General features: G+C 73.1%; 814 protein-coding genes, 1 tRNA gene, 32 pseudogenes, 5 CRISPR repeat arrays and 3 riboswitches (2 of these 855 cut by a window edge). Of the genes and pseudogenes, 463 read left to right on the plus strand and 384 right to left on the minus strand.

The genetic code is table 11. From position 1 onward, the window contains the following. The 4 genes from AB2U05_RS32445 to AB2U05_RS32460 form a co-directional block, all read left to right on the plus strand. Window positions 1-638, plus strand: the 3' portion of a protein-coding gene (locus tag AB2U05_RS32445; RefSeq protein ID WP_045693999.1) for a thioesterase II family protein. It extends 118 nt beyond the left edge of the window; 638 of the gene's 756 nt are visible here — the last part of the coding sequence; its start codon lies off the left edge, out of view; its stop codon occupies window positions 636-638. A gap of 104 nt (window positions 639-742) precedes the next feature. Further along, window positions 743-1981 (plus strand): styrene monooxygenase/indole monooxygenase family protein, encoded by a 1239-nt coding sequence (locus AB2U05_RS32450; RefSeq protein ID WP_369185116.1) that lies wholly within the window; start codon window positions 743-745, stop codon window positions 1979-1981. 79 nt (window positions 1982-2060) lie between these two features. Continuing rightward, entirely contained in the window at window positions 2061-2510 is a 450-nt protein-coding gene (locus AB2U05_RS32455; RefSeq protein ID WP_045711509.1) for an archease, read from the plus strand. A 24-nt stretch (window positions 2511-2534) separates the two neighbouring features. Beyond that, window positions 2535-3962, plus strand: a complete 1428-nt coding sequence (locus AB2U05_RS32460; protein ID WP_369185117.1) for an RtcB family protein — start codon at window positions 2535-2537, stop codon at window positions 3960-3962. A gap of 77 nt (window positions 3963-4039) precedes the next feature. Here the strand turns inward: AB2U05_RS32460 and AB2U05_RS32465 are convergent, their stop codons facing one another. Then, window positions 4040-10801, minus strand: a complete 6762-nt coding sequence (locus AB2U05_RS32465; RefSeq protein WP_369185118.1) for an RHS repeat-associated core domain-containing protein — start codon at window positions 10799-10801, stop codon at window positions 4040-4042. Between the two features lie 638 nt (window positions 10802-11439). On the opposite strand from AB2U05_RS32465, the gene AB2U05_RS32470 reads away from it, so the two are divergent. The 7 genes from AB2U05_RS32470 (at window position 11440) to AB2U05_RS32500 (ending at window position 20869) form a co-directional block, all read left to right on the plus strand. Next, window positions 11440-14973 carry a ricin-type beta-trefoil lectin domain protein gene (locus tag AB2U05_RS32470; RefSeq protein ID WP_369185119.1) on the plus strand — a complete coding sequence of 1178 codons (3534 nt, stop codon included), beginning with the start codon at window positions 11440-11442 and terminating at the stop codon, window positions 14971-14973. Between the two features lie 445 nt (window positions 14974-15418). Then, on the plus strand, window positions 15419-15889 hold the full coding sequence (locus AB2U05_RS32475; protein ID WP_369185120.1) for a hypothetical protein: 471 nt from the start codon (window positions 15419-15421) through the stop codon (window positions 15887-15889). A 161-nt stretch (window positions 15890-16050) separates the two neighbouring features. Then, entirely contained in the window at window positions 16051-17124 is a 1074-nt protein-coding gene (locus tag AB2U05_RS32480) for a TIGR03617 family F420-dependent LLM class oxidoreductase (RefSeq protein ID WP_107073212.1), read from the plus strand. A gap of 193 nt (window positions 17125-17317) precedes the next feature. Further along, window positions 17318-17698 (plus strand): hypothetical protein, encoded by a 381-nt coding sequence (locus AB2U05_RS32485; RefSeq protein WP_369185121.1) that lies wholly within the window; start codon window positions 17318-17320, stop codon window positions 17696-17698. Further along, window positions 17695-19515: a GMC family oxidoreductase gene (locus AB2U05_RS32490; RefSeq protein WP_369185122.1), complete on the plus strand. Its 1821-nt coding sequence runs from the start codon at window positions 17695-17697 to the stop codon at window positions 19513-19515. Before AB2U05_RS32485 ends, AB2U05_RS32490 begins: the two co-directional genes overlap by 4 nt. After that, window positions 19494-20354, plus strand: a complete 861-nt coding sequence (locus AB2U05_RS32495) for a hypothetical protein (RefSeq protein ID WP_369185123.1) — start codon at window positions 19494-19496, stop codon at window positions 20352-20354. The genes AB2U05_RS32490 and AB2U05_RS32495 overlap by 22 nt, the downstream gene beginning before the upstream one ends. A gap of 23 nt (window positions 20355-20377) precedes the next feature. After that, on the plus strand, window positions 20378-20869 hold the full coding sequence (locus AB2U05_RS32500; RefSeq protein WP_369185124.1) for a hypothetical protein: 492 nt from the start codon (window positions 20378-20380) through the stop codon (window positions 20867-20869). 3 nt (window positions 20870-20872) lie between these two features. On the opposite strand, the gene AB2U05_RS32505 is transcribed toward AB2U05_RS32500, so the two are convergent. After that, window positions 20873-21751 carry a class I SAM-dependent methyltransferase gene (locus AB2U05_RS32505; protein WP_369185125.1) on the minus strand — a complete coding sequence of 293 codons (879 nt, stop codon included), beginning with the start codon at window positions 21749-21751 and terminating at the stop codon, window positions 20873-20875. 279 nt (window positions 21752-22030) lie between these two features. Then, window positions 22031-22552 (minus strand): annotated as a pseudogene (locus AB2U05_RS32510) (PadR family transcriptional regulator); the annotation flags it as partial. Window positions 22553-22713: 161 nt separating this feature from the next. Here AB2U05_RS32510 and AB2U05_RS32515 point away from each other — a divergent pair. Together AB2U05_RS32515 and AB2U05_RS32520 are read left to right on the plus strand one after the other, a co-directional pair. Further along, window positions 22714-24057 (plus strand): MATE family efflux transporter, encoded by a 1344-nt coding sequence (locus AB2U05_RS32515; RefSeq protein WP_369185126.1) that lies wholly within the window; start codon window positions 22714-22716, stop codon window positions 24055-24057. Window positions 24058-24250: 193 nt separating this feature from the next. Further along, the gene (locus AB2U05_RS32520) at window positions 24251-24778 is read left to right on the plus strand and encodes a DinB family protein (protein ID WP_369185127.1); all 528 of its coding nucleotides are present in this window, start codon (window positions 24251-24253) and stop codon (window positions 24776-24778) included. On the opposite strand, the gene AB2U05_RS32525 is transcribed toward AB2U05_RS32520, so the two are convergent. Both AB2U05_RS32525 and AB2U05_RS32530 read right to left on the minus strand, forming a co-directional pair. Continuing rightward, window positions 24765-26198, minus strand: coding sequence for an MFS transporter (locus AB2U05_RS32525; protein WP_369185128.1), 1434 nt, complete (start codon window positions 26196-26198; stop codon window positions 24765-24767). The two genes, AB2U05_RS32520 and AB2U05_RS32525, sit on opposite strands and share 14 nt — an antisense overlap. Window positions 26199-26212: 14 nt before the next feature. Continuing rightward, a complete protein-coding gene (locus AB2U05_RS32530) occupies window positions 26213-26803 on the minus strand; it encodes a TetR/AcrR family transcriptional regulator (protein WP_045700258.1) in 591 nt (196 codons plus the stop codon). A 75-nt stretch (window positions 26804-26878) separates the two neighbouring features. Between AB2U05_RS32530 and AB2U05_RS32535 the strand changes: the two genes are divergently transcribed. The 4 genes from AB2U05_RS32535 to AB2U05_RS32550 all read left to right on the plus strand — a co-directional run bounded on the left by AB2U05_RS32535 (window position 26879) and on the right by AB2U05_RS32550 (window position 30923). Further along, window positions 26879-27025: a hypothetical protein gene (locus tag AB2U05_RS32535; protein ID WP_369185129.1), complete on the plus strand. Its 147-nt coding sequence runs from the start codon at window positions 26879-26881 to the stop codon at window positions 27023-27025. Between the two features lie 79 nt (window positions 27026-27104). Next, a complete protein-coding gene (locus AB2U05_RS32540) occupies window positions 27105-28610 on the plus strand; it encodes a M28 family metallopeptidase (RefSeq protein ID WP_369185130.1) in 1506 nt (501 codons plus the stop codon). Between the two features lie 233 nt (window positions 28611-28843). After that, window positions 28844-30250, plus strand: a complete 1407-nt coding sequence (gene lpdA, locus AB2U05_RS32545) for a dihydrolipoyl dehydrogenase (RefSeq protein ID WP_369185131.1) — start codon at window positions 28844-28846, stop codon at window positions 30248-30250. Window positions 30251-30482: 232 nt separating this feature from the next. Beyond that, window positions 30483-30923, plus strand: coding sequence for a DUF5709 domain-containing protein (locus tag AB2U05_RS32550; protein WP_045700262.1), 441 nt, complete (start codon window positions 30483-30485; stop codon window positions 30921-30923). A gap of 6 nt (window positions 30924-30929) precedes the next feature. Here the strand turns inward: AB2U05_RS32550 and AB2U05_RS32555 are convergent, their stop codons facing one another. The 4 genes from AB2U05_RS32555 to AB2U05_RS32570 form a co-directional block, all read right to left on the minus strand. Next, entirely contained in the window at window positions 30930-31706 is a 777-nt protein-coding gene (locus tag AB2U05_RS32555; RefSeq protein WP_369185132.1) for a sigma 54 modulation/S30EA ribosomal C-terminal domain-containing protein, read from the minus strand. A 197-nt stretch (window positions 31707-31903) separates the two neighbouring features. Next, on the minus strand, window positions 31904-32242 hold the full coding sequence (locus AB2U05_RS32560) for a GNAT family N-acetyltransferase (protein WP_045700266.1): 339 nt from the start codon (window positions 32240-32242) through the stop codon (window positions 31904-31906). A gap of 66 nt (window positions 32243-32308) precedes the next feature. Then, entirely contained in the window at window positions 32309-32662 is a 354-nt protein-coding gene (locus tag AB2U05_RS32565; RefSeq protein ID WP_369185133.1) for a zinc ribbon domain-containing protein YjdM, read from the minus strand. Between the two features lie 101 nt (window positions 32663-32763). Continuing rightward, complete coding sequence (locus AB2U05_RS32570) at window positions 32764-33249, minus strand: FBP domain-containing protein (protein ID WP_045700271.1); 486 nt, start codon at window positions 33247-33249, stop codon at window positions 32764-32766. An 89-nt stretch (window positions 33250-33338) separates the two neighbouring features. On the opposite strand from AB2U05_RS32570, the gene AB2U05_RS32575 reads away from it, so the two are divergent. Further along, window positions 33339-33908 carry a TetR/AcrR family transcriptional regulator gene (locus AB2U05_RS32575; protein WP_369185134.1) on the plus strand — a complete coding sequence of 190 codons (570 nt, stop codon included), beginning with the start codon at window positions 33339-33341 and terminating at the stop codon, window positions 33906-33908. 78 nt (window positions 33909-33986) lie between these two features. Here AB2U05_RS32575 and AB2U05_RS32580 read toward each other — a convergent pair whose 3' ends face one another. Next, the gene (locus AB2U05_RS32580) at window positions 33987-34748 is read right to left on the minus strand and encodes an SDR family NAD(P)-dependent oxidoreductase (RefSeq protein ID WP_045700275.1); all 762 of its coding nucleotides are present in this window, start codon (window positions 34746-34748) and stop codon (window positions 33987-33989) included. Window positions 34749-34862: 114 nt separating this feature from the next. On the opposite strand from AB2U05_RS32580, the gene AB2U05_RS32585 reads away from it, so the two are divergent. Beyond that, the gene (locus tag AB2U05_RS32585; protein ID WP_369185135.1) at window positions 34863-35438 is read left to right on the plus strand and encodes a TetR/AcrR family transcriptional regulator; all 576 of its coding nucleotides are present in this window, start codon (window positions 34863-34865) and stop codon (window positions 35436-35438) included. A gap of 59 nt (window positions 35439-35497) precedes the next feature. Here AB2U05_RS32585 and AB2U05_RS32590 read toward each other — a convergent pair whose 3' ends face one another. The 3 genes from AB2U05_RS32590 to AB2U05_RS32600 form a co-directional block, all read right to left on the minus strand. Next, window positions 35498-36646, minus strand: coding sequence for an AI-2E family transporter (locus AB2U05_RS32590; RefSeq protein WP_369185136.1), 1149 nt, complete (start codon window positions 36644-36646; stop codon window positions 35498-35500). Window positions 36647-36703: 57 nt separating this feature from the next. Beyond that, on the minus strand, window positions 36704-36913 hold the full coding sequence (locus tag AB2U05_RS32595; RefSeq protein ID WP_045700281.1) for a hypothetical protein: 210 nt from the start codon (window positions 36911-36913) through the stop codon (window positions 36704-36706). Window positions 36914-36993: 80 nt separating this feature from the next. Next, window positions 36994-37158, minus strand: coding sequence for a hypothetical protein (locus AB2U05_RS32600; RefSeq protein WP_369185137.1), 165 nt, complete (start codon window positions 37156-37158; stop codon window positions 36994-36996). Window positions 37159-37444: 286 nt separating this feature from the next. Here AB2U05_RS32600 and AB2U05_RS32605 point away from each other — a divergent pair, with 286 nt between their 5' ends. The 14 genes and pseudogenes from AB2U05_RS32605 to AB2U05_RS32670 all read left to right on the plus strand — a co-directional run bounded on the left by AB2U05_RS32605 (window position 37445) and on the right by AB2U05_RS32670 (window position 51456). Then, window positions 37445-37876: an STAS domain-containing protein gene (locus AB2U05_RS32605; protein WP_369185138.1), complete on the plus strand. Its 432-nt coding sequence runs from the start codon at window positions 37445-37447 to the stop codon at window positions 37874-37876. A gap of 13 nt (window positions 37877-37889) precedes the next feature. Further along, a complete protein-coding gene (locus tag AB2U05_RS32610; RefSeq protein ID WP_244178932.1) occupies window positions 37890-38348 on the plus strand; it encodes an ATP-binding protein in 459 nt (152 codons plus the stop codon). Window positions 38349-38734: 386 nt separating this feature from the next. Beyond that, a complete protein-coding gene (locus AB2U05_RS32615) occupies window positions 38735-39646 on the plus strand; it encodes a SigB/SigF/SigG family RNA polymerase sigma factor (protein ID WP_052707546.1) in 912 nt (303 codons plus the stop codon). Between the two features lie 215 nt (window positions 39647-39861). Further along, window positions 39862-40242, plus strand: a complete 381-nt coding sequence (locus AB2U05_RS32620; RefSeq protein WP_045700286.1) for an STAS domain-containing protein — start codon at window positions 39862-39864, stop codon at window positions 40240-40242. A 144-nt stretch (window positions 40243-40386) separates the two neighbouring features. Then, window positions 40387-43749 carry a HAMP domain-containing protein gene (locus tag AB2U05_RS32625; protein ID WP_369185139.1) on the plus strand — a complete coding sequence of 1121 codons (3363 nt, stop codon included), beginning with the start codon at window positions 40387-40389 and terminating at the stop codon, window positions 43747-43749. 77 nt (window positions 43750-43826) lie between these two features. Continuing rightward, window positions 43827-46184, plus strand: coding sequence for a PP2C family protein-serine/threonine phosphatase (locus AB2U05_RS32630; RefSeq protein WP_369185140.1), 2358 nt, complete (start codon window positions 43827-43829; stop codon window positions 46182-46184). Window positions 46185-46233: 49 nt separating this feature from the next. Then, the gene (locus tag AB2U05_RS32635; RefSeq protein WP_063773556.1) at window positions 46234-46686 is read left to right on the plus strand and encodes a hypothetical protein; all 453 of its coding nucleotides are present in this window, start codon (window positions 46234-46236) and stop codon (window positions 46684-46686) included. Window positions 46687-46766: 80 nt separating this feature from the next. Further along, on the plus strand, window positions 46767-47195 hold the full coding sequence (locus AB2U05_RS32640) for an ATP-binding protein (RefSeq protein WP_369185141.1): 429 nt from the start codon (window positions 46767-46769) through the stop codon (window positions 47193-47195). A gap of 433 nt (window positions 47196-47628) precedes the next feature. Then, a pseudogene (locus tag AB2U05_RS32645) lies at window positions 47629-47775 on the plus strand (hypothetical protein); the annotation flags it as partial. Further along, window positions 47763-48425, plus strand: a complete 663-nt coding sequence (locus tag AB2U05_RS32650; RefSeq protein WP_369185142.1) for a hypothetical protein — start codon at window positions 47763-47765, stop codon at window positions 48423-48425. The pseudogene AB2U05_RS32645 and the gene AB2U05_RS32650, both read left to right, overlap by 13 nt. A 190-nt stretch (window positions 48426-48615) precedes the next feature. Continuing rightward, a complete protein-coding gene (locus tag AB2U05_RS32655) occupies window positions 48616-48957 on the plus strand; it encodes a hypothetical protein (protein ID WP_369185143.1) in 342 nt (113 codons plus the stop codon). A gap of 133 nt (window positions 48958-49090) precedes the next feature. Beyond that, window positions 49091-49249 carry a hypothetical protein gene (locus AB2U05_RS32660; RefSeq protein ID WP_369185144.1) on the plus strand — a complete coding sequence of 53 codons (159 nt, stop codon included), beginning with the start codon at window positions 49091-49093 and terminating at the stop codon, window positions 49247-49249. A gap of 283 nt (window positions 49250-49532) precedes the next feature. Further along, a complete protein-coding gene (locus AB2U05_RS32665) occupies window positions 49533-49916 on the plus strand; it encodes a hypothetical protein (RefSeq protein ID WP_369185145.1) in 384 nt (127 codons plus the stop codon). Further along, window positions 49906-51456 (plus strand): caspase domain-containing protein, encoded by a 1551-nt coding sequence (locus tag AB2U05_RS32670; protein ID WP_369185146.1) that lies wholly within the window; start codon window positions 49906-49908, stop codon window positions 51454-51456. The genes AB2U05_RS32665 and AB2U05_RS32670 overlap by 11 nt, the downstream gene beginning before the upstream one ends. Before the next feature lie 78 nt (window positions 51457-51534). On the opposite strand, the gene AB2U05_RS32675 is transcribed toward AB2U05_RS32670, so the two are convergent. Then, entirely contained in the window at window positions 51535-52149 is a 615-nt protein-coding gene (locus AB2U05_RS32675) for a tyrosine-type recombinase/integrase (RefSeq protein ID WP_369186032.1), read from the minus strand. Window positions 52150-52394: 245 nt separating this feature from the next. Further along, window positions 52395-52880 carry a hypothetical protein gene (locus AB2U05_RS32680; protein ID WP_369185147.1) on the minus strand — a complete coding sequence of 162 codons (486 nt, stop codon included), beginning with the start codon at window positions 52878-52880 and terminating at the stop codon, window positions 52395-52397. Window positions 52881-52904: 24 nt separating this feature from the next. Here AB2U05_RS32680 and AB2U05_RS32685 point away from each other — a divergent pair, with 24 nt between their 5' ends. Beyond that, window positions 52905-53222 carry a hypothetical protein gene (locus AB2U05_RS32685; protein ID WP_369185148.1) on the plus strand — a complete coding sequence of 106 codons (318 nt, stop codon included), beginning with the start codon at window positions 52905-52907 and terminating at the stop codon, window positions 53220-53222. A 70-nt stretch (window positions 53223-53292) separates the two neighbouring features. On the opposite strand, the gene AB2U05_RS32690 is transcribed toward AB2U05_RS32685, so the two are convergent. The 11 genes from AB2U05_RS32690 to AB2U05_RS32740 all read right to left on the minus strand — a co-directional run bounded on the left by AB2U05_RS32690 (window position 53293) and on the right by AB2U05_RS32740 (window position 62618). Further along, window positions 53293-53937 carry an L-threonylcarbamoyladenylate synthase gene (locus AB2U05_RS32690; RefSeq protein WP_369185149.1) on the minus strand — a complete coding sequence of 215 codons (645 nt, stop codon included), beginning with the start codon at window positions 53935-53937 and terminating at the stop codon, window positions 53293-53295. A gap of 62 nt (window positions 53938-53999) precedes the next feature. Further along, a complete protein-coding gene (locus AB2U05_RS32695) occupies window positions 54000-54746 on the minus strand; it encodes a phytanoyl-CoA dioxygenase family protein (RefSeq protein WP_369185150.1) in 747 nt (248 codons plus the stop codon). A gap of 26 nt (window positions 54747-54772) precedes the next feature. Continuing rightward, window positions 54773-55501, minus strand: coding sequence for a creatininase family protein (locus AB2U05_RS32700; RefSeq protein ID WP_369185151.1), 729 nt, complete (start codon window positions 55499-55501; stop codon window positions 54773-54775). Between the two features lie 56 nt (window positions 55502-55557). Continuing rightward, on the minus strand, window positions 55558-56349 hold the full coding sequence (locus AB2U05_RS32705) for a trans-aconitate 2-methyltransferase (RefSeq protein ID WP_369185152.1): 792 nt from the start codon (window positions 56347-56349) through the stop codon (window positions 55558-55560). Continuing rightward, entirely contained in the window at window positions 56346-57011 is a 666-nt protein-coding gene (locus tag AB2U05_RS32710; RefSeq protein ID WP_369185153.1) for an HAD family hydrolase, read from the minus strand. The genes AB2U05_RS32705 and AB2U05_RS32710 overlap by 4 nt, the downstream gene beginning before the upstream one ends. Next, entirely contained in the window at window positions 57008-57448 is a 441-nt protein-coding gene (locus tag AB2U05_RS32715) for a hypothetical protein (RefSeq protein ID WP_369185154.1), read from the minus strand. Before AB2U05_RS32715 ends, AB2U05_RS32710 begins: the two co-directional genes overlap by 4 nt. After that, on the minus strand, window positions 57445-58482 hold the full coding sequence (locus AB2U05_RS32720) for an enolase C-terminal domain-like protein (RefSeq protein ID WP_369185155.1): 1038 nt from the start codon (window positions 58480-58482) through the stop codon (window positions 57445-57447). The genes AB2U05_RS32715 and AB2U05_RS32720 overlap by 4 nt, the downstream gene beginning before the upstream one ends. After that, window positions 58479-60524, minus strand: coding sequence for a hypothetical protein (locus tag AB2U05_RS32725; RefSeq protein ID WP_369185156.1), 2046 nt, complete (start codon window positions 60522-60524; stop codon window positions 58479-58481). Before AB2U05_RS32725 ends, AB2U05_RS32720 begins: the two co-directional genes overlap by 4 nt. Then, window positions 60518-61615 carry a hypothetical protein gene (locus AB2U05_RS32730; RefSeq protein ID WP_369185157.1) on the minus strand — a complete coding sequence of 366 codons (1098 nt, stop codon included), beginning with the start codon at window positions 61613-61615 and terminating at the stop codon, window positions 60518-60520. The genes AB2U05_RS32725 and AB2U05_RS32730 overlap by 7 nt, the downstream gene beginning before the upstream one ends. Before the next feature lie 308 nt (window positions 61616-61923). Further along, the gene (locus AB2U05_RS32735) at window positions 61924-62151 is read right to left on the minus strand and encodes a hypothetical protein (protein WP_369185158.1); all 228 of its coding nucleotides are present in this window, start codon (window positions 62149-62151) and stop codon (window positions 61924-61926) included. Then, complete coding sequence (locus AB2U05_RS32740; protein WP_369185159.1) at window positions 62148-62618, minus strand: ATP-binding protein; 471 nt, start codon at window positions 62616-62618, stop codon at window positions 62148-62150. Before AB2U05_RS32740 ends, AB2U05_RS32735 begins: the two co-directional genes overlap by 4 nt. Window positions 62619-62737: 119 nt before the next feature. Between AB2U05_RS32740 and AB2U05_RS32745 the strand changes: the two genes are divergently transcribed. The 6 genes from AB2U05_RS32745 (at window position 62738) to AB2U05_RS32770 (ending at window position 67494) form a co-directional block, all read left to right on the plus strand. Next, on the plus strand, window positions 62738-63955 hold the full coding sequence (locus AB2U05_RS32745; protein ID WP_369185160.1) for a helix-turn-helix domain-containing protein: 1218 nt from the start codon (window positions 62738-62740) through the stop codon (window positions 63953-63955). A 27-nt stretch (window positions 63956-63982) separates the two neighbouring features. Continuing rightward, window positions 63983-64456 carry an NUDIX domain-containing protein gene (locus AB2U05_RS32750; protein ID WP_369185161.1) on the plus strand — a complete coding sequence of 158 codons (474 nt, stop codon included), beginning with the start codon at window positions 63983-63985 and terminating at the stop codon, window positions 64454-64456. 142 nt (window positions 64457-64598) lie between these two features. After that, complete coding sequence (locus AB2U05_RS32755) at window positions 64599-65603, plus strand: hypothetical protein (RefSeq protein WP_369185162.1); 1005 nt, start codon at window positions 64599-64601, stop codon at window positions 65601-65603. A gap of 170 nt (window positions 65604-65773) precedes the next feature. After that, the gene (locus AB2U05_RS32760) at window positions 65774-66442 is read left to right on the plus strand and encodes a Crp/Fnr family transcriptional regulator (protein ID WP_369185163.1); all 669 of its coding nucleotides are present in this window, start codon (window positions 65774-65776) and stop codon (window positions 66440-66442) included. 65 nt (window positions 66443-66507) lie between these two features. Further along, entirely contained in the window at window positions 66508-67092 is a 585-nt protein-coding gene (locus AB2U05_RS32765; protein WP_369185164.1) for a hypothetical protein, read from the plus strand. Between the two features lie 171 nt (window positions 67093-67263). After that, window positions 67264-67494, plus strand: a complete 231-nt coding sequence (locus tag AB2U05_RS32770) for a hypothetical protein (RefSeq protein ID WP_369185165.1) — start codon at window positions 67264-67266, stop codon at window positions 67492-67494. Between the two features lie 43 nt (window positions 67495-67537). Here the strand turns inward: AB2U05_RS32770 and AB2U05_RS32775 are convergent, their stop codons facing one another. Beyond that, window positions 67538-68503 carry a hypothetical protein gene (locus AB2U05_RS32775; RefSeq protein ID WP_369185166.1) on the minus strand — a complete coding sequence of 322 codons (966 nt, stop codon included), beginning with the start codon at window positions 68501-68503 and terminating at the stop codon, window positions 67538-67540. Window positions 68504-68927: 424 nt separating this feature from the next. Between AB2U05_RS32775 and AB2U05_RS32780 the strand changes: the two genes are divergently transcribed. Continuing rightward, window positions 68928-69164 carry a DUF6296 family protein gene (locus AB2U05_RS32780; RefSeq protein ID WP_045700293.1) on the plus strand — a complete coding sequence of 79 codons (237 nt, stop codon included), beginning with the start codon at window positions 68928-68930 and terminating at the stop codon, window positions 69162-69164. A 57-nt stretch (window positions 69165-69221) separates the two neighbouring features. Here the strand turns inward: AB2U05_RS32780 and AB2U05_RS32785 are convergent, their stop codons facing one another. The 4 genes from AB2U05_RS32785 to AB2U05_RS32800 all read right to left on the minus strand — a co-directional run bounded on the left by AB2U05_RS32785 (window position 69222) and on the right by AB2U05_RS32800 (window position 72017). Next, window positions 69222-70241: a phosphotransferase gene (locus tag AB2U05_RS32785; protein WP_369185167.1), complete on the minus strand. Its 1020-nt coding sequence runs from the start codon at window positions 70239-70241 to the stop codon at window positions 69222-69224. Continuing rightward, the gene (locus AB2U05_RS32790) at window positions 70210-70920 is read right to left on the minus strand and encodes a phosphoribosyltransferase (protein ID WP_369185168.1); all 711 of its coding nucleotides are present in this window, start codon (window positions 70918-70920) and stop codon (window positions 70210-70212) included. Before AB2U05_RS32790 ends, AB2U05_RS32785 begins: the two co-directional genes overlap by 32 nt. A gap of 55 nt (window positions 70921-70975) precedes the next feature. Beyond that, window positions 70976-71170, minus strand: a complete 195-nt coding sequence (locus tag AB2U05_RS32795) for a hypothetical protein (RefSeq protein ID WP_369185169.1) — start codon at window positions 71168-71170, stop codon at window positions 70976-70978. 109 nt (window positions 71171-71279) lie between these two features. Beyond that, on the minus strand, window positions 71280-72017 hold the full coding sequence (locus AB2U05_RS32800) for an STAS domain-containing protein (RefSeq protein WP_052707549.1): 738 nt from the start codon (window positions 72015-72017) through the stop codon (window positions 71280-71282). A 177-nt stretch (window positions 72018-72194) separates the two neighbouring features. Between AB2U05_RS32800 and AB2U05_RS32805 the strand changes: the two genes are divergently transcribed. Both AB2U05_RS32805 and AB2U05_RS32810 read left to right on the plus strand, forming a co-directional pair. Next, window positions 72195-72809: a hypothetical protein gene (locus tag AB2U05_RS32805; RefSeq protein ID WP_369185170.1), complete on the plus strand. Its 615-nt coding sequence runs from the start codon at window positions 72195-72197 to the stop codon at window positions 72807-72809. Further along, entirely contained in the window at window positions 72806-73345 is a 540-nt protein-coding gene (locus AB2U05_RS32810) for a hypothetical protein (protein ID WP_369185171.1), read from the plus strand. The genes AB2U05_RS32805 and AB2U05_RS32810 overlap by 4 nt, the downstream gene beginning before the upstream one ends. 111 nt (window positions 73346-73456) lie before the next feature. Here the strand turns inward: AB2U05_RS32810 and AB2U05_RS32815 are convergent, their stop codons facing one another. The 3 genes from AB2U05_RS32815 to AB2U05_RS32825 form a co-directional block, all read right to left on the minus strand. After that, window positions 73457-73624, minus strand: coding sequence for a hypothetical protein (locus AB2U05_RS32815; protein ID WP_045700301.1), 168 nt, complete (start codon window positions 73622-73624; stop codon window positions 73457-73459). 167 nt (window positions 73625-73791) lie between these two features. Next, window positions 73792-74748 (minus strand): NmrA/HSCARG family protein, encoded by a 957-nt coding sequence (locus AB2U05_RS32820; RefSeq protein ID WP_369185172.1) that lies wholly within the window; start codon window positions 74746-74748, stop codon window positions 73792-73794. Between the two features lie 12 nt (window positions 74749-74760). Then, a complete protein-coding gene (locus tag AB2U05_RS32825; RefSeq protein WP_369185173.1) occupies window positions 74761-74976 on the minus strand; it encodes a hypothetical protein in 216 nt (71 codons plus the stop codon). Window positions 74977-75258: 282 nt separating this feature from the next. Here AB2U05_RS32825 and AB2U05_RS32830 point away from each other — a divergent pair, with 282 nt between their 5' ends. Further along, entirely contained in the window at window positions 75259-76302 is a 1044-nt protein-coding gene (locus AB2U05_RS32830) for a homoserine dehydrogenase (protein ID WP_369185174.1), read from the plus strand. 37 nt (window positions 76303-76339) lie between these two features. Here AB2U05_RS32830 and AB2U05_RS32835 read toward each other — a convergent pair whose 3' ends face one another. The 4 genes from AB2U05_RS32835 to AB2U05_RS32850 form a co-directional block, all read right to left on the minus strand. Beyond that, window positions 76340-76696 carry a DUF488 domain-containing protein gene (locus AB2U05_RS32835; RefSeq protein WP_369185175.1) on the minus strand — a complete coding sequence of 119 codons (357 nt, stop codon included), beginning with the start codon at window positions 76694-76696 and terminating at the stop codon, window positions 76340-76342. A gap of 41 nt (window positions 76697-76737) precedes the next feature. Continuing rightward, window positions 76738-77175: a universal stress protein gene (locus tag AB2U05_RS32840; RefSeq protein ID WP_369185176.1), complete on the minus strand. Its 438-nt coding sequence runs from the start codon at window positions 77173-77175 to the stop codon at window positions 76738-76740. Window positions 77176-77285: 110 nt separating this feature from the next. Continuing rightward, window positions 77286-77753, minus strand: a complete 468-nt coding sequence (locus tag AB2U05_RS32845) for a hypothetical protein (RefSeq protein ID WP_369185177.1) — start codon at window positions 77751-77753, stop codon at window positions 77286-77288. After that, window positions 77750-81340, minus strand: a complete 3591-nt coding sequence (locus AB2U05_RS32850) for a hydantoinase B/oxoprolinase family protein (RefSeq protein WP_369185178.1) — start codon at window positions 81338-81340, stop codon at window positions 77750-77752. The genes AB2U05_RS32845 and AB2U05_RS32850 overlap by 4 nt, the downstream gene beginning before the upstream one ends. A 143-nt stretch (window positions 81341-81483) precedes the next feature. Here AB2U05_RS32850 and AB2U05_RS32855 point away from each other — a divergent pair, with 143 nt between their 5' ends. After that, window positions 81484-82050: a DUF4240 domain-containing protein gene (locus tag AB2U05_RS32855; RefSeq protein ID WP_369185179.1), complete on the plus strand. Its 567-nt coding sequence runs from the start codon at window positions 81484-81486 to the stop codon at window positions 82048-82050. Between the two features lie 13 nt (window positions 82051-82063). On the opposite strand, the gene AB2U05_RS32860 is transcribed toward AB2U05_RS32855, so the two are convergent. From AB2U05_RS32860 to AB2U05_RS32875, 4 genes are all read right to left on the minus strand, one after another. Continuing rightward, window positions 82064-82693, minus strand: coding sequence for a hypothetical protein (locus AB2U05_RS32860; protein WP_369185180.1), 630 nt, complete (start codon window positions 82691-82693; stop codon window positions 82064-82066). Window positions 82694-82806: 113 nt separating this feature from the next. Continuing rightward, entirely contained in the window at window positions 82807-83070 is a 264-nt protein-coding gene (locus tag AB2U05_RS32865) for a hypothetical protein (RefSeq protein WP_369185181.1), read from the minus strand. A 10-nt stretch (window positions 83071-83080) separates the two neighbouring features. After that, window positions 83081-84346: an MFS transporter gene (locus AB2U05_RS32870; RefSeq protein ID WP_369186033.1), complete on the minus strand. Its 1266-nt coding sequence runs from the start codon at window positions 84344-84346 to the stop codon at window positions 83081-83083. Then, window positions 84343-84885 carry a MarR family winged helix-turn-helix transcriptional regulator gene (locus AB2U05_RS32875; protein WP_369185182.1) on the minus strand — a complete coding sequence of 181 codons (543 nt, stop codon included), beginning with the start codon at window positions 84883-84885 and terminating at the stop codon, window positions 84343-84345. The genes AB2U05_RS32870 and AB2U05_RS32875 overlap by 4 nt, the downstream gene beginning before the upstream one ends. Window positions 84886-85075: 190 nt before the next feature. Here AB2U05_RS32875 and AB2U05_RS32880 point away from each other — a divergent pair, with 190 nt between their 5' ends. The 3 genes from AB2U05_RS32880 to AB2U05_RS32890 all read left to right on the plus strand — a co-directional run bounded on the left by AB2U05_RS32880 (window position 85076) and on the right by AB2U05_RS32890 (window position 88914). After that, window positions 85076-85855, plus strand: a complete 780-nt coding sequence (locus AB2U05_RS32880) for an SDR family oxidoreductase (RefSeq protein WP_369185183.1) — start codon at window positions 85076-85078, stop codon at window positions 85853-85855. Between the two features lie 166 nt (window positions 85856-86021). Then, on the plus strand, window positions 86022-86693 hold the full coding sequence (locus AB2U05_RS32885; protein WP_369185184.1) for a hypothetical protein: 672 nt from the start codon (window positions 86022-86024) through the stop codon (window positions 86691-86693). A 49-nt stretch (window positions 86694-86742) separates the two neighbouring features. Further along, the gene (locus AB2U05_RS32890; protein ID WP_369185185.1) at window positions 86743-88914 is read left to right on the plus strand and encodes a bifunctional polysaccharide deacetylase/glycosyltransferase family 2 protein; all 2172 of its coding nucleotides are present in this window, start codon (window positions 86743-86745) and stop codon (window positions 88912-88914) included. Here AB2U05_RS32890 and AB2U05_RS32895 read toward each other — a convergent pair whose 3' ends face one another. The 6 genes from AB2U05_RS32895 to AB2U05_RS32920 all read right to left on the minus strand — a co-directional run bounded on the left by AB2U05_RS32895 (window position 88915) and on the right by AB2U05_RS32920 (window position 94586). Then, window positions 88915-89328 (minus strand): nuclear transport factor 2 family protein, encoded by a 414-nt coding sequence (locus AB2U05_RS32895; protein WP_369185186.1) that lies wholly within the window; start codon window positions 89326-89328, stop codon window positions 88915-88917. A 40-nt stretch (window positions 89329-89368) separates the two neighbouring features. Further along, window positions 89369-90616: an ATP-grasp domain-containing protein gene (locus AB2U05_RS32900; protein WP_369185187.1), complete on the minus strand. Its 1248-nt coding sequence runs from the start codon at window positions 90614-90616 to the stop codon at window positions 89369-89371. A gap of 11 nt (window positions 90617-90627) precedes the next feature. Next, window positions 90628-91818, minus strand: coding sequence for a hypothetical protein (locus AB2U05_RS32905; protein WP_369185188.1), 1191 nt, complete (start codon window positions 91816-91818; stop codon window positions 90628-90630). A gap of 6 nt (window positions 91819-91824) precedes the next feature. Then, window positions 91825-92664, minus strand: a complete 840-nt coding sequence (locus AB2U05_RS32910; protein ID WP_045695237.1) for an oxidoreductase — start codon at window positions 92662-92664, stop codon at window positions 91825-91827. 138 nt (window positions 92665-92802) lie between these two features. Further along, window positions 92803-93936: an aminotransferase class I/II-fold pyridoxal phosphate-dependent enzyme gene (locus AB2U05_RS32915; protein ID WP_369185189.1), complete on the minus strand. Its 1134-nt coding sequence runs from the start codon at window positions 93934-93936 to the stop codon at window positions 92803-92805. After that, window positions 93933-94586 carry a transcriptional regulator gene (locus AB2U05_RS32920; RefSeq protein ID WP_369185190.1) on the minus strand — a complete coding sequence of 218 codons (654 nt, stop codon included), beginning with the start codon at window positions 94584-94586 and terminating at the stop codon, window positions 93933-93935. The genes AB2U05_RS32915 and AB2U05_RS32920 overlap by 4 nt, the downstream gene beginning before the upstream one ends. Window positions 94587-94696: 110 nt before the next feature. On the opposite strand from AB2U05_RS32920, the gene AB2U05_RS32925 reads away from it, so the two are divergent. Beyond that, a complete protein-coding gene (locus AB2U05_RS32925) occupies window positions 94697-95440 on the plus strand; it encodes a GNAT family N-acetyltransferase (protein ID WP_369185191.1) in 744 nt (247 codons plus the stop codon). Here the strand turns inward: AB2U05_RS32925 and AB2U05_RS32930 are convergent. After that, the gene (locus tag AB2U05_RS32930; RefSeq protein ID WP_369185192.1) at window positions 95368-97173 is read right to left on the minus strand and encodes a sialidase family protein; all 1806 of its coding nucleotides are present in this window, start codon (window positions 97171-97173) and stop codon (window positions 95368-95370) included. The genes AB2U05_RS32925 and AB2U05_RS32930 overlap by 73 nt on opposite strands. Before the next feature lie 646 nt (window positions 97174-97819). Here AB2U05_RS32930 and AB2U05_RS32935 point away from each other — a divergent pair. Genes AB2U05_RS32935 through AB2U05_RS32955 form a run of 5 tightly spaced genes read left to right on the plus strand, consistent with a single transcriptional unit; the run spans window position 97820 to window position 102111 of the window. After that, window positions 97820-98851 (plus strand): HEXXH motif-containing putative peptide modification protein, encoded by a 1032-nt coding sequence (locus AB2U05_RS32935; protein WP_369185193.1) that lies wholly within the window; start codon window positions 97820-97822, stop codon window positions 98849-98851. After that, window positions 98848-100059 (plus strand): YcaO-like family protein, encoded by a 1212-nt coding sequence (locus tag AB2U05_RS32940; protein WP_369185194.1) that lies wholly within the window; start codon window positions 98848-98850, stop codon window positions 100057-100059. The genes AB2U05_RS32935 and AB2U05_RS32940 overlap by 4 nt, the downstream gene beginning before the upstream one ends. A gap of 32 nt (window positions 100060-100091) precedes the next feature. Beyond that, the gene (locus AB2U05_RS32945; protein ID WP_369185195.1) at window positions 100092-100847 is read left to right on the plus strand and encodes a class I SAM-dependent methyltransferase; all 756 of its coding nucleotides are present in this window, start codon (window positions 100092-100094) and stop codon (window positions 100845-100847) included. Window positions 100848-100875: 28 nt separating this feature from the next. Continuing rightward, the gene (locus tag AB2U05_RS32950) at window positions 100876-101253 is read left to right on the plus strand and encodes a hypothetical protein (RefSeq protein WP_369185196.1); all 378 of its coding nucleotides are present in this window, start codon (window positions 100876-100878) and stop codon (window positions 101251-101253) included. A 12-nt stretch (window positions 101254-101265) separates the two neighbouring features. Next, on the plus strand, window positions 101266-102111 hold the full coding sequence (locus tag AB2U05_RS32955; protein ID WP_369185197.1) for a hypothetical protein: 846 nt from the start codon (window positions 101266-101268) through the stop codon (window positions 102109-102111). A gap of 14 nt (window positions 102112-102125) precedes the next feature. Here the strand turns inward: AB2U05_RS32955 and AB2U05_RS32960 are convergent, their stop codons facing one another. Further along, window positions 102126-102410: a hypothetical protein gene (locus AB2U05_RS32960; protein WP_369185198.1), complete on the minus strand. Its 285-nt coding sequence runs from the start codon at window positions 102408-102410 to the stop codon at window positions 102126-102128. Window positions 102411-102531: 121 nt separating this feature from the next. Here AB2U05_RS32960 and AB2U05_RS32965 point away from each other — a divergent pair, with 121 nt between their 5' ends. Both AB2U05_RS32965 and AB2U05_RS32970 read left to right on the plus strand, forming a co-directional pair. Then, window positions 102532-103119, plus strand: coding sequence for a TetR family transcriptional regulator (locus AB2U05_RS32965; RefSeq protein WP_045695264.1), 588 nt, complete (start codon window positions 102532-102534; stop codon window positions 103117-103119). A gap of 75 nt (window positions 103120-103194) precedes the next feature. After that, a complete protein-coding gene (locus tag AB2U05_RS32970) occupies window positions 103195-103350 on the plus strand; it encodes a winged helix-turn-helix transcriptional regulator (RefSeq protein WP_369185199.1) in 156 nt (51 codons plus the stop codon). Here the strand turns inward: AB2U05_RS32970 and AB2U05_RS32975 are convergent. Further along, window positions 103347-103547, minus strand: coding sequence for a DUF397 domain-containing protein (locus AB2U05_RS32975; protein ID WP_369185200.1), 201 nt, complete (start codon window positions 103545-103547; stop codon window positions 103347-103349). The genes AB2U05_RS32970 and AB2U05_RS32975 overlap by 4 nt on opposite strands. Beyond that, window positions 103544-104392, minus strand: a complete 849-nt coding sequence (locus AB2U05_RS32980; protein WP_045695270.1) for a helix-turn-helix transcriptional regulator — start codon at window positions 104390-104392, stop codon at window positions 103544-103546. The genes AB2U05_RS32975 and AB2U05_RS32980 overlap by 4 nt, the downstream gene beginning before the upstream one ends. 274 nt (window positions 104393-104666) lie before the next feature. Here AB2U05_RS32980 and AB2U05_RS32985 point away from each other — a divergent pair, with 274 nt between their 5' ends. From AB2U05_RS32985 to AB2U05_RS32995, 3 genes are read left to right on the plus strand one after another with little or no spacing between them, the layout of a single operon-like run. Further along, on the plus strand, window positions 104667-105035 hold the full coding sequence (locus tag AB2U05_RS32985; RefSeq protein WP_045695272.1) for an ATP-binding protein: 369 nt from the start codon (window positions 104667-104669) through the stop codon (window positions 105033-105035). Beyond that, window positions 105032-105307 carry a hypothetical protein gene (locus AB2U05_RS32990; protein WP_369185201.1) on the plus strand — a complete coding sequence of 92 codons (276 nt, stop codon included), beginning with the start codon at window positions 105032-105034 and terminating at the stop codon, window positions 105305-105307. The genes AB2U05_RS32985 and AB2U05_RS32990 overlap by 4 nt, the downstream gene beginning before the upstream one ends. Continuing rightward, window positions 105295-105450 (plus strand): hypothetical protein, encoded by a 156-nt coding sequence (locus tag AB2U05_RS32995; RefSeq protein ID WP_157882069.1) that lies wholly within the window; start codon window positions 105295-105297, stop codon window positions 105448-105450. Before AB2U05_RS32990 ends, AB2U05_RS32995 begins: the two co-directional genes overlap by 13 nt. Before the next feature lie 116 nt (window positions 105451-105566). On the opposite strand, the gene AB2U05_RS33000 is transcribed toward AB2U05_RS32995, so the two are convergent. Further along, window positions 105567-106280 carry a hypothetical protein gene (locus AB2U05_RS33000; RefSeq protein ID WP_369185202.1) on the minus strand — a complete coding sequence of 238 codons (714 nt, stop codon included), beginning with the start codon at window positions 106278-106280 and terminating at the stop codon, window positions 105567-105569. 109 nt (window positions 106281-106389) lie between these two features. Between AB2U05_RS33000 and AB2U05_RS33005 the strand changes: the two genes are divergently transcribed. The 4 genes from AB2U05_RS33005 to dacB all read left to right on the plus strand — a co-directional run bounded on the left by AB2U05_RS33005 (window position 106390) and on the right by dacB (window position 109667). Then, window positions 106390-106824 carry an Hsp20/alpha crystallin family protein gene (locus AB2U05_RS33005; RefSeq protein ID WP_045695281.1) on the plus strand — a complete coding sequence of 145 codons (435 nt, stop codon included), beginning with the start codon at window positions 106390-106392 and terminating at the stop codon, window positions 106822-106824. A gap of 158 nt (window positions 106825-106982) precedes the next feature. Next, window positions 106983-107387, plus strand: a complete 405-nt coding sequence (locus tag AB2U05_RS33010) for a DUF2267 domain-containing protein (RefSeq protein WP_369185203.1) — start codon at window positions 106983-106985, stop codon at window positions 107385-107387. A gap of 59 nt (window positions 107388-107446) precedes the next feature. Then, window positions 107447-107845, plus strand: a complete 399-nt coding sequence (locus AB2U05_RS33015) for a DUF2267 domain-containing protein (RefSeq protein ID WP_369185204.1) — start codon at window positions 107447-107449, stop codon at window positions 107843-107845. A gap of 178 nt (window positions 107846-108023) precedes the next feature. After that, on the plus strand, window positions 108024-109667 hold the full coding sequence (gene dacB / locus AB2U05_RS33020; RefSeq protein WP_369185205.1) for a D-alanyl-D-alanine carboxypeptidase/D-alanyl-D-alanine-endopeptidase: 1644 nt from the start codon (window positions 108024-108026) through the stop codon (window positions 109665-109667). A 292-nt stretch (window positions 109668-109959) separates the two neighbouring features. On the opposite strand, the gene AB2U05_RS33025 is transcribed toward dacB, so the two are convergent. Next, window positions 109960-110496, minus strand: a complete 537-nt coding sequence (locus tag AB2U05_RS33025) for a class I SAM-dependent methyltransferase (RefSeq protein ID WP_369185206.1) — start codon at window positions 110494-110496, stop codon at window positions 109960-109962. A 182-nt stretch (window positions 110497-110678) separates the two neighbouring features. Here AB2U05_RS33025 and AB2U05_RS33030 point away from each other — a divergent pair, with 182 nt between their 5' ends. The 5 genes from AB2U05_RS33030 to AB2U05_RS33050 all read left to right on the plus strand — a co-directional run bounded on the left by AB2U05_RS33030 (window position 110679) and on the right by AB2U05_RS33050 (window position 114641). After that, on the plus strand, window positions 110679-110906 hold the full coding sequence (locus AB2U05_RS33030; protein ID WP_045695291.1) for a hypothetical protein: 228 nt from the start codon (window positions 110679-110681) through the stop codon (window positions 110904-110906). Between the two features lie 101 nt (window positions 110907-111007). Then, window positions 111008-112123 carry a hypothetical protein gene (locus tag AB2U05_RS33035; RefSeq protein ID WP_369185207.1) on the plus strand — a complete coding sequence of 372 codons (1116 nt, stop codon included), beginning with the start codon at window positions 111008-111010 and terminating at the stop codon, window positions 112121-112123. Continuing rightward, window positions 112102-112335, plus strand: coding sequence for a hypothetical protein (locus tag AB2U05_RS33040; protein WP_369185208.1), 234 nt, complete (start codon window positions 112102-112104; stop codon window positions 112333-112335). Before AB2U05_RS33035 ends, AB2U05_RS33040 begins: the two co-directional genes overlap by 22 nt. A 406-nt stretch (window positions 112336-112741) precedes the next feature. Then, window positions 112742-114118 (plus strand): tyrosine-type recombinase/integrase, encoded by a 1377-nt coding sequence (locus AB2U05_RS33045; RefSeq protein WP_369185209.1) that lies wholly within the window; start codon window positions 112742-112744, stop codon window positions 114116-114118. Between the two features lie 97 nt (window positions 114119-114215). Next, window positions 114216-114641, plus strand: a complete 426-nt coding sequence (locus tag AB2U05_RS33050) for a DUF6262 family protein (protein WP_369185210.1) — start codon at window positions 114216-114218, stop codon at window positions 114639-114641. Between the two features lie 55 nt (window positions 114642-114696). On the opposite strand, the gene AB2U05_RS33055 is transcribed toward AB2U05_RS33050, so the two are convergent. After that, window positions 114697-116028 (minus strand): tetratricopeptide repeat protein, encoded by a 1332-nt coding sequence (locus tag AB2U05_RS33055; RefSeq protein ID WP_369185211.1) that lies wholly within the window; start codon window positions 116026-116028, stop codon window positions 114697-114699. Window positions 116029-116254: 226 nt separating this feature from the next. Here AB2U05_RS33055 and AB2U05_RS33060 point away from each other — a divergent pair, with 226 nt between their 5' ends. Together AB2U05_RS33060 and AB2U05_RS33065 are read left to right on the plus strand one after the other, a co-directional pair. After that, the gene (locus AB2U05_RS33060) at window positions 116255-116413 is read left to right on the plus strand and encodes a hypothetical protein (protein WP_157882071.1); all 159 of its coding nucleotides are present in this window, start codon (window positions 116255-116257) and stop codon (window positions 116411-116413) included. A gap of 85 nt (window positions 116414-116498) precedes the next feature. Next, window positions 116499-118079: an asparagine synthase-related protein gene (locus tag AB2U05_RS33065; RefSeq protein WP_045695293.1), complete on the plus strand. Its 1581-nt coding sequence runs from the start codon at window positions 116499-116501 to the stop codon at window positions 118077-118079. A gap of 49 nt (window positions 118080-118128) precedes the next feature. Here the strand turns inward: AB2U05_RS33065 and AB2U05_RS33070 are convergent, their stop codons facing one another. Further along, the gene (locus AB2U05_RS33070; protein ID WP_208615439.1) at window positions 118129-118554 is read right to left on the minus strand and encodes a hypothetical protein; all 426 of its coding nucleotides are present in this window, start codon (window positions 118552-118554) and stop codon (window positions 118129-118131) included. Between the two features lie 598 nt (window positions 118555-119152). On the opposite strand from AB2U05_RS33070, the gene AB2U05_RS33075 reads away from it, so the two are divergent. The 7 genes from AB2U05_RS33075 (at window position 119153) to AB2U05_RS33105 (ending at window position 124515) form a co-directional block, all read left to right on the plus strand. After that, window positions 119153-119980 (plus strand): hypothetical protein, encoded by an 828-nt coding sequence (locus AB2U05_RS33075; RefSeq protein ID WP_369185212.1) that lies wholly within the window; start codon window positions 119153-119155, stop codon window positions 119978-119980. A gap of 73 nt (window positions 119981-120053) precedes the next feature. Next, window positions 120054-120869, plus strand: a complete 816-nt coding sequence (locus AB2U05_RS33080) for a class I SAM-dependent methyltransferase (protein WP_369186034.1) — start codon at window positions 120054-120056, stop codon at window positions 120867-120869. A gap of 205 nt (window positions 120870-121074) precedes the next feature. Beyond that, window positions 121075-121449: a hypothetical protein gene (locus AB2U05_RS33085; protein WP_045695299.1), complete on the plus strand. Its 375-nt coding sequence runs from the start codon at window positions 121075-121077 to the stop codon at window positions 121447-121449. A 10-nt stretch (window positions 121450-121459) separates the two neighbouring features. Then, on the plus strand, window positions 121460-122008 hold the full coding sequence (locus AB2U05_RS33090; RefSeq protein ID WP_045695301.1) for a hypothetical protein: 549 nt from the start codon (window positions 121460-121462) through the stop codon (window positions 122006-122008). A gap of 76 nt (window positions 122009-122084) precedes the next feature. Continuing rightward, a complete protein-coding gene (locus tag AB2U05_RS33095) occupies window positions 122085-123050 on the plus strand; it encodes a DUF642 domain-containing protein (protein WP_369185213.1) in 966 nt (321 codons plus the stop codon). Between the two features lie 9 nt (window positions 123051-123059). Continuing rightward, the gene (locus tag AB2U05_RS33100) at window positions 123060-123989 is read left to right on the plus strand and encodes a hypothetical protein (RefSeq protein ID WP_369185214.1); all 930 of its coding nucleotides are present in this window, start codon (window positions 123060-123062) and stop codon (window positions 123987-123989) included. Window positions 123990-124041: 52 nt separating this feature from the next. Beyond that, window positions 124042-124515, plus strand: a complete 474-nt coding sequence (locus AB2U05_RS33105; protein ID WP_369185215.1) for a hypothetical protein — start codon at window positions 124042-124044, stop codon at window positions 124513-124515. On the opposite strand, the gene wecB is transcribed toward AB2U05_RS33105, so the two are convergent. Next, a complete protein-coding gene (gene wecB, locus AB2U05_RS33110; RefSeq protein ID WP_369185216.1) occupies window positions 124496-125707 on the minus strand; it encodes a non-hydrolyzing UDP-N-acetylglucosamine 2-epimerase in 1212 nt (403 codons plus the stop codon). The two genes, AB2U05_RS33105 and wecB, sit on opposite strands and share 20 nt — an antisense overlap. Window positions 125708-125892: 185 nt before the next feature. Here wecB and AB2U05_RS33115 point away from each other — a divergent pair, with 185 nt between their 5' ends. The 3 genes from AB2U05_RS33115 to AB2U05_RS33125 all read left to right on the plus strand — a co-directional run bounded on the left by AB2U05_RS33115 (window position 125893) and on the right by AB2U05_RS33125 (window position 128140). Further along, window positions 125893-126171, plus strand: a complete 279-nt coding sequence (locus AB2U05_RS33115) for a hypothetical protein (RefSeq protein ID WP_045695310.1) — start codon at window positions 125893-125895, stop codon at window positions 126169-126171. Beyond that, window positions 126168-127499 (plus strand): glycosyltransferase, encoded by a 1332-nt coding sequence (locus AB2U05_RS33120; RefSeq protein WP_045695313.1) that lies wholly within the window; start codon window positions 126168-126170, stop codon window positions 127497-127499. Before AB2U05_RS33115 ends, AB2U05_RS33120 begins: the two co-directional genes overlap by 4 nt. 185 nt (window positions 127500-127684) lie before the next feature. Next, a complete protein-coding gene (locus AB2U05_RS33125) occupies window positions 127685-128140 on the plus strand; it encodes a hypothetical protein (RefSeq protein WP_045695316.1) in 456 nt (151 codons plus the stop codon). A gap of 246 nt (window positions 128141-128386) precedes the next feature. Here the strand turns inward: AB2U05_RS33125 and AB2U05_RS33130 are convergent, their stop codons facing one another. From AB2U05_RS33130 to AB2U05_RS33140, 3 genes are all read right to left on the minus strand, one after another. Next, entirely contained in the window at window positions 128387-129397 is a 1011-nt protein-coding gene (locus AB2U05_RS33130; RefSeq protein WP_369185217.1) for an aldo/keto reductase, read from the minus strand. Window positions 129398-129496: 99 nt separating this feature from the next. After that, on the minus strand, window positions 129497-130330 hold the full coding sequence (locus AB2U05_RS33135; RefSeq protein ID WP_369185218.1) for an aldo/keto reductase: 834 nt from the start codon (window positions 130328-130330) through the stop codon (window positions 129497-129499). 49 nt (window positions 130331-130379) lie between these two features. Then, window positions 130380-131573 (minus strand): MFS transporter, encoded by a 1194-nt coding sequence (locus tag AB2U05_RS33140; RefSeq protein ID WP_369185219.1) that lies wholly within the window; start codon window positions 131571-131573, stop codon window positions 130380-130382. A 233-nt stretch (window positions 131574-131806) separates the two neighbouring features. On the opposite strand from AB2U05_RS33140, the gene AB2U05_RS33145 reads away from it, so the two are divergent. Continuing rightward, on the plus strand, window positions 131807-132496 hold the full coding sequence (locus tag AB2U05_RS33145; protein WP_369185220.1) for an SDR family oxidoreductase: 690 nt from the start codon (window positions 131807-131809) through the stop codon (window positions 132494-132496). Between the two features lie 157 nt (window positions 132497-132653). On the opposite strand, the gene AB2U05_RS33150 is transcribed toward AB2U05_RS33145, so the two are convergent. Next, window positions 132654-133928: an alpha/beta hydrolase family protein gene (locus AB2U05_RS33150; RefSeq protein ID WP_369185221.1), complete on the minus strand. Its 1275-nt coding sequence runs from the start codon at window positions 133926-133928 to the stop codon at window positions 132654-132656. Between the two features lie 170 nt (window positions 133929-134098). Here AB2U05_RS33150 and AB2U05_RS33155 point away from each other — a divergent pair, with 170 nt between their 5' ends. Beyond that, complete coding sequence (locus AB2U05_RS33155) at window positions 134099-134638, plus strand: adenylate kinase (RefSeq protein WP_045695334.1); 540 nt, start codon at window positions 134099-134101, stop codon at window positions 134636-134638. Between the two features lie 57 nt (window positions 134639-134695). Next, window positions 134696-135058: a hypothetical protein gene (locus AB2U05_RS33160; RefSeq protein ID WP_369185222.1), complete on the plus strand. Its 363-nt coding sequence runs from the start codon at window positions 134696-134698 to the stop codon at window positions 135056-135058. 21 nt (window positions 135059-135079) lie between these two features. Here AB2U05_RS33160 and AB2U05_RS33165 read toward each other — a convergent pair whose 3' ends face one another. The 4 genes from AB2U05_RS33165 to lanKC form a co-directional block, all read right to left on the minus strand. Then, window positions 135080-136879: an ATP-binding cassette domain-containing protein gene (locus AB2U05_RS33165; RefSeq protein WP_369185223.1), complete on the minus strand. Its 1800-nt coding sequence runs from the start codon at window positions 136877-136879 to the stop codon at window positions 135080-135082. 363 nt (window positions 136880-137242) lie between these two features. After that, window positions 137243-138964: an ATP-binding cassette domain-containing protein gene (locus tag AB2U05_RS33170; protein ID WP_369185224.1), complete on the minus strand. Its 1722-nt coding sequence runs from the start codon at window positions 138962-138964 to the stop codon at window positions 137243-137245. 330 nt (window positions 138965-139294) lie between these two features. Next, entirely contained in the window at window positions 139295-139420 is a 126-nt protein-coding gene (locus tag AB2U05_RS33175; protein ID WP_107072933.1) for a SapB/AmfS family lanthipeptide, read from the minus strand. A gap of 134 nt (window positions 139421-139554) precedes the next feature. Then, window positions 139555-142113, minus strand: a complete 2559-nt coding sequence (lanKC, locus tag AB2U05_RS33180; protein WP_369185225.1) for a class III lanthionine synthetase LanKC — start codon at window positions 142111-142113, stop codon at window positions 139555-139557. Between the two features lie 872 nt (window positions 142114-142985). Here lanKC and AB2U05_RS33185 point away from each other — a divergent pair. Continuing rightward, complete coding sequence (locus AB2U05_RS33185; protein WP_369185226.1) at window positions 142986-143549, plus strand: reprolysin-like metallopeptidase; 564 nt, start codon at window positions 142986-142988, stop codon at window positions 143547-143549. A 34-nt stretch (window positions 143550-143583) separates the two neighbouring features. Next, window positions 143584-144648: a hypothetical protein gene (locus tag AB2U05_RS33190; RefSeq protein WP_369185227.1), complete on the plus strand. Its 1065-nt coding sequence runs from the start codon at window positions 143584-143586 to the stop codon at window positions 144646-144648. A gap of 18 nt (window positions 144649-144666) precedes the next feature. Here the strand turns inward: AB2U05_RS33190 and AB2U05_RS33195 are convergent, their stop codons facing one another. Beyond that, window positions 144667-145155 (minus strand): heme-degrading domain-containing protein, encoded by a 489-nt coding sequence (locus AB2U05_RS33195; RefSeq protein ID WP_369185228.1) that lies wholly within the window; start codon window positions 145153-145155, stop codon window positions 144667-144669. Then, window positions 145152-146213 carry a Gfo/Idh/MocA family oxidoreductase gene (locus AB2U05_RS33200; protein WP_369185229.1) on the minus strand — a complete coding sequence of 354 codons (1062 nt, stop codon included), beginning with the start codon at window positions 146211-146213 and terminating at the stop codon, window positions 145152-145154. The genes AB2U05_RS33195 and AB2U05_RS33200 overlap by 4 nt, the downstream gene beginning before the upstream one ends. A 71-nt stretch (window positions 146214-146284) precedes the next feature. Here AB2U05_RS33200 and AB2U05_RS33205 point away from each other — a divergent pair, with 71 nt between their 5' ends. After that, window positions 146285-147427, plus strand: coding sequence for an ROK family protein (locus AB2U05_RS33205; protein ID WP_369185230.1), 1143 nt, complete (start codon window positions 146285-146287; stop codon window positions 147425-147427). A 17-nt stretch (window positions 147428-147444) separates the two neighbouring features. Here AB2U05_RS33205 and AB2U05_RS33210 read toward each other — a convergent pair whose 3' ends face one another. The 3 genes and pseudogenes from AB2U05_RS33210 to AB2U05_RS33220 form a co-directional block, all read right to left on the minus strand. Beyond that, window positions 147445-147945, minus strand: coding sequence for a GNAT family N-acetyltransferase (locus AB2U05_RS33210; RefSeq protein WP_369186035.1), 501 nt, complete (start codon window positions 147943-147945; stop codon window positions 147445-147447). 123 nt (window positions 147946-148068) lie between these two features. Further along, a pseudogene (locus AB2U05_RS33215) lies at window positions 148069-148197 on the minus strand (trypsin-like serine protease); the annotation flags it as partial. A 33-nt stretch (window positions 148198-148230) separates the two neighbouring features. Next, window positions 148231-148560 (minus strand): helix-turn-helix transcriptional regulator, encoded by a 330-nt coding sequence (locus AB2U05_RS33220; protein WP_045695352.1) that lies wholly within the window; start codon window positions 148558-148560, stop codon window positions 148231-148233. A gap of 135 nt (window positions 148561-148695) precedes the next feature. On the opposite strand from AB2U05_RS33220, the gene AB2U05_RS33225 reads away from it, so the two are divergent. Both AB2U05_RS33225 and AB2U05_RS33230 read left to right on the plus strand, forming a co-directional pair. Further along, the gene (locus tag AB2U05_RS33225) at window positions 148696-149901 is read left to right on the plus strand and encodes an MFS transporter (RefSeq protein WP_369185231.1); all 1206 of its coding nucleotides are present in this window, start codon (window positions 148696-148698) and stop codon (window positions 149899-149901) included. Between the two features lie 155 nt (window positions 149902-150056). Then, window positions 150057-151595, plus strand: coding sequence for a CoA transferase (locus AB2U05_RS33230; RefSeq protein WP_369185232.1), 1539 nt, complete (start codon window positions 150057-150059; stop codon window positions 151593-151595). A 64-nt stretch (window positions 151596-151659) separates the two neighbouring features. On the opposite strand, the gene AB2U05_RS33235 is transcribed toward AB2U05_RS33230, so the two are convergent. Continuing rightward, complete coding sequence (locus AB2U05_RS33235; RefSeq protein WP_369185233.1) at window positions 151660-153153, minus strand: hypothetical protein; 1494 nt, start codon at window positions 153151-153153, stop codon at window positions 151660-151662. 317 nt (window positions 153154-153470) lie between these two features. Then, complete coding sequence (locus AB2U05_RS33240; protein ID WP_045695358.1) at window positions 153471-154031, minus strand: TetR/AcrR family transcriptional regulator; 561 nt, start codon at window positions 154029-154031, stop codon at window positions 153471-153473. An 83-nt stretch (window positions 154032-154114) separates the two neighbouring features. On the opposite strand from AB2U05_RS33240, the gene AB2U05_RS33245 reads away from it, so the two are divergent. Further along, a complete protein-coding gene (locus AB2U05_RS33245) occupies window positions 154115-155023 on the plus strand; it encodes a patatin-like phospholipase family protein (RefSeq protein ID WP_369185234.1) in 909 nt (302 codons plus the stop codon). On the opposite strand, the gene AB2U05_RS33250 is transcribed toward AB2U05_RS33245, so the two are convergent. Both AB2U05_RS33250 and AB2U05_RS33255 read right to left on the minus strand, forming a co-directional pair. Then, window positions 155001-155759: a class I SAM-dependent methyltransferase gene (locus AB2U05_RS33250; protein WP_369185235.1), complete on the minus strand. Its 759-nt coding sequence runs from the start codon at window positions 155757-155759 to the stop codon at window positions 155001-155003. The two genes, AB2U05_RS33245 and AB2U05_RS33250, sit on opposite strands and share 23 nt — an antisense overlap. A 73-nt stretch (window positions 155760-155832) precedes the next feature. Next, the gene (locus AB2U05_RS33255) at window positions 155833-156804 is read right to left on the minus strand and encodes a LuxR C-terminal-related transcriptional regulator (protein ID WP_369185236.1); all 972 of its coding nucleotides are present in this window, start codon (window positions 156802-156804) and stop codon (window positions 155833-155835) included. Window positions 156805-157079: 275 nt separating this feature from the next. On the opposite strand from AB2U05_RS33255, the gene AB2U05_RS33260 reads away from it, so the two are divergent. Beyond that, window positions 157080-160943, plus strand: a complete 3864-nt coding sequence (locus AB2U05_RS33260) for a hypothetical protein (RefSeq protein WP_369185237.1) — start codon at window positions 157080-157082, stop codon at window positions 160941-160943. A gap of 5 nt (window positions 160944-160948) precedes the next feature. Further along, window positions 160949-161632: a hypothetical protein gene (locus tag AB2U05_RS33265; RefSeq protein WP_369185238.1), complete on the plus strand. Its 684-nt coding sequence runs from the start codon at window positions 160949-160951 to the stop codon at window positions 161630-161632. 59 nt (window positions 161633-161691) lie between these two features. On the opposite strand, the gene AB2U05_RS33270 is transcribed toward AB2U05_RS33265, so the two are convergent. Beyond that, a complete protein-coding gene (locus AB2U05_RS33270) occupies window positions 161692-162993 on the minus strand; it encodes a hypothetical protein (protein WP_369185239.1) in 1302 nt (433 codons plus the stop codon). Between the two features lie 203 nt (window positions 162994-163196). Between AB2U05_RS33270 and AB2U05_RS33275 the strand changes: the two genes are divergently transcribed. From AB2U05_RS33275 to AB2U05_RS33290, 4 genes are all read left to right on the plus strand, one after another. After that, window positions 163197-163865, plus strand: a complete 669-nt coding sequence (locus AB2U05_RS33275; protein ID WP_369185240.1) for a response regulator transcription factor — start codon at window positions 163197-163199, stop codon at window positions 163863-163865. A 153-nt stretch (window positions 163866-164018) separates the two neighbouring features. After that, window positions 164019-167663 carry a CARDB domain-containing protein gene (locus tag AB2U05_RS33280; protein WP_369185241.1) on the plus strand — a complete coding sequence of 1215 codons (3645 nt, stop codon included), beginning with the start codon at window positions 164019-164021 and terminating at the stop codon, window positions 167661-167663. Window positions 167664-167667: 4 nt separating this feature from the next. Next, entirely contained in the window at window positions 167668-168285 is a 618-nt protein-coding gene (locus AB2U05_RS33285; protein WP_045695374.1) for a DUF4255 domain-containing protein, read from the plus strand. After that, window positions 168282-170375 (plus strand): AAA family ATPase, encoded by a 2094-nt coding sequence (locus tag AB2U05_RS33290; protein ID WP_369185242.1) that lies wholly within the window; start codon window positions 168282-168284, stop codon window positions 170373-170375. Before AB2U05_RS33285 ends, AB2U05_RS33290 begins: the two co-directional genes overlap by 4 nt. A 220-nt stretch (window positions 170376-170595) precedes the next feature. Here AB2U05_RS33290 and AB2U05_RS33295 read toward each other — a convergent pair whose 3' ends face one another. After that, the gene (locus tag AB2U05_RS33295; RefSeq protein WP_369185243.1) at window positions 170596-172047 is read right to left on the minus strand and encodes a serine/threonine-protein kinase; all 1452 of its coding nucleotides are present in this window, start codon (window positions 172045-172047) and stop codon (window positions 170596-170598) included. 327 nt (window positions 172048-172374) lie between these two features. Between AB2U05_RS33295 and AB2U05_RS33300 the strand changes: the two genes are divergently transcribed. From AB2U05_RS33300 to AB2U05_RS33365, 14 genes are all read left to right on the plus strand, one after another. Further along, window positions 172375-173067, plus strand: a complete 693-nt coding sequence (locus tag AB2U05_RS33300; RefSeq protein ID WP_045695379.1) for a DUF4157 domain-containing protein — start codon at window positions 172375-172377, stop codon at window positions 173065-173067. Window positions 173068-173245: 178 nt separating this feature from the next. Continuing rightward, window positions 173246-174808, plus strand: a complete 1563-nt coding sequence (locus AB2U05_RS33305; protein WP_369185244.1) for a phage tail sheath family protein — start codon at window positions 173246-173248, stop codon at window positions 174806-174808. Window positions 174809-174832: 24 nt separating this feature from the next. Beyond that, on the plus strand, window positions 174833-175276 hold the full coding sequence (locus AB2U05_RS33310; protein WP_045695383.1) for a phage tail protein: 444 nt from the start codon (window positions 174833-174835) through the stop codon (window positions 175274-175276). Between the two features lie 53 nt (window positions 175277-175329). Next, window positions 175330-175800 carry a hypothetical protein gene (locus tag AB2U05_RS33315; RefSeq protein WP_369185245.1) on the plus strand — a complete coding sequence of 157 codons (471 nt, stop codon included), beginning with the start codon at window positions 175330-175332 and terminating at the stop codon, window positions 175798-175800. After that, window positions 175797-175952, plus strand: coding sequence for a DUF6760 family protein (locus tag AB2U05_RS33320; protein ID WP_167352912.1), 156 nt, complete (start codon window positions 175797-175799; stop codon window positions 175950-175952). The genes AB2U05_RS33315 and AB2U05_RS33320 overlap by 4 nt, the downstream gene beginning before the upstream one ends. A 133-nt stretch (window positions 175953-176085) precedes the next feature. Then, entirely contained in the window at window positions 176086-178392 is a 2307-nt protein-coding gene (locus AB2U05_RS33325; protein WP_369185246.1) for a hypothetical protein, read from the plus strand. A 26-nt stretch (window positions 178393-178418) separates the two neighbouring features. Continuing rightward, on the plus strand, window positions 178419-178853 hold the full coding sequence (locus AB2U05_RS33330; protein WP_045695391.1) for a phage tail protein: 435 nt from the start codon (window positions 178419-178421) through the stop codon (window positions 178851-178853). A gap of 13 nt (window positions 178854-178866) precedes the next feature. Then, a complete protein-coding gene (locus AB2U05_RS33335) occupies window positions 178867-179631 on the plus strand; it encodes a LysM peptidoglycan-binding domain-containing protein (RefSeq protein WP_045695393.1) in 765 nt (254 codons plus the stop codon). A gap of 2 nt (window positions 179632-179633) precedes the next feature. Further along, the gene (locus AB2U05_RS33340) at window positions 179634-181481 is read left to right on the plus strand and encodes a VgrG-related protein (RefSeq protein ID WP_369185247.1); all 1848 of its coding nucleotides are present in this window, start codon (window positions 179634-179636) and stop codon (window positions 181479-181481) included. Between the two features lie 68 nt (window positions 181482-181549). Then, the gene (locus AB2U05_RS33345) at window positions 181550-181831 is read left to right on the plus strand and encodes a PAAR domain-containing protein (RefSeq protein ID WP_045695399.1); all 282 of its coding nucleotides are present in this window, start codon (window positions 181550-181552) and stop codon (window positions 181829-181831) included. Window positions 181832-181839: 8 nt separating this feature from the next. Then, on the plus strand, window positions 181840-182259 hold the full coding sequence (locus AB2U05_RS33350; protein WP_045695402.1) for a GPW/gp25 family protein: 420 nt from the start codon (window positions 181840-181842) through the stop codon (window positions 182257-182259). Continuing rightward, entirely contained in the window at window positions 182259-184208 is a 1950-nt protein-coding gene (locus tag AB2U05_RS33355) for a putative baseplate assembly protein (RefSeq protein ID WP_369185248.1), read from the plus strand. Before AB2U05_RS33350 ends, AB2U05_RS33355 begins: the two co-directional genes overlap by 1 nt. Before the next feature lie 6 nt (window positions 184209-184214). Next, on the plus strand, window positions 184215-184847 hold the full coding sequence (locus tag AB2U05_RS33360; RefSeq protein ID WP_369185249.1) for a phage tail protein: 633 nt from the start codon (window positions 184215-184217) through the stop codon (window positions 184845-184847). Next, window positions 184834-185958, plus strand: a complete 1125-nt coding sequence (locus AB2U05_RS33365; RefSeq protein WP_369185250.1) for a hypothetical protein — start codon at window positions 184834-184836, stop codon at window positions 185956-185958. The genes AB2U05_RS33360 and AB2U05_RS33365 overlap by 14 nt, the downstream gene beginning before the upstream one ends. A gap of 42 nt (window positions 185959-186000) precedes the next feature. Here AB2U05_RS33365 and AB2U05_RS33370 read toward each other — a convergent pair whose 3' ends face one another. Then, a complete protein-coding gene (locus AB2U05_RS33370; RefSeq protein ID WP_045695410.1) occupies window positions 186001-186570 on the minus strand; it encodes a GNAT family N-acetyltransferase in 570 nt (189 codons plus the stop codon). A 106-nt stretch (window positions 186571-186676) separates the two neighbouring features. Then, window positions 186677-188533 (minus strand): BTAD domain-containing putative transcriptional regulator, encoded by a 1857-nt coding sequence (locus AB2U05_RS33375; RefSeq protein WP_369185251.1) that lies wholly within the window; start codon window positions 188531-188533, stop codon window positions 186677-186679. Between the two features lie 252 nt (window positions 188534-188785). Here AB2U05_RS33375 and AB2U05_RS33380 point away from each other — a divergent pair, with 252 nt between their 5' ends. Further along, window positions 188786-189220 (plus strand): VOC family protein, encoded by a 435-nt coding sequence (locus AB2U05_RS33380; RefSeq protein WP_369185252.1) that lies wholly within the window; start codon window positions 188786-188788, stop codon window positions 189218-189220. Between the two features lie 94 nt (window positions 189221-189314). Here the strand turns inward: AB2U05_RS33380 and AB2U05_RS33385 are convergent, their stop codons facing one another. Then, window positions 189315-189893, minus strand: coding sequence for a TetR/AcrR family transcriptional regulator (locus AB2U05_RS33385; RefSeq protein ID WP_045703511.1), 579 nt, complete (start codon window positions 189891-189893; stop codon window positions 189315-189317). A gap of 86 nt (window positions 189894-189979) precedes the next feature. On the opposite strand from AB2U05_RS33385, the gene AB2U05_RS33390 reads away from it, so the two are divergent. Together AB2U05_RS33390 and AB2U05_RS33395 are read left to right on the plus strand one after the other, a co-directional pair. Continuing rightward, window positions 189980-190861 (plus strand): SDR family oxidoreductase, encoded by an 882-nt coding sequence (locus AB2U05_RS33390; RefSeq protein ID WP_369185253.1) that lies wholly within the window; start codon window positions 189980-189982, stop codon window positions 190859-190861. A 55-nt stretch (window positions 190862-190916) separates the two neighbouring features. Further along, a complete protein-coding gene (locus tag AB2U05_RS33395) occupies window positions 190917-191768 on the plus strand; it encodes an SDR family oxidoreductase (protein WP_369185254.1) in 852 nt (283 codons plus the stop codon). An 82-nt stretch (window positions 191769-191850) separates the two neighbouring features. Here AB2U05_RS33395 and AB2U05_RS33400 read toward each other — a convergent pair whose 3' ends face one another. Further along, window positions 191851-193593: an Ig domain-containing protein gene (locus AB2U05_RS33400; RefSeq protein ID WP_369185255.1), complete on the minus strand. Its 1743-nt coding sequence runs from the start codon at window positions 193591-193593 to the stop codon at window positions 191851-191853. Between the two features lie 163 nt (window positions 193594-193756). On the opposite strand from AB2U05_RS33400, the gene AB2U05_RS33405 reads away from it, so the two are divergent. From AB2U05_RS33405 to AB2U05_RS33415, 3 genes are all read left to right on the plus strand, one after another. After that, on the plus strand, window positions 193757-194890 hold the full coding sequence (locus AB2U05_RS33405) for a hypothetical protein (RefSeq protein ID WP_369185256.1): 1134 nt from the start codon (window positions 193757-193759) through the stop codon (window positions 194888-194890). 74 nt (window positions 194891-194964) lie between these two features. After that, window positions 194965-195846 carry a RimK family alpha-L-glutamate ligase gene (locus AB2U05_RS33410; RefSeq protein ID WP_369185257.1) on the plus strand — a complete coding sequence of 294 codons (882 nt, stop codon included), beginning with the start codon at window positions 194965-194967 and terminating at the stop codon, window positions 195844-195846. Between the two features lie 7 nt (window positions 195847-195853). Further along, window positions 195854-196270: an ASCH domain-containing protein gene (locus AB2U05_RS33415; RefSeq protein WP_369185258.1), complete on the plus strand. Its 417-nt coding sequence runs from the start codon at window positions 195854-195856 to the stop codon at window positions 196268-196270. 80 nt (window positions 196271-196350) lie between these two features. Here AB2U05_RS33415 and AB2U05_RS33420 read toward each other — a convergent pair whose 3' ends face one another. The 5 genes and pseudogenes from AB2U05_RS33420 to AB2U05_RS33440 all read right to left on the minus strand — a co-directional run. Further along, on the minus strand, window positions 196351-196881 hold the full coding sequence (locus AB2U05_RS33420) for a hypothetical protein (protein ID WP_369185259.1): 531 nt from the start codon (window positions 196879-196881) through the stop codon (window positions 196351-196353). Window positions 196882-196978: 97 nt separating this feature from the next. Then, window positions 196979-197731, minus strand: a complete 753-nt coding sequence (locus AB2U05_RS33425; RefSeq protein WP_369185260.1) for an alpha/beta fold hydrolase — start codon at window positions 197729-197731, stop codon at window positions 196979-196981. A 99-nt stretch (window positions 197732-197830) separates the two neighbouring features. Continuing rightward, entirely contained in the window at window positions 197831-198058 is a 228-nt protein-coding gene (locus tag AB2U05_RS33430; RefSeq protein ID WP_369185261.1) for a hypothetical protein, read from the minus strand. 276 nt (window positions 198059-198334) lie between these two features. Continuing rightward, window positions 198335-198772, minus strand: a complete 438-nt coding sequence (locus tag AB2U05_RS33435; RefSeq protein WP_369186036.1) for a transglycosylase SLT domain-containing protein — start codon at window positions 198770-198772, stop codon at window positions 198335-198337. A 321-nt stretch (window positions 198773-199093) separates the two neighbouring features. Further along, window positions 199094-199318, minus strand: a pseudogene (locus AB2U05_RS33440) (helix-turn-helix domain-containing protein); the annotation flags it as partial. A gap of 284 nt (window positions 199319-199602) precedes the next feature. On the opposite strand from AB2U05_RS33440, the gene AB2U05_RS33445 reads away from it, so the two are divergent. The 5 genes from AB2U05_RS33445 (at window position 199603) to AB2U05_RS33465 (ending at window position 204180) form a co-directional block, all read left to right on the plus strand. Further along, a complete protein-coding gene (locus AB2U05_RS33445) occupies window positions 199603-201099 on the plus strand; it encodes an NlpC/P60 family protein (protein ID WP_052707701.1) in 1497 nt (498 codons plus the stop codon). A 61-nt stretch (window positions 201100-201160) separates the two neighbouring features. Then, on the plus strand, window positions 201161-201541 hold the full coding sequence (locus AB2U05_RS33450; RefSeq protein ID WP_369185262.1) for a hypothetical protein: 381 nt from the start codon (window positions 201161-201163) through the stop codon (window positions 201539-201541). Window positions 201542-201655: 114 nt separating this feature from the next. Then, a complete protein-coding gene (locus tag AB2U05_RS33455) occupies window positions 201656-201877 on the plus strand; it encodes a hypothetical protein (protein WP_045703526.1) in 222 nt (73 codons plus the stop codon). A gap of 54 nt (window positions 201878-201931) precedes the next feature. Continuing rightward, window positions 201932-202936, plus strand: a complete 1005-nt coding sequence (locus tag AB2U05_RS33460) for an RNA-binding protein (RefSeq protein WP_369185263.1) — start codon at window positions 201932-201934, stop codon at window positions 202934-202936. Between the two features lie 164 nt (window positions 202937-203100). Further along, window positions 203101-204180: an NAD(P)H-dependent flavin oxidoreductase gene (locus AB2U05_RS33465; protein ID WP_369185264.1), complete on the plus strand. Its 1080-nt coding sequence runs from the start codon at window positions 203101-203103 to the stop codon at window positions 204178-204180. A gap of 17 nt (window positions 204181-204197) precedes the next feature. On the opposite strand, the gene AB2U05_RS33470 is transcribed toward AB2U05_RS33465, so the two are convergent. From AB2U05_RS33470 to AB2U05_RS33480, 3 genes are all read right to left on the minus strand, one after another. Next, a complete protein-coding gene (locus AB2U05_RS33470) occupies window positions 204198-204635 on the minus strand; it encodes an N-acetyltransferase family protein (protein WP_369185265.1) in 438 nt (145 codons plus the stop codon). A 196-nt stretch (window positions 204636-204831) separates the two neighbouring features. Further along, the gene (locus tag AB2U05_RS33475; RefSeq protein ID WP_369185266.1) at window positions 204832-205758 is read right to left on the minus strand and encodes a GlxA family transcriptional regulator; all 927 of its coding nucleotides are present in this window, start codon (window positions 205756-205758) and stop codon (window positions 204832-204834) included. Further along, entirely contained in the window at window positions 205755-206339 is a 585-nt protein-coding gene (locus AB2U05_RS33480) for a cysteine hydrolase family protein (protein ID WP_045703535.1), read from the minus strand. The genes AB2U05_RS33475 and AB2U05_RS33480 overlap by 4 nt, the downstream gene beginning before the upstream one ends. A gap of 137 nt (window positions 206340-206476) precedes the next feature. Between AB2U05_RS33480 and AB2U05_RS33485 the strand changes: the two genes are divergently transcribed. Beyond that, complete coding sequence (locus AB2U05_RS33485) at window positions 206477-207016, plus strand: ArsR/SmtB family transcription factor (RefSeq protein WP_369185267.1); 540 nt, start codon at window positions 206477-206479, stop codon at window positions 207014-207016. After that, entirely contained in the window at window positions 207013-208311 is a 1299-nt protein-coding gene (locus tag AB2U05_RS33490) for an MFS transporter (protein WP_369185268.1), read from the plus strand. Before AB2U05_RS33485 ends, AB2U05_RS33490 begins: the two co-directional genes overlap by 4 nt. A 94-nt stretch (window positions 208312-208405) precedes the next feature. Here AB2U05_RS33490 and AB2U05_RS33495 read toward each other — a convergent pair whose 3' ends face one another. Continuing rightward, window positions 208406-209371 (minus strand): ricin-type beta-trefoil lectin domain protein, encoded by a 966-nt coding sequence (locus AB2U05_RS33495; RefSeq protein ID WP_369185269.1) that lies wholly within the window; start codon window positions 209369-209371, stop codon window positions 208406-208408. A gap of 72 nt (window positions 209372-209443) precedes the next feature. Continuing rightward, window positions 209444-210481, minus strand: a complete 1038-nt coding sequence (locus AB2U05_RS33500; protein WP_369185270.1) for a ricin-type beta-trefoil lectin domain protein — start codon at window positions 210479-210481, stop codon at window positions 209444-209446. A gap of 402 nt (window positions 210482-210883) precedes the next feature. Here AB2U05_RS33500 and AB2U05_RS33505 point away from each other — a divergent pair, with 402 nt between their 5' ends. From AB2U05_RS33505 to AB2U05_RS33535, 7 genes are all read left to right on the plus strand, one after another. Beyond that, window positions 210884-211138 carry a hypothetical protein gene (locus AB2U05_RS33505; RefSeq protein ID WP_045703544.1) on the plus strand — a complete coding sequence of 85 codons (255 nt, stop codon included), beginning with the start codon at window positions 210884-210886 and terminating at the stop codon, window positions 211136-211138. A gap of 13 nt (window positions 211139-211151) precedes the next feature. Then, on the plus strand, window positions 211152-212300 hold the full coding sequence (locus AB2U05_RS33510) for an SPFH domain-containing protein (protein WP_369185271.1): 1149 nt from the start codon (window positions 211152-211154) through the stop codon (window positions 212298-212300). 75 nt (window positions 212301-212375) lie between these two features. Continuing rightward, window positions 212376-213977 carry an MFS transporter gene (locus AB2U05_RS33515; RefSeq protein ID WP_369185272.1) on the plus strand — a complete coding sequence of 534 codons (1602 nt, stop codon included), beginning with the start codon at window positions 212376-212378 and terminating at the stop codon, window positions 213975-213977. A gap of 86 nt (window positions 213978-214063) precedes the next feature. Further along, the gene (locus AB2U05_RS33520) at window positions 214064-214915 is read left to right on the plus strand and encodes a helix-turn-helix transcriptional regulator (RefSeq protein WP_045703546.1); all 852 of its coding nucleotides are present in this window, start codon (window positions 214064-214066) and stop codon (window positions 214913-214915) included. A 76-nt stretch (window positions 214916-214991) separates the two neighbouring features. After that, window positions 214992-215135: a hypothetical protein gene (locus AB2U05_RS33525; protein WP_369185273.1), complete on the plus strand. Its 144-nt coding sequence runs from the start codon at window positions 214992-214994 to the stop codon at window positions 215133-215135. Between the two features lie 2 nt (window positions 215136-215137). Beyond that, entirely contained in the window at window positions 215138-216181 is a 1044-nt protein-coding gene (locus AB2U05_RS33530; RefSeq protein ID WP_369185274.1) for a serine hydrolase domain-containing protein, read from the plus strand. An 11-nt stretch (window positions 216182-216192) separates the two neighbouring features. Continuing rightward, a complete protein-coding gene (locus AB2U05_RS33535) occupies window positions 216193-217029 on the plus strand; it encodes an FAD-binding protein (RefSeq protein ID WP_369185275.1) in 837 nt (278 codons plus the stop codon). On the opposite strand, the gene AB2U05_RS33540 is transcribed toward AB2U05_RS33535, so the two are convergent. Beyond that, on the minus strand, window positions 217001-217990 hold the full coding sequence (locus AB2U05_RS33540) for a helix-turn-helix transcriptional regulator (RefSeq protein WP_045705707.1): 990 nt from the start codon (window positions 217988-217990) through the stop codon (window positions 217001-217003). The genes AB2U05_RS33535 and AB2U05_RS33540 overlap by 29 nt on opposite strands. 288 nt (window positions 217991-218278) lie before the next feature. Here AB2U05_RS33540 and AB2U05_RS33545 point away from each other — a divergent pair, with 288 nt between their 5' ends. From AB2U05_RS33545 to AB2U05_RS33565, 5 genes are all read left to right on the plus strand, one after another. Then, window positions 218279-218482: a hypothetical protein gene (locus AB2U05_RS33545; RefSeq protein ID WP_045705708.1), complete on the plus strand. Its 204-nt coding sequence runs from the start codon at window positions 218279-218281 to the stop codon at window positions 218480-218482. Window positions 218483-218867: 385 nt separating this feature from the next. Further along, on the plus strand, window positions 218868-220193 hold the full coding sequence (locus AB2U05_RS33550) for an FG-GAP-like repeat-containing protein (RefSeq protein WP_369185276.1): 1326 nt from the start codon (window positions 218868-218870) through the stop codon (window positions 220191-220193). Between the two features lie 102 nt (window positions 220194-220295). Next, window positions 220296-221414, plus strand: a complete 1119-nt coding sequence (locus AB2U05_RS33555; RefSeq protein WP_369185277.1) for a transglycosylase family protein — start codon at window positions 220296-220298, stop codon at window positions 221412-221414. A 359-nt stretch (window positions 221415-221773) separates the two neighbouring features. Next, entirely contained in the window at window positions 221774-223591 is a 1818-nt protein-coding gene (locus AB2U05_RS33560) for an FG-GAP-like repeat-containing protein (protein ID WP_369185278.1), read from the plus strand. Between the two features lie 121 nt (window positions 223592-223712). Continuing rightward, window positions 223713-225236, plus strand: a complete 1524-nt coding sequence (locus AB2U05_RS33565) for a serine hydrolase domain-containing protein (protein WP_369185279.1) — start codon at window positions 223713-223715, stop codon at window positions 225234-225236. Window positions 225237-225574: 338 nt separating this feature from the next. Here the strand turns inward: AB2U05_RS33565 and AB2U05_RS33570 are convergent, their stop codons facing one another. Beyond that, complete coding sequence (locus AB2U05_RS33570) at window positions 225575-226108, minus strand: SMI1/KNR4 family protein (RefSeq protein WP_045703298.1); 534 nt, start codon at window positions 226106-226108, stop codon at window positions 225575-225577. Between the two features lie 505 nt (window positions 226109-226613). On the opposite strand from AB2U05_RS33570, the gene AB2U05_RS33575 reads away from it, so the two are divergent. Then, on the plus strand, window positions 226614-228098 hold the full coding sequence (locus AB2U05_RS33575) for a hypothetical protein (protein WP_369185280.1): 1485 nt from the start codon (window positions 226614-226616) through the stop codon (window positions 228096-228098). A gap of 50 nt (window positions 228099-228148) precedes the next feature. On the opposite strand, the gene AB2U05_RS33580 is transcribed toward AB2U05_RS33575, so the two are convergent. Continuing rightward, window positions 228149-228622 carry an ArsI/CadI family heavy metal resistance metalloenzyme gene (locus AB2U05_RS33580; protein WP_369185281.1) on the minus strand — a complete coding sequence of 158 codons (474 nt, stop codon included), beginning with the start codon at window positions 228620-228622 and terminating at the stop codon, window positions 228149-228151. 89 nt (window positions 228623-228711) lie between these two features. Here AB2U05_RS33580 and AB2U05_RS33585 point away from each other — a divergent pair, with 89 nt between their 5' ends. Genes AB2U05_RS33585 through AB2U05_RS33600 form a run of 4 tightly spaced genes read left to right on the plus strand, consistent with a single transcriptional unit; the run spans window position 228712 to window position 230799 of the window. Further along, a complete protein-coding gene (locus AB2U05_RS33585; RefSeq protein WP_369185282.1) occupies window positions 228712-229083 on the plus strand; it encodes an ArsR/SmtB family transcription factor in 372 nt (123 codons plus the stop codon). Then, window positions 229080-229826, plus strand: coding sequence for an aquaporin (locus tag AB2U05_RS33590; RefSeq protein WP_369185283.1), 747 nt, complete (start codon window positions 229080-229082; stop codon window positions 229824-229826). Before AB2U05_RS33585 ends, AB2U05_RS33590 begins: the two co-directional genes overlap by 4 nt. A gap of 50 nt (window positions 229827-229876) precedes the next feature. After that, complete coding sequence (locus tag AB2U05_RS33595) at window positions 229877-230296, plus strand: arsenate reductase ArsC (protein ID WP_369185284.1); 420 nt, start codon at window positions 229877-229879, stop codon at window positions 230294-230296. Further along, window positions 230293-230799, plus strand: coding sequence for an N-acetyltransferase family protein (locus AB2U05_RS33600; protein WP_369185285.1), 507 nt, complete (start codon window positions 230293-230295; stop codon window positions 230797-230799). Before AB2U05_RS33595 ends, AB2U05_RS33600 begins: the two co-directional genes overlap by 4 nt. A gap of 240 nt (window positions 230800-231039) precedes the next feature. Here the strand turns inward: AB2U05_RS33600 and AB2U05_RS33605 are convergent, their stop codons facing one another. Together AB2U05_RS33605 and AB2U05_RS33610 are read right to left on the minus strand one after the other, a co-directional pair. Next, complete coding sequence (locus AB2U05_RS33605; RefSeq protein WP_369185286.1) at window positions 231040-231525, minus strand: hypothetical protein; 486 nt, start codon at window positions 231523-231525, stop codon at window positions 231040-231042. 105 nt (window positions 231526-231630) lie between these two features. After that, window positions 231631-231867 (minus strand): hypothetical protein, encoded by a 237-nt coding sequence (locus AB2U05_RS33610; protein ID WP_369185287.1) that lies wholly within the window; start codon window positions 231865-231867, stop codon window positions 231631-231633. Window positions 231868-231886: 19 nt separating this feature from the next. On the opposite strand from AB2U05_RS33610, the gene AB2U05_RS33615 reads away from it, so the two are divergent. Beyond that, window positions 231887-233743, plus strand: coding sequence for an LPXTG cell wall anchor domain-containing protein (locus tag AB2U05_RS33615; protein ID WP_369185288.1), 1857 nt, complete (start codon window positions 231887-231889; stop codon window positions 233741-233743). Between the two features lie 141 nt (window positions 233744-233884). Here AB2U05_RS33615 and AB2U05_RS33620 read toward each other — a convergent pair whose 3' ends face one another. Then, a complete protein-coding gene (locus tag AB2U05_RS33620) occupies window positions 233885-235135 on the minus strand; it encodes an oxygenase MpaB family protein (RefSeq protein WP_369185289.1) in 1251 nt (416 codons plus the stop codon). A gap of 249 nt (window positions 235136-235384) precedes the next feature. Between AB2U05_RS33620 and AB2U05_RS33625 the strand changes: the two genes are divergently transcribed. After that, the gene (locus AB2U05_RS33625) at window positions 235385-236965 is read left to right on the plus strand and encodes a multicopper oxidase family protein (RefSeq protein WP_369185290.1); all 1581 of its coding nucleotides are present in this window, start codon (window positions 235385-235387) and stop codon (window positions 236963-236965) included. A 20-nt stretch (window positions 236966-236985) separates the two neighbouring features. Here the strand turns inward: AB2U05_RS33625 and AB2U05_RS33630 are convergent, their stop codons facing one another. Continuing rightward, window positions 236986-237441 carry a PaaI family thioesterase gene (locus AB2U05_RS33630; RefSeq protein WP_045703301.1) on the minus strand — a complete coding sequence of 152 codons (456 nt, stop codon included), beginning with the start codon at window positions 237439-237441 and terminating at the stop codon, window positions 236986-236988. A gap of 150 nt (window positions 237442-237591) precedes the next feature. On the opposite strand from AB2U05_RS33630, the gene AB2U05_RS33635 reads away from it, so the two are divergent. Continuing rightward, a complete protein-coding gene (locus tag AB2U05_RS33635; protein WP_369185291.1) occupies window positions 237592-238242 on the plus strand; it encodes a TetR/AcrR family transcriptional regulator in 651 nt (216 codons plus the stop codon). 85 nt (window positions 238243-238327) lie between these two features. On the opposite strand, the gene AB2U05_RS33640 is transcribed toward AB2U05_RS33635, so the two are convergent. After that, a complete protein-coding gene (locus AB2U05_RS33640) occupies window positions 238328-240103 on the minus strand; it encodes a tachylectin-related carbohydrate-binding protein (RefSeq protein WP_369185292.1) in 1776 nt (591 codons plus the stop codon). Between the two features lie 628 nt (window positions 240104-240731). Between AB2U05_RS33640 and AB2U05_RS33645 the strand changes: the two genes are divergently transcribed. From AB2U05_RS33645 to AB2U05_RS33655, 3 genes are all read left to right on the plus strand, one after another. Further along, on the plus strand, window positions 240732-241469 hold the full coding sequence (locus AB2U05_RS33645) for a peptidase inhibitor family I36 protein (protein WP_045703340.1): 738 nt from the start codon (window positions 240732-240734) through the stop codon (window positions 241467-241469). A 277-nt stretch (window positions 241470-241746) separates the two neighbouring features. Beyond that, the gene (locus AB2U05_RS33650; RefSeq protein ID WP_369185293.1) at window positions 241747-242730 is read left to right on the plus strand and encodes a hypothetical protein; all 984 of its coding nucleotides are present in this window, start codon (window positions 241747-241749) and stop codon (window positions 242728-242730) included. A 35-nt stretch (window positions 242731-242765) separates the two neighbouring features. Then, entirely contained in the window at window positions 242766-243758 is a 993-nt protein-coding gene (locus tag AB2U05_RS33655; RefSeq protein WP_369185294.1) for a TauD/TfdA family dioxygenase, read from the plus strand. Between the two features lie 12 nt (window positions 243759-243770). On the opposite strand, the gene AB2U05_RS33660 is transcribed toward AB2U05_RS33655, so the two are convergent. From AB2U05_RS33660 to AB2U05_RS33670, 3 genes are all read right to left on the minus strand, one after another. Beyond that, window positions 243771-245522 (minus strand): amidohydrolase, encoded by a 1752-nt coding sequence (locus tag AB2U05_RS33660; RefSeq protein ID WP_369185295.1) that lies wholly within the window; start codon window positions 245520-245522, stop codon window positions 243771-243773. Between the two features lie 233 nt (window positions 245523-245755). After that, window positions 245756-247552, minus strand: a complete 1797-nt coding sequence (locus AB2U05_RS33665; RefSeq protein ID WP_369185296.1) for a zinc-ribbon domain-containing protein — start codon at window positions 247550-247552, stop codon at window positions 245756-245758. A gap of 80 nt (window positions 247553-247632) precedes the next feature. After that, window positions 247633-248484: a LysR family transcriptional regulator gene (locus AB2U05_RS33670; RefSeq protein ID WP_045703315.1), complete on the minus strand. Its 852-nt coding sequence runs from the start codon at window positions 248482-248484 to the stop codon at window positions 247633-247635. 104 nt (window positions 248485-248588) lie between these two features. On the opposite strand from AB2U05_RS33670, the gene AB2U05_RS33675 reads away from it, so the two are divergent. Together AB2U05_RS33675 and gltX are read left to right on the plus strand one after the other, a co-directional pair. Further along, window positions 248589-249320 (plus strand): SDR family NAD(P)-dependent oxidoreductase, encoded by a 732-nt coding sequence (locus AB2U05_RS33675; protein ID WP_045703317.1) that lies wholly within the window; start codon window positions 248589-248591, stop codon window positions 249318-249320. A 129-nt stretch (window positions 249321-249449) separates the two neighbouring features. Continuing rightward, window positions 249450-250820, plus strand: a complete 1371-nt coding sequence (gene gltX / locus AB2U05_RS33680) for a glutamate--tRNA ligase (RefSeq protein WP_369186037.1) — start codon at window positions 249450-249452, stop codon at window positions 250818-250820. 54 nt (window positions 250821-250874) lie between these two features. Here the strand turns inward: gltX and AB2U05_RS33685 are convergent, their stop codons facing one another. The 4 genes from AB2U05_RS33685 to AB2U05_RS33700 form a co-directional block, all read right to left on the minus strand. Beyond that, window positions 250875-251351 (minus strand): GNAT family N-acetyltransferase, encoded by a 477-nt coding sequence (locus tag AB2U05_RS33685; RefSeq protein ID WP_369185297.1) that lies wholly within the window; start codon window positions 251349-251351, stop codon window positions 250875-250877. 43 nt (window positions 251352-251394) lie between these two features. Then, a complete protein-coding gene (locus AB2U05_RS33690; protein WP_369185298.1) occupies window positions 251395-251571 on the minus strand; it encodes a hypothetical protein in 177 nt (58 codons plus the stop codon). 72 nt (window positions 251572-251643) lie between these two features. Further along, a complete protein-coding gene (locus AB2U05_RS33695) occupies window positions 251644-252567 on the minus strand; it encodes a maleylpyruvate isomerase family mycothiol-dependent enzyme (RefSeq protein WP_369185299.1) in 924 nt (307 codons plus the stop codon). An 11-nt stretch (window positions 252568-252578) separates the two neighbouring features. After that, window positions 252579-252809, minus strand: coding sequence for a hypothetical protein (locus AB2U05_RS33700; protein WP_369185300.1), 231 nt, complete (start codon window positions 252807-252809; stop codon window positions 252579-252581). Window positions 252810-253011: 202 nt separating this feature from the next. Between AB2U05_RS33700 and AB2U05_RS33705 the strand changes: the two genes are divergently transcribed. After that, window positions 253012-254352 carry an aldehyde dehydrogenase family protein gene (locus AB2U05_RS33705; protein ID WP_369185301.1) on the plus strand — a complete coding sequence of 447 codons (1341 nt, stop codon included), beginning with the start codon at window positions 253012-253014 and terminating at the stop codon, window positions 254350-254352. Window positions 254353-254490: 138 nt separating this feature from the next. On the opposite strand, the gene AB2U05_RS33710 is transcribed toward AB2U05_RS33705, so the two are convergent. Further along, entirely contained in the window at window positions 254491-255780 is a 1290-nt protein-coding gene (locus tag AB2U05_RS33710; protein WP_369185302.1) for a hypothetical protein, read from the minus strand. Between the two features lie 226 nt (window positions 255781-256006). On the opposite strand from AB2U05_RS33710, the gene AB2U05_RS33715 reads away from it, so the two are divergent. Further along, window positions 256007-257239, plus strand: coding sequence for a hypothetical protein (locus AB2U05_RS33715; protein ID WP_369185303.1), 1233 nt, complete (start codon window positions 256007-256009; stop codon window positions 257237-257239). Window positions 257240-257335: 96 nt separating this feature from the next. Here the strand turns inward: AB2U05_RS33715 and AB2U05_RS33720 are convergent, their stop codons facing one another. Further along, the gene (locus AB2U05_RS33720; protein ID WP_369185304.1) at window positions 257336-257632 is read right to left on the minus strand and encodes a cupin domain-containing protein; all 297 of its coding nucleotides are present in this window, start codon (window positions 257630-257632) and stop codon (window positions 257336-257338) included. A gap of 116 nt (window positions 257633-257748) precedes the next feature. Beyond that, window positions 257749-258564 (minus strand): hypothetical protein, encoded by an 816-nt coding sequence (locus AB2U05_RS33725; RefSeq protein WP_369185305.1) that lies wholly within the window; start codon window positions 258562-258564, stop codon window positions 257749-257751. Window positions 258565-258814: 250 nt separating this feature from the next. Between AB2U05_RS33725 and AB2U05_RS33730 the strand changes: the two genes are divergently transcribed. Then, the gene (locus AB2U05_RS33730) at window positions 258815-259327 is read left to right on the plus strand and encodes a SigE family RNA polymerase sigma factor (protein WP_045705845.1); all 513 of its coding nucleotides are present in this window, start codon (window positions 258815-258817) and stop codon (window positions 259325-259327) included. Then, complete coding sequence (locus AB2U05_RS33735; RefSeq protein ID WP_369185306.1) at window positions 259320-260183, plus strand: hypothetical protein; 864 nt, start codon at window positions 259320-259322, stop codon at window positions 260181-260183. Before AB2U05_RS33730 ends, AB2U05_RS33735 begins: the two co-directional genes overlap by 8 nt. A 23-nt stretch (window positions 260184-260206) precedes the next feature. Here the strand turns inward: AB2U05_RS33735 and AB2U05_RS33740 are convergent, their stop codons facing one another. Beyond that, window positions 260207-260635, minus strand: coding sequence for an arsenate reductase ArsC (locus AB2U05_RS33740; RefSeq protein ID WP_369185307.1), 429 nt, complete (start codon window positions 260633-260635; stop codon window positions 260207-260209). A gap of 237 nt (window positions 260636-260872) precedes the next feature. On the opposite strand from AB2U05_RS33740, the gene AB2U05_RS33745 reads away from it, so the two are divergent. Further along, entirely contained in the window at window positions 260873-261082 is a 210-nt protein-coding gene (locus AB2U05_RS33745; RefSeq protein WP_045705675.1) for a hypothetical protein, read from the plus strand. 56 nt (window positions 261083-261138) lie between these two features. Here the strand turns inward: AB2U05_RS33745 and AB2U05_RS33750 are convergent, their stop codons facing one another. Next, window positions 261139-261915 (minus strand): hypothetical protein, encoded by a 777-nt coding sequence (locus AB2U05_RS33750; RefSeq protein WP_369185308.1) that lies wholly within the window; start codon window positions 261913-261915, stop codon window positions 261139-261141. 232 nt (window positions 261916-262147) lie between these two features. Here AB2U05_RS33750 and chrA point away from each other — a divergent pair, with 232 nt between their 5' ends. The 3 genes and pseudogenes from chrA to AB2U05_RS33765 form a co-directional block, all read left to right on the plus strand. Then, window positions 262148-263338 (plus strand): chromate efflux transporter, encoded by a 1191-nt coding sequence (gene chrA, locus AB2U05_RS33755; RefSeq protein ID WP_369185309.1) that lies wholly within the window; start codon window positions 262148-262150, stop codon window positions 263336-263338. A gap of 65 nt (window positions 263339-263403) precedes the next feature. Continuing rightward, window positions 263404-263586: a hypothetical protein gene (locus tag AB2U05_RS33760; protein WP_369185310.1), complete on the plus strand. Its 183-nt coding sequence runs from the start codon at window positions 263404-263406 to the stop codon at window positions 263584-263586. After that, window positions 263526-263719: pseudogene (locus AB2U05_RS33765) on the plus strand (IS701 family transposase); the annotation flags it as partial. The gene AB2U05_RS33760 and the pseudogene AB2U05_RS33765, both read left to right, overlap by 61 nt. Before the next feature lie 337 nt (window positions 263720-264056). On the opposite strand, the gene AB2U05_RS33770 reads toward AB2U05_RS33765, so the two are convergent. After that, window positions 264057-264545: a histidine kinase gene (locus AB2U05_RS33770; protein ID WP_369185311.1), complete on the minus strand. Its 489-nt coding sequence runs from the start codon at window positions 264543-264545 to the stop codon at window positions 264057-264059. Between the two features lie 944 nt (window positions 264546-265489). On the opposite strand from AB2U05_RS33770, the gene AB2U05_RS33775 reads away from it, so the two are divergent. The 8 genes and pseudogenes from AB2U05_RS33775 to AB2U05_RS33810 all read left to right on the plus strand — a co-directional run bounded on the left by AB2U05_RS33775 (window position 265490) and on the right by AB2U05_RS33810 (window position 273562). After that, entirely contained in the window at window positions 265490-265654 is a 165-nt protein-coding gene (locus AB2U05_RS33775; RefSeq protein ID WP_157882303.1) for a hypothetical protein, read from the plus strand. A 16-nt stretch (window positions 265655-265670) separates the two neighbouring features. Further along, on the plus strand, window positions 265671-265892 hold the full coding sequence (locus tag AB2U05_RS33780; protein ID WP_369185312.1) for a hypothetical protein: 222 nt from the start codon (window positions 265671-265673) through the stop codon (window positions 265890-265892). 664 nt (window positions 265893-266556) lie between these two features. Then, complete coding sequence (locus AB2U05_RS33785) at window positions 266557-267075, plus strand: hypothetical protein (RefSeq protein ID WP_045705665.1); 519 nt, start codon at window positions 266557-266559, stop codon at window positions 267073-267075. A 67-nt stretch (window positions 267076-267142) separates the two neighbouring features. After that, the gene (locus tag AB2U05_RS33790; protein WP_369185313.1) at window positions 267143-268741 is read left to right on the plus strand and encodes a hypothetical protein; all 1599 of its coding nucleotides are present in this window, start codon (window positions 267143-267145) and stop codon (window positions 268739-268741) included. A gap of 212 nt (window positions 268742-268953) precedes the next feature. Next, window positions 268954-269645, plus strand: a pseudogene (locus AB2U05_RS33795) (IS5 family transposase); the annotation flags it as partial. A gap of 361 nt (window positions 269646-270006) precedes the next feature. Beyond that, a complete protein-coding gene (locus AB2U05_RS33800; RefSeq protein ID WP_157882306.1) occupies window positions 270007-270858 on the plus strand; it encodes a phosphotransferase family protein in 852 nt (283 codons plus the stop codon). 359 nt (window positions 270859-271217) lie between these two features. Beyond that, a complete protein-coding gene (locus tag AB2U05_RS33805; protein WP_369185314.1) occupies window positions 271218-271688 on the plus strand; it encodes a flavodoxin family protein in 471 nt (156 codons plus the stop codon). 164 nt (window positions 271689-271852) lie between these two features. Continuing rightward, window positions 271853-273562, plus strand: a complete 1710-nt coding sequence (locus AB2U05_RS33810; RefSeq protein ID WP_369185315.1) for a flavin monoamine oxidase family protein — start codon at window positions 271853-271855, stop codon at window positions 273560-273562. A gap of 67 nt (window positions 273563-273629) precedes the next feature. Here AB2U05_RS33810 and AB2U05_RS33815 read toward each other — a convergent pair whose 3' ends face one another. From AB2U05_RS33815 to AB2U05_RS33835, 5 genes are all read right to left on the minus strand, one after another. Further along, entirely contained in the window at window positions 273630-275396 is a 1767-nt protein-coding gene (locus tag AB2U05_RS33815; RefSeq protein WP_369185316.1) for a tetratricopeptide repeat protein, read from the minus strand. Between the two features lie 166 nt (window positions 275397-275562). Beyond that, the gene (locus AB2U05_RS33820; protein WP_369185317.1) at window positions 275563-276534 is read right to left on the minus strand and encodes an alpha/beta hydrolase; all 972 of its coding nucleotides are present in this window, start codon (window positions 276532-276534) and stop codon (window positions 275563-275565) included. 111 nt (window positions 276535-276645) lie between these two features. Then, window positions 276646-277746: an alanine racemase gene (locus AB2U05_RS33825; protein ID WP_369185318.1), complete on the minus strand. Its 1101-nt coding sequence runs from the start codon at window positions 277744-277746 to the stop codon at window positions 276646-276648. A gap of 165 nt (window positions 277747-277911) precedes the next feature. After that, entirely contained in the window at window positions 277912-280578 is a 2667-nt protein-coding gene (locus AB2U05_RS33830) for an RICIN domain-containing protein (protein WP_369185319.1), read from the minus strand. Between the two features lie 176 nt (window positions 280579-280754). Next, window positions 280755-282035, minus strand: a complete 1281-nt coding sequence (locus tag AB2U05_RS33835; protein ID WP_208615509.1) for an ROK family transcriptional regulator — start codon at window positions 282033-282035, stop codon at window positions 280755-280757. Window positions 282036-282216: 181 nt separating this feature from the next. Here AB2U05_RS33835 and AB2U05_RS33840 point away from each other — a divergent pair, with 181 nt between their 5' ends. The 19 genes and pseudogenes from AB2U05_RS33840 to AB2U05_RS33930 all read left to right on the plus strand — a co-directional run. Beyond that, a complete protein-coding gene (locus AB2U05_RS33840; protein ID WP_369185320.1) occupies window positions 282217-283533 on the plus strand; it encodes a sugar ABC transporter substrate-binding protein in 1317 nt (438 codons plus the stop codon). A gap of 98 nt (window positions 283534-283631) precedes the next feature. After that, window positions 283632-284576 carry a carbohydrate ABC transporter permease gene (locus tag AB2U05_RS33845; RefSeq protein ID WP_045699740.1) on the plus strand — a complete coding sequence of 315 codons (945 nt, stop codon included), beginning with the start codon at window positions 283632-283634 and terminating at the stop codon, window positions 284574-284576. After that, window positions 284573-285436 (plus strand): carbohydrate ABC transporter permease, encoded by an 864-nt coding sequence (locus AB2U05_RS33850; RefSeq protein ID WP_045699741.1) that lies wholly within the window; start codon window positions 284573-284575, stop codon window positions 285434-285436. The genes AB2U05_RS33845 and AB2U05_RS33850 overlap by 4 nt, the downstream gene beginning before the upstream one ends. Window positions 285437-285447: 11 nt before the next feature. Further along, window positions 285448-287457 (plus strand): hypothetical protein, encoded by a 2010-nt coding sequence (locus tag AB2U05_RS33855; protein ID WP_369185321.1) that lies wholly within the window; start codon window positions 285448-285450, stop codon window positions 287455-287457. A 128-nt stretch (window positions 287458-287585) separates the two neighbouring features. After that, on the plus strand, window positions 287586-288458 hold the full coding sequence (locus tag AB2U05_RS33860; RefSeq protein WP_369185322.1) for an SIS domain-containing protein: 873 nt from the start codon (window positions 287586-287588) through the stop codon (window positions 288456-288458). Then, window positions 288455-289375 carry an ROK family protein gene (locus tag AB2U05_RS33865; RefSeq protein WP_369185323.1) on the plus strand — a complete coding sequence of 307 codons (921 nt, stop codon included), beginning with the start codon at window positions 288455-288457 and terminating at the stop codon, window positions 289373-289375. Before AB2U05_RS33860 ends, AB2U05_RS33865 begins: the two co-directional genes overlap by 4 nt. Further along, on the plus strand, window positions 289372-290304 hold the full coding sequence (locus AB2U05_RS33870; protein WP_369185324.1) for a 1-phosphofructokinase family hexose kinase: 933 nt from the start codon (window positions 289372-289374) through the stop codon (window positions 290302-290304). The genes AB2U05_RS33865 and AB2U05_RS33870 overlap by 4 nt, the downstream gene beginning before the upstream one ends. Next, window positions 290304-291146 carry a ketose-bisphosphate aldolase gene (locus tag AB2U05_RS33875; protein WP_369185325.1) on the plus strand — a complete coding sequence of 281 codons (843 nt, stop codon included), beginning with the start codon at window positions 290304-290306 and terminating at the stop codon, window positions 291144-291146. Before AB2U05_RS33870 ends, AB2U05_RS33875 begins: the two co-directional genes overlap by 1 nt. A gap of 200 nt (window positions 291147-291346) precedes the next feature. Beyond that, window positions 291347-293032 carry an ABC transporter substrate-binding protein gene (locus tag AB2U05_RS33880; protein ID WP_369185326.1) on the plus strand — a complete coding sequence of 562 codons (1686 nt, stop codon included), beginning with the start codon at window positions 291347-291349 and terminating at the stop codon, window positions 293030-293032. Continuing rightward, the gene (locus AB2U05_RS33885; protein ID WP_369185327.1) at window positions 293029-293955 is read left to right on the plus strand and encodes an ABC transporter permease; all 927 of its coding nucleotides are present in this window, start codon (window positions 293029-293031) and stop codon (window positions 293953-293955) included. The genes AB2U05_RS33880 and AB2U05_RS33885 overlap by 4 nt, the downstream gene beginning before the upstream one ends. Continuing rightward, window positions 293952-294944 (plus strand): ABC transporter permease, encoded by a 993-nt coding sequence (locus AB2U05_RS33890; RefSeq protein ID WP_369185328.1) that lies wholly within the window; start codon window positions 293952-293954, stop codon window positions 294942-294944. The genes AB2U05_RS33885 and AB2U05_RS33890 overlap by 4 nt, the downstream gene beginning before the upstream one ends. Beyond that, window positions 294941-295708: pseudogene (locus AB2U05_RS33895) on the plus strand (ABC transporter ATP-binding protein); the annotation flags it as partial. The gene AB2U05_RS33890 and the pseudogene AB2U05_RS33895, both read left to right, overlap by 4 nt. A gap of 41 nt (window positions 295709-295749) precedes the next feature. After that, window positions 295750-296715, plus strand: coding sequence for an ABC transporter ATP-binding protein (locus AB2U05_RS33900; RefSeq protein ID WP_369185329.1), 966 nt, complete (start codon window positions 295750-295752; stop codon window positions 296713-296715). Continuing rightward, window positions 296715-297995, plus strand: a complete 1281-nt coding sequence (locus tag AB2U05_RS33905) for an alpha/beta fold hydrolase (RefSeq protein ID WP_369186038.1) — start codon at window positions 296715-296717, stop codon at window positions 297993-297995. Before AB2U05_RS33900 ends, AB2U05_RS33905 begins: the two co-directional genes overlap by 1 nt. A 31-nt stretch (window positions 297996-298026) precedes the next feature. Beyond that, the gene (locus AB2U05_RS33910; protein WP_369185330.1) at window positions 298027-299208 is read left to right on the plus strand and encodes a M6 family metalloprotease domain-containing protein; all 1182 of its coding nucleotides are present in this window, start codon (window positions 298027-298029) and stop codon (window positions 299206-299208) included. Window positions 299209-299335: 127 nt separating this feature from the next. Beyond that, window positions 299336-299545: pseudogene (locus tag AB2U05_RS33915) on the plus strand (transposase); the annotation flags it as partial. A gap of 112 nt (window positions 299546-299657) precedes the next feature. Continuing rightward, complete coding sequence (locus AB2U05_RS33920) at window positions 299658-300053, plus strand: CU044_2847 family protein (protein ID WP_369185331.1); 396 nt, start codon at window positions 299658-299660, stop codon at window positions 300051-300053. Next, window positions 300050-304315, plus strand: a complete 4266-nt coding sequence (locus tag AB2U05_RS33925) for a trypsin-like peptidase domain-containing protein (protein WP_369185332.1) — start codon at window positions 300050-300052, stop codon at window positions 304313-304315. The genes AB2U05_RS33920 and AB2U05_RS33925 overlap by 4 nt, the downstream gene beginning before the upstream one ends. A 26-nt stretch (window positions 304316-304341) precedes the next feature. Continuing rightward, window positions 304342-304467, plus strand: a pseudogene (locus tag AB2U05_RS33930) (IS5/IS1182 family transposase); the annotation flags it as partial. Between the two features lie 11 nt (window positions 304468-304478). Here AB2U05_RS33930 and AB2U05_RS33935 read toward each other — a convergent pair. Both AB2U05_RS33935 and AB2U05_RS33940 read right to left on the minus strand, forming a co-directional pair. Continuing rightward, on the minus strand, window positions 304479-305180 hold the full coding sequence (locus AB2U05_RS33935) for a carbon-nitrogen hydrolase family protein (RefSeq protein WP_369185333.1): 702 nt from the start codon (window positions 305178-305180) through the stop codon (window positions 304479-304481). Between the two features lie 157 nt (window positions 305181-305337). After that, window positions 305338-306063 carry a TetR/AcrR family transcriptional regulator gene (locus tag AB2U05_RS33940; RefSeq protein WP_369185334.1) on the minus strand — a complete coding sequence of 242 codons (726 nt, stop codon included), beginning with the start codon at window positions 306061-306063 and terminating at the stop codon, window positions 305338-305340. A gap of 133 nt (window positions 306064-306196) precedes the next feature. On the opposite strand from AB2U05_RS33940, the gene AB2U05_RS33945 reads away from it, so the two are divergent. Further along, the gene (locus tag AB2U05_RS33945; RefSeq protein WP_369185335.1) at window positions 306197-306898 is read left to right on the plus strand and encodes an NAD(P)-dependent oxidoreductase; all 702 of its coding nucleotides are present in this window, start codon (window positions 306197-306199) and stop codon (window positions 306896-306898) included. Window positions 306899-307117: 219 nt separating this feature from the next. Next, the gene (locus AB2U05_RS33950; protein ID WP_369185336.1) at window positions 307118-308335 is read left to right on the plus strand and encodes a M6 family metalloprotease domain-containing protein; all 1218 of its coding nucleotides are present in this window, start codon (window positions 307118-307120) and stop codon (window positions 308333-308335) included. A 49-nt stretch (window positions 308336-308384) separates the two neighbouring features. On the opposite strand, the gene AB2U05_RS33955 is transcribed toward AB2U05_RS33950, so the two are convergent. Then, window positions 308385-309332 (minus strand): LysR family transcriptional regulator, encoded by a 948-nt coding sequence (locus AB2U05_RS33955; RefSeq protein WP_369185337.1) that lies wholly within the window; start codon window positions 309330-309332, stop codon window positions 308385-308387. Between the two features lie 356 nt (window positions 309333-309688). On the opposite strand from AB2U05_RS33955, the gene AB2U05_RS33960 reads away from it, so the two are divergent. From AB2U05_RS33960 to AB2U05_RS33970, 3 genes are all read left to right on the plus strand, one after another. Next, window positions 309689-310783 (plus strand): sugar ABC transporter substrate-binding protein, encoded by a 1095-nt coding sequence (locus AB2U05_RS33960; protein ID WP_369185338.1) that lies wholly within the window; start codon window positions 309689-309691, stop codon window positions 310781-310783. Between the two features lie 170 nt (window positions 310784-310953). After that, window positions 310954-311742 (plus strand): ATP-binding cassette domain-containing protein, encoded by a 789-nt coding sequence (locus tag AB2U05_RS33965; RefSeq protein ID WP_078860353.1) that lies wholly within the window; start codon window positions 310954-310956, stop codon window positions 311740-311742. Further along, window positions 311739-313007, plus strand: coding sequence for a sugar ABC transporter permease (locus tag AB2U05_RS33970; RefSeq protein WP_369185339.1), 1269 nt, complete (start codon window positions 311739-311741; stop codon window positions 313005-313007). The genes AB2U05_RS33965 and AB2U05_RS33970 overlap by 4 nt, the downstream gene beginning before the upstream one ends. 91 nt (window positions 313008-313098) lie before the next feature. Here AB2U05_RS33970 and AB2U05_RS33975 read toward each other — a convergent pair whose 3' ends face one another. Genes AB2U05_RS33975 through AB2U05_RS33985 form a run of 3 tightly spaced genes read right to left on the minus strand, consistent with a single transcriptional unit; the run spans window position 313099 to window position 318543 of the window. Further along, a complete protein-coding gene (locus AB2U05_RS33975; RefSeq protein WP_369185340.1) occupies window positions 313099-314928 on the minus strand; it encodes an alpha-keto acid decarboxylase family protein in 1830 nt (609 codons plus the stop codon). Further along, window positions 314925-317036 carry a flavin monoamine oxidase family protein gene (locus tag AB2U05_RS33980; RefSeq protein WP_369185341.1) on the minus strand — a complete coding sequence of 704 codons (2112 nt, stop codon included), beginning with the start codon at window positions 317034-317036 and terminating at the stop codon, window positions 314925-314927. The genes AB2U05_RS33975 and AB2U05_RS33980 overlap by 4 nt, the downstream gene beginning before the upstream one ends. Window positions 317037-317052: 16 nt before the next feature. After that, a complete protein-coding gene (locus AB2U05_RS33985; protein ID WP_369185342.1) occupies window positions 317053-318543 on the minus strand; it encodes a Dyp-type peroxidase in 1491 nt (496 codons plus the stop codon). Window positions 318544-319039: 496 nt separating this feature from the next. Here AB2U05_RS33985 and fusA point away from each other — a divergent pair, with 496 nt between their 5' ends. Together fusA and AB2U05_RS33995 are read left to right on the plus strand one after the other, a co-directional pair. Next, window positions 319040-321121, plus strand: a complete 2082-nt coding sequence (fusA, locus tag AB2U05_RS33990) for an elongation factor G (protein WP_369185343.1) — start codon at window positions 319040-319042, stop codon at window positions 321119-321121. Window positions 321122-321293: 172 nt separating this feature from the next. Next, the gene (locus AB2U05_RS33995) at window positions 321294-322013 is read left to right on the plus strand and encodes a hypothetical protein (protein ID WP_045699782.1); all 720 of its coding nucleotides are present in this window, start codon (window positions 321294-321296) and stop codon (window positions 322011-322013) included. A gap of 11 nt (window positions 322014-322024) precedes the next feature. Here the strand turns inward: AB2U05_RS33995 and AB2U05_RS34000 are convergent, their stop codons facing one another. After that, the gene (locus tag AB2U05_RS34000; protein WP_369185344.1) at window positions 322025-322762 is read right to left on the minus strand and encodes a hypothetical protein; all 738 of its coding nucleotides are present in this window, start codon (window positions 322760-322762) and stop codon (window positions 322025-322027) included. Between the two features lie 148 nt (window positions 322763-322910). After that, the gene (locus tag AB2U05_RS34005; RefSeq protein ID WP_369185345.1) at window positions 322911-325217 is read right to left on the minus strand and encodes an FG-GAP-like repeat-containing protein; all 2307 of its coding nucleotides are present in this window, start codon (window positions 325215-325217) and stop codon (window positions 322911-322913) included. 258 nt (window positions 325218-325475) lie between these two features. On the opposite strand from AB2U05_RS34005, the gene AB2U05_RS34010 reads away from it, so the two are divergent. The 7 genes from AB2U05_RS34010 to AB2U05_RS34040 all read left to right on the plus strand — a co-directional run bounded on the left by AB2U05_RS34010 (window position 325476) and on the right by AB2U05_RS34040 (window position 334036). Next, the gene (locus AB2U05_RS34010; RefSeq protein WP_369185346.1) at window positions 325476-326324 is read left to right on the plus strand and encodes a cupin domain-containing protein; all 849 of its coding nucleotides are present in this window, start codon (window positions 325476-325478) and stop codon (window positions 326322-326324) included. Beyond that, window positions 326321-327217 (plus strand): aldo/keto reductase, encoded by an 897-nt coding sequence (locus AB2U05_RS34015; RefSeq protein ID WP_369185347.1) that lies wholly within the window; start codon window positions 326321-326323, stop codon window positions 327215-327217. Before AB2U05_RS34010 ends, AB2U05_RS34015 begins: the two co-directional genes overlap by 4 nt. Next, window positions 327201-328034: a hypothetical protein gene (locus AB2U05_RS34020; RefSeq protein WP_369185348.1), complete on the plus strand. Its 834-nt coding sequence runs from the start codon at window positions 327201-327203 to the stop codon at window positions 328032-328034. The genes AB2U05_RS34015 and AB2U05_RS34020 overlap by 17 nt, the downstream gene beginning before the upstream one ends. A 298-nt stretch (window positions 328035-328332) precedes the next feature. Continuing rightward, window positions 328333-329454 carry a sugar ABC transporter substrate-binding protein gene (locus AB2U05_RS34025; protein ID WP_369185349.1) on the plus strand — a complete coding sequence of 374 codons (1122 nt, stop codon included), beginning with the start codon at window positions 328333-328335 and terminating at the stop codon, window positions 329452-329454. 60 nt (window positions 329455-329514) lie between these two features. Continuing rightward, the gene (locus AB2U05_RS34030) at window positions 329515-330303 is read left to right on the plus strand and encodes an ATP-binding cassette domain-containing protein (protein ID WP_369185350.1); all 789 of its coding nucleotides are present in this window, start codon (window positions 329515-329517) and stop codon (window positions 330301-330303) included. A gap of 71 nt (window positions 330304-330374) precedes the next feature. Beyond that, window positions 330375-331643: a sugar ABC transporter permease gene (locus AB2U05_RS34035; RefSeq protein WP_045699807.1), complete on the plus strand. Its 1269-nt coding sequence runs from the start codon at window positions 330375-330377 to the stop codon at window positions 331641-331643. A gap of 344 nt (window positions 331644-331987) precedes the next feature. Continuing rightward, complete coding sequence (locus tag AB2U05_RS34040; protein WP_369186039.1) at window positions 331988-334036, plus strand: SpoIIE family protein phosphatase; 2049 nt, start codon at window positions 331988-331990, stop codon at window positions 334034-334036. 3 nt (window positions 334037-334039) lie between these two features. Here AB2U05_RS34040 and AB2U05_RS34045 read toward each other — a convergent pair whose 3' ends face one another. After that, entirely contained in the window at window positions 334040-335008 is a 969-nt protein-coding gene (locus tag AB2U05_RS34045) for an NAD-dependent epimerase/dehydratase family protein (RefSeq protein ID WP_369185351.1), read from the minus strand. Between the two features lie 246 nt (window positions 335009-335254). Between AB2U05_RS34045 and AB2U05_RS34050 the strand changes: the two genes are divergently transcribed. Then, a complete protein-coding gene (locus AB2U05_RS34050; RefSeq protein WP_369185352.1) occupies window positions 335255-336643 on the plus strand; it encodes a serine/threonine-protein kinase in 1389 nt (462 codons plus the stop codon). A gap of 373 nt (window positions 336644-337016) precedes the next feature. On the opposite strand, the gene AB2U05_RS34055 is transcribed toward AB2U05_RS34050, so the two are convergent. Beyond that, window positions 337017-337964, minus strand: a complete 948-nt coding sequence (locus AB2U05_RS34055) for an AraC family transcriptional regulator (protein ID WP_369185353.1) — start codon at window positions 337962-337964, stop codon at window positions 337017-337019. Between the two features lie 149 nt (window positions 337965-338113). Between AB2U05_RS34055 and AB2U05_RS34060 the strand changes: the two genes are divergently transcribed. Next, the gene (locus AB2U05_RS34060) at window positions 338114-338836 is read left to right on the plus strand and encodes an SDR family oxidoreductase (protein ID WP_369185354.1); all 723 of its coding nucleotides are present in this window, start codon (window positions 338114-338116) and stop codon (window positions 338834-338836) included. 394 nt (window positions 338837-339230) lie between these two features. Here the strand turns inward: AB2U05_RS34060 and AB2U05_RS34065 are convergent, their stop codons facing one another. Beyond that, entirely contained in the window at window positions 339231-340232 is a 1002-nt protein-coding gene (locus tag AB2U05_RS34065; protein ID WP_369185355.1) for a hypothetical protein, read from the minus strand. Between the two features lie 364 nt (window positions 340233-340596). Here AB2U05_RS34065 and AB2U05_RS34070 point away from each other — a divergent pair, with 364 nt between their 5' ends. From AB2U05_RS34070 to AB2U05_RS34080, 3 genes are all read left to right on the plus strand, one after another. Next, window positions 340597-341658, plus strand: coding sequence for a hypothetical protein (locus tag AB2U05_RS34070; protein ID WP_369185356.1), 1062 nt, complete (start codon window positions 340597-340599; stop codon window positions 341656-341658). A gap of 148 nt (window positions 341659-341806) precedes the next feature. After that, on the plus strand, window positions 341807-342199 hold the full coding sequence (locus AB2U05_RS34075) for a hypothetical protein (RefSeq protein ID WP_369185357.1): 393 nt from the start codon (window positions 341807-341809) through the stop codon (window positions 342197-342199). After that, window positions 342196-343854: a hypothetical protein gene (locus AB2U05_RS34080; protein ID WP_369185358.1), complete on the plus strand. Its 1659-nt coding sequence runs from the start codon at window positions 342196-342198 to the stop codon at window positions 343852-343854. Before AB2U05_RS34075 ends, AB2U05_RS34080 begins: the two co-directional genes overlap by 4 nt. A gap of 10 nt (window positions 343855-343864) precedes the next feature. Here the strand turns inward: AB2U05_RS34080 and AB2U05_RS34085 are convergent, their stop codons facing one another. The 8 genes from AB2U05_RS34085 to AB2U05_RS34120 all read right to left on the minus strand — a co-directional run bounded on the left by AB2U05_RS34085 (window position 343865) and on the right by AB2U05_RS34120 (window position 352179). Beyond that, on the minus strand, window positions 343865-344440 hold the full coding sequence (locus AB2U05_RS34085; RefSeq protein WP_369185359.1) for a DUF4913 domain-containing protein: 576 nt from the start codon (window positions 344438-344440) through the stop codon (window positions 343865-343867). Next, entirely contained in the window at window positions 344433-346166 is a 1734-nt protein-coding gene (locus AB2U05_RS34090; RefSeq protein ID WP_369185360.1) for a type IV secretory system conjugative DNA transfer family protein, read from the minus strand. Before AB2U05_RS34090 ends, AB2U05_RS34085 begins: the two co-directional genes overlap by 8 nt. Beyond that, on the minus strand, window positions 346166-347539 hold the full coding sequence (locus tag AB2U05_RS34095; RefSeq protein WP_369185361.1) for an ATP-binding protein: 1374 nt from the start codon (window positions 347537-347539) through the stop codon (window positions 346166-346168). Before AB2U05_RS34095 ends, AB2U05_RS34090 begins: the two co-directional genes overlap by 1 nt. Before the next feature lie 159 nt (window positions 347540-347698). Beyond that, window positions 347699-349147 carry an SCO6880 family protein gene (locus AB2U05_RS34100; protein WP_369185362.1) on the minus strand — a complete coding sequence of 483 codons (1449 nt, stop codon included), beginning with the start codon at window positions 349145-349147 and terminating at the stop codon, window positions 347699-347701. Continuing rightward, window positions 349144-350619, minus strand: coding sequence for a hypothetical protein (locus tag AB2U05_RS34105; protein ID WP_369185363.1), 1476 nt, complete (start codon window positions 350617-350619; stop codon window positions 349144-349146). Before AB2U05_RS34105 ends, AB2U05_RS34100 begins: the two co-directional genes overlap by 4 nt. Next, window positions 350616-351353, minus strand: coding sequence for a hypothetical protein (locus AB2U05_RS34110; RefSeq protein WP_369185364.1), 738 nt, complete (start codon window positions 351351-351353; stop codon window positions 350616-350618). Before AB2U05_RS34110 ends, AB2U05_RS34105 begins: the two co-directional genes overlap by 4 nt. Window positions 351354-351427: 74 nt before the next feature. After that, window positions 351428-351709, minus strand: coding sequence for a hypothetical protein (locus AB2U05_RS34115; protein ID WP_369185365.1), 282 nt, complete (start codon window positions 351707-351709; stop codon window positions 351428-351430). A 5-nt stretch (window positions 351710-351714) separates the two neighbouring features. Then, on the minus strand, window positions 351715-352179 hold the full coding sequence (locus tag AB2U05_RS34120) for a hypothetical protein (RefSeq protein WP_369185366.1): 465 nt from the start codon (window positions 352177-352179) through the stop codon (window positions 351715-351717). A gap of 201 nt (window positions 352180-352380) precedes the next feature. On the opposite strand from AB2U05_RS34120, the gene AB2U05_RS34125 reads away from it, so the two are divergent. Next, complete coding sequence (locus AB2U05_RS34125; protein WP_369186040.1) at window positions 352381-353379, plus strand: C40 family peptidase; 999 nt, start codon at window positions 352381-352383, stop codon at window positions 353377-353379. 43 nt (window positions 353380-353422) lie between these two features. Here the strand turns inward: AB2U05_RS34125 and AB2U05_RS34130 are convergent, their stop codons facing one another. Continuing rightward, window positions 353423-353656: a DUF397 domain-containing protein gene (locus AB2U05_RS34130; protein ID WP_369185367.1), complete on the minus strand. Its 234-nt coding sequence runs from the start codon at window positions 353654-353656 to the stop codon at window positions 353423-353425. Continuing rightward, complete coding sequence (locus AB2U05_RS34135) at window positions 353653-354513, minus strand: helix-turn-helix domain-containing protein (protein ID WP_369185368.1); 861 nt, start codon at window positions 354511-354513, stop codon at window positions 353653-353655. Before AB2U05_RS34135 ends, AB2U05_RS34130 begins: the two co-directional genes overlap by 4 nt. A 170-nt stretch (window positions 354514-354683) precedes the next feature. Here AB2U05_RS34135 and AB2U05_RS34140 point away from each other — a divergent pair, with 170 nt between their 5' ends. From AB2U05_RS34140 to cas3 (AB2U05_RS34190), 11 genes are all read left to right on the plus strand, one after another. Beyond that, on the plus strand, window positions 354684-355127 hold the full coding sequence (locus AB2U05_RS34140) for an ATP-binding protein (RefSeq protein WP_369185369.1): 444 nt from the start codon (window positions 354684-354686) through the stop codon (window positions 355125-355127). After that, a complete protein-coding gene (locus AB2U05_RS34145) occupies window positions 355124-355312 on the plus strand; it encodes a hypothetical protein (RefSeq protein ID WP_369185370.1) in 189 nt (62 codons plus the stop codon). The genes AB2U05_RS34140 and AB2U05_RS34145 overlap by 4 nt, the downstream gene beginning before the upstream one ends. Window positions 355313-355326: 14 nt before the next feature. After that, a complete protein-coding gene (locus AB2U05_RS34150; protein WP_369185371.1) occupies window positions 355327-356061 on the plus strand; it encodes a hypothetical protein in 735 nt (244 codons plus the stop codon). 214 nt (window positions 356062-356275) lie between these two features. Next, window positions 356276-356713 carry an ATP-binding protein gene (locus AB2U05_RS34155; protein WP_369185372.1) on the plus strand — a complete coding sequence of 146 codons (438 nt, stop codon included), beginning with the start codon at window positions 356276-356278 and terminating at the stop codon, window positions 356711-356713. Window positions 356714-356728: 15 nt separating this feature from the next. Beyond that, window positions 356729-357295, plus strand: coding sequence for a hypothetical protein (locus AB2U05_RS34160; RefSeq protein ID WP_369185373.1), 567 nt, complete (start codon window positions 356729-356731; stop codon window positions 357293-357295). 290 nt (window positions 357296-357585) lie between these two features. Continuing rightward, window positions 357586-358161: a CRISPR direct-repeat array (repeat unit 27 nt; unit sequence GGTCACCTCCGCACGGGCGGAGCGGAC). A 611-nt stretch (window positions 358162-358772) separates the two neighbouring features. Beyond that, window positions 358773-360227, plus strand: a complete 1455-nt coding sequence (gene casA / locus AB2U05_RS34165) for a type I-E CRISPR-associated protein Cse1/CasA (protein WP_369186041.1) — start codon at window positions 358773-358775, stop codon at window positions 360225-360227. A 177-nt stretch (window positions 360228-360404) separates the two neighbouring features. Then, entirely contained in the window at window positions 360405-361016 is a 612-nt protein-coding gene (casB, locus tag AB2U05_RS34170; RefSeq protein WP_369185374.1) for a type I-E CRISPR-associated protein Cse2/CasB, read from the plus strand. Further along, window positions 361013-362158: a type I-E CRISPR-associated protein Cas7/Cse4/CasC gene (gene cas7e / locus AB2U05_RS34175; RefSeq protein ID WP_369185375.1), complete on the plus strand. Its 1146-nt coding sequence runs from the start codon at window positions 361013-361015 to the stop codon at window positions 362156-362158. The genes casB (AB2U05_RS34170) and cas7e (AB2U05_RS34175) overlap by 4 nt, the downstream gene beginning before the upstream one ends. Then, the gene (gene cas5e, locus AB2U05_RS34180) at window positions 362155-362892 is read left to right on the plus strand and encodes a type I-E CRISPR-associated protein Cas5/CasD (protein ID WP_369185376.1); all 738 of its coding nucleotides are present in this window, start codon (window positions 362155-362157) and stop codon (window positions 362890-362892) included. Before cas7e (AB2U05_RS34175) ends, cas5e (AB2U05_RS34180) begins: the two co-directional genes overlap by 4 nt. Before the next feature lie 57 nt (window positions 362893-362949). After that, complete coding sequence (cas6e, locus tag AB2U05_RS34185) at window positions 362950-363603, plus strand: type I-E CRISPR-associated protein Cas6/Cse3/CasE (protein ID WP_369185377.1); 654 nt, start codon at window positions 362950-362952, stop codon at window positions 363601-363603. A gap of 40 nt (window positions 363604-363643) precedes the next feature. Beyond that, a CRISPR array of direct repeats spans window positions 363644-364466; the repeat unit is 29 nt; unit sequence GTCCGCTCCGCCCGTGCGGAGGTGGCCCG. A gap of 115 nt (window positions 364467-364581) precedes the next feature. Next, window positions 364582-367251: a CRISPR-associated helicase Cas3' gene (cas3, locus tag AB2U05_RS34190; protein WP_369186042.1), complete on the plus strand. Its 2670-nt coding sequence runs from the start codon at window positions 364582-364584 to the stop codon at window positions 367249-367251. Window positions 367252-367743: 492 nt separating this feature from the next. Here cas3 (AB2U05_RS34190) and AB2U05_RS34195 read toward each other — a convergent pair whose 3' ends face one another. Beyond that, window positions 367744-368100 carry a hypothetical protein gene (locus AB2U05_RS34195; protein WP_369185378.1) on the minus strand — a complete coding sequence of 119 codons (357 nt, stop codon included), beginning with the start codon at window positions 368098-368100 and terminating at the stop codon, window positions 367744-367746. A 48-nt stretch (window positions 368101-368148) separates the two neighbouring features. On the opposite strand from AB2U05_RS34195, the gene AB2U05_RS34200 reads away from it, so the two are divergent. The 5 genes from AB2U05_RS34200 (at window position 368149) to AB2U05_RS34220 (ending at window position 372791) form a co-directional block, all read left to right on the plus strand. Further along, a complete protein-coding gene (locus AB2U05_RS34200; protein WP_369185379.1) occupies window positions 368149-368472 on the plus strand; it encodes a hypothetical protein in 324 nt (107 codons plus the stop codon). Window positions 368473-368479: 7 nt separating this feature from the next. Next, complete coding sequence (locus AB2U05_RS34205) at window positions 368480-369091, plus strand: exonuclease domain-containing protein (protein WP_369185380.1); 612 nt, start codon at window positions 368480-368482, stop codon at window positions 369089-369091. Window positions 369092-369211: 120 nt separating this feature from the next. Beyond that, a complete protein-coding gene (locus AB2U05_RS34210; protein WP_369185381.1) occupies window positions 369212-369538 on the plus strand; it encodes a MazG-like family protein in 327 nt (108 codons plus the stop codon). Next, window positions 369535-371454: an ABC transporter ATP-binding protein gene (locus AB2U05_RS34215; RefSeq protein WP_369185382.1), complete on the plus strand. Its 1920-nt coding sequence runs from the start codon at window positions 369535-369537 to the stop codon at window positions 371452-371454. Before AB2U05_RS34210 ends, AB2U05_RS34215 begins: the two co-directional genes overlap by 4 nt. Then, a complete protein-coding gene (locus AB2U05_RS34220) occupies window positions 371451-372791 on the plus strand; it encodes an NUDIX domain-containing protein (RefSeq protein ID WP_369185383.1) in 1341 nt (446 codons plus the stop codon). The genes AB2U05_RS34215 and AB2U05_RS34220 overlap by 4 nt, the downstream gene beginning before the upstream one ends. 252 nt (window positions 372792-373043) lie before the next feature. Here the strand turns inward: AB2U05_RS34220 and AB2U05_RS34225 are convergent, their stop codons facing one another. Beyond that, window positions 373044-374027, minus strand: a complete 984-nt coding sequence (locus tag AB2U05_RS34225) for a DUF5937 family protein (protein WP_369185384.1) — start codon at window positions 374025-374027, stop codon at window positions 373044-373046. 71 nt (window positions 374028-374098) lie between these two features. On the opposite strand from AB2U05_RS34225, the gene AB2U05_RS34230 reads away from it, so the two are divergent. From AB2U05_RS34230 to AB2U05_RS34240, 3 genes are all read left to right on the plus strand, one after another. Further along, entirely contained in the window at window positions 374099-375343 is a 1245-nt protein-coding gene (locus AB2U05_RS34230; RefSeq protein ID WP_052707299.1) for an MFS transporter, read from the plus strand. A 432-nt stretch (window positions 375344-375775) separates the two neighbouring features. After that, window positions 375776-375925: a hypothetical protein gene (locus tag AB2U05_RS34235; protein WP_157882052.1), complete on the plus strand. Its 150-nt coding sequence runs from the start codon at window positions 375776-375778 to the stop codon at window positions 375923-375925. Between the two features lie 629 nt (window positions 375926-376554). Next, window positions 376555-377100, plus strand: coding sequence for a hypothetical protein (locus AB2U05_RS34240; protein WP_369185385.1), 546 nt, complete (start codon window positions 376555-376557; stop codon window positions 377098-377100). 59 nt (window positions 377101-377159) lie between these two features. On the opposite strand, the pseudogene AB2U05_RS34245 reads toward AB2U05_RS34240, so the two are convergent. The 3 genes and pseudogenes from AB2U05_RS34245 to AB2U05_RS34255 form a co-directional block, all read right to left on the minus strand. Further along, window positions 377160-378136, minus strand: a pseudogene (locus AB2U05_RS34245) (transposase family protein). A gap of 166 nt (window positions 378137-378302) precedes the next feature. Further along, entirely contained in the window at window positions 378303-378650 is a 348-nt protein-coding gene (locus AB2U05_RS34250; protein WP_045695196.1) for a VOC family protein, read from the minus strand. Window positions 378651-378979: 329 nt separating this feature from the next. After that, the gene (locus AB2U05_RS34255) at window positions 378980-379468 is read right to left on the minus strand and encodes a DUF4279 domain-containing protein (protein WP_045695052.1); all 489 of its coding nucleotides are present in this window, start codon (window positions 379466-379468) and stop codon (window positions 378980-378982) included. Window positions 379469-380063: 595 nt separating this feature from the next. Between AB2U05_RS34255 and AB2U05_RS34260 the strand changes: the two genes are divergently transcribed. The 4 genes from AB2U05_RS34260 (at window position 380064) to AB2U05_RS34275 (ending at window position 384948) form a co-directional block, all read left to right on the plus strand. After that, window positions 380064-381131 (plus strand): tyrosine-type recombinase/integrase, encoded by a 1068-nt coding sequence (locus AB2U05_RS34260; protein WP_369185386.1) that lies wholly within the window; start codon window positions 380064-380066, stop codon window positions 381129-381131. Beyond that, window positions 381128-383464 (plus strand): tyrosine-type recombinase/integrase, encoded by a 2337-nt coding sequence (locus AB2U05_RS34265; RefSeq protein WP_369185387.1) that lies wholly within the window; start codon window positions 381128-381130, stop codon window positions 383462-383464. Before AB2U05_RS34260 ends, AB2U05_RS34265 begins: the two co-directional genes overlap by 4 nt. A gap of 83 nt (window positions 383465-383547) precedes the next feature. Beyond that, the gene (locus AB2U05_RS34270; RefSeq protein WP_369185388.1) at window positions 383548-384288 is read left to right on the plus strand and encodes a hypothetical protein; all 741 of its coding nucleotides are present in this window, start codon (window positions 383548-383550) and stop codon (window positions 384286-384288) included. 111 nt (window positions 384289-384399) lie between these two features. Further along, window positions 384400-384948 carry a transposase gene (locus tag AB2U05_RS34275; protein ID WP_157882053.1) on the plus strand — a complete coding sequence of 183 codons (549 nt, stop codon included), beginning with the start codon at window positions 384400-384402 and terminating at the stop codon, window positions 384946-384948. Here the strand turns inward: AB2U05_RS34275 and AB2U05_RS34280 are convergent. Continuing rightward, on the minus strand, window positions 384905-385180 hold the full coding sequence (locus tag AB2U05_RS34280) for a hypothetical protein (protein ID WP_369185389.1): 276 nt from the start codon (window positions 385178-385180) through the stop codon (window positions 384905-384907). The genes AB2U05_RS34275 and AB2U05_RS34280 overlap by 44 nt on opposite strands. A gap of 334 nt (window positions 385181-385514) precedes the next feature. On the opposite strand from AB2U05_RS34280, the gene AB2U05_RS34285 reads away from it, so the two are divergent. Then, on the plus strand, window positions 385515-385685 hold the full coding sequence (locus AB2U05_RS34285) for a hypothetical protein (protein WP_157882054.1): 171 nt from the start codon (window positions 385515-385517) through the stop codon (window positions 385683-385685). Window positions 385686-385715: 30 nt separating this feature from the next. Here the strand turns inward: AB2U05_RS34285 and AB2U05_RS34290 are convergent, their stop codons facing one another. Further along, window positions 385716-386393 (minus strand): CPCC family cysteine-rich protein, encoded by a 678-nt coding sequence (locus tag AB2U05_RS34290; protein WP_244178726.1) that lies wholly within the window; start codon window positions 386391-386393, stop codon window positions 385716-385718. A 281-nt stretch (window positions 386394-386674) separates the two neighbouring features. Between AB2U05_RS34290 and AB2U05_RS34295 the strand changes: the two genes are divergently transcribed. Next, on the plus strand, window positions 386675-386932 hold the full coding sequence (locus AB2U05_RS34295; protein ID WP_369186043.1) for a transposase: 258 nt from the start codon (window positions 386675-386677) through the stop codon (window positions 386930-386932). Between the two features lie 251 nt (window positions 386933-387183). Here the strand turns inward: AB2U05_RS34295 and AB2U05_RS34300 are convergent, their stop codons facing one another. After that, the gene (locus AB2U05_RS34300; protein WP_369185390.1) at window positions 387184-389394 is read right to left on the minus strand and encodes an MMPL family transporter; all 2211 of its coding nucleotides are present in this window, start codon (window positions 389392-389394) and stop codon (window positions 387184-387186) included. Window positions 389395-389653: 259 nt separating this feature from the next. On the opposite strand from AB2U05_RS34300, the gene AB2U05_RS34305 reads away from it, so the two are divergent. Together AB2U05_RS34305 and AB2U05_RS34310 are read left to right on the plus strand one after the other, a co-directional pair. Beyond that, complete coding sequence (locus AB2U05_RS34305; protein WP_369185391.1) at window positions 389654-390859, plus strand: sensor histidine kinase; 1206 nt, start codon at window positions 389654-389656, stop codon at window positions 390857-390859. A gap of 26 nt (window positions 390860-390885) precedes the next feature. Then, window positions 390886-391596: a response regulator gene (locus tag AB2U05_RS34310; protein ID WP_369186044.1), complete on the plus strand. Its 711-nt coding sequence runs from the start codon at window positions 390886-390888 to the stop codon at window positions 391594-391596. A gap of 19 nt (window positions 391597-391615) precedes the next feature. On the opposite strand, the pseudogene AB2U05_RS34315 reads toward AB2U05_RS34310, so the two are convergent. Both AB2U05_RS34315 and AB2U05_RS34320 read right to left on the minus strand, forming a co-directional pair. Continuing rightward, window positions 391616-391866, minus strand: a pseudogene (locus tag AB2U05_RS34315) (IS5/IS1182 family transposase); the annotation flags it as partial. A gap of 129 nt (window positions 391867-391995) precedes the next feature. Continuing rightward, window positions 391996-392577: a TetR/AcrR family transcriptional regulator gene (locus tag AB2U05_RS34320; RefSeq protein WP_369185392.1), complete on the minus strand. Its 582-nt coding sequence runs from the start codon at window positions 392575-392577 to the stop codon at window positions 391996-391998. 93 nt (window positions 392578-392670) lie between these two features. Between AB2U05_RS34320 and AB2U05_RS34325 the strand changes: the two genes are divergently transcribed. Continuing rightward, on the plus strand, window positions 392671-393501 hold the full coding sequence (locus AB2U05_RS34325) for an oxidoreductase (protein ID WP_369185393.1): 831 nt from the start codon (window positions 392671-392673) through the stop codon (window positions 393499-393501). Window positions 393502-393645: 144 nt separating this feature from the next. After that, a CRISPR array of direct repeats spans window positions 393646-395881; the repeat unit is 28 nt; unit sequence CGGAACACCCCCGCGTCGGCGGGGAGGA. A 17-nt stretch (window positions 395882-395898) separates the two neighbouring features. On the opposite strand, the gene cas2e is transcribed toward AB2U05_RS34325, so the two are convergent. The 7 genes from cas2e to casA (AB2U05_RS34360) are packed head-to-tail and all read right to left on the minus strand — an operon-like array spanning window position 395899 to window position 402659. Continuing rightward, window positions 395899-396228, minus strand: a complete 330-nt coding sequence (gene cas2e, locus AB2U05_RS34330; protein ID WP_369185394.1) for a type I-E CRISPR-associated endoribonuclease Cas2e — start codon at window positions 396226-396228, stop codon at window positions 395899-395901. A gap of 2 nt (window positions 396229-396230) precedes the next feature. Beyond that, window positions 396231-397160: a type I-E CRISPR-associated endonuclease Cas1e gene (gene cas1e / locus AB2U05_RS34335; protein ID WP_369185395.1), complete on the minus strand. Its 930-nt coding sequence runs from the start codon at window positions 397158-397160 to the stop codon at window positions 396231-396233. Between the two features lie 56 nt (window positions 397161-397216). After that, window positions 397217-397882 (minus strand): type I-E CRISPR-associated protein Cas6/Cse3/CasE, encoded by a 666-nt coding sequence (gene cas6e / locus AB2U05_RS34340; RefSeq protein ID WP_369185396.1) that lies wholly within the window; start codon window positions 397880-397882, stop codon window positions 397217-397219. Then, a complete protein-coding gene (gene cas5e / locus AB2U05_RS34345) occupies window positions 397879-398655 on the minus strand; it encodes a type I-E CRISPR-associated protein Cas5/CasD (protein ID WP_369185397.1) in 777 nt (258 codons plus the stop codon). Before cas5e (AB2U05_RS34345) ends, cas6e (AB2U05_RS34340) begins: the two co-directional genes overlap by 4 nt. Next, the gene (gene cas7e, locus AB2U05_RS34350) at window positions 398652-399815 is read right to left on the minus strand and encodes a type I-E CRISPR-associated protein Cas7/Cse4/CasC (RefSeq protein WP_369185398.1); all 1164 of its coding nucleotides are present in this window, start codon (window positions 399813-399815) and stop codon (window positions 398652-398654) included. The genes cas5e (AB2U05_RS34345) and cas7e (AB2U05_RS34350) overlap by 4 nt, the downstream gene beginning before the upstream one ends. Next, a complete protein-coding gene (gene casB, locus AB2U05_RS34355; protein WP_369185399.1) occupies window positions 399815-401032 on the minus strand; it encodes a type I-E CRISPR-associated protein Cse2/CasB in 1218 nt (405 codons plus the stop codon). Before casB (AB2U05_RS34355) ends, cas7e (AB2U05_RS34350) begins: the two co-directional genes overlap by 1 nt. Window positions 401033-401063: 31 nt before the next feature. After that, entirely contained in the window at window positions 401064-402659 is a 1596-nt protein-coding gene (gene casA / locus AB2U05_RS34360) for a type I-E CRISPR-associated protein Cse1/CasA (RefSeq protein WP_369185400.1), read from the minus strand. Window positions 402660-403402: 743 nt separating this feature from the next. On the opposite strand from casA (AB2U05_RS34360), the gene AB2U05_RS34365 reads away from it, so the two are divergent. Continuing rightward, complete coding sequence (locus AB2U05_RS34365) at window positions 403403-403582, plus strand: hypothetical protein (RefSeq protein WP_369185401.1); 180 nt, start codon at window positions 403403-403405, stop codon at window positions 403580-403582. Between the two features lie 199 nt (window positions 403583-403781). Here the strand turns inward: AB2U05_RS34365 and AB2U05_RS34370 are convergent, their stop codons facing one another. Then, complete coding sequence (locus AB2U05_RS34370; RefSeq protein WP_369185402.1) at window positions 403782-406694, minus strand: HD domain-containing protein; 2913 nt, start codon at window positions 406692-406694, stop codon at window positions 403782-403784. 178 nt (window positions 406695-406872) lie between these two features. Further along, a CRISPR array of direct repeats spans window positions 406873-408486; the repeat unit is 29 nt; unit sequence CTCCTCCCCGCCGACGCGGGGGTGTTCCG. 1274 nt (window positions 408487-409760) lie between these two features. After that, window positions 409761-410147 (minus strand): hypothetical protein, encoded by a 387-nt coding sequence (locus AB2U05_RS34375; RefSeq protein WP_369185403.1) that lies wholly within the window; start codon window positions 410145-410147, stop codon window positions 409761-409763. 273 nt (window positions 410148-410420) lie between these two features. On the opposite strand from AB2U05_RS34375, the gene AB2U05_RS34380 reads away from it, so the two are divergent. Further along, window positions 410421-411122, plus strand: a complete 702-nt coding sequence (locus AB2U05_RS34380; protein ID WP_369185404.1) for a class I SAM-dependent methyltransferase — start codon at window positions 410421-410423, stop codon at window positions 411120-411122. Window positions 411123-411297: 175 nt separating this feature from the next. On the opposite strand, the gene AB2U05_RS34385 is transcribed toward AB2U05_RS34380, so the two are convergent. From AB2U05_RS34385 to AB2U05_RS34395, 3 genes are read right to left on the minus strand one after another with little or no spacing between them, the layout of a single operon-like run. Beyond that, the gene (locus AB2U05_RS34385) at window positions 411298-411732 is read right to left on the minus strand and encodes an NUDIX hydrolase (RefSeq protein ID WP_369185405.1); all 435 of its coding nucleotides are present in this window, start codon (window positions 411730-411732) and stop codon (window positions 411298-411300) included. Further along, entirely contained in the window at window positions 411729-411968 is a 240-nt protein-coding gene (locus AB2U05_RS34390; RefSeq protein WP_369185406.1) for a hypothetical protein, read from the minus strand. The genes AB2U05_RS34385 and AB2U05_RS34390 overlap by 4 nt, the downstream gene beginning before the upstream one ends. A gap of 5 nt (window positions 411969-411973) precedes the next feature. Beyond that, a complete protein-coding gene (locus AB2U05_RS34395; protein WP_369185407.1) occupies window positions 411974-412651 on the minus strand; it encodes a TetR/AcrR family transcriptional regulator C-terminal domain-containing protein in 678 nt (225 codons plus the stop codon). 602 nt (window positions 412652-413253) lie between these two features. On the opposite strand from AB2U05_RS34395, the gene AB2U05_RS34400 reads away from it, so the two are divergent. Both AB2U05_RS34400 and AB2U05_RS34405 read left to right on the plus strand, forming a co-directional pair. After that, complete coding sequence (locus tag AB2U05_RS34400) at window positions 413254-414312, plus strand: threonine/serine dehydratase (protein ID WP_369185408.1); 1059 nt, start codon at window positions 413254-413256, stop codon at window positions 414310-414312. Window positions 414313-414418: 106 nt separating this feature from the next. After that, window positions 414419-414619: pseudogene (locus tag AB2U05_RS34405) on the plus strand (IS5/IS1182 family transposase); the annotation flags it as partial. A 60-nt stretch (window positions 414620-414679) separates the two neighbouring features. Here AB2U05_RS34405 and AB2U05_RS34410 read toward each other — a convergent pair. Both AB2U05_RS34410 and AB2U05_RS34415 read right to left on the minus strand, forming a co-directional pair. Further along, window positions 414680-415588: an HAD family hydrolase gene (locus AB2U05_RS34410; RefSeq protein ID WP_369185409.1), complete on the minus strand. Its 909-nt coding sequence runs from the start codon at window positions 415586-415588 to the stop codon at window positions 414680-414682. A 339-nt stretch (window positions 415589-415927) separates the two neighbouring features. Then, entirely contained in the window at window positions 415928-416182 is a 255-nt protein-coding gene (locus tag AB2U05_RS34415; protein ID WP_369185410.1) for a hypothetical protein, read from the minus strand. 187 nt (window positions 416183-416369) lie between these two features. Between AB2U05_RS34415 and AB2U05_RS34420 the strand changes: the two genes are divergently transcribed. Next, complete coding sequence (locus AB2U05_RS34420; protein ID WP_369185411.1) at window positions 416370-416819, plus strand: YncE family protein; 450 nt, start codon at window positions 416370-416372, stop codon at window positions 416817-416819. A gap of 122 nt (window positions 416820-416941) precedes the next feature. Beyond that, window positions 416942-419920, plus strand: coding sequence for a Tn3 family transposase (locus AB2U05_RS34425; RefSeq protein WP_369185412.1), 2979 nt, complete (start codon window positions 416942-416944; stop codon window positions 419918-419920). A 56-nt stretch (window positions 419921-419976) separates the two neighbouring features. Here AB2U05_RS34425 and murJ read toward each other — a convergent pair whose 3' ends face one another. Beyond that, window positions 419977-421659, minus strand: coding sequence for a murein biosynthesis integral membrane protein MurJ (gene murJ, locus AB2U05_RS34430; RefSeq protein ID WP_369185413.1), 1683 nt, complete (start codon window positions 421657-421659; stop codon window positions 419977-419979). A 163-nt stretch (window positions 421660-421822) separates the two neighbouring features. On the opposite strand from murJ, the gene AB2U05_RS34435 reads away from it, so the two are divergent. The 3 genes and pseudogenes from AB2U05_RS34435 to AB2U05_RS34445 form a co-directional block, all read left to right on the plus strand. After that, the gene (locus AB2U05_RS34435; RefSeq protein ID WP_369185414.1) at window positions 421823-422425 is read left to right on the plus strand and encodes a recombinase family protein; all 603 of its coding nucleotides are present in this window, start codon (window positions 421823-421825) and stop codon (window positions 422423-422425) included. Between the two features lie 90 nt (window positions 422426-422515). Further along, window positions 422516-423337, plus strand: coding sequence for a YncE family protein (locus AB2U05_RS34440; RefSeq protein ID WP_369185415.1), 822 nt, complete (start codon window positions 422516-422518; stop codon window positions 423335-423337). 776 nt (window positions 423338-424113) lie between these two features. Beyond that, window positions 424114-424203: pseudogene (locus AB2U05_RS34445) on the plus strand (transposase); the annotation flags it as partial. Between the two features lie 24 nt (window positions 424204-424227). Here AB2U05_RS34445 and AB2U05_RS34450 read toward each other — a convergent pair. Next, a complete protein-coding gene (locus AB2U05_RS34450) occupies window positions 424228-424815 on the minus strand; it encodes an exonuclease domain-containing protein (RefSeq protein WP_369185416.1) in 588 nt (195 codons plus the stop codon). 868 nt (window positions 424816-425683) lie between these two features. Here AB2U05_RS34450 and AB2U05_RS34455 point away from each other — a divergent pair. Continuing rightward, window positions 425684-425790, plus strand: a pseudogene (locus AB2U05_RS34455) (transposase); the annotation flags it as partial. A 146-nt stretch (window positions 425791-425936) separates the two neighbouring features. Here AB2U05_RS34455 and AB2U05_RS34460 read toward each other — a convergent pair. Next, window positions 425937-426434, minus strand: a complete 498-nt coding sequence (locus AB2U05_RS34460; protein ID WP_369185417.1) for a hypothetical protein — start codon at window positions 426432-426434, stop codon at window positions 425937-425939. Between the two features lie 335 nt (window positions 426435-426769). Between AB2U05_RS34460 and AB2U05_RS34465 the strand changes: the two genes are divergently transcribed. Then, window positions 426770-427948, plus strand: a complete 1179-nt coding sequence (locus AB2U05_RS34465) for an IS701 family transposase (protein WP_369186045.1) — start codon at window positions 426770-426772, stop codon at window positions 427946-427948. 117 nt (window positions 427949-428065) lie between these two features. On the opposite strand, the gene AB2U05_RS34470 is transcribed toward AB2U05_RS34465, so the two are convergent. From AB2U05_RS34470 to AB2U05_RS34490, 5 genes and pseudogenes are all read right to left on the minus strand, one after another. Then, window positions 428066-428590 carry a hypothetical protein gene (locus AB2U05_RS34470; RefSeq protein WP_369185418.1) on the minus strand — a complete coding sequence of 175 codons (525 nt, stop codon included), beginning with the start codon at window positions 428588-428590 and terminating at the stop codon, window positions 428066-428068. Window positions 428591-428624: 34 nt separating this feature from the next. Continuing rightward, on the minus strand, window positions 428625-429236 hold the full coding sequence (locus AB2U05_RS34475) for a NucA/NucB deoxyribonuclease domain-containing protein (protein WP_369185419.1): 612 nt from the start codon (window positions 429234-429236) through the stop codon (window positions 428625-428627). After that, window positions 429194-429898 carry a hypothetical protein gene (locus tag AB2U05_RS34480; protein WP_369185420.1) on the minus strand — a complete coding sequence of 235 codons (705 nt, stop codon included), beginning with the start codon at window positions 429896-429898 and terminating at the stop codon, window positions 429194-429196. Before AB2U05_RS34480 ends, AB2U05_RS34475 begins: the two co-directional genes overlap by 43 nt. A gap of 78 nt (window positions 429899-429976) precedes the next feature. Continuing rightward, window positions 429977-431095 (minus strand): hypothetical protein, encoded by a 1119-nt coding sequence (locus AB2U05_RS34485; protein ID WP_369185421.1) that lies wholly within the window; start codon window positions 431093-431095, stop codon window positions 429977-429979. A gap of 1872 nt (window positions 431096-432967) precedes the next feature. After that, a pseudogene (locus AB2U05_RS34490) lies at window positions 432968-433105 on the minus strand (IS701 family transposase); the annotation flags it as partial. 658 nt (window positions 433106-433763) lie between these two features. Here AB2U05_RS34490 and AB2U05_RS34495 point away from each other — a divergent pair. Continuing rightward, complete coding sequence (locus AB2U05_RS34495) at window positions 433764-435173, plus strand: isopeptide-forming domain-containing fimbrial protein (protein WP_369185422.1); 1410 nt, start codon at window positions 433764-433766, stop codon at window positions 435171-435173. A gap of 383 nt (window positions 435174-435556) precedes the next feature. Beyond that, the gene (locus AB2U05_RS34500; protein WP_369185423.1) at window positions 435557-436408 is read left to right on the plus strand and encodes a hypothetical protein; all 852 of its coding nucleotides are present in this window, start codon (window positions 435557-435559) and stop codon (window positions 436406-436408) included. Between the two features lie 129 nt (window positions 436409-436537). Here AB2U05_RS34500 and AB2U05_RS34505 read toward each other — a convergent pair whose 3' ends face one another. The 3 genes from AB2U05_RS34505 to AB2U05_RS34515 all read right to left on the minus strand — a co-directional run bounded on the left by AB2U05_RS34505 (window position 436538) and on the right by AB2U05_RS34515 (window position 439760). Next, window positions 436538-437677 carry a hypothetical protein gene (locus AB2U05_RS34505; protein ID WP_369185424.1) on the minus strand — a complete coding sequence of 380 codons (1140 nt, stop codon included), beginning with the start codon at window positions 437675-437677 and terminating at the stop codon, window positions 436538-436540. Window positions 437678-437691: 14 nt separating this feature from the next. After that, window positions 437692-439224: a mobilization protein gene (locus AB2U05_RS34510; protein WP_369185425.1), complete on the minus strand. Its 1533-nt coding sequence runs from the start codon at window positions 439222-439224 to the stop codon at window positions 437692-437694. Between the two features lie 158 nt (window positions 439225-439382). After that, entirely contained in the window at window positions 439383-439760 is a 378-nt protein-coding gene (locus AB2U05_RS34515) for a hypothetical protein (RefSeq protein ID WP_369185426.1), read from the minus strand. 195 nt (window positions 439761-439955) lie between these two features. Here AB2U05_RS34515 and AB2U05_RS34520 point away from each other — a divergent pair, with 195 nt between their 5' ends. Continuing rightward, window positions 439956-440285: a hypothetical protein gene (locus AB2U05_RS34520; RefSeq protein WP_369185427.1), complete on the plus strand. Its 330-nt coding sequence runs from the start codon at window positions 439956-439958 to the stop codon at window positions 440283-440285. Between the two features lie 162 nt (window positions 440286-440447). Here the strand turns inward: AB2U05_RS34520 and AB2U05_RS34525 are convergent, their stop codons facing one another. From AB2U05_RS34525 to AB2U05_RS34535, 3 genes are all read right to left on the minus strand, one after another. Then, on the minus strand, window positions 440448-440999 hold the full coding sequence (locus AB2U05_RS34525; protein WP_369185428.1) for a hypothetical protein: 552 nt from the start codon (window positions 440997-440999) through the stop codon (window positions 440448-440450). 194 nt (window positions 441000-441193) lie between these two features. Then, entirely contained in the window at window positions 441194-441811 is a 618-nt protein-coding gene (locus AB2U05_RS34530) for a hypothetical protein (RefSeq protein ID WP_369185429.1), read from the minus strand. An 84-nt stretch (window positions 441812-441895) separates the two neighbouring features. Then, entirely contained in the window at window positions 441896-442420 is a 525-nt protein-coding gene (locus AB2U05_RS34535) for a MarR family winged helix-turn-helix transcriptional regulator (RefSeq protein WP_369185430.1), read from the minus strand. 124 nt (window positions 442421-442544) lie between these two features. Between AB2U05_RS34535 and AB2U05_RS34540 the strand changes: the two genes are divergently transcribed. From AB2U05_RS34540 to AB2U05_RS34550, 3 genes are all read left to right on the plus strand, one after another. Continuing rightward, window positions 442545-443387 carry an SDR family oxidoreductase gene (locus AB2U05_RS34540; protein ID WP_369185431.1) on the plus strand — a complete coding sequence of 281 codons (843 nt, stop codon included), beginning with the start codon at window positions 442545-442547 and terminating at the stop codon, window positions 443385-443387. 35 nt (window positions 443388-443422) lie between these two features. Continuing rightward, the gene (locus tag AB2U05_RS34545) at window positions 443423-443827 is read left to right on the plus strand and encodes a MarR family winged helix-turn-helix transcriptional regulator (RefSeq protein WP_369185432.1); all 405 of its coding nucleotides are present in this window, start codon (window positions 443423-443425) and stop codon (window positions 443825-443827) included. A gap of 223 nt (window positions 443828-444050) precedes the next feature. Beyond that, window positions 444051-445601, plus strand: a complete 1551-nt coding sequence (locus AB2U05_RS34550; protein ID WP_369185433.1) for a Na+/H+ antiporter — start codon at window positions 444051-444053, stop codon at window positions 445599-445601. A gap of 52 nt (window positions 445602-445653) precedes the next feature. Here AB2U05_RS34550 and AB2U05_RS34555 read toward each other — a convergent pair whose 3' ends face one another. Both AB2U05_RS34555 and AB2U05_RS34560 read right to left on the minus strand, forming a co-directional pair. Then, window positions 445654-446121: an ATP-binding protein gene (locus AB2U05_RS34555; RefSeq protein ID WP_107072931.1), complete on the minus strand. Its 468-nt coding sequence runs from the start codon at window positions 446119-446121 to the stop codon at window positions 445654-445656. A 59-nt stretch (window positions 446122-446180) separates the two neighbouring features. Continuing rightward, window positions 446181-446576, minus strand: coding sequence for an STAS domain-containing protein (locus AB2U05_RS34560; protein ID WP_369185434.1), 396 nt, complete (start codon window positions 446574-446576; stop codon window positions 446181-446183). 370 nt (window positions 446577-446946) lie between these two features. Between AB2U05_RS34560 and AB2U05_RS34565 the strand changes: the two genes are divergently transcribed. Beyond that, the gene (locus tag AB2U05_RS34565; RefSeq protein ID WP_369185435.1) at window positions 446947-447741 is read left to right on the plus strand and encodes an ADP-ribosyltransferase; all 795 of its coding nucleotides are present in this window, start codon (window positions 446947-446949) and stop codon (window positions 447739-447741) included. A 109-nt stretch (window positions 447742-447850) separates the two neighbouring features. Here AB2U05_RS34565 and AB2U05_RS34570 read toward each other — a convergent pair whose 3' ends face one another. Then, a complete protein-coding gene (locus tag AB2U05_RS34570) occupies window positions 447851-448732 on the minus strand; it encodes an alpha/beta fold hydrolase (RefSeq protein ID WP_045695111.1) in 882 nt (293 codons plus the stop codon). Window positions 448733-448901: 169 nt separating this feature from the next. On the opposite strand from AB2U05_RS34570, the gene AB2U05_RS34575 reads away from it, so the two are divergent. Then, the gene (locus AB2U05_RS34575) at window positions 448902-450902 is read left to right on the plus strand and encodes a BTAD domain-containing putative transcriptional regulator (RefSeq protein WP_369185436.1); all 2001 of its coding nucleotides are present in this window, start codon (window positions 448902-448904) and stop codon (window positions 450900-450902) included. A gap of 57 nt (window positions 450903-450959) precedes the next feature. Here the strand turns inward: AB2U05_RS34575 and AB2U05_RS34580 are convergent, their stop codons facing one another. Beyond that, window positions 450960-451511: a hypothetical protein gene (locus tag AB2U05_RS34580; RefSeq protein WP_369185437.1), complete on the minus strand. Its 552-nt coding sequence runs from the start codon at window positions 451509-451511 to the stop codon at window positions 450960-450962. Window positions 451512-451690: 179 nt separating this feature from the next. Here AB2U05_RS34580 and AB2U05_RS34585 point away from each other — a divergent pair, with 179 nt between their 5' ends. Then, window positions 451691-453055 (plus strand): NAD(P)/FAD-dependent oxidoreductase, encoded by a 1365-nt coding sequence (locus AB2U05_RS34585; protein ID WP_369185438.1) that lies wholly within the window; start codon window positions 451691-451693, stop codon window positions 453053-453055. Between the two features lie 66 nt (window positions 453056-453121). Here the strand turns inward: AB2U05_RS34585 and AB2U05_RS34590 are convergent, their stop codons facing one another. Together AB2U05_RS34590 and AB2U05_RS34595 are read right to left on the minus strand one after the other, a co-directional pair. Then, window positions 453122-453994: a hypothetical protein gene (locus tag AB2U05_RS34590; RefSeq protein WP_369185439.1), complete on the minus strand. Its 873-nt coding sequence runs from the start codon at window positions 453992-453994 to the stop codon at window positions 453122-453124. A 10-nt stretch (window positions 453995-454004) separates the two neighbouring features. Then, the gene (locus AB2U05_RS34595) at window positions 454005-454568 is read right to left on the minus strand and encodes a papain-like cysteine protease family protein (protein WP_045695122.1); all 564 of its coding nucleotides are present in this window, start codon (window positions 454566-454568) and stop codon (window positions 454005-454007) included. 231 nt (window positions 454569-454799) lie between these two features. On the opposite strand from AB2U05_RS34595, the gene AB2U05_RS34600 reads away from it, so the two are divergent. After that, on the plus strand, window positions 454800-455732 hold the full coding sequence (locus AB2U05_RS34600) for a CAP domain-containing protein (RefSeq protein ID WP_369185440.1): 933 nt from the start codon (window positions 454800-454802) through the stop codon (window positions 455730-455732). 96 nt (window positions 455733-455828) lie between these two features. Here AB2U05_RS34600 and AB2U05_RS34605 read toward each other — a convergent pair whose 3' ends face one another. Next, window positions 455829-457370 (minus strand): alpha/beta hydrolase family protein, encoded by a 1542-nt coding sequence (locus AB2U05_RS34605; protein ID WP_369185441.1) that lies wholly within the window; start codon window positions 457368-457370, stop codon window positions 455829-455831. Window positions 457371-457692: 322 nt separating this feature from the next. On the opposite strand from AB2U05_RS34605, the gene AB2U05_RS34610 reads away from it, so the two are divergent. Further along, window positions 457693-459018 carry a sensor histidine kinase gene (locus AB2U05_RS34610; protein ID WP_369185442.1) on the plus strand — a complete coding sequence of 442 codons (1326 nt, stop codon included), beginning with the start codon at window positions 457693-457695 and terminating at the stop codon, window positions 459016-459018. Next, window positions 459015-459680, plus strand: coding sequence for a response regulator (locus AB2U05_RS34615; protein ID WP_369185443.1), 666 nt, complete (start codon window positions 459015-459017; stop codon window positions 459678-459680). The genes AB2U05_RS34610 and AB2U05_RS34615 overlap by 4 nt, the downstream gene beginning before the upstream one ends. Window positions 459681-459702: 22 nt before the next feature. Here the strand turns inward: AB2U05_RS34615 and AB2U05_RS34620 are convergent, their stop codons facing one another. Together AB2U05_RS34620 and AB2U05_RS34625 are read right to left on the minus strand one after the other, a co-directional pair. After that, window positions 459703-460440 (minus strand): dienelactone hydrolase family protein, encoded by a 738-nt coding sequence (locus AB2U05_RS34620; protein WP_369185444.1) that lies wholly within the window; start codon window positions 460438-460440, stop codon window positions 459703-459705. A 165-nt stretch (window positions 460441-460605) separates the two neighbouring features. Next, a complete protein-coding gene (locus tag AB2U05_RS34625) occupies window positions 460606-461967 on the minus strand; it encodes an erythromycin esterase family protein (RefSeq protein ID WP_369185445.1) in 1362 nt (453 codons plus the stop codon). Window positions 461968-462390: 423 nt separating this feature from the next. Between AB2U05_RS34625 and AB2U05_RS34630 the strand changes: the two genes are divergently transcribed. Next, window positions 462391-464925: a collagenase gene (locus AB2U05_RS34630; RefSeq protein ID WP_369185446.1), complete on the plus strand. Its 2535-nt coding sequence runs from the start codon at window positions 462391-462393 to the stop codon at window positions 464923-464925. Between the two features lie 96 nt (window positions 464926-465021). Here AB2U05_RS34630 and AB2U05_RS34635 read toward each other — a convergent pair whose 3' ends face one another. Together AB2U05_RS34635 and AB2U05_RS34640 are read right to left on the minus strand one after the other, a co-directional pair. Next, on the minus strand, window positions 465022-467388 hold the full coding sequence (locus AB2U05_RS34635) for an Orn/Lys/Arg decarboxylase N-terminal domain-containing protein (protein WP_369185447.1): 2367 nt from the start codon (window positions 467386-467388) through the stop codon (window positions 465022-465024). A 313-nt stretch (window positions 467389-467701) separates the two neighbouring features. Next, on the minus strand, window positions 467702-468397 hold the full coding sequence (locus AB2U05_RS34640) for a type 1 glutamine amidotransferase domain-containing protein (RefSeq protein ID WP_369185448.1): 696 nt from the start codon (window positions 468395-468397) through the stop codon (window positions 467702-467704). A 165-nt stretch (window positions 468398-468562) separates the two neighbouring features. On the opposite strand from AB2U05_RS34640, the gene AB2U05_RS34645 reads away from it, so the two are divergent. Continuing rightward, window positions 468563-469570 (plus strand): LysR family transcriptional regulator, encoded by a 1008-nt coding sequence (locus tag AB2U05_RS34645; RefSeq protein ID WP_369185449.1) that lies wholly within the window; start codon window positions 468563-468565, stop codon window positions 469568-469570. Here the strand turns inward: AB2U05_RS34645 and AB2U05_RS34650 are convergent. The 11 genes from AB2U05_RS34650 to AB2U05_RS34700 form a co-directional block, all read right to left on the minus strand. After that, window positions 469507-469683 (minus strand): hypothetical protein, encoded by a 177-nt coding sequence (locus AB2U05_RS34650; RefSeq protein WP_369185450.1) that lies wholly within the window; start codon window positions 469681-469683, stop codon window positions 469507-469509. The genes AB2U05_RS34645 and AB2U05_RS34650 overlap by 64 nt on opposite strands. 86 nt (window positions 469684-469769) lie before the next feature. Further along, window positions 469770-471614 (minus strand): complex I subunit 5 family protein, encoded by a 1845-nt coding sequence (locus tag AB2U05_RS34655; protein ID WP_045695139.1) that lies wholly within the window; start codon window positions 471612-471614, stop codon window positions 469770-469772. Between the two features lie 6 nt (window positions 471615-471620). Continuing rightward, window positions 471621-471965, minus strand: coding sequence for a sodium:proton antiporter (locus AB2U05_RS34660; RefSeq protein WP_045695141.1), 345 nt, complete (start codon window positions 471963-471965; stop codon window positions 471621-471623). Further along, the gene (locus AB2U05_RS34665) at window positions 471962-472702 is read right to left on the minus strand and encodes an MnhB domain-containing protein (RefSeq protein WP_369185451.1); all 741 of its coding nucleotides are present in this window, start codon (window positions 472700-472702) and stop codon (window positions 471962-471964) included. Before AB2U05_RS34665 ends, AB2U05_RS34660 begins: the two co-directional genes overlap by 4 nt. After that, entirely contained in the window at window positions 472699-472983 is a 285-nt protein-coding gene (locus AB2U05_RS34670) for a DUF4040 domain-containing protein (RefSeq protein ID WP_045695145.1), read from the minus strand. Before AB2U05_RS34670 ends, AB2U05_RS34665 begins: the two co-directional genes overlap by 4 nt. Continuing rightward, window positions 472980-473288: a monovalent cation/H(+) antiporter subunit G gene (locus tag AB2U05_RS34675; RefSeq protein ID WP_369185452.1), complete on the minus strand. Its 309-nt coding sequence runs from the start codon at window positions 473286-473288 to the stop codon at window positions 472980-472982. The genes AB2U05_RS34670 and AB2U05_RS34675 overlap by 4 nt, the downstream gene beginning before the upstream one ends. After that, window positions 473285-473542: a monovalent cation/H+ antiporter complex subunit F gene (locus tag AB2U05_RS34680; protein ID WP_052707313.1), complete on the minus strand. Its 258-nt coding sequence runs from the start codon at window positions 473540-473542 to the stop codon at window positions 473285-473287. Before AB2U05_RS34680 ends, AB2U05_RS34675 begins: the two co-directional genes overlap by 4 nt. Continuing rightward, window positions 473539-473988 carry a Na+/H+ antiporter subunit E gene (locus AB2U05_RS34685; RefSeq protein ID WP_369185453.1) on the minus strand — a complete coding sequence of 150 codons (450 nt, stop codon included), beginning with the start codon at window positions 473986-473988 and terminating at the stop codon, window positions 473539-473541. Before AB2U05_RS34685 ends, AB2U05_RS34680 begins: the two co-directional genes overlap by 4 nt. Before the next feature lie 175 nt (window positions 473989-474163). Then, window positions 474164-474346, minus strand: a complete 183-nt coding sequence (locus AB2U05_RS34690) for a hypothetical protein (RefSeq protein WP_369185454.1) — start codon at window positions 474344-474346, stop codon at window positions 474164-474166. A 62-nt stretch (window positions 474347-474408) separates the two neighbouring features. Further along, window positions 474409-475431, minus strand: coding sequence for an SDR family oxidoreductase (locus tag AB2U05_RS34695; protein WP_369185455.1), 1023 nt, complete (start codon window positions 475429-475431; stop codon window positions 474409-474411). Window positions 475432-475511: 80 nt separating this feature from the next. Next, window positions 475512-476075 (minus strand): DUF6328 family protein, encoded by a 564-nt coding sequence (locus tag AB2U05_RS34700; RefSeq protein ID WP_369185456.1) that lies wholly within the window; start codon window positions 476073-476075, stop codon window positions 475512-475514. Window positions 476076-476489: 414 nt separating this feature from the next. Between AB2U05_RS34700 and AB2U05_RS34705 the strand changes: the two genes are divergently transcribed. The 5 genes from AB2U05_RS34705 to AB2U05_RS34725 are packed head-to-tail and all read left to right on the plus strand — an operon-like array spanning window position 476490 to window position 482817. Beyond that, on the plus strand, window positions 476490-478295 hold the full coding sequence (locus AB2U05_RS34705) for a thiamine pyrophosphate-requiring protein (RefSeq protein ID WP_369185457.1): 1806 nt from the start codon (window positions 476490-476492) through the stop codon (window positions 478293-478295). Further along, window positions 478282-478719 (plus strand): hypothetical protein, encoded by a 438-nt coding sequence (locus AB2U05_RS34710; protein ID WP_045695157.1) that lies wholly within the window; start codon window positions 478282-478284, stop codon window positions 478717-478719. Before AB2U05_RS34705 ends, AB2U05_RS34710 begins: the two co-directional genes overlap by 14 nt. Next, window positions 478712-481036, plus strand: coding sequence for a GMC family oxidoreductase (locus tag AB2U05_RS34715; RefSeq protein WP_369185458.1), 2325 nt, complete (start codon window positions 478712-478714; stop codon window positions 481034-481036). Before AB2U05_RS34710 ends, AB2U05_RS34715 begins: the two co-directional genes overlap by 8 nt. Further along, window positions 481033-482127, plus strand: coding sequence for an enolase C-terminal domain-like protein (locus tag AB2U05_RS34720; protein WP_369185459.1), 1095 nt, complete (start codon window positions 481033-481035; stop codon window positions 482125-482127). The genes AB2U05_RS34715 and AB2U05_RS34720 overlap by 4 nt, the downstream gene beginning before the upstream one ends. Before the next feature lie 18 nt (window positions 482128-482145). After that, on the plus strand, window positions 482146-482817 hold the full coding sequence (locus AB2U05_RS34725; RefSeq protein WP_369185460.1) for an HAD family hydrolase: 672 nt from the start codon (window positions 482146-482148) through the stop codon (window positions 482815-482817). 27 nt (window positions 482818-482844) lie between these two features. On the opposite strand, the gene AB2U05_RS34730 is transcribed toward AB2U05_RS34725, so the two are convergent. Both AB2U05_RS34730 and AB2U05_RS34735 read right to left on the minus strand, forming a co-directional pair. Beyond that, on the minus strand, window positions 482845-484596 hold the full coding sequence (locus AB2U05_RS34730) for a glycoside hydrolase family 15 protein (protein WP_369185461.1): 1752 nt from the start codon (window positions 484594-484596) through the stop codon (window positions 482845-482847). Between the two features lie 36 nt (window positions 484597-484632). After that, window positions 484633-485586 carry a TIGR03557 family F420-dependent LLM class oxidoreductase gene (locus AB2U05_RS34735; protein WP_369185462.1) on the minus strand — a complete coding sequence of 318 codons (954 nt, stop codon included), beginning with the start codon at window positions 485584-485586 and terminating at the stop codon, window positions 484633-484635. A 177-nt stretch (window positions 485587-485763) separates the two neighbouring features. Here AB2U05_RS34735 and AB2U05_RS34740 point away from each other — a divergent pair, with 177 nt between their 5' ends. From AB2U05_RS34740 to AB2U05_RS34755, 4 genes are all read left to right on the plus strand, one after another. Beyond that, on the plus strand, window positions 485764-485922 hold the full coding sequence (locus AB2U05_RS34740; protein WP_157882298.1) for a hypothetical protein: 159 nt from the start codon (window positions 485764-485766) through the stop codon (window positions 485920-485922). 4 nt (window positions 485923-485926) lie between these two features. After that, window positions 485927-486064: a hypothetical protein gene (locus AB2U05_RS34745; protein WP_369185463.1), complete on the plus strand. Its 138-nt coding sequence runs from the start codon at window positions 485927-485929 to the stop codon at window positions 486062-486064. Window positions 486065-486083: 19 nt separating this feature from the next. Then, window positions 486084-486308: a hypothetical protein gene (locus AB2U05_RS34750; protein ID WP_369185464.1), complete on the plus strand. Its 225-nt coding sequence runs from the start codon at window positions 486084-486086 to the stop codon at window positions 486306-486308. A gap of 113 nt (window positions 486309-486421) precedes the next feature. Beyond that, the gene (locus tag AB2U05_RS34755) at window positions 486422-487621 is read left to right on the plus strand and encodes a PP2C family protein-serine/threonine phosphatase (protein ID WP_369185465.1); all 1200 of its coding nucleotides are present in this window, start codon (window positions 486422-486424) and stop codon (window positions 487619-487621) included. A gap of 29 nt (window positions 487622-487650) precedes the next feature. On the opposite strand, the gene AB2U05_RS34760 is transcribed toward AB2U05_RS34755, so the two are convergent. Next, a complete protein-coding gene (locus AB2U05_RS34760) occupies window positions 487651-487851 on the minus strand; it encodes a hypothetical protein (protein ID WP_369185466.1) in 201 nt (66 codons plus the stop codon). A 372-nt stretch (window positions 487852-488223) separates the two neighbouring features. Between AB2U05_RS34760 and AB2U05_RS34765 the strand changes: the two genes are divergently transcribed. The 3 genes from AB2U05_RS34765 (at window position 488224) to AB2U05_RS34775 (ending at window position 491324) form a co-directional block, all read left to right on the plus strand. After that, window positions 488224-488547, plus strand: a complete 324-nt coding sequence (locus AB2U05_RS34765; protein ID WP_369185467.1) for an STAS domain-containing protein — start codon at window positions 488224-488226, stop codon at window positions 488545-488547. Further along, the gene (locus AB2U05_RS34770; protein WP_369185468.1) at window positions 488540-490930 is read left to right on the plus strand and encodes a SpoIIE family protein phosphatase; all 2391 of its coding nucleotides are present in this window, start codon (window positions 488540-488542) and stop codon (window positions 490928-490930) included. The genes AB2U05_RS34765 and AB2U05_RS34770 overlap by 8 nt, the downstream gene beginning before the upstream one ends. Before the next feature lie 88 nt (window positions 490931-491018). Then, entirely contained in the window at window positions 491019-491324 is a 306-nt protein-coding gene (locus AB2U05_RS34775; protein WP_369185469.1) for a hypothetical protein, read from the plus strand. Between the two features lie 59 nt (window positions 491325-491383). Here the strand turns inward: AB2U05_RS34775 and AB2U05_RS34780 are convergent, their stop codons facing one another. Next, window positions 491384-492301 (minus strand): Rieske (2Fe-2S) protein, encoded by a 918-nt coding sequence (locus AB2U05_RS34780; RefSeq protein ID WP_078859556.1) that lies wholly within the window; start codon window positions 492299-492301, stop codon window positions 491384-491386. Window positions 492302-492542: 241 nt separating this feature from the next. Here AB2U05_RS34780 and AB2U05_RS34785 point away from each other — a divergent pair, with 241 nt between their 5' ends. From AB2U05_RS34785 to AB2U05_RS34805, 5 genes are all read left to right on the plus strand, one after another. Continuing rightward, window positions 492543-493316: an ANTAR domain-containing protein gene (locus AB2U05_RS34785; protein WP_369185470.1), complete on the plus strand. Its 774-nt coding sequence runs from the start codon at window positions 492543-492545 to the stop codon at window positions 493314-493316. Window positions 493317-493375: 59 nt separating this feature from the next. Continuing rightward, window positions 493376-494104 carry a GAF and ANTAR domain-containing protein gene (locus AB2U05_RS34790; protein WP_369185471.1) on the plus strand — a complete coding sequence of 243 codons (729 nt, stop codon included), beginning with the start codon at window positions 493376-493378 and terminating at the stop codon, window positions 494102-494104. Window positions 494105-494156: 52 nt separating this feature from the next. Continuing rightward, window positions 494157-494576, plus strand: a complete 420-nt coding sequence (locus tag AB2U05_RS34795) for a hypothetical protein (RefSeq protein ID WP_045692451.1) — start codon at window positions 494157-494159, stop codon at window positions 494574-494576. A 165-nt stretch (window positions 494577-494741) separates the two neighbouring features. After that, entirely contained in the window at window positions 494742-496418 is a 1677-nt protein-coding gene (gene ctaD / locus AB2U05_RS34800; protein WP_045692452.1) for a cytochrome c oxidase subunit I, read from the plus strand. Next, window positions 496415-496810 carry a cytochrome c oxidase subunit 4 gene (locus AB2U05_RS34805; RefSeq protein ID WP_369185472.1) on the plus strand — a complete coding sequence of 132 codons (396 nt, stop codon included), beginning with the start codon at window positions 496415-496417 and terminating at the stop codon, window positions 496808-496810. The genes ctaD and AB2U05_RS34805 overlap by 4 nt, the downstream gene beginning before the upstream one ends. Here AB2U05_RS34805 and AB2U05_RS34810 read toward each other — a convergent pair. Beyond that, window positions 496776-498401: a cytochrome bc complex cytochrome b subunit gene (locus AB2U05_RS34810; protein WP_369186046.1), complete on the minus strand. Its 1626-nt coding sequence runs from the start codon at window positions 498399-498401 to the stop codon at window positions 496776-496778. The genes AB2U05_RS34805 and AB2U05_RS34810 overlap by 35 nt on opposite strands. 235 nt (window positions 498402-498636) lie before the next feature. Further along, window positions 498637-498822, minus strand: a complete 186-nt coding sequence (locus tag AB2U05_RS34815; protein ID WP_369185473.1) for a hypothetical protein — start codon at window positions 498820-498822, stop codon at window positions 498637-498639. Window positions 498823-499188: 366 nt separating this feature from the next. Between AB2U05_RS34815 and AB2U05_RS34820 the strand changes: the two genes are divergently transcribed. From AB2U05_RS34820 to AB2U05_RS34830, 3 genes are all read left to right on the plus strand, one after another. Beyond that, window positions 499189-500091, plus strand: a complete 903-nt coding sequence (locus AB2U05_RS34820; protein WP_052707112.1) for a SigB/SigF/SigG family RNA polymerase sigma factor — start codon at window positions 499189-499191, stop codon at window positions 500089-500091. A 127-nt stretch (window positions 500092-500218) separates the two neighbouring features. After that, window positions 500219-500557, plus strand: coding sequence for a hypothetical protein (locus AB2U05_RS34825; protein ID WP_369185474.1), 339 nt, complete (start codon window positions 500219-500221; stop codon window positions 500555-500557). Further along, window positions 500554-501579: an iron-containing redox enzyme family protein gene (locus tag AB2U05_RS34830; RefSeq protein WP_045692456.1), complete on the plus strand. Its 1026-nt coding sequence runs from the start codon at window positions 500554-500556 to the stop codon at window positions 501577-501579. The genes AB2U05_RS34825 and AB2U05_RS34830 overlap by 4 nt, the downstream gene beginning before the upstream one ends. Here the strand turns inward: AB2U05_RS34830 and AB2U05_RS34835 are convergent. Continuing rightward, window positions 501541-501804 carry a CDGSH iron-sulfur domain-containing protein gene (locus AB2U05_RS34835; protein WP_369185475.1) on the minus strand — a complete coding sequence of 88 codons (264 nt, stop codon included), beginning with the start codon at window positions 501802-501804 and terminating at the stop codon, window positions 501541-501543. The genes AB2U05_RS34830 and AB2U05_RS34835 overlap by 39 nt on opposite strands. Next, window positions 501788-502456 (minus strand): HemK2/MTQ2 family protein methyltransferase, encoded by a 669-nt coding sequence (locus tag AB2U05_RS34840; RefSeq protein ID WP_369185476.1) that lies wholly within the window; start codon window positions 502454-502456, stop codon window positions 501788-501790. The genes AB2U05_RS34835 and AB2U05_RS34840 overlap by 17 nt, the downstream gene beginning before the upstream one ends. A 133-nt stretch (window positions 502457-502589) precedes the next feature. Between AB2U05_RS34840 and AB2U05_RS34845 the strand changes: the two genes are divergently transcribed. After that, window positions 502590-502814 (plus strand): DUF6480 family protein, encoded by a 225-nt coding sequence (locus AB2U05_RS34845; protein WP_369185477.1) that lies wholly within the window; start codon window positions 502590-502592, stop codon window positions 502812-502814. A 41-nt stretch (window positions 502815-502855) separates the two neighbouring features. On the opposite strand, the gene AB2U05_RS34850 is transcribed toward AB2U05_RS34845, so the two are convergent. Then, window positions 502856-503416 (minus strand): hemerythrin domain-containing protein, encoded by a 561-nt coding sequence (locus tag AB2U05_RS34850; protein ID WP_369185478.1) that lies wholly within the window; start codon window positions 503414-503416, stop codon window positions 502856-502858. A gap of 176 nt (window positions 503417-503592) precedes the next feature. On the opposite strand from AB2U05_RS34850, the gene sigK reads away from it, so the two are divergent. The 4 genes from sigK to AB2U05_RS34870 all read left to right on the plus strand — a co-directional run bounded on the left by sigK (window position 503593) and on the right by AB2U05_RS34870 (window position 508346). Continuing rightward, complete coding sequence (gene sigK, locus AB2U05_RS34855; RefSeq protein ID WP_244178600.1) at window positions 503593-504309, plus strand: ECF RNA polymerase sigma factor SigK; 717 nt, start codon at window positions 503593-503595, stop codon at window positions 504307-504309. Beyond that, window positions 504303-505343, plus strand: a complete 1041-nt coding sequence (locus AB2U05_RS34860; protein ID WP_369185479.1) for a MerR family transcriptional regulator — start codon at window positions 504303-504305, stop codon at window positions 505341-505343. The genes sigK and AB2U05_RS34860 overlap by 7 nt, the downstream gene beginning before the upstream one ends. 157 nt (window positions 505344-505500) lie before the next feature. After that, entirely contained in the window at window positions 505501-506814 is a 1314-nt protein-coding gene (locus AB2U05_RS34865; RefSeq protein ID WP_369185480.1) for a deoxyribodipyrimidine photo-lyase, read from the plus strand. Window positions 506815-506852: 38 nt separating this feature from the next. Next, window positions 506853-508346 carry an SDR family oxidoreductase gene (locus AB2U05_RS34870; protein WP_045692463.1) on the plus strand — a complete coding sequence of 498 codons (1494 nt, stop codon included), beginning with the start codon at window positions 506853-506855 and terminating at the stop codon, window positions 508344-508346. Here the strand turns inward: AB2U05_RS34870 and AB2U05_RS34875 are convergent. Next, complete coding sequence (locus AB2U05_RS34875) at window positions 508318-509337, minus strand: SDR family NAD(P)-dependent oxidoreductase (protein WP_369185481.1); 1020 nt, start codon at window positions 509335-509337, stop codon at window positions 508318-508320. The two genes, AB2U05_RS34870 and AB2U05_RS34875, sit on opposite strands and share 29 nt — an antisense overlap. 315 nt (window positions 509338-509652) lie before the next feature. On the opposite strand from AB2U05_RS34875, the gene AB2U05_RS34880 reads away from it, so the two are divergent. Both AB2U05_RS34880 and AB2U05_RS34885 read left to right on the plus strand, forming a co-directional pair. Next, complete coding sequence (locus AB2U05_RS34880) at window positions 509653-510486, plus strand: hypothetical protein (RefSeq protein ID WP_369185482.1); 834 nt, start codon at window positions 509653-509655, stop codon at window positions 510484-510486. 137 nt (window positions 510487-510623) lie between these two features. Beyond that, window positions 510624-511058, plus strand: coding sequence for a CBS domain-containing protein (locus tag AB2U05_RS34885; RefSeq protein WP_078859561.1), 435 nt, complete (start codon window positions 510624-510626; stop codon window positions 511056-511058). A gap of 86 nt (window positions 511059-511144) precedes the next feature. Here the strand turns inward: AB2U05_RS34885 and AB2U05_RS34890 are convergent. Further along, window positions 511145-512055 (minus strand): annotated as a pseudogene (locus AB2U05_RS34890) (ketopantoate reductase family protein). A gap of 298 nt (window positions 512056-512353) precedes the next feature. Between AB2U05_RS34890 and AB2U05_RS34895 the strand changes: the two are divergent. Continuing rightward, complete coding sequence (locus AB2U05_RS34895; protein ID WP_045692466.1) at window positions 512354-513025, plus strand: GPP34 family phosphoprotein; 672 nt, start codon at window positions 512354-512356, stop codon at window positions 513023-513025. 96 nt (window positions 513026-513121) lie between these two features. Here AB2U05_RS34895 and AB2U05_RS34900 read toward each other — a convergent pair whose 3' ends face one another. The 3 genes from AB2U05_RS34900 to AB2U05_RS34910 form a co-directional block, all read right to left on the minus strand. Beyond that, window positions 513122-514312, minus strand: a complete 1191-nt coding sequence (locus AB2U05_RS34900; protein ID WP_045692467.1) for an alanine--tRNA ligase-related protein — start codon at window positions 514310-514312, stop codon at window positions 513122-513124. Between the two features lie 253 nt (window positions 514313-514565). Beyond that, window positions 514566-515411: an MBL fold metallo-hydrolase gene (locus tag AB2U05_RS34905; RefSeq protein ID WP_369185483.1), complete on the minus strand. Its 846-nt coding sequence runs from the start codon at window positions 515409-515411 to the stop codon at window positions 514566-514568. Window positions 515412-515510: 99 nt separating this feature from the next. Beyond that, entirely contained in the window at window positions 515511-516503 is a 993-nt protein-coding gene (locus AB2U05_RS34910) for an ArsR family transcriptional regulator (protein WP_369185484.1), read from the minus strand. A 96-nt stretch (window positions 516504-516599) separates the two neighbouring features. On the opposite strand from AB2U05_RS34910, the gene AB2U05_RS34915 reads away from it, so the two are divergent. From AB2U05_RS34915 to AB2U05_RS34930, 4 genes are all read left to right on the plus strand, one after another. Then, a complete protein-coding gene (locus AB2U05_RS34915) occupies window positions 516600-517916 on the plus strand; it encodes an MFS transporter (protein WP_369185485.1) in 1317 nt (438 codons plus the stop codon). Window positions 517917-518022: 106 nt separating this feature from the next. Then, window positions 518023-518985, plus strand: a complete 963-nt coding sequence (locus AB2U05_RS34920) for a molybdopterin-dependent oxidoreductase (RefSeq protein ID WP_045692469.1) — start codon at window positions 518023-518025, stop codon at window positions 518983-518985. Window positions 518986-519121: 136 nt separating this feature from the next. After that, the gene (locus AB2U05_RS34925) at window positions 519122-519757 is read left to right on the plus strand and encodes an SMI1/KNR4 family protein (protein ID WP_369186047.1); all 636 of its coding nucleotides are present in this window, start codon (window positions 519122-519124) and stop codon (window positions 519755-519757) included. 225 nt (window positions 519758-519982) lie between these two features. Next, a complete protein-coding gene (locus AB2U05_RS34930; RefSeq protein ID WP_369185486.1) occupies window positions 519983-522076 on the plus strand; it encodes an alpha-galactosidase in 2094 nt (697 codons plus the stop codon). A gap of 142 nt (window positions 522077-522218) precedes the next feature. On the opposite strand, the gene AB2U05_RS34935 is transcribed toward AB2U05_RS34930, so the two are convergent. Further along, window positions 522219-523136, minus strand: coding sequence for a S41 family peptidase (locus AB2U05_RS34935; protein ID WP_369185487.1), 918 nt, complete (start codon window positions 523134-523136; stop codon window positions 522219-522221). A 57-nt stretch (window positions 523137-523193) separates the two neighbouring features. Between AB2U05_RS34935 and AB2U05_RS34940 the strand changes: the two genes are divergently transcribed. Continuing rightward, window positions 523194-523700 (plus strand): winged helix-turn-helix domain-containing protein, encoded by a 507-nt coding sequence (locus tag AB2U05_RS34940; protein ID WP_244178602.1) that lies wholly within the window; start codon window positions 523194-523196, stop codon window positions 523698-523700. A gap of 11 nt (window positions 523701-523711) precedes the next feature. Here the strand turns inward: AB2U05_RS34940 and AB2U05_RS34945 are convergent, their stop codons facing one another. Both AB2U05_RS34945 and AB2U05_RS34950 read right to left on the minus strand, forming a co-directional pair. Continuing rightward, window positions 523712-524560 carry a universal stress protein gene (locus tag AB2U05_RS34945; RefSeq protein ID WP_369185488.1) on the minus strand — a complete coding sequence of 283 codons (849 nt, stop codon included), beginning with the start codon at window positions 524558-524560 and terminating at the stop codon, window positions 523712-523714. Window positions 524561-524570: 10 nt separating this feature from the next. After that, on the minus strand, window positions 524571-524963 hold the full coding sequence (locus AB2U05_RS34950; RefSeq protein ID WP_045692473.1) for a DUF302 domain-containing protein: 393 nt from the start codon (window positions 524961-524963) through the stop codon (window positions 524571-524573). A 451-nt stretch (window positions 524964-525414) separates the two neighbouring features. On the opposite strand from AB2U05_RS34950, the gene AB2U05_RS34955 reads away from it, so the two are divergent. Both AB2U05_RS34955 and AB2U05_RS34960 read left to right on the plus strand, forming a co-directional pair. Further along, the gene (locus tag AB2U05_RS34955; protein ID WP_369186048.1) at window positions 525415-526575 is read left to right on the plus strand and encodes a hypothetical protein; all 1161 of its coding nucleotides are present in this window, start codon (window positions 525415-525417) and stop codon (window positions 526573-526575) included. Then, complete coding sequence (locus AB2U05_RS34960) at window positions 526559-527329, plus strand: alpha-ketoglutarate-dependent dioxygenase AlkB (RefSeq protein WP_369185489.1); 771 nt, start codon at window positions 526559-526561, stop codon at window positions 527327-527329. Before AB2U05_RS34955 ends, AB2U05_RS34960 begins: the two co-directional genes overlap by 17 nt. 36 nt (window positions 527330-527365) lie before the next feature. Here AB2U05_RS34960 and AB2U05_RS34965 read toward each other — a convergent pair whose 3' ends face one another. Further along, window positions 527366-527515, minus strand: coding sequence for a hypothetical protein (locus AB2U05_RS34965; RefSeq protein WP_369185490.1), 150 nt, complete (start codon window positions 527513-527515; stop codon window positions 527366-527368). A 60-nt stretch (window positions 527516-527575) separates the two neighbouring features. After that, window positions 527576-528010, minus strand: coding sequence for a hypothetical protein (locus AB2U05_RS34970; protein ID WP_045692475.1), 435 nt, complete (start codon window positions 528008-528010; stop codon window positions 527576-527578). A gap of 217 nt (window positions 528011-528227) precedes the next feature. Here AB2U05_RS34970 and AB2U05_RS34975 point away from each other — a divergent pair, with 217 nt between their 5' ends. Then, the gene (locus AB2U05_RS34975) at window positions 528228-529910 is read left to right on the plus strand and encodes a GAF domain-containing protein (protein ID WP_369186049.1); all 1683 of its coding nucleotides are present in this window, start codon (window positions 528228-528230) and stop codon (window positions 529908-529910) included. A 90-nt stretch (window positions 529911-530000) separates the two neighbouring features. Here AB2U05_RS34975 and AB2U05_RS34980 read toward each other — a convergent pair whose 3' ends face one another. Further along, window positions 530001-531215, minus strand: a complete 1215-nt coding sequence (locus AB2U05_RS34980; protein ID WP_369185491.1) for a hypothetical protein — start codon at window positions 531213-531215, stop codon at window positions 530001-530003. 297 nt (window positions 531216-531512) lie between these two features. On the opposite strand from AB2U05_RS34980, the gene AB2U05_RS34985 reads away from it, so the two are divergent. Together AB2U05_RS34985 and AB2U05_RS34990 are read left to right on the plus strand one after the other, a co-directional pair. Then, window positions 531513-532898, plus strand: coding sequence for an amino acid permease (locus AB2U05_RS34985; protein ID WP_078859580.1), 1386 nt, complete (start codon window positions 531513-531515; stop codon window positions 532896-532898). Window positions 532899-532931: 33 nt separating this feature from the next. Next, on the plus strand, window positions 532932-534155 hold the full coding sequence (locus AB2U05_RS34990) for an arginine deiminase (RefSeq protein ID WP_045692477.1): 1224 nt from the start codon (window positions 532932-532934) through the stop codon (window positions 534153-534155). On the opposite strand, the gene AB2U05_RS34995 is transcribed toward AB2U05_RS34990, so the two are convergent. Next, the gene (locus tag AB2U05_RS34995) at window positions 534070-534297 is read right to left on the minus strand and encodes a glycine zipper domain-containing protein (RefSeq protein ID WP_369185492.1); all 228 of its coding nucleotides are present in this window, start codon (window positions 534295-534297) and stop codon (window positions 534070-534072) included. The genes AB2U05_RS34990 and AB2U05_RS34995 overlap by 86 nt on opposite strands. Here AB2U05_RS34995 and argF point away from each other — a divergent pair. The 3 genes from argF to AB2U05_RS35010 are packed head-to-tail and all read left to right on the plus strand — an operon-like array spanning window position 534296 to window position 537112. Next, window positions 534296-535300 (plus strand): ornithine carbamoyltransferase, encoded by a 1005-nt coding sequence (gene argF, locus AB2U05_RS35000; RefSeq protein ID WP_369185493.1) that lies wholly within the window; start codon window positions 534296-534298, stop codon window positions 535298-535300. The two genes, AB2U05_RS34995 and argF, sit on opposite strands and share 2 nt — an antisense overlap. Window positions 535301-535302: 2 nt before the next feature. Next, window positions 535303-536295: a carbamate kinase gene (locus AB2U05_RS35005; RefSeq protein ID WP_369185494.1), complete on the plus strand. Its 993-nt coding sequence runs from the start codon at window positions 535303-535305 to the stop codon at window positions 536293-536295. 25 nt (window positions 536296-536320) lie between these two features. After that, window positions 536321-537112 carry an HPF/RaiA family ribosome-associated protein gene (locus tag AB2U05_RS35010; RefSeq protein ID WP_369185495.1) on the plus strand — a complete coding sequence of 264 codons (792 nt, stop codon included), beginning with the start codon at window positions 536321-536323 and terminating at the stop codon, window positions 537110-537112. Window positions 537113-537292: 180 nt separating this feature from the next. Here AB2U05_RS35010 and AB2U05_RS35015 read toward each other — a convergent pair whose 3' ends face one another. After that, window positions 537293-537460 (minus strand): hypothetical protein, encoded by a 168-nt coding sequence (locus AB2U05_RS35015; protein WP_157881982.1) that lies wholly within the window; start codon window positions 537458-537460, stop codon window positions 537293-537295. 113 nt (window positions 537461-537573) lie between these two features. Between AB2U05_RS35015 and AB2U05_RS35020 the strand changes: the two genes are divergently transcribed. The 8 genes from AB2U05_RS35020 to AB2U05_RS35055 all read left to right on the plus strand — a co-directional run bounded on the left by AB2U05_RS35020 (window position 537574) and on the right by AB2U05_RS35055 (window position 547441). Continuing rightward, window positions 537574-538434, plus strand: coding sequence for a universal stress protein (locus AB2U05_RS35020; protein WP_369185496.1), 861 nt, complete (start codon window positions 537574-537576; stop codon window positions 538432-538434). A gap of 244 nt (window positions 538435-538678) precedes the next feature. Then, window positions 538679-541342, plus strand: a complete 2664-nt coding sequence (gene adhE, locus AB2U05_RS35025) for a bifunctional acetaldehyde-CoA/alcohol dehydrogenase (RefSeq protein ID WP_369185497.1) — start codon at window positions 538679-538681, stop codon at window positions 541340-541342. 14 nt (window positions 541343-541356) lie between these two features. Further along, window positions 541357-543648, plus strand: coding sequence for a formate C-acetyltransferase (gene pflB / locus AB2U05_RS35030; protein ID WP_369185498.1), 2292 nt, complete (start codon window positions 541357-541359; stop codon window positions 543646-543648). After that, on the plus strand, window positions 543645-544403 hold the full coding sequence (gene pflA / locus AB2U05_RS35035) for a pyruvate formate-lyase-activating protein (RefSeq protein WP_369185499.1): 759 nt from the start codon (window positions 543645-543647) through the stop codon (window positions 544401-544403). Before pflB ends, pflA begins: the two co-directional genes overlap by 4 nt. 120 nt (window positions 544404-544523) lie before the next feature. Further along, window positions 544524-544973, plus strand: a complete 450-nt coding sequence (locus tag AB2U05_RS35040; RefSeq protein ID WP_045692484.1) for a universal stress protein — start codon at window positions 544524-544526, stop codon at window positions 544971-544973. Between the two features lie 70 nt (window positions 544974-545043). Continuing rightward, window positions 545044-545718, plus strand: a complete 675-nt coding sequence (locus AB2U05_RS35045) for a CBS domain-containing protein (RefSeq protein ID WP_045692485.1) — start codon at window positions 545044-545046, stop codon at window positions 545716-545718. A gap of 121 nt (window positions 545719-545839) precedes the next feature. Continuing rightward, on the plus strand, window positions 545840-546808 hold the full coding sequence (locus AB2U05_RS35050) for a GlxA family transcriptional regulator (protein ID WP_369185500.1): 969 nt from the start codon (window positions 545840-545842) through the stop codon (window positions 546806-546808). 99 nt (window positions 546809-546907) lie between these two features. Beyond that, window positions 546908-547441 carry a GNAT family N-acetyltransferase gene (locus AB2U05_RS35055; protein WP_369185501.1) on the plus strand — a complete coding sequence of 178 codons (534 nt, stop codon included), beginning with the start codon at window positions 546908-546910 and terminating at the stop codon, window positions 547439-547441. 126 nt (window positions 547442-547567) lie between these two features. Here the strand turns inward: AB2U05_RS35055 and AB2U05_RS35060 are convergent, their stop codons facing one another. From AB2U05_RS35060 to AB2U05_RS35085, 6 genes are all read right to left on the minus strand, one after another. Then, window positions 547568-548875 (minus strand): NRAMP family divalent metal transporter, encoded by a 1308-nt coding sequence (locus AB2U05_RS35060; RefSeq protein ID WP_244178604.1) that lies wholly within the window; start codon window positions 548873-548875, stop codon window positions 547568-547570. Continuing rightward, window positions 548872-550218: a CBS domain-containing protein gene (locus tag AB2U05_RS35065; RefSeq protein WP_369185502.1), complete on the minus strand. Its 1347-nt coding sequence runs from the start codon at window positions 550216-550218 to the stop codon at window positions 548872-548874. The genes AB2U05_RS35060 and AB2U05_RS35065 overlap by 4 nt, the downstream gene beginning before the upstream one ends. Before the next feature lie 351 nt (window positions 550219-550569). Beyond that, window positions 550570-550746, minus strand: a riboswitch (M-box (ykoK) riboswitch). Window positions 550747-550902: 156 nt separating this feature from the next. Continuing rightward, the gene (aspA, locus tag AB2U05_RS35070) at window positions 550903-552312 is read right to left on the minus strand and encodes an aspartate ammonia-lyase (RefSeq protein WP_045692488.1); all 1410 of its coding nucleotides are present in this window, start codon (window positions 552310-552312) and stop codon (window positions 550903-550905) included. Between the two features lie 89 nt (window positions 552313-552401). Next, the gene (locus AB2U05_RS35075; RefSeq protein WP_045692489.1) at window positions 552402-553418 is read right to left on the minus strand and encodes an asparaginase; all 1017 of its coding nucleotides are present in this window, start codon (window positions 553416-553418) and stop codon (window positions 552402-552404) included. A gap of 42 nt (window positions 553419-553460) precedes the next feature. Next, window positions 553461-554900, minus strand: a complete 1440-nt coding sequence (locus tag AB2U05_RS35080) for an amino acid permease (RefSeq protein WP_045692490.1) — start codon at window positions 554898-554900, stop codon at window positions 553461-553463. Further along, a complete protein-coding gene (locus AB2U05_RS35085) occupies window positions 554897-555574 on the minus strand; it encodes a FadR/GntR family transcriptional regulator (protein WP_045692491.1) in 678 nt (225 codons plus the stop codon). The genes AB2U05_RS35080 and AB2U05_RS35085 overlap by 4 nt, the downstream gene beginning before the upstream one ends. Before the next feature lie 269 nt (window positions 555575-555843). Between AB2U05_RS35085 and AB2U05_RS35090 the strand changes: the two genes are divergently transcribed. Then, the gene (locus AB2U05_RS35090; protein ID WP_052707115.1) at window positions 555844-556752 is read left to right on the plus strand and encodes a LysR substrate-binding domain-containing protein; all 909 of its coding nucleotides are present in this window, start codon (window positions 555844-555846) and stop codon (window positions 556750-556752) included. A 110-nt stretch (window positions 556753-556862) separates the two neighbouring features. Here the strand turns inward: AB2U05_RS35090 and AB2U05_RS35095 are convergent, their stop codons facing one another. Further along, window positions 556863-558125: a hypothetical protein gene (locus AB2U05_RS35095; protein ID WP_369185503.1), complete on the minus strand. Its 1263-nt coding sequence runs from the start codon at window positions 558123-558125 to the stop codon at window positions 556863-556865. Window positions 558126-558401: 276 nt separating this feature from the next. Then, complete coding sequence (locus tag AB2U05_RS35100) at window positions 558402-559391, minus strand: helix-turn-helix transcriptional regulator (protein WP_369185504.1); 990 nt, start codon at window positions 559389-559391, stop codon at window positions 558402-558404. A gap of 93 nt (window positions 559392-559484) precedes the next feature. Between AB2U05_RS35100 and AB2U05_RS35105 the strand changes: the two genes are divergently transcribed. Continuing rightward, the gene (locus tag AB2U05_RS35105) at window positions 559485-559886 is read left to right on the plus strand and encodes a VOC family protein (protein WP_369185505.1); all 402 of its coding nucleotides are present in this window, start codon (window positions 559485-559487) and stop codon (window positions 559884-559886) included. A gap of 60 nt (window positions 559887-559946) precedes the next feature. Here AB2U05_RS35105 and dnaE read toward each other — a convergent pair whose 3' ends face one another. Further along, on the minus strand, window positions 559947-563513 hold the full coding sequence (gene dnaE / locus AB2U05_RS35110; protein WP_369185506.1) for a DNA polymerase III subunit alpha: 3567 nt from the start codon (window positions 563511-563513) through the stop codon (window positions 559947-559949). 180 nt (window positions 563514-563693) lie between these two features. Next, window positions 563694-567059 carry a DUF4132 domain-containing protein gene (locus AB2U05_RS35115; RefSeq protein ID WP_369185507.1) on the minus strand — a complete coding sequence of 1122 codons (3366 nt, stop codon included), beginning with the start codon at window positions 567057-567059 and terminating at the stop codon, window positions 563694-563696. A gap of 426 nt (window positions 567060-567485) precedes the next feature. Here AB2U05_RS35115 and AB2U05_RS35120 point away from each other — a divergent pair, with 426 nt between their 5' ends. Together AB2U05_RS35120 and AB2U05_RS35125 are read left to right on the plus strand one after the other, a co-directional pair. Further along, the gene (locus AB2U05_RS35120; protein ID WP_369185508.1) at window positions 567486-567875 is read left to right on the plus strand and encodes a peptidoglycan-binding protein; all 390 of its coding nucleotides are present in this window, start codon (window positions 567486-567488) and stop codon (window positions 567873-567875) included. 92 nt (window positions 567876-567967) lie between these two features. Continuing rightward, window positions 567968-568351, plus strand: a complete 384-nt coding sequence (locus tag AB2U05_RS35125; RefSeq protein WP_369185509.1) for a hypothetical protein — start codon at window positions 567968-567970, stop codon at window positions 568349-568351. Between the two features lie 74 nt (window positions 568352-568425). Here AB2U05_RS35125 and AB2U05_RS35130 read toward each other — a convergent pair whose 3' ends face one another. Then, entirely contained in the window at window positions 568426-569097 is a 672-nt protein-coding gene (locus tag AB2U05_RS35130; protein WP_369185510.1) for a winged helix-turn-helix transcriptional regulator, read from the minus strand. Window positions 569098-569192: 95 nt separating this feature from the next. Between AB2U05_RS35130 and AB2U05_RS35135 the strand changes: the two genes are divergently transcribed. Beyond that, the gene (locus AB2U05_RS35135; protein WP_369185511.1) at window positions 569193-570014 is read left to right on the plus strand and encodes a class I SAM-dependent methyltransferase; all 822 of its coding nucleotides are present in this window, start codon (window positions 569193-569195) and stop codon (window positions 570012-570014) included. Window positions 570015-570024: 10 nt separating this feature from the next. Here the strand turns inward: AB2U05_RS35135 and AB2U05_RS35140 are convergent, their stop codons facing one another. Both AB2U05_RS35140 and AB2U05_RS35145 read right to left on the minus strand, forming a co-directional pair. Then, entirely contained in the window at window positions 570025-571320 is a 1296-nt protein-coding gene (locus AB2U05_RS35140) for an NAD(P)/FAD-dependent oxidoreductase (RefSeq protein WP_369185512.1), read from the minus strand. Between the two features lie 109 nt (window positions 571321-571429). After that, on the minus strand, window positions 571430-571816 hold the full coding sequence (locus AB2U05_RS35145; protein WP_045692499.1) for a hypothetical protein: 387 nt from the start codon (window positions 571814-571816) through the stop codon (window positions 571430-571432). Window positions 571817-572080: 264 nt separating this feature from the next. Here AB2U05_RS35145 and AB2U05_RS35150 point away from each other — a divergent pair. After that, window positions 572081-572151: transfer RNA gene (locus tag AB2U05_RS35150), tRNA-Cys, on the plus strand. 337 nt (window positions 572152-572488) lie between these two features. On the opposite strand, the gene AB2U05_RS35155 is transcribed toward AB2U05_RS35150, so the two are convergent. Further along, on the minus strand, window positions 572489-573394 hold the full coding sequence (locus AB2U05_RS35155; protein ID WP_369185513.1) for an NAD-dependent epimerase/dehydratase family protein: 906 nt from the start codon (window positions 573392-573394) through the stop codon (window positions 572489-572491). 218 nt (window positions 573395-573612) lie between these two features. Between AB2U05_RS35155 and AB2U05_RS35160 the strand changes: the two genes are divergently transcribed. After that, complete coding sequence (locus AB2U05_RS35160; protein WP_369185514.1) at window positions 573613-574641, plus strand: hypothetical protein; 1029 nt, start codon at window positions 573613-573615, stop codon at window positions 574639-574641. A gap of 51 nt (window positions 574642-574692) precedes the next feature. Here AB2U05_RS35160 and AB2U05_RS35165 read toward each other — a convergent pair whose 3' ends face one another. Further along, window positions 574693-575601, minus strand: a complete 909-nt coding sequence (locus tag AB2U05_RS35165) for an aldo/keto reductase (protein ID WP_045692500.1) — start codon at window positions 575599-575601, stop codon at window positions 574693-574695. Window positions 575602-575677: 76 nt separating this feature from the next. On the opposite strand from AB2U05_RS35165, the gene AB2U05_RS35170 reads away from it, so the two are divergent. Together AB2U05_RS35170 and AB2U05_RS35175 are read left to right on the plus strand one after the other, a co-directional pair. After that, window positions 575678-576664 (plus strand): DUF5937 family protein, encoded by a 987-nt coding sequence (locus tag AB2U05_RS35170; protein WP_369185515.1) that lies wholly within the window; start codon window positions 575678-575680, stop codon window positions 576662-576664. Window positions 576665-576983: 319 nt separating this feature from the next. Continuing rightward, window positions 576984-578161: pseudogene (locus tag AB2U05_RS35175) on the plus strand (Cmx/CmrA family chloramphenicol efflux MFS transporter). A gap of 22 nt (window positions 578162-578183) precedes the next feature. Here the strand turns inward: AB2U05_RS35175 and AB2U05_RS35180 are convergent. Next, window positions 578184-580139, minus strand: a complete 1956-nt coding sequence (locus tag AB2U05_RS35180) for an ABC transporter ATP-binding protein (protein WP_369185516.1) — start codon at window positions 580137-580139, stop codon at window positions 578184-578186. A 542-nt stretch (window positions 580140-580681) separates the two neighbouring features. Then, window positions 580682-580921, plus strand: a riboswitch (cobalamin riboswitch). A gap of 155 nt (window positions 580922-581076) precedes the next feature. Between AB2U05_RS35180 and metE the strand changes: the two genes are divergently transcribed. From metE to AB2U05_RS35195, 3 genes are all read left to right on the plus strand, one after another. Further along, complete coding sequence (metE, locus tag AB2U05_RS35185) at window positions 581077-583392, plus strand: 5-methyltetrahydropteroyltriglutamate--homocysteine S-methyltransferase (protein ID WP_369185517.1); 2316 nt, start codon at window positions 581077-581079, stop codon at window positions 583390-583392. 124 nt (window positions 583393-583516) lie between these two features. Further along, the gene (locus tag AB2U05_RS35190) at window positions 583517-584434 is read left to right on the plus strand and encodes an alpha/beta fold hydrolase (RefSeq protein WP_369185518.1); all 918 of its coding nucleotides are present in this window, start codon (window positions 583517-583519) and stop codon (window positions 584432-584434) included. Window positions 584435-584596: 162 nt separating this feature from the next. Next, complete coding sequence (locus AB2U05_RS35195; protein WP_369185519.1) at window positions 584597-586432, plus strand: M1 family aminopeptidase; 1836 nt, start codon at window positions 584597-584599, stop codon at window positions 586430-586432. A 119-nt stretch (window positions 586433-586551) separates the two neighbouring features. Here AB2U05_RS35195 and AB2U05_RS35200 read toward each other — a convergent pair whose 3' ends face one another. The 4 genes from AB2U05_RS35200 to AB2U05_RS35215 all read right to left on the minus strand — a co-directional run bounded on the left by AB2U05_RS35200 (window position 586552) and on the right by AB2U05_RS35215 (window position 589463). Beyond that, window positions 586552-586851 (minus strand): hypothetical protein, encoded by a 300-nt coding sequence (locus tag AB2U05_RS35200; RefSeq protein WP_045692509.1) that lies wholly within the window; start codon window positions 586849-586851, stop codon window positions 586552-586554. 102 nt (window positions 586852-586953) lie between these two features. Continuing rightward, a complete protein-coding gene (locus tag AB2U05_RS35205; RefSeq protein ID WP_369185520.1) occupies window positions 586954-587853 on the minus strand; it encodes a nuclease in 900 nt (299 codons plus the stop codon). A gap of 165 nt (window positions 587854-588018) precedes the next feature. Next, window positions 588019-589080 (minus strand): methyltransferase, encoded by a 1062-nt coding sequence (locus AB2U05_RS35210; RefSeq protein WP_369185521.1) that lies wholly within the window; start codon window positions 589078-589080, stop codon window positions 588019-588021. A 209-nt stretch (window positions 589081-589289) separates the two neighbouring features. Next, window positions 589290-589463, minus strand: coding sequence for a CsbD family protein (locus tag AB2U05_RS35215; protein WP_063773443.1), 174 nt, complete (start codon window positions 589461-589463; stop codon window positions 589290-589292). A 200-nt stretch (window positions 589464-589663) separates the two neighbouring features. Here AB2U05_RS35215 and AB2U05_RS35220 point away from each other — a divergent pair, with 200 nt between their 5' ends. Further along, window positions 589664-590710, plus strand: a complete 1047-nt coding sequence (locus AB2U05_RS35220; RefSeq protein WP_369185522.1) for a DNA topoisomerase IB — start codon at window positions 589664-589666, stop codon at window positions 590708-590710. Between the two features lie 45 nt (window positions 590711-590755). Here the strand turns inward: AB2U05_RS35220 and AB2U05_RS35225 are convergent, their stop codons facing one another. Continuing rightward, entirely contained in the window at window positions 590756-591811 is a 1056-nt protein-coding gene (locus AB2U05_RS35225) for a PHP domain-containing protein (RefSeq protein ID WP_369185523.1), read from the minus strand. A gap of 65 nt (window positions 591812-591876) precedes the next feature. Next, a complete protein-coding gene (locus tag AB2U05_RS35230; protein ID WP_369185524.1) occupies window positions 591877-592200 on the minus strand; it encodes a plasmid stabilization protein in 324 nt (107 codons plus the stop codon). A gap of 199 nt (window positions 592201-592399) precedes the next feature. On the opposite strand from AB2U05_RS35230, the gene AB2U05_RS35235 reads away from it, so the two are divergent. From AB2U05_RS35235 to AB2U05_RS35245, 3 genes are read left to right on the plus strand one after another with little or no spacing between them, the layout of a single operon-like run. Beyond that, entirely contained in the window at window positions 592400-593059 is a 660-nt protein-coding gene (locus tag AB2U05_RS35235) for a nucleotidyltransferase family protein (RefSeq protein WP_369185525.1), read from the plus strand. Further along, complete coding sequence (locus AB2U05_RS35240) at window positions 593056-593310, plus strand: BON domain-containing protein (protein ID WP_045692514.1); 255 nt, start codon at window positions 593056-593058, stop codon at window positions 593308-593310. Before AB2U05_RS35235 ends, AB2U05_RS35240 begins: the two co-directional genes overlap by 4 nt. Then, window positions 593307-594038: a metallophosphoesterase gene (locus AB2U05_RS35245; protein WP_369185526.1), complete on the plus strand. Its 732-nt coding sequence runs from the start codon at window positions 593307-593309 to the stop codon at window positions 594036-594038. The genes AB2U05_RS35240 and AB2U05_RS35245 overlap by 4 nt, the downstream gene beginning before the upstream one ends. 22 nt (window positions 594039-594060) lie before the next feature. Here AB2U05_RS35245 and AB2U05_RS35250 read toward each other — a convergent pair whose 3' ends face one another. Beyond that, a complete protein-coding gene (locus AB2U05_RS35250) occupies window positions 594061-594699 on the minus strand; it encodes an endonuclease (protein ID WP_369185527.1) in 639 nt (212 codons plus the stop codon). A 235-nt stretch (window positions 594700-594934) separates the two neighbouring features. Between AB2U05_RS35250 and AB2U05_RS35255 the strand changes: the two genes are divergently transcribed. Further along, the gene (locus AB2U05_RS35255; RefSeq protein WP_045692517.1) at window positions 594935-595393 is read left to right on the plus strand and encodes an SRPBCC family protein; all 459 of its coding nucleotides are present in this window, start codon (window positions 594935-594937) and stop codon (window positions 595391-595393) included. 192 nt (window positions 595394-595585) lie between these two features. Here the strand turns inward: AB2U05_RS35255 and AB2U05_RS35260 are convergent, their stop codons facing one another. Continuing rightward, complete coding sequence (locus AB2U05_RS35260) at window positions 595586-597796, minus strand: catalase (RefSeq protein ID WP_369185528.1); 2211 nt, start codon at window positions 597794-597796, stop codon at window positions 595586-595588. A gap of 63 nt (window positions 597797-597859) precedes the next feature. After that, a complete protein-coding gene (locus AB2U05_RS35265) occupies window positions 597860-598519 on the minus strand; it encodes an HAD-IIIA family hydrolase (protein WP_052707120.1) in 660 nt (219 codons plus the stop codon). A gap of 251 nt (window positions 598520-598770) precedes the next feature. Between AB2U05_RS35265 and AB2U05_RS35270 the strand changes: the two genes are divergently transcribed. From AB2U05_RS35270 to AB2U05_RS35290, 5 genes and pseudogenes are all read left to right on the plus strand, one after another. After that, window positions 598771-599307 carry a hemerythrin domain-containing protein gene (locus tag AB2U05_RS35270; protein WP_369185529.1) on the plus strand — a complete coding sequence of 179 codons (537 nt, stop codon included), beginning with the start codon at window positions 598771-598773 and terminating at the stop codon, window positions 599305-599307. Between the two features lie 82 nt (window positions 599308-599389). Next, window positions 599390-599950, plus strand: a complete 561-nt coding sequence (locus AB2U05_RS35275; protein WP_369185530.1) for a hemerythrin domain-containing protein — start codon at window positions 599390-599392, stop codon at window positions 599948-599950. 324 nt (window positions 599951-600274) lie between these two features. Further along, window positions 600275-600508 (plus strand): annotated as a pseudogene (locus tag AB2U05_RS35280) (hypothetical protein); the annotation flags it as partial. Further along, window positions 600505-600903 carry a helix-turn-helix transcriptional regulator gene (locus tag AB2U05_RS35285; protein ID WP_369185531.1) on the plus strand — a complete coding sequence of 133 codons (399 nt, stop codon included), beginning with the start codon at window positions 600505-600507 and terminating at the stop codon, window positions 600901-600903. The pseudogene AB2U05_RS35280 and the gene AB2U05_RS35285, both read left to right, overlap by 4 nt. Before the next feature lie 138 nt (window positions 600904-601041). After that, window positions 601042-601695, plus strand: coding sequence for a LysE family translocator (locus tag AB2U05_RS35290; RefSeq protein WP_369185532.1), 654 nt, complete (start codon window positions 601042-601044; stop codon window positions 601693-601695). Here AB2U05_RS35290 and AB2U05_RS35295 read toward each other — a convergent pair. Beyond that, a complete protein-coding gene (locus AB2U05_RS35295) occupies window positions 601670-602611 on the minus strand; it encodes an NAD-dependent epimerase/dehydratase family protein (protein WP_369186050.1) in 942 nt (313 codons plus the stop codon). The genes AB2U05_RS35290 and AB2U05_RS35295 overlap by 26 nt on opposite strands. Before the next feature lie 105 nt (window positions 602612-602716). Between AB2U05_RS35295 and AB2U05_RS35300 the strand changes: the two genes are divergently transcribed. The 3 genes from AB2U05_RS35300 to AB2U05_RS35310 all read left to right on the plus strand — a co-directional run bounded on the left by AB2U05_RS35300 (window position 602717) and on the right by AB2U05_RS35310 (window position 606627). After that, entirely contained in the window at window positions 602717-603640 is a 924-nt protein-coding gene (locus AB2U05_RS35300) for a LysR family transcriptional regulator (protein ID WP_369185533.1), read from the plus strand. A gap of 122 nt (window positions 603641-603762) precedes the next feature. After that, the gene (locus AB2U05_RS35305) at window positions 603763-604533 is read left to right on the plus strand and encodes a hypothetical protein (RefSeq protein WP_369185534.1); all 771 of its coding nucleotides are present in this window, start codon (window positions 603763-603765) and stop codon (window positions 604531-604533) included. A 288-nt stretch (window positions 604534-604821) separates the two neighbouring features. Then, a complete protein-coding gene (locus AB2U05_RS35310) occupies window positions 604822-606627 on the plus strand; it encodes an acyl-CoA dehydrogenase (protein WP_369185535.1) in 1806 nt (601 codons plus the stop codon). 37 nt (window positions 606628-606664) lie between these two features. Here the strand turns inward: AB2U05_RS35310 and AB2U05_RS35315 are convergent, their stop codons facing one another. Continuing rightward, window positions 606665-607414 (minus strand): FadR/GntR family transcriptional regulator, encoded by a 750-nt coding sequence (locus AB2U05_RS35315; RefSeq protein ID WP_369185536.1) that lies wholly within the window; start codon window positions 607412-607414, stop codon window positions 606665-606667. 256 nt (window positions 607415-607670) lie between these two features. Between AB2U05_RS35315 and AB2U05_RS35320 the strand changes: the two genes are divergently transcribed. The 5 genes from AB2U05_RS35320 to AB2U05_RS35340 are packed head-to-tail and all read left to right on the plus strand — an operon-like array spanning window position 607671 to window position 613525. Continuing rightward, on the plus strand, window positions 607671-609287 hold the full coding sequence (locus AB2U05_RS35320) for an amino acid permease (RefSeq protein ID WP_369185537.1): 1617 nt from the start codon (window positions 607671-607673) through the stop codon (window positions 609285-609287). Beyond that, entirely contained in the window at window positions 609284-610642 is a 1359-nt protein-coding gene (locus AB2U05_RS35325) for a glutamine synthetase family protein (RefSeq protein ID WP_369185538.1), read from the plus strand. Before AB2U05_RS35320 ends, AB2U05_RS35325 begins: the two co-directional genes overlap by 4 nt. Further along, window positions 610639-611382, plus strand: a complete 744-nt coding sequence (locus AB2U05_RS35330; protein WP_369185539.1) for a gamma-glutamyl-gamma-aminobutyrate hydrolase family protein — start codon at window positions 610639-610641, stop codon at window positions 611380-611382. Before AB2U05_RS35325 ends, AB2U05_RS35330 begins: the two co-directional genes overlap by 4 nt. After that, window positions 611379-612752 (plus strand): aldehyde dehydrogenase, encoded by a 1374-nt coding sequence (locus AB2U05_RS35335; protein WP_369185540.1) that lies wholly within the window; start codon window positions 611379-611381, stop codon window positions 612750-612752. Before AB2U05_RS35330 ends, AB2U05_RS35335 begins: the two co-directional genes overlap by 4 nt. Window positions 612753-612757: 5 nt before the next feature. Continuing rightward, window positions 612758-613525, plus strand: a complete 768-nt coding sequence (locus AB2U05_RS35340; protein WP_369185541.1) for a 3-oxoacyl-ACP reductase — start codon at window positions 612758-612760, stop codon at window positions 613523-613525. Window positions 613526-613585: 60 nt separating this feature from the next. Here the strand turns inward: AB2U05_RS35340 and AB2U05_RS35345 are convergent, their stop codons facing one another. The 8 genes from AB2U05_RS35345 to AB2U05_RS35380 all read right to left on the minus strand — a co-directional run bounded on the left by AB2U05_RS35345 (window position 613586) and on the right by AB2U05_RS35380 (window position 620803). After that, complete coding sequence (locus AB2U05_RS35345) at window positions 613586-614125, minus strand: hypothetical protein (protein WP_369186051.1); 540 nt, start codon at window positions 614123-614125, stop codon at window positions 613586-613588. Between the two features lie 20 nt (window positions 614126-614145). After that, window positions 614146-616128, minus strand: a complete 1983-nt coding sequence (locus AB2U05_RS35350) for a hypothetical protein (RefSeq protein WP_369185542.1) — start codon at window positions 616126-616128, stop codon at window positions 614146-614148. Continuing rightward, window positions 616125-617285: a purine phosphorylase gene (locus AB2U05_RS35355; protein WP_369186052.1), complete on the minus strand. Its 1161-nt coding sequence runs from the start codon at window positions 617283-617285 to the stop codon at window positions 616125-616127. The genes AB2U05_RS35350 and AB2U05_RS35355 overlap by 4 nt, the downstream gene beginning before the upstream one ends. Next, window positions 617285-618028: an NUDIX domain-containing protein gene (locus tag AB2U05_RS35360; RefSeq protein ID WP_369185543.1), complete on the minus strand. Its 744-nt coding sequence runs from the start codon at window positions 618026-618028 to the stop codon at window positions 617285-617287. Before AB2U05_RS35360 ends, AB2U05_RS35355 begins: the two co-directional genes overlap by 1 nt. A 150-nt stretch (window positions 618029-618178) precedes the next feature. After that, on the minus strand, window positions 618179-618340 hold the full coding sequence (locus tag AB2U05_RS35365; RefSeq protein WP_369185544.1) for a hypothetical protein: 162 nt from the start codon (window positions 618338-618340) through the stop codon (window positions 618179-618181). Between the two features lie 32 nt (window positions 618341-618372). Further along, window positions 618373-619293 (minus strand): ABC transporter ATP-binding protein, encoded by a 921-nt coding sequence (locus tag AB2U05_RS35370; protein ID WP_369185545.1) that lies wholly within the window; start codon window positions 619291-619293, stop codon window positions 618373-618375. Next, window positions 619290-620102 carry a hypothetical protein gene (locus tag AB2U05_RS35375; protein WP_369185546.1) on the minus strand — a complete coding sequence of 271 codons (813 nt, stop codon included), beginning with the start codon at window positions 620100-620102 and terminating at the stop codon, window positions 619290-619292. Before AB2U05_RS35375 ends, AB2U05_RS35370 begins: the two co-directional genes overlap by 4 nt. Continuing rightward, window positions 620099-620803: a hypothetical protein gene (locus AB2U05_RS35380; protein WP_369185547.1), complete on the minus strand. Its 705-nt coding sequence runs from the start codon at window positions 620801-620803 to the stop codon at window positions 620099-620101. The genes AB2U05_RS35375 and AB2U05_RS35380 overlap by 4 nt, the downstream gene beginning before the upstream one ends. Before the next feature lie 176 nt (window positions 620804-620979). Between AB2U05_RS35380 and AB2U05_RS35385 the strand changes: the two genes are divergently transcribed. From AB2U05_RS35385 to AB2U05_RS35405, 5 genes are all read left to right on the plus strand, one after another. Then, on the plus strand, window positions 620980-622131 hold the full coding sequence (locus tag AB2U05_RS35385) for a sensor histidine kinase (protein WP_369185548.1): 1152 nt from the start codon (window positions 620980-620982) through the stop codon (window positions 622129-622131). Further along, a complete protein-coding gene (locus tag AB2U05_RS35390) occupies window positions 622128-622793 on the plus strand; it encodes a response regulator transcription factor (RefSeq protein ID WP_045692532.1) in 666 nt (221 codons plus the stop codon). The genes AB2U05_RS35385 and AB2U05_RS35390 overlap by 4 nt, the downstream gene beginning before the upstream one ends. A 19-nt stretch (window positions 622794-622812) precedes the next feature. Continuing rightward, window positions 622813-623664 carry a helix-turn-helix domain-containing protein gene (locus AB2U05_RS35395; RefSeq protein WP_369185549.1) on the plus strand — a complete coding sequence of 284 codons (852 nt, stop codon included), beginning with the start codon at window positions 622813-622815 and terminating at the stop codon, window positions 623662-623664. After that, window positions 623661-623954: a putative quinol monooxygenase gene (locus tag AB2U05_RS35400; protein WP_369185550.1), complete on the plus strand. Its 294-nt coding sequence runs from the start codon at window positions 623661-623663 to the stop codon at window positions 623952-623954. Before AB2U05_RS35395 ends, AB2U05_RS35400 begins: the two co-directional genes overlap by 4 nt. Window positions 623955-624059: 105 nt before the next feature. Beyond that, window positions 624060-624620 carry a carboxymuconolactone decarboxylase family protein gene (locus tag AB2U05_RS35405; RefSeq protein ID WP_369185551.1) on the plus strand — a complete coding sequence of 187 codons (561 nt, stop codon included), beginning with the start codon at window positions 624060-624062 and terminating at the stop codon, window positions 624618-624620. 108 nt (window positions 624621-624728) lie between these two features. Here AB2U05_RS35405 and AB2U05_RS35410 read toward each other — a convergent pair whose 3' ends face one another. Continuing rightward, window positions 624729-625112, minus strand: a complete 384-nt coding sequence (locus AB2U05_RS35410) for a hypothetical protein (RefSeq protein WP_369185552.1) — start codon at window positions 625110-625112, stop codon at window positions 624729-624731. A 202-nt stretch (window positions 625113-625314) separates the two neighbouring features. Between AB2U05_RS35410 and AB2U05_RS35415 the strand changes: the two genes are divergently transcribed. Further along, window positions 625315-626013 carry an alpha/beta fold hydrolase gene (locus tag AB2U05_RS35415; RefSeq protein ID WP_369185553.1) on the plus strand — a complete coding sequence of 233 codons (699 nt, stop codon included), beginning with the start codon at window positions 625315-625317 and terminating at the stop codon, window positions 626011-626013. A gap of 45 nt (window positions 626014-626058) precedes the next feature. On the opposite strand, the gene AB2U05_RS35420 is transcribed toward AB2U05_RS35415, so the two are convergent. Continuing rightward, entirely contained in the window at window positions 626059-626967 is a 909-nt protein-coding gene (locus tag AB2U05_RS35420) for an NAD(+)/NADH kinase (RefSeq protein WP_369185554.1), read from the minus strand. A gap of 234 nt (window positions 626968-627201) precedes the next feature. Here AB2U05_RS35420 and AB2U05_RS35425 point away from each other — a divergent pair, with 234 nt between their 5' ends. Continuing rightward, complete coding sequence (locus tag AB2U05_RS35425) at window positions 627202-627561, plus strand: UBP-type zinc finger domain-containing protein (protein WP_045692536.1); 360 nt, start codon at window positions 627202-627204, stop codon at window positions 627559-627561. Between the two features lie 5 nt (window positions 627562-627566). On the opposite strand, the gene AB2U05_RS35430 is transcribed toward AB2U05_RS35425, so the two are convergent. Beyond that, a complete protein-coding gene (locus AB2U05_RS35430; RefSeq protein ID WP_369185555.1) occupies window positions 627567-628520 on the minus strand; it encodes a DUF5996 family protein in 954 nt (317 codons plus the stop codon). A 207-nt stretch (window positions 628521-628727) separates the two neighbouring features. On the opposite strand from AB2U05_RS35430, the gene AB2U05_RS35435 reads away from it, so the two are divergent. Then, window positions 628728-630566 (plus strand): glycoside hydrolase family 15 protein, encoded by a 1839-nt coding sequence (locus AB2U05_RS35435; protein ID WP_369185556.1) that lies wholly within the window; start codon window positions 628728-628730, stop codon window positions 630564-630566. Here AB2U05_RS35435 and AB2U05_RS35440 read toward each other — a convergent pair. Then, complete coding sequence (locus AB2U05_RS35440) at window positions 630541-631134, minus strand: MarR family winged helix-turn-helix transcriptional regulator (RefSeq protein ID WP_369185557.1); 594 nt, start codon at window positions 631132-631134, stop codon at window positions 630541-630543. The two genes, AB2U05_RS35435 and AB2U05_RS35440, sit on opposite strands and share 26 nt — an antisense overlap. Before the next feature lie 127 nt (window positions 631135-631261). Here AB2U05_RS35440 and AB2U05_RS35445 point away from each other — a divergent pair, with 127 nt between their 5' ends. Then, window positions 631262-631837, plus strand: coding sequence for an NADPH-dependent FMN reductase (locus AB2U05_RS35445; RefSeq protein WP_369185558.1), 576 nt, complete (start codon window positions 631262-631264; stop codon window positions 631835-631837). Between the two features lie 64 nt (window positions 631838-631901). Here AB2U05_RS35445 and AB2U05_RS35450 read toward each other — a convergent pair whose 3' ends face one another. Further along, on the minus strand, window positions 631902-632576 hold the full coding sequence (locus AB2U05_RS35450; RefSeq protein ID WP_369185559.1) for a DUF1963 domain-containing protein: 675 nt from the start codon (window positions 632574-632576) through the stop codon (window positions 631902-631904). Window positions 632577-632695: 119 nt separating this feature from the next. Between AB2U05_RS35450 and AB2U05_RS35455 the strand changes: the two genes are divergently transcribed. The 4 genes from AB2U05_RS35455 (at window position 632696) to AB2U05_RS35470 (ending at window position 636591) form a co-directional block, all read left to right on the plus strand. Then, window positions 632696-633127: a hypothetical protein gene (locus AB2U05_RS35455; RefSeq protein ID WP_369185560.1), complete on the plus strand. Its 432-nt coding sequence runs from the start codon at window positions 632696-632698 to the stop codon at window positions 633125-633127. A gap of 218 nt (window positions 633128-633345) precedes the next feature. Then, window positions 633346-633729 (plus strand): hypothetical protein, encoded by a 384-nt coding sequence (locus AB2U05_RS35460; protein ID WP_045692542.1) that lies wholly within the window; start codon window positions 633346-633348, stop codon window positions 633727-633729. A gap of 127 nt (window positions 633730-633856) precedes the next feature. Next, window positions 633857-634144 (plus strand): DUF3027 domain-containing protein, encoded by a 288-nt coding sequence (locus AB2U05_RS35465; protein ID WP_369185561.1) that lies wholly within the window; start codon window positions 633857-633859, stop codon window positions 634142-634144. Window positions 634145-634656: 512 nt separating this feature from the next. Further along, on the plus strand, window positions 634657-636591 hold the full coding sequence (locus AB2U05_RS35470; protein WP_369185562.1) for a PIG-L family deacetylase: 1935 nt from the start codon (window positions 634657-634659) through the stop codon (window positions 636589-636591). A gap of 173 nt (window positions 636592-636764) precedes the next feature. Here AB2U05_RS35470 and AB2U05_RS35475 read toward each other — a convergent pair whose 3' ends face one another. Continuing rightward, window positions 636765-637769, minus strand: a complete 1005-nt coding sequence (locus AB2U05_RS35475) for a GlxA family transcriptional regulator (protein WP_369185563.1) — start codon at window positions 637767-637769, stop codon at window positions 636765-636767. 216 nt (window positions 637770-637985) lie between these two features. Here AB2U05_RS35475 and AB2U05_RS35480 point away from each other — a divergent pair, with 216 nt between their 5' ends. After that, the gene (locus AB2U05_RS35480) at window positions 637986-640874 is read left to right on the plus strand and encodes an AAA family ATPase (RefSeq protein WP_369185564.1); all 2889 of its coding nucleotides are present in this window, start codon (window positions 637986-637988) and stop codon (window positions 640872-640874) included. Window positions 640875-640914: 40 nt separating this feature from the next. Here AB2U05_RS35480 and AB2U05_RS35485 read toward each other — a convergent pair whose 3' ends face one another. The 4 genes from AB2U05_RS35485 to AB2U05_RS35500 all read right to left on the minus strand — a co-directional run bounded on the left by AB2U05_RS35485 (window position 640915) and on the right by AB2U05_RS35500 (window position 645715). Beyond that, entirely contained in the window at window positions 640915-642099 is a 1185-nt protein-coding gene (locus AB2U05_RS35485) for an alcohol dehydrogenase catalytic domain-containing protein (protein ID WP_369185565.1), read from the minus strand. 37 nt (window positions 642100-642136) lie between these two features. Then, window positions 642137-642832, minus strand: a complete 696-nt coding sequence (locus tag AB2U05_RS35490) for a CinA family protein (RefSeq protein WP_369185566.1) — start codon at window positions 642830-642832, stop codon at window positions 642137-642139. Between the two features lie 10 nt (window positions 642833-642842). Then, entirely contained in the window at window positions 642843-644306 is a 1464-nt protein-coding gene (locus AB2U05_RS35495) for an aminotransferase class I/II-fold pyridoxal phosphate-dependent enzyme (RefSeq protein ID WP_369185567.1), read from the minus strand. A gap of 134 nt (window positions 644307-644440) precedes the next feature. Next, window positions 644441-645715, minus strand: a complete 1275-nt coding sequence (locus tag AB2U05_RS35500) for a YbdK family carboxylate-amine ligase (RefSeq protein ID WP_369185568.1) — start codon at window positions 645713-645715, stop codon at window positions 644441-644443. Window positions 645716-645869: 154 nt separating this feature from the next. On the opposite strand from AB2U05_RS35500, the gene AB2U05_RS35505 reads away from it, so the two are divergent. The 3 genes from AB2U05_RS35505 (at window position 645870) to AB2U05_RS35515 (ending at window position 648292) form a co-directional block, all read left to right on the plus strand. Further along, entirely contained in the window at window positions 645870-646838 is a 969-nt protein-coding gene (locus AB2U05_RS35505) for an LLM class F420-dependent oxidoreductase (protein ID WP_369185569.1), read from the plus strand. Window positions 646839-647018: 180 nt separating this feature from the next. Then, entirely contained in the window at window positions 647019-647945 is a 927-nt protein-coding gene (locus AB2U05_RS35510) for an NADP-dependent oxidoreductase (protein WP_369185570.1), read from the plus strand. A gap of 59 nt (window positions 647946-648004) precedes the next feature. Further along, a complete protein-coding gene (locus AB2U05_RS35515) occupies window positions 648005-648292 on the plus strand; it encodes an antibiotic biosynthesis monooxygenase family protein (protein WP_052707125.1) in 288 nt (95 codons plus the stop codon). Window positions 648293-648382: 90 nt separating this feature from the next. On the opposite strand, the gene AB2U05_RS35520 is transcribed toward AB2U05_RS35515, so the two are convergent. From AB2U05_RS35520 to AB2U05_RS35530, 3 genes are all read right to left on the minus strand, one after another. After that, complete coding sequence (locus AB2U05_RS35520) at window positions 648383-649093, minus strand: HNH endonuclease (protein WP_369185571.1); 711 nt, start codon at window positions 649091-649093, stop codon at window positions 648383-648385. A 208-nt stretch (window positions 649094-649301) separates the two neighbouring features. Then, window positions 649302-649598, minus strand: a complete 297-nt coding sequence (locus AB2U05_RS35525; protein ID WP_369185572.1) for a hypothetical protein — start codon at window positions 649596-649598, stop codon at window positions 649302-649304. Between the two features lie 153 nt (window positions 649599-649751). Further along, window positions 649752-650981, minus strand: a complete 1230-nt coding sequence (locus AB2U05_RS35530; RefSeq protein ID WP_369185573.1) for a glycosyltransferase — start codon at window positions 650979-650981, stop codon at window positions 649752-649754. Window positions 650982-651030: 49 nt separating this feature from the next. Here AB2U05_RS35530 and AB2U05_RS35535 point away from each other — a divergent pair, with 49 nt between their 5' ends. The 6 genes from AB2U05_RS35535 to AB2U05_RS35560 all read left to right on the plus strand — a co-directional run bounded on the left by AB2U05_RS35535 (window position 651031) and on the right by AB2U05_RS35560 (window position 656900). Then, entirely contained in the window at window positions 651031-652398 is a 1368-nt protein-coding gene (locus AB2U05_RS35535; protein ID WP_369185574.1) for a glycosyltransferase, read from the plus strand. A gap of 25 nt (window positions 652399-652423) precedes the next feature. Further along, window positions 652424-653215 (plus strand): glycosyltransferase family 2 protein, encoded by a 792-nt coding sequence (locus tag AB2U05_RS35540; protein WP_369185575.1) that lies wholly within the window; start codon window positions 652424-652426, stop codon window positions 653213-653215. Further along, on the plus strand, window positions 653215-653982 hold the full coding sequence (locus tag AB2U05_RS35545) for a glycosyltransferase family 2 protein (protein ID WP_369185576.1): 768 nt from the start codon (window positions 653215-653217) through the stop codon (window positions 653980-653982). Before AB2U05_RS35540 ends, AB2U05_RS35545 begins: the two co-directional genes overlap by 1 nt. A 13-nt stretch (window positions 653983-653995) precedes the next feature. Then, window positions 653996-654193 (plus strand): hypothetical protein, encoded by a 198-nt coding sequence (locus AB2U05_RS35550; protein WP_369185577.1) that lies wholly within the window; start codon window positions 653996-653998, stop codon window positions 654191-654193. Window positions 654194-654523: 330 nt separating this feature from the next. Then, complete coding sequence (locus AB2U05_RS35555; RefSeq protein WP_369185578.1) at window positions 654524-656077, plus strand: HD domain-containing phosphohydrolase; 1554 nt, start codon at window positions 654524-654526, stop codon at window positions 656075-656077. Between the two features lie 127 nt (window positions 656078-656204). Further along, entirely contained in the window at window positions 656205-656900 is a 696-nt protein-coding gene (locus tag AB2U05_RS35560) for a class I SAM-dependent methyltransferase (protein WP_369185579.1), read from the plus strand. A gap of 254 nt (window positions 656901-657154) precedes the next feature. Here the strand turns inward: AB2U05_RS35560 and AB2U05_RS35565 are convergent, their stop codons facing one another. From AB2U05_RS35565 to AB2U05_RS35575, 3 genes and pseudogenes are all read right to left on the minus strand, one after another. Next, entirely contained in the window at window positions 657155-658123 is a 969-nt protein-coding gene (locus AB2U05_RS35565; protein ID WP_369185580.1) for a beta-galactosidase domain 4-containing protein, read from the minus strand. Window positions 658124-658275: 152 nt separating this feature from the next. Beyond that, window positions 658276-658464: pseudogene (locus AB2U05_RS35570) on the minus strand (glycoside hydrolase family 2 TIM barrel-domain containing protein); the annotation flags it as partial. Between the two features lie 333 nt (window positions 658465-658797). Continuing rightward, window positions 658798-659238 carry a VOC family protein gene (locus AB2U05_RS35575; RefSeq protein ID WP_369185581.1) on the minus strand — a complete coding sequence of 147 codons (441 nt, stop codon included), beginning with the start codon at window positions 659236-659238 and terminating at the stop codon, window positions 658798-658800. A gap of 157 nt (window positions 659239-659395) precedes the next feature. Between AB2U05_RS35575 and AB2U05_RS35580 the strand changes: the two genes are divergently transcribed. Then, on the plus strand, window positions 659396-659665 hold the full coding sequence (locus AB2U05_RS35580; protein WP_369185582.1) for a DUF6296 family protein: 270 nt from the start codon (window positions 659396-659398) through the stop codon (window positions 659663-659665). A gap of 221 nt (window positions 659666-659886) precedes the next feature. On the opposite strand, the gene AB2U05_RS35585 is transcribed toward AB2U05_RS35580, so the two are convergent. After that, the gene (locus AB2U05_RS35585; protein ID WP_369185583.1) at window positions 659887-660729 is read right to left on the minus strand and encodes an SDR family NAD(P)-dependent oxidoreductase; all 843 of its coding nucleotides are present in this window, start codon (window positions 660727-660729) and stop codon (window positions 659887-659889) included. A gap of 279 nt (window positions 660730-661008) precedes the next feature. Here AB2U05_RS35585 and AB2U05_RS35590 point away from each other — a divergent pair, with 279 nt between their 5' ends. The 14 genes from AB2U05_RS35590 (at window position 661009) to hypE (ending at window position 675709) form a co-directional block, all read left to right on the plus strand. After that, window positions 661009-662685 carry a hydrogenase maturation protein gene (locus AB2U05_RS35590; RefSeq protein WP_369185584.1) on the plus strand — a complete coding sequence of 559 codons (1677 nt, stop codon included), beginning with the start codon at window positions 661009-661011 and terminating at the stop codon, window positions 662683-662685. A gap of 150 nt (window positions 662686-662835) precedes the next feature. Continuing rightward, window positions 662836-663891: a hydrogenase expression protein HypE gene (locus tag AB2U05_RS35595; protein WP_369185585.1), complete on the plus strand. Its 1056-nt coding sequence runs from the start codon at window positions 662836-662838 to the stop codon at window positions 663889-663891. A gap of 97 nt (window positions 663892-663988) precedes the next feature. After that, window positions 663989-665773 (plus strand): nickel-dependent hydrogenase large subunit, encoded by a 1785-nt coding sequence (locus tag AB2U05_RS35600; RefSeq protein ID WP_369185586.1) that lies wholly within the window; start codon window positions 663989-663991, stop codon window positions 665771-665773. Further along, window positions 665770-666249, plus strand: a complete 480-nt coding sequence (locus tag AB2U05_RS35605; RefSeq protein WP_045696630.1) for a hypothetical protein — start codon at window positions 665770-665772, stop codon at window positions 666247-666249. Before AB2U05_RS35600 ends, AB2U05_RS35605 begins: the two co-directional genes overlap by 4 nt. Next, the gene (locus AB2U05_RS35610; RefSeq protein ID WP_045696632.1) at window positions 666246-666893 is read left to right on the plus strand and encodes a DUF5947 family protein; all 648 of its coding nucleotides are present in this window, start codon (window positions 666246-666248) and stop codon (window positions 666891-666893) included. Before AB2U05_RS35605 ends, AB2U05_RS35610 begins: the two co-directional genes overlap by 4 nt. Continuing rightward, a complete protein-coding gene (locus tag AB2U05_RS35615) occupies window positions 666890-667534 on the plus strand; it encodes a DUF6084 family protein (RefSeq protein WP_369185587.1) in 645 nt (214 codons plus the stop codon). Before AB2U05_RS35610 ends, AB2U05_RS35615 begins: the two co-directional genes overlap by 4 nt. Beyond that, window positions 667531-668901 (plus strand): hypothetical protein, encoded by a 1371-nt coding sequence (locus AB2U05_RS35620; RefSeq protein ID WP_369185588.1) that lies wholly within the window; start codon window positions 667531-667533, stop codon window positions 668899-668901. Before AB2U05_RS35615 ends, AB2U05_RS35620 begins: the two co-directional genes overlap by 4 nt. Beyond that, window positions 668898-669413, plus strand: coding sequence for a hydrogenase maturation protease (locus AB2U05_RS35625; RefSeq protein ID WP_045696639.1), 516 nt, complete (start codon window positions 668898-668900; stop codon window positions 669411-669413). The genes AB2U05_RS35620 and AB2U05_RS35625 overlap by 4 nt, the downstream gene beginning before the upstream one ends. Window positions 669414-669682: 269 nt before the next feature. Beyond that, a complete protein-coding gene (gene hypA / locus AB2U05_RS35630) occupies window positions 669683-670063 on the plus strand; it encodes a hydrogenase maturation nickel metallochaperone HypA (protein WP_369185589.1) in 381 nt (126 codons plus the stop codon). 5 nt (window positions 670064-670068) lie between these two features. Then, window positions 670069-670806, plus strand: a complete 738-nt coding sequence (gene hypB, locus AB2U05_RS35635; RefSeq protein ID WP_045696643.1) for a hydrogenase nickel incorporation protein HypB — start codon at window positions 670069-670071, stop codon at window positions 670804-670806. Then, a complete protein-coding gene (hypF, locus tag AB2U05_RS35640) occupies window positions 670803-673139 on the plus strand; it encodes a carbamoyltransferase HypF (protein WP_369185590.1) in 2337 nt (778 codons plus the stop codon). The genes hypB and hypF overlap by 4 nt, the downstream gene beginning before the upstream one ends. Window positions 673140-673210: 71 nt before the next feature. Further along, window positions 673211-673510: a HypC/HybG/HupF family hydrogenase formation chaperone gene (locus AB2U05_RS35645; RefSeq protein ID WP_369185591.1), complete on the plus strand. Its 300-nt coding sequence runs from the start codon at window positions 673211-673213 to the stop codon at window positions 673508-673510. Further along, a complete protein-coding gene (gene hypD / locus AB2U05_RS35650) occupies window positions 673507-674631 on the plus strand; it encodes a hydrogenase formation protein HypD (protein ID WP_369185592.1) in 1125 nt (374 codons plus the stop codon). The genes AB2U05_RS35645 and hypD overlap by 4 nt, the downstream gene beginning before the upstream one ends. Further along, a complete protein-coding gene (gene hypE, locus AB2U05_RS35655; protein WP_369185593.1) occupies window positions 674624-675709 on the plus strand; it encodes a hydrogenase expression/formation protein HypE in 1086 nt (361 codons plus the stop codon). Before hypD ends, hypE begins: the two co-directional genes overlap by 8 nt. A gap of 29 nt (window positions 675710-675738) precedes the next feature. On the opposite strand, the gene AB2U05_RS35660 is transcribed toward hypE, so the two are convergent. Further along, the gene (locus AB2U05_RS35660) at window positions 675739-676968 is read right to left on the minus strand and encodes a GTP-binding protein (RefSeq protein ID WP_369185594.1); all 1230 of its coding nucleotides are present in this window, start codon (window positions 676966-676968) and stop codon (window positions 675739-675741) included. Between the two features lie 37 nt (window positions 676969-677005). After that, on the minus strand, window positions 677006-677275 hold the full coding sequence (locus tag AB2U05_RS35665) for a type B 50S ribosomal protein L31 (protein ID WP_045696655.1): 270 nt from the start codon (window positions 677273-677275) through the stop codon (window positions 677006-677008). A gap of 298 nt (window positions 677276-677573) precedes the next feature. Between AB2U05_RS35665 and rpsR the strand changes: the two are divergent. The 5 genes and pseudogenes from rpsR to AB2U05_RS35690 form a co-directional block, all read left to right on the plus strand. Beyond that, window positions 677574-677762, plus strand: a pseudogene (rpsR, locus tag AB2U05_RS35670) (30S ribosomal protein S18); the annotation flags it as partial. Further along, complete coding sequence (locus AB2U05_RS35675) at window positions 677759-678865, plus strand: GTP-binding protein (protein WP_369185595.1); 1107 nt, start codon at window positions 677759-677761, stop codon at window positions 678863-678865. The pseudogene rpsR and the gene AB2U05_RS35675, both read left to right, overlap by 4 nt. Continuing rightward, complete coding sequence (locus tag AB2U05_RS35680) at window positions 678852-679775, plus strand: metal ABC transporter permease (protein ID WP_369185596.1); 924 nt, start codon at window positions 678852-678854, stop codon at window positions 679773-679775. The genes AB2U05_RS35675 and AB2U05_RS35680 overlap by 14 nt, the downstream gene beginning before the upstream one ends. Further along, a complete protein-coding gene (locus tag AB2U05_RS35685; RefSeq protein ID WP_369185597.1) occupies window positions 679772-680602 on the plus strand; it encodes a metal ABC transporter permease in 831 nt (276 codons plus the stop codon). The genes AB2U05_RS35680 and AB2U05_RS35685 overlap by 4 nt, the downstream gene beginning before the upstream one ends. Window positions 680603-681003: 401 nt before the next feature. After that, on the plus strand, window positions 681004-682350 hold the full coding sequence (locus AB2U05_RS35690; RefSeq protein WP_369186053.1) for an NAD(P)/FAD-dependent oxidoreductase: 1347 nt from the start codon (window positions 681004-681006) through the stop codon (window positions 682348-682350). Here the strand turns inward: AB2U05_RS35690 and AB2U05_RS35695 are convergent. The 9 genes from AB2U05_RS35695 to AB2U05_RS35735 form a co-directional block, all read right to left on the minus strand. Beyond that, window positions 682333-683142 (minus strand): DUF1295 domain-containing protein, encoded by an 810-nt coding sequence (locus AB2U05_RS35695; protein ID WP_369185598.1) that lies wholly within the window; start codon window positions 683140-683142, stop codon window positions 682333-682335. The two genes, AB2U05_RS35690 and AB2U05_RS35695, sit on opposite strands and share 18 nt — an antisense overlap. After that, on the minus strand, window positions 683139-683810 hold the full coding sequence (locus tag AB2U05_RS35700; protein WP_369185599.1) for a class I SAM-dependent methyltransferase: 672 nt from the start codon (window positions 683808-683810) through the stop codon (window positions 683139-683141). The genes AB2U05_RS35695 and AB2U05_RS35700 overlap by 4 nt, the downstream gene beginning before the upstream one ends. After that, window positions 683807-685096: a class I SAM-dependent methyltransferase gene (locus AB2U05_RS35705; RefSeq protein WP_369185600.1), complete on the minus strand. Its 1290-nt coding sequence runs from the start codon at window positions 685094-685096 to the stop codon at window positions 683807-683809. The genes AB2U05_RS35700 and AB2U05_RS35705 overlap by 4 nt, the downstream gene beginning before the upstream one ends. Then, window positions 685080-685919, minus strand: a complete 840-nt coding sequence (locus tag AB2U05_RS35710; RefSeq protein WP_369185601.1) for a DUF1365 domain-containing protein — start codon at window positions 685917-685919, stop codon at window positions 685080-685082. Before AB2U05_RS35710 ends, AB2U05_RS35705 begins: the two co-directional genes overlap by 17 nt. 77 nt (window positions 685920-685996) lie before the next feature. Then, complete coding sequence (locus AB2U05_RS35715) at window positions 685997-686740, minus strand: anti-sigma factor (RefSeq protein WP_369185602.1); 744 nt, start codon at window positions 686738-686740, stop codon at window positions 685997-685999. Beyond that, entirely contained in the window at window positions 686737-687321 is a 585-nt protein-coding gene (locus tag AB2U05_RS35720; protein ID WP_107072968.1) for a sigma-70 family RNA polymerase sigma factor, read from the minus strand. Before AB2U05_RS35720 ends, AB2U05_RS35715 begins: the two co-directional genes overlap by 4 nt. 274 nt (window positions 687322-687595) lie before the next feature. Further along, window positions 687596-688255: a fasciclin domain-containing protein gene (locus AB2U05_RS35725; RefSeq protein WP_369185603.1), complete on the minus strand. Its 660-nt coding sequence runs from the start codon at window positions 688253-688255 to the stop codon at window positions 687596-687598. 69 nt (window positions 688256-688324) lie between these two features. After that, complete coding sequence (locus AB2U05_RS35730) at window positions 688325-689980, minus strand: molybdopterin-dependent oxidoreductase (protein ID WP_369185604.1); 1656 nt, start codon at window positions 689978-689980, stop codon at window positions 688325-688327. Window positions 689981-690210: 230 nt separating this feature from the next. After that, the gene (locus tag AB2U05_RS35735; RefSeq protein WP_045696666.1) at window positions 690211-691560 is read right to left on the minus strand and encodes a glycosyltransferase; all 1350 of its coding nucleotides are present in this window, start codon (window positions 691558-691560) and stop codon (window positions 690211-690213) included. 194 nt (window positions 691561-691754) lie between these two features. Here AB2U05_RS35735 and AB2U05_RS35740 point away from each other — a divergent pair, with 194 nt between their 5' ends. Next, a complete protein-coding gene (locus AB2U05_RS35740) occupies window positions 691755-693845 on the plus strand; it encodes a glycosyltransferase (RefSeq protein ID WP_369185605.1) in 2091 nt (696 codons plus the stop codon). Between the two features lie 55 nt (window positions 693846-693900). Here the strand turns inward: AB2U05_RS35740 and AB2U05_RS35745 are convergent, their stop codons facing one another. The 19 genes and pseudogenes from AB2U05_RS35745 to AB2U05_RS35835 all read right to left on the minus strand — a co-directional run bounded on the left by AB2U05_RS35745 (window position 693901) and on the right by AB2U05_RS35835 (window position 705133). After that, entirely contained in the window at window positions 693901-695427 is a 1527-nt protein-coding gene (locus AB2U05_RS35745; protein WP_369185606.1) for a cryptochrome/photolyase family protein, read from the minus strand. Next, the gene (locus AB2U05_RS35750) at window positions 695424-695957 is read right to left on the minus strand and encodes a DUF4383 domain-containing protein (RefSeq protein WP_369185607.1); all 534 of its coding nucleotides are present in this window, start codon (window positions 695955-695957) and stop codon (window positions 695424-695426) included. Before AB2U05_RS35750 ends, AB2U05_RS35745 begins: the two co-directional genes overlap by 4 nt. Window positions 695958-696228: 271 nt before the next feature. After that, a pseudogene (locus AB2U05_RS35755) lies at window positions 696229-696360 on the minus strand (DUF6086 family protein); the annotation flags it as partial. Window positions 696361-696509: 149 nt separating this feature from the next. Next, window positions 696510-696683: a CsbD family protein gene (locus AB2U05_RS35760; RefSeq protein ID WP_045696676.1), complete on the minus strand. Its 174-nt coding sequence runs from the start codon at window positions 696681-696683 to the stop codon at window positions 696510-696512. A gap of 105 nt (window positions 696684-696788) precedes the next feature. Next, window positions 696789-697106, minus strand: coding sequence for a gas vesicle protein K (locus AB2U05_RS35765; protein ID WP_045696678.1), 318 nt, complete (start codon window positions 697104-697106; stop codon window positions 696789-696791). After that, on the minus strand, window positions 697103-697363 hold the full coding sequence (locus AB2U05_RS35770; protein ID WP_369185608.1) for a gas vesicle protein: 261 nt from the start codon (window positions 697361-697363) through the stop codon (window positions 697103-697105). The genes AB2U05_RS35765 and AB2U05_RS35770 overlap by 4 nt, the downstream gene beginning before the upstream one ends. Then, entirely contained in the window at window positions 697360-698139 is a 780-nt protein-coding gene (locus AB2U05_RS35775; RefSeq protein ID WP_369185609.1) for a GvpL/GvpF family gas vesicle protein, read from the minus strand. The genes AB2U05_RS35770 and AB2U05_RS35775 overlap by 4 nt, the downstream gene beginning before the upstream one ends. Beyond that, a complete protein-coding gene (locus tag AB2U05_RS35780) occupies window positions 698136-698528 on the minus strand; it encodes a gas vesicle protein (protein WP_045696766.1) in 393 nt (130 codons plus the stop codon). The genes AB2U05_RS35775 and AB2U05_RS35780 overlap by 4 nt, the downstream gene beginning before the upstream one ends. Before the next feature lie 23 nt (window positions 698529-698551). Beyond that, window positions 698552-698989, minus strand: coding sequence for a gas vesicle protein GvpO (gvpO, locus tag AB2U05_RS35785; RefSeq protein WP_244178773.1), 438 nt, complete (start codon window positions 698987-698989; stop codon window positions 698552-698554). Between the two features lie 3 nt (window positions 698990-698992). Beyond that, window positions 698993-699244: a gas vesicle protein GvpG gene (locus tag AB2U05_RS35790; protein WP_045696684.1), complete on the minus strand. Its 252-nt coding sequence runs from the start codon at window positions 699242-699244 to the stop codon at window positions 698993-698995. Continuing rightward, on the minus strand, window positions 699235-700047 hold the full coding sequence (locus tag AB2U05_RS35795; protein ID WP_369185610.1) for a GvpL/GvpF family gas vesicle protein: 813 nt from the start codon (window positions 700045-700047) through the stop codon (window positions 699235-699237). Before AB2U05_RS35795 ends, AB2U05_RS35790 begins: the two co-directional genes overlap by 10 nt. Next, window positions 700044-700490 (minus strand): gas vesicle protein GvpJ, encoded by a 447-nt coding sequence (gvpJ, locus tag AB2U05_RS35800; protein WP_078859935.1) that lies wholly within the window; start codon window positions 700488-700490, stop codon window positions 700044-700046. Before gvpJ ends, AB2U05_RS35795 begins: the two co-directional genes overlap by 4 nt. 5 nt (window positions 700491-700495) lie before the next feature. Beyond that, the gene (locus AB2U05_RS35805) at window positions 700496-700822 is read right to left on the minus strand and encodes a hypothetical protein (protein WP_369185611.1); all 327 of its coding nucleotides are present in this window, start codon (window positions 700820-700822) and stop codon (window positions 700496-700498) included. Window positions 700823-700986: 164 nt separating this feature from the next. Continuing rightward, window positions 700987-701634, minus strand: a pseudogene (locus tag AB2U05_RS35810) (SRPBCC family protein); the annotation flags it as partial. 5 nt (window positions 701635-701639) lie between these two features. Further along, window positions 701640-702431, minus strand: coding sequence for a hypothetical protein (locus AB2U05_RS35815; RefSeq protein WP_369185612.1), 792 nt, complete (start codon window positions 702429-702431; stop codon window positions 701640-701642). 399 nt (window positions 702432-702830) lie between these two features. Continuing rightward, a complete protein-coding gene (locus tag AB2U05_RS35820; protein ID WP_369186068.1) occupies window positions 702831-702959 on the minus strand; it encodes a hypothetical protein in 129 nt (42 codons plus the stop codon). Between the two features lie 171 nt (window positions 702960-703130). After that, window positions 703131-703526, minus strand: a pseudogene (locus tag AB2U05_RS35825) (hypothetical protein); the annotation flags it as partial. Further along, window positions 703523-704404: an SDR family NAD(P)-dependent oxidoreductase gene (locus tag AB2U05_RS35830; RefSeq protein ID WP_369185613.1), complete on the minus strand. Its 882-nt coding sequence runs from the start codon at window positions 704402-704404 to the stop codon at window positions 703523-703525. The gene AB2U05_RS35830 and the pseudogene AB2U05_RS35825, both read right to left, overlap by 4 nt. 150 nt (window positions 704405-704554) lie before the next feature. Beyond that, window positions 704555-705133 (minus strand): TetR/AcrR family transcriptional regulator, encoded by a 579-nt coding sequence (locus AB2U05_RS35835; protein ID WP_045696696.1) that lies wholly within the window; start codon window positions 705131-705133, stop codon window positions 704555-704557. Between the two features lie 162 nt (window positions 705134-705295). Between AB2U05_RS35835 and AB2U05_RS35840 the strand changes: the two genes are divergently transcribed. Next, entirely contained in the window at window positions 705296-705739 is a 444-nt protein-coding gene (locus AB2U05_RS35840; RefSeq protein WP_369185614.1) for an SRPBCC family protein, read from the plus strand. A 142-nt stretch (window positions 705740-705881) separates the two neighbouring features. Beyond that, the gene (locus tag AB2U05_RS35845) at window positions 705882-706664 is read left to right on the plus strand and encodes an oxidoreductase (protein WP_369185615.1); all 783 of its coding nucleotides are present in this window, start codon (window positions 705882-705884) and stop codon (window positions 706662-706664) included. 143 nt (window positions 706665-706807) lie between these two features. Here the strand turns inward: AB2U05_RS35845 and AB2U05_RS35850 are convergent, their stop codons facing one another. Next, window positions 706808-707662 carry a pirin family protein gene (locus tag AB2U05_RS35850; protein ID WP_369186054.1) on the minus strand — a complete coding sequence of 285 codons (855 nt, stop codon included), beginning with the start codon at window positions 707660-707662 and terminating at the stop codon, window positions 706808-706810. A gap of 172 nt (window positions 707663-707834) precedes the next feature. Between AB2U05_RS35850 and AB2U05_RS35855 the strand changes: the two genes are divergently transcribed. Then, complete coding sequence (locus AB2U05_RS35855; protein ID WP_369185616.1) at window positions 707835-708323, plus strand: carboxymuconolactone decarboxylase family protein; 489 nt, start codon at window positions 707835-707837, stop codon at window positions 708321-708323. Window positions 708324-708493: 170 nt separating this feature from the next. Further along, the gene (locus tag AB2U05_RS35860; protein ID WP_369185617.1) at window positions 708494-709816 is read left to right on the plus strand and encodes a serine hydrolase domain-containing protein; all 1323 of its coding nucleotides are present in this window, start codon (window positions 708494-708496) and stop codon (window positions 709814-709816) included. 77 nt (window positions 709817-709893) lie between these two features. Here the strand turns inward: AB2U05_RS35860 and AB2U05_RS35865 are convergent, their stop codons facing one another. After that, window positions 709894-710673, minus strand: coding sequence for an alpha/beta fold hydrolase (locus AB2U05_RS35865; protein WP_045696706.1), 780 nt, complete (start codon window positions 710671-710673; stop codon window positions 709894-709896). A 221-nt stretch (window positions 710674-710894) separates the two neighbouring features. Between AB2U05_RS35865 and AB2U05_RS35870 the strand changes: the two genes are divergently transcribed. Both AB2U05_RS35870 and thrS read left to right on the plus strand, forming a co-directional pair. Further along, window positions 710895-711635 (plus strand): leucine-rich repeat domain-containing protein, encoded by a 741-nt coding sequence (locus AB2U05_RS35870; protein WP_369185618.1) that lies wholly within the window; start codon window positions 710895-710897, stop codon window positions 711633-711635. 221 nt (window positions 711636-711856) lie between these two features. Continuing rightward, a complete protein-coding gene (gene thrS / locus AB2U05_RS35875) occupies window positions 711857-713158 on the plus strand; it encodes a threonine--tRNA ligase (RefSeq protein ID WP_369185619.1) in 1302 nt (433 codons plus the stop codon). A 47-nt stretch (window positions 713159-713205) separates the two neighbouring features. Here the strand turns inward: thrS and AB2U05_RS35880 are convergent, their stop codons facing one another. Then, complete coding sequence (locus AB2U05_RS35880) at window positions 713206-713616, minus strand: VOC family protein (protein ID WP_369185620.1); 411 nt, start codon at window positions 713614-713616, stop codon at window positions 713206-713208. A gap of 125 nt (window positions 713617-713741) precedes the next feature. On the opposite strand from AB2U05_RS35880, the gene AB2U05_RS35885 reads away from it, so the two are divergent. Beyond that, complete coding sequence (locus tag AB2U05_RS35885; protein ID WP_045696712.1) at window positions 713742-714224, plus strand: MarR family winged helix-turn-helix transcriptional regulator; 483 nt, start codon at window positions 713742-713744, stop codon at window positions 714222-714224. Between the two features lie 212 nt (window positions 714225-714436). After that, the gene (locus AB2U05_RS35890) at window positions 714437-715672 is read left to right on the plus strand and encodes a glycosyltransferase (protein WP_369185621.1); all 1236 of its coding nucleotides are present in this window, start codon (window positions 714437-714439) and stop codon (window positions 715670-715672) included. A 21-nt stretch (window positions 715673-715693) separates the two neighbouring features. On the opposite strand, the gene AB2U05_RS35895 is transcribed toward AB2U05_RS35890, so the two are convergent. Then, entirely contained in the window at window positions 715694-716335 is a 642-nt protein-coding gene (locus AB2U05_RS35895; protein WP_369185622.1) for a C40 family peptidase, read from the minus strand. Between the two features lie 417 nt (window positions 716336-716752). On the opposite strand from AB2U05_RS35895, the gene AB2U05_RS35900 reads away from it, so the two are divergent. The 4 genes from AB2U05_RS35900 (at window position 716753) to AB2U05_RS35915 (ending at window position 721881) form a co-directional block, all read left to right on the plus strand. After that, window positions 716753-717454 carry a ScbR family autoregulator-binding transcription factor gene (locus AB2U05_RS35900; protein WP_045696716.1) on the plus strand — a complete coding sequence of 234 codons (702 nt, stop codon included), beginning with the start codon at window positions 716753-716755 and terminating at the stop codon, window positions 717452-717454. 374 nt (window positions 717455-717828) lie between these two features. Further along, window positions 717829-718587: a TetR family transcriptional regulator gene (locus AB2U05_RS35905; protein WP_369185623.1), complete on the plus strand. Its 759-nt coding sequence runs from the start codon at window positions 717829-717831 to the stop codon at window positions 718585-718587. Between the two features lie 96 nt (window positions 718588-718683). Next, a complete protein-coding gene (ligA, locus tag AB2U05_RS35910) occupies window positions 718684-720771 on the plus strand; it encodes an NAD-dependent DNA ligase LigA (protein WP_369185624.1) in 2088 nt (695 codons plus the stop codon). Window positions 720772-721077: 306 nt separating this feature from the next. Beyond that, window positions 721078-721881, plus strand: coding sequence for a putative protein N(5)-glutamine methyltransferase (locus AB2U05_RS35915; protein WP_369185625.1), 804 nt, complete (start codon window positions 721078-721080; stop codon window positions 721879-721881). Between the two features lie 114 nt (window positions 721882-721995). On the opposite strand, the gene AB2U05_RS35920 is transcribed toward AB2U05_RS35915, so the two are convergent. After that, the gene (locus AB2U05_RS35920; protein WP_369185626.1) at window positions 721996-722715 is read right to left on the minus strand and encodes an SDR family NAD(P)-dependent oxidoreductase; all 720 of its coding nucleotides are present in this window, start codon (window positions 722713-722715) and stop codon (window positions 721996-721998) included. 64 nt (window positions 722716-722779) lie between these two features. On the opposite strand from AB2U05_RS35920, the gene AB2U05_RS35925 reads away from it, so the two are divergent. After that, entirely contained in the window at window positions 722780-723349 is a 570-nt protein-coding gene (locus AB2U05_RS35925) for a MarR family winged helix-turn-helix transcriptional regulator (RefSeq protein WP_369185627.1), read from the plus strand. 62 nt (window positions 723350-723411) lie between these two features. Next, entirely contained in the window at window positions 723412-723810 is a 399-nt protein-coding gene (locus AB2U05_RS35930; protein ID WP_369185628.1) for a hypothetical protein, read from the plus strand. Between the two features lie 24 nt (window positions 723811-723834). Here AB2U05_RS35930 and AB2U05_RS35935 read toward each other — a convergent pair whose 3' ends face one another. From AB2U05_RS35935 to AB2U05_RS35950, 4 genes and pseudogenes are all read right to left on the minus strand, one after another. Next, a complete protein-coding gene (locus AB2U05_RS35935) occupies window positions 723835-725112 on the minus strand; it encodes an MFS transporter (RefSeq protein ID WP_369185629.1) in 1278 nt (425 codons plus the stop codon). A gap of 166 nt (window positions 725113-725278) precedes the next feature. Then, complete coding sequence (locus AB2U05_RS35940; RefSeq protein ID WP_369185630.1) at window positions 725279-725902, minus strand: helix-turn-helix domain-containing protein; 624 nt, start codon at window positions 725900-725902, stop codon at window positions 725279-725281. A 395-nt stretch (window positions 725903-726297) separates the two neighbouring features. Then, window positions 726298-726858, minus strand: coding sequence for a uridine kinase (locus AB2U05_RS35945; protein WP_369185631.1), 561 nt, complete (start codon window positions 726856-726858; stop codon window positions 726298-726300). 52 nt (window positions 726859-726910) lie between these two features. Further along, a pseudogene (locus AB2U05_RS35950) lies at window positions 726911-727119 on the minus strand (IS256 family transposase); the annotation flags it as partial. 192 nt (window positions 727120-727311) lie between these two features. On the opposite strand from AB2U05_RS35950, the gene AB2U05_RS35955 reads away from it, so the two are divergent. The 3 genes from AB2U05_RS35955 (at window position 727312) to AB2U05_RS35965 (ending at window position 730082) form a co-directional block, all read left to right on the plus strand. Then, window positions 727312-727494, plus strand: a complete 183-nt coding sequence (locus AB2U05_RS35955) for a hypothetical protein (RefSeq protein ID WP_369185632.1) — start codon at window positions 727312-727314, stop codon at window positions 727492-727494. Between the two features lie 129 nt (window positions 727495-727623). Next, window positions 727624-729237, plus strand: a complete 1614-nt coding sequence (locus AB2U05_RS35960; RefSeq protein WP_369185633.1) for a PQQ-binding-like beta-propeller repeat protein — start codon at window positions 727624-727626, stop codon at window positions 729235-729237. A 203-nt stretch (window positions 729238-729440) separates the two neighbouring features. Beyond that, a complete protein-coding gene (locus AB2U05_RS35965) occupies window positions 729441-730082 on the plus strand; it encodes a dienelactone hydrolase family protein (RefSeq protein ID WP_369185634.1) in 642 nt (213 codons plus the stop codon). 11 nt (window positions 730083-730093) lie between these two features. On the opposite strand, the gene AB2U05_RS35970 is transcribed toward AB2U05_RS35965, so the two are convergent. From AB2U05_RS35970 to AB2U05_RS36015, 10 genes are all read right to left on the minus strand, one after another. Beyond that, window positions 730094-732955 carry an RNA repair domain-containing protein gene (locus AB2U05_RS35970; RefSeq protein ID WP_369185635.1) on the minus strand — a complete coding sequence of 954 codons (2862 nt, stop codon included), beginning with the start codon at window positions 732953-732955 and terminating at the stop codon, window positions 730094-730096. Next, a complete protein-coding gene (locus tag AB2U05_RS35975; RefSeq protein ID WP_369185636.1) occupies window positions 732955-734682 on the minus strand; it encodes an RNA ligase family protein in 1728 nt (575 codons plus the stop codon). Before AB2U05_RS35975 ends, AB2U05_RS35970 begins: the two co-directional genes overlap by 1 nt. Window positions 734683-734799: 117 nt before the next feature. Further along, a complete protein-coding gene (locus AB2U05_RS35980; protein WP_369185637.1) occupies window positions 734800-737457 on the minus strand; it encodes a TIM-barrel domain-containing protein in 2658 nt (885 codons plus the stop codon). 64 nt (window positions 737458-737521) lie between these two features. After that, on the minus strand, window positions 737522-738349 hold the full coding sequence (locus tag AB2U05_RS35985) for a carbohydrate ABC transporter permease (RefSeq protein ID WP_244178900.1): 828 nt from the start codon (window positions 738347-738349) through the stop codon (window positions 737522-737524). Continuing rightward, window positions 738346-739269, minus strand: coding sequence for a carbohydrate ABC transporter permease (locus AB2U05_RS35990; RefSeq protein WP_369185638.1), 924 nt, complete (start codon window positions 739267-739269; stop codon window positions 738346-738348). Before AB2U05_RS35990 ends, AB2U05_RS35985 begins: the two co-directional genes overlap by 4 nt. A 58-nt stretch (window positions 739270-739327) precedes the next feature. After that, on the minus strand, window positions 739328-740602 hold the full coding sequence (locus AB2U05_RS35995; protein WP_369185639.1) for an extracellular solute-binding protein: 1275 nt from the start codon (window positions 740600-740602) through the stop codon (window positions 739328-739330). Window positions 740603-740848: 246 nt separating this feature from the next. After that, window positions 740849-741604 carry a DeoR/GlpR family DNA-binding transcription regulator gene (locus AB2U05_RS36000; RefSeq protein ID WP_045699931.1) on the minus strand — a complete coding sequence of 252 codons (756 nt, stop codon included), beginning with the start codon at window positions 741602-741604 and terminating at the stop codon, window positions 740849-740851. Between the two features lie 48 nt (window positions 741605-741652). Then, window positions 741653-742669 carry an MASE1 domain-containing protein gene (locus AB2U05_RS36005; protein WP_369185640.1) on the minus strand — a complete coding sequence of 339 codons (1017 nt, stop codon included), beginning with the start codon at window positions 742667-742669 and terminating at the stop codon, window positions 741653-741655. Window positions 742670-742741: 72 nt separating this feature from the next. Continuing rightward, window positions 742742-743560, minus strand: coding sequence for a PP2C family protein-serine/threonine phosphatase (locus AB2U05_RS36010; protein WP_045699933.1), 819 nt, complete (start codon window positions 743558-743560; stop codon window positions 742742-742744). A gap of 263 nt (window positions 743561-743823) precedes the next feature. Then, window positions 743824-744120, minus strand: coding sequence for a putative quinol monooxygenase (locus AB2U05_RS36015; RefSeq protein WP_369185641.1), 297 nt, complete (start codon window positions 744118-744120; stop codon window positions 743824-743826). Between the two features lie 195 nt (window positions 744121-744315). Between AB2U05_RS36015 and AB2U05_RS36020 the strand changes: the two genes are divergently transcribed. Beyond that, on the plus strand, window positions 744316-745077 hold the full coding sequence (locus AB2U05_RS36020; RefSeq protein WP_369185642.1) for a class I SAM-dependent methyltransferase: 762 nt from the start codon (window positions 744316-744318) through the stop codon (window positions 745075-745077). A gap of 23 nt (window positions 745078-745100) precedes the next feature. Here AB2U05_RS36020 and AB2U05_RS36025 read toward each other — a convergent pair whose 3' ends face one another. Further along, window positions 745101-745994, minus strand: a complete 894-nt coding sequence (locus AB2U05_RS36025) for an NAD(P)H-binding protein (RefSeq protein WP_369185643.1) — start codon at window positions 745992-745994, stop codon at window positions 745101-745103. Between the two features lie 177 nt (window positions 745995-746171). On the opposite strand from AB2U05_RS36025, the gene AB2U05_RS36030 reads away from it, so the two are divergent. Beyond that, window positions 746172-746885, plus strand: a complete 714-nt coding sequence (locus AB2U05_RS36030; RefSeq protein WP_208615515.1) for a hypothetical protein — start codon at window positions 746172-746174, stop codon at window positions 746883-746885. Between the two features lie 10 nt (window positions 746886-746895). On the opposite strand, the pseudogene AB2U05_RS36035 reads toward AB2U05_RS36030, so the two are convergent. Continuing rightward, a pseudogene (locus tag AB2U05_RS36035) lies at window positions 746896-747036 on the minus strand (transposase); the annotation flags it as partial. Window positions 747037-747383: 347 nt separating this feature from the next. Between AB2U05_RS36035 and AB2U05_RS36040 the strand changes: the two are divergent. Beyond that, window positions 747384-747632 carry a peptidoglycan-binding protein gene (locus AB2U05_RS36040; protein WP_369185644.1) on the plus strand — a complete coding sequence of 83 codons (249 nt, stop codon included), beginning with the start codon at window positions 747384-747386 and terminating at the stop codon, window positions 747630-747632. A 505-nt stretch (window positions 747633-748137) separates the two neighbouring features. Here AB2U05_RS36040 and AB2U05_RS36045 read toward each other — a convergent pair. Next, the gene (locus tag AB2U05_RS36045; RefSeq protein ID WP_369185645.1) at window positions 748138-748473 is read right to left on the minus strand and encodes a hypothetical protein; all 336 of its coding nucleotides are present in this window, start codon (window positions 748471-748473) and stop codon (window positions 748138-748140) included. Window positions 748474-748523: 50 nt separating this feature from the next. On the opposite strand from AB2U05_RS36045, the pseudogene AB2U05_RS36050 reads away from it, so the two are divergent. Next, window positions 748524-748706: pseudogene (locus tag AB2U05_RS36050) on the plus strand (hypothetical protein); the annotation flags it as partial. A gap of 48 nt (window positions 748707-748754) precedes the next feature. Here AB2U05_RS36050 and AB2U05_RS36055 read toward each other — a convergent pair. The 9 genes from AB2U05_RS36055 to gcvPA all read right to left on the minus strand — a co-directional run bounded on the left by AB2U05_RS36055 (window position 748755) and on the right by gcvPA (window position 757989). Further along, window positions 748755-749177 (minus strand): hypothetical protein, encoded by a 423-nt coding sequence (locus tag AB2U05_RS36055; protein ID WP_369186069.1) that lies wholly within the window; start codon window positions 749175-749177, stop codon window positions 748755-748757. Window positions 749178-749293: 116 nt separating this feature from the next. Further along, a complete protein-coding gene (locus tag AB2U05_RS36060; protein WP_369185646.1) occupies window positions 749294-750271 on the minus strand; it encodes a sigma-70 family RNA polymerase sigma factor in 978 nt (325 codons plus the stop codon). A 14-nt stretch (window positions 750272-750285) separates the two neighbouring features. After that, window positions 750286-751497, minus strand: a complete 1212-nt coding sequence (locus tag AB2U05_RS36065; protein WP_369185647.1) for an NAD(P)/FAD-dependent oxidoreductase — start codon at window positions 751495-751497, stop codon at window positions 750286-750288. A 137-nt stretch (window positions 751498-751634) separates the two neighbouring features. Beyond that, on the minus strand, window positions 751635-752282 hold the full coding sequence (locus tag AB2U05_RS36070; protein WP_369185648.1) for a hypothetical protein: 648 nt from the start codon (window positions 752280-752282) through the stop codon (window positions 751635-751637). Between the two features lie 58 nt (window positions 752283-752340). Further along, complete coding sequence (locus AB2U05_RS36075; protein ID WP_052707510.1) at window positions 752341-752994, minus strand: GntR family transcriptional regulator; 654 nt, start codon at window positions 752992-752994, stop codon at window positions 752341-752343. 82 nt (window positions 752995-753076) lie between these two features. Beyond that, complete coding sequence (locus AB2U05_RS36080) at window positions 753077-753823, minus strand: SDR family NAD(P)-dependent oxidoreductase (protein ID WP_045699940.1); 747 nt, start codon at window positions 753821-753823, stop codon at window positions 753077-753079. A gap of 76 nt (window positions 753824-753899) precedes the next feature. Then, window positions 753900-755057, minus strand: coding sequence for an ATP-NAD kinase family protein (locus tag AB2U05_RS36085; protein WP_369185649.1), 1158 nt, complete (start codon window positions 755055-755057; stop codon window positions 753900-753902). After that, on the minus strand, window positions 755054-756646 hold the full coding sequence (gene gcvPB / locus AB2U05_RS36090; RefSeq protein ID WP_369185650.1) for an aminomethyl-transferring glycine dehydrogenase subunit GcvPB: 1593 nt from the start codon (window positions 756644-756646) through the stop codon (window positions 755054-755056). The genes AB2U05_RS36085 and gcvPB overlap by 4 nt, the downstream gene beginning before the upstream one ends. Then, the gene (gcvPA, locus tag AB2U05_RS36095) at window positions 756643-757989 is read right to left on the minus strand and encodes an aminomethyl-transferring glycine dehydrogenase subunit GcvPA (RefSeq protein ID WP_244178903.1); all 1347 of its coding nucleotides are present in this window, start codon (window positions 757987-757989) and stop codon (window positions 756643-756645) included. Before gcvPA ends, gcvPB begins: the two co-directional genes overlap by 4 nt. A gap of 106 nt (window positions 757990-758095) precedes the next feature. Between gcvPA and AB2U05_RS36100 the strand changes: the two genes are divergently transcribed. From AB2U05_RS36100 to AB2U05_RS36125, 6 genes are read left to right on the plus strand one after another with little or no spacing between them, the layout of a single operon-like run. Then, window positions 758096-759487, plus strand: coding sequence for a sugar ABC transporter substrate-binding protein (locus AB2U05_RS36100; RefSeq protein ID WP_369185651.1), 1392 nt, complete (start codon window positions 758096-758098; stop codon window positions 759485-759487). A 12-nt stretch (window positions 759488-759499) separates the two neighbouring features. Then, entirely contained in the window at window positions 759500-760426 is a 927-nt protein-coding gene (locus AB2U05_RS36105; protein WP_369185652.1) for a carbohydrate ABC transporter permease, read from the plus strand. Further along, complete coding sequence (locus AB2U05_RS36110) at window positions 760423-761286, plus strand: carbohydrate ABC transporter permease (RefSeq protein WP_045699944.1); 864 nt, start codon at window positions 760423-760425, stop codon at window positions 761284-761286. Before AB2U05_RS36105 ends, AB2U05_RS36110 begins: the two co-directional genes overlap by 4 nt. Window positions 761287-761288: 2 nt before the next feature. Beyond that, window positions 761289-763379: a beta-galactosidase gene (locus AB2U05_RS36115; protein WP_369185653.1), complete on the plus strand. Its 2091-nt coding sequence runs from the start codon at window positions 761289-761291 to the stop codon at window positions 763377-763379. Further along, on the plus strand, window positions 763376-765625 hold the full coding sequence (locus AB2U05_RS36120; protein WP_369185654.1) for a trehalase family glycosidase: 2250 nt from the start codon (window positions 763376-763378) through the stop codon (window positions 765623-765625). Before AB2U05_RS36115 ends, AB2U05_RS36120 begins: the two co-directional genes overlap by 4 nt. A 43-nt stretch (window positions 765626-765668) precedes the next feature. Next, window positions 765669-766403 carry a ribonuclease H gene (locus AB2U05_RS36125; RefSeq protein WP_369185655.1) on the plus strand — a complete coding sequence of 245 codons (735 nt, stop codon included), beginning with the start codon at window positions 765669-765671 and terminating at the stop codon, window positions 766401-766403. A gap of 79 nt (window positions 766404-766482) precedes the next feature. Here AB2U05_RS36125 and AB2U05_RS36130 read toward each other — a convergent pair whose 3' ends face one another. The 3 genes from AB2U05_RS36130 to AB2U05_RS36140 all read right to left on the minus strand — a co-directional run bounded on the left by AB2U05_RS36130 (window position 766483) and on the right by AB2U05_RS36140 (window position 769330). Then, window positions 766483-767757: a hypothetical protein gene (locus AB2U05_RS36130; protein ID WP_045699947.1), complete on the minus strand. Its 1275-nt coding sequence runs from the start codon at window positions 767755-767757 to the stop codon at window positions 766483-766485. A 265-nt stretch (window positions 767758-768022) separates the two neighbouring features. Then, window positions 768023-768592 (minus strand): hypothetical protein, encoded by a 570-nt coding sequence (locus tag AB2U05_RS36135; RefSeq protein WP_369185656.1) that lies wholly within the window; start codon window positions 768590-768592, stop codon window positions 768023-768025. A gap of 57 nt (window positions 768593-768649) precedes the next feature. Further along, on the minus strand, window positions 768650-769330 hold the full coding sequence (locus tag AB2U05_RS36140; protein WP_369185657.1) for a hypothetical protein: 681 nt from the start codon (window positions 769328-769330) through the stop codon (window positions 768650-768652). 283 nt (window positions 769331-769613) lie between these two features. On the opposite strand from AB2U05_RS36140, the gene sph reads away from it, so the two are divergent. Together sph and AB2U05_RS36150 are read left to right on the plus strand one after the other, a co-directional pair. Next, window positions 769614-770621 (plus strand): sphingomyelin phosphodiesterase, encoded by a 1008-nt coding sequence (gene sph / locus AB2U05_RS36145; protein ID WP_369185658.1) that lies wholly within the window; start codon window positions 769614-769616, stop codon window positions 770619-770621. A gap of 135 nt (window positions 770622-770756) precedes the next feature. Then, the gene (locus AB2U05_RS36150; RefSeq protein ID WP_369185659.1) at window positions 770757-771578 is read left to right on the plus strand and encodes a thioesterase family protein; all 822 of its coding nucleotides are present in this window, start codon (window positions 770757-770759) and stop codon (window positions 771576-771578) included. Window positions 771579-771628: 50 nt separating this feature from the next. On the opposite strand, the gene AB2U05_RS36155 is transcribed toward AB2U05_RS36150, so the two are convergent. From AB2U05_RS36155 to AB2U05_RS36170, 4 genes and pseudogenes are all read right to left on the minus strand, one after another. Then, on the minus strand, window positions 771629-772951 hold the full coding sequence (locus tag AB2U05_RS36155; protein ID WP_369185660.1) for a radical SAM protein: 1323 nt from the start codon (window positions 772949-772951) through the stop codon (window positions 771629-771631). Window positions 772952-773070: 119 nt separating this feature from the next. Next, entirely contained in the window at window positions 773071-773973 is a 903-nt protein-coding gene (locus AB2U05_RS36160; protein WP_369186055.1) for a serine/threonine-protein kinase, read from the minus strand. An 18-nt stretch (window positions 773974-773991) separates the two neighbouring features. Next, a pseudogene (locus AB2U05_RS36165) lies at window positions 773992-774675 on the minus strand (SPFH domain-containing protein); the annotation flags it as partial. Between the two features lie 202 nt (window positions 774676-774877). Beyond that, a complete protein-coding gene (locus AB2U05_RS36170) occupies window positions 774878-775312 on the minus strand; it encodes a hypothetical protein (protein WP_045699956.1) in 435 nt (144 codons plus the stop codon). Window positions 775313-775899: 587 nt separating this feature from the next. On the opposite strand from AB2U05_RS36170, the gene AB2U05_RS36175 reads away from it, so the two are divergent. Together AB2U05_RS36175 and AB2U05_RS36180 are read left to right on the plus strand one after the other, a co-directional pair. Next, window positions 775900-777243: a family 2 encapsulin nanocompartment cargo protein terpene cyclase gene (locus AB2U05_RS36175; RefSeq protein ID WP_369185661.1), complete on the plus strand. Its 1344-nt coding sequence runs from the start codon at window positions 775900-775902 to the stop codon at window positions 777241-777243. Window positions 777244-777308: 65 nt separating this feature from the next. Further along, window positions 777309-778190, plus strand: a complete 882-nt coding sequence (locus tag AB2U05_RS36180; protein WP_107073060.1) for a geranyl diphosphate 2-C-methyltransferase — start codon at window positions 777309-777311, stop codon at window positions 778188-778190. Window positions 778191-778310: 120 nt separating this feature from the next. Here AB2U05_RS36180 and AB2U05_RS36185 read toward each other — a convergent pair whose 3' ends face one another. Further along, window positions 778311-778964 carry a dihydrofolate reductase family protein gene (locus AB2U05_RS36185; RefSeq protein ID WP_045699957.1) on the minus strand — a complete coding sequence of 218 codons (654 nt, stop codon included), beginning with the start codon at window positions 778962-778964 and terminating at the stop codon, window positions 778311-778313. A 129-nt stretch (window positions 778965-779093) separates the two neighbouring features. Here AB2U05_RS36185 and AB2U05_RS36190 point away from each other — a divergent pair, with 129 nt between their 5' ends. The 3 genes from AB2U05_RS36190 (at window position 779094) to AB2U05_RS36200 (ending at window position 781212) form a co-directional block, all read left to right on the plus strand. Continuing rightward, entirely contained in the window at window positions 779094-780242 is a 1149-nt protein-coding gene (locus tag AB2U05_RS36190; RefSeq protein WP_369185662.1) for a DUF6183 family protein, read from the plus strand. Between the two features lie 110 nt (window positions 780243-780352). Beyond that, window positions 780353-780745: a ribonuclease domain-containing protein gene (locus AB2U05_RS36195; RefSeq protein ID WP_369185663.1), complete on the plus strand. Its 393-nt coding sequence runs from the start codon at window positions 780353-780355 to the stop codon at window positions 780743-780745. Window positions 780746-780861: 116 nt separating this feature from the next. Continuing rightward, the gene (locus AB2U05_RS36200) at window positions 780862-781212 is read left to right on the plus strand and encodes an isomerase (protein ID WP_369185664.1); all 351 of its coding nucleotides are present in this window, start codon (window positions 780862-780864) and stop codon (window positions 781210-781212) included. Between the two features lie 62 nt (window positions 781213-781274). Here AB2U05_RS36200 and AB2U05_RS36205 read toward each other — a convergent pair whose 3' ends face one another. After that, entirely contained in the window at window positions 781275-782873 is a 1599-nt protein-coding gene (locus AB2U05_RS36205; protein WP_369185665.1) for an alpha/beta hydrolase, read from the minus strand. 144 nt (window positions 782874-783017) lie between these two features. Here AB2U05_RS36205 and AB2U05_RS36210 point away from each other — a divergent pair, with 144 nt between their 5' ends. The 3 genes from AB2U05_RS36210 (at window position 783018) to AB2U05_RS36220 (ending at window position 787041) form a co-directional block, all read left to right on the plus strand. Beyond that, complete coding sequence (locus AB2U05_RS36210) at window positions 783018-784370, plus strand: MFS transporter (RefSeq protein ID WP_369185666.1); 1353 nt, start codon at window positions 783018-783020, stop codon at window positions 784368-784370. 55 nt (window positions 784371-784425) lie between these two features. Further along, window positions 784426-785271, plus strand: a complete 846-nt coding sequence (locus AB2U05_RS36215) for an SAM-dependent methyltransferase (protein WP_369185667.1) — start codon at window positions 784426-784428, stop codon at window positions 785269-785271. 117 nt (window positions 785272-785388) lie between these two features. Further along, window positions 785389-787041, plus strand: coding sequence for a purple acid phosphatase family protein (locus tag AB2U05_RS36220; protein ID WP_369185668.1), 1653 nt, complete (start codon window positions 785389-785391; stop codon window positions 787039-787041). Between the two features lie 61 nt (window positions 787042-787102). Here AB2U05_RS36220 and AB2U05_RS36225 read toward each other — a convergent pair whose 3' ends face one another. The 5 genes from AB2U05_RS36225 to AB2U05_RS36245 form a co-directional block, all read right to left on the minus strand. Further along, a complete protein-coding gene (locus tag AB2U05_RS36225) occupies window positions 787103-788611 on the minus strand; it encodes a cytochrome P450 (protein ID WP_045699961.1) in 1509 nt (502 codons plus the stop codon). Window positions 788612-788647: 36 nt separating this feature from the next. Then, a complete protein-coding gene (locus AB2U05_RS36230; protein WP_045699962.1) occupies window positions 788648-789265 on the minus strand; it encodes an ATP/GTP-binding protein in 618 nt (205 codons plus the stop codon). Continuing rightward, window positions 789246-789608 carry a DUF742 domain-containing protein gene (locus AB2U05_RS36235; RefSeq protein ID WP_045699963.1) on the minus strand — a complete coding sequence of 121 codons (363 nt, stop codon included), beginning with the start codon at window positions 789606-789608 and terminating at the stop codon, window positions 789246-789248. Before AB2U05_RS36235 ends, AB2U05_RS36230 begins: the two co-directional genes overlap by 20 nt. A gap of 62 nt (window positions 789609-789670) precedes the next feature. Further along, complete coding sequence (locus AB2U05_RS36240; RefSeq protein ID WP_208615517.1) at window positions 789671-790057, minus strand: roadblock/LC7 domain-containing protein; 387 nt, start codon at window positions 790055-790057, stop codon at window positions 789671-789673. A 17-nt stretch (window positions 790058-790074) separates the two neighbouring features. Then, window positions 790075-791697: an ATP-binding protein gene (locus tag AB2U05_RS36245; RefSeq protein WP_369185669.1), complete on the minus strand. Its 1623-nt coding sequence runs from the start codon at window positions 791695-791697 to the stop codon at window positions 790075-790077. A gap of 499 nt (window positions 791698-792196) precedes the next feature. On the opposite strand from AB2U05_RS36245, the pseudogene AB2U05_RS36250 reads away from it, so the two are divergent. The 3 genes and pseudogenes from AB2U05_RS36250 to AB2U05_RS36260 all read left to right on the plus strand — a co-directional run. Continuing rightward, window positions 792197-792679: pseudogene (locus tag AB2U05_RS36250) on the plus strand (response regulator); the annotation flags it as partial. Window positions 792680-792743: 64 nt separating this feature from the next. Then, window positions 792744-793490 carry an AAA family ATPase gene (locus AB2U05_RS36255; RefSeq protein WP_078860655.1) on the plus strand — a complete coding sequence of 249 codons (747 nt, stop codon included), beginning with the start codon at window positions 792744-792746 and terminating at the stop codon, window positions 793488-793490. 34 nt (window positions 793491-793524) lie between these two features. After that, window positions 793525-795645: a hypothetical protein gene (locus AB2U05_RS36260; RefSeq protein ID WP_369185670.1), complete on the plus strand. Its 2121-nt coding sequence runs from the start codon at window positions 793525-793527 to the stop codon at window positions 795643-795645. Between the two features lie 60 nt (window positions 795646-795705). Here AB2U05_RS36260 and AB2U05_RS36265 read toward each other — a convergent pair whose 3' ends face one another. Together AB2U05_RS36265 and AB2U05_RS36270 are read right to left on the minus strand one after the other, a co-directional pair. Continuing rightward, window positions 795706-796713 carry an NADP-dependent oxidoreductase gene (locus AB2U05_RS36265; protein ID WP_369185671.1) on the minus strand — a complete coding sequence of 336 codons (1008 nt, stop codon included), beginning with the start codon at window positions 796711-796713 and terminating at the stop codon, window positions 795706-795708. A 100-nt stretch (window positions 796714-796813) separates the two neighbouring features. Continuing rightward, window positions 796814-797446 carry a hypothetical protein gene (locus AB2U05_RS36270; protein WP_369185672.1) on the minus strand — a complete coding sequence of 211 codons (633 nt, stop codon included), beginning with the start codon at window positions 797444-797446 and terminating at the stop codon, window positions 796814-796816. A gap of 144 nt (window positions 797447-797590) precedes the next feature. Here AB2U05_RS36270 and AB2U05_RS36275 point away from each other — a divergent pair, with 144 nt between their 5' ends. Then, complete coding sequence (locus AB2U05_RS36275; RefSeq protein ID WP_369185673.1) at window positions 797591-799264, plus strand: serine/threonine-protein kinase; 1674 nt, start codon at window positions 797591-797593, stop codon at window positions 799262-799264. Between the two features lie 24 nt (window positions 799265-799288). On the opposite strand, the gene mce is transcribed toward AB2U05_RS36275, so the two are convergent. The 9 genes and pseudogenes from mce to AB2U05_RS36320 form a co-directional block, all read right to left on the minus strand. After that, window positions 799289-799795, minus strand: a complete 507-nt coding sequence (gene mce / locus AB2U05_RS36280) for a methylmalonyl-CoA epimerase (protein WP_369185674.1) — start codon at window positions 799793-799795, stop codon at window positions 799289-799291. After that, window positions 799788-807698: an amino acid adenylation domain-containing protein gene (locus tag AB2U05_RS36285; protein WP_369185675.1), complete on the minus strand. Its 7911-nt coding sequence runs from the start codon at window positions 807696-807698 to the stop codon at window positions 799788-799790. The genes mce and AB2U05_RS36285 overlap by 8 nt, the downstream gene beginning before the upstream one ends. Further along, complete coding sequence (locus AB2U05_RS36290) at window positions 807695-813376, minus strand: SDR family NAD(P)-dependent oxidoreductase (protein WP_369185676.1); 5682 nt, start codon at window positions 813374-813376, stop codon at window positions 807695-807697. Before AB2U05_RS36290 ends, AB2U05_RS36285 begins: the two co-directional genes overlap by 4 nt. Further along, window positions 813373-816729 carry an amino acid adenylation domain-containing protein gene (locus AB2U05_RS36295; protein ID WP_369185677.1) on the minus strand — a complete coding sequence of 1119 codons (3357 nt, stop codon included), beginning with the start codon at window positions 816727-816729 and terminating at the stop codon, window positions 813373-813375. Before AB2U05_RS36295 ends, AB2U05_RS36290 begins: the two co-directional genes overlap by 4 nt. Then, entirely contained in the window at window positions 816726-821525 is a 4800-nt protein-coding gene (locus tag AB2U05_RS36300) for an SDR family NAD(P)-dependent oxidoreductase (protein ID WP_369185678.1), read from the minus strand. The genes AB2U05_RS36295 and AB2U05_RS36300 overlap by 4 nt, the downstream gene beginning before the upstream one ends. Then, complete coding sequence (locus AB2U05_RS36305) at window positions 821525-827404, minus strand: SDR family NAD(P)-dependent oxidoreductase (protein WP_369186056.1); 5880 nt, start codon at window positions 827402-827404, stop codon at window positions 821525-821527. Before AB2U05_RS36305 ends, AB2U05_RS36300 begins: the two co-directional genes overlap by 1 nt. Window positions 827405-827539: 135 nt before the next feature. Next, window positions 827540-830502: pseudogene (locus AB2U05_RS36310) on the minus strand (beta-ketoacyl synthase N-terminal-like domain-containing protein); the annotation flags it as partial. A gap of 487 nt (window positions 830503-830989) precedes the next feature. Further along, complete coding sequence (locus tag AB2U05_RS36315) at window positions 830990-832507, minus strand: ATP-binding protein (RefSeq protein ID WP_369186057.1); 1518 nt, start codon at window positions 832505-832507, stop codon at window positions 830990-830992. 53 nt (window positions 832508-832560) lie between these two features. Next, complete coding sequence (locus AB2U05_RS36320) at window positions 832561-833277, minus strand: response regulator transcription factor (protein WP_369185679.1); 717 nt, start codon at window positions 833275-833277, stop codon at window positions 832561-832563. A 283-nt stretch (window positions 833278-833560) separates the two neighbouring features. Between AB2U05_RS36320 and AB2U05_RS36325 the strand changes: the two genes are divergently transcribed. The 3 genes from AB2U05_RS36325 to AB2U05_RS36335 are packed head-to-tail and all read left to right on the plus strand — an operon-like array spanning window position 833561 to window position 836151. Beyond that, a complete protein-coding gene (locus tag AB2U05_RS36325) occupies window positions 833561-834859 on the plus strand; it encodes a ferric reductase-like transmembrane domain-containing protein (protein ID WP_369186058.1) in 1299 nt (432 codons plus the stop codon). Window positions 834860-834904: 45 nt separating this feature from the next. Next, on the plus strand, window positions 834905-835405 hold the full coding sequence (locus AB2U05_RS36330; RefSeq protein ID WP_369185680.1) for an FMN-binding protein: 501 nt from the start codon (window positions 834905-834907) through the stop codon (window positions 835403-835405). A gap of 35 nt (window positions 835406-835440) precedes the next feature. Further along, entirely contained in the window at window positions 835441-836151 is a 711-nt protein-coding gene (locus AB2U05_RS36335; protein ID WP_369186059.1) for an FAD:protein FMN transferase, read from the plus strand. A gap of 61 nt (window positions 836152-836212) precedes the next feature. On the opposite strand, the gene AB2U05_RS36340 is transcribed toward AB2U05_RS36335, so the two are convergent. The 4 genes from AB2U05_RS36340 to AB2U05_RS36355 all read right to left on the minus strand — a co-directional run bounded on the left by AB2U05_RS36340 (window position 836213) and on the right by AB2U05_RS36355 (window position 840381). Then, the gene (locus AB2U05_RS36340; RefSeq protein ID WP_052707609.1) at window positions 836213-836956 is read right to left on the minus strand and encodes a hypothetical protein; all 744 of its coding nucleotides are present in this window, start codon (window positions 836954-836956) and stop codon (window positions 836213-836215) included. Between the two features lie 131 nt (window positions 836957-837087). Then, window positions 837088-838137: an LLM class flavin-dependent oxidoreductase gene (locus tag AB2U05_RS36345; RefSeq protein ID WP_369185681.1), complete on the minus strand. Its 1050-nt coding sequence runs from the start codon at window positions 838135-838137 to the stop codon at window positions 837088-837090. 168 nt (window positions 838138-838305) lie between these two features. Next, window positions 838306-838695, minus strand: coding sequence for an SCO5389 family protein (locus AB2U05_RS36350; RefSeq protein ID WP_045701343.1), 390 nt, complete (start codon window positions 838693-838695; stop codon window positions 838306-838308). A gap of 156 nt (window positions 838696-838851) precedes the next feature. Next, a complete protein-coding gene (locus AB2U05_RS36355; RefSeq protein WP_045701341.1) occupies window positions 838852-840381 on the minus strand; it encodes an MFS transporter in 1530 nt (509 codons plus the stop codon). A gap of 231 nt (window positions 840382-840612) precedes the next feature. On the opposite strand from AB2U05_RS36355, the gene AB2U05_RS36360 reads away from it, so the two are divergent. Both AB2U05_RS36360 and AB2U05_RS36365 read left to right on the plus strand, forming a co-directional pair. After that, entirely contained in the window at window positions 840613-840999 is a 387-nt protein-coding gene (locus tag AB2U05_RS36360) for a nuclear transport factor 2 family protein (RefSeq protein ID WP_045701339.1), read from the plus strand. A 77-nt stretch (window positions 841000-841076) separates the two neighbouring features. Further along, entirely contained in the window at window positions 841077-841658 is a 582-nt protein-coding gene (locus AB2U05_RS36365; protein WP_369185682.1) for a hypothetical protein, read from the plus strand. Between the two features lie 51 nt (window positions 841659-841709). On the opposite strand, the gene AB2U05_RS36370 is transcribed toward AB2U05_RS36365, so the two are convergent. Continuing rightward, window positions 841710-841934 carry a hypothetical protein gene (locus AB2U05_RS36370; protein ID WP_045701337.1) on the minus strand — a complete coding sequence of 75 codons (225 nt, stop codon included), beginning with the start codon at window positions 841932-841934 and terminating at the stop codon, window positions 841710-841712. A 258-nt stretch (window positions 841935-842192) separates the two neighbouring features. Here AB2U05_RS36370 and AB2U05_RS36375 point away from each other — a divergent pair, with 258 nt between their 5' ends. Further along, the gene (locus tag AB2U05_RS36375) at window positions 842193-842810 is read left to right on the plus strand and encodes a TetR-like C-terminal domain-containing protein (RefSeq protein WP_369185683.1); all 618 of its coding nucleotides are present in this window, start codon (window positions 842193-842195) and stop codon (window positions 842808-842810) included. Between the two features lie 82 nt (window positions 842811-842892). Here AB2U05_RS36375 and AB2U05_RS36380 read toward each other — a convergent pair whose 3' ends face one another. Both AB2U05_RS36380 and AB2U05_RS36385 read right to left on the minus strand, forming a co-directional pair. Continuing rightward, window positions 842893-844257: an FAD-dependent oxidoreductase gene (locus AB2U05_RS36380; protein WP_369185684.1), complete on the minus strand. Its 1365-nt coding sequence runs from the start codon at window positions 844255-844257 to the stop codon at window positions 842893-842895. A gap of 135 nt (window positions 844258-844392) precedes the next feature. Beyond that, window positions 844393-845211, minus strand: a complete 819-nt coding sequence (locus AB2U05_RS36385; RefSeq protein ID WP_369185685.1) for a slipin family protein — start codon at window positions 845209-845211, stop codon at window positions 844393-844395. A 447-nt stretch (window positions 845212-845658) separates the two neighbouring features. Between AB2U05_RS36385 and AB2U05_RS36390 the strand changes: the two genes are divergently transcribed. Beyond that, the gene (locus AB2U05_RS36390; protein WP_369185686.1) at window positions 845659-846579 is read left to right on the plus strand and encodes a helix-turn-helix transcriptional regulator; all 921 of its coding nucleotides are present in this window, start codon (window positions 845659-845661) and stop codon (window positions 846577-846579) included. A 54-nt stretch (window positions 846580-846633) separates the two neighbouring features. Here AB2U05_RS36390 and AB2U05_RS36395 read toward each other — a convergent pair whose 3' ends face one another. Continuing rightward, on the minus strand, window positions 846634-847494 hold the full coding sequence (locus tag AB2U05_RS36395) for an NAD(P)H-binding protein (protein ID WP_369185687.1): 861 nt from the start codon (window positions 847492-847494) through the stop codon (window positions 846634-846636). Window positions 847495-847812: 318 nt separating this feature from the next. Here AB2U05_RS36395 and AB2U05_RS36400 point away from each other — a divergent pair, with 318 nt between their 5' ends. The 4 genes from AB2U05_RS36400 (at window position 847813) to AB2U05_RS36415 (ending at window position 851189) form a co-directional block, all read left to right on the plus strand. Further along, window positions 847813-848463, plus strand: coding sequence for a pyridoxamine 5'-phosphate oxidase family protein (locus tag AB2U05_RS36400; protein WP_369185688.1), 651 nt, complete (start codon window positions 847813-847815; stop codon window positions 848461-848463). A 55-nt stretch (window positions 848464-848518) separates the two neighbouring features. Then, window positions 848519-849046: a GNAT family N-acetyltransferase gene (locus tag AB2U05_RS36405; protein ID WP_369185689.1), complete on the plus strand. Its 528-nt coding sequence runs from the start codon at window positions 848519-848521 to the stop codon at window positions 849044-849046. 173 nt (window positions 849047-849219) lie between these two features. Beyond that, window positions 849220-850464, plus strand: a complete 1245-nt coding sequence (locus AB2U05_RS36410; protein ID WP_369185690.1) for a styrene monooxygenase/indole monooxygenase family protein — start codon at window positions 849220-849222, stop codon at window positions 850462-850464. Window positions 850465-850640: 176 nt separating this feature from the next. Further along, window positions 850641-851189: a hypothetical protein gene (locus AB2U05_RS36415; RefSeq protein ID WP_045701320.1), complete on the plus strand. Its 549-nt coding sequence runs from the start codon at window positions 850641-850643 to the stop codon at window positions 851187-851189. A gap of 38 nt (window positions 851190-851227) precedes the next feature. On the opposite strand, the gene AB2U05_RS36420 is transcribed toward AB2U05_RS36415, so the two are convergent. The 5 genes from AB2U05_RS36420 to AB2U05_RS36440 form a co-directional block, all read right to left on the minus strand. Further along, window positions 851228-851971 (minus strand): SOS response-associated peptidase, encoded by a 744-nt coding sequence (locus AB2U05_RS36420; protein ID WP_045701317.1) that lies wholly within the window; start codon window positions 851969-851971, stop codon window positions 851228-851230. Window positions 851972-852073: 102 nt separating this feature from the next. Further along, window positions 852074-852775, minus strand: coding sequence for a histone-like nucleoid-structuring protein Lsr2 (locus AB2U05_RS36425; RefSeq protein WP_369185691.1), 702 nt, complete (start codon window positions 852773-852775; stop codon window positions 852074-852076). A 111-nt stretch (window positions 852776-852886) separates the two neighbouring features. Then, window positions 852887-853465, minus strand: a complete 579-nt coding sequence (locus AB2U05_RS36430; protein WP_369185692.1) for a hypothetical protein — start codon at window positions 853463-853465, stop codon at window positions 852887-852889. A 127-nt stretch (window positions 853466-853592) separates the two neighbouring features. After that, window positions 853593-854171, minus strand: coding sequence for a rhodanese-like domain-containing protein (locus AB2U05_RS36435; protein ID WP_369185693.1), 579 nt, complete (start codon window positions 854169-854171; stop codon window positions 853593-853595). Between the two features lie 26 nt (window positions 854172-854197). Further along, a complete protein-coding gene (locus AB2U05_RS36440; RefSeq protein WP_369185694.1) occupies window positions 854198-854947 on the minus strand; it encodes a sulfite exporter TauE/SafE family protein in 750 nt (249 codons plus the stop codon). 431 nt (window positions 854948-855378) lie between these two features. Here AB2U05_RS36440 and AB2U05_RS36445 point away from each other — a divergent pair, with 431 nt between their 5' ends. Further along, window positions 855379-856764: a rhodanese-like domain-containing protein gene (locus tag AB2U05_RS36445; protein WP_369185695.1), complete on the plus strand. Its 1386-nt coding sequence runs from the start codon at window positions 855379-855381 to the stop codon at window positions 856762-856764. 199 nt (window positions 856765-856963) lie between these two features. On the opposite strand, the gene AB2U05_RS36450 is transcribed toward AB2U05_RS36445, so the two are convergent. After that, on the minus strand, window positions 856964-857242 hold the full coding sequence (locus tag AB2U05_RS36450) for a dsRBD fold-containing protein (protein ID WP_369185696.1): 279 nt from the start codon (window positions 857240-857242) through the stop codon (window positions 856964-856966). A gap of 49 nt (window positions 857243-857291) precedes the next feature. Beyond that, window positions 857292-857432 (minus strand): hypothetical protein, encoded by a 141-nt coding sequence (locus tag AB2U05_RS36455; protein ID WP_157882229.1) that lies wholly within the window; start codon window positions 857430-857432, stop codon window positions 857292-857294. A gap of 289 nt (window positions 857433-857721) precedes the next feature. Between AB2U05_RS36455 and AB2U05_RS36460 the strand changes: the two genes are divergently transcribed. Next, window positions 857722-858708, plus strand: coding sequence for a nitroreductase family protein (locus tag AB2U05_RS36460; protein WP_045701302.1), 987 nt, complete (start codon window positions 857722-857724; stop codon window positions 858706-858708). A 97-nt stretch (window positions 858709-858805) separates the two neighbouring features. On the opposite strand, the gene AB2U05_RS36465 is transcribed toward AB2U05_RS36460, so the two are convergent. Next, on the minus strand, window positions 858806-858955 hold the full coding sequence (locus AB2U05_RS36465; protein ID WP_369185697.1) for a hypothetical protein: 150 nt from the start codon (window positions 858953-858955) through the stop codon (window positions 858806-858808). 158 nt (window positions 858956-859113) lie between these two features. Here AB2U05_RS36465 and AB2U05_RS36470 point away from each other — a divergent pair, with 158 nt between their 5' ends. The 5 genes and pseudogenes from AB2U05_RS36470 (at window position 859114) to AB2U05_RS36490 (ending at window position 862142) form a co-directional block, all read left to right on the plus strand. Beyond that, window positions 859114-859320: a CBS domain-containing protein gene (locus tag AB2U05_RS36470; RefSeq protein ID WP_369185698.1), complete on the plus strand. Its 207-nt coding sequence runs from the start codon at window positions 859114-859116 to the stop codon at window positions 859318-859320. Between the two features lie 9 nt (window positions 859321-859329). Continuing rightward, a complete protein-coding gene (locus tag AB2U05_RS36475) occupies window positions 859330-859932 on the plus strand; it encodes a CBS domain-containing protein (RefSeq protein ID WP_052707606.1) in 603 nt (200 codons plus the stop codon). 277 nt (window positions 859933-860209) lie between these two features. After that, window positions 860210-860887, plus strand: coding sequence for a response regulator transcription factor (locus AB2U05_RS36480; RefSeq protein WP_045701297.1), 678 nt, complete (start codon window positions 860210-860212; stop codon window positions 860885-860887). A 138-nt stretch (window positions 860888-861025) separates the two neighbouring features. Next, window positions 861026-861133 (plus strand): annotated as a pseudogene (locus AB2U05_RS36485) (SHOCT domain-containing protein); the annotation flags it as partial. Between the two features lie 25 nt (window positions 861134-861158). Next, window positions 861159-862142 carry a hypothetical protein gene (locus AB2U05_RS36490; protein ID WP_369185699.1) on the plus strand — a complete coding sequence of 328 codons (984 nt, stop codon included), beginning with the start codon at window positions 861159-861161 and terminating at the stop codon, window positions 862140-862142. Here AB2U05_RS36490 and AB2U05_RS36495 read toward each other — a convergent pair. Next, window positions 862139-863266 carry a GAF domain-containing sensor histidine kinase gene (locus tag AB2U05_RS36495; RefSeq protein ID WP_369185700.1) on the minus strand — a complete coding sequence of 376 codons (1128 nt, stop codon included), beginning with the start codon at window positions 863264-863266 and terminating at the stop codon, window positions 862139-862141. The two genes, AB2U05_RS36490 and AB2U05_RS36495, sit on opposite strands and share 4 nt — an antisense overlap. Before the next feature lie 64 nt (window positions 863267-863330). Between AB2U05_RS36495 and AB2U05_RS36500 the strand changes: the two genes are divergently transcribed. The 3 genes from AB2U05_RS36500 (at window position 863331) to AB2U05_RS36510 (ending at window position 865993) form a co-directional block, all read left to right on the plus strand. After that, window positions 863331-864374 (plus strand): zinc-dependent alcohol dehydrogenase family protein, encoded by a 1044-nt coding sequence (locus tag AB2U05_RS36500; RefSeq protein WP_369185701.1) that lies wholly within the window; start codon window positions 863331-863333, stop codon window positions 864372-864374. Between the two features lie 333 nt (window positions 864375-864707). Beyond that, window positions 864708-865082: a hypothetical protein gene (locus tag AB2U05_RS36505; protein WP_369185702.1), complete on the plus strand. Its 375-nt coding sequence runs from the start codon at window positions 864708-864710 to the stop codon at window positions 865080-865082. Between the two features lie 203 nt (window positions 865083-865285). Further along, window positions 865286-865993: an alpha/beta fold hydrolase gene (locus AB2U05_RS36510; RefSeq protein ID WP_369185703.1), complete on the plus strand. Its 708-nt coding sequence runs from the start codon at window positions 865286-865288 to the stop codon at window positions 865991-865993. Here the strand turns inward: AB2U05_RS36510 and AB2U05_RS36515 are convergent. Continuing rightward, window positions 865989-866096, minus strand: a pseudogene (locus tag AB2U05_RS36515) (IS5/IS1182 family transposase); the annotation flags it as partial. The gene AB2U05_RS36510 and the pseudogene AB2U05_RS36515 overlap by 5 nt on opposite strands. A 184-nt stretch (window positions 866097-866280) precedes the next feature. Between AB2U05_RS36515 and AB2U05_RS36520 the strand changes: the two are divergent. From AB2U05_RS36520 to AB2U05_RS36555, 8 genes are all read left to right on the plus strand, one after another. Next, on the plus strand, window positions 866281-868665 hold the full coding sequence (locus AB2U05_RS36520) for a DUF4118 domain-containing protein (RefSeq protein WP_369185704.1): 2385 nt from the start codon (window positions 866281-866283) through the stop codon (window positions 868663-868665). Between the two features lie 555 nt (window positions 868666-869220). Next, window positions 869221-870042, plus strand: coding sequence for an SDR family NAD(P)-dependent oxidoreductase (locus tag AB2U05_RS36525; RefSeq protein WP_369185705.1), 822 nt, complete (start codon window positions 869221-869223; stop codon window positions 870040-870042). Between the two features lie 681 nt (window positions 870043-870723). Beyond that, complete coding sequence (locus AB2U05_RS36530) at window positions 870724-872091, plus strand: hypothetical protein (protein ID WP_369185706.1); 1368 nt, start codon at window positions 870724-870726, stop codon at window positions 872089-872091. A 178-nt stretch (window positions 872092-872269) separates the two neighbouring features. Then, a riboswitch (cobalamin riboswitch) is annotated at window positions 872270-872441 on the plus strand. Between the two features lie 211 nt (window positions 872442-872652). Then, window positions 872653-874152 (plus strand): CoA-acylating methylmalonate-semialdehyde dehydrogenase, encoded by a 1500-nt coding sequence (locus AB2U05_RS36535; protein WP_369185707.1) that lies wholly within the window; start codon window positions 872653-872655, stop codon window positions 874150-874152. Window positions 874153-874159: 7 nt separating this feature from the next. Beyond that, entirely contained in the window at window positions 874160-875299 is a 1140-nt protein-coding gene (locus AB2U05_RS36540; protein WP_369185708.1) for an acyl-CoA dehydrogenase family protein, read from the plus strand. Continuing rightward, window positions 875299-876372, plus strand: coding sequence for an enoyl-CoA hydratase/isomerase family protein (locus tag AB2U05_RS36545; protein WP_369185709.1), 1074 nt, complete (start codon window positions 875299-875301; stop codon window positions 876370-876372). The genes AB2U05_RS36540 and AB2U05_RS36545 overlap by 1 nt, the downstream gene beginning before the upstream one ends. After that, window positions 876369-877253 carry a 3-hydroxyisobutyrate dehydrogenase gene (gene mmsB, locus AB2U05_RS36550; protein ID WP_369185710.1) on the plus strand — a complete coding sequence of 295 codons (885 nt, stop codon included), beginning with the start codon at window positions 876369-876371 and terminating at the stop codon, window positions 877251-877253. The genes AB2U05_RS36545 and mmsB overlap by 4 nt, the downstream gene beginning before the upstream one ends. After that, window positions 877250-878023, plus strand: coding sequence for an enoyl-CoA hydratase (locus AB2U05_RS36555; protein WP_369185711.1), 774 nt, complete (start codon window positions 877250-877252; stop codon window positions 878021-878023). Before mmsB ends, AB2U05_RS36555 begins: the two co-directional genes overlap by 4 nt. Window positions 878024-878288: 265 nt before the next feature. On the opposite strand, the gene AB2U05_RS36560 is transcribed toward AB2U05_RS36555, so the two are convergent. Together AB2U05_RS36560 and AB2U05_RS36565 are read right to left on the minus strand one after the other, a co-directional pair. Beyond that, window positions 878289-879020 carry a hypothetical protein gene (locus tag AB2U05_RS36560; RefSeq protein ID WP_369185712.1) on the minus strand — a complete coding sequence of 244 codons (732 nt, stop codon included), beginning with the start codon at window positions 879018-879020 and terminating at the stop codon, window positions 878289-878291. 156 nt (window positions 879021-879176) lie between these two features. Next, complete coding sequence (locus AB2U05_RS36565; RefSeq protein ID WP_369185713.1) at window positions 879177-880580, minus strand: uracil-xanthine permease family protein; 1404 nt, start codon at window positions 880578-880580, stop codon at window positions 879177-879179. Window positions 880581-880907: 327 nt separating this feature from the next. Here AB2U05_RS36565 and AB2U05_RS36570 point away from each other — a divergent pair, with 327 nt between their 5' ends. Beyond that, window positions 880908-881042, plus strand: a complete 135-nt coding sequence (locus tag AB2U05_RS36570; protein ID WP_369185714.1) for a hypothetical protein — start codon at window positions 880908-880910, stop codon at window positions 881040-881042. 116 nt (window positions 881043-881158) lie between these two features. On the opposite strand, the gene AB2U05_RS36575 is transcribed toward AB2U05_RS36570, so the two are convergent. From AB2U05_RS36575 to AB2U05_RS36590, 4 genes are all read right to left on the minus strand, one after another. Beyond that, the gene (locus AB2U05_RS36575) at window positions 881159-882196 is read right to left on the minus strand and encodes a hypothetical protein (protein ID WP_369185715.1); all 1038 of its coding nucleotides are present in this window, start codon (window positions 882194-882196) and stop codon (window positions 881159-881161) included. Continuing rightward, on the minus strand, window positions 882193-883452 hold the full coding sequence (locus AB2U05_RS36580; protein ID WP_369185716.1) for a CHAT domain-containing protein: 1260 nt from the start codon (window positions 883450-883452) through the stop codon (window positions 882193-882195). The genes AB2U05_RS36575 and AB2U05_RS36580 overlap by 4 nt, the downstream gene beginning before the upstream one ends. A 5-nt stretch (window positions 883453-883457) precedes the next feature. After that, window positions 883458-889490, minus strand: coding sequence for a tetratricopeptide repeat protein (locus AB2U05_RS36585; protein ID WP_369185717.1), 6033 nt, complete (start codon window positions 889488-889490; stop codon window positions 883458-883460). Window positions 889491-890154: 664 nt separating this feature from the next. Beyond that, the gene (locus AB2U05_RS36590; protein ID WP_369185718.1) at window positions 890155-890298 is read right to left on the minus strand and encodes a hypothetical protein; all 144 of its coding nucleotides are present in this window, start codon (window positions 890296-890298) and stop codon (window positions 890155-890157) included. Window positions 890299-891047: 749 nt separating this feature from the next. Here AB2U05_RS36590 and AB2U05_RS36595 point away from each other — a divergent pair. The 9 genes and pseudogenes from AB2U05_RS36595 (at window position 891048) to cas2 (ending at window position 899117) form a co-directional block, all read left to right on the plus strand. Next, entirely contained in the window at window positions 891048-891770 is a 723-nt protein-coding gene (locus tag AB2U05_RS36595) for a CRISPR-associated endoribonuclease Cas6 (RefSeq protein WP_369185719.1), read from the plus strand. Next, window positions 891767-893179, plus strand: coding sequence for a hypothetical protein (locus tag AB2U05_RS36600; protein WP_369185720.1), 1413 nt, complete (start codon window positions 891767-891769; stop codon window positions 893177-893179). Before AB2U05_RS36595 ends, AB2U05_RS36600 begins: the two co-directional genes overlap by 4 nt. Window positions 893180-893200: 21 nt before the next feature. Continuing rightward, window positions 893201-893629 (plus strand): annotated as a pseudogene (cas7i, locus tag AB2U05_RS36605) (type I-B CRISPR-associated protein Cas7/Cst2/DevR); the annotation flags it as partial. A gap of 113 nt (window positions 893630-893742) precedes the next feature. After that, window positions 893743-894252 carry a type I-B CRISPR-associated protein Cas7/Cst2/DevR gene (gene cas7i / locus AB2U05_RS36610; protein ID WP_369185721.1) on the plus strand — a complete coding sequence of 170 codons (510 nt, stop codon included), beginning with the start codon at window positions 893743-893745 and terminating at the stop codon, window positions 894250-894252. Next, window positions 894249-894956, plus strand: coding sequence for a CRISPR-associated protein Cas5 (gene cas5, locus AB2U05_RS36615; RefSeq protein WP_369185722.1), 708 nt, complete (start codon window positions 894249-894251; stop codon window positions 894954-894956). The genes cas7i (AB2U05_RS36610) and cas5 overlap by 4 nt, the downstream gene beginning before the upstream one ends. Continuing rightward, window positions 894938-897349, plus strand: coding sequence for a CRISPR-associated helicase Cas3' (cas3, locus tag AB2U05_RS36620; protein ID WP_369185723.1), 2412 nt, complete (start codon window positions 894938-894940; stop codon window positions 897347-897349). Before cas5 ends, cas3 (AB2U05_RS36620) begins: the two co-directional genes overlap by 19 nt. Then, the gene (locus tag AB2U05_RS36625) at window positions 897346-897867 is read left to right on the plus strand and encodes a CRISPR-associated protein Cas4 (RefSeq protein ID WP_369185724.1); all 522 of its coding nucleotides are present in this window, start codon (window positions 897346-897348) and stop codon (window positions 897865-897867) included. The genes cas3 (AB2U05_RS36620) and AB2U05_RS36625 overlap by 4 nt, the downstream gene beginning before the upstream one ends. Continuing rightward, entirely contained in the window at window positions 897867-898847 is a 981-nt protein-coding gene (cas1b, locus tag AB2U05_RS36630; RefSeq protein WP_369185725.1) for a type I-B CRISPR-associated endonuclease Cas1b, read from the plus strand. The genes AB2U05_RS36625 and cas1b overlap by 1 nt, the downstream gene beginning before the upstream one ends. Before the next feature lie 6 nt (window positions 898848-898853). Continuing rightward, window positions 898854-899117 carry a CRISPR-associated endonuclease Cas2 gene (gene cas2 / locus AB2U05_RS36635; RefSeq protein WP_045700850.1) on the plus strand — a complete coding sequence of 88 codons (264 nt, stop codon included), beginning with the start codon at window positions 898854-898856 and terminating at the stop codon, window positions 899115-899117. Window positions 899118-899206: 89 nt separating this feature from the next. Further along, a CRISPR array of direct repeats spans window positions 899207-900018; the repeat unit is 25 nt; unit sequence TGCTCAGCCCTGGAGGGCTTGCAAC. 103 nt (window positions 900019-900121) lie between these two features. Here the strand turns inward: cas2 and AB2U05_RS36640 are convergent. Continuing rightward, window positions 900122-900718: a helix-turn-helix domain-containing protein gene (locus AB2U05_RS36640; RefSeq protein WP_369185726.1), complete on the minus strand. Its 597-nt coding sequence runs from the start codon at window positions 900716-900718 to the stop codon at window positions 900122-900124. A 122-nt stretch (window positions 900719-900840) separates the two neighbouring features. Between AB2U05_RS36640 and AB2U05_RS36645 the strand changes: the two genes are divergently transcribed. The 3 genes from AB2U05_RS36645 to AB2U05_RS36655 all read left to right on the plus strand — a co-directional run bounded on the left by AB2U05_RS36645 (window position 900841) and on the right by AB2U05_RS36655 (window position 902913). Beyond that, window positions 900841-901830, plus strand: coding sequence for an alpha/beta fold hydrolase (locus tag AB2U05_RS36645; protein ID WP_369185727.1), 990 nt, complete (start codon window positions 900841-900843; stop codon window positions 901828-901830). A 113-nt stretch (window positions 901831-901943) separates the two neighbouring features. Continuing rightward, window positions 901944-902492 (plus strand): hypothetical protein, encoded by a 549-nt coding sequence (locus tag AB2U05_RS36650; protein ID WP_369185728.1) that lies wholly within the window; start codon window positions 901944-901946, stop codon window positions 902490-902492. 97 nt (window positions 902493-902589) lie between these two features. Beyond that, window positions 902590-902913, plus strand: a complete 324-nt coding sequence (locus AB2U05_RS36655) for a hypothetical protein (protein ID WP_157882212.1) — start codon at window positions 902590-902592, stop codon at window positions 902911-902913. 10 nt (window positions 902914-902923) lie between these two features. Here AB2U05_RS36655 and AB2U05_RS36660 read toward each other — a convergent pair whose 3' ends face one another. Continuing rightward, window positions 902924-903403, minus strand: a complete 480-nt coding sequence (locus AB2U05_RS36660; RefSeq protein WP_369185729.1) for an SRPBCC family protein — start codon at window positions 903401-903403, stop codon at window positions 902924-902926. A 107-nt stretch (window positions 903404-903510) separates the two neighbouring features. Here AB2U05_RS36660 and AB2U05_RS36665 point away from each other — a divergent pair, with 107 nt between their 5' ends. After that, window positions 903511-904047 carry an NUDIX hydrolase family protein gene (locus AB2U05_RS36665; protein ID WP_208615531.1) on the plus strand — a complete coding sequence of 179 codons (537 nt, stop codon included), beginning with the start codon at window positions 903511-903513 and terminating at the stop codon, window positions 904045-904047. A 97-nt stretch (window positions 904048-904144) separates the two neighbouring features. Here AB2U05_RS36665 and AB2U05_RS36670 read toward each other — a convergent pair whose 3' ends face one another. Further along, a complete protein-coding gene (locus AB2U05_RS36670; protein ID WP_369185730.1) occupies window positions 904145-905656 on the minus strand; it encodes an IPT/TIG domain-containing protein in 1512 nt (503 codons plus the stop codon). A 196-nt stretch (window positions 905657-905852) separates the two neighbouring features. On the opposite strand from AB2U05_RS36670, the gene AB2U05_RS36675 reads away from it, so the two are divergent. Further along, window positions 905853-906133: the 5' end (the start) of an alpha/beta hydrolase gene (locus AB2U05_RS36675; protein ID WP_369185731.1), read on the plus strand. The gene runs 1354 nt beyond the window's last position; 281 of the gene's 1635 nt are visible here — the first part of the coding sequence; it begins with the start codon at window positions 905853-905855; its stop codon lies off the right edge, out of view.

A 906133-nucleotide genomic window follows, 5' to 3' on the forward strand; every position in this document is an offset into this window, starting at 1 on the left:
TGGACCACGTCAACGCCCTCGCCCCGTACGCCGACGTGCTCGCCGTCCAGTACCCGGGCCGGCAGAACCGGCTCGCCGAGCCGGGCATCCGCTCGGTGCCGGAGCTGGCCGAACGCGTCTACCAGGAGCTGCGGGCCTGGGCGGACCGCCCGCTCGTCCTGTTCGGGCACAGCATGGGCAGCGCCGTCGCCTTCGAGGTGGCCCGGCGCTTCGCCCGCGACGGCGTGCCCGGCCCCCGGCTGCTGTTCGCCTCGGCGGGCCGCGCGCCCTCGCTGCCCCGCGACAGCGAGACGCACACGCTGTCGGACGACGGCCTGCTCCGGGAGATCACCCGGCTCGGCGGCACGGACGAGCGCATCCTCGCCGTCCCCGCGCTGCGCGAGGTGATCCTCCCGTCGCTGCGCGCCGACTACACCGCCATCGAGACCTACCGCTGCGAACCGGACGCCACCGTGCCGCAACCGATCATCGCCCTGGTCGGGGAGAGCGATCCGAACGCGACCGTCGACCAGGCCGCCCCGTGGGCGCGGCACACCACCGGCGGCTTCGACCTGCGGGTCTTCCCGGGCGGGCACTTCTACGTGGCGGAGCAGGTCGAGGCGGTGGCCGCGCTGATCACCGCCTGCCTGGACGCGTGATCGCGGCGAGCCCCTCCGCCCTGGTGACGGGCCAGGCCCGCTCGGCTACTGTGCGAGGCTGACGTTCCGTCAGAACCGATCGGAAGAGCCCTCGGGAGGCCGCCATGCGCCGGATCGCCGTCGTCGGAGCTGGCCAGGCCGGCCTGCAGCTCGCGCTCGGGCTGGTGGCGGACGGGTACGAGGTGACGCTGGTCGCCGAGCGGACGCCCGAGCAGGTGCGCGGCGGGCGGGTGCTGTCCACCCAGGCGATGTTCGGCCCGGCGCTGCGGATCGAGGCGGCCGCCGGGCTCGACCTGTGGGCCGACCGGGCGCCCGCCGTGCACGCCGTCCGCTCGGTGCTCGCCGCCCCGCCCGGGGTGAAGGCGCTCGAATTCACGATGACCCTGGACGACCCGGCCCAGTCCGTCGACCAGCGGCTCAAGCTGGCCCACTGGCTGGAACTCCTCGCCGAGCGCGGCGGCCGGATCGAGTACCGCGCGCTCGACCGCGACGGGCTGCGCGCACTCGCCCGCCGGCACGACCTGACGGTGGTCGCGGCCGGGCGCGGCGAACTCGCCGGGATCTTCGAACGCGACGCCGCCCGCTCGCCCTTCGACCGGCCGCAGCGCACGCTGTCCTGCCTGTACGTGCACGGCGTCGGCTCGCCAGATCCGGCGACCGAGCCCAGAGCCCGGATGCACGCGCTGCCCGGGCTCGGCGAGTTGTACCTGCAGCCGGCGCTCACCCTGTCCGGCCCGTGCGACATCCTGCTCTGGGAGTCGCTGCCCGGCGGCCCGCTCGACGCCTTCGGCGACCACCCCGCGCCCGACGTCCAACTGGCCCGGATGCGGGCGCTGTTGGCCGAGTACCTGCCCTGGGAGGCGGAGCTCTGGAGGCAGGCCGAGCCGACCGACGCGCTGGCCGGGCTCTCCGGGGCCGTCACCCCGGTCGTGCGGCGGCCGGTGGCGGAGCTCGGCTCCGGCGTCGACGGCGTCCACGTGCTCGGCCTCGGTGACGCCGTCGTCGTCAACGACCCGATCACCGGCCAGGGCGCCAACAGCGCCGCCCGCGCGGCCGAGGCCTACCGGCGCGCCATCGTCGAGCACGGCGACGCGCCCTTCACCGCCGACTGGATGTGCCGCACCGCCGAGCGGTTCTGGCAGCGGCACGCCCGGCACGGCGTCCGGCTCACCGCCGACCTGCTCGGCATGCCCGACCACCTGCAGGCCGTGTTCGCCGCCGCCGCCGAGCACCGGGCGGTCGCCGACCGGTTCGCCAACACCTACGCGGAGCCGAGCGACCACGAGGCCTGGCTGGCCACGCCCGAGCTGACCGAGGCCTACCTGGCATCGGTGCGCGGCTGACCGCGGCGGCTTGCCCCGGACCGGCCCGCAGGACCACGCTGGGAGGGGACGGATGCCCGCCCCTGGGAGGCGAGGACGGATGGACGGCCCCGGCCCGACCGGCCGCAGCGGCCACCGGAGCGTGCCGCACACCGCTGACCTGCGGGTGGAGGCGTGGGCGCCGACGCCCGAGGGCTGCATCGGCGAGCTGGTGCGCGCCGTGGTGGGCAGCTTCGCCGACCTGGAGGGCGCCCGGATCGTGGGGGAGCGCGGCTGCACCGTCCTCGGGGCGAGCGACGCCGACCTGCTGGCCGGCGTGCTGGAGGAGGTGGTCTACCGGATGGACGCGACCGGCGAGCTGCCCGCCGCGCTGGCCCTCGGCCCGATCCGCGGCCTGGACGGTGCCCGCAGCATCGAGGTGCGCTTCCGGATGGCCGACGCCGCCACCGCCGCCCTGGTGGGCGCCGTGCCGAAGGCCGTCTCGCTGCACGACCTCGACCTGAGCGGCGGCCCGGACGGCTGGACCTGCCGGGCCACCGTCGACGTCTGAACAGCCGGAAGCCGGGTGAGCGCGATGGAGATCGTCCTGGCCGAGGCGGGCCGCAACCGCTGGCGGATCGAACCGCGCCCGCCGATGCGGGTGCCCGGCGTCGTGTTCGCCACCGGCGCGCTGCTGCCGCAGGCCGCCGGGGACAAGGCGCTGGAGCAGGTCGCCAACGTGGCGGCGCTGCCCGGCATCGTCCGTGCCTCCTACGCGATGCCCGACGTGCACTGGGGCTACGGCTTCCCGATCGGCGGGGTCGCGGCCACCGACGTCGAGCGGGGCGGGGTGGTCTCGCCCGGCGGCGTCGGCTTCGACATCTCCTGCGGGGTCCGGCTGCTGGCGGCCGGCGTGATCCGCGAGGAGGTCGGACCGGAGCGGATCGCCCGCCTGATGGACCTGCTGGACCGGATGGTCCCGCGCGGCCTCGGCCGGGGCGGCCTGTGGGAGCTCGACGGCCCGGCGGAGCTCGACGACCTGCTGCTCGGCGGCGCCCGCTACGCCGTCGAGCACGGCCACGGCGTGCCGCGCGACCTGGAGCGCTGCGAGGACGGCGGCGTGCTGGCCGGCGCCGCCCCCGCCGAGGTGAGCACCCGGGCCGTCGAGCGCGGGCTGCAGCAGGTCGGCAGCCTCGGCTCGGCCAACCACTTCCTGGAGGTGCAGGCCGTCGACCGGGTGCACGACGCGGCGACGGCCGCCGCCTTCGGGCTGCGGCCGGGCCAGGTCTGCGTGATGATCCACTGCGGTTCGCGCGGCCTCGGCCACCAGATCTGCACCGACCACGTCCGTGCCATGGACCGCGAACTGCACCGCCACCGGATCGAGCTGCCGGACCGCCAACTCGCCTGCACCCCGGTCGACTCCGCACGCGGCCGCGCCTACCTGGGCGCGATGACCGCCGCCGCCAACTACGGCCGGGCCAACCGCCAGCTGCTCTCCGAGGCGGCCCGCCGGGCCTTCGCCGCCGCCCTCGGCGTCGGCCTGGAGCTGGTCTACGACGTCTCGCACAACCTCGCCAAGCTGGAGACCCACGAGGTGGACGGCGTCGCCCGCACCCTGTGCGTCCACCGCAAGGGCGCCACCCGCGCCCTGCCGCCGGGCGACCCCGAACTGCCGGCCGACCTGCGCGCGGCCGGCCAGCCGGTGCTGGTGCCGGGCACGATGGGCACCGCCTCGTACGTGATGGTCGGCCTGCCCGGCAACGAGGCCTTCCGCTCCGCCTGCCACGGCGCCGGGCGGGTCTGGAGCCGCCACCAGGCGCTGCGGACGGTGCGCGGCGAGCAGCTGAAGCACGACCTGGAGGCGCACGGGGTGGCCGTCCGCCCGGCCTCGCTGCGGGCGCTCGCCGAGGAGGCGCCGGAGGCGTACAAGGACGTCGACGCGGTGGCCGCCGTCACCGAGGCCGCCGGCCTCGCCCGCCAGGTGGCCCGCCTGGTCCCCCTGGGCGTCGTCAAGGGCTGAGCCGGCGCCCGCACCGGGAGCCCGACGCCGGGCGGCCGTGCCCGCTGCTCGCGCAGCAGGCACGGCCGGAACGGTGATCAGTCTCCGGGGGCGAGGATGGTTCGATATCCCCACTCGAAGTGATTCTCGACCGGGTTGCCGAGCTTCAACCCGGTCCACCAGGGCGCGGGCGAGGGCGCGCCCCTCGGTAGCACCTTGCTTGCCGAGTTCCAGTCCCAGTGGTCGTCCACGGTGAAGGTCATGTTCACGACGCGGTAACCGTCCCGTGCCGGTTCGACACTGGTGATTTTTCCGTGCACCGTGAACGATCCCATCACCGACTTGGCTTCGCCGTTGGTGCCCAACAATCCGTCGGTCAGCGTACCGGCGAGGTCGTTGGCGGCCCCGATCAGCACGTTCTTCCAGTGAGGCAAGGTCTTGAACTGGGGGCCGACGTCCTCGTAGGACTCGGTATCGTCCTTGCCGATCGCATTGTTTCCATTCTCTTGATAGTTCTTGAGCAGTCTGTCGCTGAGGGTTTTCACCTGGGACTGCTTGGCGAGATCGTTCACCAACGGGTCGCCCGCGCCGAAGTTCACCTTGTCGGTTCCGAACTGGTTGAGCAGCCACATCCCGAGGATGTTGTGGGCGTCGGCGCCGTTGGGGGGATAGGACGTGGTCCGGTAGACGCCGCAGCCGACTTCCTTGCAGATGCTCGTGTGTTTCTCCGCATACCTGAAGAAGTCGCAGATCTTCGCCTCGTTGTTGCAGATGTTGGGCTTGCGGGAGGAGTGGCTCGCCCCGACGCGCAGCCACAGCGGGGTCTTGCGGATGGTGTCGGTCCATACCCCGTGGTTCGAGGTCCAGGTCTCCTCGACGAGGGTGCCCTGCGGGGTCTCGCAGGTGCCGAAGCCGCCGCAGGTGCCCTCGGGGCGCAGGCCGGTGGGGTCGCTGAGGTTGACGGGGTTGTTGTTGCTGTAGCCGTACCCGTTCCACTGCTGTGGGGACGCGAGGTCGACGACGGGGTCGGGGCTGAGGAAGCGCCCGTGGACGGGGTCGTACTGGCGGGCGCCGAGGTTGGTGAGGCCGGTGGCGTCGTCCTTGGTGCCGCCGACGAAGCCGTGGTCGCCGGCCCAGGTGGTGGGCTGGGTGCCGCGGGGGTTGCCGAAGGGGTCGGACGGGCGCCGGGTCTCGGTGAGGGTGGTGCCGTCGAGGGCGAGGGTGCCGGTGCCGTGGTGGTCGGCGATCTGGTAGGTGGACTTGCCGCCCTGGCGGACCAGGGTGGTGCCGCCGGGGATCTGGTACGAGCGGACGCCGGTGACGGTGTTGGCGGTTGTGTCGTAGACCAGTTCGTCGTTGCCGAGCGTGATGGTCGTCTTGCCCGGGTCGCGGCGGATGAGCTGGTTGCCGGAGGCGTCGTAGAGGTAGGTGGTCGGTCCGGCGGTGCCCGTCTTGGTGTAGGAGGCGAGCTTGCTCTCGCTGTTCCAGGTCAGGGTGGCGGTGCCGGAGGTGTCGGTGACGGCGGTGGTGTTGCCCGCCGCGTCGTACTGGGCGCTGCTGCCCGTGGTGCCGCTCGGTGCCGTGGTGGTGGAGCCGGTCAGGGCGTGGGTGCCGCCGGTGCCTCCGCCGGTGTTGGGGGCGGTGGTGGGGGTGTTGACGGTCCCGGGGGCCGGGAAGGTCTGGTTGGTGGTGGTGTCCTTGGTGGTGTCACCGGAGGTGTCGTGCTGGACGAGCTGGGTGCGGTTGCCGGTGAGGTCGTAGCCGTAGCTCTGCCAGTACGCGGCCGGGCCGCCGACCGTGGTCTTCAGCGGGGCCTGGGCGCCGCTGGTGGGTGTGGAGTTGGCGCAGGCGCCGATGCCGCCGACCGTGGGTTGGGCGGCCTGGGTGAGTGTTCCGGTGTCCGTCCAGGCGTTGGTGAGGCGGCCGAGGTAGTCGTAGCCGAAGCACTGGAGGTCCGTGGAGGTCGGGGTGTTGTCCGGGATGTTCCGGACCGCCGTGATCTGCCCCGCCGCGTTGTAGGCGTAGGTGGTCTGCTGGACGGCGCCGGTGGCTGCGGTCTGCTTGTCGACGAACTGCGACAGCTGGCGGCCGGTGGATTCGTCGTAGGTGTTGGTGACGACGATCTGGGTGCCCCACGGGTTCATCGTGGAGCGGATGTTGCGCCCGTACGCGTCCCAGTCCGAGGACAGGTCGTACGTGGTGGTGCCGGTGCCGTAGGTGCGCAGCGGGCCGTTGGTGTCGTACGTGTAGTGGACGACCTCTTCGGCGATGTCACCGACGGCCGAGCGCTTGTCGTCGGTCAGGGCGCCGGTGATCGGGTCGTAGATCGCCTGGTAGGTGTAGGTGAAGGGAGTTGTGCCCTGGCCGATCTCGGTGCCGGGGATGGTGGTGGTGGTCTTGGTGGGGTGGTAGGCGGTGTCGTACTCCAGCACGGAGCTGGTGTAGGCGGTGCCGGAGGCCCCGTTGACGTAGCGGGTGGAGGTGGCGGGCTTGCCCTTGACGACGGTGTCGTAGGTGGAGCCGGTCAGCTGGTTGGCCGGTGCGACCGTTCCCGAGTAGGTGCCGGTGACGCGGCCGAGCAGGTCGTAGGTGTAGGCGATGCTCTGCCCGCGCGCGTCGGTGGTCGATGCCAGTCGGCCTGCGGCGTCGTAGGTCTTGGCGCTGGCGCCGGTGTCCGGGTCGGACAGCGCGGTCTCGCGGCCGCGCTGGTCGTAGCTGCGGGTCCAGGTGTTGCCCGCGGCGTCCTTGTGGGTGGCGAGGCGGCCGTCGGCCGTGTAGGTGAAGGAGGTCACGTCCGCGTCGGCCTGGTTGCCGGTGGCGGTGGCCGTCTTGTACTGCCAGAGCTGGGTCTTCTGGCCGCGGGTGTCGGTGACGGTCGAGGTCGGTGTGGCGCCCGCGGGCGGCGTGACGTCGGTGCGGTCGGCGCCGGGATAGGCGGTGGTGGTCGTGGACTGGACCACGCCGTAGGCGACCAACTGCTGCGTCACCGGCCGGCCGAGGCCGTCGTAGACGGTGTAGGTCTGGGCCGGGGCCTGCTGGGTGGTGGTCAGGTACGGCGTGCTGCTCGGGGCGGCGTCGTTGTTGTACCAGGGGCTGTTGGCCCGGGTGACCCGGCCGTGTGAGTCGTAGACCGTGTCGGTGATCAGCCGGCCCTTGTAGGCGGACAGTGCGGGGGTGGACTGGGTCTGCACGACCCGTCCCGTGCCGTCCATGATCTGGATGCTGACGGCGTACGCTCCGTTCGCCAGCAGCTTGGAGCTGGTCACGGTCGGGGGGACCGTGGTGCCGTTGACGACGCCGGGGGTCGAGTACGCGAACGTGGCGTTGGCGGCGGCAGTGGTGTCACGGCCCGGGAGCCACACAGCGGTGGCCCGTCCCAGTTGGTCGTAGGCCCGGTTGGTGGTGCGGCCGTTGGGGTCGGTCACGCTGGTGGGGATCGACCGTGCCGGGTCCACCTTGGTCGTCGTGGTGCGCCCGGAGGCTGCGTCACTGGCTCCGGCCGGGGCCGGGGCGGTGACCGTGAGGGTGTTCGGCAGTTCGCCGGCCTTCGCCGCGGTGTACGCGGTCGTCGTGGTGGCACCGTTCGGGTGCGCGCTGTCGGTGGCGTTCGGGTCGGTCGCGGAGGTCAGGCGCCCGTAGCCGTCGAAGGTCCGGCTCTCCGAGGTGAACTGCGGAGTGCCGGTGGAGTCGAAGTGGTCGAGCGTCTGCACGGCCGTCACGTCGTGCACGGCACCGAACCGGCCGATGGGCTGGCCGTCGTAGGCCGTCCTGGCCCAGGAGACGGTGTTGGCGGCGGTCGGTGCGGCGGTGCAGGCGTTGGCGCCGGACACCGTGATCACCTCGGACGGCAGTGCCAGGACCTGGGGGTCCGAGCCGGCCGCGTAGGTGGTGCGGGCACAGATGTCCGGCAGGCCGTCCGCGGTGTCGATCGAGGTGGTGGTGCGGTTGCCGTGGGCCGGGTCGGTCGTGGTGCTCTTGGTGGTCGTGCGCCAGGTGCCGTCCGCCTTCAACGAGCGTGACGTGGTGGTCGCGTTGGTGCTCGCGTACCGGGCGACGAGGGCGGGCATGCTGCCCTGGTTGTGGGTGGCGGTGGTGACCGGGCCGCTCGCGGTGTTCACCGTGGAGCCGGTGATGCTGCCGCCCGCCTGGGTGTAGGTGTCGGACTCCAGGGGCTGGCCGGAGAGCCAGTCGGAGTCGGTGACCTGGCCGCTCGTCGGGCCCGAGGCCGAGACGCTTCGGCGGGTGCCGTTGGCAAGGACGTCACCGTCCATGCCCTGGTAGAAGGTGGTCGAACTCTGCGACTGGGGGCCGTCGTTGCCGCTTCCGGTCACGGTGGTGACGCTGGCGTAGCCGCGGAACTGGTCCCAGGTGCGGTTCTTGTCCTGGGTGGCCGGCGAGTCGTTGCGGTGCCAGGCGGCCTTGCCGTAGGTGTACGTGGTGGTCTGCGGTACCGAGCCCGGGGTGGCCGGGTTCACGGTGACGGTGGCGACCGGGTACTTGAGGAACCAGTCGTCCACCGGGTCCGCGCCGGCGACGGAGCCGGGCGGGTTCCACTTGACGTTGTAGCAGGAGAGGGTGTCGCTGTCGGCGGAGGCCGGCATGACGTTGTTCGAGCGCGAGCAGGCGGCGCCGGCGTAGTTGACGCCGGTGGTGCTGCCGGTCTCGGTGGTGATCAGCTGGATGCGGGGCCGGTTGTAGGCCGGCGGCGCGGGCACGAGGTTGGTGCCGTCGACGCGGTTGGGCAGCAGCTGCGGGGTGAAGGACACCGCCGGGAGCGTGATAGCGCCACCGGTGGCCTGGGGGTCCTGGCCGGTGCGCTGGACGGAGGCGAGCCAGGGGACCTGGGTGTTCTCGGTGGCGTTCTGCACGTTGATGAACGTGTGGTTGAGCGCGTACGAGTCCACGGTCTGGTAGGCGCCGTTGACCCGGACCTGGGTGGCGATGGACGCCAGCCACTTGGTGGTCCAGAACGTCGGCCCGTAGACCGAGCACGTGCTGGTCGCGTCGCACTGCTGGTCCAGCGGGACGTCGGGCCAGTTCGCCGCGTTGGCCGCGGTGCGCTGGGACGGGTCGCAGGCCGTGGTGGAGGTGACGCAGCGCTCGGCGGTGTTGAAGACGATCTTCGCGGCGGGGTTGTAGGCGCCGTTGTTGCCCAACTGGTCGGAGAGGAGCTGGCCGTAGCCGATGGTGGCGGGCGTGCCGGCGCGGGTGTAGGCGGTGCGGGTGCCGTTGCCGTTGTTCTGGGCGCCGCCGCGGGCGTAGTAGTTCGTCTCGGGGGTGTACGTGTAGGTGGTGAGGTTGCCGTGCGGGTCCACGACGAAGTCGAGGTTCCAGCGCCAGGCGGTCTGGCACCAGGAGCCCTGGCCCTTGGCCGGGTCGTAGCACGGGTCCCCGCTGTTGGGGGAGTAGACCGGGACGGTCCAGGCGGAGCCGCTGTCCGCGCCGAGGGTGGTGGGGTTGCCGTTCGCGTCCGGCACGTGGTTCAGGCCGAAGTAGGCCACGGTGCCGGCGGTGTCGGTGACCTTGAGGTAGGAGCCGTTCCAGGTGCCGTTGGTGGCGCCGGTCAGGAACTGGACCTTGGTGCCGTCGTCGCCCTTGAGCCGCCAGGTGCAGGCAGCCTGCTCCATCGCGGCGGGCGCGCCGGACTGGCAGGACGCGTCATCCGGCACGAGCTGGCCGGAGTGGCCGCCGAAGGACATGGTCAGGTTCGCGCCGCCCCAGCACTGGTCACCGGAACCGGCGATCCCCGCCTGGGAGCAGGGCTTGAAGGAACGCTCGACGAAGCCGGCACCGAGGTCCCAGCCGTCGCCGATCCAGGACGCCTGCGCGTTCGTCGACGACGTGCGTCCGTCCACCGACGCCGAGTCGTACGACAGCGCAACCGTCGGCGCCGAACCAGCCAGCGCGGACGGCACCTGCACCGGATACCCGTACGTGAACGCGCCGGACGAGCCGCCCGCGGTCCAACCCTGCGAAGCCGAGAGGGGAGTCGCCGAGTAGCTGCCGGCCCCGCTCGACGCGCCCGACACCACGCCGACCGTGGTGGACGTGGTCGTGGAGCCCGCGTACACCGCGCGGCCCGCGCTCTGGCCCGCGCTCTGGCTCGCGTCGGTCGCGGTCTTCGTGGCGGGAGCCTTGGCGGTCCCGGTTCCGTTCAGCGGGACGTCGGCGACGAGCTTCTTCGTCGCCGGGTCGTAGTGGGACTCGAGCGGGGTCTGCTTGTGGCAATCGGGGGCCTGCGGCGTCGTGGTCGCGCAGTCGGGCAGGACCACCAGGTGGGCGCGGGCCGCCCAGTTCGCGCCGAACGCGGCGTCCAGACTGGAGGCGTCGACGCCCACGCGCACCGGTGCGTCGTCGGCTGTGCCGGAGCCGGGGCGGGTGAGGGTGACCGCGACGCCCGGAATTCCGGCGCTCGCCGAGGACTTGGCGTCGGCCACCTCGACCTGGATCGTCTGGCCCGCGGCCGACGAGCCGGCCAGCGGCGCGACGGCGACCGGGAGATCGGCGGCCTTCGCCTCGTCGCCGGCCTGCGGCTTCTCACCCTCCTTCAGGGGGTGTGCCTCGGGCGCGGACCCGAGCTTCACCGAGGCGTGGCCGCTCGGGACCGGCTTCGGGTCCTTCGGCGGGGCCCAGGTCGGTGGCACCGGGTGTTCCGGCTTCGGGGCCGCCACCGGGTCGGCGTTCTTGCCCGCGACCGAGGAGGTCTTCGGCAGGGCGGTGTTCGGAGGTGACCACGTGCGCGAATAGTCCGGCCCGTCCGCGGCCGCCGCGAGCGGCAGCGGGGCCAGCAGCGACCCGACGACGGCCGCTGTCGCGACGGCCGCGAGCCGTCCGCGTAGTCTCCCCCTCCTTTCTGTCATTGTCCTGAAGTCTGAGTGACTTTTACGGAACACCAGCTGATCCTCCGGTCATTTCGGTTCCTGGAATTCGGGAGTCATGTCCCGGGTGAGGTATCGAAGAAATCCCTGATCGGGCGCTGTGGATGTGTCCTGATCCGAGGGCGCCCCAGGCCCGTCGAGGTGGCGGATCCTCCCGGGCGGTTCGGGTGCACCCGCTCGGATGTGGGTCGTCGGTGGCGAGAAAAAGCTTCGCCATTCGCGGTCAGCCCCGGAAGGCGTTCCGGCTGTCGCCTTCCGGACTGTCCGACGCCGGACTTGATGTCGCGTACATGTCATCCACGCGTCGAGCTCCCCGGCCCCGGCCCGGGTCATCCGCCCTGCCGGGCCGAGGCTTCTCGCGGGTGCCGTGAATCGGCCATTTCACTGCTATCGGGAACTTCGCCATCGGATTGATCTAGCCACTGCTTCGTTCGTCCCCTACGGTTCCCCCTGGCCTGTGTCCGTTCAGGCTTTCCTGTGTTTATTGGGGGGAGATTTCCGTTTTGAACAGAAAACGGCTACGCGCGAGTGCGCCACTCAGGGCAGTGACCGCGGCAGCGGTTCTGGTCCTCACGACCGGCCTCTCGGGGTTCACTGCTCACGCTGTCGATGCGCCCGCGGTGCCGTCGCAAGCCGCGACCGACGCCGCCGCTGCGCAGCAGCAGGCGCAGCCGCCGGCAGGTGCGGCGGAGAAGGCCATTGCCGAGGCCAAGGCCACGCAAAAGAACGTTCCGGTCGACTCGCTCACGACCGAATTCAGTGAGACCTCCGCGACCCCGGAGGGGCATTTCGCCCTCACTACTCATCCGGACCAGCAGCGCGTTCGCCGCGACGGGGCCTGGCAGAAACTGGACGCGTCCCTCGCGGCCAACCAGGACGGCACGTTCTCCCCGAAGTCCGCCGCGGGTCAGCTGGTGCTGTCCAAGGGCGGGGACGGGCCGCTGGCGACCATGACCAGCGCGGACGGCAAGAAGCTGGCCCTGTCGGCCCCGTTCGCGCTGCCCGCGCCGGTCGTCAGCGGCGACAGCGTGCTGTACCCGTCCGTCGCGCCCGACATCGACCTGAAGGTGACCGCGACCAAGGCCGGCGGCTTGACCACGGTCCTCGTCGTCAAGACCCAGGCCGCCGCGGCCAATCCGGTCCTGAAGAACCTGCACTTCGACACCGCCACGGACGGCGTGACCGTCACGAGCGACGCGCACGGCAACCTCACCGCCGCCGGCGCGGACGGCAAGCCCCGCTGGATCGCCCGCACCCCGCAGATGTGGGACAGCTCCACCGCGCCGGCGGCGAAGACCCCCCGGGCGCACGCCGCGGCCCCGTCCGACATCCCCGGCCCCGCGGACACCGGCAAGGCCGCCGCCACCGGCTCGACCGCCGGCCCCGGCGCGGGCTCCAAGGTCGCCGACATGCCCCTCAAGGCGGGCGACAAGGGTCTCGACCTGACGCCCGACCAGGACCTCCTGGCCCACGGCACCGCCCCGTACTACATCGACCCCGACTTCCTGCCCTGGTCGCAGTCGGGCAACGGCTGGACCTGGGTCCAGTCGTCCCACGACGGCTCCAACAACTGGATGCGCCAGGGCAGCGCCAACAGCGACCACCCGGGCGTCGGCGTCTGCGGCTCCTACCCCAACGGGGGCAGCTGCTCGCCCTCCGACATCGAGCGCGCCTTCTACCAGTTCGACATCAGCGCCCTCAACGGGGCGATCATCAAGTCCGCGACGATGACGATGCAGGAGTACGTCTCCGCCGACTGGTCCTGCACCCAGACCTACCCGCTCCGACTGTTCCTCACCGGCGCGATCGGCAACGGCACGACCTGGTCCAACCAGCCCGGCCAGGTGGGCGGTCAGCTCGGCGACACCGCCATGGTCGGTGGCTCGGGCCAGGGCGCGTGCCACGACAACGTGGCGTTCTCCTTCGACATCAGCGGCGCGGTGAAGCAGTACACCAACAACGGCCAGCTGACCTTCGGCCTCTACGGCGACGAGAGCAACCAATACGCCTTCAAGCGCTTCACCTACCAGCCCGCGCTGTCCGTCCTGTACGACCGGATCCCCGACGTTCCGAGCAACCCCCACGTGTCCCCGACGCCCAGGACGGCCAACCCCGCAGGGACCAACCTGGCCTGCGGCGACGTCAACAGTGACCACTGGGCCTGGCTCGGCGCGGGCTCCGACCAGAACAACGCCGTCACCCTGAGCGCCACCGTCCACAGCCCCACCCAGAGCCAGCTCCACTCCTACGACCAGTTCTGGGACTACGGCGCTCCCGGCGGCATCGCCTACGTCGCCCAGGGCGACACGGCCGACGTCGCCAACGGCGGCACCACGACCTTCCAGGTCCCCGGCGGCCTGATCAAGGACGGCCACGCCTACGGCTACCGGATGTACGCCTCGGACGGGCTGAGCGGCGTTCCGCGCTCCGGCCCCAGCTACGACTGCTACTTCAAGGTCGACCTCGCCCCGCCGACCCTGAGCTTCCCGACCGCGGTCACCGACACCACCAAGCAGTTCCCGCCCTCGGGCAACGGCCAGACGGCACAGATCTACCCCGGGCAGAGCGGCGCCATCCCGTTCACCGCGACCGACCCGGCCCCCGCTGTCGGCTCCGCCTCGGGTGTGGTCTGCCTGCGCTGGAGCTTCGACCCGCAACTCGGCGACGCCGCCTGGCAGTGCGGCAGCGCCATGCCCAGCGGCCAGATCCCGGTGACCCCCGGACGATGGGGCACCAACGTCCTCTACGTCCAGGCCGAGGACAACGCCGGCAACCTCTCCCCGGTCGCCCAGTACTCCTTCTACGTGCCGTGGAACCCGAACAGCCCGGCCCCGACCTTCGGCGACGTCACCGGCGACGCCCTGCCCGACATCCTCACCGCCGACCCGAACGGCGACCTGCGCGCCTACAGCATCCCCGCCACCGCGCAGGCGGCCGCGCTCGCGGCGCCCAAGGCCAAGTCCCCCGGCGGCGACTCCTGGGCCAACTACCGCACCACCCACCGCGGCAGCCTGCGCGGCGGCACCAACCTCGACGACCTCTTCGCCCACAAGGACGGCGACAAGAGCCTCTACTACTACCTCAACCCCGGCGTGGCGAACATCTTCGACGCCAGCAGCACGCTGGCCAAGCCGGCCTGCGACCCGACCCTGACCGACTGCACCGGCTACAACGCCACCGACTGGTCCACCACCCTGCAGATCGCCGCCAGCGGCGACCCGAAGAGCAGCAACCTCGACACGAGCAAGAAGTTCCAGAACCGCACCGGCCTGTTCACCGTCGAGAGCAGCCCGGACGGCACCGGCGCCCTGTGGTTCTACCCGAGCGTCGGTGACGCCCTTCTCGGCTCGCCGACCAAGCTCGCCGGCACCGGCTGGAAGGGCTGGGACCTCATCTCCCCCGGAGACTGGGCCGGCCAGGGACACCCCGGCCTGTGGGCACGCAACCAGGGCTCGACGGGTGAACTGCGCGCCTACACCTTCACCCTGGGAACCGTCACCGTCCGCGACCCGTTCGGCGGCGGCGCCCCGTTCCCCACCCTCACCGGCATCGCCACCGACACCAGGATCGGCTGGGGCGTCTCCGCGTCCCGCTGGCCGGCGATCGGATCCGACGGCGACCTCACCGGCTCCGGATCACCCACCCTGTGGGGCATGACCGCCAACGGCGTCATCCAGATCTGGACCGGCCACTCCACCACCACCGACCCCTACTACACCTGGACCACCGGCCCGGACAGCGTCCTGAGCACCTACACCGCCAACGGTCCCGTCACCTACGCCGCCCAGACCGGCAAGTGCCTGGACGTCAACGGCGGCCTCTTCGCCCCCGGCGCCGCCGCCCAGATCTGGGACTGCAACTCCACCAACGCCCACTGGACCTTCCAGCCGGACGGCACCCTGCGCACCCTCGGCGGCTGCCTCGACGCCACCGCGATGGGCACCGCCAACGGCACCCCGCTGGAACTCTGGAACTGCGGCAACCTCTCGCCCAACCAGATCTTCCTGCCCAGGGCGGACGGCAGCCTCTACAACCCCTACTCCGGCCGCTGCGTCGACGTCCCCTTCGGCAGCGCCACCAACGGCGCCCGACTCGCACTCTGGGACTGCAACGGCGGACCCTCCCAGAAGTGGGTCCTCCCCGCCCGGAGTTGATCCCGTAGCACAGGGACCCGACCGGGCCGGGTGAGCCGCGACGCGGCTCACCCGGCCCACTCTCGTCCTACGGCAAGAGCCTGCTCGGCGGGAGTCGGAGAAAGGACCGGACAGCGCCCGGCGCCTGGTCCGCCGATAGCAGCAAGGGGCGTATGACTACTATCCGACAGTCATCATTTCCGGGGGGCGCCGGTTACCGGCGACGCACCGACCTGCAGGGGGGGACGGGCTGTGGCACGGCACGGACCCCGCCAGCCTACTTCGGGAAGCACGGCAAGGGCGGCGACTCGCTCCCCAACATCGGGAAGATCGTGAGCGGCTACGGGAACACGATCACCAGGGAGGACCAGAGGTGAGGGCCGCGGTATGGCGCGTGGCCGTGCCAGGGGTACTGCTGGCGCTCCTGGTCGGCTGGTACGCCTGGCCGGAGCCTGCGGAGCCCACCGTGCCCGTCGAGCAGGCACAGCACCGGATCGAGGCCGAACTCGCCGATGTCGCCGGGGCCTTCCACCCGGGGCTCCAGTGGGACGAGACGAAGTTCGAGAGCAACCCCGACCTGACCGGGCTCTGCGGAACGTCCGGGTGCAGGAAAACGGGTCGTACGGAGATGATCGCCGAACAAGCGGCCCGGGTCCGGATCGCCTCCACGCGGGGCCAGGAGGCGCTCGACCTCGTCCAGGCGCTCTGGGCGGGAAAGGGCTACCCGGTTGAACGCGACAAGGGCGCGGTGGAAGTGAGGGGCTCGGGGTTCACCCTCTGGTTCGCCGTAGGTGTGAACGGCTGCGCCGAGGCCCGAGTGACCCTGACCGATGTCACCGACACCACCGATAACAACGGCAACGGCGGTTTCCTCCGCGGACCGTTGAACTACGCCACCCAGTGCGCGACGGTCGACGACCCGTACTGGTCGCACTGACACTGCCGAGCCCGCCCGGTCCGGTGGGAGGGCTGTTCGCGGGCGGGGCCGGGGCGGCAGCGGGGGCGACGGCGGGGGCGGGTCGGGGCGGCGCTGACGGCGTGGCAGGCTGTCCGGGTACCCCGCAGCCCGCGACACAGCCCGCGACCAGGAGCACCGCCATGGACCGTCCCGCCGCGCCCCGACCCGCCGCGCCCCGACCGGCGCTGAGCCTCGACGCCGTCGCCTCCGGCCATCCAGCGGGCATCCTCGACGCCGCCGAGCGGGCCGAACGCCGGGGCATGGACCGGCTGGTGGTCGCCGAGACCGCGTACGACCCGTTCCTGCAGCTGGCGCGGGCCGCCGACCGGACGTCCCGGATCGAGCTGGCCACCGGCATCGCGGTCGCCTTCGCCCGCACCCCGATGACGCTGGCCTACCAGGCCTGGGGCCTGCACGCGGCCTCCGGCGGGAGGGCGGTGATCGGGCTCGGCTCGCAGGTCAAGCCGCACATCGAGAAGCGCTTCGGGATGCCGTGGGACCGCCCGGCGGCCCGGATGCGCGAGTACGTGCACGCGGTGCGGGCGATCTGGCACAGCTGGCAGACCGGTGAACGGCTGCGCTTCCGGGGCGAGTTCTACACCCACACGGTGATGACGCCGGTCTTCGCGCCGGACCCGATCCCGGCCGGGGCGCCGCGCATCCTGCTCGCGGGCGTCGGCCCGCTGATGACCCGCACCGCCGGGGAGGTGGCCGACGGCTTCCTCAGCCACCCCTTCTCCTCCACCGCCTACCTGACCGGGCAGGTGCTGCCCGGCCTGACCGCCGCCCGGGCGCGGGCCGAGGCCGAGGGCGCGGCGTGGACGGCGCGGCCGTTCGAGATCGTCGGCAACGTCCTGACCGCGACCGGGCGGACCGAGGAGGAGCTGGCCGCCAACCGGGCCGGGGTGCGCGAGCGGCTGGCCTTCTACGCCTCCACCCCGGCCTACCGCCCGGTGCTGGCGCAGCACGGCTGGGAGGCGCTGCAGGAGGAGCTGCACGCGCACTCGGTGCGCGGCCGCTGGGCCGAGATGGCGGCGCTGATCGACGACGAGGTGTTCGACACCTTCGCGGTCTCCGGCACGGTGGAGGAGGCGGCCGCGGAGATCCACCGGCGGTACGCGGGCCTGGTCACCCGGCTGTCCGTCAACCTGCCGGAGGACGCGGACCCGGAGCTGGGCGTGGACGTGCTGGCGGCGGTGCGGGCGCTGGGTTGACCGGGCGCGGTCGGCCGGGAACCGGTCGGCAGCCGACGCGATGTGACCGCCGCATGATCGGGAGTCGACCAACAGCGGGCACATTCGGGCAAGCGGCTCCGGGCGCGGACGGCGGGCGGCAGGATCGCGGGGACGAGCCGGGCGTGTCATGCCCCGGCCATCCGCTGCCGACCCCGGGGGTGCCCGCTTGCCCGTGTCCGACCGCCTTGCCGCCGGTGCGGGGCCCGCGCCGGGCGACGCGCCCGCCGACCCCGCCGACCTCGCCGACTACACGGATCTCGCCGACCTCGACGCGTTCCTGCGGCTCAGCGCCGAGCTGACCGGCTTCGACGTGCCCGAGCTGCGCGCCACCGGCCTGGCCGCCGAGCACCACCGCACCGCGCTCGCCCACCCCGCCCGCGACGAGCGGGCGCTGCTCCACCTCTGGTACGTCGGCTCCTGGCCCGGCGAGCCGCCCACCTCCCTCCGCGCCCACGACCAGGCCCTGGTCTGGCGGACCTTCCGCGCCGACCCGCCCGGGGCCACCGCCCCCGGCCACGGCAGCTGGGCCGAGGCACCCCGGGAGGAGCGGTGAGCGCCCAACCGCGGGCCCCGCGCTGGGACGCCGTCGTGGTCGGTGCGGGCTTCGCCGGCTCGCTGGTCGCCGAACGCCTCGGCGCCCGCGGCTGGCGGGTGCTCGTCCTGGAAGCCGGCCGCACCGTGCCGCCCGCCGCCGAGACCGCCGCCGCCCTGCGCGCCGCCGGCGGCGGCCCGCCCACCTCGCCCTACCCGCACCACCCCGACGCCCCCTCGCCCGACGTCACCGACCTGACCGGCCTCCCGGACGGCGGCTTCACCGCCACCGGCCACCTCGCCCAGTACGGCCCGCTGCCGTACGCCAGCGGCTACCTGCGCGCCAACGGCGGCACCGGACTGCTCTGGACCGGCCTCGCCCCGCGCATGCACCCCGAGGACTTCCGCACCGGCACCCTAGGCCAGGGCCGCGACTGGCCGATCGGCTACGCCGACCTGGAACCGTACTACCGGGAGGCGGAACGGGAGTTGGGCGTCGCCGCGGACGCCGACGAACAGCGCCGCGCGGTCGGGCTCCCGATCCCCGACGACTACGACTTCCCTATGCGGGCCGTCCCGGCCAGCCACCTCGACCGGCAGGTCGCCCACGCCCTCGACGGCCGCACCGTCCACGACCCCGCCATGCCCGCCCCCGCCCGACTCGCCGTCACCGCCACCCCGCACGCCCGCAACGGCCTGCCCACCCGGCCCGGTGACGCCGTACCCGGGCCGCCCTGCGCGGGCAGCGCCAGCTGCGTGCCGGTCTGCCCGACCGGCGCCAAGTACACCCCGCTGCGCACCCAGGCCCGCTGGGCGGCGGGCGTGGAACTACGCACCGAGGCCGTGGTCAGCCGGGTCCTCGCCGACCCGGCGACCGGGCGGGCCACCGAGGTCGAGTACCTGGCCGGCGGCACCCGCCACCGGGCGGCGGCGGACCTCGTGGTGCTGGCCGCGCACGCGATCGAGAACGCCCGGCTGCTGCTGCTCTCCGGCCTCGCCAACCGCAGCGACCAGGTCGGCCGCAACCTGATGGACCACCCGGCCCTGCTCACCTGGGGCCTGATGCCCCGACCGGTCGGCCCCTACCGGGGGCCCGGCTCCACCAGCGGCCTGGAGGCCTTCCGCTTCGGCCCGGCCCGTGGCCGCCGGGCGCCGTTCCGGATCGAGATCGGCAACTGGGGCTGGTCCTGGGCCGGCGGCACACCCGGGGCCGAGGCCGCCGCGCTGGTCGCCGCCGGTCTGCGCGGCAAGGAGCTGCGCGAGCGGCTCGGCGACCGGATCGGCCGCCAGTTCTCGCTCCAGTTCGAGCTGGAACAGCCCGCCGACCCGGCCAACCGGGTCACCCTCGACCCGACGCGGCGCGACCCGCTCGGGCTGCCGAGCCCGGCCGTCCGCTACGACCTGGACGAGTACGTCCGCGAGGGCATGGCCTCCGCCCGCGCCGTCTCCGATCAGCTGTTCGCCCTGCTCGGCGCCGAGGACCACACCGCCTACCCCGCAGGGCCGGGCTGGCCCGGCCGGCTCGAACACCGGGGCGTCGCCTACGGCTACCGGGGTGCCGGCCACGCCGGCGGCACCCACGTGATGGGCAGCTCGCCCGGCACCTCGGTGGTCGACCACTGGCAGCGCAGCTGGGACCACCCCAACCTGTACGCGGTCGGCTGCGGCTCGATGCCCTCCCTCGGCACCTCCAACCCCTCGCTCACCATGGCCGCCCTCGCGCTGCGCAGCGCCGAGCGGATGGACCGGGACCTGCGGGAGCTGCACCGGCCCGCCGCGCCCACGCCCCTTGCTTCCCCCCGACCTTCGGAGACGCCATGCCCCTCGGAGACGCCATGACCGGCCTGCCGCTGCCGCCCGTACCGGAGCCCTACCACCTGCCGTTCCACTACGGCGCGCTGCACAACATCGGCGTCGACTACCTGGTCGAGCCGCAGCGGGCCCGCGACCTGCTCGCCAAGCGCCACCCCGGCCTGGTCGCGGCCGTGTTCGACGGCGCGGCCTGCGTCTCCCTCAACTACCAGCTCTACTTCGCCCAGTACCCGGGCGGCGGCGGGGTCACCGAGGAGCTGGAGATCAACCTGATCGCCCACCCGGCGTTCGCCGAGGAGCGGATCCCGGCCCTCGACTACCGCCAGTACGCCCGGGGGCACGACCAGACCAAACTGCTCGGCATCGCCCGGCTGCACGTGCTCTGCGACAACCCGCTCGCCATCGACGCCGGCCGCCGCCTGTACGCCGAGCCCAAGCACCCCGGCTGGTTCGAGACCACCCTGCCCTCGCTCAACGCCCCCGCCGTGCACGAGCGTTGGTCGATCTCCTGCCGCCGGGCGAGCCTCGGGGCGGACGGCCTCACCCGGCACGACGAGGAACTGCTCGCCCTCGACGTCGACTTGACCGGCCTCACTCCCGAGGCCGTCACCAACACCCCGATCACCGGCTACGGCACCGACGACGAGGGCCGGCTGCTCGCCGGGCCGCTCAACGTCTACCAGCCGTACCGCTCCTACCCGTTGGACGACCGCACGGCCGGTCGCGTCCGCCTCGACCTCGGCAACCCCGCCGAGGAGCCGGCCCGCGACCTCGCCCACCTGATCGCCGACGCCCCGGCGGTCGGCGTCTGGACCTACCAGTCCGCGCCCGTCGCCGCCCACAACCGGGCGTACTACGTGCGCTGAGCCGGGCCCGGCGGCGGGGCCCTATGCTGACGGCCGAGATGGACGGCATGGACGGCATGGACGGCATGGACGACACCGAGGCCCTGAACCACCTGCACACCGGTGCCGACTACCTGCGGCTCGCCGAACGGACCGCCGACCCGGCGGTGCTCGGCGAACTCGCCCGCCGCGCCGAGTACCCGTTCGTGTGGCAGGCGATCGCCAGGAACGCCGCCGCGCCCACCGAGGCGCTGGCCGCGCTGGTCGGCCGCCGGAACAGCGACCACAACGACAACCGGCTGACGCACCTGCTCGCCGCGCACCCCGCCGTCACCGGCGCCGCCCTGGACGGGCTGGTCGAGTCGGTGGCCGCGCTCCTCGCCGAGGGCGAGCGGCCGTACGCGGCGGTGCTGCGGCTGGCCGCCCGGCCGGAGCTGCCCGCCGAGCGGATCCGGGCGCTCGGCCGGCTCCCGGGCGCCTCCGCCCGGCTGCGCCGCGGCATCACCCGGGCGCTCGCGGCACGAACGGCCGCGTGAGGCTCAGGCCCCGGGCACCGGCCGGGCGGCGCGGCGTTCGCGCAGAGTGCGCAGCACCCGGCGGGTGGCGCGGGTGGCGACCGGGGGGAGGAGGTCGAGTGCCAGCCGGCGCGGGGCGGAGCGCTGCGGCGGCAGGACGGGGGCCTTCACCCGGTAGTTGAGCCGCAGCACGCGCGCGCCGGCGATGGTGTCCTCGTCGACCGTGTAGCTCTCGGCCCGCCAGTCCCGCCGCAGCAGCACCCGGCGGGCGGCTTCGGCGTCGCCCCAGGTGCCGTAGAACTTCATCGGGGTGAGCAGCACCGGCCGCAGCCCGCCGGTGAAGACGGCCTCCCAGACGGCGGCGGAGACGCCCGGGGTGTGCTCGGAGCGGTAGTCGTCGAGGGCGATCAGGCCGTCCTCGACCAGGGCGGCCCGGGCCACCGCGATGTCGCCGGCGACGTGCTCGTACAGGTGCGAGGCGTCGACGTGGACGAACCGGCAGCTGCCGGCCGGGATCCGGCCGTCCGCGAGGACGGAGGTCGGCGCCTGGACGATCGCGGGCAGCTCGCTGTGGAAGGCCAGGTAGTTCGCCTCGAAGGCGCTGCGGGTGAGCGTCCGGCGGTAGGACATCTCCATCTCGGCGGCGTTCTCGCTGTCCCCGGCCTCGGAGTCGAACAGGTCGCAGACGGTCAGCCGCTCGCCGGGCGCGAGGTGGTCGCCGAGCAGGACGGCGCTGCGGCCGAGGTAGCTGCCCAGCTCCAGCAGGTCGCCGCTGAGGCCGGCCGCGGTCTGGGCGGCGAGCAGGTGGCGGAAGGCGGCCCGGTCGAGGCCGAAGAACCAGCCGGGGATGTCGTCCCGCTTCAGCGGGGCGGGCTGGTCGGCCGCGGTCTCTGTGGTGGGCACGGCAGCCTCCAGGGGTGGGACGGACGCGGAGACGGTGCACGCCGCGGCGGGTGAGCACCGAGGTCGTGTGGCGGATCATCATAGCGACGCCGGGCCCTGGTGGGACCAGGTGTCGAACACCGCGGATCCGGGCCGCCCACGGGCTCGCTCAGCCGTTCGGAACCGTTCGCTCCGGGGTCACTCCGGCCGGCGTCGGACGGTCGGTTCGAGCTTCGCCGGTTCGAGCTGTGCCGGTTCGAGCTGTGCTGATTCGAGCTGTGCCGGTTCGAGCGCTGCCGGTTCGAGCGCCGCGATCGTCTCGGCCAGCCAGGCGCGCTCGGCCGCCGTGGAGGCGCGGGCGACCAGCAGCATGCCCCGGCGGAACGGGTTGGGCTCCGTCTCGGCGCGGACCGGCTCCCCGTCGCCGTCGTAGAAGAAGCTGCTCGGCTCGTCCAGGAAGGCCAGCCGCCGGCGCAGCACCGCGCCCTGGCGGACCGGGTCGGCGAGGTGGTGGAGGAAGGCGGCGAGCGCGAAGAAGCGGATCTGGTCGGTGATCTCGGCCTGTTCCGGATCGGCCAGCCGCCGCTGGAGCTCGGCCCGGCCCTCGTCGGTCAGCTCCAGGGTCTGGCGCGGGGCGGCTCCGGTGCCCGGCTCGGTGCGGCGGCGCAGCAGCCCGGCCTTCTCCAGCCGGGTGATGGCCGGGTAGAGCGCGCCGTCGCTGACCGGGCGGACGTGCCCGGTCAGGCCGGTGATCCGGGACTTCAGCTCGTATCCGTGCAGCGGCTGGTCGTACAGGAAGCCGAGGATCGCGAGGGTCAGCACGTGCGGAGCCCTTTCGTCGGGTGCGCCGGGGAACGCGATCATGTTACCTCTTGCCGATATGCATCGATTCGATGTATCTCATATCGGTGTACCTCACTTCGAGGTACCACGATGCCTCGGCGATGCCTCGGCGAGGCATCAGCGATCCTCAGGGGGGAACCATGCGCGGACACCTGCGACGACTGGGCGCACTGGCCGGACCGGTCTACGTCGAACTCCTCTCCGGCGTCCTCGCCACCGTGGTGAGCACCTTCTGGGTGGCCCGCCTCGGCGCCCCCGCCGTCGCCGCCGTGACCCTGGCCGGCACCGTCGAGAACCTGCTGCTCGGCGTCATCCTGGTCGTCGCCTCCGGCACCAGCATCCGCCTCGCCCGCGCCCGCGGCGCCGACGACCCCGCCGAGCCCGCCCGGACCACCCGCGCCGCCTGGCGGCTCTGCGCCGCCGCCACGCTCGCCCTCGCCCTGCCCGGCTACCTGCTGCGCCACCAGCTCGCCGGCGCCTTCCTCGACGGCCGGGCCGCCGCCCTCGCCGCCGACTACTTCGCCGTCGCCCTGCCCGCCCTCGGGCTCTTCTTCGGGCAGCGCGTCGCCGACGAGCTCTTCAAGGGCGCGGGCGACACCCGCACCCCCATGCGGATCGCCCTGCTCTCCAACGCCCTGCTGCTCCTCCTCGACCCGCTGCTCGTCCTCGGCCCCGGGCCGCTGCCCGCCCTCGGCGTCACCGGCGCGGCGCTGGCGCTGACCGGCGCCCGGGCGATCGCCTTCGCCGTCACCCTGCGGCTGCGGCCCCGCACGGTTCCCGCGGCCGGCGGCGCGCCCGCCGGAGTCGGTGCCGCGGCCGGACGGATCCTGCGCGCCGGGCTGCCGTTCGGCCTGGACTTCACCGTCCGGATGGCCGTCGGCACCGCCCAACTCGCCCTGACCGCGGGCTTCGGCGTCGCGGCGGTCGCCGGGTACGGGGTCGGCTACCGGCTGCTGCTCGTCGCCACCATGGCCTTCTACGCGCTGCGCCAGGCCGCCGCGATCGAGTCCGCCCGCCTCGGCGGCGCTGGCGCGAGCGGGGCGTTGCGCGAACTGCACCGGGCCGTGGGCCGGTCGGCCGCGCTGACCGGGGCCGTCGCGGCCCTCCTCGCCGCGACGGCCGCCGGGCCGCTGACGGCGCTGTTCACGGGCGACCGGGCGGTGGCCGGGCAGTCGGAGACCTTCCTGCGGACGGCGGCGCTCTACCTGCTGCCGTACGCGCTGGTGGTCGCGCTCGGCGGCGTGTACCAGGGGGCGGGCGCCGGGCGGCCCGTGGTGGTCTCGGTCCTGCTCGGGCTCGGCGCCCAACTCGCCGCCTCGGTGGGCCTGTCGGGGCCGCTGGGCGTGGTCGGCGTGTGGACGGGGCCGGCGGTGGGGGCGGTCGTGCAGCTGACGGCGCTGATGCTGCTCGGGCGCGGCGCGGTCGGCGACCGGTCGACGCCGCATCGGGCCGTGCGGCCGCAGCACGAGCGTGCCGCCCGATAGCCGGCTGCGCGCAGGGCCGGATCGGTCCGGATGCGGTCCCTCTTCCCCCTCACCCGCACGGACCCACCCGCACCGACGGCCCGGTGGTGTGTCGGACCGTCAGTCGGCCCGTGGGTCGTGGCCGCACGTCAACTCGCGGACGGAGGCGAGCAAATCCCGTCGAGGGACCGGGCCTCGTGCCAAGGTGGTCCGCATGCAGACGCTCCCGGACGGGCGGCCGATTCCGCCCCCGCACGCCGATGAACGCGCCATGCTGGAGGCCTGGTTGGACTTCCACCGGGCGACGCTCGCGCTCAAGGTCGAGGGCCTGGACGACCGTCAGGTGCGGACGGCCTCGGCCGGGCCCTCGCCGATGACCCTGCTCGGCCTCGTCCAGCACCTCGCCGAGGTCGAACGCCAGTGGTGCCAGCGGGTGTTCGCCGGCCTCGACGCGCCCGCCCCGCACGGGGACGACGGCCGGAACGGCTTCGCGCTGACGCCCGACCGCGGCATGGCCGACGCGCTCGCCGAGTGGGACGCGGAGGTCGAACGCGGCCGCGCGCTGATCGCCGACGCCTCGCTCGACGACCCCGGGCACCTGCTGCCCCAGGACGCGGCCGCGCTCGGCTTCGCGACCGTCTCGCTGCGCTGGATCCTGCTGCACCTGATCGAGGAGTACGCCCGCCACAACGGCCACGCCGACCTGCTGCGGGAGGGGATCGACGGGGTCACCGGCGTGTGAGTGCCGGTTGCGTCGCCTCGGCGGGCAGGCGGGCGGCGAGCAGGATGCCGGCCGCTGCGACGGCGGCGAGCGCGGACGCGCCCGGTGCGAGTGCGGCGCCGGGTGCCGTCCGTCCGGCGATGGTGGTGGCCAGGGCGACGCCGAGGGCCGGGCCGACGTTGAGCACCGTCTGCTGCAGGCCGCCCGCCACCCCGGCCTCGGCGGCGGGGGCGCCCCGGACGATCGCCACGGTGGCGGTGGCCATCACCGTGCCGAACCCGGCCCCCAGCAGCAGGAAGCAGCCGCCGACCTCGACGGCTCCCGCGCCCGGGCCGAGCCGCGCGATCAGCAGCGCGCCCCCGGTGATCAGCGACGTCCCCAGCAGCAGGGCGCCGCGCGGGCCCCGACGCTTCGCCGACGTCGCCGAGGCCGGCGCCGCGAGGACCATCGCCAGGGCCAGCGGCGCCGCGCGCACGGCGCTGCGCAGCGGGCTCAGGCCGAGCACGTCCTGCAGGTAGTAGGTGGCGAGGAAGAGCGTGCCGAACAGCGCCGCCGAGGCCGTCAGCAGGATGCCGAGCGCCGGGGCCACCGCCGCCGAGCGGAGCAGGTCGAGCGGCAGCAGCGGACGGGCGGCGCGCCGCTCCTGCCGCAGCAGCGCCAGGCCGAAGCCGGCGGAGGCGGCCAGGCCGAGCAGGGTGGGGGCCGACCAGCCGGTGCCCGGCAGGGCGGTGAGCGCGTGCACCAGGCAGGCCAGCGCGAGTGCCAGCAGGGCCGCGCCCGGCAGGTCGAAGCCGGCGCGGCCGGCCGCCGGTTCGGGCGCTGCCGCCGGGACGGCCAGCGGGCCCCGGGCGAGCAGCCCGGCGGCCGCGGCCAGCGGGATGCCGAGCAGGAACACCGCCCGCCAGCCCAGGTGGGTGGTCAGCGCGCCGCCGACCAGCGGCCCGGCGGCCGCCGCCAGCCCGATCGCGCTGGTGCGGGCCGCGATCGCGCCGGGCAGCCGCTCGGCGGGCAGCGCGGTGCGCAGCAGGCCCAGGGTGGCGGGCTGCAGCAGGGCGCCGGCCACGCCCTGGAGGACCCGCAGGGCGATCACCCAGCCGATGCCGGGGGCGAGCGCGATCCCGGCGGAGGCGGCGGCGAAGCCGGCCACCCCGAGGGTGAAGAGGCGCCGGTGGCCGTAGCGGTCGCCGAGCCGGCCGGCCGGGACCAGCAGGGCGGCGACGGTCAGCAGGTAGCCGGTGCTGGTCCACTGGACGGCGGGGACGGAGGCGTGCAGGTCGTGCTGGAGGGTGGGCTGGGTGACCGTCAGGACCGTTCCGTCCAGGGCGACGAGGACGGCGCCCGTCACGCTCGCGGCGAGGACCAGCCCGGGGCGGGGCGCCTGCCGCACCGGGCGGCCGGACGTCACCGGCTGCGCGGCCCCGGCCGGCTGTGCGGGCCGCATCGGCCGGGCGGGCCTCACCGGGCGGCCGGGCCGAGGTGGGCGTCCAGGGCGGCGCGCAGAACCGGTTCGAGGTCGTCGCCGCCGGTGGCGAGCCCGAGGCTGCCGGTGGCGCGCAGCTGGGCGAGGCCGTGCAGGTTGGCCCACAGGGCGGCGGTGGCGGCGGTCGGGTCGTCGGAGTCCGGGTGGCACTCGCCGACCAGCCGCGCCATCGTCCGGAACAGCGGCAGGGTGGTGCGGCGCAGCTCGGCGCCGCTGCCCTCCAGCAGGTCGTGGCGGAACATCAGCTCGAACATGCCCGGGCTGGCCGCCGCGAAGGCGAGGTAGGCGCGGGCGAGCGCGCCGAGCCGGGTGCGGGCGTCCGCGCCGGTGCCGGCGGCGAGCGCGTCGGCGCCGGCCAGGGTGTCGGTGAGGCGGCCGAAGCCCTGCCGGGCGATGGCGGAGAGCAGTTCCCGGTGGGTGGGGAAGTGGCGGCGCGGTGCGCCGTGCGAGACGCCGGCCCGGCGGGCGATCTCGCGCAGGCCGAGCGCGTGGACGCCCTCGCTGTTCACCAACTCGACGCCGGCGGCCACCAGTCGGGCCCGCAGGTCCAGCTCCTGATCGATCATGGGCCACTGTCTAGCAGGTGGGCGTAGACACTGTCTACTCGCGGTCCGGGGCGCGGGAGGAGCAGAATCGGCGGCATGGACGAAGGCGGCGAGCCGGTCTGCTGGCTGGACCGGGTGTGCCCGGAGTGCGGACGGCTGCGCGAGCGGCCCGGCCCCGAGCCGTGCGAGAACTGCGGCGCGGGCGAGGAGGGCGGCGACAGCCGGAGCGGCGACTCCCGTTGACCGAATCGTGTGATGGGCTTGGCAAGGGCTTTGCCGTCCTGTCCAATCGTGACTTCACGGACCGTCTGAAGGAGCTCTCTTGAAGTCGCGTACCCGTCGGCTGACCGCCGCCGCCCTGGCCGCCCCGCTGCTGCTCGCCGGGGCCGGCCCGGCCGCCGCCGACCCCGATCCGGCGCGCAAGGCCGCCAAGCTCGCCGCCCGGCTGGTGGCGGCCAGCAGTGCCGAGGACGCCCACGACACCCTGGCCGCGTTCCAGCGCATCGCCACCCGCAACGGCGGCACCCGGGCCGCCGGCTCCAAGGGCCACGACGAGTCGGCGCAGTACGTCTACGAGCAGGCGCGCCTCGCCGGGCTCAAGGTGTCCCGGCAGGAGTTCGTGTACACGTACTTCGAGGCCCGCGCGCAGCGGCTGGAGGTGCTCTCGCCGCAGGCCGAGACCGTGCCGGTGATTGCGATGACCTACTCGGCGAGCGGCCCGGACGGCGGCCTGACCGCCGAGTTGGGCGTCGCACCGGTCGGCGCGGCCACCGGGTGCACGGCCGCCGACTACCCGGCCGGCTCGGTCGCCGGGAGGATCGCGCTGATCCGGCGCGGCGGGTGCAGCTTCGCCGCCAAGCAGGCCGCCGCGGCCGGGGCGGGCGCGGTCGGCGCGCTGGTCTACAACAACGCGGACGGCGACCTGAACGGCACCCTCGGGGACCCGGCCGCCGGGAAGGTCCCGACCGGCGGGATCTCCCGGGCCGCCGGCGAGGCGCTGGCCGCGAAGGCCGCCGCCGGGCCCGTCCGGGTGACCCTGGACATCCGCACCTTCATGGAGGCGCGCAGGACCTGGAACGTCCTCGCCGAGACCAGGGGCGGCGACCCGGCGAACACCGTGATGGTCGGCGCGCACCTGGACTCCGTGCCCGCCGGGCCCGGCATCAACGACAACGGCTCCGGCTCGGCCGGCATCCTGGAGGTGGCGCGCAACCTGAACGTCCACCCGGTGAAGAACAAGGTCCGCTTCGCCTGGTGGTCCGCCGAGGAGTTCGGCCTCAAGGGCTCCGAAGCGTACGTCAACTCGCTCTCCGACGCGGACAAGAAGAAGATCCGGCTCTACCTCAACTTCGACATGATCGCCTCGCCCAACTTCGCGCAGTTCGTCTACAACGGCTCCGGCAGCAGCGGCGGCGGCGCCGGCCCCGAAGGCTCGGCCCAGATCGAGCGGGACCTCACCGGCTACCTCGACGGCCGGGCCGTCCCGCACGAGCCGACCGCTTTCAACGGCCGCTCCGACTACGGCCCGTTCATCGACGCGGGCATCCCGGCCGGCGGCACCGACACCGGCGCCGAGGTCGTCAAGTCCCCGGAGCAGGCGGCCCGTTACGGCGGCACGGCGGGCACCGCCTTCGACCCCTGCTACCACCGGGCCTGCGACGACCTGGCCAACCTCGACATGGGCGCCTTCGACGTCAACATCGACGTGATCGCCCACGCCGTCGGCACCTACGCCTGGGACCTCTCCTCCCTCCAACGCCCCGCCCCGGCCCAGCGCCAGGCCGTCACCGCCCCCGCCGGCGGCGACGCCCACGGCCTCACCGCCTGAGCCCCGCCTGAGCCCCGCCCGATGCTCCTCCGGGCCCGCCGACCACCGGAAGGCGGGCCCGGAGGTGCGCCGGTGCCCGGCACCGTAGCGGACGCCACTGACAACCCGCCCTCCGGCCGGGTACGGTTCCGCGCGGTGCGCGTCCGCCGAGACCCGGTGGGTGCGCCGGGTCCGGTCCTGACACCATGGGACCGAGATCACGACACCGTGACACCCTCGGAGGAGTCAGCAACATGAGCACGCACTACGACGTCGTCGTCCTCGGCGCGGGCCCCGGCGGCTACACCGCCGCCGTCCGTTCGGCGCAGCTGGGCCTGAAGACCGCGATCATCGAGGCCAAGTACTGGGGCGGCGTCTGCCTCAACGTCGGCTGCATCCCCTCCAAGGCCCTGCTGCGCAACGCCGAGCTGGCGCACATCTTCACCAAGGAGGCCAAGACCTTCGGCATCAAGGTCGAGGGCACGGTGAGCTTCGACTTCGGCGAGGCGTTCAAGCGCAGCCGGGTGGTGGCGGACGGCCGGGTCAAGGGCGTCCACTACCTGATGAAGAAGAACGGCATCACCGAGTACGACGGCTGGGGCACCTTCGTCGACGACCACACGCTGCAGGTCGCGCTGAGCGGCGGCGGCTTCGACGTGGTGACCTTCGACCACTGCATCATCGCCGCCGGTGCCACCACCCGCCTGCTGCCGGGCACCAAGCTGAGCGACCGCGTGGTCACCTACGAGGAGCAGATCCTCACCGAGGAGCTGCCGGGCAGCATCATCATCGCGGGCGCCGGCGCGATCGGCGTCGAGTTCGCGTACGTGCTGCACAACTACGGCGTGAAGGTCACCATCGTCGAGTTCCTGGACCGGATGGTGCCGCTGGAGGACGTCGAGGTCTCCACCGAGCTCGCCAAGCAGTACCGCAAGCTGGGCATCGAGGTGCTGACCTCCACCCGGGTGGAGTCGATCGACGACAGCGACCCGAACGCCAAGGTCCGCGTCACCGTCAGCAAGGACGGCCAGCAGCAGGTGCTGGAGGCCGACAAGGTGCTGCAGGCGATCGGCTTCGCGCCGCGCGTCAACGGCTACGGCCTGGAGAACGCCGGGGTCAAGCTGACCGACCGGGGCGCCATCGCGGTGGACGGCCGGGGCCGCACCAGCGCGGACCACATCTTCGCGATCGGCGACGTCACCGCGAAGCTGATGCTGGCGCACGCCGCCGAGACGATGGCCGTGATCGCCGCCGAGACCATCGGCGGGGCGGAGACCATGGAGGTCGACTTCGCCATGATCCCGCGCGCCACCTACTGCCAGCCGCAGATCGCCTCCTTCGGCTACACCGAGGCGCAGGCCCGCGAGCTGGGCCACGACGTCAAGGTCGCGAAGTTCCCGTTCACCGCGAACGGCAAGGCGCACGGCCTCGGCCACCCGATCGGCTTCGTCAAGGTGATCAGCGACGCCAAGTACGGCGAGCTGCTCGGCGCCCACCTGATCGGCCCGGAGGTCACCGAGCTGCTGCCCGAGCTGACCCTGGCGCAGCAGTGGGACCTCACCGTGCACGAGGTGGCGCGCAACGTGCACGCCCACCCGACCCTGGGCGAGGCGGTCAAGGAGGCCATCCACGGCCTGGCCGGGCACATGATCAACATGTGACGCGCACCCTCCCGCCACCGCCCCGCCGAGCGACCGCCCGGCGGGGCGGTGGCACGTCCGGGCCCGGCAGCCCCTGCGGAGATCGCCGCCGCATGGGACTCTGGGGAGTGAACCCGGACGGACCGCCGCCGTCCGGGCCCGGCGGTCGCCCGCCGTACGGACGGGCAGTGGCCGGGCACCGGTGCGGTCGGCTCGGCCGGCGAAGGAGGAACTCGTGTCGGACGAAGCGTTGATGGGCGACCAGGTGTACCAGCCGGACGGCTCGGAGGTGCAGGACGACATCGGGCCCCTGGAGCCGGAGGACACCCTGGAGGACCGCGGCCTCGACTCGGCGCTCGACGAGGGCTACGCGCCCCCGGAGCGCCCGCTCGGCGTGCGGCGCCACGGCGTGACCGCGGCGGAGCAGCGGGTGCGCGAGAGCCTGGACCAGCGGCTGGCGGAGGAGCTGCCGGAGGTCGCGGCGCCGGACGGGGACGGCATCGGCGACTGCTACGGCACCGACGGCGAGCCGCTCGACCCGGAGGCCGGCGAGGTGCGCACCGGGCGGCTGGTGCTGTCCGCGGGGTCGCGCAGCGACCTGATCGCGGAGGACGTGGGGATCTCGGGCGGCGCCGCCTCGGCGGAGGAGGCGGCCATGCACACCACGGACGACCCCGAGGCCGTCATCGAGTGACGGGTGTCACGGTAGGGCCGGGCCGGGTCGGTCCCGGCCGGCGATCAGCCCGAGGTTCCCGTCGAAGCGGCGGTAGAGCACCCGGCCGCGCCCGTTCGCGGGGTGCGCGAAGAACAGGAACGGCAGCTCGGCGGCGGTCAGCCGGTCGACGGCCTCCTCCTCGGTGAGCCGGGGCGCGCCGTGCGGGCTGAGCGTGATCGGCGTGCGGCGGCGGGCCGCCGGTCCGGCCGGGAGGGTGCGGGCCAGCCGGTAGCCGGTCGGCCCGACGCGGTAGACGACGGCGTCGGTGCCGGTCGCCGGGTCGGTGAACAGGTGGATGTCGTAGTCCATCGCGTCCATCGTGCGGGCGGCCGCCTCCGGCGTGCAGCGGACGAGCCACGGCCGCTTGCGGCGGACGATGTGCCGGGTGCCCTCCGCCGGCAGGCCGACCGGGACGGGGGCGGGAGGGACGGCGGAGGCGGCCCAGGGGCGGGGCACCCAGGCGCCGGTGGCGGCCCGGATCCGGGCGCGCAGCGCCTCCGCGACCCGGTCGAGCGGGTCGCCCGGGCCGGCCGCCGCGGCCTGGACCCGGATGCGGCGCCCGTCCACCTCGGCGTTCACCTGGGCCAGCACCCCGTCGTGCGCCAGGAGGCCGCCGGCCGCGGCGGCCAGCCGGATCCGCAGCGCCTCCACCAGGGTGCCCTGCCCGGCGGCCGCCGCGACGGCGGCGACCCGGGCCCGGGCCTCGGCCAGGACCTCGCCGGGAACCGCCCCGAACGTCCGTACCGTCACCAACTCGCCCATCGTCCAGGCCCTTTCGCCACACGGGCGCGGCCGCTCGGCCGGCCCGGCGACCAGCATGACCGACCCCGCGCCGGCCGGTCCAGGGCCCAACGGCCCCCTGGCGCGCCGGGCGCGTGCGCCCGGCCGGATCCGGCCGTCCCGTGCGCGGTGCCGGTGGTGAACGGGTGGACGGGAGAGGCCTGTTGGTCGAGTCCGGGTCAGCGCAGGTGCGCGCGCAGCCACTCGGAGACCTCGGGGGTGACCGGGTCGGTGATGTCCGCGAACTCCTGGTGCTTGACCAGGAACTTGGCCACGTACGGGCAGACCGGCACGAGGCGCAGCCCCTTCGCCCGCACGTCGGTCAGCGCCTCCTCGACGAGGCGGCCGGCCAGGCCCTGGCCGGCGTACGCGTCGTCGATCTCGGTGTGGAAGAAGACGCGCTGCGCGTCGCGGTCGCGGTACTCGGTGAAGCCGGCGAGCTCGCCGTCGACGTGGATCTCGTACCGCTGCCGCTCCGCCGCGTTCTCGACGACGACGCTGCTGCTGGACGTGGACATGGGTCGCCTTTCGGTGGGGAACCTTGCGGTGAGGAACCTACCGTGCGGCGGGGAAGGCCGGTCCGGTCAGGCCTTCTTGACGACGCTGGACTTGAGCTGCATGGCGCCGAAGCCCTCGATGCGGCAGTCGATGTCGTGGCCGTCGACGCCGTCGACCAGGCGGATGTTGCGGACCTTGGTGCCGGCCTTGATCCCGGAGACGCTGCCCTTGACCTTGAGGGCCTTGACGACGGTGACGGTGTCGCCGTCGTTCAGCACGTTGCCGACCGCGTCCTTGATGACCCGCTCGCCCGGGCCCGACTCGGCGCCGGCCGCGGCGGGCTCCCACTCGTGGGCGCACTCGGGGCAGACCAGCAGCGCGTTCATCTCATAGGTGTACTCGCAGGAGCAGCGGGGACACGGGGGCAGGTTGTCGCTCATGCGACGAGGGTATCCGACCTGCGGAAACGTCCCGGACCGGCGGAGCGCCCGGCAGGGTGTGCGCGGACGGCTCGGGGCGGCTCGGGACGGCTCCGGGCGGCTCAGGCGGTGACCTTGGCGACGAAGGCGGCGAGGTTGGCCACCGTGCGCCGGACCTTCTCCTCCAGGCTCAGCGACTCGTGCAGCTTCGTCCCGACCTCCCGCTTCCCGCGCACGTACAGCGAGCAGGCGAGGTCGGCGCACATGTAGGCGCCGACGGAGTTGCCCTGCTTGCCGGCCGCCCCGGCACGCGGCGCGACCAGCAGCGAGACGCCGCCGGTGTGGGTGGTGACGCAGAGCGAGCAGATGCTGCGCCGGGCCTGCCAGGAGGCGGCGCCGGAGGAGCGCAGGGCGACGGCGACGGTGCGGCCGTCCAGCTCGGCGGCGAGGTAGGCGCGGTCGGGGGCCTGCGGGTCCCGCCAGCCGAGGAAGTCCAGGTCCTCCCACGGCCGTTCGGCCAGGTCGCGGGGGACGTGCAGGCGCTTCGCCTCGCCCTTGGTGCAGTTCACGAAGGCGGCGCGGATCTCCGGTTCGGTCAATGGCTTCATAGGAGCCAACGTAAATTACCTAGGAGTATTAGGCAAACGTATAATGCCCTCAGGCGACGGACGTGACGGAAGCGGCGGAAGGGAACGGCATGGCGCGCGTGGGACTGAACGCGGAACGACTCGCCCGGGCGGGTGCGGAACTCGCCGACCAGGTCGGCTTCGACAAGGTGACGGTCTCGGCGCTCGCCCGACAGTTCGGCGTCAAGGACGCCAGCCTGTACTCGCACGTCAAGAACTCCCAGGACCTCAAGACCCGGATCGCGCTGCTCGCCCTCGAGGAACTGGCCGACCGGGTCGGCGCCGCCATCGCCGGCCGCGCCGGCCGCGACGCCCTCACCGCCTTCGCCGACGCCTACCGCGACTACGCCCGCGAGCACCCCGGCCGCTACGCCGCCGCGCAGCTCCAGCTCGACCCCGACACCGCCCGGGCCAGCGCCGCCGTCCGGCACTCCCGGATGACCCGCGCCATCCTGCGCGGCTACCACCTCGCCGAGCCCGACGAGACCGACGCCGTCCGGCTGCTCGGCAGCACCTTCCACGGCTACGTCACCCTGGAGCGGGCCGGGAGCTTCCAGCACACCCCGCGCGGCACCGAGGCCACCTGGCCGCGCATCCTGGACGCCCTCGACGCGCTGCTGCGCAACTGGCCGAAGGCCTGACCCGCAGCCGGCGCATCGCCGCGACGCGCCGGGCGGGGGCGGTCCGGCCGGGTGGGCCGGACCGCCGGGCCGGCCGGCTCATACCTGGGCCATGCCGCCGTCCGCGAAGAGTTCGACGCCGGTGATGAAGCTGGAGGCGTCGCTGGAGAGGAAGACCGCGGCCTTCCCCATCTCGCGCGGGTCCGCGATCCGCCCGGTCGGGTTGCCCTCTCCCATGGCCCTGACGGCGGCGTCGACGTGGTCGGCTCCCTGGGCCATCGCCAGTGCGCTGCGCAGGGAGTCGGTGTCGACCGCGCCGGGGCTGAGGATGTTCATGCGGATCCCCGACCCCTTGGTGTCCTGGATCCAGGCCCGGACGAAGGCGCGGACCGCGGCCTTCGAGCCGCCGTACAGGCTCATCCCGCGCGGGGGCCGGATGGACGCGGTGGAGCCGATGACGACGACGGTGCCGCCGGGCGGCAGCAGCGCGAGCGCGGGTTGAACGGTGAAGAGGACGCCCTTGGCGTTGACGTCGAAGGTCCGGTCGAACTGCTCCTCGGTGATGGCGCCGAGCGGGGCGTGCGCGCCGATCCCGGCGTTGGCCACGACCGCGTCGAGTCGCCCGTGGCGCTCCTTCACCCGGCGGTAGGCGGCCTCCATGTCGGCGAGCTCGGTGACGTCGGCCACGATCCCCGAGCAGTTCGGCCCGATCACCGCGACCGCCTCGTCGAGCGCCTCCTGGTGCAGGTCGGTGATGACCACGTGGGCGCCGTTGGCGACGAACTCCTGGGCGATGCCCAGGCCGACCCCGGACGCGCCGCCCGTGACCACGGCGACTTTTTCCGCGAGCGGGAGACTCATGGGTTCTTCTCCTTGGAATGCATGCCCTAGAGTGGAAGTGGAGGCGCCTCCAGTTCCTTCACCATAAGTGGAGGCGTCGCCGGTTAGCAAGCTCGGGATGACAGGAGACCGCGGATGGTCCGGGAGACAGGGCGCCCGCTGCGGGCCGACGCGCAGCGCAATCGGGACAAGATCCTCTCGGCCGCGGTACGCGTCTTCGCCGAAGACGGACTGGAAGCGCACCTGGAGCGCATCGCCAAGGAGGCCGGCGTCGGCTCCGGCACGCTCTACCGCAACTTCCCCACCCGGGAGGCCCTCATCGAGGCCGCCTACCGCAACGAGCTGGTCCGACTGTGCGACGCGGCCCCCGACCTGCTGGCCGCGCTGGCCCCGCGCGAGGCCCTGCGCGCCTGGATGGGCCGCTTCATCGACTACGCGACCGCCAAGCTCGGCATGGCCGACGCCCTGCGCGCCCTCGTCGAATCCGGCGTCAACCCCTACGCCCGGAGCCACGAGATGATGATGGCCGCCCTGACCTCACTCATGTCCGCCGGCGTCGAAGCCGGCACCGTCCGCTCGGACATCGGCCCCGCCGACATGTTCGCCGCCCTCACCGGCATCGCCCTCACCTCGGGAAAGCCGGAGCAGCGGGAGCAGGCCGAACGCCTCCTCGACCTCACCCTGGACGGCCTGAGCACCGACCGGCGCTGACCTGTGCCGACCGGTGCTGACCGGGCCGACCGGCGGCGGGACTCCGGGGCGGCCGGGCGCTAAGGATCGTGGTCCCGTAGTTCGCCGATGACCGCCCAGGCCACCGACACCACCGGGACCGCCACCACCGCGCCCAGCACGCCCGCCAGGACGGCGCCGCCGGTCACCGACAGCGCGATCGCCACCGGGTGGATCCGCACCGACCAGCCCATCACCAGCGGGTGCAGCAGGTGGCCCTCGATCTGGCCGATCACCACGATCAGGGCGAGCACCAGCAGCGCCACCACCGGCCCCCGGGTGGCCAGCGCCACCAGCGCCGCCACGGCCAGCGCGATCGGGGAGCCGATCAGCGGCACCAGCGCCGCCGCGAACTCCAGCACCATCAACGGCAGCACCAGCGGCACCCGCAGCACGGCCAGCGCGATGCCGACCAGCACGGCGTTGGTCGCCGACACGATCAGCACCCCGCGGGTGTACCCGGCGAAGCTGCGCCACGCGGCCCGCCCCGCCCGGTGCCAGACCGGGCGGGCGCGGTGGGGGAGCAGGGACTCCGCCCAGCGCCACATCCGGTCGCCGGAGTGCAGGAAGAACACCGAGCAGAACACCGCCAGCGCCAGACCGGTGACCAGTTCGACCACCCGGCTCGCCTGGCTGATCGCCGTGTTCAGCAGCGCCGTGCGGTGCGCGGCGACGAACGAGCCGATCTTCGCGCGCAGGTCCGTGACGGTGCCGGGCCGCAGGTGGAAGGGGGCGCCGGTGAGCCAGTGGTCGATCCGGCCGAGGCCGCCGCGCAGCTCGGTGCCCAGTCGGCTCCACTCGTCGGCGACGGTCGTGCCGACCAGCGCCAGGATCCCGCCGACCAGTGCGCCGGCCAGCAGGAAGGAGAGCAGCACCGCGAGCGAGCGGGGCAGCACCCGGGCGAGCAGGTCCACCAGCGGGCGCAGCACGGAGGTGATCACCAGGGCGACGAAGACCGCCACGACCGGCAGGACGAGCCGCGCCAGCACGTCGACGGCCAGGTACGCGGCCACCCCGAGCAGCAGCAGCCGCCAGGTGTACCCGGCGGCGGTGCGCAGCCCGGGCGGCACGTGGTCGTCGGCCGGCACCGGCCGCCCCCGGTGCGGCGGCACCGGGGACGGGCGGCTGCCGAGCGGCCGGGCGCGCCGGGGGCGGCGGGCCGGGCGGCGGCCGGGTCCGTTCGTCGTCACGGACGACCTCCTTCGCGCTCGGCCCGACGCGGGCGCCGGTCCGACTCGCGCACCGGCTCAGTCGGGCGGCTCGTGCGGCTCCGGTTCGTGGGCCGGCTCGGTGTGCTCCGGGGCCGGCCCTTCTCGATCGTCCCGCGTTTCCGGCTCCGGCGCCGGGCCGCCCTCGCCCGCCGTCCGCGACTCCGGCGTCTCGACCGGGACCGGCGGGTCCTTTGGGACGGGCGTGGCCTGCGGCTCCTGCGGTTCGGGCGTGTCCTGGTTGCTCATGCGTCCAGCCTCCGGATCCGGTTGCGGGGTGGGCCGACCGCCCGGCGGCCGTACGGGGACGGACGGCCGCCGGGCGGGCTTCAGCGCCTCCCCCTGTCCTCGCGCCGCTCCTCCGCGGCCCGTTGCAGGTCGTCGTTCATCTCCCGGGCGCGTTCCTCGGCCTCGTCCTGGCGGGCGTCCGCGCCCTCCCCGGCCTTGTCGCCGGTCTCGTCGGTCAGGCCGCGCATCTGCTCCTCGATGCCCATGGCGCACGCTCCTCCCGGCGTTCGGTGAGGGCGAGGTCCGCCCCGCGCGGCGTGTGCCCGGGACGCGGAGTTCCATGCGAGGCCCTCCGACGCGCCCCCCGGGGAGCGGCCCGCGGGTGTGGCCGCGGCGCGGGTGGGCAGACGCCGCAGTGGACGACCGGCCCGCAACGGCCCCGTCCGCGCCCGGGACCGCCGGGCGACTCCGGCCCTCCGCGCGGCGGGCGGAGCCGCGCGGCATGATGGTCGGGACGGCAGTCCGCCGTCCCGAGCGGACCGGGAGCGTGCCATGCCACGGCCGACCGAGGACCCCGGCGACGGGGCGTTCGAACCCGGGGGGCTGAGCGTGACGGTGGTCGACGAGGGCCCGGTGCGGGTCGTCACGGTGGTCGGCGAACTCGACCACGACACCGCCGACGGGCTGCGCGCGGCGCTCGCCGAGCCGTTGCTCGACGGCCTGGACCGGATCCTGGTCGACCTGGACGGCCTGCGGTTCTGCGACTCGACCGGCCTGAACATCCTGCTGCGCGCCCGGCTGGACGCGGACGCGGCGGGGTGGACGCTCGAACTCGCCGCGCCGCGCCCCGCCGTGGCCCGGCTGTTCGCGATCACCGGAGCCGACAGCGTGCTGCGGATCCACCCCGATCGCGCGACGGCGCTGGGCCCGGAGAAGCCGACCGACCCAGGGGAGTGGCCCGGCCCGAGCGCCGGCCAGCAGTGAGAGGAGGCGCGGAGTGGACCCCGTCGCGAGCGTGCCGCTGCCGGACCGCGGGCAGACCAGGCGGCTCGCGCTGGCGGGCAGTGAGGGTGCCGTGCAGCTCTGCCGCGACTTCAGCCGGCGGGCCCTGCTGTCCTGGCACTGGCTGCCCGCCGTCGACGAGGAGCAGCAGGCGGTCTCGGAGGATGTCCTGCTGATGGTCTCCGAGCTCGTCACCAACGCGTGCCTGCACGCCCCCGGCGGGCCGCGCGAACTGCGGCTGCACTGGGACGGCGACCGGCTGCGGGTGGAGGTCGCGGACGCCAGCCCGGTGCCGCCCCGGCTGCGATCGAACGCCGACCCGGCCATCCCGGGCGGCCACGGCCTGCGGGTGGTCGACCGGCTCGCCCGGGCCTGGGGCTCGCTGCCGGAAGGGGGCGGGAAGCAGGTCTGGCTGGAGGTGCCGTCGCCGCTGGACCGGCACTTCCCGCGCTGAGCCCCGCAGGCCGGCCCGCTCACGTCGGGCCGGTCAGGCCGGGCCGGGCTCCGGTTGGGGCGGCGGCGCCGGATCCGGGTCCGGGAAGGGCTCGGGCCGGGGGAACGGCGGGATCGGCGGGGGCTCGGGGTGGGGCTCCTCGCCCGGCCGTGGTCCGGGACGGGGGTGGGGGTGGGACGTCGGAACGGACATGACCTCGCCCTCCTCGCTCGCCGAGGCTGATGCGCGAACGCGTGTACCCGTCCGGAGGCGCGGCGAATCGTGCAATTCATCAGGAACCCGGCTGATCGGGAGGAATCGGGCGTCGGTCACCGCGGGCCGGGTAGAACACCCTTGCGGCGGTCGTCCGTGACCGGCCCTCCGCCGCGTTCCCCGGAAGCACGACCATGACCCCCGACCTCGAAGCCCCGCCCCGCTCCGGACCGGCGCAGAGCCCGCCGCCCGGCGTCCCGCCCGGCGTGCCCCCGCGCCCGAGCGAGGCGCAGCTGCGGGGGATGGGCAAGGCCGAGGCCCGGGAGCTCAGCGACGCGCTGTTCCGGCGGCTGGCCGACCTGCCCCGGGAGAGCCGCGCGTACAGCTACGTGCGCGGCACCGTCATCGAGCTCAACATGCCGCTGGTGCGGTTCATAGCGGCCCGCTTCCGGCACCGTGCCGAGGACCTGGAGGACATCCTGCAGGTCGGCACGATCGGCCTGATCAAGGCCGTCGACGGCTACGACCTGGGCCGCGGCGTCGAGTTCGTCACCTACGCGATCCCCACCATCGCCGGCGAGATCAAACGGTTCTTCCGCGACACCTCCTGGCCGGTGCGGGTGCCGCGCAGCGTGCAGGAGCTCTACCTGACGGTGGCCCGCGGCTCCGACCGGCTGGAGCAGGAGCTGGGCCGACTGCCGCGCCCGGAGGAGATCGCCGAGGACCTGCACCTGAGTGTCGAGCAGGCCACCGAGGGGCTGCTGGCCGGGCAGGTCTACCGCCCGAGCTCCCTGGACGCGCTGCGCGAGCACGACGGCGAGGAGGCCGGCAGCGCCCGGCTCGACCGGCTCGGCGCCTGCGACCCCGCCCTCGAACTCGCCGACTTCCGCACCGCCGTCCGACCGCTGCTCGCCGAGCTGCCCCGCCGCGAGCAGACGGTGCTCAAGCTCCGGTTCTGGGACGGCTGCACGCAGTCGCAGATCGCCGAACGGATCGGCGTGTCCCAGATGCACGTGTCCCGGCTGCTGGCCGCCGCCCTGGGCGGGCTGCGCGAGCGGCTGGAGGACCGGGACGCCCCGGGCTGGGGCGACCCGTCCGAAGCCTGAGCCGGCGGACGCCCGAGTCTGCCGAAGCCCGACCCGTCCGAGGCCTGACCCGCCGGAGCCTGCAATCCCCGAAGCCCGAAACCGCCCGAACCCGGGCCCGCACCGCCGCGGGGCGTTTCCGGACCGCCCCAGTGGACAGCCGCCCTGGTGGGGCCGTTCGCCGGTGGGAGTCCTCCCACCCGGCTGGCCCTCCCTTGGCGAGAGGAGTCGGGACGATGTCACGGCGCTCACCGAAGTCCCCGCACCGGACCTTCGACCACGCCGACGTGCCCGGCGGATTCAGCGTCGAGGTGTCGCCCTGGGCCGAGGGCACCGTCGTCTCCCTGTACGGCGAGCTCGACCTCGACTCGGCCGCCGAGCTGGACGGCGTCCTCGCGGCGGCCCTCGGCGAGCCCGCCACCGTCGTCGTGGTCGACTGCGCCGGGCTGGAGTTCTGCGACTCCACCGGGCTCAACGCGCTGCTGCGCGGCCAGGCCCGGGCCGAGGCGGACGGCAGCCGGATCGAACTGGCCCGCCCCCGGCCGTTGGTGCTGCGGATGCTGGAACTCACCGGCGCGACGGACGCCTTCCGGATCCGGGACACCCTGCCCGCCTGAGCGTCGTCCCGCCCCGGCCGAACGCGGCTGTCGCCCCGCGGCCCGCGGTGGCACAGTGGGAACGGGGGCGGCGGTCCGCTGCCCCGGGCCGGGCGTTCCGGCGGACCGGGCCCCGGCCGTACGGCGATCCGGACGGTGGCACCGATGGACGAGCACCCTGCCGAGGGGCAGGCCGAGCAGGCGCTGCGCCCGCTGCTCGCCGGGCTCACGGCCGTCCGCGACGGCGACTTCCGCACCCGGCTGGACCCGGGCCGGCCGGGCGTGCTCGGGGAGATCGCCACGGTCTTCAACGGGATGTCCGACCAGCTCGCGCGGGTCACCTCCGAGGTGACCCGGGTGGCGCGGGAGGTCGGCACCGAGGGGCGCCTGGGCGGGCAGGCGCTGGTGCCGGACGCGACCGGGACGTGGCTGGACCTGACCGAGGCCGTCAACGCGATGGCCGGGAACCTCACCGGGCAGGTGCGCAACATCGCCCAGGTGGCCACGGCCGTCGCCGAGGGCAACCTGACCCGCAAGATCGACGTGGACGCGCGCGGCGAGATCCTGGAGCTGAAGACCACCCTGAACACCATGGTCGACCAGCTGTCGTCCTTCGCCGACGAGGTCACCCGGGTGGCGCGCGAGGTCGGCACCGAGGGCATCCTCGGCGGCCAGGCCCGGGTGCCCAACGTCGCCGGGACGTGGAAGGACCTCACCGAGAACGTCAACTTCATGGCGCACAACCTCACCAGCCAGGTGCGCAACATCGCCCAGGTCACCACGGCCGTCGCCGAGGGCGACCTCACCCGCAAGATCGACGTGGACGCGCGCGGCGAGATCCTGGAGCTGAAGACCACCGTCAACACCATGGTCGACCAGCTGTCGTCCTTCGCCGACGAGGTGACCCGGGTCGCCCGGGAGGTCGGCACCGAGGGGCGGCTCGGCGGCCAGGCCCGGGTCGAGGGCGTCTCCGGCACCTGGAAGCGCCTCACCGAGAACGTCAACGAACTCGCCGGGAACCTCACCCGGCAGGTCCGGGCGATCGCCGAGGTGACCAGCGCCGTCGCGGCCGGGGACCTCACCCGCTCGATCAGCGTGGACGCCTCCGGAGAGGTCGCCGACCTCAAGGACAACATCAACGCGATGGTCGGATCGCTGCGCGACACCATCCTCGCCAACCAGGAGCAGGACTGGCTGAAGACCAACCTCGCCCGCTTCTCCGCCGAGGTCCAGGCCCGCCGGGACATCCAGGCCGTCGCCGAGCTGATCACCGACGAGCTCACCCCGCTGGTCGGGGCCCAGTACGGCGCCTTCTTCCTCGCCGAGGAGACCACCCGCGGCGCCGAGCTCGTCCCGATCAGCGTCTACGGCCGACCCGCCGAAGGGCTGCGGGAGCAGCGGGTGCGGCTGGGGGAGTCGCTGGTCGGCCAGGCCGCCCGGACCAGGCGGCCCATCGTGGTCGACGAACTGCCGCCCGGCTACGCGACCGTGGCCTCCGGAGCCGGGGCCGCCGACGCCCGCTCGCTGGTCATCCTGCCGATCGCGCTGGAGGAATGGCTGCTCGGCGTGCTGGAGTTCGCCTCCGTCCACGCCTTCACCCAGGTCCACCGCGACTTCCTGGAACAGTTCGCCGAGACCTGCGGCGTCAACATCGGCAACCTGCTCGCCAACGCCCGCACCGACGAACTGCTCGGCGAATCCCAACGGCTCACCGCCGAACTCCAGGCCCGGTCCGAGCAGTTGCAGGCGGGCCAGGAGGAACTCCAGCGCTCCAACGCCGAGCTGGAGGAGAAGGCCGGACTGCTCGCCGAGCGCAACCGCGACATCGTGGCCAAGAACCTGGAGATCGAACAGGCCCGTCAGGAACTGGAGGAGCGCGCACGGCAGTTGAGCCTCACCTCCCGGTACAAGTCGGAATTCCTGGCCAACATGAGCCACGAGCTGCGCACCCCGCTCAACAGCCTGCTCATCCTCGCCCAGCTGCTCAGCCAGAACGCCACCGGCAACCTCACCCCCAAACAGGTCGAGTACGCGGGCGTCATCCACTCCGCCGGCACCGACCTGCTCCAGCTCATCAACGACATCCTCGACCTCTCCAAGGTCGAGGCCGGGAAGATGGAGCTGACGCCAGAGCCCTTCGCCGTACGGGAGTTGCTGGAATACGTCGAGTCCACCTTCCAGCCGCTCGCCGACCAGAAGGGCCTCGCCTTCGGGGCCGTCGTCGGGCCCGGCGTCCCGGACCGGCTCGTCACCGACCAGGCCCGGCTGCGGCAGGTGCTGCGCAACCTGCTCTCCAACGCCGTCAAGTTCACCGACACCGGCCGGGTCGAGCTGCGGATCGAACGCGTCGGGGCGCCCGGGCTGCCCGCCGAACTCGGCCGGGCCGAGGCCGCGGTGGCGTTCCACGTCGAGGACACCGGCATCGGCATCGACTCCGCCCACCTGGACGCCATCTTCGGCGCCTTCCAGCAGGCCGACGGCTCCACCGGCCGCCGCTACGGGGGCACCGGCCTCGGGCTGTCCATCAGCCGGGAGCTCGCCCGGCTGCTCGGCGGCACCATCACCGTCGTCTCCACGGCGGCGCAGGGCAGCCGCTTCACGCTCTACCTGCCGGTCACCGAGACCGGCCCGGAGGCGGCCGACGACCCGGCGCCGGAGGACGGGCAGCCGCGGGCCGAGCCGGGGATCCTGGTCGTCGAACCCGACCCGCCCGGGCTGCTCACCCTGCTCGCGCGGGCGGCCGCCGCGTCGGTGGGCGCGTCGGTGGGCGCGGCCGGGCCGCCGGATGCCGCCGACCCGCCGGGTGCCGGCGACGCGCTGCCGGTGCCGACATCGGTGCCGGTCGAGAGCGTGGCGGACGAGGCCGGGCTGCGCGCCGCGCTCGCCGCCGCCGGGCCCCGGCGCGTCGTCGTGCTCGACCTCGGCCGGGCCGGAGCGCTCGCGCCCGTCCTGCTCGACGCCCGCCCGGACGGCACCCCCGTGCTCGGCTACCGGGCGGACGGCACGCCGGACGCACCGCCCGGCGTGGACCTCGTCCGGGGGCTGGACGACCTGCGGGAGCGCGTCGTCCAGCTGCTCGCCGGTCGGCGGACGGCAGCACCCGCCGCCCGGCCCGCGCGCCACCGGCCCGCCGGAACCCTCGCCGGATCCCTCGCCGGACGGACCGTCCTGATCGTCGACGACGACGACCGCAACGTCCTCGCGCTCGCCGCCGCACTCGAACAGAGCGGCCTGACCGTCCTGCGCGCCGGCGACGGCCGCAGCGGACTCGACCTGCTGCGCGCCCACCCCGAGACCGACCTCGTCCTGATGGACGTCATGATGCCCGGCGTCGACGGCTACGCCGCCATCCGGGCCATCCGCGCCGACCGGCGCTTCGCGCACCTGCCCGTCATCGCCGTCACCGCCAAGGCGATGCCCGGGGACCGGGACAAGAGCCTCGCGGCGGGTGCCGACGACCACGTCGCCAAGCCCGTCGACACCACACGGCTGCTCGACCGGATCCGCCACCGGCTGGACTCGCCGTGAGCGGCGGACCCCGGCCCGAAGCCGACCCCGGGCGAGACCCCGAACCCCGCCCGGGACCCGGCCCCGGCAGCGGGCCGGTGGAGGAACGGGGGCACAAGGCCGACCCCACCGCCCGGGCCCTCGCCCTCACCGTCCGCCGACTCCAGGCCGCCGCCGCCCGGGCCCGCGCCGAGGCCCGCACCCGCAGCCTCGTCGACCTGGCCACCGGCATCCTCGCCGAACGGCTCGGCGTCCTCCCCGTCGAAGCCGCCGCCCAGCTCGCCCGGCTCGCCCGCGAGGCCGGCGTCCCGGTCGCCACCCTCGCCGCCGACCTCGCCCACCGGCCCGGCGAGGAACCCGACCCGGCCGCCGCCGCGCCCCCGCCGCCCGTCACTCCCGCGGCCGCCGAACCGGCGGCCGCCGCCGTCGAACCCGACCTCCAACAGGCCGCCGAAGCCGTCCTGGAACAGGTCGGGGCCGCGCTCGGCGTACACGCCGTCGCCGTCTGGCGGCGCCTGCCGGGCGGCGCCCTCGCCCTCGCCGCGCACGCCGGACTGCCCGCCGCCGAGGCCGCCGCCTGGAGCCGCGTCCCGCCCGGCGTCGCGACGCCCGCCCGGCGCGTCGTCGGCGGCGACTCGGCCGAGCTGTGGCCCGGCGACCCGGCGGGCGCCGGGCCCTCGATCGGCCTCGGCATCGGCACCGGCACGGGATCCGGCCCCGACAGCGGCACCGCCCGCGCCGTCCTGCCACTGCTCGACGGCGGCCGGTGCCGCGGCGCGCTGGAACTGCTGTGGCCGGGCGCCGCACCCGACCTCGCCCCGCCCGACCGCCGCCGGCTCCGCGCCCTCGCCGACCTGTGCGCCACCCTGCTCGCCCCGACCGGGAACACCTCGCCGCCCGAGGACGTCACCGACGTCGTCGACGGGCTGCTCACCCCCGCCCTGCTGCTGGAACCCGTCCTCCACGGCGACACGGTCGCCGACTTCACCATCCGCCGGGCCAACACCCGCTTCCGCGACCCGCTGGGCCGCACCCGCGACGCGCTCGAAGGCACCTCGCTCCTCGCCGCCTACCCGGTCGCCGCCGCCGGCGGCCTCTTCGAACAGCTGCTCCGGGCCCACCGCACCGGCACCCCGCTGCCCGACGAGACCGTCCCACTCGTCCTGAAACACGGCCGGTCGGCGACGCCCGCCACCGCCCGGCTGGCGATCGCCCCGCTCGGCGGCCTGCTGCTGGTCGAATGGCGGCTGGAGACGGACCGCGCCGCGCCCGGCGACGACGAGGCGGCGCTGCTGCGGCTGGCCCAACGGCTGGCCCGCGTCGCCGGATTCGAGGAGCACCCCGAACACGGCCGGATCCGCTGGAGCGACGGCCTGCGGGACCTCTTCGGCCTGCCCCCGGGCGCCCCGGCCGTCCCGCTCTCCCACCTCGCCCGGCACGCCCACCCCGACGACGAACCCGCCGTCCGCCGCCTCGTCGACACCGTCCGGCACCGCCACCGCGCCGCCTCCGCCGTCTTCCGGCTCGCCCGGCCGGGCGGCAGCTACCACTACACCCGGGTCATCGCCGAGCCCGTCCTCGACGACGAGGGCGGACTGCTCGCCATCCGCGGCGCCTACCACGACGTGTCCGCGCAGCACTGGACGGAGGTCGCCCTCGGCGCCACCCGGGAACGACTCGCCGACAGCGAGCAGGAGTCCGCCGAACGCGGCCAGCTGGCCCTGCGCCTCCAGCAGGCCATCCTGCCCGCCGCCCCGCCCCCGCTCGACGCCACCGGCCTGCGCGCCGCCGTGCGCTACCGCCCGGCCGCCCAGCGCGACCGGGTCGGCGGCGACTGGTACGACGTCCTGGTCCTGCCCGACCACCGCGTCCTGCTCGCCGTCGGCGACGTCGCCGGGCACGGCGTCGGCGCGGCCACCGGCATGGTCGCGCTGCGCCACGCCCTGCGCGGCCTGGCCGTCACCGGCGCCGGGCCCGGCCGACTGCTGGCCTGGGTCAACACCGTCGCCGTGCGCGAACCCGGTCAGGTCACCGCCACCGCCGTGTGCGCGCTGTTCGATCCGGCCACCGGCGAGCTGCGCTGGGCCCGGGCCGGCCACCTGCCCCCGATCCGGCTCGGCGCCGACGGCGCCCACGTGCTGCCGCTGCCGCACGGCGTCCTGCTCGGCGCGCTGGACGACACCGAGTACGAGGAACACACCGCGCGGCTGACCACCGGCGACGTCCTGCTGCTCTACACCGACGGCCTGGTGGAGCGGCGGGACCGGCCCGTCGAGGAGTCCATCGACCAGCTGATCCGGACCGCCGGCCCGCCCGGACCGGACCTCGAACGCTACCTGGACCGGCTGCTCGACCTCAGCCCCGCCGACACCGAGGACGACGCCTGCCTGATCGCCGTCCGGGTCGAACGGGCACCGGTCCGCCGCAGCGCGTTACGACGGGGGCCGCCCGGGTAGGCGCCCGCGAGGTGGAGGGGGACGGAACCGGGACGGAAGGGGACTTCCCATGGTGCTGCTAGGACTCCTGCTGCTGGCATCGTCCGGCGCCTTCATCGGGCTGCTGATCGCCGACAACCTCTCCGGCGGGCCCGAGTACCAGGTGACGGTGCTCGGCAACGACCTGGTGAGGCTCGACAGCCTCGGCATCTTCCTCGCCGGCGTGGCCCTCGCCCTGGTGTTCTGCCTGGGCCTGGCGATGATCGGCGCCTCCCGGCGGGCGGTGCGCCGCCGCGGCGTCCCGGTCCGGGCGGCCGAGCCGGTGGAGCGCCGCGCGCCGCTGTCGGACGAGGTGCCCCGGACATCGGCGCGATCCCGCGAACCCCTGCGGGACGACGTGCCGCTGCCGCCGGGCGACGCGCGGCCGACGGCGGAGGAGCGGGCCGCCGAGCAGGGCGGACGGGAGGCCGCCGTCCGCCGCGCGCCGAGGTGGCGCCGGGGCCTGCACCTGTTCGGGCACTGAGGCTGACCCGTGTTCGGGCACTGAGGCTGGACCCGGCCCGAGCCGCCGGGTGAGGACGGGACCGAAGGAGGTGCGGTCGGATGACCACCGGAGCGCGGCCGCACGCACCGCCGCGCTCCTCGGCATGGCCGTGGGCCCGCCGACTGCCGCTGACCGCCCGGCCCGGCTGCGTGGCCGAGGCGCGCTCCTGCACCCTCGGCTTCCTCGCCGACGTGCCCGATTCGATGGTGGTCGCCGACGCCGTCCTGCTCGTCTCCGAACTCGTCGGCAACGCCGTCCGCCACACCGGCGCGCCCCGCTGGCTGCTGCTCATCCGCGCCCCCGGCCTGCTGCGGATCGAGGTCGGCGACGCCAGCCCCCGCCCGCCGCTGCCGCGCCCGCCGCAGGGCGCGGAGCAGGAGGGCGGCCTCGGCCTGTTCCTGCTGAACCGCCTCGCCCTGTGCTGGGGCTGGCACCCGAGCGGCCCGGGCAAGGTCGTCTGGTGCGACCTGCGGCTGCCCGCGCCCTGACGCCCGCCCGGGGTGTTCCGCGCCCGGGGTGGGGTAGGCGCGCGGACGAGCACCGACCACGGGAGGCCGCCATGCAGCTCGCTCTCCTCACCCCCCCCTGCTCGACCGCCCCGGCCCCTGGGCCTCCGTCTACCTCGACACCTCCCGCGCCACCGAGGACGCCGCCCGCCGCCGGGCGCTCCTCGACCGCACCGCCGTCCAGCGGCTCGCCGCCCTCGGCACGGACGAACGCACCTGCGCCGCCGTCCGCGACCGGCTGGCCGCCGAACCGGCCGCCGACTCCCCGCCCGGCCGGGCGCTGTTCGCCGCGGACGGCGAGGTCGCGCTCGACGTCCCGCTCGTCGCGAGCCCGCCCGACGCGTCGGCCGCGTGGGCCCCGCTGCCGCACACCGCCCCGCTGCTCGACCTCCTCGACGACGCCGCGCCGCGCTGCCTGGTCGCCGCCGTCGACCGCACCGGCGCGGACCTCGAACGGTACGACCTCGGACGCGCCGCGCCGCTCGGCAGCGTCGAAGGCCGGCCGTGGCAGGGCCGCGGCCACCGCGCCCCGCCCGCCGACCGCCACGAATGGCACTACCGGCACCGCGTCGAGGACGCCTGGGAGCGCACCGCCGCCGCCATCGCCGACCACCTCGGCCGACCTGGCCCGACAGCGGCGCCGACCTGCTCGTCCTCACCGGCGACACCCGCGAGCGCCGGGCCGTCCACGAGCGGCTGCCGCTGCACCTGCGGGCGCGCACCGTCGAGGTCGACGGCGGCGGCCGGGCGGACGGCGTCGACCGGGCGGCCTTCGACCGGCGGATCGGCGAAGCCTGGACCGCCCACCGGCAACGGCACCTGGACGCGGCGCTGGACGCCTTCCACGCCGGCCTCGGCCGCCCCGGCGAACACGCCACCGACAGCAGCGGCACCGACACCGCGCCCGGCGCGGCCGCCCTGGGCATCCCCGCCGTGGTCACCGCCGCCCGGCAGCACCAGTTGGCCACCCTGCTCGTCCAGACCGGCGGCCACGACCCGGAACGCCCGGTCTGGACCGGGCCGCAGCCCGAGCACATCGGCGTCCAACGGGCCGAGGTCCGCGGCATGGGCGTCGGCCACCCCGAACAGGCGCCCGCCGCCGACGCGCTGCTGCGCGCCGCCGCGGCCACCGGCGCCGAGGCGCTGCTGGTGCCCGAGGCCGCGGACGGCCCGCCGGGCGGCCTGGGCGCGGTGCTGCGGTGGTCGGAGTGACCGCCGGGCGACCGCTGGTGACCGAATCCGGGTCGATGACGGTTCGTGAACTACCGCTAGTCGGCCTCGCCGACCTGCGGAAACGCTGGTTCTTCGGCCCGGGAGGGCACATCGAGGGCACAACGCCGAGACTTTGAGCGCTGCCCTCGATGCCGCCCTCCCCATCTGGTGTCCGTGTCAGGCTGGTGGAATGGTCTCCGACTCCGCCTCCCCCGATGACTGGCACACCCCGGCCGAGCTGGCGCCGCTCGATGGCAACGAGTCTTTTCGAGGCACCGATGCCGGGACGGTGCTGGACTTCTGGCGCTACGCGATGCCCGACCTGCGGACCAACACCACCCGGGGCCTACTCGCGGAATTCCTGGTCCACCGCGCAGTCGGCGCTGTGGCACGCAACATGGAATGGGAAAGCTTCGACGTCCTGGCGCCGGACGGGCTCAAGATCGAGGTCAAGACCAGCGCCTACCTCCAAGCCTCGCCGGCTGTCGGAGATTCGCTTCTCACGGCTGCGCGGACGCATCTGGAGTCCTGAGGACGGTGACGCAGCAGAGCAGTCTTACAACGCGGATGTCTACGTCTTCGCTCTCCATACCGCGCTTACCCACGCCGACTACGACCCGCTGGACATCGGCCAGTGGGGCTTCTACGTCGCTTCCCGTGCCCTCGTGGAGGCCACCGGACAGGCCAGCCTGGGCCTTGCTTCCGTGCGCCGACTGTGTGGCGAACCCATCAAGTACGAGGACCTCGCGGACCGGATCGCGGGCTGCTCCTTCCTGTCGCTCTCAACCGGAAACGTCACCAAAGCAGCCACCACCGATGCGTGACAGGACGCTCGGAAGGCCCGCGCGCCGGACACACGCCTTCGTCAGAGCTCCATCTCTCTGACCTGATCGCCACAACGGCCGTACACCGCAAGAGAACTGGCTTCCCCCGAACATCGACAACACCCAACGCAGCGCCGCCCCACTCAAGGCCGTAATCGCCAGCCGCCTCCCAGCCCCCGCCGACTCGATCCCCGCACAACCGGAGGCGCGGCCCCGTAAGGTGATTCCTCAGACGGCCTGGGCATCCAGGATGCGAGAAGCACACTAGAGGTGGGGACGCACGATGCACGCCAGCGGGGATGCCGAGACGACAGACGTCACGATCACGCTCGACTCAGCCAACGCACTCGACGACCGTCTGGCCCTGAACAGCTGGCTCCAGCACGAACGCGGCCTCCAGGGCCGCGTCCACGCCACTCACGCTATCCCGACCGAGAACGATCTCGGCGCTGCTCTCGAACTCCTCACCGTCTCCCTCAGTTCCGGCGGCATCGCCACCGTCCTCGCGGGATCCCTCGCCACCTGGCTGCAGAGCCGCCGCACGCCGACAAAGGTACGAATCACCATCACCCGAGCCGACCGGACCTTGGAACTCGAGACCGGCGACGCCGCCGAGGCCGAGGCTCTGATCCGGCGGTTCCTGGGTGATGACGCGAATGGCGCCTGAAGACACCGCTATCCTCATTGGCGTCTCGCGGTATCAGGACCCGTTGCTCCTTGACGTGCCTGCGGCGCTCAACAGTCTGCACGCGATGCGTCGGCTCCTCACCGACCCCGACCTGTGCGGCTGGCCTGAGGACCGGGTGATCGTGCTGGAGGACCCCGCTGGAGCCGCCGACCTGGCGTTGCGGCTCCACCGCCTGGCAGAGGAGACCACAGGTACCCTGCTGATCTACTTCGTCGGCCACGGAGTCATCTCCAGGACTGGCGCGCTCTGCCTGGCCACTGGTGACACACAGCTCCGTTACCCCGACCTAACCGGCCTGGAATACAACAAAGTCCGCAGCGCCGTACTCGACTCGCCGGCCAAGGTGACGTTGATGATCCTCGACTGTTGCTACTCGGGTCGGGTCATCCACGGTCTGGCAAGCGCCGATCTGAGCGACCTCGCCACTGCCACCGAAATCCACGGTGCCTATACCCTCACGGCAGCTGACCAGACCGCCCACGTGCCACCGCCGGAGGAGCAAAAGACCGCCTGCACGTCCTTTACAGGCGCGCTGCACGAGATCGTCCGAGACGGCATCCCTGGCGCCCCCATGATGCTCGCCCTGAGCGACATCTACCCCAAACTCAAACACGCGCTCGTTACTCGTGGACTCCCTGAACCCAACCAGCGTGGGACCGACACGGTTGAGTCCTACCCTTTCAGCCGCAATGTCGCGTATACCGGCGGCACCGGGTTCAGGCTGGTCCCCCGGGAGCGCGAAGACCTCTTCCTCAAGATCCTCGACGCACAGCCAAGCTATGACCTCACGCTTGAGAGCATCGAAAAGCTGGAAGCAGATCTGCCCGGCGTTTACCTACTCCACCAAGCGTCAGAAGGCCACGTACAGAAGATCGTCTATGTGGGAAAGAGCGACCGTTCGATCGCTGATCCTCTCGGACGACACTGGCGGAAGATCGAAGGACGCTGCCACATCGACCCCAGCGACTTCTCGTTCAGCTACCTACGGCTAGACGACGACCTCAGCTACGTCGCAGCGGACCTTCTCGCCATACGGCGATTGCGCGCCTTGGGGCTCACCCCGCCCTGGAACCAGAATGGTTTCGGCCTCCGGGACGCCGGGCGAATGAGAGACTCCACCCGACTCAACAGCCACCACTTCGATGTGCTCCACCCAATCGACCTGTCGTGGACCCTGCGCGCCCACGGCTCGTCCTTCGACCTGACCGCTCAGGAGTTCGTCGATCTCCTGAAGGGTGAACTTCCCTACGCCTTCCGCTCCGAGCGCCGGGGGGCCACGCTCGATGGGATCAAGCTCACTATTCCAGAGGGCCCTCTCTCTGCCGACCAAGCCTTCCGTCTGCTCGCCGCCGCTGCCGGAGACGAGTGGCAGATCAGCGCGCTTATGGGCCAAGTCCTGATGTACCGGGAGCAGAACGCAAGGTATCCCAGCGCCATTCGCTACTACGTCGGCGCGGATGCGATGGGGGCCGTCCCGGACGTCCACGAAATTGCTGACCCTTCAGACAGCGACTACTGAGCGGGTGCGACCACCCCGAACGGTCGCCTCGCCAGCGCAGCAATGATTGGCCAGCCTCGACCAAGCTCTTCGCCTCCGTCAGCGCATCGAGGGCACAGTGCTGAAGACAGCTTCGATCGCCGCCCTCGTTGTGTCCTCCTCGTCCGGCCACAGGTGCGTGTAGGTGTTGAGCGTGATCGACGGCTTGGCGTGGCCGAGGCGCTTCTGCACCGTCTTGACGCTCTCCCGGTGCTTGATCAGCACCGAGGCGTAGAAGTGCCGGAGGTCGTGCATCGTCGCGTCGTCCGGCACCTGGCGAAGCGTCGGCTCCGCGCCATCCGGCCGGCCTCGGCGCTCCCAGCTCTTGAGCGCGCCCTCGTGGTGCTTCCGCAGGGCCTTGTCGGCGACTCGCACGAGGTTCTCCCAGACCGTCGCCCAGGCCGCGCGACGGATCGCCTCACCGCGCTCGTTGGTGAAGACGAGCAGGGCCTTCCGCCGCTTCCACTTGGCGGGGCGTGGGTCGGTACGGTCCTCGATATCGACCCGCCGAGCCGGGTACTTCTCCAAGTGCGCCGCCAGCGCGTCCATCGCGGGCTTGGCCACCGGCACCGTCCGGTAGCTCTCGTGGGTCTTGGGTGGCGCGAGGTAGGGCTCACCCCGATCGGGGCCGACCACTTGTTGCTTCACCTGGACCGTGCCGCGCTTGAAGTCGATGTGCGCTCCTCAACTCGCCTACTCTCAGCGCTGATCAGCGTCGCGCGTCCAAATCGGCCGCCCCTGGCGCAGCAAGCTATCGCGTGGGACCGCCCCACGGGCAGCCCCACGCAACCCCCTCGCCCATCGGCGAGGGGGAGCCGGCGGCAAGTCGAGCGGGGGCGCTCGACTCGTCACCGGCCACCCGGCACCAGGGGGTACCGGGTGAGGTTGAGGAGAACAGCAGCAGCCCCGAGAACCTCGCTTCAAGCACTCCCGCACGCCAACCACGCCGCCGCCACCGCGACCCGCAGCAGCGCCCGCATCGTGTGACCGTCCGATAAAACGCCGCCGAGTACGAAGAGATCCGCCGCGCCGCCGCCAGCCGCAACCAGACCGTCTCGCGTTTCTGCGCGACCAGCAGTCTGAACGACGCCCGCGGTCTCAGTGCGGGCGATCCTCAAGACCGACTCGACCGCGCAGTCGACGAACTGGCCAGCTCCCGCGCCCAACTGGCCCGGGTCGGCAACAACCTGAACCAGATCTCCTTCGCCCTCCACACCAACGGCTTCCACCGCCCCGCCGAGCTCGACGCAACCCTTCGCCTCGTCCGGCTCGCGATCTCCCAGGTCGACACCACCGCGGCCAACCTCGTTGGCGGGTAGGGAAGTCAGGGCAGTTGATGTCGATTCGATGTAGTTCTGGCTGGTTGGGAACACTTCCACACAGAGTCGTCTTGTTTCGGTTCCCACCGGCCAGAACTCCTGGAGGCGCCCGTGCCCGATCCCACCGACACCGACTGGACCTCCGACCGTCCCGTGATCCGCGCCGTCCCTCACCCGGGCACGCTCGACCCGCATGGCATCACCATCACCTGCCCGAAGTGCGACGCCACCCGCGACTGGCTCCTCCTGAACGTGCGTGCCCAGGTCTTCGTCCGCTGCCGCTGCACCTGCGAATGGCATGAGCCCGACCTCACCAGCGCCTACTTCGACGAGCACTTCACCGTCCCCGAGCACGAGTGGGTCGACTTCGACGCCGCCATGCGGGCCCTCGCGTTCGACGGCCTCCTCGCAGGCGCCATGTGGGATTGACGGCTCGCTCTGTGCGAAGAGACGAAGCCCGGCTGACGCACAGGTCAGCCGGGCTTCGGGCTACCGGCTCTCACTCCACCTGGCGGCCGAGCACAGCGGAGATCGCGCGCTGGTGGACAAGGCCGGTGCGGACGAGACGGGCTGCCGGTGTCGAGCAGTCGACGATGGTGAGGTGGTGGGCGGCCGGCGCGACTCCTCCGTCGAGGATGACGGTCGCCTTGACGCCGGTGGAGTCCAGGAAGCGCTGGACCTCCCGGGTCGTGATCGCAGGGCCGGGCGCGGCGACTCCCGCGTTGCCCGAGATGTTGACGGTCGTCGCCGCCACTGGCGTTCGGGCCGCCGTCGCGAGGGCGCCGAGTGGACCCGACGAGTAGGTGGTGAGGGCTGGCGAACCGACTGCGGGGTGCCGCGCCCCGACGTCCACGCTCTGCCAGGGAAGGAGCATGGCGAGGTCGCCGGGCCAGAAGGCGTCAGCCAGTTGCCTGGCCTCGGGGTGGATGACGAACTGCTTCTCGCACTCCTCCAGGGAGGGGGTGACGAGGACGAGGGACTTGGCGCGTGGCCGCTGCTTGCCGTCGAAGATGCTGTTGCAGGCAGCCAGGTTCGTGGCGTCGGCGCAGATCATGTACCAGCGCTCGGTGGGCACGATGACGAGTTCGCCAGCCTCCAGGGCACGGGCGGCGGCGATGAGTTGTTCTGCTGGGATCGGTCGCACGGGTATCCCTCTGTCTCGGAGTCAGTGGACAGGCCGGGCTCGCTCCCGGCCCTGGCTGGAGTTCACGCGGGCTGTGACAGCCCCGGGTAGCCGAGCCACGGGTCTTGCAGGGCCTGCAGCCGTCGCCGCGCGTGGTCGGGGTGCTCCACGCGGAAGTACGCCATGACCCGTGGCTCAGTGCTGAGGTTGCGGCCAACGGCGTGGGGGACGAGGTGGTGCATCAGCAGCAGGTCGCCGGGCTGGCCGAGGAGCGGAATACCGGCGTGGGCGTCGATGTCGGGCGGGACCTGCTCGGTGATGCCGAGCGACCACTGGGTGCGGAACCACTCGGCCATGGCCAGGTGCCCGCCCGGCTGGTACCGCAGGGCCCCGCCCTGCGGGTCGGTGATGTCGGACAGCACGACGCCGACCAGCAGCGAAAAGGTTCGAAGCTCATCGGGGTCGAGGTGTGGGCAGGCGACGCCATCCACATGCATCGCCTTCTCCGGCTGGGCTTGTTCGAGTTGGCCCTCGGGGATGCGGATCTGGAGTTGCACGGTGGAGACGGGTTGAACGGTGCCGAGCAGGTCTTGGGCGAGCTCGGCGGCCGGGGACGCCGAGAAGAGCGCGAGCAGGTCGGGGTGGCTTCCGAGCTCCGGTGCGAAGGTCCGCTGCGTGTAGGCGTTGACGAGCTCGGGGTTCATCGACTCGCGGTACCAGTCGGTGACCAGTTCACGGGCTCGGACGATCTGGTCATCGGGGACGGCGCCGCGCCTGACGAGCAGGCCGTCGCACATGAAGGCGTGCTTCTCTGCGGCGGTGAGGGCCACGGAATCTCCTGGTAGGCCGGGGGCGGTTACGGGCTGTGGTTGGTGAGGTGGGTGAGCACGTGGCCGGCCGCATCGAGGGCGCTGTCGAGAATGGCTCGGCCGGCGTCGGCGGTTGCCCGGCACGGGTCGCCTCCGATGACGCCGCAGGTGGCGATGGTGGTGTCTCCGGAGGTCCACGGCCAGGTCGTGCCGCGGTCCAGGACGAGCCGCTTCGCCTCGGCGCCGTTGACGGTGAAGTCCGTTGGGAGGCTGTCGAGATGGACGTCCTCGGGCGCGAGTTCGAGCATCATGGCCGTCTCGCGGATGCCAGCGTGGATCTCCGGGACGGTCTCGCCGCCGACCTGGACAGCGGACAGCGAGGCCGGGTGGATGACGCAGAGGGAGAAGGCGTGCGCGCGCCTCAGCTCGTGGAGGGCAGGCTCCAGGATTCCTCGGTTGCCGCCGTGGCCGTTGATGATCAGGAGCCGTCGCGCAGGGGTCGCCCGCAGATGCTCCGTGACCACGGCGTCGAGCAGGGACATGAAGCTCGCGATCCGTAGCGACACGGTTCCCGGCGACCAGGCGTGTTCGAGCGAAAGCCCGTACGGGATGGTCGGCAACGTCCACAGGTCGTGCTGTTCGCCGTACCGCTGGACCAGCATGCCGGTGAACCGCTCCGCGATCACGGTGTCCGTGTTGAGCGGCAGGTGGGGCCCGTGCTGCTCGTGGGAGCCGATGGGCAGGCAGAGCACGGATTCGGTGGTGAGGTCGGTCAAGACCGCGGGTGCGGCCAGCCGCCCGTACTGGCGGGCGGCTGGGCCGTCTGCTCGTATCACTCGGTGCCCCGCCGGCCGATGCGGATGAGGAACTCGTTGTCCTCCGGGAAGACGTCCTCGGTGCTGTGTTCGGCGAGGGCGGTCTCCACGGCCGCCTCGAACTCGTCGAGGCGGCCTCCGAAGAGGTGCGGTGCAGCGAAGCTCGTGGAGTAGAGGTAACCGAGGATGCTGTTGGTGCTCCACGTCCGGTGGACGGGCACCCGGATCTCCTCGACCCGGTTGAACGGCGACTCCTCCATGATCTCGCTGTACGGCCTGTTGTGGTGCTTGAAGGTGCTGTTGCCGGCACGCCGTTCCTCGCCGAGGAAGCTCTGGACGACCCCTCGCACGGACTGCTTCCAGGGGCTGTCGGCGGCCCAGAAGCTGTTGTCGCCGAAGATGGCGACGGCGCCGCCGGGGGCCACCTGGTCGTCGAGGAGGGCGAGCACGGTGGCTTGGTCGAGCCAGTGGAAGGCCCGGCAGATCGTCACGAGGTCGGCCTGCCAACCGGTCGGGGGCTTGAAGTCCTCGGCCGTCGACTCGATGAGCGACAGGCTGGCCCCGTCAGGGAGTTGGGGTCGGAGTGCCTCCTCGGCGGCCTTGAGCATGTCGGCGTCGTTGTCGATGGCGATGATGTCGTCGAACCGGCTGAGGAGGGCTTCGGCTACCAGGCCGGTGCCGGTTCCGATGTCCAGGAGTCGGCGGGGCTTGCCGGGGGCGACGGCCTGGTCGAGGACGGTCGCGACCTCCTCGGGGATCCCCGGGCGGTATTGGCGGTAGTAGCTGGCGGTGCCGGTGAACAGGCTCATGGGTTCCTCAGATCGAGTAGCTGGCGAACGTGCTGGACTGCGTCGGCGAGATTGTGGGCGACGAGCACGTCGTGTTCAACGAGGACGTGCTCGTCGGGGACCGTACGGCCGTGGGAGAGCCAGACGGCGGCGAATCCGGCGGTTGTGGCGCCGCGGATGTCGCATTCCCAGTCGTCGCCGACATGGACCATGGTCGCGGCCGGCACCTGGTGGGCGTCGGCGACGGTCCAGAATGCGCGGCAGTCGGGCTTGGCGAACCCGGTGCGGCAGGACGGGAAGTGGGCGCTGACCCACGGAGAGAGGAGTGCAAGGAGCCGGTCAGGATCGGCCTCGGTGCAGGTCACGTTCGAGAGCGTGACCACGGTGGCACTGTCGCTGAGTTGCTGAAGGGCCTCGACGACTCCGGGGAAGAGGACGAGCGGGGAGACGGGCAGATCCGTTGGGAAGTCCGACTGCTTGATGTCCAGTTCGGCGCAGACCTGCTTGATCACGGCGTCGGTGATCTCCGGGGCGGTGTGCAGGACGTCCCGCATCACGCGCCGGGCCTGCTTCGGGCCGAGCGGTGAGATGGCGGCGAGCCTGGCCGCCAGGCCGGGGCCCTGCGCGTTTCCGAGGGTTCCCCCGATGTCCAGGCTGACCAGTCGACTGATTGACCCACTCATGCAGCGTCACCCCCGGCCGGGGGCAGGGCAGAGACGATGGCGGCGATCCGCGCCATACGGATCTGGGCGGTGGTGGCCTCACCGAGGAACGTCAGCGCGTACCGCAGTTCGGCCGCATCGAGCGCGTCCAGGTCGCGGCTGCCGGCCTGGGCGGCATCCGCCAGGTCAGCGGGGACCACGCGCGGGCGAAGTCCGTGCGGGAGGTGGAGGATTCCGGCCCAGACCGGGCTGGGCGCCTCGATCGTTTCCAGCGGTCGGAGCACGGTGACGTCATCAAGGGTGAAGATCCGTACGGCCGCCGCCCCTTGGCCGAGGTCAAGGATGCCGGAGAGGAAGGTGTCGTGCCCGTCGAGTCGTCGGTCCAGGACGAGGAGCAGGCCGTGTTCGTCGCGACGAGTTGTTCCTTGGACGGGGAAGGTGCCGATGGTTCGGGTCATCGCAGTCTCCGGGGTTGGGTACCGAGTCCGGGGGCGTCGGGAGCGGGAAGCAGGCCGTTCTTGGGCATCCAGGGCTCGGCGTAGAGAAGCTGGCGACGCGGCTCCCACTGGCGGCGGTACTCGACGGCCGGGACGTCGTCGGGGAAGGCGGCGGCGAGGTGGATGCCGGGCACCATTGAGCGACCATGTGGATAGACGGGGACACCGGCCTGGCGAACGCTCGTGGTGATCTCGACCGCACGGGTGAGGCCGCCGCACCCGACGACGTCGATGGTCAGCGCGGTGGGCCGAGCGAAGTCCAGGAGGGTGTCCAGGTCCTCGTCGGGTCGCAGGCGCTCGCCCACCGCGACCGGTACGCCGGCAGCGGCCAGCTGGCTGTAGACGCGCAAGTAGTGCTCCGGCAGCGGGTCCTCCAGCCAGGCCAGCATCGGCTGATCAAGGCGGCCGGCGACAGCAGCAGCGAGCCGCGGACTCCAGGTGCCCACCGCGTCGACGGCGAAAGGCTCGCTGATGACCGCCGCAGCATCGGCCAGCGCCGCGACCAAATTCCTGGCCTCGGCGGCGACACTCCTGCCCGGGCGGCGGCGCAGTCCCCACTTGGTGAAGGCCCAGCCCTCTTCGAGAACCCGGGCCAGCGCACCGCGGTTGGTGGAGCCACTGAGATCCAGGCGGAGCCAGGAGACGTACACCGGTACGGCCTGCGTCCTCCTTCCTGGCGCCAGCAGGTCGGCCACCGGTTTGCGGACCAGGCGGCCGTGGAGGTCCCACACCGCGCAGTCGATCGCTCCGACTGCCCAGTCCGAGACCTCCGGTACGGCTGCCCGTATGCGCGGTCGGAGGCCGTCGTGATCGAGCAACGAGGCTCCTACGACTACGGGGCCGATCGCCTCCACTGCCCGGCCGACCGTCGTGCTGACGGGCCCGTACCAGCCGGTCTGCCCGGCGCCGTGGACCGCGACGAAAACGCGGTCGTCCCCGGCCTCCGCCACGCCTACCGGCACGGTCTCCACCTTGTCGATGAGCGACTCCGTCATTGCGCGGCCTCCAGCCTGGCTGTCAGCCGACCAGCCGCCCGGAGCAGTCCGGCGGAGTCCAGGCCGAGCTCGCGCGCGAGGGCGTCCTGCGACATCGGTCCCGGAGGCTCGCGCCAGCCGATCACCTCAACCGGCCGCCGCAGGCGCCCCGCCAGCAGTCCCCACACAGCTGCCGGGTGCCCGAGCGTGACGACCAGGACAGCGGAGCGCTCACCCAAGTAGCGATCAACCTCGGCGTCAGTCAGGCCCTTGGGCCAACGCGTGGGATCGCCGAGAACGGTGAGGTCGAGAACGCCCACGACGCGAATTCGGCAGCCCAGCCGGTCGCGGAGGACCGGCACTGCCGCCGTGACGGCTTCGGCCGGCAGGTCTCCCGCCACGACGACGGTGAGGTCGGGATCCTCCTCGTCGCTCAGGTGCGGCCAGATCGCGAGCCCGCGTGCCAGTTCCTCCTCGACGGTCTCAAGCGGGAGCCGCAGTTCGGTGTGCTTACCCGCGACCAGGACGTTGACGCGACCCGTCGAGTTCAGCGCCGCGTCGAGCACGGCGGCCGTCCGCTGCGTGTCGGCCGGAACCAGCACGGTCACCGCAGGGTCCTCCGTCGCGAGCAGGGCGCTGGCGAGCGACGGATCGCCGTGGGTGAAGACGTTGTGCCACCCGTACGAGGTCAGCAGCAGGTTGAGGCTCGGGAACGCCTTGTGCTTGGCGATTCGGCGATGCTTGAGGTGACCGACGATCCCAGCGGTCAGAAGCGGGGCGAACGCCTCGTAGGACACCAGGACTCCGCGTCGACCGCTGCTGATCCAGCCGGACAGCCAGCCGAGGAGCACCTCCTCGGCCAGCACCTCGGACACCCAGGGCTCGTCCCGCAGCGCGCCGAGGCGGTTCGAGGATAGCTCGTCCGGGCTGAAGACCCAGAAATCCCCGGCAGCAGCATGCCTGCGGAGAACAGCGCCTACCGCCTCCCCGAAGCGGGCGGCACTGCCGAGAACGACCGGCTTCGGCCCCTCACGGGTCGGGTGTCCGGGGCCGACCGCAGAGCACCGCGCGGCAGACTCCAGGGCCTCGGCCAGAGCGCCGATCGGCTGGCCGTGGTGGTCGAAGAGCTCCGCGGGCTGGTACGACGCCAACCACCTTTCCAGCTGGCCGCGCTGGGCTTCATTCCGGCGGGCCCCGTCAAGTGACGTCTTGTGGGCTGCAGCCGTCCCGAGCACCTGCCGCCCGTCGACCGCCTCCGGTCCGCTCCAGCCCTTCACGCAGCGGAGAAACACAGCCGTCCGTGAGCCGTCAGCGACCTCATCGACGGACACTGCCAAGGCATCCCGGAACGCCCGGTGCTCATCGGCGCTGGCCGCCGCCACGTGCACCACCCGGCCTCGCCACCCGAAGCCGGCCGCGTACGCAACGAGCTCGGCGTCGGTCATTGCCCCCAGCAGCGATCGGTCACCCATGCGGAAGCCGTTGACGTGGACGACCGGTAGGACCGCGCTCCCCTGCAGAGCCCGGGCCGCAAGCCACGCCGCCGCCGTTGTGGGGGTCTCGCATTCGCCGTCGCCGACGATGGGCACCACGACCCGTCCGGGCACGTCGAGCGCCATGCCGTGGCTGAACGCGAGCGCGCCACCAAGGCACCCGCCGGGTGCCGCTCCCGCCGGCAGCAGCGGATGGGTTTCCGCACCGAGGCCGTCGACGTCAGGGAAGTTCCGGGCCAACCACCTGAGCCCGGTTGCGTCACGGGAGAACTGAGGGCGCACGGCTGCCAGCTCGCCGGTGAGCCAGGCGTAGGCGAGCTGGACTACCCCTGCGTGGCCAGCGCCGATCACCGGGACCAGCTCGCGGCCGGGCGCCACCTCGCCAGCGGCGAGAACCGTGTGGGCGAGCGCCCACGCAGTCCCGGGGACGGTGCCCCAGTGACCAGCGGGGCGAGGCTTGACGTGGCCGGCCTGGAGCGGCTCGGTCAGCAGTTGGTTGTCGTCGAGGTGTAGCAGCGCCACCGCGACGTAGGTGGCGGCCCTCCACAGCGCGTCGGCCCGGCTCAGCATGGCGGCACCAACTGCTCATCGCCGAACGTGAAATACCACAGCGGCCGGTAGCACTCCCATGCCTCCGGGCGGAGGCCGGTCGGCCCGACGATGTGCTCGATGGCCCGGCGGGCCAGGAGGTAGTACTCCAGAGAGTCGGAGCCTTCTGCCCGGAGGCCTGCCATGATGGCGTTGTGCGCCTGGTACACCTGAAAGTTGGGGAACTCGGTGACGAACGGCACCAGCTCGGCCACACCGCTTCGGAGGTCGGCGAGCCGGTCCAGGCCGACGATGTAGGTGAACGAGGTCGCGTGGCCAGCGCGCATCGCCCGCCGCAGGACCTTGGGCATCTCCTCGGTGGTGAGTGTCGCCTTGCTCGCCTTGAGGAGCAGGTCCCTCCGACTGAAGCATTCGGCAGTAAGCCGCAGCACGAACGGGGCGACGCGCTCCGCCAGTTCCGCGAACGCCTCCCTCGTGTGGATGACCGAGGTAAGGAACCCGATCCGAGCGCCGATGCCGTGGGCGGCGAGCACGTCACGCAGGCCTATCAGATGGTCGACGGCCGCCCGCTCCCGCTCGAAGCAGCCGGTCGACACGGTGACCTCACGGAGTTCGGCCAGGTTGTGGCGGGGGTGCTGCTCGACCATCGCGGCCAGCAGTTCGGCCAGCTCCCGCTCCTCCGAGAGACGGGGATCGGCTGCGGCTTCCAGGGTGTTCGGGCAGAACGAGCACCCCACACAACGGCTGCGGGCGTTGGGGTTGAGCGTCGCGGCCCGCCCGTCGTCCCTGAAGTACCCGCCGACCGCCTCGTCGGCGGCGACGCGGTCGATGGAGCCGACTACGACGCCGCCCAACGAGAGCTCATCGCCAGTCAGGTGGAACGGCGAAGCCTTGGCGTTGAGCGGAATGATCACCATCCAGGCGACGTCCGGCCGGGTCGTGAGACGAACCGAGATCCGGGCGCGATGACGGCCGTGGGCGGAGGAGATCCCGAACAAGTTGATCGCGATGAGCAGGGCGTCCTCCACGGGCACGCCGTAGCGCTCCGCCATGCCCCTGACCGCCGAGAGGGTGAGGACCGCTGCGGGTTTGCTGCCGAGCGCTGTTTTCATGAGCCACTCTCCGTCACTGGCTGGACCGGGCTTCGCTGCCCTGGTCGTCGTTCTCTGCTGGATCTGCCTCGCTCCCCTCCACTGGTCGGGGAGGATGAGCCCGTGTGGGCCTGCCGGTGTCCGTCCGGCAGGCCCACACGGTTCCTTCGCTCAGCGGCCGGGGTACGGCGGCTGCGGGATCGGCGGTGCCGGCGGGGGCGGGGGCGGAGGAGGCGGAGGCTGGGGCGCCTGCAGGCGCGCGCTGGACGACATGGCGGTGTTCCCTTCTCGCTCGGTGGTGCGTGTGGCGACGAGGCGTGACTCCGTTGTCATGCCTCGGGTTCGACCGCGGGGTGCTGCTCAAGGTCGCGGTCGGGCTCGTGGTCGGCCGCCGGGACGGGGCCGAAGTGATCGGAGCTGAGCTGGTGGTCGGCTGCCGCTCCGAGCAGGGCGAGGACGATGAGGTGGCCGAGCGCGCAGAGCCAGGTGAGTACGGCTTCGACGGGATCCCGGTGAGCAGCGCGGTAGATGTCTTCGTGCGGCTGGTAGTCGGTCATGCCGTATCGGTCCTGAGCTCGGCCCAGACCACGGTGCCGTCGCTCGTCGCGTCGAGGCCCCAGCTCTCGCACATCCGGCTCACGAGGAGGAGCCCCCGGCCGTTCTCGGCCAGGGCGGACGGGGCGGGCCGGTCGACGGGCCCAGGCCCCGCGTCCGCGACCTCGATTCGCAGACCGCGCGGCTGAGGTGCCAGGCGGACGTCGAAGCAGCCAAGGCGCGACGCCGCGCCGTGAAGAACAGCGTTGGTGCAGAGCTCGGACGCGACCAGCTCGATGTCCTGGACGAGTGGCTTGTCGAACTCCCATGCCCCGACGACCCTCCTGATCAGCGCCCGGGCCAAGGGCACGGAGGCATGAGCGCGCAGGAAGCTCATCTGCACCGACAGGCAGCCGGCCGCCTCGATGGCTTCCTTTGCTCGAAGGTCCTGACGCGCCACCACGATCAACCCTTCCCGTCGCTCAATCACCCATCAAGCAGAGCCGCTTGAGGGCAAGTCAGAACGCTAGGAGGATGAATGGATGGGAACCCGGAAAATCCTTCCGGGGTAGGCGGCGGGGACGCCATCAGGCTGGGAGCATGCCTGGAATGACTGAGACGCTGAGCATCGGCGAGCGCGTCGCCTGGTACCGCCGTCGACGGGGCATGCCCCAGGAGGTTCTGGCCGGCCTCGTCGGGCGGACAGCCGACTGGCTGAGCAAGGTCGAGAACGGCCGTATCGAGCTCGATCGGCTTTCGGTCATCAGGGCGCTGGCCGATGCCCTCGACATTCGGCTCGGCGACCTGCTGGCGGAGCCGTCACTCCTCGACTGGCCCGGCGATGCCCAGGGCGGAGCCGTCTCGAAGCTGCGCGAAGCGCTCATGGACTACAAGCAGCTGTCGCCGTTCCTGGCAGCCGACGACGCCGAACAGCCGCCCGACCTCGACATCCTGCGCGCCGAGGTGGGCTCCGCCTGGTCCGCCTACCAGGACGCCAGGTACTCCCGCGCGACCAGACTCATCCCGGACATCCTCTCCCAGGCCCAGCGCGCGGTGCGCATGCACGAGGGCGATCAACAGCAGCAGGCCAAGGCGCTGCTCGCGATGGCCTACCAAGGCGCCGCGATGGTCCTGACGAAGATAGGCGAAGCCGACCTCGCCTGGATGTCGGCCGACCGCGGCCTCACGGCGGCCCAGGAGTCGGGCAACATCGTCGTCACCGGCTCGCTGTTCCGCTCGGTCTCCCACTGCCTGCTCAGCAACGGACGCCTCACCGCCGCCAGGGACTTGGTCATGAACTCGGCCTCCTTCCTGGAGGCCGGCTTGGAGGACGGATCCCCGACCTACCTGTCGATCTACGGCACCCTGTTCCTCGTCGGATCGATGGCCGCCGCAAGGATCGAGGACCGGAGCACGGTGCGCGACTTCCTCGCCGAGGCGGACCGGGCGGCCCAACGCCTCGGCCACGACGCCAACCACATGTGGACGGCCTTCGGGCCGACCAACGTGGCCATCCACCGGATCTCGACCGCCATGGAGCTCGGCGACGTCCAGATCGCCCTCGACCAAGGGCCGCGCGTGGACTCCTCGACCCTGCCGCTCGAACGCCGAGTGCGGCACTCACTCGAAATCGCCCGCGCCTACAGTGCACAGAACCGCATGGACGAGGCCCTCGCCCTCGTACTGGACGCCGAGGAGCTGGCCCCCGAGCAAGTCCGCTACCACTTCATCCCCCGACACCTGGTGACCAACTGGGTCCGCCAACAGCGCGGCAAACCCAGCTACTTGCTGGCAGGCGTCGCCCAGCGGCTCCAGATCGTCGCGTGACGCGGCTGGGCGGCTACAGTCGTCGCCATGAGCGACTCCCAGTCCCACGAGGTCGTGGCCCAGCCCCGCACCGCCGCCGGCGTGCTCTTCTTCGACGAGGACGACCGCGTCCTCCTCGTGAAGCCGACCTACAAGCCCGGCTGGGAGATCCCCGGCGGCTACCTCCACGCCGGCGAGACCCCGAGCGAGGGCGCGGCCCGGGAGGTCAAGGAGGAACTCGGCATCACCCCGCCGATCGGCCGCCTGCTCGTCGCCGACTGGGCACCCCACCCCACCGAGGGCGACAAGCTCCTCTTCGTCTTCGACGGCGGCGTCCTCCCCGCCGACGAGCTCGACAGCATCACTGTCGACCAGGTGGAGATCGGCGAGTACGCCTTCCACACGACCGACCAGCTCGACGCACTCCTCATCCCGCGCCTCGCCCGCCGCGTCCACGCCGCCTACGTCGCCAGGACGCAGTCCGCGACCGTCTACCTGGAGCACGGAGCGACCCGCGCGTAGATCGACGACCTCACTCCGGCTGCACGGAGCTTCCTCCGATGCAGCCAGTGAGTGTGATCAAGGCCGCTCGCGCCAACAAAGCTCATCTGTCTTGGCATTGTGGTACGTTCCGTGATCCAACCGAAAATAGGCGACCCCGGCGATGCGCGAACATCCCGGGGTCTGGCACCAGGAGCGCGAACTCCCGATGCGAGTACATCGTACCGAACACGTACGTAACTTCACCGTGCTGCCCAACTGCATGCTGCAGTACCGGCGGCTGTCCTACACCGCCCGCGGCCTGCTCGCGGACCTCCTCTCCCGCCCTGACGGCTGGCGCGAGGACGGCCGGCACATGGCCGACACCAGCCCCCAGGGGCGCAGCGCAATCCGCAAAGCCCTGAAGGAGCTGACCGACGCCGGACTCTACCGGGTCGAGAAGATCCGCCTCCCGGACGGCACGATCATCACCGAGACCCACGTCTACGACACCCCGCAGCTCACGGGGATTCCGGGTGTCACCCGTCCGGTCTCCGGTGAAGCGACCACCGGTGGTGCTGACGCCCTTCCAAAGGACCGGTTCAAAGGAACCTCCCTCCCCGCCGAGCAGCCCGGCGAGCCGGTCCTCGCCGACGAGCAGCCGACGAGGACGGGAGGGCGGGAGGAAGACCCCGAGGATGAGGCCGACGAGCAGCCCGTGGCAGTGCCGGACGAGCAGGTCAGCGAGGCGGTCGCCACGCTGTTCCGGGTGATCCACCCCGAGCCGCGCCTGCGGCTCGGCCAAGCCGAAGCCGAGGAGCTCGCACCCCTCGTCGCGCAGTGGCTGGAGCACGGCGCGACCCAGGCCGACCTCGCCCACGCCCTGTTGCTGGGCCTACCCGCGCCGGTGCACTCGGCCGTGGCGGTACTCCGCTACCGCCTGGAGCGCAAGATGCCCCCTGCCCAGGCCGCTGTGCGGCCCGCAGCGGCCCGGTACGCCGAGTGCGCCAAGTGCCACGACCCGGTGCCCCAGCCGGGCATTTGCCGGGCCTGTGCAGGCCTTGGTCGACGCCCAGCCGAACCCGCCAGCGGCGCACAAATCGCTGCCGAGGGAGCTGCCCGCGTCCGGGCGGCGATGAACGCTGCGCGGTCCACATTCGGGAGCAAGGACCTCGCCCCCATCAGCTGAAGGCATCGGTATCCCCGGGTATGGCTGCTCTCACCTGGCCAAACGGGTTGTCCCCATGCCTCGGCACACGCGCTGGAGCCACGTCCTCAAGCTGAATCCTCGTCGTTCCGGCGCCATCGAAAGTGTTCTACGTTGTGGGCGAGCCCGCCCGAGCCCAGAAGGAAGTACCCATGACTGATGCGAGCGCCCACTCGAAGGCCGAAGTCCTGGAGGGCCTGGTTTCCAAGGAGGGCGTGGGCTCCACGGTCCAGTTCCGTGCAGGCCAGACGATCATCCAGGAGGGCGATCTCTCGAACCAAGTGCTGATGCTGCGCGAGGGAACCGCCAAGGTGGTGACCCGCAATGCAGATGGCACCGAGATCGTTCTCGGGCTGCGCGAGAAGCCAGAGATCATCGGCGAACAGGCCGCCCTCAATGGCACACCGAGGTCGGCCTCGGTGATCGCGTTGACCGACGTGACGGCCCTCGCCATCTCTGCCGAAGATTTCCGAGCCCTGGTGGGGAAGCAGCCTGAGGCCGCTGCCGCCGTGCTCGGGATCGTGACCGAGCGACTCCGCGAGGCCGATCGTGGTCGAGTGGAGCTGGCCACCCACACCGTTGCCCAACGGGTCGCCGCGCGGCTGGTGGCTCTTGCATCGCAGATCGGAGTAGTCGACGAAGCGGCTGGCGTTGTGCGGCTTCCCCTTTCCCAGCAAGACCTGGCCGGGTGGGCAGGCGCATCCCGCGAGGCGATCGTGAGGACTCTGCGGCTTCTGCGGGACGAGGGCGTCGTGACCACTGAGCGACGACAGATCGTCATCCACGACCTGGAGGCGTTGCGCACCAAGGCCACTGACTGACAGTCAGAGTGGTATTCTGACTCAGTCGGAACGCTGAGGAATACCACTCTCGGGGGCGTGGCCGCTTGATCGAGCATGTACGCAAGATCTTCTTCGGCTTGGACATCGCTGGCTTCAATCAGACGAACCGGACGGACCTCGCCTGCCTCACGATGCGGCAGGGCCTGTACGAGGCGCTCGGTCGCGCCCTGGCTGCCGGCGGCCAGGGCGCGGAGAGTTACGACCTGCTTGACCGCGGCGACGGCATCATGGCTGTGATCGACGACTCCGCAGGCATCCACACCCTGGCCCGAACAGTGGTCCCGGCACTGGTCGCCGCCATCCATGAGTACAACGGCGCCGCGGGTCCGGGCGCCCAGATTCGGCTCCGCGCCGCATTGCACCATGGCGACGCCTTCCGAGACGACCACGGCTACGTCGGCCGACAGGTGAGCCATGCGTTCCGTTTGCTCGACGGCCCAGAACTGCGGGGCATGCTCAGCGCCAGCACCGCCGTCCTGGTACTGGCCGTGTCCGAGAGTGCATGGCACATGCTGGAACCCTCGGGCTCCGGCGGGTCCAATTACGCCGACATCCTGATCAGCACCAAAGAGAACACTGCCCGAGCCTGGGTCGCCGAGTTCAGGGCCACCCCTGCTCTGGTCAGGTGAGCGAATGCCTGACATCTCGACATGCGCGTACGCCATGCCCCTGACTATCCGGCCGACTCAAGCGCCCCGCACGGCGAAGAGTGAAGGGATTCAGAGCCAGCGCGCTGTCCGTCTGCGCGAGCACCCGACGAGCAAGTGCACAGTCCCGCTGATCGCCGAGGAGGTTGGCAGTTGAACGTCGCCGGATGGGTTGGCACAGTGATCGGCGTTATTGCCGGCGCAGCCATCATCGTAAACAAGCTCGGCGAACTGGCACACGCAGTACTTGACGTCCGAGACAGCCTTCGAGACAGGTTAAGCCGCCGGGAACGCGACCGGATTGGCCAAAAGGACCAAGAAGACGCGCCTTGGTCGAGCGTAGAGCCTGTCGATCGCGAACCCGAGCTGGCCAAGGAGCCGTAGCCTACGAAGGGCGCGGTACCCGGTCGGAAAAGCCCAGCTGCCGTCATTTACCCTGCGCGGTCAAGGCCCCAACGATTGACGGAGCGGCGGCTGGCACCACGCTGAACACGATGACAATGATCGCGGTGAGTGATGGCTCGACGTGGTAGCCGTAGTGGCCCGCAATCTTCGTGCCGCACCAGGCGACGGCTCCAGCAGCCAGGATTGTCACCACTCTGCGCATGCCGCCCCTGACTGCCATCACCGCCGAGTCGACCACGCTCCAGGACGGCTCAAGACTTTCCTCCTCCTCTTCGGTAAATTCCAGCAGCGCGCCCACATGACCAACTGCGTAATTGTCTGCGATCTGAATCAAGAGGGAAATGAGCTCCTTCAATGCCGCATCGGCATCTTTGTCCAGCCCGGCAGCAGCCTTTCGCAGTCGGGTGATCACGAGGCGGCTGTGTCGCTTCAGCTCCGGCTGCCGCGAGGAAATCATCGGGACCGTCCCACGCCAGAACCTCATGCGTCCGATCATCAACTCGGCCGACTTCAGCTCGCGCGATGCCGCCATCAGAAGATTCGTCCGATCACTCCGCCCCGCCGGCAAGACTTCCGACAACGACCCAACCAGGTCTGCAAGGATCGCCACTGGCCGATACCGCGTGTATCGGTTCATCTCGATCAGCATGAAGAAGGGAACGAACAGAGATGCGAGCACGGTCATCGCAGCGACGATGATAAGCGGCGCCATGATAATCAGGACGGCCACGGGCCGGGAATCCAAGGGGCGCAACAGGTAGAGAAGACCCCAGGAGAATCCGGTCCATATCAGTACAGCCAGACAAAAACGGCCATACTGGATCGAACGCCGATAGTGCATCCATAGCGCCAGCCGGACCTCCCTCGGAACCCCTCCAGCGACGCCAGCCAGTTCCAAGGACTCCCTGAGAGCCGCCGTGGCCTTCATGCTCCTTCTCAGCGCCGCGCGCCGACCGTTCTCCCGGATGTCACGTCCAAGCTTCAGCACCCGCTGTCGCATCCTCGCCCCCTCCCTACGGGATCGGAGAATGCCACGACCATCCGACCAAACAGGCCGGTTCCGCCTTTGATGTGGCACGACCGTGACAAGTCGCCCCACAAGTCGTCGAGCTGGCCGGAGGTGCTTCTACGTCGGCGACGGCCCGGTCGCCCTCGGCTGACCGGGCCGGGCAAGCTCAAACCTCAACGTCCAGCACCGCGAAGTGCTGCGAAACGAGGGCACATCCAGGGCACATGTGGGCGGGAAATGGCGCTGACCAGTGAGAACTCGTGACATGAGTCTTCCCAGGTCAGCGCCATGATCGTCGAAAAGTCGCAGGTCAGCGCGGCGCTCATACAGTACGTGTACAACTGCCGGGGCGGGGAGGAGAATCGGTGGTACCGGGCGGGGTGATGAAGCAGGAGGCCAGGAGATGAGCAGCCTCGAACGCCGCTATGCGGTGACCCTGCCGGGGAAGGTGGCCGGTCATGGCCCGCCGACGGTCGTCGTGGTCCACGCCACCGACGCGCTCGGCCCGGGCGGCACCTTGGTGTGGGAGAGCACGGACGGCGAGTTCCGGGTGGAGATCTCGGGTGAGGTCGCCACCGTCCTCGCGACGCCTGACGCGCAGTTGCGGCACCCGTGCCTGTACGCCGTCGAGCTGCCCTGAACCGGTCCTACGGATAGGGAAGTTGACCGTCGGTCGCGGTGCCCGGGCCGGCCGGGCCTACCCCGCGCCGCCGGCCCGCCGGAAGTGGGCCAGCACCCGCTGCAGTGCCGCCCGCCCGGCGGGCCCCCAGGTCGGCTTGCCGCCCGGCAGCCCGTGCAGCCCCGCCCGTCCGATGCCGAGCAGCATCAGGGCGCGCAGCACGGCCCAGCCCCGGGCGCGGCGGACGGTCGCCTCGGCCGCGTCCCGTTCGTCGGCCGGCTGGGCGGCGAGCCAGCGTGCGAGGCACGGCCGGTCGGCGCCGGCCGGCAGCAGCAGCCAGGCCGCGGCGAGGTCGCCCGCCGGGTCGCCGGCGCCGAGGGCGTCGAAGTCGACGATCCCGCCGAGGGCCCCGTCGACCACCACGACGTTCGCCGGGTGCAGATCGGCGTGCAGCCAGACCGGCGGGCCGGCCCAGACCGGGGCGGCCACCGCGTCCTCCCACACCGCCCGGAGCTCCTCGGCGCGGATGCCCGGCGCCAGTTCGTGCAGCTGCTCCTCGAACGCGGCCAGCCGCCGCTCGAAGTCGGGGGTGACCGGGGCGAGCGGGCCGCCGCGCGCCCCGGCCCCCGGGGCGTCGGCCGGGGCCGGCCGCTGCAGGGCGAGGAGGAAGTCGGCGAGCACCTCGGCCGAGCGCGGCCCGTGCTCGACCGCGATCGGTGTACGGTCCGCCGGCTCGCCGGGCACCCAGGAGAGCACCGCCCACCGGTACGGGTAGCCGGCCCCCGGCCCGCCGGTCCGCCGCGGCTCCGGGACGGGCAGCGGCAGCCGCGGCGCCAGCTCCGGCAGCCACCGGAGCTCCTTGCGCAAGCTCACGGGCGTGTCCTGGTCCCGCGGCATCCGCAGCACGTGCTCCTCGCCGAGCCGCCACATCCGGTGGCCCCAGCCGCCCTCCACCCGGCGCAGCGTCAGCTCCGCGAGGTCCGGGTGCTGTTCGCGCAGTAGGGCGCGCACGGTGTCGGCGTCGACGTCGATCCGGCCGCCGGCACGTGGCGTCGGGTCAGGGGCTTCAGTGGCTGCGGTCTGCGGTGGTGTGTCCATCGGCAGCGACCCTACCGCGCACGGCCGTTGCCGGGCCGAAGCCGTGGCGGCGCAGCAGCAGGGCGGCCTCGCGGTCGGTGACGTCGTGGAACTCGCCGTACCAGGGGCCGGCGGCGTGCGCGTACAGCGGCAGGTGCAGGCAGACCAGGGCGTCCACGTCCCGGCGCAGCTCGTCGGCGATCCGCGCGTCGCACACCGGCGCGGCGAGGAGCAGGCGGTGCGGGCGCTCGCCGCGCAGGGCGCGGACGGCGGTGCGGGCGGTGAGGGCGTCGGTCAGGCCGTCCGAGACCAGGACGGCGGTGCGGCCCCGCACCCGCAGCGGCGCCCGGCCCTCGCGGTACAGCGCCTCGCGCCGGTGCACCTCGGCGCGTTCGCGCTTGAGGCTCTCGGCGAGTTCCAGCGGGGTGACATCGAGGTTCTTGAGGCAGTCGCGGTCGAACAGCGGCGGGTCGCCGTCGGCGACCGCGCCGACCGGCTGGTCGTGCCCGCGCACGTTCAGCGGCCGTACCACCGTGGCGTCCAGCGGGGCGCCCAACTCCTCGGCGAGCGCGGCGGCGACGGGCAGCCCGCCGGGGGCCAGGCCGAGGACGACGACCCCGCCGTCGCTCCGGCCGTCGATGAACGGGGCCACCGCCTCGGCGAGTTGGCGTCCGGCGGTGATCCGGTCGGGGAATTTCACGGGTCCGTCCTCCTCCTGTCGTCAGGGCCTCCCGGCAGCGGTCACTCGGCCGCGGTCACTCGGCCGCGCCGAGGGCCCGTGCGCCGGGGCAGTGCGGGTCGGGGCAGGGCTCGGGCTGCCAGGCGCCGGCCCGCGGGCCGTCCAGGGCGACGACCGCGCCGAGGATCCAGCAGCGCGGGTGTCCGCAGACCGGGCAGGGCTGCGCGAGGGCGCGCGAGGGGGCGGGGCCGGAGGCGGGTGTGGTGGTCATCTCGGTCGCTCCTGACAGATCGGGCGGGTGGGACGCCCGCGCCGCCGCGGGCGTCCCACCAGGGCGTCTGCCCGGATCAGGAGGATCCTCACGCACCGGACCGCGGCGGTCAGCGGGCGCGCAGGGCGTGCTCGCACTCGTGGCAGCGCCGGTCGGCCAGCGGGGGCGGGTACCACGGCTCGCCCGGCCGGGTGGGCCGGTAGTGCGAGTGCTCCATCGGAGCGCTCTCCAGCCCGCAGAGCGTGTACGGCTGCGGGTCCTCGGGCACGTCCGGATCGGCACCGGCGGCGTGCACCGCGAGCACCGCGGGCCCGACCCCTTCCGGGCCGAGCTCCCGTTCCGGCTCCAGCTCGAAGAGCACGACGATCGATCCCATGCGTCGAGGCTCGGGCACCGCCGCCGCCCCCACATCCGGGGTGGGCCGTCCGGGGCGGGGATCACCCGCGGCCGTGACAGCGTCCGCGCGGCCGTCGTGGAGGGCCGCGCGGACGCTGTCACGGACGGTGAACAGCCGGTCGGTGCCGGTGATCTCCAGGAGCCGGCCGACCTGGGGCGGGAGGGCGACCAGGACCAGCCGGGTGCCGGCCAGTGCGGCGCCCTGGTGGGCGGTGACGAGGGCGTCGAGTCCGGCGGAGTCGCAGAAGCCGACCCCGGCCATGTCGAGGACCAGTTGGGACGGACGGTTCCGTGCGGCGCGTGCGAGGGCGTTCTCCAGCCTCGCCCGCTGGCGGTTGTCGACCTCACCTTCCAGGCGGCACACGACGTCCGTCGCGGTCGCCAGCACGGTGATGCGCAGGGCGGGCCCGAGGGCGCTGCCCGCGCTCGTCGGGATGGCGCGTCTGGACACGAGCGGGCTCCCTCCTCCGGGTTCCCTCCTCGTGAGGAAAGCTGTCCGCCGGGCGGCTGCCCGGTTGCGGGTGCGGCAATCACCCGGTGGCGGGTGCGCCCGATTCCTCCCGACATGGGCGTTTCGAACGGTCGACTCCGGGCAGTGGCGCGGGACCTAGGAAACAAGGAGGGCCCGATGTCGACAGGAGAACTGGTCGCGATCATCGTGCCGATCGCCGTCGTGGTGGTCCTCGTCGCGGCGGTGCTGTGGTTCGTCAACCGCCGCCGCCGGCTGCGGGAACGCTTCGGCCCCGAGTACGAGCGGACCGTGGACCGGTCGGACAGCAGGCTGGCGGCCGAACGCGAGCTGCGGGAGCGCGAACTGCGCCACCGTGAGCTGGACATCCGACCGTTGACGGTCGAGGCGAGGCAGCGCTACGGCCGGGACTGGACCCATGTGCAACAGGAGTTCGTGGACCGGCCCGGCGAAGCGGTGCAGGACGCCGACCGCCTGGTCACCACGCTCATGCGGGACCGCGGCTACCCGACGGAGGACTACGAACAGCGGCTGCGCGACCTGTCGGTCGCGCACGGCCGCACCCTGGAGCACTACCGGGCCGCGCACGCCGTCAACAGCCGGGCCGACCGCGGCGAGGCCACCACCGAGGAACTGCGCGGCGCGATGGTGCACTACCACGCGCTGTTCGACGAGCTCCTCGACGGCGGTCCGGGCGGGACGGGCGGCCCGGGCGAACCGGGCGAACCGGGGAGGGGCGGGACGGAACGAGGCGGAACGGAGCGACCGAGATGACACCGATGAACCACGACGACGAGCGACGGACGTCGACCGAGGACATCCTCGCGGGTGTGCGGGCCGACGAGGAACCGGGGACGCGGGAACGGCCCGTCTACCCCGGCGAGGCCACCACCGCGGCGCAGGAGCCGCGGACGGACGATCCGGAGCGTCCGGAGTACGCGGAGGACCGGGAGGAACCGGACGGCGGAGCGGAAGCGGCCGGAGGAACGACCGGCCGGGCCGTCGAGGGCGAGCCGCGGGCCGACGGCGACCGGGAGGGACACGACCCCCTCCTGCCGCCGGACGAGGCGGACGAACTGCGCACCCGGTGGCAGGAGATCCAGACCCGCTTCGTCGACGACCCTCGCGAGGCCGTGCGCGACGCGGACGAGCTGGTCGCCGATCTGATGCGGCGCCTGGCCGAGTACTTCGCGGGCCGCAAACAGGGCCTGGAGAGCCGCTGGAACCGTGACGGGGAGACGGACACGGAGGAGCTCCGCATGGCGCTGAAGCAGTACCGCGCCTTCTTCGACCGGCTGCTCAGCAGCTGAGCGGACGGTCGAACGGGACCGGAGTACGGGACCGGAGCGGCCCTCGGGCCGCTCCGGTCCCGTACTCCGGAGCCGGTCAGGGCCGGCCCCGCTCGGAGGCGGTGCGGATGGTCACCATCGGTACCACCGGCCGCGGCTGCCGCCGCTTCCCGCGGTGAAGACGAATCCGAGGACCCAGATGACGAGGACGGCCAGGGCGATCCACCACAGGATGTGGATGGCGAAGCCGGCGCCGCCCAGGATCAGGGCCAGGAGCAGGACGAGGACGAGGATCAGCACGGGAATCGGCCCTTTCTTCTTCTTCGAGGTACGGACGTTCGGACACGGCGTGTGCCCGACCAGGGCCGATCCATTCAGCTGCGCACGAATCCGTTTTCGCGTATTTCGTGACATCCCTCCGCCGCCGCCCGTGCCGACGCCCGTACCGTCGGTGACCAGCACGGAGGTCAGTCGGCCAGCGCCGCGCGCAGTTCCGCGCGGTGGGCCGTCAGCCAGTCGCCGAAGTCCTGGAGCTGCGGGTCGAGCAGCCGGACGGAGGCCGGGTCGCGCGGGGCGAGGAAGCGGCGCTCGCAGTCGGCGTAGTACTGGAACATGTTCCCCGCCTCCTGCGCCCCCGGGAAGTCCTGCGCCCGGAACGCGTCCGGGGTCAGCGGCCGGTACGTCACCGGCTCGCCGAGGGCGGTCGTCATGGCCGCCGCCATCTCGGTGAGCGTCAGGGCCTCGCCGGCGATGCTCACGGTGGCGCCGATCAGGTCGGTGCCCCGCCGCAGGATCGCCAGGGCGGTGCGCCCGACGTCCTGGACGGCGATGCCCGCGAGCCGGCTGGTGCCCATCGGGAGGACCAGTCGCAGGGCACCGTCCTCGCCGCGCTGGGGGTGGAACGGGCCGAGCAGGTTCTCCCAGTAGAACGTCAGCCGCAGGAAGGTGGTCGGCACCCCGGCGTCGGTGAAGTAGCGGTCCGCCTCGGCCTTGCCGTCGAAGTGCGGCACCTTGAAGCGGCCCTGGAGCGTGGGCATCCGGTCGTCGTCGAGCGGGATGCAGTCCCGGGTGTCCTCCAGCGTCGACCACACCGCGTGCTGGAGGCCGGCGTGCTCGGCGGCGAGGGCGAGGGCCTTCGCCTGGGCCTGCTCCCGGTCGGCGGACATGTGCTCCCAGAAGTTGGTCACCAGGTACGCCCCGTACGCGCCGTCGAAGGCCCGCTCCAGGCTCGGCGGATCGTCGAGGTCGGCCCGGACCACCTCGGCGCCCTCGCGTTGGAGGGCCCGGGCGGCGGCCGACTCGGGGTGCCGGGTGACGGCCCGGACGGCGAAGGCGCCGTCCGGTTCGGCGAGGGCGGCGGCCGCGACGGAGCCGCCCTGACGGCCGGTCGCGCCGAGGACGGTGATGGTTCTGCGTGCTGACATGGCTCAGCCCCCTCACGGTGCGGCGGTGTCCGCCGCCGGGGGCTCCGGCTGGTCCGGCCGGTCCTCGTCGTCCCGGCCGGCGGCCGGCGCGTCGGCGATCGACGGCCGGGGGTGCGGCGAACCGCCGCCGTCCAGCGGCGAGCGGTCGGGTTCCTCGTGCGGGGGGTGGCGGCGGTCGGTCGTCCGCCCGCGCATCGCCACGGCCCACGACCTTCGTCTGACGGTCATCACGGCCTCCGCTGGGTCCGGGGCGGGCGCCCGGTGCCCCGCCGGTACGGCGCGGCTACCCGCCTCGGTGCCGGCCAATCCGGCCCGGCCGCAGGCCCACCGTGGTCCCGGGGCCGGAGCCGGGTACCACGGTGGCGTTGGCCGCCCCGGCGGTCGTTCCGGAACCGGGACGTACGGAGCGGCTGCCCCGGATCCGCGTCGGCAATCGTCGGCAATCCCCGGCCCGGCCCCCGGGGCTTCGGCCCGCTCGGGGCCGATGGCCCCCGGGGGTATCCTGCCGGGATGCCTTCGTCACACGGTAGGACCAGCACACCGCCGGGACCGGTCGAGGACCCGGCCGTCGTGCTGTCGGGCTACGGGCCGGTCGGCCGCGCCTACGCCGAGCGGCTGCTCGCCCGGGGCGAGGAGATCGCCCGGGAGCACGGCGTCCGGCCGAGGCTCGCGGCCGTACGGGTCGGAACCGCGCAGGTCCTGCCGCCGGACGGCGAGCCCGTCCCGGCGCGGGAGGCGTGGAGCCCGCTCGCGCCGCTGGAGCAGACCCTCGAACGGACCGGCGCCCGGGTGCTCGTCCAGGCCCTGCCCTCCTCGCCGCAGGCCCGGCAGCAGGCCGCCGAGGAGGCCGCGCTGGCGCTGCGCCGCGGGGTCCACGTGGTCACCGCGACCAAGAGCCACCTGCTCAGCCACTGGCGGGAGCTCGGCGAGGCCGCGCGGGCCGGCGGCAGCCTGATCCGGATCTCCGGGGCCACCGGCGCCGCCCTCCCGGCGGCGGACCTGGCCCGCACGGGGGTGCGCGGCCTCGGCTGCCGGACGATCCGGGCCTGCCCCAACGGGACGGCCACCTTCGTCCTCGACCGCCTGGCGGCCGGCGACGGCCTGGCCGAGGCGGTCCGCGAGGCGCAGCGCCGCGGCATCGCCGAGGCCGACCCCTCGGCCGACCTCTCCGGGGCCGACGCGGCCACCAAGGTCCGGCTGCTCGCCGCCCTCGTGTGGGGCTGGGACCCGTCGACCGTGCGCGTCGACACCGAGCCGGTGGACGAGCGGGCCGGCCGGGAGGCGGCGGCCGCCGCCGCGGACGGGCTGCGGCTGCGGGCGGTGGCGAGCGCCGCCGCGGACCGCCCGGCCGTGGTCGAGGTCCGGCTGGAGCGGACGGCCCCCGGCGACCCGCTGCACGGGCTCACCGGGCCGGAGAAGGCGGTCGTCTACGGCTGCCCCGACGCCGGGGACATCACGGTCAGCGGCGGCCGGTCCAGCCCGCTCGGCGCGGCGCTGGCGATGCTGCGGGACACCCTCGACGTCACGGCGCCGCGCCCGTTCGGCTTCGGCTGAGGCGCCCGCCGGTCACCGCTCCCGCGCCGTCAGCCAGTCAGCCAGTCAGCCAGTCGGCGAGCACGGCGGCCTGGCTGTGGTCCACGTCCTTGGTGGCGGTCAGCAGGGTGAGCGTGTCGTGGGCGGCGAGGTCGCGCAGGTGCCCGGCGGCCTCGCGGTGCCCGGCGTCCCGCAGCTCGGCGAGGTAGCGGCGGCGGAACTCGGCGAAGCGCGCCGGGTCGTGGCCGTACCAGCGGCGCAGCTCGGTCGACGGGGCGACGTCGCGCAGCCACTCGTCGAGGTGGGCGTCCGCCTTCGTCATCCCGCGCGGCCAGACGCGGTCGACCAGCACCCGCTGCCCGTCCCGCGGCGAGGACTCCTCGTAGATCCGGCGGTAGGCGATCCGTGCGGCCACGGCGGGCTCCTCTCGATCGTGCTCGGCGGCCCGCCGGGCGGTCACTGCGCGCGGACGATGACGACCGGGCAGGCGGCGTGCTGCGCGACGCGCGTGCTCACCGAGCCGAGCAGCGCCCGGGTGAAGCCGCCGTGGCCGTGGCTGCCGACCACCAGGACCTCGGCGCCCTGCGCCGCCTCCAGGAGGACGTCGGTGGGGTCGCCCAGCACCATCGCCCGGCGGACCGGGACGGGCTGGTCCGGGCCGATCACGGTGTCCAGCTGGTCGGCGAACCGCCGGTCGGCCAGCTCCCGGTCGAAGGTGGGGTCGACCACGGGGGCCGACCAGCCGAAGTGGCTCGGCGGCTCCCAGGCGCCGACCGCGTCCACCACCCCGCCGAGCAGCGCGGCGTGCCGGATCGCCCAGCGCAGCGCGGCGTGCGAGGACGGCGAGCCGTCCACGCCGACCACCACGCGGGGAGCGTTCTCGTTCGCGTCCATGTCCACCGTCCTGTCGCTCGTCGCCCCTTCCTCACGGTGCGGGCCGACCGACGCCGCCGCCAGTACGGCCCGGCACCCGGGTGACCCGGCGGCGGCGACGCACGTCGACGCTACGGAGCTGATCCGGCGGTGCCGCCGAGCCGCAGCTGGACGGCGAGGAGTGGCCCTTGGTGGTCGCGGTGCTCCTCGGAGAGGGGGCCGAGGGCGGCCAGGGCGTGGAGCATCGTGGTGACGTCGTCGGGGGTGCCGAGGAGGTCCGCGGTGATGCCGCCGACCGCGGTGAACCCGTGGCTCGTGGGGGCGGTGGTGGAGACGTCGAAGGTCTGGGAGACGGCCGGGGCCGGGCCCGGGGCCCGGACGGCTTCGGCGGCGCCGTCCGGGCGCGGTGCGGCGATCGTCCAGGTGCCCTCGGAGGTGAGCGTGGGCGGGTCGTCCCACGGGTTGCCGAGCCTGGTGCGGCCGCGGCCGGTGTGGGTCGGGAAGACGGCTTCGAGCCGGTCGAGGACGGCGTCGGCCGCGGTCGGCCCGCCGTCCGTGAGACGGACGAGCACGTGGCCGGGGGCGAGGGGCACGCTCATCGGCTGTCCTCCTGTTCGCCGTAGCCGCCCCCGCCGGGGGTGCGGAGTTCCAGGGCGTCGCCCGCGTTCAGGTCGGCGCTGCCGCAGCCGGGGAGGTCCTCGACGGTGCCGTCGGCGCGCAGCACGCGGTTGGCGCCGAGGGCGCCCGGGGAACCGCCGGCCAGGCCGTACGGGGGGACGCGGCGGTGGCCGGAGAGCAGGCTGACCGTCACCGGTTCGCGGAAGCGCAGCCGGCGCAGGGCGCCGTCGCCGCCGTGGTGGCGGCCGGCGCCGCCGCTGCCGGGGCGGACGGCGAACTCCTCGACCAGGACGGGCAGGCGGTGCTCCAGGACCTCGGGGTCGGTGAGGCGGGAGTTGGTCATGTGGGTCTGCACGGCGTCGGCGCCGTCGAAGTCCGGGCCGGCGCCGGAGCCGGAGGCGACGGTCTCGTAGTACTGGTGGTCCGCGTTGCCGAAGCTGAGGTTGTTCATCGTGCCCGAGCCCTCGGCCTGCACGCCGAGCGCGGCGTAGAGCGCGCCGACGACGGCCTGGGAGGTCTCGACGTTCCCGGCGGCGACGGCGGCCGGGTACTCGGGGGAGAGCATCGAGCCGGGCGGGACGACGATCTCCAGCGGGCGCAGGCAGCCGTCGTTGAGCGGGATGTCCTCGGCGACGAGGGTGCGGAAGACGTACAGCACGGCGGCGGTGACGACGGCGGAGGGGGCGTTGAGGTTGCCGTCGAGCTGGGGGGAGGTGCCGGTGAAGTCGATGACGGCGCGGCGCCGTTCGCGGTCGACCCGGACTGCGACGGCGATCACCGCGCCGGAGTCCGTCTCGTAGCGGTAGGAGCCGTCCGACAGGCCGTCGACGGTCCGGCGCACCGCCTGCTCGGCGTTGTCCTGGACGTGCCGCATGTAGGCCTGGACGACGTCGAGGCCGAAGTGCCCGATCATCGCGCCGACTTCGTCGACCCCCTTGCGGTTGGCGGCGATCTGGGCGCGCAGGTCGGCGAGGTTGGTGTCCGGGTCGCGGGAGGGGTACCGCGCCCCGGTGAGCAGGCGGACGGTCTCCGCCTCGCGCAGCCGCCCGTCGACCACCAGCGGCCAGGTGTCGAAGAGCACGCCCTCCTCCTCGATCCGGCGGCTCCCGGCGGGCATCGAGCCGGGGGTGATGCCGCCGATCTCGGCGTGGTGGCCGCGGGAGGCGACGAAGAACAGCACCTCCTCGCCGGAGTCGTCGAACACGGGCGTCACCACGGTGACGTCGGGCAGGTGGGTGCCGCCGTGGTACGGGTCGTTGACGGCGTAGGTGTCGCCGGGGCGCAGCTCCGGGCCGCGGCGGCGGATCACCTCCTTGACGGTGGTGCCCATCGAGCCGAGGTGGACGGGTATGTGCGGGGCGTTGGCGACCAGGTTGCCGTCCGGGTCGAAGAGGGCGCAGGAGAAGTCCAGCCGCTCCTTGATGTTGACCGACTGGGCGGTGGACTCCAGCCGGGCGCCCATCTGTTGGGCGATCGCCATGAAGAGGTTGTTGAAGACCTCCAGCAGCACCGGGTCGGCGGCGGTGCCGACGTCCTCCCCGGCCGTGGCCCGGACCCGTTCGAGCAGCAGGTGCCCGGCGGGGGTGAGGGCCGCCTCCCAGCCGTCGTCGACGACGGTGGTGGCGTTGGCCTCGGCGATCACGGCCGGGCCGGTGACGGTGTCGCCCGCGCGCATCGACTCCCGCTGGAGGAGCGGGACTTGTCGCCGCTCGCCGCCGGTGTGCAGGGGCACGGTGGCGGGCTCGGCGGGGGCCTCCGGTGCGGTGGTGCCGGCGGCGAGGGCGTCGAGGCCGGGCTGCTCGGTGACACCGGTGCCCTCGACGGCCAGGGCCTCGATCACCAGCGGCCGGTCCATCAGGAAGGAGTAGGTGGCCCGGTGCCGCTCCTCGAACTCGGCCCGCATGGCGGCCGGTTCGGACAGCGGCACGCTGATGGTGGCGTCGGTGCCCCGGTATCGCAGCCGGGCCCGGCGGGCCAGCCGGATGCGGTCCTGCGGCACGCCCTGGTCGCGCAGCTCGCCGGTGGCGGCGGCCGCCAGCTCGTCCGCCCGGTCCCGGACGGCGGCCATCTCCCCGTCCGCCAAAGGCCGTTCGACGGCGTGCTCGCGCAGCACCGTGGTGTCGGCCAGGCCGATGCCGAGCGCGGACAGCACACCGGCCATCGGCGGGACCAGGACGGTGCGGATGCCCAGCTCCTCGGCCACCGGGCAGGCGACCTGGCCGCCCGCGCCGCCGAAGGTGGTCAGGGCGTAGCGGGTGACATCGTGGCCCTGCTGGACGGAGATGCGCTTGATCGCGTTGGCGATGTTGCCCACCGCGATCCGCAGGAAGCCCTCGGCGGCCTCCTCCGCCGACATGTCGCCGATCTCGCCCGCCAGTGCGGTGAACTGACGTGTCGTCAGTTCGGTGTCGAGCGGCTGGTCGCCGTCCGGGCCGAAGACCCGGGGGAAGTGTTCGGCCTGGATCCGGCCGAGCAGCAGGTTGGCGTCGGTGACGGTGAGCGGCCCGCCGCGCCGGTAGCAGGCGGGCCCCGGATCCGCTCCGGCCGAGTCCGGGCCGACCCGCAGCCGCTCCCCGTCGAAGCGCAGCACCGAGCCGCCGCCCGCCGCGACCGTCCGGATCGCCAGCATCGGCGCCCGCAGCCGCACCCCCGCGACCTGGGTGGTCACCACCCGCTCGTACTCGCCCGCGAAGTGCGAGACGTCCGTCGAGGTGCCACCCATGTCGAACCCGATCACCCGCTCGTAGCCGGCGAGTTCGGACATCCGCACCATGCCGACGATGCCGCCGGCCGGGCCGGACAGGATCGCGTCCTTGCCCCGGAAGTGCCCGGCCTCGGCGAGGCCTCCGTTCGACTGCATGAACATCAGCCGCACGCCGCTCAGTTCGTCCGCCACCTGCCGCACGTAGCGGCGCAGGCCCGGGCTGAGGTAGGCGTCCACCACGGCGGTGTCGCCGCGCGGCACCAGCTTCATCAGCGGGCTCGCCTCGCTCGACAGCGACACCTGATCGAAGCCGAGCCGCTCGGCGAGCCGGCCGATCTGCCGCTCGTGCGCCGGGTGCAGGTAGCTGTGCAGGCAGACCACGGCGAGCGAGCGGATGCCGTCGTCCAGGCAGGCCCGCAGCCGCTCGGCGAGCCCGTCCAGGTCGGGCGGGCGCAGCACCTCGCCGTCGGCGGTGATCCGCTCGTCGACCTCGACCACCCGGGCGTAGAGCGGCTCGGGCAGGGTGATCGCCCGGGCGAAGATCCGCGGCCGGTTCTGGTAGCCGATCCGCAGCGCGTCGGCGAACCCGCGGGTGATGACCAGCGCGGTCGGCTCGCCGGTGCGCTCCAGCAGGGCGTTGGTGGCCACCGTGGTGCCCATCCGGACGGCGTCGACGTCCGCCTCGATGCTCGCGCCCGGCGGCAGCAGGGCGCGGATGCCGGCCACCGCCGGGTCGCGGTAGCGGTCCGGATCGTGCGAGAGCAGCTTGTGGGTCAGCAGCCGGCCGTCCGGGGCGAGCGCGACCACGTCCGTGAAGGTGCCGCCCCGGTCCACCCAGAACTGCCAGCCCCTGGACGAGGCCATGACGGGCTCCCTCCACCGGGCCGACCCCGTCCCCAAGTATCCGGCCGGGTGGAGCGGGCGGGCAATCGGACCGGGGCGGCCGGGCCGGGGCGGCCGGGCGCTTCCCAGCGGCCTGTCGGTGGGGCCTGGCAGAGTCCCCGGTCATGGAGAGCGACGAGTTCTGGACCCTCATCGAGACGGCGCGCGCGGCGGCGGACCGGCCCTTCGACGAGGCCTTGACCGACGTGCTGGCCGGGCTGCCGTTGGACCGCATCCTCGACTACGACGAGCGCTTCGACGCCGTCCACGCGTCCGTGTACCGGTGGGACGTGTGGGCGGCCGCCGAACTGATCATCGGCGGGTGCTCCGACGACGGCTTCATCGACTTCCGCGCGGGCCTCATCGGCCTCGGGCGGGAGTGGTTCGAGCGGGTGGCGGCCGCGCCGGACTCGCTCGCCGAGCACCCGCTGGTCAGGGGTTCTGTGGAGGACCTGGAGGAGGCGCTGCTCCAGGAGGACGCCACCTACGCGGCGCTGCGGGCCTACGACCGGGTGACCGGGGTCGAGGGCAGCTGCTACGAGGCGCAGGAGGCCCGGGCGGCGGCGCGGCCGCAGCGCGCCGACGTCGAGCCGGACATGGGCGAGTCCTGGGACTTCGCGGACGACGGCGAGATGCGGCGGCGGCTGCCCCGGCTCGCGGCGCTCTGCCTCGACCGGGACGGCGAGGACTGACAGCGGGCGGACCTCAGCGCGCGGCGCGGGCGAGGAGCCCGGTGTGGCGGACGACGGCCGCCGCGCGGTCGGCGCACTGCTGGTAGCAGCAGGACAGCAGCACCAGGTCGGCGGTGTCGACCGGGTCCGTTCCGCGGTCCGTCTCCGGGGCCAGCAGCAGCTCGTACAGCCCGCGCTGCCGCCGACCGACCTCGGGCAGCTGCGCGAGGACGTCCGCGGTGTCCTCGGGCGCGCCGGACTCCAGAGCGTCGGCCGCCCGCGCGACCAGCTCCACGGCGGCGCCCGCGAGCCCGCGCAGGGGCGGGCGCAGCCGCTCGTCGAACGGCTCGCGCTCCTGGCGCGCCCAGGCGGCCTCCAGCAGGCGCTGCACCAGCTGCCCGAGCGCCTCCACCTCGCAGCCGACGTGCACGCCGAGGACGAGCCCGGTCGGGCCGCCGGGGACGGCGGCGGCGGCGTCCTCCTCGATCCGCTCCCGCAGCTCCGCCAGCGCCTTCTCGGCGGTGGGGATGCCGCCGGGGTCCTCGGGATCGGTGAGGACGGCGCTCGCCCCGCGCAGCGCGGTGTGCGCCAGCCGTACCAGGGCCGCCAACTCGCCGATCAGGGCGCGGTGCTCGCCGCGCGGGCCGCCGGACATGCCGCTCACTCCCGTCCTCAAGGCCCCCCGAAAGGCCCCCCGACCAGTGTCCCGCCACGGGTGTCCATCGTCGCGGCCACGGCTCGCGGCCACGACGGGCTCGCGCACGGGACCCGGGTGCGTCAGCGTGCGGCGCCGGCTTCCAGGGGCCGGTGGAAGCGCCCGGTGGCCCGGTGCCAGGCGAAGGAGCCGGCCACCGCCGTCTTGAGGGCGTCGACGTAGGTCGTGGCGCGGGCGGCCAGGGGCCCGGGGAGGCCGGCGTCGGCCAGGGCGCGGACGAGGGCGGGGGTGACGGCGTGCTCCAGGGTGCGGACCCGGGCGGTCAGCAGGCGGTCCGCCCCTCGGCGAGTCGACCGCCCGCGCCCGTTCGTTCGCGGGGCCCCCAACCGCCCGATCCTACGCGGCCGTTGCCCCCTCGCGCCCGGGATCCCGGAGCGCCGCCCCGCCGGTCACGGCCCGCCGCAGACCCGGCGTTCCGGCCGCTATCAGGGCGACGGCGCCGAGGCAGAGCAGCCCGCCCGCGACCACGGCCACCGTGCCGGAGGTGGCGCGCGCGACGAGCCCGCCCCGCAGGTTGCCGAGGTCCGGCCCGGCCTGCCCGACGATCTGCTCGACCGCCCCGACCCGGCCGAGCATGCCGCTCGGCGTGTGGGTCTGCACGAGGGTGCCGCGCGACACCACCGCCACGGTGTCGGCGGCGCCGGCCACGGCCAGGAACGCCAGGCCGGTCCACGCGTTCGACGCCAGGCCGAACAGCGCGAGGGCCGCGCCCCAGGCCGCCGAGCCGCCCAGCATCACGAGGCCCGGCCGGGGCAGCCGGGTGAAGCTCCCGGAGAGCAGCGACGCGGCGATGCCGCCGACCGCCAGCGCCGTCAGGAACAGCCCGAGCGTGCGCGGATCGTCGCCGAAGCGCTCCGCGTTGACCAGCGGGAACAGGCTGATCGGCATGGACAGCACGGTGGTCGCCAGGTCGGTGAGCAGCGCCCCGCGGACGACGGGCGTGCGGGCCAGGAACGCCAGCCCGTCCGCGACGCCGCGCAGCCCCGGCCGGGCCGGCTCGTCCCCGGGCCCCAGCCGGGGCAGCGCGAGCGCGCCGTGGCAGGCGGCGAGGAAGGTCAGCGCGTCGACCAGGTAGCAGGCGCCGACGCCCCGCCAGCCGACGAGCAGCCCGCCCAGCGCCGGGCCCAGCAGCAGCGCGCCCTGGAAGGCGGCCATCCGCAGCGCCAGCCCGGCGGCCACCTGCTCCTTCGGCAGCAGCTGCGGGATGAACGTCCGGGACGCCGAGCCGCTCCCGGCCGCGAAGCAGGCCTGCGCCGCGACCAGCGCCAGCACCCCGCCGGCCGGCAGCCGGCCGAGGACCCCCTGCAGGGCGAGCAGCAGCGAGCACCCGGCCTGGCCGGCGGTGGTGACCAGGTAGAACGCGCGGCGGTCCACTCGGTCCGCCAGGGAGCCGGCGAACAGTCCGAGCCCGACCAGCGGCACCGCCTGGGCCAGGCCGACCGCGCCCGTCCAGGCGGTGCTGCGGGTCGCCTCCCACACCTGGAACATCACCGCGACCAGCGTCATCTGGCTGCCGAACCAGGACAGCGCCTGCCCCGCCCACAGCCGGCGGAAGACGGGGGACGCGCGCAGCGGCGTCACGTCCAGCAGCGCGCCCCTCAGGCGTTCCACGACGGGTCCTCGCTCAGCTTCTCGGCGATCCGGTCGTGGAAGCTCCGGCGCTCCAGGGCCCGTTCGAGGTCGGTGACGACCCGGCTCAGCGGGTACGGGACCTCGGCCTCCAGCTCGGCGAGCGCCGCCTCGGTCGCCCGCCACTCCGCCGCCAGCCGGCCGACGACGCCGTGCGCCCGGTCGGTGAGCGTCACCTTCTTGCTGCGCGCGTCCTCGCCGGGGACGGTCTCCACCCACCCGGCCGCCCGCATCGCGGCGACCTTCTGGCTGAGCGCGGAGTGCGTCCGGCCGACCGACTCCGCGAGCTCGGTGATGGTCATCGGCCCGAGGGCGTGCAGCCGGAGCAGTTCCATCACGTAGCTCGGCTTGAGCCCGTCGACCCGGGCCTCGGCGTAGAGCCGGCCGATCTCGGCGTCCATCGACGCCTGGAGGAGGCGCAGCGGGCGCCACAGGCTCTGCCGGGTGGGGTCGGGATCGGGGTCGGGGGAGGGGGCGGGGTCCGGGGTGGAGGTGCGGTCGTCGTCGGCCATGGCGCCATCGTAACGGCACTTATATAAGTACTGTTGTAATTCAATGAGAGGGGAGGCGGAGATCGCGAGGCCCGGACGGCATCGGTTCCGCGGCTCCGGGCATGCATGAGGGGTCGTCGGGCATCGGGCCCGGACGACCCGGAAGCGGCCCCGGACCGGGCCGGTGCGGTACGAACGGAGCAAAACGGCCATGGGCGAACCGGACGGCAGGACGGCACTGGTGACCGGCGGCTCGCGCGGGATCGGACGGGCGGTCGCACAGCGGCTCGCCGCCGACGGCGCACTGGTCGCGGTGCACTACGGCGGCAACGAGGAGGCGGCCGAGGAAACGGTGAAGTCGATCGCCGAGGCCGGCGGCCGGGCGTTCGCGGTGCGGGCCCGGTTCGGCGAGCGCGGCGCGCTGGACGAGCTGTTCGACGGCCTCGCCGCCGGACTGGCCGAACACGGCGAGGACGGCCTGGACGTGCTGGTCAACAACGCCGGCATCCACCTCGTCGGCTCGATCGGAAACCTCACCGAGGAGGAGTTCGACCGGGCGGTCACGATCAACGTGCGCACCCCGGTCTTCGTCATCCAGCGGGCGCTGCCGCTGCTCCGCGACGGCGGGCGGATCGTGAACGTGGCCTCCGCGGCCACCCGGATCGGCTCACCCCTCCAGATCGGCTACACCCTGAGCAAGGCGGCGCTGACGGCCCTCGCCGCGCCGCTCGCCAACGAGCTCGGCCGCCGCGGGATCACCGTGAACACCGTCAACCCCGGAGTCGTCCTCACCGACATGACGGCCGGGTGGACGAGCGCCCCCGAGGCGATGGCCGGGCTGGAGTCGATCACCGCCCTGGGCCGGATCGGACGGCCGGAGGACGTCGCGGACGTCGTGGGCTTCCTGGCCTCCCCGCAGGGCGGCTGGGTGACCGGCCAGACCGTCGACGCCTCCGGCGGCACGTACCTCGGGCCGATCCCGCCGGCCTGACCGGGGGCGGGCCGCGCACGATCCGGGCCGGGCGAAGAAGCACGCGGGGAGGTGTGACAGTCCGCACGGCGTCGGCGCTGAACCATACGACCAGCGCGTCCGTCCGGCCCGTTCCGGCCGCGCTCGGGCAGGCCCGTGAACCGACTACCTCCCTGGACTCGATGCCGTGACCACCCACCTGGACCATGCGTGGCCGATCGCCGAGCGAGCGCCCGCCGAGACGTTCGCCCACGGTGACGAGACGGCGGGGGCACCGACGGTCGAGCTGCCGGCCGTCGCGGAACCGGCCGTCGCGGAACCGGTCGTCGCGGAACCGGCCGAGCCGGCGCCCCCGCCGGTGTTCGTGGACGAGTCCGGGCGGCGGCAGCGCCGGATGCGGCGGCTCGGGGCGGTGGCGGCCGTGCCGGCGGGCGGGTACCTGGTGCTGCTGGCGAGCACGCTGCTCGGCGGCCCGACCGTGAACGCGCCCTTCCTGCCGCTGCCCCAGCCCGCCGCGCCGAGCGCGCCCGCTCCGGCGGCGGCGCCGTCCGACGCGCCGTCCGCCGCCCCGGAGGCCGCGGCGCCGCCGAGCGCGCCGCGGCCGGCGGCGCCCGTCCGCGCGGGCGGCACCGGTCAGGCGAGCACCGGTCAGGCGAGCGCCCAGCACCCGGCGACGGCCGGAACGGCGGCCCCGGCCGGGCACACCCCCGGCACGGCCGGCGCCCCCGCCGCCACCGGCGCACCGGCGCCGGCCGCCACGGCCGTGGCACCGCCGAACGGCGCCCCCGCCGGCACGCCCGGGCCCGCGCCGACGCACGGGCGACCGACCGCCCCGCCGGGCAAGCCCGTCAAGCCCTGAGCCCGACCGCCCTCCCCAGCACCGCCCGCACCCCCCGGAAAGCAGCACCATGAGCGCCGCCCGCCGCCGACGAGCCCCCGCCCGAAGCGCCCCCGCCCCCGCCCGCCGAGGCCGGCGCGGGGTGGTCCGGCAGGGCCCGGTCCGCACCCACTGGCTCCTGCTGACCGCCCTGCTGCTCACCCTCTCCGGCGCCCTCCTCCTCCAGGGCTACACCCAGCACAGCTTCGACGACCGCCCCGACCAGGCCGCCACCCCCTCGGCCGCGGACGGCGTGCCGGCGGCGGTCCGCGACGGCGGCCCGGTGATCGACGCCGCCGGCCCGCAGCCGCGCAGCGCCGGCCCGAAGCCCGGCACGATCGCGCTCACCTTCGACGACGGCCCCGACCCGCAGTGGACCCCGCAGGTCCTCGACGTGCTGCGCCACGAGGGCGTGCACGCGACCTTCTTCGTCGTCGGCACCCAGGCCGCCGAACACCCCGACCTGGTCCGGCGGATCGTCGCCGAGGGCCACCAGATCGGCGTGCACACCTTCACCCACACCGACCTCGGCCCGGCGCCCGGCTGGCGCCGCTCCCTCGAACTGCGCGAGACCCAGCTGGCACTGGCCGGATCGGCCGGGGTGACCAGCTCCCTGCTGCGCCCACCGTACTCGTCCAGCGCGAACGCCCTGGACGACCGCGAGTGGGACGCCGTGCGCCAGGCCGGGCACGACGGCTACCTGACGGTGCTCACCACCCAGGACGGCGAGGACTGGCAGCGCCCGGGCGTCGCGCAGATCGTGAAGAACCTCGACGCCGCCCCGCACGGCCCCGGCCAGGTCATGCTGATGCACGACGCCGGCGGCGACCGCTCGCAGACCGTCGCCGCCCTGCGCGTGCTGCTGCCCCAACTCAAGGCGCGCGGCCTGCACTTCGCGACCGTCAGCGAGGCGGTCGGCCTGGCCGACCCGGTCCACCCGGCCGGGGCCGCCGACCGTTACCAGGGGCTCGCGCTGATCTGGATCCTCCGGGGCGGCGACTGGGTGCTCACCGCGCTCGGCTGGTTGCTCTGGGCGGCGGGCGCGATCAGCGTGCTGCGGGCCGTCGCGGTGCTGGTCGCCGCGAACCGGCACAAGCGGCTGCGCCGCCGCGCCTGGGGGCCGCCGGTGACGGAGCCGGTGAGCGTGATCGTGCCCGCGTACAACGAGTCCGCGGGGATCGAGGCCGCGCTGCGCTCGCTGCTGGCCTCCGACCACCCGGTGGAGATCATCGTGGTCGACGACGGGTCGACGGACGGCACCGCCGACCTGGTCGAATCGCTCGGCCTCCCGTACACCCGGGTGATCCGGCAGGAGAACGCGGGCAAACCGGCCGCGCTCAACACCGGCATCGCGGCGGCGCGGGCGGAGCTGCTGGTGATGGTCGACGGCGACACGGTGTTCGAGCCGGACGCCGTCCGCCACCTCGTCCAGCCGTTCGCCGACCCCTCGGTCGGGGCCGTCTCCGGCAACGCCAAGGTGATCAACCGCGGCGGCCTGCTGGGGCGTTGGCAGCACATCGAGTACGTGGTCGGCTTCAACCTGGACCGCCGGCTGTTCGACCTCGCCCAGTGCATGCCCACCGTGCCGGGCGCGGTCGGCGCGTTCCGCCGCTCCGCGCTGCTGGCGGTCGGCGGCGTCGGCGAGGAGACGCTCGCCGAGGACACCGACCTCACGATGGCGTTCTGCCGGGCCGGCTGGCGGGTCGTCTACGAGGAGCGCGCCAAGGCCTGGACGGAGGCCCCCGCCTCGCTCGGCGCCCTGTGGCGGCAGCGCTACCGCTGGTGCTACGGCACCCTGCAGGCGATGTGGAAGCACCGCGGCGCGCTGGTCCAGGGCGGCCAGGCCGGCAAGTTGGGCCGCCGCGGGCTGCTCTACCTGCTGATGTTCCAGGTGCTGCTGCCGCTGCTCGCGCCGGTGGTCGACGTCTTCGCCCTGTACGGCCTGGTGTTCCTCGACCCGGTGCGGATCGTCGGCCTGTGGTCGGCCTTCCTGCTGGTCCAACTCCTCATGGGCGCCTACGCGTTCCGCCTGGACAAGGAGAAGCTCGGCCCGCTCTGGAGCCTGCCGCTGCAGCAGTTCGTCCACCGGCAGCTGATGTACCTGGTGGTGATCCAGTCGGTGTTCACCGCCCTCGCCGGGTCCCGGCTGCGCTGGCAGCGGATGCAGCGCTACGGCAGCCTCAAGGTCCCGGCGGGCGGCTGATCAGTCGAGCGCCGCGGGGGAGAAGTAGTCGCGCAGGTGGGCGATCCTCCCGTCACGGGTGCGGAAGATCTGGACCAGCGAGACGACCTCGTCGTCCTCGCCGTCTGCGCCGTCGAAGACCGTGTCGATCTCGGCGATGAACACCTCAGGGTCGGCGGTGGTGTGCAGCACGGCGGCGGACCTCGCGAAGTTCGGCGCCCGGCCGCCCTTCGGCGACCGCGCGTAGTACGCGGCCATCGCGGTCCGGATCGCCTCCCGGCCGACGATCCGCCGGGGAAGCGTCGCGCCGTCCGGCTGCAGCGGCGCCTCGAACACGCCGTCTTCGGTGAAGGTCTCGGCGAGCGCATCGGGATCGCGGCTCAGCGGACCGGCATGGACGTACCGCTGGAAGATCTCCTGCGGGGTGGGGGACACGACGACCTCCCTGGGCGCGGACACGGAAAGGCCCATCCCATCACATCGGCGCCGGGCCGATGTCGTACATCCCCGGGCCGTCCAGGTAACGCACCGTGTTGAGGTCGCGCTGCAGGACGGCGTCCACCGGGTGGCCGAGCGTCAGGGTGGCCGGGTACTCGCGGTCGTAGGTCGTCGCGGTGATCGCCTCGCCGGGCCTCACCAGCACGGTCAGGGAGCGGAAGCTCGCCAGCCGTTCGAGCCGGTCCAGCGCGCGGTAGGCCCGCAGCCGTCCCGAGGCCGGCGCGACCAGCGCCGCCCAGGCGAAGGCGTGCCGCCGCCGGTAGGGCCGGCCCGCCCGGGCGTGGAAGCGCTCGGGCCGGAGGTAGGCGTCGACGGTCCACTCCAGCTGGCCCTCGCCCAGGACCTCGCTCGTGTAGTGCGGCAGCCCCGAGACGCGGGCGCCCACCTCGACCAGCCGCGGCCCGTCCGGGGTGAGCTTGATCTCCAGGTGCGCCGCGCCGTACCGGATGCCGAGGGCGTCCAGCACCCGGCGGCCGTAGTCGAAGAGCTCGCCGACCGGCGGTTCGTCGCAGCGCAGCAGCACCTGCGCGGTCACCAGGTCCCGCACCCCGTTGGCCTCGATCCGCTCGGTGCGCCAGGCGTCGGTCAGCTGGTGCACACCCGCGCAACTGACGGTGTTCACGATGTACTCGGCGCCCACCAGGTACTCCTGGGCGACGACCTCGGTGATCGGCTCGCCCAGCACCGTACGGCGGCCGCGCAGCCCGCGCAGCGCGGCGACCGAGTCCTGCGGCCGGTCGCAGAAGGAGACGCCGGCACCCCAGTAGCCGCGCAGCGGTTTGACGACCACCGTTCCGCCCACGTCCTGGTGCCAGGCGTGCAGTTCGGCTTCGTCGCCGGTCCGCAGCTGCCGCATGCCCGGGACGCCCCGGGCCTTGATCGTCTCGATCTGCACGTACTTGTCGCGCCGCGCGCTGCTCAGGGCCGTGCCGTTGGAGGCCAGCCCCAGCCGTTCGGAGAGGGCGTCGGCGAGCTCCACCCCGGTCTCCCGGCCGGCCAGGACCGCGACCGGCCCCAGCGCGGCGAGCCGGGCGGTCAGGGCGTCCAACTCGCCGTCGTGGACGAGCACATGGCTGAAGGCCCGGTCGTCCACCGGATCGACCCCGACCGGAGACGCGGGCGTGCTCCGGACCTGGATCACCTCGCCGCCCACCGCGCCGAACGCACCGGTGAACCCGAAGGACGTGCCGAACGCGTCGACGACCGCGACACGGAGAGCTGACATCGGTTGCCTGCCTACGAGTTGGCCGGAGCGGAGCCGGGGTGGACGAGATCGGCGCGGAGCGCGAGGAGCCGGTACACCGCGTTGGTGAGCACGTGCCGGACGCTGAACCCCGAGGTGCCCGGGTCCCGGCCGTCCAGGATGTCGCGTTCGCCGTCCTGCGCGCGGATGTCACGGCGGGTCAGCCCGGTCCGCTCCCGGAACGCCTCGGGGAGCGCGTGCCGGGTGACGCCCAGGTGCGTCATCCGGAAGTCCACGAACCTGTCGATCACCCTGACCAGCCGGTCGCGGCCGGCGCCGTCGAGCACCAGCCGGCCGTCCCGCAGCCGCTGGAACACGTTCGCCCCGCGGACGGAGTCGCCGCGCCACCGCGCGATGACGGGCCGGGACCACGCGGGGAAGTAGGACATCGACTGGTCCAGGAAGATGCCGTACCCCTCCGAGGGCGGCAGCAGGGCCAGTTCGAGGAGCTGGACGCTGGGCATGAACGCACCGCTCGCGCCGCGCGGGCCGCCGGGATGGCCCATGTGGTACGGGCGGAACCGGTGGAACGCCTGCTGGGACAGCCTGCGGTACCTGGCCATGTACCGGGTGAACTCCGCGAGGCACTCGGCGACGTCGTCCAGGACCGCGGCCGGCCGGGTGGCGGCCGACCGGGTGGCGGCCTCCGGCAGGACCAGCGAACGCAGGCCGTAGGCGGCCGATTTCGCCCACGGCTCGGAGAGGTGGTGGCCGAGGTAGAAGTCCCGTTCGAGGGCGGCGTCCCGGCCCGCGGAGAACACCCGGACGTCCCCGCTGCGCAGGTACTCCTCGCAGTTGACGTCGATCAGGAGCTCATAGCTCAGATGGGGATCCAGGGCGGGGAACCTGCCGCACCGGTCGGAGATCAGCTCGGTCAGGGCGCGTGGCGCGGCCTGCGGGCCCGCGGGCGCGTAGCCGCTGAGCAGGAAGAGCAGGTCGAGCTGCAGCAGGCGGGCCGTCCGCTCGTCGTCCGCGGCGAGACGCTGCGCGGCGACGTCCCGGAGCAGCTGTTCCTGGGAATCGGCGAGTTGACGGTACGTCAGGCTCCCCGCCGAGATCTCGCCGAGCGCGGTGGGGAGGCCGTGCAGGACGTAGTCGCGCAGCGGTGAGCCCGAGCGGTCGGGGGCGGGGGAGGTGTGCGGCCGGGGGTGTGCGAGGTCGTCGAAGAGCTGGCTGCTGTTCACGTCCGCTCACTGCTCCGCCGGGAAGTCGGCGGCGGCGCTCGCCCCGGCCCACGCCCGTGCCTCCTCCGCGCGCGCCGCACCGGCGGCCAGGGCGGCGGTCACGGCCTGGGCGCCGAGCAGCAGCCGGCGTGGCGGGTCGTCGTGGCCGACGACGTCGATGATCACCCGGGCGGCGCGGGCCGGGTCCCCGGGCTGGGTGCCGTTGTTCTCCTGCCGGTACCGGTTCATGGCGCCGACGGTCTCCTCGTAGTCGGGCCCCACCGGGTGCAGCTCCATGGACGAGCCCTGCCAGTCCGTCCGGAAGGCCCCGGGCTCGACGATGACCACCTTCACCCCGAACGGTGCGACCTCGCCGGCCAGGACCTCGGAGAAGCCCTCGACGGCGAACTTCGCGCTCTGGTAGGCACCCATGCCCGGGGTGCCGCCGACCCGGCCGCCCAGGGACGAGAACTGCACGAACACGCCCGACCGCTGCGCGCGCAGCACCGGCAGCGCGGCCCGGGTGACGTTGACCACGCCGAAGAAGTTCGCCTCGAACTGCGCGCGGAAGTCCTGGTCCGTCATCTCCTCGATCGGGCCGCTGTTGGCGTATCCGGCGTTGTTCACCACCACGTCCAGCCGCCCGAAGGCCGTGACCGCGCCGTCCACCGCGGCGCGGGCCGCGGCCGCGTCGGTCACGTCCAGGCCCGCGGTACGGACCCGCGGCCCGAAACTGGAGACCAGGTCCGCCAGTTGTTCCGGCCGCCGGGCCGTCGCCAGGACCTGCTCCCCGCGCTCCAGGACCGCTTCGGCCAGGCGCCGCCCGAAGCCCCGGGAAGCGCCGGTGATCAACCACGTGCGAGTCATGTCAAGCCCCTTGTGCTCCGTCGTGAGACCCATCGGTCCTCACTGTCGCGGGGGTACATCCCCCGCACATCAGTCATCTGACGCTGAGTCGGAGGCGGTGGTGGGCCGGCGGGGTGACGGGCGGCCGCCCGGGCGGGGTCATCGCTTCGTGTGCAGCCAGTGGGTGAGGGCGGCCAGGCCCGCTTCGGGGTCGGCGCGGCCGATGCCGATGCGGAAGCGGTCGGTGGGGGTGGGGGTCAGTTCGGAGCGGTAGACGGAGGCCGGCAGCAGCAGGACGCCGGCTTCCTCGACGAGGCGGGTGCAGAACTCCTCCACGCCCTCGGGGCCGAGGTAGCGGGGGTAGGCGACGCAGCCGCCGTCCGGGGCCTGCCAGGCGAAGAGGTCGGGGTGCTCGGCGAAGAAGGCGTCGAAGAGGGGGAGGTTGCGGGCGATCAGGGCCCGGTTGCGGTCCAGGATGCCGGCGCGGGCCTTGAGGGCGATGCGGGCCAGGACCTCGCTGGGGGCGGAGTTGCAGATGGTGGTGTAGTGCTTGGCCCGCTCCAGGCGGGACAGCAACTCGCGGTCGCGGCAGGTGATCCAGCCGATCCGCAGGCCGGGCAGGCCGAGCGACTTGGAGGTGACGTTCAGCGACAGGGCGCGCTCGGACAGGTCGGCGGCCTGCGGCAGGGTGCGGGCCGGGTCGCGTTCCAGGCCGCGGTAGACCTCGTCGCTGAACAGGTGGATGCCGCGCTCGTCGCACAGCCGGGCCAGCTCGGTGAAGTCGGCGGCGCCGATGACCTTGCCGGTGGGGTTGTTGGGGAAGTTCACCGAGACGACCCGGGTGTTCGGGCGGATCGCCGCCCGCACCGCGTCGAGGTCCAGGGCCCAGTCCCGGTCGGGGTCGAGGGCGACGCCGGTGACCTCGCACAGGGCGAGCGGCACGGTCTCGGCCGCCTGGTAGTTCGGGGTCACCACCACGGCGTGGTCGCCCGCGTCCAGCAGGACGTTCATCGCCAGGTAGAGGGCCTCCTCGGCGCCGGCGAAGCAGATCACGTCGGCCGCGTCCGCCCGCTCGTACGTCCCGGCGACGGTCTCGCGCAGGGCCGGGTCGCCGTAGGTCTCGGTGTAGCCGAGCGACAGGTTCGCGAACGCGGCGCGGTCCTGGTCGTCGGCCAGGGCGAGCAGGTCGCCGAGGGTCATGGTCTGCACGTCGGAGGCGGTGAGGTGGTGGCGCGCGGTGAACTCCCAGCGGGAGAAGTAGGTCTCCAGGCGGAAGTCGGGCAGGCGGGTCATGGGGTGTCGTCCTTGGTGCCGGGGGTGCGGAGTTCGGCCAGCAGGCCGTACAGGGTGGACCGGGAGACGCGCAGGGCGGCGGCGACGGCCGGGGCGGCGCGGCGCACGGCGAACACCCCGGCCTCGTCCAGGCGGGCGAGGACGGCCAGCCGGTCGGCGCGGGTCAGCCGCTCGACGGGGCGGCCGCACTCGCGCACGTACGCGCCGACGACGTGCTGGACACGCTCGTTCCAGTCCTGCTCGAACAGCGGCTCCGGCCGGGGCGTCGTCGGCGCGCCGAACGCGGACAGCACGGCCGCGGCCTGCTCCAGCGGTGTGCGGTCGAGGTTGACGCACAGCACCGCGGCGGCCTTCCCGTCCGGCCCGCGCAGGACGGCGCTGACCGAGGACAGCCGCCGGCCGTCCGCGAGCACCTTCTCGTACGGGCCGAACACGTCCCGCGCGGACGGGTCGAGCGCGTCCAGCTCGCCCAGCAGCGAAGGGTCCCCGGGGCCGCGGGAGCCCATCGGGTTCCAGATCGCCAGGATCCGGTCGGTGTCCGGGTCGTGCAGCACCACCTCGGCGTACGGGCCGAGCAGCAGCGCGACGGCCCGGCCCACGGGCTCCCACAGCCGGACCCGGGGGTCGGTGCTCTCTTCGACGGTCTCCACGGTCTGGACTATACGTCCGAACTGGACGAAGCGTCCAGGATGCGGCCCGCGCCGCGCCATCGGCGGGGAAAACCGCTTGCGTGCGCGCGGTGGGCGACCAGAATCGGCGCGTGGTGGAGATCCTGTCGTTCCCCGAAGAAGCCACCCCGTTCGACCTGCGCGTGCAGGTGCGGGAGCTCCAGGACCAGGCGTGGCCGTCCGAGGACGACCCGGTGGTCGCCGCCGACGCGCCGGTCCACGACCCCTCGCTGAACCCGGAGTCGATGCTGCTCGTGGACGGGGGGACGGTGCTGGCCGCGCTGGACATCCTGTCCAAGGAGATCGCCCACGCGGGCGGGCGCTACGCCGCCGGCGGGCTGAGCACGGTGGTGACGCGGCGGGAGGCGCGCGGCCACGGGTTCGGGCGGCGCCTGGTGGCGGCGGCCAGGGAGGCGATGGCCGCCCGGGAGCTGGATCTCGGGCTGTTCACCTGCGACCGCCCGCTCCGGGCGTTCTACGAGAGCGCGGGCTGGCAGGCGCTTCCCGGCACCGTGCTGATCGGGGGGACGCCGGACGCCCCCTTCCCCAGCGACCGGCCCGGCTTCGACAAGGTCACCATGGCCTGCTTCTTCTCGCGCAGGTGCCGGGACGCCCGGGCGGCGTTCCACGACACCCGGATCGAGCTGTACCCGGGGAGATCGACAAGCTCTGGTGAGGGGCGGTCCCCGGCCCTCGGCCCCCGGCTCCCGCCGCTCTTGGGGGCCGGGCGCCGGGGCGCCGGGGTGCTGGGGTGCCGGGTGGCTCAGTGGCGGGGCACCGCGAGCGCCGTCACCTGCTGCTGTTGCAGGTGGCCCGGGTTGGTGCCGTCGTCGTAGGTGGTCACCGAGGTGGTGTACGCGGTGCCGCCGCCGATCGTGTTGCCGAAGTAGTCGCCGATGAAGGTGTCGGAGCCCTCGACCGGCGAGTCGAGCTGCGGGTCGAAGGAGTGCGCGCTGAGCCGGATGTTGTGGCCGAGCGGGGTGAGCGTCGGGTCGTAGAACTGGGCGCTGGTGTTCACGCAGTAGTCGGCGGCGCCGTAGGGCGCGCCGGGGTGCTTGGGGTTGGCGGTGTCCAGGGCGAGCCCGGCGGCCCGCGCCTCGGCGGTGCCGGCGGCGGGGCAGGCCAGGCGCCGGTCGTAGAAGGCGACGCTGACGGTGCCGTCCGGGCCGGTGGCCAGGTTGGGCTGGAACTCGTCCACCGGCGCGGCGTTGTCGTTGACCCGGACGGGCGCGCTCCAGCTGGCGCCGCCGTCGTACGAGGCGGTCAGCAGGACGTTGACGACGCCGGTGGCGTAGTCCTCGTACGCGACGTACAGCGGGTAGTGGCCGTTCACCGGCCGGCCGCCGAGGGTGAAGGTGTCCTCGATGCCGTCGCGGAAGGTGGTGTTGGCGTACGAGCCGGGCGGCGGGGTGATGGTGCCCGGCAGGGTCGAGACGGTGGACCAGGTCCGGCCGCCGTCTGGCGAGGCGTCCAGGAAGATCTGGTCGCAGCAGAACCGGTGCGCCGGATCGGAGTTGGTGAGGGTGGTGTACACCGTGCCGTCCGGGGCGACGTGCGGCAGCAGGTAGGTGGCGCCCTGCGGCGTGCCGGCCGGCTCGGGGAGCACCTGCGGGGCGGACCAGTCGGTGTGGGTGCCGTCCGGGCGGGCGTCGGCGTACGCGAAGTACGGCACCGCGGTCTTGTCGTGGAAGTCCACCCACATCGCGTAGACGCGGTTCAGGTGCGGGCTGCCGGGGTTGGTGTCGATGGTGATCCACTGCTTGTCCGGGCCGTTGCCGATGCTGTCGTAGCTCGCGACGTAGTCCGGGTGCCCGGCGTGGGTACTGACCCACTGGGTGGCGGTGGTGGCGCCGTGCGGGCGGACCGCGACCGAGATGACCTGCGAGGGGACGGCCGGGTCGGGCTCGCGCGCGGTGCCGACGCTGAAGTCGTGCGAGCCGTCCGCGTTGTAGAAGAACTGGTAGGGCAGCAGCAGTGAGTAGTAGTTGCCCCAGGTGTCGAACGCGCCGACCGGGTCGGTGTTGTCCGTCCAGCCCTCGTAGCCGGGGATGTGGCCCTGCACCGGCCAGCTGCGCCCGCCGTCGAAGGACTCGAAGAAGCCCAGCAGGTGGTTGTAACCCTCGGCGCCGGCAACCCACTTGGAGGCGCCGATCAGGTGGTTCGGGTTGGTCGGGTCGATCCGCAGGTCCGACTCGGAGTGCCCCTTGACCAGCATCGGCGTGGCCGCCGGGTAGCCCGGGTTGCTGCCCGTCTGGCTGGCGTACGGGCCGGCCGCGCCGGTGTCCTCGCCGGTGGTGGCGCCGGAGGCCGGGCAGGGCGTCATGCCGCTGTAGCCCTCGGCGGGGCCGCTGTTGGCGCCGTACGGCACCTCGGGGCGGTAGCAGCTGACGGCGGCCGAGGTGGCCTGCACGTTGCTGACGGCGTTGGCGGCCTGGCTCGCGGCGTAGCTGTCGTCGCTCTGGACGCCCTGCGGCAGCGCGGGGCCGGCGGCGGCCGAGGAGGCGGGGGAGAGGAGGGAGAGGCCGAGCAGGGCCGGGCCGACCAGCAGGGCGATTCTTCGACGGCGCAAGGCGGATCCTCCTGGGAGGGGGAGCGACGGCCCCGGGCGAGGCTCGACGACCGTAGTGAGGGCACGGTCACGACAACAAGGGCGGGGCAAGGAAGTTGACACTCCGTTGGCGCACGTGAGGGGAGTGCTTTCCCTGCGGCTGCCCGTTGTCGGGCTGCTCGCCGCCGGGCCGGGGCGCCCCACCTGGCGCGGGGGCCGACCGGACGGCCGGGCGGTACGGACCAGGGGGGCGCTGTGGGCCGGTCGGGTGAGGCGCGGGAACGACGTGCGGGAACGCGGCCGACTGCGGTCCGTCCGCCGCAGGCCGCCGCAGGCCACCGCAGGCCACCGCGTCCGCCGAGTGGCGGGCCCCGGACCCTTCGCACACAGTGGGACGTACCCGGGCGAACGTCTCCACGCCACCCGTGTGGGGTCGTCCCCGCCGTGATCAGCGAGGAGGAGTCGTGGAAGACATCCGAGACACCACCGAGGTCGAGATCGAGGCCCTGGAGCCCGTGGAGGAGGAAGACCTCCCCGAGTTCGCCCTGATGGTCGACGTTCCCGACTGAACCAGGCGCACCTGACCGGACTGCGGCGCCGCAGGGCGCCCCCGGTGCGGGGCCGGGCGGCCGTCCGGCCCCGCACCCAGGAGGAGAGGGTCACGCCCATGCAGGTCGCCCCCGACGCGCGGACCGCCCGCGAGGACGAGCGTGCCGTGCTCGCGCTGGTGCGCGCCGGCCTGGCCCGGGCGCTGCCGAGCACGCCCCTTCCGCCGGGCGACGCGATCGCCTACCCCGGCTACCACGCCGCCGCCCACCGGGCGCAGCGCCTCGCGCGCCGTGGCGATACCGGGCAACTGGGATGCTTGGACGGCGAGTTGCGCGAAATCGGTGCCCGCGCCACGGCCAGCGCGGCCCGGGCCGCCCGGCGTTCGGAGGGTGGGCCCTGGCCAGTTGACCTTCCCCCGGCGGAGGAGCACCTGACGGCGAGCCTGGACCGGGCCCGCGTCAGCATCCCGCCACGGCCCGACCGCGCGGCCGAGCTCGCCGCACTCGCCGTCACCCCCTGGGGCACCCGCCACGGGCTCGTCTTCGACGACGCCGTCCGCCTCCTGGACCGGGTCTGGCCGGAGATGCTCGCCGAACTCGGCGCCGTGGTACGGCAGGTGGCACTGCTGGACGGCTGGGGCATCGACGGCTTCACCGACTTCACGGTCCACGGGGTGGTTTTCGTGAACGGCGCCCGGGTCCTCCCGGACGACCGCGGCCCGGCGCTGCCCGCGCCGCTTCCCCTGGTCGAGGCGCTGGTCCACGAGGGCACCCACAACCGCTGCGACGCCGCCGCGGTGACCGCACCCTTCCTCGCCGACGCGCCCGGTGCGGCCGGTGCGCCCGGTGCGGCCGGTGCGCCGTCCGAACTGCTCCGCACGCCGCTGCGCACAGACCCGCGCCCGCTGACCGGCCTCTTCCAGCAGGTCGTGGTGCTCGCCAGGAGCGTCCTGCTCTACGAACGGCTGCTGGCTGCGCCGGACGCGATGCGGGGCAGCGCCCGAGCCGCCGCCGTAGCCCGGCGCGACCTGCTCCTCGCCCAGGGCCTCGACGGCTGCGCCACCCTGGACGGCCGGCGCGGGATGCTCACCGACCACGGCCGCGCGGTCGCCGCCCAGGCCTGCCAGGCGCTGGAGCGGGCCGGACGATGACCCGCGAATCCGACAGCCCCTGGCCGGTGCAGACCTTCGAGCCGTACCCCGCCGCCCCCGGCCTGTACTTCGGCCGCACCGCCGCCCGGTCCCCGGCGTTCTCCGCGAACGACGCGGCCGGCGGCACGTCCGTCCTGATCGGCGCCGCGGCCGGGACGGACCGCGCCGGGGTGGCGGTGCGCGCCCGCGGCGAACTCGCGGAGCGCGTGGGCAACGTGCTGGCCGGCCGTCAGGCCGAGGCCGGCGGGCGGGTCGGCGGCCTCGTGGGCTCCCACGACGCGTTGCGCCGCGCCGGCGCGCCCGTCCTCGACCCGGCGGCCTGGCCCGAACTGTCGGATACCGCTGGCGAGTTGCGGGCTGCCGAGCTGCTGTGGGTGCCCGGCCAGTCCCTCACCGGCGGCGGCGAGGTCCTGGTCCCGGCGTGCGCCGTCTACCTGGCGCACCGCCCGCCGTCCGGCTGCGCGGCCCCGCTGCGCCCGGGCTCCACCGGGCTGGCCGCCCACCGCAGCCGCCCCGAGGCCGAGCGGCACGCCGCCCTGGAGGTGCTGGAGCGCCACCTGCTGTGGCAGGCCTGGTACGCGGACGGCGAGCGGACCCGGCCCGCCCGGCCCGTCCTGGCGCCGCCGCTGCTGGCCGCGCTGACGGCGCTCGGGGCGGTGGCCGCCTTCCTGGTCCTGCCCGGCCCCGCCGGGACGTCGTGCGTGCTCGCGTGCGTGCACGCGCCGGACGGGACCGGGCAGACCTTCGGGGCCCGGGCCACGGCTGGTCCGGCCGACGACGCGGCGGCGCAGGCGGCCTGCCAGGAGGCGCTGATGGTGCGCTGGAGCCTCGGCACCCCGGCCGCCCGCGACGCGTGGCGGCGTATGCGGGCCACCGGCGGCGGCGCCCCGCCGTACGGGCCGCTGGAGCACGCGCTGTACGCGTTCCACCGCCAGGACGGCCTGGCCCACCTGCGCGCCGGGAGCACGGCGGCGGCCCCCTCGCGCGGTGGGGGCCGACCGGCCGAGCCGGCCCGCGCGCTCGCCGACCTCACCGGGGAGGACGTGGTCCTGGTCGACACCACCGCGGCCACGGGATCCCGGGGCCCGGGCGGTGCCGAGGCCGTCGTGCGCCTGGTCGCCCCCGGCGCCCGCCGGCTGCCGGCCGACGAACGCCCCCAGCGCCTCCCGGCCCGCGCCCGGACCCGACTGCCCCACCCGCTCGGCTGACACGCCCCGCCCCCAGCAAAGGAGTTGCCGCCATGTCCGTCGACGCCGCCACGCAGCCCTCGGCCTCGTACGCCACACGGTTCGCCGAACGCTACGACGCCTGGTTCGGCCACTCGGCCCCCACCGAGGACACCGTCGCCCTCCTGGCCGGGCTCGCCGGCCCGGGCCCCGTCCTGGAGCTCGGCCCCGGCACCGGCCGGGTGGCACTGCCGCTGGCCGCGCGCGGCCTGGAGGTGCACGGCGTCGAGGGCTCCCGGGAGATGGCCGCCGAACTGCGCCGCCGCCCCGGCGGCGACCGGATCCGGCTGACCGTCGGCGACTTCACCGAGGTGCCGGTCGACGGCCCGTACACGCTGATCTACCTCGCGGGCGGCACGTTCTTCGAGATCCCCTCCCAGGAGGCGCAGCTGCGCTGCTTCCAGGCGGCGGCCCGTCGGCTGGCGCCGGGCGGGGTGATCGTGTTCGACGCCCTGCTGCCGGAGACGGTGTGCGCGCCGCAGTCGGCCGGCGGCCGGGTGCTGCCGACCGCGGACGGCTCGCTGGTCGTGCGGCACCGGCAGATCGACCGGGCGGCGCAGCGCTACGAGTCGCACTACCTGGTCACCAGCGACGGCCGGTTGAGCCACGTCCACGTCCGGTTCCGCTACGCGGGCTGGGGCGAGCTGGACCTGATGGCGCGCCTGGCCGGTCTGCGGCTGCGGCGCCGGTACGGCGGCTGGGCGGGCGAGCCGTTCCGGGACGGGTGCGCGTACCACGTCTCGGTGTACGAGCGCGCGGACCGGGCCTGAGCGGGGGCGGGCCGTGATCCTCCACACCGTGGTGACAGGCGGTGCCCTGGTCCTGCTCGGCCTGTTCGTCCGCTGGGGCGTGCGGACGTCACCGCACCGCCCGTTCTCGTGGGGCATGTACTCGGGGTCGTCCAAGGGCTTCCTGTGGACGTCGGAGGAGGGGGACGGGCGGCGGCGGCCGGTGTGCCACCACGAGCTCGGGCTGGCGCCGGAGGGCCACCTGCTCACGCTCACGGAGCTGCACCGGCTGCTCGGCACCACGGCGCCGCAGGTCCGCTTCGAGGGCCTGATCATCGGCTCGACGGGCGACTGGCGGATCCGCTACGAGGGCCGCCTGCTGGCCGCACCCATCCCGCCCGGCGCCGGACATGCCCGACTGGTCGCCGCACTACGGGAGTTGGAGTGACCGTTGCTTCACGTGCCGTCACGTGCCTTCACGGCCGCCGTCTGCTGCCTCGTGCTCGCCCTCGCCTGGCGGGCCGGGCTGGTGCTGCTCGACCACCGTGCCGTCCGGCGCGGCTACCCGGGGGCCGGCGCCTACCGCGTCGGCCGGGGCTGGTCCGGGCCGGACGCCTGGGCCGGCCAGTGCCGCCGGGCCCTGGTCGGGCTGGCGGCGGCCGCCGTGCTGCTGCCCGTCGCCGTGCTGCCCGCGTCGCGGGCGGCGGCCGGTGCGGCGCTGCTCGCCTGCGGCACGGCCGGCGCGTGGATCCTGCTGGACCGGGCGCCCCGGTTCACCGGCGTGTGCCTGCTGGTGCTGCTCGCGCTGGTGGCCGTGCGCGAGGTCGGGGTGCTGGCCGGGGTGCTGGCCGGGGGTGAACCGTCCGCCGCGCGGGTCGGCTTCCTCGCCTCGTTCTTCGCCGCGCAGATGTACCTGGTCGCGGGCCTGCGCAAGGTGCGCTCGCCCCAGTTCATGAGCGGCCGGGTCCTGATGGACAACATCGCGTACAACGCCTGGCAGGCCGCGGCCGGGAGCCGCGAGTTCCTCCCGGTGCCGAGCCTGCCCCGCCTCGCCGTCGCCCTCGACGCCCCGGTGTTCCGCGCCGCCTGCCGGGCCGCGGCCGTCGCAACGGCCGGGGTCGAACTCACCCTGGGTCTGGGCGCCCTGGGCCTGTTCCCGGGCGCGGTCACCGTGCTGCTCGCCGTCCCCGCCCACCTGGCGTTCACCGCGATCAGCCCGCGCCGCATCGTCCCCTTCTCGGCGGCGTCGCTGGGGCTGCTCCTGCTGGCCGCGTCGCATCCGCTGCTGAGCGGGCCCGGGTGGTGAGCCGGCGGGTCGGGCTACTTGCGGCGGGCGAGCTTGCGCTCGGCCTTGAGCAGCAGGGGCATCAGCGCGTAGCTGACGACCGGGACGACCAGGGCGGTCATCACCAGGGTCCGCAGCGCGATCGGCAGGCTGCCGAGGTAGGGGCCGAGCAGCAGGAAGGCGGCGGTGATGGTCGGGTAGACGGCGAGCCAGGTCAGCAGCGCCCGGCGGTGCGCGGACGGCATGGCCGGGGTGGTGGGGGCGGCCAGGACGGCGGGGGCTGCGGTGGCGGGTGCGGCGGTGATGGTGTCGGTGGTCATGACGTGTTCCTCCCCTTGGCGAGCGGCTGGAGAGCGAATCTCCAACTCGTTGGTTGGAGTTTGGCAGAAGGGGCCGCAGATGTCCAACCGTGCGGTTGGAGATTTGGGTTAGTCTTGGGACATGGCTTGGGACACCGCACGCACACAGCAGCTCCTCCTCGACGCCGCCGTCGAGGAGTTCGCCGAGTTCGGCCCGGACGGCGCCCGGATCGCCCGGGTGGCCACCCGGGCGGGCGTGAACAAGGAGCGGATCTACCAGTACTTCGGTGACAAGGAGCAGCTCTTCTCCGCCGTGCTGAGGTCCGAGCTGGGCAAGCTGGCAGAGGCGGTGCCGATGGTGCTGGACGAGGGGCAGGACCTCGGCGACTACGCCGGCCATGTCTACGACCACCACACGGCGAGCCCGCACTTCTCCCGCCTGCTGGCCTGGGAGGGGCTGCAACGCGGCACGGAGGACGAGGAGTTGGCGGCCGGGCTGTACCGGGCCGCGCACCTCGGCGAGAAGGCCGCCGTCGTGGCGGCCGCTCAGCGGGCCGGGCTGCTGGCCGACGACGTGGATCCCGGGCGGACGATGTTCGCGGTGATCGGCCTGGTGAACGCCTGGTTCACCCTCCCACAGATGGTCCGCCTGCTGCTCGGCGGCGCGGCGGACCCGGCCGCGGACCGGGCGGCCCTGGTCACCCTGGTCCGCCGGATGACGAAGCCCTGAGGGCCCCTGAGGGGGCATGCGAACCCGCGGAGCCCGTGGAGTGGGAAGTCGGCCAGGCCGACTTCCCACCCGGTTGTGCCGCCGCATGTGGAGTACGAACTCACCGACCTCGGGCGGTCGTTGCGTGAGGCGTTGCAACCCCTGCTGGTGTGGGGTGAGGTCCATCTCGACGAAGTCGACGCAGGCGGCGCCTCGCCCGGGAAGGGCGAGGCGCCGCTCGAAAGGGCTTAGACGAGCCCGAAGTCGAACTCACCTGCGGCGACGGCGCGGATGAAGGCCTCGTGCGCCGCGCGGTCGAAGGCGAGCGTCGGGCCGGAGGGGTCCTTCGAGTCGCGGATGTAGGAGGACGGTCCACCCGGGGTGGCTATCTCGACGCAGTTGACGTCGCCGCCGCTGTACGTGGACTTCTTGAAGGTCGGGCGGGTCACTTGATCTTGTCCCTCTGTGCGGTGATGAATGCGAGCGAAGAGTCGACGGACATGGCCTCGGCGGTGATCTCCTGGAACTTCGCCCGGTAGATCTCCACATCGGCCGGATCCTCGACCCACATGCCGCTCAGCAGCCCTTCGACCAGGACCACGTCGAGGTCCTGCCGCTGGGGGAATCCCATCAGGGTGAAGGCTCCGGACATCCCCGCGTGGATCGCCGCGCCGGTCGGCATGACCTGGATGTTGATGTTGGGCAGGCGGCTGAGCGTCAGGAGCCTGTCCAACTGCGGGACCATGATCTCCGGGCGGTTGGCGTTCGTGCAGAGCGCCGCCTCGTGGATGACGGCCCATACCTGCAAGGGATTCGGGCGCGTGAGGATGGATTGGCGTGCCATGCGGACCTGGACCAGGTCCTCGACCGATCCGCCGGAACTGATGCGCAGCCGATCGATCACGATGCGGGCGTAGTCGGGGGTCTGGAAGAGGCCCGGAATGAAGGCTGACTCGTACGTCCGATAGGTGGTGGCGTCGGCTTCCAGGAGAATCAGGTCGGTCGCGGTGGAGTTGATGACGTCGCGATAGCTCAGCCACCAACCGCGCTTGCTCCCCTCCTTCGTGATGGAGATCAGCCCGGCCCGGTACTCCTCGTCGTCGCAACCGTAGTAGTCGAGGAGCTTGTTGACGTCCTCGACCTTGGCGGCGGTGTGGGCGGTCTCGATCCGGGTGAGCTTCGCCTGGCTCATCCCCGTGGCGTCTGCCACCACCTCGGCGGTGAGCTTCCGCTCCTCGCGCAGCTTCCGCAGCACGCCGCCGAGCCTGCGCCGGCGAACGGTCGAGACTGCCATCTTGCCCCTCCTGAGTTACCAGTTGACCAGTTTGCCCGTGCGATGGGTGGCAGCGCCACCGACAACTGGCCCTCGAAGGCACCGAATTCAGGTTCGATTCGCAAATTTGCGATTAATCGAGAGTGAGTTGCGCTGCGTGCCGCACGAGCCGCATGCTGAGCGTAGCGGGTCGCTTGCACCGAGTAGGAAGTGATCCGTGATCTCGCCGTGCTCTGAGACGTCCTGGTCGACATGCGGCGATGAGTGATCCATTTCGCCCTCACGGAGGCTCTTCGTGTTCTCTCCCTCTCTCCCTCCCGACTGGTCCGCCGCGCGCGAGGAGCTGCGCGAAGCCACCTCGCGCGCCGGGTGGAAGCGCGACCTGGTCGCCGACGCCGAGGTCGCGCTCCTCGAACTCTTTGTCAATGCCTGGCGCCACGGCCGCAGTCCGGCGCCGATCGTCGTGATCGCGCTGCTCGACCGGGTGCTCCGGGTCTCCGTCAGCGACGCGAACCCGCTCTTCCCCGTCCAGCGCGACGACTCCGACCCCTACGCCCTCTCCGGCCGGGGCCTGCACCTCGTGCGCTCGCTCACCCACCGGTTCGGCACGGACGCCCGCGAGGCCGGCAAATCCGTCTGGTTCGAGCTGGACGCGGCCGCGTGAGGGCCGACGACGACCGCGGCCGCCGCCCGATCGAGCCGGGCGACCCGCTCATGCGCAGCTACACCGAACTGGAGGTCGTCTACCTCATCGACGAACTCCGCGAGCGCGGCCGCGAGTTCGGCCTGCTCTGGCCCTCCGCCGAGACCAACGGCGTCGTGGACGGCCGCGTCCTCGTCCGCTTCGGCAACGCGCCGGCGAGCACCGTCGTCAACCTGCTCGCCCTCCTCCGCGACCTCAGGACGGCCGAGAGCGAGGACCCGTGCGCCTCCTGATCGGCCCCGCCTTCCTCGCGCTCTTCCTCCTCGCCATCGCCGTCGTCGCCCTCGGCGCGCTCGCCGTCCTGCGCATGCCCTACCGCCCGGACGACACCACCGCCCCCACCGCCCGGGACCACGACCACCAACCGGTGCCCTGACGCCCGACCCCCGCCCGAGCCGCCCGGCCGTACCCACCGGGCGGCCGCGGCATTGCCGCACGAGAAGTCGACCCCGCCGACTTCCTGCTCAGCGCCTTTCGGCGGCGGCGACGGCGTCAGGCGCGGCGGCGGTCGCTGTCGTCGCGGAGCCGGGTGGTGTGGTGGGTGAGGGCGTCGAGGCGGGTGGCGAGGTCGCCCTGGCCGGTGCCGAGGTGGGGGCGGATGGCGGCCAGGGGCTCGATGAGGTCGGCGGGGTCGGTGGTGCCGAGGGCGGCGGTCAGGGCGGCCTGGGCGGGGCGGGCGCCGGGGGCGAGCGCGGCCGTGGTGAGCCGGGCGGCGAGGACCCGCAGTTCGGCGGCGTTGTCGCGGGCCCAGGCGGTGACCGTCCGGTCGGCGGCCCGCCGGTCGCGGACGGCCTTGACGCGTTCCGCGCCGGTGCCGGCCGGTGTCCGGGCGCCGGCGGGCTTGAGGCGCAGGTAGCGGTTCTCGGCGGCCTGGCGGCTCGCCACACCCATCGGCCGGGCGAGGTCGGCCCAGGTGGCGCCGGCCTCCCGGGCGCTCTCCACCAGGCCGGCTTCCCAGCCGGCGAGCTGGGTGCGCAGCTCGCGCAGCAGCATCAAGGCGGCCAGGGCTTGCTCGGGGCCCTGGCCGCCCTGGTCCTCGGCAGGGGCGGTCGCGGGCGGGGACGCGGGGTCCTGGGCGGTGCGGACGGCGTCGTCGATGGCGGCCAGCGCCGCCGCGGCCGCCAGGAACGAGGCGGGCTCGACCGGCTGGCGGGGGCCGGAGGGGCCGGAGGGGCCGGAGGCGGGTCTGCGGGGCTTCTCACTCATGAAGTCACTCTATCGGCGACATGCCGACTTGTCATCGGATGGATGACGCGCTACAAAGGACTCAGGTGAAGCGCACTGGCACCCATTCGATCCATGGAGGTGTTTCGCGATGCTGCTGCGCACTGACCCGTTCCGCGAGCTGGACCGTCTGACCCAGCAGTTCCTGGGCAACACGGGGACCTGGTCGCGTCCGGCGCCGATGCCGCTGGACGCCTACCGGGCGGGCGACGAGTACGTGATCTGCTTCGACCTGCCGGGCGTCGACCCGGAGGCGATCGACATCGACGTCGAGCGGAACATGGTGACCGTCAAGGCCGAGCGCCGCCCGCGCCACGAGGGCGAGGACGTGAAGTGGGAGCTGTCCGAGCGCCCGCTCGGCGTGTTCTCCCGCCAGGTCATGCTCTCCGACACCCTCGACCCCGCCGGGATCACCGCCGACTACGACGCCGGCGTGCTGACCCTGAAGATCCCGGTGGCGGAGAAGGCCAAGCCCCGCAAGGTCGCGATCAGCCACAGCGGCGACCGCAAGCAGATCCGGGCCTGACCCGCTCCCCGATGCCGTTCCGGCCGCCCCTGGCCTCTCCCCCCTCGGTCGAAGGGGCGGCCGGAACACCCCTGACCCCTGACGCCCGACCCCTGACGCCCGACCGGGCGCCGGTCGTGCCGCGCTGTGCCGGCCCCTGGGACGGAGGGAGAACCGCGGTGACTCTTCGATGGGAGGCGTTCCTGGACGAGGTCCGGGAGCGCGGTGAGTACGACACCCCGCAGGAGGCCGAGCGGGCCGCCCGGGTCGTCCTGGCCCTGCTCGGCGCCCACCTGGTCGGCGACGTGCGCGCGGACCTGGCCGCCTGCCTGCCGGAGACCATGGCCCTGGTCCTGCTCAACCCCTTGCAGGCCGCCGAGCCGCTCAGCCCGGAACGCTTCGTGCGCGCGACCGCGGCCTGGATCGAGGGCGCCACCGAAGCAACCGCCCCGTGGGACATCGGCGCCGTGCTGTCCACGGTGGCCGACGCCGCCGGCGACGACCTCACCGGGCGCGTCCTGCTCCAACTGCCGCCCGGCTACGAGCTGTTGTTCGGCCGTCCGAGCGCAGGCGAACGACCCTGACCACCCCGCACGCCCGCCGCCGGCCCGCCGGTGGCCAGCTCCTGGAAGGCTCCACGGTCATGACCCGCTACCGCCAGCTCCTCCAGCAGGTCCGCCACCTCGGCCGCTACACCACCGACGACGAAGCCGAACGGGTCCTCGACGCCGTGCTCGCCCTCCTCGGCTCCCAGCTCACCGGCGACGAACGCTGCGACCTCGCGGCCGCCCTGCCCGAACGGGCCCGCGCCGTCCTCGCCGCCCAGATCCCCCTGCCCCGCCCCGTCACCGCCCCCGCCTTCGTCGAGAGCCTCGCCCACACCCTGGGCACCAGCCTCACCGCCGCCCGCTGGGACGCCTCCTCCGTCCTGGCCGCCCTCACCGCCCTCACCGGCGACGACCTCACCGACCGCCTCCTCGCCCACCTGCCCCGCGGCTACGCCCTGCTGTTCGGCCGCGCGGACCTGGCCGCCGTCGCCTGAGGCGGCGGGGCCGACCCGCCGGCGCGGCAGCACCCTGTTCGACCGACCGGATGATTCTCACGCCCGACGCCCCCAGCGCACCGCGCAGGAACCGGGTGCCCGGAGTCCGTGCACCTACCGTGATGCGCCGTCAGCGCCCTGCACACGGGGCTTCCGACTCCAGAAACGGCTGGGCGAAATGAGATCAACGATCCGTGGTCGGCTCCGGGCCTGGGGCATCCTCGGCGTCACGCTCGCGGTGGTGGCGGGCACAGCTGCCGCCGCACCCGCGGAGGACCCTCGCGGCGACCTCAGTCCCGACATCACGGCGATCATGAACAAGCCCGCGTACAAGCACGCGCAGTGGGGGCTGCTGGAGATCGACCCCGAGGACGGGCGGGTCGTCCACTCCATGTACCCCGACCAGTTCTTCATGCCGGGCTCGACCGTCAAGCTGATCACCATCTCCGGCGCCTGGCACGCCCTCGGCCCGGACCACCGCTTCACCACGCCGGTGAACGCGATCGGCGTCCGCAACGGATCGACCCTCACCGGGAACCTGGCGCTCGTCGCCCAGGGCGACCTCACCATGGGCGGCCGGACCAAGCCGGACGGGTCGGTCGACTTCACCCCCATCGACCACACCTACGCCGACGACGTCCCGGGCGCCACCCTCACACCGGAGGACCCGCTCGCCGGCTTGGACGAGATCGCCCGCCAGGTCCGCGACTCGGGCATCACCACGGTCGACGGCGATGTCGTCATCGACCCGCGGCTCTTCGCACCCCCGCCGATCAGCCCCCAGCCGACGCCCCTCATCATCAACGACAACGTCATCGACCTGCTGAGCACGCCGACCACCCCCGGGCAGCCCGCGCAGCTGAGCTGGCGCCCGCAGGTCGCGCCGTACCAGGTCACCTCCGAGGTCCGGACGGTCGACGCCGGCGGCACCACCGACATCCAGGTCTCCGCGTCCCCGGACGGCACGAACATCACGCTCTCCGGCACGATCGCCGCCGACTCCAAGCCCGCCCTGAAGATCTCCCCGGTCCAGGACCCCAACGCCTTCGGACGCACCGCCCTGATCGAGGCCCTCGGCCGCGCCGGGGTCACCGTCACCGCCCCGCCCACCGGGCCCAACCCGGTGGGCACGCTGCCCGCCTCGTACGCCGGCGACCCGCAGGTGGCCGCCTTCTTCTCACCGCCGTACCGCGAGTACGCCAAACTGATCCTGAACGTCAGCCACAACCTCGGCGCCAACCTGGCCTTGTGCAACATCGCGGTCGGCCGCGGCAGCTCCAACTGCTTCGACGGCTTCCCGGTCATCCACGACTTCCTCATCGGGACGGCGAACGTCGACCCGACGCAGTTCCAGATGGCGGACGGCCGCGGGGACGTCCCCGTCGACCGCGTCACGCCCGCCGGGCTCAACCAACTGCTCGCCTACTGGCTGCGCACCCCCGACGCCGACGCGTTCCGCACCTCGCTGCCGATCCTCGGCGTGTCCGGCACGGGCGCGCTCTTCTGCACCACCGACTGCCCGGCCAAGGGCAAGGTCTTCGCCAAGCCCGGCACCATCATCGGCTTCGACCAGCTCAACCAGCAGCTCGCCATCAACGCGCAGACGTACGCGGGCTACCTGGAGGCGGACGACGGCCACCTCTTCACCTTCTTCGTCGGCGTCAACGGCGCGGCGGCCCCGGGCATCCAGGGGTTCTTCGACGTCAACGACGACGTCGACGAGATCGCCGTCATCCTCCAGCAGGAGGCCTGCGCCGAGCGCTCGCACCGCAAGGCCGCCCTGCCCGCGATCAGGCCCTCGGCCCCGGTCCTACGTCCGTAACGTCTCCCGGTCGGCCCTCCCGCCCGGTCCGGCGGGCGGAGGGAGTCGAACGGCCGGTGCAACTTCCGGGGCTGGTCGCGGTGAGCGACCGGCCCCGGCTCGGATTCCGTGCGCGTTGCCTACCAGATCCGGACTCCGCCGCGGATCCGTGACGCCCGGCGGGCAGCGTCGAGGATGTTGTCCAGCCGGTCGGCGATCTCGCCGACGAGCTGAGCGACGGGCTCGGGTAAATCCGTGCGACCCGTGCGGCCCTTCTCACGTCACGGCGCGCGCTGGAGCTGCGACGCAGATCTCAGGCCGGAACGGACCGGACCACAACCAGCGAGCCCTCGTAAAAAGGCTGTTGCCGCAGAGCGCCGAACCGGGCTTCCCATGCTCCACTGTCCAGGTCGCTCCGCAGATCCGCGGCGAATCGTTCGCGCGACCGCTCGTCGACGAAGCTCCATGCCGAGCAGGCCTGTCGAGCACCGGGGTCGAGGAGCATCTCGGGGCGCGCGTAGTACGCCTCGTTGAAGCCGTCGGTGCAGTCGACGGATATCGGCACCCGAGTCACCGTCGTGTGTCCGCCGAGAGCCTCGGCCAGATCCGCGATCACCGGATAACGGCGCGCCTCCGTGTCCAGTACCTCCGGCGCGTACTCGTACAGCCAGAAGTCCCGAACGAGATCAGGGTCGCAGGTCAGCACGACGACCGTGCCGCGCGCCACCCGGCGCATCTCGCGCAGCCCTGCCTTGAAGTCGCTCCACTGGTGCACGCTGAAGGTGGTCATCGCCGCGTCGAACACGTCGTCGCCGAGGGGCAGGATCAGCCCCGCCAGGACGCGGCTCACCTGCCCCGGGAACAGCCGGGGACGCGCTACTGCGGCACGACGCCGACAGTCGCCTACCAGTAGCGGCTCGGTGGCGCCTGCTGGGCGGGCAGTGAGCTTGTTCACCGCCGCAGCGTTCGAGATTGCCCCGGACCTTTGCCTAGCCTTTACCTGTCCAGCCCTGTTGTGACCGAAGGACCCCGATGGACCCCCGTGACGAAGAGATCATCCGTCTCCGCCAGCAGCTGGCCGCCCAGCAGCAGGCCCAGCCGGTGCAGGTGCAGATGACCCAGCAGGCCGTGACTCGGCAGCGGATGTCCGGCGGCGAGCTGATCAAGCACACCGTGCTGGCGTTCTGCACGGCCGGGATCTCGCTGATCTGGACGTGGTCCGTGATGCGCGGGAAGAAGTCCGTCACCGTCTACCGCTGACCCGCCGGCGAAGGCCGCCCCCGACATCGGGGGCGGCCTTCGCGCGTTCCGGGCCGGGGTCGTCGTGATGACCCCCGAACGACAGTTCCGCAGGCGGATCAGTGCGCGATGGTGTCGATCAGCTCGCGGGCGTCGTCGCGGATCAGCTCTTCGGCGACGGTCTCGCCGGGCGCCGGCGGGGTGAGACGGTCGCTGGTGCGGCTGGCAGTGAGGACGGTCGCGCCGTCCGGGGTGAAAGACCATCGCCCGCAGGGACAGGCGGTCGTCCTCGGTGGCGCGGGCGTATCCGGGCGGTCGGGCTGTTGCAGTGGCCGCGCAGGACGTTCATCAGGGCCCGCTCGGCGTTGATCTCGCTCGCGCCGTCAACCGGACCGGCACCGATACCGGGCACCGCCTCAAGCTACGACGCCTCGGCGGTCTCCCACTGGCACGGCGGCACCTCGCCGGCGGCGAAGGTGCTTCCCGTGGTGCTGGAGACGCTGACGCGCAGGCTGAAGCGGCCCGTCACCGCCTACGAGGCGGGATTCTCCGACGAGCCGGGCGCCGTCGACCAGCAGACGGATACGGTGCCGGGACTGATCGACTTGGGGAGCGCGGACATGGACCCATCCCGGCGGGGCGTCCTGACGGCCAGCCCGTACTCGGTGGCGCTCAGCATTCCCGGCCGGCCCGACCTGGTCGGCCGGTTCAAGACGCTGCGGACCAACCCGCACCTGCGGATCGGCATGGCCGAGGTCCAGTCGGTCGCGGCGATGACCGAGAAGATCAGCGAGCTGGACGACCAGTTCGGCGGCCGGATGGCCCGGCCCATGGCCGCCTCGTTCCTGGTGAACAGCATCGCGCCGTACTTGCAGGCCGACGCTCCCGAGAAGGTCCGCAAGGCGATGCTGTCGGCCGCCGCCGACCACAACGCCGCCTCCGCGGCCTCCCCGGAGGCCGGACCGAGGATGCGGGCCTTCCCCGCCGGGCAGCAGGCCCACGCGGCGGCCCAGACCGGCGACCGGGCGGGCGCGCTCTACCACCTGCGGATAGCTGAGACGGCGGTGGAGCAGGCCGAGTCGAAGGCCAAGGCGTCGGCTCATACGACCCGTTCTCGCTGGCGTATCACCAGGCGAAGGTCCGCCGGGAGCTCGGCGACAAGGCCGGCGCCATCGCCGCGATGGAGTCCTCCGACCGGCTGCGGTACTCGGTCTACATGCGCAACCGGGTCCGGATGACCGGCATGCTCGCCGAGTGGAAGCTCCAGGCAGGGGGCCTCGAAGAGGCCTGCGCGTACTGGCACCGGGCCCTGGATGACTACCCGGCCGTCCAGTCAGGCCGGGCCGACGACCGGTTCCGCTCGATGCTCGCCCTGGTCAAGCCCTACCAGGGCAACCAGTACGCCTGCGAGCAGTACGACCGGGCCCGACCGATGGCCAAAGCCGCCTGACGCCTGTATCGCGCCGATCCGGCGGGTGGCTAATCGATCGTCTTGCCGTCTAGCAGCTTCCCGAGGTTGCACATGATGTCCTCGACCTGCCACATCTCGTCGAGTCCGCGCAGCCTGGTACCCAGCAAGAATCTTAAAGCCTCGGAATGCCAGGAATCCAACGGTGTTTGGACCTGCGGGCCTTGCCCTTATGGCCAGAGTCGATGATCGCCCCTGGTGGGAAATGGACATGTGGGCACCGCGCTGTGACCCGCGCATCCCGCTCAGGGAGCGCGAGCCCGACAGGTCAAGGATCGGCGACTTCACCCTCATCGCAATCCCATGGCTCCGGAAGGCCGCCCAACGGTCACTGGGAGCTCAACTTGAATCGGGGATGCTCACCTGGAGCACAGTCCAGCATGACCGCTTGGTCAACCTGACACGCTTCGGACGGTGGCTGGAGACCTTGGACAACCCCACCGAGGTCGTTACCAGCCTCTCCCAGGCTCCGCATTACGCCGAGTCATTCCGTCAGTACGCTTCCAATCCCAACAACCGCATGCAGAATGGAAAGCCATCAGCGCGGGTGAGTGCCCGGTCGGTCAACGACGATATTCGCGTCGCGGCAGAACTCCTAGCCTACATGGCAGCCAACCGCGACGAAGCTCACCAGGCGATTGGCCCATCCCCCTGGGACGGAATTGACGATGCCCACCCTGCCGTGTGGCTTCGAAAGGTCGCCCGCATCCCCAAGAACCGGATGCTGGACGACTCGAAGTACGTGGACTCCCACGCTCTCGCACAGATCACCGCTCACCTCCCTGCCCTAGGTGCTCCAGTTGGCGAAACCGTCGCCATCACGCTGAACAGCATCACAAAGCTGATGCCGGGCTATGGAGATGAACAGGCCATGCGAATGCTCATGTTGCAGATCATGACCGGGCGTCGGGCCAACGAGATCTGCATGCTGGATTACGACTGTCTTTCGACAGCTCCGCCTGGGGCGATGAAGGTCTCAGCCGGAGAACGCATCGCCAGGTTCCACTATGCCCAGAGCAAGATCGAAGGAGCAGAGGAGACCATCTTTGTCGATGAGCCAGTGATTGGCCTCATCGAAGAACAGCGGAACTGGCTGAAGGAGCGGTTCCCCAATCGGTCCCCCAGGTACCTGTTTCAGGCGACGATGGCTAATCGTCAAGCGAACAAGCACTACCCTATGGCCACTTACCAGAACGTCCTACGAGAGTTCAGCGAGGAAGCCGCGATCACGGATAGCACGGGGAACCCGCTCGTCCTGTCCCACACCCACCGGTTCCGGCATACCCGCATCACTGACCTTGCCGAACAGGGGGTTCCAGTCCACGTCCTGCAACGGTATGCGGGTCACCGGTCAGCCGTGATGACCATGCACTATGTAGCCAAGCGCGAGGAGCACGAAGAGCAAGCGTTCCTGGCCGCAAGGAAGTTCACTGCTACCGGCCAGCAGGTGGTCCTCTCCTCCATGGACCACGATGCCATGCACCTCTTCGACCGGGCTGACCGCTTCCTTCCCAATGGATACTGCCTTTTGCCCCCGCTCCAGACTTGCGAAAAGGGTAACGCCTGCCTCACGTGCTCCGTCTTTGTCACAGACGACAGCCATCTCGATACGCTCACACGGCATCTGGAGGAGACGAAGGCACTGATCGCCCGGACCACGGAGAAGTTCCAGGAACGCCACGGCCGGCAAATGCCAGAGGACAACGTGTGGCTCGCCCAAACGGACTGCCGAGCAGGATGCTCGTACGTCTTCTTGAAGCGATGAAGCACAGTCAGGGGAACCCCTGCCAAGGAGCTGGAAGCCCAACTGGAGGGCCAACCCCTGTGGCGATCGACCTGACCCGGCACCGGAAGGCACAGCAGTGACTGACGCCCGCCAGCAACGCATTGGCCGACTCGCAGAGGCCGCACGCTTGAAGTCGGAGGAGAAGGTCCGATCCGCCGAATCAGCCATCCGTCGTCCGATCAAGCGCGGCGAAGCCGTCACCTTCCAGGCTGTCCAGCGCGAGGCCAGCGTCTCCCACGCTTTCCTCTACAAGAACCCGGGCCTACGGTCAAAGATCGAGTACCACAGGTCCAGGCAGCGTCCACCGAAGGCTGTCCCGGAGACTGCCAGCACTGACAGCAACATCGTCCTCGCGCTGACTGCCGAGATCGCACGCATCAAGAAGGTTCACCGTGAGGAGACCGCAGCCCTAAGAGAAGCACTCGAAGCGGCTCATGGAGAGAACCTGTCTCTCCGTCGAGAGCTTGCCCGCTTGGGAATCGAAGGTCCGGTGACGCGGTAGAGGACTGGGAACTCGCGGCGGCCGGCACATAACCGGCTGCCGCAACCTGGAGGATTCACGCTGTCATGGAACGGGCCCGGTCGTGAAGTTCACGGGCCAGCAGGTTGCGAATGTGAGGCATGATGAGGGTCTGCATCTCGTGGATCCGGTCATCGACGCGCCCTGACTGGACAAGCTGGTATTCGTCCAGGACGCGGTGCCAGTCCATACAGGCTTCGTCAAGACGGCCTGCCTTGAACTTGCGTTCGGCGAGCATGGCCCCGTATCGGACCCGGGTTCGCCGGAACACTGGCTCCCGGATCTGGTGGGACTGCTGCATGGACTCGATAGCGCCGGACATATCTCCCAGCTCGTAGCGGACCTGAGAGACGTGGTAATGCAGGGACGATGGATCGTAGGACCCTAGGGCTTTGGCCTGCGACTCAGCCTTCTCCATCGCTGCCTCGGCCTGCTTGATTCGGAGGAGAGCGAGGGAGCGGTCGCCTGTGATGGCCGCGGCGTGGGCTTCCTGGCCGGCTAGGAATGCGCGCATCCGGGGGCCTGCCTGGGGAGAGGCGGCGGATGCGCTCTGGGCGAGCCGGATAGCTGTGGAGCCGTCGCCAAGGTCCCCATGCATGACGCTCATCCCTCGAAGGGTGGTGCAGAAGGTCAGCTCGTCGCCGGCCAGACGTGCGAGTTCCAGAGCCTTGACGTAGTAGCGGTTGGCCAGCCCATCGAGGCGTTCGTCCATGGCCATGTAGCCGGTCAGGTAGCAGTGGTCAGCGGCGGCGGACAGCATGGCTTTCCGGACTTCGTCCGTGGCATCTGCCTTGAGGTACGGGCCAATTGCGTTGACCAGGAAGTTCGCTGCCATGGGCCGCGCGAACCGGCCGCCCTGCTGGTCGTCGATGCTGCTGACCATCTCCGTCATTGCGATGACAGACTGGACTTCGCGCTGTCCAATGCGCGTGTGCGGGTTGGTCTTGATCATGTCGATTCTGCCGACCGCATCCTGCCATCCCGGCACGGAGACCATGGCGGCCGAGTAGAGGCCGGCACCAAGTACCGATCGTCGGGAAGGGTCCATGTCCGCACGCGCCAGGTCCATCAGTCCAGTAACGAGATCCGTGGCCTCGCCGTCAAGCTGCGGTTCCCCGAACCCGGCCTCGGCCACGGTGACGGGCCGCCGGAGCCTTGTCGATAGGACATCAAGGATCAGCTCTTGCGTCCTCCGGCGGGGAACTGTGCCGTCGTTCAACCAGTGGCTCACGGAGGAGTTCTCGTAGTGCAGGGACAGCCCTGCTCGTGTCCCGGCGGCGTTGATGGCCCGGGTGAACTGCCCGTGATCCCAGCCTGTCTCGTACAGGAGACGTCCCAGCGATTCGTTCTGATGGCGTGTCCGTGGCATGCCGGGCATCTTGCCCCTGAATTCAATGCTTTCAACTCCCGATCATGACCGGGCAGTTACGTGCAGTGGCCGTACGGCGGTTGTCTGTTCGTGCGGCGGTAAGCCATCCAGGCACACCCCAACCGTCGCCGACACCTGCGATCCCGCAGGTGCCGGGCTTCCCCGTGCTGGCCATGACGCCGTGGGCTCGGGGAAGCCGTCCAGTGAAGGTGAAGGGAGTCGTTACGTGAACATCACCGACGAGACCATGCTCATCGAGGCCGCTGGCCGGATCTTCGGCGACGAGCCCGCGTACGAGGTCATGGACACCACCGACCGCTACAGCTACAAGAAGATCGCCGGCAGCTCCGACTCCGTGCAGACGTACGACACCACGGCCGTCTGACGAACCCTCGTGCCGGCCGCAGCAGCCCCCGCTGCTGCGGCCGGTCCGCGTCCACCTTCCACCCGACGCACGAAGGACAGCCGCGATGTTCCATCTCCGCATCACCCATGACGACATCACCACCGACCGGGAGTGGGCGTGGGCGGCCAACCGCTGGCGCTGCGGATCCTCCTGGATCGCCCCGTACCGCCACGACCTGACCGAGCAGACCGCACTCACCGACGGCATTCACACCGCCTTCATCTCCGCTGTCAGACTGGCCGGCACCACCCCGGGACGGCCCGAGATCGAACAGGTGTCGCCTGCCTCGTACGGCCGCAGGATCCGCGAGATCCGGGCCAGCCGCGGTGACTGGGTCACCGTCGAGATCAGCCCTGGCCAGGCCATCCGGATCAAGACCGGGCCCGAGTGCACCGCACCCCAGTACCTGGCCGCCCAGGACGGCGTGCTGCACGGCTCGTGGGATCTGATGAACCTCCGCGACCACCAAGACCACAACCGGCTGGACCACCTGGCCGTCACCCGGCACCTCGCCCTGCGAGCCCGGTACACCGCCGCCACGTTCTGGCAGGACATCAGGCTCCTCACCGAGCGTTCCACCGCGCACTTCGGTCAGGACGGCCCGCTGATCATCCAGTTCCCAGAGGCCGCCGAGCACTCCCGGGCCAGGTCCCTCCAGGACGGTGCCGATCCGGTGCCGCTGTTTCTGGACCTCCTCAGCCGGTCACTGTCGCGGATTCCGTGGAAGGGCTCCAGGACCGCTGTGCAGCTCTCCGGCGGCATGGACTCCACCGTCGTTGCCCTGGCCCTGCGGACGGCCCCGCAGGGGGCCGGCGTGACGGCGGGGACGGTCATCCTGGATGCCGAACGGGGCGTGCAGCAGTCCGAGCGCCGCTCGCTCATCCTGGAGTACATCGCCTCCGGATGGTCGTCCGTGACCGTCAGGGCCACCGATCACCTGCCATACGGGCCAACGTCCCGCTACAGTCGCCGCACCTGGATCTCCCCCTACCAGGACATCTACGCCGACGCGCTCGACACTCTGTCCGGTCGGTTCACCGACCACGGCGTCCGGGCGGTGTTCACCGGGATCGGCGGCGATGAGCTGATGGCCACCACGGAAGCCGAGGACCACGGAGGGTGGGGAGGCTTCGAGCGCGCCGATACCCCGCCATGGCTCGGACCGGCCGCGAAGGCTGTTCTGCCGGACATCGACACCGCCATCACGCCGGCCGCGGTCGTTCCGGAGACCTCCCTCATGGCCAAGACCGTGTGCGGGCCCGCGTTCATGCGACGCGGAATCTGGCCCGTCCACCCGCTCACCGACCCACTCCTCGTCAGGTTCTGCGAGTGGACACCACTGGAATGGCGGGAGAAGAAGCGGCTCCTGCGCGAGGTGATCGGCAGGACCGGCATGCCGCCGCAGGTCGCCCGGCCGCCGATCGCTGAGAACTTCCGTCAGATCATCACCGTGGCGATGCGCCAGCACGGGGTTCCCCGTATCCGGACGATCCTCGACGCAGGGTCACCTCTCATCGAGGCCAGACTCATCGCCCCGGACGGTCTGGCAACCGTCGCGGACCGCCTGGAGGCCGGTACTCCGGTGGACGGTGACCATGAGGTCGTCTTCGCGCTCCTGGCCGACTCCGCACTCGTCCAGCGCTGAGAACGTCTGCGGCCCCGGCGAAACTTCGCCGGGGCCGCAGACGCGTCTGTCAGAGGTCACGGCCGGCCATCATGTCCGCGATGCCCGGGACACGCTCGGCCTCCCGTTGCAGCATGAAGACCTTTGCGCCATGCCGCTCGGCGACCCGCACCAGGTCCCAGCCCTGGGCCTCCTGGTAGTACCGGGAGAGTTGTTCCTGCCCGGTGCCCCGACGCACCCGCCGCAGGCCCTGCTGGGCGGCGTGGTCGAGCGACCACCACGCGATCAGCCGACCAAGCCGGTGCGGGTTCGGCCTGGTGAAGGTGGTTGCCAGGAACAGCGTGGACTCAGCACGCTCCTCCTCAGTGAAGCCCCACGGCGGAAGTGCCTCGTTCCCGAAGTGCGTTGTGCATCCCACAACGCCATCGGACTCATGCTCCAGCACCCACACCGGAAAGGCCGGGTTGCCGGCCTGCGAGCCGTACTCCTCAGCCATGTCCGCGCACTCGCCCAGGCCCCTCACTGACAGCCACGCAGACCGCGCCCTCACCATGTCGGCAATCGCCCCAGCGTCTGCGGCTGTCGCCTCGCGCATCTGATACACCAGTCGCCTCCCTCCGGCACACCCATCAACGACCCTACTGGCAAGGCAAGATCATCCGCTGGAAGTGCCGCGACTGCGCCAGTTGCAACAACAGTTCTATGTTCATTAGATCGAAACAACAGTATGAGCTCGGCATAAGTGGAAGATCAGCTTGACAACCGTTGATAGCCGGAGGAGCCCCCGCCGGGCTCCCGCGCGGCTGGAAGCCCAGCACGCCGGACGGAAGGGCACTCATACCGACGCCCGGCCGGACGTGGCGAAGCGGGCGCGGCACAGCCGGATCGGCCGAAGGCCGATGTACGGGCGGAGGGAACAGCGAGCGCACCGTCACATCAGGTGCGTGGCTCCCGCATCCCATGGGCATGGCGCCCGTCCCGCGTGGCCATCACCTTCGCCAGCGTCGAGCTGTTGAAGACGTCCATGTCGCCGTGATCGACGCGGCCGACCGGGGCCGGCGGGCGGTGACCGTGCGGGCGCTACGCTGCCGCGCATGATCGAACCTGCGAACGCACGTCTCGCCGACCTCCTCGACCGCGGTGCGGACGGGCACGAGCCCGGGCCGGAGGCGGTGCTGGAGGCGCTGTTCGACGGCGGGGTGTTCGTTCCCGTCACCGACGCCGGGTCGGTGCTGTTCCTCCCCGACGACGAACGGCGGCCCACGCTGCTCGGGTTCACCGACGCGGCGCTCGGCGCGCGTCTGCTGCCGGCCGCCGCAGGGATGGTGCACTGCGACGCGGCGCGGCTGCGGGAGATCCTGGAGACGACCGGCGTCGCCGTGCTCGGGATCCGCTCCGGGAACGGGCAGGCGACCGTTCCCGCGCAGGTGCTGCGGCACTGGGCGAGCCGCGGGCCCGGCGCGGAGATGCAGCTCGACTGGTCCGCCGACCCGGTCGCGGTCGCCCTGCGCGACGCACTGGCCCGGCGGATCCGCGAGTTCCCCGCCGTCCGCTCGGCGTGGGTGGCACACGCCCGGTGGCGGGAGAGCGGCGAGGAGCAGCTGATCGTGCACCTCGCCGTGGACGAGGACCTGCCCTCGGCCTCCGCCCACAACCTGATGCGGACCCTGCTCCGCGAGGAGGTGACGCTCGGCCCCGAGCACCCGGAGGTCGGGATGCTCGCCCTGCACCCCGCCACCCACGCCGACAGCATCGCCGACCTGGACCGCCGGGGCCTGGACACCGTGCGCCACGACGCCGCGTCGGGCCGGGTCCACGTGATCTCCCGCGAGTTCGACGACCCGGCGGTGGTCGCGGCGAACGGCGCCCCCGCCCCCGTGACCCAACCCCGGCCCAGGCGCCGCTGGTTCGGCCGCTCCTGAGCGTTCGAGCCACGAACGGGTCGTCTAGGCTGGCCCGGTGACTGATGAGCAGGAGCGGGTGCGGCCGTCGGGAGTGTGGGCCACGGCGGTGGGGGTGGCCAGGGTGCGGGCCCTGGAGAGCGAGCGGGAGAACGCGCTGTTCCGCGACCCGCTGGCACGGGCCTTCGCCGCCGCCGGCGGCCTGTGGCCCGACTCGGCACCGCTGCCCGACGACGAGGCCGCGCGCCGCCGCCGGCTGGCCGTGTCGTTCTCCATCGTCATCAGGACGAAGTTCCTCGACGACCTGGTGCAGGAGGCCTCCGCGGCCGGGGTCCGGCAGGTGGTGCTGCTCGGCGCCGGCATGGACAGCCGGGCCTTCCGGATGGACTGGCCCGAGGGCACTCGGCTGTTCGAGGTCGACACCGCCGTGCCACTGGACTTCAAGGAGTCGGTGCTGCGCGAGGAGCGGGCCGTCCCGCGCTGCGAGCGGACCACCGTCGCGGTGGACCTGCGGGAGGACTGGCCGGCCGCGCTGGCCGCCGCGGGGCACGACCCGGCCGCGCCGACCGTGTGGATCGCCGAAGGGCTGCTGATCTACCTGCCCGAGGACGCCGTGGAGTTGCTGCTGGCCCGGATCGGCGCGCGGTCGGCGGCGGGCAGCCGGATGGGGCTGACCCTGGGCTCGCGCGGCGTGATCGAGCGCTTCGGCGCGGACGCCACGCCGGGCTCGGCGGCGTCCCTGTGGGTCTCGGAGATGCCCGACGACCCGGTGGGCTGGCTGGCCGGGCACGGCTGGCAGGCCGACACCCGCACCCTGCGCGAGTGCGCCGCGGCCTACGGCCGTCCGATCAGCACCCCGCCGCAGCGCGAGGAACGGCCCGGCGGCCTGATCTCGGCGATCCGCCGGTAGGGCGCCTTCCGGTTCCGGCAGCGGGCCCTTGGCTGAGCGGTGCGCACGAGAAGTCGGCCCCGCCGACTTCTCGTGCAGAGCCCCCAGCGGTGGTCACGGAGGGTGCCTGCAGCAGGACTGTGCGGATGCGAACGATGGGGGAGTGTGTCACGGTGGATTCAGGGCTGATTGTCCCAATCGGCCACTGATTGCAGGGAGTTGCACCATGTCGCCCGTCATCAGGCACTCGGACGCCCAGACCACCACCAAGATCAAGACCGCGCTGGAAGCCGAGAACATCTCCGGCCACATCGCAGGCTTCCGGGACAAGGCGAGGGCCCACCTGCGAGAAGCGATGACCAGTAAGCCGGTCGTGGGTGAGACCGTGGAGTTCTACCTCAACGGCAGTGACGACTACCTGGGCAGCGGTGTGACCAACGGCCAGGGCATCGCGAGCTGCGAGAGCGGCGGTCACATCACCAGGCTGCAGGAGTCGATCCAGGCGTGGCAGGAGGGCTACACCGCGAAGTACCTGGGGGGCGAGAAGTACGAGCCGGCCCCGGACTCGATCGGAAACGTCAACCTGATCCCCGGCCTCTGAGGCGGCTGACATGCGAAAGCAGACCGCCACCGCCACCCCCACCGCCTCGGCCGCGCCGATCCCGAACTTCATCAAGGACGGCACGTTCCGCAAGCCCGCTGCGGCCCCCGACCCCTCCGTGGAGGTCAAAGCCCCGGAGCCGGACGCCATGGGAGCCTGGGACGTCACCAGCGGCTCCGTGGTGATCTACAGCCCGGGCCTCGCCCAGGCCGGCCACCAGGCCGCTGACATCGGTGCCGCCGTTCTGGAACAGGACTTCGAGGCACCCGTGGGCGCGAAGGTCGAGATCACCTGGACGCACAGCCGCAACTCCGACGCGAGCTGCCCGCAGACCAACCAGGCCTACGGCGCCCAGGTGCTGGACCCCAACGGGCAGACCGTCGTCTCGCACAGCTACGAACCGGACGGCGTGGGCTTCAGCCCGATCCCGTCCGACAAGACGCTGAAGTTCACCGTCAACAGCGGGTCCCCGTACACCCTCCGCTTCACCGGCCGGACCCCGGACTCCTGCGGTGCGCTGATCTACAACGTGGTCGGCCAGGGCACCGGAAGGTCCTGACCGCAAACCTGCGGCGGCCTCCGGCCGCCGCAGGTCCCTCTCCTGCCCGCGCTCGTACCCGGAGGTGGAGCCCCCCATGGCAGCGGACATCACGAACCCGGCCTTCGCCCAGCCGGCGGTCGAGCCGCCGAGCGAGTTCATCACCGTCTCCGGCCCGGACCGGCGCACGATTCCGGGGTGGCGGGTGGCGCGGGGGAAGGTGCAGATCCTTCCTCTCAAGGAGAACCAACGGCCGCACGGTGACGGCCGGGTGGCCCAGGCGGTGCGGCTCAAGGAAGGCAGCAACCCCGAAGGCATCGGTGAGATCTGCCAGGAGATCCGCACCACTCCGGGCAGCAAGGTCACGCTGACCTGGTTCGAGTCCCCCGACATCACGATCGCCTCGCGCTCGGCCACGAACGAGCAGAGCTACAGCGTGGCCGTCCAGCCCGCCATGGGCGACAGCGTCGGGCCGGTGACGTTCTACCCGGGGGACGACGTGCGCGGGCCGCACTGGAAGGCGCGCAGGCTCGACTTCACGGCCGCCGCCGAAGTCACCACCATCGAGTTCAGCACGCTGATCCAGGGCATGCAGGGCCCGCTCATCACCGGGCTGAACGCCACGGACGGCAGCCCCATGCCCCCTCCGCCGGTCACCGACCTCAGGGTGCGCCAGCCGGACTCGGCCGAGGCGGCTCCCGGGCAGACGGCCAAGCTCAACGTCGAGATCGCGGCGCAGACGGACGCCCCGGTGGAGAAGGACGGCGTCCGGCAGGTGTTCACGGCGCCGACCGGCTTCGACTTCACCGGCGGGGCCTCGTACGGCTACTACTTCGGCACCCCGCCCCACCCGACCGGGAACCTGAACGCCACGCTCAGCCCTGACGGCAGGACGATCACCGTCACCGACCGGATCGCCATCAACACCTCGCCGCAGACGCAGCACGCCGTCACCTACACCTTCGGTGTGCAGGCGACGCGGGACGCGCTGCCCGGCACCCACACCGACGGGTCGGCCACGGTCGGCTCGCGGAGCATCCCCCTCACCGCCACCATCCGCTAGAGGAAACCCATGGCACAGCTGATCAGGAACGGCACCTTCGCCCGCCCCTTCGCCGGCGACGTCGACTACTACCGCATCAACGGCGGCAACGCGGACCGCCTCGAAGGCTGGACGATGACCACACCCCTGGTGGGCGTGGACGTGTACGGCACCCAGGTTTCCCGTTCCCACTACCAGGCAGTGGACCTGAACGGTGACGACAGGAACGGCATCTCGCAGGACTTCTCGCCCACGACCGGCAAGCGCGTGAGGATCACCTGGCAGGCGTGCCAGAACCCCCACGTCGGCTGGTGCCTGCACGCGCCGACCCAGAGTTACGAAGCCTTCGTGACGGACTCCGGCGGTGCCGTCGTCGCGAAGGGCGGCTACACCCCGCTCCCGACCTGGAGCCAGGCCGAGCCGCTGACCTTCCTCGCCACGGGCAGCGCGTATACGCTCACCTTCTCCTCGCAGACCAACGGCTGGTGCGGCGCCACCATCACCGGTGTCATCGCCGACGAGATCGACGACCCGCCGCCTCCGCCGCCTCCGAGCACCGACTTCCAGCTGCGCCAGCCCGACCCCGTCCAGGCCGCGCCCGGCGGGTCGACGACGGTCAACGTCGAGATCGCCGCCCGCTCGGACGCCCCCGTGGACAAGGCCGTCCCGCAGGTCTTCACGGCGCCGACCGGCTTCCTCTTCACCGGCGCGGCCTCGTACGGCTACTACTTCGGGGAGCCGCCCCACCCGGTGGGGAACCTGACGACCGTGCGCGGCGACGGCGGCAGGACGATCACCGTCAGCGATCCGATCGCCATCAACACCTCGCCGCAGACGCGCCACGCGGTCACCTACACCTTCGCCCTCCAGGCGAAGCAGGGGGCGGTGCCCGGGACCTACGCCGACGGGTCGGCCAAGGTCGGCTCGCAGAGCATCCCGCTCATCGCCACCGTCCGCTGACGGTCCTCGACGCGAGTCAGCGGCCACAGGCCAACCAGAACAGGCCAACCAGATGGGAGACCGCGCAATGATGAATCATGCCAGCGCCGACGAGCAACCGTGGATCGTCACCCCGGTCAGTGCGATCACGGTGGAGCAGCGGACCGACGTGAAGGCCGAAGCGGCGCCCGGCCAGACGACGAAGATCAACGTCGGTATCTCCAACGATGTGGTCGTCCCGTCCTGGGACCTCCTGCAGGTCTTCACGGCGCCGACCGGCTTCGTCTTCACCGGCGGGGCCTCGTACGGCTATTACTTCGGGGCCGCGCCGCACCCGGTGGGGAACCTGAACACCACGCTGAGCGACGGCGGCGGGACCATCACCGTTCACGACCCCCTCGACCTGAACACCTCGCCGCAGAAGTCGGGACAAGTCATCTACACCTTCGCCCTCCGGGCGAAACCCGACGCGGTCCCCGGCACCCATGCCAGCGGGTTGGCCAGGGTCGCCACACAGACGGCCCCGCTCACCGCGACCGTCCGCTGACGGGTTCCGGCCGCCACTCGGCGGGCCGGTCCCGGTGGCCCAGCAGCCAGCCGCAGGCGGCGGCCGAGCGCTCGCCCGCTCGGCCGTCGCCGTACGGGTTCGGGCGGGCGGACGGCGGGCCGGAGTGTGCGAACTCTCCGTAGCCGCAGGCGAGTTCCTCCTCCGCTGCCGCCACGATGTCGGCTTCCTTCGTCCCCACCAGCCGGGCCACCCGCTGCTCCAGGCCCTCCACCCGCTCGGTGTTCTCCCGGGTGACGAGGACCGGGAGGCCGAAGGCCGCCGCCTCCTCCTGGATCCCGCCCGAGTCGGTGATCACCAGCCGCGCCCGGCTCAGCAGCCGACTGAACGGCGCGTACGCGACCGGGCCGGGCAGCAGCACGTTGGGCAGGCCGCGCAGCTCGGCCTCGATGGCGCTGCGCACCACCGGGTTCATGTGCGCGGCCACCAGGAAGGTCAACTCCCGGTGGCGGAGGCTGAGTTCGGCGACCGCCCGACTGATCCGGGCGATCGGCTCGCCCCAGTTCTCCCGCCGGTGCGCCGTCACCACGACCACCGGCGCGCCGATCGCCTCCACCCGCCGCACCAGCGGGTCACGAGCCGCCGCCGGGCTGCGCCCGGCCAGTACCACCGCGTCGATCACCGTGTTGCCGGTCACCACCGTCGCCTCGCCGGACAGTCCGTCCCGCCGGAGGTTGCTCTCCGCGACCGGAGTCGGCGCCAGGTGCAGCGCCGACACCTGGGCGATCATCCGCCGGTGCGCCTCCTCGGGGAACGGGTTGCCGAGGTCGCCCGAGCGCAGGCCGGCCTCCACGTGCACGACCGGGAGGGAGGACAGGAATCCCGCCATCGAGCCCGCGAGCGCGGACGTCGTGTCGCCCTGCACCACCACGGCCTGCCACCGTGCTCCCCGCAGGCAGCCGTCGACCTGGCGCAGCAACTGGGCCGTCAGCGTGGTCAGTGAGTCGTCGCGGCGGGGTGATGCCAACGGGATGTCCGCGCGGAGGCCGAAGCAGGCCAGCGCCTCGTCGACGACCGGGCCGTGCTGTCCGGTGGTGACGAGGACCGGGTCCGCCCACGGCTGCTTGCGCAGCTCCAGCACGACGGGCGCCATCTTCACCGCCTCCGCGCGGGTGCCGACGATGCAGGCGATCCGGTCCCGGCGGTGCGAGGTCGGCGAGGTCGGCGAGGTCATGTGATCAATCCCTGGGCGAATGGGGGCCAGTGGCCCATGCATCCCACGCGGCGACGGCCGCGGCGTCGAAAACGCTCGGAGGGAGCAGGGGGCGCACCGGAATGGACGTTCGTACGCCATCAATCGACTGGAAGCGCGCAACAATGAACCCGAGCCAGCCATCCGCGAAAGGACCAGGTGACGACGTGTACGCCGCCGGCACGGTGATCTTCTACGGCCCCGCCGTCCACCGCCTCCTCCACAGGCGGTCGGACGGCCGCATCCGCCCCGCCGTCATCGCCGCCGGCGGTGTCGCGAGCGCCGCCGTGACCTTCCTGATCCTCCGCGCCCTGCGCCACCGCCGCCCCGGCCACGGGCTCGCGCCGACCGACTTCCTCCCGCCCCGCTACGCACCCGAGGCGACGCCCCCGGTGACGCCCGCCGCCTACGAGCTGGCCGCCGGAGCCGAAGCCCCGCTGCCGTGAGGCTGCTCAAGTGCGTGGACGCGATCGGCTACACCGTGATCGCCGCCTCCGCCTGCTACTTCGCCGTCGCCATGGGCTCCGGCCTGCGCGAACTACGGCGCCAGCGCACCGGATTGCCCGTCCAGGGCGATGCCCGCTACGGCAGCCCCCAACTCGGCCGGCGGGAGCGGCGGCCCCTGTACGTGCTGGTGCCCTGCCTCAACGAGGCCTCGGTGATCGGGCCCACCGTACGGGCGCTGACCGGGCCGGACACCACCGTGCTGGTCGTCGACGACGGCTCCGACGACGACACCGGGCGGATCGCGGCCGAGGCGGGAATCGAATCGGGTGACACCGTGACCGTCCTGCGCCGCGAGCCGCCCGACGCGCGGCAGGGCAAGGGCGAGGCGCTCAACCACGCGATCGGCTACGCCCGCAGTCTGGTGGCGGGGCGCGGCGAGGACCCCGACGACGTGGTCGTCTGCGTGATGGACGCGGACGGCCGGCTCTCCGACCGGGCACTCGCGCACGTGATGCCGCTGTTCGACGACCCGGCCACCGGCGCCGTCCAGCTCGGCGTGCGGATCCGCAACCGGCACGCCAACTTCCTCACCTGGTTCCAGGACTACCTGTTCTGGTCGATGGCCGCCGTCACCCAGCTCGGCCGGGACGCCACCGCGACGGTGAGCCTCGGCGGCAACGGCCAGTTCACCCGGCTCTCCGCGCTCGACAGCATCGGCGAACGCCCGTGGTCCGCCTCGCTCACCGAGGACCTGGACCTCGCGATCAGCCTCAGCGTGCGCGGCTGGCGCCTGCGCAGCACCGCGCACGCTTCCGTCGACCAGCAGGCCATCACGCAGCTGGGCCGCCTGATCCGGCAGCGCACGCGCTGGTACCAGGGCCACATGACCGCCATCGCCCGCTGCGGCGAGATCTGGCGGGCGCCCGAGCTCGCGCACCTCTCCGCGCTGGAGCTGACCTGCTACCTGCTCGTGCCGTGGGTGTTGGACCTGCCGTGGTCGCTGTTGTTCCAGTACTGCCTGGTCTGGTTCCTGCTGAACGCCAAGTGCGCGCTGGCGCGTTACCACCCGTTCCCCGCGCTGCCCTGGGTGAGGGCGGGGTGGGCGCTGACGCTGCTCTCCTGGTACGCCGTCACCTTCGCGCCCGCGCTGGTCACCTCCGTGGTCTACCTGCGCCGGGACCGGCGGGTCGGACGGCTGCGGGCGGTGCTGCTCGGGCACTCCTTCGTGGTGATGAACTACCTGTCCTTCCTGTGCGCCTGGAAGGCGCTGATCCGGATGCTCCGGGGGCAGACGGGCTGGGCCAAGACGAGTCGGGAGCCGGGCTGAGAACGGACGGGATTCGGCGGAACGGCGGTGTCCGAGCGCCGCCCGGGGTGCGGCCCCGGAGACCTCGACCCAGGATGGATCGAGGCGGCCCTGCCGCCAACGCCGTTCAGCGGATGCCCGGTTGGCCCCGAGCCGCCCGACCCTCCCGCCCCGGCCCTCGCCCACCTCGACAGGAGCACCCCATCATGACCACGACCATCAGCGCCCCCGCCATGGCCGCCCTGCAGCAGCTGAAGATCTTCCAGTCCCGCAAGCTGGAGGCCAAGCCGGGCGAGCAGACGAACTTCGACCTCTCCATCACCGCCCCCGGCGACCATCCGGTCAGCTTGCCCTTCACCGCGCAGACCTTCACCGCGCCGACCGGCTTCGTCTTCGACGACGCCGTACCGTTCGTCACGTACGCCTACTACAACCCGCGCGGTGAGCAGGGCAACATGTCCGCCGAGATCGTCGCGGACGGCAAGGTGCTGGTGCTGTGGCACCCGATCGAGCTCAACACCAACGGCAAGGGCTCCCTGCTCGTCTACACGCTGTCGATGCGCGCCGACCCGCACGCGCAGCACGGCACCTACCTGGACGGCTCGGTGACCCTCGGCCTCTACGGCGGGACCAACTACGCCGGCATCATCGATCCGGCCTGACCGGCCGCAGGATGTGACGGGGGCGGCTGCGCGGTCGCCGCGCAGCCGCCCGCCCCCATCGGGGGTCGCGGCAGGAACGGACCGAGGAGTCCGGGCTGCCGGCAGAACTCTTGATCAGGTGGCGAGGATGGTGTGGAGGGCGTCGAAGCCGCCGATGAGGTTCCACACCTGGTCGGGGGAGGCGGGGACGATGCGGCTGACGGAAGTGGAGGCCATGATCGGATGTCCTGACGGAGTGGGGGTGGTTCAGGCGCCGTGCGGCAGGGGGGCGGCCGGGCTGACGAGGCCGGCGGCGCGCAGCTCCTGCCAGAAGGCGGCGGGGACGGTCTCGTTGAGCGCCGCCCGGTCCTCGGCGATGCGGCCGGGCTTGGTGGCGCCGGCGACGACCGCGGCGGTGACCGGGTGGGCGAGGGAGAACTGCAGGGCGGCGGCCTTGATGCTGACGCCGTGCTTCGCGGCCAGGTCCTTGAGCCGGGTGACGCGCTCGATGATGTGCGCCGGGGCCTCCTGGTACTCGAAGTGGGTGCCGCCGGCGAGGACGCCGGAGCTGTAGGGGCCGCCGACGACCATGCCGACGCCCTGCTCCTGCGCCATCGGCAGCAGCCGCTGGAGGGCGTGCTCGTGGTCGAGGAGGGTGTAGCGGCCGGCGAGCAGGAAGCCGTCCGGGCGGGGCTCGTCGAGGGACAGGGTGAGCTCGATCGGCTCGGTCCTGTTGACGCCCAGGCCCCAGGCCTTGATGACGCCCTCGTCGCGCAGGCGGGACAGGACGCGGAAGGCACCGGTACGGGCCTCCTCGAACTTGGCGAGCCACTGGTCGCCGTGGAAGTCCTGGGCGATGTCGTGGACCCAGACGACGTCCAGGCGGTCGGTGCGCAGGCGCGCGAGGCTGTCCTCGATGGAGCGCTCGGTGGCCTCGGCGGTCCAGACGTGGAGCATCCTGTTGGGGTTGCCGTGCTCGAACAGGCCGCCCTTCTCGCCGAGTTCGCGGGCGCCCTCCTCCGGTTCGTCGAGGATGACGCGGCCGACCTTGGTGGAGAGCACGTACGCGTCGCGGGGCTTGGCGGAGAGGACCTCGCCGAGGCGCTCCTCGGCGAGGCCGGCGCCGTAGGAGGGGGCGGTGTCGTAGTAGCGGACGCCCTGCTGCCAGGCGGCCTCGACGGTGGCGGCCGCCTCGGTGTCGGGGATCGCACGGTACATGTTGCCGAGCGGGGCGGTGCCGTAGCCGAGCTTGCCGGGGAGGAGTTCCTTGAGGGACATGGTGGTGCCTTTTCCGAACGGGGAGTGCGGGGGTGCGAGGGTCGCCGGGCCGGCCGTGAGGGGCCGGCCCGTAGCGGGCTTCCGGGCGGGCGGGGTCGGTCAGTTGAACCGGTCCGGGTGCGGGCCGGTGCGCAGGCCGCGGTCGGTGGCGGCGATGGCGGCCATGTCCTCGTCGGTCAGCTGGAAGTCGAAGACGTCCAGGTTCTGGCGGATGCGCGCCGGGGTGACGGACTTCGGGATGACGATGGTGCCGAGCTGGAGGTGCCAGCGCAGCACCACCTGGGCGGCGGACTTGCCGGTGCGCCCCGCGATCGCGGTGATCGCCGCATCGTCCAGGACGGCGCCCTGGGCGAGCGGGCTCCACGCCTCGGTGGCGATGCCGTGCTCGGCGTGGAAGGCGCGCAGTTCGGCCTGCTGGAGGCCGGGGTGCAGCTCGACCTGGTTGACGGCCGGCACCAGCTCGCTGGTGTCCAGCAGGCGCCGCAGGTGGGCGGGCTGGAAGTTGGAGACGCCGGCGGCGCGGATGCGGCCCTCGGCGGCGAGGCGTTCGAGGGCGCGCCAGGAGTCCAGGTAGAGGTCGCGCGCCGGGGTGGGCCAGTGGATCAGGTAGAGGTCGATCTGCTCCAGACCGAGCTTGGCGAGGCTGGCGTCGAAGGCGCGCAGCGTGGCGTCGTAGCCCTGGTCGGAGTTCCACAGCTTGGTGGTGACGAACAGCTCCTCGCGCGGCAGGCCGGAGGCGGCGAGGGCGCGGCCGACACCGGTCTCGTTGCCGTAGATCGCGGCGGTGTCGATGCTGCGGTAGCCGGCCCGGAGGGCGGAGGTGACGGCGGCGGCGGTCTCGTCGTCGGGGACCTGGAAGACGCCGAAGCCGAGCTGGGGGATCTCGACGCCGTTGTTGAGCTTCACGGCGGGGATGCCGGGGTTGTCGTTCATGGTGGCGCTTCTCCTGGAAGGGAACGGTGGGAAAGGGGGAGGGGGACGGTCAGTGCTGGACGGGGACGGGAGTGGCGGCGGGGGCGCTGTCCCGTACGGGGGTGCGGCGCTCCAGGGCGGCGGACCAGACCGCCAGCAGGAGCGCGGCACCGGCGAGCAGGGCGCCGACCCAGTTGGGGGCGGTGTAGCCGAGGCCGGCGGCGATGACCTGGCCGCCGAGCCAGGCGGCGAGGGCGTTGCCGAGGTTGAAGGCGCCGATGTTGACGGCCGAGGCCAGGGTGGGGGCGCCGTGCGCCTGGTCGAGGACGCGCTTCTGCAGCGGTGGGACGGTGGCGAAGCCGAGTGCCCCCACGAGCAGGATGGAGACCGCGGCGAGGACCTTGTCGTGTGCGGTGAGGGTGAACAGGGCCAGGACGACGGCGAGTCCGCCGAGGGAGGCGTAGAGCATCGGCATCAGCCTGCGGTCGGCGAACCTGCCGCCGAGCAGGTTGCCGAGGAACATGCCGACGCCGAACAGGACGAGCAGCCAGGTGACGGCGCCGTCGGAGTAGCCGGCGACGTGGGTCATCATCGGGGCGATGTAGGTGATGGCGGCGAAGACCCCGCCGAAGCCGAGGACGGTCATCGCCATGGCGAGCAGCACCTGCGGGTTGCGGAAGGCGGTCACCTCGCGGCGCAGGTGGGCGCCTTCGGGGCGGGGCAGGGCGGGGACGAGCTTGGCGATGCCGAGGAGGCCGACCACGCCCAGTGCGGCGACTCCGGCGAAGGTGGTCCGCCAGCCGACGGCCTGGCCGATGAAGGTGCCCAGCGGGACGCCGACGATGTTGGCGACGGTCAGGCCGGTGAACATGGTGGCGATGGCGCCGGCCTTCTTGTCGGGGGCGACGAGGTCGGCGGCGACGACCGAGCCGATGCCGAAGAACGCGCCGTGGGCGAGGGAGGCCACGATGCGGCCGGCGAGCATCACGCCCATGGTCGGTGCCGCGGCGGAGATCAGGTTGCCCGCCGCGAACAGGCCCATGAGGAGCATGAGCATCGTCCTGCGGCCGATCCGGGTGCCGAGCACGGTCATCAGCGGGGCGCCGACGACGACGCCGATCGCGTAACCGGTGACCAGGAGCCCGGCGGAGGGGATGGACACCCCGTAGTCGCCGGCGATCTCGGGCAGCAGGCCCATGACCACGAACTCGGTCGTACCGATCCCGAAGGCCCCGATGGCCAGGGCGAGGAGCGCGAGAGGCATGGTGTGCCGCCCTCCAGGTGATTGCTACTGTGCCTTACGAGCTCCGACAATAGTTGCACGCGCTGGCTAAGTGCAAATGCGGGCATTTGCCTGCCGCCGATGGTGGGCGATGGCGGCGAGCATGCGGCGGGGGGCCGCGGGCGCGCGAGGTGCCGGCTGCGAGCCCCGGGGCGTGCGCCAGGTCGGCGTCAACGCGCCGTTCCGGCACGGTGGTTGAGGGTAGATGGGCGGCCATGGGCGTTCACTTCATCACCGGGGCGGGCTCCGGCATCGGTGCGGCCGTGGCCGGACTGCTCGCGGAGCGCGGCGAGGACCTGTGGCTGCTGGCCAGGGACGAGGAGCGGGCGGAGGTGCTGCGCTCACGGTTCCCGGGGTGCCGCACGCTGGCGGCCGACCTCGCGGAACCGGCGGCGCTGGCCGCCGAGCTGGAGAAGCAGGGCCTGCCGGAGCGGCTGGACTCGCTGCTGCACGTCGCCGGCGTCCTGGAGCCGGGCACGGTGGCCGAGTTCGACGTCGGGGCCTGGCAGGCGATGCTGGCCGTCAACTTCCTGGCACCGGCCGAGCTGACGCGCCTGCTGCTGCCCGCCCTGCGGGCGGCCCCGGGGCGGGTGGTGTTCGTCAACTCGGGCGCCGGCCTGCACGCGCCGCCGCGCCTCGGGGGCTACGCGGCCTCGAAGTTCGCGCTGCGGGCGCTGGCCGAGTCGCTGCGGGCGGAGGAGTTCCGCAACGGCGTCCGCGTCACGACGGTCTTCCCCGGCGAGGTCGACACCCCCATGCAGGTCCGGCTGCACGGCGCACTCGGCCTGCCGTACGAGCCGGATATCTGCCTGACGGTCGACTCCGTCGCCACCGCCCTGGCCGGGGTGCTGGACTTCCCGCCGGACGGGACGCTGAGCGAGCTGACGATCCGGCCGGGCTGCTGAGGCGTGTCCTGATCGGATGGGCCCGCCTCCTGACCCTCGCCGGTACCGGGTCAGGAGGCGGGCCCGCGACGACCGGCCGGCCCCCCGGCCGAACCACCCCACCCGCGAGGAGATCCCCGTCTTCCTCCGCGACCACGCGTGAGGACCGGGAGCGGGCCTACCGCTCGTAGACCATCTCGGGGAAGCGCGGCGACGGGCCGTCCAGCAGGTGGTCGTCGTGGCCGCGGAGCCAGCGGTCGAGGAACGACGCGACGTACGAGCGGGTGGCCGACACGGCGCGGTCCGGGCGGACGTCGCCGATGTCGTCGGCCAGCTGCTCCGCGCTGATCGCGCCCTGGCGGGCGAGCTGGGGAAGCAGGGACTGCGCGTCGGTGTAGGAGCCGTGGCGGGAGCCGGTGAGGGTCACGTCGGCGTGCCAGCCGGTGCTGTGCTGCCACAGGGCGTCCCAGCCGGGCTGTCGGTGGTAGCTGCCGGAGTCGCCGTCCTGGGTGCCCATGAGCAGGAAGGGCTTGGTCAGGCCGTCCTGGGCGACGCTGGTCAGGAACACGCCGGTGTGCCCGTCCGGGCCGGGGAAGTGCAGCTGGCCGTCGAGGTCGATGCCGGCCTTGAGGCGCGGATCGTCGTGCATGGCCTGGAGGGCGGTGGAGCCGCCACCGGAGTGGCCGACCATGCCGATCCGGTCGAGGTCGAGGGAGGCGGCGAGGCCGGACGGCACCTGCTGGTCGTGGCACAGCTCGCCGAGCCGGTCCAGGACGAAGCGGGTGTCGTCGACCCGGGTCTGCAGGATCTTGCGCAGCAGGGCGCCGGCGTCGACGCCGGGCTGGGCGAACAGCGCGGGCAGGACGGAGGTGGCGAGGTCCCCGTGGGGGAAGGCGACCTCGGAGGCGTCGTAGGTGTGGTCGACGGTGACGACCACGTAGCCGCGCGAGGCGAGGTCCTCCACCAGGCCGGTGCCCCAGGTGCGCGGATCGCCGAAGCCCGCCGAGTACAGCACGACGGGCCGCTTGCCGCCGGGGAGGACGGGCGCGTCGGCGCGGGCGTGGGTGCGGATGCCGGCCCAGTCGGTGCGGCCGGGCTCGAAGCCGTGGGCGGTCTGGCCGGCGCTGCCGGTGCTGCCGAAGTGGTCGGCGGCGGCGGGGACCATGTACGGCGCGCGCTCGTCGCCGCCCGCGGGCCGGGTGGTCGGGTACCAGAAGCTGATCATCAGCTTGCGGTGCTGCCCGGCCTGCCAGGGGTCGTCCCGGTGGTCGTCCGTGAGCTGCAGGGACGTCGTGCCGACCGGGTACGGCCCGGTCGGCTGCGGCAGCCAGGCCCTGGCCTGCCGCTCGGTGCCCCGCCCCGGCGCCGCCACCGCGCCCGGCGCGCCGACCGCGCCCGAGCTCACCGTCGCCGCCAGCAGTACCGCCGCTACGGCCCGTCCTCGCCTGCTCATCGCCGTTCCTCCTCGTTCGATCGCGTGGTCGCCGTGAACACGGGTGACGGTACGGGCGAGGAGGGGCGGAAACCGTCGTACCGGGGCGCCAAGTCCCCTGTAGTACCCCGGTATGGCGGCGTCCCTGGTCAGCGAGGTGCCGCGGCCCCGGCCGGGGGATGATGGCGCGCATGAAACGTGTGATCATCACTGGCAGCTCGGGCGCGGGCAAGACCACGGCGGCCGCCGCCCTCGCGGCCCGGCTCGGCCTGCCGCGCGCCGAACTGGACGCGCTCCACCACGGCCCGGGCTGGGTGAAGCGCCCCGAGTTCGAAGCCGACGTGGACCGCTTCACGGCCGGCCCGGTCTGGGTCTGCGAGGAGCAGTACCACGGCGTGCTGGGCGACCTGCTGTGGGAGCGCGCCGACACGCTGGTCTGGCTCGACCTGCCCCGCACGACCGTGATGAGACGGGTCGTCGTCCGCTCGCTGCTGCGCGTCCTGACCCGCCGGGAGCTGTGGAACGGCAACCGCGAGACCTGGCGGGACCTGGCCGACCCCCAGCACCCGGTGCGCTGGGCCTGGGCCAACCACGCCAGGAAGCGCAGGTCCACGGTCGAACGCCTGGCCCGGCACCCGCACCTGACGGTGGTCCGGCTGACGAGCGCCGGGCAGGCCCGGGGCTGGCTGCGGGGCGCGTCGGCCCCGACCGGGGTGGTGGGACGTCGCTGAGGCTCGGCCGCACCCGGGGCCGTTGCCACATCCGTTCGAGCCCGCGATCATGACGCCATGACGGAGAAGACTGAACGGCAGGCAGTGATCGTCACCCGGATCTTCAAGGGCGAGGGCTCGGAGGAGGACTCGGCGGAGGCCGCCCGGAACTTCGAGCTGTGGGTGGAGCTGCTGTGGCAGGGGAACGAGGCCGCCGCCGTGGCCGCCTGCGCCCGCGCGCTGGAGGCGGAGTGCGGACGGCACTGGACGAGGATGGACGAACGCGACCGGGGCACCCACGTCTGGTTCTTCAGCTACCTCTGCCCGCTCCCCGAGACGCTCCGCCCCGAGGCCCGCGACTACCGGGACGGGGTCCTGAGCGGCGTGGGGTTCCAGGAGCTCGCGAAGGCGATCCGGTTCCGCAAGGGCGAGCCGGAGTAGGGCGATCGGCCCGGCACGGCGTCACGGTGTGGCCGCGGGGCGGGTGCCGGCGGCGTCGGGGTCCGGGGTGGCGGCGGCGTCGGGGTCCGGGGAGCCGGTGAGGTGGCGGTAGGCCGGGGTGCCGGCCAGCAGGCCGGCGTGGGTGCCGAGTCGGGGCCGGGAGCCGTCCAGGAGGAGGACCCGGTCGGCGCGGCGGGCCGGGCCGGGGCGGTGGGTGATGGTGACGACCGTGCCGGGGCGGGAGCGGAAGGCGCGTTCCACCCGCAGTTCGGCGGCGGCGTCGAGGTGGCGGGTCGCCTCGTCCAGGACGACCAGGCGGGCGTCGCTGAGGTGGGCGCGGGCGAGGGCGATCAGCTGGCGCTCGCCGGGGGAGAGGGCACCGGGGGCGAGGTGCCCGGCCAGGCCGCCGAGCCGGCGCAGCAGCGGCTCGGCGCCGACCGCGCGGGCCGACGCCAGGACGGCGGAGTCGGTCGCCCGCGGGGCGAGCCAGCGCAGGTTCTCGGCGACGGTGCCGGTGAAGACGTACGAGTCCTGGGGGAGCAGCACGCGGGCCCGGGCCAGGGCGGCGGGTGCCAGGTCGGCGGGCGCCGCGCCGCCGAGCAGCACCTTGCCCTGGCCCGGGGCGACGACGCCGGCGACGATGTCGGCGAGGGTCGACTTGCCGATGCCGGAGGGGCCGACGACCGCCAGGTGCTCGCCGTCGCGCACCGCGAGGTCGAAGCCGTCCAGGACCGGGTCGGCGTTGGCACCGTAGGAGAAGGAGACGCCGGAGAGCTCGAAGGAGCCGTCCACCGGCGGGAGTTGGTGGCCCGGACGGGCGGCGGCGGTCGCGTCCACCGGGTGGCTCGCGGCGGCGAGCCGCTCGGCGGCGACGGCCAGCCGGAGCCAGGAGGCGCCGGCGCCCTGCACCAGGAGGCGCAGGGCCGGTTCCAGCGTGCCCGTCAGATAGGCCAGCACGCCGATCACGGCGCCGGCCGTCAGCCCGTGCCGGACGAGGGCCGGGGCGGCCAGGACGACCAGCAGCAGCGGGAGGTGCGCGCCCAGGGACACGATCAGACGGCGCCCGCCCGCCAGCCGGGCGAGCGCCCGGCCCGCCTCGGCGTTCGCCGCGACGGCGGCCAGCACCTCGCGCTCGGCCGCCTCCCGGGCGCCGCAGGCGACCAGGTCGCGCAGCGCCCGCAGGGCGTCGGCGCACGAGCGGGCCAGCTCCTCCTCGGCCGCGAACGCCTCGCGCTGGCGCCGGGCGGTGGCCGGCGCCAGGGCCGCGAACGCGGCCAGCGACAGGAGGAGGGGGCCGGCGATCAGCGCGGCGGCGGCCGGGGCGAGGGCGGCGCTGCCGACGATCACGGCGATGGCGGTCAGGGCGAAGTGGGAGACGATGAGCAACTGCCCGGCGACGGTGTCCCGGACGGCCTCGACCTGCCGGGTCAGCCGGGCGACGGCGATCGCGCCGGAGCCGTCCGCCCGGCCGTGCGTGGCGACGGCCCGGTGCAGCATGCCGGACACCACCTCGCCCAGCAGCCGGTCGCGCATCGGCTCGACGACCTCCGCCAGCCACGGGTACGTCTGGCGCGACGCCCAGGCGCCCAGGGCCGAGACGGCGGCGAACAGGGCGAGCCAGCCCGCCGCCGGTCCGGGCCGGTGGGCGAGGAAGCCGCGGTCGACCGCCAGGGCGAGCGCCTTGCCCGCGACCAGGGCGGGCGCGGCGGAGAGCAGGGACCAGGCGAGCAGCCGGAGCACGGCGGGCCGGCTCCGGCCGAGGGCGGAGCGGAGCAGCCGCAGGGCCGTTCGGCCCGGTCGTCCGGCGCGGGACGGGGTCATCGGGTCGCCTTTCGCGGAGTTCACGGATCGTCTGCGGCGGCGTTCGTCGGGGGAACAGGTCGGCTGGCCTGTCGGCCGGACGGACGGGCGTCTGCTCGGCGAGGGGCTCGGCCGAGGTCCGCAGGCGGTGAGGTGGCGGGCGCGCGGGCCGGGCCCGACGGAGAAGGCCGCGAGGTCGGTGCGGGCGGCGGCACGCCCGTTGGCCGCCGGGCCGGGCCGGGTGCGGCGGCGGGCGGGCGCCGGGGCGGCCCGCCGTCGAGGACTGCCCGGCGACCGGGTTCGGGCACCTGGGGGGAGTGGGAGCGGCCACCGGACGAGGAGCCGGAGTGTGTTCGCCGGACCCGGCCGAGGGGCCGAGCCGCGTCACCCGGCCGCCTCGCCGTCGAAGACCGCGCGGTAGCCGGGCAGCGCCGACAGCTCCTCGTGGGTGGCCAGCGCGCGGATCCGGCCCTCCTGGAGCCAGGCCACCTGGTCGGCGTGGGAGGCCACCGCGGCCCGCCGGGTGACGACCAGCCGGGTGCGGTGGCCCTCCTGCTCCCGGAGGGCGTGCAGGATCCCGGCCTCGGTGGCGGCGTCCAGCGAGGACGTCGCGTCGTCGAGCACGAGCAGTCGGCCGTCGTGCGCCAACGCCCGGGCGATGCCGAGCCGTTGGCGCTCGCCGCCGGAGAACGGGGCCTCGGCGGGCGGGGTGCGGTAGCCGTCCGGGAGCCGCCGGACGAACTCGTCGGCCCGGGCCGCCCGGGCGGCCCGGCGGACCCGCTCGGCGGGGAGGCCGGGGCCGATGGCGGCCTCGACGGTCCGCCCCGGCAGGGCCGGGTCGGCGAAGGCGCAGGAGACGGCGGCGCGCAGCTCGTCGGGGCGGAGGTCGGCGAGCGGGACGCCGTCGAGCGTCACCGTTCCCTCGTCCGGGTCCAGGAGCCCGGTGGCGAGGGCGGCGAGCGCCGAGGTGGCGGCGTCGTCGGCGCCGACCACGGCGAGCCAGCCGCCGCCCGGGACGGCCAGGTCGAGCCGGTCGAGCACCGGGCCGCCGGGTCCGCCGGGTCCGCCCGGGCCGTCGACCGTGACGCCGCACAGGTGGAGGGCGCCGTCGCCGGACGGCAGCGGCCGGGTACCCGGGGCCGGGACGGGTGCGTCGAGCAGTTCGGCGAGCCGGTCGGCCCCGGCGCGGGCGCGGGAGACGTCGAGCAGGCTCTGGGCGGCGCCGAAGCCGCCGAGGCCGATGGCGGTGTAGCCGAGTGCGGCGAGCAGCCCGCCCACGGACAGCGAGCCGACCGCGACCGCCGCTCCGGCGGCCGCCAGGACGGCGAGTTGGGTCACCGGGGCGAGCAGCGCGGAGCACCAGGCGATCCGCCGCTGGCTGTCCCACAACTCCCGTCCGTGCCTCGACAGTTCGGGAACCGGCCGGAGGACGCGGGAGATCTCGCGGTCCAGGGCGCCGGCGGCGGCGATGCTGCGGCTCCCGGAGACGGCGTCGAGCAGCCGGGTCGCGATGTCGGCCTGTGCCCGCTGATAGCCCTCGCCGAGGGTGGCCGTGCGGCGCAGCTGGCGGCGGATCGCCGCGTACCCGAGCGGGGCGGTGCCGAGGAAGGCCAGCGCGGCGGTCGGGGCGAGCACGGCCAGGGCGACCAATGCCGCTGCGGCCATGGCGAGTTGGGTGACGGTGTAGATGACCGCCGGTGCGGCGAGGGCGGCCTGCGGGGCGCTGCCGGTCAGTCGCGCCGCGACGTCGCCGACCGGGAGCCGGTGCGCCGCGAGCGGGCGGGCGGCCAGGACCCGGCGGACGGCGTCCGCGCGGAGCCGGGCGGCGGTGTCGGCGGAGATCCGGGGCCCGGCGTACTGGCCGACCGCCTCGGCGCCGGCCAGGGCGGCGAGCGTCGCGGCCAGCGGCAGGGCGCCGGCCGTCCCGGCGCCGGTCAGGGCCGCGTCGACGGCGTGGGCGAGTACGGCGGGCAGGGCCAGGGTCGCGCCCGTACTGGCCGTGACCGCGACGGCCATGACGGCCGACCAGCGGCGGCCGAGGCGGAGCACCCGGCGCAGGCCCTTGGGGGAACTTCCTGGCCGGGATGGGGAGATGTCGGTCGGCACGGGACCCTCCGAGGGTGGCGCGGGAGGAGCCTGGGAACGGCCGCCGGGCCCCGGTCGGATAGGACCGGGGCCCGGCGTCGCCTAGGCCCTCTCTTTCGGATCTTTGCCGGGTCCGCGACGCCGGGGCACGCACCTCGCCGCGTTGTCGTCGGTCGCCAATGCTCCGCAGTGGCTCCCTCCTCCGCCTTGCGATGCACGCACCCCAACGCCGCGGCCTGATCCGACAAGACCCAAAAGAGAGGACCTTGGGCCCTGGGCGGGCCGGCTCGGTGAGGAGGGCCGGCCCGCTTCGGGCACCGACCGCGGGACGGGCCCGCGGTCAGCGGCTGCTCAGAGGCAGAGCAGGGTGCTGACCGTGCTGTTGGTGCAGTTGACGGCGCTCAGCGAGCTGAGGACCGAGCGGAACTCGACGGTCTCCTCGACGGTCTCCAGGGCCTGCAGGCTGAGGATCGACATGATGAACTCCCATCGGTTGTGATGCGGTGCTTCCGGCAGGTGCCGGAACTCGTGGGCGGCGGTGTCGCCGCGGGGGTGGCCGCCGGTGGCGCGGGGCGCGCCCGGCAGGCCGCGAGGTGGTGACGCGGAGGTGGTTACGCGGTGGGCCAGAACGGCATCGCGGGCGTGTCCGCGAACACCGTCCCGAGCGCGGACAGCACGCCGGCGGTGCCGGTGGCGAGGTCCATCGAGAGCCGGAGCAACTGCTCGCCGGGGAAGGCGGGGTGGCCCCGGTAGGGGATGGCGTGCCAGGCGAGCCGCCGGACGTGGCGCCGGATCACCGCCGCGTGGGCCGTCCCGTCGCCCTGGGCCTGCCGGAGCAGGGCGATCAGGCCGGCGCGTCCGTTGAACAGGCCGGACTGGACGATGAACTCGGGCTCGGCGGCGCCGCGGATCTGCTCCAGGCGCTCGGCCAGCGCGGCGTCCGGGCGGCGGCGCAGGTAGCTGTCGAGGACGGCGGCGATGCCGGCGCTGCCGGACTCCAGGTAGGGCAGCACGCGGGTGCCGTCGTCGACCTGGAGGGTGCCGTCCTCGGCCACCACGCAGCGGGCCAGGTCGAGGTCGAGGGCCCGGCGGGCGAGGTCGAGGAGGGCGGCGTCGCCGGAGTCCTCGTGCAGGTGGAGCAGCAGCAGGGCGGCGCCGGTGGGGCCGTGCATCAGGCCGGTCCGGGCTCCGGCGGGCGGCGCGGCGCCGTCCGGCCGGTCGAGGCGCAGCCGGGCGACGGCGCGTTCGGCGGCGTCCACGGCGGCCTCGCGCAGGGCGCGGTCGCCGGTGGCGCGGGCGAAGTGCCGCAGGGTCAGGCCGACTCCGGCCAGGCCGCCGGCCAGGTCGGGGCCGAGGCCGTCGAGGTCGTCCTTGCCGAGGCGTTCCAGCAGGTCGAGCGCCTCGGTACGGCGCCCGAGCAGGTCGAGGACGTACGCGACGCCGTGCGCGCCGAGGAACAGGCCGGGCCGGCAGGGTTCCCGGTTCACCGCGTCGAGCAGCCAGCCGACGTGGTCGGGGTCAATGGCGGCGCCGGTGGTGTGCAGGGCCCACAGGACGCCGGCCGCGCCGTAGGACAGGCCGAGCCCGTCGTGGGTGAACTGGCCGGGGTCCCCGGGGAAGAGCCGGTCGGCGCGCTCCGGGGTCGCGCTCGCCGTGATGGCGGCGGTGAGCTCCTCGCGCAGCCGGGGCCAGGCGGCGGGCTCGCCGCTCAGCAGCTCCTGGAACGCGCGGTCCGTCTCCTCGGTGGTGCTGGTGGCGGTCGGCGGGGTCGGCACGGCGGGGGCCGGGGGGTCGGGCAGCACCTGCGGGGAGAGCGCGAACCGTTGGCGCGCGGCGCGGACGAGCGTGCCGGCCTTCCCGGGGCTGAGCACGGTCAGCGGCATGAGCGGCAGGAAGAGCCAGAGCCGCAGCGCGGCCAGCGCGTGCTCGTCGACCTGGAAGCCGGTCAGCCCGGCGGGGGCGGCGAAGCCCGCGGCGCCGAGCGCCGGGCGGACGAACTCGTCGACGGGCGAGGCGAGTTCGAAGTCGACGAAGGTGACGCCACCGTCCGGCCGGACGATCAGGTTGCGCGGGTGGAGGTCGCCGAACACGATGCCGCGCTCGTGGATCGCCCGCAGGCCCTCGGTCACGCCGTCGAGGATGCGCAGCGCCTTCGCCCGGTAGTCGGCGACGGCGGCGTCGTCCGTGTGCGGGTGCACCAGCGGGTAGTTGAGCCCGAACCAGCGGTGCAGCGGCTCGCCCTCGACGAACTCCTGGACCAGGAAGTGGTGTTCCCACGCGGTGAGGTAGCCGAGTGCTTCCGGTACGGCGGCCAGGCCGCTCAGCCGTTGCAGGATCTCGTGCTCGCGGCCGAGGCGCTGGACGGCGTCGTCGGCGCGCTGGTCCAGGCCGGCGTACGGCCGGGCCTCCTTGAGCACGACCTGCGGGCCGCCGCCGGCGGGCCGGCCGAGGTAGATGCCGCCGCCGTTGGAGAAGTGCAGGGCGCGTTCCACCGTGTACGGGAAGTCGCCCATGCTGTTCCGCGCGGAGTCGGCGAGGGCCTGGGTGAGGACGGCGGGCACCGGCGCCCAGTCGGGCACCTCGAAGACGGCGCGCCGGACGTCCGGGCGCAGCGCGCCGGAGGGTTCGCGGAAGGCGAGGACCAGTTCACCGGTCTCGGTGCGGCAGAACTGCTCGACGAACCCGCCGTACCGCAGGTACAGCGGCCCCTCGCGCCAGCGCAGGTCGCTGAGGATGTACGGCCCGGGCTCGCCGCCGAGGGCGGAGTCGAGGTCGACCAGACATCGCTCCAGCTCCTGGTCGCCGACCGGGTAGAGCGTCATGAACTTCCCGCTGGAACCGCGCGAGGCGTACTTGGCGTTCTGCGTCTGGACGAGGGAGGGGCTGCGCAGGAACTTGAACGCGACGCGGTGCTCGAAGCAGTAGTTCCGGACGGTGTCCAGGATCCGCGGGGCGTTGTCCATGCGGGCCGAGACGTGCACCTTCCAGCCCTGCTCGGGCAGTTGGAGGTCGACGGGCTGGTATCCGACCCACACCTCGCGGGTGTTGCGCGCCCAGCCGGCCGGCGCCGGCTCACCCGCGGCGGGGAACTCCTCCAGGGTGGCCCAGCGGACCGGGGAGTCGTAGAAGAGCGGATCGGCGTACGAGTAGGCCTCGTAGCGCATGTCCATCGGATTCCTCCAGGGAGCGTCGTGCAGCGTCGAGCAGCAGCGGGGGACCGCGCACCGCACCGCGGGCACGCGGCGCCGCGGGGGCGGGGAGACCTGGGAGAGGGGGGCCGCGGGTGGGCCCGGACGGGGGGCTGGTACGGGGAGCGCCCGGTGCAGGGGACGGCCTGCAACGGAAGCGCTCGGGACGGGGGGAGGCCCGGAACGTGCGGGCCGGCGGGGCGTACGGGCCTGGGTGGGAGGCCGGGGCCCGGAGGCCCGAGACCGCTTGTGGGCGGCCCGGTGGAGAGTTTGCGGTGGGCGTCGGGGCGGACGCCAGTGGATACGGGATGTTTGGCTGAATATCCCATCGGCAGATTCGTCGGGACGATTGGCATCCCCTGCGACCAGTGATGATCGCTCCGGGTGCCCGGACCGCTCCGCCGCGCTGTCGTCGCGCAGCAGGCCGTGGCGGCGGCACGCAGGTCGGGCGGCGGTGCCACCGGGCCGTCCCGCCGCCGGCCGCCCGGGGCGGTGCGGCCCGTTCCGTCACCGTCTCGTTCACCCGGACGGCGCAATCCGTTCGGCGGTGCCCGTCGGCCGCGGGAACCGCGCCCGTGGCCGGATTTCTTCCGGCGCTCACCGCGCAGTCGTCGGCGCGCCGGTCCGCCCGACCGGCGCACGCCGGGTGGCGGTCCCGGACGAGCGACCGGTACACGGAAGGTCGGCGTACCGGGTGACCTGGCCACCGGCGCCACGGGCGGGCCCTTCCGAGGGCTGCCCGGGGCCGTCCGCCGCCGCCGCGCCGGGTGCCCGGGCGGGGCCTACGATCGAAGGAACGGGCCGTCGAGCCGGGCGACTTGAGGGTTCATGGCGGGCCGGGATCGGAGTTCGCCATGGCGCCGCATTTCGATGTCAACGTGATCGTCGTCGGCAGGGACAAGTTCTCTCCGGAGAAGCTCGCGCAGGTCGACGGCTCGGTGGCGATCATGAAGGCGATCTTCGCCACCTTCGGCCCGGAGGTCGGCACGGTCCGGATGTACCACCTCAGCTCCGCCCAGGCCGGCCGGCTCGCGATCATCCGCAACTACGCGGACGCGAAGACGCTGACGAACCTGTGGTCCGTGAAAAACGACGGGATCGACCTCTTCGTGGTCCGTCAGATCACCGATCCGCACTTCACCGGACTGTCGCCGATCGGTGCAGACTGCAGCAAGAACCGTGTGAAGGGGGACAGCCCGCGTGCCCCGGTGGTCGCGATGCAGGAACTCACGGCGGAGACCGGAAACGCCTTCGCCCATGAGATCGGCCACTTCCTCGGCCTGCGCCACTGCGAGGATGACCCGCCGTCCTGTGCCGGCACCGCCAACGACTTCATGTTCGCGAGTCCGGGCCCATTCGGCGGGATCACCGCCGCGCAGGCCGCCAAGATGAAGACGCACTGCGCGGTCAAGCCGTAAGGCCCGCCGAGAGTCGAGAGCCGGTGACCGCACCATGACCGCGAACGTCGACCAGCTGATGGCCTCCAGGGACACCCTGGACCCGGCGCTGCTCTCCGCCCTCGACGACGACGACCGCACCGACCTGCTCAACCGCGCCCTCGCCGCCGACGACCCGAACCGGATGCGCGCGATGGCCTTCCTCTCCCTCACCGACCCGAGCCCGGACGGCGCGCTCGCCCAGGCGGTCGGCCGGGCGGTGACGGACAGCGACCCGTTCGTGGTGGCCGGCGCGCTCGCGCTCGCCGCGTGCCTGGGCAGCGGCGCGGTGCCGCTCGTCCAGGGCGCGGTGTCCAACGGAGAGTCACTGGTCGCGCTCTCCGCCTGGGCCACGCTCGAACAGATCGCCACGTCCGACGTCCTGGACGCCCTGCACCAGCTCGCGCCCTCGCCCGGCGACGAGGTCGGCGACCAGGCGGCCTTCGCCCTCACCGTGATCGCCCACCGGGGCGGGCAGACCGGATTCGAGCCCACCCCGCCCGCCGACAGCGACCTCCGCGCCATCCCGGCCGGCCAGGCCGCGTCCGCGATCACCCCGTCCGCCCCGGCCGACGACGACTTCGCCCTGCTCACCCGGCTGACGGCGGGCGAGCTGTACCTGATCAGCCCCGAGCAGCGCGCGACCGTCGCGATCGACTGCGGCGAGCACCTGCTGCTCGCCCTCGACCCCGCCTTCCTGGACGGCCTGCCGAACTCCGTCCTGCAGGCACCGGCACTGGCCGGCCTGGTCGCGGACCTGGACCGGAGCGGGACGTCGTACGGCGTCCGGCACCTGGTGCTCACCTGGCCGGACGGGTCGAACGGCGCCCACGTCCTGCTCTGCGACCCCGGCGGCACCCCGGCCTACTACGGGCACCCGGCCGAGTCGGACTTCAGCGACGGGACCGCCACCTTCGCGCTCTCCGCCGTCGACCGGCCCGGCGCCGGCCCGATCGCGGTCACGGTGACGGCCGCGACGAGCGGCGTGAGCCTCGGCGGCGACCTCCAGGTCAGCGACGAGATCGTGACCGACCGCCAGGACCCCACCCTCGACGACGACGGCAGCGGCGCGGTCGCCTGAGCCGTTCGCGGGGCGGCGTTACGCGGTGGCCCCGGCCAGGAAGCGGGTCAGGCACTCCGTCACCAGGCGGTGGTCCGCCAGCTGCGGCAGCCCGGAGACGGTGACCGTTCCCACCATGCCCGTCCCCCGCACCAGCAGCGGGAAGGAACCGCCGTGCGCGGCGTAGTGCGCCGGGTCGAGGTCGAAGGCCCGCCCCTTGGCCCGGTAGCGCTCGCCCACCAGGTACGAGGCCTCGCCGAACCGGCGGACCACGGCCGCCTTGCGGCGGATCCAGTCGTCGTTGTCCGGGCTCGTCCCGGGCAGCGCCGCGTGGAAGGCCTGCTGCTCGCCGTGCCGGATGTCGACCGTCACCGCCAGCGCCCGCTCGCGGGCCACCGCGACGATCAGCGAGCCGAGCCGCCAGGTGTCGTCCAGGTCGGCCGAGGGGAGCTGCAATTCGCGGTGCTGGCGCTCCAGTTCGGCGATGTCGGGGGCTGCGGCGCGGTCCGGCCCCGGCACGCCGGTCACAGCTGCACCGCCGCTCCGGTCCGGGCGGAGCGCTGCGCCGCCTCCAGGACGCGCAGCGCCTCGACGGCGTCGCCGGCCTCGACCGGGGCCGGGCCCCGGCCGTGCAGCGCCCGGACCAGGCCCGCGTAGTAGTCCTGGTACGCGCCGGGCAGGGTGGGCAGCGGCTCGGCGGTGTCCCCGGCCCGCAGCGCGCCCCAGCGCTGGGGCGGGACGACGCCCCAGTCCGGATCGGCCGGGGTGCGGCCCGCCCGCAGCGCGTCCTCCTGGCCGTCCAGGCCGTGGGTGACGTACGCGCCCTGCGAGCCCAGCACCCGGAAGCGCGGGCCGAGGTCGCCTGCGGTCGCGCTCAGCCACAGGTGCGAGCGGGTGCCGTCGGCGTGGGTGAGGGCGACGAAGCTGTCGTCGTCGGCCTCGGCGCCGTCGCGGCGCACGTCCAGCTCGGCGTACACCCGGGTGGCCGGGCCGAAGAGGACGAGCGCCTGGTCGACCAGGTGCGAGCCGAGGTCGTAGAGCACGCCACCGGCCTCGGCCGGGTCGCCCAGCTCGCGCCAGCCGCCCTTGAGTCGGGGGCGCCACCGCTCGAAGCGGGACTCGAAGCGGTGCACCCGGCCCAGCCGCCCCGAGCCGACCAGCTGCCGTACGGTGCGGAAGTCGCCGTCCCAGCGCCGGTTCTGGAACACGCTGAGCAGCAGACCCCGCTCCTCGGCCAGCCGGACCAGCTGCTCGCCCTCGGCGGCGGTGGCGGCCAGCGGCTTGTCGACCACGACGGGAAGGCCGGCCCGCAGGGCGGTGGCGGCCAGCGGGACGTGGGTGCGGTTGGGGGAGGCGACCACCACCAGGTCCAGGCCCAGGTCGGGGGCCGCCGCCCACAGTGCGTCCGTGTCCGGGAGCAGCGCGGCTCCCGGGTGCTGCCGGGCGGCCCGGGCCCGGCGGCCGGCGTCGGCGGTCACGACGGCGGCGAGGCGCAGGCCCGGGGTGGTGCTGATCAGGGGCGCGTGGAACACCGCGCCGGCGATGCCGTAGCCGATGAGTCCGACGTTGAGCTGCGGAGAGTCCATGCCCCTAGTTAAACAACAGCGTGGATTAACTGGCAAGCCCGCGGAGATCGACAAGCTCGCATAATCGAGACGTGACGACCGACCCCGCCGCCCCGCTTCCCGGCCCCGCCCCGCTTCCCGGCCCCGCCCAACTCGCCGCCTCCGCCGCCCCGCTGTCCGACCCGGCGCTGAACCTCGCGCTGGTCCGCGACCGCAACGACGCCGCCGTCCTGCGCGCCGTCCGCGCCCGCGCCGGGAACGGGATCAGCCGGGTCGAACTGGCCGTGCAGACCGGTCTCACCGCCCAGGCCATCAGCAAGATCACCGCCCGCCTGCTCGCCGAGGGCCTGCTCACCGAAGCCGGCCGCGAACGCGTCGCCGGCCAGACGGGCAAGCCCCGTACCCTGCTGCGCCTCGTCCCGCAGGCGCGCTTCGCCCTCGGCGCCCAGATCGGGCGGCGCGAACTGCGCCTGCTCCGGGTCGACCTCACCGGGGCCGTCACCGCGGAGGTCCGGGAGGACGTCGACCCGGGGAGTGACCCCGGCCCGGTCCTCGACCGGCTCGCCGCCCTGGTCCACGAGCTGGCCGCCGGCCCCGCCGCCGGGAACGTCCTGGGCCTCGGCGTCGCCTGTCGCGGCCCCCTCGACGCCCGGGACGGCGTCCTCCACCGGGTCACCGGCATGCCCGGCTGGCACGGCCTGCCCCTGCGCGACGAGATGCGGGCCCGCACCGGGCTGCCCGTCATCGTCGAGAAGGACTCCACCGCCGGCGTCCTGAGCCGGCTCGGCCCGGACAGCCGGGCCTTCGTCTACCTCGGCGACGGCGTCGGCGCGGGCCTGGTCCTGGACGGCCGCGTCCACCGCGGCGCCCGCACCAACGCCGGCGAGTTCGGCCACCAGTGCATCGACCCCGCCGGCCCGCCCTGCGCCTGCGGCGCGCACGGCTGCCTGGAGGCCGTCTGCCTCGCCGCCCTGCGCGCCGGGCGCCCGGACGAGGCCGCCCGGGCCCTCGGCATCGGCGTCGCCAACCTGGTCCGGCTCCTCGACGTCGAGGAGGTCAGCCTCGGCGGCACGACCTTCCTCGACGACCCCGAGCCCTTCGAGGCCGCCATCCGCGCCGAACTCGCCGCGCGCCTGCCCGACCCGCACTGGCAGCGCGTCACCCTCACCCGCGCCCCGCGCCTGGCCATCCCCCAGGGCGCCGCCGCGCTCGCCCTCGGTCGTCTCTTCCTTTAGGCGAGTTGTTCCGAAGGTCAGGTCAGCTGCTTGTGCATGACGATGCAGGGGCGGCCGTGCTGTCTGTCGGCACGACGGTCGATCTCCTGCCAGCCCAGTGAGCTCCAGAAGGCGAGGGCGGCGGGGTTGTTCTCCAGGACGGCGAGCCGGATGCCGTCCCGGCCCTCGCTGCGGAACCGCTCCTCGACCAGGTTGGCCAGCAATCGGCCGATGCCCTTGCGGTGAGAGTTGCCGTGCACCATCAGCAGCCCGATCCAGGGCTGGCCATCTGTTGGGTGACGGTCAAGCAGGCACAGGAGCCCGACGAGTTGCCTGCGCGCATCCCGGGCGAGCAGTACCTCGCAGCCCTCGGTACCGGATTCCTCCCGCAGATCGGCTTCGACGCGGTCTGCCCGGATGTCCTCGGGGTCGTACTCGCCGGCGGCTCGGCAGTACTCCGGGTTGCTCGTGTAGAGGTCGACCACCTCAGCGATCTCCTGCGGAGAGAAGCGAAGCGGTGAAAAGGAGAGAGCAGCCATGCAGGCAGCGTAGTCAGCCCTGCCGGCGTGGCTGACCACGAGGGCGGAACATCCCGGATCAGGGTGTGACGGACATCGAGGCCCTGGCGAACCCGAAGCTGGACGAGCGCGGGGTGCCCTGGCGTTGCGGCAGCTCGCTCCCCAGGAGTGGATGCCTGCCGGGGCTCCGTTGTGGACCAGGGGGTCACCCTGGTCACCCGGGCAGGCATCCGTGACTCCGTCACCATCCTCAACCGCGGAGCGCAGCGCCAACCGGAACAGGCCCCGCCGGCCCCATCGCGCCCGTCAGGCCGGGGCGGCGGCCCCCGCGAGGATGGCGTCGAGCAGGCCCGGAAAGCGGGCGTCCAGGTCGGCGCGGCGCAGGCTGACGAAGCGGTTGCGGCCGGCGACGCGGGTGGAGGTGACGCCGGCCTCGCGCAGCACCCGCATGTGGTGGGAGACGGTCGACTTGTGCAGGTGGTCCAGTCCCAAGTCCCTTGGGGCGCAGGAGTGTTCGGCGTCGTCGGCGTAGCTGAGCAGCAGCCGCATGCGGACCGGGTCGCCGAGCGCGTGCAGGACGGTGACGAGGTCGATGTCGGCGGTGGTGGGCTGGGGGAGCCGGTCGACGGCGGTCATGGTTTCGGCGCTCCGGATCTCGGGTGGCTGGCGACAGCGGGACGGGAATGGTTTGACAATCATCCACCAATCCTCGATTGTTTGGCGAGCATCAAACCGTTGCATGTTCGTCCAACAATCCTCGGGGGGATTCCCGTGCCCGTACGCCTGCTCCTGCTCGCCCTCGGCACCTTCGCCGTGGGCACCGACTCGATGGTCATCGCCGGCATCCTCGGCCCGGTCTCCACCGACCTCGGGGTGTCGGTCGGCGTCGCCGGCCAGCTGGTCACCGTCTTCGCGCTCGGCTACGCCCTGCTCGCCCCGCCGCTGGCCGCCGCCACCGCCCGCTGGCCGCGTCGGACCCTGCTGCTGACCGCCCTCGCCGTCTTCAGCGCCGCCAACGCGCTCAGCGCCCTCGCCCCGACCTACCCGCTGCTGCTCGCCACCCGGGTCCTCGCCGCCGCCGGCGCCGCCCTGTACACGCCGACCGCCAACGCGGTGGCCACCACCCTGGTCGCCCCCGAGCGGCGCGGCCGGGCGCTCGCCACCGTGCTCGGCGGCATGACGGTCGCCACCGCCCTCGGCGTGCCGGTGGGCACCTGGGTCGGACGCACCGACTGGCGGCTGACGATGTGGCTGGTCACCGCGCTCGGCCTGGCCGCGTTCGCCGGACTCGCCGTCCTGCTGCGCGACCTGCCCGCCCCCGCCGCCGCCCCCACCCTGAAGGCCCGCCTCGCCCCGCTCGGCCGGCGCCAGGTGCTCGGCGCGGCCGCCACCACCCTGGTCTTCTTCCTCGCCTTCCAGTGCGTCTACATCTACCTGGCCACCGCCGTCGCGCCCGCCACCGGCGGTGACGCCGACCGGCTGAGCCTGATCCTGTTCACCACCGGCGTGATGTCGGTCCTCGGCAGCTGGCTCGGCGGCCGCCTGGTCGACCGCCTCGGCGTGCGCACCGTGCTGCTCGTCGGCTCGACGGTGGCCGCGGCCGCCTTCGCCGCCCTGCCCTGGCTGGGCCGCAGCATGCCCGGCTCGCTGGTGTACGCGATGGTGGTGCCGCTGGCCGGCTGGGCGGTGTCGATCGCCCTGCCGCACCGGCTGGCCTCGATCGACCCGGCGAACGCGCCGCTGCTGATCTCGCTGAACAGCAGTGCGCTCTACCTGGGCACGGCGGCCGGGGGAGCGGCGGGCTCGGCGGCGATGGCGGTGCTGGGCACCCGGTGGTTCCCGCTGGCGGCGGCGGTGCTGGCGCTCGTCGCCTGCGCGACGGCCGCGGCCACCACCCGCGACCGGCGCGCGGCCGCCGTAGCCCCTGCCGCCCCGGCTCCGGCCGCTGCCCAGGCTCCGGCCACCGCCCGGGTCTGACGCCCCACGGGCCCCGCTCCCGCGCCGTGGTGAGCGCCCGTCAGGTCGGTCATGCGCACCCGAACGTCGTCGCCGCAGGCATAGGCTGCCGGTGTTGCCGAACGCAACACCGGCTCCACCTCGACCACTTCGTCACGAAGCAAAGGCTGGATCCCATGAGCGTCGACGAACCCACCGAACTCACCGAGCGCGTCCGGAAGGCCGTCGCCGACCCGCTGACCCGGGACGACGGCTTCGACATCCACCAGGCCCTGCGCGAGGTCCTCGCCCCGGCCGGCCTGCGCCCCGAGGACAGCGGCGGGACGGTCACCTTCCTCGGCAGCGACCCGATCGTCCCGAGCATCATGCGCCTCGGCGGCGCCGCCGCGCTCGGCATCACGGCCAAGTCCGTCGCCCTCGCCGCGCTCTGGCGCCACCGCACCGGCGAGGGCCAGGACGTCACGATGGACCTGCGCAAGGCCCCGCACCGGCTGTGCCCCTTCTACGACCGGACGTGGGAGCTGCTGAACGGCCACCCCGGCGGCATGCCCTCCGATCCGGACAGCCCGCTGGGCTTCGAGTTCTACCGGGCGCGCGACGGCCGCTGGATGATGCCGCTCAACCCGTACCCGAAGATCAGGAACGCTGCCTACCGGCTGCTCCGCACCTGGCCGGAGAAGCAGGCCGTCGCCGACGCCGTCGCCCGGTGGGACGCCGCCGACCTGGAGCGGGCCGGCGCCGAACTCGGCGTCGTCATGCCGATGTTGCGCACCACCGAGGACTTCCTGCGCGAGCCCGCGTACGAGTTCCTCGCCCGGGACCCGCTGATCAGGATCGAGAAGATCGGCGACAGCGAGCCCGAACCCCTGCCCGCCGGCGTTGCTCAGCCGCTCTCGGGCATCCGCGCACTCGGCATGGGCCACGTCATCGCGGGCGCCGGCATCGGCCGCGACCTCGCGTACCACGGCGCGGACGTGCTGAACCTCTGGCGGCCCGACGAGCTGGAGCTCGACGTCGCGTACAACTCCGCCAACGTGGGCGTCCGTTCCAGCACCGTCGACCCCTACGGCCCCGAAGGGCGGGCGAGGATCCGCGAACTGCTGAGCAGCGCCGACGTGTTCTACGCCAACCGCCGCCCCGGCTACCTGGAGAGGATCGGCCTGAGCGCGGAGCAGGCCGCCGCCGTGCGCCCCGGCATCGTCCACGTCCGGCTCTCGCTCGCCGGCGAGAGCGGCCCGTGGGCCGGGCGGGTCGGCTTCGACCAGGTCGCCGGTGCGCTCACCGGCATCATGCTGATGGAGGGCCCGGACGGTGTCGCGGCCGGACCGACCAGCACCCCCGCCATGCCCCACATCGGCGTCGTCAACGACTACCTGCTGTCCTGGCTCGCCACCACCGGCGCCGTCGCCGCGCTCCTGCGCCGGGCCACCGAGGGCGGCAGCTACCGCGTCACCCTCAACCTCACCCGGGTCGCGGTCTGGATCCTCAGCCTCGGCGTCTTCGACCGCGACTACGCCCACGCGACCGCCCTCGCCCGCGACTCCGAATCCCCGCACGCCTACCTCGACCCGGACACCTTCACGGCCACCACCCCCTGCGGCCACTACCAGGGCGTCACCGACCAGGTGGCCATGTCCAGGACCCCCGGCCGCTTCCGCACCGTCCTCGTCCCGCGCGGCAGCAGCACCCCCTGCTGGCTCCCGCGCCACGGCTGACCGGCCGGAGCGGCCGCCGTCGACCCTCGTGCCGACGGCGGCCGCGCTCAGGCGGTGCGCCGGATCACGGGGTGGCGACGATGAGGACGCAGCCGCTCCCGCCGGCGGTCCCGTCCGCGCCGTTCTGCCCCGGATTCGATACTCCCCGACCGCCGTTGCCGCCGTTGCCACCACTACCGGCGTTGCCGGTGCCGGCGGGACAGGCGCTGCTGGCGGCGGCAGGCAGGGTGATGGTTCCGCCGGCGCTGCCGGTCTGACTGTCGGTGACCGTGCCGCCGGAGCCGCCCCTGTAGACGGCGGGAGTGGCGGACACACCGGTGGCGGTGGCCGCGCAGACCGGGTCGGTGCCCGCCTGGCCGCCGGTGGCCCGGGCGAAGCCGCCCGTTCCGCCGGCTCCGCCGCCCTGGCCGGCCGGGCTGCCGGCGGTTCCGGTACCGCCGGCAGGCCGGTTGGCGGAGCCGTGGCCGCCGGCACCGCCGCCCCCGCCGGGCGCGAGCACCTCGACGCCGCCGGGCCCGGTCACGGACGCGGCCTGGCCGCCGTTGCCGCCGCGGCCGGGGTTGCCGGCGCTGAGTTCGCCGCCGGAGCCGCCGAAGCCGGCCGCCCCGCCGGGTGTCGCGAAGGGCACCGCGACATCCAGGACGGTGCCCGCCCGGAGCCCGGTGAACGTACAGGTGAGGGCGGCCGCCGCGCCGCCGCCGGTGCCGCCCTGGCCGCCGGCGCCGTCGCCGTAGATGCTGCTGGCGCCCTGACCGCCGCCACCGCCCCCGCCGCTGCCCGCGGCGCCGACGGCCGTGACGGTCAGCGTGCCGGTGTTGGCGGGGACGGTGTACTGGGCGAGGCCGGGGGCGCAGACGGAGGTGGAGCCGGTGGGAGGACAGGACACGACGGGAGTGATCAGGACGCAGCCCGACCCGCCGTCGCCGACTCCGAGGCCACCCGGGAAGCCCAGGCCGCTTTGGCCTCCTTGGCCGCCGAACCCGGCCCCGTGGCACCAGTCGGGAGAGATCGTCCCGCCCGTGCCGCCCTCAAGGCCGGGCCGCCCGGCGCTGCTGGTGGCGGCCGGGCCGTTGACGGCCGTCAGCCCGTTGCCGGACGCGGTGCAGGTCGGTGAGCTGCCCGGCCGGCCGCCGGCCTCCTCCGGATTGCCGTTGGCCGTGCCGCCCGCACCGCCGCCGCTGCCTCCGCCGGCGCCGCCGTCGATACCGCCGAACTCGTCCACGCTGCCGGCACCCCCTCCGCCACCGGCGGCGGAGACGGCCAGACCGGAGGCGGTGACGGAGGCGGCCCCGCCGCCGGCGGCGGCCAGGACCTGCGAGTTCTCCTGCAGGGCGCCCGCACTGCCCCCGGTGGGCACCGTCACCGCCAGCACCGTGCCCGGCGCCAGGCCGGTGACGGTGCAGGCGATCGCAGCACCGGCGCCGCCCCCGGCACCGAGAGTCCCGCCGCCCGCGCCGCCGCCCCCGCCGACCACGGTGAGGCGGACCTGCAGGACGTTCGGCGGCACGGTGTAGCGGTAGGAGCCCGGGGTGTCGCAGACCGTCGTACCGTTCTGCACCGCACACGTGTCGGCAGCCACAGACGCAGCCGCCGCAGGCACGGCCGCGCCCGCAGCGCCCGCCGCGGGCAGCGGCAGCACCGCGCCACCGCTCAGCGCCAGGGCACCCACGGACGCGAGCGCGCCCAGCAGACGGCGCCGTCGACCTTCTCTTCTGCTCTCCCCCGGAATCCGTCGTCCTGGCACGCGGCCTCGACCTCCCATGTGTGTCGTCGCAGGTGGGAGCGCAGCGGACTCGAACCCGTGCGCACACAGAAAGTGTCAACACGGACACACTGGGTGCGCAACGGCAGTCCGCCGCCGCGCCTGGACGGCCGCTACCGCCGGAGGAGTTCGCAGAAGCGGTCCAGGGCCAGGTCGGTGCGGTGGCGGTCGCCGGTGGTGGTGAGGTCGAACAGCAGGCCCCGGATGACGGCCATGACCAGGGTGGGGGTGACGGTGTCGTCGGGGCCGGTGCCGACCTCGCGGAAGGCGGCGCCGAGGGTGGGGAACCAGCCCGTGATGGCCTCGGCCTGGTCCGGGTAGTTCTCGGGGTGGGTGAGCCCGTCGGCGTGCACCTCGAAGAACAGCCGGACGAACGGGGCGCGCTCGGGCGCGCTCATCCACGCCCAGATGCCGCGCAGGTACTCCTCCGGGGAGGCCGCTCGGGCCGGGAGGTGCTCGGCCAGCCGGACCGCGCCGCGGCGGCGGGCCTCGGCGAGGACGGCCGCCACCAACTCCTGCTTGCTGCCGAAGTCGTACAGCAGCATCCGGGGGCTGGTGCCGAGGGCCTCGGCGAGCGGGCGCAGGCTCAGCCCGGTCAGGCCGTGCGCCAGGACGTAGTCGGTGGCCCGGGCCAGCGTGGCCTCCCGCCGGGCGGGGTCCGGGGGTCGCCCCATGGTCGATCGTCCTCTCCGGCTCGCGGATGTGAGCGGGCATCAGTATATGGTACGACTGTTTCAAGAACGGGAGGGAGACTGTCATGCACGCACTCGACCGCACGCTCGACCGCGCACTCGACCGCGCACTCGTCCTGGGCGCCGGAGGTTCGGTCGGCACGGCCTGGACGGCCGGGCTCGCCGGCGGGCTGCGCCGAGCCGGGGTGGACCTCGGGGAGGCCGACCTGTTCGTCGGCACCTCGGCCGGCGCGATCACCGCCGCCCTGCTGGCCACCGGCCAGGACCCCGACCGGCTCGCCACTCCGGTGCGCCCCACCGGCCCCGGCGCCGGCCGCCCCCAGGTGGACGGGCGGCGCCTCGGCGAGGCGTTCGCCGTGCTGGGGAACGCCGCTGACGACCCGGACGGCGCGCGGCGCCGGGTGGGGCGGATCGCGCTCGCCGCCGAGACCGGCCCCGAGGAGGCGCACATCGCCCGGATGCGCGGCATGGTCGGCGCCGACCACTGGCCGGACCGGCGGCTGCTCATCCCCGCGACGGACGCCGAGACCGGCGAGCAGAGGGTCTTCGACCGGGCGAGCGGCGCCCCCCTGCCCGCCGCCGTGGCCGCCGCCACCGCCTTCCCCGGCATCTACCCGCCGATCACCGTCGACGGCCGCCGGTACCTGGACGGCTCCCTGCACTCGGCGACCAACGCCGCACTCGCGGCCGGGGCCCGGGTGCTCGTCGTGATCGACCCCCAGGCGCACCTGTTCCCCCGCGAACTGCTCGACCGGGAGCTGGCGGTGGCCGCGGCGCACACCGTACTGACCGTCGAGCCCGACCCGGCGGCGCTGCGCGCCTTCGGCCCGGACCTGAACGACCGGACGGCCTGGGAGCCGTCCTACCGGGAGGGCCTGCGTCAGGGCGCCGAGGCCGCCGAACGCCTCCGCCCCGCCTGGACGGCGGGAGCCGGCCCGCACCGAGCGGGCGTCAGGGCCGGCGCGCCTCGATGAGGAAGCGGGCCGAGTGGGCGACGAACGGCCCCTCGGCCCGGATCAGCGCGTCGAGCTCGCGCAGGCGCTCGCGGTGGGCGTCGACGGTGAAGCCCGGCACCATCCAGATCACCTTGCGCAGGAAGTAGACCACCGCGCCGATGTCGCGGAACTCGATCCGCAGCCGCTCGGAGCGCAGGTCCACCACCTCCAGCCCGGCGGCCCGGGCCTCCTCCACGGCGGCCTCCGGGCGCCGGCCGAGGCGGGCTTGCGGCTGCGGGCCGAGGAAGTACTCGACCAGTTCGAACACCGAGGCCGGGCCGACGTGCTGTGCGACGTAGCTGCCGCCGGGGCGCAGCACGCGGGCGATCTCCGGCCACCACACGGTGACCGGGTGTCGGCTGGTCACCAGGTCGAAGGAGCGGTCGGCGAAGGGCAGCGGCGGTTCGTCGGGATCGGCCACGACGACCGCGCCGAGCGGGTGCAGCAGGGCGGCGGCGCGGGCGACGTTGGGCGGCCAGGCCTCGGTGGCGACCATCGTCCGGGGGAAGCGGTCGGCCACCCCGGCCAGCACCTCGCCGCCCCCGGTCTGCACGTCGAGCGCCGCCGAGGCCCGGGCCAGCCGCTCGCCCAGCAGCCGCTGGTACCCCCAGGACGGGCGCTGCTCGGTGGCCCGGCCGTCCAGCCAGGAGAAGTCCCACCCGTCGACCGGGGCCGCGGCCGCCTCGTCCACCAGGTCCTCGAACGTGCGCTTCATGCGGACCATCCTGTCCCGCCCGCCGCCGGGATGCCACGCGATGACGCCCCGGACCCCGCGGCGGGCGGAGGGTTCAGAGCCAGCCCCTGTGCGCGGCCTTGATCCCGGCCTCGAAGCGGCTGCTGGCGCCGAGGCGTTCCATGATCGACGACATGTGGCGGCCGACGGTGCGCGAGGAGACGCCCAGGCGCTGGCCGGCGGCGTCGTCGGTGAGGCCGGAGCCGAGCAGGCGCAGCAGTTCGCGCTCGGTGGCGGTAAGGCCGGTGCGGGGGTCCTCGGGCTGGGCGGCGCCGAGCGGGACGGCGGTGCTCCAGGCCTGGTCGAAGAGGTCGACCAGCGCGGCGAGGATGCCGGGCTCGGTGACGTAGAGGGCGCCCTTGCGGTGGTGCACGGGGTCGATCGGGACGAGTGCCTGGCTGCGGTCGATGATGACCATCCTGGGCGGGATGGTGGCGGCGGTGCGGACCTCGCCGCCCTGGCTGAGCAGCCAGTGGGCGTAGGTGGCGGCGTGCGGCTGGTTGCGGGTGGAGTCCTGGTAGAGGGTGCGGATGGCGATGCCGCGCGAGCGGGCCTCGGCGTCGGTGGCGCGGCTGGCGAGGAGGTCCTCGGGGCGCTGGTCGCCGGGCTGGCTGCCGAGGGCCTCGGTGGTGGCGCTGCGGCCCATCCGCTCCAGTCGGGCCTGGATGGCGTCCATGCCGAGCAGGCGTTCGCCGTGGGTCGTGCGGTGCTCGGCGCGATCCGCGACCAGACGCGTGACGGCCGCCCGTGAGGCCGCCAACTTGGCCTGCCGGGCGGCGAGTTCGGCTTCCTCCCGGGTGAGGATGTCGGCCAGGCCGATCTCGGGGCTGACGGCGCGCAGCTGCCCGGGGCGTTCGGCGGAGGCCCGGACCAGGGTGAGCCGGGCCAGTTCGTCGAGGTGGTCGTGCACCTGGACGGTGGTCAGCTCGCAGTGCGCGGCGATCTCGTCCACGCCGAAGGCGGGGTGGTCGAGCATGGTCTGGTACACCGCCGTCGCGCCGGCCGTCACGCCGAGTACTTCCAACATGGCATCCCCCCCGGGTCACCGGCCGCCTCCCGGATGGGCGGCCGGTCGTATCCAACCGTTGTTCGGCGATCGACTCAAGATCCGATTCGGTGCCTTCGTCACGGTCTGGGGACACATGGGTGGGGGTTCGGTGCCGATTTGGTGCCGGAAAGTGTCATGTCGTCAACACGTTGTCCGGTTCCCATCGGGCCGGGGGCGTCCGGCCGGGAAGGTGTGCCCCTTCCGCTGCCCGATCGGGCTGCGGGCGCGCCGGTGACGCGGGCCACGATCGGGGGATGGGGACCTCGGTCGAGCGGGGCCGGCAAGGGGCCGGCGAAGCCGTCCCGCACCGTCGCGGCGCGGCCCCCGGCCCCGGCGTGGCGGACGGGTCCACGGCCGTTCCCGGGCCGGCGGTGCAGGCGGTGCAGGCGGTGCCGGATCGGGCCGGGCCGTCGCCGTCCTCGCCGTCCTCGCCGTTGAGCCGGGTGACCGCGCAGCGGCTGCAACGCGCGGTGGGCAACCGCGCGGTCGCGGCGTTGGTGGCGTCCCGCCGCGCGGGGCCCGACGCCGGTCGGTCCTCCGCGCCGCCCGGTGCCCACACCGGCGAGGCGCGCCCGGAGCCGGCCGCCGCGCTGCCGGTGCAGCGCCGCGCGGCCGGCGCGCGGGCTCCCGCCGCGTCGTCGGCGAGGTTCCAGACGGTGGCGTCGGACGTGCGGAACAAGAAGAGGGCCCTCGCCGCGCATCCGCCGGCGGCGAGGACGGCGAACGCCGCGCAGGCCGCCGCGAAGCCGCCCGCCGACGACAGGGTCGCGCAGGGCAAGGCGGCGAACGCGGAGAAGATGAACGCCGCCCAGCCCGGCACCTTCGACAAGGCCGCCTTCGTGCGCGCCGTGAACGAGGCCATCAGCGCACAGGCCCCCAAGAACCTCGACGAGGCGGACAAGTTCAGCGGCTCGGGCAGGGCCGCCGCGGTGAAGGGGCACGTGCAGGGTCAGGTCGCGGACGGGAAGAAGCGGTCGGCCGCCGCCATCGAGACCACGACGAAGGCGGCGCCCGACACCTCGGCGGCCAAGGAGAAGCCGGTCACGCCGCTGGCCCCGCAACCCGCGGCCGCCAACCCCGGCGCCCCCGACGCGTCGCACGCGGTGCCGGACAAGGCCCCGCCCGCGGCGACGGACTTCTCGGCCGGGCCGAAGCAGGTCGACCAGCAGATGGCCGACGCGCAGGTCACCGAGGCGCAGCTCGCCAAGTCCAACGAACCGGCGTTCACCGCCGCGCTGAAGGACAAGAAGGCCGGCGAGCAGCACGCCGCCACCGCTCCGGGGCAGGTGCGGGCAGCCGAGGACAAGACCCTGACGACGGCGAAGGCCGCCGCCGCCACGGCTGGGGCCACCGCGATGAGCGGCCTGACCGCGGTCCGGCAGCAGACCGACACCCAGGTGCGGCAGGGCCAGGAGGACACCCGGACCGGCGACGAGAAGAAGCGGGCGGACGTCACCGCGAAGCTGCAGACGGTCTTCGACGCGACGAAGACCGAGGTCGAAGCCATCCTGTCCGGCCTCGACAAGAAGGTCGACGACGCGTTCACCGCGGGCGAGAAGGCGGCGCGGGACGCCTTCACGGCGGACCACAAGCACCGCATGGACGAGTACAAGCACAAGCGGTACTCGGGTTTCACCGGGAAGCTGAAGTGGGTCAAGGACAAGTTCGCCGGGCTGCCCGCCGAGGCCGACCAGATCTTCGTCACGGCCCGGCAGGGCTATGTGACCCGGATGCAGTCGGTGATCTCCGGGGTCGCGGACGTCATCGGCGCCGAGCTGAACCGGGCGAAGCAGCGGATCGCCACCGGCCGTCAGCAACTGCAGGCCGAGGTGCGGAAGTTGCCGGCGGACCTGCAGGCCATCGGTAAGGAGGCCGCCGGGCAGTTCGCGGGGAAGTTCGACTCCCTCACCGAGAGCGTGGACGCCAAGGGCCAGGAGCTGGTGCAGACCCTGGCGGACAAGTACAACTCCGCGCTCAAGGAGGTGGACGCGGAGATCGAGGCGGAGAAGGAGAAGAACAAGGGCCTGATCGCCAAGGCCGTCGACGCGGTCAAGGGCGTCATCACCACCATCCTCCACCTCAAGGACCTCCTGCTCGGTGTCCTCGCCAAGGCCGCGCACGCGGTGATGGCGATCCTCAAGGACCCGATCGGCTTCCTCGGCCACCTCGTCTCCGCGGTCGGCGCCGGTCTGAGGAACTTCCTCGCCAACATCGGCACCCATCTGAAGAAGGGACTCGTCGGCTGGCTGCTCGGCGCCATGTCCGGCGCCGGGCTGCAGGTGCCGGCGAAGTTCGATCTGCGCGGCATCCTGTCGATGATCGCGTCCCTGCTCGGGCTGACCTGGGGGGCGATCCGGGGCCGGATCGTCGCGAAGGGCGTACCGGAACAGGCGATGAGCGCGGTCGAATCCGGCGTGCCGCTGGTGGCGAAGCTGCAGTCCGAGGGCGTCGCGGGGGTCGAGGAGGAGATCAAGGAGCAGGTCGGCGACCTGAAGGAGAACCTCCTCGGCAAGATCTCCTCGTACCTGATCCCCACCGTGCTCATGGCCGGCATCACCTGGATCATCAGCCTGCTGAATCCCGCCAGCGCGTTCATCAAAGCCTGCAAGATGATCATCGACATCATCACGTTCATCGTCGAACGCGGCGCCCAGATCATCGAGTTCGTCAACGCCGTCCTCGACTCCGTCATCGCCATCGCGGGTGGCGGCGGCGGAGGCGTCCCCGGACTGATCGAGGGCGCCCTGGCCAAGTCCATCCCCGTGCTGATCGGCGCCCTCGCCGCGATCCTCGGCATCGGCGGCATCGCGAACAAGGTCAAGAGCTTCTTCCAGGCCCTGTCCAAACCGGTCATGAAGGCCGTCGACTGGATCGTCGGCAAGATCGTCGTGCTGGGCAAGAAGATCTGGGCCAAGCTCAAGTCCAAGATCAAGGGCGACAGGGGCGACAAGGGCAAGGCCGGGCCGGATCACGAGCGGCCGGGCGAGGGCCACACCCTGAAACCGGACTGGGAAACCGTCAACTTCTCCGCGGACGGGCATGCGCATCGGCTGTTCGTCGTGGCCTCGGGCGACAAGGCGACGCTCATGGTCGCCAGCACGGAACAGCCGGTCGCGAGCTACCTCAACCGCGTCATCGCCGACGAGAAGACCAGTCCCGAGATCAAGCAGAAGGCCAAGGACGCGCTCCAGCTGGCGACAACCGCCGGTGGTCAGGCGAACGAGATCGCGAAGCTTGCGGTCCACGTCCCCGAGAAGAAGGAAGTGGCGGCCAGGCAGAAGATGTCCAAGGAGCAGGCGGAGCTCTCCGGCGAGCAGAAACAGCTTGCCGACCTGCTCAAGGCGATCTTCGAACAGAAGAACTCCGTCGAGCCCTGGCTGGGCAAGCCCGTGGCCGACGTGCCGAAGGGACTGCTCGGCTACGACGTGCGGCCGGACAGCGGAACGTTCCTGTACGGCCAGAGCTACTCGTTCCTGCAGATTCAACGCGCAGGCGGGTTCGGATCGGCCGACGAGCGCAGTTTCCCGATGGTGCACGTCGACCAGGGCGAACTGGTGCAGAAGGGCTCGGGCATCCTGCGGGCCGACATGGAGGTCATCAAGGCGTACCGCGCCGCGATCGCCACTCACCAGAACAAGCTGACGCTCGATGAAGCGCCCGCTCTCGAGGGAGGTCCGGACGGTCTCGCGAACCAGCTCGAGAACGGCGCCAACAAGAAACGGCCGTTCAACATGGGCATCCGCAAGCAGATGGAAGCCATCGTGAACTTCCTCCAGAAGGGCGGAGACCTCACCGGCGTCGAGGTGAAGGTCGGAAAGAAGCGCATCGACTACACGGCCCGGATGAGAATCGACGGCCGGACGCAACACGTCATGATCGAGTACAAGCACGTGACCGGAAAGCTCAGCACCGAACGCCGGGCCGAGTTGGTGACCAAATTGACGGCCCAGCTCACCGGCCAAATAGAAGGCGGTCGTGGAAAGTACGCCACGCACATCATCGAATGGCCTGAGTTCGGCGGCCTCGACCCGCGTTCGCAGGCAGAGTTCCGTGCGGTCATCGAGGACGCCAGGGCAACGGGTGTGAAGATGGGCATCGACGTGAGATGGGAAGGGTGATGACCATGGATGATGCGTACGGGGCGGGCAGCGAGCTGGTTCTTCGGATGGAAGCGGCTGACGAGACCGAGAGCACCGTGCTGCGCAGAGCTGTTGCCGCGCTGGGCCGGTTCGCCGGCGAAGGCCTTCAGCCGAATGGTGACCGCAGTGCGCGCTTCCTCAACGGGGAGGGAGAGGCCGTGATGGTCGCCCTTACCCATCCTGCTTTCCCGGCACTCAATTCCTGGGTTCAGGTGAGTCTCGGCGATTTCGAGCCGGACGGCGTCGGCTCGATCTTCTTGACGGTCCACCTGGACGAGCCGGGGGACGTTCTCGCGCAGGAATGGGAGATGGCCGTCGCCCTGACCTCGCAGCTCGTGGCAGGCCTCAGCCCGAACCTGGCGCATCTGACGGCGTGGAACCTTGACGGCTACGGGCAGATCTATCCGTCCACGCGCGTTCGGCCCGGCTCCAACCTGCCGGAAGAGTTCGGACCGTGGACCTATGTCTCCGGTCAGGGGCTTGCCGACCAGGTTCGCGTTCGACTCGCGGCCCTGCCTGCGTACGCTTCCCAAGCGCTCGGGGACGGCTGGCTGGTGAGAGCCGTCGAAAATCCCGGTGACGAGCCGACCGAACAGTTCCAGGACGCGCTGATGTCACTGGACAGCGAACCGATCACCTACCTAGCGGCTCGTCTCGCCGCCGCCTGATCATCGCGCGGCGCCGGTGGGGCCCGGGCCGTGGCCCGGACCCCACCGGCGACGCGAGGTCACTCCAGCGACCCGCTCAGCAGGGCCGCCGCCGAACAGTCGGACGGAGCCGGGCCGCTGAGCGGCTGGCCGGGGCGGCCGCAGGTGACGGTGACGGTCAGCTTCTGCTTCTCGCCGACCAGGATCGGCGAGGCCCAGTGGAAGTCCTGCTCCCGGAAGTTCTCCAGCGCCGGGGCCAGCAGCGGGGTGTCGCCGACGGCGATGGTGATGGTGCCCGAGTCGCCCTGCGGGTTCTCCAGGACGAGGTCGGTCAGCCGCAGCGTCTTGCCGTCCGGCACCTGGTAGCTCTCCGCGTGGGTGGCTCCGGCCGGGGCGGTGGCCTTGAGCCGCTGGGAGAACAGCGCGGCCCCCGGGGCCGGCACCAGGCCGGTGCCCGGGCTCGCCGCCGGTCGCGGGGAACCGCTCGCCCCGCCGCCCGCCGCCTGCTGCGCGCCGGCCGCCGCCTGCTGCGCCGCCGCGGCCGCGCCCTGGGCGTCGGCGGCCTTCTGCTTCGCCTCCGAGGCCTGCGACTGGGCCGCCGTGACGGACCCGGCGACGGCGTTCTTCGCGGTGGAGCGGACGGCCGGGCGCAGCACCCCGAACCACATCCCCGCCAGCGCGCCCGCCACCACGGCCACGGCGATCGCCGTCTTCAACAGCCCCCTGGGCGCCATCGGTTGCTGGAGGTACGTGCCGTCCAGCGGGATCGGCTCGCCCTCGGCGGGCGTCACCACCACCTGGAAGGCGTGCGGCACGTCCTGCCCCCGCCACACCCGGCGGCGCGGGCGGACGTCGGACCGGACGAAGGCCGCCCGGCCCGGCTCGACCGTGGTCGCGGCGGACGGGACGGCGAAGGTGAGCGCATCGCGCCGGTCACTGCCGGCCAGGGTCACCGACACCGGCCGGTTCCCCCGGTTGTCCACGGCCACCTGGTGCCGCCCGCGCCCGCGCCCCTGCGACATCCGGGGCGTCAACTCCGCGGTCAGCCCGTCGAACGGCAGCACCTCGACGACGCCCTCGGGCACCACGGCCTCGTCCGGCCGCTCCTGCGGCAGCACCCGAACCCCGAACGCGACCGGCCCGGCCGACGTCGAACTCTCGCGCGGCGGGCGGAACTTCAGGACGACCCGGCCGGCCGTCCCGGGGTAGAGCGAGAGTGTCTCCGGATCCACGACCGTCCAGGCCCCGGCCGGGCCGAGCACCTCGAAGCGGTAGGCCTCGACGAGCTCGCCGCCGTTGCGCACCTCCAGCGAGAGTTGGGCCTCCTCCCCGGGCAGCACCGAGGCGGTGGACGGATCGAGGTGGGCCGATGTGGTGGTCATGCGCCGAGGGTAGGAAGCGGCCCGGCCGCGGTCAGGTGCCCGGCGGCCACACTTCCGGGCAGTTGTGCTGCCCGTTAAGTCTTTGTGAAGTGCCTGATGATTCGCCGGGTGTTGACTCGTCGGGGGACGGGGCGGCCGGCGCCGCGCCGGCCCGTGGACCTTGGGCGCCCGGCGACGGCCGGGCACGGGAGGACGGGGAACGCATGCGGTACCACGGCAACGGCGACCTTACCTGGATTCCGGTCCGGATCAGCGCACAGGACCCGATCACCCGCGCGGGGCTGGCGGGCCAGCTGCGCCCCCGACCCGAGATCCGCCTGCTGGGAGAGGGCGAACCGGCGGAGCCGGTGGAGGTCGACGGGGAGCCGGTGGTGGTCCTCGTCGCGGTGGACCGGGTCGGCGAGGAGGAGCTGCGGACGCTCCGTCAACTCCGCTGCTCGGCGGCCGGGCGGATCGTCCTGGTCGGCACCGAGCTCGACGACGCCGGGCTGGTGGCCGCCGTGGAGTGCGGCGTGGTCGGGGTCGTCCGGCGGAAGGAGGCGACGGCCGAGCGCCTGGTGCAGGTGATCGCGGCGGCGGCGCGCGGCGAGGGGAGCGTCCCGGCGGACCTGCTCGGCCGCCTGCTGGAGCAGGTCGGCCGCCTGCAGCGCCAGGTGCTCGACCCGCGCGGCCTCGCCTTCACCGGCCTCGCGCCGCGCGAGGTGGAGGTGCTGCGGCTGGTGGCGGCGGGCCGCGACACCGCCGAGATCGCCGAGGAACTGTCCTTCTCCGAACGGACGGTGAAGAACGTCCTGCACGAGGTCACCACCCGCCTCCAACTGCGCAACCGCTCGCACGCGGTGGCGTACGCGATGCGCGAGGGCCTGATCTGACGCCCTTTCGGGCAGCCACCGCTACCCGGACCGCTGCCCCGGCCGCTGCTGCCGACCGGGCCGGGGCCGGTCAGGGTTGCGCTGAGGAGGAATATCCGGATGCCGTCGGCTCGCCCCCCCCGGGCGCGCGGGAGGAACCGTCCGGGGGACACGGTGCGACGCGTACTCACTCACGGCCGGCTCCGGCGGCCCTTCCTGGCGCTGCTCTCGACGGCTCTGGTGGCCGCCCTGCTGGCGACGATGACCGCGGCGATCGGCTCCGGACGGCCGGAGTCGATGGCACCCGCCGCGGCCGAACCCGCGCCGGGGCGGATCGCCTACACCGCCGACGACCAGGACCACCGCACCCTCGCCCTGGTCGGCACCGGCCGGCCGACGGCCCTGCTCGACGGCGGCCAGGCCGGCGACGACTGCCAGCCGGCCGTCCGGGGCGACACCGTCGTCTGGGTCAGCACCCGCAGCGGCACCGGCGAGAGCCTGCTCGGGCGTCAGGGCACTGGGCCGGTCAAGGTGCTGCTGGAGCGCGAGGGCTGGCGGATCAAACACCCGGCCCTGTCCCCGGACGGCGCCTGGGTGGCCTTCACCTCCTGGCAGAGCGACCCGACCGGGTGGGACCCCTCCCAGGACTGGTGCCGGCAGACGGCCGCGGCGGACGCGCCCACGGGCTCGGGCGACGACCGGACCCCGTCGATCTGGCTGGCCAGGACGGACGGCAGTCAACTGCGCCGCGTGGCGGTCGGCGGCGGCTGGGCGAGCTGGTCGCCGGACGGCGGCGCGCTCGCCTACGAGCAGGCCGGGAAGATCTTCCGCATCCCGGTCGCGCCGGGCGGCACGCCGGTGCGGGTCGACACCGGCACCGGCGAGGCGCACCGCCCGGCCTGGGAGCCGCGGGCCGGCGCCGGGCACGACCGGATCGCCTTCGTCACCGGCCAGGACGGGTACCGGGAGTTGGCCCTGGTCCCGGCCCGGGGCGGCGGGGCCGTCCAGCTGATCGCCCGGGGCGGCAAGGAACCGGCCGTCGCCGAGGACGTCACCTGGTCCCCGGACGGCACGTCGCTGGCGTTCCTGTCCAACGACCTCTTCCGCGTCGACCCGGCGAGTGCCTGCCCGACCTGCGCCGGCACCACGGTGGACGTCAGCTCCTTCGACGGCGTCGAGTCGGCCGGCTGGTACGCCCCGCCGGGCGGCACGCCGACGATCCTGATCACCGGGCGGACGTACGGGGAGCGGATCGAGAGCGTCCACCCGGCGCCCCCGCTGGACCGGCTGGACCTGCGGCCCCAGACGGACTGGCGGGAGACCACGGCCGACCCGGCCTACTCGCCGGACGGACGGCGCCTCGCCTACGCCCTGAGCGTCTACGGCCCGGACGGGCGGGCGCCCACCCGCATCCTGGTCGGCGACTCCGCCGACCCGACGCACGCCACCGTGCTCTCCGGCCCCGGGATCGACCAGGGCCGGCAGCAGTCCGCGCCCGCCTGGTCCCCGGACGGGAAGAAGCTCGCCTTCGTCCAGCAGAACCTCTGCAGCGAGTGCAACGCCGAGCAGAAGGTCGTCGTGGTGGACGTGACCGACGGCGTCGACAAGGCGAAGCCGGTCCTCACCGTCCCCCCGCGGACGGAGAGCGGATCCCGCTGCACCTCCCGGGACTTCGACCCCGCCTGGTCGCCGGACGGCGGCCGGCTCGCCTTCTCCCGCGAGAGCGACTGCGTACCGATCATCAAGCTGACCGGGGCCGCGGCCGCGGCCGCCCCGGCGGCGGCCACCGTCTACGGCATCCGCCACCTGTGGTCGGTCGAGACCGGCGCCGGAGGGGACCAGCACGACCTCACCGCCGCCCAGTGCGGCGACCCGCAGTGCCCGGTCCGCGACGCCCGCCCGGCCTACGCTCCGGACGGCAGCGGCCTGGCCTTCGGCCGCCGCCTGCTGGCCGCCCGGCCCGACCCGTCGCCCTCGCCCACGCCCACACCCACGCGCACCTCGCCCTCACCCACGCCGCCCCCGTGCCTCAACGGCTGCCTGCGGGCCGGCCCGACGCCCGCCGACACCCCACTGCAGGTGGTGCTGGAGCTCGGCGCGGACGGCCGGGCCTGCCGCAGCGTGGTGCCGTCCGCCGCGAGCTGCCCGAACGTCGGCCCGGTCAACGGCACGCCGCTGCCGGACGTGCCGCTCCGGCAGCCCGCCGCCCCGGCCTGGTCGCCGGACGGCAAGCAGCTCGCCGTCGACGTCGCGGTCCGCGAGGACGGGCCCGGCGTCGCCGTCCAGCCCCGCCGCGTCCCGTCCGACTACCGCCGGATCGCCGTCGTCGACCCGGCGACCGGAGCGGGCCGCACCCTGCCGGTGCGCGCCGGCGCGAGCCACACCCGGCCCAGCTGGCAGCCCACCGCCGACCTCGCCGTCGGCCTGACGCCCGACCAGCCGCAGCTCTCCCGCGGCGGCACCACCGACCTGACCCTCACCGTCACCAACCTGGGCCCCGGGTACGCCAAGGGCGTCACCGCCGAGCCGGCCCTGCCGGCCGGGCTCCAGGCGGTCGGCGCGCCGGTGCCCTCCCAGGGCAGTTGCTCGCCCGCGCCGTACCACTGCGCGCTCGGCGGACTGGCCGCGGGCGCGAGCGCCACCGTCCGGATCACCGTCCAGGGCACGGCGGCGGGCGCCCAGCGGGCCACCGCCCAGGTCGGCGCGGAGACCCTCGACCCGAGGGCGGAGAACGACCGCGCCGAGGCCGTGATCACCGTGCTCGCGCCCGACCTCGTCGTCACGGCGTCGGCGACGCCGCCCACGGCGGCGCCGGGCGAGCCGGTCACCGTGACGTTCACCGTCCGCAACCGGGGCGAGGGGACGGCCGCCGGCGTGACGCTGACACCCGTCGTGCCGCCGCAGCTCCGGGTGATCTCCATCTCGCCCGCCTGCCCGTCCACCGGGTGCGCGCTGGGCGACCTCGGGCCCCGGGGCGAGGCGACGGTGACGCTCGTCCTGGTCGGGGACACCGCGTTCACCGGTCAGGTCACCGGCACCGTCACCAGCGCCAACGGCGAACCGGTCACCGCGAGCGCGGCCGTCACCATCACCGCGCCCGCTCCCACCGCCACGCCCACCGCCCCACCCACCGGCAGTCCCACCTCCACGCCCACCACCACCCCGCCCGACACCCGGCTGCCCGACCTCGCCGTCAGCGCCGCCGCCGCGCCGGCGCTGATCCGCACCGGGCAGCAGGCCACCGTCACCCTGACGGTCCGCAACGGCGGCGCCGTCCCCGCGCCCGGGGTCGCCCTGGCCCTCACCCTGCCGGCCGGCCTCCGCCTGGACTCGGCCACCCCCGCCTGCCCGGCCGGCCGCTGCCCGCTCGGCCCCCTCGCCCCCGGGGCCTCCGCCACCGTGACCCTCACGGTGACCGGCCTGACCGCCGGGACCGCCACCGTGAGCGGCACCGCGACCGCCGACCGGGGCAACGGCGCCACCGCCTCCACCACCCTCACCGTCCTGCAACCGACCGTGCGGCTCGACCCGAGGGTCGGCCCGCCCGGGATCGTCACCCTCGCCCACGGCAGCCAGTTCCCGCCCGGAACCACCGTCCGCCTGCGCTGGAGCGCCGGGGTGACGGCCGACAGCGCGCCGGTGGTGGTGGCCGGGGACGGCACCTTCACCGCACCCGTCCTGGTGCTCGTCCAGGACACCCTCGGCCCCCGCGAGCTGGTCGCCACCCTGCCCGACCTGCCCGCCTTCGGCGAGGTGCGCAGCGCCTTCACCGTCGTCCCCGGAGTGCTCCAGCCCCGGCCGTACGAGGAACGGCGGTAGGCCGGTGATCCACGAGGTCGACGAATCGCTGCGCACCCTGGTGCGGGCCGGGGCCCTCGCCGGGGCGGACGTCGACGTGGTCCTCGACGCGCCCACCCGGGAGTGGGCGGCCCGGCGCAACACACCGACCGTCAACCTCTACCTCTACGACATCAGGGAGGACGTCCGACGCGGCTCCCGGGGGCGGCAGAACGTCTACGACGAGCAGGGCACGGTGGTCGCCCGCACCCTGCCGCCCCGCTACTTCAAGCTCTCCTACCTGATCAGCGCCTGGACCCAACGGCCCGAGGACGAGCACCGGTTGCTCTCCGCCCTGCTCGTCTGCTTCCTGCGCCACCCCGCGCTGCCCGCCGACTCCCTCGGCCCCGCCCTGGCCGCCACCGGCCTGCCGATCCCGATCGGCATCGCGCTGCCGCCGCCCGAGGACCGGGCCTTCGCCGACGTGTGGACGGCGCTCGGCGGAGAGCTGAAGCCCTCGCTGGACGTGGTCGTGAGCGTGCCGGTCACCGCGGCCCCGGTCTACCCGGCCGGACCGCCGGTCGAGGACGGCCTCGTCCTGCGCAGCGGCGCCCTCGAACCCCCCGCCGCGGCACCCCGACCCGTGCGACGGAGGGCCAGGTGACCGACCCCGGCCTCGCCCACCTGCTGGAGCGGATCGCCCTCGTCGAGGAACGGGTCCGCCGGGCCGTCACCGTCCGCCGGGCCGACGACCCCGAGCCGGACGACCCGTTCCGGGGCCTCTACCTCTCCGACGAGACGGTGCGCCGGCTCCTCGACGAGCCGCGGGCCCTCCCGGCGCCCGACGAGATCGACGAGGAGCGCCTGGCGGCCGCCGAGCACCGGGCCGACGACGCCGAGCGGGCCGGCGCGCACCTGCGACTGCGCTGCCTGGCCCGGGAATTCGCGCTCCCGCCGCTCGACGTCGAACTGCTGCTCATCGCCCTCGCCCCCGACCTGGACGGCCGCTTCGAACAGCTCTACGGGTACCTCAACGACGACGTGACCCGCCGCCGGCCCACCGCCGGGCTCGCCCTGGCGCTGTGCGGGGTCCCGGCCGCCTCGGCCGCCGCGCGCGGGCGGCTGCACCCGGCCGCGCCGCTGCTCGCCCGGGGGCTGCTGCTGGTGGAGGAGGGGGAACGGCCCTTCCTCGGCCGGTCGTTGCGGGTGCCCGACCGGGTCGCCGGGCACCTGCTGGGGGACGACACGCCCGACCACCGGCTGGCCGACCTGCTGACTCCGCTGACGCCGGTGACGCCGCTGACGGCGGGCGACGTCCACGAGCGCGGCCCCGCCGAGCGCCTCGGGGCCGCCCTCGCGGCCGGCCTCCACCTCGCGTACCTGCGGGAGCCCCCCGGCGGCTCGGCCCGCGCCCTCGCCGTCGAGGCGCTGCGCGTCGCCGGCCGCCGGGCACTCGCCCTCGACCTCACCCAGCTCGCCCGGGACGCGGCCGCGGCGGAGGCGGTCGTCGCGGCCGGCCGGGAGGCGGGCCTCGCCGGGGCCGGCCTGGTGGCCGGTCCTGTGGCCGCGCCGGAGGGCGAACGGCCTGCCCTGGTACGGGCGTTGGCCGCACTGCCGGTACCGGTCCTGTTCACCGGCCGGGTGTCCTGGGAGCCCGAGTGGTCGCCCGCCGTCCCGCTCCTGGTGGAGGTGGCCCGGACCGGCGCCGCGACCCGAGCCGCGCTCTGGCGGGCGGCGCTCGACCGGGTGGCACCGCAGGGGGCGGCCGTCGACCAGGACGCGGCGGCGGCCTTCGTGCTCACCCCGGACCAGGTGGAGCGGGCCGCCCGCACCGCGCACCAGCAGGCCGTGCTCTCCGGCGGCCCGCTCACCGGGGCCCACCTGCTGCACGGCGCCCGGGCGCAGAACAGCGCCGGGCTGGAACGCCTGGCCCGCCGGATCCGGCCCACGGCCGGCTGGACCGACCTGGTCCTGCCCCCGCCCGCGCTCGCCCGGCTGCACGAGCTCGCGGCCCGGGCCCGCCACCGCGACCGGGTGCTCGGCGACTGGGCGATGCGGCCCGGCGGCGGGCGCGGGCGCGGCGTCATGGCCCTGTTCGCCGGCGACTCGGGCACCGGGAAGACGATGTCCGCCGAGGTGATCGCCGGTGACCTCGGCCTCGACCTCTACACCGTCGACCTCGCCACCGTCGTGGACAAGTACGTCGGCGAGACCGAGAAGAACCTGGAACGCATCTTCACCGAGGCCGCCGGGGTCAACGCCGTGCTGCTCTTCGACGAGGCCGACGCGATCTTCGGCAAGCGCTCCGAGGTCAAGGACGCCCACGACCGCTACGCCAACGTCGAGAGCGCCTACCTGCTCCAGCGGATGGAGTCCTTCGACGGCCTGGCCGTCCTCGCGACCAACCTGCGGGCCAACCTCGACGACGCGTTCACCCGCCGGCTCGACCTCGTGGTGGACTTCCCCCGACCCGGGCCCGAACAGCGGACGGCGCTCTGGGAGCGCTGCCTCGGGCCGTCGCTGCCGCGCGCGGGGGACCTCGACCTCGAATTCTGCGGCACATCCTTCGAGTTGGCCGGCGGTGACATCCGCTCGGCCGCCGTCACGGCCGCGTACCTCGCCGCCGAAGCCGGCCGCCCGGTAGCCATGGCCGACCTGATCGCGGCGGTGGCCCGCGAATACCGCAAGCTCGGACGGCTCTGCCTGGAGAGCGAGTTCGGACCGTACGTGGCGCTGGCGCACGATGCCCCGTAGCTGCCCCGTAGGGCCTGTCTCCTGGATTTTGCCGGATCAGCGCGCGGCGTCAGGGTGCGTGCATCCCAAGGCGGATGTGGGGGCACCTCCCGGCCGAAGGCTGGGGGCCATTGGCGACCGACGACAACGCGGCGAGATGCGTGCCCTGGCCTTGTGCGTCCGGCAAGGATCCAAGAGACAGGCCTTACGACTCGGTCCGCGATTTTGGCCCCTGGAGGCGTCACGGCTCCGGGCAGGATTTGGCGCGCGCCAGCTCGTTGTCGGTCAGACCAGGCACCGTGGGGGCGCTGCTCGGTGAAGCAGTGAACCGGCCGAAGGCCCCGGAAGTCGAGGCTGCGACTTCCGGGTCGTGAGCCGTCTCGTCCGGCGTGGGCGTGGCGGCTGGGAGCGCATCCTGGGAGACCCGTGCGGGTTGGGCGAGCGCGGAGCCGGTGTTCGGGTCGCTGACTCTCTTGCAGAGCCTGGCCCAGGCGTCGAGGTCCTTGATGGTCGCGTCGGCGTCGTTCAGGCTGTCGACCGAGAAGGTCTTGGTGACCTGCGCTTGCTCGTACTTCGGCAGGTACTTGAGCTCGATGTCCTGGTATTCGGCGTGCACCGAGGAAAGGCTGAGACCGACCAGGTTCCGGTTGACGCCCTGGTAGACGGCGACATGCCCGCCCTCCGCGCCGACGTAGTACTGGTCCTGGGTCCACCGGTACCCGGCGTACCCGCCGCCGAGCGCACCCAAGGCGGCCAGGACGGCCAGAGCGATGGTCCAGCCTCTGCGGCTGCGCTGCCGTTCATGGCCGAGACGATTATCTGGGTCCGGCCGTGATGATTGCGTGGGCGGTTTCGGGGTGCTGTGGGTCGTCCGGAGCTCGCGAAGGCGACTGTGGACGTCCCGTGCGGACTGTGGCCGCTGTGCGGGGTCGCGCTCCAGGAGCGCTGCTACGAGATCCGTCAGCCGGCTTGGTAGACCGGGCCGGAGCGAGTCGAGTCGCGGTGCATCTTCGTCGAGTTTGTGCCGGATGATCGCCAGGGCATTGTGCCCGGTGAAGGGCGGTCGACCGGCAAGCATGGCGAACAGCACCCCACCGAGTGCGTACAAGTCCGATCGTTCGTCACCGCGTTCCGTGAGGAACTGCTCCGGCGCGCCGTATTCAGGGGTGCCGGCCGGTGTCAACTCGGAGGATCGCGCCAAGGTGAACATGGTGCGGGACAGCCCCGCGATCCCGAAGTCGACGACCTTCACGTGCCCATCGCGGGTGAGCATCACGTTGTGCGGCTTGATGTCGTAGTGGATGACCCGAGCCTGGTGGGCGGCTATGAGCGCCACACATATCGCCTCGGCGATATCCAACGCGAGAGCGGGGTCCAATGTCCCCTGCCTGCCGAGGAGATCAGCGAGAGTTTCGCCGTCCACCTTTTCCATGACAAGAAAGAGGATGTCCTCGTGCACGCCGCGGTCGTACATGGCGACCACGTTCGGATGGTTGATCTGAGCGACTGCAATGGCTTCGCGCTCGAACCGCAAGGGAAGTTCTGTGAGCGTCTCCCCGTCCAGGACAAGTGCCTTGAGCGCAATCTCGCGCTTGAGGGCCTGATCACGTCCGACCCACACCTCACCCATGCCACCGCGCCCGAGGCGCCTGATCAACTCGTAGCGCCCTGCGATCAGCTCTCCGTGCCTCATTCGGAACGCCCCCAGTGGTTCCCGAAGTACCGGGAACCAGGATACGAACGGAGAGGTCGCGGACAAGACGGATGATGGCGTAGCTCCATCGGACAGCCGGGGGAGACCACTCGGCCTTCGGCGAGACCCGCTTGTCGGTACGCATGGCCAGGCCGGCGCAGAAGGGAGCCGGACAGACGCCTCCGATCAACCGCTCAACGCGTCAAAGAGACACGCCTTGGGTGCCCCTTAGGGCAGCCGAGGCTGCGCGGGCGGTGCCCCGGGACGCCTGGTGGTGCGCTCGGGCGGGCACGAGTCTGGTGGCAACCATGCGGGTTGGGGAGTGAGATGCGCGATCACGAACTCGGGGTCGACCAGGTCGTCGGATCCAAGCCCCGGACGGAACAGGCGCCCCAGGACGACCGCGCCGGGCTGCTGTTCCGGGCGGCGGCCGGCGGGCGTGCCTCGGCGCTGGGCGCCGGCGGACTGCTCGGGCTGCAGCGTGCGGTGGGCAACGCCGCGGTCGGCGCGGCGCTGGAGGAGGAACGCTCACCGGTGCACGACGTCGTCGCCTCCGGTGGCAACTCCCTGGACGCGGACGTCCGTTCGGACATGGAGACGCGTCTGGGCCACGACTTCGGCGACGTCCGGGTGCACACCGACGCCGCCGCGCACGACTCCGCCAAGGCCGTCAACGCCCACGCCTACACGGTCGGTTCGCACATCGTCTTCCAGCGCGACGCCTACGACCCGGGCTCGCACCAGGGCCGGACGACGCTCGCGCACGAGCTGACCCACGTCGTGCAGCAGCGTTCCGGTCCGGTCGACGGCACCGCCGCCCCGGGCGGCATCGCGGTGAGCGACCCGGGCGACCGCTTCGAGCGGGAGGCGGCCGCCACGGCCGACCGGGTCATGGCCGAACCGGCGCCGGCCCCGGCCGTGCAGCGGGAGGCGGCGGCGGAGGAGGACGAAGAGGCGCCGGTGCAGGGCCTGTTCGTGCAGCGGGCCGAGGAGGCCGAGGAGGACGAGACGCCCGCCTGAGCGGCGCCGGCGGGTCGGGGCCGTCCTCCGGAGCGTGCCGCGGTGACGGGCCCGTCCGCCGCCGGTTGCCCGTTCGGGCAAGGACGGCTTCCCCGGCCGCCGTCCGGACGGCCGTGACCTTGGTCGGTGGGGCCAGCAGGCTGTGAGTGACCAGGTGGGCCTGAAGGGGGCTGAAGGGATGCCGTCGTATCTGTCGCCGGGCGTCTATGTCGAAGAGGTCGAGGCAGGCTCGCGCCCGATCGAAGGGGCCGGGACGGCCGTCGCGGCCTTCGTCGGGCTGGCGCCGCAGGGGGTGGCGAACACGCCCACGCTGGTGACCAACTGGAGCCAGTACACGAGGGAGTTCGGCGAGTTCGCCGAGGGCTGCTACCTCGCGCACGCGGTCTACGCCTACTTCCTCAACGGCGGCGGCTCCTGCTACGTCGTCCGGATCGGGGACGGGCCGGCGGCCGCGCAGCCGGCCCCGGCGCCGGTGCGTCGGGGCGGTGGCCGGGGCGCGCTGCCGGCGGGGCCGCGCGCGGCGCTCGGCGCGTTCCAGGTCGCCGCCCTGCCGGGCGCGGGGGAGGGCCTGACCGTCGAGGTGGCGGACGCCGGCGGCGAGTCGGCGGCCGAGGACGCGTTCACGCTGCGGGTCAAGCGGGGCGACCAGGTCGAGGAGAGCTTCGACGTCTCCGCCAAACGCGGCCAGCGCGGCTACGTCGTGACGGTGGTCCGGGAACGCTCCAAGCTGATCGCCCTGGAGGAGAGCGCCGCGCAGGCCGTGGCCCGCCCGGACAATCAGGAGGTGGCCGTACCGGCCCCGGCACAGCCGCCCGCGGACGCGGCCGGCACCGCGACGCCGGCCGACTACCTCGGCAGCGCCGACGACCGCACCGGCCTCGGCGGCCTGGAGGCGATCGACGAGATCACCATGGTGGCGATCCCGGACCTGATGGGCGCCTACGAGCAGGGCGCGCTGGACGCCGACCAGGTCAAGGCCGTGCAGCTGGCGCTGATCGCGCACTGCGAGCTGATGGGCAACCGGGTGGCGATCATCGACCCGCTGCCGGACCTGACCCCGCAGCAGGTCAAGGAGTGGCGCACGGTCGGGGCGGGCTACGACTCCAAGTACGCGGCGCTGTACTACCCGTGGATCAAGGTCGCGGACCCGGCGAGCGGCCGGCTGCGGTTCGTGCCGCCGAGCGGCGCGATGGCGGGCGTGTGGGCGCGCAACGACGAGAGCCGCGGCGTGCACAAGGCGCCCGCCAACGAGGTCGTGCGCGGCGCCGTCGACCTGGCCGTCAACCTGACCAAGGGCGAGCACGACCAGCTCAACCCCATCGGGGTCAACTGCATCCGGGCCTTCCCGGGCCGGGGCATCCGGGTCTGGGGAGCGCGCACCCTCTCCTCCGACCCGAGCTGGCGCTACCTGAACGTCCGTCGGCTCTTCAACTACCTGGAGGAGTCGATCCTGATCGGCACCCAGTGGGTGGTCTTCGAGCCGAACGACGACGCGCTGTGGGCGCGCATCCGGCGGACCATCTCGGCGTTCCTGGTCAACGAGTGGCGCAAGGGCGCGCTGTTCGGCCTCACCCCGGAGGAGGCGTTCTACGTCAAGTGCGACCGGGAGACCAACCCCGCCGAGGGGATCGATGCCGGGCAGGTGGTCTGTGAGGTCGGCATCGCGCCGGTGAAGCCGGCCGAGTTCGTGGTCTTCCGGCTGTCCCAGTTCTCCGGCGGGACCAGCCTCGTCAACGAGTGAGTGAGGAAAGGCGGTTAGCGCGCCATGGCACTTCCCGACCATGACAGCTCGGTCGGCCACTCCTTCGGCCTGGAGTTCGACGGTGTGGTGATCCGGCAGATCAGCGAGGTGACCGGCCTGAAGATGGAACAGGACGTCATCGAGCTCAAGCAGAACACGGCGGACGGCAAGTACCTGATCAAGAAGCTCCCGGGCCGTCCGAAGGCGGGCGAGGTGACGCTGACCCGCGGCCTGACCGGCGACAACAGCTTCGAGAAGTGGATCAAGGACTCCCGCTTCGGCAAGATGGCGCAGGTCAGGAAGGGCGGCGCGATCATCGTCTTCGACTACGAGGGCAACGCGATCAAGCGCTACAACCTGGTCAACGCCTGGCCGAAGAGCCTGGAGATCGGCTCGCTCAAGGCCGGCGACACCAGCGTGCTGACCGAGAAGATCGTCATCACGTACGAACAGATGGACGTTGCCTGACATCCTCCCCCGGCCGAGGCCCGGGGATTCCTCCGGAGAAGGGTGAGGCCCTGATGCGACGACAGATGGCCTCGGCCGCCGCCCCGCCGGAGGCGGCCCCGGGGGCTTCCGGCAGGCCTGCGGGTTCCCCCTCGGAGGGGCAGCGGCGAGAGCCCATGCGCACCGAGTTCGCCTTCGAGCTGCCCCGCGGGTACCTCGACGAGTCCGGCCAGCTGCACCGCGCGGGCGTGATGCGGCTGGCCACCGCGCGGGACGAGCTGGTGCCGCTGCGGGACGACCGGGTGCGGGAGAACCCCGCCTACCTGTCCGTGGTGCTGCTGGGACGGGTGATCACCCGGATCGGGGACGTCACGGACGTGCACGCGGGCGTCATCGAGGACCTGTTCGCCTCCGACCTCGCGTTCCTCCAGGACTTCTACCGCCGGATCAACGCCGAGGGCCACACCCGGGCCCAGGTCACCTGCCCGTCCTGCGCCTGCGACTTCGCGGTCGACCTCGCCGGCGGCCGCCTGGGGGAATCGTGACGTACGCGACCGAGCGGTTGTACGAGGAGGTCGCGTACGTCGCCTACCACTTCCACTGGCCGCTGGACTCCATCCTCGACCTGGAGCACCCCGAACGACTCCGCTACCTCGCCCAGATCGGCCGGCTGAACGCGCTGGCCGAGGGGCGGTGAGCGACGGGTGTGGGGGTGGCTGAGGGGATGGACGGCGGCTGCGCGGGGCGCGGAGCCCGCCGAGCCGGCCGACGCGGCACCGGCCGTGTCACCGGTCGCGCGGGAGCCGCGGCACGGCTGGCGGGAGGTGCCGGTGCAGCGGCTCACCTTCGGCGCGCCGTCGCTGGTCACCGATCCGACGGGCTTCCGGGGCGGGCTGGTGAGCTGGCAGGACCCGTCGTTCCTCGGGCCGCTCGGGCACCTCGTGCACGCGGCGGCACCGGGCGGGACGGGGTACGGGCTGGCGGAGCCGGTGGGCGTGGGGCCACGGGCGGCCGCCGCGTCGGCGGCCGTCCAGCGCGTCCCGGACGGGACGGCGGACGTGGTGCCGGACAGGGCGCCGGACGTCGTCGCGCCGTTGGTCGGCGCCCGGCCGGTTCCGGAGGGTGCTCCCGAGGCGGTCGTGCCGGCGGCCCCGCTCGCCGCCATGACCGTGGTCGCCCGGACGATCGAACTGCCGGTCAGGACGCTCCCGGCGACCCCGCTGCGCCCGGTCGTCCAGCGCGCGGGCGGGCCGCTGCCCGGAGAGCCCGATCCAGTGGCGGCGGAGCCTCCGGCCGAAGCGCCTGCTCCGGTCGAGCCCCCGGCGCCGGACGTCGACGCCCCGAGCACGTCCGAGGCGCCTGCTCCGCCGAGCACAGGCGAACGGCCGCTCCTCGGCGATCGCCCGATGACCTCGTCCTCCTCCGCGCCGCCGCAGCGAGTCGAGGCTCCGGAAGGTCCCGCGGTGGCCGAGCCGCCGCCCAGGCCCCGGTTGGGGCTGGGCGCGCCGCTCTCCTCGCCTCCCGCCGTCCAGCGGTCGACGGGACCGATGCCGTCGCCCCCGCAGGTCCCACGGCGGGCCGCCAGGGTCGGCGCACCGATCGATGCCGTCCCACCCACCGTGCAGCGGGCCGAGCAGGCTGATCCGGTCGGGTCGCCGGCCGGGTCGCCACCCGCTGCGGACGGCTCTGGCCCGGTGCCGGGCGGGTCCCGGGCGGGGGAGGTGGTCGCGCCTGTGCAGCGCTCGGTGTCCCCGTCCTCGGAGGCGGCTGTGGCGCCGCTGTTGGGTGACACGCCGCTCGTCCCGCAGGCGTTGCGCAGTGGTGATGCCCCGGTGGAGGGGGCCGGCGCGCCCGGGACCACGCCGCTCCCGGCGCCGAGGGAGTCCCGGGCGGGGGAGTCGGTCGCGCCCGTGCAGCGCTCGGTGTCCCCGTCTTCGGAGGAGGCCGCGGGGCCGCTGGCGCCGCTGTTGGGCGACGCGCCGCTCGTCCCGCAGGCGCTGCGCACCGGTGACGCCCCGGCGGAGGAGGAGGCCGGTGCCCCCGGAACCACTCCGCTTCCGCCGCCGAGTGGGTCCCGGGCGGGGGAGGTGGTCGCGCCCGTGCAGCGCTCGGTGTCCCCGTCTTCGGAGGAGGCCGCGGGGCCGCTGGCGCCGCTGTTGGGCGACGCGCCGCTCGTCCCGCAGGCGCTGCGCACCGGTGACGCCCCGGCGGCGGAGAATGCCGGGGCCCCCGGAACCACTGCGCTCCCGCCGCCGGCCCCTGCCCGGCCACTGCCCCTGCCCGTGCAACGAGTGACATCGATGGAGCCGGAGTTCGTCGGTGTCGTCGACCCGGTCGTGAGCGCGGCGCCCGGAGCCGCCGCGACCGGCCTGCTGGGCGAACACGGGCTGGAGCTCCGGTCCGCGCCGACGCCGAGGGCGCCCGGGGCGGGCGAGCAGGCGCCGGCCGCCGGGCCCGCCACCGAACTGCCGGTCGTGCCGGTGGCCTGGGCGCCGCCGGTGCACGTCGAGCCCACCGGGGAGATGCGCCGGCAGGCCCGGCCGGCGTCCGTCCAGCGATCCGCCGCCCGGGGCGGGGCAGTACACGCGCCCCAGCCGCTCACCGGTTGGGACCGACCGGCGCTGCCCCTGCAAGGACTGAGTGCGCAGTACCGGACTGCTGTCCAGGCCGTACCCGTGCCGCCCTCGGGCGTTCGACAGCAGGCCCCCGTGGCCCGGCCCGGCGGCGCCCCGGCCGACGCCGGAACGGTCGCGGTGGCGGCAGGCATCGCGCAGCGGATGCCCGACGGATCGGTGCTCTTCGCCCCGCCGTCACCGCCGCCCGGGCGGCGTGCCGGGACGGAACTGCCGATCCAGCACGCGGAGTCACCCCCGACGTTCGAACCGCACGCCGCGCCCGCAGCCGACCCACCGGCCGAGCCACCGGCCGCGCCGGCAGCCGACCCACCGGCCGGCCCACCCGTCCAGCGCGCGGAGTCACCCCCGTCGACCGCGGCGCACCCGCCCCCGCCCGCCGCCCCGGCCGAGAGCACCGACGAACTCGTCCGCCGCCTGATCGACCCCCTCGGCCGCCTGCTGCGGGCCGAGCTCCGCCTCGACCGTGAGCGCGCCGGCCGGCGCTTCGACACCCACTACTGAACCCGCTACCGAAGGGAGCACGCGCGATGGCCGACGAGGACCCGGCGGTGAGCGTCTGCTTCATCGTCGAGATCGACGACTTCAAGCTCGGCACCTTCAACAGCTGCGAGGGCCTCGGCTGCGAGGTGGTGATGGAGCAGCGCGAGGAGGGTGGGAACAACGGCTACGTCTGGCAGCTCCCGTCCCGCATCAAGTACTCGAACATCAAGCTCAGCCGCCCGGTCACCAAGGACACCGAGAAGGTCACCCGGTGGATCGCCGGCATGGTGTCCGGGGTGACGCGCAAGACCGGCCACATCAGCGCGATGACCGCGGACGGCCGGGTGGTGGCCCGGTGGAGCCTGCTGGACGTGGTGCCGGTCCGCTGGCAGGGGCCGTCGCTGAACCCGGAGACCGTCAAGGTCGCGACCGAGACGCTGGAGATCGCGCACCACGGCTTCCTCGATCCGGACCGGGCCTGAGGAGGGGCCGACGGTGTCGTCCTCGCCCATCGCCTTCTCCGCCGGGGCGGCCCACGGCGGACCGGCCGGTGCCCGGCCGAAGCTGGAGCACGCCTACCTCGAACTGCGGCACCCGCCCGCGGACGGCGGGACGACGACGCCCGGGCCCCGACTCGACAAGATCGACTTCCAGTTCAACCCCAAGGAGCTCGCCCTCACCAAGTCCGCGAAGTGGGAGCGCAAGACCTCCAAGGGCGCGCGGAAGGCGGGGCCGGTCGAGTTCACCGGTGCCGAGCCCAGCAAGCTGACGCTGGAGATGTTCTTCGACGCCACCGCCCACCAGGACGACCGGGTCGTCAAGGCCGTGGAGCAGCTCTTCGCCTGCTGCGTGCCGACGGCGCAGAGCCACGGCAAGCAACGGCCGGTGCCGCCGTGGGTGATCTTCCACTGGGGCGGGCTGACCGGGTTCCTCTCCTACATCAGCCAGGTCCAGGCGAAGTACACCCTGTTCACCGCCGGCGGCCTGCCGATCCGCGCCGTCTGCCAGGTGACCCTGGAGGAGATCAGCGGCGAACTGCCCGGCCAGAACCCGTCCTCGGGCGCCCTCGCCGCGCGGCGGGTGCACCGGGTGGTCGCCGGGGACACGCTCGCGCTGCTGGCCTGGCGCGAGTACGGGGACCCGGCCGCCTGGCGCGGGATCGCCGAGGCCAACGGCATCGACGACCCGATGCGGCTGCGGCCGGGCACCGAACTGCTGCTGCCCGGGCCGGACGAGCTCGCGCACCGAGGGAGGCACTGACCATGGCCGGCGAGGGCTTCGCCAACACGCTCACCGTCGAGGTCGACGGCCGGCCGCTCGCGCCGCCGGTCGCCGAACTCCTGGTCTCCGCCCACGTGGACGACAGCCGCCGGCTGCCCGGCCTGTTCGTGCTGCGCTTCCGCGACCCGCACCACCTGGTGCTCGGCAAGACGGGCCTGACGATCGGCACCCCCGTCAAGCTCTTCGCCCGCTCCGGGGACGACCCGGCGCGCGAGCTGCTGCTCTCCGGGGAGGTCACCGCGCTGGAGGTTGACGCGGACACCACCGGCACCTTCACGGTCGTCCGCGGCTTCGACCACTCCCACCGGCTCCTGCGCGGGCGCCGCGTGGCCGGCTACCGCCAGATGACGGTCTCGGACATCGTCACCGTCGTCGCCCGCCGGGCCGGTCTGCCGGTCGGCACGGTGGACGCCACCACCACCGTCCTCCAGCACGTCGCCCAACCCGGGATCACCGACTGGGAGTTCCTGAACCGGCTGGCCGTGCGGACGGGATCCGAGGTGTCCGTGGAGGACGGCAGGTTCCACTTCCGCCGCCCGACCCCGGCCGCCGGCGCGCCGGACCCGGCCACCCCCGTCCGTTCCAGCCCGTTCGTGCTGGAGCTCGGCCGCAACCTGCTGCGCTGCAACGCCGTCGTCACCTCCGCCGACCAGGTGCGGGAGGTCGAGGTGCGCGGCTGGGACGTCCGGGCCAAGCGCGCGGTGGTCGCCCACGCGCCGGCCGGCGGCAGCGACCTGCTCTCCCTCGGGCTGACGCCGCGCAAGGTGGCCGAACCCTTCGGCGAGGCCGCCTTCCTGGCCACGGACGTCCCGTACGCGGCGCAGCCGGAGGCCGACCACGCAGCCCGTTCGCTCGCCGCCGATCTCGCCGCCTCGTTCGCGGAGCTGTCGGCGGTGGCGATGGGCATCCCGAAGCTGCGGGCCGGCAGCGCGGTGGCCCTGACCAACATCGGGGCGCCGTTCGAGGGCAAGTACACCGTCACCGCCACCCGGCACGTCTTCGACCCGGGGGTCGGCTACCAGACCTGGATCACCGTCAGCGGCCGCACCGACCGCTCGCTGCTCGGCCTCACCGCCGGCGGGCAGGGGCCGCGCGACCGGGTGGCCGGGCTGGCCAACGCCACCGTGACGGACACCCGGGACCCGGAGCACCAGGGCCGGGTCCGGCTCGCCTTCCCGTGGCTCTCGGACGACTACGTGAGCGACTGGGTCCGCACCGCGCAGCTCGGCGGCAAGGGCGGCGGCGGGGTGTTCGGCCCGGAGGTGGGGGACGAGGTGCTGGTCGGCTTCGAGCAGGGGCTGATCGACCACCCGTACGTCGTCGGCGGCCTCTACAACGGCGAGGACCGGCCGTCCCGGCACGACGTCGAGCTGGTGGACGGGACGAGCGGTGCGCTCAACCGCCGCTCGCTGGTGTCCCGCAGCGGCCACCGCCTGGAGCTGCTGGACGCCGCCGCCGGGCCCAAGGGCGTCCGGGTGGCCACCGGGGACGGCAAGCTCACCCTGCACCTGGACGCGAAGGGCACGACGATCGTGGTGCACAGCGACGGCTCGGTGGAGATCGACGCCGGGCAGAAGGTGACCGTCAAGGCCGGCCAGGGCGTCAGCGTGGACGCCGGGCGGGGGGCGCTCGAACTGGCCGGCGACTCGGTGCGGGTGACGGCCCGTAGCGGTGTCCAACTGGACGGCGGCGCAGGCGCGTTGAAGCTGCAGACGCAGGGGCAGGTGGACGTCAGCGGCACGACGGTCGGGGTGTCCGGGTCCGCCAGTACCGAGATCAAGGGCGGGGCGACCTGCTCGATCAGCGCCGCCCTCGTCAAGATCAACTAGCTCGCCCGGGGAACGCCCGTCGAGCAAGCGCCCGAAGATCCGCCCGCCGAAGGAATGGAGTGTCACCGATGCCACCTGCCGCCAGGGTAGGCGACCCGACCGGGCACCCGGGCATGCTCGCCCCGCCCGGGGTCCCGACCGTCCTCATCGGCGGGCAGCCGGCGGCCGTGGTCGGCACCCCGCACGTCTGCTCCTTCCCGCCGCCCGCCGTCCACCCGCCGAACGCGGTCGCCCCGCCCGGCTGCCCGACCGTGCTGATCGGCGGCCTGCCCGCGGCCCGCCTCGGCGACCTCGCCGCCTGCGGCGCGCCGATCACCGCCGGCTGCCCGACCGTCCTGATCGGCGGGTGAGCGCGGCGATGGGACAGCAGTTCATCGGCGCCGGCTGGGCCTTCCCCGTCCGCACCGACCCGACCGGATCGATCGCCCTGGTCACCCAGGAGCGGGAGATCGAGGAGAGCATCCGCCTGATCCTCTCCACCGCGCCGGGCGAGCGGCCGATGCGCCCGCTCTTCGGCTGCGCGATCCACGACCACGTCTTCGCCCCGGCCGACAGCGCCACCGCCGGCCTGCTCGCCTACGAGGTGCGGCTCTCCCTGGAGCGCTGGGAGCCGCGGATCGACCTGGAGGACGTGACCGTCGGCTTTGACGCCGTCGACTCCGGCACCCTCTACATCGACATCCGCTACGCCCTGCGCGGCACCAACGACCCGCGCAACCTGGTCTTCCCGTTCTACGTCATCCCCGCCCACGCCCCCGACGAGCCGGGGAGCGCCTGATGCCGCTGCCCCAGCCCAACCTGGACGACCGCCGCTTCCAGGACCTGGTGGACGAGGCCAAACGGCTGGTCCAGCAGCGCTGCCCGGAGTGGAGCGACCACAACGTCTCCGACCCGGGCGTGACCCTCATCGAGGCCTTCGCCCAGATGGTCGACCAGCTGATCTACCGGCTCAACCGGGTCCCGGACAAGAACCACCTCGCCTTCCTCGACCTGATCGGGGTGCGGCTGCTGCCGCCCGCCGCGGCCCGCACCGACGTCACCTTCTGGCTCTCCGCCCCGCAGCCGCGGGCGGTCCCGGTGCACGCCGGGACGGAGGTGGCCACCGTGCGGACCGCCACCGAGGAGGCGGTGGTCTTCTCCACCGAGCGCGAACTCTCCATCGAACCCTGCGCGTTGGCGCACCTCGCGACCTCCTCGCAGGGCGCGCCCCCGGCCGACCGGGACGCCGAACTGGCCGCCGGCCGCGGCACCCCCTGCTTCGCCCCCACCCCGCTGCCCGGCGACGTGCTGCTCTTCGGCCTCTCCCAGGCGGTGCCGCACTGCCTGGTGGCCCTGCGCCTCGACTTCCCGGTCAGCGGGCACGGCATCAACCCCGACCACCCGCCGCTGGCCTGGGAGGCCTGGACCGGGGACGGCTGGACCGGGTGCGGCGTCCACCGCGACACCACCGGCGGCTTCAACCGGCCCGGCGACGTGATCCTCCAGCTGCCGCCCGACCACACCGCCTCCGTGGAGGCCCGGCACCGGGCCGGCTGGCTGCGCTGCCGGATCACCGCCCCCGTCCCCGGCCGGCCGTCGTACTCCACCGCGCCGGTGCTGATCTCCGCGGAGGCGTTCACGGTCGGCGGGACGACGGTCGCCGTCCACGCCGAGCACGTCCGGGACGAGGTCCTCGGCCGCTCGGAGGGGCTGCCGGGACAGAGCTTCACCCTCGCCCGGCCCCCCGTGGTCGCCGGCGGCGAGCCGGTCACCGTCGAGGTCACCACCCCGACCGGGGTGGAGGAGTGGCGGGAGGTGGAGCACTTCGGCCGCTCGACCCCCCAGGACCGCCACGTCCGGCTCGACCGCAGCACCGGCGAGCTCACCTTCGGCCCGGCCCTGCGCGAACCGGACGGGACGCTCCGGCAGTACGGCGCGGTGCCGCCCGAGGGCGCGCCGATCCGGATCCGCTCGTACCGCACCGGCGGCGGGCGCCGGGGCAACCTGGCCCGGGGCGCGCTCGCCGTCCTGCGCAGCTCCGTCCCGTACGTGGCCAGGGTGGAGAACCCGCGCCCGGCGGAGGGCGGCGTGGACGGCGAGGACGTCGAGGGCGCCCGGCTGCGCGGTCCGATCGTGCTGCGCACGCGGGGCCGGGCGGTGACCGCCGAGGACTACGAGGAACTGGCCCGCGAGGCCGCACCCGCCGTCGGCCGGGTGCGCTGCGTGGCCGACGAGGAGGGCCCGGACGCGGGCGGGGTCCGGGTGCTGCTCGTGCCGGCCGCCGCCGACGACGGCGAGGGCCGGCTCTCCTTCGGTCAACTCGCCTGCTCGCCGGAGCTGTTGGAGCAGGTCACCGGCTACCTGGACGAACGCCGGCTGCTCGGTGCGCGGCTGCTCGTCGAGCCGCCGCACTACCAGGGCGTCACGGTCGTCGCCTCCCTGCGGGCCAAACCGCGCAGCTCGCCCGGCCGGCTCCAGCGCGCCGCCCTGGCTGCGCTGCACCGGTACCTCAACCCGCTCACCGGCGGACCGGACGGCACGGGCTGGCCGTTCGGCCGTCCGCTGCACTCCGGCGAGGTGTTCGCCGTGCTGCAGCGACTGCCCGACGTCGAACTGGTCGAGAGCGTCCGGCTGTTCCCCGCCGATCCGGAGCGCGGCCACCGCGGCGAGGCCACCGACCGGATCCGGCTGGCCCCGCACGCCCTGGTGTTCTCGTACGAACACCAGGTGCGGGTCGTGGCGGAGTGAGGGCCGGTGACCGCACAGCCGCACGGACGGGGGCTCGTTCCGGGCCTGCGCTCCCGCCACCCGCTCGGGGCGCAGCTGCCCGGCGTCTACGCGGCGGACGGCGACGACCGGCGGGAGAACGCGTTCCTCCAGGAGTTCACGGGCGCGCTGGACGAGGTGCTCGCCCCGGTCCTCTGCGCCCTGGACAACCTGGCCGCCTACTTCGACCCGCGGCTCGCGCCGCCGGACTTCCTGGCGTACCTGGCCCAGTGGGTGGGGGCGTCGACCGGGCCGGAGCTCCCGCCGGACCGGCTGCGGGCGGCCGTCGCGTACGCGGCCCCGCTGCACGCCGTCCGGGGCACCCGGGCCGGGCTGGCCGCGCAGGTGCGGCTGGCGTTCGGGGCGGAGCCGGAGATCGAGGAGAGCGGCGGCGCACGGTGGTCGGCGCGGCCGCAGGCGCCGCTGCCGGGGTCGCCGGAGCCACGGCTGCTGGTGCGGCTGCGGGTGGCGGACCCGGCGGCGGTGGACCTGCGAGCGCTGCGGGAGCTGGTGGCCGCCAACCGGCCGGCCCACCTGCCGTTCACGGTCGAGGTCGTCCGGGCGGCGGGGCCCGCGACGGCCGGGGAGGCTTCAGGGGAGGGGCACGATGACGACGTGTGAGAACTGCGGGCACCCGTGCGTGCGGGGCGAGGACTTCTGTGGCACCTGCGGGGCGTACCTGTCGTGGGAGGAGGAGCCGGCCGCCGAGGAGAAGCCCACGGCTTCGGCGTCGTCGCCCTCGCCGACGCCGTCCTCGTCCGCTGCGCCGACGCCCACGGTGGCGCCCGCGGTGACGCCCGCGGTGTCGCCCGCGGTGACGCCGCCCGTCATCCCGCCACGGCCGACCGACCCGCCGCAGGCCGCTCCGCCGCAGACCGCTCCGCGCCGGGCCGACCCGCCGCAGGCCGTCCAGCCGAAGCCCGTCCGGCCGGGCGAGGAGGCCCCGCCGCCTCCGCCGCGCCCGGCCGAGCCGGAGGAACGGGAGCCGATCGCCCCGGGCGACCTGATCTGCGGCCGGTGCGGCACGGGCAACGTGCCGAGCCGCCGCTACTGCCGCCGGTGCGGCGGCCTGCTGGAGGACGCCCGGGTCGCGCCGAAACCGCCGTGGTGGCGCCGGCCGTTCGTCCGCCGCCCCAAGGCCGGTCCGGCCGTCGGGGACCGCCCCCGCGTCCGCCCGCCGCGCCGCCCGAGGTTCGTCGTGCCGCTGGTGCTGCTGGTCCTGCTCGGGGTCGGGGGTTACGCCTTCCGCGACGAGCTGGCGTCCGGAGTGGAGGTCGTCCGGGACCGGTTCGCCACGCCGCAGCAGATCCACCCGACCGCCGTCCGGGCGTCCAGCGAGGACCCGGCGCACCCGGCAGCCCTCGCCGTCGACGGGACGACGGACCGGTACTGGGCGCCCGCCCGTCCGGGGAACGGGATAGGCGAGTTCCTGGAGATGGACTTCCCGGGCCCGTTCCGGCTGCTCGACCTCGTCGTCCACCCGGGGATCTCGCCCAACGCCGAACAGTTCCTCACCCAGGCCCGCCCGCAGCGGCTCACCGTCACCCTGACCGGCTCGGACGGCAAGGTCACCACCCGGACCGTCAACCCGGCCGACGCTCCGGGGGAGCAGCGCTTCCATCTCGCCGTCGGCGGCGTGGTGCGGATCAGGCTGACGATCGACGGCGCCTACGGTGCCGCTCCGGACCGTCGCGTCGCCATTGCCGAGGTGGAGTTCTTCGAGCGGCCCTGACCCCGGCCTCGCGGCGGCGGTCGCCGCCGTGCCTCGCGCCGCCTACGCCTGCCGCCGCTCCCACTGCTCCTTCGTGATCTCGTACCGCACACCCCCGTGCTCGGAACCCTCGACCGCCATCATGTGGTCCGGCGTGGGAATGTGCTCCGCGAGCGTCATCCCGAGCTTCTCCATGACGTTGCGCGAAGGCCGGTTCACGGTCATCGTCTCGGCCCAGACCATGCGGATGCCGAGCTCGGCGAACCCCTTCGCCAGCAGCGCCTGCGAGACTTCGGTGGCGTAGCCCCGGCCCCAGGCCGCCCGGCGCAGGCGATAGCCGAGTTCGGCCTCCTCGCGCGGGCCGCTGCGCAGCGGACGCAGGCAGAACCAGCCGACGAACGCGCCGCCGTCCTTCTCGTACGCGGCGAACAGGCCGAGGTCGTGGTTCCAGCGCTCGTAGCCGGCGAGGATGCTGGGGATGGCGCGGTCGCGGACGTCCTCCGGCGGGGTCGGCGCGCCGCCGGTCAGGTAGCGCATCACCGCCGGGTCGCTGTCCAGCTCGATCAGCAGGTCCGCGTCGGCGGCGGCGAAGGGGCGGAGGGTCAGGCGCTCGGACGCGAGGTAGGTGGTCACGTGAGGATCATGGCCGAGACGGGTCGGACGGGCCAGGGAGTTTTCGGGCCGCCGTTTCCGTCACCGGTTGGCGTGCCGGAGGGGCCGCAGCATGACACGGCCGCCGTCACGTCACGCCCGAGGACCCGCCCGTGTCGCTCCCCACGTCGTCACCCCGCCCCTCCGGCACGGCTGCGTCGACGACGGCGTCGGCGGCCGGAAGGCCGAGCGAGAGCAGCATCCGCGCGTGGCCCTTGCGGCTGCGCTCGGCCGCCGCGGTGTCACCGCGCCGCTCGTGGGCGGCGATCAGGGTCTGCCAGGCGTCGTCCCGGAACGGGTCGATCTGGACGCTGCGGGCCGCCGCCCGGGCGCCGTCGAGCGGCCGTCCGCGGGCGAGTTCGAGTCTGGCGAGGACCAGCGCCGCCTCGGCCGCCGCCCGCTGGTAGTGCTCCCTGCGGGCCACGACCCACTCCGCCGGGCCGTCCTCGGGCAGCAGCTCCCCGGTGTACGCCTCCAGGGCGGAGCGCAGGGCCCGCGCCGCCGCGTCCGGACGGCCGGCCGCCTCGGCCCGCAGCCCCTCGGCCAGCGCGGTCTCGAACCGGCGCAGGTCACAGCTGCCGTCCGGGGGCAGGCGCAGCAGGTACGCCTCGCCGGAGCGCACCAACAGCTGCGAGCCGCCGCGGGTGATGCCGGGCTCCAGGAACCTCCTCAGCGCGGAGACCGCGACGTGCAGGCAGCGGGCGGCGGTCGCCGGTGGGCGCTCGGGCCAGAGAGCCTCGGTCAGCAGCTCCCGGTGGACCGGCTGGCCGGGGTGGATCGCCAGCACCCGTAACAGCGCCCGGGCCCGCGGCCGGATCGTCGTCCAGTCCAACTCGCGCTCGCCCAGGGTGAGTTCGAAGCATCCGAAGCAGCGCAGCGACAACGGCGGCGAGCCGGAGGGGAGTTCGCGCACGGGCGCTGGCACTGACGTCGGCGCCGGCGTCGGCGCCTCGGGCCGGAGCCGGACGCGCTCCCGCCCTTCGCCGCCGGGCCGCGCGGATCGACGGTGCAGCAGGTGGTCGCGCAGCAGCGGGCCCCAGTGGAAGCTGCAGTCGGAGTGCTCGCGCCGGAGCAGCCCGCGCTCGTCCGCCAGCACGTCGAGCGTCCAGGCGCTCTCCGAGCCGCCGACCAGTGCGTCGCACCCCGCGGCGTCCAGCCGGGGCAGCGGGCTGACCTGCTCCAGGAACCGCACCAGCCGCTCCGGCAGCGGCCGGATCACCTCGCGCTCCAGGTAGGTGCGGGTGAGCGAGCCGGCCACGGCGGCGAGTTGCGGAGCCGTGCCCGTGGCGGCGGGGTGCAGCAGCGCCGGGTGGAGCAGCCGCAGCGCCGCGGGCCAGCCCTGGGTGATCGCCTCCACCTCGGCCACCCGGCGCCCGGAGAGCCGGCTGCCGTACACCTCGCGGAGCAGGCGGCGGACCTCGTCGGCCCGCAGCCGCAGGTCGGCCGGCCCCAGGACCGTGCTCGCGGCCAGCTCCCAGCGGGTGAGGTTGAACAGCGGCAGTCGCTGACCGGCCAGCAGCAGGCGGAGGTTGGGTGGCGCGAGCAGCGCGATCTCCTCCAGCACCGACTCCGCCTCGGTGCCGTGGATCAGGTGCAGGTCGTCGACCACCAGCAGCACCGGCTCCGGCCGCCGCTCCACCCGGCGGAGCAGGTGCGCGACGGTGGCCGGCCCGCAGGCCTCGCCGAGCCCGTGGTGGACGGCGGAGAGCAGCGCCGCGGTGCCGGTCGTGCCGCGCGAGGGGCGCCACCGCAGCACGGAGCCCCGGAAGCGTTCCAGGTGCTGCGCCAGCAGTGTCGTCTTCCCGTAGCCGGCGGGCGCCACGAGCAGCGTCAGGGCGCCGGGCGCGGAGCGGTCGAGCAGGTCCAGGAGACGGTCCCTGGTCAGCCAGGGGGGTCGTACGGTTTCCCCGGAGATCTCCGGGTCTTCGGCAGGGCGGACGTGCATCGCCGGTCAGCTCCCCCCGTAGCGGTAGGGCGACGATTGTGATCACTCAGTGTGATCGCTTGGTAGAGTACTGGATACCGACCATGATGTCCCCGGATATGTCGGGCTCCGATCAACCGTTATGCGAGCGTGCTGACGCCGACCGCCCGGGAGACGGCGGAGGAGGGCGGTGCGGGGCGGGTGGCGAGCGGCCGCCGGGGGAGGGTGGAAAAACCCATAGGGCCTGGTGAACGGCCGCGCTAGGGTGGCCCGATGATGTCGATCAAGAAGGTCCAGATCACCTTCGACTGTGCGGATCCCGAGCGCGTCGCCCGCTTCTGGTGCGAGGTGCTGGGGTACGTCCTGCCGCCGGTTCCGGAGGGGTTCGCCACGTGGGAGGAGTTCCAGCTCTCGCTGCCGCCGGAGCGCCGGGGCGCGGCGGCGGTCTGCATGGACCCGACGGGTGAGGGGCCGCGGATGTACTTCCAGCGCGTTCCCGAGGGCAAGGTCGTCAAGAACCGGGTGCACCTCGACGTGCGGGTCGGCGCCGGGCTGGTGGGCGAGGAGCGGCTGGCCGTCCTGGAGGCCGAGTCCGCGCGCCTCGTCGCGCTCGGTGCGACGCGCGGTCAGCTCCTGCTGGCCGACGGCGTCAACGAGTCGTGCCAGAACATGCAGGACGTCGAGGGCAACGAGTTCTGCCTGGACTGACCCGCACCCGGGCGTTCCTGAACGCTTCCGGAGGTCCGTGAACGCGCCTCCGCCCCCGCCCTCCCGGGCCGGGGCGAAGGCGCGTTCGCGTGTGTCAGCCCAGCGACGCGCTGGCGGCGCGCAGTTCGTCCAGGGCCGCCAGGGCGTACCCGGCGAGCCCGTCCTCGGCGCCGCGGTCGTCCTCGGCCCATCGGGCGTACCCCCGTTTGAAGGCGAGGACGCCCAGCTCGCCCGCGAGGGCCGCGGTCGGATCGGGTACGCCGCGGGCGACCAGAGCGGTCGTCATCGCGGCCGCGAGGCTGACGGTCTTGAGGGCGTCGCGCTCCTGGAGCTCGGCGCTGGCGGCGACGGCCGCCTTCAGGCGCGGCGCGAGCTCGCGACTCCCGGGGCCCATCGCGGCCGAGGCGCGTTCGAGGCCGGCGGCGACCGCCTCCAGCGGGCTGGCGTCACCGGGCGCGTCGGCGATCCCCTCGGCCAGCAGCCGGCTCAGCGTCTCCTGCCCGGCGACCAGCAGCTCGCGCTTGTCGGGGAAGTGCCGGAAGAAGGTGCTCTTGGTGACCCCGGCACGCTCGGCGATCTGCGCGACCGTCGTGGCGTCGTACCCCTGCTCCGTGAACAGGTCGACCGCGGCCACGACGAGGCGCTCGCGCGCACCTGGTTCCCATCTACCCATGGGTTCAGCATAGGTGATGGGACTCTTGTCCCGTCAGCCTGGTACGGTGATGGGACAAGAGTCCCATCACTGTTGGGAGGATTTCCATGCGCGTCTTCGTCACCGGCGGCACCGGTCTGATCGGCTCCGCCGTCGTCGCCGAACTCCTCGCGAAGGGCCACACCGTCCTCGCGCTGGCCCGCTCCGACGCCTCCGCACGGGCCGCCGCGGCGGCCGGCGCCGAGCCGCTGCGGGGAGGCCTCGCCGATCCGGACGTCCTGCGCTCCGGCGCCGCCCGTACGGACGGGGTGATCCACCTGGCCTTCGGCAACGACTTCAGCAGCCCCGAGGCCCTCGCCCGGAACGTCGCCGAGGAGACCGCCGCCCTCACCGTCCTCGGTGAGGAACTCGTCGGCAGCGGCCGTCCGTTGGTCACGGTCTCGGGTACGCCGTGGGTGCCGGGCCGAGCCTCCACCGAGGCCGACCCGGTGCCGACCGACGGGCCGGTCGGCGGCCGCGGCCGCACGGTCACGGCGGTCCTGGGCCTGGCCTCGCGCGGGGTCCGGAGCACGGCCGTACGCCTGCCGCGCACGGTGCACCACGAGGGCACGGGCGGGTTCGCCGGTCTGCTGACCGACATCGCACGCCGGAGCGGAATCTCCGGCTACCCCGGCGACGGCAGCCAGCGCTGGCCCGCCGTCCACGCGCTCGACGCGGCCGTCCTCCTCCGGCTCGCCCTGGAGCGGGCGGAGGCCGGTACCGTCTGGCACGCCGTGGCCGACGAGGGGGACCGGGTGCGGGACATCGCGGCCGTCATCGGGCGGCGGCTCGGCCTGCCGGTCGCGTCGGTGCCGGCGGAGACCTACGGCCCGCTCGGCCCGATCTTCCAGGCCGACCAGCCCTCGTCCAGCACCCGCACCCGGCAGGCGCTCGGCTGGGAGCCGACGCACCCCGGCCTCCTGGAGGACCTGGAGAACATCCGGCCCTGACCGGTGACCGGCGATTCGCGTCCGCTCATGTCCGCAACAAGCAGGAGGTTCCCTCATGGTGGCAGTCGTCTTCGGCGCCCGCGGCAACGTCGGTCGTCACGTGGCAGACGGCCTGCTGGCCGCCGGTGAGCAGGTCAGAGCGGTCAACCGGACCCCGGCCGCGGGCCCGACGCCGGGGTGCGAAGCGGTCGTCGCCGACCTGGCACGCCCCGAGACGCTGCCCGCGGCGCTCGACGGTGCCGACAAGGTGTTCCTGTACGGAATGCTCGACCCCCAGCGGCCGTACGACATCGAGAAGGTCACCGCGGCGGCCGTGACCGCCGGGATCCGGCAGGTGGTGCTGCTCTCGTCGGTGTCGGTCGTCCTGGACCCCGACGCCGACCACCCGGTCGCCCGCCTGAACCGCACGATCGAGCGGGCCGTCCAACGCTCCGGCCTGGACTGGACGTTCCTCAGGCCGGGGACGTTCGCGACCAACACCCGCACCTGGTGGGCCGAATCGATCCGAAGGGACAACGTCGTCCGGCTTCCCCGTCCGCTCGCGCAGTCGGCGCCGGTGCACGAGAAGGACCTGGCGGCGCTGGCGGTGACCGCCCTGACCGAGCCGGGGCACTCGCACCAGGCCTACACCGTCCACGGGGCCGAGTCCCTGACCCTGCGGCGCCAGGTCGAGCACATCGGCGAGGCCATCGGCCGCCGCATCAGGGTCGAACACGTCTCGGACGAGCAGGCTCGTGCGGACGTCGCCAGGACCATGCATCCGGTCGTGGCCGAGGCGATCGTCGGTCAGTGGGCGGCCGCCGACGGCGTCGCGGCCGCGACCTCCGTCGTCGTCGAGAAGGTCACCGGCACTCCGGCGCGCACCTTCGCCCAGTGGGCCGTCGACCACGCCGACGACTTCCGCTGACGCCGGTCGCCCCTGACGCGGGTCGCCCCCAGACGCCGGTTGCCCCTGCCCCCGCGCGGGGACAGGGGCAACCGGCCTCGGCTCACGCCACGTTGACGGCGGTGTCGTCCAGGACGAAGGAGGTCTGCTTGGTGTAGTCCTCGGCGCCGGTGAACTTGAGCGTCACGGTCTGGCCGGCGTAGCCGGACAGGTTGAAGCTGTGCTGCTGGTAGCCGGCGGCCGCGTTGACGTTGGAGTAGGTCGCCAGGGTGGTGCCGTTCGCGGTGACCTTCAGGGTGTCGAAGGCGGTGGTGCCGCTCGCGGCGGTGTCGATGTGCAGCCAGAAGCTGAAGGTGTAGCTGCTGCAGCCGGCCGGCAGGGTCACCGTCTGGGCGAGCGTGTCGGTGTTGGTGCTGCCGTACCCGTCCAGCCAGGCGTCGTACGTGCCGGAGTGCGGCGGCTCGCTGGAGCTGCTGTTGATGGTGCTGCTGCCGCCGGAGTTGGTCTCCGTCCAGCCGGCCGTGCTGCCGGCCTCGAAGCCCGGGTTGGCGAGCAGCTGGGCGGCGGTGCAGCCGCTGCCGCCGGCGGGCTGGACGGTCCAGCCGAAGGTGACGGAGGAGGACGGCCCGGTGGAGTCGGTCGCGGTGGCCGTCACGGAGTACGTCCCGGCGGTGGTCGGGGTGCCGCTGATCAGGCCGGTGGTGGCGTTGACGCTCAGGCCGGCGGGCAGGCCGGACGCGGCGTAGCTCAGGCTGCCGCCGGCCGTGTCGGCGGCGGAGAGCTGCAGGCTGGTGGCGGTGCCGGCGGTGGCCGTCCGGGCACCGGGGTTGGTGAGGGTGACGCCGCCGGTGCTGGTGCCGCCGCTGCCGGCGAGCCAGGAGGTGGCGTTGAGGGCGAGGGCGGCGTCGGTGCCGGCCGGGTCGTCCCAGCCGTTGTAGACGGTCTTGCCGGGCTCGCCGGTGCCGTCGTCGACGGTCGAGCTGTCGCCCCAGATGGCGACCCGGCCCTTGCCGAAGCTGCTGGTGGCGAAGAAGGCGCCGGTGGTGCCGGAGTAGCCCGTGCGGTAGACGATGCCCTTGACGGAGGGGTTGTCGGCGGGCTTGAGGGTGAAGGTGGTGCCGTTGCGCAGGATGCTGCCGGTGACGGTGCCGAACGGGCCGTTCAGCACGGGGTCGGTGGCGTCGCTGATCGCCCGCGGGTTGTCGGTCTGGATGTTGAGCAGGTCGACCGAGAGGCCGAACGGGTCGTTGCTGTTGACCGAGTTGGTGGTCATCAGGTCGTTGATGATGGCGGGGGAGTCCCAGCCGTCGTTGTTGCGGTCGCTCTGGGTGTGGTCGGAGATCAGGAACAGCCCGCCGCCGTTCTGCACGAACTTCATGACCGCGGTCTTCTCGGCGTCGCTGAGCCGGATGTTCGGCTCGGGCAGGACGAACTCGTCGAAGTTGGCGAGGTCCAGCGCTCCGCCGGTGCCGTAGGTGATGGAGGAGCCGCTCGGCAGCGTCTTGAGGCTGTACTGGCCGGTCTTCTGCAGGGCGACGCCCCAGGCGGAGATGGCGCCCGTCCAGTCGGTCTCGGACTGGGGGTTGGCGTTCTGGGCGAGCGGGTCCGGCTGGCTGGTGCTGATGATCCAGTCCGCGTTGCCGGCGGTCTCCGCCTTGGTGTTGTCGAACAGGACGCGGTGCTGGGTGGCGGTCGCGGTGGCCGGGGCGGTCGTCGTGGTCGCCGTCGTGGTGGTCGTCGCGGTCGCGGCGGCGGCCCGGTGGGGGGCGGCGGTGGCGCCGGCGAGCACGGTGAGGACGACCGCGCCCAGGGCGAGCGGGCGGACGGCGCCGATGTGTCTGAGCATGGATCAAGCTCCTTGTGCCGTGGGGGTACAGGGAAGTACGGGGGCGGTGCTACGCGCGTAGGCGCGCTGGCAACCGTCCCATGATGGGGTAATCGGAGCTTGAACGGAACACATCCAATCTGAGCATCAGATGAGGAGGCCGGGGGCGCGAGAGGATGGCGGTATGACGATCACGCCGCAGCTGGTGGCCACCTATCCGATCCCGGACCGGGGCAACGGCGCCCAGACCTGCCTCGACCCCACCGGCCCCGTCCCCCGCTTCGAGGTGCGCAGCGCCCGGTCGCTGCGCATCTACGAACTGCAGGAACAGGCCGAGCTGCTGGCCGAGTTCCCGGCCCCGAACCCGAACCCGTGGGGGCGGCAGTGGACGGCCCCCGACCTGTCGCTCACCGTCTTCGCCACCGAGGAGGCGTACGTCGCCGTCACCCGGGACGGCACGAGGCTGTGGAGTCGGCCGTACGGCACCTGGGAGGCGCACCGCTGGGGCGACGTCGACTTCTCCGGCGGCTCCTCGGTGGGCGGCTCCTCGGCCGGCGGTTCCCCGGCGGGTGGCTCCTTGGCCGGCGGCTCCTTGGTGGGCGGCTCCGATCGGGACCTGCGGATCTGGCTGCGGATGCCCTCCGGACTGCCGGACGCCACCCGGATCCTCACCCTGGACGCCGCGGGCACGGTGCTGGGGGAGAGCCTGCTCCCCTGCGGCGGCTACGAGCGGTACGTCAGCCTGCTCTGGGACGAGAACGACGAGGTCGCCGGCGTCAGCGTGTCCGGCGAGGGGGTGGCCCAGACCCACTACGAGGCGCGCTGGGAGTCCGGCGCCCTCGTACTCGGCCGACAGGTACCGCAGCAGCAGGGCGCCCAACTGCCGGGCGACCGCTACTACCTGGGCATCGACTCGACGAACACCCGCTGCATGACCGCCGACCGGCGGGGACGGGACCTCACCTGGCACAGCCTCCCCGACTACCGGGTCACCGCGACGCTCGCCCTGAGCGACTTCCCGGCCCCCGGCACCGGCGACTGCTCGGTGCACAACGCCCCGTACATCTCCTCCCGCAGCGGCTTCGTGGACGACGACACGGTGATCGTGACGCTCAGCAACACGTACGACGAGGCCGCCGTCCTCCGCTTCGGCGAGGACCGGTGGCGCGAGCACAGCCACTGGCTCGCCGACCCCGCCACCGGCGCCGTGCACGGCCGCCTCGAATACCCGATGCGCGAGGTCGACAACGTGATGCCGGTCGGCGACGGCACCTGGATCACCGAGGAGTGGGAGGCCCTCTACCGCTGGCGCCGCTGAGCCGGCCGGCCTCGCCGTGTCGACCCCCGGATCCGACGGTAGAGTCGGCCGGGGCGTCCGGCGGGAGTGGGTGCATGAGCGGAGCCAGGGTCGCTGTGGCGACCAGTGCGGCGGGAGTCGAGTACGACGCCGACCTCCCGCTCATCGTGGACGCCCTGCGCGCCGACGGCCTGTCGGCCGAGCCGGTGCTGTGGCACCGAGCCGCGGCGCCCCCGGACCGGTTCGACCTGGTGGTCATCCGGTCGACCTGGGACTACGTGGACCGGCTCGACGAGTTCCTGACCTGGGCCGACACCACGGCCCGCACCACCCTGCTGCGCAACCCCGCACCCGTGGTCCGCTGGAACAGCGACAAGCACTACCTGCGCGAGCTCGCCCGGCGCGGAGTCGCCGTCGTGCCGACCCGGTTCCTCGAACCCGGCGCGCGGCCCACCCCGGCGGACTTCGACGGGGCGGACGGCGTGGTGGTCAAACCGGCCGTGTCCGCGGGCGCGCTGGACACGGCGCGCTACGAGCCCGGCCGGCACACGGCCGCCGCCCGGCACGCCCGGATGCTGCTGGACCAGGGCCGCAGCGTGCTCGTCCAGCCGTTCCTGCCCCGGGTGGCGGAAGGAGAACGCGCGCTGGTCTTCGTCGACGGCGCCTTCAGCCACGCGATCCGCAAGGACCCGCTGCTCACCGAGCCCGGCACGATCGACAACGACCGCGACCCCCACCTCGGCGTCGCGCCGTACCTACCCACCGAGGCGGAGCTCCGTACGGCCGCGGCAGCGCTGTCCGCGATCCCCGCGCCGGCCGCACCGCTGTTCGCCCGGGTCGACCTGGTCCTGGACAACGCCGGGGAACCGGTCGTCCTGGAGCTGGAACTGATCGAACCGAACCTCTTCCTCCAGGACGACCCGGCAGGCCTGGCGCGCTTCACCCGAGCGGTGGCGGCGCTTGCGGCGAGAGGATGACGGGAGCATGTGGCCACGCGTCAACGGCCTGCGCGCCATGGAACTCGGCACCCCGGACGGCATGCGGGCCGAACTGAACGCCCTGGTACTGGCCGGCCGCAAGACCACCACCACCGGCCTGCTGGCGGACTACGCCAAGGAGTCCGAGCACCTGGAACACCCCGGCGAACGGTTGGCACTCCTGGACGACCACGGCCGGCCCGTCGCCGTCATCGAGATCACCGGCATCGAGGTCCTCCCCTTCGACGCGGTGACCTGGGAACACGCCCACGCGGAAGGAGAGGGCTTCACCTCCCTGGACGACTGGCGCGCCGGCCACCGCCGCTACTGGCATGCCCTGGGCACCACCGCCGAGGACCGCACCCCCGTGGTCTGCCTCGCCTTCCGCCTCGTCCGGGAAGCCCCGGACGGCGGCGACGGGTGAACGGCCCCGACCCTCGGCCGTCATCCCTGACGACCGAGGGTCCGTGACAGGCCCGAATCCCCCTACCGCTATCGCTACCGCTACCGCGCGCCGACCTGGGCCTGGACCTGGGGCTGGACCTGGCCCTTGTGTCCGACCTTGGGCAGGCGCGCCAGGAACGCGTCGACCTCGGCGCGCTGCGCCTCGGTGAACGGCGCCTTGAGCACCGTCGCCGAGAGCGGCGCGGCGCCCACCTTGTGCGCCAGCACCGTCCACGCCACGGGGTTGTGCACCACCTTGTTGACCGAGGACCAGGGGATGCGGCGGTCCAGCGCCGGGCTCTTCAGCTGGAGGGCGTCGTCGGTGAGGGTGACGGTCGTCGACCCGACGTAGCGCGGGGCGACCTTCAGCCCCATCCGGCGGCCGCCCGCGGTGATGTTCACCACCTGGACGAACCCGAAGCAGATCGCCGCGATCGCGAACATGACGCTGCCCGCGGCCAGGCAGGCCACCGCCAGCAGCAGCCACAGGCCGACGATGGCCCACCGGAGCCAGAGCCGGGAGGCCGCGTTCGCCGTCACCGAGGCGACGATGTCCTCGGTGGTGGCCTCGTAGGTGACCTGGATGTTCATGGTTGGCGTGCTCCCGCTTCGTAGTGGCGGCACATCATGACGGAAACCCGCCGACCAGGGCAAACAGGTGAACGACGACCCTCGCTCACTCCCCGCGTCACTCCCCGCCGAGGAAGCCCAGCAGCAGGTCCGTCACCTCCGCCGGGCGCTCCAGGTTCGGCAGGTGGCCGGCCCACGCCAGCTCCACGTGCCGGGCGGGGCCCGCGATCCGCTCGGGCAGGACCGCCGCGATCTCGCGGAAGTCCGCGAAGTCGTGCGCGCCCGCCACGGCCAGGCACCTCGCGGTGACCTTCCCGAGGTCGACCTCGGGGCTGCTGCGGAAGAACTCCGTCGCCGCCAGCTGCACCTCGAACGCGTTCCGCTGCATCTCGCGGACCAGCGCCCGGGCCTCCTCGCCGGCCTCCGGGCCGAGCCACGCGTCCACGTTCAGCTCCACCGCGCCCGCGACGTCGCCCGCCTCCAGCAGCTCGTCCTCCTTGCCGCCGAAGGCCCGCAGCTCCGCGCTGTGCTCGTGGCCGGGCATCCCGGCGCCGAGCAGCGCCAGCGCCGTCACGGCCTCCGGCCGCGTCGCCGCCACCTCCAGCGCGACCTTGCCGCCGTACGAGGCGCCGACCAGCGCGGCGCGCTCGACGCCGAGACGGTCGAGGAGATCCAGCACGTCCCCGGCGTCGCTGTACGGGGCGTCCGCCATCGGCGACTCGCCGAACCCGCGGAAGTCGAGCCGCACCACCCGGTACCCGGCCCCGACCAGCGCCTGCCACTGCCCGTCCCACATCCGCCGGTCGCACACCGAGGAATGCAGCAGAACCACCGCGGGGCCATCGCCCGCCACGTCGTAAGAGATCGTCATCCGGCAGAGGCTAGCGGACGACCACGCCCGTGATCACCGGGTTATGAGGCGCCGTTCGGGCAGGTCCTGGCAGGTCGGACGGCCCCTCGGCCGACGCGATCAGCGGGGGATGAAGAGCTCCTCGTTGCCCAGGCTGCTCTCGTGGACGGACACACTCGCGTACGCCGCCCGCATCCGCGCGGCCTCAGCCGTCCGCCGCCGCTCGATCAGCGCCCCCTCCCAGCCCTCGGCCCGGTACGACCGCGACCTCTCCCGAAGCGTCAGGAAGACGCACGCGCCGACGACGGCGCCCACCAGTACGAGCAGGAACACCAGAACGATCCCCATGCGCTCAGCCTCCCCCGTCCGTCACCTCACCAACCGTCCACGACACAAGCCGAGTTGACGCGCGCCGTCCCGCCCTCTGCCGCCGTCCGCGAGGCAGCCCGCCCGCACGAGAAGTCGGCCCGATCGACTTCTCGTGCAGCAGACTCAACCGGCGCCGGGTCAGCCACCCGACCAGGGCGGGGCCGGGCGCGAGGGCGTTCCTTTCTGGCATCAGATCGTCGGTCCGGTCACGCCTTTGACTGACAGGCAGTGGGCGCGGATAGAGTCGGGGGCCCTTCAGGAGACGCCGTACTCCTTGAGGTAGTGCAGGACTTCTGCCACGTGCTGCTCGGTGCCGGGCGGCGGGCCGGCCGCCTGGAGGACGGCCTTGTCGCTGGTGCGGTACCCGGCGGCGATCAGCGCCGGGAAGTTGCTGTGGAGGCCGTTCTGCTTGAAGCGCTGGGCCTGCCAGCAGGTGTACACACCCATGGTGGTGATGGCGTCGCCGGGGGACATGTAGTCCTTGATGCCGTCGCCGTCGCCGTCCACCGCCCAGGCGTTGAAGACGGCAGGGGTCCACCGCGCGATGCCGTACTCGTCGGTCTGCGGACTGCGCAGGTTCGGGTCGAAGTTGCTCTCCACCTTGAGCATGGCCGCCAACAGGGCCGGGGTGATCTCAGGTTCCGTGCAACGGCGGGCGGCGGCCTCGATGTAGCCGCGGAACTGCGCAGGCACGTCCGCGTCGCTGCGCAGGTCGCCGGGGGTCAGGACCTTGCTCGGGGTGTTCCCGGGGACCGGTGCCGCGGTGGCGGCGCCCGATGGGCTCGAGGCTGCGGGAGTGGTCGGGGAGTCCCCGGATCCCTGGCCGATCAGTACGGCGACGATGCTGGTCAGGACCGCGCCGAGCGCTGCGGCAGCCCAACCGAGGCGACGCTTTCGGGAATTGACCGGAGGAGCAGGTTCCGTCCCGGGCGAGGGTTGTTCCTCCTGTTTTTGCTGCTGTGGCTCTCTACGCCGGCCGGATTCGTCCCGCGCCGCCTCCCAGAGCGTGCGTAGCTCGTCCGCGGGTTCGCCGGCCTCGCGGCAGAGGGCTTCGACGACCGGCCACGGCGGAATTCCGCGGCCGGCCAGATACCGCGACCAGGACGAGTCGCTGGTCATGGTGACACGTTCGAGTTCCTTGAGGCTCTTGCCGGTCGACGCCCTGACCGCTCGTAATCCCTCGGCGAATGTCGCAAGGGCTGTCGACTCGTCCTGACGTGCCTCGTCCCATCCAGGCATCCGGTTCCCCCCGGTCGGATTGCGTTTCCCGGCCGGGAGTCTCCCACAGCATCCCGCAGTCCGTCCCACCGGGGACGTCCCAGCAGGTCAGGGTGTTGGCCGTCCCGGTGCCGTCCCGTCCGGCGGGGGAGGCGTTGTCCACCGGACCAGCGCGGCCAAGGCTGTTCGAAGACCGAGGGAACAGTCCCTTGGTGGTTCATTCCGATCGAAAAGGAGGGCGGATGGGATTCCCGAGCAAGCTCGCACGAGGAATGCGGCACAGGTTGTGCCTTCTACTCGGCCTGTTGCTGCTCACCGGATTCACGGTGACCGCGACGAGTCCGCCGGCACACGCCGCCGATGTGCCCTGCCAGCTGTACGCGGCGGCGCCGAACCGGCTGGCCGACCTGGCGGTCAGGGCAGCCTGCGCGGAGATCGCCGCCGGCACGATGTACACCTGGGACGGCGGCCACGGAGCCCTGCCGGGCAAGACCTACGGGTACTACGACGGCACGGACGAGGCGTCCCGGCACGACGACACCGTGCTGGGCTTCGACTGCTCCGGGTACGTGCGGTACGTCTGGTCCCAGGCCGTGGGTTACGACATCCTCGGGAAGGGCGCCACCGGCAACGAGGTCCAGGTGCTGACCGCGCCCGCGGCCCGGAACACCGTGATCTACGGCCCCGGCGGGCTCCAGCCCGGGGACATCGTGTTCTTCGGCGACAAGCACTGGTACGGCAACTCCATCGAGCACGTCGCGCTCTCACTGGGCGGCGACAAGATTGCCGAGGCCGCCCAGTCGGGTACGCCCTTGCACGCCAAGGTGCTGAACGCGGAGAAGTTCGTCATGGCGATCCGGATCAATCCGGACACAGTCGGGCAGCCGAATCCCGGACCGGACCCGGGGGCGTCCGGGGTCGTGCACAGCACCTGGGGCACCTGGATCCGGCTGGCAGAGCAGCCGGTGCACGGCTCGCGGGTGGTGGCTGTCCTGCCCGGCCCCACCCAGGCGAAGGTGAACTGCCAGCGGCGCGGGGACAGCATCACCGCCGAGGGCATCACCAACGACTGGTGGTCGTACCTGCCCGAGTACCGGGGGTGGATCACCAACATCTACCTCCAGGGCCCGGCCGTCCTGCCGGACGTCCCCGAGTGCGGGACGGGACGTGACCTCAGCGGCCTGTCGGGCACGCCCGGCGGCGGCCGGTTCAGCACCTGGGGCTCCGACGTGCACGTCCGAAGCAGTGCCTCCACCTCCGCGGACATCGTGTCGACCATCGCGGCTCCCGGCGCCGTACGGATCACCTGTCAGGCCCACGGCGGACTGGTTCAGGCCGAGGGCTACGTCAACGACGTCTGGTCCTACCTGCCGGACTACCAGGGCTGGGTGAGCAACATCTACGTCCAGGGGCCGGCCGTGCTGCCGGTGCCCGAGTGCGCGTCCGGGAGTAGCGTCCCGACGCCGGCGTCCACGTGTACGGACGACACCGAACCCACCGGATCGGACGCCCGCACGCCGGCGGGCCGGTCGGTGGAACTGCAGGGCCGCCTGATCGAACTGCGCTACAGCGACTCCACCCAGTGCGGGTGGGGCCGGATCAGCCGCGGCGGAGCCGGCGACCACATCTGGGTGGACCGGAGCTCGGACGGCGGCGCGCACTGGGAGCCGCAGTTGGGCCACACCACCATCACCGATGGCCAGGACGTCCACACCGCCCAGTGGCGGGACGCCGGCGTGGTCATGCGCGCCTGCGGCAGCGTGGCCGGGCGGCCCGATGTGGTCTGCACCAGCTGGTTCTGAGTCGCCCCAGCCGGAATCCGGAACACCAAGTCACAACCGATCTCTCCGAGGAGTTCGCACCGTGCGTCACATCAAGAAGGCCGCGGCGGTCGCGGCCACCGCCGCGGCGGTCGCAGCGATGGTCGTCGTCCCGTCCGGGTCCGCCCGTGCGGCGTCCGCCTGCTGGTCGGCGGGAGTCGTCAAGTTCTGGTACAACGCCTCCTACTGCAACAACAGCTACGGCGCCGCCGTTCACGACGCCGGTCCGACATGGGCGCCCAGCGACTACCTGCGCAGCAACCCGTCGTGGTTCGCCTGCCGGCAGGAGATTCCGGACCACCCGAACGGCAGCCACGTCCACCCCTACCGCTGGTTGTGGACCGTGGGCGACGACCACGGACTGGCGGGCTGGGTATCGGACGGTGACGTGGTGAGCGAGACCGACTCGGTGGTTCCCTGCTGATCGGCGGACAGTAGGGCGGCGGCCGGGTGGCCGGTCGGCGACCGGCCACCCGGCCCGGTGGTGGTGGGCCTGGCCGGGGCCGGAAGAGGGCTGGCGGGTTCTACGATCGAGCCCGTGACGAGCACGCCGGAGTACTGGACCGTTCACCACTTCTCCCAGGCCAACCCGGAAGGCCCGGGCTGCGACAGCGTGCCGGCGCTCCTGCGGAGGCTGGCCGATTCGATCGAGGCGTTGGGCCCCGTGGAGGTTCAGGACGTCGTCATCGAGTCGGAGATGACCGCGCACGGACCTTGGCGGTCGGGGACGGTCTACTTCCACCTGCCCGAGGACGACTGAGTACGGACTTCAGCTTCCTCGCCGGGCGACGCGAGCGTGCTGGATGATGGGGCGGTGCAGCTCCCCTACGTCTACCAAGTCACCAAGTACGACCCCGCCGACCGTGACGAGCGCGGGCGTTACACCGGCCATGAGGACACCGTCAGCGATCACGGCGAGGTCGAGGCTTCCTACCTTCGGGCGGTCGCGGCCTTCGCCGGGGAAACCGGCGTCGAGCGTCTGGCGGTACGAGAGCCGCAGGTCCCGTCGTTCGCGCCCTTCGGTCTGGAGCCTCCGGTGGACGGCTTCGGGTTGGACGGGCTCTTCCCGGCCGGCCCCGCCGGTTTCCACGACGGGGCGGAAGTGCCGCTCGACATCGGGCTGGAGCTGGTGCGTGCCATGCTGCGCGACAACGGCGCCTGGTGCCGGCTGGAGGTGGAGGGCGCGTTCGCGGTCCATGTGGGATGGGACCAGTACGTCTACGTCAGCAGCAGCCGGCCCTGCGAGGCGGCCTTGGCCCGTACCCGGGAACTCGGACTGTTCCCGGAACGCCTGGACACCTCCCCGTACGCCTTCGAGGAGGAGGAGCAGGTCGTCCAGCGGCCCGGCGACGACGACTTCTGGGCCGACCTGCACCGGGCGGTCGCCACCGGCCGGGCCGGAATCCTGGAGGAGACGCACCTCGAAGGCGCCTCACGCTGGCACCACCTCACCCGCGACACCATCGACCCCGTGCGCGCCGGACTGGCTCCCCGGGCCCGTCTCGCCGTATGGCCGCCCCTGTCCACGGACATCGACGCCGTCCTGAGCGCCCTGCCCGCAGACGGCCTCGTCGAAGGCGTGTGGCAGGACGACGACGGCACCATCCGCAGCGCCATCGCCGACGAGGACGAGTTCCCCGACCTGGTCGCCCGGATGTCCCGCGCTCGTGCCGCCGCCCTGCTGTCCATGTACGTGGATGAACGTGTGCCGCTGTGCACCGCTGTCATGCCCGACGACGACGGAGTCCTCCGCGCCCGTTGGCGAACCGAACCGACCCCGAGCGACCGCACCTGGGCACGTCGTCAGCTTCCAGCCTGAACGGTCCGACCGGCCTGCCCGGGACGCCCGGATGGACACCGGGGCGTGCGGGATCGGTTGTGTGGGCCAACACGTTTACCCGGTGCGGGAGATGGTGGTGTGATCGGTAGTGGGCCTCCGCGTGGTGCGGCCGGCGTAGTGGGGGTCCGGGCGAAGGAGGAGACATGTCCGTCGATCGTGGGTCGGCCCGTGCGCGGGTGACCGAGCTGTTGGGCATCGAGCATCCGATCGTGCAGGGGCCGTTCGGGGGTGGCTACTCCACGGTGGGCCTCGCCGCGGCGGTGTCCAACGGTGGCGGGCTGGGTTCCTACGGTGCCCACGTCCTCGCTCCGGCGGAGATCGGGGCCGTGGTGGCGGAGATCAGGGCCCGGACGGCGCGTCCGTTCGCGGTGAACCTCTGGGTGCCGCAGCCGGGGGAGCGGGAACTGGCCGTGACGGAGGAGGAGTTCGCCGCGTACCTGGGGCCGGTGCGGCCGCACCTCGAGCGGCTCGGGCTGCCCGATCCGGAGTTCCCCGTGTCGTTCGGGCAGGACTTCGAGCGGCAGGTGGAGGCGCTGTTGGAGGCCCGGCCGCCGGTGTTCAGCTTCGTCATGGGCATTCCGCCCACGAGTGTGCTGGCCGAGGCGCGGCGGCGCGGCATCGTCACCCTGGGGACGGCGACGACGGTCGACGAGGCGGTGGCGCTCGACGAGGCGGGGGTCGACGCCGTCGTGGCCTCCGGGTCGGATGCCGGGGGACACCGCGGGGCGTGGCTGCGGCCGGTGGGGGAGTCCCTGGTCGGGACGTTCTCGCTGGTCCCGCAGGTCGTCGACGCCGTGTCGGTGCCGGTGGTCGCCGCGGGCGGGATCGTCGACGGCCGGGGGATCACCGCCGCGCTCGCGCTCGGTGCGGGCGCGGTGCAGATCGGCACCGGCTTCCTCGCCACCGACGAATCCGGCGCGAGCCCGGCCCACAAGGAGGCCCTGCACGGCCCGCAGGCCCGGGTCACCGTGCTGACCAGTGCCTTCTCGGGCCGCCAGGCCCGGACGATCGCCAACGGGTTCGCGCGGGACCTGGCCGGCCGCGAGGGCGAGCTCGCGCCGTACCCGGTGCAGGGCGCGCTGACCGCGCCCCTCCGCCGGGCGGCCGTCGAGCGGGGGCTGCCCGACTACCTCAACCTCTGGGCCGGGCAGGCCGCGCCGCTCGCCCGGCCGCGGACGGCCCGGGAGTACCTCGCCGCCCTCGTCGAGGAGGCCGGGCTGTAGACGTGGCGGGGCGGCGGCTACGGCAGGTTGATCCGGTAGTTGATGAACCCGTGGTTCTCGGCCACCTTGTCGTAGAGCCGGCGCGCCGTCTCGTTGGTCTCGTGGGTGATCCAGTACACGCGGGAGCAGTCCCGGGCGCGGGCCCAGTCGGCGACGGCCTCGATCAGTGCCCGGCCGACGCCCCGGCCGCGGGTCTCCGGCGCGGTGAACAGGTCCTGGAGGTAGCACACGTCCGGCGCCGAGGTGCTGGCGTGGACGAGGAAGTGGGTGATCCCGACCAGCTTGCCGTCCACCTTGGCGCCGAGGGCGTGCATGCGGGTGTCGTCCTGGAATGCCGTCCAGGCGCGCTCGTACATGTCGTCCGGCAGCTCGCGCTCGTAGAAGTCCATGTAGGCGCGGAAGAGGACCTCCCACTCCTGGCGGTCGGACGGGGTGAGCCTGCCGATGGTGACCACGTGTTTCCCTTTGCTGGTGGCGGAGTTCGGGCGGGGCGCTTGGGCGGGCCCCGCGCGGTGACGGGCTCAGTATTTCCGTTCCCCGACGCGCCGGACAGTGCCGATCCGAACAAAAGGATCAGGGTCAGGTCGACCTTTGGGCCCTGGTCCTGACGCCGCCTCCGCCCTCGGCCCCGCCTCCGCCCCCGCCCCCGCCTCAGGCCCCGCCCCCGGCCTCCGTACGGGCGGCGCGGAGGCGGCGCAGCATGCGGGCGTCCTGGAAACCGACCGCGCGGGCGGCCGTCTCGGTGGTCGCGCCGTGGGCGATGAGGTGTTCGGCGCGCTCGACGCGCAGCTCCTGCTGGTACCGCAGCGGGGTGAGCCCGGTCGCCTCGGTGAAGTGGCGGGTGAGGGTGCGTTCGCTGACGCCGGAGGCGGCGGCGAGGTCGGCGAGGCCGAGCCGGGTGTCGAAGCGGGCGTCGATGAGGTCCTGGACGCGGTGGACGGCGTCGACGAGGTGGCCGCGGTGCCGGAGCATCGCGCTGGTCTGCCGCTCGTCGCCGTTGCGGCGGGCGTAGACGACCATCTCGCGGGCGATCCGGGCGGCGGCCGCCGGGCCGTGCCGGACGGCGACGAGGTGCAGCGCGAGGTCGATCCCGCTGGCGATGCCCGCCGAGGTGACGACCCGGTCGTCGACGACGTAGAGCACGTCCCGGACGACGGTGGCCCGCCGGTAGCGGCGGGCGAGTTCGTCCTGGAGGTCGTGGTGGGTGGTGCAGCGCCGGCCGTCCAGCAGCCCGGCGCGGCCGAGCGCGTCGGCGCCGGCGCACACGCTCGCGACCGTCCCGCCGGCGGCGTGGTGCGCGGTGAGCCGGTCGAGCGTGGCGGCGGTCAGCGCGCCGTTGGACCGCAGGCGCGGCGCCCGCCAGCCGGGCACCACGACGAGGTCGCCGGGCGCGAGGCGCGGCCACGCGGTGGCGGCCCGCAGGGTGACGCCCTGCGCGGTGGGGACGTCCTCCTGCTCGGCCACGTACGCGCTCCGGTAGCCGAGGCCGTGGTCGGCCGCGGTGGAGAACACCTGGGCGGGCCCGGCGAGGTCCAGCAGGTGCACGTGCGGGACGAGCAGGAAGACGACACGGGTCACGATCCGGTCAACTCCTTCACGGTGGTGACGGTGGCGAAGCGGCCGGCCAGAGCGTACTCGGTGCGGGCGATGACGTCGTCCGTGGAGAGGGTGCGCGGATCGGCGAGGACCTCGGCGAGGCTGCGTCCGGCGGGGGCGTCGCGGTGCTCGATCGGGTGGGTGGCGGTGGCGTCGGTGACGAAGGTGACGTCGTAGCCGAGGTCGTTCGCGACCCGGGTGGTGGTCTCGCAGCACTGCTCGGTGCGGATGCCGCTGACCACGACGCCGCGCACGCCGTGCTGGGTGAGCAGCTGCTGGAGGTTGGTGGTGGTGAACGCGTTGTGCGAGGTCTTGGTGACGACGGGCTCGCCCTCGGCCGGCACCAGGCCGTCGATCAGGTGGACGAAGCCGCGGGCCGGGTCGAAGACGGTGCCGGTGCCGGGCTCGGAGTGCAGGACCCAGACGACGAGGTCGCCGCGGCCCCGGGCGTGCTCGACGAGCTCGTTGACCCGGTCGACGATCGCGGGGTTGGAGACGGCGGCCCAGTTCTCGCGCTGCCGGAAGGATTCCTGGACGTCGATGACGAGGAGTGCGTTCTTCATGCCTCGATCCTGGCCCCTGTCGGCGGCCTGGGCGTAGACACCATCGGGCCCGGATGCGGAACGATCCGGTCAGGCGCGGCGGCACGGTCCGGAGAAACCCCTTGCGCAACGGTCAAGAAGTGTTGACCATTGAGGGCATGCCCACCGACGATCTTCCCGAGACGTTCCACGTCACCACGGACGAGCAGCTGCGCGCCGTCTCCAACCTCACCCGTCACCGCATCATGGCGGTGCTCCGCTTCGAGCCCGCGACGATCACCCAGATCGCCGAGCGGGTCGGCCTCGCGAAGGGGAGTTCCAGTTACCACGTGCGGCTGCTCGAACGGGCCGGCCTGGTGAAGGTGGTCCGGACGCGGAAGGTGCGGGGAGTCAACGAGCGCTACTACGCGATGGCCGCGCGGTCGATCGTGCTGCCGGCCCCGGGCGAGGGCGGGCCGGACGTGCTGATGCGGCACGCGGTCGCGGACCTGGAGGCCGCGCCGGCGGACGGCGGGCGGCAGGTGCGGATGGCCCATCTGCGGCTCACCGACGAGCAGTTCGCGGAGCTGGGCGCGCGGCTGCACGCCCTGGCGGACGAGTACCGGGAGCTGTCCGATCCGTCGCTGCCGGACACCTCGCTGGTCTTCGCCCTGTTCCACCCGGCACCCGTCCAGCAGGCCGAGGAGGACGCCAAGTGACCACGGAAACAACGAAGTTGCCCACCGGGTTCGGACGGCTGTGGACCGCGCAGACGGTCTCCTCGCTCGGCGACGGGGTGTCGCACGCCGCACTGCCGCTGCTCGCCCTGACCCTGACGCGTGATCCGATGGCGCTCGCCGCCGTCTCGGCCGCCGGCACGCTGCCGTGGCTGCTCTTCGGGGTGCTCGGCGGCGCGCTGGTGGACCGCTGGGACCGCCGGCGCACGATGTGGGTCACGGACGCGGCGCGCGCGGTGCTGCTCGCGGTACCGGCGGCAGCGGCCGCGCTCGACGTGCTGAGCATTCCGCTGCTCGCGGCCGTCGCCTTCCTGCTCGGCCTCGGCGGACTCTTCTTCGACACGGCCGCCACCGCCTACCTGCCCGACCTGCTCGGCCGCGACCCGGCCGTCCTGGAGCGCGCCAACTCCCGCCTGCGCGGCACCCAGACCGCCGCGTCCGGCTTCGCGGGGCCGCCCGCGGGCAGCGCCCTGCTCGCGCTCGGCCGGGCGCTCCCGCTGCTCGCCGACGCGGTGTCCTTCGCCCTCTCCGCCGTCCTCGTACGGTCCCTGCCCGCCGCGCCCCGGCCCGTCCCGCAGGCCCGCGAGTCGCTACTGCGGCAGGCGCGGGCCGGCGCCTCGTACGTGTTCCGGGACCGCTTGCTGCTCGGGCTCGCGCTGCGCCCTGCGGTCGGGAACGTCGCCTTCCTCGCCGTGGAGACGGTCCTCGCCCTCTTCGCGCACGACCGCCTCGGCACCGGCACCCTCGGCTTCGGCCTGCTCCTCACGGTGGAGTCCACCGGCGGCCTGCTCGGCGCGGGCATCGCCTCCTCCCTCGGCCGGCGGCTCGGCACCGGCACCGCACTCACCTGCACGGCCGCCCTCGAGGGGCTCGCCATCCTGGGCCTCGCCGCGGCCCCGAACGCGTACGTGGCCGGCCTCGCGCTCGCCGCCTGCGGGGTGGGCATGGGCGCCACGATGGTGCTCAGCCCCTCCCTCCGGCAGGCGATCGTCCCCGCCGAGCTGATGGGCCGGGTCACCTCCACCTCCCGGATGCTCGCCATGTGCGCCGCCCCGCTCGGTGCCGTCCTCGGCGGCTGGCTGGCCGCCACCCACGACGTGCGCACCCCGCTCTACACCGCGGCCGGCCTCCTCCTCGCGATGACCGCCGTCACGTCGACCATGACCACCAACCGCAGGGTCGAGGCGGCGCTGCGGGCCGCCGCCCCGGCTGACGCCCCGGCCGGCGACCCGGATCTCCCGGAGTCCGGGGAGCTCGTCCAGGCGGGTGCCCGGTAGGGCCCCGACAGGCCTGAAGCCCGGCACCGGCGGAGCCGCCGGCCGTACCACGGGGGTACGGCCGGCGGCTCGTCGGGCTGTCGGGTGCCGGTGCTCAGTCGCCGGGGACGCTGAAGCGCTGCGTGTCGCCGCCGTTGCAGGCGTACATCTGCAACTGCCGCTGGTCGGTGGTGTCACCGTTCGGGATGTCCAGGCAGTACGACCACTGCGCGTTCCGCAGCTGCCCGTTCTCGTAGTACCACTGCTGCGGGGCGCTGCCGTTGCAGTCCCACAGCCACACCAGGGCGCCGGTCGAGGCGCCGTTGGCGTCGAGGCACTTGCCGAGGGCCTTCAGGGCGAGCCCGTCCCGGTCCCACCACTGGGCGTTGGTGTTGTTGCAGTGGTAGATCTGGACGGGCGTCCCGTTGGCCGTGCCGGACCCGCGGACATCCAGGCACTTGCCGTCCTTGCCGACCACCGGCCCGCCGGGCAGGCGGTAGAAGTTGACGTTGCCCCCCGAGCTGTTGAAGCGGCCGTAGAAGCCCCAGTTCGTCCATCCGCCGTCGCTGTGCAGCGTGAACGTGCCCTGGTCGAAGATCCAGAGGTTGAAGCGGATTCCGTTGCTGTGGGTGAGGATCGCGGAGGCCCGGACGGTGCTGAAGTTCATGTCGAACCGGGCGTCGGAGCGGACCAGGAGCAGGTTGTAGTGACCGCCGGTCAGGTCGGCGCCGTGCGCCACGAAGCCCTTGACGAGCTGGTCCGGTGGGAAGACGAAGGGCGGGTACTGGTCGAACAGGGACTGGATGGCGCCGCCCACCCCGATGTCGTCCTTGGTGATCTGGACGCCGGACGAGGCGAGCTGCGCGCGCGGCGCCGCGTGCGCGGGTGTGGACGCGGACGGGGACACGGACGGGGACGGGTGAGCGGTGGGCGCGGCGAGCGGGATGCTGCCCTGGTCGCTCGCGGCGGCGATCGCGGGCAGCGGAGCCCGGTCCGGTGACTGCGCGGCCGCGACCGGCCCGAGGGCGAGGACGGTTCCCGCCGCGAGCAGCAGGGCGGAGCCCAGGAGGGTTCTCTTCATGGGGGTGCACCTCATGTGCGAAGTCGGTGGTGGTGGGCCCGGCCGGGGCGGCCGGGCCGGGGGGTGCCGTCGCTACGGCAGGGTGAAGTGCTGCGTGCTGCTGTCGTTGCACGGGTACATCTGCAGCCGATTGCCGTTGCCCAGGTTGCTGTTGGGAACGTCGAGGCAGTACTGCCACTTGGCGTTGCGCAGCGCGCCGTTGTCGTAGGACCACTGCTGCGGCGGGGTGCCGTTGCAGTCCCAGAGCTGGACCTTGTCGGTCCAGCCGCCGCCGCCCGCGTCGAGGCACTTGGTGACGCCGCTGATGGTGACCTTGAGCGCCTGCCCGTCGCGGTACCACCACTGCGGGTCGGTGGTGTTGCAGTCGTAGATCTGGATGGGGTTGCCGTTGCCCAGGCCGCCCTGCTGGTCGTCGACGCACTTGGAGTCGGCGGCGGCGCTCCTCATGCTGTCGCCGGGGGACTTGTAGAACGTGAGCTCGCCCGAGCTGGACCTGCTGAAGCGGCCGTAGAAGCCCCAGTTGCTCCACCCGCCGTCGCTGCGCAGGGTGAAGTGTCCGGAGTCGAAGATGAAGAGGCGGAAGAGCTGGCCGTCCTTGTACTTGATGTGGCCGTCCCAGACGGTGTGCGCGAAGGAGGCGTCGAAGCGGGCGTCGTCGGCGACCAGCATGATGTTGTAGTGGCCGCCGGTACGTGCTGCGGTGTCGTTGACGACCGCCTGCACGAAGGATCCCCGGTCCGGCTTCTCCAGCGCCTTCTGGATGATGTCGACGAGCTTCTCGAAGATGTCGATGAGGGACGAGATGATGTCGGTCACCGGGTTTCCGGCCCGCGGCTGGACGGCCTTCGGGGCCGCGCCCCCCTTGGCGCCCGGCTTCAGGTCCGTGCTCAGCGGCGCCGGCGGCTGCAGCGGGACCTCCTGGTCCCCCGAGGCCAGGCGGGGCGGCGGGAGCTGCGCCGGCGCCGCGGGCGGCGGCGATGCCTGCGCCGAGATGCGGACGCCGGCGGCGTGCGCCTCCTGGGCGGGCGCGGCGAAGGCCGTGCCGGCCACCACGAGGAGGGCGCCGGCCGCCAGGAGGGCGGTGGAGCCGAGGCGGTGTGCTCGTGTCATGTCGTACCGGTTCTCCTTCGGGGAGGGCCGGGGCGGTCCCGGCCCGCCGGGAACTGTCCGGCAGTCCGATACACACCGCGTGGACACGCCCGTAAACGGCGCGTCTACATGCCGACCCTCCGAGCGGGCCCGGAGGGTCGGCCGTCCGGTGGCGGGTGAGGAGTGCCGCCCCTTCTTCGTGCCGGTGGTTCCGTGTCCGTGGTCCCGTGCCGGTGGTTCCGTGCCGGTGGTGATGACGGGGCGTCCGGCGATGTCGTGCAGGCTGATCGACAGCACGAGTGGCGCGTGACACCCTGGAACCGGCGGTGCTCCGGTACGGTGAGCCGGTCGCGCGCCCGTGCGCCGCCGGCGCGAGCTGGTGCCGGGACGGTCGCGCGACGTCCAACGGGAGAGGGGCCGTTGATGGTGTCCGACGAGGCCGTGATCGGCTGCCCGGGGGTGCTGGTGATCGGCACCCGGGGAGCCGCCGGCCCCGGCGAGGTCCTGGTGCGGGTCAGGGGCGGTTCGGAGGCCTTCCTCGCCTGGTCGGAGGAGCCCCTGCCGAAGGGGGCCTCCGTCCTGGTGGTCGAATCGCGGGGTGCGCGCCAGGTCGACGTCATCGAGTGGACCGACCCGATCGACGACCCGTTGGCCGACCGGCCGGACGGCTTGCGCTGAGGAGACGACCAGGATGTTCGGTTATCGGGTACCCGCCCCCGACCAGGCGATGCTGATCTCGGGTGGGAAACGGGGTCTGTCCGGAGCGCCGTTCCGGGTGGTGACCGGACACGGCACGTTCGTCCTGCCGGTCTTCCGCAAGGTCCGCTTCCTGACCCTCGCGATGTGCGAGGCGGAGGTCGCCGAGACCTGTGTGACCAAGCAGGGGATCGCGCTGACGGTACGGGCGGTGATCGCCTTCAAGGTCGGCAACGACACCGAGAGCATCGTCAACGCGGGCCAGCGCTTCCTGTCCGACCAGGACCAGATGTCCGTGCTGACCGGCCGGATCTTCGCCGGGCACCTGCGCGCCATCATCGGTTCGATGACGGTCGAGGAGATCGTCACCGAGCGGCAGAAGCTCGCCACCGAGGTGCTGGACACCTCGAAGGCCGAGATGGCGAAGATCGGGCTGATCGTGGACTCCCTGCAGATCCAGTCGATCGACGACGGGGACACCGGCTACATCGCCGCGATGTCGGCCCCGCACCGGGCGGCCATCCAGCGGCAGGCCCAGATCGCCCAGGCGCAGGCCGCCCAGGCCGCGGCGGAGGCCGAGCAGGAGTCCGCCCGGCAACAGGCCGAGTACGCCCGGCAGACGGCGGTGGTGAAGGCGCAGTACAACGCCGAGGTGGACCAGGCCCAGGCCCAGGCCGCCCAGGCCGGCCCGCTGGCGCAGGCGCACGCGCAGCAGGAGGTGCTGGCGGCGCAGACCGAACTGGCCCAGCGCGCGGCCGAGTTGCGCCAGCAGCAGCTGGTCGCCGAGATCGTGAAGCCGGCCGAGGCGGAGGCCGAGCGGATCCGCGTCGTCGCGCTGGCCGAGGCGGAGCGGATGAAGATCCAGGCCGAGGCGGCGGCTTCGCACGACCGGGTGGCCTTGGACCGGATGCTGATCGACCAGCTGCCGCAGATCGTCAAGGAGGCGGCCGGCGGCCTCGCCGGCGCCAACGTCAACGTGCTCAACGGCACGGACGGCCTGGGCGAGATCGCCGCGGGCCTGGTCAGCCAGGGCCTGACCATCCTGGACTCGGTCCGCCAGGGCCTGGGCACCCAGGGCATGGGCACCCAGCAGGGCCGCGCCGACCGGAGCGGCGAGCGGCCCGGGCTGGAGCCGGGGGAGTAGCCGGAGGGTGGGTCCGTCGTTCCCAGGGAACGACGGACCCTTCATCCGGTTCCGGGGCTCGCCGACGATCGAGGCATGCCCACCACCTCCCCGGCCTCCCAAGCCACTTCGCTCGAAGACGCGCGCCCGGCCCCCACCGCCGACCCGGCCCCCACCGCCGACCCGGCCCCGACCACTGACCCGGCCCCGACCGCCGACCCGGCGCCGGACGACGCCGCCGGACACCGCTTCTGGCCCACGGTCGTCGGCGTGGCGTCCGCCGGCCTGATGCTGCCGTTCTCCGTCACCGGGGCCGCGGTGGCGCTGCCGAGCATGGCGTCCGCCCTGGACTCCTCGGCCGGCAGCGGACAGTGGATGCTCAACGCCTTCAACATCGGCTTCGCCGCGCTGCCGCTCGCGGCCGGCAGCCTCGCCGACCGGTACGGGCGGCGGCGGGTGCTGCTCGCCGGGATCGCCGTGGTCGGCGTCATGTCGCTGCTCGTCGCGCTGGCGCCGTCGATGCCGGTGGTCGACGCGGTCAGGGCGATCCAGGGCTGCGGGGCCGCGGCCGTCCTGGCCGCGGGATCGGCGGTGCTGGCCGGCGCCACCTCGGGACGGCGCCGGCAACTGGCGTTCGGGATCCTGGGCACCGCGTTCGGCGCGGGTCTGGCGATCGGCCCGCCGGCCGCCGGAGCCCTGGTGGAGGCGGCGGGCTGGCGGTCGGTGTTCCTCCTGGTCGCGGTGATGTCCCTGCCGGCGGCGTTGTGCGCGGCCCGGGCACCGGAGTCCCGCAGCCCCGACCGGTCCGGCCTGGACCTGGCCGGACTGGCCGTCTTCACGGCCGGACTCGCCGTCCTGTCCTTCGCCTTCGTCGAGGCGACCACGGCCGGGTGGGCCGCGCCCGCCACCCTGGGCCTGTTCGCCGCGGCCGTCCTGCTCGTCGCGCTGTTCGCGGTGGTCGAGCTGCGCCGGGGCGACCGGGCGCTGTTCGACGTCCGGCTCTTCGGCAGGCCGGAGTTCCTCGCCGTGGTGTGCCAGCCCTTCACGGTCACCCTCGGCTTCGTCATCCTGCTCGTCTACCTGCCCACGTACCTCCAGGGCGCCGCCGGCCGCGACACCCTGACCAGCGGTCTGCTCCTGCTGCCGATGACCGTCCCCGTCCTCCTCCTGCCGCTGGCCGCCGGTCGGCTGGCCGCCCGCACCTCGCTGCGGGCCGTCCTGACCAGCGCCTCCGTGCTCATCTCGCTCGGTTCCCTGCTGTTGGTGACCCTCGACGACGGCGGATCATGGCCGGCGCTCGCCCTGCCGCTGCTGCCGTTCGGCGCCGGTGTCGGCCTGGCGTTCGGCGTGATGGACAACGCGGCCGTCGGCACCGTCCCGGTCGAGAACGCCGGGGCCGCGGCGGGCATCTTCAACACCATGCGGATCGCGGGCGAATCCGTCGCCGTCGCCGGCGCCGCGGCCGTCCTCACCGCACTCACCGCGGCCCGCCTGCACGACAGCGGCCTCACCCCCGGCACCGCCGCCGAACTCGCCGCCCGGGCCGTCGTCCAGGGGCAGGTCCCCGCACCGCAGCACGTGGCCGTGGCCGCCGGCTTCACCGGCGCCTTCCACCTTCTCGGCCTCGGCCTCGCCGCCCTGTCCGCACTCGGCGCGGTCCTCACCCACCGGGCCCTCGCCCCGAAGGAACGCCGCTGACCGGCCCGGGTGTGCGCGGTCCCTGGGACTGACAGGGCCACCCTCCGGGGCCCGCCCCCTCGTCGGCGGGCCCCATACTGGGGCGCATGGCCGGCTCGATCGTGATCACCAACACCCTCGGCGACTACCTCCGGGCCCGGCGGGCCCTGGTCGCACCCGAGGACGTCGGCCTGCCGCCCACGGGCCGCCGCCGCGTGCCCGGCCTGCGCCGCGAGGAGGTCGCGGACCTGGTCGGGCTGAGCACCGACTACTACGTGCGCCTGGAACAGGGGCGCGCGGACCGCCCGTCCGACGAGGTCCTCGACGCGCTCGGCCGGGCGCTGCGGCTCGGTCCCGCCGAACGCGCCCATCTGCACGACCTCGCCCGGCCACCCCGCCGCCGCGCCGCCGCCCCGCGCACCGACGCGCTGCGCCCCGCGCTGCGGCGGGTGGTGGAGGCCATGCCGACCACCCCGGCCGTGATCATGAACGACCGCAACGACGTCCTCGCCTGGAACCCCCTCGCGGCCGCGCTGATCGCCGACTTCCCCGAACTCCCGCCGCACGAACGGAACATGGCCCGCCGGATCTTCCTCGACCCGGACGCGCGCGAGGTCCACCTCGACTGGGACGAAGCCGCGCGCACCACCGTCGGGGTCCTGCGGATGGCCGCCGGACGCCGCCCGCACGACCCCGAACTCGTCCGCCTGATCGGCGAACTCTCCCTCGGCAGCCCGACCTTCCGCACCCTGTGGGCCGGCCACCACGTTCACGAGAAGACCTTCGGGACCAAACGCCTCCGCCACCCCGCGGTCGGAGACCTGACGCTCGACTACGAGACCTTCCAGGCCCCCGGCGCCCCGCACCACCTCCTCGTGGTCTACACGGCCCCGCCCGGCAGCCCCGCCGAGCAGGCGCTGCACCTCCTGCGTGCCCACCCCGCAGCCTCGTCGGGCTGAGCGGACAGGCCCCGGACGACGGTTCCCGCCGTCCACGCCGGACGCCACCGGCCCGCACCCGGGCTTCCCGGCCGGCGTGCAGCCACAGCTGACCGCCTTCCTCACCCAGGCCGAGGGCACCTCTACGATCCGAGGGATGTGCCACCTGCGGCGCGGATACGGCAGCCTGCTGCCGAAGTTGGCCGCGCTCGGTGCCGACCTGACGACCGACCAGGAGTAGCCGTGACCACCACCGTGCCGTGGAAGCCGAACGCGCTCGCCGACCTGCGCGAGTGCCTGGACCTGATGACCGCTGACGGCACCGTGCCCGGCGGAGTCATCGCCCACGGCACCTTCGACACCGAGCCCGGCTACCTGGCCTCCGGCGTCGTCGCCCCCGAGTGCGGCGACGCCCGGCCGGGGCCGGACACGGTGTACGACGTGGCGTCGCTGACGAAGGTCCTGGCCACCTGGCCGCTGGTCGGCGCTTCCCTCCTGGACGGCTTCACCCTCGACACCCCGATCCGCGAACTGCTGCCCGACATCCCCGCCGACGCCCCCGGCGGCCGGGTCACGCCCCGGCAGATCCTCGCCCACACCTCCGGACTCCGCGCCGACACCCGCCTCGACCAGTACCGGGGCCGCACCGAACCTCTCGCCCAACTGATCTGCGCGGAGCCGCTGATCGCCGATCCCGGAGCCGGACACCGCTACATCAACCGCGGCTTCATCCTCCTCGGCCTGGCCCTGGCCCACCACCGCTGCCGGCGCCTGGACGAGCTGGCAGCCGACCTCTGGCAGCACCTCGGCATGACCAGCACGACCTACGGACCGGTGCCCCGCTCCGCCCGGGTCGCCCCGACCGAACAGCGCCTGCCCGGCGGGCCCCGGCTGTGGGGGATGCCGCACGACGACAACGCCGCCCTGCTCGGCGGAGTCGCCGGGCACGCCGGGGTGTTCACCACCCCGGCCGACCTCGCCGCCTTCGCCACCCACCTGCTGACCCCGCACGCCGCCGGCGCTCCCCTGGGCCGCTGGCTCGCCCACAGCATGCAGCCGCAGGCCGAGATCGAGCCGGGCCTCGACCGGGGCCTGGCCTGGATCCTCGCCGACGAGGGCCGGGTCGCCCACCACCACGGCTTCACCGGGACCAGCCTCTACCTCGCCCCGGCCACCGGCCGCTACCTGGCCATCTGCACCAACGCCGTCTACCACCACCAGGACAACCGCACCCGCCTCGCCCCGCTGCGGACCCTCGCCCTGAAGGCGATCACCGACGAACCCTAGGAGGGCCACCCGTGTCCAGCACCGCGCTCGCGTCCCTCACCCCCCTGCGGCTCGGCGGCCCGGCCAGCGCTGTCCTGCAGGTCGCCGACCCCGACGACTGGTTCGAACCGGTCCGCACGATCGGCGACCGGCAGGAGGACGCGCCCCTCACCCTCGGCCACGGCAGCAACGTCATCGCCTCCGACACCGCCCACGAGGGCACCGTCGCCGTGATGAACACCCGGGGCATCACCGTGAAGCAGGTGGACGACGACACGGTGGCCGCGACCGTCCAGGCCGGCCACCCGCTCGCCGACCTCGTCCAGTGGGCCGCAGCCGAACACCTCGCCGGGATCGAGTGCTTGGCCGGCATACCCGGCACTGTCGGGGCCGACCCCGTCCAGAACGCCGGAGCCTACGGCCAGCAGGCCTGCTCTACACCGACCGCCTGCGCCCCGACGTCCACCCGATCCCGGTCGAGGAGTACCGAGGCACAGGTTCAACCTGAGCCTACCGACCAGCCAGAACACAACCCGTGCGGGCAGGGAATAGCCGTCCGTGTCCGACGCCCGACACACATGATCAATTGGTACGCGAGCCCATGCGGTTGGGAAAGAGTGGTGGGGGCAACCCTTCACGGGTTCGAATCTCGCATCCTCCGCCTCTGCCCATCAGGGCAAACGACAGGTCCCGACCGGTTTCCGGTGGGGACCTTCGTCGTTCCACGGTTGCAGTTGATCCTTCTCCGGCGGGCTCGGAGCCCGTCGATGGCGTCCGAACACCACGGACTTGAGCAGTGGGAACATCGAGCGCTCCCCAGGGACAGCACCCCGGGCGGACTCAGAGCCAACCGCGCTGGGCCGCCTTGAGGCCCGCCTCGAACCGGCTGGTGGCGTCCAGGCGTTCCATGAGGGCGGCCATCTGGCGACGCACGGTCCGCAAGGAGACCCCGAGACGCTTGCTGGCGGCCTCGTCGGTCAGGCCGGTGGCGAGGAGTTTCAGCAGCTCCTTCTCGGTGGGATTCAGGCCGGTGTCCGCCTCGCGCAGACGGTCCGCCCCGAGCGGGACGGCGGTGTCCCAGGCCTGTTCGAACATGGCGAGCAACGCGGCCACGATCCCCTGCTCCCGCGTGCAGAGCGCCCCGCGGCGGGTGTTCTTGGGGTCGATCGGAAGCACGGCGACCTGCCGGTCGAACACCAGAACGCGAGGAGGCAGGACTGGGGCGGTACGCACCTGTCCGCCGGCATCCGTCATCCACTGCGCGTACGCGAGGGTGGCGGGGTCGTTGCGCACGCTGTCCTGGTAGAGCGTCATCAGGGTGACACCGCGCCCCAGAGCCTCCGCGTCGAGCGGCCTGGACGCGTCGAGGCTCTCCTTGGACCGGCCGCCGCCGGGCATCACCGCCAGGCATTCGCCCTGCAGTTCCTTGGCCAGCACCCTCAGCTTCGCCTGGATCGCCTCCATCCCGACCAAGCGCTCCGAGCCGCGGACGGCGGCGGCTCCCGATCGCAGTTGGGCGCAGTCGGCCACCGCTTGGACCATCGCCGCCTTCTGCCCCGCCAGTTCGTGCTGGCGGCGGGCGAGCTCCTCCTCCTGCCGAAGGAGCATCAGTTCCAGTGCGACCGGGGGCTCGACCACGCGCAGTCCGGTCGGATGGAAGGGGGAGTCACGCACGATCGTGAGATCAGCGAGTTCGTCGAGTGCCTCGCGCACCGTGCTCTCCGACAGGGCCAGCCGCGCGCACAGCTCTGCAACTCCGGCGTCGGGGTCGGTGAGCATCCCCCGGTAGACGCCCTCGACGGCCGGGTCCAGCCCCAGCATTTCCAGCATGAAAGCGCCCCCCGCTTGCCACTGAACGGTGTTTCCCAGCTTCGCGGACGATCTTTCCAGCAAGGGACATCAGTGGCAACCAAGTCCGGCCCACGCCCGGACCCCGGCGGCCGGAGGCACCAAGGTGACAGGCCCATTGGCTCCTTGGCGCCAGGCCGGACCCATTCCGCTGGGCCCCTCCGGGCGGCAACATATTGATCACCGGCACAGCGGCGAGAACGAAACCGCTCGTCAGGACCGCTCCGAGGCCTCCGCCTCCCCACACACTTCACCGACAGGGGTATCGCCATGTCCAACGCCGCTCGCCTGCTCAAGGTCTCCGCCGTCGCAGCCGCGCTGTTCCTCGGCGCCGCTCCGGCCGCGCTGACGGCTGCGGCCGGAGCGCAGACCGCGGCGGCACATGTCACGGCGAGCTCCATCGGCTGGGACGTCACCCCGGCCGGCCCGGGTCTCAGCGGCGGCCCGCGGGCCGAAAGCATCGGCTGGGACTGACCGTCCGTGCATGTCGTTCGCCTGACCCTGCACCACGTGGCGAGCACGGGCTCCGAGGAAGCCGACGCGCACACCGCGCACGATGCCCTGTGGGCGCACGCCGAGCCGCGCCACGGCCTGGAACACGTCCGTGCCCGTGCCGGTCCGCACGGAATCGACCTCGTCCTCTTCCTCCGAGCCGGCAGCCGGAGTGACGCAGCAGTACGTGCGTGCGAGCTGCTCGGCTCCGCCGCGAGGTCGCAGATCTCTTCCCGGTACATCATGCCGCCGCTCGGGCGGTAAGGCTCCGCCCTCCCGCGGAACTCTCCCTGAGCGCTCTCCCCCCAGACTCCCCGCGCTGTGGCGCGGCCTCCGCCGTGCCACCCGTCATCGAAGGATGTATGTCATGATCATGCCCATTCGCCGCTTCAAGCAGGCTGGTCTCGCCGCGATCGTCGCCGCCACCGCAGTGAGCGGTCTGATGGTCGCCCCGGCCCACGCGAGCACGACGTCCTCGATCGCCGCCACCGCAACCGCCGAGGTCGGCAACGGGCCTTGCGCCCACGGTGGTTACTGGTCCGGACTGAGCAGCCAGAGCACCAGCTGCGGCGGCTCCGGCGGCCAGTCCCAGGCCTGGTGCGCGGACTTCGTCGGCTGGGTGTGGTCCCAGAACGGCGTCGCCCACCTCTCCGCGATCGACAACACCGCGGCCAGCGTCTACGACTACGGCAAGACCTACGGCACGCTGCACAGCACCCCTCAGGTGGGTGACGCCGTCGTCTACAACTACGACGCCTCCAGTGACTACGCCGACCACGTGGCGCTGGTCACCGCAGTGGGCGGCGGCTCCATCACCGTGGTCGGCGGCAACGAGGGCCACTCGAGCGGCCACTCCCAGGGCATCGTGCAGGAGGAGAGCACCTCCCAGTACGCGGAGGGCGACGCGCCCTGGGGCCAGGTCATCAGCGGGTACATCAGCCCGGTCGTGAAGCCCTCGGTCGCCCTGAACTTCTCGCAGACGGTGGGCGGGAACTACAACGGCGACAAGGTCTCCGACCTGTTCGCCAAGGACTCCTCCGGCAACCTCTTCGTCTGGACGGGAAACAAGGGCGGCGCGTTCAGCACCAGGAAGCAGCTCACCGGCGGCTGGAACTTCACCCAGACCGCCACCGCCGACTTCACCGGCGACGGATTCGGCGACCTCGTCGCCAGCGACACCAGCGGCAACCTCTACCTGTGGACCGGCAACGCGGGCGGCGCGTTCAGCACCAAGAAGCTGCTGACCAGCGGCTGGAACTACACCCAGACCGTGGCCGGCGACTTCCGGGGCACCGGACACGCCGACCTCATCGCCCAGGACGCCTCCCGCAACCTCTACCTGTGGCCCGGCAACGGCGACGGCACCTTCGGCGCCAAGAAGCTGCTGACCAGCGGCTGGAACTTCACCCAGACCACGGCCGCCGACTTCAACGGCGACGGCATAGCCGACCTGGTCGCCCGGGACTCCTCCGGCAACCTCTACCTGTGGACCGGCAACGCGGGCGGCGCCTTCAGCACCAAGAAGCTGCTGACCGGCGGTTGGGACTTCACCCAGACCACCGCGGGTGACTTCACCGGCAGCGGCCACGCCGACCTGATCGCCCGGGACGACACCACCGGCACCCTCTACCGCTGGGCCGGCAACGGCGCGGGCGGCTTCGCGGCCAAGGTCCAGGTCACCACCGGCTGGTAGCAGCCGTGCCACCGCCCGCCCCCGGCGCCCCGCGCTGAAGCCCCGCGCGGGGCGCCGGCTGCCCGACTCCCCACACGCTCTCTGACCACGATCGGAATTCCCATGCGTCTCACCACCCGTAAGAACCGTCACGCCCTGGCCCTGGCCGCGGCCGTCTGCACCGCCCTGGTCGCCTCGCTGGCCGGCACCGGCAGTGCCGCCGCAGCCTCGGTCAGCACCTGGGAGAAGGTCGCCCAGTGCGAAAGCAGCGGTGACTGGAGCATCAACACGGGCAACGGCTACTACGGCGGCCTGCAGTTCGATCTCAGCACCTGGAACGCCTACGGGGGCCAGCAGTACGCCGCCTACCCCCACCAGGCCACCGAGAACCAGCAGATCATGATCGCGGAGAAGGTCCTGGCCGCACAGGGCCCCAGCGCCTGGCCGCAGTGCGGCGCCTCGAACGGCCTCGGCACGGATACGCAGAACCCCTTCCCCGGCCCGTCCGTGACGCTGAACTTCTCGCAGACGGTGGGCGGGAACTACAACGGCGACAAGGTCTCCGACCTGTTCGCCAAGGACTCCTCCGGCAACCTCTTCGTCTGGACGGGAAACAAGGGCGGCGCGTTCAGCACCAAGAAGCAGCTCACCGGCGGCTGGAACTTCACCCAGACCGCCACCGCCGACTTCACCGGCGACGGATTCGGCGACCTCGTCGCCAGCGACACCAGCGGCAACCTCTACCTGTGGACCGGCAACGCGGGCGGCGCGTTCAGCACCAAGAAGCTGCTGACCAGCGGCTGGAACTACACCCAGACCGTGGCCGGCGACTTCCGGGGCACCGGACACGCCGACCTCATCGCCCAGGACGCCTCCCGCAACCTCTACCTGTGGCCCGGCAACGGCGACGGCACCTTCGGCGCCAAGAAGCTGCTGACCAGCGGCTGGAACTTCACCCAGACCACGGCCGCCGACTTCAACGGCGACGGCATAGCCGACCTGGTCGCCCGGGACTCCTCCGGCAACCTCTACCTGTGGACCGGCAACGCGGGCGGCGCCTTCAGCACCAAGAAGCTGCTGACCGGCGGTTGGGACTTCACCCAGACCACCGCGGGTGACTTCACCGGCAGCGGCCACGCCGACCTGATCGCCCGCGACGACACCACCGGCACCCTCTACCGCTGGGCCGGCAACGGCACCGGCCACTTCGCCGCGCCCGTCGCCCTCACCACCGGCTGGTAATCGCCCTCACCACCGGCCGGCAAGCGCGCCGCCCCCCGATCCAGAACGCCCAGCACCAGCCCCAGGACCAACACCAGGGCCAGCACGAAGGAGTCAGACCAGTGAAACGCAGCAGCAGAGCCACACCGGGACGTCCACGTACTGCGGGAGGTCGAGCGGCAGCAGTGGCCGCGGCCCTGTGCTGCGGGCTCGTCACGGCCCCTTTCGCCACCGCTGGCCCAGCAGTCGCCGACACCGCCGGCTGCGCGGCCTACCCGACGCCGCTGGCTGCCACCAGCCGTCCCAGCCCCGCGACTTCGCCGTGGACGGGCACCTGGGGCACCGCCCTGAGCACTGCCGGATCAGCCGCGCAGTCCGGCGTGTCAGGACAGCAGACCCTGCGGATGGTGGTGCACAGCAGCATCGCGGGCACCAGTGCCCGGATCCACCTGGCCAACACCTTCGGTTCGGCTCCGGTCACCATCGGCCACGCGACGATCGCCGTCCAGGGCTCGGGCGCGACCCCGGCGGCGAGGCCCGTCACACTGACCTTCGACGGCGGTCAACAGACCGTCATACCGGCGGGTGGGGACGTCTACAGCGACCAGGCCGCTTTCCCGGTCACCGCCGACGAAAACCTCCTGGTCAGTATCTACCTGCCTCAACCGGTCAGTTCCGCGTCCTACCACCCGGACGCCCTCACCACCTCGTACACCAGCGCACCCGGTGACGGCGCCGACCACGCCGCCGGGGCCGACAGCGCCGGCTTCACCACCTCCTACCGCCACTGGGCCTACCTGAGCGGACTCGACGTCACGGCGGGCGGCAACAGCGGAACGGTCGTGGCCATCGGCGACTCGCAAACCGACGAAGGCCACACCACGCCCGACACCAACCGCCGCTGGGTCGACGACTACGGCAGGGCACTCCAGGCCCAGCCGAACCCGATGGGCGTGGTCAACGCCGGGATCTCGGGCAACCGTCTGCTCACCGATGTGACCGGGCAGAAGGCCGCCTACGGGGCCAGCGCCCTCACCCGGTTCGACCGCGACGTGCTGGCCCAGCCCAACGCCCGCTCCGTGATCCTCTACGAGGGCATCAACGACATCTCGCTCGACGGCGCGACGGACGCCGCCCTGGAAGGCGGGATCCAGCAACTGTCCGCGCGGGCGCACGCCAAAGGACTCAGCTTCAGCGTCGCCACCATCCCGCCCTTCGAGGGCAACAGCATGTACTCGGCAGCCAAGGACAACGTCCGGCAGTGCGTCAACGCCTACATCCGCACCACCGCCGACATCGACCACTACCTCGACTTCGACCAGGCCAGCCGCGATCCGCTGGCACCCAGCCGCCTCTTCGCCGGGTACTACAACCGGGGTGACGACCAGCTGCACCTCAACGACAACGGCAACCAGGTCCTGGCGAACACCATCGCCGCCCCGCCGACGGCGTCCTCCGTCCCCCTGAACTTCTCGCAGCAGGTGGCCGGCGACTTCGGGGGCACCGGTCACGCCGACCTGGTCGCGGCCGACTCCAACGGCAATCTCTACCGCTGGCCAGGCAACGGCGACGGCACCTTCGGCAGCCGCATCCTGCTCACCGGAGGCTGGAACTTCACCCAGACCACGGCCGCCGACTTCAACGGCGACGGCATAGCCGACCTGGTCGCCCGGGACTCCTCCGGCAACCTCTACCTGTGGACCGGCAACGCTGGCGGCACCTTCAGCACCAAGAAACTGCTGACCGGAGGCTGGAACTTCACCCAGACAACCGCCGCCGACTTCCGCGGCACGGGCCACGCCGACCTGGTCGCGGCCGACTCCAACGGTAATCTCTACCGCTGGCCGGGCAACGGCGACGGCACCTTCGGCAGCCGCGTCCTGCTGACCGGAGGCTGGAACTTCACCCAGACCACGGCCGCCGACTTCCGCGGCACGGGCCACGCCGACCTCATCGCGCGCGACGACACCACCGGCACCCTCTACCGCTGGCCCGGCAACGGCGACGGCACCTTCGGCGCGAGGACGGCGGTCACCACCGGCTGGGCTCCGTTCTCCCAGACCACCGCCGGCAGGTTCCGCGGCACCGCTGCCGCCGACCTCATCGCCCGCAACGACACCACAGGCGATCTCGACGAGTGGGACAACGCCGGCCACGCCTCCTTCACCCGGCCACTGCGACTCAGCGGCGGCTGGTAGGCAGCCTCCCTCCCGCTGAGGCCTCGGGCCCCCGTACGAGCGCGGCGTTCAAGAGATCGTTTCAAACGGTGTTCGAATGAGTGGGGCGTCATCGCGCCACCCGTCACCGGGAGGGGAAACCGTGTCGAAGGACATGTACAAGGAGTTCGCGGATAACGTCGACCGCGAGGTCGCCAAGCTCGTGGACCGCACCAACCGGGCGGCCGCGCAGGCCGTCGACCGGGCGCTGGGCAGGACGGCCACCGCGGCGGCGTTCGACACCGCCCACTGGCAGCGCCGGCTCGACGACCTGCTCACCACCCACCGCATCCCCGGCGCCGTGCTGGCCGTTCTCACCAACGGGGAGATCCACGAACTCGCCAGTGGCATCCTGCACACCGGCACCGGTGTCGAGACCACCGTCGACTCCGTGTTCCAGATCGGCTCGGTCAGCAAGGGCTACACCGCCGCCCTCGTCCTGAGCCTCGCCTACGCGGGGAAGCTCGACCTGGACCAGCCGGTCGTGGCGGTCCTGCCGGACTTCGCCCTCGCCGACGCCGAGGCCGCCCGCACCATCACGCCGCGTCAGCTGCTCAACCACACCAGCGGGATCGAGGGCGACTACGTGAACGACACGGGCCGTGGCGACGACTGCCTGGCCCGCTACGTCGACGGCACTCGCAAGGTCGGCCTCACCAATCCGCCCGGCGCCACCATGTCCTACTCCAGCACCGCGTACAACGTCCTGGGTCGGATCGGCGAGGTGGTCACCGGCCGGACCTGGGACGAGGCGCTCAAGGAGCTGATCTGCGACCCGCTCGGGCTCCGGCAGACCATGACGCTTCCCGAGGAGGTCCTGCGCTTCCGCGCCGCGATGGGGCACATGGGCGAGCCCGGTGAGGACCCGACGCCCACCCCGCTGTGGAACATGCTGCCCCGCTCCGCCGGACCGTACGGCGGCATCAGCGCCACCGCGGCCGACGTGGTCCGCTTCGCCCGGCTGTTCATCGACGGCGGCACCTCGCCGGACGGCACCCGGGTGCTCTCCGCCGCGGCTGTGGAGGCGATGCTCACCCGCGAGGTGGAGATGCCCGACCAGTGGTTCCTCGGCGCACACTGGGGCCTCGGCTGGGGTCTCTTCGAGTGGGACGGCGCTCGTGGCTTCGGCCATGACGGCAGCACCTTCGGCCAACTCGCCTACCTGCGGGCCATTCCGGAGAAGGGCCTCGCCATCGCCCTGCTCACCAACGGCGGAGGCGCCGCACCGAAGGTCCACGAGGCTCTCTGCCGCGAACTGAGCGCCGAACTCGCCGGAGTCACCATGCCCGCGTTCGAACCGGCCGAGAACCCCCCGGTCGTCGACACGGCGCCCTTCACCGGCCGCTACAAGCGCGAGGGCTTCCTCATGACCATCACCGCCCGTGCCGAAGCCGAAGGCGACGGCGAAGGCGTGCTGGATCTGCGCTACGAAGGCGTCGAGGGCCTCGCCGGCACCTTCGACCCGCTCGTCTGGCACCTCACCCCCGTCTCCGACACCCCTGCCAAGACCGTCTTCGCCGGCCGCCGCAACGACAAGGACGCCTGGATCCCCGTCGTCTTCTACGCCCTCGGCGACGGCACGCGCTACGTCCACTTCGGCGTCCGCGCCACCGCCAAGTCCGGCTGACCCCGCCACACCTCGACCTGCCCCTCGGCTGACACCACCCGCCCGCCCGCCCCGCGCACCCAGCGGGGCGGGCGCACCGGCACCCGGCACCCGCACGGAAATCCCGGCACCGGTCGGGAGGCGACCGGGCGGGTGTGGTCGGCGCCCCCGGCCGGGCCGGAGTGCGGGGTCGGCCGGCTGCCGGATCACTGCGCCGCCGCCCTGACGAGTACGACTACCCGCCTTCCCCGGCCACGGCGGCGAGTTCATCCAGCAGTACGGCGACGGCCGCATCGGTGAACCGTCCGGGAGAAGCTGCCATCGCGCACCATGGCCGGCTCGGCGAGCCGGTCCTGCTCCTACGTGTCGTAGACGGACTCGTGGACCAGGCCCGTGACGAACGCCTCGAAGCTCTCCGCGACCAGGGTGATCGCGAAGCCGTTCTCCTGGTCGACGTGCACCACGGTCGGCTCGCCGTGCCTGCCGCACGCGCGGTAGTCGAGGGCGAGCATGTCGTGGCCGGCCGAAGGTGTGTCGGCGAAGTAGACACCGATGTCGGGGTACTCCCACATCTCGATCCAGAACAGGCTGCCGAACTCGCCGCCGAGCGACTGCGACCGGGTCCGCCCGATGCCCCGGATACCGGTGATCTCGATGTAGTCGTCGGCCCGGTCCGTCGCCTCGGGCATGGGGAAGCAGGTCCGGGTCGGAGTGCCGCCGTTGTGCACGGTCATCAGCGCGATGTAGGAGTCGGGCAGCCGGTATCCGCCGAGCTCCTCCTCCAACGCCTCGATCAACTCCCGTGAGGGCGGGGCCTCCTCCACGTACGCCTCCAGGGCGTACGCCGAGTCGTCCCAGAAGCCGTCGACGTCGAAGCCCTCGAAGTGTCCCACCGCGCCCTCCCGCGCCTACTCGTCCGGCGATTGTACGTTCGGCTCCCGGGCCCGGATCCGCGCACCCGTGAGCGATCGGTGACCGGCCGGTCCGCACGGCGGTCCGGGTGCCCGCGTGCTGTTCGGGTCGGATGCGGGCGGCCCCGCCCGGCAGCCCCGCCGGGCAGGCGCTGCGCCGCCTGCGCAGCTCCACCACCCCGGGTGCGGAGGGCAGGCCGTAACTCCTCCGCGCCGGCCCGGCGGTCGGGCTCCTGCATTCAGATGCTCTTACTAATGTGCTCATTTGCTCAGCTTCGCCCAAGCGGCTCTGAGAGGCGCCCGAACAGGTCGAGTTCGGAGCTCCGGTGGTGTGTTCACCGGCGGGTGAGCGTCCCTCACCCGCATAGTCATCCTGCCTTTTTGAACATGAGAGGCTCACCCGACAAGGCAGGATGACATGGGCTTCCTACGACGACCACGCGACCGCAAGTCGGCCGCGCCCCACGCGAGACCGCAGCCGACAGGCGTGTCGAGTCCGTCGTCGAGATGGCGCTCCGGCATCGCGGGCGCGGTCGCCGTCGGGCTCCTCCTGGCCCTGTCCCCCCTTGCCGCGGCCGGAACGGGGCAGAAGGCCCCGGCGGGCCACCGGGCCCCGCGCGCCGCGGGCGACGCCCTCGATTGCAGCGGGCGCACGATCTACGGGATCGAGCAGACCTCCGGCAGCCCGTCGAAGCTGGTCGCCGTCACCACGAGCTCGATCGGCGCGGCCCAGGTGACCCCCTCGACCGTGAGCACCCTCCCGGCCGGGTCGTTCAGCGCGAACGCGCTGGGCATCACCAACGGGGGCGCGGCCGTCTACGCGCTCAACTTCCCGGACGCCGGCGGCAACGCGCTGGTGTACGCCTACACGGTCGCCACCGGCACCTGGGCGTCCTTCCCGGTGCGCCTGAGTCAGCCGTTCTTCGTCGCCGGAGCCGTGAACCCGGACAACGGGATCTACTACTTCGCCAACTACGGTGCGGGGACGGCGAGTTCTCCGGGTGTTGGCACGCTCTACGGGTTCGACACCACGACCAACACGTTCATCGGCGCGGTGGGACAGTTCACCCTGCCCTTCAACAGCGCCGGCTTCTCCAACGGCGACATCACGTTCGACGGCGCGGGCAACATGTACGTCCTCGCGCAGTCCGGCACGGACACCGTCCTGGCCCTGGTCCAGGGCCCCCTGCCGACCACCGCCGGCACCCAGCAGCTGACCCTGCAGAAGCTGAGCTCGATCTCCAACCCCACCAGCGACTCCTACAACGGCGACGCGTTCGACTCGTCCGGCAACCTGTACGTCTCCTTCAACAAGAGGCAGCCGGACGGCACGACCAGGGCGGAACTGGAGCGGATCAACCCGAACACCGGCAAGGTCGCAGCCGGCCCGTCGACCAGCACCAACACGGCGCTGTTCTCGGACCTCGCCTCCTGCGCGCTCAACCCGACCCTCGCGCTCCAGAAGAACGTGGTCGGCCGCTTCGCGCAGACCGCCTCCTCCAACGACCAGTTCGCGCTGTCGATCACCGGCGGCGGCGTCACCCAGAACAACAAGGCCACCACCGCCGGAACCGCCACCGGGCTGCAGCCCCAGGCCGCAGGCCCGGTCATCGGCCGCCCCGGCCAGACCTACACCCTCACCGAGACCGGGGCCTCGGGCGCGGACCTGGCGAACTACACGACGACCTACGACTGCGTCGACACCGCGAACGGCAACGCCTCGGTGGCGTCCGGCAACGGCACCACGATCACCCTGCCCTTCCCCAACACCCAGGCGGACAAGCCCAGCCCGAACGTCGTCTGCACCTTCACGAACACCCCGGTCCCGGCGAGGCCGGCGCTGAGCCTCGCCAAGACGGTGCGGGAGAAGCAGTTCACCGGGCCGGGACAGGTGTTTTCCCTGTCAAGTCTGAACGTGTTGCGAAGTGCGGCCGAGGGCCAGCCAACTAGCGGACCGTTGCCCGCTCCCTAGTCGCGCCCTGTGATGGATGGGCGTTCAGGATCGCGGCCCCAAGGCAGCAATCAGCTGCCGCAGACGCATCCGGTCTCAGTGGTGGCTGGCTCGGTGGTCTGCTCGGTGCTGGTGCAGCAGGCGGTGGGGGCGTCGTCGGCGCTCTTGCCGAGGGTGGTGGCGTCGGCCTTGACGACATAGACCTCCCAGGGCTCCTTGCCGGGGCCGTGAACCCAGACCTTGTCCTGGAGGGCATAGCAGCAGGAGGTGTCGTTCTCCTCGAAGGTGGCCAGGCCGGCGTCCTTGAGGCGGGTGGTGGCGGCGGTGACCTGTTCGGTGCTCTCGACCTCGACGCCGAGGTGGTCCAGGCGGGTGTCCTCGTCGGTCTCGCCCTCGATGAGGACGAGCTTGAGCGGGGGCTCGGTGATGGCGAAGTTCGCGTAGCCGGGCCGGCGCTTGGCGGGCTCGGTGCCGAAGAGCTTGGAGTAGAAGGCGATGGAGCCTTCGAGGTCGGCGACGCGCAGGGCGAGCTGAACGCGGGACATGGCGGTTCTCCCCGATCCGAGGTCTTGATTCGACGGATGTCGATATAGACGACGTTGCCACTCGCATCGATGACTGTCAACATAGACGTATGTCGAATCTGGAACTGCCGGTGCTCGACCAGGACGACGCGGCCGCGTGCTGCTCGCCGATGGTCCGCGAGCCCTTGGGCGAAGACGCCGCCGCCGACCTGGCGAAGATGTTCAAGGCCCTGTCCGACCCGGTCCGCCTGCGGCTGCTGTCGCTGATCGCCTCGCATGAGGGCGGCGAGGCCTGCGTCTGCGACCTGACCGGCCCGTTCGACGTGTCCCAGCCGACGATCTCCCACCACCTCAAGGTGCTGCGCGAGGCCGGCCTGGTCGGCTCCGAGCGCCGCGGGACCTGGGTCTATTACTGGGTGCTGCCCGCCGCGCTGGCCAAGCTCTCCGCCTTGCTCCAGGCCCCCGCCGGGGAGTCCAGATGACCGAGATGGCTCCACTGGGCCGCCGGACGGCCGTCGAACTGGTCGGGACCGGCGCGCTGGTCGCCGTCGTGGTCGGCTCCGGCATCCAGGCCACCAAGCTGTCCCAGGACGTCGGCGTCCAGCTGCTGGCCAACTCGCTCGCGACCGTGTTCGGCCTCGGCGTGCTGATCCTGCTCCTCGGCCCGGTCTCCGGCGCCCACTTCAACCCGGCCGTCACCCTGGCCGCCTGGTGGACTGGCCGTCGCAGCGGCGAAGGGCCCGGCCTGCGCGAGGTCGCGGCCTATGTCCCCGCCCAGATCATCGGCGCGATCGGCGGCGCGGTGCTCGCGGATGCGATGTTCGCCGAGCCGCTCGTGGCCTGGTCGACGCATGACCGCTGGGCGCCGCATCTGTGGCTGGGCGAGGTCGTCGCGACCGCCGGCCTGATCCTGCTGATCTTCGGCCTGGCCCGCATCGGCCGCGCGCACTTCGCCCCGGTCGCGGTCGCCTCGTTCATCGGCGCCGCCTACTGGTTCACGTCCTCGACCAGCTTCGCCAACCCCGCGGTGACCATCGGCCGGGCGTTCACCGACACCTTCGCCGGCATCGCCCCCGCTTCGGTGCTGCCGTTCATCGCCGCCCAGCTCGTCGGCCTGATTGTCGGCGTCGTGCTGGTCGCGGTGCTGTTCGGCCGCCCGACGCCCGCCGCCGAGGATGTCGTCGTCCCGCATGGCGACCACCACCCGGCCGAAGCCGCCCGCTGACCCCCGCCTCCTCCTGCCCGTCCCGCCTCGAAGATCAAGGATCCACTTTCGTGAGCACTCCCGCCGTCCCGTCCGTGCTGTTCGTCTGCGTGCATAACGCTGGCCGGTCCCAGATGGCCGCCGCCTTCCTCACCCGCCTCGGCGGCGACAACGTGCAGGTCCGCTCGGCTGGCTCCGCCCCGGCCGAGACCGTGAACCCGGCGGTGGTCGAGGCCCTGGGCGAGGTCGGGATCGACATCTCCGCCGAGATCCCGAAGGTCCTGACCGTCGAGGCGGTCCAGGCCTCCGACGTGGTGATCACCATGGGCTGCGGCGACGCCTGCCCGTTCTTCCCCGGCAAGACCTATCTGGACTGGAAGCTGGAGGACCCGGCTGGCCAGGGTGTCGACGCCGTGCGCCCGATCCGCGACCAGATCGAGCAGCGCATCCGCGGCCTGCTCGCCGACCTCGGCATCCAGGCCCAGGCATGACCGGGCCCGCCGCGGTCCGCGTGACGGGCATGCTGCCCGAACACGCCGAGCAGGTCCTGGCGATCTATCAGCTCGGCATCGACGGCGGCGACGCGACCTTCGAGACCACCGCCCCTGCCTGGGAGGCCTTCGACGCCGCGCGCCTCGCCGAGCATCGCTTGGTCGCCGTCGACCGGGCGGGCCGGGTGCTCGGCTGGGCTGCCGCTGTCCCGGTCTCCGACCGGTGCGCGTATGCCGGCGTCGTCGAGCACTCCGTCTATGTCCATCCCGACGCCCGTGGCCAGGGCGTCGGCGCTCTCCTGCTGGACGCGCTGATCTCCTCCACCGAGGCGGCGGGGATCTGGACCATCCAGTCCGGGATCTTCCCCGAGAACACCGCCAGCCTCGCCCTCCATGAGCGGGCCGGGTTCCGGGTGATCGGAACCCGCGAGCGCATCGGCAAGCACCACGGCCGCTGGCGCGACGTCGTCCTCCTCGAACGCCGCAGCCCGACGGTCGACTGACCCAGCGTCCGGCTGGCCGCGCTCGGGTTGTGTTCCCCCTGGAGGGACATAGGCGGACGAAAAGGTCAGGATTCGCGACATTTATGTCAGCTGGGCTGACCTTTTCGTCCGGGCGACGGCCGACGATGATGGCGTTCATCCTGCTCTTCACCGGTTTCAACACCCCGGTCAATGCGATAGCCGACGGCATGTGTGAGGGGCCGAGCCGTCTGGACGGCTCGGCCCCTCAGGTGTTGTGGGTCAGTCGCTCAGGTCGATGGGGCCGACGTCGATGCCCGGGCAGGGGGCGGCCGGCTTGCAGTCGTTGCCGGCCTGGCAGTCGGCGGCGACGACGGTCGAGTAGACCTCGGGGGCGGCGCCGTAACCGGCTGCCTGGAGGGCGGCGACGGTTTCGCGGACCTTGTCGGGGGTGCCGTAGTTATCGGCGGGCTCGTGGTGGATGAACCGGCCGCCGGTCAGGCGGGACATGAAGGCGAAGTTCTTTCGGGTGCGCCGCAGGGCGGCGTGCCAGACCTCGTCCATGTCGACGGTGAGGGCGTAACCGGCGAAGGGGTCGTCGGCGACGAGGGTGGCCCAGTCGGCCCAGGCCGTCACCAGCAGGGCGATGTAGTCGGCGCTGAACTCCGGGTTCTCCTTGGCGACGTCGGCGGCCAGGTCGGCCGCGAACTCGGAGAACTCGCCGGCCAGCAGCTCGGCGCCGCGCGACCTGGTGAGGGTGTCACTCATGGTGTTCCTCCTTGATCTCCTGTTTCGGGTGGTGCAGGATCCGTTCCCGGCCGCCGTGCGCGCGTGCGGCGGCCGGGCCGGGAGTCTGTGGGTGTGCCGTGCGGGTCAGGGGCGGCCGAGGGCGCGGAAGGTCCAGCCGGCCGCGCGCCAGCGCTCGGCGTTGAGGGTGCCGCGGGCGTCGATGACCTTGGGGACGGCGATGTGCCGGGCGAGGTCGACCGGGTCGGTGTCGGAGTACTGGGGCCAGTCGGTCAGGTGCAGCAGCAGCCCGGCGCCCGTGGCGGCCTGAGTGGGGTCGTCGGCGTAGTCGAGCTGGGGGTAGGACCTGCGGGCGTTCTCCATCGCGGCGGGGTCGTGGACGGTGATCTCGGCGCAGGAGAAGTCGTACGTGAAGGCCGGTGACGTCGTTCACTACGACTTCGTGGTGACGAACACGGGCAACGTCACGCTCACCGACGTGACGGTGAAGGAGACGCAGTTCTCGGGGACGGGCGCGAAGCCGACCGTGACCTGCCCGGACGCGGCCAAGTCCCTTGCCCCGGGCGCCAACGTCACCTGTACGGCCACCTACACCGTCACCCAGGCCGACGTCGACGCGGGCAAGCTGACCAACGCGGCGACGGCCACCGGTACCCCGCCGACCGGCAAGCCTCCGGTGTCGCCTCCGTCCGAGACCGAGGTCCCGAGCCCGCCCAATCCGGCCATCACCGTGGTGAAGACGGCGAAGGAGAAGTCGTACGCGAAGGCCGGCGACGTCGTTCACTACGACTTCGTGGTCACCAACACCGGCAACGTCACCCTCACCAAGGTGACGGTGACCGAGACCCACTTCTCCGGCACCGGCACGAAGCCGACCCTCACCTGCCCCGATGCGGCCAAGGCCCTTGCCCCGGGCGCCAACGTCACCTGTACGGCCACCTACACCGTCACCCAGGCCGACGTCGACGCGGGCAAGCTGACCAACGCCGCGACGGCCACGGGTACGCCGCCCACGGGCGAGCCGCCGGTGTCGCCTCCGTCCGAGACCGACGTCCCGGGCTCTCCCAACGCGGCGATCACCGTGGTGAAGTCGGTACGGGAGAAGCAGTTCACCGGCCCCGGCCAGGTGCTGCACTACGACTTCGTCGTCACCAACACGGGCACCGTCACCCTCGCCGACGTCACGGTGGACGAGACGCAGTTCTCGGGGGCGGGGACGAAGCCCACGATCACCTGCCCCGACGCCGTGAAGTCGATGGCACCCGGTGACCAGGTGACCTGCACGGCCACCTACACCGTCACCCAGGCCGACATCGACGCCGGGAACGTGACGAACGCGGCGACGGCGACGGGTACGCCGCCCACGGGCGAGCCGCCGGTGTCGCCGCCGTCGCAGGCCGAGGTGCCGAGTCCGCCGAACCCGGCGGTCACCGTGGTGAAGACGGCGGAGGAGAAGTCGTACGCGAAGGCCGGTGACGTCCTGCACTACGACTTCGCGGTGACGAACACGGGCAACGTCACGCTCGCCGATGTGACGGTGAACGAGACGCAGTTCTCGGGCACAGGCGCGAAGCCGAAGATCGCATGCCCGGCCGCGGCGAAGTCGATGGCCCCGGGCGCGAAGGTGACCTGTACGGCCACCTACACCGTCACCCAGGCTGATGTCGACGCGGGCAAGGTGACGAACGCGGCCACGGCCACCGGCACGCCGCCGTCCGGTCCGCCCCCGGTGTCGCCGCCCTCGGAGACCGAGGTCCCCGGTTCGCGCAACCCCGCCATCACCGTGGTGAAGACGGCCGAGGAGAAGTCCTACGCGAAGGCCGGTGACGTCCTGCACTACGACTTCGCGGTGACGAACACGGGCAACGTCACCCTCGCCGACGTCACCGTCACCGAGACCGCCTTCTCGGGCACGGGCGCGAAGCCGACCGTCACCTGTCCCGACGCGGCGAAGTCGCTGGCGCCGGGCGCCACCGTCACCTGCACGGCCGGCTACGAGGTCACGCAGGCGGACGTCGACGCGGGCAGGGTCACCAACGCGGCCACCGCCACCGGCACGCCGCCCACCGGCGAACCCCCCGTCTCGCCGCCGTCCGCGGCCGAGGTGCCGAGCGCGGGCGGCCACCTGCCGCCGACCGGCGACAGCACCAGCACGGGGGCGCTGGCCGCAGCCGCGGTCCTCGTGGCGGCGGGCGGCGGAATGGTGCTCATCGCCCGTAGGCGCCGCCGTGAGCGCTGACCGCACCACCCGCTCGACCCCCTGAGCACCCGGCCGGCAGCCCTGCCGGACCAAGGGTCCAGGACCTGAACGGCGGTTCCTGCCCTCCACCTCGGAGGGCAGGAACCGCCGTTCAGCTGTCCGGCCGCGCAGTCGGGCCGGTCAGCGGGTGGGCATCTGGAGGTCGTAGTCGCGGAAGTCGACGGCGTACCAGGCGACCATCTGCGAGGCGACCTTGAACATCTGCGCGTGGATCGGGGCGAGCAGCGGGAACGTCTGCTGGACCTCGTAGGCGGGCCGGTACAGGTACGGCGCGAGCGTGGCGACGGGGGTGTCGAGGGCCGGGTTGGGCTTGATGTCCAGCACGTCGGCGACGTGCGCGTCCATCATCCGGACCATGGACGCCCCGACCGCGCCGGCGCCGGGGAAGATCTTCCGGTCCATCCAGTCCAGCATGTTGTGCGCGAGCTTGGTGCCCTCGTCGGACGGGGCCCGGTGGTTGGCGGCGGCATCGGCGAGGACCTGGTTGGCCTGGTCGAGGGTCCGCGGGTTGTACGCGTCCTGGATGCCCAGCAGGCGGCCGCCGACGCGCACCAGGGCCAGCAGCTCGTCGATCTGCTGCCGGGTGGGGCGGAAGTCGTACTTGGCGGCCAACTGGAGGTTGTAGGCGCCCACGTACATGAGCTCCTCGACCTCCAGCCGCTGGCTGATCGGCATGCCGTCCCGGGCGGTGTTCCACCCGTGCGCCAGGCCCATGTGCCGGGCCGCGGCGTGCACGAGCCGCAGCTTGACCAGGGTGACCAGGGCGTTGCCGGACGGGTCCCAGCTGTTGTGGCCGAACGAGTCCCACATGGTGTTCATCGTGCGGGAGAAGCGCCGGCCGATGTCCATCACGAGGTCGTACTTGGCGTACCAGACCGACTTGGCGAGCAGCGGGTCGGCCAGCGCGGCGAAGAGGCCGCCGAAGGCCTCGGTCACCGTGATCGCCTCCATGTTGCCCTGGAGGAGCTTGATCGAGTCGCCGTGCGCCAGCCGGTCGACCGCCGCGCGCTCCTCGGCGCTCAGCACGGCGTTGCGCCGCAGGAAGTCGTACAGCACGGGCGGGGCCGCGTCCGGCACCGGCTGGTCGTTGCGCGTCCAGTCGTGGAAGGCCTGGTTGGCCGCCGCCATCCGGTCGGTGCGCACCAACTCCTCGATGACCTCGTCGGCTTCGGGGTCGCCCTCCTGCGCGGCCCGGTCGGTCGGCAGTTCCCAGGCCGACGCGGGATCCGCGGCGGAGGGGGCGCGGTGTTCCCGCGCCCGGCCGGAGTCGGCGGCGGAGGCGGCCGCCGGAAGGCCGGTGGCGGCGACACCGGCGACGCCGGCGGCCAGGGCGGCGGCGAGGGTGCTGCGCCTGCTCATGAAGTGGTCCATGCGCCACATGGTGCGTAGCCGACCTCCCTCGCTCCAGTGATCACCGTGCGAGGTCACCCGAAATGATGGGTGAACCGTCAACATGCTGCCGCCTGCGGTGCCGTAGGGGGCGCCTCCTTGGACGGGTGGCCGCCCGGCGGCGTGGCGGTGCCCGGGCGGCTGTTCCACGGGTTGTCGGTGGCCGACCGAGCGGTCAGGCTGTAGCCGCGTCACAAACCCTGACGAAACGGTACGAATCACGGAGGCCTGATGTCCCATGACATCGGCGGCGCCGCCGGCCCCCGCCGGCGGCAGGCGCGGCGCACCGGACGGGTGATCCACGCGGCGGCCGGGGTGGCGGTCCTCCTCTCGGCGGCCATCGGCGCCCAGGCGAGGGCGGACGCGACCCGGCCGCCCTCGACGGCCGAGCAGGAGAAGGGCATGCGGGCGGGCACGCCCTTCCAGGAGCCGGCCACCGCGGACGCGACCGCTGCGGACGGCGAGAGCGTCACCGTCACCCTGGGCGCCACCCGGAGCCTGTTCGACGTCTCCGGGCGCCCGGTCCACGGGGCCACCTACACGGGCTCGTTCGTCGCCCCCACCATCCGGGTGAACCCGGGGTCGACCATCACCGTCCGCCTCGTCAACGAGCTGCCGGTCGCCACCAACCTGCACTTCCACGGCCTGCACGTGTCACCCGAGGGCCAGTCCGACGACCCCTTCCTGTGCGTCGCCCCGGGCCGCTCCACCACCTACCGGCTGGCCGTCCCCGCCGGCCACCCGCAGGGCACCTTCTGGTACCACAGCCACGCCATGGGCCCCTCCTGCCCCGACCCCGCGGCCCCGAGCGCGCCGGGCACGCCCGGGGACGTGGAGAACCAGGTCTTCGCCGGCCTGTCCGGAGCCCTGCTCGTCGGGGACGACCGCACCCTGCTCCCGCCGGAGCTGCGGCAGGTCACCGCGCACACCCTCGTGCTCAAGGACGTCCAGCTCGACCCCGCCGGCCGCATCGTCCAGAACACCGCCACCACGTCGATCGACTCCGGCAACCCCACCGTCCGCCTGGTCAACGGCCGGCTGCGGCCCGTCCTGGAGATGAGACCCGACGAGACCCAGCTGTGGCGCCTCGTCAACGCCGGAGCCGACATCTTCTACCGCCTCCACCTCGACGGCCACCGCTTCACCGTCGTCGGCGAGGACGGCACCCCCGTCGCCCGGGTGACCACCGCCGACACCCTGCTCCTGCCGCCCGGCAAGCGCTACGACGTCCTCGTCACCGCCGACCCCCACCCCACCCGCACGACGCTGCGCACCACCGCCTACAGCAACGGGCCGCAGGGCGACGCCTACCCGGACACGGAGCTGGCGACGGTCGCCGTCACCGGCGCGCCCGTACACCGCCTGCCGGACGTCACCGGCGCCCTCCCCACCGCCCCGGCCGACCTCGCCGCGGCGCCCGTCGCCCGGCGGCGGACGGTGGACCTGACCGAGAGCGCGGACGGCAACACCTTCTACATCAACGGGAAGCGCTTCACGGACGGCAGCTCCGTCTTCGCCACCCCGGCCAGGCTCGGCACGGTCGAGGAGTGGACCATCCGCAACCACTCCGGCGAGGACCACCCCATCCACCTGCACACCACCTCCTTCCAGGTGGTCTCCGTCCAGGGGGCTCCGCAGCCCTACACCCACCGCCAGGACACCGTCCCCGTCCCCCACGCGGTCGACGGCACCCCCGGCACGACGGTGATCCGGGTCGCCTTCGCCGACTACCCGGGCCGCTGGATGTTCCACTGCCACATCGCCGCCCACGAGGACCACGGCATGATGAGCTACCTCGACGTGGTCCCGTAGGCGGGCAGGCGGGCTTCCGGTCAGCTCATGGACCGCAGGAGGCAGGTGAGGCGGGCGGTGCAGACCCGCTTGCCGGTGGCGTCGGTGATGACGATCTCGTAGGTCGCGGTGGTGCGGCCGAGGTGGACGGCGGTGGCGACGCCGGTCACCGTGCCGGTGCGGACGGCGCGGTGGTGGGTGCAGTTCAGGTCGACGCCGACCGGGTACTTGGTCGGGCCGCCGTGCAGTGCCGCCGCCGTCGAGCCGAGGCTCTCGGCGAGGACGGCGGAGGCGCCGCCGTGGAGGAGGCCGTAGGGCTGGGTGTTGCCCTCGACGGGCATCGTGCCGACGACCCGGTCGCCGGAGGCCTCCAGGATGCGGATGCCCATGCGGTCGCAGAGCGGGCCGGCGGAGAAGAGGGTCGACAGGTCGATTCCTGCGGCGTCCCAGGCGTCCAGGACGTCCTGGGGGAACGTGGTGGTGCTCGTGTCGGACATGTGCTTCGGGCTCCGGGACTCTGCGCTGGGGTCGGACGGCCGGAGGCGGCCGGAGGTGGTGTGGATCCCCTCCGCGCCCGGCTTGCTACGGTCGTGTAGCTTCAGGACCGTAGCTTCAGCTGTGTAGCTTTGCAAGGTACGATCCGGCACATGGCCAGAGCGCAGACCACCCCCAAGCGGCCCTACGCTCCTCGGCTGCCGCCCGTCGAGCGCCGTGAGCAACTGCTCGACACCGCGCTGGAGATCATCAACGCCGACGGGGTGGCCGCCGTCTCGGTCGACGCCGTCGCCCGGCTCGCCGGCGTCACCCGCCCGGTGGTCTACGGCCAGTTCACCGACGCGAACCACATCCTCCGCGACCTGCTCGAACGCGAGGGGCAGCGTGCCCTCGCGCAGCTCGCCGACGTCGTCCCCGCCGACCTGGCCGACGCCGACCCCGTCGAGGTCTTCACCGCCGTCGCCCGCGGCTTCTTCGACGCCGTCCTCGCCCACCCCGCCCGCTGGCGTGCCATCCTGCTGCCCGTCGACACCTCACCGGCGCCGGTGCGCAAGTACAAGGAAGCCGCCGAGGCCGATCTCCGCACCCGCCTCGCGGACACCACCCGCCGGTTCCTCCGCGGCCGGCCGGGCGCCGAGACCGTCGACGTCGACCTCCTCGCCCACGTCCTGCTCACCACCCTGGAGGACGGCGGCCGGCTCCTCCTGCGCGACCCCGCCACCTACCCCCCGCAACGGCTCACCGACCTCGCGCGCTTCCTCATCGAGACCTTCCTCCACCGCTACCCCCGCACCACCCGGTAGCCCCGACTGCCCGGCCCGCTGGCTGGGCAAGTCACCGCCCCGATCCGCGCATTGAGAGTCGCCGCTCACTTACCGATGCGGCCGGTCATTTGACGGTGATGCTCCCCTCGTCAAACCTCGGGATGATCCGTTGGAAACCGTTCCAGTTGGGGCCGCCGACCGGAACGGGCCCGACCCACGTGGCAGGGCCGTCGTGCGGCCCGAGCTCCCATTCATTGAGCAGGTACCCCATCATGGTTCCATTCGGATAGATTCCGAAGATCATCCCATTGCCGCTGCTGAACACATTCCTGAAGATGTCCCAGCCGCTCCCGACCTCGACGGGCCCTTCGAGGCTACCGTGGACAGGGTCGTGCCTGTGCCACCAAAGTCGGCCATCGTCGGAAATTCCGAAGATTACATTGTTTGACCCGCTGAAAACAATCCGGTACTGGCTCCACTGGTTCGCAAGAGTCGCAGGTTGAGAAAAGCTTCCCTCGCCAGTCTTGTAACCGGCATGATAAGCGGACTCGAGTGTGATTCTAGGGATGGCTTGCTTCAGGCCACCGCCGACGCCCTCAGATCTCCTCACCTGGTACATCCATCCGGATCCTCCGGAGATTCTCCAGTCGATCCAGTTGTCGATCTGGATCGTCGCGGCCTCGACTACCTTCGGGCCGGACCAGGAGTTGACCTCGTTCGCCGCACCGTCATGCTCGTACCACAGAATCGCACCGTCATCCTGAACGGCGTAGAGCACGTTCCAGTAGCCGGAAAGGATATCGATGTAGTTCCGCCAACCCGTTCCCACGACGGTGCCGGAGGTGTGCCAATCGAACGGGGTGCTCAGGTGGTTGTCGGTGTTGAATGAGTACATCACCAGATCCCCGTCCGGCTGAACGGCATAGAGCGCCCCAGTGACAGCACGGATATCGGGAAAATCTTGACGCGGGGGGTCGGCGAGTGTGCCGCTGGTCCGCAGGCGGAAAAGCATTTCTTCCAGGACGGCGAGGAGCTGGATCGGAGCGTACTCGTCCTCGATCCGGGTCTCGTCGGCATATCCCAGGTTGGGAGGCGCCTCGCACATGGAACCTGCCGGTGAATCGGTCAGCGTCATGGTGCGCACGATGACCGCCGTTCGCTCGATCCGGTTCACGCACTCGAGGCCATAGGTGCATTTCCCTCCAGTCGGGTAGTTGGTCGCAGCGATCGGCATGACGGTGATGCTTGCCCGGATCTTCTCCGGGAGTGTTTTGGGGGGCTTTTCGATGTCGACCCAGTCAGGTCGTACGCTCACCGTGTCGGCGAGTGTCTGGAATGTGCTCAGATAGCCGCCGGCGGCACTCGGCTCCTTGGCGATGTGCAGTGACGAAGCCAGCGAGAACAATCCGACGGTCAGTCCGTATACCGGCAAGGGAATGACTTTGAATTCTGGCGTCGTCAGCTCTGTTCCCTCCGTGCCGCCGGGGCTTGGATGGTGAAGGATGTCGCTCCACAGCCAGAGATCCTCGTCGTCAGTCATTGATGATGCGCTCAGTGATGCTTTCTTCGCAATGACAGCGATTTCATCGGCGCTCGTGGCATGGGTCAACTCGAACGCAAGACCTTCAATATCCCGATGGTATCCGTTGATGCTTCTCAGGCGCGCCAGATTCTCGTCCTGGGTCACTCGGGCGTTCAGTTCGTCGACTTTACCGCTGAGATTCTTGAGATCTGCCCCGATTGCTTGAACCTGCTGCTGAAGTTGCTCGATGGCTTGCTGTCCCTGGCCGCTCCGTCCGAAGTTGTACATGCCCTGAACAACTTCCAGGCCCTTGGCCATGTATTCACCAAATGGAACTGCGCTGGCGATTGTTTCGAACAGATCCGAGTCGTCGGCCATGCTGACTCAACTCCCGTCGATACCGCCGCAGGCTTCAACTGGTTTAAAAACCCCTTTCAATCATATTGACACCATCGTGAGGGCTGGCCAACCGGGCGACGAGGTGGCTCGTTCCGCACCTGGGGCTCACCTGGCGATTGATCTTGTGGCGCGTCGAGGCGGCTACGGAAGGGCCCCGCCGGCACGTTCAGGTACGGGATGGGGGCAGTCGGCCGGGGCTCGCGGCCTCCTCCGGTCCGCTGCCGACCGAGGCTCGGCCGCCAGCGTGGCATTCGGCGAAGTCGCCCAATCGACACCTCCGTTCGACCAGCGCCGCTCGAGCGGAGCCACAACGGTCAATTCGTACAGGTGAGTTGCGGCCAGCGGCGGCGCTGCTCGTTCCATAGATCCTTGACGCACTGGGTGAACCCTGGCCGGCGCCTTGTTCTGCTGCGTCAACTGGGTTGCTGGCACTGGCCGATGGGGCGCGAAGCGGCCTGCGAGTCGAGTCATTCGACTACGGATGGTGATGGTAATGTCACTTGGCGGTGCCGGCCGCGATGTGTCACGGCCCGAAAGGCCTCAACGGAGGCAGGAGCCCGGGCACTTCTGTGCCGGCCCATTGGTCGTCAACAGGAAGGCAGACGTGGTGAGCGACGAGAACGCGCGGCTGATCTACGGCCAGGGAGAAGAGGCGTGCCCCGAGGGAAGCTTCTGCCTCTACCGTGCCACCAACTTCAACATCGGTCAGACCCCGGGGGTCGGTGACAAGATCCTGGCCATTCCGGTGGGCTCGCACGTCAACGACTTCTCCGTGTACGGCTTCGACCACGGCGCGGACGGGGTGAGCAGCGTCGTCAACCGCACCGACGAAGACAACGCGCTCTTCTCGGCCGCCGACCAGCGGGGCCACTCGCTGCCGGTGGACCGCAGGTCCGCGATCGCGGACCTGCGGCGGATCGCGATGGCCGACAGTCCGAACGGCACCTGGAACGACCAGCCGCAGTCGGCGCTGGCGGCTCCCTTCCTGGGGAACCTGATCGTCGAGCAGTCCTTCCTGAGCAAGTGGCAGGACTGGGAGACCCAGAAGTGGATCTACTCCTACCGGATCACGGTGCGCGCCGCCGAGACGCGCGTCGTGAAGTGGGCGCTCGGCTTCGGTGACCTGCCGGACGGAACCTCCCTGTACAAGGGTTTCACCGATGTCTTCTGGGGTCAGATCCTGCGGGACGGCACCGAGGGCAGCGTCCTGCTCGGTTCCCCGGCGGGCGGTGGACACACCATCGACCCCGGCACCGACCTCGCCATCGACATCCAGGTCCTCTACGCGAAGGAGAGCCCCGCCCAGGAACACCTCACCAGCCTGAACGCCCAGCAGCTGGGCTGAGCGCAGGCGCCACCGAACCACCCGGCCGCGGGCCGTTCCCTGCTGGGGGCGGCCCGCGCGCCATTGGCCAACTCTGGTTCACCGCACGGCAATCGACTCGCGGATCAGGTTTCGTGCGGCGCGTTCCTGGCGAACTATTCCCACCATGGGCCTGTCTCCGGTTGCCGGTCATCCTCCCGTCGCTGTCTTCCGTGAGCCCCGGGCCGGGCGGCCCGTTCCGGCGCTGGGCCCGCGGGTCGCTGCCGAAGCGGGGCGGGCGGCGCGCGTGCTGGCGGGGGTGGCGACCCATGCCCGGCCGGTCGAGCGGACCGCCGCGCTGCGGGAAGCCGCCGTGGTGGCGGGCGAGTTGGTGGCCGCGCTGACGGCACTGGCTCCGCCCGTGTCCGGTGAGGAGGTTCCCGCGGAGTCGACCAGTCAGTCGTACTTCCGGGTCCGCGAGGTGGAGCTGTCCGACCAACAGGCCGCCCTGCACGGCGCCCTGGTCGTCCACCGCGGTCTGGAGGACCTCTGCGAGGCGCCGCTGTCGGGCGCCGACCTGGCGCTGGAGGTCGCCGGAATGCGGCAGGCGGTGCTCGATCTCACCGGCGCGGGGTCGGCCGCCCCCGGCGCCCTCCCGCCGGTGAACGTCCCCGAGCCCGGTGCGGGGGCGCCGCTGGAGAGGGTGTGGAGCGCCCGGTGGCTCATCGGGCACCAGGTCCACGTCCTGTTCAACGTCTGCGCCGCAGTGGCCGTGGCCGAGGCCACCCGTCAGCTGCGGCGCGGCGACGTCGAGGCCGCACTGGGACGGCTGGCGGACGCGACGGCGTACGTGCGCGGCTTCCCGGCGGCCATGAACCACGCCAGTACGATCCCGGCCGACCACTACATGGCGGAGATCCGCCGGACCATGGCGCCGCCGTCGACCGACATTCCGCTCAGCGGGCGCCAGCACCGCGGATACAAGCTGTTCCGGGCGGCAATGAAGGACCTGCTGACGGCGGTACCCGACTCCTACGAGCAACTGGCCGCCCGCGACCAGGAGTTGGCCGAGGCGAGGGGCGCTCTCCTGGAAGCGGACATCGTGGACGCCGAACGGCACGTCACCCTCGCGTACGCGATGGTGCACCTGCGCCGTTCCATCGCCCAGCGGCCGGAAGGCCCCGACAACGCCGTCGCCGAGCTACGGCTCATGCGCCATCGCCGCGCGGCCCAGTACGCGCCTCTGATCCTGTTCGGGGACCACTACGTCGCCGACGCCGTCGCCGCCCTGCGGCACTCGTGAGCCCGGCCGCCCACCCTTCGTCAGCAGGAGGCCTGATGCCCGGCACCACACAACACACCCCGGTCGCAGCCGACTTGAACCTGGACCCGGCCGACGCCACCACGTGCGAGCGCCTGGCCCGCACCCTGTGCACCGGCGGGTGCGAAGCGGTCGACAGCCCTGAGTGGGTGGCACGCGCCCGGGACGCGAGCGACGAACTCCCGCTGCCACTGCGCCGCGCGCTACGCCGCTTCCGCCGGCACTCCGGTCCGCACGGCACCCTGCTGATCGGCGGCCTGCCCGTCGATCAGCCCGCCCTGCCTCCGACACCGGCCGTACCCGGCTCGGTCCAGCGCCGGGCCACCGTCCCGGCCGCGCTGCTCGCCATGGTGGCCTGCGGACTCGGCGAGCCGCACGCCTACCTGGCCGAGAAGTCCGGCGCCCTCGTGCAGGACGTCGTGCCCGTACCGGGGCAGGAGTCCTTCCACGGCAACGCCGGGTCGGCGCCGCTGTCCTTCCACAGCGAGAACGGCTTCCACCCCCACCCGCCCGACTACGTGGTCTTCCTGTGCCTGCGCGCCGACCACGACCGGACCGCCGGCCTGCGCGTCGCGGGCATCCGTCAAGCGCTGCCGCTCCTGACCCCGGCCGGCCGCGAGGCCCTGTTCGCGCCGGAGTTCCGCACCGCACCGCCGCCCTCCTTCGGCCCCGGGGCGAGCGGGGCCGAACCCGAGCCCCGACCGGTCCTGTCCGGAGCGGCCGAGGACCCCGACATCCACATGGCCCAACTCGTCACCACCCCGCTCACCCCTCGGGCCGCCGCCGCGCTGGCCGAGTTCGGCCGCGCCGTCGAGGCGACCGCCCGCACCCTGTACCTGACACCCGGCGACCTGGTCGTCCTCGACAACCGCGTCACGGTCCACGGCCGCACCGCCTTCCAGCCCCGCTACGACGGAGCGGACCGCTGGCTGCACCGCACCTACGTCACCACCGACCTGCGCCGCTCCCGTGACCACCGCCCCGACGACGGCCACGTACTCGCCCGCTGAGCAGCCCTTCCGTCAGCAGCAGCCGTGCCACTGGTAGTCGGTCGGGACCGCAAGCCCGGGCTCGCGGTCCTCGCTGCTCACGGCGGCGGTGGTGGCGGAGTGGATGGTGGTGCCCTGCTTGATGGTCTCGGCGACCGTGATGTCCTTGATCTCGTCCGGCGCGATCGTCAGGGGGTTCGCGGAGAGGATCACCAGGTCGGCGAGCTTGCCGACCTCGATGCTGCCCTTGCGGTCCTGCTCGAAGTACTGGTGGGCGGCGTGGATGGTGATGGACTTGACCGCGTCCAGGGCGGAGACGCACTGTTCGGGCCCGAGGACGACCTGGTCGGTGCGGGTGCGGCGGGTGACCTGGCTGGAGAGGATGGCGATCGAGTTCGGGAGGGCCACCGGGGCGTCGTGGTGCGAGGTGTAGATCATCTGCCGGTCGACGGCCCACCGGGCGGGGGAGATGTTCGCGGCCCGCTCCTCGCCGAGGACGGTCTTGCGGTACCAGTCGCCCCAGTAGTAGGTGTGCATGGAGAAGAAGGACGGGATGACGCCCAGGCGGGCGAACGCCTCGATCTGGTCCTCGCGGGCGGTCTGGGCGTGGATCGCCACCGTCCGCCGGTCGCCGGGTCCGGCCTCTTCGGTGGCGGCCCCGACCGCCTCGACGAACTGGTCGATCGCGGCGTCGCCGTTGACGTGCGCGAGCACCTGCCAGCCCCGGGCGTACGCGGTGCACACCTGGTCGAGGACGACCTTGGGGTCGTCGATGGTGGGGTAGCCGCGGTAGCCCTCGGGGGTGCCCGTCGGCCGCTCCTGGTAGGGCTCGGTGAGCCAGGCGGTCCGGCCCTGCGGGGAGCCGTCCAGGTACATCTTCACCCCGGCCGCCCGCACTCCCCGGTGGTACTCCTGGCTCGCGCCGACCGGGTCCTCCTCCAGCGAGGCCGTCGCCTCGTCGGCCCGGGCGTAGGCGACGACGTCGATCTTGAACGGTACGAGGGCGGCGGCGTCCCGCAGGGCCTTCAGGTTCTTCAGCGTGGCACCGCCCTCCTGGACGGTCGTGAAGCCGAAGCTCGCGGCCGACGTCACGCCCTTGCTGAAGAGCGCGGCCAGGGCGGTCAACGGCAGGCCGGCGGTGGCCTTTTCGGAGGCGGGGGTGAAGGCGGTCTCCTCCAGCACGCCGTCGGGCTCGCCGTCGGGTCGGCGACGGATGACGCCGCCGGCCGGATCGTCCGTGTCCCTGGTGTAGCCCAACTTCTTGAGGCCGAGGCTGTTCACCGCCCCGAGGTGGAACGACTGGTGGATGGCCAGCACCGGCCGGGTGGTGGACACCTCGTCCAGATCCTCGCGGGTGGGGTGGAGGCCTTCGGCGAGCATGGCGTCGTCGTAGCCGAACCCGATGATCCACTGGGAGAAGGCGCCCACCGGGGTCTTCGCCCACGCGCGCAGCTTCGCCTGGAGCGAGGCGATGTCGGTGACGTCGCCGTCCGGGGCGGCCAGCAGGTTGGCGAGGGTGGCCTGCAGCCCGATGCCGCCCAGGTGGCCGTGGGCGTCGATGAACCCGGGCAGCAGCGCGCGGCCGGCGAGGTCGCGCACCTGCGTGCGCGGCCCCTGCCAGCGGCTGACGGCCTCCTGGTAGTCGCCGACGTGGACGATGACACCGTCCTTGACGACCACCGCCTCGGGGCGCGGGTCGGACTCCCGGGAGTCCGCGGCGACCGTCACGATCTCTCCGCCGTGGAAGATGACATCGGCCTCGTCGTACGGTGCCGCAGCCTGCACATCGCCAGCGTCCGTCGCCCCTGCCGGCTGACCGCTCATTCCGGATCCCTTCTGTCGCCTACGTTCGGTGCCCGCTTGCCTACCCAGGGCGATCGGTTCGCGAACCCGGCGGTCACCGGCTCGTTGACGCCAGCGAAGATCGATGGGCCACCTGAGGCGGCGTCAGGACGGCGAACCAGAGGTAGGACGCCGAACTGCGGCCTCACCCACCGCCGTTGTCGAGAGACCCGCGGTCAGCGGTCCGACACCCAGTGCCTGACGCGCTCGATCACGCCGTCCGGGTCGGGAGCGGTCGCATGGACGACGAACTCCGCGTAGGCCGGATCGGCGATCGGCAGACCGGGCAGCGGATGCTCCCGCAGCCGCGCGACGAGGAACCCCGCGGCCAGCAGGTCACGGGACTTCTCCTCGTCGACGGCGGCCTTCTCCGCGTGCCAGTAGGACCCGTCGTACTCCACGGCCAGCTTCCGGCCGTCGCAGAGGTCGACCGTGATGTCGACGTGCCACACGCCGCGCCGGACGAACGCGTCATGGCGTACGGCCTGACCGGACGAGGCCTTGCCGAACGCGCGTTCCGCGGCCGCGTGGTGGTCGAGCTCGATCCGGGACTTGCCGTGTTCCCTGCACTCGGGGCAGCCGCTGCCGGCGGCGCGGGAGGCCAGGGGCGCCTGCCACACGTGCGTCGGGTCGGCGGTGCACTCCCACGTCGGGACGAAGGCCGTCTGCCCACTGGGCCGAACGTGCCAGGCCGAGAGCGGGTTCACGGGCGACCACTCGGCGGCGAGTTCGGGGAAGTGGAACGCGAGCGAGTCGAGGATCGTGCGGCACTCGGGGCAGCGCAGCCGCTGTCCCTTGTCCCGCTGCTCCGGCGTGTCCTGCCACTCGTGGCCGCAGCCCGGATCCTGCCACCACACCGTTCTGCGCGACCTGGGGGAGAGCTTGGCCAGGGTGATGCGGGCGTTGCGGGTCGGGTGCCACTGGGAGGCGATCTCCGGGCTGATCCGGAACGGGGCGGGATCGGTGGCGGCGACTTCCAGCCGGGCGGTGCGGGTCTCCTGGCTCCGGCAGGAGGGGCAGCCCGAGCGCAGGTAGGTGTACGGGGATATCCGCGGGTGGTGTCCCTGCGGGCAGCGGAACCGCCGCAGGGGTCCGAGCTCGGCGACGGTGACGGTGCGGGGGTCCTCGTCGTCGGCCCACGCGGCGAGCAGTTCGGGCACATCGGCGACCGGCGTCACCTGGTAGCGCTCGTACTCCGCCTGCCACTCGGCGCGGCGCTTCGGTTCGCACGTCGGGCACTGCGCCCGGTGGATCATGTCGTGGACCCGGGCGGTGAACCGCAGGCCGCAGTCGGGGCAGCGCCAGGCCGCCTCCCGGCGGGCCGTGACGGTGACGGTCTCCCATTGCGCGAGGTCGTTCGCCTCGTGGTCCCACCACGCGAGGAGCGGCAGCCCGGAGTCCTTCAGCAGGGCCCGCTGCTTCTGCCCGGGCGGGTTGGGCGTCTGGCGGGCGCGGCTCGGGTTGGTCTGGCAGCGGCAGCCGAACGCGATGTCCCCCAGCCGTTCGGCGGCAAGGCGGCCGCAGTACGTGCAGCGGACGTGGTGGGGGTCGTCGGCGTAGGACGGGGTGGTCAGCGCCGCCAGGTGGTCGTAGCCGTGCTTCTGCGCGTGTTCCCTCGCCTGCGCCACGGGAACCGGCGTCAGGTCCGCGTAGGCGCCGTGGCGCCGTCGTTCGTCCTGCGCCCACCGGCGCCAGTAGCACGCCCGGCACGTCGCCTCGTCCTCCCCGTTCTTGGCGACGGTGTACTCGAAGCGGTAGTGAGCCTCGCAGCCGCACGTCAGACACCTGGTCAGGCGCCAGGCCGTCGGCTTGGTGAAGGGCTCCAGCGGCTCCAGTCCGCCGGCGCGAAGGATGCCGGTGATGTGCTCGTCGCACCAGGCGTCGCGCGAACGCGTCCGGTACGCGGAGGGCTGGGAACAGCCGGCATCCGCACAGAGCTGAACCGGCTTCCGGGGCGATGACGTAGGGCTCACCTGCCGGATTCTCCCATGCGTGCTTGCCGTTCTCCCGGGCCGGGTCCGCGTCGTGCGTCCACGACCCTTGACGGGCGGAGCTACCGGAGACCGGTCGCGGTCCGGACGAGGTCGGCCACGGCCCGGGACCGGCTGTGCGGCGGCCAGGCGATCACGGTGGTGACCTTCGGCGCATCCAGCACGGGCACGGTGGCGAGGTCACCGGGCAGTTGGGCCCGGCTCGACTCCGGTGAGACCGCGCACGCCCGGCCGAGCGCGACGAGTTGCAACAACTGCGCGTGGTCGCGGACCTGCGGGCCGGGGCCGGGCGGGTAGCTGCCGTCCGGGCTGGGCCAGCGCGGCAGGGGCAGGCCCGGCAGGTCGGTGATGTCGGCCATGTGCACGTGGGGCCGGACGGTGAGCGGATGCCCGGCCGGAAGGACCACGACCTGGCCCTCCGTGCCGAGTTCCTCGGTGTGGAACCCGGCCGTCGAGTCGAACGGGCGGTGCAGCAGCGCCACGTCGGCCCGGCCCTCGCGCAGCAGTCGTGCCTGCTCGGCCGGGCCGCACAGGATGACGTCGACGGTGGCGGCGCCGGGTTCGGCGGCGTACGCGTCCAGCAGCTTCGCCAGCAGTTCGCGGGACGCGCTGGCCTTCGTGACCAGCACCAGGCCGGGGCGGCCGGCCGAGGAGAGGGCGGCGCGGCGGGTCCGGCGCTCGGCCGCCTCCACCGCGTCGAGGGCCGCCCGGCCCTCGGCCAGCAGCACCGAGCCGGCCTCGGTCAGTGTGACGGTGCGGCTGGTCCGGTCCAGCAGCGCTGCCCCGAGCCGGCGTTCGAGCTGGCGGATCGCCCGGGACAGCGGCGGCTGTGCGATCCCGAGCCGCTGCGCGGCGCGCCCGAAGTGCAACTCCTCGGCGACAGCGACGAAGTAGCGCAGTTCCCTGGTCTCCATCCGGCCACGGTACTCCGGATGCTGCGGATCAATACCCGGAGGGTATCGCTGCCCACCCGATCGGTCTTGGACCCCCGCCGGGGTCCGGGAGCAGCATGGTCCCCATGAGCGAACGAACGATTGCGCTGGTCACCGGCGCGAACAAGGGAATCGGCTACGAGATCGCCGCGGGCCTGGGCGCCCTCGGCTGGAGCGTCGGCGTCGGCGCCCGCGACGAACAGCGCCGCGGGGCCGCGGTGGAGCGGCTGCGCGCGGCCGGCGTCGACGCCTTCGGCGTACCGCTGGACGTGACCGACGACGCGAGCGCGACCGCCGCCGCGCGGCTGATCGAGGAACAGGCGGGGCGCCTCGACGTGCTCGTCAACAACGCCGCCATCACGGGCGGCATGCCCCAGGAGCCCACCCGCGTCGACCCCGCCACCATCCGCACGGTCGTGGAGACCAACGTCATCGGCGTCATCCGCGTCACCAACGCGATGTTGCCGCTGCTGCGCCGCTCCGCCTCACCGCGGATCGTGAACATGTCCAGCGGCGTCGGCTCCCTCACCCGGCAGTCGGGGACGGCCAGTGAGCTGACCGTCGGTCCGGTGGCCGCGGCGTACTCGCCGTCGAAGACGTTCCTGAACGCCGTCACCCTGCAGTATGCCCGGGAGTTGAGCGGCACGAACATCCTGATCAACGTCGCCTGCCCCGGCTACGTCGCGACCGACCTCAACGGCTTCCAGGGCGTGCGCACCCCGGAACAGGGCGCCGCGATCGCCATCAAACTCGCGACCCTGCCCGACGACGGCCCGACCGGCCGGTTCTTCGAGGACGCCGGCGAAGTGCCCTGGTGAGCTGAACGGCAGTCATCGCGGGGCAGCGGGGATATTCGGTCCCGGTGATGCCGCCGCTGTCGCTACCCTTCGGCCATGACCGAGGCATCCCGTCCCGTCCGCGTCCGTTTCGCTCCGAGCCCCACCGGCATGTTCCACGTCGGCGGCGCCCGCTCGGCCCTGTACAACTGGGCGACGGCGCGACAGCAGGGCGGCACGTTCGTCCTGCGGATCGAGGACACCGATGCCGCCCGCAACCGGCCCGAGTGGACGCAGGGCATCATCAGCGCCCTCGCCGCGATCGGCATCCACGACGGCGACCCGGCCTTCGAGGGCCCGCACTTCCAGTCCGCGGGCGTCGAGCGGCACCGCGCGGCCGCCGAGAAGCTGCACGCGGCCGGCCGGGCGTACTACTGCGACTGCACCCGCGAGCAGCTCGCCGAGCGCACGGGCTCGACCCAGCTCGGGTACGACGGGTTCTGCCGCGGGCGGGGCCTCGGATTCGCGCAGGGCCGGGCCCTGCGTTTCCGCACGCCGGACGAGGGCGCCACCGTCGTGGTGGACCTGATCCGCGGCGAACCGTCGTTCCCGAACCCGGCCATCGAGGACTTCGTGATCGCCCGGGGCGACGGCAGCCCCGTGTTCCTGCTCGCGAACGTCGTCGACGACCTCGACCAGGGCATCACCCAGGTCATCCGCGGCGAGGAGCACCTGTCCAACACCCCCAAGCAGCAGCTGCTCTGGGAAGCGCTCGGCGCCGTCCCGCCGGTGTGGGCGCACCTGCCGGTGATCGTCAACGAGAAGCGGCAGAAGCTCTCCAAGCGACGGGACAAGGTCGCGCTGGAGGACTACCTGGCCGAGGGCTATCTGCCCGAGGCCGTGGTGAACTACCTGATGCTGCTCGGGTGGGGGCCCAAGGACGACCTGGAGATCCGGCCGTACGCCGAACTGGAGCAGCTGTTCCGGGTGGAGGACGTGAACGCCGCCTCCGCGTTCTTCGACGTGGCGAAGCTGCGCGCCTTCAACGGCGAGTACCTGCGGGCGATGGCGGTGGAGGACTTCACCGCCGCGTGCTCGCCGTGGCTCACCGGCCCGGAGGTGCCGTGGGCGGCGGAGGACTTCGACGCGCGGGCGTTCGCCGCGCTCGCCCCGCTGGCGCAGTCCCGGATCGCGCTGCTCGGCGAGATCGTCCAGCAGGTCGACTTCCTGTTCCTGCCGGAGCCGGTTCGGGACGAGGCGTCCTGGGCGAAGGCCATGAAGGACAAGGACGGCGCGGCCGGCCTGCTGCGCACCGCTCGGGAGCGGCTGGCCGCGGCGGGGGAGTGGCGGGCGGGCGTGCTGCGCGCGGAGCTGGAGGCGGTGGCGGCCGAGCACGGGCTGAAGCTGGGCCGGGCGCAGGCGCCGGTGCGGGTCGCGGTGACCGGCCGGACGGTGGGCCTGCCGCTGTTCGAGTCGCTGGAGGTGCTGGGCCGCGAGCGCACCCTGGCCCGGCTGGACGCCGCCGTGGAGCGGCTCGCCTGACGGCCGGTCGGCAGGCTGCTGTCCGTGCGCCGGAACTTCCGGGGCGCGGGCAGCTCAGTGCCGGGGGCCGGGTGGGGTGGGGCGGAGTGCCATGTAGCCGTCCAGCGGCGCGAAGCCGAGGGCGTGGTAGAGCGGCGCGCCGGCTTCGGTGGCGCGCAGCTCGATCGAGCCGCATCCGGCCGCCTTGAGCGCGTCGATCAGGGCGGTGGTGACGGCGCGGGCGTGGCCGCGGCGCCGGTGCGCGGGGTCGGTGGCCACCGTGTGGATGCGGCCCCACAGCCCGGTCGGGTGGGTCGGGCCGAGGTAGCCGCGGTAGACGATGCCGAGGGCGCAGGAGGCGAGCGTGTGCTCGTCGGCGGGGACGACGTAGGCGAGCAGGCTCGGGTCGGTGCCGAGGCGGGCGCGCATGTCGTCGCGGAAGGTCGAGCGCCACGCGTCGGTGAGCCGGGCGCCGTCGAGGACCGCGACGCGCAGGCGCAGCAGCTCGTCGGCGTCACCGGGGGCGGCGGGGCGAACGGGGGGAGTGGTCACGGGGGTTCCTCCAGGATCGAGCTCAGCGGGACGGGCGGTGCGCTCAGGCCGGCCGGCCCACGGTGGAGAGCGGGCGGCCGTGCGCGATCTCGGAGAGGGCGTGTGCGGTGGAGGACACGATGCCGGCCGGCAGGTGGTCGAGCGGCCACCAGCGCAGTTCCTCGCACTGGTGGGGCTCGGCGTTCGCCGCGCTCCAGGTGCCCGGCCGTTCTCCAGGCATCCACGTGCTGGAGAAGTAACTCTCTGAGCATGCGGGAATTATGGATGGTCCGGGGCGTTGGTCCGTTGACTTCTACGAGATGGTGGGGGCGGTTCCGTTTGTCGCCGGCTCGATGGCCGGCGCACCGGTGCGGACGCTGCGCCCCGTCGTCGAAAGCCCCTGGGCGCTCGCCGTTTCGACGTCCGACCCGCTCGCGGCCAAGACCCGCGTCGAACCGGCCGACCTGCAGGCCGCCCGGCTCGTCGCGCGCCCCCAGCCCGGTTCCGGCGGGAGCGGCCACATCGGTGGTGTCGGCAGGTGCGGTTCCGACCGGAGGCCTTCGTCCGGGCCGCGGCCGGCGAGCCAGGCGAGGAGCGTGCGGCCGGGGCCGGCCGCGGTGGGGCCGGTGGGTGCGAGTGTCCAGGAGCGGTCGAGGTCGGTCGCTTCGAAGCGAGCCACGGGGAAGTCGTGTGCGGCCAGAGTGGCGATGGTCTCGTCGAGTGCCCAGGTGACGTAACCGGTGGGCCAGTCGACGGTGGTGTAACCGAGCTTCAGGTCGACGTGGTGGGTTTCGAGTTCGCGCCGGGCACGGTGGAGGGTGTACCAGGCGGGGTGTCGCCATCCCGCGAGGGCGGTGACCAGGGTGGGCCAGCGGTCGGAGGGCATCGCTGCGGCCTCGTCGAGCAGTCGGGTCAGGCTGCCGCGCAGGTCCGCGACGAGCTCGGCGGCGCCGCGACCGGCGCCGTCCCGCAGCGCGCGGTCCAGGGCGGCGGCGTCGGCCCGTGCTCCGGGTTCGATGCCGGTGCGAGCGAGGGCCAGCAGCCATCGGTAGACGTCGGCGCTACGCGCCAGGTGCGTGATGACGTGCCCACGGCTCCATCCGGGAAGCGCGGACGGCTCGCGGGCAGTCACGTCCGTCAGGGCGTCGAGGCCGGCAGCCAGGCACGCGGCCGAGCTGCGGACGTCGTGGAGGAGAGCGGCGATGTCGGCCGGATCGAGGTCGGTACTGGTGGTCATGGGTCGGTAGGTTACGGCCGGCCGGTCAGCAGGTGGCCGATGGCCGCGATGCCCTCGGCGATGGCTCGTTCGCCTACGTTGCCGAAGCCGAGGACGAGTTGCGCCGGCGCGGTGGCGTGTGAGGCCCGGTGGGCGCTCATGCCGTAGAGGCGGACGGACCGTTCGCGGGCGGCAGTGACGATGTGGTGTTCGTCGGCGCCCGCGGGCAGGTGGGCGACGGTGGCGGACGCCTTCGGGGGCAAGGAGGGGGCGCAGTGCGGCCGTCGCCGGATTCACTCGTTCGGTTGGTCGGCTGGCCGGCCAGGTTTCGGGTGGCGGTCGCCCGGCGGCTCGGTCTCGGCGGGAGATACTTGACATACTCAACCATCCAGGCCTACCGTCGAGATGCTTGAGGCCATTAACCATCGACGGCTTCAAGGAATCCGGAAGGACCGTGCGCCACCCATGACCACCACACCCGCCCCCACCGCCGCCACCAGCACGGTCGACGCGCCCGCCGTGGTCGCCCGCCTGCGCGCCGTGTTCACCAGCGGCCGGACCAAGCCGCTCGCCTGGCGCCAGGCGCAGCTCGCGGCGCTGCGCTCGCTGCTCACCGAGCAGACCGAGGCGCTCCAGCAGGCCCTGCACGCCGACCTCGGCAAGAGCGCGGCCGAGGCGTACCGGACCGAGATCGGCTTCACGCTGAACGAGCTCGACCACACGGTGGCCCACCTGGAGGAGTGGCTGCGGCCCAGGCCCGCCGCCGTGCCGGAGTTCTTCCGGCCGGCCGAGGCCCGGGTGGTGCGCGACCCGCTCGGCGTGGTGCTGGTCATCGCGCCGTGGAACTACCCGCTGCAGCTCGCGCTCGCCCCGCTGGTGGGCGCCCTGGCCGCCGGGAACGCGGCCGTCCTCAAGCCCAGCGAGCTCGCCCCCGCGACCTCTGCCGCCATCGCCCGGCTGCTGCCCCGCTACCTCGACCCGGAGGCGGTGGCGGTGGTCGAGGGCGCCGTCCCGGAGACCACCGCGCTGCTGGAGCAGCGCTTCGACCACATCTTCTACACCGGCAACGGCGCGGTCGGCCGGATCGTCATGGCGGCGGCCGCCCGGCACCTGACCCCGGTCACCCTGGAGCTGGGCGGCAAGAGCCCGGTCGTGGTCGAGCCCGACGCGGACCTCGCGGTCACCGCGCAGCGGATCGTCCGCGGCAAGTTCCTCAACGCCGGCCAGACCTGCGTCGCCCCGGACTACGTCCTCGCCGTCGGCGGGAGCGCCACCGCCCTGGAGCAGCACCTGGCCGATGCCGTCCGCGACCTGTACGGCGAGGACCCGGCGGCCAGTGCCGAGTACGGACGGATCGTCAACGAGCGGCACTTCGACCGGCTCGCCGCGCTCCTGGACGACGGACGGACCGTCGTCGGCGGCGCCCACGACCGCGCCGGCCGCTACATCGCCCCGACCGTCCTCGCGGACGTCTCCCCCGAGGCGCCGGTGATGCGGGAGGAGATCTTCGGCCCGATCCTGCCGGTCGTCGCCGTGCCCGACCTCGACGCGGCGATCGCCTTCATCAACGAGCGCGACAAGCCGCTCGCCCTGTACGCCTTCACCGAGTCCGAGCGGACCAAGCAGCGGCTCACCGAGGAGACCTCCTCCGGGGCCCTCACCTTCGGGCTGCCGGTCTCCCACCTGGCCATGCCCGAGCTGCCGTTCGGCGGCGTCGGCGAGAGCGGCATGGGCCGCTACCACGGCGAGTACTCCATCGACACCTTCAGCCACACCAAGGCCGTCGTCGACAAGCCCCTCGGCTGAGCCCGACCCTGTCGGGAGCTCCCCGCGACACAGCCGTCCGGAGGGAGCGCGGACGGCCCCGCACGGAACCGGAGGGCTCGGGGTTCACGTGCGGGGCCGCGGTCACGGGGAGGGGGACGGTCAAGGGGAGGGGGGCGGTCAGACTCCGGTCATGGTGAAGGTGCCCGTGCCGTCCTGCCGGCCGCCGGAGTACTGGCGGATCAACTCGCCGTCCGCGTACCGGTCGTAGCCCACCATGGAGCCGGTGTACTTGTTCTGCAGGCCGACCTTCGAGCTGCCGGGGACGTCGCGGTAGACGTAGAACCGCTGGAGGTCGTCCTCGCTGCAGTTGGCCGTCGTCAGGTAGGCCTGCTCCTGGTTGGCGATGTTCGCCGGGATGGTCGCGCAGCCGCCGTTGCCCCAGTTCCACAGGGTCGCCTCGAGCACCCCGTTGTTCTCCGTCACGTTGCACAGCCGCCAGTTGTCCAGGTGGGCGCTGAAGAAGGTGGACTCGCGCAGGCGGATGCCGTCGTTGGCCAGGAGCGGTGCGCTCCAGTTCAGCGGCCTGCCGGGGACGTCGATCCGGTAGGCGCCGGGCGTGCAGTTGAGGGCGGCGGCGGCCAGCGCGCCGCTGCCGGCGGCCTCGGGCCGGCCGGCGGACGGGGCGCCGACGGTGGCGGCCGACTGCTGCGCGAGACGGTCCTGGGTCTGCTTCTCGGTCGGCGCCACCGCACCCGCCGGGTGCTCGGCCCGCGCGGCGGGCGAGCCGCAGTCGAGCAGGAACTTCGCCTTGGCCATGATGCTGTTGGCGGGCACCGCGTCCTCGCAGCGCACCGCGCCTTCCTCGAGGGTGGTGTAGGTGGTGAAGCTGCCGGTGCCGGGCCCGTCGATCCACTTCAGCGCCCAACTGCCGTCGCCCTGCTGGGTGCGGTTGCAGTTGAGGCTGCCGTACGTGCCGGTGACCTTCTTCGTGCCCTTGTAGACGCCGTAGTAGCCGGGCTGGTTGAAGTTCCAGTTGACCGTGCTCGACTCGCTGCTGGTGGAGGTGTAGTTGACCTGGACGTTCAGCCCCAGGGTCGCGGCGACGGTGCCGAGGACCTGGTTGCCGAAGGTGCCCGTCACGCTGCCGTTGAGGCCCACGGTGACCGAGATGGAGGTCTGGGTGGTGGTGGTGACGCTCTGGCTGCCGGTGCTGCCCTGGGTGACGTACCAGCCCTTGAAGTGGGTGATCGTCGGGGACACCTCGGTGGTCTTGATGTACGGGAGCCGGGTGCCGAGGTCGGCCACCGTACAGGTGTCGCCGAGCCGGGGCGCCGCCGTGGCGGCGGGCGCCGCGGCCGCCGGTGAGGCGGCGAGGCCCACGGCGGTGACCGCCCAGGCGGCCGCCGTGGCGGTCACCGTCAGGAGGGAACTGCCGAGGCGGCCGGCGGGTCGTACGGAACGCAACATTATTCGTTTCCCCTTGGTCGTGTATATGTCAGGTCAAGAATGGGGGTGGTGACCGTGGGGAGGGTGGTGTCAGGTCGGAATTGGCCACGAACGATCGTGGAGGGGCTCATTCCCCCCGGGTGGCGCCGCGGTGGGCCGATTTCCGGGCGGTCGCGCGGTGGCGGGCGGGGCGAAGGTTGGCAGGATGCTGTCCGCTTGGCAGCATCCTGTCCATGAGGATCGAGCCGTGACGAGCGCACACACCAGCCCGGCCGCGGTGTCCGCCACGGGGCAGCCGGAGCAGGCCACCACCACGCCGGAGGCGAGCCGGGCCCGGTGGCGCCAGGTCCGGGAGCACCTGAACCGCAGCCGCTTCGCGTTGACGCAGCTGGCCGTGGCCGGCCGGGATCCCGAGGAATTCGCCCCCGGTGGCCGGGTGTTGGCGCGCAGGCACTGGATCCCGGAGACGCCCGTACCCCTGGACCAGGTCCGGTTGCGGTGGCAGGAGCAGACGCCCGTAGCCCCGATCGACGGCAGCGGTCCTGAGCTGGACGCCACCCGCGCCCGGCGGGCGGACGGCACCCCGTACACCTTCTACGCCGAAGCCGTTCGCGACCTGGCCAAGCCGCGGCTGTTCGAGAACCGGGGCTGCTACCGGCTGTTGGCGGTGGCGGAGGATGCCGCCGGGCCGACGCTCACCTTCGGCCGCGGCCAGTACTTCGATGTCATCAACGTCTGCGAGGCCGCGGCCCACGAGTATGCGGCCGCCGCCCTGGCCGCACCCGGCCGGCCGGTGACGGACCCGAGCGCCACGCCGTTTCGAACCGCCATCGGTGATCCCACCGACCTCGCCCGGCGGTCGGTCGTGGCCGCCGTCAGCACGCTCGCGATCCGTTACGACCGGCGGGCCGGCTCGGCGGAGTTCGTCCTGCACTGGCGCGACCCGGCGAAGGTCGCGAGCGGCGGCGGTCTCTTCCAGGTCATGCCGGTGGGAATGTTCCAGGCCTCCCACGACGCGCCGTGGAACGAGGCCAACGACTTCGACCTGTGGCGGGCCATCGTCCGCGAGCTCAGCGAGGAACTCCTCGGCAGCAGCGAGGACTACGGCAGCGACACCCACCCGATCGACTACGACGCCTGGCCGTTCCACCAGGCCCTGAACGCGGCCCGGGCGGCGGGGACACTGCGGGTGTTCTGGCTGGGGCTGGGCATGGACCCGCTCACGCTCGTCACCGACATGCTGACCGTCGCGGTGTTCGACGCCGAGCTGTTCGACGCGACCTTCGCGCGAATCGTCTCCACCAACGACGAAGGCCACCGTGTGCAGCTGGAGGACGGCACCGGGCACGCGGCGGGGATCCCGTTCACGGCCGACCAGGTGGAACGGCTGACCGTCAGGGAGCCGATGCAGCCGGCGGGAGCGGCGCTGCTCCAACTGGCGTGGCAGCACCGCGACGTGCTCCTGGGCACGGGCGGCTGAGCGGGGACGAGGGCGGGGACGAGGGCGCCCGCCCGTCGAGCAGGACGGGCGCGACGCCCGCGCGCTCCTGCCCGATCGCGTCGGTGGTGCGGGCCGCTACTTGAGCTCGAACAGCAGCGAGCGGACCTCGGTGCTGCCGGTGTTGTGCGTGGAGTGGTCCACGGCGGGGATCCACATCGCCTCGCCGGCCGCGAGCGAGGCCTCCATGGTTCCACCGGACTCGTCGGTGAAGGTGACCCTTCCGTCCGCGAGGTTGTAGACGAGGTTGTCGGGGTGGTGGTGCATGGCCGACCTGTCGCCGGGTTGGAGCCGGGCTTCGAGCAGCCGTACCCGATCGTTCTCGAAGAGGACCTTGTACACCTCGGGTGCCACCTGCGCAGCGTCACCTGTCACGGGAACCTCCTGGTTGAGGGGGCGAAGCGTCGTTCTTCCGACCTGCTGGCGACGCTAGCGCTGCGCAGATGGCCGTGCGCGGTGGGACCGCCAGGCCGGTGAAGCCGAGGCGTCGCTTACGGGTGGGTGGCCTTGGTGTTGGGCTGGGTCTTCTGGTTGTAGATCTCCTTGCCGTCCGCGTTGTAGGCGTGGACGTAGGGGGCCGGGGGGAAGTCCTTCCCGGTGTTGCCGGTGTTGCCGGCGTCGCCGGTGGTGATGGCCGCGGTGTAGACGAACGCGCCGCCGGCCATGACGGCCGGGTACTGGGTCGGGTCGTCGCCGTAGCTGATGGTGACCTTGGCGACCTCGGGCGTGTAGTGCCCGGCGCCCAGCGAGAGGAACTGCCCGGCACCGGCCCGCGCGCTGAAGCTGTCGAAGTACTCGATCAGGTGACCGGCGCCCCACAGGCGGTCGTTGATGAACGTCGCGGGGACGGACGTGCTGGTGCCCTTGTCGCCCTTCGACTCGCACTGCACGTACTGACCGGCGGAGTCGACGGCGATGACCACGCCGTCGGTGTCCGCGGAGGCGATGGGGGCGCGGACCGCGATCACCGCGTGGTACTGCGACGCCTCGGAGCCCAGGCAGGAGGCCAGGATCCCGGCGACGGCCCCGGCGTCGATCGGCGCCGTCGCCGTGCTGGTGACCGTGGAAGCGGCCGAGGTGGCAGGCACCCAGGTGACGGACGGGCCGGCGTCGGAGGCCGCGGCGGTGGGCGTACCGGAGGGCTTGCCGTCGGCCGTGGGAGCGTTCGTGGGGGTAGCCGTGGGAGCGGCCGTGGGAGCGGCGGTGGGGGTGGGCGTGGAGGTGCCGGTCGAGGCCGTGGCCATTCCCCCCGCAGCCGCGATGGCTGCGGCGGTGGCGGCGACGAGCATGATCGGGCGGATGCGCATGAATCCGTGTCCTTCCTGCGGGCGTCCGGTTGATGCCCGCGCCCCTGTACGCCTCCCGACGCCCGGCAGGTCGCACCCGCACACGTGATCCAGGCCACAGGCCGTGGATGCAACCCCGGGGCGGCGCTCGTGCGTACAGGACGGGAGGCTCCGCCCGGAATCCACGGCTCCACCGCCGCGGCCGAGGAGCGCTTCCCTCGCGGGCCGCCTGTGCCGCGAGCTGACGGACAGCCCCGAGGAGAGGCCCTTGATGACGCCACAGGAGTTCGACGCGTTCTACGCGGCGTCCTTCTCCCGCCTGACCGGGCAGCTCTACGCGCTCACCGGCAACTGGTCCGAAGCGCAGGACGTGGTCCAGGAGGCCTTCATCCGGGCGTGGGACCGAAGGCGCACCTTCGACCCGGGCAACGCCCCGGAGGCCTGGATCCGGACCACGGCCCGGCGGCTGGCCCTCTCCCGCTGGCGACGTCTGGCCCGGGGCCTGCACCTGGCCGGACGCCACCACCGTCAGGAACCACCCACCGTCGAGCCGCCCACCGAGGAACACCTGACGCTGGTCAGCGCGCTCCGCGACCTGCCCGAGGCGCAGCGGAGCGCCCTGGTCCTGCACCACATGTGCGACCTCTCCGTCGAACAGGTCGCGGCCGAGACCGGCGCCACGGTCAGCGCCGTCAAGAGCCGCCTCGCCCGCGGCCGGACCGCGCTCGCGGCCAGACTCGCCGACCAGAGCCCGACCAGCGAGGAAGGAAAGCTCCGTGTCTGACCCCACCCACGACACCCTCGGCGACCGGCTGCGGCTGCTCGGCACGCAGATGCCCGCACCGACCCTGCCCGCCACGGAGATCCGCCGACGCGCCGACCGGCGCCGCCACCGCCGGCGCGCCCTGGGCACGACCGCGGCCTGCGCCGCGGCAGCCCTGTGCCTGGCTCTCCCGTCCGTGCTGCACTCGCCGGGACCACGACCCGCACCGGGGCCGCAACAGGGAGCAGCCACCGCGGACGCCTCCCCCTCCGTGCCGCCTTCCCCCCGCCCCTCGGCCGCTTTCACGGTCACCAGCACGGCGACGGCGCCGATCGACGCCGGGGCCGTCGCCGGGATCCTGGCCTCCTGCCTGGGCTCGGAGGCCTCGCAGTACCACGCGGTGATCGCGGTCCGCGCCCCTATCGCCTCCTCAGGCACAGACGGCGTGGTCATCGCCGTCGACTCCGCCGGTCAGTACGTGCAGTGCGGGTCGAAGGGCGACAAGGGCACCAGCACGTCCGTCCCGGCGACGTTCATCAACGACCGTCTGTGGGGCGCCGGTCACCTGATCGAGTACTTCGACAGTTTCAGCGCGCGGGCCGGTGCCGGGCAGTTCCTCTCCCTGGGCGCCGGGCATTACACGCCCGAGGTCGCCAAGGTCACCATCAGCTACGGCGACGACCCGACCCAGTACCCGGCCGTCATGGCCGGCGGCGCGTTCGTCTACACCGCGGCCGTCTCCACCGGCGACACCAGCGGCACCAGCGGCACCCAGAACGCCTTCCCCCCGGCCCCCTACGTCCACGCCTACAACGCGGACGGCAAGGAGATCTACAACCAGAAGACCCAGCCCAACACCAAGGCCACCCACCCGTAAGCGCTGCTTCAGGCACCTGGTGGTCAGGCGGCGGCCTCGATGCCGAGGTCGGCGAGGAGACCCCGGACGCGCTGCTCGATCCGGTCGCGGATCGGGCGGACGGCGTCGACGCCCTGGCCGGCCGGGTCGTCGAGCTGCCAGTCCAGGTACCGCTTGCCGGGGAAGTAGGGGCAGGCGTCGCCGCAACCCATGGTGATCACCACGTCGGAGGCCCGCACGGCCTCGGTGGTCAGCACCTTCGGGGCCTCGGCGGAGATGTCGATGCCGACCTCGGCCAGGGCCTCGACCACGGCCGGGTTCACGGTGTCGGCCGGGGCGGAGCCGGCGGAGCGGACCTCGACGCGGTCGCCGCCGAGGCGGGTGAGGAAGGCGGCGGCCATCTGGGAGCGTCCGGCGTTGTGCACGCAGACGAACAGGACGGACGGGACGGACGGGACGGCGGAGGCACTCACGGGCGGGTTCTCTCTTCGGGCGCGGCGGCAGGGCGACGTGCAGCCATTATTGGGCCGGGCGTCCGGCGGCGGGGCCGTCCGGCCGGTGGGCCCCGGCGGCTGGGGCGTGGGCCCCGCCCCGTCCGGGCTGGGCGTGGCCCGCGCACGGGGGACCGGGGCCTCTCGCCCCTGGTCCCGCGGACGGGCCACCGTGGAGGCGTCGAATCGGACGGAACGGAGGAGAGGGAGGCGAGTCTGATGATCGTCTCGGAGACGGCCGAGTTCCACGTCGGCGACCGCGTCCGCGTGTACCGGGAGTCGTTCTACGGCGCGGTCGAGAGCGCCGTGGTCGTGGACACCCCGGCGGACCGCAGTCTGCGGCTGGAGTTCGGGGACGGCCGCCGCAACCACCTGCGCAAGGGACGCGTCGAGCTGGACACCCGGGCGCTCGGCGCCGGCCGGCCGTAGTGGTCGGGCCCTCGGGTCCCGCCGACTACGGCCGGCCGGCGGGACCCTGACGGGGATCAGCCCTGCTGGGCGGCCTTGTTGAGCTTGTCGAGCTGCTGCTTGACCTGCGCCCGGTCCGGCATGGCGGTGTCGTGGAGCGCCGAGTCGGCGACCATCGTGATCACGTCGCCGGTGCGGACGAAGACGTAGGTCTTCGTCTCCACGAGCGCGTTCTGGCCGCCGTCCTCGTGGTACTCGGCCTTCAGGGCCAGCGTGGCGTCGCCGATCGTGTCGTAGGTGGCCTTGCTGAACTTGGCCCGGGTCGTCGGCTGGGGCATGTTCGTCATGGTGTCCTTGAAGCTCGCGCAGGACGCGAGCGCCGACTCGGCGGCGGCCATGGCCTTCTCCGCCTGCCCGGGCGCGTACTGGGTGAGGTGGATCTCCACGTACTCGCGGCCGTTGCCGCCGTAGTAGGCGCCCGTCGCGGAGGCGGCCGGCGCCTGGGCGGCGTTCCCGGGATCGTCCAGGTCCAGAACGGGCTGGCAGGCGGGCTTGTCCGCGGTCTGCTTGTGCTCGTGCTGGGGCGGGCCGACCACGGACCGGTTCTCGTCCGCGTCCAGGTCCTTCTTGGTGAGCAGCGCCTTGACGAGCTGGTCCTGCGTCAGCGGCTTCGCTGCCGCAGCCTTGCCCGGCCCCGACGCGGTGGGCGCGGCGCCCGTGGGCGCCTTGGAAGCGGCACCGGTGGCCGGCGAGGAAGCGGCCGGGCTCGGGTCGTCGCCGGGGCCGCAGGCCACCAGGGTCAGGGCGAGCGGCGCGACGACGGCCGCGGCCAGGGCAATACGCGTGGAACGCATGGTTCGGAATCCCCCGAGAATCAGAACGAATCACTTGACCGTGCCAGTCGGCCGATGAGATTGGATCATGGACCGCTGACGACCGGTCAAGGTACCGCACGGCGTCGACTCCGCCACGTCAGGGACCCCTCCGACCAGGTCCCACCAGCCCCGGGAGGAGCCGGCCGGCGTCAACGATCCGGTAGGGTCGCGCCCCGCGAAGAGGTCGGGCAGCGGTGCGTACGGAGGACCGGTGGAGGCGGAGCAGGTGGCGGGGAAGGTGGGGCTGGCGACGATCGCCCGCGCGTGGGGGCGCATCGGCTGCACCGGCTTCGGCGGGCCTCCCACCCACATCGCCCTGCTGCGCCGGCTGTGCGTCGAGCGGACGGGGTGGATCACGGCGGCGGAGTTCGAGGACGGCATCGCCGCGACGAACCTGCTGCCCGGGCCCGCCTCGACCCAGCTGGCGATCCTGACGGCCTGGCGGCTGCGCGGGATCGCGGGCGCGCTGGTCGGCGGAGCCGCGTTCATCCTGCCCGGCCTGGCGCTGATCCTCGTGCTCGCCGCCCTGTTCCTGGCAGGCAGCCCGCCGCTGTGGGTGCGCGGGGCGGCCGCCGGGGCGGGGGCGGCCGTGGCCGCGGTGGCCGTGCAGGCCGCGGTCGCGCTGGTGCCGGCGAGCTGGAAGCGCGCCGGTGCGCGGCGGTCCGCGCGGGCCCGCTGGACCGGGTACGTGGTGGCCGGTGGTGCGGCGGCGGTGCTGCTCGGCCCGTGGATGGTGCTGGTGCTGGTCGCCGCCGGGCTGTCGGAGGTCGCCGTGCACACGCGCCGCCAGGCCGCACCGGGTCCGGGCCGAGGGCCGCGACGGCGCGGCGCGTGGCCGCTGCCGCTGGCCCTCGCGGCGCCGGCCGGCGGCGGGCTGCTCGCCCTCGCGTGGGTGGCGTTCAAGGTCGGCGCGCTGTCGTACGGCGGCGGGTTCGTCATCATCCCGCTGATGCACGCCGACACCGTCGACCAGCACCACTGGATGACGGACGGCCAGTTCCTCAACGCCGTGGCCCTCGGCCAGATCACCCCCGGCCCGGTCGTGCAGACCGTCGCCGTCGTCGGCTACGCGGCGGCCGGCGTCCCCGGCGGACTGCTCGCCGCCGCCGTCGCCTTCGCCCCGTCGTTCCTGTTCGTGACCCTCGGCGGCCCCCGCTTCGACGCGCTGCGCGCCGACCCGCGGATCCAGGCGTTCTTCGGCGGCGCCAGCGCGGCCGTCATCGGCGCGATCGCGGGCTCCGCGGTCCCGCTGGCCACGGCGCTGCAGCACGCCTGGCAGTACGCGGTCCTCGCGGCCGCCGCGCTCTGGCTGCTCGCCGCGCGCCGCGGCGTCGTCGGGGCCCTCCTCGGCGCCGGCGCGCTCGGCGTCCTCGCGGCGGCAGCGGGCCGGCCGGTGGGCTGAGCAACTTCGGGCAACAGCTCGACCAGGCAGGGAACGCCGAGCAGACCGAACGCATCCGCGAACTGGTGGCGGCGAACCAGCAGCTCGAAGCGCAGGTCACACAGGTGACCGGCGAGCGGGACCAACTGCAGGCCCCGCTCGACAAGGCCGAGGAGGACCTGACGACGGCCGCCGAGATCCGCAAGCAGCTGATGCGGGCCGGCTGGCGAAGTCACGCCGGCGGATTGAACACGACTACGGTGAGCTGAAGACCCGCCTGGGCCTGGAGCGCTTCGAGGGCCGCTCCTACATCGGCTGGCACCGCCACGTCACCCTCGTCAGCGCCGCCCACCTCTTCCTCACCGAACAGCGCGCCCTCCCAAGGCCCAGGCCAGGGCCTGACCTTCCACCAGACCCTGGACCTCCTCCAACACCTGATCGCCACCTGGAGGTAGCCGAGGTAGTCCTTGCCGCTGCGCCCGTCCGGCGCGCGCAGCAGCGCCTCGACGGCCTGGTGAACCGTCACCTTCATGGTGCCGTGGAGGGCGTGGGCGAGGCGGGCGGCGGCGCGCTCCGCCAGAGCTGTGTGCCGGCGGCACGCGGCCGGGTTACACGAGGGGGTGGGTCGAGCGCGTCACGCACGACCCACCCCCGCTGATTCATCTGATCACGACCAAATACGCGCCCTAGGCCCCCCTCTTCCCGGATCCCGCCGGATCGGCGCGCGGCGGGATGCCCGTCACGCCACCGTTTCCTGGCATGCACATGACGGTATGTCTGGATGCGGCACCATCTCGTCCATCGAGTCGAGCGCCCGCAGCCCCGCCTCCTCCAGGCGCCGCAACAGGGCGACCGTCTCCCCCGGTTCCTGGCCCGGGAGTTGACCGGCCTGGGCCTCCAGCACGATGCCGGAGATCTCATGGGCGACGAAGTCGTGCAGCCCGCGGGCGACTTCGAGCCGCTGCTCGCGCCGAGCCCGGTCGACGGCGCGTTCCCGGCGGGCCTCCAGCACCCGCAGGTACACGCCAGCCCCGGCGACCCCCAGCACCGGCAGCAGGGAGAGCAGCACCCCGACCACCGGCCCGGCCGCGCTGCCGTGCGGCGCCCGGAGGGCGAACCGCAACGGGAGCACCACGGCGGCGAGGGCGACCGCCCCGCCGATCGGCCCGGCCCGGCGGCCGGGCAGCCGGCGGACGGCCCGGACAACACAACCAGCAGCGCCGGCCATTCGAAGGGCAGCCAGAAGGCGGGCGACCGGTAGGGCCCCTGGTAGCCCAGGTCGAGCAGCAGCGAGGCCCCGGCCGCCGCGCCGGCCGCGACCGTGAGCGTGACCCCGCCGAGCGGCCACGGCAGCAGCGCCACCGCGGCGGCGAGCGCGGCCGTCAGGGCCGGCAGCAGGGCCGCGCCGCGCTCCCCCGGGTGGGCGAGCACGACGGGCGCGAGCAGCAGGAGGGCGGCGACGGCGGGCCATCGACGACGCCGGGCGAGGCGGTACTGACGGTCGGTGCGCACACCGCCGAGCCTAGGGCCCGCCTGCGGGCAGCCCTCCCGGGGGAGGCCCGGTCCTCCCCGCGAAGGAATCAACTCCCCTCCGCAGCGGGAGGTCCGCGCGGCCCGACCGGGCCAGACTCGATGTCGTCGGAACAACCGCCTACAACGGAGGCCACACCACCATGAACCGTCGTCTCGCCGTCACCGCGACCGCGCTCTGCCTCCTGGCGGCGACGCTCGCCACCGCCGCCCCGGCCTCCGCCGGCGAACCGGCCCGTCGGGAGCGCCGGTCGCCGCCGACCACGCCTCGGTGCGCCTGCACGGGAGCGGCACCCGTGCGCACGAGCCCGCGCCCGGCCGAAGCGCGTCGGGTAGCACCCGTGCGCACGGGCCCGCGCCCGGCTTGTCCAAGACCGGGCGCGGGCCGCCGATCCCCACCCGGTTCCGATGCCCTCGCACCGGGTGAAGTCCCTTCGGGCGTACGGTCCTCAGACCGCGACCGCCTCCTCCATCTCAGGCCGATTGGCGACATTCGGAAGGCCTTCCGGCGGGGTCGGCGGGCGACGAAGCTAGTGATCGCCGCCAGGGAAACAGTCCGAACGGCAGCCGGACGGAGCGTCAACCGCTGGACGCCCCAACCGGCCAGGCCCACCCCGTCCATCGACAGCAGAGGACTCCGTCATGATCCGCACCCGTACCGCCCAGACCGCCGCGGTCGCCCCCGTCGCCCTCACCACGTTCCTGATCGCCCCCGCCGCCACCGCTTCGACGCCCGCCCAGGCCACCACCGCCGGCTCCGACAGCATCGGCTGGGTCGGGACCGTCGCCCCGGCCAGCATCGGCTGAAACGGCTGAGCCCGCGATGGAGGTTGTCCACGCCAGCCTGAAACGCCGCCACCCCGGCACCGCAGCACCGGAGAACGAGGCCGCCGAAGCCGTGGACGCCCTGTGGGCGCACGCCGAACCCGCCGACGGCCTCCAACACGCCAGCGCCTTGCCCGCACCCGACCGCATCGACCTCCTGCTCTACCTCCTCACCCGCAACACGCCCCCAGCGACGCCGTCAGCCGCGCCCACCGCCTGATCACCCGCAGCCACCGCACCTCGCCCCTGCTGCGCCAAAGCTACCTGCCGCTCGAACCCCCGGCAGCCTCAGGCCACACCGCCCGCTGACCCGGCCCGGCCCGGCCCGGCCCGGCCCCGGCGCCCCGGCGCACGGCCTCGTCTTCGACGGCCGCCGGCTCTCCTGCCCCGGACTCCGGGCGGCGGATCCACCCGTCACGCCGGCACACGTCATCACCACGCACCTGGCCACACCTTTCTTCACCTTCCTGCCCTTCTCATCCACGGGAGCCGTCATGCCTGGACGCATTCGACGATCGACCTTCACCGCCGCCTCGGCGGTCCTGGCCCTGTGCGCCGCAGCCGTGGTGACCGGTTGCGGCGCGGCCGGCACCAAGACGCCCACAGCCGCCGCGTCCAGCACGAGCACTCCCGCCACCATCACACCAGGCACCTCAACTCCCATGCCGAGCAGCACAGTTGGTGACCCTGCGGCCACGCCGACACCGTCGCAGACCACTCCGGGAGCCGACCCGAGCCCCACCAGCGGGCCTGGGTCCGCATCGGCGACGGAGGCTGCGCCGAACACCGCGAAGCCGACGGCGCCGGCGCCGGCGCCGGCCAAGGCAGACCCGGGCGCCGCCCTGACTCCCGCCGTCCAACCGGCCGGCCTGGCCCAGCTGCCCATGGCACCCAAGCTCGGGTGGAAGCCCGACGGGCCGTTGAGCAGCCAGGAGCTGCAGGGCCGGAAGATCACCCTCAACGAGTGCACGAGCGTCGTCGGCGCCACCACCTGGCAGCAGCAGGGCTACCTCAGCCAGGCCCAGAACCCCGCGGGGCAGCAGCTGTTCTCCTTCCCGTCACCGGAAGCCGCGCACACCGCCTACCAGCAGATCCTCGCCGGCATGGACACCTGCCAGACGTCCTCCCGCCAGCTCCAGGCCCGCCAGGGCGTCACCCAGGACGCGACCGTCACCCGCACCGCGTCCACCGCCGACGGCACGTCATGGTCGAGGACCTGGACGGGCGTCGGCGGGATGTCGGCCCCCGACAAGCAGACCAACCACCTCTACGCGCTCCAGCAGGGTGCCGTCCTCACGCTCTTCCAGTTCGACGAACTCCAGGACCGTCCTGCCCCGGCCCACGACACCGGCACCGATGCGTCCGTGCTGGCCGCCCTCGCCGCGCTCGGTGCCCATCGCTGAAACCCGAGCCGCCCCGCCCTTTGCCCTTTCACCTTTCACCTTTCAGCTCTCCAACGGAGGAACACCCGTGTCCGTCAAGAAGTCATCCTCGCGCCCGGCCGGTGTCCTGGTCGCGGCCTGCCTCGCCGCCACCGTGCTCGCCACTGCCCCGGCCCACGCCGACAGTGTCCAGTCCACCTACATGGCCGCGTCGTCGACCGGCTCGCTGGGCAACAACGCGGCCCCGGGCGGCAAGGTCACCCGCAGCCAGGTACTGGCCCGCGCCCAGGCCTGGGTCGACCAGGCCGTCCCGTACAGCGCCAACGGACTCGAGGCGCCGTACAGCTGGTGGTCCGACTCCCAGACCGGCGGCCGCTACCGCCAGGACTGCTCCGGATTCGTCTCCATGGCATGGGAGTTGCCCAAGAGCCCGACGACCCTCGACCTCCCCTCCTACTCGACTTCCATCAACAAGTCGGACCTCCAGCCCGGCGACATCCTCGACAGCGACGCGCACGTGATCATCTTCGCCGGCTGGCGTGACAAGGGTGCCGGGACCTTCAACTTCTACCAGGAGAGCAGCCGGTCCACGCCGACGAACTACAACACCACCGGAGACCTGAACTCCAGCAGGCTCGCCGGTCACGACACGAGCACCTACACCGCCTACCGCTACAACAACATCGTCGACGACGCCGCCCCGGCGCGGGCGGGACGGCCCAGTGTCGTGGCGGACCCCGCCACCGGGCACCTGATCACCTACGTCCGCGACACCGCCAACCACCTGTGGTCGGTGGATCCCAAGGGACCGGGCTGGATCGACTTCGGCCCGATGGCCGCCGGCGACCCCGTCACCGTGGTGGACCCGGCGACCAAGCACCTGATCACCTACGTCAACGGCCCCGACCACCGCCTGTGGTCCGTCGACCCCCAGGGCCCCGGCTGGACCGAGTTCATCCCCACCACCTCCGGCACCGTCATGGCCTCCGACGCCGTGCCCAGCGTCGTCGCCGACCCCGCCACCGGGCACCTGATCACCTACATCCGCGACACCGCCAACCACCTGTGGTCCGTGGATCCCAAGGGACCGGGCTGGATCGACTTCGGCCCGATGGCCGCCGGCGACCCCGTCACCGTGGTGGACCCGGCGACCAAGCACCTGATCACCTACGTCAACGGCCCCGACCACCGCCTGTGGTCCGTCGACCCCCAGGGCCCCGGCTGGACCGAGTTCATCCCCACCACCTCCGGCACCGTCATGGCCTCCGACGCCGTGCCCAGCGTCGTCGCCGACCCCGCCACCGGACACCTGATCACCTACATCCGCGACACCGCCAACCACCTGTGGTCCGTGGATCCCAAGGGACCGGGCTGGATCGACTTCGGCCCGATGGCCGCCGGCGACCCGATGACGGTCGTCGACCCCGCCACCAACCACCTCATCACCTACCTGAACGGCCCCGACCACCGCCTGTGGTCCGTCGACCCCCAGGGCCCCGGCTGGACCGAGTTCATCCCCACCACCTCCGGCACCGTCCTCGGCGGCAACCCGTTCACCATCGCCGACCCCGCCACCGGACACCTCGTCACCTACGCCCACGACACCAACGGCACCTTCTGGTCCGTCGACCCCAAGGGCCCGGGCTGGACCAAGTTCTGGGGCGGCCCCGCAGCCGTCGCCTCCTGACACGCCCCTCCGCACCAGCGCCGGGCCCCGTCACCGCCGGCCCCGACTCCACCGAGTCGGGGCCGGCGGCCTTCGTCCCGAGGACCTAGGGCGCGTATCTGGTTGTGATCAATCTGCTGGTTCTGCCTTCGTTGTGGGGGTGGATTCGGTAGATAGTCATGGGTGACGCGAGTGCAACTGAGTGACGCGGAGTGGGAGTTCATCGAGCTGCCCACCACGACGCCGCCGGGATGCACCTGGACCCCGACGCGCTGGCCGCTCTGGAGAAGGCGGCCGACGAGGCGGGGGCGGCTCGGCAAAAAGGGGCGGCCCGGAGGAACAAGACGGACAGGACACCGCGGACGACCCCGACCGGGAGGAACAGAGACGCGCCCGACGCCGTCGCAAGCTCCGCCTGAAGGCTGCCCTGCTCGGACGCTCAAGGGGTGGGCAGACCAGCAAGGTCCACGTCGCCGGCGAGCGCAGGTGCCGCCCGCTGGAGTTCATCCTGACCGAGGGCCAGGCCGCCGACAGCCCGCAGTTCATCCCCGTACTCAAGAAGGTCCGGGTCCGCGGACCGGTCGGCCGCCCCCGCACCAGGCCCGACGCGGTCGCCGGGGACAGGGCCTACTCCTCCCGCGGCAACCGCGCCCACCTGCGCGGGCGCGCGATCAAGGCCGTCATCCCGGAGAAGAAGGACCAGGCCGCCAACCGGAAGAAGAAGGGCAGCAAGGGCGGCCGGCCCGTCAGCCACGACGCCGACCTCTACAAGGAGCGCAACACTGTCGAGCGCCTGATCAACAGGCTGAAGGCCTGGCGAGGCATCGCCACCCGGTATGACAAGACCCCCGCGAGCTACCTCGGCGGCCTTCACCTTCGCGGCGCGATGATCTGGCTCAAAGACCTCACCAAGACCAACCCTTGATCACAACCAGATACGCGCCCTGGTCCGGCCTGTTGAAGGCGCGCGGGCAGCCGGTTGGGCACCAGGGGTCAGCCGGGGAGGTGGTACGCATCCTCGGGTCGGCGTGGATCGTCTTGCCGTAGATCCTGGCGCCACTCGCCGGCCCCGGCCGGGCGGTGGTTGTGCACATGCGGTCGAAGTGACCTGTCAGCGCACAATTCACGGCGATCACGGCGACGCGCACGGTACGGTCGGCCCACCCAGTCGACGCCCGGAGGCCGCCATGGTGTCCGCTCTCCCCGCCACCCGACCCGGTTGGAACGAGCTTCCTGCCGCCGTCCGTATGGCCGTCGAGGAACATGCCCGGTCCCAGGTGATCGGAGTGGATTACCCGTCCGGCGGGTTCACGCCGGGCATCGCCGCGCGCCTGCGGCTCGCGGACGGCGGCCGGGTGTTCATCAAGGGCGTGCCGGCCGAGGATCGCACCGCGGGCATGTACCGGGCCGAGGCCGCCGTTGGGCCGCATCTGCCCTCCGGGGTCGCGCCGGCGCTGCTGTGGACGGTGGAGACGGGGGGCTGGCTGGTCCTGGGCTTCGAGGACGTCGACGGCACGACTCCTGAGATCGCGCCCGGCTCTGCAGGGCTCGGCGCTGTGCTCGCGACGGTGGGCGAGCTCGGTGGACTGCTGACGCCGTGCCCGGCTGGGCAGACCGGGCCGTTCTCCGTGCTCGCCGGCACCCTGGCCGGGTGCTGGGAGCGCCTGGCCGAGGGCGGCCTGGACGGCTGGGACCAGGAGCACGCGCCCGAGCTGGTCGCCCTCGATGATCCGGCCGCGCTGGTGCGGGCGACCGAGGGCGACACCCTTCTGCACTGCGACCTGCGCGCGGACAACATGCTGCTCTCGGACGGCCGGGTGCGGGTGATCGACTGGTCGTGGTTCGCCCGCGGCGCCGCCTGGGTCGACGCGGCGTTCTTCCTGCCGCAGCTGATGCTGGCCGGCCACGCCGCCGCCTCCGCCGAACACCTGCTCGCCGAGCAGGTGCCGGCCTGGCGGGAGGCGCCCGAGGACGGGGTGCTGGCGTTCGCGGCCGCCATCACCGGGTACTGGGCGTGGCAGCAGCGCACCGGCCCCGGCGGCGCGCTGGGCGCCTACCGGGGCCGGGCCGCCGCCGCGGGACGGGAGTGGATCGCTCACCGCACGGGCTGGAACACCCCCGTCCCGGTGACTTTGTAGCAGCCGCGGCGGTCAGGTCTGCGAAGCCCCGGGCGAGGACCGCGTGCAGGTGTGCGGGGTGGAGGTAGCCGAGGTAGTCCTTGCCGCTGCGCCCGTCCGGCGCGCGCAGCAGCGCCTCGACGGCCTGGTGAACCGTCACCTTCATGGTGCCGTGGAGGGTGTGGGCGAGGCGGGCGGCGGCGCGCTCCGCCAGAGCTGTGTGCCGGCGGTACGCGGCCGGGTTGCACGAGGGGGGTGGGTCGAGCGCGTCACGCACGACCCACCCCCGCTGATTCACCTAGTGGTTGGCACCGTGTCACACCTGGCGGCGCTGCGCTGTCCTTCTTGCGGAAGCGGAACCGAGAGAAGGGATCGTGAGGATGAAGGCCGTCATCGTGTGCGCGTCCGTGTCGCACGGCAATACGCGTCGTGTCGCCGACAGCATGGCCGAGGTGCTGGGCGCGAGGGTCGTTTCCCCGGAGGGGGCCGACCTGGCGGAGCTGGCCGCCGCCGACCTCGTGGGATTCGGCGCGGGTGTCTTCCACGGCCGGCTCCACCCCCGGCTGACCGAGTTCGTCAAGGCGCTGCCCGGCGGGCGGGGCCGGGCGTTCGTGTTCGCCACCAGCGGGTTCCCCGAGCTGCCGCTGGCGCCTTTCACCCGCCCGCTGGTCCGGCTCCTCGAAGGCAAGGGCTTCGAGGTGGACGGGAGTTTCTCGTGCCGGGCGCTCGACACCTGGGCGCCGTTCAAGCTCGTCGGCGGCATCAACAAGCAGCGGCCGGACGCCGGTGACCTGGCCGCCGCGCGGGCGTTCGCCGAACGACTGCGGGACGGGCGGGGGCGGTCGTCCTGACCGGCGGGCGGTCGGTCCTCGGCCAGTTCTGCGGCGATCTTCGGCCCAGAGGTGCCGTTCCGGTGCGAACCGGTCGTGGACGGCCTGGTGGGTGGCGATGATGGCGGTGGCGGCGTTCCTGCCGGAAGCCCTGCCCGGCCCCGCCCAGGAGAGAGGACCTGTCCATGGCGCGCACCCCCCACCTCCGGAACCTCAAGCGGTTGATCGCCGACCACGCCGTCGCCGAGCGGCTGCGGATGCCCGTCGACGAGTACCGCGGGCTGCGCGGCGAAGCCCGGGCCGAGTCGGACGGGCCCTCCCGGCGGGCCCTGCTCGCCCGGGCGGCGGCGCTCGGCGTCGGTGTGAGCGCGGCGGGCGCGGTGGGCGCCGCGCAGCCGGCCGGTGCCGCGCAGCCGGAGCCCGTGACCCGCTCCGGCGCGGCGCCCCGGGTCGCCATCGTGGGCGCCGGCATCGCCGGGCTCAATGCCGCGCTCACCCTGGCCGACCGCGGCATACCGTCGACCGTCTACGAGGCCAACCCCGGCCGGATCGGCGGCCGGATGTACTCCGGCGGCGGCGCCGGCTCGCCCGGCCTCTGGGAGCAGGGCCAAGTCTCGGAATTCGGCGGCGAGTTGATCGACACCGCGCACAAGACGGTGCAGCGGCTGTGCCGGCGCTTCGGGTTGGGCCTCACCGATGTCCTCAAGGCGGCGCCGGCCGGTGCCGACCAGGTCCGGTGGTTCCACGGCCGCTACTACCCGCGCTCCCGGGCGGACCAGGACTTCGCGCCGGTCTGGAAGGCCGTCCAGGCGGACGTCCGGGCCACCAGCGGGTCGCCGACCTGGGACCGGCACACCGCCCGCGACGTCGCGATGGACGCCCTGTCGGTCCGGGACTGGATCGACTCCCGGGTGCCCGGCGGGCACTCCAGCGACCTCGGCGCTCTCCTCGACGTGGCCTACGCCGTCGAGTACGGCGCCGACACCACCGCCCAGTCCGCGTTCGCCCTGCTCGGGCTGATCTCCGAGCAGGCGGACCCGGCCCACTTCTCCGTCTGGGGCGCCTCCGACGAGCGCTACCACGTCGACGGCGGCAACGACCGGCTCCCGAGGGCCATCGCGGACCACCTGCCGCGCGGCACGGTCCGGCAGGGCTGGCGGCTGCAGGCGGTGGCCGCGAACGCGGACGGCAGCCAGTCCCTCACCTTCGCGGTGGACGGCGGCCGCACCCGGACCGTCACCGCGGACCACACCGTGCTGGCCCTGCCGCTGCCCGTCCTCCAGCGGGACGTCGACCTCTCCCGGGCCGGGCTCGACCCGAGGATGCGCGGCGTGCTCGCCCACCTGACGATGGGCCACTGCACCAAGCTCAACATGCAGTTCACCGCGCGCCCGTGGCAGGGCACCGGCCCCTGGCCGGGCGTCTCCGCCGACGAGTGCTTCGCGGACCTGCCGTTCCAGCAAGCCTGGGACGTCACCCGCGGCCAGCGCGGATCCCACGGCATCCTGGTGCATTACGGCGGCGGCACCCCCGCCGCCTCGCTCACCCCGCCGCGGGCCTTCACCGACGCCTCGGTGCCGTACACGGCGGGCCTCGTCCGCAGCAACCTCGGCCAGATCGACCGGGTGTGGCCGGGGACCGGGGCGGTGTGGAACGGGCGGGCGACCCTCTCCGCCTGGCACCTCGACCCGTACACGCACGGGGCCTACTCCTACTGGCCGGTGGGCTACCTCACCACGTACGCCGGGTACGAGGGGACGGCCCAGGGCCGGCTGCACTTCGCGGGCGAGCACACCTCGTACGACTTCCAGGGCTTCATGGAGGGCGGCGCGGAGTCCGGTGCCCGGGCGGCCGGGGAGGTGCTGACGGCGATCGGCGCCCGCCCGAAGCCGTGACGACGGGCGGGGCCGGCGCGGCGTCGAGGTCCGCGCCGGCCCCGCCGGTGGGTGGCCGGGGCCGGCCTCAGCGGCGGCGCAGGGCGGCCGCGGCGCGGGCGGCGGCGCGGCCGTGGCGGCGGTGGCCGCGGGTCTTGAGGTACCAGGCGAGCCAGTGCAGGGAGTCGGCGAGTCCGGCGAGTTGGGCCCGGGGCGCGGTGCGCAGCGGGCCGTCGAGCAGGGCCAGGACTTCGTCGACCAGCGCCGGGACGGGCGCGGTGTGCTCCAGGCGGGCTTCGCGCAGCGCCAGGTTGCCGAGGGCGTGGGCGAGCCCCGCGAGCTCGTCCACCGGCGGTGGGGCGCCGCGGTAGCGGGCCACCGACTCCCGGGACGCGGTGCGGGCGTCCTCGTGGCGCTCCAGGTCGGCGCAGCGGATGCTCAGGTTGTTGAGCATCCTGGCCAGTTCCCGGGGCTGCGCGGCGGGGTCGGTTCCGCCGTGCAGCCCCGAGAGGCTGCCGGGGCGCGGGGCGTCCGCCGGTGCGTCGACGGCGAGGCGCATCAGCTGGACGGCCTCCGCCGTCGCGGCGAACGCGTCGCGGTGGCGTCCGCAGGAGGCCAGGCGGGAGCCGAGGGCGTCGAGGGAGCCCGCGAGCAGCGGGCGGATCGGCGCGGGGAAGGATCGCAGCAGCCGGCGGTGCAGACCGATCGCCTCGGTCAGGGGTGCGACCGCCTCCGCCGGGCGGCCGACCGTCCCGAGGAGGAGGCCCAGGTCGTGGAGCGTGGCGGCCAGCCCGAGGACGGCGCGCGGGTCGTCCTGGCGCAGCCCCCGGCAGTAGGTCACGGCTTCGCGGCGGGTGGCGAGTGCCCCGGCGAGGTCCCCGCGCGTGCTCTGCTCGCGGGCTCGGCGGGCCAGTTCCTCGATCCGGTCCCACGGGGCCGGTGACGCGTCCTCGGGGGGCGCGGACCGGCCGTGGAAGCCGGTCTCGTCCATCGTGAAGCCGCGGCTGCCGAGCAGGGCGTTGACGGCGGCCAGCCCCGCGGGGCTCTCGACCGCGAGGCGCCGGTGGACGGTCGCCATCAGGGCCCGGCACTCCCGCGCCTCGGGCCCCTCGCCCGCGCCGGTCTGCCGCAGCGCCTGCGCGAACACCGACAGCGCCGCCCAGTAAGCCTCGCCGTCCGCCTGCCGAGCCGCGTCGAGCGCCTTGTAGCGGGCCACCGCCTCGCGCAGGACGTCGACGGCCCCGGCGAACGCGCCGCTCTCACCGAGCAGGATGCCGAGGTCCGCCAGCGCGGAGGCGAGCCCGTTCCCGCTCACCGGGCCCGGCCGTACCCGGGCCTCGACCCGGCGCAGTTCCAGGGCCTCCCGGACGGTCTCGACGGCCTCGGCGCGGGTGGCGTGCGGGGAGAGCTGGTTCGCCAGGTTCTCCAGGGCGGCGGCGAGCAGGCGCCGGTACTCGTCCGGCTCCTCGGCGGCCAGCGCCCGGAACAGGGCGACGCCCTCGCGGGCGGGCGCCACCGCCTCCGCGCGGCGCCCGCGCACGCCGAGGCACCTGGCCTGCTCGACCAGCGCCTGCGCGAGCCAGGGCCGGCAGTCCTCGTCCACCACGACGAGCCGTCCGAGGGCGACGCGCTCGGCGAGCACCGCCTCCAGCTCGTCGAGCCGGGCCGGCAGGTTCGCGGGGCCGCTGAGGAGTTCGCTCAGCCGGTCCAGGGCCTCCGCGAGCTCCAGCTGGTGGCGCAGCCGGGTCGCCCGCGGCACGTCGCCGTCCAGCCGCAGCCGCTCGACGCAGAGCTCGACCTCCATCCGAGCTCGCGTCAACTGCCCTTCCAGGTCGGTTCCTTCGTGCTGGTTCATCGGCCCCCCGCCTCGCGCTCCCAGTCGGCACGGTCCAGCCTAGCCGGGCGGGCCGCCGACGCGACCGTCCCGCGGCGGGACCGTCCGGCCGGGGACGGCGGTGGACGGCCGGGGACGCTCGTGGACTGCCGAGGACGGCCGTGGACCGCCCGGGCCGGTCGCGGTGTCAGCCGTCGCTCTGGGGGCCGGCGAGGTTCGCGGTGAGCCATTCCAGGGCCTTCGGGATCATCTTCGCGAAGTCCACGGTCAGGTGCTGGCCGCCCGGTTGCTCGTAGTACTCGACGGTGGTCGGGGCGGCGGCCCTGGCCGCCCAGTCCTTGACCAGCTCGGCCTCGAAGGCGTTCGCCCCGCCGGCGGTGGCGAGCAGCCGGACGTCGGCCTTGCCCTGACCGACCAGCACGTCCGGGCTGTTGGCGGCCTGTTCGGCCTCGTGGCCCTTCCAGAGCGTGGAGTCCGGCTTGAAGTAGCCGTCGACGAGCGCGGCGGCCTTGTAGAGGTCGGGGCGTTGCAGGGCCAGTTTGGCGCTGCAGAAGGCGCCGTTGGACACGCCCAGCAGGCCCCAGCTGTCGCGGCCTTCGAGGGTGCGGAAGTTGGCGCGGACGAAGTCCGGGACGTCTTCGGACAGCCAGGTGCCCATCCTGGGCTGGCCGGGGATGTCGGAGCAGTCCAGGGACCGCTCCACGTCGCTCGTCAGGTTCTGCACCGGCATGATCATGATGAAGGGGTGGGCCTTCTGCTGCTGGACGAGCTGGGCGTCGATCTCCTGGACCGGCAGCTGCTCGTTCGCCCAGGTGTTGTAGCCGTTGCTCTGGCCGCCCGCGTAGAGGGTGAGGACGGGGAAGCCGTACGCGGCGTACTTCGGGTCGTCGTACTGCGGCGGCGACCTGCGCCTCGGAGAGGTCCCCCCAGTAGCGCAGCACCACCACGGTCCGCTGCCGCAGGGGCAGCCCCGGCGAGCGCGGCGAAGAGCACCTGGCGCTGGTCGGTCTGCGTCAGGTCCTCCGCGTCGTGCCGGTTCCCGGTCAGCAGGTACGCCGTCCGGACCAGCGCGTTCCACCGGCCCTGGACGAAGTCGTTGAACTCCGCCTCCTCCTCGCAGCTGGCCATCAGCATCACCTCCCTCACCCGTACGGACCACAAGATCCGTTGATCAGGTTGCCTGCCTCCGCCCCTCGGGTTTCGGCCGCCCGGCGAGGCGGCCGAAACCCGGGCCGGCGGCTGCGGGGGAGGGCGTACCGGGGCGCCCCGGTCAGGCGTTCCGGCCGCGGGCGGCGACCCGCCAGCGGTCCACCAGCTCGCCGCCGCTGACCACGGCGACGTCGTCGACGAGGTTCACCGCCACGCAGACGTGATTGGGGATCACCCGCAGCCGCGCGCCGAGCGCGGGCAGGTCGGTGCCGGCGGGCCAGACCACGGTGGCGTGGTGCTCGGACAGCGCCGTGATGCGGGCGTCGGGGTGGTCCATGAGCCGGCCGAAGCCCGTCGTCCACGCGGGCCGGTCGCCGCCGAGCACCTTGCTGCCCGCGTCCAGGACGAGCCGCCGGGGCGTGCTGTCGTCCCCCTCGTGCCGGCTGACGACGGTCGCCGCGACCGTCAGCGCGATGTCCGCCGTGCGGCACCGGCCGAGTTCGAGCTGCTGGGCGTCGCCGAACACGTAGACGCCCGGGCGCGCCTCGGTGGCCGTCGAGGCCCCGGTCAGCTCCGCGGTCGGGGTGGAGCCGCCGCTCACCCGCGTGACCTCGAAGCCCGCGGCGGCGAGCAGGTCGGCGGCCTGCCCGAGGGCCTGCTGCTCCTCCTCGGCCGCCTTCGCCGGCATGCCCGGCGCGTAGCCGTGGCCCGGGAAGGTGAACACTCCCGCGACGCGCAGCCCGGCCCGGGCCGCCGCCCGGGCCACCGCCACGGCCTGTTCCGGGCGGACGCCGCTGCGGTGGTGGCCGCTGTCGATCTCCACCAGGACCTCGATGTCGGCGGCCGAGGCCCCGAGGTGACGGCCCGCCGCCTCGGCGGCCTCGGCGGAGTCGGTGCCGATCGCGATCCTCGCCGTCGCGCCGAGCCGGCGCAGGCGCTCCGCCTGCCGGGGCCCGATCCAGAGCGGATAGGCGATGAAGAGGTCGGTGGCGCCGTGCTCGGCGAAGACCTCGGCCTCCCCGATGGTCGCCACCGTCAGCCCGACCGCCCCCGCCGCGAGCTGCCGCGCGGCGACCTCCGGCATCTTGTGGGTCTTGGCGTGCGGACGCAGCCCCAGGCCCTTGGCCCGGAGCGCCGCCGCCATGCGCTCGATGTTCCGTTCGAGGACGTCCCGATCGACCAGGATGTCGGGGGTGTCGATCTCCGCCGGGATTGTGCTCATCTGCTTCCTTTTCGACTCGGTTCGCGCCGCACGCATTCTCGCTCCCCGGGGATCGGTTCGACCACCTCGTCCGGGGCGGCCCGGGCGGGGAGCGGCGCGGACGCGGCGCAGGCCGGTGGGAGGCCTGCGCCGCGCCGGGGTCGGAAGGGCAGCGGGGTCAGCGGGTCAGTCGAGGGTCCACTGCTGCAACGGCGAGCCGGTGTCCGGCTGTTGGGAGAGCAGGGCGCCGTCCGCGCTGCCGGAGGTGGTCAGCAGCAGTCCGGTGCGGACGTTGGTGAGGGTGTAGGCGCCGCTCGGGAGCCGGGTGGCCGTCCAGTGCTGGTTGTCGTTGCCGGTGCAGGTCCACTGGATGACGGGGGTGCCGGGGGCGGTGGCGCCGCCCTGGTCGTCGGCGCACAGCTGGGAGTGGGCGTTGGTGAGGGTGTAGGAGCCGTCCGGCTGCCGAGTGAAGGTCCAGCTCTGGTTCCGGCCGCCGTTGGTCGTCCAGGTGTCGAGCCGGGTGCCCGGGGCCGTGGACCAGTCGGGGTCGTCCAGCGCCTTGCCGGAGCCGGAGACCGAGGGGACGTGGGTGCCGTCGAGGCCGGGGGCGGTGGTGGTCGGGGTGAGGGCGAGGGTCTGGGCGGCGACGGGGCGGGTGTCGCCGCCGGTGCCGGGGTTGTCCCAGGTGCGCTGGGGCGAGGTGGCCACGGCGCGGGTGCCGGCGCTGCCGGCGGTGAGGCTGAGCGCCAGGTCGCTGTAGCGGTTGACCAGGCGGTAGCCGCCGGCGGGGGTGGACGGCCCGCTGCTCGCCGGGCTGCTGACCAGGGTCTGGACGGACCACTGCTGGCCGGTGGTGGGGCTCGCGCCGCGCGGCTGGAGGGTCGGGGCGGCGCCCCAGGCGCGTCCGGCGTCGGCGGTGGAGTCGACGCCGAGCAGGCGCCCGGAGCCGGTGTTGGCGATGGTGTAGAAGCCGTCGCCGGTGGGGGTGAAGGTCCACTGCTGGGCGGCGGTGCCGGCGCTGGTGGAGGTGGTGAGGGCGTTGCCGCTCTGGGCCAGGTAGCGGCCGTTGCCCGCCCCGACCTGGTACGACACGCCGCTGCTGACCGGCGCCGGCGGCAGGGTGGTGGCGGCGGTCGGGGCGACGGTGACCTCGGCGTACTCGCCGTCCCCGGTGGAGCAGCTCCACCAGCAGTACGAGCGGAAGGTCTTGCCGACGACGGTGGTGCCGGTCCTGCTGCCGGAGTCCACCAGCCAGCGGTACCAGGAGCTCTGCGGCCCGCCGGCCGTGCCGATGTCGGTCCACCGCTGGGTGGCGAGGTCGTCGGTGACGTAGAAGTGCTGGGGCTGGTTGGAGCCGGCCTCGTTCTCGGGGGTGCCGATGTACCGGCCGAGGTAGGCGTCCCAGGCGATGTTCAGCACGGACAGCTGCGAGGGGGCGGGCATCGTCCCGGCGGCGATCTGGGTGCTGATGCTGCCCGCCCTGGCGGGGGAGTAGCTGTCGCCGGGGGCGAGGTAGCCGGTGCCGACGCCCTGGGCGGGGACGAGGTCGCTCTCGGCGCCGCCGACGCCGGGGGTGGACCAGGAGCCGTCGTGCCACTTGGTCCAGGAGGCGGCGGCCATCTTGCCGGAGATCGGCGCGCGGGCGACGTGCTGCTCGAAGCCGCCCCAGCCGCCGTGCTTGTCGACGGCCCGGGACATGTAGAAGACGTAGAAGTAGCCGGAGCGGTAGTCGGTGAACAGGCGCGGGTCGCCGTCGCCGTAGGAGTAGGTGCTGTTCGGGAAGGTCGCGTCGTCCCCGCGCACCGTGCTGTACGGGGTGGTGATCGCGTGGTCGGTGACGGCCCAGGTGCGGCCCTGGTCCTTGGAGACGGCGGAGTCGATGGCGTCGTAGTGCAGGCCGTCGCCGAACGGCTGCGGGGTGAACTCGTTGTGGACGAGCCCGTACCACCAGCCGGTGTCGGGGTCGACCCAGACGCCGACCAGGTCGCAGTAGTTGCGCTGGGCGTAGCCGGAGCCGGCGGGCGCGTTGGTGGCGGTCAGGCCGGTGGGGCTGTTGTTGCAGCGCCAGGTGGTGTCGGCGTTGCTGTCCTGGGGGTTGCCCGGGTTCACCGCGCCGCTGATCGGCGCGCGGGTGGCGGTGTCGAAGTTCGAACCGCTGTAGAACTGCCAGCTGCGGCCGTCGCTGGCGCCGTACAGTGAGTGCGCCGCCTGGTAGTAGAACCGCCCGTTGGCGTCGGTGTAGCCGGCGGCCGGGGTGTCGTCGGTGTTGCCGAACGCGACGGGCTTGCCCGCCGAGAGGGTGTACGGCGCGGGCGGGGCTGCGGTGCCGGCCCAGACCTGGGCGGCGGACGGGGTGCACGGGGCGAGGCCGACGCGGGCCCGGTCGACCGCCGAACCGCCCTGGACGGCAAGGCACTTGGCGGACTTGACGGCGTAGACGGTGCCGTCCGGGAGCCAGCCGAACTTCTGGTTGGCGCCGGAGTTGCAGCCGTAGAGCTGGAGCAGCGCGCCGGTGGCGTTGGAGGCGTCGGTGACGTCCAGGCACTTGCCGAAGGCGGTGACGCTGCCGTCGGTGTGCCAGGTCCACTGCTGCCCGGCCGTGCCGTTGCAGCCGAGCAGCTGGACGGGGTTGCCGTCGGCGGTGCCGGCGTTCGCGTCGTCCAGGCACGTGCCGCCGATGGTGACCGTTCCGGCCGTACCGGCGGCTGTGGCAGCAGGCGCGGCAGGGGCAGCAGGGGCGGCGGGCGCGGCGGTGGCGTTCGTCGCGGAGGTGAGGGGGAGGCAGGTCGCCGCCGCCAGGGCGAGGACCGGCACGAGCGAGGCCCGGGCCGGCCGAGACGTCGTCCGTCTCATCGGGGGGATCCTTCCGGAGGCGCGCTGCCTGCGGTGCGGGGGTGGCAGCGCGGACTGGCGATTAGTTCCGCCAGAATCCGAACATATTGGCCCGGGTGTCAACCCCCGTGCACGAGAACGGGTCCCCCGCGGGCGCCCGGTGGTCGCCCGGCGATCCCCCGCCGACCGGCGGGCGGTCAGTGCCGATCGGGCGTCATGGCGCTGGTCGGGTCCTGGTAGACGGCGTCCAGGGCGAGCAGGGCGCCGCCGCGCGCCGTGCCGGTCAGGCCCGTGCCGGACAGCACGATCTCGCAGCCGCCGGCGTCCGGCGCCATCACCCGCTCGCGCACCCGGGCGGTCACGCCGTCGAGCAGGTACTCGCCGAAGAAGGCGAAGTGGCCGCCGAGCACGATCAGCCGCGGGTTGAGGATGTCGGCCAGCAGGGCCAGCCCGGGGGCGAGGTTGTCGCCGATCCGCCGCAGCGCCTCCAGCGTGCGGGCGTCCCCGGCGCGGGCGCGCTCGCGCAGCTCGGCCAGGCGGCGCTCCAGGTCCACCATCGGGTCCCAGACCAGGTCGCCGGGGTCGGCGGCGTACCGCAGCAGGGCGCCGCGGCCGATGGTGGTCTCCCAGCAGCCGCGCCGGCCGCACGCGCACAGCTGCTCGGAGGGCACCAGCTGCAGGTGGCCGACCTCGCCCGCGTGGCCGCGGGTGCCGCGCAGCAGCTGCCCGCCGGCGATGATGCCGACGCCGACGCCGGTCTGGCCGGTGACGAAGACGAGGTCGCGCACGCCCGCGGCGGAGGCGGTCACGTACTCGGCGAGCGCGCCGAGCTTCGCGTCGTTCTCCAGGTGCATCTCCGGGGCGCCCGGCCCCAGCCGCTCGCGCAAGCCGGCGATGGCCGGCACGTCCCGCCAGCCGATGTTGGAGGCGAACCGGACCGTGCCGGTGGCCAGGTCGGTGGCGCCGGGGGTGGCCAGGGTGACCCCGGCGACGCGGCCGCCGTCGCGGCGCAGCGCGTCGATCTCCCGGGCGACCAGCTGTGCGGTGGTGTCCAGGGTGGCGTCCGGCCCGGCGGCCCGGACGTCGAAGGGGATCCGCTGCTCGGCGGTGACCTCGCCCTTGAGGTTGAGGGCGAGCAGGCTGACGTAGTCGACGTTGATCTCGGCGCCGATGCCGTGCACCCCGCTGCCGTCGATCTCCACGGCCTGCCCCGGCCGGCCGACGGTGCCCCGGTCCCGCTCGGCCTCGCCCTCGCGGATCAGCCGGCCCTCCAGCAGCTCCGCGGTCAGGTTGGAGACGGTGGCCTTGGGCAGGCCGGTGTCCTCGGAGATGCGGGCGCGCGAGCGGGGGCCCTCGTCGCGCAGCAGGCGCAGCACCATGCCGAGGTTGGCCCGGCGGGAGGACGAGCGGTCGCGGGCGACGGCCGGCCCCGCCATGGCCAGGCTCCGTACGCCCGACCCCTGAAGTGCTGCCTTCACCAACGGCTCCTTGTCTGCGTCCGCACCGGGGCCGGTCGGGCTCGTGCCGCGTGACCGGTGGTCACGGGCCCCTCCGGTGGTGCTGTCGCCACCTCTTGACTTTATCAGGGTTGGTTCAAACAATAACCGAACGAATTCCCCGGTTCCCACTTCCCTCCCTCCGGGGCACGAGGAGACACACGTGAAGGCACCTGTTTCGATGGCCGCGGCGCTCGCGGTCGTGACGGCGGCGGCCCTCGTCGCCGGCTGCTCGTCCAGCGGAGGCGGCAGCGGCAGCGCCGGCCCGGGCGCCGCGTCGGGCCCGGTCACGCTCGACTTCTGGGGCTGGGCCCCGGGCTACGAGCAGTCGGTGGCGCTGTTCAACAAGACCCACCCGGACATCCAGGTCACCTTCGACAAGACCGCCTCCGGCTCCAAGGGCGGGTACACCAAGATGCTCACCGCCGCCAAGGCCGGCAACGCCCCCTGCCTGGCCCAGGTCGGCTACGAGACCCTGCCGAGCTTCGCCGCCGCCGGCGCGCTCACCGACGTCAGCAAGGAGACCGCCGGCGCCAAGGGGCAGTTCGCCGACTGGACGTGGAACCAGGTCACCGTCGACGGCCACACCTACGGCGTCCCGGTCGACACCGCGCCGATGGCGCTGATGTACCGCAAGGACCTGTTCGCCAAGTACGGCATCGACAAGCCCCCGGCGACCTGGGCCGAGTACGCGGCCGACGCCGCCAAGGTCAACGCCGCCGACCCCACCGTCCACCTCGGCAACTTCGGCAACGACGCGTACACCTACGCCGGGCTCGCCTGGCAGGCCGGCGCCGCGTGGTTCGGCACCGCCGGCGACCAGTGGCACGTCACGCTCGACAGCGACGCCAACCGGAAGGTGGCCGGCTTCTGGCAGGACCTGCTGGACCGGAAGCTGCTGACCACCGACCCGAGCAACGACGCCTCGCAGTTCACCGGCATGGCCAACGGCAAGATCCTCTCCGACGTCAACGCCGTCTGGGACGCCCCGATCATCGCCAGCAGCGTGAAGGACGGCGCCGGCCAGTGGGCCGTCGCCCCGATGCCGGTCTGGGACGCGGCCGCCCCGGTCTACGGCAACGACGGCGGCTCGGCCACCGCCGTCCTCAAGGGCTGCGCCCACGCCAAGGAGGCCGCCGAGTTCGCCGCCTGGATGAGCACCGACGCCGACAGCGTCGCGAACCTGATCAAGGTCACCGGCATCTACCCGGCCGCGACCTCGGGCCTGGCCAACCCGGCGCTCGCCCAGCCGGACCCGTTCTACGGCGGGCAGGTGGTCTACGACGTCTTCAAGGCCGAGACCGCCCACATCGCCACCAGCTGGCAGTGGGGCCCGACCATGACGCAGACCTCCACCGACCTCGGCGACGGGCTCGGCAAGGCCGGCAGCGGCGGCACCACGCTGCCCAACGTGCTCGCCGACGTGCAGGGCAGGACGGTGGCCGGCCTGAAGCAGCAGGGCCTCGCCGTCGCCGGCTGACGCCCCACCGACCGGCCCCGCACCACCCCCACGGGTGCGGGGCCACCCCTCGGCCCCGCATCCACGACCCGGGCCGGCTCGACTCAAGGGAGTGACCCATGACCACCGCCCTCCCGGGGCGGACGGCACCGCAGGACCCGACCGCCCGCCCGGCCCGGCGCGCCCGCCGCCCGGCCCGGACCGCCGCGATGTTCCTGGCCCCGTTCCTGCTGCTGTTCACGGCCCTGTACCTGGCGCCGATCGGCTACACCGTCCAGCAGAGCCTGTTCCGCATGCACCGCTCCGGCCTCGGCCTCTCGGCGCCCACCGAGGTCTTCGCCGGCCTCGGCAACTACGCCACCGCGCTGGGCGATCCGGCCTTCCGCGGCTCGCTGCTGCGGGTGCTGCTGATCGGCGTCGTCCAGGTGCCGCTGATGCTGCTGCTGGCGCTCGTCCTGGCGCTGCTGCTGGACGCGAAGTCGACGATGTTCAAGCGGTTCTTCCGGCTGGCGTTCTTCCTGCCGTACGCCCTGCCCGGGGTGGTCGGCGCGATCATGTGGTCCTACCTGGTCGCCCCCGGCCTTAGCCCGATCACCGCGGCCGCCCACCACCTGGGCCTGCACCTGAACCTGACCTCGGACGGCATGCTCGGCCCGACCATCGGCAACATGCTGACCTGGGGCTGGACCGGCTACAACATGCTGATCATCCACTCCGCCCTGCAGGCCATCCCGCCGGAGGTCGTCGAGGCGGCCACCATGGACGGCTGCTCGGCCTTCGGGACCGCCTGGCGGATCAAGGTGCCGATGATCCGCCCGGCCCTCGTGCTGACCACGGTGTTCTCCATCATCGGCACCGCCCAGCTCTACAACGAGCCCGCCATCCTGCACAACGTCGCGCCGAACCTCAGCAGCACCTACACCCCCATCTACGCCGCCCACAACGCCGTGGACGCCAACGACTTCAACCTCGCGGCCACCGAGTCCGTGGTGCTCGCGCTGCTGGCGTTCGTGCTGTCCTTCGGCTTCCTCAAGCTCGTCCAGCGCCGCGGAGCCGCCTCGTGACCACCCCGACCCGCCCGGCCCGGTACCCGGCCTCCCGCTGGCTCACGCTCGGCGTGCTGCTGCTCGCCTCCGTCTACTTCCTCGCCCCGGTGTGGTGGCTGCTGGTCGCCTCGACCAAGACCAGCAGCGGGCTGTTCTCCGGTAACGGCTTCTGGTTCGGCGACTTCGCCCTCCTCGACAACCTGCGGGACGTGTTCACCCGCCAGGGCGGCATCTACTGGCAGTGGCTGGGCAACAGCGCCGTCTACGCGGTGGGCGGCGCGGGCGTCAGCACCCTGATCTCCGCGATGGCGGGCTACGCGCTCGCCAAGTACCGGTTCCGCGGCCGGGAGTTGACCTTCAACGCGGTGCTCGCCGCGGTGCTCGTCCCGCAGCCGCTGCTGGCCGTGCCGCTCTACCTGATGTTCTCCCAGCTGCACCTGGTGAACTCCTTCTGGGCGGTGCTGCTGCCCAGCATGGTCAGCCCGTTCGGGGTCTACCTGGCCCGGATCCACGCCGCCGCCGCGGTGCCGGACGAGCTCATCGAGGCCGGACGGATCGACGGCGCGGGCGAGTTCAGGATCTTCGCCACCATCGCGCTGCGGGTGATGTCCCCGGCGCTGGTCACGATCTTCCTGTTCCAGTTCGTCTCGATCTGGACCAACTACCTGCTGCCCGTGCTGATGCTCGCCGACGACCACCTCCAGCCGGTCACCGTCGGCGTCGTCGGCTGGCAGGCCCAGCGCGCGATCGGCCCCGGCGCGCCGCCGCTCAACGTCGTGGTCACCGCCGCCATGGTCTCCGCGATCCCCCTGGTCGTCCTGTTCCTGTCCCTGCAACGCTTCTGGCGCGCCGGCCTCACCGCGGGCAGCGTCAAGTGAGGAGGCCCGGCGTGCCCGCCCGGTACCACCTGCGGTTCCAGCTGCACCCCACCCCGGACGCCGCCGAACGCGCCGCCGAACTCGCCGCGTTCTGCCGGGAGTCGGGCGTCGACGAGGTCGTCCTGCTGCTCGGCGCCGAGGAGCTCTACACCGGCCACCCCACCGGCGGGGCCGAGGACCGCCTGTACGACACCGCGGCGACGGCCGTCCGGGTCCTGCGCGCGGCCGGGCTCGACGTCAGCCTCAACCCGTGGGTCACCGCCGGCCACGCCGACCGCGGCCGGACCGACCGGCTCGGCTTCGCCCCCATGGTCGGACCGGACGGGACGGTGGCCACCGCCCAGGCCTCGCTCGCCTGCCCGCGCTTCCGCACCTGGCTCGCCGCCCACTACGCCCGCTTCGCCGACCTCGGGTTCCGCGTGCTGTGGCTGGAGGACGACTTCCGCTACCACAACCACGCCCCGCTGCCCTGGGGCGGCGGCTTCGAACCGCTGATGCTGCGGCGCCTCGCCGAGCTGCTGGGGGAGCAGCCGACCCGGGAGCGGCTCGTCGCCGCCGTCACCGCCCCCGGCCCCCCGCACCCGTGGCGGGCCGCCCTCCAACAGGTTTGGCGAACCGCGCAGTTGGAGGTCGCGGCCGAGGTGGCGGCAGCGGTCGCGAAGGCGTCCGGCGGGCGCTCGCAGCTCGGCCTGATGAGCTCCGAACCCGGCGTCCACTCCGTCGAGGGCCGCGACTGGCCGGCCCTCTTCGACGCGCTCGCGATCGACGGTCGGGTCTCGCACCGTCCGCACTTCGCCCGGTACGGCGACGCCCCCGGGCGTGAACTCAGCTTCTCCGTCTGGATGCTGGAGCTCCAGCGGGCGCTGCGGCCGGCGTCCGTGCGCAGCGAACCCGAGGTCGAGAACTGGCCGCACACCGCCTGGTCCAAGTCCGACACGCAGACCTGGTCCGAGCTCGTCGCCGCCCAACTCGCCGGCTCCGACGCCCTGTTCCTCAACGTCCACCCGATGCAGTCCGGCCGCGCCCGGCGCTTCCCCCGGGTCGCCGAACTGCTGCGGCGCTCCCGGCCCGCGCTGGACCTGCTCGCCGGGCCCGCCCGCCGTACCCACGGGGTGGCGCTGCCGGTGCGCCCGGACGCCGCCGCGCACGTGCGCACCCGGCGCGGCGGCGACCTCGCCGAGCTGGCCGTCGACCCCGGCCCGGCCGCGGACTTCCTGCTGCGCTACGGCGTGCCGGTCACCGCCGAGGACGCCCCGGTGCGGGTGCTGTTCGGGCAACTCGCCTGGGCCTACGAGGACGAGGAGATCCGCCGGCTGCTGGCCGGTGGGCTGCTGCTGGACGGCACCGCCGCGTACATCCTGCGGGCGCGCGGGTTCGGGGGCCTGCTCGGCGTCACCGTCGAGGACGTCGTCGAGCGCGAGGGCGCGGGCGGGGGCTCGGGCGGCTGCGAGGGCTCGGACCAGCCGGGCCCGTACGCGCTGGAGCGGGTGCGGGCGGGGGAGGACGCCGGCGCGTACCTGAGCGTCAACGTCCAGCCGGCCCTGGCGCGGCTGCGGCCCGGGGAGGGCGCCGAGACGTGGACCGAGATCCTCACCCCGGACCACCGGGTGTGGGGCGCCGGGCGCTGCGTCTTTACCAACGAACTCGGCGGCCGCGTCGGGGTGTTGGCGGCCACCGCGGTCGAGCTGCTGCCCTTCGACGACGACGGCCAGCGCCTGCTGCACGCGATGGTCCGCTACCTGGAGGGCGACGCGCCCGCCCTGCCGCTGGTCACCGGCGGCCCGCACCTGATCCCGCAGCTGACCCGCACCGAGGACGGCTGGCGCCTCGCCGTCGCCAACGGCAGCGCCGACCCGGCCCGCCCCCGGGTGCACCTGCCCGGCACCCCCGCGCGCGTCGAGGGCACCCTGCTCCGCCCGCTGGCCGAGCCCGAGGCCGTCGACGCCACGGCCTCCGGCCGCAGCCTCGGGGTCGACCAGGACCTGCCGCACCGCGGCTGGCTGCTCCTCGACTGGCGGTAGCGGCCGGCCCGGGATGGTCGGGCGGTGCGCGGCATTGCTCATACATGAGTGCTCGTAGTAAGTAATAACCGCTACTGCTCAAAACCGAGCAGTCATTGCGCAGAAATGCGCAGAAGGAGGGGGTCGTCATGAGTCACGTCGAGCAGGAGATCGCCAGCCAGCCGGAGTGCTGGCGCCGGGCCCTGGAGCTGAAGCCCGCCGGGCTGCCGGGGACCGGTGAGCGGGTGGCCGTCATCGGCTGCGGGACGTCCCTCTACATCGCGCAGGCCTACGCGGCGCTGCGCGAGTCCGCGGGCCTGGGGGAGACCGACGCGTTCGCGGCCTCCGAGTTCCCGGCCGCCCGCCGCTACGACCGGCTGGTCGCCATCAGCCGCTCCGGCACGACCACCGAAGTGCTCGCCGCCCTCGCCCGCGCCGAGCACATGCCCACCACGGCGCTCACCGGCGACCTCGACACCCCGATCCGCACCGCCGCGCACACCGTGGTGGACCTGGAGTTCGCGGACGAGAAGTCCGTCGTGCAGACCCGCTTCGCGACCACGGCGCTCGCCCTGCTGCGCGGCCACCTGGGCCTCGCCCCGGCCGACCTGCCCGCGCAGGCCGAGCGGGCCCTGACCGAGCCGCTGCCCGAAGGCGCCGTCACCGCGGACCAGTTCACCTTCGTCGGCACCGGCTGGACGGTCGGCCTGGCCAACGAGGCCGCGCTCAAGCTCCGCGAGGCCTCCCGCGCCTGGACCGAGTCCTACCCGGCGATGGAGTACCGGCACGGCCCGATCAGCATCGCCGCGCCCGGCCGGCTGGTCTGGTTCTTCGGCGAGCCGCCGACCGGGCTGCTGGCGCAGGTCCGGGGCATCGGCGCCCACACCTCGGTGACCGCCCTCGACCCGATGGCCGACCTGGTGCGCGCCCAGCGCCTGGCCGTCGAACTGGCCAGGGCCGGCGGCCTCGACCCCGACCAGCCGCTCAACCTCACCCGCTCGATCGTGCTGACCCAGCCGTGACGACGGTCATCGCCCTCGACGTCGGCGGCACCCGCGTCAAGGGCGGCGCGGCCGACGAGGACGGCGTCCTGCGGGACACCGACAGCTGGCCCACCGGCGCCGACCGCGGCCCCGAGGCCGCGCTGGAGACGGTGCTGGCGGCCGCCCGCGCGCTCGCCGACCGGCACCGCCCGGCGGCCGTGGGCATCGCGGTGCCCGGCATCGTCGACGAGCCGTCAGGGACCGCCGTCCTCGCGGCCAACCTCGGCTGGCGCCGACTGCCGGTCCGCGACCGGCTCGCCGAGCACCTGGGCCTGCCCGTGGTGCTCGGCCACGACGTCCGGGCCGGCGGCCTGGCCGAAGCCCGCATCGGCGCCGGGCGCGGCAGCCGGGACTTCCTCTTCGTCCCGGTCGGCACCGGGATCGCCGCCGCCGTCATGTCCGAGGGACGGGCGGCCGCCGGCAGCCACGCCCGGGCCGGGGAACTCGGACACCTGGTGGTCCGGCCCGGCGGCGACGCCTGCCCCTGCGGCGGCCGGGGCTGCCTGGAGACGGTCGCCTCCGCCGCCGCCGTCGCCCGCCGCTACGCCGCCGCCACCGGGGAGCACGGCGCCACCGCCGAGGACGTCGCCGCGCGCGCCGCCGCCGGGGAGCGCGCCGCCGTCACGGTCTGGACCGAGGCGATCGAAGCGCTCGCCGACGCCCTGACCACCGCGATCACCCTGCTCGACCCCGAACGCGTCGTCATCGGCGGCGGCCTCGCCCGGGCCGGCGACCCGTACCTCACCGCGCTGCGCGCGGCGGTCGCCGAGCGGCTCACCTTCCAGACGATGCCGCTGATCCTGCCCGCCGCACTCGGCGACCGGGCGGGCTGCCAGGGCGCCGCCCTGCTGGCCCGCGACCTGCTGGCGCACGACCTGCCGCGGGCCGTCCGGTGATCCTCACCGTCACCCTCAACACCGCCCTCGACGTCACCTACCGCGTCGACCGGCTGCGCCCGCACGGCAGCAACCGGGTCCGGGCGAAGGCCGAGCGCGCCGGAGGCAAGGGCGTCAACGTCGCCCGGGTGCTGCACGCCCTCGGCCGCGAGGCGGTGGTCACCGGCTTCGCGGGCGGCACGGCGGGCGCGGCGCTGCGGCGCGACCTCGCCGAGGCCGGCCTGCCCGAACGGCTGCTGCCGATCGCGGGGGAGACCCGCCGCACGGTGGCGGTGGTGGACGAGAGCGCCGGGGACACCACCCTCCTGCTGGAACCCGGCCCGACCGTTCCGGCCGAGGACTGGGAGCGGATGCTCCACCACCTCGGCCGACTGCTGCCCGGCGCGGCGGCCGTGGTGCTCTCGGGCAGCCTGCCGCCGGGCGTGCCCGAGGACGCCTACGGCCGGCTGGTCCGCCTGGCGCACGACCACGGCGTCCCGGCGGTGGTCGACGCGGACGGCGCCGCCCTGCGGGCCGCGCTGGCGGCCGGGCCGGACCTGGTCAAGCCGAACGCCGACGAGCTCGCCGCCGCCACCGGCCTGGCCGACCCGGCGGCCGCCGCTGCCGCACTGCTCGACGGCGGGGCCGCGGCGGTGGTCGCCTCGCTCGGCCCCGAGGGCCTCATCGCCTCGACACCGCAGGGGAGTTGGCGGGCCCGCCCGCCGCGGCCGCTGGCCGGGAACCCGACCGGAGCGGGCGACGCCGCCGTCGCCGCCCTGACACTCGGCCTGGTCGACGCCACCCCCTGGCCGCAGCGGCTGGCCGAGGCGGTGGCCCTGTCCGCCGCCGCCGTGCGCGCCCCGCTGGCCGGCGACTTCGACCCCGACGTCCACCGCCGCCTGCGGCCGTTGGTGGACCTCCATCCCCTCCACCCTCCGAGGAGTGCCTGATGCCCCTGGCCGGAACCGGCGCCATCGTCACCCCCGCGGCCCGTGCCGCGCGCGGGGTGGGCGCCTTCAACGTCATCCAGCTCGAACACGCCCAGGCCATCGTGGCCGGCGCCGAGGCCGCCGAGGCCCCGGTGGTGCTGCAGCTGAGCGAGAACGCCGTCCGCTACCACGGGGCGCTCGCCCCGATCGCCGCCGCCGTGCTCGCCACCGCCCGCACCGCCGCCGTGCCGGTCGCCGTCCACCTCGACCACGCGACCTCGGCCGAGCTGGTCGCCGAGGCCGTCCGACTCGGCTTCTCCTCGGTCATGTTCGACGCCTCCGCGCTGCCCTACGAGGAGAACGTCCGGACCACCGCCGAGGTCGTCGACCACTGCCACGCGGCCGGCGTGTGGGTGGAGGCCGAGCTCGGCGAGGTCGGCGGCAAGGACGGCGTCCACGCCCCGGGCGCCCGGACCGACCCCGCCGAGGCGGCCGCCTTCACCGCCGCCACCGGCGTCGACGCCCTCGCCGTGGCCGTCGGCTCCTCGCACGCCATGCTCACCCGCGACGCCGTCCTCGACTTCGACCTGATCGCCGACCTGCGCGCGGCCGTCCCCGTCCCGCTCGTCCTGCACGGCTCCTCCGGCGTCGCCGACGAGCACCTGACCCGGGCGGTCGAACGCGGCATGACCAAGGTCAACATCGCCACCCAGCTCAACCGCGTCTTCACCGGCGCCGTGCGCCGCACCCTCGACGACGCCCCCGCACTCGTCGACACCCGCCGCTACCTCGGCCCCGGCCGCACCGCCGTGGCCACCGAGGTCACCCGCCTGCTCCACGTCCTCAAGGCCCGCCCGGCCTGAGGCCCGCGCCCCGCCGAGGCCCGCCCCACCCAGGGACGGGCCTCGGCTTCGCGCTGCCCGAGCACGGGACGAGGCCGCCCGGGCCGCATCACCCCAGGCTCCATAACCCGATGTGATGAGGGGCTGGGATCTTCTGGGCGGTGCCCGGATCCGCCAATCTTCTCCCACGCATGAAATGTCACATCGCGCATGGAGGACACGTGGGACAGCGCAGAGTCGGCCCGGCCCTCGCCGCGGCCCTGGGGCTGCTGGCGGTGGCCGGCTGTACGGGGTCCGGCGGCGGCGCAGCCGCCGGACCGGACGCGGCAGCGGTGAAGGGCGGCACGCTGCACGTGCTGTCCACGCTCGACCTGGAGCACCTGGACCCGGCGCGCAACTACGTCACGTCCTCCCAGGACGTGGGCCGGCTGGTCTACCGGACGCTGACCACCTTCAGCGCCGCGCCCGGCGAGGCCGGCGGGACGGTCGTGCCGGACCTGGCCACCGACACCGGCCGCCCGAGCGACGGCGCCCGGACCTGGACCTTCACCCTCAAACCCGGCGTCAAGTTCGAGGACGGCCGGCCGATCACCAGCAAGGACGTCAAGTACGGCGTGGAGCGGACCTTCGCCGCCGAGCTGCCCGAGGGCCCGCCCTACGCCCGGATGTGGCTGGCCGGCGGCGAGGCGTACCGGGGCCCCGCCAAGGACCCGGCCGGGCTCGCCGCGATCGAGACGCCCGACGACGCCACCGTCGTCTTCCACCTCAAGCAGCCGGTGGCCGACTTCGGCTCGGCGGTGTCCCTGCCGATGTTCGCCCCGGTGCCGCAGGACAAGGACACCGGCGTCGGCTACGACTCCCGGCCGTTCTCCTCCGGGCCCTACAAGATCGACGCCTTCGAGCCCAAGAAGCGGCTCACCCTGGTCCGCAACCCCAACTGGGACCCGGCCACCGACACCGTCCGCAAGGGCCTGCCCGACCGGGTCGTCATCGACCTGGGGCTCGACGCCGCCGTCGTCGACCAGCGGCTGATCGCCGGGCAGGGCGAGGACGCGAACGCCGTCGCGCTGGAACCGATCGGCCCCGCCTCGGTGGGGCAGGTGCTGACCGACCCGCGGCTCAAGAGCCGGCTGGTCGTCGGCGACTCGATCAACACCCGCTACCTGAGCATCAACACCCGCCACAAGCCGCTCGACGACGTCCGGGTCCGCCGGGCCATCGCGTACGCGCTCGACAAGGACGCCCTGCGCACCACCCGCGGCGGCCCGATCGCCGGCGACCTGGCCACCAGCCTGCTGCCGCCCTCCCTCGGCTACCAGGCCGAGGACCCCTACCCGAGCAAGGACGGCAAGGGGGACCCGGACAAGGCGAAGGCACTGCTCGCCGAGGCGCGCCACAGCGCCGACCTCGACCTGACCCTCGACGCCCCCGCCACGACCGCCGGCAAGGCGCAGGCCGAGGCGATCCAGGCCTCGCTCGGCCGGGCCGGCATCACCGTGAAGATCAACGAGATCAGCTCCTCCGCCTTCTACAGCACGGTCGGCAACACCGGCCAGGAGCACGACCTGGTGATCGCCGGCTGGTCCCCGGACTGGCCGGGCGCCTCGACCTACCTGCCGATCGTGTTCGACGGCCGCCTGATCACCCCCCAGGGCAACAACAACTACGCCCAGTACGACTCCCCGGCCGTCGACGCCCGGATCGACGAGATCGCCGCGCTGGGCGACCCGGCCGCGGCCCGCACGGCCTACGGGCAGCTCGCCCGGAAGATCGCGCAGGACGCCCCGGTGGTGCCGTTCCTGTGGGACAAGGCGCCGGTCCTCATCGGGCCGAACGTCACCGGAGCGTACGGACACATCGCCTACGTCGGCCGGCTCGACCTCGTCTCCCTGGGGCTGCGCAAGTGACCGCGACGCACGCGGCCGCACCGCACCGGGCCGTGCGTCAACCGACCGTGCTCCGCACGCTGTTGGCCCGCCGCTCGGCGGCCCTCGCGCTGGCCGTGGTGGCCGCCCTGGTCCTGCTCGCGCTCGCCGCGCCGCTGGTCAGCTGGCTCACCGGCAGCTCGCCGACCGCCTTCCACGGCGACGCGGTGGACCCGGCGCTCGGCGGCCTGCCGCGCGGCGCGGCGGGCGGGATCAGCACCCGGCACTGGCTCGGCGTGGAGCCGGTCAACGGCCGCGACGTGCTCGCCCGGGTGCTGTACGGCGCGCGGGTGTCCCTGCTGATCGCCGTCCTCGCCACCGCCCTGTCGGTGGTGCTGGGAACGGCGCTGGGGCTGGTCGCGGGCTTCTTCGGCGGCTGGGCCGACACCGTGATCGGCCGCACCATGGACCTGCTGCTCTCCTTCCCCAGCCTCATCTTCATGATCGCGCTGATCTCGGCGGCGCCCGGCACGGACCGCCGGCTGCTCCTGGTCGTGGTGCTCGGCTTCTTCGGCTGGCCGTACGTCGGGCGGATCGTGCGCGGGCAGGCGATGGTGCTGGCCCGGGGCGAGTTCGTCGCGGCCGCCCGGGTGCTCGGCGCCTCCCGCCGGGCGCTGCTGCTGCGCGAGGTGCTGCCCAACCTGACCGGCCCGGTGCTGGTGGTGGCGACCATGTCGATCCCCGGCTGCATCGCCACCGAGGCTGGCCTGTCCTTCCTCGGCGTGGGCGTCCAGGCCCCCACCCCCTCCTGGGGCCAGATGATCGCCACCGCCGTGCCCTGGTACGCCGCCGACCCGGTCTACTTCCTCGTCCCCGGCGTCTTCCTGTTCGTCACCGTGCTCGCCTTCAACGTGCTCGGCGACGCCGTCCGAGACGCGCTCGATCCCCGGAGCCAGCGCCGATGATCCTCTACCTGTTGCGCAGACTGGCCGTCACGGCGGCCATCCTGCTGGTGATCTGCGCCGCCACCTTCGCCATCTTCTACCTCATGCCCGCCGACCCGGCCCAGGGCGCCTGCGGCAAGGCCTGCAGCCCCGAGCGGATCGACACGATCCGCGCCACCCTCGGGCTGGACCACTCGCCCCTGACCCAGCTCCGCGACTACCTGTCCGGCATCGTCACCGGACGGACCTACGGCAGCGGCCCGCAGGCCGTCGGCTGCCCCTTCCCGTGCCTGGGGTTCAGCTTCCAGACCGACCAGCCGGTCTGGGACCTGCTCACCAGCCGGCTGCCCGTCAGCTTCTCGATCGCCATCGGCGCCGCCGTGCTGTGGCTCGCGGTCGGCGTCGGCGCCGGCGTGGTCTCCGCCCTGCGGCGCGGCAGCCTGTGGGACCGCGCGGCGATGACGGCCGCCCTCGGCGGGGTCTCGCTGCCGATCTACTTCACCGCCCTGGTGCTGCAGTACCTGCTGGTCGTCCAGCTCCAGCTGCTGCCCTACCCGCAGGTCGTCCCGTTCACCGACGACCCGTTCGGCTGGGCGCAGTCGATGCTGATGCCCTGGATCACCCTCGCCATGCTGTACGCCGGGATCTACGCCCGGGTCACCCGCAGCGAGATGCTGGACAGCCTCGGCCAGAACTACGTGCGCACCGCCCGCGCCAAGGGCCTGCCCGAGACCACGGTCGTCCGGCGCCACGCGCTGCGCCCCGCCCTGATGCCGATCGTCACCATCTTCGGCATGGACCTCGGCGCGCTGCTCGGCGGCGCCCTCATCACCGAGTCGGTGTTCGGCCTGCCCGGCGTCGGCAAGCTCGCGGCCGACGCCATCGCCTCCGCCGACCAGCCGGTGATCCTCGGGGTGACGCTGTTCGCCGCCTCCTTCGTGGTGCTCGCCAACCTCCTCGTGGACCTGGTGTACGCCGTCCTCGACCCGAGAGTGAGGGCCGTCGGATGACCCTGCTGACGGTACGTGACCTGACCGTGGAGTTCCGCTCGGGCGTGCGCGCCGTGGACGGCCTCGACCTCGAACTGGACGCCGGACAGGTGCTCGGCGTGGTCGGCGAGTCCGGCAGCGGCAAGTCCGTCACCAGCCTGGCCGTCCTCGGCCTGCTGCGCGACGCCCGGGTCGGCGGCGACATCCGCTTCGACGGCCAGGAGTTGACCGCACTCGGGCAGCGCGCACTGCGCCGCCTGCGCGGCAACCGGATCGCGATGGTCTTCCAGGACCCGCTCTCCTGCCTCAACCCGTACTACTCGGTGGCGTTCCAGATCGCCGAGGCCTACCGGGCCCACCACCGCAGCACGCGCCGGCACGCGCACCGGGTCGCGGTGCGCATGCTGGACCGGGTCGGCATCCCCGAGCCCGAGCGGCGGGCGAAGGCCTACCCGCACGAGTTCTCCGGCGGCATGCGGCAGCGGGTGATGATCGCGATGGCGCTCTGCCTGGAGCCCGACCTGCTGATCGCCGACGAGCCGACCACCGCGCTGGACGTCACCGTCCAGGCGCAGATCCTCCAACTGCTGCGCGAACTGAGGGAGGAGAAGGGCACGGCCGTCATGCTGATCACCCACGACATGGGCGTGGTCGCCGGACTGGCCGACCAGGTCGTGGTCATGCACCAGGGCCGCGCGGTCGAACGCGGCCCCGTCCGGGACGTCTTCCACCACCCCCGACAGCCGTACACCCGGGGCCTGCTTGCCTGCGTCCCGCGGATCGACGGCCCCCTGCCGGACCGACTGCCCACCCTGGGAGCCGCGGAATGAGCCTGCTCAACGTACGGAACCTCGGCAAGCGCTACCCCGTGCGCCACGGCCTCACCCGGCGCCTGGCCGGCCACGTCGCCGCCGTCGACGGCGTCTCGCTGAGCGTCGGCCCCGGCGAGACCCTCGGCCTCGTCGGCGAGTCCGGGTGCGGGAAGTCCACCGTCGCCAAACTGATCACCCGCCTGGAACGGCCCACCTCCGGCAGCATCCACTTCGCCGGGCGCGACCTCGCCGAACTGGACGAGACGGCGCTGCGCCCGGTCCGCCGCGAGCTGCAGATGGTCTTCCAGGACCCCTTCTCCTCGCTCAACCCCCGCCAGACCGTGCGCCGGATCCTCACCGCCCCCGCCCGCTACCAGGGCCTCGAACCGCAGGAACCGGTCGAGGACCTGCTGGCCCGGGTCGGCCTGCGGCCGGAGCACGCCGACCGGCACCCCCACGAGTTCTCCGGCGGCCAGGCCCAACGCATCGGCATCGCACGGGCGTTGGCCCTGCGCCCGAAACTGGTGGTGTGCGACGAACCGGTGTCCGCCCTCGACGTCTCGGTCCAGGCACAGATCCTCAACCTGCTCAAGGACCTCCAGGACGAGCACGGACTGAGCTACCTGTTCATCGCGCACGACCTCGGCGCCGTGCGCCAGATCAGCACCCGGATCGCCGTGATGTACCTCGGATCGGTCGTCGAGACCGCCGACCGCGACACCCTCTTCGCCCACCCCGCCCACCCCTACACCCGCGCCCTGCTGTCCGCCGTACCCCTGCCCGACCCGGACGCCGAACGCGACCGGGAACGCATCGTGCTGCGCGGCGACCTGCCCAGCCCGCTGAACCCGCCCACCGGCTGCCGGTTCCGCACCCGCTGCCCCAAGGCCGACGACCGCTGCGCCACCGACCGCCCCGACCTGCGGACGATCGCCCCCGGACAGCAGGTCGCCTGCCACTACCCCGAGAGGACGCCGTGATCCGCGCCCAGTACCGGCTGCCCGGCCTCGCCGTGACCGACCACGCCTTCGCCCTGCCGCTCGACCACGCCGAGCCCGCACGCGGAACCATCGAGGTCTTCGCCCGCGAGCTCGTCGACCCGGCCCGCGCGGACGAGCAACTGCCCTGGCTGCTCTACCTCCAGGGCGGCCCCGGCGGGAAGTCCCCGCGCCCGCTGAACGCCACCGCGGGCTGGCTCGGCCACGCCCTGAAGACGCACCGGGTGCTGCTGCTCGACCAGCGCGGCACCGGCCGCTCCACCCCGCTCACCGCGCGGACCGCCGCCCGCTTCGGCACCGCCCGTCAACTCGCCGACCACCTGGCCCGGTTCCGCGCCGACTCGATCGTCGCCGACGCCGAACTGATCCGCCGCCACCTGTGCGGCGACGCCCCCTGGGAGACCCTCGGCCAGAGCTACGGCGGCTTCCTCACCCTCAGCTACCTCTCCGCCGCCCCCGAGGGCCTGCGCGCCTGCTACGTCACCGGCGGCCTCCCCGGCCTCGACACCACCGCCGACGACGTCTACGCCGCCACCTACCCCCGCGTCCGCGAGAAGACCGCCCGCTACTACGCCCGCTACCCCGGCGACCGCGAACTCCTGCGCCGACTGGCCGACCTGCTCGACCGCCAGCCCGTCCACCTCCCGGACGGCGACCGGCTGACCGTACGGCGGCTGCGCACCCTCGGCCTGCTGCTCGGCATGGGGGAGGGCGCCGAACGCCTGCACTGGCTGCTCGACGAGGCGCTCGACCCGGACGGCCGGCCCTCGGCCACCTTCCTCCACCAGGTGGCGAACCTGACCGGCTTCACCGACAACCCGCTGTTCGCCGTCCTCCAGGAGTCCATCTACGGCCGCCCCGGCACGGCCACCGACTGGGCCGCCGCCCGGGCGATGCCCGACCACCCCGAATTCGCCGAAGCCGCCGACCCCCTGCTGCTCACCGGCGAGATGCTCTACCCGTGGATGTTCGAGGAGATCGCCGCCCTCCGCCCCTTCGCCGAGGCCGTCCACCTGCTCGCCGAACGCACCGACTGGCCCGAGCTGTACGACCCGGCGCGGCTCGCCGCCAACCCGGTGCCGGTGGCCGCGGCCGTCTACCACGACGACATGTACGTGGACGCGGGCCTGTCCCTGCGCACCGCCCGGGCCGTCGGCTCGCTGCGCGCCTGGGTCACCAACGAGTGGGAGCACGACGGCGTCACCGCCTCCGGCGACCGGGTGCTCGCCCGCCTGATGGACCTGGCCGCCGGCCGCCGCTGACCCCCCCGACCTCCGCATCCGAAGGAGAACGATGAGACTGCGCCCGCTCACCGCCGCCCTGGCCGTGACCCTCCCGCTGATCGCGGCCGCACCGGCCACCGCCGCCACCGACGACGCCGAGGACCACGCTCGCCCGGCCGCCGCCTGCGCCCTCGCCGGGAAGACCGGCTGGACCGACGAGGGCCACGACACCGACTACCACCAGTTCCAGCAGCCGCTCGGCACCAAGCACGTCCTGATGCTCTTCGTCGACTTCCCCGACGCCCCGGCCGCCGGCGCGCCCGACGACTACTACCGCCAACTCGCCCCGGCCGCCGACTGGATGGAGCAGGACTCGTACGGCCGGGCCCGGCTGGACATCACGCCGCTGAAGCGCTGGATCCGCATGCCGCAGGACTCCGCCTCCTACGGCTTCCAGCGCGGCATCACCTTCGAGCAGCACGAGCTGTACGTGAAGCAGGCCGTGGAGGCCGCCCAGCCGTACACCGACTTCTCGTCGTACGACATGCTCTACATCGTCCCCACCAAGACCGCCTCGGCGATCAGCTTCTCGCCCACCTACCTCTACGACCCGACCGGCGCCGGGATCACCGCGAACGGCAAGCGGATCAAGTGGGCGGTCACCTTCGGCCAGGACATGAACCACTGGGGCTACAAGGTCGCCGACCACGAGACCAGCCACACCTTCGGCCTGCCCGACCTCTACGCCTTCACCGCCACCGACTACCACCGCTACGTCGGCGGCTGGGACCTCATGGGGAACATCGCGGGCGCCGCCCCGCAGCACCTCGGCTGGGAGCGCTGGAAGTTCGGCTGGATCGACGACCACCAGGTCGCCTGCCTGCCCGGCGCCGGCAGCCGCACCGTCCACCTGAAGGCCGTCGAACGGCCCGGCGGCACCAAGATCGCCGTGATCAGGACCAGCGACACCACGGCCTACGTCGCCGAATCCCGCCGAGCCGTCGGCGCGGACGGCAAGGCCTGCTCCACCGGCGTGCTCATCTACAAGGTCGACACCTCCGTCGCGACCGGCAACGGCCCCGTCCAGGTCGTCACCAACCCCGGCGCCGCCGCACCCACCGGGGCCTGCACCGCCCTGGACATGCAGGCCTACCAGCCCGGCCAGTCCTTCACCGACCCCACCACCGGCGTCACCATCGACGTGCAGCGCCGCGGCCCGCTGACCGACACCGTCCGCCTCACCCGACGGTGACCACCCCCGAACTCGCGCCGTGATGCCACGGGGTGACTCCCCACGGCATCCCCGCTGTGTACGGCGCGACCCCTCCCGGCCGGGGCGACCCCCCGGCCGGGAGCCGGCCTTTCCGGGCCTCCACGCCCAGGGCAAGCAGGGGATGAAACGCTCCGGGATGACCGACGGCTATGGCATCCCGCTCGGCCGTGTCCTGGCCGGTGCCAACCGCCATGATTCCCCACTCCTGGCCCCGACTCTCGACCTACTGGGCGGGGTTGGACCTCTGCCGGACGACATCTCCGTGCACCTCGATGCCGGTTACGACTCCGCCGGCACCCGCACCGAACTGGACCAGCGGGAACTGCGCGGGATCCTGTGAAGCGACGGCATGGCCACATCACGATTTGGGGTACAACTCCCTCGTTCCCTCGCTTGCCCCGGCGCCCCGACCTAGCGTGGCTGGTCCAGTGGTGCTGGACATCAATCAACTGGCAGGCGATTTCAAAGACTTACCGACACGATATGGGGTTGGTCGCATGTTCCTGAGCGTTCCCTTCGACGACGGCCAGGCGTTCGTCGTGGAACTGCCCGAAGGGCAGGGTTCCGGCGTGCTCCGGGCGGCTCGGGGAGATGCGCTGGTCGAGTCCTCAGCCGAGACCTTCGAGTCCGGCCTGGCCCGGGTACGGCAGGTCGCCGCGGCCCTGCTGGTGCGGCTGGCCGACCTACCCCGCAAACCCGACCACATCCGGGCCGAATTCGGGATCAAGATCACAGCCGAGGCGGGGCTCGTCGTGGCCAAGGCGTCCGGCGACGCGCATTTCACCCTGGAGCTGGAATGGAGCCGCCACGAGAGTGAGGCATGAGCCGGCCCCCCGCCTGGGAGCGCGGGACGGCCCGCGTCCTCCACGACGGACGGCCGGTCGGGGCCGCGTTCCTGATCCCCGGACGGCTCATGCTCACCTGCTCGCACGTCGTCGCCGCCGTAGCGGGCATCCCGGACGACCAGCCTCTCCCGGCGGACTTCCCCGTGACCGTCGACTTTCCGCTGCTTCCCGGCTGCCCTACGGCATCGGCCACGGTCCACGTCAGCGTCCCGGTGGCGGCCGACAACAGCGGTGACGTCGCTGTCCTGCGCCTTTCCGACACGCCGCCGGAGAACGCCGTTCCCCTGCGGATTCTGGAGTCGGACCAGCTGGCCGGACACCGCTGGCGGGCGTTCGGGTTTCCCCGGTACGCCGGGCCGGGTGGCAGCAAGGACGCCGGAATCTGGACCACCGGCACGATCGAGGGCCGCGAGGGCACCGGCTGGTGGCAGCTGACCTGTGACGAGCACGCCGGGTTCCCGCTGGCCGGCGGGTTCAGCGGGGCACCGGTGTGGGACGAGGAGTTCCAGGGCGTCGTCGGTGTCGTCGTCGCCGTCGAAGGGGACCAGCGGCGGCGCACGGGCTATGCGCTGACCGTCGAGTCGCTGGCCCGTGAATGGCCGGAACTACGCGTCCGACTGCTGGCCGACAGCCCCTTCCGCGAGCTCCTGGCGTTCACCGAACAGGACGAAGCGGTGTTCCACGGGCGCGGTCACGAGACGCGCCGACTGCTTGAACTCCTCGGAGAGCAGCAGGTGCCGGTGCTGCCGGTGCTCGGTGCCTCCGGGGTCGGCAAGTCCTCACTTGTCAGCGCCGGCCTCCTGGCCCGGCTCGACGACCGAGCCCACATCATCGCCCGCGTGCCCCACGGGCTGCGGCTCACCGCCGAGGAACTCCTCGCCTGGGCGCTCGCCTCGGTCGGTGATACGGACCCGAACACGGCCCAGTGGCACGACCGATGGACCGCCCTGGCCCGTCAACTGGCCAGCGGCGAACACGGACTGCGCACGGCACTCGAACAGACCTTGGCCGGCCGCGGCAGACACGCCAAACTCCTCCTCGTCGTCGACCAGTTCGAGACCCTGCTCGCGGATGCGCCCGAAACGGCACGCAAGCTGGACGCGATGCTGGCTGTCCTGACCGCGCGGCGCACCGACGGCAGCAGGCCGGCTCAGGCGGTCGTCGTCGCCCGGATCGACTTCCTCTCCCAGATCGAGCAGCTTCCCGTCCTGCGCGCAGCCTGGGAAGCGACGCACGTCGTCGTGCCGCCGATGACCCGGGACCAGCTGCATGCGGCCATCACCCGCCCCCTGGAGGCACACGGCGGAGTCCGCTACGCCGACGGCCTCGTCGAGCAGCTGCTCCGCGACACACCGCTCGGCGCGGCCGCACTGCCGATGCTGGAGTACACCCTGAGCCAGCTCTGGGAACAGCAGACCCGCGGCATTCTCACCGCCGCCTCCTATCAGGAGCTCGGCGGGGTCCAAGGGGCACTGGTCGGCAACGCCGAGTCCACCCTGTGGGAATGGGCGGACGAGTCCGAACGCGCGGCGCTGGAACGGATCTTCATCCAACTGGTCCGCCCGGCCGAGCAGCTGGACGCGGGGGATCGCGGCCCCGACACCCGCAGGGTCGCCGACCGCACCCAGTTCTCGGACGAGGACTGGTCGTTGATCCACCGGCTGGCCAGCACCCGACTGGTCGTCGTGACCCGCCGCCCGAACGGACCGGACACCGTCGAGCTCGCCCACCAGATGCTGGTGGAGAGCTGGCCGAGACTGCAGCGCTGGGTCGAGGCGAACCGTGCCTTCCGCACCTGGCAGGAGCGGCTGCGCCGTGCGCTCCGCGCCTGGCAGGAACAGGGCCGACCGGATGAACTCCTGCTCGGGCGGCGCGAGGTCGAGGAGGCGAAGCGGTGGATCGACGAGCGCCCGGACGAAGTCCCCGCCGAGGAACTCGAGTTCGTCTCCACCAGTGCGAGGGCCCAGGCGCGGCTCGCCCGTCGGCGCAGGATCGTCCGGGGCGGCTTCGCCCTCCTCGCCGTCCTCGTCCTCATCGCCTCCGGCCTCGCCCTCGTCAACGCCCGGGCGGGCAGCGAGCAGCGGGACCTGGCTGCGAGCCGGCAGCTGACTGCCCGAAGCGCGAGCCTGACCGCAGCCGACCCCGCCATGGCCGCCCGTCTGGCCCTGGCCGCGCAGCGCATCCACCCGACGGCAGACACCCGGGCGCGGCTCCTCTCCGCCGCCGGCTCACCCTTGATCAGCACGCTCATCGGGCATACCGGCCCGGTCAGATCGGTGGTGTTCAGTCCGGACGGGAAGGGCCTGGTTACTGGCAGCGAGGACGAAACGGCGCGGTTGTGGGACGTGGCCGCACGCCGCGAGGTGAGCACCCTGCCCGGCCGGAATCTCGACACGGTGGTGTTCAGCCCGGACGGCGGGACCTTGGCGACCTTCGACTACCCGGACCAACGGGGGCGGCTGTGGAACGCCCGCACACTCGGCCCGGTCGGTGATCTCGCCGGTGCGGCGCAACCCCTGGGCTTCAGCCCAGATGGACGGATCCTGGCCACCGGAGGTCTCGGCGATGCCCTTGGGTCGGTGCAGTTGTGGGACGTGGAGACCCACCATCAGCTGGCCGCTCTCACAGGCGTTCACGGTTCGTGGCCGATGTCGGCGGCGTTCAGCCCGGACGGGACGACGCTCGCAGTCGGCGGCGGCGCCGACCAGGAGGTGCGGCTGTGGGACGTGCGGACCCACGACCAGCTGGCCGTCCTCACCGGCCACACGGGTGAGGTGACGTCCGTGGCCTTCAGCCCAGACGGCAGCACCCTCGTCAGTACCGGCGGTGATGCCACAGTGCGGCTGTGGGACGTGCGGAGCCGCCAGGCGCTGGCGACGCTCACCGGCCACCGGGGTGCGGTGCAGGCGGCGGCGTTCAGTCCGGACGGGCAGATCTTGGCCACCGCCGGTCGGGACTGGACGGTGCGCCTGTGGGACGTGCCGACGCGCCGGGCTCTGGTGACGCTCAACGGCCATACGCGCGACGTCAATGCGGTGGCGTTCAGCCCGGACGGAAGCACCCTGGCGAGCGCCGGTGAGGACAGCACGGTGCGGCTGTGGGACATGCGCGCAAGCCGTCCGTTGGCCATGTTCGCCGGGCAGGGCGGTACGATGCGCCCGGTGGCGTTCAGCCCGGACGGCCGGACGCTGGCCACCGGGGGCCATGACCAGGCGGCGCGGCTGTGGGACGTGCAGACGCACCGCCAGTCGGCCGTCCTCACGGGCCGGGGAGGCACGCTCCTCACGTTGGCGTTCAGTCCGGACGGGAAGACCCTGGCCACCGCGAGCGACGACGGGACGGCGTCGCTGTGGGACACCGCGACCCACCGCGAACTCGCCACCCTCACCGGCCACACCGGGCTGGTGGGCGCGTTGGCCTTCAGCCCGGACGGACGAACGCTTGCCACCGCCAGCTACGTCGACCAGACGGTGCGACTGTGGGACGTGGTGTCCCACAGCCCGCTGGCGACCCTCACGGGCACGTCGAGTCCCGTGGTCTTCAGTCCGGACGGCAACACCCTCGCCACGGGAGGCGGCACCATCGCGTCGACGGCGAAGTTGTGGGACGTGCGGACCCACGACCAGCTGGCCGTCCTCAGCGGCCACAAGGGCCTGGTGGGCTCGGTGGCGTTCAGCCCGGACGGAGCCCTCCTGGCCACTGGCAGCTGGGACGGCACGGTCCGGCTGTGGGACGTACGCACCCACGACCATGTAGCCGTCCTCACCGGCCACACCGGTTATACCCAGTCGGTGGCGTTCAGCCCGGACGGGAGCACCCTCGCGAGCGGCGGCCGGGACGCCACCGTGCGGCTGTGGGACGTGCGGACGCGGAGCCAGGTGGCCGTCCTGACGGGTCACGCCGACATCGTGTGGTCCGTGTCGTTCAGCCCGGACGGAAACACGCTGGCCAGCAGCAGCCAGGACGCCACCGTGCGGCTGTGGGACGTCCGGACGCGGAGCCAGGTGGCGCTCCTCACCGGCCACACGGGCAACGTGTGGTCCGCGCTGTTCAGCCCGGACGGAAAACGCCTGGCCACGAACGGCGAAGACACGACGGTCCGCCTGTGGGACACCGGGATGTACACCGACCTCGACGCCCTCATCGGCAGGGCCTGTGCCATCGCCGGCCGCTCAATCACCCGCGAAGAGTGGCACCAGTACGTCCCCGCCGGCGTGTCCTACCACCAGACCTGCCCCTGACCGCCGTCCTCGTCCCGGACCGGGCTGAACGCCGCACCGTTGTGATCCACGCCTTCTTCGACCTCGCCGACACCGTCAGCACCGTCCGCAGCCTGATCCGACGGGCACGGACCACTCGCCGCTGGGACGACCGTCCGCAACGTCGACGATGAACAACCCGCGATCAGGGCGAACTCTTGCTGAAGACCGCCCGCACGACCTCGTCCGGGGAACCGCCCGCCTCGGCGATCAGCTCTCCACCGGCCGACCAGATCCCCGAGCGGCCGGACGTGCGGTCGAATCCGCCGCCGGTCGGGCCCGCGAAGGCCGCCGTGGCAACCCACACATCGTGGTCCGCGGCGACTCGCAGGGCGCGCTCGCCATGAACGTCGGCCTCGTCGTCGGCGTGGACTACCCCCGCCACGTAGCCATCGATACCCAACGCCGCCGTCTTCGCGGCATGCTCGGGGATGCCGGTGTCACGGCAGATGGCGAGCCCCAGCCGCCACCCGTCCACTTCGATCACGGCCGGTTCCCCGGGCACGAAGCGGGTGGCCTCGCTGTGATGAAGGCAGACCTTCCCGTAGGCCACTCGCGCGCCCTCTCCGTCCACAGCCAGGACGCCGATACGCGGGCCCGGCACGGGCGCACCGACCAGGGCGAGTGTCCCGGTCTCGGCGCACGCGGTGACGATCGGGGCCAGCCGTTCATCGTCCGGGGAGACCGGCGCGGCGTCCAGTTCGTATCCCGTCAGCGACATCTCGGGGAAGACCACCACCCGTGCGCCCGCCGCCCGGACCGCCTCCGCATGGGCCACCGCGTTGGCCGTCACGTCGTACGCCACACACCGCGGTTGCGCCACCGCGATGCTCAGCTGCCGCTCCACTCCGACACCTCTCGTTGACCAAGACCACCTGAACCGGCGGCCGCAGGGTCGCGTCACTGCTGAAGCTGCGGGCACCGGCCAACCCGCACGGTCCAGGCCCTCAGTCTGCCTGGACGATCCGCCGCCACTACAGCCGCCCGCGCCCGACTCGGCACCCCTATCCGCGCCGCCTCTCAGCGACGAGGCCCAACGATCGGATCAGCTGGACGAGTTCGGCGTGGAAGAGCTTGTCCGGCGAGAGCGTCTGGGCGCGCAGGTGGCCGTAGACCTCCAGCGCGACCAGGCCGTGCAGGTGCCCCCACATTCGCAGCGCCAGGGCCACGCCGGCCGGCGGTAGCGCGGGGAACGCCGGGCGGACCTTGTCGAGCAGGCCGGGGTCGAAGTCGTCCCAGTCGAAGTCGCCGTCCCCGTGCGACCGTTCGGCGCTGCCCCAGGCCGTGTCCGCCAGTGCGGCGATGCCGACGCAGACCCGCCGGGCGGCGTCCGGTGCGGCGCCGCCGGTCGGGGCCTGGTAGCCGGGGACGGGGTCGCCGTAGATCAGCCGGAAGCCCTCGGGGTTGGCCAGCGCCCAGTCGCGGAAGGCGTGGGCCCAGGCCTGGATCCGCTGCGCCGGGGCGTCCTTTGCGGAGGCGGCCCAGGCGGCGTCGACGGCGTCGGCGAGCGCGGTGTAGACGTCCTCGATGAGGGCGGTGACCAGGTCGTCGCGGGTGGCGAAGTAGCCGTAGATGGCGTTGGCGGTCATGCCCATCTCGCGGGCGATCGCCCGCAGCGTGATCGCGTCCGGGCCGCCCGAACCCATCAACTGCAGCGCGGTGCGCTTGATCTCGGCGGTCGTCTCGGCCCGCAGTCGTTCGCGTCGTCCGGTGCTTCGGGTGGCTGCCACCGGCTCACTGTACAGCGTCACTGCACTGATTGCTGTGCGGAAACTGCACGCCGTATAGTTTTCGCACGGCGTGAGGTCATCCGGCCTCACGCGTCCGTCCGGCATGACCACGGCATGAACCAAGGGGAGCACCATGCACATCGGCGTCATCGGAGCCACCGGCACCATCGGCAGCAGGGTCGTCACCGAGGCCCTCCGGCGCGGACACCGCGTCACGGCGTTCAGCCGGGACGCCTCCGCGATCACCGACCGGCGGGAGAACCTCGGCTGGGCGAGCGTCGACGCCCTGGACGCCGCGAGCATCGCGGCCGCCCTGCCCGGCCTGGACGTCCTGATCAGCGGCTTCCAGCCCGGGAACGCGGCGAAGGACTTCGCCGACACCGTCCGGCGCTCGATCGCGGACCCGACCGTCTACGCGGCTGCTGCCAGGGCCCTGCTCAAGGCCCTGGAGAGCCACCCCCGCACCCGGCTGATCGTCATCGGCGGCGCCGGCAGTCTGGAGATCGAGCCGGGCGTCGTCCGTGCCGACCACGACGAGCTCATCCACGCGTCGCTCGACGAACTCGGCCTGCCCCGCGAGTACGCCGCCGCCGTCCGCGGCCACCGAGAGGCGCTGGACGTCCTGCGCGCCTCGAACCGGCTCTGGACCTACTTCAGCCCCGCCGAGCAGATCGCCCCCGGCGAGCGCACCGGCCGCTTCCGCATCGGCGGCGACCAGCCCGTGCTGAACGCCGACGGCGTGAGCCGGATCTCGGCGGAGGACGCCGCGGTCGCCCTGGTGGACGAGGTGGAGCTGCCCCGCTTCGTCCAGCGCCGGTTCACCGCGGGCTACTGAGCAGCCTGCCGACCCGGTGTCCGTTTCCATAACGCGAGGTGATGGGGAGTCGGGAGCTGTCGGCGGCATCGATCGATCCGGACGATAGCCTGCACGCTCCCCGCGCGGCGGCGACGGCCGACGACCCGGGGGAGCGCTCAGGACGCCCGGCCGCCCGCCCGCGAGGGCGCGGCGGCCGGGTCCGTCACCCGGACCGGACCGATCTCCCCGGAGGCCCCCATGGATCGCTCAGTCAGACCCCGGACCTCGCTGCCGGCGGCGCTCGCCCTCGTCATGGCCGCGCTGCTCGCCCTGCTCGTCATCCCGGCCCACCCGGCCCGCGCCGACGACGGGAGCGGCTCCGCCTGCGCCCTGCAGGGCGCGACCGGGTACCTCGACGAGGGGCAGCGGACCGACTACACCCGGTTCCAGAACCCGATCGGCACCAAGCACGTCGGCGTGGTCTACGTCGACTTCCCCGACGCCACCGGCACCGCCCTGCCCCTCACGTCGTACGAGGACACGCTGAAGGGCGCCGCGGACTGGATGCGCAACGCCTCCTACGGGCGGACGGCACTGGACATCCGAACCCCGTATGCGGCCTGGGTCCGGATGCCGAAGAACTCCACCGACTACAACTGGGCGCGCGGCTTCTCCTGGACCACACATCAGGCCTACGTGAAGGACGCGCTGACCGCCGCGGCCGCCGCCAGAGTCGACCTCTCCCCGTACGACATGTTCTACGTGGTGCCGACCGCCACCGCGGCCGCGATCGGGCACACCCCCACCTTCGTCCAGGACCCGGCCGTGCCGACCTGGGTCTGGAACGCGCCGACCGGCAGCTGGGTGCTGGTCCACTGGGCGGTGACCTTCGGCCAGGACATGTGGCACTGGGGCTACAAGGTGGCCGACCACGAGACCGCCCACACCTTCGGCCTGCCCGACCTGTACGCCTACAGCGGCGACCAGCACCGGTACGTCGGCGGCTGGGACCTGATGGGCCGGATCTCCGGCCCGGCCCCGCAGTACTTCGCCTGGGAGGCCTGGAAGCTGGGCTGGATCGGCGACGGCCAGGTGTCCTGCCTGGCCACGGCGAACAGCTACGCCACCACCCTGACCGGACTGGAGTACGGCGGCACCGGCTACCGGCTGGCGGTGGTCAGGACGGGCGCCACCACCGCGTACGTCGCCGAGTCCCGCAAGGCCGCCTACGACGACGCCGGCGCCTGCGCCACCGGCGTCGTCATCTACAAGGTCGACACGTCCGTCACCACCGGCAACGGCCCGATCCAGGTGGTCGGCAACCCCGGCGCCGCCGCGCCCACCGGGACCTGCACCGCGCTGGACATGCAGACCTGGCGGCCCGGCCAGTGGTTCCAGGACGACACCGCCCGCGTCCGGATCTACGTGAACGGCTCCGACGCGTCCACCGACACGGTCTGGACGTACAAGTGGTGACGACCGGTCGGCCCGGGCTCCGGCTCCGATGAACGAACGCCACCGGCCCTCACGGCCGGTGGCGTTCGCGCCACCTGCGATGGACGGCGCTGCGGCCGCACGCCGCCTCGTACGCCGCGACGACGTCCCGGACGAGCGCGGGCCCCGAGGCGGCCAGCGGCCCCTCCTCGTGCCAGGCGAGCAGGTGCCGGTACGAGAGCGGGCTGCCGACGATGGGACGCACCGCGATGCCCGGCACCTCCTCGAAGGTGGCCTGGCAGAAGCTCACCGCGTGGCCGTGCCGGACGATGTCCAGGAGCAGCCGGCCCTCCGCCTCGTGGACGACGCGCAGCCGGTGGCCGAGGACGAGCAGGGTGCTGGACCAGTACTCGCGGATCCGGTCGTTGTCCGGGCGCGGCGCGGCCCAGTCCTCCTCCGCCAGGTCGGCGAGCGCGACCTCCTCCTCGGCCGCCAGCGGATGGGCGGCGGGCAGGGCGACGAAGAGCGGTTCGGTGGCGATCGGCGCGACGGCGACCCCCGGAGGGGCCGCGAGCTCGTAGCCGGGGCTGTCGCCGACCACCGCCGCTTCGAGCCGGCCGTCCGCGACGTCCTCGACGAGCGGGACGGGGCACCCCTGGCCGCGTGAGCTGATCTCGGCCTCCGGGTGGTGCTTCCTGACCGCCGTGATCAACCCGCCGAGCAGGGGAGCGTTGACGGAGCCGAGCCGGACCCGGTGCGGCGGGCCGTCGGTCCGTGCGGCGAGGGCCGAGACGCCCAGCAGCTCGTCGACGGTCGGCAGCACCGCCCGGGCCCGGCTGAGGACGACCTCCCCGAACGCGGTCGGGACGACGCCCGACTGCGCGCGGCTGAACAACTCGCCGCCGAGCACCCGCTCGATCCGCGTCAACTGGGCGCTGAGGCCGGGCTGGGTGAGCCGCAACGACGCGGCCGCCCGGGTCAGGCTGCCGCTCTCCGCGATGCTGCAGATGATCCGCAGGTGCCGAAGTTCGAGCTCCATGGCGTGATCGTAGGGAGATCGGGCCGACAGCAACAGGGGTGTGACGCAAGCGCCTTGGCCATCGACACCTAGTGAACGCAGCAGCCCCGCGCAGGGCGGGGCGACGCCGATCCCGCCCCGCCGGTCCGACCGGGGTGAATTCCGCGCCCGAGCACGGTACCAGGGGTTTCCGCCCGGACCCGTACGCGCCCATGGCGAGCGCGAGGGGCGGCGAGGGTAGCTGCCTTCAGGAAGATAACGAATGAGTCGAAGTTTGCCGCTCATTGGATTTACTTCTTGACTACGTCCGGCAGATCCGGATTGACTCCCTCCACCCCGCCGCAGCGTTGCGGCGCCGTCAGGGAGGCACCCCCCACATGAACGCAACGATGCGTCGCGCCGTCATTGCCACCGCCGCCGTCACGATGGCCCTGTCCATGGCCGCGTGCGGCAAGGCCGGCGGCGACAAGAAGGATGCCGCCGCCTCCGGCGACTCCAAGTCCATCGGCCTGCTGCTGCCCGAGAACGCGTCCTCGGCGCGCTACGAGTCCTTCGACCGCCCGTTCGTCGAGGCCAAGGTCAAGGAGCTGTGCGCGGACTGCAAGGTGCTCTACAACAACGCCGAGGGCAGTGCCGCCAAGCAGAAGCAGCAGTTCGACACCCTGATCGCGCAGGGCGTGAAGGTGATCGTCCTGGACGCCTTCGACGCCACCTCCACCGAGTCCTGGGTCAAGGAGGCCGCTGCGAAGGGCGTCAAGGTCGTCGCGTACGACCGCCTGGCCACCGGCCCGGTCGCCGGGTACGTGTCGTTCGACAACGAGAAGGTCGGCGAGCTCCAGGGCCAGGCCCTGCTCGACTCCCTGGGCGGCAAGGCCGCCGACGCGAACATCGTCATGATCAACGGCGACGAGTCCGACCCGAACGCCGGCCAGTTCAAGGCGGGCGCGCACAAGGTCCTCGACGGCAAGGTCAAGAAGGTCGTCTACGAGCAGTCCGGCGAGTGGAAGCCCACCGTGGCCGGCCAGAAGATCGGCGCCGCGATCACCCAGCTCGGCAAGGACGGCTTCCAGGCCGTCTACTCCGCCAACGACGGCATGGCCGCCGCCATCATCACCCAGCTCAAGGGCGCCGGGATCACCGTCCCGGTCGGCGGTCAGGACGCCGGCCTCGACGCGATCCAGCGGATCGTGAACGGCGACCAGGCCTACACCATCTACAAGGCCTACCGGCCGCTCGCCGACAGCGCCGCCGAACTGGCCGTGGACCTGCTGCAGGGCAAGGACGTCAAGTCGGTCGCCTCCTCCAGCATCGACAGCGCCACCGACAAGGGCATCCCGGCCAAGCTGCTCGACCCCAAGGTCGTCACCAAGGCGAACATCAAGGACACCGTCGTCGCGGACGGCCTCTACAAGGCCTCCGACATCTGCACCGCCGACTACGCCGCCGCCTGCGCGGCCGCCGGCCTGAAGTAGTCCCACCCGGGCGGTGCCCCCGACCCTCCCCGAGGGGAGCACCGCCCGCACCGAGCGGCGGGCCCGGCCCGCCGCCCCCTTTCGTACGCACGCACACCCGCCCGCCCCGCACGGCGCGCGGGCCAGCCCGGCCGCCACCCCACCATCACGGCGCGCGCGGGAAGAAGGAGATGGTTCACGTGACAGGCGCACCCGTACTGGCGTTGCGCGGGGTCTCCAAGCGCTTCGGCGCCGTCCAGGCGCTGACCGACGTCCACCTGGAGGTCCACGCGGGCGAGGTGGTGGCCCTGGTCGGCGACAACGGCGCCGGAAAGTCCACGCTGGTGAAGACCATCGCCGGCGTCCACCCCATCGACGAGGGAACGATCGAGTGGGAGGGCACGGCGGTCTCCATCGGCCGCCCGCACGACGCCCAGGCCCTCGGCGTCGCCACCGTCTACCAGGACCTGGCGCTCTGCGACAACCTCGACGTGGTCGGCAACCTCTTCCTCGGCCGCGAGCTGAAGAAGTACGGCATGCTCGACGAGGTCGGCATGGAGAAGCGCGCCCGCGAACTGCTCGACACCCTCTCCATCCGCATCCCGAGCGTGCGCATCCCGATCGCCGCCCTCTCCGGCGGCCAGCGCCAGGTGGTCGCCATCGCCCGCGCCCTGGTCGGCGACCCCAAGATCGTCATCCTGGACGAGCCCACCGCCGCCCTCGGCGTCGAGCAGACCGCCCAGGTCCTGGACCTCGTCGAGCGCCTGCGCGACCGCGGCCTCGGCGTCATCCTGATCAGCCACAACATGGCCGACGTCAAGGCCGTCGCGGACACCGTCGCCGTCCTGCGCCTGGGCCGCAACAACGGCGTCTTCGAGGTGGCGAACACCTCGCACGAGGAGATCATCTCCGCCATCACCGGCGCCACCGAGAACGCCGTCACCCGGCGCCAGGCCCGACTCGCGGAGGACGCGAAGTGACCACCGAACAGACCACCGCGCCCACCACCGAGAACGCGGCCCCGGCCGCGGTCGACCCCCGCCTGCTCGTCCGCGAAGCCGGCCTCGCCGGCTACCTCGCCGAGTTCAAGCGGAAGTTGAAGAACGGCGACCTCGGCTCGGTGCCCGTCGTCCTCGGCCTGATCCTGATCGGCGCCATCTTCCAGGGCATCACCGGCGACTTCCTCAAGGCCGACAACCTCACGCACATCACCCAGTGGATCGCCGGCCCCGGCCTGATCGCCGTCGGCGTCGTCTTCGTGCTCCTCCTCGGCGAGATCGACCTCTCCCTCGGCTCCCTCGCCGGCGCCTCCGCCGCCATCGCCGCCAACCTGTCCGCGCGCGCCGGCTACAACGAGTGGCTGTCCTGCCTCATCGCCCTCGCCGCCGCCGTCGCCATCGGCGCCCTGCACGGCTTCTTCTTCGCCAAGATCGGCGTCCCCGCCTTCGTCGTCACCCTCGCCGGCCTGCTCGCCTGGAGCGGCCTGCAGCAGTACGTCCTCGGCGACAAGGGCACCGTCAACGTCGTCCACGACGGCTTCCTGGCCAACCTGGACTCCTACTTCCTCGGCGACGGCGACATCGCCTACGCCTGGGGCCTCGCCGTCATCGGCACCGCGCTCTACGCCGCCGGGCAGCTCCTCGACGCCCGCCGCCGCACCGCCGCCGGCCTCGCCGCGCGGCCGATGGGCGAGATCGCGCTGCGCACCGGCGTCCTCGCCGCCGTCGCGCTGACCGCCGCCTACACGCTCAACCAGGACAGCGGCCTGCCGCTGGCCCTGCTCGTCTTCCTGGCCGTCGTCGTCGTGACCGACTTCGTCCTGCGCCGCACCAGCTACGGCCGGCAGATCTTCGCGGTCGGCGGCGGCGTGGAGGCGGCCCGGCGCGCGGGCATCAACGTCGCCTGGATCCGGATCTCGGTCTTCATGATCTCCGCCGGGATGGCCGCCCTCGGCGGTCTCTTCTACGCCTCCCAGCAGGGCTCCGCGGACAAGATCCTCGGTGGCGGCAACGTCCTGATGAACTCGATCGCCGCGGCCGTCATCGGCGGCACCAGCCTGTTCGGCGGGCGCGGCAAGACCTGGTCCGCGCTGCTGGGCATCCTGGTCATCCAGAGCATCACCACCGGCCTCGACCTGGTCCACGTCAGCCAGGCCATCCAGTACATGATCACCGGCGCCGTCCTGCTCGCCGCCGTCGTGCTGGACTCGGTCTCCCGCCGCACCCGCAAGACCGCGGCACGCTGACGACCGCGCGCTGACCGGCAGTTGGACAACGGCGAGGGCCGGGCCGCACCCGTGAGAACGGGTGCCGGCCCGGCCCTCGCGCGTCAGCGGGTCACGGGCACTTCTCGTCGATCTTGTACTGCAGCGCCCGCGGGTAGTCGTGCCGGCTGAGCCGGACGCGGGCCAGGATCGGCGCGTGGTTGAGGTCGTTGCCGGGGTCGGCGATCTCCGCCAGGAGCGCGTCGAGCTCGGCGTGGGTGCTGACCTCGCGCCCGTGCATCCGGTCCTTGTCGGTGCCGAAGACCTCGGCCAGCTTCTCGTACCGCCACGGGTGCAGCACGTTGTAGAAGTCGGCCCCGTTGGACGGCCTGTCCTTGTAGTAGCAGGGGCTGACCAGCATCTGCTCGATGCCGTAGAACCCCTCGTTGTCCAGGACGAAGACCACCGGCCGCAGGTGGTGGCGCACCTGGGTGGACAGCTCCTGGCAGATCTCCTGGAACGAGCCGTCGCCGACGAACACCAGCGGCCGCTTCATCGGCTGCTGCCGGCCCAGCGCCACGCCGGTGGCCGCGCCGACCGAGTAGCCGATGGACAGCCAGCTGTTCTGCGCCAGGAAGCCGGCCCGCTCGGTGATCCGCAGGTTCATCGAGCCGAGCAGCGCGAACGCCGCGTCCGAGACCACGGTGAACGGCGAGGGCGCCTGCGGGTCCCCGCCGGTGGCCCGGTGCTCCAGGAAGTGGTTCATGTGCGCGAAGAAGCTGTCGTACGTCAGCTCCGCCGGGTACTCGGTGGCGCTCAGCGAGTCCAGGAAGGCGGCCGTGCTGGCGGGGACGTCCAGGCCGGCCGCGTGTGCCAGCGCGAAGTGGTCGGCCGGGAAGGTCCGCCCGTTCAGCGCGTCGCGCAACGCCCGGATGAACCGGCCGAGTTGGACCTCGGGGAAGTACTTGGAGCCGACGCTGACGCCGTCCCGGGCGGCCACGATCCAGTCGTCGCCGATGGACTGCTCGCCGCCGAGGTTCTTGGACGTGGACCAGGTCCCGAGGCCGATCCGGCACCCGGCGTTCTGGAAGGTCTCCCGGATCTCGGGCAGGCTCGCCTTGCCGTTGTAGACGCCGGCGAAGCGCGGATGCCGTTCGGAGACCACGGACTTCGCGCCGACCGTGGTGCAGAACTGCATCTCGGTGCTCTGCACGAAGTCCAGCAGCTCGTCCTCCAGGCGGTGGCGGACCAGTTCCTCACCGGCCCAGACGATCGGGGTGCCGAACGCGTCGATCAGCGCCACCGCGGCCTTGACCGCCTTGGCCAGCATCTCCTCGTTCCGCTTGGTGAACGTCCGTCCGTGCGCCCGGAGTTCGCCCTGCGGGGGCGCGCATGGCGCGTGCCAGAGGTCCTCCATCACCTCCAGGTAGACGGGCTTGCGCTCGGTCAGGCAGGCGGTGATCGCGCTGTCGATCTGGGAGGGCGCGAGCCCCGGGTTGGAGAGCAGCTGCGCGTCCACCGTCACCTGCCGGTAGACCGCCAGGTTGCTCTCCCGGCGCGGGCTCATGTGCGAGGTGAGCAGGCCGACCGCCTGCTGGTTGAGCCACTGCTCGTACGAGGGCGCCGCGTTGATCGCGATCAGCGGCACGTCCTCGACGTAGGCGCCGCCGATGGCGTTGAGCAGGCTGAACGCGCCCACCCCGTAGGTCACCGCGACGGCGCCGACGCCCACCTCGCCCTTCTCCGGGTCCGTGTCGGCGGCCCGCACCCGGGCGTAGGCGTCCGCGGCGTAGCCGCCGCCCATCTCGGTCGGGGTGCCGATCCAGCGCACGCCGGTGGTCTCCTGCATGATCGTCAGGAACGGGCCGAGGAAGTCGCCCGGCACCCCGAACAGGTACCGGATGCCCAACTGCTCCAGCCTGGTGGCCAGGTAGCGGGCCACCGTCCATTCGTCGCCGCTCATCGGGTCATCGCCTCCTGCCGGCCCTCGGGCCGGACTCGCGCCTCGGGCCGGATCTCCGGCTGCGCCGGGGGCGGCGGCGGGGGCGCCTCGTGCACGGCGATGGCCGCCCGCACGGCGGTCTCCACCGCGCCCTCGATCCAGGCGTGCTTGAGCGAGACGTGCTCGCCCGCGAAGTGCACCGGGCCCTCCGGCTTGACCACGTCGAGGTGGAAGCTGGTCATCTGGTGCGGGGTGTACACCGCCGCCTCGCCGAAGGCGTACGGGTCGCGCAGCCAGCTCTGGGTCTTCCCGCAGCCGGTGTAGAACACCTCGATCCGCCGGCCGTGCACCGACTGGAGGTTGCGCAGCGCGTAGACGTAGCGCTCGTCGTCCTCCATGGAGTCCCAGCGCACCGCGTCGTCCGACCAGCTGTAGCTGGCCAGCACCACGCCGCCGCCCTCGCCGCCGGGCACCGGGTGCGAGGGGTAGTACATGAAGCGGTTCGGGTTGTCGGTGGTCGAGCCGCCGCCGAAGCAGTTGGTGGCCGGGCGCACGCTGGCCCGCAGCAGCGGGGTGTGCTCGTAGACCTCCCGCTGGCCCCGGCTGATCCGGCGCTCGTCCACGCTCGCGTGCGCGCCGAGCAGCAGGTCCGGCAGGTTGCGCGGCGGCCGGTGGCCGTTGTGGGCGGCGGCCCCGGCCGCCTCCGCGTCCTCCTCGCCGGCCCGCTGGTAGAACTCGTACAGACCGGGGGCGATGGAGTCGAGCTCGGTCTTCCAGTCCGCCTCGGTGAACTCCCACCAGCGGCGGGAGAACTCCAGCAGCACCTTGGTGGCCTGGTCGTAGTGGGTCTCGATGATCGAGCGGCGCTTCTTGTACGAGAACGGGGGAGTGACCTGGACGAACCGCAGGGCGGAGAACGGGACCGTGACGATCGCGAAGTCGCCCTTCCAGACCTCGGGTTCGGCGTTCGGGTCGTCCTCGGGGACGGTCAGCACGGCGACCTGCGGCCCGGTCGGGCCGACGTGCCGGGCGCCGCCGCCGTCCCGGCGCGGGTCCCAGTACTCCATCCGGATCATCCGCTCGCCCATCCGCAGCTCGTCCTTGAGCTCCTCGGCGAGCGCGCGGGGCAGGTTCCAGCTGCCGCCCTGGATCTCCCAGTAGGTGGCGTTCGGGTTGATGTCGCTGCGGCCCAGGAAGGTGTGGAAGAAGGCCAGGTGCAGCCGGGAGGTCATGTTCTCGATCGTGCCGATCGCCTCGACGGCCTCGTCGCTGAAGCCCGCGTACTCGCGCAGGAAGCGGCCCATCGAGTAGCCGTCGAAGTCGTGGATCACCCGGGCCCAGCCGTCCAGCCACTCGTCGAACGGCTTGTTCACCCGCTTGCCGTCCTTGATCACCGAGTAGTAGTCGCGGACCGGCTCCAGGGCCTGGTTGACCATGTCGGCGGCGGTGATCCGCACCTCGTCGCCGGTGAGGTGGAAGCCCTCGTTGACGCAGCTCGGGTCGGCGGCGTACTCGCGCCGGCGGGCCTGGACCCGGTTGGTGCGGATCCAGGAGTTGAAGCGCTTGGCGGGTTCGCGGAAGTCCGGGCTGTCCGCGCCGTACGTCCAGACCTTGCCGGGCTCGAAGGACTCGTAGACCACCGGCGGGACGGGCGCGTTCTGGTTGCCGGTGTCCGGATCGACGTCGACGTTGAAGAACAGCTGCCGGTTCAGGCCCAGGCTGTCGACCAGGGCCAGGGTGAGCGGGTGGAAGCTGGGCAGCCGCATCGCCCCGGCCTCCGCGTACTGCATCGGGTCGCTGAACGAGCCGTCCAGGTCGTCGTCGGCGGCGCGGAAGGTCTTGATCCGCCCGCCCACCCGGCTGGCGTTGGCCTCCAGGATGGTGACGTTGTGCCCGGCGTCCTTCAGCAGCTTCCCGGCGACCAGGCCGGCGATGCCCGCGCCGACGATCAGCACGTCCTTGCTCTCGTCCGCCGGCGGGATGCCGTCCTTGATCAGGACGTCGAGGTAGCGCAGCTTCAGGTCCTTGTCGTCCGGCCCGATCAGCAGCAGTTCGCGCGCCAGCTGCCGGCAGGTCTGCCAGCGGGCCCGGTCCTTGGCCGTGCCCTCGATGACGGGGTTCTCACTCATCGCTTCTCCTCGCGGCTCAGGAGCCGACCGGCGTGTTGGGGAGGTCCTTGCCCTCGGCGAGAAGCCGCAGCGTGCTGATCGAGGGGGTGAACGCGTAGAGCGCGCCCGTCGTGCGGACGAAGCGCTTCATGTCGACGGTGCCGTGGGTGCCGTCCGCGAGGGCGATCGAGGCGTGGCCGGCCAGGCCGGTGACCTTGTCGAAGCCGTTGTGCGGGTGCGGAGTGGGGGTGTCGAGGCCGGGCGTGAACTCCGGGTCGTTGGACCAGTGCCGCTGGACCAGCTCGAACTGCGCCTCCAGCGAGGTGCCGTAACAGACGAACATCAGCCCGCGGTCCTTGCCGTCGTCCGCGCCGCCCGGGAACTCGGGGCCGTACGGGATGCCGCGGCGCATCACACGGTGGCTCTTCGGCTTGTGGTCGCCGACGCCCGCGAAGGCCCGGGGGTGGGTGCGGCGGATGTGGGCGACCCAGGGGGTGTGCTCGCCCACGGGGTCGTTCTCGTAGTCGAAGTCGTTGCGGTCGCCACCGAGACCGGCCACGGCGCTGACCGGCGGGGCGAGCGGCGTGCCGTTCTTCTCGCGGCCGACCAGGCAGGCGCCGAGCCGGTTGGCGTCCATGGTCCCGGTGAACTGCTTGACGCCGTCCACCACGGCCTCGTTCCAGCCCGCGACGTCCTGGCGCAGCCGGCGCACCACCTGGAGCGAGCCGTTCTTCATCCACGCCGGCGCCTTCCGGTCGCCCATCTCGCTCTTGTGCCCGAAGACGAACTCGCCCGGCTCGATCAGCTCGCTGCCGGCGCGGTTGTCGCGGAACCCCTTGTGCTCCGGGTCCTCCCGGTGGAACTCCTTGACGCCGGGCTGGGAGATGCCGTCCTTGTAGCCGAAGTGCTCGTGGCCCTTCATCGCGCCGGTCAGGGTGCGGCCGTGGTCCATGTGGACCCGCTTGATCCCGTGCGTCTGCTCGACGGTGTCGAGGTTCTTGAGCTTCTCCTGCAGCAGCTCGTCGGTGTCCGCGGCGACGATCAGGACCGCGTGCACGACCTTGTCGCCCGTCCCGGCGCCGAACAGCCAGTGCCCGGGGTCGCTCTCGGCGGTGTCCCCGAGGTCCTTGGCCCGGGCGGCCGCGCCCGCGCAGAACGCCGTGAACGTGCTCAGGTCCTTCCTCACCTGGTCGGGCTTGACGGCGACGGTCAGCAGGCCCTCGAAGGTGAGCGAGACCCCGCAGCGGACGACCGCCGCGACGGGGTCGCGGCCGAAGGCCCGGCGGGCCAGCGAGAACTGCTCGTTGAAGTCCTCGGTCTCGCTGGTCGTCGCGACGGTGTTGAGGATCGCGGCGAGCCAGCCGCGGCCCTTGGCGGCGTCCGGGAAGTGCAGGTAGCGGAAGTCCGTGAAGTCCTTGTTGAACGCGGCCAGGACGTTGCCCTGGATGTCGGTGTTCGTGCGCAGCTTCGGCTGCGGCAGCTGCTCGATCGAGGGCACGGCGGTGGGACGGGTGGGGGTCGTGGTCATGCTGGGGTTCCTCGCGATGGTGGGCGGGCAGGCACAGAAGTCACGAAAGGTGAGAGGCCTGCTACCCAACGTAGCTGCGCCGTCGAGAGTCCTGTCAACCGGTGGTGGCCCGCTCGACGGGACGGCGCGGAATAACCCGGTGCGGCGCGCGGCGGGCCTTCCCTAAGCTCTCCCACGGACACGCGCCGCCGCCCGTTCGACCGGGCCCCGCGGCGCGCCCGAGCGACACCGGAAGCAGCGGAAGGGGGGAGCGGCCGTGACCGCGCAGCGCACCGCCGCACCCTCCCCCGCGTCCCGGTTCGAGGTGATCCTGGTGTCCCCGCTCGTGCGGTGCCCGCTGCGCGGCCGGCACCGCTGGAGCCCGACGGCCTCCTGAGACCCGCGGCCTTCGCCGCCATCGCCCGTCCGGTCGGCGAACCGACCCCCGACGTGCCGTCAGCTCACCGATCGCGCGCCCCTCCTCCTTCCGCGGTACTTCCGAAAGGGCACCCGGGCCATGCGCACCACCACGAGCACCAGCACCAGCACCGGCACCACCGCCAGCACCGGCACCACCGCCAGCACCGGCACCATCGCCGCCGTCCGCAACCTCGGCATCCTCGCCCACGTCGACGCCGGCAAGACCACCGTCACCGAGCGGATCCTCTACCTCGCCGGCGAGACCCACAAGCGCGGCGAGGTGCACGAGGGCACCACCGTCACCGACTGCCACCCGCAGGAACGCGACCGGGGCATCACCATCTTCGCCGCGGCCGTCAGCTGCGCCTGGAACGGGCACCGGATCAACCTCATCGACACCCCCGGCCACGTCGACTTCGCCGACGAGGTCGAGCGTTCGCTGCGCGTGCTGGACGGCGCCGTCGCCGTGTTCGACGCCGTCGCCGGGGTCGAGCCGCAGAGCGAGTCGGTGTGGCGGCAGGCCGAGCGGCACGGCGTGCCGAGGATCGCCTTCGTCAACAAGCTGGACCGTGCCGGCGCCGACCTCGACACCGCGCTGGCCTCCATCCGCGAGCGCCTGCACCCGCAACCCCTGGCCGTGCAGCTGCCGATCGGCGCCGAGGACGCGTTCACCGGCGTCGTCGACCTGCTGCGCCTGCGCGCGCTCACCTGGGCGGACGACCGCCTGCGCGAAGGGCCCGTCCCCGAGCACCTGGCCGCCGAGGCCGCCGTCCGCCGGCACGCCCTGGCGGAGACCGTCGCCTCCCTCCACCCCGGCGCGCTGGAGGAGTTCTGCGCCGACGGCACCCTGAGCGCCGCCACCCTCGCCGCCGCCCTGCGCGAGCTGACCCGCACCGGCGAGGCCGTCGTGGTGCTGTGCGGATCGGCGTACCGCAACCGCGGGATCGAGCCGCTGCTGGACGCCGCCGTCGCCTACCTGCCCTCCCCGCTGGACGTCCCCCCGGTCGCCGGCGTCACCGGTACGGCCGACGACACGCCGCAGCAGCGCGCCGCCGATCCCGAACAGCCGTTCACGGCCCTGGCGTTCAAGGTCAACGTCACCGCCACCGGACGGCTGACCTACCTGCGCGTCTACGCCGGCCGACTGGAGAAGGGGGACACCGTGCTGGACACCACCACCGGCCGCCCCGAACGCGTCTCCCGGATCCTGCGCGTGCAGGCCGACAGCCACCGCGAGAGCGACCACGCCGTGGCCGGGGACATCGTCGCCGTGATCGGCCCCAAGGCGGCCCGCGTCGGCGCCACCCTGTGCGCGCCCGCCGCGCCGATCCTGCTGGAGGCGCCGGTCAGCGCCGAGCCGGTCGTCACCGTCGCCGTCGAGGCCCGGCGCACGGCCGACACCGACAAGCTCGCTCAGGCGCTGGCCCGCCTGGCCGAGGAGGACCCGTCGCTCCGGGTGCGCACGGACGCCGAGACCGGGCAGCGGACGCTGTCGGGGCTGGGGGAGCTGCACCTGGAGGTCGCCGTGGAGAAGATCCGCCGCGAGCACGGCATCGACGCCGTGACCGGCCGCCCGCAGGTCGCCCACCGCGAGCGGCTGGTCGAGGGCGTGACCGGGTTCGTCCACCGGCACGTCAAACAGGAGGGCGGCGCCGGCCAGTTCGCCCACCTGGTCCTCGACGTGCAGCCGGGCGGGGAAACGGAGGACTTCGTGTTCGGCTCCACCGTGATCGGCGGCCGCGTCCCGCGCGAGTACGTCCAGGCCGTGGAGGCGGGGTGCCGCGAGGCCCTCGCCGAGGGCCCGCTGGGCGGGCACCCGGTCACGGGCGTGCGGGTGACCCTCACCGACGGCAGCACCCACCCCAAGGACTCCTCCGACCTGGCCTTCCGCACCGCCGCCCGCCAGGGCCTGCGCGAGGCACTGCGCGCGAGCCGCCTCCAACTCCTGGAGCCGGTCGCGGAGGTGACGGTGACCGTACCGGAGGACGCCCTCGGCGCGGTGCTCGGCGACCTCGCGGCGCGGCGCGGCCAGATCCGGGAGACCGGCCCCGGCCGGGTCGCGGCGGTGGTCCCGCTGGCCGAACTGTTCGGCTACGCGAGCCGCCTGCGCAGCCGCACCCAGGGCCGCGGCACCTTCACCACCCGCCCGGCCGGCTACGCGCCCGCGCCCGGCGCGTGAACCGGCCCGGCTGCCCCCGCCCCCGCCCCTGCCGCGGAGCGGGGGCGGCCGGCCTCCCGCGTGCGGACTCGCCTGTCCGGTCAGGGAGTTGGGGGCGAGCGCGACCGAACAATTTCCTCACCGAACCGGCGAAGGCCTGGCGCCGGGGCGCCCGCCGCTGGATGCTGGGGTGATGGCGATCGATCGGATGACGACCCCGACAGCCGTCGAGCCGGCCTTCGTGCGCCGTGCGGCCCTGGGCGCGACGGGCGTGGTCCTGGCAGGGGCCCTCACCACCGCGTCGGGGGCCTGGTGCTCACCCCAGTGGAAGGCCGGTTGGCTGATCACGGGTCTCGGCGTGATCGCCGGAACCGCCGTGTGGCGGCGGCGGGTCCGCCGAGTCCCGCAGACCGAGCGGAAACTGCGCGCATCGACCGTCGTCGCCTTCCTGATGGCCGTCCTGGTGTGGGTCGGTAGCGCACTGTTCGCGCTCTGCCTCAGCGCCTGGCTCCACGGCCGCGACCTCGACGACACCGCGACGCTCAAGGTCCCGGCCCTGACGGCGGAGTGCGATTCCACCGGGGACCGCGGGCAGAAGTGCTTCTACACCTACGTCGTGAACGGCCGGACGTACCACGGCACGGGCGAGCACGGAGGGTCCCTCCCCGTGACCCTCCGGATCGACCCGGCGCACCCCGGGGACCTGGGGAGGGCGGACAACACCTACCAGCTCCTGTGGATCGCCATCGTGCTCTCCGCGCTGGTGGCCGGAAGCTCGGCCTGGGGGCTGGCGGACTCCGAACGGGGCCTCACCCGGCTCCGGTCCGCCGGGGCGGGCGGACAGCCCGGGAGCGCCACCGCCCCCGCTGCCGGTGAACCCCGGCTCGGCCCGGAGGGCGTTCGGCAGGGATGAGGGGCGCCTGCTCACGAGTCCCACGGGTACTCCGGCGGCCAGCGGTAGCCGAGCTTCTCGGCGGCCGCCGGCGAACCGCCCCAGACCTGCGCCGTGGCACGGGGATCCTCGGCGGTCAGCCGGGCTTCGAGTCGCTCCGCCTGGCCGACCGGGTCGTCCGCGGTTATCGGCAGCCTGATCCCGAACTGGAGCCAGTGGTCCTCGCGCTCGTCACAGCCGCGGGGATGGCGCAGCACGACGTCGATCCGGTCGGGTTCGTTCCAACCGTCCCAGATCGCTTCGAGTTCGCAGTCCCACGCGGCCAGCCCGCTGCCGTCTCCCGTCAGCTTCGCTTCGAGCAGGTCGGCGACCATCGTGCCGGGCCACTGCCAGCTGCGGTCCGCCTCGGCCCGGGCGACCTCGGCGTCGTACTGGGCGGCGGAGAACCGGCAGGCGGGCACGCCGAAGTCCTCGTCCATCGGATTGCGCCAGCCCGTCCAGAGCACGTGCTCCGCCTCGCGCCTGATCGTCACGTGGACGGCGCCGCAGCACTCCTCCGCGCATCCGGTCGTGGCGATGCGGACCTCGCGAGGGGTGGCGGTGGCCCGCAACGGCCCGGCCGAACCCAGCAGGTGCCTCGGTCTGACGCTCCGGTAGCGGGAGCCGGCGAACACGTCCCGTCCGCCGATGATCGGGCGGACCTCCAGCCCGACCTCGGCAGCCGGCGGGCAGATGATGCGCAGTTCCAGAACGTCCACGGTGTCGGCCACCGACCGATCATGGTCGACCTGGCCGGCCGCTGTCATCCGCATTACCGCGGCCTGCGGGGCGGTTGACCGCTGTCGCGGGCACGGACCCGGTCGCCAGGAGAACCTGGAACCGAGTCCGTGCCGCAGGAATTCCGTGCCGAACGCCCGCTCAGAGCTTCTCGCACTGCCCGGTGCGCGGGCCGCTGACGGTGTCGGGCCGGCCGTCGTCGCTCGGCGGCGGGGTGTTGCCCGAGCAGGCGAGGGAGCCGGCGATGGTGTTCGCCGCGATCCGGGCCCGGTCGTCGTGCGGGAACGGGCCCGCGCCGCTGGTGCCGTCGACGACGGTGCTGCCGCCGATCCGGTTGTCGACGAGCGCCAGCCCGCCGGCGTTGTCCGTCAGGACGACCGAGCCGTCGATCCGGTTGCCCGCGCAGCCCTCGTCGACGGGGTCGCCGATCGCCACGAACCCGCTGGAGCCGTCCACTTCGACGGACCCGGTGACGGTGCTCGCGCACACCCCGAGGAAGGCGGCGCCGTGCGAGACGAGGCTCCCGACCGTCGAGCGGGTGACGAACAGCGCCGCTCCCGGCTCCGCCACCACCGCGTCGGCCGTGGCGTCCACCAGGCAGGTGCTCGGCCCGGTGGCCACCACCGACCCGGCCGGGCCGGTGATCGTCCGCTCGCAGCCGATCTGCTGCGAGCGGCTCTCCACCGCGCCCGGCAGGTAGTCGTCGTCGCCCGAGTACTGCGCGGTGACGGTGTGCGTCCCGGGCAGCAGGTGGGACCAACTGATCTGTGTGGACGAGCAGTTGGTGCCGCCGCCCGGGGCGAGCCGGCCGGTGCCGAGGGTCGTGCCGCCGTCCGCGAAGGTCACCGTGCCGGTCGGCGCGGCGGCCGGGCCGGTGCTGGGCGGCGCCGGGCAGACGGTGTCGGTGAAGGTCACCGGGCTGCCGAAGGGGGCCGGGTCGGCGGAGGAGTCGAGCGTGGTGACGACCGCGGCCCGCGTGACGTCCTGGGTGAGGACGTCGGAGGTGGCGCCGAGGTCGCGGTCGTCGCCGGTGTACTCGGCGGTGAGGTCGTGCGGGCCCACGGCGAGGGCCGAGGTGCTCAGCGTCGCCAGGCCGCAGCGGGCACTGCCGTCCGGCTGCAGGGGCGAGCTGCCGAGCACGGTCGCGCCGTCGCGGAAGGTCACCGAGCCGGTGGGGGCGCCGGCGCTCGCCAGGACGGGGCAGACGGTGGCCGTGAAGGTCACCGGTTGGCCGTAGCCGGAGGGGTTGGCGGAGGAGGACAGGGCGGTGGTGACCGGGCGCTTGCCGATGTTCAGCAGGACGTCGACCGAGCTGTCGTCGCCCGCGACCACGTCCGGCTTGCCGTCGCCGTTGAGGTCGCCGACCGCGAGCCGCGCCCCGAACGCCGAGATCCGGTAGTCCTGCCGCGGCTGGAAGGTGCCGTCGCCGTTGCCGGGCAGCACCGAGACGTTGGCGTCGTTGAGCCCGCCGGCCAGGTCGAGGCGGCCGTCGCCGTTCAGGTCGACGACCGCCACGTCGGCGGGGAAGCTGCCCTTGTCCAGCGGGAACTCGGTCGGCGCGCCGAAGGTGCCGTCCCCGTTGCCCGGCAGCACCGCGAACGCGTCGTCACCCGCCGCCGCCACCACCAGGTCGGGGTGCCCGACGCCCCGCAGGTCGCCGACCGCGACACCTCGGGGGAACTGGCCCGCCGGGAAGTTGTGCCGGGGCTGGAACGTACCGTCGCCGTTGCCCAGCAGCACCGAGACGGTGTGGTCGTGGCTGTTGGTGACCACCAGGTCGATCCGCCCGCGGCCGGTGAGGTCCGCGAGCGCCAGGCCCTCCGGATCGTTGCCCACCGGATAATCGTGCCGCGGCTGGAAGGTGCCGTCGCCGTTGCCCAGCAGCACCGAGGCCGTGTTGTCGTTCTTGTTGACGGTCACCAGGTCGAGCCGCCCGGCGCCCCGCAGGTCCGCCGCCGCGAGCCCGGTCGGGGACGCCCCCACGTCGTAGCTGTGCGCGGGCTGGAAGGTGCCGTCGCCGTTGCCGAGCCGCACCTCGACCGAGCCGACGTTGCTCGTCGGGTGCGCCCCGGCGACCACCGCCAGGTCCGTCCGCCCGCTGCCGGTGAACCGCGCGGCCACCAGCTGACCGGGCTCGTCGCCCACCGGGAGGGTGGTCGGCGCGCCGAAGGTGCCGTCACCGTTGCCCGGGAACAGCGAGACGGTGTTGTCCATGTTGTTGCCCGCCACGATGTCCAGGTGGCCCGTCCCGTGGAAGTCCCCGAGCGCCACCTCGAACGGATAGTGCCCCGCCTTGTACGCCGCCTTCGGCGCGAACAGCGGCCCGGCCGGCGCCGCCGCGCCCACCGCGCCGGCCGACCCCACCACCCCCGCCGACCCGGCCACCGCCACCAGCACCACCGCGAGGAGCGCCCGCAGCGACCCCCCGATCCACCGCATCCTGCCCATCCACCTCTCCCTCCGGCCACCGACCCGAGCGGCCCAGGCAGGGACCGGTCGGTCACGAACGTCTCCGATGCTCGGCCATCCCCCCACCCGCCCCCGTCAGCGACACCCCGGCCCCGCCGCCGCCCGGACTCCGAGGTGGACCGATTCATCGGATCGGCAGATCGGACGTCAGCTGATCACTCCAGCAGACCGCCGTCCTTGGCCCGATGTCGGGCCGCACCTATCCTCCGAGTCGATGATCCAAGGCCCACCAGCAGGATGGGCCACCCCCCCTGCAGACAGGCCCAACGGACTGGCTCACATCATCGAGCCGATCGACGGAGCCGCTTGGCAGTCGCTGCGACGAGATTGGATGCCCACTGGGACGATCACGACGTGGTCGTCGTCCAGCTCGACGGCGCGAAGCGCTGGCGCATCTACGGCCCCACTCGCACGGTGCCGATGCACCGCGACGTCGAGACGCCCGAGCCGCCGCCCGACGAGCCCGTCGCCGATCTGGTCCTCACCGCCGGCGACGTGCTCTATCTGCCTCGGGGCTGGTGGCACGCCGTCGCCGCCTCCGAGGGCCAGCATTCGCTGCACGTCACGTGCGGGCTGCAGAGCACGACGGGCGCCGATCTGATCACCTGGCTGTCGGAGAAGCTGCGCGCCCACGAGGCGGTCCGGGCGGATGTCCCGCGCTTCGAGGCCACCGAGAAGCAGCGAGCCTTCCTCGACACGATCGGCACGCTCATCGCGACCGAGCTGGAGCGCGACGACCTGCTCGCCCGCTTCTCCTCCGCCCGCGACGCCACCGAGCGAGCCCGCCTCGCACCGTCGCTGCCCCACCTCACGGCGGTCCCACCGGATGCCGACCTGCAGGTACGCCTGATCACCACGCGGCCCGCGCTCACTGCCATGCCCGACGACACCGTCCGGCTTACCGCCGGCGGCGAGGAGTGGACCTTTGCCGCCAAGGCAGAACCGATGCTCGCGCTCCTCGCAGACGGGGAACCTCACCGGCTGGCCGATCTCGCGCAGGCCGCAGGCATCACCTTCGCGCAGGCGGCCGGTGTCGTGACAGAGCTGGTCGACGGCCAGGCTGCCGCGATCGGAGGCCCACGATGACCACCCAGCTGGGCCTCGGCACCTACCGCTGTCACGATGTGGCCGAGGCTGCGCTGATGGCCGCCTCCCGAGGCGCCGACTGGGTGGACACCGCGCCCAACTACGCAGGCGGCCAGGCGGAGACGTCTCTCGCCGTGATTCTGGCTGCTTACCCCGAGCTGCGCGTCTCTACGAAGGTGGGCTTCATCCCCACCAGTGCCAGGCACATCGCTGTGCGAGCCGGTGCGCTGTCCGCAGCAGACGCCGAACGCGGGCACTGCCTCGCCCCGGACTACATCGCCTGGCAACTCGCGCGCACCAAGCTCATGCTCGGCCGGGTACCCGACCTCGTGTTCGTGCACAACCCCGAGCATGTCTGCCCGGACGCCGAGATCACCGGCCGGCTCTACAACGCCTTCCTGGCTCTGGAGGAGGCGTGCAGCCAACAGATCATCAGCGCCTACGGAGTGGCGACCTGGCAAGGATTCAGTAGTGGCCTCTTCGACGTGCCTACGCTGATCGAACTCGCGACCAAGGCGGGCGGGCCGAACCATCATCTGCGGGCAATCCAGCTCCCGGTCTCCCTCGTCCACCTGGCGCCCGTCGCCCAGGCTCTCGACGGCCGAGGCCCGCTGGCCGACGCCCTGACCGGGGGACTGGAGGTGTTCGCGTCCGCCCCGCTCCACGGCGGCGAGATCCCCGGCATGGTGACCCCGGAGCTCTCCGAGCTGATCGCCCCTGGCAAAACCGCTGCCGAGACCTCCCTCGCCGTCGTCGCCTCAGCCCCAGGGGTGAGGCGCGTGCTCCTGTCGACGGGAAACCCGGAACACTGGATGCGGGCCGCCGGCATAGTCGGCCAACCGTCGTTGTCTCCGGACCTACTCCGAAGGGTCGTTGATGTACTCGGAACCTGAGCCGGACACCGCCAAGCGGATGCGCGGGATGCACGCCACAGCGGCAGCGGCGCTCGACGCGACGCCGATCGGCGCCCGCGAAGCGTGGGGCTGGCGTGGGCGTACCCTCGGCCGCCCGGTCGCCTCGGCGTCCGGCGAGGGCTGGCTCCGCCTGGTGTCCGCTCCGGCCGACAAGGTCGGCGGGAAGCTTTGGGAGGGACCGCAGGAGGCGGAACGGCTCATGCCTCCTGCGGTACCGAGGCCGCATCTGCGGGAGCGGCGTACCTGGACCGAGGACGGGCACGGCTACTTGGCGGAGTTGTACGACAAGGTCACTGCCTCCACCATCACGACCGACGAGCCGATCCTCCGGGAAGCGCCTGACCTGGACAACGCCTGGTGGGACGGGCTCAGCACCGCTCTCGCGGCCATCGCCACCATTCCCAGCGACCGAGTGGCGGTCCGGCAGGAATATCTGGATCGCGCCATGCCCAAGTACCTGGGCATCCCGATCGACACGAAGGTGCCCGCCTGGACGACGGCCCACGGTGACCTGCACTGGGCCAACCTCACAAGTCCGGCCCTCACCGTGCTCGATTGGGAAGGCTGGGGCGTCGCACCTGCCGGGTACGACGCGGCGCTGTTGTACTCGTACAGCCTCCTGGTGCCGGACACCGCCGCCCTGGTCCGTCACCGACTCGCCCACGTCCTCGACACGCCAGCCGGGCAGTTCGCTGAACTGGTCGTCATCACTGAACTTCTGCAGACAACTACTCGAGGTGACAACCTCGACCTGGAGGAGCCCCTGCGAAGGCGGCTCTCGGCGATCACCGGATGACCCGTTCAGGACACTGCGCTCACCGCCCCGGACTCGGCCGGCACCGACAGCCCGTACGGGGCCTGGCAGACAGTCGGCTCCTGAGCCGGCACCACGGACTCCGCCACGCTGACCGTTCGGCCGGCGAGGCGGAGTCCGTCGCATTCCCGGGACGGTCACCCGGTCGGCGGCCGGTCGGCCGGCGGCGTGCGGCACCCGGGCGGATCCGCAACCCGTTCGGCGCACCGGGATCGTCGTGGCGCCCGAAGCTTCCCAGACTCGGAGGCGAGGGGGTGGACCCAACCGGAGAGGCATCCTCATGAGCATCGGGCTCCGCCGCGTCCTCGCGGTCACCGCCGTCGTGTCCCTCGGCCTGGGCGCCGCGTCCTGCGGCAGTGCCAAGCAGTCCTCCGGCGGCGGCTCCTCGGGCGGCGCGAGCGCGAGCGGCGGCGCCGCGGTGGGCGCCGTCCGGATCGGCCTGCTGCTGCCGGAGACCAAGACCACCCGCTACGAGCAGTTCGACCGGCCGCTGCTCGAGAAGAAGATCAAGGAACTGGCGCCGCAGGCACAGATCGACTACTACAACGCCAACCAGGACGCGACGCTCCAGCAGACCCAGGTCGACACCGCGCTCACCAAGGGCGACAAGGTGCTGATCCTGGACGCGGTCGACTCCAAGGCGATCCAGTCCTCCGTCCAGAAGGCCCACGACGCCGGCGTCAAGGTGCTCGCCTACGACCGGCTCGCCCAGGGCCCGGTCGACGCGTACGTCTCCTTCGACAACCACAAGGTCGGCGAACTGCAGGGCCAGGCCCTGGTCGCCGCGGTCGGGGACAAGGCGGGCGCGGGCGAGATCTTCATGATCAACGGCTCGCCCACCGACCCCAACGCGGCCGACTTCAAGGCCGGCGCGCACAGCGCGATCGACGGCAAGCTGAAGGTCGGCAAGGAGTTCGACACCCCGCAGTGGGACCCGAACACGGCCAACCAGGAAGCCGCCGCCGCGATCACCGCGATCGGCGCCGCCAACGTGGTCGGCGCCTACTCCGCCAACGACGGCATGGCCGCCGGTGTCGCGACCGCCCTCAAGGCGGCCGGCCTCAGCGTCCCGCTCACCGGCCAGGACGCCCAGCTCGACGGCATCCAGCGGATCGTCGCCGGCACCCAGACCATGACCGTCTACAAGCCGCTCAAGCCGGAGACCGACGCGGCCGGCCAGATCGCGGTCGGCCTCGCCTCCGGAAAGCCGCTGGACTCCACCCTCGTGCCGACCACGGTGACCAACGGCAGCGGCAACACGGTGCCCGCCAACCTGCTCACCCCGATCGTCGTCACCAAGGACAAGGTCAAGGACACCGTGGTCGCCGACGACTTCTACACCGTCGCCCAGATCTGCACACCGGACTACGCCGACGCCTGCAAGGCCGCCGGCCTCCAGTAGCAGCCGGAACCTCCGAAGCCGAACACGCCCCGCCTCCACGAGGGAGGCGGGGCAAGGGAGTTGGTCACTGTGGCAGGTGAGACCGTACTGGCCCTGCGCGGGGTCTCCAAACGGTTCGGCGCCGTCCAGGCGCTCACCGACATCGAACTGGAGGTGCACGCCGGCGAGGTCGTCGCCCTGGTCGGCGACAACGGCGCCGGGAAGTCCACCCTGGTCAAGGCGATCGCCGGAGTGCACCAGCCCGACGAGGGCGTCATCGAGTGGCAGGGCAGGCCGGTGACCATCCACCGCCCCCAGGACGCCCAGCAGTTGGGCATCGCCACCGTCTACCAGGACCTCGCGCTCTGCGACAACCTCGACGTGGTCGGGAACCTCTTCCTCGGCCGCGAGATCCGCCGCCTCGGCATCCTCGACGAGGTCGCCATGGAGAAGCGCTCCCGGGGCCTGCTCGACACCCTCTCCATCCGCATCCCCAGCGTGCGGATCCCCGTCGCCTCGCTCTCCGGAGGCCAGCGCCAGGTCGTCGCGATCGCCCGCGCGCTGATCGGCTCGCCCAAGGTCGTCATGCTGGACGAACCGACCGCCGCCCTCGGCGTCGAGCAGACCGCCCAGGTGCTCGACCTGGTCGAGCGACTGCGCGAACAGGACCACGGCGTGATCCTGATCAGCCACAACATGGCGGACGTGATGGCCGTCGCCGACACCGTCGCGGTGCTGCGCCTCGGCCGCAACAACGGGGTCTTCGACAAGCGCTACACCAACCAGGAAGAGATCATCTCGGCCATCACCGGCGCCACGGACAACGCCGTGACCCGCCGCAGGGCCCGGGGCCAGGAGGGTTCCCAGTGAGCGACCACATCCCGGGGAACACCCCCGGCGGCGAACCCGGGCGCGACCGCGTCCCGCTGCCCGAGGACTCCATGCCCACCGGCGGCGTCAACGCCCCCGTCCCGGTGGCCCCCGAAGCCACCCCCGCGGTCGACCCCCGGCTGATCGTCCGCCAGGAAGGCATCAAGGGCTACCTGGCCGAGTTCCGCCGCCGCGTCAGCAGCGGCGAACTCGGCTCACTGCCCGTCGTGGTGGCCCTGATCGTCATCTGGGTGGTGTTCGGCAGCCTCAACAGCAGCTTCCTCTCCGCCCAGAACCTGTCCAACCTCTCCCAGCAGATCGTCGGCACCGGCATGATCGCGCTCGGCGTCGTGTTCGTACTGCTGCTCGGCGAGATCGACCTGTCGGTCGCCTACGTCAGCGGCCTGTGCGCGGCCCTGTTCGCCGTCCTGAACGTCAACAACGGCGTCAACCAGTGGGTCGCACTCCTCGTCGCCCTCGCCAGCGGCGCCGCCGTCGGCGTCATCCACGGCCTCTTCTTCGCCAAGGTCGGCGTCCCGGCCTTCGTCGTCACCCTCGCCGGCAACCTCGGCTGGAACGGCCTGATGCTGCAGGTCCTCGGCGCCACCGGCACCGTCAACCTCTCCGGCAAGGACATCGTCTCCCGGCTCTACACCACCATCTACGGCCAGCAGATCGCCGCCTACGGCGCGGCGGTCATCGGCATCGCGCTGTTCGTCATCGCCTCCCTCGTCGACGCCGCCCGGCGCAAGGCGGCCGGCGTCCCGTACCGGCCGATGACCGACATCGTCGTGCGCACCGTCGTCCTGGCGATCATCGCCTTCCTCGCCGCCTACACCCTCAACCAGTACAAGGGCCTGCCGCTGGCGCTGCTGATCTTCCTGATCTTCATCGTGGTCCTCGACTTCGTGCTGCGCCGCACCACCTACGGCCGCAAGGTGTTCGCACTCGGCGGCAACATCGAGGGCGCCCGCCGGGCCGGCATCGACGTGGCCTGGATCAGGATCAGCGTCTTCAGCATCTGCTCCACCATGGCGGCGGTCGGCGGCCTCTTCCTGGCCGCGCAGATCCAGTCCGCCAGCCAGACCTCCGGCGGCGGCAACCTGCTGATGAACTCCATCGCGGCCGCCGTCATCGGCGGCACCAGCCTGTTCGGCGGCCGCGGCAAGACCTGGTCGGCGCTGCTCGGCGCCCTGGTGATCGGCTCGATCCAGTCCGGAATGAACATCGAGGGCCTGAGCAACGCCATCCAGTTCATGATCACCGGCGCGGTGCTGCTCGCCGCCGTCGTCGTCGACTCCCTCGCCCGCCGCACCCAGCGCGCCGCCGGCCGCGCCTGAACGGACGGCCCGGCGAAAGGCCGCCGGTCCGTCCGGGCTCCCGACCGGCCGTCCCCGGGCCGGGCGGGTGCGGCCCCGGGACGGACCGGCCCCGGCCGACCGCCCCGGGTGATCCCGACGGTGCGGGAAGGCCTCGCCGCGTCGCCGAGCGGTGCCGCCCACCGCGCGGCGGGCGGCGACGCGCGCGGCGGCCCGGCTGGCGGCTTCGGGCCGGGGCGGGACGATGGAGTGAACCGAAGCCGCCGTCGTCGCCGCGCACCGGCGCGCCGGCGGGAGGAGGTGGCCGGATGGACGCCGAGCACGAGGTCCCGGAGGGCGAAGCCCCGCCCGACCGGGACCCCGCGATGGACCCGGGCGGGCTGCTGGACGTCCTGAGCGTCGCCGCCGTGGTGCTGGACGCGCAGGGCCGGATCGTCCTGTGGAGCCCGCAGGCCGAGGACCTCTTCGGCTACCGCGCGGCCGAGGCACTCGGCCACCCCGCCGCCCGCCTGCTGGTCGACGAACGACACCGGGAACACGTGCTGTCACTGTTCGCCCAGGTCATGGCTGGCGGCGGAGCGTGGGCCGGAGTCTTCCCGGTGCGACACAAGGACGGAACCACACTGCTGGCCGAGTTCCGCAACATGCGCCTGGAGGACGTAAGCGGCCGGTACTACGCCCTCGGCCTGGCCTCCAAGCAGGCCACACTGCGCCGCCTCGAACGGGACCTCGCACTGTCGTTGCGCCTGATGGAACAGTCCCCGATCGGCCTCGCGGTCATGGACACCGCCCTGCGCTACGTCCTGATCAACCCGGCGCTGGAACGCATCAACGGCATCCCCGCCGCCCACATCCTGGGCCGCACCGTCCGGGAGGCCCTGCCGTTCCTGGACGCCGACGCGATCGAGGCGGCGATGCGGGAGGTACTGGCCACCGGCACCCCGCTGCTGAACCAGTTCACCACCGGCCGCACCCACGCCGACCCCCACGCCGAGCACGCCTGGTCCGCGTCCTTCTTCCGACTGGAAGACCCCGCCCACCGGGTGATCGGCGTCGCCGTCTCGGTCGTCGACGTCACCGAACAGCACCGGGCCGCCACCGCCGCGGCCGCCGCCCGGCGCCGCCTCACCGTGATCGCCGACGCCGCCGAACGCATCGGCACCACCCTCGACCTCGACACCACCGCCCGCGAACTCGCCGACGTCCTCGTCCCGGAGTTCGCCGACATCGCCGCCGTCGACGTCCTCGAAGGCGTCCTCACCGACAGCCCGCCCCCGGCCGACAAGGGCGGCCCCACCCTGTTCCGGGCCCTCGCCGTCAAAGCCGGCTACCCCACACCCGCCACCGAGGCCGCCGACCCGGTCGGACAGATCGCCCGCTACGACGCCACCCGCCTGGTCGCCCGCTGCGCCCGCACCGGCCGCCCCGTCCTGCTCGCCCGCGTCACCGACCGCGACCTGCCGCGCATCGCCCGCGACGACCAGGCCGCCGAACGGCTCCGACAGGCCGGAGTCCACTCCTACCTGGCCGTACCGCTGCGCGCCCGCGGCCAGGTCCTCGGCGCCCTCGACCTCAAGCGCGCCCGCAACCCGCAGCCGTTCGACCACGACGACCTGGTGCTGGCCGGCGAACTCGCCGCCCGCGCCGCCGTCACCATCGACAACGCCCGCTGGTACCAGCGCCAGCGCCACGCCGCCCTCACCCTCCAGCGCCACCTGCTGCCCGGGCCGCTCCCGCGGCCGCCCGGACTCGAGGTCGCCTACCGCTACCAGCCCGCGGCGAGCGTCGGCGAGGTCGGCGGCGACTGGTTCGACGTCATCCCGCTGAGCGCCGACCGGACCGCCCTCGTCGTCGGCGACGTCATGGGCAGCGGCATCAACGCCGCCGCCACCATGGGCCAACTCCGCACCGCCACCAGGACCCTGGCCGGACTCGACCTGGCGCCCGCCGCCGTCCTCACCCACCTCGACCGCATCGTCGCCGGCCTCGGCGAGGCCATCGCCACCTGCGTCTACGCCGTCCACGACCCGCACCGGCACCGCTGCCGCATCGCCACCGCCGGCCACCTGCCCCCGGTCCACACCCGCCCGGGCCGCCCGCCGCTCCTCCTCGACCTGCCCACCGGCGCACCCCTGGGCGTCGGCGGCGTCGCCTTCCGCGACACCCTGCTCGGCCTCGCCGTCGACGACGAACTCGTGCTCTACACCGACGGGTTGGTGGAGACCCGCGACCACGACATCGACACCCGCCTCGCCGCCCTCACCGACCTCCTCGGCCGGCCCCGCCCCTCCCCGGAGGAGACCTGCGACCTCCTCCTCGCCGCCCTGCACCACCAGGGCGGACACGACGACGTCGCGCTGCTCGTCGCCCGCGCCCGTCCGCTGCCGCGCACGGGCAGGCCGGCGGGCCCGTGACGCTCAGCGCCGGTGCCAGGCGGTCAGCAGCTCGGCCTCCCGCTCGGGCGTCAGCGCCTGCGGCAGCGGCTCGAACGGCTCGATGTCCCGCGCGGTGTCGGCCACCGGACGCAGCGTCAGGCCGGTGGCGACGGCGGCCGCGGGGTCGCCGGTGCTGGTCGCCAGGGCCCGCGGGTCGGCGGACCACAGCGGCAGCGCGCGCTCGGGGACGCCGGCGGCCCGGAGGAAGTCGTCGTCCACCCAGGTGAGCGTGGTGCCGGCCGGGGCGACCGCCGAGGCCACGGCGTCGAGCAGGTCGCGCATGGTGAACGGCGGGGGAGTGGCGGCGTGGTAGGCGCCGGAGGCGCCCTGTTCGAGCAGGCCGAGCATCCAGGCGGCGAGGTCGCGGGCGTCCACGACCTGGACCGGCGCGTCGGGCCGGCCCGGGGCCAGCACCTCGCCGCCCCGGGCGAGGCGCTGCACCCAGTGGTCGAAGCGGTGGGTGTAGTCGTGGGGGCCGATCACGTACGTGGGGCGCACCAGCAGCGTGCCCGGCCCGAAGGCCTCCCGCGCCGCCCGCTCGCACTGGACCTTGAGGAGGCCGTACGTGGCGGGGGTGACGGCGTCGGGCTCCGGGCCGTCCGCGGGGCGCAGCGGGGAGTCCTCGGTGAAGGCCGGGCCGGCGGGGGTGTCGTACACGGACATCGACGACACCAGGAGGTAGCGCCCCGCGGCGCCGGGGTCGAGTGCGGCGGCCAACTCCCGCACCTGGCGCGGGAAGTAGGCGCAGACGTCCACGGTGGCGTCCCAGCTGCGGTCGCGCAGCACGGACAGGTCCGCGTCGCGGTCGGCGATGAGGTGGGTGGCGTCGGGGAGCAGGTCGGCACCGGAGCGGCCGCGGTGCAGCACGGTGACGTCGTGCCCGGCGGCGAGCGCCGCCCGGGCGAAGTGCAGACCGACGAACCGGGTGCCGCCCATGATCAGAATACGCATCAGGCCATCGTGGCAGGGCGACGGCCGCCGGACCATAGCGCGGCGTGCGGGACTGAGAACCCACCACGATGTGACGCTTGCGGCCGCGTTCGCGCACGTGTCGTACAGGGCGTCGCACCGGTACGCGGCATCCACGCTCGGGCTGCCTTCATGCATGCACCCGGCTGACGATCACCAACTCAGCCGCCTCGATCGAACTGAGGCCCACCGTAACCGGTACGACTACGGCGTCTAAGGTGGTGGCCCGTGACAGCAGCGAACGGGGCAGTTGTCGGGGGGCGTTACCGTCTCCTCGACCTCATCGGACAGGGCGGCATGGGCCGCGTGTGGCGGGGGTGGGACGAAACGCTCGGGCGGGACGTCGCCGTGAAGGAGGTGCTCCTTCCCGCGGGCGTCGCCGACGACCACCGCGAGCAGCTCCTCCAGCGCACCATGCGCGAGGCGCTCGCCGCCGCGCGGCTCAACCACCCGGGCATCATCACCGTGCACGACGTGGTCGAGCACGAGGGCGCGCCGGTCATCGTCATGGAGTACGTCACCGGCGCCTCGCTCGCCGCGGCGCTCGACCGGGACGGCGCCCTGCCCGTCCGGCGGGTGGCCGAGATCGGCATCGCGATGGTGAAGGCGCTGCAGCAGGCGCACGCGGCGGGGATCGTCCACCGGGACCTCAAGCCGGACAACGTCCTGCTGATGGACGAGCGGGTGATCCTCACCGACTTCGGGATCGCGCACATGGCGGACGCGACCACGGCCCTCACCCGGACCGGCGCCGTCATCGGCACCCCCGCCTACATGGCGCCGGAGCAGTTGGAGGGCAAGCCGCCGACCGCCGCCAACGACCTGTGGTCGCTCGGCGCGACCCTGTACGCGGCGGTGGAGGGCGAGGCGCCGTTCCACGCGGACACCTTCAGCGCCCTGTGCATCGCCGTGGTCACCCAACCCCCGCGCCCGATGCGGCGGGCCGGCGCGCTCGCGCCGGTGCTCGCCGGGCTGCTCGCGAAGCACCCGGCGCAGCGGCTGACGGCGGACCAGGCGCTCGCGGCACTGGAGTCCGTCCTGCGGACCGGGGCGGCCCCGGGCGTCCCGGCGCCGACCGTACCCGCGCCGCCGCTGGTGGCGCACGCCGCCCCGCATGCCGCCCCGCCCGGGTACCAGGCCCCGCAGCCGTGGGCCGGGCCGCCGCCGATCGGGAGCACCTGGGTGCCGCCGCAGCAGCCCGTCGCGGCGCCCCACCCGGCAGCCGCGGCCCCGGGTTCGAGCCCGGCCGTGGCCCGGACGGTGCGCTTCCTCGGCTGCCTGGCGCTGCTGTGGCTGGTCGGCACGACGCTGCCGTGGAACTACCTGGGCCGGATGCCGTCCTCCTTCGTCCCGACCGCGATCGGCACCACGGTCGTGGTCTCCCTCCTGCACGCACTGCCGCGCACGCGCCTGCATCCGGCGCTGATGTGGGTGCTCGTCTTCGGTTTCGACGTGGTGCTGTTCTTCGTCACCACGCAGGTCGTCGCCGTGCAGATGCTGGGCCTCCGGACCCTGGGCTTCGGCGAGAGCCCGGTCGAGGTCCTGATCAACGTGCTGATCATCTCCACCGGCGCCTGGCTCCTCTGGTGGAAGATCCCCGGCAGCCGCCCCGCCTGACCCCGCCCCCCGACCCCGGCGGACCCGAACCGACCCGCCGGGGTCCGCCGTTCCCCGGCGGACCCATCCCGCGGGGCACCGCGCGCACGTAGCCGACAGCGCGGCGAGAGCGTCCTCGTCCTCGTCCTCGTCCGAGCCTGATGTGACAACGAGGACTAACTCGCTGGATGGCCGGCTCAATCGGCTCGACGACGAGGGGCGCGACCTCGTCACCATCCTGGAGTGCGGGCCTCCAGCCCGGCCCGCAGGCCGGGGTCCTGGCCGTAGGCCTCGTCGCCGGTCACCCACGACGTGGTGATTCCGGCGCCCAGTGCCTGCTCGATCATCTGCAGGGCGAGCCGGGGCGTGGTCGTGATGTCCTGGGCCCTCGCCGTCAGTTGTATCCGCGTGGTTCGTCGCCTGCCGTCCTGACCTGCTTGCGGTAGGCCCCCGGCGGCGATCCGAAGTGTCGCTTGAAAGCTTTGGCGAAGGCGAACTCCGACGTGTACCCCGTGTGCTGCGCGATCGTGCTCAGGGGATTCGGCGATCGGTGCAGCAACCGCGCCGCGGTGGCCATCCGCCAGTTGGCCAGGTAGGTCATCGGCGGCTCGCCGACCACCGAGGTGAACCGGCGCGAGAACGCCGCCCGGGACAGCCCGGCGCAGGTGCCCAGCGACTCCACGGTCCAGGGATGGCCGGGATCGTCGTGGATCGCCTTCAGAGCCGGGGCGACTGCCGGGTCGGTCAGCGCGGCCGCCCAACCCCGGGTCCGCTCCTTCGGTAGTTCGGCGTACCACGACCGGAGGATGTACAGCAGCAGCAGATCGATGAGCGCCGTGACGACCGCGTCCGAGCCCGGCTGCGGCGTGTGGAACTCCGCGCACAGCTGATCGACCGCCGAGCGCAGCACCGGGTGGCGGCCGGGAACCGCGGGGAGGTGGATGACCTCTGGTAGATCGCTGAACAGCGGATGCGGGCGCTCGACGTCGATCGCGTAGGCGCCGCACACCAGCACCGTGTGCGGCCCTGGTCCGTCCACGGAGACCTGGCCGATCGGCGAGGAACGGTCCACGCGTTCCGGTACGAAGTCCACCGGATCGCGGTCCGGCACGTCGCACAGGGTGTGTCCGCCGCCGCGCTGCAGGAAGACGATGTCGCCGGGTCCGAGCGCGAGCGGTTGGCCGTGCGGTGGCAGCAGGTAGCAGTGTCCTTCCACGACCACGTGGAATCCGGCTCCTGAGATGGGTTGGAACTTCAGGGCCCACGGGGCGTGCGCGTCGGTGCGGGTGACCATCGGGCGTCCCGTGCGCAGGACGTCGAGGGTGTCGCTCAGGATGTCCATAGCGGCACTCTAGTGCCTGTGCGGCGAGACGATATGACAGGGAATCGAGATCTTGAGTCATTCATCGTCTCGATGTGCGGGCGTACGTTCTTGCCATGGCGGTTGCCGAACCCCGGCGCCGCATCGACGAAGGAATGGATCCCCATCCCATGTCTCTGGCTCTGGCTGGCAAGAAGATCGTGATCATCGGTGGAACCTCCGGCATCGGCTTCGCAGTAGCCCAACAGACCGCTGCGGCCGGCGCGGCCGTCGTGGTCGCCTCCAGCAATCAGGACCGCGTGGACGCCGCGACGAAGCGGTTGGGCGAGCCGGCCGAAGGCCGCCGCCTGGACGTCGCAGACGGCGCCGCCATCGCCGCGTTCTTCGAGGAGGTCGGGGAGTTCGACCACCTCGTCTACACCGCGGGCGAATCCCTGCTGATCAAGCCGTTGGTCGACACCACCCCGCAGGAGGCCAGGGCCGTCTTCGAGCGCCGGTTCTGGGGCGCCTTCCTCTCCGCCAAGTACGCCGCACCGCGACTGCGCGACGGCGGCTCGATCACCTTCAGCTCCGGCGTCCTTGCGATCCGCCCCCTGTCCGGAACCGCGCTCACGGCGGGAATCACCGGCGGCATCGAGGCCCTGTCCCGGGCCCTCGCCGTCGAACTCGCCCCTCTGCGCGTCAACGTGGTCCAGCCCGGTGTGATCCGCACGGAGCTGTGGGACGACAGCGTCCCGGACCCGGAGGCCTTCCTCCAGGGCGCCGGGTCCGAGCTGCTCACGCGGCGTGTCGGCACCGCCGAGGAAGCCGCGGCGGCCTATCTCTTCGCCTTGTCCAACGCCTACGTCACCGGCACCACGCTCGCGGTGGACGGCGGCGCGGCGCTGGTGTGACAAGGCGCCACACAGAACAGCCAACGAAGCAGGGCCGCACCCACGCGACGAGTTCCCCGCCGCGGTAGTTGACGACGCGAGGCCGACCTGACGTGCGGATCCGAATGGCCAGGCCCGAAGCGGAGACCCGTCGACCTGATCGTCCCGGAGATCCGCTGCCGCATCGGCGCACTGTTCAGCCCGCCGATCACCGCCCTGAACGCCCTCCCGCACTGGTCGAACTGGCGCGAAAGCCACCAATCTTCGGCACGCCGCAGCTACGACGGCAGCGGCTCTCAGCACGAAGGTCGCGACGTCACACGGAGTGCTGGTGGTGTCAGGACGGGCGATCTCGGGGCTCGAGGATCGGACGGGATTCGGCTTTCGGTCGGCCGCTGTTGCGAGGCCGAGACGGTCAGCCTTCCTGCGCTCCGTGGCACAGTTCCCGCATCGTGTCAGGAAGACGGCCGACCCGGGCCTGCAGGTCGGCGCACAGCCGCGTCAGCCGGCCGGTGCGAAGGGCGTCCGGAAGGGCATCGCCCTGACGGAGCGGGGGAGTGACGCGCGAAGGCGCAGACGGCGGCGCCGCGGGGTCCTGGTGCTGCTGCTCCGGAGTCCGAGGCCTTGGTGCAGGAACTGGATGCGTATGTGAGCGAGGCGCTGCGCCGAGATCCTCGGACGCGGTGTCGTCGGTCGGGTCCGTCGCGACGTCGGGCGCGACCGAAGGTGAAGCCGGCACCGCAGAGGGGGCGGGCGGCGAAGGCAAAGTCGGCGCTGTTCGTTCCCGCGCGTGATCGAGCGCCGCGATGAGTACCGGGGCCGTTGGAGTTCCGGGGCTCGACACCGTCTGGAAGGTGGCAGAGTCCGCGCGGCGCTCGTCGCCCGTGAACGCCGAGCCGACGATGAGCATCGCGGTGAGAACGACCGGCGTCAGGCTGCGCCGAAGCGGAAACCGTTCCGCCCGCGCACGGCGGCGCGGGGCGCTCGCGACGCGGATCGGTCCCCTGACCGCCGCAGCATCCGCCGCCAGCAGCCGGCAGAGGTCGGCGTTACGGGCAGCCGGTAGCCGGGACGGCGACCCGCGTCCTGCCCAACCGGCTGCTGCCGCCGAATACAGCTCGGCCGCCTGCTCGTAGGCGCTGCAGCAAACCGCGACGTGCGCGCGCACTTCAAGAGCCCTGAGAGCCGCGGGATGCAGGGAGCCGCGGTCCATGGAAACCTGTCGCAGAAGGTCGTCCGCCGAGCGGGCTGCCCTCGCGTGGTCCCCGGATTCCACCGCGGCACGAATGCCCCGGACCGCCGGAGCATAGTCATCGGGGAGCGCTGCGAATTCCGTGTCGGATGGAATGCCGATGTCGGCCGACGACCGGGTCGGGACGCTTGCCGGTGTTGAGCCGAAGGATGTCCTGGGGAGCACGATCCCTCCTTGTCGATGATCGCCGACACCTTCCATCAGATCACGGCTGCTCCACCTCGGCGCCACGCTTGTTCGACAATCGTCAGCCCATGGTGTGAACCACGTGGTGACGGCTTGACGCAGGACCTGGACGCGACGGCATCCGGCCGAGAGATGGCGGGAATCCCCGGTCGCGTCGGTCGGTGCGCGAGGACGGCCGTGTGCTAGACCAGGTGCGGTCCGCGCAGCAGGAGGGGATCTGTTCGGCGGGGGCGCTGCATCCTCGATGCAGATCAACAGTCACGTGGTTCATTTCCGTGGGAGGTGGAGAATGCACTCACTGAATCCACCCGAGCAAGAAGACATCGCACTTGGGGTGCCGTCAGTGATCGACCAAAAGATCTGGGACGAACTGGCTGAATCGGATGCCGCTGCTGCCGGATTGACGGCGAATCGCCCCGTTGTGGAATCTGGTGGTGAGGTGCGCATTCCTTCCGAGCCCATGGACTTGTCGTTTCGGATGGATGAGCTGCCCTTGTGGGTCGGCGAGGGGGCTCCCGAGCCGGCCAAGGCCCGGTCGGAGGTGGCAGACAGCGGCATCCCGGACCTCAAGGCGCAGCTCGGCGACGTGGCCGCGGCCTGGAGGGAAACCGTGCCCCCGGAGCGCGGTACGGCCGACGACCTGCGAGCGGTCCTCGAGGCCGATGTGCAGGCGCTCCAGGTCCGTTGGCAATCCGTCGCCGCGCTCCCGTACGGAGGCGAAGCACCCATTGGGACGCGGGCCCACGGCGCTGCCCAGCAGCAGGCGGACGCCGTCAACGCCGCACTGCGCGGTGCCGACCGGCATGCTCCGGCTCTCAGCGGTGTACCCGAGTGGCAGCAGATTCGGACGGTCCGCGAGGCGGTCGACCGCCTGTGGCGGACCCTGGCGACACGGGCGGGCGAGCACGCCGACCGCCTCTTCCGCGACCACCGCATCTCCGACTTCCTTCGCCAGGTCTCGATCCGCGCGTGCGAGACGATCGCACGGCTCGCCCAGCTCGCGGCCGACCGCCTCCTACTCGGCCGGACCGCCCTCCCGAGCGCGGAGGCCCTCCTGGCACTCGGCAACGCGGCGGGCACCTACTCCACCTTCGCGCGGAGCCACGGGAGCCTTCCCACCGCAGGGGCGCTGCTCGCCCTGGGCAGCGACCTCGGCCGGGACACGTCTCCGGCGCAGACGGGCACCGAGGTCGACGTCCCCGAACTGCGGAGGATGGGCCAGGCGTTGGGGCGCCCGGGCCCGCTGGCTGCGCAGGCGCGCAGCGTCTCGGCGAACGCAGCCAAGGCCAGGTCGGTGGGCCGGCTCCCGCAACGGTCAACGACTGCCGGCGAGGAGCCGGCGCACCTGCGACGCGGTGGATCGCCTGTCCAGCAGGGACGGAAGCCCAACCAGAGGCGAGCCTAGCCGTCGCCTCGTCGGCGCCTTCACCCCATCCGGTGAATCGCCCCGGCCCGGGGCCGGAGTTGATCCACAGGGACTGGCCTGCCGGTCCCAAGGGGCTGCGAACCATGGTTGCCTGTCGCCGAAAGCCACCCACCTGGAGGACTGAACCGTGAACCCGAGCTTCTCCATGCGGGGCGACATCGAGCAGGAAGCCGCCGTCGCCCTGAGGAGCACCGCCGCTGTCGCTCACGCGCTCGCCGACCTGGCAGTCGACGACGACCGTTATGACCAGCTTGCGGCCCTGGCCGCCGCCTCCTACGCCACCGAGGCGGCGATGTACCTGCCCTTGCCCGACGACGAGGTGCCCGAGGTCGGCGTCGACGAGGCGGGCCAGGCCCTGATCGACCGGCTGAAGGCCATCGCGGACGAACTCGACGAACTCGCCCGGTGTTCGCCCGACATCCGGCAGATGCGAGACCTCCACATGGTGGCCCTCCACACCCGCGACGCCGCCGTCGCACTGCGCAACGCCCTGCCCACCGAGCTGGGGAAGACCGGATGACGGACGACGTCACCTGGGGCGACTTCATCACTCTGGCGGCCTCCAGGCTGGAGTACGCCATGGCGGCCCTGACCCTCTCCGACGCCGAGAGCCGAACCACCCCGGGCCAGCACGCGGCCCGCAGTGAGGCGTTGGCGGACGTCTTCCAGGTGCTCCACCGCTACTCCGGTCGATTCGGACCGCGCGCCCCCGACGCGCTCGGCATCGCCGAGGGCGACGTCGCCCGGTTGCACAGCAACGTCGACATCCTCGGACGATTGCTGCGGGACGAGGCCTTCTACGCCTGGTCCGAGCCCGACCCGGCAGCCTCGCACCTGGCGGAAGCCGTGCGCTTCCTTCGCCTCGCCAGTGACTTGCTCGCCAGCCACCACGGGCCGGACGGCGAGCCCCGAAGCCCCTACGCCGCTTACCTGGACAGCGACGGGGTCGCGCGCCACGTCGTTGCGGAGACGGCCGAACTCGCCAGCACCGCCGCGCGCGTGGCGGTACGGATCGGACAGCTGTGTCCCTCCGATCGGCGAGTGGTCCGCAGCCATCTCGTGGCCCACCGCCTCAGGGAGCGCGCGGTGTTGATCGAGCATGCGGCGATCGGCATCCACCGCCAGCTCCACTCGCCCCGTCCGTCCACACCGGCTCCCGGCCTGCTCCACCTGACTGCCGCGGCCACGACTCTGTCACCTCCCGTCAGGCCGGGGGAGCCGCAGCACGAAGCGCTCGGGGCCACCCGCGCAGGCCTGGAATGGCTGGCCGCCCACGCGGTGCAGCAGGCGTCGCGGCGCCTGCCGGAGGCCACCGTGGCCGAGCTTTCGATCGGCGCTGACCACTGCGCAGCCGCGCACCTTCTCACCGCCCGTCTGATCGAGCACACCCGCGACCTCCTGACCCCCGATCCCGTGGCTCGTGGTGTCCTGGGCGCAGCCGGCAGCGCACTGCGCTCGGCGGCCCGGGCCTGGCAGCAGGTCGCGACCAGCTGGAGGTCGGAGCTCGGCAGCGCGCCCGCGGCCTCGAACCCCCGCCTCGTGCGCGAGGCCGAGTTCGCCGTGGTCCGGCTCGGCCGCACCCTCTACTCATCCGGCTGGACTCGCCGAGACGGCTTTCAGCGCACTCCGAGGGCCGCGCACGAGATCATCGCGACGCCGGCCGACATCGCGCACCTGCTCGCCGTGGCCCACGCCGTCCCTTCCGCCGGCCAGGTCCTGGCTGAACACGTCCCCCGGATCGCCACCGTGCTGCTGCAGCGCGGGGTACTCCTCAGCTCCGACCTCGCCCACAATCCGCGAGGCGGCGCGCCCTGCGACCAGATCAAGGACGGTTGGACCAGGTGGTATCCGGCGTCGCCCGAGCAGATCCACCACGTCACGGACGCCTACAACAGCGCCCGGCAGGCGGACGCGGCGGCGCAGCTCGCCTCTGCCCGCGCGGCCGACGTCGTCGGGCTTCCGCTCGGCCGGGCCGTGCTCGACGCCGACCGCCGGACCACACTCGGCTTCACCGGTGACCCCTCCTCCGACACCCGGCGGGTGAAGGCCGCTGCCGCGCGAGCCCGCAGTTCGACGGTGGTCCGGTCACCGGAGCCGGTACGGCTCCCCGCGCACCGCGCGTCCGAGCTGGCTCGTGAGGTCGGCGCACTCCATCCGCGAAGGAAGGGCCGGTAACGTCGGCCGGTCAGACATCGGCTACGTCGGTGTACCAGGTGCTGGGCACCGTGCCGGGAAGACGGTGTTCGGTTCGGTGCTCGCCCTTGGTGCAACCCGCGAAGGGGCCGCCCGGGCCGCGCAGGTCGGTGATGTGGGGCCGGTAGTGGTCGCGGTACCAGAGGCTGGGCCCGGTGAGGCCGCACGTGGCGGGGTTGGTGAGCTCCTGCCAGGCCAGCCACATCGCGTGCAGCACTCCGACGGCGTCCCAGTGTTCGATCCACCGGTGGCACCATCGGGCGTTGGCCGACACCTCGGCGAGGCAGCCCGGGACGAGGACACTCTCGACCCACTCGGCGAGCAGCCTCAACTCGGCGCCGAGCGCCTCGCCTTCGAGGAGGAACAGGAAGGGCGGGAACCGCCACTCGGAACTTTCGTCCTGTTCCTCCTCAGCGCGGTCGGGTACCTTCCCTCTGTCGTTCGCCGGCTCGGCTTCCCGGGATCCAGCCTCCCGAAGGGCCTGCAGCTCGGCTTGAACGGCCTGAAGCAGCGCCTTGAGATCTTCGACGTCCTCGGCGAGCACCTGGTACGGGACTTCGTCAGCCACGGCGCGCCGCCTTCCGCGCTTCCCAGGCGACGGTTGCGCGCTTGGTGATGGCGCTCTCCTCAGCCTTCATCGCCGGGCCGATGTGCGCCAGCGCCTTCTCCTCGTACCAGGGACGCAGGGCGATCTGGGCGACCGGCATGCCGGTGGAGAGCAGCAGGGCGGTGCCGCGCTTCATGGCGCGGATCTGGGCCGGTTCGAGGATCTGTTCGCGGTGCTCGGCGAAGGACGTCGAGCCGCCGTCGCGGCTCTTGGAGTGCGACTCGCGGGTGATGTCGTGGTTGCCGACCAGGGTGGCGACGTCGGTCACGAAGCGAGGGTCGTCCAAACCGACGCCGATCACCTTCTTCGTGGCCGCTCCCCACAGCGCTTCCATGCCGACCTCCCCCCACGCCCTGACTCCCTGTCGGTAGGACTGGAGGATCGTGTAGGGCGTGATGCCGCGCGACCCGAGGTGGCTGTAGAGGTCGGGCAGGTCCTCGATCCGGCAGATGTTGGCCGCTTCGTCCAGGACCGCGCGCATCGGTTCGGGAAGGCGCCCGCCGTGCCGCTCGCCGGCCTCGGACGCCGCGGTGAACACCGCGTCGGCGAGGGCGGCGACGACGGCGGAGGCGGCGCCGCCCTTCTTGCTCAGCAGGTAGAGGGTGTCCCGGCTGAGCGCGAACTCCTCCGGGCGGAACTGGTGGCGATGCCGGTCCGGGAGCATCCAGGCGAGGACCTTCTCGTCGCGCAGCGCGCTGACGGCGGTGCGGGCGTTCTGATAGATGCCGGACTGCGTCTCCTCGGCGATGTTGATGGAGCTGTCGACCTGCTCGGCGAGGACTTCCTCGTGCTGGTACAGGATCCGCAACGGCGCCCGCTCCTTGGGGTCGGCGAGCCACCTGAGCACATCCCGCACGGTGGTTCCGTCCCACCAGGCGGCGCGGAACAGGCCGACGAGCAGATCGCTGGCACCCTGGGCCCAGAACGGGTCGGCGACGTCGCTCTTGACCTGGTTGATGAAGTGCGAGGCGAGGCGCTCGGCACGGTCGAGGGTCTCCGCCTCACCGATGATGTCCCACCACCACGCCCGCTCGATCTGGGCGACGCCCTGGGTGTCGAACGCCCATGCAGTGCCAGCTCTTTGGCGGGAGGCCAGGGTGGCCGCGTACACGTCCGGTTTGTTGCTGGTCAGTAGCAGGGCTGCCGGGGCCTCCTCGGCGACCGGGATCGCGATCGCCGAGGACTTGCCGGCCCGGGGCGCCATGAGGGCGAGGTAGGTGTCCTCGTCGGACCCGCGCAGTTCGACCCCGCTTGGCAGGTGGTCCCCGAGCAGCAGGCCGCGATCGCAGGTGGCGACCGCGGAAGGCCTGGCATCTCGCAGGGAGGCGCGCAGCCGAATGGCGGCGCGGGCGCTCCGCCCGGGGGTGAGATCCCGGACCTGGTGCAGGGTGGCGAGGTGGGAGCCGTTGTGGAACCACCGCAGGCCCGCCCACAGACCCCAGCCGATGGCTGCGACGACGGCCAGGTCGAGGAGGACGGCGCCGATGGCGCTGGCGCTCGGCGAGTGCGGCCAGACCGAGTGCCAGTCGCGCACCATCTCGAAGACGGTGTACGGGCTGAGCTCCCGGACGTCGGCCCCCGCGACGGCAGCGCCGGCCGCGGCTCCGGCCCAGGTGGAGGCGGACAGCACCATCGCCCCGCCGAGGAAGACGCCTCCGGCGAGCCACGTCCGGTCGTTCTCGGTCATCATCGACGGGCGTCTCCTGCGGGCTCGGTGTTCCTGTCGGTGTGGTACAGCCGTCGCTCGGTGGCGGTGAGTTCCATCGCGGCGGCGATGCCGGGCCGGGTGCCGAGCTTGATCAGGTACTTGCCGCGGCCGGGGTGGACCTGGTCGGACGTGTCGAGGCCGGTGCTGGTGGCCGAGGCCCAGGACGCGATCAGCAGGCGCTCCTGCTCGGTGAGGGTCCGTTTGCCGGAGACGCGGCCCAGTTCCTCGTCGGTCGAGCCGCCGATCACCCAGGTGTCACACCGGTCCATCAGGCCGCGCGCCTTGGCCCGGTCCTCCTCGGTCGGCAGGGCTTCCACGTCCTGCAGCGAATGGGTCACGTAGATGGTGACGTCGTCGGTGGTCCGGTTGAGCCGGCTGATGGAGTCCATGGCGTCGACCAGGCCGGGGCCGGAGCGCAGGGCCCGCCACATCTCGTCCATGGGCAGCACGAGTCGGCGGCGGACCACACCGAGGCTGCGGGCGCTGTCGACGGTGTTGTACGTGTAGGCCCAACTGGCGATCATCCCGGCGGAGACGACGTCCCGGCCCCGGGCCCGCAGGGCGTCGATGTCCACGGACACGGCGGGGGCGTCCAGGTCAAGCGGTGTCGTGGTCGGGCCGTCGAACATGCCCTTCAACGGCCCGTCGACCAAGTTGTCCAGACCGGCTACGACCGAGCGGGTCAGGTCGAGGTAGGTGTCACCTTCTGCTGCCAACTTGGTCCGGAGTTCCACCGGGGCCTGGCGCAGGACGGCGATGACATCGGGGATGACCGGATCGGTGCCCGGCACGGCGTCGGCGGCCAGCTGTACGGCGGTGGTCAGCGCGGAGCGTTCGATCTCGTTGGGCTGGCGGCCGAGCCCGCACCGGGTGGCCAGGAGCGCGCCTAGGGTCTCCAGACGGCGCCCGTTGAGGACGTCGAGCAGGGCCTCGCGTTCGGCGGCGGGAAGTGAGCCCAGGCGGTTCAGCAACGGGCCGGAGTCGAGCGGGTTGATCCGGTCGATCCCGGTGCCGATTCTCAGCACGCTCCCGCCGAGCTCGCGGATCAACGTGGTGTACTCGCCCTTGACGTCGGCCGGCACGCACATCATGGCGCCGTACGCGACGTAGACGAGGCAAAGGCGCTTCACGAAGGCGCTCTTGCCGACACCGGGCTGGCTCATGACCCAGACGCCGGGGTTGGTGGTCAACTTTCCGGTCCAGCCGGAGGGATCGACGCACACCAACTCGCCGGTGAGCACGTCCCGGCCGACCGGTACCCCGCGCGGCGGCAGCCCCGAGCCGAGGAGGAAGGGATAGACCGCGCCGGCCTGGGTGGAAGGGCCGGTGTAGACGGTGCCGGTGTCCTCCACCGCCGACCGGCCTCCGTAGAGACCGCCCCAGCCGAGTCGGGGAGCGTAGCCACGCCGCGTGCCCGATGCGCGGCCCTTCCTTTCGCGTGCGGGCCGTCCGCCGTTCGGCTCGGGCATCCACTGCGGTGTCAGCAGCACCGGCTTCCCCATGTCAACTCCCTACTTCACCAAGGGGTGGTAGCCGATCGGCAGACCGGCGGCGAAGGTGGCTGCCTGCGCGCCGAAGGCCGGCCGCATCCGGATCCCCTTCGTCGCCTTCACCGCGCGTTCCAACTCCTGTCGTGCGTCGGGGAATTCCGTGGCGGAGCGGGCGGTGCTCGTGACCGTCAGCGTCCACTCGACGACCTGAGCACCGCTCGCCGCCTGGTGGGCGGCCTGCTCGGCACGCTGGTAGTCGGCCTTCTGGCTCCACTTCGCCCGTCCTCGGACCTGCGCGGTCGCCTGCGCACGCTGCTCGGCATTGGAGATCTCGCGTTCGAGCACCGCCTCGCCCTCGTACGGGTCGAGCACCCGGTAGGACAGGGTCACGCGGCGTTGAAACCGCCCGGGGCTCAGGAGCGGCAGCAGCACGCTGTAGGGGATCGGGCGGCGCGGCATCTCCCGCAGCACCCAGCTCACGGACACCGCGCCGTCGTGGGCGTACGCCTCCCGCAGGTCGTCGGCGGCGACCGGGCCGCACTCCGCCCAGGACAGCTCGGCGAACTCCTCCTCCCTGGCGTTGAAAACAGACGGGTCGTAGGCCGCACGGACGATGCGGCGCAGGTCGGTGGGTGTGGTGCGCCGCACGATGTCGGTCCCGGTGCCGCTCAGGTCGAGTGTGTCGACCACCCTAAGGGCCTCGGCGACCTGCTCGGCCAGGTCGGTCGGTGGGCTCACACCCGTTGTCGGGTCGACGATGACGCTTATCCACGGTGCCACCGAGGCGGTGGCACGTGGTGTGGTGCGCACGAGTTCGTCGATCGTGTCCAGTGCCAGACGTGGGGCGTCCGGACGGCGGCGGGCTTTGACGTCGTCCGCGAGCGCTTCGCCGCCGCCGGGGGTGATCTGGACGGTGACGGAGGCGCCCAGGATCTGGTCGTCGGTGCTCATCGCGTCCAGGACCGCGCTCCAGGTGCGCAGGCCGGTGCGCACTGCGCTGGTGGTGGCCATGAGCGTCCCGCCGGGAGCGAGGAGAGTGGTGATGGTCATCGCCCCGGTGGACCTGTTGTGCACCACCCCGACCGGGCGGCCCGTGGTGGGGTCGTGGGCGGCGACCAGCACGGAGCTGGCTCCGACGCCGGGCAGGTCCAGGGCGTACGGCTGGGGGAGAAGGACTTGCCGGTAGGAGGTCGTACCCGCGCGGTTGGCACGTCGCCAGGAGAAGATCGCCCAGTAGTAGGCCAGCGCCGACATACCGTGACGGCGTGCGGCCGCCAGCCCGGCGAGGGTGAGGGTCAGCGGCACTGTGACGAGCAGGGTGTCCGGGTACCGGGCGCCGAGGATGCCGTCGGCGATCAGCACGAGGGCCGCCAGAATGGTGGCCTCCCGTGACATCCCGCCGAGCCCGAAGCTGCGCCGGGTGCGGAATCCCTGCACCCGCAGCCCGTCCGGGACTTCATGGGCCGTCATAGGCTGCTCCCTCCGTTTCCGATCTCTTCCGCGCCCTGTGGGACGGTCTGGCTGAGGCCGTCCAGGACCTGGATGGCGAGGCCTGCGCCTGTTGCGGCCCCAGCAGCCCCGGCGGCCGTACCCGAGATACCGGCGGTGCCCGCTTCGTTTTCGGTGCCTGCTGCTCCGGGGACACCGGCTGCGGGAGCTGCGCTGTCTCCCGGGGGAGTCGGGTTGGGGATCTGTCCGGCGCCGGTACGGGCGGCCTGGGCAAGCGCATCGCCGCCGTCGTCCTGACCTCCCTCACTGGTCCCGCTCTTGGGCATGGTCTGCGCGACGTGCTTGGCATGTTCGACGGCCGAGGTTGGTTCGGCTCCACCGCCGCCCGCGTCCCCGCCTCCGCCTCCGCCCCCGCCTTCGCTTCCGCGCTTGGCCATCGCGCCGATCGCCCCCACGGCCCCGATGGCGCCGGAACCGGCCATGCCGGATCCGAGTTCCTCGCTCAGCGAGGCGAAGATTCGGGTGAGCGGTCCGGGAGCGAGGATGCCGAGCAGCAGTGTGGCCAGGCCGCGCAGCCACGCACTGAAGCCGTTCGCCTTGCCGAACTCGGTGAAGCCGGCGCAGATGATGGCCGCGAGGATGGGCTTGTAGGCGATCCCGACGAGGATCGAGGAGATCAGCTTCGACATCCACTTCTGGGTGGCGTCGCCGCCGGCGCGTCCGGCTCCGGCGATCGGCAGCAGCAGGCACTGGATCGGGATCGCGCTGTTGCGCAGGAAGACCAGCATGAGCTGGATGAAGCCAACCAGGATGAGGACCACCGAGCCGCACACCACGATCACGGGATTCACGACTCCCTCCGGCACCATGGTCGTGATGATCTTGTCGAAGGCCGTCTTGTCGTCGTGGAAGACGCCTTGGACCAAGCCGTCGGTCAGGGCGTCGCCCGCCTCGAGCAGCAGTGCCACCAGCGCGACCCCGAAGATGCTGAGCAGCGCGTTCTGTCCCCATCCGGAGGCGGCGCGCCACAGGTGCTTGGCCTGGCCGGTGACGGCCATACGCCCGGCCTGCCACATGAATCCGAAGGCGGAGATGAGCACACCGAGCCACGCGAGCATCCCGGCCAGGACGGCGTTCCCGCTCCACAGCCCGGTGTCCTCGAGCTTCAGCGACGGGCCCTTCAGGGCGACCGTCAGGGTCGCCGCGATGAGCGTCTTGCACAGCTCGATGGCCGCCTTGAGCCAGTCGCCGATCGCGGACTTCCAGATCTTGTCCCACTCCTCCTTGACCGCCTTGTCAGCCGCCTTACCGGCCGAGTCGCACCAGTCGTTGTCGGTCATCCGCTCGATCATGCCGACAGCGGTGAAGCCGCAGCTGTACTTCACGATCGTCCCGACGACGCCGTCGTCCGCCGCGGCTGGACGTGCGGTGGCTGTGCCGGTGCCGAGCACGATCGCCAGTGCCAGGAACAGAGCGGCGATCCGGGCCCTCACGACGCTTGCCTGATCGCGGTCCAGCCGGCGGTGTTGAAGGCGGCGTCGCCCGGTGCGGCGATGGCCGGCTTCTGGCCGGCCTGCGCCGCCGAGTCCTTGATGGCTTGCCCGGACAGCTTCCAGTCACCGTCCTGCCAGACGGCGGCGAGGATGCCCATGCTGTAGACCGTCTTCGCCGGGACCATCTCCCCGCCCTTGTCGATGACGGTCATCAGCACGTAGGCGGCCACCTGTGTCGGGGTGACCCGGATGGGCTTGACCCCGATCATCGTGCTCCGCATGGACGCGCCGCTCGGTAGCGGCCCGGTGCCGGGCAATCCGAGGGCCTCTCGTGTCGCGGCGTCGGTTCGCTCTGCACCCTGGCGCACCTTCGCCTCGGCAGTCGGTGACTGGTCGGCGGGCACCAGGTAGACGCTGTAGACCTCCAGTTGTTGGTCCGCCAAGGTGGTGGACCCTTCGACGTCGATCGCGGAGGCGGCCACCATCATCCCGATAGCGCCCTCGGTGGTGTCGGGGAATCCGATCTCCCGCCCGTTCGCCGCCTTCCGTACGCCTCTTGGCGCGGCAAGCCACTGCTGCGGCTCGGTCCAGGTCGGCGGAGCGCTGTACGTGGGCGCCGGTTGCGGGGCGGTGGTCGCTGTTGGTGGCGCCTGCGACGACACCGTGTCGTGACGCTGCGGCGCCGGACCGCCGTCGTCGCCGACCAACGCCGCGTACCCGGTCAGCCCGAGCACGGCGGCCAGCATCGCGCCCGAAGCCCACATCACGACCTGGGACGGAGTTCGACTTCCCCTCGCCTTCACCATCCTCAGCCCGCGATGCCGTTGAGGATGGAGATCAATGACCCGGCCAGCAGAACGGCCGCGACTCCGCTGCCCATCCACTTGAACGGTTCGGACCCTCCGCCGTGGCGTGACTTGTCGGACATGGCAAGCTTCCACACTCCGACGCCGGCGGCGACGACGCCGGACAGGAGCAGGATCCAGAGGCCGTAGCCGAACAAGGTGCTGACCGTACCCTCCATCCCCGGGATCTTGGTCGGCTTGGCGCCGGGGATCAGCTGGGACTTGGGGTCCTCGGTGAGGAACATGTCGATCACTTCCCTTCGAGCTGAGCACGGAGCTTGGCGGCGGCCCGAGTCACAGCGGCATCGGTGAACGCGTCCTCCGGGCGCTCGACCGCCCGGAGCGCGGGGAGGTACGGGATGTGCACCGTCCCGGCCAGGCGGCCGCCCAGCGCGCGAAAGCGGTAGCGTGCAGCCGGGGCGGGCCTGGCGGGGACATCGGCGACCACGATGAGCCACGGCCGAGGGAGGCTGCCAGTGGGCCAGGCCCGGACGATCGACTCGACCAGCACCGAGCCGAAGGCGGTGCTCGGGGTCAGCAGCACCGGCTGGGTGCCGACCGGTACGGGCTCCCCGGGCTGCAGTCCGCCCGCCCGGTGGCCCCGGCCCTCCTCACCGTCGAGCATCCGCAGCACCACGGAGGCCGCGATGTCGTACCCGTGCACGGGCATCAGGCCGTACGTCGGTACGATGCGCGTCTTCTGAGCTGGTACCACCGGATTGAGTGTCACGTCGCAACCTCCACCTTCTGATTGCGTTGTCAGGTCAGCCCCACCGATCACGGGGGCATCGTGGTCGTTCGGCCACGTAGCGTAACGCCCTCGGTGGTGGGCAGGGTGCGCCCATGCGCCCATTCGGGCCTATCGACGTACGGCGCGCGGGAGGGTTCGGTGAAGGGGATCCTGGTCGCGGGCGGTGTGCTCCTCTTGGCTCTGCTCGCTCTGGTCGGCGTGATGCTGGGGCTGGTCCTGACCGCAGGGGTCGCCGAAGCGGACCGCACGTCCCTGACGGGCGTGCCGGAGGCCTACCGGCCATGGGTGATCCGGGCCGCCGGCGAGTGCCGCGAGCCAGGACTGACACCGGCCCTGCTTGCGGCCCAGCTGTCCGAGGAGAGCGGCTTCCGCGTCGACGCCCGCAGCTCGGCGGGCGCCGAGGGGCCCGCGCAGTTCATGCCGGGCACGTGGGCGACGTGGGGGCGGGATGACGACCACAGCGGCTCGGCGTCGCCGTACGACGTCGGCGACGCCGTGATGGCGCAGGGCCGGTACATGTGCAGCCTGCTCGGGCAGGCGGTGTCCTCCGGCTTCGCGGACGATCCCCGGCGCCTCGCGCTGGCCGGCTTCAACGCGGGATGGGCCGCGGTCGAGGGCAGCCGGGGTGTCCCGCCGTACGCCGAGACCCGGCGGTATGTGGCGGACATCATGGGCAACCTGAGCCGTTTTCAGGCGGGCGATTCGATGTCCCCGATCACCGGGACGGGAATCGGCCCCGAAGCCGTACGCAGGGCCGCCACCCAGCTCGGTGTCCCGTACAGCTACGGCGGTGGCAGCCCCGCTGGGCCGAGCCGCGGCCACTGCGACGGGGTCGGCGGATACCGGGACGGGCAGTGCCTGGCCGACACCACGGTCGGCTGGGACTGCTCGGCCCTCGTCCAGTACGCCTACTGGCCGGCGCGCCGACTTCCTCGCACGGCGGCCGAGCAGTACTCCGCCACGGCGGACCGTGCCGTGGCCCAGGCCGCCCTACAGGCCGGCGACCTGTTGTTCTGGCGGCACAGCGACGGCCACATCTACCACGTGGCGCTCTACCTCGGCGACGGACAGATGATCTCCGCGCCGAAGACCGGCGACGTGGTCAAGGTTGCCCGGGTCGGCGATATGCCGGCCGCCGATTTCGCAGGCGCCACCAGGCCGTAGGCGCTCGGCCTGGCTGACATCCCCTGTGGCGCTGCGGCGGTGGTCAGGCGGTGAAGCGGGGGTCTCGGGTTTCGATGGCCTGGACGAAGGCGGTCCACTCGGCCTGGTCGAACGCGAGGTGGGGTCGGTCGGGATTCTTGTCGTCGCCGACCCAGACGTCGCCGTTGTCGAAGCGTGCGATGACTACGCAACTGCCGTTGTCGTCACCCGAGAACGGGGACTTGACCCAGGTGGCAGAGGCGGGATCGTGGTCGTAGGGGTCGCGCTCTTCGTTCACGTCAACTCTTCCAACTTGCGTTCGAGGGCTGTGATGGTGTCCTCCGGAGACAGCGCGCACCGCTTGACGCGGGCAAATGCCCGTTCGGCTCGTCGAACATCGCGTCCCGTTCTACGCGGGAGCATACCGCCGACTGCTTCGACGAAGACGAAGCCCTCTTCGGGGTCATCGGGGAAGCGCATGAGGACAATCCCAGAGTTGAGAATGCCTTGCCGCCCGGCGCTCAGGGGAACCATGCGTACGGTGACGTGATGGTACTGGGCGACCTTGATCGTGTGGCGAATCTGGTCGGCCAGAACCTGCTGATCGCCGCCGACCAGAAGCGCCAACTCGCCGAAGTATGCCTCGAAGTTGAGTGCCGGCTCTTCGATCAGCCTCCGCTGGCGCAGCACGCGGACTTCAGCAGCGGTCTCGATCTGTTCCTCGCTGGGTGCGCTCAGGCCAGCCGCGATCATCTCCTTCGCGTAGCCCTCGGTCTGGAGAAGCCCGGGAAACGCGGACGGGAAGTACTCCTGCATGTGCGAGGCATCGGATTCCAGCGCGAGGTACTCGGCGAACGCGGCGGTGATCGAGTCCGCGAAGTCCAAGTTGCGCCACCACTGTTTGGTTGGGCCGTCGCTGAGCAGGCCCTCGAAGTCCTCGCGCTCCTGGCCCTCGATGCCGTAGTGGTCGAGCAGCATCTTCAGGTCGGCGGCACTGATCTGCTGGTGGGCGCGCTCGATTCTGCTGAGGCGAGCTGCGTTCCAGCCCTTCAGGCCCGCCGTCACCTCGGTCAAGGTCTTGTTGTTGTACAGCCGCCAGCTGCGCAGCTCGTCACCGAGGCGGATCTGCCTGATTGCTGACAGGTCCTTGCTCAAGTAGCGCCCCTCCTTCTGAGTGTGCGTCCAGTTTCGCCATGATGCGCCGGCGGCTCAACTCGTTTCAAGATCCACGGATTTGTTGTTCCGTTCGTGTTGCAGGTTCGAATTGCGATGCCCCACACTCAACGTGACCGCTTGAACACGCCGCAGAAGGTGTGGGGTGACTCATGTCCACCTTGCGTAACCCGGTCCTCCGAACCTGGGAGACCGTCCTCACCGAGCACTCGACCTCGGTCCGTACCGCCCGTCGCCTGATCCGCGAGCAGCTGAACTCCTGGGGCTGGAGCGGCGACCCCGTCGACGACCTCGTCCTCATCGCCTCCGAACTCGTCACCAACGCCGTCGTCCACGCCTGCCACGGGCAGGGTGAAGTCGGCCTCTCGCTCCAGGAGTTCGACGGCGACTGCCGGCTCGAAGTCCGGGACCCGCGCGGCGACCTCCGGGTCCGCCGCCCGCACCCCCGCCGGTTCACCGAAGGTGGCCGAGGGATCGAACTCGTCCGTCAGCTGGCGGTCGACTTCGGCGTCATCGTCCGCCGCGACGCCGGCAAGCGGGTCTGGGTTCGGGCCCTCCTCGACCCGGACAACAACCGTCCATCTTCCGGGAGTTGATCCCCATCAAGCTCGCCACGACGGCTGGGATCGCCATCGCCAGCCTCGCTCTCGCCTGCTTCGCCTCGGGCCTCGTCTCCCCGAGCGAGCCGGCGACCGCCGACGTCGTCTGGTGGACCACCCTGGCCGCCGCCCTGATGACCGGCATCAACCGCCACAACAACTCATCCGACGACGACGATTGACCCGAGGCGACACCATGACCAGCATGCACCCCGCCGCCATCGCCTTCCGCGACCCGGCGGCCCTCCGAGACCGCTGCGAGATCGGCGGCGTCCGGCTCCTCCGCGGCGACCCCGACCACGAATCCGGCGCCGTGCTCCCGACCGGCCAGTGGGCGCCGCTGTCGGAGGACCTTCCCGCACAGTGCGCGCCGTCCGTCTTCACCAAGGACAGCGGCCTGGTGGAGTTCTTCCGGGCCCCCGCCACCGTGACCGACGAGTACTCGCTCGCCGCCCTGGTCCGCGTGTTGGGCGACCCGCACCCGATTCCGCTCGGCACGACCGACGACCCGTCCGGCGAGCCCGTCACCCACCGCCTGCCGGAGACCGGCCTGCGCCCCGGGCTCCACATCGACAGCTACCAGAACCTCCCGTACCGGGAGCGTGACACCTCGCGCCGTCGCCTCTGCGTCAACCTCGGCCCCGGCGAGCGCTACCTGCTCCTCGCGACGATCAACATCAAGTCCATCTGCCGCACCCTGCACGACCACTACGAGACCCACCACCCGCACACCGACGACCTCCGACACTTCCTCGCCGGCGGCAGACGGCGGCTCGGGGTCCTGCGCATCCGGATCGAGCCGGGGGAGGGCTGGATCGCTCCGACCGCGATGCTCCCGTACGACGAGTCCACGGAGGACCAGGAGCTGCCGTCCGCCACGGCCTCCTGGCTCGGCACCTGGGAGCGCGGCCTCTTCGGGCCGTTGATCTGACCATAAGTCACCCTCCGTGTCCGTCCCCACCGGCGGGGCGGGCGGCAAACTCAGAGTTGTGCAATGTGGAGTGCGTCATGCCCGTGGGGCGTGAATGCGCATACGCGCGCCCCTCTGTGTGCCCCGCAATGTGAAGCAACGCTGCTCCGATCTCCACGTCAGCGCCAGATCCCCGGTTCTGTACACCTTCCTTCCTGCACTGAGGTACTTCGCCATGCTCGAAACCCGCCCGGCCGTTCGCCGCCCCCGCACCTTCGCCGCGCGGCTCGACTCCCGCACCGAATCCACGCCCCTCGCGCGGCACCTCCTCCGCGCGTACCTCGCCGCCCTCCCCACCGGCGACCGCTACCGCGACGTCGCCGAGCTCCTCCTCGGGGAGCTCTTCGCCAACGCCGTCCAGCACTCCGACGCGCCCGACGACTGCCTCATCGAGATCCGCTTCGCCGTCGTCAACGACCGCCTGCGCCTCGAAGTCCACGACGGCGGCAGCGGCCGCCCCACCCTCCTCCACACCGCCCCCGACGACGAACACGGCCGTGGCCTCCTCCTCGTCAACGAACTCGCCGAGCGCTGGGGCTGCTGCCCCCGCGCCGGCGGCATCGGCAAGTTCACCTGGGCCTTCGTCGCCCCCGCCTCCGCGCTCGCGGCCTGACAGGGAGCGCCCACCATGCGACTGGCCCTCACCGCCCGCCACCTGTTCGACACCGGCGCCACCCCCGCCGAGGCCTACGCCGCCCTTGCCCGGCGTACCCGCGAGCCCCTGCGCTCGGCCCGCGCCGTCTGCGCTGCCCTCGCGATCCCCTCCACCGAAACCGACCGCCGCCTCGGCGACTGCTACGACGCCCTGCTCGCCAACCCCCGCCCCGGCTCCGAGGACGACACCGGTGAACTCCTCGAAGCCCTCGGCGTGTTCGACGTCCCCAAGCAGCTCGACGCCCGCGAGCGAGCGATCATCGAGCTCTTCCTCACCGCCATCGACGCCATGGGCGCCATCCGCGCCGGCCACCAGCACGGTCTCGCCCGCTGGTTCACCACCGGCAACCTCACCGCCGCCTACCTCTCCCTCGCCGCGGCCCGACCCCTCCCCGCCACCGGCGACCCCGAGCTCTACTGGACCACCCTCGTCACCGCCGGCGAACTCCTCACCGCCGACCCCGCCCCGGACGTCCGCCTCCGCAACGCCCTCGCCCGCTGCCGCACCCGCGCCACCCACGCGACCACCGCGCAACCGTAGGAACCTGGCTTCGCGGACCTCCAACACACAGCTGGCCGACCGGCGATGTGCCGGTCGGCCAGCTGGCACTTCGGTTTGCCCAGGGCAGCGAGCTGGTTCTTCGACCGGCCCGCTTACCAGTGGACGTAGATCCCGACGATGTCGACCACGGTCAACAGGCGGACTTCGCGGAGCAACCCCCGCGCGAGCGGAGTCGACACGCAGGTCGGGTTGCCGACTATGTCAATCCGGGGTTACTCCCGCGGGCGGAGCGGACGGTTCGATGAGGATGGTTCCGGCCGGTTCCATCGGGCTACCTCTGCAGGGGCAGAGCGGATGAACTGGTTGCCGAGGGCCTGGCTGACGAGTACGGGGCACCTCCGCGCGGGCGGAGCAGACACCACGATCGGGCAGCTCGACGGAGTCGAGATCGGGTCACCTCCATACGGGCGGAGCGGATCTGCTGGGCGCCGCGAACGGCATCGTCACCTTCGGGTCACCTCCGCACGGGCGGAGCGGACGTCTCCTCCACCCACCACTCCGGGACGACGACCAGGTCACCTCCGCACGGGCGGAGCGGACCCATTCGCGTTTCCCGTGCGCATTCCGGGCGCCAGGTCACCTCCGCACGGGCGGAGCGGACGTGACGGCTGCCCAGCCGTTCCAGCACATCGGCAGGTCACCTCCGCACGGGCGGAGCGGACATCTCCGCGCTGTAGGACTTGCGGCCGGGAACCAGGTCACCTCCGCACGGGCGGAGCGGACTCGGCCAAGGGTGAGGCCATGGCCAACCAGAGCAGGTCACCTCCGCACGGGCGGAGCGGACCACCTGGACATCTACTTCCTCCACACCAACTCCAGGTCACCTCCGCACGGGCGGAGCGGACCTTTCTGACCTGCGGCGCAGCGGTGACTTTGCTGTTTCTTGACTGTGCTGGTGCCTCAGGTTCGGGGCTGCTGTTGCGGGAGGTGGTCCGGGTCATCTCCGCGCGGGCAGAGCGGACTCCGGGGGGGCGCCGATCCATTCGCGCCGTCCGGACGGGTCACCTCCGCGAAGGCGGAGCAGACTGCGCCATGTCGTCGCCGAAACCCGGCACCCAAGGGGCACTTCCGCGCCGGCGGAACGGACTCCAAACCACGCTGCTGCAGTTCGGCCGGCTAAGGGGCACCTTCGCGCGGGCGGAACGGACCCTTCGCGACCTGCTGCGCAGCGTGGTCCGTGTTGGTTCTTGACCATGCTGAAGCATCGGGTGAGGAGCTGTTGTGGTGTCAAGGAGCTGGCGGTTGATCCTAGTGGTGGGGTGTGACGGCGTCTTCTGTTCTGGGTTTGGGTCCCGGTTGTCAGTCCCTGGGTTTAGCGTCACTGGGTGGTGACTGACCGTGCTCGAGTAGGGGGGACCGCCCTGTGACGCGTCCGTCGTTTGATGTGGTTGTGAGGCCGTGGATCACGGCTCGTGTGCGTGCTGACCTGGCTCCTGAGCAGGTGGCCGAGTTGCCTGTGCGTGGTGGGCCGGGGGAGTCGGTGGTGCTGGGCCTGGGCGAGGTGCTGAGGTGGGCGCATCTGTTGGAGCACGTCGACTGTCCTGATCCGGCCTCGGAGTCGGCGCTGTTGCGGGTTCTGATCGCGCTGACGGCGAGGGTGACGGGCCTGGATGCGGCGGAGGACTGGGACGAGAACCGGTGGGACGTGCTGGAGGCCGGCCGTCTGGACCCCGGTCGGATCGCCGCGTACTTCGGCCAGTACGCGGGGCGGTTCGATCTGTTCGACGCGGAGCGGCCGTGGCTGCAGGAGCCGCGGCTGGCGGGGGAGTGCACGGGCAGCAGCGGGACCGGCCGGCTGGTGATGACGAGCCCGTCGGGGAACAACCACGTGTGGTGGCCGCTGGACAAGGGCGGGCTCGGCGGGCCGATTCCTGTGGAGACGGCGGCGTTCGCGCTGCTGACGTGGCTGTTCGCGGGTCCGTCCGGGACGGCGGCGAACCGGCGCCGTTCGGACGGCCGGAACAGCCACTACACGGTGGCCGGGCCGATCCGTGCGCTGGTGTCGTGGTTCCCGGCGGGCCGCAGCCTGGCGGAGACGCTGGTCCTGGGGGTGCCGTCGCCGGAGACCTGGCCGACGAACCCCGGGCGGGACGAGGCCCCGTGGGAGACCGAGCAACTGCCGGACCCGCGGCTGCCCGCGGCGCCGGTGGGGCCGGTGTCGCTGCTGACGGGGCGGGCCGCGCACGCGGTGCTGCTCAAGCCCGACGCCGACGGTGCGCTGGTGACGGACACGTGGGTGACGTGGGCGTGGGAGAACGAACTGCCGGAGGCCGAGGACCCGTACGTGATCCGGCGGGACGAGGGCGGTCCCGTGCGGGCGAACAGCGCGCGGGTGGCGTGGCGGGACCTGGACGCGCTGCTGCTGAAGACCGTGCCGGGCAAGACGCCGCGCTACCGGCCGGCAGTTCTGGCGTCGGTGGCGCGGCTGCCGCGGGCGACGGCGGCCGGTCTTCGCCTGCGGGCGTACGGGCTGCACCAGGAGCGGCGTGACCCGGAGACCGCCTGGTTCACGGCGGTGACGCCGCCGGTGCTCGGCTACCTGGAAGAGCTGGACGAGGACGGCGCGGCGGCGGTCTCGGTCACGCGTGCGCGGGCCGAGGGCACCGCGTCGGGGCTGGCGAAGGCACTGCGGGCGGCGTGGCAGGGGTTCAGCGGTGACAGCAAGGTGTGCCCGTGGGTGGATTCAGCGCTGCCGGTGTACTGGTCGGAGGCGGAGGCCGAGTTCTGGAGGGCGGTCGTCCCGGACGGTGACGGGGTGCGGGCCTGGCCCGCTTTCCAGAAGGTCGCGGTCCGGGTGTTCGACGCGGTGACGGAGACGGCCGCGCTCACGCCGCGCGGCATGCAGGCGGTGGAGGAGGCCCGGGCCGCGATGCTCAGGCCGCCCAAGGGCCGAAAGACGAAGCAGCAGTAGTGGTGCGGCGTCCGGGCGGTGAGTGGGCACCCGCAGCCCCCGGCCACCCCCTGAACGAGCAATCAGCCGGAAGGAGAAGGAGGAGAAGGAGAGGTCGTCTCTCCTTCCGATCTCCTCCCGTTCGCAGCTCCCGCCGCCGGCAGGAGCCTTTCCCCCTCAACCCTCACCGAGGTGACCATGTCCACCGAATCGCCGCCCGCGGCGGAACCGGACGTGCTGGAGCACCAGCGCGCGTTCATGCTGCACGTCCACCAGCAGTGCGCGACGCCCGGCGGGCGTGCCGCGGTCCGCTCGGCGCTGCTCGACCCCGGAAAGCCGTTCCGTGCCTACGAGTACCTCCTGGCCCGAATTCCGCGCTGGACGAACCGCGACACCGAACGCGCCTACGTGCTGACCGCCGGCCTGTACGCCGACCAGGCCCCCAACCCGCGCCTCGACCGGAAGCCGAAGCCGCCCGCGGGCCTGACCGGCCCGGTCGACGGCGACCGCTGGCGCAACCTCGGTTGGTCGCTCGCCCGCGCCGTGCGTACCGGCGTGCTGAGCGCCGACACCGTCCAGGCCCGGCTGCTGCTGATGTCCCGCCAGGACGCCGACGCGCTCACCCGCGACCTGCCGCCGCTCGTCGCCCGGCTGCGCGCTGGCGACGTCCCCGTGGTGTGGCCGCTGCTGCTGCGTGATCTGACCCGCTGGGTCGACCACCCGACCGACACCGCCCGCGCCTGGGCCCGCGCCTACTACCAGTACGACACCAACAGCACCGCCAAGACCGTCGAGGAGACCGACCGATGAAGCGCCGCCTGTACCTGGACCTGCACGTCATCCACTCCTACCCGCTGTCGTGCCTCAATCGCGACGACCTCAACATCCCCAAGACCGCCTTCTACGGCGGCGAGCAGCGCGGCCGGATCTCCTCGCAGTCGGGGAAGCGCCATGTGCGGGTGGAGGTGGAGGACCGGCTGGGGGAGTGGGCGGTGCGCACCAAGCGGCTGCCGGAGAGCATCGCCGCCGAGCTGGTGCGCGCCGGCGGGTGGGATGAGGAGCTGGCGCAGCGGGCGGGGCGGATGGTGGTCCTGGCGGCAGGGGTGAAGGGCGTGGCCGTGGACGGGGACAACGACACGAACAGCATGCTGCTGCTGCCGCGGGCCGGGATCGCGGAGCTCGCCGAGGTCGCGGTGGGGCAGCGGGAGCTGGTTGAGGCGGCGGTGGACAGGAAGAAGGAGGAGGTGGCGCAGGCGAAGCTGGTGAAGGCGGCCGGCGGGCGGGTGCTGGAGGTGTTGCGGGGGCGGACGTCGAGTATCGCGGCGTTCGGGCGGATGCTGGCGAACGAGCCGGGTTCGGCGGTGGCGGGTGCGGTGCAGGTGGCGCACCAGTTGACGACGCACGCGGTGGCGGTGCAGCCGGACTACTTCACCGCGGTGGATGACATCACGCGGGGTCAGGAGGACGAGTCGGGGTCGGCGCATCTGGGGACGGCGTTTCACACGTCGGGGACGTACTACCGGTACAGCTCGGTGAACCTGCCGGAGCTGGCGGGGAACCTGGGCGGTGACGGGGAGGGTGCGCGGCGTGTGGCGGTGGAGTTCGCGCGGGCGTTCGCGGTGGTGGTGCCGTCTGCGCGGCAGGGTTCGACGGCGCCGTTCACGCCGCCGTCGCTGGTGCACGTGGTGCTGCGCGGGGACCAGCCGGTGAACCTGGGCGGGGCGTTCGAGCGGCCGGTCGCGGCGGAGCGCGGCAGCGGCTTCGTCCAGCCGTCGATCGGGCGTCTGGACGAGCACGCCGGTGCGGTGAACGCCTTCTACGGCGACGGTGGTGTGCTGGCTCGTGCGTACACCGGTCTGGGCGTGGGCGCGGTGGAGCACCTGGGTGAGGACTCGGGCTCCCTCGAGAAGCTCCTGTCGACCGTCGACGTGGCGATCGGCGAGCACCTGTGAGGGGCGGTCTGCTGCTGCACCTGGCCGCGCCGATGCAGTCCTGGGGTAGCCCGTCGCAGTTCGGGACCCGGCTGACCTATCCGTACCCGACGAGGTCCGGTGTGACCGGGCTGTTCGCGTGCGCGCTCGGTCGCCCGCGTGGGGCGGACCTGGGGGACCTGGCCGAACTGCGGTACACGGTGCGCATCGACCGGTCGGGCCGGCTCCTGCGGGACTACCACACCGTCGGCGGCGGCTACCCGCGGGAGAAGACCGTGATCACCGCGGCCGGCGGGCGCCGCCAGTTGAAGGAGGCCACGCTTCAGTCCGAGCGCTGGTACCTGGCCGACGCGGCGTTCACCGTCGCCGTCACCGGCCCGGCCGCCACCACCGAGGCGGTGGCCGAGGCCCTGCGGCGGCCTGTCTGGCACCCGTACCTGGGGCGCCGTTCCTGCCCGCCGGCCGCCCCGATCCTGATCACCACCGTCGACGACCCCGCTGCGGAACTCCACCGCCTGCCGCTCCATCGCGAACCCGGCAGCTCTGGCGCCGTCGAGGTCGTCTTCATCCACGACACCGACCCCGGCACCGGCCAGCCTTCGGTCACCCAGGTCCGCGACCAGCTGCCGGCCACCGGCGGCCGCCGCTTCGCCCACCGCCCCCTGTGGGAGACCCGCCACCCCTTCACCGCCGACCAGCACGCCGGCACCGGCACCGCCTGGATCACCGCCCTCACCGCCTACACCCGCACCTGACCCAGCAGCACCGGCCCCGCCCACCGCGGGGGAGGACACCCCACCGGAGAGAGCCCGATGACCCACCTGACCCTGCTTCGCCTGGACCCCCGCTCCCGCGACGCGGCAGCCGACCTGCGCAACACCAGCCACATGCACCAGCGGATCATGAGCATGTACCCCGACGCCCTCACCAGCGGCGACGCAGCCCGACGCAGCCTCGGCGTCCTCTACCGGATCGAACGCACCCCCCACGAAACCACCGTCCTCGTCCAGTCCACCCTGGCCGCTGATCCCACCGTCCTGCCCGACCGCTACGCCACCGTGCAGCAGCGCAACCTGGCGCCACTGCTGGACTGGCTCGCAGACGGCCGCAAGATCCGTTACCGCATCGACGGATCCCCCACCCGCTCCCTGCGCGACGGCGCCCGCGACACCAACGGCCGCCTCAACCGGGGCAAGCCCGTTCCGCTGCACGGCAAGGAGGCGATCGCCTGGTGGGAACGCAAAGCCCGCACCGCAGGCCTCGACCTCGACGACGTCCTCGACATCCCCCAGGAACCCGCCACCGGCCACCGCGACACCGGGCCGATCCGCCACACCCTCACCCGCTTCGAAGGCCACGCCACCATCACCGACCACCACTCGCTCCGCACTGCCGTCACCAACGGCATCGGCCGCGGCCTCGCCTACGGCGCAGGCCTCCTCAGCATCGCCCCACACCAAGAGTAAAGAAATTGCCAAGCCGCCAGATCGTCGCAGGTCAGAAAGAGTCCGCTCCGCCCGTGCGGAGGTGGCCCGCCCCGAGGGCGTGGGCTCCCCCGGGATGTAGTGTCCGCTCCGCCCGTGCGGAGGTGGCCCGGCGACGGCGCCCGCGATGCTGCGGACGGTCGTGTCCGCTCCGCCCGTGCGGAGGTGGCCCGATCGCCGCCGACGCCGTCAACGCGGGCAAGATGTCCGCTCCGCCCGTGCGGAGGTGGCCCGGCGATGGGTGAACTGCAGTCCATCCAGGACAAGTCCGCTCCGCCCGTGCGGAGGTGGCCCGACCTTCATTTTGCGGATGTCAGCCGGCGCCATGTCCGCTCCGCCCGTGCGGAGGTGGCCCGATCAACACTTCGTCCCCCATGGCCAAGGGGGCGTCCGCTCCGCCCGTGCGGAGGTGGCCCGTCGTCGGCGCGCTTCTCGCTGTAGCCCTTGAAGTCCGCTCCGCCCGTGCGGAGGTGGCCCGCAGCCCGATCGCGTCGCTCTCGACCAAACTGTGTCCGCTCCGCCCGTGCGGAGGTGGCCCGAAGCGCCTCGCGGACGACTCGGAGTTCGAGCTGTCCGCTCCGCCCGTGCGGAGGTGGCCCGCAGTGGCGGAGAACGGGGACATCGTGGCCGCGAGTCCGCTCCGCCCGTGCGGAGGTGGCCCGCCGATCCCCCTCGCGCTGGAGCTGGCCGAGGCGTCCGCTCCGCCCGTGCGGAGGTGGCCCGATCGATCGGATTCTCGACGATCGCGCCGAAGAATCCGCTCCGCCCGTGCGGAGGCGGGCCGTCGACACTCCTGACGCCCCGGTGGCTCCCGGAGTTCGCTTCGCCCGTGCGGAGGTGGCCCGTACGGCACCACCGTGACCAACGTTGTGCAGCAGTCCGCTCCGCCCGCGTGGAGGGCTTCGGACTTCGCTGAGCTGGGGCCGTAGTGCGACGATAGTCTTGTTTGAGGGGATTTGGGTGTTTGATCCGCGAGTTACTGGTAAGCGGCGTGGCCTGACGGGTTCGTACCCGTTGGTGTGTCACCTGGCCGACGCTGCGGTGGTTGCGGGGGCGTTGTGGGATTCGTACCTGACGTCTTCCCAGCGGCAGCTGATCGCCGGCGGGTGGGGTGTTGACCTGGGTTGGGCGCGGCGGTTGGTGATGCTGGCGGGGGGTCTTCACGATGTCGGGAAGATCGTGCCGTGCTTTCAGCGGGGTGTCGAGGGGACGGCCGGGTTGCTGGCGGACCCGCGGTTTCCGGCGCCGGTGGGCTGGATGCACGACGAGTGGATCCCGCACCAGATGGCGAGCCACTGGGCGTTGCCGCAGGTCCTGACCGGGCTGGGGTGGCCGGAGGTCGAGCGGCCGTGGAAGTCGGTGGCGCACCAGCTCGCGCAGATCGTCGGCGGTCACCACGGTGTGTTCGGTGAGGCGTTGTCGCCGGTGGCGATGGCCGATCCGCTGACGGTGCTGCGCGGGCTGGGTGCGGATGGGTGGGCCGTGCAGCGTGAGGAGCATGTGCGGGTGGTGTCCGGGATCTGCGGGTCGCCGGGGGCGCCGCCGCGGTTGCTGCCCGCGGGGGCGGCGGTCGTGGTGACGGGGGTGGTGGTGCTGGCGGACTGGCTGGCGTCGAACACGCGGCAGGTGCAGGGCCGGCTGGAGGCGTGGAACGGTGACCTCGCCGCGCATGTGGCGAGGATCCGGCAGCGGGCGCCGTGGGTGCTTGCCCACGCCCAGTTGGCGGCGCCGGCCTGGAAGCCGGTTGCGACGTTCACCGACCTGTTCCCGGACATCACGGACCCGTACCCGCTGCAGGCCGATGTGGCCAAGCGGCTCAAGGACCTGGTGGACGGGCCGGGGCTGGTGCTCGTCACCGCGCCGACCGGCGACGGGAAGACCGAGACGGCGCTGTTCGCCGCCCGGGTCCTCGGCGCGGCAGCCGGAGCCGGCGGTCTGGCGGTGCTGCTACCCACGATGGCCACCACCGACGCGATGTGGCGCAGGGTGAGGAAGTTCACCGCCCGTGCCGCCGAGGTCGGCACCCCGGTGACGCTGCTGAACTCGATGGCGTGGCTGAACGAGGACTACGAGCCGGGCCGGGACGAGATCGTCGCGGACGGCTGTGTGTCGACGGAGGCCGCGGACTTCCTGCGCGGGCCGCACCGGGGACTGGCAGCGGGGGTCGCGGTGGGCACCTGGGACCAGGCGGCGCTGGCGGCGCTGCCGGTGCGGTTCAATGTGCTGCGGTGGCTGGGGCTGTCGGGGAAGACGCTGGTCATCGATGAGGCGCACAGCTACGACGCGTACGGGCACCGGCTGACGCAGCGGCTGCTTGAGTGGTGCGGCCACCTGGGTATCCCGGTGGTGCTGCTGTCGGCGACCCTGACCGGGCGGACCGCCACCGATCTCGTCGGCGCCTACCGGGCCGGCGCCGGCCACACGGAGGCGGTGCCGGTCGTCGCCCCCTACCCGGGCTGGGTCCACGTCTCGGCGGTGAGCGGGAAGGTCACGGCGCACGGGCCGCTCCCCACCACCCGGGAGCGCGAGGTCGTGGTCGACCACCACACCGTCCGGCACACCCACGACCCGGCGGTGGCCGGCGGGCGGGCCGCCCGGATCCTGGCGGAGCTGCAGCCCGCCGTCGCCGGGACGGGCTGCGCGCTGGTGGTGTGCAACGTCGTCGCGGACGCGCAGGCGACCAGGAGGCTGCTCGCCGAGCAGTGGGGTGAGGACGGTCCGCAGGTCGTGCTCCTGCACGCCCGGCTTCCGATGTGGCAGCGGATCGCGCGCACCGGCCTGATCGAGGGCATGGTCGGATCGAAGGGCACCCGCCCTGACAGGCCGCTGGTCGTCGTGGCGACGCAGGTCGTCGAGCAGTCCCTGGACTGGGACTTCGACCTGGTCGTCTCCGACCTCGCGCCGATGAGCCTGCTCCTGCAGCGTGCCGGGCGGTGCCACCGCCACGACCATCCGCGGCCGGCCTGGGCACCTGCCCCTCGGCTCGTGGTCGTGTCCCCGCCCGGCGGCCTGCCCGCCCCGCACTGGGGCGATGTCTACGACATCTCCCTGCTCCGCCGGACCTGCGACGCGCTACGCGCGCTCCAGTCCCCGATCGCGATCCCCGACGCGGTTCCCGCCCTGATCGCCGAGGTGTACGACGCGGCCTGGGACCCGGACCGGATGGATCCCGACGACGCGCAACGCCTGGCCAGGGAACAAGCGCAGGCCGCGGCCGCCGACGTGGTGATGATCCCGCCGCCCGGCCGGGTCAAGGACCTGCACCCGCTGACCTCCGCTCTGGACCCTGACCTCGCGGTGACCCGCCTGGGCGGCGATTCGAAGCGCATCCTGCCCGTCTGGCCGGGCGGTGACGGCGGCTGGACCTTCGTCACCGCAGACGGCCCGGCTAACTTGCCCCCCAGCCCGGGCAAGGACGACGTCCGCACCATCCTCCTCTCCACCGTCCAGGTCCGGTCGACCTGGCTGACCGGCGCCGGGTCGGAAACCCTGCCGCCGGCCTCGTGGCAGACCAGCCCCGCGCTGCGCGACGTCGTGCTGATCCCGCACGACGGGCGGATCGGCGGATGGCGTGCCCCGGACGGCCGGACGATCCGCCTGGACCCCGTTGACGGCATCATCCGCGGATAGCCGCAGACCCGGGCCCCGGACGAGGAGCGAGCAGGACGCCATCGAGGGCGGCCGCGCAGCCCTCGTCGTCGCCCGCACCACTCGGTCCGGAGCCACCGCGCGCGCAGGGAGCGACCCGACGTGTAGCGCAGGGTCTCGTCGTCGGCGAGGTCCGGCCTGTGCGCGCAGGTAGCGACGCATCTGCGAGATCGCGGACCTGCCCGACCTGCGGTCCGGCCCGTACGCGCAGGCACTGACCCTGCTTATCGAGGCTGTTCAAGCCGAGGTGGACGCGCTCCTCGAGCAGGACTTGCTGTGCCCGGTCTCGTCGAGCGGGTCGACGAGCGCCACGGTGTAGCGCCACGACCACCGTGGAAGGCGACTGCGCTGGCTTCGCGGCCCAGTCGCCTTCCATCGCATCTAAATCACCCGGTCCGAGCCGGACACCGTGTCGTGCCCGTCCCGGCCCGGGCATCGCCAGGAACGGGTACGCGCCGGGCACGGGTGGGATCGTCAGAAGTCGTTCTGGCCGTCCGTTGTGATCCGCGGGGACTGCACGGCGCCGTAGTAGCCGTAGTGGCCGTTGATCGTCGCCCAGAACCCGGCCTGGACTACGAAAGTGCCCGCAGACGGGTGCACCCAGCCAAGCTGGGGGCCTTGTACTCCCCGCCGGCGTGGTTCCAGCCGATGCAGGTGAAGTCGTAGGCCTGGCTCGTGGAGCCGTCCGGGGTTCACCCACAGAGCCTGGAAGCACACGTCGATGTTGACCCCGGACGGGTTGTAGACCCAGGTGCTGGCGAGGAGGGTGTCCCACCCGGTGTTGCCGTCGATGCTGGCGTAGACGCAGGACGCGATCTGGACGCGCGGCACTGGCGCATCGTGCTGGTGTGGGCAGACGGTGGCTACACCGGACGCCTGGTGGACTTTGCGCGCGACGCCCGGCTCGACCTCGCCCTTCTCGACACCGCGGGCGTCACCGGCCATCCGCGAGCCCAGGGCACCGCCCGGTTCCTGACCGCTCGGACGCTGGAGCGCGGCGACGGCTACGCGGCCCGCGATGTCCTCGCCCATCCGGCCGTCGCCGCCGCCCTCACCCTCGCCGAACAGCAACAGCTCGCCGAGAGCGTGTCCGCCTGCGGCCTGGACCAGGGCGGGCTACCGGCCGAACTGCACGAGACCTTCGGCGCCGCCCTCAACCGCGCCGCCTCGGCGCTCACCCGCATCCTGGCCGCCAGCCGATAGGGAGCGTATGGACTACAGCACTTGGCCCCTGGTCGTCGTCGTGGACGTGGAAGGCAACGGCGCCCAGCCGCCGGACCTGGTGGAGCTCGCCGCCGTCCCCGTGGTCAACGGCCGCCCGGTACCCGCCTCGACGCGCTCCGCCCTGATCCGACCGCCCCGGCCGATCAGCCCGATGGCTGTGCGGGTGCACGGCATCACGAACGAGGCCGTCGCCGCCGCGCCCACCTGGACTCAGATCGGCGAGCGGGTGCGCGCCGACCTGGAGGGCGCGTGGATCGCCGCGCACAACGCCCACGTGGATTACGGCGTCCTGTCCCGGCACCTGCCGGGGTGGCAGCCGGCCGGGGTGCTGGACACCCTGCGCCTGGCGCGCGCGACCTACCGGAAGGCCGCCGGGTACGGCCTGGACGCGCTGATCGAGCTGTGCGGCATCGACCTGTCGGCCGTCCCCGGGAAGCGCCACCGAGCCGCCTTCGACGCCCACGCAGCGGCCCTGCTGCTGATCCACCTCGCCGGGCACCACGCCACCTGGACCGCCCTGCTGGCCGCCGCCGTCCCGCCCGGACTGCCCGGCCACCGCCACCCACCCCGGCCGCAGGAGGACCCGACCTTGTGGTGAGCGGCCCGGCCCGAATCGAAAACGTGGTCTTCGACCCGGGCTCGCCGGGAACCGCCGAGAACCGCCGGGAACCTCCCGGCGCTTGGACGCGAAATCGAACAGGGAGCAGGATCAGCCGCCATGGAAGAGCTGCTGCAAGTAGCCAACTTGGTTGCTAATAAGCTGAATTCACGCTTCGAGGGCGATCCCGAAAAGCTCCGGATGCTGCAAGGGCTCAAGGTCCAGGAGGAGGCCGGCGAACTCGCCCAGGCCATCATCGGAGCGCTCGGACTCAACCCGAACAAGGGCCACTCCCACACCTGGGACCACGTGCGCGCCGAGGCGTGCGACACCGCCCTCACCGCCCTCGTCACGCTCTGCATGCTCGGCGGCGACCCCGAATGGTTCCTCACCGAGCACCTGAGCACCATCCGCACCAAGGCCGAGGGCTGGGAGGCCACCGCTTGACCACAACCACCACCGGGCCGGTCGCGGACGAGCAGCTGGAGTTCAGCGGCGACCGGCGCCGCGTCGAGGCCACCCGGGCCATCACCGTCACCGCGATGGCCCGCCGCCTTCCCCAGGTCGTCGCCCGCGCCTACGCCCTCACCTGGCGCATCGAACCCCGCTCCGCCGCGCTCCTGCTCACCTGCCAGATCCTGTCCGCCGGTCTCGGCGCCACCGGCCTGTTCGCCACCGCCAACGGCATCAGCGCCGTCTTCGCCGCCGGGGCGACGACCAGCCGCCTGACGGCGGCCCTGCCCTCCATCCTCGTCATCGCCACGACCGCCGGGCTTCGCCGCCTGCTCGGCATCGTCAACCAGACCATCACGGTGCGACTGTCCCCCCGCATCGCCCGCGAGGCCGAGGCGACGGTGCTGCGCGCCACCCTCGCCACCGAGCTGACCGCCTACGACCACTCCGGGTACTCCGACGACCTGGAGGCGGCCGACCGCGGCGCCGAGATGTGCGTCGAGATCCTGGGCGAGGCCCAGAACCTGCTCGCCTCGCTCGGCTCGCTGATCGGCGCGGCCTCCGTCATCGCCTACCTCCACCCGCTGCTGCTTCCGCTGCTGGTCCTGGCCGCGCTGCCGCAAGGGCTGGCCTCGGTGCGCGCCGCCCGGGTGCAGTACCTCGCCAGCCGAGACGCCATGGCGGATCGGCGGATCATGGCGAACCTGCGCTGGTACATCCACGTCAAGGCCCAGGCCGACCAGGTGCGCTCCGACACGATGAGCGGCTTCCTGATGGCCAAGTACGACCAGGTCGGCCGGCGCCTGGACCGCAACGCGAAGGACGCTGCCGCGGCGACCGCGAAGGTGTCCGTCCTCGGCGCGCTCGCCTCCGGGCTCGGCGCCGGGATCGTGTGGGCCACCATGGCGTGGCTGGTCACCAGCGGCCGGATGAGCCTGCCCCACGGCGGGGCGGCCGTCGTCGTCCTCACCTCGGTCTCCAACAGCCTGGCCGGGATCGTCGGCTACGGCGCCTACCTGTTCCGCATCGGCATGTACCTGGACGACCTCTTCGGCTTCCTCGACAACGCCGGAGGCTTCGCCCTGCGCACCGGCACCCACCGGCCCGCCCCGCCCCACCAGGTGACGGTCAAGGAGCTGACCTACTCCTACCCGGCCAGCGAGCGCACCGCACTCAACGGCGTGACCCTGCACGTCGATCGAGGGGAGATCGTGGCGCTCGTCGGGGAGAACGGCTCCGGCAAGACCACGCTCGCCAAGTGCCTCGCCGGCCTCTACACCCCGGAGCCCGGTGCCGGCGCGGTGGAATGGGACGGCACCGACACCCGGACCATGGACCCACAGGCGATGTGGGAACAGGTCGCCGTCGTCCCGCAGAACTACGCCCGCTGGCCCCTGACCGCCCGGGAGAACATCACCTTGGGCCAGCCCCACGACGAAGGAGAGGACGAGGCGCTGTGGGCCGCCGCCAGGGCCTCCGGGGCGGACGAGGTGCTGGCAGAGCTGCGCTCGGGCCTCGGCACGCTCCTCGCGGTGGAGTGGCTGGGCGGCGAGGAACTGTCCGGCGGCCAGTGGCAGCGCATCGCGCTGGCCCGCGCCTTCTACCGCCGGGCCGGCCTGCTGGTGATGGACGAGCCCACCGCGGCGCTCGACCCCCGCGCGGAGCACCGGATCTTCACCAACCTGCGCGCACTCGCCACTGACAAGGCCGTGGTGCTGGTGACGCACCGGCTCACCAACGTCGCCATCGCCGACCGGATCGTGGTCCTCGACCACGGCGAGGTGATCCAGTGCGGCACCTTCGAGGAACTGGTGGCCGACACCGGCGGCCGGTTCCGGGAGCTGTGGGACCTCCAGAACGACCGCGCGGGCATCCCCGCGCAGCGCACCCCGGAAGAGGAGAACGCGTGATCTCGTACCAGCTGCTCGCCGAACAGGCCCTGGCCGAGGGCGTCCAGAAGGTCGCGGCCGGAACGGTCGTCCGCGACCCGCAGGGCCGCCTCCTCATGCTGCGCCGCACGCAGGACGACGTGCTACCCGGCCTGTGGGACTACCCGGCCGGCGGGCTGAACGACGGCGAGGACCCCCGGGACGGTGCGATCCGGGAGCTCGCCGAGGAGACCGGCATCCACTGCCCCGACATCGAGTACGTGCGGGCCCTGGACTTCATCAACACCCGAGGCCGCCTGACCCGCCAGTTCGTCTTCACCTGCACCGTCCCGGACGACACCGCAGTGACCCTCTCCGAGCACGACGCCCACGGCTGGTTCCACCCGGACGAACTGCCGCCGACCAGCGACGGCTACCGCGAGGTGATCACCTGGCTCACCCACCGCCTCGCCGCCGGATGGCAGCCCGCCAGCCACTACCTCGCCACGATCGACCGGCCGATGACGTGGGCCTGCTTCCTGGTACGCGACCACGAGGGCCGCGTCCTCGGGATGCGCAACGCCGTGGACACCGAACGCTGGGACTGGCCCGGCGGGAACTCCGAGCCCGGCGAGTCCCCGTTCGAGACCGCGCTGCGCGAGGCCCGCGAGGAGATCGGCCTCGACCTGCTCGCCGAGAACCCCGACCCGGTCGGCCGACAGCGGCTGATCGCCGTCATCCACCAGCAGGCCGACCACATCCGACCCGTGGCGTCGATCGGCTGGGTCTTCGACGGCGGCACGCTCACCGGGGAACAGCAGACCCGCATCGTCCTCGACCCGGCCGAGCACTGCGAGCACCGCTTCGAGACGGACTACACCTGGCGCCACTACAAGACTCCGAAGGAGTACCGGCAAGACCTCCAGGTGCTGCGCGCCGCCCGCTCCGGCCGGGTGCTCTACATCGAGCGCCCGACCCCGCCCGAGCAGGACTTCGAAGGCGTCGTCGTGTTCGTCACCACCCCGGACGGCGAGCTGCTGCTGCACCACCGGGACGAGAAGGAGGGCATCGCCTGGCCCGGACACCGAACCCCGATCGGCGGGTGGCGGGAGGACGACGAGACGCCGCCCGAGACCGCGACCCGGGAGGTCTTCGAGGAAGCCGGGATCACCATCACCGACGTCCGGGAGCTGCCCGGCCCCCGCCACGAGCGCGTCTCGGCGATGACCCGCGTCCTGCACGCGGTGTACACCGGCCCGAAGGACGCGATCCGGCTCGGCGACGAAGGCGTGGGCATCGCCTGGGTGCCCTTCGCCGAAGTCACCGCGCTCCGGACCCCGCCGTACGTCGCCCACTACCTCGACCAGATCGGAGCCTGAACCAGGCTGCTCCCGTCAACATGTGTTGACGGGCGCAGCAGGCGGGGCCAACGGCCCTGATGTCGCCGAGGACCTGCCGGATCGTGGTGAACGGCCGGCGATGCCCGGGCCTTCGGAGGCGGCGAAGCCGAAGTCGGTGGTGTCGGTGTCGGCGTACACCCGAACGTGCACAGGCAGGTACTGCTCAACGGTGCACGACCGCGATGTCTCCTCCCGCTGCGGTGGTTACCGCAGCGCGCTCCGGTGGTCGGATCAACCGTCGGCTGGGACGGCCCGGAGGAGGAGTTCGGCCGCATCGGTGCGCAGATACATGACCGTGCGGCCGGTGCGGTGGCGCGCGAGCAGCCCGGCGCCACGGAGGGCGGTCAGGTGGTGGGAGACGTTCGGGGCGGACAGGCCCGTGCGCTCGGCGAGTTCGCCGATCGAGGCGGGGGCGTCCAGCTCGGCCAGCAGCCAGGCGCGGGTACGGCCGATCACCCGCGTCAGCCCTTCCGGCACCGCGCTGCCCGCCGTCTCCCACAGCGTCGCCACCCCGCGTGGCGGATACACCAGGCCCGGCTGCCACGGCGGGTTCTGCTGGGAGAACACGCCGGGCCAGGCGAACACCGTCGGTACCAGGACCAGGCCCCGCTCTCCGTCCAGCCGCCGGTGTGCGTCGACCATCCGGTAGCCGATCCGCAAGGTGTCCCGTTCCCATGTCACCTGCGGGTGCAGGTCGGCGAACAGCGCCGCCGGACCACCCACAGCCATCTGCCGGGCCCGGCGCAGGATCTCACCCTCGGCGAGCCGCTCGATCCGGTCCCAGTGCGGGGCGATCGCGGTATCCCAGTACACCCGGATCTCCGCCACCAGCCGGGCCAGACCGACCTCCGGATCCCGCGCCAACTCCGCTACCAACGGGGACAGTTCACCCCCGATCCGGGCGAGGTCGCGGCGCACCGCCGCAGGATCGGTGGCGGCCAGGTCGGCCAGTGCCTGTTCGATCGTCGGGCTGGACGCAGTCGGTACCGGAGTCAGGAAGTCCGGCACGTACACCGTCGGCAGCCGCACCAGCTGGGACAGCAGTTCCCAGCCCACCCCCGCCAGCTGCGCGCTGGCCTGCCGCACCCACGGCAGATGGACCGCGTGCCGGCTCGGGTCCTTGAGGACCTCGACGCTCGCCGTCACCTCGCACAGCGGCGAGCGGGCGAAGCGCGTCCGGGCGAGGTCTTGTGCGGAGAACTCCCAGGTGAGCACTGGCCCTCCGCGAGGATTCGATCAGGATGGAATATCTGGGCGGCAGTGATCATTCCAGAGAGCCTCGGTGCATGACCACCGCCACACCCCTGCCGCTGCGCGAGCGCCTCGGCCTGCCCGACACCGCCGGCCGCGCCCGTCTGATCGGCGCCCACCTCGTCGACAGCCTCGGCACGGGGTTGATCCTCGCCTTCGTCCTCGTCTACTTCACCCGCACCACCGACCTCCCTCTCACCACGGTCGGCGCCGCCGTCTCCACTGCCCGGCTGCTCGCCCTGCCCACCGCCCTCGCCATCGGCCCGTTGATCGACCGCCACGGCGCCCGCGTCGTGGCGGTCGGCGCCAACGCGTTGTCCGCGCTCGCCTACTGCGGGTTCCTGCTCACCCACCAGGCAGGGCAGATCGTCCTGGTCTGCCTGCTCGCCCAGATCGGCCACGTCGGCTACTGGACCGCCAGCACCGGCCTGGTGGTCCTCGCCTCCCCCGAGGGCGAGCGCACACGGTGGTTCGCGTTGGTGCAGACACTGCGCAACACCGGCATGGGCCTCGGCGGGGCGCTGGGAGCCGTCCTGATGACCGGTGGCGGTACCGGAGTGCTACGTCTGCTGGTGGTGCTCAATGCGGCCAGCTACCTGCTCGCGTCCATCCTGCTGGCCACGTGGCGGCCCGCCGCTGCACCCGCTCGGGAGGCCAGGACGGCCGAGCCGGGCGGCTACCGGGAGGTGCTGCGGGACCGGCGATACCTGCTGCTGGTGGCGGTCAACCTGAGCTTCGTCTTCGCGTCGATGATCCTCAGCATGCTGCTGGCCGTCTACGTCACCGTCGGCCTGCACCGCAACGCCTCGGTGGCCGGCGCTCTCCTCGTCCTCAACGGCGTGCAGGTCGTACTCACCCAGAGCGTCGTCGCCCGTCGCCTGGAGGGCCGGCCTCCCGCCCGGGTGGTCGCCGCCGGGGCACTGCTGAACGCGTTCGCCTTCGGCCTCTTCGCGCTGCTCGCAGCCGCCCCCGGCTGGGCCGTCCTGCCAGGCCTGTACACCGCGATGCTCGTGTACAACCTCGCCGAGACCGTCGCGACCCCCAGCCGAGAGGATCTCAGCGTCTCGCTCGCCGACCCGGCTCAGCGCGGCCGCTACCTGGCCGTCTACCAACTCTCGTGGAACGTCGGCCAGGCCGTCGCCCCCGGCCTGCTCACCCTGCTGCTCGACCGCGGCGCCGCCTGGCCCTGGCTCTTCCTGCTCGTCCTCAGTCTGGCCGCGGTGCCCGGCCTCCTACGGCTCGGCCAGCGCCCTGCCACCTCAAGCACCCGACATGTCTGACGAGCCCTCGGACAGCTGTGAGGTACGTACGAGAACAGGCTCTGTGTCTCATGCCTTCACCCGGACAACTGGTGGCTCCGGCGCTGTGACGTACGGCACGCTCTGCACGTTCGCCGGGTCTGTCGCAATCGGTGTGATCGGGCTCGCAGTAGTGGCAGCTTCTGTGATCATGTTCGGCGTGCGACTCCCGTGATCTTGAGTTGCATCTTCCTCATCCGGCGCGTCCGCCGGGCCCACGACACCAAGGCCCGCCAACTCGCGGACCGCCACGAAGATTCGCCAACTCCCTTGCCGGACACCGAGCGCGACGTCCGCGGGCGCGAGCGGCCGGATCGTGACCACGATGCGGGAACGATACGCCGGCGTGCACCAACTACTGGCCCGAGGGCGCTGAAGGGCATCAGCCGAGACCTGCGGCTCGACTATTACTCCGTGCGACGGTACGCCCGAGCCGGGAGCGTCGACGAAGTCCTGGTCAAGGTGGTCAACCGGTCCACCCTGTTGGACGACTTCAAGTCCTGCCTTCACCAGCGGTGGAACGAGGGCTGCCAGCTTCACCGGGAAGTGCAGGCCCTCGGCTAAGAGGGCAGCCGGGACGGCGTCGGCCGCTGCATCCGCCTGCTCAAGAGCTCTACCGGCGTGCCGCCAGCACCTCGCTCGGCCCCACGGCCCCGCCGAATCCTGAAGTGGATTACTACACGGCCTGAGCTCCTACGGCCCGACGAGGCCCTCGACCTCAAGGAGATCCATGCCGCTGCTCCCAGCTGGAGGCCGCCACCAGCCACGTTCGCGGTTTCGCCAATATGATGACCGACCTGCGCGGCCACGAACTGCCCGACTGGATCAGCGGTGTTCTGCGCGACGACCTGCCGGCCATCCGGGCGTTCGCCCTGGGGCTCCGGTACGACGAGAACGCCATCATCGCTGGATTGTCCCTGCCCCGGAGTTCTGGCCCGGCCGAAGGACAGGTAACGCGAGTGATTCTGTGGAATCAGCGATGTCAAGCCGTGTACCAGGGAACAGGGATGGCTCGGCGAGGTCGCCGCCGTCGAGACCACCATGGCCGCCGCCGCTCAGAAGCTGGATGCCATGCGTGAGCGTGCGACTCAGCCGTCCACGGTCCACCTCGGCATGCCCGACATCCGCCGCAACACCGGACGAAGCAGCGCCGATGCCGAGAGATCCTGCCCATCGGGTCCTAAGCTTCGCGGATGAGTTACGAAGAGCTGTGTTGGGAACCGATAGCGGCGCTTCCAGAAGGCGAGCCCGAGACGTCCTTCGGTGGGCGTTGGGAGGACCGGCTCTGGTTGAACGTTCCTGGCCCCTTCTATACCGGGATCGCCGATAACTGTTGGACGGGCCGGCTGCACGCACCACGTCATGTGCTCTACGGCGGCGAGTACTTCGGTGAATATGTGTATCGCCAGCCGGCGACCACGGCCGAGGTCCTGAACCTGGTGACAGCAGCCCAGGAAGATCCGTACCGCGGCTATGCCTGCGACGGCGACAGCCGATGGACACCCGAGGCCGTTCGGGACTGGTGGCGCGACCGTGGGCGCGTCACCGAGTACCTGGAGTCCCTCCTGCCCACATGGTCGTCCAGCGACAGGTCTGACGAGCGGGAAGCCGCGGAGGGGCTGAGGGACTTTGCCGCCTACATCACTGAAGGGCTCCGCGCGGACCTCCGGAAGTACCTCTTCCGGCTTCAAGAGGGCTGCTACCCAAAGAACTCCGGACCGCTGCCTGAGCTCCGATAACGACCTTGGGAGCGATTGAGTTCGGGGCGTGCTCACCTGGCGGGTCGGCTGGAGGGTGATCAGCAGGCGGTCTGCAGGGCGAGCACCAGTTCGGTGCTGGGTTTGCGGCGGGTCGCGCGCTGGGCGGAGCGGTCGGAGACCAGTCCGGTGATGGCGAGGTGGGTCTCGGCGTAGGTCTCGCGGCGTCCGGTGAACCTCTGGAGCGGCCGCCACTGCTTGTACTCGGCGTTGGTGTGTTCCACGCAGATCCGTGCCGAGGACTGGCGGCGCCTCCGTTCGCGCCAGGCGTGGTGCTCGCCCAGCGGGGCGTCGTCTTCGGCTTCTTCGGCGGGGCGCTGACCTGGTCGGGGAATTCGTTGGCCAGGCTCCGGTAGCCCTCGTCGACCTTCGCCCTCACGCCAGGGTGCTGTCGGAACTGCTCGGCGACGCCCTCGGAGCGTACGGCGGTCTGATCGTGCATGCGGCCGGGCCGGATCACCCCGCTGAACAGCGTTCGGCCCTGGTCGTCGCTGAACGTCGTCGTCTTGATCGTGTTCTGCTGCTTCTTGCCCGAGACGAAGGCCCTGCGGCCAGGACGGCCCGCCCGCGGGCGGCGAACCTGGACCTCGGTGCCGTCGATCCGCAACTCGACGCCTTCGGCGTCAGCGTAGGCGAACAGGTCCTCCAGAGTGCGGATCCGCAGCCCCGGGCGGTCAGGGACGGCGAAGCCGCGGAACGCCAGCAGCGGGCGGACCTCGCGGATCGCGCCGGAGACCGTGGATCGGTCCACTCCGTACAACTCGGCGAGTGCCGCGTGCGGCAGCCCGAGGCGCAAGTACACCAAGGTGACCAACAGCCGGTCCACGAACACTAGCCGCCGCCTCGGGCCGGCACCTGCCGCCCGCCGCCTGTCACCACCGCGCCGCTCACGCAGCGCCGACTCTCGCGAAGCCTCCCACCGCGGAGCGATTTCTTCGAGCAACTCGCCGAAGTGTGCGCGCGAGACCCCGGACAGGGCAGGATGGGAGCAGGCCGCACGGGCCCAGGCAAGCGTCACGACTCGCCCAACCCGCGCGGCCGCTATCACGTCACGCGCCAGCCGCTGCCAACCCCGACGACGTTGCTTCCTCTACGCCAATGCCAACGCTGCAGGCAGGACCGCTGCCAGAACGGCATCTGCTCACTGACGCCGACTACAGGCCTGGCCCGGGCATAACGGGGCATCACCCCTCGCTCGCCGGAACCCAGGCGGCCAGTTCGTTCCCGCCGGGCTCACGGAAGTGAAAGCGCCGCCCACCAGGAAAATCGAACGCCTCGACCGTGACCGTGCCGCCCGCCTCGATCACGGCCTGCCGTGTCGTATCGAGGTCGCCGACCTGGATCACAGCCAACGGCGCGGCCGGGGCCTCGGAACGGTCCTGCTGAAAGCCGAGGCTGACGCCGCTGCCGCAGTCCACGTCCAGGTACTCGGGACCATACGGTGTCGCGGCCCATCCGAAGACCGCTTGGAGGAACTGAGCCGACTGCACGGCCGAGGACGTCGGAAACTCGACCATCGTGAAGCTGTTCATGACGGACACCATAGTTCTGCGACCGCAGGCCGCCGTCACGCTGCGGACGAAGACCCCGCCGCTACCGGTCCCCAAGTCGTTACTGCCACCGCACCATGGCCGACGCCGTGCTCCACCTCGTCGACGGCGGCATCAAGTGGCGGGCGATGCCCGCCGGCCGACTCCCGCCACCCGCGGGCCGTCCACCGCTTCTTCCACCGCTCCGTGGCCCAGGGCCTGCTCACCGAGCTGCACGACCGGCCGTCGATCACCCCCGGATTGATAACGGCGTCCGAGAGGGCGTTGTGCGGGAGTCGGATGAGAAACGCGGTCGCCAGTTCAGCTGCAGATCATTCGTCTGTCGGGTCAGGCGTGTAGTCGTACTCGTCGACGTCTAGAGCCGCACCGGTGGCGTGGAGAAACGCCAGCACGTCGCGTCCCAGGTGCCACCCCAGCAGGCCTGGACCCTCGATGAGCTCTGGGGGTGCGCTGGCGAGGCGGTCCTGTCCGTCCTCATCGTTGAACATGCGCACAACTTCCAGAACAGCGCTGGAGCCGCCTTGACAGTCTTCGGCGTCGAGCTTCCGGGTCAGGGCAGCGATTGCATCGACGTACGGTTCGAGCCGCGCCACGACGCGGGCCACCTGTTCGTCGACGCTCAAGCCCGGCTCGCGGCATACGATCTTCCATCGGTGGAGGACCGGAACCACTTTGGGTTCGGTGAAGCGGCTGCCTCGAACCGCGATCTCGTCCGGTTCGATTCCCAGCACGGCTGTCATCTCCGCGGCGGACATGTTGAGGCTGGACAGCCCGAAATAGGCGTACTGACTGATGAACACGCGGGAAGGATAGGCGTCGCACCGGCCGGCGGCTCGGCAAAAAGTACGGGGCACTGGGCGATAGGCGGACTCCATACGACAGGTCGCTCGGGTACACAGGACGCTCACCCACATCCATCAGCACACCGCGCAGACGGCCCACCGTGAAGCACCGGAACCGGACAACCCGCCTTCAAGGACTACGAGGACCGCCCAAGACTCGCAGACCCGGCAGAACACCCTCTGAAAGGGTCGGCGATCGGCGGCCCGGGTCGGCAGGCGGCAAGCGCCACGGGCCCATCGGAATCCGCGCTCATCGGCCGCTGTTGCGAGGCCGAGCCGGTCAGCCCTCCTGCGCTCCGTGGCACAGTTCCCGCATCGTGTCAGGAAGACGGCCGACCCGGGCCTGCAGATCAACGCACAGCCGTGTCAGCCGGCCGGTGCGAAGGGCGTCCGGAAGGGCCTCGCCCTGACGGAACGGGGGAGTGACGCGCGAAGGCGCAGACGGCGGCGCAGTGGCGGGCGATGCCGGCGGATTTTCTATCAGTTACGTGGAATCACGCGCCGCAGGATGCGTCTCGTATCCTGCGGCGTCCCCATGGACTGAGGAGGCGTGTTGGGCAGCGCGGTGGTGTTGGAGGAGAAGTGGCCTGTCCTGGGCCGGCATGAGCGGGCGGCCGAGTGGCTGCGGGTGTGGACGGACCTTGGGCGGGCTCCGCGGACGATCGACGCGTACGCGCGGGGTCTGGCCGAGTACCTGCTGATCTGCGAGCGGGACGACGTCGATCCGATCACGGCGGGCCGACTGCACGTGGCCGCGTTCGTGAAGGACCTGTCCACGCGGCCGAGCCGCCGCGGAGCGAACGTGGTCGCGCTGGACTCCGGGGCGGGTCTGGCGAACGCAACCTTGCAGCAGCGGCTGGTGCCGGTCCGCCTGTTCTACGACTACCTGATCGAGGAAGGGCTGCGGGAGTCGAACCCGGTCGGCCGAGGCTGCTACACGCCGGGCCGGAAGTTCGGCAGCCACGAACGCGGCCTGGTGCCGCGCCTGGTGAAGCTGCCGTGGATCCCCAGCGAACAGCAGTGGCTCGACCTGCTGGACGTCGTGCGCGAGGAGCCGGCACGGAACCGGGTGATGCTCGCCCTGGCCTACGACGCCGCTCTGCGGCGCGAGGAACTGTGCTCCCTGCGGACCGACGACGTCGATCCAGCCCACCGAACGCTTCGGATCAGGGCGGAGACGACGAAGACCCGCCGCGAGCGCGTGGTCCCGTACTCCGCGCCGACGGGCGTGCTGCTGTCTGGCTACCTCGCGCACAGAGCGACGATCAGTCGGGCCCGCGGCCCGCTGTTCCTGTCGGAGTCGCACCGCAACCACGGTCAGCCGCTGAGCCTGTGGACCTGGTCGAAGGTGGTCCGCCGCGTCGCCTTGGCCGCCGATCTGCCGCGCTTCTCGACCCACACCACCCGCCACCTCTGCCTGACCGACCTGGCCAGGATGGGCTGGGAACTGCACGCCATCGCGACCTTCGCCGGACACCGCCACACCGAGTCGACCATGACCTACATCCACCTGTCCGGACGGGACCTCGCGGAGAAGCTGAACCGCGGCATGCACCAGATCCACTCCTGGCGCATCGACATGCTCACCCGCGCCGGCCATCCGGGCGGGGCGAACCGTTGACGGCGACGACTCCAGCGACGTCCGAGGACAGCGCGGACGCCGCGGACTGGATATGGCCGCTCGACCTCGCCCGCTACGACCGGCGAGCCCTGCTGACCCACGCCGAGTCGAAGGCGCTCGGCGCCCTGGGGATCGAGCAGGTCAGACGCCTGGGACTGACGCCGGCGGTGGCCCCGAGGCGGCTGGTCGAGCCGCTGGCCCACGCCCGGGACTGCCTCCGCTGGGCTCCAGGCACCGGCCACCAGCGACGGTTCGCCCGCGACGCGGCCGGCCTTGTCCTGGTCCGCTGCGGTGAACTCGGCCGCAGCTACTGGGGCTGGTCCGACCAGGACTGGGCCGACCTGATCGACCGGTCGGGGGCCGACTTCCGGCGCCGGTGGGGCGGTCAGATCGGCCCGAACGCCCGCCCGTTCGTGATCGCCTACGCCTACCTCCTCGGCGGCTTCACCGCGTTCGAGCAGGTCGGACGCTTCCAGCGGCCCACTCTCGCCCACCGGGTCTTCGGCGAGAGCGCGGTCGACGCCGCAGTCGGCAAGGTCCTCGCGGTCCTCGGCGACTGGGGCTACCAGCGCCGTCCCAGCCGGCTCACCTCGGCGGTCTGCCAGATCCTGCTGCTGAACCGCAGTACCCGGCTGGAGGACCTGTCCACTCCAGCCCTGGACGCGATTCGCGCGTCGGCGGCCATGCAGGAGAGCGAGTGGGCCAGCGACCTCCACGGGATCCACCGCGCCGTTGCCGCTCTCGGCCACGCCGATCCGCCGCCGCGTCCCCGGCACAGCCCCGGGCCCACGGCGATCGAGGGCACAGCGGGCAACTGGGCAAACTGGGTCGAGCGCTGGCACGCGACCTCGACGCTGACGCCGGGCGTCCGCAGCAGTTACCGCAGTGTCCTCGCGAAGATCGGACGCTGGCTGGCCGCCGAACACCCCGAGGTCACCGGGCCGGAGCTCTGGACCCGCCAGACCTGCGCGTCCTGGGTCGCCGCGGTCGACCGCATGACGGTCGGCGACTACTCCCAGTGGACGGCGGGCATGCAGTCGCAAGGCCGCATCGGCAAGCCGCTCACCCCGCAGGCGAAGTCCGGCTACCTGAAAGTGCCCCGCGCATTCTTCCGTGACCTGCACGAATGGGAGTGGGTCCCGCAACGGTTCAACCCTGCCCACGCGCTGAGGACGCCCCGAAGCGTCCAGGCCCTCATGGGTCCCGACCCGCGCGTGATCGCCGACGACATCTGGGCCAAGCTGTTGTGGGCCGGGCTGAACGTCGAGTCCGGCGACCTGCCGACCGCGGACGGCCGCACCTACCCGACCGAGCTGATCCGGGCCATCACTTTGACCTGGCTGTTCGCCGGACAGCGCAGCGACGAAGTCGCCCGGCTCCGGGTCGGCTGCATCCGCTGGCAGCACGACGGCATGCCCATCCCCGGCGACTCCGGCGAAGTCCTGGCCCGGGACGCGGTCTGCCTGCTCGACGTCCCCACCCACAAGACCGGCACCGCGTTCACCAAGCCAGTCGACCCGCTGCTGGGGCAGGCGATCGAGGCTTGGCAGGCGGTCCGCCCCGACCAGCCCGCCTTCCTCGACCCGAAGACCAACGAACGCGTGGACTTCCTGTTCGCCTTCCGCGCCCGCCGCGTCTCCAAGCACTACATCAACGGCACGATCATCCCGATGCTCTGCCGCAAGGCTGGCGTGCCCACCGCCGACGTCCGCGGCAACATCACCAGCCACCGGGCCCGCTCCACCATCGCCAGCCAGCTCTACAACGCCAAAGAGCCCATGACCCTGTTCGAGCTCCAGGAATGGCTCGGGCACCGGACTCCCGAAGCCACCGCCCACTACGCGAAGATCACCCCGAACACGCTCGCCCGGGCTTACAAGGACGCCGGCTACTTCGCTCGCAACGTCCGCACCGTCGAAGTCCTTGTCGACCGAGACGCCGTTGCGTCCGGCGCCGCCGCAAACGGCGACCCCTGGCAGTACTACGACCTCGGCCACGGCTGGTGCACCTACACGTTCTTCGAGCAGTGCCAACACCGGATGGCCTGCGCACGCTGCGACTTCTACACCCCGAAGGCCTCCAGCAAGGGCCAACTCCTGGAGGCGAAGGAGAATTTGCAGAAGATGCTCGCCGCCATCCCCCTGACCGACGACGAACGCGCTGCCGTCGACGACGGCCAGGCCGCACTCGACCAGCTACTGGAGCGACTCACCGACGTCCCCACACCAGCCGGACCGACACCACGTCAGATCGGTGCCCCGGCCACCGCGACCCTCCTGCCGATCGTCGACGTGACGACCAGACCGCGACAGTGCAGTCCGGGAAGTCCGTGACCATGCAGGCATCTGTGAGTCGCCTCAACCCGATACCGTGAGAACCTACGAATCCGTACCCGTCATGAAAAAAGAAGTGCAGGATGCACATCCTGGATGACCCAGCTGGTCTTTCCGCTCGCGCCATCAGTCTGCTCGAACGAACCGGCCGACGCGATAGCCCCCAGGAACCCCGCCTCTCCACAGAGTTCCTGCGGCTCCGGGACGGCCTTGGCCAGCTGACTCCCACACCGACCATGCTCGTCGTCCGCCGGGAGGGATTCGAGCAGAGGTACGGCGGGCTCCGCTACCAGGTGCGAAGCAGCTACACCGTCCAAGGCGAACGCCACGACAGGCTCCGCGACTGGCACTACGACCTGGGCCAGGGCGTCTGGGCTGGCCCAGTCCACGGGTGGTACTTCGATTGGTTCGGAGAACGTGTCTCCTCCCCAGTGCGCTACCTGGTGCACACGGACGGACGAGTCGGCGTGGACGATGGCGGCGGCACGTTCCTCGAAATCGCCCCGTCCCTCCCGGCACTCATTGAATCCCACGCCCTCACCGACATGGTCTCGACCTGGGACCGCACCACTGCCAAGGTCGACAGCCGAGCACTCGCTGAGCGACTCGACGGCCTCACCGACGTCCCCGAAGCCTCAGGTCGCACCATCCGGTGGCGGCTGTCCGACAACGTCGCAGTCCAGGAGTTCAGAAACTGGAGCAGCGAAGAACCGCGCCGTTGGCGTGCGTTCATCTGGAGCCGAGGCCACGCTGGCCGGCGCCAAGTGGAAGAAGCCGCTGCCCGAGCAGCGGTGATGCAGCAGACGACAACGGGCATCGGATGAGGACCACCCCTTGACAAAGCTGATTCCACAGAACGCCGTGGGACCGGGTCTTCGCGTTCTTCCGCCGCTGGCGCGACCTCGGCCTGGTCAAGGAGTTCCACGATCGGCTGCGTGCCGGGGTCCGCACCCCGGGCGGGCCGGGACACCGAGGCGGGCGCGGGCGTGATCGACTCGCAATCGGTCAAGGCGGACGCCGTCGTCGGCGCCGACAGCCGCGGCTTCGACGGCGGCAAGCTGATCAACGGGCGCAAGCGCCACGTCGTCGTCGACACGCTCGGCCTGCTGCTGGCGGTGACGGTCACCGCCGCGGACGTCGGCGACCGCGCCGCCGCCGAGGTGTTGCTCGCCCAAGTGGCCGACGCGCACCACCTGCTGGAACTGGTCTGGGCCGACGGCGGCTACACCGGCGGCCTCATCAACCACTGCTTCACCGCCCTGGCGCTGGTGCTGGCGATCGTCAAGCGCAGTGACGGCCAGAAGGGGTTCGTCGTGCTGCCGAAGAGGTGGATCGTCGAGCGCTTCTTCGCTCACCTGATGCGCACCCGCCGTCTGGTGCGCGACTTCGAGCGCCGCACCAGCAGCGCCGAGGCGGTGATCTACTGGTCGATGAACCTGCTCATGACCCGCCGCCTGGCCCGGCCACACCCTTCGCGAGCGTGAACCGGCCCGGTGCGGCCTCGGCCAGCCAGCCACGGGCCACCAGGCGCTTCGCCTTCGAGCGCAGTGCCTCCACCTTGGCCGGCGCCACCTCCAGACCGAAGGCCGCGGCCAATTCCTGGCAGGTCAGCGCCCCCTGGCCAAGCCGGTCCCGGTCCACGAGAGCCTGCACGATGCGCTGGTAGTCCACCGACAGCGCCGACCAGGCCAGTCCCGCCCGCCACATCGGCACCACCGATTTCGGCTGGCCGCTTCCGCGGGCCCGGACCGAATCGGATGTTCACCAGGATCCCGCTGGTCCTCGGAGGCGTCGGGGCCAACGACGCCGTCGTCGGCAGGGGCCAGCACCTCACCGACGCGTGATCGGGCGATGACCCACTCGTTCCAGTCCCGCTCGGCCACGGCCAGCTCGGCCTGGATCCGGTCGGCCTCCTCCCGCAGTTCGTCCACACGACGGCGAGCGGCCCGCTCGCGCTCTTCCAGCAGCCCCACGACCGACGGCATCCCCGACCTCCACCGGAGCAACGACACGACGGGGCACTACTCCCACGGGACCGCCGACCCTATACGTGACCAGCAGAAACGCAGTCCTCAGGCCTGGAAAGACAACAGCTTCTGACCTTCCCACTGAGGGCAACGTCCTGGCCAGCCTGCGCGAGGTCGCGACTGAGGCGGGCAAGGACTTCATTCTGATCTTCACGCCAGAGGATGAGCCCTTCGACCCGCTGATCACGGGCTGAGCGGCATGTCCGCCATCGACCAGTCCGGCGCTACTGGTCGTAGACGACATTGAAGTTATGGGCAACCGAGCTGTATCTGGCCAACTGGCGGCGGAGCTCGGCTGCCGCAGACGGTACACGAAGCTCCAGCTCGGCCCAGTGGACGAAGCGAAGATCGTCGGGCATCTCGACCAGGCCGGTGATCGCATCCCAGAACGCATCCCAGTTCATGCCGTAGAAGGCAGGGAAGTCGAGCTCTCGCTTGAGGACGGCGTGGAGAGCCCGCTCACTGTGCACGGGGGCGACGTCGATCACCACGCGTCGACCCACAGCTGACTCGGGCTCCTTGGTGATCCCCCAGAAAGAGGGAAGCCACCAGCACAGGGCCGACCGGTCATCGGGCCAAGGCCGGTGCCTTTCGCTCTCCCAGTCCTCGAAGAAGTCCGTGGCCAGGTCGATCGGGCGCCAGCCGGCATCAGACGGCTCGTCAGCTGTCGGTGGCCGCACGAACAGCCTGCCCCGCTGATCACAGGCACCGAATTCCTGGAAATTCTGCTGAGCCTCGACCAGCGATACTCGGTTGGCGCCGCCCGGCATGAACGGCCACCGGAACTGCAGCGCGTCGTCCTCCCAGAAGCAGATCGGGCAGATGACGTGAGAACCGGGCCACCCGTCCTGGACGTCGAAGACGAGATGACCACAGCAGGGGCACGGCCGACGGGTATCCACCGAGGCAGTCTGGCCTGGCGCCCCGACCAAATGCGACTCGGTTTCCAGGAAATGATCACTCGCCACTCGTAAAGCGATCTCCGGACGGTACCTCCCAGCCGCGATCAGCTCTACTCGTGACCATCCCGCCCTTGTTCCTCGGCGCGTGCCGCGAGGTACTCGGCCCAGTCGCGTCGGACGTAGGTGACCCAGCGGATGGCAGTGTGACGGTGCATGCCGGTCAGGTCGGCGAGGATGGGGCTGGGGAGGCCGGCGGCGGGTACGCCCGGCGGCTGGCCACCATGGTTCGCGAGCGCCGCAGCGAGCACCTGGACCTCGATGTCTGGCTCGCCGATGTCCGTCTCGATGGACAACGAGGACTCCGCTCGCTGGCCGGCGGGATCCGGCGTGACCGCGCGGCTGTCCTCGCCGCCCTGACCACCACCCTCACCTCGGGCGCTGTCGAAGGCAACGTGACCAGGATCAAACTGCTGAAGAGACAGATGTACGGCCGGGCCAACTTCGACCTCCTGCGACGCCGCATCCTCCTGTCACCGTGATCAACAAGAAGGAACCCCTCAATCAGCGACAGAGCCCGGAAAGTGATCCAGAACCTCGTTTCACCCGTTGCCGACACAGGAAGTCGACCCGGCCGACTTCCTGTGCAGCGAAGCGGTGCCCACGGCGGGTGGCGAGGTGGTGCGGCGGGGCCCAGGGGCGACCGCGGTGGGGGCCGCGGCAGGGAAGTGGAGCTGCGCGGGAAGCCGGGGGCCGGCTTCCCGCGCAGCGGGGGTGGAGGGTGGGGGAGGGGTCAGCGGGTGGCGAGGTGGTCGGGGGCCGGGGTGGGCGGGGGGACCGGGCGGGCGGCGGTGGGGGTGGTGCGGGGCGGGGTGGGGCGCAGGGGCCACCAGAGGGTGCGGCCGAGGAGGGCGGCCACGGCGGGGACGACGGCGAGGGAGAGGACGAGGGCGGAGAGGAGGATGCCGACCGTCAGGGAGAAGGCCATCTGCTCGCTGCCCGGGGTAGCGACCAGCGTCGCGAAGGAGCCCGCGAGGATCACGCCCGCCGCGGCGACGGCGGGGGCGGTGTGGCGGACGGCGCGGGCCACGGCCGCGCGGGCGGGGCCGGGGTGGGCCATCTCCTCGCGGAGGCGGTCGGTGATGAGGATGTTGTAGTCGGTGCCCAGCGCGACGACGAACAGGAACAGCACCAGCGGCAGCGTGAAGTTGACGCCCGGTCGGTCCAGCCCGTGCTGGAAGAGCAGGGTGGCGGCGCCGAGGGTGGCGGCGAAGCCGAGGCCGACGGCGAGCATCAGCACGACGGGGGCGAGCAGGCTGCGCAGGAGCAGCAGCAGGATCAGCGCGATCAGCCCGGCCGCGACCGGGAAGACCGCGGCGAGGTCGTGGTCCACCGCGTCGGCGACGTCCGCGAAGATCGCCGCCGTGCCGCCGACGTGGCCGACCGTCCCCACGGGGGCGTGGGCGGCGACGGCGGCGCGGACCGGTCCCGAGGCCAGGGCGCGGGCGCGGTCGCTCTGCGAGTCGACGTTCAGGGAGACGTCGATCCGCGCGGCCCGGTGGTCGCCGCTGAGGACGGCCGGTGCGACCTGCCCGACGCCCTCGACGCCGCTCAGGGCCTTGGCGAGGCCGTCGAACCGTCCGGCGTCGAGGGCGGAGCCGTCCTTGGCGACGAGGTAGACGGTCGTCGGGTCGGAGACGCCGGCCGGCAGGGCGCGGGCGATCTCGGCGGCGGTGGCGGCGGCCGGGGTCGAGGAGTCCTCGCCGGGGCTGTAGTCCATCCGGAGGCCGATCATTCCGGCGGCCAAGGTGCCGAGCAGCGCGACCGAGGCGGCCAGCACCGCCAGCGGACGGCGGGCGACCAGCCGCCCGTACTGCGCGGCGAAGCCCTCGCGGGGCCGGCTGCGCAGGGTGCGGGAGGGCCAGAACATCTTGCGGCCGCAGGCGGCGAGCAGGGCGGGCATCAGGGTGAGGCTGCCCAGCAGCATGACGAGGACGGCGAGGGCGATCGCCGGGCCGAGTGCGCGGAACTGGCCGAAGCTGGCCACGCCCAGGGTGGCGAAGGCGGCGACGATGGTCAGCGCGGCCGAGGTGATCGCGGTGCCGACCCGGCCGGACACCTCGGCGGCGGCCTCCCGGGCTGCCTGGTCGGGCCGGGCACGCAGGTGCTCGCGGAAGCGGAAGAGCAGGAACAGCAGGTAGTCGACGCCGATGCCGAGCAGGACGACGCTGATCAGGCTCGGGGTGTTGGCGTCGAGCTTGAGGCCGGTGAGCTCGGCCGCGCCGGCGACCACCCCGGAGGCCGCCGCCCCGATGAAGGTGACCGCGAGCAGCGGCAGCACGGCCGCGAGCACGCTGCGGAACACCAGCACGTTGAGCAGCACGATCAGGCCCATGATGAGCGCGCCGCCGATCGTCATGGCGGTCTTGTTGGCTTCGAGGGTGTCGGAGAGCTGGGCCAGGGAGCCGGTGAAGCCGGTGCGCATCCCCATCTCGGCGAACTCGGTGCGGGCGCCGTCGCGGAAGTTCCGGTAGACGCCCTGGACGCCCTCCTCGGAGGGGTTGCCGGTCAGTTCGACGGTGAGCAGTGCGAAGCTGCGGTCGGGCGCGGTGGCCGCGGGCGCGATCCGGGGCGTCTGGGAGTGGTCCTTGACGAGGAAGTCGGGCTCGTCCTCCTTCCGGGGCATCTGGACGCGGCGCTTGGCCAGCTTGGCCGCACCGTCCTCGATCTTCTTCTGGTCGGCGGCGCCGAGCTTGGCGCCGTCCGTGCGGGCCACCAGCACGGTGACGGTCACGGCGTCCGGGCGCGCTCCGAAGTTGTCCTCGGCGATGCGCAGCGCGGCGGCCGAGTCGTAGGTCTTCGGCAGGAAGTCCCCGGTCTGGGACTGCGTGACCCGGGGCATCAGCACCGGGCCCAGGAGGCCCAGCCCCACGGCCAGGACGCCCCACAGGGCGATGACCTTCCACGCGTGTCTCGTGGCGAATCCCGTCAGTGCGCGGATCACGTGTTCCTCCGGCTCGTCGACGCGTACGTCGGCTTCGGCGCCGGGGTTTCCCGGGCCTTCTCCAGACCATCAGTCGGAACGGCGTTGGGCGTCCGAGCCAGGGACGATCCGCGCCGGGGGCCGTACTCCTCCGCCGGAGCCGCGACCGGGACCGTGGTCCTGGGTCCGCCCGTGCGGCCTCGGCCGGGGGGACGAGCCCGGGGCCTGTCGGCCGGTGCCAGAATGGGCAGGTCAGCGCGGGTCGGCCGGAAGGGAAGTGATGGACGCACGTGTGCGCCGGGCGTGGGGGCCGTTGCCCTGGAGCCAGGCCGAGGCCCTGGTGGTCGTGGTCGCCACGACGCTCGACCTGCTCGGGCACCTGGTCATCGGCCAGGTGGCCGAGGGCCACAGTGTGGCCGTGCCGGGCTTCGTGCTCGTCGCCCTGTCCGGTCTGCCGCTGCTGGCCCGGCAGCGCCGCCCGCTGGAGATGCTCGCAGTCGTGCTGGTGGTCCAGGCGGCGATCGACCAGTTCGTCCCCACGAGCACGCACTTCGGCGCGGTGCTCACCGTCGCCCTGTACTCGGTCGGCCGCTGGCGGACGGTGCGGGACACGGTGGCGGCCTCGGCCGCGACGACGGTGGTCGCGTCGCTGAGCCAGAGCCACTTCCACCTGCCGTCGTGGTCGGCGGCGCTCGCCACGGTCGCCTCGGCGGCCCTGGTCGGCGGAACGGGCCTGGCCGTCGCGCGCTGGCAGCGCGAGCTGGCGGCCAACCGCCGACTGCTGGCCGACCGCGCGGTGGCCGAGGAACGGCGGCGCATCGCACGGGAGTTGCACGACATCGTGGCCCACCACATCACCACCATGCAGCTGATGGCCGGCGGCGCCCGGGCGAACCTGGGCAGGCCGGAGGTCGTCCGGGACTCGCTGGTGACCCTGGAGTCCTCGGGCCGGCTGGCACTGCGTGAGATGCGCCAGTTGCTGACCGTCCTGCGGGCCGGCGACGACGAGCCGCAGGACGCGCCGCCCGCGCCGCAGCCCGGGGCCGAGGACGTCCAGCGGCTGGTGGACGAGTCCTGCCTGGTCGGGCTGCCCACCGAGCTGAGCGTCGACGGCGACCGGCGGCCGCTGCCGCCGACCGTCGGACTGACGGTGTTCCGGATCGTCCAGGAGGGCCTCACCAACGCCCGCAAGCACGCGGGCTCCGCCCGGGCCACCGTCCACCTGGCGTACCACCCGGACCGGATCACCGTGGAAGTCCACGACGACGGCGGGGGCTCGCCCGCACCCGAGCACACCGGCCGGGCCGGGTACGGCCTGGTGGGCATGCGCGAGCGCGTCGCCCTGCACGGCGGCACCCTGGAAGCGGGCCCCCGGGCGGGCGGCGGATTCGCCGTGCTGGCCGAACTGCCCCTCACCGCCGCCGAGTCCGCCGAGGCGGCCGTCCAGACCGGGCAGACCGTCCAGACCGGGCAGGCGGCCCGGTGAGCGCCGACCGCACGGCCCCCCGTGCCCTGCCCTCCGACGCCACGGCCCCCGGCGCCCCGACCCCCGACGCCCCGATCAAGGTGCTCATCGCGGACGACCAGCCGCTCGTGCGACGCGGCCTGTCGCTGATCCTCTCCCCCGACCCGGCCTTCGAGGTGGTCGGCGAGGCGGAGAACGGGGAACGGGCCGTCGCCGCCGCCCTGCGGCTGCACCCCGACGTGGTCGTGATGGACATCCGGATGCCCGTCCTGGACGGCGTCGGCGCGACGGCCGAACTGGCCCGCGCCCTGCCGGACTGCCGAGTGCTGGCGCTCAGCACCTTCGACATGGACGAGTACGTGGTGTCCGCGCTGCGCGCCGGAGCCCACGGGTTCCTGCCCAAGGACGTCTCCCCGGAGGAGCTGGCCACGGCGATCCGCACCGTCCACTCCGGCGAGGCGGCCGTCGCCCCGCGCCTGCTCACCCGGCTGATCTCCACCTACGTCAGGACGCCCGCCCCGGCCCCGGAGCCGCCGGCAGTCGCCCTCCGCGCGGAGCTGACGCCCCGGGAGGTGGAGGTGTGGCGGCTGATGGCCACCGGTCTCGACAACGAGGGGATCGCGGAGGCCATGCAGATCAGCCGCTCGACGGTGAAGAACCACATCACGGGCCTCTTCGGCAAGCTCGACGTCCGCGACCGCGCCCAAGCCGTCATCGCCGCCTACGAGACGGGCCTGGTCGCCCCCCGTTCGTCCTAGGGAGCGTAGTTGGTCGTGATCAAGGTGTGGTCTTGGCGAGGTCCTTGACCCAGATCATCGAGGCGCGGGGGCGGAGGCCGGCGAGGTAGCTCTCGGGTTTCCTGTCCAACCGGGTGTCGATGCCCCGCCAGGCCTTCAGCCTGTTGATCAGGCGCTCGACGGCGTTGCGCTCCTTGTAGAGCTCGACGTCGTGGCAGCCGGGCCGACCACCCCTGCTGCCCTTCTTCTTTGATTGGCAGCCTGGTCCCGCCTCTCCGGGATGACGGCCTCAGTGCAGCGGTTGGCTTTGTTCGCGAGTTGCGACAGCGGCTGTACGCGACCTTGAACAGCACCATGAACCGGTCGTGTTCGATGTTCACGAGAAGCGACAGCACCGCCTGATGCGGCACCGGGGTCCGCTCAGCGTTGGTTGCCTACCGGCCGGGCTCCGGTGGTCAGCCCGGGGGTGACCAGGGCGAGCCAACGGGCCCGGGCCGCGGGCGGTTGGTCGGTGGGAGCGGTGGAGAACAGCAGGTAGATGTCACTGACGGTGACGTCGGGGTGGATGTCGCCGTCGGCCTGGCCAGCCCGGATGAGTGCGGCGACGGCGCTGCTGCCGCGGTCCTCGTCGGCGTGGTCGCCCGGCTCCGCGCCCAGCGTCTGGGCGGCCGCCTTCACGGCGCGGTCGGTGACGGACTGCTCGATGACGCGGCCGAGGAAGGCGGTTAGCTCGTCCGCGGCCCGGGCTCCGGCGGTGACGCGGGCGAGGACGGCTTCGGCGTCGTCGGCGACGCGGGCGACGCACTCGGCGACGACGGCGGCGACCAGGTCCGTCTTGGTGGGGAAGTGCCGGTACAGGGTGCCCACGGCCACGCCCGCAGCGGCTGCTATCTCGTCCATGCCGACCTCGGGGCCGTGCTGGGTGATCTGCTCACCGGCGGCGGTGAGGATCTTCCGTCGGTTGCGCACCGCGTCGGCGCGCGGCGCCCTGGCCTGGGTCACGGGACTCGCCTGCCCTTTCACTTGCATCAAGATGAACCAAGGTTCAGGATAGATGGTGAACCACAGTTCATCTTACGTGTGAGGACTTCCGCCATGCCTGCCAAGACCGCCCTTGTCACCGGTGCCTCCTCCGGCATCGGCGAAGCCACCGCCCTCAAGCTCAACGAGCTCGGCTACACCGTCTACGGGGCCGCCCGCCGCACCGACCGCCTGGCCAGGCTCGCAGACCGTGGCATCCGCCCGCTGGCCATGGACGTCACCGACGACGCCTCCATGCAGGCCGGCATCGACAAGATCATCGCGGAGACCGGCCGGATCGACGTGCTCGTCAACAACGCCGGATACGGCTCCTACGGTGCCCTCGAAGACGTCCCCCTGGACGAGGGCCGCTACCAGTTCGAGGTCAACGTCTTCGGCGCGATCCGCCTGACCCAGCTCGTCCTGCCCCACATGCGCACCCGCCGGTCCGGCACCGTTGTCAATGTCACCTCCATGGGCGGCAAGATCTACACCCCGCTCGGCGGCTGGTACCACGGCACCAAGTTCGCCCTGGAGGCCCTCAGCGACTGCCTGCGCCTGGAGGCCAAGCCCTTCGGCATCGACGTCGTCGTCATCGAGCCGGGCGGCATCGCCACCGAATGGGGTGCCATCGCCGCCGACAAGCTGGAGAAGTCCTCCACCGACGGCGCCTACGCCACCCAGGCCGCCGCCGTCGCCTCCTCCCTGCGCTCCGAGGCCAACGCCAACCGCAACTCCCCGCCGTCCGTCATCGCCGACGCCATCGCCAAGGCCGTCACCGCCCGCCGCCCCAAGACCCGCTACGCCACCGGCTTCGGCGCCCGCCCCCTCATCGCCCTGCGCCGCCTCCTGCCCGACCGCGCGTTCGACACCGTCATCTCCCGCGCCATCGGTCTGCCGCGCTGAACCATCCGGCACAGCCGAGGCCCACTGGGTGCTGTCGAAACTCGCGAACCGTTCGACGGCCGTCGCCGCTCAAGTGCCTCCCAAACTCGTCAACAAGTGCTGTCGCAACTCGTGACCAGAGCCACGCCGACCGACACCGAGGTGCTGCGCACCCCCGGAACACCCCCGCGTCGGCGGGGAGGACGCCATCTCGCCCTCGCGGCGGGGGCGGCCCATCGGAACACCCCCGCGTCGGCGGGGACGACGGTGCGGATGCCGACGCCGAGGAAGACGTCGTCGGAACACCCCCGCGTCGGCGGGGAGGACAAGCGGTCGAGGTGCTCGGCAGCGCGAGCCTGCGGAACACCCCCGCGTCGGCGGGGAGGACCCCGCCGGGCCGCGACGATCCGGCTGGAGATCCGGAACACCCCCGCGTCGGCGGGGAGGAGGACGGACGGCTACCGGAAGGCACCGTCGTCGTCGGAACACCCCCGCGTCGGCGGGGAGGAGGAGATGAAGGTCTGTCGGCTGAGCGGGTCCTACGGAACACCCCGCGTCGGCGGGGAGGAGATGACGCTGGAGGAACTGCGCGCGACCCACGCCGGAACACCCCCGCGTCGGCGGGGAGGAGCCCGGGCCCGTTCTAGAGGATGAGGCACTGAACGGAACACCCCCGCGTCGGCGGGGAGGACCCGAGTCTGACCGGGCGGCCGCCAGCGCCTCGCGGAACACCCCCGCGTCGGCGGGGAGGACCAGCTGGACATCACCTACGGGCAGCAGGTCGGCGGAACACCCCCGCGTCGGCGGGGAGGACTTCAATCGAGTGAATTCCCATGGATGGACACGCGGAACACCCCCGCGTCGGCGGGGAGGACACGGCACCACCGACACCTGGAGCTGACCGTGGGAGGAACACCCCCGCGTCGGCGGGGAGGACTTGGCGGGCGTTGCAGCCGTCGCCGTCGAGGTCGGAACACCCCCGCGTCGGCGGGGAGGACGTGGCAAGGCGTCAGGAGATGCAGCACCCGGACGGAACACCCCCGCGTCGGCGGGGAGGACCTCATCGGCACCGAGCGCCCCTTCTGGTGGCACGGAACACCCCCGCGTCGGCGGGGAGGACTCAATTCCGGTGCACGTAAACCGAGTTGGTGTCGGAACACCCCCGCGTCGGCGGGGAGGACCCCGGCTGACGGTTCGAGCGTTGCCCGGGGGGCGGAACACCCCCGCGTCGGCGGGGAGGACCGGCGGTGTGCAGCCCGGGCACCGGGTCGATCTGGAACACCCCCGCGTCGGCGGGGAGGACACGGGCGGGACAGCCGACCGCAACCGGCCGGCCGGAACACCCCCGCGTCGGCGGGGAGGACGCGTGCCTGACGTGCCGCAGGGCGTCAAGTCGCGGAACACCCCCGCGTCGGCGGGGAGGACGAGTCGCCCGGTCAGCTGGATCTGGGACTGGACGGAACACCCCCGCGTCGGCGGGGAGGACGAGGCTGTCCTCGGGAAAGAGGACATGCCGGACGGAACACCCCCGCGTCGGCGGGGAGGACGTGGGTTCTCCAGGATGATCGGCACGGGGTAGCGGAACACCCCCGCGTCGGCGGGGAGGACTCGGCGTCGGTGACCGGCTTGGGCTGCTTGCGCGGAACACCCCCGCGTCGGCGGGGAGGACTCAGCACCGGTCTGGACAGGACAGAACATCAACGGAACACCCCCGCGTCGGCGGGGAGGACGCGCACCCTGGACCGCGCCCTGGCCCAGGCCGCGGAACACCCCCGCGTCGGCGGGGAGGACGCCCTTGGCCTGGCGCTGGTCGACGTCGTCGACGGAACACCCCCGCGTCGGCGGGGAGGACGCACTCAGGTCGGAGATCGACAGTGGTGGCAGCGGAACACCCCCGCGTCGGCGGGGAGGACCTCGTCCTCGAACAGAAGTCCCGAGAGTAAAACGGAACACCCCCGCGTCGGCGGGGAGGACGACGCCCTGTCCACCTGGATCATCAACACCAGTGGAACACCCCCGCGTCGGCGGGGAGGACCGCAGCTGAAGCCGGGGGAGAAATCAAGGTTGAGGAACACCCCCGCGTCGGCGGGGAGGACGAGCCGCTTGATCCGCTGGCCGATCGTCAGATCGGAACACCCCCGCGTCGGCGGGGAGGACAATCCCTCGGCGTCTGGGACGACGAGGAGCTTCGGAACACCCCCGCGTCGGCGGGGAGGACGCGCCCATCCCGGCCGGCTGCGGTCCGGGGTTCGGAACACCCCCGCGTCGGCGGGGAGGACGCCCGCAGCTCCTTGGCGGTCTCCTCCATGTCCGGAACACCCCCGCGTCGGCGGGGAGGACGTCTCGTCCTTCGCCTCGGCCGTCGCGGTGGCCGGAACACCCCCGCGTCGGCGGGGAGGACACTTCGTGACCTGCAGGTTAGTGGCGGCTTTGCTCGTTCTTGACCGACGCTGAGGGCGGCGGGACCCCGGTCATGCGGATGAGGGTGAGGCCGTCGAAATCGACCGGAATGCGGCGTCGGGTACCGGCGGTGCGGATGGCATAGCCCTGTTCGGTGGGGGCGGGGTGGACGAGGAGGGCAGCTCCGTCACCCACGGTGTCGGTGACGGCTTGCCAGAGCTCGTCTCGGACGCGAGCGGAGAGGGTGCCGACGAAGATGCCGGGAACGACTTCTGTGGTCCAGCGGCTGAGGGCGCCGCGGAGGTGGTCGGGGGCGGCGGTGGTGGCGATGACGGCCATGGATGGCAATGTCAGCCGTCCTTGTCGTTGGCGTAGTTGACGCCGGCCGGAAGGGCGCCCGCCTGCGGGTCCCACAGGTGTACGAGGCGTACGTCGTGGCGCTCCGACGCGTCCTCGTCGACTTCGGCGTCGGGAGTGAGCAGGGTCTGAATGTCCTTGACGATGCGTGGCATGAGGCGGAGGAGACGCAGGTCTTCGCGGAACTTGCGCCGGGCGTCCTGTTCGGGGTTGTCGGCGGCGTGGAGTGAGAAGGCGACGGGCAGGGTGGTCCGGGCCTTGTACAGGTCGGCGATGTCATAGACGAACGCGTGCTGGGTGCCGGCGTGGACGAAGCCGAGGGCCGGCGAGCAGCCGAGGGCGAGGAGGGCCGCGTGGACGACGCCGTAGAGGCAGGTGTTGGCGGCGGACAGGGCGAGGTTGACGGGGTCCTGCTGGTGCCATTGGTCGGGGTGGTAGTTGCGGCGGAATCGGCCGATGCCGTGTTGTTGGGCGAGGAGGCGGTAGAGGGCTTTCATACGCTGGCCTTCCAGGCCGCGCAGTTGGGCGAGCGTGGTGCCCTCGGGGACGTCGTCGTGGAAGCGCATGCGGTACATGCGGGTGGCGACGTCGAGGCGGGTGGCCGGTTCGGCCCAGGCTGTGACCTGTTGTTCGAGCCAGTGGGTGGTGAGGGAGTCGGGGAGGATGCCGGCGTAGGCGCGTACGGCTCCGGAGCCGGTGCAGACCACGCTGGTGTTGTGCCGGGCGAGGGTGGCGAGGGCGCGGGTGGTGATGGAGACTCCGGGGCCCAGGAGTACGCAGGAGATGGCCGCGGTGGGGATGTACACGGTGTCGGTGCGCTGGTTGTCGACCTGGATCTGGGCGCAGACGCCGGTGTCGTCCTGGACGATGCGGACCATGTCGAGGTAGAGGAAGGACAGGGAGTCGGCCACGCGGGGGAGCATGGCGAGGGTGGGCGCGGCGAGTCGTTGGCGTGCGTCGCCCCGGCGGCGGGGTGCGCTCACGAGGTCGTGGCGGGGGCGAGGCTGAGCAGGCCGGCTCCGTAGGACTTGGCCCGGCCGATTCCGGTGAGGACGGCTGCGGCGAGGGCTTCGGGGTCGGTGACGGTGGCGGTGCCGTCGTAGCGGATGAGGTTGTGCCGCATGGAGGGTGCGTTCTCGTCGCCGCGCGGTCGGGTCGGGTGGGCGGAGTCCAGCGGCGTGGGGTGGAGGGTGGTGAGGTGGAGGCCGGCTTCGGCGGCCCGCCGGGCCCACCATTGGTCGGCGTCGGGGCCGGTGAGGGCGATGAGTTTGCCCCGCCGGCCTTTCAGGTCGAGGGGGAGGCGTTCGCGCTTTACGGGGTTGACGACGGTGCGATAGCGCACGGCGAGACCTTTGCGCAGGGCGCGGAACATCGGTGTGAGGTCTTTGATCTGGGTGCGGCCGTAGTCTGCGGGCAGGCCGGAGGCGTTCAGCGGCGCGGTGGCCTGGACGAGGAGGGTGAGGTCGCGGTCGGTTTCCTCCACCCGGAACAGCAGCCCGACGTCGTACCGTGGAGTGGCGCCCAGGTTGTCGGGGACCAGCCGCATGAGGGTCTTGTGCATCTGGGTGGCGTCGCGCAGGTCGCGTTGGACGTCCCGGCTGCGGGTGTTGAGTTGGATGCGGGCGAGGGACGCGGCGGGGGTCATACGGACAGTTCCTCTGGGGTGTTCATGTAGGCGAAGAGCCGCTGGTACACCGGGGTGCTCCCGTCGCCGGCCAGGTGGGCGGGCAGCTGGCGGGTGGTGCGGTGCAGGTGGCGCTTGGTGTGGGTGCGCCGGTGCTGGTCGAAGCTCTCGGGAGTGTCGTAGAGGGACAGCGGGACAGCGCTGTCGGGGAGTTGGCCGGGGTGGTTCTCCCAGATGAAATCGACTGGGATCGTCTCCCGGTCGCGCTTACCGAGCCTGGGATTGGGGCTGAGCGGCACGCGCTCGACCAGTTCCCGTACGGGGTCCGCGACGCGAGCGCGCAGCAGGAGCGGCTCGTCGGGGATGCAGGAGCGCCGTCCCAGGTAGGGGGCCCAGTGCGGGCGTTGCAGGGCGGTGGCGATCCCCGCGGTGACCGGGCCGGGGCCGGCGACGGCGACGGTGAAGACGGCGTCGGCCAGATAGTGGCGGCGGGTCACCACCGCGTCTCCCTTGTGGTCTCCACCGCTGGTGGCGGCGGTCCGGTCCTTGGGCAGGCCACCGCCGGCGGTGTGGAAGTCGGTCAGGGGCACGCCCGGGCGGTCGATGCGGACCGTGAACTCGAGGGCTTGGTAGCGGGCGAGGTCCGCGCCGCGGGGCAGGCCTGCGGCGGCGGCGAACATGCCGATGAGGCCGGAGCGGGTGGGGAAGGGCGCGCTGTCGCGTTCGGTGGGGAAGGCCGACCGCTCGCCCCAGGACTGCAGGGGCGCGGCCAGCCGCAGGAGCAGGCCCGTCACTGCCGCGTCTCCGGCTCCGTCGTCTTGGGCTCCACGGTCCCCGGTTCCGCCGTCTCGGGCAGGGCGGCGTCGACGGCGGCGGTGACGAGTGCCGGGTACGAGTCGTAGCTGCGGCCCAGGCCTTGGTACCCGTCCGGGTCGATGGACGCGTGGCCGTCGAAGCGCCGATTGCGCCCGCCGGTGAGGCGGTTGAGGTTCTTGGCGTAGTCGGCCAGGGCGATGCGCGAGGGCGCGGAGTACCCGCCGGCGCGGTCGGCCTTGACCGGAGTCTCGAAGGCACCGGCGAGGGACAGGGGACGGTGGGTGCGCACGGCCAGGTACGCGAGGTCGGGGACGGTGTGCGGGGCGGTGCTGTTCTTCTTCGCCTGCGGCAGGGACATCAGGAACTGCTCGGCGAAGGAGGCCAGGACCGTCCGGGCGGCCTTGCGGTCGCCCTCGAGATTGGTCAGCAGGTCGGTGATGTTGACCGTGGCGAAGCGGTAGAAGACGCCGGCGCTGAACTCGCTGGTGTCCAGGTGGCCGCTGCCGGTCTCGTCCTGGTCGAGCCAGTCGTCCACCGCAGTGAAGTAGTCCCGCTGGGGCTCGCTTGCATGGGTGGTGAACGCGTGGGCGACACCGGCGGCGCCGTCCACGTTCGCGCCGGGCAGTTCGGCGAGCATCCGGCCGAGCAGACTGATGGACGCGGTGCGCCGCTTGAGGATCTCCTCCACCTTGGTGGTGGGGAGCAGCTGTCCGGGCTTGCTCTTGCCCAGCCCCTGTTCGAGGGTCTCGCGGTGCTCGGTGCAGAGCGCGGTCAGCTCGTCGATGCCGGCCTCGGGCAGGAACAGCAGGACCGAGGTGTGCCCGGCCTTCTCGACCCCGAGGCCCTTCTTGCCCGCACTGGCGGCGACCTGGGCGCCGGCGAACTGGGCGAGGTCGGCGGGCCATCCGGCCTTCACCAGGGTCTCCGTGACCTTGACGGGCACCAGGCGGGTGCGGGTCGCGGTCTCTCCCAGCTCGGCCTCGACGCCGTGCCGGATGACGCGCTTCCAGGACTGGCTGGAGACCCGGATGCGAGTGGCGCCACCGTACTGGACGGTTTTGGGCGAGCCGAGGTCGTCACGGTTCAAGTTGGCGACCGGGACGGACTGGAGCGCGCTCAGGTCGAGGAACACGGACATCAGTCGTTCTCTTTCTGCTGGGAATTCTGGCGTTCTTCGCGGCTGCGGACGAGGAAGTAGCTGTCCATCCAGCGCGCGGCGATCTGTTCTCGGTCTCGGCTCCACCGGGCGAGGTCGTCGAGCAGCAGGGCCCAGTCGACGCGGACGCCCTTGGTCTGGAGGCGGCGGGTGAGGACCGGAAGGCGTCGGTGGAGTGCGTGGACGTTCTGGCGGGAGATCAGGTGGAGTTCCTGCTCTGCCGTGTCCGGCTTGAAGCCCCGCTCGCTCGCGGCGCGGGCGAGCCAGGCGCCCAGGTCGCTGCGCTGCCGCTTCTCCGCCGCCGGACCGTCAGCGGTGGCGGTCTCGCGGACGCCTTCGCGGGATGCGGGCGGACGGGAGGCGATCAGTGCCGCCACCAGGTAGTGGGCGCTGCGGTCGTCCCGGTACCTACCGTCGATGCACAGGTATTCCGGCAGGAGCGGCACGAGGTAGCCGTGCATCTGGTGGCAGCGTTCCACCGGGAGGCCGAGGCCTGTGCTGAGCGCGGCGCGGGCCTTGGTGCTCCGCGCGCACAGGTCGACCACCTGGTCGACGAAGACGTGAGGCTGCCGCTTCGCCGGGAGCGGTTCGGCTCCGCACGCCCGGGTCCGCTCCTGGTGATAGGCGCTGTGCCAGCGGGTGAGCACGGCGTCCCGTCCGCTGTTCCAGCGCCCGAGGTCGTTCAGCAGGACGGCCCAGTCGATGGGCACGTCCTTGGCCTGGAGCCGCTCGGTGAGTCCGGGCAGCCGCAGGCCCAGCGAGTCCACGCTCGTCCGGGCCATCGCCAGCAGGTCGCCCTCGGCCGAGCTGGCTTTGACGACCTCCTCGTTGACGGCGCGAGCGAGCGACCATCCGAGGTTGGCGCGCCGGCGCCGGGCCTCCCACTCCAGGGCCGAGATCGCCTCGGGCAGCGGCACTTCCCCGTGCCGTGCTGCGGGAGGCCTGGCCGCGATGAGCGCGGCGGTGATGTACCGGGCGCGCACCACATCGGGAGGCATCGTGTCGGTCAGGCGCGGTGCCAGGTGGCGGTCCAGGCGGCCGCACCGCTCGAGTGGGCGGCCCAGCCCGCTGCGCAGGTCCGCCCGGACGCGGGTGCTCGCGCACCGGTCGAGGACGTAGGTGACGAAGCCGTCCTCCGGCCTGGCGCGGGCAGCAGGTGGGCGGCGCGATGCGCTCGACGGCGTGGCAGCGGTCGTCATACCGACTCCATGAGGGGTGGACGTGCGGAGGTCAGTCACCGGCGGGCCGGCTGCCGTCGTCGGCGGGCACCAGTGCCAGCAGCGCGGCGCGTGCACGGTTGCGGGCTCTTGCCACACGAAGGTCGCCTCGGGCGGTTCCGATGGTTTCGTCCAGCACAGTCAAGGCCGCCTCGACGAAAGGCCGGTACGGGTCGACAGGACGATCCTCCGCCTCCACGAGCCACCAGAACACGCGCTCGGCAGCCGGCCAGAAGCGACGGAGGGCCGCCTCCGCCCACGGGCCCGGCTTCTTCGCGTTCAGCTTCACCTTCGCTGACGGATCACCGCCGGGTTCGGTGGCCAGCTTCCAGCCCAGCCGAGCGGCGAAGTCGAGCCGCTCGCCCACGTCCTCGGCCGCTCGGTGGCACCGGTCCACACGAAAGGCCATCCGCTCGTCGACCTCCTGCTGCCAGCCGAGCACCGGGGGAGTCGTCGCCTCGAACCAGCCTCGGTCGCGCTGCTGGCCGTCCTGGTCGAACCCGTAGGCACGCACCCGCAGTTGCGGCAGCAGATCCCGGGGAAGCTTCTCCAGGATCGGCGGCCGCCGGCTCCTCCCGTCCGTCGTGCGCAGCAGCAGGGCATCGAGGTCACGCCACAGAGCGCGCTGCCCGCTCGCTAGCCGAGGGGCAGGCTGGCCGTCCCCCTTGGGCATGTCCAGGATCACGTACGGGTCGGCCGCCGACGCCACGGGCTGTCGGGTCGCCCACGTCACGTACGCGTCCCTGACCTGGGTGCGGTCTTCGGTGGGGTCCAGCAGCACCGCGTGGCGGGAGCGGCCCGTCAGCAGACGTGTCGGCCACGTGGGAGGCGCCAACGGCCCCAGCGGATCGTGGAGTTCCTCCTCCCACGGGCACAGATCAGGGATCGTGGACTCCGGAGTACCACCTGGGGCCGGCACGGCCAGCACCAGCGTCGTGAACAGCCGCTGTGCCCATGGATGGAAGGAGATCACCTTGCGAAGCGGGCCGGCGGTCCCGTTGCCCGGCTTGTCCGGGGTGATCCGACGCGGGGTGCACTGCCCTGACGGCCCGTAGTAGAGCTGCGCGATCAGATGCCAAGCTGCTTCCCGCGCGGGGACGGCAACCGGGGCTGTGTCCGTGAAGTGCCCGAACAGGACAGCGCCGTTGACCCCGGTCGGGCGGCCGAAGACCAGCTTGTTCACTCCGGACGGATTAGGATTCCCGGCGGCGTCCACGCACGCGGTACGAAGGCGCGGATCCTGCAGGAACGGCCGCTCGGAATCGAAGAGGTCGAACCGGCCGGCCAGGTCCGCCCGATCGAAGTACCCGCTCACCGCCGCGGGATCGAAGCGGCCCTTCGCCAGGATCCGGCGCCTCGCGCTGAACCACTCCGCGGCATCCTCGGCGAGATCCTCGTCGTCCAGGTGCGTGCCGCCGTCCAGTGCGATCCGCACCGTCATCGCGGCCAGAAGCCGCAACAAGCCCGACGCCGCCGGCGGCACCGGGACCTCGAGATCCTCGATCTCGTGGGCGCGAAGGAACAGCTCCCGAAGCCCTACGGAGGCCGAGGAGCTGTTCAGCCTCACCGGGATCCACGGTTCGTCCCGAAGATCGAACCCGTCCGACATGCCCTGCTTCCTTTCCGGTCCGCACCACGACTCACCTGCACGAAGGCGCGGTGCTTCAGCCCCTCGCCAACGTCACCTGAGCAGCGTTGCCAGCCAACCACATGCCACTGACAAGACGTGTCGGATCGCAGGAAGTGCCTGCTTGCCTCCGCGCTGGATGTGGCGATCAAACACCTCACAAGCTTGGAAACGTGGGGTGATTCTGAGGGGCGAGGGTGGACTTGCACTGCAGCGTAGCGATGTGGCAGAACTGACGTGGCATCAGCGGTGCAGCGACCCCCGGTGGCGGCTCTTCGGGTCGCCGTGCTCGCAAACGGGGGACTGCCCGGTGGTGTGCTTGTCGGCAGTGCGCAGCCGCTTCTGTCCTTGCCGTCGATAAAAAGAAGGGAAGGTTGAGTAAGTCGTTCGACTTTGAGCCCGCCGAGTGCGTGACGACCGCAGGGAGTCATCTCCTCGCCGAAGTGAGGGTGTTTCGCTTGGCAACATTGGGTGCATCCATGGAAGCCCCGAATTCCTCGCCGAAGCGAGGGTGCTGTGGCGGGCGCATCAGATCGTCACCGGTCTGTCAGGGGGAAGGCCGTCTATCACATTGCGACAGGAGTATGAACTCGACCGGTACTTGAGCTCTGAGGTCTGCAATTTCGGACATGGCAGGACCTCTCATCAGCGTGAGCGCTCCAAGGCCGCCGGTCGGACCGGCGGAGGTTGACCAATCAATCAACCTCATGAGAGGAGCCTGTTCGATGTCCCACCCCAAGCACCGTTTCTGCAAACGACTTCGGATCAGATTCGATGTGCTTGCCACCTGGTCCGAAAGCCCGCAAGGGCGGCTGGTTCGCTGGGCGGTTGGCGCTGTGCTGGCAATTGTCAGCCTAGGGCTGACCGCGTACGGCGTGGCGGCCGGCCACCCCTTGAAGGGATGACCGGCCCTGGGCGGTGATCCACGAAGGCCCTGCGCAACCGCTTGTCCGGCTGGGGCGTGGGGCCTTCGTTTCCGTTCGCCGAGTGGCGAACATCGTGCGCTGTTGGCGCAGCGCCCAAAGCAACAGTGTATCGGAGTGGCCCACCTTCGGGGTTGAGCGGTATGAAGATCGCTCGGAACACACACCAGCCTGACCCCGATTAGGAAGAGCCTCGGTTCTCTTCTTTGCTTTGGCTGATTGACCGCTGGCGCACAAGTCCCAGATCCTCGTCGAGTCGCAGGCTGTGGTCGCCCACTGCCACTGCCTGCGCGACGCTGTTGCGAGTAGGCTGGCGGAGCATCAGGAGCTCGGAGAGCATCGGGTGATCGGCCCAGGCCTCGGGACGGTGGTTATCCGCGCAGCCCTTGAACCAGGTCTCGCTGACCGGGATGGTCCGGCTCATGACCGCTCGAACATCAGCGACCGCCATTCGCCCCCGATCGTCCGGCTTCGGCAACTCCTGCTGCCCTTCCGGGTCAAGCGTGATGTTCCCGCCATCATGCTGGTACACGCACAGCAGACGAACTGCGTCCGCCCCCAGTCGCGTCGCCGCCTCCCACTCGTCCTCCGTGCCGTCCAGGTGGTGGAGCTCCCGCAGCTCCGCCACCTGCCTGGCGCGCGGGATCGCGATCACCTCCCCAGCGGTCTGGTGTGCGAGCCTCTTGCCGACAAACGCAGACCGGGCCGCGGACTGCCGGGGGTCACCCCAGTCGATGAACCCGTCCCGATCCCCGTGCACCTCCTCCACCAGGCCGGGCACATCGCCGGGGACGGCGATGGACCCTCTGCCGGGCAGCGACAGGGCCTGCGAGGTCTTGACCAGAAGGAACTCGGCGTAGACCTCACCCCACTGCTCCGGCACCCCGCCGCCATCGACCACCGGATCGAGCACGACCAGCCGCGGCCCGGTCTCGACGGCCCAACCCGGACGCGGCTTCCCGCCCGGACGCCCACGTGCGCTCCAGTGCGCCTCGTGGCGCCAGCAGCGACCGGCGCGCTGAAGCAGCAGCGCCATCGGCGCCAGGTCGCTGATCACCACATCGGCGTCGAGGTCGAGCGACTGCTCGACGACCTGCGTCGCCACGATGATCCGCCGGTCGGGGCGGGGACCGGTGCGGCCCATGCCGGCCGTGACCTCCGAGGTGCGTGCCTCTCGAACATCGCCGGGGAACCGGGCGTGAAGCAGGAGGATGTCCTTGTCGTCCAGACCGCGGCCCCCGTAACGCTCCTTGAGCCGGGTATAGGTCTGCTGCGCGTCGGCAACCGTGTTGCACACCACCAGCGCGCAACCTCCATCGGCGACCAGCTGATCCAGGTGCTTCGCGATCACCGCCAGCCGTGCACGACCGCCGCCATTGCCACCGGCCCCGTGCGCCACCCGCTCCACCTGCACACACAGGTCCATGGGGCGCTCCAGCGCCTGCTGGTCGCGCCGCTCGCGTGAGATCGAGGTCTGCTCGGCCGTCGCGGCGTCCACGTAGAGCCATCCAGGGTACGGGGAGGCGAAGGAAGCAGCTTTCAACGCACTTGGCCGGTGGCCGGCGCCACGCAGGTACTCCTTGATCAGGCGGTCACTGACGGAAGCCGGGAGAGTCGCCGACAGCAACACGACCGGCGCGCCGTACGCCCCCAACCAGTTCAGCAAACGCCCCAGCAACACCTGCATGTACGGGTCGTACGCGTGCGCCTCGTCCACGATGAACGTCTTGCCGGACAGCGCCAGCAACCGAAGTGCGTTGTGCCGCACGGGAAGTACGCTCATCAGCGCTTGGTCGATCGTGCCAACCGTGAACTGCGCCAACAGCGGCCGCTTCGCGCCCCGCAGCCACTGCCTGGGTCTCATCGCCAGCTGCTCCCGCGAGGCAAGCCCGCCGCCGGCGCCCGCGTCGTCGCCGACGAGTACGGTCTCTCCCTCGCACAGGTCACCGTCCGCGTACGCCCTGCTCAGCCAGGCCATGCTGTGGGTCAGTGTCAACCCGCCGCCGCAGCTGGCACTCTGGCGATCGAGCGCCCCCGCCACCCGGCGGTGCATCTGATCGCTCGTGGCCATTGTCGGCAACAGAAACGCGAGCCCCCGCGTGCCGAAGGCACCCGACAGCACCCGCTCGGCCTCCAGCGCGACCTCGCTCTTCCCGTCGCCGGGAGCGGCCGTGACCAGAAGGATGCCTGCCTTGCCGCGGCCGGCCCCGGCCGCAACCGCTGCCGGGAGATCCTCAATCACCGAACGTTGCAGCGGATTCGGTTGCCCTTCGATACCGTATGCCAGCGAGAACTCGGCGCGCGCCAGCTTCACCGGAACCAGTCCGGCCTCCCGGGCGAGTCCTTCGGCGTCCGCGCACGAGTTTGCGAAATGCCGCTCCAGTGATGCTTCGAGAGTGCTCTGGCGACGACGAAGGTAGTCCTCCTGGCTGACCAGCCAGTCGGCCAGGATCACAACCCCGGTCACCAGTACTGCCGCAGAAGCCGTGAACTTCTTCGGCTGTCCTGGCGCTCCGACCGCCGCGTGCACCGCCAGCGCATGTGCCACCCGTTGGCGGGCGTACGCTTCCCCGCCCAACCCGACCTGCGACGGCCCCGGAGCGTTGGCTGCCCGGTATCGGAAGAACCGACCATGGTGGCCACCGATGATCTCGGCGATACGCTCGGCAACGCCGTGGTCCTGCTGGTCGTCGAAGCCGAGAGCGTGGAGCACGGCCGCTGTGCACAGCATGCCTGCCTCATCGTGAGCCAGCCGCTCCTTGCCGATCTGATCTGCGTCCATGACCAGTTCCTGGCTCAGATGCTCACGACCCTGGGCGTCGCAGAACTGGAACCCGGACAACTTGCCGATGTCGTGGAGGCCGGCACACAGCCCGGTGATCGCCCGCGCCTGGGCGGGATCATCGGCAAGCCCGAGACCATCGGCGATGCAGCGCCGTTGGTTGTCCGACAGGTAGTGATCCCACAGCCATAGCGCCATTGCCGACGCGTCCAACAGATGCCGCACCAAGGGGTAACGCGGGTATGCCGGGTCCAGCCCTCTGGCCTTCGCCCATGCCGATTCGTCTGGGATCTCGGGCGGTTGACGCATCATCGGACGTCCTTCCTTGACGGTCAGGGACCTCAGCAGAACACAAGCACGTGTCACTGACATCGCACGCCTGCGCAGCACGGCTGTACGGTGACCTCATGGACTCAACCAATCGTTTCCTCGCCGCGCATCGTCTGGCAAAGAACGAGCAAACCCTCTGCTGAAGTGCAGGTCAGAAAGTCTCCTCCCCGCCGACGCGGGGGTGTTCCGATTGTCTATACGGCGGGCACGGGCGCCGTCCCCTCCTCCCCGCCGACGCGGGGGTGTTCCGTCGACGCTCCTCGCCGACGTGCCGGACCAGGTCTCCTCCCCGCCGACGCGGGGGTGTTCCGCTGGCTTTGCGGGCGGCGCTGGCCCGCTCCTGCTCCTCCCCGCCGACGCGGGGGTGTTCCGGTGGCCGGGTCGAGCGTCTGCCGGTGGTCGATCTCCTCCCCGCCGACGCGGGGGTGTTCCGAAGAACCGCCGCACGGCGCCCAGGCCGTAGAACTCCTCCCCGCCGACGCGGGGGTGTTCCGCCGGTGCCAGCCTTCGTCGCGTCCGTCAGCAGCTCCTCCCCGCCGACGCGGGGGTGTTCCGAAGGCCGGCCGCGCGGCGATGCTCCTCGGAGGCTCCTCCCCGCCGACGCGGGGGTGTTCCGTCCGGGGGAAAGCGGTACGCGGTGATCTGCCACTCCTCCCCGCCGACGCGGGGGTGTTCCGGGAGTGGGGGTGATGCGCCAGATCAGTCCGCGCTCCTCCCCGCCGACGCGGGGGTGTTCCGTCGGCGGCCAGGCGCTGGTGCATCGCGGTCAGCTCCTTCCCGCCGACGCGGGGGTGTTCCACTCGACCAGTTTTCCCCACGCACCCAAACGAGCTCCTCCCCGCCGACGCGGGGTGTTCCCGTCCCCGGGTAGGGGTGTCCCTAACCCAAATCCTCCTCCCCGCCGACGCGGGGGTGTTCCGGGGAGCACCCTGCCGCGGGTGAGGGTGGCGAGCTCCTCCCCGCCGACGCGGGGGTGTTCCGATGCCCCCGCCGGGATCTGGCCCGGCGGTCGACTCCTCCCCGCCGACGCGGGGGTGTTCCGCACGTCCTCGGCCTCCTCGTACAGTCGCCGGACTCCTCCCCGCCGACGCGGGGGTGTTCCGGCCAGGAGGAGGAGCGCCAGGGCGACCGGCACCTCCTCCCCGCCGACGCGGGGGTGTTCCGGTCATCGCCCTGGAGGCCGCAGCGTGAACACCCTCCTCCCCGCCGACGCGGGGGTTTTCCGGCCAGGAGGAGGAGCGCCAGGGCGACCGGCACCTCCTCCCCGCCGACGCGGGGGTGTTCCGGTCATCGCCCTGGAGGCCGCAGCGTGAACACCCTCCTCCCCGCCGACGCGGGGGTGTTCCGCCGCTGATCCTCGGCCTGGTCGCCACCCCCGACTCCTCCCCGCCGACGCGGGGGTGTTCCGAGGTGATGCAGGCTCGGGTGTACACCCAACTGCTCCTCCCCGCCGACGCGGGGGTGTTCCGATCCTTCGTAAGGTCATGGGCCTGCCGGAGCCCTCCTCCCCGCCGACGCGGGGGTTTTCCGACGTAGTGGTTGACGTTGATGTCCTGGCGGACCTCCTCCCCGCCGACGCGGGGGTGTTCCGTTCCCGCACTGGATCACCCAGTACGGGCAGTGCTCCTCCCTGCCGACGTGGAGGTGTTCCGGAATGGATCGTCTGCGACAACGCGGCGACCAGGTCCTCTCCGCCGACGCGGAGGTGTTCCGATAACATGCTCAAGATCAGCTCGGATGGCAGGGTCCTCTCCGCCGACGCGGGCCGTAGGAGCGGACCGCATCCCGGCTCGGCCCGGCCGATGTACGGCTGGCGGCGTCGAGGGCTCGGCTGATCGCCTGGTCGACGCTCTCGGCGTGCGCGGCCGCGAGGAGCGGCCGGACGTCGACGCCGCGTTCCTGCAGCGCGTTCATCGTGGCCGCCAGCCCGGGCCATGCGGGGGAGGAGAGGATCGCCTCGCGAACCGGGCCCGGCGGCATCGTCGAGCGCAACAGCCGCGCCCATTCCTCCGTTCCCTCGGCGGTGGTCCGCGCCGCGTCGGCCGCCACCGCGTCCCGCACCAGGACGGAACTCCTCCAGGTCGACACCGGCACGGTGCAGCGCGACCAACTGCTGCGCCATGGCCGGCCAGTCTGTGTCGGACATCAAGGCCCACGCCACGTCGGGGGAGACCAAGGCCCCGTGTGGCAGCGGGCCTGCTCCGGGCGGCTCACCGTCAACTTCTCGCAGCCCATCGCCGGCACCCTCGCGACCGTCAACGTCAGCGGATCCGGTGAGATGACAAGTGCATCGTTTGGGACGGCGGGCCTACGACCATCAAGTCGGCCGCTGTCTCCTTCACCGGCAGTGTGACGAACGCCAGCTGCACGGGACTCGCAACCGCCACAGGCAACATGACGATCGACTGGTACGACGGTCCGAACCGCACCGGAAACCTCGTCGGCTTCTCCACGGTGTCCACGAGCACCCCGCAGGAGGCCGAGGCCGACACCGTTGACAACGAGCTCGCCACACAACCGTCCGGCAGCGTGACCAGCGGCAGCCACTTCCGGGCGCACCCTCACCGACGGAATCCTCCCAACCGGCGACAGCTGACCTCCGGCGGATAGCTGGTCGGGCCATGAGCGGGCGTCATGCTCGGGCAGCGCAAACGAGTCAGCCTCGTGCGGCTGCTCCCTGCGGCGTCCCAACGGCGCTCCCGATTTGCTCCGCACCGGAACGGCATCGACAGTCGATCCATGACTCCATCTCAGTTCCCCTCGATGGCTCGAGATTTGAGGCGGAGCACGCCGATTCTGCTCTCCCTTCCCCTCATCGGCGGCCTGCTCGGCGCTGCCCCGCTTCCGGCGTCCGCGGTCGCGCAGGCTACTGCGCCGGCGATGTACGCGTCCAGGGCGGCCGCGCGGTGACCGGTGGCACCGCGCGGGCGGTGACCGGCCTGGTGCTGTCCGCCGCCGGTGACCACCCGATGGCCCTCCGGCCGCCGGTGCGGCACTGATCGAGGGCGGCGGGCCCACCCACCCCCACGGTGGGCCGGCCGCCCTCGGTCAGTGCGCGGGGCGGGCGGGGGCAGTGGGGCCGCCGTGGACCTGGTCGACCGGGTTCTCGACGTCGCGGGGTGGTGTCGGTTCCGGTGAAGGGGTGGCGGCCGCGGGCGGGGGAGCGGGCGTGCGGGTCGCGGCCGGGGGCGTGCCGGCCGGGGCCGTCCGGGGCGGCGCGGGGGTGACCGGAGACGGGGTGGCGACGGGGACGGTCGGCGAAGCGGCCGTCGTGGCGGTGCCCGGCGCGGTCGGAGTGGCCGTTACAGGCGGTGTCGTGACGGCGGGCGGGCCGGAGGGCTGGTCGGTACCGCCCTTGTCCGAGTCGCAGGCCGAGACGGCTCCGAGCGTGGCGAGGACGAGGATGGCGATCCCCACGGCGCTGGGTCGGTGCATGGCGAGGGTACTCCCGGGTCCGGCGGACGGTCTGCCGATGGGACGGTAGCGGCGCCCGTCCGGTTCCGAGGACGTGCGAAGGCCCCGCCGGCCACGGGTGGCCGGCGGGGCCGGGTGAGAGACGCCGGAGGTCAGCCGGCGATCCTCCACAGACCGTGCCCGTGGATGGCGGCCATCAGGTAGCTGCCGTCCGGGGAGACGTAGGCTCGAACAGCACCAACGCGCACTCAGCGACCCCTCGCCAACAGCAGGCAGACACTACTGTCCTCAGCTATGACCGAGCCGACCTACCTGCACGCCACCCGGGTGGCCTACGACACCGTTGCCGTCGACTACGCCAAACTTGTGCCACCTGCGTTCGAGGGCGATCTGTACGGCCGCGCGATGATCAGCACGTTCGCTGAACTCACGCGGGCCGTCGACGCCGGGCCTGTCGCTGATCTCGGCTGCGGGCCCGGCCACGTGACGGCACACCTGCACTCCCTCGGGGTGACCGCGTTCGGCATAGACCTGTCGCCGGAGACCGTTGCGGTTGCCCGTCGCACGCACCCGGACCTGCAATTCGACGAAGGGTCGATGACCGACCTGGACCTGGCGGACGGCACTCTCGGCGGCATCATCGCCTGGTACTCAACCGTCCACACCCCTCCGGAGCACTTGCCGGTAGTGTTCGCAGAGTTCCACCGCGTGCTGGCCCCGGGCGGCCATCTGCTCATGGTCTTCAAGGCAGGTGACAAGCACCGACGCCTGGAGAACGCATACGGGCATGAGCTCTCCCTCGACATCTACTGGGTGTCTCCCGACCGCCTCTCCGAGCTGCTGAGCCAGACCGGGCTGGTGGTGGATGCCCGGTTGATCTGCGAGCCCAGCGAGAGTGAGAAGCCCCGGCAGGGCCAGCAGGCATACCTCCTGGCCCGAAAGCCGGGGCAGCCGGCCGGTGATCCGGAAAAGCGGGCAGCCGACAACGTCGCGTGAGACACCGCGTGGCACGACAAGCCGTCGAGCACGCCTCGCCGAGGAGGTGGGCCTGCGGCGCAACAAGCTCACCCACAAGCACACCGGGTTGAAGGAGTTGTTCTACGCGCTGGCCAAGACCTTGGAACGGCCGGCCACGGGCCCGGGCGGGCCAGAGGGCCTTCGATCTTCGGCGTCAGCAGGTCAGCAGGCCGCGTACGGCGTCGCTCACCTCGGGCAGCTCGCCGGGGAGGGCCCACTGGTGGGCGTCGTGCTCGGTGAGGACGACGGGTTCGGTCTTCTCCACGGTGACGGCGAAGTTGAACTGGCGGGTGGTTCCGCCGCGGCTGTTCCGGTAGTCGAAGTGGCCGACGTAGCCGGTCACCTGGTCGACGGTCAGGCCGGTCTCCTCAGCGGTCTCCCGGTAGAGGGCGTCCAGGATCGTCTCCCCGGGCTCGACCGTGCCGGAGGGGATCTCCCACATCCCGCCCAGGTAGTCGTCGGGGTTGCGACGGACGAGCAGGGTGCGGCCGTCGTGGTTGATCACGGCAGCGGCGACGAAGCCGGTGATTCCGGCTGCCTCGGCGTCGGCCACCAGGCCGGCCACGAACGCGGGGGAGGTGACGGTCATTGCAGCTCCTTGTGATGGTCGCTGATCTTGACGGCCGCGCGGACGTACTGCTCGGCCAGTTCGAGATCCTGCTCACGATGCCAGACGGGGAGCTTGATCGTGTGGGCGTGGGCGTGGGCGTGCTCGGCGACGGGGAAGTCTCCCGGCTTGTACCGGCGGTGGACGATGGTGGGGCGGCCGTGGATCAGCCTCGGCCACCCGATCTGGCCGCGGTAGGGGGCGAGGGCACTGTCCACTCCGCCTACATCCCCTCGGCCGCCTGTCCGGGACCGGCGACCGCCCGCGCTGGGTCGGCGGCGCTGATCAGCTGGCGGAGGGCGCCGTAGTAGACCTCGTGGTCGACCACGGCGGACAGGACCTGCGCCACGTGGCCGGTCAGCGCCGGGAACTCGTCCGGGTCGAGGGCGGCCAGGGCCTGGCGGGTGGTGGCCTGGGCGGCCTTGGGGTCGCGGTGGTCGACGAAGCTGGCGCTGCCCAGGGTCAGCAGGTAGAGCCGCCGGTAGGTGACGATCGCCTCCTCGGGGCTCATGCCGGCCGCGATCGACTCGGCGAGTTGGGGCTCCACGAGGCGCCTCAGCAGCTGCGGGCCGAGCCAGGGCCGGCTGCCGCGCAGCGCGACCAGGCCCGGATGGGCCGTCAGCACCTCGTACAGCGCGGTGAACCGCCGCTCGGTCGCGCCGGCCCAGTCGGTTCCGGGCTCGATGTCCGGGAGCCGGGCGGCGAGGTGGTCGGTGACCAGGTCGAGCAGTCCGGCCAGATCGGTGCAGCGGCGCTGGAGCGAGGCCACTGAGATGTCCAGCGCGGCGGCCAGCGTACGGAAGCTGAGCGCAGCGTGCCCGTCCTGATCCACGATCAACAGGGCTTGCTCGGCGATCCGTTCGGGAGTCGCGCGGTCCAGGGAAGTGGATTGCCTCGGCATGCGAGTCAGCGTACGGTACAGCGTACCGCCACGGTAGGTTCCCGACTCCTCACGGAGGCGACATGCCCCGCACCACGGCCCTCGACCCGCTGTTCACCGCGGTGGACGCCGCAGCCCTCACCGACCGCACCTGGCCAACCTCGCGGCCGGTACCCTCGCGGCCGTCCGCGTCCCCGACCTCCTCGACCGGAAACCTGCCAGGCGGCGATGGCCGCGCTGGACCGGCTGCCGACCGCTGGCCACGACCCGACCCGGGTACCCACGGGCGCGACGCGGAGGCCGCCCGGGCGGCCTGGCAGCGGGCCGGGATGTGTCCGGGACCAGGAGGTGCTCGCCCAGCTGGCGTTCAACGCCTGGGTGCCGGTGCCGGAGGCAGGCGGGGCGACCACCGTATGGCGCCACCGCTGGGAGCCGGCCGACGAGCAGCACCGCCAGGCGTACGGCTACGGGGCCGGGGTGGGCTGCCGTTCAACCCGGCGAATTTCCACGCGGTCGCGCCGAACCCCACCGGCCGCCGGATCGCCTTCGCGTTCTTCCTCGGCCTGACCACCACCGGCCGGCTCATCGTCTGGTCGTGACCCTCTCATCGCAGGAGCAACGACGTGCACCAGCTCACGTACGGCGACATCAAGGCCGCCACCGACCGCATCTCGGGGCGCGTCCGCCCCGTCGCCCTGGCCCAGCTCGATCCGGGTGCGATCCGCACCGCCCACCGCGACCCCCTGGACGACGACCGTCAGGTCGCACCGTGCGAGGTGTGGGTGGCCCTGGAGTTCATGCAGCACACCGGCTCGTTCAAAGCCCGCGGCGCGCAGAACTTCATCCAGGCCCACCGCGACGCGGGCAGCCTGCCGGACGCCGGGGTGACCATCGCCTCGGGCGGCAATGCCGGGCTGGCGTGTGCCTGGGCCGCCCAGCAGCAGGGCGTGCGCGCCACCGTCTTCCTGCCGCAGACCGCCCCGCAGGTGAAGGTGGCCAAGCTCCGCGGCTACGGCGCCGAGGTGCGGCTGGTCGGCTCGGAATACGCCGAAGCGCTGGCCGCGTGCGAGGAGTTCGCCGCCGCCACCGGGGCGCTCGCCTCGCACGCCTACGACCACCCGCTGATCGCCGCCGGGGCCGGCACCCTGCTGGAGGAGATCCACGCCCAGCTCCCTGGCCTGGACACCGTGGTGGTCGCGGTCGGCGGCGGCGGCCTGTTCGCCGGCGTCGCCACCGCCGCGCAGCACCACGGCATCCGCACCGTGGCGGTGGAGCCGGAGAACTGCCGCGCGCTCAACGCCGCGATCGAGGCCGGCCGCCCGCTCGACGTCACGGTGGACTCGATCGCCGCCGACTCGCTCGGCGCCCGACGCACCTCCGCCATGGCCCTGCACGCCGCCCAGCAGGACGGCGTGCAGTCCGTGCTGGTGGCGGACAGCGAGATCGTCCGCGCCCGCCAGGCGCTCTGGGACCACCGCCGCATCGCGGTCGAGCACGGCGCCGCGACCGCGCTGGCCGCGCTCACCGGCCCGGACCAGCCCGTCGCCGACCGCGACCTGCCGACCCGGCCCACTGGCCCGAGCCGCACTTACCGGCCCGGCAGCGGGGAGAAGGTCTGCGTGGTGCTGTGCGGGGCGAACACCGATCCGGCCGACCTGGCGCACCGGCCCGCCGCGCACTGACACAGTGACCCGAAGCGGGCAGCCGAGCGGACACCCGCCCGGCTGCCCCCTTCGTCATCCCGGCAGCCGTCGCCGACTACCTCGCAGCAACTGGGGCTCTGCTCTGGAGATCGGCAGGCGCAGCGACGACGCCTCTGGGTTCATGGTGCTGCCCAGACGCTGGGTGGTGGAACGCACGCTGAGCCGGCTGATGCGCTCGCGGCGCCTGGTGCGCGGCTACGAGACGCTGCCCGCCGTGCATGAGCAGATGGTGCTGTGGTCGATGACGATGCTCATGAGCCGCCGGCTGGCCTGCTGGCGCGGGTGAACCGTCCCGGGGTGGGTTCGGGCCTTCACCCGTGAAGGCCCGAACCCACGATCGAGGGCGTCATACGGCACGATCCGGTGCGCGGAACGGTTGAGGATCCGCAGCACGCGATGCCCACGTGGCGTCCCGGCTCCCCCTGGAGACATAAGCGCCGAATGCAGAGGTATCGAGATCCTTGAGGGACTCCAGTACCAGAGTGGCAATGGCAAAGCGAGGATCGCAGCGATCAGCGGCCTCGGGAACGGCGACGACCGTCATCCGGGCTGACACGCCGGCGAGGACGCCGTTGAGCGAGTCCTCGATCACGATGCATTCGTCGGGTGACGCGCCGAGGGCGGCGGCTGCGCGGAGATAGGCGCCCGGGTGGGGTTTGCCGTGTTCGTCGTCTTCGGCCGAAAACACGGCATCGAAAGATCGGTCAAGGCCGGTACTCGCGAGCGCAGCCCGAATCACCGACTCCGGCGAAGACGACACGACGGCCATCGCCCTCGATGCACGCGCGCACGCCGCGACGGCGTGTTCGGCGCCGGGTTTCAGCGCCACTCCCGCCAACCTGCGACACACGGCGGCCACGATCTGCTGCTCGACGTCGTCGGGGTCGGCTTGGATGGTGGCCCGATCGAACCAGTAGGCCACCATGTCCCTTTGCCGCAGCCCGCGCGTCGCCGCCTGCATCTCCGTTGTGAGGTGCAGGCCGAGCGGACCGAACACTTCACGCTTTGCCGCGTCCCAGATCGGCTCGGAGTCGATCAAAAGGCCGTCCAGGTCGAAGAGGACAATCGGTTGCATCGGTTGCTCTTTCGTTGGCGATCCCGCGAGGACGAGACCGATTCGCTGCCCCGCCGTGCATGAGCAGATGGTGCTGTGGTCGATGACGATACTCATGAGCCGCCGGCTGGCCCGGTGGCGAGCGTTGAACCGTCCCGGGGTGGGCTCGTCGGCCCGGCCCCGGTCGGCCAGCCGCTTCATCTTCGACCGAACTCCTTCCGCACGTGCCGGAACCGGCTCCGGTCCGAGTACGGCAGCGATCTCCTGACAGGACATCACTGGCTTCCCGCCGGATACCTGTTCGGTGAGCGTGGCGAGGAGGCGCTGGTAGGGGAGAGCGAGCGCGTCCATGGAAAGCGCGGGACGCCGCACCGGGACGATCGAGCCCGATGGTGAGGCGACGTCAAAGTTCGCTGAGACGAGACAATCTGTGCCGAAAGGCGATGCCTGTCACTTCAACGCGGTAGTTGTCATCAGCTGAAATCCGAACGAGGGGGGACGCGAGCTTCCCCGTCCTCTCGCACGGCAGCTGGCGAGTTCTCACTGCACCGTGCGCTGAACGATGAATTCCGCCCCGTTCGGAGGAATCTCGATTCGCCGGTCCGGCGCTCGCTGCACCTCCCACGGTCGACTCGACGTGCACGTGGGGGCCGGGGTGACGAGCCCCAGCACGGTCTTCCGGGTGATCTCCAGCCGCTCCAGCTGGTGCTCCACGGTGGCGAGTTGTCTGCCGAGCTGCGCGATCTGCTCGCGCAGGCGGGCCGCTTCATCACGGTTGACGGCTTTTCGGCTCACGGCTGTTGCGGTGGGCGGCCGGTTTCCAGCCGGATGACGCCCGGCGCCGCAGACGGGTTGGTGGGCAACCTTTCCGAACGGGTGACGATGTCACTACGCTGTGTGGCGGCGGGTGGCAGGGTGCGGGCGCATGGGGCGGCCGGGGCCACGCGCCGTTCGGGAGGAACGTCGCGCGACGCAATCCGGTGTGTCTCACTTCTACATCGCCTACCGGCAAACAGGGCCGGAGCCGGGTGGCATCGCGGTGGTGGACGCGACCACCGGCCGGGTCAGGGCGACCCGGGCCCTGGCGGGTAACCTCGGCCTGGCCGCCCGGTCCGGTGGCGCCGCCACGAAGCTGTACGCCCTGTCCGAGGCAGGCCAGAACCTCAGCACCGTCGACACCCGGACCCTGGAGACGGACATCCTCTACTCCGACCACGAGGGCTCCGCGGCAACGGACATCGCGGTGAACACCGACGGCAGCCGCCTGTTCCTGGCCCAAGGCCTGAGTGTGTTCGAGCTGGACGCGGCCTCGGGGAAGGAGGAGGAGGGGGACCACGCCGTCCCCCAGAAGCCCGTCTTCAGCTCATGGGCGACTATCGCGCTGTCCCCGGACGGCAAGCGCCTCTACCTGGCCCAGGAGTCCTACCCCTGACCCCAGCCGCAAGGTAGCTCGCACTGCTTGACCACGGTTTGTCAGGTCTCCCGTTGCCCTGGGACCGCCGGTTCGTTGGGCCGGTCGGGTGGTCCCGTGGACTGAGGCGAGAGGGCGGGGACGTGCAGCAGGAGTGGTCGCCGGAAGACGTGGTGGCGTGCTGGACGCTGGTGGACGGCGACTGGGACCTGGTGGCGAACAAGACCGGGCCGACGAGGCTGGGCTTCTGCCTGGTGCTGAAGTTCTTCGAGCTGGAGGGCCGGTTCCCGGACTCCGTCGAGGAGATCCCGCAGCAGGCGGTGGAGTACGTCGCCGAGCTGGTGAAGGTGCCGGCCGCGGACTTTGTGAAGTACTCGCTCACCGGCCGGACGGCCGAGTACCACCGCGCGCAGATCCGCGAGGCGCTGGGCTTCCGCCCGTCGACGCGGGCGGACGAGGAACGGCTGATCGGATGGCTGGCGGACGAGGTCTGCCCGGTCGAACTGGTGGAGGACCGGCTACGGGAAGCCCTGCTGGTGCAGTGCCGGGTGGACCGGATCGAGCCGCCGGGCCGGATCGAGCGCATCATTGCCTCGGCCCAGGCCCGGGCGGAGAAGGCGTTCTGCGCGCGGACCATCGAGCGCCTGGGCGAGGTATGCGCGTCCCGGCTGCTTGCTCTGGTGGCCGAGGGCAACGAGGCTGGCGCCCTCTTGCTGGCCGACCTGAAGCAGGACCCGGGGGCGGTGGGGCTGGAGGCGCTGTTGGCGGAGATCACCAAGCTGAACTCGGTGCGCAGGTTCGGCCGGCCCGAGGGGCTGTTCGCGGACTGCTCGGAGAAGCTGCTGGCGGCGTGGCGGGCCCGGGCGATCAAGATGTACCCCTCGGACTTCCGCGACACCGCCGAGGACGCTCGGGCCACGCTGCTGGCCGCGCTGTGCTCCGCCCGGCAGGCGGAGATCACCGATGCGCTGGTGGACCTGCTGGTCGCCCTGGTGCAGAAGATCAACGCCCGTGCCGAGCGGCGGGTGGAGCGCCAGCTCACCGCCGAGTTGAAGAAGGTCCGCGGCAAGGAGGGCATTCTCTTTAAGCTGGCTGATGCGGCGATCGGCAAGCCGGACGAGATCGTGCGGCGGGCCCTGTACCCGGTGGTTGGGGAGAAGACGCTGCGGGACCTGGTGGCCGAGGCGAAGGCGAACGAGAAGGTCTTCAAGGCCAAGGTCCGCACCACGCTGCGGAGCTCGTACAGCTCGTACTACCGGCAGATGCTGCCGCCGCTGCTGAAGACGCTGGGCTTCAAGAGCAACAACACCGCCTACCGGCCGGTGATGGACGCCCTGGTGCTGCTGGAGAAGTACGCGACCGTGGATGGCAAGATCCGTTTCTACGACGTCGGCGAGAAGGTGCCGATGGACGGCGTCGTGCGCAAGGACTGGCGCGAGGCGGTGCTGGACGAGAAGGGGAAGATCGAGCGCATCCCGTACGAGCTGTGCGTGCTGGTGGCGCTGCGGGACGCGATCCGGCGCCGCGAGATCTACGTCGAGGGCGCCACGCGGTGGCGCAACCCGGAGGACGACCTGCCCGGCGACTTCGAGGCCACCCGCACCGTGCACTACGCGGCGATCCGCCAGCCCATGGACCCGCAGGAGTTCATCACCGGTCTGAAGGAGCGGATGACCGCCGGCCTGGACCGGCTGTCGCTGGCCCTGGCGGACGGCTCTGCGGGCGGGGTGAAGGTGACCACCCGGCACGGCGACCCGTGGATCACCGTGCCGAAGCTGGAGCCGCTGTCCGAGCCGACCGGCCTGCAGGCGCTCAAGGACGAGGTGATCCGCCGCTGGGGCGTCCTCGACCTCCTGGACGTGCTGAAGAACGCCGACTTCCTGACCGGCTTCACCGACGAGTTCTCCTCGGTGGCCGCCTACGAGCGCATCGACCGCGCCACGCTCCAGCGGCGGCTGCTGCTGGCGCTGTTCGCGCTCGGGACGAACATGGGCATCCGCTCCATCGTGGCCACCGGCGAGCACGGCGAGAGCGAGGCCGCGCTGCGGCACGTGCGTCGGCATTTCATCACCGTCGACAACCTGCGGGCCGCCGTGACCAGGCTGGTGAACACCACCTTCGCCACCCGCGACACCCAGTGGTGGGGCCGGGGCACGGCCTGCGCGTCCGACAGCAAGAAGTTCGGCTCCTGGTCCTCGAACTTCATGACGGAGTACCACGCCCGCTGCGGCGGCAACGGCGTGATGATCTACTGGCACGTCGAGCGGAAGAACGTCTGCATCTACAGCCAGCTCAAGTCCTGCTCGTCGTCCGAGGTCGCGGCGATGATCGAGGGCCTGCTGCGGCACTGCACGGACGCCGAGATCGAGTCGAACTACGTCGACACCCACGGCGCCTCCGTGGTCGGGTTCGCCTTCACCGAGCTGCTGAACTTCCGGCTGCTGCCTCGGTTGAAGAACATCGGCAGCATCCGGCTGTATCGGCCCGACGACGACCCGCCCGGCTGGCCGGCGCTCGGCGGCTCGCTGACCCGCGCGATCAAGTGGGACCTGATCGCCCAGCAGTACGACCAGATGGTCAAGTACGCCACCGCCCTCAGGTTGGGCACCGCCGAGGCCGAGCAGGTCCTTCGGCGCTTCACCCGCGGCGGACCGAAGCACCCGACCTACCAGGCCCTCGAAGAGCTCGGCCGCGCGGTCCGCACGATCTTCGCCTGTGACTACCTGGCCAGCCCCGACCTGCGGCGCGAGATCCACGGCGGCCTCCAGGTCGTGGAGAACTGGAACAGCGCGAACACCGTCCTGCACTACGGCAAGGACGGCGCCTTGACCGGCCCGGACAAGGAGCACGCGGAGACCAGCATGCTGGCCCTGCATCTGCTCCAGTCCGCGCTCGTCCACATCAACACCATGTTGCTGCAGCAGGTTCTCGCCGAGCCCGCGTGGGCGAACCGGCTCACGGATGAAGACCGGCGGGGGCTGACTGCTTTGTTCTGGTCGAACATCAACCCGTACGGCACCTTCCGCCTCGACATGGACAAGGGCCTGGACCTCGGCTTGGCTGGCGCGATTCCCAGGCCCCGGACGGCACCGAACCCGTCCACGCGCATGACAATGGCCTGACGAACGTCGGCAGTGTGGGATTGCTGTCGATACGCCCAGCGCGCCGCGGCTGCTGGTCAGCCCAGGCCGGGCAGGCTGCGCAGTTCGGAAATGCGCAGCAGACGGGCCAGCAGCACGAACAGCACCAGCATCGCGGCACCGCCGGCCGCCAGCGCCAGCACAGAGCCGATCACCGGAGCAGGGACGGCACCGGAGCAGATATGCGCCACCGCCCAGCCGACGGCGCTGGCGACCCCCGCCGCAGCCGTGAGCTTCCCGTACGTGCGTACGAGCCGCTTACCGTCCAGGCGGCCTTCCAAGCGGCTGCGCAGCTTGAGCCCGGTGACGAGCAGGCCACCGGCGTAGGACGCGGCATAGGCGGCCGCCATGCCGATGACCGCCCAGCGCGGAGGCAGGAAGAGGTGGCAGCCAGTGGCCAGGATGATGTCGAGGCCGGAGATCCAGACCGCCATCCAGAAGGGGGTCCGGGTGTCCTCGAACGCGTAAAAGCCGCGCAGCAGCAGGTACTGGGCGGAGAACGGGACCAGGCCGAGTGCGAAGGCCTGCAGCATCTGGCCGAGCGGCTGCGCTGAGGCCGCCCCGCTGCTGCTGTAGGAGAACATCACCGTGGCGATCTGCGGTCCGAAGGCCAGGAAGAAGAAGGCTGCCGGGACGATCGCCACACCGGTGACCCGCAGTCCCCGCGACAGGTCCTCGCGGACGTCGTCCAGGCGACGCTCGGCCACCGCCCGGCTCAATCGCGGCAGCATCGCGGTGACCAGAGAGACCGTGATGATGCCCTGCGGGAGCATCCAGATGTTCTGCGCGAAGAAGTAAGCGCTGTTCCCCGCGCCAGCGTTCTGCAGGACCGCGTCCACCGCGTTGGCGTAGCGCGTCACGACCGTCAGAGCGATCTGGTTGACCAGTACGAACAGCAGGGTCCAGCGCGCGGCGGCCACGCTCTTGCCCAGACCCGTGCCGCGCCAGTCGAAGCGTGGGCGCCACCTGAATCCTGTCCCGGCGAGATACGGGACCAGGCAGACCGCCTGGAGGGCGATCCCGATCGTGGTGCCGATCCCCAGTAGCCGCACCTCGGCCGGTGTCACCGACGCGGCGTCACCGGGGGCCGGCACGAGCCACCGGTACAGGCCGAACATGGCGATCAGCACGAGGTTGTTCAAGACCGGCGTCCACATCATCGCCCCGAACTTTCCGCGGGCGTTGAGGACCTGGCCCAGCATGAAGAAGAGCCCGTAGAAGAAGATCTGCGGCAGCAGGAACCGGGCGAAGGCCACCGTCAACTCGAACAGCTGGTGACTGTCCGGCGTGTCCGGCATGTAGAGGCCGACGATCCACGGAGCGAGCACCATGCCCACGACGGTCCCCACCGCGAGCACGCTCAGCACCATGGTGACCAGCCGCTGCTCGTGCGCCTGACCGCCATCGGCATGCTCGGCGCGTGCGCGGACCAGCTGCGGCACGAGCACTGAGTTCAGCGCACCACCGATCAGCAACGTGTAGAGACTGGTCGGCAGCGTGTTCGCGGTGTTATACGCACCGCCGACCGCCAGCGTGCCCAGCGCGGCGCCCTGCAGCATCAGTCGGAACATCCCCGTGCCGCGCGACACCACGGTGCCCGCAGCCATCAATGCGGACGACCGCATCAGCCCTCCGGACGCGGCCTTCGAACGACGCCGCGCGTGGCGCCGCCGCCCAGAAAGATCCGTCTCCGCCGCCGCTGTGTCCACCTGATCGACCATGACCTCAATCTAGGGCCGCGAAGATCACCTTCGGAAGCTGGTGTCGAAAAACGAACGTCTGCCGACACTTGACCGGGCGATCACGAACCCGCAGGTGGCGTATGTCGGTAACTCGTGTCGAGTTTCAACGTCGGCGAACGGTTCGTCAGGTAGATTCCGACACATGCTCATCGGCTACGCGAGGGTCTCGACCGCTGACCAGAATCCCGATCATCAGATCGACGCGCTCCTGCGGGCCAACGTCGACCGCGACAACATCCACATCGATACCGCGAGCGGCGCGAAGGCGTCCCGCCCCAAACTCGACCTTGTGCTGCAGCTGCTGCGACCCGGCGACACCCTGAAGATCACTCGGCTCGACCGCCTCTCCCGCTCCGTCCTCCACCTGGTCACCCTCGGTGCCGAACTGCGCGAGCGCGAGGTCGGCCTGCACGTGATCGAGCAGGGCATCGACACCGCCACCGTGGAAGGTCGAGCGATGTTCGGCATGCTCTCCGTGCTCGCCGAGCTCCAGCGCGAGCTCATTGTCGCCAACACGATGGACGGCCTGGCCTCCGCTCGCGCCCGGGGCCGGGTCGGCGGGCGCCGGCCAAGACTCACCGAGGACCAGGCCGCACTCGCCCAGCAGCTCTACGACGCCCGGGAGAAGACCGTCCAGCAGATCGCCGACCTGTTCGGCGTGCCGCGGTCCACGGTGTACGGGCACCTCAACCGGGAGAAGACCGTCCCCCGTCAGCCGAAGAAGGCCACGGTCGCGAAGCTCTGACCGCTACTTTGCGGCCGGGGTCAGAGATAGGAGCCCGGGGCCTACCTGGGCAGGCACGGTCAGAACTCGAACCGGAAGGAGACGCCCTGCGTGCTGGCCATGGACATCCCCGAGCGGGCACCGGAAGGGGCCGACCCGCAGGACGGCAGCGCGGAGGAGAGCGATCCGGGTCCGGGGCAGGCGGTCGACATCGCCGCCCCCGCCGAGAAGTACCGCGCCGTCCGGGTGCTCCTCAGTGCCGACGGCGCCACCCTGTACGCGTTCGTGCCCCATCAGGCCGACCCGCTGGTCGCCATCGACACCGCCACCATGACCGTGACCGCCCGCGCCGAGGGCCCCGCCCCGACCGCCCTCGCGGCGTCCCCGGACGGCACCCTCCTCTACGCCCTCCACGCCGACCGCGCGGGCACCATCCTCAACGCCACCGACCTCACCGAGACCGGCACCTTCCCCAGCGCCCCGGACGGGGCCCCGGCCATCGCCGTCGCCCCTGACGGCACCGTATGCGTGGCCTACTCCGACCACACCTGCACCGTGATCGCCCCCGGCGCCGAAGAGGCCTCTGCTCCCGCCCGCCTGGCCGGCGCACCGCTGGCCGTGGTGACCGCCGCGGCCAGTGAAGCCGGCCCCCGGCCCCAGCCCGAGTACGTCGGCCAGTACCGGCGCAGCGCCATGCCCCGCCGGTACAACGGGTCCTCCGGAGAGCACGGCATGTGGTCCACCGACATGACCTGCGAGCAGGGCACCTTCGTACCCGCCTACGACAAGGTCTACGAGGGCTCCTACACCCTCACGGACGGCGTCGGCGTCTGGCGCAAGGCCGTTGTCGGCGGCGGCGAGAGCAAGAAGTTCTACCGCGTCCCCTTCTGGGACAACCTGATCGTCGACGGCGACGACGTCACCTGGCTGTAGGCGTCCCCGCACCCAACCCGGCGGGCGCAGGCCGGGCATCCACCAGGCTCGTACGGCACATCAGCGGCGGCCGTGCCCGGCGGCCTGCGCGAGGTCTGCGACGAAGTCCGGGCCCTCTCCCGGTTCCCGTGTCGGCGCGGGGCCTCCCGTCCGGCACGGGTTCACCGAAGCATCGGCGCCGAGATCAGGGCCGCGATGACCGGGGAGCGCCTCCTGGCAAAGTCGTGACGAAGACACTCCCGGCACATCGTGCGACTGAACCTCACCAGCTGGCGGTCAAGGGCCTGGTGCTCCCCGCGCCATGCCTTCAAGGCTCCCACCCGGCGCCACCCCGCGTGCCGACCTCCGGGCCGTCCGCCGCCGACCACGACCTTTTCTGCGGCGCGGACGGGGACCTGACCGGCGCCGACCGGGAGAGCCGGGAGCTGCCGACGCGCGCCCTGTGCCTGGCTGCAGGCGTCCCGGGCCCTCGTGAACGTTGAGCAGGCTCCGGCCGAAATCGCCCCCCCCTTTCGCACTGGGTGACGACCCGGATGCGCCCCCTCTTTGGGTTTGTTTGTGTGCCCATGCCCGCCAGGTAATCCCGGACGAGCGTCTGAAGGCTTTGCAGGCGACCGTGGACGCTAGGTCCTGCTCCAAGTTGAGATCACCGTTTTGGTGATTCACCGACGCGTGGGGGCCGTGACCCGGTAGGAGTCTGGTGTGACGCGTGGTGATCTGACTGATGGCGAGCGGGAGTTGGTCGGGCCTCTCCTGCTTCTCGGGAGCGCGGGCCGATCCCCGATCTCCGCCGGCACCTCGATGCCGTGATGTGGCGGTTCCGGACAGGGAGTCCGTGGCGGGACGTCCCCGAGCGCTACGGGTCCTGGTCCACCCTGAACTTGCAGTCCCTAGACGACTGTGGCCGTGACTGGCCATGCCCTGCGGTCCAACAGATCGAGGACGAGTGCGGCGATGTTCCACGCGTCGTCCTCGCCGCGGTGATGGCGTCCCTCGAGCGGCAGTCCGGCGATCTGTAGAGCGTGGTCCATGCCGGGTTTCTTGCGCAGCCCGTAGGCCGCGGTGAACACGGCCTTGGCGTTGGTGTGGGTGCGCTCCGTTGGATAGCCGAACGGATAGGCCACCCCGTCAGCCTGACTCTGCCGAGCGAATTGCCGACGGTCGTACTCGCCCCAGCTCGTCCAGGGGCGCTCCCCGGCCTCGTACTCCTCGACGAGGATCCGGCAGGCCTCGGCGAAGGTGACGCCCCGTTCCACCTCGGCTTGCGTCAGTCCGGTCAGTTCAGTGCAGAAGTCGCTCACCGCCGACCGGACAGGGCGGACCAAGACACGATGCCGGGACACGCGGCGCCGTGCCAACACGTCCACGACGGTGAGACCGATCTCGATGATCTCGTTCACAGAGCCGGGCGGCGGCTGTCCGTCCCAGCAGGTGGCTTCCACATCAATGACGTTCAGCAGGGAGGATTCGTGGCGCATGGGGCCGAGGGTAGGGATGTGCCCCAGGTTCCGGCACCCCAATTTCTGCATGCCCACACCGCCACCGCCAACAGCAACCTCTTCCAGCGACCCAGACACCGCCCACATGTGGACCGTCGGCCGCGAGATCCCGAACCGGCGGAGGCAGCCACCACCACGGCAGCACCGGAGTCGACATTCGGAGCGCGTGAAGAAGATCGTCAGCCGGCAGCTGAATGAACGCGCCATCGTCCTCTCCGATGCGCGATCCGTGATCCTCGCTCGGGTGTGGCAGGAATCTTCACTGGGTAGGTCCGGGCGGGCCGCCAAAAGTGGGACAGGTTCACCGCCGGGAAAAGGGGAGGCGGCAGTGACCGTCAGGATGATCACGGACTGCGGTTCGGAAGCGTGCCCGAAGGGTTCGTGGGCGCTGTACGGCAATCCGCACTTCAACACGGACGGCGGCAGCAACGCCTGCCGTGTCCTGATCGGCGACGAGAACGTGTCCGACCTGTCCGCCCACGACTTCTCCGGGAAGGGCATGTCGCTGGTCAACCGCACCGGGTACGCGATGACCTTCTTCACCAAGGCCGGGTTCGGGAGCAACGAGCTGGTGGTTCCCGATGGTGGTGCCCTGGCCAACCTGAGCGCGCAGGTGGACACCAGCAGCAGCTGGTACGCGGAAGTGCGCTGGAACAACAGCATCAGGTCCCTCCGCATCGAAGCCCCCGCCGACGCACCCCGGACCGACCAGGGGATCAACGCCCCGTACGTGCGGGCCGGCGCCGTGGTCAAGGCGGACAGCAGCGTGGTGCGGGCCAAGGCGGTGTCGGCGGTCACCAGGCCCCACGGGGCGGAGCGATCCGCCCCGCCCCGGCTACCTGGTGCCAGCCACAAGGAACAGGGCAGCATGATCCGCCGCACATCATCTGGCGGAACAAGCACGCCGCCGACGAACGCCTCCGCGAAGTCGTCACCAGGGCGAACGTTGCCTGATGCGGCATAAGCTCCCGAAACGACATAGGTGTCCTCGATTCCGGGCCGGCCCGGGCCGGGCGCGGGCGTCGGGGAGGCGACCCTTCAGGCTGGGCCGCCGACGACGGGCAGGCGGGACCGAACCGTCGTGGGAGCCGCGCGGCTGCTCAGAGCTGGGACAACCGCTCCTCGTAGGCCAACGAGTTCGGCCCCCAGCCGTCCACCTCATTGCCGTTCACGTCCACGGTAGCGTCCATATAGCCCATGGCATAAAGGACCGCCAACGCCACCGCCTGGGCATCGTGGTCGTCGATTTCGTGGACGGAGTAGCGGAGCGAGTTCTGCACACGGCCACAGAGGTTGGCAGCGACACCGAGAACGGAGAAGCTTGACCTGCGCAGACCAGAGGCCTCCAGGGCACTACTGCCGCCACGCAGGATCTCGCACGCGGCGTCGAAGGCCTCGGCAAAGTCCGTGGCGGCATACGGGCCGGACTCGCTCATGTGCATACGAAGAAAATGGTTCTTGATGAGCCAGTCCCGCAGGTTGTCCACCTGCAGGACGAGCCGCTCGGCCGCTTCCACCCACCGGAAGGGGGAGCAGCTGCGCATGAGCAGCCTTTCGAGTTCGGTCAGGTCCTCGGGAATGCGGTCGGCATCGTCCATCGGAGGCGGTCTCTCTGTCGGAGTGCCAGGACTCGGTGCCGCCGAGGACAGGTTGGACCCTGATGGTTCTGCAGACACGGATACCCCGGTTGATCACAGGCGAGTGGCAAGCATGCCACCGGCTGCCCGCTACCGGCTACCGGTAATACCTGCGACGGGTGGGTGGGGCAAGCCCTCAAGGACTGGGGGCGAACGTTGCCTGATGCGGCACTAGTAGTGCTTTGTTACGTGCTGCGCGGGGTCTGGTTGGGGTGGGTGTTTGGCGGTTCGCTGTCGGTGTGACTCCGGACGAACTGGCAGTTTTACGCGATGAGTTGGAGGAGTTCGCGGCGGAGATGTTCGCACCGCTGCGGCGCTCGGATCAGCAGGACAAGGGCTTGAGCTATCTGCGTGGCCTGTTGCTGGACGGACGGCGCAAGTCGATGCAGCCGATGGCCGAGCGGTTGGGCATTGACCACCAGCGCCTGCAGCAGTTCATCACCACCCCGACCTGGCCTCTGGGCGAGGTCCGCGCCCGCATTGCCCGCCGGGCGGTGCAGGCGCTGGCGCCGCAGGCCTGGGTGATCGACGACACCGGGTTCCCGAAGGACGGCACGAGCTCGCCCGGGGTGGCCCGCCAGTACTCCGGGACACTCGGCAAGGTCGGGAACTGCCAGGTCGGGGTGAGTGTCCACGCGGCGACCGACCGGGCGTCCTGCCCGCTCGACTGGCGGCTGTTCCTGCCCGCCGCCTGGGACCCGGAGCATGCCGCGGACCCGGCCGCCGCCGCCCGCACCGGGCGGCGGCGGGCCCATTGCCGCATCCCGGAGGGAGAGGGACACCGCCCGAAATGGCGCCTCGCGGTGGAGATGCTCGACGAACTCGCCACCTGGCACCTCACGCCGCCGGTCGTGGTCGCCGACGCGGGCTACGGCGACAACGCCCACTTCCGCGCCGCCCTGGACGAGCGAGATCTACGGTGGACGGTGCAGGTCAAGGGCCTGGCAACCGCCCACCCGCTGGACGCGGTCACCCACCGGCTGCCCTACAGCGGCCTCGGCCCCCGCCCCAAGCCCCGCTACCGCACCCGCCCGGTCCCGCTGGCCGAACACGTGCGGGCCGCCGGCCGGGCGGCGGCCCGCACGATCACCTGGCGACAAGGCTCACGCGACCACCTGACCGGCGACTTCGTCGTCCTGCGGGTCCGCCTGGCCGGACGCTGCCCCCGGCTCGAGGAGGACGGCACCCTGCCGGTGTGCTGGCTGCTGGCCCAGTGGCCGTCCCATCTGGCCGCGCCGTCCCACTACTGGGTGTCCAACCTGCCCGCCGACACACCGGTCGAGGACCTGGTCCGCTTGGCCAAGATCCGCTGGCGGATCGAGCACGACTACCGCGAGCTGAAGACCGCCCTGGGCCTGGACCATTTCGAGGGCCGTTCCTGGACCGGCTGGCACCGCCACGTCACCCTCGTCACCGCCGCCCACCTCTTCGTGACCCTGGCCCGGAGCCACCCAAAAGTGCCTGCTCGGGCATGACCCTCTACCAGGCCGTCAGAGCCCTCCAACAGCTCCTGGCGACCTGGAGCGGCACATGCCCGACCTGCCACCATCCGATGTCCAGACCAAGAGCAGCCCCGACCTAACAAAGCACTACTAGTCGTCGTCCTCGGACTGGGCTGTCCACCACAGGTCGATCCGATAGGTTTCCAGTGTGTCGTGGTGGGCCGCGAAGACGGTGTCCGAGTCGAGTTGTCCTTCCGGCGTGGCCAGTTCGACACGCAGGTTGCTCTGCTGGTCCTCGGCGGCCTGGCGTCCCTTCCAGGAGACACGCCCTTCGTAGACTCCCGGGCGCGGCATCTGGAGATCGCCGGCGATTTCGGGTGAGAACGCGCGGATGACTACGCATCCTGTGGGCGTGTCGAGTTCCACCTCGCGTTCGCCCTCGGCTTCCCAGGTGCTGTCGGCCGGTGCCGGGCCGTCCCACACGCGAACCACGATCTCGGCGGGGGCGGTGCCCTGAAGGCTGTGGATGTAGACCTGGGTGCCTGTCCCGGCGACCACATCGCGTCGGCTTCTGACGAGTGCTTCGTCGCTGGGTACGGTGGCATCGGAGTCGTAGACCACGATCTTGCCGTTGTCGGGCCAGGCTTCGGTGCGGTATTCGAGGAGGACTGGCACCACTTTCTCCCTGCTGATCTGACTGGTGGTTCGGCTACGGGATGATCTTCACGTAGAAGGGGTCGTTGTCCAAGAGCCGGTTGACGGTGTAGACCTCCGCGATCTTGTTGCCGCCCTTGCCGTTGTCGTCGCCGTCTATGAGGCGTGCGGAGTATCGGTTCACGGCTTTGCCGGAGCTGTCCTTGCTGTTTGCGCCTTCTTTGGTGGAGGCGAAGGGGTACTCGTCGCACTCCAGACCGGACTTCGTGTAGTCGCCCCAGATGTCTTCGCAGGTCTTGATCGCGGCGGCGCGATTCTTCTTCTGCGCTTCCGGGTCGATGAGGCGATGCAGGGGCTCCTTGGCTCCGGGAATTGTCTTGGCTGCGAAGGATGGGAAGGTTCGTTCGGGGTTGTTCTGAGCGTCCGATATGTGCCGCGCGCTCTCCCGCACCGCCGGGTCGGAGAGCTTCATGACGAGCTCGACGCGGGCAGCGGTGAAGACGGTTCCCTTGTACTTGCCAGCTGTGGGGCCCGCGTAGTCGAAGCGGACGTCGGAGTACGCAGCGTCCGTGTCCTGATATCCCCTCGAGGGTGCGCTGGGCGACTTGACGTTCATCGACATGGTCACGGTGGTGTTGACGATCTGCTGGTTTCCCTGGTCGTACAACGGACCGTTGTCGGGCGAGGTATAGGTGAGCGTCCAGAGCGGATTCGCGTTCCAGCTGCCCAGGAGATCATCGCGGCGCTGCGTGCCGGGGCCGTGACGGGGCCGCCGAGGTAGGTGAACTCTTGGTTGATGGACCACGTTTTCGCGTTTTCGCCGTTGACGGTCTGGACGATGATGTCTTCCACACTGGCGACGTAGTCGACCTTGCGCTGTCCGTCGTAGGCGAAGCCGAGGAGCCAGGCCTCGAACTGGAGGCGGCCGATGGTATCGGTGCCGTCCTCCCGACGCAGCACCACGTCGTAGTGGCGGTGTACGCAGGTTTCGAAGCGGTTCTTGACCCAGCCCGCTGGCGAGTTCGCTTCTGGCTGCTTGGCGCATTCCTGCTTGAGATCGGGGTCGTCGGCGGGCGATGCAGCCGCCTCGTGCCGGGGAGTGGCGCCAGCGTCGTGGCCTTGCTGTGCGGCGATGTACTCGGAGAAGGGAACGGGCGGACCGAGTCGTGCGAGTTCCTCCGCGGACACGGTGGATGCAGGAACGAACTCGATGGCGTGGGGGCCCTGAGCAGCGGCCGGGCTGGCGGCGATTGTGCCGGCGGCGAGCAGGACGGCACAGGCGCCTGTTCCTATGGCTCGTAGGAACCGGTGGATGGGTCGGACGTTCACGAAGTGGACTCCTAACGTGAGGGGCGACTGATCAGGGCAGTGGATGGCATGGCTCGATCTGGGATGGGCCTCCGCGCGTTACCGCGGGCACGCTGGACCCCAACAGGCGTCTACGAGTTCGCCCGTGGCCTGGGTGTAGGCCACGGCGAGACCTTCGACTCGGGAGCCGGCCTGCTGTCGGCCGCGGGTGGGCGCATCGGAGGTGATCACCCACAGCGGGGTGTCGGTGTCCCACCTCGCGGCCACGCGGCGCCCACTGGAGTCATCGGCAACGGTTCCCGCGCTCACCCGCAGCGAGTCCACCGGAACGCCGAACTCGGCAGCGGTACGTAGCCTGAGGTCGTCGACGTTCACGTCGGCGGCCAGCGCCGGAGGCAGGCCGTTGCCCTTGCGCCGCAGCGTCGTGGCGGACTGGTCGGCGTTGCATTGTTTCGCCGTGCGTAAGCAGTCAGCGAGGCCGGGCACCGTGGCCACACAGGCGTCGGGGGTGTTCTGCAGGCAGGTGTGGAGCGTGCCCTGGTCGACACCGTTGAAAACCGTGGGTTTGTTGAGCGCGGGAGCCGCCAGGCTGCGCCCCGAGAGCGGGGCGACGGGGCCGGTTGCGGCCAGTGGCTTGCCAACACTCCAGGAGACCGTTCCGGCCGGAGACGGCAGCGGCTGCGCATTGGCCTTCTGCTGGGCGATGAAGCAGTACGGCGCGGTGTACGGCGTGCCGCTGGGGCCGAGTTCGCCGCACTTTCCGAGGCCAAGTTGCGTGGCGGTGTTAGCGGGAGCGAAGCGGCCCCAGACCTTGTTCTCGTCCATCCGCTGGACCCGGTCCTCGAAGACCGGCACGTCGACGTGCTCGGGGTGGTTGACCTCCAGACCGACGTCGATCCGGTTTCCCTCGGAGGCCCGGGAGACGGGCTTCTGCCCGGTGGTCGTGCCGACCGAGTTGAAGTCGTAGAACACCTCCCACTGGTCGCCGTTGTCCTGGCGCTGGAGGAGGTAGCTGTGGTTCCTGCCGTCCGCCTGGTTCGGACCGACGCCGACGTTGATGGCCGTCTCCCGGCCGCCGCCCTGGTCGGGCACCTCTTCCCAGTGCGGGGCGTAACTGGCGCTCTGAGCGCCAGTCTTCTGTGCGTACAGGCCTATTCGCACCGTGGCGAATGAGGAGATGTCGGGCGTGACGGTCAGATAGTTCGGAGCTCCGACCATGGTGTTGGTGTTTGTTGCTGGAGTCGAAGGCGATCGGCAGGTTGCGCCAGGTGGCGAACGCGCCGCGGATCGGCTGTCCTGCGTTGGCGCAGAGCATCGCCCACTGGGTGATCCTCGCGCTGTACATCCCGGTGCAGTCCTGCGTCGGCGCCTGCGCCGACGCGGTGGGCGCTGCTGACAGCACGGCCGCGACGGCGCCGGTCCATACTCCGGCAGCCGTCAAGGCACGCCTGGTTCGTGTCACGGGTCCCCTCCAAAGTCCTGAGACAGTGGAACGGACACTAACGGTCATGTCATCATCAAGTATGGGTATATTGATCGCCATGACGGCTTTCCAGCCAGACGCCGACAGGCGAGGCACGTGATCGCCCAACACCCCTACGCGACCGCATGGCAAGCACGTACGCGTTCAACGAACCCGCAGTCAGGACGGCGTCTGCATTCGTCCTCATGTGATCGACCCGGGCACTGCAAACGCCGGCGCCGCTGACTCTCTCGACCAGCCTCCACCTCTCCTCTCGGCGATGTCGGCCCGTACCAGGCTGGCCTGATCACGCTCTAGAAGGCACTGGCCTGGGCATTGGAACCTCGCCTCCGAGGGCCCGATGAAGATCTTGAAGACGCCTCCGGCCTGCGCCAGTTCATACTGGCTGGCACCTACTGGCAAACCGGAGTGAACCGGACATCCGGAGCAAGACCTGCAGCTGATCCCAAAGCGGCCCCCAGGCCCGGCCACCCCACTCCAGCTACAGCGGCAGCCGAGACCTCAAGGTCTCGGTTTCTTGGTTGCTCAACTACCCGGAGGCGCAAGCGAGTTGGACGTTTTCGACGAGAGCGGGGTGCGGCGGAGGATTGACAGTTTGCCAATGTTTACTTTGTGCACAAGCATCCGTTTTCGCTCATCAGCGTTCATGGGCGCTCATCGGGCGTGGTCCCAAAGTGGTCCCAGGGCCAGCGACCCCGTCGCAGCTACTGGCGGTGACCGAGATCTGTCGGTCCTTCAGCAAGCACGGCCGTGCGATCCCGACAGCCGCTGCGCCGACGACGCCGCCCAGCCTGCAGCACCGGTTCCTGCGAGCGGATCACGGTCGCATACCCACCGACTACGGATCGTGATCTTCTGGGCGGTGTGTCGTCTTGAGCGTGTCTTCGCCAGGTGGTTCTGACGTGCTCGCGCACCGCCGCTCCAGGCGGCGAACTCGCGAAGGCCGATGCCGCACGAAAGCCCGCCTACCCGCCGACCGCACCGAGGTCGCGGACGCAGGAGAGGGAACGGCGCGATGGCGTGACGGCCTGCCTCGCTGATGATGATGCTGCGATGGTGCCACACCTCGTTGGTGTGGGACGGTGCCTCGGACGCCATCAACGGCGTGAGGAAGTCAGCGCTGCGATGGTGCCGCACTCGCAGGTGCGGAGACGGCTGAATGACCATCACGGAGCCGAGCAGCATGGTGGCGGTGCTGCGACGGTGCCGCACCTCGCAGGCGTGGAGACGGGGGCGTGTGCTGGCGCTGGTGATGCTGTCGGAACACCTGCTGCGACGGTGCCCCACCTCGTGGGTGTGGAGACGGTCTGGGCGAGGTCCTCCTGACCCGCCTAGTACTCCAGCAGGACCTCGACGTTTTGCCTGTTCAGAGGGCAGTGCGGTGGAGTGTAGTGGGCTGGTGATCGATCAGGGGCAGTCTTCATGAGGCCGCCCCTCGATCGTGTGCACTCGGCGTTGATAGTGGCAGCGGCGGGCGAAGGCCTGGCGTTCCCGTCGCCAGATGGACCAGTTCAAGGCATGAGTGCGGGGCGAGCACCGAGGCGGACGCGGGCCGTGCGGCGGACCAGTTGCCATGAGTCGCCGGACCTCCGCCACGGTGAGGTCGATCATGGGGCGGGAACCGTTTCTGCAGCCCCCTTTGACGCCGCTGCCGCCATTGCGGCCAGGAAGGCGTGGGCGAGCATGGCCAAGGTGATGTGTCGCATCCAGCCGGTGTAGCGGCGGACCTCGTACTGGTCCAGGCCGCGGTGGCGAACGGCACGCCGAGCCGGTCGGCGCAGGACCGGACCGATCCGCCGCCGATCACCTTGACCAGGTGGACAGGCACCGCACGTCGCAGGGCCTCGTGCGTTTCGGGGGATGCGTCGAAGTGCTGGTGGAGCCACTCTTCGGGAAGGTGCTGGTGGCTGATCGACGTACCGTCCGGTGACAACTACCCCGCTTCGGCACAACTACTGCGCCGAAGCACGTTAGCTGTCACTTGAGCACGACACCTGCCACCGATGCGCGAGCCAGGACGGTGGGGCGTGCGGAGGCATGCCCCCGTCCTATGCCGCTGTCCTTGCGCGGGCCGCGCAGCGACCGGGCGCGAGTTGGGCGGATCGCGACCTGGTGCACCCCGGAAGCCGGAACTCACGCTCTGGTGTGTACGGGAACCGAAGCGCACGCTGAGGTCGGATGCCCCTCCTGCGGCCCCGACCGTGTTCCGGACCGGCCGTGGACCCTGTGGGCGCCGTCCCTCACTCATCCCCTCACCACCGCATCGAGGCGCGGCTGGGTTCCCCGGTTGTCCGGACCGGGACCGCCGTTCCCGTGCACCGGCCGCCCGTCACCGGGCCCCGAGCTCGCCCGGCCCGGCCTGCCGGCGATCGCCAGCAAGCACAGCACCAAAGGGGAACCACCGTGAGCACTCCCGTCCCGTCCCGCATCACCCTGGTGAACGGCAGCTTCGAGCAGCCCACCGTCACCACCGGTGTCGGGTTCTTCCCCGACGCCTCCCAGCCGCAGCCCAACCACGTCCCCGGCTGGCTGACCACCGCCCCCGACCACCAGATCGAGATCTGGCACGACGGCTTCAACGGCGTCCCCGCCGCCGTCGGCACCCAGTTCGCGGAGCTCAACGCCAACTTCGTCTCCACGCTCTACCAGGACCTGGCCACAACCCCCGGCGCCGTCCTGTACTGGCGGCTGTACCACCGCGGGCGGCTCGGGCAGGACACCATGGCCCTGGACATCGGCGCCCCCGGCGCGGTGATCGAGCAGCGCCAGTTCACCGACGGCAACACCGCCTGGGGCTTCTACACCGGCACCTACACCGTGCCCGCCGGGCAGGCCACCACCCGCTTCGCCTTCCGCTCCGTCTCCGCCGCCGGCGGCAACCAGGGGATCGGGAACTTCCTCGACGGCATCTTCTTCGGCACCGCCCCCTCCGTCACCCTCACCAAGGAAGCCATCCCCCAGGGGCCGCTGCAGGTGGGCGACGTGATCACCTACCGGATCACCGCCCGCAACGAGGGTGGCGGCAACGCCGAGGCCCTCGTCCTGACCGACACCATCCCGGCCGGCACCACCTACCTGCCTGGCTCGCTGCGCATCACCAACGGCCCCAACGCCGGCGCGAAGACCGACCCGGCGGGCGACGACCAGGCCTCCTTCGACCCGGCGGGCAAGCGGGTGGTGTTCAACCTCGGCAACGGCGCCACCAGCGCCCAGGGCGGCAGCCTGCCCAACACCGACACCCTGCCGAACGGGACGACGGTGGAGTACCGGGTCACCGTCGACGAGGCCAGCGCCGGCGGACAGGTCGCCAACACCGCCACCGCCACCTACGAGAACCGCCTCGGCCCCACCCCGCAGCCGCTGACCGCCACCTCCAACGAGGCCGACACCCAGGTCCTCCCGGCCGCCGACCTGAGCGTCACCAAGTCCGCGGACACCACCACCGTCACGGTCGGCCAGACCGTCACCTACCGCGTCACCGTCCGCAACGCCGGCCCCAACACGGCCACCGGCGTCACCGTCACCGACGCCCTCCCCGCCGGCCTCGTCTTCATCTCCGCCACCCCCACCGCCGGCACCTACAACCCCGGCACCGGGCAGTGGACCGTCGGGACGCTGGCCGTCGGCGCCACCGCCACCCTCACCCTCCGGGCCAAGGCCACCACCACCGGTCCCGTCACCAACACCGCCACCGCCCACGGCAACGAGAAGGACCCCCACCCGGAGAACAACACCGACTCCGTCACCGTCTGCGTCAAGCCGGCGCCCACCTGCAACCCCTGCCCGCCGCCCTCCGGTTGCACGGCACCGTGACCTCCGCACGCGCCTCCGGCCTCGACGGCTGGACCAAGGTCGGCTGACTGAAGATCAGCTACTGACCACCCACGGGTACCGGCCGGTCACGGTCGACACCCCCTCCGGTGGCCGGCCGACGACGTTGGCCGGCCACCGGTCCGTACCGGGTCTTCAAACAGGGGCCACTGACAGATAGCGCGATCCGTCACAAGGGGGAGGTGTGCCGAATCCCGATGGACGTCATCAGCGCAGGAATGTCGTCACCAGGCTCGCCGAGTCGGCCAGGACGGCTTTTCGCATCGTCGCTCCGTCCGGGCGATCCGCGTCCGCCCGTAGGAGTTCGGGCGCGGGACGGGGAACGTTCTCCTCCCGACCGAGGACCAGGCCACGAGGAGGCCGTAGTGCAACGCACCCGCAGAGCCGCACGGACGATCAGTACGTTCCTTGCCGCAGCCCTTCCCCTGTCCGTGCCGTGCGCGCTCACCGCCCCGGACGCGCGGGCCGACGGCGGGCCGGCACCGGCGACCCGCGGCGTCGGCCAGCAGCCGGGCCACCCCGCCGTCCTGTACTCGGGCCAGGAGCGGACGGTGGCCGCGTACTGCCCGCAGGGGACGAAGCCCACCGGAGGCGGAGCGTCTGTCGACAGCGACCTGCGCAGCGCCGTCTACTTCCGCAAGTCCCTCCCGGACCCGGCGGGCAACCGCTGGGTGCTGCTGGCGTACAACGCCAGCCCCGACGTGCAGACCGTCCACCCCAAGGTGATCTGCTCGACCGACAGCACCCTCACCTACGAAGCCAGCAAGGAGACGCCGCTCGAACCCGGGGAGAGCGGGTACACCACGGCGAACTGCTCCAACACCCGCTTCGTGGTCGGCGGCGGCTTCGAGGGCGGCGACCGGACCTTCGTCACCTCCTCGGGCTCCCTCAACGGCGGAGCGTGGGCGGTGCGCATGAAGTACACCGACTACCGCCCGGACGCGCCGCCGTCCTTCCAGCGGTCCGTCGCCGTCTGCTCCGACACACAGCCCACCTGGAAGTTCGGCACCACCGTCGACCTGGCGCCCGGGGAGGTGGGAAACGCCACCGCGGAGTGCCCCGCCGGGCAGGTACCGCTCAGCGGCGACACGCACGGCGGCACCGATGTCCTGCTGACCACCTCGGCCCCGACCGCGACGGGCTGGACGGCGTGGGCCAAGAACGACGGCTTCGACCCGCGCACACTCTTCGTCGATGTGCTGTGTACCACCCCCTGACCCTGAAGGTCAGACAGCGGAGGGCAGGACAGTTCCAGGGGGCAGCGTGCGCGACTCGTCCGCGGGCGACGCTGCCCTCTGCCCGTCCTCCGCGCCGACGCCTCGCGCTGGCCGCGCCCCGGGTCGTGACTACCTCGAACGCCTCGAAGCGGGGTGGGGGACAGGGGCGCGGTAGGGCGTGCCCTTGGGGCGGTGGGAGGGTGCGTTGCCTCGTGCCCGCGACGGAGGTCCGCCCGTGGTCGCCGACGAGGCCTTGGCGGAGGCGGTCACCACCGGAGCGGACGCGAGGCCGTCGTGCGTCGGCCGGTGCAGCGCCTCGGCGGTGGCGTGGACCAGGCGCGGGACGAGGGCGGAGACGGGGCCGGCCTCCCACGAGCGGTCGCGCAGCAGCCGGGCCAGGTGAGCGGGCACGGATCGGCCGTCGTCCTCCAGCCGGGCCATCCGGGCCGCCAACAGCGGCCACTGGCGGGCGTTCACCAGCAGCGCGGCCTCCCGTTCCCGCCCCGCCAACGCCAGATGGACGCATCGAACGTAGCGCGCGTTCTCGGCCTCGCTGACACCCAGCTGCGCCAGCGCCCGTCGACGGTCGCCGAGGTCGAGGTCCGGCGGCAGGTCCAGACCGACCGTCAGCGGGCCGTACGAGCGAACCGCATCCCGGCTCGACCCGGCCGACGTACGCCGGCCCGCGTCGAGCACCCGGCTGATCGCCTGGTCGACGCCGACGCCCTCGGCGTGCGCGGCCGCCAGGAGCTGCCGGACGTCGACGCCGCGTTCCCGCAGCGCGTTCATCGTGGCCGCCAGCCCGGGCCACGCGGGGGAGGACAGGATCGCCTCGCGAACCGGACCCGCCGGCATCGTCGAGCGCAACAGCCGCGCCCACTCCTCCGTTCCCTCCGCGGCGGTCCGCGCCGCGTCGGCCGCCACCGCGTCCCGCACCAGAACGGCGATCTCGCCCACCCGAGGGAGGAACTGCTCCAGGTCGACACCGGCACGGCGCAGCGCGACCAACTGCTGCGCCATGGCCGGCCAGTCCGCGCCGGACATCAAGGCCCAGGCCACGTCGGGGGAGACCAAGGCCTTGAGATCGCCGGCCGCTTCAGGGACGGCCTGGTCGGGCGGCGGCAACGGCTGCTCACCACCCGCCCTGCGTTGGGCCGCGCGCCGCACCGCGTCCGCCACGGCCAGGACCAGGCGGACGGCCATGGCGGAGGTCTGCACCGCCTCGCCGACCGCCTCGGCGAAGGGCTCGCCCGGATAGGGCATCGTCATCGTGCTCTCCCGTCTCAGCGGACCCGGTTGGGTCCGTCCCGATCACTGCGAAGGTGTGCGGCGGCTGCTGGCGGCGAGGGAGGCGTTCTGGCGCCGCCCGGAGCAGCCGGTGGGGGATCGGACGCACGGTCGTGAGCGGCGAGCCAGCCGTCCAGCCGCCAGACCAGCACCTGGGCGATCGAGCCCGCCGAGTGGAGCTCGCGTCGAGCCGCCACGGCCGCCAGGACCGACCCGGCGTCGATGCCCAGCCGCTCCAGGGCGGCAAGACGCTGGCACAGGTCCGGCCAGGCGGGATCCATCAGCACCGTCGACGCGTGGGCAGGAAGAGCCCTCGTCAGCAGAATCGCTCCGTCCGACTCCGTCCCCCGCCGCGCACGCGGCCGGGCGACGTCACCCGCCGCCGCTCCGGTGCCCACCTCCACCGCCTCGCGCAGCACCCGCCCCGCCCGCCCCGCAGCCTCGGCCTGCAACTCGAACCCCTGCTCCTGGTGCCAGCGCTGCGCCGCCGCGACGGCCGTGACGAGGGCGAGGAGGAAGCCGAGGAACGCGGCCGTGTCGTTGCGACCCGACGCCGTGGCCGCCGAGGAGAGGATCCGCGCCGACGAACGGAACAGCGCCCGCGCCTGCCCGTCGAGGTCGCGCTTGCCCGGTGCCCGGGCGGCCCGCTCGAACGCGGTCGCGCACTCGCGCAGACGGGCTCGGGCGACGGGCGGCGCAGCGCCGGGTGCCAGGACGAGGAGATCGCCGAGCGCGGCCACGTCCCCGGCCCCCCGGGGCGCTCCCGCCCCGCCGAGGTGCTCGGAGGCCGCGAGGACGCTGCGTTCGAGCATCGGCCAGAGCGCGGACGGGGACACCTCCGGTGTCGGGGCCGGCAGGTGCTGCCAGCGCTCGCGAACCCGCGGGAGCGACAGGTCGTAGGCCAGACTCGAACCCCCGAACCACACCGCGCGATGCCCCCGATCGCGGTCGCCCGGCAGCGCCACCGCATAGCCCGTGGGGGAGCCGCCGCCAGGGGCGGCACGGCGGGCGACCCGCACCCCGGAGGAGCGGAGCCGGGCGAAGAAGTCCTCCTCGTCCGCCGCGCCGGCCGCCGCCACACGGACGGTCCGTTCGAGCTGCTCGCGCACGCTCTCCGTAAGCCGTCGACGTACGGCCTTGCGCGTCTCGCCGGTCGTGGGCCACCGCTTGGCGGTCCGGTCCCCGGACGTCAACCGGCGCAGACCCCACCTCGCCTCGAACCGCCGGGCGAGCTGCTGCATGCGCACGATGTCCTGCCACAGATTGGGCTGGATCCCGTCCTGGCGCGCCTTCGTCGCCACGATGTGGATGTGGTCCCGCGCATGACGAACCGCCACCCACCGGCAACCCCACAGATCCCCGTGCGGGGCGATGCCCGCCGCGGCCATCATCCCCCGCGCGACCTCGGCCCACTGCTCGTCCGACAACACCGGATCATCAGGCGCGACCCGCACCGCGACGTGGTAGACGTACTCGGACGGCACACTGCCCCGCAGCGCCCGAACCGGCGCGTCGAGCAGCAGCGCCAAGTCCCCGATCGCCACCTCCGCCGACCGCGCCGGATCGGGCACCCACGGCGCCCAGGCCGCGACCATCCGGGGATCCTCGTGCTCGTCGCGCTTGCCCGGGCCGTACAGGTAATGCAGCAGCCCCGAGGTGTCGCTCCCGCCCCTCGCCCGCTTGGGAATCACCAGCGCGCCGCCCGCTCCCGCATCAGCTGCAACGTGGCGCGATCGACCCGCCGCACGGCCTCCTCGACGAACCGCGCCACCGAACCGGCATCGCCCCCGCCCACCCCGGCCGACTCACCGAGGCGGACCAGCTCCCCGCGCGACCGGATCAGCTCCTCGAGCACCTCGCGGGCATCCGCCGACACCGGCACCAGCTGGTCCTTCGCGACCGCCAACGCCTTGCGAGCGGCCCAAGCCGACACCGCCATGCCCTCGCGTTTCGCGGCCTCCCGCACGATGGTCAGCTCGGCCTCGTTGTACGCCAGATTCACCCGGTACGACCGCGGCGACTCCATCTGCCGCTCCCGCCGCCGCGCCCCCTGACCAGCACCCACCTCGACCCTCCTCGACCTCACGGAACCGCCGCGCGGAGGGACAGCGATCGCGGCCCCTCCCGCCGCGTCACTCTGCTGCGCCGACGCATCGTCCGCCCGCCGCTACGCCGGTGTGCGAACCGAAAATCGCTGACACGGGTGACCCTCCGGAGTCGATCCACGATCAGGGACGATCGTGCCCGTACGATCCCGGCCATGACGAGAGAAGACGAGTTCCTGCGACGGATGCGCGAGATCCAGGACGACCGTGAGAAGGCCATCGTCCCGCTCGCCGCCATCATGACGGAGCGCCGCCGCCTGAAGGACCTGCTGGCCGAAACCGAAGCACCGTACGGGCGGGCCTACGCCGCCGCCGAGGCCGCAGGCTGGAGCGTCGAGGAGCTCTCAAGACTGGGTGCGGAAACGCCCACCCGCCGTCCCAAGGGAAGGCCCCGGAAGCACGCCTCGGCCGCCAGCAACGCGATCCCGGCTCCGTCGTCCGGTGACACGGAAGCCGCGGCGGCGGTGCACAGCCCGGCCGATTGACGGTCATCGGGCGGGCCAGCCAGCGAGTTAGTGTCATTTGTGACATCAATCCCCGGCCGGAGGGCGCATCGGGTTCGGCTCCAACCCGCAGGCGTCGCGCCGGGCCGGCGCTGCTGACGCGCGGCGGCGGCCCCGCCGGAGCGGCGGGGCCGCCGGGGGGGCTCAGCGGTGGAAGACCTGGAGCTCCCGGACCGCGTCGTTGAAGTTGCCGCCCAGGGCGGGGGCGGGCAGGTCCATCGTCTTCTCTGCGCTGAGGGTGGACCACAGGTGGACGGCGTTGCAGTTGTTGTAGCCCTTCATCGACGAGACGCTGAGCGCCACGTCGATGTAGTTCACGAGGTGGTAGCCGCTGGCGTCGCAGCCACCCGCGTCGCCGTAGAAGGCGTAGATGACGCCGCCGCCGTAGTCGACATCCTTGAACTCCTCCAGCAGCAGGGTGCGGTCCATCCGCTGCTCGGCCGGCCGGTCCACGCCGTCCGCCTGGGCGAGGGCGTCCTCGCGGGAGTCCGCCGAACACGCGCGCCCGAGCATCGGGGACCGGCCGTCCGCGCCGGGCGCGTGGCCGAGGACGGCGGCGCAGTACTGCACCGCCGGGATCGGCAGCGGGCGGGAGGGGAGCGGTGTGGCCGGGGCGGCGGGTGCGACGGCGACCGACCCGGTGAGGGCGAGGCCGGCGGCGAGCACGGGTCCGACGATCCTGCGCGCGATGCGCATGGGGTACCTCCGGAGCGGTGGGTGGGACGGTGGCCGGGGACTCGGCCGCCGCGCCCATTCGACGGGCGGCTGGGCCCTGTTGACGATCCGACACACCGTCTGCCGCACTAGTCGTACGTATGCCACCGGATCGACCGGCGGGTCCGCGCAGGCCGCGGGTTACGCCCAGCAGCGGCCGGCCGAGTCCGAGGTCGTCATCGGAGCAGTGCGAAGGTCAGGGCGGCGGTGCCGCCGAGTGCTGTGCCGGCGAGGATCTGGGCGTTCGTGTGGGCCTTGAGGACGAGGCGGGACCAGCCGATCGCGGCGGCGGCGAGGGCGGCGGGGAGCATCCGGGGGCCGAAGGCGAGCAGGAGGATCATGACGGTGCCGCCGGCCACCGAGTTGTGGATGGATATCTGCCAGCCGATGGTGACGAGGAGGGAGGACACGAGTCCGACGAGCATCGCGACCACGAGCGCGGAGACGTCGGCCGGTGCGTCCAGGACACGCAGCAGGGTGATGCCGGCGGCCACGGATATCAGGCTGAGGGTCATCGGGACGACCCGCTGCCGCCGGACCCGTATGTGCTTGTCGGTGAGCTCGCCGCGCTTCACCCCGAGCAGGATGATGCCGATGGGGACGACACCGCAGAACAGGGCGGCGAGGAGTCCCCAGCCGAGTCCGGTCCAGGAACGGGTGCTGTGCCAGCCGACGAGCAGGAGCAGCGCGATCACGAGGTTGGCCGGAGCCAGGGCGTCCGTGATGATCTTGGCGGCCTTCTGCGCGGGCGTGGACTCGGCGAAGGCGGGCGGTGCGGGCGGGGTGAACGTCACGGGGTTGCTCCGGTGAGATTGGTGAGTCGCTCAAGACGTCCAGCGGCAGGGTCGCTGGCTTCCGACTGTGCCTGCGCTCGCCGATCAGTGCCCTTTCGCGTCCCTCGCGCGTCCTCGTTCCTTCAACTGGTCCAGTGAGTCCACGTATTTGAGCATCAGGCGGGCGAACTCCAGGCGGTCGTGTTCGGCCCAGTCGGCGGTGATGTACTCGAACGCGGCGCGCTGGTGGCGGCGGAACCGGGCCATCAGCTCGGTGCCCTCGGGGCTGAGGTGGAGGACGGTGCGGCGGCCGTCCTGCTGGGAGGCGGCGCGCAGCAGGTAGCCGGCCTTGATGTTGTCGGTGACCATCCGGCTCGCGACCGAGGGGTCGACGCCGAGGAGTTCGGCCACGGCGCCGACGGTGATCTCCTTCTCGGAGTCGCGGGTGTGCTCCATGACGAGGCCGAGCACCAGGGTGCGGCTCAGGTCCTTGGCCGAGATCGGGTTCTCGACCTCCAGCAGGGAGGTGCGGCGCAGCTTTCCGAACGCCGGGCCGACCGCGTTCAGCAGTTCGTCGGCCGTCAGCTCCCCGGTCGCCGGCTGCTCCTGCGGTGCGTCGTTCGTCGTCATGCGCCCATCCTAGTATCCATGACCTCAGGAAGGCATGTGTTGACATGAAAATACGTGCATGTGAGCATGCATATGTTCGCAAGCATCGTTGCGACAGCCGATGCCATCACTTTCGGGGGTTCCCATGACCGTTCTCATCACCGGTGCCCGGGGCAAGGTCGGCCGCGCCGTCACGAGCCGTCTGCGCGCCGCAGGCCGGCCCGTCCGTGCCGCCAGTGCCGATCCGGCCCGGCTGACCGTTCCGGCCGGTGTCGAGGTCGCCGAGCTGGTCCTCGACCGGCCGGAGACCTTCCCGGCCGCGCTCGACGGCGTGCGCGAGGTCTTCCTCTATCCCGAGCCCGGGGGCATCGACGCCTTCGTCGAGACCGCCCGGGCCGCCGGTGTCGAGCACATCGTCCTGCTCTCGTCCTCCTCGGTCCTGGCGCCCGGAGCCGAGAGCGATCCGCTCGCCTCGCACAGCCTGCGGGTCGAGCGCGCCCTCGCCGCCTCCGGCCTGCCCTGCACCTTCCTGCGCGCGGACGCCTTCGCCAGCAACGCCCTCGGCTGGTCCCACCCCATCGGCCAGGGACAGCCGATCCGGCTCGCCTACCCCGACGCGCACATCGCGCCCATCCACCCCGAGGACATCGCCGACATCGCGGCCGAGGCGCTGACCGGCGCGGCCCTCAAGGGGCGCGCCGTCACCCTCACCGGCGGCCAGTCCCTCACCTTCCGCGAGCAACTCGCCGTGCTGGCAGGCGTCCTCGACCGCGACATCACCGTCGAGACGATCACCCACGCCGAGGCGGAGCAGCAGATGAGCCGCTTCATGCCCGCCCCGATGGTCCGCTCGCTGCTCGCCCTGTGGGCCGCCGCGTGCGCCGGCCCGGCGCCGATCGCCGAGACCACGCACACCCTGCTCGGCAGGCCGGCGCGCACCTTCCACCAGTGGGCGACCGAGAACGCCGCCGCGTTCACCGGCCGCTGACCTCGACCGACCCACCGCACCCGAAGGAGCGCACGATGAAGCCCATCGGCTACTGGCTCAGCCGCACCGACAAAGCCCTCACCGAGTGCATGGACGGAATGCTCGCCGAGTTCGGTCTCACCCGGACCGCGTGGCAGGTCCTCAACGTCGTCCGCGACACGCCCGAGGCCACCGACACCGACATCCGCACCGCCCTCGCGGCCAACGTCGACGCCGCCACCCTGGCGGCCGCCGTCGACACGGTGCTCGCCGGTGGTTGGACGGCCCGTCCGGCCCCGGGCCGGCTCGCCCTCACGGCGGACGGCAACCGTCGCCTCGCCGACGTCGAACAACGCGTCGGCGCCTTCCGCGCGCTGTCCACGGCCGGGATCACGGCCGAGGAGTACGGCACCGCGGTCAGCGTCCTCGAGCGCATGACCCACAACCTCGAAGGCCGCTGACCCAGGGGTCCGGGCACCGGCCGGATCCGCAGGGTCAGGCCGGCTTCCAGGACCGGGTCGACCCGGCGCTCCTTCCACGGTCACGTACGGAAATCCTCTGCCGCTCCCCGCTAATGGCCCGATAAGGTGACCGCAGGTGTGCCGGGAAGTCTGGTCGGCTCGGGGGACGACTGCGGCGATCGGCGGCGGTGACCCCGCTCGTCGTCGTGAGGTAGTAGTCCCGATGCACGTTGTGGGGATCGTTCTCGTCCTGGTGGTCCTGGCCACGGCGGTGGCCACCTTCGCCCGGCGTCTGCGGGTGCCCGCGCCCTCGCTGCTGGTGCTTGCGGGTGTCGGGGCGGCACTGATACCCGGCGTCCCCGGGCTGCACGTCCCGCCGCAGATCATCGGCATGGTGGTCCTGCCGCCGCTGCTGTACGCCTCCGCGGAGGAACTGTCGATGCGGGACCTGCGCACCGTCTGGCGCCCGGTGACGATCCTCTCCTTCGGCCTGGTCTTCGCCTCCGCGGCCGCCGTGGGCTTCACGGCCGTCGCCGTCGCCGGGCTGCCGCCCGCGATGGCCTTCGTCCTCGGCGCCGTGCTCTCCAGCACCGACCCGGTGGCCGTCACCGCGCTCGGGCGCCGCCTCGCCCTGCCCGGACGCGTCCAGGTTCTGGTGCAGGCCGAGAGTCTGTTCAACGACGCCACCTCACTCGTGCTGTTCAAGGTCGCCATCGGCATCGCCGCGGCGGTCGGCGCCTCGGTGAGCGTGCCCGGGGCCGGCGGGGAGTTCCTGCTGCTGGGAGGTGGCGGGAGCCTCGTCGGTGCGGCCGTGGCCGGCCTGGTGTGGCTGGTGCGCCACCGCACCACCGACCCGGTCCTGGAGACGGTGATCGCACTGGTCGCCCCGTACGCCGCGTACGTACTGGCCGAATCCGCGCACACCTCCGGCGTCACCTCGGTCGTGGTCGCCGGAGTCCTGCTCGGCCGGTCCGGACACCGACTCACCAACGCCCACATCCGCCTCCAGTTGCACGCCGTCCACGCGGTGGTGGTGTTCCTGCTGGAGAGCGTCGTCTTCTCCGTCGTCGGGCTGGAACTGCCCGCCCTGGTCCGGGACCTCCCCGCCGGGACCGGGCTCTGGCCGCTCCAGGCCCTCGCCCTCGCCGCCGTCCTGATCGCCGTGCGGGTGCTGTCCACGCTGCCGCTGACCCGCGCGGTCAAACCCGCCCAAGGCGGCCGGCTGTCCTGGCGGGTCGCCGGGGTCGTCACCTGGGCCGGGACCCGCGGGGTCATGCCGCTGGCCGCCGCCCTGTCCATCCCGCTCGTCGCCGACGACGGCACCGAGCTCGCCGGCCGTCCGCTCGTCCTGGTGCTCACCACCGCCGTCGTCGTGTTCACCCTCGTCGTCCAGGGCCTCACCCTGGCCGCCGTGGTCAACCGCTCCGGACTCGCCCTCGAACCCGAACACACCGCCCGCGAGGAGGACGACGCCCGCGACGCCCTCAACCGCGCCGCGCTCGTCCACGTCGACCACATCGCCTCCCTGGAAGCGATGCCCGTCACCGCCGTCGACCGCGTCCGCCGTGGCCTCACCGCCCGCCTCGACCGCACCCCCGAAGCCCCGGACGGCACCACCGCCGACTCCGCCTACCGCCAGTTGCGTCACGAGGTCATCGCCGTCCAGAGCGGCGAACTCCACCGCCTGTACGACGAGCACCGCATCAGCGACACCACCCGCCGCCGCCTCCAGCACGACCTCGACCGCGAGGAAGCTGCCCTCGGGACGCCGTGACCCCGTGCGCTTCGCGGGCCGGTCTCCCGGCGTGCGGGCGGGGTGGCGGTGGTCAGCTTCGCGGCGGCCGGTCGCCGTCGCGCGACGTCACCTGGTCGTCGGCCAGGGGAAGGGCGAGCTCCGCCCACACGGTTTTGCCCCCTCCCGTGGGGGTGGTCCCCCAGGAGGTGGTGAGCCGGTCGATGATGCGCAGGCCACGGCCGTGCGGTTCGTCCGCCGCCGGGAGCCGCCGCATCCGCGGCGGGTCGGGTGCGGCGTCGGTGACGGCGATCCGCAGTGTCTGCCGGCCGGGGTCGAGGCGGAGGTCCAGGGCGAGGGGGCCGCCGGCGTGATGGGCGGCGTTGGAGAGCATCTCGGCCGTCACCAGCAGCGCGTCGTCGACGGCCGTGCCCTGCGCGTCGGGCCGCCAGAGCGTCATCGCCGTCCGGGTGAACGCGAGGCCGCGGCGTGCGCACCCCGTGCTGCCCAGCGGGAAGTCGAGGCGGTCGTGGAAGGCCGGGGCGGCAAGCGGTCTGGGCATGAGGGCTTCCGTGAAGTCCGTGTCGGGTCCGGTCCGGCGTGTGCCCGGTCGGAGACGTACTACACCCTGGGGGAGGGTCTCCGATGGCGCACCGCCTGCTCCAGGGACGGGTAGACCGGGAAGACCGCGGTCTCGGTGATCCGCAGGACGCGTCGCACCGCGGGGCTGGGCGCCGCCAGGACCACCACGGCGCCATCGGCGTCGGCCCGGCGGCGGGCGGTGAGCAGGGTGTCCAGGCTGCTGCAGGTGAACAGGGTGACGGCGGACATCTCCACGGCGAGCAGGCCCGGGCCCCGGTCCAACGCCTGGGACAGGGCGTCCCGGACCTGCTGTTCGTTGTCCATGTGCAGGTCACCGGCCAGCGAGCACACGACGGCGCTGCCCGTGCGGGTGATCTCGATTCTCAGGTCCGGCTCCGAACACACGCGTTCCGCGTGCTCTCGGTATGCGGTCACGGCACTGCTCCAAGCAAGCCCACCGAAGGCTCCACCCTCAGGGGCGGGCCGGGGCATCGAACCCGCGCAGATGGGCGGGGGGACAGTGCGGCGACAGCCGACGGGCATCCGGAACGCCAGGATGACGAAACCGGTCACCCAGCCACTACCCCGCACAGCCGGACGCACACCACATCCGTCCCGACAACCGCCACGAGGAGGAAGTCCACGGTCGTGGTCGCGCTCCTGCACGTGCTGCCGCGCCCCGCTCCGGCCCTTCACCGCCCCGGGGCGTCGAGCGGAGTCCACCGAGGCCGCGGACACGCCCTCGAAAGGATGAGGTGCCGCACCGCGGCGGCGGTGAGCCGCCAGGGTAGCGGTCATGATCAACATGCGAATTCGGGCTGCCGCCAGCGCAGTTGCCGTCACCTGCGCCGTCGTGCTCGCCCCCGCGAGCCAGGCCGTCGCCGCGCCGGCGGCGGCCCCGGCCGACACCGCCCCGTTCCGCTGCCTCGACCCCGGAGGGACGGGGCTCTGGAGCGGCCCCCAGTGCGACGGCCTCGTCGTCCGCGAACTCGGCACCGAGGCCGTCGCCGTCGTCCTGGACGGCCGCCGGATCGACTTCGCCGACGAGGCCGAGCTGCGCGCCGCCGACTGCGCCGACCACCGGGCCGTCACCCTGCCCGCCGCCGTCTTCGAGCACATCCCGGCGGGCCCGGACCCGCTGTACGCCGCTGTCGACCGCCGGGTCGACGTCCCCCGGATCACCCCCGCGCCGCACTGGCGCAAGGACTGCCACCCGCTCTTCCGCTCGGACGGCCGCGACCCGTCGGTCATCTTCGACCAGGGCTTCGCCCCGAAGGACACCGTCAACGGCCAGTACGACGTCACCAGTTACGTCCTGCAGAACCAGCCCTCGCCGTTCGTCAGCACGACCTACGACCCCGAGCTGTTCAAGAAGTGGAAGAAGGTGCCCTGGGACTACTTCATCGACGCCCCCGGCGGCCTCGACGTCAACGCGACCATCGGCGACCAGCACCAGTACGCCGACCAGGTCGAGGTCGCGTTCCCCGGCGGCGTCGACCGCCACTTCATCCGCCGGGCCTGCCCCGTCGACCGGGCCACCGCCTCCCTGGTCGAGTCGGGCTGCGTGGACAACCCGAACTACCGGCCCTGGCTGCACTGACCGCACACCCCACCGCCGCCGCGTGAACCGGACGGTTCCGTGACGCGGGCGGCCCCGGCGGGCTCTCCGAACCCCGCCGAGGCCGCCCGAGGCCGTCCCCGGCCGCGCCCTACCGGGCCAGCAGCGCCCGGAGCGCGTCGGCGACCAGGCCCGGATCCTCCTCCGCCATGAAGTGACCGCAGTCCACGGTGCGGTGGACCAGGTCGGGCGCCCAGGCGCGCCAGAGGGCGGCCGCGTCGAAGCCGAGCGCCGCGCCCCAGTCCTGCTGCAGGACGGCCACCGGCATCCGGAGCCGCCGCCCGGCGGCGCGGTCGGCGGCGTCGTGGTCGACGTCCGCACCGGCCGAGGCGCGGTAGTCGGCCACGATGGACGGGACGGCCGCCCGGCAGGCAGCCAGGTAGGCGGCCCGCACCTCGGCGGGGATCGCGCCGGCGTCGCGGCACCACAGGTCCAGGAAGTGGCCGAAGAACCCGTCCGCCGACGCCGCGATCAGCCGCTCCGGGAGGCCCGGCGGCTGGGCCATCAGGTACAGGTGGAAGCCGACCGCCGCCGACCGGCCGCGCATCACCTCCCACATGTCCAGCGTCGGCAGCACGTCCAGCGACGCCAGGTGGGTCACCCGGTCCGGGTGGTCCATGGCGGTGCGGAAGGCGACCAGCGCACCCCGGTCGTGCCCGGCGAGCGCGAACCGCTCGTGGCCGAGGGCGGCGGCGAGCGCGACGACGTCGGCGGCCATGGTGCGCTTGGCGTACGCGAGGCCGTCCGAGGTCTCGGCGGGCTTGTCGCTGGCGCCGTAGCCGCGCAGGTCCGGGCAGATCACCGTGTGCTCGGCGGCGAGATCCACGGCGACGTGCCGCCACATCAGGTGGGTCTGCGGAAAACCGTGCAGCAGCACGACCGGGCTGCCCTGGCCGCCCACCGCGGCATGCAGGGCGACCCCGTCCGCGACGGGCACCCGGCGGTGGTCGAAGCCGGGAATGGTGACGGTCATGACGGGACCTCTCGTTCGGGGGAGCGGGGGAGCGGGAGTGGGTGGGGGACGAGCGGGGGAGTGAGCGGACGGCACGAGCCTGCCGGGTCCCGATCAGCAACCGGCCAGCGCGATAGCCTGACCCGCGGGAACGGCAGGCCCGACCTGCGGAAACGACAGGAGGGCAGCGATGACGCAGGTCACCTTCGGCGTGCTCGGCGCACTCACCGCCGATCGGGACGGCACGGCCCTCGCCCTCAAAGGCCCCCGGCACCGGGCCGTGCTCGCCCGCCTGATCGTCGCCCGCCGCCGCGTCGTCCCCGTCACCCGCCTCATCGACGACCTCTGGCCCGACCCGCCACCCGCCGCCCTCGGCGCCCTGCGCACCTTCGTCGCCGACCTGCGCCGCACCCTCGAACCCGAACGGCCGCCCCGCGCTCCCGCCCGGCTGCTCGTCACCGAAGGCCCCGGGTACGCGCTGCGCCCCGCGCCGCACGCCGTCGACGCCTGGCGCTTCGAGGCGGCGGTCGGCGCGGCGGCCGAGCTGCCCGCCGACCGGGCACTGGCCCGCCTCGACGACGCCCTCGCGCTGTGGTGCGGCCCCGCCCACGCCGACCACGCCGACCAGGACTGGGCCCGCGCCGAACGCACCCGGCTCACCGAACTGCGCCTGCGCGCGGTCGAACAGCGCGCCGCGGCCCTGCTCGCCCTCGGCCGCGCCGCCCAGGCCGTCCCGGACCTGCGCGCCCATCTCGCCGACCACCCCTGGCGCGAGGACGCCTGGCGGCTCCTGGCCCTCGCCCAGTACCGCACGGGCCGACAGGGCGAAGCCCTCGCCGCCCTGCGCGAGGCCAGAACGGTGCTCGCGGACGGCCTCGGGCTCGACCCGGGCCACGCGCTGCGCCGCCTGGAGGCGGACATCCTCGCCCAGGACCCCGGGCTCGACCTCGCCCCGATGGCGGCCGCGACGACGCCGGGCGGGACGACGTCGGCCGCGACGACGCCGGCCGGGCTCTGGCACGAGGCCGCGACGGCGTACGACCGGACGCTGGCCGTGGGTGCGCGGGCGCGGCTGGAGAGCACCGTGGGCCTGATGCGCGGCCTCGCCGTGAGCGGCGGCAGCGGCCTGCGCGCGGCCCGCGAGCACCGGATGGCCGTCATCGCGGCCGCCGAGCGGCACGGCGACCCGGAGCTCACCGCCCGCGTGATCGGCGCGTTCGACGTCCCGGCGATCTGGACCCGCAGCGACGACCCCGAGCTCGCCGCCCGCGTCGTCGCGGCCGCCGAGCGCACCCTCGACGCACTGCCCGCCGGGGACACCGTCGCCCGCTGCCGACTGCTCGCCACCATCGCCCTGGAGTCACGCGGCACCCGCGACCCGGGAGCGCCGCGCGCCGCGCGCGAGGCCGAGGCGATCGCCAGACGACTGCGGGACCCGGCGCTGCTCGCCTTCGCGTTGAACGGCCGGTTCATGCAGTCCTGCACCCGGGCCGGGCTGGCCGGCGAACGCGACGCGATCGGCGCCGAACTGGTCGAGCTGGCCGCCCGCCACGGGCTGACCACCCACGAGGTGCTCGGGCACCTGATCCGCCTCCAATCCGCCTGCGCGCTGGGCGACTTCGCGGCGGCCGAGCAGTGCGTGCGCGCGGTCGAGGAGCTGTCCGACCGTCATGAACTCCCCCTGGTGAAGGTGTTCACCGACTGGTACCGCGCGCTGCGGATCGCCGCCCTGGGCCCCGCCGTGGAAGCGGAGACGGCCTACCGGGCGGCGGCCGCGGGCCTGGACGGCGCCGGTATGCCGGGCCTGGAGACCGGCCTGCTGCCTCTGGCCTTGCTCGCCCTGCGCATCGAGGGCGGGGACCGTCGGCCCGCGGTGGACCTGCGCCAGGACTGGGGCCCGTACCGGCCCTGGGCCGAGCCGTTCGCCCTGCTCGCCACCGGCGACCGCGGCGCGGCCCGCGCTGCCCTGCGTGCCCTGCCGCAGCCGCCCGCCGACCTGCTGTACGAGGCGTGCTGCTGCCTGGAGGGCGTACTCGCCCTCGAACTCGGCGACCGCGAGGCCGTCGCGCGGGCCCGGGACCGGCTGCTGCCCGCCGCCGGTGAACTCGCCGGGGCCGGCAGCGGCCTGCTCACCCTGGGGCCGGCCGACCGCCACCTCCAGGCGCTCGACGCGGCGCTGCGGGAGGCCTGACGGCGGTCGGGTCGGGTCGGCGGGCGTCGCAGGCCGATCCGGCTACTGCCGATCCGGCTACTGCCGGTCCAGCCACCGCTCGACCCAGTCGAGGAAGTGGACCGGGCCGCTCGCCGGTGGCTCCTCCGGCCAGTGCGCCGCCGGGCGCCATTCGGTCCGCTCGGCCCACTCGCCGTCCAAGTCCCAGACTGTGCCGGCCAGTTCACCGGTCAGTGCCAGGACCGTCCACCGGCCGCAGCCCTGCTGGCCGATCCGCACCGCGCCGTCGAGAGGAAGCGGCCGCACCGGGTACGGGCGGGCGCGGACGTCCTGCGCGGTGATCGGGAAGGGGGCGGCCAGGTCGGGCACCGGGATGCCGTCGTCCGCGCAGTCGTCGCGGTCGAGCTGGACCTCGTAGCGGATCTTCTCCGGAGCCAGGAAGCCGCCGTACGGCCCGACCCCGAGCCCGATCTCCGTGAGGAACAGCGCGACGGCCGCCGGCAGCGGCGCGCCCAGGTAGGCCTCCAACTCCCGTACGGCGGCCGCGTCGACCGGGCGGCCGGACGACCGGGGAGGCCGACCCGGCCGCCCGGAGGCGAGCGCGGCCAGCCGCCGCTGAATGTCCGCCACTCGGCGGGCTGTCGGTTCGTTCGCCGTCCGTGTCACGCGCCCAGCATGGACCCCGGCGCCCGCCGCCCGCCACGCGGATTCCGCTCGGGGCCGCTGCCGGCCGAGCGCGCCCGGCAAGGATCCAGGAGACAGGCCTTAGCGTGGGGAGAGCGACGGACTCACCCGAGGAGGAACCGGCGATGGCCGAGGAGCAGCAGGCGGACGTGGTCGTGATCGGCCTCGGCCCGGGCGGCGAGCACGCCGCCGGGCGGCTGGCCGAGGCCGGTCTGGAGGTGGTCGGCATCGAGGCCGAGCTCGTCGGCGGCGAATGCCCGTACTGGGGCTGCGTTCCCAGCAAGATGATGATCCGCGCCGGAAACCTCGTCGCCGAGGCGCGTCGCGTCCCCGGCATTGCCGGAGCCTCGCAGGTCACCCCCGACTGGGCGCAGGTCGCCGCGCGGATCCGGGACGAGGCCACCGACGACTGGAACGACCAGGTCGCCGTCGACCGCCTCACCGGCAAGGGCGCCCGGTTCGTCCGCGGCCGGGCCCGCCTCGCCGGCCCGGGGCGCGTCACGGTCGACGACCTCGTCGTCACTGCTCGGCGCGGCGTCGTCGTCGCCACCGGCACGCGCCCGGCGGCCCCGCCCGTCCCGGGGCTGGCGGAGGTGCCGTACTGGACCAACCGGGACGCCGTCGCCGTCAAGGAACTCCCCGATTCGCTGCTGGTGCTCGGCGGCGGCGCGATCGGACTCGAACTCGCCCAGGTCTTCGCCCGCTTCGGCACCACCGTCACCGTCGTCGAGGCCATGGACCGCCTGCTGCCCGCCGACGAGCCGGAGGCCGGCCGCCTCATCGGCGAGGTCCTCGAACGCGAGGGCATCGGCATCCGCACCGATGCCCGGGCGGTGCGCGCCGAGCACGACGGGGTGACCTTCACGCTGCACCTCGACGGCGGTGAACTCCTCTCCGCGGAACGGTTGTTGGTCGCCACCGGCCGCCGCGCCGAGCTGGCCGGCCTCGGCCTCGACACGGTCGGCCTCGACCCCGCCGCCCGCGCCCTCAGCACCGATGGGCAGATGCGCGCCGGCGACGGGCTGTGGGCGATCGGCGACGTCACCGGCCACGGCGCCTTCACCCACGTCGCCATGTACGAGGCCGAGATCGCCGTCCGCAGCATCCTCGGCGACCCCGGCCCCGACGCCGACTACCGCGCCCTGCCCCGGGTCACCTTCACGGACCCCGAGGTCGGCGCCGTCGGCCTGACCGAACAACAGGCCCGCGACAAGGGCCTGCGCGTGCGCACCGGCAGCTCCGAGCTGCCGTCCTCCGCGCGCGGCTGGATCCACAAGGCCGGCAATGACGGCTTCGTCAAGCTCGTCGAGGACACCGACCGCGGCGTCCTGGTCGGGGCCACCGCCGCCGGCCCGGCCGGCGGCGAGGTGCTGTACGGCCTGGCCGTCGCGATCCAGGCGCAGGTGCCGACCGGGCGCCTTCGGCACATGATCTACGCCTACCCGACGTTCCACCGTGCCGTCGAGACCGCCCTCGCCGACCTCCGCTGAAGCGCTTCGCCCTGACCCCCGCCGGAGGCCGGGGTCAGGGCGAAAGGGGGGCGAAGGGGGCGGGGCTCAGGCGGTGGTGTCGTGCCGGCGGCGGAGGGCGAAGACGCCGCCACCCACCAGCGCCACGGCCGCGCCCGAACCGCCGACGAGCAGGGGAGTCGACGAGGGGGTGTCCGCCGTCTTCTTGGCGGCGGCGTAGCCGCTGGACATGCCCGAGGTGTCGTACAGCGAGCCGGGCTGCTTGTCGGCGTACCGGGCCTTGACCAGCTTCTGGTACTCGCTCAGCGAGACCGACGACCGGCCGGCCAGCCCTTGCCGCGCCTGGTCGTTGAGCGGTTCGACCGTGGTGAGCCTCAGCTGGTACCAGCCGCGGATCTGCGGCTCGGTGAACACCAGGGTCCCCACCGTCGCCTTGCCCGCGTACGCGGCGTCGCTGTCGCCGTCGCGCACGGCGGCCAGGTGCCACCCGCCGCCCTGGGTGGGGGCGAGCATGACGGTGGCGTTGCGGCCGTTGACCGGGGCGTCCAGCGCGGAGACCAGGTGGCTCAGCTGGACCGCCTGGCTCGCGATCGGCAGGGAGGTCCCCGCGACGAAGCCGGGGGTGATCTCGTTCAGCGCCAAGGGGTCCTTGACGGTGAACGCCGGCAGGCCCTCGCACGGGTCGGCCTTGTCGGGGATCGGCTGCGGTGTCCCGCCCCCGTCGCCTTGGGGCACCGGAACGCTGAGGAAGCGGCAGACGGTGTTGTGGACGTCGGCCGACTTCACCAGGTCGAGGGCGGCCTGGTAGTCCGGGATGTCGGCCGGGAGCGGGTCCATGGGGGCGGTCGCGCGGGCGGGGCCGGCGACGGACAGCAGCGCGGACGCGCTGAGCGCCAGGACGGTGGTCAGGCGGGAGAGGCGGGAGGCCGCCCGCCTGCCGGACGTTCTTGTGTCGTGCATGCCGCCTGCCTTAACGGGAGATGCCGATCCGGGAGTGGGTCCACGCGAACGAGCTGTTGTTGACGTAGTCGTTGTAGTTCCACCACGTGTAGGTGGCGGTGTCCGGCCACGGGTCGGCGACGCCGATGGTGTTGTTCGACGTGTCGAAGCCGTACACGACGTTCATGTGGCCGCCGCCCGACTTCCACCCGATGCGGGCGGCGACCGGCCGGGCCGCCTTGACGTCGGTGTAGACCTGGTTGAACGTGGCCGCGCTGTTCAGGCCGGTGCCGAGGTGGGTCATGCCGAGGCTGTTCCAGCCCCGGGCCATGTCGTCGAGCGTGGCGGGCTGGTTGTTGCAGCCGTAGTAGGGGTTGGCCCGGGTGCAGAAGTCCGTCTGCGTGCTGCCGTAGCCCTGGAACTTGGCGATCGTCAGCCCGGAGGCGACCCAGCACCACTGGGACTTCTCCTGCTTGTACATGGTGATGGTGTCCTGCCCCGCCTCGGCGTGGGCCGGGCTCCCTGCGGCGGCGAGCAACGCCGAGGCCGTCAGTGCGACGGCCGTCGTCGTGGCCGCGAACGTGGATCTGCCCATTCTGCTGCCTTCCCGCGCAAGTGCGCTGCGTGCCGGGGGATTTGGCAGAGATATGACAGCACGGATCGGCGGTGTCACGCATCGTGTGCAGAGCAACTGCACTCGCACGAGTGAATCGTCATTCATATGACCGTTCACGGCGCTGTTGATCGGTTGTCAACGCGACCCTGATGTCCTGCCCCGCGTCCGCCTGCACCTCCGCACGCGGTCCCTCGAGAGCAGGAGAAGCCCGTGTCCCACCCGTCCACCCGTACCCTCCGCCCGGGCGCCGCCGCCCGCCGCACCCGCCGCCGCACCCGCCTGGCGGCCCTGGCGCTCGCCGTCTCCGCGCTGTCCGCGGGCGGTGCCACGCTGCTGGCGGCGCCGGCCAGCGCCGCGACCGCGGGCGTGGTCGAGCAGATGGTCACGATCCAGGACCACCAGAACCACCACTCCCTGGCCAGCTCGGACGGCGAGGGCTCGCGGATCGTCGCCCGTGGCTTCCAGGACGCCTCCACCTCGTTCTGGATGTCCAACAAGCCCGGCGACCGGGTCGACTTCGCCCGCAGCGTCAACGGCACCGAGCGCGTGCTGGAGATGGACACCCGGGACGGCCGGTCCACCCAGTTCGTCCACTGGTGGGCGGGCGCCAACCAGCAGTGGACCCTGGAGACCGCCGCCGAGGGCGGCACCTACCTGCGCAACGCCGAGAACAACGGCTGCCTGACCTACCACGGCGTCGACCGGGAGGTCACCGTCGAGGGCTGCGACGGCAGCATGTCCCAGCGGTTCGACCTGAACGGGGCGGGCACGAGCCCGGGCCCGGTCACCCCCGACCAGCAGCGCTTCCTGGACCGGGTGAACGCCCTGCGTGCCCAGTACGGCAAGGCGCCGGTGCGGCTCAACTCGACGCTCTCCCAGGTCGCGAAGTGCAACGCCGACCAGATGGACCAGCGCCGGGTCTCCGGGCACTTCTGCAACTCCTCGGGCATCGCGTCAGGTCTCGGCTACACCTGGCGGGGCTTCGGGGAGGTCGCCTTCTACGGTCCCACCACCGTCGACGCGGCCGTCGACGGCTGGATCAACTCCCCGAAGCACCTGGGGATCATGATCGGCGACTTCAACGAGGTCGGCCTGGCCCGTACGGGCGCGGCCTCCTGGAACGCCGACTTCGGCACCCGCTGACGTCAAGTCCCCCCGGGGCCGCTCCACCTCCCCGGAGCGGCCCCGGCGCGGGACCGGGCTCCACGCGCCGCGGTGGGCCGGTGACGGCGCGGCCGGTCAGCGGTGGTCGTCCGGGCGATGGACGCTGAGGCTGCCGTAGGCCGACAGCGCGCCGGCCAGGTCGCCGGGCGCGTGCCGCAGCGCGGCGTCCAGGAAGGCGAGCGTGGTGACGGCGACGAGGTGGGGGCTCCCGGTGCGGCCCAGGGAGCCGACGATCGAGGGCACCGGCGGCAGGTACAGCGGGCCGTCCATGAAGGTGAGGTGGGCGGCGCCGGGGACGGTGAGCCGGTAACTCGGCGCGGTGTCGGAGGCGAGGGCCTCGGTGAGGCGGGGCAGGTACCGGGCGTCGGTGCTCGGGGTGATGGCCTGGGTGAGGGCGAGCACCGGCTGGTGGAGGGCCGGGGCGGTGGGGCCGTGGGGGTAGCCGTCCAGGTCGATGACGGCGGCGAACCGGGGGTCCTGCCGGGCTGCCTGCAGGGCGGCGGCACCGCCCATGGAGTGGCCGGTCACCGCGGCCCGGCCGGTGTCCAGACGCCCGGTCAGCGGGTCGCGCCCGGTCGACGGGTCGCGTCCGGCCAGCGGGGCGGCGATCGCGCCGCGGTCCAGGCTCTCCAGCCGGGTGAGGACGAAGCCGAGGTCGGCGGCCCGGACGGCCGTCCAGCCGGCCGCGAGTTCCTCGTCCGCGTCCCGGTCGCCGGTGGAGGCGGTCGCGGCGCGGATCGTCCGGCCGTCGTCCAGGACGACCGCCGCGGAGTCGTACGGGTGGTCGAGGGCGGCCACCACGTAGCCGTGGCTGGCCAGTTCCTCCGCCCAGGCGGTGTTCTGGGTGCGCACCCCGCCCGCTCCGGGAGAGAACAGCACGACGGGGAACCGTTCGCCCCCACCGGCCACCGGGGCGTTGAAGACCGCGTGGGTGCGGGCCCGCGGTACGCCGTCGACCAGGAAGCCGGGCAGGCCGACGGCACCGGCCAGGGCATCGGAGACGGTGTGCGCCTCCTGCTCCGTGCGTCCGAGGTAATGGGCCCGCTGCGCGCCCGCGGGACTCCTCTGCGCGGGGTACCAGAGCTGGACCACGACCGTGCGCCGGTCGTCCGGGTCGGCGGTGAAGGTCTCGGGGCGGTTCGGGTCGGTCCACTGCACCACCCGGGTGCCGACGGCGAAGGAGCCGGACGGCTCGGGGAACACGGGCACGGGGAACGCCCAGGCGGCCACCGGCCCGGCGGCGATCAGGCCGAGGCAGGCCAGCGACCCCGGCAACGCCAGCCACCACCGCGCCCGCCACGCCGGCCGGCCGGGACGGCGCCGGAGCCGGAGCGTTCGGAGCAACGGGGAGAGGGCGAAGGGCAGCGCGACGGCACCGCCCGCCAGCACCGGCAGCAACTGCCAACGGATCCCCACCGCACCCAGCACGAGCACGGACAGGACGAACACCGCCCCCGCCGCGATCGTGACGCGCGGACGGGCGGCAGGGGGAAGCCAGCGCGCCACCACCAGCGCGACGGCGCCCAGCACGGCAAGGAACTCCGGAAGGGACATGGACAGTCCCGCGATTGTCTCGGTCACGCCGCCATCCTCGAAGCGGCGCACCCGGTGGCACATCGGCCCGCAGTCTCCGGCGCATGCCACCCCGGTCGCCAACGGACACCCCGAAAGGGCGGCCGCTGTGCGACCGCAGGAGGTACCCGCGCTCCTCCTGCGGTCGTACTCCGGCGCGGTGTCCTACGACGGCGGACGCATGTGCGCCGCCGCCCCCGCCACCTACTGTGGCAGGCCGGGGCGCGGCAGCGCGGGGACGCGGGGGGCCGTGGGCCCTGTCCTCCGGGGGCCCGGCTCCGGCTCACGCGGCGGCGGCACCGGCCCGAGGACCCCCGGGGCCGCCACGGCGCCCGCATCGGCAAGGGACATCGACAGGGACGTGATGATGACGGAGGCTGCCGCAGGGCAGGACGAGGCCCACCCGGTACGCCAGCGGGACCGCGCACAGCAGGCGACGACGACCGGGCTGCCGACGATGGGCCCCGACCACGACACCGGGCGGGCGACGGGACCGGCCGAACCGACACGAGCCGCCCGACGCTACGGCCGGCGGCTGCCGCCCACGCCGCTCCTGCTGGTACCCCTGCTGCTGCTCCATGCCGCGGCCACGCGCGCGCCGCACGAGCTCCCGCTGGCCGCGGCCCTCACCGTCGCCCTCACGCTGCCCCTGCTGTGGCGGCAGCGGGCGCCGCGCACGGTGTTCGGCGCCGTCGCAGTCGCAGCCTTCGTCCAGTGGCTGGCGAACGTCCAACTGCCCGCGGACGTCGCCCTGTTGGCAGCCCTGTACGCGGTGGCCGCGCACTCGGGCGGACGCGCGACGCTCGTCGCCGGAGCCGTCGTCGAGGGCGGGGCCCTGCTGGCGTGCCTGCGCTGGGCGACGGACGGCGCATTCCTGGCCCCCTTCGTCGCACTGACCGCGACCGTCGTCGCCACCGTCGCCCTGGGCACGAACGCGCGGACCTCGCGCGCCTACCTCGCCGCCCTGGAGGAACGGGCCGCACGGCTGGAGCAACACCAGGACCAGCAGGCACGACTGGCCGTCGCCGAGGAACGGACCCGCATCGCCCGGGAGATGCACGACATCGTCACCCACAACCTGTCCGTCATGGTCGCCCCCACCGACGCCGCCGTCCACACGCAGCACCGGTCACCCGACAGGACCACCACCGCGCTGCTCCAGGTCTCCGAGACCGGCCGGCAGGCCCTGACCGACATGCGGCGCTCGCTCGGCGTCCTACGGACCGACGAACCCGACGCGCAGCGCCACCCGCTGCCCGGCATCGCCCAACTCGGTGCCCTCGCCGACCGGATGCGCGCCGCCGGCCTGCCGACCCGCCTCGACATCCTCGGCAGCCACACCCACGTGCCCGCCACCGCCCAACTGACCGTCTACCGCCTGGTGCAGGAAGCCTTGACCAACACGCTCAAACACACCCCCGCCGGCACTCGCGCGGACGTCCGGATACAGTGCTCCGCCGCCACCGTCACGGTGGACGTCACCGACAACGGCCGCCGCCCCAACCTCCCCGGCCCGTCGTCTCCCGCCGACACCCCGGCCGCCCAGTCCGCCCCGTCCGGCCAGGGCATCCGCGGCATGCGCCAGCGCTCGGCCGCCTACGGCGGGACGCTGCGCGCCGGACCGCTCCCGGGCGCCGGCTGGAACGTCCACACCCGCTTCCACCTCGACAGCGACGGAGCAGTTCCCGCATGACGATCCGCATCCTGATCGCCGACGACGAAGCGCTGCTCCGGATGGCGTTCAGCACGATCCTGGACGCCCAGCCCGACATGGCACCCGTCGGCGAGGCCGCGGACGGCGCCGAGGCCGTACGCCTCACCCGGGAACTGCGCCCCGACGTCGTCCTGATGGACGTCCGGATGCCCGGGACGGACGGCATCGAGGCGACCCGCCGGCTCACCCACACCTGCCCCAGGAGCAAGGTCCTGATCCTCACCACCTTCGACCTCGACGAATACGCCTTCGCCGGACTCGCCGCCGGAGCCTCCGGCTTCCTGCTGAAGAACACCAGGCCCGAGGAACTCCTCACCGCGATACGGAACGTGGCCGCGGGCGACGCCGTTCTCGCCCCGGGGATCACCCGCCGCCTGCTCGACAACCTCCGGCCGCACCTCCCCCACGGGAGCCGCGCCGACCACCACGACGAACGACTCGGCCGGCTCAGCACGCGCGAACGCGACGTCCTCGTCAAGGTGGGCAGCGGCCTGTCCAACACCGAGATCGCGGCCGCCCTGCACCTCGCCGAGGCGACCGTGAAGGCCCATCTCGGGCGGATCCTGCAGAAACTCGGACTCCGCGACCGGATCCAGGCGGTCGTCTTCGCCTACGACAGCCGCCTCGTCCACCCGACCTGAGCTTGTCGTTCAACCGCCTGGGTCATGCCCCCAGAGCCTCCGTCACGGGCAGGCACTCGGCGAGGAGGTTGACGACGTCGCGCCAGGCTCGCTGTGCGTGCTGCGGGTGGTGGCCGACGCCGGGGACCGTGGGGTGGTCGACCGGGGGGTGGTGGAAGGCGTGCAGGGCGCCGCCGTAGACCGTGAGGCGCCAGTCGACGCCGGCGGCCTGCATCTCGGCGGTGAACGCGTTCCGTTGCGCGGGCGGCATGATCGGGTCTTCCGACCCGACCCCGGCCCACACCGGGCAGCGAATGCGCGCCGCCTCGCCCGGCCGGCCCGTGGTCAGTGCGTTGACCGTCCCGATCGCGCGCAGGTCGGCGCCGTCGCGCCCGAGTTCCAGCCCGACGGCGCCCCCGGTGCCGTAGCCGACGACGGCGATCCGGTCGGGGTCGGTCCGCGGTTCGGTGCGCAGCACGTCGAGCGCGGCATGGCCGATGCCCCGCATCCGGTCCGGATCGGCGAGCAGTGGTAAGCACCGGGCCAGCATCTCCTCGGGGGCGCCCAAATAGTGCCCGCCGTGAAGGTCGAAGGCCAGCGCTACATATCCCAGTTCGGCGAGAGCGTCGGCCCGGCGGCGCTCGACGTCGCTGAGCCCCATGCCCTCTGGTCCGAGCAGCACCGCGGGCCGGCGGTCGACACCCGCCGGGAGGGCGAGGTGGCCGATCATCGTCAAGCCGTCCGCCGGGTACTCGACCGTGCGCGTCGTCATCGTCCTCATGAGACCGGACTGTAGTGATCGTCGCGCCCGGTCCGGCCGCTGTTCTGCCGCTGGCAGAACAGCGCGCGTGGGTTCAGGCGCCGGCGGATCCGCTACGGTCTGCTCCAACTCGCCTGCAGCGTCATCGGCCTGCGTAGGCTCCGGACCTCATTCCGAGATGAGCAGTCAGAGCTGGCTCGCCTCCCGGACGTCGTGGAGGTGGACCAGGACGTCGTAGGCCCGGCCGATGGCGAGTTCGGGCGGCGTGGGGTTGGGGAACTGGGTGCCGACGGCGTAGGTCGGGCGCGGGACGTTCAGCCAGTCGCGGGCCGCGGCCGAGGCCTTGCGCAGGTCGGCGTAGTAGTCGCGGTAGCGGACCTGGTCGAGCGTGTGCTCGTTCGTGCCGGGGCCGGCGGGAGGGAGGGTGAACGTCTTCCAGTCGCCGCCGAGGGCCTGCTCCTTGGAGAGGAAGGACCCCCGGTCGAAGGTGGTGCCGATGGCGAGGTAGTCCGTACCCAGGGCGTCGTGGAGGAAGGACCCCTGGGTCTTCGGGTACGTCGCGGGGTCGGTGGCCGTGTAGCCGACGTGGTCGTCGGCGGCCGACAGCAGGATCCGGCCGCCGGTCCGCCGCTGCCACCATGCGGTGTTCTCGGCCATCACCTGGTCGCGGTAGCGCTCCATGGCGGTCAACGAGGCGGGGTCGCCCGGGTCGACGGTGAGGAAGGTGTAGGTCTGGGCGATGTTGCGGGCGTTCTGCAGGGCGAACTCGAAGTCGTCGTCACCCGGCTTTCCCTGGCCCGCCATCAGCGTGAGCAGCTGTTGTGCCGTGGCGGCGTTTCGCTGCCGCTCCGCGAGCGGTCGGCTCAGGTACCCGATGGCGTCGTCGAGCGGGCGCAGGCCGGCGAGGAGCTCGTCCACGCGTGCCAGGGACTTCGGACGGGTCCGGCGGACGTAGTCGGTGACGGCGTCGAAGACGGGCGCGTCGAGGCTGGGTGCGCCGATGTCGTCGCCCAGGAAGTGGACCGGGTGGTCGGGGTGTTCGCGGTTGTGGCCGCGCATCCACTGGATGAGGGTCACGAACTCCTCGCGGTCCCAGGGGGAGCCGGCCATCGTCTCGTGCACGAGCCGCCGGGCGTCGCCGGTGTCGTCGCCGTTGCCGTCGCCGTCGCCGTGCTGGAGGTAGTCGTCGATCCGCAGCCCCGCCGACCAGCTCATCTCCAGGGCGAAGGTGGTGAATCCCTTGTGTTCGACGAGGTAGCGGAAGACCCGGTCCTTCAGCGCGAAGAACTCGTGCGAGCCGTGCGTGGCCTCGCCCAGGCCCACGATCTTCGCGTCGCCGACCATGGCCCCGAGGGCGCGCAGGTCGGTGGTGCCGGTGCCCGGCTCCGCCGACAGCAGCGGACGGGCGATGCGGTCCAGCGCGCGGACGGGATCCGGCGCGGCGGTGGGCGTGGGCACCGCCGGTGACGCGTACGCGGCCGTCGCGGGGCCCGTTGCCGCGGCCAGGGCGAGAACCGCGGCCGCCCAGCGCTTCCGATAGCCGATCATGTGTGACCACTCCTCAATCCGTGCGACGTCGAATGCTGCTGAGAAAGATCGTCACGCCTGCGGCGGCCCGGGCGCGCTGGGGCCGGCCCGACACCTTCCCGGGGGATAGCCCCCCGGCGAGAGCTCCGGGATCTGCTGTTCGGATCGGCCACTCCTCGCCGCCCGCCGGGCCGGTCGGCCACGGGCGGACCTCCCGGCTCGTGGTCGGACGGGCCGTCGGCACCCGTGCGCCGCACCGGCCCGGGCCCCGCCGTCGCAGGTCAGCCGGGTGGGGGCCGCCCCTGGCGGGAAGGTGGCCGAAAGAGTCGTGCAATATAACCTGTGACATTGTTCTGGCGGTCGGTCGGTGACAGGATGCACGCCAATCTCCTTCACCCGGCCCGCACCGATGTCGGGCTGACCCCATCCGAAGAAGGACTCGGCGTGCTCCTGCGTACACAAAGACTCTCCATGCTCGCGGCCGGCGTTGTCGCCTGTTGCGCCACGGCCACCGCTGTGCTGCCCGCCCAGGCGTTCGCGGCACCCACGGTCGTCGCCGCCGCGCCGGCCCAGGCCCCGACCCCGACGGCGGGGTCCGAGGCCCCCGCCGCGCCCGCCGCCCCGCTGCCCCCGGCGCTGATCGGCGAGCGCCTGATGGCCAGGTCGGCCGTGACGGGCGCCCCCGTTCGGCCCGAGCCCTCCGTCGCGAACGGCCGCTCCGGAGCGAACGGCCGCTCCGGCGCGGACGCGGCGGCCGCCGCGCAGTCCTGCGCCCCGGCCGACTTCGCCGCCCGCACCGGGGCCGACCTGGTCGCGTTCATCAAGGGCTCGACCCCGGAGTGCGTCCGGGGCCTGTCCGACACCGGCGCCGCCGAGCCGGGCATCTTCCGGCAGTCCCGGATGCTGTCCGTCGCCGCCGCCTTCAAGGACCTGGCGGCCGGCTACACCGGCGACAACTCGACCGGCATCCTCCAGCTGGCGCTCTACCTGCAGGCCGGCTACCACATCCAGGTCCAGCACCCCGACGAGACCGGCCCGTACACCGGCGAGCTCACCACCGCCGTCCGGGCCGCCCTGGACGCGTTCTTCGCCGGCGCCCGCTGGCACGACGTCACCGAGAACAACGGCGCCGTGCTCGCGGACGTGGTGTCGCTCACCGACAGCGCCGACGTCCAGGCCGGCTACCTGGGCGTCTACCAGCGGATCCTGGACGGCTACGACAACTCCTACAACTCCGTCCCGGCGATGGTCGGCGCGGTCAACTCCGTTCTCCAGAACCCGCTCTGGCGGGGCAACGCGAACCCGGACTTCGTCCGGGCGGTCGCCGCCGACCCCGGCCTGGCCCACTCCCTCGCCGACTTCGCGATCAAGCACAAGGACCTGATCGGCGGGCCCCACGAGGTCCTGGACACCAACGCGGGCAACGACCTGGCCCGGATGGCCGGGAGCGGCCCCGCCGTCGAGCCGAAGGTCAAGCCGCTGGTCAGGAAGGTGCTGGACGCCGCGCCGCCGCTGACGCCCGCGGCGCCGCTGTACGTGCACACGGCCGTCCAGGCCGCGTCCTACGACCCCGGCCAGTGCTCGTACTACGGCATCTGCGACCTCCCCGCCAAGCTCGCCTCGGTGGTCCTGCCGCACCGGCTGGTCTGCGACAACCGCACCCTGCAGGCCCAGGCGCTGTCGGCCGACGAACTGGCCACCGTCTGCGCCAGCCTGCGCAAGCAGGACGGGTTCTTCCACGGCGTGGTCAAGGACAACGGGCCGGTCCCGAACCAGTACGCCAAGACGGTCACCTTCGGGATCTTCGCCAACAAGGCCGACTACACCACCTACTCGTGGGCGATCTTCGGCAACGACACCGACAACGGTGGCGAGACCCTCATGGACGCGACCGACCCGAACTCCCAGGCCGTGACCGTGATGTACCAGAAGAAGTGGAACGAGAACGACCCCGCCCGGGTGTGGAACCTCAACCACGAGTACACCCACTACCTCGACGGCATCTACGACATGAAGGGCAACTTCAAGGCCCAGACGTCCGTCCCGGACATCTGGTGGATCGAGGGCCTCGCCGAGTACACCTCGTACAGCTACCGCGGCGCCACCGACACCGACGCGATGACCCAGGCCGGCAAGCACACCTACAAGCTCAGCACCCTCTTCCAGACCACCTACGACAACGCGGACTCGACCCGCGTCTACCCGTGGGGCTACCTGGCCGTCCGGTACATGCTGGAGAAGCACCCGGCCGACGTCCGGGCCGTGCTGGACCGGTTCCGCGTCGGCGACTACACCGGCGGCTACGCGGTCTACAACGGCCTCGGCACCGCCTACGACGCCGACTTCGACGCCTGGCTCACCGCCTGCGCCGCCGGCGCCTGCTACGCCGCCGGCCCGACCGCCCTGTTCGACACCACGGTGAACGGCGCGACCGTCAGCGTGAACGAGCGGTCCGTGCAGACCGGCCCCGGCCGGATCACCGCGTGGCACTGGACCTTCGGCGACGGCACCTCCTCGGACGAGCGCAACCCCAGCCACACCTACGCGGCGGCCGGCAGCTACACCGTCGCCCTGACCGCCAAGGACGACAGCGGCCGGATCGCCACCACCCCCACCACCGTCACCGTGACCGCCCCGCCGGCCACCCTGCCGGCCTGCACCGAGCGGCGCACCGACGCGATGGGCCGCAACTGCTCGCGCACCGGCCGCGCCGCAACCGCGGGCAACACCGACTACCTGTACGTCTACCTGCCGGCCGGGACCACCACCCTGAAGGTCACCACCTCCGGCGGCACCGGCACCGCGCACCTGTACTACAACCCTGGCACCTGGGCCTCGCCGAAGGCCTACACCGCCTCCTCCACCCAGGCCGGCACCGCCCAGACCCTCACCGTCACCAACCAGACGGCCGGCTACCACTACCTCAGCCTGTACGCCGTGACCGACTTCAGCGGAGTCACGGTCAGCACCGAGTTCTGAGCCCCGGCCCACCGGAGGAACGGCACGGCACGCGCTCGGCCGGGGTCTCCCGGCCGGGCGTCGCGCGTGGGCGTCGTCACCCCGGCGGACGGGCCGTCAGGATCGCGGTGGCGCTGCGGGGAGCAGGCACTCGATGAGGTAGTCGCCGGTGTCCGGGTCGATGACGACGCCGTGGGCTTCGCTGCCGAAGCCGGGGAAGGCGCGGTCGAAGGCCTCAAGGGCGGTGAGGTAGCGCAGCAGGGGGCCGTCGTGGGCGCCGAGGGACTCGCCGGGCATGAGGACCGGGATGCCGGGCGGGGTGACGGTGACCATGGCGGCGGCGGTCCGTTCGGCGGCGTCGGCGAGGCGGACGCGTTCGGTGCCTCCGCGGACGAGTTGCTCGTAGCAGTACCGGGGCGGGTGGACCGGGGTGGGCAGGTGGCGGAAGGCCTCGTCGAGGGACTCGACGAAGGCGCCGTCGCCGAGGTGGCGGTGCATCCGTGCGCAGAGCTCGCGCAGGCCGGTGCCCCGGTAGGGGCGAGGGTGGTCGCGGGTGAGGGCGGGCAGCACCTGGTGGAGCGGGGCGTCCGTGTCGTAGAGGGCCTTGAAGTCCATCAGGCCGTCCATGAGGGTGCCCCACTTGCCCTTGGTGATGCCCATGGAGAAGAGGACGAGGGTGCTGTAGCTGTCGGTCTTCTCCACGACGATGCCGCGGCCGGCCAGGTACTCGGTGAGGATGCGCGCCGGGATTCCCCAGGGCTCGGTCCGGCCGGTGGCGGTGACGCCCGGGCAGGTGATGGTGACCTTGATCGGGTCGAGGAGGCTGTAGCCGTCGGTCAGGCCGTCGAAGCCGTGCCAGGCGGCGCCGGGTTCGAGCTGCCAGCAGGAGGGCTCGCTGACGAGCAGGGACAGCGGCGCGTCGGCGAACGCCATGCCGGTGCCGGTGGCGGGGTCGGTGACCGTCTCGGGCTGCCAGACGCCGAAGAACCAGCCGGGCCGGTCGCCGGCGGCGGCGATCCGGCGGCCGGTGCGCACGACGGCCTGGCGGAAGCGGACGGCCTCGGTGACGGCCTCGTCGATGAGCCAGCGGCCCTGCGGGCCGTCCATCATGGCGGTCGCCACGTCCAGGGAGGCGATGCCGGGGTAGAAGGCCGAGGTGGTGCCGTGCATCATGAACGCCTCGTTGAAGCGGTGGTGTTCGACGGGCGCGCGGGGCGAGGGGCGGACGTGCACCATGGCGCACTGCGACAGGGCGGCGAGCAGCTTGTGCGTGGAGTGGGTGGCGAAGACGGTCGGCCGCTGCGGCTCGGGGAAGGTGTCCGGCCCGACGGCCATGCCGTACCGGCCGCGGTAGAGCGGGTGGAAGCGGGCGTACGCGATCCACGCCTCGTCGAAATGGAGGCGCGGTGTGCTGGGTGCGAGGGCCCGGGCGGCGGCGAGGGTGTCGTAGCACAGGCCGTCGTAGGTGGAGTTGGTGATGACGGCGTACTGCGGGTGCGGGGAGGGGGCGCCGGCGCTCAGCGGGTTGGCGGCGACGCGCTCGGCGACGGCCGCGGCGTCGATGGCCGCCGGGGGCAGCGGTCCGGCGAGGCCGTAGCCGTTGCGGGTCGGCACGAGGTAGACCGGCCGGGCGCCGGTGACGACCAGGCCGTGCAGGACGGACTTGTGGCAGTTGCGGTCGACCAGGGCGATCTCGTCGGAGGTGACGCTGTAGTGGCCGACCATGCGGTTGCAGGTGGAGTCGCCGTGCAGGACGAAGTAGGTGTGCTCGGCGCCGAAGACCCGGGCCGCGTTGCGTTCGGCCTCGCCGATCGGGCCGGAGTGCTCGTAGAGGGAGCCGAGTTCACCGACCGAGATGGACAGGTCGGTGCGGAACAGGCGTTCCCCGTAGTAGTCGAAGAAGGCCCGGCCGGCCGCCGACTTGAGGAAGGCCACGCCGCCGGAGTGCGCGGGAGTGTGCCAGGAGTACTCGTGCGCGTCGTCGAACTGCCGCAGGGCGCTGAAGAACGGCGGCAGGACGTCGCGCCGGTACGCGGCGGCAGCGGCCGCGACCCGGCCGGCGATGAACGCGGGCGTGTCCTCCAGCGGCCAGATGTAGCCGATGACGGCCTCGGCGACCCACAGCGGGAGGTGCTCCAGGTCGCGGTCGGAGCCGTCCGTCATGAGCAGGAAGACCGGCAGGTCCTTGAAGCGGTGCCGGATGCGGTCCAGCACCTCGGCCCCGCCGGTGGGCAGTTCGCCCCCGCTCTCCGCGGCACCGTCGGCCCCGCCGCCGGGCGGGCGCGGCAGGCCCCACGCCACGACCGCGGCGGCCAGGCCGGCCTCGATCCGGAGCGTCGCCGTGGCGTCCCTGCTGTCGCCGGCCCAGCGCAACTCCAGGCCGCGCTCCTCCAGTTCCTTGCCGATCCGGCGCAGCTGCTCGGCGCTCACACCGCCCCCGAGGGGGTCGTCGCGCAGTGCCAGGAGGACGGTGCCGTTCGCCATGGTGGCCCCTCTGCCGTGCGGTGCATGCCCGCGCGGGCGCGGAGCAAGCGGGTGGGGAGCACACGGGCCCGCTGCCCGGGGCCGGGTGCGCTGCCATCTTGGCGCCGAGGAGGGAGCCGGTGGTGCTCCCGGCAGGTGATTCATCCGAACGTGGCACGTGTACGACCCGCGCCGCCGGGCCATGGGGCCCGGGGGCGGGAGTCGGGGAGCTCAGCCGCCCGCGGTCAGGGCGGCCACGGCGGGCACGGGCAGGCCCAGCAGGCAGTCGTACGTGGCGTCGAGGACCTCGTCGAGCCGGTCGGTGCCCATCGGGTCAGGCCAGCTTGCCGAGCAGCTCGGCGGCGAGCGGGGCGGAGGAGGCCGGGTTCTGGCCGGTGACCAGGTTGCGGTCGACGACCACGTTCGGCACCCACGGCTCGCCGACCCGGACGTTCACGCCGGCCTCGGTGAGGCGGTCCTGGAGCAGCCACTTCGCCTTGTCGGCGAAGCCGGCCTGGGTCTCCTCGGCGTTGGTGAAGGCGGCGACGTCGTAGCCGGCGAAGACGTTGGTGCCGTCGGCCCGGGTGGCGGCCAGCAGCGCGGCCGGGGCGTGGCAGACCACGCCGAGCGGCTTGCCGGACTCCAGGGCGCGGGTGAGGAGGCGGCCGGAGCCGGCGTGGACCGCGAGGTCCTCCATGGGGCCGTGGCCGCCGGGGTAGAAGACGGCCGCGTAGTCGTCGAGGTCCACCTCGTCGAGCTCGACGGGCGAGCGCAGCTCGCTGAAGCCGACCAGGGCGGCGGCGATGCGGTCGGCGTTCTCCTGGCCGCCGTTGACCTCGGGGGCGAGGCTGCCCCGGTCGACGGTGGGGACGACACCGCCGGGAGTGGCGACCACGATCTCGTGACCGGCTGCCTTGAAGGCCTGGTACGGCGCGACGGCCTCCTCGGCCCAGAAGCCGGTGGGGTGCTTGGTGCCGTCGGCCAGCGTCCAGTGGTCGGCGCCGGTGACGACGAAGAGGATCTTCGACATGGGGGGAGCTCCGAGCGGTGCGGATCCCGTACGGGGATCGGGGACGGTAGGTCGCTGCCGCTGACGTTCCGAGGGACTGACACTTCTTCGCGCACAGTTCGTCAGTGCGGCGGCGTCCTCGACGGTAGGGCCCCGACCCCATCGGAATCCAATAGGCTCGTGCATGTGAGAGATAGGGATTCCGATGGGCGGCCGGAATCGCCGTCGCCGCAGGGGAGCGGCCTCCTCGATCTGAACCTGCTGCGCACGTTCCTCGCGGTGTACCGGGCCGGCTCCTTCACCGCGGGCGCCCGCGTGCTGGGTTTGTCGCAGCCGACGGTGACGACGCAGATCCGCTCGCTGGAGGGCCAGTTGGGCCGGGAGCTGTTCGAGCGGCTGTCGCGCGGCGTCGCCCCGACCCCGTTCGCCGACGAGCTGGCCGCGCGGGTCACGGAGCCGCTGGACGCTCTCGGCCCGGTCGGCGGCGGCGCTCTCCTCGGCGGGGGCGACGCGGAGCCCGTGCACCTGGCGGGGCCGGCCGAGTACCTCACGCACTGCGTGATGCCGACGCTCGCCCCGCTCGTCGACAAGGGGGTGCGCCTGCGCGTCGCCTTCGGCCTGACCGACGACCTGCTCGACGGACTGCGCGCGGGCCGGCACGACCTGGTGGTGGCCACCGTGCGCCCGCGCGGCCGCGCGCTCGCCGCCGTGCCGCTGGCCGACGAGGAGTTCGTCCTGGTCGCCGCACCCTCATGGGCCGAACGGATCGGCTCGCGGCTCGCCACCGAGGGGCCCGTGGCCCTGCACGGGGTGCCGCTCGTCTCGTACGCCGAGGACCTGCCGATCGTCCGGCGCTACTGGCGCCACGTGTTCGGCAGGCGCCTGACTTGCCGTCCGGCCGTCACGGTCCCCGACCTCGGAGCGGTCAGGGCGGCGGTCGTCGGCGGCGCCGGATTCAGCGTGCTGCCGCGCTACCTGTGCGCCGACGAGCTGGCCTCGGGCGCCCTGGTCCTCCTCGACGACCCGGACGACCCACCGATCAACACCGGTTTCCTGGTCCAGCGCCCCGGATCGGCCACGAATCCGCAGGTCACGCTGGTCCGCGACCACCTGCTGCGCTCCGCCCGGTCTCACGGCGCGGAGTCGCCGGTGAGCGGGCCGCCGTCCAGGCGGCGCAGGGTGCAGGAGGCGTAGTGCCCGCTGCCGCTCGACCAGGCGGCCCGGTCCGGGCCGAGGACGGCCGAGCCCAGGTGCGCGGGCAGGTCGGGGTCGAAAAAGGCCGAGGTCAGCGCCCGTGGCCGCCGCACGTGCGACCGGGTCCGTCGAAGCGACGGGGGGCACGTGCCCCGCCGGCCGCGGCCCCCGGCGGGCCGGGTCAGAGCCGGGCCACCCGTCAGAGCTGGGCCACCAGGGCGACCAGCAGGGCGGCCAGGCCGACCGCGAGCCAGGCGACGTAGTCGCCGAGCAGGCCGGAGTGCAGGCGGCGCAGCGGCAGGACGGTGGCGCGGTGCAGGGCGCCGGTACCGCGCCGCGGGTCGCGGCGGACGGCGGCGGTGGCGAACGCGGCGGCCAGGGCGGCGGAGAGCAGGCCGAGCAGGATGCCGGAGGCCGTCCAGTCCGTGTCGGGCGCGGGGGTGGCGGCCGGTGCCGTGCCGCCGAGGGTGTCGGCGAGGTAGCCGGTGCGGTCGGTGAAGGCCGCGGCCGCCGCCGCGAGCGCGCGCCCGACTCCCGGGGCGAGGCCGACGGCCAGGCAGCCGGCCAGCAGGGCGGCGGGGACGGCGATCATGGGCGCCGGCAGCCGGCGGCCGGGGCCGCGGATCTCGGGTTCCTCGCCCTCGCCGGTGGTCGCGGCGACCTCGGGGTGCTCCTTCGGCGGGGAGCCCACCCCGCCGAAGACCCGCAGGCCCGCGCGCAGCACCGCGCCGCCGGTGAGGGCCGACACCAGGACGAACACGGCGGGCAGCCAGCCGAGTTCGCGCCCGGCGGCCTCCTCGGCGACGGCCTTGCCCAGGCCGGTGCCGAACGGCGGCAGGCCGGCCAGGGCCAGCGCGCCGAGGGCGAACAGCGCGCCGGGCAGCCGGAGTTCGCGGGCGCGGCCGTGCAGCCCGTGTTCGTCCACCGAGCCGTAGCGGTCGAGCAGGACGCCGGTGAGGCCGAACAGGGCGGCCTTGGCGCCCGCGTGGCCGGCCACGTACACGGCGGATCCGGCGAGGCCGGCCGGGGTGAGCAGGGCCGTGCCGACGAGGAAGAGGCCGACGTGCCCGACGGTGGAGAAGGCCAGCATCCGCTTCAGGTGCCGCTGCTGCCAGCACATGACGGCGCCGACCAGCGCGGTCAGCACCCCGGCCGCCAGCAGGGTGTCCCGGACGGCGGCGTCCGGCAGGCCGCCCGCGCCGGCGAAGACGACGCGGTGGATCCGGGCCACCCCGTAGACGCCGAGTTCGACCATCACCCCGGACAGCAGCATGCAGACCGGGCTGGGCGCCACGGCGTGGGCGTCCGGCAGCCAGAAGTGGAAGGGCGCCGTCGCGGCCTTCACCAGCGGGCCGGCGAGGACCAGGACGAACGCGACGACGACCAGGGCGTCCCGGCCGTGCCCGGCCGCCGCGCGTTCGTCCAGCGCGGCGCCGATCTGGGCCATGCCGAGCTCGCCGGTCCTGGCGTAGAGCAGGCCGATGCCGAGCAGGGAGAGGTAGGCGGCGGCCGAGTTGACGAGTCCGAAGGCGAGGGCGCCCTGGAGCGGGCGCGGGTCCTCGATGCGGTAGCCGGTCAGGGCGTAGGCGACGGCGCCCATCAGCTCGAAGAAGACGAAGGCGTCGAAGAGGTCGCCGGTGAGCGCGAAGCCGCACATGCCGGCCTGGAAGAGCAGCAGGAGCCCGGGGAACATCCCGCCGTGCTCGCCGGAGGGTTCGTCGAAGTAGCGCCAGGCGTAGCAGAGCACGGCGAGGACGAGGACGGCGGCGAGCAGGGCCAGTCCGCTGCCGAGCCGGTCGGCGACGAGGACGATGCCGACGCCGTGGCCGCCGCGCGGCCGCCAGCCGCCGAGCCAGGACACCGCGCGGCCGTCCGGGTCGGTGCGGGCCCACAGCAGGGCGAGGCAGCCGACGTCGGCGGCGGCGCAGGCGGTGGCGAGCGCGTCGCGGCCCGGGCGGGGCAGCCACCGCCCGGCGACGGCCACCACGGCGGCGCCGAGCAGCGGGACGGCGACGGCGAGCGGCAGGAGGTCCGCGGTGTCCATCGGCCGTCACCCGCGCAGTCCGGTGAGCTCCTCCGGGTCCACCGTGCCGTGCCGTTTGCGCAGCTGGATCACGAGGGAGAGGAGCAGCGCGGTGACGGTCGCGCCGACGACGATGTCGGTGAGCGCGAGCGCCTGGACGACCGGGTCGACGACCGGGGCGTCGGTGGGCAGGTCGGAGAAGACGGGCGCGGTGGCGTCGCGGCGGTAGCCGACGGCGAGCAGCAGCACGTACGTCGAGGACTGCGCGACGGCGAGGCAGCCGACCGCCTGCACCAGGTTGCGGCTGGTGACCAGGCCGTACAGCCCGGCGAGCAGGATCCACCCGGCCACCAGGTAGGGCAGGACGGTCATCGGTTCCTCCTCCGGGGGGTGACCTCCACGGCCTGGTCCAGGAAGTGCGCCAGCAGCACCACCACGGCCGAGCCGACCTCGACGCCGACGGCGGCGTTGATGACGGCCACCAGGCCGCTGGAGGACAGCGCGTTGAAGGTGCCGAGCGGCAGGGTGTTGGCGAGGTAGCCGGCGCCCTGGGCCAGGCCGATCAGCCCGAGGGCGGCGTAGGAGCCGGCGGCGATCGCGTCCGTGACGTCCAGGACGGCCAGCGGGCGGATGCGTTTGAGCACGCGGTAGTCGGCGGCGACGTACGCGAGGTGCAGGGCGGTGGTGAGCACGACGCCGCCCTGGAAGCCGCCGCCGGGGCTCAACTGGCCGTGGGCGACGAGGTATCCGCCGGTCAGCAGGGTGATGGGGAGCAGCGTGGCGCCGAACAGGCGGGTGGTGGGCAGGACCGGTTCGGCCGCGGGCCGGCGCTTGTGCTCGTCCCGGGCCAGGCGCAGCAGCATGCCCGCGCCGAGCACCGAGCCGAACAGGATCGACTCCTCGCCGAGGGTGTCGAAGCCGCGCTGGTCGAAGTTGACGGCGGACACGATGTTGGCGGTCTGCCGGGCCAGCCCGGCGGCCACCGCCCGCTCGCCGTACGGGTGTCGGGCGCCGCCGAAGCCGGGGAGCTGCTCGGCGGCGACGATCAGGGCGGCGGCGAGGACGGCGGCGGCGGTCAGGAACAGCCGCAGGCGGGTGGTCCGGCTCACTCGGCGCGGTCCGGGCGGTCGTCGTCGCCCTCTTGGGGCTGAGTCTCCCGGCGGTTCACCTTGCGGACGGTCAGCAGGATCAGCAGCGGGGTGATCGCGCTGCCGACGCCGAGCTGGGACAGCGCGACGTCGGGCGCCTGGAGCACGGTGAACAGCACGGCGAGGCTGAGTCCGAGCAGGGCGAGGACGACGGCCTGCCGGACGGGGTCGCGGGTGAGCGCGGCGGCGGTCGCGGCGGTGGCGGTGAGGAGGAGGGCGATCACGATCAGGGTGTCGGTCACCGGTCGGCCCCCGCGGTGGACCGCCGCTCGCCGCGGACGGTGGTACGGCCGATGGCCATCGTGGTGACGGTGCCGCCGGTGGCCAGCAGCAGGCCGATGACCAGCAGTTTCACTGCCGCGCGCCCCGGCCCGGTGTCGACGGCGAGGGCGAGGGCGACCAGTGGCGCGCCGAGGGTGCCGGCGGCGGAGAGCGCGTGCAGGCGCAGGTACGGGCCGGGCAGCACGGCGAGCGCGAGCGCGGCCAGCAGCAGGGTGGCGGTGCCCGCGCACAGCAGGGCCACGGCGACGGCGTGGCGGCCCGTCACCGCTCGTCCCCGGCGAGGAAGCGGGTGAACACGAGCGTCCCGGCGGGGGCGAGCACCGCGAGGTCGAGGGCGAGGTCGGTGTACGAGGTGCGGCTGAAGCCCTGGGCGAGCAGGAGCAGGACGGCGGAGGCCGCCGCCGCGGCCAGGTTGAGGCCGGCCAGGCGCGCGTGCGGTGCGCCGCGCAGCCCGACCAGCAGGCACGGGCCGAGCCCGCCGGCGGCGAGGAAGGCCGCCGCGAGCAGCCACGCGTTCACCGCGCGCCGCCCGTCAACGCGCTTTCCAGCAGGGAGACCCGGCTGCTGGTCGCGTGCACGGTGAGCACGCCGTCCTCGGTGGCGACGACGTACGTGCCGGGCGTCGAGGACAGCAGTGCGGCGGCCCAGGCCGCGCCGGTGCCGGGCCGGAGCCGGACGGTCCGGAAGCCGGCCTCCCGCCGGCGGGCGGGCGACAGTACGAGGAGCGCCAGCCGGCCGGTGTCGGCCAGCAGCGTCCACGGGAACGCCCAGAGCGCCTGCGCGAGCCGGGCCGGCCCGCCGGGGGCGGCCCCGGCGGCGCGCCGGACGGCGCCGGCGCCGAGGGCCCCGAGGAGCGCGACGCCGCCGCCGACCGCCACCTCCAACGGGGTCACCGAGCTGATGAACACCGTGTTGAGGAGCAGCAACAGCCCCCACCAGAGCAGGAGTTCGATGGCCGAGCGCACCGCACCACCCCCATGTTCCACCCGCGGGCCCCGCCACCGTGGCGGGCGGCCCCCAGGTGTACCGTCCGCTCGGCGGACCGGCGCCGCGCGCAACGCCGCCGCGCGCGGGATCGCCCCTGCGGACCACCCGTTCGCCGCAGTGCGGGTACAGGTCCTGTGATGATCGGCCGGGCCGTCAGCCGGGGTCGGGCGGTGCGGACTCGTGGGCGGGCTCGGTGACTTCGTACTCCGGGCCGTCCTGCGGCCCCTTCTCCTCCTCGTGTTCGGGCGGCGGTCCGCCCTCGCCGGTCATCCGCGACTCCGGCGTCTCGACCGGGGTCGTCGGGTCCACCGGCGCGTGCTCGTGCTGGTCGCTCATCCTGCTCACCTCCTGGTGGCGGTCTCCTTCTCGTCCACGGGTGGCGCACGCGGCGCCGCCGGTCACCGGCCCCGGGCCCGCGCGCCGGCCGCTGCGGCGCCGAGCAGCGCCGCCCCGCCGACCGCGAGCAGGCCGTGGTGCTGGGAGGCCCACAGCTGCGCGCTGTGCTCGCGGGACTCGGCGTCGAAGCGCCCGTGCGCGCCGTGGTCGGCGGTGTCGTCGGCGGGCGCCCACAGGTTGTCCGGGTCCTGGGCGCGGCGCGGCCGCTCGTCCTGCTGGGCGTCGACCCCGTTGCGGGCGAGGTAGCGGTCGAGCAGGCCGGGGGCGACGGCGTTGGCGATCAGGGTGGCGGCGGTGCTGGCGCCCACCCAGTACTCCCGGCGCCCGGGGTGGTCGGCGGCGTACCGGACGGCGCGGGCGGCGAGTTCGGGCTGGTGGACCGGCGGGACGGGCCGGGCCCGGCCGCGCAGCCGGTTGAGCACCCAGTCGAACTGCGGCGTGTTGACGGCGGGCAGTTGCACCATCGTCACCCGGACGCCCGAGCCGCTGGCCAGCAGTTCGCAGCGCAGCGCCTCGTGCCAGCCCTGGAGGGCGTGCTTGGCGCCGCTGTAGGCGGTCTGCAGCGGGATGCCCCGGTACGCGATGGCCGAGCCGACCTGCACGACCGTGCCGTGGTCGCGCGGCAGCATCCGGCGCAGCGCGGCGCGGGTGGCGTTGACGTACCCGAGGTAGGTGACCTCGGTGACCCGCCGGAACTCCTCCGCGCTGATCTCCGTGAACGGTGCGAAGACCGAGACGAAGGCGTCGTTGACCCAGACGTCGATCGGCCCGAACTCGACCTCGGCGCGTTCGGCGGCGGCCTCGCAGGCCTCCGGGTCGGCCACGTCCGCGCGGATCGTGCGCACCGGCGAGCCGGCCGCCCGGGCCTCGGCCGCCGCCGCGTGCAGCCCGGCGGAGCCGCGGGCGATCAGCACCAGGCGGTCGCCGCCGGTGGCGAAGGCCCGGACGCAGGCCCGGCCGACGCCTGCGGTGGCGCCGGTGATGACCACGGTGCGGGGCTCGGAAGGCGTGCGGGAAGTCGTCATGGCGGGCGTCTTGCCGGGGCGCCGCGCCCGAAACGTCAGGGCTCGAACCGCCGGGGCTCGGAACCTCGGCGCCCGCGACGTCAGGACTCGCCCTCCGACGGACGACGGCCCGCCGGTGGATCCTCGGGCGGGCAGCGCCCGTTCTGCCGGCGCAGGTGCTGGGCCGGCAGCAGGAACCAGCAGAAGGCGAACCAGAGCATGACGGCCCCGGCGATCCAGGCCGAGACCGCGGAGCCGGTCGCCACGCGCAGCAGGAGCAGCAGGGCGGAGCCGATGGTCAGGGCCAGCATCACCAGGCCGGCCGCCACCAACCGTGCGGCGGCGTCGACCAGTTGGGGCTTGAAGCGGTGCCCGGCGAAGATCCGGTGATAGGCGACGGGCGCGGTGAGCGCGCCGGTCGCCAGGGCACCGAGGACGACGGTGACCACGTACAGGGCCCGGTCGAGGCCGCCGAGCTGCGTGAAACGCGGCATGAAGACCACGCTCAGCAGGAAGCCGAACAGCACCTGCGAACCGGTCTGGGCGATCCGCACCTCCTGGAGCAGGTCGGTCCAGCGGCGGTCGGCCCGTTCGTCGGCCGACTCCCGCCGTCCGGTCCGCGGCACGTGGGTGCGGGCGGTGCGTGCGGTGCTGGGTGCGGTCATGGGATCGACTCCGGGGTCCTCCGGGTTCCTCCGGGTTCCTCCGGACTCCTCGGGCCCGGCTACTGCTGCCCGGGGTGGGGCGTCGGCAGCGGTGCCGGGTCCGGGTCCGGGAAGGGCTCGGGCCCCGGGAACGGCGGAGTGGGCGGGGGTGCCGGGTCGGGGCCCGGCCGCGGCACGGGGTCGGGGTGGGGGATCGGCTCGGTGTCCGGATCCGGGGGCGAGGGGATCGTCATCGCGCTGCCTCCTCGGGAGTCGTTGCGCGAGCACGTGTACCCGGCGACCCGCCGGTGAATCGATCCGCCCGAGGCGCGGCCGGTCCGAGCCCGGCGCCCGTGCGGACGTTTCCCGATCGCCGCAGCGGAAACCCGCGCCTCGGGGGCAGAGCCCGCGTGAGGTACGCGAAGGAGGAGCACCGTGACCCCGAAGGTTTCCGACCACGTCCTGGAACGGCTGCGCGACTGGAACGTCGAGTACGTCTTCGGCTACCCGGGCGACGGCATCAACGGGCTGCTCTCGGCCTGGGGCCGGGCCGAGAACCGGCCGGTGTTCGTCCAGGCCCGGCACGAGGAGATGGCCGCGTTCGAGGCCGTCGGCTACGCGAAGTTCTCCGGCCGCACCGGCGTGTGCGTGGCGACGTCCGGGCCGGGCGCGATCCACCTGCTGAACGGCCTGTACGACGCCAAGCTCGACCACGTCCCGGTGGTCGCCCTGGTGGGGCAGACGAGCCGCAGCGCCATGGGCGGCTCCTACCAGCAGGAGGTCGACCTGCTCAGCCTGTTCAAGGACGTCGCCGCCGACTACTGCCAGATGGTGACCGTCCCCGAGCAACTGCCCAACGTGCTCGACCGGGCGGTGCGCACCGCCGCCGCCCGCCGCACGGTGACCGCCGTCATCATCCCGGCCGACGTCCAGGAGCTCGACTACAGCCCGCCGGAGCACGCCTTCAAGATGGTGCCGTCCAGCCTGGGCAACCCGCACTGGACGGTCGTGCCCGAGCAGGACGAGCTGCGCCGGGCCGCGGACGTGCTCAACGCCGGCCGCAAGGTCGCGATGCTCGTCGGCCAGGGCGCCCGCGGCGCCCGGCGGCAGGTGCAGGAGACGGCCGAACTGCTCGGCGCGGGCGTCGCGAAGGCGCTGCTCGGCAAGGACGCGCTGCCCGACGTCCTGCCGTACGTCACCGGGGCGATCGGCCTGCTGGGCACCCGCCCGTCCTACGAGCTGATGCGGGACTGCGACACCCTGCTCACCATCGGCTCCAGCTTCCCGTACTCGCAGTTCCTGCCCGAGTTCGGCAAGGCCAGGGCCGTGCAGATCGACCTCGACCCGTTCATGGTCGGGCTGCGCTACCCGTACGAGGTCAACCTGGTGGGCGACGCGGCCCGCACGCTTGACGCGCTGCTGCCGCTGCTGGTCCGCAAGGAGGACCGCGGTTGGCAGCGCACCGTGTGCGACAACACCGAGCGCTGGTGGGAGGTGATGGAGCGCCGGGCCGCGGTCGAGGCCGACCCGATCAACCCCGAGTACGCGATCCACGAGCTCGACCACCTGCTGCCCGACAACGCCATGGTCACCTCCGACTCCGGCTCCGCCGCCAACTGGTACGCCCGCCACCTGCGCTTCCACGGCAGCATGCGCGGCTCGCTGTCCGGCACGCTCGCCACCATGGGCCCCGGCGTGCCCTACGCGATCGGCGCCAAGTTCGCCCACCCGGACCGGCCGGCGATCGCCCTCGTCGGCGACGGCGCGATGCAGATGAACGGCCTCGCCGAACTGATCACGATCGCCAAGTACTGGCAGCAGTGGCAGGACCCGCGGCTGGTGGTGGCGGTGCTCAACAACCGCGACCTCAACCAGGTCACCTGGGAGATGCGGGCCATGGCGGGCGAGCCGAGCTTCCTGCCCTCCCAGCAGCTCCCCGACGTCGACTACGCGGCCTTCGCCCGCACCCTCGGCCTGGCCGCCGAGCGGGCGATCGGGCCGCAGGACGTCCCGAGCGGCTGGCAGCACGCCCTCGCCGCCGACCGCCCGTTCCTGCTGGAGCTGCGCACCGACCCGGCGGTGCCGCCCATCCCGCCGCACGCGACCTGGGACCAGATCCAGGCCGCCGCCGAGTCCGTCCTGCGCGGCGACAGCGACCGCGTCGCGATGGTCCGCCAGGGGTTCAAGGCCAAGCTGCAGGAGCTCCTGCCGACCTTCGGAGGCCGGCATGGGCGCCGTTGACCTCGCCCTGCGCAACGTGCGCACCGGACGCTTCCAGCGCTCGCTCGCCCTGGCCACCGCCGCCGGCTCGGTCGTCACGGCCGCCGAGATCTACCTGGAGCACGACCGGGCCGGCTTCGGCAACCGCGTCATGTGGTGGCCGGTGTGGCTCGGGCCGGTCGGCGCGGTGGCCGGCGTGGCCGGCGCGCTCGACCCGCGGGCCGCGCACACGCTGCTCCCCGTCGCCTCCGCCGCGATCACCGTCAACGGCATCCAGGGCACCTGGCTGCACGTGCGGGGCATCGCCGAGAAGCCGGGCGGCTGGGCGATGGCCCGCTACAACGTCGAGATGGGCCCGCCGCTGTTCGCGCCGCTGCTGATGAGCCTGGTCGGAGGGATGGGACTGGTCGCCGCCGTACTGCGCCGGGAGTCACGCGATGCCTGAGCCGCGCTTCCCCGGCTTCGACGTACTCGCCCAGGCCCGGTACTGGGACCGCGAGACGGCGGCCGTGGTGTACGCCCGCACCGGGCCGCAGCCGCCCCTGCGGTTCTTCACGCCCGCCGAGGAGGCCACCGCCCGCGCCCTGCTCGACCAGCTGCTCGACCACCCCGAACCACCGCTGCTGCGGATGATCGACGCCCGCCTCGCCGAGCTGGAGACCGACGGCTGGCACTACGCCGACATGCCGCCGGACGACCAGGCCTGGCGCCGCTCCCTGCACGCCCTGGACGAGGACGCGGACGGCTCGTTCGCCGCGCTCACCGAGGCGCAGCAGCGCGCCCTGATCGGCCGCGTCGGCGCACTGGACGGCGAACGCTGGCACGGCCTGCCCGCCCGGCACGTCTGGAGCCTGTGGACCAGGTACGCCTGCACCGCCTACTACTCCCACCCCACCGCCTGGAACGAGATCGGCTTCGGCGGCCCCGCCCACCCCCGCGGCTACCTGCGCCTGGGCGTCGGAAAGCGCGAGCCCTGGGAGGTCGCCGACGCCCACTCCCACCCGCCCCGCCCGCCCGACCACCAGCCGGTGCGCCCGGCGCCGCCCGCCACCGACCCCGGCCGCCACTCCCGGCTGCGCGCCGCCGCCGAGACCGTACGGGCCAACGCCGCCGCCGAGCGCGAAGTCCGGCGCACCAACGCCTCCGCCTGGCTGCTGCCCCGCGACGGGCGCGGCTTCGACCACACGCTGCTGCGCGACATGCGGCGCTACGACGACACGGACGAGGTGGACCTGCTGATCGTCGGCTGCGGCGCCGGCGGCGCCACCCTGGCCCAGCGGATGGCCCGCCGGGGCTGGCGCGTCGTCGTGCTGGAGGCCGGGCCGTTCTGGGACCCGCTCACCGACTGGGTCAGCGACGAGGCCGGCTCGCACCACCTGTACTGGACCGAGCCCCGGGTCATCTCCGGCACCGACCCCGTCCCGCTCGGCTCCAACAACTCCGGCCGGGGCGTGGGCGGTTCGATGGTCCACTTCGCCGGCTACGCACCCCGCTTCCACCCCTCCGACTTCCGCACCCACACCCTCGACGGCGTCGGCGCCGACTGGCCGATCGGCTACGCCGACCTGCGCGACTCCTACCGCCGCCTGGAGTACGAACTCCCGGTCGCCGGCCAGTACTGGCCCTGGGGCGAACCGCACCCCTACCCGCACCCGCCGCACCCGGTCGGCGGCAACGGCGAGGTCTTCCTGCGCGGCGCCGCCGCCCTCGGCATCCAGGCCCGGGTCGGCCCCGTCGCCATCACCAACGGCCGCTTCGGCCGCCGCCCGCACTGCGTCTACCGGGGCTTCTGCCTCCAGGGCTGCAAGGTCAACGCCAAGGCCTCCCCGTTGATCACCCACGTCCCCGACGCCCTCGCCCACGGCGCCGAGATCCGCGCCGACTGCATGGCCGCCGCCGTCGAACTCGACCACGACGGCCTCGCCCGCGGCGTCCGCTACTTCCACCACGGCCGCGAACACCTCCAGCGGGCCCGCACGGTGGCCGTCGCCGGCTACGCCATCGAAACCCCGCGCCTGCTCCTCAACTCCGCCTGCCCGCGCTTCCCCGAGGGCCTGGGCAACGACCACGACCTCGTCGGACGCTACGTCATGGTGCAGGGCGCCCCGCAGACCTCCGGCCGTTTCGAGGAGGAGATCCGCGCCCACAAGGCCCCGCCGCCCGAGGTCTCCACCGAGCAGTACTACGAGACCGGCGCCGACCGGCCCTACCGGCGCGGCTTCACCATCCAGAACATCTCCCCGCTGCCCATCACCTGGGCCGAACACGTCGTCGCCCAGGGCCACTGGGGCGCCGACCTGCGCACCTACCTCTCCGACTACGTCCACTGGGCCACCCTCGGCGCGATGGCCGAACTGCTGCCCCAGGCGGACAACCGGGTCACCCTCGCCGCCGAGACCGACCGGCACGGCCTGCCCGTCGCCGAGTTCGCCTTCTCCCAGTGCGACAACGACCGGATGCTGATCCGCGCCGCCCGCACCGTCATGGAGGACATCCTGCGCGCCGCCGGCGCGAGCGAGGTCATCACCATCGACCGCTACGCCCACCTCGTCGGCGGCTGCCGGATGGCCGACCGCCCCACCGCCGGCGTGGTCGACCACCGGCTGCGCTCCTTCGCCGTGCCCAACCTGCTCATCACCGACGGCAGCGTCCTGCCGACCCAGGGCAGCGCCAACCCCGCGCTCACCATCATGGCCCTGGTCGACCGCGCGGCCGGTCTGCTCGCCGCGGGCGAGCGCTGCGGACTGCGGGCACCGGGATGAACGAGATCGAGCGGATCGGCGTCCGCGTCTACACCGTCCCCACCGACGCCCCGGAGGCGGACGGCACGATCGCCTGGGACCACACCACGCTCGTCCTCGCGGAGGCCGGCAGCGGCCCCCGCACCGGCATCGGCTGGACGTACGGCGCGCCCGCCACCGCCGCCGTCATCCGCGACGAACTCGCCCCGCTGCTCACCGGCCGGGACCCGCACGACACCAGCGGTGCCCACGAGGCCATGAACCGGGCCGTCCGCAACACCGGCCGCCCCGGCCTGGTCGCCGGCGCGATCTCGGCCGTCGACCTCGCCCTGTGGGACCTGCGCGGCCACCTGCTCGACCTGCCGCTCGCCCGGCTCCTCGGCGCGGCCGCCCGGCCCGTCCGCGTCTACGGCAGCGGCGGCTTCACCACCTACTCCGCCGCGCAGCAGGAACGGCAACTGCGCGGCTGGGCCGTCGACCAGGGCATCCCCCGCGTCAAGATCAAGATCGCCGAGTCCTGGGGCACCCGCGAGCACCGCGACCTCGAACGCGTCCGGGCCGCCCGCGCCACCATCGGCGACCGCACCGAGCTCTACACCGACGCCAACGGCGGCTACCACCGCAAACAGGCCGTCCGCGTCGGCGACGCCCTGGCCGGCGAGGGCGTCACCTGGTTCGAGGAACCCGTCTCCTCCGACGACCTCACCGGCCTGCGCACCGTCCGCGACGCCGTCACCCCCGACGTCACCGCGGGCGAGTACGGCTACGACCTCGCCTACTTCGCCCGCATGATCCCCGCCGTCGACTGCCTCCAGGCCGACGCCACCCGCTGCGGCGGCCTCACCGCCTGGCTGCGCGCCGCCGCCCTCGCCGAAGCCCACGGCCTCGACATCTCCGCCCACTGCGCCCCCCACCTGCACGCCCACGCCGCCGCGGCCGTCCCCAACTGCCGCCACCTGGAGTGGTTTCACGACCACGTCCGGATCGAGCGGCTGCTCTTCGACGGCGCCCTCGACCCTGCCGGCGGCACCGTCACCCCCGGCGCGGACGGCGCCCCCGGCCACGGGCTGCGGCTCGTACCCGCCCGGGCCGCCCCGTACCGCACCGCCTGAGCCCAGGAAGGACGAACCATGAAGACCGCAGCGGCACTCTTCGACGTCGACGGCACCCTGCTCGACACCACCTACCTGCACGCCCTCAGCTGGTGGGAGGCGCTGCGCCAGTACGACCGGACGGTGCCCGCGGCCCGCGTCCACCGGGCCATCGGGATGGGCGGGGACCAACTGCTCGACCACCTCCTCGGGGAGCACCGGGACCACGCCGACGACGAGGCGATCACCGCCGCCCACGACGCCCTCTACGCCAGCCACTGGCCGGCCCTCACCCCGCTGCCCGGCGCCGCGGACCTCCTGCGCGCCTGCGCCGCGCGCGGCTGGCGGATCGTCCTGGCCAGCTCCGCCTCCGCGCGCGAACTCGCCGTGCTGCGCCGCGCCCTGGACGCCGACGACGTCATCGAGGCGGCCACCTCCGCCGACGACGTGGCCGCGACCAAACCCGCGCCGGACCTCGTCCACGCGGCGCTGGAACTCGCGGGCGCCGAGCCGGCGGACGCGGTGTTCGTCGGCGACACCGTGTGGGACGTCGCCGCCGCGGGCCGGGCCGGGGTGCCGTGCGTCGCCGTCGAGAGCGGCGGCTTCTCCGCCCAGGAGCTCCTCGGCTGCGGCGCCGCCGAGGTCCACCGCGACACCGCCGAACTGCTGGCCGACCTGGACGCTGGACTGCTGGCCCGGCTCCCGGCCTGACGGCCGTCCCGGCCTGGTCGCCCCGGGTCAGCGGTCGGAGGCGAGGGTGACGGCGGCCTCCAGCAGCAGGGCGTGCACGAAGGACTGCGGCAGGTTCCCGCGAAGTTGGCGCTGGGCGACGTCGAACTCCTCCGCGTAGAGGCCGGCCGGGCCGCAGGCCGCCCGGTTGCGTTCGAACCAGCGCACCGCCTCGACCTCGTCGTGCTGCTGGTGCTCGGCGAGGGCCATGACGAAGCCGCACAGCAGGAACGCACCCTCGGCGTCCTCCAACGGCCGCCGGTCGTGGCGGAAGCGGTACAGGTAGTGGTCCCGGCCGAGGTTCCGCCGGACGGCCCGCAGGGTCGCGGTGGTGCGGGGATCGCCGGCCGGCAGGGCGCCGCGCAGGGCCGGCAGCAGCAGGGCCGCGTCCACGCCCGCCCGGCCGGGCGAGCGCTGCCAGCGGCCGGACGGGTGCAGGCAGTCGGCGCACGCCTCGGCGACGATCAGGTCCGCCAGGGCCTCCCAGTGGGCCGCGCGTGCGCGGCCGGTGCCGGGGGCGGCGGCGATCGCGCGCAGGCCGGCCGCGCAGATCAGCCGGCTGTGCGCCCAGCGGTCGGCGTCCAGCTCCCAGATGCCCGCGTCCGGCTCCCGGTGCCGCGCGGCGATCGCGTCGGCGGCGGTGAGCGCGGCGAGCCGGCCGTCCACGTCCAGCCGGTCGCGGCGGGCGGCGGCCGCGAGCAGGAGCAGGCTCTCGCCGAAGACGTCGAGCTGGAACTGCCGGTTGACGTGGTTGCCGACCACGTCGAAGCCGCCCGGGTAGCCGGGCAGGTCCAGGGTGCGCTGGTCCGGGACGGCCGACCCGGTGACGGTGTAGGCGGGCGCCATCCCGGCGCCGTCCTCCAGCAGGCGGGCGGTGACGAACCGGACGGAGCCGTCCAGCAGCTCGTGCGCACCCGCGGCCGCGGCGGCCTGGCCGATGTACGCCTGGTCGCGGATCCACACGTACCGGTAGTCGTAGTTGCGCCCCTGCTCGGCCCGCTCGGGCAGGCTCGTCGTGGCGGCGGCCACCGTGCCCCCGCCGGGGCCGGTGAGGCCGGCCAGGACGGCGTGGGCGTGACGGGCGTCCCGCTGCCCCATGGCACCGACCGGGTCGGGCACGCAGTCCGCCCACCCGGCCTCGGTCGAGCGCCACAGGGCGTCGGCCGGCTCCGGCTTGGGAAGGGGCCGGTCGGAGAGCTCCAGGACGAGGTCGCGCCGGCCCCCGGCCTCCAGCAGCACCGTGGCGCGCAGCGCCGCGCCGTCCGGCCGGGCGTCCGGGGCACCGGTCAGGCGTACGTGCAGGCCGCCGGTGCGGCCCGTCCAGGTGCCCCGCTCGTCGCGGTGCAGCTCGCGCAGGGGGTGCGCGCCGAAGCCGGCCGCCGGGCGCAGGTGGACCTCCACCCGGGCGTCCCCGTGGACGGCCTCGATCCGGCGCAGCAGCACGGCGCGGTGCCGCTCGCCCGGGTGGGCGAGGGCCTCGCGGCACTCGACGATCCCGCCCGTGGTGGTCCAGCGGCTGCGCCAGACCAGGCTGCCCGGCTCGTAGTAGCCGCCCCAGACGAAGGGGGCGGCCGGGGTGACGGCGTACCAGCCGGTGCCGCCGATCAGTGCGGCGAACACGGCGTCGTCGTGCCAGGCCGGGGCGCACATCCAGACGATGTCGCCGCGGGGCCCGAGGAGGGCGCCGCGGTGGCCGTCGGCGAGCAGGGCGTAGTCGCGCAGCGCGTGTGGGGCCGGCGCGGTGGCGTCGGGCGTGCTCAACTGCCCACCTCCCGTGGTGAGTCGGCCGACACCCGGTCACTCCAGCCGAGGCAGGACCTGCTCGCGGTAGAAGTCGAAGAACCCCTCCTGCTCCTGGCCGATCTGGCCGACGTACACCTCGTCGAACCCGGCGTCGACGTAGCCGCGCAGCCGGTCGGCGTGCTCCCGCGGATCGTCGCCGCAGGTGACGGAGCGGGCCACCATCTCTTCGGTGACCAGTTCGGTGGCCTGCTCGAAGTGCCGCGGCGTGGGCAGGACCTGGGCGAGCTCGCCGGGCAGCAGTTCGCTGGGCCAGAGCCGGTGGACGGTCTTGACCGCCCGGTCCCGGTCCTCCGACCAGCACACCTTCACGCCGCCGAGCACCGGTCCGGTGCCGCCGGCGGCCCGGTAGCGGCCGATGAGTTCGGTGTCCGGGCTCATCGTGACCAGCCCGTCCGCGAACCCGGCCGCCGCCTCGGCGGCCTTGGCGCCGAACGCCGAGACGTGGACCGGCAGTCGCCCGTCCTTCGGTGGCGTGTAGAGCCGGGCGTTCTCGACGGTGTAGTGCGTGCCCTGGTGGCTGACCAGCCCACCGGTGAACAGCTCGCGCATCACCGCGACGGCCTCCTCCAGCATCTCCGCCCGCACCGCGAACGGCGGCCACCGGTCGCCCAGCACGTGCTCGTTCAGCGCCTCGCCGGTTCCGACCCCGAGCCGCAGACCGCCCTCCAGCTGCACGTCGGCGGTCGCCGCCGCCTGGGCGACGACGGCGGGATGGATCCGGACGGTCGGGCAGGTCACCAGCGTCGTCACCGGCAGCCGGACGACCTGCGAGAGCGCGCCGATCACGCCCCAGACGAACGGGCTGCTGCCCTGGGCGTCGTTCCACGGGTGGTAGTGGTCGGAGATCGCCAGCCGGGTGAAGCCGGCCCGCTCCGCCCACCGGGCCTGCTCGACCAGCTGGGCGGGGGTGAACTCCTCGCAGGACAGGAAGTAGCCGAACGCCGTCATGGCAGCCTCGCTTCGTCGGTTCGTGGGTTCGTCGCTTCGTGGGTTCGTCGCTTCGCGGGTGTCCTTCGTCGGAGCGGCTTACCGGGCCGGGCGCGGTGAAACCTCGCCGCCGTTTGCCGGGCCCGGCACCGGGTAGCCGGTCCGGTCCCCGAAGCACCGACCACGGAGGTGACCCCCATGGACGCGCGCGAAAGCGGCGGTCCGGCCGGAGCCGTCCGCACACCCGACCGGCCCGAGGTCGGCGGACCGGCATGCTCCTGCCAGACGGGCGCACCGGACGACGAGAGCAGGGAGCAGGGCGATGCGGAGACCTACGCCGTCCTCGGCGAGGACTGAGCAGGTGGCTTCGGTCGCCTCCGGGGCGTCCGTACGGCTTTCGCGCGCCGCCCGGCGGCCGGCCCACCACCGCCCCGGCCGCCGCAGACCGGCGGTCGGGCACAGTGCCCGCTACCCGGCGCAGGCCTGGAACGCGCTCTGAGCTCTGAGGAGGACGGACGATGGACGACACACCCCAGGGCGGCGCCGGCGGCGTGCCGCCGCGCCCCGAGGGCGCGGAGCACCCGAAGCGGCCCGAGGACCCCGAGGGCACCGTCAAGACGGTCCGGGCGGGCAGGGCCGTGGCACAGCAGCGGGCCGAGCACCGGACCGAGCCCGCCGAGTCCGCCGAGTCCGCCGAACGAGACGGGCCCGACGAGAGCGCCGGGACACCGCCGTCACGATGACCACACCGGCACACCGCCCTCCGCAGCCGCCATCGGCGCTGCGGAGGGCGGGCCGGTGCGCGCGTGCGGTCCGGCCGTCAATGGGTAGGCGCGACCACGACGGGAGGTGCCAAGTGCCGACATGTGACGAGAAGACGCTGGGCGGAGTCCTGGCGCGGACCCTCGCCCGTTCCCGGGCCGGCGGACCGGGCGTCCTGCCCGGCACGGTCCAGGACGCGGCCCGGGAACTGGGCGGGGCCGGCGCACGGGTCTTCCTGGCCGACGTCCAGCAACGGCACCTCGTGCCGCTGCCGGAGGACGGCCACGACCCGGGGGAGCGCCAAGACATCGAGACCACGCTCGCCGGCCGCGCCTACCGGCTGCGGCGCACCCAGACCTCGGCCGGGCCGCCCCCGGTCGGCTGGTTCCCGCTCGTCGACGGGATCGAGCGGATCGGCGTGCTGCGCGTGGAGACCCGGGAGCCGGAACCCGACGCCGCCGGCTGCTGGGAGGCCCTGGCAGGCCTCGTGGCCCTGCTCGTGGTCTCCGCGTCCACGTACAGCGACGTCATCGTCCGCATGGCGCGCGACCGGCCGATGAGCCTGCAGTCCGAACTGCTGTGGGCCTTCCTGCCGCCGCGCACCATCGGCACCCGCGACGTCACCTCCAGCGCGGTCCTCGAACCCGCCTACGAGGTCGGCGGCGACGCCTTCGACCACTCCGTGGCGGGCGGGCGCCTCCACCTGTCCGTGTTCGACGCCATGGGCCACGACCTCGCCTCCGGCGGGGCCAGCTCGGTCGCGCTCGCCGCCTGCCGCAGCACCCGCCGGGCCGGCGGCGGCCTGGCGGACATCGTGCAGGCCATCGACCGCACCCTGGGCCGCTGGATCCCCGACCGGCTGCTCACCGCCGTCGTGGCGGACCTGGACACGGCCACCGGCGAACTCTCCTGGGTCAACTGCGGCCACCCGACACCGCTGCTCATCCGCGGCCGGCACGTCCTCCCCGACGCCCTGCGGCGGCGTGCCGAACTCCCGCTCGGCCTCGGCTTCCACGACCACGGCCCGCAACCCGTGCACCACCTCAGGCTCCAGCCCGGCGACCGGGTCCTGGTCTACACCGACGGCGTCACCGACGCCCGCTCACCCGGCGGGGAGACCTTCGGCGAGGAGCGCCTGACCGACACCCTCGTCCGGCACACGGCGAGCGGCGAACCCGCCCCCGAGGCCCTGCGCCACCTGATCCACGCGCTGCTCGCCCACCAGGACCACCGCCTGCGCGACGACGCCACGATCGCCCTCGTCGCCTGGCACCCGGAGGGCCGGGGCGGGTGAGCGGCCCCGGGTCCGGGTCCTGAAGTGGTTCAGGGCCCGGAGCCGTTCGCCGGGCCCTCCCGGCCGAGGAGCCCCAGCGCGTCCAGGAGCAGCCGGCAGTCCTCGGCGCCGCGGGCGCGGGCCGCCACCGCCCGCCGCGCCAGGGCCCGCACCTCGGGCGGCCCCGGTTCCTGGGGAAGCCCGAACACCTCGGCCATGGTCTCCAGTTCACGGTTCGCGTGCGTCGACATCGACCGGCCCACCTCCTGCCCTCGACGGAGCCGACCTTCCAGGCTACTCCCGGCCCCGCGAAGGCCCGCCGGCATCCGGCCGACCGTGCGGAGAGGCCCCGAGGACCCAGGCCCTCTCTTTTGGATCTTTGCCGGGTCCGCGACGCTCCCCCAGCCTTCGGCCGGGAGGTACCCCCAGGGCACAAGCGCACCTCGCCGCGTTGTCGTCGGTCGCCAATGGCCCCCAGCCTTCGGCCGGGAGGTGCCCCCACCGCAGTGGCTCCCTCCTCCGCCTTGCGATGCACGCACCCCAACGCCGCGGCCTGATCCGACAAGACCCAAAAGAGAGGGCCTAACCTGGAGGAGGGGCCACACACGGCGAGGACGATCCGGATGATGGACTTCCCGGAGGTCAACGGCTGGACGGTCGTGCCGCTCTTCGGCGACCTCGACGACTTCGCGGCTCCCGAACTGCGGAAGCTGTTCGACGTGCTGATCGACGGCGGCGAGCCCCGGCTCGTCGTGGACCTGACCGCAGTCGGCTTCGTCGACTCCACCGGCCTCAACGCGCTGCTCGGCGCCGCCCGCCGGGTGCGGGACGCGCACGGCGCCCTCCGGCTGGCGGGCGCGGCGCCGCGGGTGCGGGACGTCGTGGAACTGAGCGGGGTGACGGCGGTGCTGCCGCTCTACCCGGACGTGGCGGCAGCCTGTGCCTGAGCAGCGGACCCCCGGAGGAGCCGCCCGCCCCGACGACACGACCGTCCTGCTGGCAGCGGTCGACCGGCTGCGCGCCGAGGCGGAGGGGCTGCGCCGGGCGATGCGCACCCGGGGCGTCATCGAGCAGGCCAAGGGGATGCTCACCGAACGGCTCGGCTGCACCCCGGACCAGGCCTTCGGCCACCTGGTCCGGCTCTCCCAGGACTCCAACCGCAGGGTCGCGGACATCGCCGCCGGGCTGGTCGGCCTCGCCGCGCCGATCGGGGACCTCGCCGAGGACGCGTCGCTCCAGGACGCCATCGACGAGTTCGTCCGCCCCGCCCCGCAGCCGCCCGGCGCCGCCCGCCGGGCACCGGTGCCCGGCCTGGCCGCCCGCTACCACCTGGCCGTCTCCGCCCTGGCCGGCGCGGAGACGCCCGACGACCTGGCGCGGCTGCTGCACGAGGTGGCGGTGGCGCCGCTCGGCGTCGTCGCCGTCGTGCTCGGCCTGCTGGAGCCGGACGGCGCCCTCGCGCTGCTCGGCAGCCACGGCGTGGAGCCGAGCCGGGTCAGCCGGTGGCGGCGCATCCCGCCGGAGACCGGGGTCCCGCTGGCCGCCGCCGCGCACGGCGGCGGCATGGTCTGGGAGTTCGACGCGGACGACGCCGGCGGCCGCCCGCCCGAGACCGGCCGGATCGTCCCCGGCCGGACGGCCTGCGCGGTGCCGCTGCGCAACGGCGACCGGGTCGTCGGGGCGATGAGCCTCGGCTGGGACGGCCCGCCCGCGCGGGCCCGCGCGGCCACCCGGTACCTCGACGCGCTGTCCGGGCTGGTGGCGGGGCACCTGCTGCGCGTCGCCGCGGCGGACGGCGGCGAGCCGGGACTGGTGGTCCCGGGCGGCGAGTACTGGTTCCGCGGCGTGCTGGACGCGATGTTCGAACCCGTCCTCGTGCTGTCCGTGGTCCGCGAGGGCGGCAGCCGGGGAGCGGTCACCGATCTGCGCGTCCGGTACGCCAACGCCGGAACGGGCACCGCCCCGGTGCTCGGGCGGCGCCTCAGCGAGATCCTCCCCGGGCTCGTCGCGACCGGCGCCTTCGCCCGGATCCTCGACGCCGCCGAGACCGGTGCCCGCTACGAGGGCCGGGTCGACGACTTCACCGGGGCGGACGCCGCCACCGGCACCGGAGCGGCCCTCACCCTGCGGGCGGTGCCGTTCCTGGACGGCCTGCTGCTCACCTGGCGCGCGCCCGGCGGCCCCGAGCCCGCGGCCGGGCTCGGCGACACCCAGCGGCTGGCCGGCGTCGGCAGCTTCACCTGGTCGCCCGGCTCACCGGGCCTGCAACTGTCGGGGGAGGCGCGGCGGTTGATGGGCCTCGACCCCGGGCGGACGGGCCCGGCCGGCGTGGTCGAGGCGCTGGCGCGCGTGCGGCCGCAGGACCGCGCGACCGTCCGCGAGTTCGCCGGACTCCTGCTCGGCGGGCGGCGACCGGGCGCCGTGGACGTCGGGGTCGGGGCGGGCGGGCGCGTCCTGCGGATCAGCGGGGAGGCCGTCGCCGATCCCGTCACCGGCCGGGTGCGGGACGTCCGGGGCGTCCTCCAGGACGTGACCGAGCGGCACCGCACCGAGCAGGTCCTGGCCGGGGTCCGGACCCGGCTGGCCGAGCAGCAGCGCCGGGCCGCCGCCGAACACCGGATGACCCGCGCCCTGCAGAACGCGCTGATGGCCGCCCCCGACGAGCCGCAGCCCCCGCCCGCCGGCGTCGACCACGCGGCCCGCTACCTGCCCGCCGGGGACCACCGCCGGGTCGGCGGCGACTGGTACGAGCTCACGGCGCTGCCGGACGGCGCGGTCCTGCTCGCGGTCGGCGACGTCAGCGGGCACGGCCTGCCGGCCGCCGTCGCCATGTCCGAACTGCGGTACGCCCTGCGCGGACTGTGCGGCACCGGCGACGGCCCGGGCGCCGGGCTCACCCGGCTGAACTCCCTGCTCTGCCGGACCGGGAGCCGCCGGATCGCCAGCGTGCTGTGCGGCCTGCTCGACCCGGCCGCCCGGACGCTCACCTGGAGCGCGGCCGGCCACGCGCCCCCGGCCGTGGTCCGGAACGCCGCCGCCGCCCTGGCGGACGGGCCCACCGGCACCGTCCTCGGCGCCCTGCCGGAGAGCCGCTACCGCGACACCGTCCAGCCGCTGCGGCCCGGCGACACCGTCCTGCTCTGGACCGACGGCCTGCTCAACCGGCGCGACGGCGGCACCGGCCGCCCCGACCGCCTCCTGAGCGCCGCCGAGGAGTACACCGCACCCGGCCTCGCCGACCTGCTCGACCACATCGCCGACCGCCTCGGCGGCCCCAACCCCGCCGACGACAGCTGCCTGCTCGCCGTCCGCCTCCGCCCCGCGCGGTAGCCGGCGCCGGTCCGCGCGTTAGGGCCCGTCCGGACGGGGAACCCGCAGCGGCGGACCGGGGGACGGGCGTGCGAGGAGGCAGGACACGATGGACGGGTGGCAACGGCGGACCACGGCCGCGATCGCGCGGGAAGCCCGGCGCGACCGCGCGCTCGACGTGCTGGTGAGCGCGTTCGCGTTCGGGCTGCGCAGTCGGGCCTGGGAGCTCATGCGGGGCGTGCGGCCCCGGACGGCACTCGTCCTCGTGCTGCTGTCCCTGGCCCTGCTGGTGGCCGGCCTGCGGAGCGCCCCGGCGGCCGTCGTCTGGGTGTTCGCCGGCCTCTGGACCCTGGCGCTCGCGATCGCCTTCGCGGTGCTGTGCGCGTGCGCCGACGACCACGGGCCCGGACGGTGACCGCCGGACAGTGACCGGAGGGCGGGGCATGTTCGGCGGGCGGGCGGGGTGACGGCCGGTCAGCCGGCTTCGGGCAGCCGGGCCTCCAGGTGCCCGGAGAGGATCCGGGTCTCGAACACCGGCTGCGGCGCGGTGGCCGGGCCGTGCACGACCTCGCCGTCGCGCAGGCGGAACTCGCTGCCGTGCCACGGGCAGCGCAGGCAGCCGTCGACGACCGTGCCGTCGGCGAGCGGGCCGGAGAGGTGGGCGCAGCGTTCCGCCAGCACGTGGCAGCGCTCGCCCTCGCGGACGACGACCACGGGGATCCCGCCCGCCGTCCTGCGCACGGGTTCGCCCGGCGGGAATTCGTCGACGGCTCCGAGGCCGACCCAGTCGGCGGGCGCGAGCCGGGGGACGGCGGCGGCCCGGTTGGGGCCGGCGGCCTGCTCGTAGGCCAGGTGCCCGCCGAGCGTGCCGCCGACCGACACCGCGGTCAGGCCGGCCAGCGCCAGCAGCCGGCCGCGGGCGCGGCGGCCCCGGCAGCGGGCCAGCACCGAGCCCGTGTACAGCAGCACGCCGGCGGTGTTGGCGAGCGCGTGCACCAGCCCGGTGCGCCGGCGGGGCGGGTCGAGCCGGGCCCAGTCCACCCAGCCGGCCAGCGCGGTCGGCCCGGCCGTCAGCAGCCCGGTCGTCACCAGGGCGTCGGCCTCGTGCCGGGCGCCCGGCACCCAGTCGAGCAGCGCGGCCGACGTCCAGCAGCCGATCGGCAGTTGGACCAGGACGGGGTGCAGCGGGTGACCGAGCCACACGCCGTGCAGGGCGTCGCGGTACGGCCCGAGGGGGAGGGCTTCCACCGCGTCGGCGAGCGGCCCGGCGGGGAGGTCGAGCGCCTCCCAGTGGGCGGGTGCGTCGAGCGCGGCGCGGAGCAGACGGGACCAGCGGCGGCTGTGCAGCGCCGGAGCGGTGTGGGTGGCCGAGGCTTTCACAGGAGCGTCCATGCCCAGCGGCTTGCCGGACGGCGCGCCGTCAAACCCCGCACGGCGCGGTGCGTGTGCCGGGTGCCGCCCCGGGTACACGCGCGTCGAGGCACGAAACCCGGAGCCGCCTCGGGCACCTATACTGCGGTGATCACGTCGCGGCGCGAGCCGCTGTGGCGACGCACGAGAGCCCCGACCGCGACGACCGTCGCACACCCTCCCGGGGTGCGGCGGGCCGACGACAGATGAACGAGGCACGGACATGGCCGATCTGACGCGGATCGCGCAGATCATGGCCGAGGCCGTCAACGGCCCGGGCCGACCCGCCCTTCCCGAACGGCTCTGCACGGCCTGCGTCGAGGCCCTGGCGGTGGAAGCCGCCTCGATCACCCTGATGGCCGACACCGGCCACCGGGCCGGGGTGTGGGCCAGCGACCGCAGGGCCCGGCGCATGGAGGAACGGCAGTTCAGCCTCGGCGAGGGCCCGGGCGTGGACGCCTTCCGGGGCCGGAGCCCGGTGGCGGTCGCCGACCTGCTGGCGCCGGACGAGGTGCGCTGGCCGGTCCTGGTGGCCGCGCTCGCCCCGGCGGACTCCGGCCACCCGGACCCCGACCACCCGGACCCCGACGACGTGGAAGCCGACCACCAGGGGCTGCGCAGCGTCTACGCCTCACCGCTCCACCTGGGCTCCGCCAGCATCGGCGTGCTGAGCCTGTACCGCTCGGCCCCGGGCGTTCCCGGCGCCGAGGAGGCCGCCGACATCCAGGTCGCCGCGACCAGCGTGACCCTCGCGATCGTCGGCTCCTTCATGACGCCGTCCGGCGAGGTCCCCGTCCAGCCGTGGCTCGACGACCCGCCGGTGAACGGCGTGGAGGTGGACCAGGCGGTGGGCATGGTCATGGTGCAGCTGGGGGTGTCCGCCGGGGAGGCCCTCGACCGGCTGCGCGCGCACGCCTTCGCCCACGACCGCGAGATCGACGAGGTGGCGCACGAGGTCGTGCTGCGGCAACTGCGGTTCACGGAGGAGGACCGATGACGGATGACCGACGGCCGGGCGGGGGCGTAGCCTGGCCCCGAAGGCAAGTGGAGGCGGTCATGACGCGCGAGGCCCGCGTGAACGAAGCGTTCGCCGGGCTCACCGGTACGTTGGTCGGTCCCGGCTACGACACCGTCGAGTTCCTGCACCGGCTGACCGAGGTCTGCACGGCCCTCAGCGGCACGGCCGGCACCGGTCTGGTCGTCGCGGACCGCCGCGGCGAACTCCGCGACATCGCCTACTCCAACGACCGGGTCCGCCGCCTGGAGGCGCTGCAGATCGCCGTGGGCGAGGGGCCCTGCCTGGACTGCCACCGCACCGGCCGCGAGGTCGTCGAACGGGATCTCGACGGCGCCCGGGCCCGCTGGCCCCGGTTCGCGCAGCAGGCCGTCGAGCTCGGCTTCCGCTCGGTCCGCGCGGTGCCGCTGCGCCTGGACGGCCGGGTCATGGGCGCGCTCAACGTCTTCGACGTCCGCACCGGGGTCGAGCCCGGTCAGGACGGGCTCGACATCGTCCAGCCGCTCGCCGACCTGGCCGTGATCGCCCTGCTCCAGCAGCGGTACGGGCGGGAGCAGACCGCGGCCGAGGAGATCGGCTCCGCGCTGGCGGACCGCACCGCCGTCGAGCGGGCGAAGGGCGTCCTCGCCGAGGCCGGCGGCCTGGACATGGACACCGCCTTCGAGGTGCTGCGCAGCCACGCCCGCCGCAGCGGCAGGGGAGTGGCCGACTCGGCCCGCGATCTGGTCGGGGGCGCCGTGGACCCGGCCACGGTGCTGGCCGGCGACTGACGCCCGGCGGCCGTACGGGGTTGGCCCCGGACCGACCGGGTAGGCGCGCCGCATGGAGGACATCGGCCCCCCGCCGGACGACCGGTGCGGCGGCATCCCCGAGCTCGACCTGTGCGACCTCTGCGGCCAGGCCGTCGACGGCGACGACCTGCTCAGCGCGCTCGTGCCGGACTCGTCCGCCCTGCACGTCAGCGACCCGGCCCTGGACGGCAAACGGGTGCTGACCGCCTGCGGCCTCGACCACCTGGCCGAGCTGATCGAGCAGTACCGCCACCGCCCCTTCGTCCCGGAGGAGCAGTGGGCCGGCAAGGTCTGCCGGACCCTCGCCGAGTACGACGACGAACCCGTCCCGCTCACCGAGGTCGCCGAACTCAGCGGCCTGTCCGTGCAGCAGGCCGAGCAGGGCGTGGAGTGGCACAACGCGAGGGCCCGCGAGTGGCGGGCGCGGTACGGGGAGCCGGGGGACGACTGACGGCGGGGTCCGGACCGGTAGTCCGAGGTCCGTCGGAAGGGCGTCGGCGTCACCTGCGAGGTGGCCGGTCGGCGGGTCCGCAGCGTGGCACGCCCGGCCGGTCGCCGGCCGCCGCTAGGGTCGCCGGTGGCGTGCGAAGGCCGCCCGTTCCGCCGCGGAGGCTCCATGACCGCTTCGACCACCGCCGCGCGCCGCACCCGGGCCCGGCTCCACCAGGGCAGCACCGTGCTGCGCTGGCTGTTCACCACCGACCACAAGGTCATCGGGAACCTCTACCTGGCGACGGCCTTCGGCTTCTTCCTGGTCGGCGGCGTGCTGGCACTGCTGATGCGGGCTCAACTGATGGGGCCCGACACCGGACTCCTGTCGCACGAGCAGTACAACCAGATGTTCACGATGCACGGCACGATCATGCTGCTGCTGTTCGCGACCCCGACGTTCGCCGGCTTCGCCAACGCGATCATGCCGCTGCAGATCGGGGCGCCCGACGTCGCGTTCCCCCGGCTGAACGCCTTCACCTACTGGGCGTTCCTGCTGGGCGGGCTGCTCGTCCTGAGCGGTTTCCTCACCTCGACCGGGGCGCCCGCGTTCGGCTGGTTCGCCTACGCGCCGCTGAACGGGCCGGTGTTCTCGCCCGGCGCGGGCGGCGACCTGTGGGCGCTGGGCCTGGTCGTGGCGGGCCTCGGCACGATCCTCGGCTCGGTCAACTTCGTCACCACGATCACCTGTCTGCGGGCGCCCGGCATGACCCTGTTCCGGATGCCGGTCTTCACCTGGAACGTGCTGTTCACGTCGATCATGGTGCTGCTCGCCTTCCCGGTGCTGACGGCGGCCCTGCTGCTGCTGGAGGCGGACCGGAAGTTCGGCGCGCACGTCTTCGACCCGGCCAACGGCGGCGCGCTGCTGTGGCAGCACCTGTTCTGGTTCTTCGGCCACCCGGAGGTCTACATCGTCGCGGTGCCGTTCTTCGGCATCGTCAGCGAGATCATCCCGGTCTTCAGCCGCAAGCCGCTGTTCGGCTACTACGGGATGATCGGCGCGACCATCGCCATCACCTCGCTGTCCATGTCGGTGTGGGCGCACCACATGTTCGCCACCGGCCAGGTGCTGCTGCCGTTCTTCTCCATGATGTCGTTCCTCATCGCGGTGCCGACCGGCGTGAAGTTCTTCAACTGGGTCGGGACGATGTGGAACGGCTCGCTGTCCTTCGAGACCCCGATGCTCTGGTCGATGGGGTTCCTGGTGACCTTCCTGTTCGGAGGGCTGAGCGGGGTGCTGCTGGCCGCGCCGCCGATCGACTTCCACGTCACCGACAGCTACTTCGTCGTGGCGCACCTGCACTACGTCCTGTTCGGCACCGTCGTGTTCGCGACCTTCGGGGGCTTCTACTTCTGGTGGCCGAAGCTGACCGGGAAGATGCTCGGCGAACGGATCGGGAAGCTGCACTTCTGGCTGGTGTTCACCGGCTTCCAGGTCACCTTCCTGGTCATGCACTGGCTGGGCGCCCAGGGCATGCCGCGCCGCTACGCGACGTACCTGGACGTGGACGGCTTCACCGCGCTCAACGTGCTCGCCTCGTGCGGGGCGTTCGTGCTCGGGATCTCCAACCTGCCGTTCTTCTACAACGTCTGGGTCACCACCCGGCACGGCCGCACGGTCGACCGGGACGATCCGTGGGGCTGGGGCCGGTCGCTGGAGTGGGCGACGTCCTGCCCGCCGCCCGAGCACAACTTCCACGTGCTGCCGCGCATCCGCTCCGAATCGCCGGCCTTCGACCTGCACCATCCGGAGGTCCCGTCCGAGGAGGACGGCGACGAGGAGCGACGGGGGAGCCTGCGGTGAAGGCCGAGGGATGGCTGTTCTCGATCATGGCGGCGTTCTTCGCCGTGACCGGACTCGTCTACGGGCTGTGGGCCCGGGAGCCCGCCGGAAAGGCGATCCTGGCGGTGGGGTTCCTGATGTCGGCGCTGATCGCCCTCTTCTGGTTCGTCCAGCACCGGCGCCGGGGCCACGGCCGGCCGCAGGACCGCAAGGACGCCGAGATCGCCGAGACGGCGGGGCCGATCGGCTTCTTCCCGGCCCGCAGCGGCTACCCGGTGCTCACGGCGGTGGGCGTGACGATCTTCGCCCTCGGGGTGGTGTTCGCCCGGTGGCTGGTCGTCGTCGGCGCGCTGGTGGTCGCGCTGGCCGTGTTCGGGTTCATCTTCCAGTTCCGCGACGACGACGGCGGGTGACCGCGCGCAGCAGCCGGCGCAGCGGGCCGGCCGCGGCGGGCCGGGGCGTGCGGTCGGCCGGGACGCTGGGGTGCTGCGGGGCGGTGAGGACGGCCGCGACCCGCTCCGACTCGCGTTCGGAGGCCGGCAGCTCGACCCGGTCGCGGTAGAACCAGGCGCTCGCGGCGGCTCGCGCCCGCTCGCGGCGCGGCGCCCCCGCCGGGGCCGGCGGCGGCACCGGGGCGTCGCGCACCAGCAGGACCTCCCGCTCGGCGGGCCGCACCCGGCGGCGGCGGCCCTCGAAGCCGCCGTCGAGGGACTGGTCGATCCGGCCGGTCGCGTCGCCGTGCAGGAGCCGGGAGCGGTCGTGGGCCTGGAGGGCCAGGCAGAGCCGCCGGGTGAGCAGGAACGCCAGGGGCGGCAGGACGATCAGGGCCGCGCGCAGCACGTCGGTCAGCGCGTTGACGGAGATCCCGAACGCGAACGCGATCACGTCGTTGCCGCCCGCCACCAGCAGGACGGCGTAGCACGTCACCCCGGCGACCCCCAGCGCGGTGCGGGTGGGCTTGTTGCGCGGCCGGTCGCACAGGTGGTGCTCGCCCGGTTCGGGGTCGAGCCACCGCTCGGCGAAGGGGTAGGCGTACAGCACCGCGAACATGAGCCCGGGCAGCACCACGGCCGGCAGGAGGACGTTCCACGACAGGGTGTGCCCGAGCGCCCGGGTCTCCACCGCGGGCATCAGCCGCAGCGCACCCTCGATGAAGCCGATGTACCAGTCGGGCTGCGCGCCGGCCCCGGCGACGTCGGGCCGGTAGGCGCCGTAGCGCCAGATCGGGTTCATCTCCGCGAGGAAGGCCGACACGGTCATGACGCCGCCCACCGCGAACAGCAGGCCCACGCTGCGGGTCATGAACTGCGGGAAGAAGGGCATGCCGACCACGTTCCGGTTGGTGCGCCCGGGCCCGGCCCACTGCGTGTGCTTCAGCACCACGACGAGCGTCAGGTGCGCCCCGACCAGGGCGACCAGCAGGCCGGGCACCAACAGGACGTGCACGGTGAACAGCCGCGGGATGACGTCGTGCCCCGGGAAGTCGCCGCCGAAGACTAAGAAGGTGAGGTAGCTGCCGACCAGCGGCAGCGACAGCAGGACGCCCTCGGCGATCCGCAGCCCGGTGCCCGAGAGCGTGTCGTCCGGCAGCGAGTAGCCGGAGAACCCCTCCAGCAGCGCGAGGCTGAACAGCGTCACCCCGATGACCCAGTTGAGTTCCCGCGGGCGGCGGAAGGCGCCGGTGAAGAACACCCGCAGCAGGTGCACGCCGATCGCCGAGGCGAACAGCAGCGCCGACCAGTGGTGGACCTGCCGGATCAGCAGACCGCCGCGGACGTCGAAGCTGATCCGCAGCGTCGAGGCGTAGGCCTCGGACACCCGCACCCCGCGCAGCGGCAGGTACGAGCCGTCGTAGACGAGCTCGCCCATGCTCGGCCGGAAGTAGAACGTCAGGTAGACGCCGGTCACCAGCAGGACGACGAAGCCGTACAGCGCCAGCTCGCCGAGCAGGAAGGACCAGTGGTCGGGGAAGGCCTTGCGCAGCAAGGCCCGGCCGCCCTCCATGAGCGGCAGGCGCTTGTCGACGGCGACGGCGGCACGTACCCCTGCCGGGGGCCGGCTCGCGGCCTCGGGTGACTCGGTGGGCTCCACCCGGGCAACCTATGCGAGGCCCCGCGCGCGAAGGACGGCCGAGCGCGGCGGCTGCGCCGTCGCGCGGTGGCAGATCACTCCGGTGGCGTAGCGCGGGCCCGCGGCGGCGGAGGGCTGCGCTGTCCCGCCGCCCCGGGTGTCACGGGCGTCACGGGGCCCGGGTGCCGGCCGGCGGCTCCTCGTCCTCGCCCCACTCCTCGCCCCGGTCCGGCTCGGCCTCGCCTTCGGCGCGCACGTCCGCCGGAGTCGGAGCGGTGATGTTGCGCTGCTCGGCGGACCTCTCCCTCGCCCGCTCGTCGACGCGCGGGTCGCCGTGTTCCTCGGGAGTGCTCATGGCGATCGGTTCCTTTCTCGGCTCTCGGCCCCTGCGGGCGGATGCCCGGCCGGGCGCGATCCACTCGTCGAGCGTGCATGCGGGCACATCAGCACACAAATCCAAACAAGTCGGGCAAAACATGAATTCGATGTCGTCCGTCGGGGTAGGTGTCCGAATGCAGCGGCCACGGCCGATCCGCCGGCCGCGCCGGCACCCACCGGGTGCCACCGGGACCGTCGCTTGAAGAAGCCGGGCGCGGGTCCTGGGGAAAGAAGCCCGTGGCGCGCGAGCGAGGGCTTGTTCGCAGCGTCGTCGGGCGATCGCCCCGACGCCCAGGAGCAACAGGTGTCCATCCCCGTCAAGACACAGCACCGTAGTGCCCAGATGACCGCCGAACCCCCCTCGGGTGGGTCGTCGCCCGACCTGCCGCCTCCGTACAGCGAGGCCGAGCTGCGGGCGATGGGCAAGTCCGAGGCGCGCCGACTCAGCGACGCGCTGTTCGAGCGGCTGGCCGGGCTCGCCCGTGAGACGCACGCGTACAGCAACGTGCGCGGCCGGATCATCGAGCTCAACATGCCGCTGGTGCGGTTCATCGCGGCCCGCTTCCGCCATCGGCCGGAGGACATGGACGACATCCTCCAGGTCGGCACGATCGGCCTGATCAAGGCCGTCGACGGCTACGACCCGCACCGCGGCGTCGAGTTCGTCACCTACGCCATCCCCACCATCGCCGGCGAGATCAAGCGGTTCTTCCGCGACACCTCCTGGCCGGTGCGGGTGCCGCGCAGCATGCAGGAGCTCTACCTGACGGTGGCCCGCGGCTCCGACCGCCTGGAGCAGGAACTCGGCCGGCTCCCCCGCCCGGAGGAGATCGCCGAGGACCTCCACCTCACCCTGGAGCAGACCACCGAAGGCCTGGCCGCCGGGCGGGTCTACCGCCCCAACTCCCTGGACGCGCTGCGCGAACAGGACACCAACGAGAGCGGCAGCGCGCTGCTCGACCGGCTCGGCAGCTGCGACCCCGGCATCGAACTCGCCGACTTCCGTACCGCCGTGCGCCCGCTGCTCGCCGAACTCGTCGAGCGCGAGCAGATCGTGCTCAAGCTCCGCTTCTGGGACGGCTGCACGCAGTCCGAGATCGCCGAACGGATCGGCGTGTCCCAGATGCACGTCTCCCGCCTGCTCAGCGCCACGCTCAGCCGCCTGCGCGAGCGGCTGGAGGACCGCGACGCCCCCGGGTGGTCGGACGAACCGCCCGAGGAGCCCCCGGACGGCACACCGCTCTGAGTCCACCGTCCAGGCCGGGGCGCGCTCGGAGCGCGCCCCGGCAGGTTTCCCGTCCCGTGGTGGCGTGTGAGCGCGCCGGGTTCCGGGAAGCCGCGCAGTGCCCGCGGTCACCGGAGGTGTGGAGGCGATGGCGATGGAACGGCCCGGTCTGTCCTGGCGTGAACGGCGGATCCTCGCCGAGGTCGAGAGCACGCTGCGCGGCGAGCGGCGGCTGGACCGTGAGCTCAGCAGGATGCGGCTCACGCTCCGGCACCGCGTCGGCGGCGCGCTCGCCGGCCTGGGGCCGATCCCGCTGACCGCGCTGGCGGTGCTCCTGACGGTGTCGGTCCTGCTCGCCCGTACCCGCGAGCACAGCGCCGACGTCCTGGCGGTCTTCGCCGCGGTGTGGCTCGCGACGTCCCTGCTCTTCGCCGCCCGGATCGCCGCGGGCGCCGCGGCCCGCCGCAGTCGAAGGAGCGGACGGTGACCGGCCCGTACGGCCCGCTGGGCGGGTTCGGCCCGCGCGGTCCGCTGTCCGCGGCGGTGCTGGGCCTGGTACGGTCCGGGCCGCCGGGCGCCGGACGGCTGCTCGCGCCGCCCGGCCCGCTCTCCGACCCGTGGGGCGAGGACCACCAGCTCGCGTTGTACCTGTGCTACGAACTCCACGACCGGGGCCTGGCGGGCGCCCACCCCGGCTGGGAGTGGGAACCCGAACTGCTGGCGCTGCGAAAGGCGCTGGAGCGGTCGTTCCTCGCCGCGGTGCGCGCGGCGGCCGAGCCCGTCCCACCGGTGCCGGAGGCGCTGGACCAGTTGCTGACGGAACCCCCGGGCGGCACCGGGCCCTCGCGCTTCCTGCTCGACGAGGGCGAGGCCCGGCACGTCCGCGAGTACCTGGTGCACCGCTCGGTCTACCACCTCAAGGAGGCCGACCCGCAGGTGTGGATGGTGCCGAGGATCCACGGGCCCGCCCAGGCCGTCCTGATGACGATCCTCTACGACGAGTACGGCGCCGGGCGCCCCGAGCGGGCACACGCGGGGCTGTTCGCGCGGATGATGGAGGCCTTCGGACTCGATCCGTCCTACGGGCACTACCTGGACGCCGTCCCGGCCGTCTCCCTCGCGTCGGTCAACCTGATGACGCTCTTCGGCCTCCACCACGCGCTGCGCGGCGCCGCGGTCGGGCACTTCGCCGCCCTGGAGATCACCTCCCCGCCCGGTGCCGCCCGGCTGGCCGCCGCGCTGGAGCGGCTGGGCGCGGGCCCGGACGGGACGCTGTTCTACCGCGAACACGTCGAGGCCGACGCCGTCCACGAACAGCTCGTCCGGCACGGGGTCGTCGACCAACTGATCGCGTCCGAGCCCGCGTTGGCGCCGGACATCGCCTTCGGCCTGGCCGCCGCGCGGGTCGTCGACGGCCGGTTCGCGGGCCACCTGCTCGACTGCTGGCGGGCCGGGCGCAGCTCTCTGCGCTCACCCCTCGGCGAGCCCGCCGTCCGCAACGCCTCCTGAACCGTCGCCGGTCGGACGGCGCTCGCGGCGGCCGTGCCGGCGATGGCTGGTGTCGCAGAACGGGTAGCACCGGCTCCGGCGGCAGACGCACAGCGCCACCACCGGCCGGTCGGAGGAGCGGACCTCGCCGCCCGGCAGGACCACCTCCACCGGCCCCTCGACCAGCAGCGGGCCCCCGGGCACCACGACCACCCGGGTCGCGGCCCGGTCAGCGCTCCCGGACACCGCGCACCACCACCAGGACCTCCCACCGGTCGCCCGGGGAGATCAGCCCGAGCCTCTCGAACAGCGCGGCGCGCGCCGTCATCACCGGCCCGAACGCCTGCCGACGCCGCGCCGTCACCGCCGTTCGCAGCCCGGCCGCGCCGAGCGCCGCCAGGGTGGCCGGGACGTCCGCGAGGGAGGACTGCACGACGAGCAGCACGCCGCCGCGGGCCAGCCGTGGCGGCGCCTCCCGGCAGATCCGGTCCAGCACGAGGCGTCCGTCCGGCCCGGCGTCCCACGCGAGCCCGCGCCCGTGCCCGCGCCGCGTCCGCGCGGCCGGGACGTACGGCGGGTTGGCCGTGATCAGGTCGAAGGTCCCGGCCGTCACCGGGGCCAGCAGATCGCCCCGCCGCAGGCGGATCCCGCTGCGGTGCAGGCGGGCGTTGAGCCAGGCCGTGGCGACGGCGCGCGCGGACAGGTCGACCGCCGTCACCCGGGCCCCCTCGTGCGCGGCCGCGAGCGCGACGGCACCCGTGCCGGTGCACAGGTCGAGCACCCGGCTGTCCCCGTCGAGCCGCTCGCGGCGCACGCAGGAGACCAGCAACTCGGTGTCGCCCTGGGGTCGGTAGACGCCCGGCGGCCTGATCAGCAGCATGTTCGCGGGAGTGTCCATACGAGGCGGCTTGCCGGGCCCGGCGCCCTCAAACCCGGGGCCGGCCGTGCCGCTCGCCCGGTCGGCGAGGTTTCCGACCGCCCGTCCGGGGCAGCCGCCCGGCATCCGAACCCGCCCCACCCCGGGACTCATCATGGCCACTCCCGACCCCGACCCCGAACACACTCCGGCGCTCGACGAACGCGGCACCCTGCCCGCCGGGGACACCCCGCCGGCCGAGGGCGGCATCTCGGGCATCTCCCACCCCGAACCCGAGGAACTGCGCACGGCCTGGGGCATCTGGCCCGCGGTCGTCATCGTGGCGGTGGCGCTGGCCGTGTCGGTCATGCTGGTCGCCATGATCTTCGCGCTGACCTGACGGCGGCCCGCCGCCGGGGCACCCGTGGGTGCCCGCCGTCGTCAGGGCGACCGGCCGTTCTCGCCGGAGTCGTGTCCGGTGAGGTGGTCCCGGACCGCGGCGATGGCGCCTGTGCCGGGCGGCAGCCCCCACACGGGCCGGGGCGGATTCCTCGGTGGGGCTTCGCGCACGCGCCGCGAGCAGCGCCGCAGTTCCTCGGCGGGGGCGCGCAGGCGCAGGGCGGGGAACAGCCGGTCCTCCTCGCCGCGCAGGTGCGCGCGGAGCACCAGGAGCAGGGTGTCGATGGCGTGGTGGCGCTCGCCGGGCGGCAGGCGCCGGTCCAGGGCGCGGTCGGTCAGCAGACGGATCGTCGTGTGGGTGTGGACGGCGGCGTCGGCGAGCGCGCCCCCGGCCGGGAGGTAGCGGCGCACCAGCGGGTGCAGGTACTCCTCCTCGACGGTGTGGTGCCGGTCGAGGAGTTCCCTGAGAGCGTGCAGCAACCGGAGGTCGTCGTCCGGTCCGGGGCCGCTGTCGGCACGGATGCCGGCCAGCCTGCGCAGGACGGTCTCCATCGCCCGGTGCTCGGCGCACAGTTCGCTCGGAAACGCTTCGGGGCCGTTCATGGCTGCTCCGTCCGGCCGGTCGGGGTGGACCGTGAACAGGAGCGCTTGCCCCGTTCGCGCCGCCGCATGCGGCGGCGGGCCGAGGCGGGCCGAGGTGGGACGAGGCGGGACGACCTCAAACGCTGCACAAACGCTTCGACTGGGCTGCCGGCCGTGAATCGCTGCACGGTGGAGGCGTGACTTCGCGAACGAGGAACGGGCGCGGTACGGGCTCCGCCGGCGGCCCCGTGCCGGTGGCCGAGGAGCTGCCCCGCCTGGTGCGGCGGGCGGCCCGCGGCGACCAGGCCGCGTTCGAGGCGGTGTACCGCGCGGTGGCCGGGCCGGTGTACGGCGTCGCGCTGCGGACGCTGCACAGCCCGGCGCACGCCGAGGAGGTCGCGCAGGAGGTCCTGCTGGAGGTGTGGCGGACGGCCACCGCCTACCGGCCCGAGCGCGGGTCGGTGCTGACCTGGGTGCTGACCATCGCGCACCACCGGGCGGTGGACCGCGTGCGGTCGGCGCGGGCGTCCGCCGAGCGCGACCGGCGGGCCGGGCTGCGGGAGCTGCTGCCGAGCGATCCGCCGGAGGAGCAGGCGGTCCGTTCGCTCGACCGGCAGCGGGTCCGGTCCGCGCTCACCCGCCTGAGCGCGGCGCAGCGCGAGGCCGTGGTGCTGGCCTACTACGGTGGCTACACGCAGCGGGAGATCGCCCACCGGGTCGGTGTGCCGCTGGGCACCGTCAAGACCCGGATCCGCGACGGACTCATCCGGCTGCGGGCCGTGATCACGCCCGACGACGTCCGCCCGGGGCGGCGCGGACCGGATCCGGAGCGCAACCCCAGGAGGATTGCTCGCACGTCCGAGCCGTGGAAGGACACCGTGACGGCCGACCAGCAGAGGATCGCGAGATGGTGACCTCGTCCGCCGGACACGCCGGGCAGCACACCGAGCGCGCCGCCGCCCCCTCGGCGGAGGCCGGTCTGCCGACCGGCGGTGTGGCGCAGCGACTCGGCGTGTCCCCGACCACGGTCCGCTCCTGGGAACGCCGTTACGGCATCGGCCCCGCCCACCGGGAGGCCGGGCACCACCGCCGCTGGAGCCCGCAGGACATCGCCGTCCTGGAGGCCATGTGCCGCCTGACCGCGCGCGGGGTCCCGCCGGGGGAGGCCGCCCGCGCGGTCCTGGCCGAGCGCGCCGCCGCCGAGGACGACGAGACCCGGCGCCCCGCGCCGCGCCGGTCGGAGGCGGACGCCCGGGACGGCGCCCGGCCCGGCCCCGGCCCGGGCGGGAGCCGCTCCCTGCGGGTCGGGACGGTGCGCCCGGAATGCCGCGGTCTGGCCCGGGCGGCGGTGCGCCTGGACGCGCCGGAGGTCGCCAGGATCCTGGACGAGGTGGTCGACACCCTCGGGGTGGTCGCCGCGTGGACGGAGGTCATGATGCCCGCGCTGCGGGCCGCGGGCCGCAAGTGGGCGGCGGACGGCGAGCAGTACGTCGAGGTCGAGCACCTGCTGTCCTGGCACGTCTCCAGCGCCCTGCGGGGCGCGGCCGTGGGAACGGCCGCCACCCGGCCCGCACCGCCCGTGCTGCTGGCCGCGGCACCCACCGAACTGCACACCCTCCCGCTCGAAGCCACGGCCGCGGCGCTGACCGAACGCGGACTCCCCTTCCGCATGCTGGGCGCGGCCGTCCCGCCCCGGGCGCTGCTCGACGCCGTCCACCGGATCGGCCCGGGAGCCGTGATGATCTGGTCCCAGGACCGGCGCAGCGCCGACCGCGAACTGGCGCGCAGGGTCGGCGCCAGCACCTGGGGGCCGCGCGGCTCCCGCGCCGCCGCACTGGTCGTCGCCGCCGGTCCCGGCTGGGCCCGCGGCAGGCCCTCGGCCGGCACCGCCGGCCCCCGCACGCTCGCGGACGCCGTCGACCTCCTCGAACAGGCGGTCACGGGCTGATGCCGGCTCGCCCGCGTCCGTCGTCGTCTCCGCCGCCGTGCCGGAGAGGTCCGTCCCCGCCCGGGATCCCGTCGACGCGACGTCACGCCAATCCGCATCGGAGTCGGGTCCGAAGACCGGGGGCAATCCGCACCGCACCGCCTGGAAGGGCCCACCCGTGACCGTCTCCATCGCCCTGTTCACCCAGGACCTGCGCCTGCACGACAACCCCGTCCTGCACGCCGCGCGCACCGCGGCCGACCAGGTCGTGCCGCTGTTCGTCCTCGACCCCGCCGTCGAGGCCGCGGGCTTCGCCGCCCCCAACCGGCAGGCGTTCCTGGCCGATTGCCTGGAGGACCTGGACGCCTCGCTGCGCCGGATCGGCTCGCGGCTGACCGTACGGCGCGGTGAACCCGCCGAGCAGACGGCCCGGCTGGCCGCCGAGACCGGCGCAGGATCGGTGCACGTCGCCGCGGGCGTCAGCGCCTTCGCGCACCGCCGGGAGGCACGGCTGCGGGCCGTGTTCGGCGAGCGGCTGCACGTCCACGACGCCTCGCTCACCGTCGTCCCGGCCGGGCGGATCACCCCGGCCGGCCGTGACCACTACGCCGTCTTCACCCCGTACCACCGCGCCTGGCAGCAGGCACCCCGCCGGACGGTCCTGGCCGCGCCCCGCACGCTCGCCACCCCGGACGGCGTCGGCAGCGACACCTTCGCGGCCGAGGGCCCGTCCTCGCCGGGCCTGCCGCGCGGCGGCGAGACGGTGGCCCGGCGGCGCTGGCGGGCCTGGGACCCGGACGGCTACGCGGACGCGCACGACGACCTCGCCGCCGACGCCACCTCCCGGCTCTCCCCGTACCTGCACTTCGGCTGCCTGTCGCCCACCGAGCTCGCCGCGCACGCGCTCCGCCACGACGGCGCCGGAGCGGAGGCCTTCGTCCGGCAACTCGCCTGGCGCGACTTCCACCACCAGGTCCTCGCCGCCCGCCCCGACGCCGCGCGGCACGACTACCGCACCAAGGACGACCACTGGCACCACGACGAGGAGGAGGCCGAGGCCTGGCGCCGGGGCCGCACCGGCTACCCGATCATCGACGCCGGCATGCGCCAACTCGCCCACGAGGGCTGGATGCACAACCGCGCCCGGCTGCTGACGGCGAGCTTCCTCGCCAAGACGCTCTACCTGGACTGGCGGATCGGCGCCGCGCACTTCCTCGCCCTGCTCGTCGACGGCGACGTGGCCAACAACCAGCTCAACTGGCAGTGGGTCGCCGGCACCGGCACCGACACCCGCCCCAACCGCGTCCTCAACCCGCTGCGCCAGGCCGACCGTTACGACCCCGCCGGCGACTACGTGCGCCGCTGGGTGCCCGAGCTCGCCCACCTGCCCGGCCCCGCCGTCCACCGGCCCTGGCTCCTGGACGGCGACTACCCGCCCCCGATCGTCGCGCCCGAGGAGCTGACCGCGCGGTTCCGGCGCGGCCGGCCCTGATGGAGCCCGTCCTCCGGACCTCCGGACGAGGAGTGGACATGGACACACCGCGACCCGCACCGTCGCGTTGCCTGGTGACCGGCGCGAGCGGCTACATCGGCGGCCGTCTGGTGCCGGAGCTGATCGCCCGGGGACACCCCGTCCGCTGCCTGGTGCGCGATCCCGAGCGGCTGCGGGACCAGCCGTGGCGCGCGCAGGTCGACGTCGCCACCGGTGACGTGAGCCGCCCCGAGACCCTCGCCGGGGCCTTCGACGGCATCGACGTCGCCTACTACCTGGTGCACTCGCTGGGCACCGGACCGGCCTTCGAAGCCACCGACCGCGCAGCCGCCCGGGCCTTCGGGGCCGCCGCGGCCGCCGCGGGCGTCACCCGGATCGTCTACCTCGGCGGCCTCATCCCGGCCGGGGTGCCCGAGGCGGACCTCTCGCCCCATCTGCGCTCCCGTGCCGAGGTCGGCCGGATCCTGCGCGACAGCGGCGTCCCCACGGCCGAACTGCGGGCGGCCGTGATCATCGGCTCCGGCAGCGCCTCGTTCGAGATGCTCCGGTACCTCACCGAACGCCTGCCCGTGATGGTCACGCCGCGCTGGGTCTCCACCCGGATCCAGCCGATCGCCGTCCGGGACGTCCTGCGGCAGCTGGCCGGCGCCGCCGGTCTGCCGCCGGACGTGAACCGCACCTTCGACCTCGGCGGGCCCGATGTCCTGACCTACGCGCAGATGATGCACCGCTACGCGCGGCTGGCCGGGCTGCGGCGGCGCCTCATCGTCCCCGTGCCGGTCCTCACCCCCCGGCTGTCCGGCCACTGGGTCGGCCTGGTGACCCCGGTGCCCGGCTCCATCGCCCGTCCGCTGGTCGAGTCCCTGCGCCACGAGGTCGTCCGCGGCGAACACGACCTCGCCCGGTGGGTGCCCGACCCGCCGGAGGGGCCGACCGGGTTCGACCAGGCCGTGGTGCTGGCCCTGCGGCGGATCAAGGACGCCGATGTCGCCACCCGCTGGTCCGGCGCCTCGGTGCCCGGCGCCCCGAGCGACCCGCTGCCCACCGACCCCGACTGGGCCGGCGGCAGCCTCTACCAGGACCTCCGCGAACGGACCGTGACGGCCTCGCCGGCCGCCGTCTGGCAGGTGATCGAGGGCATCGGCGGCGACAACGGGTGGTACTCGTTCCCCCTGGCCTGGGCCCTGCGCGGCCGGCTCGACCGCCTGCTCGGCGGCGTCGGCCTGCGCAGGGGCCGCCGCGACCCCGCCCGGCTGCGGGTCGGCGACTCCCTCGACTTCTGGCGGGTCGAGGAGATCCGGCCGGGCCGGCTGCTCCGGCTCCGCGCCGAGATGCGGCTGCCCGGCCTGGCCTGGCTCGAACTGTCCGTCACGCCGGACGGCGACCACGGCACCCGCTACCGGCAGCGGGCGCTCTTCCACCCGCACGGCCTGGCTGGCCACGCCTACTGGTGGGCCGTGGCGCCCTTCCACACGGTGGTGTTCGGCGCAATGGCCCGCAACATCACCGAACGCGCCCGCCGGACGGCCTGACCCGGCTCGCCTCCGGCGCCACCGGCCGTTCGCCGTTCGCCGGTGCCGGGAAGACCGGGTCGGTGCCGGTCAGGTCGCAGGAGGCCGCCCAGAGGCGCTCGGCGGTCCGGGCGTCGGTCAGCTGCTTCCAGAGGGGTTCGGCCTCGGGCGTGCCGCGCAGGCCGAACGCCCGGGGGCTCAGCATGAGGCCGCCGCCCCGCACGGCCGGGTCGAGCACCGCCCGGACGGCGGGCCACGCGGCGGTGTCCTTGCCCTGGACGACGAGGCCGAGCGGCAGGTTTCGCAGCCGTTCGCCGGTGGTGCGCACGTGCACCGGTGGGCGCGAGGGGGTGAGGGAGTCGAGGGCGCCGCCGGGGTGGACGAGCACGCTCAGGGTCGTGCTGCCGCAGGCGCGGAGCCGGCGGTCGAGCTCGACGGCGAAGAGCATCTGGGCCAGCTTGGAGCGCGCGTAGGTGCGCTTGGGCCGGTAGTCGCGCGTGCTCTGGAGGTCGTCGAGGTCCAGGCGTTCGGACTTGGCGGCGAAGCTGCCGGTGGTGACGATCCGGCTCCCCGGGGCGGCCGCGAGCAGCGGGGCCAGGTGGTGGGTCAGGGCGAAGTGGCCCAGGTGGTTGGTCGCGAACATGAGCTCCAGGCCGTCCCTGGTCTCGCGGCGCGGCGGGTCGTCGAACAACACCCCGGCGTTGTGGACCACCGCGTCGAGGCGGTCCAGCCCGAGCGCGTCCACGGACGCCTTGAGTGAGGCGCGATCGGCCAGGTCCAGGGGCACGTGCCGCACCGTGGCGCCCGGCACCCGGGAGCCGATGGAGCCGATCGCGGCCTCGGCCCTCGCCCGGTCGCGGCAGCCGATGACGACCGTCGCCCCGGTGGCGGCGAGCTGCTCGGCCACGAAGTACCCGATGCCCGCGTTGCCGCCGGTGACCAGGAAGCTCCTGCCACGGGCATCGGGCAGGCGGTGGGCGTCCCAGCGCGGGACACGGGGGGCGGAGGGCACGGCGGCTCCCGGAGCTCGGAGTGATCGGACGCGGGCGGGACCGCACGGCCACGGCCGGTCACGCCCCGCCCCCCACGGTCCCGGAGGCCACTCACACCTCGCTCACAGGCCACTGCCATCCGACCGTCGTCCGGCAGCCCGCGCGAGGGGAGCCGCGGAGCGCCGGGCCGGTCCGTACCGGGCATCAAGGCCCGTGCCACGTTAGGGTGATGCGTTGCGTCCAGCCCAGCCGGGAGGGCACCGCGCCTTCGGTCCGAACCCCCGGGTGTCCGGTCCGAGCGGCGCCGCCGGCTGCCGAGTCGAAGGGACACGCCGTTGCGCATCGTCGACGCCCGGACCGGGGAGCCCGCCGAGCTCCGGCCCCGCCGGGTCGGGCTCCTGCGGGTGACCGTCGTGGTGGGGGAGCGGGACGGCCGGTTCGACCTCGGGGACCTGCGGGCCCTGTTGGCCGGTGACGTGCTGGCCCGCACCTGCGAGACGCAGGGACTGCAGGTGTTCACCGGGCTCGCCGTACCGGACGGTGCGCAGGAGCAGGCCGGGGCCCTGCTGAAGGCCGCGGAGGAGATGGGCATCCACCCGCCCGGACGGCTGAGCGCGCACGGAGACGCGGGGACGGCGGACCTGGTCATCGCCGGCCGTCCGCAGCCCGGCTCCGACGCCGTGGCGCCGGCGCTCCTGGTCACCGGGCCGGTCAGCGGACCGGTCACCGGATCGGTCGTCGGATCGGTCGTCGGATCGGTCGTCGGATCGGTCGTCGAGGAGGCTTCGGACGCGGGTTCGGCGAGCGGTTCCCCGGGGTCCGCACGCGATCCCTTCGCGCTGCGCCTGGTCCTCCTGGAGCACGCCGTCACCGATCCGGTCCGGATCACCGCGGCCGCGCTGGCCGATGCCGGGGAGAGGATCGCCCGCTGGCGGGCGCTCGTGGCCGACCTCGCCGGTGCGCCGTCCGGGCCGCTGGACGCGGACATGGTCCAGGCGGGCTTCGACGGGCTGGACGAGAACCTGGACGCCCGGGTCGCGGTGCGCGCCCTGCAGGCGCTGGACGAGCGGTCGGACCTGGCGGCCGGGACCCGTTTCGAGACCTGCCTGCGCCTGGACCAGGTGCTCGCCCTCGAACTCGCCCGTGACATCGGCCGCGGGCCCCGTTGAACCGTCCGGGCGCTGTGCCCGCGCCCGGTCGCGGGCGGCCCCGGGGTCGCCTACGGTGAGGGCACGGTCACCCTGCGAGCGGCGCTGTGGACCGCTGGGGCGGACCGGCAGGGGGGAACACCGACGAAGGAGTCCCCGTGACCACTGCCCGAGACATCATGCACACCGGCGCCCAGTGCATCGGCGCCCACCAGACGCTGGACGAGGCCGCGAAGATGATGCGCGACAAGAAGGTGGGCGCGCTGCCGATCTGCGGCGACGACCAGAAGCTCCACGGCATCATCACCGACCGCGACATCGTGGTGCGCTGTCTCGCCGAGGGGAAGGACCCGGCCACCATGACCGCGATGGAGCTGGCCGGGCACCTGCACTGCGTGCGGGCCGAGGACAGCATGGACACCGTGCTCAAGAAGATGGAGCAGCACCAGATCCGGCGCATCCCGGTGATCGACGGCGACCGGCTGGTCGGCATGATCAGCGAGGCCGACCTGGCGATGGGCCACCGCGACGGCCACCAGGTGACGGACCAGCAGATCATCGAGTTCATGGACAGCGTCTACATGAAGCGGTGACGCCCGCCCGCCGTTGAGCGGAGCCCCGTTAAGCGGAGCCCCGTCCCCACGGGTGCGGACGGGGCTCCCTGGCGTCGGCGGTCCGGTCAGTCGGCCCGGTGGGGAAGGCCGGCGCCGGCGGCGAGTTCGGCCACCAGCCGCGTGGTGAGCGGCACGCCGATGCCGTGCCGTTCGGCGGCGCGCAGCACGGCCCCGCCGATGGCGTCGAGTTCCAGCGCGTGGCCCGCCTCCGCGTCGCGCTGCATGGAGGACTTGCTGTCCGCCGGGAACGCGTCGTAGCGCTGCAGGACTTCGGCGACGACCGTCTGCCCGCCGCAGGCCCGGCCGACCGCGACGGTCTCCTCGACCAGGGCCGTCAGCTCGTCCCGCCGCTCGGAGCGGATCGCGCCGATGGGCTGGCGATGGCGGGTGGTGAGCAGGGCGAAGGGGGCGAGGAAGGCCAGCTTGGCCCACAGGACCCGGTGCTCGTCGGGGAGGACGCGGGTGGTCACGCCGGCGCCGGTGAGCAGTTCGGCGAGCGGGGCGAGCCGGTCCGGCCGGCCAGATCGACCTCGACGAACGGGCTGCCGTGCCTGATGACGCCCGGCGCGGTGCGGGCGGACTCGACGCGGACGACGGCCGGGACGACGCGCTCGTCGCCGTAGGCCGCCCGCAGGGTGTCCGCGTGCTCGACGCCGTTCAGCAGCGGCAGCAGCACGCCGTTGGCGAGCCACTGCGGCGGGACGCGGTCGAGGGCCGCGTCCAGCGCGGTGTTCTTGACCGTCACCAGGCACAGGTCGACGGGCTCGCGCAGCACGGTGTCCGCCTCGACCGGCGCGGTGAAGTCGCCGAACTGCCTGCTGCCGACGCGGATTCCGTCCCGGCGCAGCGCGTCGGCGGTCTCCTCCCGGGCGAGGCAGATGACGCGGTGTCCGGCGCGGGAGAGCAGCGCGGCGAGCAGGCCGCCGACGCCGCCGGGGCCGAGCACGGCCACGGTCGAGCGGTTCGGGACCGGGATGGATCCGGGCGTGGATGCGGGGGTGGATGCGGGGACCGCTGCGGTGACGGGGTGTCCGGATGCGGACATGGAGGGGCTCCTCTCGGTTCGTGGGTCGGCACCTGGAAGGTTGCCGCCCTGGGCCCGGCGTGATCATCTACTCAGGACACGGCCGCGTCAATCCTCACCCGGGCGTCGCGCGGTGAGGGGCCGGGGAACCGGCCCGACCGGGCGGGCGTTGCTGGCTGAGGACACGTGGGTGCGGCGGCCGGTAGGCGCGTTGCGGCGTGGCCGGTCCGTACAGGGAAAGGAAGGGCACATGCACGTCACCCTCGCCGAGGAGCTGATGCTGCTCTCGCTGGACGACGAGTCCGGTGTGGCGAAGGACGGTTCGAGCGCCGGATGGGCGGTGGCGGGAGGCTTCCTCGCCGATCTCGCACTGGCCGGGCGGGTCGCGCTCGACGAAGGCCGGCTCAGCGTCACCGACCGTACGCCGACCGGTGATCCGCTGCTCGACGAGCGCCTGGAGCGGATATCCGAGTGGGCGGCGAACAAGGCGCCCGGCAAGGCGAAGGCGGCGGACTGGCTGGCCAAGGACCACCTCACGGCGGTCCGGGCCACCGTGCGGCGGCTGTGCGAGCGCGGCCTGGTCGTGGAGGAGCGCCACCGGCTCCTCGGTCTGTTCCCGGTCCGGCGCTATCCGGAAGCGGACGGCTCCGTCGAGCGTGAACTGCGCGCGCGGCTCGCGGCCGTGATCCGGCACCACCAGGCGCCCGACGCCCGCACCGCGACCCTGATCGCCCTCCTGCACGCGGCCCGGCTGCACGGCCTGGCCTTCTCCGACCTCCCGCGTGCGCGGGTCGAGCTGCGGTTCGCGGAGATCGCCGCGGGCGACTGGGCGGGCGAGTCGGTCGGCCAGACGGTCCGGAACATGCGCGTCGCCGTCGCGGCCGTCACGGCCGTGACCGTCGCCGCGGCCGCCGCCGGCTGACGGTCGGCCGGGAGTCGGCCGGTGGCCGGTGGCGCCCGTTGTCCCGGGCTCGCCCCCGGGCCCGTCCCGGGACAACGGGCGGGCCCGGGAGGGCCGTTACCGCATCCGCGGGTCGGGGACCAGGTCGGGGACCAGGTCGAGGACGAGATCGCGGGGCAGGCCGTGGGTGTCGTGGAGGTAGTGGAGGTCGTCCTCGCTGAGCGGGCCGCGGAAGCGGGGGCGGGAGAGCACCTGGCGGCCGCGGACCAGCAGGCGGTCGAACCGTCGTTCCTCGTCGAGCAGCACCCGGTGGACCGACTCGGGGTGCACGTCCTGGCGGAAGTGGTCCAGCGTGTGCCGGACCAACTCGCCCGGCAGCTCGCCGAGTCCGTGCTGCTGGTCGTCCCGGCGCAGGACGGTGAGCACCCGGCGCAGCAGGCGGCGCAGGACGTAGCCGCGGCCGGTGTTGGAGGGGCGGACGCCGTCGCCGATCACGACGACGGCCGAGCGCAGGTGGTCGCAGACCAGCCGCAGTGACGGTTCGTCCAGCTGCCACAGGGTCGGGACGAGGCGGCGCCAGGGGTCGAAGGTGTCGCAGTCGAAGACGGACGGGCGGCCCTGCAGCAGGGCGGAGAGGCGTTCCAGGCCGAGGCCCGTGTCGACGTTGCGCTGGGGGAGCGGCACGAGGGTGCCGTCGTCGAGGCGCCGGTGGCGCATCATCACGTGGTTCCACACCTCGACCCAGCGGTCGTCCCGGGTGGGGGTCGACTGCGGCGGGGTGTCGCCGGTCCACAGGAAGATCTCCGAGTCGGGGCCGCACGGGCCGGTCGGCCCGTTGGACCACCAGTTGTCCTCGACGGTGAGCTCGACGGGGACGCCGTGGCGCTCCCACAGCTCCAGGGAATCGGTGTCCGGGCCGACCTGGTCGTCGCCGCCGAAGACGGTGACGTGCAGCAGGCCCGGATCGACGCCGAACCCCTCGGTGAGCAGACCGTAGCCCCAGTCGAGGCTCTGCGGGCCCTCGTAGTCGCCGAGGGACCAGGTGCCCAGCATCTCGAAGACGGTGAGGTGGGTGCGGTCGCCGACCTCGTCGAGGTCCGTGGTGCGCAGGCAGCGCTGGACGTTGACCAGGCGGCGGCCGAGCGGGTGCGGACGCCCCTCCAGGTGGGGCGTGAGAGGGTGCATGCCGGAGGTGGTGAACAGCACCGGGTCGCCGGGCGGCGGCAGCAGGGTCGAGCCGGTGATCCGGTGGTGGCCGCGGTCCTCGTAGTACTCGATGAAGGTGCGGACGAGCTGGTCGGTGTTCACGGGGTGGCTCCTTCGCGGGGGCGGGAGGGCGCACCGGACAACGAGTCCACGCGATCATCGGAAGCGAGGCGGGGAGCGCCTCGAAGCCACCACCGGCGGACCGTTTCCGGTCGCCGTGGGGAGAGGGGTACGTCAGACGGCGGCAACCGGCGAGCTGGTCGCTCGCGCGGTGGCGGTGATCGGGCCGGTGACGTTCATGACGCCGAGGATAACGCGGTCGGCGCCCCGGGGCACCCGAATATTCCGCCCTCGCTCAGCCGATCGGTGGTGCGAGGTATTCCAGGGCGTAGCCGCCCCTGTCGCCGCCCCTGTGCCCGTCGCCGGAGCGGGTGACGCGGGCGATGCCGGGCGAGTCGAGGTGGGCGCCTGCCACGAAGTGGTGCGGGCGGGTCAGTTGCTCGAGGAGGGCCGCGCGGGCGGTGCGGGCCCGGGGCTGGTCGCCGTCGTACTCCCAGGCCACGTTCGGCCGGTCGAACTGGAGCGTGGGGACGTGCACGGTGTCGCCCCAGACGAGCAGGCGGCTGGCGCCGCTCCTGACCTCGTAGACGGTGTGCCCGGGGGTGTGGCCCGGCGTCGGGACCGCGGTGGTCCAGTCGTTGACCGCGACCCGCTCCGACACGGGCACGACCCGGTCACGGATCGGTGCGAGCCGGCCCTCCGCGAACACCGCGGCGTCGCCCGCGCCGATCCACACGCGTTCGAGCCTGCCGAACGCCTCCGAACCGTCCGGCGCGATCAGGCCGTTCACGTGGTCCGCGTGCCGGTGGGTGATGGCCACGTCGGTGATCCCCGCGCGGTCGACGCCCGCTTCGTCGAGCGCGTCGTGGAGCAGCCCCATGGTCGGCTCGTGCCAGACGTCGGACGCGCCGGTGTCGATGAGGACCGACCGCGAGCCGTCGGTGACGAAGAAGGCGTTGACCGACAGCCGCAGGTTGCCGTCGGCCAGCGGGACGGAGGACGGCAGCACGTCGAGCGTGCGGCCGTCCTCGTCGCGCAGCCGGGCCGGCGGCATGTCGAGGTACCCGTCCCGCAACGAGACCACCCGCAGGTCGCCGAACTCGAACGTGGCGTGGTGGCGGCCGGTCGAGATCAAACGCATGGAACCCCTCCGTCGGGTCGGGCGAGCAGCACGTGTCCCCGACAGAAGATCAGATCTTCGCCAGGAGGGACAACTCGCCTCCTGGCCCTGCGACGTGGCTCAGCCCGCCGCGGCCAGGAGGGCGTCGGCGAGGTCGGTGCGCTGGTACAGGACGGAGCGGCCGGAACGGTGGGAGGCGACGATACCGGCCGCGCGCAGGGCCGTCAGGTGCTGGGAGACCCCGCCGGCCGACATGCCGGTGCGGTGGGAGAGCTCGGTGGTGGAGGCCGGGGCGGCCAGTTCGGCCAGCAGCAGGGCGCGGGAGCGGCCGAGGACGGCGGCGACCGCCTCCGGCACCCGCGCGGCCGGCTGCTCCCAGAGGACGCCGATGCCCCGGCTGGGGTAGCAGAGCTGCACCACCTGGTCGGGCCGGTTCACCATCATGGTGCGTCCGGGGCCGACGAAGGCGGACGGAATCAGCAGCAGGCCCCGCCCGGCCAGGCTGCCGGAGGTGCCGCAGTCGGCCAGCGGGAGCGTGAGCCGGTCGGTGCACCACTCCACGCTCGGGTGCAGTTCGCGCAGCACGGCCGCCGAGCCCTCGGCGGCGAACCGGCGGGACTGGTGCAGCACGTCGCTCTCCAGCACCGCCCGGATCCGGGACCAGTGCGGGGCGAGCGCCACCGCCCAGTAGCCGCGCAGTTCGTCGACCAACCGCGGCAGCACCGCCGCCGGGTCCCGGTGGAACGCGGCCACCTCGGGCGTCCAGTCGACCAACTGCTCCAGGTCGGCGCGGATCCGCTCGGGGGCGGTCCGGGCCAGCACCGCGAGCTCGCCCGTCAGCGCCGACTCGGCACTGGCGCTCGGCGGGACGGGACCGGGCGGCGGGTTGAGGAAGTCGGGCAGGTAGCCGCTCGGCGTGATCAGGTCGGCGAGCAGGCCGGTGCCCAGTCCGGCGGCGGCCAGCTCGGGCCTGGCCCGCTCGGCCCAGCGGCGGTGCAGCGGCCCGACGGCGCCCCGGGCGAGCAGCCGATGGCTCGTCACCACCTCCCACAGCGGGGAGTAGGCGAGCCTGGTCCCGGCCACGTCCCGGGTCGAGAAAGCGAGTTCCAGCACGATTCCCCCCGTGGTGGCCAGTGGATTCAGCGGCCGTGGATTCGGCTGAGCCTGAATGAATGGAGTCACCGTAGCGGTGGCCGCAGGATTCCCGCCATGACCTCCGCCACGACCTCCACCATGACCTCCACCACCAGCTCCGTCAGCACTGACCCCGCTCCCGCCGCCGGCCCGGTCCCGGCGCCGCCCAGCAGTCCGGCCGGCGGCTTGTTCAGCGGCCTGCGCGACGGCCTGCGCAGCCGGTTCGCCGGGTTCGGCGGCCCGTTCTGGGTGGTGATCGGCGGCACCATGCTGAACCGGCTCGGCAACATGGTGGTGCCGTTCCTGGTCTTCTACCTGGGCTCCCGGCACATCGCCACCGGCCAGGTCCCGTTCGTGCTCGGCGCGCTGGGCGTCGGCGGCCTGCTCGGCCCGGTGCTGGGCGGGCTGCTCACCGACCGGTTCGGCGCCCGGCTTGCGATGGTGACCGGGATGCTCGCCACCGCGGGCAGCCAGGCCCTGCTCTTCGTCGCGCCCGACCCGGTCACCCTGGCGCTGGCCACGCTGGCCCTGGGCGTCGGCGGCACCCTGCACATGCCCGGCGCCTCCTCGGTGATGGCCGGCGCGGCGCAGGGCGAGCGGCGCCGGGTCGCGTTCGGGCTGCTGCACTGGTCGATCAACGTCGGTGCGGCGCTGGCCGGGGCGCTCGGCGGGTTCCTGGCCGAGCACGGTTACGGGCTGCTGTTCGCGCTCGACATGGCGACCTGCCTGGCGTACGGCGCGCTGGTGGCCGTCCGCCTGCCCCGCACCACCGGCGCCGCGCGGACCGACTCGCCGCGGGACGGCGGCGGTTACGGCGCGGTGCTGCGCGACCGGCTGCTGCTCCTCCTGATGGTGCCGGTGCTCACCGGCGAGGCGGTGTACGCGCTCACCGAGGTCACCCTGCCGCTGGCGATCCGCGACCACGGCCTGCCGCCGACCGTCTTCGGGCTGGCCGCGGCCGTCAACGCGGTGCTGGTGGTGGCGCTGCAGCCGATCGCCAACCTGGTCCTCACCCGGTTCGACCGCAGCCGGCTGTGGGCGGCCGGGTCGGCGCTGGCCGCCGCCGGGGTGGCGCTGACCGGCGTGGCCGGCGGCACCTGGGGCTTCGTGCTGACCGTGGTGGTGTGGAGCCTGGGCGAGGTCGCGGTGAGCGGGCTGTACAGCTCGATGGTGGCCGATCTCGCCCCGGACGGGGCCGCCGGCCGCTACCAGGGCGTCGCGGGCTGGGCCCGCGGGCTGGCCCGGTTCGCGGCGCTGCTGCTCGGCTCGACGGTCTACGCGCTGCTGGGCCCGGCCGCCCTCTGGTGGGGCGCCCTGGGGGCCGGGCTGGCCGGCGCGGCGGTGGCCGTGGCGATCGGCGGCCGGTTCCGGGCCCGGGTGCGGGCCAGCTGACCAGGCGTCCCCCTGGGGCCGGTCCCGACCTCGCCGGCAGCGATGTCAGTCCCTCCTTGTACTGTCTACCCCAAGCAACAGCAAGATCAGCACGGGGGAATGACCAATGATCAGGACCGATCCGGACACACCCGACCTTTTCCTCACCCCGGTCGACGACGTCTTCATCCGCAACCACGTCGGACCGCACCCGCGGCTCGACCCCGCCACCTGGTCGCTCAGCGTGGAGGGCCTGGTGGAGCGGCCGCTGCGGCTGGACTTCCCGACCATCCAGGGCCTGCCGCAGACCCGCTTCACCGCCGTCCACGAGTGCTTCGGCAACCCGCTGCACCCCACGGTGCCGACCCGCGCCGTCACCAACCTGGAGTGGGTCGGCGTCCCGCTCGCCGCCGTACTGGAGCTCGCCGGGCCCCGCCCGGAGGCCCGGCACGTCTGGCTGGAGGGCGCCGACTCCGGCGACTTCGGGGACGAGCGCGACGTGAGCTTCCTCAAGGACCTGCCGCTCGACCAGGCGGGCACCGAGGTCTTCCTCGCGCACACCATGAACGGCGAACCGCTGCGCCCCGACCACGGCTACCCGCTGCGGGCGGTGGCGCCCCGGATGTTCGGCACCAACTCGGTCAAGTGGCTGAGCCGGATCGTGCTGGCCGCCGACCGCCCCGACCACCTCTTCACCACCCGCCTCTACACCCGCGTCCTGCCCGGCGAGCACGAGGCCCGGCCGGTCCGCGAGAAGGACGTCTGCAGCAAGCTGCTCACCCCGGGCGACGGGAGCACCGTCCCGGCCGGGAGCCGCGAACTGGCGGGCTACGCCTGGAGTTCCACCGAAGTGACGGCCGTCGAGGTCGCCGTGGACGACGCCGACTGGCAGCTCGCCGAGCTGGACCGGCGCGGCCCGGACCCGACCTGGCAGCGCTTCCGCCTCCGCCACGACCTCACCCCGGGCCCGCACCGTATCCGTTGCCGGGCCACCGACTCCGCCGGGCGCGTCCAGCCGCTCACCGGGGACCGGAACGCCGTCCACGAGATACGCGTCGTCGCCGAGGCGGACAGCCGACCCGGTCGGTAGCCGGCCGGCCGGGCCGTGGTGGGGTCGTATCCTGGCCGGTCATGCGGAGCATCGACTGGGACGGCTCCGGGAGCGGGTACGCGCGCTGCGTGAGGAGCGGCCATGGAATGCGGCGTGGGCCGAACTGGCCGCGCCGCTGGCCGAGAGCCAGGTGGCGGAGGCGGAGCGGCAGTTCGGGATCACCTTTCCGGCGGACTACCGGGAGTTCCTGCTCCGGGTGAGCGCGGGCGGGCGGTGGCCCAGGGAACTGCGGCGGGGTCCGGACGGCTGGCACTGGGTGGGGGACGCGGACACCCAACTGGAGCGGCTGCACGTGCCGTTCCCCGATCACGACGCGGCGCTGGCGGCGAGTGACGAGGTGTGGGAGAAGTCCGTGCGGGAGGAGGACTACGACGACCCGGCCGAGTTCGCGGCGGCCCGGGACGCCCGGAGCGAGGCCGTGGAGGCCGCCGAGCGGGACCGGGTCACCGGCGGTGTGTTCCTGGCGGGCCACGGCCACTGCTTCAGCACCCTGCTCATCGTCAGCGGTCCGGACCGCGGCAGCATGTGGTTCGACGGGCGGTCCACCTGCGAGCGGCTTAACCCGCTGCTGACGGATGCGGGCCGGCCGGCCGGCTTCGGGGAGTGGTACCTCGACTGGCTGGAACACGAGGAGCCGCTGACCACACCGGAGTTGGAGAAGGCCGCCGGCGACCGGTGGCACCGCGGCGTGGGCACGCCCATCTGGCTCCGCTGGTTCGACGACTGGGAGGACAACCGCCGCGGCCGGTAGCCGCTGCCGGGGCGCGACCCACCTCGGCCCGGGGCTCGCCACCAGCAGGAGACATCACGAACGAACACCTGTCGGCCACTCAAGGTGAGTGTTTGTGTTGAGCCTTGTCGGTTTGTGATGTGTGCAATATCGTATGGCACTCCTCCCTCACTCGCGCCGCGCCCCGGCTCCGCCCTCGGGCGGCCCGGGGGGCGCGGCGCACTCACCCATTCGGGAAGCCCCCACATGCGCAGAACCCCCCACCGCGTCGCCGGCATGGTGGCCGCCCTGGCCCTGGCCGCGTCCGGCCTCGGTGCCACGGTGCTCACCGGCGCCACTCCGGCCGCCGCCCTCGGCAACGGCAACGCCCTGACCCCGCCCATGGGCTGGAACTCCTGGAACAGCATCGGCGCGTACGTGACCGAGAGCCAGGTCAAGCAGACCATCGACTTCATGTCGGCCAACGGCCTGGTCCAGGCCGGCTACAACACCGTCACCATCGACGACGGCTGGTCGATGCGCCACCGCGACGGCCAGAGCACGGACTTCGCCAAGACGGCCGACAACGCCATGCAGCTCTACGACGGCAACGGCAACCCGGTCAGCGGCACCGACGGCAGCGGCAACGACCCCACCAGCGGCCACCTCGTGCCCGAGCCGGGCCAGTTCCCCGCCCAGGTCGTCAACGGCAGGACCGTCAACGGCATCCAGTACCTGGCCTGGTACGCGCACAGCAAGGGCATGAAACTCGGCCTCTACGCCACCGACACCTACACCACCTGCCAGGGCCACCCCGGCAGCCTCGGCCACGAGAGCACCGACGCCGCCGACTTCGTCTCCTGGGGCGTCGACTTCGTCAAGTACGACGACTGCCCGTACGGCCCGACCATCACCGGCCCGGACGGCTACGCCTACTACCCGCAGGGCGAGGGCAAGGAACTCACCCAGTCCATCTACGCCCGGACCCAGACCTTCCAGCGCGCCCTCGACGCGGCGACCGGCGCCGCGGGCAAGCCCAAGGTCACGCTCAGCCTGTCCGCACAGCCCGCGCACACCGGCATCCCGTACCTGCTGGCCGCCAACGACCCGGCCCGCACCGATCCGCTGATCACGGCCGCCGGCACCCCGCCGCACCAGGCGCCCGGCTACTCGCCCACCGGCGTGTGGTGCGGCCAGGTCGCCAACATGTGCCGGATCGGCGGCGACCGGGACAGCGAACTGGACGGCGTGCTCTACAACGGCCAGTTGCAGACCGCGCTGAAGTACCCGGGCAACGTCCACCCGGGCAGCTGGAACGACCTGGACATGATGTTCGCCGGCTGGCAGGACACCTACGGCGTCTGGGGCGTCACCGACACGGACAAGGGCCACAAGCCCTTCACGGACGACGAGTCGCGCACCGAGCTGTCCGTGCTGTCGATGATGGCCGCCCCGCTCATCTCCGGCGCCGACCTGCGCACCGCCGCCGACTCGCAGCACACCGCGAACGGCTACACCTGGTCCACGGGCATCACCTCCTCCGCGCTGTCGCTGCTCAAGAACCCCGACATGATCGCGATCGACCAGGACGGCCTCGCCATCCCCGCCGCCCTGGTCGGCAACCCGCCCGCGTCCCCGACCGCCCCCGTGGTCCTCAAGCGCCAACTCGCCAACGGTGACCTGGCCGTCGCCCTGATCAACCAGGACCCGAACAACTGGGCCATGATCAGCGCGGGCTTCGCCGACCTCGGCCTGACCGGCTCCAGCTACGGCTACCGGGAGTTGTGGACGGGCGCCACCGGCACCGCGACCGGATCGCTCGGCGGCAACTGGATCCCCGCACACGGCGTCGCCCTGTACCGCATCGCCGGCGGCAGCACCGGCAGCGGTGGTGGCACCGGCGGCACCCGGCCGAGCGTCGTCGGCGACGGCAAGTACCACGCGATCAGCGCCGGCGGCACCGCGGGCCAGGCGCTGGAGGTCCAGGGCGGCTGCTACGCCGCGGTCGGCGGCAACTCCGACATCAACGCGTACCAGAGCGGCAACGCCGCCCAGCAGTGGCTGTTCACGCCCAACGCGGACGGCACCGTGACGATCACCGACAACTGCTACACCGCCGCCCAGGCGCACACCGTGCTGGCCGGCGGCGCCGGCGTCGGCAGCGCCTACCTGCTCAACCCCTCGCCCAACAACCCCTGGCAGAAGTGGAAGGTGACGCAGAACAGCGCCGGCGCGCTCACCGTGACCAACGTCGGCAACGGCCTGACCCTGGACGTCGCCGGGAGCGCGGCCGGCTCCACGGGGATGACCAACCCGGCCAACCCGGCTGCGGCCGGGCAGAGGTGGACCGTCCTGTCCTGACCGCCCCGGCGCGGCGCCGACCCTGACACCCGGCGCCGCGCCGGTGCCCGTCCGGGTCGGTGCCCGTCGTGCCGGTACTCGTCCGGGTCGGTGCCCGTCCGCGTCGGCGCCCGTCCGCGACGGGCGCCGGCCGGCGGGCAGCTCAGGCCAGCCGCGCCACGGCCAGGGACAGCGCGCGGTCGAGCGCCGCGTCGGCGTCGCACGGCACGTCGGGCCGGACGCCGGTGCCCTCCCAGTTGGTGCCCGAGACCGGGCTGACCCCGCGGGCGACGGGCACGCTGAGCTCCAGGTGCGGGTGCACCGTCCAGCCGTCCCGCGGGTGCGCGCCGCCCCGGGTGGCCTCGCCGACGACCTCGGCGCGCCCGAGCTGCTGCAGGTCGTAGGCCAGCTCCTCGCCCGCGGAGAAGGTCTTCCCGCTGGTCAGCACGTAGAGCGGCTTGCTGGCGCCGAACCGGGCGCCCGGCACGAACGGGGGCGTCCAGGACTGCTCGGCCACCGCTCCCTGCCGCGAGAGCATGGTCATCAGGTGGGTGCGGCCGTCGAGCAGGTAGCCGCAGACGAAGGCGACCGTGTTCGGATCGCCGCCGGTGTTGCGCCGCAGGTCCAGGACGAGGGCGCGGGCGGGGGCCACCAGCGAGAGCGCCGCGGTGAGCGGCTGCGCCGCCCAGTCCAGCGGGAACATCTTGGGCCCGATCTCCAGGACCGCGACGCCGCCGTCGAGGAGTTCCACCCGCGGCACGCCGCCGAGGGAGGCGTCGAAGTCCCGTCGCATCGCGGCGAGTACCGCCGAGCCCCGGTCCGGCGGCACCGGCTCGGCGTGGAACTGGAGGGCCAGGTGCAGGTCGCCGTTGACGGACCGCAGGTCGGCCGTCACCGCCTCGGCCAACTCCTCGGCGGATCCGGATCCGGTCCGGTAGGCGCCTTCGGCGTTCCGGCGCCGTAGCAGCTCGGCCAGTTGGCGGGCGGCGTCGGGGAAGACGTAGTTCTCGCGGACCAGTTCGGCGACCGACTCGACGACGGCGGTGGCGTCCACGGCAGTTGGTGAGGTGGTGGAAGTCATGGGAGGGAGTAGACCAGCGACTTGCCAAAGCGTCAAACGTACTTAACGCTTGATCCGGTGAGCCACCAACCGGACGAGAGCGTCCAGCGGATCAGCACACCCGGGCAGCACACCGCACTCGCCCACCCCATGCGCCAGCGCCTGCTGTTCGCCCTCAGCAGCCGGCCGTCGACGATCAGCCGCCTCGCCGCGCAATTGGGCGCCAACAAGGGCAGCGTCTCCCACCACCTCAGGGTGCTGTGCGAGGCGGGGCTGGTCCAGGACGCGGGAACGCGGCGGGTGCGCGGCGGCACCGAGAAGTACTACCGGCGGACCGCCGAACGACTCCTCGTCGACGAACCGCAGGCCGAGGGCACGGCCGCGCTGTTCGGCGCCGTCGCCCAGGAGCTGGACCGCTCGCCCGTCGACCACCTCCTGACCCTGCGCCACCTCCGGCTCAGCCCGGCCAAGGCCGCCCGGCTCGCCGAGGCGCTGGCCGCGCTGGTCGACGAGACGGAGGAGGACGCCGAGGGCGAGCCCGTGCACGGCCTCCTGGTGACGCTCTACCAGCAGGCCGGGACGTAACGCCCCTTCGCTCAGCCGTACGGGACGACGGCGACCGGGCAGTGCGCGTGGTGGATCGCGGCGCGCGCCACCGGGCCGAGGTGGTGGTGGAGGAACGGCAGGTGGCGGGTGCGGCGGCCGACCACGAGCAGCCGGGCCGTCGCCGCCGCGTCGACGAGTTCGACGGCGGCCTTGCCGCGGACCGGCTCGGCCGTCACGTCCACCCCGGGGTGGCGGGCCCGCCACGGCGCCAGGGCCCGGGCGAGCCCGTCCTGTTCGACGGCGGAGAGCTCGGCCTGCTGCCCGTCGACCGCGCTGGGCGACAGGTACGCGCTGCCGGCCGGCGGCGCCCAGACGTGGACGACGCGCAGCGGCGCCGAGCGGAGCGCGGCGGCCTCGAAGGCGAAGGCGAGCACGTCCCCGGCCGGGTGGGCCAGGTCGAGGCCGACCGTCACCGGGCCGTCCGATCCGGCCTCGCCCGCCCGGACGAGCACCACCGGGCAGCCGGCCCGGCGCAGCACCTCCTGGCTCACCGAGCCGACCAGGGAGCCGAGGACGGCGCCCAGCCCGCGCGAGCCGAGCACCAGCAGGGCGGCGCTCTGCGCGGCGGTCTCCAACGCCTCGACCGGATCGGCGGACACCGTCGACGAGGAGACCGGGACGTCGGGTGCCAGGGCCCGCAACTCCCGCTCCCGGTCGGCGAGTTCCGCCAGGGCGTGACGGTACGTCTGGTCGCTGCCGACCACGTCCCGCTTCGGCCAGGGCCAGGCCCGCAGGAGTTCGAGGCTCAGCCCCCGGCGCTGCGCCTCGCGGGCGGCCCACTCGGAGGCGGTCAGGCTCTCGGGCGAGCCGTCGACGCCGACGACGACCGGTCCGGTCATGGCGCGCTCCTCAGTCCCGCAGCGCGTCGAGCGCCGCGACGAGGCGCCGGGCCGCCTCGTCGGCGACCTCGCCCAGCCCGCCGTCCGGCCCGGCCAGCGCGACGAGCGTCTGCGGGTCGACGGCCTCGACCAGCGTGGTGTCGCCGTCCGTGCGGACCACCACGTTGCAGGGCAGCAGCAGCCCGATGCGGCGGTCGGCCCGCAGCGCGCGGTGGGCGAGGGCGGGGTTGCAGGCGCCGAGGATCAGGTAGTCCTCGATCTCCTCGCCGATCTTCTCGCGCAGGGTCGCCCGGACGTCGATGGTGGTCAGGACGCCGAAGCCCTGCTCCTTGAGCGCGGCGGTGACCGCGTCGACCGCCTGGCGGAACGGCTGGTGGAGCCGTACGCCGATCCCGTACTCCATGGTCCCTCCTCGGGGCCCCGGCCCCAGTATCGGCAGGCGCCGGGGTCGGCGCCTCCCGAGGCGACACCCCCGCTGCCGGCGGATCCGGGTCGGACGGTCCCGGGCGAGTGGTCAGTCGGGCCCTGGAACGCCGGGCGGAGCACGCGTGGGCGGCGGACCGGGCGCAGGTGGAGCCGCGCTGGTCCGGGCGGCGGTAGCCGTCCGGCGCCCGGCGGTCCTGGCGGTCGCGGTTCCCGCGGCGATCACCGGGGGCCCTAGACTCGGCGGCGGCCGGCGCGTCGGAGCGCGGGCCACCGCTGGTGAAGTCGACGGGGGAGGGCCAGTGGAACGCATCGGGACCGTGGGCGCGGGCGGGATCGGCCGGGCCGAGGTGGCGCGTCCGTGCGAGGGTGTCGAGGAGCCGCCGGCCGTCCAGCCGGCAGAGGCCCGCCTCCAGGATGCGGGGAACGTCCTGGTCGCGCCTTCGACGGTGCACGATCACGAGGTGGTCAGGGAGTTCTTCGGGACCGTCGTCACGCCGGAGGACCTCGCCTCCGGTTCGCCCGACCTGGGGCGGAAGACCGTCTACCTGTACGGCGACCTGTCCGGGATCGACGGCCGCCGTCTGCGGGCGGCCGCCCGGGTGTTCGCGGTCGACCAGGAGGACGTCGACGAGGCCTGGCCCCTGGTGGACGTGGGCCGGGTGCCCGTCCGCGTGCACGGCGTCGGCGTGTACTACCGCCGCTTCTTCGACCTCGACGCCGACCACTTCGGGCGGATCCGGGCGGAGCACGTGTTCCAGTCCCTGACGGAGTCGACCAAGCCCGGGAGCGCCCGTCGCAGCGGGATCTACCTGACGCCCGTCACGCGGGACGGCGACGAGCTGCACTTCCGCCTGCTCCGGTGCTCCACCAACCTCTCCGGGCCGACCGAAGGTTTCCGCCCGACCGACACGGCCGTCGTCGAGGCCCTGAACCGCGAGGCCGCCGCCGTCTTCCGGGGCCAGGCGCCGCTCAACCACGTGCTCGCGCAGGTCTACCACAACACCGGTGCCACGCCCGGGCGCAAGCAGTCCAAGGCGAGGATCTCGGCCCATGCCGACAAGACCAAGGACATGCCCGGCAACGGCATCATGGCCTTCTGCACCTTCTACGACCGGCTCGACGGGCTGCGGCCCCTGGCCGGGGACGCCTTCGACCACGGCGTGCAGGGCGTCAGCGGGCTGACCAGGCTCCGGTTCCGCCTCAAGGAGCCGGTCGAGGCGCACGCCGGGGCCGCGCTCCCCCCGCAGTTCACCCTGACCCTCTATCCGGGCTCGGTGTTCTTCATGCCGCTGTCCACCAACCGCCTGTACACGCACGAGATCCGGCCCTCGGCCCTGGACGCCGAGTCGCTGCCGACCCGCCTGGGGTACGTGGTGCGCTGCTCGAACACCGAGGCCGTCCACCGGGACGGCCGGACGTACCTCAAGAAGGCCGGCGAGCTGGTGAAGCTGGGGCCGCCCACGCAGAACGGCATGGACGAGCTGCGCAGGCTGTACGCCGAGGAGAACCGGACGTCGGCCTTCGTCGACTACGGCGACCGGTTCCGCTTCAGCATGAACTCGGGAGACTACCGTGCCCCCCACCTCTAGGATTCCGGACGAGATCCTGTCGTGCGTGCTGCCGGCCGAGCGGAACCTCTTCGCGGAGCTGTCCGCGACGGCCCGGCTGGAGGAACTGGGGAAGGGCCGGCGAGGCGCCGTCCTCACCAGGGTCGAAGAGGCGGGCGACGTGCCGTTGGTGCGGACCACCACCCGGTACGGCAGCCCGGCACAGCGCTTCCGGCCGGTGCACGAGCGGCTGGCCCGGCAGGTCCAGGAGCGCACGGGGATCCCCGTCGCCTTCAACAACGCCCTCATCGAGAGCTACACGAACGCCTACACCCGGATGGGCGCCCACTCCGACCAGGCCCTCGACCTGGCGGACGCGTCGTTCATCGCGGTCTTCTCCTGCTACCGGCACCCCGACGCCGGCCCGCCGAGGAAGCTGGTCTTCGAAGCGAAGGCGGCCGACGGCGAGAGGTTCGAGATCCCGCTGGTCGACCACGGTGTCGTCGCGTTCTCCGTCGACGCGAACCGGCGCTTCCGGCACCGGATCGTCCTGGACGCGCCCGCCGAGGCGGCGGACAACGCGTGGCTGGGGGTCACCTTCCGCACCTCGAAGACCCTCCTGCGGTTCCGCGACGGGCACGCCCGGCTCCCGCAGGGCGCGCGCCTCACCGCGGCCGACGAGGAGCAGCGGCAGGAGTTCTACCGGCTGCGGCGCCGCGAGAACCAGGAGACGGACTTCGGCTACCCCCCGCTGACGTACACCGTCAGCGAGAGCGATCTGCTGCCGCCCGTGTGAGAGCGCCGCTCGGCGGGCCGTCCCGGGCGCGGGGCGTCACGGGGCGGACGGGTCCCGGAAGTCGTCGATGACGACGACGCCGGTCGGCCCGTAGGTCTCCAGGGACTCCAGCACCGCGCTCGCCTGGTGGAGGCCGACGGTGCGGGTGACGATCCGGCCCGGGGCGAGTCGGCCGGTGGCGATCATGTCGAGCATCGTGCCGAACCGCTGGGCCGTCCGGACGTCCGGGCGTCCGCGACGGGCGGGTCAGGACGGGTCGGCGGAGGCCTGCGGGAGACGGGCCTCGATCTCCTCGAGGACGGGCCGGTACGCCTCCTCGTACGTGCGCATCCGCGCCGCGCACTCGGCGAACAGCCGCCGGGAGCGGGCGCTGCGGTGGGGCAGCATGCCGTAGCGGAGCAGGCGCACCGAGCGGTGGTCCACCATGAAGCCGGCCTTGCAGCGCACGCCGTGGGCGTGGCGCACGACGTCCTCGGCGTCGCTCAGCAGGCTCTGGTAGGCGTCGTGGGCCGTCTTCCACCGGGCGGCGTCCTGCGGGGTGCCGGGCACCTCGACGCCGCGCACCATCGGCTGGACGACGTCGTACAGGGTGAATGCGAGCCCCTCGGGGACCTCGGCCCACCGCATGGTGCTCCACGGCCACGCGATCAAGGTGTAGGTGCGCTGCTGTACGCGGATCACGCTGTCCCCCCGGAGTCGGTGCGCGGCGGGCGGCCGCCCGGGACCAGCGTAGAGGCAGCCGGCCGCGCGGGCCGCCCCACAGGCCCTGGCCTGCGCTCTTGCCGGTCGGGGGAGGAGGCGGCCTGGACGGCGGGCGGCCGGCTTCTGCGAGAATCGACCCGTCCGGGAACCAGAGCGGCAGGAGGCTCGTGTGGGCGGGGACGGAGTGCGGCCGCGGATGCCGCAGCTGCGGTTGGACGAACTCCTGGAGGAGCTCCAGGCGCGGATCGACGCCGCCCGGGGCACCCGGGACCGGGTGCACAGCCTGCTGGAGGCCGTGCTGTCGGTCGGCCGGGAACTGGACCTGACGCAGGTGCTGCGCCGGATCGTGGAGGCGGCCGCCGTCCTGGTGGACGCGCGGTACGCGGCGCTGGGCGTGATCGGGCCGGACGGCGAGACGCTGTCGGAATTCCTCACGGTGGGCCTGTCGGAGGAGGAGATCGCGCGGATCGGCCCGTACCCGACCGGGCGCGGCCTGCTCGGCGAGCTGATCCACCGCCCGGCCCCGCTGCGGCTGGAGGACCTCTCCGAGCACCCGTCGTCGGTGGGCTGCCCGGCGCACCATCCGGTGATGCGGACCTTCCTGGGCGTGCCGGTGCGGGTGCGCGAGGAGGTCTTCGGGAACCTCTACCTGACCGACAAGCAGGGCGGGGAGGAGTTCGACGCCGACGACGAGGCGGTGATCTCCACCCTGGCGGTGGCGGCCGGCGTGGCGATCGACAACGCCCGGCTGTACGAGGAGGCCCAGCGCCAGCAGCGCTGGCTGGGCGCGAGCGCGGAGATCACCCGGGCCCTGCTGTCCGGCGGCTCCCGGTCCGAGGTGCTGGAGCTGATCGCGCAGCGGGCCCGGGAGATCACCGGCGCCGACCTCGCCGACGTCTCCGTGCCGGTGGCCGGGACGGACACCGTGCGGGTGGAGCTCGCCCTCGGCGGCAACGCGGCCGGCCGGACGGGCCTGGTGGTGCCGCTGAAGGGCTCGCTGTCGGGCGAGGCCTGCGCCTCGGGGATGCCGGTGACCACGGCGGACCTGGCCGGCGATCCGCGGCTGTCCGCCGGACCGCGCCGCTTCGACGGGCTCGGCGCGGCGGTCGCGGTGCCGCTGGGCCGGGCCGAGGGACAGATCGACGGGGTGCTGCTGCTGGCCAGGGAGACCGGCCGGCCCGAGTTCACCGACCGCGAGACCGGCCCGCTGCTGGGCTTCGCCGACCAGGCCGCGCTCGCCCTGGAACTGGCCGAACGCCGCCGGGACGCCGAGCAGTTGGCCATGCTGGAGGACCGCGACCGGATCGCCCGCGACCTGCACGACCTGGCCATCCAGCGGCTCTTCGCGACCGGGATGACGCTGCAGAGCGCCGCCCGCTTCGTCGAGCACGAGGGGGCCTCGGACCGGGTGCTGCGCGCGGTCGGCGACCTGGACGAGACCATCAAGATCATCCGTTCGACGATCTTCGGGCTCCGCGCCCGCGAGGAGCGCGCCGGGCAGGGCCTGCGGGCCAGGGCCACGCGGGCCGTCGAGCACGCCCAGGCCGTCCTCGGCTTCCCGCCCAGGCTGAGCATGGAGGGCCTGCTGGACACCGACGTCCCGGCGGAGGTCGCCGAGCACGTCGTGGCCGTGCTGGGGGAGGCGCTGAGCAACGCCGCCCGGCACGCGAGGGCGGACCGGGTGGAGGTCGTGCTGCAGGCCACCGGGACGCAGGTCGTGCTGACGGTGCAGGACAACGGCGTCGGCATCCCGGAGCAGGGGCGGCGCAGCGGTCTGCGCAACCTCGCCGAGCGGGCGCAGGCCCTCGGCGGCGTGTTCGAGGTGACCGCTCCGGTCGGGGGCGGCACCCGGCTGCTCTGGTCGGCACCGCTGGCGTGAGGCCGGGCGGCGGCGGACGGTCACGTGGTGGGGCCCGCCCTCGTCGAGCGGACGAGGGCGGGCCCGGAGCACCCGGGGGCGGGCGGCGGATCAGACGTCGGTCGAGCCGTCCAGGTTGACGTAGGCGTAGAAGACGCCGATGTCGTAGCCGTCCTTCTGGGTGTTGAAGGTGGCGGTCAGGTCGGTGTCCCCGTTGCGCAGGAACGGCGAGATGTCCCAGCGGTTGGAGTCGTAGCCGAAGTTGTTGCGGTTGTACGGGTTCCGGGCGAACTGGTCGGCCGGGGTGAGCTCCTCGATGGTGGAGTTGAAGGCGTCGTTCGGCGCGTGGTTGACGTCCTGGAAGAGCGTCGACGGCCCGTTGGTGGACTTGACCGACAGGGTGTCGCCGGTCCACTTGAGGTCGCCGTCGTAGACGACGAAGCCGAGCTTGCCCCCGACCGGGCCGCTGTGCGGGGTCTGCAGCCCGCCCAGGTGGATGTCCAGCTGCGGGCTGTCCGGCAGTTCGACCTGGAAGCCGTCCCACAGGTGGATGTGGCGCATCGGCTTGCAGTCGTTCTCGTACGCGACCACGATCGTCCAGCCGCCCCAGCTGTGCGGCTTGACCACCGAGTCCATGTTGGCGACGGTGTACGTGCCGTTGCCGGCCTGCTTGACGAGGTCGGTGATGTCGGCGGAGGCCTGGTAGCTGCTCTCCACGTCGGTGGTGATGTAGCCGATGGACGGCTGGTCGTTGTTGACGGCCCGGTACTGCGCCTCGCCCGGGATCTTCAGGTAGACCCCGTCGATCTGGCTCTCCGGCAGCACGGTGTCGCCGATGCCGCGGGTGCCGCCCCAGTACAGCCGCGCGTACTTGACCTTGGAGCCGTCGAGCAGGCCGAGGTCGGCGGAGCTGGCGGAGTAGATCGCATCGCCCTCCGGGCCGATCGAGCCCGGGTCGATGTTGATGTACTTCATCTCGTACTTGTTGTTGATCGGCATCGGGCCGAGGCCCTGGCGGGCCTGCTCGCACGGCACCTGGGCCGGGTCCAGGGGGGCCTTGGTCTCGTCACAGGTCATCAGCGAGTTGCTGATCCGGGTGATGGAACCGTGGAAGTCACCCTGGAAACGGGTGGTGAAGGGCAGCGGGTTCGAGGCGATGGTCGTGGCTCGCGGGTCGGCCTTCGACGAGCCCGAGCCCCGGGCGTCGGCGAGCGTGGGGGCGACCAGCAACTGGCCCGCGGCGGCGGCGAGGGCGGTGCCGACGACGACGGCCCGGCGGGCGGTCAGGCGGGTGGCGGCGGCACGGCTGACGGATGAGGAGGGCATGGGGTCCTCTCGGGACGAAACGGACGTGCATCCCATCGGACCACACCGTTTCGCCACGGACTCGCCGCATTCCGCCACTGGAGAAACGTTCCGGCGGAGCTTCACCCGCGCGGAGGCCCCCCGCCGCCCCGGTGGACGCCCGGGACCATCGGGTGGGTGCGGCAGGGACCGCCGGCGTGGGTGACCGGGACGGTCGGCCCCTGGGGCGCGCCGCCCGGCGGGTCGAGGATCTTCAGCGACACCACCGCGAGGACCGGCCCGGTCCCCGGGATCCAGCAGCCGGCGAAGGAGTCCCCGATGTCCGTACGCGACCGCGCAAGACCACCGGAGAGCACGGCGGACGACGGGACGCCCCGGCGCGGCGGGACCTTCGGGCTCCCCGGCGCCACCGCCCTGGTGGTCGGCAGCATCATCGGAACCGGGGTGTTCGCGCTGCCCTCGGCGCTCGCCCCGTACGGGCCGATCGCGCTGGTGGCCTTCGTCCTGGTCACCGTGGGCGCGCTGGCGCTCGCCGTGACCTTCGGCCGCCTGTCGGAGCGGGTGCCGGGCAGCGGCGGCCCGTACGTCTACGCCCGGGAGGCGTTCGGCGAGTTCGCCGGGTTCCTCACCGCCTGGTCGTACTGGATCACGGCCTGGGCCGGGAACGCCGCGATCGCGGTGGCCTGGGTCGGCTACGTCGAGGTGTTCGTCAACAAGGGCCACCACACCTGGGCCTCGATCGCGATCGCCCTGGTGGGCCTGTGGCTGCCCGCGATCGTGAACCTGACCGGGGTGCGCGCGATCGGGGCCTTCCAGGTCGTCACCACCGTGCTGAAGTTCCTGCCGCTGGCGTTCATGGCCACGGCCGGCCTGCTGTTCGTGAAGTCCGGCAACTTCGGGGCCTTCAACGCGAGCGGCGGCTCGGCGCTGGGCGCCGTCTCGGCGGCCGGGGCGATCGCGCTGTTCAGCTACATCGGCCTGGAGACCGCCTCGGTGGCGGCCGGGCGGGTGCGCGACCCGAAGCGCAACGTGCCGCGGGCGACGGTGTACGGCACCCTGGCCTGCGCGGCGATCTACCTGCTCGGCACCCTGGCGGTGTTCGGCACCGTCCCGCACGACCGGCTCGGCTCCTCCGCCGCGCCGTTCACCGACGCCATGAACGGCATCGCCGGCGGGCACTGGGCCGGGAACCTGGTCGCCGTCGCCGCGATCGTCTCCGGGCTCGGGGCGCTGAACGGCTGGACGCTGATCTGCGCCGAGATGCCCATGGCCGCCGCCCGGGACGGGCTGTTCCCGTCCGCCTTCGCCGGCACCCGGGGCCGCGGCGAGGTGCCGGCCTTCGGCATCGTCTCCGCGACGGTGCTCGCCTCGGCGCTCACCGTGATCAGCTACACCCGCTTCACCCGGGTGTTCACCGAGATCGTGCTGCTGAGCGTGCTCACCGCCGTCATCCCGTATCTCGTCTCGGCCGCCGCCCAGCTGTACTGGCTGGCGCAGCACGGCCGGGCGGAACTGGACCGGCGCCGCCTCCTGCGCGACACGGCCGTCACCGTCCTGGCCCTGGCCTTCTCCTACTGGTCGATCCAGGGCAGCGGCTACCAGACCGTCTACTACGGCCTGTTCGCCGTCCTGCTCGGCATCCCCGTCCACATCTGGCTGAAGCGGCCGCACGTCCGGCCGATGACGCCGCGCCACCAGCACTGAGAACCGTCCTTGACCACGAGGGAGCACACCGAGATGTCCACTCTGCGCGTCGACTCGGAGGCCGGCCGCCTGCGGCAGGTGATCCTGCACCGCCCGGGCCTGGAACTCGCCCGGCTGACCCCCCGCAACGTCGACGACCTGCTCTTCGACGACATCCTGTGGGCCAAGCGAGCCCGCGAGGAGCACGACGCCTTCGCCCAGGTGCTGCGCGACCACGGCGTGCGCGTCCACCACTACGCCGACCTGCTCGCCGAGACGCTCGACCTGCCGCCCGCCCGGGCCTGGCTGCTCGGCCAGGTCGTCACCCCCGCCGTCGTCGGGCCCGCGCTCGTCGAGCCGGTCCGGGAGCTGAGCGAACAGCTCGACGGCGCCACCCTCGCCGCGTACCTGATCGGCGGGGTCCTCAAGGCCGACCTGCCGCTGCGCACCCCCCGCAGCCTGCTCTGGAGCACCCTCGGCGAGCAGGACTTCGCCCTCCCGCCACTGCCCAACCAGCTCTTCCCGCGCGACAACTCCTGTTGGATTGGCGGCCGTTACAGCCTCAACCCGATGGCCAGGCCGGCCCGCCGGCGGGAGACCCTGCACACCGCCGCGATCTACCGCTTCCACCCGCTGTTCGCCGAGACCGCGCCCCCGCTGCTCGACGGCACCACCACGGCCCCCGGGTTGACCCTGGAGGGTGGGGACGTGCACGTCGTCGCCCCCGGCGTGGTCATGGTCGGCATGGGCGAGCGCACCACCGCGCAGGCCGTCGAGACCCTCGCCCAGCAGCTCTTCCTGACCGGCACCGCGCACCGGCTGATCGCCGTCCGTCTGCCGGAGAGCCGGGCGTTCATGCACCTGGACACCGTCCTGACGATGATCGACCGGGACACCTTCACCGTCTACCCGGGCCTGGCGGACGACCTGCGCTCCTGGACCCTCACCCCGGCGCCCGAACGCCCCGCCGGCTTCGACGTGCGGGCCGACACCGACCTCGCCGCCTCGCTCGCCGAGGCGCTCGGCCTGGACAAGGTCCGCTTCCTGTCCGCCGAGCAGGACGCCCGGGCCGCCGAGCGCGAACAGTGGGACGACGGCAGCAACTTCCTCGCCCTGGAGCCCGGCGTCGTCGTCGGCTACGAGCGCAACACCACCACCAACACGTACCTGCGCAAGCAGGGCGTCGAGATCGTCACCATCGCCGGCTCCGAGCTCGGCCGCGGCCGGGGCGGCCCGCGCTGCATGAGCTGTCCGATCGAGCGCGACCCCGCCAACTGACCACCGAGCCGGCCACCGAGCCGGCCACCGAGCCGACCACCGAGCCGACCACCGAGCCGACCACCGAGCCGACCACCGAGCCGGCCACCGAGCCGGCCACCGAGCCGGCCACCGAGCCGATCACCCGAGGAGCAACCGCCATGACCGTCGACCTCACCGGCCGCCACTACCTGCGCGAACTCGACTTCACCGCCGCCGAGATCCACCACCTGCTCGACCTCGCCGCCGAACTGAAGGCCGCCCGGCAGGCCGGCACCGAGACACCCCGGCTGACCGGCCGCAGGATCGCCCTGATCTTCGAGAAGAGTTCCACCCGGACCCGCTGCGCCTTCGAGGTCGCCGCGGCCGACCAGGGCGCCATGACCACCTACCTCGGCCCGGACGGCTCGCACCTCGGCCACAAGGAGAGCATCGCCGACACCGCCCGGGTCCTCGGCCGGATGTACGACGCCGTCGAGTACCGCGGCTTCGAGCAGGACGCCGTCACCGAACTCGCCCCCCACGCCGGAGTCCCCGTCTACAACGGCCTCACCGACCAGTGCCACCCCACCCAGAGCCTGTGCGACGTGTTCACGATGCGCGAGCACGCCGGGAAACCGCTGGAGGAGATCTCTTTCTGCTACCTCGGTGACGCCCGCAACAACACCGCCAACTCCCTGGCGGTCATGGGCAGTCTGCTCGGCATGGACGTGCGCGTCGCGGCCCCGCGCGAGCTGTGGCCCGCCCCCGCGCTGGTCTCCGACTGCCTCCGGCTCGGCCGGGACAGCGGCGCCCGGCTCACGCTCTGCGAGGAGGTCGAGGAAGCCGTGACCGGGGCGGACTACCTCTACACCGACGTGTGGGTCTCCATGGGCGAGGACCACGCCCGCTGGCCCGAGCGCATCGCCCGGCTGCTGCCGTACCAGGTCAACGCCAAGACCCTGGCGGCCACCGGCAACCCCGACACGGCCTTCCTGCACTGCCTGCCCGCCCTGCACGACCGCCGTACCGACCTCGGCGCCGAACTCGCCGAGGAGCACGGGCTCGACGGCCTCGAAGTCACCGACGAGGTCTTCGAGTCGCCGGCCTCGCTGGTCTTCGACCAGGCCGAGAACCGCATGCACACCATCAAGGCGATCCTGGTCGCCACCCTCGGGAGGAAGTGACCATGCGCATCGTCGCCGCCCTCGGCGGGAACGCGCTGCTCCGGCGGGGTGAACACCCCGACGCCGCCGTCCAGCAGCACCACGTCCACGACGCCGCCCGCTCGCTCGCCGAACTCGTCACCGCCGGACACGAGTTGGTGATCACCCACGGCAACGGGCCGCAGATCGGCCTGCTCGCCCAGGAGAGCGAGAGCGACCCGGAGCTCACCGAGCCCTACCCGCTGGACGTCCTCGGCGCCCAGACCCAGGGCATGATCGCCACCCTGCTCGTCCGCGAGCTCCTGGGCCGGCTGCCCGGCCGGGCCGTCACCGCGCTGACCACCCACACCGAGGTGGACCCGGACGACCCCGCGTTCGAGAGTCCCGGGAAGCTCATCGGCGGGCGGCTCACCGAGCGGCAGGCCAGGGCGATGGAGACCGAGCGCGGCTGGACCACGGCGCGCGACGGTGAACACCTGCGCCGGGTCGTCCCCTCGCCCCGCCCCACCGCGATCGTCGAACTCCCCGCCGTCCGGGCCCTGCTGGCGACCGGAGCGGTCGTGATCGCCGCCGGGGGCGGCGGAGTCCCGGTCACCCGGGACCGGGACACCGGCCTGGTGCGCGGCATCGAGGCCGTCGTCGACAAGGACCTGGCCGCCGCGCTGCTCGCCGAACAGCTCGACGCCGACGCCCTGTTGATCCTCACCGACGTCACCCACGTGTTCACCCGCTTCGGCACCACCCGCCCCGGCCCGCTGGTCACCGCCACCCCCGGCCGGCTGCGCGAACTGGACCTCCCGGAAGGGTCGATGCGCCCCAAGGCCGAGGCCGCCGCCTTCGCCGAACGGACCGGCGGCCTCGCGGCCATCGGCCCCCTCGACGACGCCCTCGGCACCATCCTCGGCACCACCGGCACCACCATCCGCGCGCTGCCGGCACCCGCGGGACCGGGACCCGAGGCACTGCCGAAGGGACCTTCAGCCCTCGGCCCCGCCGACCGGCACGCGGCAGTCTGAGAACCACCCGCAAAGGAGAGCCCTGATGACCCGTCTGCAGAGCCGGCCCGCCACCGACGTCCTGGTGGCGACCCGCGGCGAAGTCTCGCCGGCCGCGCCCGACTACGCCCGCACCAAGCTGCACGCCGTCCTCGAACGCCTCGACGAGCCGGTCCTCGCGGCCCGGGTGAAGCTCACCCAGGAGGCCAACCACGCCGTCGCCAGGCCGTCGATCGCCCAGGCCGTGATCGACCTCAACGGACGGCCGGTACGGGCCCAGGTCGCCGCCACCACCATGCAGGAGGCCGTCGACCTGCTCCAGGACCGCCTCAACGCCCGGATCGCCCGCGTCCGGACCCACCGGAAGCACCACCACCGCCACCACGCCGAGACGCCCGCGGTCGTGCCCGCGCCCACCGGGCAGGAGCATCGGCCGCAGCGCCGCGCGCTGGGCGTCGAGGAGCGCCGGGTCGTGCGGCACAAGACCTACAGCCTCGCGCGGCAGACCGGCTGGTCGGCGGTGTTCGAACTGGAGGCGATGGACTACGACTTCCACCTGTACACCGACACGGCGACGGGCCACGAGAGCGTCGTCCACCGGGACGCGGCGACCGGCGAGTACCGGATCACCTCGGCCGGCACCACGCCCGACACCGACCCGGGCCTCCCGGTGACCGCCGCCGGCGCCCCCGCGCTCACCGTCGCCGAGGCGGCCGCGCGCCTGGACCTGGGCGGCCTGCCGTTCGTCTTCTTCACGGACGCCGCGACCGGCCGGGGCAACGTCCTGTACCACCGGTACGACGGCCACTACGGCCTCATCACTCCCGTGGACCAGTAACGCGGGTGAGGCCCGGCCGGTCGTGGGGGCCGGACCGGGCCCATGCAGAGCGCCGGGAGCGGGTGGGGCCGCTCCCGGCGCTGCTTTGTGTCTGCTGCCTCGGGGCGTGCCCGTGTCGCGGGCAGCAAGAAGCCCTCCCCGGATCGGCGATCCGGGGAGGGCTTCGAGTTACCGGGGGGCTCAGGCGAAGGCGGTCTTGAGGGCGGCGAGGACGGCGTCGGGCTCGGTCAGGGCGTGGTGCACCGGCGGGACGGGCAGGTCGAGCCCGAGCAGGCGGTAGGCGGTGACGGCCTCGGACCAGGGCCGTTCGGGCGGACCGGGGGAGCGGCAGGGACCTTCGGACCGCACCGGAGGGCTGCTCGGCCCCTGTGGCCCTCCCGGGGCGAGCGGGAGTGTGGAGCAGGACACCGAGGGTCGCGTGCAGCTGCGCCGCGACCGGTGAACGAGGGAGGAGCGTCGTCATGTCGCACGCCGTAGTGGTCGGAGTCGACGGTTCGGAAGCGAGCTGGGCCGCCGCCGAGTGGGCCGCGCGGGAGGCCGAGCGCAGCGGCCGGCCCCTGTGCATGCTCCACGTCGGGGCGCAGGAGGAGTTCGCGCCCACGGAGCCGGACGAGGCCGTCGAGCCCCTGCCGCAGGCGGTGCTCGCCGTCCGGGACCACATCGCGGGCGTCCTGCCGGGCCTGGAGCTCACCTGCCGGCACGTCCCCGGCAACCCGGCGTACGCGCTGGCCGCCGCCGGCTGGCGGGACAGCCTGCCGGTCGTCGGCTCGCGCGGGACCGGCGGGTTCGCCGGGCTGCTGGTCGGCTCGACCGCGCTGCGCACGGCGGCGCGGGCGCACTGCCCGGTGGTGCTGGTGCGGGCCGGGTCGGAGGGCCAGGGGGCCGCCGGCGGCGACGTGCTGGTCGGGCTGGACAGCGCGCGGCCCTGCGGCGAGCTGCTCTCCTTCGCCTTCGCGGAGGCCGCCGCGCGCGGCGCGACCCTGCGGGCGCTGGAGAGCCGGACGTACCAGTCCGGGCCGTACGTGACGGAGGGGCCGGTGGACCAGCGGGAGATCAGGGACGCCCTGGCGGAGGCGGAGCTGACGCGCCTGCGGGACACGCTGGCGCCCTGGCGGGAGAAGCACCCCGAGGTCCGCGTCGAGGCCGAGGTGACGGCGTGGCCGGCCGGGCGGGCGCTGGTGGAGGCGTCCCGGGGCGCCGCGCTGACCGTGGTGGGCCGCCGGACGTCCGGGCTGCACGCGGCCGCGCCCTGGCTCGGCGGCGTGGCGCACGCCGTGCTGCACCACGCGCACGGCCCGGTGGCGGTCGTGCCGCACGACTGAGCCCATCGGCGTACGGAAAGCGGCCGTGGCACCGACGAACACGTCGGCGCCGCGGCCGCCTCGGCGTTTCCGTGCGGGCGCTCGGCCGGGACCAGCGGTCCCCGGAGACGGGACCTTCGACTACCGGGTGTGCCCCTTCGGCAGGGTCCCGGGCAGGGCCGGCCGGGGGAGGGTGGAGGTGGCAGCGCGAGCGGGACAGCCGCTCGCGCGAGCCCTGATGACGAACCGAAAGGTGGTCGTAGCCATGCCCCGTCGCCCGCAGACCGAGGAGCAGCCCTCCTCCGGCCCGGCCCCCCACCCGGACGCGGCGCCGAGCCCCGAGGCCGTCGTCGACACGCTGGTCGCCGACGCGCTGACGGCGCTCGCCGCGTACGCGGACTACACCCAGGACCAGGTCGACCACATCGTCAAGAAGGCCTCGCTGGCCGCGCTGGAGCGGCACACCGGGCTGGCCGCGCTGGCGGTGGAGGAGACCGGGCGGGGGCTGTTCGAGGACAAGGCGGTGAAGAACGTCTTCGCCTGCGAGAACGTCACCCACGTGATGGCCCGGACGAAGACGGTCGGGGTGGTGCACCGGGACGAGATCGACGGCATCGTGGAGATCGCCGAGCCGGTCGGCGTGGTCGCGGGCATCACCCCGGTGACCAACCCGACCTCGACCACGATCTTCAAGTGCCTGCTCGCCCTCAAGACCCGCAACCCGATCGTGTTCTCCTTCCACCCCTCGGCCCAGCGCTGCTCGGCCGAGGCCGCGCGGATCGTGCGGGACGCGGCGGTCGCGGCGGGCGCCCCGGCGCACTGCGTGCAGTGGATCGAGGAGCCGTCGATGGCGGCCACCCACGCCCTGATGAACCACCCGGACGTCGCCACCATCCTCGCCACCGGCGGCAACGCGATGGTGCGGGCCGCCTACTCCTGCGGCAAGCCGGCGCTGGGCGTCGGCGCGGGCAACGTCCCGGCGTACGTGGAGCGCAGCGCGGACCTGCGGCGGGCGGTGAACGACATCGTGCTGTCGAAGTCCTTCGACAACGGCATGATCTGCGCCTCCGAGCAGGCGGTGATCCTGGACGCGGAGATCCGCGACGCGGCGCTCGCCGAGTTCCGCACGCTGAAGGCCCACCACGCGGACGCGGGGGAGAAGGCGCTGCTGGAGCGCCACCTGTTCGGCACGGGCGACGGCTCCTCCTGCGCCGGGGAGCGGTTGAACGCCGACGTGGTGGGCCGCTCGGCCGCGCAGATCGCCGAGGCGGCCGGGTTCGAGGTGCCGGCCGACACCTCGGTGATCCTCGTCGACTGCGACGCGGTCGGGCCGCGGGAGCCGCTGACCCGCGAGAAGCTCTGCCCGGTGCTCGCCGTCCTGACCGCTCCCACCCGCCGGGAGGGCGTCGAACTCGCCCGCGCGATGGTCGAGTTCAACGGCCTCGGGCACTCGGCGGCGGTGCACACCGAGGACGCGGCGTTCGTCGAGGAGTTCGGGCACGCCGTCAAGGCCTGCCGGATCATCTGGAACGCGCCCAGCTCGCAGGGCGGCATCGGCGACGTCTACAACGCCTTCACGCCCTCGCTGACCCTCGGCTGCGGCAGCTACGGGCACAACTCGGTGGCGGGCAACGTCTCGGCGCTGAACCTCGTCAACATCAAGCGGATCGGGCGGCGCAACACCAACATGCAGTGGTTCAAGGTCCCGCCGAAGATCTACTTCGAGCGCAACTCGGTCACGTACCTGGCCAGCATGCCGAACGCGCACCGCGTCGTGGTCGTCACCGACCGGACGATGGTGGAGATCGGCCACCTGGAGCGGGTGCGCGCCGTGCTGGACCGGCGTCGCGAGCCCGTCGAGGTCCGGGTCGTCGACTTCGTCGAACCCAACCCGAGCATCGACACCGTCCGCAGGGGCGCCGAGCTGATGCGGGACTTCGCGCCGGACACCATCGTGGCCCTCGGCGGCGGCTCGCCGATGGACGCCGCCAAGGTGATGTGGCTGATGTACGAGCACCCGGAGGTGGAGTTCGCGGACCTGAAGGAGAAGTTCTTCGACATCCGCAAGCGCGCCTTCACCTTCCCCGACCTGGGGGAGAAGGCGAAGCTGGTGTGCATCCCCACCACCTCGGGCACCGGCAGCGAGGTCACCCCCTTCGCCGTCATCACCGACACCGCCACCGGCCAGAAGTTCCCGCTCGCGGACTACGCGCTCACCCCGAGCGTGGCCATCGTCGACCCGGCGCTCACCACCCGCCTGCCCCAGCACGTCACCGCCGACTCCGGCTTCGACGCGCTCACCCACTGCATCGAGACCTACGTCTCGGTCTACGCCAACGACTTCACCGACGGCCTCGCCCTCCAGGGCATCCGGCTGATCTTCGACCACCTTGAGGAGGCCGTCACCAACGGCCCGGACAACCCGCTCGCCCGCGAGAAGATGCACAACGCGGGCACGATCGCGGGCATGGCCTTCGGCTCGGCCTTCCTGGGCGTGGTCCACGCCATGGCGCACACGCTCGGCGGGACCTTCCACGTCGCCCACGGCCGGACCAACGCCCTCCTGCTGCCGCACGTGATCCGCTACAACGGCGCGGCGCCCGCCAAGGTCACCGGCTGGCCCAAGTACGGGAGCTACCAGGCCCCCGAGCGCTACCGGGCGATCGCGCGGATGCTCGGCCTGCCGGCCGACACCCCCGAGCAGGGCGTGGAGTCCCTCGCCGCGGCGGTCGAGGAACTGCGCGACAAGGTCGGCATCCCGCGCTCCTTCAAGGACGCGGGCGTCGACGAGACCGCCTTCCTGGCGGCCCTGCCGCGGCAGGCGATGAACGCCTACGAGGACCAGTGCGCCCCGGCCAACCCGCGGATGCCGATGCTCGCGGACATGCAGCAGCTGATGCGCCAGGCGTACTACGGCGACCAGGCCTGAGAGAGGACACCGAGATGACCACCTCGCAGCAGCACGAGCGCACCACCGACGAGCGCACCGCGGACTCCCGCACGGCCTGGGACGGCTTCCGGGGCGGCTACTGGCGGGACGCGATCGACGTCCGCGACTTCATCCAGCACAACTACACCCCCTACCGGGGCGACAGCGCCTTCCTGGCCGGCCCGACCGAGCGCACCCTGGCGGTGTGGCGGCGCATCACCGACCGCTTCCCCGAGGAGCGCGCCAAGGGCGTCCTCGACATCGCGTACGACACCCCGTCGAGCATCACCGCGCACGCGCCCGGATACATCGACCGGGAACGGGAGTTGATCGTCGGCCTGCAGACCGACGCCCCGCTGAAGCGGGCGATCATGCCGTACGGCGGATGGCGGATGGTCGCCGGCGCACTGCGGACCTACGGCTACCCCGTGTCGCCGGAGCTGGAGAAGGTCTTCACCGAGTACCGCAAGACCCACAACGACGGCGTGTTCGACGCCTACACCCCCGAGATCCTGGCCGCCCGCAAGGCCGGCGTCGTCACCGGGCTCCCGGACGCCTACGGCCGCGGCCGGATCATCGGCGACTACCGCCGCGTTCCGCTGTACGGCGTGGACCGGCTGATCGCGGCCAAGCGGGCCGAGAAGGCGGCGCTCGACCCGGCGCCCGCCGACCCGGCCCTGGTCGAGTCGACCATCCGCGAGCGGGAGGAACTCGCCGAGCAGATCAGGGCGTTGGGCGAACTGAAGGAGATGGCCGCGGCCTACGGGTACGACGTCTCCGGCCCGGCCTCGACCGCCCGCGAGGCCGTCCAGTGGCTCTACTTCGCCTACCTGGCGGCGGTCAAGGAGCAGAACGGCGCCGCGATGTCGCTGGGCAGGACGTCGACCTTCCTCGACGTCTACCTCCAGCGCGACCTGGATGCCGGTGTCCTGACGGAACGTCAGGCGCAGGAGCTGGTCGACGACTTCGTCATCAAGCTGCGGATCGTCCGCTTCCTGCGCACCCCCGAGTACGACCAGCTGTTCTCCGGCGACCCGACCTGGGTCACCGAGTCGATCGGCGGCATGGGCCAGGACGGCCGTCCGCTGGTCACCCGGACGTCCTTCCGCTACCTGCAGACCCTCTACAACCTCGGCCCGGCGCCCGAGCCCAACATGACCGTCTTCTGGTCCCCGCAACTCCCGCGCGGGTTCAAGGAGTTCTGCGCCAAGGTGTCGATCGACACCTCCAGCATCCAGTACGAGTCCGACGAGCTGGTGCGCCCGCGCTTCGGCGACGACACCGCGATCGCCTGCTGCGTCTCCGCCATGGAGGTCGGCAAGCAGATGCAGTTCTTCGGCGCCCGGGTCAACCTCGCCAAGACGCTGCTCTACGCGATCAACGGCGGCCGGGACGAGCTGACCGGTGCCCAGGTCGGCCCGGCCACCACCCCGGTCGGCGGCGTGGTGCTCGACTACGACGAGGTCCTGGCCCGGCTCGACCAGCAGCTGGACTGGCTCGCCGAGACCTACGTCCACGCGCTGAACGTGATCCACTACATGCACGACAAGTACGCCTACGAGCGCCTTGAGATGGCCCTGCACGACCGGGACGTGCGGCGCACCATGGCCTGCGGCATCGCCGGGCTCGCCGTGGCCGCCGACTCGCTGTCCGCGATCAGGTACGCGAAGGTCAGGCCGGTGCGGGACGAGACCGGGCTGGTCACCGACTACCTGGTCGACGGCGGCTACCCGGCCTACGGCAACAACGACGACCGCGCCGACGCGATCGCCGTCCGGCTGGTCGAGGAGTTCATGGCGAAGGTGCGCCGCCACCCCGCCTACCGGGGAGCCGAGCACACCCAGTCCGTGCTGACCATCACCTCCAACGTCGTCTACGGCAAGAAGACCGGCAACACCCCGGACGGCCGCCGGGCCGGCGAGCCGTTCTCGCCCGGCGCCAACCCGATGAACGGGCGGGACCGCCACGGCTACGTGGCCAGCGCGCTGTCCGTCGCCAAACTGCCCTACGAGCACGCCGAGGACGGCATCTCGCTCACCAACACCGTCACGCCGGACGCGCTCGGGCGCACCCCCGAGGAGCGCGTGCACAACCTGGTCGGCGTGCTGGACGGCTACACCACCTGCCGCGGCTTCCACATGAACGTCAACGTGCTCGACCGCGGCACCCTGCTGGACGCCATGGAGCACCCGGAGAGGTACCCGCAGCTGACCATCCGGGTCAGCGGCTACGCGGTCAACTTCGTCCGGCTCACCCGCGAGCAGCAGCTCGACGTGGTCAACCGCACCTTCCACGGCTCGCTGTGACGGCCGCGCCCACCGCCGCCGCGCCGGTCGCCGGCAGGCTCCACTCCTGGGACCTGTCCACCGGCGTGGACGGCCCCGGCACCCGCTTCGTCGCGTTCCTCTCCGGCTGCCCGCTGCGCTGCCTGTACTGCCACAACCCCGACACCTGGCACCTGCGCGACGGCCGGCGCGCCGACGCGGACGAGATCCTCGCCGAGGCCGCCAAGTACGTCGAGTTCATCCGCGCCTCGGGCGGCGGCGCCACCGTCAGCGGCGGCGAGCCGCTCCTCCAACCCGTCCTCACCGGCGAACTCCTGCACCGCCTCAAGCACGAACTCGGCCTGCACACCGCGCTGGACACCTCCGGCTTCCTCGGCGCCCGCGCCACCGACGCGCTGCTCGCCGACACCGACCTCGTCCTGCTCGACATCAAGTCCTGGGACCGCGCGCTCTACCGCCACCTCACCGGCCGGGAACTCGCCCCCACCCTGCACTTCGCCCGCCGGCTGGCCGGCCTCGGCAAGGAGGTCTGGGTCCGGTTCGTCCTCGTCCCCGGCCTGACCGACCCCGCCGAGAACGTCGAGGGAGTCGCGGCCTTCACCGCCTCGCTCGGCAACGTCACCCGGGTCGACGTGCTGCCCTTCCACCGCCTCGGCCTGGCGAAGTGGCGCGCCCTCGACCTGGAGTGCACCCTGGCCGGCACCCCGGCCCCCACCCGCGAGCGGACGGAGGCGGCGCGCGCGGTGTTCGCCGCCCACGGCCTGCACGCCGTCTGACCCTCCCGCGCCGGCCGGATCGGGGCTGAAGGTCCCTGCGGTCAGGGCCCGTTCGGACCTTCGAGGCCGCCGCCGGAATCCGGATCCTGGATGCACACGAGAAACCGAGGGAGAACAACCATGAGCGAGCAGAACGCGTCGGAGCAGCCGCGGATCGTGGTCGGAGTCGACGGGTCCCCGGCCTCGGTCGACGCGCTGCGCTGGGCGGTCGGCCACGCCCGCGCCCGGGGCGCCGTCGTCGTGGCGCTGAGCGCGTGGCAGTACCCGGTGGCCACCGGCTGGGTCGTGCCGGTGATGGAGTACGAGGACCTGTCCGGCAGCTACCGGAAGATCCTAGACGACTGCGTCCGGCAGGTGGCGGACACCGACCCCGAGGCGGAGGTCGAGGCCCTGGTGGTGGAGGGCGGCGCCGTGCAGTGCCTGCTGGACGCCGCCCGTGGCGCGGAGCTCCTGGTCGTCGGCAGCCGGGGCCACGGCGGCTTCACCGGCGCCCTGCTCGGCTCCGTCAGCCAGCACTGCGTCCAGCACGCGCCCTGCCCCGTGGTCGTGGTCCGCCACCCCGAGGCCTGACCCGCCCATCCCCTGAACCCCGTACCCCGACACACGGCCTCGCCGCCGACCGGAAAGGAGTGACCCGACCATGCGACACCGGATCGTGGGAGAACTGATGACCTCGGCCGTCGTGCACGTGCGGCCCGACACCGGCTTCAAGGAGATCGTCCGCCTGCTCGCCGAGCACGACATCACCGCCGTCCCCGTCCTGGACCACGAGGACCGGCCGCTCGGCGTGGTCTCCGAGGCCGACCTGCTGCTCAACGAGGCGGCCCAGGAGGACCCGGCCGGACTGCTGCTCGCCCCGAACCTGCCGCCCCGCGAGCGCGCCCGCAGCCGGGCGACCACGGCCGTGGGCCTGATGACCGGCCCGGCGGTGTGCGCGCGCCCGGAGTGGACGGTGGTCGAGGCGGCGCGGCTGATGCAGGGCGAGCGCGTCAAGCGGCTGCCCGTCGTCGACGAGGCCGGCCGCCTGGTCGGCATCCTCAGCCGTAGCGACCTGCTCCGGGTGTTCCTCCGGCAGGACCGGGCGATCCGCGAGGAGATCCGGGCGGAGGTGCTGCGCCGGACCCTGAGCATCGAGCCGGACACCGTGGACGTCCGGGTCCAGGACGGCTGCGTCACCCTCACCGGAACGGTCGGCGACCGCAGCCTGGTCCCGGTGATCGAGCGCCTGTGCCGCGGCGTGGACGGCGTCGTCGACGTCACCAACCGCCTCGGCCACCGTGCGGACGCCTGCGTCGACCCGTCCTGGGCGGGCTGACCCGCCGCAGCGACCGGCACCGGCCGCCGTCGAATCTCGACGGCGACCGGTGCCGGTCGCGCGTTCGGTGCTCAGTGCTCAGGAAGGGTTCTTGACCGCGAGTTGCGCCATGCGTGTTGCGATGGCAGCCGTCGACGGCGTCTTCGACTCGGGGCTCTCGGCGATCATGGACGTGCTCGGTGCGGCGAACGCGTTGAGCGGGCGGGACGACGGCGCACCGCCGTTCTCGGTCACCGTGATCGGCGCGGGCCCACAGGTCCGCACCGGCAACGGGCTGAGCCTGGCGACCGTCCCGGCCGCCGAACTCCCGCACGGAATCGACCTGTTGCTGATGCCGGCGGTGGGCTTCCAGGCCCCCGAGCGGGTGGTCGCGGCGGTCCGCGAGCCCGCCAACGCCTGGCTGCTCGACCTCGCCGCGGCCTCCGCCGCCGCCGGGACGGCGCTGGCCGCCGCCTGCAGCGGAGCGTTCTTCCTGGCCGAGTCCGGCACGCTCGAACAGCAGCGCGCCACGACGAGTTGGTGGCTGGGCCCGGCCTTCCGCGCCCGCTACCCCGCCGTCGTGCTCGAGGACTCGCGCACGCTCGTCCAGGACGGCTCCGTCACCACCGCGGGCGCCGCCTTCGCCCACATCGACCTCGCCCTGTGGGTGGTGCAGCGGCACAGCCCGGCCCTGGCCGACCTCGTCGCCCGCTACCTGCTGATCGGCGACCGGCCCTCGCAGGCCGCCTTCGCCCTGCCCACCCGGCTCGCCCAGGCCGGTCCGCTGATGACCGCCTTCGAACGATGGGCCCGCGCCCACCTGGCCGACCCGCCCCCGCTGGCCGAAGCCGCCCGCGCACTCGGCGTCAGCCTGCGGACCCTCCAGCGCACCGCGCAGACCGTCCTCGGCAAGTCGCCGCTGGACTTCGTCCAGGACATCCGGCTCGACGAGGCGACCTTCCTGCTGCGCACCACCGCCCTCAGCGCCGAGGCCGTCGCCGGCCGGGTCGGCTACCGCAACGTCAGCACCCTGCGCGAGCTCGTCCGCCGGCGCCGCGGCTCCTCCCTCGAAGCGCTGCGCCGCGGCGCCGGCGACGCTCCCGCGCCGTAGCGGAGGCTCTATCCGCACGCCGCGAGCGCCACCCGGGCGTCCGCCTCGCCGGTCGATAATCGGTGGCCGAGGCGGCGCCCCCGGTGTTACCAATGCGTCATGTTGCAGGGCGCTCACATCACCCTCCGGGCCCGGCACGAGGCCGACGTCCCCGTGCTCCAGGCCGAGCTGTACGACGACGTCGAAACCCGCGCGCGGGCCGACTCCCGGCCGTGGCGGCCCGTCCCGCCCGGGGCGGCGCACTCGCCGTACGCGGTCTCCGGGCCGTCACCCGAGGTCGCCTGCTTCTCCGTGGTCGAGACGGCCACCGGTGAGCTGGCCGGCGAGGCCCTGCTCTGGGGCATCGACGCCCACAACCGCACCGCGCACCTGGGCATCTCCCTGCGCCCCGGCCACCGGGGGCGCGGGCTCGCGGTGGACACCGTCCGGGTGCTGTGCCACTACGGCTTCGTGGTGCTCGGGCTGCACCGGCTGCAGCTGGAGACGCTCGCGGACAACACGCCGATGCTCCGGGCCGCCGCCGGGGCGGGCTTCACCGTCGAGGGCACGCTGCGCCGTTCGGCCTGGGTGTACGGGGCGTTCGTGGACGAGGTCGTCCTCGGCCTGCTCGCCGAGGAACACCGGCAGCACTGAGCCGAGCACCGCCCGTCCGCGCCCGTGCGGGCGGCTGCGGTGGCGGCGTGGACGCGGGTGAGTGCGACGGCGGTGCCGAGGTGGTCGCGTCCGGCGAGGTAGCCGCGGGCGAGCGAGGCCGCGGGCTCAGGCGAGGTCGAACCAGCCGAGGACGGTCTGGGCGAGCAGGATGGTGGACATGGCGGCCACGCCGACGACCACGGCGGTGGCCGCGATGCGGTAGCGCGGGCTGTTGGCGGCCTCGCCGAGGACGGAGCGGCGGTTGGTGAGGACGAGGAGGTAGACCAGGACGATCGGGCTGATCAGGCCCTGGAGGACCTGGGTGCCGATGAGCAGCTGGATGACGTCGACCGGGGTCAGCGCGACGATCGCGCCGAGGGCGATCTGGGCGGTGAACAGCCCGAGGAACAGCGGGGCGTCGCGGAAGCTGCGGGAGACGGAGCGCTCGACGCCGGCGGCCTCGCCGACTGCGTAGCTGGCCGAGAGCGGTACGACGGCGCCCGCCAGCGCGGAGGCGCCGATCAGGCCGAAGGCGAACAGGAGCTCGGCGCCGTGCCCGGCGACCGGCTTGAGGGCCTCGGCGGCCTGTGCGGCGGACTCCAGGGGCCCGGTGCCGCCGATGGCGGAGGCGGTGGCGATGATGATGGTCAGGCTGATCACGCAGGCGAACACGGCGCCGAGGACGGCGTCGGCCCGGATCAGCTTGTAGTCGGCGGGCTTGGCGCCGCGGTCGACGACCCCCGCGGCGGCGTAGAACTGCATGTAGGGGCTGACGGTGGTGCCGATGAGGGCGACGGCCAGGAGGATGAAGTCCTTGCTGGGTTCGATGTGGGGGACGGCGAGGTGTTCGCCGACCTGTCCCCAGTTCGGGTGGCCGAGGACCATGGCGACGGGGTAGGCGAAGAACGCCAGCGACATGATCAGGAAGATGCGCTCGGCCCACTTGTAGGAGCCGAACAGCACCAGGGACCAGAGCAGGACGGCGGCGGGCGGGATGACCGCCCACTTGGGGATGCCGAGGAGCTCGAAGGCGGCGCCGATCCCGGCGAACTCGCTGACGACCAGGCCGGTGTTGGCGAGCAGCAGACAGAAGACCGCGAGGGCGGTCAGGCGGAGGCTGAACTGCTCGCGGATCAGCGCGCCCAGGCCCTTGCCGGTGTGGGCGCCGAGGCGGACGGCCATCTCCTGCACCATGACCAGGGCGACGGTGACCAGCACCATGAAGAACAGGGTGCCGTACGTGAACTGGGAGCCGGCGCTGGCGTAGGTGGCGATGCCGGCCGCGTCGTTGCCGGCGTTGGCGGCGACCAGGCCGGGTCCGGCGACCATGGCGACGGCGCCGATGCGGCGAAGGCGCCGACGGCGGCCGGGTGTTGTCGCGGGGGTGGGCGGTGCGGCGGCGGGAGCGGGGACGGTGTCCGGGTCGCGGGTCACTTGAGGAGTCTCCGGAAGTGCAGGCGCCCGCGCTCGGGCAGCAGGGAGTCGAGGATGTCGTCGGCCAGGACCCGGCCGAGCGGGCGCCCGGTGTCGTCGACCACGAGCAGGGAACTGGCCCGGGCGGCGACCAGCCGGTCGGCGGCCTCGGCGAGGCGGGTGTCGGGCGGGACGGCCACCGGCGGGCCGAACTGGGCCAGCCAGGCCACCAGGTCCGCGACCAGAGCGGTGTCCTCGGCGACGGCCAGGTCGAACAGCGGGAGGTCGCCGAGCAGCCGGCCGTCCTCGTCGATCACGGTGACGGCGTCGATGTCGGTGCGGTGTTCGGCCTGCGCGGCCAGCTCCGCCCGTACCTGGGCGATGGTCTGGGCGGGGCGGGCGGTGACCAGCAGGGTGGTCATGGCGCCGCCCGCGGTGCCCTCGCGGTGGGTGAGCAGGGTGCGCAGCTCGGCAGCCTCGGGGGCGGGCATCCGGGCGAGCAGGGTCTCGCGCTCGCCGGGGTCGAGGTCGCGCAGGGCGTCGGCGGCCTCGTCCGGTTCCATCTCGTCGACCAGGCGTGCGGCGTGCTCGGGCGGGACTTCGCGGAGCAGGTTCTCCAACTCGGCGGGTTCCATCTCCTCCAGGGCGTCGGCGGCGTGCTCGGGCTCCAGCCAGCCGAGGAGCTGCTGGCGTTCGTGGCGGCCGAGGTCCTCCAGGATGTCGGCGAGGTCGGCCGGGCGCAGCTGGTGCAGGGCGGAGCGGGAGGCACGCAGCCGCACCTCGGCGGGACCGTGGGTGGCCTGCTCGCCGAACGGGGCGACGGACTGCCAGTCCAGGACGCGGTCGGGGGTGGGGCGGACCTGCCAGCGGCGGGGGCCGAGGCGGCGCAGCAGGGTGGGCAGGGAGACGTCGACGCCGACCAGGACGGTACGGTCGGCCAGCGGGGCCAGGTAGAGGTCGGCGGCGCGGGTGACCTGGACGCCGTCGACGTCCACCAGCTGGTGGTCCATCACATCGCGGGCGAGCAGCGCCTCGCCGGGGCGGCGGTTGAACTCGCGCAGGTCGACGCGGGCGGTCCGCAGCCGGACCTGTCCGGTGAGGACGCGTTCGACCTTGCCGGCGCGGACGAAGGCGCGGCGGCGGCCTATTCGGATGATCAGGCCGGTGATCGGCGGGTAGGGGTCGGGTCCGTAGAGGCGGGCGACGAGGTCGACGACGCGGCCGACCTCCTCACCGGCCTGGTTGGTGACCGGGCCGCCGATCAGCCCGGCGACGGAGACCAGTGCGTCCCGGACGGTTCGGGTGGCGCAGGCGCGGCGTGCGACCTCGACCTTGCGGTCGCGCAGCCGAGCCGTGGCCGACATGAGCAAAGTGGCGGTAGCCACGAGGAACACCCCCTGGGGCCCCGGCGGGAACGGGGCGACGGGCAGCCCGGAACACGCCTGTCCGGCCCTGACCACAGCAGCACGCGGGCTCCTCGCGCACCGGGGCACCCTGTTCCGGCGACGCGGGACGGGGACGGGCGGGGCGGCAAGGCCGACGAGGTCAGGGTTGGAGAGGCTGTCCCAGGCCGCGGACGGACGGCGAGGACGACGAGGACAACACGGTCATGGGCCGACTATGGCCCGGACTACTGTCCATTTCGCCTCCTCCCGATCCCGGCCGCGAATAGTGGTGTCGCGGCGGCGCGGCAAGGGGAACCGGGACGTTGTCCCGGCGCACCCCAACTCGTCAGAGCTTTGGCACTCCACGGCGTGTCCGGCCCGGTGGGCCGGAAGCCACTTCGGATCAACCCTTAGGTCGGGAGGATCTGTCCTAACCCTGGGCGTCTCTCGACGTCGTCGGATCAGTGGCCTGTGTCCGTGAAGACGCCTCACCGAACGAGGTGTCTGTTCAAACCGCGACGATGATAGACCGCGGCCGGGCGCGAAGCCCAATTGGCCAGCCCGACCCGCGCGTGACCTGACCCGCGCGCCGGCCTGACCGCGCCCCGGCGGTCCGCCGTCAGGCCGGCGCGCCGGGGCACGGCTTCCGGGTCCGCCGTGCCGTCAGGCCGGAGCGGCGCCGGTGCCCGCGAGCACCTCGGGCCGCAGCAGGCCGGCGAGCGTCCCGGCCGGGAGCAGGCCCTTCTCCAGGACGAGTTCGGCCACGCCCCGGCCGCTGGTGAGCGCCTCCTTGGCGATCTCGGTGGCGGCCGTGTACCCGATGTGCGGGTTGAGCGCGGTCACCAGGCCGATGGAGTTCTCGACGCTCGCGCGCAGCGCCTCGGTGTTGGCGGTGATGCCGACGACGCAGCGGTCGGCGAGGGTGCGGCAGGCCGCGCTCAGGTGGGTGATGGACTCCGAGAGCGAGTGGAGGATGATCGGCTCGAAGGCGTTGAGCTGGAGCTGGCCGGCCTCGGCGGCCATGGTGACGGCGACGTCGTTGCCGATCACCTCGAAGGCGACCTGGTTGACGACCTCCGGGATCACCGGGTTGACCTTGCCCGGCATGATGCTCGAACCGGCCTGCACCGGCGGCAGGTTGATCTCGCCGAAGCCCGCGCGTGGCCCGGAGGACAGCAGCCGCAGGTCGTTGCAGGTCTTCGACAGCTTGACGGCGACGCGCTTGAGCACGCCGGACATCTGGACGAACGCGCCGCAGTCCTGCGTCGCCTCGACCAGGTTGGCCGCGGTGACGAGGGGCAGCCCGGTGATCGCGGCGAGGTGGCGGCGCGCGGATTCGGCGTACCCGGCCGGGGCGTTGAGGCCGGTGCCGATCGCGGTCGCGCCGAGGTTGATCTCGTGGATCAGCGAGACGGCCTCGGCGAGGCGGCTGCGGTCCTCGTCGAGCATGACGGCGAACGCGGAGAACTCCTGCCCGAGGGTCATCGGGACGGCGTCCTGCAGCTGGGTGCGGCCCATCTTCAGGACGTCGTGGAACTCGACGGCTTTGCCGGCGAAGGCGTCCTGGAGGACGGCCATCGCGTCGAGCAGGCCGCGTACCGCGAACACGGTCGCGATCCGGACCGCGGTCGGGTAGACGTCGTTGGTGGACTGGCCGAGGTTGACGTCCTCGTTGGGGTGCAGGTGCCGGTACTCGCCCTTGGCGTGGCCCAGCAGCTCCAGGGCCCGGTTGGCGATGACCTCGTTGGCGTTCATGTTGGTCGAGGTGCCGGCGCCGCCCTGGATGACGTCGACGACGAACTGGTCGTGCAGCTCGCCGCGGCGGATCTCGCGGCAGGCCGCGACGATCGCGGCGGCCTTCGCGGGCGCCAGCAGGCCGAGCTCCTCGTTGGCGAGGGCGGCGGCCTCCTTCACGGCGGCCAGCGCGTCGATCAGGTGCGGGTAGGCGGAGATGGGCGTGCCCGTGATAGGGAAGTTCTCGGTGGCGCGCAGGGTGTGGACGCCCCAGTAGGCGTCGGCGGGGACGTCGCGGTCCCCGAGCAGGTCGTGCTCGCTGCGGGTGGCGGTCGTCATCGTGTGCGGGTCCTCTTCCTGGGGTTTCCGATGTCGGGTGGTCGCGGGGTCGCCGGTCGCGGGGTCGCCGGTCGCGGGTCGCGCGGCGCTCACGCGGGGTGGGCGAGGGCCTGCGGCGTCAGCGCCGGCACCGGCCGGACGCTGCCCACGGGCAGCCCGCCGCCCGCCGTGGCCTCGCCGGCGCACTCCACCAGCAGGCGGGGGTCGACGCCCGCCAGCGCCAGGGCGGCGGCGGCCACCGGGATCCGCGCGCGGTTCGCGCCGTCCGCGATCTTCACCGCGACGGCGCGGCCGTCCGGCAGGGCGGCGATCTGGACGCCCTCGAAGCCGTCCTTGGCGAGCAGTCCGGGCACCGCGCGCATCAGTGCGGCCGTGTCCCGTCCGGTCCCGGAGGCCATCTCCGGATGGGTGCGCAGCGCGTCCGCGACCCTGGCCTCGGCGGTGCCGGGAGGCGCCGTGGCGATGCGGGCGGCGGCGCGGGCGAGGCCGTGCAGGGAGACGGCGAACAGCGGGGTGCCGCAGCCGTCGACGCTGACGTGCGCGGACCGCTGCCCGGTGAGCTCCTCGACGACCTCGGCGACCGCCCGCTGGAGCGGGTGCGCGGGGTCGAGGTAGGTCTCCGGGGGCCAGCCGTTGAGCCGGCAGAGGTAGAGCATCGCGGCGTGCTTGCCGGAGCAGTTCTGGGCGAGCCGGGAGGGCGGCCGGCCCTCGCGCACCCAGGTGTCGCGGACGACCGGGTCGTACGGCAGGTCCGGGACGTTGCGCAGCTCGTCCTCGCCGACACCGGCGAGTTCGAGGATCCGCCGGGCGCCCGCGAGGTGGCGTTCCTCGCCGGAGTGGCTGCCCATCGCGAGGGAGAGGAGTTCGCCGTCCAGCGGCAGCCCGGCGCGCACCATGGCGACGGCCTGGAGCGGTTTGAGGGCGGATCGCGGGTAGCAGGCGACCTCGATGTCGCCGAGCCGGAACCGGACCTCGCCGTCGTCGCCGAGGACGACGACGGAGCCGTGGTGGACGCCCTCGATCAGGCCGCCGCGGGTCACGTGGGCGACGGGGGCGTGTCGGGGCTCGCGGATCGGGGGTGCGTCCGCGGGGGAGGGTCTGTGCATCACTGCCTCGTTCGAAGGTGGGTCACTGCTGGTCGGCGGGTGTCAGCTGTCGGACCCGGCGGCGGCGCGGGCGATCCGGCCGCGGATCGCGAACCAGCCGGCGACCAGCACGGCGGCGATCAGCGGTACGCACAGCACGGTGGTGCGGCTGGCGCCGCCGTCCGCGTACATGAGGACCAGGACGGTCGCGAGGAAGGCCAGCGTCACGAGTTCGGTCCACGGCGAGCCCGGCAGGCGGTAGGCGGGGCGCGTCAGTTCGCCGGCCCGGGTCTTCCGCCAGAAGAAGAGGTGGCAGATCATGATCATGCCCCAGGTGGCGATGATGCCGATGGCCGCGAGGTTGAGCACGATCTCGAACGCGTCGGCGGGGACGACGTAGTTGAGGCCCACGCCGAGGACGCACATGCCGCTGGTGAGCAGGATGCCGCCGTACGGCACCTGGCTGCGGCTCATCCGGGCGGTGAAGCGCGGGGCCGAGCCGTTGACGGCCATCGAGCGCAGGATGCGGCCGGTGGAGTAGAGGCCGGAGTTGAGCGAGGACATCGCCGCGGTGAGGACGACCAGGTTCATCACGCTGCCGGCCGCCGGGACACCGATGTGGGACAGCACGGTCACGAACGGGCTCTGGCCGGAGGTGTACTTGTTCCACGGCATCAGCATCGACAGCAGCACCACCGAGCCGACGTAGAACAGGCCCACCCGCCACATGATCGAGTTGATCGCCTTCGGCATGATCTTCTCGGGGTTCTCGGTCTCCCCGGCCGTCACGCCGACCAGTTCGACGGAGGCGTAGGCGAAGACGACGCCCTGGATGATCAGCAGCATCGGCAGCAGCCCGTTGGGGAAGATCCCGCCGTTGTCGGTGATCAGGGCCGGGCCGGGCACGGCACCGTCGACGGGGTGCCGGGTGACGAGCAGGAAGATCGCGATGCCCATGAAGACGACCAGGGCACTGACCTTGACGATCGCGAACCAGAACTCCAGTTCGCCGAAGATTCTCACCGAGATGAGGTTCACGGTGAGCACCAGGGCCAGGGCTATCAGCGCGATCACCCACTGCGGGATGTCGGAGAACAGGTGCCAGTAGTGGGCGTACGTGGCCACGGCGGTGATGTCGGCGATGCCGGTGGTCGCCCAGTTGAGGAAGTACATCCAGCCCGCGGTGTAGGCGCCCTTCTCACCCAGGAACTCCCGGGCGTACGAGACGAAGGCGCCCGAGGACGGGCGGTAGAGGACGAGCTCGCCGAGCGCGCGCACGACGAGGAAGGCGAAGACGCCGCAGACGGCGTAGGCCAGGAACAGGGAGGGGCCGGCGTCGGCGAGGCGTCCGCCCGCGCCGAGGAACAGTCCGGTGCCGATCGCCCCGCCGATGGCGATCATGTTGACGTGCCGGGGTTTCAGGGACTTGCTGTAGCCGGTGTCGCCGGCGTCGGTGTGACGGGTCGTGGGGCGCTTCTCGTCCTTGAGGAACTGCTCGCTCACGCCTCGGCTCTGCCTTCTCTCGGAGTGTCCGCGCGCTGGGGGCGCACGATGTCGGTCAGGGTGGCCTCCACGCGGTGGAGGTGGTGGGACATCGCCTCGACCGCGTCGGGCTCGGAACCGTCGATCAGGGCCTCGACGATCGCCCGGTGCTCGCAGTTGGACTGCTCGCGCCGACCGCCGAGTTCGTTGAGGAAGGTCGACTGACGCGCCAGTGCGTCACGGATCTCCTCGATGACCCGGCGGAACACGGGGTTGCCCGAGGCCTCGGCCACCGCCAGGTGGAAGACGGTGTCCAGCGCGACCCACGCGGTGGTGTCGGTCTCCCGCTCCATCCGGTCGAGCAGGTGGCCCAGGTGGTCCAGGTCCTCCGGGGTGCGGCGCAGCGCCGCGTACCCGGCGACCGGGATCTCGACGTGCCGTCGCACCTCCAGGAGGTCGCTGGCCGCGTAGTCGCCGAAGGTGGGGTCCTCGACCGTGTTCGCCACGACGAAGGTGCCCTTGCCGGTCTTGGACACGGTCAGGCCCATGGCCTGCAGGGCCCGGAGCGCCTCCCGCAGCACGGGCCGGCTGACCTCCAGCGTGCGGCACAGCTCCGCCTCGGAGGGGAGCTTGTCGCCGACCACGTACTCGCCGCGCTCGATCGCGCTCCGCAGGTGGCCGAACACCGCTTCCATCGCGCTCACGCGCCGAGGGATCCCACTTGCTGTCTGGCTGTCTGACAGGTTCACGGGGTGATCCTCGGGGTCCGGAGCGGTGCTGTCAAGGAGTCCGTGCGCGGGGCGGCCGGGCGCGGCCGACCCCCACGACGGGGGGAAGGGATCGGCCGCGTACCGACCAGGCGGCGGAGGCTTGCGCATCCGGGCCGCGAGCAAGAATCCTGCTGCTGTTCACGCTTAAGCACAAGAAAAGACATCTTCGCGACAGATAAGCGAGCCTTAACACCGTGCAGAGACTCGACCCCCGGCTGCTCGCCACCCTCGAAGCCGTGGTCCGCCACGGCTCCTTCAACGCCGCCGCCCGCGAGCTGGGCTACAGCGCACCCGCCGTCTCGCAGCAGATCGCCGAGCTCGAACGCCGCGCCGGCCTCCGAGTGATCGAGCGCCACCCCGTACGCGCCACTGCGGCCGGCGAGGTCCTCCTCGGCGCCGAACAGCGCCTCCGGAGCGCCCTGGCCGCCGCGTCCACCGAACTCGACGCGATCCGCGCGGGTACGGCCGGACGGATCCGGCTCGGCGCCTTCGCCTCCGCCGCCGCCGGCATCGTCCCGCAGGCGCTGGCACGGCTGCACGCGACCTACCCCGACGCGCGGGTCAGCCTCTCCCAGGTGGAACCCGAAGCCGGCTACACCAGGCTCAAGCGGGGGGACATGGACCTGGCCCTCAGCTACGACTACGACTTCATCCCGCTGCCACCGCCCCGGACGCTGCGCCGCACGCTGGTCGCGCGGGACCCGGTCGTGGCGGTGGTCCCGGCCGACCACCACCTCGCCGACCGGGACGTCATCGACCTGGCCAGTCTCGCCTCCGAGACCTGGATCGCGGCTCCGGAGGCGGCGCTGCGCCTGGAGCTGCTCGCCCAGATGGCCAAGACGCCGGGCTTCCAGGCCCGTCTGGAATACGACGGCGACGACTTCAACACGGTGCTCGGCTTCGTGGCCGCCGGCCTGTGCGTCGCCGTCATGCCGCAGCTGGCCCTCCCGCCGCGGAACCCCCGGATCGTGGCGCGCCCCCTCGCCGACCCGGAGCTGACGCGCTTCATCTACACCGTCCGCATCGACACCCGGCACGCCCCGCGGGCCCTGCTGGCGCTGGAGGAGATGCTCGCCGCGCAGGCGTCGGCCGCGCTGTCCTGAGGCGCGGCCGAGGCCTCGACGGATCCGCGACCGGGCCGGGCCGGGTCGAGCCGGGCCGCCGTCCGGCTGGGGCGGGCGGGCCGGCCGGGCCCGGCCGGTGACGGCGTCGGTCACCCCTCGGTCGGGTCGCTCCGGTCGGCCGTGAGCCGCTCGCGCCACTCGGCCACGGCGGCGGGCGACAGCGACGCGAGGCAGGCGATCGCCTCGTCGTCCCGTCCGTCGGTCCAGCTGAGGACCCGGGTCAGCACGGTGTTCCGGACCAGCCGGATCTCCTTGAGCAACTCCTCCAGGCGCTTCAGTTCCTCCCCCGTGGCGGCGAGCGTCTCGTCGATCGCCGTCCGTTCCTCGGCCCGCTGCTGCCGCAGGTGGGCCGTCAGACCGGTGAGGACCACGCCGTCGTCGGCCGCGGCGCGGCGGAACGTCTCGGCGAGGTGGTCCAACACGCAGTCGGTGGCGTCGGCGAGGCTCGCTCCCACGACCTTCGCGCCCTCCCAGCTGCTCCGCCCGGCGTCGCTGGTGTGCAGCCAGACCCCGGCTTCGACCGGCGTGCGGTCGCCGCAGGCGGCCGCACGGCAGGCGTACAGGGCCGCACGGTGACCGTAGAAGGCGTAGCCCTCCTCGATCCGGACGCCCGCCGGGGCGCACACCCGCCCGGGAACGCCGCCGTAGCCGGAATCCGGTTCGTAGGCGGCGTAGGCGTCCAGCTCGGCGTCGGTGGCCGTCGCCCACGCCGGATCGCACAATTCCGGATTCCGGGCGAGGAAGCCCGCCACTTCGACCCGCCAGCCCGGGACCGGGCTCATCCGGGGGACGGGCCAGACCGGCGTTCCCGACGCGTCGAGCGTGTGGCGGCAGGCCTCCTCGAGATCGCTCCAGGCCGTCGCGGCCTCGGCGGACCACTCCAGGTCCGCGGCGGGGCCGACCCGGTGCAGCGAGCCGATCACCCGCTGGACCAGCGGCAGGATCCGCCGCGCCAGCGCGTAGAGCTCCTCCACGGTGAAGAAGCGCCAGGTCTCGCCGCCCCGCTCGTCGGTGGTGCGGTGGGGGAGCGGGTGGGCGAACACGGCCGGGCACGGCAGGGCGCCGTCACCGACCTCCGCCCTCCGGTGCCCCGGCAACCGCGGAGCGGCCTCCTCGTCCCGCGTCCGCCAGTCGGTGTCCCCGAACCAGACCGCGCCGGTGCGGAGGTCGACGGCCAGCCACTGCTGGTACCCGTTGCCCGGCCCGAACCGCTCCCGGTCGTGCGCGGCCTGTCGGTCGTGCCACACGTACTCCGCGGGAGGCGGGCTGAGTTGGACGGCGACGAAACCCTCCTGGGGGGTGTACCCGACGACGACGTGCGCGGTCGGTGTGTGGTGCTGGGTCCCGGACATGCGGCTCCCTCCGTGCCGGACCGTGGCGGATCCGCCACTGTGCGGCACCGAGCCTGCCCTGCGCGAGCTGTATGATCAAATCCGATCACTTCTGGACTTGTCGCCCACCGAAAGTCCGCACACGTGCGGATGCGGCGGGGCCCCGGGAGCAGGGCGGGACCTCTGGCCTAGGGGCGTGACGGGCACTCAGGAGGGGGAGGTGCGCGGGTACCTGACGCGACGTCGCGAACGGCCCCGGGGTCGTCTCCGGGCCGCACACCGGATGATGCCGGGCCGTCAGACCCGGCGGGCGTGGGAGGTGAGGCGCTCGGCGAGCGCGAGGACGAGGTCGCGCAGTTCGTCGGGGCGCTCGATGACGAACGGCCGGTCGAGTGCGGCGAGCGTCCGGGGCAGCCAGTCGAGCTGCTGCACCCGCAGCTCGACCCGCAACCAGCGCTCGGCCGACGGGTCCTGACCGGCCGTGGGCTCGTGCTCCGCCACGCTCGCGACGGCCTCGGGGAGGTGCGCGCGGACCTGCTCGACCGTCCCGTGGATCCGCAGGGTCACCTCGTACCGGTACCCGGCCGTGGCGAATCCCGACACCACGCGCTGCGCCGGATCGGGCCCCGCCGGCGGGTCGAACGAGCCGGGCAGGGTCCGCGCGTCCGCGATGCGATCGAGCCGGAAGGTCCGGTCCTCGCCGATCCCGGGGTCCTCGCCCGTGACGTACCACCGGCCCGCATGGGCGACGATCCCGTACGCGTGCAGGGTGCGTTCGGTGAGCCGTCCGCCGCGGTCGGTGTAGCGGATCGAGACCGGCCGGCGGTGGCGCACCGCGTCGGCGACGGTCAGCAGGAGCCCGGCGTCCGGGGTGTCGAACTCGCCGGGCCGGTCCGTGAAGGCCAGGGCCTCCAGCACCGTGTCGAGCCGGCGGGCCACGTGCTTGGGCAGCACCCGCCGGATCTTCGCCGAGGCCGTCTCGTTCGCCGTGCGGTCCCTCGTCGTCAGCCCCGCCCGGCGGCCGGCGACCAGCCCGAGCAGCACGGCCAGCGCCTCGTCGTCGCTGAGCATGAGCGGAGGCAGCCGGTACCCGGGGGCGAGCCGGTACCCGCCGTAGCGGCCGCGCAGCGACTGCACGGGCACGTCGAGGTCGACCAGCTGCTCCACGTACCGGCGCACGGTGCGCTCCTCGACGCCGAGCCGGTCGGCGAGTTCGGCGGCCGTCCGGGTGCCGCCCGACTGCAGGAGCTCCAGGAGGGTCAGGACGCGGCCGGTGGGTCGGGGCATGGCCGCAGCCTAACGCGAATACCGGACCGGTTCTGTCCGCTAATCCTCCTAGTCTGCGACGTGTACCGCACCGGCACGGCCAAGGAGATTCCCATGGACTTCGTCTCGATCCGCATCATCACCGGCGACGTGGCGCGCCTCGTCGAGTTCTACGAGCGGGCCACCGGCCTGCGGGCGACATGGTTCACCGAGGACTTCGCCGAGCTCAGGACCGGGGGAGGAGCGACCCTCGCGATCGCCGGCACCCGCACCGTCCCGCTGTTCGCCCCGGGCTCCGCCCGCCCGGCCGACAACCAGAGCGTCATCACCGAGTTCCTCGTCGACGACGTGGACCGCGTCCACCGGAACCTGACCGGCTTCGTCACCGACTTCGTCAACGAGCCGACCACGATGCCCTGGGGCAACCGGGCGCTGCTCTTCCGCGACCCGGACGGCAACCTCGTCAACTTCTTCACCCCCGTCACCCCGGAGGCGATCGCGAAGTTCGCCCGCTGACGCCCCGCACAGCCGCTCGCCAGGGGCCCCGGTCTCCCAGGGCCCCCGGTGCGCTGCGCCTCAGGACCGGAGCGCGGCGCCCGCCCAGGCGCGGTTGCCGAGGAGGGTCTTGATGTCCGAGGCGAGGCCGTTGTCCGGGTTCACCCGGTAGCCGAGCTCGTAGAGGGTGTTCTTGTCCCAGTTGGTGGTGAGGAGTCGGACCGGGACGTCGCCGGGGTGGGCCTGGAGGGCGAGTCGGAGCTCGGCGACCACCGTGGGGGTGATCCGGGAGGCCGGGACGGTGATCTGGACGGGTGGCTTGGTGCCGAGTTCGGCGGAGGAGATGTCGAGGGTGCTGATCTCCTGGCCGAAGATGCTCAGCGAGCCGTCGCGCTCGTTGAGGCGGCCGCGGACCGAGATGACGTTGTCCTCGACCATCTGCTCGGCCATCAGGTTGTAGGTGGCGGGGAAGAACAGCACCTCGACCGAGCCGTCACGGTCGGCGAGGGTGATGATCGCCCAGGCGTTGCCGGCCTTGTTGATTCGCCGGTCGACGCCGGTGATCAGACCGGAGAGGCGGACCTCGCCCTCGGAGCGGCCGGAGCCGAGGAGTTCGGCGATCGACGTGTCGCGGTTCTGGGAGAGGATGTGCTCGGCGCCGTCGAGCGGGTGGCTGGAGACGTACAGGCCGAGCATCTCCCGTTCCAGGGCGAGGAGTTGGCGACGGGGCCACTCGTTGTCGGTGAGCTGGAAGTCCAGCCCGATGGCGGGACCGCCGGCCTCGTCGGCGTCGAGCGCGCCGAACAGGTCGTCCTGCCCGATGGCCTGCTGCTTCTTCACTCCGGTGACGGCGTCGATCGCGCTCTCGTGGACGGTACTGAGCGAGAGCCGGGTGTGGCCGAGCGAGTCGAAGGCGCCCGCCTTGACCAGGGAGTCGACGGTGCGCTTGTTGCAGACCACCAGCTCGACCTTGTCCAGGAAGTCGGCGAAGGAGGTGTACTTGCCCTTCTCGTCGCGGGTGCGCACCAGGGACTCGATCACGGGCACGCCGACGTTGCGGACAGCCTTGAGGCCGAAGCGGACGTCGCTGCCGACCGCGGTGAAGTCGACCACCGACTCGTTGACGTCGGGGGAGAGGATCTTGATGCCCATCTGCCGGCACTCGGCCAGGTAGACCGCCATCTTGTCCTTGTCGTCGGCGACCGAGGTGAGCAGCGCGGCCATGTACTCGGCCGGGTAGTTGGCCTTCAGGTAGGCGGTCTGGTACGAGACCAGGCCGTACGCGGCGGAGTGCGACTTGTTGAAGGCGTAGCCGGCGAACGGGACCAGGACGTCCCAGACCGCCTGGATGGCCTCGTCGGAGTAGCCGCGCTCCTTGCAGCCCGCGTGGAAGGGCACGAACTCCTTCTCCAGCACCTCCTTCTTCTTCTTGCCCATCGCGCGGCGCAGTAGGTCGGCCTGGCCGAGCGAGTAACCGGCCAGCACCTGGGCGGCGCGCTGGACCTGCTCCTGGTAGACGATCAGGCCATAGGTGGGGCCGAGGACGTCCTTGAGCGGTTCCTCCAGCTCGGGGTGGATCGGGACGATCTCCTGCTGGGCGTTCTTGCGCAGCGCGTAGTTGGTGTGCGAGTTCATGCCCATCGGGCCGGGCCGGTACAGCGCGGAGACAGCGGAGATGTCGGCGAACTCGGTGGGCTTCATCAGCTTGAGCAGGGCGCGCATGGGGCCGCCGTCGAGCTGGAACACGCCCAGGGTGTCGCCGCGGGCGAGCAGTTGGTAGGTGGTGGGGTCGTCGATCGGGATCTTCTCGATGTCGACGTCGATGCCCCGGTTGGCCTTCACGATCTTGATGCAGTGGTCGATGATGCCCAGGTTCCGCAGGCCCAGGAAGTCCATCTTGATCAGGCCCATGGCTTCGCACGACGGGTAGTCGAAGCCGGTGATGATCACGCCGTCCTTGTCCCGCATGTGCAGCGGGATCAGGTCGAGCAGCGGGGTGGAGGAGAGGATGACGGCGGCGGCGTGCACGCCGGTGCCGCGGATCAGGCCCTCGATGCCCCGCCCGGTGTCGATGATCTTCCGGACGTCCGGCTCGTTCTCGTACAGCGAGCGGATCTCGGTGCCCTCGTTGTAGCGGGCGTGCTTCTCGTCGAACAGGTCGGCCAGCGGCACGCCCTTGCCCATGACGTCCGGGGGCATCGCCTTGGTGATCCGGTCGCCCATCGAGAACGGGTAGCCGAGGATGCGGTTGGCGTCCTTCACGGCGGCCTTGGCCTTGATCGTGCCGAAGGTGTTGACCTGGGCCGTGTAAGCGGCGCCGTACTTCTCGGTGACGTAGCGCACCATCTGGTCGCGCTGGCGGTCGTCGAAGTCGATGTCGACGTCCGGGGGGTTGATGCGCTCGGGGTTGAGGAAGCGCTCGAACAGCAGGTCGTGCTCCAGCGGGTCCAGCTGGGTGATCCCGGTCAGGTAGGCGACCATCGAACCGGCCGCCGAGCCGCGGCCCGGGCCGACCGGGATGCCGTTGTCCCGCCCGTACTGGCAGATGTCGGCGACCACGAGGAAGTAGGCGTCGAACCCCATCGGGGTGATCACGCCCATCTCCAGCTCGATCCGGTCCAGCACCTCCTGGCTGGGGCTGTCCCCGTAGCGGTGCTTCAGCCCGACCTCGATCTTCTTGCGCAGGAAGGAGGCCTGCGTCTCGCCCTCGGGCACGTCGAACTGCGGCATCCGGTCGACGTAGGTGAAGACCTCCTCGTACGACTCGATCCGCTCGGCGATCGCGAGGGTGTTGTCGCAGGCCTCGGGCAGTTCGCGGAAGAGCTCGCGCATCTCCTCGGCGGTCTTCACGTAGTAGCCGGTGCCCTGGAACTTGAACCGGTTCGGGTCGTCCTTGTTCTTGCCCACGCCGACGCACAGCAGGCTGTCGTGGGCGTCGGCCTGGTCGGCCGTCACGTAGTGGGAGTCGTTGGTGGCCAGCAGCGGGATGTCCAACTGCTTGGCCAGACGCAGCAGGTCGGCGCGGACCTCGCGCTCGATGTCCAGGCCGTGGTCCATCAGCTCCAGGAAGTAGTTCTCCCGGCCGAAGATGTCCTGGTAGGCGCCGGCGGCCTTGACGGCTTCGTCGTACTGGCCGAGCCGCAGCCGGGTCTGTACCTCGCCGGAGGGGCAGCCGGTGGTGGCGATGATGCCGTCCGCGTTCGCGGCGATCAGCTCGCGGTCCATCCGGGGCTTCATGTAGTAGCCCTCCATCGACGCGAGCGAGGAGAGCTTGAACAGGTTGCGCAGCCCGGTCGCGTTCCGCGCCCACATGGTCATGTGGGTGTAGCGGCCGCCGCCGGAGACGTCCTTGCCGCCCTCGCCGTCCGCGCCGGACGGGCGCTGGCCGCCCGGCGACCAGAACACCTGCTTCTTGAGGAAGCGCGAGGACGGCGCGACGTACGCCTCGATGCCGATGATCGGCTTCACGCCGGTCTTCGCCGCGGCGTGGAAGAACTCGTACGCGCCGAACATGTTGCCGTGGTCGCTCATCGCGATGGCGGGCATGCCCTGTCTCTCCGCCTCGGCGAACAGCTTGCCGTTCTTCGCGGCCCCGTCCAGCATCGAGTACTCGGTGTGGACGTGCAGGTGCGCGAAGCTGTCGGACACGGCGCTGTGCTCCTCGGGGGGATCTCGGACGGGCAAGCGGCCCAGGCTAGCCGGTCGGCGCGGACGGCGCGCAGTGACGGCCGTCCGTGGCCGAGACCTTGACACGTCCTTCCCGGCTCCTTGACGCGGCGTTGACCCCCGGACCGGCCCCGTGCCCGTCGAAATCGTCCGCGACGGCGGTCACTCGGCCGTCACCTCCTCCAGGTCGGCGAGCAGTTCGGAGGCGACGACCGGGTCCAGGTCGGCGAAGCGCAGCGGGTACTGGCCCCGGGGCCAGTAGTCGCCGGGCGCGCTGTCCAGCCAGACCGTCTCGAAGGTCTGGTCGGGGAACTCGTCGACCACACCGACCCAGATGCCCTCGTTGAGCTCGATGACCAGGTGGCAGGCATCGCCGAGCCGCTTGGAGAACCAGCGCTCGATGCCGGCGTCCTGCGGCACCCCGCGCTCCCAGCCGCGCTTGGTCAGACCGAGCAGGCGCCCCACCGGCACCGTGCAGCCCTCGAAGCGGTGCAGGCGGTTGGCGGCCGCCTCCTCGGCCGTCAGGTGGTGCACGGCCCGGCCGAGCTGCGGGAAGGGCTGCAGGATCTCGTAGTCGGCGAAGAGCTCCGACCACGCCGTCACGGCCTCCCCGAGGTGCAACGGGTGGGCGAGGCGGACCGTCGCGTCCTCGGCGAGGGCGAACGCCTCGTCCGCGACGTCCGCGAAGGTGCGGTCCTCGGCGACCCGGAAGGCGGTCGTGGCGGTCACGGCGTCACCGCCCGGGGTGTCCGCGAGCCAGACCAGGCGCCGCACCAGGTGCCAGGTCAGCGGGTGCTGGACGAAGAGCTCCCGGAACTCCGCGGCCGTCCAGCCGCGCTGGGCGACCATGGCCGCCTCCAGGCGGCGTATCTGGTCGGCGGCGACGGTCCGGACGTCCTTCTTCAGCGCCGCGAAGCGCTTGCGCTCGGCCGGGGCGAGCTCCTGGTCGTCCCGGACGCCGGGGGCGGGCAGATCCTTGCGCCGCTTGCCGTCCGCGTCCAGCACGAAGGGGCGCAGCTGCTCGTCGAAGCCGACCGTGAAGCGGCGCGGCCCGTAGTCGATCACCGTGGTGCCGTCCGCGTCGAGGGAGAAGTCCGGGACCAGACGGTCGGACAACTGCTCGCCGGTCAGGCCCAGGCCCTCCGCCACCTCGGAGATCTTCTCCTGGGCACGGAGCTTCAGGGCCTTGAACTTCACCCGCTGGGCGATGCCGTGCAGGTGCAGCAGCGCGACGTCGCTCCCGATCCCGGCCAGCACGCTCAGACCCTCGACGGCGCGGTGGTGCGAACCCTCGCCGGGCCAGTCCCGCAGGATCGGGCTGAGCCGGCGGACCGTCTCGTCGTCGCCGAGGACCCCGAGCGCGTGCAGCGCCCAGCTCTCCTTGGCGGGCATGGCGGCCTGCCGCCACTCCTCGAACAGCGCCCAGGCGAACTCGGCCAACGAGTCCTTGCGGCAGGCCTCGACGACGACGGCGAGCCCCGGGTACGGGTCGGCGGGCTTGGAGAGGGCGAGCATCGTCAGCACGTGCCGGACGGCGTCCTCCGGCAGCGCCTCGCCCGAGGCGAGCAGCAGCTGGGGCAGCACGGCGGGCTGAACCCAGGCGGGCAGCACCGGCATCCGGGCGGGCAGCGCGTTCTCCAGCGGGTCCGTGGCCAGCGCCTCGGCGACGATCTCCGCCGCCTCGCCGCCGTAACGGGCGACCACGGCGGCCAGCACGGCGTCCGTGCCCTCGCCGGCCGCGACCAGACGCAGCGCCTGCTCCGCGGCCCTGCGAGCCGGACCGGCCGCGCCCACCGCGTCCGGCACCAGCAGCAGGCCCGCGGGGATCCCGTGCCGGGCGAACCAGGAACGGGCCGTCGGCTGCACCGACTTGAGCCGGACCAGGCCGTCCGCCATCACCCGCGCCGCGGTGGCGTCGAGGATCGGCAGGAGCAGCGGCGCGAGGCTCGCCGGCTGCGCCTGTGCGACCGACACGGCCATCGACAGCGCCGCCGTCCCGTACTTGGCGACGACGGGGCGCAGGTAATCCTGCCCGCCCCAGAGTTCGGTGGGCCGCCACTTCTCCACCCAGGGGGTCAACACCTCGGCCGGCCCCTGCATCAGCAGTCGACTTCCGTACCAGAGGCCGGCACGGCCGTCGACGACCCGCGCCGCCTCGGCCTCCCAGTCCGTCGACTCCGGGTACTCCCACCCGGTGAACTCCGTACGGGCCCAGCGCTCCTGCTCACCGGGGCGCCACGTCAGGCTCGGCGTGTCAGCGGGCTCCAGGCCGGTGAGCACGCGCGGCTTGCGTCGCGTCCGCTTGCGCGTCCACGGCGGGGAGACCAGCAGCGGGGGCAGGGCGTCCGGCGAGGCCTCGGCCACGCGCTCCCGGGCGCCGTCGAGCGACCGGACCAACTCCGCCACGGCCGGATCGAGCTGCCGGAGGATCGCCGGCAGGCGGTCCTTGTTCAGGGCCACGTGGGAGTTGAGGAGCTGGCGCGCGGCCCGTGCGTTCTTCCCGTCCTTGACCGCCGCGGCGGCCAGCAGCCGCACGGCCCGGACCGGATAGCGCTGGACGGCCTCCTGGAGGGCGGGGCGGGTGTGCTTGTCGTCCAGGCGGGCGAGCAGCAGGCGGAAGGCGTCGTCGGTCGGGAAGCGCGCCACGATCGAGGTCATGTCGCGCACCGCGTCGAAGCCGTAGGCGCACTCGAGCGCCGTGCCGAGGAACGGCACGCAGGCCGTGCCGAGGTTGTCGGCCAGCGTCGCGATGAGGGGGAGCGACCAGCCGTTCCACGGCAGTTGCGGGGCCCCGCCGAGGCGTTCCACCTGCGCCGGATCGTCCAGCGCGGGCAGCAGCATCGCCCGGAGCCGCGGCCCGTCGTCGCCGTAGCCGGGCTCGTCGGCGAGGCAGTCGTCGGCCCAGCCCGGGGTGCCCGGCGCGAGGTGGGCGGCGACGACGCGGCGCTGCGCGCTGGTCCGGCACTCCGCGAGCGCGGCGACGGCCTCCTCGTACGTCGCCTCGTCCGCGGCGGCGAGCAGGGCGCGCACCCGGTCCGCCAGCGCGCGTTCGGCGGCCCGGAGGTCGTGCGGCCTCGGCGCCCGGTGCCGCAGCGCCAGGTCGTACCGGTGGGAACCGCTCTGCGTGTAGTGGGTCTCGACCTCGAAGACCTCCACCACCGCCCGGGCGGCGAACACCAGCCCGTGCCGGGCGACCCACGCGTCGGCGAGCGGGGACTCCTCCCAGCGGCCGGACCGCCACGCGCGCGGCAGCATGCTCGCCACCGCGGCGGCCCCGACCGGGTCCGCCTCCCCGGCCAGGTACGCGCGGGCGGCGCGCACCAGTGCGACATCGGAGCCGTCGGCGGCCAGCACCCGCTCGACCCAGGCCCGCTCGGAGGCGATCAGCTCCTCCTCCTGCTCCACCGCCTGCGGCCGGGGCTCCGCGACGGCCTGGCCCGCGCCCCCACGGCGCGGCAGGACCAGCGGCCGCCAGGCGGCGGGCAGGACGAAGGTGTCCTCGTCCGGCAGCTCGCGGGGCTCCGCCACCGCCTCCGCGGTCCCGACCGCGTGCTCCGTCCGCGGTCCGGCTACGAGCTCCGAGCGCCGCACAGTTCCTCCTCCATGTCGTGGTCGGCCACCGGGTGCGGTGAGCACCCGGTGATCAATGAGCGAAACCCTAGCGAGCAGGTCCGACAACCGCCCAAGCGTGCGGGACGAGCGTTGTGAGACGTCTCAATCCGCAGGTCAGGAGAGCCGCGAACATCTGAGACACGGAGATGGCGGAGGAACGGTTGCCGCTGCTGTGACCGCGTGTCAGAGTCTGTGCCGCCCCCCGGAAGCCGGCCGCACGGCCCCCCGGAGCCGGCCCCCGTCACTCGGCCGGCTCGCCCGTGGGGGATCCCGGGATTCGCAGCGCGCTCCCCGTGGTCGAACAACCCGAACCGCCCGCACCGCCCTCGAAGAAGGACCACCATGCTCAAGAAGTCGATCCGCCGCGGCCTGGTCGCGGCCGCCGCCCTCACGCTCTCCACCGCGGCACTGGCCGGCACCGCGCAGGCGTCGACCACCGCCCCCTGGCTCGGCTACGGCCACACCACCTCGGGCACCGGGGTGTGGTGCGTGCAGCACCTGGTCAACGACTACCGGCGGGCCGCGGGCGAGGCGGCCATCGGCGAGGACAGCCAGTGGGGCCCGCAGACCGACGGCGCCGTGCGGGAGTTCCAGCAGGTCGTCCTCGGCAGCAGCCAGGCGGACGGCGTCGTCGGTCCGGCGACCGGCAGCAAGTTGATGAACTACGACTGGACCGACTCGTACGCCGGGCCCAACGGCGCCTGCAAGCCGTTCGTCCCGACCTACAGCTGACCACGGCGGAGCCCGAGTTACACCGCTCCGCCGGACCGGCGGGCGATTTCCCCCTGCTCCCCCCTGCTCCCCCTGCACAGAAGAGGAACACCATGCGAAACGGACTCAAGAAGCTGGCGGCCACCGGCGCCGTCGGCCTCTCCATGCTCACCACGTCCCTGGTCGGCGCCACGGGCGCGCACGCCGACTCCCAGGACGGCTGCCCCTACCCGTACGTGTGCATCTACGCCGGCCCCGACAGCAGCACCATCGTCGCCGAGTTCCGGGACATCACCAGCTACTACCAGAGCACGTACCACGGGCCGGGCTTCAGCGTCGTCAACACCCGCAACCAGGACACCGTGTGGCTGCGCATCGACCACGGCGGCGGCCCGCTGGACTACGAGTGCCTCACCAACGCGAGCCACCCCAACAACAGCCTGGGGTCGAGCGGAACCCTCACCGGCATCATGATCAGCTCCAACACCAGCTGCTGACGCCCGCGCCGCGGTAGGCGGGCGGCCCGTCGCCGCTTCGGCCCGGCCGAAGCGGCGACGCCGCCCTCCGCCGCTCACGACGCCTGCGGCGTGCGCCAGGCGAACCAGCCGGGGAACCCGTCCGCCAGGGCCGGGTCCCCGGCCAGCCGCACGCTGCCGTCCCGCACCGCGGCCGGGAACGCCAACGTGCCCGCCACCACCCGGTGCAGCGCCCGCAGCTCCGCCGTCACCCACAGGTCCGCCTCCGGCCCGGGCGCCACCCGGCACACGCTCGCCTCGCCGGGCGTCAGCACCAGCCAGACCGGCTCGCGCGGCTGCTCCGGCCCGTCCTGGAACCGGAACTCGGCCACCACCCGCCGCTGCGGCAGCGCCTCCGGCCGGACGAACTGCCGCAGCCGCCACAGCAGCCACCCCGGATCCAGCTGCTCCGCGGCGGGCTCGCCGAAGTACCACTGCCGCGCCCAGTCGCCGAGCTGCCACACCAGCGGCTCCAGCGCGGCCCCGGCCGCCGTCAGCCGGTATGCGGGCCGGCCCGCCCGGTCGGGCCCGTGCTCCAGCAGCCCGATGGCCCGCATCCGGCGCAGCCGACCGGCCAGCAGGGTCCGGTTGAGTCCGGGCAGCCCGCGGTGGATGTCGTTGAACCGGTGTGAGCCCATCAGCAGTTCCCGCAGGATCAGCAGGGTCCACCGGTCGCCGACCGCGTGCACCCCGGCCGAGACCGGGCAGTACTCGATGCCCTGCTCCACCCACAACCCCCAGTACTGTTTCGGTACTTCCCGGCGCCGACGCTACCCCGAGAAGCTCGGGCGAGAGCCGATCCAGCCGCTGAGGAGTCCGCACCGTGACCGACGCCCGCACCCCTACTCCTGCCCCCGCCGGCCCGTCGACCTGGGCAGCCGGGGACTATCCCGCCATGGCGCACCGGCTGGCGCCGGTCGCCGAGCAGGTGGTCCGGCTGGCCGGCGTGACCGCCGGCGCCGGCGTGCTGGACGTGGGCACCGGTACCGGCAACGCCGCGTTGGCCGCCGCCCGCCGCGGAGCCCTGGTCACCGGCGCCGACCCGACCCCCGAACTGCTGGCGCTGGCCTCCGAACGGGCAGCGGCCGAGGGCCTGCCGGTGGTCTGGCAGGAGGTGGACGCGGAGCGGATCACCGGCCGCTACGACCGGGTGCTCTCGGTCTTCGGCGCCATGTACGCCCCGCACGCCCGGTCGGCCGCGGACGCGATGATCCGCTGCTGCGCGCCCGGCGGTCGGGTGGTGTCGGCGGCCTGGACCCCCGGCGGGTTCATGGCCGCGACCAACCACGTGTTCGGCCGCTTCCTGCCCCCGCCGCCGCCCGGCGGGCAGCCGCCGACGCGCTGGGGCGACCCGGAGTTCCTGCGCACCCTCTTCCCGGGGGAGCCGACCTGCACGGTGGAGCGGATCGCCTTCGCGTTCGGGTCGCCGGCGGAGGCGGCCGGCTTCTGGATCCGGGCGGCCGGGCACGTCCAGGTCGAGCGGGCGCGCCTCGTCGCGACCGGCCGCTGGGACGCGCTGCACGAGGAGTTGGCGACGGTGTTCGCCGAGTGGAACCGGCAGCCCCGGGACGGGGCCGGGGACGGGGACGGGACCGGGGTGCGGGTGGAGGCCGAGTACCTGGTCGCGGTCGTCCACCCGCACTGACCGCGCGGCCTCAGCGTGAAGCCGCTCCGGCGCCGCGACGGGGGCGCACGTGCGGCACGGCCGGCCCGCCGGACCTGAGGTTGACGGCCGCGGCCCGCGCCAGCGCCACCGGGTTCAGGAAGCGCAGCGGACCGATCGCCCGGGTCTGGAACCGGTGCATGTGCCGCGCCATCGACTCGTCGCGCGCCGCCGCCGCGAACATCAGCCGCTCCAGCGGGTTCAGCGGGCGGCCCGTGGCGAAGCTGATGTGCCGGTCCTTCTGACGGCGCATCCGCTCCCGGTGCGTCCGCGCGTACTCCGCGAGCGCCGGGTCGAGGTCGCCCCGACCGGTCACGGCCGGGGCGACCGCCTCCGTCAGCCACTTCGCGGACTGCAGCGCCCACCCGCAGCCCGAACCCCACACCGGGTCCCCGGTCAGGGCGGCGTCGCCGATGAACGCGATGCCCGGCGCGATCGGCTCGCGCTCGCGCAGCGGGTAGTCGAGCATCCCGATGATCTTCGATATCCGTTCGGCGGAGTCGATGTCCGGCGCCCCGGGCAGGGCGCGGACGAACGCGTCGAAGCTGCCCTCCAGGTCCGCCCGGAAGCCCGGCAGCCGCTTCTTGTGCGGCAGCACCGCGACGACCGTCACGCCGTCGTCGTTGGGGAACGCGTACGCCATGTCGGGTTCGAGGAACCAGGCGCGCGTCATGTCGTCGGGCAGCGGCAGGTCGCGGTAGTACGCGAGGTAGCCGAACCGGGCGTTCTCGTACGCCCGCGCGGGCACCCCGGCGAACTTCGCCACGGCCGAGTCCCGGCCGTCGGCGCCGACCACCAGCCGGCCCCGGAGCTCCCGCTCGCCCTGCGGTGTCGACGCGCGCACACCCACCGTCCGCCCGGCCTCCCGGACCAGCCCGGTCACCTGGTGGCCGAGCAGCAGCTCGACGCCGGGGGTCTGCGCCGCACGGGCCCGGATCATCGGGTCGAGGACGCTGCGCCGCAGGTTGTACCCGGACGGCAGCCCCGGCCCGGCCAGCACGTCGGTCGGCTCGATCCAGCCCCAACGGGTGTACCAGCGGGCCGTGTTGGGGACGGCCCCGGCCCGCTCGATCGCGGGCAGCAGGCCGAGTTCGTCCAGCACCGGGTAGGCGGAGGCGTGGACGTTGTGGGTGCAGAGCACCCGGTACGCGGCGGGATCCGAGCGGCGCTCCAGCAGCGCGACGCGGGCGCCGCGCCGGGCGAGCAGGATCGCCGCGGCGCTCCCGGCGAGGCTGGCTCCGCTGATGACGACGTCGTAGTCGCTCCCCGCGTTCTCAGGTGTGGTCATGTCCCTGATCGTTCCACTCGCGGACCTACGCCGTTCAGGGAAACGACGAACTGGTCACCGCTGTCAGGGACATGGGCCGGGAGGTCGCACCCGCGCCGCCGCCTCCCGGTCAGCAGTCCGGGACGGGATCGGTCTCGCTGACGATGGCGGTGTCCTTCATGAACCCGAGCCGGCCGTTGTCGGCGACGGTCATCAGCCAGCGCGTCGGGTGCGGCCCGCCGACCCAGGCCTGGTTGTCCTCCTTGCACCAGAACCAGCTGGGGTTGGAGTTCATGTAGCCGACGACGGTGTTCGGGTCCGGGTAGAGGTGGTTGTTGCCGACCGTGCCGTAGACCGGGGAGCCGGGCACGTTGTAGCAGTACCAGCGGTTGCTCTCCCCGGGCCAGCAGTTGTCGGCCGCCGAGGCGGACGGCGCGGCCACCAGGCCCAGGCTCACGGCGAGGGCGGTGGTGGCAGCGGCGGCGGTGATCCTGGCGGCGCGGACCTTGCGGAACATGTCCCACTCCTGGCGTCGTGCGGGCGAATCGGCTCGGCCCGCAGCGTGCCCGGCCGTCCCGGCGTGTCACACCTCCGGGACCGGTGATGGCCCGAAGTGTCCGGTTTTCGGAGGATCGTGGCCGAACGAGGTCGATTTCCTGTCCGGACCCGGGCGCGGAAGTGCCAGTCGCTCATGCGTCGCGGGTGGGGCCTTTCGGGTGACCTGTGTGTGATCCGTAAAGGTTCGTGTTCCACAGTTGTGTAGTGTTCCCGGTGTTGCCGCGGTGGAGTGGCCGAGCGGTGAGGCAGCGGCTTGCAGGGCCGTTTACATGGGTTCGAATCCTATCTCCACCTCTTTTCCCACTTCTCCTTTTCCCTTTCGGGTCCCCGCAGTGGCCGTGCCCCGCGGGCCCGCCACCACGGTCGCGGCGACGAGTCCGGCCGATAGGGCGATCATCGTGATCACAACCCACCCCCTCGCTGAGGCCCCGCTGTTCGGGGACGATGGAATCGGGGCACGAATTGTTGTTCGGCGGTCATGATTTGAGTGGATAGTGAGCCAGCGTGCCGGTCCGAGGTCGAGAGCGAGGTCGACCCTGGCCGTGCCGAGTACCGCGTCGTCGCCGTCGCCGCCGTCCGGATCGGGTCGGGGGCGGAGGGTCGCACGTCCCTCCGCCCCCGACCGCCGGCGCTAGCGGGCGGCTCCGGCGTGGGCGGTGACCGGCACGGTGGGCCGGTCCGCCGCCAGGCGCTCGAAGCAGTCGCGCCACGAACCCTCACGCGGCTGCCATCCGTAGGCCGTCCGGGCGCGGGTGTCGTCCGCGCCGCGGGCCCAGCCCGGCCGTCCCTGGCTAGGGGCGGGCGCCGGTACGCCGAGTGCGCGGGCCAGCACGGGCATCCAGTCGTGCGCTGCGGCCGGTTCGTCGTCCACCACGTTGACCACGCCGCTCGGCCAGTCCAGCGCGGCGAGTGCGGCTCTCGCCGCGTCCGCGACGTGCAGGAACGAGGTCACCGAGCCGTCCGCGGCGAGTTCGCCGCGCCGCAGGCGGCCGGCGACCGGGCCGTCCGGCTCGTACCAGGTGCCGGGTCCGTGGAACATGCCGTACCGCAGGATCACGTGCTCGGGGAGCTCGGCCACCGCCCGTTCGAGCGCGAGCACGCCGTCCACGGACGTGGCCCGGGGCTCGGGCGCGTCGGTGTCCAGTGCGGTTTCCTCGGTGGCCGGGCCCTCGCCCGGTTCGTAGGCCCAGCTGATCGACTGCGCGACGATCCGCTCGACGCCGGCCCGGTGCGCCGCGTCGACCAGGTTGCGGGTGCCCTCGCGGCGGATCCGGGCGTTGTCGGCGAGGTTCGCGTCGGCCAGTGCGGTCAGCTGGTGGACGATCACCTGGGGCGCCGCGGCGGCCACGGCGTCCAGCACGCCCGCACGGTCGAACATGTCCAGGCGGACGGCTTCGGCGCCCTGGGCGCGCAGCCAGGCGATCCCGCGGGGCGTACGGGAGGCGGCCGTCACGCGGTGGCCGGCGTCCAGTAACAGGGGCAGCAGCAGGCGGCCGACGGCGCCGGTGCCACCGGCGAGGAAGACGTGCATGGCCATCGTTCCTTTCGTTCCTTTTTCAATTGTTGAGGACTGTACCGTCTTGCTCCGGACCGCCGTGCCGGCTGCCGCCCCGCCACGGCGCGCCCGGTCCGACCGCGCCGCGGACACGATCGGGTGACGGCGCCTCATGCGCGCCGAGGACGGCACGAACTGTGTGAGTATCCGAAGGCCCGTACGGCACCCGCCCGACCGGAACCAGCGTGGAAGGACTCCGAGTGGACCAGACAGGCCGTCCCCTGCTCAGGCACCCGCGACCGCCCGGCATCGACACCCTCGACTTCACCGTCCGGCACGGCCTCGACGCCATCGCCGACCCGCGCCACCGCGCCATGGTCGCCGACGTCCTGTCCGCCGGCCTCGTCGACCGGATGATCGCCCTCACCGATTCCTTCGACCCGTCCGCCGACCTCGCGCAGGCCCGCGCCGACGCCGAGGTGCTCACCGCGGAGTTCGCGGCCTTCGGCGTCACCGTCCCCGCCGCCACGACCGCCAACATCACGCTGATGCGGGCCCTGATGGTGCCGATCGCCGACGACGCCCTCGCCCTCGCCGTCGACCGGATCTGGGTGTTCGTCACCACCACCGACGACGTGTGCTGCCACGACCGTGCCGAGGCCGAAACCATCCTGCGGGCGGGCATGCTGTCCGGGGTGACCGCGTCCTCGCCGAACACCCGGTACATCCGGCACATGTTCGGCGAGATCGCGCGGTTCTGCGATCCGACCTTCCTCGCCGCCTTCAAGAGCTTCTTCTACAACGCGATCACCGGTGTCCTCATGGAGGCCGAGTTCACGCCGGACGCGTCCGACCACGTCGACGGCGACTTCGTGCGCGTCTTCAACGGGTTCTCCCAGTTCTGGTGCCTCACCCTCCAGTTCGCCGACCCCTGCCTGGAGGCCTCGTCCCACCGGGCGTTCTGGTCGGCGGCGCTGAGCCACGGCGTCGCCTTCCTCAACGACGTCAACGACGTCCTGTCCTTCTACAAGGAGGCGGTGCACGGCGAGGACTTCGCCGTCAGCCGGATCCACCGCCGCTCGCTCCAGGAACGCATCCCGTACCTCGCGGCCTACCGCCGGAGCCTCGACAGCGGCCTGGCCGCCTACCGGAGCGTTCTCGACCTCGCCACCGAAGACCAACGGCCCCACCTCGACCGGTACATGACCGGCTTCGCCTACTGGCACTTCCACTGCCGCCGCTACCGCTGGTCCGACGTCTACCCGGGCCTGACCATGATCGACGTGTGATCGGCGCCTGATCGGCGTGGGGCTCCGCCGCTCCGGCGGAGGGCGGCTCGGTCAGGCGGTGGCGGCGTCGAGGGGCTCCAGGCCGGCCAGTTCGTCCTCGGACAGGCGCAGGGCGCCGGTCGCCACGTTCTGGGCGAGGTGGTCGATGTCGCCGGTGCCGGGAATGGCCAGGACGTGCGGGCCCTGGTGCAGCGTCCAGGCCAGGCGGACCTGGGCGGTGCTCACACCGCGGGCGCGGGCGAGGGCCCGCACCTCCCTGCTGTCGTCGGCGGGCGCGCCGGCGGTGCGGCCGTTGCCGGCGATCGAGTAGAACGGCACGAACGCGACGCCCTGGTCACCGCACAGGCGCAGGAGTTCCCGCTGCTCGGGCGCCGCACCGATGCCGTACATGTTCTGGACGCAGACCACCGGCGCGATGGCCCGGGCCTCGGCGAGGTGGTGCGGGTGGATGTTGGACAGGCCGAGGTGGCGGACGAGTCCGGCATCGCGCAGTTCGGCGAGTGCGCCGAAGCGCTCGGCGACGGAATCGCTGCCGACGATGCGCAGGTTGACCACGTCGAGGTGGTCGCGGCCGAGCTGGCGCAGGTTCTCCTCGACCTGGCCGCGCAACTGCTCGGGGGTGGCGTGCGGCAGCCAGGTGCCCGAGGGGCCGCGGCCGGGGCCGACCTTGGTGGCGATGACGAGGTCGTCCGGGTAGGGCGCGAGGGCGCGGTTGATCAATTCGTTGGCGGAGCGCAGCGACGAGAAGTAGAACGCGGCGGTGTCGATGTGGTTCACACCGAGCTCGACCGCCCTGCGCAGCACCGTGATCGCCTGGTCGCGGTCGCGCGGGACGGCGTCGGGGGCGAACGCCTCGCCGTGCTGGGTCAGGCGCATCGCGCCGAAGCCGATCCGGTTGACGGTGCGGTCGCCGAGCTTCCAGGTGCCCGATGCCGCCGCGGTGATGGTCTGTGAGGTCATGGCGGCATGATCGGCGCACGGTAACGTGGCGGGCCAGTGATTCACACATGTCCGAATCCACCGGGGGGTGCTCGTCATGGCGGAACTCGCGTTCTCGGCGAACGATCTCGCGAAGGTACGCTTCGCCGTCTCGCCGATGTGGGAGGTCGCGCCGAGCTTCCGGCTGCTGATGTCGACCACCGCGCACCCGGTCCACCGGCCCTGGGTCGAGCAGGTGCGGCCGCGTGTGCTGGCCGCCGGCCTGGAGCGAGGATGGCTGGCCGAGTTGATCGGCCCCTCCGGCTACGTCCCCGACTTCCTCACGCCGGCTCCCGGCCAGCCGGCGCCCGCTCCGGCTGCGGAGTGGGACGCGATCCGGGCCACGCCCGCCGACCGGGTGCGACAGGACCTCGACCACCTCGCCCGCCACCAGGGGTACCTCGGCCCACGGCTGTCCGGCCTCCGCGCCGACCCGCCTGCCGGGCTGGCCAGGCTGACGCAGGAGATCGAGACCTACTGGGAGTCGGCGCTCGCGCCCTACTGGGCGCGGATCAGGGCCGTCCTGGACGCCGATGTCTTCCACCGGGCCCGCACCGTCGCCGAACACGGCGCGGGGCACCTGTTCAACGACCTGCACGCCTCGGTGAGCTGGGACGACGACGCACTCACCCTGGCCCGCCGGAAACGGGACATGCCGCGCCACCGCGCGGGCACGGGGCTGCTGCTGATCCCGTCCGCGTTCACCGGCCCCGGCCTGCGCACCCGGATGCGACCGCCGGACCCGCCGCAACTCGCCTATCCGGCACGTGGCGTGGGCGCACTGTGGGAGAAGCGGCCGGCCACGGGTGCCTGTGCCCTCAGCCCCGTCCTCGGCCGCTCGCGCACCCTGTTGCTCACCGAGCTGGAGACCCCGGCCTCCACCACCGAGCTGGCCCGCCGCACCGGACTCTCCCCGGCCGGAGTGTCCCAGTACCTCACCGCGCTGCGTGGTGCGGGTCTGGTCAGCGCCCATCGCGCCGGCCGCTCCGTCCTCTACGCCCGCACCGGCGCCGCCGAAACCCTCCTCGCGGCGTCCTGCTCCTGAAGGTCCGGCGCGGGCGAGGGAGCTTCCCGGTGCTGGGGGACGACCGGGCCGCATGACGTGTGGTGGCACTGGCCGATGCCCCGGAAACCCGGGTGCTTCGACGGGCGGCGGTCGGGTAGTGTGCGGACCATGTCGAGTCCTGAGTCGGACAGGGTGGGGGCTTTCGGTCACGCCGTCAGCCCCCTGAACCACTGAGTTCGTAGCGCCGTTTGTCGCGCCGTTTGTCGCGCCGCTTCGCGCGGCGGGAGGAGTGTGCGCCCGGGGCTGGCCGCGGTGACGAGATGACCTTCTCGTTCCTCTCTCACCCCGGAGCCACTCGATGCCTCTGCCGCTGTACCTGCTTGCCCTGGCGGTCTTCGCCATGGGGACCTCGGAGTTCATGCTCGCCGGCCTCCTGCCGGAGATCGCCTCGGATCTTGACGTCACCGTCGGGACAGCGGGCGTCCTCACCTCGGCCTTCGCGATCGGCATGGTCGTCGGTGCCCCTCTGGTGGCCGCGCTCGCCCGTCATCGGCCCAGGCGTGCGGGCCTCCTCGGGTTCGTGCTCGTCTTCGCGGCGGCGCACGCCGTGGGCGCCCTCACCACGAACTTCCCGGTCCTGTTCGCCACCCGGGTCGTCGCCGCGCTCGCGAACGCGGGGTTCCTCGCCGTCGCTCTGACGGCTGCCGCCGCGCTGGTCCCGCCCGACCGGAAGGGACGCGCGCTGGCCGTACTGCTGTCGGGCACGACCGTGGCCACGATCGCCGGTGTCCCCGGGGGGTCGGTGCTCGGCACGTTGCTCGGCTGGCGGGCCGCGTTCTGGGCCGTCGCGGTTCTCTGCCTGCCTGCGGCTCTCGGCGTCCTGAAGGGAGTCCCGGCGGGACGCGAGGAGGACGAGGCGGCCGGCAGGCCGGCCCTGCGAGCGGAACTCGCCCAACTCGCCAGGCCGCGGCTGGTCCTGGTGATGCTGCTCGGTGCGCTGGTGAACGCGGCGACGTTCGGCAGCCTCACCTTCCTCGCCCCCGTGGTGACCGACAGCGCCGGGCTGGGCGCGATGTGGGTCTCCGCGGCTCTGGTGCTCTTCGGCGTCGGTTCCTTCGTCGGCGTCACCGTCGCCGGACGGCTGTCCGACCGGCGTCCCGGCCTGGTCCTCGCGGTCGGCGGCCCCTTGCTGCTCATCGGCTGGCCGGCCCTGGCGGTGCTGGCCGACGAGCCGGTCGCCCTGTTCCTCCTCGTGTTCGCGCAGGGGGCACTGTCGTTCGCGGTGGGCAGCACGCTGATCGCGCGGGTCCTGTACGAGGCCGCCGGAGCCTCCACCATGGCCGGCTCGTACGCGACCGCGGCGCTCAACGTGGGCGCCGCGGTCGGCCCCGTCATCGCCGCGGCCACCCTCGGCACCGAGGCCGGGGCCCTCGGGCCGCTCTGGGCGAGCGGGCTCCTCGTCGGGTGGCGATGCTCATCGCCCTCCCCGTGCGCACCGCCCTCGGGGCCGGCCGGAACACCGAGGTGCTCCGCTGAGACGTGTGGGTGCCGAGGCTGGTCACGGGAGGGGCTCCTCCGTCTCCCGGGCCGGGACGGCCCGCTGGGCGGGGACGCCGGTGCGCTCGTTCTGCAGGTCCCACAGCTCCCGGAACCGGCCGCCCGTGTCGGCGACCAGCTCGGCGAACGTCCCTTCCTGGAGGACCTTCCCGTCCTCGAGGACGACGATCCGGTCGGCGACGGCCACGTTGGTGAGCCGGTGGGTGACCAGGACGACGGCGCGCTCGCGGGCGACGGCCCGCAGGTTGCGGAAGATCCGGTGCTCGGCCCGTGGGTCGAGGGCGGCGGTGGGCTCGTCCAGGACGAGGAGCCCGGCCTCGCGGTGGAAGGCCCGGGCGATGGCCAGCCGCTGCCACTGCCCTCCGGACAGTTCCTCGCCGCCCATCCACTCGACGGCCAGGAGCGTGGACAGGCCCCGGCGGAGCTTGGCGACGACCTCGCCCGCCCCGGAGGCCTCGGCGGCGCGCAGCACCGCCTCGTCGCCATCGGGGGCCGGCTGCCCGAGGGTGATGTTCTCCCGGCAGGTCAGCGGCCAGCGCGCGTAGTCCTGGGGCACGACCGCGACCTGGCGCCACAGGGCGTGCGGGTCCAGGTCGCGGGTGTCCTGCCCGTCCCAGCGCACCGATCCGGCGGCCGGCAGGTAGAGGCCCGCGAGGAGTTTGGCGAGGGTGGTCTTGCCCGAGCCGTTCTCGCCCACCAGGGCCAGGATCTCGCCGCGGTCGACGTGCAGACTGACCCGGTCCAGCGCGGTGCGCTCGGAGGCGGGGTAGGCGTAGGTCAGGCCGTGCACAGAGATCCGGCGCGGTGCCGGCGGTACGGCGGTGCCGCGCTGCGGCCGGTGGCCGCCGGCGGTGTCGAGGAAGCTCGACCAGTCGTCCAGGTACATGCCGGTGCGGAACAGATCGGCGCCGTAGCCGACGATGCCGTGCAGGCTGGTGCCGACCGAGCCGAGGGCGAACACCGCCGCGCCGCCGTGCGGCAGGCTCATCCGGCCGGTGCTGACCAGCCACAGCATCGTGCCCCACACCAGGGCGGTGCCGAGGCCGGACGCGGCGGCGCCGATCACCGAGACCCTGGCGCCCTTCAGCGCCGCCTGCCGGGAGCTGACGTCCAGTCGCCGGCCGACCTGCTCGTACTTGGCGAGCAGGAACTCGCCCATGGTGTCGGAGCGGACCTGGTCGGCGTTGCGTTTGAGGTGGATGTACCAGCGCAGGTTCGCCATGATCCGGCGGTCGCCGATGGCGGCCCGGTTCGCCAGGAACTGCACCCGGGCGGCGTGGACCGACGCGATGCCCTGTGGCAGCGCGGCCAGCACGAGCAGCGGCAGGAGGAGGGGGTGGAGCACCGTCAGCACGCCCGCGGCGCCGACGAGGGAGGCGAGTGCGGCGATCAGGTTCTGTGCCTCGCCGACGATGTCGACGCACACCTCGGCGCCGCGGTCGGCGGCCTCCAACTCGTCGTTGTAGCCGGCGTGGTCGTAGGCGGTCAGCTCGGCGGCCACGGTGGCGCGTAGCACCGCCGCCTCCGCCTCGCGGGAGATCCGGGGGGACAGGTGGACGGTGACGGTGCGGATGGTGATGCCGAGCAGTGCGCGGGCGCCCGCCGCCGCCGCGATCACCAGGATCGACGGCGCCGCGTGAGTGAGCTTGTCGCCGATCGGGCCCGGGCCGAACAGGGCCGCGATCGCGCCGGTGGTCGCGAACAGCCCAGCCGCGCCGAGGACGGCCGAGACGACCTGGCAGGTCAGCAGCAGGGCGACGGAGGCGCGGTCGATGCGCCAGCCGAGCCGGAAGGCGCGTACCACGAGGGCGGGGAGCCGGCGGGCCATCGAGCCGACGCTGATCGCCTCGATCGCCTTGATGCGCTGGCCGTCCGCCAGCCACTGCAGCTCCTCGTCGGCGGCCTCGGTCGCCGGGGTCGGCCCGGCCGCTCGGGTCGCTCGGGTCGCGGCGCTCATGCGTCCGCCTCCTCTCGGGGGTCGATGGGCATCGGGGCAGGGGTGTGCATCACGGCTCCTCCAGGTGAGGGATTGCCAGGATTGCCAAGTCGGCTTCTACCGTGCCGAGTTGGCGTGCGCCGGTGAACGGGGAGGGTCTGATGATGGAGCTGTTCGAATGCGCCCTTCAAGCGGATTTACCCCCGGGCGAGCCCGGGTCGAATCGGGAGTTTTCGAGCAGCTCCGAGGCGCCGCCGAGGGGCTGCTCCCCTTGCTCGTGAAGGACGGCGAGGAACGCCGGAAGCCAGTGCGCAGGCGGCGAGTGCACGTTCGAGTGAGGCTGTCCGGCCGGGTTCGGGGCGGTCGCGGACGCCCACCCGGGCAGGGCGTCGGGCAGCGCCCGGCCGCCGCCCGATTCACCCGATCGGTTGGACGGTTGCCCGACCGGGTTTCGGGTCGAGGGCGCTCGCCCGGGAGGGGAGGTGGCGTCCCATCATGTGGACGGGTTCCGTGATTCTCGCGGATTCCCACGGATTCCCGCGCCGGGCCGGGACTTTGCCCCTAAGCTGGCCGACGCAGTTGGTTCGCCCCGTCCGCCAGGCGGGGCGTCGTAAGAGGGAACCCGGTGACGCCTTTCCATTGGCCAGTCCGGGACTGCCCCGCAGCGGTGAGTGGGAACGACCGCCGTCATACGCACTGGGCCCGGATCGGGTCTGGGAAGCGACGGTCAGTAGGTGTCCGTCCTGGAATCAGGGCGGGCGTGCCCCCGAGTCCGAAGACCTGCCACTGCCCGTGCGCGACCGTTCGCGCGCGGCCATCCGGTGACCTCGTGGGCGGGTCGGCGACCATACCTGACGGAGCCGTACCCATCCGCGGTCGCCCGTCCGGTTCGTCCTACCTTCGCGTTCTCGTGCCGCCACCGGGTGCTTGAGGATCCAGACTCGCGAAGGAGAGTCCCTTGACCACGAAGTCCGCAGCCGCGGCGACCCTCGCCACCGCGTACGGCTACCCCCGCCAGGGCCGGGGCCGGGAGTTGAAGAAGGCGATCGAGGGGTACTGGAAGGGCGCCGTCACCGCCGAGGCACTGCTGTCCGCGGCCGCCGACCTGCGCCGGGAGAACTGGCAGCAGCTCGTCGATGCCGGCATCGAGGAGGTCCCGACCGGTGACTTCTCGCTCTACGACCACGTGCTGGACACCACCGTCGCGGTCGGCGCGATCCCGCCCCGGCACCGGGCCGCCGTCGACGCCGACCCACTGGACGGCTACTTCGCCATGGCGCGCGGCACCCAGGACGTCGCGCCGCTGGAGATGACCAAGTGGTTCGACACCAACTACCACTACCTGGTGCCCGAGTTGGGGCCGGACACCGTCTTCGCGGCGAACCCGGCCAAGGCCGTCGGCGAGCTCAAGGAGGCCCTCGCGCTCGGTCATGACGCCCGCCCGGTGCTGGTCGGCCCGGTGACGTACCTGCTGCTGGCCAAGCCGGCGCCCGGCGTCGCCGAGGACTTCGAGCCGATCACCCTGCTGGACCGGCTGCTGCCCGTCTACGCCGAACTCCTCGCCGAGCTGCGGGCCGCGGGCGCCGCGTGGGTGCAGCTGGACGAGCCCGCCCTGGTCCAGGACCGCACCCCGGCGGAGCTGAACGCCGCCGCCCGCGTCTACCGGGAGCTGGGCGCGCTGACCGAGCGACCCAAGCTGCTGGTGGCGAGCTACTTCGACCGTCTCGGCGACGCGCTGCCCGTGCTGGCCAAGGCCCCGGTGGAGGGCCTGGCGCTGGACTTCACCGGACCGGCCGCCGCCAACCTGGACGACCTCGCCGCGGTCGGCGGGCTGCCCGGCAAGCGCCTGGTCGCCGGGGTGATCGACGGGCGCAACATCTGGATCAACGACCTGGGCGCCTCGCTGTCCACCCTGGCGACCCTGCTGGGCCTCGCCGACCGGGTCGACGTCGCGCCGTCCTGCTCGCTGCTGCACGTGCCGATCGACGCCACCCTCGAACGCGACATCGACCCGCAGATCGCCCGCTGGCTCGCGTTCGCCAAGCAGAAGGCCCGCGAGGCCGCCCTGCTGGCGCGCGGCCTGCGCGAGGGCACCGGCGCGATCACCGCCGAACTCGCCGCCAACCGCGCCGACCTGGCCTCCCGCGCCGCCTCGCCGATCACCCGCGACCCGGCCGTCCGCGCCCGCACCGCGGCCGTCACCCCGGGCGACACCCGCCGCGCCCAGCCCTACGCCGTCCGGGCCGAGGCCCAGCGCGCCCGGCTCGGCCTTCCGATGCTGCCGACCACCACCATCGGCTCCTTCCCGCAGACCACCGAGCTGCGCCTCGCCCGAGCCGACCTGAACGCCGGGCGGATCGGGCCGGACGCCTACCGCGAGCGGATGGAGGCCGAAGTCCGCGAGGTGATCGCCTACCAGGAGAAGGCCGGCCTGGACGTCCTGGTGCACGGCGAGCCCGAACGCAACGACATGGTCCAGTACTTCGCCGAACAGCTCACCGGCTACCTCGCCACCCGCCACGGCTGGGTGCAGTCCTACGGCACCCGCTACGTCCGGCCGCCGGTCCTCGCCGGGGACATCTCCCGCCCGCACCCGATGACCGTCGACTGGTTCCGCTACGCCCAGGACCTGACCGACCGCCCGGTCAAGGGCATGCTCACCGGCCCGGTCACCATGCTCGCCTGGTCCTTCGTCCGCGACGACCAGCCGCTCGCCGAGACCGCCCGCCAGGTCGCCCTCGCCCTGCGCGACGAGGTCACCGACCTGGAGGCCGCCGGCGCCGCCGTCGTCCAGGTCGACGAACCGGCCCTGCGCGAAACCCTCCCCCTGCGGGCCGCCGCCCGCCCGGCCTACCTGGACTGGGCCACCGAGGCCTTCCGCCTCGCCACCTCGGGCGTGCGCGCCGACACCCAGATCCACACCCACATGTGCTACGCCGAGTTCGGCGCGATCATGACCGCGATCGACGAACTCGACGCCGACGTCATCTCCTTGGAGGCGACCCGCTCGCACATGCAGGTCGCCGGCGAGCTGGCCGGCGCGGGATACCCGCGCGAGGTCGGCCCGGGCGTGTGGGACATCCACTCCCCGCGCGTCCCGAGCACCGAGGAGGCCGTCGAGCTGCTCCGGGCCGGCCTCGCGGCGATCCCCGCCGAGCGGCTGTGGGTCAACCCGGACTGCGGTCTGAAGACCCGCGGCTGGCCCGAGACCCGCGCCTCCCTGGACAGCCTGGTCGGCGCCGCCCGCCGCCTGCGGGCGGAACTCGCCGGCTGACAGCGGCCCTTGGGGGGTCGGGCTCGGCACGAGGGCCGAGCCCGCCCCCGGGGGTGACGGCGCTGTCCGGCGAATCCGTGGCGAGCGGGAGCGGGCGGTGCACCGGGCGTGCGAGCATGATCGGATGACTGCGACTGCCGAAGAGGCGTACGAGCTGCACCGGGTGGCGACACCCGTTCTGGAGATCGCCTACCACCGGACCGGCGGGCGGCGCCGGGAGACCGATCCTCCGGTGATCCTCTTGCACGGCTTCCCCTACGACGTGCGGGCGTACGACGAGGTGGCGCGGCTGCTCGCGGAGGCCGGTCGGGAGGTGTTGACGCCGTACCTGCGTGGCTACGGGCCGACCAGGTTCCTGGCCGACGACTCCCCGCGCAGCGGTCAGCAGGCCGCGCTCGCGCAGGACTTGGTGGAGTTCATGGACGCCCTGGGGATCGAGCGGGCCGTGGTCGCCGGCTACGACTGGGGTGGGCGCGCGGCCTGTGCGGCGGCGGCGCTGTGGCCGGAGCGGATCCACGGCCTGGTCGCGGCGGGCGGCTACACCGTCCAGGACATCGCCCGCGCCGCGGAGCCCGCCGCACCGGAGGCGGAGCGCAACCTCTGGTACCAGTACTACTTCCACTCGGAGCGGGGCCGCCAGGGGCTGGAGCGGAACCGTGAGGAGCTGTGCGGGCTGCTCTGGCGGCTCTGGTCCCCGACCTGGCCGCAGGCCGGGGAGGCCTTCGCCGCCTCGGCCCCCAGCCTGCACAACCCGGACTTCGTGGAGGTCGCGATCCACTCCTACCGCCACCGCTTCGGACTGGTCGAAGGCGATCCGCGCTATCAGGAGCTGGAGGACGCGCTGGCCGGACGGCCGCCCGTCGCGGCGCCGACGATGGTGCTGGTCGGCGAGGAGAACGGCGTGATCCCCGCCGCGGACCAGACCGGCACCGAGCGCTTCACCGGGCCGTGCGAGGTGCGGACCCTGCCCGGCGTGGGCCACAACGTCCCGCAGGAGGCCCCCGAAGCCTTCGCCTCGGCGATCCTGGACCTGCCGGTGTAGCCCCGGGAACGATCAGCGGTTGCCGAGGCGCCGAGATGTCCACGGGGTGGGGCCGTGCGGGCATCCGGGGGCGTGGGGTCAGTTTACTGACATGAGCCTTTCAAAGGCGCGGGTTTGCTGTCACGCTGCTGCTCCCGGCCCGCTTCCCCACGAGAGGTCCCGATGAGAAGAATCCTGCCTGCCCTGACCGGCGCCGCGCTGTTCGCGGCGGCCGGCCTGACGGTGCTCGCCACCCCCCATGCGGCGAGCGCCGCGGACTGCACGCCCGCCCAGGTGGTGGCCAACGGCGGTTTCGAGTCCGGCAGTTCACCCTGGACGGCACCGAGCGGCGCGATCACCGCCGACAGCGGCCAGAGCGCCCACTCCGGCAACTCCTACGCCTGGCTCGACGGCACCGGTTCGACCCACACCGACACGCTCTCCCAGTCCGTCACCCTCCCCACCGGGTGCGGCACCGCGACGCTCGGGTTCTGGCTGCACGTCGACACCGCCGAGACGACCACCAGCACCGCCTACGACACACTCGCCGTCAAGCTCGGCACGACCACCGTGGCCACCTACTCCAACCTGGACGCCCAGGACGGGTACGTGCACAAGACCGTCGACGCCTCCGCCTTCGCCGGCCAGACCGTGACGCTCTCCTTCACCGGCACCGAGGACTCCAGCCTGCAGACCAGCTTCGTGCTGGACGACATCACCCTGGACGCCTCCGGCGGCACCACCCCGCCCCAGCCCGGCGACCCGACCCGCACCCCGGCCGCACCCGCGTACACCGTCAACCTCACCAGCGACGCCTCCGGCGGCAGTTGGACCGGGCACGAGAGCGTCACCTTCACCAACGCCTCGCCCACCGCGCTGAACGAGGTGTACCTGCGGCTGTGGGACAACGCCCACGGCAGCTGCCCCAGCACCCCGATCACGGTGACCAACGTGACCGGCGGCACGCCCGCCCCGCTCAGCGTGAACTGCACCGCGCTCAAGGTCACCCTGCCGGCGCCGCTCGCGCAGGGCCAGAGCGGCACCGTCGGCTTCGACCTCGGCATCACCGTGCCCAGCGGCGCCGACCGCTTCGGCCACGACGGCGCGTACAACTTCCTCGGCAACGCACTGCCCGTCCTGGCGATACGCGACGCGGCCGGCTGGCACCTCGACCCGTACACCAACAACGGTGAGTCCTTCTACTCGGTCGCCTCGGACTTCACCGTCACCCTGGACCACCCGACGAGCCTGCTGGTGCCCGCGACCGGCACCTCGGTGGACACCCCCGGCGCGGCCGGCCGGACCGTCACCAAGGCGACCGCGAGCAAGGTGCGCGACTTCGCCTGGGGCGCCGGCCCGTTCACCCGGATCTCCGGCACCTCCGCAGCCGGTGTGAAGGTCAACGTGTACTCGGTGGCGGGGATCAGCGCGGCCGACGCCAAATCGATGCTCTCCACCGCGACCTCGGCGGTCGACGCCCACGCCCAGCGCTTCGGCGCCTACCCGTACGGCGAACTGGACGCGGTGATCGACAACAACTTCTGGTTCGGCGGCATGGAGTACCCGGGCTTCGTCCTCGACCTGGTCAGCACCACGGCCCTCACCCACGAGATCGCCCACCAGTGGTGGTACGGAATCGTGGGCGACGACGAGTACAACGCCCCCTGGCTGGACGAGGCCTTCACCGACTACGCCACCGACCTCGCACAGGGGAAGACCGGCAACGGCTGCTGGAACAACGTCTCCTGGGCCTCGTCGGCGGAGAAGATCACCAACTCCATGGCCTACTGGGACGCCAACTCCTCCCGCTACTCCACGGTCGTCTACGGCTACGGCAAGTGCGCCCTGCACGACCTGCGCCGCACGATCGGCGACACCGCGATGACCACGCTGCTGCGCAGCTACGCGCAGGCGCACTGGTACGGCGTGTCCACCACCGCGGAGTTCAAGGCCGCGGCCCAGGCCGCCACCACCGTCGACCTGACCTCCTTCTGGAGCCAGCACCGCATCGACGGCTGAGGCCCGCCGCACGTGGGGCCCGTCTTCGACCTCCCGCCTGCGGGAGGTCGAAGACGGGCCCCTAGTGGTGGCGTCAGGTCGGGCGTGTGCTCACCGGGGAGCGCCCGCGCCGAGTTCCGCTATGCGGCGCCGTGGACGCCCGGGGCGACGAAGCGGCGGTGCAGCGGGCTGAACACCACCTCGGGCTCGCCGGAGATGCCGGCCTTCTGGATCGCGGGCGCCAACCGTTCGGCGAAGAACGTCTCGAAGGCCTGCTGGGACTCCCAGACGTCGGTCACGTGCAGGCCCTGCGCGTCGAACCAGGCGATGTGCACCTGCCCGCCGGCCGGCTCGACCTCCTCCCAGCGGACCTCGTCGCGCACGGCGTTGTACTGCTCGGGGGTGGTCCCGGCCCACCGCATCGACATCACCACAGCCATGTCACCGCTCCTTCACTCGCGTCCGCTCCCCGTAGCGGTTCGATTTCCCGCCTTCCAGCCAACTCCCGTTCAGGCCCGCACGCACGTCGATCCCGCCGCGGGCTACTTCTCGACGAAGACGAGGTCCTCGATCGGGCGGGTCATCCGGAACGTGTTGCCGTTGGTGACCTCGACGACGTGCTGCAGGCCGATGATGCTGTCCTGCTGCTCGGGCACGTGGAACTCGTCGGCGCCGCCCGCGAGGTAGGCGGGCAGGCAGGTCAGGGACGGGCCGAACAGGCGGACGTAGTCGGCGAGGCGGCGGAACAGCTTGGGGACGATGACCTGGTCGTCGGTGAGCGTGGCGAGGCTGTCGATCTTCACGCCGCTGGTGGTCTCGTCGTACGACCAGACGCTGCCCGGGACCTTGTCCTCCCGGGCCTGCTGGGCGGTGGCGGCCATGTCCGCCCGCAGGTCCTCGGGCAGGTTGCCGTAGAACGTCGGGTAGACCAGGCCGCGGGCGAGCAGGTGGTGGTTGGCGGTCCGGTTCAGCATGGCGACGGTGACGTCGACGCGGGTGCCGCTCCTGGCGGGCTTCGGCGAGTTGCCGATCTTCGGCGCGTCGCCGCGCCCGACCAGGGCGACGCAGCGCCCGTAGAGGTCGGCGCCGGAGGTGAGGATGTAGCCGGGGACGGTCTGCGGGGTGGAGGCGGTGACCTTCTCCTCCGGGTCCTGGACGACCTGGCTGAAGCCCAGCCAGCTGAGCATCTCGTCGCGGGCCGCGTGCGCCCCCTTGTCCAGCGGCTGGTGGACGAAGGTCGGGCCGGCGCCCTTGTAGTGGGTCTCGGTGGCGTCGATCCCGTCCACCCGGATCGAGGCGCCGCCGAACTCGTCGCGCTTGACGCGGTGCTCGCCGGGGACCTCGCACCAGAAGCCCGGGTCCTGCGGGGTGAAGTGGACGGTGTCGCCGTCCGGCCGGTCGCCGAGGATCCGGTACGAGCCGGTGATGAGCAGCATGGGCATGGTTTCCCTCCGTGTCCGATCGGGTGCCCATTGTTGCTCGGTACCCGAACCGCCTGTGGGAGCCAGGAGGGAGCGGCGAGTCCGCGGATGGCGCGAGTCCGCCGGTGGCGCGGGAACGGCCCCGCCGGGGTGCGGCGGGGCCGTGCCGGGCTCGGGTGGTTCGGGTCAGCCGACGCGGCCGGGGTTCTTGCGGGCCACGACGGCGCCGTTGGCGCCGGTCGCCTCGAAGGAGATGGTGCGGGGGTCCTCGAAGCCGGTGTCGGTGAGCCAGCGCGTGAGCTCGTCCGCGGAGTAGCTCTGGCCGCCCTCGGTCGAGACGATCATGTTCATCCCCATGAGGGCCGCGTTCGCGGGCCCCGTGTGCTCGGAGTCGAGCATCAGCTCGCAGAGGATGATCGCGCCGCCGTCCTCCAGCGCGTCGTAGCACTTGGCGAGCAGCTTCCGGCCGGTGGTCTCGTCCCAGTCGTGGAGCACGTTGCTCAGCAGGATCACGTCGTGGCCCGGCGGCAGGGACGCGTCGGACAGGAAGTCGCCGGCCGCGGCGTGCACGGCCTCGCCCACCCCCGCCTCGCGCGCCTTCTGCTCGATGACGCCGCACACGTGGTCGAGCTCGACCACCGTCGCCGACAGCTGCGGGTAGCGCTGGCAGAGCACGATCGGGAACGCCCCCGACCCGCCGCCGACGTCCAGCAGCCGGCGGTGGGCGCCGAAGTCGTAGGCCTCGCCCAGCGTCCGCGCGGTCGACATCGAGAGGGAGTGCATCGCCTCCCAGAACAGTCGCGTCATCACCTGGTCGTCCGCGCCGAACAGGCTGTCCTGGGTGGCCGGGTCCCAGGTCAGCGGCTTGTCGGTGCGCAGCGCTTCGACGATGCGGTGCCAGGCCGGGTACTCGCGCTGGTCGCAGTAGCGCACGAGCCCGCCGAAGTAGCGGGGCCGGCCCTCGACGAGGAACTCCTCGGCGAGGGGGGAGTTGCGGTACCGGCAGTCGGCCTTGGTCAGCAGCCCCAGCGAGGTGAGGGCGGCCAGGAACATGTCCGCCGGCCGCTCGCGGAGGTCCAGCCGCGCGGCCAGGTCCTCCCGGGTGAGCGCCTGCCCGTCGGCCAGCTCGGTGAACAGCCCCGTCTCCACCCCGGCCGCGAGCGTTTTGAACTGCCAGAACGCGGACGTCAGTTGCATCAGCGGCACCGGGGACGGCATGTCACGGTCGGTTTCCGGCAGGTTCGTCAAGTCTCTCTCCTCCAACTCGGTCGAGCGTCGGCTGTTCGCGGGCAGGCCGAACCGGACGACCCCGGGCCGGGCGCCGCCGCCCGGCAAATATGGCATGGGCACGGAGCTTTTTCGGGCCCTCGGAGGCAAGACGGGACGGGTGGGACGAAAGAGTCGCACGGGGCGGGGGAGGCGGCCGCGCGGGGCGGCCGCCTCCCCCGGGAGTGGAGTCAGTCCTTCCCCACGTCCTTGACCTTCTCGGCCGCCTGCTTGAGGTCGCTCTTCATCTGCTTGCCCCGGCCCTCGGCCTCGACGACCGGGTCGTCCATGGCCTTGCCGGCGGCCTCCTTGGCCTTGCCGTGGGCCTTCTCCGCGATGTTGCGCAGCTTGTTCTCGGTGCCCATCGGGCGCTCCTCTCGTCGTTCCGCCCGTGCGGGGCGGTCGGTTCGCGGTGCCGAGTGCGGGGGCCGGTCGGTCGGCCCCCGGGCCGCGTCTGCCCCGGATCGGCGTTTCCACACCGGGCGGTCGAAGTCCACCGCCTGGCCGCGTCGACCCGGGCACGGCCGGGGGTGTGGGCCGAGGCCGCGCGGGCACCCGCCGTACCGTGACGAGCCGAACCAGAACGACCGCCCTGACCGGCAGCGACCCGCACGGCCCCGGCTGGCGGCGGGTGCGCCGGGGGCGGGGCTTCGGCTACCGGGACGCCGACGGCAGCCCGGTGGGCGACCCCCGGGCGATCGCCCGGGTGAAGGCACTGGCGATCCCGCCGGCCTGGACGGACGTCTGGATCTGCCCGCATCCGCGCGGGCACCTCCAGGCCGTGGGGACGGACGCGGCCGGGCGGCGGCAGTACCTCTACCACCCGGACTTCCGGGCGCAGCAGGAGCGCGCCAAGCACGACCACGTCCTCGCCGTCGCCCCCGCCCTGCCCGGACTGCGGCGCCGGGCGGAGGAGGACCTCGCCCGGCGCGGCCTCGGCCCCGAACGCGTCCTCGGCTGCGCCACCCGGCTGCTCGACCTGGGCTTCTTCCGCATCGGCGCACCGGGCTACGAGCGGGACAACGGCTCCTACGGCCTCACCACGCTGCGGCGCGACCAGGTGTCCGTACGGCGCGACCGGATCCACTTCGCCTACCGGGCCAAGTCGGGCCGCGAGCGCGACCTCGTGCTGACCGACCGCACCACCGCCACCGCCGTACGGGCCCTGCTGCGCCGACCGGATCCGGGGGCGCGGCTGCTGGCCTTCCGGCAGGGCCGGGTCTTCGCGGACGTCGATGCCGCGCGGCTCAACGGCTACCTGCGCGAACACAGCGGCACCGACCTGTCCGCCAAGGACTCCCGCACCTGGCACGCCACCGTGCTGGCCGCGGTGGGGTTGGCGGTCTCCTGGCCGGTGGCCGGGCGTTCCCCGGGCGCCCGGCGGCGCGCGGCGGCCCGGGTGGTCCGGGAGGTGGCCGATTACCTGGGCGACACGCCCGCGGTCTGCCGGGCCTCGTACCTGAATCCGCGGCTGTTCGAGCTGTACGACCAGGGCGTCACCCTCGCCCCCGCCCTGCGAAACCTCGCGCCCGGCGACGGGCTGGGGCTGCCCGGCACCGGCGAGGAGGTCGAGCGGGCGGTGGTCGAGCTGCTGACCGGCAAGGGCTGCTGACCGGCAAGGGCTGCTGACCGGCAGGGGCTGTTGAGGGGCCCGGGCTCACGGTCGCCTGGCGGCGGCCGGCCGCGCCCAGGCGAGCAGGCGCTCGCGCGGCCAGGTGGTGACCAGCCGGTCGGGCCCGAGGCCGAACCTGGCCGCGCGGGCGTAGCCGGAGGTGAACCAGTGCAGTTGCTCCGGGGCGTGGGCGTCGGTGTCGACGGCGAACAGGCAGCCCGCCTCGACGGCCAGCCGCAGCAGTTCGTCGGGCGGATCCCGGCGCTCGGGGCGGCAGTTGATCTCGACCGCCGTCCCGGCCGCGGCGCAGGCGGTGAACACCGCCGCGGCGTCGAAGCGGGACGGCGGCCGGCCGCGGCCGGTGACGATCCGCCCGGTGCAGTGGCCGAGCACGTTGGTGCGCGGGTCGCGGACGGCGGTCAGCATCCTGGCCGTCATCGGTTCCGGATCGGCCCGCAGCTTGGAGTGCACCGAGGCCACCACCACGTCGAGCCGGTCGAGGAGTTCGGGCTCCTGGTCGAGCGAGCCGTCCTCCAGGATGTCGCACTCGATCCCGGCCAGGAGCCGGAACGGCCCGTCCCCGGCGTGGTGGCCGGCGGTGTCGTGGGCCACGACGTTCCGGGCCGCGGCGTTGTGGGCCGCGACCGCGTCGAGCTGGCGGCGCAGCCGTTCGGGGTCGAGTCCGTGGGCGATGGTCAGGCGGGGCGAGTGGTCGGTGAGTACCGCCCAGTCGTGCCCGAGCGTGCGGGCGGCCTCGGCCATCTCCTCGATCGGGTGGCCGCCGTCCGACCAGTCGGAGTGCAGGTGGCAGTCGCCGCGCGCGGCCGCCGCCAGGTCCCATCCGGCCCGCGCGGCCGGTCCCGCCGCGGTCTCCAGCCGGGCGAGGTAGCGCGGAACGGCGCCTGCGGAGGCCTGGGCGATCACCTCGCCGGTGACCGGCCCGACGCCCGGCAGGCGCCGGGCCTGCGCAGCGTCCACCGGACCGGGCGGCAGCGCGCGGACGGCGTCGGCCGCGGTGTGGAACGCCCGCACCCGGTAGGGCGAGGCGTCGTTCCACTCCAGCAGGAAGGCGATCCGCCGCAGCGCCGTCGCCGGGTCCATGACGTCCCTCGTGGGCCGGCCGGGTCAGCGTGCGGTGGTGCGCGGCGCGTCGCCGGGCGCCGTGCTCAACGGCCGAGCGCGTTGGCCAGTTCGCGCTTGTTCATCTTCGAACGGCCCTTGATGTTGCGGTGCTTGGCCTCGTTGTACAGCTGGTCGTAGGTCGGGCCCTGGCTGCCCTGGTGGGAGCGCTGCCCGCCGCGCCGGCTCGACGACATGTCGTGCGTCGACGAGCGGCTCGCGGTCTTCGACTCGCCGTGCCGGGCCCGTTCCTTGTTGACCGTCCGGGCGGCGATCTCCTCGGCCCGCTTCTCGCTCTCGCCGCGGTCGAGGGCGCTCTCCTTGATGTGCTCGTACTGCCGCTCGCGCTTGGGGCTGGATCCTCGGGGCATGGCCGCCGCTCCTCTCGTGGTCCGGGTCGTTGCGCGGGGGCGTATACCCGGACGAACCGCAGGAAACCGCCCGAGCCGGCCCGACCCCGTCCGGCCCGTCCGACCCGTCCGGCCCGGGCGGGGCAGCCCTCCGACCGTGTGAACTCCCGGTACCGGGGTAGCCGTGGGAGCCCCGAACGAGCCGGCGGAGGAGCCTGCGATGGACAGACGCGTCGAACACCTCGATCCGCCGCGCCCGGCTCGCTCCGACCCGGCCGACTGGCCGCTGGACGGAGCGGACGGGAGCCTGCCGCCCGACCGGGCCCAGGCCATTCTGGAGGCGGCGAAGCGGATCGGCTCGCTGCTCAAGGCCAAGGACCACCCGTTCGCCCTGGCGGGCGGGGTCGCCGCCTACGCGCACGGCGCCGCCGTGCGGCTCCAGCACGACGCCGACTTCTGCATCCGCCGCGAGGACGCCGACGCCGTCACCCACACCCTGCGCGAGGCCGGGCTCCAGGTGTTCCTGCCGCCCGAGGACTGGCTGGTCAAGGCCCGCTGCCTGGGCCAGGACGTCGACCTGATCCTGGAGCTCGCCAAGCGGCCGGTCACCTCGGAGCTGCTGGACCGCGCCGAGGTGCTGCCGGTGGACTCCGTCCACATGCCGGTGCTCTCCGCCACCGACCTGGTCAGCAGCCTGCTGGCCGCGTTCTCCGAGCACCACTGCGACTTCGGCGCGGTGCTCTCGGTGGTGCGGCCGCTGCGGGAGAAGGTCGACTGGCGGCGGGTCCGGGCGGAGCGCGGCGGGGCGCCGATGCCGGCGGCGTTCCTGTTCCTCCTGGAACGGCTCCAGGTGATCGAACCCGAGGAGGCGGACCGATGAGCGGCGCCGACGACACCGAGTACCGGCTCGCCCACCTGCGCGACCGCCTCGCCGACGACGAGGTCGGCGAACTCGGCCTGCGGATCGAACTGCACGGCGCCCGGGTCACGGTGCGCGGCACCGTGCCGAACGAGCGGCGCCGGGCGGCCGTCGAACGCATCGTCAACGAGGCCCTGGCCGGACTGACGGTGCACACCGACATCGCGCTCGTCGACGGCCGGCCGCCGACCGGGGTGGAGGACCTGCCGTGATCCGGGTGGCCGCGGTCGGTGACATCCACCTCGGCCCGGACAGCCGGGGCCTGCTGCGGCCCGCCTTCGCCACGCTGGGCGACCTGGCGGACCTGCTGCTGCTGGCCGGCGACCTCACCCGGCACGGCACCCCCGAGGAGGCGGTGGTGGTGGGGGAGGAGGCCGGCGGCCTGCCCGTGCCGGTGATCGCCGTCCTGGGCAACCACGACTACGACGCCGGCGGGCCGGACGAGGTCACCCGGATCCTGACCGCGCACGGCGTACGGGTGCTGGAACGCGCCTCGACCACCGTCCAGGTGGACGGCCGGCTCGTCGGCGTGGCCGGCACCAAGGGCTTCGGCGGCGGTTTCGCCGGCCGCAGCGGCGGGGAGTTCGGCGAGCCCGAGATGAAGGCCTTCGTCCGGCACAGCCGGGAGTGCGCGGACGGTCTGCGCGCCGCGCTCGACCGACTGGCCGAGGAGGGCTGCGACCTGCGGATCGCCCTCACCCACTTCGCCCCGGTGCCGGACACCCTGGCCGGCGAGCCGCCCGAGATCTTCCCGTTCCTGGGCAGCTACCTGCTCGCCGAGGCCATCGACGGGGCCGGCGCCGACCTGGCCGTCCACGGCCACGCGCACCTGGGCACCGAGCGCGGCCTCACCGCCTGCGGGGTGCGCGTGCGCAACGTCGCCCAGCCCGTCCTCGGCCGCGCCTTCGCGGTCTACCAGCTGCACGCCCACGGCGACTGATACCCAGCCGGCCCGCCGCCGGTCAGGCGTCCCGCAGCCGCGCCAGCGCGTCCTTCGACAGGCTGACCCGGACCAGCGCGGCGGCCAGGCGGGCGTGGTCCTTCGGCGGCACGAGGCCGCCCAGGTCGCGGGGCGTGTGCGGCAGCCCGAGGTCCTCGGCCGCGCCGCACGCGCGGTCGTCGAAGAACGGCCGCAGCCACGGCCACACCGCCTGGGCCTCGCGGCAGAAGATGCCCGCGCCGACCGGGCCGATCCTCGGCACGTCCTGCAGCAGCTCCCGCAGGGCGTCCGGATCGCGGTCGGCCTCGTCCCGCATCCGGCGCAGGTCGCCGTGCCAGCGGTCGAGCACCAGCCGCGCCCCTTCGCCGAGGGCGGTCGCCGTGCTCTCGTCGTACCGGACGTAGTGGGCCCGGCCCAGGGCGTCGACCCGGTCCTGCCAGCCGGAGTCGGCCATCGCCCGGGGCGTGCGGAACCCCGCGGCGGACAGCTCCCGGGCGGCCCGGGTGGCCGTCCCGGCGCTGATCCGGATGGAGCAGAGCACGGTCAGGACCAGCAGCCGGTACAGCGGCGAGGGCTTGTCCCGCAGCGTGATGCCGGCCTCCTCGGCGTAGGTGCGGCCGTGCTCGGAGAGCAGCCGGGAGGTGATGGTGTCGACCGTCATCGCGCGAGCACCTCCCTCCTCGGTGCGCCTCCTCGGCGCCCGTCAGGTCCGGGCGGGGCGGCGCCCGGTGGGGACCCGAGGCTGCCCCGGCCCGCACGGGCGAAACGTCCCCGGGCGGCGGCCGGTCGTCCGGGGACCGGAGGTCGGGCCCGGCGCGGTGGTTACACCGCCCCTGGGCGGGCACACGCGCGACCGGTCGGGAACGGCCCGGCCGCACGGTACGAGGAGGTCGCAGATGAGCATGGTGAAGGAGTCCGTGGACGTCGGTGTGCCGCTGCACACCGCCTACAACCAGTGGACGCTGTTCGAGGAGTTCCCGCGCTTCATGGAGGGCGTCGACGCGGTGACGCAGCTGGACGACCGCCACAACCACTGGCGGACCAGCATCGGCGGCGTCAGCCGGGAGTTCGACACCGAGATCGTCGACCAGCAGCCCGACGAGCGGATCGCCTGGCGGACGATGGACGGCGAGGTGGAGCAGAAGGGCGTCGTGACCTTCCAGCGGCTCGACGACGTGCACACCCGGGTGCACATGGCCATCGACTTCCGGCCCGAGGGCATCGCCGAGAAGGCCGGCGACATGATGGGCATGATCGACCGGCGGGTGAAGGGGGACCTGAAGCGCTTCAAGGAGTTCATGGAGGAGCGCGGCCGGGAGGAGGGCGGCTGGCGCGGCCGGATCACCCCCGGCTGACCCGCCGCCGGACCGGCGTCCGGTCGGCGTCCGGTCGGCGTACGGCCGGCGTATGGCTGGCGTACGGCCGGAGTACGGACACACCGAGGGCCCGGACGGCCTGCCGTGTACGGCACCGTCCGGGCCCTGGTGTGCGGGCGCGTCAGCGGGAGTCGGCGAGAGTCAGCGCGAGTTGGCCCGCGTCGGCGAAAGTCAGCGCGAGGGGAAGCGGTGGCGCTCGACCAGGCCGGCGAACTCGTCCCAGAACGCCGGATCGGGCCGTCCGCCGTCGGCCCGGACCGCGACCCCGGCCAGCCCGCTCGGCGTACCGAACCCGGCCGCCCGGGACAGCTCGACGCCCGAGCCCAGCACCGCGACCGGCTTGCCGTGCCGCAGCGCCTCGGCGAGGAAGGCGACGGCGTCCGGATCTGCGGGCAGCGCGCGGTGGCAGCCGTCCGGTACCACGACGGCGTCGTACAGCACCGAGGCGGTGGTGGGCAGCGGGTGGTCCACCGGCAGGTGCTCACCGTCCTGCGCGAGCACGTGACCGCCGTGCGCGGCGAGCGTGTCGACGCGGGCGCCCGCGCCGCACAGCCGCGCACGGGCGGCCCGCACCTGGTCGCCGTCCACCCCCGGGCCGGTCAGCACGGCGACCCTGCGGGTGCGGATGCCGCGGCCGCGCAGGTTGTCCAGACTCAGCGCGGGGGAGGTCCGCGGCCCGGCCGTGCCGTTCCCGGCCGAAGCCGCCCGCCCGTCCAGCGGCGCCGCCCCGTTCGCCGGCGCCGCCTCGGGCTCGGGCACGCCGATCCGCCGGGCCACCTCCGCCGCCAGGCCCGGATCGACGTGCACCAGGTTCCCGACCGTGCGCTGCCGGACCTCCTGGTCACCGACCTTGCCGAGCTCGAAGGCGAACGCGGCGGTGATGTGCCGCTGCTCCCAGTCCGCCATGCTGCGCCAGAACAGCGCCGCCTGGCTGTAGTGGTCGCCGAAGCTCGGGCTGCGGCGGCGGACCGCCGATCCGTCGATCCGCTCCTGGTAGTGCTGGAACACCCCCTCGGCCAGGTGGCCGCCGCCCATCGTGGCCGGGCAGCCGCCGCCGACGGAGTTCGGCGTGTAGCTGGTGCCGTCGTGGACGACCTGCTGGCCGTAGCCGTCCCGGTGGTCGGTGCGGACGTCGGCGAGCGGGCGGTTGACCGGCAGCTGGGAGAAGTTGGGGCCGCCGAGGCGGATCAGCTGGGTGTCCAGGTAGGAGAAGTTGCGGCCCTGCAGCAGCGGATCGTTGGTGAAGTCGATCCCGGGCACGACGTTGGCGGTGTGGAACGCCACCTGCTCGGTCTCGGCGAAGAAGTTCCGCGGGTTGCGGTCGAGCACCATCCGCCCGACCGGATGGACCGGCACCAGCTCCTCCGGCACCAGCTTGGTCGGGTCCAGCAGGTCGAAGGGGAAGGCGAACTCGTCCTGTTCCGCGATGAGCTGGACGCCGAGTTCGTACTCGGGGAAGTCGCCCGCCGCGATCGCCTCCCACAGGTCCCGGCGGTGGAAGTCGGGATCGCGCCCGGCGGTGAGCTGGGCCTCGTCCCACACCTGGGAGTAGACGCCGAGCACCGGCTTCCAGTGGAACTTGACGAAGGTGGCGCGCCCCCGCGCGTTCACCAGGCGGAAGGTGTGCACGCCGAAGCCCTGCATCATCCGGTAGCTGCGCGGGATGGCCCGGTCGGACATCACCCACATCAGCATGTGGGTGGTCTCGGGCTGGAGCGAGCAGAAGTCCCAGAAGGTGTCGTGGGCGGAGGCGCCGGTGGGGATCTCGTTCGCCGGCTCCGGCTTCACCGCGTGGACGAAGTCGGGGAACTTGACCGCGTCCTGGATGAAGAACACCGGCATGTTGTTCCCGACCAGGTCGTAGTTTCCGTGCCCGGTGTAGAACTTGGTGGCGAAACCGCGGACGTCCCGCACGGTGTCGGCGGAGCCGCGCGGGCCCTGCACGGTCGAGAAGCGGACGAAGACGGGCGTGCGCCGGCCCGCCTCCTGGAGGAAGTCGGCGCAGGTGAACTCGGCCAGCGACTCGTACGGTTCGAAGAAGCCGTAGGCGCCGGCGCCGCGGGCGTGCACGACCCGCTCGGGGATGCGCTCGTGGTCGAAGTGGGTGAGCTTCTCGCGCAGGTGGAAGTCCTCCAGCAGGGTGGGGCCGCGGTCGCGGACGGCGAGCGAGTCGTCGGTGCTGTCGACGCGGACGCCCTGGTCGGTGGTGAGCGGGCCGTCCGGGTCGGCGGCCCGGGCGGCGTCCAGCGCGACGTCCTTGGCGTCCCGGTCGGCGGCGGGTTCGGGCGGCTCGGGCGGTCGGGGCGGCGGTTCGGGGGGCGGGGTCCCGGTGACCAGCGGGGTGCGGGCGCGCTGCCCGGGGGATTCGGGGGCGTTGCTCATCTCGCCTTCTCCGTCCTGGAGTTCGGGCCGTACGGCCGGAGGTGGGGGCCGCCGGGAGGGGGGTCAGTGCCGCAGCAGGAGGTAGGCCGCCTCGGCCGGGTCGTCGGCGGCCGAACAGGCCGTGGGCGTGCACGGCGGGCACGGCCCGGCTGTCGGCCGGCCCGGCTCCGGGACCCGGATCGCGTGGGCGCCGACCGCGAGCGCGGCGGCGATCACGGCGTCCTCGCAGCCGATCACCGTGACGCGCGCGGGCGGCAGACCGAGCGCCCGGCAGGCGGCGGTCACCAGCCCCGGGGCGGGCATCCGGCAGGCGCAGCCGTCGTGCGATCCGTGCGGACACACTGCCCACACGTCGACCGCGCCCAGCAGCGCCTCGGCCCGGGCCTGGACGGCCTCGACCTGTCCGCGGCCGAGGAGCCCGCGGGCCACGCCGGGCTGGTTGCTCAGCACGCCGATGGCGAACCCGGCCCCGCGCAGTACGGCCAGCGCGGCCCGGACCCCGGCCATCGGACGGACCATCGCGGGGTCGCCGTTGTAGGCGACGTTCTGCAGGAGCGTGCCGTCGCGACCGAACAGCACGGCACCCGCCGGGCGCTCGGCCGTCGCCGGGCCGACCGCCGGTCCGTCCGGGCGGAGGAACAGCCACGGCCCGGGCGGGCCCTGGTCCTCGATGTCCGGGCGGGGCTTCGGGACGGTCAGTACGAGTTCTCCGAGGTGGTCCATGCCCCTGCGGGTTGCCGCCGCCGAGGACGGCAAACGGCGCGCGGCGGGCGGATCCGGATCGGCCGGTCGGTCGCCGGGGGAGCGGTGCCCGGTCGTGTCGTGCCGTGCGGGCCGTCCCGTGCCGGTCGTCCCGTGGCCGGTCGTCCCGGGCCCGGCGGCGATCCCGGCGGCGGCCGGGTTTGGCCCGTGCCCGCCCGGGGACACGCCCGACCGGCGGGGGAGCCGCGAGGAGGAGACCGAGGAGACCAGCGATGTCGAACGATGCCATTGTCCTGCTGCGGGAGGACCACAAGGAGGTCCGCCGCCTGTTCCGCGAGTACCGCGGTCTCGACAGCGCCGGCGGCGCCGGCGACGGCAACGGCGGTGACGGCGGCGACGACAGCGCACGGCGCAGGACGGTCCAACGGATCGTCGAGTCGCTGACCGTCCACACCTACCTGGAGGACGAACTGGTCTACCCCAGGATCCGCCAGGAACTGCCCGGCCTCGCCGAGGAGATGGACCAGGCCGAACAGGAGCACCACGTCGCCGACCTGCTCTGCGAGGAGCTGAGCCGGATGGATCCGGGCGACGACGGCTACGACGCCAAGACCGCCGTCCTGATCGACGCCGTCGAGCGGCACATCGAGCGGGAGGAGAACGACTGGTTCCCCAAGGTGCGGGCCGCGCTCGGCCGCACCGAGCTGCGGGAACTGGGCGAGCGGATGCAGGCCGTACGCGAGACCGCGCCGCGCCACCCGACCTCGGGCGGCGTGCTGCACCGCATCGCCGACGTGCTGGAGGGCTGACCCACCCCCGCCCGCGGCAGGAGCCACGCCCAGGAAGCCCAGGAACACCCAGGAACCCCAGGAACCTCAGGAAGGAAGTCCCGTGCGGCACGACGAAGACCTGCTGGACCAGCTCACCGCCGAGCACCAGGCCGTCCTGGTCCACTTCAGCGAACTCAGCGGCCTCCCCAGCGGGGACCCGCAGCGCAAGGAGCTGGTCGATCTGGTGACCGACCAGCTGGTGCGCCACACCCGCGCCGAGGAACAGCACCTCTACCCGCTCGCCCGCGACCGCCTGGCGGACGGGCCGGCCGTGGTGGAACGCGAACTCGCCGACCACCGAGGAGTGGAGGCCCTGCTCACCGAACTCCGGCCGACCCGGGTCGACTCGCCCCGCTTCGACCGCCTGGTGGCCCGGCTGATCGAGGAGGTCACCGGGCACGCGGGCGAGGAGGAGAGCCGGCTCTTCCCGGCCGTGCGGGCCGTCACCACCGAGGCGGAACTGCGCGACCTGGCGGTCCGCGCCCGCGAGACCGAGCGGCGCTCCTCCGGTCGGCCCCACCACCAGCCGCCGACCGAACGCCCCGCCGACCGGCTGCCACCGCCCGAGCGCCCGCTGATGGAACGCCTGCGGGCCTTCCTGACCCCGGGCGGACCGCGCTGACCCGCCACCCGCGCCTCCGGAAGGCCGACCGGACGGGGAGCGTCCGCGGCGCGGGAACCCGGGTTTCGCCCCGGCGATCCCGGGCAACCGCGCGATGACCCACGGTGGCCGACCCCGGTCGGCCCCCGGCCGGCGGGGCCGCCAGGAGCGATGACCACGGACGAGGACGGCACGGAGGTGCGAGGACGTGCGGGAACGAGCGGACCGGATCGCCGATTCCTGGGGTGACCGCACCCCGTACGGCCCCGGCGCGCCCTGGCCGGTGCCGGCCCCCTCGACGGCGACGGCGCCGTCCCCCACGACGGCCCCGGGCGCCGGTCCGGCCCCGGACCGGCCCTGCTGGAGGACCTTCGTGACCTCCACCTCGCCGCCGCCGGGAACGCGCTGCGCCGCGAGATGCCCGCCCGGGCCGCGCGGGCCGTCCGGGACGAGCCGCTGCTCGCCCTCGCCACGGCGTGCCGCCCGCAGACGCTGCGGCAACTGCGCTGGACGACCACCATGGTGAAGACACTCGCTCCGCAGCTGCTCGGCAGCCCCGATCCGGAGGTCACGCGATGACCGCGTACGCCGACCACACCGTCCCCGGGCCCCCTGCGGGGACGCCGGACCGATCGGGGGTCGCGCCCGTGCCCGGCCGTCCGGCGAGCCCGGGATGGACCTTCCTCACCAACCACGCCCGGGTCCTGGTGCAGATCGCCCGTGACCCCGGCATCAGGGTGCGGGACATCGCCGTCGGCTGCCTGCTCACCGAGCGGGCGGTGCAGCGGATCATCGCCGACCTCGAGGAGGCCGGCTACCTCACCCACGAGCGCCGGGGACGGGTGAACCACTACGAGGTGATCGCGGGCAAACAGCTGCGCCACCCGGCGGACGCCGGGCCCACCCTCGCGGAGCTGCTGGCCGTACTGCTGCGCGGGGGCGGCCCGGGCGAGGGGGAAGATGCCGGCCCGTAGTGGCCCGCCGGCTCTCCCGCCGCGCGCGGACGGGAGCGCCCGGGGGCCGCCACCGGGCGCAGCGGCATCAGTGCCGCTGATGGGTCCTGAAGCGGACCTCGTTGGACGTGATCGCGGCCGTGGCACCAGGATGGCCGCATGACCGTGACCTCCGCCATCGCATCCTTCGCCGTCGTGGCCGGCATGCTGACCGTCATGCCCGGACTGGACACCGCCCTCGTCCTGCGTTCCGCGATCACCCTCGGCAGGCGCCGGGCCTTCGCGACGGCGCTCGGGATCCTCTGCGGCGTGCTGGTGTGGGGGGTGGCCGCCGCGGTCGGCGCCACGGCGGTGCTCACGGCCTCCCACCTGCTGTACGACGCGCTGCGCGTGGCCGGTGCCGGGTACCTGGTGTGGCTGGGGGTCGGCATGGTCCGCAAGACGCTCAAGGAGCGCGGCCGAGCCGCGTCGGGGGACGCGGCGGGCACGGCGGATGCCGCGGGTGCGGAGGCGACCTGGCTGCGGTCCTGGGCGCGCGGGCTGGGCACCAGCCTGCTCAACCCGAAGAACGGCGTCTTCTACATGGCGATGCTGCCCCAGTTCATCCCCAGCGGCGCCCCGCACCTGCTGATGGGGGTCGTCCTGGCGGCCGTGCACGACCTGGAGGGCCTGGTCTGGTTCAGCGCGCTGATCTTCGGCACCCAGCTCGTCCGGCGGTGGCTGAACCGCGCCTCGGTGCGGCGGGCCATCGACGCGGTCACCGGTACGGTGCTCGTCGGCTTCGGTCTCAAGCTGGCACTCGCTGACGGTTGATCGCCGCGGCGGCCTCCTCGGCGGCTTTCTCGACGGCCTCCTCGACGACCCGGGGCAGCCAGTCGCTGACGGCGGAGAAGCGGAAGCCCAGGCGGGCCGCCCGGCCGGTGTCCATCGCGTAGCAGCGGTCGAAGGAGAACGGTGAGGTCGGCTCGGTCCCGCCGCCGACCAGCCGGGGCTCGGTGCCGGTCACCCGGCCCACGGCCGCGCACAACTCCCGTACGTCCAGGGCTTCTCGGGAGGCCGCGTTGACCGGGCCGAGGAAGTCGGCCGTCGCGGCCCAGGCCAGGAAGCGGGCGATCTCCGCCTCGTGGACGAAGGACGCGCGCTGCGGCGAGGCGTGGACGGCCACCGGCAGGCCGCGTCCGATCCGCTCCACGTAGTGGGCCAGCCGGCCGGTGAAGTCGGCGCCGCCGAGGACGTGCGCCGTCCGGACGGTGACGACGTGGAAGGGGGCCTGCCGGGTGAGCAGCGCCTCCGCCTGGCGCTTGCCCTCGGCGTAGTGATCCGAAACGAACTGCTGGTCGTGCCAGGGGAGTTGCAGGTCCACCGGCTCGGCCGCCAGGTCGAGTTCCGCCTCGGTGAGCGGCGGGCCGCCGGGCCGGCCGAGGTGGGCGTAGACCTCCACGGTGGAGGTGAGCAGGTAGCGCGGGGTGCGGTCGGCGAACACCCGGGCGGCGACGGCCGCCTGGACGGGGGTGTAGCAGACCTGGTCGATGACGGCGTCGAAGCGCCGGTCGGCGAGCGCGGCGCGCAGGGCGCCCTCGTCGTTCCGGTCGGCGCGCAGGTGGGTCACGCCGGGCGGGGCGGGGGTCGAGCCGCGGTTGACGACGGTCACCGTGGCGCCCGCGTCACGGAGTTCCTCGATCAGCCGCCTGCCGAAGTAGCGGCTTCCGCCGATCACGCACACGTCCACGTCCACGTCCTCGGTCCTCTCTCGTTGCTTTCGGTGGGACCAGCCTGCCGCGGATCGGTCGTCAGCAGTAGTGTGGGGATGGCGCACCCGTCATTAGGAGAACTGTTGATCGACGTCCAGCGGCTGGCGGTCCTGCGGGAGGTCTCCCGCCGCGGCAGCTTCAACCAGGCGGCCCAGGCCCTGCACTGCACCCCCTCGGCCGTCTCCCAGCAGGTCGCCGCGCTGGAACGCGGCCTCGGCGCGCCGGTGGTGGAGCGCTCCACCCGAGGGGTCACGCTCACCGACGCGGGCCGGCTGCTGGTGGAGGCCGCCGACGCGATCGCCGCCGAACTCGCCGACACCCAGCAGCGCATCGCCCGGCTGACCGCCGAGCGGACCGCCCTGACCGTCGCCACCTTCGCCAGCGGCGGACGACGGCTGCTGCCGTCGGTGCTCGCCGGCTTCGCCGCCGACCACCCGGAGGTCGAACTGACCGTCCTGGAGGCGGAACCGGAGGAGAGCCTGCCCGCCGTCCGCGAGGGGCGCGCCGACCTCGCCCTCGCCTACCACTTCGCCGGCCCGCCGCCCGCCCGGCCCGGCGACCGCTCCGGGCTGGACTGGACGGCGCTCGGCGAGGACCCGGTGCGGGTCGTGCTGCCGCGCCACCACCCCGCCGCCGCCCGCCACCGGGAGCGCCCCGAGGCCCCGCACCTGGCCGAACTCGCCGACCAGCGCTGGATCCTGGGCTGCCGAAAGTCCGCCGACCAACTCGCCCACCACGCCGAGCTGGCCGGCGTCGAGCTGCGGATCTGTTGCACCGCGACGGACTACGAGTTCGCCCAGTCACTGGTCCGCGCCGGGATCGGCATCGCGCTGATCCCCGAGATCGGCCTTTCCCCGCACCCGGACCTGGTCGCCCTCCCACTGGCCGAACCCGGCCCGCGCCGCCACCTGGGCCTGGCCCTCGCCCGCCGCCGCCGCGGCCGGGCCGCGCACCTGGCGGAGGACCTCGCCACCCGGCTCGTCGCCGGAGGAACGGGAGAGGACTGACGGCCGCCGGCGGCGGGCGAGCAGAGCTGCCAGGCCCGTGGTCCCGCGGTGCCCCCCCCCACCTGCGCTAGTCTCCCGCAATGCCCAGCATGGATCGATCCTTCGTTCGGCACCGGCGGGGCGTGACGATCGCGGGCCTCGTGCTCAGCACCGTCGCGCTCGCCGGCTGCAGTTCAGGTGGTACCTCTCCGGCTCCGGCCGCAGCGGCGTCCCCGCCTGCCGGTTCCACGAGCAGTGCGGCGCCGTCAGCTGCCGCACCGGTCGCGGCGAGTCCCACGGCCGCACCGCTGTCCTTCCGCTACCACGCGCTGGGCAAGCAGGAGTTCATCGACCAGACACTGTCCATCGGCAACCGCGGACGGACGAGCGTGGCGCCCACCCTGGCGATCACGGCCGTGGACGGCAGCGGGAAGGACCTGCCGGACGTACGGGTCACGACCGCGTACGGGAGCGACCGCGGCAGCCTCGTCGTCCAACCCGGCGGGGGCTTCGACGTCCTCGCCTTCAGCGGAGCCGGCGCCGACCAGGTCGCCGATGTCCGGGTGACGGTCAAGGAGTCCGCCCCGGCGGACCTGCCGGCCGACGCATCCCTCGTCGAGGCCGAGCCGGCGGACGCCGCCGGTCGGCCGATGAGCAAGTTCGACGCCTTTGAGCAGGTCGTGCTGAACAACCCGAACACCACGGCGGTGTCGGTCCGCGTCGTGTACCTGGTCTACGACGAGCCGCAGCCCGGCAAGTCCCAGCAGGCGGTCGAGGCGGTCCCGATCGGCGGGCTGACCACGGTCCCGGCCGGGGGCACCGCTGCCGTGCCCGTGTCGGGAGAGGCGAAGGCGGCCGTGCAGAAGTACGCGCACGGCCCGGCCGTCAGCGTCAAGGTCTACTTCTCCCGGTAGCCGGTAGCCGGAGCCGGTAGCAGTCCGCTCGCTTCGGCACGCACAGCCGTGCGTACCGAAGCGAGCGCACGGTCGGGGGGTGGGCTCGGGGGAAGATCACCGGTGCGCCGGTGATCTCACTCACATGGCCGTGACCAAGGGCGAGGTCGATCTCTTAGGCAGGACATGACGACGACTCCCAGCGGCCTGGCCCGGCGCGAATCCACCTACTCCCCTTCCCCGTTGACCTTACGTCCGCTCCCTGACGCCCCGTCGCCCGCGCCCGCGGCCGCGCTCGCTGGCCGTTCCGTGAGGGCCGAGCTGACCCGGCTGCTCTTCGCCGCGGACGAAGGCTCAGGGCACCGCGCCTGGCGGGCGTTGGCCGCCGACCCGGCCCTGCACCCGCGGACCGGGGACAGCGGCACCGAGCGGATCGCCGACGCCTACCGGCGGTTGCGGCTGCTCAACGGGCGTCTGGACGCCGCTGCGCTGGCCGCCGACCCGGCCCGGCTGGCGGCACTGCACGAGTGGACCAGCACCGTCGACGGAGCACTGACCGTGCTCACCGGGATCCACTACAACCTCTTCCTCGGCAGCCTGCTCGACCACGACCCCAACCCCAAGAGCCCGCTCGACGGGTACCTCCGGATGGACCGCGTCGGCACCTTCCTCTGCACCGAACTCGGCCACGGCAACGACGCCACCGCGCTGGAGACCGTCGCCGACTACGACCGCACCGACCGCACCTTCACCCTGCACACGCCCAACCCCGGTGCCCAGAAGTTCATGCCCAACACCAGCACGGTCGGGGGCCCCAAGTCCGCCGTCGTCGCCGCGCGCCTGCGCGTCGACGGGCGCGACCACGGCGTCTTCCTGTTCCACACCCCGCTCGTCGACGCGACCGGACCGCTTCCCGGCGTCACCGTCCGCGCTCTGCCGGTGCGGCCCGGAAGCCCGGTCGACCACTGCCTCACCTCCTTCGACCGCGTGACCCTGCCCCACGACGCCCTGCTCACCGGCGCGCACGGCCGACTCGCCGACGACGGGACGTTCACCAGCGCCTACGGCAGCCGCAGGAAGCGCTTCCTCACCGCGATCGGCCGGGTCACCGCCGGCAAGCTCTGCATGAGCGCCAGCGCCACCGGCGCCGCCCGGTCGGTCCTGGCCATCGCGGTCCGTTACGCCCACCACCGGGAGATCTCGGGTGTCCGGCCGGAGCAGCGTCGCCCGCTGTGGAGCCTGCGCACCCATCACGGTCCGCTGCTCGCCGGCCTTGCCACCGTCTACGCGATGACCGCGCTGCACCGTGCGGTCGTGACCCGGTGGACCGGGCACGACACGGCCGACCCGGCGGACCGGGATGCCGCCGAGCGGCAGGTCGCCATCGCCAAGGGGTGGACGACCTGGCAGGCCCGCGACCTCATCATCGAGGCCCGGGAGCGTTGCGGCGCCCAGGGGCTGCTGCCGGTCAACGGGATCATCGAGGCCGCCGCCGACATCGAGGGCACCATCACCGCCGAGGGCGACAACCTCGCACTGTGGGCCAAGGCGGGGGCGGAACTGCTCCTGGAGGCAGGGGCGGACGGCGCGGCGGACGAGCCCGGACGAGGCGGTGACGCCGGGACCCGCCCGGGCCGACCCGCCGACCTGGCCGACCCGGCGGCCCGGCAGGCCCTGTTGCGGACGGCCGGGCACCTGCGGCTGGCCCGAGCCAGGATCCGGCTGCGCGAGGTGCCCGTCAGGGACGGCATGCGCCGCTGGAACTCCGCCGCCCCGGACGCCCTCGCCGCCGTCACGGCCCGGGCCGAGTGCGACGCCGCAGCAGCCCTGCTGGCCTGGACGGACGCCGCCACCGAGCCCCGCACCCGGGCCGTGCTGCTCGACCTGCACCGCCTGTTCACCCTGGACCGGATCGCCACGCACGCGACGACCCTGCTCGCCGCCGGCGTCCTCACGGCGGAACAGGCCGGGGTGCTTCCGGAACTGCAGGAACGATCAATCGCACGCCTGGCCGGACACGGCCGCACGCTCGTGGACGCCTTCGACCTGCCCGAGGCGCTCATCGCCAGCCGTCCCATCGCCACCGCGGGGTACCAGGACGCCTTCGCCTCGTGATCCGTCCGGCCGCGCCCGCCGCCGAGGTCCACGGCCCTCAGGCCAGGAAGCCCCGCAGCAGGGCGGCCGTCGCGGCGAGGTGTTCCTCGGTGGCGCGGCGGGCGGCGTCGCCGTCGCCGGCGAGGATGGCGCGGACCATCGCGCGGTGCTGGTCGGCGGCGTGCGCGATGTTCCGGTCCAGCATGGGGATGGCGTTGAGGAGGTCGTTGAGGCGCATCCTGGCCTCGGCGATGGCCGTGGCGAGGGTGGGGGAGCCGGTGAGTTCGCCGATGGCGAGGTGGAAGCGCGAGTCGAGCTGGCGGTACTGCTCCGGCGGGGCTTGCTCCAGGTCGGTCAACCGGCTTTCCAGGTGGGCCCGTTGGTCGGGGGAGAGGGGGCGACGGGCGGCCGCCTCGGCGGCGCCGACCTCCAGGACCTGACGGTAGGTCAGCGCGTCCTCCAGTGCGCCGCCCAGGTCGCGGGCGGCGCGGCGCAGGTCGGCGACGTCCGGCGCGGGCATCCGGTAGGTGACGAAGGTGCCGCCGTAACGGCCGCGGCGGGGTTCGACGCAGCCGGCCTGCTGCAGCGTGCGGAGCGCCTCCCGCAGGGTCTCCCGGCTGACGCCGAGCCGGGCGGCGAGGTCCCGTTCGGCGGGCAGGCGGTCGCCGAGTCCGAAGACGCCGAGCTTGATCGCCTGGAGCAGCCGCTCGACGGTCTCCTCGAAGGCGTTGCCGGTCCTGACCGGGCGGAAGATCGCCCCGGCCTGCCAGTCGAGCCGCGCTCGGTCGAGCGTTTCGTCCTCGTCCACGCCGGAATCGTACCTACGAACGGGTTTCCCGCACTCGTTCCCTTCTCGCTCTTGACGCGGCCCCGACCCAGCCGGAACGATGCTGCTCACCCACCCCAATGGTCTGGTTCCGGGCCATTGAAGAGCTGTCCTCGAAGTGCCGTTCTCGAAGTGCTGTCCCCGAAGAGCCGTCCGACCGTCGAACCGGCCGGGGGTGCCGCGCCACGCCGTCGTGGCCCGGTGCTCTCCGGCACACCCTCAACCCCCAGGGGTGCCCATGACCGACGCACGCTCACCCGACCACCCTGCCCCCGAAGTGTTTCCGGCGAACACCGCCCCCGTTTCCGCTCCGGTTTCCGCCGACGCTCCCACTACCCCCGTTTCCGCCCCCGTTTCCGCCGACGAGGAGCGGCTCCGCGAACTGGGCTACACCCAGGAACTGGCCCGCTCGATGTCGGGCTTCTCCAACTTCGCCGTCTCCTTCTCCATCGTGTCGATCCTCTCCGGCTGCCTGACCCTGTACGGAACGGGGATGAAGACCGGAGGCCCGGCCCTGATCGTCTGGGGCTGGCCGGTGGTCGGCCTGCTGACGCTCTGCGTCGGGCTGGCGATGGCCGAGATCTGTTCCAGCTACCCGACGGCCGGCGGGCTCTACTACTGGTCCGCCAAGCTGACCCGCACCCGCGGCCCGGCCTGGAGCTGGTTCACCGGCTGGTTCAACTTCCTCGGCCAGGTCGCGGTGACGGCCAGCGTCGACTACGGCGCCGCCTTCTTCACCAACGCGTTCCTCACGCTCCGCTTCGGCGTCGAGGCCAGCCCCGCGCACACCATGGAGATCTTCGCCGTCATCCTGCTGGCGCACGGCCTGCTCAACACCTTCGGGGTGCGCCTGGTCGCCGTCCTCAACAGCGTGTCCGTGTGGTGGCACCTGGTCGGCGTCGCGATCATCGTCGGCGCGCTCGCCTTCCTCCCCGACCGGCACGCCTCCGTCTCCTTCGTCCTCACCGAGTTCGTCAACCAGACCGGCTTCCACAGCCAGTTCTACGTCGCGCTGCTCGGCCTGCTGATGGCCCAGTACACCCTCACCGGCTACGACGCCTCCGCCCACATGACCGAGGAGACCCAGGACGCCGCCCGCTCCGGCCCGCGCGGCATCGTCAACGCCATCACCGTCTCCCTGGTGGCCGGCTGGATCCTGCTGCTCGGCATCACCTTCGCGGTCCGCGACTACGACGGCGCGCTCAACAGCGACACCCAGGTCCCGCCCGCACAGATCTTCATCGACGCGATCGGCGCCGGCGGCGCCGAGTTCCTCCTGCTCATCGTGATCGGCGCCCAGTTCTTCTGCGGCATGGCCTCCGTCACCGCCAACTCCCGCATGATCTACGCCTTCTCCCGGGACGGCGCGCTCCCCGGCTCCCGCCTGTGGCACCGCATCGACCCGCGCACCCAGACCCCGACCAACGCGGTCTGGCTGGCGACCGGCGGCGCGCTGCTGCTCGGCCTGCCCGCGCTCTGGAACACCACCACCTACACCGCCGTGACCTCCATCTCCGTCATCGGCCTCTACATCTCCTACGTCATCCCGGTCTACCTGCGGCTGCGCCAGGGCGAGGACTTCCCCCGCGGCCCCTGGCACCTCGGCCGGTGGAGCCGGCCGATCGGCCTCGTCGCGGTCGGCTGGACCGCGGTGATCACCGTCCTGTTCATGCTCCCCACCGCCAGCCCGATCACCACCGAGAGCTTCAACTACACCCCCGTCGCCGTGGCCGTCGTCGTCGGCTTCGCCGGACTGTGGTGGCTGGCCTCCGCCCGGCACTGGTTCACCGGGCCCCACGTCCAGGGCACACCACCCGAAACCGGCGCACGCGACACCGAACTGGAGGTCCGATGACCAGCCCCCGGCTCACCCTCGACGAACTGCGGGACCGCGTCGCCGACGGGTCCGTCGACACCGTCGTGCTCGCCATGACCGACATGCAGGGGCGCCTGCAGGGAAAACGCGTCGCCGCCGAGTACTTCCTCGACGACGTCGTCCCCGGCGCCGCGGAGGGCTGCGGCTACCTGCTCGCCGTCGACGTCGACATGGACACCGTCGACGGGTACGAGGTCTCCTCCTGGGACGGCGGCTACGGCGACCTGACGCTGCGCCCCGACCTCGCCACCCTGCGGGCCGTCCCCTGGCACCCCGCCACCGTCATGGTCCAGTGCGACGTCACCCACCACGACGGCACCCCGGTCTCCGTCTCCCCGCGCCAGATCCTGCAACGCCAGCTGGACCGGCTCGCCGGCTACGGCTGGCAGGCCCACGCCGCCACCGAGCTGGAGTTCATCGTCTTCCGGGACAGCTACGAGCAGGCCTGGGACAAGGACTACACCCGGCTCACCCCGGCCAACCAGTACAACGTCGACTACTCCATCCTCGGCACCGGCCGGATCGAGCCCCTGCTGCGCAGGCTCCGCAACGACATGGCCGGCGCCGGCCTCACCGTCGAGTCCGCCAAGGGCGAATGCAACCTCGGCCAGCACGAGATCGCCTTCAAGTACGCCGACGCCCTCACCACCTGCGACAACCACGCCGTCTACAAGACCGGCGCCAAGGAGATCGCCGCCCAGGAGGGATGCAGCCTCACGTTCATGGCGAAGTACGACGAACGCGAGGGCAACTCCTGCCACATCCACCTGAGCCTGCGCGACGAGCACGGCGCCCCGGTCTTCGCCGGCGACCGGCCGCACGGCTTCTCCCGCACCATGGAGCACTTCCTCGCCGGACAGCTCGCCTGCCTGGCCGACTTCGCCCTGCTGCTCGCACCCACCGTCAACTCCTACAAGCGCTACGTGCCCGGCAGCTTCGCGCCCACCGCCATCGCCTGGGGCCGCGACAACCGCACCTGCGCCCTGCGCGTGGTCGGCCACGGCCCCTCGCTGCGCTTCGAGAACCGCGTCCCCGGCGGCGACGTCAACCCGTACCTCGCGGTCGCCGCCCTGATCGCGGCCGGACTGCACGGCGTCGAGCAACAGCTCGAACTCGAACCGGAGTTCACCGGCAACGCGTACACCTCCAACGCACCCCGGGTGCCCGCCACCCTGCGCGACGCCGTCGACGCCTTCGAGCGCAGCGCCGTCGCCACCGAGGCCTTCGGCAAGGACGTCGTCCGGCACTACACCCACGCCGGACGGACCGAACTCGCCTCCTACCAGCGGGCGGTGACCGACTGGGAGCGGCGCCGCGGATTCGAGCGACTGTGACCGGCGGCGACCGCCGACCACCGCTGATCGGCATCACCGGCTACCAGGACGACGCCGCCTGGTCCGTCTGGAACCAGCGCGCCTCCCTGGTGCCCCAGACGTACGTCGACGCCGTCGTCCGCGCGGGCGGCACCCCGGTGCTGCTGCCACCGCAACCCGGCGGGGTCGGACACCTGCTCGACGTCCTGGACGGGCTCGTCCTCGCCGGCGGACCGGACATCGACCCGGCCCGCTACGCGGCGCCCGCCGATCCGCGCACCGGCCCGCCCCACCACGCCCGCGACGACTGGGAGAGCCGGCTCCTCGGCGCCGCCCTCGCGCGGGACCTGCCGGTGCTCGGCATCTGCCGCGGCATGCAACTGCTCAACGTCGAACTCGGCGGCACCCTCCTCCAGCACCTGCCGGACGGGAGCCACCAGATCGTCCCCGCCCGCTTCGTCCGCCACCGGGTCGGGCTGGTGGACGGCAGCCGGCTCGCCGCCGTCCTCGGGGCGGCCACCGAGGTCTCCTGCTACCACCACCAGGCCGTCGACCGGCTCGGCGCCGGTCTGCGGGCCACCGCCTGGAGCGCGGACGGCACCGTCGAGGCGATCGAACTGCCGGGCCGCCGCTTCGCGTTGGGCGTCCAGTGGCACCCCGAGACCGACCCCGACGACATACGCCTCTTCCACGCCCTGACCGCCGCCGGCCGCACCACCGCGAGCCGCACCACCGCCACCCCAGGGGAGACCAGCCCATGACCGAACCGGACCTCCACGAGGTCGTCAACCCCGCCACCGAGGAGGTGATCACCACCGTCGAACTGGCGGGCCTCGCCGAGACCGACGCCGCCGTCGCCCGCGCCCGCGCCGCGTTCGACACCTGGCGCCGGGTGGCGCCCGCCGACCGGGCCCGGCTGCTGCGCGCCTTCGCCGCCGCCGTCGACGCCGACCGGGAGCACCTCGCCGCCCTGGAGGTCGCCAACGCCGGCCACACCATCGGCAACGCGCGCTGGGAGGCGGGCAACGCGCGGGACGTCATCGAGTACTACGCCGCCGCGCCCGAGCGGCTGTTCGGCCGGCAGATCCCCGTCGCCGGCGGCATCGACGTCACCTTCCAGGAGCCGATCGGCGTCGTCGGCGTGATCGTGCCCTGGAACTTCCCGATGCCGATCGCCGCCTGGGCCCTCGCCCCGGCGCTGGCCGCCGGCAACACCGTCATCGTCAAACCGGCCGAACTCACCCCGCTCACCGCCCTGCGCCTCGGCGAACTCGCCCTCCGGGCCGGGATCCCCGAAGGGGTGCTGCAGATCCTGCCCGGACGCGGCCCGGTCGTCGGACAGCGCTTCGTCACCCACCCCGACGTGCGCAAGGTGGTGTTCACCGGCTCGACCCGGGTCGGCAAGGAGATCATGGCGGGCTGCGCGGCCCAGGTGAAACCCGTCACCCTCGAACTCGGGGGCAAGAGCGCCAACATCGTCTTCGCCGACGCGGACCTCGCCAAGGCCGCCGCGACGGCCCCCTACGCCGTCTTCGACAACGCCGGCCAGGACTGCTGCGCCCGCTCCCGGATCCTCGTCGAGGCGTCGGTGTTCGAGGACTTCATGGCGCTGCTGGAGCCCGCCGTCCGCGGCGTGCGGGTCGGCGACCCGGCCGACGAGAAGACCGAGATGGGCCCGCTGATCTCCGCCGCCCACCGGGCGCGGGTCTCCTCCTACGTCCCGGACGGGGCCGCGATCGCCTTCCGCGGCAGCGCCCCGGACGGGCCCGGCTTTTGGTACCCGCCGACCGTGCTCGCGCCCGTGCGGGACGACGACCCGGCCTTCACCGAGGAGATCTTCGGACCGGTCGTCACGGTCGTCCCGTTCCGCGACGAACAGGACGCCCTGCGCATCGCCAACGCCACCGAGTACGGCCTGTCCGGCTCGATCTGGACCAGGGACGTCGGGCGCGCCCTGCGGGTCTCGCGCGGCGTCGACGCCGGCAATCTGTCCGTCAACTCGCACTCCTCGGTGCGCTACACCACGCCGTTCGGCGGCTTCAAGCAGTCCGGCCTGGGCCGCGAGCTCGGCCCGGACGCCCTCGACGCCTTCACCCAGACCAAGAACGTCTTCATCTCCACGGAGGAATGATCAGCATGACCCAGCGACTCGACGGCCGGGTGGCCGTCATCACCGGCGCGGGCAGCGGCATCGGCCTGGCGACCGCCCGCCGGTTCGCCGCCGAGGGGGCGAAGGTGGTCTGCGCCGACCTCGACCCCGAGAGCGGCGAGAAGGCCGCGAACGAGGTCGGCGGCCTGTTCGTCCAGGTCGACGTCACCGACGAGGACGGGGTGCGCGACCTCTTCCAGCGGGCCGTCGACGAGTTCGGCCGGCTCGACATCGCCTTCAACAACGCGGGCATCTCCCCGCCGGACGACGACTCCATCCTCACCACCGGCCTGGACGCCTGGAAGCGCGTCCAGGAGGTCAACCTCACCAGCGTCTACCTGTGCTGCAAGTACGCGATCCCGCACATGCAGCGCCAGGGCAAGGGCTCGATCATCAACACCGCCTCCTTCGTCGCCGTGATGGGCGCGGCCACCTCGCAGATCTCCTACAGCGCCTCCAAGGGCGGCGTGCTGGCCATGTCCCGCGAGCTGGGCGTGCAGTTCGCCCGCGAGGGCATCCGCGTCAACGCGCTCTGCCCCGGGCCGGTCAACACCCCGCTGCTCCAGGAGCTCTTCGCCAAGGACCCGGAGCGCGCCGCCCGCCGCCTGGTCCACATCCCGCTCGGCCGCTTCGCCGAACCCGAGGAGATCGCCGCCGCGGTGGCCTTCCTCGCCTCCGACGACTCGTCGTTCATGACCGCCAACACCTTCCTCGTCGACGGCGGCATCTCCGGCGCCTACGTCACCCCGCAGTAACAGCCCCGGCCCCGGCTCGCCCGCCCCCGCCACCAAGCGGGGGCGGGCGAGCCGCACGCGCTACCGCTCCGCACGGCGCAGGAACTGCCAGCCCAGAACAACCAGGGCGAGCGTCTGCACGAGAGAAGCGAGCACGAGCAGGGGCTGAACGGTGCGCGAGCACCAGAACGCGGTCGTGCAGACCATGGGCAGGACCACGTACGCGAACAGGTCCACCGCGGTCTGAAGCCGCTTGCGCAGGGTGCGGCCCGCGACGTTGCGATGGTAGGTCTCCCACCCGAACACCGTGCCGTGGGCGGAGGCGAGTTCCCCCAGGCGCGGCCCCAGCTGGTCGCGGACGTAGCAGCCGATCGCCGAGATCTTCTCGTCGTTGACCAGGTAGGTCCAGCCCAGGATCAGGCAGATCGCGGGGACGGAGAGCAGCAGTGGGAGCTGTCCGCTCTGGACGGTGACCGCCATGACCGCGGTGGCCGCGGCGAGCGTGAAGTAGAGCAGGTTGTCGCGGAACCCGATGCGGGTCTTCTGTTCCTCCTTGAGACAGTCGTACTCGGCCAGCAGGATCTTGCTCTCGGTGACGTCGTCCGTGGAGGTCACAGGCATTCCCATGCTCGAGTTCAGGATCAGCCGGCGATCCGGAAGGGCGTCAGGTTGTCGGGGCCGCGCCGTTCGATCCAGCCCTTCCCTTCGGCCGCTATCCCCTCCAGGAGGCGGAAGGCGTGGGTGGAGCCGGCCGCGCTGAGGCTGATCGCGGAGATCTCCTGGGAGTGCTCGTCCGGGGCCAGTTGATGCGCGTCGGCGTCCTTGACGCGGATCTTCAGGGCCGGGCCGTTGGTGAGAAGGAGCTCCAGGTCGTAGCCGATGTCGGCGTTCTCCGTCACCTGCACGGAGGACAGCGCGTCGAACCGGTAGTTGTTCCGCTGCTCGTTCTTGCACGTCGCGTCGGAGAAGGTAAACTCGGAGCTGACCTCGCGGACGCCGTCCTGGGTGAACAGGAACAGGCGGAAGACGTAGCGCGAGTACCGCAAGGGGCCGCCCCGGACCCGGCCCCGTTTGGCGGAGGGCCCCGGGGCCACCAGGATGGTGTGGGTGATCAGGTCGCGCCAGGTGAGCCGGTGGTACCGGAGCGCCTCGTCGATGAACAAGGTCTTGTCGCAGGTGAGCCAGGTCTCCATTTCCAGCTCGGTGGGGCGCGTTTCATCCAGGAACGACTGCCAGCGCTGGTGGGCGATCTGTCGTGCGGTCAGCTGTTCCTGGTACTTCCGGGTCTCCCGGGCCAGCCGGTGTTCCTCGCGCAGGGCCTCCAGCCACCGGGAAGCGGCCGCGTGCCCGGACCAGGCCGCACCGAGTACGGCCAGGAACGCCCACAGTGGCCGCGGCGCGGCGGCACCCGAGACCGCCGTTCCGAACGCGGTCAGAGTCGCGACGCCGAGCGCGGCCAGGGCCGCCACGGTAAGGGCCTTCGTCCTGACCGGAGTCCGGTCCTGGTGCTCCTGATCGAACAGGGTGCCGTTGTTGTGGCGGTTCCGGGCGTCCTCGGCGAGGTACCGGATCAACCAGGTGACCCGTCCCACACCGATCCGGCTCTCCCGGTAGAGGTCCGCGATCTCGGCGGCGAGGCCGCTGCGGACCTGAGCGGTGTGGGCGAGCCAGGCCTCCGGGGTGAACCCGTAGGGCGTGCGGACGCTGAAGTAGTGATCGAACGCATGGCGGACCTGGCCGGTGAACCCGTTGACGGCGGAGGCGGGACCGCCCGGCTGCGGGACCTCGATCCCGGCCGTGAGGTCCGACCGGGGTTCCTGGCACCACCACTGGACGCCGAAGCGGGCCGCGGTCAGACCCGCGCCGAGCGCCACCAGCAACTCGACGCCCGCCGGAACCGGATCCGCGACCAGCGCCAGGCCCCAGAGGAGCGCGCCGCTGACGACGAACAGGACCGCCCGGACGGGTAAGCCCGCCCGGGCGGCGGCCGCGGTGCTCGGGCGGGGCGGCACGGCCCGCGCCCCGATGGGGACGGGTTCGAAGTAGGCCCAGACCCGCCGGACCCGGTCGTTGCCGAAGCGCTCGGCCCTCGCCCGTTCGCAGGTCTCCGCCCACAGGTCGTCCTTCAGCCCTCCGGTGAGCATGAGGTCGAGGTGGCGGAGGATCGCGTCGCGCTGGCGAGGCGGCAGGTCCTGCAACTGCTTCAGCACGGGGCCAGTCTCGCCGTTGTCGGCGCTGAGGACCGCCAGCAGGTCGAAGGTGAGGCGCAGGGCTTCCTTCCACCCGTCCTCGGCGTAGGCCTGCAGGCGCCCGGAGGCGTAGTGCAGTCCTCGGACCTCCTCGCCGCTGAGGTCCTGATAGGTGCGCGCGCTGAACATGGCGAGCACCCAGTGGAAACGCACCTCTGCGCTCTCGTACCCGTGGGCCATCGCATCAGTGATCATCGTGCGGGCGCGGCCGGGGACGCCGTCCTCCAGGAGCCGCACACCCACCCGGTACTTCTCCTGCGGCGAGGCGTCCGGGTGGACGAAGTAGACGTTGGAGTTGTGGACGGTCTCGGCCTGGATCCCCACGGTGGAGCCGTGGGCGGCAGAGTTGTACGTGGCACTATCGCTGTCGCTCATGCCGGGTCACCGGCAGCGGCGATCAACGACGCCAGCGCGGCGACCAGTGCGGGGCAGTCGATGACCAATCCGCGCAGCCTCCTGAGCGTCATGACCGTCCGCTTCGACGATTCGGGGGTGTTTCCCCCGGCCGCCCGGAGGGCGGAGCCCAGATCGGTCAGAGCCTCTCGGTAGGTGTCCTCGTCGAGGGAGCCCTCGGCGCGGTGCTGTCCCAACTGCTCCCGGAAACCGTTCAGTTCCGCGATCAGGTCGGTCGGGGATGACTTCGGGACCGTGTTCATGTGCACGCTGCTGCCCGTGACCGAGCCAGCCATGATGCCGACGGTGCTGTTGTGGGCGGTGTTGCTGACACCTCGGTCGAACCCGTCTGCCGAACGGGCCCTGTCGTCCCTGCGCAAGGTGGCCTCCTCCTCTTCCCCCACCAGTTCCACTGCCAGCCGGGTAGCGAACGCCGCCGCGTTCGCGGCGGCCCGCGGCTGCCAGTTGCGGTCATCCGCACTGTTCTTCGTGCCGTCCGCCCGGTCGCTGATCCCCCGGACGATGGCCACCGGTGCTCCGTTGAGGTGGCCGGCCTGTGCCACGCCGGCCGCCTCCATCTCGACGGCGAGTGCGTCGTTGTAGTGCTGTCGGATCCACTTCGCCTCGGCCGAGATCCTCGAGTTCTGGACGACCTCACCTGCGGCGATCGCCCCGAAGCGCACCTGCGGCGCGTCCGCGTGACCGGGCGCGGGCTCGGCCCAGTCGTTCAACCGGGCCAGGTGCGAGGCGAGCTGGCTGATGCCGTGCGGCGCTTCCCACACCCGGGGGCGGGCTTTGAGTCCGTCGTCCTCGCTGGTCCCACCGTGGTAGGCGTACACGTGGGTCGCCATCACCACGTCGCCCAGCCTGACGGTGTCCCACAGGGCGCCGGCGACCCCGACGAACAGCACCGCCACCGGCGAGAACTCCTGGATCGCGCGTTCGGCGATCACCGCGGCGGAGTGGTTCCCCTTGCTCGTCAGACCGAGTGCGACACGGCACGACGTGCCCTGCACGGTCCCCACCTCGAACCGGGTACCACGCTCATGGCGATGCACCTGCGGATCCGCCAGCCTCTGGCGGACAGCCTGGTACTCGAGATTGAGGGCGGTCAGAACCACCACCGGGCCGTTCGACATCATTCCTCTTCCCCTCTCGTGTTCTCTTCCGTCGCGAATGGCGCGGGTCGGATCAGCGGTGGGAACAGCACGGTTTTCGGGCCGGCCCGGTACAGCCGTGCGGGCCGTCCTCCCGTGGTCCTGCGATCCGTGCCGACAGGGACGATGAACCCCTTCGCGGCCTGGACCTTCCGGTAGAAGTTGCGGGTGTCGAGTTCGGTGCCCCAGACGGCCTCGTACACCTGCTGCAGTTCCGCGATGGTGAAGTTCTCCCCGCAGAACGCCGTGGCCAGCGCCGAGAACTCGAGCTTGGTGCGCGCGTGTTCGATCCCGTCCGCGGCGATTCGACGGTGGTCGAAGGCGAGCTCCACCTCGCCGGACAGGACGGCTTCCGCGGGAACCCACGCGGCATCGGCGGCATCCGTGCCAGCGACCGGGTCGGGCAGCCCCGGTGCGATCGCCAGGTGGGCCACCGAGACGACTCGGCCCCGCGGATCGCGGCCCGAATCCCCGTACACGGCCAGCTGTTCAAGGTGCACCCAGCCGGCGGCCAGGGCCGTCTCCTCACTCAGTTCGCGGTGGGCGGCATCCAGGATCTCCTCACCGTCGTGGTTCAGGAATCCTCCGGGCAGGGCGAGCATGCCCCGGAAGGGATCCCCGCCCCGCTCCACCAGGAGAACGTGCAGGCGGTTCTCCCGCAGCGTCAGGATCACGAGATCGACCGTCAGCAGGACGGGCGTCGGTGACCACACGTCATCTTGCATGGTCTGCACGGTACTTCAGTTACTGTCACTTGCACAATAAGGGGGTGGCGGAGTTGCCGTGCGCATGACTCCGCAGCCTCGGCGCCCAAGCGGCATGCCGGCATCCACACGGCACCACCCCCGTTGGCACTTCCGTGCTCAGGCAGGTGCTCAGCGGCTCCTGCGGCGATCGCGCAGTAGGCGGACGACGTAGAGGGGGACGCCGATGGCGGCGCCGAGGATGAGGGCCCACTCCGCGAAGAAGGGGAAGCCGGGGTGGAAGCCGGTGGTGTCGGCGGCGGCCAGGGCGGCGGTGAGTGGCTGCTGGGGCATCGTCTGGTCCTCGGGTGTCGACGGGGCTGGGGTCAGCCGACGCGGAGGTCGGGGCCGGGCTGGGTCCGCTCCGGGGCGGTGCCGTGCATCAGGGCGATGTAGCCGTCCTCGACGGTGGCGCTGACGCGCTCCGCGTCCGGGGCGGGGCTGGTGGGGCTGATGACCCGGTACGTGGTGCCGGTCGAGCCGGGGGTGACGTTGACGGTGGGGAGGCCGGGTGGCGGGGCGGTGGCCGGCTGGGTGAGGTGCCACACCATGCCCTCGGCGCGGGTGGCGAGGTCGCCGACGGCGCCCTGGAAGGCGACCCGCCCGCGCTCGATCACCACGACGTTCGGGCAGGTCTGCACGACGTCGTCGACGATGTGGGTGGAGAGCAGCACCGTCCGGTCGCCGGCCAGCCTGGCGAGCAGGGCGCGGAACCGCAGCCGCTCCTCGGGGTCCAGTCCCACGGTGGGTTCGTCGACGATCAGCAGCCGGGGGTCGTTCAGGATGGCCTGGGCGATGCCCACGCGGCGCTTCATGCCGCCCGAGTAGCCCTTCACCTTCCGGTGGGCGACATCGCCGAGCGAGACCAGTTCGAGGACCTCCTCGACGCGGGCGCGGCGGGCGCGCCGGTCGGTGATGCCCTTGAGCAGCGCCATGTAGTCGAGGAACTGGCGGGCCGTCAAGTCCGGGTACAGGCCGAGCTCCTGAGGGAGGTAGCCGGTGGTGGCCCTGACCTCCTGGCGCCGGCCGCGCGAGGTGAGCTCGGTGCCGTCCACCGCGACGCTGCCCGAGCTCGGCAGCAGGACCCCGGTCAGGACCCGCATGAAGGTGGTCTTGCCTGCTCCGTTGGGGCCGAGCAGACCGACCATGCCGACGGGCAGGCGCAGGCTGATGCCGTCGAGGGCGCGGACCTCGCCGCGCCGGAAGGTGACGGTCAGATCGGTGATGGTCACGTCGGGCGCGGTCATGACGGGTTCCTCCGGGTGAGCACGAGCTGGGTGATCATGAGGGTGGCGAGCGCCATGAGCAGCAGGAAGGCGATGCTGAGGACGGCCTCGCCGCCGGTCGGGGTGATTCCCCGCTGCCTGGCGTCGAACAGGGTGCCGTGGAACCAGGCGCCGGCCGGGTACTCGCCGATGGCTTCGAAGGGCGTGCCGGCGGGGGTGGGGATCCCGAAGCGCGGGCCGACCATGTTGCCCCAGATCCAGTAGCCGAACACGCCGATCCGGTAGAGCACGGGCCCGGTCAGGTACGGGACGGTGACCGAGCAGGCCGAGATGAAGACCAGCCCGGGCAGGACGACGGCGGCGAACGCCGCGAGGCCGACCGGGATCACCCCGGCTCCGTGCTGGGCGGTCAGGTAGCCGAGCAGGCCCGCCCAGGCGACGGCGACCGGTGTGATGGTCGCCGCGCCGGCGCCGATGGCCTTGCCCCACAGGCGCGGGCCGATGCCGGTGGGCGTCGAGGCCAGGAGGTCGTTCAGCTCCAGCCGGGACTCCCGCCGGGCGCGGTCGGCGAGGACGGCGCCGACGCCGATCGGGCACAGCATGACGAAGTTGCCCGCCCAGTCCGCGACCAGGAAGGGCAGGTCCGTCGAGCTGGTGAAACCCGGCGGGAAGGGCGACGCGCAGCGCAGCGCGATCAGCCCGAGCACGACCACCCAGACCGCCGGGCGGCGCACCTGCATCAGGTACTCGTAGCGGGCGGCCGCGACGGTCTTCGCCCACCAGCCGCGAGCTGCGGTGGGCGGGGCGGTGCGCTGAAGGACGGTGGTCATGCGGTCTCGCTCCCCACGAATCGTTCGGGACGCCCCAGCAGCAGGCCGGCCGCGATCACGGCGGCGACGCCGACGGCGGGCAGGGCGATGCGGTTGACGGTCCATTCGTGCGCCGGGACCTCGGCGTCGACGCCGAGGAACAGGTACTGCGCCCGCAGCACCGGGTGGTCCAGGAGGGCGCGCTTCATCAGGTCCTGGGCCAGCCAGATGCCCCCGATCAGGCCGCTCGCGGCGCCCGGGCTGCGCAGGCCGATGGCGATGAGCATCGCCAGGGCGACCAGCCAGAGCATCGGCGGGGCCCACACCAGGACGTAGCCGCCGGTGCCCTGCCCCTCGGGCCATGCGTCCAGGGCGCGGAACGCGACGGCGTCCACCAGCGTGACCAGGGCCGCCGGGACCACCACCAGGCCGACCCGCAGGAACAGCACCCGGCGGTAGACCGTGCTGGTCATGACCAGTTCGGCGCCGGGATCACGCCCCACGATCGAGCAGGCCGCGACGGCGGTGCCGAGCGGGGCGAAGCCCGCCAGGACGGCGCCGGCGGCGAGGTCGAGGTGCTCCGTGGCGGCCCCGGTGGCACGCATGACGATCACCAGGATCGCGCCGCCCAGCGGTGCCGCCATCGCCGTCACCGGCGCGGCGATGCCGATGATCCGCAGCTCCAGCCGGAGGCGGTCCCAGGTGGGCCGGTTCACGTCCACCTGCCGGCTCGTACGGGCCCCGCGTCGCCGCGGGGTGTTTCGAGGTCTCGTTGCATGCCGTCAAGCCTGCTCACGCCGACCGCGGGCCGTACCGGCCGAAAGTACGGAACGGGCGGATCGGAACGGTCCTTTCGGCCGGTACACCGGTCGTGCCCCGGTTCCGTAGTCTGAGCGCCGTGAGGATCAGGGAACGGCTTGCCGCACTGGGCGCACGGGCCGCCGGACGAACCGACGTCCTGCTCGGGCTCGCCTTCGCGGCGGTGCTGGCAGCGACGGCCTACCAGCATGCCGACGCGGGGCGCCGGGACTGGCTGCTCGACTTCGGCCTCAGCGCGGTGGTGTGCCTCGCGGCGCTGCTCCGGGGGCGCGACCGGCTGGTCGCCGCGTCAGTCGGCCTGGCCGCCGCGGCTGCCGCCGTCCTCGCCTCCAGCAGGGGGTACCTGACCGATCAGCCCGGCGTCGCCGCGTCCTTGGCGCTGGCCGTCCTCGCCGGCTCGGCGGTGCGGGCGCTGCCGCCCCGGCGAGCCGTGGCGGTCGCCGCCGCCGGACTCGCGGTCACGGCACTCGGCCGGCTCGCCTCCACCTCGACTGCCGTCGGCTCGTTCCACGCCGGCGTCAAGGGCTGGTCGGTCGGCCTCGGTACGGGGCTCCTCCTGCGCTTCCTGGAGCATCGCCGCCGGGCCACCGTCGAGGCGGTACGGCGAGACGAACGCCTGGCCCTGGCCCGGGAGTTGCACGACGTCGTCGCCCACCACGTCGCCGGCATCGTGATGCACACCCACGCCGCCCGGATCATGCTCCGCAAGCAGCCCGACCACCTCGCCTCCGCCCTGGCGGACATCGAGCGCTCGGGCACCGACGCCATGGACGCGATGCGACGGGTGGTCGCCCTGCTCCGCGACGCGGAGGACGGCGCCGCCGTCACCGCCGGGCCGGAGCAACTCGTCGACCTGGTCCGCCGCTTCGAGGAGCACGGACCGGCCGTCGACCTCCGGCTGCCCACCGGGGCGACGAACTGGCCGCCCGTGGTCACCACCACCGTGTACCGGGTCGTCCAGGAATCCCTGACCAACATCGTCCGCCACGCCCGCGGCGCTCGCGCCGTCACCGTCACCATCGACCAGGGCCGTCCGGACCTCACGGTCGAGGTCGGCGACGACGCTCCGTCGCACCCCCCGAACCGCCCGTCCCCGCGCGGCGGCTACGGTCTGGTCGGCATGCGCGAGCGCGTCGAGGCGCTGGGCGGTACGCTCGACGCCGGCCCGCGGCCCGGCACCGGCTGGACGGTACGGGCCACCCTGCCCCTGCGAGCCGGAGACCGTCGATGAGCATCAGCGTCCTGCTCGCCGACGACCAGGCCATGATCCGCACCAGCCTGCGCCTCATCCTGGAGGACGAGCCCGACATCACCGTCGTCGCGGAAGCACGCGACGGCGCCGAGGCCGTCGCCCTGGCCCGCCGACTGCGGCCCGACGTCTGCCTCGTCGACATCCGCATGCCCCTCCTCGACGGCATCGACGTCACCCGCGCACTCGCCGGCCCGGGCATCGCCGACCCGCTGCGGGTCGTCATCGTCACCACCTTCGGACTCGACGAGTACGTCCACGGCGCCCTCCAGGCCGGAGCCCTCGGCTTCGTCCTCAAGGACGGCGACCCCACCCTGTTCACCGCCGCCGTGCGGGCCGCCAGCGTCGGGGACGCCCTGATCTCCCCGTCGATCACCCGGCGCCTGCTCCGCGACCTCGCCGCCGTCGGAACCCCGTCCGCCCGCCGGCCCGACACCCCGCTCACCGACCGGGAAACCGAGGTCATCCGCGCTGTCGCCCGGGGCAGCACCAACCAGGAGATCGCCGCCGCCCTCTTCATCTCCGTCAGCACCGTGAAGGGCCACCTCGCCGCGATCCAGCACAAGCTCGGAGCCCGCAACCGCAGCGAGATCACCGCCTGGGCCTGGGAATCCCGCCTCATGCCGGGCAGCGCCGGCCGATAGCGCCAACAGCGGGGGAACCATGCGAATCGCGCACGCGTCACCGGAGCCGGCTCTGCGGGCCTTCGTCGAGCGGTACTGGTGGTGCGAGGGGGAGGCCGGCGACCTTCCGCTGCTGCTGCCCGGAACGGGCGCCGAACTGTGGATCCACTACACGGGCGGGGTCGAGCCGTGCCCAGCGGACGGACTGCCGCCGCGGCCGCTGCCCGCCGCGCACCTGGTCTGCCTGCGGCAGACGCGCTGGTCACTGACCTCGCGCGCGGCAGTCGGCTTCGTGGCCGTCCGGTTCCGGGCCGGTGCCCTGCGCCACTTCCTCGGCCCCGGCGTCGACGACGTGGCCGACCAGGTGGTGAGCGCCGCCGACCTGTGGGGCCCGGCGGGCCGGCGGATGACCGACGAGGTGCGCCTGGCCGCCGATCCGGGCGCTCGCACGGACGTCCTCGACCGCTTCCTCACCGGGCTGCTCGACGGCCACCACCGGGCCGACGCGTGGATGGACGCCGCGGTGCGCCTGGTGTACCGCAGCCCCGGCGACCTGCGGATGGACGCACTGGCCGAGCGGCTCGGGGTCGGCGCCAGACGGCTGCAGCGGGCCTTCCCGCCGGCGGTCGGGGCGGGCCCGAAAGGGTTCCAGCGCCTGGCCAGGTTCCAGAAGCTCACCCGCGCCCTGCTGCTGGAGGACCAACGCCGTTATCTGCCGGCCGCGTTGGGCGCGGGCTTCTACGACCAGAACCACTTCATCCGGGAGTTCCGGCACTTCACCGACCAGCGCCCGACCGCACTGCTGGGCCGGGGACTGTCGCATTTCTACTATCAGCCGCTGCGCGATCCCGGCCAGGCTGGGCACCGACTCGGAGAAAGGGAAGTGCGATGACCATGGTGGTGGCGATCCTGCAGGCCAAGCCCGGGCAGGAAGACACTCTCGAGGAAGCCCTGTGTGAGGTCGCGGCGCGCTCCCGGGAGGAGCCGGGGGCGGTGGCCTACACGGTCGGCCGCCGGCAGGGCGGCCGGTTCCTGGTCGCGGAGCGGTACGCGGACCGCGCGGCGTGCGACGCCCATTTCGCCGCCCCCTACGTGACCGGTCTGCTGGCGCGCTTCCCGGAGCTCCTGGACGGCGAACCGCAGGTCGAACTCACCGACGTCGTCACCGGCTTCGTCCGCTGAACGTTCGTCCGCTGAAGTGCGGCACCGAGCCCGCCGGCCGTCCTGCGGGGATGGGCAGTGGTCCCGCCCCGTACAGGAACCGGACACCACATGAGGAGTGAAGGCATGCCCCGCATCGAACCGCTCGACCCGCCCTACCCCGCACCGATCGAGCAGGCCCTCCGGCGATGGATGCCGCCCGGTGTCGAACACGAACCACTGGCACTGTTCCGGGTGTTGCACCGGAACCCGGACCTGGCGTCACGCATGTTCGCGCTGGGCGCCGGCCTGCTGGCCCACGGACTCCTCCCCGACATCGATCGCGAGATCGTCATCGCCCGCACGACCGCCCGCGCCGGTTGTGCGTACGAATGGGGCGTTCACGCCGCGGCCTTCTCCCAGCAGGTCGGGCTGACCCCCGAGCAGGTCCGGGCGACCACTGACACCGACCCCACGAGCCGGACCTCATGGCAGCCCCGGCACGCGGCGCTGCTGCGCGCGGTCGACGAGCTCCACGACGGCGCCCGGCTCTCACCGACCGCCTGGAACGACCTGCGCGAACACTACGAGGAAGCCCAGCTCCTGGAGTTCCTCGTCCTGGCCGGCTGGTACCGGACCATCAGCTACCTGGCCAACGGACTCCTCCTGGACGAGGAACCCTGGGCAACCCCGTTCCCGGCCCGCTGACCCGGGAACCCGGGGACTGCCGCAGCGGGCGGGCGGCGTACGGGTGTCGGCCGGTCGACGCCGGCCCGCACCCCGAGAGCGTGCGGACGGGGCCGCGCCGCCGTCGCCCTACGGGGCTCCCTCCTGCTGCCGGCGCATCCACTCGGCCACCGCCCGCTCGGTCTCCGCGAGTTGCTCGGTCGGGCTGAACTGCAGGAGCTCCGTGCCCGCGTCCACGTACGGGCGGTGCCCCGGCGGCACGTAGAACGCGTCGCCGGTCTCGTACGTCTCCTCGTGGTCGGCGAACGCGAAGCGCGTGCGCCCGGCGAGGACGTAGCCCCAGTGCGGGCACCGGCACGCCCCGCCGGGCAACGACTGCAGCGGGCCGTCGAGATCGGCGTCGGCACCGAAGGAGACGAACTCGACCGTGTAGCCGTCCATCTCCTCGCGGCGGTCGACCACCGGCCCGTACTCCTCGACCCTGGACGCCGTCTCCTTGGACACCTTCGGCATGGCAGTCCTCCCTCACCACGTGGGCACTGGTGCGTCTGCCCCTGTATCGAGTCGACCACCCGGACGGGCGAGCCGCATCCGGACCATCCCGCCCCCCGGCGGCCCGGGGCAGGGGGTGCTCGCCGGTTTTCGGCTCCCTCCCGTCGCGGCGGCTACGCCTACCGTTGGTCGAAAGGCGGCCGAGGCGGACGTGGAGACGGCGATGAGGGTCGTGTTCGTGCACGGGGCGTGCGTGCGGGACGGGGCGTGGTGGTGGCACCGCACCGCAGAGCTGCTGCGGGAGCGGGGGGTGCTGAGCGTGGCCCCGGCGCTGCCGAGCTGTGGCGAGGCGGGCCGGCCCGGCGGCGTCGGCGGTCCGGGGCTCTCCGAGGACGTCGCGGCGGTGCGGCGGGTGCTGCAGGCCGGCGACGAGCCGACCGTTGTGGTCGCCCACAGCTACGGCGGCATCATCACCGCGGAAGCCGCCGCCGGCGTCGGGTCGGTACGCCACCTGCTGTTGGTCTCCAGCTACCTGCCCGAGGTCGGGCAGAGCCTGTCGGAGTTCGGGGACGGCGACCCCGCCCCGTTCCTCGACATCGACTCCGACGCCGGCACCTTCGGGGTTCGCCCCGAGCTGCTGGTGGACACGTTCCTGCAGGACTGCGACCCCGAGGTCCAGGCGCGGGCGGCGGACCACCTCGCCCGGCAGAGCCTGCACGTGACCGGGCAGCCGGTCGGGGCGGCCGCATGGCAGCAGGTGCCCTCCACGTACCTCGTCTGCGCCCGGGACCGCGGCACCCCGCCGCGCCTCCAGCGCGAGTTCGCCCGCCGGGCCGGCAAGGTCGTCGAACTCGACGCCGGCCACCACCCGTTCCTGTCCCGGCCCGGTGCGGTCCGGGACCTGGTGCTGAGTCTTGGGTAGCCCAGGGGGCCGCAGGCGGATTGCCCCACGGGACGGGACCGGGGGTCAGCCGTGTTCCGCCGAGCCGGTGAGCCGGAGCTTGCGCTGGGCGCGCTGGTAGAACGTGGTCCGGCCGAGTCGTACGACATGGGCCGCGGCGGGCAGCATGGTCACCTCGACGACGCCGCCCGGTGCGACGCGGCCGACCAGGCGACCGTCCGCCTCGACGGCGAGGTCGCCGCTGTGCGGCAGGACCTCCAGCTCAAGTCGCTCGCCGCTGGAGAGGAACACGGAGCGGTTGAAGGCGGCATGGGGCGCCACGGGGGTGACCAGCAGACCCTCCGCGTTGGGGGAGACGATCGGGCCGCCGGCCGAGAAGCTGTACGCGGTGGAGCCGGTCGGCGTGGCGACGACGACCGCGTCGGCGGTGTAGGCCACGAAGGGCTCGCCCTGGACCCGTACGGCGACCGCCGCGGACTTGTGCCCGGGGCTGCGCAGGAGCACGACGTCGTTGAGCGCCGTCTCCTGGGCGTCCCCGAAGCGGGCGTGCACGCCGGAGCGGGCCTCCACGGTGAAACGGTGGGCGTCGATGGCGTCCAGGGCGCCGGGGAGTTCCGGTATGTCGACCTCGGCGAGGAAGCCGAGGCGTCCGACGTTGACGCCGAGGACCGGTGCGTGGCCTCCCGTCGCGAGCCGCATGGCGCGCAGCATGGTGCCGTCCCCGCCGAGGCTGATCATCAGGTCGGCGCTCGTGGTCATCTCCTCGGCCTCGACCGGGATGGCGTCGCAGCCGATCCGCGCCACCTCCGCCGCCAGCCCCACGACCTTCGTCCCCCGGGCCCGGCTCCAGCGGACCACGGCCTCCACGATGGGCGCGCAGGTTCGCTCGGGGTGGAGGACCAGCCCCACTGTGCCGATGAATCCCATCCGGGGCACCTCGATGTCGGCCAGGCCACTGTTGCTCTCTCCAGTCACGCACAGCCGGTCGTCACCTTCAAGGTCACCGCGGGCCCGCGTGATCACGTCGGGCGGCATCGCCTCCCGCCCGCCGGGACGTCTCGACTCCGTACGACGTGACCGCCCGCTGCTGCTCGTGACGGAATCCCTGCGCGAGCCGGCTGGTTGGGATGCGGAGAGAGAGTCCGATGGCTTCGGCGTCCGACGTGCCGAACCGGCGCCCGGCGGAGCCTTCATCGGGAGGCGTGTGCGATGGCTGACAGCCCGATCCGCGGGATCGATCCCTCCGCGCGGCCGAGCGGGGACGGGTGCGTTGAGTGTCTGGCGGGGGACGGGCCGGGGTGGTGGTTCCACCTGCGGCGATGCGCCGAGTGCGGGCACATCGGCTGCTGCGACTCCTCACCCTCACGACACGGCACGAGGCATGCCCGAGAGGCGGGGCATCCGTTCCTGGCCAGCTTCGAGCCGGGTGAGGCGTGGCTGTGGAACGTCGAGACCGAGGAGTACTACGAGGGGCCGGAACTGGCGGCGCCCGCCGCGCACCCGGCCTCGCAGCCGGTGCCCGGCCCGTGGGGCAAGGTCCCTGCCGACTGGCAGCTGCACCTGCACTGACGCGGTCAGAGCGGCGGGGCCGACAGCCCCGGGTCCGTGATGCCACCCGGGCAGGCGAGTCGGCCGACGTCCCAGCCGGCCCGGGCGGCTCCGGCGCGGTACGCGCTCTCGTAGAAGGCGAGTACGGCCGCCCGCGGATCGGCCTCCGTGCGGGCCGCGTCGTAGCGCAGTACCGCCAGGTGGCTGTTGCCCAGCTCGACCCACCGTGCGGACGCGGGTGTGAGCGGGTCCTCGGCCAGGTGTGCGGGCTCGGGAGCCGTGTAGGAGTAGAAGGCCGGTTCGCCCAGGTTGGCGTCCCCGAACCAGAACCCGAAGCTGATCAGCTCCCGGGAGTACGCCTCGCGGGTCACCGGGTCCGTCTGCGCCGGCTGGTCGACGGCGCGTCCGGAGAACCGGGTGTGGGCGATGTCGAGTGAGTGCCAGAAGAGGTGGACGGGGCTGACCTTGCCCGAGAACCGTGCCGCGAACTCCTCCAGCACCAGCCCGACCTGGCCGAGTACCTGCCAGGAGCGGTTCGCCCAGACGGGATCGTAGGTCGCGTGCTCGAAGTCCTCGGCGAACGGCCGGCCGGAGTCGCCGGAGTCGGCCAGCCGGTAGGGCCGGGGGAGCGGGAGCTCCACCCGGACGCCCAGCGCCGCCAGGGTCTCCAGGGTCTGCCGGTAGAACGAGGCGACGGACTGGCCGAGGAGCGGGAACGACCCCGTCCTGCCGTCCGCCGTCGCGACGACCAGCCGGTGGTCGACGAAGTCGAAGTCGATGGTGAAGACCGGGTTGCCGTCGACCTGTCCCATGGGCCGAGTGGTGATCCCGCGCCCGGTGAGCTGGAAGGCGACGTTCCACCAGTGGTTGCGCCGCACGCTCGCCGCGAGGCGGATCTTGCCGACCACCTGGGTGAAGCGGTGCAGCGTCTCCTTGGTGTCCTGCCACTCGGCGAGCGGAATCGGCGGGAACAACTCCATCGCGCATCCCTCCTGCCGGTCGGCCGCAGTTCCATGATGACCACGGTCCTCCGGGCGTGCAGACGGAAGCCGGACCCAGCGGCCGCCGGCCGTCCCGCCCGCCGTCCCGCCGGCCCCCGACTGCGCACCGCCCGCCTGACAGCGGCCTCCGGCATAGCATGAAGAGGTTCGGCTCGATGCCCCGTACCCCTGGGTGAGGAGGCCGCCATGGCGCAGAACGGCAGCGGCGGATTCGGGCAGCTGGACGGTTCCCGGTACCTGCCGATCTCCGAGCACGGCGTCATCGGTGATCTCCGTACCGCCGCGCTCGTCGCCACCGACGGGACCATCGACTGGTACTGCTGCCCGCGCTTCGACGCGCCCAGCGTGTTCGCGTCCATCCTCGACGCGGATCGGGGCGGCTGCTTCGAACTGTGCGCGGACGTGCCGGCCCGCACCAGGCAGTTCTACTTCCCCGACACCAACGTCCTGATCACCCGGTTCTTCGCCGCGGACGGGGTGGCGGAGATCCAGGACTTCATGCCCGTCGTCGACGAGTCCCGCGAGGCGGACCGCCACCGGCTGATCCGGCGGGTGCTCTGCGTCCGCGGCGTGATCCCGTTCCGGGCGCGGATCGCCCCGCGCTTCGGATACGGCGCCGAGGAGCACACCGTGCACCTCGAAGGCCAACGGGCCGTCTTCCGCTCCCCGTCGCTCTCGCTCGCCCTGACCTCCACCGCGCCCCTGGAGCGCGCGGGCGTGGACGTGTGGTCGCACGTCAAGCTGCTGGAGGGCGAGTCCCACGTGTTCGCCCTCGACCGGATCGGTGACGGCGTCCCGGCCCGGCCGTGTCCGCGCGCCGAGGCGCAGGAGCAGGCCGAGGCGACCGTCCGGTTCTGGCGCCACTGGCTCGCCGGTTCGCGCTACCACGGGCGGTGGCGGGAGATGGTGAACCGCTCCGCGCTCCTGCTGAAGCTCCTCACCTACGCCCCGACCGGTGCGATCATCGCCGCACCGACCACCAGCCTGCCCGAGCGGATCGGCGGCGAGCGCAACTGGGACTACCGGTACGTGTGGGTCCGTGACGCCGCCTTCTGCGTCTACGCCCTCCTGCGCCTCGGGTTCACCTCGGAGGCCGAGGCGTTCATGGGGTTCCTCGGCGAGCGCGGCATCATGAGCGGCACCGGTGCGGGCGGCCCGCTGCAGATCATGTACGGCATCGACGGGCGCAGCGAGCTGCCCGAGTACGAGCTGCCGCACCTGGAGGGCCACCTCGGCTCCGCACCGGTCCGGGTCGGCAACGCCGCCACCGGCCAGCTCCAACTGGACATCTACGGAGCCCTGATCGACGCCGTCTACCTCTACGACAAGTGGGGCCAGCCGATCAGCAGCGCCGGCTGGGACGCGGTCGGCGCGGTGGCGGACTGGCTCTGCGACCACTGGGACCAGCCCGACGAGGGAATCTGGGAGACCCGCGGGGGCCGACGCGACTTCGTGTACTCGCGGCTGATGTGCTGGGTCGCGCTGGAACGGGCGATCCGGATCGCGAACCGGCGTGGCCTCCCCGCCGACCTGCCCCGCTGGCGGCAGTCCCGCGACGCGATCTACCGGCAGATCATGTCCCGCGGCTGGTCGGAAGAACGCGGCGCGTTCGTCCAGGGGCTCGACGACAAGGTCCTCGACGCGTCCTTGCTGATGATGCCGATGGCCAAGTTCATCTCGCCCACCGACCCCAAGTGGCTCGCCACCCTGGACGTGCTCACCTCGGACCTGGTCTCCGACTCGCTGGTCTACCGCTACGACCCGGAGTCCAGTCCGGACGGGCTCCGGGGCTCCGAGGGCACCTTCTCGATCTGCTCCTTCTGGTACGTCGAGGCGCTCGCCCGGGCCGGCCGGCTGGAGGAGGCCCGGCTGGCCTTCGAGAAGATGCTCACCTACGCCAACCACGTCGGCCTGTTCGCCGAGGAGATCGGCCGGACCGGCGAACAGCTCGGCAACTTCCCGCAGGCCTTCACGCATCTCTCGCTGATCAGCGCCGCGTTCAACCTGGACCGCGCCCTGGGCTGACGGTGACGTCGCAGGAGTCGGCCAGATCGGCTGCTTCTTCTGAGTCGGCTGAGTCGGCGCCGACGTCGCAGGGCGGGCCGCCCGGGTCGCCCCCGGCGACGGCGCGGGCGAGCCGGGCGAGCTGGGCCCGGAGCACCTCGCGCTCGTCCTGGTCGATGCCGGAGAGCAGCTCGTCCTCCGCAGCCCGCACCTGCCGCCGCAGGTCACGGAGGGTCTCGATGCCCTGTCGGGTCGCGACGATCCTGCGCCGACGGCGGTCGGCGGGGTCGAGTCGACGCTCCACGAGGCCCGCCGCCACCAGGTCGTCGAGCAGGTAGGTCATCACCGTGCGGTCGATCCGCAGGTAGCCGGCCAACGCGATCTGGTTCGGCCCGTCGCCGTCGACCACGGCCGCGAGCGTCTGGAATCCGCGGGCGCCACGGGCGACGCCCGCGAGCACCGGAGAGACGGCCGTCCGGTAGGCGTGCGCCACCGCCATCAGCGAGAAGCCGAAGTCCTCCGCGAGGTCGGCGCACCCCGTGGCCGGCGCAGTCCGCGTCTCGCTGCCCGAATCGGGAACTCCTCCCATATCAGGAATGATAGGCGCCGGTCTGCCGTTGGCGAGATTGTCTGCTCAGCAGACGATCTGCCGGGCAGCGCAACCCCGCAGGTGCCACTCACGCCGGGCACCGCGAACGAGGAAGGCCAGGCCCGTCATGCTCAAGATCGGCATCATCCTCGGCAGCACCCGCCCCCACCGCAACGGCGAACAGGTCGCCACATGGGTGCTCGACATCGCCTCGCGCCGCACCGACGCCGAGTTCGAACTCATTGACCTCCGCGACCACCCGCTGCCGCACCTCGACGAGCCCCTGCCGCCGTCGCTCGGCCAGTACCAGAACGAGCACACCCGGCAGTGGGCGGCCCGGATCGCCTCGTTCGACGGGTTCGTCATCGTGACGCCGGAGTACAACCACGGCATTCCCGCCGTGCTGAAGAACGCGCTCGACTTCCTCTACGCCGAGTGGAACAACAAGGCGGTCGGCTACGTGTCCTACGGCGGCGTCGGTGGCGTCCGCGCCGTCGAACAGCTGCGCCTGGTCGCCGGCGAGCTCCAGATGGCCGACGTGCGCCAACAGGTCGCGCTGTCCCTGGTCACCGAGTTCGAGAACTACCACGTCTTCAAGCCCGGTGACTACAACCTGCCCGCCCTGAACACGATGCTCGACCAGGTCATCGCCTGGAGCACCGCCCTGGCACCCCTCCGCGTCCCGGCCCCCGTCGCGGCGTGAGCCGACCGGAGAACCGTGGGCGGCAGCGCCGACAACGGCAGGGCCCGCGGCCGGGTTCTTGCCGTCAGCACTGCCACAGGAAGACGGCTTGTGCGCAGGGCTCGCAGGCAAAGGCGTAGGCCTCGCCGCGACCGCCGAAGTTCATCGCGGTGGCGTGGTCCCGTCCTTCCTCGAGTTGGACGACGAGCGGCATCTCCCCTGCGCAGGCCGGGCAGGCAGGGGTCTCGTCGTTCTGCAGCCACGCGGGCCGCCCGCCCAGCTGGCCGAGGACGTCCAGATGGGTCCGGCCCGGCCGGCTCGCCCAGTCCTTGCAGGCCTGGCCGTAATCCGCTGCCGTGGACGGGACCTCGTACGAGACGGCGCTCACCGCGCCGAGCAGGATCGGCTCCCGGTCGTCGTCCTCGTCCACGTCCAGCGTGGGCACCGGGATCGGCTGGAGTGCGGCCGTGGGGAACAGCAGTGCGCGGTTGCCGCCCGCCTGCGGATCCCACTCCTCGCACATGCCCGGGTCGTTCTGGCACATGAACAGGGCGAGCACGTCCCGTCCCTCTGCGGCGCCCTGGCCGGTGTGGCGGCCGAGATCGTCGAGGAGCACCTGCGCCAGGAACTGCATCGGTCCGTCGCACGTGGAGCACTGAGGCCACGAAGTCCCGGCCGGGGCCAGCGGCACCCCGCCGGTGCGGGTGACCAGTGCGGTGGGCTCGGCGGTGCCCGCGTACGTCATCAGGGTCGTCGTCACAGCTGACGACTGTATGACAGGCCGCCGACACGTCGGCTGATGGGGGCACCCCGCCATCGCGGCTGAGTTGAGCTCACGTGTTCGTACCGGCTGTCAGGGGTGACTGGCACGATCAAGCCATGGGAAACCTCTACGACTACCACGCGGCCGCTGACGACGCACAGGCACTGGGCATCTTCGAGGACGGCCGGGTCGACGACCGGTTCGGCACGGTCGGCCTCAAGGGCGTTGACCCCTTCGCGCTCCTCGGTGCGATCGAGGCGGCCCTGACGGGAGTCCCCGAGGAGCAGGTGGAAGCCGCCCCGCGCTTCTGCGAGTTGCTGAGCGATCCGCACCACGAGGGCCACTGGCTCGTCTCGCTCACCGACACCCTCCGTGACGCGCTCGCGCTGGCCGGCAGCAGCCGGCTGGAGGAGGCCGCGTCCGCGTGGACGCTCACCGAGGACGGCGCGGGCCACGACGCGGAACTGATAGCCGACTTCCTGGAGCGCCTGGCCGACCTCGCCCGTGACGCGGGCCAGTGCGGCCTGTACTGCGGCATCTCCCTGTAAGCGAGCCGAAGCCGGGCCGCTCGACCGGCGCGCCCTCGACAGCCGGGACAGCCGAACGTCCGCCTTCCGTGACCAACATTCGGGTCTCCGCCCCGGCCCGCGTGGGCGATCCAGGACGGCTCCGAAGCCGTGATCACGCAAGGCACGGCGAAGACGATTTCAGTTGCCAGAGGCCCCCGGAGCAGCCGATCCTGTTGCCTTCGAGAGCGGAGGCGGACATGGGACTCGTGCTGTTCCCAGGCGACGGTAACAACGACAGCCCGGACGTCTGCTGGTCCTACACGAGGTTCGCTGATTTCCGCGAGCGCCTGGCACGCACCGAGGGCATTGATCCCTCGACGATGCACGGCTTCGGCGGGGATCCCCCCTGGAGCACCGCTGCCACCACCCTCGCGCCGCTGCTGGGCCACCCGGAGACAGGCGGCCCGAATCTCACGCCTGACCAGTGCGCAGCGATGCTGCCGCGGCTCGAAGAGATCATCCTCCAGTGGCAGGAGGACGACCGGGACCCTCTGGCCGACCAGCACCTCGACGACGCTCGCCGGCTCCGCGTCGTCCTGTACTTCTGCGCAGATCGCCAGGTCGATCTCCTCTTTGTCTGACAGCCGACGCATCGCCGGACACGAGGCCGTGCCGCTGTTACTGGCAGCCCTAGAAGACTCGATTTACAGGAAATGACCGGAAGGCCAGAAGCCTGAACAGTGTCCTTCGAGTCCTTGGAGGTGGGAAATGAGTGACAAGCACGCTGCAGAAGACCCGGAGGAAATGGGTGCGATCCGCGACCGATGGATTGGTCGACGCAATCGCGACCCAGGTAAACCGGAATATCGGGCAGAGTGGTACGGTGAACAGTGCGGCTTTTGTCGCTACTGGTTCCCCATGGTCGGCAAGCTTGGGCTCGACTACGGTGCCTGCGCGAATGGAAAATCCGAGTTCGATGGGGCCGTTCGATTTGAACACGACGGTTGTGAGGTTTTCGAACACTCGGGCCGATGGTCCATTCCATCTGACTTCTGATCCACGGGGGCACTGAAAATGCGGAACGGGCCGGACCTCTCGGGGACCGGCCCGTTCCGCCTTCCTCCGCGCGCCGTGAGCTGCTTGCATGCCGCATGGGCGCCCTCGCTCCCAGCCGGTGCTGCCGAATTGAGTTAGTCTTCGGAGTTTTCGGGCTATGGGCAGGCTGGCATCTTGCCTTATCGGGCCCGGTCGCCCGGGTCGAAGAAATGCCGTCGACAGAGGGAGGCTTTTTCTGTCACGTGCCCGCACCGCGGTGCCCGATAGGTGGCATGCCGCGACTGAATTCGGCCCGTAGTGGGCGCGGCCGCCACCCCTAGTGGTCCAGTCCGGCTGGAACGCGGCCGCGCCGATGAGGAGGAGTCGGACCGAGCTGCTTGATCCCACGTCAATTCACCTCCGTGTCCGCAGATTGCAAAGGTGAGGCCCAGCGCATTGCCTGCCCGTTAATGCGCTAATCTCCTGCCTGGCGTGATCACAGGCTCGCCGATCTCGAATTTGGGGGGAATGACATGGCAATCGGACGACGGCAACTCCTCACCTCCGTCGCACTGACCGCCCTCGCCGCACCTCTGCTGGCCAAGGGGACCGCGACCCGCGCGGCCGCGGCCGTGGGTGCGTCCGGGGCCGGCGGCTCCGGGCCGCTGTTCATGCAGGTCGTCGCGCACGAGGACGACGACATCCTGTTCATGAACCCGGACCTGTCCAACGCGCTCGCCAACGGCACTCCGTCCGTCACGGTGTTCGTCACCGCGGGGAACATCACCGGCGACTGCGCAGGGTCCTCCTGCGACGGCCCCGCCGGCGACTCGGTGCGCACCTGGAACCGGCAGATGGGCGCCATCAACGCCTACTCGCGGATGACCGGGGTCGGCGACACCGACCCGTCGACCGACGAGGTCGGGCACTGGACGGCCGAGGTGTGCTGGGTCGCGGGCAAGCAGGTCGAACGGTACGTCCTCAAGGACCGGCCGGTGCACCTGATCTTCCTCAACCTGCACGACATGGGCCTCGCCGGCCTCCTGGACGGCGGCACCGGCACCACGATCGTCCCGAAGGGCAGCCTGCTGTCCGGACCGTCGACCTACACGGCCGCGGACGTCGTCGAGGTGCTGCGGCAGTTGATGGTGACGTACCAGCCGACCGTGCTCCGGGCCCAGGACGAACTCCCGGACAGCCGGTACGCGGGCGACCACTCGGATCACGTCACCGCCGCGAAGTTCGCCGGCCAGGCGGCGAGTCAGTACGGCGGTGCGCTGATCCAGGTGAACTACCGGGACTACAACATCACCGACTCCCCGGCGAACCTCGACCCGGCGACGGCCGGCGTCAAGGGCCTGTTCGTCTCCGAGTACGCCAGCCACGACCACGGGGGCGGCTGGGAGACCGCCTGGTACTCCCGGATGTACTACCGCTGGTCCCGCGGCACCTCCTGGGCCGGACTCAACCAGGACGGCCGACCGCAGGTCTTCGTCGTCCGGGCCGGCGCCCTGTACACCTACTGGCGCCAGGCGGACGGCACCTGGGGCGGTCCGGCGCGGATGGCCGATCCGGGCGGGCGGCTGGCGCCGGGCATAGCCGTCGGCACCAACGCGGACGGCCGGATGGAGGTCTTCGCCCGCCGCCTGACCGACCACCACATCATCTCCCTGCCGCAGGGCACGCCCAACGGCTGGTGGTGGAACAGCTGGGCCGACCACGGCAACCCCAACGCCGGGCTGGGCAACGCCGACCAGGTCGGCGTGCCCGCGGTGGCCGCCTCCCAGGACGGGCGGCTGGAGATCTTCGTCAAGAACGGCGGCGGCGGCCTCAGCACGATCTGGCAGACCACTCCGGGCGGCGTCTGGACGGACGCCTGGCAGGACCTCGGCGGCACCGACCTCCAGGACCCGGTCACCGCGATCCGCAACGGGACCGGGCGGATCGAGGTGTTCGCCAGCACCCGCACCGGGATCGTCAACTGGTGGCAGACCGCTCCGAACGGCGCCATCGCCGGCCCCGGCCCGGTCCCGGGCGCCCAGCCGGCCAGCCCGCCCAAGGCCGTGCTCGACCAGGACGGCCGCATCGAACTCGCCTACCGCGAGGCCGGCACCGGCGCGATGCTGGTCAGCTACCAGAGCGGGCTCGGCGGACCGTGGAGCCAGTCCCAGGCCAACCTCGGCGGTCACGCCGGAGTGGGCGAGCCGGCGGCGGCCAACCTCGGCGGACAGGTCGTCCTGTTCCAGCGCAACGGCGGCGGCGGCGTGAGCACCACCGCCCAGACGGCCCCGAACTCCGGCTACGGCCCCTGGCAGGACCTCGGCGGCACCGTCCTCGACTACCCGACCGCGCTCGTCGACGGTGGGGGTGTCCTGCACGTGTTCGCCATCGGTACGGACGGCCGCGTGTACTGCCGCACGGGCACCACGCCCACCGGCTTCGGCGGCTGGCAGGGCCTGCCGCTCTGACCGTCCCCCCGGCGGCCGACCGGTCGGGAACACCACCGGTCGGCCGCCGGGCACCGGCCCCCGCCCGTCCGGGCACCGCCCCTCCCGCACGCCCGGACACCGCCCCCCCATACGCCCGGGCACCGGCCCCCGTACGCCCGGTCCGCGGCGGTCCGATCAACGGACGTCGGCGGTCACGGCAGGGCGGGGGTCGCCGCCTCGATGACCGCGTTCGGCCGGTTCAGGGCCGCGCGGTGGGCGGAAGGGGTGGTGCCGTAGCGGGCCTGGAAGGCCTGGCGCATGGTCTCGGTGGAGCCGAAGCCGCAGCGGCGGGCGACGGCGGTCAGCGGAAGGGCGGTGGACTCCAGCAGGCGGGCGGCGGCCTCGCTGCGGGCGGTGCGGACGAAGCGGGCCGGGGAGTCGCCGAGTCGGGTGAGGAAGAGCCGGGAGAGGTGGCGCTCGCTGACGCCGGCCCGCGCGGCGAGGGCGGCGGTGCCGAGGTCGGAGTCGAGGTTGCCGGTGATGTGCAGGACGATCTGCCGCAGGACCCGGTGCTCGGGTGGCGAGTCCTTGATGTAGACGGACAACTGCGCCTGGTTCCCGGGGCGTTGCATGTAGGTGACCAGCCAGCGGGCCACCGTTCGCGCCAGGTCGGGGCCGTGGTCGGCCTCCACGAGGGCGAGGGTGAGATCGAGGGCGCTGGTCACGCCGGCGGAGGTGCAGACGTCGCCGTCGACGATGTAGAGCGGACGCGGGTCCACGGTGACCGCCGGGTACCGGTGGGCCAACTCGTCGGCGTAGGCCCAGTGGGTGGTCACCCGGCGCCCGTCCAGCAGGCCCGCTGCGGCGAGCAGGGTGGCACCCGTGCACACCGAGGCGACCCGGCGACTGCTGGCTGCCAACCGCCGTATTTGGCCGATGAGTTCGGGATCGCCGGCGGCCCGGGCGTGGCCGTGGCCGCCGGACACCAGCAGGGTGTCCAGCGGGCCCCGGACACGCTCGAGGGCGGCCTGGCTGATCATCGAGGGCCCGCTCGACGCGCGCACGGGCCGGCCGTGCAGGGACGCCACGGTCACGTCGTACAGGGGCTCCGCAGCGAGCCGGTTGGTGGCCTCCAGGGTGTCGGTGACACAGGCGAGGTCGAGCAGTTCCACCTGGTCATAGCCGATGATCACCACGCGGCGGGCAGTCGTCGTCACGGCCGCCACCCTAGCCGAGCAGGTCGGACGGCCAGGGATCGCATGATTCGGGACATCGCGCCGGGGATCCGGTTGTCACCGTCCGAGGCGGGCGCGACGGTGGTGCGGTGGCCCGGCCGGGGGTCACCGCCCAGCATGCCCCGGTGCGGCACGCGCCGCGGCCAAGGACAAAACCCGGACCGCCCAGGACAACCCGGACCGCCCAGGAGAACCGAGATGACCAGCGCCACCGTCCACGACCTCGCCCTCGCCCGCGCCGGGTGTTCCGGCGGTCTGCGGGAGCGCGAGGACTCCCTGGCCCTCCTCCGGGACCTGCTCGTCCAGACCGGCACGGGCACCGGCGGAACGGCGGTGATCCGAGGCGGGACCGGCACCGGCCGCACCGCGCTCCTCGACGCGGTGGTCCGCGAGGAACGGTCGCACGGGACGGTCGTGCTCAACGCCCGGAGTTCCGAGCAGGAGTCGAACGTCCCGTTCGGCGTGGCGCTCCAGCTCTTCGAGACCGCGCTCCAGGGGCAGCCGACGCCACTCGTGCCCCTCACCGGCATCGAACAGTGGGACGGCTCGCTGCACGGCATCGACCTGCCCTCACGCCTGTGGCGGCTGCTGCGGTCGAAGGCCGCGGCCGGACCGGTCCTCCTGGCCGTCGACGACGTCCACCTCGCGGACCCGCCCTCCCGCCGCTGGCTCGCCCAGGTGGCACGTCGGCTGGAGCGGCTCCCCGTCCTGCTGGTGGTCACCGAGCGGTGGCAGTACGACCTTTCCCCGCAGGCTCCCGGCTTCGCCGATGTCCTCGGGCAGTCCACGGCGGAGACGTGCACGCTGAGGCCGCTCAGTCCGCCGACCTGCGCCGCGCTGGTTCGCGCGGCTCTCGGGGACGGCGCCGCACACGGGCTGGCCCAGGACTGCTTCCGCGCGACCGGCGGCAATCCGCTGCTGCTACGGGCACTGCTGGCCGACCTGCGGGAGACCACCGCCGGTGCCGCCCTCACCCAACTGCCCTCGGCGTGCACGGACTTGTACCCGGGTGGCTATACCGGCGCGGTGGCCCGGTGGCTGCGGAGCGCCGGTCCGCGGACGGCCGCAGCGGCCCGGGCCCTGGCCGAACTGCAGGACGAGGAGGGCGCCTTGGCCCTCGTGGCGGAGACGACCGGCGTGGACCCCGCTCGGCTCCCCGGCTGGACCGCCGAGCTGGCCCGCCAGGGCATGCTCGGGGACGACGGGTCGGACGGCCGGTGGACCTTCCGCCATCCCCTGCTGCGCGACGCGGTCCGAGCGTCCGGCGACCGGCACCAGCGCGTGGCGGTGCGCCGCCGCGTCGCGGAACTCCTGCACCACCGCGGCGAATCGGAGGACGCGGTGGCCCGCCACCTGCTGGTGATCCCCGCCGTGGGCGCGACCTGGGCCGCCGACACGCTGATCGCCTCGGCCGGCTCCGCCGTCCGCGCCGCGCGGCCGGAGGAGGCCGAGGCCTGCCTGCGGCGGGCACTGGAGGAACCACTGCCCGCCGACCGCCGCAGCGCGGTACTCGGCGAACTCGGCTGCCTGGAAGCACGGGCCGGACGGGCCGGCGGGGTCCGGCACCTGGCCCAGGCGCTGCGCCTGGAGCGGAGCCGTGGCGGGAAGGTGCGGGTCGCCACCGCCCTCGGCACGGCACTGGCCGGCCGTGGCGAGGTGCACGCCGCCCTGGACGTGCTGCGGGAGCTGTCGGGCAGTTGCGCGGACTCGACGGAACCGGCGCACGCTCTGCAGGCGGCGACGGCGCTGATCGCCTCGCACGACAGCGACAGTTGGCTGCGGGTGGTGGCGGAACTCAAGACCGCCGAGGAGCGATCGCCGGACGGCGTCGCCCCGACCGTACACGCCCTGCTCACCGAACACGCCGCGGCGGCCGGGCTGTTGTCGGCCGACCAGGTCATGGAACGGGTCCGGTCGTGGACGGCCGTCCCGCTGGATCCGCTGCTCGAACCGTACCTGCTGGCGTCCGCCGCCGGCCTGGCCCAGTGCGCGGACCAGTGGCAGGAGGCCGACCGGCTGGTGGCCCGGGGGCTCGCCGCCGGACAGCCGCGGCTGCTGCACCCCGGTCACCAGCGCCTGGCGGACGTCCGGGCACGCGGTCAGGTGCTGCGCGGCCGGTACGACGCGCTGCTCACGGACGCCGGACTGCTCACGGACGCCCCGCTGCTCACGGAGACCGAACGGCGAACGGACACCGAACTGCTGCGGGCACCCCGGACGGACGGCATCCGGCCGCGGCCGGGCACCGTCCACCTGCACGCCCAGGCCCTCATCGCCCTGACCGAAACCGGGCGGTTGACCGAGGCCCGGTGCCTCGCCGATGCGCTCGGAGCCGGCGGACCGTACGAGTCCTGGGAGTGGAACGAATTCCTCTACGCGCGAGGCCTGCTGCTCGCGGCCTCCGGTGATCCGCGCGGAGCCCTGCGCAGCCTCCTGGAGTGCGGACGGCGGCAGTCCGCGCGCGAGGTGGAGAGCCCGGTGGTGACGCCGTGGCGGTCCGCCGCCGCCGACTGCCACGTGGCTCTGGGAGCGCCCGAACTGGCCGTGCCGCTCGCGGCGGAGGAACTCCGACTCGCCCAGGTGTGGGGAACGCCCCGGACCACGGGCAGGGCCATGCGGGCCCTGGCGGTGTCCCTCGGCGGCCGGCGCGGTCTGGAACTCGCCGAGCAGGCGGTGGACGTGCTGCGCGGCTCTGCGCAGCCGCTGCCCGAGCTGGTCCCCGCGCTCGTCTCGCTGGGGAAGGCGCTGCACGGCGCCGGCCGGTACCAGCGTGCGCGTACGGTGCTCCGGGAGGCCGCGCAGGCGGCCGAGCGGCTGAGGGCCGCGCGGCCACGCGCAACGGTGAGCCGGGCCCTGGACGAATACGGTGCCAGGCCGCCGCAGCCCGAGCACACCGGGGGCGGCGCGCTCACCGCCGGCGAACTGCGCGTCGCACGGATGGCTGCTTCCGGGCACGGCAACGGGGAGATCGCCGCGCTGCTCCACATCGCCGTTCGCACGGTGGAGACCCACCTCACGCACTGCTACCGCAAGCTCGGCATCCGGGGCCGCGCGGATCTGGCCACCGCGCTCGACGAGCGGAGGTGAGCGCGGCCGGCGTGCGTGGGCCCGGAAACACCGCGACGATTCAGGGCCGGAACAGCACCTTGACGGCGCCGTCCTGCTTGGCCTGGAACATCTCGTAGGCGGCCGGCGCCTCGGCGAGTGGGACGTGGTGGGTGGCGAACTGCTCGACGCCGAGCGGGTCGCCGTCAGTGACCAGCGGCAGCAGGTCGGACATCCAGCGCAGGACGTTGGCCTGGCCCATCCGGACGGTGAGCTGCTTGTCGAACATGGTCAGCAGCGGCAGCGGGTCGGTCATGCCGCCGTACACGCCCGAGACGGACAGCGTTCCGCCGCGCCGGACCATGTCGACGGCCAGGTGCAGGGCGTGCAGGCGGTCCAGGCCGACCCGGGACATCAGCCGGGCGGCGAGGGCGTCGGGCAGCAGCGAGGTCATCCGCTGGGCCGCGGTGGCGGCCGGGGAACCGTGGGCCTCCATGCCGACCGCGTCGATCACCGCGCACGGGCCCCGGCCGCCGGTCAGCTCGCGGGCCGCCTCGACCACCCGGCTGCCGAGCCGGCCGAGGTCGAGCACGTCGACTCCGCGCCGCTCGGCACGGTCCAGCCGTTCGGGCACGAGGTCGATCCCGATCACGGTGCCGGCGCCCCGGTGAGCGGCGATGCGGGTGCACATGTCGCCGATGGGGCCGAGGCCGAGCACCGCCACGCTGCCGCCCGGCGGGACGTCGGCGTACTCGACGGCCTGCCAGGCGGTCGGAAGGACGTCGGTGAGCAGGACGAAGCGGTCGTCGGGAGGCCCGTGCGGGACGGCGACCGGCAGGGTGTTGCCGAAGGGCACCCGCAGGAGTTCGGCCTGCCCGCCCGGGACCTGTCCGTAGAGCTTGGTGTAGCCGAACAGGGCCGCGCCGGTGCCGTAGGCGTGGACCTGGGTGGTTTCGCATTGGGACTGCAGCCCTCGGACGCACATGAAGCAGGTGCCGCAGGAGATGTTGAACGGCACGATGACCCGGTCGCCGGGCGTGAGCGCGTGGACGCCCGGTCCGGTCTCGCGCACGATGCCCATGGCCTCGTGACCGAGGATGTCACCTTCGTCGAGGAAGGCACCGAGGACCTCGTACAGGTGCAGGTCGGAGCCGCACAGGCCGGTGGTGGTGATCTCCACGAGGATGTCCGTCGGTTCCTCGATCCGCGGGTCGGGCACGCTCCGTACCTCGACTGTGCGGCGGCCCTGCCAGGTGACTGCTTTCATCGTTCCTCCTCCGGGTCCGTGGCACCGGGCAAGGGGCTCAGCGCCACTGGGCGGTCGGTTCGTTGTTGCGGTGCGCGGCCCGCTCGCCGAGAACGGTGAGCCGGTGGAGCACGCCGCCCCTGCGGTGGCTGCGGGCGGCGGCGGCCCCGGAACGGCGGGCATGCCGGCGGTGCGGCGCACGAGCTGCGTCACGGGCCTGGTCGCAGCTGGTCGTGGAGGAGCTGCAGCGCGGCCGTGACCGCGGCGTCCCGGATGTCGTCCGGCCGGGTGGAGGGGGCTGCCGGTTCGGTCGTGCGGCAGCCGTGCGGCAGCCGTGCGGATGGGCGACGGCGACGTAGACGGTGCCCACGGGTTGCCCGTCCTGAGGGGCGGGGCCGGCGACACCGGTGGTGGCCAGGCCGTAGGTCGCGCCGGTGACGGCGCGAGCTCCCCGGGCCATCTGCGCGGCGACCTGCGGGTCCACGGCTCCGGCACGCGCGAGGAGGGCGGCGTCGACGTGCAGCACGCGCGCCTTCACGTCAGTGGCGTAGGCGACGACGCCCCCCAGGAACGTCTCACCCGCACCCGGGGCGTCTGCCAGGGCCGCCGCGAGACGGCCTGCGGTCAGCGATTCGGCCACGGCCACGGTGTGCCCGGAGGCGGCCAGCGCCGCGGTGATCTGCCGGACCAGAACGGATCGCCGAGCGGGAGCGGCCTGCCCACCGCGCTTGTCCTGGCTGGTCCGGTGTGACACTGCGCTCGCCCTATTCGACGCTGACGCGGATCGTGTCGAGCGCCGGGTCGGCGCTGTCGGGAACGAGCATGCCCGCCTCGATGCCGCTGCGCAGGTAGTCGAGGACGTCCTGGTTCAGGCGCTCGCCGGGCAGGGCGGCGGGGATGCCGGGCGGGTAGGGGGTGAGCATCTCGGCGACGGTCCGTCCGGCCGCCTTCTCGACGGGGACCTGTTCGGTGGGTCCGAAGAACGCGTCGCGCGGCAGCAGGGCCTGCTCCAGCCGCAGCCGCTCGGGGCTCGGCAGGTGGACGCGGGGCGCCGGCCGCAGATCGGGCGCGATCACGGTCAGCTCCCGCAGTCCGTTCAGCAGGGCGTCGGTGGTGGTCGTGTCGTCGGCGTGGGTGAGTTGGGCGCTGACCCTGCGGTGGTCGCACAGGTGGAGGGCGAGCTGGTGGTGGGAGCGCAGCCAGTCGCCGGCTCGGTAGCCGGTGGTGCCCAGGTCCGTGATGTCGACGATGACCTGGAGCGGGTCGAGGTCGGCCGCGTGTCCGGGTGAGCAGAAGTCGTCGCGGCCGTGGACGTGCAGTCCGTCGAGCTCCTGGACGCGCTCGCGGACGGTGTCGGCGAGGTCGAGTGCGTGGTCGTAGAGGGCGCGGCCGTGCTGGACCATCTGGCGGCGCCAGCCGTCGAGGGCGGCGTAGACCAGGGTGGAGGGGCTGGTGGTGCCGAGCAGGTCCTCGCGCTGCTTCAGGGCGGTCCGGTCGACGAGGTCGCCCTGGAGGTGGAAGACGGAGCTCTGCTCCAGGCCGGAGCCCATCTTGTGGACGGAGGTGACGCACACGTCGGCGCCGGCGTCCATCGCCCAGCGGGGCAGGCGGGGGTGGAAGGGCAGGTGCGCGCCCCACGCCTCGTCCACGATCAAGGGCTTTCCGGCGGCGTGGCAGGCCTCGGCGATCGCCTCGAGGTCGGCGCACGTCCCGTACGGGGTGGGGGAGGTGACCAGGGCGCCGCGGGCGTCGGGGTGCTCGCGCAGGGCGGCGCGGACGGACTCGGCGGACGGCGGGTGGGCCAGGTGCAGGTCGGTGTCCCACTGGGGCTCGACCCACACCGGGCGGATGCCGGCCAGGATGAGCCCGGCGATGACCGACTTGTGCGCGTCCCGGCCCACCAGCAGTTGCTGGTGCGGCCCGGCGACCGCGAGCATCGCGGCCTTGACGGACAGGGAGCTGCCGCAGGTGGAGAAGAAGGTGTGATCGGCGCCGACCGCCTCGGCCATCAGTTCCTGGGCGTGCCGGAGGATGCCGCGGGTGTCGGTCCGGTCGTCCAGCCCGCCGGTGGCCAGCACGTCGGAGCGGAAGACGTCCGCGCCCAGCGCCTGGACGACGCGGGGGTCGGCGCCGCGGCCCTGCTTGTGGCCGGGTGGGGTGAACACGGTCAGGGGGTTGGCGTGGAAGGCCGCGAGGGCTTCGAGTACCGGTGCCTGGGACTGGTCCATGCCGGCGCGTCTGCCCGCAGCCCGTGGCGGGAAACGGCGGAACAGGACGGCGGTACCGGACGGCGGTACCGGACACGCCGGCACCGCCGTCCGCCATCGGAGCCCCGGTCAGCCGGCCGCCCGGGTGAACCGGATCATCCCGCCCGTGGCGCGGGGCTGAGCACGGACAGGCCCGAGCCCGCGCCTCGTGGGGAAGCGACGGCGGCGCCCGCCGGCCGGGAGAAGTCGCCGGTGACGGGGGCCGCGGTGGCGAGGGTGCCGGCGTCGGCGGTGAGGTGGGCGAGGTCGTCGACGACGTCGGCCAGCGAGCGGCGGCGGGCGAAGACGGCCCGCTGCCGGTCGGCGCCCGTGCCGGCGGTCATGCGCTCCTTGAGGAGCAGGCTCGCGAGGACGAGGTCGCCGGATCGTTCCAGGGCGGGCGTGGCCAGGTCCATCAGCTCGGTGACGAGCAGGGCCATCGGCAGGCGCCGGCCGGTGGACGGGTGGGTGCCGACGCTGGTGAGTCCGCCGAGCGCGGCCTGCCGGTGGGCTTCGCGCAGGACGGCGGCAGGCATCCGCGGTGGCGGTGCGCCACGGTGGTGCGCGGCGAGGAACGTGTGCGCGAGGGCCCGCAGCAGGACGGCGAGCAGGAGCGGGGTCCTCACGTCCGCGTTGGTGTCGGCGATCCGCACCTCCAGGGTGGGCAGGTGTTCGGAGGGCCGTGCGTACCAGTACAGCATCTTGCGGTCGAGGATCACGCGCTGGGCGAGCAGCCTGTTCACGGTTCGCTCGTAGCCCTCCGCGTCGAGCGCGGGCGCGGGTCCGCAGGTCGGCCAGGCCAGGTAGCGGCCTGCGCGCAGGCTCGCGGCGCCGCGGTCCAGTCCTTCGCAGAAGGGCGAGTTGACGCACAGCGCCTGCAGGGCGGGCAGCCAGGGGCTCAGGTGCGCGCTGATCGCCAGGGCCTCGACGCGGTCGAGGTCGCCGAGGTGGACGTGGCAGCCGCAGATCTCACCGCCGCGCTGGTCGGCGGCCCGGTGCACGTGGGCGGCGACGCGCCGGTAGCGGTCGGTCGGCGTGACCGGCAGCGGATGGCGGCTGGGCAGGACGGCGAGGCCGCTGGCGACCAGGCGGCACCCGGCGCTCTCGGCCGCCGCCACCATGGTCCGGCGTGCGGCGACGAGCTCCGCGTGCAGGGCCGAGGCACTCGTGACGGGCCGGGTACAGGTCTCGACCTGGGTGGCCAGGAACTCGTACTGCGCCCGGTCTCCGAGAGTCCGGGCCGCCCGGGGCACCACGAGCTGCGCGCGCGCAGCGGTGGACCGGGTGGCCGGATCGACCAGTAGGAACTCCTCCTCGACCCCGAACCTGAGGACCCGGCCGGGGTCGCCCCGCAGCCGTGCGTCACCGCGTGGAAATCCGTTGTGCGTCATGGAACCGTGCTCCCGGGACCAACGATTGTCGCTGGGCGTATGTCCGGCGCGCCCGGGCGGAAACCGCGCCGCCCCGGCCGGCACGGTCCGCGCGCAGTCGCGGGAATCGGGCCCCTCGGTGTGCAGGGCGCCACGACCGGGGCAGACGCGGGGCATGGTGAAGATCGGATACACGATGATGACCGAGCAGCGCGACCCCCGCGGGTTGGTCGAGGACGTGGTGCTCGCGGAGCAGGCCGGTTTCGACTTCTCGGTGATCTCCGACCACTCCTTCCCGTGGCTGGACGAGCAGGGCCACGCCCCGTACGCCTGGGCCGTGCTCGGCGCAGCCGCGCACGCCACCTCCCGGATCCCGCTGATGACCTACGTGACCTGCCCGACGTTCCGCTACCACCCGGTGGTGGTGGCGCAGAAGGCCGCGACGGTGCAGATGCTGTCCGAGGGCCGTTTCCGGCTCGGGCTCGGCAGCGGCGAGAACCTCAACGAGCATGTCGTCGGCCGGGGTTGGCCTGCGGTGACGGTCCGTCAGGCGATGCTCGCCGAGGCCGTGCAGATCATCCGCGCCCTGTTCGACGGCGGCTACGTCACCCGCCGGGGCCGCTACTTCGACGTCGACGGCGCCCGACTGTGGGACCTGCCGGACCGGCCGCCACCGATCGGCATCGCGGTCTCGGGGCCGGACTCGTGCGAGCTGGCGGGCCGGCTGGCCGACCTGGTGATCGCCGTGGAACCGGACCCCGCGCTCATCGTGGGCTTCGCGGAGCACGGCGGGGCCGGGAAGCCGGCGGTGGGCCAGCTGCCGGTGTGCTGGGACACCGACCGGGACGCGGCGGTACGCCGGGCCCACGAGCAGTTCCGGTGGTTCGGGGGCGGTTGGAAGGTCAACGCCGAGCTGCCCGGGACCGCCGGCTTCGCCGCTGCCAGCCGATTCGTCCGGCCCGATGACGTCGCCGAGGCGATCCCGTGCGGTGACCGGGTGGAGGACTTCGTCGAGGCGGTACGGCCCTTCGCCGACGCCGGGTTCGACGAGGTGGCGCTCGTCCAGGTCGGCGGCGACAGCCAGCCGGCGTTCCTCGACTGGGCCGGGAGCGCCCTGCTGCCCGCGCTTCGCGCCGCCCTCTGAGCCCTTTGAGCCGGCCTTCCTGCCGCCGTCCCGACGACGAGGACGACCGGGTCGGTGTGCGGACACTGCGGGGAGTGCCGAATTACTTGACACTCTCAACTGTTCAGTCCTATCGTTTCGGCATTACTTAATGGGATGAACCATCGAGTGAGTCAACACTTCTTGCGAGGAGCACCACCCATGAAGGCCATCACCTACCGCAGCTACGGCGGACCGGACGTCCTGGAGTACGGGGACGTGCCCGAGCCCAAGCTCGGCCCGGACTCCGTCCTGGTCCGCGTGGCGGCGGCGTCGGTCAACCCGGTCGACTGGAAGATCCAGGCCGGTTACCTCGACGGCATGATGGACGTGGTCTTCCCCGTGATCCCGGGCTGGGACGTCGCCGGTGTCGTGGAGCGGGTCGGCGTCGGCGTGACCGAGTTCACGCCGGGCGACGAGGTGATCGGCTACGTCCGCGAGGACATGGTCCGCCGCGGCACCTTCGCCGAGTACGTCGCCGCGCCCGTGCGCACCCTCGCCCGCAAGCCCGCCAACCTCGACTTCGCCGAGGCCGCCGGCCTGCCGCTGGCGGGCCTCACCGCCTACCAGGCGCTGACCGGCGCCCTGGAGCTCAAGCCGGGCGAGACGGTCCTGGTCCACGCGGCCGCCGGCGGGGTCGGCTCGCTCGCCGTCCAGATCGCCGTCGCCCTCGGCGCCCGGGTGATCGGCACCGCCAGCGACCGCAACCACGACTACCTGCGCGGCCTCGGCGCCGAGCCGGTGGCCTACGGCGACGGCCTGGCCGAGCGCGTCCGCGCGCTGGCGCCGGACGGCGTCGACGCCGTACTCGACCTGGTGGGCGGCGAAGCCCTCGGGATCTCGCCGGCCCTGCTCGCGGAAGGCGGCCGCCTCGCCTCCGTCGCGGACGGCGCCGTCCTCGGCCTCGGCGGGCGCTACGTCTTCGTGCGCCCCGACGCCGCCGACCTCACCGCCCTGACCGACCTCGCCGAGAGCGGCCTGCTCACCGTCGAGGTCGCGGCGACGTTCCCCCTGGAGCAGGCGGCCGACGCCCAGCGCCTCAACGCCGCCGGCCACACCCGCGGCAAGATCGTCGTCACCATCCCCTGACCCCCCGCCTGAACCGCCCCCTCACCAGGACCGTCCCGCACCACCCGGAAGGACCCGTCGTGTCCCTCGTCGTGATCACCGACTGGCTCGCCGACACCGGCGCCGAGCAGCACGTCGCCGATCTGCTCCCCGCCGTCACCGAGGCCGCGCTCACCGAGCCCGGCGTGCTCTCCTACCGGGTGGTCCGCTCCCTGCGCGACCAGGGCGCCTTCGTCGTCTTCGCCGAGTACGAGGACGAGAACGCCCTGGCCGCCCACCGCGACAGCGTGCCCTACCAGCGACTGGTCCTCGCCGGCATCACCCCTCACCTCATCGACCGCCAGGCCGAGGCCTACGCCCTCGTCTGACCCGACCCGCCTCCCCACGGCGCGCCGGCTCCTCCGGGCCTGCGCCGGCGGGGCCACTCACCGTGCACCCGGCGTGCCGAATGCGCGAGCCTACTGTCGGCGCTGTTCGGGGATTCCAGCGCGCCGCAGATGCTCACGGATGAGCGTCGCGACAAGGTCTCCCTCGGACAAGCCGGCGGCGAAGGCGGCGCGTGTGAAGGAGGCGCGCTGCTCCTGCGGGAGGATCACCGCCCTGATGGCGGTGGCATCGGGGTGCCGCCAGCCGCAGCACATGCGGCGATGGCATTGGTCGGCAGCTTCCGATCCGACGTTCGGCGTGGTCCACGGCTTGAACGGATACCGGGCCAGCATCGCCTCGCACTTCGCGAACCACTCCCACATCTCGTGCTTGTTCCGGTGCCGTGCCGTTCCGAAATGGTGCCGGAACCAGTCGCGGCGGTCGGTGTTCCGCAACTCGCGCCTGACCTTCTCCACTCGGGCTTCGAACCCGAGAGCCATCCGCGTCGGCATCATGCGGGTGTCGAAGCCGACCTCCGGCCGATCGCGGTGGAGCTTCTGGTCGGTGAACCATCGCTTCGCCGTGCGCTTTCCCTTCCAGTCGTTGCAGGGTTTGCAGGCGGGGATGAAGTTCCACCAGACGTCCGCACCCTCGTCCGCGACCGGCGTCTCGTGATCCAACGTCGTCGCGCGCTCCGTACCGCAGTAGGTGCACCTGCCCTCGTTGCCGCTGAGGGTTGCCAACCAGACGTACGTGTGTTGGATGCGGCGCGTGCCGCGACGAACGGTTGCCTCGGGTGCCATGGATGATCCGCCTCTCTGATGCCACATCAATTCGGATTTGCTGGAGGCTAGCTGGCGACACTGACAATGCTCCGTGTAGAGATCATTCATGAATGGAGATCTCTCAAAACGATGCGACGGTGATCGTCTGTGATCGCCTAGGTGGCCGGTCGGTCGATGCGCACGAACGCGTTGGGTGGGGCCTTCGGGGCCGCGGGCCGCGAGTTCGTCACGGCGGGTCAGCGCCTTCACCGGCGTCGCCGCCGGCCCTGCCGTCCCCGCCGAAGCGCTCACCCGGATGGCTTTCCTCCTTGTCGTGCTGGACCCCTTGCGCGTGGATCAGGCCGTGGAACTGCTCCGCCCGATCGCCCGGGGCCGGCAGGGGGAGGCCGACGACTGGGGTGAGGCCGCCCGGGTTCTGGCCGGTCTCGGCGACGGATACCGGCAGGAGGCGGAGCAGACGCTGCGGTCGGTCCTTCGGGACAGTCGGCTGCCGTTGGCGGTGCGTGCCGAGGTAGTCGAGCACTTCGTGCGGCTCCGGCTCGCCTGACCGGGGGAGGGCGTCGGGACTCCGCCCGGAGCCCTGACGCCCTCCCCTGACGACCGAACGGGGTGTCCGGAGCGAGTGCTTTCTGAACTGAATCTCCTCAGTCAGCGCTCCGAGGGTGGCCAAATCTGCTCAGTCCAAAGCAGGATTCGGGCCCTCGCCCGGCCGCGAGCCGACCTCGCTCGAAGCGGGCGACTCCGGCCTATGAGCCGTCGCTTCGGTAGGTGCCCGGCGGGTGAGCCAGGTCTGGCGTCGCATGGTGAGCAGACCGACGAGGTCGAGGTTCCTCAGAAGGAGGTCGATGGCGACCTGGGCGGGCACGTGCCACCAGGGAAGAGCACGCCGACGGACGAACTCACGTGCCGTGCGGGTGTGGTGCTGGAGGTACCAGGCCGCTGCGACCGCCGGTACGAGGACGTGCCCGTCGACGGCCAGCGCGACGAGGTAGGCCTCGCAGAGCCAGAACCCGCTGCGGCAGATCACGTCGGCGAGCGTGCCGAAGGTCAGGTAGGGATGCCGCCAGACCCAGCCCGTGGCCAGGGCGGTGAGTCTCACCCGCCAGAAGTTGCGGGAATTCCTCAGCCGCTGGCCGAGGAATTCCCGGCCGGTTCCCGGATAGCGCGACCGCACCGTGGCGTTGCCCTGGAACACGGTGCGGTAGCCGGCGCGCAGCGTCAGCTCGGTGAGCCGGGTGTCGTCCCCGACGATGCACCGGCGGCCGAGGAAGGTCTCGTTCGCGAAGGCGTCGGCCGCCTCCGCGAGCACGGATCGACGGTAGACCGCGGTGCGCCCGATGAGGCACATCTGGGCCCGGCCCGCGACCGTGAACGCCGGGAGCCGGCCCTGCCCCTTGAAGCGGTCTCCCGTGAACTCCCAGACACTGTGCGGATCGAGGGCACTCTGGGCCGTCGCCACGCCGCCCACCTCGGGGTCGGCGAACGGGGCGCGGACGGCGGCCGCCACGCCGGGCGCCCAGACGACGTCGGAATCGACCAGTGCGACCAGGTCGGCGGAGACGGCCTGCCACCCCTGCCGCAGAGCCTCGCGCTTGTCCGCCCGGTCGGTGGTCAGCACCCGGACCGGGAAACGGCGTGCCACGTCGAGGCAGGCGAGGTCGTCCTGGTGGATGACACAGACGATTTCGGACACGTCGTCGGCCAGCCACGATTCCAATGCCCGCCGGAAGAGCAGTGGGTCCTCACGGTAGACGGGTGAGACGACGGCGAGCGGTTGGTGACAAGGGGCTGTGACAGGCCGGTAGCGTCGTCCCACTCGTCGGTGAACCGCGTTCACGGCCCGCCCGATGCCGGCGAGGGCGGCGGGCGGCACGCCGGCCAGGAGGTGCGGCACGAGCGATGACACAGGACGGTCCTCCGACGCTCCGGCCCCGAAGACGGCCGACCGTGACGGGTTGTCAGTTCTTCTCGCCGTCAACCATGCCCGTGTTCAAGAGAGTTCAACGGGCCGTTGGTCCTCATGGCCGGTTCTGGTCGACCGAACGGCCAGTAGTCGCGAAACAACGGAGAGGCAGGGGGCGGCAGTCGAACTCTCTGTCATGCTAACGGCCATGGTCGACACCTCATCCTCGCCAGGGCGGGAATCAGACCGTGTTCCCCGGCCACGGGAACCGCGGGCGGCGGCGCGCATCGTGCTTCACGCCATCAACGGCATCGGAGCCGGCCATCTGGCCCGCCAGACCGCGCTGGCCCGGCATCTGCGGGCGCGGCAACCCGGGCTGGATCCGGTCATGCTCGGTTCCGGCCCCGCCGTGGACGAGGTCTGTGGCGAGGTGCCGGTGATCGAGCTGCCGTCGATGGGACGGGCAGGGCGGTACCGCGGCGAGCCGGCCCATCCCGACATGTTGACCGCCATCACGGCGATGACGCACGCGGCACTCACGGCCCTGCGGCCCCGGGTGGTCGTCCACGACACTCTGGTGTGGCCGACGGTCGAACGGGCGGCGGCGCTGCTCGGCGCCCGCCAGGCGATCTGCCTGCGGCCGCGCCGGGACCTCGCCGACTACCTGGCCCGACCGGACTGCCCGTTGCCGCGGATGGACCTCGTCTTCGTTCCCGACGACCCTGCCGTGCACCCGGAGTTCAGGCAGCGGCTCGACGAGGCCGACATCCCCGCGATCTGGACGGGCCCGGTCTTCCGGACCGCAGCGTCCGACCCGGCGCAGACCCGGCAGAAGCTGGGCGTCTCCGCCGAGGACCGGATGGTGGTGGTGATGTCCGGCGGGGGACGCGGCAACGGGGCCGAGGCACGCGAGCACTTCGACCACAGTTTTGCCGCGCTGTCCCGGGTGGCCGAACAGGGGCTGTCGGTCGTGCTGGTGCTCGGCCCGATGTTCCGCCCCTGGGTGAAGATCCCCGCGGGATTCCCGCATCGCCTCACCGTGCTGCGCGGAGCGCGGAACCTGCCGGACGTCCTGTCCGCGGCCGACCTGGTGATCTGCCGCGGTGGCTACGGGTCGTTGCACGAGGCCACGGCGGGAGGTGCCAGGGTTCTCGCCAATCCCGCCCAACGGGACTTCGACGATCAGCGGGCCAGGGTCGAACAGTTCGCCGTCCACCACGCCTGCGAGCTGCTGCAGAGCACGGCACCGGAGGACCTCGCGGAGCAGATCGGCCGGGCGCTCAAGGCCGGCCCGGTCCGAGGCCTGGCGACACGCCCGTGGACCGAGTCGCTCGACCAGGTCGGAGAGCGTCTGGTGCAGCTGGCACACCAGGACGGGTCCGTTCCCCGGGGCCTGGCCGAACAGTTCATGTACCGCTGAGCCGCGGGACGCGTCAGGAGGCGAGATGCCGGAATCCACGGGAAGGCTCTCCTACTGCACGACGTGCAAGAACCGCCTCTGGCAACTCCGCGACACCCTGCCCGACAACCTACGACGCGTCAGCGAGGACGGGAACAGCGAGATCGTCCTCGTCAACTACAACTCCGACGACGAACTCGACACCTGGGTGCGCCAGTTCCAGCCCCATATCGACGACGGCACCCTCCGCTACCTCCACCAGCGGACCGAACCCCACTTCCACGCCTCCAAGGCCAAGAACCTCGCCCACCTCGCCGCCACCGGCAGCCACCTGATCAACCTCGACGCCGACAACTACATCGGCGACACCGTCCCCACCTGGCGCACCCAGTGGGAGGCACGACCCGACCTGCTGATCCACGGCTTCAGCCCCGACGAGAGCCGCCCGCAACGCTCCACCGAGGAGGCGGCGCGGCTGCGCCCGGACAGCAGCACCGGAACCTATGGACGGATCGGACTGCCGCGCACCCGGTTCCTCGCACTCGGCGGGTACGACGAGCAGCTCCTACCGTCGGCACACGAGGACCAGGACCTGATGGACCGGGCCGAAGCCGCCGGTCTGCCCATCATTCGCCACCCGCAGTCCGGGAGGGCCGCGATCCGCAACAGCCACCGGGAAACCATGCGGCACTCGGGGATCCCCCTGGAGTGGTGGGACGCGAGGAACCTGAACAAGCAGAGATCGGCGGAGAACCTCCACCTCGGCAGGCTCATCGCCAACCCCGGCCGGCCGCCGGTGAAGGTGTTGCTGAACTTCAGCGAGGAGACCGCATTCTGATGCCGACCACCCCACCCCCACCGGGGAAGATCTCCTACTGCACGACGTGCAAGAACCGCCTCTGGCAACTCCGCGACACCCTGCCCGACAACCTGCGACGCGTCAGCGAGGACGGAAACAGCGAGATCGTCCTCGTCAACTACAACTCCGACGACGAACTCGACACCTGGGTGCGCCAGTTCCAGCCCCATATCGACGACGGCACCCTCCGCTACCTCCACCAGCGGACCGAACCCCACTTCCACGCCTCCAAGGCCAAGAACCTCGCCCACCTCGCCGCCACCGGCAGCCACCTGATCAACCTCGACGCCGACAACTACATCGGTGACACCGGCCCCACCTGGCGCGCCCAGTGGGAGGCGGACCCGGATCTGCTGATCTGGGGATTCAGCCCCAACCCGGACGGCAGGCCGGACGGCAGCAACGGGTCGTACGGCCGCGTCGGACTGCCCCGCGCGCGCTTCGACGCGCTCGGCGGGTACGACGAGCGACTGCTCCCGATGGGCTGCCAGGACCTCGACCTGATGGATCGGGCCAAGGCCTGCGGCACACGCGTCATCCGAGTGCCCCAGCAGGCTCCGTTCGCCATTCGCAACACGAACGCCGACAAGGTCCGGCACACCGGAAGTCCGCTGAGCTGGCACGACATGTGGCAGCAGAACCTCCGCCGGACCGAGGAGAACCTACGTTCCGGCCGGCTCACGGTGAACCACGACCGCAAGCCCGTCGAGGTCCTGCTCAACTTCACCCAATGGGTGGAGATCTGATAGGCCTCAGGTCGTGAAGGCCGATCCTGGCGAGGTCGACTTCGGCTCCGCGTTCGCCGTCGACGAGATCATCACGATCCTCGCGACCGTGACCCGCCGCTGGCACCTGACCCCGGCCGCCGCCGGGCCGGTGCGCTCCACCGCACTGGCCATCCACTTCCCCACCCGCCTGCCCATGGCCCCTGTCCCCGTCACCACCGCGAGCCAGTGACCTGAGCCAGAGATTCGGTGGCAGTAGGCGGAGACTATGTCGAGGACCTCGTTGGCGGTCTTCGTCCAGGTGAATGTGCCGAGCGCCTCATTCCACGACATTCCACGACGATCTGGGCGCGGATTCCCTGAGCATGGTGGAACAACCGGCCGCCGCGGGATCGCGGGAGCGGGATCCCCAGCCCGCTGCGCCCGGCCCGAGCACGCCGGCGGACGCCGGCGCGTCGTCCGGCTCGGCGGGCAGCGGGCAGCGGGCAGCGGGCCGCGTCCGGCGAAGGGGAAGGCCTCCACAGATCGAGATCAGGGCGCGTGGGGGCGTAGCGTGGTGATGGTGACGAGCCGCGCAGAGAGCGGAGCGGAGGTGCGTCTGGCGGAGCTGGTAGCCGCGCTCTCGCTGGGCGTGGACCTGGGCTTCGGCCAGCCGATGGAGCACGTGCTGCGCCAGTGCCTGATCGCGTTGCGACTGGCCGAGCGGCTCGGCCTGGACGACGACAGCCGGATGGTCGTCTACTACACCGCGTTGCTGGTCAACGTCGGCTGCCACTCGGACGCGCACGAGCAGGCGAAGTGGTTCGGCGACGACATCACGCTGAAGTCCGGCAAGTACGCCTACGAGCAGCGCAGTCTGGCGGGCGCGGCGGCGACGCTGCGGTTGATCGGATCGGGCAATCCGCCGCTGCACCGGTTCCGGGTCGGCCTGGAGTTCACGCTCGGCGGGTTCCGCGATCTGAACGGGATGATCAACACCCACTCGGCGCTGGCCCGCGAGCTCGCCCGGCGGCTCGGTCTGCCGGAGGCCGTGCAGGAGGCGGTGGCCTGTTCGTACGAGCAGTGGGACGGACGCGGCTGGCCGGGAGAGCTCAAGGGCGAGGCCGTGCCGCTGCCCTCCCGGCTCGCCCAGTTGTCCGAGTACGTCGAGGTGGCGCACCGGATCGGCGGGACCGGCGCGGCCACGGAGCTGGCCAGGCGTCGGGCGGGGACGCAGTTCGATCCCGGACTCGTGGCCGAGCTCTGCCGGGAGCCCGAGGAGATCGTGGGCGGGCTGGACACGGTCCGTACCTGGGAGGCGGTGATCGGGGCCGAGCCCGCGCTCGGCGTGCGGCTCGGCGAGGAGGAGTTCGACGCGGCGCTGCTCGCGGTCGCCGACTTCGTGGATCTGAAGTCCCCGTACACGCTGGGCCACGGCCGTGCCGTGGCGGCGCTGGCCGAGGCGGCGGTGCTCGGGTTGCGGATGGATCCGGCCGAGGTGGCGACGCTGCGCCGGGCCGGCCTGGTGCACGGCCTGGGCCGCCTCGGCGTCTCCAATGCGATCTGGGACAAACCGGGACCGCTGGGCGCGGGGGAGTGGGAACGGGTGCGGCTGCAGCCCTATCTGACGGAGCGGATGCTCCGGCAGTCCCCGGCACTCGCCCCCCTGGGCGAGGTCGCCGTGCAGTACCGCGAACGGCTGGACGGCTCCGGCTACCCGCGCGGGCTCGCGGGCGGCGCGATCTCCTGGCCGAGCCGGATCCTGGGCGCCGCGGACGCGTACCAGTCGATGATCGAGCCGCGCCCGCACCGGGCGGCGCTCCAGGCGGCGGAGGCCGCCGCGCAGCTGCACGCCGAGGTCGCCGCCGGACGCCTGGACGGCGAGGCGGTCGCCGCGGTCCTCGCGGCCGCCGGGCACCGCACGCCGCGCCGCGGCGCCGGGCCCGCGGGCCTGACCACCCGCGAGATCGACGTGCTGCGGCTGCTGGCCCGCGGCTGCTCCAGCAAGGAGATCGCCGCACAGCTGGTGATCTCGCCCAAGACGGCGCGCAACCACATCGAGCACATCTACGCCAAGATCGGGACCTCGACCCGGGCCTCGGCCTGCCTCTTCGCGGTGCAGAACGGTCTGCTCTGAGAGCGGGGCCGACTCCGGGAACGACGGCCCGACGGAAGGTGCCGAAGATGAGGCATCCGCCCCATGCGCCGGCCGCGGCACGGGCCTAGCGTCGAGGCAGAACGTCGGACCGTGAATCGAGGCAGTCATGGGCGTCAGAAGCACACTGTTCGCGGTGACCTACGACCGGATGATGGCCAAGGCCGAGCGGCAGGGCCTGGCCGACCTGCGTCGCCGGTTGATCGCCGAGGCCAGCGGCCGGGTACTCGAAATCGGCAGCGGCACCGGGGCCAACCTCGCCCTCTACGGCGAGGGCGTCGAGTCGCTCACGGTCACCGAGCCCGAGCCGGCGATGGTCCGCCGGCTGGAGCGGCACGTCGCGGAGCGGGCTCCGCGCACCAGGGTCCTGCGGGCGCCGGCCGAGGACCTTCCGTTCGAGGACGACAGCTTCGACGTCGTCGTGTCGACGCTGGTGCTGTGCGGGGTGAGCGACCAGCAGCGGGCACTGCGCCAGCTCGGCCGGGTGCTGCGCCCCGGCGGGCGGCTGCTCTTCCTGGAGCACATGCGCTCGGAGGACCCGAAGGCGGCCCGCCACCAGGACCGGATGAACTGGCTGAACCGGCTGGTGGTCTGCTGCGAGTGCAACCGTCCGACGCTCGAATCGATCCGGGCGGCCGGATTCGTCGTCGACCACGTCGAGCGCCAGGTGTTCCCCGCGAGTCCGTCCTTCGTCGGCCCGGCCGTGCTGGGCAGCGCCAGGCTCCCGGCAGCGACCCCGCCCGGACCCGACGCGGCCACGGCGGTGCCGGAGACAGCCGTGTCGGAGACGGCCGCGGGTGGCTGAAGGGCCGTGCGGATGCCGTTCCCGTCCCGCGGCGAGCAGGAAGACGACACCCTCGGAACAAGTGATCTCCGCCGGTATGCCGAGCGGTGTCGCACCGGACGCCGGCGGCTGGTGTCGAGCCGCAGCAATGGCCGCCGGCCGCCCGCGCTCGACCAGGACCTCTGTGCACGGCGGACCCGCAGGCCCCACGGCCGACGCCGGCGCGTGCGGAGTCGGCACCGAGTTCCTCCAGCAGGGGCCACCGGGTTCCGGTGTCAGGGCCGGTGGACGGGCGTGAGGTGGAGGGTGAAGTCGGCGGTGCCGAGTTCGAGGCGGTGCTGGGGCAGGACGCCGGGTCCGCACGCGGCGCTTCCGAGGCCCTGGACGGCGTGGTCGGTGTGCAGGTGGACGAGCGGTCCGGGGGGCAGCTCGCTCCGGTGCCCGGCGGCAGCCAGGTGCCGGTCGCTCCAGGGGCGGGCGGAGAGGTGGAAGAGCTGCTCGCCCCGGATGCGGATGGTGTCGGAGCCGTCGCTGATCGCGGCCCACCGCACGTCCGTACGGCTGCCGTTCTCCTGCGGGCGTACGTAGGGCGTCTGCATCCGGTCGACCGTGCTGTGGAATCGTCCGACGCGGACCGCCTGCCGGGAGTCCGGGTACGCCTCGCCGGGGCCGGCGCCGAACCACTCGACCCGTGACCAGTGAGCGGGGAGCGGGGAGCGGAGGCGGCGCTGCGCACCACGACGGTCAGACCTTGGGTGTCGGGCGTGACGGAGACCGTGCGGTGGCGCAGCCGGTCCAGGCCGCGTTCCTTCCAGTAGGCGGCGTCGCGCCGCGACCAGCCGCCGCGGTCGTTGTCGGTGGGAGCGCGCCACAGGCCCAGCGTGGGGGCCCTGCAGGGGCAGGCCGCCGAGGTCGAGCAGGCTGCCGGTGGCGTGGTCGAACCGGCCGGGCCCGAGCGTGATGACCCCGTCCGCGGCCTGTGGGGCAACCGGCGCCACCGGGGTGCCGTCCGAGCGGTCGCGGTGCGGTGCGGAGAGCCGGAGCTGTCCCCAGGCGATGACGTGGCCCTCGGGCGCCCAGTCGGCGGGCTCGGCCAGCTGCGCCTCGACAGTGAGCCACAGTTCACCGCCGTCGCCGTCGTCAGCCGCCCGCCGGACCGCCGCGGGCAGTGGCAGGTCGACGCGGTCCCCCGGGGTCGCCTTCGGCGTTGGCAGTGGCCTGTGGCGAGTTCGACGCCCTCGCACTCCAGTGACCAGGTGAACCGCAGGTGGGACCGGTCCAGCACCTCGTAGCGGTTCTCGACGCTCAGTGTGTCGGTCGTCGGCCCGGGGCCGATGCGGACCGGGGCGATGACCTTCGCGTACTCCAGCAGGCCGGGCGAGGGGGCGCAGTCGGGGAAGACCAGGCCGTCGACACAGAAGTTGCCGTCGTGCAGGTCCTCGCCGAAGTCGCCGCCGTACCCGAAGAACTCGCGGCCCTGGGCGTCACGCGTTCGCAGCGCCTGGTCCATCCACTCCCACACCCAGCCGCCCTGCTCCCGCGGGCCACGAGCGAGATCGGGATCCTCGTCCATGCCGGCGTCCATCTTGCCGAAAACCCGCGGTGGCACCGAACGCTCACTGAACGGGCGCGATCCGGAGTCCGCATTCGCATACTGCTGGGCGACCCGGACAGCCCCGAGATCGCGCGTCGGGGCGAGGAGGAGGAAATTGGCGAGGGTGTCGCGTACAAGGTGCGCGAAGTCATCAAGCTCTACCGCCCGGTCTATGGTACGCCCGGCATCGAGTTCCGATCGCACCGGTCCACGCTGCACAACTCCCTGTACAGGTTCGACGACGAGATGCTCGCGCGGAACCGGGGGCTGGTGTTCAAGAGCGGTGGCCGGAGGGCCTGCGGGTGTACCGGATTCCCTTTGCCCTCAGCTGAGCTGCTCGGCCAGTCCGACGATGATGCCCTCGGGGCCGCGCACGTAGCAGAGGCGGTGGCTTTCCTCATACTGTGCCAACTCGCCGACCAGTTCGGCGCCGTGAGTGCGCAGGCGGGCAACGGTGTCCTCGATGTCGTCGACGGCGAACATGACTCGGTGCGTGCCGAGAACGTTGTGCGGCCTGTCGCGCGGCCCGGCGCTGATTGCCGCGGGGCTGCGGTACTTCGCCAGCTCAAGTCGGCTGTGACCGTCCGGGGTTCGGAGCATCGCGATGTCACAGCGGACGCCGTCGAGTCCAGTGCACTGGTCGGCGACTCGGCCCTCGACCTCCGCCCTGCCCTCCAGCTCCATACCGAGTTCTACGAAGAACGCGATGGCGGCGTCCATGTCCTCGACGACGATGCCGACGTTGTCCATCCGCTGAATTGCCATGCTGGTTTCTCCCTGTTCCGCCTGCGGCCGGCCCGGAGAGAGCCCTCCCTGGTGAGGGGTCTTCCGTTCCTACAGGACCTGCGTACCTCCCAAAGTATTCGCTGGAACGGGCTCCCCCCAGCAGCACGAAGGCCCAGCACGACGTACGGTCCGAGCCATGAAGGGCGACAAGACCGACAGCCAGAGTCGACCCGCGTCGCTGGCGGCCACGGCGAAGGCCGTCACCGGGTACCTGCTCTGGCTGCGCGATGATGCAGGACGCAGCCGGACGGTCCCGGTGGCGGTGACCGGCCGCCTCGGCCCCGCCGGCCACCCGGTGTATGCCGACCAGGACGGCACGGTGCAGGTCGAGATCACCGACGACGGTCGTCACCGCGCCCTCACGGTGAGCCCCTCCCCGATCGTCGTTGCCAAGCCGTTGGTCTAGCGGCGCTCGGGCCGGTACTGCCCCGCGCCGTGCGGTCATCGAAGACATGGTCGCCGCTGGTCGTACGCCCGCTGTGTAGTACGTGCAACGGCTTCGCGGTACGACGGCGCACCGAATCACCTGGCGTGGGCCGGTATCCGCGGGTATCGGCAGCCCGGCCGAGGCAGATCGTGGCGGCGTGCGACGGACGATCGGGGTTGGTCGGATGCGCTGCCTCGCGGTCAGGAGGAGAGAAGGTCGCGCATGCGGGTCCGTTCGGCCCGGGAAGACGCGGCGGGGCGGCCGGCCGTCATGCCGCCGTCGACTGCGAGATCCTGCCCGGTCACCAGGCGGCTGGCGTCGCCGGCGAGCCACAGGACGGCCGCGGCGATGTCGTCGGTGCGGACGGTGCCGGGGAGGGGCTGGCTGGAGTCCAGCATCGGCTTGAACGCCTCGGCCACGGACGTGGCCGTCGCGTCAGCAGCCGACGCATCGGCTCCGGAACCCTTGGCGAAGATGCCCGTCGGCACGAAACCGGGGGACACGCTGTTCACGCGGACCTCGTGCTCACCCAGGTCCACTGCCGCGCACCGGGTGAGGTGGAGTGCGGCGGCCTTGGCGGTCGAATAGTCCAGGCCGGACCAGCCGGCGATCTTTCCCGCCAGGCTCGCCACGTTGATGATGCTTCCCGAGCGCTGGGCCACCATCTGCCGTCCGGCGTGCTTGATGCCGTGCATGACGCCCGCGACATGGACCGCCAGTGTCCGCGTGAACACGGCCGAGTCGAAGTCGGTCACCGACGCCATGTTCCCCGGCCCGCCCGCGTTGTTGACCATGATGTCGAGCCGCCCGTAGCGCTCGACGGCGTGGCCGACCAGTGCCTCGACGTCCGCCTCGACCGATACGTCGCAGCGCACGAAGGTCGCCGACTCGTCCAGTGCCGCAGCCCGTTGGTGCCCTTCGTGCTCGCGGCGGCCGGCGAGGACGACGTGGGCGCCCTCGGCGGCGAAGACCTCCGCAATGCGGGCTCCGATGCCGCTCGTCGCCCCGGTGACGACGGCGACCTTGCCGTGCAGACTCTTCATGTCGCAACTCCGGTGTCGGGTCCGAGGCAGATGCGAGCGGACCGGGGACGGCAAATGTTGATCATCATCATTGGCCATCAGGGACCCCTGAACAAATCACGCCGTCCGGCGAACGGGATCGCCGCGCGGCAGTAGCTGTGGCGGCGGGCGGCTGCCGCCGACGAACGGGTGAACGGGTGAACGGGTGAACCGGCGGCGCGGCGGGCCGGCGCGGACGGGCGCGCGGACGGGGGAGGGGCATGATCACCGGGTTCACTCCCGACCCGGCCGGAGGCCGCGATGCGGATTCTGCTCCTCGCGAGCGCCTACAACAGCCTCACCCAGCGCGTCCACGCGGAACTGCGGGACCGGCGGCACACGCTGGAGGTCCACCTCGCGGACGGCGACGGAGCGCTGCGGGAAGCGGTGCGCGCCTTCGGCCCGGACCTGGTGGTGGCGCCGATGCTGACGGAGGTGATTCCCCCGGACGTCTGTGCGGCGGTCACCTGCCTGATCGTCCATCCGGGCCCGCCCGGGGACCGGGGACCGTCCTCCCTCGACTGGGCGATCCACGAGGGGGCGGTCGACTGGGGGGTGACGGTCCTGCGGGCCGAGGAGGAGATGGACGGCGGCGCCGTGTGGGCGTCGGCCGCGTGCCGGCTCGCGCCGGCCGGCAAGAGCGACCTCTACCGGAACGAGGTCTCCGACGCCGCCATGGAGGCGGTGCTGCTGGCGGTCGAGCGCTTCGCCTCCGGTACCCACGTCCCCCAGCCGCAGCACGGGCCCGGCTGGCGGGTGGTGAACCGCACCCGGCCGTTCTTCCGCCAGGAGCTGCGCCGGATCGACTGGGCCGCCGACCCGACCGAGGCGGTGCTGCGCAAGCTGCGCGCGGCCGACTCCAGGCCGGGCGTGCTCGACGAACTGCTCGGCGGCCAGTGGTTCCTGCACGGCGGCCACCCGGAGCACGAACTGCGCGGACGCCCCGGAGAGCTCCTGGCCACCCGTGCCGGGGCGGTGTGCCGGGCGACGGCGGACGGTGCGGTGTGGATCCCCGAGCTGCGCCGGCGCCGCGACCCCGGCGGGCCCGCCACCATCCGGCTGCCGGCCGTCACCGCGCTCGGCACGGCCCTGTCCGGCGTGCCCGGACGGCCCGCGCCGCTGATGCCGCCGCCGGACGGCCGGGTCTGGTCGGACCTCAGCTACCGGGAGGAGGGACCGGTGGGGTTCCTGCGCTTCTCCTTCCCCGGCGGTGCGATGAGCACCGACCACTGCCGGCGCCTGCTGGCCGCCTACCGCTTCGCCGCCGGCCGGCCGACCTCGGTGCTGGTGCTGGGCGGCGGGCGCGACTTCTTCGCCAACGGCATCCACCTCAACGTCATCGAGGCCGCCCCCGATCCGGCCCGGGAGTCCTGGGAGAACATCAACGCCATCGACGACCTGGTCGCCGAGGTCCTGACCACCACCGACCGCCTGGTCGTCGCCGCCCTGGGCGGGAACGCGGCGGCCGGCGGCGTGATGCTCGCCCTGGCCGCGGACGAGGTGTGGTGCCGCGGCGGCATCGTCCTCAACCCGCACTACCGGCTGATGGGCCTGCACGGGTCCGAGTACTGGACCTACAGCCTGCCGCGCCGGGTGGGCGCCGCCCAGGCCGCCCGGCTCACCGGGCGGGCGCTGCCGGTGAGCGCCGCCGAGGGCCTGCGCACCGGACTGGTGGACCGGGTGCTCGACTGCGGCCCGCAGGAGTTCGGCGGGACGGTCGCCGCCCTGGCCGCCCGGCTCGCCGCACTGCCCGCCCTGCAGTCCCGGATCGCGGCCAAGAAGGTCACCCGGGAGGCGGAGGAGCTGCGGCGACCGCTCGCCGATTACCGCCGCGCCGAACTGGCCGTGATGCACCGCCAGTTCTTCGACCCGTGCGCGCCGTACCACGCGCTGCGCGCCGCCTTCGTTCGCAAGCAGCCCCCGCGCGGCACCCGCTGAGTGCGCCCAGGGGGTCATCCGGACGGCCGTCCCGGCTTGCGTCCCCTCGGGGGACTGCCCAGGTCCTTTGAACCGGCGGCCCCGCGGAAGTGCTGCTAAGAAGAAGTTCGAGCCGATTTGTCCGGCTCCCGTTTCTGAGGAGGCATCCTCATGGGTGCTGCAGCAACGACCGCCGCCGACCTGGGCGCCGTGCACATTCTCTGGATCAACGCAGGCCTGAGCTGCGACGGGGACTCGGTCTCGCTGACCGCGGCCATGCAGCCGAGCATCGAGGAGATCGTCACCGGCACACTTCCCGGCCTGCCGAAGGTCGCCGTCCACTGGCCGCTGATCGACTTCGAGTGCGGCCCGGTGCAGGGTGCGGACAACTTCGTCGAGTGGTTCTTCAAGGCGGACCGCGGCGAACTCGACCCCTTCGTCCTGGTCGTCGAGGGTTCCATCCCGAACGAGACGATCAAGAAGGAGGGCTACTGGTGCGGCTTCGGTGACGACCCGGCCACCGGCCAGCCGATCACCACCAGCGAATGGCTGGACCGCCTCGCCCCCAAGGCGACCGCCGTGGTCGCCATCGGCACCTGCGCCACCTACGGCGGCATCCACGCCATGGCCGGCAACCCGACCGGAGCCATGGGCGTGCCCGACTACCTGGGCTGGGACTGGACCTCCAAGGCCGGCCTGCCGATCGTCTGCGTGCCCGGCTGCCCCATCCAGCCCGACAACTTCTCCGAGACGCTGACCTACCTGCTCTACCAGCTCGCCGGATCCGCGCCGATGATCCCGTTGGACGACAAACTGCGCCCGGCCTGGCTGTTCGGCGCGACCGTGCACGAGGGCTGTGACCGCGGCGGCTACTACGAGCAGGGCCAGTTCGCCACCGACTACGGCACCCCGGAGTGCCTGGTGCGGCTCGGTTGCTGGGGCCCGGTCGTCAAGTGCAACGTCACCAAACGCGGCTGGACCAACGGCATCGGAGGCTGCCCCAACGTCGGCGGTATCTGCATCGCCTGCACCATGCCGGGCTTCCCCGACAAGTTCATGCCGTTCATGGACCCGCCACCCGGCTCGCGGGTGTCCACCGGCGCCAGTTCGGCCTACGGGGCGGTGATCCGCCGACTGCGCGCGATCACCGCGCGGACCGTCGACAAGGAACCCAAGTGGCGCCGGACCGGCAGCCGGCTGACGACCGGGTACCGCCCGCCCTGGTGAACCCGCAATCCCCGCGTTCCGCTCGCCCCCGCAACGGGGCGGGCGGGCCGCTGTGCAGACCCCACTGAGACGCTGAGAGAAGGGCACGACAGAAACGATGGCACCGACGACCCGGACGGCCGGCGACGGCAGCGGTCTGGTGGAGATGTCCTGGGACCCGATCACCCGGATCGTGGGCAGCCTGGGCATCCACACGAAGATCGACTTCAAGCAGAAGAAGGTCGCGGAGTGCTACAGCACCTCCTCGGTCTTCCGCGGCTACAGCGTCTTCATGCGCGGCAAGGACCCCCGTGACGCGCACTTCATCACCAGCCGGATCTGCGGCATCTGCGGCGACAACCACGCCACCTGTTCGGTCTACGCCCAGAACATGGCCTACGGGGTCAAGCCGCCGCACCTGGGCGAGTGGATCATCAACCTCGGCGAAGCCGCCGAGTACATGTTCGACCACAACATCTTCCAGGAGAACCTGGTCGGGGTCGACTACTGCGAGAAGATGGTCCGCGAGACCAATCCGGGCGTGCTGGAACAGGCCGAACGCACCGAGGCCCCGCACGCCGCCGACCACGGCTACCGGACCATCGCCGACATCATGCGCTCGCTCAACCCCATCGAGGGCGAGTTCTACCGCGAGGCGCTCCAGGTCAGCCGCTACACCCGGGAGATGTTCTGCCTGATGGAGGGCCGCCACGTGCACCCCTCCACGCTCTACCCCGGCGGCGTCGGCACGGTCGCCACCGTGCAGCTGTTCACCGACTACCTGACCCGCCTGATGCGCTACATCGAGTTCATGAAGAAGGTCGTGCCCCTGCACGACGACCTGTTCGACTTCTTCTACCAGGCCCTGCCCGGCTACGAGGAGGTCGGCCGCCGCCGCGTCCTGCTCGGCTGCTGGGGCAGCCTCAACGACCCCGACCACTGCGACTTCACCTACCGCAACATGACGGACTGGGGACGGAAGATGTTCGTCACCCCGGGCGTCATCGTCGACGGAAAGCTCGTCACCAACGACCTCACCGAGATCAACCTCGGCATTCGCATCCTGCTCGGCAGCTCCTACTACGAGGACTGGCAGGGCAAGGAACTCTTCGTCACCCACGACCCCCTCGGCAACCCCGTCGACCCCCGCCACCCCTGGAACCAGCACACCATCCCCGCACCCCAGAAACGCGACTTCGACGACAAGTACAGCTGGGTGATGTCCCCCCGCTGGTTCGACGGCAAGGACCACCTCGCCCTCGACACCGGCGGCGGACCGATCGCCCGCCTGTGGTCCACCGCCCTGTCCGGACTCGTCGACATCGGCTACGTCAAGGCCACCGGGCACAGCGTCCAGATCAACCTGCCGCGCTCCATGACCAAACCGGAAACCACCTTCGAGTGGAAGATCCCGCAGTGGAGCAACGCCCTCGAACGCAACCGCGCCCGCACCTACTTCCAGGCCTACGCCGCCGCCGCGGCCCTGCACTTCGCCGAGAAGGCACTCGACGAGGTCCGCGCCGGACGCAGCCAGACCTGGGAACGGTTCGAGGTACCGGACGAGTCGATCGGCTGCGGCTTCACCGAGGCGGTACGCGGGGTGCTCTCCCACCACATGGTGATCCGCGACGGCAAGATCGCCAACTACCACCCGTACCCGCCGACCCCGTGGAACGCCAGCGTCCGCGACAGCTTCGGCACCCCCGGCCCCTACGAGGACGCCGTCCAGAACACCCCCATCTTCGAGGAGAACAGCCCCGACAACTTCAAGGGCATCGACATCATGCGCGCCGTGCGCAGCTTCGACCCCTGCCTGCCCTGCGGCGTCCACATGTACGTCGGCGGCGGCCGGACCGTGCAGACCATGCACGTGCCCACCGGGCTGAGCGGACTCACCGCATGAGCCCGGTGACCGCGATGACCCCCGAACAGGCCGGAACCCGCATCCAGCAGGCCCTCGACCGGCTGGCCGGCGCCGACGCCCAGGAGGCCGGCGAACACCTGGTGCGCGAACTGATGACGCTCTACGGCGACGCCCTCGCCCACCTCGTCCGGGCCCTGCCCCCGGCCGCCCTGGCCCCGCTGCTGGACGAGCCCGCGCTGGCCGGACTGCTCGTCCTGCACGACCTGCACCCCGAGGACACCACCACCCGCATCACCCGCGCACTCGCCACCCTGCCCGAACCCGTCGAACTCGTCGGCTTCGACCCCGCGGACGGGATCGTCCGGCTGCGCCGCACCCGCTCCGGCTGCGGATGCGCCGAACAGGACATCGAGGACGCCCTGGCCTGCCACGCACCCGAGGTGACGGCCGTCGAACTCGACCGCGCCCCCCAGCTCCTGCAGATCGGCTCCCGGCCCCCGGCGGAGACGCGATGACCTCCCGTCAGCTCGACCGCCCCGGAACCGCGCTGCTGCGCCGACTGCGCGAACCCGCGCCCCCGCAGCCGCAGCGCTGCGAGTTCTGCGGCCACCGCCTGCCCGCCGGACACCGCCACCTGGTCGACGCCGACCAGCAGGCCCTCACCTGCACCTGCACCGCCTGCGCCCTGCTCTTCCAGCAGCCCGGCGCGGCCGGCGGCCGCTACCTCACCGTCCCCGACCGCTACCTCGTCGACCCGGCACACTCCCTCGGCGAGAACACCTGGACGGCCCTCGGCATCCCGGTCACCACCGCCTTCCTGCTGCGCAACACACGCCGGCAGCGGCTCGTCCTGCTCTACCCGGGCCCGGGCGGCGCGACCGAGAGCGAACCCGACGAGAGCGCCTGGCAGGCCGCGCTCGGCGACAGCCGCCTCGCCGCCGAACTGCGGCCCGACGTCGAGGCACTGCTGCTGCGCCGGACCGCGGACACCACCCGGTGCTTCCTGGTGCCCGTGGACGTCTGCTACGAACTCGTCGGCCGACTGCGGCGCTGCTGGAAGGGATTCGACGGCGGCGCCGAGGCGCAGGCCGAACTGGACGCGTTCTTCGCCCGCATCGACGGCCGCTCCCGCCCCCTCCCCGAGGACGGCACCCGGTGACCACGATCTCCTTCACCTGCACGGGAGTGCGCGCCGACCCGTACGCCGCCGGGCCCACGCTGGTCTTCCGGCTGCGCATCACCGCCCCCGCCGACACCCGGGTCCACGCGCTGGCCCTGCGCTGCCAGCTGCGGATCGAACCGGCCCGCCGTCGCTACGCCGAGGCCGAAGGGGAACGCCTGGCCGACCTGTTCGGCGAGCGCGAACGCTGGGGCAGCACCCTCCACCCCGTCCAGTTCGCCCACGTGCCGCTGCTGGTCACCGGGTTCACCGGCGAGACCGAGACGGACCTGGTGGTGCCCTGCACCTACGACATGGACGTGTCCGCCACCCGCTACCTCGCCGCGCTCGACGACGGGCAGGTGCCGCTGCTGCTGCTCTTCTCCGGCACCGCCTTCACCGGGCCCGGCGGGTTCCAGGTCACCCCGGTGGCCTGGGACCAGGAGGCCACCGTGCGGATGCCGGTGAAGGTCTGGCGCGAGGCGATCGACGCACACTTCCCCGGCTGCGGCTGGCTGCGCCTGCCCGGCGACCTGATGGCCGAGCTCCTCGCCTACCGCTCCCGCCGGGCCCTGACGTCCTGGGAGGCGACCGTGCGGGAACTGCTCGCGACGGCCACGGCCACGGAGGCGGCCAGGTGACCGGCACCGCCCGCGAATCCGGGGCGGGATTCGCCCACGCCCGGCAGATCGCCGACGCCGTCCTGTTCGAGGGGTACGTGCTCTACCCCTACCGCGCCTCCGCCGCCAAGAACCGGCTGCGCTGGCAGTTCGGCGTCCTCGCACCGCCGCGCTACGGCACCGACAGCGGCGAACACTCCCACCAGCGCACCGAATGCGTGATGGAGCCGCGCCCCGGGGACCGGCTCGCTGTCGAGCTGCGCTTCCTGCGCCTGCAGCGCCGCACGGTCCAACAGGCCTGCGGCAACGGCGCCTTCCGGACCGTCGAGGAACTGGAACTGGCGGACCGGGTCCTCGTGCCATGGGACGAGGGCATCGAGGAACGCATCGAACTGTCCATCCCTACCGAGGAGTTGACCGAGCGCGAGGTCGTCCGCGAGTTCGACCTCGCCGCGGGCGAGGAGATGGAACTGCTCACCCGCGACGGCGCCGTGGCCGGCCGTCTGCTGCGCAGACGGGAACAGGCCCGGGGCCGGCTGCGGATCACCGTCCGCGACGTGCCCGGCCCCTACCGGGCACAGCGGCTCACCGTCCTGGTGGAGAACACCTCCCCCTGGGCTCCGCCCCCCGGCACCCGGCGCGAGGCAGCGCTGGCCCGCGCCCTCGTCTCGGCGCACCTGTTGCTCGGCCTGGAGCGCGGCTCCTTCCTCTCGCCGACCGACCCGCCCCAGTGGGCGGCCCAGGAAGTCCGGGCCTGCCGCAACGAGCACACCTGGCCCGTCCTGGCCGGTCCGCCCGGAAGCGCCGGCGTGCTGCTCTCCTCGCCGATCATCCTGGAGGACCACCCTCACATCGCCCCCGAGAGCCCCGGTGCGCTCTACGACGCCACCGAGATCGACGAGATCCTCACCCTGCGCACCGCTGCCCTGACCGAGCGGGAGAAGCGCGAGGCCAGGGGCACGGACGAGCGCGCCGGCGCGGTGATCGACCTCGCCGACTCGATGCCCCCGGAAATCCTGGAACGCCTGCACGGCGCCGTGCGCGGGCTGCGCGAACTCACCGACCCCGCACCACGGGCCGAGCACCCCTGGTGGGATCCGGGCAACGACCCGCAGGTCGACCCCGCACGGGACCGGGTGATGATCGACGGCCGACCGGTCGGCGCCGGCAGCCGCGTGCGCTTGCGGCCCGGGAGGCGCCGCACCGACGCCCAGGACCTGTTCCTGCACGGACGCACCGCGCTGGTGGAGGCGGTGCTGCAGGACGTCGACGGATCGGTGCACCTGGCGGTCACGGTCGACGACGACCCGGGCGCCGACCTGTGGCGCGCCCAGGGCCGCTACCGGTACTTCCAGCCGGACGAGGTCACCGTGCTGGAGGGAGCGTGAGCACCGGGCAGCGGGACCGCACCCTCGTCGCCGGCATCGGCAACATCTTCCTGCGCGACGACGGCTTCGGCGTCGAGACCGTCCGCCGCCTCGCCGCCCGGGACCTCCCGAACGGCGTGGAGGTCCTCGACGTCGGCGTGCGCGGCGTCCACCTCGCCTACCAACTCCTCGACGGCTACCGGACGCTGGTGCTCGTCGACGCCACCGCGCGCGGCGGCACCCCCGGCACCGTCTACCTGATCGAGGCGGACTCCGGCCCCGTGGAACCGCCCATGCTCGACGGGCACCGGATGGGCCCCGACGCCGTGCTCGCCCTGCTCGCCACCTTGGCCGCCGGCACGGGCGCCACCGCACCCGGGCGGGTGCTGGTGGTGGGCTGCGAGCCCGCCTCGCTGGAGGAGGGAATCGGGCTGAGCGCCCCGGTGGCCGCCGCCGTCGACAAGGCGCTCGACGTGATCCTGCAGGTCCTCGCCACGGATCCGCACCCGCACAGAGAGGCATCACCATGCTGAAAAACCTGGCCGGCGCGGCCCTCGCCGCCGCCCTCGCAGCCCTGATCTGGCAGAACCTGCCCGACCTGAAGCGCTACCTGCGGATCCTGCGCATGTGACGGCCCGCCTGTGCGGCTGGGCTGCTGTGCCGCGAACGGCGTAGCCGTCGGCGCGGCTGCGGGCCGCAACCGCCACCAACCCCTGTAATGGCCTTGATCACACGCGAGGCCCAGGACGGGCCCGCGTCTCCAGGGGGTGCCGAACGGCTCCGGCGGCGGGAAACGGGACAGATGCACGAGATGTCGATCGCGGCGGCCATCGTCGAACAGGTGGAACGGGCCGCCCGCGAACACGGCGTCGACACCGTGGCCGCCGTCCGCGTGCAGATCGGCGAACTGGCCGGCGTCGTCCCGGCGGCACTCGACTTCTGCTTCGAACTCGCCTGCGCCGACACCCTGCTGGCCGGCGCCGTGCTGCAGAGCGAGACCGTGCCCGCGCGGGCACGGTGCACGCCCTGCGGCGCCGAGTGGGACGTCGGCATGCCGCCCGAGCTTGGCTGCCCGGGCTGCGCCGGCTCCCGCACCGAGCTGCTGACCGGGCGTGAACTGCAGATTCTCGCCGTCGAGTGGGGCGGGCGGCCGGTGGACGCCCGCGCCGACCAGGGAGGCTGAAACCCATGTGCCGTACCGTCGATCTCCGGCAGGCGGTCCTCGCCCGCAACGACGACGACGCCCGGCGGCTGCGGGCCGAACTCGCCGCGCGCGGCACCGCCGTGGTGAACCTGCTGTCGAGCCCGGGCAGCGGCAAGACGGCCCTCCTGGAGGCCGAACTCGTGCTCGCCCGGGACCGCGCCGTGCCCGTCGCGGCCCTCACCGCCGACCTCGCCACCGACAACGACGCACTGCGCCTGGCCCGTTCGGGCGCGCCGGTCAAACAGGTGCTCACCGACGGCCTGTGCCACCTGGAGACGGCGATGCTGCGCGGTCACCTGGACGGCTGGCTGGCGCCGGGCACCCGACTGCTGTTCGTGGAGAACGTCGGCAACCTCGTCTGCCCGGCCTCCTACGACCTCGGGGAGTCGCTGCGGGTCGTCCTCGCCTCCGTCACCGAGGGCGAGGACAAACCGCTCAAGTACCCGACCGCGTTCGGGCTGGCCAACCTCGTCCTGGTGACCAAGGCCGACCTCGCGGCACCGGCCGGGTTCGACGAGGCGGCATTCCGGTCGAACGTCGCACGGGTCAACCCCGGCGTGGAGGTGCTTCTCACCTCGGCCCGCACCGGGCAGGGCGTCGGGACGCTGCTGGAACGGGCACTCGCGGTGCTCGACGGCGAACCGGTCCACCGGCCCGTGATGGCCACGGCCCCGCGCGCCACCGGCCACGAGCACCCGCACCCGGCCGCGGACCGGACGTGACGACGGCCCCGCCGTCGGCCGCGCCCGAACGCCGCCGGGTGGCCGTGCGCGGACTCGTCCAGGGCGTCGGGTTCCGGCCGTTCGTCTTCACCCTCGCCACCGAACTCGGGCTCGCCGGCAGCGTCACCAACACCGGCGAGGGCGTCCTCGCCGAGGTCGAGGGAAGCCCCGAAGCGGTGGCCGCGTTCTGCCGGCGGATCGTCAGCGACGCACCCCCGCTCGCCGACGTCACCGCCGTGGAACACCGGACACTGGCGCCCACCGGCACACCCGGCTTCGTCATCACACCCTCACGCCCCGACGACGGACCGCACCGCACCCTGATCCCGCCCGACACCGCCACCTGCACCGACTGCCTCGCCGAACTGGCCGACCCCGCCGACCGCCGCTACCGGCACCCGTTCATCAGCTGCACCAACTGCGGGCCGCGCCACACCATCGTCACCGCCCTGCCCTACGACCGCGCCAACACCACGATGGCGGCGTTCGCGATGTGCCCCGACTGCACCCGCGAGTACACCGACCCCGGCGACCGCCGCTTCCACGCCCAGCCCGTCGCCTGTCACACCTGTGGGCCCACCCTCAGCCTGTCCGTCCCCGGACTGCCCGTCCTCGACGGCGAGGAGGCCCTCGCCGAGGCCCGGCGCCTGATCGCCTGCGGGGCGGTCCTGGCCGTCAAGGGCATCGGCGGCTACCACCTGGCCTGCGACGCCACCAACGCGGACACCGTCGCCTTGCTGCGCCGACGCAAGCGGCGCGGCGACAAGCCCTTCGCGCTCATGGCCCGCGACCTGCAACAGCTCAGGGCCCTGGCCCGGTCGGGGGCCGTGCGACTGGGGCCCGTCGAGGAGGAGGTCCTCACCGGCAAGGTGCGGCCGATCGTCCTGTTGCGCCGGGGCCCGAGCCGGCCGCCGGAACTGGAGTCCGCCGCCCCGCGCAGCCCCGACCTCGGCGTGATGCTGCCGTACACGCCGCTGCACCACCTCCTCCTCGCGCCCCCCGGCCCCGCACTGCTGGTCATGACCAGCGCCAACCTCTCCGGCGAGCCCATCGTGACGGACGACCAGGAGGCCCTCACCCGCCTCGCCCCGCTCGTCGACGGATGGCTCACGCACAACCGCGCCATTCACGTGCCCTGCGAGGACTCGGTGGTGCGGATGGTGGACGCGGACCTGCTGCCGGTGCGGCGCTCGCGCGGCTACGTCCCGCTCCCCGTGCCCCTGCCCCTCCCGGTACGGCCCGCGCTGGCCGCCGGCGGCGACCTCAAGAACACCTTCGCGCTGGCCCAGGACGGCTACGCCTGGCTGTCCGCGCACATCGGGGACATGGACGACCTCGCCACCCTGAAGGCCTTCGACCGCGCGGTGGAGCACCTCGGCGCCGTCACCGGGGTGCAGCCCGAGGTCCTCGTGGTCGACCGGCACCCCGGCTACCGTTCCGCCCGGCACGTGCGCCGGACCGCCCGGGGCCGTGAGGTCCGGGAGGTCCAGCACCACCACGCGCACATCGCCTCGGTCATGGCCGAACACGGCCTCGACGGCACCCGGCCCGTCCTCGGGCTCGCCTTCGACGGCACCGGATACGGCACGGACGGCGCGGTCTGGGGCGGGGAGGTGCTGCTGGCCGACTACCGGGGCTTTTGCCGCACGGCCCGGCTCGGCTACGTCCCGCTGCCGGGCGGCGACGCCACCGTGGCGCGCCCCTACCGGATGGCACTGGCCCACCTGTGGGCGGCCGGACTGCCCTGGAGCGCCGGACTGGCGCCGGTGCGCGCCTGCCCGCCGGACGAACTGCGGCTGCTGTCCCAGCAGTTGGAGCGATCCGTGAACTGCGTGCCGACGTCCAGCATGGGCCGGCTGTTCGACGCCGTGTCCGCACTGGCCGGAATCTGCCAGAAGGCCGGATACGAGGCGCAGGCGGCGATCGAACTGGAGGCCGCCGCCCTGGCGCACGGACCGCAGGACCGCCCGGAGGGGGATTATGCGTTCGAACTCGTCGACGAGGACGGGGTGTTGATCGCCGACCCGGGACCCCTGATCGCGGCAGTGGTGGCGGACGCGCGGGCGGCGGCGCCGCCCGGACTGATCGCCACCCGCTTCCACGCGGCGGTGGTCGCACTGGTGCGTGCGGTGTGCGACCGGTCGCGGCAGCACCACGGCGTGCGGACGGTCGCACTCAGCGGCGGCGTCTTCGCCAACGCGCTGCTCTCCTCGGCCTGCGCGCACGCCCTGGCGCAGGACGGGTTCACCGTGCTGCGCCACCGGCGGGTGCCGCCCAACGACGCCGGGCTCGCCCTGGGCCAGCTGATGGTGGCGGCTCGGGCCGACACGTGAGCACGGCCCGCACGTCCACGCAGATGCAGCTCGGGAAGACCCGGAGAAGACCCGGAGAGGAGGGAGACCGCATGTGCCTCGCGGTACCCGGAAGAGTGTTGGAGATCGCCGAACGCGACGGGACCCGCATGGCGGTCGTCGACTTCGGCGGAGTCGTCAAGGACGTCTGCCTGGAGTACCTGCCGGACCTGGAGGTGGGCGAGTACGCCATCGTCCACGTCGGCTTCGCCCTGCAGCGCCTGGACGAGGAATCGGCCCGCCGCACCCTGGCGCTTTTCGAGGAACTCGGCCTGCTCCAGGAGGAGTTCGGCGATCCGTGGGAGGCCGCGGCGGCCGCGGCGGCCTCGCCGGGACAGGAGGAGGAACGGTGAAATACCTGGAGGAGTTCCAGAACCCCGACCTGGCGGGCGGACTGCTGGCCGACATCCGGGCGACGGTCACCCGCCCCTGGGCGCTGATGGAGGTGTGCGGCGGCCAGACACACACCATCATCCGCCACGGCATCGACCAACTCCTCCCGCCGGAGGTCGAGTTGATCCACGGACCGGGCTGCCCGGTGTGCGTCACCCCACTGGAGATGATCGACCGGGCACTGGAGATCGCCGCCCGGCCCGAAGTGATCTTCTGTTCCTTCGGCGACATGCTGCGCGTGCCCGGCAGTAGCCGGGACCTCTTCCGGGTGCGCGGCGAGGGCGGCGACGTCCGGGTGATCTACTCCCCGCTGGACGCCCTGCGGATCGCCGAGGACAACCCGCACCGCGAGGTCGTCTTCTTCGGCATCGGCTTCGAGACCACCGCACCGCCCAATGCCATGGCCGTCTACCAGGCGAGGAAACGCGGCATCCGCAACTTCAGCATGCTCGTCTCGCACGTGCGGGTGCCACCGGCCGTCGAGGCCATCATGAACTCACCGCAGTGCCGGGTCCAGGGCTTCCTCGCCGCCGGGCACGTGTGCAGCGTGATGGGCACCGACGAGTACCCCGCGCTCGCCGAGCGCCACCGCGTGCCGATCGTCGTCACCGGTTTCGAACCGCTCGACATCCTGGAAGGAATCCGGCGCGCCGTGAGGCAGCTGGAGCGCGGCGAGCACACCGTCGACAACGCGTACGGGCGGGCCGTCCGCCCCGAGGGCAACCCCGCCGCCCGGGCCATGCTGCAGGACGTCTTCGAGGTGACCGACCGCGCCTGGCGCGGCATCGGCGTCATCCCGGACAGCGGCTGGCGCCTGTCCCCGCGCTACCGCGACCACGACGCCGAGCACCGCTTCGACGTCGCGCGGATCACCACCCGCGAACCCGCACAGTGCCGCAGCGGAGAAGTCCTCCAGGGCCTGCTCAAACCCCACCAGTGCGAGGCCTTCGGCACCACCTGCAACCCACGCACCCCGCTGGGCGCCACCATGGTCTCCAGCGAGGGCGCCTGCGCCGCGTACTACCTCTACCGGCGCCTCGGCACGCCGGACGCATCCAGGGAGGCGAGCCCCGTTGGCTGACACCGAGACCTTGACCGGGACGGGCGGTGCACCGGACATCCTCGGCTGGAGCTGCCCGCTCCCGCTGCGCGACCACCCCCGGGTCGTGATGGGACACGGCGGAGGCGGGGTGCTGTCGGCCGAACTGGTGGCCAACCTCTTCGCCCCGGCCTACGGCGGACCGCTGCTCGCCGGCCTCGGGGACTCCGCCGTCCTCGAACTCGGCGGCGCCACACTCGCCTTCTCCACCGACTCCTACGTGGTGCGCCCGCTGTTCTTCCCCGGCGGCAGCATCGGCGACCTCGCGGTCAACGGCACCGTCAACGACCTGGCCATGAGCGGGGCCCGCCCGGCCTACCTGTCCTGCGGGTTCATCCTGGAGGAAGGCGTGGAGACGGCCGTCGTCGCGCGCGTCGCCCACGCGCTCGGCGCCGCCGCCCGGGCCGCCGGCGTGGAGATCGCCACCGGCGACACCAAGGTCGTCGAAGCCGGACACGGCGACGGCGTGTACCTGAACACCGCAGGCATCGGACTGGTCCCCGCCGGGGTCGACATTCGCCCCCAACGCGCCACCCCCGGCGACGTGGTGATCGTCAGCGGCGAGATCGGGCTGCACGGCATCGCCATCATGAGCGTGCGCGAAGGCCTCGAATTCGGCGTCGGGATCGAGAGCGACTGCGCCGCCCTGGCCGACCTGGTCGCCGCCATGCTGGCCGTCACCCCCGACCTGCACGTCCTGCGCGACCCCACCCGGGGCGGACTCGCCGCTGCGCTCGGCGAGATCGCGGCGGCGGCACAGGTGGGGGTCGTGGTGAGCGAACGGGCCGTCCCGGTGCCCCCGCAGGTGGCCAACGCGTGCGCCGTGCTCGGCCTCGACCCGCTGTACGTCGCCAACGAGGGCAAACTCGTCGCCTTCGTGCCGCGCGAGCATGCCGACGCCGTCCTCGCCGCCATGCGGGCCCACCCCCTGGGCGTGCGGTCCGCCGTGATCGGCGAATGCGTGACGGAACACCCCGGCACGGTCGTGTGCCGGACCCCGTTCGGCGGCACCCGCGTCGTCGACCTGCCGATGGGGGAGCAGCTCCCGAGGATCTGCTGAGGCGCCGGGGGCATGGTGATCGTCGGAGGTCAGGGCGACGGTGGCTCGGTGCCCAGGGCTTCGGCGAAGGGGTCGTCGGACAGTCGCCAGTGTTCCATTCCGAGGGCGAGTTCGGAGTCGGTGAGCAGGCAGCTGTTCAGCCGCTCGTGGAGCGAGGGGACGTCGAGGTCGATGCCGGTGAAGGTCAGTTCGCAGTGGCGCTCGCCGTAGTAGGGGTGCCAGCGCAGCGCGGCGAACGTGCGCCGCTCGGCCGACGCCGCCTGCCACGCCTCGTCGTCCTGCTCGGGTAGCCAGGTGCCCGTGGTCTGGATGGCCAGGTGCTCGCCGGCGGACTCCCACCGCTGGATGGACCGGGGCCGGTTGGCGAGCCACAGGTGTCCGTGTCCGCGAATGACGCCTTGGCAGATGCGCGCCAGTGCGTCGTACAGGCGTTGTGCGTGCATGGGCCGGCGGGAGGACCAGTGCGTGGTGCGGACGCCGAACTCCGGTGCGCGCGGCTGTCGGGGGACGGGCAGGGGGCCGTGCCGGTCCCGCACGGCGATGGGGTCGAAGTGGTTCTGGCCGATCAGTGCCGAGAGGTTGGGCGTCCAGAGGCCGCCGGTCAGCTGGTCGTGGCAGATGTGGGCCATGGAGTGATACGCGGAGAGGTGGCGCATCAGGGCAACGGCGCGTGCGGAGGTGGCGGGATCCGTGTCGTGTGCGTTCGAGGTCACCACGGTCCTGGCGCTCGCGAGGTGGCGGGCGGCGGTCTCGGCGACGGTGCGTCGGTCTGTGGGGCCGAGGGCCAGTCCCCGGTCCAGGAGCCGGTCGCCGCTGCCGAGATCGTCCTCGAGTCGCGACAGGTCGACGCAGCCGGCGACCGTGTCGATGCGCAAGTGGTCGGCGAGTGCCTGTCCGCGGCTGTGGCCCTCCGCCACATCCAGGGCGACCAGGTCCGGCGCCATGCCCGGTGGCAGGGCGAGCAGCAGGTGCCGGTAGCGGGCGGTGCGCGCCAGCTGCAGCAGGACGGAGAGCAGAGCCGGCGGCAGCGCGTCGGAGGAGCAGGGTCGCGCCGGCCTCAGCGTGCCGCCGCCGACCGGTCCGCGGCGCTCGTACACCTGCCAGGAGGCCGTACGGCCGTCGGGCGCGACCCGCACGGTGAGCACCGCGAGGCCCGGGACTTCGATGCGCGCCAGGTCGGCGACGCAGTCCCGGACGCCGGTGGCGAGGCCGCCGAGCACGGTGACGGGCAGTGGGCGGGGCGCGCCCTGCGGGGTCAACTCATCCTCCCTGGCCGCGGCTCGAGTTGGCGTTCTGTCAGCTCGCCGGGCCGGGCTTGGAACCGGTGAGGCCGTAGCGGCGCTGGAAGCGCTCGACGCGGCCGGCGGTGTCCAGGACGCGGGCGTTGCCGGTGTAGAAGGGGTGGCTGGCGGAGGAGATCTCGACGTCGATGACGGGGTAGGTGTTGCCGTCCTCCCATTCGATCGTGCGAGTGCTGGTGGCGGTGGAGCGGGTGAGGAAGGCGAGGTCGCCCGCCTTGTCGCGGAAGACGACGGGACGGTAGGCGGGGTGGATGCCGGATTGCATGCGGTTCTCCTGGTGGCAGGCGGGGTGGGTGGTCAGCGCCGTGTGTCGGGATGGCGTGGAGCCCACCCTAGCATAATGGTTTTCATTTTCATCTAGGGTAATGTCAGTCCAACGTTCGCGGCAGCGGCGGCATTTCGTGGGCTGTCGGCCCGCTTGTCGTCGCTACGCCTGACGCGTGCGCAACTCTCCCCAGAAGTAGGGAAGCCGTGATCAAGATCGCCCCCGCCCGCCGGGACCGCAAGGCGCGCCCCAATCCTCCCCCAGCCTCCGGCCGGGGGTCCCCCATCACGAAGCACGGATCACGTACATCGACTACAAGGACACGAACCTGCTGCGGAAGTTCATCTCCGACCGTGGGAAGATCCGAAGCCGGAGGGTCACCCGCCTGACCGTCCAGCAGCAGAAGGCCATGGCCAGGGCCGTCAAGAACGCCCGCGAGACGGCGTTGCTGCCGTACGGCACCGGCACTGTACGGGCCGGCCGGTGAGCGGCCGGCTGCCGGTCACCGTGCTGTCCGGGTTCCTCGGTGCGGGCAAGACCACAGTGCTCAACCACCTCCTCAACCACCGCGAGGGCCTGCGGGTCGCGGTGATCGTCAACGACATGAGCGAGATCAACATCGACGCCGCGCTCGTCCGGGACGGTGGGGGAGCCCTCTCCCGCACCGAGGAGCGGCTGGTGGAGATGACCAACGGCTGCATCTGCTGCACGTTGCGCGACGACCTGCTGGAGGAGGTCGACCGGCTTGCGCGGGCAGGCCGCTTCGACTACCTGCTGATCGAGTCCAGCGGCATCTCCGAACCGATGCCGGTCGCGGCCACCTTCGCCTTCGCCCGCGACGACGGCGCGACCCTCGGCGATGTCGCCCGCCTGGACACCATGGTCACCGTCGTGGACGCCGCCACCTTCCTGCCCGAACTGCGCGGCGGCGACGAGCTGACGGCCCGCGGCCTCGACCAGTACGAGGACGACGAACGCACCGTCAGCGACCTGCTGATGGACCAGGTCGAGTTCGCCGACGTGCTGGTGCGGCTGGGCCTGGACGGGGACCGGTGGGGGATCCCCGTCCCGGGCCTGGGCCGCGCCAAGCACCGGGCGGCGCGGGAACGCGTCGAGGAGGTCGTCGAGCTGGTCGGCGTAGCTGAGTACGCGCACCGGCCGATCGGGCAGTGCTCGGGTGGCGAGCAGCAGCGGCTGCTGATCGCCCAGGCGCTGATACGGCGCCCGAGCCTGCTGCTGCTGGACGAGCCGTTGGACAGCCTCGACCTGCCCAACCAGAGCGCGATCGCCGCACTGCTCGGCCGGATCTGCCACCAGGAGGGCGTGGCAGTGGTGATGGTCGCCCACGACGTCAACCCGATACTCCACCACCTGGACCGGGTGGTGTACATCGCCGAGGGCGGCGCCGTCGCCGGAACCCCGGGCGAGGTGATCACCTCCGAGACGCTGACCCGCCTCTACCGCACGCCCGTCGAAGTCCTGCGGACGAGCGACGGCCGGCTGGTGGTGGTCGGTCAGCCCGAGGCGCCCGCGCCGCACAGCGACCGGCACTCCGAGCCCGGTGGGGGAGGCGGCCATGTTTCTGGCTGACGCTGGGGTACCCACCGTCTCCTGGAACCTCCTTGCCGACTTCCAGGAGATGTGGGCGTACCCGTTCATGGTCAACGCCTTCCGTGCCGGTGCGGTCGTCTCCGTGGTCTGCGCGGTGGTGGGCTGGTTCATGGTGCTGCGGCGGCAGACCTTCGCCGGACACACCCTGTCCGTCGCCGCCTTCCCCGGCGCCTCGCTGGCGATCCTGCTCGGCGTGAGCACCAGCCTGGGCTACTTCGGCTTCTGCGTGGCCGCCGCCCTGCTGATCGCCGCGCTCGGGCGCAAGGGCCGGGACGCCCGTGCGGAGGAGTCCGCCGTCACCGGGACCGTGCAGGCATTCGCACTCGCCTGCGGCTACCTGTTCATCAGCCTGTACAAGGGGCTCCTGGAAGGGCCCACCGCGCTGCTCTTCGGCAGCTTCCTCGGCATCACCACCGGCCAGGTGACGCTGCTGGCGATCGTCGGCGCGGTCCTCCTCGCCGTCCTGGCGCTGATCGGACGCCCGCTGCTCTTCGCCACCGTCGACCCCGAGGTCGCCGCCGGACGAGGGGTGCCCGTGCGCCTGCTGTCCACCGTGTTCCTCGTCCTGCTGGGCGCGGCGACCGCCGAAGCCAGCCAGATCACCGGCACCCTGCTGGTCTTCGCGCTGATGGTGATACCCGCCGCCACCGCCCAGCAACTCACCGCCCGACCGGGCCGCAGCCTGGCGCTCGCCGTGCTGATCGGCTTCGCCTCCTGCTGGCTGGGCCTGATCGCCGCCTACTACCAGCCCTACCCGCTCGGCTTCTTCGTGACCACCATCGCGTTCACCGGCTACGTCCTGGCCCACCTCGGCCGCGCCGTGCACGACGCGCTCGGCCGGTCCCGGCCCCGCGGCCGGACGCCGCTCTCGATCGGAGGTGCGGCATGAACGTGCTCACCCAGCCGTTCTTCCAGCACGCGCTGCTGGCCGGTACGGCGATCGCGCTCGCGGCCGGCCTGGTCGGCTACTTCCTCGTCCTGCGCGCCCAGATCTTCACCGGCGACGCACTGAGCCACGTCGCGTTCACCGGCGCGATGGCCGCCCTGGCCGGCGGCTACGACCTGCGACTCGGACTCTTCGCCGCCACCATCGGCGTCGGACTGCTGATGGGCGGCATCGGCCGCCGCGGCCGTCCGGACGACGTGGCGATCGGCAGCGTCTTCGCCTGGATCCTGGGCCTCGGCGCCTTCTTCCTCACCATCTACACCACCTCCCGCAGCGGAGCCCAGGGCGGCGCCGGCACCACCGTCCTGTTCGGCTCGGTCTTCGGCCTGAGCACCAGCCAGACCCAGCTCGCCGTCCTGATCGCCGCCGCCATCAGCATCGTGCTGCTGATCGCCCGCCCGCTGCTCTTCGCCACCCTGGACGAGGCCGTCGCCACCGCCCGCGGCGTACCCGTACGGCTGCTCGGCTTCGGCTTCCTCGCCCTGGTCGGCGCCACCGCCGGCGAAGCCACCCAGGCGGTCGGCTCCCTGCTGCTGCTCGGCCTCCTCGCCGCCCCGGCAGGCGCGGCGATCCACCTCACCGACCGCCCCTTCCACGCTCTCGCACTCTCCGCCGGCCTCGCGGTCGCCGAGGTGTGGGGCGGCCTCCTGCTCGGCGCCGAAGCCTCCGAACTCCCGCCGAGCTTCGCCGTCATGGCCACCGCCGGCGCGGTCCACGCCGTAACGTTCTTGGTCCGTCCCCGTCGTACCGCTCTCCCGGCAGCGGCCTGACCACCATGTCGCCACGGGGGAACAACAGGGACGACCCACGGGTCGCCGCCCTGGCGGCGGCACTGCCGACCCCGCTCGACCACCGACCCCGCCGGATGAGGTCGGAACCTGGGCCGACCACATGGCCCGAACCTCCGGCTTCGCGGACGTCCAGCACACCGTGGAGCTCACCGGGATCTGCACCGGCTGCACCACCGCCGCGCGGGCCGGCAACTGAACACGCGACGAGGCGGGCGTCGCCACCCCGGTGAAACGGACGACGCGGCACCACCGGCGCCCGGTCCCGCGGGCGTCCTCGTAGCCGGAGAGTCGGGGCAATCCGCGCCCGGGGCCGTTCCGAATGTCCGGTGCAACGACAATGGGGCCGCGCCGCGGCCCTGCCGGGAGGGGCTCTCGTGACACTGTTCGACACCGTCTCCACCGAGCGGACCACCGATTCCGACCGCGGCGAGCGACCGGGCAAGGTGGCGGTCGTGGGATCCGGCGTCGCCGGACTCACCGCGGCGTACGAGCTGTCGCGCGCCGGCGTCGAGGTCGGGCTGTTCGAGGCGGACGAACGCCTCGGCGGCCACGCCCACACCCAGGACGCCGTCGCCCGGGACGGACGGGCACTGGCGCTGGACACCGGGTTCCTGGTCCACAACGAGCGGACCTACCCCCACCTGGTGCGGCTGTTCCGGGAACTCGGTGTCCGGACCCGGGACAGCGAGATGAGCATGTCCGTGCGCTGTGACGGGTGCGGCCTGGAGTACGCGGGAGCACGGGGGCCGGCCGGCCTGTTCGCCACGCCCGGGGCCCTGGTGCGCGGCCGCTACCTGCGGATGCTCGCCGAGGTACCGCGCTTCCACCGGCTCGCCCGCCGCCTGCTCGCCGACCCCGCTGCCGGTGACCCGAGCCTGCGCGAGTTCCTCGCCGCGGAGAGCTTCTCGCCGTACTTCGTGAGCCACTTCATGACCCCGGTGGTCTCCGCGGTGTGGTCGTGCGCCCCCGACCTGGCGGGCGACTACCCGGCCCGGTACCTGTTCGCGTTCCTCTCCAACCACGGCATGCTCTCCGTGACCGGCTCGCCGACCTGGCGCACCGTCGTCGGCGGCTCGCGCACGTATGTCGAGAAGATCGCCGAGCGGCTCACGGCCGTGCACCGGTCCACCCCCGTGCGTGCGGTGCGCCGCCATCCGAACGGTGTCACCGTGGTCTCCGGGGAGGGGCATCGCACCGAGGTCGACGCCGTCGTGGTCGCCACCCACGCCGACCAGGCGCTGCAGCTGCTCGCCGACCCGACCGACGCCGAGCTGGAGGTCCTCGGCGCCTTCACCTACTCGCGCAACCCCACCGTGCTGCACCGAGACCCGTCCGTCCTTCCCGCCGCGCGCTCGGCACGCGGATCGTGGAACTACCGGTTGCCCCAGTGCAGCGCACCCTCCGACCGGGTCCGGGTCAACTATCACCTCAACCGGCTCCTGCGCCTGGACACCACCGACGACTACCTGGTCACCCTCAACGAGGACCGGCAGCGACCGATCCCCGATGAACTGGTGCTCTCCCGCACCGTGTACGAACACCCGGTGTACACGGCGCGCACGGTCGCCGCCCAGCGCCGGCTGCCCGAACTCACCACCGCCCGCACCGTGTTCGCCGGCGCCTACCACGGCTGGGGCTTCCACGAGGACGGCTGCCGCTCCGGGGTCGAGGCCGCACACGCCCTGCTCGGAGTGCCGCGGGTTCGCCGGTCATCGGGCGCCCGGTGAACGGCGCGGAGGGCGGGGCACGAAGCTGCTGGTGCGGGCGACGTAGGCGTCCCAGCCCGGCTTCGTGGAGCCGAGTCGGCGCTCCAGCAGGGGCTTGCCGCTGCCGAAGGCGAGCAGGTAGGTCATCAGGACCGGGCTGAGGACGAACGCCCAGCCGATCGGCTCGGACGCCACGAGCAGGAACAGGGCCCACCAGACGCACGCGTCGCCGAAGTAGTTGGGGTGGCGGGTCCAGGCCCACAGCCCGCGGTCCATGATCCGGCCGTGGTTGGCCGCATCGGCCTTGAACCGGGCGAGCTGCCAGTCGCCCACGGTCTCGAAGAACATCCCGACCGCCCACAGGGCCACCGCGGCGAAGGTCAGGGGGCCGAGCCCGGCGGTCAGGTACTGGGCGGCCTGGACCGGGAGCGAGACGAACCAGACGATCGCGGCCTGCAGCAGGTAGACCATGCGCAGCGCGTAGTGGTTGCGGCGTCCGCCGGGGGCCTTGGCGAGCATCCGGTCGTAGCGCGGGTCCTCGCCGTGGCCGCGCGAGCGCGACCGGATGTGGGCCGACAGGCGCAGCCCCCACACCGTGACCAGGATCGTGACGAGCAGGCGCCGCGCCGGGTCGCCGTGGCCGGCCGAGAAGGCGTAGCCGGTCCAGGCCACGGCCGTGAAGGCCAGGCCCCAGGCGACGTCGACGCCGCGGTGGCGGCCGGTGCGCACGCCCACCGCGAAAGCGGCCAGCAGGACGGCCAGCGCCGCCCCGGCCGTGGCGGCGAGGTTGACGGCGAACGCTGCGGTGTTCACGCCGGCCCCTGGTACCAGTCGGCCGGGGTGGCGTGGGCGCGGGCGGCGTGCAGGGCCAGCGCCCCCCAGCCACAGCCGACATCGAGCAGGCGGCTGCCGGGGCGCAGGTCCAGCTTGCGGCAGATCAGGTCGAACTTGGCCTCCTGGGCACTCTGCAGGGTGTCGCTCGGGGCCGTCCAGTAGGCGCAGGAGTAGGCCATCGCCGGGCCGAGCAGCAGGGCGTAGAACTCGATGGACAGGTCGTAGTGGTGGCTGACCACCGCACGGTCGCGGTCGCGGCTGTGCACGGCGCCCCCGACTCGGGCCCGGCCGCCGGGCGGGACGGGTCGCGGGCCGAGGGCACCCGGGCGTACGGCGGTGGCGAGCAGCTTCGGCCGGTCCCGCAGGCCGGGGCGCACCGGGCCGTGTCCGGCCAGCGCGGCCCGCACCTGTGACAGCGCGGGCCTCAACTCGCCTTCGACGTCGAGGTCGCCGCTGATGTAGGCGTCGGCCAGTCCGGGTTCGCCGGGCTGCCAGAGCAGGCGGCGCAGCGCGCGTCGGTTGCGCAGGACCACGGTCGGCGCTTCGGCAGGGCCGGCGGTCGAGCCCTCCCACGCCTGGATCCGGACCGGCAGGGGTTGGCCGAGCAGGTCGGTGAGCAGGCCGGCGACGCGGGTGGCGGGGGTCATCGGGTCGGCTCCGGGCGGGTGAGGAGGATCTGCTGGACGTCGAGGTAGCCGGCGGCGAACCCGGCCTCGGAGTAGGCCAGGTACAGCTCCCACATCCGCTGGAACACCTGGTCGAAGCCGAGCGCGGCGATCTCGTCGGCCCGTTCGGTGAAGCGCTCGCGCCACAGTCGGAGGGTCTGGGCGTAGTGCGGGCCGAAGGAGTCGCAGGCCGCCACGCGCAGGCCGGTGTGCCGTGCGGTGGCCTGGCGGATGGCCTCGGTGGAGGGGATCTGGCCGCCGGGGAAGATGTACTTGAGGATCCAGGTGTAGGTGCCGCTGCTGGCCAGCATCCGCTCGTGGGGCATGGTGATGGCCTGCAGTGCCACCCGCCCGCCCGGAGCCAGGACACGGTCGATCGTGGCGAAGTAGGCGGGCCAGAACGGCCGGCCGACCGCCTCGACCATCTCCACGCTCACCACCGCGTCGAACTCGCCCTCGGCGGCTCGGTAGTCGCACAGCCGCACCTCGACCCGGTCCGTGAACCCGGCCGCGGCGATCCGGCGCCGGGCCAGCGCCAGCTGCTCCTCGGACAGGGTGAGGCTGACCACCCGCGCGCCGCGCGCGGCCGCGCGGACCGCCAGTTCGCCCCAGCCGGTGCCGATCTCCAGCACCCGGCTGCCCGCCCCGACCCCGGCGAGGTCCAGCAGCCGGTCGATCTTGCGGTGCTGGGCCTGCGCGAGGTTCTCGCTGGAGGCGAGGGGTGCGCCGGCGGGGTCGGTCGCAAAGAGGGCCGAGGAGTAGGACAGGGTGGGGTCGAGGAAGAGCGCGAACAGCTCGTTGGACAGGTCGTAGTGCCGGTGGATGTTCGTGCGCGCGTTGTCGGGCGTGCTCAGCTCCCCGGCCGGCGGCCGCTTCACGTACAGGCGGCGCAGCCACTGGGCGCCGGTGGGCACCAGCGTCTCGGGGGCGGTCGCCAGCTCGGTGAGCAGCCCGACCAGGTCGGGTGAGTCCCACTCGCCGGCCTGGTAGGACTCTCCGAAGCCGATCAGCCCGCTCATCCCCACCCGGTGGAAGAACGCGTCGGGCCGGTGAAGGCGCAGCACCGGCGCGCCGGCCGGGGCGGGTTCGAGGAGCCGTCCGTTCGGCAGTTCGACCCGAAGGCCCCGCCTGCGGGCGATGCGGCGCAGCAACCTGCGGGCCACCGTCGCCTTGAGCGGTGTGCGGGGTACGCGGGCCACGTCGGGCCAGTGCTGCGGATCGGCCGTCGCGGCCGCGCCGGGTGCGAGTGCTTCAACGTGCGTGGTCATGGCGGCAGGTCCTGTTCGAGGGGGCGCGGTCGGGGCGGAGGTGGACGGGCAGACCGCGCAGCCACAGCCGCACGCCCTGGTAGCGGATGTGGGCGCTGACCGCGAGTGTGGACAGCGGGTGGGTCGCGGCGGCCCGCAGCAGCGTGGTGCCGCGGGCGGGTCGGCGGGTACCGCGCACGGTCGCCGTGAACGGGCGGCCGCCTTCGCGCTCCAGCTGGACGGCAAGGGTCAGCCGTTCACCCGGCACGGGCAGGAACATCCGGTAGTGCCCGTCGACGGGGAAGAACGGGGAGACGTAGAACTCCTTGGCGGCCCGTGCGCGGCCGCGCTCGTCGGGGTGCAGGAGGTAGCGGTGGCGCTGGCCGTAGGTGTTGTGGACCTCGGCGACCGTGCACACTGCCCGGCCCCGGCGGTCGTAGCACCAGTAGACCGTCAGCGGGTTGAAGACGTACCCCAGCGAGCGGGCGTGAGCGAGCATCAGGACCCGCCCGCCCGCGAGGTCGACCCCCGCCGAGTCCAGGTAGCGGTCCAGGTCCTCCCGGGGCGACCGGCCCGACCCGGCGGTGCGGCCGCCGGCGGGGAAGGAGGCCAGGAGGCGCAGCGGCCACGGCAGGAGCGGCGGGCGATCCAGGTCGGTCAACCACAGGTAGGTGTGGTGGCGGAAAGCGTGGTGCACCGGAGCGGTGCGCGCGTGGCTGATCCGGCACTCGTACAGCGCGGCGCCCCACGGGCCCGGCAGAGCGGGAGCCGTCGGCGGTGCCGGGGCGAGCGTGTCGGCGCCGACCGCCGAGCCGGCCGTGGGCTGCCGGGTGTCTGCCGCCATGGTGTCCTCTTCTTCGTACGGAAGGGCGCCGTCTCGCGCCCGCCCTCTGCTCGGTGGTCGGCGCGCTCGGGGCCGTGTCAGGTCAGGGGCAGCAGCATGAGGGGCTGCCCGGTGGGATGGGCGGAGCCTCCGGACGGTTCCTGCGTCACCCCGACGCCCACGGCGCCGTTGATGTTGCCGGTGAGGAGGAGCTGCCCGTGGTCTGCGGGCAGCAGGCCGGCCGGGCGCATCGTGCCGGAGTCGTTGAACCACAGTTCGTAGGTGCGGCCCTGGGGCAGGGCGGGCATTCCGCTGGCGAGGAAGGCGGCCTGCCCGCGGTCCGCCGACCAGACCACCGTGGCGACGGCCGGCCCGGAGGCCGTGGTGGTGGTGCGAGCGTCCGGGGCGGTCAGCAGACTTGTGACGGCGGCCTGCTCCTCGCGCAGGCTGCTGGCCTGGGACCGGGCCCGCTGGGCCTGGTCGTGCTGCTGGACGGCGACCGCTCCCAACCCGGTGGCCAGCGCGAGGCATGCCGCGAGCGCCAGCTTGGGCCACTGCCGGGCCGGCCGCGACGTCCCCCGGCGGCGTTCGGCGGGGCCGGTCAGGGGCGGGAGCTGGCGCACCTCACCGATTCCCGCCATCACCGCCGCCTTGAGCCCGGACGGCGGTCGGCCCGACTCGGCGGCCCCGAGCCTAGCCAAGGCCGCCTCGAACTCGGCGACCTCCTGCGCGCAGGCCGGGCACTGGGCCAGATGCTGTTCGAAGGCGAGCCGTTCCTCCTCGGGCAGCGCGTGGGTCGCGTAGGCGCCGGTGAGGGTGTGCGGGTCGGGTGCCGCGTTCATGATCCAACTCCGAGGCAGTCGCGCAGGCGGATCAGCCCGTCCCGCATCCGGGTCTTGACGGTGCCGAGCGGGGTGCCCAGCAGCTCGGCGACCTCGGGGTAGGTGTACCCCCGGTAGTACGCCAGGGTGACCGACTCGCGCTGCAGCTCGGTCAGCGACTGCAGGCAGCGGCGCACCTGCTCGCGTTCCAGGCGGTTCTCGACCTGCTCGGCGACTTCGTCGAAGGCGGGGACATGGGAGCGGGCCGCCGCCTTCTGGTCCCGGTCGGCGGCCGCCTGCGCGGCACGGACCCGGTCCACCGCGCGCCGGTGCGCCATGGTCAGCACCCATGGCAGCACCTCGCCGCGCTGCGGCTCGTACCGGGCGGCGGTGCGCCACAGCTCGAACATCACCTCCTGGGTGACCTCCTCCGACTGGGCGGGGTCCCGCAGCACCCGCCGCACCAGACCCAGCACCGGGCCGACCACCGCGTCGTAGAGCCCGGAGAACGCCTCCTGGTCGCCGAAGGCGGTCTTGGCGACCAGCTCCTTGAGGTCCGGGCCGCGGAACCTCGGGGCCGACAGGTGCACGACCGCGTTCACCGGACCGCCCCCACGACGGGGGTGGCACGTGCGGCCGAGCGCGGTGGCCGCGACCTGCCCAAGGGCCGGCAGCTGTGCATGAGAACCTCCTGGATCGAACAGCGGGCACCGTCAGTCGCTCTGCATTCGCCACCGCCGACCGCGCGGATTGGTCCCACACGCGGTGTCTGCTCGAACAGGACGAACCCGGGTCGGCCCAGGCCCGCACGGGTGGCGGGTGGTGGCCGGGGTCCGCCTGGTGGGCGGGCCCCGGCCCGGGAGCGCTCGGGGTGGGTCAGGAGGCGGGCATCAGGACGGTGTCGACGATGTAGACGGTGGCGTTGGCGGTCTGGACGTTTCCGCACAGCACCTTGGCCGTGCTGTTCACGGTGAAGTCGGGGCTGTTGCCGGTGACGGTGAGGTTGTCGGTCTCCAGGGTCTTGTGGGCGCCGGTGAGGGCGGTGGGGGTCAGGCGCTGGGGGACGACGTGGTAGGTGAGGATCTTGGTGAGCTTGTCCTTGTCGGCGAGGACGGCGTCCAGAGTGGCCTTGGGGATCTTGGCGAAGGCGTCGTTGGTGGGCGCGAAGACCGTGATGTTCTGCGCGGAGTTGAGGGTGTCGACGAGGCCGGCCTGCTTGACGGCGGTGACGAGGGTGGACAGCAGCGGGTTGTTGGAGGCGGCGGTCGCGACGGGGTCCTTGGCCATGCCCGCGAAGGAGCCGGCGCCGTCCTGGGGCACGGCCGCGCAGGCGCTGCCGAACGGCTGGTCGTCCATGGCCCTGCCGGAGGCGGCGCCGCCCGGGGCCGTGCTGCCGGCGGCCGTGGACGGCACGGCGGCGGCCGTGGTGGCGGCCGAGGATCCGGATCCGCTGCTGCTGCAGGCACCGAGGCTCACGGCGAGCGCGGTGGCGGTCAGGAGGGCGGCGAGGGTGTTGCGGCGGCGGGTGGTGGACATGGGTCGGATCTCCTTGTGAGGTGGTGACGGCTGGGCCGGCGGCCCAGCCGGGTGGGTACGGGGTCGCTTTCAGGTGACCGTGACGACGGCGCTGTGCCAGCCGGTGGCGCCGGCGGGGTAGGGCCCCGCACGGTTCTCGGTCTGGACGGTGCCGGTGGCGTCGGTGGCCCGGACCTCGATCCGGTGGGTGCCGGGGGTGGCCGCGGTCCAGGTGTGGGTCCACTGCCGCCACAGGTCGGGTCCCGGGTCGGCGGTGAGCAGGGCTTCCTGCCAGGGGCCGGCGTCGACGCGGACCTCGACGGCGGCGACGCCGCGGTGGGTGGCCCACGCGGTACCGGCCACGGTCACGTTCCCGGCGGGCACCCGGGCGAACGGGGCCGGGACCTCGATGCGCGAGGCGGTGCGGACCGCGCCGGTGCGGTCCCAGCCCCGGCGCACCCAGTACGGGTCGAACGCGGCGAACGTGGTGACGTCCAGGTCGACGAGCCACTTGGTGGCGGAGGTGTAGCCGTAGAAGCCGGGGACGACGCTGCGGCACGGGAAGCCGTGCGCCACGGGCAGGGCCTCGCCGTTCATCGCGACGGCCAGCAGCGCGGGGCGTCCGTCGAGCACGGATTCCAGCGGGGTGCCGATGGTGAGGCCGTCCTGGGAGCGGCCGACGAGCTGGTCCGCGCCGGGGCGCACGCCCGCCCGGCGCAGCAGGGCCGGGAGGGAGGCGCCGAGCCAGCGGGTGGTGCCGACGTAGGGGCCGCCGACCTCGTTGGAGACGCAGGACAGGGTGTGGTCGAGCTCTTCCAGGGGTTCGCGCAGCAGGTCGTCGAAGGTGAGGAGGAGGGGGTGGTCGACCATGCCGCGGATGCGCAGGGTCCAGCGGCGCGGGTCGATGCGGGGCAGGGTGAGGGCGGTGTCGACCCGGTAGAAGTCCCGGTTGGGGGTGACGAACGGGGACAGACCCGGGACGCCGGGGTGCAGGGTGGTGGCCAGGGGCGGCAGGGGCCGCGCGGCCGGGGGAAGGCGGACGGCGGTGCGGGCGGCACCGATGTCGTAGCGGCGGTCCGAGAGGACGCGGCCGCCGAGGCCGGCGAGCGCACCGACGGCGATCGTCCCGCCGGTGGCGGCGAGGACGGCACGGCGGGACGTGCCGCCGTCGCGTTCGGCGGGGTGCTTGCCGGGCCCGTCCCCGCTCACCGGGTGTTCCGGTGTCACCCGGTGGGGCGCGGTCGTGGGGGAGGCAGCCGGTGTGGCGGCGCGCAGCATCCGGGCGAGGACGAGTGCGGCCGCCGTGGCGGCCAGGCCGGCGGCCAGAGCGGGCGCGGCATCCGCGGCACCGGCTTCGGGACGGGACAGCGCGGCCCAGGTGCCGAGCAGCCCGAAGGCCGCGAAGGCGCCCGCACCGAGCACGGGCCTGCGTGCGGCCAGCACGCCGGCGAGCGCGGCGAGCAGCGCCGTCGTCAGGTAGATCCCGCCGAGCAGCACCGGCTTGTCGTCGGTGCCGAACGTGCGAACGGCGTACTCCTTCAACGGTGTTGGCGTCAGATCGATCGCGGCGGCGCCGACCACGATGACCGGCGCGGTCCCGGGGCCGGTGAAGGCGGCGACCAGTTCACCGGCTCCGAGCGCGGCCGCCGCCGCGGCCCACCCGGTCGCCGCGGCGGCGCCCGCCCGCAGGAGCCGTCCGCGGCGATGCCCGGTGCGGGTCGGGGGAGGGGGTACGTCGTTGCTCACGTCCGGGATTCGGCGCACCCGGTGCGGCGGATGGGTGCGAGTTCTCCTCCTGGGCCGACCGATCCGTTCTGGGAGGCGACAGGCGACAGGCGGCAGGCGGCACAAGCGGAAGCGGCCGCGCCGTCGCCGTCCTTCGGTCGCCCTTGGCGCGTCAGCGTCTTCCACCCTCCGCCCACGGCGCCGTGGCCCCTGTCGCACCGGTGGTGCGTCGACCGGGGCCGGCCGACGATTCAGGGGCGGGAGGGCATGCACCCCAGGAGGGCGGAGGCGGCCCGGGCGGGGCCGCGCGGGCGCAGGCGGACGCCGAGTGCGGCGGCGCCGTGCGCCCGGCCGGCGAGCAGGGCGGCGACGGCGCGGCCGGCGGCGGCGGGGGTGAGCGTGTTGGGATCCAGGCATCGGCCGGCCGCGGCGCGTTCGGCGTCGTGGGCGATGGCGAACTGGTCGCTGGAGAACGGCAGGACCAGTGCGGGCACACCGGCGTGCAGGCACTCGGTGAACGAGTTGTTGCCGCCGTGGTGGACCATGGCGGCGGCGTGCGGGAGCAGTTCCTGTTGCGGGATCGTCGCCGCTACGTGGATCCGTTCGGGGTCGGCGCCGCGCAGCAGGGGGTCGGCCGTGACGGCGCCGACGCGTTCGCCCGCGGCCACGACCACCGAGGCCGGGGTGTGCCGGAGGATTCCGGCCGCGGTGACGGCCAGGACGTCGTGACGGGCGGACAGGAAGGTGCCCAGGGCGACGAGGACCACCGGCCGCTCCTCGGCCGTCAGCCGGGTGAGGACGGCCTGCCAGTGCTCGTCCAGCGGCCCGGGGCCGGCCTCGGGCAGCAGGTGCCCGGCGTACAGGGCCCGGGGGCCGGTCGGCGGGGGTGGCAGCCACGGCAGGCGGGGGTAGTTGAAGACGACGGCGTGCGGGGAGCACAGGGCGAAGGCCCGCTCGGGTTCGGGCCGGCCGGGCGCGTGGCGGCGGATGACCGCCCTGAACGCGTCGGTGAACGCGGTGTCGTTGGCCGCCGCCGCGCGGCGTAGCCGGTCGAGGTCGGCGGTGGTGGGGCGCACGGCGTCCGGCCAGGCGTAGGGGAGTCCGAAGTAGGCGTCGGGTGCGGTCGGCAGGTAGCTGGGGTGGCCCGGGCAGAAGGTGGCGTACGGCAACTCGAGGCAGTGCAGGGCGAGGGTCGCGGAGTACGCGAGCTGGTCGACGAGGTACCAGTCGGGGCGCAGCCTCCGGTCGAGGGCGGCGAGGTCCCGCAGGACGTGTTCGGGGTCGGCGAGCATGTCGTCCCGGCGGTGGCGGGCCTGGGTCAGGAGGGTCGCGGCCGGGCCGTGGTGCGTGGCGTCGAGGAACTCGCGCAGGCGACGGGCTTCGGCCCCGTCCTGCCGTGTGGTCTCGGCGACGCCGTGGTTCGCGTTGCGGGTGACCGCCAGTTCGGCGAAGCCGAGGCCGTTGGCGGCGGCGAGGTCGGCGAAGGCGCGTGCGCAGGCGAAGTCGACGCGGGCGCCGTGGCCGCTCAGCGCCGCGCCGAGGGCGGCCATCGGCCGGGCGTGGGAGTGGAACGGCGGGCTGATCACGGCGACGCGGGTCATGCGGTCCTCCCCCGGGGCGGTGCTTCGCGGGCGGCCTCCGATGATGCCAGGCGCCCGGGGGCGGCCGCAGCCGGACGCCCGCCCCGGACCTCCGTGGCGGGCGGGTGGCGAAGGCCGGCGGGCCGGGGCCAATCCGTTTCGTCGGCCGCCTCCGAAGCCGCCCCTGACCGCACGGCGACACGGGAGGAAGCACGATGACCCAGCACGCCACACCGGCCGCGGCAGCTCCAAGCCCCGACGTCGTGGAGGCCGGGGCCCTTGCCGCGTGGCGCAGGTTTCACTTCGCCCGGGACGTCACCGTCCCCCAGGGCGGTGACCTGCTCGGCCGGCTGGCACGGGCCGAGTACGGGGGATCGTGGGTGCGTCCCGACGCGGCGCTGCCGGTGTCCGACCGGCGTGCTGCGCGGCTGCGCCAGCTCGCACGGCGCGAACGCGCCGTACCGGCATGGATCCTGGCCGCCGCCGGTGCCGCGCCCGATCTGGCGCCCAGGGAGCGGACGGCGCTCGCGGAGGCCTGGGAGCGCAGCGCGGGCCCGGGCGGCGGGCGGACCGCGACCCAGCAGATCCGCCGCAGGCTGCTCGCGGAGCCGGGACCGGCCGAGACCGCCTTCCTGCTCGACGTGGCGGACGTCAACGGTCTGCGACCGCTCTCGCTCCGGGAGGCGGCCGCGCTGGACCCCGTCGGCCGGGAACAGGCCCACGCCCTGTGGCGCTACCTGTCGGGAATCCCCGGCGCGGGCCCCGTGCTCCCGGGGGCCGACGAGGCGAGGGACGGCTACGAAGGGCTCCTGCTGTCCGCCTGCGCCGAGCGGGCGCGACCCGGCTCGCCGTCCGGGCGGCGGTTCCGGGCGGCGTTCGCGGCTCTGGCCGAGCCCTCGCGGGGCTCTCCGGTGGTCGCCCAGTCGATGCTGCAGGGCCGCCTGGAGGAACCAGGCGCCGGACTCAGCGGCGGAATGAGCGTCCTGCTGACCGGGCTGGGGGAGGCGCTGACGGCCGGTGCGGGCGTCGCACGGGTCCTCACACTGACCACCGCCCGGGCCGAGGAGACGGAACGCACGGACCTGGTCCACCGGTTGGGGCGCGCACACGTGCTGGTGCGGTTGCCCGTGGACGCGTCCGAACCGCTTGATCCGGAGAATGCCGCCGGCCACCCGGCGGCGCTGGCCTGGTGGGCCGGCAGGGTCTTCGAACTCCCGGGTGCCCGACCGGACATCGCGCACGTCAGGTTCGCCGACGACGCCTCCCTCGCCGTCGCCCGGGCCGCCCGTCGCCACGGCTCGAAGCTCGCGTTCACCGTCACCCCCGACCCCCACCGCACGATGGACGAACGGCACACGGGCCTGGCGCCGCAACAGACCGGTGATGCCGCACGCGCGCTGCGCCTGGACCTGCACCGGGTCTTCGTCGCCGACCGCCTCGTGGCCCGCGCCGATCTGCTGGTGGCCATGCCGGGGAGGCCGGGGACGGAGGAACTCGCCGCTTACTTCCCGCAGTTGCGGGACCGGCGGGTCCACCTGCAGCCCGAGGGCATCGCCCCGTTCCGGCCCGCGGCGGACGACGGGACGACGGCCCAGGGACTGCTCGGCCGTCTCTTCGAGGGCGGCGGGACCGGCGGACTGGATGCCGCCGACCGCGACCTGCCGTTGTTGCTGTGCGTGGGGCGGCTCCACCCCGTCAAGCAGCAGGAGCAACTGGTCCGGGCCTGGATGCAGGCGGGCCTCCACCACCGCACGACCCTGCTGCTGGTGGGCGGGTCTCCCGCGGCCCCGACCGCCGTCGAGGCGGAGGTTCGCCGCCGGCTCACCGAGCTCCTGGCAGCGGACCCGGTCGCCCGGCGTCGGGCGGCCTTGTGGCCCGCGCTGTCCAACCGGCATGTCCGGCTGCTGGAACGGGCGTTGGCGCAGGGCCGACCGGGCTCCGCGCTGTACGTGTGCCCCAGTGCCAAGGAGGAGTTCGGGCTGGCCGTGCTGGAGGCCATGGAAGCGGGCCTCCCGGTGGCCGCCCCGCAGCGCGGCGGGGCCTCGCACTACGTGTGCGACGGCGTCAACGGACGACTGCTGGCCACCGAATCGGCGGGGCGGCTGGCAGACGGCCTGCGCTCCCTGGTCGTCACCCCCGCGCCGGAACTGGCGGCGATGGCGAGGGCAGGGGCCGCGACGGTGCGCGAGCGTTTCGGCATCGACGCCATGGCCGCGTCCCTGGCCGAGGCCTACCGGGCGACGTGCCGAAAGGGCCGCCTCGCGGATCGGCCGCAGGACGGGGACCGCGGAGGGTCCTGTGCCTGACGTGGCGGGACGCGGCTGAACGCGCGGGCGGTGGCGGCACCGTCTTCGGGTGCCGTCACGGGGGTGACTGGCCGCGGGCGCGTTCGGCGGCCAGGACCTCGGGCAGGCCGGTCAGGCGGCGCAGGCCGGCGGCGGCCCGGGCGGTGCGGTGGTTGGCGGCGAGCAGGTCGTGGTGGCGGTGGACGAAAGCCCAGTAGCCGGTGGTGAACGGACAGGCCCGGTCGCCGAGGCGTTCGGTCGGGTGGTAGCGGCAGGGGCCGCAGTGGTCGCCCATCCGGTGGAGGTAGGCGCCGCCCGCCGCGTACGGCTTGGTGGTGACGAGGCCGCCGTCGGCGAACTGGGACATGCCGACGACGTTGGCGGTCATCACCCAGTCGTAGCCGTCGACGAAGCACCGGTGGAACCAGTCGGTGAGCTCGCGCGGGTCCCAGCCGTGCTGGAGGGCCCAGTTGCCGAGCACCATCAGCCGGGGGATGTGGTGCACCCAGCCGTGGTCGCGGACCTCGGCGAGGACGCGGGCCAGGCAGCGGGCGGTGACGGCGTCGGCGTCGAGGTCGCGGAACCAGGCGGGCAGCGGCTCGTGGTGGCCGAGGTGGTTGGCGTCGCGGTAGTCCTCGCCCAGGTGCCAGTAGAGCTGCCAGACGTACTCGCGCCAGCCCGCGATCTGCCGGACGAAGCCCTCGGCGCTGTTGAGCGGCACCTGCCCGGCCCGGTATGCGGCCTCGGCGGCGCGCACGCACTCGCCTGGGTCGAGCAGGCCGAGGTTGAGCGGGACGGAGAGGGCGCTGTGGGCCATCCACGGGTCGGCGTGCAGCATGGCGTCCTCGTAGCGGCCGAAGTCGGCGAGGCGGTGGGCGACGAAGCGCGCGAGCGCCCGTTCGGCCTCCGGCCGGGTCGCGGCGAAGCGGCGCGGGCCGTCCCGACCGACGAAGGCGACGTCCCCGTCGCGCTCCCAGCGTTCGAGGTCGGCCCGGACGCGCTCGTCGATGCCGTCCTCCTCGGGCTCGAAGGGCGGGGGGATCGGCAGGGTGGCGGCGCCCTTGGGCGGGGGCTCGCGGTTGTCCCGGTCGAGGTTCCACCGGCCGCCGGCCGGGCTGCCGTCCGGTTCCAGAAGCAGGTGCTCGGCGCGGCGCACCCGGTGGTAGAAGTCCTCCAGCAGCAGGCGCCGTCCACCGGGTTCGCCCGCCCAGCGGCGGAAGTCGGCGAAGGGTACGAGGAAGCCGCGCGGTGGCAGCACCGTGACCTGGGGGAGGGCGTCCACCAGGCCGAGGGCCGCGCGCGACGTCGGGTGGTACACGGTGACCCGGCGGCGTCCGACGGCCCGGGCCAGGCCCTCGCGGTAGGTGTCGGCCTGGACGTAGCGCACCCGGTCGCCCAGGGCGTCCGCGGCGTGGCGCATCGCGGACAGCACCAGGTGGGCCTTCGCCCGGTGGAACCGCCGCCGGCGGAGCACCGAGCGGGCCTCGATCATGACGAGCGGGGCGCCCGGGTCCGGACCGTCCTCGCCGGGGGTGAGGCCGGCGGTGAGGAAGTGCGGCCCGAGCTGGGCGCCGAAGAGCCAGTGCGGGCGCGGCCCGCTCATGCCGGCGGCCCGGGAAGGTCGGCCGACCGGGAGCCGAGGGGGAGTGCCGGAGCATCCCGGCGGTCGCCGGGCCCCGGGTGGCGTCGGCGCCAGTAGGGGTTGTCGAGCGGGAGCTTGCCGCTCACCCGGCCGTACATGCCGAACGTGGCGATCACCAGGCCCATGACGAAGCTGAACAGCACGTTCTGGATGCGGAAGGCCAGGATGTTGGCCGATGAATCCAGCAGCGCGAGGTTGACGAAGCCGCTGAGGACGAAGAGGGAGCCGACGGTGATGTTGACCGTGGAAGCGATGTTTCCGCCGATCAGCGCGCCGCCGAGAAGTACCGCGGCCGTGACCACCGAGACCAGGCTGAGCAGGCCGTTGCTGGAGAGACCGGCGATCTTCTCGCCATCGGTGCTGAAGAAGGGCAGTCCGTCCGACAGGCCGAGAAAGCCGAAGACCAGCAGGGCAGCGCCGCAGAGGCCGGCTCCGGCGCGGTACACCTGGGACAGTCGGTGGTCGACCGGCAGCTCCTCGTGGAGTTTCATGATCCGCTCCGTTCCTCGATGATCGTGTCGGGCGCGTGGTACACGGCCCTGTCCGGAGCATCGGCCGCGGTGTCCGACTGGAACAGTCGCAGCGATGCCGCATCGTTCGCATCGTTCGCGGACCGACCGGAGGTGGGTCCGGTACTGGGACCTGCTGGTTCAGAGGAGCAGGGCAGGTCAGGCTGCCTGGAGCTATCCATGGCCGCTTCCTGCCTACCGGGAACCGAGCGGCGGCCTGCATGTCCCGGACTCCATCCCTGAGGGTGGTCCGTGGTGTTTCCCAGTGCACTTCGACGCCTGCCCGCTCAGCGAGAGCCAGCACGGTGATGGCAAAGCCTTCGCTCAGGGCACGTATGACGGCGTGGTGGGTTCCCCGGTGCCAGGCCAGCAGGACGTTGACGAAGACCTCGAACCCCCCACGTGGGTGGCCCCGGGATCACCCAACCCACGGCCGACTACGCCTGACTTCCCGTCACGGGCGTAGCCGGTGACACGGTGGGGAGGTCCGACGTCACTCTCGGACCTCCCCACCGCTCATGAACATGCTCACTGTCAGTGCTTGAAGGCGTCCTTCGCCTTCTGGCCCGCCTGGGAGAGGTCGCCCTTGACCTGTTCCCCCTTGCCCTTGGCGGCGAGCCGCTCGTTTCCGACCGCCTTGCCGGCAGCCTCCTTGACCTTGCCCTTCGCGGTCTCGGCGGCGTGTGCGATCTTCTTTCCAGCGCCCACGGCTTCCTCCTCGTCGGTTCGTGGTTTCGTGAGGCGTGTGCCCCGATTCCTCCGATTAATCCCCCCTTCGTAGAAGTCCGGCGGATCCGGTTCGATCGATCCGCTTCAGGGGCCGGACCCGAGCAGCGGGCCGAGTGGGCCGAGGTCGATGTCGAGGTCCTCGGGCGCGAGGCCGAAATGGTCGCGCAGCTCGTCCATCCGCCGTTCCAGGGCCATCAGCGTCACCCCCAGGGCCTCGACCTGGTCCTCGCTCAGGTCGCCCTCGTCGATGCGGCGCAGCGCCTGCCGCTCCATGAGCTCCCGCAGGAGCTCGACCACGGTGAGGACGAGGCAGGCGAGGTCCCGGCCCACCGTCTCCGGGTCGACGGCGACGCGCCGGGCGAGGCGGGCCCCGTGGGGCTCCTCCGGCGGCCGTGCGGTCACGGTGGCTCCTCCTCCCGTGCGGTGATGGTGCCTTCGACGGTCCGGGTGGCGGCGCGCACGGAGGCCACCAGCGCACGGAGGCTGATCCGCACCAGATCGACGTCGGCGATCCCGAGGGTGATCTCGCCCGCGATGACCACACCGCCCGCCAGGACGCGGTCGAGGAGGTCGACGAGCGCGACGCGCTCCGCACCGGCCGGCGAGAGGGCGTCGGACCGGTCTTGGGCCCGTCGGTCGGGGGTGCTGGGGGTGCTCACCGCGCCTCCTCCGGGTCGGCGAACGAATAGGGCGGCCAGGGACCGGTCAGCTCCAGCCGGAGGTGAGGGTGGCCGTCCGCGAGGGCGGCCACGGCATCCTCCAGGCGCTTCCGGTCGGCGTGGTCGACGAGGTACGAGCCGTTGAGGACCATGGGCTCGCCGCGCCCGCTCGCCTCTGCGGGCTGGAGCGGGTGCAGGGCCGCCGCGGCTGCCAGCCCGGCGAGTTGTGCGTGGACGCTCCGTGCGTCCTCCGAGGCCTGTCGCACCGTTTCCTCACGCTGCTGCCGCTGGGCCCTGCGGCGCAGCAGGTAGGCCGTGCCGGGCCGGTCCGCGGCCTCGGGGCTGGTCTCCTCCTCCCGTGCCGACGGTCTGCCGGCGAGGTATGCCTTGACGCCCCATTCCGTCCGTCCGTCGATCCGCCGGAGCGCCTCGGTGAGCTCGTCGTGGCGCGCGCGGAGGAGCTCCTGCGCGCGGGCGTCGTCGTGGTAGAGCGTGGCGAAGCGCAGGGGCAGGGTCGGGCCCGCGCCGGCGAGGGCCTCGACCACGCGATGGTGGGCCCGGACGGCGTGCTCCAGCCAGACCGGGTCCTCCAGGTGGGCGTGCAGGGGCCCCTCGTCGAAGTCCGCCTGGGGCACCGAGCCGACCACGACCGCGAGACCCGGCCCGCTCAGCGCGCGGAGGGGTTCCGCCGCGACGCCGCGCAGGTCGTGCAATTCGCGCGGTTCGGGGCGTCGGTCGGCCGGGACGACGGCGTAGAGCCAGGTGACGTGGCTCATGACTCCCTCCCCGCGCGCGGGGGACGACGGCGGGTGGGTGGGGCCGACGCCGACGACTCATCGGGACGGCCGCCGGGTGCCGCACGCTCCGGTTCGCTCGCGGCTGCCTCCAGTTCATCGATCCGCTCGCGCAGGCGCCGGTTCTCCACGGCGAGGTCGCGTCGGCCGGAGGAGAGCCCGGGATCGTGCTCCCACCAGTCGATCCCCATCTCGCGGGCGCGGTCGACGGAGGCGACGAGGAGTCTGATCCTGATCGTCAGCAGCTCGATGTCGAGCAGGTTCACACGGATGTCCCCCGCGATGACGATGCCCTTGTCGAGGACCCGTTCGAGTAGATCGGCGAGGTTGGCCGGCTGCGGGGCGGGCGCGGTGCGGTAGTTCGCCGGCAGTGGCGGTCCGAAGTCGCGGCCGTTCACGGTGTCTCCCCAGGGTCGAGGCGGCCGCGGTGGTAGCGGCGTTCGCGGTGGTAGGACACGAGCCCGCCCCGTTCGTCCAGGACGACCCGGTAGAGGGCCAGGATGTCGGTGGAGTCGGGGATGCGGCGGGATTCCAGGACCTCGACCCCGACCCGCCAGCCCTCCTCGTTGTGCTCCAGCGAGGTGACGACTTCGGGCAGGTTTCCCGTGAGCTCCTGCACCTGGCGGGCCGCCCGGGCGGCGGCCTGGCGGGCGCCAAGGCGGGTCCGGGTGCGCTTCTCGGTGTCTGGCCGGTCCGGTTCGGCGGACGAGCGCCCGTCACGCCCGGGATCGGGGTGGCGATGCTCGTCGTCGGCGCGGCTGGCGGCGGTGCGGCGACGTGGCACCGCCGTGTGGTCGGCGGGCCGGCGCGCACGGGGCTCGGGTTCGGGCACGGCTCACACCTCCCGCCCACCGCTCGTCCTCCGGGCCTCCCACAGCCGTCCGACCAGTTCCTCCTCCTGCCGGTCGGCCTCCTCCGGGCTGAGGGCGCCGCTTTGACGGGCCTCCTCCAACTCGGCCAGGCGCCGACGGACGGTCGCCGGGTCGTCCAGCTCGCGGCGGGCCTGGGCGTACAACTGCTCGGCCACCCAGACAACGCCGCGCACGGGCGCGAGCGGCAGGGTGAGGAGTCCGGTGATCAGACCCATGGACCGGGCACCCCCTCGGAAGCGCCGTCGACGGCCGTGGGCGCGAAGTCGTACGGCGCCAGCGGCCCGAGGAGGCGGATGCCCACCCGCCCGGACCAGCCGCGCGCCAGGTCCTCCGCCTCGGCCTCGAAGCGCGCCCAGCGGGTGTGGTGGACCAGGAAGGACACGTCGATCGGCTGGTCCGGGTCCGGGTCCGGGCCCCTGGCGACGGCGACTGCGAGCGGGCCGAGTGTGTCGACCAGGTGGCGCACGTCGGCCTCGCCGCGGTCGCCGATCTCCCGGGCCACCAGTTCACCCAGCCGGAGCCGGTCGTAGTGGCCGGTATCTTCCGGCAGCGACGCGGTCCGCTCCCGGAGGGCGGCGATGTCGGGACGCGCGGCGAGGACGTCCCGCAGCACGCGGTCCTCGACGTACGACCCGCGGAGCGTGTACTGGGCGAGGCCGCGCAGGCTCGCCAGCGCGGTGGCGAAGCCCTCCTCGGACGGGCCGAGCAGTTCGTCAGCCACGGCCCGGCGGCCGTCGACCACCGAGCCGAACCGGAACGGCAGCACGGGAACCAGGGCGGAGACGACCGAGTCCAGCACCCGGGCATGCGCGCGGAGGTCGTCCGGCGTTCCCAGGGGCTTGGTCGGATCGACCTCGCTGACCAGCGCGGCGACCCGTCCGCCCGGGAGCAGATCGACCGCCGCCGGGGGTGTGCCCACCCCGCGGACGCCCGTGGGTGCGGCGGCGTCGGCGGGGACGATTCCGTAGACGTAGCAGGCCGCTCCGGTGTCACCGGCGGCCGGTGTGTCGCGGTTCACCGTTCACGCTCCCTGCGTTCGCCGGAGGACCGGGGCCGGCGCCGGGGCCGTTCCTGCGGTTCCTCCTCCTCGTCCTCGTCCTCGCCGCCACGGCCGCGGACCTGGTCGATCACCTCGCCGACGGTCTCCTTGACGCCCTCCAGGGCGCCGCGGGTCTTTCGGCGGGCACCGCCCTGCCGCATGTCGTCCATCAGTTCCGGCAGGCCCTCGGTGCGGTCCTGCTTCAGATCGAGGCGGTTGACCGCCTCCGCGAAGCGCAGATAGGTGTCCACGCTGGCGATGACGATCCGCGCGTCGATCGTGATCAGCTCGATGCCGACGAGCGAGACGCGCACGTAGACGTCGATGACCAGGCCCTTGTCGAGGATCAGGTCGAGAACGTCCGCCAGGCCGCTCGGGGAGGGACGGTCCAGGTAGTGGCCGGTCCTGGGGGCTACCGTCATCGTCATCACCTGCCGCTCCGGGCGAGGGCCCGGCGGCGGCCACGCGGCCGTTCGGCGTCTTCCTCGTCCTCGGGTTCGTCCTGGTCCAGTTCGTCCTCGTACTCGTCGTCGTACTCGTCGCCCTCGTCCTCTTCGGGTTCCTCCTCGTCCTCGGCGTCCTCGTCGGCGTCGTCCTCGTCGTAGTCGTCCTCCGCGTCCTGCTCTTCCTCGTAGTCCTGGTCGTCGCCCTCGCCCTCGTCCTCGTAGCCCGGCTCCTGCTCCTCGTCGGCAGCGCCTTCGGCGTCCTCGGCCTCATCCGCCTCCGTCCCCTCGTCGGACTGCTCCTCCTCCATGGCGTCCTCATGCGAACGGACCACCTCGCTGTCGCGGATCTCGCCGCGCCAGCCCTCGACGCCGTCGGGTCGAGGATCGTCCGGGTCATCACGTGCCGGCGGAAGTGCTTGAGCTCCAGGCGGGCGCGCCGGCCTTGGGCGCGCCAGAGGTTGCCGGTCCGCTCGAACAGGCCCTTCGGGTGGTACTCGAGGACCAGGAGGATCTTGGTGAGGTTGGGCGCGAGTTCGTGGAAGGTCACCGTGCCGTCGACGTGACCCTTGTCGCCCTTGGAGCGCCACACGATCGTCTCGTCCGGGACCTGTTCGACGATGGTCGACTCCCAGGTGCGGTGGGAGAGGAAGATCCCCGCCTTCCACGTGATCTTCTCGTCGGATTCCTGGGACACCTGCTCCAGCCGCTTCGCGAACTTCGGGAAGTCCTGGAACTGCGTCCACTGGTTGTAGGCGACCCGCACCGGCACGCCGACCTCGATCTCCTCCACGATGTTGGTGACCTTGGTCTCCTTGCCTCCGCCGCCCTGCTTCCCGCCCCCGGAGAGCGAAAGGCTGTTGGACACGAGGTTCTTCACCCCGGCCGCGCCCGCCCCGAGCAGCTTGCCGACCGGGAGACCCGCGCCGCCACCGCCTCCGTTCTCGGTGTAGTCGACCAGCCGGTCCGCGAGGTCGGCGACCCGGTCGCCGGCCGCCGCGATGGCCCGCTCGCCCAGTGCGGACACGAACTCCCTTGCCTGATCCATCAGTTGGTCGGTTGGCAGGGCGTCCACGAGATCGCCGATGCCGCCGATTTCGGGCTCGGCTGATTGCTTGGCCATCGTCCTCACCCCGACTTCCGTGCGGACGCCCGCGATCCGGTCGTCCTGCGGGCCGGCGCACTCGTCTTCTTCGCGGCCGAGGAGGCCGCGGTCTTCCGGGCGGCCGCCGCGCCCGGGGCGGCCTTCTTCGCCGGCGCCTTCGCCGTGCTCTTGCGGGTCGGGGTGCTCTTCGGGGCCGCCGCGCTCTTGCGGGTCGACGCACTCCTGGGAGTCGCTGTGCTCTTGCGGGCTGCCGTGTTCCTGGGAGTCGCTGTGCTCTTGCGGGCTGCCGTGCTCCTGGAGGTCGACGTGCGCGTGTCGGAAGGCTTGGCGCTCGTCCGGGACCGCGACGAACCACCGCTGGACGAGCTCGTCCGGGACGACCTGCCGGAGCGGGTGCTCCGGGTCTTCCCGGAGTCCTCGGTCTCCTCCTCCGGTTCTTCGTGCTCGTCGCGGTGTTCCTCTTCGTCGTCGAGGGGTTCGTCGTTGTCGCCCCGTTCGTCGTCCTCGCGCCGCTCGTTCGCCTCGCGCAGGGCCTCGGTCCGTTGTGTCAACTGGTCGGTCAGCGCGCCAACGCGCCGGGACGCGGCGGCCACGGCCGCCTTCTTGCCCGCACTCGCCAGCTCGCCCCGCACGTCGCCGACCACCCGCCGCAGCTGCGGCGAGGATTCGAGGAGTTGCGCGACCGCGGTTCCCGGGCTGGCACCCAGTTTCTTGCCGGCCGCCATGCCGGCGAGCGCCAGCGCCCATCGGGCTTTGTGCAACCGCCCGAGGACATAGCCGACGCCCACCGCAGCGGCGAGTTTCACGTTCTTCATGGTCCGTCCCTGGTGGGTGTTGCCGGGACGCATCGGTTCGCAGGCCAACGGCCCGGCTCGGTGACCCCTCCGCCTGCCCCTCCGGACCAGCGGGAATCAACGTAGGGTCACCACGTTCCGCGCGGCTCCCGTCCCGGTCAGGCCTCGTTCGGCCTCGACGCGTCCTCACCCGGTCTACGGGGTGGTCACAGGTGGTCACCGACTGGAGTCGCCAACCCGACGACGAGGGCGGCCGCGTCGGCATGCGGACACTGTTCCGCTGCCGCACCCGGATCGGGTGGATGACCCTTCCGCCGGGTGCGGGAACTCCACGACGTCCGGCTCGCCCTCGAAGCGGGCGTGCATCGCGGCCACCGCCCGGCTCTTCGCGCCGAGTGTGCGGTACAGGGATGCGAGCGTCTACGCGGTGCGGCCGGCGGGCGGTGCGGGCGGCGGACCGGGCCGCTCCGGTGCTGCGTCGGCGGGCAGGTCGTCGAGCAGGTCGAGCACGTGGCGGGCGAGGTCCTCGATCACCGGGTGCTCGAACACCACCGTCGCGGGCAGGCGCGGGATCGGTGATGAGGGCCGAAGCGCCGCTGTCCTTGAGGAAGTAGTCGAGTTCGGCGTCGGAGGAGCGGGGATTGAGCAGGACGCCGACCGCCCCGCCCGCAGCACGGCGAGGCAGCCCTCGACCAGCTCCACGCAGGTGCCCAGACAGAGCGCGACCCGATCGCCGCGCCGAACCCCCGCCCGCGCGAGCGAACCGCCCAGCCGCCCGGTCCGCCGCTCCAATCGGCGTAGCTGACGCCACGTGAGAAGTCGTGGAACGCCACCCGATCCGCCGACCGCTCGGCGTGCCGCTTCAGCAGCTCCGGCAGCGGCCGCAGCAGATCGTCGTACCGCACTTCTCCACTCACGCCCGAGCTCCGACCTCTCGCGGTCCCGATCCGCTCCCCCTCCTGCGTACCCAGTAGCACGGGAACACAGGCCGAGTCGGGCGGACTCGCCGCGGCGGCGGCGCTGCGCTCCGATGCGGAACGTCAGAGGATTCCGTCGGCCAGCGCGGCATCCCTGTACGGCCTCGACATCTGATGCGGTCCGGTTTTCGACGATCACCGGCCGGCTACGAGCGGCGCCAGGCGCCTGCTGAGCCTGAGCACGTCACGGACCGTCCGAGGGTCGGTGCTCCCGCGGAAGGCGGGGACGGGGTGAACCTGAGGCCCGATGAGCAGGCCGGTGCGCCCATCGAGCGAGGTGTCGGTGGCGGCGAAGACGGACGGCCGAGCGGCCATCGACGCGGGGCCGGCCGTGGAGCGTTCGAAGGTGCGCCGCACCAGCGGCCACAACAGGCGCAGCCCCGGCGAGACGATCCGCGGTGAGTTCATGGTGCCGTCGGTCATGTCGGTCGCCGCGCCGCCCGGGTCGGCCGCGAAGACCGTGACGCCGCTGTCGCGCAGGCGCTCGGCCAGGTCCAGGGTGTAGGCGAGGTTGGCGAGCTTGGCGCGGCCGTACCAGTGGAAGCCGTAGTAGCCGCCCGGTGGTTCGACGGCGTCGAAGGTGCGCTTGGCGACCTTGATCGCGCCGGAGCTGACGTTCACGATCCGGCTCGGCCCGTCGGCGCGGAGCCGATCGAGCAGCAGCTCGGTCAGCAGGTACGGCGAGAGGTGGTTGACGGCGAACGTCGCCTCGATGCCGTCGACGGTCTGCTGCCGGTCCGCGAACATCGCGCCCACGTTGTTCACGAGGACCTTGAGCGGTCCCTCGGCCGCCAGCCGGGCGGCGAGCGCTCGAACCTCGCCGAGCGAGGCGAGGTCGGCCGCCAGGAACCGCGGCTCGCCTCCGGTCGCAACGGTCGCGATGCGCTCGACGGCGCGGACACCGCGCTCGGGGTTGCGGCCGACCACGGTGACGGCGAGCCCGTGCGCCGCCAGTCCCATCGCCGTCTCCAGGCCGATTCCCCCGGTTCCCGCCGTGACCACTGCCCGCTGTTCCACTGGCCCGCCCTCCATCGCTTCCTGCCGTAAGCGGATATCTATCCGTTTTCGTGGGGGCACGCTAGCACAATCGGATAGTTATCCGGTTAGTTGTCCGGTGAATGTCGACGTGAGGGCGCCGGTGCCTGGCTCCCGGGTCGTCGGCCGCGGTCAGCGCGGCGGGCGCAGGCCCTCGAGGAGGACATCGAGGTAGACCTCGGTGCGGGTGGGATCGCAGGCGCCGGAGCGCAGGGCGTGTTCGACGCCGCAGAGCAGGCGGCGCACGTCGTCGGCCTCGATATCGCGCCGGACGGCGCCGAGACCGCGGGCGCGGTCAAGCAGATGGGCGACAGCCAGGTCGAGCTCGGCCTTCAGTGCCGAGGTCTGCGCCTCGGCATCGTTGGCGGATTCGAGCACGGAGGCGAATCCGCTGTCGTCCAACGCGCGCGCCAGGGTGAACCGCAGCAGGCGGCGCAGACCTGCCAGGGCGTCCACGTCGGCGGCCGCGGCCTGGGCCTCGTCCACCAGCTCCCGGAAGCGCTCGGCAGACAGCGCCTCCCGCAGCGCGTGCCGGTTGGGGAAGTGCCGGTACACGGTTCCCACGCCCACACCGGCGAGGCGGGCGATGGCATTCAACTGGAGCGAGTCGTCACCGGCAGCCAGCTGCTCGCGGGCGACCTGCAACACCCGGGTGCGGTTACGTGCGGCATCCGCCCGCAGTGTCGGTCCCTGCTCGCCCTTCGGTGTCACGGGCCCAGCATAGAGGGCCGGCAACCGCGGCCCGGCGGGCTTGCCTTCCTCCCTCCTGAACCGTCCACGCCGGTGCGGGGTCCCGCAGCCGGAAGGCGGCAGTCGGGGCTCTCTGGAATCCTGGCCGTGAAGCGCGGGCCGGGCACACAGCGAGGAGCCGCAATGTCCGGATTGTTCGAGGTGAGCGTCGAGGTCGATCGCCGGGTGGAGGAGGTCTTCGCCTACCTCGCCGACGGGCGCCATGATCCCGAGTTCAGCCCCCGGGTCCTGGAGATCACGAAGGTGCCGGACGGACCGACCGCTGTCGGGACCGTCTTCCGCAGCACCGTGAAGGACGCCGGGCTGAAGACCTCCCGCCAGTTCCGCATCACCAGGATGGAGGCGCCGCGCATGATCCGGTGGAGCGAGCAGAGCAAGAACCTCATCACCGCCGAGGGCGGCTACGATCTCGAACCGCTGTCGGGCGGCCGTACCCGGGTGCGGATCTTCAACGTGCTGGACGGCCACGGACTCGGCAAGCTCCTGCTCGGCCCGGCGCTGCGTGCGGCCCGCAAGGACGCCCCCGACTTCGGCCGCCGGATCAAGGCGGCCGTTGAACGCTTCTGACCTCGCCGCGGTCCGGGACAGGTGCGCGAGCATGTCGATGTCCCGGCCGCCGGCCGGGCGGCGGGCAACCGGTCCGCCGGCGATTCTGAGCAGGGCGATCGCACCGCAGGCCGTCCTGCCGTTCACCCCTACGGAGTCTCCGATGGATCTGCAGCTCTCAGGCAAGGTCGCCGTTGTCACCGGTGCCAGCAAGGGAATCGGCCTCGCCGTGACGCAGGCACTCGCCGCCGCGGGCGTGAACGTGGTCGCGGTGGCGCGCGGTGTCTCCGGCCCGCTGACGGAGCTCGCCCCGCAGGTGCATCCGGTGTCGGCCGATCTCGCCACCGCGGACGGCCCCGTCTCTGCGGTCGAGGCGGCGATCTCCCGGTTCGGTGGACTGGACATCCTCGTCAACAACGTCGGCGCAGTCCACCCCCGTCTGGCCGGGTTCGCGGCCGTCACCGACGACGAGTGGATCCAGGGGCTGACGGTCAATTTCCTCGCCGCCGTCCGCACCACCCGGGCGGCCCTGCCCCACCTGATCGAGCGTGGCAACGCTTCGATCGTGACGGTGAGTTCGGTCAACGCGTTCCTGCCCGACCCGATGGTCATCGACTACTGCGCGGCCAAGGCGGCGCTCACCAACTTCTGCAAGGCCCTGTCCAAGGAGGTCGGTCCGCGCGGGGTGCGCGTCAACACGGTCAGCCCCGGGCCGGTGTCCACGGCGCTGTGGCTCGGCGACGGCGGCGTCGCCGCGACGGTCGCGAAGGCGTCCGGCGGCGAGCCGGAGGACATCGCCCGGAGTGCCGTCGCACAGTCCGCCACCGGCCGCTTCAGCCTCCCGCAGGAGGTTGCCGACCTCGTTCTGCTGCTGGCCAGTGAGCGGACGGGCAATGTCACCGGGAGCGACTTCGTCATCGACGGCGGCCTCGTCCAGACGCTCTGAACTCCGCCGGGCCGCCCATCCGATCACCGACGCAGGCTCCGAACCGACGGCCGCCCCCGCCGTCGCCCGCGGAAGCAGCATCGGGCGCTGTCCGGGCAGACACGCTGATCCGGCGGCCGGCTCCCCGTCCTGAACCGCGCAGGTCAGCGGACGCGGCCGCGCGGCTTGAGGGGGGTGCCGGGGAGCTCGGGGGCGGGGAGGCGGTCGCCCGGGTAGCCCTCGACGGCGCCGAAGCGGGGGGAGGCGGCCTGCCAGGCGGCGCGGGCTTCGGCGATGTCCTCGTGGGACCGGCCGATGAAGTTCCACCACATGACGAGCTGTTCGTCGAAGGGGGTGCCGCCGAGGAGGATGGCGCGGGCTTCGGTGGGGGTGGGGTTGGTGAGGGTGAGGGTGGTGGGGCCGGGGGAGAGGTGGCCGAGGTCGCCGGGGTGGAGGGGGGTGTCGGCGAGGAGGATCGGGCCGCGGTCGACGAGGAGGCCGTGTTCGAAGGCCGGGTCGACGGTGAGGGTGACGGTGGCGTGCGGGCGGAGGGTGAGCTCGGCGCCGAGGAGGGGGGTGAAGGTGGGGACGGGGGAGGTGTCGCCGGCGAGGGTGCCGAGGAAGACGCGGGCCTCGCCGCCGTCGAGGGGGACGGGCCGGGGCACGTGGTGGTGGAAGTCGCGGGCGCTGTGGCGGTGCTCCTCGGGGAGGGCGACCCAGAGCTGGACGCCGTGCAGGACGGTGGTGGCGGGGGTGGAGACCTCGGAGTGGCAGATGCCGTGGCCGGCGCTCATGAGGTTGAGCTCGCCCGGGCGGACGAGGGCGTGGACGCCGAGGCTGTCGCGGTGTTCGATCTCGCCGCTGAACAGCCAGCTCACCGTCTGCAGGCCGGTGTGCGGGTGCGGGGCGACGTCCATGCCGCCGCTGCGGGCGACGTCGTCCGGGCCGTAGTGGTCGACGAAGCACCAGGCGCCGATCAGGCGGCGGTCGCGGTGCGGGAGGGTACGGCGGACGGTCATGGCGCGGGGGCCGCCGAGCGGGACGTCCCGGGGGGAGAGGATGTCGACGGTGCTCACGGTGCTCACGATGGGCCGTACCTTTCGCCTGCCGAGTGGTTCTATTTTCAACTATTATGCATGGTGGAATGATCATCGAGAAGAGTAGTGGTCGAGCACGGCGGAAGGAGCTCAGGTGAGTGACGTGACGGTGGTCCCGGCGGAGCGGCGGGTGTTCATCGACAAGCAGACCCCGCAGGCCTACCGGGCGCAGGCGGCGGCCGCCGAGGCGGCGGGCGCGGCGGCGGCCGAGGCCGGGCTGGACCGGGGGCTGGTGGAGCTGGTCAACCTGCGGGTCTCGCAGATCAACGGCTGCGCGTACTGCCTCGACGTGCACACCAGGGCCGCGCTGCGGGCCGGCGAGACCGCCCAGCGGCTGGGGGTGCTGCCGGCGTGGCGGGACACCCAGGTGTTCACGGAGCGGGAGCGGGCGGTGCTCGGGCTCGCGGAGGCGACCACGACGCCGAGCGACGCCGCGCTGCAGGAGGCCGCGTACGGGGCCGCCCGGGCCGTGCTGACGGACCAGGAGATCTCGGCGGCGGTCTGGGTCGCGATCGCCATCAACGCCTTCAACCGGGTGTCCATCATGAGCAAGCACCCGGTGCGGCGCACGGCCGCCAACTGACCGTCAGGGGAGTTTGGGTACGACCGTCTCCTCCGCGCGGCGTAGGCGTTCCTCGGCAGAAGGGCGGAGAACTGCCTCCTCCGGGTGGTGGATGACCGGCCGGAGGGGGAGCGGAGAGGCTGGGCGGAGGCGGCGGGCGCGGCTCGCCACGGGGAGTGGGGGGTTGGGCGATGGCACGTCGTCGGGTGTCCGTACTGGTGGCGGCGATCTGCGTGGCGCTGGCCGCGCCGGTCGCCTCCGCGTCGGCGACACCGGTCGCGGGCGGGGCGGGCGGGCCGGGGGCTTCGGCGGGTTCGGGAGCCGTGGGCCCCGGCGTCGTGGTCGGCCTCGTGCCGGGCGACGCCCGGGTCGACGAGCAAGGGAGCGTGCAAGGGGGCGCGCAGGGCGGCGATCGCGCCGACGTCGGGGCCCGGCTGCGCGCCGGGCTGCAGCGGGTGACCGGGGCCGGGGCGGCGGCCTCCTTCGGCGAGGTCGCGGACGAGCACGGCACCGTGCGGGCCGGCTCGGGCGTCGCGGACCTCGCCACCGGCGCGCCGGTGCGGACGGACGGCCGGTACCGGGCCGGCAGCATCACCAAGATGTTCACCGCGACGACCGTGCTGCAGCTGGTCGGCGAGCACCGGATCGGCCTGGACGACCCGGTGGAGCGCTACCTGCCGGGGCTGGTCCCGAACGGCGGGAACATCACGATCCGGCAGCTGATGAACCACAGCTCGGGCCTGTGGGACCCGACCAACGAGCCGGACGGCGGCGTCTTCCCGGCGTTCAAGACCGCCGAGGAAGCCCGGACGTGGTACCGGGAGGGCGGGCCGTCGCACAGCGTCCCCCGCTCCCAGGTGGTGGCCGCCTCGGTCGCGCACGCGCCGTACTTCCCGCCCGGCACCTCGTGGCACTACTCGAACGTCAACTACACGTTGCTCGGCATGGTCGTCGAGAAGGTGACCGGGCACGGCTACGCGCACGAGATCGAGGCCCGCATCCTGCGCCCGCTGGGGATGACCCGCACCTACCTGCCCGGCGCGGCGACCGACATCCGCGGCCCGCACGCGCACGGCTACGTGACGCTCGTCGAGGGCCCCGGACCGGACCAGCGGACCGACTTCGACCTGACGGTGCAGAGCGTCACCTGGGCCAACTCCGCGGGTGAGCTGATCTCCACCACCGACGACCTGCTCCGCTTCGAACGCGCGCTGCTGGGCGGCCGGTTGCTCTCGCCGGAACTGATGAAGGAGATGTCCACCACGATCCCGGTCACCGCGGACGGCTCGCCGAGCCGGATGACGTACGGGCTGGGGCTGGCCCGGGTGCAGCTGTCCTGCGGGCCGGTCTACGGGCACGACGGCTCGATGCCCGGGTACCAGTCGCAGCTGTGGTCCTCGGGCACCCGCTCGCTCGCGGAGTCGACCACCCCGAGGGGCGACGGGCCGCAGCAGATCGCGCAGTACCAGGCGCAGGGGCAGCTGCTGGAGGACGTGTTCTGCGGCGGACGGTGAGGGCCGCCGTACGACGCCCGAAGCGCCCGCCGAGCCCGACCGGTTGGCAGGGGCCGGTCGGGCGCGGCGGGCGGCGGTCAGGACTCCGGGTCGTCCTCGCCGAGGAACTCCTCGATGGCGCTGATGAGTTGGAGCGGCGTCTCCTCCATCGGGTAGTGCCCGGTGGAGGGGAGGCGGACCTCGGTCGCGTGCGGATAGTGGCGCAGCCAGGTCTGCCGGATCAGCTCGGGGGTGATCGCCTGGTCGAGCTCGCCGGTGAGGACCCGCACGGGCAGTGCGAGGCCGGCGATCTCCTGGTGGAAGTCCTCCAGGGCCCAGGAGTCCAGCCAGGCACGGAAGGCCTTGGCGTCGCTGCGCTCCAGCGACTGCTCCGTCATCCGCCGCACCCAGGCGCGCGGGCGGACGCCGCTGGTGGTGAAGTCGATGATGGCGCTGCGGCTCTCCGCCAGGTCCCCCGCAGAGGCGAAGAGCTCCCACTGCTCGGGCGGGAACGGGATGCCGATGGCCGGGACGGGCGCGATGCCGACCAACCGGCGCACGCGCTCGGGTGCGGCGACGAGCGCGCGCTGGACGACGCAGCCGCCCATCGAGTGCCCGATCAGGGAGAAGCGCTCCCAGCCCAGCGCGTCGGCCGTCGCCACCAGGTCGGCGCCCGCCTCGGCGGTGGTGTAGCGGCCGGGCAGGTCGCGGGCCTCGCCGTAGCCGCGCAGGTCGACGAAGGCGTAGCTGAAGGCGTCGAGGTCGAGGTCGGGCAGCAGGCGGTCGTAGGCGGCGCGGTCGGCGAACCAGCCGTGCACCACGAGCACGTGGTGCGGGCCGTGGCCGATCAGCGTGTGGGGGAGCGGGACGGGGCTCAAGGGCGGCTCTCCTCGGGAGGGTTGTCGGGCACGGCAGGTCCTGCCCCCGGGGGGCGGGGCGCCAAACGTCGGCCGGCCGAACGCCACTCCGCCGAGGGCCGCCCGGCCCCTTCGGCGGCGTGCCGGCCCGGCCCCGGCCCCGGGCTCGGCCCGCCCGTAGACTGGGCGGCCGAGGTGGGCGGCCGAGGTGGCCGGGCCGCCGATACCCGAAGGGCGGACGCATGGGCGGCGACGGCGACACCGTGCTCAACCTCTGGCGGCAGCCGCTCACCGAGGTGCCCGCCGAGGTCTGGGACCGCACCGAGCTCACCGTGCTCATTCTCGCCGATACCGGCCTCACCGAACTCCCGCCCGGCATCGGCCGGTTGCGGCGGCTGCGCACCCTCGACCTCGGACACAACCGGCTCGCCGCCCTCCCCGCCGAGCTCGGCGAACTGACCGGGCTCGGCGACTTCCTCTACCTGCACGACAACGCGCTGACCGCCCTCCCGGCGGAACTCGGCCGGCTCACCGCGCTGCGCTACCTCAACGTCGGCGACAACCCGCTCGCCGAACTCCCGGACACCATCGGCGAGATGACCGCCCTGATCGAACTGCGCGCCCAGCGCGGCCGGCTCACAGCCTTGCCCGACTCGCTCGGACGGCTCCGCGCACTGCGCGAACTCTGGCTGCGCGGCAACCAGTTGAGCACCCTGCCGGAGACAGTGTCCGGGCTCGGCGAACTGCGCGAGCTGGAACTGCGGGAGAACGCCCTCACCGAGATCCCCGCCGCGCTCGCCCCATTGCCGCTGCTGCGCCGCATCGACCTGCGGGCCAACCGGATCACCGCGCTGCCGGCCTGGCTGGCCGAACCGGGCGCGCTGCCCGCACTGGAGAAGCTGGACCTGCGCTGGAACGACGTCCGGCCGCCCGCCCGGCTGCTCGACGCGCTCGCGGCCCGCGGCTGCGCCGTCCTGTACTGACCGGACGGGGCCATCGGGCCAGCGGAAAAAAGATCACCACGCGGCCGGTCGGCCTGCTACCGTGGACGGCATGAAGCGCGCTGCACTCGTCACGACGACGCCGGAGAGAGTCCCGGCGCGCTGACTGCTGACCAAGTCCGAAGCCCCGGGGCGAGTGCCCCGGGGCTTCGGCGTTCCCGGCTCCACTCGCCCGGCGGCCCACCCGAGCGGAGACCACCCTCATGAACCACCCCGTGAACCACCACGAGCAGTCGAACGACCGTGTCCAGGCGGACCCGCACGACCACCGCCGGCTCGGCCGGGAACTCGACCTCTTCGACAGCGACCCGCTGATGGGCGCGGGCCTCCCGTACTGGCTGCCCGGCGGCGCCGCCGTCCGGCACGCGCTGGAGGAGTTCATCCGCGACCGCGAGCGCCGGGCCGGCTACCGCCACGTCTACTCGCCGGTGCTCGGCAAGCGCGAACTGTACGAGATCTCCGGCCACTGGGAGCACTACCAGGAGGACATGTTCCCGCCCATGCGGCTCGGCGCGGAGGAGGTGGTGCTGCGCCCCAGCCTCTGCCCGCACCATGCGCTGATCTTCCGCTCCCGCTCCCATAGCTACCGCGAACTGCCGCTGCGGATGGCCGAGTTGGGTGGGATGTACCGCTCCGAACTGTCCGGTGTGCTGGGCGGGCTGACCAGGGTCCGGGCGATCCAGCTGAACGACGCGCACGTGTTCTGCACCCCCGAACAGGCCGCCGACGAGGCCGTCGCCGCGCTGGAGCTGATCCGCGCGGCGCACCGCGCGCTCGGCATCGAGCCCGTCCGCTACCGGCTCTCGCTGCCCGGCGCGGGCGGCAAGTACGTGGCCGACCCGGCGCTCTGGCAACGGGCGGTGGCGTTGCTCACCGAGGTGCTGGAGCGCTCCGGGGTGCCGTTCGAGGCGGCGGAGGGCGAGGCGGCGTTCTACGGGCCGAAGATCGACGTCCAGATCGCCGACGCCGCCGGGCGGGAGTCCACCCTGTCCACCGTGCAGATCGACTTCCACCAGCCGGAGCGCTTCAACCTGCACTACATCGGCGCGGACGGCGCCAAGCACCGGCCGGTGATGGTGCACCGCAGTGTGATCGGCAGCGTCGAGCGGGTGGTCGCCCACCTGATCGAGCTCTACGGCGGGGCGTTCCCGGCCTGGCTGGCGCCCGTCCAGGTGGTGCTGGTGCCGGTCTCCGAGGCCCAACTCCCGCAGGCCGAGCGGCAGCGGCAGCGCTGCCTGGACCTCGGCCTGCGGGCCGAGGTGGCCGGGCCGGAGCAGGGCAGCCTCGGCGCCCGGATTCGGGCGGCCCGGCTGGTCCCGTACCAGGCGGTGATCGGGGCGAAGGAGGCCGCGGACGAGCAGGTCGCGCTGCGGCTGCGGGACGGGCGCAAGCTGGAGCCGATGGCGGCGGAGGCGGCCTGGGCGCGGATCGGCGAGCAGGTGGCGGACTGTGCGCCGGAGTTGTGGGCGGACGGCCTTGAGGCCGTCGCGCCCGCCGCTCGGTAGGGCGAGCGGCGGGCCGGGCCGGGCCGGTCGGGTGGCGCACCTGCCGGTCAGTACGACTGCAGCTCGATCAAGTGCCCCTCCGGGTCGCGCAGATGGGCGCTGCGCAGGTTCGGCCCCCAGTGCGGGCGGTCGGTGGCCCCGACGACGAGGCTGCCGCCGTTGCGCAGGCAGAGGTCGAGCGCCGCGTCCACGTCGTCGACCCGGAGGACCAGCATCGCGGTGTCCTGGACGGCGGCGCCCGGCCGGGCGGGCAGGTCGGCGGTGCCGAGGTCGGCGGCCATCGCGGCCCGGTCGTAGAGCACCAGCACGGCCTGCCCGTCGACGTCCCAGTTGGCGTACGGGCCCTCCGGCGTGCCCTTGACCAGGGCGGCGCCGGTGAGGGCGGGCAGGACGGCCCGGTAGAAGCCGAAGCACTCGGCGAATCGGGTGACCAGCAGGCGGGGGTAGAGCGCGTCCACGGGTGAACTCCTGGGCTCGGACGGGGCGTTGGGTGGGCGTCGGGGGGAGAGGTGTGGCCCGGCGCGGCCCGGCGCCGAATTAGTGGGTCGGCACCCACTATAGGGAGGGACCCTAGACTGGCGCCATGGTTTCCGATCTTCCGCCGCTGCCGCCCGGCCACGCCCTGCCGCCGACCCTGCTCGACCTCAGCACCTACCTGCTCTCCCGGATCGGCAAGTCCTCGCGCGGCCGTCTCGCCGAGCTGCTGGCCGAACGCGACCTCCGGCTCTGGGACATGGCGGTGCTGGCCGCCCTCTCCGACTTCGGGCCGCAGGCCCAGCGCGACCTGGTCCGGCGCCTGGGCATCGACCCGAGCGACCTCGCGAAGGTCGCCGACCAGCTCGCCGCCGCCGGCTACGTCGAGCGGGCCAGGGACGCGGCGGACCGGCGGCGGGTCTCGGTCACGATCACCGCGGCCGGGCGGGTGCTGCTCGCCGAACTGGACGAGCAGGCGCGGGCGGTGCAGGACGAGGTGCTGGCGCCGCTGGACGCGGGCGAGCGGGAGGTGCTGCACGGGCTGCTGCTGCGGCTGCACCGGGCGCAGGGGGAGCGGCGCGGCGCCATGTAGCGCGCAGCCGGCGGCGGGCCGCAGAAACGAGGGGCCCGCAGAAACGAGGGGCCCGCAGAAACGAGGGGCCCGGGGAAACGCGAGGGCGAGGAGAATCAACTCCCCGCCACTACCAAGCTATAGCGCACCGGGGGGCTTGCGGCAAGGCCCCCGTCATGCCCCAGGATGGTCGGCCTCAGCCGGAATCGAGTGGGAACAGGGTGAATTGCGGCATGCGCGTGGTGTTGTCGACCTGGGGATCGCGAGGGGACGTCGAGCCGCTGGCGGGGCTGGCGGTGCGGTTGCGCGAGCTCGGGGCGGAGGTTCGGGTGTGCGCGCCGCCGGACGAGGAGTTCGCGGCGTTGCTGGCCGGTGCGGGCGTGCCGCTGGTGCCCTGCGGCCCGTCGGTGCGCTCGGTGGTGACCGGCACCAGAGCGCCGACCATGGAGGACGCGTTCCGGCTCGCCGCCGAGCTGGTCGCCGACCGGTTCGAGGTGCTCGCCGAGGCGGCGGCGGACTGTGACGCGGTGCTGGCGACCGGCCTGATGCCCGCCGGCGTCCGGTCGGTGGCCGAGCGGTTGGGGATCCCGTACGTGTTCGCGTGCTTCCACCCGTTCGGGCTGCCGTCGCGGCGGTTCGCGCCGCAGCGGCGGCCCGGCAAGCCGTCGCCGGAGGGGGAAACCGACCTGAAGGTGCTGTGGGAGCAGGACGCCGAACGGGTGAACGCGCTGTACGGCCCGGCGCTCAACCGCCACCGGGCGGCGATCGGCCTGCCGCCGGTGGCGAACGTCCGCGACCACGTCTACACGGAGCAGCCGTGGCTGGCGGCGGACCCGGTGCTGGGACCGTGGCAGGACGCGACCGAGCTCGACCTCGTGCAGACCGGCGCGTGGTTCCGGCCGGACACCCGCCCGCTGCCGCCGGAGCTGGCGGCGTTCCTGGCGGCCGGCCCGCCGCCGGTGTACGTGGGCTTCGGCAGCATGGCCATGCGGACGGCGCCGGAGCTCGCCCGGGTGGCCGTCGAGGCGGTCCGGGCGCACGGACGGCGGGTGCTCCTCGGCCGTGGCTGGGCCGAGTTGGCGGCGGTCGACGACCGGGGGGACTGCCTCGTCGTCGGCGAGGTCAACCAGCAGGAGCTGTTCGGCCGGGTGGCCGCCGTCGTGCACCACGGCGGCGCCGGCACCACGGCGACGGCCGCCCGGGCCGGAGCGCCCCAGGTGATCGTGCCGCAGATCGTCGACCAGCCGCACTGGGCGGCCCGGGTGGCCGAGTTGGGCATCGGCGCGGCGCACCCGGGCCCGGTGCCGACCGTCGACTCCCTGTCCGCGGCGCTCGCCACCGCGCTGGCGCCCGCGACGGGGGCGCGGGCGAGGGCCGTGGCCGGTACCGTCCGCACCGATGGGGCGGCGGTGGCGGCGAAGCTGCTGCTCGACGTGGCCGACCGGGGGAGGCGGCCCGCCGCCGGGTGACGCACGCGGCGGCCGGGGACGTCACGGAGTTGCGGCACCCGGGCGGCGGGCACCCGCGAACTCCCCGGCCCAGCGCGGCACTTCCAGCACCCGCTCGACCCGGGCGACCAGCGTGCCGGTGCGTTCGGCGTGGATCATCGCGCCGTCGCCGACGAAGATCCCGACGTGGTGCAGCGGGGCGTCCGGGCGGGAGAAGAACAGCAGGTCGCCCGGGGCGAGGGCGTCGCGCTCGACCGGTGCGGCGCGGTGGTACTGGGCGACGGTGTAGTGGCCGAGTTCGACGGTGCCGTGGCTGGCCCGGTACCAGCAGTGGAGGGCGAGGCCGCTGCAGTCGAAGCCGACCGTGGTCTCGCCCAGACACTTCCCGTTCAGGTAGCCGTTCTCGTCGTCGCAGAAGCCGAGGCTCGGGCCGAGCCGGTCGCCGCCGCCCCACGCGTACGGCACGCCGAGCTGGGAGGCGGCGACGGCGGCCACCCTGCGGCCGAGGGCGGCGGCGCCGGCGGTCGCGGGGAGCCCGGGGCCGGGGCCGGGCCTGGGGCCGGAGGAGTCGGCGCGGGCGGGTGCGGCGACGGCCGGTACCAGCCCGGCGCCGAGGGCGAGGCCGAAGAGACGGCGGCGGCCGAGCCCGGGGAAGCGGTCGCGGCGGGGAGGTGGGGACTCCATCGGGTGACTCCCGGTTCGGTCGGTGCGGTGCGGTCGGTGCGGTTCGGCGGGCGCCGCTCGGAAGGTTCCAGGATTCCGGTCGAGTGGGCCCCTCGCCATCACCCGCACCGGTGAATCGCGGACCGGGTGGATCGGGGAGGGTGATGGACCATCGGGCAGGAACCAAACCGATCGTCCGGTTTGGCCTGGGAGTGAACGCCCCGGCCGCGTCGAGCCGTTGGCGGTGCGAATTAATTCCACGCTGGCACAAATTCGAGTTGACCGAATATCGAACACGCGGGTGGGGGAAGGGAAGCGTGCGCGGACGAATTCCCGGCGTCTTCTCATCCCGACTTCTTGTCGCCCCGAGGACGCCCGTCGCTAGGATGCGGGGTGTTCGGTTCGGTTCGGGGACGGGCGCAGGGCGGGGTGGTTGCGGTGGTGCGGCAGGAGCGGGCGCTTCGGACGCGAAGGCTGATCCTCGAGGCGGCGGCCTCGGTCTTCGACGAGTTCGGGTACGAGAGCGCCACCATCGGCGAGGTGGTCGCCCGGGCCGGGGTCACCCGCGGCGCGGTGTATTTCCATTTCGCCTCCAAGCGGGACCTCGCGCGCGGTGTGCTCGAGGAGCAGTTCTCCCAGGACGGTGTGCCCGAACGTTGCAGCAAGCTCCAGGAGTTCGTGGACACCGGAATGGTGGTCGCGCATCTGATGCCGCGTGATCCGCTGCTCAGCGCGGGAGCCCGGCTCTCGCTCGGCCAGGACGCCTTCGACGACCTCGGCAGCGGGGCGATTCCCGGCTGGATCCGCCGGATGGAGGCGCTGCTGGTCGCGGCCGGCGAACGCGGCGAACTGCTGCCGCACGTCGTCCCGGCGGACACCGCGTGGCTGATGACCGCGGCGTGGACGGGCGTGCAGATCCAGTCCCAGAAGCTGTCCGGGCGGGCCGACTTGGAGCAACGGGTGGCCGCGCTGTACCGGCACCTGCTGCCCAGCATCGCGGTGCCGGGCGTACTCGCCGCGCTGCGGATCGGGTCGGGCCGCGGGGCCGAGGTGGTGGCCGAAGTGGCGGCGGCCCGGGCGGCGGCGGGGGACTCCGAAGCGCAGCCCGCGGTGGTGGCGGGCGGGGTCGGCGCGCACTGAGTGCGGGCCCCGGTCGGGGCGTCAACTCGGCGGCGGCGCAAGGCTGGTGGGGTTCGGAGTGTTGCGGTCGCCGGGACGGGAGTGGTCGCAGGGCCGGTACCCGTAACGAAAGATGCAAGGCGTTCGGTTTGTGGTGGCGGACCAGTCCGGGTCGGTGGATCCTCGCGGCCACTCCTGGGGCGGCTCCGCGTGCGGCCTGAACTCGCCGTGCTCGTCGACCGTTGCCCCGCGCCTCCGTGCCACCCTGGTAAGGGAGTTGGGGGAGTCGTCCGGGGCCGGATTGTGTCGGCTACCACGCGCCGTCCTGCTTGCCGGGCCGCCGAGGGGGCCGGACCGGCTCGGGGTCAGGTCGTGTTCGTCATCGGGAGGGATCGATGGACCAGGTGCGGCAGGAGAAGGCGCGGCGCACGCGCGGACGGCTACTGGAGGCGGGAGCGGAACTGTTCGACCGCTCCGGCTACGCGGGCGCCACCCTCGGTGAGATCGCCGCGGCGGCCGGCGTGACGAAGGGGGCGCTCTACTTCCACTTCACCTCCAAGGAGGAGCTGGCCGGCGCCGTCTTCGCCCAGGCCGAACGTTCCCTGCGCGCCGCCTGCGGCTCCCGGCGCACCGCCACCTCGCCGCTCCAGGCCCTGATCGACGCCGGCCACTGGCTCGCCGACGCCCTCGGTTCCGACCCGCTGATCCGGGCCGCCTTCCGGCTCGGCCGGGAGGGCGACTGGCAGTGTACGGGCGGGTCCGGACCCGGCTCAGGCGCCGGCCCCGGATCCGACTCAGGCGCGGGCCCCGGCTCAGGCCCCGCGCCCGGATCCGGCCCCGGATCCACCGATCCGCACGGCTTCCACGACTTCCACGGCTTCCACGCCGTCTGGGCCGGCATCACCGGCGACCTGCTGGCCGCCGCCCGCCGCGCGGGCGAACTGCGCGGCCGCCCGGACGCCCCCGGCCCCGGCCCCGACACCCTGGTGGTGACCGCCGCCTGCGGCCTGGAGGTGGTCCTCGCGGACGGCTGCCCGCCCGAGGAACGGGCGCGCCGGGTCGGCGCCCTCTGGGACTGGCTGCTGCCCTGTCTCGTCCCCCCGGGCGCCGTCGGCGCCTACCGGACCGGCCCCCCGGCTCTCGGGCCGGCCTGAGCCCCGGCGGCGCGGTGCCGCCCGGGACGCCACCCAGGACGCCACCCGCTCCCGCCGCGACGGCCGAATGTCAGTGCTACTCGCCATGATGGCGGTATGAAGGACGCAGCCAGCCCGGCCCTTTCCGCAGCCCTGGCCTCCCCCGAGGCCTACGCCGACGCCGTCGCCACCGCCGTGAGGGCGGCCGCGGCCTACTACGCAGACGGCGCCACGCCGCTCGGCGACGACGAGTACGACGCCCTGGTGCGCGCCGTCGAGGCGTACGAGCGCGAGCACCCCGACGAGGTGCTGCCCGAGTCGCCGACCGGCAAGGTGGCCGGCGGCGCGGCGGTCGGCGACGTCCCGCACAGCGTGCCGATGCTCTCCCTCGACAACGTCTTCTCCGCCGAGGAGCTGGAGGCCTGGGCCGCCGGCCTGGAGCGCCGGCTCGGCCGGCCCGTCGCCGCCTGGTGCGTCGAGCCGAAGCTGGACGGCCTGGCCGTCGCCGCCCGCTACCGGGCCGGCCGGCTCACCCAGGTGCTCACCCGGGGCGACGGCCTGGCGGGCGAGGACATCACCGCCGCCGCCGACGCCGTGCTCGGCCTGCCCGAGCGGCTCGCCGAGCCCGTCGACGTCGAACTGCGCGGCGAGGTGCTGCTCACCCACGAGCAGTTCGAGCAGGCCAACGCCGTCCGCACCGCCCACGGCGCCACCCCCTTCGCCCACCCGCGCAGCGGCGCCGCCGGCACCCTCCGGGCCAAGGACCGCGCCTACCGGGTCGAGCTGACCTTCTTCGGTTACGACGCCCACGGCCTGCCCGGCCTCGACCACGCCGCGCTGCTGGCCCGGATCGCCGAACTCGGCGCCAACACCGCCGCCGCCACCGAGGCCGCGCCCCGGCGCTGCGCCACCCTCGCCGAGGCGCAGCAGCGGATCGACGAGATCGCCGCCCTGCGCGCCGAACTGCCCTTCGGCATCGACGGCGTGGTGGTCAAGGCCGACGCGGTCGCCGACCAGGAGGCAGCCGGCTCCGGCTCCCGCGCGCCGCGCTGGGCGGTGGCCCGCAAGCTGCAGGCGCAGCACCAGGTGACCACCCTGCTCGGGGTCGAGTGGAACGTCGGCCGCACCGGGATCATCGCGCCCCGCGCGGTGCTCGACCCGGTGGTGATCGACGGCGTCACCGTCACCTACGCGACCCTGCACAACCCGGCCGACATCGAGCGGCGCGGTCTGATGATCGGCGACCGGGTGTTCGTCTACCGGGCCGGCGACGTCATCCCGCGCGTCGAGGCGCCGCTGGTCGAGGAGCGCACCGGCGCCGAGCGGCCGATCGCCTTCCCCGAGGTCTGCCCGCGCTGCGGCGACGCCATCGACACCTCCGAGCAGCGCTGGCGCTGCGTGCGCGGCCGGGGCTGCCAGGTCGTCGCCTCGGTGATCTACGCCGCCGGGCGCGACCAGCTCGACATCGAGGGCCTGGGCGGCACCCGGGCCGTCCAACTCGTCGAGGCCGGGCTGGTCGGCGACCTCGCCGACCTGTTCACCCTCACCCGGGAGCAGCTGCTCACCCTGGACCGGATGGGCGAGACCAGCGCCGACAAGCTGCTCGCCGCGATCGAGACCGCCCGTACCCGGCCGCTGGGCCGGGTGTTCTGCGCGCTCGGCATCCGGGGCACCGGCCGCACGATGTCCCGCCGGATCGCCGCCCACTTCGGCAGCATGGCCGCGATCCGCGCCGCCGATGCCCAGGCGCTGGCCGCCGTGGACGGCATCGGCACCGAGAAGGCGGCCCTGGTGCTCTCCGAACTCGCCGAGGTGGCCGCGCTGTTGGACCGGCTCGCCGAGCAGGGCGTGGGCACGGCGGTGACCGAGCCGGCGGCCGTCCGGACGAACCCGGAGGGCGTGGCGGAGGGCGCCGGGGGCGGGGCTGCGGACGGCGCTGCGGACGGTGCGGCGGGCCCGCTGGCCGGGCAGAGCGTGGTGGTCACCGGCAGCATGACCGGCGCCCTCGCCGAGCTCTCCCGCAACGCCATGAACGAACTGATCGAGCGGGCCGGCGGCAAGGCCTCCTCCTCGGTGTCCAAGCGGACCAGCCTGCTCGTCGCCGGGGAGAAGGCCGGCTCCAAGCGGGCCAAGGCCGAGGAGCTCGGCGTACCGGTCATGGCGCCGGAGGAGTTCGCCGAGCTGGTGCGCGGCTTCCTGGGCTGAGGCTGAACGGGGTGAACGGAGCGGGTTGAACGGAGCGGGCTGAACGGAACGGCCTGAACGAAACGGCCTGAACGGAACGGAGTGATCGTCGGCGCCGCCGGTGCGGTAGGGTGTGCGGCGCCGAGTACGACCGCGACCGAGGGAGGTGAGCCCCATCAACGGAATGTCCGAGCGGGTGCTCCCGGAGCGCGGCCGCGTGGGCGCCGTACGCGCATAGCGTGTACGCGCCGGCAACGCGACGACCCTGACGGGAGCCCTGGCGGAGTCCATCTCGCCTCCTCCCGAATTCTCCCCAAGGGGTCCCCTGTGCCGGTCTTCTCCTCCTCCGCCCTCCGATCCTCCGTGGTCACCCGCCTGCGCGCCGCTGGCTGCGTGTTCGCCGAGGACGAGGCGCGCATCCTGCTCGCCTCCGCCGCCACCCCGGCCGACCTGGCCGCCATGGTCCGCGCCCGTGCCGAGGGGCGGCCGCTCGAACACGTCGTCGGCTGGGCCGAGTTCGCCGGGCTGCGGATCGCCATCGACCCGGGCGTCTTCGTACCGCGCCGCCGCAGCGAGTTCCTGGCCGCCACCGCGGCCGGGCTCACCGCGCCCGGCGCGGTCGTCCTGGACCTGTGCTGCGGCAGCGGCGCGCTCGGCGCCGCCGTCGCGGCCGGCGCCGGGCACCCGGTCGAGCTGTACGCGGCCGACCTGGACCCGGCGGCCGTCCGCTGCGCCCGCCGCAACCTCGCGCCCGCCGGCGCCCGGGTCTTCGCGGGCGACCTGTTCGCGGCCCTGCCCGCCGCCGAACTGCGCGGGCGCGTGGACGTCCTGATCGCCAACGTCCCGTACGTCCCGACCGGCGACGTCGCCCTGCTGCCGCCCGAGGCCCGGCTGTACGAGGCCCTTCCGGCGCTCGACGGCGGCTCGGACGGCCTGGACGTGCTGCGCCGGGTCGCCGCCGAGGCGCCCGGGTGGCTCGCGCCGGGCGGCTCGCTGCTGTTCGAGACCAGTGAGCGGCAGCTGGCGACCGCCCTCGCGGTGGTGCGCGCGGCGGGCCTGGCGGCGGAGGCCCACGAGGACGAGGAGTTGGACGCGACGGTGGTCACCGCGCGGCTGACGACGGCCGGCTGACGACGGCCGGTTGACGACGGCCGGCTGACCGTCCGGTTGACCGCCCGGCCCGGCCGTCGCCGTGTTGGCGACGGCCGGGCCCGGTCGGCCGGCCCCGATCGTCCGGCGGGCGCGCTACCGGGTGGAGAAGGCGCCGCCGTTCACGTGGACGGTCTGCGCGGTGATGTGCCGGGCGCCCGGGGACGCGAGGAACCAGGCCGTCTCGGCGATGTCGTCGACCGTGCCGGGCCGCTTGTTGTGCGTCTCCTCCACCAGCGCCCGGTGCCGCTCGTCGGCCAGCGGACCGCCGAAGAAGTTGGTGCCGGCGACGTAGCCGGAGGAGATGACGTTGCACGTCACCCCCCGGGGAGCGAGCTCGGCGGACAGCGAGGCGTTCCAGGCGGCCAGCGCGGCCTTGGCCGCGCCGTAGGAGCCGCCGCGCCGCTCGGCGCCGATCGAACCGATGCTGAGGACGGCGCTGCCGTCGGCGAGCCGGTCCTGGAGCGCGGTCGTGGTCAGCACCGCGGTCAGCAGGTTCTGCGCGAGGTTGGCCTGCCACTGGGCGAGCAGCGCCTCCAGTGGCGCCCGGTCGGCCGGCGCCGCCCCGGGCAGGCCGCCGGCGGCGTTGACCAGCACGTCCACCGCCCCGAGGCGGGCGGCGAGCGAGGCGACCTGGCCCGGGTCGGTCGCGTCGCAGACGACGCCGTGCACGCCGAGCTCCTCGGCGGTCGCTTCGACGGTGTCCGCGTGACGCCCGGTGACGAAGACCTCGGCCCGCTCGGCGGCGAACCGCCGGGCGATGGCGCGGCCGATGCCGCTGGTTCCTCCGGTGACGAGCACGGTGCGAGAAGTCATGGGTCCCCCTGCCGACTGATACGTTTAGACCTAAACATAGCCGAGACCGACAGGGGATCACACCGTGGCCGACGCCCCCGCAGCGCAGGACCCGGAGAACGCGGAGGAACCCGCACCCGCCCACTCCGCCGCCGAGATCGCCGCCGCCTGGCGGCGGGAGCGGCCGGGCGTCCCGACCGGGTCGATCGAGATCGTCACCCCGATCTGGTGGCTGGCCAAGCTCTTCACCGACGACCGCGCCCGGGCCCTGCGCGCGGCGGGCATCGACGCCGCCACCCTCGACCTGCTCTCCGTCCTCCGGCGCTCGGGCCCGCCCTACACCCTCAGCACCCGCGAGATCGCCCGGCGGACCCTCGTCACGGCCGGAGCGGTCTCCCAGCGCATCGCCCGGGCCGAACGCGACGGCCTGGTCCGGCGCACGCCGGCGGGCAGCGGCCGAACCGTCCTGGTCGACCTCACGGCCGAAGGCCACGCGCTGATCGACCGCTCCGTCGACACCGTGCTCGGCCGGGAGGCCGCACTCGTCGGCTGCCTGTCGGACGACGAACGCACCACGCTCATCGCGACCCTGGACAAGCTGCTGGCCGACGTCCGCCGCCGAACGGCCCCGACCGCGGGCGGTCAGGGCGGGTAGCGTGGCCCGGCGAGCCGACCGCGGTCGGGCGGGGGGAAAGCGATCGACACCGGGGGAGTGCGATGACGGCCGATCAGGTCGAGGATGCCGGCGCGGGGCTGCGCCGGCCCTCGCAGCTCCTGCAGCCGGTTCTCTTCTCCCTCGACGAGGACCGCGGCGGTTCCTTCCTCAACGAAGGCACCCGGGTCTACTCCCGCTGCTGGACCCGGCCCCATGAGGACGACCACTTCTCGGTCCCGTACTTCATGGACGTCGTCGTCCTCGGCCGGGCGGCCGGTTACGGGAAGGGCCAGGGGCGGCTGAGCCCCCACCGGCGGCGGCTGCTGGCCGACTCGGCCCTGAGGCTGGCCGAGGTGGTCTCCACCGAACTGCGGTGCGATGCCGGTGTCCGGCTTCCGCCCGAGCCGCCGGCGGACGCCTACGGCCCTGCGACCACCGAGTGGTTGAGGCCGGTGGAGTGACCTCCGAGTGACCGGAGCGATGCGTCAGGCGGGCTCGGCGGCCCGGGGCAGCTCCGCCCGGCGGACGGCGGGGGAGGCGAGGGCGAGGACCAGGCCGAGGCAGCCGAACGCGCCGCAGGCGACGAACACCGGGCCGGCGCCCCAGGCGCCGATGGCGGCGCCGACCAGGGGGTAGGCGAGCGGGGACAGGCCGAGCATGCTGAGCATCACGACGGAGGTGACCCGGCCGAGGTAGGCGGGGTCGGTCGCGGTCTGGATCAGGGTGTGGGTCAGGCTGCCGACCGTGCCCGCCGCGAGCCCGGTGAGGACGGCGATCGCCACCGCCGCCCACAGGCTCGGCACCAGACCCAGTCCGGCGGCGCCGGTGCTCCCGAGCAGGAGGGCGCCGCACAGGGTCAGGCCCGCCCGGGGCAGCCGGCCGACCACCGCCAGCAGGGCGGCGACGGCGGTCGCGCCGGCGCCGAAGCCGCCGACGATCCAGCCGTAGCCGGAGGCGCCCCAGCCGCGTTCGGCGTTGAGCAGCACCATGCCGACGTTGAGCGTGCCGTTGAGGCCGAGTTCGGTGACCGCCGCGGCGAGGACCAGCGGGCCGATCAGCGGGTGGCGGCGCAGGTAGCGCAGGCCGTCGAGGAGGTCGGCGCGGGCCGGGCGGGCGGCGGGCGCGCCCCCGGCGGCGGCCGGGGTGTCGAGCGGCCGGATCCGGACGGACAGCAGCAGCGGCATGGAGAGCGCGAACAACGCGCCGGAGACGGCGAAGGCGGCGGCCGGGCCGCCGAGCGCCATCGCCAGGCCGCCGAGCGGCGGGCCGGCGATCTGGCCGACGCGCGTGGCCAGCGAGCGCAGGCCGCTGACCCGGGCCAACTGGTCGGGGCGGGTGATCCGGGGCGGCAGCGCGCCGACCGCCGGGACGAACAGGGCGTCGACGGCGCCGAAGACCAGGGCCACCGCGACCAGCAGCCAGAGCGCGGGCGTGGTCAGCGCGACGGCGGCGGCCACCGACAGGATCAGCAGGCAGCGCAGCGCGTCGCTGCCGAGGATCACCCGGCGCGGGTCGAAGCGGTCGGCGAGCACACCGCCGCCGAGCATCAGCAGGGCCCGGGGGATCCCCCCGGCGGCCATCACCAGGCCGACCTGGGTCGGGGAGAGGGCCCGCTGGGCGGACCAGCCGAGGGCGAGGAAGTAGGCGGTGTCGCCGACCAGCGAGGCGGTGTAGGCGGTGAGCCACCGCAGCACGTTGGGGTCGCGGTGGGCGGGGGCGGTGCTGAGCGGTGGTGCGGTCTCCAGGGTGGTCAGCGCGGTCATGGCGGGCTCCGAGTGGTCGCGGTGGCCCCGTGCGGGCGCACGGGGGCGTCGCCCGGCGCTGGATACGGGCAGCCGGGTCGGGTGGTGGAGCGGTGCGGGGCCTGGTGGACGTGCGGAAGCGTCACCCGGCGCGCGGGGCCAGGGCGTGGGGACGGGATGCGGCCGGTTACGGGCGGAACGGGAAGCCGTACAGGTAGACGGACACGTGCTCGCGGCCCCCGGTGTCTCCACCGGCTCCGGCGGATCCGGCGGCCCTGGCGGCCTGGCCGCGCTCCCGCCAGCGCCGGGTGACCTCCGCCAACTCCTCGCCGAACGCGGCGAGTTCGGCGGGGGTCAGGTCGAGCATCCACTCCGAGGCGAAGGCCGCGTCGGTCCACGCCGGGCCCCAGTCCCCGGTCTGGGAGAGGTAGGCGCGGTACTGGGCGGCCCGGGTCTCGAAGACGCTCCGGCCGACCGCCTCGACGACGGCCGCGCCCTCGGGGGTCTGCGTGAAGTCCGAGTCGCGGAAGCCCCAGCCCTCCTCGGAGGCCACCTGCCACCACCGCTCCCGCGCATCACCGCTGCGGCCCGCCGCCTCGGCGACGAAGCCGAGCTCGGCGAGCTTGCGCAGGTGGTAGCTGACCAGCGAGGGCGCCTCGCCGACCTGCTCGCCCAGCTGCGAGGCGGTGGCGGAGCCGGCGGCGTAGAGCAGCCGGTACAGCTGCATCCGCAGGGGATTGGTGAACGCCTTCAGCCTGGTCAGGTCGGTGATCTGGTCGGCCTTGCGCACGGGCCGCGGTTCGGAGGGCATGGCACCACGCTAGATCCGAAAGATAAGTTGCGCAAGAAAAATTTCAGATCTTCAGAGGTCAGCCGCGGAGCCCGTGTGACTGGACTCGCTTGTTGGCCACGGGACTCGCTACTTGGCCGCACCACCGTTCTGGCTACAGTCCGTAGCTGTGACTCAGCACGCTAACTGCCGGGTCAGCACCGGATCTGTCGTCCACCTACGGCCCCAGCTGAAGCGCGGTCTCTCCCTAGTGCGCCGGTTTGAACGGGAACCAACCGTCAGCGTCCTTGCTGGTTCACCGGCAGTTGCCATACTGACCGACCCGGAGAGCTGCACGTCGAATGGCGCTGTTGGCGACAACTGACGTGCTGGAGCGCGGTAGGTGCCACCTTTCACCACTCCGGTGGGAGCAATTGTCAAGAGTTGTGGTTGAGTGCCTGGGCGGCGACTGCTGACCAGATCTGTTCGGCCAAGGTCTCCGGGGACAGCGTGCCGTCGACGATCACGTCGCATTCGTCTCGTAGCGGCTCGATGTGCCGCTCGTGGGCGGCCCGCCGGTGCTCCACGTAATTCCGCAGGAGAACCTCAAGCGGGAAGCCGCCCCTGACGCATTTCCGTTCGATCTTGCGGGCCAGCCGGAGGTCCGCCGCGAGGTCAATGAAGACGTCGAGGCGGAGGCAAGGCCGCTGTGGGGTGACCCGACGAGCGAAGAGGCCGTCGACGATCACAACGGGGGCGCTGGCGAGCGCGGCGTCGGTGTCGGCGTCGAGCCGCTCGATGTCGACCGAGCGAGGATCCCCGACGTCCAGGCGCGGTATCCCGGCCTCGTCGCGTGTCCAGATTCCTCGCCCCGGAGCGGTGAAGTAGTAGTCGTCGCCGTGCAGCACGCTTGCCGGGCCTTCCACCGCGAACGACACGAGCGCATCGGCCAGTGTCGTCTTACCTGCCCCTGCACCACCGGTCAGCGTCAGTAGCACGTAACCCCCCTCTTTTGATCGACAGACCGAGGATCGCACGGCGGATCCGCGTTCATGCCGCAGTCCGTGTACGTTCGACGAGTTGGCCCCGCTCGAAGCGAGCTCCGGCGCGGACCAGCGGGACGAGATGGGCGCCGTTGACGGCCCGCCAGCGGCCTGGGCGGACTCGACGAGCTTGAAGACCATGGCGAGTGCCGCGACGCGGGAGCCGGCGCCCTTGGTGACCTTGGTGCGGAGCCGGACGGTGGCGAAGGTCGACTCGCCCTACGTCAGCTTCCGGGCCTCCGCGGCCGCCAGCAAAGCCCTTCCCGCCGACGCGGTGGCCCGACTGCTCGACGACGAGGAGGAGATCGTCCGCCTCACCATGGCCTTCAGCGCCCCGCACCTGGTCGACGCCGCGACCGCCGAGAGCATCGAGCGCCGGTACCGCGGGCGGGACAAGTTCACGTTGTGGTGGGACGAGGCGGAGGTCCTGACGTTCCCGCCGGCCGCCCTGCGCCGCACCGCAACCTCCCGCTCCCCTCGCTGCTCCGGCTCCTCGTCGACTCCTCGGAGCGCGTCGCGGAGGCCGCCGCCGCCTCGCCGTACCTGCCCGTCGAACGCATGGAGTGGCTGCTCACCCGGGCGGGCCTGTAAGCCGCCGCTGCGACCGGCCGGAAGCTCGGCGCACGCGGGTGGCGGGCCGTCACGCCTCGGGTTTCGGGCCTCGGCCATCCGGCCCTCGTCGCATCGCCATCGGCCAAGCGTGCGGCCAGGGTTGGTCGCATGAACCGACCTCCCCGTTCACTCCTGCGCTGCGCGCCGCGCGCGCCCGGGCGCCGCCGGCCGGCGGCCCTGCTGGCCGGCCTGGCGCTGCTGGCGCCGACCGTCGCGAGCTCGCTGCTCGCCCCGTCGCCCGCACGGGCCGACAACCCGACCGTCTCGGTGAACAACCTGCGGACCGGCTGGGACGCGGCCGAGCCGAACCTCGGGCCCGACCAGGTGTCGGCCGCGGACTTCGGCCGGCGCTGGTCCACCGCGATCGACGGCGGGGTGCACGCCCAGCCGCTGGTCGCCGGGTCGACCGTGGTCGTCGCCACCGAGACCAACCACGTGTACGGCGTCAACGCGGCGGACGGCCGCATCCTCTGGCAGCGCGCCCTCGGCACCCCGGTGCCCTCGTCGACCGACTGCCTCTCGCCCGGCACCGGCATCACCTCGACGCCGGTCCTCGACGCCGCGAGCGGCACCGTCTACCTGGTGTCGAGGTCCAACGACGGGGGCGCCCACTTCTCGGCGCACGCCCTGGACCTCGCGACGGGCGCCGAGCGCGGCGGCTGGCCGGTGCCGGTCCAGGGTGCGCCGGTGAACAGCCCCGGCGTCCCGCTCAACCCGGCCACGTCCGTGCAGCGCGCCGGGCTGCTGCTCCTCGGCGGCGCGGTGTACTTCGGGTTCGCCTCGGACTGCGGGAGGAATCCGTACGTCGGAATCGTCGGCGGCGTCGACACCAACACCCGGAAGGTGACCCTCTGGTCCACCGAGGCCGGCTCCGACTCCCAGAACGGGGGAGTCTGGATGAGCGGCGGCGGGCTGATGTCGGACGGCGACGGCCGGATCTTCGTCGCCACCGGCAACGGCGCGAACGGGGGCTCGCCGCCCACCGGCCCGGGCAACGCGCCGCCGGCCCACCTCGCCGAATCGGTCGTACGCCTCGGCGTCAACGCCGACGGCAGCCTCGTCGCGAAGGACTTCTTCAGCCCCACCAACAACAGGGACATGGACCACGCCGACCAGGACCTCGGCTCCGGCGGCCCCGCGGCGCTGCCGGACGGCTTCGGCACGTCCGCCCACCCGCACCTGCTGGTCCAGGTCGGCAAGGACGGCCGCATCTTCCTGCTGGACCGCGACAACCTCGGCGGCACGGGGCAGGGCCAGGGCGGGACGGACAACGTGGTCGGCATGACCGGCCCCTACAAGGGCGTGTGGGGACACCCGGGCGTCTGGGGCGGTGACGGCGGCTACGTCTACCTGGTCGAGAACAACGGCGTGCTGCGCGCCCTCAAGTACGCGGTCGACGGCTCCGGCACCCCGCAGCTGACCAGCACCGGCACCAGCGCCGAGGGCTTCGGCTACGCCTCCGGCTCCCCCGTGGTCACCTCGAACGGCACCGCCTCCGGCTCGGCGCTCGTCTGGACCGTCTACTCCGGCACCGGGCCGAACGGCCAGAACGGCGAACTGCGGGTCTACGACCCGGTACCGGTCAACGGCACGCTCTCCATGCGCCGCAGCTTCCCGCTCGGCACGGTGTCCAGGTTCTCGGTGCCCGCGACGGACAGCGGACGGATCTTCGTCGGCACCAAGGACGGCCACCTCGTCGCGTTCGGCGGGGCCGGCAGCTGAGGCCGGTCACCCGGCCTCGGGAGCGGAGCAGTGGTGCTCAAGTGGTGCTCAAGGGGTCGGGTCGAAGCCGTCCGCCGCGGCGTGGACCCGGCCCGGCAGTGAGTCCTGCGGCCGACGCGTGCGGCCGGTCACGGGGTGTCGGTGCCACGGGTCATACTCGTGCCGCGGCGCCGTCCGGGCGCCGCGGCACGAGGGGGAGAAGCATGGCTGAGGTGCTGGTTTTCCATCACGGGTACGGGCTGACCGAGGGCGTCCGCGCATTCGCCGAACGGCTGCGGCTGGCCGGGCACGTCGTCCACGTCCCGGACCTGTTCGAGGGGACGGTGTTCGACAGCCTGCGGGAGGGCATCGGCCACGCGGAGAGCATCGGCTTCGGCACGATCGTCGAGCGCGGCACCGCCGCCGCCGAGGGGCTGCCCGCGGAGCTCGTCTACCTCGGGTTCTCGCTGGGCGTCCTGCCGGCGCAGAAGCTGGCCCAGACCCGCCCCGGGGCGAAGGGCGCGCTGTTGCTGGAGGCCTGCGTGCCGGTCGCGGAGTTCGGCGGTGCCTGGCCGCAGGGCGTTCCGGTCCAGGTCCACGGCATGGAGGCGGATCCGTTCTTCGCGGGGGAGGGCGATGTGGACGCGGCCCGGGCGCTGGTCGCGACGGCGGCGGACGCCGAGCTGTTCCGCTACCCGGGCGAGCGGCACCTGTTCACCGACAGCGGCCTTCCGTCGTACGACGAACCCGCCGCACGGCAGGTCACCCAGCGGGTGCTGGACTTCCTCGACCGTATCGATCGCATCGACCGCATCGACCGCCTCGACCGCATCGAACGGCCCGGCGCCGTCGCGGCTGTCCGCTGAGGTCGCGGGAGTCAGCGAAGGCCGAGCGTGGGTACCGACCCTCCGGAGGCGTGCTCGACCCGGACGCCGGGCAGGCCGCGGGACCACGCGGCGGCGATCGGCGCCAGCCGCGCCGCCGGGAGCGGATCGGGCCCGAGGCCGATCGCGAGGTGCGGGCGCCCGCCGGAGTGGAACGGGCGCGGCCAGGCGTGCACCCGGGTGGCGCCCGCCTCCTCCAGGGCGCCGAGCAGGGCGCGGATCCGGCCCCGGACGGCGCCGAGCGCGGCCGGCTCGGCGCTGACCACGGCCCAGCCGGCGTGGCGCCGGTGCAGCGGTGGCGGGGCGAGCAACTCGGGCCATGGATCGGGGTGTTCGGTGGCGAGCTCCCAGGCCCGGTACAGCTCCTCGGCGAGCAGCTCGCGGGCGGCCGGGCCGACCTGGGTGGTGCAGCTGCGGACGGGCGCGGAGGGAGTGAGGACGGTCAGCCCCCCGGCCGCGCCGGCGGCGGGGTCGCCGAGCAGGGCGACCGGGCGGCGCCAGTCCCAGCCTGCCCAGGTCTCGGCGAAGCGCGGGAACAGGTCGCAGGCGGCCGTGTCCGCGTCCCGGACGGTCCGCGCGGCCAGCACCGACCAGGCCAGCGACGGCAGTTGACCGAACGGCGCGGAGTCCAGGCCGCGCGCCCGGGCCCAGGCCTTCACCTGCCGGGCCAGCCGGACGAAAGCCGCGTGCCGCCCACCGACCGCCGCCACCAGTGCCTCGGCGTCCGTGACGGCGCTCAGCGCGACGGCCGCCGCCTCGCCCAGTTCCGCCCGGCGCTCGACGGCCTCGGCCGGATCCAGCGCGCCGGTGAAGACCACCACGAGGTCCACCGCCAGGCCGTCCGCCGTCAGTCGCAGCCCTGGCACCCGCGCCCCGCGCACCTCGTGCAGTCCCTGCGCGTGCGGCAGGGCGGCCGCCACCCGGGCCCGCACCCCGGCCAGGTCGGCGGGGCCGGGCAGCGCGGCCACCAGGTCCAGGTCGGCGCCGTCCAGCTGGCAGCCCAGACGGCGTGAGCCGACCGTCCGGACCACGCCGCCCGGCAGGGCCGCCGCGATCCGCTCGGCCAACGTCAGGGCGGCAGCGGTGCGTTGGGGCGGCTCGGCTCGGAGCGGTTCGGCCCCGGTCGGGTCGGCCGGTGCGTCCGGCAGGTCCCGGACCTCGCCGGTGCCCAGCGCGATCGTGGCGCGCACCCGCATCGGCTCGTCGCCCCGGCGGGAGAGCACCACCAGCTCACCGACCCGGGCCGAGGCCCCGGCGGCTCCGGCGAGGCCGGCCGCGCACTCGGCGGCCGTGCGCTGCGGGTCGGCGCTGCGGCCGAGGGTCAGGTGCGGGGTGTAGCCCTCCGCGCGGCCGCGGCAGCGGGGGAAGCGGCGCACCAGCGCGGCCCGCAGCGCCGCCCACGGCTCGGGCGAGTCGGCTGCCGGGTCGAGCCAGAGGGTGGCGTCCTCGCGGTGGCCGAAGGTGTGCACCCCGGCCAGCCGGGCGGTGAACGGCGCGACCTCGGCGGCGGCCCGGCCCAGCAGCGGCAGGGCGCGGTCGAACTCGGCCTCCGGGACGAAGCCGAACAGCAGGTTGACGTGCGGCGGCCAGCGGCGCAGCTGCGGGTCGTGCGCGGCGCGCAGCCGCTGGATCGGCGGCCACAGCTCCTCCGGCGGCAGCCAGGCGACGGCGGTGCGGGTGGTCGGCGCGGCCTCCAGGGCGTCCGGCGACGCCGGTTCCCCGGAGGACAGGTCGAGGTCGACGGCCACGCCGTAGTGGTCCGAGGGGTGCAGCCCGTCCGCGGTCGGGCGGTCGCCGAGGAGGTGGGCGGCGGTGGCCCGGGCGCGTTCGGCGCGCAGCAGGACGCGGTCGAGCCGCCCGGCGCGGCCGGTGAGCGAGGAGACGGCGGCCAGCGGGTTGCCGACCGGGTCGAAGGTGGGAGTGTCGTCGGCGGGGCCGCGAGCCTGTGTCCAGGCGTCCCGCAGGCCGAGCGCGGCGGCCGGGCCGGCCGGGCCGGAACGGGCGTCGTTGAAGTCCCCGAGTACCAGCAGTTCGCCCTCAAGGGCGGCGAACCCCTCGGCCAGCCGGGCGAGTTCGGCCTGACGGCGGGCCGGGCCCTCCGGCGAGTGATCGCTGCTCAGGTGAACGGCGGCCACGGTCAGCGGCGCTGCGGCGGTCCGCACGGTGACGGCTGCCACCGCCTTGTGCGGGCCCAGCACGTGCCGCCCGGCGGCCAGCACGGGCAGGCGGCTGAGCAGCAGCAGGCCGTACTCGGCGATGTCCGGGCCGCCCGGGTCGAGGTGGAGGGTGTAGCCGTCCCGGACCCAGGACGCGGCGAGCAGCCCGTCGACGAGTGCGGGCTCGACCTCCTGGAGTGCGATGACGTCGGCGTCGGCCGCCGCCAACGCGGCGAGCAGCAGCGGGCGGCGGCGCGCGGTGGCGATGAGCGGGGCGTCGTAGCGGTCCCACAGCGTGTTCCAGGTGACCACGCGCAGCCGCCCGGCCCCGGCCCCCGCCGCTGTTCCGGCCCCGGCCCCCGCCGCTGCCTCGGAGGCGGGCCGCCAGCCGTCCCCGGCCCGCCAGGCGTGCGGTGCGGCGGCGGTGAAGAACGGCGTGGGCAGCCGGTGCGGGTCGGTGCGCCGCCCGGCCTCGGTGCGGTCCAGCTCGTCCAGGCCGGTGTCGCGGTCCCAGACCGGCACGCCGTCCGCCTCGACGTAGCGCACCCGGTGCCAGGGGACGTCGCCGGAGGCGGTGAAGGCCTCCAGCGGGACGCGCTTGACCCGGTCGTCGCGCTGGCGCACGCCCAGGGTGAACCGGGCCGGGTCGAAGCGGGCGTCCCAGCGGATCCGCTGACAGATCTGTTCGATCGGGCGCATCAGTCCTCCCGGGAGTCGAGCGAGCCCGCCGTGTCCTCCACGGTGCCACGCGCGCCGACGTACCAGGTGCGGTGGGCCTCGCCGGGATACGGCGGGCGGTAGCGGTGCAGCTGGGCGGTGAGCACGTCCGGCGGCACCGGGTGCGGTCGGGTGGCGTTGCGGCGGCGCAGTTCGGTCTCGTCGACGGTCATGACGGCGTGGGTGACCAGGGCGTCCCGGCGCTCGGCGACGCCCGCCACCAGGGAGCGCTGGTGGTGGTTGAGCGAGGTGGCGTCCCAGACCACGGTGGCACCGGGGGTCAGGGCGGCGGACAGCCGGTCCAGGCCCTCGCGCAGCACGTCGGGGTTGTCGCGCTGGTCGGCCCGGGAGCCCCGGGCGGCGCGCAGCCCGTCCAGCGAGACCACGGTGTCGACGCCGTCGAGCGCGCCGGTGAAGGTGCTCTTGCCGCTGCCGGCCGGGCCGGTGAGCTGGATCAGCCGCGGGAAGGCGCCGTCGCGCCAGCGCCAGGTGGCGGCCTCCGCCTCGTCGGTGGTGCGGATCCGGCCGAGCGCGTACGCCTCGCGGGCCTGGGCGTAGCAGCGGTCGGCGGCCTCGGGGCCGAAGCCGGCGAACCGCTCGCGCAGGCCGCGGCGCAGGGCGTCGAGCGGGTCCTCGTCGAGCAGGCCCTCGGCGTCGGCGTGCAGTTCGGACCAGGCGACCTGCTGCCGCTCCTCCGGGCCCGGCGCGGCCACGGCGGCGAGGGCGTGCAGCACCGCCAGGTCGGCGGCGACGGACATCCGGACCAGCCCGGCGGGCCGGTCCTCGTCCGGGTACGGCAGGTGCAGCCGCGGGTGCAGGCCGACCAGGTCGGCGACCCGGCGGGCCAGCGGCAGGCCGAGCGACCCGGCCAGCCGGGGGGCCAGCTCCTCCCGGCGGATGGTGCGCAGCGCGGTGGCGAGCACGCCGACCAGGCGGCGGTCGCCGGTGCGGCCGAGGGCGTCGAGCCGGTCCGAGATATCGGCCAACTCGTGCTCGGGGCCGGGGAGTTCGTCGAGGCCGAGGGCGGCGGCGAGGGCGCCGGGGGCGGGCCGGGCGCCGCTGCGCACCGCCCACAGGGCGGCGGCCGGGCCGAGGCCGTTGGGCACGACGGCGGCGTGCATCCAGTGGGTGTCGGTGCGGACGTGCCGGGGGCGCACCCACTTGGCGACCCGCTCGCCGAACTCGGCCCGGGGGAAGCCCCGGACGGTGCGGACGACGTACCCCTCCTGCCGCTCCAGGTCCAGGCCCGCCGCGAGGGAGCGCAGCGCCCGCTCGTCGTAGCGGCCGCGCCACAGCACCCGGGGCGTCGGGACGCCGATGCGGTGCAGGAAGCGGACGGTGCTGTCCCAGTCCAGGCAGGCATCCTCGGCGTCCCACACCGAGAAGCCGTGGAACCAGCTCTCCAGGTCGGTGTACGGGATCGAGTGCCGGGCGTACGTGTTCTCGCCGCAGATCCGCCAGCCCGGCGGGATCAACCGGCCGATCCGGCCGTGCAGTTCCTTCACCCAGGCCCGCGACGGGTGGTGGGCGGAGTCCAGCGAGCGGGCGTGCAGGCCGTCGCGGTAGAGGGTGGTGTTCTCGCCGTCCAGTTTCTCGGTGACGACGACCTCGGCCCCGGCGAGGCCGGAGAGGTCGCCGGTCCGTACGTCGTCCGCCGCGGCGCCCGGCGACCAGGGCAGGTGCGGCGTCCGGGGATACTGCACGCGCATGTCCGGCTCCCGGGTCGGTCGGTCGTGGTCCGCCGACACAGTAGGAGCGCGCCGATCTTCCTGACCAGCGATTTATCCGGGACGGGGCCCGCAGTCGGGCCCCGTCCCGGTGGGGTGTCAGTGCCCGCCGCGGATCAGGTGGAGGGCGAAGCCGCGGTCGGTGGACATCCGCGGGGTCTTGACCTCCGTCACGCCGGTGGCGTCGTCGTGGAACCAGCCGGAGCCGGCCGCGTCGAGGGCGGCCGCGGAGCCGAGCTTCGGCAGCGGGCCGCCCTGGGTGACGACCAGCCGGGGCGCGGCCTGGCCGTGGACGGTGAAGCGGTAGCTGCGGGCCTCCGGCTTGCCGCTGTAACTGCCCTCGCTGGCACCGACGTCGACGGTGGTGACGGCGCCGTTCGCGTGCACGTCGACGCGCTGGGTGGCGGCGGATCCGCCCGCGTACTGGCGGGTGACGCCGTCGTCCTCGTACAGGGTGTAGCTGGAGTCGCCCTGCGGGTAGAGGTCGTAGTCGAGCTCGCCGCGGTCCCTGGTCTCCCAGGAGAGCGTGCCCTTGGGCCACATCGGGACGATCGCGCCGCCGCGGACGAACAGCGGCAGGGTGTCGAGCGGGGCCGAGTAGTTGTCGATCGTGGTCGGGCCCTGGTAGGTGCGCCCGGTCCAGTAGTCGGTCCAGGTGCCGGCCGGCAGGTGGATGCCGTTGCGGACGGCGGTGTCGGAGTAGACCGGGGCGACCAGGAAGTCCGGCCCGGCCAGGAACTCGTACTTCGCGTCCGGGCCGAGCGCGGCCGGGTCGTCCGGGTACTCCAGGGCGAGCGGGCGCACCGCGCCGATGCCGGTCCGGGTGGCCTCCGCCGAGAGGGTGTACATGTACGGCAGCAGCCGCTCCTTGAGCTGCAGGTACTTGCGGTTGATCGAGGTGTACGGCTCGCCGTCCAGCCACGGCTGCTGGTCGCGCTGCTGCTTGCCGGTCATGTCCTTCGCCCAGCCGTCCATCGTCATGATGGTCGGGATGAAGGCCTTCCACTGCAGGTCGCGGGTGTACATCTTCGGGTCGCGGCGGAAGATCGAGCCGACGTCGCCGGTGTCGTACGCGATGCCGGACATGGTGGCGCCCGCGTAGGTGGGGATCTGCCACCGGATGTAGTCCCAGGACAGGCTCTGGTCGCCGCTCCACAGCACGCCGCAGCGCTGCGCGCCGGCCCAGGAGACGGGCAGCCAGACGAAGCCGCGGGCGTCGCTGTTGTCCTCGATGCCGGCCTTGGCCTGGTCGCAGGCGTTCAGCGCGAAGTCGTAGCCGTTGCCGACCCAGGCGACGTCGAGCTTGCGCACCCGGACGCCGGCCTTGACCTCGGCGGCCTGGTTGGGCAGGCCGTTCTGGGTCCACAGGCCGAGCTGGGCGTGGTCCTTGCGCAGGCCCGTGCCGGTCTGCGGCAGGTTCTCGTAGCCGCAGCCGTAGCCGTCGTTGACCAGCATCCAGCCGAGCGGCATCTGCTGCTGGACGTAGCCGTCGGCGATCTTGAGGGCGTCGAGGGTGTGGCGCTCGCCGCGGTTGGCGTTGTGCAGGTAGCAGTCGGAGTCGCCGGGTTCCAGGCCGTAGACCGGCGGCATGAACGGCTTGCCGACCAGGGCCGTGTAGCGGCCGATCACGGACTTCACGTCGCCGGTGAAGTAGTAGGCGTCCAGGCGGCGTTCCTGCTGGCCGGTGCGCACGGGCGAGCCGAAGTCGTAGATCCCGGGGGCGAAGGTGTTGCGGAAGACGCCGTAGCCGGCGGTGGAGACGTAGAACGGCTGCGAGTTGTTGTAGCCGCCCTCGTTCCAGTCGAAGCTGTTGGCGACGTGGACGGTGTGGTCGCGGTGCGAGAAGCTGCCGTTCTGCTCGCCGCCGCCGAAGAACTGCTCGTCGGCGCCGCGCCGCAGGCTCTGCCGCAGGCCGCTGGTGCTCCAGCGCAGCGGGGCGTCCTCCTGCCAGATCGCGGTGCCGTCGGCGTGGTACAGGCCGAACCGCAGCGGGTGCTTGTAGACCCGCAGGACGGTGTCGCCGGCGCGGATGCCGTAGTAGTCGCCGGCGTCGAACGAGCTGGTGTCGCGCCGGGGTTGGGGCTGGGTGCGGACGATGGTGCTGCCCGCCGGGTCGGTGAGCACGCCGTCCGGGGCGGCGCGCAGGCGCAGCTGGTCGTCGGCGAGGAAGTCGACCTTGGCCCGGAGGGTGCCGGCGGCGATGTCGTAGCTGCCCTGGCCGCCGCTGAAGGAGGTGAGGTCCCCGGCGTCGCTGGTCTGCGGGAGGTAGACGCGGCCGGTGAAGGAGCCGCCGTGCACGTCGTAGGGGACGACCAGGACGTGGTAGGTGCCGGAGGCCTTGGGGATGACGGTGGCCTCCGGGTCGGCGGTGCCCGCGCTGGAGGCGACCTGCTTCCCGGCGGCGTCGAAGACGTACAGGTCGAAGTCGTCGGTGGGGTTCTGCCACTGGACGGAGACCGGGACGCCGCCCTCCGGGTTGTCGTCCCAGTAGCCGGCCGGCACGTTCACGGTGACGTCGAAGCGGCCGCAGACGGCGCCGCCCGGGTCCTGGTCGGCGCCCGGGCAGCTGGTGGCATCGCCGAGGGTGCCCTTGGCGTACTGCGGGCTCTGCCAGGTGGCGCTCTGGTGGTCGCGGTCGAGGACGGCGGACGGGGTGGTGGCGGCGTGGGCCGGGAGGGCGGGCCCGGCGAGGGCGGCGAGGCTGGTCAGGGCCGCGGCGAGGGCGGCCCGGCGCAGCCGGGGTCGGTGCAGGCGCACGGTGGTTCCTCCGGTCGGGGGTGTCCAAAGGGCCAGGGGAGGGCGTTCCTTGCAGGGGAGGGCGTTACTTGACCGAGCCGGCGGTCAGACCGGCGACGACCTTGCCCTCGATCAGGGCGAACAGCACGATCACCGGCACGATGGCGACGACCGAGCCGGCGAACAGGTAGTTCCACTGCACGGTGTAGTCGCCGATGAAGCTGTTGATCCCGGCGGTGAGCGGCTGGCTGCGCACCGCCGTCGAGAGGGTCAGGCCCATCACGAACTCGTTCCAGGCCGCGATGAAGGTGAAGATCAGCGCGGTCACCACACCGGGCATGGCCAGCGGCAGCACCACCCGGCGCAGCGCGCCGAACCGGCCGAGGCCGTCGATCATCGCGGCCTCCTCCAGCTCGACCGGGATGGAGCCGATGTAGGCGGTGAGGATCCAGACGGCGAAGGCCAGGTTGAAGGCGGCGTTGCAGAGGATCAGCGTCCAGACCGAGTTGAGCATGTCGAGCTGGTAGAACTCGCGGTACAGGCCGACCAGCAGCGAGGTCGGCTGGAACATCTGGGTGACCAGCACCAGCAGCAGGAACAGCCTTCGGCCCCGGTAGCGGACCCGGGCGGTGTGGTAGGCGGCGGGCAGCGCGACCAGCAGCGCCAGCAGGGTGGAGCCGCCGGCGACCAGCAGGGTGACCCGCAGGTTCGCGCCGAGGGTGGAGTCCCGCCAGACGTCGACGAAGTTGGACCAGGCGAAGTGGTGCGGCAGGTAGCCCGGGTCGCGCAGCTCGTCGGCCGGGCGCAGCGCGGTGACGGCCATCTCCAGGTAGGGGAGCAGGAAGACGGCGGCCAGCAGCCAGGCGGTGGCGGCGAGCAGCAGGGTGCGGGGCGTGAGGCGGCGGCTGGTCAACTCTCCTCCCGGTTCCAGCGGCTGACCTTGAGGAAGAGCAGCACCAGCAGCACCACCAGGGCGAAGTTGACCACCGACATGGACGCGGACTCGCCGATGTCGGTCGCCTTCAGCTGGTACATGAACACCGTGCTGGTGGCCGTGTCGCTGCTCGGGCCGCCCTGGGTCATGCCCCAGATGACGGGGAAGGAGTTGAAGACGTTGATCAGGTTGATCACCAGCCCGACCAGGAACGCCGGGCGCAGCAGCGGCAGGGTGATCCGCCGGTACGCCTGCCAGGCGCTCGCGCCGTCCACCTTGGCGGCCTCGGACACCTCGGCGGGCACGGTCTGCAGGCCGGCCAGCAGGGTGTAGGTGGTGAACGGCAGCGAGACGAAGACGGCGACGCCGACCATCCACGGCCAGGCGGTGGACGGGTCGCCGAGCCAGTCGCGCGGCCCGTCGATCAGGCCGAGGTCGGTCATCGCGGTGTTGAGCACGCCCGCCGTGCGGTCGAGCATCCAGCGGAAGCCGATGGCGGTCATCAGGACGGACGCCGCCCAGGGTGCGATCAGCGCCCAGCGGGCGAAGCGGCGGCCGGGGAAGCGCTGGTCGAACAGCTGGGCCAGGCCGAGCGAGAGCAGCATGGTCAGGCCGACGACGGCGACGGTCCACAGGACGGTGGCGAGCAGGACGTGGCCGAGGTCGGTCTCGCCGAACAGCTTGCGGTACTTGTCCAGCCCGGCGGAGCCGCGCACGAAGCCGCTGGTGCTGATGCGCAGGAACGAGGTGCGCACCATCTCGTAGACGGGCCACAGGACGACGAACAGGATCAGCAGGACGGCGGGCGCGATCCACGGCAGCGGGCCGAGCCGGCCCCGGCGGCGCGGCGTCCGCGCGGGCGGTGCGCCCCGGGTGGGGGAGGGGGAGTGCTGGGACAACGGGCGTGCCTCTCACAGGGGTTCGGTGCAGGAGCGGCGTGGTGGCGTCACCGGGGCGCTACTTGTCGGCGGCGGTGTCCTTGGCCTTCTTCTGCAGTGCGCCGAGCACCTTGGCCGGGTCGCCGGTGAGGGCGGTGCCGACGGTCTTCTTCAGCTCCGCCGAGACGGTGTCCCAACTGGTGTCGCCGAGCGGGTAGAAGGCGGCGTGCGGGAGCAGCGCGAAGAAGGGTTCGAGGTCCTTGTGCTTGCCGCTGCCGGTCATCTCGCGCAGGGTGTCCTGGGTGACGGGCATCAGGTTGTACGTCTCGTCGAACCGGAGCGTGTTGTCCTTCGCGTAGACGAAGTCGAGGAAGGTGCGGATCTGGTCGCGGTGGCCGTTCTTCTTGAAGGCCATCGTCCAGTCCGCCACGCCGAGCGTGGACTTGAGCGGGCCGGTCTTGCCGGGGATCGGCGCGACGCCGTAGTCGACCTTGCCGTCGCGGGCCATCTGGATCAGCGAGGGGTGGCCGTTGAGCATGCCGGCCTTGCCTGCGGCGAAGTCGGCGAACGCGGTCTTGCGGTCGGTGGTGGCCGGGTTGGCGTAGGTGAGGCCGGGGTCGACCAGATTGGCCTTGAGCCAGCTGAAGGTCTCGACGTTGGCCGGGCTGTCGATGGTGTACGCGCCGTCCTTGTCGGTGGGGCCGCCGCCGTTGCCGAGCTCCCACATCATGCTCTCGCCCTGGGCCTCCTCGGGGCCGAGCGGCAGGGCGTACGGGGTGGTGCCGGGGGCCTTGGCCTTGAGGAGTTCGGCGTCCTTGCGGACGTCCTCCCAGGTGGCGGGCGGCTGGCTGATGCCGGCCTGCTGGAACAGGGTCTTGTTGTAGAAGAGGGCGCGGGCGGAGGAGACGAACGGGATGCCGTACTGCACGCCCTTGACCTGGCCGGCCTCGGCGAAGCTGTCGATGAAGTTGGCCCGGGTGCCGGTGGAGAGCACGTCCTCGGCCTTGTAGAGCAGGTCGTCGGCGACCTTGTCGGCGTAGCCGCCGGTCTGCAGCACGTCCGGCACGTTGCCGCTCTGGATCATGGTGCGGACCTGCTTGTCGATGTCGTTCCAGTTGACCACCTGGACGTCGACCCGGATGTTCGGGTTGGCGGCGGTGAAGGCGGCGGCCAGGTTGTTCCAGTACGTCCGGGAGCTGTTGGACTCCTTGTCGCCGTAGTCGGCGGCCACCAGCTTGAGCGTCACCTTGCCGTCCGCGTCGGCGCCGCCGCCGTCGCTGCCGCTTCCGCAGGCCGTGAGGGCGAGGGCGCCGAGGGCGCAGGCCGTGGAGAGAGCCAGGAATCGTTTGTGCACCGCAGTTACCGCCTTCGTACGCCGTTGTGCTTCGATCGGGATCCGTCGTGATCCGAGATGCTTGAAGAGCGCTTGTTTTGAGCAGAATCGAAAAGTGCTGGCTGCGTCGGGCAGTATTCCCGAGGCGGGCCGTCCGGTCGAGGTGGTCACGGGAGACCGTTATCGGACCGTTGCATGACAATTTCGGCTGCAAAAAAACGCCCGGCCGGAGGGCGGCCCGGCCGGGCTCGACGAGGTGACGATACGTCAGGCGCGCCGGACGCGCAGGCCGTTGTCGGTGATCGCCTCCTCCTGGGCGGCGCTCAACTCGTCGTCCGTGACCAGCTCGTGGACGTCGGTGAGCGGGCAGATCCTGGCGAAGGTGACCCGGCCGACCTTGGTGCTGTCCGCCAGCACGACCGACCGCGCGCTGCTGCGCAGGAAGGCCCGGTCGGTCTGGGCCTCCATCTCGTCGTGCGTGGTGCAGCCCTCCTGGGTCAGGCCGTCCACGCCGATGAAGGCCAGGTCGAGGTGGTACTCGGCGAGCATCCGCTCGGCGGCCGGCCCGACCAGTTCGTAGCTGGTGGTGCGGGCGATGCCGCCCACGACCACCAGGCGCACCTCCGGGCGGACGATCAGGTCGGCCGCGATGTTGACGGCGTTGGTCACGATGGTGATCCCGCCGCGCTCGGCCAGCACCCGGGCCAGCTCGCTGGTGGTGGTGCCGCCGGTCAGGCCGACCACTGCGCCGTCCGGCACCAGCCGGTCGGCCGCCAGCGCGATCCGCCGCTTCTCCGCCTGGCGGGTGCCGTGCTTGTGACGCAGCGGCAGTTCGAGGTTCACGGCGCCGGTGACGGCCCCGCCGCGGGTGCGGTGCAGCAGGCCCTGGTCGTGCAGTTCCTGCAGGTCACGGCGGACGGTGGCCGGGGACACCTGGAGGAGGGCGGCCAGCTCGTGTACGTCGGCGCTGCCCGCCTCGGCGATGTGCGACAGAATCCGGGCGGTCCGGTCAGCTTTGAGCATGGCCGAAGTGTAGTGGGCGCGGTTTCCGGCCCCTTCGCGCAGAACCGCTCAGCGGCCCTCGTCCTCCGGCGGCAGCCAGCGGCTGGTGCCGGCCTTGCCGGGGGCCAGGCGGTGGACGACCTCGGCCAGTTCGACCGTGGCCTGCTCGATCCGCCGGTAGGTCTCGCGCTGCTCGGCGACGATCGCGGCCAGCAGCAGGCCGGTCAGCGCCGCGCACCCGTTGAGGGCCTGCAGCATCACCATGGCGGCGACCAGCCCGTGCCCGGCGAACGGACCGGCCCGGTTGGTGGCCGCCGTGATGGTGACCAGCGAGACCAGCAGGACGCAGGGCGCCGCCCCGAGCAGTTGGAAGCGCAGCGCCGCCCAGATCAGGAACGGGAAGACCAGGAAGAGCAGGCTCAGCGTGGTCGAGGTGGCGATCACGGTGGCGCCGGCGGTGCTGGCCAGCAACAGGACGGGCTCCACCCAGTCGGACGGGCGGCGATCGGCGGGGAGCCGGGCCGTGCGCAGCGCCAGCGCCAGCGGGGTCACCACCAGCACCCCCATCGCGTCGCCCGTCCACCAGGCCGACCAGGTGGACCAGAACCCGCCGGCCGGCAGGTCGCCGTTCAGGACCAGGACGGCGGTGCCGATGGTGGAGCTGATCAGCATTCCGGCGAACGCCCCCAGGAAGACCAGCGCCATCCCGTCCCGGAGCCGGTCCAGCTCGATCCGGAACCGGGCCCGGCGCAGCATCAGGCACGCGGCGACCGGGGCCAGCGTGTTCCCGGCCACGACGCCGAGCGAGCCCCAGGTCGGCGGCCCGGAGGAGGCGATCACCAGGAAGGCGCCGAGCGCCACGGCCGGCCAGGTGCGGAGCCCGAACAGCAGCAGGCAGGTGAGCGCGATCCCGGTCGGCGGCCAGAGCGGGGTGACCCTGGCCCCGCCGATCACCACCTGCTCCAGCAGTCCGATCCGCCCGGCCGCGAGGTAGACCGCGGTGACCGCGAGCAGGCGCAGGGCGGCCGGGGCCCGACGGCGGAGGGCGCGGGGGCTGGGCGTGGAGGTCGGCGGCACAGCAGCCATCTGACTACGGAGGGGCGGCGCGGTGCGGGCGTGACACGCGCGGGCCGGCGCGGGGGTTCCCGGCGGGGGTTCTCAGTCGTCGTGGCGCAGCACCAGCACCGCGGCGTCGTCGGTGTGCCCGGTCAGGTCGGCGACCTCCAGCAGTTCGGCGGCCAGCACGTCCGGCTCGTCCGCGACCCGCTCCCGCAGGACGGCCGCCACCCGGTCCAGCCCGGCCTCGATCGGGAACTGCGGCCCCTCGACCACCCCGTCCGTGACGAGCGCGACGACCCCCGTCCCGGTCAGCGGGTGGTGGCTCACCGGGTACGTCTGGCCGGGCAGCACGCCGAGCGGCGGGCCGCCGTCGTCGTCGGCGCACTGCCCCCAGCGGCCGTCGGCGTCCGCCCAGACCGGCGGAACGTGCCCGGCCCGGGCGTGCGACAGGTCCCCGGTGGCCGGGTCGTAGCGCAGGAAGCTGCAGGTGGCGAAGCGGCGGCTGTCCATCGAGATCAGCAGGTCGTTGGCCCGGCTCAGCACCTCGCCGGGGTCGGCGGCCGTGCTCGCGACGGCGCGCAGGCCGACCCGCACCTGGCCCATGATCGCCGCCGCCTCGACGTCGTGGCCCTGGACGTCACCGAGCGAGAACGCCACCGAGCCGTCCGGCAGCCGGAAGCCGTCGTACCAGTCCCCGCCGACGCTCAGCCCGTGCCGGGCCGGCGCGTACCGGGCCGCCGCCCGCAGGCCGGGCTGCTGCGGCAGGGCGGCCGGCAGCAGCTCGCGCTGCAGCGCCTCGGCCAGCTCCACCCGGGCCCGCTGCAGCTCGGCCTGCTCCAGCGCGGAGGCGGTGAGCCGGCCGAGCTCGGTCAGCAGGTCGTCCGCGCTGGGGCGGTCGGCGGGGCGGCGTCGGATCATCGGCCCTCCGGCGGGGTGCGGGGCGGGGTGATCAGACCAGCCTATGTCGGCCGAACGGGCGACGGCCGCTCGACGGCCCCCACGGCCCTCCCGCGTCGGCGCGTCGCGCGGGGCGGGCGCTCCCCGCGCGGCGAGGTCCGGTGCCGTCCTCGGGCCCGGGGTGCTCGCGGTCCGGGCGTTTCGGCGGTTCCCGATGGCGGTCTCGGCGCTTCCCTCCCGAGCGAGGACCCGTGCGGCGGCCCGTTCGCCTCCCGGTCACGCCCTCACCCGGCGGCGGTCAGCACCCGCAACTCCGGCGGGCCGTCCAGCAGTTCAGCCGTCCGCTCCAGCGAGCGGGTCAGGTGCGGGCTGGCCAGATGTGCCTCGAACGCCTCCCGCGTCTCCCACTCCTCCACCACCACCCAGGCCCGCGGGTCGTCCGGGTCCACGTAGTTCCGGTACGACAGACATCCCGGCTCGGCCAGGCTGGCCGCGACCATCGACCGGGCCTGCTCCCGCATCTCCGCCTCCCGCCCCGCCCTGGCCCGCAACACCGCCACCGCCGTGATCCGCTGAGACACCGTCACTCCCTCTGGTCCGCGCTCCCGCTGTCCCCGGTCCGAACAGCCCGGACCGGCGGGATCTTCCCCGCCCCGGCGACGAAGGCGCACGGGTGTGCCGCCGTACGGCAGGTCGGGCCCCGGGTGCTTGCCATGTACCGCCGTGACCTATAGGCACGATCCCGAAACCGTGCGTGACACCTGGAGGTCTCGGCCATGAGCGTGACGAATCGGTACAGGGATGCCTGGGAGGGCTTCTGGCGGGATGCCCCCGAGGAGCCCGGCTCGGTGATCTGGGACGCGGAGCCGGCGCTCACGGCGGAACGCCATCTCGCACTGTTCCGGCCGCACCTGGCGGACGACCGGCTTCCGCTCGTCGACCTCGGCTGCGGGAACGGCACCCAGACCCGCTTCCTCGCCGACCGCTTCCCGCACGTCCTCGGGGTCGACCTGTCGGCCGCGGCCGTCGACCTGGCCCGGCGCGGGGACGGGGCCCGGCGCGGGGACGGGGCGCGACGGGCCGGGTTCGCCCAGCTGGACGCCACCGACCCCGCGGCCGTCCGGGAGCTGCACGAGCGCCTGGGCGACGCCAACGTGTACGTCCGCGGCGTGATCCACCAGAGCGAGCCGGCCGACCGTGGCCCCGTCGCGGAGGCCGTCGCCGTGCTGCTCGGCGGGCGCGGCCGGGGCTTCGTCGTCGAGTTGGCGGAGGCGGCCAAGGGCGTGCTGGCGCGGCTCGCGCAGAACCCCGCCGGGCCGCCCCCGAAGCTGCGCCCGGTCCTCAGCCACGGCCTCGCCCCGGCCGAGGTCGCCGACGAGGCCTTCACCGACATCCTCCGCGCGGCCGGCCTCGGCGTTCTCGCCTCGGGCGACATGCCCCTGCTCACCACGGAGTTCACCCCGGACGGCACCCGGATCGAACTGCCGGCCCACTGGGTCGTGGTGGGCGCGGACGGCCGGCGGCCGGGCCCGAGCTGAACCGCTGGCCGCGGTCGAGGAGGTCACGAACCCCCGGTGAACGCGGCGGCGTGGTCGGCGGCCCACTGGCGGAACGTGCGCGGTGCCGTCCCGAGGATGTCGGCCACCGTGGTGGTGACGTACGCGGGCCGCCCGACCGCCGCGCTCCACGCGGCGAGCAGCATGTCGGCGACCGGAGCGGGCGCCGCGCCCTCCAGCCGGCTCCGGAACTCGTCCGGTGTCATCTCCTCGAACGCGATCCGGCGCCCCAGGGCGTCGCCGATGGCGGCCACCTGGGCGGCCTGGGTCAGCGATTCGGGCCCGGTGAGGACGTAATCGCGCCCGACGTGCCCGTCCTGGTGGAGCGTCCGGGCCGCGACGGCCGCGATGTCGCGGTCGTCGACCGGCGCCGTCTCGGCGGCGCCGTACGGCCACCGGACGGCCGCGCCGGCCCGGATCTCGGGCACCCACCAGGCCAGCGCGTTCGACGCGAACATCCCCGGCCGGATGATCGTCGACTCCAGGCCGGCGGCCGCGATGAGCCGCTCGATGTCCGCGTGCAGCGCGGCCGCGGGATTGGGCTGCTGGAAGAACGGGTGCGGCGTCCGGTGCGGGGACGACAGGAAGACGACCCGCCGGACGTGGGCGGCCAGCCGCTCGACGACCGCCGCGGCGGTCCGGGGCGGGGCGGTCCAGACGAGGAGGACCGCGCCCGCGCCGGCCAGCGCGGGATCGAGCGACTCGGGCACGGTGAGGTCGCCGGTGAAGACCTCGACCTCCGCCGGCAGTGCGGCCGCCGCCTCGGGGCGGCGGGTGAGGGCGCGGACCGGCACGCCCGCGTCGAGGAGGCGGTCGATGGTGAGGCGGCCGATCCGGCCGGTCGCACCGGTGACGAGTACGGGGGGAACGTCCATCAAGGGGCTCATGCTGTCGCTCATGCCGTCCATGAAACCGTTACTCGGTTAAAAAGGCAACCTGGTCAAGAAATGGACGAGGTTGGGCGGGGCGGTCACTCGGTGAGCCGATTCGCGTCGTCTCTGCCAGGCTGAGACCGGGACCAGGTTGAAGGCGCGGTGTCGTCGTGCGGCACCGCCGTTCCCGAGGAGGCCGCGAGGATGGCTGCGCGGAAACCGGCTCCGGACGACCGCCGGGCCCATGCGGCGGCGCTGCGGGCGGAACAGGCCCGCCGGGATCGGCGCCGGCGCCTGCTGGTGCGCGGGACGATCGGCCTGGTGCTCCTCGCGGTGGTCGGCGGGGTCGCCACCGCGATCGCCACGGACCAGAACTCACCCCGCTCCGCGCCGGGGATTCCGGCGCACCCGCGGACCACGGCCGAGGGCCGCACCACCCCGCCGCCCTGGCCGGCGCCGGGCGATCCGGCGGCCGCCGTGGCCGCCGCCGGGCTCCCGATGCTCGGCGCGGAGGGCACCGAACTGCACATCCACGCCCACCTGGACGTCCTGGTCGACGGCAAACCGGTCGAGGTGCCCGCCCTGGTCGGCATCGACGAGGCCGCCCGGCGGATCAGCCCGCTGCACACCCACGACGGCAGCGGGGTCATCCACGTCGAATCCCCGGCGAAGGCGGACTTCAGCCTCGGGCAGTTCCTCACCGAGTGGCAGGTCTCCGCCTCCGCGGACCACCTGGGCGGCCTGAAGACCGACGCGACCCACACCCTGCGGGCCTACGTCAACGGCCGTCCGGTCGACGGCGACCCGGCCGCGATCCCGCTGAACGCGCACGACGAGATCGCCCTGGTCTACGGCACGGCCGCGGAGAACGCCGCCGTCCAGGTCCCGAGCAGCTACGCCTGGCCCGCGGACCTCTAGCGCCGAATCGGGCAATGTTTGCCCTGGTGACGACTTCGCGGAGGCGTTCGTCGGCGGCGTGCTTGTTTCGCCGGATGATGGAGCGGCGGATCATGCTGCCCTGGGCCTTGTGGCTGGGGTGGTCGGTGCCGTCGAGGGTGAAGTACTGGAGGTTGAGGGGGCCGAACTCGACGGAAGCAGGCGGGCGCCCTCAATCCCTGGTGCCGACGAACCGGGCCCGACCCGGCGAGATCTTGCTCGCCGCCTCGATCCCCTCCTAGGATCAACTTCGCTTGGCCGGGCCACCGCACACGGATGTGCCCGCAGTTCATCTAGGGGGATTTCTTGAAGCGCCAACTCGCGGCCTTCGGAGCAGCGGCAGCCACTGTCGCCGGGCTCATCACTTTCGCTCCCGCCGCTTCCGCGGCGGACGGCTACTGCAGCACGGCCGTCTCGGCCCCGTACGGGATTGGTCTTTCGCTGATTCCCAGCACGAGCGGCGGTTCGACCTCGTGCCTCATGGAGAACGGCTCCAGCGGGGACGACGTGGTGCAGCTCCAGCGGAGCCTCGCCGAGTGCAACGGCATCAGCGTGGGCCGGTGGGGCGCGGACGGCGAGTACGGCGGTGACACGGAGAGCGCCGTCCGGACGTTCCAGCAGGGGCACAACCTGTCCCCGGACGGTGTCTACGGTCCGGCCACGCGCAGCGCCATGCTGTGGAACGTGTACGACTACAGCGGCAACTGGACCGGCTGCCGTCACCTGTAGGACGGTCCGGGCACGGTTCGTACGAACGCCCGGCCGGGGTTTCCCGGCCGGGCGTTCTGCGTGCCCCCGCCCCGGACGGCTCAGGAGGGCTCAGGGCGTCACCGTCCAGTCCGGAGCGGCGGCGTGGACGGCGGGCAGGCCCAGGAACCCGCCTGACCACCAAGCGGTGCCGGCGGGTCGGAACCTGGGCCGAGGCGAACAACGGGGTTGTTGACTCGACTGATGGGCGGCTGACCACCGAGAGCAGTATGGCCGCGCGAGGAGCCGCCTGCCGTGGACGGTCAGCCGGGCGTTGGGGTGGGGCAGGAAGACCTCTGCGGTGATGTGTGGGCTGGGCAATGCCGCCGACCTCGGCCGAGCTCCGGCCTCGCCCCGGGGGCCTCGTGAGGGCTGCGGACGAGACGTGCGAAATAGGGAGCTGGCGTCGCTGCTGTAGCGGTGATGGAGACTTGCGCCGTTGCGCGTCACCCTCGGGCCGTTCAGGCGGCCCGAGGGTGACGTGGGTTCAGTTCACGTGCTTGTCGAACCACTCGACCAGCTGCTCGGGGTGCTCGGAGAAGTAGTTGTAGCCGTCCCAGCGCCGGGTGCTGCCCTCGATCCAGAACAGCTTCTTGTCGCCTACGGGGACGGCGTCGAAGATCGCCTGCACGTCGGAGGGCTTGGTCAGCGCGTCGTCGTGCACCTGGGTGATGAAGGTGGGCACCTGGCAGTTCCTGGCGTACTCGATCGGCGACACCTCGTCGATGGTGAAGCTGAGGTTCAGTTCCACCTCCCGGTCGACGGCCTCGAACTGGTCCGCGACCCCCATCGCTTCCAGGTTGCGCTCGACCATCGCGCGCATCTGGAAACCGTGGACAATGTCCGGGACGCCGACGCCGGCCCGCCGCCGCGGTGCGGCCGAACCTGCGGCACTTCCTGGATTCCATGGCCTGCCCGGCGTTCATCCTGAACGGCCGTGGTGACGTCCTGGCCGCCAACAGCCTGGGCCGCGCGCCGTACGCCCCCATGATCGAAGCCGCCGGGGGTGCCACCCCCAACCACGGCCGGGCGCGAACGATCCACCTCATGGTGTTCACAGCCCCGCCGGTCACCCCTGGCCGGCAACGCTCGTGGTCAATACATCTAGGCCTGGGTCGCGCCGAGCTTCCGCAGGAAGCCGTCCAGCTCGGAACGGGAGTGGAACGAGACGTTCAGCCGGGTCGGCCGCGCTCTGCCCGGGAGGTTGAGGAACAGCGCGTTCCAGCTGCGGCCGAGCTTGACGCGGCTGATCAGGCGACCGGCGTCCGCGAGCGGGACGACGTGCACCAGCTCCTGCGGGTGAGGGTTCAGGCGGGGGCCGCGGTGGATGAAGACCGAGCGGTCCGTGACGCTGATGAAGTAGGACTTGACCAGGAACAAGCCGAGCAGCCCGCCGAACAGGGCGCCCAGGAGGTACTGGCTCGGCCCGCTGATCGCCAGGAGGACGAGGCGGGGCCGCTCGGTCCGATCCAGCCGCAGTACGGCCCGTCTGGCCTGCGACTGCAGGTCGAGCTTCTGATCGGCCATGAGGTGCTCCCGTTGTCGATGGAACCGTGTCCCACCTGGACACGGGAGCAGACGATAACGATCAACTCGACGGGTACGGCCAGCGGGGGGGGGATTACTCGGGCGGTGGTGCCGCGTCACCACCGTTCGATCAGGGGCGCGTCCGGCTCGTGGCGCCGCCAGGCCTCGCCGAGGCGGCCGAGCCGGGCGGCGGCGCCCATGCCGCGCACGGTCGCGACCCGGCCGTCGGCGAGGTCGAAGGCCACCGTGCCGACGACCTCGTCGCCGAGCACGAAGACGACCGCGGGGGCGCCGTTGACGAGCGCGTAGTGGACGGCGGGCGAGCCGCCGAGCAGGCGGTGCTTCGCGGCGGTGGGCTTGAAGCCGGCCCGCACGATGGTGGCGATGCGCTGCGGGGTGTCGTAGCGCAGCAGCGTCTTCGCCAGGCCGGCGCCGTCCGAGATCGCGGTCGCGTCGTCGGTCAGCAGCGCCACCAGCCGGTCGGTGCGGCCCGAGGAGGCCGCGGCGAGGAACTCCTCGACGATCCGGCGGGCCGAGGCCGGGTCGACCTCGCCGCCGCGGGGGCGCGCGGCGGCGATGCGGACCCGGGCCCGGTGGAGGTGCTGCTGGCTCGCGGACTCGGAGATGTCGAGGAGTTCGGCGATCTCGGCGTGGCCGTAGGAGAACGCCTCCCGGAGGACGTAGACGGCCCGTTCGAGGGGCGCCAGTCGCTCCATCAGCGTCAGCACCGCCAGGGAGACCGACTCGCGCTGCTCGACGGTGTCGGCCGGGCCGAGCATCGGATCGCCGGCGAGCAGCGGCTCGGGTAGCCAGGCGCCGACGGTGCGTTCGCGGCGAGCCTGGGCGGATCGGAGCCGGTCCAGGCACAGGTTGGTGACCACCTTCGTCAGCCAGGCCTCCGGCACCTCGATCCGCCGCCGGTCGGCGGCCTGCCAGCGCAGGAACGCGTCCTGTACGGCGTCCTCGGCGTCGGTGGCGGAGCCCAGCAGGCGGTAGGCCAGCGCGGCCAGCCGGTTCCGCCCGGCCTCGAAGCGGTCGGTGTCGAAGCGGTCGGCGTCGAAGCCGTCGATCACGGTGCTGTCCACGCGGATCACCCTAGGGCTCCCTGCTACGCGGCCGTCTGCTGGGCGGTCAGCTGCTCGGCGGATGTGTCCGGCGCCTCGGCCAGGTGGTGGCGGCGCGTGGGCAGGCCGAAGGTGGGGTGCGCGACGGCCCACAGCGAGGCCGCGAGGATGCCGGCCTTGACCCGCGCCGCCGTCCGGCCGCCCAGGTAGGACGGCTTCGCCAGCGCCTCGCGGTCGACCATCTGCAGGATGCCGTCCCGCGCGCCCAGGCTGATGTGGTTGCCGATGTAGCTCAGCTTGGTGTGCCGGATCGGGCGGCCGGTCAGCCGGCCCACGATCGCGTCCGCGGCCTGCCGGGAGGTGAAGCCGGCCGTGGCGCAGGACATCGGCAGCGGCAGGCCGTTGTCGCCGATGGCGAAGGCGGCGTCGCCGGCGCTGTAGACGTTCGGGTGCGAGACCGACCGCATGGTGCGGTCGACGACGATCCGGCCGTCCCCGGTGACCTCCAGCCCGCTCGCGGCGGCGATCGGGCCGACCGCGAAGCCGGCCGTCCACACCGTCGCGTCGGAGACGAGGACACTGCCGTCGGCGCACCGGACCCGGCCCGCCTCGACGGCTTCGACGCCGGTGTGCTCCAGGACGGTGACGCCCAGCCGGTCGCAGGCCCGGCGCAGGTGGCCGCGGGCCCCGGGGGAGAGCGGGGCGCCCAGCTCGCTACGGGCGATCAGCGTCACCGACAGGCCGGGCCGGCTCTCGGCGATGTCGGTGGCGGTCTCGATGCCGGTCAGCCCGTCGCCGACGACCAGCACCCGCCCGCCGCTCTGCCGGACCAGGCCGTCCAGGCGGTCGCGCAGGCGCAGTGCCGAGGGCCGGCTCGCCACCTCGAAGGCGTGCTCGGCCACGCCGGGCACGCCGTGGTCGGCCGCCCGGCTGCCGAGGGTGTGGACCAGCGTGTCGTAGTCGAGTTCGCCGCCGCCGTTCGCGTCGGCCAGCGCGACGAGCCGCCCGTCGGGGTCGACGGCGGTGACCCGGCCCAGGCGCAGTCGGACGCCGGTGCCGGCGAAGACGTCGGCGAGCTTGCGGGACTCGATCCGGTGGCCGGCCGCGAGCTGGTGCAGGCGCATCCGCTCGACGAAGTCCGGCTCGGCGTTGACCACGGTGATCTCGGTGTCCGCGGGGGACAGGCGACGGGCCAGGATCCCGGCCACGTTGGCTCCGGCGTAGCCGGCGCCGAGGACGACGATGCGGTGCTTCATGGGTCGCTCCTGTCGGTTCGCTCGCTCTGCGCGTGCTGAGCGCGTGCTCTGCGCTTGCTTTCGGTGCTTGAGCGGGGCAGCGGGCCGATTGCTGACAGGAACGGGATGTGAGGTGGGCCACAGGGTGGCGAGGGTGGTCAGGGGCGGGCGCGGCCGCGGCGGGTGCGGTGCAGGACGGCGCCCGCGGTGGCGCAGGCGGCGCCGACGATCAGCAGGGCGGCGTCGAAGAACAGGGTGAGCGCGAGGTCGAAGCGGCCGGCGGCGGCCGCGCCGGCGAACTCCGGGTCGACCAGGCCGTCCGGGTCCTCGGTGACGTCGACCCGTTCGCCGACGGTGTCGACCGCGCCGCACTGGACGGGCCGCGAGCGGTCCGGGACGTCGGTGAAGCGGACGGTGCAGGAGTAGGTGGTGGTCTTGCCGTGGCTGACCCGGACGGCGGTGACCTCGCCGGGGTGGGTGACGCCGCGCATGCTCAGGTCGGTGGCCTGAGCGGTGTTCAGGGCCAGTAGCGGGACGGCGATCAGCGGGCCGAGCAGCAGGCTCAGCCCCACCCGGCGCAGCAGCCGGGACGGGCACAGGCTCCACACCGCCCAGAGCAGCCCGACCAGGCCGGCGAGCACCAGGGCCAGCGCGGGCGCGAGCATCCACAGGCCGAAGGCGCCGATCGCCCCGCCGAGCGGCAGCAGGACGGCCGCGGCGGGGATCCACAGCGCGGCGAGCAGCGGTCGGCGCGGCCACGGGAGGTCGTCGGTGCGCCGCCGGGCGGGCGGGGTGCTCGGGTCCATGGCGGCAGATCCTGCCAGGCCACCCGGTGCGCGCGGAGGGCGGGGGCCGGAGGGGGCGTCAGCGGGCGGCGACCGGGGGCAGGCGCTCCAGGATGCGTTCCATCCCGCTGGTCCAGTTGGCCTCCAGGGCGGCGACCGCCCGCTCCACGTCACCGTCCAGCAGGCACTGGGCGATCCGCTCGTGCTCGGCGGCGGCGCGCTCCAGGATCTCGTGGTCGCCGACCACCACCCGCTCGTAGCGGTGCAGGGTGAGCTTCAGCGACTCGATCATGTCGCGCAGCCGGGAGTTGGCGCAGCCGGACAGCAGCAGCGCGTGCCAGGCGTCGTCGTAGCGCTCGATCGTGCCGTGCGGGGCCTGCGGCGCGGAGAAGGCGCGCGCCTCCGCCAGCAGCCGGGGCGCGATCGCGGACAGGTGGGCCGGGTCGGAGGTGCGCAGCGCCAGCGACTCCAGGGCGATCACGATCGCCGTCAGGTCGCGGAACTCCTGCTTGCCGGTGGGCGCGAAGCGGAAGCCCTTGCCGCGCTCGCTGGTGATGATGCCCTCGCGCTCCAGACTGATCAGCGCCTCGCGCAGGGGCGTACGGCTGACGCCCAGCTCCTCGGCGAGCTGGACCTCGTTGATCGACTCGCCGGGGGTGAACCGGCCGCGGCCGAGCTGCTCCAGGAGTTCGTCCTTCACCTGCTCGCGCAGCGGACGCCGCTCGATCGCCATCGGGCTTCTTTCCTTCCGTTCTTGGTCCACAGCGTAGCGGGCGGGCGCCCGGCGATGGGGCCGGGCGCCCGTGCGGCGCTGGTCAGGCGGTGCCGGCTCCGTCGACGGGGATGATCGCGCCGCTGACGAACGCGGCGGCGTCACTGGCCAGGAAGGCGACGGTCCGGGCGATGTCCCGCGGCCGGCCGATCCGGCCCAGCGGGCGGTCGGCGGCGTCGGCGTAGAACGCGTCCGGGCTCTCGCCGAGTTGGCGGGCCTCCTCGGCGAGCATGCCGGTGTCGGTGTCGCCGGGGCAGACGCAGTTGACCCGGATGTTCTGCGGGCCGTGGTCGATCGCCATCGCCCTGGTCATGTTGACCACGGCGCCCTTGGAGGCGCAGTACGAGACGGCCCGGCCGCCGCCCTTGATGCCCCAGCCGGAGCCGGTGTTGACGATGCTGCCGCCGCCGTTCGCGGCCATCAGCGGGACCACCAGTGAGCTCAGCAGCATGATCGAGCGGACGTTCACGGCCATCACCAGGTCCCAGTCCTCGTCGGTGATCTCGGTGACGGTGGACCGGCGGATGATCCCGGCGTTGTTGAACAGCACGTCCACGCCGCCGAGTTCGGCCACGGCGGCGCCGACCGCCCGTTCGCAGTCGGCGCGCCGGGAGACGTCGCAGCGCACGAACAGGCCGCCGATCTCCTTGGCGGCGCGCTCGCCGCGCTCGGCGTCGAGGTCGGCGAGCACGACGGCCGCGCCGAGTTCGGCCAGCAGGGCGGCGGTGGCCCGGCCGATGCCGGAGGCCGCGCCGGTGACGAGGGCGCGCTTGCCGGAGAGGTCGATCATCTGGGCTCCTTCGCTGGGAAGTCGATTGCGCTGGGGAGTCGAACGCGCCGGGCAGCCGAACGCGCTGGGGAGTCGGTCAGCAGGTGACGCGGTAGACGGCCGTCGCGCGGCGGCCGGTGATCACCCGGACGTGGCCGGAGAGGGCGTCGTCCAGTGCGGGGTCGCCGGTGTCCAGCAGCAGCGGCCGGCCGGCCAGGGCGGCCAGTTTGGCCTCGGTGGCGAGGACCAGCAGCCGCTCGGGGCCGGCGGCGCGCAGCAGTTCGGGGGAGAGCTGCTGGTTGCCGCGCCCGAGCAGGAAGCCCTGGCCGCCGATCGGGGAGAGCGCGATCCACGGGGTGGTGGGCAGGGCGAGCAGCTGGTCGGCCCGGGCGTCGCGCAGCTCGACCCGGGCGGTGCCGTCGCGGCGCAGCCGGAGCACGTCGACGCCGGTCAGGGCGGTGTCCGGGGCGCCGAGCGCGGCGGCGACGCCGTGCGTGGTGGTGCCGGGGCCGAGGACGAACAGCCCGCCGGGGCCGATCCGTTCGGCGAGCTCGGCGGCGATCCCGTCGAGCGCCGCCGGGGCGGGCCCGGAGCTGCCGGTCTTGCGCTGCTGCACCCGGGCGGGCAGCACCGGGACGGTCAGCCGCCCGTACAGCCGGGCGCCCACCCGGCCGGCCCGCAGCGCGGCCTCGTCCCGGTCCACCACCTCGGCGGCCGTCAGCCGCACCCCCGTGCCGCGCGCCCAGGCGGCGGCCACCTCGGCGGCGGCGCGGGGGTGGACGGCGAACACGGCGGAGTGCATCTTGACCCCGGCGGGGATGCCGAGCACGGGCACGGCCGGCTCGGGCCCGAGCGCGGCGAGGACGTCGCGGGCGGTGCCGTCGCCGCCGCAGAACAGCAGCAGCCGGGCGCCGGCCGCGACCACGGCGCGCACCGCCGCCCGGGTGTCCGCCGCCGTGGTGGGCTCTCCGGCGGGCTCTCCGGCGGGCCGGTGGACGACCCGGGCGGTCGGGCCCGCCGAGTCGGCGCCCATCGGGCCGGCGGCGGTGAGGAGATCGACCTCCCCGGCGAGAGCGATGAGTTGACGGATCGTCAGCTCGGCCCGCGCCGGGGCGGCGGCCCGGGCGCCGAGGGCGCGGGCCTGCCGCTGGACGTCGGCGCCGTCGCTGCCCTTGAGGCCGACCCGGCCGCCGAGCCCGGCGACCGGGTTGACCACCAGCCCGATCCGGGCCGGTTCGATCAGGGGAGGCGTCACGGCTGCTCGCCGAGCACCTTGCGGCGGTAGGCGCGCCAGCTGACGGCCCACACTGCCGGGTCGTCCAGCGGCTCGTGCCGGATCCGGTGCACCGTCGAGCGGTGCGGCGCGGTGCGGACGGTCTCCGGCTCCTCGTACGCCTCCCGGGCGACCTCGGCGAGGATGGCCGCGTACTCGTCCAGGTCCGCCCGGGAGTAGGACTCGGTGGGCTCCAGCGTCATCGGCTCGGGCACCACGTACGGGTGGTGGCTGGTCCAGTAGTGGGTGCCGAAGTCGGCGGCCCGGTAGCCGAGTTCCTCGCTGTGCAGCCCGGTGTCCTCGGAGAGCCGCCGCCAGCTGTAGCGCACCTGCTCGACCCGGGGGCGCCCCTCGGCGTACGGGACGGAGACGCCGCGGATCCGCCGCACCAGGGCCAGCAGGTAGTTGTTGTTGAGCACCGCGGTCTCGGCGGCCTCGCGCAGGCCCTCGGCACCCAGCGACATGATCCAGGCGTAGGCGCGCACCAGGTTCGGCACCACGCCCAGGTACGGCCGGATCTTGCCGACCGACTCCGGCCCGCCGTCGTCCAGCCGGTACCGCTCGCCGTCGAACTCCACGGTGGGGCGCGGCAGGTGGGGCGCCAGCTCGGCGGTGACGCCGCACGCGCCCGCCGCCGGACCGCCGCAGGCGTGCGGCGTGGAGAAGGTCTTGTGCAGGTTGAAGTGGCACAGGTCGAACCCGGCCTCGCGGGCCCGGGTGATGCCCAGGATCCCGTTCGCGTTCGCCTGGTCGTAGGCGCACAACCCGCCCGCGCGGTGGACGAGTTCGACGAACTCGGCGATCCGCGGGTTGTAGATGCCGGTGTCCTCCGGGTTGGTGATCAGCAGCGCGGCGGTGCGCGGGCCGACCGCGGCGCGCAGCGCCTCGAAGTCCGGGTAGCCGTCCGCGTCCGGGTGCAGGGTGATCACCCGGTAGCCGGCGGTCTTCGCGCAGGCCGCGTTGGAGGGGTGGGAGAAGGCGGTGGTGATGATCTCGTCCCGTTGCCCGGCCTCGCCGCGCGCCGCGTGGTGGGCGCGGATCACCGACACGTTGGTCCAGATCGCGGCGGAGCCGGCCCCCGGCTGCAGGCTGACCCGGTCCATGCCGGAGATCTCCTTGAGCAACTGCTCCAGCCGGTAGGCGAGTTCGAGCACCCCCTGGACGGTCGAGGGGTCCTGCGCCGGGTGCAGGGCGGCGATCCGGCGGTCCCGGACGAAGGTGTCGTTGACCTTCGGGCTGTACTTCATGGTGCAGGTGCCCTGGCCGACGTCCACGTTGAGGTCGGCGCCCAGGTTCTCCTGGGAGAGCCGCAGGTAGTGCCGGAGCACCTGCTGCTGGCCGAGCTCCGGCAGCGTGGGCGCGGCCGTGCGGCGCAGCGCGGCGGGCAGCCGGTCGGCGGGGGAGCCGACGGCGGCGGTGACGGCAGGGTCGGGCAGCGGCGGCAGGACGCCGCGCTCGCCGGGGGAGCCCAGCTCGAAGATCAGCTTCTCGTCCCAGCGGGCCTGCTGGAAGCGCCGCAGCGCCGGCTTGGGGGCGATGCGCGCACGGGAGGGTGTCCGGCGGTCGGTCATTTCACGATCTCCTCGAGGGCGGTGGCGAGGTGCTCGATGTCGGCCCGGGTGTGCAGCTCGGTCACGCAGTAGCGGCCCTCGTGCTCCCCGGCCGGGGTGCCCCCGTGCAGGCCGCGTTCCAGCAGGGCGGCGGCGATCTCGGCGGCGGTGCGCCCGCCGGTGTAGCGCAGGGTGAAGTCGGCGAAGTGCACGGCGCCGGGGTCGGCCAGGTCCACGCCGGGCACCTCGGCGAGCCGCTGCCGGGCGTAGGCGGTGGTGGCGAGGACGGTCTCGCCGATCTCGCGCATGCCGTGCGGCCCCATCAGCGCGAGGTAGACGCCGGCCGCGATGCCGTGCAGCGCGGCGGCGGTGCCGACCCACTCCTTGCCCTCCTCGCGCAGCGCGAAGGACGTCCGCTCGTACGCGACGTCGCCGAAGCCGTACTCGCCGGGCACCTCGGTGGGGACCAGGCCGAACAGGCGGCTGGGATACTCGGCGACCAGGCGCGGCTCGTCGGGGGAGCCGATGAAGCCCGCGTTGCCGCCGCCGAAGCTCGGGTGGATGCCGAGCGGCTGGAGGTCGCCGCAGGTCAGGTCGGCGCCGAGGTCGGCGGGCGGGGCGAGCACGCCGAGGCTCAGCGGGTTGGCGTGCACCACGGCCAACGCGCCTGCCGCGTGGGCGAGTTCGATGTAGTCGGGCAGCTCCGGGTCGATCCGCCCGGAGAAGTCGGTGAGCTGGGCGTACACGGCGGCCGCGTCGCCGTCCGCGAGCGCGGCCCGGACGGCCGCCGGCTCGGCCGGGACCGGGACGAGCTCGTGCACGCCGCGGACGTAGTCGTGGATGCGGGAGAGCCGGTCCGGGTCGATCTCGCCGACCAGCACCAGCCGGTGCCGGCCGGTCGCCCGCCCGGCCATCCGCAGCGCCGTGGCCGCCGCCTGGAAGCCGTCGTACGTCGGCACGTTGACCACCTCGACGGCCAGCAGCTCGGCCATCAGCGACTGGTACTCCCACAGCGCCTGGAACCGCCCGTGGTCCTCGTACGGCTCGCCCGCGTACGCGGTCAGGAACTCGCTGCGGTTGACCACCTCGTCGACCACGGCCGGCACGTGGTGCCGGTAGCAGCCCGCGCCGAGGAAGCTGCGGCCGGGCGGCACCGCCGTGTTGCGGGCCAGCAACTCCTCCAAGTGGGCCGTGAGTTCGGCCTCCGAGCGCAGCGGCTCGGGCAGCTCCAGCGGGCGGCGCAGCCGCAGCGCGGCGGGGATGTCGGCGTAGAACTCCTCGACGCCGCGCGCGCCGATGGCGGCCAGCATCGCGGCCCGCACGTCGGGGGCGGAGTTGGGGATGTACGGATGGGTTCGGGGCACGCGTGCGCTCATCGGGACCTTCCGCGTTTTCGGTCACAAGCCTTGACGGCGATGTGCATGCTGAGTTCTGTATACAGCATTCGGCATTCACTCGTCGGGAGGCAAGATGTCCGCACGAACCCGGCCCGAACGAATCCCCCAACTCGGCCGCACAGCCCTGGGATCGGCCCTCGCCCCGACCCGGCGCACACTGCTCGCCGGGGCAGCCGCGGGCGGCGCCCTGCTGCTCACCGGCACGGCCGGCTGCGCCACCGGCGGAGCCGCCGGGACGGACGCCAAGCAGATCGGCGCCACCCCGACCGGCACCCTCGCCGGGAAGCTCACCATCTGGTCCTGGGACGTCGCCGCCAAGGCCATGCAGCGCCTCGGCAAGACCTTCGAACAGCGCCACCCCGGCACCACCGTCGACGTCCTCGACATCGGCTACGAGAACGCCTACGACAAGATCACCGTGGGCCTCGGCGCCGGCAGCGGCCTGCCCGACGTCCTCACCGTCGAGGGCCACAAGGTGCCCGGCTACCTCGGCACCTTCCCCGGCGCCCTGGTCGACCTCACCGGCCGCGCCCAAGGCCTCAAGGACAAGTACCCGGAGGCCACCTGGCGAACCGTCACGGACACCAAGGGCCGCGTCTACGCCCTCCCCTGGGACAGCGGCCCCTGCGCCCTCTTCTACCGCCGCGACCACTTCCAGCAGGCCGGCATCGACCCCGCCACCCTCGCCACCTGGGACGACTACCTCACCGCCGGCACCGCGCTCAAGGCCGCCACCGGCAAGAAGCTGCTCATCCTCGACGCCAAGAAGGACACCACCTTCGGCATGCTGCTCCAACAGCAGGGCCAGGCCTGGTTCGTCGACGGCAAGGTCGCCGTCGCCACCCCCGCCGCCGAACGCGCCCTCACCCTGCTCAAACAGCTCGTCGACCGCGACCTCGTCGACTTCGAGGACGGCTGGGACGGCCTCGTCTCCGGCACCCACGACGGCAAGGCCGCCACCGCCCCCACCGCCGCCTGGTGGGACGGCACCCTCACCGGCGACCTCGCCGACCTCAAGGGCAGGTTCGGCGTCGTCCCGCTGCCCGCCTTCACCCCCGGCGGCTGCCGCACCTCCAACAGCGGCGGCTCCGTCCTGTGCGTCCCCGCCCAGAGCGGGAACCCCGAACTCGCCTGGGCCTTCCTCGACTTCCTGCTCGCCGACCGGGCCAACCAGACCTCGATGATGCAGCACGAAGGCCTCTTCCCCGCCTACCTCCCGGCCCTCGACGACCCCTACTTCCAGCAGCCCGCGCCCTACTACGCCGACCAGCCCGTCATGAAGCTGTTCGCCGAACTCGCCCGCGCCGTCCCCGCCGTCGAGCGCACCGCCGACGACACCAAGGCCGGCGACATCGTCACCACCGCCGTCAACCAGGTCCTGCACAACGGCGCCGACCCCGGCACCGCGCTGCGCTCCGCCGCCCGCCAGATCGCCACCGCGACCGGCCGCCCACCGGTCTCCTGAAGGGCGGGCGCCATGACCAGCAGCGCCACCGCCGCCCTGCGCACACCCCGGGCGAGCGCCGCACCCGCCCGGCGCCGCCGCTCCCCGCACACCGCCGCCTGGCTCTTCGCCGGCCCCACCGCCGTCCTGTTCACCGCCTTCTTCGCCTACCCCCTCGGCGCCAGCCTCTACCAGAGCTTCACCGCCCGCCGCGACGGCGTCGACGTCTGGGTCGGCCTCGACCAGTACCGGCGCCTGCTCGACGACCCGGCCTTCCTGCACTCCCTCGTCAACACCGCGCTCATCCTCGCCGTCCAGGTACCGGTGATGATCGGCCTCGCCCTCGTCCTCGCCGTCCTGCTCAACCAGTCCTGGCTGCGCTTCCGGGCCGGCTGGCGCGCCGTGTTCTTCCTGCCTGCCATCACCACCCTGGTCGCCTACGCCGTCGTCTTCCAGGTCCTGCTGCGCACCGACGGCGGCCTCGCCAACCAACTCCTGCACGCCCTCGGCCTCCAGCCCGTCGACTGGCTCAACTCGCCCACCTGGGCCCGGATCTCCGTGATCGGCTCGGTCACCTGGCGCTGGACCGGCTACAACGCCGTCATCCTGCTGGCCGGCCTGCAGGCCGTGGGCCGCGACCAGTACGAGGCCGCCGCCCTCGACGGCGCCGGACCGCTGCGCACCCACACCGGCGTGATCCTGCCCCAACTGCGGCCGGTGGTGCTGTTCTGCACCATCACCTCCACCATCGGCACCCTCCAGCTCTTCGACGAGAACTACGTGCTGACCCGCGGCGGCCCCGGCGACGCCACCCTCACCCCGGTCGTCTACCTCTACAAGGTCGGCTTCCAACAGCTCGACTTCGGCTACGCCGCCGCGATCGCCTGGGTCGTCGTCCTCCTCATCGCCGCCGTCTCCCTGCTGCAGTTCCGGCTCTACGGAAGGGAACGCCGCCGATGAGCAGCACCCCCGTGCGCCCGCAGCGGCCCCGCCGCCCGCTGCCCGCCCGGCTCGGCCGCGCCGCCGCCCTCGCCGTCCTTACCCTCGGCGCCGTCCTCAGCCTGATCCCGTTCGCCTGGATGCTCCTCGCCAGCACCCACAGCAGCGCCGAACTCTTCCACTCCCCGCCGCCGTTCCTGCCCGGCGGCCGGCTGCTGCGCAACCTCGCCCACCTCCAGGACAGCATCGGCTTCGGCCGGGTGCTGCTCAACAGCCTCGGCATCGCCGCCGTCCACACCCTGCTCAGCTCCCTGCTCTCCGCCATGTGCGGCTACGGCCTCGCCAAGTACCGCTTCCGCGGCCGCGGCCTGCTGCTCGGCGCGGTGCTCGCCACCCTGATGATCCCGCTCCAGGTGCTGCTCGTCCCGCTGTTCCAGATGATGGCGAACCTCGGCTGGATCGACAGCTACCAGGCCGTCATCCTGCCCTTCCTCGCCAACTCCTTCGGCGTCCTGCTGATGCGCCAGAGCTTCCTCGACTTCCCCGACGAACTGCTGGAGTCCGCCCGGATCGACGGCTCCGGCGAACTGCGCACCTTCTACCAGGTCGTGCTGCCGTGCGTGCGGCCGCAGTTGGGCACACTGGTGATCCTCACCTTCATGGGCCAGTGGAACAGCTTCATCTGGCCGCTGCTGATGCTCAACACCCAGGACAAGTACACCGTGCCGGTCGCCCTCAACACCCTGACCGGACTCAGCCACGTCGACTACTCCGGCCTGATGCTCGGCTCCTTCCTCGCCACCCTGCCGCTGATGGTGCTCTTCCTGCTGTTCCAGCGGCAGTTCGTGGCCGGGCTGCTGGGCGGGGCCCTGAAGGGATGACCATGACCGCGAACCACGGGACCGGACCCACCCGGGTGCCCGGGCTGCTGTACGGCGGCGACTGGAACCCCGAGCAGTGGCCCGAGAAGGTGTGGGCCGAGGACGTCGAGCTGATGGCCGCCGCCGGGGTCAACCTGGTCACGGTCGGCGTCTTCTCCTGGGCCCAGCTCCAACCCGACGCCCGCCACTGGGACTTCGGCTGGCTCGACCGGCTGCTCGACCTCGTCCACGCCCACGGCATCGCCGTCGACCTGGCCACCGCCACCGCCTCGCCGCCCGCCTGGCTGGTCCGCGCCCACCCCGAGGTGCTGCCCGTCACCGCGGACGGCGTCCGGCTGGAGTTCGGCTCCCGCCAGCACTACTGCCCCTCCTCGACGGCCTACCGGGCCGCCGCCGTCCGGCTCGTCCGGGCGCTCGCCGAACGCTACCGCGACCACCCCGCACTCGCCCTGTGGCACGTCCACAACGAGTACGGCGACCACGTGCAGGAGTGCTTCTGCCCCGCCTCGGCCGCCGACTTCCGCGGGTGGCTGCGCCGACGCCACGGCGACGTCGACGAGTTGAACCGCTCCTGGGGCACCGCCTTCTGGTCCCAGCGCTACACCTCCTTCGACCAGGTCGAGCCGCCGCGCACCGCCCCCGGCCCGGTCAACCCCACCCAGCTGCTCGACTGGCGCCGGTTCTGCTCCGACGCGCTGCTCGCCCTCTACCGCGCCGAGAAGGCCGTCCTCGACGAACTCTCGCCCGGCGTACCCGTCACCACCAACTTCATGTCGATGCTCAAGGCGCTCGACTACTGGGAGTGGAGCCGGCACGAGGACCTCGTCTCCGACGACGCCTACCCCGACCCCGCCGACCCGAACGCCCACGTCCACGCCGCCCTGACCTACGACCTGATGCGCTCCCTCAAGGCCGGCCGGCCCTGGCTGCTGATGGAACAGGCCCCCTCCGCCGTCAGCTGGCGCCCGGTCAACGTCCCCAAACCGCCCGCCCTCCACCGGCTCTGGTCCCTCCAGGCCCTCGCCCGCGGCGCGGACGGCGTCCTGCACTTCCAGTGGCGCGCCTCCGCGGCCGGCGCCGAGAAGTTCCACAGCGCGATGCTCCCGCACCGCGGCACCGCCGCGCGCGGCTGGCGCACGACCGTCGCCCTCGGCGCCGAACTGCGCCGCCTCGGCGAGATCGCCGGCAGCCGACTGCGCGGGCAGGCGGCCGTCCTGCTCGACTGGGACAGCTGGTGGGCGCTCGAACTCGACGACCACCCCTCCGCCCGGATGCGCTGGACCGACCTGCTCCGGCCCTGGTACGCGGCCCTGTACGAGCGCGGCATCACCGTCGACTTCGTCCAGCCCACCGGCGAGCTCGACGGCTACCCGCTGCTGCTCGCCCCCAACCTCTACCTGCTCGACACCGCCACCGCCGACCGGCTCCACCGGTACGTCCGGGCCGGCGGCCGCCTGGTCTGCGGCCCCTTCAGCGGCATCACCGACCGGCACGACCACGTCCACCCCGGCGGACACCCCGGCCCGCTGCGCGACCTGCTCGGCGTCGTCGTCGACGAGCACTGGCCGATCCCGGACGGCGCCACCACCGCCGTCGACCTCGACGGCACCGCCCTGCGCGCCGAACGCTGGAGCGAGTGGATCGAGACCGAGGGCGCCGCGACCGTCGCCCGCTACACGGACGGCGAACTGGCCGGCCGCCCCGCCGTCACCCGGCACCGGCACGGCGCCGGCAGCGCCTGGTACCTGAGCTGCCACCTCGGTACCGACACCGGCCGGGTCCTCGACCTCCCGCTCGCCGAAGCCGGGGTGCGCGCCGAACTCCCCGACCTGCCGGACGGCGTCGAGGCCACCCGCCGGTACGGCGCGGACGGCACCGGCTACCTCTTCCTGCTCAACCACACGCCGGCCGAACGGCGCGTGCCGCTCGACCGGACCGGCGCCGACCCGCTCACCGGTACATCCCTGCTCACCGGCACACGCCCGCTGACCGGCACCGACCTGCTCACCGGCGCCGAAGCCGCCGGGGCCGTCACCCTCGCCCCGCTCGGCGCGGCCGTCCTCCGCACCCCGCCCACCGAGGAGCGCCCGTGACCCCGCTGACCCGCCGCCACTTCCTCACCGCCACGGCCACCGCCACCGCCACCGTCGTCCTCGCGGCGCCCGCCACCGCCCGTGCGGACGAACCGCCCGTGGCCGGGAGCACGACGGCCGGGAACGGAACGGCCGAGAACGCGACGGCCGAGAACGCGACAGCCGGGAACGCGGCGGCCGACCAGTACCCCGACGTCCTCGACCTGCACGGCACCCCCGCCCAGGCCTACCCCGGCGACCCGAGCGGCACCAACCCGATCACCGTCTTCGCCGACCTCGGCGCCTGGCACGCCTACGCCCTGCCCCGCCCCGACGACCCGCTCGGCGGCTTCACCGGCCCGCTCCACCTCGCCCAGGAGTACCCCTGGTGGCTCAGCGACGGCCTCACCCGCCTCCACCTCACCGAACGGGACCGCCCCCTCGACCCCACCGTCCTTCAGCTCACCGCGCTGCCCGGCCTGCTCCGCCAGCGCCTCGACCTCGGCACCGGCCTCACCCTCACCCTGGAACTGCGCTACGCCGGAAACCGCACCGCCCTCCTGCACGCCCGCCTCGCCAACGCCGGCCCCACCGACCGCACCCTGGGCGCCGCCTGGACCGGCACCCTGCTGCGCCCCGCCGCCGGCCCGCAGCACGACGCCCCGCGGCTGACCGCCGCCGAGCACGGCATCGAGGTCCGCTTCGCCCGCGTCCGGCAGACCTGGGACTACCTCACCGACGGCACCGAACGCTTCACCGTCCGCCACGCCCAGCCCGTCCGGGTCGTGCTCGACGCCGGCGGCGACGCCCACCGCACCGAACTCGCCGAGCCCGTCCGGCTCGCCCCCGGCCAGGCCCGCAGCCTGCACTGGACCGAGAGCTACACCTTCACCGAGGCCGACCGCAGCCGCGCCGCCGCCGAGTCGGAGGCCGCCCTGCGCGCCCCGAACGCGGTCGCGGCGGCCGGCGCGGCCCGCTGGGCCGGCTACCTCGCCCGGGCGACGGACGGCGTCCCGGCCGAGCGCCGCCGCACCGCCGTCAAGTGCGTGCAGACCCTGGTCACCAACTGGCGCAGCCCGGCCGGCCGGATCCGGCACGACGCCGTCACCCCCAGCCTCTCCAACAAGTGGTTCAGCGGCGTCTGGGCCTGGGACACCTGGAAGCAGGCGGTCGGCACCGCCGTCTTCGCCCCCGCGCTGGCCGCCGACCAGATCCGCGCCGTCTTCGACCACCAGGTCCCGGCCGGCTCCGCCGAACGCCCCCAGGACGCCGGCATGGTCCCCGACTGCGTCTTCTACAACGACCCGAGCACCGGCGGCGGCAACTGGAACGAGCGCAACTCCAAGCCCCCGCTGGCCGCCTGGGCCGTCTGGGAGGTCTACCGGCGCACCGGCGACCGCGCCTTCCTGCGCGAGCTGCTGCCCAAGCTCACCGCCTACCAGGCGTGGTGGTACCGCACCCGGGACCACCACGGTGAGGGCCTGTGCCAGTACGGCGCCACCCTCGACCCGGCCAACGGCACCCCCGAGGACCGCCGCCAGGCCGCCGCCTGGGAGTCCGGCATGGACAACGCCCCGCGCTTCGACGCCGCCCTCGGCACCGCCGTCGTCCCCAACCGGGACGCGGCCGGCACCCTGCTCGGCTGGTCGCTCACCCAGCGCTCCGTCGACCTCAACGCCTACCTGGCCGCCGACCACCGCCACCTCGCCCTGATCGCCGCCGAACTCGGCGACCACCCCGCCGCCGACCGGCTGCGCGCCGGTGCCGACCGGATCGACGCCGCGATCCGCGGCACCATGTACGACCCGGCGGGCGGCTGGTTCCACGACACCGACCTCGCCACCGGCACCCGGCTGACCGCCCGCGGCCGCGGCATCGAGGGCGTGATCCCGCTGTGGTCCGGCACCGCCACCCCCGCCCAGGCCCGCACGGTGCGCCGGCTGCTGCTCGACCCGGCCGAGTTCGGCACCCCGATGCCCTTCCCGACCGTCGCCCGCAGCTGCGCCTCCTTCGACCCGGTCGGGTACTGGCGCGGCCTGGCCTGGCTCGACCAGACCTACTTCGCCGTCGAGGGCCTGCGCCGGTACGGCTGGCACCAGGACGCCCGCCGCACGGTCGAGCGGCTGCTGACCGCCGCGCAGGGCCTCACCGGCACCGGCCCGGTGCGGGAGAACTACCAGCCGCTGACCGGCGAAGGGCGGAACTCGACGAACTTCAGCTGGTCGGCGGCCCTGCTGCTGCCGCTGCTCCGGGAGCCCCGGGAGTGAGCGACTTTGGCTCCCGGCCGCTCGGCCAGGCATGATCGGGGGCATGGTCGAACGAGTCATTGCAGCGTGTGACGGAGCAGCCAAGGGCAACCCGGGCCCGGCGGCCTGGGCCTACGTGGTCGCGGACGGTGCCGGGGCGCCCCAGCGCTGGCGCTCCGGCGCGCTCGGGCACAGCACCAACAACGTCGGCGAACTGACGGCGCTGCGGGAGCTGCTGGCCGACACGGACCCGGCGGTGCCGCTGGAGGTCCGGCTGGACAGCACCTACACCCGTGACTCGGTCACCAAGTGGCTCAAGGGCTGGAAGCGCAACGGCTGGAAGACGGCGGCGGGCAAGCCGGTCGCCAACCAGGAGCTGATCCAGGGGATCGACGCGCTGCTGGAAGGCCGGGACGTCACCTTCGTGTACGTGCCCGCCCACCAGGTCGACGGCGACCCGCTGAACGCCATCGCCGACAAGGCCGCCAGCGACGCCGCCCGCACCCAGCGGTCCGCGGGCGGCACCGCCGCCGACCTGCCGGTGCCCGACCCGGCCCCGGCCGCCACCGCCCGCCGGGCCACCCGGCCGGCCGCGAAGGCCGCCGCGAAGACCGCCTCGGCGGCGAAGTCGTCCTCGTCGTCCTCGTCCGCGTCGTCCTCCAGGAGCGGCGGCCCCCGGACGCTCGCCGCCCGCTTCCCCGGCACCTGCCCGTGCTCCCGCCCGTACGCCAAGGGCGACAAGATCACCAAGGTGGGCGCCAGCTGGGGCCACCCGGAGTGCGCCGCGGCCCACGCCTGAGCCCACGGGAGTCCTGAACGGGCTCCGGCCGGCCGCGCGGGAGGCGCGGCCGGCCGGAAGGGACCGAGGGGGACGGGGATCAGGCGCCCTTGGAGGCCAGGTCCTTGATGTCCTCGAAGGTCAGGCCGAACTTGTTGTACATCTGCGCCTGCTCCGCCGGGACGCCGGCCGCGGCCAGCTCCTTGAGCTGGGCGTCGGTCAGCGGCGCGGCCGGGGTGGCGCCGGCCGGGTCCTCGCCGCCCATGCCGCCGGGGCCGCCCATGCCGCCCGGGCCCTTGGCGCCCGCCATCACGAGCTGCATCGCGGTGTTCTGCAGCTCCTCGATGCTGACCTTGGCGGCGTCGGCCGGGGCCTCGACGGCCGGGGCGGACTGGTCGTAGGTGAGCTTCACCGGGAAGACGATGCCCGGGCCGACCTTCTCGTTCAGCTGGGCGACGTCGAAGGTCGCGGAGGAGAACGCGCCGTTCTTGAGGTAGACGTCGACGCCGACCTTGCCCTCGGGAACGCCCTTGGACGGCGCCGAGGTCGGGAACTTGCCGAACTCCTTCGGGAACTTGTCGGACAGCGGCTTGACCGCCTTGAACACCTCGTCGACGACCTGGCGGGCCGGCGCGCTGATCCACAGGTGGTCGGCGCCGTCCTTCTTGCCCTTGTCCTCGATGGTGACGGTCCGCTGGAAGACGTCCTTCAGCGAGTTGTACAGGTCCTTGGCGGCCTGCGGGTCGGCGGTGGGCTTGGCGGCCGGGGCGCCGGCGGTGCCCTTGGCACCGTCCGCCTTCTTGGCCGCGTCGGCGAACTCCTGCATGTCGAAGGAGACCCACTTGCCGGCCAGGACGTTGCGCACCGCGGTCAGGTCGGCGGGCAGGTCCTTGGTGGCCTGGTCGATCTCGGCCGGGTCCTGACCGGTCAGCTTGGCCAGGGCCTTGACGTCCAGGTGCAGGTACGCCTTGGCGTCGACCTCGCGGAACTCCAGCAGCTGGGTGCCCTTGCGGTCGGACAGCGTGTAGGCGAGGCGCAGCGACTTGTCGGGCGTGTAGTCCTTGGCCGGCGCGGAGCCCTGGGCCTGCTTGAACGCCTCGACGTCCTTGAGCGGCTTGTCGGCGGAGACCGCGACCGCGATCTTCAGCCCGGACATGGCCTCGGCGGCCTTCCGCTCCGTGGTGTCGTCCGTGGCCTTGGCGAAGTCCATGATCTGGTCGGCCGTGGCGTCGATGGAGAAGGTGATGGCGGCGGTCTTGCTGTCGCCGACCTTGTTGAAGGCCTTGGCGGCCTTCTCCTGGGCGCTCAGCTCCTTGGCGGTGCCGCAGGCGGTGACGCCGGCGGCGAGCATCGCCGCGATGGCGACGACGGGCACGGCGCGACGGGCGGACGTGCGAATGGCGGTGTTGATGGTGACTCCTGTGTGAATCGGGTCCGGTCGCGACGGCCGGGCCGTTCCCTCCCCGGTGGCGTGCGGCGCCGCGGCGCCTACACATGTGATCACACTAGCAACAAGGTGCGACAGGCATTTTTGACGGAGGCTTTAACCGCGACGGGCGGGTGCCGCGCACGGCCCCCCCGCGCCCCCCGAGCCCGCCTCCGTCCGTCCCCGCCCGTGCCCGGGGCCGTGTCGCCGCGGCTCAGCCGCTGTGCGACAGCACCACGCCGAGGGTCACCCCCACGACGATGAGCACGGCCAGCAGCGCGCCGAGCGCCTGCGGCGACACCTTGTCCCGCAGTGTGCGCGGCGGCTGGACGCGGACGGCCGGGTCGGTGCTGAACTCCCACCACTGGACGACCCGTTGGAAGTGGGCGCCGAAGTCCGGGTTCGGGTACACCGGGCTGTGTATCAGACCGGGCAGCGTCCGGCGCCGGCCGCCCGTGACGTAGAAGCGGACGGCGTAGGAGGTATTGCCCCGGTTCTTGGTCTCCCGGACGTCGATCCAGCGGATCTCGTGCCACGGGTAGGTGCGGCCCTTGCCGCCGCCCCAGCAGATGGTGATGCCGGCCGGGCCGACCGAACTCCAGCTGCGGTAGGTGTAGAAGAAGGAGGGCGCGAGGATCGCCACGGTGAGGCCCACCGCCCAGGCGACGCCCACCGGGCCGAATTTGAGGCCGGCGACCAGGGCCTCCACGAGCAGGAGGCCGAGCACGGTGAGGAAGACGGAGGGGCGGAGCAGGTCCTTCCCCCGATAGACCAGTTCGTTCACGGCAGGCACACTACGCCCGAACTCCTGGGCTGGAGAAGGGGGATGGCCGGATCCGGTTCAGGCCTTCCGCTCCCGCAGGGTGCGCCGGCCCGCGCCGAGGACCAGCGCCGCCCACAGCACGGCGAAGCCGGGGACGGCGTAGAGCGTGGCGCCGCTGAAGGTGGTGTCCTCGCCGATCCCCACCGGCGGCACCCAGCCGGACGGGTCGACGATCACCGGGACGCTCTGCCCGACCGACAGGTTCGAGGAGCAGCCGGCGCCGCTGAACGTCCCGTGCGGCAGCGGCTGCCCGTCCGCCCGGCGGATGTGGCAGGACCAGCTCACCGTCCCGTACCGGGACTTCGAGCTGTGCGCCGCGGTGACCACCACCTCGGTCCGCACCCCGCGGTGCCCGATCAGCTGGGCGCGCAGCGCGTGCTCGGGCAGCGCCAGCATCAGCAGGCCGAGCGCCACGGCGGGCCAGAGCACCCAGCCGGTGGCCCGCACCAGCAGCGTCCCGATCAGCGCCGCCATGAGCACGAACACGGCGAGGATCGCGCACGGCGCCTGGTAGTCCGGGTTGCTGCCGACCGCGGCCAGACCGACGATCAGCACCGGCGCCAGCAGCCCGACCAGCAGCGCGGTGCGGCGGACGGTCCGCGGCGCGGGCTCCCAGGGGGTCCGCTTCACCCGCTTCGGCGGGCGCGGGACGCCCTCGGCGAGCGGTCTCTTGCGCTTCTTGTTCGGTCTGCCTGCCATGCCGTCCCCGTTTCGGTGCCGCGGGTGGGTGGGTGCCGCGCGTATCGCCCGCGACAGTCTGACGGTCGGCCGGGACAAGCGGAACGCCGGGTACCGCTTCGACCGGCGGAGCCGTGGGGGAGCGTCCTGCCGGGGCCCAGGGGGCCCGTGTCACTGACGGGTCGTGCTGTTACGGACGAGTTCACCGGATGCTCGCCCGATGTCTTGCGGGCCGTGCCGGACGCGAAGTTGGATGCACAACATCCCATGACATCCCCTCCCACGACACCCCCACGGAGCCCCCATGCCGCTGCCCCTGCCGTCCCTGCGCCTGCTGTCGCTGCGCCGGGCGCTCGCAATCGGTGCCGCCGCCACCGTGCTCGCCGCGCTCGGCACCGCCCCCGCCTCCGCCGAGAGCGCCCCGGTGACGGCGCCCCCGCTCGACGTGCTCAGCTACAACACCTTCCTGATGAGCACCTCGCTCTACCCCAACTGGGGCCAGGCCCACCGCGCGCAGGCCATCGCCTCCGCCGACTTCTTCCAGGGGCACGACGTGGTCGTGCTGCAGGAGGCCTTCGACAACGCCGCCTCCGACGCGCTCGCCGCCCGGGCCTCCGCCGCCTACCCGTACCGCACTCCCGTGGTCGGCCGCTCCACCGGCGGCTGGGACGCCACCGCCGGCAGCTACAGCGCCGCCACCCCCGAGGACGGCGGGGTGATGCTGCTCAGCAAGTGGCCGATCCTGCGCAAGGAACAGTACGTCTTCAAGGACGCCTGCGGCTCGGACTACTTCTCCAACAAGGGCTTCGCCTACGCCGTGCTCGACGTGAACGGCGTGCGCACCCACGTCGTCGGCACCCACCTGCAGTCCACCGACTCCGGCTGCTCCAGCGGCCAGCCCGCCGCGATCCGGGCCAGGCAGCTCACCGCGATGCGCGCCTTCCTGGACGCCAAGCGGATCCCCGCCGCCGAACCGGTACTGGTCGCCGGGGACCTCAACATCGACTCCCACGGCACCGAGTTCCAGGCCCTGCTGGACAACGGCAACCTCGCCCGGGCCTCGGCACGCACCGGCTGGCCGTACTCCTTCGACACCGTCGACAACTCGATCGCCGCCTACCGGTACCCGGGCGAGCCCAAGGAGGACCTCGACCACGTCCTCTACCGCGCCGACCACGCCCGGCCGCAGAGCTACCTCAACCACGTCCTGCGGGTGCACAGCGCGCCCTGGACGGTGAGCAGTTGGGGCAAGAGCTACACCTACACCGACCTCTCCGACCACTACCCGCTGGTCGCGGGCCGGGCACAGTAGCGGGCAGCGGCGGCGAAGGTGTGGGGCGATTCACAGCGCCCGTGGTCGTTCGGCCGCCTACGATCCTGAGCGCGGACACCGGCCGTCACACGGCGCCCGCCGGCACCCCGCGATCCGGCCCGAGGAGAACCACCGTTGTCCACCCCCACCGCCGAGCCCGACAGCTACTACCAGCGCACCGGCGAGCGGCACTTCAAGCCCACCGCGCACGCGCAGGGCGCCTGGCACACCGATGAGCAGCACTTCAGCCCGGTGGGCGGTCTGATCGCCCACGCGATCGACCGCCACCGGGCCGACCGCCGGGCGGAGGGCGGCCGGCCCGGCGACGCCCTGGCGCTGGCCCGGATCAGCTACGACATACTCGGCCTGATCGCCCTCGACGAGTGCGAGATCACGGTGGAGACCGTCCGCCCCGGCCGCACCATCGAGCTGGTCGAGGCCGTGCTCACGGTCGCCGGCCGGGCGGTGGTCCGGGCCCGCGCCTGGTACCTCGCCGAGTCCGACACCTCCGCCGTCGCCGGCACCCACGACCAGCCGCTGCCCGCGCCCGAGGAGTTCGAGCCGTGGGCGATGGCCGACCAGTGGAACGGCGGCTACATCGCCTCCCTCGACGCCCGCCGCCGCTCGGCGGCCCCCGGCCGGGCCGCCGCCTGGCTGTCCACCCCGCTCGACCTGGTCGCGGGGGAGCCGTGCGGCCCGCACGCCGCCTTCATCGCCCTGGTGGACACCGCCAACGGCATCGCCGTCCGGCAGGACCCCACCGTGTGGATGTTCCCGAACACCGACCTGACGATCCACTTCCACCGCCGCCCCGGCGGCCGCTGGACCGGCCTGGACACCGCCGTCACCTTCGGCCCGGCCGGGCACGGTGTCACCAGCACCGTGCTGCACGACGTCGACGGTCCGGTCGGACGGGCCGAGCAGATCCTCACCGTCCGCGCGCTGAACGGCGGCTGACCCCGAGCGGTCCCCCTGCCCGGGCGTGCAGGGGGACCACCGGAACGCTGCTAGCCCGGCAGCGAGTCCATGAAGGAGCTGACCGAGAACACCGCCTTGCCCGGACCGGCCGGCCCGTAGCCGGGCGGGGAGGAGAGGCCGAACTCCTCCAGCGTCCCCCGGTAGGCCTGCAGCAGCCGGATGTGGTACTCCAGCGGCGCGCCGTTCGGGTTGGCCTTGCCGAGCGGGGTGGTCGGCTCCGGGCACCAGGTGGTGAAGCGCGGCACGACCCCGTGCGACATGAAGTAGCGCAGGCCCTCCTGGGTGGAGGCGATCGCCTCGTCCACCGTGGTGAAGCCGTGCGGCGCGGCCATCTCCACGCCCGCCACGAAGTTGGGGATCACGTTCTCCGGGCCGAACACCTCGGTGGAGTCCAGGATGCGGCGGTGCCACTCGTCGCGGCCGACGTAGCGCTCCTTGCCCGGGCAGTACAGCTCGAACAGCCGCTTGTCCCACACCTCGAAGTTGGGGTGGTAGATCCGCACGCCGTAGTCGTGGAAGCGCTGGACGTCCGCGCGCGGCAGCGCCTGGGCGACCACCTTGCCGATCCACCGGCCGGGGAAGCGCTCCTCGATCGCCTTCGCGTACTGCCCGTAGAAGTCCGCCTCGTCCCGGCCGCCGACCTGCGAGGTGATCGCCCCGCCGGTGAGGGTGTAGGCCTGGGAGGCGCGGGCGGTGTCGTGCCTGTCGATCAGCTCCAGCGCCTCCAGCACCTCCTCGACCGGCTTGACCCCGGTGTACGGGCGGCCGGCCGCCTTGTGCTGGCGCCAGTTGTGGTTGATGTCGCAGTACTGGCACTCCTCCTTGGCGCCGAAGTACTGGCAGACCCGGAACACCGTGAGGTAGATCAGGTAACCCCACTGGATGGTCGGGGCGACCTCCATCACCGACTTCCCGTTGGCGAGGGTGTGCCGGTAGTAGTCCGGCATCGGCGGCAGGCCCACGTCGGCGATCCGCACGCCGTCCAGGTAGAGGCCCAGCGTGCCGTCGTCGCCGGCGCCGACCCGGTACGGCGAGTCCGGGTTGACCCGCACCGACACCACCGTGCGGCGCAGCCCGTACGGGCCGCCGGTGAGCACGACCTCCTCCGGCGGGCGGTTGAGCGCCGCCGCACCCAGCTCGGGCAGGGTGCGGTGGTCGAAGGAGAAGATGAAGTAGGACTTCGGTTTGACCTCGCCGCCCCCGGCGCCGGTGCTGCCGCTGAGCGCGGACTCGTCGAAGGCCATGCCGCCGCGCAGCAGGTCCTCCTTGATCACCGCCTCCCGGGGGACGTCGGGGAAGCGGCCCATCAGGTCCTCGACGAGTGCGGTGCGGCTGCCGGCCTGGCTGTCCATGCGCTGGTCTTCCTTCCTGGCACCGTTCCTGCACGGCGCCTGGGGCCATTCTTCTCCTCCTTACCCCGCTCCCGCGCACGCGGGCCCGGTCGACCGGCTGCGGGCGCCGGGCCGGGTCACTAGCCGGTGGGCGCGCTGTGCAGGTCGATCAGCGTGCGCACCGGGAGCGGCAGCCAGTCGCCGGCGGGCGGGCGGCTTCGGGAGAGGTGCTCGACGATCTGGGTAGGGGTCGGACGGCGGTGGGGGTCGTGGTCGAGACAGCGGACGACCAGGTCGGCCAGTTGGGCCGGCAGCAGACCGAGGACGGACTCCGAGACCGCACTGTCGTCCAGCGGCACCGCCCCTCCGGCATGGCACAGCACCATGCCGAAGGCGTAGACGTCCGTGGCGAACGTGACCGGTCCTCCGATGTACTGCTCCGGGGCCAGGAATCCCCGCGTGCCGATCACCTGGTCGGAACCGGTGAGCGTGGTGCCGTCGAGTGCCCGGGCAATGCCGAAGTCGATGACGCGGGGCCCGGTGCCGGAGATGATGATGTTGCTCGGCTTGAGGTCGCGATGGACGATGTTGCAGGCATGGATCCCCTCCAGCGCCTCGGCGACCCCGGCGGCCAGGGTGTGCAGACTCCGACTCGGCAACGCACCGAAATGCCTCAGGACTTCGTGCAGCGGCAGGCCGGGGATGTACTCGGTGATCAGCCAGGGCGGATCACCCTGCGGGTCGGCGGCGACCACCGACGCGGTGTGGAATCCACCGACCCGGCGCACGGCCTCGATCTCACGGCCGAACCGCAGTCGGAACTCGGTGTCCGCGGCCAGCTCCGGCCTGATGACCTTCACCGCGACCAGGCGCTCACCGGCGGAACGCCCGAGGAAGACCGTCCCCATACCCCCCTCGCCCAGCCGAGCTGTCAGCTGGTAGCGGCCGATGCTGCGCGGGTCGTCCCCCCGCAACGGTTGATGGCTGGGCCCGAGCAACGCCTGCGGGGGCAGCAGCGGCGCGGCCGGTGTTCCCCCGTCCACCCCGACGACGGCTCCCGCAACCGCCCCCGCGTCGGCGCGCAGCGCCGCCGCTCTCGCCTCGCCCTCGGCCCTGAGCACCTCGGCCTGCTTCTCGCCCTCGGCCTTGAGGATCTGCGCCTGGCGCTGGCCCTCGGCGGTGAGGATCGCGGCGCGCTTGTCCCGCTCGGCGCGCATCTGCTTCTCCATCGAGTCCTGGATGGAGGTGGGCGGCTCGACCGTCCTGAGCTCGGCGCGGTTGACCCGGACGCCCCACCTGCCGGTGGCCTCGTTGAGGCCGCGGAGCAGGCCGGTGTTGACGACCTCGCGGGAGGCCACGATGGTTTCGAGGTCCATCGAGCCGATGATGTTGCGCAGCGTGGTGCCGGTCAACTGCTCGATCGCCTCGGCGTAATCGGCGACCGCGTAGGTGGCGGCCCGCGGGTCGGTGACCTGGTAGTGGACCACCGTGTCGATGTTGACGACCAGGTTGTCCCGGGTGATCATCGGCTGCGGCGGGAACGGCACGACCTGCTCGCGCAGGTCGATCCGGGCGCGGACGCGTTCGATGAACGGGATGACGAGGTGCAGGCCGGCGTTGAGCGTGCGCCTGTAGCGGCCGAAGCGCACCACGATCGCGGCGCGGGCCTGCGGGATCACCCGGATCGGTCGGGCCAGGGCCAGCGCTACGACCAGCGCGATGAGAAGGATGAGTACCGGCTCCACTGCGGCCCCCCTCGCCCGTCAGCACATCGGACATGCGGTCCGGACGACGTCCGGCAGTGTCCGGGCCCGAAGTCTGACAGACGCGCATCGTGATGCCTATAGCCCGGCCGGCCGGGGCGAGGCTCAACTCCCGTGCGGTACAAGACGGTGCCGACTTCGCCCCCTCGCGGGGCGGCCGCGCGCCGGGGGCCGGGGCCCGGTGCTATGCGCTCGCACCGATCCGGGCGGCGGCGGTGCCGAGGCCGACCGGGCCGCGCCGCAGCAGGGTGGGCAGGGTGGACTGGGTGCGGAAGTCCGTGTAGCGGCCCGTCCGCAGGTGCCAGGCGAGCCACCCGGCGATCCAGTCCTGCCAGGCCCGGACGTGGCCGGTCAGTGCCGCGCGGTCCTCGGGCGAGAGCCGCATGTCGTCCGACAGGGCCGGGAGTTCGTTGTCGCGGATGGACTCGAACTCGCGCAGGCGAGCGGTCAGGATGCCGTTCACCACGTCGACGGCCCGGGGCAGGTCACAGTCGGCGAAGCGCTGGAGCGCGATCAGGCCGTTGTGCACTTCGTCCTCGTGCTCGACGTCGAGCTGGTACGACACGATGTCGTTGGACCAGCCCGCCCAGTCGGCCACCGCGGCGTGCAGGCGGCGCACTGGGCGGCTCTCTCCCGGACCCAGCGCAGGCTGTGGGCGCGGGCCGTCTCCAGATGGGGGTTGAGGCGGGCGGGCCACGGCATGGAGAAGTCCGGCATCGTCATCGTCGTCACTGCGCGTTCCCTCGGGAAGCTCGTATCCGCGGCGGGCCGGTGTCGGACCGTCGACGACGGGCGATCCGCATTCGAACAGCCCCCGCCGTGACCGGTCCAGCGCGCCACCGGCGGTCAGGACACGGCGGAGGACGTGAAGTTGACGTTGCGTGGCGACGACCCACCGGCCCGGGTGCCGAACGGTGAGGCCGGGACAGGGGGCGCGCAGATGCATGACAAGGGCGCGTCCACACGCAGTCGGCAGGAACGTTCACCTGATCGGGTGTAGAAGATCGTCCGTTGCGATCCGGAACGCGCTTTCGCGCCTACGGTGGGGGACCGAGCGAGACGGGGTCCGAGGTGTGGATTTCCCCTTCGCGGCAGGCGGGGTGATGACCCGTCATATCTTGCGATCCTTCTCAGAGGAGGCTCCATGCCCCTGCGCACCACAACGGGCTCACCGCCCGCGGACGTCCTCGCCGCGGGGGTGGGCGCATGAACGCCACCGCCATGGAACGGATCCTGCGCGGGCCCAGTGGACTGGGCACCGCCGGGCTGCAGTTGACGCCTCCGCCTGCCGCGGCGGCGGAGGCCCCGGCGGCCGAGGTGCCCGAGGCCGTCGTGCCCGAGGTCGAGGCGCCGAAGATCCAGGCCCCGACGATCAAGGCCCCGGAGGTGCACGTCCCGGAGGTCCACGTCCCGGACGTCCAGGCGCCCGAGGTCCGGGCCCCCGAGGTCGAGGTGCCGTCCGTCCCCGGTCCGGCCGTCCCCGGTCTGCACGTTCCCGGCCTGTCCGCGCTGCTCGGCACGACCCTCGCCCCGGCCCCGGCCGAGGCACCGCGCGGGGGCAAGCCCGGGCTCGGCGACCCGATCCCCGGCCTGTACCACCATCCGATCGCCGAGCCCGACCCGGTGCGGGTGGAGGCGCTCAGCCTGAAGATCAAGGCCTGGGCGATCGACGAGATCGAGCTCTACCCGCCGGAGTGGGAGAAGGACTTCGACGGGTTCTCCACCGGGCGCTACATGGTGGCCTGCCATCCGGACGCGCCCAGCGTCGACCACCTGATGCTCGCGGCCCGGCTGATGGTCGCCGAGAACGCGGTGGACGACTGCTACTGCGAGGACCTGGGCGGGTCGCCGATCGGCCTGGGCAGCCGCCTGCTGCTCGCGCACACCGCGCTGGACCCGCTGCACACCACGCCGGAGTACCACCCGGCCTGGGAGGCCTCGCTCTCCTCCGACGCGGCCCGGCGCTCGTACCGCTCGGCGATGGACTACTTCGTCCGCGCCTCCACGCCGTCCCAGGCGGACCGCTTCCGGCACGACATGGCGCGGCTCCACCTGGGGTACCTGGCCGAGGCCGCCTGGTCCGAGACCGACCACGTCCCGGAGGTGTGGGAGTACCTGGCGATGCGCCAGTTCAACAACTTCCGCCCCTGCCCGACGATCACCGACACGGTGGGCGGCTACGAACTGCCCGTCGAACTGCACGCGCTGCCCGCCCTGCAGCGGGTGATCGCACTGGCCGGCAACGCCACCACCATCGTCAACGACCTGTACTCGTATACCAAGGAGCTGTCCAGCCCCGGACTGCACCTGAACCTGCCCGTGGTGATCTCCGAGCGCGAGGGCGTCTCCCGCAAGGAGGGCTACCTGAAGGCCGTCGAGGTCCACAACGACCTGATGCACGCCTTCGAGGCCGAGTCCGCCGCGCTGGCCGTCGCCTGCCCGGTGCCGACGCTCGTGCGGTTCCTGCGCGGCGTGGCCGCCTGGCTCGACGGCAACCACTACTGGCACCAGACCAACACGCACCGCTACAGCCTGCCCGACTTCTGGTAACGACCTCGCGTCGCGGCAGCCACCTCGTCCCGCAACCACTGTTGAGAATCTTGGAGTTGACCCACATGTCCCTGACCGACGATCTGACCACCGCCACCGACGCCGCGATCCCCGGCCCGGCGACCCCCTACCAGGGCGACATCGCCCGCTACTGGGACCACGAGGCGCGCCCGGTCAACCTGCGCCTCGGTGACGTCGACGGTCTGTACCACCACCACTACGGCATCGGCGAGATCGACCAGGCGGCGATCGGCGACCCGGCCGACAGCGAGCGCGAGAAGAAGGTCATCGCCGAGCTGCACCGCCTGGAGTCGGCGCAGGCCGACGTGCTGCTCGACCACCTCGGTGACATCCGGCCCGACTCCACCCTGCTGGACGCCGGCTGCGGGCGTGGCGGCTCGATGGTGATGGCCCACCAGCGCTTCGGCTGCAAGGTCGAGGGCCTGACGCTCTCCACCCAGCAGGCCGAGTTCGGGAACAAGCGCGCCGCCGAGCTGGGCATCGGCGAGTTCGTGCGCTCGCGGGTCGCCAACATGCTCGACATGCCGCTGGCGAACGGCAGCATCGCCGGCTCGTGGAACAACGAGTCCAGCATGTACGTCGACCTGCACGACCTGTTCGCCGAGCACTCCCGGGTGCTCGCGGTCGGCGGCCGGTACGTCACCATCACCGGCTGCTGGAACCCGAAGTACGGCCAGCCGTCCAAGTGGGTCTCGCAGATCAACGCGCACTTCGAGTGCAACATCCACTCCCGCCGCGAGTACCTGCGGGCGATGGCCGACAACCGCCTGGTGCCGCAGGCCGTCATCGACCTCACCCCGGACACCCTGCCCTACTGGGAGCTGCGGAACACCACCTCGCTGGTCACCGGCATCGAGGAGGCGTTCATCGAGTCGTACAAGGACGGCTCCTTCCAGTACGTGCTGATCGCGGCCGACCGGGTCTGACCGGACGCGCCCCCGCCGGGCGGCCTCCCCACGCTGGTGCGGGGAGGCCGCCCGCCTCCGTTCCCCGGAGGTTCCCCCGGGGTGCCCCCGGGGTTCCCCTCTGAGCTTCCTCCCTCGGTCTCAGCTCCTCGGCCGCCTGGTGAAGGTGAGGTGGGTGATGCCGCTCGGGCTGCTCACCACCTCGGTGTCGAAGCGCTCCTCCAGGCCCTCCAGCCCCTCCCAGAGCGACTCGCCCCGGCCGAGCACGATCGGCACCACGGCCACGTGCAGGTGGTCGATCAGGTCCGCCGCCAGGAAGGCCCGGACGGTCCTCGGGCCGCCGCCGATCCGGACGTCCTTGCCGCCGGCCGCCTCCCGGGCCCGCCGCAGCGCCTCCTCCGGCGTGGCGTCGAGGAAGTGGAAGGTCGTGCCGCCCGCCATCTCCAGGCTGGGGCGCGGATGGTGGGTGAGCACGAAGACCGGCGTGTGGAACGGCGGGTTGTCGCCCCACCAGCCCTGCCAGTCCTCGTTCTCCCAGGGCCCGCGCTGCGGGCCGAACTTGTTGCGGCCCATGATCTCCGCGCCGATGCCGTCGGCCCAGGTGCGGGCCAGCGCGTCGTCCACGCCCGTCTCGCCGCCGGCCTGGCCGGTCATCCGCCGGAAGGTGCGGGTCTCGAAGAACCAGCCGTGCAGGCGGTGGCCGGCGTGGCCGAAGGGTTCCTCGAGGGTCTGGCCCTCGCCGGTGCCGTAGCCGTCGAGGGAGATCGAGAAGTTGTGGACCCGGACCAGGGACACGGTGGTACCTCCTGCTGCTCGGACGTCGTTGCGGGGCCACGCTAACGCCTGGGTGTGACATCGTGACGCTGCGTCACGCACCGGATATCGGTGTCGGCGAGATCGGGCGCAGGGCTAGGCTCACCCGTCGTGGCAGAAACGATCAAGCAGCTGGTGGACGGGCTGGCCGGGCGGCGGGACTACTTCGGTGACATCTGCGATCACCTCGACGCGCACCTGGCGCGCGGTGACACGGCGTACCTCGAGGAGTTCGCCCTCGCGCTGCACACCCGCTACGGCTCCGGATGGGTCGACGCCGAGCTCCACTTCCTGTTCAACCGGATCCGCTGGGACGTGACCACCACCCCCGGCCGCGCGAACGTCGAGCGCGCGCTGTCGCTGGGCCTGGGCGCCTGGGAGCGCGGCGGGCGGCCCGAGCGCGTGGCCGCCGCCGTGCTGGCCCAGTACCAGCCGCTCGCCGCGCTGGGGCCGGTGTTCGTGGCCGACCCGGGCGCCCGGCGCACCCGGCGCGTGCGGGAGGAGCTGCGGGCCTGCCTGGTGCACGAACTGGTGCTGCGCGGCGCGCCGGTGGCCCGGCTGCGCGAGGCGGTGGCCTGGGCGGAGGCCTCCCCGCACTGGGCCGACCATCCGCTGGCCTGGCTGCCCTGGACGCTCGCCCCGTTCGAGGGCGAGCCGGCGGTGCCGAAGTTCTTCCGGGGCGGGATGGCCGGCGGGGTGGGGTACGGCCTGCCGGAGGGCGAACCGCTGGCCGGCTCGGGCGCATCGGCCGCCGTCCCGGTCGAGATCGGCGAGGACGCCCCCGACCTGACCGCCGCCGTGCGGCGGTGGGCCCGGCGGCACAACGGGCGGATCGAGGCCGCGGTGTTCCTCGCCGACGCGGAGCTCGCGCCGGACGCGCTGCCCGGGACGCTGGCGGAGCTGCCGCTGGACTGCCTGGACGGGCTCCGCATGCGGCCGGTCGTCGTCCCGACCGCGGCCACGGAGGTCTGGCAGCGCCTGTTCGCCGCCGCTTCGGTCGGCGGTGGGCACCCGAACGAGTTCTGGCACGGCGCCTACGGACGGCTGGCCGCCTGGCGCTCGATGGCCGCGCTCGCGGGCGCGGACCCGGACGCGTCGCCGGAGGAGGTGATCCGGCGGGTCGAGGACTGCACCTGGTACGGCTTCAGGGTGTCCACCGACTGGTGGGTCGAGGACTTCATGGACTTCGGCGTCCTGGCCCTCGGCCCCGGCCGCCGCCGACTTGCCGTGCTGGCCGCCACCGACTACAACGGCGGCTGACGCGGCCTCGCCGTACCGGTTCAAGTCATCGGCCGGTACGGCAAGTTGACCGGAGGTGAAGACTCCGAACGTGCCTTCCGGCCGGCCGGGGCGGCCGCCATGCTGTGGGCATGACCAGAACTCTACGCGCGTGGAAGACCCGCGCCGCCGTCACCGCCGCCCTCGCCCTGGCCGTCGTCGCGCCGCTCGCCGTCGCCACCGAGGCGCAGGCCGCGACCAGCGGCTCGGTGTGCCTGTCCGCCCTCCCGGCGCAGGCGCACACCACCCTCGAACTGATCGCCTCCGGCGGGCCGTTCCCGTACCGCCAGGACGGCGTGGTGTTCACCAACAAGGAGGGCGTCCTGCCGAGCCAGCGCTCCGGCTACTACCACGAGTACACCGTGGTGACCCCGGGCGCGCCGACCCGCGGCACCCGCCGGATCGTCACCGGCCAGCGGTACCACGAGGACTACTACACCGGCGACCACTACGCGACGTTCCGGCTGATCAACTTCGGCTGCTGAGGCCGCTGGGGCTGCTGCGCCCTCGGACCCCGGCCCGCCCGGCCGGGGCCCGCTGCCGTTCCCGGGCGGGGTAGGGTCGGCGCTCGTACTGTCCGAACCCCCGGGAAGAGCCCCCCGTGCCGCAGATCCTGATCGACCACTCGCCCGAACTCGCCCTCGACCGGGCGGCCCTGGCCGCCGAGCTGCCCCGGGCGATCGTCGAGGTGATCGACACCACCGTGGCGGACTGCAAGACCGTCTTCCGCCCCGCCCCGTACGCCGTGGCCGGCGACGGCGCGAGCGGCGAGGCGGTGGTGCTGGTCGAGGTCAAGATCCTGGCCGGCCGGACCGTCGAACAGCGCGCCGCGCTGACCGCCGGGGTGCTCGACGTGCTGCGGGCCCGGATCGCCGTCCCGGCCGCGCTCGGCGTCCAGGTCACCGAACTCGACCGCGACACCTACCGGTTCGTCCACCACCCGGGCCGGTGACCGGCCGCTGACCGGGCGGCGTCCCGCCCGGTCCCCGCCCGGTCGTCGGCCGGGTCCCGGCGTCAGTCGCTCTGGCAGCGCGTCCCCGCCGGCGGCACCGTTCCGTCGACCAGGAAGGCGTCCACCGAGGCGCGGATGCACGTGCTGGCGCCGTACGCCGTGTGCCCCTCGCCCTCGCGGGTGAGCAGGACGGCGTTGCCCAGCTCCTGGGTGAGCTTCTCGGCCCAGGCGTACGGGGTGGCCGGGTCCCCGGTGGTGCCGACGACCACGATGGGGGCGGCGGCGGTGGACTTGATCGCGTGCGGCTTCTCGGCGGAGCGGAACGGCCAGATCCGGCAGTCCGGGTCGAACAGGGCTGCGTTCGGGTCGTGCTTGCTGACCAGCGGGGCCTTGGCGGCCAGGTCCGTGAGCGCGGCCTGCAGCTGCGCGCCGGTGGGGGCGTCGGTGGCGCCGTCCGCGCAGTGGATGGCGGTGTACGCGTCCGCCGAGTCCGCGTAACGGCCGTCCTTGTCACGGCCGTTGTAGCTGTCGGCGAGGTCGAGCAGGTAGTCGCCCTTGCCGCGGGCCATCGCCCAGCCGAGGGCGTTGCGCAGGCCGCTCCAGGCCTTCTCGCCGCCGTAGAGCCGGCTGAGCACGCCCGTCCAGCCCTCGTTGGCGGTCAGGGTGCGGCCCTCCGCGCCCTTGAGCGGCTTGTCCTTGAGGCCGTCGAGGAAGTCGGCGAGCTTCTGCACGGCCTGGTCGGCGTCCTTGCCGAGCGGGCAGGCGTCCTTGGTGACGCAGTCGGCGGCGAAGGCCTTCAACGCCCGCTCGAAGCCGGCCTGCTGCTCGATGTTGTGCTGCACCAGCGTGGTGGCGGGGTCGGTGGCGCCGTCCAGGACGAGCCGGCCGACCTTGTCCGGGAACTCCTCGGCGTAGAGCGAGCCGAGGTAGGTGCCGTAGGACATGCCGAGGTAGCTGAGCTTCTGGTCGCCGAGGGCGGCGCGCAGCACGTCCATGTCGCGGGCGGTGTTGCGGGTGCTGACGAAGGGCAGCACCTTGGCGTACTTGGCCTGGCAGGCGTCGGCGAGCTGCTTGCCGTGGTCGGCCCCGGGCTGGTCGGAGCTGATCCAGGAGTCGCGCGCCTGGTCGTCGAGGCACTTGAGCGGGCTGGTGCCGGCGACCCCGCGCGGGTCGAAGCCGACCAGGTCGAAGCGGTCGTGCAGCGGGCCGTCGGAGCTCTTGGTGGAGTTCTTGACCATGGAGACCCCGGAGCCGCCCGGGCCGCCGGGGTTCATCACCAGCGAGCCCACCCGCTGGTCGGGCTTGGCGGCCGGGAAGCGGACCACGGCGACGTCCAGGGTGCCGGTGGCCGGGGCGCTGTAGTCCAGCGGGACCTGGAGGGTGGCGCACTGCAGGGCCGGGTCGTCGGCCGAGTCGCCCTTGCAGGCCGCCCAGGCGAGCTGCTGGCCGTAGAACGTCTTCAGCGCCGGGTCGTTCGCACCCGTGGGCTTGGGCGTGGGCGTCGGCGCGGGGGTGGCCGTCGCGGTGGTGGCGCTCGCGGTGGCGGGGGCCGTGGGGGCGGCACTGCCGCCGCCCCCGCTGGTGCAGCCGGCCAGCAGCGCGGCGGCGGTCGCCGCGGCGACGGCGGCGGGCAGGGCGCGTCGGGAGGTCCTGGTGATCATCGAATTCACGACACAGAAATACCATCACCTCATGACACCGGGCACACGGGATTCCGGGCCCGGTGTCCGTTCGCCAACAAACCGGACGAACAGGACGCCGCGCACCCGATTCCGCCGCCCCGTCGACGGTGTCATGCTGACGCCATGACAGATCGCCTCCTCAGCCCGGTCTCCGACGACGTCTCGGGCGGCGGCGGCAGACGGCGGGAGTTGGCCGCGGCGACGGTCGGCTCGATCGTCGAATCCTTCGACTGGAACATCTACGCCGTTCTCGCCACCTACTTCGCCGCCGATCTGTTCGGCCACGGAAAGCACGGCGTCAGCGGCCTGCTCGCCGCGTACGCCACCTTCGCGGTCGGCTTCGTCGCCCGCCCGATCGGCTCCTACCTGATCGGCCGGCTCAGCGACACCCGCGGACGGCGCTTCGCGCTCAGCCTCGGCATGGTGGTCATCGCCGCCGCCAGCCTCGGCCTCGCCGCCCTGCCCGGCCGGCAGACCATCGGCGTCTGGGCGGCCGTCCTGGCCGTCGCCGCCCGGCTCGTGCAGGGCCTGGCCTTCGGCGGGGAGGCGCCGAGCGTCGCCGCGTACGTCACCGAGACCGCCCCGCCCCGGCACCGCTTCGCGTACAGCTCGGTCTCCTACGGCGGCGTCATCCTCGGCTCGCTGCTGTCCTTCGGGGTGCTCACGCTGCTCATCCACACCATCGGCAAGTCCGGCCTGGAGCACGGCGGCTGGCGCTGGGGCTTCGTCGCCGCCGGACTGCTCGGCCTGGCCGCCCTCTGGGTGCGCCGGGCGGCGCCGGAGAGCGCGGAGTTCCACCGCGCCCGGGCCGGACGCGGCGGCGAGCGGCCGCCGTTCCTGCGGACCCTGCGCACCCACCGGACGGCCGCCCTCACCGTCTTCCTCAACACCCTCGGCGGCACCGTCGGCTACTACTTCGCCCTGGTCTACCTGCCGCAGTACGCCGCGGCCTACCACGTGATCGGCAAGGAGGAGGCGGCCTCCTTCATGACCGCGGTGCTCGCGGTGGTGCTGGCCACCATGCTGCTCACCGGCGCCGCGGCGGACCGCTTCGGCCTGCTGCGGGTGGCCCGGATCGGGTTCACGCTGCCGATCCCGCTGGTCGGGGTGCTGCTGGCCGGGCTGCGCGGCGGCTGGCTGCCGTTCCAGGTCGTCGCCGTGCTGCTCGGCATGCTGGTGGCGACGGTGCTCGGCACCCTCAACGTGTTCACCGGCCTGCTGTTCCCCACCGAAGTCCGGGCGGTCGGCCTCGGCGTGGTCAACGCCGCCACCATCGCCGCCTTCGGCGGCACCTTCCCGCTGCTCGCCGAGTGGCTCGGCCACCACGACGGGCTCGGCCTCATCCCCGGCTACGTCACCGTCTGCACGGCGGGCCCGCTGCTCGGCCTGTTCACCGCGCTGCGGGTGCCGTCCTTCGCCGCGGCCGTCCGCCAGGGCGGGGCGGACCGGCCCCGGCGAACCGCCGGAACCGCCTGACGGCTGCCGACCCGCTGTGCTTGAGTGGTCCGGACACGCCGCACGGGGAGGCACCATGGACGACTACGAGCCGGAAAGCTGGCTGATAGGCGCCGAGTTCGAGCAACCGACGCAGACGGACCTGCACACCGACCGGGCCCACCCGGCGCGGGTCTACGACTACCTCCTCGGCGGGAAGACCAACTTCCCGGCCGACCGCGCGGTCGGCGACCGCGTCCTCGCCGACTGGCCGGGCGCCCGCGCCGCCACCGCCGCCGCCCGCTCGGTGATGCACCGGATGGTCCACCGGCTCGCCGCGACGCACGGCGTCCGGCAGTTCCTCGACGTCGGCACCGGCATCCCCACCGCACCCAACCTGCACGAGGTCGTCCAACGCGTCGACCCGGCCTGCCGGGTGGTGTACGTCGACAACGACCCGATCGTGCTCGCCCACTCCCGCGCCCTGCTCAGCAGCGCCCCCGAGGGCCGCACCGCCTACGTCGAGGGCGACCTGCGCGACCCGGAGAAGTTCCTCGCCGACCCGGCCGTCGCCGCCACCCTCGACCTCACCCGGCCGGTCGCGCTCACCCTGATCAACCTCGTCCACTTCCTCTCCGACGAGGCCGCGCACCCGCCCGTCCGGGCCCTGCTCGACGCGCTGCCCGCCGGCAGCTTCCTCGCCCTCACCGCCGGCACCACCGACGCGGCCCCCGAGCGGATCAGGCAGGGCTCCCGCCGCTACGCCGAGGCGGGCATGGAGGTCCACGCCCGCCCGCGGGACGGCGTCGAGCGGTTCTTCGCCGGGCTGGAACTCGACGACCCGGGCGTGGTGCTGATCAACCAGTGGCACCCGGAGCTCGGCGACGGCCCCGCGCCCACCGAGGAGACCCCGGCCTACGGCGGCATCGGCCGCAAGCCGTAGGGCCCGTCCGTCCGCTGATCCACCGTCAGTTCGCTGCGGAATAGTGATCGACTTTACGTGCGCATGCCATTTACAGTGCTCCGGAGTCGAAACCCCCACTCGGCAGGCGGAGTTCACATGACGATCCCACGCAGGTCCATCCTCAAGAGCACCTCCGCGGCCGGAGCCGCGCTGGTGGCCGGCGCCGCGGCCGCCCAGCCGGCCTCGGCCGACGACGGCGACAACGGCGGCAACGGCGGCAACGGCAACGGCGACGCTCCCGCGAGCCCGCTGCTGCGGACCACCCCGCACCGCACCGGCACCCCCAGCGTCAGCGGCCTGCACCTGCAGTTCGGCACCGACGCCTCGACCGAGATGACCGTCTCCTGGATCACCCCGGTCTCCGTCCGCCGCCCGCAGGTGCGGCTCGGCACGGCCGGCGGCGACCTCGGCCGGGTCTTCGAAGCCGAGACCCGCACCTACCGCGACGCCCTGGACAAGGCGGAGGTGTACGTCCACCACGCCCGGCTCACCGGCCTGCGCCCCGGCAGCACCTACCTCTACAGCGCCGGCCACGACGGCTCCGCCCCCGAGACCGGCAGCTTCACCACCGCCCCGCGCGGACGCGTCCCCTTCACCTTCACCAGCTTCGGCGACCAGGCCACCCCCAACCTCCGGCGCCGGATCGTCTTCCCGGACGGGATGCCCTCACCGCTCGGCAAGTACCCCGTCTACATGAGCAGCCAGGTCGGCTCCCCGCACGCCGCCGACATCGTCGCCGCCGTCGAGCGCGTCGGCCCGCTGTTCAACCTGGTCAACGGCGACCTCTGCTACGCCTCCTACAGCGGCCGCCACGGCCAGAGCCGCACCGCCACCTGGGCCGACTGGTTCATCAACAACAGCCGCTCGACCCGGCTGCGCCCCTGGATGCCCTGCGCCGGCAACCACGAGAGCGAGAGCGGCAACGGCCCGATCGGCGCCCTCGGTTACCAGACCTACTTCGCCCTGCCCGACTCGGCCGCCGACCGCGACGAGGAGACCCGGGGCATGTGGTACGCCTTCACGGTCGGCTCGGTGCGCTTCATCAGCCTCGCCAACGACGACGAGACGATCCAGATGTCCACCGAGACCTACCTGCGCGGCTACTCCGGCGGCGCCCAGCGGCGCTGGCTGGAGCGCGAGTTGCGCGCGGCGCGGGGCGACCGGGGGATCGACTGGATCGTCGTCTGCATGCACCACCCGATGATCTCCACCTCGCTGAACGGCGCGGGCAGCGACCTGGGCCTGCGCGAGGCGTGGGGCCCGCTGTTCGACTCCTACGGGGTCGACCTGGTGGTCTGCGGTCACGAGCACTACTACGAGCGCTCCCACCCCGTGCGCGGCACCCTGCCCAACGACACCCGCACCCCGGTGCCCACCGGCACCGACCCGGCCCTGGCCGACACCGGCCGGGGCACCGTCCACATGATCATCGGCGCGGGCGGCAACGCGGCGACCACCCAGGACGAACTGTTCCAGGAGCCCAAGAGCCGGGTGGTCGTCGGCCTGGAGGACAAGCCGGCGCCGGGCGCGCCCAACCGCGAGTCGATCTGGCTCGTCGAGGACGCCCCCTGGGCCGCCTTCCAGGACCGCAAGAACACCCACGGCTTCGCCGCCTTCGACGTCGACCCCGGCGACCGGCGCGGCGGCACCACCACGATGCGGGTCACCTACTACACCTTCGACGGCCCGCACGGGGACCTCACCCCGGTGGACACCTTCACCCTGCACCGGCGCCGGACCGACGGGTAACCGTCGGCCCGGCCCGGGGTCCAGGGCCCACCAGGGTCCAGGGCTGAGCGGCGTCCAGGGCTCAGCGGCGGAAGAAGCCGGTCAGCACGTCCCACCAGCTGCGCCGCTGCGCCGGGACGGCGGCGGCCGGCCGCGGCGCCCCGGCGGGCCGGTCGGCACCGGCCGCCCCGCCGGCGTCGCCCGGCTCCGCCGCCACGGCGGTGGCCGCCGCGGCCACCGCCGCCGCGGCCTCGGCGGCGGCGCGTTCGCGCGCCTCGTCCTCGGCCACCGACTGCGGGTCCGGCTCGATCTCGCGCGGGGTGAACTCGACCGGCAGCGCCACCAGGTGGCGGGAGATCCAGGCCGAGGTCCAGACCAGTTCCTCCTCCGGCACGGCGAGCCGGACGTCCGGCAGCAGGGTGAGCAGGATGTCGATGCCCGCCTCGGCGACGTGCCGGCCGATGTCCTGGCCCGGGCACTCGTGCGGCCCGGCGCCGAAGGACAGGTGGGAGCGGTTGCCGTAGAGCGGGGTGGCCAGGTCGGGGCGGACCACCGGGTCGACGTTCCCGGCCGCGAGGCCGAGCAGCAGCAGGTCGCCGGCCTTGATCTGCTGGCCGCCGAGCTCGGTGTCGGTGGTCGCCCAGCGCCCGGCCACCAGGGACATCGGCGGGGAGTCCCACAGCACCTGGTCGAGCGCCTCGCCGAGGGTCATCTGGCCGCCGGACAGGTGGGCGCGGAAGCGCGGGTCGGTGAGGACCATCTTCAGCGAGTCGGCGATCAGGTTGACGGTGGTCTCGTTGGCGGCGAGCAGCACCACCCGCAGGTGCTCCATCACCTCGTCGTCGGTGAGCCCGGCCGGGTGCGCGAGCAGCCGGCTGGTGAGATCGTCGCCCGGGTCGGCGCGCTTGATCGCGATGGTGCGGCGCAGGCCGGCCACCACGTACTCGTTGCTGGCCACCGCCGTCTCGGTGCCCTTCATCAGGTCCCGGGCGGCGTCGACCAGTTGCGGGCCGTACTCGTCGGGCATGCCGAGCAGCTTGGTCATCACCAGCATCGGCAGGTGCTCGGCGAACTGGGTGATCAGCTCGGCCCGGCCGGTCCGCCCGACGACCTGGACCAGGTCGGTGGTGAAGCGCCGCACGTGGCGGCGGATGCCGCGCCGGTCGAAGCCGTTCAGGCCGTCCAGCAGGGCGTCGCGCAGCCGCCGGTGCTCCTCGCCGTCCGCGAACACGCAGATCGGCTGCCAGGCGACGACCGGCATCAGCGGCGAGTCCGGGGGGATCTCGTTGTTGCGGAAGGCCGTCCAGCGCCGGGAGTCCCGGGAGAACAGCGAGGGGGTGCGCATCACGGTGATGTTGGCGGCGTGGCCGAGGACCAGCCAGGCCCGGTGGTCGCCGTGCAGCAGCACCGGGGCGACCTCGCCGTACTCGGCGCGCAGCTTCTCGTTGAGGCCCGCCGGGTCGGTCTCGGCCTCCGGCCCGTACAGCCGGCGCAGGCCTCCGGGGCCGATCGGGTCGATCGCGGGGCGCCCGTGGGCGGGGCAGCCGGGCGGCGGGGTGAGGGCGGCGTCGCCGGGGAACGGGGTGGTCACAAGGTCTCCGGAATCAGGGATCGGGGGGAGGGCCGGTCAGCGCGGGGCGGGCACGGCGAGGTCGTACAGGTAGCGCATCAGCGTCATCAGGGCGTCCCGGCTGGACTCGCGGCTGCGCGCGTCGCACGGGACGATGGGCACGTGGGGCGGCAGGTCGAGGGCCTGGCGCAGCTCGTCGAGCGCGTAACTGGGCGCCTCCGGGAAGCCGTTGACGGCGACCACGAAGGGCACGCCGCGGTCCTCCAGCCGCCCGATCACCTCGAAGCTGACCTCCAGTCGGCGGGTGTCGACCAGGACGACGGCGCCGAGCGCGCCCTCGAACAGGCCGTTCCAGAGGAACCAGAAGCGCTCCTGCCCGGGGGTGCCGAAGACGTACAGGACGAGCTTGTCGTCGATGCTGATCCGGCCGAAGTCCATGGCGACGGTGGTCGCGGTCTTCTGCTCCACGCCGGTCGGGTCGTCGACGCCGATGCCGGCCTGGGTCATGGTCTCCTCGGTGGTCAGCGGGCGGATCTCGCTCACCGAGCCGACCAGCGTCGTCTTGCCGACGCCGAACCCGCCCACGATCACCACCTTGACCGCCATCGCGACGGAGTCCGGCAGGCGGTCCTCGGCCGCCGGGCCGACCACGGTGTCAGAGCCGTTGAAGTCCATGGATCACCGCCTCCAGCAGGGCACGGTCGGGGAGTTCCGCCCGGGGGACGGCGGAGCGGGCCTCGATCCGCCCGTCGTCGAGCAGGTCCGCCAGCAGGACGGTCACCACGCTCGTGGGCAGTTCGAGGTAGGCGGAGACCTCCGCGACCGACAGCGGGGAGCGGCACAGCCGGAGGATGGCCGCGTGCTCGGGCTGCAGGGTGGGCGTCGGCTCCGCGAGGGAGACGATCAGGGTGACCAGGTCGAAGACGCCCGGCCCGGAGGGGCCGCTGCGACCGCGCGTGATCACGTAGAGGCGATCGGGATCGGGGCCGTCCCAGCCGCTCTGGTCGGCTGCGGTCATGTGCTCGCCTCACTGTGCTCGGTCATGTCACGTGCTGCCTGTCGCCGTCAGGACGAGGGCGGTCACGCGACCGCCTCGGGGTTGCGCGGCGGGGCGGACAGGTGCTCGCCGATCCGGGCCACCAGGTCGCGCATCTGGTGGCTGACCAGGCCCGCGTCCACGCCCTCGTCGGCGAGCACCGCGAGGTAGGCGCGGTCACCGGCCGACATCAGGTAGAAGTAGCCGCCGTCCACCTCGATCACCACCAGCCGCATCGAGCCGTTCCCGTGCGGGAACTGCTGCCCGACCGCGCTCGCCAGGCTCTGCAGCCCGGCGCAGGCGGCGGCCAGCCGGTCCGCGGTGTCCGGGTCGGCGCCGTACTGGGCGATCCGCAGGCCGTCCGAGGACAGCACGATGATGTGCCGCACGTACGGGACGCTGTGCGCGAGGTCGTTCAGGATCCAGTCCATGTTGTTGCGGTGCGGAATCACTGCTCGCCTTTCCCTGCCGTCTCTTCACTGGTCTGAAAACCGGTCCGACCGGACGAACCGGCGGACGGGCCGGTGCCCTTGTAGCCGTCCATGAACGCCTCCAGCCACAGGCCGGGCTCCTTCTGCGGGCGGGGCGCCGGCGCGGCCGCGCCCGCCGCGGGGCCCGCGGTCGGCCCGGCGGCGGGGCCGGGGGGCTGCGCGGTGCCGCGCGGGGGAGCGGCGAAGCCGCGGGGCGCCGGCGCGTGGCGGCGGCGCTGCGGCAGGCCGTTGGGGGTGCGCTCGGTGACGATCACCTCGTCGTCCCCGCCGCCTCCGGGGCCGCCCCACGGGCTGGTCGAGCCGTAGGACGGGCCGACGCCGGCCGACGCCGTCCGGGCGCCCCAGGCCGGCGCCGGGCCGGCGGTGCGGGGCGGCTCCGGCGGGAGCGGCCGCGGCCCGGAGACCGCGCCGATGCCGTGCGCCCGGCCGGTCGGGGGAGCGGTGGTGAACATGTCCTGCGGCACGATCAGCACCGCGCGCACGCCGCCGTACGCGGAGCGGCGCAGCGACAGCTGGAAGCCGTACGCCTGGCAGAGCCGGCCGAGGATGGCGAAGCCCAGCCGGGGGGACTCGGTGAGGTCGTCGAAGTCCTTGGAGACCATGCCGTCGCGGATCGCCCGCTCGGCGCGGGTGCGGGCCTCGTCGCTCAGGCCCAGGCCGCCGTCCTCGATCTCGATCGCGATGCCGCTCTGCACCTCGGAGGCGCTCAGGTGCACGTGGGTCTGCGGCGGCGAGTAGCGGGTGGCGTTGTCGAGGATCTCGGCCACGGCGTGGATCAGCGGTTCGACGGCCGGGCCGGTGACCGACAGCTGCGGCACCGGGTGCAGGTCGACCCGCTGGTACTCCAGGATCCGCGACATGCCGCCGCGCAGGACGCTGTACAGGGCGATCGGCCTGGTCCACTGGCGGCCGGGGCGGGCGCCGGAGAGCACGGCGATGGAGTCGGCGAGGCGGCCGGTCAGCGCGTTGCCGTGGTCCAGGCGCAGCAGGTCGTCGAAGACGGCCGGGTCGTTGCCGTGCCGGTCCTCCATCTCCCGCAGGTCCTTGGCCTGGCGGTGGATGATGGCCTGGACCCGGCGGGCGATGTTGACGAAGGCGCGCTCGGCGGAGTCGCGCCGGCTGACCTCGTCGTCGACGGCGATCGCGATGCCGCGGGCGACGGTGCGCAGGTTCTTGCGGAACTTCGGCGAGGCGGCGGTGTCGGTCTGCTCGAAGGGCTTGAGCAGCACGTCCATCGACGAGCCGTAGCGGGCGCCGGCCACCAGGATGTCCAGGCCGGTGGACGCCATCCGCTCGATCTCGCGCTCCTGCCCGGCGAGTTGGCGCTTCAGGTCGTCCACCTGCCGGGTGCTCTGCTCGCGCAGGGCGGTCAGCGCGCGGCCCCGGCGGGCCGACTCGGCGGCCACCACGGCCACCAGGACGGTGCCGGTCGCCCCGCAGCCGACCACCTCGGCCCGGGCCCCGGCGTCCACCACCACGCCGGCCACGGCGGCGGCCGCCGTCATCACGGCGGTGGGCAGCAGCCAGCCGAGCAGGGGCGTGGTGCGCCCTCTGTCGGGTGACGATCCAGCTCGATGCATGCGGCGATTCCTCAAACGATCGGAACAGTACGGGGACGGGGCGTCGACCGGCTCCGGAAGCGTGGGCCGCAGCATAGCCAAGTTCCGGACAATCCTGACCGGATCTCAAGAATCCTGCGCGACAACCGACTTGTGGCGAATCGGCCGACATGTCGGGCCACTCGCACACCAGTCGCAGCCGGGGCGGTCGACGCCCCGCCCCAAGGCTTCTCCCCCGGCGCCGCGCGCACCGGCAACCGGCCCCGGATTCGCTCGTGCGAACGGTTTTGCGCCTCATTCCCCGCGCGGGGGGCGGCGTTCGTGCTATTGGCGGTCCGGCGGGCCGGAGCGGGACGCCGATGATCACCCGTCCGGGTGAGGCCGCGGGCGTCCGAGGGCGTCCCGCGGGCTGAGAATTGTCACGGCGGACCGGTGTGCGAGCACACTGCCCCGGCCACCGGGCCCGCGACCACCATGGATGCCATGACCTCCACCGAACTGCCCGACCCCGACGCCTCGGTCGGCCCGCGAGCACCGGCCGGACGTCGCCCTGCTGGACGTCGAGATGCCCGGACTGGACGGCCTGGCGGCCGCCGCCGTGCCGGCCCAGGAGGCGCCGTGGTGCCGGGTCGTCATCCTCACCACCTTCGGCCGGGCCGGCTACCTGCGCCGGGCCATGGAGGCGGGCGCGGTCGGCTTCGTGGTCAAGGACGCCCCGGCCGAGGCGCTCGCCGACGCCATCCGGCGGGTGACGGCGGGGGAGCGGGTGGTGGACCCGGAGCTGGCCGCCGCCACCCTCGCCGCCGGCGCCTCCCCGCTCACCGCCCGCGAACGCGACGTGCTGAACACCTCCCGCTCCGGCGCGGGCGTTGCTGGGATCGCGGCGAAGCTCTACCTGTCCGAGGGCACCGTGCGGAACTACTTCTCCGCCGCCATCGCCAAGACCGGCACCCGCAACCGCACCGAGGCCCTGCGGGTCGCCGACGAACGCGGCTGGCTCTGACGATGCCGGCCTCGTAGCCCTATCGTGGTGCTCGGCGCGCGAACCACCCAGGGAGGCCGGGCACGTGATCGTCGAACGGATGCGGGTGCACGCCGGGCTGCTGCCCGTGGACGGGCCGGGCGGGCCGGACGACTGGCCCTGGACGGTGCCCTGCGTGCGCGCGCTGCTCGGCCCCGGCATCCGGCTGCCCGCGCCCGTCACCTTCCTGGTCGGCGAGAACGGCTCCGGCAAGTCCACCCTCGTCGAAGGACTGGCCGAGGCCTTCGGGGTCGACGCCTACGGCGGCCGCGCCGGGGCGCGCTACGCCGCCCCGCGCGAACCCGGCGCCGTCGGGCGGTACCTGCACCTCGACTACACCGAGCGCGGGCGGGCCATGGCCGCCGGCCCGCGCTCGCGCCGACGCGGCTTCTTCCTCCGCGCCGAGACCGCGATGCGGATGATGGCGGAGAAGCAGGGGCGCGGGACCTACTGGCAGGAGCGCACCGACCTCATGAGCCACGGCGAGGGCTTCCTCACCGTCTTCGCGGCGATGTTCCGCGAACCGGGCCTCTACCTGCTCGACGAGCCCGAGGCGGCACTCTCCTTCACCTCCACGCTGGCCCTGGTCGGCCTGCTGCACGACCTCGGCCGCACCGGCGCCCAGGTCGTCTGCGCCACCCACTCGCCGCTGCTCGCCGCCACCCCCGGCTCGGCCGTCCTGGAGGTCGGCGAGCACGGGGTGCGCACCGCACGCTGGCAGGACCTCGCGCTCGTCGACCACTGGCGCCGGTTCCTGGAGCGGCCCGAGGCCTACCTGCGCCACCTCGGCTGAGGCACTGTCCGACCGGTCTGCCAGGATCCCGCCCATGGATCTCTCCGCCGCCCTCGCCGGCCTCGACGCCCACCCCTGGGCCACCGTCCACCACGCCTACGGCCCCGCCGAGGACCTGCCCGAGCTGCTGCGCGCCTTCGCCGAGGGCGGCGAGGACGCCGAGGAGGCGCTGGACGAGCTGTACGGCTCGATCGTGCACCAGGGCACCGTGTACGCCGCCAGCGTCGACGCCGCCCCGTACCTGGCCCGGATCGCCGCCGCCGGGCGGCAGACCGTCGACGCCCTGCGGCTGCTCGGCTCGCTCGCCGAGAGCGAGGACGAGTGCGGCGTCGAGCCGGGCGCCGTCCGGGCCGCCGTCGCGGCCCAACTGCCGCTGCTGATACCGCTGCTGGCCGACGAGGACGCCGCCGTTCGGCAGGCGGCCGGCTGGACGGTCGGCCGGACCCGGGACACCGGCACCGCGCTGCCCGCCGTCCGGGCCCGCTGGGCGGTCGAGACCGAGCCCGCCGTCCGGGCCGAACTCCTCACCGCCCACAGCTGGTTGGACCGTACGGGCGCCGCCGCCGAGGCCCGCGCCCGGCTCGGCGCGGACACGCCCGCGCCGGTGCGCCTGGCCGCCGTGTTCGCCGCGCTGGACGCCGAGGAGCCGTGGCTCGCCGCGCACCACGACGCCGTCCTCGGCCTCCTGCCCGCCCGCGAGACGGCCCGCTCCGGCCACGCGCACGAGCACCAGGAGCCGCTGCGCACGATCGTCGGCACCCTGCTGCGGCGCGGCACGGACACCGACCGCGAGAACGCCCTCGCCCTGCTGGACGCCGCCCTGCGCGACGACCGTGACGCGGTGCGGGCCGAGGCGCTGTGGGCGGCCGACCACGCCTGCACCGTCTCCCGCAGCGCCCCGCGCCGGCTGGTCCCCGCGCTCGCCGCGCTCGCCGCCGACTCGACGGCCGCCGGGCTGCTCGGCAAGCTCGGCCCGGCCGCCGCCGAGGCCGCGCCCGTCCTCGCCGAACTCGCCGCGCGGCCGGACGACGAGACGGCCGACCAGGCCCTCGCCGCGCTGCTCACGGTGGCCCCCGAGGTGGCGGCCCCGCTGCTGGCCCGCGCCCTCGGCCGGCGCCCGCGCGCCAGGGGGCGGGCCTCCGACGTGGCCGTCCCGTTCGACCCGGAGCTGTTCGCCGCCGTCCGGGCCCGACTGGCCGCCAAGGCACTGGAGCGTCCCGAGGGGTGCAAGGACTGCGGGTGCTCGACGATCGAGGAGCACAACGACATCGCCGGGCTGGTCCACCTGCTGCGGCGGTGGGGCCCGGCCGCCGTCGAGGCGCTGCCCGAACTGTGCGCGGTCCTGCCCCGGTTCCAGTACGCCGCCACCGCGGTCACCGCCGTCGCCGCCGGGGCCGGGCCGGAGCTGCGCGAGCGGACGGCCGCCGCGCTGCGGGCCGACGCCGGGAAGCTGCCCGTGGCGAAGGCGCTGCACGAGCTGACCGGCGAGACCGGCCCGCTGTTCGCCGCCGCCGAGGCGGAGCTCGCCACCGGTTCGCGCGACGCCGCCGAGGCCGCTCGCGCCCTCGCCGAGCTCGGCCCGGCGGCCGCAAGCCTCGCCCCGGTCCTGCGGACGGCGCTCGGCCGCCGCATCGAGCGGGACACCACGCCGGAGGTGGACACCGACCTCGCGCTGGCGCTCGCCCTGTGGCGGATCACCGGGGAGGCGGCCGAGGTCGTCCCGGTGCTGGACTCGGTGTTCGACCGTTGCGGCGGCCGGCAGTGGTTCCGCTGGACGGCCTCCCGCGCCGCCCGCGGCGTCGCCCTGCTCGGCCCGGCCGGGCGCCCGCTGACCGCCCGGCTCGAAGCCCTGCTCGACGACCCGGACCAGGCACCCTCGGCCGTCCTCGGGCTGCTCGCCGTCGCCGACCCGGCCGGCCTCGACCGCGCCCGGCTCGCCGAGGCGGCGCTGCGCTCGGCCGAGACCCGGGCCGACCTCAAGGGCGCCGCCGAGGCGCTGCGGGCGCTCGGCGCCGCCGCCCTGACGCCGGAGCAGCGCGGCCGGCTGGCCGAACTCGCCACCGGGGACCGCCGCCTGGTGGTCTCCGGGTCCGACAGCACGATGATCCGGGAGGACGAGGAGCTGCGCGCCGCGCTGGCGGCCGTCCTCGACTGAGGCGTGCGAAGGCGCCGGAGCCCGAGCGGGGTCCGGCGCCTTCGACGGCTTTCGGACGCCTCAGCCCACGCGCAGGACGAGCTTGCCGGTGTTCTCCCCGCGGAACAGCATCCCGAGGGCCGCCGGGAAGTCGTCCACGCCGCCGTCGACCACGTGCTCCTTGACCTTGATCAGCCCCTCGCCGATCCAGCCGGCGAGCTCCCGGGTGGCCTCGGGGTAGCGGCGCGCGAAGTCGAAGACGATGAAGCCCTCCATCCGGGCCCGGCGCACCAGCAGCGACAGGTAGTTGGACGGGCCCTGCACGGCGGTCTCGTTGTTGTACTGGCTGATCGCGCCGCACACCACGACCCGGGCGCGCATCGCCAGCTTGGTCAGCGCGGCGTCCAGGATCTCGCCGCCGACGTTGTCGAAGTACACGTCGATGCCGCCCGGGGCGTGCGCGTGCAGCGCCTTGCGGACGTCCTCGGCGCGGTAGTCGATCGCCGCGTCGAAGCCCAGCTCCTCGGTGAGCAGCGCGCACTTCTCCGGCCCGCCCGCGATGCCGACGACCCGGCAGCCCTTCAGCTTGGCGATCTGCCCGACCACGGTGCCGACCGCCCCGGCGGCGCCGGAGACGACCACGGTGTCGCCCTCCTTCAGCGCGCCGACCTCCAGCAGCCCGAAGTAGGCCGTCAGCCCGGGCATGCCGAGCGCGCCGAGGTAGGTGGAGGGAGCGGCCAGCGCCGGGTCGACCCGGATCACGCCGCGCCCGTCCGACACCGCGTACTCCTGCACCCCGAAGCCGCCGGACACGAGCTCGCCGACCTGGAACTCGGGGTGGTTGGACGCGACGACCTCGACCACCGAGCCGGCCCGCATCACCTCGCCGATCGCGACCGGCGGCAGGTACGAGGGCCGGTCGTCGAGCCAGCCGCGCATCGCCGGGTCCAGCGACAGGTAGCGGGTGCGGCCCAGGAACTCCCCGTCCCCGGGCACCGGGACGGGCTCGGTGACGTGCGCCCAGTCCTCGGGCCGCACCTCCCCGACCGGCCGGCGGGCGAGGCGGATCTGGCGGTTGACGGCGGTCATGGCGTCTCCTGACGGTGGTCGCACGGCGGGCCCACGGGCCCACGGCCCTGAGCCGGACGCCGCCGATTCTAAGCAAGCGCTCAGTCATCTGACCAGCCGCTCATATGTGTGGTCGGTTCCCCGCCCGCTCCCGTGCCCAGGCGACGAACTCGTCCACCACCGGGTAGTGCGTCTCCACCTCCGCCAACAGCCCCTCCAGCTCCGCCGGCGAGGCGTCGTCGACCCGCAGCAGCACCCGCGCCCAGCCCGGCGGGCGGCGACTGCTGAACGCGAACCCCGGGTGCTCCAACTCCGCCTCCAGCGCCCGGCGGTCCAGCAGCCGCCGCATCGCCGGGACGGTCTCCGTCCGCAGCAGCTCCACCAGCTCCTCGCCCGTGTGGTGGAGGTGCACCGGGCCGCCGTACGCCCACATCGCCTCGCACGCGGCCTCGCCCGGCGCCCAGGCGACGTGCTCGGGAGGAGGCACCCGCCAGTCGATCAGCGCGCCCGCGCCGCTCGGCAGCGGGGGCCGCTCCGCCGCCCGGTACGTCCACGCCCAGGCCGTCGCGGGCACCACGGCCACCCGCACCTCGAACACCGTCCGCGCGGGATCGACCCGGAACTCCTGGAACTCCAGGACCGCGCAGTCCCCGTTCGCCGCCGTCAGCCGGAACGTCAGGCCCTTGCGGGTCAGCCCCTCCGCCGCCGTGCACGGCTCCACGTACCGCCGGAGCCAGGCCGAGAGCGTGATCATCCGTACTCCTTCCACAGATCGCCGCCATCATGGCGTGACCCACTGACAACCCCGCCCCCGGCCAGGGCTGTCCGACCGTGTTCCCGGCGAAGTACCCTGCGGGGAAAGGAGCGTGGACCGGCGTGCGGACCAGGGGGAGGACGCGTGTCCAGTGAGGTGTTCCGGTTTCCCGGGCTGCGGGCGCACGACCCGGACGGCCTCGGCGGCTTCCGACTGGTCGCGCGGCTCGGCGAGGGCGGCATGGGGCAGGTGTTCCTCGCCCTCTCGCCCGGCGGTCAGCCGGCCGCCGTCAAGGTGATCCGGGACGAGTTCGCCCGGGACGAGGAGTTCGGGCACCGCTTCGCCCGCGAGGTCGCCGCCGCGCAGCGCGTCCGCGGCGCCCACCTCGCACCGCTGCTGGACGCCGACCCCCGGGCCGAACGACCCTGGCTGGCCACGGCGTACGTCGCCGGTCCCTCGCTGCGCGACCTGGTGGTCGACCACGGCGCACTGCCGCCCGGGCAGGTGCTGCTGCTCGCCTGGGGCATCGCCCACGCGCTCGCCGACATCCACGCCGCCCGGGTCGTGCACCGCGACCTCAAGCCCGGCAACATCCTGCTGGACGAGAGCGGCCCGAAGGTCATCGACTTCGGCATCGTCAAGTCCCTGGCCCAGTCGGTCACCTACCGCAGCCGGTCGACCCGGGTCGGCACCCCGCTGTACATGTCCCCCGAGCAGGCCATGGGACGGACCGTCGGCGAGGCCTCCGACGTCTTCGCGCTCGGCTCCACGCTCTACTACCTCGCCACCGGCCGGGAGGCCTTCGGCGCCGACAACGAGTGGGCCGTCGCCCACCGCATCGTCGCGGACGAACCGGACCTCGGCGCGCTCGCCGACCCGCTCGGCCCGCTGATCGCGACCTGCCTGCGCAAGGACCCGGCGCAGCGGCCCAGCGCGGCGGTCGTGCGGGAGTGGTGCGAGGAGGCGCTCGGCGACGCGCTCGGACCGGGCGCGTGGATGGGCATCACCGGCGCGCGGGCGGCGATCCGGGCGCGCACGGGGGCGCTGCACGCCCTCGCGACGGAGGGCGGCGGCAGGGGCGCCGCGCCCGGTCCCGTTGGGGGGAGCGAGGACGAGACCGTCCGGGGGAGCGAGGACGAGACCGTCCGCAGGGTGTCGAGGACGAGACGCGCGCCCGAGCCACCCCCGGTCGGCGGCCTCGACGACACGCCGCCGGTCGTGCCGGACCGGCCTGACCGGACCCGGGCCCGGGCCGCCGTCATCATCGTGGCGGAGGCCCTGGCAGCGGCCGGGGCGCTCGCCCGGGCGACCCAGCTGCCGATCGCGGAGGAGTTCTGGAAGTCCAAGGCCACCGGCACCGAGGTGGCGCGGTTGAGGTACCAGGTCGACCTCGGCCACCTGTGGGATTCGGTGCCGAGCGGGGTGCCGGACGTCAACTCGGACTGGGTGCTGACCCCGGTCGCCGTCGTCGGCACGGCGGCCGTGTGCGTCCTCGCGGCGCTGTCCGCGCTGTCGCTGGCGAAGGGCGCGGCCCCACGCGCCTTGGGAGCGGCGGCGGCCGGGATCGGTTGCCTGTGGCTCCTGCTCGCCGGGATCGTCGGGGGGTTCGTCCTCCTGATGACCTTCGGCATGGAGCAGACCGACGACAATCCGGCCTACAAGGTCCGCGAAGTCCTGCTCGCCGGCGGCTGGTTCCTGACGACGGCGAACGCCCTGGCGGCGGACGCGCTCCGCCGGGCCGTGACGCACAGGCCGAGGCCCCCGGCCGGGGCCGGCCGGGCAGCGTCCTGGGCGGGGCGGTGGGCGAGCGGACGGTGAACTCCGCCCGCCCGCCCGCCGCGGTCAGCGACGCGGAGGGCCCGTCTCCTCGGGCCCGGCGGCCGGTTCGACCAGTTCGACCAGGATGCCGCCGGTGTCCTTGGGGAACAGGAAGTTGACCCGCGAGCCCGCGGTGCCGCGCCGGGGGGAGTTGTACAGCAGCCGGACGCCCCGGTCGCGCAGCGCCTCGCAGGCCGCCTCGACGTCGTCGACGGTGTAGGCGACCTGCTGCAGGCCCGGGCCGGACCGGTCGAGGAAGCGCGCGATGGCCGAGCCCGGGGACAGCGGGGCGAGCAGCTGCACGCAGCCGCCGGAGGCGTCGGGGCCGACCGCCATCATCGCCTCGCGCACGCCCTGCTCGGCGTTCTCCTCCACGTTGAGGCAGCGCATGCCGAACACCCGCTGGTAGAACGCGATCGCCTCGTCGAGGTCGGCGACGGCGACCCCGACGTGGTCGATCCGCCGCAGGCCGATGCCCTCCGCCAAGGGGGCCCGGGGGTCGGCCGGTCCGCTGCTGCTGGTCTCAGTCATCGCAAGTCCCTCGTCCGGTGGGGTGGTCGGCCGCGCGGAGCCGGTGCTTCAGCTCCGTGACGCCGAGGTCGGGTTCGGTCGTGATCAGGTCGATCAGCGGTGCCCACTGGCGCATCACCACGGCCATGACCTCGGCGTCGAAGCGCTCCGGGGAGAACAGCCACATGCCGCGCAGCGTGCCGCCGTCCTCCCGCATGATCAGCGTCAGGTCCACGGCGGCCGGATCCATGGTGATGATCACCTCGGAGAAGACGTAGTCGTCGCCGAGGTCGTCCAGCGCCAGCGGCGCGGCCTCCAGGCCGGGCAGGTCGAAGGTCGGGATCGCCGCGTTGAGCAGGTTGAAGGAGACGGCGAACGGGTCGCGGCCGTCCGCGCCGGCCTCCGGCAGCGCCCACACCGGGACGTCCTGGTGGGCGTAGGCGCCGAGGGTCCGCTCCCGGACCTGGCCGACCAGGTCGCGGAAGCTCGGGTCGCCCGTCAGATCGCTGCGCACCAGCAGGTGGTTGACGAAGAAGCCCAGCATCGGCTCGCTCTCGGGCCGTCCGCGCCCGGCCACCGGGAAGGCCACCGTGATGTCCTCGCTGCCGCTGTAGGCGGACAGCATCAGGTGGAACGCGGCCATCAGCACCATGAACAGCGTCGCGTTCTGCTGCTGGGCCATCCCGCCGAGCGCCTCGGTGGCCGCCGGGGTCAGCGTGAAGCCGTGGGTGGGGCCGACCGCCGCGCCGATCCGCTGGTGCTCGGGCAGGTCGACGCCCAGCCGGGCCGGGCGCCCGGCCAACTGCCCGCGCCAGTAAGCCGCCTGGCTCTCCAGCGCACCCGAGGCCAGCTGCCGCTGCTGCCAGGCCGCGTAGTCCGGGTACTGCACCTCCAGCTCCGCCAGCCGCGGCGCGCGCCCGGTCACCGCGGCCGTGTACAGCTCGCACAGCTCGCGCAGCAGCACCCCGTACGACCAGTTGTCGGTGACCAGGTGGTGCATCACCCACACCAGGACGGTCTCCTCCGGCGCGAGCCTGACCAGCGTGCCGCGCACCAGCGGCTCCGCCGCCAGGTCGAAGGCGCGCCGCTGCTCGCTCGCCAGCAGGCCGCGCAGCTCGCGCTGCCGGCTCTCCTCGTCGCGCTCGCGCAGGTCGAGCACGTCCATCGGCCAGGTGCCGTCCGGGTGCACGAGCTGCGCCCAACCGGACGGCCCGTGCACCACGTTGGTGCGCAGCGCCTCGTGCCGCCGCACGATCCCGTCCAGGCTGCCGCACAGGGCCGCCTCGTCGAGCGCGCCCCTGAGGACCACGGCGGTGAGCACGTTGTGGTACGGATCCCCGGCGGGGACGCGGTGGTGGCGGCACATCCAGTCCTGGGCGAAGGACAGCGGGACGCCGCCGGCGCGCTCGACCGGCTCGATGGTGTCCGTCGGCGCGTCCGCCGCGAGGCGTCCGGAGAGCCAGGCGGCCATCGCCGCGACGGTCGGGCGGTCGAACAGCTCCCGGATCGGCACCTTGACCCCGTGCTGCGCCGACAGCAGCGAGACCAGCTGGGTGGCCATCAGGGAGTGGCCGCCGAGCTCGAAGAAGTTGCCGTGGACCCCGACCCGCGCCACCCCGAGCACCTCGGCGAAGGCCGCGCACAGCGACTCCTCCAGCGGGGTGCGCGGCGCGGCGCCGACCGCGGCGGCGGCGAAGTCGGGGGCCGGCAGGGCGCGGCGGTCCAGCTTGCCGTTGGCCGTCAGCGGCAGGGCGTCCAGCGCCAGCACCGTCGCCGGGACCATGTACTGCGGCAGCCGCTCGGCGAGGAACTCCCGGACGGCGGCGGGATCGAGCGGCGCGCCCTCGGCGGGCACCGCGTAGCCCACCAGGCGCTTGTCCCCGGGGCGGTCCTCGCGCACCGTGACCACGGCCCGGGCGATGCCGGGGTGGGCCCGCAACGCGCCCTCGACCTCGGCGAGTTCGATGCGGAAGCCGCGGAGCTTCACCTGGCCGTCGGCCCGGTCCAGGAACTCGATGCTCCCTCCGGCGTTCCACCGCACCACGTCCCCGGTGCGGTACATCCGCGCGCCGGCCGCCTGGAAGGGGTCGGCGACGAAGCGCTGCGCGGTCAGGTCGGGCCGTCCGAGGTAGCCGCGGGCGAGGCCGTCGCCCGCGACGTACAGCTCGCCGGGCACGCCCGGCGGCACCGGCCGCAGCGCCTCGTCGAGCACGTAGACCCGGGTGTTGTCCATCGGCCCGCCGATCGGCACCGTGCCGGCGGCCGGCTCCCAGCCCGGGTGGCAGGTGGCGAAGGTGGTGCTCTCGGTGGGTCCGTAGACGTGGACCAGCCGCGTGCCCGGGGACAGCCGGCGGATGCGGGCGAACGCCTCCGGCGAGACGGCCTCGCCGCCGGTCCACACCTCGCGCAGCCGGCCGAGCGCCGTGGGGCGCCGGTCGGCGAGCAGGTTGAACAGGGCGGTGGTGAAGAAGGCCGCGGTGACGCCGTGTTCGGCGATCAGGGCCTCGATCGTGGCGGGGTCCAGGTCGCCGGGCGGGGCGGCCACGATCCGGCCGCCGGTCAGCAGCGGCACCCACAGCTCGTAGGTGGAGGCGTCGAAGGCCAGCGGGGAGTGCAGCAGCACCCGGGCGTGGGCGCCGCCCGGCCAGCGGCCGTCGTGCGCGAAGCTCGCCACGTTGCGGTGGGTGACGGCGACGCCCTTGGGCGTGCCGGTGGAGCCGGAGGTGTACATCACGTAGGCGAGCTGGTCGGGGTGGATCTCCACCCGGGGCGGGCCGGGGTCCGCCTGCGCACCCAGCGCCTCGCCGTCCGCCGCGATGTCGTCCACCGTGACGACGTCCACGCCCTCGCCCGCGGGGTGGGGCCCCGCGGCCCGGTCGACCAGCAGCAGCCGGGCGCCCGTCCGGGACAGGATCAGTTCCATCCGGGACACCGGCGAGCGGCTGTCCAGCGGCACGTAGCTGCCCCCGGCCTTGGTGACGGCCAGGACCGCGACCACGTGGTGCACGGACCGCTGCAGCAGCACGGCCACCGCGCTCTGCGGGCCGACGCCCAGCGCCACCAGCCGGTGGGCCAGGCGGTTGGCCGCGGCCTCCAGCTGCGCGTAGGTCAGCCGCTCGGGCCCGCAGACCATCGCCACCTCGTGCGGCGTGCGCGCGGCCTGCGCCTCGAACAGCCGGGGCAGCGCGGCGTGCGGCACCTCGTGCGCGGTGTCGTTCACCTCCTCGACGAGCAGGCGGTGCTCCTCGGCGGTGAGCAGGTCGACGGCCTCGAAGGGCAGCTCGGGGGTCTCGACCGCGGCGCGCAGGAGCCGCTCCAGGCGCACCAGGACGGCCTCGATGGTGCCGGCGTCGAAGACCTCGGTGTTGTACTCGACGCTGCCGTCGATGCCGGCCGCCTCGCCGCGCCGGCCGGGCCGGCGCTCGGTCAGCGTGAAGGCCAGGTCCATCCGGGCCGTGCCGGTGGCGGTCGGCAGTGTCCGCGCGGAGAGGCCGGGCAGCTCCAGGCCCGCTTCGGGGGTGTTCTGCCAGGCGAGGACGGTCTGGAACAGCGGGTGGTGGGCGAGCGAGCGGGTGGGGTTGATCGCGTCGACCAGGCACTCGAACGGGATGTCCTGGTGGGCGTAGGCCTCCAGGCTGGTCTCGCGGACCCGGCGGATCAGTTCGCGCATGCCGGGCCGCCCCGAGGTGTCCACCCGCAGCACCAGGGTGTTGACGAAGAAGCCGACGAGCTCCTCGGCCGCCCGGTCGGTGCGTCCCGCGACGGCGGCGCCGACCGGGATGTCGTGGCCCGCGCCGAGCCGGCTCAGCAGCGCGGACAGCGCGGCGTGCACCACCATGAACACGCTGGCCCCGCAGTCGCGGGCCAACCGCGCCAGCCGGTCGTGGAGTTCCGCGTCCCAGCCGAACTCCAGCCGGGCGCCCCGGTAGCCGAAGCGCGGCGGATGCGGGCGGTCGGTGGGCAGCGCGATGCGCTCCGGCAGGCCGTCCAGCGCCCGCCGCCAGTGGGCGAGCTGGGCCGCCCACCGGCTCTGCTCGTCCGCCGGGTCGCCGAGCAGGTCGCGCTGCCAGAGCGCGTAGTCGGCGTACTGCACCGGCAGCGGCGCCCAGTCGGGGGCGCGGCCGGCGGCGCGGGCCCGGTAGGCGAGGGCCAGGTCCCGGCCGAGCGGGGCCAGCGACCACTCGTCGGCGGCGATGTGGTGCACCACCAGCACCAGCACGTGGTCCTGCGGGCCGAGGGCGAGCAGCCTGGCGTGCGTGGGCGCTTCGACGGCCAGGTCGAACGCGTGGCGCACCGCCTCGTCCAGGGCCTGCGCCAGCTCGGCCTCGGTGACCCGGACGACCGGCAGCTCGGGCCGCGCCCGCTCGGGGTCCAGCACCTGCTGGAACGGCACTCCGGCGGTGTCCGAGAACACCGTGCGCAGCACCTCGTGGCGGGCCACCACGTCGGCGAGCGCCGCGCGCATGGCGTCGACGTCCAGCGGGCCGGACAGCCGCAGCGCCACCGGGATGTTGTAGGTGGCCGAAGGGCCCTCCAGGCTGTGCAGGAACCACAGGCGCTGCTGGGCGAAGGACAGCGGCAGCCGGTCGGGCCGCGCGACGGGGCGCAGCGCCGGCCGGGCGGCGTCGCCCGCCGCGAGCAGGCCGGCCAGCCCGGCCGGGGTGGGGTGGTGGAACAGCGTGCGCACCTGCAGTTCGGTGCCGAGCGCCTCCCGGATGCGCGCGATCAGCCGGGTGGCCAGCAGGGAGTGGCCGCCGAGGTCGAAGAAGTCGTCCTCGACGCCGACCTCGGTCACCTGGAGGACCTGCGCGAACAGCTCGCACAAGGTCCGCTCCTGCGCGGTGCGCGGGGCGACGTACGGTGCCCGCAGCGCCGCGCGGCAGCCTTCGGGCGCGGGCAGCGCGCGGCGGTCGATCTTGCCGTTGGGCGTCAGCGGCAGCGCGTCGAGGAGGACGAACGCGGACGGGACCATGTAGGCGGGCAGGCGCTCGCGCAGCGCGGCGCGCAGGTGGGCCTCATGCTCGTGCCCGCCCCGCTCGGCCGCCGGCTCGTCCCCGCACAGGTAGGCCACCAGCCGCTGGTCGCCCGGCGTGTCCTCGCGGACCACCACGACCGCCTGCCGCACCCGCGGCAGACCGGCCAGGACGGACTCGATCTCGCCGAGCTCGATCCGGAACCCGCGCAGCTTGACCTGGTGGTCCAGGCGGCCGAGGAACTCGACGGCCCCGTCCGGCCGGCGGCGCACCAGGTCGCCGGTGCGGTACAGCCGTTCGCCCGCGTTACCGGGGAACGGGTGCGGGACGAACTTCTGCGCGGTCAGGTCGGGGCGGCCGAGGTAGCCGCGGGCCAGTCCGTCGCCGCCGATGCACAGTTCGCCGGGCACCCCGAGGGGCACCGGCGCGCCGGCGGCGTCCAGGACCTGCAGCTCGGTGTTGGCGATCGGCTCGCCGAGGGTGACCGGGCCGTCGCCGACGAGGGCCACCGACGACCAGATGGTGGTCTCGGTGGGGCCGTACATGTTCCACACCGGCATGCCGCCGGCCCGCAGGCGCCCGGCCAGTTCGGCCGGCAGGGCCTCGCCGCCGGCCAGCGCCCGCAGCCCCGGGCGGGGCGCCCAGCCGGCGTCCAGCAGCATCCGCCAGGTGGCGGGCGTCGCCTGCAGGACGGTGGCGCCGCAGCTGTCCAGGGCGTGCGCCAGGCGCCCGCCGTCGGCGGCGACCTCGCGCTCGGCCAGTACCACCCGCGCGCCGGTGACCAGCGGCAGCAGGATCTCCAGCCCGGAGATGTCGAAGGAGAACGTGGTGACCGCGAGCAGCGTGTCCTCGGCCGTCAGGCCCGGCCGCTCCCGCATCGCGTGCAGGAAGGTGTCCAGCGCCCGGTGCGGGATCTGCACGCCCTTGGGGCGCCCGGTCGAGCCGGAGGTGTAGATGACGTAGGCGAGGTCGTCCGGGTCGACGGGCCCGTCGAGCGGTTCGGCGCGGGCCGCGTCGACTTCGTCGCGGAGTCCGTCGTGCGGCTCGTCGCGGAGTTCGTCCACGCAGACCACGGTGGCCCCGCCCACCGCCAGGTCCTGGCCGAGGTCCGCCAGCACCCGGCGCTGGGTCAGCAGCACCGGCAGCCCGGAGTCCTCGACCATGAACGCGAGGCGCTCGGGCGGGAAGCCCGGGTCCAGCGGCACGTAGGCGCCGCCGGCCTTGAGCACCGCGAGCAGCGCCACCACCAGCTCGGTGGAGCGTTCCAGGCAGAGGCCGACCAGCGTCCCCCGACCGACCCCGAGCTCCTTGAGGCGGTGGGCCAAGCGGTTCGAGCGGAGGTCGAGTTCGCGGTAGTCGAGGGTGCCGTCGGCCGCCTGGACGGCCGGCGCCCCGGGGGTTCGCCGGGCCTGCTCCTCGAACCGGCGGTGGGCCGCGAACGGACCCGGCCACGTGCGGCGGGGCCGCTGCCCCGCCGTCCACAGCCGGTCCTGCTCCGCCGCCGAGAGCATCGGCACCTGCGTGATCGGGCGGTCGGGGTCGGCGACCAGGTTCTCCACCAGCCGCGCCAGGTGCCGCGACATCCGCCGCACGGTGGCCGCGTCGAACAGGTCGCTGTTGTACTCGAACAGGCCGGCCATGCCGCCCGGCCGGTCGAAGACCTCCAGGGTCAGGTCGAAGCGCGAGGTGGCGCTCTCCACCTCGACCGGCTCCATCCGCAGCCCGAGCCCCTCGAACTCGGGCACGGGGATGTTCTGGAAGATGAACGACACCTGGAAGACCGGCGAGCGCGACAGGTCGCGCCGCGGGTGCAGCTCCTCCACCAGCCGCTCGAAGGACAGCTCCTGGTGGGCGAAGCCGTCCAGGCACACCTGGCGGACCCGGCCCAGCAGCTCCCGGAAACCCGGCGCGCCCGACAGGTCGGTGCGCAGCGCCAGCATGTTGACGAACAGGCCGATCAGCGGATCCAGTTCGCGCCGCGTGCGGTTGGCGACCGGCACGCCGACGACCAGGTCCTCCTCGCGGCTGTAGCGGTGCAGCAGGACCAGGAAGGCGGCGAGCATCGCCATGAACGCGGTGGCGCCCTCGCGCCGGCCGAGCTCGCGCAGCGCCGTACTGGCCGCTTCGGACAGCTCGAAGGAGCAGGAACCGCCCGCCGTGCCCTGCACCGCGGGGCGCGGGCGGTCGGTGGGCAGCTCCAGCGCCTCGGGCGCGCCGCTGAGCGCTCGCTTCCAGTACTCCAGGTGGGCGCGCTGGCTCTCGTCCTCGGCGCGCCGGCGCTGCCAGGCCGCGTAGTCCGCGTACTGGATCGGCAGCGCCGGCAGCGCCGCCTCGCTCCCCGAGGTGAACGCCGTGTAGAGGGCCACCAGTTCGCCGAAGGCGACGGAGGTCGACCACAGGTCGCCCGCGATGTGGTGCATGGTGAGCAGCAGGACGTGCTCGTCCTCGGCCAGCCGCAGGAACCGCACCCGCAGCAGCGGGCCGGTGCGCAGGTCGAAGGGGCGGCCGAACTCCTCGCGGGCCAGCTCCCGGATCCCCGCCTCGCCCCGCGGCCCGCGCAGGTGGCCGCACTCGACGACGGTGAACTCCACCTCGCCCGCCTCGTGGACGATCTGCACGGGCTCGCCGTCGACCTCCTCGAAGGTGGTGCGCAGGATCTCGTGCCGCCGCGCGATCTCCTGCACGCTGCGCCGCCACGCCGCGAGGTCCAGCGCGCCGTGCAGGCGCATCGCGCCGGGGATGTTGTAGGCCGCGTTGCCGGGGGTCAACTGTTCGAGGAACCAGAGGCGTTGCTGCGAGAGCGAGGTGGCGAAGCGGCGCCGCGCCGGTTTGCGCCGGCCGAGCCGGGCCGCCAGCAGTGCGCGCTTCTCGGCCGCCGTGAGCTTGCTCAGGTCGCTCGGGCCGTTCAGTCCGCTCGGGCCGCTCAGGGCGCTCAGGTCGATGTCGTTCATGCCGGGTCCCCCTCGCCCACGCCGTCCGCGGCGAGCAGGGCGCGCAGCTGGGCTTCCACCTCGTCGTCGGTCAGTTCGTCGAGCAGGTCCGCGGGCTCGTCGCGGTCCAGCGCCCGGATGCCCTCGTCGTCGGACCGGTCGCCGCCGGCCGCCAGCAGGGCGACGGTGTTGGCCACCGTGGGGCCCTCGAAGAAGTCCCGCAGGTCGAGCTCGGTGCCGAACCTGCCGCGGATCTTCGTGCCGATCTGCACGGCGGCCAGCGAGTGGCCGCCGAGGGCGAAGAAGTCGTCGTGCACGCCGACCCGGTCGACGCCCAGCACCTCCTGCCACACGGCGGCGACGGCCTGCTCCTGCTCGGTCGCGGGCGCCACGTAGGGCGTGCTCAGGTCGGGGCGCGGGTGGGTGGCGCCGAGCGGTGCCAGGCCGTCGAGCTCCCGGGCCAGCAGGGCGGGGGTGAGCGACCGGGCGAGGCGGCGCATCGCGGCCAGGTCCCGGGCGCACACCGCGAGTTGGCCGGGCAGCGCGTCGGCGCCCAGGATCCGGGCGAACGCGGCCACGGCCTCCTGCTCGGTCATGCCCTCGCCGAGCCGGGCCAGCGCGCCGCCGGACGGCCCGGGCGTCGGCCGGGGCGGCGCCGCGGCCCGGTCGATCTGGGCCAGCAGGCCGTCGACGTCGTTGATGCGCTTGATGGTGAAGTCGGTGATCTCGACCAGCAGGCGGCCCTCGGGGTCGAGGATCCTGGTGTCGCAGGTGAGGGTCTCGCCAGCGCCGTCCTGGGTCTTCTTCAGTTCGACCGCGCAGTGCACGGTGCGGGTCAGGCGGCCGTGGACGCGCAGGCTGCGGTAGGTGAACGGCAGGTAGAACACGTCCTCGGCGTGGATCCGGGCGGAGGCGCCGGCCACGTCCAGCAGGGCCGGGTGCAGGGCGTAGTCGTCCAGGTCCGCGGCGAAGCCCTCGTCGAGTTCCAGGGTGACCAGCAGCCGCCCCTGCCCGGCCTCGATCCGGCGCAGGCACTGCCAGCGCGGGCCGAACGCGAACTCCAGCCGACCGCCCTGCTCCACCTGGTCGAGCTTGAAGCGGCGCTTGATCTCCTCCGGCGTCTCGATGACCTCGGTGGCCCGGCAGTCGCGCAGCACCTGGGCCAGGTCGTGCACGGTCGGCGAGGCGTCGCGCTCGTGCAGCGCGACGGTGCCGACCGCGTGCTCCAGCCAGGCGTCCCCCACGCGGCTGCGCACCGAGAACCGGCCCCGGCCGTCGCGCAGTTCGACGGTGGTGTGGAGCTGCCGGGTCTGTCCGTCCGGCACGATGACGGGCAGCGGGAACAGCACGTCCTGCAGTTCGACGACGCGCCCGCCGGCCTGGCGGGCCACCGCGGCGTTGACCAGTTCGAGATAGGTGGTGCCGGGCACCAGACCGTTGCCCATCATGCGGTGGTCGTCGAGGATCCAGTGCTCGGTGCCGAGGGTGGTGAGGTAGGTCCACGACCCCTCCTCGGCGCGCACCAGGCGCAGCAGCGGGTGGCCGGTCGGCTCGCCCTCGGCGGCGCCCTGGCCGCCGAGCCGCGCCGCCAGTCCGGCGGCCATGCCCACCCCGCGCCAGGTGTCCCAGGCGACGGCCGTCACCGGCGCGCCCGACTGCCGCTTGGCCTGGGCGTACGCGTCGAGGAAGGCGTTGGCCGCGCCGTAGTCGCTCTGGCCGGGCCCGCCCAGCAACGAGGTCAGCGAGGAGCAGAGCAGGACGAAGTCCGGCTCGTCACCACCGAGCACCTGGCCGAGCACGTGGTCGAGCGCCAGCGTGCCGAGGGTCTTGGCCGCCAGCACCTCGTCCACGTCCTGGCGGGACTTGCCCGCGATCATGCCGCGCGAGGGCACCCCGGCGGCGTGCACCACGCCGTGGATCGCGCCGTACCTGGTCCGCAACTCCTCGACCGCTCGGGTCAGTTGCGCCACATCGGTGACATCGGCCGACAGCACGAGCGGTTCGGCGCCCAGCTCGCGCAGCCGGGTCAGCCGGCGGATCCGCCCGCTGGTGGCGTCCTGCTCCCCGTGCGTCTCCAGCCACCGGGCCCAGTCGGCCTCGGCGGGCAGCTCCGACCGGCTCAGCAGGGCCAGCACCGGGCCCTTGGCGGTGCGGGCGAGGTGTTCGGCGAGTGCCAGGCCGACGCCGCCGAGGCCGCCGGTGATCAGGTAGACGCCCCCGTCGCGCACCCGCGCCGGCGTCTGGACGGTCGGCGGTGCGGACGGCTCCAGCGGGACCGGGTCGAACGCGCGGACCCACCAGTGCCGGCCGCGCAACGCCAACTCCGGCTCGTCGACGGCTCGTTCGAGGAGGGAGTGGATGTCGTCCAGCGTGCGCTCGGCGGGGTACTCCGGGTCCGCGCCGGACAGGTCGAGGCTGCGGCAGGTGGCGTCCGCGAGCTCCTGCGGGAGCACGGTCGTCAGGCCGAGCAGCAGCGCGTTCTCCGGCCGCAGCTCCTCCTCACCGGTCACGCTGTGCACGCCCTGGCACAGCACGTCGACGGCGACCGGGACGTCCGGGACGTCCGGGCGGGCATCGCCGATGCCCTGGGCCAGGGCCAGCAGGCTGTCGAAGCCGCGCCGCCTCGCCTCGGCCAGCCGCCGCTCGTCGAGCGGGCCGGTGCTGCCGTCACCGCCGTCACCGCCGAGGCTCCACAGGTGCAGCACGTGGACGGCCGTCGGCCGGTCGGCCGCGAGGGACCGCAGCAGCTCGGCGTAGTGCTCGCGCCGCAGGGGGTCGAGGGCCCGGTCGTCCGGGCCGTGGGCCTGCGCCTGCGGGCCGGCGACGACCCGCACCACCCTGGCGCCGCCGTCCGTCAGACGCTGTGCGAGGGCTCGGCCGAGGCCCAGCTCCGCGCCGAGGAGCACCCACACGCGCTCCGGGGCGGGCGCCGTCGCGGCGGCGAATGGCGGCAGGCGCCGCCAGCCGGGGGTGTAGCACAGGGCGTCGGCGGACTCGGCCCGCACGGCGGCGGGCTCCTCTCGCTCCGGGCGGGGGTCCGGTTCGATCCAGTAGCGGTGGCGTTCGAAGGCGTAGCCGGGCAGCCGCAGCAGGCGACGCTCCTCGCCCTCGAACAGGCGCGACCAGTCGACGGCCGCTCCCGCGCTCCACAGCCGGCCGAGGCTCTCCAGCAGGAACGCGCGGTCGTCCCGCCGCTCGTTCGGGTGCCGCAGCGAGGCCAGCGCGGTGCGCGAGGCGTCCCAGGCCGCGTGTTCGCGGGCGAAGGTGGTCAGGGCGTGGCCGGGGCCCACTTCGAGCAGCACCGCGGCCGGGTCGGCGAGCAGTTCGTCCAGCGCCGCGCCGAAGCGCACCGGCTCGCGCAGGTGCCGGCCCCAGTACTCGGGGCTGGTCGCCTGCTCGTCGGTGATCCAGGTGCCGGTCACGTTCGAGCAGAAGGGGATCGTCGGCGGGTTGAGGGTGGCCGTGCGGACCTCCGCCACGAAGGGCGCGACCGCCGCCGCCATGCTCGGCGAGTGGAAGGCGTGCGAGGTGTGCAGCCTGCGGCAGCCGGTGCCCGCGGCCTTCAGCCGCCGCTCCAGCTCCTCGATCGCCTCGACGCCGCCGGAGACCACGCTCAGCGCCGTGGAGTTGACGGCGGCCACGGACAGCCCGCCGGTGAGCAGGGCGGCGGTCTCGGCCTCGGGGAGGAAGACCGCGAGCATCGCGCCGGCCGGCATCGACTGCACGAGGCGCCCGCGCGCCGCGACCAGGCGCACCGCGTCCGGGAGCGAGAACACGCCCGCCAGGCAGGCCGCGACGTACTCGCCGATGCTGTGCCCGGCCATCGCGTGCGGCTCCACGCCCCGGGCGCGCCACAGCTGCGCCAGCGCGTACTCGACGGCGAACAGCACCGGCTGGGTGAGCGCGGTGCGCTCCAGCCGCTCGGCGGCGCCCCGCTCCGCACCGGGCGGCGGGAACAGCACGGCCCGCAGGTCCTCGCCGAGGTGCGGCGCGAACAGCTCGGCGCAGCGGTCGAGTTCGGCCGCGTACAGCGGCTCGTGCCGGTACAGGTCGCGGGCCATGCCGACGTACTGGGCGCCCTGGCCGGGGAAGAGGAAGACCACCGGCGGCCGGTGCCCGGCGGTGGCGGCGGCGGTCGGTGCGGCGATGCGGCGCAGCGCCGCGACGGCGCCCGCGCGGTCCTCGGCGACCACGGTGGCCCGGTGGTCGAAGGCCCGGCGGCGCAGTGCCAGGGTGAACGCCGTGTCGCCGAGGCCGTCCTGCGGGTGGCGTTCGAGGTGGTCGGCCAGCCGCCTGGCGTAATCCACCAGCGCCGGGGCGGACTTCGCGGACAGCGCCAGCAGCCGCACCGGCCGGTCGGGGCCGCCCGGCTCGGCGGGCGGCCCCTCCTGCAGCACGACGTGCGCGTTGGTGCCGCCGATGCCGAAGGAGCTGACGCCCGCGCGGCGCGGCCGCCGCTGTCGGGGCCAGGGGCGCAGCTCGGTGTTGACGAAGAACGGGCTGCTCTCCAGGGCAAGCGCGGGGTTCGGTCTGCGGTGGTGCAGGGTGGCCGGGATCGCCTCGTGTCGGAGCGCGAGGACGGCCTTGATCAGCGCGGTGACGCCGGCGGCGGCGTCCAGGTGGCCGACGTTGCTCTTGACCGAGCCGATCGCGCAGTACCCGGTCTCCTCGGTGTGCTCGCGGAAGGCGCGGGTCAGGGCGGCGATCTCGATCGGGTCGCCGAGCACGGTGCCGGTGCCGTGGGTCTCGACGTAGCCGATGTCGGACGCGTCGACCTCGGCCACCGCGAGCGCCTCGGCGATCACCTCGGCCTGGCCGTCGACGCCGGGGGCGGAGTAACCCGCTTTGTGGGAGCCGTCGTTGTTGACGGCGCTGCCGAGGATGACCGCGTCCACCAGGTCGCCCCGCTCGCGGGCGTCGGCCAGCCGGCGCAGCACCACGACGCCGACCCCGTTGCCGGCCACGGTGCCGCCGGCCTCGGCGTCGAAGGCGCGGCAGTGCCCGTCCGGCGACAGGATGCCGCCGGGCTCGTACAGGTAGCCGTTCTGCAGCGGGACGCTGACCGACACCCCGCCGGCCAGCGCGATGTCGCACTCGCCGTTCAGCAGGCTCTGGCAGGCCAGGTGCACGGCGGTCAGCGAGGTGGAGCAGGCGCTCTGGACGGTGATCGCGGCGCCGGTCAGGCCGAGCTTGTAGGCGGCGCGGGTGGCCAGGAAGTCCTTGTCGGAGGCGAGTTGGACCTGGTAGCCGCCGGCCGACTCGACGGTGCCCGGGCTGGCCATGACGTTGAACAGCAGGTAGGAGTTAAGGCTGGAGCCGGCGAACACCCCGATCCGGCCGCGGAAGGTCTGCGGGTCGCAGCCGGCCGACTCCAGCGCCTGCCAGGCGCATTCCAGGAACACCCGGTGCTGCGGGTCGAGCAGTTCGGCCTCGCGCGGGCTGTAGCCGAAGAACGCGGCGTCGAAGCGGTCGGCGTCGGCCAGCACGCCCTTGGCCCGGACGTAGTCGGGGCGGCCGAGCAGCCGCGGGTCGGTGCCCGAGGCGAGCAGTTCGTCCTCGGTGAGCGCCGAGATGCCCTCGCGCCCCTCGACCAGGTTCTGCCACAGCGTCTCGACGTCGCCGGCGCCGGGGAAGCGCCCGGCCATGCCGACGACCGCGATCCGGTGGTGGTCCTCGGATATCTCCGACACTTCGGTCATCTGCCCTTCCGCGAGTGGGTGCGCCGGGCGGCGGCTCGCTGACGTTGGTCCTGCGTCTGACGGCGGGCCTCGGCCCGTTCCCGCGCGGCGGTCGAGGGCGCGGGGGCCCCGGGCGCGGCCGTCCCGGGCGCGGCGCTCCCGGGCCGGTTGAGGAAGGCGGCGAGGGAGGCGACCGTCGGGTACTGGAAGAGCTCCACCATCGACACCTCCTGCCGCATGGTCTCGGCGAGTTCGACCCGCAGCCGGGCCAGCAGCAGCGAGTGCCCGCCGAGGTCGAAGAAGCTGTCCTGGACGCCGACCCGCTCGACGCCCAGCAGCCGGCACCACAGCGCGGCGATCGCCCGCTCCAGCTCGTCGCGCGGCTCGGCGAACGCGCTGCGCAGCTCGGGCCGGTCCGCGCCGGGCGCGGGCAGGGCCGCGCGGTCGACCTTGCCGTTGACGGTCAGCGGGAGCGCCGGCAGCACCGTGAAGTGCGACGGCACCATGTACTCGGGCAGCCGCCGGCGCAGGAACTCGGCCAGCCGGCCGGCGGGCGGCACGTCCTCGCCGGTCAGGTAGGCCACCAGCCGGACGTCGTCCGGGCCGTGCTCGTGGGCGAGCACCAGCGCCTCGCGCACCCGCTCGTGGGCGGTCAGCGCCGCCTCGATCTCGCCGGGTTCGACCCGCAGACCGCGCAGCTTGACCTGGTGGTCCAGCCGCCCGAGGTACTCCAGCGCACCGTCCTCGCGGCGCCGCGCCAGGTCCCCGGTGCGGTACAGCCGGGCGCCCCCGCCCGGCGCGAACGGGTCCTCGACGAACCGCTCGGCGGTGAGCTCGGGCCGGTTGAGGTAGCCGCGCGCCAGGTTGCGCCCGCCGAGGTGGAGTTCACCGGGCACCCCGGGCGGCACGGGCCGCAGGTGGCGGTCGAGCACGTGCACCCGGGTGTTGGCGATCGGCAGCCCGATCGGCAGCGGCCGCGGGTCCTCGTCCCGGCGGCAGGTCCAGGCGGTGACGTCGATCGCCGCCTCGGTCGGGCCGTACAGGTTGTGCAACCGCGCGCCGCTGCGGTCGAGGAAGGCCTGTGCCAGCCGCCGCGGCAGCGCCTCGCCGCTGCACACCACGTGCCGCAGCGAGGTGCACTCCTCGACGTCCGGCTCCCGCAGGAGGACCTGCAGCATCGAGGGGACGAAGTGGACGGCGGTGATCGCCTCCGCGCGGATGGTCTCGATCAGGTAGCGGCTGTCCCGGTGCCCCTCGGGCCGGGCCACCACCAGGGTGGCGCCGGTCATCAGCGGCCAGAAGAACTCCCACACCGACACGTCGAAGGAGAACGGCGTCTTCTGCAGCACCCGGTCCCCGGGGCCGATCGGGAAGGCGTCCTGCATCCACAGCAGCCGGTTGCGGATGGCCGCGTGGACGTTCATGACGCCCTTGGGCCGCCCGGTCGAGCCCGAGGTGTGGATCACGTAGGCGAGGTCCTCGCCGTCCACCGCGACCTCGGGGTCGTCGGCGGACTCGGCCGCCAGCTGCTCCGCGAGCTCGTCCACGCAGAGGATCTCCGCGTCGGTGGCGGGCAGCAGCGCCCGCACCCGCGCCTGGGTGAGCAGGACGGGGGCCCGCGCGTCCCGCAGCAGGTACGCCAGCCGGTCGGGCGGATGGCCCGGGTCCAGCGGGACGTAGGCGCCGCCGGCCTTGAGGACGGCGAGCAGGCTCACCACCAGGTCCGGCGAGCGCTCCATCGCGACGCCGACCAGCACGTCGCGGCCGACCCCCGAGCGCCGCAGCCGGTGGGCGAGCCGGTTCGCCCGCCGGTTCAGCTCCGCGTAGTCGAGCGAATCCCCCTCGAAGCGGACGGCCTCGGCCGCGGGCGTGCGGCGTGCGGCCTCCTCGAAGCACTGGTGGATCCAGCCCCGGCCGGGCCACTCGGCGTCCGGTCCGGTGCCGGCGGCCAGCGCGCCCGCCCGCTCGCCGTCGTCGAGCAGCGGCAGGTGGCCGACCGGCGTCCGCGGGTCGGCCACCACCCCTTCGACGATCCGGCGCAGGTGGTCCGCCATCCGCGCCACGGTCCGCTCGTCGAACAGGTCGCGGTCGTACTCGAACCAGCCGTGCAGGCCGCCGTTGTCGTCGAAGCACTGCAGTTCCAGGTCGAACCGCGCGCCCTCGGCCCGCACCGGCAGCCGGCGCAGCCGCAGGCCGGCGCTCTCCCGGGCGGGCAGCGGGTCGCTCTGGTACGTCAGGCAGGTCTGGAAGACCGGCGGCCGGCTCAGGTCGCGGGCCGGCCGCAGCTCGGTGACGATCCGCTCGAACGGGACGTCCTGGTGCGCGTACAGGCCCAGGCACGCGTCCCGGGTGCGGGTGAGGACCTGGACGAAGTCGGGGTTCCCCGACAGGTCGGTGCGCACCGGCAGGGTGTTGACGAAGAATCCGATCAGCGGTTCCACCTCGGCCCGCCCGCGGCCGGCCGTGGGCACGCCGACCACCACGTCGTCCTGGTCGGCGTGCCGGTGCAGCAGCACCTGGAAGGCCGCCAACAGTGCCATGTACGTCGTCGCGCCGTGCCGCTTGGCCAGGGCGCCCAGCTCGCGCATCAGCGGCTCGGGCAGCGCGAACGGCACCGAGGCGCCGTGGAATCCCTGGACGGCCGGGCGCGGGCGGTCGGTCGGCAGGGCGAGGGCGGCGGGCGCGCCGGCCAGGTGCGCCCGCCAGTAGGCCAGGTCCGCCGTCAGGTCGGCGTCCCGCAGCCACTGCTGCTGCCAGCCGGCGAAGTCGCCGTAGTGGATCTCCAGGTCCGGCAGCGGCGAGGGCCGCCCGGCGGCGAACGCCTCGTACAGGGCGAGGAGTTCGGACACCAGGACGCCCACCGACCAGCCGTCGGAGACCAGGTGGTGCATCGCCACCAGGAGCACCGCCTCCTGGGGGCCGACGTGCAGCAGCCGCAGCCGCAGCAGCGGCCCGGCCGCCAGGTCGAACGGTTCGCCGCGCAGCTCGGACATCCGCCGGTGGAACAGCTCCTCGTCGAGGCCGCCGGCGCCGAGGTCCTCCTCGGTCAGGTCGAGCGGCAGCTCGGCCCGGACGACCTGGACGGGCTGACCGTCGCGCAGCTCGAAGGTGGTGCGCAGCGACTCGTGGCGGCGCACGATCTCGCGCAGCGCGGCGCGCAGGACGGCGGTGTCGAGCGGGCCGTCCAGCCGGGCCGCGGCCGGGATGACGTAGGCCGGGTTGTTCGGGTGCAGCTGCTCCTGGAACCAGATGCCCTGCTGGGTCACCGAGAGCGGGAAGCTGTCCTCCGCCTGCCCGCTCTCGGCCAGCAGCTTCTCGAACAGGGCGCGCTGCTCGGGCGTGAGCGCCGCGAGGCGGTCGTCGATCTCGCTCATGCGCCCGCCTCGCCGCTCGGCAGGGCGCCGATCCGCGCGAGCAGGTCGGCCGCCACGTCCTCGCGGCGCTTGACGCGCCGGATCGGCACGGGCCCGGCGGCCGCCTCGCCGTCGCCGCCGGCCAGCTGGTCGACGATCCGCTGCGCCAACCCGCCCACCGTGGCGCCTTCGAGGAAGACGGAGATCGGCACCGGGACGCCGAGCCGGCCCTCGATCTCGTTGCGCAGTTCCACCGCCATCAGGGAGTCCAGCCCCAGGTCGATCAGCGGCAGCTCCGCCGCGACGCCCTCGCCCTGGGCGCGCAGGGTCGCGGTGGCGCTGCGGGACAGCTGCGCGGTCAGCGCGGCGACGCGCTCGGCCGACCCGAGGGCGAGCAGCTCCTCGCGGGTGGGCAGCGAGCTGGCCCGGACGGCGGTGCGCGCGGCCGCGGCCGGTGCTCGCTCGGGCTGGTCCACCAGCGCGGACAGCAGCGCGGATCCGGAGGCCTCCTGGTAGCGGTGGCCCCACTCGGCCCAGTCGATCGGCAGGACGGCGACCTGTGCGAGCTCCTGGCGCAGCAGGGTCAGCAGGACCCGGACGGCCTGGTCGGGGTCGAGGGTGCCCATGCCGCCGCTGAGCCCGCCGGTGGACTCCGGTCCGCGCAGCGCCATGCCGGTCTGCGACCAGATGCCCCAGTTGATGCTCAGGACCGGCCGGCCCTGGGCCCGGCGCCGCTGGGCGAGGGAGTCCAGGAAGGCGTTGGCGGCGGCGTAGCCGGCGACGAACGGCGAGCTGAGGACGGAGCTGGCCGAGGAGCAGAGGACGAAGAAGTCCAGCGGCCGGTCGGCCAGCAGCCGGTCCAGGATCCAGGCGCCCACCGCCTTCGGCTTCAGGTGCGCTTCCAGGTCGTCGAGTTCGAGCCGGCGCAGCGGAGTGACCTCGCCGACGCCGGCCGCGTGCAGCACGCCGCGGATCGGCGGGCGGCCCTCCGCGTCGTGGCGGGCGAGCAGGTCGCGCACCGCGAACTCGTCGGCGAGGTCGCACACCGCCACCGTGACGGCGGCGCCGAGCGACTCCAACTCCCGGACGGCGGCGACGCGTCGCGCGGCCGGGGAGTCGCCGCGCTGCGCGGCCCACTCCTGCCGCGGCGGCAGCGGCGTGCGGCCGAGGAGCACCAGGTGGCGGGCTCCGGCCTGCACCATGGCACGGGCCGCGGCCAGGCCCACACCGCCCAGGCCGCCGGTGACCAGGTAGCTGGCGTCCGTGCGGAAGGTTCCGCCCCGGGCGGTGGGCTCGGCGAGCCGGGCGCGGGTCAGCCGGGCGACGTGGCGCACCTCGCCGCGCAGCGCGATCTGGTCCTCGCCGTCGCCGCCGGCCAGCTCGTCGAGCAACCGGTGGGCCAGCGCCTTCGGTTCGGCCTGCGGGTCGAGGTCGAGCAGGCCGCCCCACAGGCCGGCGTGCTCCTGCTGCAGCGACCTGCCCAGGCCCCACAGGGTGGACTGGCCGAGCGCCGCGCCCTGCGCGTCCGGGCCGGCGGCGCCGCGGGTGACGAGCCACAGCCGGGTCGGCCGGGTGCTGCGGACCTCGGCGAGGGCCTGCACCGCCCGTACCGCGCTCATGCAGCCGCGTTCCTGCCCGGCCAGCAGCTGGGCCGCGGACTCCGGCTCGGCGTCCGCGTCGTCGAGGCTCCACAGGTGCACCACCCGCAGCTCCTCCTCGGCCGGGGCGAGTTCGCCCAGCAGCCGGCGGAGGTCCGCGGCGCTGTCGGTGCGCACCTCGGCGGCGCCCTGCTCGGGGTCGTAGCGGTACTCGGGCGCGGGCACGACGCGCACGCAGCGGGCGCCCTGCTCCTCGACGGCCGCGGCGAGGGCGTCGCCGACGCCGGTGCGGTCGGCGAGGACGAGCCAGGTCGGCGCCGGGCCGTCCGGCGGGGCCGTCCGGGCCGGGGCGGGCTCGGCGGGCTGCCAGTCGAGCTGGTACAGCAGGTCCTCGTCCGGGCCGGCGCCGTCCGGCCCGGCGGCCGCCGCGCCCGCCCGCTGGTCCTCCCGGTCCTGGTAGCGGTGGTGTCCGGCCGGCTCCTGCCGCAGCGGCGTCGGGTCGAAGGCGTAGCCGGGGACGGTCACCCTGGCGCGGGTGTAGTCGCGGTCGAAGCCCCGCCAGTCGATGTCCGCGCCGCGCGCGTAGAGCCGGCCCAGCGACGACAGCAGCACCTGCCAGTCGTCCTGCCCGCGCCGCAGGCTCGGCAGCAGCAGGGCGTCGTGCCCGCCGGGCAGGCAGTCCTCGACCAGGCCGAGCAGGGTCGGGGAGGGGCCCATCTCCAGGAAGGTGGCGTGCCCCATGGCGCGCAGCGCGGAGACGCCGGCCGCGAACCGGACGGGCTGGCGGGCGTGTTCGGCCCAGTAGTCGGCGTCGGGCACCCGTTCCCACGGCCACAGCTCCCCGGTCAGGTTGGCGACCAGGGGGATGCGCGGCGCGCTGAACCGCACCTTCTCCACCGCCGCCCGCAGCGCGCCGATGACGGGCTCGATCAGGGGGGAGTGCGAGGCGGTGGTGATGCGCAGCTGCCGGCTCTCCACGCCGTAGCGCCCGAGGCTCGCGCAGATCGCCTCCACGTCGGCCCGCACGCCGGAGATCGCGACGTTCGCCGGGCCGTTGACGGCGGCGATCGAGACCGTGTCCGGGTAGTCGGCCACCGCCATGGCGACGTCCAGCTCGGGGGCGAAGACCGCCGCCATCGAGCCGTTCGCGGCCAGCGCCTGCATCAACCGCCCGCGCTCGGCGACCAGTTCGAGCCCGTCCTCCAGGGACATCATGCCCGCCACGCAGGCCGCGACGTACTCGCCGAAGCTGTGCCCGAGCACCGCCGCCGGCTCCACGCCCCAGGACCGCCACAGTTCCGCCAGCGCGAACTCGACGGCGAACAGGGCGGGTTGGGAGTAGGTGTTCTCGTCGACGAGCCCCGACTCCGGGTCCTCGGGGTGGATGACGGACAGCAGCGGCCGCTCCAGGACCGGCCGCAGGATCTCGTCGCAGGTGTCCAGCACCCGGCGGAAGGTCGGCTGGGTCTCGTACAGGGCGCGGGCCATGCCCGGCCGCTGCGGCCCCTGCCCGGTGAACAGGAACACCGCCTCGCCGGCGCCCGCCTGCCCGTGGGCGAGCCGCTCGCTCGCCCGGCCGGCGGCGAAGTCGCCCAGCGCCTCGGCGAGTTCGTGCCGCGTCGCGCCGGAGACCGCCAGCCGGTGGCGGAAGTGCGAGCGGCCGGTGTTGGCGGAGTGGCACAGGTCGGCCGGCGGGGTGGCGGCATCGGCCGTCAGCCGCTCCCGGTAGCGCTCCGCCAGCGCGGCCAGCGCCGTCCCGCTCTTCGCGGACAGCGCCAGCACCGAGGCCGGACGGCCGGTGCCGGTGTCGGCCTGCGGCGGCGCGGTGCGAGCGGGCGCCTGCGCCACGATCAGGTGGGCGTTGGTGCCGCTGAAGCCGAAGCTGCTGATGCCCGCGGCCCGTCTGCCCTCCGGCGCCGGCCAGGCCGTGAGCCCGGTCGGCACCGCGAAGGTGGTGCCCTCGAAGGAGATGTGCGGGTTGAGCCGCTGGAAGTGCACGTTGCCGGGGATCGCGCCGCGGCTGAGCGACAGCACCACCTTGATCAGCCCGGCGATGCCGGAGGCGGCCTCCAGGTGGCCGAGGTTGGTCTTCGAGGACCCGAGGTAGACCGGCGCGCCCTGCGGCCGGCCGTAGACCTCGGCGAGGGCGTCCACCTCGATCGGGTCGCCGAGGGTGGTGCCGGTGCCGTGCGCCTCGACGTACGAGACCTCCTCGGCGGCCACCCCGGCGGCCTCCAGCGCGCGGCGCAGCACATCGCGCTGCGCCGCGCCGTTCGGGGCGGTGATGCCCGAGCTGCGGCCGTCCTGGTTGACCGCGCCGCCGCGGATGACGGCGAGCACCTGGTCGCCGTCCCGCTCGGCGTCGGACAGCCGTCTCAGGACGACGATGCCGCAGCCCTCGCCGCGCACGTAGCCGTTGGCCGAGGCGTCGAAGGTCTTGCACCGGCCGTCCGGGGCGACCATGCCGGGGAACTGCGAGAAGGAGATGCTCGGCAGCGGCGAGACGATCGCGTTCACGCCGCCGCTGACCGCCAGGTCGCACTCGCCCGCCCGCAGGCTGCGGCAGGCCTGGTCCACGGCGACCAGCGAGGAGGAGCACGCGGTGTCGATCGCCATGCTCGGACCGCGCAGGTCCAGCACGTAGGAGACCCGCCCGGTGACGATGCTGTGGGCGGAGCCGGTGCTGGCGTACGCGGTGGCCTGTGCGGGGCCGGTGAGCTGCTCGGTGGCGAAGTCGTTGCTGCACACGCCGAGGAACACGCCGGTGCGGCTGCCGGCCAGTCCGGACGGCGCCTGGCCCGCGTTCTCCAGTGCCTCCCAGACCACCTCCAGCGTCAGCCGCTGCTGCGGGTCCATGGCGAGGGCCTCGCGCCGGGAGATGCCGAAGAACTCGTGGTCGAACCGGTCGATGCGGTCGAGGAAGCCGCCCCACCGGGTGCTCATCCGCCCCGGCTGGCGCGGCTCGGCGGAGTAGAAGTCGTCGACGTCCCACCGGTCGGCGGGGATCTCGCTCACCGCGTCGACGCCCTCGGCGAGGATCCGCCAGTAGCTGTCCGCGTCGACGGCCCCGCCGGGGAAGCGGCAGCCCAGCCCCACCACGGCGATGGGTTCCGCGGCCGCGCGCTCGTACGCCTCGATGCGGCGCTGCATCCGCTCGATGGTGACGTACGCACGCTTGAGCGTGGACGTCGAAGTCTGCTGCCCGTCCTGCGAAGTCATCAGTCCCGCCCCTCGTCGATCTGCGTCATCCTGGCCAGCAGCAGCGCTTCGACGTCGCTGTCGTCCAGCCGGTCGATCTCCGTCTCGATGTCGTCGGCCACCCGGTCCGGGCCCGTACGGCCCGCGCGCCCGCCGCCCGGCGCCGCGCCGCCCGCGTGCTCCGCGCCCCCCGGATCCGCGTCCCTCGGAACCGCGCCGCCCGGAGCCACGCCGCCCGGCTCGGCGCCGCCCGGCTCCGCGTGCAGGGCGATCCCCATCCGCTCGGCGAGGAACGGCACGAGCGCGTCGATCGTGGGGAAGCGCCAGCCGATGGTGGCGGGCAGGTCGGTGTGCAGCGAGCCCTCCAGCCGTTTGCGCAGTTCGAGCGACATCAGCGAGTCGAGGCCCATCGCGGCCAGCGGCTCGGTGGGGTCGATCCGCTCAGGGGCGGTCTTGAGCACCTTGGCGACCACCGCACGGCAGTGCTCGGCGAGGATCGCCCGGCGCCGGCGCCCCGGCTCGACCGCGAGCAGCCGCCCGCGGAGCTCCGGCGGCGGCCCGCCCGGCACCGCCGCCGCCGGCTCGGCGGCCAGCAGGCCGGTGAGCAGCGCGGGCAGCAGCCCCGCGTCGGCGGCCTCGCGCAGCCGGCCGTGGTCCAGCGGCAGGACGCACGCCTGCGCCGATCCGGCGCGCAGCAGGTGGTCGAGCGCCTCGATGCCCTGCCGCGGTTCCAGCGCGAGGACGCCCTGGGCGGCCAGGGCGCCGGCCCGTTCGGGTCCGGCGGCCAGGCCGATCCGCGCCCACGGCCCCCAGTCGATGCTCAGCGCGGGCAGGCCCCGGGCCTGCCGGTACTGCGCCAGGGCGTCCAGGTAGGCGTTGGCGGCGGCGTAGTTGCCCTGGCTCGGCGAGCCGAGCAGCGCGGCGGCCGAGGAGAACATCACGAAGAAGTCCAGCTCCCTGCCCGCGGTGGCCCGGTGCAGCTGCCAGGCGCCGGAGGCCTTGGGCTCGGCCACCGAGCGCAGCCGGTCCCGGTCGAGCCCCAGCAGCAGGGCGTCGTCCAGGAACCCGGCGGCGTGCACGACGCCGGCCAGCGGCGGCAGCGCGGCGTCCAGGTCGGCGAGCACCCGGGTGACGTCCTCGTGGCGGGAGACGTCGGCGCTGCGCACCAGGACGGTCGCCTGCCGTTCGCGCAGCTCGGCGATCACCGACTCCGCCTGGGCGGAAGGTTTCTGCCGGCCGACCAGGACGAGGTGCCGGGCGCCCTGGTCCACCAGGTAGCGGGCGGTCTCCAGACCGAGCGCGCCCAGGCCGCCGGTGATCAGGTAGCTCGCCGCCGCCCGGACCGGGCCGTCCTGCGGCGGCACGGCGACCGTCGCCGGGGCGTCCGGCCGCAGCACGAGCTTGCCGGTGTGCCGGGCCTGCGCCATCAGCGCGAACGCCGCCGGTGCCTGCGAGAACGCGAAGTCGGTCACCGGCAGGGCCGTGAAGTCGCCCTCGGCGAAGCCGCGCGCGACCTCGGCGAACAGCTCGGCCACCAGCTCGTGCTGCTCGGCGAAGGAGCGCTCCAGGTCGACGGCCAGGAACGCCCGGTTGTGCTTGAGCGCGCCCAGCGGAAGCGGCTGGTCGTCGTAGACGTCCCGCTTGCCGATCTCGACGAACCGCCCGCCCGGGGCGAGCAGCCGCACGCTGCGGGTGAGCGCCTCGCCGGCGAGCGAGTTGAGCACCACGTCCACGCCGCGCCCGGCGGTCAGCGCCATGACCTCGTCGGCGAACGCCAGCGAGCGCGAGTCCATCACCTGCTCGACGCCCAGCGAGCGCAGCAGTTCGCGCTTCTCCTCGCTGCCCGCGGTGGCCAGCACCCGCACGCCGTTGCGGCGGGCGACCTGTAGGGCGGCGAGCCCGACGCCGCCGGCCGCCGAGTGGATCAGCAGCGTCTCGCCCCGGCGCAGGCGCGCCAGGTACTCCAGCCCGTACACCGCGGTCAGGAAGGCGACCGGGGCGGCTGCCGCCTCCTCGTCGGTGAGCTTCTCCGGCGCCGGGGCGACCAGGGGAGCCGCGGTGGTGGCGTACGCCGCCATGCTGGACGGCGCGACCGCCATCACCCGCTGCCCGACCCGCAGCCCCTCGACGCCGGCGCCGACCGCCGTCACCCGGCCGGCGCACTCACCGCCGAGCGGCACCGTCCCGGACACCCCGGGGCAGATGTCCATGGCCTTGAGGACGTCGTTGAAGTTGAGTCCGGTGGCGGCCACCTCGATCTCGACCTGCCCGGGGCCGGGCGCGGTGCGCTGCCAGCGGGCGGCGGCCAGGCTGTCCAGGACGGCCGGTTCCGTCGCCAGGATCCGGTGGTTGGTGTGGACGGCGGGATCGAACGGCTGCCGCCGCCAGGCGGTCGCCGCCGGCCGCGGAGCGCGGTGCCGCTCCAGCCGTGGGGCCAGCCGCCGTTCGCCGCGCAGCACGAGCTGGGCCTCGCCGGCGGGCCGCAGCGCCTCGCCGAGCAGGGCGGCCGCGCTCTCGGCCGGGCGGTCCGGATCGAGGTCGACGACGCCGGGCCGCAGCTCGCCGTGTTCGAGCACGATCACCCGGGCCAGGCCCCACAGCGCCGCCTGCGCGACGGCCGGCAGCGCCCGCTCGCCGCCGACGCGCTGGGCGCCGCGGGTGGCCAGCAGCAGCCGCGGCGAGCCCAGGGCCGGTCCTGACGGGCCGTCCTCGGCGAGCGCCTGGACCAGGTGGAGCACGGGGGCGCAGATCCGGTCGACCGGCTCCAGCAGCGGGTCGAACTCCCGTGGGTCCCGGGCCGGTTCGCCCTCGGGCTCGAAGGGTTCGGCATCCAGGCTCCAGGTGTGCAGCACCGCGGCGCACGGGCCCGTCCGGGTGGCGGCGAGGTCGGCCAGCAGCGCCTCGACGTCCTCCCGGCGCAGCGGATCGACCTCGTAGCGGCTCTCGTCGACCCGCCGGTATCCGTGCGCGGCGGTCACCGTCACGCAGGCGGCGCCGCGCGCCGCGAGCGAGGAGCGCACGGCGTCGGCGACGCCCTGCCGGTCGGCGAACAGCAGCCACCAGCCGGCACCCGGGTCCACCTGCTCGGCGACGGCCTCGGCCGGCTGCCAGGCGAGCTCGAACACCGCCTCGGCGGCCGTGCCCTCGGCCTCGGCCGGCTCCAGGCGGCGCAGCGTGATCCGGTCGACCACGCCGACCGACCGGCCGGCCTCGTCGAGGAGTTCCACCCGGCCGCCGCTGATCTCGTCCCCGGCGTCCGTGGTCGCGGGCACGGAGGCGTGGGCCCAGCGCACCGCGCGGCCGTCGCCGGTGAGCGTGAACGCGCCGACGCCGACCGGGAGCCAGGTCGCCCCGCCCGTCCCGTCCACGGCCGCCGCCAGCGCCTGCAGGCAGCTGTCGAGCAGCGCCGGGTGGATCAGGTACGGGTCGCGGTCGCCGGACACCTCGGCCGGCTCTTGCAGCCGGGCGAGGGCTTCGTGCGTGCCGCGCCAGAGCTGCTCGACGCCCTGGAACGCGGGCCCGTACTCCAGCCCCGCACGGCCCAGCCCGGCGTAGTGCCCGGCGCGGTCGAGCGGCCGCGCGCACCGTTCGCGCAGCGCCGCCAGCGGCTCGTGGAGCGGCTCGGGGAGCGCCTCGTGGGCGGCCGGCGCGGGCGCGTCGCGGTAGCGTCCGTTCGCCACCTCGGTCCACTCGCCGCGCCCGGCCGGGTCGCGGCTGTAGAGGCGCAGCGTCCCGGTACCGGCCGTCTCCTCGCACAGCACCAGCTGCAGGGTGGCGTCCTCGGCCGACTCCGGGACGACCGTCATCCGGGTGAAGCGGACGTCCTCGACGACCGCGTGCCCCTCGCCCGGCGGGTGCCCCTCGCCGAGCGTTCGGCGCGCCGCCGCCAGGGCCGCGTCCAGGACGAGGCTCGCCGGCAGCACGGCGGCCCCGGCGACCCGGTGGTCCCGCAGGTACGGCAGCCCGGCCAGGTCGACCCGGGCGCCGAAGTGGACGGTGCCCGGCCGCAGGGCCGAGGGCAGCCGCGTCCCGAGCACCGGGTGGCCGCCCTCCCTCAGGCGCTCCGCGCGCGGCGGCGCCTCGTCCAGCCAGTAGCGCTGCCGCTGCCACGGGTACCTCGGCAGCCGCACCATCGGTACGCCGCCGCCGTGGACCGCGGCCCAGTCGACCGGGAAGCCGGCGGTGTGGAGGCGGCCGAGCTCGGCGAGCAGCGCATCCCGGCCCCGCTCGTCGCGGCGCAGCGAGGCCACCACCGCGCCGTCCGCCTCGCGCTGCGCCAACCGCTCCGCGACGGCCTCGCCGAGCATCGGGTGGGGGGAGATCTCGACGAACACGTCGTAGCCGGAGTCGACCAGACCACTGACCGCCTGGTCGAACAGCACCGGCCGGCGCAGGTTGGCCGCCCAGTACTCCGCGTCCAGCCGCAGGTCCGCGCCGACGCGCTCGCCGGTGACGGTCGACACCATGTCCAGCGCCGGCGGGCCCGCGACCAGGTCGCCGAGCAGGACCTTCAACTCCTCGCTCAGCGGGTCCATCCGGGGGCTGTGCGAGGCGAAGGCGACCGACTCCAGCAGGCGGCAGAAGACGCCCTCGGCGTCGAGACCGGCGGCCAGTGCGGTGAGCGCGTCGCCGTCGCCGGACAGCACCGTCGAGGTCGGGCCGTTGCTCGCGGCCACCCAGACCGCGCCCGGCGCCCGCTCGGCGAGGATGCGCTGCGCCTCCTCGTGGCCGACGCCGACCACGGCCATCCGGCCCCGGCCGATCGCGGCGCGGATCACCCGGCCGCGGTGCAGGGCCGCCGTGAGGGCCGCGTCGAGGTCCAGGGCGCCCGCGACGTGCGCGGCGGCGATCTCGCCGACGCTGTGGCCGACCACCGCCTCCGGCTCGACGCCCCAGGACCGCCACAGCGCGGCCAGCGCGATCTGCACGGCGCACAGCGCGGGCTGCCCGACGGCGGGGTCGGCGAGCAGGCCGTCCTCGGCGTCGGTGCCCAGCCGCTCGATCAGCGACCAGCCGGCGAGCCGGTCCAGGATCGCGTCGCTGCGCTCCAGCGACTCGCGGAACACCGGCTCCGCGTCCAGCAGGTCACCCGCCAGCGGCCACCAGCGGGGCCCCTGCCCGGAGAAGACGAACGCCGTCCGCGGCCGCCGGCCGACCCTGCGCCCGCCCCAGGACAGGCCCTTGCGCTCCTCGCCCCGGCCGAAGGCGCCGAGTGCCTCCCGCAGGCCGGCGAACGAGCGCCCCACGCAGGCGAGCCGGACCTCGTGGTGCACGCGGCGCACCGCCGCCGCCGCGCAGACCTCGTGCAGCCGCACCCCCGCGTCCGGCTCGGCCAGCTGCGCCTCGTACCGTGCGGCGAGTTCGCGCAGCGCCTGCTCGCTGCGGGCCGAGAGGGCCAGCAGCTGGGTGCCGCCCGCCGGGGTGCGCGGCGCGCGCGCCGCCTGCTCGGGGGCCTGCTCCAGCACCAGGTGGGCGTTGGTGCCGCCGAAGCCGAAGGAGCTCACGCCGACCAGCGCCCGGTCCTCCGAGGGCCAGGGCCGCAGCGCGTCGGCCACCCGCAGCGACAGGTCCTCGAAGGGGATGTGCGGGTTCGGCGTGCGGTAGTGCAGGCTCGCCGGGACCATCCGGTGACGGACCATCAGCGCCGCCTTGACCAGTCCGGCGACGCCCGCCGCGGCCTCCAGGTGGCCGATGTTGCTCTTCACCGAGCCGATCACCAGCGGAGCGCCCCGCTCGCGCCCGGCGCCGGCCACCGCGGCCAGCGCCCGGGCCTCGATGGGGTCGCCGAGCAGCGTGCCGGTGCCGTGCGCCTCGACGTAGTGCACCTGCTCGGGGCGCACCCCGGCCCGGGCGTACGCGGTGCGCAGGACCTCCTCCTGGGCGTGCCGGTTGGGCGCCATGATGCCGTTGCTGCGCCCGTCCTGGTTCACCGCGCCGCCGCGGATGACGGCGTGCACGGTGTCGCCGTCGGCGAGCGCCCGGCTCAGCGGCTTGAGGACCACCACGGCGGCGCCCTCGGAGCGGACGTAGCCGTTGGCGCGCGCGTCGAACGGCTTGCACCGCCCGTCCGGGGACATCACCCCCGCCTTGGTGAAGTTGACGGCCAGGGCCGGCGACAGGATGACGTTGACACCGCCGGCCAGCGCCAGCGAGCACTCTCCGCGCGCCAGGCTGGCGCACGCCTGCAGTACGGCCACCAGGGAGGACGAGCACGCGCTGTCCACCGCCATGCTCGGCCCGCGCAGGTCGAACAGGTAGGAGAGGCGGTTGGCCGCGATGCTCAGCGCGTTGCCGGTGCCGGCGTAGGCGTCGACCGTGGCCAGGTCGCGGAACTGCAGGTGCGCGTAGTCGCTGGTCGCGATGCCGACGAAGACCCCCGTGGCGGAGCCGGCCAGGCTCTCGGTCGCCACCCCGGCGTCCTCCAGGGCCTCCCAGGCGACCTCGGCGAGCAGCCGCTGCTGCGGGTCCATCCGCTCGGCCTCGTGCGGGGAGATCCCGAAGAAGTGCGGGTCGAAGCGGTCGACGCCGTCCAGGAAGCCGCCCCAGCGGCTGTTGGTCCGGCCGGGGACGGACGGGTCCTCGGCGGTGAACTCGGCCGCGTCCCAACGGCCGGCCGGTACGTCGCCCACCGCGTCGCGGCCCTCGACGAGCAGCTGCCAGAACGACTCGGGGTCGTCGGCGCCGCCCGGGAAGCGGCAGCCGATGCCGACGATGGCGACCGGCTCGTACTCCTGCGCACCGCCTGCCGGTTCGGCTTCGGCGGACGGGCCCGACGCGCTCCGTGCCGCACCGGAGCGGGGCGGCCGGGCGGTCGCGGGTCGCTCGGCCCGCCCGCCCTCGGGGGCCGTGCCCAGGTGGCGGGCGAGCGATTCGATCGTCGGGTACTCGTAGGCGAGCGTCGCGGGCAGCGGGCGCCCCAGCCAGTGCTCGATCCCGCCGACCGTGGCGACCAGCTGCGCGGAGCTCAGCCCGTAGTCGACGAACGGGCGGGTGGGGTCCACGGCTTCCGGTGCCAGGCCGAGCAGTTCGGCCAGCTCGCCGACGAGGCGCCGCTCGATCGCGGAGGCGGGGACCTCGGGGGCCTCGGGGGCCTCGGCCGGTGCGGGGTCGGGGGTGTGCGCGGACGGCGCGCTCCAGGAGGCCACCGCGTTCAGCTCGTCGGCGAGGAAGGCCTGCTTCGCCGCCCGGCGCTGCAGCTTGCCGCTGGAGGTCTTCGGAATGCCGCCGCGTCTGAGCAGGACGATGTGGCGCACCGCGATCCCGTGCTCCTGCGCCACCGCGGCGCGGATCGCGGCGAAGACGCCCTCGGCGTCGAGCGCCGGCGGTCGCCCGGCGACCTCGTGGACGACGAGGAGCCGCTCCTCGCCGTCCTCCTCCACCGAGCACGCGACGCCGCAGCCGGGGTACAGCGCGGGGTGGCTCGTCTCCGCCGTCAGCTCGATGTCCTGCGGGTAGTGGTTCTTCCCGTCGATGATGACGACGTCCTTGAGGCGGCCCGAGACGTGCAGTTCGGTGCCGTCGAGGAAACCGAGGTCTCCGGTGCGCAGGAACTCCCCGACGCCGCCGCCCGGTTGGCCTTCGGGCCCGTCGGCCGCGTCGGTTTCCGCGTCCTCGCGGATGCGGGCGCCGAAGACCTCGGCGCTCTCCGCGGGGCGCTGCCAGTAGCCGTGCGCGACACTCGGCCCGCGGACCCAGATCTCGCCGATCCGGCCCTCGGGCAGCCGTCTGCGGGTCTCCGGGTCGACGATGGCGACTTCCTGGCCGGGGATCGAGGACCCGCAGCCGACCTGCGTCCTGGCCGCCCGGCCGGGCACCGCGTCCACCGCCGCCCGCTCGGCGAGGGCGGCGGCGTCGACTCTTCGCGTCACCGGCCCGGTCAACTGCCGCCCGCCGGAGGCGAAGAGCGTTCCCTCGGCCAGCCCGTAGCACGGGTAGAACGCGTTGCGGTCGAAGCCGCTCGACTCGAAGGCCCGGGCGAAGCGGTCGATGGTGTCGATCCGGACCGGCTCCGCGCCGCTGAACGCCACCCGCACGCCGCTCAGATCCAGCGTGCGGCGCTCCTCCTCGGAGATCTTCGCGACGCAGAGGTCGTAGGCGAAGTTCGGGGCGCCGGTCAGCGTCCCCCGGAACTCGGAGACGGCCCGCAGCCAGCGCAGCGGGCGCTTCAGGAACGCCATCGGCTCCATGAAGGTCAGCGGGTACGCGCCCAGGCCGGGCGCCAGCAGCCCGGCAATCAGCCCCATGTCGTGGAAGGGCGGCAGCCAGCTGACCAGGTGCCGGCCGGGGTGGTCGGCGAAGACCCGCTCGTTGATGGAGGTGACGTTGTGGATCAGGTTGGCGTGGCCGACCATCACGCCCTTGGGGTGCCGGTCGATCCCGAGGTGTACTGGAGGAACGCGAGGTCGTCCCCGGTGGTCTCCGGTCTGCGCCACCCGTCCGCGGCGGCCGGGTCGACCTCGTCGACCAGCAGCCAGGTGAGGTTCGCCAGGTCCGGTGCGCGCTTGGCGAGTTCGTCGGCCATCGCGGCGACCGCGCGGTTCGCCAGTACCACCGTCGGGCGGGCGTCGGCGATGACGCTGAGCAGGCGCGGCAGCGTGCGTTTCATGAAGACCGGGTCCGGCGGATACACCGGGACGGCGATGACCCCCGCGTACAGGCAGCCGAGGAAGGAGGCCAGGTAGTCGAGCCCCGGGGGGCAGATGATCAGTGCGCGGTCCCCGGCGGCGGCCCGCTCGCGAAGTGCCGCGGCGATGGCGCGGACCCGCCGGTCGACTTCTTCGTTGGTCGGGCTGACGGGGTCTCCCTCGCCGTCCACGAGAAACCGGTAGAACCTTTCTCCGGGGCGTTCCTGGAACACCGCGCGGAACCGGTCGACGAGTGTTTCGGTCCTGCTCTCCGGTAATTCCGCCGCCGGGAAGCGGCCCGCAGAACCTGACACCTGATTCATGTCGCGATCACTGAAGTGCATTGCCTGCCTCGGAAATCGAAGTTTCCCCATCAATGCCTGTCGCGGTGCGGGTAGAAGCAATCAGTCGAAGGTGGCATTCAGGTGACGACTTGTGGATACCGACATGACGTCTGGTTGTCGGCATGGTTAACCGTCGTGTGTCCGAAGCGGGAAGTCAAGGGGGCGTACGTTCACATCCTGACGCCCCGACCGCGAATTCCCGCAGGTCGGAGGAGGCCTCCGTCGGAACTGCCGGATCACCCTCCGACCGGTTCCGCGCGGTGGGGGCCGCATCCCGGCCGACTCGGGGCCGCGGCCCGCCGGCGGGCGGCGCCGGACAATTCGCCCGAACCGGGCCGGAGTTGGCGCCGGATTGTCAAGTGCGGCGCTTCGCGGCCGGAGGACTCCGGTTCTCGATCGAGAGCCGCGCGAATGCGGACCTCATTCATCCCGGGAAATGCGCGCGCGTAGATTCCGGAAACGGCGAGAAGGCGGCACGGGGGCGCGGCGGTCGGGCCGGTGACGCAAAAGAAAGGATTTAGTCGCGCCCGGCGGGCAGCAAAGCGGTGAACTCCGTCCGCCCCGGTCGGCTGGCCAGTCGGACGGAGCCGCCGTGCGCGTCGACCACGGCCCGCACGATGGCCAGGCCCAGGCCGGTGCTCCCGGCGGAGCGGGTGCGGGAGCGGGCCGGGTCGCCGCGGACGAAGCGCTCGAAGACCCGCTCGGCGAGCCGCGGCTCGATGCCGGGCCCGGTGTCGGTGACGCCGAGCGCGATCCAGGGGCCGTCCGGGGTGAGCCGGAGCGTCACCTCGGTGCCCTCGGGGGTGTGGGCGGCGGCGTTCGCCAGCAGGTTGGCCACCACCTGGCGCAGCCGGTCGGCGTCGCCACGCACGATCACCGGTTCCTCGGGCAGGTCGAGCCGCCAGCGGTGGCCGGGGGCGGACGCGCGGGCGTCCGCGGCGCCGTCCAGGGCGAGTCTGGTGAGGTCGACCTCGTCGTCGGCGAGCGGGCGCCCGGCGTCCAGCCGGGCGAGCAGCAGCAGGTCCTCGACGATCGCGCCCAGCCGGCGGGACTCCGCCTCGATCCGGCCCAGCGAGTGCCGGACCTCCGGCGGCACCGGGCCGGGGTGGCGCAGCGCCAGTTCGGCGTGGCCGCGCACGGTGGCCAGCGGGGTGCGCAGCTCGTGGCCGGCGTCGGCGGCGAAGCCGCGCAGCCGTTCCTCGACGAGATGGCGCTGCGCCAGGGCGTCCTCGACGTGCCCGAGCATCCGGTTGAACGCCGAGCCGACCCGGCCGACCTCGGTGCGCGGGTCCTCGTCCGGCACCCGTTCGGAGAGCGCGACCGCGCCGCTGGCCAGGGAGAGCGCGCTGACCCGTTCGGCGGTGCCGGCGACGCGCTCCAGCGGGCGCAGCGACAGCCGCACCCACAGCGTGCCGGCGATGCCGGTGGCGGCCAGCGCCACCCCGAACACCAGCAGTTCGACCATCACGAGCTTGTGTACGGTCGCGTCCACCGGGCCGGTGGGCAGGCCGGTGACCAGGACGTCGCCGTCCCGGCCGGCCGCCGCCCGGACCCGGTAGCCGCCGAGGGCGGAGAGCCGGACGCCGTGGGCGGAGCCGTCCGGCGGCAGCGCGGCCAGGTGCCGGCCGTCGACGGCGGTCAGGGCGACCTTGTCGTCGGTGTCGGCGGGCCGGTCGCCGGAGGCCACCTCGGCGTCGTCGGCGTCGCCGTCGACCACGCCCGCGGCGGTGACCCGGCCGTCGAGGAGCCGGGCGCCGAAGGTGCCGGGGGCCTGGGCGCGGGTGTCCGCGCCGGCGTCGGGTCGGCCGGGGGCGGGGATCCCCGTACCGGGGGCACCCGCGGCGTGCTCAAGGCTGGCGGCGTACCGGGCGCCGGCCTGCGCGAGCTGCTGGTCCAGCCGGCCGACCAGGAAGTGCCGCAGCAGTTCGGCGGTGGCCAGGCTGACCCCGCCGCAGGTGAGCAGCAGCAGCGCGAGCACGCCGGCGATCAGCCGGGCGCGCAGCGTCCGGGGCCGGCGGCCGAAGCGGCGGCCCACCCGGCCGGCCCGGCCCGCCCGGCTGCCGAACCACCCGGGCCGCCCGGGCCCCCTCAAGGCGCGGCCTTGATCAGGTACCCGGCGCCGCGCACGGTGTGGACCATCGGCGCCCGCCCGGCGTCGAGCTTTCGCCGCAGGTAGCTGATGTACAGCTCCACCACGTGCGCCCGGCCGCCGAAGTCGTACGACCAGACCGCGTTCAGGATCTGCGCCTTGCTGAGCACCTGCCTCGGGTGCCGCAGCAGGTAGTGCAGCAGCGCGTACTCGGTCGGGCTCAGCTCGACCACCTCGCCGCCCCGGGTGACCTCGCGGGCCCGCTCGTCGAGCATGAGGTCGCCGAGCACCAGCGCGCCCGGCGGGGGGCCGACCGGGGCGGCGGCGGGGGTGCGGCGCAGCAGGCTGCGCAGCCGGACCGCCACCTCGGCCAGGCTGAACGGCTTGGTGACGTAGTCGTCGCCCCCGGCGGCGAGGCCGGCGATCCGGTCCTCGACGGCGTCCCGCGCGGTGAGGAACAGCACCCGGACCTCCGGCCGGTCGAGGTGGATGCGGCGCAGCACCTCCATGCCGTCGATGTCCGGCAGCATCATGTCGAGGACCACCGCGTGCGGCCGCCACTCGGCGGCGGCCGCGACGGCGGCGAGCCCGGCGGTGGCGGCGCGGGCCTGCCAGCCCTCGTAGCGCAGGGTGCTGCAGAGCACGTCGACGAGGTCCGGTTCGTCGTCGACGACGAGGATGCGCCAGGGTTCCTGCCGGTCGGTGCTGCGGTCCATACGGCTCCGGAGGCGGTGAGAGCGGTCGTTCCGCTGCCGATTCTGGCAGGTCGCGATGAGAAAGCCGTGAGATCCGCAGCCACCGCCCGGTCCGCCGCACCCGCCCTGACCTGGGCGGACGTCCGTGCGGACGGTGAGGGCGGGCTCCGACTCAGAGGGAACTCAGAGCTTCCGGTGCCAAGGTGATCGCACACCGTTCGAACGAGGGGAGCCGCCCGTGACGACCACCGTCAGCGAGGACCGCCGCGCCGGCCGGCCCACTCGGGGCACGGCCGGGCGCGGGCTGCCGGTGCGCCCGGTGCCCGCCGCCGTGCTCGCGCTGATCGTCCTCGGTGCGCTCGGGGTGCTGCTGCCGTGGTGGCGTGACACCGCCGGGGTGGCCGGCGCGGCCGGCTGGCTCACCGGGGCGGGCCGGATCACCGGCCTGCTGGCCGGGTACGCGGCGCCCGTGCTGCTGCTCCTGATGGCCCGGATCCCGCTGCTGGAACGCGAGGTCGGCGCGGACCGGCTGGCCCGCTGGCACGCGTTCGGCGGCCGCTGGCTGGTCGGCCTGGTGACGGCGCACGTGCTGACGATCGTCTGGGGCTACGCGCTGACCGACGGGCGCGGGGTGGTCGGCGAGGGCGTGGAGATCGTCCTCCACTACCCGGACATGCTCAAGGCGACGGCCGGCACCCTGCTGCTGCTCGGCACCGGCGCGGTCTCCGCCCGGGCTGCCCGCCGCCGGCTGAGCTACGAGACCTGGTACTACGCCCACCTGGCCACCTACCTGGCCGTCGCGCTCGCCTTCGGCCACCAGCTGAGCACCGGGGCCGACCTCGGCGACGGCCCCGGCCTCGCGCTCTGGTACCTGCTGTACGGCGGCACGGCCCTGCTGATCGGCTGGTACCGGCTGGCGGTGCCCGCCCTGCGCGACCGGCGGCACCGGCTGCGGGTCGCCGAGGTGCGGGAGGAAGCGCCGGGCGTGGTCTCGGTGTACCTCACCGGCGAGCGGCTGGACGAACTGGGCGCGCGGGCCGGGCAGTTCTTCCGCCTCCAGTTCCAGGCGCCCGGCCTGCGCTGGGCCGCCCACCCGTACTCGCTGTCCGCGCCGCCGCACCCGCGGTTCCTCCGGTTCACCGTCAAGGCCGTGGGCGGGCACAGCGCCGCCGTCGCCCGGCTGCGGCCCGGCACCCGGGTGCGCGCCGAGGGCCCGTACGGGGCGTTCACCGGGCGGCTGCAGCGCAAGCGGAAGGTGCTGCTGCTGGCCGGCGGCGTCGGGATCACCCCGCTGCGGGCGCTGTTCGAGACGCTGCCCGGCGAGCTGACCCTGGTCCAGCGCGTCCGGCGGCCCGAGGACCTGCTGTTCGAGCGGGAGCTGGCAGCCGTGGCGGCCGGGCGGGGCGCCCGGGTGCACCGGCTGGTCGGCTCCCGGGCGCAGGTGGGCGACCTGGGGGAGGCCCTGGCCCGGCTGGTGCCGGACCTCGCGCGGCACGAGGTCTACCTGTGCGGGTCGGAGGCGATGACCGCCGAGGCCGTCCGGGCACTGCGGGCGGCGGGGGTGCCGCGCTCCCGGATCCACCACGAGTCCTTCGTGTTCTGAACCCCGCCGTCCGTCATCCCCTTCATCCGCGTCGAGGAGTACGAAGTGCGCAGAGCCGTCGTCACCGCAGCGGCCACCACGGCCGGGGTCGTGCTGTTGCTGTCGCTGAAGCCCCACACGGGCCAGGGCGGCGCCGCCACCCGGCCGATCAGTTCCGACCCGGGCGCGGCCGCCGCCGAACCCCCGTCCACGGCGAGCACCGCCGGCCCGAGCGCCGCAGCCGGCCCGAGCAGCGGAGCCGCCCCGAGCAGCGCCGCCCCGGCCACCGCCACCCGCAGCATCACCGGCGACGCGGCCGACACCCGGTACGGCCCGGTGCAGGTCAGGGTCACCCTGGCCGGCGCCCGGATCACCCGGATCGACGTGCTGCGCTACCCCAACGACAGCGGCCGGGACCGTTCGATCAGCGGCTACGCCCTCCCGCAGCTCAACCAGGAGGCGATCGCCGCCCAGAGCGCCGACATCGACGTCGTCTCCGGCGCCAGCTACACCAGCGACGGCTACACCCGCTCGCTGCAGAGCGCCCTCGACAAGGCGCACGCGTGAGCGCCGCGCAGCCGCTGCGGCACACCGAGCACGTGATGGGCACGGTGTTCTCCTTCGCCGTGCGCGACCCGGGCCCCGGCACGGCCGCCGCGCTGGAGCGGATCACCGCCCGGCTGCACCGCATCGACGCGGTCTTCTCCCCCTACCGGCCCGACAGCCAGGTCAGCCGGCTCGGCCGCGGCGAGCTCGCGCTCGACGCCTGCGACCCGGAGGTCGCCGAGGTGCTGCGCCAGTGCCGCCGGGTGGCCGAGGAGACCGGCGGCCACTTCACCGACCACCCCGCCGGCCGGCTCGACCCGAGCGGCTGGGTGAAGGGCTGGGCCGTGGAGGAGGCCTCCCGGGAGCTGCGGGCGGCGGGCTCGGTCCAGCACTGCGTCAGCGGCGGCGGGGACGTGCAGACCGTGGGCGGCCCCTGGCGGGTCGGCGTCGCGGACCCGCTGCGCCCGGGCGCCCTGGCCACCGTCCTCACCGGCCACGACCTCGCGGTCGCCACCTCCGGCACCGCCGAGCGCGGCACCCACATCCACGACCCGCGCACCGGCCGCCCGGCCACCGGCCTGGCCTCGCTCACCCTGGTCGGCTCCCGGATCGCCGACACCGACGCCTACGCGACGGCCGCGTTCGCGATGGGTCCCGACCGCGCGCTCGCCTGGATCGCCGCCCGCCCCGGCCTGGAAGCCCTCGCCATCCTCCCCACCGGCGAGCGCCGCACCACTCCGGGCTTCCCCGGCCCGGCCGCCGCCTGAGACCGCGGTCCCGCCGACCCCGCTCGGCGGGACCGGCGCACCCGGGCGACTCCCGTACGAGTCAGGCCAGGTAGCGGTCCGCCAGGTCCCCGTACCCGCCGGCCGTCCAGACCGCCCTGCGGAACTCCGCCAGGTCCAGCGCGCCCGCGCCCTGCCCGGCAGTCGGCGGGAAGTACGCGCAGCCGCAGCGGTCGCAGTACCAGGCCTGCCGCCACAGCCGCTCGGCCGCCGGCTGCCCGGCCAGCCGCCGCCGGCGGGCCACGTGCAGCGCGACGGCGGCTGCGAGCAGCGCCACCGCGGCGACCACGAGCAGCACGGACACCCACACCGGCACGAGCCCGTCGTGCGCCTCGGCGAGGTGGACGGCCTGCGGGGCCGGGGCATCGTCGGGGCGGATCAGCTCCCCGTTCGGCCCGAACACGACGTGGCCGGTCGGGAGCCCGTTCCCGTGGGTGGCCCAGGCCGGCGGCGAGAAGTCCGTCTTCGCGACGTCGGACGAGTCGCGCTCCACCGAGCGCTCGATGAAGGTGAACGCGGCCCCCATCCCGGTCAGCACGCCCAGGACGCCGAAGGTCCGGCCGAGGACGCTGCCGCGCGGCGGCGCGGGCGCGAGCGCCCGGCCGAGGGCGGAGACGAGCTCGCGGGTCTCGGTGTGGCCGTGCTCGCCCCTGGTCCGGACGGTCACCTGCTGCCGCTCGGCGAGGTGGACGGCCGGGACGCCGCGGGCCCGGTCGGTGAGCCCGCAGCTCGGGCAGGCCTGGAGCGCGGGCCGCGGTGGTACGGGCGCCGCATCGTGGATCGCCATGTCGGTGTTGTCCCCCCGTGTGGACGGCCGGTCGGCCGTTCGTATCCGGGTGGACGCGGCCGCGTGTCGTTCGGTTGCGGCTCAACGAGGAGAGATCGTCACGGAGTTGACCCGACGTCGCAACGGACGGATCACCCCTGGCCGGCCCCGGCCGCACCGGATGCCGGCCGCCAGCCGAGCGCGGGGCCGAGCCGGGTCGCCAGGTCGGTGAGGATCTGCACGTAGTCCCGGTGCTCGAAGGTGAACGGCAGCGCGATGGCCACCTCGTCCACCTCCCGGAAGCCCGCGTGCGCCCGCAGTCGCTCCGCCAGCTCCTCCGAGCCGCCGACCAGGTCCGGTGCGAACAGCAGCCGGTTCGGGCCCTGCGGGGCGAGCGTGCGCGGGGTGCGGGAGAGCGCGTAGGCCTCGTAGCGGGCGCGCTGTTCGGGCGTGGCGCTGTCGGTGGGGATGACGACCAGGCCCTGCGAGACCCGGGCCCGCTCGCCGGCCGGGTGGTGGCGGCGGAAGGTGCGGATCAGCTCGGCCTGGAGCTCGGCGAAGTCCAGCGGCTCGCCCTCCACCGCCTTGACCACGCTGCTGGTGAGCAGGTTCAGCCCCTGCTCGCCGGCCCAGGTCGCGGAGCTCCGGCTGCCGGCGCCGTACCAGAGCCGGTCGGCGAGCCCGGGGGAGTGCGGCTGGACGCGGCGCGAGTACACCTCGATGCCCTCGGTGCCCTCGAACGACGAGGCGTACTCGCCGCGCACCAGCGCCAGGAAGCGCTCGGCCCGGGCCCGGCCGAAGTCCTCCTGCTCGGCGCTGTCCGGGTAGAGCGCGCCGCGCACCTGCTCCCAGTGCACGGGCGGGCCGACGCTGAAGCCGGGCTCCAACCGGCCGCCGGAGAGCACGTCGACGGTGCCGAGGTCCTCGGCCAGCCGCAGCGGGTTCTCCCAGCCGAGCGGGGTGACGGCGGTGCCGAGCCGGATGCGGCTGGTCCGCTGGGAGGCGGCGGCCAGCACGGCGACCGGGGACGAGATGCCGTGCTGCAGGTGGCGGTGGCGCAGCCAGGCGCTGTCGAAGCCGAGCTGCTCGCCGAGCGTGATGAGGTCGAGGGTGGCTTCGTGGCCCCGGCGCGGGTCGGCCGCGTCGAAGGTCCCGATGGTGAGGAAGCCCAGCTGGCGCAGCGGGCGGGGGGAAGGCGGCATGGTCGGCGGCTCCGCAGGGGTGTGGCCCGGGCCCGGACGGCCCGGGCCAGGGGGTGCCCGTCGAACGTACGAGCCGTACGGCGCCGCCACAAGATCGGCGCGCGATCCGGACACCCCCGCGCAACGCGGTGCAATTCGGCGTCACGAAACCGCCGCACCGGGCCCGTTTCAGCAGCTGCGCAGCTCCGGGCTCTGGTTGCGGATCTGGTTGTGCAGCGAGGTGAACTCGCGGTACGCCGCCCCGCCCTCGGAGCCCGGCCGGAACGCGCCGACCCGGTGGCAGTTGACGAACGCGAGCTTCACGTCGAAGTGCTCCTCCAGGCTGCCCCGGATCGCGTTGCTCGCCAGCGCCCGCAGCAGCTGGCCGCGCTGCTCGTCGTCGGGCGTGGTGTTGTCGGTGGCGAACTCGGCGTCCCCGGCGTCCAGTTCGGCCTTGAGCCCGGCGACCACGCGGTAGGCGTACGGCAGCGAGGCCCGGACGGTGCCGACGAAGTCGGCGTGGTCGACCTGCCCCTCGGCGGCCTGGGCGAGGAGGGCGGGGGAGACGTCGAGCGACATGGGAGTCCTCTTTCGGGGGTGCGGGAGCGCGGTCGAGCCCCGGGGCGCACGCGGCGCCGTTCGGTTATCGAAGATGAAAACCATTGCAAGAAGGACTCTCGCGAAACCCCTGACCCCTTGTCAAGCTCCGCCCCCGAACGGGCCGCCGGGCCGGTGTCAGTCCGCCTGCTCCGGAACGCCGGCGACCTTCCTCACCTTGATCACGAAGACGGCGATCACCACCGCCAGGGCCGCGAACACCAGGCCCAGCTGGAACGCGTCGGCGATGCCGTGCACCAGGACCTGGGAGGAGTACGGGGCCGGGAGCCTGCCGCTCGCCCTGAAGTCGGCGGCCTGCTGGGGGGTGGCCTGGCGCAGGAACGCGCCGACCTGCCGGCGGGCCTCGTCGCGGCTGGCCGTGCCGTAGACCGTGACCAGGATCGACAGGCCGAGCGAACCGCCCACCTGCTGGGTGGTGTTGAGCATGCCGGTGGCCGCGCCGGTCTCGTGCGGGGCGACGTGGGAGACGGCGGTGAGCATCACCGGGACGAAGATCGAGCCCATGCCGAAGCCGAACAGCAGCGTCGGGCCCAGGATGCCGCCGACGTAGCTGGTGCCGAGGTCGATCCGCGTCGCCCAGAACACCCCGCCGGCCACCAGCAGCGAACCGGCGACCAGGAACGGCTTGGCGCCCCATCGCAGTTGGTTGCGGGCGGCGAACTGGGCCGAGGCGATGATCGCGACGCTGATCGGCAGGAAGGCGAAGCCGGCCCGCAGCGGGCTGAAGCCGAGGATCTCCTGCACGAACAGGGTGATGAAGAAGAAGATGCTGAACATCGCCGCCGCCACGCACAGCATCAGCGCGTACGCGCCGGAGCGGTTGCGGTCGCGGAACAGGTGCAGCGGCGTGATCGGCTGTGCCACCCGCCGCTCGTTGGCCAGGAACGCGGCCAGCAGGACGGCCGCCAGGCTGAAGGCGAGCAGGGTGACGGAGTCCGTCCAGCCGTGCTCGGAGGCCCGGATGAAGCCGTAGACCAGCGAGACCATGCCCGCCGTCGCGGTGAACGCGCCGGTGAGGTCGAACCGGCCGGGGTGCCGCTCGGACTCGTTGATGTACAGCGGCGCCAGCAGCGCGATCGCGATGCCGATGGGCACGTTGACGAAGAACACCCACCGCCAGGACAGCCAGGACGTGAGCATGCCGCCGAGCAGCAGCCCGATGGCGCCGCCCGCGCCGGCGACGGCCGAGAACACGCCGAAGGCCCGGTTGCGCTCCGGGCCCTCCTTGAAGTTCGTCGCGATCAGCGCCAGCGCGGTCGGCGAGGCGATCGCCCCGCCCAGGCCCTGGAGGGCGCGGGCGGCCAGCAGCCAGGCCGAGGACTGCGCGACGCCGCCGAGCAGCGAGGCGAGGCTGAAGACCAGCACGCCGACGACGAACACCCGCCGCCGGCCCAGGATGTCGCCCGCCCGCCCGCCGAGCAGCAACAGCCCGCCGAAGGTCAGGGTGTAGGCGTTGATGACCCAGGACAGGTCGGTGGTGTTGAACTTCAGCGCCTGCTGGATGTGCGGCAGGGCGATGTTCACGATCGTGATGTCCAGGACGACCATCAACTGGGTGGCCGCGATCACGGTGAGGGCTATCCCCGGGTGCTGGCCGCGTCGGGCCTGCGCGGGCGGAGTCTGGGCCAGGGTTCGGGAGGTGACCATGGCGGGTTCCCCAAGGACGTGGGAGGGAACGGAAACGTTCACTAAGAGAGACGGTAGTCCTCCGGACATACCGAGCACAACCGGTCATCACGGACATTCGGCGACTTCCGGAAAACCGGCCGCGTCCCGCAACTCCCGCAGCCGATCGTCACGGTGGGGAGTACTCTCGTCGGCGCAGCGTCATGGCCGCGCGTCGCTCGTCCGCTCAGTCACCGAGAGGAAGCACCCACCATGTCCGACTCCCCGCAGATCGACACCGTCCGCCGCTTCTACGACGCCAAGGGCGATCTGGACGTGATCCGCTCCGTGGTCGCCCAGGAGGCCCGGTGGGACGTGGCGGAGGGCTTCCCCCGGGGCGGGGTGTACGAAGGCCTGGACCGGATCATCGCCGACTTCTTCCCGTTCCTCGCGGACTTCCGCGAGTTCCGCTGCCTCGGCGACGCGTACTTCGAGACCGGTGACGAGGTGATCGTGCTCGGCCGCTACGTCGGCGTCACGACCGGCGGCGAGCCGGTGGAGTCCCGCTTCGCGCACTTCTTCACCCTGCGCGACGGCAGGATCGTCCGGCTGCGCCAGACCTCCGACACCCTGCCGATCGCCCGCGCCCTCGGCCGCTGACGGCCGGACCGGCGGTTCCGGGCGTCTGAGTACGGATACTCATGACGCCCGGCGCGGAGCCGGGCCATGATCGCGGGATGAGGACGAACCATCCCGGGCGGGGGCGCCTGACGATTCCTGCGGCGGCCCTCCTGGCCCTGCTGGCGGCGGGCTGCGGCAGCACCACGGCGGCGCCCGGCGCCCTGAAGCCGCCGAGCAGGGCCGCGACCGCGGCCGTACCGACCGTCCCGGCGGACTTCCCGTGCCCCGGTGAGACCCCCGGGCCGACCCCGAACATCACGCTCAAGGTCGAGGTCTCGGCCTCGGCGGCGCCCGGCGACCACTACGCCGAGAACCACGGCTTCAAGGTCCCGATCCCGCTGCACGGCCAGAGCCGCTGCGACGGCCTGGCGGCCGCCCAGCGGGTGAAGGGCGCGCTCGAACCGCTGCGCGCCCGCCACGACTTCACCAAGGAAGGCACCCGCGGCCTGCTCACCGGCCTCGGCTACCCGGCGGGCCGGGTGGACGTCCAGGAACTCGGCGCGGCCGGCGTCGCCTTCACCGCCGGCGACGGCCGGCTCTGCCTGAGCGGCACGATGGGCAGCGGCGCTACCACCGTGGAGTCCTTCGCCGGCTACCCGGACGGCACCGGCTGCGAGCCGCCGCGCGGCGGCCACTGACCGGCCACTGACCGGCCGGGGCCGGCCGGGTCGCCGGGGCCGACCCGGCCGTCACTGCCCGGTGGCCGCCAGCGCCTCGCGGACGGTCAGCAGGCAGGGATCGCAGTAGCGGTCCGGCGCCGCCGGGGCCTCGCCGTCCATCGCGGGCACCACCCGCTGCGACGGCTCGAGGAGCCGCCCGCACAGCGACGCGCTCGCGTCGTCCTTCGCCATCACGTGCCACACCACGGCCGGCGGGGACACCGCCGGGTCGTGCTCGGCCCACATCTCGTACACGGCTCGACCTCCGGATCGCAGGGGCGCGGTCACCCCATGCAAACCCGTGCCGCCCCGACCGGCCACCGGACCGGGCCCGGTCGAATGGCCGCGCGCCGGCGTGCGCCCCGGCCGCCGGGCGAGTCCGCCCCGGTCCGGGCCGGACGGGCCGCGTGACTGGGGCACGACGGGTTCGTTTACTAACATCGGGAGTGCTCCGGTGCAACCGGGGCAGATGGGGGAGTGTCGAACAGGCGGGACCCGAGGAGGCGCGCAGTGATGACCGCAGAGACCGGCACCGTGCGCGGACCGGCGAGCGCCGCTCCGCTGCGGCGGCGCGGCGAGGCGCTGGAGAGCGCCATCTTCGAGGCGGTCGTCCGGCAGCTCACCACCGACGGCTACGCCCGGCTGACCATGGAGGGCGTCGCCGCCGCCGCGCAGACCGGCAAGGCCGCCCTCTACCGCCGCTGGTCGAGCAAGGAGGCGCTGGTGCAGGACGCGCTGCGCGCCAGCCTGCCGCAGTCCGGCCCGGCGCCCGACACCGGCAGCCTGCGCGGCGACCTGCTGGAGGTGGTCGCCCGGCTGCGCACCGCGATGGTCAGCGAGGTGGGCGCCGCCGTGCGGGCGATCATGTCGGAACTGGACCACCAGCGGGCGCACGTCTTCCTGGCGATCGTGCTGGAGCGGGTCGTCGAGCCCACCACCGCCCTGGTCGGCGAGGTGCTGGCGCGCGGCGCCGCCCGGGGCGAGGTGCGGCCCGGCTCGGTGACCCCGCTGGTGACGGACGTCGTGCCGGCGCTGATGCTGTACCGGATCAAGATGTGCGGCGGCGACGCCGAGCGGATCGACCCGGCCGCGATCGTCGACGAGGTGCTGCTGCCCGTCGTCCGCCCCTGACCGCCGTCGCCGTGTCGGCGGCGACAGGCCGAGGGCCCGGTCCGTCCCCGAAAGGACGGGCCGGGCCCTGGGTACGCCGTGATCAGGCCCCGCTGTGGCGGAGCATGTCCTCGCGCTCGACGACCTTGACCCGCTCGCGCTGCTCGGCCGCGCCGAGCGCCCGCTCGTGCGCGTCGAGCTGCTTCCAGCCGTCCCAGGTGGTGTAGCGGACGCCCTGGGCGCGCAGGTGCTCCTCGACGGCGGCCGGGTCGGGCTCGACGGCGCCGGGCAGCCGGCCCGCGCCGTGGTCCTCCAGCAGGCAGGCGACGGTCTCGTTGGCGTCGCCCTTGGTGTGGCCGATCAGGCCGACCGGGCCGCGCTTGATCCAGCCGGTGACGTACGTGGCGGTGCGGTGCGAGCCGTCGCCGTCCAGGACGCGGCCGGCCTCGTGCGGGACGGTGCCGGAGACCGGGTCGAAGGGCAGCTTGGGCAGCTCGTCCGAGTAGTAGCCGACCGCGCGGTACACCGACTGGACGTCCCAGTCGGTGAACCGGCCGGTGCCGCGCACGTTGCCGGTGCCGTCCAGCTCGGTGCGCTCGGTGCGCAGGCCGACGACCCGGCCGTCCTCGCCCAGGACCTCGGTCGGGGACTCGAAGAAGTGCAGGTAGACCCGGTGCGGGCGGTCGCCGACGTCGCGGATCGCCCAGTTCTCGATGGTCGAGGCGACCAGGTCGACGTGCTTGACGGCGCGGCGCTCGGCTATCGAGCCCTCGTCGTAGTCGATGTCCTCGGGGTTGACGATGACCTCGATGTTCGGCGAGTGGTCCAGCTCGCGCAGCTCCATCGGGCTGAACTTGGCCTGCGCCGGGCCCCGGCGGCCGAACACGTGCACCTCGACGGCGCGGTTCGCCTTGAGGCCGTCGTACACGTTCGGCGGGATCTCGGTGGGCAGCAGCTCGTCGGCGGTCTTGGCGAGGATGCGGGCGATGTCCAGGGCGACGTTGCCGACGCCGAGGACGGCGACCTTCTCGGCCTCCAGCGGCCAGGTGCGCGGCACGTCCGGGTGGCCGTCGTACCAGGAGACGAAGTCGGCGGCGCCGTACGAGCCGTCGAGCTCGATGCCGGGGATGCCGAGCGCGCGGTCGGCCATCGCGCCGGTGGAGAAGACCACGGCGTCGTAGAACCGGTGCAGGTCGTCCAGCGCGAGGTCGTTCGGGTAGTCGACGTTGCCGAACAGGCGGACCTGCGGCTTGTCCATCACCTGGTGCAGGGCCGTCACGATGCCCTTGATCCGCGGGTGGTCGGGCGCGACGCCGTATCTGATCAGGCCGAAGGGCGCGGGCATCCGCTCGAACAGGTCGATCGAGACCCCGGGGGTCTGGGCGGCGTCGGACTTCAGCAGGGCGTCGGCGGCGTAGACGCCGGCAGGGCCGGCTCCGACGATCGCGACCCTGATCGGGCGGTGCATGGTGGAAGGTCCTCCGGGCAGGCGCAACGGTTTCTGGACTATACCTGTGCAGCCAATCCGGCCCGCTGGCGGGGGTGTAGTCGGCGCCGGTCTATGGGGCCATAGAGCAGAGCTATGGCCCCACCGGGAATACCGTCAGGCGGTCCCGGCCGGCGGCCGGCCCTGCGTCCGGTCCTCGGCCGGGACCGGCGCGACCGGCGCCGCGGCGCGGTCGGCCGCGGCCTCGAAGAAGCGCAGCAGCTCCACCGGGAACGGCAGCACCAGCGTCGAGTTCTTCTCCGCCGCCACCTCCACCACCGTCTGCAGCAGCCGCAGTTGCATCGCCGCCGGGGTCTGCTCCATCGTGGTCGCCGCCTCGGCCAGCTTGGCGGCGGCCTGGAACTCGCCGTCCGCGGTGATGATCCGGGCCCGGCGCTCCCGGTCGGCCTCCGCCTGACGGGCCATCGAGCGCTTCATCGAGTCGGGCAGGCTGACGTCCTTGATCTCGACCCGGTCGATGTGCACGCCCCAGCCGGTGGCCGGGCTCTCCAGCATCACCTCCAGGCCCTGGTGCAGGTTCTCCCGCCCGGAGAGCAGGTCGTCCAGCTCGCTCTTGCCGATGATCGAGCGCAACGAGGTCTGGGCGACCTGCAGCATCGCGAAGTGGTAGTTCTGGACGTCGACGGTGGCCCGGATCGGGTCCGCGACCCGGAAGTAGAGCACCGCGTCGACGCTCACCGAGACGTTGTCCCGGGTGATGCCCTCCTGGGCCGGCACCGGCATGGTGACGACCTGGACGTTCACCTTGCGCATCCGGTCCACGACCGGCACCAACAGGGTCACCCCCGGCTCGCGGACCTGCCCGCGCACCCGCCCGAGCCGGAACACCACGCCCCGCTCGTACTGCTGCACCACCCGGACACCGGTGGCCAGCAGGAACAGCACCAGCACGACGACGATCACGAGCGCTGCCATGGTCGTTCGGCCCCCCGTACGCGGCGCAGCCCGGCCGGGACCGGAGTGGCCCCTGTCGCGAGGGGTGCGAGCCGCGCTGGCCAGTATGCGCGCGGGTGGCCGGGACGGACAGGGCCGTGCAGCCGGTTCCTCGCCGCGGTGACCGCGCGTCAGGGCGCCCGGCCGGCCGGGGCGTACGACGGCGGCCCGCACTGCTCGGTCCGGGCCGCCGTCGTTCCCCCGTCTTCCCCCGCTGCTCTCCCCCGTCCCGTTTCCCCCGTCCCGGCGCGGCCCGCATCTCCCGTAGGGCCCCGCCGGGCGGTGCCGCCCCCTCTGGGGTGGGGGCGGTAGGACGAGGATGCCCGGGGGCGGCGCCGCGAGGGAGGTCAGACCGTGCCCTGGCAGCACGGGCCGGATCATGGGCAGGGGCTCTGGACGACCCTCGTCCGTACGGAGACAATCGCCGCCATGGATCTCCCCGAGGCTCTCCGTGACTTCCTGGTATCCCGGCGTGCGCGGCTGCGCCCCGAGGACGTGGGGCTGCCGGTCCACGGCGTGCGAAGAGTGCGGGGCCTGCGCCGGGAGGAGGTGGCGGGGCTGGCGGCGATGAGCGTGGAGCACTACACCAGGCTGGAACGCGGCCAGGCCTCGCGGGTCTCGGACACCGTCCTGGACGCGGTCGCCGACGCCCTGCGGCTCAGCCCGGGGGAGCGGCGCTACCTGCGCAGCCTCGCCCGGCCGGCGGCCGTCGCCGACCCGCCCCTGCCCCCGCCCGAGCAGGGGGAGATCGGCCTGCAGCCGGTGCTGGATTCGATGGCCCTGACGCCCGCGTACCTGGTCGGCCCGCGCGGCGCGATCCTCGCCTGGAACCGGCTCGCCGCGGCGGTGTTCGTCGACTTCTCCCGGGTGCGCCCCGACGAGCGCACCGTCGGCCGGCTGGTCTTCGCCGACCCGGGCGCGCGGCGGCTCTACGTCGACTGGGAGGCGAAGGCGCGGGAGGCGGTGGGCCTGCTGCGCACGGAGGTCGCCAAGCGGCCCCGGGACGCCGTGCTCGCCCGGGAGATCAGCGAACTGCGCGAGCACAGCCCGGAGTTCCGCCGGCTCTGGGGCGAGCAGGTGGTGCTGGAGAAGGGCCACACGACCACGCTGCTCGACTGCCCGGGGATCGGCCGGCTGCGGCTGTCCGGTGCGGCGCTGCAGGTCGCCGACCGTCCGGACCTGGTGATCGCGGTGTACACGGCCGTGCCCGGGTCCGCGGACGAGCGGACGCTGCTCCGGCTGGCCCGAGCCGTCGCACCCGTCGCGCCCGGCGTACCCGCAGCGCCCGGCGTACCCGCAGCACCCGTCGCGCCTGTCGCACCCGTCGCGCCGGAGCCCGCCGCCGGGTGAACGGCGGCGGGCTCCGGTGTTCGGGGGCGGAACCGGCCCTGAGCCGGCGGTGCGTCAGCCCCGGAAGGCGGCCGCGTGCTCGGCGGCGAACTCGGCGAAGGAACGCGGCGGCCGGCCGGTCAGCCCGGCCACGTCCGGGCTGACCGCCGAGGCGTGGCCGGCCGCGTACAGCCCGTACAGCTCGACCATGCCCTCGGCCCGCCACGGCTGCCAGCCCGCCGCGAGCATCCCGGCCAGCGCCTGCTCGGGCGGCACGGCGGTGTACGTCACCGGGCGGTCCACGACGGCGGCGAGGCGCTCGGCCAACTCGCCGTGGGTGAGCGCCTCCGGGCCGGTCAGGGTGTAGACCGCGCCCTCGTGCCCGGCGCCGGCCAGCACCTCGACGGCGGCCGCCGCGACGTCCCGGGCGTCCACGTACGACACCGCGCCGGAGCCGCCCGGCACGGCCAGGGCGCCGGCCCGCACGGCCTCGGCCATCCCGAGGAAGTTCTGGTGGAAGCCGTTCGGCGCGACGACCGTCCAGGGCAGGCCGGAGGCCCGCAGGTGGTCCAGCCCGGCGACGTGCGCGCCGACGAAGCGGACGCCCTCGGGCCGCTGCTCGACGCCGGCCGCCGCGTGCAGCACGATCCGCGGGCGGCGGCCGGTGCGGACGGCGGCGTCGATCACGTTCCGCTCGTGCGCGGCCATCTCCGGGTGGACGGCGACCAGCAGGTAGACGGTGTCGGCCCCGGCGAGCGCGGCGTCCAGCGCGGCCGGGTCGGCGAAGTCGGCCTCGGCCCGCTCGACGTCGTCGCCCCACTCGGCGAGCCCCTTCGAGCCGGGCCGCACCACGGCCCGGACGGCCTCGCCGCGCTCGCGCAGCCCCTCGACGACCCTGGCGCCGACCGTACCGGTGGCTCCCGTCACGACGATCACGATTCGTTCCCTTCCCCGTGCCCGACGCGTAGTTGATGACGCGTCAGTCAGATCATCTCGTCGGTTCGGATGATCGCAGCCCGGCCGGAGTCGATCAAGAGCGGTCACGGACGGCCGGGCGGTCGGCGGGTCGGTTCGTGCCCGACCTCGACACGCCACGGCGCCCGCCCGTTGCTCGACTTGTCGCGGGCCGGGCGCTTGGATGGAGGCGGCCCGGTCACCGTCCGTACGCGACCGCGCGGGCGATCCCGCCGCGGTGTCCGTGCGAGCCCCGCGACGCGACCCGGGGCACCCCCGGCCAGCCGAGGAGCCGACACCGTGAACGACACCACCGACCCCGCCGCCGTGGCCCGCCGGATCACCGACCGGTGCCGCCAACTCGACCTCAGCGAGGACTCCTTGGCGCACCGGGCCGCGATGGCCCCGCGCTACCTCGTCCACCTGCTCGAAGCCGGGCCCACCTTCGACCCCGGTGGCTTCGTCCGGATCGCCGCCGTGCTCGGCCTCAGCCGTGACGAACTGCTCACCGGCCGCCAGGACGCCCCGCCCGGGCAGTCCGGCCCCGGCCCGCGCCCCCGGCTGCTCGACCTCACCGAAGCCGAGTGCTGGGACCTCGTCGGCACCCACGGCGTCGGCCGGATCGCCCTGCCGGTGCGGCCCGCGCCGGTCGTCTACCCCGTCAACTACGTGGTGGACCACGGCAGTTTCGCCTACCGCACCGGCGAGAGCGCCGGCACCGCCCCGGCCGAGGGCGCCGCGCTGTCCTTCCAGGTCGACCACATCGACGAATACCTCGGGCGCGGCTGGAGCGTCCTCGCACTCGGCTCCGCGCACTACGTCGACGACCCGGAGGATCTGAGCCGCCTCTCCGGCCTGCCCGGCGCCGCCCCCTGGGCTGGCGGCGACCGGCCCCGCTGGGTCCGGGTCCGGCCGGACGAGATCACCGGCCGCCGGCTGGTCACCGGCTAAGGCCGCGGGCTCCCGGGGCCCGTCTGGGACCCGGGGCCCGTCTAGGCTTCGCCGGGTGATCCCCGCACCGATACCCCTCGCAGCCCCCGCCCACCCGCTGACGGACGGTGTGGTGACCCTGCGCCCCCAGTGCGCCGCCGACGCGGAGGCCGTCGCGGCGGGCCGCGATCCGGAGCGGCACCGGTGGCGCGAGGGCATGCCGGCCGCGTACCTGCGGGAGTGGGAGGCCCGACAGGCCGGCCGCCGCGTCCCCCTGGTGGTCGCCGACGCGGCGACCGACGAACCGGCCGGACTCGTCGAACTGGCCCGGAAGCTCCACGCCTGCACCCTCCTCACCTGCCGGATCTTCCCCGAACGGCGCCGTCAGGGCCTGGCCACCCGGGCCGTCCGACTGCTGAGCGACTGGGGCCGGGGCGACGCCGACCTGCCCTGCCTCCAGCTGGAGGCCGCGGAGGCGGACACCGCGTGGCTCGGAGTCGCGGAGAAGAACGGCTTCGAGCGGCTGCACACCCGCAGGGGCCTGGTCCGCAGCAGGCCGCAGGTCCTCCTCGTCCTCGGCTGGATCGCCGAGCGCCACCGGTAGCGGGCCCCCGGCGCGGAATCCCGACCGCGCGCCGGAAGACGCGCCGCACCCGTGGACGTGGCGGGCACGGACTGGTATCCAGGCCACGGGCGGCCGGGCGGACCGCACATCCGGACCGCACATCCGGACCGCGCCGACCGCCGGAACGCACGGACAACCAGGAAGCGGGGACGATGCGCAGAGTTCTGATCGTCGGCGCCGGGCAGGCCGGCCTGCAACTGGCCCTCGGGCTCCAGGCCCACGGCTACGACGTCACGGTGATGACCGACCGCGACCCCGAAGCCGTCCGCACCGGGCGGGTGCTCTCCACCCAGTGCATGTTCGACACCGCGCTGCGCACCGAACGGGCCCTCGGCCTGGACCTCTGGGCCGAGGAGGCGCCCCGGATCGAGGGCGTCGGCGTGGCGCTGGGCGGTCCGGAAGCGGGCACCCGGGCGCTCGACTGGACCGGGCGGCTGGACGCCTTCGCACAGTCCGTCGACCAGCGGCTGAAGATGCCGGCCTGGCTGGAAGCCTTCGCCGAGCGCGGCGGCCGGGTCGTGGTCGGGCCGGTCGGCGCCGGGGACGTGGCGCACCTGGCCGGCGCGTACGACCTGGTGCTGGTCGCCGCGGGCCGGGGCGGCCCGGGCTCGCTGTTCGAGCGCGACGAGGAGCGCTGCCCGTACGACCGGCCGCAGCGCGCGCTGGCGGTCAGCTACGTGCACGGTCTCGCGCCGCACCCGGGGCGGGACTTCCGGGCGGTGTCCTGCAGCCTGCTGCCCGGTGTCGGGGAGCTGTTCGTGATGCCGGCGCTGACCGCGGCCGGGCCGTGCGACATCCTGTTCTGGGAGGCCCTGCCCGGCGGCCCGGCGGACGCCTTCGACGGGCTCCGCGACCCGGCCGAACACCTGCGGGTCACCCTGGAACTGATGCGGACCCACACCCCCTGGGAGTACGACCGCACCCGGGGCGGCGTCGAGCTCGTCGACGCGGGCGCCACCCTGGCCGGCCGCTTCACCCCGACCGTGCGCCGTCCCGTCGGCGAACTTCCCGGCGGGGGAGCGGTGTTGGGCGTCGCCGACGCCGTGGTCGCGAACGACCCGATCACCGGGCAGGGCGCGAACAGCGCCGCCAAGTGCGCGGACGGATACCTGGAGGCGATCCTCGCCCACGGCGACAAGCCCTTCGACCGGGACTTCATGCAGGCCGCGTTCGACCGTTTCTGGGAGACCACCGCCGGGCCCGCCACCGCGTGGAGCAACGCGATGCTCGCGCCGCCGCCCCCGCACGTCCTGGACGTGCTCGGCGCGGCCGCCCGACGGCCCGCCGTGGCGGACCGGTTCGCCAACGGCTTCGACCGGCCGGCCGACCTGGCCGAGTGGTTCCTGGACCCGGCGGGGACGGCGGCCTACCTGGCCTCCCTCGATCGGGACGAATAGGGAGAATTCCCGCGATGTCCCACGGGGCCGGCCCCGGCACCGGACGATTTCTTGTCAATGCCGGGGCCAGATGGGAGCATTCGGCCGCTGAAAGCACGACAGCACGCAACGACAGCACGCAACGACAGAACGCGCGGCAAACGCGCGGCAGTACGCACGACGACCGGGGGAGCACGATGGCGGCCAGCGCCGACGGCAACATGTCACAGACCGTGATAGACACGGCGGTCAAGGAGCGCGAACGGCTGCACACCGGCCGCAGCCGGACCAGCACGATGGTGGTGCTGGGGCTGCTCGCCGCGGCCGGCCTGTTCGCGGCGCTGGTGCTCGGGAAGGCGGACCCGAACACCCCGCCGGACTGCGACGGCCACACCATGACGCACACCAGCCTGTGCCAGATCATCTCCAACCGCGGCGGCGGCGGGACGTTCTCCTACTCGGAGATGATCGACCGCCGCGAGTCCTCGAAGGAGATCTGGCGGTACGTCGGGTTCGGCACCACCGGCGTGATGCTCGTCTCGATGGTGTTCGCCTTCACCAAGCTGGACCCGAACCGCCCGTGGGGCACGGCCGTCCCGGCCGCCTGCCCGCGCTGCTACCAGCCGACCCTGCGGGAGAAGCTGACCGTGCACAGCGTCACCCGGGGGCGGACCACCTACCGGTACAGTGGCATCGTCACGCTCTGCACCCCGGTCTGCGGGTTCCGGACCATCCGCCAGCGCTGACGGGCCCTCGACGGCCGGCCGGCCCGGCCGTCAGTCCGTCAGTCGGCGAGGCCCAGCGGGTCCGGTGCGTCGTCGAGGAGTTCCGGCCCGTTGTTGCGGACGCTGTTGACGGCGGTCGACACGGCCCGCACCCGCAGGTCGCCGTCCGCCGGGCGGCGCAGCAGGTGGTGCAGCTCGGCGGAGTCGGTGTGGGCCGCGGAGAGCCAGACGTCCAGGTCGTCCGGGGCGATGGTGAGCGGCATCCGGTCGTGCACCCGGCCGGCGCTGTCGGTGGCGTCCGTGGTGATGATCGTGGTGGTGGCGAGCCAGGCCAGCGGGTCGTCCTCGGGCCGGCCCGGGTCGCGCCAGAACTCGTACAGGCCGGCCATCAGCAGCACGCCGCCGGTGCTCAGGAAGTACGGCTGCTTGTACTTCCGGCGGCCGGCCTCGGCCGGCACCTCGCGCCACTCGAAGTAGCCGTCCGCGGGCAGCACGCAGCGGCGGGCGGCGAAGGCCTTGCGGAAGGCCGGCTTGGTGTCGACGGTCTCCGAGCGGGCGTTGATCATCCGGGCCGCCCCGGACGGGTCCTTCGACCAGGACGGGACGAGGCCCCAGCGCAGCGGCCGCAGCCCGCGCACCAGCTCGCCGGTCTCCCGGTCGACCCGCTCCAGCACGACCGGCACCGGGTCGGTCGGCGCCACGTTCCAGCTCGGGGCCAGGGCCTCGGCCGGGTCCCAGCGCAGCTCGCCGAGCAGCGAGACGAGGTCCTGGGGCGTGGTGGTGGAGACGAAGCGGCCGCACATGCCCCCCAGCCTGCCACCACCCGCCGACAACCGGCGCGGTCGACCCGCTGGCAGGCTCACCGGCCGACCCGCTGGCGGGCTCGCCGGCCGACCTGGCGGGCGTCACCCCTGGGCGGCCTCGTGGGCCGCGCGGATGCTCGGGGGCACGCGCCCGCGGTCGTTCACCACCAGGCCGTGGGTGCGGGCCCAGTCGCGTATCAGCTCGTCCCCCGGCCGGGATTCGTCGCGGGCGAGGGGCCGCGCGGGCGCGCCGGGGCCGCGCCGGTCCCCGGTGCCGGCGCCTTCCAGCTGGTCCGCCGCGTGCTGGAGGAAGGCGGCCAACGAGGCGTGCACGCCCTCCTCGGGCAGGCTCGCGTCGGCCCACGTTCCGACCGTCCCGGTGACCGCGTCCAGGAACGTCCCGTACAGGCCGTCGCGGTCCGCGGCGATCGGCACCCACTCCGGGCGCCAGAGCGGGGCGTCGGGGTCCTCGGAGGGCTCCGACCGCTCCATGGCGAGCTGGTGGAGGTAGACCCGCTGAATGTCCCCCAGGCCGAGCAGGAGACTGCCACCGGGAAGCGGCACCGCGCACCCCCGTTCCACCAGGGACCCCGGGGCGTCCGGCCGCACGTCGGTGTCCCCGCCGTTCGCCCGGAGCCACTGGCGCAGCTCCGGCGGCAGCTCCAGGCCCATCCGCGCCTCGGCCCGGGCGATGGCCTCCGGGCTCGCCGGACCGCCGAGGGCGGCGAATGCCCCGGGGTCGTTCCGCCGGAGCCACGCGGCGACCCGGGCCCACGCCTCCCCCACGTTCCCTGCCTGGTTCATCGGAGCTCCCCCGGTCGCGACGACGGTCGATCATGCACGGGACGACCGTAGACGAGACCACTGACAAAGACGCCCGGCCCGCGACGGCCCCCCAGCCGCTCCGCTCATGCCTCACCCGGTGCGGACCCAGGCGGCGAAGTCGTCAGCGAGTCCGGGCGGGTTGGCCGCCTCGGTCCGACGGGCGATTCCCTCGTAGTACTCCAGTTCGTGGAGGACCACGGGCACCGGCCTGCCGAGGGTGCTCTCGATGGTGCCGTCGTCGTGGAGGTCGAGCGCGAGCCGGACGCAGGCCTGGTTGAAGGTGGCCTCGATCAGCGCGGCGGTCGGCCCGACGACGGTCACCCAGTCCTCGGGGTCGGTGGGCTCGTCGTACCAGAGTCCGAGTTCGGAGATCCAGCGGTGACGCGCCGCCGCGCCGTCCGGGTCGCGGGTGAGGTCGCCGATGACGGTGAGCTCGTTCTGGAGCCAGAAGGCGTAGTTCCAGCGGGCTTCCGCCTCGTCGGAGGCGTTCGCGGCGCTGCGTCGGAACTGGGCTTCGGTGTTGTAGCCGATGGTCAGGGTGGGCTGTCGCGGGTCGTCCCTCTCGTCGTCGATGAAGAACGAGATGACGTAGACGTCCGCCGCCTCGGCGGCCGTGATCGAGCTGATCGCTCGCGTGGCGAGCGTGCGGAGGTGGTCCTGGAAGGCCAAGGGCCGGGGCCTTTCGTGTGCGGTCGCTGACGTCGGGGCGCGGGTCCGTCCCCAGCTCCTCGACCACGACGGCGGGCGCCGTGATCGAGGAGCTTACGTCGGTGCCGACGGGCCCGGGTCGCGGGGGTCAGCGCGCCGGCGGGGTGGCCAGGGCGGTGAGGGCGTCGTCGAGGGTCGGGGCGCCGGGGCGGGGGCGGTTGAAGGGGAGCCTGCCGAGGGCCCGGCCCATCGCGCAGGTGTCGGTGACGGCCGAGAGGACCAGCCCGGCGCCGATCGCGGCGGCGAACCAGCGGGCGCCGGGCAGGGCGAGGCCGGCGAACAGGCCGACCAGGACCAGGGAGCCCGCCGCGAAGCGGACCTGGCGGTCCATCGCCCACACCGCGCGGGCGCCCGCCGGGCGGTTCAGCGGGTGCCCGTCCGCCGCCCAGGCGTTGGTGCCGCCGGTCAGGACGAGGGCGGCGATCCCGGCGTCCGCGAGCTGCCGGCAGGCGGTGGCGGCGCGCTGTCCGGAGGCGCAGACGACGGCGAGGTCGCCCCGGTCGGCGGCCCGGCGCAGGGCGGGCAGGGCGCGGTCGAGCTGGTCGAGCGGGACGTTCAGCGCGCCGGGGATGTGGCCGGCGGCGTACTCGCCGGGGGAGCGGACGTCCACGAGGGCGAGCTGCCCGAGCCGGGGGCGGAGCTGTTCGACGGTCAGCGGCGTGGTCATGGGGAAGAGCCTTTCGGTACGGGTGTTCAGACGAGTGCGGTGACGAGCATCAGCGCGGCGACGGCGAGCAGCGCGAGCGCGAAGGCCCGTTGCAGGGTGCGTCCGCTGAGCCGGTCGGCGAGCCGTTTGCCGTCCCAGGCGCCGAGGACGGCGGCGCCGGCGAAGGGGGCGGCGACGGCCCAGTCGACGGCCCCGGCGGAGCCGAGGCGGGGGAGCAGGGCGGCGAGCGAGTTGGCGGTGATCACCAGCAGGCTGGTGCCGACCGCCTCGGCCATGGTGAAGGCGAGGACGGAGACGAGCGCGGGGACGGCGAGGAAGCCGCCGCCGACGCCGAGCAGCCCGGTGACGGCGCCGAGCCCGGCGCCCGCCGCCGCGGCCGGGCCGGTCCCGGCGGCGGAACGTTCCGGCGGCTGCGCGCTCGGTGGCCGCAGCATCCGCCACGCCGCCAGCGCCGCCAGGACGGCGAACGCGCCGGTCAGCAGCGCGCCCGGCAGGTGGACGGACAGCGCCCCGGTGGCCGCGGCGGCGGGCAGCCCGGCGGCGGCGAACAGCGCGCCGGTGCGCCAGCGGACCCGGCCGGCCCGGGCGTGCGCGAGCAGGGCGGTGAGCGAGGTCGCGGCGACGATCAGCAGGCTCGCGGTGGTGGCCAGTGCGGGGCTGAAGCCGAGCAGGTAGACCAGGGCCGGGACGGCCAGCATGCTGCCGCCGCCGCCGAGCCCGCCGAGCGCGAGACCGACCACGGCCCCGGCGGCCAGTGCCAGCAGCAGCGCGGTCATCCCACGCCCCCGGCGGTGTCGGCGAGGAGCAGGCGGTGGGCGTGGCCGGGGGTGGTCTGCCCGGGGGCAGGCGGGAGCTGGGGCATGGCTTCTCCGGTGGTGCGGGGTGGCGGGGTGGGCCGGGCGGCGATGGGCCCGGCGCGTCGGGGTCGGCGCGTGGCGGCTCGGTGGAGCGGCGGCCTGCTGGCTCGGCGGCTCGGCGGCGCACGCGGGTGTCTGCCCGGCTCCGCCCGTACCCGTTTCGGTCGGCGGCCGCCGGTTCCCCCCTCGACGGCCACCATAGTACCCCCGGGGGTATTATCGAAATCGCTCAGGATACCCCGCCCCGTATTCGACCTCGGTGCCCTATGCTGGCGAACATACCGAGGGGGGTATCGGTTCGAGTCTCAGGACAGCATCGCGGCGCCCGGCGCCGACCAGGAGGATTCCCCGTGTACTTCGCCCAGTTCTACCTCGACTGCCTCTCCCAGGCCTCCTACCTGATCGCCGACGAGCGCACCGGCCGGGCCGTCGTGGTCGACCCCCGCCGGGACGTCGACGAGTACGTGGCCGACGCCGCGGCGCGCGGTCTGACCGTCGTCGGCGTCATCAACACCCACTTCCACGCCGACTTCCTGGCCGGTCACCTCGAACTGGCCGACCGCACCGGCGCCTGGATCGGCTACGGCCGCCGCGCGGAGACCGAGTACCCGATCCGCAAGCTCGCCGACGGCGAGCGGATCGAACTCGGCGACGTCACCCTGCAGATCATGGAGACCCCCGGGCACACCCCCGAGTCCATCAGCGTCCTGGTCTTCGAACAGCCCGACGACACCGTCCCCTACGGCGTCCTCACCGGCGACGCCCTGTTCATCGGCGACGTCGGCCGCCCCGACCTGCTCGCCTCCACCGGCGTCACCGCCGACGAACTCGGCGCCATGCTCTACGACAGCGTCCACCACAAGCTGATGGCCCTGCCCGACGAGACCCTCGTCTTCCCCGCCCACGGCGCCGGCTCCGCCTGCGGCAAGAACCTCTCCACCGAGAAGCGCTCCACCATCGGCGCCCAGCGCCGCACCAACTACGCCTGCCGGCCCATGGACCAGGACACCTTCGTCCGCATCGTCACCGCCGGCCAGTCCACCGCCCCCGCCTACTTCGGCCACGACGCCGCCCTCAACCGCCAGGACCATCCCCTGCTCGACCCCACGAACGCCGCCTCCCCCCTGTGCCCCGAAGGCTTCCAGGAGGCCCGCGCCGCGGGCGCCGTCGTCCTCGACACCCGCAGCCCCCAGGACTTCGGCGCCGGACACCTGCGCGGCGCCGTCAACGTCCCCCTCGACGGCCGCTTCGCCGAACAGGCCGGCACCGTCCTCACCCCCCACCGCACCATCGCCGTCATCGCCCCGCAGGACCGCGAGAACGAGGTCATCACCCGCCTCGCCCGCATCGGCTTCGACCACATCGCCGGCTACCTGCGCAACCCCGCCACCGCCCTCCCCGCCCTCGCCGACCACCTCACCCCCGCCACCCGCCTCACCCCCGACCAGCTCCGCACCGCCCTCACCGACGAGCAGCCCGCCACCGTCCTGGACGTGCGCACCTGCGGCGAACGCGAAACCGGCGCCATCGACGGCTCCCTGCACATCCCCCTCGCCGAACTCCCCACCCGCCTCGACGAGATCCCCACCGACCGCCCCCTGGTCGTCCACTGCGCCAGCGGCCACCGCTCCTCCATCGCCGCCAGCCTGCTGCGCCACCACGGCCACCCCGACGTCTCCGACCTCCTCGGCGGCTACACCGCCTGGCACACCCTCACCCACCCCACCCGGCCCTGAACCCAGTCGTGGCGGTGAGCCGAGGCGGCCAGGACCCGGTGACCGCAGGGGCCCTCCCGTGGCTGCGATCGGTCCTGAGCGTTCTTCTCCGTGCGGTGGTTGACCGGAGGCCGGAGGCCGGCATCAGCGCGTCGGACGGTTCTGCCCCCGTCGCCCTACGGGGGCAGAACCCGAAGACATCGGCGTCGACAAGGCGTTCTCAGCCGTCGACGGAGTGGTCGTTCTCAGCCGAGTCCGAGAGGCCGGCCCGCAGGAGCTGGTGGCCGAGGTCGATCAGGGCGCGGGCGGCTGCGTACTCGTCACCGATCTCGGGCACCGGTGGGTCGTGGGGGTTGCGATGGGCGGTGGTGCGTGCCTCCAGGGTGTTGTCGCCGGTGTCGAGGACGGCGTGGACCTTGGTGGTGTCGCCCTCCTCGAAGAGGTCGAGGCGCAGGGTCCACTGCTTGGTGCGTCTTGGTGCCGTTGTGCTCGCATTCATCTCCGGTCCTTTCGGGGCCGGGCGGGCGAGGGGTGCCCGGCCGGTCGGGTCAATCGCCCCGGGTGATCTCGATCGTGCGTGCGGGCTTCCTGGTCTCGCCGATCGGTGCGCGGACGGTCAGGGCGATCGTCCGCCCGCCGGCGATGCGCATCAGCTGCTGGGTGGTCCTGCGGGAGTCGTCGGTCGGCACGGCCGCGCCTCCGGTGTTCAGGCCCGCACGGTGAACCGGGCCTCTGACCTCCAGCAGACCGCCGCCGGGCGCGCGGCGGCAGGGCCGTTCGGCCCGCCAGTGGGCCCCCATGGCAGGGCCGGTCGGGGTGTGCCCGGAGCTGCCGGCCCCGCCCACTCGGTGAGGAGCACGCCCGCAGCATTCGGTGCTGCCTGCCCGGCGGCTCAGGGCCGTTGGACCCTCGCCCGGCACCGCTGATTCGGCGGATCCTGGAATCACCGGCGCCCCCGCCTGCAGGGAGTGAACCACCATGACCACCGGAACCGCCCTCACCACCGCCGACCTGCACCTGCTGGCCGAAGCCGGCGGCGCGGCGCCCTCGCTGCACAACAGCCAGCCCTGGCGCTTCCGCCCCACCCCCGACCTGCTCGGCCTGGAGGTCCACGCGGACCTCGACCGGGCCGTCCCCGTCGCCGACCCCGATGGCAGGGCACTGCACATCTCGATCGGCGCCGCGGTGTTCAACCTGCGGGTGGCCGCCGCCCACCTCGGCCGCGAGGCCGCCGTCCGACTGCTGCCGGCCGGCGCCGACGCGCAGCCGCGAGCCGTCCTCGACCTCTCCGCCCCGGCCCGTTCGGCGCAGCCCTTCGGCGCGGACCTCTACCCCGCCATCGCGGGACGCCACTCCAGTCGGCAGCCGTTCACCAACCGGGACGTCCCCGAGGCACTGGTCGCCGACCTCATCACGGCCGCCCGGGACGAGGGCGTCATGCTCACCCTCCTGGAAGAACACGGCGTACGCCGCGTGCTCACCCTCACCTCTGAGGCCGAGGCCCGCATCGCCGCCGACGTCAGCCGTGAGGCTGAGACCCGCCGCTGGCTGCGCCTGGAACCCTCCTACGACGGCATCCCACTCGCTGCCCTCGGCTCGCACGACCGCGACGCCCACGTCCCGATGCGAGGCTTCGCCGGCCACCCACCGCGCCACACCACCCCAGCCGAACGCTTCGAGGCTCTGCCCCAACTCGCCACCCTCACCACCCACCTCGACACCCCGGCCGACTGGCTGCACACCGGACAGGCGATGGAGCGCGTGTGGCTGCTCGCCACCGCTCGTGGCCTGCGTGCCTCCGTGCTGCACCAGGCCGTCGAGATCCCCGACACCCGCTGGCGCCTGCGCGACCCCGCCGAGGGGCCCGGGCACGTCCAGCTCGTGCTGCGTCTCGGCTACGGCCCGCCCGGTGCCGTCAGCCCGCGGCGCACGGTGGAGGACATCCTCGACGAGGCGAACGGATGACCGGTACGGGCGGAGCAACCGCGGACCCGCCGGTCGGTCGGGCCACCGGGCGCGTCTGGGATCTCGACGACAGCGGGCAGCCGGCCGGCAGCTGATCTCACCCCGACTCACGGCCGCAGTCGATCATCGGGCGGGCGTGGCCGGTCTCGATGAGGAACTTGCTGCCGGTGACGGTGCCCACGCCGCCGAGGAAGGTCAGCAGACCCGGACGGGGCCGCGGTCGGGGTTCGCCGGTGTCCGTCGTCATGGCTGCCTCCAGCGGGACTCGGGGCTCCCATCGTCCCGCCGTCCGACGGTGTTGTCCTGGGCCGAACCGGCCCTGGCGGCAGGGACCGTCCGGCCCTGTCCACCGGCTTCGGACGGACTGACAGTGGAGGCGTGACCACCCGAGGAGGAATGAGGACGATGCAGCACCGCAGCGTCAACGACGTGACGACCCGAGAGGTCGTCACCGCCCGGCCCGACACACCGTCCAAGGAGGTCGCGGGGCTGTTCCACCGCAACGACATCACCGCGATCCCGGTGGTCGCCGTCCACCACACCCTCGACTGGATCGAGGACGACACCGAGCAGCACCTGGAACACCCCCGCGCCTACCGTGCGGCCACCTAGGAGGCCACCGTGACCAGCACACCGAGCACCGTCGCCGACGTGATGACCCATGCCGTGGTCGCGGTCGGCCGCGACGCGGACTTCCGAGAGGTCGCCGAGACCCTGCAACGCTGGCAGGTCAGCGCGGTCCCCGTGCTGGCCGGCGACGGCCGGGTGATCGGAGTGGTCTCGGAGGCTGACCTGCTCATCGCCCGGGAAGGCGACGGCGAGCGCGCCGACGCCCTGACGGCCGGCCGGATGATGTCCGTCCCGGCGGTCACCGTGCACCCCGACAGCCCCCTCAACGAGGCAGCGCGGGCCATGGCCCGCGGCCACCTCAAACGGCTCCCGGTCGTCGACGGGGAGGACTACCTGGTCGGCATCGTCAGCCGGGGCGACCTGCTCAAGGTCTACCTCGGCGACGACCGCGAACTCGCCGACCGGGTCCGCTTCGAACTGACCGCCACCCTCGGCCCGGAGGCCGGACTGGGTACCGACGTGCGCTCCGAGAACGGCCGGATCACCCTGACCGGCGGCCTGCCGGACACCGTCTCGGCCGCCGTCCTGGAACGCCTGGTGCGTACCGTGCCGGGCGTCGTAGGCGTCGAACTCCGGCTCACCACGCCGGCCTGACCTGGGCATCACGCGTGTCCGGGTGCGTGCTCGCTGCCGACGCCGCCCACGGCCCCTGCCCGGTGGTCCCGGTCCGGCGGTCCCGGAGGGGTCCGGCGCGCCCGGGCCGCCGACGTGCTGGTGGCGGGCACCGCCTCGGCCCAGTCACCCCGGCGGTGGTCCACCGCGCCTGGTGCCCGGTCGCCGTCGTACCGCGCGGCTGATCACGGTGCGTGGGAAGGCCCTGGCGCGCAGAATCGGTGGTGTCACCGCCAGCGTGCACCCAGGGAGCCAGGCCATGGACACACCCCAACCCGTCCGGGTGTTCCTCCTGGACGACCACGAAGTGGTCCGGCGCGGTGTCCGTGACCTGCTGGAGGCCGAACCGGACATCGAGGTCGTCGGCGAGGCCGGCTCCTGCGCCCAGGCCCTCGCCCGGGTGCCCGCGCTGCGCCCCGACGTCGCCGTGCTCGACGTACGCCTCCCGGACGGCGACGGCGTCACCGTCTGCCGGGAGCTTCGCGACCGGATCCCCGACCTGGTCTGCCTGATGCTGACGTCCTTCGACGACGACGACGCCCTGCTCGACGCGATCATGGCCGGTGCGGCCGGCTACGTGCTGAAGCAGGTCAGGGGCGCCGACCTGGTGAGCGCGGTGCGAACGGTGGCCTCGGGCCAGTCGATGCTCGACCCGGCGACCACGCACAAGCTGATGGAGAGCCTGCGCCACCACGAGGAGAGCGGGATCGACGCCGCACTCGCCGGCCTCACGCCGCGCGAACGGGAGATCCTCGCCCTCGTCGGCGAGGGCAAGACCAACCGGCAGATCGGTCAGGAGCTCTACCTCGCCGAGAAGACCGTGAAGAACCACGTCTCGCGCCTGCTCGCCAAGCTCGGCGTCGAACGCCGCCTCCAGGCCGCCGTCCTCGCCGCCCACGCCGAGGAGCCCGGGCAGCGTCACCAGCGCCCGCAGTGAGCGCCGCGAGCACGGCCGTCGGACCCCGACGATCGGACCGATCGGCCCAAGCGCGGCTGCGGTCCCAGGCCGCACGGTGGTGGTGAAGCGGAGCCTCACCACCCGGCGGCTCCGCCGACCACCGGCGCGTCCGAACGGCCCACCCCCGAGCGGCTGCTCGCCGAGCGCCTGGCCCGCGGCGAGATCGACCCCGACGAGTACCGCCAGCGCCTGGACGTCCTTCGCGGCGGGCCCGACTCCGCCTGACCACGCCCCATCCCCGGAGACGGCCATGACCACCCACACTCTCGACGCCGCCGCACTGGAGAAGCTCGTCTCAGCAGCGGTCGCCGCCCCCTCGATCCACAACAGCCAGCCCTGGCGCTTCAGGCTCCGGCCGGAGACCTCGACGCTGGAAGTCCGCGCCGCCCGCGAGCGAGCCGTCCCGGCCGCCGACCCCCGAGGCCGGGCGATGCACATCTCCGTCGGCGCGGCCGTCCTCAACCTGCGCGTCGCCGCCCGTCACCTCGGCTGGGCACCGGACGTGCGGCTGCTGCCGGACCCGGCCGAGCCGGACCTGTTCGCCGCCATCGGCCTCGACACCCCGGCCACGGCGTCGCCGCCCGGCACCGAAGAGCTCTACGAGGCGATCTGGCACCGCCACTCCGTCCGTACACCCTTCACCGACGAACCCGTTCCACCGGTCGTACTCGGCCACCTCGTGTCGGCCGCCCGAGCGGAGGACACCACCCTCCACCTGCCCGACCACGAGGAGACGGCCCGGCTGCTCCACCTCACCGCCGAGGCCGAGCGCCGCAACACCACCGACGCGGTCCAGCGCACCGAGAGCCGCACCTGGATCCGCAGCGCGAACGTGCCGCCCTACGGCATCCCGACCAGCGCACTCGGCCCTCAGGACCGTACGGGCCACCTGCCCGTGCGGGACTTCGCCGCCATCCGCCCCGCCGAGCACCAGGCGCCCGCTGCCTTCGAACACGATCCGCGCCTCGCCGTGCTCACGACGGACCATGACACCCCGACGGACTGGCTGCGCGCCGGGATCGCCCTGGAACACGTCCTGCTCGAAGCCACCGTCCACGCCGTCCGCGCCTCCCTGCTGCACCAGGCGATGGAATGGCCTGAACTGCGCTGGGTCGCCCGCGATCCGCACCAGCGTCCCGGCCACGTGCAGATGCTGATCCGCCTCGGCTACGGTCCCGAGGGCGCCCCCACGCCCCGCCTGGCCGCCAGGGACGTCCTGGGCGGGGAGGCCTAGGGTTTCGGCAGCGGCACCCGCCACTCCAACGCGGTGCCGCCCTCGGGGCGGGTGCGGGCGGTGAAAGTGCCGTCCAGCGCGGCGGCACGGTCGGCCAGGTTGGCGAGTCCGCTGTGTCGGCCTCCTTCGGGGAGGCCGACGCCGTTGTCGGCCACGGTGAGGATCAGGTCCGTACGGGCGGCGACCGAGACCTCGACCGCGCTGGCCTGCGCGTGGCGGGCGGCGTTGGACAGCGCCTCCTCCAGGACGGCGACGGCCGCGTCCGCGATCTCGGCGGGCACGGTGGCGTCGAGCAGGCCGCTCATCCGCAGGGCCGGGGTGAAGCCGAGGGCGTGGGCGGCGCGTTCGACGACCTCGACGAGCCGGGCACGCAGGCCGGCCGCTGCCGGGCCGGACTCGCGCAGGCGTAGGCCGAAGATGGTGGCACGGATGGTCCTGGCGGTCTCGTCCAGGTCGTCGATCGCCCGCAGGACGCGGTCGGTGGCCTCGGGGTGGTCGATGAACCGGGTGGCGCCCTGGAGGGTCATGCCGGTGGCGAAGAGGCGCTGGACGGCCAGGTCGTGCAGGTCGCGGGCGATCCGGTCGCGTTCGCGCAGCAGCGCGATCTGCTCGGAGTCGCGGCGGCGCTCGGCGAGTTCCATCGCGACCGCCGCCTGCCCGGCGAAACCCAGCAGCGGCCCCGACTCGCCCTCGTCGAACAGCGGTGCGCCGGCCGCGCGGGCCAGCATCAGCACACCGCGGATCCCGCGCTCGGAGGTGCCGATGGGCACCGCGACCGCCGGGCCCAGGCCCTCCCAACGCGGTGGACCGGCGGTGATCCTCGGGTCCTTCTGGACGTCGGGGCTCACCACCAGCCCGCCGGTGCGAACGGCCGCGCCGACGAACGAGCCCTCCACCGGGAGCACCAAGCCACTGTGCTGCCGAGCGCCGAGGCCGACGGCGATCCGCACCTCCAGATCTGCGGTGTTCGGCAGCGGCAGGGCGACGACGGCAAGGTCCGCACCGGCGATCTCGGTGGCCCGGGCGAGCCAGCCTAGGCTCGCAACCGGTGCCGCGCCGGGCGTGAAGGGGGCCCATCGGCCCAGCGGGACGACCCCACCGGCCCCGGCGGCAGGCCCGGCCACGCGCAAACCTGGAAGGGCGAGCGGAACCGCTCCGGCTCCGCCGTCCGAGAGGAGCGACCGGCACATGAAAGCGCTCACCTACCACGGCCCCGGCCGCCGTACCTGGGGCGACGTCCCCGACCCGGTCGTCCGCGACCCGGAGGACGCCGTCGTCCGGGTGGACGCGGTCACCATCTGCGGCACCGACCTGCACATCCTCAGGGGCGACGTCCCCGAGGTCACGCAGGGCCGCATTCTCGGGCACGAGGCGGTCGGCACCGTCACCGAGACCGGGCCGGGGGTGCGCACCGTCGCGGTCGGTGATCGCGTGCTGATCTCCTGCATCTCCGCCTGCGGCCGGTGCGCCTACTGCCGCGCCGGGACGTACGGGCAGTGCACCGGCGGAGGCGGCTGGATCCTCGGCCACCTGATCGACGGCTGCCAGGCCGAGTACGTCTGCACGCCCTTCGCGGACAGTTCCCTGCACAAGCTGCCCGAGGGCGTCACGGACGAGGACGCGCTGCTGCTCGCCGACATCCTGCCCACCTCCTACGAGGTCGGCGTCCGCAACGGCCGGGTCGGCCCGGGCGACACCGTCGCGATCGTCGGCGCCGGCCCGATCGGGCTCGCCGCGATCATCACCGCCCGTCTCTACAGCCCCTCGCGCATCATCGCCGTCGACCTCGCCCGGAGCCGCCTCGACGCGGCCGAGCGCTTCGGCGCCGACACCGTGCTCACCACGGCCGAGGCCACCCCGGAGGCCGTCCGCGAACTGAGCCGGGACGGGCTCGGCGCGGACGTCGCGATCGAGGCGGTCGGCGTGCCCGAGACCTTCGAACTCTGCACCCGCCTGGTCCGCCCCGGCGGCCGGGTCGCCAACGTCGGCGTGCACGGCAAACCGGCGGTGCTCCACCTGGAAGACCTCTGGATCCGCGACGTCACCATCACCACCGGCCTGGTCGACACCCACAGCACCCCGCTGCTGCTCGACATGCTCGCAGTCGGCCGCCTGGACGTCTCCGGGCTGGTCACCCACCGCTTCGGCCTGGACGAGATGCAGGACGCCTACGACGTCTTCGCCGACGCCGGGGACACCGGTGCCCTCAAGGTCGCACTCTTCCGGACCTGACCCGGGGGCACCGGCACACAGAGGGGACCCACCGTGAAGCACATTCCCGACCTCGAAGCCGTCCAACGAGCCGACCCTGCCGCCGTGGCCCGCCGGATCGTCGAGCGACGCGACCAACTCGGCCTGACCGGTCCGGTGTTGGCCTACCAGGCCGCGATGGCGCCGCAGTACCTGCGCCCCTGCTGGAGGCCGGGCCGGTATTCGATCCGGCGGCCTTCGTCCGGATCGCCGCCGCCCTCGGCACCACCTGGGCGGCCCTGTTGGAGGGGCGCCCCGACGCCCCTCCAGGCCAGTCGGACCCCGGTCCGCGACCGCTGCTGTTCCACCTCCGGCGTGGCCCTTTCCCCCGCCCTCCACCACGCGGTCCCACTGCGCGGCGTGCTCGCCGCCGGCGTCCTGGGGTGCGCGTTCTCCCTCAGCCTGGCCGGACCGGCCGTCGCCGTCTCGGCCGCGGTACGGCACAAAGCCCAGGTCGTCGGAGCCACCATCGCACTGGGAGCCGTGGGGTTCGCCGTCAACTTCATCGCCCTGGCCTGGCAGCCGGCCAACCCGCTGCGCTACCTGAGCCCGTTCCACTACTACACCCCGGGAGACGCGCTCGCCCAAGGCGGCTTCGCCCGGGGCTCACTCGCCGTGCTCGTGACCGTCGGACTCGCCGGTCTCGGCGCCGCCGTCCCGCTGCTGCTGCGCCGGGACCTCGCGCCCTGACGGCCTGCGGCCGCGAGGGGTGAGACGGAGATCGAGTCGATCCCGGCGTCGACCAGGAATCGGGTGAAGTCCTGCTCGTTGCGCCGTACCGGCCGGGCGGCGTCCTCGTGTCGTCGCGCCTTCAGCGGGCATACAGCCCGGTGTACGTTCGGTTCCCGGCATGCTCCTTCGGGCGCGCGGGGGAGGGGGAAGGTGCCAGCCTCATGATCGGCCCGACCGTCCCGCGGCCGCGGTGGCTCGCTCGCCCTGGTGCGATCCTGCGCGGGGAGGAGGTCGGCGCCGGACCGACCTGTCTCCTGCTTCATGCCGGTGGCGAACGCCGTCAGGTGTGGGCTCCGGTCAGCGACGTCCTCGTCGGTGCCGGGTTCCGCTGCGTGGCCTTCGACCAGCGAGGTCATGGTGACAGCGACGGCCTCGCCCGGGCGCTGTCCCCGTGCGCGGAGGACGTCGCCGCGATGCTGCGCACCGAGCCGCCGGGGTGCGTGGTCGTCGGTGCCTCACTGGGCGGGCTCGCTGCCATCGCCGCCCTCACCGATCCGGCCGCGCGGGCAAGGGCGGCAGGGCTGGTGCTGGTCGACGTCGTGCCCTGCCTCGTGCCCTCCCGAGTCCGCCGTTTCCTCGCCGCCGGCGGTCTGGCCGGTGCCTACACCGAGCTCGTCGAGGACATCCTCGCCCAGGTTCCCCGGCTGCGGCAGGTCACCGCGGAGCTCGACCTGCCCCTGCTGCTCGTCCACGGAGACACCGGTTCATCGGTCACCGCCGAGGACGTCGACCAGCTGTTGCGCCTGGCTCCGCGTACCACGGTCCGGTCCATCCAAGGTGCCGGACACCTCATCGCCCGGGAGCAGCCTGTGTCGTTGGCTCGGACCATCGTCGCCGTCACCACCGCGTGGCGCAGTCCGCTGCGATGACGGCCTTGACACCGCGATTGCGCCGGTGGGAACGGTTGCCGCCGGAGCAGTAGGCCTTGTCGCCGGCGGTGCTCCACGACCGCTACCGGGTGCGAGGGCGGCCCGGTCGGCCACTTCCCGCGGTTCTTCCTGTTCGGGCAGGGCGAGGTCGCCCCGGTCACCCGGGAGGTGCTGCGCGAGGCGGAGCCGGACCCCTCCCGGCGCCCGCGCGTCCACGTCGGGTGGGGCCCCTGGTCAGGAAAGGCGCAGCATGGACCTGGAAGCGGAGAAAGGCGGTCGGGACGGCGGTGGCCGGGAAGCTGCGGGTGTTCCTGGGGGCTGCGCCGGGGGTGGGGAAGACGTACGCCATGCTCCGGGAGGGCCGGCGGCTGCGCGGTGAGGGGCTGGACGTGGTGGTCGGCCTGGTGGAGACGTACGGGCGGCGCGGGACGCAGGAGCAGCTGGGGGACCTGCCGGTGCTGCCCAGGCGGCTGGTCCGGTACCGGGGGACGGACCTGACCGAGTTGGACGTGGACGCCCTGCTGGCGCGCCGCCCGTCGCTCGCGCTGGTGGACGAGCTCGCGCACACCGACGTGCCCGGCGGGCGGAACGCGAAGCGCTGGCAGGACGTGCGGGAGCTGCTGGACGCCGGGATCGACGTGGCGACGACGCTCAACATCCAGCACCTGGAGAGCCTCAACGACGTCGTCGAGCAGATCACCGGCGTCGCGCAGCGCGAAACGATCCCCGACGAGGTGGTCCGGGCCGCCGACCGGATCGAGCTGGTCGACCTGAGCCCGGAGGCGCTGCGCACCCGGATGGCGCAGGGGGAGGTCTACCCGCCGGACCGGGTCGACGTGGCGCTGGACCACTACTTCCGGGCCGGCAACCTCGGCGCCCTGCGCGAGCTGGCGCTGCTCTGGCTGGCGGACCGGGTGGAGGAGGAGCTGGCCGACTACCGGGCCCGGCACGGCATCCGGGCGCCCTGGGAGACGAAGGAGCGGATCGTCGTCGCGCTGAACGGCGCGGCGCAGGGCGAGCACCTGATCCGCCGGGGAGCCCGGACGGCGACCCGGGTGCACGGGGACCTGATCGGCGTGCACGTCCGACTGGACGACGGCACGGCGGAGCGCGAGCCGCCCGCCCTGGCGGCGCAGCGGGACCTGCTGCGGGAGCTGCACGGCAGCTTCGTCGAGGTGAGCGGCGGCGACGTGGCCCGGGCGCTGGTGGACTTCGCCCGGACGGAGAGCGCCACACAGATCCTGCTGGGGCCGACCAGCCGCAGCCGGCTGCGCGAGCTGGCCACCGGCTCGGTGATCAACCGGGTGATCCGGCTGGCCGGGCCGATCGACGTGCGGGTGCTGCCGCCGCCCGAGCCGGGGCTGCTGACCGTGCCGCCCGCGCCCCGGCGCCGGCGCCCGGCGCTGGTCCCGGTCCGGCGGCGCCGCCTGGCGTGGCTGCTCGGGCCGGCCGGGGTGGTCACGCTGGCCTGGGCGCTGTCGCCGCTGCGCGGCTCGCTGGGCCTGTCCGGCGCGCTGCTGTGCCTGCTGCTGGCGGTGGCGGGGACGGCCCGGCTGGGCGGCCTGCTGCCGGCGGCGGGCGCCACCGCGGCCGGGGCGCTGGCGGCGGACTACTTCTTCACCACGCCGTGGCACAGTCTGACGGTCGGTCGGGGCGCGGACCTCGCGGCCCTGGTGCTGTTCCTCGCGGTGGCCGGGGTGATCGCCCACTTGATCGACGGTCTGACCCGGCGCTCGCAGCAGGCGGGCCGGGCGCGCGCGGAGGCGGCCGTGCTCACCAGGCTGGCGGGGGAGACGGTGGAGTCCGGGCCGCGGGTGCTGCCCGATCTGGTGGCGGAGCTGCGGCAGGTGTTCGGGCTGGACGGCGCCGCCGTGCTGGTGCGGACGGGCGCGCTGTGGCTGCCGGCCGCCTCGGCAGGGGCTGCGGTGCCGCTGCGGCCGGAGGAGGCGTCCTTCTCCGTCGACCTGGGCGACGGCGCGGTGCTGGTCCTGCGCGGCACCCCGCTCACCGAGGAGGACACCCGGCTGCTCGGGCCGTACGTGACCCAGCTGAAGCTGGCCCGTGAGCGCGAGCGGCTGGCCGCGCAGGCGTCGGCGGCGGAGGTGCTCGCGCACACCGACGCGCTGCACACCGCGCTGCTGGAGGCGCTCGGGCGGGACCTGCGGGCACCGCTGGCGGCAGTGCGCCAGGAGGCCGAGCGGATGCCGGGCCCGGACGGGCGGCGGGTCGGCGCCCAGGTGGAGCGGATGGAGCGGCTGGTCGCCAACCTGCTGGACCTGAGCCGGCTGCGGGCCGGGGTGATGCCGGTGGTGCTGCGGCCGACCGTGGTGGCGGAGGTGGTGCGGGCCGCTGCCGAGGGCGTGCCGGGCGTGCGGATCGATCTGGGCGCGGGGCTGCCGCGGGTGATCGCCGATCCCGGGCTCCTGGAGCGGGCGTTCACTGACGTCCTGGCGGCGGCGGGAGCGGGGCCCGTGGTGGTCGACGCCGGTGTGGTGGCCGGGCGGGTGGACGTCCGGGTGACCGTTCCCGGCGGCGAGGCCGCTGTCCAGGAGGGGGCGGGGCAGCCGGTGGTACGCGGCTTCGTGGAGGCGATGAACGGCGAACTGGCCGTCGAGGAGGCGCCCGGTGGCGGCACCGCCTACGTGATCAGCCTGGCCCGTGCGGTGGCCTGATGCGGTGGCACCGGACCGGTCGGCGATCCGGCGCGTCGAGATCGCGTCGTGCTTTCGGGCGGTGGCGTCAGGATTCGGTCGAGACGGGCTGGCTGGCGTGTGACAACCTTGGCGGGTGCCGGGAGCGCGACAGGGGGTGGAGCAGGAGTGTCAACGAAGCGTTGGCGGCACGTCAGGGGTTCGTCAGGGAGGGCGAACGGGCTTGCCCCGCGCACCCGGCAGGGCTTTGATGGGGGACATGCACCGCTCGACACGCCACCACGACCGCCCGCCGCATAGCCGGCCGCGGATCGTCGCTGTCGCGGTCGCCACCGCCGTCCGGTAGGACCCGGCTCCTTCCCGCCGGCCGCCGGCCGCGCGCACGGGCACGGTTCCTCTGCCGTCGTCCGTGCGGATCACCGCCGCCCGTCCTCTGTCCCGCGAGGCTCCGAGGGCCGGAGGACGGGCGAGCGCTCTCCACGCATCACACCCTTTTCGCATCGGCGGCCCGGGGGCGTGCAGCTTCGTGCTGCCCGTCGTCGCACCCCGCCGACGCCTTCCACCCTTGGATGGGTCATGTCCGACGCTGTTCTGTCCGCCCGTACCGCCCTCGTCACCGGTGCCTCCTCCGGCATCGGCTGGGAGACCGCCCGGCTACTCGCCGCGTACGGCGCGACCGTGCTCGTGCACGCCCGAACCACCGCCGAGGCGGAGGACGCCGTCGAGCGCCTGGTCAGCGCTGGCGCGCGGCGGGACCAACTCGTCGAGCTGGCCGCCGACTTCACCCGCCTCACCGAGGTCGCCGTGCTGGCCGGCACGGTCGTCAAGCACTACCCGGCGCTCGACCTGCTGGTGAACAACGCCGCCGTGATGGCGCCCGAGCGCTGCACCCTGACCGACGACGGCAACGAGGTCTCGCTGCAGGTCAACTTCCTCGCCGCGCACCTGCTGGCCAAGCTGCTGCGCGCCCCGCTGTCGGCGGCCGGCGACGCCCGGATCGTCAACGTCTCCTCCTCGCTGCACCGCACCGCCTCGATGAACTGGTCGGACCCGCACCGGGTGAAGAAGTACTCCCGGGTCGCCGCCTACGCGCAGTCGCAGCTCGCCCTCACCATGGCGACGGCCGACATGGCCCCGGCCGGCTCCGGCATCACCGCCGTCAGCCTCAACCCGGGCCTGTGCGACACCGCGCTGCTGCCGCTGTACGGGCGGGTCGGCGCGCCGGCCGCCGAGGGCGCGGCGGCCGTCGTCCGGCTCTGCCTGCCCGAGACGGTCGTGGCCAACGGCGCCTACTTCGACGGCGGCGTCATCGCGCCGACCGCGCAGGCGGCCCAGGAGGAGCGCTCGCTGAAGCGGCTGGCCAAGCTCGCCGACCAGCTCGTCGGCCGCGCCGCCTGAAGAACACCCACCCGACGAACGAGAGAGGGGCCACCGTGTCCAAGCGCGCTCGCAAGAAGAAGGCCCGTCGCAAGAAGAAGGCGAACCACGGCCGCAAGCCCGCGTAGACCCACCCGGTGCCGCGTGCCACCGGCGCCGGGTGCACCTCGGCTCCTGCGGCCTGCCGTCCGCACGGCCGGACGGCAGGCCGCAGGGCCGTGGCATGTGATCGCGTTCTTGTCGCCGATACCGGGCGGGCGCTGCTGCGCGCCGAGCAGCGGTTGGGGGCGGGCGGACCGGTCGGGCGGCTCCGGCTCCGGCCCGTCGCGCCAAAGCTGCGTCAAGACGGTCGTCGAAGGCGTCAAGGACGCATCAGGAGCGACGGACGGACGTTCGACAGACCCTACGTTGAGCTGCGAGGAAACGTTTCGCCGCCCGGGCGTGGGGCCCGGCTGCGAACCGTTGCCGGACACCGCCCCGGCGGGTTCCTCCGGGGAAGGTTCGGCGGCCGGTGAAAACAGGGTGAGGGGGCGCGCGGCGATGCCAAAGGGTACGTCGGGCGGTACGGCGGTCGCGCGGAACGCGGCCGCGTCGGAGACGGCGCGGCAGGAGGCAGCCGCACCACCTGCCGGGTCGCGCGCCTCCGGTCGCTGGTTCGGCAGCTCCTGGCACAACCGGGTGTGGTGGAACACCCCGCGTCTCGTGCGGGGGCTGACCGGCCTGTGCCTGGTGGCGCTGCTCGCCGCCGGGACCGCGGCCGCCACCGTGCTGGGCGGAGCCCGGGACGGCACGGACGCGATCGGCCACCAGGCCGCCCCGCAGGTGGTGCGCTCGGCCGACCTGTACTTCGCGCTCAACGACATGGACGCCCAGGCCGCCAACCTGCTGCTGTTCGGCGCCGACCCGGACTACGCGGCGCTGCGCAAGGCGACCCTGGACACCTACGAGCAGCGGCGCGCCCAGGCCGACAGCGATCTGCAGCGTGTCACGGAGGCGGTCGCCGGCGACGCGGCCGGGCAACGGGCGGTGCAGACCGTCATCGGTGACCTCGGCCAGTACGAGGCGCTGGTGGCCCGCGCCCAGCTGCTGGAGGACCAGGCCCACGCTCAGGCCGGTCGCCCCTCGGCGGACGCCCTCGCCTCCTACCGGCAGGCCACCGACCTGCTGCGCCAGCGGTTGCTGCGGGCCGTCGACGCGGTGACCGACGTCAACGCGGCCGTCGTGGAACAGAACTACACCGATCAGCGGGACGCCCTGGCAGGCGGCTGGTGGATGATCCTGGCCACCGGGCTGCTCGCCCTGGCCGCCCTCGCCCTGCTGCAGCGACTGCTCGCGGTGCGCTTCCGGCGGCTGCTGAACGTGCCGCTGGCCGCCACCACCCTGCTCGCCCTGGCCGGGCTGGTCACCGCGCTGACGCTGACCTCCCGGGCGGACCACCAGCTGGTGGTCGCGAAGAGCAACTCCTTCGACTCGGTGATCGCCCTCAGCCGGGCGCGCGCGGTGGCGTACGACCTCAACGCCGACGAGAGCCGCTACCTGACCGACCCCGCCCGGGCGGCCGCGTACGAGCAGAGCTTCCTCGACAAGACGCAGTCCTTCGCCCGGATCGACGGCGCGACCCTGGCCACGTACGACGACGAGCTCGCCGCGCTGGCCGGCCGGCACCGGGCCGACCACGGCCAGGTCGGGTTCGGAGGGTACCTCGGTGACGAACTGCGCAACATCACCTTCCCCGGTGAACAGGACGCGGCGGAACGGGTGTTGAGCGCGTTCCAGCAGTACCAGCGGGACGACCGGAGGATCCGCGAGCTGAACGCCCAGGGCAAGCTCAAGGAGGCCGTCACCTTCGACACCGGCACCACCCCGGGCCAGTCCAACGCCGACTTCGACGCGCTCAGCGCCGCCCTGGACGACAACCGGGCGATCAACCAGCGGGCCTTCGACGCCGCGGTCGCCACCACCGACCACGACCTCGACGCCACCACGGCCGGAGTGGGGGCGGCGGCCCTGGCCGTCGCGCTCGTCCTGACCGCTCTGGGGGTACGGCCCCGCCTGCGCGAGTTCGCGTGAGCAGAAGCGCCGGTGCGCCCCGGGAAGCCTGACGACCTCTCGGGGGCGCGCTGCGCCCGTCCTGGCAGTGATGGGCCTCGCCGTCATGCCGGCAGGAGCGGCCCCGGATCGGTGTCCAGGGCCGTAGGGCCGGAGCTCGGGGCGGTGCTCTGGACTTATTAGGACGTCCAACTATATGGTCGAGAACAAGGCCCGCAGTGCAGGGAAGCCGGTGTGAGTCCGGCACGGTCCCGCCACTGTGACCGGGGAGTGCGTCACCGCAGTACCAGCCACTGGCAGCCAGCCGGGAAGGCCGGGTGGCGCGCGCTGATCCGGGAGTCAGGATACCGACTGCGGGTGTTCCGTGTTGTCCACGAGGATGGAGCAAACACGCATGGCACCGGTCTGTTCTCCTCCTGGCCCAGGTGATCCTGCGACGGCTGCGGCACACCCGTCACCCTGACGGCTCGTCGCGCCCGGCAGCACCCCGCGTCCGGCACTCGCATCGCGTGCCGGACGGCTCCGCTGCCGTGCCCCAGTTCCCTCGGATCCCCCTGACATCCTGACGAGAGCAGGCTTGTGATGATCCGTGAGCTCACCCATTTCATCGGCGGAAAGAACGTCCCCGGCACGTCCGGGGTCTTCGGCGACGTGTACGACCCCAACACCGGCAGGGTCCAGGCCCGCGTGCCGATCGCGAGCCGGCTGGAGACCGAGGCGGCGATCGCCGACGCCGAAAAGGCCCAGGTCGAGTGGGCCGCCTGGAACCCCCAGCGGCGGGCCCGGGTGCTGCTGCGCTTCCTGCAGTTGGTCGAGGCCGAGCGCGAGCCGCTGGCCAGGCTGCTCTCGGCCGAGCACGGCAAGACCGTCGCCGATGCCCACGGCGACCTCCAACGCGGCCTGGAGGTGGTCGAGTTCGCGGCGGGCGTGCCGCACCTGCTGAAGGGCGAGTTCACCGACAGCGCCGGCACCGGCATCGACGTGTACTCGCTGCGTCAGCCGCTCGGCGTGGTCGCCGGCATCACTCCGTTCAACTTCCCCGCCATGATCCCGCTCTGGAAGGCCGCGCCCGCCATCGCCTGTGGCAACGCCTTCGTCCTCAAGCCGTCCGAGCGGGACCCGTCCGTGCCGCTGCGACTGGCCGAGCTGTTCGTCGAGGCAGGCCTGCCGCCCGGTGTGCTGAACGTGGTCAACGGCGGCAAGGAAGCCGTCGACACCCTGCTCGAAGACGCCCGGGTCCAGGCCCTCGGGTTCGTCGGGTCGACACCGATCGCCCAGTACGTGTACGCCACGGCGGCGGCCGCCGGCAAGCGGGCGCAGTGCTTCGGCGGCGCCAAGAACCACATGATCGTCATGCCGGACGCCGACCTCGACCAGGCCGCCGATGCGCTGATCGGTGCCGGGTACGGCTCTGCCGGCGAGCGGTGCATGGCCATCTCCGTCGCCGTTCCCGTGGGGCAGGAGACCGCCGACGCCCTGGTGGCCAAGCTCACCGAGCGGATCGTCGCCCTCAAGGTCGGCGCGTCCCACGATCCGCAGGCCGACTTCGGCCCGCTCGTCAGCCGGGACGCCCTGGAGCGGGTGCGCGGCTTCCTGGACCTCGGTGTGCGGGAAGGGGCCGAACTGGTCGTCGACGGGCGCGATCTGACCGTGCCCGGGTACGAGGACGGCTACTTCCTCGGCGCCACGCTCTTCGACCGCGTCACCACCGGCATGCGGATCTACCAGGAGGAGATCTTCGGCCCGGTCCTGTGCGTGGTCCGCGCGGCCGACTACGAGGAGGCGCTTCGCCTGCCGAGCGAGCACGAGTACGGCAACGGCGTGGCCGTCTTCACCCGCGACGGCGACACCGCCCGGGACTTCGCCCGCCGTGTCAACACCGGCATGATCGGTGTCAACGTGCCGATCCCGGTGCCGGTGGCCTACCACACCTTCGGCGGCTGGAAGCGCTCCGGGTTCGGCGACCTCAACCAGCACGGGCCGGACGCGATCCGCTTCTACACCCGGACCAAGACCGTCACCTCGCGTTGGCCCTCAGGGGTCAAGGAAGGCGCGAGCTTCACCATGCCGACGATGGGCTGAGGCCGCCGTGGACACCCTGACGGATGACCAGCTGGACATCGCCGAGACCACCAGGGACTTCGCCCGCGAACACCTCGCCCCGAACGCCGTGGAGTGGGACCGGGACAAGCACTTCCCGCTGGACGTGCTGCGCAAGGCCGCCGGCCTCGGGCTCGGGGGCGTGTACGTCCGCGAGGACGCGGGCGGCTCGGGGCTGACCAGGCAGGACGGGGTGCTGGTGTTCGAGGCGCTCGCCACCGGCTGCCCGTCCATCGCCGCCTACCTGTCGATCCACAACATGGTCGCGTGGATGGTCGACCGCTACGGCGCTCCGGCGCAGCGCTCCCGCTGGCTCCCCGACCTCTGCTCGATGGAGAGCCCGGGCAGCTACTGCCTCACCGAGCCCGGGGCCGGCTCGGACGCCGCCGCCCTGGCCACCCGCGCCGTGCGGGACGGCGCCGGCTGGGTGCTGGACGGCGTGAAGCAGTTCATCTCCGGCGCCGGGGCCTCCCACCTGTACGTGGTGATGGCCCGCACCGGCGGGCCGGGACCGGGCGGGATCTCCGCGTTCCTCGTCGAGCGGGAGGACCCGGGGCTGTCCTTCGGGCCGAACGAGCGGAAGATGGGCTGGAACGCCCAGCCCACCCGGCAGGTCGTCCTGGACGGCGTCCGGCTGCCCGCCGACCGGCTCCTCGGGGAGGAGGGCGGCGGCTTCCGGATCGCGATGAACGGGCTCAACGGCGGTCGGCTGGGGATCGCCGCCTGCTCGCTCGGCGGCGCGCAGGACGCCCTGGAACGGGCCACCGAGTACCTGGCGGAGCGCGAGGCGTTCGGCGCCAAGCTCCTGCACGCCCAGGCCTTGCAGTTCCGACTCGCGGACATGGCAACGGAGTTGGAAGCGGCTCGGTCACTGCTCTGGCGGGCCGCCGCCGCGCTGGACCGGGGCGACCCCCGGGCGCCGGGGCTGTGCGCGATGGCCAAGCGCTACGCGACCGACACCGGCTTCGATGTCGCCAACGCCGCACTCCAACTCCACGGCGGCTACGGCTACCTGGCCGAGTACGGCATCGAGAAGATCGTCCGCGACCTGCGGGTGCACCAGATCCTGGAAGGAACCAACGAGATCATGCGCGTCATCGTCGCCCGCGGCCTGACCGGAGCCGCGTGATGGCCGAGAACGACATCGACGAGGTCCTCGTCCACCGGGAGGGCAGGGCGGGTCTGATCGTCCTCAACCGGCCCGCCGCCCTGAACGCCCTCACCCACCGCATGGTGCGGCTGATCGACGCCGCACTGGACGCGTGGGAGCGCGACGACCGGGTGGAGACCGTCGTGATCACCGGCGCCGGCGAGCGGGCCTTCTGCGCCGGCGGCGACATCGTCGCCATCCACCGCGCCGCCACTGGCGGCGATCCGAGCACGGTCGAGGAGTTCTGGCGGGACGAGTACCGGCTCAACGCCCGCATCGCCCGGTACTCCAAGCCCTACGTCGCCGTGATGGGCGGCATCGTGATGGGCGGCGGGGTCGGCGTCTCCGCCCACGGCAGCGTCCGGATCGTCACCGAGACCACCCGGGTGGCCATGCCGGAGGCGGGCATCGGCTTCGTGCCCGACGTCGGTGGTACCTACCTGCTCTCCCTCGCCCCCGGCGAACTGGGCACCCATCTGGCCCTGACCGCGGGTTCCGCCGGCCCCGGTGACGCCATGCTCTGCGGCCTCGCGGACCACTTCGTGCCCGCCGCACGCGTGCCCGCCCTGCTCGACGACCTCGCCGAGCGCTCCGTCCACGACGCGCTCGCCCGACACGTCGCGCCGCCGCCGCCCGCCCCGCTGGCCGAGCAGCGGGAGTGGATCGACGCCTGCTACGCGGCCGGCACCGTCGAGGAGATCCTCGACCGGCTCGGCGACAGCGGTGAGCCCGAAGCCAAGAAGGCCGCCGATCGGATCGGCGCCAACTCGCCGACCGCCGTGAAGGCGACGCTGGCAGCCCTGCGCCGGGCGCGGGCCCTCGGTCCGCTGGAGGCCGTGCTGGATCAGGAGTACCGCACGTCCTGCGCGGCCCTCGCCACGCCGGACCTCGCCGAGGGCATCCGCGCCCAGGTGATCGACAAGGACCGTGCACCGCGCTGGAACCCGCCCACGCTGGACGGAGTCTCGCCCGGCGCGGTGGCGCGCTACTTCCGCCCCCTCGGCGAGCGGGAACTCGGCCTCGCCACCACCCCACCCCTGGAGCGCTGGTGACCCACAGCATCGGATTCGTCGGACTCGGCAACATGGGCGGCCCCATGGCCGTCAACCTCGTCAAGGCCGGGCACCGGGTGACCGGATACGACCTCGCGGAGGCGGCCCGCACCCGGGCGGCCGACCACGGGGTGACGGTGGCGGCCTCGGCGGCCGAAGCGGTCACCGGAGCCGACCTGGTGATCACCATGCTGCCCACCGGACGGCATGTCCTGGACGCCTACCAGGAGCTCACCGTCGCCGCCCGGGGCGCGCTGTTCGTGGACTGCTCCACCATCGCGGTCGGGGACGCCCGGGTGGCCGCCGACCTCGCCCGGGTCGCCGGGCACCGGGCCGTCGACGCGCCGGTCTCCGGCGGCGTGGCCGGCGCTGAGGCGGCGAGCCTGACCTTCATGGTGGGCGCCGACGACCCCGACTTCGCCGAGGCCGAGCCGGTGCTGGCCGCGATGGGCCGCCGGGTCGTCCACTGCGGGGCGTCCGGAGCCGGGCAGGCCGCCAAGATCTGCAACAACATGATCCTCGGCATCTCCATGATCGCGGTCAGCGAGGCCTTCGTCCTCGGCGAGAGCCTCGGCCTGAGCCACCAGGCACTGTTCGACGTGGCCTCGACGGCCTCCGGGCAGTGCTGGGCGCTCACCTCCAACTGCCCGGTGCCCGGCCCGGTGCCGGACAGCCCGGCCAACCGCGACTACGCGGCCGGGTTCGCCGCCGCCCTGATGGCCAAGGACCTCGGCCTCGCCGCCCACGCCGCCACCGCCCTCGCCGTGCCGGCCGAACTGGGCCGACAGGCCGCCGAGTTGTACGCCGCCTTCGCGGCGGGCGAGGGCGGCGCACTGGACTTCTCCGCCATCATCACCACCCTTCGGGAGGACGCCGCATGACGTACGAGACGATCCTGGCCGAGCGCAGGGGCCGGGTGGGCCTGATCACCCTCGACCGGCCCAAGGCGCTGAACGCGCTGAACACCCGGCTGATGAACGAAGTGGTCGCCGCCGCTCAGGAGTTCGACCGGGATCCGGAGATCGGCTGTCTGGTGGTCACCGGCTCGGAGAAGGCCTTCGCGGCCGGCGCCGACATCAAGGAGATGCAGTCCCTCGGCTTCGTCGACGCCTACCTCGGCGACTGGTTCGCCGCCTGGGACCGCTTCGCCGCCGTGCGCAAGCCCGTCGTCGCCGCGGTCGCGGGCTACGCCCTCGGCGGCGGCTGCGAGTTGGCGATGATGTGCGACGTGCTGCTCGCGGCCGACACCGCGAAGTTCGGGCAGCCGGAGATCAAGCTCGGCGTGATCCCGGGCATCGGCGGCTCGCAGCGGCTGACCCGGGCGATCGGCAAGGCCAAGTCGATGGAACTGTGCCTGACCGGCCGGATGATGGGCGCCGACGAGGCCGAGCGCGCCGGCCTGGTCTCCCGGATCGTCCCGGCCGACCAACTCCTCGACGAGGCGCTGGCACTGGCCGGGGCCATCGCGGCGATGTCGACGCCGGCGGCCGTGATGATGAAGGAGAGCGTCAACCGTGCCTTCGAGACGACCCTGGCCGAGGGCGTGCGCTTCGAGCGCCGGCTCTTCCACGCCACCTTCGCCACCGCGGACCAGAAGGAGGGCATGACGGCCTTCGCCGAGAAGCGCCCGCCGACCTTCGAGAACCGGTGACGCCGCAGGTCCGCCGATCGGCTCCCCGACCGGCGGACCACCCCGGACGGACCGCAGGCGGCACACGCTCCGGACCTGCTCGCGGAACCTGGGTGTGGACCGACCGATTCCCTCTGAGCGGGCCGCGCAGCTTGATCCTCGGTGTCCTCACCAACCAGGATGATCCTCGGTGGCCGCACCGTTGGCCAATCGAGCCGGGCCGGGTGGGGTGGGCGGGGCCCGGACCGCGGCCGGCGCGGTCCGGGCCTGCGGTTCGTCCGCTGGCTCACGAGCCGGCGGTGGCCGCCTGCAGGGTGGTGGCCATCACCGGGCTGGTGAAGGTGTTCGTGGCGTTGCCCTTGGCGGGGTGGTAGGAGCCCCACTTGAGGTAGTCGCGGTCGCCGTCCCAGGTTGTGCCCTTGAAGGTGCCCGAGCCGGTGGTGAACGTCTGCTTCACGCCGTCGAACCAGAAGTCGATGGTGCCGTCCGTCCGGCCCAGGCGGATCTTCAGGGCGTAGGAGTGCCACGTGTTGTTCGTGGTCTGGGCCGTCCAGAGGGAGTGCGCGACGTGGTCGAGGTCCCACTCCTGGAGGCGGACGCGCCCGTTGAGGATGTCGATCTCGATCGGGTGGTTGGCCGTGTCGGTGCTGGGCGAGCACTTCAGCTGGAAGACGTACCGGCTGTCGGTGTCCTCGATGTTCGCCTTGGACGACCAGCCCAGGTAGAAGGTGTCACCCTCCTTCAGGTCCGGGCCGAGCGTCTCGCAGCGCTCCTCCCCGGCGGCCTGGAAGGCCCGCCACACGTTGCCCTTGACCGCGTCCTTGACGACGCCGAAGTTGCCGGAGGCGCACTGCACGGCCGCGAACGACGACGCGCCCTTGCTGGTGCTCGGGGTCCACAGGACCTTGCCCGTGCCGGCGGCCGAGGCCACCGGGCCGCGGGTGATCGCGAGGGTGCCGAGGGTGCCGAGGACGGCGGCCACGGCGGCGGCCTTGCGGTGGTGGGACAGAAGGGACATGCCTCTCCCGGGGGGTGAGTGACCGACATGGGCGGTGCGCGGCGATTCGACCACCGACCGGCCCGCCGGGGAAAGCGGAACGGCCGGCGGAAGGTCCTTTCCGGACACCTTCGCCGGCCGCCCCGTCGACCTGAACCCCCGACCCGGGCCCGTCCGTTACGAGGCGCGCGGGTTCCCGTCCGAGGTGGCGTCCTCGTCGTACGAGGACGTGCCCTCGTCCAGCAGCGGTTCCTGGGTCCTGAGGTGCGCCGGCGCCAGCGCCCGCAGCGTGTGGTAGCCGGTGATGACCACCAGCGTGCCGAGCGCGATGCCGCTGAGGCTGAAGGTGTCGGTGAACTTGAGCGTCACGTTCCCGATGCCGATGATGATGCCCGCGGCGGCCGGCACCAGGTTCAGCGGGTTGCTCAGGTCCACCTTGGACCTGACCCAGATCTGCGCGCCCAGCAGGCCGATCATGCCGTACAGGATCACCGTGATGCCGCCGAGCACCCCGCCGGGGATCGCGGCCACGATCGCGCCGAACTTCGGGCAGACGCCGAACAGCAGCGCGAAGCAGGCCGCGGCCCAGTACGCGGCCGTCGAGTAGACCCGGGTCGCGGCCATCACGCCGATGTTCTCCGAGTACGTGGTGTTCGGCGGGCCGCCGACCGCGGTGGAGAGCATCGAGCCGATGCCGTCCGCGGAGATCGCGGTGCCCAGCTTGTCGTCCAGGTTGGTGCCGGTCATCTCGCCGACCGCCTTGACGTGCCCGGCGTTCTCGGCGACCAGCGCGATCACCACGGGCAGGGCGACCAGGATCGCCGACCACTGGAAGGACGGGCCGTGGAAGGTCGGCAGGCCGATCCAGTCCGCCTTGCCGACACCCGACAGGTCCAGGCGCCAGTGGTCGGACATGTGCCCGCCGCCGTCCACCGAGTGGATCTTCCCGAAGACCCGGTCGAACAGCCAGGAGATCCCGTAGCCGAACAGCAGCCCCAGGAAGATCGCCACCCGCGACCAGAAACCGCGCAGGCACACCACGGCCAGACCGGTGAACAGCATCACCAGCAGCGCCGTCCACTGGTCCTGTGGCCAGTACACCGAGGCGGTCACCGGGGCCAGGTTGAAGCCGATCAGCATGACCACCGCGCCGGTGACGATCGGAGGCATCGCGGCGTGAATGATCCGCGCCCCGAACCGCTGGACCGCCAGGCCCACGAAGAACAGCACCACGCCCACCACGAACACCGCGCCGGTCACCGTCGCGCTGGTGCCGCCCTGCGCCCGGATCACCGCGGCCACGCCCACGAAGGACAACGAGCAGCCCAGGTAACTGGGCACCCGCCCCTTGGTGGCCAGCAGGAAGATCACGGTCGCCACGCCGGACATCATGATCGCGAGGTTCGGGTCGAGGCCCATCAACACCGGCGCCACGAAGCTCGCCCCGAACATCGCCACCACGTGCTGGGCGCCGAGCCCTACCGTGCGGGGCCAGGAGAGCCGTTCGTCGGGACGGACCACCGCCCCCGGCGCGGGCGTGCGCCCGTCACCGTGCAGCGTCCAGCGCACGCCGAGATCCATGGTGCATCGCTTTCTCTGTACTTCCGAAGATCTGTCCGCACCATTGTGGTGGCCCCCAGGGGTCCCGGCAGCCACCCGGCCCGCGCGTGAGCTGCGCGGACGTGTGGTAGGGGCCGCCGGGAGCAGCACCTCCGCCTCGCCCGGGCCCGCGTTCACCGCGGCCCGGCGGGAAGCCGTAGCCCGGCGGGTAGCCGCAGCCCAGCCGCCCGACGCCCGCCTTGGTCCGGAACAGCGCGCCGGCCGACGTCTCCGACCCCACTAGCTCAGAGGACCGGCGCAAGTTCGGTTGATAATCGACGGCGGCAGCCCAGCAAGGACGTGTGGCAGGTGGTCGGCTTCGTCGGGATCGGCCTGTCGGTGCTCGTGATGGTCGAGGCGGTCACCAAGCTCGACCCCAAGCGCCCCGTGGGGCAATCCGGTCCATGTCGTCTGCCCGAGCTGCTACCTTGCGGGCGAAGCTGACGGTGCACACGATCTCCTGGGGCCGGGCGAACCTCCTGTACAGCGGGAGCGTTCCGCTCTGCACGGAGGTGTGCGGCTTCACGGCCGTCTGGCATCTTTGCCCCGAGCCCTTCGACTCAGCGGGAGTGGGCGGCGAGGCTGAGCAGCAGGTGGGCGGATTCCGGGTGCTGGAAGTCGGAGTGGGCGCCGGAGGGGTGCAGCCGGGTGGCGAGGCCGCCCCGGTAGACGTGGCCGGCGTCGACGTTGACGATCGGGTGATCGAGTGCGGCGTGTGGGTACGGCGAGCCCACCGGGCGGAGCCGGGTGCTGAACTGGGGTACCGGGGCGGAGCCGGTGCCGGAGTGGCCGATGCCCGGCAGGCCCTCGGCGCGCAGGTGCCAGAAGCCGGTGGCGCGGTCCCAGCGGGAGTGGGTGAGGACCAGCGGGCCGCGTAGCGGGGCGCTGGCCCGGCCGGGGCCGAGGAACAGCCGGGGGAAGAGTCGGGTGAAGGCGTCGCGGGGCGCGGCCATCTGGAAGACCAGGGCGCTGTCGACGGTGAACGGACGGCTCGGGTCACCGGGCCGGGAGGACCAGCTCAGCACCGGGGGACCGGCCGGGCGGTCGGCCGCGTACTGGACGGCCTCGCAGAGGAGCCGGCCACCGAAGGAGTGCCCGAGCAGGTGGAGGTACTGGCCGTGACGGTTGGCCAGGACGCGCGGAGCGTCCGGCCGACCGCGGCCGGAGTCGAGGTAGCCCAGCAGGTGGCCGAGGATCCGCCCGGCCTGGCCGCGGGTGCTCATCGCGTGCGCGCGTTCCCGGATGCGCCGGTAGCCGTGCAGGCTCGGCAGGCTGGAGGAGGGCCAGCGAACCACCACGCACCAGGGGCGGAATCCGGTGGCGAGCCCCGGGTAGGCGGACGGTGCGGCGTGGTGCAGTCCGGTGGCCCGGTCGATCAGCGCGGCAGCGGCCCGATCTGCGGCGGCGGGGCTGGTCTGCCAGCCGTGGGCGTAGACGAACAGGTCGGTCGCCCACTCGGGGATCCGCAGGTGGCGGGCCAGGTGGTCGGCGACCCGCGCGTCTGGGACGGGGGTCGTTGTCCCAGGGACGAGCATCCGGCCGTGCTCGTCCAGGTCGACCGTCGCGGGCCGTACGGAGGCCGGGGGAGTGGGGTTCACGGGTTGAGCTCCAGGATGCTGTCGATGCCGCAGTGCAGGGAGTAGGCGAGCGCCAGCGGGTTGCGGTACTCGCGCGCGAACCAGCGCACCAGCTGCTGGGTGATCTCCCCGGCGGTGAACTCGCCGGTCAGGTAGTGGTCGAGGAAGGCAAAGGCGTACTCGGCGGCGAACTCCTGCGGGATCTGGAGCTGCGGCCCGAGCACCCCGTCCGCGCCGAGGTCGACCAAGGCCCTTCCCAGGTGGTCGAGTTCGGCCGCCGCCGACTGCCCAGTGTGGCAGGCGTTCAGCAGCACGAACGGCCGGAAGACGGCGTCCGGCCGGTCCAGGTGGCGTCGGCGGTGCCGGCGCACCAGCTCGGCGTCAATGTGCCGGTCGTCGGAGAGCCGGACGGCGAGCTGCTCGTACGGGGAGTCGTTGGCGACGAACTGGCCGTGGCACCAGAAGTACATGACATCCTCGTCCAGCACGGCTGCGGACAACGCCTCCAGGAGGAGGTCCGAATCGGTGCGTACGGTGAGCTGGGAGCGGTCCTCCAGCAGCTTGCGCACCTCCGGCGCTCGGCCGATGCCGGTGAGCTGGTCGTCGGTGTTGAGGCTGGTGACGGGCTTGGCGCGGGCGGAGTTGGGCGGCTGGATCGGCGGGTAGGCGGCGCCGGTCTGCTCGATCTGGTGGCGGTGGCCGAGGAAGTCCGCCCAGGGGTCGGGCCGGCCGGTGTCCACGGCGAGCATCGGCCAGGGCAGGTGGAGGTCGGAGTCGAAGCTGATCCGCAGCGAGCCGTGTTCGGTGAGGGTAGCGGAGAGGTACTCCCGGAAGCGGACCAGGCTGCGGTCGGTCCCGTCGAACATGGTCTCCAGGAAGTAGCGTCCCTCCTCGGCGAGTTCGGCGACCTTGCGTTCCGCGACGGCGGCGTGCGGGGTGAAGTCGACGGCGGTCGCGAAGGGGTACGGGTCGAACGGGTCGGGGTCGTAGCCGATCAGCCGGTCGCGCCAGACGGAGCGCAGCCGGGAGGCCTTGGCGAGCAGCACCGGCGCGGGGACGGCCAGTCGCGCCCGGTGCATGCGGGTGCCGGGGGTGCGCTCGCCCGGGCGGAAAGCGCTGATGTGCAGCTCGTCACCGTGGCGGCGGAGGGAGACGACGATGTCCAACGGCGCCGGGCCCTTCAGTGGGCCGGCGTCGGCCGGGCCCGACTGCCGAGGCAGCCGGGTGTAGTCGGCGGACGGGTTCTGCCGAACGAGGACGTGGAGGTCCCGGGGCACGTCGATTACTCCTGCTCCTGGGGTGCGGTGGAGGTGGGTTCGTCCACGACGGCGGATTGGTCCGGGACAGCGGGGACATCCAGGACAGCGGGGACATCCAGGACAGCGGAGAGGTCCTGGAGGACGGCGCCGTGACCCCGGTCGAAGACGGTGATCCGGACGGTGTGCCGCCCGGGCGCGGCCGGGGTGAGCGCGAACCGGGCGGGCCCGCCGGCGGGGGTGTAGTCCGTGACGGGCGGGTCGAGCACCGCGTCGGGGGTCACCGCGGCGACCAGGTACAGGTTCGGCAGGGCGGCCGGGTCGGCGCTGGCATCGGCGGATTCGAGGCGCAGCTCCAGGTGGGTGGTGGCGCCCACGGCTGGATTGGTGGTGAGGGTCAGGCGCGGCTGCCAGGCGGTGTTGTGCGTCGCCGGCTCGACGGCGCGGTGCATCGCGCCGCGGGAGCGCCGGGGGCGCAGCGCTGGGGTGGTCGCGGGAGCGGCCTCGCGCGGGGCGAGCCGCGGGTGGTGGTCGGCCCGGGATCTGCCGGGGAGCAGGGCCAGCACACTACGGGACTCGGCGGCCAGCGGGTGGCCGGTGCCCATCAGTGCCTTGCGGCCGACGCGGACCGCCCTCAGCAGTGCCCGGGCGTCATCCCGGCGGCCGGCGGCGGCGAGTGCCTGGGCCAGGTCGACGGCGAGGGTGGGGTACAGCGGCAGGGGCCCGGGGCGGGCGGCGCCGACGCTGACAGTGAGGTCGTCGGCCTCCCGATGACCGGTCCACAGCGTGGTGGTGGGTGCGGATTCCGCGTCTGGGATCCGGTCGGCGATGATCCGCTCGTACACCCGGACGGCCCCGTCTGGGTCCCCGGCGCGCAGCCTGGCGTGGGCAAGGGCCTGCCGGACCTCCAGGGTGAGGGCGCTGCGGGGTCCCCGGCTCCTGGCGCAGGCCTCCGCCAGCTCCTCCAGCCGGACGACGGCGCGCAGCGGGCGGGGGCCACCGGCCAGCAGGAGTGCCTGGGTGAGCCGGGCGGTGATCGTCGCGTCGTCCGGGTCGCCGAGGGCTTCGGTGGCGGCGGAGACCAGCCCGCCGGCCAGGCCCAGGGCCGTCTCCGGCTGTCCGCTCAGATGCTGGGCGAAGGCGAGCAGGCAGCCGGAGTGGATCCGGTCCGGCAGGCCCACCGCGACCGGCTCGGCCGCGTCAACCGACATCGGGGACAGTTCGATGGCGGCGACATCGGGGCGACCGTCGAGGATCAGTGCCTTGGAGCGGTCGTGCCGGAGCTTCCGTACTGAGGGGTGATCGGGCCCGAGGGCCTCGACGGCGAGGGCCAGCGTCTCGAAGCAGTACCCGGCCGACTCGGCGTGGCGGCCCGCCTCGAAGAGGTTGAGCGCGATGCTGCCCCGGACGTCGAGCGTGTCCGGGTGGCCGGCTCCCAGGGTCCGGTCGCGGTCCGCGAGGACGGACTGGTAGAGCGAGTCCGCGCGGTCGTGGTCCCATCCGTGGCGGAGCGCGTGGCCGCTGCGCTCCTGGGCGCTAAGTGTGGCGGGGTGATCGGGACCGTACACCCGGGCGTGCTCGCAGACGAGCGCCTGCCGTTCGGCAGCTTCCTGACGATGGCGTCCGCTGAGTCGGCGGGTGTAGGCGAGCTCGGACCGCTCATTGAGGGTGTCCGGGTGGTCCGGGCCCTGGCTCCGGACCCGGGCGGCGATCAGCTCGGTGAAGAGGCCGATGGCCCGGTCGAGTTCACCGGTCGTGCGGATGTCCTGGGCCAGCAGGGAACGGATGAGCAGGCTGTCGGGGTGCTCCGGCCCATGGACGCGGACGCAGTCCGCCGCGAGCAGTTCCCGATCGATGACGGCCTGACGGTAGAGGCCGGCGAATCCCCGGCCGGTGGTGAGAATGCTCCGGGCGGTGAGCACGCTCGGGTGGTCGGGCCCGAAGATCCGGATGCGGTCGTGCACCAGGGCCTCGTCGAGCCGGATGCCGAGCAGGTGGTGGCCAGACGTCCGGTGGACCCAGGCGAGGAGCAGGCGGGCATGGAGGCTGCTCTCGTGGTCGGGGCCCTGGATCCGGGCCCGGTCGGCGACCAGGGCCTCGCCCAGGTGCAACGCCCGGCGGAGGTCACCGGCGGATTGGCAGGAGACGACCTGGCACTGCCGGGCGAGCAAGGTGTCCGGGTGCTCGGCACCGAGGACCCGCGCGCGGTCGGAGGCCAGGTCGCCGAAGAGCTCGCTCGCGACACCGTGCTCCCCGGCCTTGTCCTGGGCGAAGGCGTGCCACCAGCGAGTCGCGAGGGTGGCCCGGTGGTCGGCGCCCTGAGACCTTGTACGGTCGGCGACCAGGCTCAGGAACGACTCCACGGCAAGGCGGTGGTTGCCTGCTTGGGAGTGCGACTGTGCCAGCTCTTCGCGGATCTCCAGTGTCTGCTGGTGGTCCGGCCCGTAGACGCGGGTGTGATCAGCCGTCAGGGAGACGAACTCGGCGATGGCCCGCAGGTGTTCGCCGGATTCCCTCCGGATCCAGGCGCGCTCACGACGGCAGCGCAGGGTGCTCGGGTGGGCTGGCCCGAACACCCGAGTGTGATCGGTGACGAGTTCCTCGATCAGCGTGGTGGCCCGACGGTGGTCACCGGCGAGCTGACTGGTGGACGCCTGCCAGACACGGACGTTGAGGGTGCCCGGATGGTTGGGGCCCAGGGCTCGTGCGAAGTCGTGACCGAGTTCCTCCAGCATGGCCACCGCCTGCCGGTGGTTGTCGGCGTTCCGGTGGGTGAGCGCGAGGGCGAGTCGAGCGAAGAGCGTGTCGGGGTGGTCGGGGCTCTGGATCCGGGAGCGGTCCGTGATGAGCGCTTCGAGTAGGCCGACCGACCGACTGTGGTCGCCCGCGCCTCCGTGGGCGGCGGCCAGCCATTGGCGGGCGGTCAGGGAGCTGGGGTGGTCAGCGCCCAGGACACGGAGGTGGTCGGCCACCAGGGACTCGGCCAGCTCGATGGCCCGCCGGTGGTGGTCGGCGCCCAGGTAGGCCGACAGGCAGTTGAAGCGGGCGTCGAGGGTGCCGGGATGATCGGGCCCGTTGATCCGGATGTGGTCGGTCACCAGGGCTTCGTAGACGTGCAGGGCATGGTGGTAGTCGCCCAGAACCTGATGGCTGTGGCCGATCCAGAAGCGGGTGTTGAGCACATCGGGATGGTCGGGCCCCTGAAGGCGGGTGCGATCGGCCACGAGCGCTTCGTACAGTGTCAGCGCCTCGCGGTGCCGGCCGAGGTTCCGGTGGGCGGTCGCCAGCCACCAGCGGGTGTTGAGCACCGCCGGGTGGTCGGGCCCCTGGAGGCGGGTACGGTCGGCGAGCAGAGCCTCGAAGAGCGTCAGGGCCTCGCCGTAGTCGCAGGCGTTGGTGCGGATCGAGGCCTGCCACCATCGGGTGGTGAGCACGTCCGGGTGGTCCGGGCCGAGGACCCGCTGCCGGTCGGCTACCAGCCGGTCGCACAGGTCCGCCGCCCGTCGATGTTCGCCCCCCTCGTCGACGGAGCGGGCGAGCCGCAGGCGGGCGTCGAAGGTCTCGAAGTGCTCGGGCCCGTTGACGCGCAGCCGGTCAGAGGCCAGCCGCTCCCGGACGGCGAGTGCCTCGCGTGGGCGGCCAGCGGCGTGTAGGGCGCGGGCGAGACCGGAGCGTTCCTCCAGGGTGGCGGGGTGGTCGGGGCCCTGGAACCGGGCCCGGTCAGCCACCAGGCGCTCCAACGCCTCGACTTCGAGGGCGGGCAGTCCCGCGACGCGCAGCGCGAACCCCAGGAAGCTGCGCTCCTCCAGGGTGTCGGGGTGGCCCTCGCCCTGAACACGGGTTCGGTCACGGACCAGGGCCCGGTGCTGCTCGACCGCGACGACGGGCGTGCCTGCCTCCCGGTGGGCGCGGGCGAGGCCGCTGCGCGCGTTGAACGTGTGCGGGTGATCGGGGCCGAGCACCCGGCTGTAGGAGGGGACGACCTCCTCGAACTGGGCGACGGCGAGGGCGGGGCGGCCGGACTTGCGGTGGACCGAGGCCAGTCGCTTGCGGGCGTAGAGCGTCTGCGGATGGTCCGGCCCCTGCACCCGGGTGCAGTCCGCGACGAGGGCTCGGTAGGCGGCGATCGCCGCGACGTGGTCGCCCGTGTCGGAGTGGGCGGCCGCCAGCCAACGGCGGCTGTTCAGGGTGTCCGGGTGGTCCGCGCCCAGCAGGCGGGTGCGGTCGGCGACCACCTGCTCGTACCGGGCGATCGCCAACCCGTGCAACCCCGCCGCGAGTTGCGCGAAGGCGAGGCCGCTGCTGCGGGTCACCACCTCCGGGTGGTTCGGCCCGAGTACCCGCTCCGTGTCCGTCACCAGCCGCTCGTACTCGGTGACGGCCTCCCGGTGCTGCCCCGCCGCCTGCAGGGCGTACGCCAGGCTTGCCCGGCTGTGCAGGGTGTCGGCGTGGTCCGGCCCCAGCACCCGTGCCCGGTCGGCGACGACGCCCCGGAACTCCTCTAGGGACAAGGCATGTCGGCCGGCCCGGCGGTAGCCCTGGGCGAGTGTGTGCCGGTCGGCGAGGGTGGCGGGGTGGTCCGCGCCCTGGAGCCGGGTGCGCCGGGCAACGACGTCCCGGCACAGCTCCACGGCCCGGGCGGGGTCGCCGGTCTTGGTCTGCAGCTGGCCGAGCCGGCCAAGGGAGGTGAGGGTGTCCGGGTGGTCCGCGCCGAGTAGCCGCCGCTGCCCGTCCGCCATCGCCTCCATCAGTCGGACGGCGTACACCCGTTGCGCTCGGTCGGTGAGTTCGGCCGCTGCCAGCCCGTACAGGGCGACGCTCTCGGCGGTCGGCTCCGGCGACGGACCGCTGTCGGCCAGCTCCCGGACGTGCGGCAGCAGTGCCCGCCGCAGTTCTGGACGGGCGCCGGGCCAGAGACGGGCCGCCGCCCGCGCCAGGTGCTGCTCGGCTCGACCCCGAAACTCGGCGTCCCGCAACACCGCCTGGAGTAGCCGGTGCACGGTGACGGTCTCGCCGAGGGTGATCAGGTGGTAGTCGGCGAGGAGCCGCAGTGCCCGGTCGACCTCGTCGGGCCGGCGCGAGCCGAACGGGGTGAGAACCTCGCGTGGCAGTGCCTCGGGGGCGTACCAGGCCAGGGTGCGCAGCAGCTCGACGGCGAAGGGCGCGGTGTGCTGGACGGTCCGGAGGGTGGTGCGCCACAGGCGGGCGACGGTGGACTCGGCATCGGGCCCCACTGGCCCGGTGGCGCGCAGCAGTTCGCGGTACTCGGCGAAGGAGGTGCCGGTCTGCTGGACGTAGGCACCGGCTTGAGTGAGGGCGATCGGCAGGTGGCCGAGCTCGTCGGCGAGTGCCCGGGCCTGATCCCGTTCGGCCGGATCGACCGTCGAGCCCTGGTAGGCCGTCCCGCAGAGCAGCCGGGCGGCCTCGGGGCCGTCGAGGACGTCGACGCGGACCGGGCGGATCCCGGGGTGCCAGCCGCTCGCCCGCCGGCTGGTGACCAACTGGTGCCCGCGGCCGAGCAGGCGGCCGACGTAGGGGGTGAGGTCGGCCGGATCCTCGGCGTTGTCGTAGACCAGCAGCCAGCGGTCGTGGGCGCGCAGCCACGTGATGGCCCACTCGACCTGTTGGCCAGGCGGGGCCGTAAGGGCCCAAGAGGGGTGAAGGTGGACGGCGAGCCCGGCGAAGGCCTCGGCGAGCTGCTCGGCGGACTCGGCGGCGAGCCACCAGATCAGCCGGTAGTGGCCGGCGTGGGCGTAGGCGTGGTGCAGGGCGAGGCTGGTCTTCCCGACGCCGCCGAGGCCGTGCAGGGTGGTGGCCTGGGTGACCAGTCCGCCACCGTCCGCGTGGGCCAGGGCGTCGGCGACGGCGCGCGACTCGCGCTCCCGGCCGATGAGTTGGCTGGCGGTGCGCGGAGGCAAGTTGGGCGTCGGCGTGGTGGCCTGGACGGTCTGTGCGGCACGCGCGGCCTCGGCCGGGAGGATGGCGGCGTGTGGGTCGCCGCTGGCGGCCGAGGGTGAGCCGGGGCGCCGGCGCTGTTCGTAGGGTTCGGGGTCGGGCATGCCGCTCCCAGGGCGGACATGTGCCGTCATGGACATCAACATTGCGCCACCCCGCCCCCGTGACCTGCTCTGCCCGCCTACCGTAGTGCAGGCCTGGCGCAGTGTCAGCGACTCCCGCGGACCTGGGGGCGGGACCGGAAGCTCCGATAGATCGTCAGGCGGTTTGGAGGAGCGCGTTGCGTCGGTGCTGGTGCCCGTGCCGGCCGGTGCCGCGGAACCGGTCTGGGGATCTGTGCGGGTACAGGTGCGCGGGATGGCTCTGGAAATGGACACCGTGCTCCCTGTTGGGAAGTAGTCCCGTGGGGCTGCAGGCGCTGGCGCCGGCCGTACCCAAGCACGAGGACCGGAACCTGTTGCCTAGGCTTCAAACTCCTTGCGGACCGCCTGCTTCAGTCAAGACCTTTCGGTAGGCCCGGCCTCCGAGAGTTGGCGGTACTTCGCCTGCACCACCCCGGACCCGCTCCAACTTATGCCCAGGGTGAGAGATGGGAAGTCGTGGCTGGAAGGATTCCTTTAGGTCACCGTCCGGACCGTCCCCAACCGCGCTGGCCACGGGGCCGAGTACGTGCCTAACCGGACTCTGCACGAGATTCTCGAACACCCCGCTGCCCAGTCGGCTTAGGTTGAAGTCCACTGTCGTTCCCAAAACGGTGGAGTAGGGGTCTCATTTGCGGATACGGCGAATCAACTCAGCTGCTGCCACGCAAGCGGCGCCGCCTAGTGCGATTGCCGAGTCTGGAGAAAGTCCGATCCACGCAAGCACGGTAAACATCGCCAGCACAAGGAATACGAGCATGACAACTGCCATGATATTCACTAAGTACTACCAATCCGTGGGGTCGGACTTTCGGCTTGGCTTCATGCTAGCCGGACCACATCCAAGGCATCAATTCGACGGTCTCCGGAGTCCCCATGCGGGACCTCCAGGTCAACATGGCTCACTCCGATTGCTGTCGATGTCATTGCGGCGACGAGGTTGCCGCCAGCTCCGAGCCCTCCAGGGCTGATCATGATTTTGCTGACTCCGGGTCCGATGGCGCACTCGTTGTGAGCCCTCAAGGGCTGATGGTGGCCGCGATCTGCTGTGCCGCCTGCGGCGACATGGTGATCGCCTGGTCAAGATTAGCTATGGATGGAGCGCTGTGGTGTGCGAAAGGTGTTTCCAAAAAAGAAGGTCTGTTCGATCGGTCTCGGCTGTTGGTTGTCGAGGCGGATTTGTCGCCGGTAGGCGTGAGGGTTGGCTGGCGGCTGTTCTGTTCACCTAGCGTTCTTCGAAGATGATTATCTGGGCGTTGGGAGGATAGGTTCGGAAGGGTGTGTGGACGTCGCCTGTGCTGCGGCAACTCGCCGGTAGTGCATCGTTGCAGGTCGGATCGATTTGAGTGTGGAGCATCAAAAGCGGAAGCTGTTCGTGGGTGCAGTCCGGTTGTCCTCGAAGGTGACGGGAACGGACGTGCGGTTATCGTCCAACTTTAGGCTTTTACCATAGGCATCTGCTCGGCGGAGCGAGTTGCGAGGAAGGGAATGCCGATTGTCCTGGTCTAGCTACCTTGCGGCATGTCCGGATCGGTCAGGAGGTTGCGGGTGCGGGTGAAGGTCGATGTCACGCCGGACAGGTCGAGCGTGAGGTGGGAGGACGTGCACGGGGCGGCTCGGGGGGTGGTGTACAGGTTGCTCGGTGGCCAGGACGAGGCTTTGGCGCAGGAGTTGCACGATAGTGGGTGGCTGGGGAAGCCGCTGAAGCCGGTGGGGGTAGCCGGGCCGCTGTTTCTCGGGGCGCCGCAGCGCAAGGGGGTCTACTCCACCTCCTACAACGGGTCGGTGTGGTTCGGCTCGCCGGTCCCGGAGATCGCTTCGGTGCTGGTGCGTGCGCTGGCAGGCGCTGAGGAACTGGTCTGGGGTACCACACGGTTGCGGGTACGGGGCCTTTCGGTGGAGATGGACGCCGGGGTGCCTGCGGGGGATGGGCCGGTGGAACTGGAGACCATGACTCCGGTCGTACTCAAACACGAGGGCAGGAACCTGCTTCCGGGTGACGCGCACTACCTCGACCGCCTGCAGCACAACCTGGCGCACAAGGCGGACGTGCTGGGCTTGCCGGCCCCGGAGGGCGTACGGGTTCTGGAGGCCGGCCCCCGGCGGCGGTTCACAGTTCGCGGGGCGCCGCGGATCGGGGCGCGGGTGCGGGTCGTCATGGAGGCCGATGGCCGGTTCGTGAACGCGATTCGGTCCTGGGGGCTGGGGCTGGACACGATCCAGGGGTTCGGGTGGGTGAGGTGACTGCGCTCATCGCGACGGACCACCCGTTGCAGCGAGCGGGTGCCTGGGCCGTGGCGGTCCTCGCCGAGCGCGATGACCCTAGCTGGGTGAACCAGGCTGATCTGGACACCGTATCCGCGGTCCTGGTCACGGACCTGCTCGCGGCCGCCACGGCGCTCAGGGATACCAGTCAGTACGACTGGTGGAAGGTGCTGTTCGCGCTGTACCCCAACTCCAAAGCGACCCACAGCAAGCGGCCCTCCGACCCGCACGCGTTGAGATTGGAAATCGAGAGTCTCTTCGCCCAGGATTCCCCACAGGCTGGCCTGGTGCGGCCCTGCACGTTCTGTGGCACTGGCACGGCTGTCGTGTGGGCGAAGGCTAACCTCCCACTGTTCGACACGAGCAAGGCACTGAATTCCCTGCCGCCCGGCGTTCCCGGCTGGCCGGTCTGTCGTGGGTGCCGGATCGCCATGTGGGCGCTGCCCTACGGAGCCTGGGTGACCGCAGGTTCGGCCACTGTGCTTTCCTGTGAAGGACCGGCCGCAGAAAGGGACTTCGCCCGACGGAACGTGCGACGGGCTCGCCGGGTCATGCAGGCAGGATTCACCGGGATGTCAGCCGCGGCCGGGCCCGAACAGGTGACCCTGGCTGCGTTGCGGGATTCCGCACAGGGGCTGTGCGCGACCACGCTGTGGACCTTCAAGAACGACAACCAGGAACCCTGGTTGCGCGTCACCCGCACCCGCCGTGCCGTGCCGGTCTTCCTGGCAATTGTGGACGGCAATGCGCCGCTGCGGCGTGGCTGGCATCTGTTGTGCCAAACCCTGGCCGGTCCGGATGGCGGAAGGAGTGGTGCGGGCGAGGCGGCACGACTGCTGTTTGATGCCGAGGGTGGGCGTAGCCGTCCGCTGCTGGGGCAACTGCACCGCCTCCTCGCGGAGGCCGACGCCTCATGGAGCCCCAGGGACCGTGAAGCCCTGGTCCGGCTCGCCTTCACCTATGCCGAGGAGGTTTTCGGAATGGAGACGGATCTGGAACCGGTGGCGGTTCTGATCGCCGACTGGATCGCTCAAGGCAGCAGTCCGCGCGGGCTGCTGGCCGAGTATCGAAAGGCAGCGCTGAGTGACTACGAGCTTGGCGTGCTCCTGGTGAAGGCATACACGCGTCTTCAACTGAACGGGTCTGACAGGCCGTTGGCTGGGCCTGAACTCTGGAAGCCGCTTATTCAGCGTCAACCGCGGTCCTGGGAGCGCCGGATGCTGCTGTTTGCCAGGGTGTCGGTGCTGCTCCAGCAGAACGGAGTGCAGGTGGGCGGCAAGGGAGCCGACCCGCAGCGGGAGCGTGAGATCGAGGCGTTGGCCGAGCGTCCCGCGTTCGCCGTGGATGCCGAGGATGAGTACGACGACTATGAGATGGAGCAGGCTTAAATGGCTTACCTGGCAGGAATGATGGTGCTCGCCGTGCAAGCGGGAGCCCCCAACAACGGGCGCGGCGAGGAGACGACGTCCCGCATTAAGCACGCACGGATCAGGGGCCGCAAGCACCCGTACGTGTCCGCGCAGGCGGCGCGCCGCTGGATCCGGGAGACCATGGTCGAGCGCGGCTCGGTGCCCTCGCCCGTCACCCGGGTCGGCAAGGCCCAGGGCAAGGCACAGAAGGCCAACACGCAGGCCGATCCCGTCCGGTACGCGGACGACGACCTGTTCGGCTACATGCGGGCCGGCGCCAAGAAAGACGACGCTGCCACCACCCTGCGCGACAGCCCGTTCATGCTCGGCACCCTGATGTCCGTCGAACCCGTCCACCCGACCGAGGACTTCGGCGTCATGTCCCGGGGCGTGACCGAACCCGTCCTGCACGGCCACGAGTTCTACACTGCCGACCTCGCCGCGCCCTTCCTGATCGACCTGCCGAGGATCGGCACGTTCACCCTGCCGGGGCGGACGGGGTCGGCCGGCCCAACTACCTCACCCAGGAGCAGGCCCTGCAGGTGGCGGAGGCCGCCGCGCTCGGCGCCACCACCGAGGTCTTCCGCGACCAGCCCGCCGTACGGCTGCCCCTGGAGGAACGCCGCCGCCGCGCCGCACTGCTGCCCGAGGCGATCGCCCACCTCAGCGGCGGCGCGAAGCAGGCCCTGCACTACGGCGACCGGGTGCCCGCCCTGATGGTCCTGGTCCCCTTCAAGGGAGGCGTCAACCCGCTGGGCAACGTGATCGACAGCGACCCCGACACGGGGGTGCGGGTGCGCGGCGACGTCCTCGTCAAGGAGCTCGAGGCGTGGGCGGGGGAGTGGGAGGCGCCCGTACGCATCGGCTGGCGGCCCGGCTTCCGCGACCAGGCGCGCGAGAACTTCGAGAAGCAGTGCGCGCGCGAGCTGGCCGAAGGAAGTATGGTCATTGACCATCCACGAACCGTCCTGCTCCACCTTGCGGCGGACCTTCGCGAGGGCAAGCTCGACGACTGGTTCGACGACCCGGCCCCGCAGGAAACACCGAATTGAGCGCGACAACGCGGCTCCCGCGCGAACCGGTCCCGGCCGTTAGGGCGAGGTTCTACGCCCCGGTTGCCTCGTTCAGGGACCCGCTGTTCCCTGGCATCACCCGAATCCTCCCGGTTCCGCCTCCCTCCACCGTTCGCGGGCTGCTCGCCGCTGCCACCGGCGCGTACACCGAGCCGCTGGTCTTTGGCATGGCGGCCTGGTCGGAGGGCTACGGCATCGACACCGAGACCTACCACCCGATCGCCGCGGACGGCAGTAACCCCGCCTCCGGCGGCAGGGTCAGGGCCGTCAAGGGCGGAACGACGGCCAAGGACCGGCCCTTCCTCGCGGGCGTCCACCTCACAGTCTGGCTCCCCGGACCGGACACCGACCGGTTCGCCCGGGCGCTGCGCCGGCCGCGCCATGGGCTGAGGCTGGGCCGGTCGCAGGACCTCGTCCATCTCACCGAACTCGCGCACGTCGCCCTCGAACCCGCCGAGCGGGCTGTCGTGGGACACGCGCTCGCCCCCGCGGGCGGCCACGACACGCCCTCCGCCCACATCCACCGCCTCGCCGACACCGTGTCCATCGACCGCCTCACCACCAGGTGGTCGCAGTACCTGTGGTGCGACGAGCCCGCCGGACCGGGCCTGGTGCGTGGTGCCTACCACGAAGCACTCCCGAACAACGAGGACACGCAAGCCGTATGGCTCCTGACCCCCTGACCACTCCGCCGCGACGGCGCGCCCTCACCGACCTGCGGGCCAAATCCCTTCCCCGCGACGATCCCGAACGGCTCACCGCTCACCTGCGCACTGTGCACGCTGTGGTGTCGCAGTTAGAGGCGCGGATCGGAGCCGCTGGCATTATCGCCACCGAGCCCTTGTTCTGGGCCCGCGTCCGCGCCGCGGCGCTGCTGCACGACGCGGGCAAGGTCGCCGAGATGTTCCAACGGCAGCTGGAACACACGGGCGATCCCTGGGGGGAGCGCCACGAAGTGTTCTCCCTTGCCTATGTCGACCTCCTGGCCCCGGCGGCCGGCTGGAGCGAGGAGGAACGCCTGGTGATCGCCACGCTCGTCGCCGGCCACCACCGGCCGCTCCACTCGGCGTCCTCCCTCGGGGGTGGAAAGCCGGCTCTGTCCAGGCAGTACAACGAACAGACCCGCTGGGAGGAGGCATTCGGACGGCTACCGGGCCCGGACTGTCGCCGGCCGCAGGTGCCGCGGGGCCTGCACCAGGAATTCCTGGCTTGGCTGACCGGCTTCCTCGGCACTGAACCAGTACCGCCAGGCCCGAACGAACCTTTGCTCGCCGACCGCGCCCGCAAGCTGTTCGAGGAAGTTCTGGCCGCGTGGCAGCAGCCGGTGAAAGCCCACCGTGGTCTGCTTGCCGCGCTGGCGCAGGGCGCCCTCACACTCGCCGACCATGCTGGATCTGCCCACGTGGACCTCCAGACCCACATGCCGCTGCCGACCGACTACCTCGCCCGGCTCCCGTACACCCCGCACCCGCACCAGCAGGACGCCGGTGCGACCGTGGGGCATCTGGTCCTCGTCGCCCCGACCGGAAGCGGGAAGACTGAGGCCGGACTCGCCTGGGCAGCAAGACAGTTGACGACAATGCTCGGTCTGCCGCGGCTCGTCTGGACCCTGCCGTACCGGGCCTCCCTGAACGCAGCCAGACGCCGCTTCCAGGACACCCTCCACCCGGTTGTTGGCGAGAAGTCTCCGGACATCGGTCTTTTGCACGGAGCCCTCGCCCGCACCCTCCTCACGGAGGCGTTGGAAGACGACGGCTGCGGCGGCCCGACCAAGGACACTGCCCGCAAGGCCCGTGCCCGCGCGAATGCCATGCGACTGTTTGCCCAACGCCTGCGCGTCGCGACCCCCTACCAACTCCTTTCGGCCGCCATCGCCGGGCCAACTCACTCCTCCGTGCTCCTTGAGCAGGCCAACGCCCTCTTCGTTCTTGACGAACTCCACGCCTACGACCCGGAGATTTTCGGGCGAATCTGCGCCGCGATGCGCCTGTGGGAACAACTCGGCAGCAGGATCGCCGTGCTGTCCGCCACCCTTGCTCCGCCCCTGCTCGCCATCGTCGACGAGAGTCTCTACCAGCCCGTCACCTGCCACCGGGCCGCGCCCGGCACGGCGGCGGTGCGGCACCGCCTCGTCGTCGACGACCGTCCGCTGTCGGATCCGGAGAGCGTCGCGCGCCTGGAGGGCTGGCTCGACGAAGACCACAGCGTCCTCGTGGTTGTCAATACCGTCGCCACCGGGCAGGCCCTCTTCACCATCCTTGCGGACCACGCCCGGAAGCAATATCCCGGCGACTCAGACGCGGCGCTCCTCCTCCATTCTCGCTTTAGGAATCGGGACCGTGACGCGATCGAGGCGCGCCTCCTGAAGCGCCACCCGGAGCGCCGTCCTGTGCGCCGCTCCGACAGACCGCGGCTGCGTGGGGGCTTGGTCGTCGCCACTCAGACGGTCGAAGTGTCACTGCAACTCGACTTCGACCGGGGCGCGGTGGAGAACGCCCCCATCGAGGCCGTCGCCCAGCGGGCCGGCCGCGTCAACCGGCGGGGCCTGCACCCGGACGGGCCGGTCGAGTTCCGCGTCCACCGCACCGAGAGCCACCGCCCGTACGACCAGGGTGCCGTGGACGCCGCCTGGTCGGCGCTGACCACGGTGGTGGAGCAGGGAGGCGACACGCTGAGCGAGGAGGACATCGACCGCCTCCTCGCCCTCGCCTACGACACGGACTGGGGCCACACGTGGGCGACCAGGGCACGAGAGGCCCGCGACGGGTTCACCGCAGAGTTCCTGACCTTCACCGACCCGTTCCACGACCGCAGCGAACACGCGAGGTCCCTCGGTGAACGCTTCGACACCGTCGAAGTCCTCCTGCGCGACGACGCCGAGGAGTACCGACTGCTCGCCCTCGGCAAGAAGGCAGACCCCCTGCTCGCCGCAGGGCTCCTCATCCCCCTGCGCTACGGCCAGTTGAAGCAGTACAACGCCACCTTCGACCGCGCGCTCGGCATCCACCTCATCGACGGCCAGTACGACCCCGTCCTCGGGCTACGCCCACCCGCCGAGCCGGAGACCATCCTGTGAAACCCACCCCCTCCGACCCCGTCCACGACGCCCAGGGCCTCGGTGGCGTCCACATCAAGTACCTCCGCCACTGCCCGCGGCAACTCTGGCTCTACACCCGCGGCTACCGGCCCGAGGCCGGCAGTGACCTCGTCGCCTTCGGTGAAGTCGTCAGCGACACCACCTTCGCCCGCCGCCGGGACGCCGACCTCGGCGAAGCCCGCATTGACTGGGTCACCGCTGGCGCCGTCGTCCACGAGACCAAGTCCTCCCGCACCCCCTCGCCCACCCACGACGCCCAGGTCCGCCACTACTGCCTGCTCCTCGAACGCCGAGGCGTCAACGTGCGCGGCGGCACCGTCCACTACCCGCTCATCCGCCGCACCACCGACGTCCCCTGGAACGACGAGGCGCGCGAACAGGCCGAGACCGCCGAGGACGAAGCCCGCGCCGTCATCGCCGCCACCGCACCCCCCGACCGCCAACCCCGCGCCGCCTGCCGCGGCTGCTCCTACCTCGACTACTGCTGGGGAACCTGATGCCCGCCGCCGGCCGCACCTACTGGCTCACCGAACCCTGCCGCATCCGCCGCCAGGACGACAGCATCCGCATCGAACGCGCTGACACCAGCCCCGTCCACATCCCCATCACCGACATCCGCGACCTCGTCGCCTTCGACCACGTCGACCTCAACACCTCCGTCATGTCCCTCCTCAGCCGGTACGGCGTCACCGTCCACGTCCTCGACCACTACGGCAACCACGCCGGACACTTCGCACCCGCCGAAACCATGTCCTCCGCCACCGTCATCCGCCGACAGGTCGAGATCACGGGCGACCCCGAACAACGCCTCCCCATCGCCCGCGCCCTCCTCCTCGCCACCGCCGAGAACCTGAGCTGGGTCCTGGAATCCGACCTCCTCGACGCGGCGCTCGCCACCCTGCGCGCCGCGCTGCCGAACTGCCGCGACACCGACGAACTCCTGGGCCAGGAAGGCAACTTCCGCCGCACCGCCTGGGCCGTCCTCGACACCCGCCTCCCCGCCTGGCTGCGCCTCAACGGCCGCACCCGCCGGCCACCCACCAACGCCGGCAACGCCTTCATCAGCTACCTCAACGCCCTCGTCTACGCCCGCGTCCTCACCGCCCTGCGCAGCACCCCGCTCCACCCCGCGATCGGCTTCCTGCACAGTGACACCGACCGCCGCCGCAACACCCTCGCCCTCGACCTCGCCGAACCCTTCAAACCGCTCTTCGCCGAACGGCTGCTGCGGCGGGCGGCGAGCCAGAAACAGCTCAAGCCGAGCGATTTCGAGACGGAGGTCGGCCGCGCGGCGCTCAGCACGGACGGTCGGAAGAAGATCGCCGCCCTCGTGCGGGACGAACTCGCGACGACGGTGTTCCACCGAGGGCTCAAACGGAACGTCAGCTACGAGGAGCTCATTCACCTCGAAGCGCTCAAGCTCGTCCGGCTGTGCCTGGAGGGCACCCCGTACAAGCCCTTCCGGCCCTGGTGGTAGCCGCAGATGTTCGTCATCCTGGTCTACGACACCGCCGCCGAACGCAACCCCAAGGTTCTGAAGACCTGCCGCAAGTACCTCCACTGGACCCAACGCAGCGTCTTCCAGGGCGAACTCACCGCAGCCCAGTACCGGGCTCTTACCTACGCCCTCAACGCCGTGATCGACCCCACCCACGACAGCATCGTCACCTACACGGCCCGCTCCCCGGACATGATCGCCGCCACAACCATCGGCGCCACCCTCGGCGGCCCGGGCGACATCCTGTGACCAGCACCGCTGCAGTACCTGTGGGTCGCTGCACCACCACGACCCACAGCGGCGCTCCCAGGTGCTCTGACCTGGGGCTTTACCCTCGGGTCATGCTCAGCCCTGGAGGGCTTGCAACACGTACCAGCGAGACCCCCCGCGCATGATGGTCCGGGTCATGCTCAGCCCTGGAGGGCTTGCAACTCGGCTCCACCCTGCCCTCCATCCCGAAGCTCGCCAGTCGTGCTCAGCCCTGGAGGGCTTGCAACGCGACGGCTTCCAGCAGGCCGAGGTCCTCGTCCAGGGTCGTGCTCAGCCCTGGAGGGCTTGCAACACCACCAAGGGAACCCGTGACGCGGTGTGCCCCCGGGTCGTGCTCAGCCCTGGAGGGCTTGCAACTCGGCTCCACCCTGCCCTCCATCCCGAAGCTCGCCAGTCGTGCTCAGCCCTGGAGGGCTTGCAACCCGCGATGACGGGGGCTGGAGTGGCGGTGGAGTGGGGCCGTGCTCAGCCCTGGAGGGCTTGCAACATCATGAAGACCGCCATCCTCCTGGCCATGTCCGAGGCCGTGCTCAGCCCTGGAGGGCTTGCAACCCCAGGTCCTTCAGGTGCAGGGACTGAACGGCCAGGGTCGTGATCAGCCCTGGAGGGCTTGCAACCGCATCACCGCGTCCGCGGTGCCGGACTGGGGGAGGGGTCGTGATCAGCCCCGGAGGGCTTGTAACGCCGGGCCCCAGTCCGGGCCGGGACCGACGCGGTAGGTCGTGCTCAGCCCTGGAGGGCTTGCAACGGGCACCCGGGTACCGCGCACGGGGGCGGGGTCTGCGCGTCGTGGTTAGCCCTGGAGGGCTTGCAACAAGCGGTGGTGGGCACCGCGGCCGGCCAGCCGTCGCGTCGTGATCAGCCCTGGAGGGTTTGCAACTCAGGGAGCCGCGGCCGGGGATGCCGTCCGCCGCCTGTGCTCAGCCTCGGAGGGGCGTGAACCGTAGATACCGTCGCGTCGGCGCGGAACGCGGTGCGTCGCGCTACCGGTCCGACCAGCCGGCGGCCAGGGTGCGGGGTCGTAGACGCTCGCCCTGGGGGCCGAACATGATCAGGTACTCGACCGGGCCGCCCGGGCCGGCGTTGGCGAGTCCGTGGGGGGTGCGGGTGTCGAATTCGGCCACGTCCCCGGCGTTCAGCACGAGGTCCTGCGTGCCGAGCGCCAGCCACAGTCGCCCGTAGAGGACGCACAGCCATTCGTAGCCGTCGTGGGAGGCCTGCCGGGGCCGGGCCGGCGGTGCGTCGACGGCGGGCAGGACGTGTTTGTGGGCGTGCAGGCCCCCGACGTACCGGGTCAGCGGCAGTACCGCCTTGTCGTTGCCGGAACGCCGCGGCGCCACCGCGGGTGCGGTGCCGGCCAGTTCGTCCAGGGAGACGCCGTACGCCTTCGCGAGTTGCAGCAGCACCTCCAGGGTCGGCTTGCGCCGGCCGGTCTCGATCCGCGAGAGCGTGCTCGGCGAGATGCCGGTCGCGCGGCTGACGCCGGTGAGTGTGGCGCCGTGCTGCTCCCGCGCCGCTCGCAGCCGGGGGCCCATGGCCGCCAGTGTGTCGTCGGTCACCGTCGCCCTGCTTCCTCGCATCGCGCCGCCTCCACGGCCCTGCCCTGCCAGTTTGCCAGAATGGCAAGGGTGTTCGCGGCGCGCGGCCGCCGCGCCGCATGATCGGTGGGTAACCGCGACCACCCGTGAACCGAGGAGAAGCGATGCACCAGCCCGCGCCGTCCGCCGATCTGCGCCACCGCACCATCGAGGCACCCGCCGGGCGCCTGCACCTGGTCGAGCAGGGCAGCGGACCGCTCGTCCTGCTCGTCCACGGCTTCCCCGAGTCCTGGTACTCCTGGCGCCGCCAGCTCCCGGCCCTCGCGGCGGCGGGGTACCGGGCCGTGGCGCTCGATGTGCGCGGCTACGGCCGCTCCTCCAAGCCGGCCGGGACGGACGCCTACCGGATGTTCGACCTGGTGGCGGACAACGTCGCCCTGGTGCGCGCCCTGGGGGAGGAGAGGGCGGTGGTCGTCGGGCACGACTGGGGCTCCGGCATCGCGGCGGCCTCCGCCCTGCTCCACCCCGAGGTCTTCCGCGCCGTCGGACTGCTGAGCGTCCCCTACTCGCCGCCCGGCGGCGCCCGCCCCTCCGAGGTCTTCGCGCGGATGGGCGGCGACGAGGAGTTCTACGTCTCGTACTTCCAGGAGCCCGGACGGGCCGAAGCGGAGATGGAGCCAGACCTCCGGGGCTGGCTCGCGGGCTTCTACGCGGCCATGTCCGCCGACACCATGCCCGCCCCGGGCGAGCCCGACCCGCACTTCGTGGCCCGCGCCGGCGGCCGGCTGCGCGACCGCTTCCCCGGCGGCAGGCTGCCCGGCTGGCTGACCGAGCACGACCTCGACGTCTACGCCGGGGAGTTCGAGCGCACCGGCATGACCGGGGCCCTCAACCGCTACCGCGCCATGGAACGCGACTGGGAGGACCTCGCCCGGTACGCAGGAGCCCCGATCGAGCAGCCGTCCCTCTTCCTCGGCGGCGCCCTGGACGCCTCCACGACCTGGATGGCCGACGCGATCGACGCCTTCCCGGCCACCCTCCCCGGCCTGGTCTCCTCCCACATCCTGGACGGCTGCGGGCACTGGATCCAGCAGGAGCGTCCCGAGGAGGTCAACCGCCTGCTGACCGCCTGGCTCGCCGCCCTCCCGGACTGAACCGGCGGGTGTGCCGGACGGCCCGCGGGTCGCACCGATTGTCGCGAAGCCTTGACACTGCGTCACGAGGCGAGAACCCTGGTGCCGTACTCCAGGGACGTGAGGGACACGGCATGCCATGGGTTGACGAGAGCGGGCGCCACCGGGGTTTCCCGGTGGCGGTGTTGGCGGACGGCAGCGAGCCGGCGCGGTTGCCGGACGGGCGCACCACCTGGTGGCTCTACAACGGTGCGGACGGCCCTCGGGCCACTGCGGTGCGCGCCGGTTGCGACTGCGGCTGGCGGGGTGAGCGGGTGCACGTGCTGGACTTCGGTGACGACGTGGCGACCGAGGCGGTGGGCGAGGCCACCGGGCCGTTCGCGGACTGGGAGGAGCACGTCGACCTGGCCGAGGGCGTGGTGCCGCACGAGGTCGAGGAGCTGATCGCGGCGCTGGTGGACCGGATCTGCGACCTGACGGACGGTCGGCCGTACGCCGCGGCCCGTGCGGCCGCCCGCTTCGAGCGCGCCGCCGGTTCGACGGCGCTGCTGGCGGGCCGCAGGGCCCGGAGCAGCATGATGACCTGGGAGTACATCGGCCGCGCCTTCGGCTGCGGGCCGGCCGAGGCGCTGGAACGGTTCGGCGAGACGTTCCACGACCTCGACCAGGGTGAAGAGGCGTAGGTTGCCGGCTGCTGGTTGTCGCACGTCGAGCAGGCGGCGGCCCCCCCGGAGGCGAAAGTCGGCCCACGGCGGGGCGTCCGTGTGACAAGATCCCGGCATGGCTTTGGAGGTCTGGGAGTTCGCCGGCGAACACTACTGCCTGCAGTCGACCGAACTGGTGGACGGCTCACGGTACTTCGAACTGAGTGAGGCCCGCGCCGCGCCGGCCGGCTGGACGACCGGATCCGGCGGCGGCGACTTCATGCCGGGGCCCGCCGCCGTCACGGTCGTCGCCATGCGCAAGGAGGAGGACGAGGACGAGGAGAAGCTCCCGTTCGTCACCTTCGCCGCGGACCGGTCTCTCCCGTTCGACATCCTGAGCCGCTTCACGGCGCGCATCAGCGAACTCCTTGACGGCGAGGGCGTCGAGCCCGCCGGGTGAGTCCCCGACGTCACTCCGCACCGGCGCCCTGAGCCGGCGCATCCAGCAGGTGGTCGAGCAGCCGGCCGAAGACGACGCGGCCGACCCCCGCCACCACCGGGTCGAACAGCGCCGGCAGGCCGGCGATCCGCAGCTCCTCCGCCCAACTCGCCTCGCTGCCGCCGCCGTCCACCGCCCGTACCCGCAGCTCGGCGCCGCCGCGGACCGCGCGCCCGCGCTTCGCGAGCCGGCAGTGCCCGTCCCGGCCGGGGGCGGGGGCGGTCAGTTCGACGATCTCCATCGGGTCGTCGAAGCGCAGCGGCCCGAGGCGGGTCCGGGCCACGACCAGATCGCCCGGGAGGCCGTGGACGTCGCGGACGTCACCGCTGCCCGGGACGACGCGGACCCGGGTGAACGGCACCCGTTCCCCGTGCCGGGGCCAGTCGGTGAGGCGCCGCCAGCACTCGGCCGGCGGCAGCGGCGAACGCCGGGTCAGAAGGAAACGGGCCATGCCCGGAGCGTAACGGCCCGGCGAACAAGACGGTGTTCCGGCACGGCGGGGGGCGACTCGACGGACAGGCGGCGCGCGACAGGGGCTCGGGCCCGTACGATCGGCGAATGTCTGACTTGACGGAAACCACGCCCGGTTGGCTGGCCCCCGAGGAGCTGGAGACCACGCGGGCCAAGATGCCGATCCTTTACGTCGAGGCCGTGCCGGTCCGCGTCGACGAGTCCGGGGAGGTCACGCAGATCGGCCTGCTGCTGCGGATCGGCCCGGACGGCACGGTCAGCCGCACCCTGGTGTCGGGCCGGGTGCTGCACCACGAGCGGATCCGGGACGCGCTGCTGCGGCACCTGGAGAAGGACCTGGGGCCGGTCGCGCTGCCGCGGATCCCGGCCTCGCTGCAGCCGTTCACGGTCGCCGAGTACTTCCCGACGCTCGGGGTGACGGAGTTCCACGACCCGCGCCAGCACGCGGTGTCGCTGGCCTACGTCGTCCCGGTGGCGGGGGACTGCCGGCCCCGGCAGGACGCGCTGGACCTGGTCTGGTTCAGCCCCGAGGAGGCCGCCTCGGCGCTGGTGCAGCAGGACATGCCCGGCGGGCAGGGGGCGCTGCTGAAGCGGGCGCTGGCCCACGTCGGCTGCCTGCTCTGAGGACACCGCCCCGGCCCCGGCCCGGGCAGCGCCGACCGCGGCGCCGCCCGGGCCGGACGACCACCACCCCGCCCGGCGCTCCTCCGGCGGGTCCGCGTCACAGCTTCTGGTACTCGAACTCGGCCTGCGGGCCGCCCGGGGAGGAGTAGCCGTTCGACTGCACGGTGACGTCGATGGTGTCGGGCTTGCCGGGGCCGGTGCTCGGGTCGGGCGCGGTGGCGACGATCTCGCCGGGGGCGCCGGTGCGCGTGACCTGGACCGAGGGCGAGGGGTTGTCGCCGAAGTAGACCTGGGCGTCGGAGCAGAAGTTGACGCCGGTGATGGTGACGGATTCGCCCTTCCTGCCCTTGTCCGGGGTGATGCCGGTGACCATCACGGGTTCGGGTCCGCCGTAGGCGAACTGACCGAAGGGGACGGCGGGCGAGGTGCCCAGGTCGGTGGTGACCCGGACGGCGACGACGCCGACGCCGGGCGGCGCGTAGACGCCGATCCCCTGACCGTCACCGCTGACGTTCGGGTCCTCGCACGGGACCGTCCCGAAGTCGACCGCCGTGCCCGCGCCGAAGCCGCTGCCGGCGACGAGGATCGCGCTGCCGTCCTTGCCGGCGTTGCTGCTGATGGCCCGCACCACCGGGCCGGGCAGCACGTCCGGGGTGCGGAGCAGCCCCAGGTAGGTGGAGTTGGCGTGCTGGTAGGCGACTTGGCCCAGGAAGTCCGGGAGCGACTTCCTGATCATGACCGGGTCGTAGTCGGTCCGGTAGTCCCGGTGCAGCGGCTTGGCCACGCCCGGCTGGGCGTACTGGTGGGGGCCGGGCAGGCCGGCGAGCGCCGTGATGGCGGCGTCGACGTCCTCGGTCGCCGCCGGGCCGGGGTGGGGGTACCACTTCTTCACGTCGTCGAGACTGGTCCAGGCGCGCGGTACCACGTCCCATTCGTTGAAGTGGCGTTCGTTGGCGACCCAGTGGAGGGAGTCCACGTAGGCCGCGAAGTCCCGGCCCCCGGCGGTGGGGGCGGCGAAGGTGTAGAGGCTGAACCGCGGGACGGGGGCCGACCAGGTCTGCGCCTGGAGGTAGGGCGCGACCATGGTGGCGAGGCAGCCGCCCAGGCTGTGACCGATCACGTGGACGGTCGGGTTCGGCCGGGCCCAGGTGAGGGCGCCGTCGAGGGCCTTCAGCAGGGTGATGCCCGAGGAGGTCATCGTGACGACCTGGGTGAAGGCCTCCATCGCGCCCTTGGAGACGGCCACCGGAGCGGAAGGCGAGCCGATCGCGGTGAACGGCACCATCGTGCCCACGTCGAGGTCCTCCAGGAGGTCGGTGACGTTGCCGACGGTGCCGCGGAGCACCACGGCGTAGGCGTTGGCGGTGGTGTTCACGGCCAGGTACGCCATGTTCGCGTTGTCCGGGCTCAGCGCCAGCCACTGCAGCCGCCAGTCGTTCCGGGTGGCGAGCGAGGGCTCGGCCAACTGCTGGAGGACGCCCCGGGAGATCCGGGCCTGCTGCTCCGCCGTGGTCTCTCCGGACGGCCGCGGGGTGGCGCCGGTCGCCGCGATCGCGGCGAGCGTCATGGCCACTTGGGCCATCGTGGGTGTGCTCTGCTCCGTCGACATGCGTTCTCCCTGGGAACCGATCGCCTCACCGAACGGGGAGGTCGTGTCCCACCTCGGTTCCACCCGGTACGTCTGACGATGTGTCCGCGTCCGGGACGTCATGCCACCGGGCGCACACCGCCGTGGGCGGTCAAGCCTTGGTAAAGTCCGGTCGGCCCTCTGGATGTGCCATTGCACATGTCACATCATGCTCCCCATGAGAAAAGCCATCGCCCTCCTCGCGTCCGCGGCCGCCGTCGTCGCCCTCGGCGTCGGATCGGCCTCCGCCGCCGACCCCGACACCCTCACCCTGGAGGACAGCGGCCAGGGCAGTCTCGCCTGGACCTCCTGTCGGGACGCCAACACCCCCGCGCTGCAGTGCGCGATGCTGGAGGTGCCCGTCGACTACGCCGCGCCGCACGGCCGGAAGATCAAGATCAAGCTGAACCGGCTGCCGGCCACCGCCCCCAAGGACAAGCAGCAGGGCCCGATCCTGCT

Origin of the sequence: Streptomyces sp. Y1 (assembly GCF_041053115.1) — a bacterium.
Classification (GTDB): Bacteria; Actinomycetota; Actinomycetes; order Streptomycetales; family Streptomycetaceae; genus Kitasatospora; species Kitasatospora rubellomurina.

Excerpts from the sequence above, each read along its gene's own strand:
- AB2U05_RS32455 (WP_045711509.1), top strand. The coding sequence starts at position 2,061 with ATGGACGGCCCCGGCCCGACCGGCCGCAGCGGCCACCGGAGCGTGCCG.
- AB2U05_RS32935 (WP_369185193.1), top strand. The coding sequence starts at position 97,820 with ATGCAGGTCGCCCCCGACGCGCGGACCGCCCGCGAGGACGAGCGTGCC.
- AB2U05_RS34410 (WP_369185409.1), bottom strand. The coding sequence starts at position 415,588 with ATGAAGCGGCTGGCCGACCGGGGCCGGGCCGACGAGCCCACCCCGGGA.
- AB2U05_RS34860 (WP_369185479.1), top strand. The coding sequence starts at position 504,303 with ATGGTGACCTCGTCCGCCGGACACGCCGGGCAGCACACCGAGCGCGCC.
- AB2U05_RS32880 (WP_369185183.1), top strand. The coding sequence starts at position 85,076 with ATGGGCGAACCGGACGGCAGGACGGCACTGGTGACCGGCGGCTCGCGC.
- AB2U05_RS36100 (WP_369185651.1), top strand. The coding sequence starts at position 758,096 with ATGTCCGCACGAACCCGGCCCGAACGAATCCCCCAACTCGGCCGCACA.
- AB2U05_RS36460 (WP_045701302.1), top strand. The coding sequence starts at position 857,722 with ATGACCACCGGAACCGCCCTCACCACCGCCGACCTGCACCTGCTGGCC.
- AB2U05_RS35885 (WP_045696712.1), top strand. The coding sequence starts at position 713,742 with ATGGTTTCCGATCTTCCGCCGCTGCCGCCCGGCCACGCCCTGCCGCCG.
- AB2U05_RS32555 (WP_369185132.1), bottom strand. The coding sequence starts at position 31,706 with ATGGGCGAGTTGGTGACGGTACGGACGTTCGGGGCGGTTCCCGGCGAG.
- AB2U05_RS36555 (WP_369185711.1), top strand. The coding sequence starts at position 877,250 with ATGACGTACGAGACGATCCTGGCCGAGCGCAGGGGCCGGGTGGGCCTG.
- AB2U05_RS32580 (WP_045700275.1), bottom strand. The coding sequence starts at position 34,748 with ATGAGTCTCCCGCTCGCGGAAAAAGTCGCCGTGGTCACGGGCGGCGCG.
- AB2U05_RS33875 (WP_369185325.1), top strand. The coding sequence starts at position 290,304 with ATGCCCCTGGCCGGAACCGGCGCCATCGTCACCCCCGCGGCCCGTGCC.
- AB2U05_RS34525 (WP_369185428.1), bottom strand. The coding sequence starts at position 440,999 with ATGCGCATCGCGCGCAGGATCGTCGGACCCGTGCTCGCCGCCGGCCTC.
- AB2U05_RS35940 (WP_369185630.1), bottom strand. The coding sequence starts at position 725,902 with ATGCCCTCCGAACCGCGGCCCGTGCGCAAGGCCGACCAGATCACCGAC.
- dacB (WP_369185205.1), top strand. The coding sequence starts at position 108,024 with ATGAGATCAACGATCCGTGGTCGGCTCCGGGCCTGGGGCATCCTCGGC.
- AB2U05_RS34610 (WP_369185442.1), top strand. The coding sequence starts at position 457,693 with ATGACGGAGGCTGCCGCAGGGCAGGACGAGGCCCACCCGGTACGCCAG.
- AB2U05_RS33655 (WP_369185294.1), top strand. The coding sequence starts at position 242,766 with ATGCCCGGCACCACACAACACACCCCGGTCGCAGCCGACTTGAACCTG.
- AB2U05_RS34040 (WP_369186039.1), top strand. The coding sequence starts at position 331,988 with ATGGACCCGGGCGGGCTGCTGGACGTCCTGAGCGTCGCCGCCGTGGTG.
- AB2U05_RS35805 (WP_369185611.1), bottom strand. The coding sequence starts at position 700,822 with ATGGAGGAGGAGCAGTCCGACGAGGGGACGGAGGCGGATGAGGCCGAG.
- AB2U05_RS33695 (WP_369185299.1), bottom strand. The coding sequence starts at position 252,567 with ATGACCACCAGTACCGACCTCGATCCGGCCGACATCGCCGCTCTCCTC.
- AB2U05_RS33950 (WP_369185336.1), top strand. The coding sequence starts at position 307,118 with ATGGATCGCTCAGTCAGACCCCGGACCTCGCTGCCGGCGGCGCTCGCC.
- AB2U05_RS33505 (WP_045703544.1), top strand. The coding sequence starts at position 210,884 with ATGGTGTCCGACGAGGCCGTGATCGGCTGCCCGGGGGTGCTGGTGATC.
- AB2U05_RS32575 (WP_369185134.1), top strand. The coding sequence starts at position 33,339 with ATGGCGCGCGTGGGACTGAACGCGGAACGACTCGCCCGGGCGGGTGCG.
- AB2U05_RS33770 (WP_369185311.1), bottom strand. The coding sequence starts at position 264,545 with ATGGCCGGCGCTGCTGGTTGTGTTGTCCGGGCCGTCCGCCGGCTGCCC.
- AB2U05_RS34790 (WP_369185471.1), top strand. The coding sequence starts at position 493,376 with ATGACGCGCGAGGCCCGCGTGAACGAAGCGTTCGCCGGGCTCACCGGT.
- AB2U05_RS35465 (WP_369185561.1), top strand. The coding sequence starts at position 633,857 with ATGAGTGACAAGCACGCTGCAGAAGACCCGGAGGAAATGGGTGCGATC.
- AB2U05_RS33040 (WP_369185208.1), top strand. The coding sequence starts at position 112,102 with ATGCGCAACCGGGTCCGGATGACCGGCATGCTCGCCGAGTGGAAGCTC.
- AB2U05_RS32960 (WP_369185198.1), bottom strand. The coding sequence starts at position 102,410 with ATGACCACCGACACCATCACCGCCGCACCCGCCACCGCAGCCCCCGCC.
- AB2U05_RS35470 (WP_369185562.1), top strand. The coding sequence starts at position 634,657 with ATGGCAATCGGACGACGGCAACTCCTCACCTCCGTCGCACTGACCGCC.
- AB2U05_RS35665 (WP_045696655.1), bottom strand. The coding sequence starts at position 677,275 with ATGCAATCCGGCATCCACCCCGCCTACCGTCCCGTCGTCTTCCGCGAC.
- AB2U05_RS34325 (WP_369185393.1), top strand. The coding sequence starts at position 392,671 with ATGCCTGCCAAGACCGCCCTTGTCACCGGTGCCTCCTCCGGCATCGGC.
- AB2U05_RS32570 (WP_045700271.1), bottom strand. The coding sequence starts at position 33,249 with ATGAAGCCATTGACCGAACCGGAGATCCGCGCCGCCTTCGTGAACTGC.
- AB2U05_RS33890 (WP_369185328.1), top strand. The coding sequence starts at position 293,952 with ATGATCCTCTACCTGTTGCGCAGACTGGCCGTCACGGCGGCCATCCTG.
- AB2U05_RS32480 (WP_107073212.1), top strand. The coding sequence starts at position 16,051 with ATGGACCGTCCCGCCGCGCCCCGACCCGCCGCGCCCCGACCGGCGCTG.
- AB2U05_RS34020 (WP_369185348.1), top strand. The coding sequence starts at position 327,201 with ATGTACTCGGAACCTGAGCCGGACACCGCCAAGCGGATGCGCGGGATG.
- AB2U05_RS33300 (WP_045695379.1), top strand. The coding sequence starts at position 172,375 with ATGCGCGATCACGAACTCGGGGTCGACCAGGTCGTCGGATCCAAGCCC.
- AB2U05_RS34845 (WP_369185477.1), top strand. The coding sequence starts at position 502,590 with ATGGCCACTCCCGACCCCGACCCCGAACACACTCCGGCGCTCGACGAA.
- AB2U05_RS34870 (WP_045692463.1), top strand. The coding sequence starts at position 506,853 with ATGGACACACCGCGACCCGCACCGTCGCGTTGCCTGGTGACCGGCGCG.
- AB2U05_RS35410 (WP_369185552.1), bottom strand. The coding sequence starts at position 625,112 with ATGCCGAAGGTGTCCAAGGAGACGGCGTCCAGGGTCGAGGAGTACGGG.
- thrS (WP_369185619.1), top strand. The coding sequence starts at position 711,857 with ATGAACCACCCCGTGAACCACCACGAGCAGTCGAACGACCGTGTCCAG.
- AB2U05_RS36440 (WP_369185694.1), bottom strand. The coding sequence starts at position 854,947 with ATGACCGCGCTGCTGCTGGCACTGGCCGCCGGGGCCGTGGTCGGTCTC.
- AB2U05_RS33315 (WP_369185245.1), top strand. The coding sequence starts at position 175,330 with ATGCGACGACAGATGGCCTCGGCCGCCGCCCCGCCGGAGGCGGCCCCG.
- AB2U05_RS36030 (WP_208615515.1), top strand. The coding sequence starts at position 746,172 with ATGGCTGCGCGGAAACCGGCTCCGGACGACCGCCGGGCCCATGCGGCG.
- AB2U05_RS33395 (WP_369185254.1), top strand. The coding sequence starts at position 190,917 with ATGGTGGCAGTCGTCTTCGGCGCCCGCGGCAACGTCGGTCGTCACGTG.
- AB2U05_RS35750 (WP_369185607.1), bottom strand. The coding sequence starts at position 695,957 with ATGAAACTCCACGAGGAGCTGCCGGTCGACCACCGACTGTCCCAGGTG.
- AB2U05_RS34385 (WP_369185405.1), bottom strand. The coding sequence starts at position 411,732 with ATGACCGTCACCTCCCCCGCGTTCGTGGCCGGCCTGGTGGCCGACGCC.
- AB2U05_RS35230 (WP_369185524.1), bottom strand. The coding sequence starts at position 592,200 with ATGCCCCGAGGATCCAGCCCCAAGCGCGAGCGGCAGTACGAGCACATC.
- AB2U05_RS33125 (WP_045695316.1), top strand. The coding sequence starts at position 127,685 with ATGACCACGACCATCAGCGCCCCCGCCATGGCCGCCCTGCAGCAGCTG.
- cas3 (WP_369185723.1), top strand. The coding sequence starts at position 894,938 with ATGGCTCCTGACCCCCTGACCACTCCGCCGCGACGGCGCGCCCTCACC.
- AB2U05_RS33900 (WP_369185329.1), top strand. The coding sequence starts at position 295,750 with ATGAGCCTGCTCAACGTACGGAACCTCGGCAAGCGCTACCCCGTGCGC.
- AB2U05_RS33465 (WP_369185264.1), top strand. The coding sequence starts at position 203,101 with ATGTCCGTCGATCGTGGGTCGGCCCGTGCGCGGGTGACCGAGCTGTTG.
- AB2U05_RS32830 (WP_369185174.1), top strand. The coding sequence starts at position 75,259 with ATGCCTTCGTCACACGGTAGGACCAGCACACCGCCGGGACCGGTCGAG.
- lpdA (WP_369185131.1), top strand. The coding sequence starts at position 28,844 with ATGAGCACGCACTACGACGTCGTCGTCCTCGGCGCGGGCCCCGGCGGC.
- AB2U05_RS36205 (WP_369185665.1), bottom strand. The coding sequence starts at position 782,873 with ATGATCACCAGGACCTCCCGACGCGCCCTGCCCGCCGCCGTCGCCGCG.
- AB2U05_RS36640 (WP_369185726.1), bottom strand. The coding sequence starts at position 900,718 with ATGCGAGGAAGCAGGGCGACGGTGACCGACGACACACTGGCGGCCATG.
- AB2U05_RS34370 (WP_369185402.1), bottom strand. The coding sequence starts at position 406,694 with ATGATGCGTCAACCGCCCGAGATCCCAGACGAATCGGCATGGGCGAAG.
- AB2U05_RS35375 (WP_369185546.1), bottom strand. The coding sequence starts at position 620,102 with ATGACCACCGTCCTTCAGCGCACCGCCCCGCCCACCGCAGCTCGCGGC.
- AB2U05_RS33690 (WP_369185298.1), bottom strand. The coding sequence starts at position 251,571 with ATGCCTGGAGAACGGCCGGGCACCTGGAGCGCGGCGAACGCCGAGCCC.
- AB2U05_RS34815 (WP_369185473.1), bottom strand. The coding sequence starts at position 498,822 with ATGAGCACTCCCGAGGAACACGGCGACCCGCGCGTCGACGAGCGGGCG.
- AB2U05_RS32805 (WP_369185170.1), top strand. The coding sequence starts at position 72,195 with ATGTCGACAGGAGAACTGGTCGCGATCATCGTGCCGATCGCCGTCGTG.
- casA (WP_369185400.1), bottom strand. The coding sequence starts at position 402,659 with ATGTCGGACGGGTTCGATCTTCGGGACGAACCGTGGATCCCGGTGAGG.
- AB2U05_RS34820 (WP_052707112.1), top strand. The coding sequence starts at position 499,189 with ATGACCGCCGAACCCCCCTCGGGTGGGTCGTCGCCCGACCTGCCGCCT.
- AB2U05_RS36215 (WP_369185667.1), top strand. The coding sequence starts at position 784,426 with ATGGACGACTACGAGCCGGAAAGCTGGCTGATAGGCGCCGAGTTCGAG.
- AB2U05_RS34690 (WP_369185454.1), bottom strand. The coding sequence starts at position 474,346 with ATGAGCGACCAGCACGAGCACGCGCCGGTGGACCCGACGACCCCGGTC.
- AB2U05_RS33385 (WP_045703511.1), bottom strand. The coding sequence starts at position 189,893 with ATGGGTAGATGGGAACCAGGTGCGCGCGAGCGCCTCGTCGTGGCCGCG.
- AB2U05_RS33630 (WP_045703301.1), bottom strand. The coding sequence starts at position 237,441 with ATGTCCGACACGAGCACCACCACGTTCCCCCAGGACGTCCTGGACGCC.
- AB2U05_RS34950 (WP_045692473.1), bottom strand. The coding sequence starts at position 524,963 with ATGGAGTACGGGATCGGCGTACGGCTCCACCAGCCGTTCCGCCAGGCG.
- AB2U05_RS36660 (WP_369185729.1), bottom strand. The coding sequence starts at position 903,403 with ATGGCCCGTTTCCTTCTGACCCGGCGTTCGCCGCTGCCGCCGGCCGAG.
- AB2U05_RS32820 (WP_369185172.1), bottom strand. The coding sequence starts at position 74,748 with ATGTCAGCACGCAGAACCATCACCGTCCTCGGCGCGACCGGCCGTCAG.
- AB2U05_RS36220 (WP_369185668.1), top strand. The coding sequence starts at position 785,389 with ATGACGATCCCACGCAGGTCCATCCTCAAGAGCACCTCCGCGGCCGGA.
- AB2U05_RS34585 (WP_369185438.1), top strand. The coding sequence starts at position 451,691 with ATGGCCGAGGAGCAGCAGGCGGACGTGGTCGTGATCGGCCTCGGCCCG.
- AB2U05_RS35700 (WP_369185599.1), bottom strand. The coding sequence starts at position 683,810 with ATGACCCCCGCCACCCGCGTCGCCGGCCTGCTCACCGACCTGCTCGGC.
- AB2U05_RS34660 (WP_045695141.1), bottom strand. The coding sequence starts at position 471,965 with ATGACCGTCCTGCCCTACCTGGTGGCCGGGTGGATCCTGCTCGCCGGG.
- AB2U05_RS33515 (WP_369185272.1), top strand. The coding sequence starts at position 212,376 with ATGCCCACCACCTCCCCGGCCTCCCAAGCCACTTCGCTCGAAGACGCG.
- AB2U05_RS32715 (WP_369185154.1), bottom strand. The coding sequence starts at position 57,448 with ATGACCCGAACCATCGGCACCTTCCCCGTCCAAGGAACAACTCGTCGC.
- AB2U05_RS32450 (WP_369185116.1), top strand. The coding sequence starts at position 743 with ATGCGCCGGATCGCCGTCGTCGGAGCTGGCCAGGCCGGCCTGCAGCTC.
- AB2U05_RS36565 (WP_369185713.1), bottom strand. The coding sequence starts at position 880,580 with ATGGATCTCGGCGTGCGCTGGACGCTGCACGGTGACGGGCGCACGCCC.
- AB2U05_RS34990 (WP_045692477.1), top strand. The coding sequence starts at position 532,932 with ATGTCCACTCTGCGCGTCGACTCGGAGGCCGGCCGCCTGCGGCAGGTG.
- AB2U05_RS36470 (WP_369185698.1), top strand. The coding sequence starts at position 859,114 with ATGCAGCACCGCAGCGTCAACGACGTGACGACCCGAGAGGTCGTCACC.
- AB2U05_RS34115 (WP_369185365.1), bottom strand. The coding sequence starts at position 351,709 with ATGTTCCTCACCGAGGACCCCAAGTCCCAGCTGATCCCCGGCGCCAAG.
- AB2U05_RS32585 (WP_369185135.1), top strand. The coding sequence starts at position 34,863 with ATGGTCCGGGAGACAGGGCGCCCGCTGCGGGCCGACGCGCAGCGCAAT.
- AB2U05_RS36335 (WP_369186059.1), top strand. The coding sequence starts at position 835,441 with ATGGGCACGGTGTTCTCCTTCGCCGTGCGCGACCCGGGCCCCGGCACG.
- AB2U05_RS33635 (WP_369185291.1), top strand. The coding sequence starts at position 237,592 with ATGGCCAGAGCGCAGACCACCCCCAAGCGGCCCTACGCTCCTCGGCTG.
- AB2U05_RS34620 (WP_369185444.1), bottom strand. The coding sequence starts at position 460,440 with ATGAGGACGATGACGACGCGCACGGTCGAGTACCCGGCGGACGGCTTG.
- AB2U05_RS32875 (WP_369185182.1), bottom strand. The coding sequence starts at position 84,885 with ATGGCCGACGACGACCGCACCTCCACCCCGGACCCCGCCCCCTCCCCC.
- AB2U05_RS33500 (WP_369185270.1), bottom strand. The coding sequence starts at position 210,481 with ATGACACGAGCACACCGCCTCGGCTCCACCGCCCTCCTGGCGGCCGGC.
- AB2U05_RS36040 (WP_369185644.1), top strand. The coding sequence starts at position 747,384 with ATGGAGAACGGCTCCAGCGGGGACGACGTGGTGCAGCTCCAGCGGAGC.
- AB2U05_RS34155 (WP_369185372.1), top strand. The coding sequence starts at position 356,276 with ATGCTCGAAACCCGCCCGGCCGTTCGCCGCCCCCGCACCTTCGCCGCG.
- AB2U05_RS34545 (WP_369185432.1), top strand. The coding sequence starts at position 443,423 with ATGAAGCCCATCGGCTACTGGCTCAGCCGCACCGACAAAGCCCTCACC.
- AB2U05_RS35140 (WP_369185512.1), bottom strand. The coding sequence starts at position 571,320 with ATGACCACACCTGAGAACGCGGGGAGCGACTACGACGTCGTCATCAGC.
- AB2U05_RS35560 (WP_369185579.1), top strand. The coding sequence starts at position 656,205 with ATGGGCGTCAGAAGCACACTGTTCGCGGTGACCTACGACCGGATGATG.
- AB2U05_RS36180 (WP_107073060.1), top strand. The coding sequence starts at position 777,309 with ATGTCCCTGACCGACGATCTGACCACCGCCACCGACGCCGCGATCCCC.
- AB2U05_RS35710 (WP_369185601.1), bottom strand. The coding sequence starts at position 685,919 with ATGGCGGCAGACACCCGGCAGCCCACGGCCGGCTCGGCGGTCGGCGCC.
- murJ (WP_369185413.1), bottom strand. The coding sequence starts at position 421,659 with ATGGTCGATCAGGTGGACACAGCGGCGGCGGAGACGGATCTTTCTGGG.
- AB2U05_RS33945 (WP_369185335.1), top strand. The coding sequence starts at position 306,197 with ATGCACATCGGCGTCATCGGAGCCACCGGCACCATCGGCAGCAGGGTC.
- AB2U05_RS33355 (WP_369185248.1), top strand. The coding sequence starts at position 182,259 with ATGCCGCTGCCCCAGCCCAACCTGGACGACCGCCGCTTCCAGGACCTG.
- AB2U05_RS32640 (WP_369185141.1), top strand. The coding sequence starts at position 46,767 with ATGACCACCGGAGCGCGGCCGCACGCACCGCCGCGCTCCTCGGCATGG.
- AB2U05_RS34590 (WP_369185439.1), bottom strand. The coding sequence starts at position 453,994 with ATGCACGACACAAGAACGTCCGGCAGGCGGGCGGCCTCCCGCCTCTCC.
- AB2U05_RS35240 (WP_045692514.1), top strand. The coding sequence starts at position 593,056 with ATGAGCGGCGCCGACGACACCGAGTACCGGCTCGCCCACCTGCGCGAC.
- AB2U05_RS32650 (WP_369185142.1), top strand. The coding sequence starts at position 47,763 with ATGGCACTACCGGCACCGCGTCGAGGACGCCTGGGAGCGCACCGCCGC.
- AB2U05_RS35500 (WP_369185568.1), bottom strand. The coding sequence starts at position 645,715 with ATGACGCACAACGGATTTCCACGCGGTGACGCACGGCTGCGGGGCGAC.
- AB2U05_RS35725 (WP_369185603.1), bottom strand. The coding sequence starts at position 688,255 with ATGTCCACCACCCGCCGCCGCAACACCCTCGCCGCCCTCCTGACCGCC.
- AB2U05_RS32515 (WP_369185126.1), top strand. The coding sequence starts at position 22,714 with ATGCGCGGACACCTGCGACGACTGGGCGCACTGGCCGGACCGGTCTAC.
- AB2U05_RS35815 (WP_369185612.1), bottom strand. The coding sequence starts at position 702,431 with ATGAAGAACGTGAAACTCGCCGCTGCGGTGGGCGTCGGCTATGTCCTC.
- AB2U05_RS33670 (WP_045703315.1), bottom strand. The coding sequence starts at position 248,484 with ATGGAGACCAGGGAACTGCGCTACTTCGTCGCTGTCGCCGAGGAGTTG.
- AB2U05_RS33625 (WP_369185290.1), top strand. The coding sequence starts at position 235,385 with ATGTCCCATGACATCGGCGGCGCCGCCGGCCCCCGCCGGCGGCAGGCG.
- lanKC (WP_369185225.1), bottom strand. The coding sequence starts at position 142,113 with ATGGACATGCGCTACGAGGCCTACTCGTACGCCGATCCGCTCTTCTAC.
- AB2U05_RS34520 (WP_369185427.1), top strand. The coding sequence starts at position 439,956 with ATGACGAGAGAAGACGAGTTCCTGCGACGGATGCGCGAGATCCAGGAC.
- AB2U05_RS33065 (WP_045695293.1), top strand. The coding sequence starts at position 116,499 with ATGTTCCATCTCCGCATCACCCATGACGACATCACCACCGACCGGGAG.
- AB2U05_RS33345 (WP_045695399.1), top strand. The coding sequence starts at position 181,550 with ATGCCACCTGCCGCCAGGGTAGGCGACCCGACCGGGCACCCGGGCATG.
- sph (WP_369185658.1), top strand. The coding sequence starts at position 769,614 with ATGCCGCTGCCCCTGCCGTCCCTGCGCCTGCTGTCGCTGCGCCGGGCG.
- AB2U05_RS35105 (WP_369185505.1), top strand. The coding sequence starts at position 559,485 with ATGGACTTCGTCTCGATCCGCATCATCACCGGCGACGTGGCGCGCCTC.
- AB2U05_RS35270 (WP_369185529.1), top strand. The coding sequence starts at position 598,771 with ATGTCGAACGATGCCATTGTCCTGCTGCGGGAGGACCACAAGGAGGTC.
- wecB (WP_369185216.1), bottom strand. The coding sequence starts at position 125,707 with ATGACCTCGCCGACCTCGCCGACCTCGCACCGCCGGGACCGGATCGCC.
- AB2U05_RS36590 (WP_369185718.1), bottom strand. The coding sequence starts at position 890,298 with ATGGCAGTTGTCATGCTCGTATTCCTTGTGCTGGCGATGTTTACCGTG.
- AB2U05_RS33390 (WP_369185253.1), top strand. The coding sequence starts at position 189,980 with ATGCGCGTCTTCGTCACCGGCGGCACCGGTCTGATCGGCTCCGCCGTC.
- AB2U05_RS35350 (WP_369185542.1), bottom strand. The coding sequence starts at position 616,128 with ATGAGCGACAGCGATAGTGCCACGTACAACTCTGCCGCCCACGGCTCC.
- AB2U05_RS33620 (WP_369185289.1), bottom strand. The coding sequence starts at position 235,135 with ATGGACCACTTCATGAGCAGGCGCAGCACCCTCGCCGCCGCCCTGGCC.
- AB2U05_RS36025 (WP_369185643.1), bottom strand. The coding sequence starts at position 745,994 with ATGAGCGACAGCATGAGCCCCTTGATGGACGTTCCCCCCGTACTCGTC.
- AB2U05_RS34615 (WP_369185443.1), top strand. The coding sequence starts at position 459,015 with ATGACGATCCGCATCCTGATCGCCGACGACGAAGCGCTGCTCCGGATG.
- AB2U05_RS36500 (WP_369185701.1), top strand. The coding sequence starts at position 863,331 with ATGAAAGCGCTCACCTACCACGGCCCCGGCCGCCGTACCTGGGGCGAC.
- AB2U05_RS36080 (WP_045699940.1), bottom strand. The coding sequence starts at position 753,823 with ATGATCGACCTCTCCGGCAAGCGCGCCCTCGTCACCGGCGCGGCCTCC.
- AB2U05_RS33785 (WP_045705665.1), top strand. The coding sequence starts at position 266,557 with ATGGCACCCAAGCTCGGGTGGAAGCCCGACGGGCCGTTGAGCAGCCAG.
- AB2U05_RS34450 (WP_369185416.1), bottom strand. The coding sequence starts at position 424,815 with ATGCGCCACGAATCCTCCCTGCTGAACGTCATTGATGTGGAAGCCACC.
- AB2U05_RS33410 (WP_369185257.1), top strand. The coding sequence starts at position 194,965 with ATGAGCGGAGCCAGGGTCGCTGTGGCGACCAGTGCGGCGGGAGTCGAG.
- AB2U05_RS36415 (WP_045701320.1), top strand. The coding sequence starts at position 850,641 with ATGGCGGCCAGCGCCGACGGCAACATGTCACAGACCGTGATAGACACG.
- AB2U05_RS35505 (WP_369185569.1), top strand. The coding sequence starts at position 645,870 with ATGGTGAAGATCGGATACACGATGATGACCGAGCAGCGCGACCCCCGC.
- AB2U05_RS36465 (WP_369185697.1), bottom strand. The coding sequence starts at position 858,955 with ATGACGACGGACACCGGCGAACCCCGACCGCGGCCCCGTCCGGGTCTG.
- AB2U05_RS32845 (WP_369185177.1), bottom strand. The coding sequence starts at position 77,753 with ATGAGCGTGCCCCTCGCCCCCGGCCACGTGCTCGTCCGTCTCACGGAC.
- AB2U05_RS33845 (WP_045699740.1), top strand. The coding sequence starts at position 283,632 with ATGACCACCGCCCTCCCGGGGCGGACGGCACCGCAGGACCCGACCGCC.
- AB2U05_RS32710 (WP_369185153.1), bottom strand. The coding sequence starts at position 57,011 with ATGAGTGGGTCAATCAGTCGACTGGTCAGCCTGGACATCGGGGGAACC.
- AB2U05_RS33265 (WP_369185238.1), top strand. The coding sequence starts at position 160,949 with ATGGATGATGCGTACGGGGCGGGCAGCGAGCTGGTTCTTCGGATGGAA.
- AB2U05_RS35455 (WP_369185560.1), top strand. The coding sequence starts at position 632,696 with ATGGGAAACCTCTACGACTACCACGCGGCCGCTGACGACGCACAGGCA.
- AB2U05_RS34295 (WP_369186043.1), top strand. The coding sequence starts at position 386,675 with ATGGTTCGCGAGCGCCGCAGCGAGCACCTGGACCTCGATGTCTGGCTC.
- AB2U05_RS35970 (WP_369185635.1), bottom strand. The coding sequence starts at position 732,955 with ATGCGCCCGATCGAACAGATCTGTCAGCGGATCCGCTGGGACGCCCGC.
- AB2U05_RS35645 (WP_369185591.1), top strand. The coding sequence starts at position 673,211 with ATGTGCCTCGCGGTACCCGGAAGAGTGTTGGAGATCGCCGAACGCGAC.
- AB2U05_RS36365 (WP_369185682.1), top strand. The coding sequence starts at position 841,077 with ATGAGGACGAACCATCCCGGGCGGGGGCGCCTGACGATTCCTGCGGCG.
- AB2U05_RS35445 (WP_369185558.1), top strand. The coding sequence starts at position 631,262 with ATGCTCAAGATCGGCATCATCCTCGGCAGCACCCGCCCCCACCGCAAC.
- AB2U05_RS36210 (WP_369185666.1), top strand. The coding sequence starts at position 783,018 with ATGACAGATCGCCTCCTCAGCCCGGTCTCCGACGACGTCTCGGGCGGC.
- AB2U05_RS35200 (WP_045692509.1), bottom strand. The coding sequence starts at position 586,851 with ATGGCTGTGGTGATGTCGATGCGGTGGGCCGGGACCACCCCCGAGCAG.
- AB2U05_RS35100 (WP_369185504.1), bottom strand. The coding sequence starts at position 559,391 with ATGCCCCGACCCACCGGCCGCGTCCTGACCCTCCTGGAGCTCCTGCAG.
- AB2U05_RS32705 (WP_369185152.1), bottom strand. The coding sequence starts at position 56,349 with ATGAGCCTGTTCACCGGCACCGCCAGCTACTACCGCCAATACCGCCCG.
- AB2U05_RS33135 (WP_369185218.1), bottom strand. The coding sequence starts at position 130,330 with ATGAACGACAACCCCGGCATCCCCGCCGTGAAGCTCAACAACGGCGTC.
- AB2U05_RS36260 (WP_369185670.1), top strand. The coding sequence starts at position 793,525 with ATGGATCTCTCCGCCGCCCTCGCCGGCCTCGACGCCCACCCCTGGGCC.
- AB2U05_RS34060 (WP_369185354.1), top strand. The coding sequence starts at position 338,114 with ATGTCTCTGGCTCTGGCTGGCAAGAAGATCGTGATCATCGGTGGAACC.
- AB2U05_RS35145 (WP_045692499.1), bottom strand. The coding sequence starts at position 571,816 with ATGTTCCGCAAGGTCCGCGCCGCCAGGATCACCGCCGCCGCTGCCACC.
- AB2U05_RS33805 (WP_369185314.1), top strand. The coding sequence starts at position 271,218 with ATGAAGGCCGTCATCGTGTGCGCGTCCGTGTCGCACGGCAATACGCGT.
- AB2U05_RS32730 (WP_369185157.1), bottom strand. The coding sequence starts at position 61,615 with ATGAAAACAGCGCTCGGCAGCAAACCCGCAGCGGTCCTCACCCTCTCG.
- AB2U05_RS34205 (WP_369185380.1), top strand. The coding sequence starts at position 368,480 with ATGGACTACAGCACTTGGCCCCTGGTCGTCGTCGTGGACGTGGAAGGC.
- AB2U05_RS33495 (WP_369185269.1), bottom strand. The coding sequence starts at position 209,371 with ATGAAGAGAACCCTCCTGGGCTCCGCCCTGCTGCTCGCGGCGGGAACC.
- AB2U05_RS33295 (WP_369185243.1), bottom strand. The coding sequence starts at position 172,047 with ATGAGGCACGGAGAGCTGATCGCAGGGCGCTACGAGTTGATCAGGCGC.
- AB2U05_RS36375 (WP_369185683.1), top strand. The coding sequence starts at position 842,193 with ATGACCGCAGAGACCGGCACCGTGCGCGGACCGGCGAGCGCCGCTCCG.
- AB2U05_RS35735 (WP_045696666.1), bottom strand. The coding sequence starts at position 691,560 with ATGACCCGCGTCGCCGTGATCAGCCCGCCGTTCCACTCCCACGCCCGG.
- AB2U05_RS35920 (WP_369185626.1), bottom strand. The coding sequence starts at position 722,715 with ATGACTTCTCGCACCGTGCTCGTCACCGGAGGAACCAGCGGCATCGGC.
- AB2U05_RS34015 (WP_369185347.1), top strand. The coding sequence starts at position 326,321 with ATGACCACCCAGCTGGGCCTCGGCACCTACCGCTGTCACGATGTGGCC.
- AB2U05_RS32635 (WP_063773556.1), top strand. The coding sequence starts at position 46,234 with ATGGTGCTGCTAGGACTCCTGCTGCTGGCATCGTCCGGCGCCTTCATC.
- AB2U05_RS32535 (WP_369185129.1), top strand. The coding sequence starts at position 26,879 with ATGGACGAAGGCGGCGAGCCGGTCTGCTGGCTGGACCGGGTGTGCCCG.
- AB2U05_RS36655 (WP_157882212.1), top strand. The coding sequence starts at position 902,590 with ATGGCTTTGGAGGTCTGGGAGTTCGCCGGCGAACACTACTGCCTGCAG.
- AB2U05_RS35435 (WP_369185556.1), top strand. The coding sequence starts at position 628,728 with ATGGCGCAGAACGGCAGCGGCGGATTCGGGCAGCTGGACGGTTCCCGG.
- AB2U05_RS36240 (WP_208615517.1), bottom strand. The coding sequence starts at position 790,057 with ATGGACTGGATCCTGAACGACCTCGCGCACAGCGTCCCGTACGTGCGG.
- AB2U05_RS34100 (WP_369185362.1), bottom strand. The coding sequence starts at position 349,147 with ATGACGGCCCATGAAGTCCCGGACGGGCTGCGGGTGCAGGGATTCCGC.
- AB2U05_RS33430 (WP_369185261.1), bottom strand. The coding sequence starts at position 198,058 with ATGGGGATCGTTCTGGTGTTCCTGCTCGTACTGGTGGGCGCCGTCGTC.
- AB2U05_RS35480 (WP_369185564.1), top strand. The coding sequence starts at position 637,986 with ATGACCAGCGCCACCGTCCACGACCTCGCCCTCGCCCGCGCCGGGTGT.
- AB2U05_RS34965 (WP_369185490.1), bottom strand. The coding sequence starts at position 527,515 with ATGATCGCCACCGGCCGACTCGCCCCGGGCCGGATCGTCACCCGCACC.
- AB2U05_RS32530 (WP_045700258.1), bottom strand. The coding sequence starts at position 26,803 with ATGATCGATCAGGAGCTGGACCTGCGGGCCCGACTGGTGGCCGCCGGC.
- AB2U05_RS34375 (WP_369185403.1), bottom strand. The coding sequence starts at position 410,147 with ATGCACCGACCCAGCGCCGTGGGGATCGCCATCCTCGTCCTCGCCACG.
- AB2U05_RS35790 (WP_045696684.1), bottom strand. The coding sequence starts at position 699,244 with ATGGGTCTGATCACCGGACTCCTCACCCTGCCGCTCGCGCCCGTGCGC.
- AB2U05_RS32795 (WP_369185169.1), bottom strand. The coding sequence starts at position 71,170 with ATGACCACCACACCCGCCTCCGGCCCCGCCCCCTCGCGCGCCCTCGCG.
- AB2U05_RS34240 (WP_369185385.1), top strand. The coding sequence starts at position 376,555 with ATGAGTTACGAAGAGCTGTGTTGGGAACCGATAGCGGCGCTTCCAGAA.
- AB2U05_RS32735 (WP_369185158.1), bottom strand. The coding sequence starts at position 62,151 with ATGACCGACTACCAGCCGCACGAAGACATCTACCGCGCTGCTCACCGG.
- AB2U05_RS36020 (WP_369185642.1), top strand. The coding sequence starts at position 744,316 with ATGAGCGTGACGAATCGGTACAGGGATGCCTGGGAGGGCTTCTGGCGG.
- AB2U05_RS35005 (WP_369185494.1), top strand. The coding sequence starts at position 535,303 with ATGCGCATCGTCGCCGCCCTCGGCGGGAACGCGCTGCTCCGGCGGGGT.
- AB2U05_RS36125 (WP_369185655.1), top strand. The coding sequence starts at position 765,669 with ATGGTCGAACGAGTCATTGCAGCGTGTGACGGAGCAGCCAAGGGCAAC.
- AB2U05_RS35075 (WP_045692489.1), bottom strand. The coding sequence starts at position 553,418 with ATGCACAGACCCTCCCCCGCGGACGCACCCCCGATCCGCGAGCCCCGA.
- AB2U05_RS33260 (WP_369185237.1), top strand. The coding sequence starts at position 157,080 with ATGGGGACCTCGGTCGAGCGGGGCCGGCAAGGGGCCGGCGAAGCCGTC.
- AB2U05_RS33555 (WP_369185277.1), top strand. The coding sequence starts at position 220,296 with ATGCGTCTCACCACCCGTAAGAACCGTCACGCCCTGGCCCTGGCCGCG.
- AB2U05_RS35775 (WP_369185609.1), bottom strand. The coding sequence starts at position 698,139 with ATGAGCCACGTCACCTGGCTCTACGCCGTCGTCCCGGCCGACCGACGC.
- AB2U05_RS34810 (WP_369186046.1), bottom strand. The coding sequence starts at position 498,401 with ATGGAGGGCGGCCGGGCCTTGCTGCGCAAGGCCTTCCCCGACCACTGG.
- AB2U05_RS36410 (WP_369185690.1), top strand. The coding sequence starts at position 849,220 with ATGCGCAGAGTTCTGATCGTCGGCGCCGGGCAGGCCGGCCTGCAACTG.
- AB2U05_RS35580 (WP_369185582.1), top strand. The coding sequence starts at position 659,396 with ATGAAGGGCGACAAGACCGACAGCCAGAGTCGACCCGCGTCGCTGGCG.
- AB2U05_RS36045 (WP_369185645.1), bottom strand. The coding sequence starts at position 748,473 with ATGCGCGCGATGGTCGAGCGCAACCTGGAAGCGATGGGGGTCGCGGAC.
- AB2U05_RS32840 (WP_369185176.1), bottom strand. The coding sequence starts at position 77,175 with ATGGACGCGAACGAGAACGCTCCCCGCGTGGTGGTCGGCGTGGACGGC.
- AB2U05_RS32755 (WP_369185162.1), top strand. The coding sequence starts at position 64,599 with ATGCGCGAACATCCCGGGGTCTGGCACCAGGAGCGCGAACTCCCGATG.
- AB2U05_RS32760 (WP_369185163.1), top strand. The coding sequence starts at position 65,774 with ATGACTGATGCGAGCGCCCACTCGAAGGCCGAAGTCCTGGAGGGCCTG.
- cas2 (WP_045700850.1), top strand. The coding sequence starts at position 898,854 with ATGTTCGTCATCCTGGTCTACGACACCGCCGCCGAACGCAACCCCAAG.
- AB2U05_RS35265 (WP_052707120.1), bottom strand. The coding sequence starts at position 598,519 with ATGGACCACCTCGGAGAACTCGTACTGACCGTCCCGAAGCCCCGCCCG.
- AB2U05_RS36665 (WP_208615531.1), top strand. The coding sequence starts at position 903,511 with ATGTCTGACTTGACGGAAACCACGCCCGGTTGGCTGGCCCCCGAGGAG.
- AB2U05_RS36140 (WP_369185657.1), bottom strand. The coding sequence starts at position 769,330 with ATGGCAGGCAGACCGAACAAGAAGCGCAAGAGACCGCTCGCCGAGGGC.
- AB2U05_RS36055 (WP_369186069.1), bottom strand. The coding sequence starts at position 749,177 with ATGGCCGATCAGAAGCTCGACCTGCAGTCGCAGGCCAGACGGGCCGTA.
- AB2U05_RS32915 (WP_369185189.1), bottom strand. The coding sequence starts at position 93,936 with ATGACCCGCCTGCCCGACTTCCGCCTGGAGACCTACTTCTCCCGCTGG.
- AB2U05_RS33140 (WP_369185219.1), bottom strand. The coding sequence starts at position 131,573 with ATGCCTCTCGCGCTCCTCGCCCTGGCCATCGGGGCCTTCGGGATCGGT.
- AB2U05_RS34930 (WP_369185486.1), top strand. The coding sequence starts at position 519,983 with ATGCGCAGAACCCCCCACCGCGTCGCCGGCATGGTGGCCGCCCTGGCC.
- cas1e (WP_369185395.1), bottom strand. The coding sequence starts at position 397,160 with ATGCTCCCCCGCGTGGCCGACTCCCTGTCCTTCCTCTACCTCGACATG.
- AB2U05_RS36000 (WP_045699931.1), bottom strand. The coding sequence starts at position 741,604 with ATGCTCAAAGCTGACCGGACCGCCCGGATTCTGTCGCACATCGCCGAG.
- AB2U05_RS34150 (WP_369185371.1), top strand. The coding sequence starts at position 355,327 with ATGACCAGCATGCACCCCGCCGCCATCGCCTTCCGCGACCCGGCGGCC.
- AB2U05_RS33405 (WP_369185256.1), top strand. The coding sequence starts at position 193,757 with ATGACGATCACGCCGCAGCTGGTGGCCACCTATCCGATCCCGGACCGG.
- AB2U05_RS34710 (WP_045695157.1), top strand. The coding sequence starts at position 478,282 with ATGGGCGCCGTTGACCTCGCCCTGCGCAACGTGCGCACCGGACGCTTC.
- AB2U05_RS34975 (WP_369186049.1), top strand. The coding sequence starts at position 528,228 with ATGCCGCAGCTGCGGTTGGACGAACTCCTGGAGGAGCTCCAGGCGCGG.
- AB2U05_RS35850 (WP_369186054.1), bottom strand. The coding sequence starts at position 707,662 with ATGACCGTCCGCCGTACCCTCCCGCACCGCGACCGCCGCCTGATCGGC.
- AB2U05_RS35520 (WP_369185571.1), bottom strand. The coding sequence starts at position 649,093 with ATGGCACCCGAGGCAACCGTTCGTCGCGGCACGCGCCGCATCCAACAC.
- AB2U05_RS34780 (WP_078859556.1), bottom strand. The coding sequence starts at position 492,301 with ATGGACGCTCCTGTGAAAGCCTCGGCCACCCACACCGCTCCGGCGCTG.
- ctaD (WP_045692452.1), top strand. The coding sequence starts at position 494,742 with ATGACCGCTTCGACCACCGCCGCGCGCCGCACCCGGGCCCGGCTCCAC.
- AB2U05_RS33105 (WP_369185215.1), top strand. The coding sequence starts at position 124,042 with ATGGGAGACCGCGCAATGATGAATCATGCCAGCGCCGACGAGCAACCG.
- AB2U05_RS35860 (WP_369185617.1), top strand. The coding sequence starts at position 708,494 with ATGGCACGTCGTCGGGTGTCCGTACTGGTGGCGGCGATCTGCGTGGCG.
- aspA (WP_045692488.1), bottom strand. The coding sequence starts at position 552,312 with ATGACGACCGCCACCCGCAGCGAGCACGACCTGCTCGGGGACCGCGAC.
- AB2U05_RS34465 (WP_369186045.1), top strand. The coding sequence starts at position 426,770 with ATGTTCGCACCGCTGCGGCGCTCGGATCAGCAGGACAAGGGCTTGAGC.
- AB2U05_RS34725 (WP_369185460.1), top strand. The coding sequence starts at position 482,146 with ATGAAGACCGCAGCGGCACTCTTCGACGTCGACGGCACCCTGCTCGAC.
- AB2U05_RS33585 (WP_369185282.1), top strand. The coding sequence starts at position 228,712 with ATGTCGAATCTGGAACTGCCGGTGCTCGACCAGGACGACGCGGCCGCG.
- AB2U05_RS32725 (WP_369185156.1), bottom strand. The coding sequence starts at position 60,524 with ATGCTGAGCCGGGCCGACGCGCTGTGGAGGGCCGCCACCTACGTCGCG.
- AB2U05_RS36525 (WP_369185705.1), top strand. The coding sequence starts at position 869,221 with ATGTCCGACGCTGTTCTGTCCGCCCGTACCGCCCTCGTCACCGGTGCC.
- gvpJ (WP_078859935.1), bottom strand. The coding sequence starts at position 700,490 with ATGACGGTAGCCCCCAGGACCGGCCACTACCTGGACCGTCCCTCCCCG.
- AB2U05_RS34750 (WP_369185464.1), top strand. The coding sequence starts at position 486,084 with ATGGACGACACACCCCAGGGCGGCGCCGGCGGCGTGCCGCCGCGCCCC.
- AB2U05_RS36435 (WP_369185693.1), bottom strand. The coding sequence starts at position 854,171 with ATGACCACGCCGCTGACCGTCGAACAGCTCCGCCCCCGGCTCGGGCAG.
- AB2U05_RS33825 (WP_369185318.1), bottom strand. The coding sequence starts at position 277,746 with ATGAGCACAATCCCGGCGGAGATCGACACCCCCGACATCCTGGTCGAT.
- cas6e (WP_369185396.1), bottom strand. The coding sequence starts at position 397,882 with ATGACCCCCGCCGCGTCCCTCGCCCGCATCCAACTCAACACCCGCAGC.
- AB2U05_RS33400 (WP_369185255.1), bottom strand. The coding sequence starts at position 193,593 with ATGCTCAGACACATCGGCGCCGTCCGCCCGCTCGCCCTGGGCGCGGTC.
- AB2U05_RS36490 (WP_369185699.1), top strand. The coding sequence starts at position 861,159 with ATGACCACCCACACTCTCGACGCCGCCGCACTGGAGAAGCTCGTCTCA.
- AB2U05_RS33145 (WP_369185220.1), top strand. The coding sequence starts at position 131,807 with ATGGGCGTTCACTTCATCACCGGGGCGGGCTCCGGCATCGGTGCGGCC.
- AB2U05_RS35250 (WP_369185527.1), bottom strand. The coding sequence starts at position 594,699 with ATGACGGTCGACACCATCACCTCCCGGCTGCTCTCCGAGCACGGCCGC.
- AB2U05_RS32825 (WP_369185173.1), bottom strand. The coding sequence starts at position 74,976 with ATGACCGTCAGACGAAGGTCGTGGGCCGTGGCGATGCGCGGGCGGACG.
- AB2U05_RS34435 (WP_369185414.1), top strand. The coding sequence starts at position 421,823 with ATGCTCATCGGCTACGCGAGGGTCTCGACCGCTGACCAGAATCCCGAT.
- AB2U05_RS34380 (WP_369185404.1), top strand. The coding sequence starts at position 410,421 with ATGACCGAGCCGACCTACCTGCACGCCACCCGGGTGGCCTACGACACC.
- AB2U05_RS33815 (WP_369185316.1), bottom strand. The coding sequence starts at position 275,396 with ATGAACCAGCACGAAGGAACCGACCTGGAAGGGCAGTTGACGCGAGCT.
- AB2U05_RS35495 (WP_369185567.1), bottom strand. The coding sequence starts at position 644,306 with ATGGACCAGTCCCAGGCACCGGTACTCGAAGCCCTCGCGGCCTTCCAC.
- AB2U05_RS33000 (WP_369185202.1), bottom strand. The coding sequence starts at position 106,280 with ATGAGTGAGAAGCCCCGCAGACCCGCCTCCGGCCCCTCCGGCCCCTCC.
- AB2U05_RS35395 (WP_369185549.1), top strand. The coding sequence starts at position 622,813 with ATGCGAATCGCGCACGCGTCACCGGAGCCGGCTCTGCGGGCCTTCGTC.
- AB2U05_RS36300 (WP_369185678.1), bottom strand. The coding sequence starts at position 821,525 with ATGACTTCGCAGGACGGGCAGCAGACTTCGACGTCCACGCTCAAGCGT.
- AB2U05_RS34765 (WP_369185467.1), top strand. The coding sequence starts at position 488,224 with ATGATGGACTTCCCGGAGGTCAACGGCTGGACGGTCGTGCCGCTCTTC.
- AB2U05_RS35260 (WP_369185528.1), bottom strand. The coding sequence starts at position 597,796 with ATGAGCAACGCCCCCGAATCCCCCGGGCAGCGCGCCCGCACCCCGCTG.
- AB2U05_RS33380 (WP_369185252.1), top strand. The coding sequence starts at position 188,786 with ATGATGTCGATCAAGAAGGTCCAGATCACCTTCGACTGTGCGGATCCC.
- AB2U05_RS36245 (WP_369185669.1), bottom strand. The coding sequence starts at position 791,697 with ATGCATCGAGCTGGATCGTCACCCGACAGAGGGCGCACCACGCCCCTG.
- AB2U05_RS33545 (WP_045705708.1), top strand. The coding sequence starts at position 218,279 with ATGTCCAACGCCGCTCGCCTGCTCAAGGTCTCCGCCGTCGCAGCCGCG.
- AB2U05_RS33255 (WP_369185236.1), bottom strand. The coding sequence starts at position 156,804 with ATGTTGGAAGTACTCGGCGTGACGGCCGGCGCGACGGCGGTGTACCAG.
- AB2U05_RS34575 (WP_369185436.1), top strand. The coding sequence starts at position 448,902 with ATGACGCAGGTCACCTTCGGCGTGCTCGGCGCACTCACCGCCGATCGG.
- AB2U05_RS33810 (WP_369185315.1), top strand. The coding sequence starts at position 271,853 with ATGGCGCGCACCCCCCACCTCCGGAACCTCAAGCGGTTGATCGCCGAC.
- AB2U05_RS35610 (WP_045696632.1), top strand. The coding sequence starts at position 666,246 with ATGACCTCCCGTCAGCTCGACCGCCCCGGAACCGCGCTGCTGCGCCGA.
- AB2U05_RS35545 (WP_369185576.1), top strand. The coding sequence starts at position 653,215 with ATGCCGACCACCCCACCCCCACCGGGGAAGATCTCCTACTGCACGACG.
- AB2U05_RS36290 (WP_369185676.1), bottom strand. The coding sequence starts at position 813,376 with ATGACCGAAGTGTCGGAGATATCCGAGGACCACCACCGGATCGCGGTC.
- AB2U05_RS36320 (WP_369185679.1), bottom strand. The coding sequence starts at position 833,277 with ATGGACCGCAGCACCGACCGGCAGGAACCCTGGCGCATCCTCGTCGTC.
- AB2U05_RS36155 (WP_369185660.1), bottom strand. The coding sequence starts at position 772,951 with ATGGACAGCCAGGCCGGCAGCCGCACCGCACTCGTCGAGGACCTGATG.
- AB2U05_RS35585 (WP_369185583.1), bottom strand. The coding sequence starts at position 660,729 with ATGAAGAGTCTGCACGGCAAGGTCGCCGTCGTCACCGGGGCGACGAGC.
- AB2U05_RS33925 (WP_369185332.1), top strand. The coding sequence starts at position 300,050 with ATGAGCCGGCCCCCCGCCTGGGAGCGCGGGACGGCCCGCGTCCTCCAC.
- AB2U05_RS33775 (WP_157882303.1), top strand. The coding sequence starts at position 265,490 with ATGATCCGCACCCGTACCGCCCAGACCGCCGCGGTCGCCCCCGTCGCC.
- AB2U05_RS34850 (WP_369185478.1), bottom strand. The coding sequence starts at position 503,416 with ATGAACGGCCCCGAAGCGTTTCCGAGCGAACTGTGCGCCGAGCACCGG.
- AB2U05_RS33860 (WP_369185322.1), top strand. The coding sequence starts at position 287,586 with ATGAGTCACGTCGAGCAGGAGATCGCCAGCCAGCCGGAGTGCTGGCGC.
- AB2U05_RS33705 (WP_369185301.1), top strand. The coding sequence starts at position 253,012 with ATGACCACCACACCCGCCCCCACCGCCGCCACCAGCACGGTCGACGCG.
- AB2U05_RS35040 (WP_045692484.1), top strand. The coding sequence starts at position 544,524 with ATGAGCGAGCAGAACGCGTCGGAGCAGCCGCGGATCGTGGTCGGAGTC.
- AB2U05_RS33340 (WP_369185247.1), top strand. The coding sequence starts at position 179,634 with ATGGCCGGCGAGGGCTTCGCCAACACGCTCACCGTCGAGGTCGACGGC.
- AB2U05_RS34720 (WP_369185459.1), top strand. The coding sequence starts at position 481,033 with ATGAACGAGATCGAGCGGATCGGCGTCCGCGTCTACACCGTCCCCACC.
- cas6e (WP_369185377.1), top strand. The coding sequence starts at position 362,950 with ATGACCCACCTGACCCTGCTTCGCCTGGACCCCCGCTCCCGCGACGCG.
- AB2U05_RS36105 (WP_369185652.1), top strand. The coding sequence starts at position 759,500 with ATGACCAGCAGCGCCACCGCCGCCCTGCGCACACCCCGGGCGAGCGCC.
- AB2U05_RS35600 (WP_369185586.1), top strand. The coding sequence starts at position 663,989 with ATGGCACCGACGACCCGGACGGCCGGCGACGGCAGCGGTCTGGTGGAG.
- AB2U05_RS34995 (WP_369185492.1), bottom strand. The coding sequence starts at position 534,297 with ATGGCGGTTGCTCCTCGGGTGATCGGCTCGGTGGCCGGCTCGGTGGCC.
- AB2U05_RS33425 (WP_369185260.1), bottom strand. The coding sequence starts at position 197,731 with ATGACGATCTCTTACGACGTGGCGGGCGATGGCCCCGCGGTGGTTCTG.
- AB2U05_RS34920 (WP_045692469.1), top strand. The coding sequence starts at position 518,023 with ATGATCAGGACCGATCCGGACACACCCGACCTTTTCCTCACCCCGGTC.
- AB2U05_RS34270 (WP_369185388.1), top strand. The coding sequence starts at position 383,548 with ATGCACATCCTGGATGACCCAGCTGGTCTTTCCGCTCGCGCCATCAGT.
- AB2U05_RS32605 (WP_369185138.1), top strand. The coding sequence starts at position 37,445 with ATGCCACGGCCGACCGAGGACCCCGGCGACGGGGCGTTCGAACCCGGG.
- AB2U05_RS36010 (WP_045699933.1), bottom strand. The coding sequence starts at position 743,560 with ATGATCCGACGCCGCCCCGCCGACCGCCCCAGCGCGGACGACCTGCTG.
- hypB (WP_045696643.1), top strand. The coding sequence starts at position 670,069 with ATGTGCCGTACCGTCGATCTCCGGCAGGCGGTCCTCGCCCGCAACGAC.
- AB2U05_RS35840 (WP_369185614.1), top strand. The coding sequence starts at position 705,296 with ATGTCCGGATTGTTCGAGGTGAGCGTCGAGGTCGATCGCCGGGTGGAG.
- casB (WP_369185399.1), bottom strand. The coding sequence starts at position 401,032 with ATGACGACCGCTGCCACGCCGTCGAGCGCATCGCGCCGCCCACCTGCT.
- AB2U05_RS34305 (WP_369185391.1), top strand. The coding sequence starts at position 389,654 with ATGGACGCACGTGTGCGCCGGGCGTGGGGGCCGTTGCCCTGGAGCCAG.
- AB2U05_RS33730 (WP_045705845.1), top strand. The coding sequence starts at position 258,815 with ATGACGCCACAGGAGTTCGACGCGTTCTACGCGGCGTCCTTCTCCCGC.
- AB2U05_RS33175 (WP_107072933.1), bottom strand. The coding sequence starts at position 139,420 with ATGTCGATCCTCAGCCTGCAGGCCCTGGAGACCGTCGAGGAGACCGTC.
- AB2U05_RS32910 (WP_045695237.1), bottom strand. The coding sequence starts at position 92,664 with ATGACTCGCACGTGGTTGATCACCGGCGCTTCCCGGGGCTTCGGGCGG.
- AB2U05_RS32615 (WP_052707546.1), top strand. The coding sequence starts at position 38,735 with ATGACCCCCGACCTCGAAGCCCCGCCCCGCTCCGGACCGGCGCAGAGC.
- AB2U05_RS33250 (WP_369185235.1), bottom strand. The coding sequence starts at position 155,759 with ATGAAGCGCACGTTCGAGGACCTGGTGGACGAGGCGGCCGCGGCCCCG.
- AB2U05_RS36175 (WP_369185661.1), top strand. The coding sequence starts at position 775,900 with ATGAACGCCACCGCCATGGAACGGATCCTGCGCGGGCCCAGTGGACTG.
- AB2U05_RS33640 (WP_369185292.1), bottom strand. The coding sequence starts at position 240,103 with ATGGCCGACGACTCGGATCTGTTCGAAACAATCGCCAGCGCAGTTCCA.
- AB2U05_RS36195 (WP_369185663.1), top strand. The coding sequence starts at position 780,353 with ATGACCAGAACTCTACGCGCGTGGAAGACCCGCGCCGCCGTCACCGCC.
- AB2U05_RS33550 (WP_369185276.1), top strand. The coding sequence starts at position 218,868 with ATGATCATGCCCATTCGCCGCTTCAAGCAGGCTGGTCTCGCCGCGATC.
- AB2U05_RS36560 (WP_369185712.1), bottom strand. The coding sequence starts at position 879,020 with ATGTCCCTTCTGTCCCACCACCGCAAGGCCGCCGCCGTGGCCGCCGTC.
- gcvPB (WP_369185650.1), bottom strand. The coding sequence starts at position 756,646 with ATGACCGACCGCCGGACACCCTCCCGTGCGCGCATCGCCCCCAAGCCG.
- AB2U05_RS33185 (WP_369185226.1), top strand. The coding sequence starts at position 142,986 with ATGGCGCCGCATTTCGATGTCAACGTGATCGTCGTCGGCAGGGACAAG.
- AB2U05_RS34640 (WP_369185448.1), bottom strand. The coding sequence starts at position 468,397 with ATGTCGAAGATCCTCTTCGTCGTCACCGGCGCCGACCACTGGACGCTG.
- AB2U05_RS36230 (WP_045699962.1), bottom strand. The coding sequence starts at position 789,265 with ATGGACTTCAACGGCTCTGACACCGTGGTCGGCCCGGCGGCCGAGGAC.
- AB2U05_RS34550 (WP_369185433.1), top strand. The coding sequence starts at position 444,051 with ATGCACGTTGTGGGGATCGTTCTCGTCCTGGTGGTCCTGGCCACGGCG.
- AB2U05_RS34980 (WP_369185491.1), bottom strand. The coding sequence starts at position 531,215 with ATGCCCTCCTCATCCGTCAGCCGTGCCGCCGCCACCCGCCTGACCGCC.
- AB2U05_RS34700 (WP_369185456.1), bottom strand. The coding sequence starts at position 476,075 with ATGACCGCACCCAGCACCGCACGCACCGCCCGCACCCACGTGCCGCGG.
- fusA (WP_369185343.1), top strand. The coding sequence starts at position 319,040 with ATGCGCACCACCACGAGCACCAGCACCAGCACCGGCACCACCGCCAGC.
- AB2U05_RS36420 (WP_045701317.1), bottom strand. The coding sequence starts at position 851,971 with ATGTGCGGCCGCTTCGTCTCCACCACCACGCCCCAGGACCTCGTCTCG.
- AB2U05_RS32940 (WP_369185194.1), top strand. The coding sequence starts at position 98,848 with ATGACCCGCGAATCCGACAGCCCCTGGCCGGTGCAGACCTTCGAGCCG.
- AB2U05_RS32890 (WP_369185185.1), top strand. The coding sequence starts at position 86,743 with ATGAGCGCCGCCCGCCGCCGACGAGCCCCCGCCCGAAGCGCCCCCGCC.
- AB2U05_RS34655 (WP_045695139.1), bottom strand. The coding sequence starts at position 471,614 with ATGGACACCGCGGACCTCCTGCCGCTCGCCGTCGCCGTCCCGCTGCTC.
- AB2U05_RS34460 (WP_369185417.1), bottom strand. The coding sequence starts at position 426,434 with ATGGACGATGCCGACCGCATTCCCGAGGACCTGACCGAACTCGAAAGG.
- argF (WP_369185493.1), top strand. The coding sequence starts at position 534,296 with ATGACCGTCGACCTCACCGGCCGCCACTACCTGCGCGAACTCGACTTC.
- AB2U05_RS36670 (WP_369185730.1), bottom strand. The coding sequence starts at position 905,656 with ATGTCGACGGAGCAGAGCACACCCACGATGGCCCAAGTGGCCATGACG.
- AB2U05_RS36480 (WP_045701297.1), top strand. The coding sequence starts at position 860,210 with ATGGACACACCCCAACCCGTCCGGGTGTTCCTCCTGGACGACCACGAA.
- AB2U05_RS36595 (WP_369185719.1), top strand. The coding sequence starts at position 891,048 with ATGTCCGGATCGGTCAGGAGGTTGCGGGTGCGGGTGAAGGTCGATGTC.
- AB2U05_RS34555 (WP_107072931.1), bottom strand. The coding sequence starts at position 446,121 with ATGCCCAGACCGCTTGCCGCCCCGGCCTTCCACGACCGCCTCGACTTC.
- gltX (WP_369186037.1), top strand. The coding sequence starts at position 249,450 with ATGTTCCACGTCGGCGGCGCCCGCTCGGCCCTGTACAACTGGGCGACG.
- AB2U05_RS34595 (WP_045695122.1), bottom strand. The coding sequence starts at position 454,568 with ATGGGCAGATCCACGTTCGCGGCCACGACGACGGCCGTCGCACTGACG.
- AB2U05_RS34895 (WP_045692466.1), top strand. The coding sequence starts at position 512,354 with ATGCACGTCACCCTCGCCGAGGAGCTGATGCTGCTCTCGCTGGACGAC.
- AB2U05_RS35870 (WP_369185618.1), top strand. The coding sequence starts at position 710,895 with ATGGGCGGCGACGGCGACACCGTGCTCAACCTCTGGCGGCAGCCGCTC.
- AB2U05_RS35425 (WP_045692536.1), top strand. The coding sequence starts at position 627,202 with ATGGCTGACAGCCCGATCCGCGGGATCGATCCCTCCGCGCGGCCGAGC.
- AB2U05_RS34945 (WP_369185488.1), bottom strand. The coding sequence starts at position 524,560 with ATGACCGGACCGGTCGTCGTCGGCGTCGACGGCTCGCCCGAGAGCCTG.
- AB2U05_RS33605 (WP_369185286.1), bottom strand. The coding sequence starts at position 231,525 with ATGAGTGACACCCTCACCAGGTCGCGCGGCGCCGAGCTGCTGGCCGGC.
- AB2U05_RS34025 (WP_369185349.1), top strand. The coding sequence starts at position 328,333 with ATGAGCATCGGGCTCCGCCGCGTCCTCGCGGTCACCGCCGTCGTGTCC.
- AB2U05_RS33745 (WP_045705675.1), top strand. The coding sequence starts at position 260,873 with ATGATCGTCTCGGAGACGGCCGAGTTCCACGTCGGCGACCGCGTCCGC.
- hypA (WP_369185589.1), top strand. The coding sequence starts at position 669,683 with ATGCACGAGATGTCGATCGCGGCGGCCATCGTCGAACAGGTGGAACGG.
- AB2U05_RS33130 (WP_369185217.1), bottom strand. The coding sequence starts at position 129,397 with ATGTCCCTCAAGGAACTCCTCCCCGGCAAGCTCGGCTACGGCACCGCC.
- AB2U05_RS34840 (WP_369185476.1), bottom strand. The coding sequence starts at position 502,456 with ATGGACACTCCCGCGAACATGCTGCTGATCAGGCCGCCGGGCGTCTAC.
- AB2U05_RS33590 (WP_369185283.1), top strand. The coding sequence starts at position 229,080 with ATGACCGAGATGGCTCCACTGGGCCGCCGGACGGCCGTCGAACTGGTC.
- AB2U05_RS33675 (WP_045703317.1), top strand. The coding sequence starts at position 248,589 with ATGAGCGAACGAACGATTGCGCTGGTCACCGGCGCGAACAAGGGAATC.
- AB2U05_RS32780 (WP_045700293.1), top strand. The coding sequence starts at position 68,928 with ATGAGCAGCCTCGAACGCCGCTATGCGGTGACCCTGCCGGGGAAGGTG.
- AB2U05_RS35430 (WP_369185555.1), bottom strand. The coding sequence starts at position 628,520 with ATGGAGTTGTTCCCGCCGATTCCGCTCGCCGAGTGGCAGGACACCAAG.
- adhE (WP_369185497.1), top strand. The coding sequence starts at position 538,679 with ATGCCCCGTCGCCCGCAGACCGAGGAGCAGCCCTCCTCCGGCCCGGCC.
- AB2U05_RS34695 (WP_369185455.1), bottom strand. The coding sequence starts at position 475,431 with ATGACGACTTCCCGCACGCCTTCCGAGCCCCGCACCGTGGTCATCACC.
- AB2U05_RS33270 (WP_369185239.1), bottom strand. The coding sequence starts at position 162,993 with ATGACCACCACATCGGCCCACCTCGATCCGTCCACCGCCTCGGTGCTG.
- AB2U05_RS34985 (WP_078859580.1), top strand. The coding sequence starts at position 531,513 with ATGTCCGTACGCGACCGCGCAAGACCACCGGAGAGCACGGCGGACGAC.
- AB2U05_RS34535 (WP_369185430.1), bottom strand. The coding sequence starts at position 442,420 with ATGACGACGAACGACGCACCGCAGGAGCAGCCGGCGACCGGGGAGCTG.
- AB2U05_RS32665 (WP_369185145.1), top strand. The coding sequence starts at position 49,533 with ATGCACGCCAGCGGGGATGCCGAGACGACAGACGTCACGATCACGCTC.
- AB2U05_RS36645 (WP_369185727.1), top strand. The coding sequence starts at position 900,841 with ATGCACCAGCCCGCGCCGTCCGCCGATCTGCGCCACCGCACCATCGAG.
- AB2U05_RS35170 (WP_369185515.1), top strand. The coding sequence starts at position 575,678 with ATGGCGGAACTCGCGTTCTCGGCGAACGATCTCGCGAAGGTACGCTTC.
- AB2U05_RS35120 (WP_369185508.1), top strand. The coding sequence starts at position 567,486 with ATGCTCAAGAAGTCGATCCGCCGCGGCCTGGTCGCGGCCGCCGCCCTC.
- AB2U05_RS33030 (WP_045695291.1), top strand. The coding sequence starts at position 110,679 with ATGGACCCCCGTGACGAAGAGATCATCCGTCTCCGCCAGCAGCTGGCC.
- AB2U05_RS32855 (WP_369185179.1), top strand. The coding sequence starts at position 81,484 with ATGGAGAGCGACGAGTTCTGGACCCTCATCGAGACGGCGCGCGCGGCG.
- AB2U05_RS34160 (WP_369185373.1), top strand. The coding sequence starts at position 356,729 with ATGCGACTGGCCCTCACCGCCCGCCACCTGTTCGACACCGGCGCCACC.
- AB2U05_RS34080 (WP_369185358.1), top strand. The coding sequence starts at position 342,196 with ATGACGGACGACGTCACCTGGGGCGACTTCATCACTCTGGCGGCCTCC.
- AB2U05_RS36115 (WP_369185653.1), top strand. The coding sequence starts at position 761,289 with ATGACCGCGAACCACGGGACCGGACCCACCCGGGTGCCCGGGCTGCTG.
- AB2U05_RS35935 (WP_369185629.1), bottom strand. The coding sequence starts at position 725,112 with ATGACCGCGCTGACCACCCTGGAGACCGCACCACCGCTCAGCACCGCC.
- AB2U05_RS32670 (WP_369185146.1), top strand. The coding sequence starts at position 49,906 with ATGGCGCCTGAAGACACCGCTATCCTCATTGGCGTCTCGCGGTATCAG.
- AB2U05_RS35165 (WP_045692500.1), bottom strand. The coding sequence starts at position 575,601 with ATGACCTCACAGACCATCACCGCGGCGGCATCGGGCACCTGGAAGCTC.
- AB2U05_RS32980 (WP_045695270.1), bottom strand. The coding sequence starts at position 104,392 with ATGGCAGTCTCGACCGTTCGCCGGCGCAGGCTCGGCGGCGTGCTGCGG.
- AB2U05_RS35335 (WP_369185540.1), top strand. The coding sequence starts at position 611,379 with ATGACCGAACCGGACCTCCACGAGGTCGTCAACCCCGCCACCGAGGAG.
- AB2U05_RS33015 (WP_369185204.1), top strand. The coding sequence starts at position 107,447 with ATGACCCGCTACCGCCAGCTCCTCCAGCAGGTCCGCCACCTCGGCCGC.
- AB2U05_RS34715 (WP_369185458.1), top strand. The coding sequence starts at position 478,712 with ATGCCTGAGCCGCGCTTCCCCGGCTTCGACGTACTCGCCCAGGCCCGG.
- AB2U05_RS33375 (WP_369185251.1), bottom strand. The coding sequence starts at position 188,533 with ATGCACGTCCGCCCTGCCGAAGACCCGGAGATCTCCGGGGAAACCGTA.
- AB2U05_RS33210 (WP_369186035.1), bottom strand. The coding sequence starts at position 147,945 with ATGGCTGCTCTCTCCTTTTCACCGCTTCGCTTCTCTCCGCAGGAGATC.
- AB2U05_RS35010 (WP_369185495.1), top strand. The coding sequence starts at position 536,321 with ATGACCCGTCTGCAGAGCCGGCCCGCCACCGACGTCCTGGTGGCGACC.
- AB2U05_RS34935 (WP_369185487.1), bottom strand. The coding sequence starts at position 523,136 with ATGACTTCCACCACCTCACCAACTGCCGTGGACGCCACCGCCGTCGTC.
- cas7e (WP_369185398.1), bottom strand. The coding sequence starts at position 399,815 with ATGTCCGTGTTCCTCGACCTGAGCGCGCTCCAGTCCGTCCCGGTCGCC.
- AB2U05_RS34795 (WP_045692451.1), top strand. The coding sequence starts at position 494,157 with ATGGAGGACATCGGCCCCCCGCCGGACGACCGGTGCGGCGGCATCCCC.
- AB2U05_RS34055 (WP_369185353.1), bottom strand. The coding sequence starts at position 337,964 with ATGGACATCCTGAGCGACACCCTCGACGTCCTGCGCACGGGACGCCCG.
- AB2U05_RS36305 (WP_369186056.1), bottom strand. The coding sequence starts at position 827,404 with ATGGCGCCCAACCGGCACGCCCAGGAGGAGGTCCTGCGCACCGCGTAC.
- AB2U05_RS35540 (WP_369185575.1), top strand. The coding sequence starts at position 652,424 with ATGCCGGAATCCACGGGAAGGCTCTCCTACTGCACGACGTGCAAGAAC.
- AB2U05_RS35960 (WP_369185633.1), top strand. The coding sequence starts at position 727,624 with ATGAACCGACCTCCCCGTTCACTCCTGCGCTGCGCGCCGCGCGCGCCC.
- AB2U05_RS36545 (WP_369185709.1), top strand. The coding sequence starts at position 875,299 with ATGGCCGAGAACGACATCGACGAGGTCCTCGTCCACCGGGAGGGCAGG.
- AB2U05_RS32945 (WP_369185195.1), top strand. The coding sequence starts at position 100,092 with ATGTCCGTCGACGCCGCCACGCAGCCCTCGGCCTCGTACGCCACACGG.
- AB2U05_RS35125 (WP_369185509.1), top strand. The coding sequence starts at position 567,968 with ATGCGAAACGGACTCAAGAAGCTGGCGGCCACCGGCGCCGTCGGCCTC.
- AB2U05_RS35705 (WP_369185600.1), bottom strand. The coding sequence starts at position 685,096 with ATGACCACGCACGTTGAAGCACTCGCACCCGGCGCGGCCGCGACGGCC.
- AB2U05_RS36345 (WP_369185681.1), bottom strand. The coding sequence starts at position 838,137 with ATGCCGCCTTCCCCCCGCCCGCTGCGCCAGCTGGGCTTCCTCACCATC.
- AB2U05_RS36265 (WP_369185671.1), bottom strand. The coding sequence starts at position 796,713 with ATGACCGCCGTCAACCGCCAGATCCGCCTCGCCCGCCGGCCGGTCGGG.
- AB2U05_RS33415 (WP_369185258.1), top strand. The coding sequence starts at position 195,854 with ATGTGGCCACGCGTCAACGGCCTGCGCGCCATGGAACTCGGCACCCCG.
- AB2U05_RS33960 (WP_369185338.1), top strand. The coding sequence starts at position 309,689 with ATGAACGCAACGATGCGTCGCGCCGTCATTGCCACCGCCGCCGTCACG.
- AB2U05_RS35590 (WP_369185584.1), top strand. The coding sequence starts at position 661,009 with ATGCGGATTCTGCTCCTCGCGAGCGCCTACAACAGCCTCACCCAGCGC.
- AB2U05_RS32720 (WP_369185155.1), bottom strand. The coding sequence starts at position 58,482 with ATGACGGAGTCGCTCATCGACAAGGTGGAGACCGTGCCGGTAGGCGTG.
- AB2U05_RS34250 (WP_045695196.1), bottom strand. The coding sequence starts at position 378,650 with ATGAACAGCTTCACGATGGTCGAGTTTCCGACGTCCTCGGCCGTGCAG.
- AB2U05_RS35745 (WP_369185606.1), bottom strand. The coding sequence starts at position 695,427 with ATGAGCGGGCCGCGCCCGCACTGGCTCTTCGGCGCCCAGCTCGGGCCG.
- AB2U05_RS35205 (WP_369185520.1), bottom strand. The coding sequence starts at position 587,853 with ATGCCCATGCTGCTCATCACCGGCTCGTACCGGATCCTCGGCGACCGG.
- AB2U05_RS34785 (WP_369185470.1), top strand. The coding sequence starts at position 492,543 with ATGGCCGATCTGACGCGGATCGCGCAGATCATGGCCGAGGCCGTCAAC.
- AB2U05_RS33190 (WP_369185227.1), top strand. The coding sequence starts at position 143,584 with ATGACCGCGAACGTCGACCAGCTGATGGCCTCCAGGGACACCCTGGAC.
- AB2U05_RS33245 (WP_369185234.1), top strand. The coding sequence starts at position 154,115 with ATGCACGCACTCGACCGCACGCTCGACCGCGCACTCGACCGCGCACTC.
- AB2U05_RS35365 (WP_369185544.1), bottom strand. The coding sequence starts at position 618,340 with ATGCCCCAGCAGCCACTCACCGCCGCCCTGGCCGCCGCCGACACCACC.
- AB2U05_RS34760 (WP_369185466.1), bottom strand. The coding sequence starts at position 487,851 with ATGTCGACGCACGCGAACCGTGAACTGGAGACCATGGCCGAGGTGTTC.
- AB2U05_RS32520 (WP_369185127.1), top strand. The coding sequence starts at position 24,251 with ATGCAGACGCTCCCGGACGGGCGGCCGATTCCGCCCCCGCACGCCGAT.
- AB2U05_RS33075 (WP_369185212.1), top strand. The coding sequence starts at position 119,153 with ATGATCGAACCTGCGAACGCACGTCTCGCCGACCTCCTCGACCGCGGT.
- AB2U05_RS32460 (WP_369185117.1), top strand. The coding sequence starts at position 2,535 with ATGGAGATCGTCCTGGCCGAGGCGGGCCGCAACCGCTGGCGGATCGAA.
- AB2U05_RS35320 (WP_369185537.1), top strand. The coding sequence starts at position 607,671 with ATGACCGACGCACGCTCACCCGACCACCCTGCCCCCGAAGTGTTTCCG.
- AB2U05_RS35055 (WP_369185501.1), top strand. The coding sequence starts at position 546,908 with ATGTTGCAGGGCGCTCACATCACCCTCCGGGCCCGGCACGAGGCCGAC.
- AB2U05_RS33780 (WP_369185312.1), top strand. The coding sequence starts at position 265,671 with ATGGAGGTTGTCCACGCCAGCCTGAAACGCCGCCACCCCGGCACCGCA.
- AB2U05_RS35895 (WP_369185622.1), bottom strand. The coding sequence starts at position 716,335 with ATGGAGTCCCCACCTCCCCGCCGCGACCGCTTCCCCGGGCTCGGCCGC.
- AB2U05_RS33420 (WP_369185259.1), bottom strand. The coding sequence starts at position 196,881 with ATGAACATCCAGGTCACCTACGAGGCCACCACCGAGGACATCGTCGCC.
- AB2U05_RS35370 (WP_369185545.1), bottom strand. The coding sequence starts at position 619,293 with ATGACCGCGCCCGACGTGACCATCACCGATCTGACCGTCACCTTCCGG.
- AB2U05_RS33985 (WP_369185342.1), bottom strand. The coding sequence starts at position 318,543 with ATGACCACGACCCCCACCCGTCCCACCGCCGTGCCCTCGATCGAGCAG.
- AB2U05_RS36510 (WP_369185703.1), top strand. The coding sequence starts at position 865,286 with ATGATCGGCCCGACCGTCCCGCGGCCGCGGTGGCTCGCTCGCCCTGGT.
- AB2U05_RS35325 (WP_369185538.1), top strand. The coding sequence starts at position 609,284 with ATGACCAGCCCCCGGCTCACCCTCGACGAACTGCGGGACCGCGTCGCC.
- cas7e (WP_369185375.1), top strand. The coding sequence starts at position 361,013 with ATGAAGCGCCGCCTGTACCTGGACCTGCACGTCATCCACTCCTACCCG.
- AB2U05_RS33710 (WP_369185302.1), bottom strand. The coding sequence starts at position 255,780 with ATGTTGCGTTCCGTACGACCCGCCGGCCGCCTCGGCAGTTCCCTCCTG.
- AB2U05_RS32900 (WP_369185187.1), bottom strand. The coding sequence starts at position 90,616 with ATGTCAGCTCTCCGTGTCGCGGTCGTCGACGCGTTCGGCACGTCCTTC.
- AB2U05_RS35050 (WP_369185500.1), top strand. The coding sequence starts at position 545,840 with ATGGCAGCCGTCGACGGCGTCTTCGACTCGGGGCTCTCGGCGATCATG.
- AB2U05_RS35225 (WP_369185523.1), bottom strand. The coding sequence starts at position 591,811 with ATGGACCCGGCGACGGCGCTGCGGCGGATCGCCTTCCTGCTGGAGTGG.
- AB2U05_RS35460 (WP_045692542.1), top strand. The coding sequence starts at position 633,346 with ATGGGACTCGTGCTGTTCCCAGGCGACGGTAACAACGACAGCCCGGAC.
- AB2U05_RS33330 (WP_045695391.1), top strand. The coding sequence starts at position 178,419 with ATGGCCGACGAGGACCCGGCGGTGAGCGTCTGCTTCATCGTCGAGATC.
- pflB (WP_369185498.1), top strand. The coding sequence starts at position 541,357 with ATGACCACCTCGCAGCAGCACGAGCGCACCACCGACGAGCGCACCGCG.
- AB2U05_RS34395 (WP_369185407.1), bottom strand. The coding sequence starts at position 412,651 with ATGCCGAGGCAATCCACTTCCCTGGACCGCGCGACTCCCGAACGGATC.
- AB2U05_RS35575 (WP_369185581.1), bottom strand. The coding sequence starts at position 659,238 with ATGGCAATTCAGCGGATGGACAACGTCGGCATCGTCGTCGAGGACATG.
- AB2U05_RS33220 (WP_045695352.1), bottom strand. The coding sequence starts at position 148,560 with ATGACCGCCGTCGACCGGCTCCCCCAGCCCACCACCGCCGACATCGAC.
- AB2U05_RS35485 (WP_369185565.1), bottom strand. The coding sequence starts at position 642,099 with ATGAAAGCAGTCACCTGGCAGGGCCGCCGCACAGTCGAGGTACGGAGC.
- AB2U05_RS36005 (WP_369185640.1), bottom strand. The coding sequence starts at position 742,669 with ATGGCTGCTGTGCCGCCGACCTCCACGCCCAGCCCCCGCGCCCTCCGC.
- AB2U05_RS35415 (WP_369185553.1), top strand. The coding sequence starts at position 625,315 with ATGAGGGTCGTGTTCGTGCACGGGGCGTGCGTGCGGGACGGGGCGTGG.
- AB2U05_RS32965 (WP_045695264.1), top strand. The coding sequence starts at position 102,532 with ATGGCTTGGGACACCGCACGCACACAGCAGCTCCTCCTCGACGCCGCC.
- AB2U05_RS36355 (WP_045701341.1), bottom strand. The coding sequence starts at position 840,381 with ATGGTCACCTCCCGAACCCTGGCCCAGACTCCGCCCGCGCAGGCCCGA.
- AB2U05_RS35440 (WP_369185557.1), bottom strand. The coding sequence starts at position 631,134 with ATGGGAGGAGTTCCCGATTCGGGCAGCGAGACGCGGACTGCGCCGGCC.
- AB2U05_RS35930 (WP_369185628.1), top strand. The coding sequence starts at position 723,412 with ATGACGGCCGATCAGGTCGAGGATGCCGGCGCGGGGCTGCGCCGGCCC.
- AB2U05_RS36425 (WP_369185691.1), bottom strand. The coding sequence starts at position 852,775 with ATGAACCAGGCAGGGAACGTGGGGGAGGCGTGGGCCCGGGTCGCCGCG.
- AB2U05_RS33100 (WP_369185214.1), top strand. The coding sequence starts at position 123,060 with ATGGCACAGCTGATCAGGAACGGCACCTTCGCCCGCCCCTTCGCCGGC.
- AB2U05_RS35400 (WP_369185550.1), top strand. The coding sequence starts at position 623,661 with ATGACCATGGTGGTGGCGATCCTGCAGGCCAAGCCCGGGCAGGAAGAC.
- AB2U05_RS32745 (WP_369185160.1), top strand. The coding sequence starts at position 62,738 with ATGACTGAGACGCTGAGCATCGGCGAGCGCGTCGCCTGGTACCGCCGT.
- AB2U05_RS33305 (WP_369185244.1), top strand. The coding sequence starts at position 173,246 with ATGCCGTCGTATCTGTCGCCGGGCGTCTATGTCGAAGAGGTCGAGGCA.
- AB2U05_RS34540 (WP_369185431.1), top strand. The coding sequence starts at position 442,545 with ATGACCGTTCTCATCACCGGTGCCCGGGGCAAGGTCGGCCGCGCCGTC.
- AB2U05_RS32810 (WP_369185171.1), top strand. The coding sequence starts at position 72,806 with ATGACACCGATGAACCACGACGACGAGCGACGGACGTCGACCGAGGAC.
- AB2U05_RS35020 (WP_369185496.1), top strand. The coding sequence starts at position 537,574 with ATGTCGCACGCCGTAGTGGTCGGAGTCGACGGTTCGGAAGCGAGCTGG.
- AB2U05_RS34230 (WP_052707299.1), top strand. The coding sequence starts at position 374,099 with ATGACCACCGCCACACCCCTGCCGCTGCGCGAGCGCCTCGGCCTGCCC.
- AB2U05_RS36535 (WP_369185707.1), top strand. The coding sequence starts at position 872,653 with ATGATCCGTGAGCTCACCCATTTCATCGGCGGAAAGAACGTCCCCGGC.
- AB2U05_RS35180 (WP_369185516.1), bottom strand. The coding sequence starts at position 580,139 with ATGAGCGCCGCGACCCGAGCGACCCGAGCGGCCGGGCCGACCCCGGCG.
- AB2U05_RS33365 (WP_369185250.1), top strand. The coding sequence starts at position 184,834 with ATGACGACGTGTGAGAACTGCGGGCACCCGTGCGTGCGGGGCGAGGAC.
- AB2U05_RS33160 (WP_369185222.1), top strand. The coding sequence starts at position 134,696 with ATGACGGAGAAGACTGAACGGCAGGCAGTGATCGTCACCCGGATCTTC.
- AB2U05_RS33955 (WP_369185337.1), bottom strand. The coding sequence starts at position 309,332 with ATGGAGCTCGAACTTCGGCACCTGCGGATCATCTGCAGCATCGCGGAG.
- AB2U05_RS35255 (WP_045692517.1), top strand. The coding sequence starts at position 594,935 with ATGAGCATGGTGAAGGAGTCCGTGGACGTCGGTGTGCCGCTGCACACC.
- AB2U05_RS36070 (WP_369185648.1), bottom strand. The coding sequence starts at position 752,282 with ATGGACCCGAGCACCCCGCCCGCCCGGCGGCGCACCGACGACCTCCCG.
- AB2U05_RS33150 (WP_369185221.1), bottom strand. The coding sequence starts at position 133,928 with ATGAGCAGGCGAGGACGGGCCGTAGCGGCGGTACTGCTGGCGGCGACG.
- AB2U05_RS35345 (WP_369186051.1), bottom strand. The coding sequence starts at position 614,125 with ATGCCTGTGACCTCCACGGACGACGTCACCGAGAGCAAGATCCTGCTG.
- AB2U05_RS34825 (WP_369185474.1), top strand. The coding sequence starts at position 500,219 with ATGGCGATGGAACGGCCCGGTCTGTCCTGGCGTGAACGGCGGATCCTC.
- AB2U05_RS32495 (WP_369185123.1), top strand. The coding sequence starts at position 19,494 with ATGCCCCTCGGAGACGCCATGACCGGCCTGCCGCTGCCGCCCGTACCG.
- AB2U05_RS35595 (WP_369185585.1), top strand. The coding sequence starts at position 662,836 with ATGGGTGCTGCAGCAACGACCGCCGCCGACCTGGGCGCCGTGCACATT.
- mce (WP_369185674.1), bottom strand. The coding sequence starts at position 799,795 with ATGACTGAGACCAGCAGCAGCGGACCGGCCGACCCCCGGGCCCCCTTG.
- AB2U05_RS34045 (WP_369185351.1), bottom strand. The coding sequence starts at position 335,008 with ATGCGTATTCTGATCATGGGCGGCACCCGGTTCGTCGGTCTGCACTTC.
- AB2U05_RS36065 (WP_369185647.1), bottom strand. The coding sequence starts at position 751,497 with ATGAAGCACCGCATCGTCGTCCTCGGCGCCGGCTACGCCGGAGCCAAC.
- AB2U05_RS34010 (WP_369185346.1), top strand. The coding sequence starts at position 325,476 with ATGGGCCACCCCCCCTGCAGACAGGCCCAACGGACTGGCTCACATCAT.
- AB2U05_RS32620 (WP_045700286.1), top strand. The coding sequence starts at position 39,862 with ATGTCACGGCGCTCACCGAAGTCCCCGCACCGGACCTTCGACCACGCC.
- AB2U05_RS35390 (WP_045692532.1), top strand. The coding sequence starts at position 622,128 with ATGAGCATCAGCGTCCTGCTCGCCGACGACCAGGCCATGATCCGCACC.
- AB2U05_RS35095 (WP_369185503.1), bottom strand. The coding sequence starts at position 558,125 with ATGTCCGGGACCCAGCACCACACACCGACCGCGCACGTCGTCGTCGGG.
- AB2U05_RS32560 (WP_045700266.1), bottom strand. The coding sequence starts at position 32,242 with ATGTCCACGTCCAGCAGCAGCGTCGTCGTCGAGAACGCGGCGGAGCGG.
- AB2U05_RS32655 (WP_369185143.1), top strand. The coding sequence starts at position 48,616 with ATGGTCTCCGACTCCGCCTCCCCCGATGACTGGCACACCCCGGCCGAG.
- AB2U05_RS36270 (WP_369185672.1), bottom strand. The coding sequence starts at position 797,446 with ATGATCACGCTCTCGGCCTGGCTCCGGCGGTACGTGGAGCCGTGCACG.
- AB2U05_RS33350 (WP_045695402.1), top strand. The coding sequence starts at position 181,840 with ATGGGACAGCAGTTCATCGGCGCCGGCTGGGCCTTCCCCGTCCGCACC.
- AB2U05_RS35340 (WP_369185541.1), top strand. The coding sequence starts at position 612,758 with ATGACCCAGCGACTCGACGGCCGGGTGGCCGTCATCACCGGCGCGGGC.
- AB2U05_RS33980 (WP_369185341.1), bottom strand. The coding sequence starts at position 317,036 with ATGAGTGAGAACCCCGTCATCGAGGGCACGGCCAAGGACCGGGCCCGC.
- AB2U05_RS35685 (WP_369185597.1), top strand. The coding sequence starts at position 679,772 with ATGAACGTGCTCACCCAGCCGTTCTTCCAGCACGCGCTGCTGGCCGGT.
- AB2U05_RS33725 (WP_369185305.1), bottom strand. The coding sequence starts at position 258,564 with ATGCGCATCCGCCCGATCATGCTCGTCGCCGCCACCGCCGCAGCCATC.
- AB2U05_RS35405 (WP_369185551.1), top strand. The coding sequence starts at position 624,060 with ATGCCCCGCATCGAACCGCTCGACCCGCCCTACCCCGCACCGATCGAG.
- AB2U05_RS33580 (WP_369185281.1), bottom strand. The coding sequence starts at position 228,622 with ATGTCCCGCGTTCAGCTCGCCCTGCGCGTCGCCGACCTCGAAGGCTCC.
- AB2U05_RS36385 (WP_369185685.1), bottom strand. The coding sequence starts at position 845,211 with ATGGCAGCGCTCGTGATCGTCGTCGTGCTGGTGCTGTTCCTGCTGGCC.
- AB2U05_RS32465 (WP_369185118.1), bottom strand. The coding sequence starts at position 10,801 with ATGACAGAAAGGAGGGGGAGACTACGCGGACGGCTCGCGGCCGTCGCG.
- AB2U05_RS34915 (WP_369185485.1), top strand. The coding sequence starts at position 516,600 with ATGACCTCCGCCACGACCTCCACCATGACCTCCACCACCAGCTCCGTC.
- AB2U05_RS36340 (WP_052707609.1), bottom strand. The coding sequence starts at position 836,956 with ATGGCGATCCACGATGCGGCGCCCGTACCACCGCGGCCCGCGCTCCAG.
- AB2U05_RS32600 (WP_369185137.1), bottom strand. The coding sequence starts at position 37,158 with ATGGGCATCGAGGAGCAGATGCGCGGCCTGACCGACGAGACCGGCGAC.
- AB2U05_RS33610 (WP_369185287.1), bottom strand. The coding sequence starts at position 231,867 with ATGGAGAACGCCCGCAGGTCCTACCCCCAGCTCGACTACGCCGACGAC.
- AB2U05_RS35715 (WP_369185602.1), bottom strand. The coding sequence starts at position 686,740 with ATGAACGCGGCACCCGACCCGCACACCCTCACCGGCGCCTACGCGACC.
- AB2U05_RS36235 (WP_045699963.1), bottom strand. The coding sequence starts at position 789,608 with ATGACCGCAGCCGACCAGAGCGGCTGGGACGGCCCCGATCCCGATCGC.
- AB2U05_RS34775 (WP_369185469.1), top strand. The coding sequence starts at position 491,019 with ATGGACGGGTGGCAACGGCGGACCACGGCCGCGATCGCGCGGGAAGCC.
- AB2U05_RS35155 (WP_369185513.1), bottom strand. The coding sequence starts at position 573,394 with ATGGCCATGCACGTCTTCCTCGCCGGTGGCACCGGCGCCGTCGGCCGC.
- AB2U05_RS33600 (WP_369185285.1), top strand. The coding sequence starts at position 230,293 with ATGACCGGGCCCGCCGCGGTCCGCGTGACGGGCATGCTGCCCGAACAC.
- AB2U05_RS32500 (WP_369185124.1), top strand. The coding sequence starts at position 20,378 with ATGCTGACGGCCGAGATGGACGGCATGGACGGCATGGACGGCATGGAC.
- AB2U05_RS34565 (WP_369185435.1), top strand. The coding sequence starts at position 446,947 with ATGCGAATTCGGGCTGCCGCCAGCGCAGTTGCCGTCACCTGCGCCGTC.
- AB2U05_RS33975 (WP_369185340.1), bottom strand. The coding sequence starts at position 314,928 with ATGAGCGGCGACGAATGGACGGTGGCCCGCTACCTGGCCACCAGGCTG.
- AB2U05_RS36390 (WP_369185686.1), top strand. The coding sequence starts at position 845,659 with ATGGATCTCCCCGAGGCTCTCCGTGACTTCCTGGTATCCCGGCGTGCG.
- AB2U05_RS36075 (WP_052707510.1), bottom strand. The coding sequence starts at position 752,994 with ATGGCGATCGAGCGGCGTCCGCTGCGCGAGCAGGTGAAGGACGAACTC.
- AB2U05_RS33275 (WP_369185240.1), top strand. The coding sequence starts at position 163,197 with ATGCGGTACCACGGCAACGGCGACCTTACCTGGATTCCGGTCCGGATC.
- AB2U05_RS33095 (WP_369185213.1), top strand. The coding sequence starts at position 122,085 with ATGGCAGCGGACATCACGAACCCGGCCTTCGCCCAGCCGGCGGTCGAG.
- AB2U05_RS36285 (WP_369185675.1), bottom strand. The coding sequence starts at position 807,698 with ATGAACGACATCGACCTGAGCGCCCTGAGCGGCCCGAGCGGACTGAAC.
- AB2U05_RS33055 (WP_369185211.1), bottom strand. The coding sequence starts at position 116,028 with ATGCCACGGACACGCCATCAGAACGAATCGCTGGGACGTCTCCTGTAC.
- AB2U05_RS36360 (WP_045701339.1), top strand. The coding sequence starts at position 840,613 with ATGTCCGACTCCCCGCAGATCGACACCGTCCGCCGCTTCTACGACGCC.
- AB2U05_RS35905 (WP_369185623.1), top strand. The coding sequence starts at position 717,829 with ATGGACCAGGTGCGGCAGGAGAAGGCGCGGCGCACGCGCGGACGGCTA.
- AB2U05_RS36450 (WP_369185696.1), bottom strand. The coding sequence starts at position 857,242 with ATGAATGCGAGCACAACGGCACCAAGACGCACCAAGCAGTGGACCCTG.
- AB2U05_RS36295 (WP_369185677.1), bottom strand. The coding sequence starts at position 816,729 with ATGAGCGAGATCGACGACCGCCTCGCGGCGCTCACGCCCGAGCAGCGC.
- AB2U05_RS35045 (WP_045692485.1), top strand. The coding sequence starts at position 545,044 with ATGCGACACCGGATCGTGGGAGAACTGATGACCTCGGCCGTCGTGCAC.
- AB2U05_RS36650 (WP_369185728.1), top strand. The coding sequence starts at position 901,944 with ATGCCATGGGTTGACGAGAGCGGGCGCCACCGGGGTTTCCCGGTGGCG.
- AB2U05_RS33910 (WP_369185330.1), top strand. The coding sequence starts at position 298,027 with ATGAGACTGCGCCCGCTCACCGCCGCCCTGGCCGTGACCCTCCCGCTG.
- AB2U05_RS33965 (WP_078860353.1), top strand. The coding sequence starts at position 310,954 with ATGGTTCACGTGACAGGCGCACCCGTACTGGCGTTGCGCGGGGTCTCC.
- AB2U05_RS34090 (WP_369185360.1), bottom strand. The coding sequence starts at position 346,166 with ATGACCGAGAACGACCGGACGTGGCTCGCCGGAGGCGTCTTCCTCGGC.
- AB2U05_RS33165 (WP_369185223.1), bottom strand. The coding sequence starts at position 136,879 with ATGACCCCGTCCCGCGCCGGACGACCGGGCCGAACGGCCCTGCGGCTG.
- AB2U05_RS33995 (WP_045699782.1), top strand. The coding sequence starts at position 321,294 with ATGGCGATCGATCGGATGACGACCCCGACAGCCGTCGAGCCGGCCTTC.
- AB2U05_RS35290 (WP_369185532.1), top strand. The coding sequence starts at position 601,042 with ATGACCGTGACCTCCGCCATCGCATCCTTCGCCGTCGTGGCCGGCATG.
- AB2U05_RS32850 (WP_369185178.1), bottom strand. The coding sequence starts at position 81,340 with ATGGCCTCGTCCAGGGGCTGGCAGTTCTGGGTGGACCGGGGCGGCACC.
- AB2U05_RS33155 (WP_045695334.1), top strand. The coding sequence starts at position 134,099 with ATGAAACGTGTGATCATCACTGGCAGCTCGGGCGCGGGCAAGACCACG.
- AB2U05_RS33070 (WP_208615439.1), bottom strand. The coding sequence starts at position 118,554 with ATGGCTGAGGAGTACGGCTCGCAGGCCGGCAACCCGGCCTTTCCGGTG.
- AB2U05_RS34905 (WP_369185483.1), bottom strand. The coding sequence starts at position 515,411 with ATGCGTTTGATCTCGACCGGCCGCCACCACGCCACGTTCGAGTTCGGC.
- AB2U05_RS35085 (WP_045692491.1), bottom strand. The coding sequence starts at position 555,574 with ATGGAAGCGGTGTTCGGCCACCTGCGGAGCGCGATCGAGCGCGGCGAG.
- AB2U05_RS35680 (WP_369185596.1), top strand. The coding sequence starts at position 678,852 with ATGTTTCTGGCTGACGCTGGGGTACCCACCGTCTCCTGGAACCTCCTT.
- AB2U05_RS34485 (WP_369185421.1), bottom strand. The coding sequence starts at position 431,095 with ATGGTCGGAGCTCCGAACTATCTGACCGTCACGCCCGACATCTCCTCA.
- AB2U05_RS35360 (WP_369185543.1), bottom strand. The coding sequence starts at position 618,028 with ATGCAAGATGACGTGTGGTCACCGACGCCCGTCCTGCTGACGGTCGAT.
- casB (WP_369185374.1), top strand. The coding sequence starts at position 360,405 with ATGTCCACCGAATCGCCGCCCGCGGCGGAACCGGACGTGCTGGAGCAC.
- AB2U05_RS35190 (WP_369185518.1), top strand. The coding sequence starts at position 583,517 with ATGACTGCGACTGCCGAAGAGGCGTACGAGCTGCACCGGGTGGCGACA.
- AB2U05_RS35285 (WP_369185531.1), top strand. The coding sequence starts at position 600,505 with ATGACCGCGTACGCCGACCACACCGTCCCCGGGCCCCCTGCGGGGACG.
- AB2U05_RS34365 (WP_369185401.1), top strand. The coding sequence starts at position 403,403 with ATGTCCCACCCCAAGCACCGTTTCTGCAAACGACTTCGGATCAGATTC.
- AB2U05_RS35355 (WP_369186052.1), bottom strand. The coding sequence starts at position 617,285 with ATGTCGAACGGCCCGGTGGTGGTTCTGACCGCCCTCAATCTCGAGTAC.
- AB2U05_RS32525 (WP_369185128.1), bottom strand. The coding sequence starts at position 26,198 with ATGCGGCCCGCACAGCCGGCCGGGGCCGCGCAGCCGGTGACGTCCGGC.
- AB2U05_RS35215 (WP_063773443.1), bottom strand. The coding sequence starts at position 589,463 with ATGGGCACCGAGAACAAGCTGCGCAACATCGCGGAGAAGGCCCACGGC.
- AB2U05_RS35845 (WP_369185615.1), top strand. The coding sequence starts at position 705,882 with ATGGATCTGCAGCTCTCAGGCAAGGTCGCCGTTGTCACCGGTGCCAGC.
- AB2U05_RS34505 (WP_369185424.1), bottom strand. The coding sequence starts at position 437,677 with ATGACGATGCCCTATCCGGGCGAGCCCTTCGCCGAGGCGGTCGGCGAG.
- AB2U05_RS33480 (WP_045703535.1), bottom strand. The coding sequence starts at position 206,339 with ATGAAGAACGCACTCCTCGTCATCGACGTCCAGGAATCCTTCCGGCAG.
- AB2U05_RS35235 (WP_369185525.1), top strand. The coding sequence starts at position 592,400 with ATGGACAGACGCGTCGAACACCTCGATCCGCCGCGCCCGGCTCGCTCC.
- AB2U05_RS34035 (WP_045699807.1), top strand. The coding sequence starts at position 330,375 with ATGCCCACCGGCGGCGTCAACGCCCCCGTCCCGGTGGCCCCCGAAGCC.
- AB2U05_RS36585 (WP_369185717.1), bottom strand. The coding sequence starts at position 889,490 with ATGCCCGACCCCGAACCCTACGAACAGCGCCGGCGCCCCGGCTCACCC.
- AB2U05_RS32595 (WP_045700281.1), bottom strand. The coding sequence starts at position 36,913 with ATGAGCAACCAGGACACGCCCGAACCGCAGGAGCCGCAGGCCACGCCC.
- AB2U05_RS33485 (WP_369185267.1), top strand. The coding sequence starts at position 206,477 with ATGCCCACCGACGATCTTCCCGAGACGTTCCACGTCACCACGGACGAG.
- AB2U05_RS35890 (WP_369185621.1), top strand. The coding sequence starts at position 714,437 with ATGCGCGTGGTGTTGTCGACCTGGGGATCGCGAGGGGACGTCGAGCCG.
- AB2U05_RS35740 (WP_369185605.1), top strand. The coding sequence starts at position 691,755 with ATGACCCAGCACGCCACACCGGCCGCGGCAGCTCCAAGCCCCGACGTC.
- AB2U05_RS36380 (WP_369185684.1), bottom strand. The coding sequence starts at position 844,257 with ATGCACCGCCCGATCAGGGTCGCGATCGTCGGAGCCGGCCCTGCCGGC.
- AB2U05_RS34140 (WP_369185369.1), top strand. The coding sequence starts at position 354,684 with ATGTCCACCTTGCGTAACCCGGTCCTCCGAACCTGGGAGACCGTCCTC.
- AB2U05_RS33310 (WP_045695383.1), top strand. The coding sequence starts at position 174,833 with ATGGCACTTCCCGACCATGACAGCTCGGTCGGCCACTCCTTCGGCCTG.
- AB2U05_RS33510 (WP_369185271.1), top strand. The coding sequence starts at position 211,152 with ATGTTCGGTTATCGGGTACCCGCCCCCGACCAGGCGATGCTGATCTCG.
- AB2U05_RS35510 (WP_369185570.1), top strand. The coding sequence starts at position 647,019 with ATGAAGGCCATCACCTACCGCAGCTACGGCGGACCGGACGTCCTGGAG.
- AB2U05_RS33230 (WP_369185232.1), top strand. The coding sequence starts at position 150,057 with ATGAGCGTCGACGAACCCACCGAACTCACCGAGCGCGTCCGGAAGGCC.
- AB2U05_RS34625 (WP_369185445.1), bottom strand. The coding sequence starts at position 461,967 with ATGATCGGCTATCGGAAGCGCTGGGCGGCCGCGGTTCTCGCCCTGGCC.
- AB2U05_RS33240 (WP_045695358.1), bottom strand. The coding sequence starts at position 154,031 with ATGGGGCGACCCCCGGACCCCGCCCGGCGGGAGGCCACGCTGGCCCGG.
- AB2U05_RS32565 (WP_369185133.1), bottom strand. The coding sequence starts at position 32,662 with ATGAGCGACAACCTGCCCCCGTGTCCCCGCTGCTCCTGCGAGTACACC.
- AB2U05_RS34735 (WP_369185462.1), bottom strand. The coding sequence starts at position 485,586 with ATGACGGCGTTCGGCTACTTCCTGTCCTGCGAGGAGTTCACCCCCGCC.
- AB2U05_RS33540 (WP_045705707.1), bottom strand. The coding sequence starts at position 217,990 with ATGCTGGAAATGCTGGGGCTGGACCCGGCCGTCGAGGGCGTCTACCGG.
- AB2U05_RS34605 (WP_369185441.1), bottom strand. The coding sequence starts at position 457,370 with ATGTGCCACCGGGTGCGCCGCTTCGAGGATGGCGGCGTGACCGAGACA.
- AB2U05_RS35965 (WP_369185634.1), top strand. The coding sequence starts at position 729,441 with ATGGCTGAGGTGCTGGTTTTCCATCACGGGTACGGGCTGACCGAGGGC.
- AB2U05_RS32785 (WP_369185167.1), bottom strand. The coding sequence starts at position 70,241 with ATGGACACACCACCGCAGACCGCAGCCACTGAAGCCCCTGACCCGACG.
- AB2U05_RS32550 (WP_045700262.1), top strand. The coding sequence starts at position 30,483 with ATGGGCGACCAGGTGTACCAGCCGGACGGCTCGGAGGTGCAGGACGAC.
- AB2U05_RS33750 (WP_369185308.1), bottom strand. The coding sequence starts at position 261,915 with ATGCGTTCCACGCGTATTGCCCTGGCCGCGGCCGTCGTCGCGCCGCTC.
- AB2U05_RS34635 (WP_369185447.1), bottom strand. The coding sequence starts at position 467,388 with ATGGCGAACGGCACCGTCCTCCTGGCACTGCGCGACGACCCCCTCGGG.
- AB2U05_RS35065 (WP_369185502.1), bottom strand. The coding sequence starts at position 550,218 with ATGTCGGCCACGGCTCGGCTGCGCGACCGCAAGGTCGAGGTCGCACGC.
- AB2U05_RS32625 (WP_369185139.1), top strand. The coding sequence starts at position 40,387 with ATGGACGAGCACCCTGCCGAGGGGCAGGCCGAGCAGGCGCTGCGCCCG.
- AB2U05_RS33200 (WP_369185229.1), bottom strand. The coding sequence starts at position 146,213 with ATGGACTCTCCGCAGCTCAACGTCGGACTCATCGGCTACGGCATCGCC.
- AB2U05_RS32750 (WP_369185161.1), top strand. The coding sequence starts at position 63,983 with ATGAGCGACTCCCAGTCCCACGAGGTCGTGGCCCAGCCCCGCACCGCC.
- AB2U05_RS34740 (WP_157882298.1), top strand. The coding sequence starts at position 485,764 with ATGGACGCGCGCGAAAGCGGCGGTCCGGCCGGAGCCGTCCGCACACCC.
- AB2U05_RS36350 (WP_045701343.1), bottom strand. The coding sequence starts at position 838,695 with ATGTCGCTCGACGTCTCCCCCGCCCTCCTCGCCCAGGCCGCCGAGGGG.
- AB2U05_RS35605 (WP_045696630.1), top strand. The coding sequence starts at position 665,770 with ATGAGCCCGGTGACCGCGATGACCCCCGAACAGGCCGGAACCCGCATC.
- AB2U05_RS34570 (WP_045695111.1), bottom strand. The coding sequence starts at position 448,732 with ATGACCGTCACCATTCCCGGCTTCGACCACCGCCGGGTGCCCGTCGCG.
- AB2U05_RS36110 (WP_045699944.1), top strand. The coding sequence starts at position 760,423 with ATGAGCAGCACCCCCGTGCGCCCGCAGCGGCCCCGCCGCCCGCTGCCC.
- AB2U05_RS35975 (WP_369185636.1), bottom strand. The coding sequence starts at position 734,682 with ATGCGCGTGCAGTATCCCCGGACGCCGCACCTGCCCTGGTCGCCGGGC.
- cas1b (WP_369185725.1), top strand. The coding sequence starts at position 897,867 with ATGCCCGCCGCCGGCCGCACCTACTGGCTCACCGAACCCTGCCGCATC.
- AB2U05_RS33090 (WP_045695301.1), top strand. The coding sequence starts at position 121,460 with ATGCGAAAGCAGACCGCCACCGCCACCCCCACCGCCTCGGCCGCGCCG.
- AB2U05_RS33830 (WP_369185319.1), bottom strand. The coding sequence starts at position 280,578 with ATGAGACGGACGACGTCTCGGCCGGCCCGGGCCTCGCTCGTGCCGGTC.
- AB2U05_RS33520 (WP_045703546.1), top strand. The coding sequence starts at position 214,064 with ATGGCCGGCTCGATCGTGATCACCAACACCCTCGGCGACTACCTCCGG.
- AB2U05_RS33085 (WP_045695299.1), top strand. The coding sequence starts at position 121,075 with ATGTCGCCCGTCATCAGGCACTCGGACGCCCAGACCACCACCAAGATC.
- AB2U05_RS33005 (WP_045695281.1), top strand. The coding sequence starts at position 106,390 with ATGCTGCTGCGCACTGACCCGTTCCGCGAGCTGGACCGTCTGACCCAG.
- AB2U05_RS34210 (WP_369185381.1), top strand. The coding sequence starts at position 369,212 with ATGGAAGAGCTGCTGCAAGTAGCCAACTTGGTTGCTAATAAGCTGAAT.
- AB2U05_RS34005 (WP_369185345.1), bottom strand. The coding sequence starts at position 325,217 with ATGGGCAGGATGCGGTGGATCGGGGGGTCGCTGCGGGCGCTCCTCGCG.
- ligA (WP_369185624.1), top strand. The coding sequence starts at position 718,684 with ATGAAGGACGCAGCCAGCCCGGCCCTTTCCGCAGCCCTGGCCTCCCCC.
- AB2U05_RS35195 (WP_369185519.1), top strand. The coding sequence starts at position 584,597 with ATGAGAAGAATCCTGCCTGCCCTGACCGGCGCCGCGCTGTTCGCGGCG.